Genomic DNA, 914942 nt, shown 5'->3' with positions numbered 1-914942 from the left:
GGCTGGAGATTCCACTGCGAGAGCATAGGAGGGCACCAGATAACTCAGGCCCAGGAGGGAAAGCAGGAGTAAATTTTTTGTCATGAGAGTAGCAGGGAGATTGAAAGCTTACTATTTCATCAGTTGATAAGACGATAACATTAAAATCTTTCGCTGCAAACAACAATTATTCTTCCCCCATCCTCTCCGCCACATAATCCAGAAAACAGGTAATCCGCGATGCCAGTTGCGTATTGCGGTAGTACACCGCGTGTATGGGTTGCAGCACTTCCACCGTGTCGTCCATCAGCAATTGCACCAGGTCGCCGCGCTTGCGGTCGGCTCGAGTCATGAAATCGGCCAGGCAAATGATGCCCTGGCCCGCCAGCGCCAACTGGCGCAAGGTCTCGCCGCTGCTGGCTTGCAGGCTGGGGCTGATGGTATAGCGGTCGCCTTGTGCATGGCGCAGCGGCCACTGGTTCAGCGATTCGGGCTGGGTAAAGCCCAGCAGGCTGTGCTGCGCCAGGTCGTCCACGGTCTTGGGTTTGCCGTGCCGCTTCAGATAGGCCGGGCTGGCCAGCACGCGCAGGCGGTTGTGGCCCAGCGGGCGGGCATGCAAGGTGGAATCGCGCAACGTGCCGATGCGGATCGCGATATCGGTACGCTCCTCCAGCAGGTCGATGTACAGGTCATTGGTGTTCAGTTCCAGATCTATCTCCGGATAGGCTTGCCGGAAGCCCTCCACCAGCGGCACCACTACATGCAACATGAAGGGCACAGCGGCATTGATGCGCAGGCGGCCGGATGGGCGCTGGCGGCGTATCGCCATCTGTTCTTCCGCCTGGTCTACCGATTCCAGTATCTTGCGCGCCTGCGCCAGGAAGACGCCGCCTTCCTCGGTCAGCTCCAGTTTGCGCGTGGTGCGTCTGAGTAGCGTTGTTTGCAACTTTTCTTCCAGGCGACCCAGAGCGCGGCTGATGCCGGATACGGTCTGCTCCAATTGTTCCGCCGCTGCCGTCACCGATCCGCTATCCACCACGGTTACAAATGCCAGCAATTCGTCTAATGTGCTCTTCATTATTGAATTTTAATCAAATATCTTCTGCGCAGCACGGTATTTTTCTCAAAAGCGAAAACGGCGACACTTGCGCCTGTTGTCCTCTAGGGACTGCTGCAAAGCAAGTGATTCGCAAGAAACCAGCCACAGGCTGGACGACTCACAGGCTGGATTCATAGCGCAGCGGTGTCTCAATCTATTGTGGAGTTTGCCATGCCCATTGCCTTACTTGCGCTGACAATCAGCGCCTTTGCCATCGGAACGACGGAGTTCGTCATCGTTGGCCTTATCCCTACCATTGCCGGCGACCTTGGCGTCAGCCTGCCTTCTGCAGGCCTGTTGGTCAGCCTGTATGCACTCGGTGTCGCGATCGGCGCACCTGTATTGACCGCATTGACCGGCAAGGTCGCACGCAAGACCTTGCTGCTGTCGCTGATGGTCTTGTTCACGCTGGGTAATCTGCTGGCCTGGAAAGCGCCGAGTTATGAATCGCTGATCATAGCCCGCATCCTGACCGGTCTGGCGCATGGCGTATTCTTTTCCATTGCGTCCACTATTGCCACCGGCCTGGTACCCAAAGAAAAGGCAGCCAGCGCGATTGCAATCATGTTCACCGGCCTGACCGTAGCCCTGGTGACCGGCGTGCCGCTGGGCACCTTCATCGGCCAGCATTTCGGCTGGAGGGAAACTTTCCTTGCGGTTTCCGCCTTGGGCATTATTGCCTTCATCGGTAGCCTGATCTTTGTGCCTTCCACGATCAAGAGCTCTGCGTCTGCCTCCTTGATGGACCAGGTCAAGGTGCTGGGCCAGCCGCGCCTGTTGCTGGTATATGCGATGACGGCGGTCGGCTATGGCGGTTCTTTTGTCGCCTTCACCTATTTGGCTCCCATCCTGCAGGACATCAGCGGCTTCAGCGCCAATGCGATCAGCCTGGTGATGCTGGTGTACGGCGTGTCGGTGGCGGTCGGCAATATCTGGGGCGGCAAGCTGGCAGACAAGCGCGGCCCTATAGGCGCCCTGAAGATCATCTTTTCCCTGCTGGCGCTGGTATTGCTGGTGCTGAACTTCACCGCACCGCATCCATGGCTGGTCGTGGCCACCGTACTGGTGTGGGGCGCAGTCGCCTTTGGCAACGTCGCGGGTTTGCAGGTGTATGTGGTGCAGCAGGCTGAACACTTCACGCCACGTGCGGTGGATGTGGCTTCCGGCCTGAATATTGCGGCCTTCAATGTCGGTATCGCCGGCGGTGCATGGGGTGGCGGCTTGATCGTGGAACACCTGGGCTTGATGCATACGCCATGGATAGGCGCGCTGGTTGTGCTGGGCGCACTGGGCCTGACGGCATGGAGCGGCGTGCTGGATAAACGCAATCCTATCCCGCAGGTTGCCGGGGCGAAGAAATCCAATATGGTCGTCGGGCACTAGTTTTCAGCAGGGTGGGCACGGCTGCCTGCTTTGCAAACAAGTAGTCAAAGTAAATAGACAAAATAAGCAGATAAAGGAAATACCATGAACAACATCCCACCCTTTGGCCTCGGCACTTTCCGCCTGCAAGGCCAGACCGTCATCGATTCCGTCAAAACCGGATTGGAACTGGGCTACCGCGTGATTGATACGGCCCAGATCTACGGCAATGAAGCCGAAGTCGGCCAGGCGATTGCAGAAAGCGGCGTGCCCCGTAGTGAGTTATTTATCACCACCAAGATATGGACAGAGAACCTGGGCCGCGACGCCTTAGTACCAAGCCTGCAGGAAAGTCTCGCCAAACTGCGCACCGATTATGTGGACCTGACCTTGATTCACTGGCCTTCGCCCAATGCGGCAGTTCCGCTGGCGGACAGCCTGGCAGCATTGCAGCAAGTCAAGGCGCAGGGTCTGACACGCCAGACTGGCGTCTCCAACTTTACCGTTGCATTGATGCAGCAGGCCATTGATATCGTCGGTGCAAAAGAGATCGCGACCAACCAGATAGAATTGCATCCCTATCTGCAAAATCGCAAGCTGGCCGAATTCGCAGGCAGCCAGGGCATAACCGTGACCTCTTACATGACGCTGGCCTACGGCAAGGTATTGCAGGATGCTGTGATCCAGAAAATTGCCGGCACCCATCAGGCGACACCGGCGCAAGTGGTGCTGGCCTGGGCGATGCAGCTTGGCTATGCGGTCATACCGTCATCGACCAAACGCGCCAACCTGGAAAGCAACCTGAAGGCACAGCAATTGCGTCTATCTGAGAATGAGATGGCGCAGATCGCAGCACTGGAACGTAGCCAGCGCCTGACCAGCCCGGAAGGCCTGGCGCCAGCCTGGGATTGATGCCGGCGAGGTGTCGCGTGCCTGGGTGAAACAGCGAACAGATTTGGCATAGAATATAGGAAACAATATTAAGAATTGGGCCCTAACCAACTGGGAGCGAGACATCATGGCAATGAATGACACCTATGCAGCAACGGAACCAAAACGCGCCGATATCGATACGCTGGATGGCCCCGCCGTCATCGAATTCGGTGCGCCGTGGTGCGGCTATTGCCGTGCCGCGCAACCCCTGATTGCCGAAGCGCTGGATGAGCATCCGCACGTCAGTCACCTGAAAATAGAAGACGGCAGTGGCCGCCGCCTTGGGCGCTCCTTCGGGGTCAAACTTTGGCCTACGCTGGTCTTTTTAAACCACGGCAAGGAAGTTTCCCGGTTGGTAAGGCCGGTCGATATCAATGACATCAACCTGGCCCTGAAACAGATAGACGCTGTTGCATGAGCCGCGTCTTCGGCCACATCTTCGATCCGGGTAAAAGGCTACACTGCTGATTCCGTTTTTCCTACAGCGGCGCTGCATAGCGGCTGATATCTCTGCCGTCACAGGCAAAATATGATTTTCTTACCGTATCCATCGATGCGGCATTACGTTCCAGGCAAGACGGAAGTAATCGAAACATTTTTCGATGAGAAAATCATGATCACAATAAATATACAAAGAGCACCCGCACACAGGTGGATGCAAGCCGCTATCAGGACAGCCAAGGCCGCCGCCGAAGCGAATGAAATTGAATGGGAATACGCTCACATCAAGATACAACTGCCGCACGGCCGCTCCTACTTCAAACTGCCGGGACATATCGCGCTAGTGGAACGCTCATAGTTTTTGCGTTGATATCGAACTGGACGGAAGCTGTAGTCTGCTAATTTCACACTGCGGAGCTGATAACCCTTAAGGTAGTCATTCTGTGGTCTTCAGGTAATCGTCAGTAAGCCGCCGACAGCATATGCTCCCGGCGGCTTCTTATTTGTAAAATGAATTCCAATCCCAGCCTGATTGTTCATTCATAAAAGAGGTGTTCATACAGACAGTCGTGTGACGTAGTATGCTAGCAGGGGATTAATGTGAATACCCGGACCTGAAACAATGAAAACAATAAACAGGAGGCAGCACCTATGCGATTTCCGCTTGCAGTCAGGGCAGTACTGTTCGCCGGCGTCGTGATGTCGTCAGCAGCCTGCACTACGCAACCCACAATGCCGGCCAAAGTGCCGCTCACCGTCGTCAATGCCTTGGCGCCCGGCGGCAAGCTGCGTGCGGCGATCAACTATGGCAACCCCATCCTGGCGGGCAAGGATGCCGCCACGGGCGAGCCAGCTGGCGTGTCGGTCGATCTTGCCGTGGAGCTGGCGAAACGCCTGGATGTGCCGCTGGAACTGGTCACTTTCGATGCCGCGGGCAAAGTTAGCGCAGCGGTTGCTGCCAATAGCGTAGATATTGCGTTTTATGCGATAGACCCAAAACGCGCAGAAGATACGCTCTTCACCGGCGCCTATGTGGTCATAGAAGGCGCCTACATGGTGCGCCAGGATTCCCCGATACGGACTAATGAGCAGGTGGACAAGCCCGGCAACCGGGTCGTGGTGGGCAAGGGCAGTGCATATGACTTGTATCTGAGCCGCGAACTGAAGGAGGCCGAGTTGCTGCGCGCTCCGACTTCGCCGCAAGTGATCGACATCTTCATGCAGCAGAAAATGGAAGTCGCAGCCGGGGTCCGGCAGCAATTGCAGGCAGATGCGAAGCGCGTTCCCGGCCTGCGTTTGCTGGATGGGCGCTTTATGGAAATCCGCCAGGCGATGGCGATGCCGAAAAACCGGGATGCCGCGCTGGCCTATTTGAGCGATTTTGTCGAAGAGATGAAACGCAGCGGCTTTGTGGGAAAAGCCTTGCAGCGCCATCACATAGAGGGAGCTGAAGTCGCCCCGCTGACGCCGAATCTTCAGGTGCTGAAAGTGCACGCAGGAACGGCAGCCATCTGTTCCGATTTTTTCGAGTAAGCCGATGTCAGGCCTGCTCAGAAATCTGCTCACCATCTTCAAGGCACTGTTCCGCTATCGCAGCACTGGTGCCGATTCCTGTATAGCATCGCATTTCCTGATCTCCCCGCTGGATACAGGAATCGCAACGCTGAAGAGTGATAAATATTTCCAATTGGCGGAAGCCTGCCAGTTGGATTTCCTGATACGCACCGGCCTGATTACGACCATGCTGCGCGACGGCATCAGCTTCGTCAATGCCTCGCAGCTGGTCAAGTTCATGAAGCCCATCCGCCTGTTTAACCGCGTCAGGGTAGATACTGCCATCGTTTTTGCTGATGGCAAGCACGCCTATTTTTCTCATGTGTTTTTTTCAGGGGAACAGCAGCGCGGTGAAGTGATGGTCAAGATGAAATTCAAGAAGGGGGCAATAACGGTGCCTCCGCATCAATTGCTGGGTGATCCGGTGCAAGAGAAGCCGGCGCATTTGCAGCGCTGGGACGATGCGCTGGAAGCAATCGGCAATCCCGGCCGCTGATACCGCTAATGCCGCTAATGCCGCTAATGCCGTTGATGCCGTTGATTGTGCGAAAAGAAGTATTACGTCTTTGTAACGGCAATCCACGTATGCCAAAAAAATCCCCGCCGTTGCGGGGATTTTTATTTGCTAGCGGTACACCAATACCGGTATCTTGCTATGTGCCAGTACTTTCTGGGTTTCGCTGCTTAACAATAGCGCTTTGATGCCTTTGCGGCCATGCGAGGCCATTGCAATCAAATCGCAATGCCGGTTTTCTGCAGCATGGATGATGGCTTCATACGGATGGTCGTTGGTCAGGATCAGGATGTCGCAGTCAACGCGCATTTCCTTGGCCTCCAGCTCTACGTCCGTCAGATATCTTTCTGCCTGGGCCTGGCATTCCTTGGTGAATTTTTCGCTGGTGTCATCCAGCATTTCCGGCTGGTAGCTATACATATGGTATTGCGGCACTACATGCAGGCCGGTGACTTTGGCGCCTAGCGATTTTGCAAAACGCATACATTTTTGTATCGCGTCTTTGGACGATGGGGTGCCGTCGGTAGGCAACAGGATATGGGTATACATGGTCTTCCTCCTGAGTTCTTTGCGAATAGGTGATTAAGCTTTGATGCTTCTTGTTATTCATCCAGATCTCATTTTGAAGAATAGTGTATCGACGGAAAATATCCAGAGATTTCCAGAGATTTCACATTGATAGCAGCTTGCCAGCAGCATGGCCGTGTTCCTGCAGGCTGGAAATATTGCGCTATAGATCATGGCAAAGATACCTTGATGTTTCAGGTTCTGCTCACTACGCTTGCATCAGGAGTGCACGCTTGTTGATCGCATAAGTTTCATGCAATTTGCGTCGCGTGCGGCGCACTCCGGCTTTGACGAAGCTATGTCTGCAGCTCGTTAAAAGAAGTGTTGAAAATACCCGGCTCACAGCAAATCGCGATTGGGCCTGGGATCCCGCCAAGGCAGCTTTGCTGCTCGTCCAGCCAGCTCGCCCATTCGCGCGTCGCATATAGACCCGAGCAAAGACAAGAGTCTTAATCGGTACTTTTTAATCGATACAACGCAGGGGAGTTTGAAATGGCTATTAATGAAGAGAAGCTGAATGCCTTCATGGGTAATTTTGTGCACGACCTTGGAGCCGTATTGCATGCTGCAACCATTGTTGTCGGCGACCAGTTGGGTTTATATAAGGCGCTGGCAGAAGAGCCTATGAGCGCAGCGCAACTGGCGGCACGCACGGGCACCGACGTACGTTATCTGCTGGAGTGGCTATCGGCGCAGGCTGCCAGCGGATATGTGGAATATAACGCTGCGGATAAAACCTTCAGCATGACCGAGGAGCAAGCCTTCGCGCTGGCGATGGAAGGTAGTCCGGCTTTCATACCCGGCGCTTTCCAGGTGGCGGTAGATCAGTTTAAAAGCATACCCAAGATGGCCAAGGCTTTCCAGACCGGGCTGGGTGTGGGATGGCATGAGCACGATGCGGCCTTGTTCCACGGCACCGAGCGCTTCTTCCGCCCAGGCTATGCAGCCAATCTTGTCAGTAGCTGGATACCGGCGCTGGAGGGCATGGAGAAGCGGCTGCAGCAAGGTGGGCGGGTGGCCGACGTCGGCTGCGGACATGGTGCTTCCACCATCATCATGGCGCAGGCTTATCCGCAATCGACATTCATCGGCTTCGACTATCACGGGCCGTCGATAGAGCATGCACGTGCGGCCGCCAAGGACGCAGGTGTGCAGGACAGGGTGGATTTTGAGGTGGCATCGGCGAAGGAATACCCGGGCAGCAATTACGATCTGGTGACGGTGTTTGATTGCCTGCACGATATGGGCGACCCGGTCGGTGCTGCAACGCATGTCAAGCAAAGCCTGCGCAAGGATGGGGCCTGGATGATCGTCGAACCCTTTGCCAACGACACACTGGAAGACAATCTGAATCCAGTCGGTCGTATCTTCTATTCCGCGTCCAGCTTCATTTGCACACCCGCGTCGCGCTCGCAGGAAGGCGCTGCCTGCCTGGGTGCGCAGGCAGGAGAAGCGCGCCTGCGGGAAGTGACCAACAAGGGAGGTTTTCCGCATTTCCGCCGTGCCACGCAAACGCCGTTCAATCTGGTATTCGAGGCTAGGTTATAGCGGACTAGCGCCGGGATAGCGAGGAAATAAAGGGAGCCCGAACCGCAATGATGCCGGATGCCGGTGCGACTGTTGTTTGGTAGGTGTAATCAAGCGCGCTTGCATTCTTCGCTACGCAGAGCAAAATATGCCGAGCTCAAGCCGCACGAGGTCAAGCGAGCAAAAGCTGGCGAGAAAAGCAGGACTGATTTATTCGCCGGCGCACCTCAACCAAAAAAACTTGGCCAAGTCTGTACCCCAATCAGCGAATGCCTCAGTCCCAGGGGGACACGGACGTATCTAAATCAATGCATTGCTGCTGAGGAACTACCTTCTTGCTTTGGTTTGAACTGCTTGTCGCTGATCCGGAACTTTGTGCGCCTGTCACCCATCAGTTCGCGCAGCCCTTTGATGCTGAGGTCACTGATTTCATGCATGCGTATCAGCAGGGAGGCGCCTACCGGCAGGCGGCGATGCCGAATTTTACTGACGACTGGAGGTGCAACTTCCAGTGCCCTGGATAAGGCCGCATCGTTTTTGAGATGCAGTTGCTTGATTAACGTATCCAGCAGGTGGTTCGGATCGTACTTGATGTCATCAGAATCAAGATCCATCAATGTTGTCATAATTGCCTCGCTATAAGTCGATGTTTACTCTCGGATAAAACCGTTGATCCGGCTAATACCATTGGGTCAACGGTTTTATTGTATATGCAATATTGCACTTTACTAAGTTCCGATGACGGAACATTGTTAGAGAATGTAAAATTAACCAGAACATTGTTTAGGTGAGTTACCGCACAGAAAAAACCTCGCGCAGCCTTAATTCAAGCCATTCTTGCGATAGTTTTCCTCTATAGAACGTTAAATATATTATTCGGATGGCGTTGCTCTATAGGTAATTTACAAAATAATTACATGTGTCAAAGAAAGTTATCTTTCAAGTATCATTCTTGGCGGCAACCATATTTAACAAAAGAGCGGCTAAATGGCTCGGTGCACGGTACTTTATTAACAAAAAATAATTTAATTTGTTGTAAAAATACTACGTATTTTATTTTCTCGTTTTAGTCCAGCGGCATGGGTGCATCGATCTTGCATTCGTTTAGTACAAAAAAAGACCGTAACTGACGCACGCCGGGTAGCTTCAACCGCGTCTTGACGTGCATGCGGCTGAAGGCGTCGACGTCCTTGACGCGCATCTTCAGCAAATAATCAAATTCCCCGGCCAGCAGCAGCCATGCTGATATTCGTGTTTGAAATGTGCTTGTGTTATGCCGAGCGAGGTCAGCGCAGTGGCAGCCACACCGAAAAGCATGAGCCTTGCCCTTCGGCGCTGCAGACGGCAACCGTCCCTTCGTGCAGCTCGGCCAGCTTCCTGACCATGGCCAGGCCCAGACCCGTACCCTGGAATTTTCTTTCTACGCCGGTCTCCAGTTGGCTGAACGGCTGGAACAGCTTGTCCAGGCTGGAGGAGGGTATGCCGATTCCGCCATCTTCCACGCTCAGTGCAAGATAGGAGTCGAATGTCTGGTCAGGCAAGGGAATGGCGCGCAAGGCCCAGTCCCGGTGTCTGTCTGCCTTTCCCACCTGTAGCTGGGGCACTACCTCTGCCTTTATCTTGACCACGCTGCCGGCATTGCTGAACTTGATGGCGTTGGATAGCAGGTTATACGTCATCTGTTTCAGCATGCGAGAGTCGGCACGTACTACTATTGCGTGTTGGCCCAGCGCCTCGGCAATATCCAGTTGTAAGCGCAGGCGTTCTGCGGCTGCGCTTTCAGTGACGGTGGCCAGCGCATTGTGCAGTAGAGCGACGATATCCACGGTCTCAAAATCGATGGACATCTTGCCCGCTTCTATCTTTGACAGATCCAGGATGTCATTGATCAGCGACAGCAGATGCTCGCCGCTGCTATAGATATTGCCCAGATATTTGCGCTGGTCCGGGCTGACCTCGCCCAGCAGGCCATCTCGCATCACTTCAGAAAAACCCATGATCGCGTTGAGCGGCGTGCGTAGCTCATGCGACATATTAGCCAAAAATTCCGACTTCATATTGCTGGCGATTTCCAGTTGCGCATTTTTTTTTGATATTTCATCGCTCTGATCCCGCAACATTTTTTCCACGGCTTTACGCTCGGTGATGTCGCGTGCGATTTTGGATGCGCCGATGATGCTGCCTTCGGAATTCGGAATCGGTGACATGGTGACGGAGACCGTCACCTGTGAACCATCCTTGCGCGACGATTGCAGTTCAAAGTGATTGATATGCTCGCCGTTGCGTATGCGCTCCAGCATGCGCATTTCCAGCGTGTGCCGTTCTGTAGTGAAACCCTTTATGGCTGTCAGCGATGCCATGGTTTTGCCCAAAGCTTCTTCACTGGTATAGCCATACAGCAGTTGCGCGCCCCGGTTCCAGCTCGTCACCTGGCCGTCCATGTTTTCACTGATGATGGCATCATCTGAACTGTCAACGATGGCTGCCAGTTGAGACCGGGCCTCGTTGATCGCACTGAGCTGCTTGTTGGTCTGCTGCAAGGCATGGGCATTGCGGTACATTTCCGTTTCTGCATGATCGGCCCGCATCTGCAGCGACTCATTCAGCAATTTCTGTTCTTCGCGCCGCATATTGGTTTGCATGAACTTGGTCACGTCTTCCACACGGTGGATAATCAGGCAGACCTCGCGGTTGGCATCCAGCACCGGAGAATTGACTGGACTCCAGTAGCGCTCTTCAAAGCTGCTTCCGTCGCCGATTGGAATATCGTATTTCTGTACTGCCATCGTGTCGGGTTTTTTGTGTTTCAGGACTGAAAGCAGCGAGGCGCGCAGATTGCTGACGCCATCGGCGTTCAGATCTGCAGGGTTATCCGGAAAAATCTCAAACAGGGGGCGACCAACGATGTCCTCCCTGACAGTGAGCGTTGCTTTCAGATAGCTGTCGTTCACAGCGACGATGGTCAGTTCGGGATTCAGGATAAGGTAGGCGCCGGGAGTCGCTTCAAACAGGGCTTGATAGTCGATCATTGCGTGGTCCTTGGGATGGCGCAGATTGTTGTTTTTTTTTTTGATTCTACTAATTTTTTGCCTGTATGGGGCGTTTATGTTTGTTTTTTGTTACGTAGGCTTATTAACACTTGCACTGCCAATTTGAATGTTAATCGGCTTTAGCCCTTCTTAAAGCCCTCAAAATTATCCCTGTACTGTTTTGCCGTGACACCCAACCGTTTTACAAACACGGAACGCATCTGGTTCACATTGCTGAATCCGCAGCGGTGCGCGACCCGCTTTAGCGGGTCCGGTGTCGACTCCAGCAGCACGCGCGCCTCATCCAGCCTGGCGCTTTCTATAAACTCCGCGGGCGTCATCCTGGCATCGCGAACAAAGACACGGGCGAAATTGCGCGGGCTCATGGAGGCGATGGCCGCCAGGCTCTCCACACTCAATTCTTGTTCCAGATGCGCCAGCACATACTGCTGCACAGTGCTGACCGGCGATCCTTCTTCCACGTAAGGGGTCAGGTAAGGGCTGAACTGGCTCTGGCCGCCACGGCGCTGCGTGAAGACGACCAAGCGCTTGGCAACATGCAGCGACACTTCGGCACCGCAGTCTGCGGACAGCAGGTAGAGCGAGAGGTCGATACCGGCAGTAACCCCGGCGGATGTGAACAAGTCGCCATCCTGCAGGTAGATGCGGTCGCCATCGACTGTGGCCTGCGGGAACATCCGGGCGAGAGCCGCCACGTCGTTCCAGTGCGTGGTCACTCTTTTTCCTTCCAGCAGGCCGGCATGTCCTAGCAGGAAGGCGCCATTGCAGATAGAGCCGTGGCGCTTGCTGCGCCTTGCCGCCGCCTGCAGCCACGCAGACAACGCTTCATCCCTGGGCTGGCGCGGCAACTCCGGCCCACCGGCCACCAGCAGCAAGTCAAAGCTTTCAACTGCTTCGCTGTAATGCCGGTGCGCCGCAATCGGCATGCCGTTGGAGCAGGACATCAGACCGCGCTCGGTACCCAGCAACTCCAGCCGGTATTGGTGTTCCTGTGTGAGGAAGCGGTTCGCCTCAGAAAACACATCCAGTGGCCCGGACACATCCAGCGCCTGGACACCGGGGAAGGCAAGCAGCGCAACAGTCGGCATTTGATCTACCTTGAGTAAAGATATCTAGAACTCATTTCGCAAATAGGGGTGAAATGAGTTCTAACAATACTCCAGCGCGCCAGCCAGTGCAAAAGCCGATGCAGTGCTGGCAGGAATTTCACCCTGAATGGCAGGTAATTGCGCATTTTGCTTGTGTTGGCAGTATTTCCTCTATCGCTGTCCGTTTTCAGGCCTGCACCGCCCTTGGGCCTGAGCCTGGAATTTTCCATAATGCAGACAGCAATGCAAACACTTCTTCTCTCATTTTTCAGGATGCACATGATGACACCAACTACACTCAATCCCGCCGAGCGCGTAGGCCCGGCTTTTTCCGTTGAAGGCATGTTGCAGGCCAGGGGTAAAACCCGGCAGGCGATACGCGATATTGCAGCTTCCGTCAGGCCGGGCATGGTGGAGGAAGATGCGGTTACGATGGCGAGGAATATCCTGATTGATTCCGGCTTGCAGCTAAGCTGGCATCCAACCCGGGTACGTTTCGGCAGCAATACCATCAAGCCGATGAAGCAGGCATCCTTGCCCGGCGTCGTTCTGCAAAAGGATGACATTTTTTTTATCGACATCGCTCCGCGTTTTGAATCCTGGGAGGGCGATGGCGGCGCATCCTTTGTCGTTGGCAGTAATGAGGAATACCTGCGCTGTGCTGCAGATGCCGAAGCTCTATTCCATGCAGTGCGCCAGGTGTGGCTGAATGAAAAGATCAGCGGACAGAGGCTATACCAGTACGCGGAACAGCAAGCCAAAAGCATGGGCTGGGAACTGAACTTTGATCTGCCGGGCCACCGCGTTTCCGATTTTCCGCATGCAGCGATCCACACCGGCTCGTTGGCGGATTTTGAGACCAGCCCTGCCAGTATGCGCTGGATACTGGAGATCCATTTGCTCGATCCGCAAAAACGCTTTGGTGCGTTCTTTGAAGATATGCTGCTGGACGATGCAAGCTATAAACGCCTATAAGATCTCTGGGGCCGGCTAAAGCATATTCTATATCGACACAGACAGGATGCGCCTGCGATCCGTGTTAGATGCGTTCAATTTTTTTCTCGGCATCGTCAAGATTCGTGATCAGGCCATGTGAAATCAGGCTCACGCCTATACCTGCAAACACTGCCGGCACCAGATACGGAGCGACGGATATTTCCGATATCAAGAGACCATTGCCAGACAGCCAGGTCACCTTGCGCGAAATGGCTTGCTTCCATATCACGCAGGCGTTGATGCAAAAGGGCGCGATGAAGGACGACACCAGCAGCACGAAAAATTCTGCTTCAAAGAATGCGGTTCCGGTCATGTTAATTGCCTCGCTCTTTTTCTATACGATGGCTTATTTAAACATGGCCGTGTAACCCGATTGCTTCGCTAAAAAATGGCTTTGTAAGTAAATGTTGGCTTTGTGAATGGCCGTTGGGAAATCGCTGCGATGGCGGAATAGAGACAGGTTTGCTTGCTTGTAAAGGTGTTTTGTTGACAATTTTTTTGAAGATGGATAGCTTAGGATGCCTCACCTGGGCCATCTGCCGGCTCATTCAGAATGAGGCAGCCGTTTGTTTTCGGTGCAGGGCTAACCGGAAGAAAAACTATGTCGCCGTCTGAACTCATCGCGCAATGGCATTTCCGTAATCACCGTGTGCAACTGTGCCACTATGAAAGCGCCAGGCAATTCCAGCGCCTGCATTTATGGCTGGGCCTACCCGCCATCGCATTGAGCGCGATTGTGGGGACGGCTGTGTTTGCTGGTTTATCCAAAGAGGCCAGCGTTGAAATACGCATCCTCACCGGTCTGCTCAGCGTGACTGCTGCGGCGCTCACGGGCCTGCAAACTTTTCTTAAATACTCGGAGCTGGCTGAAAAGCACAGGCTGGCTGGCGCCCGGTTTGCCAATCTGACCCACCGCATAGAAATGCTGGCAAGCTTCCCGCACGCAACGGAGCAGGAAACGCTGGATGCCCTGGCTGCGATAGAACAGTCATGGGGCAAGCTGCGGGAGGAGAGCCCCATGCTGCCTGCCCGCGTATGGCGCCATTTTGAAAAGACTATGGTATTCGAGCAGGAAAAGGGACCTTAACGTCCTGAAGTGACGGCAATCCAATAGTGATTGCGGGGTCTGCATTCTTCAGTACCATCGCAGGCATCTCAGGCTTTCATATCGGATCAGCTTGCTGCCGGTTTGCCTGTCAAGGCGATATCCTCAACCCGTCTTCAGCAAAAGTCACAGGCCGCGTGAACGCCTTTGCGACGGAGGCCTCCACCTCTGCATTGTCTTCTTCAACCGCGGGAGAAATATGGCTAAGCAATAGCTGTCCAACATGGGCATCCCGCGCCACTTCGCCTATAGCCTTAGGCGGCGTGTGCAGCGTGTATAGCACGGATGGTGAGCCCGGCGGGTCCAGCACTACGGTATTGAATACCAGCAGGTCGGTATCCTGGGCGATCGCGCGCAGATCAGCCAGCCCCTGCGCATCGATATCTCCGCTGAAGGTGATGCTTTTTCCCCCATAGTCAATCCTGTAGATCACTGCGGGCGCATCGCGGTGATGTCCTGCTATTGCCTGTATCCTCAGGCCGTTTTCATTGAGCAGTAACTGCGGCTTTTGTTTCGACTGCAGCCTGGTACTGATATCCGTTGCCTGTATGCTGACGGGCGCAGAAAAATCCTTCAGATAGCCATAGGCTCCCTGCTTGTCGAACAGTAGGTGCATCAACCGGCTGGTGGAGGGAAAGGAGGCATCGCCTTGCTTGTGCGGCTTGCCGTTGCTGCCCTCTGGACCAAAAACGCGGAAGTTGATTGCCTCGCCGGTAGATACCGCGCGGGCCTTGAACAGTCCCGGCAATTCACCCACATGATCAATATGCAGATGCGTCAGCAGTACGATGTCGGTCTTCGATAAAGAGAGGTGCGCCTCTCCCAGCCTTGCAAAAGAGCCCGGCCCCGCATCGACCAGGATGCGCGGCACGCCGTCCAGCAGCACCAGATAGCTGGAGCCGGCGCGGCCTGTCGCTCCCGGGCCACCGGAGCCGAGGACTACCAGTTCCAGACGAGGGGCCTCAATTTGTGAAGTGCTTGGCCGTGCTTGTGCATGTGCCGGTATAGGTAGGGCAAAGCAAATGCAGAGAACGCTTATGATGCATAACGCTATCCTGATCGCAGCTTTCGTGCGTTCCAGCGCAGCGTCCAGGGTCCGGGTAATGACTTCCGAAGCAGGATGCGTGTCCAAGTCTGTCTCCTTTGTTTTGTTTTTCGTTTTCCAGTGTAAGTCAAAAAATATCAGGTGCAACGCGCTATCTTGTGAGCGGTTTCAACTGCGAAGAATTTTTGGTACGCTGCGCAGCTTGCTACACATACCTATACTCCTGGTCCCTGGACCTAGCTGCTTGCCACACGCAGCAGCGGTGCTGGCTTTGACGCACGCAATGGGCGCGATGGACTTTGTATCGCATCCAGCATGATTTCGCCCAGCAACTGCGTGGCGGGGCTGGGATTATCTTCGGCGCGGTACATGATCAGGCCCAAGGTGGGCAGTGCAGGCAGCGGGCAAATGTCGGGTCCCAGTACCTGCAGATTGGCGGGCAGGCCGATGTCCGTGCGCACGGTGACGCCCAGGCCCGCTGCGACAGCCGCCCAGATGCCGCTCAGGCTGGGGCTGGCAAATGAAATGCGCCAGGGAATGCCGGCCTGGTCCAGCGCGGCCGTTGCTGCGGTGCGCATCAGGCAGGGCGCTTCGAATGCGATCAGCGGCAGCGGATCTTGCACGGTCGGCTTGGGCAATGCAGCGCTGCCGGCCGGGCCTATCCAGCGCAACTGCAATTCGCCCACCGTTTCCGATTGAGGAATGGGTACGCCGGCGTCCCAGGTCAGCGCAAGATCCAGATTGCCGCTGGCTATGCTGTCCAGCAATATGGCATGGCGGGCCACCTTGGCTTCTATCCTGACCTTGGGGTGCGCGCGCGTAAAGCGGCCCAGCACATCGGTCAGAACGCGCTCGCCAAAATCCTCAGGCATGCCCAGCCTGATCCATCCTTCCAGGTCCACGCCGCGCAGCGCAGTGGCCGCTTCATCGTTTAACTCCAGCAGCCGGCGGGCATAGGCCAGCAGGGTTTCCCCGGCAGGCGTCAGCACCAGGCCGCGGCCGGCCTTACGCAAAATGGGGGCATCCACCTGGTCTTCCAGTTTCTTCAGTTGCGCACTGACGGCAGAGGTGGAGCGCCCCAGCTTGTCGGCGGCCTTGGCAAAGCTGCCCAGCTCTATGCCGGTGACAAAGCTGCGCAAGACATCCAGGTCAAAAGTGATCCTGTGCATGTAATCATCCCGTTTTTGTGGATCATTGATTCAAAATTATCTGATTTTATGGATAACGATAGGCCTGTATCTTAGAGCTGTCAATGAAACCACGCTAATTTCTACGGAGCAGGCAAATGAATAACAGTCACGGTACACCCGGCATTGCGCAGGCCTTGATGGGCGATATCGCCCCCAAGCTGGCCGAGCTGACCGATCAAGTGCTGTTCGGCGATGTTTGGCAGCGTGATGTGCTATCCCCGCGTGAGCGCAGCCTGGTCACCGTGTCGGCGCTGGTGGCACTGAATCGCAGCGAGCAATTGCCTTTTCATCTGAACAAGGCCATGGAAAATGGTCTTAGCCAGACAGAGTTGGTAGAGCTGATTACCCACCTGGCCTTCTATTCCGGCTGGCCGACAGCGGCCTCTGCGGTCGGTGTATTAAGAACGTTTGTTTCCAACCCCGGCACCAAGCCGATAATCTCACAGGAGTAAACACCATGCCCTATGCCCGTATTTCTCTTCACAAAGGTAAATCGCCCGAATATCTGAGGGCGCTCGCCGACAATCTGCATCAGGCGATGGTCGAAGCCTTCAAGGTGCCGGCGGCTGACCGCTTCCAGATCATCCATCAACTGCAGCCGGGCGAACTGATTTTTGATCGCGACTACGGCGGCGGGCCGCGCTCAGAGGATTTTGTGCTGATCCACATCACCGCCGGCCGCCCCAGGGATTCTGCCACCAAGCAGGCGTTTTACCAGCGCGCAGTAGAGCTGCTGGCTGCCGCACCGGGTATACGCCCAGAGGATGTGATGATCGTCGTCAACACCACGGCCTCGATGGATGACTGGTCTTTCAGCAAGGGTGTGCAGGCCGTTTAAATGCAGTGTACTCAGGGAGCGAACACATGATCGCCATGCAATACAGTTTTACTCTGCCCGCCGATTACGATATGGACATCATCCGGCAGCGCATTGCGCGCAACGGGCATTTGCTGGATGATTTTTCCGGACTGGCGATGAAGGCTTATCTCAGCGCAGACCGCAATGCAGAGGCAATAAAGACGCTGGATAACCTGTACGCTCCTTTTTACGTATGGGAAAACAGCGAGGCGATGAACCGCTTCCTGAGCGGGCCGGGCTTTGCCGCCGTGTCCAATGCTTTCGGCCGGCCTGCCATCAAGACCTGGTCGGTATGGCAGCATTTGCGGGGCAGCGATGTACGTGTCGCAAAATTCGCCACGCGCGAAATCATCGCGATATCGGCCTTTGCATCTCTGGCCCAGGTGCAGCAGGCGGAGAGCGACAATGCCGCGCAGGATATGCGCTTGCAAGGCGCGCTGACAGCGGTCACCGCTTTCGAGCCGGCTTCATGGACCATCGTGCGGCTGCGCTTGTGGTTGCAAATACCGGAGAATTTTGATCCGCAGCGCATGCAATGCTATGAAGTCGGGCATCTTTCGCTGCCGGGTTTGCCGGTTTCCCAGGATCGCCAGGAAATAAATGTTGTGTAAAAAAGGCAATATTTGATATAGTCCCTGACATCAATTGTGCTCAAGGGAATAGTCATGCTGAGAATTGCTTTTTTCTGCTGCACAATTTTGTTTTCTGCGATCGTTGCTGCAGCCCCGGTGGGGGAGAACATTAGCAGTTTTGCGCGCAATATGGGTTACCCGGTCAAGGTGGATGTCTCAGTAGAGATCTACACCGAGGCGCAGGCAAACAGCTTCGTCGAGGCTGCGCGGAAAGAAGGTTTGAGTGCCAGCTTGTGGGACCGCTCAATGTCCATCCGGCCTATGGATAAGACTGCGCAGCTAACACCGCATTCGGTGATACGCGAGGACGGCGCTGTCGTGTCGAACAAATGGCTGTTCAAGTTGAAACAGGTCCATGTCCAAGATGAGCAGCACAGCCGAGATTTGCAGCAGAAACTGACTGCTTTCGTGGAACAAGGCTATAGCGTCAGCCACACCATTTCCAAATAAGTGCTGGCATCAGGCTGAGTATCAGGTGAGCGTCAAGTCACCGCCCGTATCAATTGCAGCGCCGGCGTCACGATCTCTTGCAAGGCGTGGACGCGGTTGCGTTCTATTGCCTGCAACACCAGTTCATTGATGCCGCCGACCACCGCCATCGCAATGTCCGCCGACAGGGGCTGGCCGGGTTGGCCGGGGCCTTTGGCATTGACCACCTTCAGCATGAAGCCGGCAATTTCCTCATTGATGCGGCGGCGTACCGCCAGGCCTTCTTCGCCCAGTCCCCATATCTCAATGAACAAAGTACGCAATAGCACCGGGTTCTGCGCCAGCGCAGCAAGATAGGCGCTCATTGCTTGCTCCAGTTGCGTATGCCAGTCATGCGCAGGGTCAATTGCCGTGCGCAAGACCTTCAGCGCATGCAGCGCGGCCGCTTCATATAGCGCGATGAAGCACTGCTGCTTGGTGGCAAAGTGCTCATAGAAAGTGCGGCGTGACACGCCCGCTTGTTTGACAATATCGGCGATCGTCGTATTTGCGTAGCCATTGGCAGCGACTGCATTGGCCATGCCGTCCAGCAGCCTGTGGCGGTGTTCGTTGTCTGTCTCGGTTTGATTCATGGTGGCAAGAGAAGCATTGGTACTTGACAGTACCATAAATCGGGCGCAGTATGTTTGAATTGGTACGCAGTCGTACCACGCTGCAAGATTTGATCAGCATGCGCGGCGCACGGAAATCCAGATTGACGCATTGATGAGGTAACAAGCATGAGCACTCTTACAGTCCGCAGGTTGTTGATAGACCTGAAAGCGCCGTTTGACCGCCACTGGTGCGGCGGCGATGCATTCCGCTCGGCCTTCTTCAATGCGTTGTCGATGAGTTTTCCGGTCGGCGAACAGTTTTTCATTGATTCCGTGCGCAGGGCACAGGCATCTTTGCCGGCCAGCAAGCAGGCAGAACTTCAGCAGCAGGTACAGGGCTTCATCGGCCAGGAAGCGACCCACCGCCGTATCCATGCCTTGTTCAACGAACATCTGGAGCGGCAGGGTTTGCATAATGCCTGGCAGGCGCGCGCCACCGAACGCATGAAGCTGATGGAAGGCAGCGACCCGCGCCATTGCCTGGCCATTACGGCTGCGACCGAACATTTCACCGCGATTCTTGCTGAATGGACGCTGCAGCACCCGCATGCGCTGGAGGGCAGTGAAGGGCGTTTGCAAAGCATGTGGCTATGGCATTGCGCCGAAGAGGTGGAGCACAAGAGCACCGCCTTTGACCTGTATCATGCGCTGGGCGGCGATCATGTCTGGCGCATCAAATGGTTCCGCCGCATCACCGGCGTTTTCCTGACGGATGTGCTGCGCCAGACTGTCAATAATTTGCGGCGGGATGGCACATTATGGAAGTGGAGCACCTGGAAGAGCGGCTATTCGTTTTTGTTCGGCAAGCAAGGGCTGATACGCAACACCTACCAGCCCTGGCGCGCTTACCTGCGGCAAGATTTTCACCCCGATCAGCAGGACAGTGAGTTATCGCACCGCTGGCTGGCGGACAATGCAGAAAAGTATGTGAAAGTCGGCGCTGCCTGATACGGGTGAATGAAAGCTGGATAAAAAGCAGGATAAGTATAAAAAGCCCTGCCTGGCGATTGCGCCAGGCAGGGCTTTTTTGTGCCGCAGGGTGCAATGGGTTTTATCTATTGCATCGCTCCCTTTGCCGTGCTGCAATCAGATCTGCGCAGTTCCACCATCCACAAACAACTCTATCCCATTGATAAAGCTACTGTCGTCGGAAGCCAGGAAGCTAACCGCCTTAGCGATTTCGCTTGCTTCACCCAGGCGGCCGATAGGCACAAGCGTGGACAAATGCGCGAACAGGCCTTCCTGATGTTCCGGCGCTACCAGGCCGCCCAGGCCGGGAGTGCGTACTGGGCCGGGGCTGATCGCATTGACGCGGATATTGCGTGGCTTCAGGTCCAGTAGCCAGGAGCGGGCGAAGTTGCGCACTGCGGCCTTGCTGGCGCTATACACGCTGAAGTTTTCCGTGCCCTTGGACGAGGTAGTCGATGAAGTCAGGATGATGGAGCTACCGTCTTTCAGCAGGGGCAGGGCTTTTTGCACGGTGAACAGTGTGCCCTTGACGTTATTGCTGAAGATGCGGTCGAAGTGTTCTTCCGTAATCGAGCCCAGGGGTAGCATGTCGCCGCCGCCGGCATTGGCGAACAGGATGTCCAGGTGGCCGGCCTTGGCCTTGATCTCTGCATAAACGCGGTCCAGATCTTCCATGCTGGATACATCGCTACGTATGCCTACCGCATTTTTTCCTATCGATGCCACTGCCGCATCCAGTTCTGCCTGACGACGGCCGGTGATAAAGACCGTTGCGCCCTGTGCTGCAAATTCCTGCGCCGAGGCCAGGCCTATGCCGGAGGTGCCGCCGGTGACCAGTGCTACTTTCGCTTCCAGTTTCTTGCTCATGATATTTCCTTTTTGAAATTGTAAGATTGGCTTGGCAGCACCGGGCTTATGCATATGACGCAATCGCGTTGTTTGCTCTGTGCTGCTGTCGGTGAGGACGACGGAGCCACTTTACAGCCGGTCGATTATTGAATAAAGTGGCTAAAGATGAATGCTTTATTCATGTACGTAAATAATCTTCTATTGGTTGCGCAGCAGCCAAAGGCTATGGAGGGCAAGAATGGATCAACTATTGGCAATCCGTGCATTTGCGCGGGTGGTGGAAGCGGGCACTTTTACCAAGGCGGCCGATTCGCTGCAGATGCCCAATGCCACGATCACCAAGCTGATACAGTCGCTGGAAACACATCTGGGCGTGAAGCTGCTGCAAAGAACCACGCGACGGGTCACCGTCACGCCGGACGGCGCCGCCTATTATGAAAAAACGGCACGCGTTTTGAAGGAGCTGGGAGATATCGATTCCAGCTTCGGCACCGCGCAGGCCAAGCCGCACGGGCACCTGCGGGTGGATGCAGGCTCATCGGTTGCCAGCCTGATCGTGATTCCGGCCCTGCCGGATTTTGTGCAGCGCTATCCCGATATCCAGCTGGATCTGGGCGTCAGCGACCGCCATGTTGATTTGATCAGCGACAACGTCGATTGCGTGATACGCGGCGGCGTGCTAACCGATATGTCTCTGGTGGCCAGGCAAATCGGCAAGGCTCCCTGGGTCACCTGCGCCACGCCTGCCTATCTGAAAAAACACGGCACGCCACAGCATCCGGGCGAGCTGGAGCAGGGGCATGTGCTGGTCAATTACCTGTCTGCCCGCACCAGCCGCGCAGTGTCCATGCATTTTTCACGCGGAACGGAAAAGCTGGAAATAGATAGCAGGCACGCGATAGGCATCAATGAAAGCAATGCACACTTCGCCGCTGCTGCGGCAGGCCTGGGCATCGTACAGACTTTCAGCTATATGGCGCGGGCGCAGCTCGCCAGCGGCGAACTGCTGCCCATCCTGCAGGACTGGCAGCCGGCCCCTTACCCTTTTTATGTGGTGTATCCACCCAACCGCCATCTGAGCAACCGGCTGCGCGTGTTCATAGACTGGATTGCAGAACGCTTTAGTGCGCAGCTAGCCGAGTGACTAAAAACGCACTTTCATATACGCCGAAGGTCCGGTCAGGCGCACATTCAGGTTGGCGCTATCGTTGTCGCGATTGAGTCTGATCTTGGTGATGCCGTAATCCACACCCACGCCGATTGCCTTGGCCGGAAACCATTCCAGGCCTATGGTGCCGCCATAGATATGGCCGTTGATATTGCCGCCGCTTTTCTTCACGCCCGAGGCTTCGGTGTAGAGCCGGAAGTCCGGAGTAAACGCATGGCGCCAGGCCAGTTCCAGCAGCGGTGCTACGGCATCTGCGCTGACCGCATCGCTGCCGGTGGCTGTTGCGCCGCCGACCGTGCCGGTGGCGGTGCCGCTCAGTTTGGCGCGATAGTAGGCGGCGCCCAGGCCCAGGCCCAGCACATCATTGCCGGAACCAAACCACCAGCGGTAAGCCAATTGTCCCACTTCCAGCCGCATGTCGGCGTTCAATGAAGCGTTGCCGCTCACTGGCTGGCCGTTGATGACAGTCGCGCCGGACAGGCTGGTGCCATAGGCTTTATCGTAGCGGTAATAGTCGGCCGAGATGCCATTGTGGTCACCGATCAGCATTTCTCCGCGCAGGCGTGGGACCGTGGTTTTGTCGCCATTGTGTTCCGGCGTTGTCAGGCGGCCGGAAGAAGTGTCGGCATCCAGTTGTATGCGCGGATCTGCATAAAAGCCGCCGGCAGACAGGCTGAAACGGTCCAGCGCCGGTGAAGGATCGGCCCAGCTTGCCGAGCATGCCACTGCGAGTGCTGCGAAGGCGGCTGCATGAGAACCTGCTTGAGAACCTGTTATTCGTATTCGGCGGTGACGTAAAAAAAGTGTGGCAGCAGGCATGTCATTCTCCATTTGGTTGGTTGCCGCGCAGGACATTCACCGGGAGTGTCCTGTAACGGGATTGATGGAAAGAATAACAAGGCTTGCATATCGCAAAAATGGGAGGCTTCCCATTTTTGCGTCGGCATTTTCCTACGATGCGCTTTTGCAGCGTTCTTCCAGAATGCCGACTGCAATCAGATTTTCAGTTCGCTCAGGTGCGTGGCCCTGATTTTTTCCTGCGGCTTCATGCCAAAACATGCACGCAAGAAGCCTACCCGCGCCACCAGGCCGGAGCTGATGGCCCAGCAGCCCAGCACGGTGCCCGCGCCGACCAGTAAAGCTTCCAGCGCGCCGCCCAGTTTCAGCGGTATCAGCCAATAGGCCAGCAGGATGATCAGGCTTTGGTGCAGGATGTACCACGGATAGACTGCTTGGTTGGCCCATGGCAGCCAGCGGAACGGGCGGTTAAGCAAGGCATGGCCCCAGCCCAGCACCGCGCATAGCATGCTCCATGTAAATAGCGCGCGTATGCCCCAGATTGCCCACAGCTGCCAGATGGGCGGGTATTCCACCAGCAGCTCACCGCCCGCTTTGTAGGCGGCAAACAAAATCAGTGCCGAGACCAGGGCCGGTTTACGCAATCTTGCCAGCTCGGTCCAGATTGCCGTGTCGCTACCCAGCCACCAGCCGAAGATAAACATCGTGAAATAGATTGCATGCGCATACCAGTCATGCGTGAGCGCATGATTTTCCGGAAAGCGCATTTGCAGCGCGGCTACCCATATAAAGATAAGGGTAGCCGGCACCATAATCAGCCTCCAGCCGCGCAAGCCCAGGAAAGCCTGGCGGCAGCGGACGGCAATGGCACCCAGAGCGGGAATGCGGGCGGCTTGCCTGCCCAGCAGCAATACACTGGTATACAGCCACAGATAGACCAGATACCACAGGTGATTCCAGGTGAAACCATGCTCCCAGCCGTCAAAAGCCTTGGCCGGCCAATGGTAGCCGCTGTAATAATGCACGATGAATTGCCAGAAACCCGGCTCCACCAGGCCATTCATCACGCCCTGGCAATACGGCTGCACCGGCACCACTACGGCCATGCCGAACAGCAATGGCAGTATCAGGCGGACGCTTCTTTGCCGGAAAAAACGGCTGTCCATGCCAAGCGCTTGTCTAGCCTGCAGTTTTTGCAGCAGCATCGTGGTGGACATGCCGGAGATCAAAAAGATCAGGTCCATGCGCCAGCGATTGACTAACAGCATGGGCCATTGCAGCCATTCGGCCAGATAACTGCTCTTGATATGAAAACCCCAGTCTTGCACATAGACCATGGACAGGTGATACAGAATCAGCAGGCCGAAGGCCAGTGCGCGCAGCGCATCGATATCGTGACGGCGTTGGGGTGGGTTAAAGCCAGGCATGATGTAATTCTCCGGGGTGGGTGACACCCGGAATCTACGGCCTTTGCCGGCACGGCACAGTGAAATGTGACGATATGGGGGTAAAAAGGGGCGAGCGGTGGCAGGCGGGGATGAAATTTGGACGAAATCCTGACGAAATTCCAACGCTGGGTGCCAGCGGAGGGCAATAGAAGCTTAAAATCTTGTCATGAATCCAGACCACTCCACTTCCATCGATTCCTCAGACCAGAGCAACGAGCCGGCCGGCACCCAATTGCACCCGGGGGCAGTCGGACATGATTTGCTGGCCCGTTACCAGCCATGGCGGCATATTGTCGAGCCAGGTTTCTGGATCGCACTCTTATGTTTCCAGGCAACGGCAAACAGCGTGGTGGCTTGGCTGGACATGCAGCGCGCCGGGCTGGGGTTTGCACTATGGGAGCCTGTAAGCTGGGAATTCAGCAGCAACCTGGTTATTTTGGCGCTGGTTCCCGCGGTGCTGGCGTTTGAACGCCGTTATCCGCTGCAACTGGCCACCTGGCGCAAGAACTGGCCTATGCATGTGTTGGGCAGCATCGTATTTTGCCTGGTGCACGTGGCGGCAATGGTCATCATCCGCAAGCTGGTTTACCTGTTGATGGGCAGCACCTACGACTTTGGCAACTGGCTGCGCGAAACCGGCTATGAATACCTGAAAGACGTGCGCGGCTACGCATCCATCCTGACAGGCGTGGCACTGTACCGCCTGTTCTTGCTGCGCCTGCAGGGGGAGGCCCGCCTGCTGGAAGCGCCGGAATCCGGCCCGCCGGTGGAATCGATAGACCGCCCGGAACGCTTCCTGGTGCGTAAGCTCGGCAAGGAATTCCTGTTGCCGGCTGCCGAGGTTGAGTGGTTGCAAGCCTGGGGCAATTACGTGAACCTGCGGGTGAGGGCGCATGATTATCCGCTGCGCTCCACGATGGCGGCGGTGGAAAGCCGGCTGGACGCCAGCCGCTTTGTGCGTGTGCACCGCAGCTATATCGTCAACCTGGATTACGTGACCGAGATTGTGCCGCTGGATTCTGGTGATGCCCGCGCCACCATGCGCGATGGCAGCCAGGTGCCGATCAGCCGTCGCTTTCGCGAAAATTTGCGTAAGTTATCGGTGGCTTAGGCAGTTTTGGCGGGTTTTTCCTCGTACTTGTTCAACGGCTATTTGTTGATGCAACTACAGGTAATTAGGCGTCGCTGGCGACCAGTTCCTGTATCAGCCCCCGCAACCACGTCAGCGCCGGGTCCGCATCACGCTTTGCATGCCAAATCATCTCTACCGTAAATTGAGGTAATTCAACCGGCACCGGGCTGATATGCAAGCCCAACTGCTTGTGCCAATACCTGGCCAGAACTTCCGGCACTGTGGCTATCGCTGGCGACTGCTGCAAGATGCCAGGCATGGTGGAAAAGCGCGTCGTCGTATAGCGGATATTTCTCTTCAAGCCCAGCTCAGTCAGCGCATGGTCTGCGATCCCCTGCAGCGCGGAACGATAAGTCACCAGCAAATGGGCGTGTGCAATATATTGCTGCAGGCTGATGGCGTTCTTGGTCGGAACCAGTTTGCGGTCGTAGATGCAGCTATAGCCTATGGTTCTCAGAATCTGCTTTTTTTGCCATGCCGGGCCATCGACAAAGCGGGATACACCGAGGTCCATTTCGTCCTTTTCCAGCATTGCCGTACCCTGAAACGGATCGCTGGGACGCACCGCGATATGTACGCCCGGCGCCAACTGCTGCAGTCTGGCAAAGAGCCTTGGCATCAGCCAGACTTCCACCCAGTCCGTCATGCCCAGCGTGAAGGTACGCTCGGCTGTAGCCGGGTCAAATACGGCGGGCGCAAACAGGGTGGACTGTATGTGCTGCAAGGCGGGGGTGAGCGCGGCCTCCAGTTCCAGCGCCTTGACCGTAGGTAGCATGTCGCGCCCGGCCCGCACCAGCAACTCATCGCCAAACAATTCCCTCAGCCGCGCCAGCGCCGCGCTGATGGCTGGCTGCCCCAGATGCAGCCGCTCCGCCGCGCGCGACACGCTGCGCTCCCGCAGCAGCACCAGCAGCGTCACCATCAGGTTTAGGTCCACCTTTTTGAAATCGTTTTCCTTGATAGTCACTATTTTAATAATCGATTTGATTGATAAGTGCTTTCATTAGATCATCGCCACCAGGCCTGAGGCAAGCAGTTTAGCAAAAACGGCGAGCCATCAGAGGCTTAACTTTCCAAGGAAAAATCATGACGATCTCATTGAATAACAACGCATTTCGTAAAACAATCACACGCACCGCGATCCTGGGGGCGTTTGCTTTCGCATCAATTGCCGGCACCATGCTCCCCATCAGCCAGGCCCAAGCCGCCGCGCCGCAGGTAAAAACCCAGGCACCGGGTTTTTACCGCACCATGCTGGGGGATTTTGAAATTACCGTCTTGTCCGACGGCACCGCCACCATCCCGCTGGACCAATTGCTGACCAATACCACCCCTGCGCAAGTCAGCAAACTGCTGGGCAAAGCGCATCTGGACCCGCAGCATGTGGAAACCTCCATCAATGCCTTCCTGGTCAATACAGGTTCGCAATTGTTGCTGGTGGATACCGGTGCCGGCGAGCTATTTGGTCCTGCGCAGGGTGGCCGTCTGGTCGCCAGCCTGAAAGCCGCCGGTTATCAGCCTGAGGATATTGATGCGGTATTGCTGACGCATATCCACGCAGACCATTCCGGCGGGCTGACGGTGAAGGGCAAGGCCGTCTTTCCGAAAGCGCTGGTCTATGTAGACAAGCACGATGCTGATTTCTGGCTGAATGCTTCTAATGAAAGCAAGGCCGCCGATGACCAGAAGCATGGTTTTGCGCAAGCTGCCGCCGCTTTCGCGCCCTATGTGGAAAATGGAAAGTTAAGGCCCTTTAACGGCAATACCGAGCTCTTTCCCGGTGTAAGCACGATGGAGATGGCCGGCCATACGCCAGGACACAGTTTTTATGTGTTCCAGAGCAAGGGACAAAAAATGGTGGCCTGGGGCGACGTCATCCATGCCAAGGATGTGCAGTTCGAGGCGCCCGGAGTGACCATCCATTTTGACGTGGATGCCAATGCCGCAGCCAGCCAGCGCAAGAAAGCCTTTGCCGATGCCGAAAAACAGGGGTATCTGATCGCAGCGGCGCATATTTCTTTCCCCGGCATAGGCCACATCGCCCGCAACTCGGACGGCAAGAGCTTTGCGTGGATACCGGCCAACTACAGCGTGGCGGGCCTGAAGCAGGCTGTACAGGAATAAATACAGGAGTAATCAAGTTTCTTGATACAGATTTAGAGATTTGACCTGATAGGTCTGAGGATGCCTGGGCCTGCTTGTGAGCGACACAAGCAGGCCCAGGCATTCTGTTTTACCTTTCCGTTAGCCGCATAAAATTTGGAAAAAACAGAGTAACTACCTGATAAATTAGCGCCCATATTGTCCACACTGGCACCCATGCTATTGCACGCTGCAAACTTGCGCGCCGACTGGCAAGCAGAGCTATACTGTCCGCACAACAAGAAACTCAGGAGTTTTTATGTCAGTTCCAGAACAAGGCAAGGCGGCGTTCGTCGCACAGATTCAACAACTGATGGCTCAGTCAGTTGCTGCCGCAGAGCAAGATCAGGCAAAACAATTCATCACCCAATATTATGGCGACATCGACGAGGAAGATTTCCTGACCCGCGATGCAAAGACCTGGGCCGCGATCGCGCTGTCCCACTATCAGTTTGGCCGCGAATTCGCCAGCGGCGCCCCTAAAATGCGCATCTTCAATCCCAAGCTCAGCGACAATGGCTGGGATGCCGCCCGTACCGTGGTGGAATTCATCAATGACGACATGCCTTTCCTGGTCGATTCCATCTCTATGGAAATCAATCGCCAGGGCGGCGCCGTGCAATTTATCGTGCACCCCTTGTTTGCTGCCGAACGTGATGCAAAAGGCGTGTGCTCTTCGCTGTCGCCCGCACAGGGCGGCAAAAAGCAGGAATCCTGGATCCATATAGAACTGGACAAGATCACCGACCCCAAGCGCCTAGCCGAACTGGAAGAGGGTTTGCTGAAAATATTGTCCGACGTGCGCGCCTCGGTGGAAGACTGGCCGGCAATGACGCAAAAAGTGCCGGAAATTCTGTCCAGCCTGGGTGGTGCCGCCAAGGTGGTTTCGCTGGAAGAGCTGGATGAAGCACGCGCCTTTCTGCAATGGATGGCGGACAACCACTTCACCTTCATTGGCTACCGCGAATACGAGCTGAAAGAAGAAAATGGCCAGGATGTGATGCACATCGTCGCCAATTCCGGTCTTGGTATACTGCGCGAGCCAAAAGCAGGCGGTATCTCGGAAAGCTTTGTGCAATCTTCGCCAGAGGTGCGCGCTTTGGCGCGCAAGCCGCAGATTCTGGTGCTGACCAAGGCCAATTCCCGCGCCACCGTGCACCGCGCAGGCTATCTGGATTATGTCGGCGTTAAACGCTTCGATGCGGACGGAAAAGTCATAGGCGCGCGCCGCTTCGTCGGCCTGTATACGTCCAGCGCCTACCACGCCTACCCGCGCGAAATCCCGCTGCTGCGCAACAAGCTGTCACGCGTAATGCAGCGCGCCGGCTTCCCTGAGCACAGCCATGCAGGCAAGACCCTGCTGTCCATCTTTGAGAGCCTGCCGCGCGACGAACTGTTCCAGATCGGCGAGGACGAGCTATACAACACGGTGATGGGCATCCTGCATCTGGGGGAGCGCAGCCGTACCCGCCTGTTCGTGCGCCGCGACGACTATGCGCGTTTCTATTCCTGTCTGATCTATCTGCCGCGTGAAAGCTACAACACCGAAGTGCGCATCCGCATGCAGGAGATCTTGAAACGTGCCTTTAACGGCATCAGCGTGGAGTTCAACCTGCAGTTGTCGGAATCCGCATTGGCACGCGTGCACATGCTGATACGCACCGCCCCAGGCCCGACACAACCGGTGGACGTGAAAGCACTGGAGTCGGAACTCGCAGCGGCAGTACGCCGCTGGGAAGAGGGCGTGTTCGAGCACTTGGCCAAGACCAAGGGCGATGAAGCCGCAAACCAGGCCCGCCGCGAATTTGCCTTGTCTTTCCCGGCCGCCTACCGCGAGGACGTATCGGTAGATCAGGCAGTGGACGATTTCCTGGCCAGCCGCAACCTCAGTTCTACTGCGCCAATAGCGATGTCGCTGTACCGGCCGGCACCGGCCGATGCGCAATCCGATGCGCTTAGCACTTTGCGTTTCCGTGTGTACAGCCTGGGGCAGGCGGTCCCGCTGTCCGTTAGCCTGCCTATGCTGGAAAATATGGGTGTGCGCGTAGAGAGCGAGCGCTCATACATGATAGAGCGGGTCGACCTGCCGGCGATCCATATCCATGACTTCGGTCTCAGCCACTCCTTTGGCGATTTGCCGTTCGATCAAGTCAAACCCAAGTTTGAAGAAGCCTTTGCCCGTATCTGGGGCAAGCAGGTAGAGAACGACGGCTTCAATCGCCTGACGCTGGCGGCGGCATTGTCCAGCGACGAGATTGTCATGCTGCGCGCCTACGCCAAGTACCTGAAGCAGGCCGGCTTCACCTATAGCCAGAGCTATATAGAACAGACGCTGGCCAAGCATGCCGGCATTACGCAGGCGCTGGTGCGCCTGTTCCATGCGCGTTTTGTGCCTGCCCATTCCGAGGGACGCGACAAATCCATTACGATGGCCGCTGCCGCGATTGAGGGGCAACTGGACAAGGTTGCGATTGCCGATGAAGACTTCATCCTGCGCCGCTTCCTGGCTGTGCTGCAGGCCTCGCTGCGTACCAACTACTACCAGATAGGCGAGGGCGACAAGCGCAAGCCTTATCTGTCGATCAAGTTCGATTCCAGCAAGATCCCGGAACTGCCGCAGCCACGGCCGATGTTCGAAATCTTTGTCTACTCGCCAAGGGTGGAAGGCATCCATTTGCGTGGGGGCAAGGTCGCCCGCGGTGGCTTGCGCTGGTCCGACAGGCCGGAAGATTTCCGTACCGAAGTGCTGGGCCTGGTAAAGGCGCAGATGGTCAAGAACGCGGTGATCGTGCCGGTCGGCTCCAAAGGCGGCTTTGTTCTGAAAGCCGCGCCGCCGGCTTCCGACCGCGAGGCCTATCTGAAAGAGGGCGTGGCTTGCTACCAGACTTTCCTGCGCGGTCTGCTGGACCTGACCGATAACCTGATCAAGGGCAAGGTCGTGCATCCGGAAGGCGTGGTCAGGCATGATGCCGACGATCCTTACCTGGTAGTCGCTGCCGATAAAGGCACCGCCACTTTCTCCGACTATGCCAACGCCATCAGCGCCGAATACAATTTCTGGCTGGGCGATGCCTTTGCCTCCGGCGGCTCGGTTGGCTACGACCATAAAAAAATGGGCATCACCGCGCGCGGTGCGTGGGAGAGCGTCAAGCGCCACTTCCGCGATTTCGGCGTCGATACGCAAAGCACCGACTTCACCGTAGCAGGGGTGGGCGATATGTCCGGCGACGTGTTCGGCAACGGCATGCTGCTGTCGCAGCACATACGCCTGATCGCCGCATTTGATCACCGCCACATTTTCCTGGACCCGACACCGGATGCCGCCAGCACCTTTGCCGAGCGCCAGCGTCTGTTCAACCTGCCACGCTCGTCGTGGGAAGATTACGACAAGTCGTTGATCTCCGCGGGCGGCGGCGTGTTCTCGCGCGGCGCCAAGAGCATCCCGCTGTCGCCGGAAATCCAGGCCGCACTGGACATCAATGCGCAGAGCATGACGCCGGTAGAGCTGATGCGTGCGATCCTGAAAGCGCCGGTAGATCTGCTGTATAACGGCGGCATCGGAACCTATGTGAAGGCCAGCTACCAGAGCCACGATAGCGTGGGCGACCGCGCCACCGACGCCTTGCGCGTCAACGGCAATGAGCTGCGCTGCAAGGTCGTGGCCGAAGGCGGCAACCTCGGCTGCACGCAACTGGGCCGCGTGGAATACGCGATGCACGGCGGCCGCATCAATACCGATGCGATCGACAATTCCGCCGGCGTGGATTGCTCCGATCATGAAGTCAATATCAAGATCCTGATGAGTGCGGTTATCGATTCCGGCGCCTTGCCGGAAAGCGAGCGCAATGACTTCTTGGCCAGCATGACCGATGAAGTCGGCCTGTTGGTGCTGAAGGATAACTACTACCAGACCCAGTCGCTGGCCGTATCCGGCGTGCGCGGCGGCAAGCTGCTGGACGACCAGGCGCGCTTTATCCGCCACCTGGAAAAAGCCGGCCGCCTGGACCGTGCAGTGGAATACCTGCCTTCAGAAGAAAAAATCAGCGAACGCAAGGCCGCCAAGCTGGGCCTGACTTCGCCTGAGCGCGCAGTCTTGCTGGCCTACAGCAAGATGGAGCTGTTTGATGAGTTGATCAAATCCGACCTGATCGATGATGAATATGTCGCGCAGGTATTGGTCAGCTACTTCCCGCAGGCAATGCAAGACCGCTTTGCCGAGATCATGCCGCGCCATGCGCTGAAACGCGAAATCATTGCCACTGTCGTTTCTAATGACACCATCAACAGCACCGGCAGCGTCTTCGTCCACCGCATGCGCGAAGAAACCGGCGCCACCGCACCGGAAGTCGTGCGCTGCTTCATCCTGGCGCGCGAAGTGTTCGGCATCAGCAAGCTATGGAAAGAAATAGAAGCGCTGGACGGCAAGGTGCCCGCGCTGACGCAATCAGAAATGCTGCTGGATGCTGAACGCCTGATCCTGCGTGCCACGCTGTGGTTCCTGCGTCGCCGCTCGGTGAAAATGCCGATCACGAAGGTGCTGGAATTCTTCTCCCCAGGCGCAGCACTGATCGCCGGCGGCACCGGCCTGCTGGCGGAAGAAGACATCAACGCCTGCCTGGTTGCGCAAAACGCATTGACCGAACAGGGCGTGCCGCTGGAGCTGGCGCAAGCGATAGGCCGTATCGACACCATGTATGCGTTGCTGGACATTGTGGAAATCTCGCAAGAGCTGGGCCGCCCGGTCAATCTCACCGCAGCGGTTTACTTCAAGCTCGGCGGCAAGCTGGGCCTGCGCTGGGTAGCTTCGCAAATCGGCAACCTGCCATCCGACACCCACTGGCAAACCATGGCAAGGGCAGCAATGCGCGACGACCTCGCCAGCCTGCAACGCCAGATGGCCGCCGGCATCCTGTCCCACTCGCCGGACGTCACTGATCCGCAAGTTCTGCTGCAAGCCTGGGAAGAACACAGCGGCAAGGCGCTGGTACGCGTGAATGAAGTAATGGCAGACGTAAAGGCTGCGCGCGAATCGGATCTGGCGATGCTGTCGGTGTTGCTGCGGGAATTGAGGATGCTGGCGTAAGGAGTGCCATGCGAAGAACGTTAAGTTGGGCGGGTTTCATCCGCCCAATTTTTACGACATTGTGTCGTGCAATTTGATCTATGTTGGAGTGTTTCTCACTACAAATTCTTGAGCCAATATTCCATTGGTCCAAGGTGGTGCAAATTTTTAATGTTTTGCAGTTCCTTCGAATTATTCTGATATGGGGCCATATGACAAAGACATGGTGTGTATCTGCAATTATTCCGTTCCCGATGATTGAAGTGAATTTGTTGAATGGCCATATTGGTTTTCCAGAAAAAATGGAATGGGCAAGTCGTTTAGTTGAGTCAACAATTAATGCAGGTGATGTCTCAATCTATTTGAAAAAATGCGTTCGATCGCATTGGATTCCGTATCATAGAGGCGGCTTCTGTGGGCCTGCAAAAATTTCTTTGGTAGTTGATGCAGAAGACGCGAATAGTGCGCTAGAAAAAGTAGACGGTTTACTTGAGGATGTTTGCGATAATCTAGCTATTAGACTGCATTCCCCTATACCTATTGTAGAACTGGAAGTCTTAGATATTACTGCTCCGTTTAACCTTGGAGATGAGAGGGTTTTTTTATTGTATCCCTTTCCTAATGGCTATAAACCTCCTAAGTTTCAATCTTGTGCTTACTTAAACTCAACTCAAACTGAAACATTTATTTCACTAAGTGAAAACTGCATTAATTTATCTAAACGCCAAAAAGCAGCACTCCGCTGGTATCACAAGGCGCTCACCGCAGAATTTGAGATTGATCGCTTCATATTTCTAATGATAGTACTTGAAATTCTTTGTACTGAAAATGACGAAAAAATTAGTGCACCCTTTAGGGTGGCAAAGTGTGGTCATGAAATTCCAGAATGCCCAACTTGTGGGGTAGAAACGAAGAAGGAAGTAAATGGGCTAAGTCTTAAATCATATTTAGTAAAAAATTTGAAAACAGACGAGAGTGACGCTAGAGATATATGGAATTTTCGCCAACTTGTTCATGGGGCTAATGATCTATCAGATAAGAAGACGAAGGATGTTTCAACGTATTGCTTAAAGTTGCAAGCAGCTGTCACTTTGGGAATTAAAAATTTACTGGGTATCGACGAAAATATGCCGCCGCTGGTGTCTGCCGAGGCAATAGGTATTTCGACATCAATCATTTTAGGTGGCAAGCGTCCTGTGACGGAAAATGATTTGTCGGATGTACCTATAAAAATAATATAAGTTAATTGAAAAAAATCAAAAATGTCCGTTAGATTTTTTCCTCAAGGGCATTTCATCTACTACGCCGTTTTTGAACGTAGGTTCACTAGACTCCAACAGTTGGAGCGATGCAGCGTTATCGGATAAAAATGAAATTTCCTTCATGCAATATTTGAGGTAGTGTAAAGTAGCATTTCCGATCCGTTAGCATTTCGCTATACAGATAGACCCTACTCTCACTGACCCCAGGTACCGGCCTGTTCCACCATGAATCTCCGAAATCCTTCCAAAGCCACCGCAGCACTGCTCGCAACGATTTTCCTGTCTGCCTTTTCTCCCGGCTCTCACGCCTCCAACGACGGCAAGCTATGCGAAGGCCCCGCCGGTATCGTGTTTTGTGGCTCACTGATGGCAATACAGGCGCTGACGCCGAAAACGGCGGCGGAGAGATTGAACGACGCGGCCAGGAATGGCGAGCTGGAAAATTTGAAAAATCTGCTGAAGTTTTTTCCGGATACCGTGCAGCCTTTGCATTTGCTGAGTACGGCGATGTATAGCTATATCTACCGCGAGAATAGCCAGGCAAAGGATGCCGACAAACTGAAGACCATACAGTTCCTGCTGAATAGGGGAGTGGATGTGACCGATGGCGGCACGAATAAATTTGTGGTGAGCCTGGCATCCGGCGTGCTGAACACAAGGCGGCTGGAAATGACGGAGCTGGTGCTGGCCTATGGCGCTTCTGCTAAGGATGTGGAGCTGAGCGTGCTGGTGCTGACAGCGGGCCGGCATGGGTATGCAGAGTCGGATGATCTGTACTACCGCATGCTGAAGCTGTTGCTGGAGCATGATGCAGACCCCAATCGTACCGAGCGGGGAAGAAAGCCGGCCTTGCTGACCCTGGTTACACTGAATCAGTTTCCCATGGCAGAGCTGCTGCTGCAACACGGAGCCGACCCGGATGCCGGAAAGAACCCGACCGAACCCAGCGGCCTGTTGTTCCTCGCTGCCAGTTGCGGAAAGCCGGACTACAAATGGACGAGCAAGGAAGTAGCGGACCGTAACTGGAATAAATGCCTTAGCGATCTTCCGGCCAAGGTCAGTTTCCTGGTCGGACATGGCGCCGATGTCAACGGCAAGGCCGGCATGCCGAGCCAATGCGCGACACCTTACGATATCGCCAAAAAAGAAGATAATGCCTTGCTGCTGAAGACACTGCTGGAGTTGAAGGCGGATCCTCGCTTCGGTGAAAAATGCCTGGCGAGCGGCTAGTCTCAAGAGCTGAGTCGGGCTGGTCTATTGAGACGAACGTCTGTCATAATTATCCCCCAGCCGCATACCATTTATGCTAAACCTAAAGTCTGGTAACAGGCACGTCAAGAAGGGCATCTCTTTGCAATCCCGCCTCCTGTCTTTATGCATAGCGATTACGTCGCTACTTCCTTCCCTTGCATCCGCGCAGCAGGTTTACAACGACTTGTCCACGCAGCCTGAGGGCCGTATCTACTTCAACAGCGTCACCCCCAAATCCAAGTGGGACCTGGTGCACCGCAAGTACGACAAGACGCCGACCGTGATCTGGGCCAACCTGTATCTTCCCAAAGAAATGAAGGGGCGCATCCCGGCCATGGTGATCTCGCATGGCTCGGCCGGTTTACAGGAAAAGGATGTGCGGCGCTGGGCCCGGGCCTTTAACGAAATGGGTATCGCCGCGTTTATCGTCGATTCCTTCAGTCCGCGCAATATCGCCAGCACCGAGGCCGACCAGGGCAAGCTGAGTCCAGCCGCCAATGACGCCGATGCGCTGGCGGCACTCAAGCTGCTGGCCACCGATCCGCGTATCGACTCCACCAAGATCGGCCAGATCGGTTTTTCGCGCGGCGGAGGCGTTGCGCTGGACATGACGATGGAGGCCTTCCGCAAAGGCATGATTGATGACGATACCAAGTTTGCCGCCCTGGTTGCTTTTTACCCCGGTTGCTCGCAAGTCTGGTGGGCCACGCCGGCGCCCAAGCTGTCCGGCACGCCACTGATGATGGCGCTGGGGGAAAAGGATAACTACACGCCGGCAAAACTGTGCCAGAACTTCGCCGAAGTGATGCAGCGCGATCGGCAAGAGGTTGAGGTGCACGTGTATCCCGATGCCTATCATGATTTCGACAATACCAACGCCTATTTCAAGTACCACCCGATGTCGACCTCGGCCCAGAAGTGCCCGCAGATCCAGCTTGACATGGAGCATGGCGAATATCGCTATCTGCAGAGCGGGGAAAAACTGGCCTCGCTGGGTGCGCTTGAAGAGCTGACCAGGGCCTGCATCATGCGCGGCGTGTCGACCGGGGCCAATCTCAAGCAGGGCGATAGGGCGGAAGCCGATGTGAAGGCATTCTTGCGCAGGGCTTTCCAGTTGCCTTAGTGGGGGTAGCCTGCGGGCGTCATTTAAAGCTGTGGAACCCAGATAAAAGCGCAAAGCTGAAGTTCGGCTAAAACGAAATGCAAAAGCCATATAAAATAAGCAATAACTTGTCTTCCTCAATCCCGAACCACTACCTCCGCAAAGGACAGCCATGCAATTGATAGGAATGCTGGATTCACCTTATGTCCGCCGTACGGCGATTTCGCTGCAATTGCTGGGCTTGCCGTTTGAGCACCAATCCATTTCGGTGTTCAGTACCTACGATAAATTTAGCAAGATCAACCCGGTGGTAAAAGCACCAACGCTGGTGTGCGACGACGGCGAATTGCTGATGGATTCCGGCCTGATCATTGAATATGCCGAAGCACTGGCCGCGCCGCGCAAGAGCCTGATGCCTGCGGCAATTGCAGAGCGCCAGCATGCGTTGCACATCATCGGTGTGGCGCAGGCAGCGGTGGACAAGGGCGTGCAGATCGTCTACGAACACAATGTAAGGCCGGCGGAAAAACTGCATGAACCGTGGATGGAGCGCGTTTCCAGGCAAATGCTGGCAGCGCTGGACTTGCTGGAAGCAGAGTTGAAGGCGCGGCCCCTGGCTGTCACCAGCGAGGCTATCAACCAGGCCGGAGTATGCGTTGCGGTAGGTTGGAACTTCCTGCAGCAGATGATACCGGAGGTGATTCCTGCTGCGTCTTACCCAGCTTTGAGCGCGCACTCGCGCCAGGCGGAATTGCTGCCGGAGTTCAAGGCTGCGCCATTTGGTGACGGCACTTATCCCTGCGCTGCCTAGCGAAGCTTGTGGTTATTAAGCTCGATTCGCCGAGCCCGCTTGGTCAGGCTCGCCTAGTTAAGCCTGCTTAGTTAAGTCTGAGGAGAGACATCGGGCGGGTATTAAATTTATCGTGGCATCTTGATACACTGCGTTACAATGACGCCTGTTTCCAAAAACAAGAACAAGCTGTCAGACCCTAGCGTGCGCCAACGTCTATCCTTCCCCGTCAAAGCATTTCTGTTATTTCCGCTGCTTCTTGCATTTTCCGCTGCTGGAAGATGTGAGGAGACGGTCATTCCTGCTGTTCCTGACCATACAGATTACCGCGAGCCTGTCTATGTGGACCTGGGCTATTCCTACACCCGCGGCAACTACGGTGAAAGCGTCGCCAGCGAGAGCCATGCGAAGACCTTGAGCTTTCAATGGACCGCGTATGACACTGATTTCTTGCTCAGCACTTCTTATCTGAACCGCACAGCGCCTGCCGGCACCATCATCACACGGGTAAAAAAACGCATTACTGTTACGCCAAGGCTGGTATCTGCATCCGGCCAGGGTGATATCTATGCCAGTGCCAACAGGGAAGTGCTGGAAGACCCCGCCACCGCGATTGCAGTGAATGTGGTGGCCAGCGTGAAGATCGCTGCGGCGGATGCTGCTAAGGGACTGGGAACCGGCAAGAATGACTATTCTCTGGGCCTGACTGCCAGCTATCCGCTGGAAAAGGCGATGCTGAGCGGTGGCACCAAGTATACGGTGCTGGGCGACCCCGGCAAGCTGAAGGTGAACGGCATACAGGAAAACATCCGTTTCCAGAATGTGTGGTCCGCCTACATTTCCTTGTCGACCGAGTTTGTGCCCCGGAACACCAGCGCGATCAGTTTCACTGCCGAACAGCCTTCAGGCAGCGGCACGGCGTATTACCAGGCGCTGGAAATCTCCAGTTCCTACCGTTTCAGCGATAGCGGCGGAATGCGCATCTTTGCCAACAAGGGCATGACGCAGAACAGCCCTGACTGGAGCGCAGGGCTGGGTCTTTACACCAGTTTCTAGCCGTTACAGGAGAATGCAGTTTCTGCCGTTTTGCCTTACCATGGGAGACAGCATTCAATTTCCAGGCAATAGCTACCATGTCTTTACTTACTTCCCGTTCCTCGCTGATCTCCGTTTTGTTTGCGGGATATCTTGCAGCACTTTCCGCACCGGCTTTTTCTCAGTTTGCAGCACCGGCCAGCCAACCTGCGACGGCGATCGATCCCAATAAAATCCGGTTCTCGCCTATCCTGCATGAGGAACTGCCACCGGCCATGCTGAAACGCATCAAGGCCATTACCGATACCTTTGAATCCATAGACGGCATCTCTTACACACAGGCCGTGGATCTGTATAAACGCGACCGCGACCCCGAGGCCAATCTCGTGATCTGGGATGAAATGCTGAAGGCCTATAAATCCTTTTGCCGCTTCCGTTGCAAGACCGATGTAGAAAGAATGGACGTCTATCGTGTGCTGTTGTTGCGCTCGATGTTCAGCGAAGATGAGGCTGTCCGCCAGGCGAAACCCAGGGTGCTGTCGCCGGTGGAGACCCGGGCAGCAATGAAGTATTACCATCTCGCGCCAAAACCGATTGATCTTGTGCCTGCCAAGTAAACGGCTGGCCTGCAGTATGCTTGCCAGCCTTGGGCATAACGCGCGTTTTCGGAATTTTTGATTTACATCAAGGTCAATATTGCGCCGCATCATTACACTTCTACTCAACTTAACGACGAGTGATGAGAGAAGTGAAAATGAAAAAAACTATCCTGATATCCACCTTGAGTCTGGCCGCGCTGGGTCTTTTTTCCGGTGAGGCATTTGCGCAGGAAAGCCCATGGCTGGTGCGTGTACGGGCAGAGCACCTATCGCCTGCTGATAAATCCGATCCTGTAGGCGGTGTGGGCGCCTCCAACAGGATAGGCGTTTCTGAAAAGACGATACCCGAGCTGGATATCTCTTATTTCTTCACACCCAATATCGCTGCAGAACTGGTGTTGACCTATCCGCAGAAGCATGATGTGTCGCTGGATGGTGTCCGCATAGGCAGCTTCAAGCATCTACCTCCTACGCTGCTGCTGCAATATCACTTCCTGCCGGAGTCGCAGTTCAGTCCGTATGTGGGCGCCGGCATCAATTACACCCGTATGTCCAGCGTCAACTTGTTGGGCGGCGCCGGCTCGCTGGAAAGCAGCAGCACCGGCCCTGCGCTGCAGGCAGGCTTTGATTACAAGGTGGATAAGCACTGGTCCATTAACTTCGATGTGAAGAAGGTGCAGATCCGTAGCGACGTGTTCATCTCCGGCGCCAAGGTCAGCGCAGTGAAAGTGGATCCGCTGATGATAGGCGTGGGCGCGGGCTATCGTTTTTGACGCTTCGCCGAACCATACAACATGTTGAGTAGAAGAGGGCGCGCGGTGCATTGCACCGCGCGCCCTTTTTGATAGAGCTTGCTCCAGGCGACAGCGATCACCTGGCATCAATTCGCGTATACACTATTCTTTATTCATATTTAAAGGCGCGGACATGACACCCATTTTCGATCGCAATTGCACCCACGTAGGCTGGTATCACGAGGAGCGCGCCTATGTGTTTGACACGCGCATGCAATTCATCGCCTTCGTGCATGGGCGCGGCCTGTTCTCGCTACGGGCAAAGCACCTTGGCTTCTTTATCGCCGGCATATTCCGCGATCGTGAAGCGGGTGCCGTCGCTTTTACTCCCGGTCATCTGGTGGGGCCTACCCCTTCTGTGCCGCCCGTTCCGCCTACCCCTGCGGTGCCGCCGACGCTCAATACCCCTTCGGCACCGCCGACTCCGCCTGCTCCGCAAGCACCCTCAGGTGCGTGGTCCCGCATAAGTTGGGGTGCATTGCTTATTTCTTGAGTTGAGGCTCAACAAGCCCGACAAGGAGACAGATTTTTTTTAATATTCATGTAACGTAATGTGTCGGTTTTATTTACAAAAAGACCAGATATATTTGCGTTCTCTATCTAAGTCCATGATTTCATAGGAATTAATTTTTTGGCATGCTGCTTGCTATATAACAGGTGCAGCATTGGTAAAAAATCAACTTTATATGTAAGTTATGGAGAAACCATGAAGAAAATGACCTTGGCGTTGACGCTCGCCTTGATGACTAGCGCGAGCGCTTTCGCAGCCCCTTTTGTGAACGGCGGCTTTGAAGATGGCACCACAACCGGCTGGACTACCGGCCAGGGAGCTCGCTACAACACTTTGAACTCGGGCATGTCGCCGGCAGCTTTCTTGCCAGGTGGATCTCTGTATACAAATTCTTTCACCCACTCTTCGGTCGTTTCTTCCGGCTACGTCGATCCTAATCTGGGCAATCTGCTGGGCAGTACCGTCTATAGCGGCAACTACGCCTTTCGCGCCGAGGACACAACATCCGGCGGCTACGCATCTGTCATCAGTCAAAAAGTGACGAACTATACCGATGCAAATATTTTCTTCGCATGGAAAGCGGTATTGGAAAACGGCGGCCACTCCGAAAACGAATCGGCACTGCTGATGATCGTTCTTCATGACGACACAACTAATACCGATGTGATCAGCCGTGTCTACAACGCCGGCGACGGTGGTGGTGGTGTGGATAACCGCTTCTCTTCGTCCGGCGATCTGTTCTACACCTCGCAATGGCAGATCGAGCAACTGGCGATTGATGCCAGCCTGTCCGGCCATGACTTCACCTTGTCTTTGCTGGCCGCAGATTGCCAGCCTTCCGCACACACCGGCTATGCCTATCTGGATGGTTTTGGCTCGGTAACGCCACCGTCAGATGTGCCTGAACCTATGTCCCTTGCCCTGGTCGGCCTGGGCCTGACAGGCATGGCAGCAGTGCGCCGCCGCAAGCAAAAATAAGCTTTACCGGTTGGGCCGTTAAGGTCAATTCAGCAGCGGTCGCGACGATTGCTGCCGGTATTGATCTCGCTCCGGCCCTGATGCCGTCCAGTGCAAACTGGGCGGCATTTTTATTTCTGGCGCGCACCTTCTTTATCTGCTGCTGGTCCGCAGGTATACTTGCAGGGATACGAACGACGCAATAGACGCAATACTTGGCCATGGAACTTGAACTGCGCCGCCTGCATGCGGCAAACATTAGCGAAGAACAAATGTCGGCACTTACCGGGGTAGTGCTGGCCGCGCCTGCATACAGCCTGTTGGTAGAAGGGCGCTTGCCGGTCGCGGAAGAGGTGCCGGATTTGCTGAGCGACCTGCCGCCCAATTACTCATATGACGACAAATATTTCTTTGGGATCTATCAGGGAGAACGCATGATAGGCTGTGCCGACTTGCTGAAAGGCTGGAAGACGCCGCAGCAAAGCATGCTGGGCTTGTTGCTGTTTGCTGAAGATGTGCGGGGGCAGGGCTATGGCCGCCAGGTATACCTGAAACTGGAACAGATCGTTGCTTCCTGGCCCGGCATGAACTCGATACGCATAGGCGTGATCAGCACCAATCTTGGCGGTCTCGCCTTTTGGCGCAAGATGGGTTTTGCAGAAAACGGCGAACGCTACAAGTTTGAGCAATACCTGGGCGATACCGTAATACTGGAAAAGGCCTTATCTTCGGGCTAGGCGCCAAGTGCAGAAAAATGCGCCCGCGTCACAGCCTCAAGCTGTTCGCGCAATAATTCAAAACTGGGCAACTGGTTGACGGTCTTGCGCGTCAACAGCGAAACACGGCGTTTTACGCCGGGCAGCAAGCGGTAGCAGGACTTGGGAAAAGCCAGCTCCATGACCAGTCCCAGCGGCAACAGCCCGTCGCCAAACCCCGCCCTGACCATCTGCGCTGCGGCACTGAAGGACTCCACCTGTATCAGATGCCGGTTCAATAGCTGCGGATGAACTGATTTGAGCTGCGGTTCAATTTCATGCCAGGTCGCAGAACTGTTTTCGATAGTGATCAGCGGCCGGGCATGATCGGAGCGTCTGGCGCATGCGGAGTTCAGCATAACGACAGGCTCATCAATCAGCGGATGGTGGATGACGTCCTTGGCCTGTAGCGGATCGGTGCACAGGCCGATGTGGTAGCGGCCAAGGCGCACGCTTTCGATGACGAGCACGCTGCGATGCGCATGCACATCGACAAGGATGCCGTCCAGCGCATCCAGTGCCCTCCGCACCACCGCCGGCCCCCAGGAAGCGGCAATCGAATCGGCCAGCGCCAATGAAAAATGGGATATGGAACCGCGCCCGGCCGGTGTTCCCAGTGAACGCAATTCCGCGACCAGCGGCCTGGCCCTTTGCAGGAAGTCGATAGCCTGGGGCGTTAGCCGGATGCGCCGCCCCTCCGGCACGACCAGACGAAAGCCCAGCGCATCCTGTAGCGCTTGCAGCCGCTTGCTGACGGCCGATTGTGTCAGTCGCAAGCGCACCGCAGCCTCGCTGACGGTGCCATATTGCTCCAGCGCTATAAGCGCATCCACGCCATCCAACATAGCTTTTTATATTCCTTAGACGACTAGATGTTATTCCAATTATTCTATTTTATTCTTATTTGGGAAGTGACATAGTGTCCTGGCCGAGACGTATTTTTTGTGCGGCGCTGATCTGAAAACAGGGGAGGGGGAGACTATGAATATGCCAATTGCTGCCGACAATAAAAATTTCATCGGTGCTCAGCCGGAATTGACAATATGGACAGACCTCAAAACCTATCTTCAGCGCATCAGCCGTGAGCTTAGTGCTGAGGTCAGCACTTATCCCGCGCCGATTGCACGCTGCGACGAACAGCTTCCCAAAATGATAGAACAGCGCAACCTGGCGATGGGGTTGCTGCATGAGCTGGCCGAAATCGACAGGGCTGGATCGGCGCCGCTAGACGAGCGGCAACTGGCGCTGATGGAGGCATTTGTCCGCAGCGCCGAATTTGCCAGAGAAGACGATAGCGAGCGAATACTCAGGAGCAGGGTGGAGGCGGCGCTGGCGATGGCCAGGGAGCAGAACTAAGTCCACAGTCGGCATCCCGATTGGAGGCTGCCGACCGCGGTGTGATTGCATCAGGCGTCGTTAGGCTACCAGCAGGTGTTTGGTCCGCGATGGCAAGTGTTTGACTGCGGATGGGCGGGGTGCAGCTATGGCCGAAGCTGCGCGGGCAGGCACCGCACGGTTGGGCGCATAGGCAGGCGCTACCGCCCCTATCTGGAAGACCGAGACCGCTTGCGCCAATCTGATCGTCTGTTCGGCAAGGCTGGCTGCAGCGCTGGCAGCTTCTTCTACCATCGCCGCATTTTGCTGGGTCACTTCATCCATTTGCATCACTGCCTGGTTGACTTGGTCTATACCGGTGCTTTGCTCTTTGGTCGCCAGTGTGATTTCTTCCATGATACTCATGACTTGTTGTACCGAGCCGACAATTTCATTCATCGTGCGTCCGGTTTCATCAACCAGTATTGAGCCGGCCTTGATGGAGTCCACCGAAGCGCCGATCAGTTTTTTGATTTCACTGGCCGCGGTGGCGGAGCGCTGCGCCAGATTACGGACCTCGGTTGCCACGACAGCAAATCCACGACCCTGGTCACCGGCCCGGGCAGCTTCCACTGCTGCATTCAGCGCCAGGATATTGGTCTGGAACGCGATGCCGTCTATCATCGAAATAATCTCAACGATGCGGCCCGCTGAACTGCTGATGTCTTTCATCGTTGCGCCTACCTTGGCGACCACTTCACCGCCCTTGGCAGCAACCTGCGTGGCCGACACTGCCAGCTTGTCGGCTTGCACTGCATTGGCCGCATTTTCTTTCACGGTAGAGGCAAATTCTTCCATGCTGGCTGCCGTTTCTTCCAGGTTGGCAGCTTGCGATTCAGTGCGGCCGGACAGCTCCAGGTTGCCTGCTGCAATTTCAGATGTGCCTACGCGTATTGCCTCTACGTTGATTTGCACATCGCGCAGGATGGATTTCAGGTTGACATTCATCTGCCCTAGGCCGCGTAGCAACTGGCCCATGTCACCTTTGCCGTTTGCGGTAAATTGATATTGCAGATCGCCACCGGCCAACGCATAGACAATGTCTGTGGCCTGGCGTAGCGGGGCGACCATCGCGCGATGCAGGCTGAACCAGGTGAAACATATCATCGCGAGCCCGGTGACCAGTGCCGCTGCGCCGTAGGCGCCTGGCAGCATGGAAGCTGCAATGAATAGAGCCAGCAACATGAGCATGCTGCCGCCAATTTGCCTGGACAGAGCCATGTCGGCCAGTGCTGCAATCTTTCCTGTGACGCCGGTACGAACTACCGCACCTTGCTCGATTTTGAGACCCTTGGCCTTGTTACTCCTGAATTTGCGGTAAATCTCTTCCGCTGCGTCGATGTCGGCGCGCTCAGGCTTGGTACGCACCGACATATAGCCAGATACGCGGCCATTCTCGCGTATCGGTACTACATTCGCTTTCACCCAGTAATAGTCGCCGTTCTTGCGGCGGTTCTTCACCATGCCTGTCCAAGGGCGGCCTGCTTTCAATGTCGTCCACAGGTCGGCATAGGCTTCCGGCGGCATGTCCGGATGGCGCACCAGATTATGCGGCGCACCGATCAGCTCTTCTTCATCAAAGCCGCTGACTTCAATGAAGTAGGGGTTGATGTAAGTGATCTTGCCTTTCAGATCGGTCTTGGAGACGATGGACTCTCCATCCTTCATTACATATTCAACTTGGGTAATCGGCAAATTGGTACGCATGGCATTCTCCTGGACATGTCTGATTGACGTGCCCAGTATCGTAATTTAGTTGCCTTGCGGTATTGATATAGATCAAAAGATGAGAGAAGAATCGAATGATTTTTCTTTGTAAGTTATTGATAATAAACATTAAAAATTTGTTTTTAACAATATTTAATGTTTCGAAAAGGTAATGGTATAGAGATTTTTTTTTCGATCTTGAGACGTGAGCCTGTCAGAAATAACAGGCTAATTCCAGATTAAAAAAAGTTGAACGGCAAGTTTTTTTTGTTTGCTGGCGGAGGCGTTCGAAGCGCGTGTAGATATTCGCCGATTGTGGATGAAATACGTTTGAGCAAGCCGTCTGCTTGCCGCATCCCAATATTGATGTTACTTTAGCATGTCAAATCGGTAATGCGAAATTTTTGCGACTGCTCTAATTTCCTGCGCTGATAGCTGAAATATTTGGCTAAACATCACATTCTGAGAAAGATGCGCATGAAGAATAATTTGTGTTCTTATCTGGCCGCTTTGCTTTTGCTTGCCGGCTGCAATCAGGCCGACGTGGTGGCAAAATTTACTCCTGCCAAAGAAGATGCGGAGGCGCGCATTTACATCCAGCAACTGCAGGATAAAGATTTTGAAAAGATAGAAAGCCATCTTGATACTGCTATCAAGACACCTGACACACGGGCAGCTCTGGAAAAAATGTCGGCGCTGATTCCTCCCGGTCCGCCCAAATCTGTCAAGACAGTGGGGGCACATACATTTAAATCGGGCAGCGTTGAAACCGTGAACTTGACTTATGAGTTTGAGTACCCGTCAACCTGGCTGCTGATCAATGTGCTTACCGAGACTAAAGCAGGCAGCACACATGTGACTGGCTTTCATGTAACGCCGGAGGCAGACTCTATTGAAAATAAAAATCGTTTCTCGCTGGCTGGAAAATCCTTTCTTCATTACGCCTGTCTGGTGCTCACCATTGCAGCCCTTGCATTTACTTTGGTGACCTTGGTCGTGTGCATCCGCACCCGCCCGTTGAAGCGGAAGTGGCTATGGATCATCGGTATCCTGTTCGGTGTTTGCAAATTCGGTGTGAACTGGACTTCGGGAGAGATGTTCTTTCAACCCGTCTATTTCCAAATGTTCAGTGCCAGCGCATTTGCTGCGCTGTATGGCCCATGGATGGTATCGTTTTCCATTCCTGTATTCGCATTCATGTTCTGGGGTAAACGTAAAAAAATAATGCGGGAAGCACAGTCTGAAACAGCACAGCTTGAAGCTGCCCAGCCGGTAACCGAGTAAGCGATATTTTTTTGTGAGCTCAGCAAAATATCGCGGCAAATATAACAACCGCTTCAGGAGAATGGGCGAGTGGGTGCTGGATATTGCCCTGCTCGGCGGTTGGCTGGCCAGATGGAGTTATCGGAGCGGATTGCACGGGCGGTTTGCTGTTACGCAGTATGAGATAAGCCTGGAACAAGGACGCTTGCCAAGGCCGTTGACGGTTGCGTTCGCCTCGGATTTTCACGCAGGGCCATCCACGCATCCAGGGATTTTTAGTGAACTGTTTGAGCAAATCGCTGAACAGAAACCAGATCTGCTGTTGCTGGGCGGTGACTTTGTATCCTGCCATGCGGAACATCGCTGCGCTGACAGAGGGATTATTCCAATGCCAACCACCCCTGGGGAAGTTTGCGGTGTTCGGCAATCACGATTTGTGGACGGACGACGCTTATCTGCAGCGAGAGCTTAAGGCCGCAGGCGTGACTGTACTGGTCAATCAAAGCACCGCATTACCAGCGCCTTTTGATACGGTCTATGTCTGCGGCATGGATGACCCCTGGACCGGCAGTCCAGATGCGACAGAGACGTTTTCCAATGCAGCATCAAGCGATGTTTTACGCTTGCTCTTGATGCACGCACCGGATGGCCTGCTATTGTTGGGCAAGGAGAAGTTTGATGTCGCCTTTGCCGGCCATACGCATGGCGGCCAGATTGCGTTGAAGAACGGCACACCGATACTGGTCCCTCATGGCCCTTTATGCCGGAAGTTCAGCTATGGAAGGCACGAAGTGCCGGGCAGCGGCAGTTTGCTGGTCAGCCGCGGAGTAGGGTGCAGCACCTTACCGGTCAGAATTAATGCGGATCCGGAATTGCTTATTTGTCGCTTGAGTTGAGATTTCTTTGCGATTTCTTTACGAATTGGCAATGAGCCGAACGCACCTATCACGTTTACTCATTCCCGCTGTCCCCGACATCCCTGTCACTTCTTCCCTGGATATTTACGCAAGCTAAAGCGGAACCGGTTTCACTATCCCGGGCACGCGTGCGGAAATACGTCAGATTTGTTTAGTCATGATTGCAGACTCAAAAAAAATCCGGTAACGTAAGGCAACAATGAAAAAAATGATAACAATTTGTCAGCCTCAGGGAGGGCTATGAATCTGCAATCACCGCAAGCACTGTATCAAGTAGTGCAACTACTGCAATCTGTACTGCTGCCACGCCAGGTTTCGCGCCTGCTTTATTTTTCTCCGCGCTCCAGTCCCGCATAAAGCCATCTCCGGATTCGCTATATAGCCATACCGGCTTGCATTGCTGCGCTGTCCACGGACACCGCCAGATCGCCATAGAATTTTTTCAGGATAAACATGTCCATCTCAGACCCCGCTCAGCTATTGCAGCGCGTGCCGGAATTAGAAGCGCTCATTGATGACCCCAGAATCAGGAAAGCCATAGAAAGCGGTGATCCATTCAAGGTCTATCGCGCACTGGTGTGGGCCAAATGGCTCAGGCGGCTGCCGCAGCACCGCGATACGGTTGAACTCCTGGTCGGCCATCGCCGCCTGTTCGCCAAACCTTTGAAGCGCTCGCCTTCGCTGGGAACGGTCAACTCCGTCGGCTTTAGTTTTGTCGGTGAAGTGGAAAGCGATACCGACGGCAGCCATATCGCGCTGCACGCGCTGGTGGTGCTGTTTGCCGTACCCGTTGTGCCTCTTGGTGCATACCTGGTGCGCAGCACCGGCGAGCGCCAGTGGAGCATTTTTGCGCGGGTGCCCATGGGCCTGTTTGGCTGGCTGTATTCGCGCGGTCTGGCAGCGGGCTTGCTGACGACCCTGCTGGCCGGCGCTGTCGGCAGCTATCATAAATCGCAAACGCAGGACATCATGGTATTGAACGGCCTGCCGGTTGCCTTGCAGGTAGAGCTGGACGGTAAAAAACAAACCATACCCCCGGAGGGCAGAACCACTATCAATGTTGCAGCAGGCCTGGTGAAGGGCAGTGCGACAGCCGGTCAATTGGGCGCCGTCGACAGCTTTGATCAGGATGTGAAAAGCCAGAGCGGCTACGTGATCTGGAATATCGCAGGGGCCAGCCCTTTGATGCGTGAAAACGTCACCTATTACAAGACCAGGCCGGACAAGCCGCCGGCAGATGCGCCGCCCAACATTTATTGCGGCCAGCGTTATATAGAAATGCCGCACGCCGATTTCGCGTTTGAGCAGCCAGCTGAAAAAGTCAGCATGAGCAAGCACGATAATCTCGTCAGCCGCAGCCACATTGACATCATTCATCAAGGCAATCGCTCGGCGCTTGATCTGTGCACGGTCTATCTGTTTTCCGTCGGCCAGCCCGGCAAGACCGCGCCTCTGTATGAAGCGCAGGCTGTGCTTAGTGGCTGGGATTCGGCAAAGACCAGTGCCGCGGTGAGAATGGCGTCGGAAGGGGCCGTGTTTGAAGGTGTGCGCATTGCGGAACGGGCTATCGCCGCCAAGCCGGATGACATCGACCTGCACCGGGTATACCAGGCCGCGCGCGAAAACGCCGGCCAATATGATGCCATGCTGCGGGAATATGCGGCGCAGGCCAAGCAGCAGCCGGCTTCGGCGAAGGCGCAATACCTGTATGCGGTCATGCTGAAAGGCACACAAGGCCTGGACGCGATGGAAAGTGTGGCACAAAAATTCGGCAACGAGCCGCATGTTTTGCGTACCCTGACCTGGCGCCGCACCGTGGCCGGCAACTATGCAGGGGCGATGCAGAGCTATCTGCGCCTGAAACAGGTATCACCTGATATTGCGGCCGATGTGATAGACAACCAGGTACAAGCGCTGGTTGCGCAAGGCCGGCTGCGGGAGGCATTGGATGTTCTCGCTGAATCTTTCCGCGCAAAAAATGCGAGGAACAAGGCCCGCGATGCAGGCGATTTTGCATTGATTGCCCGCATGGCGGGGGGCGATCCGCTGTCCCTTGTGACGGAACTGCCCGACTCTCCGGAATTTGCCAAAGACGTGGACATGGTACGTGTGCGCGCAGGCCTGGAGCCCAAGCAGGCTGCGGCTGAAAATTCCCGGGCTGTGAATCTTGCCATGGCCTTGCGCAACAATCCCGGGCAGGCGCTCAAGCTGGCGCATACGATGAAGCGCGGGGAATTTTTCAGCCTGCAGGAAGAGCAGCTCGCCTTGCTGTATTGTGAGGCAGCGCGCATGCAGGATAAGGCAATTCAAACACAACTTGCAGTGAGTTTTGGTATGACATCTCGTGATCTGGAATTTTTGAGCCGTTACGTACGAGGCGAGCCTGTGCCACTGGCCAGCATCAGTCTGGATCTGCCCGTGCAGGCAGCTGCGATGTTTGTGCGATCGCGTAATACCGCCTTGCCCTGGGTAGAGCGGGAGACCTTGCGCCGCAGTGCTGCGCGAACCGACCTGTTCCACAGCGTGATCAGCAGCGCTTTACAGCAGTGGCCAGCATGAGCGCGCCTTCCGTCCGCCAACATCGGCCCGCCCGCCGCACCCAGCACACTCGCCGTGACCTGGCCCGTCGCGCTGTGCTGATGCTTGCGCTGTGGCTGGGGTTCTGGCTGCTGGCACTGGGGCTGGTGATAGGCTTGTTCTGGATACCTTTTGCACAGAGCCATTACCGCGATTCGCTGGAATTGTCCGGCATCCTCGCCGGATTTGCCGGGCTGACACTGGCCTATGCACTGCGCCCGCGAGGCTGGTTCAGCCGCGAGAAAAAAGAGTTGCCGACCTGGCTGGACCGTACCCAGGCCCAGCCTTTGTATGCGCTGGTAGAGCGCATAGGCGCCAAGGCCGGTTTCAAGGCCCATGTCGATATCCATCTGATAGGTGCTGCCAGCGCGTATATCAGTGCGCAGCGCAATTGGTATGGCGGCTTGAAATCTCTGCGCGTCGGCCTGGGGTTGCCCTTGTTTGCCTGGCTGTCCGAGGAAGAGCTCAGCACCGTGATCGCGCATGAGTTCGGCCACTTTGCAGGTGGCGACTTATCGCTGGGGCCCTGGGTGTACCGCACCCGCGCTTCCATAGGTGCTGCCATTGCGGACCTGGATGAATCGATGTTTTTCCTGGATGCGCTATTCCGTCTCTACGGCCACTGGTTTCTCAAGCTGTCCAGCTCGGTGTCCCGCGCGCAGGAGTTTTCTGCCGATGCGCAGGCCGCCCGCTATTTTGGCGTCGATGCAACCCGCTCGGCCTTGGAGAAAGTCCACCTGATTGATCCTGCCTGGTCGGCCTACCTTGATTATGAACTGGGCCCCGCCATCATGCGCGGCGCGCGGGTTCCCATCTTTGAAGGCTTCCGCCGGTTTTGCCTGCCCGGAGCCAAGCGCCTGCTGGTGCAAACGGCGATAGAAAAAGCCGAGCGGCGTCCTACGGCGATCTACGATACCCATCCTTCGCTGGAAGAGCGTGTGGCAGCGCTGAAGCCGGGCGCGAAGCCCGTGTACCCGCCTCCCAAGCAATGCATGCATTTGCTGGGCGGTGAGCAGCCTACCGAAAACGCATGGTATATCAACTACAACCCGGAAGAGCTGCGCGCCGTCGCCTGGGATGAATATGGTACGGATATCCTGAAGCCGCGCATGCTGCAGCGCTTTACCGATAGCTGGATGGATCCGGCGAAGCTGCCTTTGACGGAGCTGATAACGCTTGCCGAAGACCCGGACAGCCTGTGGGAGAAATTGCGGCCGGAAGGCGTCAGCTTCCTGTCACCAGCAGGGAAACGCAAGCACGTGCTGGATATACTGGAAGACTGGATCACCGTCAGCCTGTTCCACCGGGGATTTGTTCCCGTCATACATCCAGGCCGCGAACTGGAACTGAGGCGCGAAAGCGTGAGTGCGGTTCCAGCAGACTTGTTGCACTTGGCCAGGGAAGGCAAGCTGCGCTCATCGATGCTGGCCAAGTTTGAACCTGATTCGACGGTTCAACCGGCATAGATGATGGAATAAGTGAATATCGCCTGGGAGCACGCTTCTGAAATATCTTTTGCTCGCTTTGCTTGGCGCATTTTTCATATCCACCGCCAATGCGCAAACCCCTGTTGCCGCCATCTCGGGCGCGCCAAAGGAAGCAGCGTCTGCGCCCAATAAAACAGCTTGCGACTGGTATGCCGAGGTCAAGCGTACTAATACCTGGTTCCAGCGAGACCAGGCGGTACGCGAACCTATAGGCCGGTTGCATCAGCAAGCCTACGAGCGGGGAGAAGTCGTTGACCCTGTCCTCATCAAGCAACTGGAGCAAACGATGACGGACACTGACCGGCTGTTGCAAGCCGAGCTGGATGATCTGGTGCGCCGTTGCGGCTGGCCGACGACGACAGAATTCGGCGACAAGGCGCCGCAGTATGCAGCCATGCTGGTGCAGCATGCAGAGCTTGAGTATCAGCTAAGATATTTTCCCCTGATGAAGGCGGCTGTGGATAGCAACGAATTGCCGGGTAGGTTCCTGGCCACGCTGGAGGATCGCATACGCATGCGCCAGGGCTTGCCGCAGATATATGGCACCCAGATTGTCGGCGGGAAAGACAAACCTGCAGAGCTGCAGTTGTGGCCTGTGGAAGATGAGGATCATCTGGACGAGCGGCGTGCCAAGGCCGGTATGGTGCCTGTGAGCATCTGTGCCTATCTGGGTTTGATTGGTCCCAAGGTAAGCTATGCCCGCTGTGCCTTGTAAGTTTCCCCACGGCCAGACATTCAACAATTTTTTACCTTTACTTTAGCGCATCTTGATGAGCGCTATTGCTACATTCCGTTACTTGCAGATATGATGAAAACGCACAGAGAGGCCGCGTGAGCTGATGGTTTTGCTCCCCGCAAGCGGCCCCGGCGACATCACCAGAGCGGCCGTGCAGGCCGCCGGCATGCAGCGGAGAGAACCATGGAAGCCAAGGCCTTGAGCATCGGTGATACCGAGTTAGCCTATGTCGAGCAGGGAACTGGCATACCTATCGTCTTCGTGCACGGCGCCGGCGGAGACTGGCGTACCTTCGATCCGCTGCGGGAATTTATTGCCCCCAAGTACCGCTACATTTCCTATAGCCGCCGTTACCATTATCCGAATGCCTGGAGCGACCAGGGCCAGCAGTACACCATCTTGCAGCATGCGCAGGATCTGGTGGACTTGATACGCGCGCTGCGGCTGCCAAAGGTACATCTGGTCGGCGGCTCTTACGGCGGGCGTATCGCCGCCTGGTTTGCTTTGAATTATCCGGGATTGTTGCGCAGTGTTACCTTCAGCGAGCCTGGCCTGGTGGATGGCGATTCGCTGGCTGCCGGCGCAGCGGTTGCCAGTTGGAATGCAGATATCGCCGGCATGGTTTCCAGCCTGCGTGCCGGTGATCTGCGGCGCGCGACGATAGGTTTTTTCGATGCGGTGCTTGGCTTCAAAGGCGCCTTCGAGCGCTTGCCTGCAGGGCGTCAGCAGAACGGCCTGGATAATGCGCGTACCTTTGGACCCATGCTGTCTTCGCCCAAGGTGCCTCCCGGCCCGCCCCAGCAGTGGGGCGAGATCGATGTGCCGGTGCTGCTGATGCATGGCCAGTATACGCGAGCCTATTTTTGGCAATCTAATTACCGGCTGCTGGAGTACCTGCCTCCAGGAACATCCACCGCGGTCGTGCCGGATGCGCCGCATCTGTGGTATCCGGTCAGCCCTGAAAAAGGGGCGCAAGCCATACTGGATTTTGCCGACAGCCATTGAAGTAGATTGAAGTCGTACAAGAGGAGGTGAATATCATGCGCATGATCATGACCGTAGAACTGCCTCACGAGCCGTTCAACACCGCTGTCAGGGATGGTAGCGCAGGCGCCAGGATCCGTGAAATCTTGGAGGCGGCAAAACCGGAGGCGGTATATTTCACCGAACAGGATGGCCACCGGGGAGCCATCATGGTTGTCAATGTCGAACGGCCTTCGCAGATCCCGGCATTGTCGGAACCATGGTTCCTGGGCTTTGATGCGGATTGCAAGTTTCGTATTGCGATGACGCCGGAAGACTTGCAGCAAGCGGGTTTAAGCGAGTTGGGGAAAAAGTGGGGCTAGCTTATCGGGCATGGTTTTACGCAGGCTATTTTGACCACCGCTGAGCTGACTGCGGCTTTGGAACAGGCGGCTTGCTGAGTTCAGGGACAGGTTCGAGGCCGAAGTCAGGGCTTGACCATTGCCTTGGCACGTGCAAATTCCTCGAATTGCTGCGCCGGTAGCGGCCGGCTATAGTAATAGCCCTGTACCTCGTCGCAACCCTGTTCCCGCAAGAAGGCCAGTTGGCCCGCCGTTTCCACGCCCTCGGCAATTGTCTGCAGGCCCAGGCTTTTTGCCATGTGGATGATGGCGCTCACGATGGCCTTGTCTTCCGGATCGGTGCTGATGTCGCGTACGAAGGACTGGTCTATCTTCAGTTTGTAGATACGGAATTTCTTCAACTGACTGAGGGAAGAATAGCCGGTACCAAAATCATCGATGGACATGCGCACGCCGCGTGCGTGCAGATTGTTCATCACGGCAACTGCGTTTTGCGTATCGTGCATTGCCACGCCTTCCGTCAATTCCAGCTCCAGGTATTCCGCCGGCAAGCCTTCTTCGTCCAGTATGCGCGTCACCAGATTGGGCAGGTCGGAGTGGCGGAACTGCACTGCTGACAGGTTGACGGCAATGATCATCGGGTCCAGTCCATCCAGCATCCATTTCCTGGCCTGCCGCACTGCTTGCCTCAGTACCCATTCTCCTATCGGTATGATCAGGCCGCTATCCTCCGCGGCCGGGATGAATTCCGCCGGCGATACCTGGCCCAGCTCAGGATGGTACCAGCGCAGAAGTGCTTCCGCCGCGACTATGCGCCCGTTGATGACGGAAATTTGCGGCTGATAATGGACCGTGAGCTGTTCTCGTTCCAGCGCCTGGCTCAGCGCATTGACAAGCTGCAACTGGCGCTCGGAACGGGTTTGCATCTCTGTCGTAAAGAAACGGTAGCCGTTGCGGCCCTCGTGCTTGGCGCGGTACATCGCCGCGTCCGCACTCTTGGACAATACTTCCAGGTCATGGCCGTCGCCGGGATACATGGCGATGCCTATGGAGCCGGTGACGTTTAGGTCAAAATGCTCGATCTTGAAGGGCGCCTTGATGGCGTCCAGGATCTTTTGCGCGACATGCGCCGCGCCGTGCATGTCCACTCCAAACAGCAGGAAAATGAATTCATCGCCGCCCAGCCGCGACACGGTGTCTTCTTCCCGCAATACAGACTGCAGCCGGCCGGCCAGTTGCGCGAGCAGGGTATCACCGACGGTATGGCCCAGTGTATCGTTGATGTCCTTGAAGTGATCCAGGTCCAGCAGCATCAACGCCAGTTGCTGATGGCTGCGCTGTGCCAGGTTGAGCGCATAGGCGGCCCGCTCGGCGAGTTGCGCGCGGTTAGGCAGGCCGGTCAGCGTATCGAAATGGGCGAGGTACTGGATGCGCGCTTCGGCTTCCTTGCGCGCCGTCACATCGCGGGTAATACCGAGCACCATATCGATTTCGCCATCCGTATTGCGCATCGGCGCGGCGTGGGTTTCCAGCCAGCGCCGCGTTCCTTTCATGCCCGTTATCTCAAATTCCAGTGTGCCGTTTTCTCCACCCAGCACGCGCTGATGCAGTGCGACGAAAAGAGAGCGGTAGTCCGGGAGAATGAAGTCCAGCAGAGTCTGCTTTTGCACGTCGGCCAGGGATTCCGCCTCCAGCATGCTGATGCCGGCGCTATTGATCTCCAGTATTTGCCCATTGCGGTCGACGACCTTGATGCACTCCGGCTCTGTTTCCACGATAGTGCGGAAGCGCTGCTCGCTCATGCGCAGCGCATTCTCTATCTGCAGCCGTTGGGCTTCCTTGTCGAAACCCTGCAAGGCGAAATCGATGTCCATCGCCATTTCCAGCAACAGGCTGCGGACATCCTCATCGAAAGCACCGACTGCATCGGAATATACAGTGAGGGCGCCGAAAACCTCAGCTTTTCTATGCAGGGGCAGGGAGGCAGAAGCTCGCCAGCCTACGCTGGCGGCGCGTTCGTGCCACAAGGCAGTGCGATCATCGTGCAGAAAATCCTGGCACCAATAGGGCCGGTCTTCTCGCACGCAGATACCGGTAGGACCTTGCCCGGAAGGCTGGTCCGCGCTGGCAGATAGATTCAGATTGCTCAGGTATTCGGCGCCGGCGCCATGGTAGGCCAGGGTGTGGATTTGCTTGGTGTCCGGATCCAGTCTCCCTATCCATGCCAGCTGCATGCCGCCGAAGCTGACGATATTGCCGCAGAGCTGAGCAAACAGTTCCTCCTCGCTTTGACAGCGCACGATAGCCTGGTTGCACTGGCTCAGCGCTGCATAGAGCTGGGTCAGCCGCTGGCTTCTTTGCTCTGCAGTTTTGCGCGAGGCATCCAGATCGGCCAGTTTGAGTTGTGTTTCCGACAGCCAGCCCAGCACACTGTCTTGCTGGCCCGGCGCAACGGAAATGGGCTCGGAAAACTCACCGCTGCCCAGCCTGGCGATGCGCATATGCAACTCGCCCACCGGTCCGCCCAGGATCGCATACAGGTCCTGACGCATGCGCCATAGCAGCGTCAGCAACAGCACGCCAAACACGATAAACAGCAGGCGCACGCTGGTCGCCTTGGATTCCGTATCGCGCACCGCCTGCAAGGTCCTGCGGTCTGCCATTGCGCGGAACTGGTTGATGGGCAGCATGATGGCGATCTTGGCCTGGTGGTAATTGGTATCATGCAGCATCCGTAGCGCCTCTTCGCGGTTGGCCGCGGTCGGAGGGCTGCTTGATTCCAGCAGGCGCATGGCAGCCTGCTCGGTCAGGGCGAGTTCGTCCGAGCGTGCCTTGGCCTCTTGCAGTTTGGCCAGTTCTTGTGGAGTAAACCTGGCGCGCTGCATCAACTCCAGCAACGGCACCGCTTCGCCAAAGGGGCGCGGCCGCTTATCATCGCTCTGTACCAGATCCCAGTAGACATCCTGGTAGTCAACAGGGCGCGGTTTCTTGCCGTCGCGGATATCCAGGATCTCCTGGAAATGCGCCTTGTAGAGGGGATCGCCGGTCGCCGCATAGGTGCGTATCATGCGGGTCAGATCGTCCGATGACTGGCGCAGTTCTTCCGCCAGCATGAAGGACTGCTGCCTCAGCTCATTGGCCCGGTCGATTTGCTTTTCTGTCCAGACATAGGCGCCAAAGGTCGCTGCGAACAGGATGAACATGCATAGCGTCAGCCAAAGGTGGCGCGAGAATTTTGTCAGGTTGCTGTTGGAATCGTTCATTGATCTCTTCTATTTCGCAATCATGGCTAGATGCTGGTAGCGTTGGGCAAAGGAATGATTTTCTTGACTGCAGGCAAACCCCCATTATCCGCTCATTGCTTCAGATAAATAAATGGCGAATTGTGGAACAAGGTTAAATAGCGCATGGCGCTACTATTGCAGTGTAAGGGAAGTGGTCGCGTTGTTACCGGATCGTTGCCAATTGATCACAGCAATCATCTTCAGCATGCAGGGTGATATGCCTGCCGGCTAGTACTTGAATCGGCGGCTGCAGCAAGGCCGGGAGGGCCTGTTTGTAGAGAAAGAGGCTTTTCCTGCTTCCCGTTACCCTAGCGGCGCAGTACCAGAGCGGCAGCGCAGGCGATGCTTGCCAGGTCGATCAGCAAGACTTGCAATGCCGAGACGCGGCCCTGCAAATAGGCGCCAAGGCCCCAGAACCCGGCAATGACAGCGGCCGTCAGCAGCAGCGATTGCCCATAGCCAAAATCTTCGGCAAACCAGAGGTAGGCGGCCGATGCCGCCATCATCAGGGTGAATTGCAGGACCGCAAGGACTTGTGCTCGGTGTGTCAGCGGCGGATTGTAGGCCTTGCGGGCAGCATCCAGGTCAAATGCCTGGCCCTGTACTTCTGCATGCAGTTCCGCAGGACGCCAGCCAGGATGCTTGATCCACACGCGTATCTTGTCGGGCCAGTGCTTGGCCTGGCGCGACAACTGCAGCAGATGCCAGTATTCGCCGACGATGGCCCACACCGGGTCCCAGCTATTGAGTGGAGTGCGCGTGCCGTACACGCAGCTTTCCTTTTCTTCTGCAAAGGTGCCGAACAGGCGATCCCATATCACCAGCATGCCGCCATAGTTCTTGTCCAGGTACTGGTCGTTCACTGCATGATGCACGCGGTGGTTAGACGGCGAAGAAAACACGCGGTCAAACCAGCCCAGCTTGCCGATATGCTCGGTATGTATCCAGAACTGGAATAGCAGCACGATCAGGCCGGCAATTGCAAACTGTTCCGGCGGCACACCGATCACCGCCATCGGCAGGTAAAAAATCCAGCCTATCAGCGCGACCGTGCTTTCCTGGCGTAGCGCCGTGGAAAAATTAAAATCCTGGCTCTGGTGATGCACCATGTGGGCGGCCCACATCACCGCGTTTTCATGCCCCATGCGGTGCAGCCAGTAATCGCAAAAATCAAAGAGCAGGACTGCGATTACCCAGCCGTACCAGGTATCCCACAGTGAGGCTTCAGGAAACAGCGCAATTTTGTCGAATACCAGCGCATACAGGCCGATCTGGAACAATTGCGTGACCAGCGCCACCAGTTGGCTGATCAAGCCCTGGCTGAGGCTGCTCAGGGCGTCATTCAGACGGTAGGTATTGCGTTGCTTGAACCAGCCGTACGCAAACTCGGCGCCGATCAGCAGGAAAAAGACCGGGAAGATAAGAACTATGAATTTTTCCATGCAAATCGAATCAAGAAATCGTTTACTACAAATAGCGAGAAATAGCGGCAACCAGGCCATGCGGCTGCACGCGCAGCGCGGTCTTGCCGAAGGAACAAATTTGCTTGCAGACAGCACGTATGAAGAGCAGGGAGCTCTCTCAAGTCGGGAGTTGCGGCCAGAGATGCAAATAAGCCGCTAGTTTGGCAGGTTTTCGTGCTTCATGCAGAGCTCTGCAGCAATTGTGCGAGCCTTATTGGATGAGAGGGCGGCCCTTGCCGCTGCGATCCAGTCGTCTTTGCACCAATAAGGAGCCGCCTGCCAGGAGTAGCAGGTGGCAGGCAGCAAGGTAGCCTGCAAAGTAATAGCTGTCCGGCGGCTTTATTGGATGCCAAAACTCGAAGACTGCGGTGCGCAGGAGAAACAGACTGGCAAGTGCCATTGCTACCCAGACAGCCGATTTACGGAAAACGGCGACCAGCAAAAGCATCGTGGGTAGACAACATGTCAACTGTACCAGCAAGCCTTCGGACAGGAGGGCGAGCCATTTGAACTGGCGATGCGTCGGCCAGGGAAAGTGGGCGCCGATGAAGTCGGAAATCTGATAATGCGGAAAATTGCAGGCCCAGAAGAAAAGAAGAATCAGCAACAGCAAGAGCCGGAAAGAATTGAAAAGAATTCGCATCTGCCACCCGCATGTAGTGGATTTGCCAACAGATTAAATTGGCTTTGTCGATTTGGCAATGCTATTTGTTAACAGGTCCTTAGTTTCATCCGCGAAAGGCTCGCTGTCATTCGTCAAGGTAAAAGAGAAAAGCAGGCCGGGTTGAACATCCGGCTTTCTTTCACACGAAAAAAATGAGGAGGGCTGATGCAACCGGCGTCAATAAGCCTCGGTCCATTTGCTCCTGAGCGCATTTGAACTAAGCCCGCTTTAAAAGCCGTTGCCATACCGTGTGCCCTTCATTTCCTTCATACGCTATCCTGCCCGGCAGCACGATCGTCCATTCGGTGCCGGTTTTGTCTGGTGACTGATAGCGCAATACAGCGTTGATCTTGGCTGCGCGCTCCTGCATGCCCACGATGCCCCAGTGGCTCCTGGCCGCCGCATAGCGTAAGGTTTCATCCGGGATACCGCGTCCATTGTCGCGGATGGAAAGCCGCATCTCACGCGAGGTATAAGTGATGCCGATGTCTATCCGCGTGGCCTGCGCATGGTTGAATGCATTGATCAGCGCTTCCCGCGCGATCCAGTAGACTTCATCCCTGATCACCGGATGCAGCGTGCGTGCCTCGCCCAGGATACCGATGTCAAACTGTATGCTGCTGCCCTGGACCAGTGACTGGCCGACCTTGTCCAGCGCGCTGGCGAGATCGGGGCAGTTCTTGACGCTGCGCAGGCTGCTGACACGGTCACGTGCTTCAACGATGATGTTGTCGGCGTTGTTCAGAGCACCTTCTATGACTTCACGCATCGGTTCCTGCTGGGGCAAGCGCCTGACTGCACCGTGGATTTTCAGCACCAGCCCCTGCACGGATTGCAGCAGGGTGTCGTGCAGCTCGCGCGAGATGCGCTCGCGCTCTGCCAGCCTTTCCTTGTGCTTGATATCAAACAGCCGGGTGACCTGGCGTAGCCTTAGCCGGTAAAGCCACCACAGCACCAGTAACACAGCGATCGCACACAAGGCCTTGAACCATGCCGTCTGCACCATGGTCGGTGCAATCCTGAAGCTGACGCTGCTGATTGTGCTGGTTCCGGTATCCCACATGCCATCTTCGCCGCTGGCCATCACATTGAAATGATAGGTGCCCGGTCCCAGGTTGGTAAAGTAGGCGGCACGCCGGGCGCCGGCTTCTTTCCAACTGCGGTCTGCCCCTTCCAGCCAGTAGCGGAAACGTACTTGCTCAGGCTTGGCGTAGCTGAGAGTGGTGTATTCAATATGGAAATTGCTCGTTCCCGCCGGAAGCAGGATATCTTCCGACGCGGCGTAGCGCTGCTGCTCGGTGTTCACGCTACGGATTTCAACTTTCGGAATGCGCGCTTGCGGACGCTGTTTGGCCGGGTCCAGGCGGACGATGCCTCCTGTGGCTGCAAACCAGAGCTGGCCATCGCGGTTGACAAAGGTGGTTGACATCCAGGTGCCAGTAGCCGCTTCGCCGGGATAGCCTTCGAGCACGTCAATCAATTCATAGCGCAGCGGACTTGATGGATTTTCCATTGCCCGCTTCCAGTCTGCCTGCAAGATGTGGACCACGCCTCTGGCGCCGTTAAACCAGTGGTCGCCGTTGGAGGTGGTGACCAGGCCTGTGACGTTCCTGAGTACATCCGGGCTGTCAAGCTGCAGGCGGAAGAAGCGCCCCTGGCGCAGTGTGACTATGCCTTTTTCCCCGGCGACGATGATTTGCTGCCCTGCCTGGACTCCCGTGATGGCACCGATGCCGAGCATGTCGGCCGCCGCATATTTCATCAGATTGCCGTTATCGTAGAAGATCAGGCTGCCGTCGTTAAAGCCCAGCCATATTTGTCCTTTTCCGGCGACGGCGGCAAGGGTGAGTCCGTCAGGAAGGCCCGCTTCCTTGAATGAGCTCCAGTGCTCATTGCGCCGGACAAAGCTGCCGCGCGTCTTTAGCGTGACCCACAGATTGACGCCATCGTCGTAGAGCCTGGAGACGACCTCGTCTACGGTCTTGCCGTCACTGCGCTCCGGCAAGGGCGTCATCTGCGTTTTGTCTTGTATCTCGTCTTTTGTTTCGCCGCTGCGGCGCCGCTCTATGCCGCGAGGGCCTGCCAGCAGCAAGGCGCCATTGATATCATTGGTAACCGTATATATCTTCAGCGGCAGTTCTGTCGGCGGCGTACCGCTCATTGGCAGGTTCCAGGCTTTGCCTGTCAGTTGGTCGGCAATCCAGACCTTGCCGTCGGCATCGCTTGCCATCGACAAGAAACCGTCGCTGCCGGGTATGCGTGCCGGGATCAGTTTATTGTTGCGAAAACGTTCCAGCCCTGCCTGCGTGGCAACCCAGATATTGCCCTCACGGTCTTCCAGCAACAGGTTGGTCGTCAGCGTCGTCATTTGCCACGGCTGGTCGAATTTGTCGGTAGCAAGCTCGGAAGGCAGCAGCTGCGTCGCTGGAGAGTCGCCCGCACGCGGCACAAAGCACAGGCCGCGCGGACATTTCAGCGACCACAGATTGCCGTCGCTATCAAATATCGCGGTACCATGCCCTTCGATCTGATTGAATCCAGGCTTGCGCGGCAGGGTAGGGCCGGCCGCCGGCGAGGGCACCAGGCGCAGCTTGTCGCGTTCGGCGCTCCACAGCCTGCCGTCCGGCGACTGGATCAGTCCCCAGGAAATGCCCTCCACGCCGCCAGGCCGGAATTTGCCGCTGGCCCGGTCCAGCAGATACAGCTTTTCGCCGTTACTGGCCCATAATTGCCCGTACTGGTCCAGCAGCACGTTGATGGCGCGTACGCCGGGAAACCCGGATTCCTCACCGACCCTGCGCCATTTTCCAGCAGAAAAATGCATCAGGCCTCTGCCATTGGCTATCCACGCGCTGCCGTCGGTATCAAGGGCAAGCGTATAGGTGCCTCCCAGAAGATTATCCTTATCCTGCAATGCCAGGTGCTCCAGTTTTCCATTCTGGCGCAGCACCGACAGGCCGCCCCTGACATAGCCTATCCAGAGCTCGCCGTTATCCTGGGCAGCCAGTTCGCTGATGCGGGAATTGAGCAGGCTGGACCCGGCAGGCGGCTGGTAGAGTTCAAAGCGCATGCCGTCGAAGCGGTACAGGCCGGACGGCGTACCCAGCCACAGCCAGCCGTCCTTGGTCTGGGCCATGCTGGTGATTTCCGCCGGCGCGCCATCCTTGCTGGTCCACATGACATGGTTAAAATCCTGCAGGCGCACGTCGGGATCGAGCGCCCACGCAGCCATGCCCAGCGAGAGAGCAAATAATCCTGCGATTGCACGGGCGCATATGCAGCAAAAAATGCAGCCATATGCGGTGAAAAATTTTGTCGGCATGCGTGACCTTATTCCGGAATCGCTGCTGTTATTATTTTCGATATCATGGATTAGTGCCGCATCTTGCGTTCAACGGAACAGACCCTTGGTGGCAGGGTGATCCGGACATGCGGCAGCCTTGCCTATGCTTTTTTGGCCGATGTAACATCAAGCGCCTCTCCTTTTATACTTTTTTATGCATTGCTTGATGCTTCGTTGTGGATCGCCTGCTACTGTCGCGATTCCTTGCCTGGTTCACATGAAGTGCCAGGGTGAGCGGGGCTGTTAGTCTGTTATCAGTTGCACCAGCGATTGCCACTCCACTGCATGTCGATGATGCCGCGTTCTATGGCCAGTGTGACCGCATGGGTGCGGTCATTCGCCATCATCTTGGTCAGGATGCTTTTCATATGCACCTTGACGGTCTCTTCGGAAATATCCAGGTGGGCGCCGATGCGTTTATTTGATCTGCCGGTTGCCACCAGTTGCAGCACTTCAATCTCGCGCTGGCTGAGCGTCTCATAGCCCATGCGGTTGGCCAGATCCATCGCAATCTCGGGCGGTATGCTGCGGCGGCCGCCATGTACGACCCTCACCGTTTCCAGCAATTGCTTGCGCAGCATGCTCTTCAGCAGGTAGCCGGCAGCGCCGGCCTTGATCGCCCGCAGCGCATGCACGTCGCCTTCATAGGTGGTCAGCACGACAATGCGGGCCTGGGGGAATTCCTTGCGGATCTCGGCGGTGGCGTCAATGCCGTTCATCTCGGGCATCTGGATATCCATCAGCGTCACGTCGGGATGGAATTCGCGGTAGCTGGCGATCGCTTCCAGCCCGTTGCTGGCTTGCGCCACCAGCTTCAGGTCCGGTTCACTGTCGATCACGCTGGCAATGCCATCCCTGAACAGCGGATGGTCATCGACCGCCAGGATAGTGATTGGTTTGCAAGGGCTTAACTGTTCCATGACATATTCCTAGTTCGTCAGCAGGTATATTGCGGGCCGCAAACCGGTCTGCTGCCTATTTTTTTCATCAGGGCAATAATTCAGATGAAGCAATACCACTGTTGTAGTCCTGCGGGGGTAATGCTGTCAATACCTCTATAGAGTAGATGCCAGTTATTCTGGGCAATGCACGGGCTACCATCTCGGGTGGGGGCAGGCGGCGAGTTAACAGCGCGGCCTCACATATCCTCCTGCTGCGGCAGGTTCAGCCTGCGCTTCAGCCAATGCCGCTTTTCCTTGCGCTTGCCCGATGCATAGGCCAGTTGTGCCGGCAAGACAAATTCCCATTCGGTGCCGGCACCTGTCCGGCTCCACAGTTTCAGCCTGGCATTAATCTTTTTAGCCCTCTCCTGCATGCCTGCCAGACCCCAGTGGTCCGGTCGCGAGCCGGCGGCGATGACGTCATTGTCTATGCCCCTGCCGTCGTCCCGGATGATCATCCTGAAATGCGGCATGTTGTAATCAAGCTCCACTTCTACCTTGCCGGCCTTGGCATGGGCAAAGGCATTGAACAAGGCCTCACGGGCGATGGCAAAGGCTTCCTCGGCAACAATCGGGTGAAGGTTGACCGGTTTGCCCTGTATCAGCATGAAAAACTCGGTTGTGCTGTCTTCCATCAGCATCTTTCCCATCCTTGACAGCTCGGCTGCCAGGTCCCGCTCCGGCAAGGATGCGGCGCGCAAGCCTTTTACCCTGTCGCGGCCCTCTGCCAGCACCTCGTCCGCCAGTTGCAGGTTCTTTTCCATCATGCAGCGGGTAGGTTCATTCTCCGGGATGCGGCTGGTTGCCGACTGAAATTTCAGGATGAGCCCCTGTACCGATTGCAGCAGCGTGTCATGCAGTTCGCGCGCTATGCGTTCCCTTTCACCCATCCTCTCTTCCAGACGGCCGTGGATCTGGTCCGCCAGGCGGCGCAAGCGCAACTGGTACAGCAGCCACAGGATGAAAGCAGCTGCCAGCGCACATAACAGGCGGAACCAGGCTGATTGCGCCAGCGTCGGCGCAATGGAAAAATCCAGGCTTGCAGCGGTTTCCGTCCAGATACCCTCGCCATTGGAAGCGATAACGCGAAAGCGATAGGCCCCGGGTTCCAGATTGGTATAGAAGGCGGTGCGCCGGGTACCGGCCTCCTGCCATTCGCGATCATAGCCTTCCAGCCTGTAACGGAACTGTATGCGTTCGGGCACGCCAAAACTCAGGGCGGTATAGTCAATCTGCAGATTTTCGGTTTTTTGCGGCAGCCGCAGATTATTCGTAGGGGCATAGTATTTTCCCTCCGACTGCATGCCCCGTATCAGCAAGGACGGCAGCGTGGGATCATGCTGAAGCTGGTAGGGGTCTATCCAGTAAACGCCTACGGTAGTGGAAAACCACAGCTTTCCGTCGCTGGCTTCCACCGCGGTAGGGTGGGGGAACCTCTGAGCCGCACCGCCTTCCAGCCCGTCCTGGTAGTCAAAGCGTTCAAAACGCACATTGTAGGACGATGTCTTCAAAGCCTTGTCCAGCTCTGCTGCTGATATCCTGGATATGCCGGTGACGCTGTGTACCCACAGGCTGCCGTCGTGGGTTTCTATCAACCCCGTTATCCCATAGAAATTTTCGTTGCCTATGCCATTGACGGCGGTAAAACGCTGGCCGTCAAAATGGGCCAGGCCATGCTCTCCGCCTGCCCACACATGCTTGTTCTTCACCGTAATGGTCAGCACATTGCCGATCGCCAGGCCCAGTTCCGGCCCGAGCGCGCGCACCTTGGTGCCCTCCAGCAAGGCTATCTTGTTATCCCGATACCCAAACCACAGGCGGCCGTCCGGCCCTGTGTGCATGCAGAGGGCGGCCTCATCGGGAATGCCGGGATACTTTGCCATCCTGCTGAATTTGCCGTCGAACAGCCGGTAGTTGCCCAGCGCCTGTCCAGCCACCCAGAGGCCACCTTCGCTATCCGAGGTCATGGCAAATACGCTTGCAACTTTCTTGAACTCATCGGGCAGAGCAATAACGGTCGTGCCGGACTGATCCGTTTTGAGCAGGGTACTGTCGAAGCGGGGAGTCCATAGAACGCCAGCCGGGTCGCGGTATAAAGTCGGGATAGAGCCTGTTACCGGCGGCGAAGTGGCATTGCGCAGTTGGGTGGTATCGACCAGTTTGTTCTCATCCGGTGGGGGAATATCAAAATTGAGGACGGTAACATGGCCATTCTCGCCTGGCGCAATGGCGCGGGCCGGGCCCACGAAGTTACTGCTCAGCTCTATCTGGTTCAATCTCTTGGGCCGAAACCGGTCTATGCCATTATCGGTGGCTACCCATACATTGCCATAGGCATTGGACAGCACATGTTCAGAGCTGAAGCCGCTCAATCCCTCCTTATGCTGCATTGACTGCCTTACCAGCCGGTTGCCGACATAAGTGGTACGAAAAATACCTTCGGCGCTGGATTCCCACAGATTGCCTTGCTTGTCGAATTGAGGGGCATCCTGTTTTAGCGGATAGTTTTCCCACAGCGCCAGCTCTTCCTTATCCACTGAACCTGAGATCAGGATCAGATGCTTGTCTTTTGTAGTGAGCCCCCAGATAGTGCCGTTTTTTCCTTCGCTAAAATCCCATGCTTTTATCTCTGTCTGATGAAAGACCCGTTCTTTATCGGGAAGATAGTAGACCACATTGTGAGGGCCATAAATCCACAATGTTCCTTTGCTGTCCATCAGCGTCTGGCCCAGAGTTACGGTAGGGATTTTCATGCTGGTGTCAACTTGCTGCCAGCGCTTGCCTTCATAGTAAAACAGGCCTTTCTGCGTACTGGCCCACAGACGGCCATCCAGACCCTGTTCCACTGAGGTCACTCTGGAAACGGGCAGGCCATCTTTTTCGTCAAAGCTGGAGTATTTGCCATCCTTCACTATACCTACACGGCCATAAACGTAGCCAATGAGCAGGCTGCCTAGCGCGCCGCCTTTCAGGGTAAAGATTTCCTGTTCGTGCAGATCGCCATTGGGGGGTATGAATTTTTCAAAGCGGATGCCGTCAAAACGGTACAGACCGGCGGGAGCTCCCAGCCACAGCCAGCCATCCTTAGTCTGTGCCATCCGGTCTGAAAAATACGGCGCGCCGTCCTTGGCGGTCCATGCGGTGTGATGCAGGTCTATAGGCAGGGGTTCAGGCTCGGCGGCGTGTACTGGTAAGCCGAAAAACAGCAATCCGGAAAGCAGGCAGCCGGGCATCAGCCGCAGGCTGAAAGCGCTCATCCAAAACTGGTTCATCAATGTAGGCTCCAAGCCCGTGTCTCCCTGCATGGTGCAAATTGGGTAGCGCAATACTACATGATACTGTTGTCACATCGACATTGTGTTGCAAGGCTGATACACGAGACTTGGCTTGTACGGCGGTGTGTACTTATACCTCAATGAGGGAGGGGCGTTGAGGACGGTCGCACTGTCTGCCGTTCTCTTTTTTCATTGTCATCCCTCTTTTGGGTTATGTGTGGCTAGCTTCAAATAGTGACCGGGAAACGCTCTATGTGGGTAGCAGAACTTAACGGCATAAGGTGATTCGCGAATCCATCGCATCACCTAAGCTTACGTCATGCCAAAACGCATATTCAATTTTGCAATCCCGCAATCTTGCCTTGCAGATTGAGCGCTGTTGCACCGCTACACAGTTCCGCAATTTCGTCACCACTAGCTTTGGAGATAGTCATGAAAGAAGTGTACCAAACCGGCGTTGATCTGACACGGCGCAAGCTTTTTATGGGTGATGACGCGGCAACTGCGGAGCCGGGCGGCAAAGTACAGGCTAAGACGCTTGCCGGACAGGGCGAGCTGCCTGAGGTGGTCGCCACACACAAGGATCAGGTGAATGCAGAGCTGGCTGCACCCATCAAGGATGAGTTTTGAAGAAATTTTATTGTTTGCATGAACCGGAACATACGCTGCGTAGGCGAGTAAAGCTTTTGCAGATAGCACCGAGTAGTGTCCCCTTGCGACTTGCCGGACTACCGCGCAAGTAACACCGGCAAGTCGATTTTTTGTTTGGTCTGTAGTGTTATCTGTATAGGCGTAAACAATATGCAAAGACTCTACACGATGTTCCCGTCGGGAAGTCCGGGTGCAGGGCTGATCCTGTTAAGGATTGCGGTTGCCATACACCTGATCGGCGGGACCAAAGAGTGCGACATCACGCTGATGTCGTTCTGGATGGCGGCTTTTTTTTGTTCTTTGGCCGCGCTGTTGGTACTGGGAATACTGACGCCCCTGATCGCCGGTCTCAGTGCGATGGATGAATTTATCTGTCTGCTGACGGGAGGCTGGAGCCTGTTCCCGCTGACGGCGATAGCGGTCATATGCGCAGTGGCGCTGATGCTGCTTGGCCCCGGCGCCTACTCGGTGGACGCCAGGCTGTTTGGCCGCCGCATTGTGGTGCTGCCACCCGCGAGGGATGTGGACCACTCTTAGAAATTGATTTCGCGCATTGATTTTGTGCATCAGGAAAACGACGCAAAGATGTTTAAAAGACGTGATTTTTTTAAAAAGGGACCAGGAAATGAATAAGTTAACCACTGCAGCAGGCGCACCGGTTGTCGATAACCAGAACACCCAGACTGCAGGACCGCGCGGCCCCGTCTTGTTGCAAGACGTGTGGCATCTGGAAAAGCTGGCGCATTTTGATCGCGAAGTGATACCGGAGCGCCGCATGCACGCCAAAGGCTCAGGCGCTTTCGGCAGCTTTACCGTGACGCACGACATCAGCAAATACACAAAGGCAAAATTGTTTGCCCAGGTGGGCAAGAGCACGCCCATCTTCATGCGCTTTTCCACCGTAGCCGGCGAGCGCGGCGCGGCGGATGCCGAGCGCGATATCCGCGGCTTCGCAGTCAAGTTCTATACCGAGGAAGGCAACTGGGATCTAGTCGGCAACAATACGCCGGTATTCTTCATGCGCGATCCGCTGAAATTCCCGGATCTGAACCATGCAGTCAAGCGCGATCCCAAAACCAATCTGCGCAGCGCAGAAAACAACTGGGATTTCTGGACCCTGCTGCCGGAGGCGCTGCATCAGGTCACCGTCGTCATGAGCGACCGCGGCATCCCCGCTTCGTATCGCCACATGCACGGCTTCGGCAGCCACACCTTCAGCTTTATCAGCCCGGCCAATGAGCGCTTCTGGGTCAAGTTCCATATGGTGACCCAGCAGGGCATCAAGAACCTGACGGATGCCGAGGCGACCGAGCTGGTCGGACGCGACCGTGAGAGTGCGCAGCGCGATTTGTTCGACAGCATAGAAAACAAGGATTTTCCGCGCTGGCAGTTGAAGATACAGGTCATGCCGGAGAAGGACGCGGCGGGCTACCACATCAATCCCTTTGACCTGACCAAGGTCTGGCCGCACAAGGATTATCCGCTGATCGATGTAGGCGTGCTGGAATTGAATCGCAATCCGGAAAACTACTTCGCCGATGTAGAGCAGGCGGCATTTTCGCCGGCCAATGTGGTGCCCGGCATAAGCTTCTCGCCGGACAAGATGCTGCAGTCGCGCCTCTTTTCGTATGGCGATGCACAGCGCTACCGGCTGGGTGTCAATCATCACCAGATTCCGGTCAATAAGCCGCAGTGTCCTTTCCATAGCTACCATCGCGACGGTGCCATGCGGGTGGATGGCAACTACGGCGGCGCCATCGGCTACGAGCCCAATTCCAAGGGCGAGTGGCAGCAGCAGCCTGATTTCTCGGAGCCGCCGCTGGCGCTGGAAGGTTCGGCCACACACTGGAACCATCGCTCGGATGACGATTACTTCAGCCAGCCGGGGGCTTTGTTCCGCCTGATGACGCCGGCGCAGCAGCAGATCCTGTTTGATAACACAGCGCGTTCAGTCGGAGGGGCGTCCAAGGCAGTGCAGCAAAGGCATATTGCCAACTGCAGCATGGCTGACCCGGCCTACGGTGCGGGGGTGGCAGCAGCTCTGGAAGCACATGTGTCGCAAAAGACACCGAACAAGGTGGTCTAGGCAAGCCAGCTAAGGCACTTCAGTTTCAAGCAATATTTTTTAATGCCCCGTGTGCGGGAATTCCGTTTCCCGTGACGTGGCCAGCTTGGTGTTTTTTGAATGCGTTTTTGAAGACGTTTTTCGGCTGTATTAATCATCGTAGAGGTGTACATGTTCGGGCTCACTCCGGTTGGTTTCTTCCATACGCTGATCAGCATTACTGCGGTGATTGCCGGGATCTGCGCGTACGTGCAAGAGCGCCGCATTCATCCGGATGATGTGGCCGGGGAGATCTATATCTGGGCCACGATCTTTGCCTGCCTTACCGGCTTCGGCCTGTTTGTGCATGGCGGCTTCGGCAAGGCGCATGTGCTTGGTATTGCCACCTTGCTGGTGCTGACGGTTGCTGCGCTGGCCGGCAAACGGAATATTTTTGGACGTGCCTCCCTCTATGTGGAGACCGTTTTTTACTCCGCCACTTTCCTGTTTCATATGATACCGGGAATGACAGAAACCTTAACCAGGTTGCCGGCGGGCCGCCCTGTGTTTGCAAATCCCGAAGATCCGGGCTTGCAGGCTCTGATGGGGATCTTGTTTTTGCTATTCCTTATTGGCGCCGGATACCAAGTGAAAAGCTTGCGCCCGGCTTTATCTGAAAACCGGGTTGAACGGGCAATGCAATGAGCAGAAGGAAGAGGGCATCATGTGTACTCAATTGGATGGAATATATAGCGATGACGTATCCGATTTTGCGGATGACGAAAAGATAGACGTTTCAAAAATCAAGGTGTCGCAACCCGGTCTGCAACTGGTTGCGGTACTGGGTGAATTCCGCGCTGCGGACAGGCTGGTGTCCGCATGGGCGCAATGCTGCACCGATTATTTCGTCTGTGATTTTGAAGTCACCTTCATTGATGGCTTCGTCTTTAGCGGCAGGTATGAATCCTGGCGTAAATCGCGTTCCCGGCCTCCGCTCTCCGCCTACATTAAGATGCAGCTCAATGCCTTCATGACCGGCAAGCGCGATTGCCCGATCTTCATCGAGAGCCGTAGCTGGGATGATCCTTTCCCGGGTATGCTGACGATAGATACTTTCCTGGAAAAGTATGCGATAGAACCGCTGTGAGTCGTTCGAAATATGATGGGCTATGGGCAGAAGCACGAGCGCTGCTGCCCATAGGGATCGAACTATTTAAAAGGGGCAATGCTGCCCCGGCATTGCTTGAGGTTTACAGCGTGACGCGGCTGCCGCTTGCGTTGGATTCCTCGATTTTTTCCATTAACTCATGCATCACCAGTGCATCGGCAAAAGTCGGTGCAACATGGGTGCCGTGCTGTACATCCCTGGCATAGGCGGCATACAGGTTGGTCAGTTCGAGCTGGCTGCCGCCGAGATCGTTTTCCGGCAGCCAGTTGTAGATTTCAGGAATCTGCATCACTTGCATAGGCTGCGCATCGCCCTGTGCTGCTTCGATAACGCTGAATTCATTGCCGAAGCTGGTCGTGTTGGAGATCCTGATATCGCCGCTGGAACCGGTCAGGTCAAGCTGCAGACCGTAGTTATTGCGTTTGCCGGCTTCGATGTGTACCGACAGCACCGCACCGTTGTCAAACTGGCCGGCCAGGATGACCTGGTCTGCAGTCGTGTGCGGCAATACTTCACCAGTTTCTATCAGGGTTACTTCCTTGAACTGGTTCACGGTCAGCGCACTGACGCTGCGCGGATGGCCCAGCATCGTGAAAATGGCATCGAAGTAGTGGCCGCCATAGATAGACAGCAGGCTGGAGAAATTTTCTTTCGGAATGGTGTAGTACAAGGATGCCTTGCGCGCTTTCTGGAAGTATTCAACGCTGATGTGCAGGCGTACCGAACGCAGTTCGCCGATATGGCCATCGCGCAGCAGGTCGCGTACATAGCGGTAATCAGGACCCAGGCGGCGTTGCAGGCCGACGATATGGCGCACGCCGGCTTTTTCTGCCAGTTCCATCAGCTCTTGCGATACTGCCTTGCTTGGTGTCAGCGGCCATTCGCAGTATACGTCCTTGCCGGCGGCGATCGCAGCGCGTATGCCTTCCTCGTGATGCGGTGCCGGTGTCAGGACGATCACGAAATCGACTTCAGGATGCTGTACCAGTGCCTGCAGCGAGTTCACTGCATACTTGATGCCATGGCGGGCGGCGAGCGCATCCGCTTTTTCCTGATCGCGGCTGAAGACAGCGGTTAGCTCAAATTCAGGCAGTAATTTCAAAGATGGAATATGGCCGTACTCTGCCCATGTGCCCACGCCAACCAGTCCGACGCGGATTTTTTTGGAAGGACTTGCCAAGCCTTTTGTTACTGTGTTCATGAAAATTCCTTGTTTATTAAATCATTAGATAAGAGCTGCATCCGAGCGTTTTTGCAGCCGACATGGCGCGCTGCATTTGCTCGATGGAGTTAGTGTAGGGGCGGGGCAGTCTGAAATAAACAGGCCGAAGTTCCGAACATCGCGGAGTAAGGAGTCCGATATGCGGACGGTGCTGAAGGCGGAGAGTGACTGGCGGCGCGGTGATGGCCGCCAGGAAGAAGGGTGCTTGCTGAAAACGCTATAAAATATTAAGTGTGTATATGTGTATATATTAAATGCGCACCTCAGGTACGCACATTACATAACTACATCAAATACGCATGTTCTCCACCATGTAGTCGATAAATACCCGCAGCTTGGGCGACGCATAGCGGCTGGCGGGCCATAGCAGGGAAAAGGTTACAGTCTGGTCCATATAGTCGTCCAGCACCGTCACCAGCCGGCCGTCTTCCAGTTCATCGCGGACGATGAAGGTTGGCAGGAAAGCCAGGCCCTCTCCCTGCAGCAAGGCGTAAGTGATCGCTTCTATCGTATTGCAGGTCAGGTGTTCCGCCAGTTCCGGCTCAGGCTCATCTTGTTCCAGTTTAAAAGGCCAGCGTTCTATCTTGCCGGTGGCTGGAAACTTATGCAGCAGGCAGGCATGCTGAGCCAGCTCGCGCGGGTGGCTGGGGCGGCCATGCCGCTTGAGATATTCGGGCGAGGCCACCACTACCTGTTTGCAAGAGCCGATGCGGCGCGAAGCCAGGCGGGAATCATGCTGCGAACCAGTGCGCAGGACGGCATCGAAGCCTTCTTCTATGATATCGACCATGCGGTCCGACAGATCGATATCCACAGCGATATCTGGATAGCGCCGCATGAAACCGGTCAGGGTCGGCATCACCAGGCCTATCAGCTGCGGCGTGCTGATGCGCAGACGGCCGCTAGGCGTTCCTGATAATTCCGATAACTCCGCCTCGGCGGCTTCCACCTCGCTCAGGATGCGCCGGCAGCGCTCCAGGAACAGCATGCCCTCTGTGGTCAGCGTAATGCTACGCGTACTGCGGTGAAACAGCCTGACCGCCAGCCTCTCCTCCATGCGGGCGATACTTTTTCCTACTGCGGAAGAGGAAATGCCGAAATGATTGGCCGCCTTGGTGAAACTACGGGTTTCAGCGACCGTCACAAATATCGAAATTCCACTCAGGCTATCCATTTTTTCTCCATTGCGAAACCCCTTCCACAGCACATGAGCTATTAACTCACGCGTTAACTATCAATTAGCCATAACGGCGAGGAGTTTCAGAAACGACTAGTGCAAGATTATTGTTTTGCTACCTTCGTCTGTCAAGCGATCCATTGCAGGATTGCTCGCAACTCAAAAGGATTCAAGACGAATCTGTCCGATATCTTGTGAAAGCAAACCCGTTTATCTTTAACCGGATGCCCCTTACATTGGCTACATGGCAGCGCAGAACACGATCAGTGGTAAGCAACGCCACAAATAGCTTTCCCTTTTTATCTTTTTATAGTCGAGAAAATCATGTCCAAACTTATGTCTGCAGTAAAGATCGGTCCTTTTAATTTTTCACACCGGGTAGTCCTTGCCCCATTGACCCGTATGCGCGCTGAAGAAGGCGCCAAGCCAGGTCCATTGATGGCCGAATACTATGCCCAGCGTGCTTCCGAAGGCGGTTTCCTGATCGGTGAGGCCACCATTGCCGCTGAAAACGGCAACGGCTACCTCGGTGCTCCTGGCCTATACGAGGACAGCCAGATCGCCGGCTGGAAGCAAGTTACTGCTGCTGTACATGCCAAAGGTGCAAAAATCTTTTTGCAACTGTACCACGCCGGCCGCCAATCCAACGTGGACGTGCAGCCTAATGGCAGCATTCCTGTCGGCCCTTCGGAAATCCTTCACGGCGGCGTTGCTTACACAACTTCTGGCTGGGTAGCAAACACACCTAACCGTGCGTTGACGATCCCTGAAATCCAGGATCTGGTAGAAAGCTTCCGCACAGCCGCCATCCGTGGCAAAGAAGCCGGTTTTGACGGCGTTGAGCTGCACGCAGCCAATGGCTACCTGTTTGACCAGTTCCTGCAAGACGGCAGCAACAAGCGCACCGACATCTACGGCGGTTCGTTTGAAAACCGTGCCCGTTTCCTGATGGAAGCGACCAAGGCAGTGATTTCCGTCTGGGGCAGCGAACGCGTTGCTGTACGTATCGGACCTAGCGGCAACTGGGGCGATATGTCGGATAGTAATCCGGAAGGCTTGTTCACCTACGTCGCTGAAGAGCTGGCGAAGCTGAACCTCGCTTACTTGCATCTGATCGAACCTCGTATCGCCGGCAATATCGAAGATGAAACCAAGAACCAGGCACCGGTTGCATCACAACTGATACGCAAGCACTACAAGGGCACGATTATCGCCGCCGGCGGCTTCAATAAAGAATCCGCTGCCGCGATCATCGAAGCGGGTGACGCTGATCTGGTGGCATTTGGCCGTCATTTCATCGCCAACCCTGATCTGCCAGAGCGTATCCGTAACAACTGGCCTTTGAACGACTACGATCGTCCAAGCTTCTTCGGCGGTACAGAAGTCGGCTACACAGACTATCCGTTCTACAAGCAGGCTGCTTAATTAGGCTCGTCTCCTTGCCCTGATGTTTTGACGGGTTTTAAGGGGCTTAAGCAGGCTGAAGAGCTTTGAAGGCGCGGGCCCTTGGTCCGCGCCTTTTTTGTCGTGCGGCGGATAGCGCGGAGAGCCCGCAGTTGCAGAGGGAGTTTAGATTCGCGCCGCTATTGTCCTCTATGTTTGGAGCAGCGGCCTCTTTATCTTGACAGGTGTCGATCCTATCATTGGTTTCAGCAACACAAGATCTTCGCTTTATGTTTTTCCATTCTCATCGTCTTGAAAGGAATCGTATGTCCAAGCTTTTTTCGCCGTTCCAGATCGGCCCTTATACTTTGTCCCATCGCGTCGTGCATGCACCTACCACGCGTCTGCGCGCCAACGCAGATGACAGCCCCAGCGAGCTGATGCTGGAGTACTACGCCCAGCGCGCATCGCAAGGCGGCCTGATCATTACCGAATCCACCCACGTCTCTTATGATAGCCGCGGCTATCTGGGCGCGCCCGGCATCTATGAAGATGCGCACATCCCCGGCTGGAAAAAAATCGCCGATGCAGTGCACGCCAAGGGCGGCCGCCTCTTCATGCAACTCGGCCATGATGGCCGCCAGTCTCACGTTGACCTGACCGGTGGCCCTGCGCCCATCGCGCCTTCCGAAGTGCCGTTTGAGGGCGAGGCATTGACCCACAATGGCTGGGTACCGGTATCCATGCACCGCGCGATTGACATCCCGGAGATCCAGCAGGTTATCGAGTATTACCGCAAAAGCGCTGAACGTGCGCTGGCCGCTGGGCTGGATGGCGTTGAGCTGCACTCCGCTAACGGCTATCTGGCCGATACCTTCCTGCAGGACGGCACCAACAAGCGTACCGATGCCTATGGCGGCACGATGGAGAAACGCGCGCGCTTCCTGCTGGAACTGGTGGAAGCACTGGTCTCTGTGTGGGGTGCGGACCGTGTCGGCGTGCGCCTGTCACCAAGCGGGCAGTGGGGTTCCATCTCGGACTCCAATCCCGAGGCAACATTTACCTATGCGGCCCAGCAACTGAATAAATTCGGCCTGGCCTATCTACATATTATCGAGCCGCGTGTCAAAGGCGTAGAAACCCTGGACGAGAACCAGCATCCGGTGGCGTCTGAATTCCTGCGTAAGGTATTCACCGGCCCCATCATTTCTGCGGGCGGTTTCAATGGTGATGGAGCAGAAGTCATCCTGCAAAAAGGCGATGCCGATCTGGTGGCCTTCGGCCGCTTCTTTGCATCCAATCCAGACCTGCCGTATCGCCTGCAGCACAAGCTGCCGTTGAACGACTATGACCGCTCGGCCTTCTGGGGCGGTACCCACATCGGCTATACGGATTATCCGACCTACCAGGATTCTGCATTTTCGCGGGCAGCCTGAGCACCTTCGTCTGGACATAGAGCGCTATAAAGCGCCACGTGTCCGGACCGATGAATGAAAGGAAAAACATCATGGATAGCCTGAGCGGCATTTCCGTCTTTGTCCAGGTTGCAGAATCAAAGAGCTTTACCGAAGCGGGTCGGCTGCTGGGCATATCTTCGTCCGCGGTCGGCAAGAGCATCGCGCGCATGGAGGAACGCCTGTCGGCGCGCTTGTTTCATCGCAGCACACGTACTATCAAACTGACTGCAGAGGGCGAATTGTTCCTGGAGCGTTGCCGCCGCATACTCAGCGAGATCGATGCAGCACACGATGAAATATCGCAGGCGCACGTTGCGCCGCGCGGCCGCCTGCGTATCAGTGTGCCCCAATTGACAGGACTGCTGCTGCCGATATTGAGCAAGTTCATGCAACGCCATCCCGAGATTGAATTGGATATCGACCTGTCCGAGCGCATTGTCGATGTGGTGGAAGAAGGGTTTGACCTGGTGATACGCACCGGCCCGCAGAAGGATACACGGCTGGAATCGCGCCGCTTGTGCAGCTACCGGCAACTGCTGGTGGCAGCACCGTCGTATCTGGCGAAAAAAGGCACACCGGCTCACCCAGCCGACCTCGCTCAGCATTCCTGTCTGATGCATAAATACACGTCTACAGGCGTGCTGGAAAAATGGCCCTTGTATCGCGATTGCGACGGTGGCCGCGATGGCGGCACTGCGCCAATATGCCTGCCGGAAACACTCACCAGCAACACTATAGAAGCAGTAGCGTTCATGGCGGCAGAGGGCCGGGGGATTGCATTCCTTCCAGAATTTTTGGCCGCCGATGGATTGACGGACGGAAGGCTGCGAAACGTGCTGGAGAATCAGGTGCAAGAGACTGTGACATTCTGGATGCTATGGCCTTCCAGCCGTTACACATCGCCAAAACTGCGCGTTTTTATCGATTACCTGAGCAAGGAAATGGAGCGTATTGAAAGGACTTCTTCCATGACGGTGGCCGCCTAGCCGGAGGTGGCTCCTCCAATTGTATATACGGCGCTAACTCTAAAGAGAATATTCATCACCTCTCCAACTGCTATATTTATCTATAGTTAAAGAGGTAGGACGCAGCACCTATTTTTATAGTTGCGAATATTATTTTTAGAGGAATTTCTTCATGAACAGTTTGCTCGCATTTGCCATCGAAGCCCATGGTGGCCTTGCCCGCTGGAATTCTTTCAGCACACTCAAGGCCGAAGTATCAATAGACGGCGCCATCTGGTATCTGAAGCAGCAGACCGGCCTGCTCACCAATAAAATCATCGAGATTGAAACCCGGTCCGAGCATGTTTCCATTACGCCGTTTACCGCGCCAGACCGGCGCAGTACCTTCGTACCCAGTCGTTTGCAACTGGAGTCGCTGGATGGTGCGCTGATAGAATCGCGCGACGACCCCGCCAGCGCTTTTGCCGGGCAGACACTGGAAACGCCGTGGGACAAATTTCACGTCGCCTATTTTGCCAGCGAGGCATTGTGGACTTATCTGACCTCGCCGTTTCTCTATAGTTACCCCGGATTTGAGTGCGAAGAAATTGAGCCGTGGCAAGAACCCGGTGAAAGCGAGCCGTGGCGCCGCCTGAAGGTAACGTTTCCTTCCTCCATTTCTTCCCACACCAGAACCCAGATTACCCATTTCGGCCCGGATGGCCTGATGCGCCGACATGATTACACGGTTGACATACTAGGCGGCGCAACCGGTGCCAATTACGTCAGCGGCTATCGAGAATTCCAGGGCATCATGATGCCGACCACGCGACGTATTTACGCCTATGACGAGGCCATGCAAAAAGTACCGGAACCGTTATTGGTGTCACTGGACTTCGGCCGGATTACTTTTTCCTGAGATACCTTAAGCATTCCATGAGTGTCAACCGAATCTGGGGAAAATGTATATGTCTCAAGAAGTCAGCGTTCCCGGCAGTAGCTGGGTTGAAATCATACGCCGCCCTACATTGGAAGAGTTTGCCGCAGCCTTTGTAGAAAAAGTAGTGCTGGAAACATCTGTGGGCAGCCGCGCACTGGTCGGTGCCAGGGCTATTCGTTATTTCTTTGACGCGACCCGTGCCATGTACGAAACGATTGCATTCACGCATGAGGCCAATACCGGAAACCGCAGTTATCTCGAATGGGAAGGCGCTTATCAGGGAGCGGCGATTGCTGGCATGACGATACTGACGCGCAATGCCGAGGGCAAGATAACCAGCATTCGCCTGTTTCACCGGCCTTACGACCAGATCATCGCTTTCTCTGCAGGACTGGCGGATCTGCTGCAAGGCAAGATCGATCCAGGTGTTTTTCATTGACGATGCACTAAAGCACTGAATACGGGCGCTCCGGGACAGCCGTTTCTGGTAGCGACTCTTGCACCACCTAACAAGGAAAAATTATGCCTATCAGTAGCAAGACTTCATCCATCCTGGGTCTGTTCGCCCTGTGCCTGACCGTGCTCGCATCGGCTATAGCCATGGGTGCCACTGTAAACCCTGCGTCTGCTGGCGCGGTTGCAAAACCGGTGCCAGTGTCAAAGGCCGGACCGAGCGGATACTTCCGTACCCAGGTCGGCAGCTTCGAAATCATTGCGCTGGCTGATGGCGTGGGCGCGGTGGGCGCGGCCTTGTTGCATGGCGATCAGGCAATGATCGCTTCCATGTTGAAGGACGATTACCTCGAGCCGGCAATGATAGCGACTCCGGTCAATGCCTATCTGATCAATACCGGCAGCAAGCTGATCCTGGTCGATACCGGAACCGGCCACAACTGGGGGCCGCCTAATCTGGGTCATGTGATGGAAAACCTGCGCGCCGCCGGGTACCAGGCTTCCCAAGTGGACTTGGTCCTGATCACGCACTTGCATGCGGACCATGCAGGCGGCCTGGTCAGTCCCGCTGGCAAGGCGCTATTTCCCAATGCCATCGTCCGCATGGCTCAGGCCGACAGCGATTTCTGGCTATCGAAAAAAATAGCGGATGCCGCGCCGGAGTCGGCCCGGACCTTTTTTGATGTCGCCCGTAAAAGTGCTGCTCCATACATCAAATCCGGTCACTGGAAGCCATTTCGTGAAGGCGAAGCCATTGCCGATGGTGTGACTGTCGTGCCGTTGCCCGGCCATACACCTGGTCATGTCGGTTATCAGTTCAGCAGCGGGGGCCAGCAGGTACTGGTGTGGGGTGACGTAGTGCATGCGCAGTCGGTGCAGATGGCGCATCCGGAAATTACGATTGATTTTGACGGCGATGGCTCTGCCGCAGCCGCTTCCCGAGCCAAGTTGTTCACTGACCTCGCAGCCAATGGAGCTCTGGTGGCCGGCGCCCATATGCCTTTCCCCGGCCTGGGGCGCTTGCGTACCTCCGGTGCGGCCTACCGCTGGGTGCCCACGCCCTATGCTGCCGGCGGGCAGTAAATGAAGGTGTTGTCCCTGTTTTTCAACCCACCGATGTTTTTCAAATCACCGTTTTTCAATTCACCGCTTTTCAATTCACATTAATAAAAAAGGAAAATTTATGAAACATATAGCTACATTGCTCCTGACAGTCGCCGCAGTTGCCGCTGCAGTTGCCACCTCTGGAACTGCTCTGGCCGCACCGGGAGCAGTCAAAAATATCGTCCTTGTCCATGGTTCGTTTGCTGACGGTTCAGGCTGGCGTCCGCTGGCCGAGATACTGGAAAAAGACGGCTACCATGTCGCTGTGGTCCAGCATCCGGAAACCTCGCTCAATGACGATGTCACCGCAGTCAAGCGCGTCTTGGCACAGCAGGATGGCCCTGTGCTGCTAGTAGGCCACAGCTACGGCGGCGTAGTGGTGACCCAGGCTGGCACCGACCCCAAAGTTGTAGGTCTGGTGTATGTTGCTGCCATGTTGCCGGACGAAGGGGAAGCGGCGGGCGAACTGCTGCAAAAAATCCCTGCCGCATCCAAAGCGGTGACACCGACAGCGGACGGGTATCTCTACCTGGATCCGGCGCAGTTCCATGCCGATTTTGCAGCGGATTTGCCCAAGGCGGAAACGCATTTCATGGCGCTGTCGCAAGTCTTGACCAATAGCTCCGCATTCGGCCAGAAAATCGTCAATCCGGCATGGAAGACCAAGCCTAGCTGGGGCATTGTCGCCACCGAAGACCGGGCCATCAACCCCGAGCTGGAACGCTTCATGTACAAGCGCGCCGGCTCGCAGGTCAGTGAGATTAAGGCCAGTCATGCGGTCTATATCTCCCGCCCGAAAGAGGTTGCGGCCGTAATCGAGAAAGCGGCCGCATCGATCAAGTAGGCGCCAAGCAGCTTGCGCTTCGTGCTTCTGCAAACCGGGGCGGCATGCAGCCTCTGGGCTCTTTTTTTTGAAATGAATCTATCATGACCCATGCCAATTCATTGCTCAATTCATCGAGTGATTACCGTGCCCGCGATGCCGCGATTACTTGTCAATCCTATTCCCTGGTGCGCAAGCTGGAAGGGATTTCCTATGAGTTATTTGAACTGTATTGGCGCGACGTGCATGGACCGCTCTGTGCCAGACTACCCGGCCTGGGCTTCTATGTACAGCACCATTTCTCCCGTGAGCGTCGTACCAATCTATGGCCAGCCATCCCCGACGTAAGACGTATCGATATCTCGCTTGATGGCGCCGTAGAGATAGGTTTTCCCAACATCGTGGACCAGAACCGTTTTTTCGACGCCAGCAGCATCCTGTTCAGCGAAGAAACCCATCTCTTCGGCTGGGACAATGCGTACAGCCTACCGCAGGGATCGCACACCTATGTGGATCGCCAGGCGGACGGGATACCGAATGGCCCAGATAAACTGCATCGCCTGCACCTATATTTGAACGGCAAGCCCGGTACGGAGTTCCATGCATGGGCTATTGCTTTCGCGGAACACTTGGCAAGTGCGGCGGCGGTGCAGAAGCTGCGTCTGCATCTGCCTGAAGCGTACGACAACGGGCGTCCACAGCCACCATCTCCGGGCGTTGACCATTACGTCATCGATGACATGCTGCATCCGGCAGTCATGGAGATCGGCTTTGAAAATGCGTTGGCTGCAAATTTGTTCTTCGCTAGCGACGATTTTCAGGCCGCTGTTGCCGGGCAAAGCCGGCATATCCAGGCTATGGCAGTCTTCCTCGTCGCCGGTGTCTACACCTATATCCGTGATAGCACACCGACCACGGCGGGACTGAGGGGCAGCCGTACCGCAGAAATCATCGGCGTGATGGGTGCTGCAAATCAAACCTATAGCGAGGTTACCAGCCTGTTTTATAACAAACGCTGAAATAACAAGCGGTGAGAAGCGCGACCTGCGTTTTTCTTTCTTGATAGTATTTTTGAAAAGCGAGAAGAATCATGAACCTGAACCCTGGTTTGGACCCCGCCATCCTGTCCCACGATGAGTATCAAGCAGTTGCAGATCAACTGGACAAATTGTGGAGCAGGCCGACGACAGCGAAAGACCGCATGGAGATAGAGCGCCTGCTGCAATTGATAGAACCTTGGGACCTAGACATCCCCTTGATAGCGCTGACTGGGCAGGGCAACGTCGTCATTCATTAGCATATGCCGCAGCAGCCGCTGCAAGCCTCACTGAAACACTCACAGAAAGAGAAAATCATGAAAATTACCCGCAATGGATCAGCCGCCTGGACAGGCGGTTCAGTGACCGGCAAAGGCACGCTGAGCACGCAAAGTAAGGTGTTGTCCAATCAAGCTTACGGATTCGGCAGCCGCTTCGAGGAACAGGCCGGCACCAACCCTGAAGAATTGATCGCCGCAGCGCATGCCGGCTGCTTCACGATGTTCTTGTCCTTTATCCTGGAGGCGGAAAAGAAAGTGGCCGAAAAGCTGGATACTACGGCGGCACTCACGCTAGAGAGAAGTCCGGAGGGCAGCTTCGATATTACTGCCGTACACCTGAAGCTGGTCGCGAAGGTGCCCGGCATCGATCAGGAGACTTTCGATAAACTGGTGGCGACGGCAAAGGCGGGATGTGCAGTGTCGAAGTTGCTTAACGCCAAGATCACGCTGGAATCGAGCCTGATTTCCTGATTGCACCGCCTCAGTGCAAACAAGTAGTTCAATCTGCCGGCACTCTGATCATGGTGCCGGTGTCAATTTCGCTTCCACTAGAGCTCCGCGCATTTTTGCCTGATTGCGAAGAAGACTATTTCGAAAGCATCGCAGGCATCGCCTGCGGCATACCTGAAAAATAGGCTGGGCTCTGTTTTCGCTTCATCCTTATATTTTGAAAAACAACAATCAATCCTGGTTTGCGCAATTATTTCGTGTACGATGTTTTGCCCGTGGATATCTCGCAATCCACCTAAAATTCATTTCAGAAATTATTCAAATGGAAAATTCAAGGTCCTGCTCCGAGAAATCGATGGTGCCCCAATTGCTGCGCCGTTGCCGCTGGTTTATCCGTTTTTTATTGCTGACTGCGCTGGTTTCGACTCCCGCTTGGGCAAAGACAGAGGGACTATTTGGGGCTTACTTCCATACCGCCTGGACGCAAAGCGATGGAGCTCCAACCGGGGGCTTTTCTTTGACACAGGATGCCAACGGCTGGTTATGGTTTGCCGGTGGGACGGGAGGATTGTACCGCTTTGATGGCTACAAGTTTGAGCGCATGGATGCCATCGACGGCAATAAACTGTATGAAAGCACGATCGCAACAGTAAATGACATCGATGGCGCCCTCTGGATTTGTTATCAATTTGGCGTCATTGATCGTTTTAAAGACGGCGTGCTGACACGCTTCGGTGAAAAAGAGGGTCTGCCCGGGAGTACCGCGCTTGAGGTTGTGAAAAACCCTGGAGGCACGATCAGTGCGGCAACATACTCGGGTGTCTATGATTGGGATGGAAAGCGCTGGACACGCGTATGGCCCGCTGCCGGGCAGCCTCCTGCACCAGCCGAAAAAATGCTGTTAATCGCTGACAAATCCCTGATCATACGTGCCGGTCATACTATATTCAGGCGCAAGCCCGGGGAATCGGACTTTAAAAAGCTGGACAGCGACGTTGAGATTGTTGAGCTATACAACGTCAATGGCCGCAGCACTTTCTGGGGAGCGAGTTCCGATGACTTTGTCGAGTACGACCCTGTGGCCAATCGCATGCGAAAGAGAGTCTTTGAGGCGGATCTCAAGGATGTCAACAAGATGTTCATCCAGCACAACGGAATCATCTGGCTGATTGCGGAGAGCGGCCTTAAGCTGCTCGGCGGAGATAGCCATAAAGTGGTGGATGTGCTGACGAAAGAACGCGGACTCAGTGGAGAGATAAACGACTTGTTTGAAGACAGGGATGGCAATTTGTGGGCATATACGTCGAACGGTGTAGACCTTTTTCGGCGTGTCAAATCCCACGACGTTGAATTGCCCAAGAATTTGCAGCGTGTTGTGCTGGCGCCCGACAATGATGGTTCTTTCTGGATGTCCGGCGGTACTCAGCAGCCATTGCGGCACATAGCTGCCGATGGTTTCATTTCGATGAAGCAAATGGATCCGGTAGAAAGTATTATCCGGGGTACAGACGGGGTAATCTGGGCTGCCGACCACACGCGCCTGGCACGCTATGCCAACGGAGAGGAACAAACCTGGGATCTGCCGGACAAACTGCAATATCAGGTTCAGACGATGGTACAGGATCTGGACGGTGCTGTGTGGATGATCGCCAATATTCCCGTTCGGGATTTATGGCGCTTCCAAAATGGACAATGGGAAAAACACTCCGAGCGCAAAGGCTTTGACGGGCAATGGCTGCTCTACTTGTATGTGGATGAGCGCAATAGATTATGGCAAGGGTATAGCGGTAACCGGCTTGCCGTGGCCGATGGCGCTACTGTCACGCGCTACGACAGCAAGAACGGACTGCGCGCCGGCAGTATCCAGAGTATCGTCAGCCGGGGCGACCATACGTGGGTGGCGGGAGATCAGGCGCTGATGCTGCTGAGAAACGGTAAATTCATTACTTTCTCACGGTCCGACGGCAATGACTTCAAGGGCATCATGGGGACCGTTGAAACCGCAGACGGCGATCTTTGGTTTATTGATGAGAGTGGTATTGTCCATATCACGGCCGCTGAAATTGCATCCGCCGCAAAAAAGCAGACCCTGAACGGCGGCAATGCACGGGTTGAATTTGAGCGCCTGGATTATCGTGACGGCGTCATCGGCAGTCCCCGCACTGTGCGGCCGCTACCCGCTCTGACTGAAACCCCGGATGGCCGCTTATGGTATGTGACCTTGCACAATGCGGGCTGGATTGATCCTAAGCACATTATGCGCAACAAAGTGGCTCCTCCTGTCCAGGTGATGGGAGTGACGGTCGATGATAAACACTTCGCGCCGCGCACCGGCCTGCGTTTGCCCGAGCGCAGCGAAAGCCTGCGTATTGACTACACGGCAATTGCCTTGACGATGGCGGAGCGCGTGCGTTTCCGCTATCGGCTGCAAGGCGTCGATAAAGACTGGGTAGATGCCGGCAACCGCCGCAGCGCCTATTACACCAACTTGGGGCCGGGTGACTATCGCTTTGAGGTATTGGCTGCCAATGAAGACGGCGTATGGAATCTCACCGGCGCGACGCAGGAGTTTTCAATAGAGCCGACGCTGGTGCAGACGGTGTGGTTTCGTGCGCTGTGCGCTGCTTTCGCGGCATTCCTGCTTTGGCTATTGCATCGCTGGTGGCTGCACCGGCAACTGCAGCAAGTCAGAATGCGTATGAGCGAACGTCTTGATGAGCGTACCCGCATCGCTCGCGAGCTGCATGACACTTTGCTACAGGCAGTGCAGGGCCTGGTCCTGAAAATTCACGCGACCATTGCACGCATATCAGATCAGGAAGAACGAAAAATGATCGAAGGTGCTTTGCAAAGTGCCGACGATGTCATCGCAGAAGGCCGGGAACGCGTACAGGGCTTGCGAAATCTGGAGCCAGAGCGCGATTTATTGAGCTCATTCAAAGCGGAGGGCGAGTCGCTGGCCACCGCTGCCAAAGTTGAGTTCATTGCACAGGAAACAGGCAAGCCGCGCCCTTTGCACGCCATCGTTAGCGAGGAGTTATGCGCCGTAGGGCAGGAAGCAATCAAGAACGCTTTCCGGCATGCACAGGCGAGCAAGATTGAAGTAGAAGTGCATTATGGCGAGCAAGAGCTGAAAGTGATTGTGCGTGACAATGGGCAGGGAATTCCTGCCGACATACAGGCCGCAGGTGGCCGCGACGGACACTGGGGGATGGTGGGAATGCAGGAGCGCGCCAAAAAGATCAAGGCCAAACTGGTTGTTCGTTCAGAACCGGGTGCCGGTACAGAGTTGACACTCAGCCTGCCCGCGCAACTGGCGTACCAGAAGGCCGATGAAAAGAGTTTCTGGAAAAAATTGTTCTAGGCCTGTGTGCTGCTATCTGTCTTAAAGTTGCCGGCGTCACCATTATGATGCCGGCACATTTTCTGCGCCCTGCAAGCCCGCATCTTTTTGGGGTGCTAGCTCATCAAGCCGGTGCGCGCGTATCCGTATCTTGTTGGTATTCTTCCCCGTCGTCATTTCCGGCTACCCTAAAGTACTAGCTCACCGCACTCATTTCGCGTGATGTGCTGCGCACAGCTTGTCCATACACTGCAAATCATGCCTTTGCTCTTATGCATGCAGGCTATTCAGTGGCATCCCAGCGGCATCTCGGCCAGAAGGGTATCGCTCTCAATATCAGAACTCCCAAGGAACTGGAAAAATGGTGAATATCAGCGGTACTACCGAGGCCAGCAAGGCCGTCGTGCGTCAATTCTATGTGTGTGCGGTTCAAAAGGATCTGGCCCGCATGGAAAAATTGCTACACCCGGACTTTACATGCGGAGCGCCTGACTACCTGCCATGGGGTGGAACAACTATCACTGTCGAAGAGTATTTGAAGGTGACGCTGCCGCAGGTAGCGCGAGTGCTGGATTTCAGTCGCTTCTCGTTTGCAAGCCTCGTCGCAGAAGGAGAGGATGTGGTGGCCTTGATCAACGTTGGTGTGATGGGAACATCAGCGATGCTGAAGATTTCGGAGCATTTTGTGATCAAGGACGGTAAGGCAAAATCAATCTGGGTCGCCTACTACGAACCCAAGGCCCTGACGGAATTGATAGCCTTGAATGCCCGGCTGGATCAGGCGGCCTGAACCGGTGCAGGAGCTTGCTTTGCATTGCTGTCAGGGAATCTGATTGACATCTGATCAGCATAAACCGATGCCGCAATAGTGTTCTATATTGTGTTTGACATTTTATCTGAGTTTAGACAAAATATCTAACATGAAAAAGAAAACTCCGGAACAAGCGCTGTTGCTGAATCAGCTCAAGCAGATTGCCCAAGGCTTGGGCGCCACCTTCGCACCGTTTTGCGAAGTCGTGGTACATGATCTGCTGGACCCCAAGCATGCGGTGCTGGCCATCCATAACAATCTTTCCGGCCGCGCAGTCGGCCATCCGGCTACCGAGCTGGGGCTGGCGCGCATCCTGGACCCGGATTTTGAGCAGGTGATTGCCAACTACGCCAACCAGTTTCCGGACGGGCGCCAGGCGAAGAGCACGTCCATCGGCATCAAGGATGGTGACGGCAACTATATTGCCGCGCTGTGTATGAATGTGGACCTGACTCTGTTTAACAGCTTCCAGGCGGCGATGTCGCAGTTCGTCAGTGTGGATACGGCAAATGCGCCGAAGGAAATGCTGGACCCCGCCAGTGCCGATCTGATACGCGACAGGATAGACCAGTTTGTGGCCCGGCTGGCGACTACGCCACGCGCGCTCAAGGCAGCGGAGCGCCGCGCACTGCTGCAGGAATTGAAGACTGCCGGCCTGCTGGATGCACGCCGCGCCATGGAAACCATTGCCGCCCATCTGGGCGTGTCTCGCGCCTCGGTGTATAACTATGCCAAATAATTATGCCTGATCATGTCTAATGATGCCCAACTCTTATTGCTGGACAAGAACGCAGTAGAAGCATTGCTGCTGCCGGATCAGGTCTTGCTAGCCGTGCGCGAAGCCTTTACGCTGCACAGCCGGCGCGAGGGCCGTATCTTCCCTGTGGTGCGTGAAGCCTTGTCCACCGGAGGCACCTTCGGCATCAAATCCGGTGATGTGCCGTCGCAAGCTTTGCTGGGCTTCAAGGCAGCGGGGTTCTGGCCAGCCAATCGGGCCGTGGGCGCTGAACCGCATCAGGCGACAATATTGCTGTTTGATCCGGCTAGCGGCCGTCCGCTGTGCGTGGTTGACGGTAATGCCATCACCACCGCGCGCACCGGTGCTGCCGGTGGCATAGGCCTGCAATTGCTGGCGCGGCCTGATAGCCGGCAGGCCTGTGTCTTCGGTACCGGCGTGCAGGCACGGGTGCAGTTGGAATTTGCGTTGAAGCTGTTGCCTGCGCTGCAGGAAGTAAAGTATGTGTCATCAAGCGGCAAGGTGAACGCCGCGTTTGAAGCGTATTTTTCAGGCAGGTGCAAGATCGCACTTGCCACAGATGCCAACGCGGCGGTTGCTGCGAGCGATATCGTCATCACAGCCACTCCGGGAGCTGGGCCGCTCTTTGATTTGCAGGCAGTGCGGCCCGGCACCCATCTGAATTGCGTAGGCACGGACACGCGCGGCAAACGCGAGCTGCCGGCAGGCTTGCTGAAGCAGGTTCGCCTAGTCGTGGATGATGTGGAGCAGGCGCGCCGGATAGGCGAAACCCAATGGCTGCCGGAAACGCCTTGCACCGAAATCGGCGACCTGCTGACCGGGAAGAGCGTTTTGCAGCGGCATGCAGACGATATCACCGTCTTCGACATGACCGGCCTTGCGCTGCAAGACTTGACCGTGGCCAGGCTGATCCAACAACAGGCAATGGAGCAGGGCATGGGTTCCCGCATTGCGTGGCCCTGGTAGCCTGCTGTTCTAAATAGGCTCTCAAACAGACTCTTCAAACAGACTCTTCAAACAGACCCTTATTTTTTATTCCCTTTGATCCTCTTTCACTCATCAGGCCAGACCATGAATACGCTTACGCTCCCCACTTTCGAAGACGTCGTTGCTGCCGCAGAGCGCATCAAGGGCCATGCACACAAGACACCGGTGATTACTTCGCGCACCCTCAATGAAGAGCTGGGCTGCGAAGTTTTTTTCAAATGCGAGAACCTGCAGCGCATGGGCGCCTTCAAGTTTCGCGGCGGATTCAATGCCCTGTCCAAGTTCACGCCTGAGCAGCGCAAGGCGGGCGTAGTGGCATTCTCTTCCGGTAACCATGCGCAGGCCATCGCGTTGTCTGCCAGGCTGCTCGGCATGCCTGCCACCATCGTCATGCCGCAAGACGCGCCTGCCGCAAAAATCGCCGCCACCCGCGGGTATGGCGGCAATGTCATTACCTATGACCGCTACACCGAAGACCGTGAACAGATAGGGCGCGACCTGGCAGAGAAGCATGGCTACACACTGATTCCACCGTATGACCATCCGGACGTGATCGCCGGCCAGGGTACGGCAGCCAAGGAATTGTTTGAAGAAGTAGGCGAGCTGGATGCTTTCTTCGTGCCGCTGGGCGGCGGCGGACTGTTGTCCGGCTCCGCTCTGGCAACCCGCGCGCTTTCGCCCAACTGCAAGCTATATGGCGTAGAGCCTGAAGCCGGCAATGACGGCCAGCAATCCTTCCGTTCCGGTTCCATCGTCCATATCGATACACCCAAAACCATCGCCGATGGTGCACAGACGCAGCATCTGGGCAACTACACGTTTGAGCTTATCCGCCGGCACGTGGATGACATCCTCACCGCCAGCGATGCCGAGCTGGTGGAGGCGATGCGCTTTGCCGCTTCGCGCATGAAGCTGGTGATAGAACCCACAGGCTGCCTCGGCTTTGCTGCCGCCAGAAAGATGAAGGAGCAATTGAAAGGCAAGCGCGTGGGCGTGTTCGTCAGCGGTGGCAATGTGGATATAGAGCGCTTCTGTAGCCTGCTCGCCGGCTGATAGTAGATTGGGCCATGCATGCCATCGATGAGATGGCATGCATGCATGCGCTTCGTCATGCCGGGCTGCTCCTTCAGCTACTGAGTGCCTGCAGCAGTTTTAGCCCGTCCGGCGTGCCCCATCCTGTGCAGGCATCCCATCCTGTCGCTGCTTTTTGCGCGCCGTTATTTCCCTGGGTAATATCCCGCGTGACGCCTTTGCCTTTTAGCGAACCGTACAATAGGGGATTCAAGAATCCCACCGGGTGCCCCAGTTTCTGGTTGAAGAGCGCAATCAGCCCCGCCCACAAAGGCGCGACCGCGCTGGTGCCGCCTATCACCAGGTTTTTACCATCCACGCGCACCGCATAGCCGCTGGTCGGATCGGCGTCACCCGCTACGTCCGGTACGCCGCGCCCCGTCAATGCCTTGCCCAGCGCGGTTTGATAAGAAGGAACAGGGAAGTGGGTGCTGAAGCCGCCGCCGGTGGCGCTGTCCGCCGCCTCATTCCACACGGTCTCGGTGAGTGCACCTGTGGCGCTCACCACCAGCTTGGTGCCGCCGCAACCCAACGCATGCGGCGCGGATGCCGGAAAGTCCACATTCTGGCTGCCATCGGTTTCGCCATCCGTGGAGCCATTGTCGCCTGCGGCGGCACAGATGGTCACGCCCATCGCTGCCGCATCGGCAAAGGCTTGTTCAAAGGACGCCATTGCCTGCGCGGTCCAATGCACTTCCGCCGAGCCCCAACTGATGGAGATGACAGATGGCTTGTTCACCTTGTCATGTACGGCAGTGGTAATTGCATCCAGAAAACCGCGATCGGTATTCGGCGCAAAATACACCGCGATAGTCGCCTTGGGTGCAACCGCGCCGGCGACTTCAATATCCAGCATGACCTCGCCGTCTGCACTGTCGGATGTGGTTGGGCGGTTCTTGGCATGATCGACGGAAATGACTTTGACATTCGGTGTCGCCAGGCCCAGGCTGCTGAAGTAGGTTTTGATATCCGCCGGACGCGTGCCGCCGCCCAGCTCAATAATGCCTATGCATTGGCCCTTGCCGTCCAGGCCAGGAGGGAAGTTATACAGTTTCGCCAGCTCCGGCGGCGTAAATGAGCCATTGGCTGCGGCGTGCGCTACCGGTGCATCAGCCAGGCGCTTGATCTTGAACTTGGTGGTTGCCTGCGGGCGGTCATCCAGGCCAAAGACGCCTTCAACAATGGCCGCAATATCAGCCGGCACAGATACATGCCCGACGCGGCCGCGATAGGTTCCATCTGGGTGTTCATATTCTTCCAGCGTCACGCCAAAAGCCTTGTTCATTGCGGCAGCGGTACCGGAAAGGATCATGCTGCGCTGTGCGGCGTCGGTTGCGACCAATACCAGTTGATGCAGCTCCGCGAAAGCTTTAATGGCGGCAATGTCACTCGCACTTGCCCCATGCGCGGCGGCAAATTCTTCGCGCGTCATATAGCCGCGTGCGGCGGGATGCGTGTCAGCCGATGTCGCATGCGTGCCGGTTGTTTGCGAACCGGATTTATCCCTCAGCCTGATGGTGATTTCTACCTGTTGATCGGGCTGGACCGGTCCCAGGGAATGCGCGCCGCGCATGGGCTTGCGCTCGCTGCCGGCGACGATGGTGTGTGTGGAATTGCTTGCCATGATCTGGTGCTCCCAAATGCAAATGGATTGCGAACAAAAATCGGGAAGAACTATTGATGGCGCTAAGCCATAGATGTGTTCTATGTGAGGCATCTGTTAGCAAGATGCTCAGCTTATTGAGTATAGAAGTGCCTGCGATGAAGGCAATCTGTTTCGCCAATTTTTACATTTGAGCTTTACTGCTGCATCTTCTTTCCCTGGCGAAACTAGGGGGATGAATAACACCCTGCGTTTTAAAAAAAAGCCGTTGCATAAATATTGCAACGGCTTCATTACATCAGTTGGTGAAATTCTTTTTCAAGGCATCCAGCCCATCGGTATAAATGCCGTGGAAAAGCTGCGTGACTTCTTCATCACTGACGCCCACCGGCGTGAAGCTGCCCGACCATTCCACCAGCGACCCCTTGTTATCATTGGCTTCGCGTACACGTAGCATGGACACGTAGTTGCTGGCGGGGAAGGGCGCCTGCATGATGGAATAGCTGTAGTAGCGCTCCTTTTCATTGAAGGATTGCAGCCTTTCTATGATGACGTCACCTGCCGGTGTTTCCAGCCGGCGCACGCGTCCGCCGTGGCTCAGTTCGCTGCGCGGGATATACGGCAGCCAGTTCGGTAGTGAATCGAAACCGCCTATCAATTGCCACACCTGGTCCGGCGTGGCTGCAATCTCTATGCTTGCTGTGGTGCTGGACATCGCTTTACTCCTTGCCTGAGCGGTTGGCCGAATCAATAGGAAGTGGTGCATCGTGCGCCACCAGTTTTTGCTCACGCATCTCTTGCCAGAACGCCGCCGGGATGGTTTCATTCAATGCTGCCTGGTCTTCCGTGAGGCGCTCAGGCCGGCTGGCGCCCGGTATTACTGCGGCAACCGCAGGATTGGCCAGGGCAAATTGCAAAGCTGCTGCCTTGACGCTGATCTTGTGGCGCTGCGCGATCTGCTTGATCTGCTCCACCTTGGCAATGATCTCCGGCGAGGCCTTCTGATATTCAAAATGGCTGCCGCCTGCCAAGATGCCGGAACTGTAAGGGCCGCCGACGACGATATCCACATTCTGTTTGGCGGCGGCCGGCATCAGCCTTTGCAGCGCGCGCTCATGGTCCAGCAGGGTGTAGCGGCCTGCCAGCAGGAAGGCATCCGGTTTTGCTTCGGCCAGGTCCAGTGTAATTTCCAGCGGTTCCACGCGATTCACGCCCAGGCCCCAGGCCTTGATCACACCTTCTTCACGCAGGCGTGTCAATGCGCGGAAGGCGCCGGTACGGGCAGTTTCATATTGCGCCAGCCATTCGTCGCCATAAAAATCCTGCGCCACATCATGTACCCAGACGATATCGATATGGTCGGTTTTCATGCGCTTCAAGCTGTCTTCTATAGAACGCAGCGTGGCGTCGGCGCTGTAGTCGTTGACGATCTTGTTGGCGCGGCCAAACTCAAACAAGCCGCCTTTTTCGCCGAGGTCGCGGCTGGAAGCATCTTCCAGTTCATCCAGGATCAGGCGGCCAACCTTGGTGCTGAGCACATAGTCGCTGCGTTTGCGTTTTGCCAATGCCTGGCCCAGACGGATCTCGGACAAGCCCGCACCGTAGAAAGGGGCGGTATCAAAGTAACGGATGCCGTGGTCCCAGGCTGCATCGACCGTTGCCATTGCTTCATCTTCAGGGATGTTGCGGAACATATTGCCCAGCGGCGCTGTTCCAAAACCTAACTTGCCTTGCAGTCTATTCTTGATGCTCATTTGTCATTCCTTCATAAGTGTGTTGTGTCGGGGCCAAATTGGCCGCCCTGTATCCCCGCTATGGCTGCTGTGGGCTACTGTGATTCTTTGCTTGCAGTGAAGCGGTGAGGAAAGTATAGGTTGACGACATTAGACTGTCCAAGACATAATTTAGCTACCTTAAGTCCTTTTGGGTCTGATTGGATTCATCATGTTAGATATACGCCAACTTCACTATTTCATTACCGTTGCCGAAGAAGAGCATGTGGGCCGGGCATCCGAGCGCCTGCATATTTCGCAATCGCCGCTGAGCCGGCAGATCGTGCAACTGGAAGAAAAGCTGGGCCTGACGCTGTTTGAGCGCAGCCAGCAACGCATACGCCTCACCCGCGACGGCCGCACTTTCCTGGCGGAGGCGCAAGCCTTCATGACCCATGCCAAACGGCTGGAGGCGCTGGCGCGCCGGCTGGGCAAGGGAGACGAGGGAGGGCTGTGCATAGGCTATATAGAAAACGCCATGCATTCCGGCGTGCTGCCGAACGCACTGCGTAGCTTGCGCGCCACGCGCCCCAAGGTGCATGTCGCGCTGTATAGCCTGCAATCGTCGGATCAGCTTGAGGGTTTGCGCCAGCGCAGCCTGGATATTGCCTTGCTGTGCGAGCCGCCATCGTCCAATGATCCCGATCTGGAGTGCGCGCAGGTGCTGAGCGATCCCATGTTGCTGGCGCTGCCCAAGTCGCACCCGCTGGCGTCCAAGGCAAAACTTGCTCCGGCCGACTTGGCAGGGCAGGAATGGATAGCGGTAAAACACCAGGAGGGCATACTGGGACACGACAATTTTGTGGCGGCCTGCGCCCGCGCAGGCTTCACGCCTGATATCCATATGGAAGCGAGCGAGCCGCTGACGGCGCTTGGCCTGGTGGCCGCCAACCTGGGCATTACGATGGTGCAGGAAAGCTTGCGCCATCACGCGTCGGCCAGCGTGGTGCTGCGCGAATTGCCGTGGTTTAGCTACCGCACGCCTTTATGGGCCGCCTGGCACAAAGTGAACCTGCGGCCGCTGGTAGGGATATTCCGCGAGACCCTGCTGGAGCTGGCGCAGCCCGGCACGCCTGCGTAAATCTTCATTGTGCTGTGCAGGGCTGCCGGTAAGGGCCGTCGGTCCTGCAGCATTGCCGTCATTCGGCGATTTTTTTAACCTCTATCGATTGCAGCCATTTCACATGCCGCGGGCCGGTGCGCAAGTCCTGGGCGGAAATCATTGCGATGCGGCCTTCGTCATCGCCCAGCGGCGCGCCGTCTTTTTCAAAATAGACGATCACGCCGTCACCCAGTGCCGAGTTGAACACTTCGCTCCACGAATACACGACCTTGTAGCCGTCGCTGGCACCGGCAATGATGACGGTTTTTTTCACATCATTGTGGTCCTTGGTGGATACCACCGCTTTTTCCAGGATATCGCGCAGGCGCACGCCCTTTACATTGATCAGCTTGCCCACATTGGCGCCGGAACGTCCCTGCAATTGCACCTCGCTGATCTGCTGCGGTGGAAAAGCTTTTAAATCCGCCACCTTCAGCGTGAGCTTGTTGTCCACCGCGCCGCTCACGGTGATGCTGTCGGTGATCAGTTTGGATGGCTCCATGGCGTTGCCGGCAGCATGCGCCGAAGTGCCGTAGGCAAGGGCGCAAAGAAGCATAAAACCATGAGCTCTACGGTGCAGGGAGTGTGCAGCCGCTGACGTGGCCGAGGAGCGGGTTGATTCGGTATGGCGGTCTGTCATTGAGAACATTACGGGCATCCTGGTGCGGGAAGTGAAAGGGGAAACCGTAATATACGACGAGATACGAAGGCATGTCGCGCATGCAAATAATTTGTTATGCATCAACGTTGTAAAAAAATAAAAACACCCATTGAAGTTCTCATTACCGCTCGGAACTTGGCAAGATTTCATGGCTTCCTGATATCGCATCAATCACATCAGCGTTTCCGGAAATTGTTCATTTACTCATTCATCAACTCTTTCATCAATGCCTTCGCTGGGCTTGCCGCATTGACAAAATCTATGGAGCGTACAGCGTAGGGAAATGCGTCGATATTTTTTACATTAAAACCGTGAACGATACGCGTCGAAATGAACCCAGGAAATTAAATCATATAAATCAATTGATTATGCGAAAAAATATTTCTTGGCATGGCATTTGCTGATACGCAAGCAGCAGGACTCAAAAAAATAGTAGGACTCAAAAATAATATTTTTAAATTAAGGGAAATCATCATGAAAAAACTAATAGTAGCGGCCTGTATGGCCCTGGCTTCTTTTGGCGCTTCGGCTTCGGTCCTGACGGGCGACACCGTGACGATCACTTTCAACCCGAACGTCTATACCCAGAGCTTTACCGTTGGCGCTGGCGATGACCTTGTTCTGCAAAATTTCCACTATGACTTGAACGGTGGAGTGAATGGCGACAGGTTCACATTTACGTCGACACCTCAGAGTGGGACATTTGCCGGCAGTAGCAGCTTCACGCTGTCCGGGCTCGACTTCACTGATGGATCCTTGCTAACTGGCTTTAACCTGATTTCGGATTCGCTATCGAACTTTTCATTCACGACCACCGCGCATTCGATCACCTTCAATTACAGCAACAGCTCCGCCCCCATCGGCACTGTGATAGACGGAATTTTCCTGACCTCGAATGCTGTGCCGCTTCCAGGTACGTTGCCTTTGCTGCTACTGGGCTTGGGCGCGCTTGGCTTCGGCTTGCGTTCGCGTCGCGCGCTTGGCACTGCCCGCGCTGCCTGAACAGTAGCTCCAAAAGTCGCGATACGAGAACGCTAAGCCATACCTGATATGGCTTAGCGGACTTGGCAAGATAAAAAGCTGGCAAAGAGTAATAGGCTGAGGCCGTTCAGCGCCTCTTCCAAGACAAACGCATTTCACTCCTATTCAGGAAATGAGTTCTAGGCTTTCAGCGCATGCTGCAGTTGTTGCAGATCATAGGGCTTGGTCAGCAAGGTGCATTCCCTGCCGGAGGACAACTTCGGTTTTTCTCCGTAGCCGGATGCGAAGATGATGCGTATGCCGGGTATTTTTTCTGCGGCCTGTTCTGCCAGTTGCGTGCCGGAAAGGCCGGGCAGTTTAATGTCCGTCAGCAGTACATCGAAACGGCCGCTCTCCAGCAGCGTTAGCGCAGCCTCGGCGCTCGCAGCGCCTTGCACCTGGTAGCCCATCATTGCCAGAAAATCGCAGGCAGTATTGCGCAGGTCTTCATTATCTTCCACCAGAAGGATGGAAGTCATGCCGGGATTATCTGCATGGTTTCCTTGCTGGGTTTGCTGCAGTTGAGTTTTTTTCTGCTGCAGCTCTTTAGAGGCGGCTTCCAGCAGGTCGGCCTGCTCGCGGTTTGCCAGAATATGCCTGATCTTGCGCGCCAAGTCCTCACGGTGATAGGGTTTGCTGAGCAGTTCCACACCGTGATCCAGGCGGCCTCCATGCACGATGGCGCTTTGCGCATAGCCGGACGTGAACAGAATTTCCAGCCGCGGCAGATGCGATTTGGCGAGCCTGGCCAGCTCCGGGCTGCGCAAAGGGCCGGGCATCACAACATCGGTAAACAACAGGTCGATATGCATGCCGCTTTTTAGGATGGTCAGCGCGCTTTGTGCGTCGCTGGCTTTCAATACCTGGTAGCCTAGCCCGCGCAGCATATCCACCACCGTGGATTGCACGGAAATGTCGTCTTCCACCACCAGAATGGTTTCCGTGCCACCGCTGACAGGGCCGGGCAATATCGTTTGCAATTGCGTTTCTTCGGCCAGTACACGCGGCAGGTACAGGCGTACGGTTGTGCCATGTCCTACCTCGCTGTAAATATTGATGTGTCCCGCGCTCTGCTTGGCAAAGCCATAGGCCATACTGAGGCCCAGGCCGGTGCCTTCGCCTTCTGCCTTGGTCGTGAAGAAAGGATCGAAGGCACGCTCCTGTATTTCGGCAGACATGCCGGCGCCGGTATCGGAGACCGCAATCATCACGTATTCGCCGGGCGTCACGTCTTCATAACGGGCAGTGTATTGCCTGTCCAGCAGGGTGTTTGCCATTTCTATGGTCAGCTTGCCTTTACCCTTCATCGCATCGCGCGCATTGATGGCGATGTTGAGCAGCACATTTTCCAGCTGGTTGGGATCGGCCAGCGTATTCCATAGTCCGGCGGCAGTGATGGTTTCTATCTCCACCTCTTCACCCAGCGAACGGCGCAGCATGTCATCCATCTTGCTGACGGTGCGTCCCAGGTTCAGCACCGCAGGTTGCAGCGGCTGGCGCCGCGCGAAGGACAGCAACTGCGAAGACAGCTTTGCGCCCCGGGCAACTGCCTGGCCGGCAATCGACAGGCGCTTTTCGGCCTCCTTATTTCCGCTGACGTTGTCCGTCAGCAGTTGCAGGTTGCCGCTGATGACCTGCAGGATATTGTTGAAATCATGCGCGACCCCACCCGTCAGCTTGCCTATTGCTTCAAGCTTGGTCGCCTGCCGCAATGCAGATTGGGTTTCTTCCAGGGCGGTAGCTCCTTCTGCAATCATTTTTTCCAGTTGCTGCTGGTAGACCGCCACCTGGTCTTGGGCAGTTTTTTTGGCTGAAACATCGCTGCCCAGTACAAAAATACCGATAACCTCGCCTGCCTCAGAAAAGATCGGCTGGTACACCAGATCGACGTAGGCCGTTTCTGGCTCTGCATCGACAGATTTCTGCAGCACGACCTGCAGGGAATTGCCAACGAAGGTTTGTCCACTCGTATAAACGCTATCCAGCAATTCATAAAATCCCTGGCCTTCTATATCCGGCAGCGCCTGCCGCACCGGCCTGCCTATCAGGTTACGATGTCCCACCAGCTTGTAGTAGGCAGAGTTGACCAGTTCAAAGATGTGTGTAGGGCCCTTCAGGAAGGCGATAAAGGCGGGCGCTTGCTCAAACATGCTGCGCAACTGCTGCTCCTCCTGGCTGCGGGTGACGACGCGTTCTTCCAGTGTGCTGACCAGTACTTTCAGAGCAGTCTGCGCTTCTTCGCGTTCGCGTATCTGTTCCGCCAATTGCCGGTTAAGCTGTTCCAATTCATCCCTGGACTGATGGGCGGCGGTCACATCGTTGCAGATCACCAGCACCCCTTGGATGCCGTTCTCGTCAGCGATAGGGCTATATCCATAAGTCCACCAGACATTTTCTCGCTTGCCATGGCGGGTGACGGGAACCAGTTGGTCCACATGCCAGGTCGCACCTTTGCCGTTCATTACATCTTCTATCTGAGGGCCGATAATGTCCCAGATCTCGCCCCAGCAATCGCGCCCCGGCTGGCCGAGTGCGCTAGGGTGGCGTTCCGGACCCATGGTCTGGCGGTAGGCGTCATTGTAAAACTGGGTCAGTTCCTGGCCCCACCAGATGAACATCGGATGGTTGCTGGTTAACAGCAGGCGCAGCGTGGTCTTCAGGCTCTCGGGCCAGGTCTGCGGCAAACCCAGCGGCGTGTGTTGCCAGGGGTGGTGGCGCGTGAGCTCTCCCAGCTCACCGCCGCCATTCATAAAATCCAGATCGGAAGATGCCATGCTCAATTTGCAGCGCTCCTGTTCGTTGGTCTTGTTGCGCTTCTTAGTGCGCTTCTTAGTGCACTGCTTATTGCGCTTATGACGCTACTATGTCTGTCTGCATTTGCCACATTCCCAACCACAGTGAAGCAGCGATTGCTACTTCTGGTCGCATAAAAATTGTCGCGAAAAGTTCAAGGTGGTGCGGTTTATAGAGATTGCTTCTTTTGCCACATATCGCGAAGGATTGTACGCTAGGCTATTGCCGGCCACCAGAAAAACCATCGCATGCCGATAAACTTTATCTGCCAGTCCTCGGCCTTTATCCGTAGTCAGATGTATAACGCCAGGCCGCCCGCGGCACGGTTCGGTAGCGTACATTCTGTCGCTGATGCCAGTGCTACAGTCGAGAAATTATTCTGCCGGACATTGTTCTATGCCTATCCAACTGGAATGCGACCTTAATCTTCCTTCGGTGCCATTGCGGCAGCCTTGGCGGCAGTGCGTGGGTAGTTGCCATGCGCCGACCGCCTTGCGCGCAGACTGGCAGGCGCAATTGCGCCAGGCGCGGGAAGACCTGGGTTTTGAGTATGTGCGCTTCCACGGCATATTGTCGGACGACATGGGCACGCTGATCTGCCAGGACAACAAGTTCCTGTATTCCTTCTTCAATACCGACCAGGTGTTTGATTATCTGCTGTCGATAGGCATGCGGCCCATTGTAGAGCTGTCCTTCATGCCAACCGCCTTGTCTTCCGGCGGCGAGACCGTGTTTCACTACCGCGCCAATATCACGCCGCCACGCAATATGGCAGACTGGAGCGCGCTGATCCACAAGCTGGTATCGCACTGGGTACAGCGCTACGGCGTAGAAGAAGTATCGCGCTGGTATTTTGAAGTGTGGAACGAGCCCAATCTGCCAGCCTTTTGGACCGGCGGCCAGCAAGCCTATTTCGATCTGTACGAGGCCAGCGCCAATGCCATCAAGGGCGTGGATGCCGCCTTGCGGGTAGGCGGCCCGGCCACCGCGCAAAACGCCTGGCTGGATGAGTTCATGCAATTTTGCCGCGAACGCAAGCTGCCGGTAGATTTCGTCAGCACGCATTTTTATCCTACCGATGCCTTCGGTGAAATCGGCGCCGACACCCTCACGCAACTGGAACATGCGCCGCTGGACGTCATGCGTGAACGCGCTTTGGCCGCCAGGGATAGGGCCCAGGCTTTGCCCCTGCTGTATACCGAGTGGAATATCACCTCCAACCCGCGCGATCCGCTGCATGATTCCTCTTTTGCCGCCGCGCTAGCAGTGCGCATTGCGATGAGCGTGGACGATATTGTAGACGCCTACAGCTACTGGACATTCTCCGACATTTTTGAAGAAAATTATTTTCCCAGCCAGCCTTTCCATGGCGGCTTTGGCCTGCTGAACCTGCACGGCATCAAAAAACCCATCTATAAAGCCTTTGAACTGATGGCAGCACTAGGCGACCGCCATTATCCAATAGCACAGACCCACGGCACGGTCATGCTATGGGTGGGCGAGCAAAGCTATAACGCCATAGAAACGCATGTGCTGTGCATCAACCAGGCCATGCCGCGGCATGCTATTGCAACGGAAGACATCGCGCTCTGCCTGCACAACCAGCCTGGCCAGCGGGCCAGAGCAGTGACCATCAAGTCCATCAATGCCGACAATTGCAATCCCGCCTTGTTATGGCAGCAAATGGGCAGCCCTGAATATTTGAGCGCTGCCGAAATCACGGAGCTGCAACAATCCACCGAGCTGCTGGAAACGCAGGCCAGCTTTGAAACGCAGGGCAAGCAAACACTGCTCAGCTTCCAGGCCGCACCACAGTCCGTCACTTTTTTGCGTATAGAATGGGAGCATCAAGACCATGACGTACAGTCCGAATCCGCAAGTTCTGAACCAGCTGACACCTCCGCCGCCGCATCCCTTGCTCTCCAGTCTGCAGAAAGACTCGTTTGATTATTTCCTGCATGAGGTCAATGAAGCCAACGGCCTGATCCGCGACAAGACGGCAGACAACTGGCCGGCCAGCATCGCTGCGGTTGGCATGGCGCTCACCGTCTACCCTATCGGCGTGGAGCGCGGCTTCATGTCGCGCCAGCATGCAGTCAAACGCACGCTGACCACCTTGCGTTTCTTTGCCGCCAGCGAGCAAAGCACCTCGCCATCCGCCACCGGCTACAAGGGCTTCTACTATCATTTCATCGACATGGAAAGCGGCGCCCGCGCATGGAACTGCGAACTGTCCAGCATTGATACTGCCTTGCTGATCGCCGGCGTGCTCACGGCAGCGGCCTACTTCCAGCAGGATACGGAAGGGGAGGCAGAGATACGCAAGCTGGCAGACATGTTATACCGCCGCGTGGACTGGAAATGGATGATGAACGGCGCGCAGGTGATGTGCCATGGCTGGAAACCGGAGAGCGCCTTCCTGCCCTGGCATTGGGAAGGCTATGACGAGGCGCTGATCATGTATGTGCTGGCGCTGGGTTCGCCCACCCACCATATCCAGCCGGAAAACTATGCCGCCTGGATGAACAGTTATGAGTGGAAGGAAATCTACGGCATAGAGTACCTGTATGCCGGTCCTTTGTTCATTCACCAGCTATCGCACCTGTGGATAGATTTTCGCGGCATACGCGACGCCTTCATGCGCGATCATGATTGCGACTATTTCGAAAACAGCCGCCGCGCCACCCAGGTGCAGCAGCAATATGCGATCCGGAACCCCTTACGCTTTGAGCAGTACGGCGAATTTTGCTGGGGTGTGACCGCCAGCGACGGACCTGGTTTCATATCGCAAAAGATCAACGGTGTGGAGCGCAATTTTTACGATTACATCGCGCGCGGCGCGCCCTATGGCCCGGATGACGGCACGCTGGCCCCGTGGGCGGTAGCCGCCTGCCTGCCGTTTGCGCCGGAGATCGTGCTGCCGACGATAGAACATTTTTACAAGCTGCGCTTGCGTGAAGTGAACCCGTATGGTTTCAAGGCTTCCTTCTCGCCTACCTTCAAGTGTGTCAGTACACATAAGGTCGGCTGGGTATCGCCTTACCACTTCGGCATCAATGAAGGCCCCACCGTCATCATGATAGAAAACCATGAGCGCGACCTGATCTGGAGCCTCATGCGCAAATGCCCGCATATTGTGCTGGGTTTGCAGCGCGCGGGTTTTCAGGGTGGATGGATGGAACATATAGACTAGGCGGTAAAACATGGAAATCAGGCTTGATAACAAAGTAGCCTTGGTCACAGGCGCCAGCTCCGGCATTGGCCTGGCTATTGCACAGGCGCTGGCCGCCTGCGGCGCAAAAGTCTGCATCAACTATCGCGCCGATGCGGCCGAGGCGGCGAGGGCAGTGGATGCCATTACTTCCGCCGGCGGCAGCGCCTTCGCCGTGCAGGCCGATGTATCCGACCAGGCGCAGGTAAGCGCCATGTTCGCGCAACTGGAGAGCCGCTGGGTTAAGGCAGATATCCTGGTCAACTGCGCCGGTACCGACGGCAAGGCGGCATTGAGCTGGGAAGCCGATGCGGCTGAATGGAAGAAGGTGATAGAAGTCAATCTGTTCGGTGCTTTCTACTGCGCGCAGCAGGCGCTGCTAGGCATGACCAAAAAGAAATCCGGCGTCATTGTCAATATCACCTCCGTCCATGAAACCATCGCCTGGACCGGCTATAGCGCCTACACCTCCAGCAAGGCCGCCCTGTCCATGCTGACCAAGACCCTGGCGCAAGAGGCCGCCCCCTTCGGCGTGCGGGTACTGGCCGTTGCGCCCGGCGCCATCCAGACCGATATCAACAAGGCGGTATGGAGCAACCCCGCCAGCCTGCACGACCTGCAACACAAGATACCGCTGGCCAGGATGGGCCAAACCAGGGAGATCGCCGATATGGTGGCGGTGCTGGTGTCGGATACGGGGTCCTACATCACAGGCACCACAGTCTTCATTGATGGCGGCATGACGGATTATCCGGATTTTGCGCAGGGCGGGTAGAGCTGGGTCAGCGTTGTGTTTCCTCCGGGAGGGCTTCAGCCTCCAGGTTTTTCAGCCGATCGATAAACCATCGGCCAGCAGGTCCCGGTGGTTCTGAGGCTGGATGGTAGGCAGACACTGTCAGCATCATGCCGCTACGCGGCATGTCGTCGATGTCCAGTACCCGCAATGTGCCCTCCCCGATATCCCTCGCCACCATGTGCAGCGGCATGCTGCCCCATCCAACACAGTCCTTCAGAAAAGCATATTTGGTCGAGAGGTCGCCCAGCCGCCAGGTGAGGGGCGACAGCACGCCGTAATCTCGCCCCGCCAATAACTCTGATCGGTCGGTGAGAACGAGCTGCACATGTTTAGCCAGTTCACGGCGAGGAACGCGATGCTTGAATCTGGCGAGCGGATGGTTTGATGCAGCCACCATCACCAGACTTGTCTCACCAAGTCGCTCGCTGACCAGTGAAGGGAACGTGACAGGGAGCGCCACTAATATGCCCAAACTGCAGCGCCCATCCAGCACAGGCTGGTAAGCCGCACCCAGCCCTTCCACATAAAGCCTTAATGGAGTCAGTGGGAAGCGGTTGGAAAATTCCTTGGCTACTTTGCTGATCACTGCGGTCGGATAAAACACGTCGACCACCACCGAGAGTTCCGTTTCCAGCCCGGCTGCCATCAGCTTGGCGCGGGCCTTTAAGGTATCCACCCCCGAGACGATGTTTCGCGCATCTGCCAGCAGCAGGATGCCCTCGGGCGTGAGTTTTGGAAACCTCCCCGTTCGGTCAAACAGAATCACCCCAATCTGCTCCTCAAGACTGCTGACCCAGCCGCTGACAGCCGATTGCACGCGATTGAGCTTACGAGCGGCAGCCGAAAAACTTCCTTCATCGACTGCTGCAATAAAAGTTCTGAGTTGATCCAGCGAAACGCCATCCAGCATGGGAACTCCTTATATCTCAAATATAGATGGATTGCATCTCAATATATCATCTATTCAGCGGGGATGAAACGCCGGAAAATTCTTCCCATTCCCGTATCCCATGGGATGCGATCAAGTTTCATTGACCAGCCTTTTACCCTGCAGGAGTTTTTATGCGTACCATCTTTATTGCCGCGGCGCTTGCTGCCTCCACCTTTGCCGGCGCCGCTCACGCCGACGTCACAACTTATGTGATTGATCCCACACACACCTTCGTGAGTTTTGAAGTGCTTCACTTCGGCACATCCACCAATCGTGGTCGCTTCGATAAGAAAGCCGGCAGCGTCCAACTTGACATGGAATCCAAAACCGGAAAGGTGGAGCTGACGCTGGATACTGCTTCCATCAATACAGGCACAGCGGCGTTTGACCAGCATCTGCAAAGTGACAATTTTTTTAATGCTGCGAAATTTCCCAGCGCGAAATTTGTTGCCGATAAATTCAGATTCAATGGCGACAAGCTGACTGAGGTATCCGGCCAACTGAGTTTGCTTGGCAAGACCAACCCGGTTTTGTTGAAAGCCACTAACTTCAACTGCTATCTCAACCCTGTGCTCAAACGTGAGGTTTGCGGTGGTGATTTTGAAACCACCATTCTGCGTGATCAGTGGGGCATGAATTGGGGGCTGGAATATGGCATTCCCAACCAGATCGCGCTGAAGATCCAGGTCGAGGCCATCAAGCAGTAAGCGCTTCCATTTCCTCATTTTTTGCGTACTTTTTTTTCGGAGAACCACCATGCAACTTCTTCACCTTGATTCCAGCATACTTGGCGCAGCCTCAGTGAGCCGCCAGCTTTCTTCTGAAATCGTCGCGCGCCAACAGGCCTTGCATCCTGATATTCACATCACTTATCGCGATCTGGCAGCTGATCCGGCCCTGCACCTTTCAGGCACGCACCTGGCCGCGTTTCAAGGTGTAGCCAGTGATGATGCCTACATCAGTGCGGACCTGGTCAAGGGCGGCGCCTATCTGGATGAACTCTTCGCGGCAGACATCCTTGTCATTGGTGTGCCTATGTATAACCTGTCTGTCCCCACTCCATTGAAGGCATGGATAGACCGCATTTCCGTAGCCGGCAAGACCTTCCACTATACGGCCACTGGCCCTGAAGGTTTACTCAAAAACAAGAAGGTGTTTATCGCGTCTGCTCGTGGCGGCGTGTATTCGGCCGGCAGTCCGGCGGCGGCATTGGAACATCAGGAAAGCTACCTTACCGGGCTGCTGGCGTTCCTGGGTATTGCCGATGCAACTGTTGTGCGCGCAGAAGGAGTCGCCTTTGGGCCGGGAGCGAAGGAAGCTGCCGTAGCTCAAGCTTTAGAGCAGATCGCGTCCATTACTGCCTGATCATTCCAAACACCTTTATCTTTAGAGGGATTTCATCATGACTTATTCCATTATCGGTTCCGGCAATGTCGGTATCGCGCTCGCTCGCCAATTTGCACGCAACGGTATTGCCGTCGGCATAGCCAATACGCGCGGAGCGGACTCCATCACCGCGTTGGCCAAGGAGCTGGGTGAAGCCGTCACCCCTATGAGCCTGCAAAACGCATTCAAGGCGGACGTTATTATTCTTGCCGTCCCTTTCCGTGCGCACGCAGCAGTTGCGCAGGCTTTGCACAGTTGGGAGGGAAAAATCGTCGTGGATGCAATGAATACCTATGGTATTGCGCCGGAAGAGCTGAAAGGGCAGGCATCCTCAGATGTGGTAGCCGCAGCGTTTTCCGGTGCGAAGGTGGTCAAGACCTTCAACCAGTTGCCGGCAAAACTGCTCGCTGCCAACCCAGCGGAGGCCAGTGGACGGCGCGTCATGTTTGTCGCAGGCAATGATGAAACGGCCGCCGTCTGGATTGCCAATCTGGTCAGCGACCTGGGCTTTGCGCCTATCCAGCTCGGCAAAATCAATGAGGGCGGCGCCTTGCTTGGTTTGGGGGCGCCACTGGTGCTCCAGAATCTTATCAAGCTAGGTAACTGACTGTTGCGCAGGGGAGGACTGCGGATCAAAAATTAATTGAGAATGCGCGTCGCAAAGTGCTTTGAACTGGTACTGTGCAAAAAATTCGTCGACCAGGGGTAAAGGCAGCATAACGAGAAACATCACGCAACAAACAAGCGCTCTTTTCCAATAGTTAAAAAACCATCCTGATACTTTGTACGAAAAGCTTAGCGCCAGCAAAAACCAAATGCCCATTACGAGTAATAAAAATATTCCTGTCATCACCTGTTCCTTGTTTTAATTAAAACAGTCCATCGAATTTTGTGGATTCAGACTGTGTATGGTCATCACGTCATTCTTCATTTTTATCTTTCCCGCGCCGCCTCCTGCGTCGCCTTCTGCACCGGCGTCAGCAAGTACTCCAGCACGGTTCGCTTGCCCTGATTGATTAGTGGTGTTCCGAAAATTAGAAGTCGGAATAGGCCGGCGTTATTTGGGCCTGGACAGGTTTTAAAACTGAATGCAAAAACTGCTTCAGGCTGCTGCCCTGCGGGCAAAAATGATCTGTTACTGATAATCCGGATGCGGCCCAATGTAATGGAACACTCATTCCTGGAGCACGAAAATAACCTATGCGCTCAGCCAGAACTTCGTTTGTTCTCAAATCAATAATTCTGATACGTCCACCGCCAATCCACCGCTCACGTAATTCCCGTGTCGATAAATCATCAATCACATAACCGTAGTGGCTAGCGAGCTGTGCAACTTGTTCTTCCACAATTTCCAACTCAGGGTTTAAACGATTTTCAGCCCCTGGATACTTGTCACCAATTTTCTTGCCAGTAGGCTTCAGGTAAAAACGCTTGTAGGGAGGACCTTTACTGTCATACTTGATTTGCGTTTCAGCATAGATATAACCGCGTTTAGATGCGATGCGCTGATCATTTAAAAACTCTCCGGCACTGCTGGGATCACCTTGAGCATTTCCATATGGATCAATCATTCCGAATTGATCACGCAATTGACTGTCATAATCCGGGTGCCGCTCGTTTATCCGAAAAATCCCTTCAACGTTCTCTACCGTTTTATAGATTTTGTCGCCACCATATTTTGCACACAAGGCTTGCTCGTAAGCGACATCTTCTTTAAATTTTTGGTTTTCATCTAAGATCTGGTTGTACATCACACCCATCAAAATAAATGGAACCATGAAGAGCGCCATCACTACTCCGGCAGCGGTTTTGCGAAATTTAAAAAGCCATAAAATAATGCCTAAAACTGGGGCGGCCAGCCAGGAAATTATCCCCAAAAAAAGTATATGAACTATCTGAACCATTCTTGATTTTTCCTTAGTTTCTAATTTTTCGCGCAAAAAGAGAATTCGAATAGCGAGCATGTGTTCATAAGTTTTACCGTTCCCGCGCCGCCTTCTGCATCGGCGAAAAAAAATACTCCAGCACAGTCCGCTTGCCCTGATTGATCTTCGACACCACCTGCATGCCCGGTATGATCAATAGCTTGTTGTTAAAGAATGCGCGCAAATCGTGGTGTGTGGTGCCGCTATGATTTAAGAACGCTTCAGCGGCCATCTGGATATCGACCATTGGTGCGAATTTTTGGATTTGATTATTTTCCATAATTATTATCCTAGCTGCGATTTAAAAATCAGAATATGAAGGTGTAGGGCGGCTAGCTACTGGTTTTAAAACCGCATGTAAAAATCCTTTAATCCTGCTGTTGTATGGACAAATTCTTCGATTTTGATACGCAGATGCCCCCGGACCAATGCAATAGCGCCGCAGGCCCAATAGCTCTGAAGTATCCAACCCTTTCTGCAAGTAATTCGTTAGTCTGCAAGTCAATGACTTTAATGCGTCCACCGCCGATCCAACGTTCGCGCATCTCACGCGTAGAAATGTCTTCAATCAAATACCCATATCGGCTTGCTCGTTTTGAAACCTCTTCAGTCACAATTTCCAGTTCAGGGTTAGCTGCATTCGGAGCATATGCATGCTTTTCCCCAATTTTTTGACCAGTAGGTTTCAAATAGAAACGCTTATACGGCGGACCGTTAACTTTGTACGATAGTGGAGCTTCGATATATACATATCCGGCAGTTGAAGAAATTTGCTGCTCACTTAGAAATTCACCTGCGTTATTTGGATCTTCTTGCGCCGCCCCGTAGGGATCAATCATCCCAAATTGGTCGTGGAGTTGGTCGTCATAGTCAGGATGACGTTCCTTCATCCTAAAAATGCCTTCAACGTTGTCTACCGTCTTGTAGATGTGGTCTCCGCCATTCTTTGCGCAGAGTTCCTTCACATAGGCTACGTCTTCAGTGAATTTTCTATCTTCGGCTTTATTTTGTACGTACAGAACAATACTCAGCACAAATGGAGCAAAGAATAGGATCCCGGCTGTCCACCTGGCTGTTTTACGGAATTTCAGTAACCATAAAATTCCACCGAGTAGTAATGCCGCCATCCATGCCAGGCCGGTAAAAATTAGTACTCCGACGATCTGTTTCATTCTCGTCCTATTCTGCGAATTGCAGCCCCTCAACCAGACCGGTACTCGATGCGCCAATGGGAAGACCGGCCACATAACTTGCATCCGCAAGTAACGCATTAATATATGTGTCGTGTACTGTTGGCATAATCAAATCTCACTATTGTTTAGGAAGCGATGTTCGGGTTATTCCGATCTTGTCAAACGTAATAAACAATTCCCCATATCCTACTGGGGCGCAGAAAGCATCGAATAAAAACGGGGATGGGCTCTGCGTAAGGCCGAGGGAACGGCCCAAAAAACCTGCTTTTGCAAAGATTAGTTCGAAGCTGGCGACTGGCTCTCGTGTTTTTACATCGCGGAATCTCCACGTCTCGATAGTCATCGGCACCCAAGTCCCTTCAATGCTCTGGCGTCCAATTTTTTCCAAATAAATCGTTCTCCCTGCCGCGGTCTGCGGATCAAAAATTAGTTGGGAATGCGCCTGGCAAAGTGCTTTGAACTGGTCCTGTGCAAAAAATTCGTCGACCAGGGTAAGGGCAACATGACGAGAAACATCACGCAACAAGCAAGCGCTCTTTTCCAATAGTTAAAAAACCATCCTGATACTTTGTACGAAAAGCTTAGCGCCAGCAAAAACCAAATGCCCATTACGAGTAATAAAAATATTCCCGTCATCAACGGTTCCTTGTGTTAGTTGAGTCAGTCCATTTAACTCGCAGAGAATACATGACAAAATGAAAATTCATGATAATTTGCAATGTATAGATTTAATTTCCACTAGGCAACTACATTTTTTGACAGCTTGACATGTATCAGGAACCAACGAGAAGCATGCCCTTTAGCATTGGCTGTTTTTTCTGTAGGGGGGGAGGGGACGGCGGATAGGGGATAAGAGCAAACCTTGGGATTTGATAAAAGAGCATCGTAATTTGCGTCTAAACTATTAGTGCGCTAATCTATTTGCTTTAGAAAGGATAACTACCATGAACGCGCGCGCACTCCCTCCCAGACTTGACCAGCATTTATGCTTCAAGCTGTATTCCACGTCCCTGAAGATGACCCAGCTCTACAAGCCCATGCTGGCTAAGCTGAACTTAACTTATCCGCAATACCTGGTCATGGTCGTATTGTGGGAAGAAGAGGGCATAGGTATCAAAGACCTGGCTGAACGGCTGCAGCAAGATCCCGGTTCCATCACGCCGCTGGTAAAGCGCCTGGAAGCGGTGGGCTACGTCATACGCAGCCGCGATCCCCAGGATGAACGCAACCGGGTACTAACCCTGACCGAAGCAGGCAAGGCCTTGCGCGCGGATGGTGTCCGTGTCAGCCAATGCATTGCCCAGGCTTCCGGCATTACGATGGAAGATGTTGAGCAGATGATGAGCGGCATGACTAAGCTCAGCAAGAACCTCGATAACTAAGAGGCTATTGTGAAATTACCCTGGCGTTGTTGCCCTTGCAGGGCGCACATTGGCTGATAAGCCAATGTCGCTACGCAGGCGTGCAACATGTTGCACGAATTCCCTGCTACGCCCTCCTAGCCGGTGTAGTAGGGGTTTCGAGCAGCATGCTGCTCGCCTACGTAACGGTATTGCCCTACAAGGCAATACTCTTTCCCTATAGGGACAAAGGGGCTAAAGCACTGTCTTCGTCGGCGACGCCGAGCCAGGCTAATTTCGCAACAGCCTCTAAGCGTTTTACTGGCGCAGAAAAATTTTTTGAAAATATTTTGAAAAATAACTTGCGCGCTAACGATTAGTGTACTAAAGTGTGTTCATGGCACAGCACAAACGAGCGAGATGCCAGACATTAAGTTAGTGCGCTAATTATTAGCGTGAAATTAAAAATCACTCATTGGAAGGAATTATCATGAATAAGTCTATCAAACGTACTCTGCTGGCATCCGTCATCTTGTCTGCTGCCGCTATTGCTCCTGCATTTGCCCAAACTGCTGCTACCACGCCAGTGAATGACACTACGGTGGTCCTGGTACACGGCGCGTTTGCCGACGGTTCTAGCTGGAGCGGCGTTATCCCTCTGCTGCAAGCCAAGGGCGTGAAAGTGATTGCTGTGCAAAACCCACTGTCTTCACTGGCAGATGACGTTGCCGCAGCACAACGCGTGATCGATGCACAAACCGGCAAGGTCGTTCTGGTAGGCCATTCATGGGGTGGTGCGGTTATTACACAAGCCGGCGTCAGCGACAAGATCAAGGCACTGGTATATGTTGCCGCCTTTGCTCCTTCAGAAGGCCAGGCCCTGGGTACAGTAGGTAAAGACTATCCTTTGCCACCAGGCATCCCTACATTGAAACCAGATGCAAACGGTGATCTGACGCTGCCTGATGAATCCTATATCGCCAACTTTGCGCAGGATATCCCAGCAAAAACCGCAAAAGCCTTAGCTGCAACCCAAGGCTTGTTCCCTGCGAAAGCCTTTGGCGAACAAATCACTTTTGCTGCTTGGAAAAACAAACCTAACTATTACGTCGTTGCCGGCAACGACCGCATGATCGATCCAGGCCTGCAACGTGATTTCGCTAAAAAATTGCAAGCCGTAACTACCGTTGTGCCAGGCGCCAGCCACTCCGTCATGGTGTCCCAGCCACAGAAAGTCGCGGATGTGATCATGACCGCAGTGAATCGTTAATCTTTAAGCGTTAATTTTCAAGCTTTAAAGCGGGCCGCCGGCGGCCAACACCGCCGGCACACCGCTCAGTAATACTCAAGTAATACTTAATTTGCTTCATCACTCATTCATTTAAAGGAAATTATCATGTCTATCGAAAATGTTCTGTATCGCGCAAACGCAAAAGCCACTGGTGGTCGTGAAGGCCGTGCCGTATCGTCCGACAATGTACTGGACGTCAAACTGACTACGCCAAAAGAACTGGGCGGCTCTGGTGCAGTAGGCACCAACCCAGAACAATTGTTTGCTGCCGGTTATTCGGCTTGCTTCCTCGGTGCAATGAAATTCGTCGGCGGCCGCGACAAGATTGCCGTGCCAGCAGATGTGACCGTTGATGGTACAGTCGGCATCGGCCCGATCCCAACCGGCTTTGGTATCGAAGTGGAACTCAAAATATCCCTGCCAGGCATGGACCGCGCTACCGCAGAAAAACTGGTAGCCGCTGCTCACATCGTTTGCCCTTATTCCAATGCAACACGCGGCAATATCGACGTGACTCTGACAATCGTGTAATCCACTGTCCTGATCGCTTCGCGATAAAAAAGCCGGCACGGTTCATGATCGTGCCGGTTTTTTCACGAGCGGGCATTGGCAAAGTCTTTATCGGTTTTGTTGACTAGTACTATCAAGACCGTCTTGTACCGTCGGTCTTTGAGCTGCACGCAGCGCCGGTTTTCTATGCTGCTTAAAAAAATCCCACATCATCTTGCTTGCATCGGGACCTTCACAGGCACTGAATGCTGCGGAACAATCGCCACCGCTCCATGCATGTTCCAGCCCGCTGATCGCGCATACCCGCAGCATGGTTTTGCGCCCGATGCGGTAATCCAGGATCTGATGTGCGTGGCGCGGATGGGTTTTTGTTCGCCCGGCGGCGATGCTGCGTAACGGCATCGCATGTGCTGCATCGAGCCGGTTCATCGTGATGAACTGTTGTGCCAGTTGCGCCTGATTAATCGGGCGTACGATCTTGTCGGCCAAGCCCTGCAGCAATATGGCCGGCATGTTGGCTTGCGGATTGGGTAGCAGTTTGATCGCGCCTGCGGCGGCCTTGGCCGAGCCGTGCTGCATGACGGAGTAGGCGCCCACGGCAGTATGCCCGGCGCCAAATACAGGTCCTGAATGCAGGCCCACTGCAGCTATTTTGTCAGGCAGGGCGAGCGCCAGGATATGCGCCATCCCGGCGCCTGCAGACAGGCCCGCCGCGTAGATGCGCGTCTCATCAAGCCCGTTGCTTTGTACCACCTTGTCTATCAGGCCACTCAACAGCAGTGTCTCGCCGCCGCCTTCCTGCACCCGTTTGTCATACCAGGGCCAGCAGCGGTTTGCATGGCCGCGCAAGGACTGTTGCGGATATAAAACCGCAAAGCCTTGTTCCTCGGCCACCTGGTTCATTCGCGATCCTGTCGCAAATTGCGTGGCGGATTGGCCGCAGCCGTGCAGCATTACCACCAGCGGCAGCTTGCCTGTGTGCTCACGTTGTGGAATGTAAAGCCAATAGGCAAGCCTCCTCGTGCCTGAATGTTCTGCATCCGGTACTTGCGTGTAATAAGACGCCAGCCATTTTCCGGGTAGCGGGGCAGGGCCGGCCTGTGCCTTGGGTTTGGACTTGGTCTGCTGGGCCCGGCTGGATGCGACTTTTCCTGGAGATGTTTTCTTGGCAGAAGCTTTCTTCCGGGCAGGGCGCTTTGCGGGTGATGCAGAAGCCAGCAGCGCGGTCGCCAGTTTTTTCGTCGTGCGCTGCTGTGTCCTGGCGGCGCGCGCGATGCTTTTCCACAATGAGCGGCCAAAAGCTTTCAGCATGATGTGTCCTGGTTAAGGAAAAAATAATGACGGGGAGTAAGGTGGCAGAGATTTTTCAGATCGCAGCCTGATACTGCGGCGAGCGGCCTATAATTCTCAGCAGGCATTCCTCGTTTAAAAGTTTTGTGCTCTTTGGTTGCACTGCAATATTACTGAATCGTGAGTGCTTTCCGCATCGGACGCGGGCTTTCCCGCTTGTAAGATCAGGCGCTTACTTTCTGGTGCACCATTATTGGCAAGACGCATCACTGACGGCGCTTGGATGCAAGAGGAGACATGATGAACAATCCGGATACCGACAAAGTCTTTAGCGGCTCCGTTCCCAAGTGCTACCAAGATTATCTGGTGCCCTTGATCTTTGAACCGTATGCAGCAGATCTGGTGAGCCGGCTGCTTGCGCGGCCGCTTGCCAGCGTGCTGGAAATTGCCGCAGGCACCGGCGTTGTCACGCGCAAACTCGCATCGGCCTTGCCCGCGAAAGTGGAGATTGTCGCCACTGATCTGAACCAGGCCATGCTGGATATGGCCAGCAGTATCGGCACCCAGCGCGCAGTTGAGTGGCGCCAGGCCGATGCGATGCAATTGCCCTTTGACGATGCGAGCTTTGATGCGGTGGTGTGCCAGTTCGGCGTGATGTTCTTCCCGGATAAGGCCAAGGCTTTTTCAGAAGCGAAGCGGGTATTGCGCCCGGGCGGCATCTTCATCTTCAACGTGTGGGACCGCATAGAAGAAAACGAATTTGCGCACGTGGTGACGACGGCGCTGGCCGAGGTTTTTCCGCAAGACCCGCCGCGCTTCATGGTGCGCACGCCGCACGGCTATCATGATTTTGCGCAAATTGTGCAAGACCTGAGGGCCGGCGGCTTCACCGAGCCGCCACGTATTGCCACGGTGCCGGTTCGCTGCCAGGCTGAATCTGCACGCATTCCGGCCATTGCCCTTTGCCAGGGTACCCCCATGCGCGGCGAGATAGAGGCGCGCGGCAAAGACAGGCTGGAAGAGGCGACCGACGCCGCCGAGGCGGCCATTGCAATGATGTTCGGACGCGGCCCGGTGATAGGCAAGATACAGGCGCATATCGTTACCGTTGATCGCTGATGGGCAACCGGGCACCTCAGATGGCTTAGAGCGTAAAGGTGATGCCGGTCTGCTGTTCACTGATGGACCACAGGCGCTCGGCAAACCCGGGGTCGATGGCCCATGGCTTCACGCCGAAATCTTCCTTGGAATCTGCCGCTACTGCATGCGCGATGTCGGCGTCTTCGCAATACACCCCGCCCAGACCCTGTAGTTGCGGGTTTGCTGCGCACCATACGCTGGTGGCTGCGCCCTGGTTGGGGGTCTTGTACCTTTCTGCATTGATGAGCTGGCCTTCTTCGTCCAGCACGCCCATGGTCCGCAAGTCTTCATCGCTCAGATAGCGCTTCAGGTCGGTATCCAAAATGCGGCCAGGATGGAGAGAGAACGCGCGTATGCCGTGGCGTGCACCGCGCTTGTCCAGTTCCAGCGCAAACAGGATATTGGCGGTCTTTGATTGGCCGTAGGCTTTCCATTTGTCATATTCCCGGTGCTGGAAATGCGTATCTTCAAGCGACACGCCGCTAAAGTGATGTCCACGCGAGGATACGGAAACCACGCGGGCGCCGCCGGCATTGCCCGCGCTGCGCAAGGCCGGCAACAATCCCGCCGTCAGCTGAAAATGGCCAAGATGATTTGCCGCGAAATGGAGTTCATAACCGCGGCTGTCGTGTTGCAGCGGCAGAGCCATGATCCCCGCATTGTTGACCAGGATGTGCAAAGGCCGGCCGGAAGCGACAAAGTTCTGTGCAAACCGGGTGATGGAGGTAGGGTCGAGCAGATCGAGCACGCCCTGTTCCACGCGTGGGATACCAGCCAGCGCCGCCCGCGCCTTGTCCGGCGAGCGCGAGGCGACGATCACGTGGGCACCGGCCTCGGCCAGCGCGCGGGTGGTTTCCAGGCCCAGTCCGGAGTGGCCGCCGGTCACGATCGCAATCTTGCCGCTCAGATCGACGCCGCCCAGTGCCTGTTGCGCGCTGGTGTGCTTGCCAAAGCCTGAGTTTATCTGGGACTGCTGGCTATTTTGAGTGCTGTTTTGTGCGGTGTTCATCGTGGCTCCTATAAGAAGAAATCATGGCTGCGCCGTTCGCTGCTTGCTGAGCGGCTTCGTCAGTCGGTGCTTGATCATATTCGCCGTTGCCTGGATAATCCATGCAGAATAATCTTTAAATTTTGCTGGATCGTCCAAAAATCTATCTATGGATCCCTTATCGGATGTATTGTCTTTATTGAATGCGCGCGGTGTGCTCTCTGCACGCCTCGCCGTGGGTGGAGAATGGTGTCTGCAATTCCCCGGTTATAAAGGACTCAAGTTCAATACGCTGGCAGAAGGAAGTTGCTGGCTGGCGATGGAGGGAAGTGGGCAGCCGGTGCAGTTGCGGGCCGGCGATTGTTATCTGTTGACCGATGGCCGCCCGTATAAACTGGCTAGCGATCTGGCATTGCCTGTGGTGGATGCGCGTGAACTGTATGCGCGTGTCGTTAACCGGGCGGTGCAATATGGCGATAATCCCGACACCTTGCTGATAGGCGGCAAATTCAGCCTGGATGCCGCAAACGCGGCTTTTTTCCTGGATAGCCTGCCGCCGCTGATCCATATTCCTGCGGGCTCCGACCAGGCCGATGTACTGCTGTGGGTGCTGAAGCGCCTGGCCGCCGAGCAGTTGGGAGATGCAATCGGCACCTCCACGATGGCGGAGCATCTGGCCCATATCATGCTGGTGCAAACACTGCGTGCCTACCTGGCCAGCGATACCCGTGCTTTATCCGGCTGGATGGCAGCGCTGGCCGACGCAAAAATAGGCGCCGCACTTGGCTTGATGCATGGAGCGCCTACCCAGCGCTGGACCCTGGCAGAACTGGCCAGTTCGGTGGGCATGTCGCGCTCTGCGTTCGCATTACGCTTTAAAAATCTGGTCGGGACGAGCCCGCTGGATTACCTGCTGCGCTGGCGCATGCGGCTGGCGGGCCAGAGTCTTGCAAACAGCAAGGCATCTGTCTCTTCCATAGGGCTATCGTTCGGCTACGAATCTGAAAGCGCCTTCAGCAATGCATTCAAGCGGGTAATGGGACTCCCGCCCAGGGAATATCGCTCTGGCTTAACGGCCTCCGAGCCTGCCGCAAACGAGCATACAGATTTGGCGCAGCAAGACTAACACGATGCTACTGCGGTGGCCGCCGTATCAATAATCACCAGCGTGCCGCTGCTGCCTGCCAGTACCGCATGTGGGGTGCCTGCCTGGACGATGTAAAGCTCACCTGCGCCGACCCTGATCTCCTGGCCAGAAACACTCAGCAGCATCTGCCCGTCCAGCACCAGTAAAGCCTCATCCTGCGCATGGGTTTCTTCATGATAGGCTTGCGCATCCATGCGTACGACCTTGATGCGTGCAGGCCCGGCCGTGCCTACCAGTTGCGAAGCCCAGGATGCCGGCAAGCCGGCGGCGATTTGAGTGAGTTGATGCTTGGACAAGAGGGGCTCCGTGATGATGGGAGCCTTATTGTGCGAAAAAATAGCCTTGCCGGATAGGACAAAATTGCGGTTGCCGGGTATCACGATGGGGCAGTGCATTCATCATGCGGTTCGCAGCCAATTGGGCACCGGGCCTGCCGCATCGGCGTATACGTCCCAGCTAGAATGTCCGGGAGCATGGCCGGCAGCAAGAAGCAGCGTGCGTGCCAGGTCTATACGTGCGATACCCATCGCCATGTCCAGTTTGTGCTGCGGGGGAGTGGCGGCGATAGCCGTCTGGCTGGCCGCTGTATCGCTTAATTTTGGCGCCCGGCAGATGATATAGGGCAGGCTGCTGTTCTGCAGTGCCTGCTCGCGGTCGAGAATATTTTTTTGCATGCCGCGCTTGGCTGCATTGAGTAAATGCCAGACCCAGGACGGCTGGTTGGCGCCAATGACGGAGAGCAGGATGAATTTTGGTGCAGAGCCAAATTTGGTTGCGGCACTTTCGCAAGCCTGTATCGCATTCACGCAGCCCTGGTACATCACGGCGCGTATGCTTTCCCGCGAGTTGAACAGGCCGTGGATATCGACTGTAAAAAAAACCGCATCAAACTGGCCGTCCAGCGCCGCTGAGATTGCCTTGGCATCGGTAATATCGGCGGCATAGGGTTCGATGAATTCGCTCTTCTGCGGTGGATGGCGGGATATCGCGCGTACGGCAAGCTGTTGGCTTTCCAGATGCCGCACCAGCGCTAATCCGGTGCCACTGCTGGCGCCAATGACTGCATATCGGGACATAGTGAACTTTCTGTATGAATTTTATGGGAAGGTTTTTTTAAACGATGGTGCACAAGACTGCGACCGCGTCTGCATGCACGGCAGGGGCGCTCGCCAGGAAATTATCGCTGGCCAGTGTCCATGGCCGTCCATGCGTATCCGTGACGATTGCGCCGGCTTCCGCTGCCAGCAAGGCACCGGCCACCAGCCCGGAACGGACGTTGCTGAACTGCCAGAACGCGTCCATGCTGCCGGCAGCGACATGCAGAAGTTGCGAAGTGGCCGGTACCGAGACGCGTACGACGAGCGCTGCCTCCAGCATGGCAGTCACGGATTGGCCTATGCGGCGGTAAGTCTCCTTACCTTCGCCTGGTTTTGCCTGGCCTGTTGCTACCAGCGCGGTATTTAATGCGGTTTTAACCGAGGCATGCAGGCGGGAGCCGTTCAGCCATGCACCGTGCCCGCGTATCGCTGTGTAGGTCTGCCCGCTCAGAGGCAGGTAAATGGCCGTCAACACTGGGATATTGTCGCGTACCAGGGTTGCGGTCACGCTCCAATCCTCCATCCCGTGAATGTGGTTGATATTGCCTTCGACCGGATCGACTATCCACCATTCTCCGGCGGGCAACATGCCGCCTTCCACCTCATCTTCCGCCCACTGCGCACCCGGCCGGGCCGCTGAAAGCGCGTCGCGTAGGATGTCGAGCGAAGCGGCATCATTGGCGTCCAGCGCTGCGACCAGATTTTCCGCATTGCGCGGGCGGGCGCCGGCAGAGTAGCGTTCCTTCAGGCGCTGGCCGGCAGACTGGATGATCTGTACGACTTGTGCCAGTAATATGCCTTCTTCATTCATGTTTTGCTGAGTTTGCTGAGTATTCGTTGTCATCATTTTTTCCTTTGATTTTTCTTTCATTAAGAAGCTGGATGTCATAATATGAGCTTTAGCTCACATTGAATACTCGCTTTCCAATGGCCTCAAAAAAAACTGAAGATCCATCGCTTACGCCCCGTAAAACGCCGGGCCAGGGGCGCGCGGTCGCCACGGTTGCCGCAATTCTGGAGGCGGCAGCTCGCATTCTTGAGACGGAAGGGCTCGCTGCCTACACCACCAACGCCGTTGCTGCGCTGGCCGGCGTGAGCATAGGCTCGCTGTATCAGTATTTTCCAAGCAAGGATGCGATTACCCGCGCGCTGATCAATAGAGAGGCAGAGCAATTGCTGGAGGATGTCAATTCAATTGAAATCACCAATGACCCGCATGCAGGGCTGGAGCTGCTGATCCGCGCCGCTGTCAAACACCAGTTCAGGCGGCCCGGCCTGGCGCGTTTGCTGGATGTGGAGGAAATTCGCCTGCCGATGAGCGAAGACTACGTGCGCATGGGGCGCGAGATAGCAAAGAAATTTGAGCGCTGCCTGGCGGGTACGGGTATGGTGGCGCGCAAGGACCTGGCAACAACTTCCCGCGATCTGGCTTCCATCGTCAAGGCGCTGGTGGATGCGGCGGGCCAGCGCGGAGAGACAAATGAGCCGGCGCTGGTCGCCAGAGTGAGGAAGGCCGTATTCGGCTATATACTTTATTCTGCCTCACAACATGAAGCTGGTAAGCGATGATCTGAAAGGCGCAAGGTTGGCCGACTGGCGCTACATAGATTTTTCTCGGCGGTGCGGGAAGATGCATCAAAACAATGACTGTATGTGAATGGTGCGCTGGAAGATCTGGTGGAAATGGGGGATATCGCGCGGTAGCAGGGAGCGTGGCGCTTATCAGAAACCTTTCGTTATCTTAAGAGTGAGACCTATGCTTTCAACAAATCGGCTGCAGCGATCAAATCGGCGGTCGTATAGCCTTCGGTAAATTTGCCGACCACAGCTTTTAGTGTCGGGTTGGATGAGTTTAATTTTCCTTGCCGCTTCCATACCCCAGCCAGCGAAACCGCACACCGAAGTTCCCAACCCAGAAAGTGCTGTTCGCTGGCGCTTGATAGCGCAGCCATCAATTGTTCCTCGGCACACTTTTCCGCTTCCAAGCCGCCTTGCATTAATAACAGCACGGCATTCGCACGGCAAAGTTCAACCAGGGATGTTGCATCGCCATTGACTTGGGCACGGGCGATTGCCGGCCGTATCAAGCTCAATCCGTCAGCGATGCGGCCATGCTTGCCCAGGGCGATACTGGTGCCACTCAGAAAAGGGCACAGTGAAATAAAAAACTGCGCATCGCCGATTTCGGAAAGTGCAGGCAGTATGATGTAATCGTAGGCATCCAAATTTCCTTGTTGCAAAGATTCAAGCGCGGCCCACATGCGCGCGCGCGCTTTCCAGGTGGATACGCCATGCTGGCGGGTGGCAGAGGTCAGCGCGGTATTGGCTCTTGCCAGCGCCTCATTGTCTCCGTTCAACAGGGAGATGACGCATACTGCTTCGCTTAATGCGAAGCAAAGTGACGGCAGGTGATCCAGTTCAATTGCCTCATCTTGCGCATCCATGGCGACTTTCATCGCCTGGTCTGGAAAGCCGGAGAGCCATAGAGTTTGCGCGAGAGAAGCATGTGCAAGCATTTTTTCATCATAGAGGAATCGAATTCTATGCTCTATGCTTGCGTTTTTGGGATGGCCGGCCAGCATGCTTTCCAGCGAAGCTCGGGATTTGGCGAGATTGCCAAGGCATAAATGGGTAATTCCCAAAATGCGTTGGCCCACTAAATGGTCCCACTGATGCGAGTCGGCCGAAGAAAGCTCCAGAAAACGATGCGCAAGCTCCAAGGCTGTGCCGTACTGGCCATTCAGATACGAATAGCACCAATAACCCCACACTCCACGCTTCTGGTATTCGAGGTTGCCTATCCTGTCGGCAATGTCTAATGCCAATTTGAAAGCGACGCCTGTCTGCTCCCCACCTGTGCGGTACAGCAGAGCTGCGCCGCGCGCGGCATACAGCTTCATCCGTCGTTCGTCAATGCTGGCGCCCACCGGATCAATCCATGACAGCGCGGTATCGACCCGGGCCAGGCACTCTTCCAGCAGGCCCAATTGCAAAGCCAGAGGCAACCAGGATACCGTCAGATTTACCCCGACATCGACATTGCTGCCGTCACTCAAGGCCCAGGTAACAGCGGCCCGAAAGTCTTCAAGATGATGGGAATAGCGGGTGCGGCATTCAGCGGTCATCCCTTCGCTGGCACTTTCTTCACAGCTTACAAATATGCGTTGGAAATAGGCCGCATGGCGCAGCGAGGCTTCGTTCAGGCCGCCTTCCGCAATGAGTTTTTCCCTAGCGTAGACACGCGTAGTTTCCAGCAGCCGAAATTGCGTGGAGCCCTCATTCAGATCCGGGGAAATGAGCGACTTGCTGACAAGGTTCGCCACGCAGTCAAATACCGAATCTGGATTGATCTCTTGACTGGCTGCGACCGCTTGCGCATCTTCAATGGAAAACCCATTGGCAAATACGCTCAGCCTTCCAAGCACCGTGCGCTCAGCGGGGGGCAGGAGGTCGTAGCTCCAGTCTAGGGTGGCGCGTAGGGTTTGCTGGCGCGGCAGGGCGGTTCTGGCGCCATTCGTCAACAGTTGAAAGCGATCCAGCAAGCGGTCTGCCACGCCTTGCAAGCCAAGAACCGGCACACGCGCGGCCGCTAATTCGAGTGCGAGCGGAATGCCATCCAGGCGTCGGCAAATGCGTATCTTTAGCACAGCGGCCTGCAGCGGGGCTTTCTCCGATTTATAAGCACCCAAACGTGCTTCAAACATCTGTAGCGCGCCATATTGCATCAGCTTGCCCGGATCCGCATTGTCGTCGTGCGGGATTTCCAGCGATGCTACCCGGTATACATATTCTCCATCGGCTCTCAAGGCCTCCCTGCTCGTGGCGATGACCGATGCCAACGGTGCTGAGCGCAATAAACGGTCCACCAGTTCGGCCACCGCATCGATCAAATGCTCGCAATTGTCAATGACCAGGAGCAGCTTCCTGGCGTGCATGGCCGATACGATACGGTCCAGGGAGGCTGTTCCATCCCCCGGAGCCAGTCCCAAGGCAAGGGCTACCGCAACCGGCACAAACTCCGGTGACTTGACCGAGCCTAGCTCCACCAGAAAGACGCCATCCGGGAATCGCTCGGCTATACGGCGTGCAGACTCAATGGCGAGACGTGTTTTGCCGATGCCTCCTGTGCCGACCAAGGTAATGAGTCTATTGAGTAAGGCCAGTTCGGCGATTTCGCCCAAGGCGACTTCCCGCCCGATCAGTTTTGATACGCTCGCAGGCAGGTTCGCAACCGCAGCGTGAGGTGCAGGTAGTGCAGGCTCGGCCGGCCGCATCGATGCCTGAATCGATGCTTGTTCAGGCTGCGCCGGTTTCCTTCGCAGCTCACCAACAAATTGGTATCCCCGGCCTGCTATCGTTCGGATCGCGACCCTGTCTTCCCCCAGAGCCCGGCGCAATAAAGAGATTTGCCCCTCCAGGGTATTTTCCTCAACGATACGGCCAGGCCATACCTGTTCCATGATTTGATCTTTGGTGAGCACCTTGCCTTGTGCGTCCATCAGCGCTATCAAGAGATCGAATGCCCGGTCTCCCACTTCGACAGGCCGGTCATGCCGTGCCAGGCGACGGCGTGCCCGTGCAACGGAGCAATCGCCAAAAATGAGCTCATCGTTTTGGTAGGGGGATGGTGTTTCCGCGGGAGAGGAGAGGGATACGCAAGGCGCCTGCATGTTCGAGTCGATCACTTTTTGCGCTTCTGATTGCAATTTGCATCCCCTTATGGAGCGATTTCGCTGCCCAGCCTCTTGGTGTCAGTTTGGTCTTTTCCTTACCAATCAAAAGCATAGCTTAAGTAATATTAAATTGTCGAAGCGTTGCGCAGTTTATTCAATGGAAAAGCCACAGTTCGACGGCAGCATTTTGCCGTGAGCATAATGATATTAAATTGGCATTGGCTGGCTGCAATGCGAAATTGCACTCCGTCCAGGCTCTAATACCTGGACAGCTTTTGAATCAAGGGGCAGGCCATCTCAACCAGTTGAGCAAATGACGCGTGCTGAAGCTCGCTTACTTCGATCGCATAATCAATGAAGTCTGGGCTATTGGTAATCGATAATTCATGCAGTTCGTTGGATCGCTCCTGATAGATCGATAAACTGATGTACCAGCACACAACGTCTTTGGCGAGGGCAGTTGGCAAATTTCCAATGGCAGGTCCCAGTGCATGAAATATTTGGGCATGTTCCCTGAGGCCGCGAAACGGATGGCTGGGGTAGCTGCGTTGTTGCTTCAAAACCTCAATCTCTATGTTTAGCCTTACCAGGTACTCTTTTTCGATGCGGCCACTGAGCGCGCCAATTTCAGCCCTCAATGCCCTTGCAACGGAGGATCTAGCCGATCCCATTTGAAAGCGCCCCTGTATCCTGTTTGTCACGAACCCGGCCAAGCCGCCGACGAAACCGCCGGCAATTAATCCGTAGAGTTGATTCCAGAATGGGTTCATGATTTTCTCCTTCGACGACGTTCTTACCGGGTGGGAATCTTGTCCTTATTGTTCTTAATGGGCCAAATTGAACCGGTGCTGAAGCGAACCGATTTTTGCGGATGGCAAAGGTCTTCGGCGCGGTACATAGGGAAAGTCTGCGGGCAGGTCTGCAAGTAAGAGGTTTTAATCAACCTCTTGCTGCAATTCACGCCCGCTTTTGGCGATTGCCCTAACTATTTTTTCAAATGCTGCTTGAAAAATTCCGCCGTGCGCGCATTGGCAATTTTGGCGGCGTCTTCGTCAAATTTGGTTCCGCGATGTCTTGCGAACGCATGCGAGCATCCTTCATAGATATGCATTTCAACCTTGGAGTTGTCTTTTACCGCCTCCTTGATCGCGCTCTGTGCTGTTTTTGAAATGTATTCATCTTCCGAGCCGACGTGCATTAACAAGGGATCGGTCAAATTGCCTGCCTCCGACAAGAATTCCTCGGTCCGGCCGCCGTAATACCAGACGCCGGCATCGAAACCGGCGCGTGCCCCGGTCAGGTAAGTCATCAGCCCACCCAGGCAGAAGCCCATCACGCCAACTTTGCCGGTGCCGTTTTTCATGGCGCGCGCAGCGTGCATGGTCGATACGATGTCGGCGACACCTTCGGTCAGGTCATAGGCCTGATATAGCTTCAGGCCTGTCTCCCAGTCGGTCTTATCGGACAACTGCACCTCCGGAATCTGGCGCCAGAAGAGATCAGGGCAAATCGCGATGAAGCCTTCCGCTGCCAACTCGTCCGCGGTCTGGCGCATATCCGGATTCACGCCAAAAATTTCCTGAAGAATAATGACTGCCGGTGCCGGCAGCGATTTCGGATAGGCTACATAGGTTGAGAAGCTGCCGTCCGGAGTGTGGATTTTGAGATCGGTTTCCATTGCAATTCCTTTAAAAAGAGTAAATGACAATGCGGTAGTGCATGGTCTTTCAACGAAAAATTAATCGGCTAAAAACGCCAGCAGGTCTGCGTTTACTGCCTCTGCCAACGTGGTGCAAAGTCCGTGCGGCGCCCCCGGATAAATCTTGAGTGTCGAATTCTTGACCAGCTTGGCCGCAAGCAGGGCAGACTGCGCGATGGGAACGATTTGATCGTCATCGCCGTGGATGAGCAGCGACGGCACATTGAATCGCTTCAAATCTTCGGTGAGGTCGGTTTCAGAAAACGCTTTGATGCATTCATATTCGGCATGGATGTCTCCCAGCATGCCTATGCCCCAGAATGAATCAATCACGCCCTGCTTGATGTCCGCACCCGGCCGGTTGTAGCCATAAAAGCGCAACGCCAATTCTTTGAAGAACTGCGACCGGTCATACATCGTGCTGTGGCGAATTTCGTCGAACACCGATACAGGAAGGCCGCCGGGGTTGCCGGCAGTTTTCAGCATCAGCGGCGGGATAGCACTGATCAGGGCAACTTTTGACACCCGTTTTGTACCGTGGCGGCCAATATACCTTGCGACTTCGCCTCCGCCGGTTGAATGTCCAACGAGCATAACGTCTTTCAAGTTCAGTTCTTCCAACAGAGCGGCCAGGTCATCCGCGTAGGTATCCATGTCATGGCCTGTGGCAGGTAAATCCGACCGGCCATGGCCACGCCTGTCATGTGCAACAACACGATAACCCCTGTGAAGCAAGTACAGCATCTGCGCATCCCATGCATCGGCGTCCAGCGGCCAGCCATGCGAGAACACGACAGGCATGCCTGTGCCCCTATCCTTATAAAATATTCTCGTACCATCCTTAGTGGTAACGTAGTTCATGGCGCGCGCTCCTTGGCGTTGATGAGCGGGGTATCGGCTGCTTGCCGATCCCGAAAACATAGGGCGGCCCGGATTGCGGCAAACGCGGCTACAGCAATGCTGCAATGTGCCAGGCTGCCTATCGTGGAGACGCCGCATGGAGACGCCAATGCGGCACGGCGTTCTCCATGCACGGCGCAAGCCGCACCATCAATCAAAGCTAGGCTTTAAAAAACGCGAGCAAGTCGGCATTGATGACTTCGGCATGCGTAGTCGGCATTCCATGCGGGAAGCCGGGATAGGATTTCAATTGGCCATGCTTGAGCAGTTTCCACGATTTATTGCCGGTGACCTGGAATGGAGCGATCTGATCGTCCTCGCCGTGCATGACCAGCACAGGAACATCAATCATCTTCAGATCTTCCGTGAAGTCGGTTTCCGAGAACACTTCGACGCAATCATAGGCAGCCTTGATGCCGCCCATCATCCCCTGGCGCCACCAGTTATCTCTCACTGCCTGCAGCACTTTGGCTCCGGGCCGGTTGTAGCCGTAGAATGGGATGGTGATATCCTGGTAGAACTGGGATCGGTTATATGCGGTGCCGTTGCGGATACCGTCAAATACTTCCTTCGGCACGCCATCAGGATTTTTGTCGGACTTGATCATGACGGGAGGTATGGCACCAATAATGACGGCTTTTTTGACCAGCCCTTTGCCGTAGCGCGCAACATAGCGGGTAACTTCGCCGCCCCCGGTCGAGTGGCCGACATGAATCGCGTTTTTCAATTTCAGCGCCGCAACAACTTCGGCCACGTCGGCGCAATAGGTATTCATGTTGTTGCCGGTCGATGTTTGGGTGGAGCGGCCGTGGCCGCGGCGGTCATGGGCGACGACCCGGTAGCCGTTGGCAAGGAAAAACATCATCTGGCTGTCCCAGTCGTCCGAGGTCAATGGCCAGCCGTGGTGGAAAAATACCACCTGGCCATCCTTGGGGCCCCAATCCTTGAAAAAGATCTGGACGCCGTCTTTCAGTGTGATAAATCCGCTTTCCATGTTAGTTTCTCCTGAGTGGTGGGTTGACTTCGAGTCTGCCGCATTGGCAGTTCCAGATAAGCTCATTCCTGGCAAGCTCACTGCGGCAACAGCAAGTGCGCCTACGCTGCCACGCAGCAATGAGCGGCGAGATGCAGCGATTTCGGATGAAGATTTATTCGTTTCCATGTCGTACTCCCGTTCGATTGATTGAAAGATCGTGGTCAGGCCTTGGTACATTGCAACTGGAAGGCCAGTGCGTTCACAATATCCCCTCCGGTCAGGCTAGTCCTTGGTCCGACCTGAAAACTTCTGCGAAGATCTGCGACATGTGCGACATGTTGTGAGATGTGTGCGATATGATCTGCAATCCAGCCAAAGACACGAATTTCGTTTCCGGGAGGCATCAATGACGAAAATGCTGAGCCTAGATAAGCCCGCTGCAGGAATCTGGTCCGAATCCAAACGGCAAATATGGGTCGATGTGGCATTGACCATGCTGGTGTCGTCGGCGATCCTGTATGCCGACTTTATGAATGTCATCATCCTGGGGATGCATGAAAAACTGAGCTTTTCGCTGCAGACTGCCGGCGACATTTGTTCTCTCAATTTGCTGGGTACGGCCGTTGGATCACTGGTGGCCGCCATCTTTGCCAGAAAGCTGGTCAATTTCAAGAACTGTGCCTTTTTTACCGTGGCGATAGCACTACTGGATGTGAGTTGCATCTTCGTGACGCATTGGCAGGCCCTGTATGTGCTACGGGGTTTTCATGGCCTGGCTAGTGGCGGGCTGCTGGCTTTTTGCGGCGCGGCACTTTCCCAAAGAAAATCTCCTGAGCGGATCATGGGCGCCTCGCTGGCGATTCAACTAGCGCTTGCGAGCGGCGGCGCTCAATTTCTTCCACGTATCATTCAGGCAGACGGATTGGCGATAGTCTTCATCATCATGAGTGGCTTCGAACTGCTGGCATTGGCTTTGCTGATGTTGAAAGCAGAGTATTTTTCGTCGATACGCGTTATGCGCCACCCGGTAGAGAACGAGAAAAGCGACTTGTCCACTGATGCAAAGCTATTGTTTGGCCTGGCCCTATTTTCCCTGTTTCTTTTTCAGGCTTCGCGCTTCATGGTTGTGGGATTCGGGTTTCAGATCGGGGATCTTTTCTCGTTTAAGCGGCCATTTGTCGGTTCCGTTATCGGTTTCGGAAATTGGCTGTCGGGCGCAGGCGCCTTGATAGCGACCTTATTGCCAAGGAAAACGGGACGTGCTTTACCGCTAATCGTTGCCGGCATTGGAAATTTTTCGGCCAGCATTGCATTGGTGACTTTAGGGCATGATCCGATGATATTTGCCCTTGCTACCTGCGCTTCCGCGCTATTTACGTTTGTAGCACTACCTTATCATTATGGGGTTTGCTTTGCGATTGATAAGACAGGAGCATTGGGGATTTGGACCGCATTTATTTCCAAGATGGGGTTGTCGGTAGGACCTGCGATGGGTGGTTTTTTGATTTCGAAGTACAGCCTCACCGCCGTGTTGTGGCTATCGGCAATCCTGGTATTTACGGCGACCACACTTGCGTGCTGGCCTGGGAGAGTCGCGGATAGATGCACGCAGGGAGAGCATTGAATGGGTCAATAGGGGAGCCAAAAACTTTGCCTTAGCGGTATTCCGGGTTTTATCGGATTTGGTCTTGCTAGCGCTATTTGAATTGCCCTCGCCAGTGCCGGACGCCGGCGAGGGAGCGCGGCCTATGCAGGAATGTCGCGCACGATCTCCGTCAGCTTGCCGCTATTCATCTCGTAGAAGAAGCCGTATAGCTTGACGTGTTTCGGCACAGCAGGGCTATTGCGCAGAAGCTGGACATCGTGCTTCACCGAATCTTCAAAATTCAGGATGGCGCGGCTATCCTTCTCGATAAGCGGAGAGATGTCGGCATGATGGTGGTCGTGGAAATGCTCCACCAGTTGATCGGGCCGGAAGCCGGTCGCACCGCAGAAGGAATGGTGAACCACGATGACATTCTGTACATTGAACAGATATTCCATCGTTGCCACCGACTGCAACGCCGAGAACGCGCGGCCGCCGGCATTGGACACGGCGAACAGGGTCCGTGTATGCCCGATACGGTTGCCCGCCTCATCCAGGACGTTTTCGCCAGGGTAGACCTCGTCAGGGAAGTGGGCTGCAATCGCCTGCGGGATATCGGCGGCGCGAGGATCGAAGCAATGGATCACCATGGTCTTCATCGGGATCGCAAAGTTAAACCCCTCAAAATTTTCCTGGTCAAACCACGGCTGTGTCCTGAATTCAAATTCACTAAATTGTTTCATTCCTTGCTCCTTTATTTACCTGATTTCTCAAAATTTTCTGTTTCGTACGAAACAATTAATACGTTGCAATTTGTACACGACATTTCCGCCAGCATTGCTGCTCAGTTCAAATCAGCTCAGATCAGCTCTCGAAAGGCGCGTCCTCGATCAGGTCGCAGACGTTAGCGCAGTCGAAGCCGTGCACATGGCGGCGCCCGATATCCACCAGGCCTGTTCCCAATGCGTGATGAGGTTTCTTGCGTGTCACTTCAGCAACTGCCGCAGTGAAGGCTTTTTTCATCCCCATGCGCGGGTACAGCGCGAGCGTGTCGTCCACCAGTGACGGCGTGATTTCATCCAGCCGCAGGCCAAAAACATCGACGTGGGCGCCGAAGTGCAATAGAGCAATTTCAGGTGCTTTGCGGTCGGCAATGCCCGCGCTGGAATGCAGTGCGATTGCGTCCCAGACCAGTTCTGCCTTTGTTTTTGAATAACCATTGGCTATCAGAAATTCGCTGGCGGCATCCGCGCCGTCCACTTCAAAGCGCTGATCCGCCGAGTATTCCTCCGTCAACCCCAGGTCGTGCAGCAGCGAGGCAAGGTACAGAGCCTCGCGGTCATATTTCAAGCCGCGCGTCTTGCCGATGAAATCGGAAAACCACCATGAGCGGTGCAAATGATACTGCATGGGCTTGTTGTGGACCTGCCCGACCAGCGTTGCGGCCTTGCGGGTAAGTTCCGAGTCGGGGGCGATAATTCCGGCGATGCTTACGGGTGTGCTCATCATGAGCTCCATCAATGAGTTTGTAACGAGTTCAAATTGTATGCAGCTTCGATTTGGCATATATGACTGTTTTCAGATGATTTGTGCCAAAATGGGATTTTCACTACAGGAGCAAGCGATGAAGGCACGGAAGCGGATTGTTATTCTGGGATTGCCGCCTGTTGACGCGCTGGATGTCATCGGCCCGGCAGAGGTATTCACTTATGCCAACCAACTGAGCGGCACAAAGCCTGAGCCGTATCTGCTTGATCTGGTGAGCGCCGCTCCAAGTCTCTACCTGGAGAGCGAAACTGGCATAGGACTGCATGGACATAAGACCCTGGAGCAGGAGCGTCAATCAGACAAGCCCATGGACACGCTGATCGTGGCAACGGGCTTTGCCGCCATAGATCATCTCGATCCGTCGGCCATCGCATGGATAGCCAAGCGGGCACGCACGGCTAGGCGCGTGTGTTCCATCTGTGTGGGGGCGTTTGCGCTGGCGGGGGCCGGTCTGCTGGATGGGAAAAAGGCAACGACTCACTGGCGCGTGGCGCGCCGGCTCGCAGACAAGTATCCGCTGGTACAGGTGGACCCGGCGCCGATCTGGGTCAAGGATGGCAAGGTTTATACCTCCGCCGGAATCTCCTCCGGCATAGACCTTGCGCTCTCGCTCGTGGCGGAAGACCTGGGTGATGATGCAGCGCTGGAAATTGCAAAAAATCTCGTCCTGTTTCTGAGGCGGCCCGGTGGCCAGGCGCAGTTCAGCGTTTCCCTGCAGTCGCAGCAGACGCCGAGCTCCAGCCTTGATGCTTTGCGCCTGTGGATCAGCGAGCATCTGGATTCCGACCTCACTGTCGAAATGCTGGCAGGCCGGATGGCCTCCAGCGTCAGGACGGTGATACGCATTTTTCAAAGGGAATTGAAGACCACGCCGGCCAGGTATGTCGAGGATGCGCGTCTTGAGGCGGTGAGCAGGGCGCTGGAGCTTGGCGGGCAGTCGCTGGAGGAAATTGCCCGCAAATGCGGCTACCGCAGTGTCGATGTGCTAAGGAAAGCATTTGCCAGACGGGTAGGCGTGAGCCCGAAAGAGTATGTGCAGCGATTTGCGCCGGGTAGTGATCTCGTCTGATTTTTCCCTTGACTTCATTTGGATTATGAATATAATCTAATTATCGACGGCACGGCAGCATCGCAGCAGCATCTAGGAACGAGGACGGTCATGAGGAAATCAAAAATCGAAGCAGCGGAAACGCGGCAGCATATTGTCAGCGTTGCCTCTGAGGAATTCCGGCTCAACGGCATTGCCTCGACCGGCGTCGTGCCCTTGATGTCGAAAGCGGGCCTGACCCATGGTGGGTTTTATAAGCATTTCGAATCGAAGGAGCAGCTTGTTGCCGAAGCTTGCGCACTCGCGGTAGAGGGGCTGGTTGATAAGTTCAATACTGCGTCCGCCGCCGGAGGCGAGCAGGGCTTCAGGGCGATCATAGAGAGTTATCTGTCCGCAGATCACAGTCAAAATCCGGAGCAGGGTTGCCCGCTGGCTGCCATGGGCAGTGAGCTGGTGCGGTCGGACGACTACACGCGCCAGGTGGCCTCGCAAGGGTTTTACGACCTGGTGGGCGTGCTGGCAAAGAGTCTGGGTAATCCGAACTCAGAGAAAGTGCAGTCACAGGCAGTGTTTGCGATGGCAGCGATGGTGGGTGCAGTCACGGTGTCGCGCATCATGTCCGATGAGGCTGCCTCTTTAGCGGTTCTTAATACAGTTCAGCAGCATCTTAGTGTGATGTAAATAGTCCTGGGCATCGAAAGATGTCCATTTTTTTAAATCTATGTGTGCATATGCACATTTAATATCTCTAACAAGGAAACCATCATGAAACAACGTAAATATCTGATCACTGCAGCCACCGGCAAAACCGGTGTGCATACGATTCAACAACTGCTGAAGGGCGGTCACGCTGTCCGCGCGATGGTGCACAGCGAAGACGAGCGCAGCGAAGCATTGCGCCAGGCCGGTGCCGAGATCATCGTCGGCGACCTGCTGGAGCATGACGACGTGCAGCGCGCACTGGACGGGATATCGGCAGCCTATCTGTGCTATCCGGTGCGGCCGGGTTTCATCCAGGCGACTGCCTACTTTGCCGATGCAGCGCAGCGCGCGGGCCTGGACGTGGTGGTCAGCATGTCGCAGATTTCGGCGCGCAATGATTCCGAGAGCCATGCAGCGCGCGACCACTGGATCGCTGAACGCGTACTGGACTGGTCGGGTGTTCCCGCCGTCCACCTGCGTCCGACCCTGTTCTCCGAGTGGCTGACTTTCCCCTGGGTGCGTGACCTGCTGGTGAAAGAGGGCAAAATCGCCATGCCGCTAGCTAACGGACGCCACGCTCCTATCGGCGCGGAAGACCAGGCGCGCTTGATCGCAGCCATCCTGACTCAGCCAGCGGCCCACGTGGGAAAAACCTATCCGCTGTACGGCCCGGTAGAGTTCAGCCAGAAAGAGCTGGCCGAAGAGCTGAGCCGCATACTGGACCGCCACATTGTTTATGAACCTGCCACGCTGGACGAATACCGCGAGCTGTTAGGCACTTACCAGTTGCCGGAATTCCTGATCCAGCATTTCCTGGCGATCGCGGTGGATTACCAAAACGGCATCTTCGCCGGCGTCAACAACATCATCGCCGACGTCACCGGCCAGCCGCCGCAGACCGTCGAGCAGTTCGTCAAGAACAATATCGAAGCCTTCAAATCCTGATCACCAATTCCTACCGGAGCTATATCATGAAAACCAGCGGAAACACGATCTTTATTACAGGCGGTACCTCGGGCATAGGACGCGGACTGGCGGAAGCCTTCCATGCCAGGGGCAACAAGGTGATCATAGGTGGGCGCCGCAAGGCCCTGCTGGATGAAGTCGCGAAAGCGAATCCGGGCATGGAGACCATAGAGGTCGACGTCAATGATGCTGCCCGCATCCAGAGCGTTGCGCAAGAACTGATACGCAAATATCCATCGCTGAACGTCCTTATCAATAACGCAGGCGTGATGCCGTTTGACGATGTCACAGGCCCGCTGGATGATGCGGCCGCAGTAGCGATGATCGCCACCAATCTGCTGGGGCCGGTACGCTTCAGCGGCGCGCTGATAGAGCATCTGAAAAAGCAGCCGGATGCTGTCATCATCAATAACAGTTCGGTTGCCGCTTTCATTCCGATGGCGATGTTCGCGCTGTATTCGGCAACCAAGGCGGCGATACACTCGTACACGCTGTCCCAGCGCTTCGCGCTGCGCGACAGCTCGGTCAGTGTGCTGGAAATCGCACCGCCCTGGGTCGACACCGATCTGGTGTACAAGAGCGGCGACGCCCGCGCGATGCAACTGGAGCCATTCATTGCCGAGGTGATGGCGCTGCTGGAGACGGCGACGGCTGAAGTAGTGGTCGAGGCAGCGAAGCAGTTACGCGAAGGGGCAGGCCCGAACGAGCAAGGCTTCGTCAACTACCTGAACCAGATGTTCATCGACAACCCGCTGCCTGTGCCTTGATGCAGGAAGTCTTCAGCGATGTCAGGCGGCGGCAAATAAGAGTGGGATGCTGCCGGCCGGGGAATAGCGAAAAAAATTAAAAGCTATGGGCGAGCGTGGATAGCTCGCCGCGCAATGCCGATGCGCTGGATGCGCCCACCTGCTGCTCGAACTCTGCCTGGGCCTGTTGCCAGTAAGTTTCGGCCTTCTTGAATTTTTTGCGGCCGTCGGCAGACAGCGAAAGGGCTCGTTTGCGAGAGTTGTCCGGGTCTGGAGCCTGCTCTATATAGCCCTCGCGGGTGAGCGGCTGAATCGCGCGCACCAGGCTGGTCCTGTCCATCACAAGTTCGTCCGACAGCTGCTGCATGCCTATGCCGGGGCGTTCGTGGATCACGGACAGGACGCTGAATTGCACTGAGCTTAATCCCGAAGGCGCCAGGTAGCGGTCATAAAAGGCGGATATCGCACGCGTTGCTTTTCGCAGCGCGAGACAGTTACAGGATGCGATGTTTAATTCGGATTGCATGGTTTCCTCAGGCAGCGAGAACTTGTATTTTTCATTATCCGGCTTTTGTCCTGGTGCGACAAGGCTGGCGTGGGCATCCTCCCTTATCCGCAGTATCGGTTTTCCGGGGTAGCGCAAAACCCGGGGTAGACATAAATCCAGTTCCACAGCCATAATCGCCCCGCCGGGATGGATTTATTTTTACTATCCTTAATGCCCTACCTACGGAGCACTGCATGCCTGAATCAAAGCTGGAACTCGATAGCGATAATGCGGTTTATAGAACCTTGCTGGAATCGACCAAGGCCATCCCATGGAAGATAGACTGGGCGACAATGAAATTTGCCTACATAGGGCCGCAGATCGAGCCTTTGCTGGGCTGGAAGCAGGATAGCTGGCTGACGGTAGACGATTGGGCCACGCGCATGCATCCGGAAGACCGCGACTACGTGGTGAATTTCTGCGTGTCGCAATCCAAGGCCGGCGTGGATCACGAAGCGGATTACCGTGCGCTGACCAAGAACGACGGCTACGTCTGGATACGCGATGTGGTGCATGTGGTGCGCAATGAGCAGGGTGAAGTGGATTCCCTGATCGGCTTCATGTTCGATATCAGCGAACGCAAGAAGGGTGAAGAAAAGCTGGTCGCCCTACAGAAAGAGCTGGAAGCGCTTTCCTTCAAGGACAGCCTGACAGGCGTGGCCAATCGGCGCAAGTTTGAGTCGGTTCTGGATACCGAGTGGGCCAGCGCGCGGCGCAACGGACAGCCGCTGTCGCTGATCGTGGTGGACGTGGATTTCTTCAAGCAGTACAACGACTATTATGGCCATATCCGCGGTGACGAATGCCTGAAGCAGATCGCACAGGCGCTGGGCCTGTCGGTTACGCGCTCCAGGGACCTCGTGGCCCGCTTCGGCGGTGAGGAATTTGTGCTGGTCTTGCCGGAAACCGACGCCGAGGCGGTGCTGCATGTGGCCGAGCGTTGCAAGCGTAAGCTGGAAAACCTGCAGATCCCGCATGAGGCTTCCTCGATTGGCAGGTTCGTCACTGCCAGCATGGGCGTAGGGACGATCCGGCCTTCTCCAGAGATGGAGTCCAAGCACTTTGTCGAAGCGGTGGACAAGCTGCTGTACAAGGCCAAGCAAAACGGCCGCAATCGTATCGAGTTTGAGAACTTGTAGCTTCATAGGTGGCCGCCGAGTAGAACATTAGTGCGGTCACACGGAGGGGCGTGATAGCATTGTTGGCGGGATTCAGGCAATTGGAAATAAGCCAGGCAAGGGCAATTGCAGTTTTTGGGCGTAGGTGACCATCAATAAGAAAAACCTGAAAGGGTGATTGATGAATATCCGTGTTGACCGGGTGCAAGAAAACAAAAGCTCATCCGTGGCGAGCGCCATCGCGCACAAGCAGAGCGGGCCTGAGTCAGCCTTTCAGTTTGTTGACCAGCGGCCGGAAGCGATTGCACAAAGAAAGCTGCAAGAGACGGCAGACAATAGCCCGGGAACGAGCCAACTGAGAAGCTTGCAGGCAATGGCGAACAGGCACGCGGCTCTACAGGTGCAGCCCACCCAGAAGAAAGAAAATAATACCGGCCTGCCGGACCATTTAAAAACAGGAGTGGAGCACCTGTCCGGCATGTCTATGGACGATGTGACGGTGCACTATAACTCGGATAAACCTGCGCAGTTGCAAGCCCATGCATACGCGCAGGGAACGGATATCCATCTGGCCTCGGGGCAGGAAAAGCATTTGCCGCATGAAGCCTGGCATGTGGTTCAGCAAAAGCAAGGCCGCGTAAAAGCTACCCTGCAGCTGAAAACAGGTGCCAAGGTCAATGATGACAAGGGCCTGGAACATGAGGCCGATGTCATGGGTACAAAGGCCGCCTCGTTGGCGGCCATGCCGGCCACAAGTAATAATGTGGGCAGCGGATCACCATTCCAGCTAAGCGGCGGCCAAAACCAGGGGCCGCTGCAAATGGCTGGAATCATTCAGAGGGCAGTCGGGCTGGAACTGCAGACCACCTTGCCGGTGTCCCGCGATAACGGCGTAGACTTCGGTTACCAGACCGTTCTGTACCGCGACCTCGGAGTTGGTTTCACCGCCGCACGAAACCCGATCTTCGAATTATCCGTTGACTCTGACACGGTGCCTATGCCGGCGCAAGGAGGGACGGAGCGGCGCAAGGTGGAGGTGGTGGAATTGGTGACGCCTCCTATGGATACTGTTCAGTCTATGACGCGTGTCGCAAACAGGATAGAGCACATGCGGCTGGCCATCGCACAAGCCACAGGTAATGCCACCCATCGAGTCGCTATCCAGAATGTTATCGCTGCCTACGAGGCACGCCTGTCAGCAGCTTTTCCCAATCACTTTGCAGATGGGATGAATTATTATGAAGCGCGTCAGCGTGCAGCCGGGATACTGGAGCCGACTGCTTTCTTCGGAGCAGAAGGCGGACGCTGGCAAGACCATATGGCGGTTCGGCCCCAGGCCACCTTCGGCGTCATGCTGGAACATCTTAACAGCGCGCTCAGCCGCATCCTCGCCAACCCAAGGCTGGTCAAGAATGAGGCTTTCAGGCAGGCTTTTATCGATCTGCTGGCGCAGGTCGATCAGGAGGTGCCTGCTAGCAAGGTCAAGGGCTTGTTCAGCATGGTTCGCCTCTATTTAGCGACTATGCAGGCGGACACCCAATTTGATTATCCCAAGGATGCCGCGCCTTTCATGGCCAGAACCGATTTCCATTCCATGCACCAGACCTTGGACAACGACAGGGAAAAACCGTATTGGAATCTTATTGCGGATTCATTTGTGGAAATGCAGGGTACGCCGGTACTGGGGGGCGGGCTGGCGGGACGGGTGCAGGATAGGTTGGCCGGACCGGATTCCTATGCCTGGATCCGCTCTATCGGGAACCCGGCAGATGCATCGGTGGAAGCGGAACGTGTAGCCTATGTACAAGAAGCGCTGCTGGATGATGTAGCGGGCCTTATCGGGACTTTGGATAGCAACGACGCCATCACTAATGCATTACAGGATGGCTCCCGACCGCAGCAGGAACTCCAGCAAGCTCGCAGAATTTGGAGAAATATCTGGGAAATAAAGCGCGTGCCCGCGCCGCAGGACATAGTTTCCCTGGTTACTTTTGCCGGCTTGCCTGATCCCGGGCCGCAAATCCAGCCCATCTATGCCAGGGCGACGCAAGAATTGCAGAACCCCACCAAGGACATGATGTCCAGCGGCACGGTGAGGCGCCAGGTCAGCTCCATGGGATCGCTGGCCGTTCCCGCACAAGGCCCCGAAGCAGGCATGGCTATTCTGGAAAACCGGGTTGTGCCGGACTGGGCAATTCACGTCGGGCCAGATCAGGAAACTCCATGGTCGCAACAGGTCATGACCATCTTCCAGGACCTCAAGGCGATCCTGGATGATCCTCAGACATCGTTGCCCAGGCAAGGCACACAATAATCGGTAGCTGAAAAAAAATAAACGCCATCAAAATGGCGTTTGTCCCAAGTGCGATTCAATGCTAGTCCAGGTGCAATGCCGCACCGATGCCATTAATACGGTAGCGCAAGCAGCGTTTATGTCGGTTGCACCATCTATAAGCGAGGCGTGCGCCTCGCTTTATTGGCTACGTATCAGCGTGCCGAGCGGCGGCGGCTCAGGCCGAGTGCGAACAGGGCCAGCGCCAGCAATGCCAGCGTGGATGGTTCTGGTACGTTGGCTGCTGCAGTGCCGAACACGTCCAGCTTGGCAGACAGCAGATTGAAGCTGTTTGCACCGGCGGCTTCATCGGCAAACCACAGGCCGAAGTTTTTGCTGGCGACGATGCTGTTGAAAACATCCAGATTGGCTGCTGTAAAGTTGAACACCTGGGTGTACACGCCATTGCTGTTGACCATGTCGAACAGGTTGTTGCTGCCGGTATTGCCGCTGGCCGGACGGACGTTCCAGTCTTCCAGCACAGGGATAAAGCCGAGGATCCAGTTGATATCGTTGGTTGCGGAGAAACTGAGAGTCAGCTTGAAGCTGCTGACGCTGCCTGCGTGCAGGGAAGAAAAATCAAAGCTGTCGCTGAAACGGTTGCCGCCGCAAGCTCCGGCGCTGTCAGCGACCGACAAAGAGCCGGATTTGACGCAGGAATTGCCCGCGCTGTAATCGGCGATCTGGCCGGATGCACTGCCGTAGGTCTTGTTCACGGAGCCCAGCAGGATAGGGGAGGCTTGAGTGACGCTGGTCAAAAAGGCGAGAGTCAGAGGTGCGATGATTTTCAGTAATGTGCGCATGTTGAACCTTTTAAATTGGGTGATCTCATAATGCCGCGCTGATATCGCGCGGTTTGATGGATTAAAAGCAATAATTGGGCCAGTTGTAACAATTTCTTACAAATCAACGACATAGCGTTCTCAAGAGAAACTATTTCTCAAGAGAATTTATTAAGTGTAAAAAATTTCGACAGTATGTGCGGCGTCTCAGGTCCCCTTGCTTGCCAGGCGATGGATTTGTTGTGCTTGGAATGGACGTCGGCTACCCTGAAGCATGCACAGGATCACGCGCGACAGTCATTGACGACTCTTGTGCCAAAGACCTGGCCTCTTCTCCCAAGGAGCAAACATGCAACTCGGTAATTTTTCTGTCGGCCTGGCGGTCAAGGATCTGGCGGCGTCGCGGGCGTTTTATGAAAAATTAGGATTCACGGCCTTTGGCGGCGATGCTGCCCGTAACTGGCTGATCCTGAAGAATGGCGAGCACATCATAGGTTTGTTCCAGGGGATGTTCGAGCAGAATACGCTGACCTTCAACCCCGGTTGGGATAGTAATGCCCAGCAACTGGAACACTTTACCGATGTGCGGGAACTGCAGCGCAGCTTGAAAGAGCAGGGTGTGCAGTTTGTGACGGAGGCGGATGAAACATCGGCGGGGCCGGCGTTTTTCATGCTGATGGATCCGGACGGCAATCCGGTGCTGGTTGACCAGCATGTGTAACAGCAGGGCAAAGAAGGCAAGGTGACAGGTACCGCACGGTTGTTTGATTAATTTCTTTGAAGCAGAAATTCCGCCCGGACCTGTCAGCCTAGATTATAACGTTGTCAAAAAGAAATGTGCGATCTTTACAATTGAGATACTTTGTATCAAACCGATACAAAAGGCCTCAGTCTTCCTGCGCTGCCAGCAGCACGCTCTGAGTATGGGCTATATGCTGTTCCAGCAGGCTTACTGCCTGTTCTACATCCTTCCGCCGCAAGGCTTCCAGTAGTGCATGATGCTCGCGTTGCGGCTGTTCGCGGCCCACCGTGTGAGAGATATATACCCTGGTATAGCGCTGGGTGCCCAGCACCAGGTCTTCTATCATCTTCAAAAGCCGGGGCTTGTTGGCCGCCTTGTACAGCGCCAGATGAAATTCCAGGTTCAGCGCAGACCACACGCTGGGTTTGCTGGAGGCGTCATAGCGGTCCAGGATGGCGGCAGCGTTTTGCAAGTCTTGCTCAGTCAGGTGGGGCATGGCCAGGCGCAGCGCGCGGGTTTCCAGGCCTATGCGGATATCCAGCATCTCTATCACTTCCGACAGGGAATGGCTTGCCACCACGGCGCCCTTGTTCGGCTCATGGCGTATCAGGCCTTCCGCTTCCAGTGTTTTAAGCGCCTCACGTACCGGAATCCGGCTGACGCCGAAGCGCTCTGCCAGCTCTTCCTGCTTCAGCGGAACGCCGGCAGACAGCACGCCGTCAAAAATATGCTTCCTGATCGCCGCTGTAATTTGCTCGGAACTTGGCTTATCCATATCCGCCTTTATTGATTAAAACCACCATGCTGCTCCTTTGTTTTTATCCTGATTTTGGGATTTGAAAAAAATTATACATTATTGGATCCAATTTAGTATACAAATTTTGAGAGCTGCATACGATGTTGTGAGGTATGCAAAGTCGGCATTGTTTTTCAGTTAAGGGGCAGTAATGAGTGCATCAGAGAAAAATCATTTTGACGTGGTGATCATAGGCGGTGCGATCATGGGTTCTTGTGTGGCGTATTTCCTCAAGCAAGCCAGCCCGGCAATCGAAGTGGCTGTGGTGGAGCCGGACCCGACCTATGAATTTGCATCCACACTGCGCGCCTCCGGCGGCGCCAGGCGATTGTTCTCTTGCCCGGAAAATATTGCGATGTCGAATTTCAGCATAGCCTTCATCAAGCAATTTCCGCAGGCAATGGCTGTCAACGGCGAGGCCGCGCATTTAGACTGGATAGAGCAGGGCTATCTGTTCATCGTGCATGGCGAGCATATGCGCCTGATAGAAGACAATGCCAGGACACAGCGCTCGCTGGGCGCGGAAATCCATATCCTCGATCGCCAGGGTTTGCGCGACCTGTTCCCGTCCATGCATGTGGATGACCTGGACGGCGGCGCGTATTCACCGCGCGATGGCTGGTGCGATCCATCCAGCTTCCTGCAGGGTGTGAAAAAGAAGGCGCGCGCGCTGGGCGTGCAATTCATCCAGGATAAGGTGACGGCGCTGGGCACTTCGCAGCATGCGGTGACTAGCGCCACGCTGGCATCCGGCCGCGTGCTGGGCGCGGAACATTTCGTCAATACCGCCGGCCCCTGGGCCAGCGAGATTTGCGACATGATAGGCATGCCGCTGCCGGTCAGCCCGCTGCGCCGCTTTGAGCATTACTTCACCGGCCAGAACAAGATAGAGCCGCTGCCGTATGTAAAAGACCTGGCCAGGCTGGCTTTCCGCCCGGAAGGCGCAGGCTATTCCGGCGGCCTGGTCAATTCAGACGAGCCGCGTGGTTTCAATTTTGACGTTGATCATGATTACTTCGAGCGGGTAGTATGGCCTGCGCTGGCCCACCGCTTTCCGACGGCGTTTGAGGGCAGCAAGTGCCACCGTACCTGGTCCGGCCTGTATGAACAGTGCGAGCTGGACGGCAATCCCATCATTGGCAACTGGCAAGGGCGCTTTGATAATTTCCATGTGTCCGCCGGTTTTTCCGGGCATGGCATGATGCACGCACCAGCCGCCGGCCGCGCGATTGCAGAACAGATACTGACAGGGCGACAGCAGACCATAGACCTGTCACGCCTTGGCTACGCAAGGGTTGAAAACAATCAGCCCTACCGCGAGAACGGCATACTTTGATTGTTGGGTGATACAGGAAAAGAATTGAGGGCGTAGCAGGGGGGAGATGCGGAGGGGAGCGAGGGACGGGAATGAGCCTGCTCCAGGCCCATTCCTTTAAATCATATTACCTTGCTGCCTTTGCCGAAGTCGCATCCTGGAAGCCGATGCGGTCGGTGGTAGCGTTGCGGGCGTCGTCCGGGTTGATCTTCTTCGCGCGCAGCAATTGCACCAGTGCCGAATTCATCGAATGGCAACCCTCATGGACCTTGCCGCCGGCGCCATCCATCAGCGCGCGCAGATCGGCAAAGCTGCTGGACTCTATCATCCGCACTACATCCGGATTCGTGGTCAGGCATTCTGTGGCCAGGTGGTAGCGGTCGCCTTCCAGCGATGGCAGCAGGGCCTGGCACAGCACGCCGCGCAGTGCTTGCGACAAGGCCTGCGCCTGCGGTTCGCCATTGCCCAGCAAACGCAGCATCTTTTGCAAACCCAGTTCAGTAGAGCGGGCATGCAGCGAAGCCAGTACCAGTGGGCCGGATTCTGCCAGTGCCAGTGCTTCCTGTGCAGTCTGCGCATCGCGGATCTCGCCGATGACGATTACGTCCGGACGTTCGCGCAGTGCATCCAGCGCGCCGAGGTAGTAGCTGCCGACGTCGCCGTCAAAGCCGACTTCACGCTGCGTGATCACGCACTTGCGTTGCGGGATCAGGGTTTCTACCGGATCTTCAATCGTGATGATATGGCCGGAGCGCGTCTTGTTAATCTGGTCGATCATCGACGCGATCGTGGTGGATTTGCCCTGGCAGGTATCGCCTATGATCAGCACCAGGCCGCTGGTGAGCTTGGCAAAGTCTTGCTCGCACTGGCGCAGGCCGAGCTGGTTCAGCTCCATCGGTTCACGCGGGAAACGGCGGATCACGCAGCCCAGGCGCTTCTTGCCCTGGAAGGTGAAGCAGTTGGCGCGGATACGGGCGGTGTTCAGGTCGATGGAACGGTCAAAGGCGCGATCCTGGATGCGCTCGGACCAGTTCGGTTCTATCACTTCAAAAAATTCTTCCAGCTCTTCGCGGGTGATCGGCGAATCGGTCACGGCGACCAGGCCCTTTGGCTGGCGCAGCATGATGGGGCTGTTTTGATGGATCAGGATGTCGCTGAAACTCAGGCGCGAGTTCAGCAAGTGCAAAATTTGCTCGACCAGCGTGCCAAACACCGGATGGTCTTCATTCTCTATATACGACAGCGTACGAATTTGCGAGGACACGTGAGCTTCCATCATTCTTTCTTCTCCCAGTTGAAACGTTTTCGCTGATTATAAACTCAGTATATTTGCGACAGGGAAAGATTTTTCATTTGTCGCATTTTTTTCAAAGAAAGGCCGATGGAATAGGGCAAATCCTGTGGTTTTACTGCGTTTTTTTGACGACGCAGCGAGGTGTGCCGGCTTTTGTTTGCATTTGCAGGCACGTGGTGCTGAGTCTGCTACTTCACCCGGCATCGATGTCTTAATTTTTTAACTGCCCTTTATTGTTGTTTTTGTAATTTAATTAATCGGGCTGAGCCAGAGTATAGAACTTGCTATGGCCAGGCTTTTGACACGGGAGGCGCACGATTTGAAATAGACCTCAAGTTTTTGAGAGCGTCTTCATTGTTTTATATTTTGTATCTCTCTCGCGTGACGGAATATGGTGGGTGAAATAAACAGGCTTTCAATTCTTTTGTTCTCCAAGACGTAAAACTCATCTCCGCAAGTTTTTCGCTGTCCTGGATGGTAAGGGAAGCTTATAGTCAATTTTCTTTTGCTTTCTACAGCAAGAAAGTTCCAGTTGAACGAACGCCAGGCCGTGCAGGCATCCAGGTGATTGATATCGAGCTGCCTTTCACATTTCCCATGGTCATTTGCCGACTTTTTCAGGCAACGCTTATAGGTTTGATTGTCCTGCTCAAATTCTTTCGCAATTGCATTGGCTAGCAACTGGTGTAACTCAGCTTCCGCATCATCTTTAAAGAAGGATTCTATGGGTACGGCTTCGCTGGTCACTGTGTCAAATACCACGCTCTTACTAGTGTGCGGTTCAAATAACGTGAAAAATAGGTACTGCCCGAAGGCACGATCCAGACTCAGCAATGAATTTGTGATTGCTGCTTCTCGCACCGCTTTGTCTCCTTCAAGCGCTTTTACGACAGCGGAGTCTCTCATTTTGAGAGCCGTCGGTAACAACTCTTCGTCATAAAAAAGACTATTTAAGGAAAGAGTGCGGGTCCAGGCATTCAATTTTTGAAGATAGGGTGTTTGGGGCTGGAGAAAGACTGGATACTCCCACACTATCTGGGAACTTCCGTTTTCAGGAGCCGCTTCACTGTCTCCTTTCCACTCTTGAACTTCCGCCCGGGCATATTTGAAAACGATAGGTGCGCGAGAATCGCTTTCTGCAGAGGCGAAAGCGAAAGTAGCAAGAAGCAGGTGACTTGCGAAGACCAGGAAAATAGATACCCCGTATTTGTAACGGATGTGATCGATCTTGATCATATGGCGAATAATAAAAATATTGGGAAGTAGTCAATGACGTAATACAGAATGAGCTAGTACGCCTCCAAGATAGCTGGAATTAGGTCAGGCCATGCAGGAAGGCTGGCACCATCTTTCCACTGGCCGCATTATTTTTTTGGCCAGCTACCGCTTATCCCCTCAGGCGCGTAACATCACTTTTCCTGCGGTCAAGGTCTTCCTTCCCGATGTTTTGTATCTCCTCATATTCTTTCCTGACCTGTGCTATCAATGTGTTATAGGTCGTAAGGTCTTCATCGGACTGGAATATCAATTTGCCGTCCTTGTATTCGATTTTTCCGAGGTGGCTTTCGCAAAAGGCCAGGATCTGTTTTTCCAATTCAAGCAGGGTGCGCATGCGTTCCGCCTCCCTGACCTGGATATCAAAGACTACGGCAGATTCCCTGTCATTGTTGGCCATCAGTTCCTGCCTGCGTTCCGGGGCCATGGGAATATTCAGGATAGTTTTGTCATACTCCGCCCATAGCGTTTCGTAAGCCTTGGCGTGGGCGCTAAAAACATTTTCGGCCGCAAGTATGGACAGGTTGCCGGTTTCCAGGCCTTCGCGTGAAACCAGGTTTTCTGCTTTCAGGACATCCGCCAGATTGAGCTGGCTATTTTCCCTGGCGAACTGGCGCCGCATGCGGGCCTGGCGGCGAAGTGTTTCAAAGGTTGCTGATGCTTCCTGGTCAAAAGCACGCACGCCGATGCGCGGCAGGCGATTGGAGGAAACTGCCGCCGTATCAAAGGAACTTTCGCTTTCTTTTTGCATTTCGGATTCGAGCAGGTTGGCGATTTCCTTGCGCACCTGTCTTGCCCTGGATTTGACGACTTCACCGGACCACTCTCTGAACATCGCTCGGGATTCCTTGCTTGCATTCTGTTCCGCATTAAGCAGGCTCTTAAAGGTAACGGAAGCCTGGAATGCGTTGATCTCCCGCCTGTCTTCCAGCGGCATCTTGGCAAAGACCAATTTGGCCGCATCCAGCCCTGATTCCGCTTCAATCAGTGTCAGCCGCACGGAAAGTTTGCCGATACGCGTTTGCAAAGCCGGTATCAATTTTTTCGCATAGTCGCTGGAAAGATAGTTGGCATAGATGGGGGCCAGATGCTCGGCGATGGCGTCTGGCGTGGCAAAGCTGAGGTACACATCCGTTTCTAGTGCAGATTCCGGTTTGCTCCGGTTTTCTACTTCTATATTGCGCCGCATATAGGTCAGTACTACCTTATCCAGGCCCGACAAGCGAAACACTTGTTTGACATCTTCCACGCTGGCCGGGTTTGCCACCCTGGCGTCAGCGGCATATGCCGGCAGCATGGTGGAAGCAATACTGGCACCCAACACCAGATAACTGATCAAATGACGCGTTGACATACGTTTTAACATTTACTTCTCCCCAAATGGCGCGCGCTGGCGACCCTGTGTTTTATTGATCCCGGTCCGATTTTCAGGCCGGCGACCTGCTTTTTTATTTACGCAAACGTTCCATCTCTACCCGGGCGGCAGGCCGATACGCATTGGATAACACGCCTTTATCGACAGAGCGCTGGAGGTAGACGGTAGCCTTCAGCTTATTGCCGTTTAGCAGATTGAGCTGAGCCAGGTAGTAATAACCATCGCTGAGAGCGATATCCAGTTCGTCGCCAGTGCGGCGGTGTATCTGCCTGAGCACCTCCTCATCGCTGCGCGTATGCTCTACAGCGGCCAGCACAATCCCTGGCCACTCATCCTGGTCACTGATCTGGCTGCTGGTATGGTTGCGCGGATTGATGCGATGCAGCGAGATGGATCGCATGATTTCTGCGCGTGCTTTCTCTTTTGGATCTGTCAACCGTTCAAATGCCAGCGCGTAGCCTTCTGCGGCCTCGCGTGATTTTCCCAGGACATAGCTGGCCATGGCACGCTGGAAATAGCTTTTGCCGTCGCTTATACCCAGACTGATGGCCTGGTTAAAGTCGGCTTCACTGCTTTTCATGTCGCCGTTGAAGAATTCAATTTCGGCGCGGCAGCGTATCAGTTCATTCGATCCAGGTTTTTCTTTCAATGCAGTCTGGATATCGGCCAGTGCCTCCGTTTTTCTGCCGACGTGCGCGTAGCCCAATCCACGCGCGCATAGAGCTTCGGCAGTCGTTGCGCCGGCGCTGCGCGCGTCGGCGATGGCTCTGGAGTTGTTGCTGATGAGTCCCTCTTGCTGTTCGCTCAATCTTTGCTTGATGGGCGCATCCAGCAAGGGCCGCAGATTGCCTTCCTTCACATCGCTTTTGCGGATTTGCAGCGAATTTTCTACAAAGGCGCCCAGTTTGCGCACATCTGCCATGAAGTCAGGGACTTCTGCCGCCGGGACCCGGTCTGCCAGCACATTCAGTTCCACCGAGGCCCGTACCGTATGGCCGGTGAAAGAAAGATTTTCCTTGGCATTGAATCCGGCGTTTCTGAGTATCTGTTCGCTGGGCTGGTAGCCGGCGTTGAAATCTTCCGGCAGATTCAGTTCTATCTCATAGCGGTTGACCTGGCTTTCTCCCGGAATCATCAAAGGAAATACCCGGCGAGGATTTTCCGGCAGATAAAAGCGTTCTCTCAGATTGGATGCCTGGTAACGTAGCTGCCATCCGGTGTCATTTTTTTCCAGGAAGCCGGGAATGCGAAACCGTGTTTCAATTTTCAGGATATTGGTTTGCCGGTTATCGTCCACCTTGGGATCCGACAGTATTTCTGCGTTGGGATGCAGCCGGATGATGGAGGCAGTGTAGGCCTTGCGCAATTGCTCCCTAGTCTGGCGCGTGACATAGTAACGTACATTTTCAGCTTCCAGCCCGGTATAGCGGTTCGTTACCGCCACCACCGCGGGCCCGTCCACCTTGCTGAGCGTGACCTTGTCAATGCGCGTGTTGGAGAGAATAGTATCGACGGCAGCGGCTGGGACGATAGAGAGCCTGTCTGTGTCGCCGCGGATGACGAGCACCTGTGCCCCAGCGTGTACTTGCCCCATATTATCCAGGGGGCCATACTGCACACTGCGGGTTGGGTCGATAAAGTACACCTTGTTGTTCACCACCGTGCGCACAATAGCATGGTCGAAAGCCAGCGGCGTTGGCAGCATTTGCTCCAAACCCTTGTGCGAGTAAGTGGACACTAGTACCGGATCGGCTTCAATGCCAAGTTGCCGCAGCATGGTGACCAGCAGCAGTGCTTTGTCCTTGCAATCGCCATAGCGGCGCGACAGCACCAGATCCGGAGGAAAAGGCTTGTGCGAATTCTCGCCCAGCGAGATGGACAGGTAGCGGATATTCTCTTGCACATATCCCAGTGCCCGCTGCACGGTATCGTCGGTGTTGGCATTACCCAGCATGGAGGCTGTGGCTTCTTCTACGCGGACGGCAGGCGCCTCCACTTTGAACAGGCTCTCGGCCCATTGCGCCACTTGTTGCCAGTTTCGGAATTCGGAAAACTGTATCTGGCGAAATTGTTCCACGTCGGTCGGCGCATAGGGTTCGAAATCGATCGCGGCAAGGTTGTCGGCGCTGAAGCTGGTAATTTTTCTGTTTCCCGACTTTTGTTCTTTCGGAACGATGGCATTGCCCGGCCCGCTGATACGGTAGTAGATGGACCGGTTTTCCGGCGCATTGAGCGTAATGCGCTTGCGTTGCGTTGGAAAGCCGCCGTCCCAGGAGAATGACTGAAAGAATTTTCCGCCGAATACGGGATTGTTGCCGCTGATCGAGTAGCTGATATCCAGGGTATCGCCAACGCGGATGTCGTCGATGACGATGGATGCAGTGACCGAGCCGGTGTAAATGCCTTCATCCAGCGCTTGCTCTCTCTGCAGAAAACGTATTTCTGCCGTGCCGGTTTTGTCCATGCTAGCGCCGCCGCGAATCACACGCAGGGAATGCAGGGAGACTTGCTGATACTCCGGCTGGAAAGAAATCTCTATCTTGCCCAGCACGGCCAGCATGGAAGCGTCATTCGCCTGCAAGACCCGGTGCGCATACACGACAGGCTCCTTGTCGACATACACCTGCATATCCGACAAGCGTATTACCAGCGGGCTTTCCTTTGAGGCAGCGGGCGCAACTACCGAGGTGTCCACCCAGGGCGGCAAGGGCGTGCCACGCTGCAGGGATTTCTCTGCGCCACGCAGCTCCCGCACCGTTTGCGGCGCAAACGCGCTTGCAGGCTCGGCAGCATAAGCGGCCCAATGCAAGCAAGACGCCGCAAGCAAGAACAGGGCGCCGACGGAATTCAGACCCGGAAGCGCGCGCCTGTGCCTGGATAGCGCTGCTGCCGGCAAGGTGGTTGGCGGAGGAAGCTGCCTTGGGAATACATGTGTTGCTGTCATATCACTGTAGTGTATTGTTATTGATGTTGTGGAAGCAGGCTGCCATTATTTTTATGCGGTCTTGAAATCAGAGCCATCTGCGTATGCCGGCAGCCATTGGTCTCCAGCTGCCAGATTTTCAGCACCGTCTAAAGCCGGAAGCGTGCCAGTACGTATTCAGTGCTGGGATGCATGTCCAGATAGCCCATATTCCTTTTCCCGTTGACTGCACTATTGCCAGACATAGTGGCCGGGTCGGCGCGCATGCCGGATAGCAGAGTGAGCATAGGCGCAGCGGGTATCGCGCGCTCTTTCAGTAGGGATGCTGCATAGTCGTCAGCCTCCGCCTGCATGGAGTTCGTGTAGTGCAGGTAAAGCAGGTTGAGAGCCTCGCTCCGTGCCATTGTCCCGATGTCATTCAGCGGGTCTCCGGCCACATCGCCTTTCAGCCCGCTCACTTGCAGGCTTCTGTTCAAATGCCCCTTTTGTATATGGCCTATTTCACGCGCCAGCAGGCCGGCAAGCTGTTCTGCCTGCGCGCCTTTCAATTCAAGCGTTTTTCCGCTTCTGTCGCCATGCGGCCTGACGATACTGTCCAGCATCTGATCGGTAACCACGATGATGCCGCCAGGCAGTGCGACGACATTGGGTCCCAGGCGTCTTGAATTACGGACATACAGGCGTAGAGGGATGGCTGCAGACAAAGGAGCGACGGCATTGAAAATGTCCTGGACCTGGGCCACGCGCTGTTCGCTTAAGTGAGTCGGATTGCAGTAGGCCTTGTCCAGTTCAGCCAGCGTATCCAGTCCCAACTTATACTGCAGTGTCGGCATAGTTTCGGCCGGCACGATTGCGGCTTCTGACTTTTCGTGCGCGCGCAGCATCGCTATTCGCTGTGTCGTCTGTGGATGGCTGGCCAGATAATTTGATACGTTGCGCATCCATTTGGGCGTTTCGTTATCGTCGGCCGGCCTGTTTGCGTCCAGTTGGGCGAATAGATCCGCCATGGGGCCGATCGAGATGCCCCTCTGTGTGAGGGTCTTGATCGCATAGTCGTCGGCCTCGCTCTCCAGTTCGCGCGAGTATTCGCTTTGTATCAATAGAGCCGGCGCTGCCGTAGCCAACGCACTGAAATCCCCAAACAAGCTTCCTGTGATGGCTGCCGCCAGCCCATTGGACGCCAACTGGCGCATGCTATGGCGGTGCTCTTCGTGTCCGATTTCATGTGCCATCACGCCTGCCAGCTGTGCTCCTGCGAGCCCGGTAAGCGACCGCTCTCGCATGTTTTTATTAATTTGTACACCGGTGATCATCGCTATCATGCTGTCAGTAACAACGATGGTACCGCCGGGCAGGGCAATCGCATTCGGACCAAAAACAGCGGAATTACGGAACTCCAGTTTTAAGGGCAAGCGTGGAGAAATAGGCAGGACTTGCCTGAAGATAGCGCGCGCCTGCGACTGTTGCAGCGGCCCCAGCTGAGTTGGCAAAAACACTTTCGTATCCAGGCCAGCCAGCATCTGGGCACCCATTTTTTGCTCCAGCTCTACCGGAGCATACTCGGCCAGGCGGGTAGCGGCAGCCGGAATGCCCCAGTAGTAGGCTGCTCCCAGGCCCGCCACCATCGCAGCGACGGCGAGCAGGGCCACCGGCCAGCGCCCCTGCCAGCGTGCAACGCGTCCGGGCAGGTACTTCATCGCCCGCATCAGAAATTGCTGATCTTCCGCGGAAGCCAGTTCGCAATGTGAGCCGTCTGCAAAATGTAATATTCCCGGGGCATGCTGGAACGGTTCTTCCAGGCGCGCTTGCGCGACGCTTTCGGTTTTAGTTACGTCAGGACCGGACAGCAGGATGTTCCCACCAGCCACACTCAATGTCACCAGATGCTGGCGGCCGCAGTGGCCGTCAAAATAATATGCAGAAATCATGTCCGCCCCTACCAGGAAAGATCAATGCCGAGGAAGTCGGCAGTGCCTTCTCCACTGGCGCCGCTGGATTCCCGGTGTTCGGCGGCCAGCACGTTTGCAAATCCGCCGGCGGCGGTTACCGATACCTGGCCCAACCGATAACGATGCACCTTGACCAGGGCAAATGGCCGGTACAGGCCAAGGCTGAGCAGCGTGAAAAACACGTTTACTGCTTGCAGTTTCAGGTAGGGGCCGGCCCTCAGCCTGGATTCGATGCGCATGCCCTGAAAAGAGGTGTGCGACCATACCAGGTTCTGCAAGCGCACATGCAGATAGGGGCCTGAAAACAAATAGAGAAGATAGGTTGTTGCAAGCGTAGAAGCGAAGATGATTACCATAGTGGTGAAACTGCTTGCGGAATTGGTCGCAGCAGAGCTGGTTCGGTTTGCGATGCCAAACGTGAGCGCGACGATGCACGTCACCAGTACGAGGCTCATCAGGCCCAGCAGTATAGCGATAATGTAAGGGCGCCAGAAGCGGCTGCTGGGTAAGTCATATGTTGCCAGGGTGCTGCCGTATTTGATGTTTTCATGCTGATAGCGTTTGATGCGCGCATGCAGCAAGGGCCACAACAGATAGAGCATAAAGCTGCTGTAGGCGAGTGTGTTTGTGGGGTACAAGGCGAGCAAGGTGCCGGGTAGCAGGAAAACCAGCATCATCGGCAAATAGGTTGCGTAGGCGCCAGCAAGCGAGCCGTTAAAGTCAAAGCGCAAGCCGCGATAGCTGGTATTACGCGTGCGGAACCTCAGTGCGCTGCGCAAGAACCAGGGCATGGAGATAAACAGGAAAGCGACCACACCCACGCCTATCGCCTTTGAAAATCCGAAAGCATAGTGATAGGCGATAAGCAGCGCCAGGGCGATGATGCGGCCCCGTAGTATGGCTTTTGGATTGCCGTGAAAATTGAAAACGGCGCCGGCCAATTGCGTATTGCGCTCAAAATACTGCAAGCGCCGCACTTTGGCCCAGGCGGAGTAAATTCCGAGCGTGGCGATGGACAGGCAAAGATTGACTATCCAGATACGGAAATATTCGCTGCCGCTCCCGAGGAACTGGATGGAGTGGGCATCGTCCTCGGACGAGTCGTTGTGACTGGCCGCCCCTAGTCTTCCCTGTGACCAGTGTCTGGCAGCAGGGGCCGGCTGCTGTGCTTGTTCAGAGAGGGGAGAGGCATGTTCATGGACGACTTCTTCATACTGCTGCTGGCTCTTCTGCATGCACGGTCTTTCTTATAGCCGGTGATAGTAGTCTTTCCTTGTTTGCAATTACATTAAAGGCAATGTTGGATTTGTGCAATGTATTGAAAGTTGATGATGTAAAGACACAACTAGCCTGCCGCGCTTCCGCTCCAAACCATTGCATATAGCAGTGTCGGATCCCATCTGCAGGCTGGCGCTGGAGCGATCCTGATGATTCGTGCTCATCGCATAGGGCAAGGCTAAGCAGGAGAGGGATGGCTTTCATGTGCCCGAACCTCTCCCATCCATTCCGCATGCGCAGCTGCGAGTTGTGGACTGTGGGCACCGAGCCTTGCGGCCTGGCGTGGATGGATCAAGGGCAGCAACTCAAAACGCCGGCCGCGGAGGGAAAATGGGTGGCGCTGACCATACTGGCCTGCACGTATTCCGAAACCCGCGATTGATGTTTTCTCACACAAGCCCAGCACGCCAACGAACTCCTTCAGCGGCACGTCTCCCAGAGTCAGCAAGGTCTCTGCACCGGAGGAAAGGAATTCTTCGACGATCTCGTTCACCCGTGCTTCCGTAGCGAAGCGTTTGGGCACGGCGGGGATGGATGCAGGAGGAAGGCCCAGACGCTGCGCGAGAGGTGTGTATCTCTCGCTTACTGCCAGCGCCTGGCCGGGGTTCATTCTGCTCTGCGGTAGCAGGTCGCATAGCCAGGCGTGCTCGCGGGTGAGGCCTAATGGTTCCAGATACAGTTGGTCAAGCGCTACGCCGGAAGGCCCATTCATCCTTGAGCCGGGTGGCACCAGGCGGCCTGCTTCAGCAGGGACATGGATAGAGGCGATGATCTCTGCCTCAGCCTCGCCCGACCAGAATATCTGCGGTTCGCTTGCTACTGCCAAGGCGGCCACCCGGGTTGAACCATCGGGGTTCAGCCATCGCGCATGGACGGCACTGGCGTAGACGCCAAGGACGAAGATCCGGGCGTTGTGAAGAGGTTTCTGTGCCAGAGTGAGTAAGGGAGAACCAAAAGGAAAGCTATGCATGAGATATCAGCATTCTATAAACTGGCGATGCAGCCAGATTGTCAGAGCGGCGTTTTCTAATAGACGCTTGGAATTTTTCCATCGAATTGTTGTGTTTGATTTATGGCGACTAACCAAGCTCCTCAATCATTTTCTTTATTTTTTCAGCCTTCTCGAAATGATTCAGCTTGTGCGTTCTGATCCACCATTCGGCGGCTTCCATCAGTAACTCAGGATCGTCATTTTTGTTGGCGAAGAAGGCGTAGAAGGACAAGCCGACGGTCAGGCCTTTTTGCCTGATTTTTACATCGCAGACATCCCGTATTTTCTTTCTCAGGCTTTCTCTCATTGTTTCCTTATATACCGCAGATGGATGCGAAGCGATGCAATGCCAGGCGTCCAGCAGGTGCTCGCTGTGAATCTGGCTTTGCAGGGGTGATTTTTCGGCCTAGAAACCCTCACCGGTGTGCTCAATTTTCTTGCTGGCTAACGGTCGAATAAAGCCGAGTATCAGCCAAGACACGCCTAGCAAAAAGGCGATCAAAGCGAGTGCCAGCAGCTCCAATCCGAAATAAGCAAAATGCGCGGGCATGTGCATCGACATCATGGCGGTAAAAATTCCGGCTGCTCCTATCAGCAGCGCCGCGAACAGCAGTTTTGCGACGCGCCTCTGCGGTTGCAATGCCCAGGCCATCAGCAGTATCGAAAGCCCGACTATGCCTATTTCAGTCAGCACCGGTTCCAGTGGATAGGCTTGCGGTGTAGTGATGCCCCGGGCATGAATTAAATAATAGTCGGGGAGAAGGCCTGCCCATATCAGCAAGGTGGCGCAGAGCAGCCATATTGCTGAAAACAGGAGAGTGCTTCTTGGAATAGGTCTGGGGAACAAGCTCACTCAGCGCTGGCGATCGTGGCAAGATTACTTTGGCGCCCCATGCGACGACCACACCACGCTGAAGATCTTCCATTTGCCGTCGGCGGCTTTCAGTAGCTGCCAGGTTTCCACGCCATAGTTTTCCACTTTTTTATTGCTCAGGAATTCAAAATCGAACATGACCCAGCCCACGTGGCCGTCCTGGGTGATCTTGATGTTATAGAACTTTTCTTCTATCGCGTCGGCGGAATTGGCGACAAAGTCGGCAAAGGCAGGGTAACCGCCGCTGCGTATGCCGTCAAAGTTGACATCGGTGCTGTCATTAATCTTTTTGACAAAGCTGGCGCTGCCCGGCGAGCTGAACAGGATATTAGAGTTCAGCATCAGCGACGACAGCTGTTTAATATTCTTGCTAATCAGCGCCGCACGAAAATCCTGCGTGACCTGGTTGATGGCGGCGATATCGGCAGGGTTGCTGTCGTGCCGTCCTATGTGGTTGGACTGGCTGCTCTGCGTGGTCGGCTGGGCAAGCGCGCTGCCGCTATAAAGAAGACCGGTACTGAGCAGGCCGGCGCTGAGCAGGGAAGAGGCTAAGATTTTTTGCATGGCGGGTCCTATGGGAAAAGCTGCCTAACAAGCCGACTAACAAGCCGACTAACAAGCTGACTATGAATAGAAAGTCATCGTATCCGCGATTTGCCAGAAAGACAAGTCTCTACTGCCGCACTGCAACAGAAGTCTGCTTCACACCCGGCGCAATTAGCTTTACTATGGCGGCCAACAGAACCGGATACAAATCGTATATACAATTGCCACAGCGATGTCTTTACAATGTGATCCCTCAGGTTTATCCCTCATTTCTCCTACCATCCGGAGTCAAGCTTGTTAACACTCAGACAAAAATTGTCGCAGATCCCGGAAGGGTCCGGCGCGCTGTTCTTCATCCAGATCTTTGCCACGCTGGGCTTTGCGGTGCTGTATTCCACGCTGGTGCTGTATGCCACCAAGAAGCTGGGCTTCACCAATAAAGAAGCGACTGCGATCATGGGCGTGTTCGGCGCCTTCAATTATGGCTTGCACCTGTTTGGCGGCTATCTGGGCGGGCGTTTCCTGTCCAACCGCAACCTGTTCGTCGGCGGTATGATCCTGCAGGTGCTGGGCTGCGGCTGCATTTCCGGCGGCACCACGCATCTGCTGTACTGGGGGCTGGCCCTGTTCCTGACCGGTAGCGGCCTGAACGTCACCTGCCTGAACCTGATGCTGACGCAACGCTTCAAGCCGGAAGATACCCGTCGCGAAAGCGCCTTCCTGTGGAACTATGCAGGCATGAATCTGGGCTTTTTCATCGGCTTTTCTGCCGCCGGCCAATATCAGCTGGACGGCAACTATTCCGGCCTGTTCATTTTCGCAACGATAGGCAACTTCCTGGCCATCGTGCTGGCAGCGATCAACTGGAGGGCGCTGAAAGACTTGAACACGCCTTTGCTGGACGCGACGCCAACCCAGTTCAGGCTGCGCTTCGTCGCCGGCGCATTGATCCTGGTGGGACTGGTGCCGGTTATCTACATCATGCTGCAGCATGCGGAGCTGAGCGGCAATGTGGTGATCACCGTAGGCGCGCTGATCGCGGCCATCCTGATCTTCCTGGCGCTGAAGCACAAGGATGAGCGCGAGCGGAATAATATGTGGGCCTATATGATCCTGACTTCCGGATCGCTGGTTTTCTGGTCGCTGTATCAGATGGCGCCTTCCGGCCTGAACCTGTTTGCCGAATCCAATATAGACCGCATGGTCTGGGGCGTGGAAATTGCGCCGGCCTGGATACAAAATATCAATAGCTTCACCATCATGATAGGCGGCCCGCTGACGGCAATGTTGTTTGACAAGCTGCGCAAGAAGGGCTGGCAGATTGATCTCAGCAAGCAGTTTGCCACTTCGCTGATCCTCATCGGCCTGGGTTTCCTGGTTCTGCCGCTGGGCATCATGCTGGCCGGCAGCGACGGCATGGTCGCCTTTAAATGGATCTTCATCAGCTATATCTTCCAAAGCCTGGGCGAGCTGCTGATTTCCCCGGTGGGCTATGCAATGATAGGCCGCCTGGCACCGCGCCAATACCAGGGCATCATGATGGGTACTTTCATGCTGACCACCGGCGTTGCGTCGGTAGTCTCCAGCTGGTTCTCCGGCCTGGTGCCGGAAGCCAAGGAAGGCCTGACAGCCGCCGCCACCAACCCCACCTACAAGAGCATCTTCGCCACCCTGGGCTGGGGCAGCGTAATCATCGGCATCGTGATGGTAGCGCTGATCCCTTTCCTGCGCCGCATGATCAAGGATAGCCAGCCGGCAGAGCCGGGCGCGGAACTGGCTGCCGTACCTGCGGCGGAGTTGCACGCTTAGCGCAGTGTATTGGCGCAGTTTAAGGTGCCGGTGCACATCCTACATTTTGGTTATTAAACTGACCGAAAAAAACGCTACCTCGGTAGCGTTTTTTGTTTGCCGCACTTATTTTGCAGAGCGCCACCAGCGCAACCATGATCGTTGCTTGCGGACATACGCGCGTCTTGCCGGTATGATCAGCGCTACCCTGGCGCCGCCGTTGGCGCCGTTGCCTATCTCCAGGCGTGCGCCTATGCGGGCGGCGCGTTCGCGCATGCCTGTCATGCCCCAGTGTAAAGGCTTGCTGCCGGCCTTCAGCACTTCTTCCGAAATACCCTTGCCGTCATCGGTCACGAGCAGCGTAAATTCTGTATCCGCGTATTCAAGCTGCGCATGTACGGTGCTGCCGCCAGCATGCAGGAAGGCATTGCGCAGGGATTCGCAGGCGATGCCGCTGGCTTCGTCGTTGGCCTGGGCTTGCAACGGAATGCGAGTGCCTTTCACGTTCAGATGAAAGACGATGCCCGGATGTGCTTCCATCAGCAATTGCGAGGCTTCGCTGATGGCGACCTCGATATCCCCCAACTGATGATTGCGCAATTCATGCACCTGGGAGCGGCCTTCGTTCAGCGCCTCGTCCGCTTGCGACAGCACGTTCAGCAGCTTGTTGCGGGCATTGCTGTGTTCCGGCATTTCCATCGCCACCAGATGAAAGCGCAGCACAATCGCATGGATGCTCTGCAGGAAGGTGTCATGCAAGGTACGGGCGATTCTTTCCCTTTCTGCAGTACGTACGTCAAAGCGCTCCATCATTCTAGCGGTAGCGATACGCAGCCGGTACAGGTAGAGCAGGTATAGTAGCGCGGTGATCGCCAGCAGGCACAGCGCCTTGAACCACCAGGTTTGCATGAAGGTGGGTTCAATCTCAAAAGACAGCGCGGCTTCGCCGTCACTGCCAACGCCATCCTCGTTGATCGCCTTGACCAGGAAACGATAGCTGCCTGGCTCCACGTTGGTGTAGTAGGCGGTGCGGCGCGGGCCGGCTTCTTGCCAGGTCGCGTCCACGCCGACCAACTGGTATTGCATGCGCGCGCGCTCTGGCTTGGTCAGCAAGGGGGTGGTGAACTGGATATTGAAGCTTTGTGAAGCGGGTGGCAAGCGCAGGCCCGGCTGTGCCGGAAAGGCGAGGGCACCGGCGTTCAGGCCCAGGATTTCCACCTTCGGCACCGTCATGTTGCGTTTGATCTGCCTGGTGTCAAGGCGAACCATGCCCTCGGTGGTCAGTATCCACAGCAGGCCGTTTGGATCCACCAGGATGGTGGACAGGCGGCTAAGAAGGTCTGCCTGGCCTGGATAGCCTTCCAGCACATCGATCAGTTCATAGCGCAGGCTGGCTTCCGGGTTATCCATCACCGCCTGCCAATCATCCCTGCGGACGTGGATGATGCCTTTGCCGCCATTGAACCAGTGGTCGCCATCCTCGGTGACTGCCATGCCGCTGATATTGCTGAGCACGTCCGGCTCCGCGACTTTGAGCGGGCGAAACACGGTGCCCTCCAGCACGGCCAGGCCTTTGTCGCTAGCCACCAGCAGCTTGGGGCCGACAAAGATGCCGGTCGCCAGCCCGATATGGCTGCCGTCATAGCGGGTGAGTTTGTCGTTATCGTAGAAATTGATCGAGCCGTCCGCACAAGCCAGCCATAACTGCCCCGCTGCGGCGCGCACGCTTAAAAAGATCCTGGGCGGCAGGTTGAACTTGGCGCGCGGCAGCCACTTGCCTTCCACCAGTCCTATCAGGCCGGTTTGCCTGGTCGCCATCCATAAAACCTTGCCGTCGTCCATGATGCCGGCCACGTCCATGTCCACAGGCTTGCCGTCGCGGCCAGGAGGGTAAGGGATTTTTTGTATTTCACCCTTGTAGCGGCGTTCTATTTCGCGTTTGCCGGCCAGCAGCAAGGCGCCGTCGCGGTCATGCGCGACAAATTGGTAGGGCTGGCTTTTAAGCGGATCCAGCAGCGGAGGCGCGTTGGGAAAAAGCTGCCAGGCTGTTTCCGCCAGCCGGTCCACGGCCCACACCTGGCCGCTGCCATCGCGTGCCATGCTGAAATCTTTATTTTCCGGCAGCTTGGCGGAGACGATCTTGTTTTCCCGCAGGCGCTCCAGTCCTCTCTGGGTGGCGATCCATATGTTGCCTTCGCGGTCTTCCAGCACCACAATGGCAACCAGTGCCGTCATTTGCCAGGGCTGGTCAAACTTGTCGGTCGCCTGGCGAGATGGAATCAATTGTGTTTCCTGCGTATGGCCGGCGCCCGCCAGCAGGCAGATGCCGCGCGGGCACAGCGATGCCCATAAATTGCCGTCCCGGTCGAACTGGCCGCCATAGCGGGACTCTCTCTGGTTGAAGTCAGCCGGGCGCGGGCGTGAAGGGCCGCTGGTGGCGGCAGGGTTGGGCACGAGTTGCACCCTGTCCTTGCCGGCCACCCATATCCTGCCGTCCGGCGACTGGATCAGGCTGCCGGCGGTGTTTTCCATGGCGATCTTTTCAAACTTCCCGCTGCTGCGGTTAAGCAGGTACAGCCCTTTGTCGCTGGAGGCCCACAACTGGTCGTATTGATCGATCAGCACATTGATTGCGGGAGGCTCAGAAAAGCCCTCCTTCTCGCCGAACCTTTGCAGGCGTCCCTGGAAGTAACGGTACAGGCCGGTAGGGGTGGTTACCCACAAGCTGCCGTCCTTATCGACCACCACCGTTCTTACGCCTCCCATTTCCGGAGTGAATGCGGGGAAGTGCTCGATGACACCGTTCTTGTGCAGCACCGACAGGCTGCCGACCATATAGCTGATATATAGGTCGCCGTTGGGTTGCGCGATCAGCCCGTAGATCCTGGGTATCTGGATATCTCCGCCGCCCGGCGGCTTAAAGCGTTCAAAACGCAGCCCGTCAAAGCGGTACAGGCCGTTAGGAGTGCCCAACCACAACCAGCCGTCCGTTGTCTGCGCCATGCTGGTGATCGCGGCCGGCGCGCCATCCCGGGTAGTCCATTTGGTATGGTTGTAGTCTTCCAGGCGGATGGTCGGGTTGAGGGCAGAGGCATAGCCGTGGAAGAGCAGCATCGCGGAAGCAAGGACGGGTGCCAAGGTGGGTAGCAGCAAGCGCGTGAGGGCAGGGAGGCCGGGAAGTTTCATGCAATAAATTGAAAAAGAGGGTAGGCTGGCGATCGGCAATAGTACCGTGGCGCAGCGGCAAGCTGCGAACAATGATCCTGATCCAGCAGGAATTGTGGATCAAGGCACAGGGAATGTCTCATTTTTGATTGCTTGGTATTATCTTCATCAGTTTGCGACGGCCATTAAGCGATTGGCCGGAGATAGAAAAGGAAACCTATGCGCACCTTGCTGTTCAGTTTGCTGTTTGTTTTATCCACCAGCTCCCATGCCGATGATACTGCCCGGAATTCTCCGGCAAGTCACGTTGATAGCGCTACCATCGCCGAACAGGCCACCATCCTGGATACACCCACTGGCAAGATCATCGGCAGCTTGCAATTGCCAACTGCTCAATTGCCTACCGCAGCAGGCCGCGTGCCGCTTGCCATCATCGTTGCCGGTTCAGGTCCTACAGATCGCAACGGCAACAGCAGCATGCTGCCCGGCCCCAACAACAGCCTGAAGCAACTGGCGCGGGCTCTGGCAGATGCCGGTATTGCCAGCGTGCGCTACGACAAGCGCGGCATCGCTGCAAGTGCCGCCGCCGGCCCGGTGGAGTCGGCGCTGCGATTTGATAATTATGTGAACGACGCCAGCGGCTGGGTGCAAAAGATGAAGCAGGATGAGCGCTTCTCATCGGTTGCCATCATCGGCCACAGTGAAGGCTCGCTAATTGCCATGCTCGCCGCGCGCCAGGCCAAGGCCGACGCCTATGTGTCCATCGCCGGCCCCGCCCAAGGCGCTGCCGACGTGCTGCGAAAACAATTGCGCCCCAAGCTGAACGGCGCAGCCGCTGCTGAAAACGAGCGCGTCTTGCTTGCACTGGAACACGGGATACTCGCCGGCGATGTACCCGCCGGATTTGCAGCGCTGTACCGGCCAAGCATACAGCCCTACCTGATTTCCTGGTTCAGATATGTGCCAGCGGTGGAGCTGGCCAAGCTGGATATTCCCGTGCTGATCGTGCAGGGCAGCACCGATCTGCAAATCACGGTTGCCGATGCCGAAGCGCTTAAAAAAGCCAAGCCGTCGGCAACCCTTGCCATCGTGCCGGGAATGAACCACGTGCTGAAGCTGGTTGACGGCGATCTGCAAGAGCAGATCGGATCCTATTCCAATGCGGCACTGCCGCTGGCGCCGGAGCTGGTCAAGTCTGTTACGCAGTTCCTGAAAGCCAATTTGAAATAATCACCTTATGGCAGGATAGCAGGATAGCGGGATAACAGAATAGCGCCGGCTTGCTCAGTCCACCGGGTCCAGCAGCCGCGCGCCCGCGCCTTGTTCCGATAATTCATCCAGCGGATTGCGCAGCCTGCAAGCGTCAATCGACAGGCAGCCGCAGCCTATGCAGTCGTTCATCTGGTCGCGCAACTGCGTCAGTTTGGTGATCCTGTCATCCAGTTCCTGCTGCCAGCGGCGCGATAGCCTGGCCCAGTCTGCCGCATTCGGCGTGCGGCCCTGCGGCAGCGATGCCAGCGCTTCATGGATGGAGGCCAGCGAGATGCCGATGCGCTGCGCTACCTTGATCACAGCCACCCGGCGCAGCACATCCCTGGCATAGCGACGCTGGTTGCCTTCGTTGCGCAGGCTGGTGATCAAGCCCTTGGCTTCATAAAAATGGATGGCCGAGACCGCCACGCCGCTGCGCTTCGCCACCTCTCCCACAGACAGCCGCTTGCTGATATCGGCCGGTTCTATCCTGGACATCAAAAACTCCTTGACCTAAAGTTAAGTTGAGGTTTTACACTGATTCTACTCCAAATCACCGACAAGAGAGAATCCGATGCTGGCTACTCAAATCCCGGAAAACAATAAACTGATCGTGCGCCGAATCTACGAAGACTGCTTCAATACCGGCAAGCTGGAACTGCTGCATGAATTGCTGGGCGATGATTTTATTGGCAGCCGGGGAGAGCAGGGACCGGCCGAGTTTGCAGTAACGGTTGCCACACTCAGAAAAGCTTTTCCGGATGTGCATTTTGTCGTGGAAGACCTGTTCGCCGAGGGCGACAGGGTGTGCGTGCGCTGGACATTTACGGCCACGCATCAAGGTCCGTTTGCCGGTGTAGTCGCCAGCCACAAGGCAGTGACACAGACCGCCATCACGATCTACCGGATGAGTGATGGCAAGGCGCGACAGGCATGGCTGCAGGCGGATCGTCTCGGTCTGCTGCAACAAATCGGCGGTGTACCCGCGTAGAGCTTATTCCAGATTTATCTATCTCAAAGAGTTAAACAATGAGCACTGCAATCATTCTCGGTACCGCCAGAAACGGCGGCAATACGCATCAACTGGCGCTGCGCGTTGCACAGCATATTGCGCCGGCCGGCTCTGCCCGCCTGTTTGATCTGGCAGACTACGATATTGATGCCTACGACTACAAGCATCACAACAGCGACGATGATTTTTTGCCGCTGATGGATGAAATCATCGGCTACGACCATATCGTGCTGGCTTCTCCTATCTACTGGTATTCCCCCAGCAGCGTCATGAAGGTTTTCCTGGACCGCTGGTCCGATCTGCTGACGATAGAAAAAGAAATGGGCCGTCGCCTGCGACAGAAATCCGGCGCCGTCATCTCTACCGGTGCCAATGCAGAACTGACGCCCTGTTTTGAAGACATCTTCCGCCTTACCTACGAGTATCTGGGCATGTCTTACAAAGGCATGCTGTACTGCGCCTGCGATGAGGAGATCCAGCTTGATTTACATCACAGCGCCATCGATCAATTTACAAGGAACTTCCATGCTGACGGAACAACAGGTCGCGTACTACTTGCGGCGGATTGCGTATAAGGGCAGCCTGGCGGTAGAGCTGTCTACCCTGCAGGCCCTGCATCAGGCGCACATGCTGCAGGTGCCGTTTGAAAACCTGGACATCCCATTGGGCCGCCCCATCGTCATTACGCAACAGGCCCTGTATAACAAGATCGTGGCGGCGCGACGCGGCGGCTTTTGCTATGAGTTGAACCACCTGTTTTTTGCCTTGCTGAGCACGCTGGGCTTCAAGGTGCAGATGTTGTCTGCCTGCGTGGTGTACGGCAACAGCTTTGGCCAACCCTTCGACCATATGCTATTGCTGGTGGAGCTGGATGGGAAGCAGTACATCGCTGATGTAGGCTTCGGCGATTCCTTCCGCGAGCCCTTGCTATTACAGGATGAGCCGGTCACGCAGCGGGATGCCGCTTATTGTTTCCGGCGGGAGGGCAGCGATTATGTACTGCTGCAGCAAAAACAGAAGGAGAGCATGGACTGGCAGCCGCAATACAGGTTTGACCTGGATGCGCATGGCATAGAAGCTTTCCAGCCCATGTGTATGTACCAGCAAAGCTCGCCGGATTCTCCCTTCACCAAAAAATCCGTGTGCTCCATCGCCACGGAGGACGGGCGCAAGACCATCTCCAACGGCAGGCTGATCCTTACTGCGGGCGGCGAGCGCACCGAGCATGCGATTGCGAGTGAGGCAGAGTACAGGCAGATCCTGCAGGCGGATTTTGGAATGAGCCTGGTGGCGGGACTATCATTGCGCAGCTTGTTGCCAGAGAAAATTCCAGCCTAAAGCCACGATGGCTTCTATGGCCGCGATGGCTCAACGGGCAGGGTTCTTACTTCCAGCCCCAAAGACTTTCTCACCTCGGTCGATACCTGATCAAAACGCCGCCCAAATTTTTGTGAGGGATCTTTTTCAGAATAGATGATCTTCTGTTCCGGGTCCCAAGTGATCACGGTGCTCATGATGACCCTGCGGCTTTCCGTCAGGTCCAGATGCAGGGTATGGCTGGCTTCCTTGTAGGCGGTGACCACAAAGCGTACGCCCAGCACATCATTGCCGTTGCCGGCGATGCTGGCGCCGGTGCCGTCGCTATCAATGTACATGGCCTGGCCGGTCAGCAGCGCTTGCCCGTTAAACGTGGACCCCGGCGTAGCCCAGATGCCAACCAGATCCTTGGGAATGACTACCGCCGCCTGCACACAGCTTGCTGCCAGTGCGACGGCAGCCAAGCCGGCTATACAAATAAAACGTTTGATCATGTGCCCTCTCTGATTGTTTCGCTACAGTTCGTATTGGTTTGCTGCGCCGCCCTGCAGAATTAGATGCATGGACCTGATAGATTGATCCGTGGTGAATAAGGCAATAACAATGTAGCATGGATGAAGATGCCCGGCAGGGCGTCTTTCCGGCCTTGAGACAATCTGTCGTGTTTTTGGTTCATGCGCATCAAAAATCGCAAGCTGTCATCAAGCTCAGGTATATTGCCATGAGGAAATAAAATAAAAATACCTCTTTTGGAGACAACACAATGCATCAGCATGGACCTTTCCGTTTACTTTTCCTGGCGGCAGCACTCGGTTTCAGCGCCTTCGCTTCCGCCCAGCAGCCCACCATCAAGATAGGGGTGATCGGGCCGGTCACCGGCAAATCCTCGGAAGACATGGGGCAGAGCATCATGGGCGGTGCGCGCGTGTTTCTGGCGGATATCAACCAGATAGGCGGCATCATGGGGCGGCAGATAGAGTTGGTGGAGCGTGATGACCAGGCCAAGCCCGACATAGGCGCTGCCATCGCCAAAGAGATGGTGGAGAAAGACCATGTGGTAGCCGTGGTCGGCTTCGGCAATACCGGCGTGGCACTGCCGGCGGCGAAGATTTTCCAGGAAGCCAAGATACCGCTGATAGTCTCCGGCGCTACCGGCGCCAGCATCACCAAGACCTTCATGCCGCCGGCTTACCCGGCCAGCTATGTGTTCCGCACCTCCGCCAGCGATGCCCTGCAACCCATTGTGATTCTGAATGACGTGATCGACCGCCGCAAGATAGACAAGATCGCGCTGCTGCATGATGAAAGCCCCTACGGCCAGTTTGGCAAGCAAAGCATGCTGGCCGAGCTGGAGCGCCGCAAGCTGAAGCCGGTAGTGGTGGAAAGTTTCAAGGTCGGCGAGCAAGATATGAGCACCCAGCTACAGCATGCCAAGGACAGCGGTGCGCAAGCCATCGTCATGTATTGCCTGGGGCCGGACGCCGCCAGCGTGGTCAGGAGCGCAGAAAAGATGAAGCTGAAACTGCCGCTGGCAGGTCCCTGGACTTTGTCGCAGCAAGCCTTCATTGATAAATCCGGCTTAGGTGCCGAGGGTGCAAGGATGTCGGTCACTTTCATCGAGAATGAGCTCAGCTCGGTCAGCAACCAGTTCTCGCTAGCCTACCGCAAGATCAACAAGGTCAATGGCATTCCGTCCGCCGTCGCTGCCGGCCAGACCTATGATGCATTGCGCCTGCTGGCACTGGCCATGTTCCAGGCCAACTCCACCGAAGGTCCCAAGATCCAGGAAGCGCTGGAAAACCTGAAGCTGCGCACCGCCTCCACCGTAGTCTCCCGCTACGACCGCCCCTTCACCCCCACCGACCACGAAGCCATAGACCTGAACATGATCGTGATGGGCGAAATCCATAACGGCAAGGTGATCTATGCGTACAAGGAAGATGCGAGCAGGGGATCGATTGCGCGGATGAAGAAGGGGCAGTAGCTGCAAAATGTCGACCTGAAAAAACAATGCAGGCCATCAGGTCAGAGCTGCGCCGGTTTGCTTGATAGCTGCTCCGGCGCTGCTCTATCCTGACATCAGGCTTTCCTTGAGCGCCTTCTCCACATAGCTGTCAAACCCAGCCCCAGCAAGGCGATGGATGAGGGTTCAGGGACTGCAGCGCCGGTGATGAGGATATTGTCGATACGCGGTCCCGGATGCGCATCGTCTACGCCGTCGAAGGTGGCAAAGCCAAAGGACAGATAGATGTTTTGATTGGCGAACGCTGACAAGTCCACGTCGTAGGAATGATAGCCGTCGTTTTCAGTGATATTCACGCCGCCATTTCCGGGGTTGGAAGAGGCCACCACTGTCCCAAAATTAATGCCGTCCAGAGAAATACCGATGGACAAGCGATCGAATGAGTCGGGCGCGTCTCCGATTTCATCATCTACGCGTGCATCAAACAGCAAGTGATTGGAATTGGTCAAAGCTATGACACCGGAGAAAGCATTGAATTGCGATCCGTTAGTCCCGGCATAGCTTCCGTCCGGAGTAGCGCTGGCAGTCTCGTCATGCACATAACCCAGTGCCCCCTTGCCGCTCGCCGGGGCATTTGCCGTTACATGCCAAAAGCTGTCGAAGGTCCAGTCTGGCGTGCCCCCCTCAAAATCCTGGCTGTATATCACGTCGGCCATCGCTGGTGCGATGCCGGCGCATAGCGCCAGTGCGCATAAGTATTTCTTCCCTGATATCGCTTTCATTTTTATTCTCCATGGTGATGGGGCGCATCGTGTATGGTCGGCGATGCGCAGGGTAATCAAGCATAAATCGTGCTAATGGATGATTGCTTCATGAAATCAATTACTTAAAGTTATTAAGACTATTTTTTGCGAAGAGATGTCAGCTTTTTCGACAATAGATAAAGCATTTTGTTTGCATGAAATGCAATGGGAGATTGGCTCCGTTGCCATTATGCATATCTTGCGGATATGCTAATTTTTTGTAAGAGGTTGCAAGTTCGAAATCAAAGCGAACGCGGCACGCCGGCCAGCTTGTCTATGTCGTGCATCAAAAATATCGCGATGATGCAGCCTTCATCAATAATGAAGGATTGTGCCGAATTGAATTTTCTGTCCAGGTATAAAAGCAATCCCGGCTCGCCGCTGATGCGGCATGGCAGATAGTGGCGCTGGCTTGACGCTGGGTAGCTCAGCGGGTATGGCGTTGCGCCTGATCCGCCTTCACTGAAGATCACCACTTCTTTCGATGCCAGTTGGCGCAGTGCGGCGTCATCCGCATCCGCGCTGGCGCGCATGAATGCCAGTACCGGCGCGCGGTTGGCGTGTGGATAGGTATCCTGATCGGACCTGTCCAGCTGCCTATCTCGTTGCTTGTCCAACTGTGCCAGGAGGCCGGTGCGCTGCCGCTGCACTTGCAACTGGGAGCGCAGCACCATCTGGCGGCAGGCTGCCAGCGGCTGGCCTAGCGCGGAGGCGACGTGGCGGTAGTCCTGGCCGAACACATGGCGCAGGATGAATGCCGCCTGTTCTGCAGGGCTGATGTGCTGCAGTGCCGACAGCAAAGTCCGCTGCAGATCATCTGCCAGTGCAGCCGCATCTTGCGTGGCAAGCTCTTCCGGAGCGACTATTTCCACCAACTTTAGCGGCAGCCGCCAGCCCAGGTAAATGGGAGAGTCCGGCGCTGGCGTTTTTAGCCTGTCTACGGCAAGCCTTGCCGTCGCTGCAATCAGGCGCGAAGTCTCTGGCGCATTGCCAGATTGCAGATGGCTGCGGCTTTCCGCTATCCACCAGGCCAGCGCATGCTGCAGCACGCAGTCTGCTTCGTAGCGATTGCCCAGTATCTGAAAAGCGATAGCAAACAGGCGGGGCTGTATGGCATCAAACATCTGCGCTAAACCGGCGTCGGTGGGAGCATTCATACAGCCTTTCAGAAAAGTCCGGGGCCGAGATCAAAGGCTAAACTGTAGGGTGTGTTAGCGCAGCGTAACGCACCGAATTCATCGCGATCCCGTATCGTTATTAGTCCACGAGGTCATTGTTAGCGATGGCAATTGATTCAACACCCAGTGGATCATCCGGTGCGTTACGCTGCGCTAACACACCCTACATTCCTGTTTTATGCCCGCTTCTGCGCCAGTGCGGCACGACCGGCGGCCATTTCACGGGCAACTGCTGCCACGCGCGCGCCGAGGTGGGCGGAGGTTTTCAGGTCGGCGGAGGTGGCTGCATCATCGGCAGATAGATCCGCATCCGATTGGGCCGCAGCACCAAGGAAAAATCCGTGCCGGTTGAGCGAGTCTTCGGTGCTGGTGGAGTTGTTGTGTCCGGGCGGCAGGCCGAGGTTCACCCAGTGCATGCCGTGCTGCGCGGCGAATATCGTGAGCTGCTGCAGGGTGACCAGCTTGTCTCCCGAGCGCGATGCCGCATTGGTAAAACCGGCGGCGATCTTGTCTTTCCATTTATATTCGCGGAACACATGGCTGGAGCTGGCGTCCATGAAGCTTTTGAATTTGCCGGATGCGCTGCCCATATAAGTTGGGCAGCCGAAAATGATGGCGTCTGCGTTGTTCAGGTCATCCCAGTGCTGATCGATATCGTCCACGCTGATCATCATCGTTTCGGCACCGCCGGTCATCGCGCCTGCGGCCACGGCTTCGGCATGCTTGGCGGTGTGCCCGTAGCCGCTGTGATAGACGACGGCGATAGATATGGAGGTAGAAGCAAACATACATTTCCTTATTGAATGAAGGGAGACCGGCAAAACACAAAGCGGGATTGAACGGCGGTCAGGGCCGGTGTTGCGCTAATGAGCACAGCACCGGCTTGGAAGCAATCAGTGGCGCGGTTTAGAAGCCTGGTGCCGGTACTTCCGGGATCTGGTTGCGCAGGCTTAGGTTGAGCGAGTTCCAGCCCTTGATGACGGCGATGGCATAGCCGATTTCTGCGATTTCATTTTCGCTGAAATGCTGGCGAAGTTCTTCGTAGGCAGCATCGGTGTCATCGCGGTGCGGTAGCGCATTGACGGCTTCGGCCCAGCCCAGTGCGGCGCGTTCGCGTGCGCTGAAGAACGGTGCTTCGCGCCAGCCGGCGATAGCATTCACGTGGCGTGGTTCTGCGCCTTGCTTGATCAGGTCGCGCCAGTGCATGTCGACGCAGACACCGCAGCCGTTGACCTGGGACACACGCAGGTTGATCAGTTCAATCAGGCGTGGGCCCAGAGAACTTTGCTTGACGGAACCGGACAGATTGATCATCGCCTTCAGATTGGCAGGGGCGAGTTGGAAGAGGGGGATGCGAGCAGTATGCGACATGATGCGCCTTTCGGTGAGTTTGGAAAGGCACCCTGTGTGCCTTCCATACTCATAAGACGGGTTGCTCAAGGATTTTGTGACAGATGCGGCGATTTATTTTTAAAAAAAGCGAAAAATTATTTTTTCAGCGTACACCTATGCCCTCATGCAATCGCCGGCACGCTGACGAGCTTGTCCGGGTTGCGGATGATGTAGATGGATTTGATGGCATTGTCTTCAATGACAAAAGCCTGGGCCGATTCCAGTTTGCCATCCACATAACGCAGCAGGCCGGGTTCGCCATTGACGGTCGCCATCCTGTAAGTCACCAGGTTGGGGAACTGGTGCTCCAGCGACCAGTAGATGCCGGCAATGCGGCCTGCGCCGTGCAATATGCGCAAGAAGGAATTGACCTTGCCGCCGCCGTCCGCCACGATCTCTACATCGGCTGCTAGCAGCGCCTTCATCGCGCTGCGGTCGCCGTTGCTGGCTGCCTGCATGAACTGGGTTAGCAGCTTGCGGTGCGCTTCTTTCGATACTTCAAAGCGGGGGCGCTCCTGCTGCACGCGCTCTTGCGAACGATGCACCATTTGCCGGCAGCTGGCTTCCGATTTGCCGAGGATGCTGGCGATATCGCTATAGTCTTCATCAAACACTTGCCGCAGCAGAAAGGCGGCGCGCTCTTCCGGGGCCAGGCGCTCCAGTACCCACAAAAAGGCCACCGACACATCGCTGGCCAGCTCGGCAACGGTTTCCGGCGTTTGCTCGTTCAATTCCACCAGGGGTTCCGGCAGCCACCAGCCTACATAGGATTCGCGCTCAGCCTTGCGGGTGCGCAGACGGTCCAGCGCCAGGCGGCTGGTGACTGTCACCAGCCATGCTTCTTCCGACTGCAAGCCGGTGCGCTCTGCTTCATGCCAGCGTATCCACGCATCCTGCACCACGTCTTCCGCATCGGAACGGGTGCCCGTCATGCGGTAGGCGATGGAGAATAAGCGCGGACGCAATGCCGCGAAGGTGTCCGAAGCGCTGTTATCGACTTGCTTGCTCATGGATGCTTACCAACAAAATTCATAACATAGGCTTAGACGCGGGACGGCATCTGTTTGTGACAGGTTGGAATGAAAGTAATGAAATATTTCTGCCACATACTCTTTTCTAAAGGGGAAAGAGCTTGTTTCATGGGCATTTCCAGCTGCCATGAGCCTTCAGTATAGGCTTTTCATCAACAAGCGAGAATAGTGATGGCAGGGGGCAAGATGTTGCCGTGACTATGCAGGCATCCCGGGAGGAAGGAATGCCTGCAGTTTTGGAGTAAAGGACCGGCAGGCAGCCTTGTTTGCAGCCTTGCTTGTAAGCTTATTTGCAACCTTACATGCGGGCGCCGCCGCCAGCGCTTACGCCGGGAAATCGCTGGCAAGCTTGCCCAGCACCTCGGCTGGATTGACTTCAGGCTTAAGAAGGGCCATCAGCGTGGCATGGTCTTCCTTGCCTGCATGGATGGCAGCGATCAGGCCGTCTATCTGTTTGGAAAATCCCGGCGTGGCATACGGATTGGGGATGCTGTCCTCAAACTCTTTTGCAGAGACCTTGCCGTCGCCATCCATATCCATCGCCTTATACAGCGCATCCGATTGCGCCTGGCTGCCGCCGCCTGCCTGCACTTGGCTAAACAGCTCTGCGGAGGAAATACTCTTGTCGCCGTCGGTATCCACGACAGACATCATCTTGTCCTTGTACAGCCCGGCAAAAGAAACCATCTTGACCTCGATGCCCTCGGCGGTGATGCCCTGGAACCCGGGATTTTGCGCCGCGGCTTCCGCATCCTTTTGGGCATCCAGCACCGATTGCGCCTGCGCTTGCGCCACCGCAGTTCCTGCGCCTGCCGTAGCTGAATCAGTATTGGCGGCATGCTTTTTTTGTGTGGTGCCGGCGCTGCTCAAGGCGTTAGCCAGCAGTGATGCATAGTTGGGAGGCAGGGATGCTATCGAAGTCATGTCGGCTCCTTCATTCGTTAAGTGTAATGAGGCATCTCTGCGTGCAGTGCTGAAAAGCGCCCGCGCCCGCCTCGCTGCCGGTGGATGTTTTGTAGGGATGCACAGCTTGCATGCATTGCCATACAGAAACGGCAATATATTAGCGCCGAAATCCGCTTTGCGGCCAGGGATCAAAGCGCAGAATAAAAGGTGAAATTACCTTCAATTCGTTGATTTGGCGGGAGGCTGGTTGCCCTCGCAGGGCTTCTTGGGAGGTACAGGATTGCTCCTGATGATAGTGGGCGGCGCTGGCTGCGTGCCGCAATACACATTCACCTGCACGCCGGAGCCTATCTCGCTGGTGCGAAATTGCGTGGCCTGTTTCTTGTCATCCTCGGGTGGGCGTATGTATTTCTGTATCAGCGCCTTGGCGGCTTCCACGGTGATGGTACTGCCGGCCTTGATCAGTTCATCCTTGATGCTTTTTGCTTCGCTGGCGGTGATTTTGCCGGCTGCAACAAAATTGTCAATCAGGCCGGGAAGCCAGTCCAGTGATAGCTTGCTCTTTTCCGATGCGCCTTTACCCTGGGATTGCGCTGCCTTGCTTTTTTCCAGTGCATCCAGCAGCAGGTAAAGGCTGCCGCTGGCATCAATAGTGGGTGCGGGCAGGCTGCGCAAGACTTCGCCCGGCCTGGCCGCACCGGCGGTGATGCGTGCCAGCTCGGTTTGTTGTTCCAGCTTGAAGCGCTCCATGTCCATGCGCATCTTTTCCAGTGCCAGATCATGCTGCAGATACTGCATCCAGAAGTACACGGTGAGCAGGATGGCGATGACCAGGCAGATGATGCCCGGTATCAGTCTGGGGTCATCGGAAAGTCGGGGCTTTTCAATTTCCTTGCTGTCTGGCAGGCGATGATCCTCGCCGGGTGGTACCGCAGAATCAGTCATGTTTATCCCCTCTGCAAGTCAGGAAAATTTCAGCTTCTGTTTTTGGTAGCGCTGGCTGGCTCAGCTTTACTATTTGTTATTTTTCTATCATTTGCATGATACTGAATACCTGTTGCAAGTGATAGCAGGTGTTGTATTTGCTCTGGGTGCGAAGCTGTACTAGAGAGAGTAGGGGGGCGAGCAGAAGGCATCTATTGCGATAAGGCAATATTTGAATTAGACTGGATCCATGCCTGTGCTGCGGTATATTGCGTGCAGTCACGCTAGGGACGTGGAGGATGTTTAGGTAAGGGCCGTAATGCGTATAGTCAAAGTTCTGGGTTTTCTTTGCTGGTTGCGCTTCACACTGATGATATTGCCGGCAGCGCATGCGGCGGATTTGTCCGCAGCTTCACCGGCCGCAGCGCTCACGTCCACACCCATGCAAACCCAAACCGTCAGCATCTGCGTCGATGCAGAGCCGCCGCCCTGGGCTTACTGGAAGCGCGATGCTGAGGGCAAGAAGACCCGCGCGCTGGTCGGCACTTCTGTAGAACTGGTGCAGGCGGCGTTTGCAATGCTAGGCAAGACCGTTGAGTTTGAAGGCGATATGCCCTGGAAGCGCTGCCTGATGACAGTCGAAAGCGGACGCATCGATTTTTCAATGGGCGGCTATTACGATGCTGACCGTGCCCGCCGCTTTGATTATTCCATCCACTACAATACGCTGACGCCGCAAGTGTTTTTCCGCGCGACCGATGCGCTGCAGATTGATAATGTGGCCGACCTCAAAAAGTATCACGGCTGCGGCGTCACCGGTGCCAGCTACGCGCATTATGGCTTGCGGGCGGACGATCTGGACCTGGGCAACGGCTACGATTCGCTGATCAGGAAACTCAACGCCAAACGCTGCGACTATTTTGTGGAGGAGCTGGAAGTTGTTTCCGCCTATAAGATGACCGGCATCGATTATCTGTCCGATCCCGCCATCCGCCACGCACCGGTACCCGGCGCCAAAGCGCCTTCCAAATACCTGATGACGGCCAGGAACGGCCGCGCATCAAAGCTGCTGCCGCAATTTAACGAAGCACTGGCAGCGCTGATCAAATCCGGCGAAGCCGCAGCGATATGGAAAAAACACGCGGGCAATCTGCCGTATCTACCTTAGAAGCTATTGCGAAATTACGCTGGCGTTGTTGCTCCTCCTCGCCGTACTACTCGTAGACTCGGCGTCCCCCTGCTTCGTCGTCGCGCCTAGCCAGCCTAATTTCGCAATAGCTTCTTAAAGACAAAATTTATTTTCACAAATTTCATCACCCTTAGTCACTATAAGTCACCATCGCCAATCATCATGCCATCTGAAAAATTACAAGCATCCTGGGCAATCAGCATAGGCTATCTGGCCTCCGCCCGGCTGCAGCTTCCGCAACGCCTGAACTCGCCTGAAGCTGAAAAAGCCCACGCGCAGTTCAACGAATACCTGGACCACAATGAGCTGGGGCTTGCACTGGAAGAAGCCGAAGCACTGGGCAGCCTCTGCAATGCACCGCCCGCATTCTGGCGCGAACTGCAACTGGCGGCAGCCAATATGCAAAGGGCGGAGAATGAAGCGCGCTATGCAGCGCTGGCAAACGCCTGAGGTTTCAATCAAGTCTTAAGTTTCAAGTCTTCAGCGCTGGCCCGCATCGCGCGGCGTCACCGTTTTCAGGTAGGCATACAGCGCATGGATATCGGTGTCGTTCATCTCCCGCAATGACTGGAAGGGCATCACGGCACTGACCTTGCTGCCGTCCGGGCGCAAGCCGCTGCGGAACATCGCTGCAAAGGCTTGCGCCGTCGCGTAGGCCGGCAGCACGCTGCCTTTGCCCGGTGTCAGATTGGCCGCTGCTGGCCACTCCGGCGGCGCACCGGGGATTTTGCCGCCGCTCAGGTGCGCGCCATGGCAGCCCAGGCAGGTATTGGCAACGTAGGCGCCGTATTGGGTAGTAACGGCAATCGGCACCGGCAGCGAAGGCGGCAGCGTATGGTCTATCTTTTCTGCCGCATCCTTGATTGCACCTACGCCGTACAGCACCGTCACCGGCAGCGGTAATTGCACCACCGCAGGATGGCCGCTTGCCGGCGGCAGTTGTTTGGCATACGAGATGATTGCGGCCACGTCGCCATCATTCAGCCTGTTGTAGTCTTCACTGGGCATGACCATGATGGGCCTGCCGTCCGGCTTGACGCCGTGGCGTATCGCCCGCACCCAGTCTTCCGGTTTGTAGTTGCGCACCGCGCTGCCGTCGCCCGGGGTGATATTGGGCGCGCTCACCAGCATGTGCTCCGTCTTGATCACATCATGCCCGCCGCCTGTAGCGCCATGGCACTCTGCGCATCCGCGCGAATTGAACAGGTAGCGCCCCAGCTCCAGCGTAGCGGCATCGGCACTCAGTGTGACAAAGGCCACCGGCGCTTCTATCTTGCGCTGCATTTTGCGCTCACCCAATTGCTTGCCAATGAACACCGCTGCAGCCAGCAATACAATCAAAGCGAGCACAACAATGCCGCCCCATTTGAGCCATTTCTTCATCTCGTTTCCCCTCTTAGCGAGCAGATCTCATTTTTGTGCGTTTAATTTAGCATCCGGCACTGCTTATCTAAAAGGCACTTCGTCCTTTTTTGGTCAGCAGCCTGCATAAATGAGACATTGATTTTCCGGGGGCAATTAATTCCATCTATTGCCGCATGCGCTTCATGTCGCGCGGCAATCCTGGGTGCAAAACAGTGTCAAATATCAATATTCATGATAAATTGATATCTGGTTGTTTTGGCAATTCTTTGAGACAGGCCATGCGAGAAGAACCTGCCTGTCCTGGCCCTTGCCGGCAAACTTCACATCACTGAAAACTTCGTTACCACGCTTAAAGGAAGCCATGTCTAAAACCAGTACGTTTCTCGCAGGCTGCACGACCACGCTTGCCGCCCTGACTGCCGTGTTTGTTTTATCCGGCGCCAAGATATCGCCCAAGAATGCGCAGTTTGATGAAATAACCGTCGGCAGGATTAACGTCGTCGAGCCAGACGGCAGCAAGCGCCTGATCATCTCCAATCGCGCGCAGTTCCCCGGTGATTTTGAGCAGGGAAAAGAAAATCCCCGCCCCGACAGGCGCTCCTTTGCCGGTATGATATTTTTGGATGAAGAGGGAAATGAAAATGGCGGCTTTATCCAGAATGGCAGCCAAACGCCGGATGGAAAAATCCGGGCAGGCTTGTCGCTGACATTTGATCGCTACCGGCAAGACCAGGCTCTGCAACTTGTGCACAACAGCGATGAAAATCGCGCGTTTTCTTCGATTCAAATTAATGACGTCCCAAGCTATAAAGTGACGTCGATGGAAGACGTCAACCGCTTCAAGCAAGAGGCAGAGAAATTATCCCGCGATGAGCAGAATGCTTATTGGGCGCGCCGCTCCGAGGAAGGGCGCCTGCCGGAAAACAGGATCAACCTGGGAACAACCGCAGACAAAGGATCGGCGCTCAGCCTGAAAGATGAAAAAGGGCGGACACGCATGCTGTTGCTAGTCACTGCAGCAGGCAAGGCAGAGATCCGCATGATGGATGAAAAGGGGCAGGTCATCAAGACGGTATCCGCTGAGAATTGATGGGCGGAGAGACCGGCTGCAAACAGCCAGAGTAACAGGCTTGGATTAAGTCCAAGCCCGGTCGCCAACTGCTGAGGTAACAAGCCAGCAGATGCCGTCTGCCAAATTGATAGCGGGACTCTTGACGCAGATAACGCGGCAAAGGATTTGGATATGAACGTGCGCGAACAAATCAAAGAGTATATCGCCACTCAGGCGGAACCAAAGCGTAGCGACATGCACGAGCTGCACCGCATCATTCTGGAGTTGATGCCGGCAACTAAACTATGGTTCCTGGATGGCAAAGACGAGACAGGCAGAACGGTTTCCAACCCCAACATAGGATATGGATCCCAGACCTTGAAATATGCCGGTGGAAAAACCAGAGAATTTTATCAAATCGGGATCAGCGCAAACACAAGCGGAATCTCTGTCTACATCTTCGGCATAGAAGACAAAAAATATTTGGCCGAGACCTATAAAAAAGAACTGGGCAAGGCAAGCGTCACGGGCTACTGCATCAAGTTCAAGGCGCTAAAAGATATCAATGTCGATGTACTTCAAGCCGCAATGCGTGATGGGATTACGCAGACAAGCATCTAGCCTGTTAGTGCAGCTGCGGCGGCTATTATTTGTAGTAGTTCAAATTAAGCTGACAGCATGTGTCGGTGACAGGCGGGTTCCGCCCTATTGCGGTCCCACAGATTTCCCGATAGCAGTCACTCAATTCAGCTTTTTTGTCCAATCGGAAAGCCGACAAGATCGGCGCGTGAATAAAGATGTCCGTCGTGGCAAATCCTTACTATAGTAAATTAAGCGCGGCTGGAGTGGAGGCCCGCTCAGGTCGCTGAGGCCGGTTTGTTATTTGCGTGAAAGAGGTGGTGTTATGACTCGAAAATACATAGATTGCCGCGAATTTCCTAGTGAGATGCATTGCACGGTCACAATTGCGGCGGATAGCGAGGCCGAGCTGATCGAAGTGGCAGTACAGCATGCCGTTGCTGTGCATCATCATACCGATGGCCCGGAACTGCGCCAGGGGTTGCGGCAAATAATAAGGGACGGGACGCCGTCCGAAACTTATATGCCGGATGCCGGTGCAGAGGCGCGAGGTCCGGAAATACGTCCGCATTGATCGTCGTTTGGGACCGGGCGCCCGCAAACAAGAACGCCAGCACGGTAAGGCCGTAAGTAGCACTCCGTAGGGCGGCAATAGCCGCAGGCAGCGTATTGCGCCGCATGTTGACTCTCTACGCACCACACTGCCAGCAATATGATCAGTCCAACCGGTTGAAAAAAATTGTGCCGCTACATATTGCGTTGACTGATTTTATAGCAAGAAGTAACTTAGATATCACAAGCATCGGCAGGGAGGCACGAATAATTTGATGACACATGCGGCGCAATACGCTGCGCTATTGACGCCCTACCTTATGCACCTTACGGCCTTAAAAGATATCAGTGTCGATGTGCTTCAAGCCGCAATGCGAGACGAGATTGAGCAGACAAGTGTCTAGCCTGTTTGCGGGGCCGTGACGGCTATTATTTTTAGTAGTTCAAGTTTAAGCTGAAGCGGGTGTTGTGTAACAGGCGGGTTCTGCCCCAAAGCGGCCTCATGATTTCTTTCGTTTATTATTTCTCTTTTTTACTTTATTTTAGCTAAGGTTGGAGGAAACAGTTCTGGCCACGGTCTTTATGTTTTCGTTAGCTCTGGAATCCGAAAAAGGTCGCCCAATTATTATGCTTGAATCATTTAGCCCATTGCCAAGCGAAATTTTCACATACGAATCATTCAGTGGTGTGTTTTTGGCAATGTGAACATGGGCCACCAATCCATCAAAATATAGTCGAACTCGATCTACCTGCTCATCACCTTCCTTACCATTTTCCAACAATATATTGACCGTCTCCAACAGTGGTGTGCGGTTGTGTTTTACTCCGATAGTTGTGATTTGATGCAAATGAATGGGGTAATCGTGGCTATTCCCGATATCCTTATTTAGTATTCTTAAACGAATATCTTCTAATATTTCTTCAGTTAGATTGACCTCGTGCATTTCAGGGCGGGTTGATGCAGCAGCCCGCCACACCAGACTAAGAAAGAAAAGCTGTAATATCTTCGAATTTTCAAATATTACTGTGCGAAGATTAATATCTTCAGCTTTGCCAATAAGATCATCAGAGGCAAGTTTTGTTGCTCCATTCCATGAGCTCCATAGCATCTTATGCCTTCGCAAAATTTCAATTGCTGGAGTGTCGATCTCTTCGAGGATTTTTTCTCCCTCCTGCGTAACCAGAGATGTATCAAACCAACTGTCGTACCGCTTTTTAATTCCTTTATCGATACCGACCTCAACCATTCGTTCGCCCGTTTTGGTTAAGCGAGTTAATGATCTCGGTATAATATGCGACCTTGCAAAGTGCCCATACTTCTTTGTTAATTTACACATCCCTTCGGGGGACTGCGTTCCAGCTACCTCGTTCACGTTGCTTTGAGAATCATCCATATAAAAAATCGATGCAATTTCATAATAAAAGATGCCACGTTATGCTGTCAGTAACCAAGATGACCCAAGGCTGTAAGTCGGACTCTGTAGCGCGACAATAGCCGCAGGCGTATTGCGCCGCATGTTGACTCTCTACGCACTATATCCCCAGCAATATGATCAGTCTAACCGGTTGAAAAAATTGTGTCGCTACATATTGCGTCGACGGATTTTATAGCAAGAAGTGAGATAGATATGACAAGCACCGGCAGGGAGGTACTAATAATTTGACGACACATGCGGCGCAATACGCTGCGCTATTGACGCCCTACCTTATGCGCCTTACGGCCTTCGTGCGACAGCAATAAATTTTCGTCTGCCCACGCCACTACCTTCCAGCAACTAATCTTTTTGAACGGATTTAACCACGTCGGCACCCATACCCATTCTTTATATCCCCATGATTCAATATCATCAATAATAAAAGAAGGCGAAATCCAATAATCGTGTCCTATATCCGCAGCTTCGCCGGTCACAACACCTTCGCCATCCACTGTTATGAACACTGTACGGCCGCTTTTAAGGCGAATCTGAATAATCCCACCGATTTCCTTCCATTTTGTTATCTGCCGCTGTTTTCGACCCTTGGTATCTCGGGATAATTCATCTTTTAAAATGCTCCATACTTGTGTCGGGAGCTTCATGCAATAGTTTCTGTCCATTCGGTATACTCACAAAGCAATAAGTCTTTGTTAAAAAGGCCGTAAGTCGCATTCCGTAGGGCGCCAATAGCCGCAGGCGTATTGCGCAGCATGTGGACTCGCTACGCACCACACCGCCAGCAATATGACTAGTCTAACCGGTTGAGAAAATATTCCACTACATACTGCGTTGACTGATTTTATAGCAAGAAGTGACATAGATATGACAAGCACCGACAGGGATGCGCGAATAATTTGACGACACATGCGGCGCAATACGTTGCGCTATTGACGCCCTACCTTATGCGCCTTGCGGCCTCGCTATTAGCCATTAGACGCCAACACCATGAGATCACTTTTGTTCATAATTTGGACCTATACCAGTGCCGGTATCAACTAACCGAGAACTCAACATCCAACCAGATACATCCTTTCCTTTGACATTCCAATATATGACGTATGTAAAATTCTCGACGTCGGAGTAAGCTTGCACCACATCATTCGGGATTATGAAAATATTTTTAACTTGGCATTGCTCATCAGGTGCCGTGTAAAAGTACGCCTCGCCTTTCCCAATCACTTTTCGTCCGGACATGTAGGCAGGTACGAGTATCTTTTCTTTTTCTGCCTTTACTGAAGCTTTAGCACACACACTCTCTGTTGCGCCAGCATATGGCGAAATTAACATTGCTAGGTAGAGAGTGATACTACGCGGCCGCATATTTACCTCTTTAAATTAAAACGATAGCTTGCGGCCCGTAGGAGCCTTATCAACCTTAGTTATATTAATTAGCGTCGTTCAGGTGAGCTTGAGCAAACGCTTGATTCACTTCACCACTTTATAGCTAAGGTCGGTAGGCGCAACGGCAGCTACCTCTACGGTCGTGCGCACCCATACTCGGTTGGTATCGACGCGAATTAATGAGCCTCTTTGTTCAAACTCAAAGCGGGGCGTCAGGTAGGGTGATAAGAATGTAATCGCCGTTTCTTGGGAGATAGAGGCATCCGACTCGTCATTCATATGACGCAGTAATGCACCGTAAGCCTGTGTCGCTTGCTCCTGCAATGCGGCATTTCGGGCAGCGTCGGCAGTCGCGAGTTCATCCAGACTGTATTTGCCTGCCAGCTGGTAACGATAACTACGGCTCCACTTAGCAGGATGGCCGGGCGATTCGACCAGTATCATTGCCGAGACGTGCACAGTAGTCTCATTTGTTTTTGAGACCAGGATGTAGGGCGTCACCTGAACATCTTGAGTACCCGCTACGCTTTGCAATGAAAACCCGGAAGCGCTTGCAGCCTGCTGTAATGCAACGGATGGGATAAAACCGAGTTTGCCTTTTAGCCTTGCAACATCCTCGTCGGTTTTTGTTTCGATCATTTTCATATTCGCCGCAACCCCGATCGGCCCCAACAAGAGGCCTAAGCCAGCGCCACCTCCGCCTTGATTTTGTTTGTAGACGACCGACTGTTGCGGATCGAGCGGCTTGGTCATGTGATCGGTCTTGGCCAAGCTTTCCGAATGCGCTAAGCCATATTGCTGACCTTGAGAGACTGCGGGCCGCGCTGACTGAAGCATCGGCGCGGTCGAACACGCGGTGAGGCAACTGGCTATAACTGATAACAATAGGTTTCGATTTAGATGCATTTTTTTCCTGATTACTGGGGTGAATTTTTTGTTGTTAAATTGCAATCAATACGATAGCATGCCAGAGGGAAAATTTGTTTTAAATTTTTCATTTTTTCTATCCGGCCCTATATCCCACCAAGTATTTTACGGAATCGTAAAACCGTCTTCTTCTGGCCGGTAATAGCTCCACGGAGACTTTAATTCATCTGACAGTTTGGATCAGGTGAAGCCTGGATTGCCAGTGCATGAGCAGGCTGAAAAGCTGGCTTTTGCACAGGCTGCTATTCGCTCCATTGCACAGGCACGTTGATCACTTCTTTCTCATTCCACGCGATGACAGAAGCAGAAATCTGCGTTCCGTCACTATTGCGAACGATAGAGATTGAATTGGTGTAATAGCGGTAGTGCGCACCCATCTGTTCGGCAACCAGGCTACTGGCATGGGCGGCGGATTGGCCTCCCAGCAGCATGACCACCAGGCCTGCTCCGCCAATGGCAATGACGGTACCCAGCGCCAGCGGGATACGGATATCACGTTGCGGTCTTCCGCTTGCCAGGCGTGCAGCCAGTACCGGAGGGCGGCCCAGTTGCCGGATCACCCAAAACATTAAAGCGCATACCGCAATCGACAAAGACAATTGTCCAAAGTATGAGGCTGGAGCGAGCCGCATTTGTACCAGCGTCAGTCCCAAGGGTTGGCTCAAGGGGGAGACAATGGAGAAAACGACCATCGCCGGTAATGCAAAAATTATCCACCAGCGCACAATAGACGCAGCACGCAAGCTGCCCCGTAACAGAAAGATGCCGGCAATCAGAGCAAAGATATTGAGGCTGGATGCATAGCTGACGCCATTCGCGATGCAGTAGATCATCGCAGCAATATCTATCACGCCGATTATTACCAGGACCCGCCCCACGTTCCATAGAATAGGGAAGTCGGAGGAGCGGTCTATGCCGGAATCCGCCGGCATAGCCGGGGTTTGTGAAGCCTGCTCCTGCGCCAATGTGGCCAGGCGTTCTTCTATTTCCTTTACGCGCTCTGGAAACAGTGCCGCATCAATGCTGCGGCGGGCCTGTTGTAGTTGCTCTACGTTGTACTTCGTGTAGTCTGGTCCCACTGCGTGCTTCTCCTTGCGTATCAAGGGCCGTGCTGGGCCCGGATAGTCTAAGAATTCCCCAGCCCCCACGTCTGGCGATTTACCTGCCAGCGGTTTTGAAGACCTCACTCGACTATAGCAATATGTTGCTAATCTTGCAGCAAATTTCTTGTGATCAGTGCAATATTTTGGAATGGTGGCAGAGGGGGGCATGCGCAGGATGAGAAGGGCGGTTTCCGGTATCCGGCTATTATTCACCCCCATGAATACCGCATTTGCAGTTCACCCGTTTATCCGGAGAGGGCAAAGCCTTAATCTTGCTGTGTGACGCGGCTGCATCTTGTAGCTCAGTTCGAAGCTGAAAACGCTGGCACGCGCCGCCAAAGGCATTCCGCCCTTGGCGCACACTTTAAGGAAAGATCGCAAATGAAAACCGCTCCTGAATTATTGAATACCTACCTTGCCACCATCCAGGACCCACGCGCTACTGCTGCGCTGTTTGCCGAAGACGGCGTGCTGGAATTGCCTTACCTGGCCTCGCTGGGTATAGATGGCCGCGCGCAGGGGCCGGCAGCGATTGAGTCTTTTATCTCATCCCTGTTGAAGAACGTGCCTGACTTCGGTTTCCATAACATCCGTATCCTGATTAAAACGGATGACCAGGCGTTTGGTGAATACGATGTGGAAGCCAAGGTACTGTCGACCGGCAAGATCTACAAGCAATCCTACGCCGGCCGCCTGGTGGCAGAAAACGGCAAGATCAAGCTGCTGCGCGAATCGCTGGATACCATTGCCGCACAAAATGCCTTCCGTGCTTGAGGAGTAGGGCACAATACTGGTGTACTGCTAGGAAGACATTTCAAACTGAGCGTGGCTAGGCGCAGCGACGAAGACAGTGCGCCTGCACGGCAAGGAGCTGCAACAACGCCACGGTCAGTTTGAACTGTCTTCTAAGCAGGCTGGCGCGCGTAGCTGACTGTCAGCATCTCCCACAGGTGCTTGTCCGGCTCGGTCCAGTACACCATCCTGCCGCCGTAGTCGGTATTGATTTTCATATCCGTCTGGCCGCGCACGTCGCTGCGATACGGGATGCCGGCCGCCTGTATGCGCGCGAGTATCGCATCGAACTCTTGCTCGCTGACTCGGAAGCAGAAATGCTGGATGGGGAAGTCTTCATCGGTGCTGATAAAGTCCAGCGTGAAGCCATCGCTGACATACACCGGCGCAAACGGGCCTATGCCGGTGGGCGACCAGGGTACGCCTAGCAACTCACCCAGCATCTTGGCGGAGGCTGCCTTGTCGCGGCAGGAGACGATGGAATGGTCTAGCTCTATGGTCATGATCAAGTCCCTGGCGGTAAGCTGGAATCAATATTGACGTGATGCGCGAGATAGTTTGACGCTAAATCCTGTGGCGATCAAGTCCCCAGCCCTTGCATGCGCAGCCTTGTGGGCCGGCATAGTCAAGCTGTGTTCACTTAAGGAAAGTTTTTTAAATACGCCAGCAGCTTGGCAATCTCTTTCTCATCGCTGATGCCGTAAAAACGCATTTTGGTGTCCGGCACTACGGCACCGGGGTCCTTCAGAAACGCCGCCAGCGATTTCTCCGTCCATACAATGCCGGACTTCTTCATCGCCGCCGAATAACGGTAATCCGGGCTGCTGCCTGCGCGCTTGCCGATGATGCCGTTCAGCGCCGGGCCAAAGCCGGCGCGCGCGGAAGGGCCGACCTGATGGCAGGATGCGCATTTGGCAAAAGCCCTCTTGCCTTCATCGGCGTTGTCGGCTGCAAAAGCGGCAGGCAATTGGCAGAGCAGGGCCAGCGCTGCGATTAGCGCAGATGCCGCTGCCGGCTGTATTTTATGAAACATGGATAGATTGAATTTCATAAAGGCTCAATGCGCGCTGACTTTGGAAAACACATTCATGACGATAACCCCCGCGACAATCAACGCAATGCCTATTATCGCCGGCACATCCAATTGCTGCCCGAACATCATCCACGCCACCAGCGTGATCAGCACCACACCCAGGCCGGACCAGATCGCATAGGCAATACCCACTGGAATTGTGCGCAAGGTCAGCGACAGGAAGTAAAACGCGATGCCATAGCCCACAATGACCAGCAGGGAAGGCCATAGCCGGGTAAAGCCCTCGCTGGATTTTAGCGCAGAGGTCGCGGTGGTTTCGGAAATGATGGCGATGAATAGAAATAGCCAGTTTTTCATGGGAGCTCCTTCGGTGGTAGCGTATTGTGCTCCTGCTCTGCATAAATAAACAGACTAGTCAGCGCGGCAATAGTCTGCGCAAAAACGGGAATTTTGGCCCGCGGTTAGCGGAGCTCCTTACGTATCACCAGCTTCAGGCCCGACCATATCTCGTTGACTGCGCACACCTTGATGTCGACAAAGCCCAGCGGCAATGCCAGCTCGCGTATCGTGTCTTCGGTAATGTCGGTGGGCACCTTGGACGCTTTCTTGGGCCAGGATACCCACACTGCACCGCTAGCCTGTAGCAGTTTGCGTGCAGCGAGCAGGCGGGTTTGCAGATCCGCTTTTTTATCGCAAAACAGATGCGCGATATCGGTCTGCGCAGTCAGTTTTTTTTCAAACAGAACGCCAGGCGGCAAAGACGCGAGCAGCTCGGCATAGCCATCCGGCGCGTTGCCGACAAACACGCGGCAGCCTTCAGAGATGCCCAGTTTCTTGGCGAGGGGAGTGCCGGAATATCCGCTGGGAGGGGAGGTCATGATGCAAGCCGGGTGAATTCTATTCTTTGGGAGGCCAGTTTGATGCAGAGTTAAATGTTGTTTTAGTATAAACTCAACTCCTGGCTTGCGGTGAAATTCTGCGAAGAGCCTCATGCCAGGCTGTTTTAGGCTGCAGAACTCTTTGCACACCGATTTCCCTACTCAACACGCTACCCATGCTCTCCACCCAATACGTCAGCCGCGTCACCCTGCGCCGGGATAAGGTCGATTCCTTTGACCGCTATCCGTTTTCCTTGCCGGCGGTGCGTTCGCTGGAGCAGCTGGAGTTGCATCCCAAGGTCACTTTTTTCGTCGGCGAAAACGGCTCCGGAAAATCCACCTTGCTGGAAGCGATTGCGGTGTCGCTGGGTTTTAATGCAGAGGGCGGAACCAAAAATTTCAGCTTCGGCACACGGCGCTCGCATTCAGAGTTGCATGAATACCTGCGTGTGGCCAAGGGTTACAAACAACCCCGCGACGGTTTCTTTTTGCGGGCCGAGAGTTTCTTCAATGTCGCAACAGAAATTGAGCGCCTGGACGATGGCCCAGGTGGTCCGCCCATTATCAATTCCTACGGTGGCGTATCCCTGCACGAACAATCGCACGGCGAATCTTTCCTGGCGCTGATGACCAAGCGTTTCGGCGGGCAGGGCATCTACATCCTGGACGAACCCGAGGCTGCACTGTCGCCGCAGCGGCAACTGGCCGTGCTGTCACGCATCCACGATCTGGTGCTGGATCATTCCCAGTTCATCATCGCTACCCATTCGCCCATCCTGATGGCCTATCCGGATGCCTGCATCTTCCAGTGCAGCAAAGACGGCGTTAGCGAGATTGCGTATGAGGACACCGAGCATTTCCGCGTCACGCGAGATTTTCTGCAGGACCCCAAGCGGATGCTGGCGGAGCTGATGCGGCGCTAGGGCAATGCCAGGCAATCCAATGCAAGGCCCAGGCGCTCGCAGCCTTAGCCGCCGAAATAGGCTGGCTGATCCACATCCTCCAACAACCCAGCCCTGGTCGGCTGCCACTTCAACAAGGCCTGCGTATGCGCCGCAGATGCCGGCATATCTGCGGCGGCGAATCGGGCGAACCAGCCGAAATGCTCTTCGCCGCGTGATTCCACCGGCAGGCCGAGGCGGCGACCTATCAGTTCTGCGATGGCTTTGAAGGGGATGCCTTCTTCTGCGACGGCGTGGTAGGCCTGTTCTGTCACGCCTTGTTCCAGCGCTAGACGGTACACGCGCCCGGCATCCAGCCGGTGAGCGGCGGCCCAGCGGTTTTGGCCGTCGCCTATATATGCAGACACGCCTTTCTCACGCGCCATGGCGATCAGGATGGGAACGAAGCCATGGTCACCGATGCCGTGTACAGAAGGCGGCAGCCTGATGGTGGCCGCACGTACGCCGCGCTCTGCCAGCGCCCTTGCCGTTGCTTCCGATTTGCGCGGGATGGACGGATGGGCTGCGGGCACGTCTGCCTCGGTGGCAAGCCGGCCGGGCGCCAGGAAGGCAAGGCCGGAGGTCACCAGCAGCGGACGGTCGGACCCTTCCAGCGCGCTGCCCAGTACCTCAATGGCACGGCGGTCTTGCTCGCAGTTTTCTGCAAATTTGGAAAAGTCATGGTTGAAAGCAGTATGGATCACGGCGTCTGCGGCGGCAGCTTCAGCGCGCAGCGTGTCCAGGTCGTCCAGCGTGCCGCGTATGACCTGAGCGCCGGTTGCGGCCAGCGCGCCTGCCTTGTCCGCCGAGCGGGAGAGGCCTGCCACCTGGTGTCCTGCGTCCAGCAACTCCTGCACGACGACCGAGCCTACCCAGCCTGTTGCACCGGTTACAAAAACTTTCATGCTTGCTCCTTGAGTGGTCATTTTTAACGTGGAGCACGCATTGTAGGAGTAAGATATATCCTGTTAAAGTAGTGACATTATCAGGGTATAACGGCTAACAGGATAGAGGATAAACCAGCTTGACCGACTTCACTTCACTCGCATCTTATCTGAAGGACAGACGCATGCGGCTTGATCCCGCGGCCCTGGGCATCTCGGGCACGCGCCGCCGCACGCCGGGCCTGCGCAGGGAGGAAGTAGCGCAGCGGGCCAACATCAGCCCCACTTGGTACACCTGGCTGGAACAGGGCCGTGGCGGTGCGCCGTCTGCCGATGTGCTGGACCGCATCGCCCGCGCCTTGCTGTTGACCGACATTGAGCGCGAGCACGTCTTTTTGCTGGGGCTGGGGCGACCGCCGGAAGTCCGCTACCAGCCGCAAGGCGGCATTACGCCAAGGCTGCAGCGCGTGCTGGATGCGATGGATGCCAGCCCGGCGCTGGTGCGCACCATGACCTGGGATGTGGTGGCGTGGAATAGCGCGGCGGCCGTCGTGCTGACCGACTACGCGGTGCTGCCGCCCAGTGAACGCAATGTGCTGCGCCTGATGTTTTTGAATCCGCGCACACGGGCGGCGCAATTCGATTGGGAGAGCACCGCGCGCTTTGTGGTCGGCGTGTTCCGGGCAGATGCAGCGCGGGCAGGGGCGGCCGAGCTGGCCAAGCCGCTCGTGGATGAGCTATGCCGGGCCAGCCCGCAGTTTGCTGCGATGTGGAATGATAACGATGTGCTGGAGTTTGGCGGTGGCCTGAAGCGGCTGCGCCATGCGGAGCTGGGCGAGATCACGCTGGAGTATTCCGGTTTCGCCGTGGATGGCAGGCCGGACTTGGCCATGCTGGTCTACAATCCCGCCACCGATTTTGATGCGGAAAGGATCCGGGCGCTGATTGCTGCCCGCAGCGCCCATAGCTGATGGCTGGCATAGCCTGCTTGCCAGCGGGCTAGTCCAGCAGTAGGTAAGCTTACTTCAACAACACAGCGCGCCTGGGTCCTTGCGCGCTGGTGAATGCATCGTGATCCAGCTTGAAACCGCTGACGGTTTGCGCCAGGTGGCTGGCTTGTTCCTGCAGTGATTGGGCGGCGGCTGCCGCTTCTTCCACCAGCGCCGCATTCTGTTGCGTGACCTGGTCCATCTGGCCTATCGCCTGGTTCACCTGGCCTATGCCTGTGCTTTGCTCTTTGCTGGCGATCATGATCTCGGACATGATGTCGGTCACGCGCTTCACGCTGGTGACGATCTCGTTCATCGTGCCGCCGGCATCTGCCACCAGCCTGGTGCCGGACTCTACCTGGTTCACGGAATCCACGATCAGCGCCTTGATCTCCTTGGCGGCGCTGGCGCTGCGTTGCGCCAGGTTGCGCACTTCGGATGCCACCACTGCAAACCCGCGGCCCTGTTCACCGGCGCGGGCTGCTTCCACTGCCGCGTTCAATGCCAGGATATTGGTCTGGAAAGCGATGCCGTCTATCACGCTGATGATGTCCACGATCTTTTTCGATGAAGTGTTGATCGATTCCATCGTCACCACCACCTCTTCCACGACATTGCCACCCTTGGCTGCAAATTCGGAAGCTGTTACGGCGAGCTGGTTGGCCTGGCCGGCGTTCTCGGCATTCTGGCGCACAGTGGCGGTCAGTTCTTCCATCGAGGCAGCGGTTTCTTCCAGCGAGCTGGCCTGGTCTTCGGTACGGCCTGACAGATCCAGGTTGCCGGAAGCGATTTCCTGCGCCGAGATTTTGACGGATTCGCTGGAGCTGCGTATTTCTTTCAGTACCGATGCGATCTTGTCCACAAACTGATTGAAGGCCGATGCAATCTGCGCCAGCTCATCCTTGCCTTCCGCATCCAGTCGGCGGGTGAGGTCGCCTTCGCCGGAGGCGATATCTTCCATCGCATTGCGCACCGTGCCCAGGCGCTGCAAGGCCTTGGCGATTAGCGCAGTGGACAGCAGCACTGCCACGATGATGGCGATGATGGCAGTAATGGCAGAGGTGGTCAGCATGGTAGACAGGGCCTTGGTGGCTTCCGCGCTATCCAGCGCAATCACCAGCAGCCAGTCCGTACCTTCCACGCGGGTCACATACAACGAGCTGTCGCGCCCGTTCAGCTTGACGGCACGGCTCTGCTTAGAGCGTTCTATCTCCGTCAGCTTGTCGGCTGTCAGTGAGGCATCCATGTCGGAGATCGGTTTCAGCGTCAGCTTCTGGTCTGGATGGGCAATCACCTTGCCGGAACCGTCCACCAGGAAAGAAAAGCTGGAAGGCGTAGGCTTGATCGCAATCACGTTGTTGACAACCGTATCCAGCAAGATATCGGCGGCCAGCACAGCCGTGACGCTGCCCTTGGGACCGACCGGCTCCGCAAAGGTCACCAGCAGCTTGCCGTTGGAAGCGCCGATGTAGGGCGCAGTCACTACCGGGGCGCCGGCTTCGGAAGCCTTGATATACCAGGGCCGTGCAGTAGGATCGTAATCCGGCTTGCGCGTGCGCTCTTGCGAAAACACCGCGTGCTTGTCTGCAAAACCGATGTAGGCCAGGTCAAACGCGCCAGCCTGCTCAGCCGCCTTCAGCGCCGGAACAGGTTCCGCCGCAGCCACTGCCTGCCCTATGGAAGACACCACAGCCTTCTTGCCCTTGACCCACTCTGCAATCCCGCCCGCATCGCTTTGCGAGAGCTGGAACATCTGTGTGTTCAGCGATTCCAGCGTATTGGAACGGGTACCGATGAAATTGGCGAGCGACAGCACCAACAGGGAGAAGACAACGATGGCGACACAGATCGCGGTCAGGCGCGTGCGGAGCGAAGAGAACATAAAAGGCATCCTCAAAAAAAGAGACAGGTTAAAGGCGCGCAAGAACCCAGCTTATGCTGCCGGGTAGATAAGGCAAATTTTTGTTCGACGCTGACCGGTGAGGTGTTAAGCAATACGACGGTAAAACCTATTGCAAAAACGGAGATGCAGAAACGGCAATTCAAACAAGGCGATGCGCTATTTTTATTATTCTTGGCTGGATAATGTCAATTTGTTGCGGCGCAGCAAATTGAAGTTCCGAACTTTACCATTAAATGCAGGCGCTAGCGAATAAAAATCTTGCTTCGTGGATATAATGGCAAGATGCCGCACGTTAAGCGATGTTAGAAGCAGTATATATCTGCTACGCAAGGCAGCGAAGATATATTCGCTGCCTTAAGGGGATGGGGATTTGTGCCGTTTTTAGATGGCTGGTTCAGGCTACCAGCAAAAACGCCGCCAGCACGCCATTGGCTATCATCAGCGTAAAGTCGGTCGCAAAGATGAAGAACATCGGCCCCGTCAGCACCGGCCACAGCGATTCTCCCTTGCGGCCACCGCCCAGCGCCACCGGCACATTAAATGCAAACTGGCTGGCATGCGCGATGGAAAACACCGCCGCAAACAGCGCCACCTGCTTCGCCTCCGGAAACAGCCCGCGGTTCAGCAGCAACAGCAAGGCAAACGCCGCAAACGCAAAATTCATCCCACCCAGAAAACGCACCGATGCCGATACGGTGGAAAATAAAGGAGATTCACGCGCAGACTTCGGCACCAGCAGCCTGGCTGCCGTATCCGGCGTCAGGCTGAAATAGCGGAAGGCAACGCCGAACCAGAGTACGTTCAGCGTGAAGATGATGTTGGTGATGAGAGAAATAGTGCTCAATGTTGGTCCAATGGAAGCTCGGGTTAGTACGGATGAGTAAACATCCGCCAAATGATTCGCCATCCATTCCATAATATATTGATTTGATTAACGATTTTAGTTAAATTTTGATGAGCAAAGATTCGCCAAAATACTGTGGCGCCTGCTTGGAAATATACATCTGAAGATATCGTCGATGACCAAGAAAATTTTCTGGAATGACCCCTACCTGACTTCGCTCGATACGATGGTGTCGCGTGTGGATGGCGAGCGTGTCTGGCTGCGCGAAACCATCCTGTTTGCGTTTTCTGGCGGGCAGGAGAGCGATGCTGGCACGGTGAACGGGCATGCTGTGCTGTCGGCAGAAAAGCAGGGGCAGGAAATTTCTTATCTCCTGGCACCCGGCCACGGTTTGCAGACGGATGAGCATGTGCGCCTGGAGCTTGATTGGGGCAGGCGCTATGCGCTGATGCGCCTGCACTTCGCCGCAGAAATGATCTTGCAGATGATGTACAAGCTGCGCCCCGGCATAGAGCGGCTGGGCGCGCACATTGCCGCAGACAAGGCGCGCATAGACTTTGCCAGCGCAGAAAACCTGTCGCCGCTTTTTGCCGTGATGGAGAAAGACGCGGCGCTTCTGGTGGCAAAAGATTTGCCTATCATTACCGCCTTCAGCGACGAGGCTACGGAAAGACGTTACTGGGCAGTGGAAGATTTTGCTAGAATGCCGTGCGGAGGAACGCATCCGAGAAGCACAGGCGAGATAGGCCGGATCGCGCTGAAGCGAAAAAATACCGGCAAAGGAAAAGAAAGAATAGAAATCAGCCTGCTGGAATCCGGGAGCATTACAGCGCCCGGGCTGGCGGGAGTTTAGCCAATCCGCATCACACTCATTTACCCACCTGGATGGAGTACCATGAATTCACCCGCCGTTGCCTCCACCGCAGCTACGTCTTCCGCAGTTACTCCCTCCGCAGTTACCCCTTCATTAAACACCATCCTGATCTACGCGCGCGACATGCAAAAGACAGCCAGCTTCTATCAGGCCTGCTTCGGTTTTGCGGGAACCGGTGAAGTGGTGGAAGGTTTGATTGAACTGAACTCGCCATCCGGCGCCAGCATCCTGATCCATCAGGCCGCCAAGAGCGTGAAGCTGGGCCAGGCGGCGGTCAAGCTGATGTTTGATGTGCAGGACATTGAAGCCTTCAAGGCCAGGAGCCTGGAAAAGGGCATCGCCTTCGGCAGCACACATGAGGCCAACGGCTACCAGTTTGCCAATGCAAAAGACCCGGATGGCAATTCGGTCAGTATCTCCAGCCGCAGGTATCGCAAACCCGCCTGATGGCGCATTATTGGTGAGCAGCGGCTCGCCATTTCTGCAATACCGTAGGCTGCGTAAGGATCGTAGGGTGCAATAGCGTAGCGTATTGCACCGATTTCCATAAAAAACGAATTATTTTATTTTAGCGAAATCAAAAAAATGCCGGGAGTGGAGGGCTACTAGTGGCCATTCGGTTCAATACGCTGCGCTATTGCACCCTACAAAATACCGTGGCTATTGCGACAGAGCCGTCAGTGCAGTCATTGCCGGCAAACCCAGCTCCGCGCGCAATTCATTCCTGGCTGCTTCAAAGTCGGCGTTAAAGTCGGCGCGCGTCATCAGCGTGGCGGCGATCAGGGTGCCAGCCAGGCGGCCTGCTTCTATGTCGGAGCGGAAGTGTATGCCTGCCACCAGGCGGTTATCCGCATACTCGGCTGCACGCTGCATGATTTCCTGGCGCTTCTCCGGCAGCATGTTGGCCAGCACAACGGCCATCAGCGTGCCTGCGGTCGCATGGCCGGAAGGGTAGGAGTAAGACTTGGACAGCTTCACCACCGGCTTGACCAGATCGCTATATTGGTGCGGGCGCGGATGTTTCCACAGTTCCTTGGCCGGGTCTGTCAGCGGTCCTTCTGAGGCCAGTACGCGGATAAAGAAGGCAGTCAGCTTGGGCAGGCGCTCGCTCTTGAAGGCGGGGCCTACTACGCCGGCAAAGCGCCAGATGTCCTCGGTCGCATCGGCCTGCGCCTGCGCCACCATGTCCGGGCTGCGTGTGACTTGCAGGCGCAATACTTCGGCCAGCTCTTCGTTTTCTTTCATTGAGCCGCTCACCGGGGGTGGAGGCAGCAGGCTGGAGAGGTCCAGGTCTTTGGCCGCCAGATAGGGCTTGCCTTCCTTGGCTTGCGCCAATGGCGCGCTGGCGATGCTGACTGCGATAAGCGCGGCCAAACACAGGCGGGAGATAGTTTTCATCAGGTATCCGTCACAGAATAGGGTATAAAAACGCCCCTGCTCCAATGAGGAGGCAGGGGCGAAGAGTGCTTGCATCAGATGTTGCCGATATCCGGAATTAGAAATCCATCGTCAGCGACAAGGACACGCTGCGCGCCGGCAGCAAGGTCAACTGATCGCCAGGCGCAGGAGCAGAGCTGGTCTTGCCTGCGGGTGTCACGCCAACGATGTTGTGCTTGTCAAACAGGTTGTTGATGCCCAGTTGGATCTTGCCGTTCTTGAGGATGTCCCCCGTCTTGCCGGGCAAGGAATAATTGAAGAACAGGTTGGAAATGATGAAGGGGTTGATGGTGATCGCTTCATGGATGGCGCCATTGTCGTTATACATCTTGCCTACGCGCTTGGTGAACCAGCCTGCATTCCAGTTGCCTTGCTTATAGGTCAGGCCCAGTGTTTCGGTGTCGCTGGGCGCATTTTGCACCCACTTGCTGGTGTCGGAATACTTGGCGCTGCCGTAGGTGGCATTCATGTACAGATCAAAGCCCTTGCCCAGCACGATAGTGCTTTCTGCCTCCACACCCTGCGTCACCGAGCTGCCATTAGCGAAGAAGCTGGTGTTGCCGGCCGTGTCCGTTGTGGAAGAGTAGGCATTGTCAAACTTGATGTGGTAGGCATCCACGTCCAGCGTGAACTGGTCGGATTTCCAGACCGAGCCGATCTGGAAAGTCTTGCTCTTGATGGAAGACGGCAGCGCAACCACGTTGGCGTTTTTTACGTCGAACACATTGGTCGGCGGTATTTCATCGCCTGTTGCATATTGCGCATAGGCAGACCAGTTAGGCTGCAGCATGTAGTGGATGTCAATGGACGGCAATACCGCATGGTAGGTGGCCACATGGCCGATGCTGGCTGCGCCGTTCAGGCTGCCCACGGTTTTACCGTTGTCGGCGAACTGGGTCAGGTCCTGCTTGTACGAAGAATACTTGACGCCCGGCGTGATCTTCAAATCCTTGGTCAGCGCAAACTCATACTCGACGAAGGGTTGCAGCAAGGTCGTCTTGAAGGTTTCATGGAAGTTCGGCAGCGCAGAATCTACCCAGGTCAGCGGATTGCTCGGGATCTGGTAGCGGTTGGTGTCCGCGACTTCAGACCACAGGCCGGTGCGCAAGGTGCCGAAAGAGGATTCCTGGCTCAGCCTCAGGATATTGCCGTAGGTGCGGTAGCCGTTCAGCTTGTCGGTGCCGGTGTTGTTGGCGGCGCTATTGGCTGTCGTGGTTGGCACCGTGGCACCGGGATAGTTTTGCTGATTATGGTAGTAGTAGGTGTAGGCCTTGTCGTCCAGCTTCCAGCCGTTGCCCAGGTTGGAGCTCAGACCTGCGTATTCAAAGTCGGTATTGACGTGGTAAAAATTGTACGCGTAGTAGTTGGCCTTGGTCGGATCGGCGGAGAGCAGGTAATTGTCGCCGTGCAGCGCGATGTCGGCACGGGTTGCGCCTTTCACGTTGGGCGTATTCGCATGCACGGTGATGTAGGAACCGAATAGCGTCAGCACCGTGTCGGGAGTAAATGCATACTGGTATTTGGCCGAGAATGCCTGGCGGTGCTGCGTGTTATGCGTCTGGTAGCCGTCCGATTTCAGGTCATGCGCATTGAACAGCAGGTTGGACGCGCCATCCGTGCCGAACTGGCCGCTTTCATATTCCACGCCTGCCAGCACGGTGTTCCAGGAGCTGACCGATGCGGTACCGGTGATGCGGCGATTGGCTTCCAGGTTGCGCGACAGCAGATTGATGGAACCGCCGAAGTTGGCCGGGCCTATCGTCGCGGCAGAGCCGGGGCTGCGGTCGATGACTGCGCCACCTACAAACGGTGCAGGGAAGAAGGCCCATGAGTGGTGGCTGGGGCTATTGGTATCCTGGAAAGGGATGCCGTCAAACAGGATGGAATAATCGCCATCGGCAAAGCCGCGGAAGTAGGTCTTGGTATCGCCCAGGCCGGGGCCGTTGGCACTGTAGCTGTACATCGCCGGTGCCATCTGGATGATCTGGCTGAAATCTGCCGCCGGTGCAGTGAAGTTGCGCACAAAATCATCGCTGACTTCCGATTGTGCGGAGCGCGCGCTGAGCGAGCTTTGCGACACTGCCGAACGGGCTGCTTCGGCGATCTTGGAGCCGGCAATCACGACGGTGTCGCTGCTGCCGGCATCGGCCGCAGAAGCTTCGGTGGCCATGTCTTCCGCAAAGGACGCACCAGGCAGCGCCAAGGACATGCAGGCGACGGCGCTCAGGATGTGGCGGGTCATCGGTTTGAGTTGTGGAGTCTTCATCAATTACTTTCTATAAGAACAATCAATAAATCAAATCAGGCATAAATCGGGAATGCATCGGCCATCAAGGCCGCTGCAGTAAAGAATGCAGAGTGTTGGCTAGACGCTGCCAGGCTGTTGATACGCGGTTCCGGCGTCTTGCTAAATCTCTAAAGCCGTCGCATCTTATTGAGCATTTATGACAAGAAAAAGACATGAAGATATTGATAAAAACTCTGTTGTATTTATTGGCAATTAAGGAAAATTTAATTTTCGGGGCGGCAAATTATGTATGAATCGCTCTCTGAAAAATAAAGCGGTGTGCCTGATGTTCTGGCGCTGAGCAGCAACAAAAAAAGATTTTGCGCTTTGTGCCACAGCCGGAAAATTTGCACTATGATGCCGCGACAACACAGCAAAACATCAAGCAAAACACGATGCAAAACCGCATAGATAAAAATGCGGAAGGCCATACCGGATCTTCATTTTAGAAACGAAAGTAGAAGCGAACTGAATGCGATTACTGCTGATTGAAGACGATCCGATGATAGGCGAGAGCCTGGAAGAAGGCTTGCTGAAGGAGCGCTACGAAGTCGATTGGGCGCACGATGGGCTGGAGGCAGAAACGCTGCTGGCCGCCAACGACTATCACCTTGTGCTGCTGGATCTGGGCTTGCCGAAGAGGCAGGGCCTGGAGATATTGCGCAATTACCGACAAGCCGGTGGCAAGGCGGCAGTCATCATCATCACCGCGCGTGATGCCACGTCTGACCGCATCGTCGGCCTGGACACCGGCGCTGACGATTACCTTGTCAAGCCCTTTGATCTGTTCGAACTGTTCGCCCGGCTGCGGGCCTTGCTGCGCCGTTCGCAGGTGCAGGAGGTGCGCGAAACCGTGCACCTCGGCCTCAGCCTGAATGCAGCAACACATGAGGCGCTGTACCACGGGGTAGCACTGCATTTGTCCGTGCATGAGTTCAAGCTGATGCTGGCCCTGCTGGAGGAGCCGGGGCGGGTGGTATCCAAGGCCAGGCTGGAAGAAAAGCTGTACGGCTGGGAAGAAGAAATTGAAAGCAATACCATCGAGGTATATATCCACTCGCTGCGCAAGAAGCTGGGCGCAGACTTTATCAAAAACGTGCGAGGCGTCGGCTACAAAGTCGCGAACAAGCTATGAAGGCGGTATCCACGGTAGGCACAGTCCGAACAGTTCGTACTATACGCCAGCAATTGCTGATGGGTTTGTTGTGGAGCATGGTGCTGGCCATCGGTGCAGCCGGCATTACCACTTACCTGAAGATGCGGCATGAGACAAATGAGCTGTTTGACTACCAGCTCAAACAGATCGTGCGCTCCTTCCCCGACAATATGACGCTGCAGAAAAGCGAAACCGTCGATACCCATCCCGGCAAGAAAATCGTGGTGCAGGTGTGGAACAGCGAGCGCGATATGGTGTTCACCTCCAACCCCAATAAGAATCTGCCGCGCTACGAGTCGCGCGGTTATTTTGATGTGGACGCCAACGGCGGCCGCTGGCGCGTGTATAGCGAAGAGAACCATCGCCAGATCGTGCAGGTAGGACAACTGATACGGGACAGGGAAAAGATAGAGTTCAGCCTGGCGCTGCGCTCGCAGATTCCTTTTTTCTCGCTGATACCTGTGCTGGGCGTCCTGATCTGGCTGGTGGTCGGCAAAAGCCTGCAACCGCTGAGCCGGCTCAAGTCCAGCCTGGATGAAAGATCGGCAGAATCGCTGGCAGAGATGGACACGGAGGGCTATCCGCCCGAAGTGAAACCTATTGTGCTGGCAATCAATGAGCTGTTCAGCCGCCTGGACAGGGCCATGCAGTCGCAAAAAATGTTTGTCGCCGATGCCGCGCATGAATTACGCACGCCGCTGACGGCACTGAAGCTGCAACTGCAATTGGTGGAAAAGGCAGAGAGTGACGCAGAAAGAAATGCCAGCGTGCGCAAGCTGCACGACAGGCTGAACCGCGCCATCCACCTGGTGCAGCAATTGCTGACGCTGGCAAGGCAGGGCGCGATATCCGGCTATGTCGGCTATGAAAATATCCGCCTGCAGGATCTGGCAAAGCAGGTCGTCTCCGACTTTGCCTTTCTGGCGGAAGAGAAGAATATCGATATCGGCGTGGATGCACCTGAGCAGGATGTGCTCATCACCGGCAACCGCGAATCGCTGCGCATCATGCTGGGCAATATTGTCGATAACGCGATCCGCTATACGCCCGCGGGCGGCAAGGTGGACGTGACCGTGAGCAAGCATCCGGACGGCGCGGGGCTGAGCGTCGCGGACAGCGGTTGCGGCGTGCCCGCAGAAGACCGGCAGCGCGTGTTTGACCGCTTCTATCGCCGTGAAGGCACGCGCGAATCCGGCAGCGGCCTAGGCCTGGCGATTGTGCGCGATGTTCTGGACCAGCACAAGGCCAGCTTCAGTCTGGGCGATACGCCGTGGGGTCAGGGGTTGGTATTTGATATCCGCTTTGCCGCATCAGTATGATTTCTTCCTGCCTGCCGGATGGCGGCGATTGAATCTGCGCCGGCCGAAAGACCTGCCAGGTATTCACGTCAGGTGCAATAGCGCAGCGTATTGCACCGGTCTCTTTGAAAAAACTTCATTCAATATTGGCGCGGTCACAAAATCGTCGGGTGATGGCGGCACGTTGCTCATTCGGCGCAATACGCTGCGCTATTGCACCCTATCGGTCCGCGCTTCTTCACAGCGCTGGAGCCAGGCCGCGCGGCACAAGCACGGCTTGGATAGTTCTTCAAACAGACTTTAGCCTAACTGCGCCACCACCTGATCCAGCTTGGCAAAGAACTGCTTCCAGCCGTACTGGGCGCCTTGGTATGCCTGCTCCTGGTCCTGGCGGAAGCCCGATTGTTCCATGCGCAACTGGGTGCCCGCGCCTGCAGGGGTGAGCGTCCATGTGACCACGCTCTTCAAGCCCATCGCTTCCCATGTGTAGGACAGGGTTTTGTTGGGTTCCACTTCCAGCACCTGGCAATCGACAGAACCCCAGTTGGCGGTGAGGTCAAAACGGTGGCCCACCACCGGGCTGAAATTATTTTTCATCAGCCATTCTTCAATCAGGTGCGGCTGGGTCAGTGCGCGCCAGATTTTTTCCGGTGCATGCGGGATAGCGCGTTCCACAATGACAGAGCGCGTTTGGGCAGAGATATCGTTCATTGGTCCATCCTTTTCAGTAGGTTTTCAAGATCGTCAAACCGGCTCTGCCAGAAGCCTGTCATCTGGCTGGCCCAGTCGGTCAGTGGAGCAAGCGCCTCAAGCTGCGCGCAATAGTGCGTCTGGCGTCCCTCATGGCGGTCGCTGACCAGCCCCGCCTGTTTCAGTACGCCCAGATGCTTGGACACCGCCGGTTGCGAAACCCCGGCACCGGCCGTCAGCGCGGCAACGGTCTGTTCGCCCTCCCGGCATAAGCGCTCAAATAGCGCCCGCCGGGTGGGATCGGCCAGCGTTTTAAAAAGCACTTCATGCGTGTTCGACATAGTTGATGTGTCCGATATATCTGATGCATCTGATGTGGGGTATTTCTAATTCATAACTGGTGAGTTATGGATTAAAGTATAGCCAGCGGGTTATGAATCGTCAAGGTGGATTTTCAGAGGGCTAAAACAAGCTTGCTAGGGAAACGCGACATTCTTTAAAGAGCACTTGACGAGTTGATCACTGCCATATACTGTACTATCTGTCATAGTACAGTTGAGAATCATGAGCGATCGCGTCCCCGTCTTATTGAACATTACCACCGGTGATCCGCGCCCCATTGTGCGGCAGATTGTTGATGGCATACGTCGCCAGATCATTGCCGGTGATTTGCCGGTTGGCGCGGCGCTGCCCAGCGTGCGCGGCCTGGCGCAGCAGTTGGGCATCAATCCTAATACAGTGGCAAAGGCATATGCCGAACTGACCACGGAAGGCTGGCTCAACGCGCGCGCCGCCCAGGGCCTGTTCGTTGCGCCGCAGCGCCAGCGCTTGTCTGACGAAGAGCGCGAACACCGGCTTAACCAGGCCATCCACCATTTTGTGGGCGAGGTCATCGCCCTCGATTACTCGCCCGAAAGCATCACCCTTGCAGTAAGTGCAGCGCTACAGCAGTTTTCTCATAAAAAAACAAAGTGAGTCCATGCCCATGAATCCCTATGTCATCGAGACGGAAAATTTAAGCCTCTATTACGGCCGCAAGCCGGCGCTGAACAGCCTGTCGCTGCAAATCCCGCGTGGCGGTATCCACGCGCTGATAGGCGCAAATGGCGCGGGCAAGTCATCGCTGTTCCGTGTATTGCTGGGTTTTGAAACGCCCATTGCGGGCCGCGCCCGCATCCTGGGGCAGGACTGCAGCGCGCTCACGCCGGAGCTGCGCGCGCGCATCGGTTTCGTGAATGAAGAACACACGCTACCGGACTGGATGAGGGTAGATGAGCTGACCAGGCTGCAGCGCAGCAATGTGGCGTGGAACCAGGAAAGCTTTGAGGAAGTCGTCCGCAACTTTAACGTGCAGCCGCAACAAAAAATCAGCCAGTTGTCGCGCGGCGAACGCGCCGGCGTCAGCCTGGCTTTGGCGCTGGGGCAAAGGCCGGAGCTGCTGATTCTGGATGAGCCTACGCTCGGCCTCGATATGGTGGCCAAGCGCACGCTGTTGGAGTCGCTGATGTATTCCAGCGCGGCGCAAGAGACCACGATCATTTATTGCTCGCACCAGATGGAGGAGATAGAGCGCATTGCCGATCACCTCATCATCATGGAGCTTGGCCGCCTGCGTTATATGTCGGAGCCGGATGAGCTATGCCAGCGCGTGCGGCTGTGGGCTGCCGACATGGCGGGAAATCAAGCTGATCTGCACCGCTTGCCGGGTTTGCTGGAAATCCAGCAGATAGACGGCGTAACCCAATTGATGATGATGGATGCGCCCGCAGACTTTGAAACGCACCTGGGCAGCATGGGCGCGCGCCATATCAGCAATAGCGCTGTGGGCCTGAACCGCGCGGTAGACAGCCTGCTCGCGAGTGGCCATATCTCACGAAGAGCCGCTGGCAATTTCAACCAATCAGGGAGCCACCATGCTTGAACTGTTTTTGGCGGAGTGCCGCCGCTTTCGCAAGGCCGCACTGATCTTTGCGGCGGCAAGCTTGCTCATCTCTTACCACGAATTTCGCGCTACCAGTTTTTTGAGCAATGAATATGTGGTGTATTGCATAGGCATTGCTGCGTACCTGCTGGCAGCGGGGGCTTTGGCCCTGTACCAGATCGGCGCCTACAAGCAGCCCGCGCGCTGGATATGGCTGTTGCATCGCGCCATACCTCGCTGGCAGATTTTTGTGGCGATCCAGTTCGCTGCTGCGGCGCTGATCGGACTGGCGGCTGGCCTGCCGCTCATTCTATCTTTGCTGGCAACGCAGGCAGAGCATGCCCGCGTGGTCGATACTCGCTTCTATGTGGACGCGCTGCATGTAGTGCTGCTCTGTATTTTGAGCTGGCAATCTGTAAGCTATGCGATACTGGCCCGGCACCGCTTTTCCTTCGTGGTCCTGCTTTTTCCCCTCATGCTGATGAGCCTTTACCTGGCCTCTACCTATGTGCTTTTACTGCCCGCTCTGCTGAGTATCTTGCTGATGGGCTATGCGCTGTACACGGTGTTCCGCCCCGAGCGCCGGAGCATGCAAGATCGGCCCCTCTCTTTTGCCATCGCTGCCATCCCCATGCTGCTGTGCTTTTACATTGCCATGTCCTGGAGCGGCACCATTCTGTTCAAGGTTGGTTTCACGGCATTGGGAAAAAACCGCCCAGAAAATTACGTTCCCGGCGGCTATCTTGAAGCACAGGATGCCGCGGGCGACTTCAAGCTTTTGCAAAATGAGCTGGCGGCATCTTCGGATCCGCGCGCAAAGAGTTGGCGTGATCAGCTATCCCCGTCAGACGAAAGCACCCTGCGCCCGAGTGTGCGTAAACTCTCTGTCCGTAATCAGGCTGCCAATACAGATCCGGCTATCATGTATGACGGGAAGCGTTACAACTGGCCGTTCAGCCACGACAGCATGCGTTTTATCGCCCTGAATAATGATACCGGCACTCAGCGTGAGCTATCGCTGGGGCCGCATGGCATCAACGATCCAGCGGGCTTTGCGGAGCCGGTTTCTGCGTATTACCAAACATCGCGAACAGAAGCCGGTGTTGTAGCGCGCACAGTATTGTTCTCTCGCAGCGCGCTCTACCTGTTGGACTCCAACCCAATGAGGATACGCCAGATCGTCGCATTGAGTGGTGGTGAATCATTGGCATCCACGCCCAGCTTCGACAGCAAGGGCATGACCCTGATCACCAACAAGCGCGTGGTGTCCTATGTGATGCCGGCTTCAACCGGCGGTTCGGCGGAGCAACTGCCGACTGAACGCTACAGCATTACACTGCCTGGCCCGGTGAGCGACCTCGGTCTGGTCAATACGGCGGAAGTGGCGGACGGCACTATCGTCACTCTGCTGTACGCCGGGGATCTTCAGCATGGTGCAGGAAATTCACAGGCGATTACCTACCATGTGCAAAATGGCCAGGCCAGCGTGATCAATCGGCGCGCCTTGGTGGATGAACTGGGCGTTTTTCTCGCCCATCGGGAATACTGGATGTCGCCAGCCTTGTTCTCTCTGCTGGAAGTGCCGGACATGTTATTGGACAGAGGGCGTGTGCTGGATGCCGGCCAGGCCACGGATTCGACCCACTTCTTCATGCCGCGGCCGCGGGATGCGCAGATCATCGCCTTGCTCGCCATGCTCATTTCCGGCGTAGCGGCATGGCTATGGCTGCAGCGCACGGCATGCTCAACGTGGCAAAGGGCGGTATGGATAGCCGCCTGCCTGATGCTGGGCCTGCCCGGCCTGTTTGTGCTGCTGGCCCAGCAACAGCGCTTGCCGTTTGCAGGAAAATTATCCGATTTGCCTGGAGCCCAGATGGCATAGGCAGGGGAGGTAACCTGGTTTACGCTGGTGCGCAGCCACAGGCGCAGCAGCGGCATTGCTGCCGGCTGCTCTGATCTTGTTCACGGATCCGCAAAGACGCCGCACAGCTTGATGGCGATCTTCTCCGCGCACGCAGCCTGGTACTTTACGGCTGCGTGGCTGCTTTATCGTTACAGCCTAGCCCGTTCCAAGCTTGCACCGGACAGGCTGGAATAGGCCTCAGGAACCCAGGCGAAGCTGCAATCCCGTGTCTGTGTAGGTGGATGTCACAGTCGTGAAGCCGTCAACGTTGATGGTCGTAAATTTACCCTTGAGGCTGGCGGCGCTGATCAGGTTCAAGGTATCTCCCAAGGCAGGTTTATAGCCGCCTGGGAACTTGATATGCAGGGTGCCGCCAGCGATGGTCATGGTGCCGTTCACAGAAAATTTGTTCTGCGCGCTGCCCATGTTCAGCTCCAGCGTCGTATTGGCCAGCTGCGTATATTTGCCGCCGATAGTCAATGTGCCAGTGACATTGCCTGCCAGTGTGCCGCCTGATACGTAGACATCGCCGGCGCCAAACGCGGTGGCGGCATCCGCTTCCAGTGTGCCTGCTTCCAGCTGGGTGCCGCCTGTCCAGGTGTTGTTGCCGGTGAGCTTGAGCACGCCGCTGCCTTGCTTGGTCAGCTTGCCAGTGCCGGAGATATTATTGCGCCAGCTATCAAGCGCATAAAAGCCGCCCTTGCTTGCATCCATGGAGACCACCACGTTGCCAAAGAAAACGCCATAGCCGTCTGCCGCCGCAAACAAGTTCAAGCGTCCCCAGCCTTCGGCGTCATCCAGGACAGGATAGCCCGAGGGGATTGCCGTTGTTTTCAAAACGACCCGGCGCTGCGTGTCGCTCAAATAGGGCAGGCGTGTTTCCAGCAGCACTTCTGCGCCTTTTGGCACCACGGCGGCAACGTTGGTAGAAGCAATCGGGGCGAAGCCATACGTCAGGCGGCGCAAATAATTGGCCTTGTTGGTGGCATAGTCCGCAAAGCGGTCAGTGTCCGTTGTGCCGGAATGAGCGAACGCGTAAAAATTGTCCGCGGTCGTGTTGGTCTGCGCCATCAGGGCAGTGTGGGCCTGCGTAACGGCCGCAGCTTTTTTGGCGGCATTGGCTGGGTCCAGCAAGTTGGCGGCAGCCACGGCCTGTGCCAGGACCCGTCCGCTGATCACATCCAGGGGTGAATGCATGCCGGCCAGAATGCGGTTTTCTCCAAGCTCCAGGCCGCGAGTGAGAATTTCCTGAAAGCGCTCAGGGACTGCATAGGCCATCCCCACCGCATCGCGCGTTGCTTCAGCCGAGTGTCCGCTGGTAAAGCCGCCGTCTGTGGCGGGCGTTGTGCTGATCGCCGGAATCAGGGAAGGCGCGACTACGACACTGCTGCTCCAGCGGAATGGCCTCGCGTATTTATAAAAGCGCTTGGCCGGTTCGGTGGAACCATTGTTTCCCATCGCGTTGACCAAATCGACTACGTTGCCAAAGGCGGCATTCGCGCTGCCGCCGACACCGGTATTGTTGCCGCTGTCGTTGTATAAAACAGACCCTGAATCTGCCGCAATGGCGGTAATGCTGGTGGTCTGCTGGGCCGACAGCCTCCAGGCATTGGTCAGCGGTCCCAGTCCGTCTGTGACGCTATAACCTTTGCCGCGGCGGTCATCCAGATACGCTGCACTCTCTTGTGCAGGCGTGCGTTTGCTCGTCGCATCGATGACGTACTGGATATTTGCATTGTGCACCGAGGTATTCAGGATGGTGCCGCCTGCAGTGCCATCCTTGGGAAGGCCTGTCCAGGCGGAGGCAACAATCGCTGGGAAGCTGCCCACCGCGGGCGCGGTAACGCCGGCATCCACAATGTCAGTCAGCGGTTTCCAGATATCCTTGAAGCCCACCAGCACACGTACGCCGGCATTGGTGTCTACGGTGGCGTAACGGGCGTCGCCGCGCTGGTTCGATGCCACGTTATCGACAAAGGCAGGAACGTTGGCCGCAACCGGGGCGGAATCAACCACTCCCGGGTCTGCCGGTGCCGATGGTATGACCAGCGGTGCATCTGCGACCGGGCTGGAGGAACCGCCGCAAGCAGACAAGCCAAACGCAATACTGATTGCGATAATGGACGGCAGGCGGCGAGAAAATAATTGCTCTTGCATTTTGATACCCTCGTTCAATTGAAAAAAATTGAAACGATGGTAATTCGACAGTATGACCTGCTGGTGACACCGTTTGCTGGCTGCCAGCGACCTGTCAAAGACAGCAGCCGTTGAGAAAAATCACGGCTTGAATCACGGCTTCAGGACGGCCGTAACAAAATTTTTGACGTCTCTCCTGGCCTCGTTGGAAGCCTTCTCGTCATAGGCAATAGTAGGGCCCAGATCCACACAGGGGTCGGCGTAGCTGAAGGCCTGTTTGGTCTTGGCATTGATGATCACGCCGTCCTGCGCCTCAGCCAGCACGCATTGCCCCGTGCGCTGCGCCTTCTCCAGCTTCACCGGCTTTTTCAGCGCCTGCCAATCAAACACATGGCCCGCGCCCGCATATTCCGTCAACACCACATCCTTGCCGGCTGCCTGCAGGCGGGCAGTGTAGCTGCGGCAGGCAGCAATCGGTGCGTAGTCGTCGGCCACGCCGTGGAACAGGCGTATGGGTTTGCCGGCCACGCCCTCATCTTCCAGATAGCTGGTGCCGCAGGCTGCATAAAACGGCATGTAGGCGGCAAACTCCAGCCCGGCTGTGCTATGCATTTTTTGAAAGCGCTTCAGGCTCGCATACAGCGCCGGCTGGCCGCCACGGGAGAAACCCATCAGCGCAATGCGCGCCGGATCTATGCGCGGGTGCCTGGCGAGCAGATCCAGCGCCCGGTACGCATCTATCGTCATCGCCAGGCGGCCAAGCTGGGCCTGGTCATTGAAGGTATTGGTGATGCCGCGCGCGGTGAAACTGTCAATCACAAAGGTGGCCACGCCCATCGCATTCAGGTCCTGCGCCCAGTCGGTAATGCCGCCGTTGATGCCGCCCGAGCCATGCAATATCACCACCGCCGCAAGCCTATCGCTGCCCGCACGCGGCAAGCGCAGCTCACCTGCCAGCGTCACAGCCTTGCCGTCTTTGCTGCCGGTCAGGAACTCCTGGTCGCTCAAGGTCATGGAAGGAAAGGTATGAATCTCCATCCGCGCCACCTGCGCAAAAACCGAGGCAGGCGCAATGCAGGCCAAGATACAGATGCCTAGGCAGGCGAGGCTAAGGGCAGGGCGGAACAATAGCGGGAGCGGGTTCAACATGACGACTTCCTTTCAAGCTGGCAATTCAGGCACAATGCAGACACACCGCAAGCACACAGTTCATCACAACAGACCACACCGGCCCTGGTATGGCGCCATATTCCCTGGTCGCATGGCTGGGAAGTGGCGCGCCCGCTTAAATTCATACCGCCACGCTGCAGTATAGTAGGTCGACAGTAAAAGGTAAGCGCCGCAACGGCCGCTTGGGGTAGCCCTTGCAGGCAAGAGCTATTCTTATCCATCATCTCAATTTGATGTTGCTTTGATAATTTTTGTGTGGCACGATGGGGAATTCAGAGTGCTTAATTAAGCTCCCGCTCACCATCAACCAATTGATTGTAAATGCGATTTTTCACCACACTCACGATTCTTATTTCACTCGCGGCAGGCAGCGCCCATTCCCAGGAACAGTTGCGCGACATCGACACCAGGCCAGAAATAGTAAAAGCCCTGGATGGAAATTGGATCATGACCGGTGACGTCATGGGTAAGCCAGTCACCTATAACATGCGCGCAGAAGCTACGCTTCAAAATACCTTCACAGAAATGCATATGAAAGATGTGCAGGTACCCGCCAAGTATGAAGCGCGCGTATTCTTGGGCTACGACAAAGAAAGTCAAACCGTCATCGCGCATTGGATGGATAGTTTTGGAGGTAAATACTCTGTGCCGCATGCAAGCGGGCATATCAACGGCAACACCATCCAATTTATATTCCCCTACGCCAGCGGCCCCTTCCGCGACACGCTGACTTATAGCCCGGAGGCCACATCCTGGGTGTTCGAGATTGAGGCATCCAAGCCGGACGGCACCTGGAAGCATTTTGCCCGGTATGACATCAGGCGCAACTAGCTGAAATGTTGCAACGGCAGGTATTTTTCGGCCGGGAACAGATGTTGCGGATACTATTATTTGCGTAAACTTTGAAAGGAAAACGATGAGAAGCGATATCAGAAAGACTGCACTTGGTGTGATGAGCACTGGCTTGATTGGCCTGTGTGCGTACCAGATTATTCTCCGCGTTAACCACCCGGCCGCCTTGGACAGCGACTTAGTTCACGGGATATGGGTTGGGGTTTGCCTCGGTTTAGAACTCATTGGAGTTGCTCTCCTTAAGAAATCAAAGTTTAGCAGTTAGGGGCATCTGTAGCGATTGTGCAAGTTAAAAGAAGTCGGCCCCAAGTGGGCAGGGCGTAGCATCCAGTAATATAGCTTCTAGAACACATCAAGCCTCGATATGAAATTTGGCAACCTAAAATCGCTCGCCCATAACGTTGCAGATTCAATGGCAAGTGGCTTGAGCTTCGTCATCGGAATCTACGAAATAAATGTCTTTGCTGAAGCCGCAGCTTCCGAAGACGGGCACATAACGATTGATTTTTTGACCGGTGCTACCACGGGAGCTATACCGTCCGATTCACTCCGTCGTGCCATTTTCCTTTTCCGTGATGCGATCCCGCAAATGTGCGAGAAACACGGAATTGAATTGGCGTATATCAAAAGTCTTGTTGTGCGATTCGGCACTGATTCAGCTTATGGCCCTCACTTCAGGGTGACGGTCGAAAACTCTGCCGGTAAAAGATCAACGGAACAATATGTCGGAACTCCCGGCCAACGCTTAAGACTCAGGAACTCTTGAAAGCCCCGCTACGAAGTGACGTTTGAAACCGGTCAGGATGCTTGGGCGGCCTCAGTGAAGAGGCAATGCAGCAGAACCTCTTTTGCATGTGTTGCAAAGAAGAGAGTGTATATTGCAATATTGTCTAATGATTAATATACTGCGCACTCCATCTTCCTCCACGGATTGCCATGAGAAAAATTGCTCCCCTCCTTATCCTATCCTTGTTAGCGGGCTGTGCTGGATACCAGGCGCCCAAGCAGAGCGAGTCCCAATCGACGCTGAATATAGACGGCGAAGCGAGCCTGACCGCCGCAACCAACTGGATGGTGTACGACAACCCCTGCCAGCAAAAGACAGAAAAGAGCGGTTCGGTGGCAGTAACGGGCAATGTATTAGGGCGGCACAAACAAGTCTTGATCAGGGCCGGCGAGCCTGTCTACCTGATTGCAGACACCAAATCCAGCACCAGCGTCACTCCGGTCAACAACCAGGCGGTAGTTAAAATCGGCAGCTGCGCAATAGCCATGCGCTTCACACCGGAAGCCGGCAAAACCTACGATACCAAACTGGCAGCAGACCAATGCAGCATCACACTGCTGGAACACCAGTCCGGCAAAGCACCCGCCGGAGCCAGGATATTGCCGAAAGCGGAATGGGGCCAGGCCAGCGCTGTTTGCAAGGCGCAGTGAGGATCTGGCTGTAGGGTGTGCTGAATTTACTCGGTGTCCGGGGAACGAAAGAAATTCGAGTGATGTTTACAGAGCCAGGAGCGAACGTTCGAACGTATCTTCAGAATTGACACGCTCTCCAGAAACAATAGAGGAAAATATGAAGTTTGGTTTATTTGTATGAGTGAAATATATATACCAGCAAAAGGAGTCAGCTCTTTAGCCTGGGACGGCGACAGCCTCGTAGATTGGGTTGGCGGCGGTACTCGTTATCATCTTAATGGCGATGTTATCCAACCAATATGCGGTATGCGTTTCCATTTGACGCATCTGCCACTTTACCCGGAAGCGCTTACTCCGTTATTTATACGCGATGCGGCACTAAAGGATTGTTGCTTAAAGATGGAAAGATTCTCCGAGAACTAAACCGCAGTTTTTACCATGCTGACGTCTACGAATATCCAATTGTGTTATTCCGGCTACCATCTGGGCGCGAAGTCATGGCGCATTGCCCAAAGGACTACTGCCGTTTGGATATAGAGGATCTGGCCACGGGAGAGTTGTTGACAGATTCCACGATTCGCAAATCCAGCGACGTTTTTCATTCACGGCTTTGCGCATCTCAAGACGGCCGTTTTCTCGTTAGTTCTGGCTGGCTAAACACGCACTGGAAAATCTTCAATCAGATATTGAAGCCGCTGAAGTGTGGGCAAAAGCACACGCAGAGACTGAGTGCACGAAGCTCGTTGTACGGTTTAGTTAATCGTTGGGCGTCTATAGTCGGCTAGGAGCGGACCATTAAACTCGTTTGTAAGGAACAGCATGATTCACCGTGAACGGCTCACCGCAACAATCGACGGCGACTTTGTCGTTTTCCTCATCGGCATGCGTATTAATCAGCCATGGAAGGTGCACAAGTGGTGGCCGGTTGCCGCTGCGATGCCTCGCATGATTAGCGAGCTGCGGCGCCAGCCAGAACTGGGCTTGCTGCATGCCGAGATGTGGTTTTCAAGGACGCTTATCATGGTTCAGTACTGGCGCTCGATGGACCAATTGATGGCCTATGCCACCAGCAAGCAGGCGGTTCATCTGCCGGCGTGGAAGGCGTTCAATCAGTCCGTCGGTACTGATGGGACAGTCGGCATCTGGCACGAAACCTTCGCCGTAGATGCCGGGGCTTACGAGAGCGTTTATGTCAACATGCCTGCCTTTGGGCTGGGCCGTGCTGGCAGTCTGGAAGCGGCGACTGGGCGCAAGCATTCAGCGATGGACCGGCTCGGGCGTAGCCCAAAAGCCTGAGTAGTGCAGCAAGAAGCGTCCTATAAGGGGCGACTTCTGCGATGCCGTGCCGACCTGTGAGCTTTGCACGTAAGCAAGATGCTATCCTGACTATCCTGGCCGTGTTCGGCCAAAAGCGGAAGTACATGCGCTGAGTGCGGTGCAGCGGCCAGATCGGCTAACGAACTACGATAGAACGGAAATATATGGCGATCAGCGATAGGCTAGAACAGGCGTTAATTCACTATGACAATAACAATTTCGACAGCTGTCTTCTGGAGCTATGTACGGCAATCGACGTCACAGCAAAACGTAAATGGCCTGAACTAGAAAACAAAGTCGGACAGCGTTTTCGAGACTTCTTTCACGAGTATCGGCACTTCATATTTTTCGGTGCCTTTGGCTGGTCGATGGTGCCGATGGATGATCTTGCGATCAGTGACAGCGAAGCCACTTTAGCGCAGATTCTGTACAAGCGAATGCGCACTGCTAGCGTACACGACGGAGGGGTCGACACCGTCTTAGAAATTATAGACAATGGGTTAATGATGGCCGGGCCAAAGTTCGGCCTTGGTCGCGGTTTCATCCTAGCGCTAATCATTTGCGTCATCGGAGACCCGGCAAACAAAACCGAGAAATTCAAGCATCCGATCCGCGAGAGGATTATTGGCTCAGTTGAGTTACCGCTAACTGACGCGTGGGGCCACTTTGAGGCGCTTTCAGGATGGCTTTACGCACAGGCGAAAGTCAGCCGGCCGCAAGACTCTAGCTGACATCTTGACGATGAAAAGGCTGTGATTCCGTCAAACTCGCTCTATAAGCAGATGCTGGACGGACAATACGACTTGCCGGCGGCCCTTATGGAAAGTTGGCCCATGAACATTGACTTTCTCACACCGTTGGCGTTGCTTTACGCTCCCGGGCGCCTCAAAAATGAACTAGATGGGAGAGGTCCGCGTACAGAGCACAGCCATCCGCTTTGAGGCGAAACCCGCCGGTCACGCGTACTGTGCCGATTTCTACAAAAGTGCTTTTCTTTGGCTGTGCAACTGTGAAGCGGTCGGGAGTGATGATGCCTACGTGGGCTGGTCAATCACATGCTTCTTAACTCTTAAGGAACTCATCATGCCGCTCGCGCTTTATGGTCATCCCTTTTCCTCGTACACGCAAAAAGTGCTCATCGCGCTGTATGAAAACGGCACACCCTTTGAGTTCCGTAGCCTGGGGCCGGATACGCCGCAGCACGCGGCGGAGTGGCTGCAGCGCTGGCCGCTGCGCAAGTTTCCGCTGCTGCTGGACGGCGAGCGCAGCGTGGTCGAGACCAGCATCATCATTGAATACCTGCAGCTTGAGCACGCCGGGCCGCTGCACCTGCTGCCCGCAGATGCCAGGGCAGCACTGGACGTGCGCTTTTTAGACCGTTTTTTTGATCTGCACGTAATGAGCCCGGTGCAGCATGCCGTGGGAGCCGCGTTGACGGGCAATGCCGAGAAGGCACAAGAAGGCCGGGCGCATGCCGCAGAAAAGCTGGAACTTGCCTATGCATGGATAGAAGGGCAACTCGCCGGCAAAACCTGGGCCGCCGGCGAGCATTTCACGATGGCCGATTGCGCTGCTGCGCCATCGCTGTTCTATGCAGACTGGACGCATCCTATTGCCGGCAGCTACCCGCTGCTGCGCGCCTACCGCGCCCGCCTGCTGGCCCGCCCATCCTTCGCCCGCGCGGTGGAAGAGGCAAGGCCCTACCGCCCGCTATTTCCGCTGGGCGCGCCCGACAGGGATTAAGGTGCGCTTGCCGCAATGCAGCAGGCGCCAATATCCAGGCCGCCAGTTGCATAGTGAGTGCGCTCATTCAGTAAATTGTTGGTATCCAGAAAAACCGCAACGGCCATTCGGCATGACCGGGAACAGGTCTCTTCATCGGCATAGCCGTCAAGACTTCATTCCCATGAGTAACTGTGTTTGCAGGAGTAATCACAGTTTGCGCCAATAAAGCTTGTACTAAGGCATTTCGGGAACTATCTTGTAATTTCGTCATGCCAATCGACATGGCCTCCCGCAAAATGCGGTGTGATTGCAAATTGGGGGAAACACCCGATCTTCACTTCATACAGGAGCCACCATGAGCCAACCCAGCCTGGCCGATTTGATCCTCAAATCAGGCTACAGCCTCGACAATACATTGATACTCAATCGTGCATTCCTGGCGCTGTATGGAGAGGTGGGCGCCAATCTGGATGAGCGCAATTGGGATACCATCATGAGCAGCGCCAATCCCTTGCAGGCGGCAGAATCGGCTCTGGTGACGATGTACCACGATGCCGGCTACTTGCTGCGCAATGTGACGCATCTGGCGTCGGAAGGCTATGGCGCCGCGCAGGCTGAGATGACTTATCGGCAGTTATATAAAATCCTGGGCGTGGACTATTCCGCAAGCTGGTCTGTCGGCACGCCGTATGAATATCTGGGGCATATGACCGATGCGCAGGTGGAGGCGCAATCCATCGCGGAAGGCACGATTCCTACGCCATCCGCTCCGGTGCTTGGCTATGATGCCGCAACGGTTTGGGCAACCACCGGCGGCGGAAATATCTCGCTGTCCGTGACGGGCAGCCTGGGCAGCTTTGGCGCCGGTGATACGACGCTGACGCAGCAGAGCAGTATCAAGGAAGGCTATCTTACTGTGACCAACTCTTCCGGCCTGGCCAGTGCCGCCACCGCACAATACGTTGTGCTGGGAACCAGTGGCGTCGACAACATCGACACCTCCGGTGCGGGCAGCCGTAAAAACTTCATCTTCGGCGGCGATGGCAATGACGTCATCCATACCGGAACAGGCGATGACGTGGTCTCGGGCGGGGCAGGCAATGACACCATCACGGGCGGCGGCGGCAACGACATCTTCATCGGCGGTGCCGGCAATGACACCTTCATCGCCGATGCCGGTTCAGTCACCATCAAGGACCTGACGACGGGCGACATTATGCTGGTCAGCGCGGGAGCTAGCGCCACGGCGAGCAATATTTCAAGCTTTGTTGCCACTGCCTTAACCAGCAATGCGGGGACTGTCATCATCAATGCAGCCAGCGCAGGCAGCACGATAGATGTCTCCCTGGCCGGCGGCACCGCCGGCTACACGCTGAATGGCTCGTCCGGGATCGACACCCTGACAGGATCTACCCTGGCCGACAACATCAATGGCGGTGGCGGCAATGATGTGATCATAGGCAAGGGCGGTGCAGACATCCTGACAGGCGGTGGCGGCGTGAACGAATTCAGGTTCGCCGCCGGCGAATCCACCTTCGCCAACGTGGCCACGATTACCGACTACCGCGCCAACGGCGCGGACACCATCAACCTGGCGAGCATCGTCACAGTCGCCTCCAACATCAATACGGTGCAAGATTTGTCGGGAGTGGGTTCGTTGGCGGCTTGCCTGAATATATTCGCCAATGCAGCCGTCACCAGCAATGGCCTCGGCATATTTATCTGGGGTGGCAGTACCTATGTGTATGTCGAAAGCGTAGGGAGCACTAACACTTACACGGCCGGGGATACGGTCATCAAGCTGACAGGAACACCTTTTGCGGCCGGCACTTCCATTGTCGGCCTGGGTATAGATGGCGTGTAAGATGTTTGGCACACCCGATGCCGTAGGGGGAGGAATCCATTCCATTGCCCTACGGCGCCGGCATCTCGACACTTACTTAGGCATCAACACGGTATCGATGACGTTGATGACACCATTGGATTGGTACACATCGTAAGTGCTAATGTTGGCCACTCCGCCGCTTTCATCTTTCACGGTGATGTTATGCGGCCCATTCATCATAAAAAATAGCTTTCCACCGCTGGCGGTCGACAATTCGGTCGTGCCGTTGTGCTTTTTGATTTCACCTGTCAAGGTCATAAAATCGTATTTTCCGGGTACGACGTGATACGTCAATATTTTCGTCAGCGTGGTTTTGTTTTCTGGCTTTACCAACGACTCAACGGTTCCAGCGGGTAGTTTAGCGAAGGCGGCGTTGGTTGGCGCAAAGACGGTGAACGGCCCTTTGCTTTTCAACGTATCGACCAGTCCGGCGGCCTTGACAGCGGCGACCAGAGTTGTGTGGTCGGCGGAGTTCACTGCATTATCGACGATGTCTTTACTTGGCAGCATGCTTTGCCCACCCACCATCACATCTGCGGCGCTAGCTAAGGTACTTACTGCAACGGCAGCAGAAAACAATATCGCGTATTTGAACTTTTGCATGATCAACTCTCAATAGGTATGTGCAAGATTGCATAAACTTCTACGTCAGTTGATCGCAAGCGGATTCATTTTTTTTGATGCCGACCACGACGATATGTATTCACCTAATCTTGCGCGGCTGAGAATTTCTAGAGCGTAAAAAAAACTCTACGTTAGAGCGCCGGCTTAGTAGAGGATTCCGCATCAACGACCATCTGCAGCGCAGACTCCATCAAATGTCGCGCCTGTCCGGTGATCCGATAAAGTTGGTCATGTAATTCAGCGTCCGCAGGATTACCCCGCTCACATTGTGCGCTGTACCTTTCAAAGCTTCCCAATGTTCGCAATATATCGACCAAATGGCGGGGGCATTCACAATTCAGTATGTTGCTTGAACGTGAAATTGCCGTCAGCGCTTTCTCATCGAAGTGCGGTGGTGGAGAATCCAGAGGAAAAGCTGGGGAATGTACGCTTGATCGATCCCTGGGAACGCCGGTAAAAGATACGCGGCAAAGTGCCTCAATTTCAAGCGGGTCTGCCGGTGTGTGTGCCACGACATAGCCTGCCTCACGCAGGCTGCGTACTGTTCCCATTGGGGAGAACCTATATAAAATGACGATTCCTTCAGCGCGCGAAGCCAATTTGAGGCTTTCGATAAGATCACATGGTGGCTCGATCAGCTCCAGGACTTCGAGCACCAGGACGTCGATGGCGATATTGCGCAGGGCTTCTGCAGCGTGAGGAACGCTGACGCAATTTTTGACGACGTCAATCGACTGAGTATGCCAGTCAATACCTGCTAACCGTCTTCCAATACTTTCTCCCACAATTGCAATACGAAGCGGGAATGGGACGATCGCTGCCGATTGCGAACTATTCACGCGAAGCGAATGCGTGCTATCAAGCAGGTTCGACAATTGGTCCGAAGGCAATTCGGCGACGGCGCTAATGGGGTTTCCCAAATCAACCAATTGTTTGATTAAGCTTAGCCGGCGAATTTCCAATTCCGAGTATCGTCGCTGTCCATGGGGAGAGCGCTGCGGTCCTGCCACTTGATATCTGCGCTCCCATACTCTCAATGTCTCCACGGGAATTCCGGCCAGGCGTGCGGCTGCACCGCTCCGATAGGTGGGAAGCTCCTTGGTGTGGACCAGGTCTTCGGAAAGGGTTACTGGGGATGATTTCATGGATATATAGTTTCGAACGAGAAAGATTTGAACTGTTATTGACCCGGAATTAGATTGATATTTTCGGTTCGTTGCCTATTTTTGCTCAAGTATATGCGTTATATTGATTAATAACAGGTTCAAGATGGAAATAAATTCAAATTGCTGTTTTATTTGCATTTTTCTTCGTTTCCACATGTTTTTATTTTTTCTCAAAGGAATTGCCATGACCAGCCGCCGCCAGTTCGTGTTGCTTACCTCTACCGCAGCAGGTTTACTTTCATCATTCTCGCTTTCAGCCCATGCGCAGGCGGCCAAATTGCAAGAGTCAGACCCGCAGGCGCTGGCGCTAGGCTATAAAGAGGATGCGAATAAAGTCGATGCAAAAAAATATCCCGCTTTTGCTGCAGGGCATATTTGCTCAGGTTGCGCTTTGTATCAAGGGAAGGCGACTGATGTTTCAGGTGCGTGCGGAGCGATGGCAGGCAAACTGGTGAGCGCGAAGGGATGGTGCATCGCTTGGGCTAAAAAGGCATGATCTCGCCGCAGAAACCGAGTTCTTCGTCAAATTTGCGGTTGACGACCATTCCATCCGGCGGCTTGGCGCTGGTGTTTGGCGCCACCGGCGGAATTGGGCAGGCCCTTGCCATGGAGCTGGGCGATGACGCTGGTTTTGTCAGTGTCATTAATTGTTCCCGATCGGGAGAGTTCGCGTTTGACCTGACGTCGGAAGAAAGCATTTCTGCTTTGGCGGAAAAGGTCAAACTCTATGGCACGGACATACGACTAGTTATCGATGCTACAGGTGTGCTGGGTGACGAGGGATGTATTGCAGAAAAAACCTGGCGCCAACTTGATCCATCGGCGATGGCAAGAGCATTTGCGATCAATGCGATTGGACCCGCATTGGTCATGAAACATTTCCTCCCGTTGTTGCCGAGGGCGGGCAAATGCGTATTTGCGACTTTATCTGCCCATGTTGGAAGCATTGGCGACAATCAATTAGGTGGATGGTATAGCTATCGCGCATCCAAGGCAGCTTTAAATCAGTTGATGCGATCGGCCGCGATCGAATTGCATAGAAGTAGCCCTGAAGCCATTTGTGTCGCGGTTCATCCCGGCATGGTGAATACACGCCTGGCTAAATATTACGCAAGGACCGGTGTCGAGATTCAACCTCCCGAACTTGCCGCTGTTCGAATTTTGTCTATGATCGATAAATTGACTCCGGAAGACTCAGGGCAGTTTATGGATTATCGCGGCCAGAGAGTCCCATGGTAGGAGGCATCCAAATAGTGAAACCTTGGTTAGAGGGCGGGCAGTGACGACCTTAATTTATTGGTTCCGCAATGATCTTCGCTTGCACGACAATCTCGCGCTTCACGCTGCTTGCAATAAGGCCACTAGGCTATTGCCAGTGTATTGTCACGATCACAGGGATGACAATGTCGTCGAATGGGGTTTTAGACGGGTCGGCCCGCATCGGAAGCATTTTCTTGCATCCGCTCTCGCTGATTTGAGATCTCAATTGCGGACTCATGGCAGTCGTTTATTGGAAATATACGGAGAGCCACGGCAGATGCTGTTTGAGTTGGCGCAACTGGTTGGGGCGACAGGTATTGTGTGTGATGACGTAGCCGCGCCGGAAGAGCAGGATGAGGTTCAAGCGCTGATAGAATCTGGTTTGAACGTTGAGCCGATTTGGCAATCCAGCCTGCTATCTCTGGCCGAGTTGCCTTTTACGATTGATGGCATGCCCGACATTTTTACTACGTTCCGTCAATTGGTTGAGGCAGCTCGCACTTTCCCTCATCCCCCCATGTTGGAACGAGTCCGGCTGCCCCCGTTGCCCACGCTAGCGTCGGCTCTATCTAGCCGAACCATCAACACGTCGCCTTTGGTCGCCGTTGACCCGCGCTCCTCATTTCCCTATCATGCGCCCTCATTTTGGGGAGGGGAGAATGCTGGTTTAGCACATCTTGATCGATACTTCGACTTAAGGCTTGCCCATTCTTACAAGTTGACCCGCAATAACTTGACCGGTACGGATTACTCAACCAAGTTTTCTCCCTGGCTGGCGCAAGGTGCAATATCACCCAGAACGGTCTATGCAGCACTGCAGAATTTTGAGGAAGAACATGGCGCCAACGAAGGGACTTATTGGGTATGGTTTGAATTGCTGTGGCGGGACTACTTTAGATTTTTGCATCTAAAGTATGGACGCAAGCTTTATCGCGCAACAGGGTTATCGGAAAAACCCTTACCCAGCCATGATGCGGACGCATTTTTGCGATGGAGGCGCGGCGTGACAGGGGAGCCTCTTGTCGACGCCGGGATGCGTGAACTGGCGGCAACAGGGTATTTGTCTAACCGTCTGCGCCAGGTCGTGGCCAGTTATTTGGTTCACGAGCTGCAATGTGATTGGCGCGCAGGTGCCGCCTGGTTCGAATCGCAGCTGATTGACTATGACCCCTATAGTAATCAGGGCACTGGTTATATATCAGTGGCCGCGGTACCGATCCACGCGGGGGAAGGCGTCTAAGCATGTGCAAGCAGGCGCGTGACTACGATCCGGGCTCTCTGTATCGTGCTTTGTGGGGAACCGCATGAATAGGAATTTTGCGCAGACGATACGGCTCGTCTTGGGCGATCAATTGAATCCGCAGCATAGCTGGTATCGCGAGGCACGTAGCGATGTGGTCTACCTGATGATGGAGGTCAGGCAGGAAACCGATTATGTGCTGCACCACGCACAGAAAATCCTGGCCATTTTTGCGGGCATGCGTGAATTTGCGCGCCAGTTGCAAGAAGCTGGGCATCGTGTGCATTACCTCAAAATCAATGATCCTGCCAATAGGCAGACGCTGCCCGGCAACCTGGATTTTGTGATTGCGCTGTATGGCGCCAGGCGATTGGAATACCAGGCCCCCGACGAGTGGCGGCTGGATCAGCAGCTAACTGAATACGCAAGGCAGCAAGAGCAAGCGTCGCAGCCGGTCGTTTGCCGCGCGGTGGATAGCGAGCATTTTTATACGCAGCGCGCGGAGGCTGCGCAGCTATTTCCTGCTCGTAAAAAATGGTTGATGGAGCAGTTTTACCGGCATATGCGGACCCAGCACAGGATCTTGCTGGACAAGGCAGGCAAGCCGGAAGGCGGGCAGTGGAACTATGATCAGGAGAATCGTCAATCCTGGCCGGGAGTGCCTGTGGAGCCGGCAGACTTCCGGCCGCGCCACGACCACTCTGCGCTATGGGCGGAAATTGTTGCCGCCGGTGTGGGCAGCTTTGGCGAGCCTAACGCTGCTCAATTCCCCTGGCCCCTGAATCGCGAAGAGGCATTGCGGCAATTGCATGCATTTGTTCAGCACGCATTGCCCCACTTTGGCGAATTCCAGGATGCGATGAGTTTCAAGTCGTGGCGGCTGTTTCATTCGCTATTGTCGTTTGCGCTGAACACCAAGATGCTGAGTCCGGCCGAGGTCGTCAATTGCGTTGAAGAAGAATGGCGGGCCGGCCGGGTGCCGCTGGCAGCAGCGGAAGGCTATATCCGCCAGATTCTTGGGTGGCGCGAATATGTGCGCGGCGTGTATTGGGCCAATATGCCCGGCTACGAAAAGCACAATGTATTCGAGCATGATTTGCCGTTGCCGATCTGGTTCTGGACCGGTAAGACCAAGATGCGTTGCGTGGCCAGCGCCATCACCCAATCGCTGGAACAGGCGCATGCACACCACATCCAGCGGCTGATGATCATTGGAAATTTTGCCTTGCTGGCAGGTTTGCATCCAGAAGAGGTGCATCGCTGGTACCTGGGCATTTACATCGATGCTTTTGAGTGGGTGGAATTGCCCAACACGCTAGGCATGAGCCAGTTTGCCGATGGCGGCTTGATGGCGACCAAGCCTTACGTGTCCAGCGCGGCCTACATCAACCGTATGAGCGATTATTGCAAAGGCTGCCATTACGACAAAAAACAGCGTGAAGGTGAAACAGCTTGCCCGTATAACGCGCTGTACTGGGATTTCTTTGACCGCAATCGCGAAAAACTGGCCGGTAACCACAGGCTGGGGATGGTGTACCGCCAGCTGGAAAAAATGGACGCTACAGCGGTCGCGTCTCTGCAAACCCATGCCGCCCATCTGCGCCGTCACTTGGATAGCCTGTGAGCGGAGTGGTATCTGATTGGAGGGGAAGGGAGGGGCGGTTCCAGATAGCTTTATCGTCCAATGCTAATTGCTCGATATGGTACAGCTACCGGAAAATCTCCCGGCCATGTCAGTCAAGCTACTGCGCAAACACATAATTGATTTTCAATTTTTTTGCTTTGTACATTGCCTCGTCTGCGCTTTTCACCAGCGCTTCCGCCGTCAAACCATCTTTCGGAAAAATGGCTATCCCTATACTGGCACTGATTTGTGGAATTTTAGCTTCTGAGGGAAAAGGCGATTCGATCGGCAGCTCAATGGCGTGGGTGATTTTCTCGGCAATCGCCGCGATATTGCCTTCGTCTCCTACCTCCAATAGCAGGTAAAGAAATTCGTCACCCCCATGCCTGCAGAACGTGTCATCGCTGCGAATTGTATCTTTTAATCGTAGAGCCACGGTTTTTAATACATGATCGCCGGCTGCGTGACCGTATATGTCATTCACGCCTTTAAAATTATTCAAGTCTACAAACATGATCGCCAACGTCCAGCCGTGTCGATTTGCCTGAGCAAGCCCATGTTCCAGCCTGTCATTGAACAACACTCTGTTGGGTAGCCCCGTGAGGGGGTCATGAAAAGAAGCGTGTCGTGCTGCCTGCTCCTGTATCTGGATTAGTTCTAAACGCTGCTCAAGAACTCCTCGCTCTAGTATTTCTTCGCCCAGTGCTTGATTGACTGACGATAGCTGGCTAGCTGCATCCTGAACCTTTCCCTCAACGGATTCACTGGTTTGTAGTGCACTTTGAACACCTATGCCATTCACATCATCGGCAAGCTGCTGTTTTAAAACCGTATTCACGGATGAAAGGTCGTCTGCACACTCATCTATCACATCTTTGATGCGTGTATTTTGATGCAGCGCCTGAGCCAACGATGGGGCTTGCTCATTGACGACTTTTGGCTCTCGCTTCTTCATTTGGTGCCTGTTGGTTAATGTAAACTGATAACATTGAATACCGTAAACATTTAATATCATGGGCGCCTGCCATTGGCTGTACGCCAGCGTACCTATAAGCAGATACAAATAAGTCCTAGACGATCGCAACACAAAAAAACATTACATTCCTCCTCATAAGACCTCGCATGACTTTCTCGCTGCAACCGCTTACCCGCGACCAATTGGCCATACTTGCCGCATCCATGATTCCTCCCGAACTTGCCGCCCATTCCAGCAAGGGCAGCTTGCCGCCTGCAGTGGTGGCCAGCCGCGCGCTTGGCTGGATAGAGGAGGGCAAGCCGGAGTTCTGGTGTGCAAGCTTCCTGATCGTACGCAATGCAGACCAGCAGATTGTCGGCGGCTGCGGCTTCAAGGGCGAACCGCAGGACGGCCGGGTGGAAATCGCCTATGGAATAGGGCCGGAAAACCGCCGCCAGGGCGCAGCCTCCGCCGCAGTGGCGGCCTTGCTGAAGCTGGCCTTCGCGCACGGCGCACGCGAAGTGGTGGCCGAGATCGTGCTGGATAATCTCGCCTCCGCCGCGCTGGTGGAAAAGCTCGGCTTCTACAATGCCGGCACCAGGGTCGCGGAAGACAATGTGACGGTGTCCGTGTGGGTGGCTACCTCGCACGTTGCGGCGTTTGCTTCAACAATTCCAGCTTCTCATTGTTGAAATTCGCGATTAGATGCCAGGCTTTTCATATACTACTGAGCGATTCCTTCCCGCCGATTTTGCGAGATATAAGCCCTCGTCGGCGCCCTTGACTAACTGCTGAACCGAATTGCGATTATTAGGAATTACTGAGTTAATTCCTACACTGATAGTGACGATTTTGGCGCACTCAGAATAGTTGTGCTCAATATTTAAATAAAAAATCTGCTCGCATATCCAATCGCCATATTTGCCGGCGTCCTGGATTGAGGTATATGGTAAGACCACGACAAACTCTTCGCCTCCATAGCGAGCGACGATCTCACCGGGTCTCTTGGTCAAGGTATTTAATGCAGTTGCCACTTTCCGTAAACAGGAATCTCCCTCTTGATGTCCATAACCGTCGTTATATGCTTTGAAATGATCAATATCGATGAGCGCCAAACCTAGGGGCAAACCTTGGCGTAGATGCCGCTGAAATTCTTTTTCTAGTATCTCATCCAAATAACGCCGATTGTACAGACCTGTCAGGCCATCGCGGTTTGCCAGCTGGATGGTCGCCAACGCATGGAGCTGCAATTTCAAATGTGTGCGTACTCGCGCCCGTACGACGGGAGGGTTTAGAGGTTTGGTGATGAAATCAACCGCTCCTGCCTCCAAGGCCCTGACCTCGCTTTCCATGCTGGAGCTACCAGTGACAAAGATGACGGATGCGCCAGATGTCTCCGCGTCGATTTTCAGCAGGCGGCAAACTTCATATCCGTCCATGGATGGCATTTCGACGTCCAATAAGATCAAGTGGGGCTTGCGCTCCCGTGCAAGTTGAATCCCTGCCTCACCACTCGTAGCAAATATAATTTGCCCGAGATCCTTGAGCATGCCGCTCAACATACGAATGGCGGCAACACTGTCGTCGATAATCAGAATCAGACATTCATCATCAATAGCTTGTGTCATTATAGAATTCGACCTTGTAAAAATTCTATTGCTGGGATTTTTTTTACGCCCGTCTCAACACGGTGACTTTTTCCAGCGTATCCAGGATGGTGCCTTTGTTAAAAGGCTTGAGGATATATCCTGCTGCACCGCGCTGCAGCGCCAGACTGACAGTTTCACGATCATTGCTCGATGTCACCATCAGCACAATGGTGAGTGGAAGGGCTTGCTTGATTTCCTGCAGTAACTCCAGACCGTCCGTGTCCGGCATCACAATATCCAGACAAACGATATCCGGTTGCAGTTTTAACACCCGCTCAAGTCCAGACTTACCATTGGCGGCGCCACCGATCACATCAAAATCCTCGCCCTGAATAGTCATGCGCAATACCGAGCGTGTCATTTCATTATCGTCAATAATAAACACGCTCAAACTCTTGTTTTCGGCCATAAATACACCTACCTCCAGCTACTAACTCGTTATGTGATCGGCTACTGATTTTTTTATTGAGATTGCTATCCCTATAGTGCGCTTATTTCAATGCGCTGCATATACTCCAGCGCCTCCTTGAAGTCCAGCCTTCCCACTGCATCATCCAAGGCGTCCATATCGTCTGCAGAAAGCTGCTGTTTGAGCGCAGGGCGAATTGCGTCATAGATGTCACAGGCCTCGAAATCCTGATTCTCAAAAAGCCGCTTTAGCCGATGCAATTGTTCAATATCGAGAGCGGCTGGCTTTTTATCCTCACCTGCCTCAAAATCCGGCTGTGCCATCAGCCAGGTTTGCGCCGCTAACAACGTAGCGTCCAGCTCTTGACGTATCCGGCCAAAAAGAAGCTCGACTCTCGCTGCGTGATTGGCTCGTATTTCGTCTTCGATTTCACGCGTTAAAACAACTAAATGTTTGGCGCCCAAGTTGCCCAGTGATCCACGCATGGTGTGAAATATCCGGGCTGAATCAGCATGACGCCCTGCTTGCCATGCATCCCACGCTTCGTTAATCGGCCTGTCCCCCTGCCCAGCAATTACCCTGACTTCCCTGAGCAGTGTTTTTCTAAATGCCGAATTTCCCTCAGCCATTTTCAACAGTGGACTAACATCGAATACGTCGCTGTAACTGGCGTTTTCTTCATCGACAACCTGACCGCTGAAATCACTTTCTCCTTCCAATATGGAGTGCCGCGGCAAATACATGAGGATGGTATGCATCATTTGCTCAACGTTGATCGGCTTGGCAATAAAATCGTTCATGCCGCATGCGATGCAGCGTTGACGTTCAGATTCCATCACCCCGGCAGTCATCGCCAGTATCGGCAAGATGAGACCTAGCTGCTCCCGAATAATGCGGGTCGCGGAAAATCCGTCCAGGACAGGCATTTGGACATCCATGAGTACCAATTGATAATAGGAGGCGGAGGTACGCAGCAAGTCAATTGCCTGCTGCCCGTTGTCAACCACATCGACTGTTGCCCCTGCATGTTCCAGGATGCCTTTAGCAACACGCTGGTTGAAAGGATTGTCTTCCACCAGCAATAGGCGCGCATTAATTTTACGGGAGGCCGCTGTGAGAGTCGATGCGCTGCGCACGTCGGTAACGCTGCCAGAGACGATTAACGCCTCCTGTAAGGCATCAAAAATACCCGGCGAAGTCACCGGCTTGGTCAGAAACGCATCCGCCCTGGACGTAAGCTCCGCTTGAATTAATTGGTGCCTGCCAAATATGTTGGCCATAATAATAACGGGGACGGCTGGTTTCAGATTCAACGCGCGAATCTCTTGCATGGTCATGATGCCGTCCATATCCGGCATTTGCCAATCCAGTAAAATTGCGTCATACCTTTCGCCCTGGTCACGCACTTCAGCAATGCGATAAAGCGCATGGGCACCTGAAGATACAGAATCGACTTCCCATTGCCAGGCCTGGATGGTGTTCGCAATGTAGTTACGGCTATTGGCATTGTCATCCACTAGCAGCAAGCGCAATTTGCCAAGTCCATTTGCCGGTGAGGTTTCCAGTGTCTTGTCCTGATCGACAGCTAGTGGAACCGTTACGAAAAATTCGCTGCCTTGTCCCGCAACGCTGTGAACCTTGATCGTCCCTCCCATCATTTCAATCAGACGCCGAGATATCGCCAACCCCAAGCCTGTACCTCCAAACCGGCGCGTCATCGAAGAATCCGCCTGCGTAAAGGGCGAGAAAAGTAATTTTATCTGCTCCTCGGTCATGCCAATTCCAGTGTCCTTGACGCTGAAGCGGAGCATCGCCACACCGGCTTCATCGGGTAGCTTTTCCACATGCACGAACACTTCGCCACTCTGGGTAAATTTAATGGCGTTGCTCGCCAGATTGACAAGTATTTGCTGCAAGCGTAGTTCATCACCGATCAACGCTATTGGCACGTCCAGATCCACACCAATTGCCAGTTCAAGATTTTTTTCCCCTGCATTGACACTCATGATGGACGCCAGGGAATGCAGCAGGTCGTTCAGGTTAAATTGACCGACGCTCAGTTCTAGTTTTCCTGCCTCAATTTTTGAAAAATCCAGCACATCATTAAGGATGCTCAGCAGCGACTCTCCGGACACGCGAATCATCTCAAGGTAATTTTTTTGCTCTTTAGTCAGCGTCGTATTATTCATCAAATATGCCATACCCAGTACCGAATTCAGAGGCGTACGGATTTCGTGGCTCATGTTCGCCAGGAATTCACTCTTGGCACTGCTTGCCTGCTCGGCATCGAGTTTTGCCTCGCGTAATTCTATTTCTGCGAGTTTGCGCTCTGTGATGTTTGTGTACGTAGTGACAAATCCTCCGCTTGGCAAAGTAGCCCCGCGTATTTCCAACTGCATGCCATTAGGGCGAGTGCGCTCAAACTGGTGTGTGACAGAGAGTCTTGCACGTTCAATGGTAGTGGCGACAATAGCATCAACATCACCCGGTCCGTACTCTCCGCGTTCTGCATTAAGCCGGATAATATTTTCAAAGTTGGGAACGCCTTTAGAAAATAATGGTTCAAGCTCCAGTAGCTGAACAAATTCGGTGTTGTATGCAACAAGGTTCAGGTCAGCGTCGAACACACTCAAACCGCATGGCATGCTTTCTAAGATGGTTACTTGTGTGCTGTTGATTTGTCGCAACTTCAAGTCCATCGCGCGCCGCTGTGTAATATCCTGGAAGGCACCAATCAAGCGGACTATTGGTCCGTTTGAGTCTCCTCCTTCACGCATCGCTTCGCCTACCGAGCGTACCCAAATTTCCCGGCCGGTCGCGGTGACAAAGGGCACTTCCAAGTCAAATGACCGGCCTTCCTTGATTGCCGCCTGGACCGCTGCTTCGATGAGTATTTTCCCCTCGGGCGGATACATATTAATCGCATCGTCAATTTGAGGTTCGTAGTCGGACCCGACCTCAGCAATAAGTCGTGTTTGACTCGTCCACTCCACGGTTTGGTTTCGAATATCGTATTGCCAACCACCAACACCTGCGACACGGCTTACATGATCAAGGAAGTTCTCGCTGTCCTCAACGCGTTTCTGAGCTTGCTTGATTTGTGAGATGTCCAGCAGCGTGCCATGCATGCGCGTAGCTCTTCCAGTGGAATCTCGCTGAGATACGCGACCACGATCCAATACCCATACCCAATGGCCGTCACGATGACGGAGGCGGCACTCATAGTCATAAAATTCGGCTTCACCCGTAAAATGGCGGGACAGCCTTGCCCTCGACTCTTGAAGTTCATCCGGGTGCGAGAGCGCAATACGAGTTTCAATCGTCGTTGGGCATAAGTCCTCCAAGCGATAGCCCAGAATGTCGGCCCAGCGCTCGTTTAATTTCAAGCCCCCGGTGGTGATATCCCACTCCCAGGTCCCCGCATTGGTTCCGAGCAAAATATTTTCGAGGCGCTCTCTCTCCATGTCGAGAGCAGCACGACTCAAGGTTATTTCAGTGACATCGTGGACCAGTACATAGAATCCCTGCACCTCGCCGCTGACGATATCGGGGAGGTAGTAGGCCAAAGAATGTCCTATGCTTCCATCGGGTTTGGTAATGCTGCGCTCAAATTTCTGCGGTTCCCCGCGAAGAACGGCGTCTATGTACGGTTTATTGCTTGAGAATAGACTTTGGCCGAGAACGTCTTCCAAATGCGCACCGTGCATCTGCTCAGAGGTGCGGCCAAACCAAGATAGGTAGGCAATATTTGCGACTCGGTTAACCAAGTGCTTGTCCCAATAACCTATCATCGATGGCACGGCATCTACGACAGTCTGCAAATCGCGCCTTGCGGTCTCCAGTTCTGCGGTCCGCTCATTGACCAGTCCTTCAAGCTTTGTATTGAACTCCAAAAGCTTGTTTTCCATCTCTTTGCGCTCACGCACATCGCGCATAAGGATGGCGACTCCATTGATCGTACCATCGGTTTCCCTTATCACTCCCACTGCAACGGAGACATCCAAATGGTGTCCGTCCCGGTGAATTCTCAATGTGTCATGCGGCGGCAGTATCTTGCCCTGGACAACACTTTGGAGCATTGATTGATCCCAATCTGGATGATCGGCAGGCACAAGCAGTGAATCAAATTTTTGCCCAATGGCTTGCTCTTGACTGTAACCAAATAATCGCTCGGCCGCGGGATTCCAAATCGTAATGGACCCGTCTGTCGATTCGCCGACAACTGCGTCGCTGGAATTTTCGATAATTGTTGCTAATCGTGCCTGGCCGGCAAGCAGCTGGCGTTTCCTTTCTTGGTCCGATAATAAAGTGGCCAATAGAATGGCAAAGAGTACGCTGCATAAAGCCCCAATCGAAAATATCGCCCCTGCTTGTGTTTGGTGAAGGCCGGTAATAAATTGTGGCGTGGCGCTGAGGTTCAATCTCCACTGGCGTCCAAACACCTGGACCACGCGATCAACCCTTGTTTCAGGAATCGCCTGTCGGCTCGGAGTGCTAAAGAATAATTCGCCTTTAGCATTTTCTGTAATGTCTTCAATGCTGAGTTCAAAGCCACCATCGTTTTGCGTAATGGCTCGTAATATGTCCTCGATATCCAAAGGCGTGTATGTCCAACCAACCGTCGACTTTGTGCGCTGTTCGGCTGATAGAAGTGAATTTCCTGGCCGATATACCGGCAACATCAGCAGGAACGAATGCTGCCGAGAACTTTCTGCTTGGACTAAGGTGATAGGAGCGGTGATCGTCGCTTTTCCTGTTTGCATAGACAGTTGCGCAGCGGCTCGGCGCTTGGCTTCCGAAGCCACGTCCAGACCAATTGCCGGTGCGTTGCGCTCAACTGGCTCGATATATTGAATCACATAGCGTTCCCCTTGATGGGGGGCAAGCTGATGAATCGAGAAGTCAAGCTGGGCATCCCGTCGCGCGCGCGCAAGAAAGTCTGCTTGTTGATCTTGAGGAACCCGGCGTATGAACCCAAAGCCGCGTGCTCCAGGAAATTCGGCATCGATATCCCGAGATGCGCCATATGTGCGAAATCCGGATCTCGTGATTTCATCAACGCCTACAGCCAATATGGTGCCGCGAACACCTCGCAGCCCATATTCATATATTTGTATCCGGGAAAGGATTTGTTCTGCGACTCGATCAGCAATGACATCAAATGCTACGGCGGCTTGTGAGTGATTTTGAGTTTTTTGGAGTAGTGCCGCACCAGCGCTGAGCGTAAGTCCAACCGCAAGTCCAAATAAGGACCACAAGAGAGGACGACGCAACGCTTTCGGTTTATTCATCGCGATCTGATGGCGGCCATAGTTTTAATTGAATTAGATAGATATCGACTGCACAATTTATAATTTGTTGCCTTCTTAATAGTAAAGCGTGACCAAATTGAGACTTAAATAGGAGTGAAGAACTGCTTGTTTTCCTTTAGAAGCACATTGCTTTCTAGCGGCCACTCACATCGTCTTATGGTTCATTGGGTAGCGGCGGGACAAGCGAATATAAATCGTGTTTATGACGATTTTTTACGTTTAAATTATAGTACTTCAAATTTTTCGAATTGCAGATCAGAGAAACAAGATTTAACAGCTGCAACTTGCCAGATAGAAACTTTGCGGCCCTAAGTGACCACAACGTCTAGATTAGTCGCCTGTAAAAGAATTTAAAGTGGTCGCAAGTCAAATAGCAAATGAGCGGCATCGCCGAATGCTATTTTGCGGTAACGCGATGCGACTTGGTAAAAAAGCTTGGCTTTTACAATGCAGGCTTCAGGGGGGCCGAGGAGAATGTCATGGTATCTGTTTAGGTGGCTATCTCGCACGTTGCGGCGTATGCTTCAGCAATTCAGTAAGGCATAACATGTCGCGGCACGAGGGGGGGGCTGATGTTATCTCAAGCCTCATTCCACAAAGCGCACATTATTTGCTTGAGGATTCTGCGGCTTTGGCCAGCTGCACCATGGCCAGCCTTGCCTTGCGAAGTTTTTCCTCACCCATGTGGCTAGCGAGTTCTGCCTTGGCCGCAGTCCATACCGGGAACGCTTCGGCCGCGAGCCGCCGCCCGGACGCCGTCAGAGCCAGCCGCTTTCCACCGCAACCACGTCCGCCCTTGGCGCTGACCAAATCTCGGTTCTCCAGAGCCTGAACACTTCGGCTGAGGGTCGTCGGATCGACTCCGGCACTATCCGCAAGATCGACGAGCGTTGCTCCCTCGGCCGCACCAATCCCCACCATGAGGCTGAATTGCTCGGCAGTCAGCCCGAGCGGCTTGAAGCAGGCATTGTAATATCGCGTCAATGCGCGCGCCGTTGCACGAGCCTGAAAGCCCGGACACTCCGCTGCAACACCCTTCAAAGATTCTGGATCAAAACCGTTCACATGTACTTCCTTGACAATCCCATCCTCGTATAATACTGTATATGCATTATTAAGGGGGAATAATGCCAGCCTACGTACACGTCAACCTACGCGTCATCGACGCCGCCAAGCAGGCCGCGCTTGCTCCCCGCTTTCAGGCCGCGCTGAAAGAGGCGGGCGGGCAGATTCTGCATTTCGGTCCCGTTGCGCAGGTTCTGGAGGGCGATGAAGCGCCGCTGCCGATGGCCGGCGTGTTTGAGTTTCCGACTCTTGCCCAAGCGATGGCCTTCTACAATTCCGAACAGTATGCGCCGATCAAGGCCGAACGCCAGGAAGCCCAGCAAGCGCGAATGTTTGTCGTCGAAGTTGCATGAAGCGCCGGTGCTGACTTGCGTTATTGCAGATATCCTCCCCAAGCGGGAGATCATTACGTAGCGTGCAATGGCGAAGCGTATTGCACCGGCTTAAGCGTAAAAATTAATGATGGAATTTTGGTGAGACCGTAAAATTGCGGCGTTAGCTTGGGTGTGAGTTCAAGCGGTGCAATACGCTCTGCTATTGCACCCTACAGCTCCGGCGGCGAGCAACGCGGCATTCAATCGCCCCATCGCATCACAGGACAAGGCAATAGATGAGCAAACAGATAGACGCTGCAAAAAGCCGACGCCAGCAAATGAGCATTGCGTCATTCCGCGCACTCGTCCTTGCGCCAGCGCTTGTCCTGATGGGGCTGGCGCCGCAGGCTCTGGCGCGTGGCGGTCCCGGCGGTGCGCTGGGGGCGCTGTTGGAAGGACTCCTAGGCTTCGCCATTATTGCCGCGCTGGTTCTCGGCCTGTTGCTGCGTCGGTCTAGGGTAGGGCGTGTTGCAGCTTACTTGCTTGCTCCTGCAGTGGCCCTGGGAGCAGCGCTGGGCAATGGCTTTTTGATGGCCTTTTTCTTGCTGCCTGCATCCGTATTTCTGGCCGTATTCTGGGCTACCTCCGCAGTCGCGGGCATTTCTTCCCCCGCGCTGCAAGCAAATGATGCCATCATGCCCAGCGAGACTCAGCCTGCAAGCGCCAGCGTGCCGGGAAAAAGCCGCCTTCACATCGAATGGCCCAGGACCCTGGGAATATGGATTGCCGCCAGCTATCTGTTCTGGTCCCTGGTCTCGCTGGCCAATCTTAAAATGCTGGCCGTCTTTGCCTTTCCGCCGTTCGCGCTAATGGGGACGCCGTTTTATGCCAAGTTTTTCCCCTTTCTGATGCCGCCGCTCGCCACCGCATTGCTGGCGGCATTCATCGTTACCGGTATCTTTGTGGCACTGCGCCGCCGAGCCGGCGGGCTTTTTGCCGTATTTATCTTCAACGCCAGCCTGTTGTTAGTTTTTTTAGGGGCAGCAGAATGGTACAAAGACCGCTTGATTACGGACAAGCTCAGCCAAAGGCACGCAGAGCACCTGTACGTGGAGAGTTTTTTGTCTTCCGCGCTGGAGGCAGGAGAGTATTTTCGCGCACCCCATGCCACGTTCTTAGAAAACGGCCAGACCTATTGCTGGAGCTATTCTGCGCGTGATTTTTATTTGTGCCAGTGAAGATGAGTGCTGTACTGAATGTTTGCGATACGGATCAAGCGTAGGGTGCAATAGCAAAGCGTATTGCACCGTTTTCCGTAAAAAAGCGAAAGATTTATTTGTGATGAAGTCGCTAAATATACAGGTAGGTGGTGCCAGTGGATCAAGCGGTGCAATACGCTTTGCTATTGCACCCTACGACGTTGCGCCGCATTTGAAGGCCCCGGCGTATGTTGTGCTGCTTAATAAACTCCCTTGAGTCCATGTTTGGTCAGGACCTTATTCGCAACAGGCCACACTATAGCTGCAAATCCTTGAGTCATATTTATTACGCGCTGCTGAACGGCTGGATTTGACATAGCCGTTTGAAGTTTCTTATAGATGGGGTCATCCAACAGTTTTCTCAGCTGCTCAAGTTCTTCATCTGAAAAATTATCCATTGCTCCACTGAACACCCCTTTCATCGGTCCGCCATTTGCCTTCACAACTTGGGACAGCGAAGCAGTAAGATCGGTCCTGATGCTCTCCCAGGTTTCGTTGTCAACTTCCGGATTTTTAGTTTTTGCTGCTTTTAGAAAGACTTCTATCTGGGGTGATTTAGGATCAAACGTCCCAATTCTGCTAAATGTTAGTTCTTCGATTTTTCGTATTGTCAGTTCTCGGGAGCTTGGGTCGGCGTTCGCTCCGAAAGATAAGATTGCCAATATTGAAAATGCGAGAAAATTTAAAAACTTTGAAGAAACCATAGGTGCTTTCGCTATAAAAAGTGTTCAGGTGGTTTGCAGTTTTGAGTAACAAGTTTTTTGAAATGCAAGTAGCAGAGCTTCTTCTCAATCATGCGTTATTCGCTTGCTATAAGCGGTCCTCAATACCCACCCTGCCGATAAACAAACTTCCCCTTGATCGCCAGTTGCGCGGATTGGTCTGGCGTGTACATCTCGTCGGGGTAGCGGTTTTTGTTGGGATTGTCGCTGGTGAGCAGCAGGGTGCCGTCGGCGCGGCGGTGTACGCGTTTGATGCGCAGGCCGTCGGGTGAATCGATGGCGTAGATCTGGCCGCTGGTGATGTCGGTCTTGGTGATGTCGAAGATGACGATATCGCCGTCGATGATGAACTCGGCCATGCTGTCGCCGTAGGCGTAGATGGCGATCACGTCGTTGCGCTTGACGTTGAAGCGGGCGAACCAGCGTTCTTCCTTGATCAGCGGTTCTTTTTCCAGGTCTTCGTAATTGTTGAAGCCGCCGCCGCAGCTGCCGCTGGCGTGCATGAAGCGGATCGCGCCTGCGCCGGCATCGCCATTGCTGCCGGCGTTGATGCGCATGTGCGGCTGGTTCATATTGATCTGGCCGGCATCTGCCGCGCTGGCGCCTCGTTGCATATTACCCAGTCCTTCGTGCAGCCACTCAAAGCTGACGTTGCAGGCGCTGGCGAGCTTGCGCAGGGTTTCGGTTTCCGGCCCTTTGCTGCCTACGCCTTTGAGGATGCGGTTGATGGTGGGCTGGGGCACGCCGGAGGCGCGGGCGAGCGCGCTCTGGGAAACAAATCCGGCGGCTTGCATGGCGGTGTCTAGCCGCGATGTGAGGGTCGTGAGTGTCATAGCTTGGTGGCCACCGATAGGCCTGGTTAATGGGCTGAAGCTCTTCGCGCATGTGGAACATCCATGCCGAAAAACTCCGGTGCAAATGGCCTGTCGCTACCTCCTCAAAATACTTCCTCAAGATCATCGGAAACTATTTTCAAGTTTTTGGTTAGCGACCGCTATCAGCACACACCCGGTTGATCAAAGGGGCTTGTACAACTGAATAATTCAACTATACACGTACGTATAGATTTTTGCAAAAAATAATCCAAACACGTATTGAAATGCGTATCCATTCACGTATAGAATGCATGCATGGATAACAAAAACACAGCCACCCAACAAGCTTCAGCCAGGCAACTGATTGCGGATATCAAGGCCGCCACCGGCTTGAGCGAGGCGCAGATTGCCAAGCGGCTGGGCATTTCGCAGCCGACGGTAAACCGCATCGTGAACGGGCAGGGCGATTGCAAAACCAGCACCTGGATGGCGATCACGGTCTTGCACCAGCAAGTCTGCCTGCGGCCCGCACCAGGCAACCACTAACCCTTAAGAACAGGATTCCACAATGAGCCACACGATGATCATGCGCGACCGCAGCATTCCCTTGTCAGATGCCGAACACAGCGCCGCCCGCAAAGTCTTGCAGCAGGGTTTGCGCGGCGTGGATGGCAAGCACCATGCGCGCTGGCTGCGGTTTTTGCGGGATGTGTTTGCGCTGGAAGACGGCGAGGTGGCGCAGGTCGGCACCCGCATTCCGCGCAATGCGGCTTTTCATCGCCGCCACATGGCGCTGGAACAGGCGGTGTTTGATGCACAGCAGCGTTTTGGCGAGTTTGAGCAGTTCCGCAACTGGCTGAAGATAGGCGCCGGCCATGTGAACTGGGTGCCGGGCGCCAAAGGCGGCATCGTGCCTTTGCCAAAATCCCTGTCCTACGCGGAGCTGGATGAGGCGGCGATGCAGCAGGTGCATGCAGCCATCGCCGGATTCCTGCGCGGCCCGCATGCAGCGCGCTATCTGTGGAAGCAACTGGATGCAGCGCAGGCAGCAGCCAGGATGGAAGCAATCTTTGAGGTGGTGGCGCAGCAGACTTTGCAGGCGCAGGAGGATCAGCAGCAATGAGGGGTTATGCAAAGATTTCGCCGAAGTTCTGGATCAGCGGCACCGGTGAAAAACTGCGGGACGAAGGCTGGCAGGCGCAGTTGGTGGCGCTGTATTTGATGAGCAGCCCGCAAGCGAATATGACGGGCCTGTATTACCTGCCCAAGCCTTTCATGCTGGCCGAGACGGGATTATCCCTGGACGATCTCACCAAGGGTTTGCAAGCCTGCATACGGTCCGGGTTTTGCCAGTATGACGAAAAATCGCGCATGGTCTGGGTACATGAAATGGCGCGTTTTCAGATTGGGAAAAAATTAAAGCCGCGTGACAAAAGGGCGATAGGCGTGCAGACCGAATACGACAACCTGCCGGACAACCCTTATCTGCAGGCGTTTTACGACAAATATGCGGTGGCGCTGTGCATGAGTTATAGCAGGGCCAATGAGCCTGCAGAGCAAGCGGCAGAAGCGGAAGGGAAGGACCTTCCCGATACCTTGCCTTCAGCTTCAAAGAAACATCGAAGCCAAGAGCAAGAACAAGAGCAAGAGCAAGATAAAGGTCAAAACCCGGCTAACACTAGCGTGTTAGCTGTCGCCAGCGATGCTGGTAACGCGTCGAGCGGTGGGGGCAAACAGGCATCGGCTACAGGCGATGCAGCAGCCTCTGGAACGGCAGGACCCTCCCTTAGCGACAGTGCCCAGAGCACGGCAAGGGAGAAGGATCCGCCACGTGCAGAGGCTGTAGCAATGGCCTGCCCCCACCAGGAGATTATCGCGCTGTATCACCAGGTCTTGCCGCAATGCCCGAGGGTGCGCGACTGGACACGCGGCAGGGCCGTGCATTTGCGGGCCAGATGGAATGAAGATCCGGCGCGGCAAAACCTGGACTACTGGCGCAAGTTTTTTGAATACGTTGCCGGCTCGGCCTTTCTCACCGGCAGAGCGCAGCTAGCAGGAGGCACAGGAAAGCGCAGCTTCATGGCCGATCTGGCCTGGATGACCAAGGCCATCAACTTCGCCAAGATCAGGGAAGGCCAGTATGACAACTGAGGCCCGCGATGATGTTGTAGGTTGGGCTAAAGCCTCACCAGCCCAACGCTTGGCATCCGATAAGCCAGCGCCATTGAAACCGTTTTTGGATGTGCGTAGATGTGTTTGGATGCTGGGCTGATGAAGCCTTAGCCCAGCCTACCGCTCCGTGATGAACCCGGAATTTGAAGGAAGCACGATGAATAATTTCAAGCCCCCCCAAGCCACCATGCAAGCCCCGCACAACAACGAAGCAGAACAAAGCGTGCTCGGTGCGCTGCTGCTGGACAACGATGCGATAGACCGCATCGGCGATCTGCAGGCAGAGCACTTCTATCGCGGCGAGCATCGCGTCATCTTTAGCGAGCTGCAAGCGCAGATCGCGGCCGGCAAAAGCTGCGATGTGATCTCGCTGTCCGATCTGCTGCGCGACCGCATCAGCGATTGCCTGCCTTACCTGAATTCGCTGGCGCAGAACACGCCTTATTCGTCCAATATCGCCCGCTACGCCGCCATCGTGCGGGACAGGGCCATCAAGCGCGGCCTGATTGCGCTGGGGCGCGAGGTGGCAGACCAGGCTTGCACCTCGCGCCAGGATGCGGCGCTGCTGCTGGACCAGGCCTCCAGCAAGCTGGAACAACTGGCGGTGGCGCGCATACGGCAAGAGCCGGTGAAGGCCAGCGCCGATCTGTACCAGCATATCGAAGAACTGGAGCGCCGGCGCGAAGGCGGTTCGCGCGCCATTTCCACCGGTTTTGCCGATGTGGATGACAAGCTCAGCGGCGGCCTGCGCGGCGGCGAGCTGATCGTGCTGGCGGCCCGCCCCAAGATGGGCAAGACCGCCTTCGCGCTGAACCTGGCCTGCCATATCGCGCAAAGCCATAGCGTGCTGGTGCTGTCGATGGAAATGCCGCGCACCCAGCTGCATGACCGCAACCTCGCCAACCTAGGCCGCATCCCGCTGGCGCACCTGCTGCAGCCCAATGCGATGACAGGCGAAGACTGGAACAGCCTGACGGCCGCCATTGCCAAGATAGACCGCATGCAGTTGTACCTGGATGACCAGGGCGGCCTGCGCCTGCTGGATGTGCGCATGAAGGCCAAGACCGTCAAGCGCCGCCAGGGGCTGCATGTGCTGGTGGTCGATTACTTGCAGTTGATGGAAGGCGACGGCGACAACCGCAACGCGCAGATAGAAGGCATCACCCGCGGCCTGAAGGCGCTGGCCAAGGAACTGGACATCGCCATCGTGCTGCTCAGCCAGCTCAACCGCGAGCTGGAAAAGCGCCCCAACAAGCGCCCGCAAGCCAGCGACCTGCGTGATTCCGGCGCCATAGAACAGGATGCCGACGCCGTCCTTTTTCTATACCGGGACGAGGTCTACCACCCCGACAGCATGGACCGCGGCATCTGCGAGGTGGCCGGCGCATCTCGCGCGGGATCATCGTCAACAAAAAAACGGAAGACCCATCCACCGATGCGGCCACCGCCGGCCCGGCAGGCAACTGAACAGAACCAAGGAGCTCCCATGCAAAGAGCGATTCAACCCAGCCTGAGCCAGCAGCGCAGCGCGCAAGAGCAGCAGGCGGAACAGACAGCAGTGCTGCACCACTGGCTCGCCGAGTGGGCGCACTGGATGCGCAACAATACGGCAGAGATCAAGCGCGATGTCGGCTTCGGCAACGCCACCATCGAAGGCAAGCAGATGCTCACCAATTACTCCACCGCCGAGGACGACGGCACACTGATCTGGGATCTGCGTCGCGAAAAGACCGTGCTCGACATCGACGCCGTGCTGGATGACCTGAAGCGGCAAATGCCCTGGACCTGGTGGGCCATCTGCCACCACCACGGCCTCTCCACCTTGTGGAAGTTCCCCCGGCTGGACCCGCAGGAAGCCTACTGGAACGCGGTGGAAGAACTGGGCCTGCTGGTGGAAGAGAAGGGGATGGTGCTGTGAGCAATCCGCGAGACCACCCCAGACCGGCGCATCAGATCATGCTGCGAAAATAAAAGTTGCGAAAAATAGATGACAAACGCACAAATAAAAGACAGAATTGCAAGGATGAAAAATCCGCAAATCTGTTGCTCTTTCAATTGTCCATGTCCGCATTCAGGCGGCATGGTTAAACAAGGATAACAGTGGGCCTCATATTAAACAGCCTCTTCCCCAAGGAAGAAGAAGACGTCAGCGCCATGCCTGATCCAGGCAAGGGCATAGACAATCTTTTGGAAAAATACCAGTTTGCCAAGCAGCTCTTCGATGAAGGTGCGGGCGGAGCGGATACAAAAAATGCAGCGCCGGGGCAAGGCCAGGAGCTTGATCCCGAGGCGGTGAGCAAGGGCCTGATAGGCCGTGCAATGTATTCGTATCCGGCGGACGCGAACAAGCCGCCAGCGCTGGAGGGGGCGGCCGCCGGCAGCGAGCCGCCTGGCGATCAAAGCGATGGTGCAAGGGACGCCCCAGTTCCTGCGCCGGAGCTGCAGGCACCGCAGGAAAACGATGGCGCCCATTTCAGCGATGCCCATTTTGAGGCTGATCGCCCCGGCAGCGGCAACAGCAACGCTGCGCCGGATAGCCAGCCGCAAGCTGCGGCACAAGTCGAGCGCGCCACAAAGAGCAAGCTGGACGAGTTGAAGCCTCTGGTGCAAAGCAGGACGCGGGCTGCAAGGGCTGCCTTGGAGACTCCCGCGCCCGTGCCGTCTGCGCCGCAGAAAAGTAATAGCGTCCATTTCAGCGATGCCCATTTTGAAGCCGATCGCCCCAGGAGCAGTGGCGGGATGCTGGACAGCCTGCGGCAAGGCGCAGAGCAAGCCGAGGGCGCCATCGCGAGCGGCTGGGATGAGTTGAAGCATCTGGTGCAAAGCAGGACGCGGCCTGCCGGCTCCAGCAAGCAGAATGAAACAGCGGGAGATACAGGCCTGGGGGACAGGATAGTGCGCGAGCTGCAGACCCTGAAGACCGGCGCCGCCGACATGCTGGACAAGGCCTCGCATTATTTTGACAAGTCGCAGCCGGATGCAGGCACAGGCAATGCGGCAAATGTTGCAACGAATCAGGCTGCCGGTTCGCCAGCCAGCGCGCCGGCCAGCCAGGCTCCAAACCAATTCCCCGGTTTTGATCTTGGCACCAAGGGCGGCATACAGTCGTTTTTGAATGATATGTCACGACGGGTAAAGGCCAAGGAAGGCGTCTCCGATGAAGAGCTGGGCATGGCCAAAACCCTGTTGAGCACGTATTTCGGCATCAACCGCAATACCGAGGGCGCATTGAAGGCCTGGCCGCCCAAGGAGGCAGACCGGAGGTTCGATAGAACGGCAGATGCTTTGCTGCTGCCATCCCGATGGGCGGAAGCCAAGGGCTACCTGGCCAATGCGGCAAAAACCGTAGGGGTGGATCCCGGCATTCTGTCCAAGATCGCCAATTTTGAATCGGCGGGCTTCCATGCCGATGCCAGGCCCATCAGCCTCACTGCGAAAGAGAATAAGCAGCGCCAGTTTGATGGGGTGATGGCAACCTCTACAGCCCATGGTTACGGACAGTTTATCGATTCGTCCTGGACTGCTGCGCTCAGGAAGAATGGGGCCAAGTATGGCGTTGCCGATGCCGCTTCGCTGGACGACAAGAAGGCGGCTGCCTATCGCACAGACAAGAAGCTGCAGGCTCTGATGCTGGCGGAATTCACCAAGGACAATATCAAGACGGGCCGTGCGCTGGGCGGGAGCGACGATGATGCCAATGTGTATGCGTTGCACAATTTGGGTGAGCCTTTAGGGAAGGAATTTCTGAAAGCGCTGAAAGCAGATCCGGACCAGAATGTCAGCCCTGTGCTGAGCAAGGCGGTGATTAAGAACAACTCGGGTTTATATGGCGACGGCAACATCAGCGTGCAGCAAGCCTATGAAAACATGGGGGCAGCCATGCGTCTCGGAGATCAATTTGCCGACGAGATTCGCCGCTGAGCTGTGCTGTGGAGCTGCACCAGGCAACACCTGTTTTGTGTGTAGTTGATGTAGGGGCGCTTATTGGACTTATTGGACTTATTGGGCTTATGGGCGCGTAATAATTAAATTATCCAAGAAAGAGAACGCATGAAAAAATTCCTGATAGCAGTATTGCTGATGTCGGCAAGCAGCCTGTGCCTGGCGCAAGCGCAGTTAAACGGCCGCTTCAAAAATGCCGACACGACCCTGCATATTATTGTGCTGCAATCTCATGCGCCGGTAGCGGTTGCCGTGTCTGCCCGCGTTACCAAGCCGGAATGTCCGGGGCGTATTGCGGGATTAGGAAGTTTCAAAGGTCAGACCATCAAATTTTCTCCTTATGTGACCAAGGCGGGTGGAGAAGCATGTGTCATCACGGCAGAATTCGACAAGACCTTCGAGCGGCCCAAAGTCACCGCCGGCGAAGGCTGCGCTGCCTATAAGGAAGCGATGTGCGCATTGGACGGGCGAAGCCTGAAGTATTTTTCCGATAACTAAGCCTCCTCAAGCGAAGAGCCGTGCCGTAGATAAAGTCCATTGCAGTTTGCCGCGCCGGCTGCATGAGCCGGCCTCTGCTGATGCCTATACCCTGATGATTGAAAGCCAAAAATGAAAAAAATAGCCGTATCACTTTTCTTGTTCATGATGTCCGCGCTGGCGTTTTCCCAGCCACCTCTCCCCGACGGTACATGGTCAACATTGGGAGTTTGGAAAAATGGCAGCGGGACCGTTGTGAGCATTCTTGCATTGGATCCCGCCGCAGGCATTTATGCCGCGTCTGGGTTCTGGGCTTCAGGGCCGCAAACGGATAGCCTTGTCGGCATGGCAAAGCTGGAGGGAACGGTGTTGACGATAATACCGACGAATGACGGCGATGATCCGGAAGATACAAAAAAAAGCTGCAAGATCGTGATGCGTTTCAGCGCAGATTTCAAGATGGCTACGATACGCTCGTCCGAGTGCGCGATGCGTCAGCATCCGGTATTTGAAGGGCAGACTATCGTATTGAATAAAAAGCAGGAATAGTTTTTTACCAGAGCGAGGCGAGTAGGGCCGGCAGCTCTTAGGGGCGTTAGCAACTCATCATGTTGTCATGTGCCGTTGGAAGAAGGCAGGAAAGAGGATGATCCGCAATCGCAGCAGAAAAAAATGGCTCTGCTTCTTGAGATGAAGAGTGGTGCAATGGATAAAATCCATTGCACCCTACGATATTATCTGAAACCTTGCTACACCCTGTGCCCCTATAGGGAGGGAGCACGGCCTTGCAAGGCCATGCCGTTACGCAGGCTGACGGCATGCCGTCCGAAACCCCTGCTTCACCCTGTGTCCCTATAGGGAGGGAGCACGGCCTTGCAAGGCCGTGCCGTTACGCAGGCTGACGGCATGCCGTCCGAAACCCCTGCTTCACCGCTTCGCACTCGCTTCTATTGATAAAACGAGTTCTAAAAATATACTTCTGTAGGCGGACGTTCGTCCCCTTCAAATTCTACCCAAAATGAAATAGTTGTCCGCTCTGTTTTTCCAAGTGACGACAGGCTGAAACTCGATTTGAAACAGGCCAGGACCTTGCCATGTTGCCAAAACGGGAGGTCTTTATCGCCATACTCCGTGTGTTGATCCAAACGTGTAGCGTCTTGCAGTCTTCTGAGTACGGCGCGCTTGAGAAACTCCATTGCCGCCGCCAGATCAAAGAAGCGATGAGGTTCCGAGGCGCAGAGAAACGCACCTGCCTTTTCCCAATTCCTGGGCTTTAGAAAAATTTTCTTTATCACGATAAAATCCTAAAATTCTTATCACGTATGAGATGAATGCCGTTGGTGCCCAGTTTTGGGAACCTGTCCTGCGCCGCATTACGCTGCGCAGGACCAACACATGGTTCATCGCGCTCTAAATCTTTAAACTTAAAATTCTTCCCAGGAGCCGTTGTCAGCGCCATTGCTGACAGCCTTGGCAGGGGAGGCCTTGATCATAGTTAGTGCGGGACGACGGGCGAAGCCGCTGCTTTTGCCTGGGCTGGATTTCACGGTCACAAGACGTACAGGAGCAGCAGTTGCCGTCTGCTGTCTGACCTCATTGGTATCCACCTTGAACACGCTGACGAGGCGTGCCAGCGTAGCTGCCTGGTCCTGCAAGGATTCTGCTGCAGCAGCAGCTTCTTCCACCAGCGAAGCATTTTGTTGCGTCACTTGGTCCATCTGTGCGACTGCTGAATTGATCTGGTCGATGCCGGAAGCTTGTTCGCGGCCGGCGGCAGTGATCTCTGTAATGATGTCGTTCACTTGCTTAACGCTGTGCACCACATCATCCATGGTCGTGCCTGCCTGTTGGACCAGTTTGCTGCCGGTCGCAACCTTTTCAACGGAATCGTTGATCAGGAGTTTGATTTCCTTGGCTGCTGTGGCGCTACGTTGTGCCAGGTTGCGCACCTCGGTCGCTACCACGGCAAAACCGCGTCCTTGTTCGCCAGCCCTGGCTGCCTCGACGGCGGCATTCAGGGCCAGGATATTGGTCTGGAAAGCAATACCGTCAATGACGCTGATGATATCGACGATCTTCTTTGAAGATTCATGAATGGAGCCCATGGTGTCCACTACTTGCGATACCACAGCGCCGCCCCGTACTGCGGTTTCAGATGCGTTGGATGCAAGCTGGCTGGCCTGGCTGGCATTGTCGGCGTTGTGTTTTACGGTGCTTGTCAGTTCTTCCATTGACGACGCGGTTTCTTCCAGGGAGCTTGCCTGTTCTTCGGTTCTGGACGAAAGATCAAGATTACCCGCTGCGATCTGTCCAGACGCAGTTGCCATCTCGTCGGTGCCCATGCGAACTTGCGCAACAATATTCAGCAGGCTTGAGTTCATTTCTTTGAGCGCCAGCAGCAGTTGACCGGTCTCATCGGTTGACGTTATCTGGATGTCACTTGTCAAGTCTCCGGCGGCGACAGTCTTCGCAATTGCTACGGCCGCAATCAAAGGACGGGTTATGGACCTAGTGCTATACCATGCTACAAAAACACCTATACAAATCGCTGACAAGGCTAACACCAGCATTGCAATGAGGCCGGATTCGTAAGAGGAAGATGCCAGTTCTTCTTCTTTCCTGTTCTTTGACCGTTGAAGATCAACGAATTCTTGTAAAGAATCCAACCACTTTTGGTTAAGAGGCATAACTTCGTTCAGCAATACCTTTAGTGCAGCTTGCTTGTCCGTTGCTGACAATTCGATAAAATGATTATTGACAGGACGTACAGTGTCATGCTCAGCAGCGAGCTGGCTGACAAAGGTTTTTCCTGCTTCGTCCAACGGCATATTTTGTAAGGATTTAAACGAAGCATCATATTTTTCACGAGCTGCAGTTATCTTTTTTTTCTGCTCGTCGAAAATAGCTTTGTCCTCTACCAGGGCCATAGTTCGCATGACCCTGGCGACGATATGCACAGAGCTGCTCATGTCTTCCAGTAACTGCATTTTTGCTACATTGACGTCTGTGATGTGATGCATTGCGCTGTTGGTGCGGCTCATGACGCTAATGCCGACAGCAGCGACGCAGCTCAACATCAAGAGGATCAGGCCAAATCCCAGACCGAGGCGAGTACCTATTTTCAAGTTTGCGATTTTCATTTTGATTGTCTTTCTAAATGTAATTTTTCACTGCTTTTGAGGAAAAAAAGCATAGTTCTGTGTGAGATCAAAGTTCTTGGGAAGCCGGCGTAAGATCAGAATTGCGAAAGCATTCCTGTTGGCGGCTGTCTTGAGAATTACCCATTTTTTTGAGAGATGCCAAAGCGTCGGTGGACACCAGTTTTTCCACCTCGGTGAGAATCACCATGCGCTGGTCTTTGATCCCTATGCCCAGCATGTAGTCGGTATCGACGCCGTAGGTTTTGGGGGAGATCTTGATCTCGGCGGGTGTAAAGGCCACGACATCCGTGACGCCGTCTACTACCACGCCAACAGTCTGCCCTTGCACATTCACGATGATCACCACGGTGAAATGGTCGTAGCTCGGCTCTCCCACGTTGAGTTTGATGCGCAGGTCGAGTATCGGCACGATGTTCCCGCGCAGGTTGGACACGCCTTTGAAAAACGCAGGTGCATCTGCAATGTGGGTCACGCCTTCGTATTTGCGCAGCTCTTGCACTTTCTGGATATCTATTCCGTATTCTTCGCTGCCCAAGGTAAAGGCGAGAAACTCTTGTGTGTAGCCAAGCTGTAATGAAGCGGTGTTGTCGATGGTAGCCATTTTTTATCCTGGTTAAGTGCGCCGACATCTCTGGACGTGGGGCGCAGATTGACTAAAGCCGCGCAGGTTGTGGCGCGGTAAAGATAGTTAAAAAGATGAAAGGCGCGGCGGGCTTGGGCCGACTGGGTAGGCTGACCGGCAGGATAAAGGGCGGTCGGGGAAATGCGGTAAAACGTGGCGGTATAACGGGCTGAGGTTACACCGCGAAACAAGCTATGATATGAATCGCTGTTTCAGATTCCATCATAGTCCAATATTTCCACTTAGAAATTGATTTCTTTCGGTATTTAACGATTCTCTACAATTGAAGCCTGCACACGAGGTATCGCTCATATGGCAGCAGGGTCTGGCGGTGCGAGTGCTCATTGGCTTGGAACGTTTCTCTGCAGGATTGCGTCCAAGTGTGGCAAAAATCTCTGCACTTCGCTCTGCAGGGATTCAAAATAACGCTGCGCATCTTCCAGATCGCCTCGCGTGGCACAAGTCTCTATGTTCTCTGTTGCCTTTACTAAAGGCGCCGCACAGAAGTAACCGACCACGCCCTTTAAGGTATGTGCGGCCCTGTATACGGCATTGGCATTTCCAGTTGTGAGCGCATCGCCGATGTCAGACACATAGCCAGGTATCTTGTCCGATGCCAGTTTTCCCACGATATCCAGGACTACCTTATCGGTATTGGCGATTGCCCTGCCATAATCAAATGCGGCGGATGCGGAGAGTGCATCCCGGGCGGCAGTAGAGGATGCTGGGTTTTCACTGCGAGCAGCAAACAGCGAAGCGATGCAATCCATCAGTTTTCCAGCCTGTATCGGTTTTGAGATGTAGTCGTCCATGCCGGCCTGCAAGCAGCGCTCGCGATCGCCCGCCATCACATTGGCTGTCATCGCGACAATAGGCACATGGCCCCCTTGAATCAACTCCCGCGCGCGGATGGCCAGTGTTGCCTCTATGCCGTCCATGACGGGCATTTGCATATCCATCAGTATCAGATCGACATGATCCTTTTCCAACGCGCTTAAGGCTTCGGCACCGTTCTCGCAGACCGTAACTTGATGGCCGGATTTCTCCAGTATCCTCACCGCGAGACGCTGGTTGATCACATTGTCTTCCACCAGCAGTATGGAAAGCCTGAGTTGCGCCACGCGGGATGCCTGGGCGGCAGGAGATGCCGGGTTTTCCGCCTGGCCCAGATTGAGTGCGCGGCACAGGGCGGACTTTAAATCTCCGTAGATGATAGGTTTTTGCATATACACATCCACTTCCAGGGCTCGGCAGCGGTCGGCATCTCCGCGTGATCCCGCTGAAGTCATCATCATCACCAGTGATGGCGATTCTGGCAACAAGGTCCGTATTTTTTCCTGAACGGCGAAGCCGTCCATGCCCGGCATGTGCGCGTCCAGCAAGATAAGATCGTACGGCGCTCCGGCCTTTTGCGCGCGCTGTATCTCGTTGAATGCGCTTTCGCCATTTTCTGTGCACACTGCCGACATGCCCATCCTGACGAAACAGTCATTGAGAAACTGGAGATTGGTGGTGTTGTCGTCCACGATCAGCACGCGCAGATTCGGCAGGGCTTGGTCTTTTTTCAGGTACACTGCTTCTGCACCTTTTTTCATCCGGACGCTGAAGTTGAAGGTGCTGCCTCGTCCCAGTTCGCTCTCTACCCATATACTTCCCTGCATCAGGTCCACCAGCCGCGACGATATGGATAGCCCCAAGCCGGTGCCGCCATATTTCCGGGTAATGGAATTGTCCGCCTGCGAGAAAGTTTCAAAGATGGATGCGATTTTGTCAGCCGGGATGCCTATGCCGGTATCGGTAACCTTGAAATGCAACAGGACATCGCCCCCCATGGTTTCCTCATGCCGGACCTGGATCATGACCTCGCCGGTTTCCGTAAACTTGATGCCATTGCCAACGATGTTGACAAAAATTTGTTTCAGCCTACCGGCGTCGCCGTTAAGATGATTGAAATTGCCGACGTCGATATCGGCGATCAGTTCCAGGCCTTTTTGCTCGGCCTGGATTTCCAGTGCCTTGATCGCATCTCCCAGCATGGCAGAGAGCTCGAAAGGCGCGTTTTCCAAGGCAAGTTTTCCAGCCTCTATCTTGGAGGAATCCAGGATGTCGTCAATGATCACCAATAGTGAGTCGGCGGAAGATTTGATCAGGCTCAGATACTGGCGCTGTTCGCGGTCCAGTTCTGTGTCCAGCGCCAGTTCCGTCATACCCAGGATGCCGTTCATCGGCGTTCTGATCTCATGCGACATCGATGCCAGGAAAAGGCTCTTGGCAACGTTGGCCGTTTCGGCCAGTTCCTTGGCGTGCGTCAGCTCTTCTTCATGCCGCTTGCGCTGGGTAGTGTCCTGAATAATGCCAACCACACAATTACTGTTGTGCTCAGCATTGTGATCAAACTGGCCGAACGCCTGTATCCAGCATTCCTTGCCGTCGATAGGCCGGATTATCCTGAACTCGTAATTGAACTTGCCTTGTTCGCGCATGGCGCCGGCGATTGCTGTCTCTACCGCTTCAAGATCATCCGGATGCAAGATTTTTCTGAGTTCCTGATACGAATGATTGAATCCTGCAGGCAGACCCAAAATCTCATCCATCGCATGCGACCAGGTAAGCTGCCGGGTGCTGACATCCATTGAGTAGCTGCCTATCCGCCCGATCTCTTGCGACTGGCGCAAGGTGGCTTCCCGTTCCGACAGCTTTTGCTGAATATTGTCTCGGGCGATCAATGCCCGGAATAACAGCGCAAACAGGAAGAGAGCACTTATGCTGATGGCACTGGCCACGATCAATACGTCGTTTCTATGTGCGTGATAAGGCGCCATCACGCTGGACAAGGATTCGCCGACGATGAAATTCAGGTGATACTCAGGAAGGCGGCTGAATCCGTAGATGCGCTCAACACCGTCAACGGCCGCGACTCTCTGGAAATTGCCGGTTGAGGGAGCCGGTGAGCCGGCCAGGAAAGCGGCGTCAATTGGCTTGCCCAGCGCCGCTTCCACATAGGGGAAGCGAGCCATCACGATTCCGCCGTCATTGAGTACGGTCACTACACCATCTCCATTCAAATTTAATTTTCCGGCCAGTGCGGTAAATTGTTCGGGGCTGACGGACACCACCAGTACCCCATTGAACCTACCCTCACTCATAATCGGGCGGGTGAATTGCAATGACCATTTTCCGGATATCTTGCCTTTTACAGGCGTGCTGATAAACATCGCGTCGCGCTCAGGCGCATCTTTATGCACAAGAAAATGCTCGCGCTGGCTGAGATCGGTCCTGGTATTGGGTTTGGATAAATTGGAAAATTGCACGATCCCATCCTTGTCTATGATGGTGACCTGAAAAGAGATATCGCTCAAAATCTCCTGCCGGCGGCGCACCAGCTCTGCATAGTCTTGCCAGCTTCCTTTCCAGTCTCCACGTATATCCAGCAATACTTCGTTGATGCGGCGGATCGCGGATTGGGAGTATTCGGAAAAGACCTGCGATTGAACCCGGGTTCTCAGGTTTGCTTCGGCCAGGTAATGCAAGCGGCTCTGGAACAGTTCGTAGGTTACCAGTGCCCATACCAAGGCGAGAACTAGCCCGAACATCAGGATGAGCTGGTGGCGAAAACTTTTTCTGGCGACTTGCATGTGAGGAATTCCGATTATATTTTTTGTCAGCGCTTGTCTGCTCTCTTTGCAGACGATGCGTGGCTTATTGCGATAGAGCCGGGCCGTCTAGTACCCGACGGTTTCTGTGTCGGTAAATGTGGACTTGATCTCCATTGCCTCGTCCCATGCGCCAATGAAAGCGTTGACGCAGACGGGGCAAAAATGGGTGCCGGCACTTTCCATCAGAAAGGATTTTGCTCTTTCAGGTGACCATGCTTTTTTGTACGGACGTTCTGAACTCAGCGCATCAAACACGTCTGCAACCGCGACTATGCGTCCAGACAGGGGAATATTTTCCCCCGACAGACCGAGAGGGTAGCCTGTGCCGTCAAATTTTTCATGGTGGGTGCGGGCGATTTCTTCGCCTAGCTGCAGCAAGGGAATATCGCTGCCTTCCAGGATATTGGCGCCTATTGTCGGATGGTGGCGCATGATGGCCATTTCGGCATCAGTGAGTTTGCCCGGCTTGAGCAAGATGTAGTCCGGGATGCCCAGCTTGCCTATGTCGTGCATGGGCGCTGCTTCCAGCAGCAGTTGCTGGAAACTCGCCGGCATGCCGAGACGTTTTGCAATCAGCTTGGAATAGTGGGCCATACGCTGCACGTGCGCGCCGGTCTCTGGGTCGCGGAATTCTGCTGCCTTTGAAAGGCGCAAGATCAATTCGCGCTCCCGTTCGACAATGGCGGCAGTGGCGATTTCCACTTCGTACTGCAGCAGTTTCTTTTCATCTCTCAGCAAGTTTTGCGCATGCCGCAGAGCCAATAGATTGCGGATGCGGCTGCGGCATTCGGGAACATCCACCGGTTTTGCCAGGAATTCTGTTGCACCGATCTCCAGCGCTTCATGACGGACAGCCTTTTCATTTTCCGTCGTCACCATGACGATAGGCACGTCGTCGCAGCAAGGCAAGGTGCGTATCGCACGAATGAAATCGTGGCCGTTCATCTTCGGCATCATGAAATCCACCAGGATCAGGTCAGGCTCATTGACCTTGCACCACTCCACCGCCTTGACCGGGTCTTCAAACGTCACTGCGGGGGTGCCAGTGACCGATTCTGCCAGCTTGGCCAGCAACAGCAGGTTGACGCTATTGTCATCCACAATCAATACGCGGCCTGCAGATGAAATGGAGGCGGCGATGCCGGCTGATTTTGCTGCGGGATGTGTAGTATTAGTCATGTTATTCCCCTGGCACTCCGCGCGCTATGACGCAGTGCAATATGTTAAAAACCGGCATCTTTGATGCCCGCGTGATCATGCGATGTAAAGCAGTATTTGGAAAAAACGGCGGAGTTGAGGCCGGGAGACCGATGACGGGCGCGACGATAAGGCGGCAGTATTCGGCTTACAGACATAGCATCTCGATAACGGGGAGGGGGTTATGAGAATAGACTGGAGTGATGCGGTGCTAGGTCTATGCCTCATAGTAGCCGAAAATCCTGGAAAGTTAATCTGGTGAAACAAGATTTAACCTTCCGTTGTGTCTTCGTCTTGCTTGCCTATCATCCGGTTTGCAGATGCCGGATGATGGGGCTATGGCTTAAGCGATTTTTTAAGCGATTTTTTAAGCGATTATTTAGCGCTGAAAAGCTGCCTGAACTGGTTGATCGTTTCTTCCGCCTGCAGCAATTCGCTGGCGATGATATTGACCGGCTTGCGGCGGGAGCGGGCGTGGCTGCGCAATGCTTCAAACGCAGTGTGCCTGTCCGATTGAAATTTTGCCATCAGCAATCCCACCGCCATGCTGGTTTCCCGGCCGGAGGCGAGGGCGGAAGTGAGGTTCACACCGGTCTTCCTTAGTTCACGAATTTCTTCTGCGCGGGCCAGGCAGGCTTCTATCGTGGGGAGCAGGTTGGCGGTATTGACCGGTTTCACCAGATAGCCGACAGCACCGTACTCTACGGCCTGCCTGACAATGTCTTCATCTGCCGTCGCAGACAGGAACATGAAGGCAACGGTGGTTTCTTCCTTGAGCCTGCTGGCCAGGTCCAGGCCCGACATGCCGGGCATATTGATATCCAGCAGCGCCAGGTCCGGTTCCTGCACCGAAATAATGTGCAGTGCATCTTCCGCGCTCTTGACCTGGACGACATCGTAACCGGCACGGGTCAGCAGGCCGTTGATCAAGGCTAGGGTGACCTGATCATCATCAACCAACAAAATTCTGCTTTTGGGCGATGTTTTTTCTGTCATTCGATTTCCTTTATATTTTCTTTTTTTTTTGACTGTTGGCCAGCAAGTTTGCCGGTATCCAGAAACGGATCGGCAGCTTGTTAGCATTCCAGTTTATTCTTGTTTTTGCTGTGGTGTGGTGAGGTTTGTGCAACGCATGCATTTTTTTGTAGTCCCCTAAACATCGCGACAACGTATGGATTGTATGGAGTAAAGTGGGTGCTTTATGCTGCCTGCGTTGGAGTCCGCACTCAATGATCATTACAAAAAGCGGGCGTTTCGCTGAAGCCTGGTTGCCTTTTTCGTGCTGCGAGCTTTCGCAATGACGAAGCGTGCTGCCAGCTTAGCTGGTAGAAATGACAGTTGGCAAAATGCAATTTTTTGAGGTATGGTTTGTATTCAGATATCTTTGACGCGTCTGTGCGATCGTTCTTCAACGCGGCGATAAGATCCGCCCCGGCGCGTTCGGTTATCACTCAAGGACAGCGATGTCACGCTGTGGCTTGTCAATACGATTAAGACCACTCCTTTCGCATGGTGCAGATGGCGGGTGTGGTGGCTGTCTCAGCAGCAAATGGATGTTGTGTACCTCGGGCGAAAGCAAACGATAGCCATATAATGAAAATAAAAGCGCCCCGCCTGCTCTCCAGGTTTTTGTGGGAATGGATCTTTTTTTTGCTTGCCATGCTTGCGTTGGCAGCAGGGTTTTCCTATGCCCACCTCAGTGCCATAGCACTGGTTCAAAGCGGTGAAGAAACGCGCCTCCAGCTCTTGACCAAACTTATCGCCGAGGATATCCAGAACGATCTGGCTGCCACCGACATAGCTTTGAAAACCATTACGCGGGATTATCTGTCGGGGCCGGTGTCCAGTTCTGCCTCGCGCGATGCGTCAAGCAGAATGAGCGCGCTGGTCGGCGCCATTCGCGGAGTGCGTGGCATGGCGGTGCTGGACCAGGATGGCAAACTGCTGGCGAGCAGCTTGCCGGAGCTGGTGGGGCAAAATTTTAGCCAGCGCGACTATTTCAAGACCGTCAAGAGCCGGCCAGACAAGAATACCCTGTACCTGTCAGCGCCGTTCCGCTCCACCCAGGGCGAATGGGTGATGGCTGTTGCGCGGATGGTACCGGACGAGAAGGGCAGGTTTGCCGGCGTCGTCGCTGCTACCCTGAATCAAAACTATTTTTCCGCCGAATTTCGCGCATCCATCTATGCGCCGGATGTCTGGGCGCTGGTCGCGCATGGTGATGGCCAGCTATTCCTGAACTATCCCACCAAAAACGGTTTTGACGGCACCAACCTGAACCGGCCAGAGACATTCTTCAGGCGGCACCTGGACCGCAAGCAGCCCAGCAGCCTGTTGACGGGCACAGTCTACATGACAGGGGAACAGCGGGTGATGGCCTTGCGCACGATACAGCCGGCGGAGCTGTCCATGGACCACTCTCTGGTGATCGGTCTAAGCCGGCAGCAGGCGTCAATCATCCTGCCCCTGCGGTCGCAGGGATGGAGTTATGCCTTGCTTTTTACGGGTATTTTCCTGATAGGCGCGGCCAGTCTTTGGTGGTCACAGGTGCGCCGGGCCAGGCGAGAGCGCGCGCAAACCGAAAATGCGCGAAGCCTGCAGGAAATGCAGGCCTTGCAAGATAGCGAGGCGCGTTTCAGGACACTCATAGAAGATGCGCCGCTTGCCATCGCCATTTTGCGGGCCGGCCGCTTTATTTATACCAATCCGCGCTACCGCGCTTTGCACGGCTACCTGGCTGGCGATGATTTAAGCGGCTTGCCGTGGTGCGCGATGATTGCATCCAGCTCGCTGGATACGTTGCGCACACAGGAAGCACTGATCGAAGCGGACTCTCCCATCGAGCTGATGTTTGAAGCACAGGGCCTGGGCAAGGCAGGCCGGCTGGTACCGGTGTTCAAAACCACCGCCAGGGTCATGCTGGCGGATGGGCCTGCAACGCTGATATTTGCACAAGACATCTCTGCCCAGAAGAAAGCGGAAGAGGAGATGCTGCTGGCAAGAGATGCGGCGCAAAGCGCCAATCGCAGCAAGGCAGAGTTTTTGGCCAATATGAGCCATGAAATCCGCTCACCGCTCAACGCTATATTAGGATTGGCGTATCTGCTGGAGCGGGTCAGGCTGGAGCCGGATGGGCTGGAGATGGTGCGCAAGATCCGTAGCGCGGGCCAGTCGCTGCTGGGCATCATTAGCGACATACTGGATGTATCCAAGATTGAAGCGGGCCACATGCGTATTGAAAAGGCCCAATTCAAACTGGCGGAACTGATAGACGGGGTTGCGGCAAGCATGGGAATTGCCGCAGCCGACAAGGCGATCGAAGTAATTGTCCATCCGCTTCCCCCAGGGATGTCAGTATTCGAGGGTGATGCGCTGCGTCTGCAGCAAGTGCTCACCAATCTGACCAGCAATGCGATCAAGTTTACCAGCGTTGGCCGGGTCGAGCTCGTTACGCAGCTTGCAAGGCTGGATGGGGACGAGGCATGGCTCAGGTTTATGGTCAGGGATACGGGCATCGGCATTCCTCCTGCGATGCAGGAAACAATCTTTTCCGCCTTCACCCAGGCTGACACGTCGACAACGCGGCGGTTTGGCGGTACCGGGCTGGGGCTGACGATTTGCCGCCAACTGGTGAAACTGATGGGCGGGGAGCTTAATCTGCGCAGTACTGTTGGGCTTGGCAGTGATTTTGAGTTTACCGTACCTCTTGCCATTGCACACGGAACATCGAGCTCATCCCCCGACATGCTCAGCATTCGCGCCCTGATTGCGGATGACAGTGAGATCGCGCTGGAAGCCGCGGGCTCCACCGCGCGCGCGATGGGATGGGAGGTACAGACCGTCGAGTCTGGCGAAGCAGTCCTTGACTATTTTCAGCGTAGCAGCGCAGACGAGTTGCCGGGCGTTGTGCTGCTGGATTGGAAGATGCCCGGCCTGGATGGACTGGCCACCGCGCGCGCATTGCGTGAAACCGTATCCCCGGATACGCCCCTGATCGTGCTGATGTCCACCGCCTATTCTTTATCTGAGCTCGTCAAGCAGCCAGGCGCGGACGTTGTGGATGCGTTTTTAAGCAAGCCGGTCACCGCTTCCAACCTGTTCAACGCGGTGATGGACGCTCGCAGCCAGCGTAGCGCTCCCGGCCAGATATCCGCCTCCATGGACGCAGGGGAGGCGATGCAGTTGGCCGGAATCCGCGTGCTGGTTGTTGATGATAGCGACATCAATCGCGATGTGGTGGCACGCATCCTGCGCAACCAGGGCGCCTGGATTGAATTTGCCAATGACGGCCAGGCTGCGGTGGATTGGCTTGTTTCTCATCCTGAAGACGTGGACCTGGTCCTGATGGATGTGCAAATGCCGGTCATGGATGGCATGGAGGCGACACGCCGTCTTCGCCGCCTGCCGCAGTTCGATGATCTTCCTATTGTTGCACTCACTGCGGGGGCGCTTAAATCGCAGCAGGAGGCGGTAATTGCCGCCGGGATGTCGCATTTTGTCAGTAAGCCCTTTGACGTTCCTGCGATGATTCAGCTTATCCGTGACCTCTGCCGCGCATCAACGAATGGAACAATGCCGGCAATGCTTAGTATTGCTGAAGCGACGCCAATCCATCGCGACAATAAGGTGCTGGACGTTGAGCAAGGCTTGCAACTGTGGGCTGATGTGGAGCGCTACCGGCAATATCTGGATCGTTTTTCCAAGACCTACAAGGATGCCGGCGCAAGTATCAGCGTCTATCTCGCAAGTGGCGAGATCAAGGCCGCAGGCATGCTAGCGCATGAGCTGACAGGCGTCGCCGCCAGCCTGGCCATGCCGGGTCTATATCGAACCTCGCAGGAGGTGGAACGATTGGTCAATGCCGGTGCCAGTCAGGCCGCTCTGATTGCGGCCGCGGAAAGCTTGCGCGTTGAGCTGGAACAAGTCATGGCTGCCATCCCGCAAATCGGAATCAATGATGCTGAGGCATCCGCGCATCGCGCGACTGAGCGTGCATGGCTGCATACGCTTGAACGCAGAGAACTATTGGTAGAAATGCTGAAGGCTTTGGACGCGGATGATGTCGATGCGGTGGAGGCCGTGCTGAATGTGCTTTCGGTCGACTTGCCGAAAGCTACGCAGGCCGAACTATGGACCCAGCTACGCAATTTTGATCTGCGGGGCCTGGAACAGGCGGCAAAACATTTGCTCGATCTCGAAGACAAGCGGGAAAGGAGTACTCATTGAAAAAACAGACCGTATTGCTGGTGGACGACGAGGCAAGCACGCTGGCTCTCTTGCGTACTATTCTGGATCAGGAATACCGCCTGGTCTTTGCCCGCAACGGGGCAGAGGCGGTAGCGGCCGTCCTGAAGCACCGGCCATCACTGGCCTTGCTGGATGTCGGTCTGCCCGATGTGAACGGCTATGACCTATGCCAGCACATCAAGCAAATTGATCCTACGCAGGCGCTGCAAGTAATCTTCATTACCGCCTACGCCAGCCTGGAGCAGGAGACCAAGGGCTTTGCAGCGGGAGCGGTCGATTACATTGTAAAACCGGTGTCGGCTCCCATCGTCCGGGCGCGGGTTGCTGCACACTTGTCGCTGGTGAGAGTGACAGCGCTGGAGCGTAGCCACCGCGATGCCATCCTCATGCTCGCACACGCAGGACACTATAATGACACCGATACTGGCGCGCATATCTGGCGCATGGGTGCTTATGCCGCCGCCCTGGCGCGCGCCTGTGGATGGGACGCCGAGAGCGTCGCCCGCATGGAGCTGGCAGCGCCTATGCACGATACGGGCAAGCTGGGCATTCCGCAAGCAATACTGCGCAAACCTGGGCCGCTGGATGAGCAGGAGTGGGAGGTAATGCGCACGCATGCCCAGATCGGCCATGACATACTGCGCAAGAGCAAGGCGCCTTTATTTCAGCTCGCCGCCGAAGTAGCGCTGCGCCACCATGAAAAATGGGATGGCAGCGGTTATCCCGGTGGTATGAAGGCAAAGGAGATACCGGAATCCGCGCGGATTGTGGCTTTGGCTGACGTCTTTGATGCCCTGAGCATGAAGCGTCCTTACAAAGAGCCTTGGGCGACCGACAGGATTCTGTCTTATCTGAAAGAAAATGCGGGTTCGCACTTTGATCCGGAGATGGTGCCGGTATTTTGCGGCATCGTTCCCGAGTTGCTGGAAATCCGGACCCGGTCCCATGATGCAACTGCCACGTCGGCGGAACTGTAATAGAAAATTGCCAGTAGGGCCCTTTGCGCTATTTGCCACATGTGCCGGCAGTGTATTTGCCCGCCATCGCAAAATTTGTTACCATCAGGCAGTAGATGGGAGATGGCATTCCTCCCGGCGCAATGAGAGCTGCCGCTTTCCTTGCGCCCAACCGCCGCCCGCTTCAGCCGGGTAGCTGATGATGCCTACAGACGTTCCTGTGCAACGGGAAGCTGTAGGTATTCGCCAAACGCTTTCCATTGAACGGGTTGATTGTAAATTTATACGGCCCGCTTGATGAATACACGTAAACACCCCGAACAAATCGATCTGCTTCCGTACATCGCCAAATGGCTGCTGCTGGCTGCCGTCGTGGCCGCGCTGGCCGGCAGCGCCTCTGCTTTTTTCCTGTTTGCGCTGGAATGGGCCACCGCCTGGCGCGAAACCCACCCCTGGCTGATCTGGCTGCTGCCGCTGGCCGGGTTTGCAGTGGGCTGGGTTTATCTGCGCTTTGGCAAGAGCGTGGAGGCCGGCAACAACCTGCTGATCGACGAGATCCATGACCCCAAAAAAGTGATCCCGCTGCGCATGGCGCCGCTGGTGCTGGGCGGCACCATTGTCTCCCACCTGTTCGGCGCATCGGTAGGGCGCGAGGGCACAGCGGTGCAGATGGGCGGCGCGCTGGCAGACCAGCTTACGCACGCATTGCGCTTGCCCCAGCAGCAGCGCCGCCTGCTGATCATGGCAGGCATCAGCGCCGGGTTTGCTTCGGTGTTCGGCACGCCGCTGGCCGGCGCCATCTTCGGCCTGGAAGTGCTGGCCATAGGCCGCATGCGCTACGACGCCATCCTGCCTTGCTTTATCGCCGCCATCATCGCAGACCAGGTGGGCCTGTGGTGGGGCGTGCAGCACACGCATTATGTGGTCAGCCAGATTCCCGCCATCACGCTATGGGGCCTGGCGGCGGTGCTGGCCGCGGGCATGGTCTTCGGCCTGGCCGGCATGCTGTTTGCCAATGCCACGCACGGCCTGTCGGATTTCATGAAAAAACGCATCGCTTATGCGCCGCTGCGCCCCTTCATCGGCGGTGCGGTGGTTGCCATTGCCGTGTGGACGGTAGGCACGCAGCGCTACATCGGCCTGGGCATACCGGTGATCGTGGAAGCCTTCCAGCATCCGCTGTCGTGGACGGATTTTTTCGGCAAGGCCGCCTTCACCCTCACCTCGCTGGGCACCGGCTTCAAGGGCGGCGAAGTCACGCCGCTGTTCTACATCGGCGCCACCCTGGGCAATGCGCTGGCACCGCTGCTGCAACTGCCATTCTCCACGCTGGCCGCCCTGGGCTTTGTGGCTGTCTTCGCCGGCGCCGCCAATACCCCGATCGCCTCCACCGTGATGGCCATAGAACTCTTCGGCCCCGCCATCGGCCCCTACGCTGCCATCGCCTGCGTAATCAGCTACCTGTTCTCCGGCCACACCGGCATCTACCGCGCGCAACGGGTAGGGCATGCCAAGCACAGGCAAGTGCCGGAAGGGATGAAGCTGGGGGAGGTAAAAACCTATCGCGAAGATTCGACGCGGGGGTGATGTGAGTTCACTACTATAGACACCGTAGGGCGTAATGGAATTACGCCGCATGCATCCTAAAATGACCGGATGCCCAACTACAGGCGTACTTGGCATCCAGGCGGCATTTAATTCTTTTTGGGCTATTGGTGATGAAAGCGAGCTGGGTTGTCCGGACTGAACATGCGGCGTAATTCCATTACGCCCTACGGAGTCTAGCTTAGCGCTTGGCGCCAGCGCCTGCCGGAATAAACGCAGAAGAAAATGGCGAGTACACAGACCATCCCAGCGACGTGTACAGCGCACGGCCTTCTTCGGTGGCGACCAGCACCTGCCGGTGGTTCGCCGACGTGCGCGTGCGTAGCAGTGCCTGCATCACGGCCCGGCCGAGGCCGCGGCGGCGGTGCTGGTCGCTGACTTCGATGCGGTCATAAATAAACACGTCATGGCATTGTGCCGCATAGCCGCTCGCCGCAACGCTGCCGCTGCTATCGCTAATCCTTACCGCCGCGTTGCAGCCGTCAACGCCGGTTTCCAGATGATAGCCGGTGGGAAGCTGTATGTCGGTGGACTGCGCAGGCTGATCGCAAGTCATCAGATAGCGCGGTACGTCAAGCTGCCAGCGCGCGGGAAGCAGTGCCTTCAGTTGTTCCCCGGTGCCGGTGAGCTTGAGATAAATCAGCGGCTCTGTGATCGCCTCGCCCAGCGCGCGCAGCCCGTCGGCTGGATGGGCGAACACATAGCGGCGCAATTCTTTTTCCAGATTGGTTTCCAGCCGCAATCCCCCGCGATCGCTGACAGGCTGGGGAAGGCCGCGGCATACCGAGCGTGCGCGCAACCAGGATTCTATGAGCGTGGCATCAGCGGATGAAGTGGGCTTGTCGGACATTGGGCAATTATATTTGGAAATTATTTCATCAATAGCAGCGAGTGCAAACGTGTCGATGTGGGATGCAGTGCGAGGCGGATGGCTACGGATTGTTCGGTGCAATACGCTGGCACTATTACACCTTAGGTACTTCATTTTCCCTTAGGATACCGCTCGCAATCATCGTCTATCGTCAGCCACTTTACCTGGCTGTCGGTGTAGATGTGATAGGTCGGCCGCACCGCATCGGGGCTGTCCAGCGAAGTGATGCTGAGCGTCAGGTATTGCGGATGCGCGGTGCTGCGGTAGCTCAGCGTGGAACCGCATTGCGGGCAAAAGCCGCGGCGTATGGTGGCTGAAGACGCGTATTCGGTGGGGTTGCCCTGCAGCCAGCGCACCTGCTCGGCCTTGAAGTCCATCCATGCACCCACCGGCGCGCCGGTTGTTTTCTGGCAATCGCGGCAGTGGCAAAAGTCGGCGGCAAATGGCGCGCCTGTTATTTCATAGCGGATGGCGCCGCAATGACAAGCTCCGTTCATCTGTTTTTGCTCCTGTGCTGGATCATTCGGCCAGGGTGAGAAGGGGTTTGCTCCAGCCCATTATTTCACCTGGGGATTCTTTAGATTCTGTTTTCAAACTGCAGCAAACTGCTGCTTCCTTGATGTACGCCAACATATCAATAAAACTACGATCAGGCAATTAAAAATTGTAAAAAAAACTACTCAAAAAGCCAATCATCGCCTATGCTAAAACAGCATGTAAATATGGCATGCAAAAAGAATAAAAAGGGGAAAGTGTTGCTCAGGAATATGCCGCCTATTTTGCCGGACATCCCTTTGTTTCGGGGTGCTCTGGCAAAGGCCGCGATATTTCTCATCCCGGAATTTACTGTTTGCTTTCTTTCCGGTGCGCATGTTCATGCACCGATGCAGCACCTTAATAATCGCTTGAAAAAAATTTGATCGTCGTGCCGGCCGGGCAAGATGACGGCGTGTTTTTTTAGTCCGCCTGATTTTTTAATCATCCCACCTATGCCGCACGTCGTCTCACAACACATGCAATCAAGGAATAATCATGAAGCCAAACAACACCAAGTTTTCATTCACCCCGCACGGCGGCGGCATACGCGGCGCAGACAGTCCGCGCAGTTCATCCACTTTTGAGGGCCGTTTCGGCCGCATCTTCCGCGAGCTGCCGGCAGCCAAGCATAGCAAGGACGATCTGCTCAAGCTTGCACTGTTGATGACGGCCCCTCCTGAGATGGACGACAAGGGCAAGCCCGCCGCTGCGTTGGAAACTGCCGATCATATACAAGACGACGAAGAAAATGCCGGCATCCCCGCCGGCTATACCTATTTTGGCCAGTTCATCGATCATGACATTACCTTTGATCCCATGTCCTCATTGATGCAGCAAAACGATCCGGAAGGCCTGGTGGATTTCCGCACGCCACGGCTGGATCTGGACAATATGTATGGCCGTGGCCCGGCAGACCAGCCGTATATGTATATCGATAATAAATTCCGCCTGGGAAAAGCGCTGTTTGCCAACAGCAAACCTACACCATCCCGTGATTTGCCGCGCTACCGCGATCCGGAAAATACCGGCACCTCAGCCCGTGCGCTGATAGGCGACAAGCGCAATGACGAAAACGTCATCGTCTCGCAACTGCATTCCGCCTTCCTGCAATTGCATAACCGGCTGGTGGATGAAGATGCCTTCAAGGATGCCACGTTTGAAGAGATACAGCGCCAGGTGCGCTGGCATTACCAGTATGTGGTGCTGAACGATTTCCTGCCGCACATCTGCGGCAAGGAGTTGATCGACGAGATCATGCCTTTCCGCCTGAAGCACGGTTCTGCTGCGGACAAGAAGCCCAAGCTGCAGTTTTTTCATTACCGCAATGACCCGTATATCCCGTTGGAATTCTCGGTGGCGGCCTACCGCTTCGGGCACTCGATGGTGCGCCCCATCTATCGGCTGAATACGGAACTCAAAGGCGGCGACAATCCGGACGAAGCCACCACAGAAGAAAAAGCGCGCGGGCTGGAAGGGCGTTTCTTCATCTTTGCCGGCGTGAACAAGCGCGCGCTGAACGGCTTTGGCGAGTTCCCCGACCAGTGGGCGATAGACTGGAGCCTGTTCTTCGACATCAACGGCTCCGGCAAAAAAGGCGGCAAGGAGAGGGCGCAGCCAGCCTACAAAATAGATACCTCGCTGGTAAACCCGCTGGGCTTCCTGCCGGAATTTTCAGTCGTCAAAGACCTGGTGCCGCCGCTGACCGTCGCGCAAATGCAGCCGGCCCCGGTCAATGCCATGGCTGATCCGGCCAATCTGGCGGCACGCAATCTGCTGCGCGGGCTTTCCATGGGCATGCCCAGCGGGCAGGACATCGCGCGCGCAATGGGGCTGAGCGTGATACCGGACAATGAACTCAGGGTCGGCAAGGCGATAGTCGATGAACTGGAAAAAGCGCCCACGCTGGTCAGCATCTCGCCGGCCTTTGCCGACAATGCGCCGCTCTGGTACTACGTGCTGGCAGAGGCGCAGCATAGCTGGCTTAAAAAAGCCAAGCACGGCGGCAAAGGCGACGAAGAACCGCTGGCCCTGGGCCCCATGGGTGGCCGCATCGTGGCAGAAACCCTGATAGGCCTGATCGCCGGCGACCCGCAATCCTTCCTGCACCAGGACCCCAACTGGCTGCCGTTTGTCGGAGGGCGGGATAGCACGGTAGGCAAGCTGGTGAATTATGCTTTGACAGGACAGAAATAAGCAGCACAGAAGTAAGAGTGCAAAAAGTGTAGGAGGGGCTAATGCCAAGACCAGTGCAAATTGATCCGCATTAGCCCCCAGTGCCAATTTAATTGCAGGCAGAAGTAGAGAAAACAGAATTTGCGCCGGCAGGCGGAATATTCAATTAGAAGAGACAAGAAAAGATAAAAAAGACAAACACTGCTTGCTGATAGCGGCACCTGACCGGGGCAGAAGCGTGAAATAAATTGTCGTGTTTCTAAAGCTCGGGCGCAGGTAGAGGGAGAGTATGATGGAAATTTTTCTTTCGCCTAACGGGGCGGAAATCAAGGTGTGCTGGCGCAGCTCGCTTCCTGGGGCGGCGCTGACCAAGCCTTATTCGGTGAATGCGAATGCGCTGCGAAAACGCTGCGAGGCTGTTCGCGCTGAATTAACCGCGTTAAACGATTATGTTCGCGCCAATCCCAAATTCGATGAGCGGCGGGATCCGGCCTGGAGCCAGTATTCCACTATCATGCGGCGGCTGCGTAACGAAGGCGGCATGCTGCGTGCAGCACTGATCGAAGCCGGGCAACCCGAAGACATTGCCGAGGTATTTGACAGGCGCGTGCGCGCGCTGCCCAAGGATACCGAAGTAACGGTCCACTGCAGCGATCAGGACGTCACCATCCCTTTGGGCTTCATCTGTGAGAACACGTCGTTTACGTTGAAGGAGCGGCCATCCAGGGGCGATTTTGACGGCTTCTGGATCAACCGCCTGAAATTAAGCATCCGCCTCAGCGGCACGGACTGCGCAACCTCGGAGGCTATAGACCGTTCGGCGTTCCGGGCCATCTACGCGCTGAACCGGGCTGAAAAAGAGTCCGTTCTCGCCGAGCTGATTGAATCGGATCTTGAGTCGGAGCGCCAGCAATTTGAGTCGCTGACCACGATAGACCAGCGTGATCATTACGACTGGGAAGACGTGCGCAGCGAGTGCATGAAAATGACGAATGCCCATGCGGTCTTTTTTGTGTTTGCCCATTGCGACGGCCTGAGCCTGCAGTTAGGCGACAGCGATACGGTGGACTGGGCAAGATTTCGCAACATGCTGCGCAGGCGCGCCGACGACAGGAGCGGCCTAGTGATTTTCAACTGCTGCACGTCGGGCATAGGCGAGCAGGGAAGCTCTCTGCTTTCCGCCGTCACGCAGCCCGGGTTTTGCGGCATGATAGGAACGGAGGCAGAGGTGCACAACACCGGCGCCTTGCGCTGCGGGATACGCCTGATGTGGAATCTGTGTGTCAACGGTAAAAACCTGGGAGACGCCTTCACGGACATGCAAAACTCCGAGGACCTGTTTCCCGTGAACCTGTTTTATACCTGTTACGCGGCACGCGATTTCAGGCTGAACAGCCCGATTACCTTTCCAGTCTGACGGGAGGCGCCATGAGTGATTATTCTGCGCCGCAAATTGTGCCGACGAGGCCCTATCTGGGCCTGGATTTTTTCCATGCGGAAGACGCCGCGCTGTTTACCGAGCGCGACCGGGAGATCAGCGATTGTTCGTCCATGCTGCTGCGGCTCAACGTCAAGATCTTTGTTCTGCAAGGCTCCACCGGCGCCGGCAAGTCGTCTTTCCTGCGTGCGGGCCTGATACCGCGGCTGCGCGAATGGCATAGCGGCGGAACCTACTTCCTGAGCGGCGGCGATTGCGTCATCCGCTGCACTTCCGATCCTTTGGCGCGCATTGCTGCTGCACTGGCTGCAGGAATCCGCTCCGACCATCTTGAGCTGGAAGATCTGCTGCCCCGCTGTACGGATCTGGATGCCGCCCCGGAAATGTCACGCATGAAGCTGGCAGAAACCGTGCTATCGGTCTTGCAGCAGGTATGCCAGCGGCTTTCCGGCCACCTGATTCTGATACTGGACCAGGCCGAGGAGGTATTAACCCAGGCGAAAGACCGCTCGGGCCTGGACGAACCGGCACAGGCATTCTTTTATTTTCTGGAAGAGGTATATCTCAGAAATATCGATGTCCGCATTATCGTCGGCCTGCGCACGGAATACTATGGCCGCTTCCGCGATGAGCTGGGAATCGACGATGACCGTATCTCCACCCGCCCGCACAGCGGCGGCGTGGAACCCTATCTGCTTCGCCCCATCCGCAATCACGATGCGCTCAAACGCATCATCCTCGCGCCATCGAAATTTGGCGGAGGAAAGGTGTTCAACTATGTGGTTGACGAGGACGTGGCCGAAAAAATAGTGAATGACTTGCTCGCTTTTTTCGCTCACGGCTCGATAACGCCGTTCCTGCAGGTCATTTGTGCCATGCTGTACGAGCGCATGTCGCCGCAGACGCGCCGTATCACGCTCAACGATTACAAGGTCCTGGGGGACATACACGGCATCGCATTCAGCTACCTTGATCGCGGCATCATGCAGGCGCTGGGGCAGGGTGCGAGCCAGAAGCAAAAAGACCGCTGGTTGCTGGTATTGCACAGCCTGGCCAGCACCCAGGGCGGCGGCATGGTGGTGTCCAATACCGCGTCCATCTCCACGCTGAAGCGCAAGGCGGAAGAAGAGGGTATACACGGAGACATCGAACAGGGCCTGGGCAAACTCTGCGGCGGCAGCGATCCGCTGCTGATAGGCTTGCCGGTGGAAGCGCCGACGCAGTTCAGCCTGAAGCATGATGTGCTGGCCGTGGTGCTGAAACGCTGGGAGGTGGAATACATCACCAGACGGGCAGGGCGGACAAAGGCTGCAAGACGTTATGGTACGGCCAGCGCGGTATTTGCGCTGAGCTGCGTGGCCGCTGTGCTGTATCACAACCAAAACGCGAAATATCAAACGCTGCAACAACTGGTGGACAAGCAGATTGCCTATGCGCAGAAACCGCTGCGTTCCGATTTTGGCCAAAGCCTGTACCTCGCGCTGAGCAGTCTGGATTCCATCGAGAAATGCCCGTTTGGCAGAAGCTGCACGTCGCTGAAGGACAAGGCCCTGAACGAGCTGCGTTCAGCAATTCTGCGCTCTCCGCTGCTTTCCAGAGAGGCGTCGACTGCAGGATTTGATACTACAGGCCGGCAAATCCTGCTTTTATCCAAAGACGGGTCTTCCGCAACGAAGATCACGCTGGGAGCTGAATTACATACTGAAACGCTACGCGCCGAGGAAATGTCTTCGCCTGCGGGTTCCACGCCCAAGCTGGAATCCGTGAATTTTGCGGCGAGCACCAGTGCCGGCGGCGGATCTTCGGTGCTGATCGGAGATAAATTTTTCCATTGGGATGCACAGGGAAAGGCGGATCCCTCTCTTGCGCTGGATAAGTACGTCAAGAAAAATAATGGCAATCCCTATGCGCAGTATGCGATGCGCGGCAACAACCTGGAGATCATGAATTTTCAACTGGACAACGGCGAAGTCAAAATCGAGGTGCGCAAATTGCTGGGTCTCGCTCCCGGCTGGAATGGCGAGGAAGATAAATTCGATCTGACGCACAACGACATCATGGTGCCGCCACCGCTGTCGTCCGACTCTGCAAACTCCCGCGCTACCTATGCCTATCTTTCACGCGTGAAGACCGGAACCGGTGATAGTTACAATTGGAACATCCGCTTGCCGCAAAGGCAGGAAGCAATCCGCCTGCCGGACACGGTGGGCGCAAACACCACGCGCCTGGGCTTTGTGTCCGGAGATAATGCGGTGCTGGTCCAATGCGCTTCGGGCGGCTTTGACTATATCAGCCTGCCGGCACTGGGCAACATGAATACTACCGCACTGCCGCGCGCATGCCGCGGCGTGGACAGCGATTTGACGCGGGTACAAGTCCAGTTTGGAAAGGACGCTGGTCCGAATGAGAAGCGCGTGCCCCGCAGCGCCTATACCTCGTACATGCATTCCCCCTTGGCCGCCGCCAGAAGCGGCAATCAGCTATCGCTTGCATGGATTACCGAAGACGGGGTTGCCGTCGCCAGCGGCCAGTTCGGCACTGCGCTGGCTAATCCTGCCGCCGGTAGCGGCATCGATAGAGGCAGCGACGTGCTGCTATCCGGTGAGCCGAACGGCTCAACACTGCAGTTTAGTGACGACGGCACCATCCTGGTGCTGCTGCAGCAGCCTTTCATCTACGCTCCGGTGAGGCTGCGCATATGGGATTTGAGCAAGGAACGCATAGCATGGGTTAACCACCTGGAGGCAGAAAAGCTGATTGAGCTGGCTTGCAGCATGGTCACTGACCTGAAGACATACCTGCCGGATTCCGATCAAAGCCAGGCCTATGCATTGATGTCGGTGACGAATGAAAAACCGAAGTGCCTCAGTTCCGAAAAAAACAGCCGAGGAAAAAAATGATAGAAAATATTTCCGCCATGCTGGGTGCCTTGCTGCCAGCCCCGGTAGCGCAGCCGGTAGTGAAATCCTTTGGCAAGGAAAAAAGCTTTCCCGAGATGAGCGCCGGCGCGCCGATCAAGCGCAATGAAGCCTATTTTGAAGTCCGCCTCAACCAGATGTGCCTGGCAAACAATGTGAAGTGGTTTTCGGTCTATGATCCGCTGGTCGTCATCACGGTCGGGTTTGACTATGGGGGCAAGAGCATAGAAGTGCCGGCCGTGCTCGGCCCCGGTATCATACAAAAACATCTGGATTCCGGTGCTCCGCAGTTCGGCACCGTGCTCTCTGACTTGAAAGTCATCGGGCCGCATCCTTACCGTGGCAGCGGCATCAGCATCTCCATCAGCTTCTACCGTGTGGAAAGGATGAACTACACGAGATCGCTATTGAAGGTCATTGAGCGCCTGTCCGGCATCATAGGGATGGGGCAGATCGCTACCCTGGCAAGCACCGGCGGCGCGCTGCTGGACGGGCTTGAGGGTCTGCTGGGCGGCGGCGCCACCGTTTGCATGGCCGCTTATAAATTCAACCTTCCGCCTCCCAATTATCCGCTGCAAACCGGATACACGGCGCTGATCGTGCCACCGGTGCCGGACAATCTGGATACGCTGCTGGTCAGGGACAGCCGCCTGCTGCAGAAAGAAGGCGGCGAGGAGCGCCCGTTCGCGGGGTCTGATTTTGTGTTGATCAGCGTCGCCGGCATGCAGAGGCGCGAAAACGAACAGTTTTTCTCCGCTTACGACCTGAAGGAGCAAGCCCTCAGCATCATCAGCGAGGGCGAAGCAAGCCGGAAGCGTGCCAAGGCCATCATGCTGTCTGCCTTCCAGCAATTGCGCGGCAGCGATGATTTTACCAAGCTGGAGGCAGACCTATTGTTTGAAGAATGGCTGCAGGAGTTCGACAAGGAAGTCAGCCGTTACAGCAGAGCCAACGCCATGCCGATCAGGCACAACCAGCCTGAGCTGGCATTAGCGGCCAACGACCTGAACCAGGCCATGGACAGGCTTTCGCTTTGAAGCGCAGGTGGCATCAGGTGGCAACGGCCGCCTGATGGAAACATTGGTACGTGGGTGCAATAAGCGTATTGCACCGCTTTCTGCAATCAAACCGCTATCTTCTTTTGGCGAATCCGGCATCTTGCCGGGTGCTATGGACTATTACAAAACCGGTAGCCGCAAGTACGGGCGGACGAAGTTATTTACCGGACCTTTGAAAAAAATGCCCAGCCCCGCCAGCCATTTTGTTGCCGACATACCATCAATGTTCGCTACCGCACATACCCAGCCCTGTACCGCGGAATAAGCTTTCGCCAGGCTCTTATAGAGTCCACCGATTGCGATGGTTGCGGCGATTGCCAAATTGTGCAGCCCGTGCACCTCGTACACCTGGATGTCTTGGCAAAAATTGAAAGGAAAATGATGAAAAAATTAACTTTAGCAGCGGCTATCGGCGCACTGGCGCTGGCAGGCAGCGCCTACGCGCAGAGCAGCGATTCCGACAACGTGACCATCACCGGCCCGGCGCACAAGATAGAAATTCCCGACGGCAATTCTCGTCTGCGGCCTGAAAATTACTACGACTACCAGGGCGGCTATAGCTTATCCAACGGCCAGACGCTGGTGATATCGACGCGCGGCAGCAAGATGTATGCTGAAGTGGACGACATGGGTCGCCACGAACTGGTGGCAACAGCCAGAAACACCTTTGTCGCCACCGACAAAAAACTGGAAGTGAGCATCGACCTTCACCCCAATGCAGAACCTACCGGCGTGCTCTACATGATGGTGCCGGCCCTGGTACCGGCAGCTGAAACACCGGTAGCAGCAATGCCTGCCCCGGCATTGAAGGTGGCGCAGCACTCCGGCAAAACCAAAGCCGGCAAGATGCTGGTAGCCAAAGCGGGCACACCCGCCAAAGCCAAAGTATCTCAACCTCAGATGCTGAGCGGCGAAAAGATGATCATGGTGGCCATGCGTTAATCGCCTGATGCTAAGAGGTTAGCACGTACTACACGGCAACCGGTCTGATCCGGCTGCCGTGCCTGCTGCTTGCGTCTGCGGGCGCCGGATCGGGTGTTCCAGCAAAGCTCAGGCTTGCCTGCCAAGGAAGGCTTAAATCTGGCGCAATCCGCCATCGACAAACAATTCAGCCCCCTGAACGAAACTGGAATCATCCGACGCCAAAAATACAGCCGCCTTGGCAACTTCGTCAGGGTCGCCGACGCGGCCCATAGGAATGGTAGACGCCAGATGATCCAGGAAGCCTTGCTGCTGAACCGTATCCTTGCCCACCAGTTCCACCAGGCCCGGCGTTTTGATAGGGCCTGGGCTTAGCGTATTCACACGTATACCCCGGTCTTTCAGGTCTAGTATCCAGTTGCGCGCAAATGAGCGCACGGCGGCCTTCGACGCAGCATACACACTGAAGGCTTCGGTGCCTCCGCTGGCGGCCGTCGATCCTGTCAATATGACGGAAGAACCCTTGCCGAGCAATGGCAAGGCTGTCTGCACAGTGAAAAGCGTTCCTTTTACATTGCGGCCAAATGTATCGTCAAAATGCGCCTCGGTGATTTGGCCCAAGGGCAGCAGCGAGCCTCCGCCTGCATTGGCCACCAACACGTCGAGTTTGCCATGCCTGGTGTTGATTTGATCGAACAGTGCCTGTAACTGGGCAATGTCTGCGGAATCGACACGCACACCTTCCACCGCGCCGCCGATCTCTAGCACCGCAGCGGCCAATTCGGCCTCGCGTCGGCCGGTAATATAGACCTGAGCTCCTTCTGCGACAAAGCGCTTGGCGATCGCCAGACCGATTCCTGTCGTGCCGCCAGTCACTACAGCTACTTTTCCTTCCAGTTTTTGCGTCATGATTTTTCCTTTAAGCTTTCTACTCGCCCATGCGATCGAACACGGAGCGATTTTGCGGGGAATCGGGGCAATTGATAAGACAGGCAGCGCTCATATGATTTATGCTTTACTTACATAAACGAATCAGTGAATTCAGAAAATGAATAAATTACTATGGATGCATTGCTTTATTCGGGTGGTAGAAACCGGAAGCTTTTCTGCGGTCGCACGCGAGCTGGAAATCGGCCAGCCCAATATCAGCCGGCATATCGCATCACTCGAAAATGAGCTAGGCACGCGATTGCTGTATCGGTCGACGCGCCAGTTAACCATCACGCCGGAAGGCCAGCGCTACTACGCCCAGGCACGGCAGGCGCTCGACATGATCGACCAGGCCGAGTCAGACCTGCGCGGGCAACAAAACCCGCGCGGGCTGTTGCGTGTCGCGTGTCCGGCAAGCTTGGGGATAGAAAAAATTGTGGAGGCGATGCCGCAGTTCCTCGGGCAGTTTCCTGATGTTGAACTGGAACTTCGCCTGAGCGATGAATATATCGATCTGGTGGGCCAAGGGGTGGATGTCGCTATCCGGGGAGGCGAACTCAAGGATAGCGCGCTGAGGGCGCGCCGTATCGGGATCTCGGAACGGGTCTATGTCGCTGGTGCGGCGTATCTGGAAGAGCACCCCGCGCCACTTCAGCCGGCGGATTTGTTGCAGCACCAGTGTATCATTTACACATTGCTTGCAGGAGGAAAGGGGTGGCCATTCAAGGATGGTGAATTGCATGTCAACGGGCGCGTAAGGCTGGACGATCTGCGGGCCATACATCGCGCTGCCCTGGCGAATTTAGGGATCGCCTACCTGCCGTCCTGGATGGTGGTGGATGAACTGCGCAGCGGCGCTCTCAAGCTGGTGCTGGCTGATTATGTCGGCCCGCCCAGCCCTGTGAATGCAGTGTATTCAGCAGAGCGTTTGCTGCCACAGCGGGCAACTGTGTTTATCGATTTTATTACTACACTTTTCACCAGCATCCCAGGATTGAACGGCAGTCCACTGCTTTAGAGGCTGTTGCGAAATTACCCTGGCGTTGTTGCGCCTCCTAGCCGTGCTATAGCACTGTCGTCGTCGGCGACGCCTAGCCAGACTAATTTCGCAACAGCCTCTTAAAAAGCAGCTATCCCGCCCGCACTCATCGCAAACCTGGCCAATCCTGGCAATAGGGATCAAGCATCCGTCGATACCGTGACTGCTTCCCATGCCTCCATATCGCTGGCATAAGCAGCCAGTTTATCGCGCACCAGGGCCAGAGCGTCGCTGCCCAGCAAAAGATGGGCCGGCGGCTGGGGATGCCCGGCCAGGGCCAGAATCGCCAGTGCCGCCTTGTGCGGATCGCCTAATTGCCTGCCATGTTTTTCGACGCGCGCCTGGCGAATCGGATCAAACAGTGCGTCGTAGTCCGCCAGCGTGCGCGCAGCCCTTATCATTGACCTGCCGGCCCAATCTGTACGGAGCGAGCCGGGCGCGACCGCTGTGACGGCGATGTTGAACGGTTTCAGCTCTTTACTCAGCGCATCGGAAATGCCCTCCAGCGCGAATTTGCTGCCGCAGTAATACGCGATCCCCGGCATCGTGATAAAGCCGCCCATGGACGTGATATTGATGATATGGCCGCGGCGGCGCTGCCGGAAAAAAGGCAGGAAAGCCTTGATGACGGCCACTGCGCCGAACACATTCACGTCGAACTGGCGGCGCATATCTTCTATCGGCGATTCTTCCAGTATCCCTTCGTAGCCGTAGCCGGCATTGTTGATCAGGACATCGACAGCGCCTATGGTCCGTTCGGTTTCGGCGACTACGCCGTCAATGGCGGCAAAGTCGGTAACGTCGAGCAGGCGGCCAAATGCCCGGCCAGGTTGCGACGCTTCAAATTGCCGGCACGCCTGTTCACTGCGCAGGGTGCCGATGACGCGATGGCCGGCGGCCAGCGCTTCCTTTGCCAGTGCCTGGCCGAAGCCGCTGCTGACGCCGGTGATAAAAAAAGTCTTCGATGATGACATGATCTCTCCTGAATGGTTTGCCGGCGACCGCTATCGCCATGGCAGCATGGTAGAGTCGGAAGGGGGGGCGAAAAGGCCGTTTCTTCTGTTTTACTTGCCTAATCCTATGAGTGGGCTGTCCATTTCGCGCAATAAATGGCATATTTGATGCCGATTCAGTTGATGGGGGCAATATCATGCCGGAAGAGAAACAGGAGGTGCAACAACGGCGCATGTGCGCTTTGCTGGCCGGGCTGGCGCCGCTCGAAGGCTACAACCTCAGCCCGCTGGCCGACGTGCGCTTTTTGCGTTCCAACCGGCCGCTGGGCCGTACGCCCGTACTGTACGATCCCGGCATCGTCATCGTTTGCCAGGGACGCAAGCGCGGCTATCTGGGTGATGATGTTTATCTCTACGATGCGCAGCACTATCTGGCGGTTTCGGTGCCTGTGCCGTTTTCAATGGAGACGGACGCCAGCGCCCAAGCGCCGATGCTGGCAATCTATCTGCGCCTGGACTTCAAGCTCGCCGCTGATCTGATGCTGCAAATGGACAGAGGCGGCAGTGCAAACGCGGCCGAACCTAAAGGCATGATGTCGTCATTGATGGACAAGCGCATGACCGCCTCTGTCCTGCGTTTTCTTGAAGCGATGAGCGAGCCTTTGGAAGCAGCCGTTCTCGGCCCTGCACTGGTGCGCGAGATTTATTTCCGCGTGTTGTCGGGTGAGCAGGGCGGCTCAATTCGTTCGGCGCTGAGCCGCCCGGGCCAGTTCGGCAAAATCTCGCAGGCCATCCGCGCCATCCATACCGGTTATGCAAGTCCTATCAGTATCGAACAGCTGGCGGGCGATGTCGGAATGAGCGTGCCAAGCTTCCACACCCATTTCAAAGCGGTGACGGACACTTCGCCTATGCAGTATTTGAAATCGACGCGGCTGCACCAGGCGCGTCTCTTGATGCTGCGCAACGGCGCTACAGTCGCGCTGGCTTGCCATCAGGTCGGCTATGTGAGCGTTTCGCAATTCAGCCGGGAATTCAAACGCCTGTTCGGCCTCAGCCCCAGGGAGGAGGTGGAAAGGATGCGCCAGCATTTCGCGTTGCCGCCACCCGATCCGGCTTCAGAATACGTGTCGTCCCATTGAACGCCGAGGGCAGGGATTTACAGCAAGCGCTGCCGCTCAGGCCGCCGCAAGGAACAATCAAGCCTCTGCAATGGCCGCAATCGAGATGCGTATATTCTTAGGCCGTGCAGGCAAGCGGGCACCTTGGCGTGCCGGCGGGTCTGTGGGGAACCACTTGAGCCATTCTTCGTTCATGCCGGCGAAATCGGTTTCTTCTCCAAGCAAAAAGGTGACGCTGACCACCTTCTGCAAAGAGCTGCCTGCCGCTTCCAGGATGGCCGATAAATTCTTCAATGCCTGCCTGGTCTGCTCCTGTATCGTGTCGCCTGCTACTTCCCCCGTGGCCGGGTCGTAAGGCCCCTGGCCGGAGACGAAGACGAGGCCCGCAGCTTTTACAGCCTGACTATACAGAGGCACACGCGGTGCGTTATCGGTGCGAACAATGGTCTTGGTCATTGATGTTCTCCAGGCGGGGTTGATGGAGGCAGGGCAGTTCCTCAATATTACAGCGCGTAGGGTGCAATAGCGCAGCGTATTGCACCGATGTCCGCAAAAAAAACGAGCTATTTATTCCGGGCAAGACCATCACATTGCCGCGTGTGACGGCGGTATGGGATCATTCGGTGCAATACGCGTTGCTATCGCACCCTACGGCTGCGCATCGGCTCCTGCGTCACCGCAAGAGCCGGCGCAGCTAACCTCAGTGCGCTGCTGCACTAGTGCCAGTACCTGCCATGCTATCCAATGCGGCAGCGGCATCATCCGGCAGGATCAGCGCACCGGCGACCAGGTTCTCACGCAGATGCGCTACCGAGCTCGTGCCCGGAATCAGCAGGATATTCGGCGAGCGGCGCAGCAGCCAGGCCAGCGCTACCTGCAAGGGCGTGGCATGCAGGCGTGTGGCAACCTCCGACAGCGTGGCCGACTGCAGTGGCGAAAAGCCGCCCAGCGGGAAGAAGGGCACGTAGGCGATGTTGTCACGCGCCAGTTCGGTGATCAATGCATCGTCGTTCCTGTGGGCCAGGTTGTACTGGTTTTGCACGCAGACGATGTCGCAGATGCTGCGCCCTTGCGCCACCTGCAGCGGCGTGACATTGCTCAGGCCTATGTGCCGCACCAGTCCTTGCTGCTGCAAGCCGGCCAGCACGGTCAGCGCTTCTTCTATCGATCCTTCGGCCGGCTGCATCGGGTCAATCATGATGCGCAGGTTGACCACGTCCAGCACGTCCAGCCCCAGGTTGAGCAAATTGTCATGCACCGCCTGTGTCAGTTCTGCTGCAGAGAAAGCCGGCAGCCAGGATGCATCTGTGCCGCGCCGCGCGCCTATCTTGGTGGCGATCAGCAGATCCTCACGGTAGGGATGCAAGGCTTCGCGGATAAGCTGATTGGTCACATGGGGGCCATAAAAATCGCTGGTGTCGATGTGGTTGACGCCGGATTCGACAGCCGTGCGCAGCACCGCCAGCGCGCCTGCCGGGTCGGCGGGTGGGCCGTATATGCCGGGGCCGGCGAGCCGCATCGCGCCATAACCCAGGCGATTGACTGTTTTGTTGCCAAGGGAGAATGTGGTGTTTGCTTGAGACATGAAAGACCTCCGTTTGAAAGAAGCCTCAGTGTAGGTGCAGAAGTCGCGTGCGATAAGGGGATATAATCCGAACAGCCTGTGCAGGAATATGCACAATGAGTGTGCGCAATGCGTATGCGCAATAAGCATGCACAATGAATCAACGCCAAGCACAATGAAAATCGACCTCTCCGACCTGAATGCCTTTCTCGCCGTGGCGCGTGCCCAGGGCTTTCGTGACGGCGCCCGCGCCAGCGGCGTCAGCGCATCCGGCCTGAGCGAGGCTGTGCGGCGGCTGGAGGCGCAACTGGGCGTGCGCCTGCTAAACCGTACCACGCGCAGCGTTGTGCCCACCGAAGCGGGCAAGCGCCTGCTGGCGCGGCTTAACCCGGCGCTGACAGAGGTGGAGGCGGCGCTGGAAGAGGTCAACGATTTTCGCAACCGCCCGGCGGGCACGCTCAAGCTGAACGTGCCTGTCAGCGCGGCGCGGCTGGTGCTGCCGTCCATCGTGCCGCGCTTTCTGGCGGCCTACCCAGAGATCCGAGTGGAAGTCTTCACCGAAAGCAGTTTTGTCGACATGGTGGCCGCCGGCTGCGACGCCGGCATCCGCTACGACGAAAGGCTGGAGCAGGACATGATCGCAGTGCCCATCGGCCCGCGTGTGCAACGCTTCGCCACTGCGGCAGCGCCGACTTATCTTGCCCAGCGCGGCCGCCCCAAGCATCCGAGCGAGCTGCTGCAGCATGCCTGCCTGCGGCTGCGCTTTCCCAGCGGCGCGATGCCGCCATGGGAGTACGCACGCGATGGCGAAGTGGTGCGGGTTGATGGAGAAGGGCCCTTGCAGGTAGACGTGGGCGGCGGCTTAGATTTGCTGATAGACGCAGCCATTGCAGGCAGCGGGGTGGTGAATCTGTTTGAAGACTGGCTGCGCCCGCACCTGCAAAGCGGCGCGCTGGAACCCATACTGGAATCGTGGTGGCAGCCCTTTTCAGGGCCATTCCTTTACTATCCCGGACGGCGCCTGGTCCCGGCGCCGTTGCGCGCGTTTATCGATTTCATCAAGGCGGGCAGTGTGTAGGGTGCCTGTTCACATAATGCACGCGGCTTACTGGCCTTCCGGCGGCTGCCACAGTTCTACCTTGTTGCCCTCGGGGTCCATCACCCAGCCAAATTTGCCGTACTCCGATTCCTCGGTTTTCTCCAGCACCTCGCATCCTTCGGCGCGCAGCAAGGCCAGCAGCCCCGGCAGATCGGCAACCCGGTAGTTGATCATGACGGAGGACGTGCTAGGTGCAAAGTTCTTGCCGTCGCCGATGAACCACGCGGTTTTGCCGGCAACAGGTTTGCCGGCAGCATCCGCCCAGCGAAACGAGGTGCCGCCCCAGACCTGCACATCAATGCCCAGGTGCTTTTTGTACCAGGCCCGCAGCATGGCCGGGTCCTTCGCCTTCAGAAAAACACCGCCTATGCCGGTGACCCTGACCGCTGTCTTTTGCCCCGCGGGAGTATCCGCAGCGCGGGCTTGTGCGCAAGCGAGCGCCGGCAAGATGGCTATCAGTAATGCGCCCGCAAATCGTCTGTAATGCATGTGAACTCTCCTGTGGGTAAAAGAAGCCTGATAGGAGCCATATGATGATGCACGGCCTGAGCTAAGTGTATATAGGGGCGCGGTAAGCCTGCAATTGAAAGTTCCAAAAGGCCATGGAAGATGTCTCTATCTCCCAGCAAAGCCCAGCTCGCCGCATTCTTTTTTTTGATGTTGCTTTGTCAATGTTTGTGTGGCAGGATTGGCACCGCTATGCGCAGTTACGCAAAGCGGCGAAGTCTCCACGAGCAAATTGGAAAAACTGCCGCTGCCTCTTTTCTGAGCTTGACCTATAGTTTGGCTCGGTCTGATTCAGATGAAGTCAGCCTAGCCAAATATTGACTTCCGATGACAAAAAAGGATGGGGTTCTATTCTAAGAAAAATTGGCCCGGAAAGCCCAATCTAAACTGAAAAAAGTCGTGCTCCCCATCAAGTTCGAATGCAAGAAATTAGAATAAATTCTAGAGAGGCATGGAATGTTCGCAAACGGGATTCAAATAGAATGGAAGTATGCAACTGAGTATTTAGAACTCGATATGGACAAACTGCATCTTGCTCAATCCATATCGGAAACGAGGGAATGGCGACATCAGCAACAATGCTACGTGACGTAGTATCCCACTAGTAACCGAGGCCGGAAAGAAGGGGAAGGATGCGGTCGTTGAAGCCCTTTCTAGTATTCGGAAAGTATTGGAGAAATAGGTTATGACAAGCGATACCAAAGTATGGCGTCTCGCGATAGCAGCGAACAAATATATGGGTTTAATACCGGGTTCGTTGGAATTCTTTCAGACAAATTTTTTGGGACGGCCTATGGTCGATAGGTGGGTTCCGCCGGCTGTTTCGGTGAGCAACAAATCAAAACCACTTGCCGACTTCTTGAGTTGGATGATCGCGGCACCTGTTGTATCGGAGAGAGCCGCAATTTCTCTTGCAGTCTTTGCTAGCAGTTTCGAACTTCTCCCTTTAATTGAATTGCGGGGAAAGAATTATTTTGCCCTGAACGTGCTTGAAGTACTAAATGATGTTCTTGACCGCGATGCCAGCGAGATTGACTATTTTTCGGACGGTACGCCGATGAATCTGCGAACCGCGTCTTTTCAAGTAGTACCAGTGTTACCAATTTTCAAGGTAGGAATATCGAAGACCCATGTTTTTCCAGATATCTTTGTGACCAGAAAATTCGCAAATATCTTGATCGAGAATGGTTTGACTGGCTGCCGTTTAATTGATCCCCAAGTAGACAGATTTGCGGCATCGCTTCGCGGAACTCCGTTACCAAATATGGTCGAAGGGATAAAAATTTAGGAAGGGAAATAAGGAGAAATAAGGTGGCAGGGTCGAATTATTCTTGATCACTCTGGCCCAGGCTGAACGCAGTGCAGTAGCCTTGTATTTAATAATAGGGGACTAATAATAGGGGACTAATAATAGGGGACTAATAATAGGGGACGGAGCGCATTTAATCGGTTTTTGCGCTTCGCAGGCCGTGTACGTCCCGCCGGCCCGGACACCAAGAATGGCAACCAAACAAAATGACGCTTGCCGCGCGCACGAGGGCCAAACTCGCGTCTAGGAAAAATTCGCTCTTTAGGTACAATTCGCCTGGTAAAAATGCCGTCAAGTCCTTGAATGGACTAGGGAAAACGGCCGGTGTTACGGTAAGTGCGCGTCGGGCGGACGTTACCTGAGTGAAGATCCGGTGTTGACTGATGCTAACACTGGAACTGGATTCAACAGGTACGCTTACGCTCAGAACAATCCGTATCTGTTGATTTGCATTTAAAAACGCGGTCAGGCGGAAAGCGTAACGAAGTAAAGTGGATCCCGTAGGGCGTAATGGAATTACGCCGCATTGGAACCATAAAAAAAGTTCCCACAAACGATAGTGCTGTTAAATTTATGAGCCAATTTAAATCGATGCCATACAAAAAACAGCCTGCTGCCGGACCTGAGCTACCTGCTCCGCAATGCGGCATTTGGCTCCATAGTCCAAATCCCACGAAAGCAATAGCTGGGCATATGAGCGTAATGACGAGCCCAATCAGTATGACTTTATTTCTCATCGTGACTTGTCTTTCTTGGCAGTGTTGAGTTGCAGTAGGCTTGCCCATTGCATTGATGGGATAAATGGTCTTCTTTTTGCACCCTGCTTAATTGAGTGATACCAAACTTCATACAGTATCTTTCAAATTGTTGCCGTTCCCGGGCTGGGTCTTCCAGAAAGACAAAGCGTCTTCCTTCGCCTATGTATGCTGTTTATATACCTGCACTCATGGCTGCATTTTATTTTGTGCGTTACGACGCCAAAGTGAGAGGCGATTTCCGGCCTATTTTTTTGAAAAAATAAAGTTGCCACAGTAGCATGGCAATGCTGAAATGCCAATTCTTCCCGCATCGTTATTCGATGCATAAATCATACATTTCCCCTACGATTGATATTGCTTTGATAATTTTTCTGTGGCAACATTGAGTTGAATTTTTGTCATGCCATGCGCATTGCGAAGAAAAGAGAAAAATCTTTCAGCAGTAAGCTGCCGAAGCTTTTTTTAGCTTGATGGTGATGCAAATTGAACTGAGAGATAAGCCGGTTACAGCTGAAATTGGCTGCAAACCCCCGAAAATCTTCCAAAGTCGAAGGAGGCGGTGCATATGGCTAGGATAGCTTTGGAGCACGTTTTATTTGTTGCCAAGTTTGGTTTAGGTAAAGATAAAACGAAAGAAGGCACTCATTATTACTCAAGCTATCCAGAGGATTTTGAGCGATGGTTTCGTTGCTGTTTATGTTTCCCAGCATGCTGCGCACGTGATAGCCCAATAAATATGGGTGACGTCATGTCTGCAGTTGGAAATGTCTTGTCGATTGCAGGGGGCGTTACACCAGCTGGTACGGCCATATCTCAAACAAGACAGGCATGCAGATTGTCGCGGAGATTAATCAGGGCAAGAGGACAGTACTGGAGTATTTGTTGTCGCCGGTGCAGAAGGCGGCGCAAGAGGCGGCGCGGGAGCGATAAATTGATACTTACCGTGAACTGGTGTTGTGTTCCAATTTCAAGATCGAATTTTTCATAAATTTTTATCGACAATTATTGTTTCGAAGGGATAGATATGACAGCTGCTTTATGGTTTGTTTTAGGACTCGTTATTTGGATAGCTTGGGGCCTTCTTTGGCTCACGAGACGCAAGTTAAGGATACTAAAAAGAGTGGGATATAACCTTAGCTCGGCTGATTTAATTCAGCTTGGGAAAAACGGCGATGAGGAGATTCGGAAGTTAACCAAAGACACAAAAATATTTATAGTTGTTGGGGTTGTCTATTTCCTAGTTGCTGGAATTATTAAACACTTTTTGGAAAAATTATGAGCGCACCTACTAGTGGATCGGTGACTACGATTCAAATTTTGCTGGATGTAACAAGTGGTAGCACAGGTGCTATTGATAACATCTCACAGGCTCTCGGGAGTGCCGTTGAAAATGGTGTCAGTTGGACAACTGCCGCAAACGGAGCACAAGTAGTTGCCACAGCAGTTGGAATTGGTGTTGTTGTTGGCGTGACCGCACCAGGATGGGCCGTCGGGGCATCTGTTTTGGCATTATCGCTTCAGGTAGCAAAAGCTGTGTCAGATGGAAATACTGACCCGAATAAGCCCATTGGAAGCACTGGCCCGAATCCCCAATAGAGCCTTTGCATCGAGCGACCAGAGGGAAGGTTTTCTTTCCATAGTAAAAGAAAAAATCCGGACGCAAGCTAAGGGTTAATTTCGCATTCCCAAGAATAGAGGAGGACACTGAAAGTCACTTGGGAAGCTATTCGAATGACCGCTTTGAGGAAGCGCGAAGGGTCGCAAAGGGGCGATAGCCGTCATACGCGAGCTGATATTTCCCGTCCATTCAAACACCCAATACCGCAAGCCGGAACAGGCAAGCCAGGTACGCTGCGCCGCACCTTACCTGGCTTGCCGGATAAGTGCCAGCTAGATTTTGCGCAATGCCATCCCGCCAGCGCCTGAGGCGCTAGGCAGGGTAGGCTACACCAGCTCGTGCCCCAGTGTGCGGGTCAGGATGGCGAGCGGGGATGCCTGGTAGTCGGATTGCAGCTGCGCCGGCAGTTGCGCGGTGTATTCTAGCAGGAACTGGCCGGACATGGCGGCGTGGGATGCCTGGTCGGAGAAGCAGATCCAGGCGGAGCCGGGTGGGAACTTGACGGTCTCTTGCTTGCAGTCGCGCTGATAGTCCATGTCGGCCTTCATCGCGTCATGCAGTTGCAGCATCAGGTGGTCGTATTCGGTGCGGAAGCTCTTGGTGACCTTCAGGCGTTCCAGCCAGCCGGCTTGCCAGGCGGAGTAGGGCTTGAGCCTGGGCATGAAGCGCTGCACGATATCGTCAAACGATTCGCCGACGCGCCATACGCGCGGCACTCCATCCGGGTTCACGTTGAGGAACACTCGCAGCAGCCGGGAGCCGCGGTTGGGGCGGGAGGGGAAGGCGTCTATGTGCAGGCGGCGGTCGTCCGCGCGCCATGATTGCGTGCGCTGCGTTATTTCCATTGGACGGAAGCTGGTGGCGCCGCGCTGCAAATGGGCCTGGTAGGCGGGCGACAGCGCCGCCAGCATGGCTTCTGCCTGCTCGCGGTAGCGGTACATCATGCCATTCAGGGTGTTCAATGTCTCGGCCGAACCAGCGGCACCTTTCAGGCGGTCATCCGCGCCCAGGCTGACATTGCGGCTCTTGGGTGCAAGGATTTCGGGCTTGAACAGGCTGAGTTCTTTGGCTTCTGTGGCGAAGGGAAATGCGGGGGTGTAAAGGACTTTCCCCGCTTCCAAGGCTTGCAGTAATTCTGCGCTATTGGTGGCGAGTTCTTCGACGTTAAATTCCACGATCGTTGCCGACATGTACGCGTTCCTATGGGTAATCTAGAGAGCATGCCCGCATGGCTTCACATGGACCAGGGATCCATAGCGGGCAAAAATATTGGTGACGTATTGCGCTGTGTCTGCAGGATTGGCTCCTGTCTTCTACGGCAAATGCACATAAATATTACAACGTAATGACATTCGTTGCAGAGGATGGCGGAAATGTTGCTTTTTTGAAAAAAGCCTTAATCTGCACTCTGCGCTGGGTGGTGTTTAAGGCTGGTGGCCTTGTCGGCAAACCGCTTCCAGTTTGCCTTTTAGCCTGCGCGAATTATCAGGTGGGTGGGGTTGTGTGCCGGGTGCGGCCTGACTGGCCGACGGAGGGGTAGGGCGCGTGGGCAAAGCCTAAGCGCCGGTTTGACTCAAGCGTGGTTGATGCAATTACCCTTATCAGCCATCAGCCCAGCGGTGACGGCACCGGTGCACGGTAAGGCGCAGGCAAGCGAATCCAGGCGGTGCGTATGGTTGCGAGTACGAAGACCAAAAACAAAGACTGCGCTAAAAACGGCGGCCAGTGAAAGCCATAGTTGGCGCCTACCCAGGCATTGATGGCAACATCGCTGACGATGATTGCCGCAGTCAGGCCCAACCCGGCCTTGGGTTTGGCCAGTAACAGGAAGGCGGCCAGCGGATCGATGAAGGTGAGGGCGGTCCAAAAAATGCTGACGAACAGCGGCAGGCCGCCGTAATCCCATTGCAGGCCGTAGGCAAAGACGATGTAGGCGTGGTTGTAGCTTGCGGCGGTGAGGCATACGGCGTAAATGGCACGTAGCAGAAGCGAAGGATTTTTAAGGATTTTCACGCCGGGCTTGATTCGGATCGGTAATGTCGTCTTTATACTATGATATTGTCTAAAATACAATAAAATATTTGCAAGCGGCTACTCCTTGCTGCCATCCCTGATTTGCTTTTCTGGCTTTGCAAATTGCCCATTAATCTTGCCCGGGCGATATCAGCCCAGGCATTAAATAGCCTCCGGTGTAATGTTGTGTGTCCTGCGTAGCGGCAGACACAGTCGGACACACTGATCACAGGCAGCAGCCTGGCCCTGGCGCAAGCAGGCATAGGCCGTACCGAAGTAGTGCGCCATGACGTGGGCAGCACCGGGCAGGAAGCGATACAGGTGCGGGTGGACTTTGCGCCGGGCGCGGCGTTTGGCAAACACTCGCATCCGGGGATAGAGATTGCCTATGTGCTGGAAGGCACGATGGAATATCAACTGGCAGGCCAGCCTCCCGTGACGCTGAAGGCCGGCGAATCGCTGTTCATCCCCGAGGGAACTGTACATGCGGCAAAGAATGTAGGCAGCGGCAAGGCATCTGAGCTGGCGACTTATTTTGTGCAAAAGAATAAGCAGATTGTGGTGCCGGCGGAGTAAGCGCCATGCATTAACGCGGCTGCCTAAGCATGGCGGCCTGTATGCATGGGAATTCAACAAAGACGGCCACGAGCTGAACGTGCGCGTGCAAGGCCAGCTCGTGTTTAACAGCAGCATGCCCATGCTGAGGGCCGCGCTGGCCGGATTCGGCATGGCCTGCGTGCCGGAAGACATGGTGCAGGAACACCTTGCCGCAGGCACGCTGCAAAGGGTGCTGGAAGACTGGTGCCCGGCATTCCCGGGCTACCATCTGTATTACCCAAGCCGGCGGCTCTCTTCACCGGCCTTTGTGCTGCTGGTGGATGCGCTGCGTTATCGGGGTTGAGGCGATTGAGTCCGCATATTGTGTTCTCTTGTCGAGCAATCTTACTTTTTCAATATGCCAAATATGCAAGTCTTTGATTCAACGAATTATTTTTGCGGGGCATGAAGATTGCTTAATTTGTAATTCTATTCAAAATTAGGGAGTCGCCATGAAGGTTGGACGCTTGGTCTTATTCGTTTTAGCGGCTTTTTTTGTGATGCCAGCTATCGCCAATGTTACCTATACATGGCACACCACCTCGACATCACCGTCAGTTAGTTCATTCCAGAGTCAGATAGTTGTTTCAGACTATGCCTTTTTTCAACATAGCGCGTCGATAGATTGGGAAAAGCCAGGAGACTGTAACATCTGTTCTAACGCCCCAGACAATGGGATTCTATCTATTTCGGTTTCTGTGAATGGTGCTTTGGGCGAAACCAGGCACCCAGGCGCTGCGGGCGGATTGTTTGATCATATCAGCCTGTTTTTTTATGACTCTGGATATTTGGGTGGGTCTGTCAATATTAATACTGAGTTTGTGGAGCTTATTAGCGTTGGTGGACCTGGCGGATGGGGGGTTACCAAAATTCAGGGAGATCCGTTCGGAGCTGCTGGTTGTTCAGAGAAAAGTTGTGGTGGCGTTAGCGGTTATTATTTTGCCGACACATTGCCTGTTCCTGAGCCGATGCCGCTGTTTCTTATTCTCTTGGGTGGAGTGGCAATTGTCTCCATCCGAAAACGAAAGATCATGTCAAACGCTGTAAGCTATTGAGACTGGATCAATCTGCACGGACCTAAAACCAGGTGTTGATGTTCTGGCTCGCTACGCCTGCCCGGCCTGCCGATGCAGCCAACCATTTTCCAGGAGTAAGCATGCATGCGCAAGTGAAGGAGAGCAGGACATTCGTTGCTGTGCACATGCTGTTGCTGTGCATAGTGCTGGTCGGGTTTGCCAGAAGCTTTTATCTGCGCGGCCTGTTTTTTACGCAGCCTTTGCCCGGTGCATTGCAGTTGCACGGCATTGCGCTGACATTGTGGTTTGGCATCGCGGTGCTGCAGGGCTTGCTGGTGCAGACTGGGAGGCGGGAGTGGCATGCCAAAATCGCATGGCTGGCGATTCCCATCGTCGCCGGCGTCATCCTCAGCGGAGCATGGGTCAATACCAACCTGGCCTTGCAACTGACCTCGGCCAAAGACCCTGAGAACATGTTCATCTGGGCCAACTACATGAGCCTGTTGTCCTTCGTCGCCCTGGTGGCGGCGGCTGTGATCTATCGGCGTCGCCTCGCCACGCACTACCGGCTGATGCTGTTTGCATCAATCGCCATCATCGGCCCGGCCTTTGCCCGCTTTGCTTTTTGGCCCGTGATAGGGCTGGGTCTAGGCGCCGCGCCGGCATTGGCAGTAGGGGGCATGCTGCTGCTTGTTATCCTCGCCATCTGCTACGACCTTGTCGTCCTGCGCCGGGTAAAAGCCGCAACGCTGGCGGGCCTGGCCGGTATCTTCGTGCCCTTGATCGGGGGGCTGGCGCTGGCGATTACCGGCATGGGCTACGCCTTGCTGCATCACTCTTAGCGGGGCAGGGCAGCGCCAAAGGCGGCAACTCTCCGGCGCGCAGTTGCAGCAAGCGCGTAGAATGGCGCCTTTAAAGAGGGTTTCGATATGAAAAAAACAGGAATGGCAAAGAGCGACGCCAAAAAGCTGATGGGTAAAATGGTCGCGCCGGGTGCCGCCGGTATCGGCAACGCAGGCAATGCAGCCAACGCCGCCGTGGACAAACGCGAGCAACGCAAGCGTGACCAGGCGCTGGGCCTGGTGCCGTTCGCCGTCAAGCTGAATGGCGACTTGGTGAAGCGCCTGCACGCACTGGCCACCGAGCGCGGGCTGGATTTGAACGAGACTGTTGCCGACGTGCTGGCCAAGGGCCTCGCTGCCTGATCCTGAACAAGCCCGGCCTGATCCAGGTGAAAACCGCCAAGGAGGAATTCAGATGAGCATCACCATTACCGCCTTTGAACGTTCTCCTGATGGCGGCAAGGGGCTGGCGCGTGATACGCGCGTACGCTGGGCGCTGGAAGAAGCAGGGCTGGCTTACGAGGTACGCCTTGTTCCGTTCCGCGCAATGAAGGAAGCCGAACATCTGGCACTGCATCCTTTCGGCCAGATCCCCACTTATGAGGAAGGCGATCTTGTCCTGTTTGAGACGGGCTCTATCGTGTTCCATATCGCTGAAACCCATGCGGGCCTGCTGCCGGCCGATGCCAATGCCAGGGCACGGACGATCACCTGGATGTTTGCCGCGCTCAACACAGTAGAACCGCCCATCCTGGACCTCGGCACCGCCAGGCTGCTGGAGGGTGATAAGCCCTGGCATGCAGAACGCCTGCCGCTGGTCCAGGACCGCATCCGTACCCGGCTGACCCAGCTTGCCCACCGCCTGGGTGATGCCGAATGGCTAGATGGTGCATTCACCGCAGGTGATCTGCTGATGGTGTCGGTCCTGCTCAGACTGAGGTCCTCCGGCATCCTGGACGAATACCCCACGCTGGCAGCCTATGTCGCCCGCGGCGAAGCACGGCCTGCCTATCAGCGTGCTTTCGCGGCTCAGTTGGCGGTTAACGCCAAGCCGGCGGCCGGTTGATGGTGTTTGCAAAGAAGGAAAACATGAAGCTTGAACATTACGTGCGTCGTTAGGTGGGGTGAGGAATTTGGCCAGGCATGCAGCGCAATACGCTCAGCTATCGACGCACTACAAAATATGCCTTGCAGCCTTGTGTAGATGATTGGGTAATATCTTTTTAAAAGACGGGGACATTGAATATGAAGTTTATGCTTGATACGAATGTCTTCAATCGCGTGCTGGACGAGAAAATCGATATCACGGTTTTTAATGAGCATGAGGTTTTTGCTACTCACATTCAGCACGATGAAATTCTAAAAACAAAGAATGAAAATCGCAGGGAAGCTTTATTGAAGGTATTTGCAGAAATGATTAATGTGCAGATTCCGACATCCTCTGCTGTTGCCGGAGTCTCCGTGGCGGGAGGTGCATGTGCCAGCGCAGACGCAATACTTCCTACGGAAACGGCAGCGTGGGGCACCTCAAATTGGAGGGGGGCTAAGTGGAGCAAAAACGATGGTTCTTTCGAAGATATGCGGCGTGATCTTGATGCGCTAAATAAGGGAAAAAATAATAATACCCAGGACATCCTAATCGCAGAGACTGCCTTTCGAAATGACTTGATTCTCGTGTCGTCAGACGTTGATCTATGCAAGGTAATGGATAAGCATGGTGGACAAAGTGTGAGTCCCGAAGATATTTAAACGAAATAACCAAGGGAGCTGCTATTGCACCTTGAGAGATTCTTCAAGCTCTCAAGTTAGAGTGAAGAATGCGGGCGAGGAAGCCATTCACGACCAGATGCGGTAAAGCCAATAGCTTTCTTCTTCCATCACGCGGCGCTTCAGTTCTTTGGGTGACAGTCCTGTGATCTTGCGTGTCTCGCGGCAGAAATGGGCCTGGTCTGCGTGGCCGGTAGTGGCTGCTACATCGGCCCAGGATGAGTCGCTGGAGCGCAGCATTTCGCGCACAGCGATAAAGCGATTCTCGGCGCGCCGCAAGCCCCATAGCCGCTGATACGACAGGCCGCTCCACATTTTTACCTGGCGTTCCAGTTGGCGGCCGCTGCGTACCCAGTGCGAAGCGGCCATGCGCACTGCCATGCTCTCAAAGGAGCCGCGCATCCAGTCTGCCAAGGGATTGCTGTGAGGGCGGGCAGCGGCCCAGCGCGGCTCTATAAATTCTTCAATCAGTGCGATTCGCTCGGCATGGCCGGATGCGTTCAGCACGGCCTGTGCCATGGCTTGCCACTCTGTATCAAATACCTGTGCAAAGGCCAGGCTGCGGTCGGTAAATTCGGCGATGTTCAGCCCTGTCAATGCGTGCAGGGCCTCCGGCAGCAGCACCAGTGTAAATACCTCGACCTGGCCGGGGTTATAAGACACAACAGCCTCGGTGCGAGGGCCGTTGAAGATGATGGGTACTGGCAAGACTTGCGCTACCGCCTTGTCGCCGATTTGTATGAGTTCCGCCTCGCCATGCAGGTACCAGGAGATAGTGCAAACGGAAGAGGGAGGGAAATGATTTAAACGGCTATTTGCAGGGAGTAGCGCCACGTCCCGCGTGCTGCGTGTGATGTAGGCGCGGATGCAAGACCCCAGAGAAAGCCGCGGCGCGTGCACGGCAGCATGGGTGCCGCCGGCATGGTGGAGGTTCAAACTCGCTGGTTGAGAGGAGCGCATCGGGGCATTTTACCCCATTCTCAACGCACAATTGGGGCGGTTTTGCGTGTCGAAGTCGTTCAATACAAGGAAATGCTTGTGCTGGATACTGTCCACTGGTTGCCCCTGCCCACCTTCCTACAGGACATATTCCCATGGACTTCAAGCTCTACTTTGCACCGGCGCTCTTGGCTATTTACTGCCTGTCCGAATTTTTTGTGGTGCGCCTCAAATTCTCTGGCAAGTATTCCGGGAAGAAGGACCGGGGTTCATTGTATTTGCTGATGAGCGTATTCGTGCTGAGCCTGGGCCTGGCCCGGTTTGTGAGGCTGCATGTTCCCCAAGCCCAGTCGGAAGTGCTGGAGCAAATGGCGGCGCTGGGCGTGTGCCTGTTTTTGCTTGGCTTGATAGTGCGCTGGGCCTCCATCATCCACCTGGGGCGCTTCTTTACGGTGGACGTTGCGATTGCGGCTGGGCACACCGTGGTTGACACCGGGCCGTATCGCTACATTCGCCATCCATCGTACACAGGGCTGATGCTGCAGTTTCTTGGCATAGGCATTTGCTCGGGCAATATCCTGGCGCTGTTGACGCTGATGACACCGATCTTTCTTGTTTTGCGATATCGCATCTACATTGAAGAGGCGGCCTTGTCAGAAGGGCTGGGAATGGCCTATGCAGACTACATGCGCAAGACCAGGCGATTGATCCCCTTTGTGTATTGACGCGTGGTTGATCTGGCTGCAGCAGGGCGCTATTCGCCACGGCAATGGCGAACAACAAGGCGAATGCTAAGCTAAGAGTATGCAGCCTACGATCAAGGCACAACAGGTCTTGAGAAAACGTTGGCCACATTGCCATCGGGGTCGCGCACCAGCAACGACAGATTACCCCAGGGCATACGCGTTACTGGCATCAGCACTTCCGCATTTATCTGTAGCAGGCTATTGCTCACAGCTTCCACTTCCATCACTTCAAACTCCAGGATGGCAGACCGGTTGGCAGCCGCAATTGCCGCTCCGGCGTTAAAGCGCGCGACCAACTGCTGCGAAGAGATAGCGAGTGTTGCGCCTTCAAAGCGCACTTCGGCAAAGCCATCGGCAAGCCTGGCGGGTTCTATTCCGGATAAGTGCTGGTAGAAAGCGAGAAGGGTTTCAAACTGTTCGGTAACAAGGCGAATGGAGGCAAATTTCATACTGGGTTCCGTTTCAAGAAAAAGGAACTCCAGTGTAGGGAAGGTGAATGTCAGTTTCTGTCAGTAGTGTTGATCTTTACCAGCGGCGCCCGGTGCCCATTCTACCGCTTGCCTCTACCGGCCGTGAATAATGCGCTCGTTACGGCGTTGCAGATCAAGACTATAAGCCGTAATAAGTAGGGTGCAATAGCGCAGCGTATTGCACCGAATTACGTGCTACCAGGATGCCTGGTGCGGTGATAGTCTGACCCGAATAAATTGACGATCCAAGCGGTGCAATACGCTCTGCTATTGCACCCTAAGCGACTGCTGGCGATGGCCAGACGGTATGAGCTCGCACACCGTTGAAAAAAATTTCAATTAATTGCAGATCATTTTCTATCGGTCAGGAAAAAGCGCAGCATTTCATGCGATGCATTGGGGCCTTCCGGATCTGTGTAGCTACCCATCCTGGTGCCGCCCGCCCAGGCGTGGCCTGCGCCGTGAACGGACCAATGTTCTGCGACGGGCTTACCGCTGCCATCCCGGTGGGAGGTGAGTGTGTAGGAGCGTCCGCCCGGGACCGCACCATCCATTTGTATAGCGTCGGAAAATCCGCTCGCGTTATCGGCGCTCTTCGCTCCACGCATATATTGTTGAACAATATGATCGCCGTTCTTGGGGTTGACGGTCGTATCCTTATCCCCATGAAAAACGATAATCGGGATGGACTTGAACGAAGTACTAACGCGAGGGGCGGCCGAAGTCATGCCGTTCTTCATGGCAGCTAGCGCTGAGGGCAAGTCAGTAGCCGCTCCATACGGCAATCCAGAATGGACGCCGACCCCTGCATACAGGTCAGGATATAAATTTCCCAGAATCGCCGCCATGGCGCCGCCTGCGGAGAGGCCCGCCACATAGACCTTGTCAGTGTCAATCCGGTATTCGCGGATAATTTGTCGAGTGATGCCGGCAATGATGGATGGCTCGCCCTGATCACGCTGCTGATCAACTGCTTTGAACCAGTTCCAGCACTTGGAAGAGTTATGCGCCTGAGTTTGCTGTGGATACGCGACAAAACAGTTTTTTTCGTTTGCCAACTGATTCATCCCGGTGCCGGCTGCAAAGTCCTTGGAATCCTGGGTGCAGCCGTGCAGCATCACGATCAAGGGTAATGGCTGCCCTTGATATCCATCCGGTATGAATAATTTATACGTCCGGGTTCCAGCCTTGTTGGTGAATACTTTGTCTATAAACTGCGTGGCGTCTTCAGGAACGTTGATGCCGTCCGGCTGTTCATGGTGAGGGAAGTCCCTGGCATTGTCTTTTGCCTGAACCCCAAGCTGCTCCAGCAAATCTTTGACGAATGCAGGTTGCGTACCCACCAGATTAAGCGGGTTGGTACCCAGACTCCGGAAGCCAGATAGCGTCGAATTGGGCAATGCCGACTGCAAAGGTAAATTTGGCAACTTCTTCAGCATCTCTCGCATTTGCGAAAATAGTTCCGTTTTGCGACTCATTTTTTACTCCAATACCATCTGTTCACCATCCATGTGGATGGTACATGGATTATTGCACGTAGCGTATTCAGATGCTCGATTAATTTTATGTTGCTAATTTATCTGTGAATTTAGTCAGGCTGGCCAAGCATTTTGCAAAAATCAATGCGATTCGCTTTGCTATTGCAATCTATCTGTCGTGTGCTGGAGACTTGGGCTAACGGGATATTTTTCTGAAAATTCATGGATAGGACTTAATCCCATCTGTTCACGCCGGGCATTGAGATGCTCTGGATCTTCAACTTCACCGAATACGGCTATCCCCGATTTTTGATAGTCCATTTGCGTACCGTATTTCTGCGGAAGACCTAGATCCCGCAGCATGCGATCAAGCAGAGTTGCAAAAGAATGCGCCTTCAGGTCTCCAGATTCGTATGAGATCTTCAGATTCTGAAAATACTTCAAACGGTATTCCCGGTTGCCGTGCTGAACAATCGCAAACGCGGCAATAACAGCGAGTGCCCCATGTGCCTTTTCGTTTGGCCAACCGCATCTCGTAACGATATCGTCCAAATTCAGTTGGTTAGCTTGGTCGATGGCAGCGAGTTCGCGCTTGGCGGCATCCATCTCGTTCTCGCTGATTGATCCTGGACTGAATCGGTTCTTGTCCAATAGCCCGTTGAAACGAAAGCGTATAGCCTTGTCATTCTCAAGCATGGATTCAAATTGATGCCAAACCTGTTCCGCATCACAGTCCACTTTCGCTTGTGACCACGCGAGCTTGCTAATGGATAGAACGATACAAAAAAGCAAAATAGATTTATGCATGGTGCGTAGATATGCATAGCTAAAAAAGGCGGAGTGGGTAGGGTGCAATAGCGTAGTGAGTTGCAATGAATGGGGGCTAATCTGCAAACGGTGTTTCATACACATTCTTTGTGCGCATTTCAAAGAGCTGTTCATTGGGCTGAAAATAACCGTCGCTTTTGGGTTTATCTTTCCAGGTTTTCTGGATGATGCCTTGGCCCATATCAATCTTCAACGTCTCATTTACGTTTTCGCCATTTGGATTGATCCTGACGGCAGAAAGAGATTTCGGCTCCCATGCGCGGATCTCATAGACAAATGAGTATACCGACAGGTAGGGCGATGCGGCTGGTTCGCTCTTGCGCAACTGTGTGACATCTGCAAACGATTCTGTGCAATGCATTGTCTCCCGCTTACATTGGATGTGCACAGCGTTAATTTTTCCGGCACGAGGCGCGGGATAAGCACCGGCACTCACCCAAGAGCCCCGAACGGCCACGGCATTTTTCGAGTACATCAAAGACGTCTCGCCGGTTTTAATTTCACGCCAGTCGTCAGAAGCTATAGCGTGGAGTGGAGTTACAGACATCAATAGAAATTGGAATAAAAGTGCGTTTCGATGCATTTTTTGTTTAACCTCTGTCTAAATGAGATGCTACTTTGAGGCGGTAAGCCTTAGTAGCTCAAGTGCATTGCTCTGTCGCTGTGAAGTTAGAATTAAAGCCATTCATCAGTTTCCAACAATCACGTCTCCATCTTATTGGCGATTAACATCGTCATCCGCCAGTGCTGCCGATAGCGGATGGAGCTCACAACAAATGGGGTGCAATACTCTGCGCTATTGCACCCTGCATGACTGGAATCACGCGCTGTAGATCAACAAGATAAAAATCCACCCGGCTAGACCAAGTGGATTTTGGGTTCATTTAAATCGAGGCTTACGAGAACCCGGTGCTTATATCCAAAGAGATTGTCAACGACGCTGCGCATAAAACCAGGAAACAGTAAAAAAGGAAAGGCCACATGCAAGCCAAGCAGCCATGGCCGAAAAGGTTTGCCTTTCCGCATCTCGATTCCATTCGCTCACTCTTTGTGAATGACGTAGTCGTCCATTTGTAGCCGCTCTATCTCTACCAGGGTTGCAGCAGGCAATTCCCTTTTTAATGAATAGGTGTTGTTAGTCATGTTTGCTATTGGGCTTAGAGCGAAGCGCTTTGTTTTCTGTGTTCATATCGAAAATAAAGAGATAAGTATTGGGTAAAAATTTTTGGGAATGGTCGCCATCATTTTTTTAGAATGTTCCAATTCATTGGAAAGTATGATGTTTCATGATCTCCTGAATACCTTGTATGTCAGTCGCCGAATTTATTTTGAAAGGGCTTGCCTCTGAGCTGCATATTAGCAAGCTACGCCCGTCGGGCCCGATCCATTGCATGCCGGCGTTGACTTTTACGACCATGCCGGCTGTTTTTGGCGCTTCACCCAATGCTGCAGAACATTGTAGGGAATTAGGGCCGGAGCCTAAAAGTTGGCCATGATTTTCGACTGCCTCTTGCCACTCTTCGCGCCAAATCTGCACGGTGCTTGCTACCGCAAGCGGTTCGTCGAGTTCAATCCATTCAAACTCGTAGTCCGGCGGAAGCTGATACAGGCTGATAGGAAAAACCTCGAACCACTTTCCCACGCACACTTCGCTCGTGGCAAAGGCAATCACTTCATCGGTGTCAAGAAGAAGGGCGACGAAGCTGTATTGTGCGACGTATGCTCGAACGACGCGTCCAGCCAGCGATGGTGGCTTATTCAAAAAATTCACAACCTGTGCGTAGGTCATTTTTGGGTTGTCGATATCGGTAAAAAGGGCAAGGGATCTGGGGAGCGGTAATGTTGAAACTAGCTTCGACCGGCCGCTGCTGGCCGACCTCGGCTTCCTTGCCTAAGCGAAGAAGGCCACGATTTCCTTATCATCCATCACCATATGGTCAGTGATGTGAAACACGTCATTGATCCATTCATGGGCAAGCGCCTCTTTTCGGTCGAGTATTCGTCCAAGGAAAGTCTCATGACTCCAGGGAGAATCCGCTGCATCAACCATGCCGACTTGGAAGTTGTCGCCATTCAGCCAAATCCGGACTGGGAAGGCCACTCTGGCTTCAGGGCCGACCTCGTCGTTGCCCCATTCGCCCAAGCTGATGATGCCGCGGAGATGCTTGTCGTCATGGCCGCGCGTAAATTGTGCAAAATAGACTGCAAAAGCATCGTCATCCTGGTATACAAATCGCGTCAGTCTGGTGATGGTATTTTGGCAGCATTTACAGACTGACTCATGGGGTTCCTCAAATTCAATTCGCAGCATTTGACTATTCCGAATGTAGTGACATGTGGATTGATTCCAGCGAAGCGCGTGTTGCTTGCCGCGATGCAAAGGTAAAACCGGATTGGCATGAATCTATCGAATGCCACTTGATGTCAATCAGACTGCACGCAAATGCATGGTCAAGTTTTAGCTGGCTTATGGTTTCTTGGACCGCGTGGTCTACCGCAGAATTATAGTTTTCTCCCTCCGGCCATGTGACAAGAGAGGTGAAGTGATATTCGCCAGCGCGCTCGAATGCGAGGGTAACGCACCCATGTATACCTCGCGGGCCTACGTTACGATGAATTTCGCAAGTGGCCGATGCGTAGGCAGGACGTTGTGGGTTCATTTGAGAGGGCGATTTTGAGTAGCGAATGACGTATCCTGCCACACAAAAGTTGGCAAAGAAACATCAGTTGGGAAGCTTAGTTGCATCGGTAGCCTGCAACTGAAACGCCCATAAGCCAGTCGCAAAAAGGGGATTCTGAATGTGGAGCCAGAATTTCATTTGCAAGTGCCTTCGATATACGATTTAACGACGGCGATGGCATCGCAAAGCGCAGCATCATTTTGGTAGCATATCTCGCCGTTTTCCAAAGTATCATCGGCGATTGAGATCTGCATATCGAAACTATCGCGAGGCAAGTGGCCCGCGTGGGTCGAGAAAGAAAAAAGAAAACGCGGACAAATTTGCAAGCGGAATCCTAGTGCATCGTCCTCCGGCCCAAACCCGCCTACGAATGAAAGTCCGTCTTGTACACCTTCGAGCTGGCGTACACCGGCAACGAGACGAGAAAGCGATTCATAAGCGGTCATTCGATTTTCTTGAAGGTGGATATTCAAAGGTGCGCGCCTCATTTTTCTGATAAGCGCTTGAGGTACTCGCGTACTTTTTCTTCAAATTGATTGAGGTACTGAAGGTAATGTCCTTCTTTGTCCAGCCTGTGGGCTTGGGCTACTTCCTTCAAAATTTTGTTGCATTGTTCGTCGCTTGCTCCGTGCATTCCATAGAGAATTCCTGCCGGCCATTCATGCTCGCTAAATCGGAACCAATTGATTTTCCGTTGAAGTAAATCCATTCTTGTTTCATCGGATTCCGGACACAACGAATACAACAGCTCCAATAATTGAAGTTCGGTTTTTCCATCCACTTGTTCCCACAACATCTTGGATTGATAGAGATTCTGCATAGTCCGCGCTAGCCATTTGATACACCATGCATTTGAGTTGCGATAGCCTTCAACCAATACTGGAAATATGATTTCCTGGTAAATTTCATGTCGTACCTTGTGGCCGGAATATTCGTTTTCAAGATAATCCCTTGCCCATTCTTCTCTTTCCTGGAGAGACGAAAATGAAGAAATGAAAACATTCAGTGCAGATGTGGCTTCTGCCTTCCTTCCTGTTTCTTTGGCTTGTAAAAACTGACTGTATGAGGATGTGTCCATTTAACCTACGAATTCTTCTATTCTGAAATGCCTGCTCCTGGCTGGCTGCTACTACTCCAAAGCAGGAGGGGTGTTTAATGATGTCGCTTTATAGCCTGGGCAGAACTATCGCCGATAACATTATTAACCATATCACGCCAATCGCGCATAGTTGTGCAATAAAATCTCGCCTGACCTGTGCTGCCAGTCGCTCTATTTCTGGGTCGCCATATCCCACAAAAAAATTAGTCCGGATTCGCTTGAGTTGTGTTCTTTCAAAAGGGTTTGCAGAATTTCCATCCATCCCTTTTGTAGAGTTCAGTTCCGACATCGCATCTTCAGCGATAGCCACCAAACGGCACAACTCAGCAAATCGAAAGTAACCGGTTGTTCCCTTCCACAAGGCTATCGTTAATGATAAAACCAGGATTCCTATAATAAGCGTCAACATTTCGGATTTTTTTGCGGAAGATGATTCATCAATGCCAGTCGCAAATTCGGTAAATTTTTCTGTTTTATGCCTGATGTACTAGGCATGAAATGGATTTTCATACGTACCACTAAATTGTAGGTAAGGCTGGGCGTGTGGCTACCGGAAGGGCGCAAGAGCCACGCTCAGGCTGCCTGCTTAATGATTAGCCAGCGAGCGGAGTGTCGCACACTCTTGAGTGCATTTCAAAGCGATGTTCAATGGAGCGGAAAAGTGAGCGCTTTGGGGGATTCCTCGGTTTTTTTAGACAATGCTTTGGCCCATATCGATCTAAGCGTTCTCGATCGCCTCTTTTTTGGGCTCGCGAAGCTGCTGCAGCTCAGCTTCCAGGTTTTGAATTTTCTTTTGCATGGAGTAGGTGACGGCCCCGACAAAGAAGAAACACATCGTCAGCCAGATGGAAATGTATCGCCAGTTGTCGGTGGAGCCGGAGCCTCCGCCCACGTACTGATAGACAACCAATGCGCAAAAAACGGTAGGTATCCAATGACGGACAATCTGGCTCTTGATCATGATTTCTCCCTCCTAAGTAGTTGAACTCATACAAAACACCTCAAACACCTTAGCCTGTTGCCGGCTGTTTGCTATGGGCGTGTCGGCCAGCGCAAAGGCCAGCAAATGCCAGCCCAACACCTGCAGACGCTGCCTAATTGAAATCTATTGTATACCCGGCTTGCATAATCCCTTGGGCACCCAGTTGTGCACCAGCGTGGTAGGCGGAAGGCTAGCGTCATGCAGGATGAGCGCGAATCCTTTTCGTGCTTCCTGCCCCAATGCCATCAAGAGCATGGGCGGGCCGCCGCGCACTACCAGGCTGTTTCCCGCGCCACGCCCCAGTTGTACGCCATCCGGCGTTTCCAGGCAGGTGTCTCCGCTCACAGAGTAGAATGCTTCGGGGCCGGAATGGACGTGGATTGGCGCGCTCATGCCTGGGCTGAATGTCGATTTGAGAAATTCTGCATCGTACGAGGTGTTTTTGTCGACTGAAATAGGCCCGACGTCCGCTATATGCTGCCCATTTTGTGGCCTTGAGCTTAAAGGCCCCACGGTAAACAGCCATATGCTTCCAAATGCCTTGATCACTGGACTGTTGCCGGTTTTGTCCCGCTGTGCCGCTTCTATGCTGGGATAGCTATACAGGCTCCAGTACACGGAGTCTGCGTTGAGCTTGCCGATGTTTTCGTGCGAAAGAAGGCAGGCAGGGCCGGGCTGCTCGTCTTTGATGCCGTCAGCGTCACATGGCCTGGATGTCGCTTGCGCCATGGCAGACGGGCCGGCTGCAAGCAAGGCGGCTGCGGCCAGGATGCTGGCTGCGAGTCTTAACTTTAAGGACGCAGGGACTGTCTTATTCGCCGGCATAACAAGCTCCAGAAAGATTAGTTCAACGCAAGGCCTCTGCCGCCACTGCATTGATGGCGTCGATGACTGCTTCGGGTTTTTCAAACTGGATCATGTGTCCACTATCCACCACGATCCTATGTTCGCCGTGTGTGCTGAGCTTGACCAGGGCTTCATGGCCAGCGGCCCATGCCCGGTCGCTGGCCGGGCCTTCGGTGGTGGCTTCTGCAGGCATGCCCGGCGGCGGTGGGCCGGGGGGCGTGCCCAAGTTGCCTCGCGTTAGTACAATCAACGGCATGGCTGCGTAATTGCGGTTTGGGTTCACCGTATCCCTGGATGCTGCAGCGAAACCATCAATCTGTGAGGTTTTTGTGCTCAGGCGTGCCGGAGTTTCAATCGCGGCGAGTGCTGTGCGCAGTTTTTCTGAATATTCCTGGCGATAGATGAGGCAGGTGCTCGCGTCTGTTGCGGTGGGGGAGATTGGTCCTGTGGCGAGCGTTTCCGCGCAGTGCTGGTAGGCTGCCTTCTTGCGGTCATTCCCGCCGTAAAAGAAGCGTGATAAGTTCGGCGCGATCCGCTCAAAGTCGGCAAACAAGCCGGGATAGCTGGGATCAACCAGCACCATCCCTGCGGTCTCTCGCTGGTGGCGGTCGGCAAAGCTCACTGCCTGCAAGCCGCCTGCGGAATGGCCTACCACGATGTAGGGGCCTGCGATGCCGGCCGTTTTAAGCGCTGCCTCGACATCGGCAACGATGTGCGCCGCGTCCTGTGGCTCGGGGCTGGGGCCGCTAAAACCAAAGCCAGCCGGATCAAACGCGCAAACACGATGATGTTCCGCCAGTTTGTCATGCACCTTGAGCCACACTTCGGACCAGGCGTTAAGACCGGCAAACAATAGTACGGTGGGCGCGCCGCTGCCGCGGCAATCCAGGTTCAGGGTTCGCCCGTTTGGCAGGTTCACTATGCGAGCGGGCGACGCATAACGGTCGAAAGAAGGATCTACCGGGCGTGGCGTTGGCGCGGCGCCATGGGCTGTAGCCGTCAGCATCAAGCCTGCAAGAAATAACAACCTCATCATTACCGCTTCTCCCTCACAATGGATGGATCATCCACCAGCAAGCGGTGCAATACGCTGCGCTATTGCACCCTACAAAATTAAGGCGCTACCTCGCTTGCGACGCTCGATCTCGCCAGCACATAAAACGCTTCGTTCCCCTCAACCCGTTCGCGGGTCCATCCTTGCAAGGCATAGAATCGGTCTGCCCTTGTTTCTGTCCCAGTGCTTAGACGGACAAACTCCTGGCCTTGCTCAAACAGCCATGCTGTTGCCATGTTGAGCAATTGCCTGGCCAGCCCTTGTCCTTCATATTCCTGGGATATGAACAACGCCCAGATGGAAGAGTTTGTCTTGTTGGCGTAGCAGAATCCGGCGATGGTCCCGTCAACCTCTGCGACCCAGCCGCGGCCCAGCAGTTCGAGATAATCCTCGTACATTTGCTGTGTAATCCGGCTGGGGTCGGAAAGGGCATTCTCGCGGACGGCCAGGCGGATCTTTGACATCGCCGGGATGTCATCAGAATTCGCTTGCCGGAAACTGGCTAATTGATTTGTGGTCATGTTCGGTCTTCAGGAGCATCTGCCTGGCGCATCGAATGGCAGCTTTTGGCTATTATGGAATGCGTGGAGCGGATTATGGATGGGGCAAATTTGGTTTAGCCATATCCTGCCATGGGGTTAGTAAAAAGGCAATTACAATTTCGTGCGATGGGCGAGGCCGTGAGTTGCCATTGCGGGTGCTCGATGGCACTGCGTGTTGCGCGCAGCACGTCGTTACCAGTGCCGTGGCTCTACTGGATACGGATGCCGGTTGTATTGCCCGTCTCACAGCATCGGACCTGGGAATTGCGTAGCTGCCGTCGGCTGGATCGGTGATATTGCCGAAATGACGCGGTCTTACTTATCGAAGTCATCTAACATTATCGAACCACCTGGCCCCCAGTTAACCTTGGTGATCCCAGGCTCCAAGGCTTCCAGTTTTTTTGCTTCCATTTCTTCTGGTGTTAAGGCATCCCGTATCGTCCGCTGGTCATTCGCCAGCTTGCGTTCCTCCGCTAATTCATCATGGCGGGCAATTGCCGCGTGGACCACGGTTTCCAGTTCAGGCGTGGCCCAAGGTTTGATAATGTATTTGAACACTTCCGCGTCGTTGACTGCGCCCATGATCGTGTTGAAGTCGGCGGATGCACTTAGCATAAGCCGCACCATGTCGGGCTGGATTTCCTTGGCAACTCTCAGGAAGTCCACCCCGTCCATCGCGGGCATATGATAATCAGAAATAACAAAATCAAACTCGGCCTCGCCCAGGCGTTGAATAGCCGCGTGCGGCGCTGTGAACAATTCTATTTCCAGCTCCAGTTTTTTTGCCACTTGCCTCAAGCTGCGCTGCAAGGCATTTAAAATATTCTGTTCGTCATCGAGTAATAATATACGTCGCATCATCGTCTCCTGCGTATCCGAACTGTGAGCTGACTACCATGCGCAGTATCATATTGGACCAATTTCTCGATCATGCGCTCGCTTAATGCATATTCGGCAGGGAGCAATAGCACGCATTCATGCGTCAGCAGGTCACGGGACAATACCATCCCGGGCTGCAATTCACCAGGTACCATTTCCACGTCGTCAAAGACTTCTTCCTCTTCAATGCCCATCACCACATACTTGAAGGCCGCAACGACTTCATCATCGTAGCGATTGCCGGCACCCCTCATGATTAATTTCTGTGCCTCTTCTGCCTGTACCCGGCGCTGCGTCAGTACGCCTAGCTGCAAATTGTCATAGTCGCTGGCAATTGCCAGGATACGTGCGCCAAGTGGAATCTGGTCTGCTTTCAAGCCATCCGGGAAACCGCTGCCGTCATATTTTTCGTGCTGCGAGCGAAGTATCCTGGCAGTGATCTGCAAGTCTTCAAGCGGCATCAGCAACTGTTCTGCACGTATCGTATGCTTATGAAACTGACCTAGTTGATCGCCATTCATCAAGTTGACGGGTAGCGCCAGTAAATCATCCGAGAAACCGATTTTTCCTATATCGGCCAAAAGCCCTGCAATAAATATTTCTTGCGCCTCGCGCGCATCCAGGCCCATTCTTGCCGCTATTTTTCGGGCCAGATCGGCGACTCTTCGCGAATGGCCGGCGAGTTTTCCTCCGCGCATTTCTATGACGTTGGAAAACACCTTGATTGACGTTAGAAAGTTATTCTTTAATTTTTCGTTGGCAATGTGAAGGTCCTTCGTCCGCGCAAGGACTTTTTCCTCCAGGCTGGCGTTCAGCGCCTTCAGTTCTTCATTCTGGCTTTGAGTAAGTGCCTCCAGGCGGCGCTTCTCAGCCTCCAAATGCCTGCGTTCCAGCGCTTGCCGGACTATCAGGACAATGTCATTGTCATCCCATGGTTTGGTAATATAGCGATAGATCTCGCCTCGGTTGATCGCTTCGATAATAGACTGTATATCCGCATATCCAGTCAGTAAAAGGCGAATAGTGTCCGGCCAGCGCGCACGAACATGCTCTAAAAATACCGCGCCATCCATCACCGGCATACGCATATCCGAAATGATGACGTCCACCTCTTCGCTTTCAAGCAAGCTTAATCCTTCTTGCCCACCCGGCGCTGTCAATACCGTATATCCTTTAGCGCGAAACAGGCGCCGGAGGGATGACAAAATATTAGGCTCATCATCCACACACAGTATTCTGCCAAGCTTCTCAGCTTCGGTATCGTCGTTCATTCGTTCGCGCTTTCGCTTCCCGGCATCGAGGTGTCAGGAAAAGTATGTTTTATTGGGAGCACAATGGCAAACGTCGTGCCTTTCCCTGGTTCGCTGCTTACCCGAATCTGGCCATCATGTTTTTGAATGATCCCATAAGAAAGTGACAGTCCTAGCCCTGTTCCTTTTCCTATAGGCTTGGTCGTAAAGAAGGGGTCGAAAATACGCGAGACCACTTCCTTGGGAATGCCGGAACCGTTATCGGTGATTTCCAAGTTCACAGTGTCAGCGGCAGCCCAGGTGCGGATCGTAATTGTTCCCCGGTCCTTTTCAATAGCGTGAGAAGCATTCACGACCAGGTTCATAATGACCTGGTTTAGCTGCGACGGCAAACACTCTATTTCAGGAATATTTCCATACTCCTTGACTACATCGGCCTTGTATTTGATCTCGTTATTGACAATATTCAGTGTCGAATCGATTCCCTGATGAAGATTCGCCCACTGCCAGTCCTGGCTATTCTCAACCCGTGAAAAATCCTTGAGGTCTTGCACAATCTTGCGCACTCTAGCAATACCCTCTTTGGATTCTTGCATCAGTACCGGAATGTCTTCCTTTAAAAAATCCAGCTCTATCTCTTCCCTGATGAGCTTCAAATCATCCGCGACGGCGGTTGAGTGAATATGCTGTTCGGCCTCCTCATAGGAATTCAGTATCTTGAACAACTGGCCCAGATAATTTTCCAGGGTGCCGAAATTTGAAAAAATATAACCGATAGGATTGTTGATCTCATGCGCGACGCCAGCGGCCAGTTGCCCAATGGAGGCTAATTTTTCGGACTGGACTAACTGTTCTTGCGCCTTTCCCAACTGCACATTCAGTTCAGTGAGTTCACTATTGCGGCGGATCAGTTCAAGCTCAACGGTTTCCCTCTGCCGGATGTCCGCCTCCAGTTTATTATTGGCGTCTGCAAGTTGCATCGTCCGTCTCTTTACCAGTCCTTCCAGGGTGTCAAACGCTTTTTTAAGCGCATCTTCCGCTTCACGTCTTTCGGTAATATCTTCCAGGCTTTCTATTGCCCCTACAATTTCACCCTGGCTGCTATAGAGCGGGGCAGCGGTAAAATGTATCCACAAACCACTTTGACCAAGGTTGGGAAAAAAATCATCTGCCTCATAAGCCCCCCTGATAAATTGGGATTCTTTAAATTTTTCTCCGTAAAACTCCTTGATATGGCTTTCGTCTTTTGCCCCGATAATGAGATCGGCCAAGACCGGACGACTATGTCGATAAAAGGGTACCCACTGCTTCTTCGTCTGCACCATGGACGCTGATGAGTAGCCGAGCATGTGCTCGCAGGCCTTGTTCCAGTGCGTGATGACGTGATCCTTGTTGATGACGAAGGTCGGTACCGGATTGCTGTCTAGAAATTGCGATAATTCAAAACCCATCAAATTCAAGGCAGCGGGATCAGGCACATCTTCCGGCAGCAATCCGGTTTGAGATTCGCCCGCCGTGGCAAGAGCCGGTCTTTCTCCAAGCCTCGGTTTCGAAAAATCGCTATTGTCATCAGTCATGTTGGGTGTTTTCATAATTGATCTAGCCAATGAGAATCTGACAAAATTCTTCGAATTGTTTTTCGGTGTTTTTAAATACGTGGGTAAGTGTCTCGTCGGTAAGGTTCAATTTTTCCCAGGCACTCACACCGATGACAGGGACTAATTCCTCTTCATCTCCTGAAAGATCCAGCGCGTGGGCAATAATATCGGCGATATGGACAATCGAGGTTAGCATCGTCTCTGCGCTCTGGTCCTGATTGTGATGATTGGCGACCGCTTGCTGCATGTCTTCGGGAAATTTCCAATGTTCGGTCAGTATTCTTCCCACATCCGAATGGTCTGTGGACATGATTTCGCTTTCGGCTTCCTCAATGTAGCAATCTCGCTCTATGCGTAGCTGCATGACCTGCTCATACTGCTCGGAAAATTGTGTTGCCAGAACTAGTTTTCCGATGTCATGCAGTAAGCCTGCCGTAAATGCATAGTCCTGGTTTGCTTTCACAAGGGTAGCAAGTTGTTTGGCGCAAACGGCTGTTGCGATTGAGTGGCGCCAGAAAGAATTGAAATTAAGCTGGCTATTGCCGGGCTTCGCAAAGCTTCCGGTGATTGCAGTCGTGGTAATGAGCGTCTTCACACTGCGGAACCCAAGTATCGCTATTGCTTCTTGTATGCTATTTATTTTGTGCTGCATCCCATAAAAGGAAGAATTCGCTAACCGCAAAGTTTTCGCAGTGAGCGCCTGGTCATGCGATATTTTTTTTGCGATGATGTCGAAATCAACCTCCTCATTTTCAATGGTCGTTAGCAGTTCGGTTACTACCGCCGACAGAGAGGGGAGGTTGCTGATCTTTCGGATAATTTCAGCATCAGGATTATTCATCATATTTCTTGCCGATGCGATACAAGGACACAGAGTCCATTAACTGGCGATCCAGTTTCCCGGTGGCAGATTTACGAAATAATTTACCAAGACGTTTTTTCAAACGTTCATTTTCAAGCCGCTGGTCTATGGAAGGAGCATCGTTAGCGATAATACTTACGCTTTCAACGCCACGACGGGTCAAAGATTTGATCGATGTGGCAGTCAGGCTTGTGCCGGTAGGCATTAGCACCGTGCCATTGCTATCTTTCAAGTCAACCGCAATTTGCATGCCGGCCTCGGCTTCCTCCAGGCTAATCTGCTTGATACTCATGATGCCGCCGATGGAGTAAAAGTCAGCAATTTTCCGCGTGACCTGGATCCCGCTCCCATATTTCTCCAACTCACTGAAAAAGCTTGATTCCCCAGCCTGAGAGGGAAAATTTCTCCTTCAACAAACTCTGTTACCGACGTGCCGATTGTTGAATCGAAATGACTGATATCTGTGCCAAGGATAGGTTGCGCCGATTGAAATATTTTTTCTGCCGCTGAGTTGACAAAGGCGATCATATTGTCGTCATCAATGGCGATGAGAGCCAAGGGAATATACTGCAGCACCTCCCGCACTATCTCCAGGCTGATTTCATCCCGTTTGATCTGTTGCTGTTTTTGCTCAACTATATCTGCCAACTGGCGGTTTGCCTTGGCGAGCTCCGTATTGGTTGCCTGAATCTGGAAGGTGAGCCGGCGATTTTCGTCCGCCATTTCCTTGTAGTGAAAAGCTTCCTGGATATTGAGTCGTAACTGCTCATCGTCCCACGGCTTGGTCAGAAATTTATAGATTGCGCCTTCGTTGATGGCATCGGTGATGGACTGTAGTTCTGTATATCCGGAAAGAACAATGCGAACGGTATCAGGGTGGCTTAACTTGGCCTTTCGCAGGAACTCCACTCCAGTCATGTTTGGCATGCGCTGGTCGGAGATGATGACATCCACGCTATTGGTCTCCAGGATGCTGAGACCCTCCATTCCGCTATTGGCGACCAGGATCTGATAACCTTCCCGTCGCAATAAACGCCTGATCGACGCCAGAATATTGGGTTCATCATCGACAATGAGCAGGGTACGCTGCGGCTTTTCCATCCTTAGCAGATGTTCCGGCAATCTGGTGTCGGCCCTTAGAAAGTTTTCGATCTCGCCGGCGGAAATCGGGCGCGAGAAAAAATGTCCCTGAATTTCATCGCACAGATGGTTGCACAGGAATTCGCACTGGGCGTCTGTTTCGACCCCTTCAGCGATGACGCGCAGTCCAAGACTATGGGCCATGGAGATAACTGCTTTCGCGATGGCGGCGTCTCCGGAATTGGTGTTGATATCTCGGACAAATGATTGATCTATTTTGACGTAATCAAAGGGGAAATACTTCAAGTAACTCAGTGCCGAATAGCCAGTGCCGAAATCGTCCAGGGCTAAGGTAATCCCTAATTTTTTGAAATTCTTCAGGATATCGCCAATGAATTCGTCATTGGTCATCAGGATGCTTTCCGTTATTTCCAAGGAAATCCGGTTTGGAGAAACATCGTGGTTTGCGAGAATCCTTACCAGTTTTTCAAAGAACTCTCCATCCTGAAACTGCCTTGCGGACACATTGATCGCGACATTGGGAGCCTGAACTTCGTGGCTTCTCCACTGAAGTATGTCTCTGCAGGCTTGTGTTATCACCCATTCCCCGATCGCACATATCTGGCCCGTTTCTTCGGCAATGGAGATGAAGTGGGCAGGTGAGATCAACCCTTTTGATGGGTGCGCCCAACGTATCAATGCCTCCATCCCAACGACCTTGCCGGTCGTCAACTCCGCCTTGGGCTGATAGCAGAGCACCCATTGCTCTTCCGCTATCGCCGTATGCAGTTCGTCAGCAATCAAAGTTTTCTCTATCATTTTCTCATTCATGTCTTGTGCATCAAAGCATTTGCTCATGCGCATACAATGCAGGCTGCTCGCCGGTTCTTTCAAAGCTACTGTCGATAGCCGTTCCTATAGAGTCGGCCATCGTTGCACCATGGCGACTCTTGCAGATATCTGTCCATCCGTGCCAGCATCAATTGTCTTGTCGAACCGGAAGATGAATCGTGAATATGCTGCCTCTGCCGACTTCGCTGACCACATCTATGCGGCCACCATGCTTCTTAATGATTCCATACGATAAGGACAGCCCAAGACCAGTGCCGCTTCCTATCGGTTTTGTTGTAAAAAAAGGTTCAAAAATGCGATGCAAATTTTCTGCTGGAATCCCGGAACCTGTATCCATGATTTTGATCCATACCCATTCTCTTTGGTTGCTATCGGTATTGGTCCCCGTACTGATCTGGATTGTTCCCGTCGTCTTTATTGCATGCGAAGCATTGACGAGCAAATTCATGAAGACCTGGTTCAGTTGCGAAATAATGCATTTGACCGCAGGCAAGGCGCCGTAATTCTTGACGATATTGGCCTTGTATTTGATCTCGTTCATGACGATATTCAGCGTACTATCCAATCCTTGATGGATATCCGCCTCTTGCCAGTCGGTCTCCCCGACATGGGAAAAATCTTTCAATGACTGGACAATATCCTTGACCCGTTTCAACCCGTCCATGGACTCCCTGACCAGGTCTTCCACGTCTTCCTTCAAAAACTCGATATCCGCCTTTTTCTTGATGGACTCCATCTTTGCGACGATTTCCGGTGGCGGAGAGGCAGACTTGAATACCTCGTCATACTGGCTCAGCAATTGAAACAAGGTTTGCATATAGGTTTGCAAGGACCCCATGTTGGAGTTCACAAATCCAACTGGATTGTTAATCTCGTGTGCGATGCCCGCCGCTAATTGGCCTACTGAAGCCATTTTTTCGGATTGCAGCAATTGCTCATGGGCTTCCTGCAGTTTCATGATTAATAGCTGCTGCTCTTCCCCTTTTTTATGCAAATCCTCTTCCATTTTCTTGCGTTCTGTGATGTCAGTCAGTGATCCCACGACTTCCAGAGGGTTGCCTTGCTCGTCCCGGATGAGATGCAGCATATCGTGCATCCACACATAATCCCCAGACTGGCTTAGAAAGCGGTATTCGTAAGTCCTTTCCCCCTCCGTAAACAGCATCGCTAGGCTGGAGAATATTTTTGGTACATCATCAGGGTGAATGTGGTTAAACCAAAAATTGGGATCGGCGACCATGTCCTCCGGACGGTATCCCAGTACCTTATAAGCATTGCTGCTGACGAAAGTCATTTTGAAATCACCAGTCGGCACACTGGTATAGATGATGGCGGGTGTGTTGTCTATTAAGTACTGCAGCCGATTGGAGGGTGTTTTGGCGGGCGCATGAGGTGTCGCGCTTAACTGAGCAAATTGCTCAGTCACAGAGGGGTAAGTCGAATGAAACTCTTCAAACTGATTAGTCATATGGTCCAATCACTAAGAAGCAACATTGCTTAATTGCACTTATAAATAGTCTACCTCATGATCCATAGTAATACGGATTATAAAAAAAACAAGGAAAAAGTCGTATAAGCAACTTGCTCGGATGTTTGAGTTTAGGTTCTACTGTCGCGCCGGCGGCTCAGTCACCGGCGGACGGCGTCAGGTTCAGGTTCAGGACTTTGCGGCCTGATAAGCTTGCTCGCGCTCTGCGGCATGCAGGACACGCGGTGTTGCCACTGGCTTCAAGGTGCCGGGGCGGAAGAAAGGGCTTTTCTTCCAGCTTCCATTGAGTTGCGCGCCGACGACCGAGCTGATGATGCGGGCGGTTGCAAACAGGCCGCTGATGGCGCTGGCGTTGACCTTGCCCTTGGCATGCTTGGTGTTCACGGCAACGTATTTGGGGCTGAATTCATGGTCCAGGTCGTCCAGGCAGTTGTGTACGAGCGAGACAAAAGACAGCTTGGGATCGCGGGCAGTGTTGGCGATAGGCGTATTGCAGCAGCTTGCATACCAGCGCAGCATGCCCTTGTCGGACAGCGAGACGCAGGCCAGCGATTCTGCGCCGCTGGTGAAGCTGACGTGTTGCTGCAGCGTGGTGACGACATCGGTGCCGCCCTGTGGATTGAGCATGCGCTCGGCCTGCTCCAGTGCATGGGCATAGGCCTGGCAATCCTGGCAGTGGCAGAGCAGGCGGGTGACGCCGGCATTGGGGGAGACCACACCTTGCAGGTGGCCGCATTGGCATTGAATATGACGCATGATTTTTATCCTATAAATAAATGTAAAAAAGTGGGTAGATGCGCAGCGGGCTTCTATGGCCTTCGCCGCATCTCTGAGGTTTTTCTTAAATCGGTATTGCAGGGTCGTGAGCCGCAATATGTGGGGTGTCAATAGCCGCAGACGTATTGCACCGAATTTTTGGCAAACACAGCCGCATGCCATGCGCGGGGATCGTCGCGCATGGGTAGATTGGTCAGCCATGCGGTGCAATACGCTGCGCTATTGCACCCTACAGAACACGAGCTACTGCTTTACGGGCATATCAGGTCCGCCATTTTCCATTGCGCACCAGCTCTATCACTGCATCGGCAAATGCTGCCGGTGCTTCTTGCGGCGGGTTGTGGCCTACGGCGGGGATCTGGCGGTGCTGGCGCGGGCCGCTGAATTTGGCCGCGCTGCTCTTGCCATCCGTGGCGGCGATCACGCCGTCTGCTGCGCCGTCTATGGTGATGGTAGGGACACTGATGACCGGGCCAGTGGCGAGTTTTTTCTCCATGTCTTCATATGCCGGGTAGCCGGCGGCCAGGCCCATGCGATGACGGTAGGAGTGGATGACGACATCGACGTAATCGGGATTGTCGAAAGCCTTGGCCGAGCGCTCGAAGGTGGCATCATCAAAGGCCCAGGTCGGCGAATTATTTTTCCACAGGATGCGGGCGATGTCGCGGCGGTTGGCTTGCAGGCCGGCGCGGCCGCGTTCGGTCTGGAAGTAGTGCTGGTACCACAGCCCATGTTCTACGGACGCCGGCAGCGGTGCGCTTGCCTTGGCGATGTCCTGAATCAGGTAGCTGTTGACCGATACCAGGCCCACGCAGCGGGTAGGGCGCAGTGCCGCCACCACGCAGGCAGCACGGCCGCCCCAGTCGTAGCCGGCCAGCACTGCTTCTGGAATGTGCAATGCATCCATCAGGCTGATCACGTCTGCGCCGATGGCGGCCTGCTGGCCGGAGAGCGCATTCTTGTCGCGAATGCGGGTAGTGCCGTGGCCGCGCAGGTGCGGCACGATCACGCGGTAGCCTTGCGCCGTCAGCAGCGACACCACGTCCACATAGCTATGGATGTCGTAAGGGAAGCCGTGCAGCAGGATGACAGGGCGGCCGTTTTCGGGGCCGGCTTCGTGGTAGCCGATGTCCAGGTCATCAGTGCTGACCTGGCGGGTGGACAGTGTGGAAAGTTTGCCGCCACGCACTGCCGCCGATGCTTGTTCAGCGGCTGGCGCCGCGATGGCGGAGCCAAGGCTGGCAAGGGAAAGGCTGGAGATGCCGGCAGCGCTGGAAAGCAGGAAGTGGCGGCGGGATAATTTGTCTGACACGATGTTGCTCCTTTGTATGATATTGGTGATGCCGGTTTGAGGTGGCCTGGATAAATTCATTCTATGTCGCTGATCAGCTCATTGCTAAGCCAGCCGGAGAGCAGGGCGCCGGCAGTGTTGATGCCTTCGGTATCGCCCAGGCGTTCTACCAGCAGCTCGCACAGCGCGGCAAAACTGCCGTTTTCTTTTAGGTGCAACAAAGCTTCGTGCTCCAGTGCATCCACTTGCTTCAGGTAAGACGTGTAGCCGCGCCTCCAGACGATCAGACCGGCGGGTTCTACCAGCATTTCGCTCTCTACGGCTTCCTTGCCCTGCGACAGCGCCATCCAGATGCGTTCTGCATTGGTGGTGGCGGCAATGCTCATAAAGGAAGGCGTGATATGCAGCCTGGCGTTGTCCCAGTCAACCTCGCCCAGTGCATCCAATGCCAGCGGTGCGGCATCGGCGGCGATGAAGGCTTCGGCCAGCGCATACTCTATCCAGGCCAGCTCATCTACATCGGGGTTGTCCGGAAACATCTCTGCCAGCGTCTTGTCGAAGCCGGTGGCATACGCATCCAGCGTCCATGCGTGCGGCGGATGGCTGTCTATGTGGGTAATGGCCGCACTCAAGAATGCTTCATCGCCTATCCATTGCCGCACTTGCGGGTAAGACGCTCCCAGGCAGCCTACCAACTGGGCGCGGTAGTTGTTTTGATAAACGGACAGGCCTGCGGTAGCGCGCGAACCTATGCTGTTTGCCGCTTCTTCCGATCCTGTCACCAGCCAGGCTTGGAAGTTGGCTTGCAGTTGGGCCATCGTCGTATTGGCTGGGCTCATACAGCCTCCTTCATGCGTTCGCGCGCAACGGCTATCGCTGTGCTTGCGGCATCGGCACGGGCGCTTGCACCCAGCCTTCTGGCTATTGCCAGCTCATCCAGCAGATCGGCCAGCGGCGGGATAGCGTCATCGCGCTCTATCATCGTTGCCACCGGGCCCAGCAGAGACATGGCTTTGGCATACAACTGCCACACGTCTTCGCAGACCGAGCTGTCGTGCGTATCGATCAGCATGTTTTGACTCTGATTCCGTCCCTGGCTGTGGCCGGCCAGGTGGATCTGGCGCACGCGCTCCGCCGGAATGCCGTCTAGGAAGGCCAGCGCATCAAAGCCGTGGTTGGTAGCGCTGACAAACACATTGTTCACATCCAGCAGCAGGGAGCAGCCGGTGCGCTTGGACATGGCAGCCAGGAACTCCCACTCCGTCATCGCACCATCAAAGCTGATGTAGCTGGATGGGTTCTCAAACAGCATGGGACGGCCCAGCGTGTCTTGCGCCATGTTGATATTGGCGCAGACGATGTCCAGCGCCTCCTGCGTATAAGGAACCGGCAGCAGATCGTGTGAATTGAAGTTGCCTATACGCGACCAGCTCAGGTGGTCCGACACAAACAGCGGTTCTATCTCATCGGCCAGCGCCTTCAGGCGGCGCAGGTATTCCGGTTTCAGGCCATCGGCAGAACCGATAGACATCGAGACGCCATGCAGCGCCACAGGATGCCGCTCGCGTATCTGGCGCAGGATATGGCGGGGCTGGCCTCCATCTACCATGAAGTTTTCGGAAATGACTTCCACAAAATCGACTGGAACCTTGGTTTCCAGGAAATCACGGTAATGTTCCTTGCGCAGGCCGAGGCCGTAGCCGGAGAAGAGGGAGCTGGAAGATGACATCGCGCTATCCGTTATTAAAAAATGGTTTGTGAAAAAATTAAAACTCATTTCGTAAATGGCATTTCACCGGTATCTATGAGATGAGTTCTACAGGCCCGGCCCCGGACAAACAGCACCGGGCCTTGTAGCTAGCGACCGATTACTTCGGCTCAGTCAAGGAACCGCCTTCTTTCAGGCAAGCTGTCTTGGTTTTCAACACAACGCCCTGGCCTTTGCAGTCGTTCAGGCCTTTGCAGTCGTTCTTGGCTGTCGCGCACAGGCTGTTGCCCTTGCAGCTATTGACGCCGTAGCAGCGGCCTGGTTGTTCTTTCTCGGCAGCGCTTGCTGGGCTGGCGATAGAGGCTGCGGCCAATGCCATCAGGGCTGCTGCAGTGGCGATGCTGACGCGGGATTTGAGGCTGATATTCATGGTGTTTCTCCAAAATGATTAAGGTGGATACAGCTTGATTACTTGGGTACTACTTGATTTACTGGCGCGGCTTTCTCATGGTTGCCGCACCCTGGTAAAACTTTTAAAACTTTCAAAATTACTTGGCGTTCAGCGCCGCTTCTGCAATGAAGTCGCCTACTTCTTCCGGTTTGGACAAATGCACGGAATGGCTGGCCTGGATCTCGCTGACCTTGGAGCCGGCGCGCTTGCTCATCCAGCGCTGCAACTCAGGGTTGATTGCACGGTCTTCCGTTGCGACGATGGCGTAGCTAGGCTTGGTATGCCAGGCAGCGGCAGTGAGCTTGGCATTCAGCGTGGCCGGGGTCATCTTCGTTTGCGAGATGGACATGAAGTTGGTGCGGTTAGGCGGCAAATCAGCACCAAAATCTTCGCGGAACTTGGCTGGGTCCAGCGACTGGCGGCCGGCTGCATCGGTGAGCACATCGTTGTTGACGGCAGGTTTGCTTGCCGTCAATTGCGCAATGCTTTCGCCCACTTCCGGCTGCAGCGCCGCGATATAGACCAGGGCCTTTACCTTGTCGCTGGTGCCGGCAACGGAGATCACGGCGCCGCCGGTGTCATGACCCACCAGGATCACAGGGCCATCCTGTGCCTCAATGGCTTCGCGGGTAACAGCCACATCTTCTTCCAGTGTGGTGTTGGGCTGCTGAACCACGGTAACCTTGTAACCCTTGAGCCACAGCTGGTCATGGATGGCGCGCCAGTTGGTGCCGTCTACATAAGCGCCGTGAACCAGGATCACGTTCTTGGCGCCGTAAGGAACCACATTGGGCACGGCGAAGGACAGTGCAGGTACAGCCAGTGCGGCGGCTGCGGCCAGCGTGATGGTGATGCTTGAAGCGAGTTTCATGGTGAAGTCTCTACCTTGAATTAAAAAAATGAATAAGCGAAAGAAAAGCCTGAGTGGGCAGAGCTGATTATTTTGCCTTCAGCGAACCAAAGCCCTTTGGCGTCTTGATGGTGGTGCAGGTGCCTTTTGGTACCAGCGTCCAGGCGTCGCCCTGGTAATCGACCTTGGAAGTGCCTGCGCAAGAAGAACCGGCACCGGCGGCGCAATCGTTCATGCCGGCTTTGGAAACGCCGTAGCATTTTTCAGTAGCGGCCTTTTGTGCGTCTGCTGCATGCGCGCCGAAGGCGAGTGCGGACAGGGACAATGCAAGAGTGGCGGCGAGGGCTGTGCGTGTGTTTTTCATGATGATTTCCTATGTGGTTGATGCTGCTTAAAAAATGATAAAAAAAGATTGTGGTGAGAGGGCCGTGGCTGCAATCAGCCGCGATACAAAGGATTAGCTTCTACATAAACGCGCACCTGGCTGGCATGCGTGCCTGCTGGCGCGATCTTGTCCAGGCCGAAGCTGTCGCGGTTTTCGAATGCATCGAAGTGCCAGTTGAAGCTTTTGCCTTCGACCGAGAATTCCACCGTTTCGCCGCTGGTGACATTGATGTATTTGGTGGATGGCGTAACAACGATGGTGCGCGCTGCCTGGCCTTCTGCTGCAGCGTTGCCGTAGGTCACGGTGCCGCCTGCATTGGTGGCCAGGCCATGAGCGCCGGCAGTGCCAGCCAATAAAGCAACTAACAGCACAGGCAGGGAAGTGAGGGAGCGAGTCAATTTGTTCATGCTATGTTCCTTAAAAAAATTACAAACAATGTTCTTTACTGCTAGAAATCAAGATCATGTTGTTGTCTCGATGGATGCTATTAAAACCGTCGCGCGTATCGGCCTTGTGTCCTTGTTTGGCGATTTCATGGTGGTTTTGTATATGGACAGGGCCCGGATACATTGAGGTACAATTTTCATTCGGACAATGGAATCGATGCCGGCAAGACAAGGCGCGCTTCCAGCCCGCCGCCGGCGCGATTACGCAATTCCAGCCCGGCATTGATGGCTTGTGCGAGCTGGCGGGCGATGGCCAGACCCAGCCCGGTGCCGCCGCTGCTGCGGTTGCGCGATCCTTCCAGCCGGTAGAAAGGCTGGAATACGGTTTCCAGTTTCTCTTCCGGTATGCCGGGGCCGTTGTCCATCACTGAAATCGCCACGCCGCCATCCGCCAGGGTTTGCGCAACAATTTCCGCATTGCCGCCGTACTTCAGCGCGTTATCAATCAGGTTGGTCAGGATGCGGCGCAGCGCCACCGGGCGCAGCAGCATGGATTTGCCTATGCTGCCGCGCAGGCTTACCGGCGCTGCTGCATCGACGTAGTCATAGATCAGGCTGCCCAATAATGCATCCGGGTCCAGCCGCACAGCCTGCTCGGCCGCACCGTGCAAGGTGCGGGCATAGGTAACGCCTTCACGCACCAGGTCTTCCATCTCGCGCAGGTTGCGCGCCAGCGTGGTGCGCTCTTCGCTGTCATCCATCAGGTCGGCACGCAGGCGCATGCGGGTGATTGGCGTTTGCAGGTCGTGCGAGATGGCCGCCAGGATCTGCATGCGCTCCTTCATATAAGTGGCGATGCGGTCCTGCATGGCATTGAAGGCGCTGGCCGCGCGCGCCACTTCTGCGGGGCCGTCTTCCGGCAGGCGGCTGGGGTTGAGGTCGGGGCCGAGCGCATCGGCCGCATGCGCCAGTTGCGCCAGCGGGCGTGTCGCCAGCCGCACGCAAAGCCAGGAGAAGGCGGCCAGCAGCGCCAGTTGCAGCAGCAATAGCGGCAGCAGCCAAGGTGACATCGGCAGGTTCCGAGGTCGCAGGTCCACCGTCAGCGGCATGTCGTCGCTCAGGCGCAGATGCACCTGCATATGCTCACCCTTGCCGGGCACCGCATTGGCTGTGAGCGGGTAGCGTTTTCCTATGGATTGCTCTATCGACTTTGCCAGCAGGCTGGACAAGCGCGCGTCAGGCGGCGCGCCAGGCAGGCCGCTATCCAGCAGAAAACTGTAGTTGCGCCGCTCCAGGCGCGGCAGCCATTCCACACGCTCGCTGGCCGGAACATGATCCAGCAGGGCCACCGCGCTGGTCACATCCTGTTCCATGTATCCCAGCATCAGGTTGGTGGTTGCCATGCGGCGCTCGTAGGCAATCAGACTGAAAGACAGCGCATAGGCCAGCACCAGGCCGGCCACCAGGATCAGCGTCAGCCGCGCAAACAGCGTACGTGGCCACCAGTGGCGGCCAATACGGTGACCAAGGCTGCGCAAGGAGAGAATGTTCATAGCGCGGCCTCGGTCTGCTCAGACAGGCTTGCACTCTCTTCAGCCTCATCCACGCCGGCTTCCAGCGCATAGGGATCCACGCTATGCAGACAGCCTATGTTGACGCGCCAGTGCAGCGGGTTGTTGCGTATCTGGTGGAAGGCGTAAACACCGCAGTGCTTGCAAAAATAATGTTTTGCTACATGGGTATTAAATTGATACAGCGCCAGCTCGGCCTTGCCCTGGGTGATCAGCAGTTCCTGCGCAGGGAAGGGCGGCGACATCAGCGCACCCCTGCGCCGGCACAGGCTGCAATTGCAGCTGGACGCAGGCTGCAGCGCAGTGCAGACGGAAAACTGAACGGCGCCGCAATGGCAGGACCCTTGTAAAAAATCTAAGGACATAAAGAGCTTTCGGACTATGAAAGACTGCTTTATAGCGGAAGACCTGTGGGGATTTGTGTGCCAGTGTATCCGGCCGCCTGCCTGACACAAAACATTGCACAGAGGGGGCAATCTGACACACCGGAGATACGTCAATCCGTTTTAATGGCGCCATTGCAACAGCGCCATTCCCGCCCAGAATGCCGGCGGTGCTGAAGTGGCCATATGCGATTGTGATCAAAAAATCTTTATCAATATCAAACTTTTGTCAGACAGGAAATAACCATGAACCACAGCTACACGGCCCGTGCGGCCACCTCCAAAGCGACAGCGCAGACAGTCAACAATAATGCAGAAACAAAAGGAAAAGGCATCACGGCGTTGCTGCAAAGCCTGCTGCCGGACACGCTCTTGCTGCTCGTCGCCCGCATCGGCATCGCCGCCACCTTCTTTCTGTCCGGCCGCACCAAGGTAGAAGGCTTCATAACCATCAAGCCGCTGGCCTATGAACTGTTCCGCTCGGAATACGCACTGCCGCTGATCCCGCCCGAACTGGCCGCGCAACTGGCAACCTACTCAGAACATTTGTTTCCGCTATTGCTGGTGCTGGGCTTGTTTACACGCCCGGCAGCCGCAGCCCTGCTCGGCATGACCGCCGTGATCGAGATCTTTGTCTACCCCGACGCATGGCCTACGCACCTGCTGTGGGCAGGCGTACTGCTGCCGCTGATCGCGCATGGCGGCGGCAAGCTGACGCTGGATTATTTGTTGAGCGGGGTGAGGGGCAAGCGTTAGTTTTGAAGGGGCATGAAAAATCCCGTTCAGCATGATAATGCGGGGGCGGGATTTGGTTTTTGGTTTAGGGCTGTTTACGCCCAAAAGGCGGAGGTGCAGATTTTTTCAAGGCGGACACTGATATGTGCTTATTGCCCTCGTCTCTATCTCATACGGAGGGTTTCGGAAAATCTTCGAATCACTTGCTGTCTAGTGGACAATTCTCGACATAATCTCGCAGAGTTGTCTCCTGTATTCGACGAATAGATCCATCTTTCTCCATTCGACTTAGGACTTCTGTCAGCCGGGGTATCAATTCATGGTGTTTTTTCTGAATGAAATGATAGGCGCTAATCTTCAATAGCGAAGGTTCCAAAATATGGATGTTGCTGAGGCCAAGCTTCCTAGCTACACAAATAGTCTGCCTGTTATCTATGGCAATGTCAGTGCGGCCGCTCGCTAATTTTTTGAACATAGACTCAAGATTCGGTGCCGGGTCAACGCGCATGCCAGCAGTAGGAATCTCTATAGACTTCACACCTGCGATATATCCTATAGAGTAAGGCCGTAAACTTTCATACCCGGCAACAGCAAAAATTTTGTCAGTGGAAAACGCAACCGTGTCAGAATAAGAGACGGCGATCGGAATCTTTACCAGGTTCTTGGCAAATTTTTCTGGCTCTACCAAACCAAATGCAATACCGTCTAGTTCATCTGCTTCAATAAGGTAAGTCATACGAGCGAACGGTAAACGCTCAAGAACTAACTGAATTCCTATTTTTCGATACGCTTCTTCTAAAACTTTCTCCGCCATCAAATTCCCCGATCGCAAATTGATCGCTGCTCCAATTTTAATTTGTTCCGCGGCGAATCCGCACAGCCATCCAATGCTCAATGCAATTGCAAGAATGGTGTGAGCTAACAATTTTGAACGAGTCATCATGTAGATTTACTCCAATACCCGGCACTTTGTGTTGACACGAGCGTCTGTACTTGTCCGGTAGTGGCCTCCCTAAAGCGGACGGAACGAAGCACAATTCCGTTTTTTATATCTAAGGATTCAACGCTTGCGCTCACGCGTGTAACTGCCGATTACTTTGCCGTACAGTTCAGTTTCTGTCTCGTAAGTCATTCCAAGGCGCTCGGCAACACGGAGCGATGATTCATTGGCTGAAGCGATGAGAGCCCGAACTTTCGGCTCGCGTCGAGTCTCGAACGCATATTTCAAGACTGCCGCCGCTGCTTCGTTTGCGATTCCTTGGCCCCAGAACGGTTGATAAGTATTCCAGCCCATCTCCATCTCAGTTGAATCCTCGCGAAAGAAAGCTCCAACATTGCCGACGAGTTGGCCAGTCTGCCTATTCTCTACAGCCCACCAACCAGCGCCATGTATGAGCCATAATCCAGCATGTGAACTGAAGATTCGCCAAGCCGTTTGACGGTCAGACGAGCCCAGGTGGGCCGAGCTTTCAGAATTCATCAAATGGTCCGCAAATACGTCGAAGTCCTCGCGCCGGTACTCACGAAGCGTAAGTCGTTCCGTCTGAAGATGCGGAACGGACGTGGTGAACGCGTGATTCATGGATAATCTATCCTTTAACTTGTTAGCGGTCCGCTTCTGTCTGCTCCTGGCCGATCGTCGCCAACGGCGTAGCTATTTTGTTTCAAGCCACCACCAGACGAACGGACCAATACACCGCAATGCCCATTTGCACAGCAAACGCTGAGAACCGAAGGGTGACGGCAAGGGCCGATAGTGAACTGAGGTGAATGACCGATTGCAGGATGCGCGTAGCGAGAAAAACGTAGGCAAGCGGGTCAGTAATGGCGGACCTGCCGGTCACCACAGCAATGAGCATGAGGCCGCCGAAGATGGGCAAGCCCTCGACGCAGTTGGCGTGAGCACGCGCAAGGCGCTGCATGAAGGGGGAAAGATTTGAGTTGTCCGGCTTGAAGCCGTTTGCGGGAATCGCCTTGGTAAGGACGAGCCTAGTGCGCATGAGCTCCATGAGGAGCAGGAGAAACAGCGACCAAATAACGAATCCGGTGACGGCGGTGATGGTAGGGGTCATTTTTTATACCGTTGTGCTGGTTTATCCGGTAAATCGCTAATTGTCACCGTTGCGCCTATATGTTTTAAGCACTCAACAGCTCATATGCTGTCATACAAAAGTTACAAAGGCAATATCAAGCAAGAGGCGTAGCCGAATGACGGCTCTTGGCCGCCGCCGGGGGTGTTCGCTCTACGGTATCTCATTCGGGATATCCTGTTGAATGTTGGGCTGACGAAGCGATAGCCCAACCTGCCGTGCTGTTTGTTATCGGCGTTTGACAGCCCTCCCAAAGGGACATGCGGGCCATCAATAGTGTTTATTAATTTGGCGCAAAAAAATAAAGTTTTCGAGCTCGCCGGAGGTAACCCGCTATACCCGCAGAGACAAGAAGTATCACAAGGAAGGACAAAAGGAACACGAATATACTTGACCAAGAGTTTGCCAATAAATAAAAGCGGTTGTTCCAAGAACATTCAAGCTCAATCAAAATTCCAGGCACGGAAGATAAAATCGCCCATGTCACAGGCACATCACAGAAAATAACACCAATGATAAATCCAATTATCGCAGGTGAGATTACGAGCAGGGTAATTGGGCCTCTCCCGGTATATAAGACAAAAGTAATAGCAGCAGCTATTGGAAGTGCGATGGCGATTTTTCTCAACCAATGCGCTTGCAAGGGTTGATTACTCTTTCGCCACATCCTGAACGGTTCTAAATCGCCATATTGTTTATTGCCTCGACGGTTCATCACTTTAACTGCAATTAGCCTGATCGCCAGACCTAAAATCCATGAAAATTGGGAAAACACAAAAATGAAAAGGCCAACACCTTCACCAGGTCCGGCGTCTTTATAGTCTGGTTGAAACTCGTCGTACATTTGCGCACCCCACAGACCAAAACCAATCATGGCAACAGTCCATAGATATCTCCATAGCCAGTTCCCCCAGGGTAAAAACAGCGGCGGCAAGAACAAAATCAGGCATATAAAAAGAATGATAGTCACGTACTCAGGCCTATGTGATGAAAAGAGGAAATGGTGGTGCAGCGAGTAATCGTGCAGACAATCCCGGGTGTCGACTTCTGGTCGATGCCTACCCTTAATTCTCAATGCGATTTTTAGCTGGCCGTGACAGCAGACAGCTCTCTCAGCCGCATTCTATAACGCTAATGTCTAGTCTCAGATATTTGTTCATATCATGCGAGCTTCGAAAAAGCCCGCTAATTTCCCCTGACAGCAGCGCTCGCCGTGATAAGGGCTGCGCGGCGCGGTTCGTCCGCGTGCGGGGCGATTGTCAGCAATTGCTGGAAATAGGCCTGTGCGGCCGTGGCGTCGCCTGCGTGTTTTGCTGCTTGCGCTGCGCCATACACTGACCAAAACCGGTTGGGGTGCCTGGCGAGGGTTGCCTTGAATTGTGCCAGGGCTTGCGCCGGCTGCGATGTGTCCAGCAGCAGTTCTCCTAGCATTTCGCGGGCGGGTATGAAGGGGCCGGGTGTGAGCGAGGCGAGCTCGGTCACGTCTTCCATCTCTGCGGCGCGGGTGAGTATGCTTAAGGCTTGCGCGGTATCGCCTTGCGCAATGGCCAGTTGCGCTGCCACTTCCCGCCGCTGGATCTCGGTCTGGTCGGCCCAGAAGCTGTCTTTTTTTGCGGCCAGACGGTCACGGATATCGGCCAGGTCGGCGATTGATTTTTGCGCCACTGCAGCGTTTTTTAGATGGGCGGCACCCAGGCCCTTGGCATAAATCGTGATGGCATCTGCGTAGGGGAAGGGACTTTGGTACGGTGTCAGCGCCATCGCGGCTGTCCAGTCGCGCCGTTCCAGGCAATAGCGCGCCGGAATGGCGGCGTTGGCAAAAAATGCCGTTGTCGCGGGCGCTGCGCCGGCCGCATTGGCAGGATCAAAACGTTTGAAAGTTTCTGCCGATACCAGGACGAGCTTACGGGCGGCCTCGTCCTGCGCGGTTTGCAGATAGGCATAGACCATGTAATCGCTGGCGTGAAGTTCGTCTGCCGGTTGGCCGGCCTTGCGGGCTGATGCCGCCGATGCAGTATTGGTGGCGATGGATGCCTGCCAGTCGCCGATGCGGGTGAAGGTGTGCGACGGCATGTGTAGCGCGTGCGGCGTGGACGGCGCAATATTGCCGTAGCGGCGCGCAGCCTCTGCAGCGCGCGCGGCCAGTTCGGGTTCATCGTACGAATGGATGATGTAGTGCGCCAGCCCTGGGTGATCGGGATATTTGACGAATAGCGCTTCCAGCATTTCGCCGGCCTTGATCTGTTTTACATAGGTCTTGTCCGCCGGATCGGCCGCCGAAGCCAGGGCCAGCGCGTAGAAGATACGCGCCTCGATATCGTCAGGATAACCGGCACTAACCCTGGCCATCGCCGTTTCATAGGCGTTGAGACGTGTCGCCTGGGATATGCGCGTGTTATCTACGTAAAGCTGTGCAACTGCGTCTATATAGGCCCGTTCCCGCGCTGTTTTAGGCGCCAGTGCCCGCCCGGCTTCGGCTGCCTTCAATCCTTGCGCCAGTTGGGCAGGGGACCTGAAGCCTGCGAACGGATTGCCCCAACTGCTGAGGGCAATACCCCAATAGGCAATCGCACATTCCGGGTCGCGGCTGAGGATATCGCGAAAGCCATTGATGGCCGGGCCAAACTGGAACGAATGCATCAGCGCAACCGCCCGGTTAAAGTCAGGCTGCACGGCAGGCTTGCAAGATGTGCTGAAGCTGACAGTGCCCAGCGTCTCCGGCGTTGCGTGGCTATGCTCATGGTCATGCTGGCCAGCAACTGCATTGCCGGCATCGTCGTGGTGAGCATGGGCCTGGGCCGGCGGAGTCAGTGAGATGAGCGGCGCGGCCAGCATTACAAGACACCCCATAGCAGCGGACAATATTCGCATGGATATACTCCCTTCAGGCTCTGGCTGAGCATCGGCCTGGATAGGTGCCGATGGTTGACGATAGTTGTCGATCCTACCACATGGCGGAGGACGCGGCTATTTATCGTTGATGATTAAAGTGGGATAGCTGTGTCCCGTGGGAGGCCCGGTAGTACCGAAGGCTATTTAAGTTAAAGACTTCGTTGAGCGAACACTTACGGTCAAACCGAATAGGTCTGCGAGAAAACGAACATTATCACTATTGAAACTCTGCACTATCTCCCCATATCGGCTTGGCAATGCCTACAATCGAAAAATTTTTCATCACTTAAGGAACCCAAAGTGAATAAACTCTTAGCTGCAATGCTGCTGGCCCTGAGCGTTTTTATTACGTCCCCACAGCTTGTTTACGCGCAAAATACTGAAGGTAAAGCCCAAATCGAAAAGGTGATTGAAGATTTTCGTGCTGCTATCGTTAACAAAGACCAAGAGGGATTTTTAAAACTTTTTTTAAAAGAAGACATTACCTGGGCGGGGACAACAACCGACGCAAGTATAGCGAGACTTTATGCAAATAGGCCGCAGCCTGCCATGAAGCCTCCCCCAAAGTTCTTCACCATGAGCCCACGTAAATTTATCAATTTTATTGCCGAGGACAAGGCGAAATTCGACGAGAAAATTTCTAACGTACGTATCGACAGCGATGGGGATGTGGCTCAGGTATGGTTCGACTATAGCCTCTTCAATGGCGAATATAAAGAAAACTGGGGTAAGGAGAGCTGGCAGATGTTACGCACCGACGATGGTTGGAAAATTGCTGCTGTGGTTTGGTCAAATGAGGTCAACCCGACTCCGCGTCCTAAGTAATAAAGCGACCTTCATGCAGTTGCCTGAGATGGTACCGCTTCCGAGCGGTGTAGTGGCCATCTCAGGCAACCCCAATACCATTTTTTCAAAGACACAACCAACGAAAATAGAATCAAGTTGATCGCCTTCGGCACTTATATTCGAGAAATCACAGTTACGAAAAACATTTCCCGACCAGCCTGCCGGAGTATCTCGGCGTATGTCATATTGTTGAGATTTAAATCATCAATTTTATTCAATTCGCTGAAAATTTATCGCGGGTAATAGGGCGTTGGCACCGTGTGCCTAGCTATTTTGGTTTTCAGAAAAATATAAAAACAGAGCCGATAATAATCACGCCAAGACAGACAACGATGGCTGCCTGCATCAAGAATAAGGACATTCCCAGACTTGTTGAGTGAGCGTCTTTCCACGATACTTTTGTGAGCAAGGCTAATCCGGGAGCCTTTTTATACTCTTCGAAGCCAAATTTATCGATAGCAATTTTCGAACGAAGCAATGTGCAAATAGGCAGTAATATCAAAGCCAAAATCTTTGCGACGGCGACAGCGAACATCATAGTGCGCTACCTGCACGCATTGCATAAACACCATATGCAAAAAGGATGATGCAAAATATTCTGAGAAACATGAATGCGCGACTATTGCGACTCGCATTTTTAAACGAAAAAAGCTCGGAAAATTTTGGAAAATTTCCCTTTTCGTTAAGGTGTTCCTGAATTTGAATCAAGTAACTCCCCAGAAAAAAGGTGATTGAAACAATGAAGGGAAAAGCTTGTTCTTTACTCATTTCATTCTCAAAAATTCTAAATGCATTACCTCAGCGAGGCGCCACAACCGCCAGTCGGCTGGAGATAATCCCCGGTGTGTTGGCCTCCGTGTTGCCCAGAACGATAATGTACAAATCATCCTCCGGCCGGTAAGCCATTGAGGTGCGAAAGCCGTTGATGCCGCCGTTATGGAAGATTTCGCGGCTGCCGTTGTATTGCTTAACGATCAGCCCGAATGCATAGTCGTCTTTATACGGCGTGGTCAGTTTTTTCAGGGATTCTGCTGTCAGCAGTTTGCCGCCGTATAAGCCTCGCTCCCAGCGCAGCAGGTCGACGGTGGTGGAATAGAGTGCGCCGGCAGAAAAGGGTATGCCCATGTCCATGTAGTCGGCGTTTTCAAAATGGCCGTTCTTGAGGGAATAGCCTGCGGCGCGATGCGCGATCACTTCTTTTGTGAGGTCGTAGCCGGAGTCTTTCATTTCCAGTGGCGTGAAGATATGCTGCTGGAGGAAGCTCTCATAGCTTTGCCCGCTGACTTTTTCTATCAATATGCCCAGCAGGACGTAGCCGGAATTGCTGTAGCTGTGTTTTTCACCAGGCTGAAAATCCAGCGGCAGGGAGCGAACCAGATCGAGAACCTCGTTCGGTGTCTTGGCGAGCATGGCCACGGACATGAACTCCGGCAGGTCGGTAAAGTTATGAATGCCGGCGGTATGCGTGAGCAGCTGGAATACGGTGATGTCCCGCCAGGCCGCGGGCACATCCGGCAAATAGGCGCTTACCTTGTCGTCCAGTTTCAGCTTGCCGCGCTCTGCTAGCATCATGATAGCTACAGCGGTAAATTGTTTGGTCAGTGAGCCAAGGCGAAATTTTGTCTGTGGAGTGTTGGCCATGTTCCACTCCATATTGGCCAAGCCATAGCCCTTGTTCAGCAGAATTTTTTCACCGCGGGCTACCAATACTGTGCCGCTGAATTGCTTGTCTTTGACATAGGACTGGACAATCTGGTCCATGCGGTTAACTTCTTCAGCGGATGAAACCTGGCTCACACCTGCGAAGGCAAAGGCAAGAATCAGAATTCGCCACCAGCTTTGTTGTTGCCGCATCTTTTTGCTCCTTTTGTCGGTCTTTTTGTTTGGAATTCAGGATTCGCTATCAGTAATGGTTTGCCGCAGGTTGCCGCACACTATCGGTGACCCCAAAATGGTAGGCGTATGCTGGCATACAAAAAATGTCTTTGCAACAACAAAGTGGTCGGGCTTGTGGATGCGGCCCTCGACCGGAAGATGCCACCCCTTGCTTAAGGACAGTCCAGTTCTTACTAGTAGTTAAACTTGTTGATCTGGCGATTGGGGGATGAGCCTCGGGGCTCGCCAAAAAAAACGGCCATACGATATGGCCGTGTCTTTTTCGATCAGCAAACAAAATTAACGGCCAGGCACTACGCGCCAGATGACATTGCCGACGTCATCCGCCACCAGCAGCGCACCTTTTTTATCGACCGCCACGCCAACGGGCCTGCCCATTGCTTTTTCCTTGTCGTTCAGGAAGCCTGTCAGGATGTCTTCGGTGTCTCCGCTAGGATGCCCGTTTGCGAAAGGAACGAAGATGACTTTATAGCCGCTATGCGGTTTTCTGTTCCAGGAGCCGTGCTGGCCTATGAATGCGCCGTTCTTGAACCTGTCTGGGAACAGCTTGCCGTCATAAAACGCCAGCCCCAGGGAGGCCGTGTGCGAACCCAGCGCGTAATCCGGCTTGATGGCCTTGGCGACCAGGTCGGGGCGGGGCGGCTTCATGCGGGTGTCCACATGCTGGCCATAGTAGCTATAGGGCCATCCATAAAAGCCGCCATCCTTGACGGATGTCATGTAGTCGGGCACAAGATTGTCACCCAGCTCATCGCGCTCATTGACGGAGACCCATAGCTCGCCGCTATCGGGCTGCAAGGCCATGCCGACGGGATTCCTGATGCCGCTGGCGAAGACGCGCTTTGCCCCCGTTTTTAGATCAATTTCCAGCACCCCGGCGCGATCGGTTTCAGCCTCTATGCCGTTTTCACCGACGTTGCTGTTGGATCCTATGGTTGCATACAGCTTTGTTCCGTCCTTGCTGGCTACGATGTTCTTGGTCCAGTGATGGTTGATTGTGCCTGCCGGCAGGTCTGCCACCTTGGTGCCTGGGGTTGTAATTTGCGTGTCGCCTTCCTTGTATTGAAAGCGGAGCACTGCATCGGTATTGGCGATATACAGTGAATCTCCTACGAGGACCATACCCAGCGGGGAATTCAGGCCTTCGAGGAATACGGTTTTGGTTTCTGCAATGCCATCGCCGTCTTTATCCCTTAACAGGGTGATGCGGTTCGCGCTTTCCACTCCCGCGCCCGCTTTTTTCATGACCTGCTTCATCACCATGCCTTTGATGCCCTTGCCGTCATCGGGTTTTGGCGGCGCATTGGTTTCTGCCACCAGTACGTCGCCATTGGGCAGGGTATAGATCCATCGGGGATGCGCCAGGCCGCCGGCAAACTGGTTGACTACCAGGCCCGCTGCAGCCCTGGGTTTTACCCCGGCAGGCCAGCCTATGGCTGGCGCAATATTCACGGTTGGGAGCAGGGATGAAGTCGGTTCCGGCAATAACGGATTGGAGCCTATCCCGGCCTTGCTATTACCGACATCCTGGGCAATTGCAAGCGTTGCCAGCGAAGACAGGGATGACAGAACTAGTAAAGGTAAAACAGGTAGCAGCCGACGCACCAGCGTGGGCTTGATCGAAAATTGCTTAACAATGGAATGACTGTGCGGAGTAGACATGGCGCTTTTTCCCTGGACGATGAATCTGGAAAGGGTAGCCGCGTATTGCACTGGGTTCCGTGTGTTGTTGCACATAGCCTGCGGAAACAAGCCATGCCGCTGCCAGGAGCGGACACTATATCCATGCCTGGGGTTAGAAACTGTATGCCACCGTCGTCCCTATGCTGCTATTGCGCCCTGGTGCCGGCTCGAAAAAGCGCCCGTTTGCCTCGTTGACGATGACTGAGCCGGCATATTTCCTGTCGAACAGGTTATCTGCACGCACAAAGGCTTTCAGGCTCCAGTGCTGCCGCGCATAGTGATAGCCCAGGGATAGCGATGCCAGAAAATAGCCTGCGGCAGTGTCGGTATTGCGGTCATCCGCTACCACATTGCCGACGTAGCGTGCTTCCAGCGAGCCACGCCAGCCTTGCAGCGGGGCCCAGTTGAGCGACCCAAACAGAGTTTGGCGCGCAACGCCGGGCAAACGGCTGCCTGTGGCGATGCCCTGATTCACACTACTGCAAGGGGACGGTGAACACACCGTGTCTCTATAAGTTGCGTCCAGCCAGGAATAGGCCGCTCGCACATCCCAGTCGGGGGCGATATGTTGTTGCCAGCCCAGCTCCAGTCCCTGGCGTAGCGTGCGGCCGCCGTTCCTGTAGGTAGTACGTCCTCCCGAATTGCTATCCGTGACGATTTCATTGGCTGTCTCGGTCTGGAACAGTGCTGCCGTCATCAGGCCCTGGCCATTTTTCAGCTTCAGCCCCAGCTCGGTGGTCTTGCTGTTAGAAGCCTTGAGGGAGAAATTCAGGCCCGGCACGTTACCGGGGCGGTAGGCGATCTCGTTCAAGGTAGGGGTTTCAAATCCGCGTCCGCTGGACAGATACAAGTTCAGCACCGGGCTTGCGCGGTAAAGCAGGGATGCAGCGGGCAGGTAAGTCTCATAGCGGCTGGCGCCGCTGTCATTGCCATTCAAGGCGCTGACATAATGGTCACTGGAAAAGAAGCGTATGCTGCTATGGCGCAGACCCGCATCGGCAGTCCAGCGCTCTGATGGATCCCAATGCACCTGCAGATACTGGTCCATGTTACGGACTACATTATCTTCATCCCGTCTTAGCGTGCCCTGTACTCCCAGGATAGGATTCACTGTGCTTCCACTGAAATTGTTATAACCAAGCCTGTGCTCGAACATTTCATCATAGGCTAGGCCAAATGCCAGGTTCAGTGGGCCACCTGCAAGGCTGGTGCGATGCGTCAAGCGTATATCGGCGCCGTCATAGTTGCGGTTCAGGTCTATCACCGCGCCGGGGCTGGTGGCGCTGAGCTGCGCCGACACCGGTATCGCCTGGAACTGCGCGGTGCTGCGCTGGCCGGCATATATCGTTGCGTTCAGGCTGTTCTGTCCATCGATACGCTTTTCTGCCAACAGGCCGCCCTGGGTTTGCAGCACGGTCTTGCGTGTATTGTATTGTTCTGCCAGCGGGGAGCTGCGCGGTGCAGACTCAAACTGCTGTCGGCTTAAACCGAGCGGGTCTTGCGCGCTCAGGTCTACCCGGTTCATGATCAGGGTCAGCTTGCTGGATTCATCCAGGCTCACCCCGAACTTTGCATTCAGCAAGTTCTTCCTGGCCGCGCTGTGCTGTCGGTATCCGTCAGTGATAAAGCGGGTTCCGCTGAGCAGATAATCCATGCCCTTCATGCCGTCCAACACATCGCTTGCGCCGCTGGCCTGGAAGCCGTAGCGGTTGGTCCCATAGCTGCCCACGGCGGCGGAAGTAGTGAGAGTTGCGGGCGCTGTGCCTGCTTCGGTAAATACCTGTATCGCACCGCCGGACGAATTTCCATATAGCGCAGAAAATGGCCCGCGCAGGACTTCCAGCCGGGCGATAGAAGAGATATCAATATTGGAGGTTTGTCCCTGGCCGTCCGGCATGGTTGCGGGAATGCCGTCAATGTAAAGCCGCACGCCGCGCACGCCAAAGCTGGAGCGCGCGCCGAAGCCGCGTATCGACAATTGCAGGTCCTGCGCGTAATTCTGCCTGTCCTTGATTTGCAGCCCTGGCACGCCTCCGAGGGATTCGGACAAGTTGACTTGCATGGTTCCGTTGCGCATGTCGGCACCATCGATCAGGTTCAGCGAGGCGGCTGTGCCGAACACGGAGCTTCCCCTCTTTTCTCCGGTAACGATCACAGTGGGAACATCGGCATTCCCATTGCTGTATTGACTGCTGGAGTTGCTCTTGGCATCGCTTACAGCAATATCCTGTGCTGTAGCGCTCAGTACAGAAATCTGCAACACCGCGGCAGCGAAACCGCGAGCGCATGCCACCCGGCATCGGGATGGCGAAAAAATGCCCCTCAGTGGGGGACTAAAATTCTTCAAGAGTAGTTTTATGGCCATCCGCAGAATACTAACAGAGCCTGCATTCTCCAGCTTTGCGCTTATCCGCTGGGAATGGCTCCATCAAAGCCCTGGCATTCTTTAAGTATTAGCGTCGTCCTATGATCATGCCTATCAGTATGCCGATTCCAGCGGCCACAGCCACCGTCTTGAGTGGATTATCTTGCACGCGGCTCACCGTGGCATCCACATTCTCTTGAAATGTATCCTTCACACTTCCTACCGCCGCATCCAGCCGGCTGATGTAGGATTTAAATGAGTCTGCCGCTGCGGATGCACCTGCCGACAAGGCATCCGCAGTTTTACTCTCCATTGTACTTGCTGAAGGGCCTGCCTTGGCATCGTCACGGGTAGAATCTGGAGTGGCTGCGCCTTTGTCTTCAGGCAGTTTGGTAATTGTAGGGGTATTTGAAATCATGAATTTCTCCTTGCGTTGGACTAGTGAAATGTCGGAATAATATTGTCTGCAACCCTGTCTGCTGCTTCCAGAGCTTGGTCTTCCGTGAGATAAATGTCTTCATCAGGATGGTGAACCAGCACGCCCTCGACTTCTACAGCGACAGACCATCCCTCTATATGTTCCGCTGTGGTAAACCGGACGGTATAGTTTTTGAAACCCTTGGTGATGATCATAGGCATTCTCCCTATTGTGGGACGTAGAGCGTGAATTTGGTGTGCGGCTGCGCTTAAACGAAAAATAAGCGCAGGATACTTAAGCGCAGGATGCGTCAGTTGTTGAACAGCTTTTCTGCAGCAGGTACAACTGGCGCCTGGCCTTTGACGGAATTGCGGTATTTCTGCCTCGCGGCAGAACGCCGGATTCCCTCCGCCTCTACATTGGCCTTTTTTGTTTCAAGCCGCTCAGCGCGGCCCCGGTGCTGTGCGATATGCTTGCTGCCAATTCTTGCTGTCATAATGAGGCTCCTGTTTGTTGATGGGGTATGCTTATCGTCGATGGGTTCAAGGTATGCCGTGCTGGTTTTTTAACTCGGATTTGGCTTCTTCCAACTGCTCGCCAATTGCTTCCAGGTCCATATCTGATTTTTTTGTTTCTGGAAAAAGTTCATTTTCTTCTTCTTCGACGTGATGCTCAATCTGCTCGCTGAGGACCTTGACCTTGGCGTCAAACATCGGGTCTTCGGGTTTCAGTTTTCCGATTTCGGCGATCAGTTTCTTGGCGCCGTCGTGCTCGACCTGTGCCTCGTTAAGCTTGTCGTCGTCTCCGGTCGCATCGCGTGCGGCCGGATAGAAGATGGTTTCTTCAATTTCCATATGAATAAGCAGGGCTGCGCAAACCTTGGTGGCAATCTCAAACTTTGCCTGGTTATCACCGGCATCTTTTGCCTTTTCAAATTCTTCGAATAAGGCTTCCGCTTCGCGATGGTCTGCTTCGAGAAGTTCGATAGCGTTAGGGGCGACGATTGTTGACATGAAAATCTCCTGTGGCGATAGCTGGTTGGAAGCGAAGTAAGTGCAGCTCCATCGTAAGCAAGACCAGCATGACAGCCCATCAGCAATTGGCAGGGCAGCATGTAGGAGCATGCGCCCCTATTGTTGGCCTGCTGAAAGCTCTCATCGCCCTCCTGGTCGTCAAACTCTCTCGATGATGAAAGAATACTTTCTGCCAGTGGTGGCCGTGCGTTCGACTGCGAACAGAGCCGGCTTACGCGATCTGTCAGTTTTATATTGTCATTGCCTGAGACCGCTATGAATAGTCTTCCTCCAGAAAAGGCCTCCACAGCCGATAGCGATTCCATCGCAAGCAAACTTGGCCCGGGCCTGATCACGGGCGCCGATGACGATGACCCCAGAGGCATCGCCAACAATTCTCAGGGAGGCGCTCAGTTTGCTTATAAGCTGCTGTGGGCTGTCCTCCTTGTGGGTATACTGAGAAAGTACTGAAGTAATGCGCTTGCAGGAGTCGATAGGCGCTTCAGACAGGCAGCTACAGCAATGCTTAGTAAAGTGATGTAATGCCAGGCAGCAATCGTGTGCGGCGCAGCCAGAAAACGAGGGGCTAATTTTGTAACTGTCCGGGCGTAATTTTTTTTCTCGGTTGGCTTGATGACTTTAAAGGCATATCAGGGGTATCGACATGAGCGATGTGTTAATTGTAGGTGCAGGCCCCACCGGCCTTGCTTTGGCGCTTTGGCTGACGAAACAGGGTATCAAGGTTCGCATCATTGACAAAAGTGCCGGGCCGGGCGAGACCTCCCGTGCCATCGTCGTCCAGGCACGTACGCTGGAACTCTATCGCCAGCTTGATATCGCAGAGGCGGTTGTTTCTGCGGGCCATAAAAACCCGTCGATAAATATGTGGGCACGTGGCAAGCATCGGGCGCGCATTGTTTTTAGCGATGCGGGGGCAGATATCACGCCTTATCCTTTCGTCACTGTATATCCTCAGGATCTGCACGAACGGCTGCTGGTGGATAAGCTGTTGACCATGGGTGTGGCGGTAGAAAGAAAAACCGAATTAGTTGGATTTGAAGACAAAGGCGAATACGTTGCCGCGCGCTTGCGGCAGGCTGATGGAGCCGAATCGGTGGTGGAAGCGCAATATCTTGCGGGCTGCGACGGCGCACGTTCCACAGTCCGGCAGCAAATGGGAACCGGATTTGAAGGGGGCACCTATAAGCACGCATTTTACGTCGCCGACGTGGACGCAAGCGGTCTGGAGCCGGCTGACGAAGCGCATGGCGCGCTGGATAGCGGCGATTTCATTTTGGTTTTTTCGTACGGCACGGAAGGGCATAGGCGCCTTATCGGAACGGTCCGGGATGAACGTGCAGAAAAAGTCGAAACCCTGACTTTTGACGATGTGCGGCAAGATGCCATCAATCACCTTGGATTAAAAGTGCACAAGGTGAACTGGTTTTCCACCTACCGTGTTCATCACCGCATTGCCGAAGAGTTCCAGCGCGGCCGTGTCTTCTTGCTGGGTGATGCCGGGCATATCCACAGCCCGGCAGGCGGGCAGGGAATGAATACCGGCATTCTTGATGCGAATAATCTGGCCTGGAAGCTCGCCGATGTCATCAAGGGGCATGCTCTCGCGCAGTTGCTGGAGAGTTATGCCCTGGAACGGCAGGCTTTTGCCCGCAAGCTGGTAGCTACCACCGATCGCCTGTTCACGCTGGCAACCAGCGAAGGCGGCGTGGCCGACTTCATTAAGACGCATATCGTGCCGGCCTTTGCCAGTCTGGCTTACAAGATTCACGATGTGCAAGAATTCCTGTTCAAGACGGTTTCGCAGACCACCGTTCATTACCGGGAAAGTCCGCTCAGTGAAGGCAGTGCGGGGGACGTGCAGGGTGGCGACAGGCTACCGTGGACCGGTTCCGTCGGCCCGGACAATTACCTCGGCCCAGCCAAGGTAGAGATAGGCTGGCAGGTCCACGTCTATGGCAGCGCCAGTACAGCACTGCGTACATGGTGCGACGAGCACAGCATGGCGCTGCAAGTGTTTGACTGGAACGACGGCTATCAAAAATTGGGCCTGGCGCGCGATGCGATCTATCTACTGCGCCCGGATACCTATGTCGCTTTGGCCAATGCAGAGGGCTCCGTAGACGCATTGGACCGCTACTTCAGCTCGCGCACTTATACGTGGGCCGGAGCGGCGAAGACATAGAGCGTGGCGTAAAGCGGCCTGGATGGGCTTGAATAGTCTTGCCCATGTAGAGTTGCTGCAGGGATGCCCAGCGTGATCAGGCTGCCTGCTGTAGCGCGGTAGCTCTCTGGTAGAACGAATTAAACTCTTCGTCGGTCGCGAAAGCGCGGCGGGGCACGATATGAAAAAGATAGCTGTTTATACGGATAAGAATGCAGCCCGGCAGTTTAGTAATCGACTGAATGCTCTTCCATGTATGCAAGGTTTCGTTGGCGGTGGTTCGTTCTTCCAGACCTTGCTCTGAAATAGAATAGTGATGCACGCCCAGCACGTCGCTATCTTTGCCAACCGTAAAAAGCGTCCGCAGCAAATTGGATACGACCGTAAAAACACTGGCGGCGATTCCACCGGCCAAAGCTGAAAACGCCGCGGTGGCGATATCATAGGCGCCTCTGGGTTTCCTTGCGAAGAAGATATAAGCGAATATTCCCGCCGTAAGCAGAATGAAAAACACCCAATTTCCCCTTAGCCTGGGGAACATATAGAAATTGACAGCGACGAGATCTTTTTTCTTGAGGTCTACTGAAATGTCCATGAACTCCTGCCTATGTATTGAGAACTGCATTAAGGGCGCTTGATTGTCTGATTGTGGTTGATTGCATGCATCAAGCGGAGGCTATTTCTTGTGAATCGCTGCCTTAACCGAAGTCATGGCCATGCTTTAGTTGATTGGCATGCGTAATGTGAAGTAATTGTAGAGCCGGGAAGCAGAGGTAGGATCCAGGTTGCTTAGCGCGATCACAACATAGCCGCCGGCTTGGTGCGAGATACTTAATTCGCCGTTCATACCTCCAGCGCCGCCGCTGTGTCCGTACATGCGATTGGCTTCTGCTCCCTGAACAAAAAACCCGTAGCCGTAATGCTCAGCCTGATCGCTGGTGGCTTGCTCCAATGTTGCCAGGGACAGTAGCCTGCCGGATTGCAGGTTTTGCGCGAAGCGCAATAGATCATTTGCCGTTGAGTAGCCGCCACCCGTCGAGGTGCCGCGATAGGGCAGCATTTTGGCATTGGATGTCCAGGTGCTCCTTACTTTCATATAGCCTTTGGCCCTGCCGGGTACATCAATGTTTTCGGGTAGAGAACCTGTATCGTTCATACCCGCCGGTGCAAAGATAGCTTTTTGTACGTAGTCATAGTAGGACATACCCGATACCTGTTCGATGATGGCGCCAAGCAGTACGTAACCATAGTTGGAGTAGCCGAATCGTGCGCCGGGTTTGAAGAGGGGCGCGCGATTTTCAAACAGGCGCACGTAATCGGTATGTTCCTTCAATTCGGCCTGGTTCTTGTAGAATTCCTGCACGAAAATATCGCCTGTGCCTCCGGTATGCGTTAATAGCTGGCGTACCGTGACGGTTTCTGCGATTTCTTTGTTCGCGTAACCTGGAAGAATATTGCCGACCGTGTCGCTCAGTTGCAGCCTTCCCGCATCGATCAGTTGTAAAATCGCGACGGAAGTAAACATCTTGTTCATCGATCCGATACGGAATTTGGTATCTATGTCTATCGCTTGCCTGGCATCTTTGTCCGAGTATCCCCAAGCACCACTCAGCAGGGTTTTATCATTGTGGGTAATTAGCAAAACACCTGAGAACTTATCTTCGGCGGCAAGCTGGTCGGCGCGCTGTTTTAATGCGGCGACCGCTGCATTCAGCGAGAGGCGCTGCGGAGCAAGGTCAGCAGGCATGGGAACGCGGTTGAAGTCTTGATATAGCAGCTTGTGAGTCTTGTCGGTTGATACCGATAGCTCAATCGTGCCATAGAAATCTGAATCAGCTTCCTTCAATAAGGCCTTGAGTGAATACGGGGTGCTTCTCTCCATGCGCACTACATTCAAATCTCCGGTGATGTCATGAATGTTGATCATCCTCTCAGCAGTCAGCCTGCTCGAATCATTGTTCTTCACAAAGACAGCAAGATCTTCGGGTTTGCCTTTATTGAGAGCCGTGATCATTGCAGCTAGCACCTTGCCGGCAGGTGTAGCCGGAATAACTTGTTCTGCATATGAGAGGGGCGGGAGAAGCGTAAACAGCAGCGTCAATACGGCGAAGGTTTTACGCATTGGACAATCTCAATAAGTCGATCGGGGTGGCGATACAAAATCCAGGTCGCGGTATTCCGCAGCGTGGAGCCAAGCAAAACGCACGATACTATATTGTGTTCAAAATGACAATATTGAAATAACACTTATGCAGCGTGATTGTTTGAGGGGGCGCATGGGAGGTGGGAGGGTGGTTTTGAAGGGCACCGTTGGATGGCGGCGCGCCCTTCAATTGGATACTACTGTATTCGACATCTTCAGGTCCTGCTTATGGAGGGGAAGATCGTTTCCAATCTTCCCCGTATTGGTGAGGCATTCTCAGGTTGATGGAGCGCGGCCAGTCCCCACGCCTACTGCGGGCTCCGATGCTGCCAAGCCAGCCCGACGGCGGTGCGCGGCAGGAAGCCTGGCCATTTGCCTTCCACGGCCAGCGGTGCCAGATCAAGATAGTTCTGCAAGCTTTGCCCTTTCAAATACACACCCAGAAAAGCGCTGACGAAGTGCTGGTTGATGTTGTTGATGCGGCGGCTGTCCCAGGCCGGCTCCGCATAGGCCATGAAATCATTGGGATGCGCATTGGCTGCCGGCGGGCCGGGGTTGGGGGCGACATTGTGGCGGGCGTTCTGGTACACCAGCAGGTAGCGCTCGGCGTTGACGGCGCCTTCATACAGGCGAAGCACACCATTTTGGTAGCCGGCCACGTCGTCCTGGTCGCCTGCGATGAACAGCAAGGGCACGCGCAGGCCGGCCAGGCCTGCCGCATCGATGACCTCTACAGTGCCGCGTCCGCCGCCCCAGGGGGCAAAGGCTACCACGGCCTTGATGCGGGGATCGCGCTGTGCCTCGTACTGCGGATTGCCTTGCTGTTGCGATGCCAGCTTGCCGCCGGGGGCGAGCGATACCGCAGCGGCGCTGACGCCGGCACCGGCGGCATTCAGCGCGCCGTAACCGCCCATCGAGTAACCCAGCAGGGCGGTATTGCCGGCATCTGCCAGGCCCGCCAAGAAATGGCCGCTGCCTGCGCGGCTATAGGCGGTGATTGTGTCTATCACAAAGCGGTCGTCCTGGGCCCGGTTCAGCAGCGTGCTGGCGAAGCCTGCCTTGTCGGCGCGGGTGGACTCAGCATGGTCTATCGCCACCACTACGTAGCCTTTGGAGGCCAGATTTTCTGTCAGATAGCTCATTTGCAGGCGCGATCCGGGGTAGCCGTGCGAGACGATCACCAGGGGGTAGCCTTGCTGCGCCGGCAGCGGGGCGGCATCGCGCGCCGCACGGCCTGCGAATTGAAAAGGCGTGTTCGGGCGGGCGGGGTCATTGGCACCCGCTCCCAATACGTCGGTATACAGGGTTTGTTCGGCCTGGCCTGCCGCCAGCTTTGCCGGATACCATATCTCCAGCTTCAGCTTGCGGGTGTAGCGCGGATTGGGCTGGGCCTCGCTGTAGCGCAAGATATCCAGTTGGTCTGCATGCTCTATCTCCAACGTGCGCACGCCTACCGCCAGCTTACCGCGAGCAGCAAGTTCCGGCGCATCGGGCCGGGCATCTCCGTAATATTCCTGCGCGTGCAGTGGCATCAGAGCCGCCGTAGCAAGCAGGGCGGCCACGGCGATATTGCATACTGTCTTCATGATAGCTCCGCTTGTTTGTGAGCCGGGTTCAGGCCCAGGTGTTCTCGCAGGGTGGTGCCCTGGTAGGTCTTGCGGAAGAGGCCGCGGCGCTGCAGTTCTGGCACTACCAGAGACAGAAAATCATCCAGGCCGCCCGGCAGGGACGGTGCCATGAAGTTGAAGCCGTCTGCCGCCTCCTGCTCAAACCAGGCTTGCATCTGGTCTGCCACTGCTTCGGCGGTGCCGACCACGGTGAAGTGGCCGCGCCCGCCGGCGATTCTTTCATAAAGCTGGCGTATGCTCAGGTTCTCGCCCTGCGCCAGATCGGTCAGCAATTGCTGGCGGCTGCGCTGGCCGTCTTGGGTTTGCGGCAGCTCCGGTAGCGGGCCATCAAGCGGGTAGGTGCTCAGGTCAAAATTGCCTATCATGCGGCCCAGCAGGGCCAGGCCGGCTTCCGGCACGATGAGTCGCTGCAACTGGCCAAACTTGTCTTCCGCTTCTGCCTGCGAGCTGCCTACCACGGCAAATAAGCCCGGCATGATCTTCAGCGACTCTGCCGCGCGCCCGTGTGCGGCCAGACGACCCTTCATGTCGCGGTAGAAGGCCTGTGCCGACGCCAGCGAAGGCTGGGCCGTGAAGACGACCTCCGCCGTTGCCGCCGCCAGCGCTCGCCCGGCTTCCGAACCGCCTGCCTGCACCACTACCGGCCGCCCCTGCGGGCTGCGCGACACATTCAACGGGCCAGCCACCGAGAAATGCTCGCCGCGATGGTTCAGCGGGTGGATCTTGCCTGCATCCGCCAGGCGGCCGCCTTGTTTATCGTTGATCAGCGCATCGCTGTCCCAGCTATTCCACAAGCCGGCCACCACTTGGTGAAACTCGCGCGCACGCTCATAGCGCGCGGCATGGGCCACGTGCCGATCTCGGCCAAAGTTGGCAGCCTCTGCAGCATTGTCTGACGTGACTAGGTTCCAGCCTGCGCGGCCTTCCGATATCTGGTCCAGGGAGGCAAACTGGCGCGCCACCGTGTAGGGCTCGTTATAGGTCGTGGTGGCAGTACCTATCAGGCCGATGCGCTCGGTGGATGCTGCCAGTGCCGACAGCAAGGTCAGCGGCTCCAGCGTGGGTACGCCGCCTGTCAGCGCCAGACTGTCGGCAAAGAACACCGCATCCAGGCAGGCCCGCTCGGCGCTGTGCACTTGCCGGCGGAACACGGCGAACGGGTTAGACTCCAGATCCGTATCAGGGTGCCGCCAGGCAGCCACATGGTGGCCATGCCGCATCATGAAGGCAGCGATACTGAGCTGCCGGCGTGCGGGCTGTGCAGTTTGCAATGCAGCTTGAGATGCAGTTTGAGATGAGCTAGACATGGAATCAGAACTCGCTGCGTGCAGTAATTCCGAAGTAGCGCTTGTCATCGCGCGGCACAGCGCGGGTGACATAGCCGGTTGCCGCGACCAGGTTGGTGGCATAGGAACGGTTGGCCAGGTTCTTGCCGACCAGGGCTACGCGCCAGCCGCTGGTAGGCGATGACAGTGCCACGCCGGCATTGATGATGCCGTAGGCGGACTGGATGGCGTCCGGCGATTGGAACAGGTCAAACTGGGTCTTGCTCTGATAGGCGTAGTCAGTCGAGAAATCGGTGATCAGGCCGTTATCCAACGTTAGCGCATAATTGGCACGCACAAAGGTCTTCAGCTTGGGCGAGAACGGCAGCGGTTTGCCGTTCAGGTTGCAGGAGGCGGCAGCCGCTGGCGGGCAGTTGAAGTTGTCTATGCGGGCATCGGTGTAGGCCAGCGCGGCATTCAGCGTTAGCGCGCGGGTGGGGCGTGCGGTCAAGTCCAGTTCCACGCCCTTGGTCGAGACATCGCCGGCGTTGATCAGGCGCGTTACCACGGCACCGGCCACGGTGTCATAGAAGTTGGCCTGGTAATTGGCATACTTGGTATCAAACACGGCCAGATTGGCGCTCAGGCGGTGCTCGAAGGCGCTCAGCTTCAGGCCCAGTTCAAACGAATCCGAGGTTTCCGGCTTGAGCGCCAGCGTATCGCGGTTCAGCATGTTGAAGAACACATTGTAGGCCGGGCCCTTGTAGCCGCGTGAGTAGGTGAAATAGACATTGGCATCGCGGGATAGCTCATATTGCAGCCCCAATCGGCCGGAGTAGCCGTCTTCGCTGGTGGAGCCGGTATTGCTCACGCCCGGCTGCACGCCCGGAAAAGCCACCGTCTGGGTGGAGTTGCGCGCGTGGTCATAGGACAGGTTGTCGCGCGTCCAGCGGGCGCCGGCGATCATGTTCCATGCCGGCGACAGGTGCAGCGTGCTTTCGCCAAACAGCGAGTAGCTCTCGCTCTTGACGCCATAGTCGGCCCGGCCGCTGTCAACACGGGCGGCGCTGGTGACGATGCGCTGATAGACTTCGCGGTCCTTGCCGTTGAGGTAGAAGCCGCCGACCACGTATTCGGCGAACTGGTCTTTTGGCGACGCCAGACGCAGTTCCTGCGATACCTGGCTGAATTCCACCGTGCCTATATCGCGGGTGGCCGGGAAGGCCGCCGTGATGCGCCCGATCTCGGCACCATTGCCAATGGCCGAGGTGCTGGTGTACTGCTGATTATCCCAGTCGCGCACGGCGCTGATCGAGGTCAGCGTGTAGCCGTTCTTGCGCCAGTCTATCTGCGCCGACAGGCCCTTGTTGATGTCGTGGATGTCGCTAGGCAGGTCGGCGTTGACCTGGCGGCTCTCCGGGCCGGCCACTGCCGGTGCAATGGCTTGTGAGAATACGGCGCTGGTCGATTTGTAAGGCGTAAAAGTAGGGGAAGAGTTGGAGCGCAGATAGTCTGCGATCAGGGCGACGTCGAGGTCGCTGCTGGGTGTGAGGTCCAGGCGCGCGCGTACCCCTTTGCGATCGTAGCCGTTTAGCTTGCCGCCGCCGCTGTGGACGTTATCGACATTGCCTGCGTAGTCCGCATACAGCGCAGTGACAGCGGCCTTGAGTACGCCCGGCTGGATGGTGCCGGAGAGTCCGGCACGCACGCGTTTTTCGTCCCCCTGGTAGTAGGATGCATCGACAAAGCCGCTGGTCTGTTCGCTGGGTTTGCGGCCTACCACGTTCAGCACGCCGGACGAGGCGTTTTTGCCGAACAGGGTGCCTTGCGGGCCGCGCAGAATCTCTATGCGTTCTATATCGAGCAGGTCCAGCGTTGCCTGGCCTGGGCGCGCATATACCACGCCGTCTATCACGGTGGACACGGTAGGCTCCACGCCGGGTGAGGTGGAGATGGTGCCTATGCCGCGTATGAAGATGGTCGTGTCCTTGTTGCCGCCTTGCTGGCGGAAGGTCGCGCTGGGCACCTGCTGCACGATGTTGTCTATGCTGTTGCGGTTGTCATGCGCCAACTGGTCGCCATCCAGTACCGACACGGCTACCGGCACCGATTGCAGCGATGCATCGCGGCGCGTGGCACTGACTGTGACCGTGGGCACGGTAGAACTGTCTGCGCGGTCCAGGATGGAAGAGGCAGGCGATGCGGATGCATCCACATCGGCCGCTCCTGCTGCTGCCGCTCCTGCTATTAGGGCGCCCGAAGCCAGTATGCTGAAGCGTTCAATATTGCGGTTCTTTTTCATGGTTGTTCCTGAGTGTGATGTAAATTGGCATGGGCCGGCGTCCAGCCCGCAATGTGTTCCTTATGCAGAAAACCGCTTTCCTTCCTCGATTAATCTGCTTAGGCAGCGCCGCGTTCTCTGCTATCATTTTTATGGTACCGGTACCGTTTTTTTAGTGTCGCGGCTCGCAACAGTGAAGTCAAAGAATATAAAAAATTATCGATATATCATTTAGGAATATTAAAAATTGAGTGAGCAAAATACCCCTCGCAAGCGCCGCGGCTCCGGTCGTGCAACCATCCATGATGTGGCGCGGCTGGCGGAAGTGGGTTCGATTACGGCATCGCGCTATTTCTCCGACCCCAGCCGGGTAGGGCAGGAGCGCAGCGCGCGCATTGCCGCCGCCGCCAAGCAACTGGCGTATGTGCCCAACATGGTGGCAGGCGGGTTGGCCTCTTCGCATGGCCGCGTGGTTGGCATGGTGATTCCCAATATCTCCGGGCCTATTTTTGCGCCCACCATACAAAGCTTCAGCGATACGCTGAATCGCCACGGCTACCAATTGCTGCTGGCGTCCAGTTATTTCTCGGCCAAACAGGAAGAGAGTGCCGTGCGCGCCTTCCTCGGCTGGTCGCCGGCGGCACTGGTGGTGACGGGGCGCTTTCATAACCGCACGACCGAGAAACTGCTGGCTACCGCAGGCATCCCGGTGGTGGAGACATGGGATTACGCGCCGCGCCGCAAGCCCATCCAGGTCGGCTATTCCAACCACGCAGTGGGCGAACAGGCAGCACGCTACCTGGTTAAAAAAGGCTACCGCCGCATCGCCTTTGTGCAAAACAGCCTGGCGGGCGACCTGAGCGCGGTTGACCGCAGCGACGGCTACGCGGCAGTGATGCGAGAACACGGCCTGGAGCCGCACATCTATGTGCCTACCGCCGCCGCCCCCTTTGATGCCGGCCGGCAGGCGATGGAGGCGCTGTCCCTTGCCAATGGCAGCGGCAAGCGCCCGCCGCCGGCAGACGCCATCATCTTCGCCAACGACAACCTGGCCGCCGGGGCCTTGCTGAGCGGGCAGCGGGCAGGCCTGCGCATGCCTGAGCAATGCGCCATCGTCGGCTTTGGCGACTATGCGTTTTCGTCGCTGCTGCTGCCCAGCCTGACCACCATCCGTCCACCGGGCCGCGAGATAGGTGAAATCGCTGCGCTGCGCATCCTGGAGCAACTGGGTGTGCTGCCCGCGCCGGAAGGCGACACTCGCCTGAACCTGCTTGAATGCGAATTGATAGAGCGCGAAAGCGCTTAAATTAAACGAGAATTAAACGAGAAATATGAATATGAAAAAATGGATCACCGCGCTGCTGCTGGCAGCCCCCTTGCTCGCGCAGGGTGCTAGCCCAACCGCCATCACCATCGGCTACCAGAAAAGCAGCGGCCTGCTGGCCATCCTGAAAAACCAGGGCACGCTGGAAAAAGCCTTTGCCGCACAATCGCTGCAGATCAAATGGATAGAGTTTCCTGCCGGACCGCAGATACTGGAAGCCCTTAACGCGGGCAGTATCGACTTTGGCAGCACCGGCGCACCGCCGCCGGTATTCGCTCAGGCCGCCGGGATAGATCTGCTGTACGTGGGCGCAGAGCCTGCCCCGGTCAATAGCGAAGCCATTTTCGTGCCCAAGGATTCTGCGCTGCGCGCGGTAGCAGACCTGAAGGGCAAGCGCATCGCCTTCCAGAAAGGCTCAGGCTCGCATTTCCTGCTGGCTTCTGCCTTGCAGAAGGCGGGGTTAAAGCTGGGCGATATCGTCCCCATCTACCTGTCGCCATCGGAAGCGCGGGCTGCTTTTGTCAGCGGCAATATCGATGCCTGGGTGGTATGGGACCCATATTTTGCATCTGCGCAGAAGTCCTACCAGGTGCGGGTATTGAGCGATTACCAGGGCTTGCCGCAAGCGAATGGCTTTTACCTGGCATCGCGCCGCTTCGCCGAACAATCCCCCAAAACCGTGGCGGCCCTGCTGGAGCAGGTGGCGCTCACCGGGCAGTGGGCCAACCAGCATCAGCATGAAGTCAGCGCCATGCTGGCGCCGACCATGGGGCTGCCGATAGAGATCGTAGAAACATGGCAGCGCCGCACCCGCTACGGCGCCATCCCGGTCAGCACTGACATCGCCGCCAACCAGCAGCGCGTAGCCGACCTGTTCTACGAGCAGAAGCTAATTCCGAAAGCCGTCAGCGTTGCTGGCAAGGTCTGGGTTTGGCAGCGGGGTGGGGGGAGGTGAGTGGCGGGGCAGTAAATGTTTTGTAGTTGCGCTATTTGTCATGGCGAAAATTTCGATAAGGCATGTTGTTTGAGTGCCGCTGAGCGATTGGTTTTCAGGCAGCTAGCTTTTGCCTGAAGAGGTCTTTCAAGACGGATTTGATCAATGCCTTGCCTTCATCAATGGATGAAATTTGTCTCGCGCTAATCCTCTTTCTCCCCGGATGAATGAATAGCTTCGCTCATTCGGGCGAGCTGAATGTTGAGGGCGACATGTGTTATTACCTCAAGTATTTCGTCCAGGCTGTAACCCACTTCATGCAAGCGCTGAAAATCCTGCTCACAAAGCGGCCCCGGTTTGTCGATTATCGTCTGGACGAATCGCATGCAGGCGCTGTCCTTGGCGTTGTGGCTGGTGCCCTGTTCATTGGCGGCCATTTCAGCACCGTTCATGCCAGCCGCGCGGCCGTAGTCGCGCAGTGCGTCAAGCCCAACAACACAATGGCCGCGCCGGGCCAGGTAAATCGCAATCCGCAGGCAGGTTTGCCGTTGCAGGCTGCCGGGCTGCGCCAACGCATCCTGTGAGGCGTTTACCGGGATGGCTGTAAAATTATTGCTGAAGAAAAAACCTTTTTTGTCGTTCGTATCCATGATGGGGGCCGTGAAGATTGATTGCTGTGGACCCTATTTTGCGAAATAATGGTGCCAAAGAGAAAGCTTGCTTGACGTAATTCAGTATTTCGCCAGGAGTAATGAATGGATCAGATCCACCTAATGAATGTTTTTGTTGCCGTGGGCGAAAACGAAAGTCTCGCCGCTGCCGCTCGTCACCTTGACCTGTCGCCTGCGGCAGTGACACGCGCCATTGCCGGCTTGGAGGAGCAATTGGGTGTGAAGCTTCTATTGCGTACCACGCGCAATGTAAGACTGACGGAGGCCGGCAGTCGTTATCTGGACGATGTTCGCAATATCTTGACGAGTATTACAGAGGCAAATGAGGCTGCGGCAGGGGTGAACTCTGCACCGAAAGGAAATCTTTCCGTCACTGCGTCTGTGCTTTTTGGAAAAAACTTCGTCATGCCTTCCATTGTCAGTTTTTTGAGGAACTATCCGGAAGTGGAGGTGTCTGCGTATTTTCTGGACCGGGTCGTCAATCTTGTGGATGAGGGGGTAGATGTCGCAGTGCGGATAGGTCACTTGCCTGATTCCAGCCTGAAGGCGCTGCGGGTTGGCCAGGTGCGCCGCGTGTTGTGTGCTTCGCCGGAATACCTGATGAAAAATGGCGTTCCTCAGCACCCGACAGACCTGCTAAGCCATTCGATTGTTGCGGCAAGCGGCATATCACCCCGCGTAGAGTGGAAATTCGGTGGTGCGGATGAGCCCACAACGGTGCGCATGAAGCCGCGCCTGACTGTGACCAGCAACGATGCTGCGATTGACGCGGTTACCTCCGGGCTAGGCATTTGCCGGCTGCTGTCTTACCAGATCGCGGCGGAACTGACGGAAGGGCGCCTGAAAATTGTCCTGGCGGACTACGAAGAAGAACCATGGCCGGTACATGTGGTGCATCGGGAAAGCAAGTTTGGCTCGTCCAAGGTACGCAATTTTATCGACATTCTTGCTGCAAATCTGCGCGCCCATCCGCATCTGAACTAAATCTGAACTAGATATGAAGCGCAATAGTCTATTGCGCGGGACGTCGTTCCCGGATAGCGCCTGCCTTTCTACAATTTAAACACCTTAAACCGAGGTTTTAATTTTGAAAGGAATTTATCATGAACAACTCCCATGCTTTCTTTCGTACCGCTGCTGCAGTCACTTTCGCGCTGGCAGCACACGCCTCACTAGCCGCACCCGTTGGCGAAAAAAGCACCGCCAATGTAGCCAGCACGGCCAGTGTTGCCTACCGTAATGTAAAAGTCGATGGCGTGAATATTTTCTACCGCGAAGCGGGACCAAAGAATGCGCCCACTCTGCTGTTGCTGCACGGCTTCCCGACATCTTCCCAAATGTTCCGCAACCTGATTCCCCAGTTGGCCGACCGTTATCATGTGATTGCACCTGACTATCCAGGCTATGGACAGAGCGACATGCCGCCTATGGACAAGTTCACTTACAGCTTCGACAATCTGGCCAAGGTCGTCGATAAATTCACCGAGGCCGTTGGCGTTTCACGCTATGCGCTGTATGTGCAGGATTACGGTGCGCCGGTAGGGTTTCGCCTTGCCGCCGCACATCCGGAGAGGATATCGGCCATCGTGGTCCAAAACGGCAATGCCTATGACGAAGGCCTTGACAATGATTTCTGGGCACCCTTGAAAGTGTATTGGGCCGACAAATCCGAAGCGAACGGTGCCAAGCTGCGTCCGTTGTTCGAGCTTGGCGCAACCAAATGGCAGTACACCGAGGGCGTGCGCGACGTACAGCATATTAGCCCAGATGCCTGGACTGTAGATCAAGCCTATATGGATAGGCCGGGGAACAAGGATATCCAGCTAGAATTGTTTTACAGCTATGGCAGCAATCCCGGCCATTACGCGGAATGGCAATCCTATTTCCGCAAGTATCAACCACCTATGCTGATAGTCTGGGGCAAAAACGACAAAATCTTCCCACCTGCCGGCGCCCATCCTTATCTGCGTGATTTGCCGAAAGCAGAGCTGCATCTGCTGGATACCGGCCACTTCGCTTTGGAAGAAGACAGCGCGGCTATTGGTGGCTACATGCGTTCCTTCCTTGGCCGCACACTCAAGGCTGGTAAATAGATGTTGACGGCGGCGGCCTGGAGCCGCCGCAAAATTGAAGGCTGTTGATAATCAAATCCGGGGTTGCGGTGATTGCTGGTTGGAATTGCCGACAATCTTTATATCAAAGAAATTTACTGCCGAAATAATTGGCTTTACCTGGACCAAAGTTCGATCACGACGACCGATAGCACCAGACCTATTGCGGACCAACGCAAGAGTTGCAGCTTATGCGCCAAAACACGACCTTGATCAACTAACGCGTGATCCTCGTAATGCGTGAATTCTCCGGCTGAAAGTTTTCGCAATACTTCACGTTGAAAGCCATTGTTGCCGCCGTCATCAGTGCCCCATAATTTATTGTTTTCGTTGATTTTTCCTGTGGCTTCCGCAACTTGCTCACAGTAGGAATAGAACTGCAGCATCGTTGGGATCGCATAGATGGCATAAGCGAGTCCAAGTATTAACAGTGAAACTAGGCTTGCATTACTCATCGTTAGACTCGTCTTTCGTTACGTAAATACAGTGGCGAATCTCTAATTTATTTCGATTTACGGGGCAATAATCTCAAGCATCATTTTTTAATCAAAAGAAATGCACTCACAGCCAGACGCTAAGCATTGGCGGTGCACGTCATTTAATTTTAAAAATCACGTCTATGGATGCTTGCAGTTTAAGTGGCGGTATCACGAATAGATCTATGCCAACCGCCTGGCGTCGCTCGATTTCTGCATGGGATGATGAGCTTTCACTCACCAGACCAATGGCTGAGCTTAAGGATTTGAGCTTGCCTTCCGACATCGCCGTTACGGCACCCAGATGCTTGCCATAAGCACTTACCATCCCAGTTGCTTTTCTTTGCGCGTCCTTGGCGGCCTCGATTGATAAATCCAGCTCTATCTTGTCGCGCGTTGTGGAATCAAAACTGGCTTCGACTTTATCAATGTTATTCAGTTTCAAAAGTGCTGAGATGATGGCCTGCCATTTTGTCAGATCGCGTATTTTGACGTACGCGCCGTAGCTTAGCTCAACCACTTGCCCACCTGAATTAGGGTTTGCGGCGTCTTTTTTTATCTCTTTCCTCAGGTCCCGTATTGATATGTCCGCGTCAGGGATTCCCTGCTGCGCAAGCAAGGATCTGACTTCCGCTAGCCGTTCCACGGCAAGGGCCAGTGCCGCCTCTGCATCGGCGTCGCTCGCTTTGACATCAAATGCAAGCTCGCCCTTGTCTGGAGTGACGCTTACATAGGCCATTCCTATCGCATGGATAAACGGATAGTCTGGTAACTGGGAGGCAAAGCCTGGGACGTAGAAGCAAAACGAAAAAACGATGAACACTATTTTTTTAAGCATTATTGTTCCATGTCGAAAAAAGTAAGCCGGACTACCTGATGGCGGTAAATGAAATTTGAAGTTCGCTGTAGCTGGGATAGCGCCTAATCCTGCCTATAAAAAGCAACATCGGTTAAAGGGTGAGTTCGATTGGTGAATCCAGAATGATCGACCATAGCTGCAGCCCCAACGACTGCCCCTTCTCAAACACTGCCAAATATCGCATTCAATAAGGTCAAATCCCAGCGGCTGGTTCTGTCGCGTGGATGGACCAATATCTCTCCTGCATCGAACAAATGGCCGAGGCGCTGCCGGATAAGGCGCATGGCCAGATGCAGGGATTGCATGGAGCTTTCTCCGACGATGTCGGGGTATCGCTCGTCAACGCCGGATAAAGCCACCGGACAGGCCCATGAATCTGGAAGCTGATAGGGCATACCCAGGGCGGCTTGAATCAATACCTCGGTACCGTCTGCGCGTATCCAAAGTATTTCTTCAGTTGCGATGAAGCTTGGGTTTTCGATTTTCAATTCATGGCCTTTCATTGTCGTCTTTCATCGTGGCCTTGAGCTTGTATTGCTCAAGGCTCCGCAATGTTCGAAAATCACCTAAGCCTCTAAGGCAACACGATACGCAGCACGCAGGTATCGGCAGAAATCACCAGGGTTTTGGGTGCGACAATGGTGATGCCGTAGGGGTGGCGCAGCGCTGCCGGCAATGGGCCGGTGCGGTTGCCTTCTCCGGTACCGCCGGCAATGGTTGTGACCTTGCCGCTGGTGTCTATCTTGCGGATCGCATTATTGCCGGTATCGGCCACATATAAGGTGCCATCGCTATCTCTGGCTATGCCGCTAGGGAAAGAGAAGAGCGCTGCCGCGCCGCTGCCGTCTTGCAGGCCTATCTGGCCGCTCTGGCCTGCGATCAGCGTGATTTTGCCGTCTGCGCCAATCTTGCTCACCGTGGAACGGTCGGTGATGTAGGAATTGCCATCGGGGTCAGTGACCAGCGCTGCCTTGGTTTTATAAGAGACCGAGTTTCCATTGGCGTCGTTTTTGCCGGAGTCTGGCGAGAAGCTCAAGAGGGTGGTGACTTGTGCCGTGCTGCTTACTTTTCGTAAAAGATTTCCGTCTACTACCAGGATGTTTCCTTTGCCGTCGGGGCCTAGGCCCTGCGGGAAGTTGAATTTTGCGGCGCTGCCTGTCCCATCCGTATAGCCAGGTGTGCAAAATCCGCTTGAGCCGCCTGACGCGCAATTGTCATGGCCTGCAAATTCGGTGACGGCGCCTGTCGCTGTTACCTTGTAGATGAGACCAAATATATTGTCTGCAACAAAGGAGCCGTCTGCCTGCAAGATAAAATCGGGAGAGCCCGTAGAGTTGATGGTAGTGGGGATGGTAGTGACTACACCGCCAGCAGTGATTTTGCGCATGCCGCTGTCCAGCACAAAAATATTTCCTGCAGCGTCGCTACGCACCGCTCCCGGCCCCGTAAAGACGGCGCCTGCTCCTGTACCGTCGCCATTACCAGTGTAGGGCCCCTTGTTGGACGTTCCTGCAAATGTTGTGACTACTGCCGCGGCGCTTATTTTGCGAATAACCCTGTTATCAAAATCTGTCACGAACAGATTGCCGGCGGTGTCGGCGGCAATCCCGTTCATCAGGCCAAACTTTGCCTGTATGCCCACGCCATCTGCATAGTTGAAGAAAGGATCGACATAAGTGGTGTTGCCGGCGAGGGTACTGACCGTGCCGTCTGGACTGACTTTGCGAATCAGGTAGCCATTGTCTTCTTTGTCGGCGATAAAAATATTTCCGGCTGCATCTGTGGTCATCCCGGAGAAATATCCAAAGCCGGCATTGGCCCCGACTCCGTCCACTGGCTTGTTTTGCAGGGCCGGCGAACCTGCCAGTGTCGAGACGACGCCGGCCACGCTGATTTTTCTGAGCGTGTAATTGTCTGCTACATAGGTATTGCCGGCTGTGTCCTGAGTGATGCGCCCAAGGGTGTCAAACAGCGCCTGGCCAAGAGGGCCGTTGGTGCTGCCCTGGATGCCCGGCGAGCCTGCAATCGTGGTGACTGCTCCATTGGGGCTGACCTTGCGGATTACGTTATTTTTTTGGTCGCTGACCAGCAGGTTGCCTGCCGAATCGAAGCTCATGCCGACGATGGATCCAAAGCGTGCAGCGGTACCGTTTCCATCTGCGTAGCCGGAAGTATCCTGCGAGCCTGCCAGCATGCTGAAATTGCCGTCAGCGGTGATCTTGTAAATGCCAAACAGGTTGGCGCCGTACAGAACGCCATTTTTATCAGCAACCAGGTTTATCGTGCCCAACTGGAGCAAAGCTTGTGACAGAGGCAGGCTGCTCACTACGCCGCTTGGGCTTATCTTGCGTATGCTTGCATTGGCGTAATCTACTGCATACAGATTATCTTGCGCATCCCGCGTGATATCTCCCAGTCCGGCGAACCGTGCCGCACTGCCTGTACCATCCAGATTGCCCTGGCCGCCTATGCGCCCGGCCACCAGGTACACGCCGGGTGAGGGATGCAGCTTGACGTTGACGGTTTGCGTTGCCTGTCCCGCGCTGGCTGTAATGCTGACGGTGGCGTCTTCACTCAGGCTGCCGGCTGCAGGCGGCAGATAATGTACGGTATTGCCGCTGACAGCATCCAGGCTGCCGGGGCTGCCGGCCGGCAGGCTCCAGCTGACTGCGGTGTTGGCGGCTGCGTTTTGCACCGTCAGGGTTAGGCTGTTACCGCCGGCGGCAACCTCAGTAGCGCTGGCTGCCACGCTAATGGGCGTTGCCACTGAGGAGGGCGCCTGCCCGCCGCCGCCACAGGCGGCCAGTGCCAGGCTAAGCGAGGTGATCAACAAGAAACGCTGAAGGTTGCCGGTAGTGAGACGGTGCGAGCTGCCAGATGCGGATATAGATACCAGCGAGTCTCTCGCAAACAGGGGATTTGTAGAGGGCATGGGAGCGCAGGTTCTTGTTGAAAGAAAGGCAATCTTATCCCAGGAGCATCAAATTCACCAAGGGTATTTGCCAGTTATCTAACATTTGAGGCCGTTAACTGTTGTGATTGTGGCAGCAATTTGGGCGTATGAGCCGCAGATATTGTTCTAGCCTCAGTAACTAGCTGTTGTGTGCAATATTTGTGTTGTTCCCATATTTGATCTATATTCTCAAATATGAGAAATAATCCTGATCAATCAATACAACAAATCGCTGCTGAATCCGAGGCTGCGGCACTTCCTGCTTCCGATGCAATGGAGATACGGCTGGCGCAAAGGCTGGCGGCCCTGCGCACCGAGCGCGGACAATCGCTGGAAGAGCTGGCGCTGGCCAGCGGCATCAGCCGGGCGACCCTGTCGCGGCTGGAGCGGGGCGAGACCAGCCCCACCGCGAGCTTGCTGGGCAAGCTGTGCGCGGTCCATGGCATCAGCATGTCGCGCTTGCTGGCCGGGGTGGAGCCGCAATCGGCCAGCCTGGTTCCGCAGGCGGCGCAGACGGTGTGGGTGGATCCGCAATCGGGATTCCAGCGCAGGATGGTGTCGCCGCCTTCGCGCGATTTCAAGATGGAGATGGTGGAGGTCACGATACCGGCCGGTGCAGTAGTATCTTATGAGGTACCCACCGTGCACGGCACCGAACAGCAGTTCTGGATGCTGGAAGGCATACTGGAGCTGACCTTGGATGATGCCCATTACCGCCTGCAGGCGGGAGATTGCCTGCGTTTTCATATGCATGGCGCGGCGCGCTTTTTCTGTCCCGGCCCGGAAGCGGTGCGCTATGTGTCGCTGAGCTGCGCGCCATGAGTACGCTGGCTGCGCCGCAGATGCCCTCAGTCATGAAAATTGATGCGGCTGCTTTCAGCCTGCATATCGACAGGCTGGCCGACATCCTGATTGATTGCGTACACGCGGGTGCCTGCCTGGGCTTTGTGCTGCCTTTTGGCCGCGCAGAGGCACTGCGCTTCTGGCAGCCGTTGCAGCAAGCATTGCAAGACGGCGAGTTTCGTCTGCTGGCGACGCAGGATGCATCAGGCGCCATCGTCGGCACGGTACAGGTGTGGCTGAATATGCCGCCGGCGGGCAGGCACCAGGCAGAGATCGCAAAGCTGCTGGTGCATTCCAGCGCACGGCGCGGCGGCCATGCTCGGGCGCTGATGCAGGCTGTTGAGGCGCTGGCACGCAGGGAAGGGCGTTCGCTGCTGGAGCTGCGTACCCGCAGCGGCGATGCGGCGGAGCGCCTGTATCTGGGCCTGGGCTATCAACTGGTGGGCGTGATACCCGGCTATTCGCGGGCGCTGGACGGCAGCCTGGATGCAATGAGCATCATGTACAAGCAGTTGCCGCCTGCCTGATGTGCCTTAGGTTCCTGCTAGTGACAAAAATAAATGCGCACCGCTAATTTCTCCAGGTACAGCGTCCCAGGCAAGAACCGCATGCGGCTGGCCTTGCTGCTGGCCGCGCTCCTTATTTTTCCCTTCATCGCCTCCCACTTCGGCAATTCCTGGGTGCGCATCATGGATTTTGCGCTGCTGTATATCATGCTGGCGCTGGGGCTGAACATCGTGGTCGGGTTTGCCGGCCTGCTTGATCTGGGCTACGTCGCCTTTTATGCCCTGGGTGCCTACCTGAGCGGCCTGCTGGCGTCGCCGCAATTTGCGGTGATGCTGGAATCGCTGGTGCACCATTACCCTGCCATCGGCAACACGCTAGTATTGCTGTGCGGGCCGGAAGTCGCCGGTAACGGCATTCACCTGCCGGTGTGGCTGATCGTTCCGCTCAGTGCCGCGCTGGCGGGGGTGTTAGGAGCGCTGCTGGGTGCACCTACGTTGAAGCTGCGCGGCGATTATCTGGCCATTGTTACCTTGGGTTTTGGGGAGATCATCCGCATCCTGATCATCAACCTCAATGACCCTATCAACATCACAGACGGGCCAAAAGGCATCAACCTGATCGACCCGGTGCGCATCTTCGGCGTATCGCTGCATGGCGAGCCGGGCACCAATGCCACGCTACATCTCGGCCCTCTGGCGATGCCTTCAGTGAACGCCTATTACTTCCTGTTCCTGACGCTGTGCATCGCCATCGTCTTCGTTACGGCACGGCTGCAGGATTCACGCCTGGGGCGTGCCTTTGTCGCGATACGCGAAGACGAAACCGCCGCCAAGGCCATGGGTATCAATACCCGCAACATCAAGCTGCTGGCGTTTGCGATGGGCGCTTCCTTCGGCGGCGTGGCAGGCGCCATGTTCGCCGCCTTCCAGGGCTATATCTCGCCGGAATCCTTCTCGCTGACGGAATCGATTACGATATTGTCCATGGTGGTGCTGGGCGGCATGGGGCATATCCCCGGCGTTATTCTGGGTGCGGTGATTCTGGCGGCCTTGCCGGAAATATTGCGGCATCTGGTCGATCCGCTGCAGCATGCGGTATTCGGCGAAGTGCTGATGCCGGCAGAAGTGCTGCGGCAATTGCTGCTTGCGCTGGCAATGGTGTTGATCATGCTGAACCGCCCGGCAGGATTGTGGCCATCGCCAAGAATGGAGGACAGGGTGTATCTTGACGATAGTCGCTAGGTGCAAGGCAGCAAGGCAGCAAGGCATTAGAGGTAGGGTGCAATAGTGCAGCGTATTGCACCGTGTTCCTCCCACGCCCGTCATGCACGGCAAATTCGCTATTTCGTCAAAATGAGATAATCTGTCTTTTACGGAAGTCGGTGCAATATGCTGACGCTATTGCACCCTACAAATGCGGCGGTCAAGCGCAAGCTACCGCTGAAGGCATTCACATTCCGGAGTAGCATAGCGGTAGTGTGTTATGTAGGTATCAAGCGGCAAAAGATAAAGCAAGATGAATTTTTGGGAAAAAATGACGAACGATCCAGAGCAGGGGCCGCGCTTGCGCTCGCCTGCCGTTCTCACGGCGATAGGGCTGGCGACCCTGTTGTATGATCTGATCACCATTTTTACCGGCTCTTTAGCAGTAGGCAAAGGCGCGAACCTCAGTCATATCCATTTCTCAGACCACCCCAAGACCTTTGTCTTTTGCTGTATTTCCTTAACGCTGATAGCCTTGGCCCTGCTCAGCTATGCGCGTGACCGGTATCGGATGCATAGGGACTAAGTATAAAGATGGGCTGCATCATGATGACAGCCGCTAGGCGCAAGGCAGCAAGGCTTTACAGGTAGGGTGCAATAGCGCAGCGTATTGCACCGAGTTTTCTGCAATTAAGCGGTCTTGAAACTCAAGAGCTGTATAGGCTGCTTGCGAAATTCTTTACGATGTTTGCCGCCTTATCCGAAGCCACTTGAAGGAGAAAATGTGGTGCATCGATCGATATGACTTGGGCTTCCGGGCTAACACTGGTGATGTAAGAGCCGGCCTCGGCAGGGACTAACCGGTCCTGCAGGGCTTGGAGGTATAGCGTTGGTACTCTGACCGATTTCATCTGGGCAGACACATCAACCTCCAATACAGCGCGGAGCCTTGCTCTAAAAGCTTTGCCGGAAACTTGGCCGACGGCGGCTGCTATCGATGATTCAAGCAGGGGAGTGGTTGCACGCCCCAGCAGGAAATAGCTGTAAATAAAGGCTGGAACCAATTTGATCGGCAGGAAATCCGACAAGATGCTAAAACGACTGAGCCTTGGCCGGGGATTTCGAATGAATGTGCTGCATAGGATTAAGCCGACTAGTCCCTTAGGGTTGGCAGAGGCCAAGGACACAGCAATTGGTCCAGAAAAAGACTCGCCAAGAATAATGAAATTTCCGTCTCTTGGCAGCGACTGCCTTGCGATTTCTTCGAGCTCCTGATATCCCAAACCCTCAGTCGTCGGGTAGCGCACAGTAACGCAATTGAAATCATTTCCCAAAGCTGAAATAAACGGTGCGAATAAAGATCCAGTTCCATCCATGCCAGGCAGCAAGACGATGCTTAACATCACTTCCTTTTTTTTTGACGGGGTTTAAAAAGATGGTAGATCGTGTGCCGTATAGTCGTGGTCACTCTTTCCGGCAAGGTAGCGATTTCGTTAAAATCACATAATCTGTTTTTTACGGAAATCGGTGCAATACGCTGCGCTATTGCACCCTACGGTTACGCTTTACGGTCGGGTTAGCCTATCCTGCATCAATCCCCTTGCTGCTGCCAGCTTGCCTTACCGGCCTTCAAATAGATCAGCGCGCTTGCGGAGCCTTCTTTTGCCACGATGATGCCGTCGCCTTTGAGCTTGACAGATTTAGCATGGTAGCTGTGCTGCAGCGTGCCTTTGTCTTCTACATACCAGAGTTCCAGCCACGAGAAATCATCACCGCCGTTGCCTATGGCGTGGCCTGCACCGACGATGACGGGCTTGGTTTTGCCGTGAAACAGGAAGGCGATGCCTTCTTTGCCGGTTTTGCTGTCTTTCACCAGCACAGCCAGATCGCCTTTGCCGGAGCCATCGAAATCACCACGCCAGACAAAGGGATTGATGCGGGCGTTCAGTTCTACGGATTCTTGTTTGGACAGACTATCAAGCTGTTTGGTCGCCCAATCGGGCAACTGTGCCTGGGCTGGCAATACTGCTGCGGAGGCGATGCTGGAGGCGAACATCAGGGCTGCGGAAACAAATTTGAAGTTCATGGCGGCTTACCAATCTAGGGTGAGGTTAAGAAGCGGTAGAAGCAGTGTTTTGACAGGGGTCTTGTTAAATGGTTCATTTTACTTAGAGATGCCGCACTTCCAGTGGAGGGCTATCCCAGTTGTCGTTCCTTCCGTCCAGATAGGTAACAGGCGCATTCACCAGTTCTTCGATAGGGGCATCATCCAGGCAAGAAATATTCACGCCGTAAAACACGCCCCAGCGCGGCGAATTGCCAATCACAAAAGGATGTACGCCGCAGTGCTTGCAGAACTGGTGCTGGTCTGTTTTGGTGTTGAAGCGGTAGTTGGAGAGTTCAGTGTCGCCTGCAATCAAACGGAAATGTTCAGGTTTCACGATGGCAGGCCAAAAGCGCAGCTTGGTGCAGATGGTGCAGTTGCATTTTATTGTGCCTGCGCTCAGATCGATGCCGGCTTCAAATTGTACAGCGCCGCAATGGCAGCTTCCGTGGTAGGTTTTCATCTGCTTGCTTCTGGCATTAGGGGGTAGGATGGCTTGGGTGCGGGATATATGGCGCGCTACTATTTGCCTCGCTTTTTGATGCGATCAGCAAGAAAGTTTGCCAGGGTAGGGTCGTTCTTTTGCAAATCCCACTGGCCTTCAACGACGGACTGAGCGTAGTCGTTGCACAGGCTTGCTTTGGCTTTGGGATCTTCGATGGTGTTGATGGGAGTGGCAAGGCTGGCGATCTGCGCTTCTATCGTCTTCGGCACTAATACCTCGTACATATTTTTGATGGCGCGCCGTTCCTCTTCGCTCGTACCGGGGTTATCTGCACGGCGCAGGAAGTCTTGTTTAATTCTGGCATTTTCTTGCAGAAAAAGCTGATGGCGCTTTTCCCAGCCGGCGAGCGCGTTTTCAAACGTACTGAGCGATTGCGCTCCGGTTTGGGCGCAGACGCTGAGCAGCCCTTTGAGTACCTGCCTGCCGGAATCCGGCGATACAGCTGCTGCGCCGAGAATTTCTGCCTGGCTGTTATATTTTAAAAGTTGCGCACTGGCCGGGGCGGCGGTGAAGAGAAAAATGGCGGCGCTTGCAATGAGCCGCATCGAGAGCTGAATGGTTTTATGCATGGTGAGCAGGCTCATTGAAGAAAATATATGCAAGTGGCATAAGCAGGCATATCTGACGATGCAAGCAAGCGGTGCTTGGCCAGGCAAAAACACCCGGCCAAGCACTTGCCTCAATTACTGGCTGGCGGAAACCGTGCCTGCCGGTGCGTTCTTCACATACTTGTCAAACCAGCGCAGCATCTCATAGACCAACTGGTCATTCGATTCCTGCGCGGCGTACCAGTGCGGCTCATGCGGCAGCAGTACCAGGCGGGTGGTGCCGCCGTTGCCGCGTATGGCTTCAAACAGCTTGCTGGATTGCAGCGGCGTGGTGCCGGGGTTGGCGTCGTCTGTGCCGTGCACGATCAGCAGCGGGGTCTTGATCTGGTCGGCGAAGAAGAAGGTGGAGACCTTCTGGTAGACGTCCGGCGCTTCCCATACCGACCGGCGTTCGCTCTGGAAGCCGAACGGTGTCAGGGTCTTGTTATAGGAGCCGCTGGTGGCGACGCCGGCCTTGAACAGCTTGGAGTGCGTGACCAGGTTGGCCGTCATCAATGCGCCGTGGCTATGGCCGGTGACGCCGATGCGGTCGGGGTCTGCCACGCCCAGGCGTACCGCTTCATCAACGGCTGCCTTGGCATCTGCCACCAGTTGTTCGGTGTAGGTGTCGTAGGCTTTTTTAGGATCGCCGATGATGGGGAAGGAGGCGCTGTCGATGATCGCATAGCCCGCCAGCAGGAGCAGCCGGTATTGGCGCAGGCGGGTGAAGGTAGCCTGCGAGCCTGTGGTCTGGCCGGCCTTGGAGGCGTCGGCATAGTCCAGCGGATAGGCATTCAGGATGGTGGGCACGCGGGTGCCTTCCTTGTAGCCGGGCGGGGTGTACAGCGTGAACGACAGTTCCAGGCCGTCTGCGCGTTTGTATTTCACCAGGCGCTTCTTGATCTCGCGCACGATAGGCGTAGGGTCGGCGATATGCGTGATGGCGGTGCTGGTGGAGGCAAAAGCGGCTTCGCCTGCCGGCGCCTCTGCTGCTGCGCCCAGTGTGCGAAGGTAGGCGTTTGGCGCATCGGTAGGGGACTGGTGCCAGGTAAAGAAGCTGCTGGTACCGGTCGCTGTGAAGCCCAGGAATTGCTCGTAAGTCGTTTTGCTGCTGCGGAACAGGCGTTCAGATTTCAGGGTTTGCAGATTGAGCTTGTCCAGGAAAGGGCGGTCGCCGTCCGGCGAGGAACCCAGGCCGGAGAGGAAGATGAAATCGCCTTCCTGGCGCACGACCACGGTGCCGTTAGGCTGCACGCGGCGCACCGGGTTGCCGGGATTGGCATATTTTTCATCGGTGGACAGATCCCATACCAGGCGGCGTTCTTGCTGCGGCTTGTCCAGGTTGATCTGGAAAGTCTTGCGCCAGTGGCGGTTCTGGTCATACTCGGTCAGCAGTGCAAAGCTGGGCTGTTCGCCCCAGGCGATGCCGGCAAAACGCTGTTCGGTGCGGGTGAATTCTGCCGGGGCAGCGTCAAACGGCGCCTTCAGCAGCATGAGCTTGTCGCGGGCCGGGACCTTGCTGGCCCAGTCGCCGCCATCCAGCGCTTCTGCCCAGACCAGGGTAGCCGGGTCGGTAGAGCGCCATGCAAAATCACGAGGGCCGAGCGGCACGCCGTGGATGGGCACCCGGTCTGCCAGCGGCAGCGAGGCGATAGGGTGCTTGACGATGCTGGCGCGCTTGGCGATATCCCAGATGGCCACGTCCTTGGGGAACCTGTCATAGGTGGTCACATAGGAGTAGGGCTTGTGGATGGTGCTCAGCAGCACATGGCGTCCGTCCGGCGCGGGAGTGATGGAGTCATACAGGGCCACTGCACCGATGGGTGTGATGGATCCCTTGTCTGCATCTACCAGTGCCAGTTGCGAAGAGCCATAGTAGTCGAACAGGTCTTCGTCATGCTGGTTGTTCAGCGTATCACGGTTTTCATAGGTGCTGCTTTGGCCTTTTGCACCATCGGTTTCCTGGATGCTGGGGCCGGGCGGCGTCACCGGCTCTGACGGCGGTGGACCCAGGCGTGCTGGAACCAGCTTGACCAGCAGGGTCTTCTGGTCAGGCATCCATTGCAGCTCATCTTCAAACATCGGGTTCAGGCGCACGCCCGGCACGCGATGGACCGCACCGGTCTTGGCGTCGCCTACCCACAGTTCCACGGCCTCGGCGGCGATGTTTTCAAAGGCAAAGCGCTTGCCGTCTGCGCTCCATACGGGCCGGCCGGGGCAGGCGCCCGCTGGCAGCGCAACATGCGTTTGCGCGCCGGTGGCAATCTGCACCAGATCAAAGCTGCGTGCGCAGGGGGTAATGCCGTAGCCGCCGGGGGTATCGTGCTTGCTATGGTTCTTCGGTTCTATGCGTACGCCAGCCAGGCGCAGGAAGGGCGTTGCCACGCGCGAGATGGATGGGTAATCATCGGTGGAGATCAGCAGCATCTTGTCGCGTGTCGGGCTCAGGCTGGGGCCGGGCGGCGAAGGTGCGCGCATTACGTCCAGAATGTTTTTAGGCGGCTGGTTGTATCCCGCTACCGCAGCGGTAGTGGCCGGGCTTGCGGCTGCCGGGGCAGATGCGGCGTACGCAGCTACCGGCAGCGACGTGAAACTTACCGCTAGCGCCATCAGCCCCAGGCGGGGCATGAAGTGTTTGATTGGCATAAATGTCCTCAGAGTCTTCAGTGTCTTCAATGTCAATTAAGCCTGTACAGGATCGTTTACCGCGGGTGCATCTGGAAGAGTTTTTCGGGCGTTGGCCTTGCCGGGCGTTTTCCGCCGTCGACCTCGCCTATCGATCAGTACAGGTGCCAAAGCATGCTGCCACGGAAACATTGTCAAGGCAATACTAATCTGAAGAATGTTAAAAGCCCAGCGTTGGGCAGGACCAGGGGGCTGGATTTTGGCTGAGAACAAGGCAGTGAACACGGCGAAGAACGGGTTTGAATTTACATTGGCAAAATAACATGTTATCATTATGGCAAAGTTGCCCGTGATCTATATTTTGCTTCATCTGGAGAACCCCATTAATCTGAAAGAACCGCTGTCGGAAGTGGCGATAGTACTTCCCGCCTATAACGAAGAGCTGACGATCGCTGCGACGATATCGGCGTTCCATGAGCAATTGCCGCATGCGTATATCCTGGTCGTTAACAACAACTCGGCCGATGCGACAGAAGAGATCGCCAATGCCACCCTGCAAAAGCTGGGCGCACGCGGCGCTGTCGTGACCGAAGCGCGGCAAGGCAAGGGCTATGCCGTAAGACGCGCCTTTGCCGAAATCCATGCCGACGTGTATGTGATGGCCGATGCGGACCTGACTTATCCTGCAGAGCGCGTGCATGACCTGATCGCGCCTGTCATGGCCGGCACTGCCGACATGGTAGTGGGCGACCGTCAGTCCATGGGGCACTACAAAAACGAAAACAAGCGGCCCTTGCACAACTTTGGCAACTGGCTGGTAAGCAAGCTGATCAACAAACTGTTTTCTGCGAAGCTGGTGGATATCATGAGCGGCTACCGCGCATTCAATCGCCAGTTCGTCAAAACCTATTCCATCCTGGTGGCGGGGTTTCAGATAGAAACCGATATGTCCCTGCATGCGCTGGACAAGCGCTTTCGCATTGTGGAGATACCGGTGGAGTACAAGGACAGGCCGGCGGGCAGCTTTTCCAAACTGAATACCTTTGGCGATGGAGCCAAAGTCTTGCTGACCATTGTGAAGATCCTGCGCTTCTACCGGCCCCTGATGTTCTTCGGCTGGGCGGCAATCCTGTTCGGCATGCTGGGCCTGCTGGCAGCGGTGCCGGTGTTTTCAGACTGGATAGCATACCGCTTCATTTACCATGTGCCGCTGGCCTTGCTGGCGGCGGCGCTGGAGCTGGTGGCGGTCATGTCGCTGGCGGTGGGCTTGATCCTGGATGCCATCAGCTACCAGGCCAAGATGGATTTTGAACGCCACCTGCTGCGCTAAGAACAGGGCAGCATTCCTGCTGCCTTCATTCTTGCTGTTTTTTCTGCGGCCGCATCAATTTTCAGCTTTATTTTTATATCTTCGTTTTTGAAATCGGTTCCTACCCAATGGCAAAAAGATTGACTACCCAGGTTCTTTCCTTTGCCCTTGTCGGCGGCATAGGATTTGTCATTGACGCTTCAGTGTTGACACTGCTGTCTACGGTATGTGGAGTGAACGTCTATCTGGCAAGGGTGGTGTCGTTCGGCGTCGCCAGCCTGGGCACCTGGCTGCTCAACCGCAAGCACACCTTTGAACAGCGCAGCATCAACGATGCGGCAGCGGGCAGGCAAGAGTATCTGCGCTATATGAGCATACAAGTGGCCGGCGCGCTGATCAATCTTGGCGTGTTCAGCAGCCTGGTGACTATCCAGCCTTCACTGGCGCAGGTTCCCGTTATTCCGCTGGCAGCGGGTTCGGGAATCGCGATGTTCTTCAATTTTTTTGGCGCGCGCTACTGGATCTATCGCAGATAGCCGGCCCGCCACCGCCATTACTTTACTGGGCGGCAGCCGACCAGCGGTGGGTTTGCAGATCCAGCGCGCACAGGCCCTTAATCTGATGCGCCGCCCTGTATGTTTCCACGCGGGCTGAATAGTCGTCACGGTCTGCAGCGCTGAAGTTCCAGTCGGGTGGGTTAAAGCTGGAAAAGCCGTTGATCGTCGGCAGATTGATGTATTCCGAAATCACCATTGCTTCTACATTGTGCCGGTATAGCTCATGCTCGACGGGGGACTCATTGGGGTCTTGCGGGCGCTTGTCCTGCACGAAGAAGGCGCGGCAGCCTGCCGGGATGGGTGGCACCGATTCCAGCATCTTCAGGCTAGCGGCGCGGTCCAGATAATCGGCAGCTTTTTTATTGAGCTCTTCCGCGATGAGCAGCACACAGCAGGGCAGGATCAATAAAACGGCCAGCCTGTGCTTGAACGTGGACAAGAAATACATCGCAACGCAGACGACAGGGAACACCAAAAAGATCATGCAGCGCGCAACCACCCGCACTGCCTTGGCACCCGGAAAATAATGATAAATCCAATACCAGGCGGATTGCTCGGCGCACACCAGGGCCAATGCCCATAGCGCCAGCGCGGCGAGCGCCATAGGTAATATGAGTTGGGCTTGCTGGGTTTGCTGAGCTTGCTGGCTATTATGCCGGCGCCAGGCCAAAGCCCCTCCGCACAAGAACACCAGCAACAAAAACGGCGGCATGCCCATCTGGTTTTCAGAAAACTGGTTGGGAAATCCTATGCTCTGATGCAGCGCTGGCATCAGGCTTCCGTACAGGTAGTTTTGATCGCCTATGTTCAGGATATCAAACGGCGTCAGCAGGTAAGACATCGCCGATGCATAGCTGTGCATGCCGGTTTCTGCCGCCTTGGGCAGATAGACGACCAGAAAAGGCAACAAGGCCAGCGCCAGTACCAACAGCGCACACAAGGCCGACACAAGGGTTTTGATCTGCAAGGCGGCAAGCTGCCTGAACAAATACCGGTGATGGACAAGCGCCAGCTCCAGCAACACTAGCAGCGAGAAAAAACTGAAGAACCACAGCATGTAATAGGACGTGATCGCCCATAAACCATACACGACAGAGAATGTGGAGCCGTAGGCGAGCAGGCGGCCGGACTGGTTTTGCAGCAGCGCCTTGCACGCAAAATACAACAGGGTAGCGCACAGCGGGGCAAATGCCACCGTCAGCAACTGCGCGTGCAGATTGTGCAGAACCACATTATTGCTGATCTCAAACAGAACTGCCCCCAGCACCGCATACCAGAACCCCAGTTGCAATACCTTCCTGGCAAACAGAAAGAAGCAAAAAAAGGCCGCGACTTTCATCGTCATGTTGACCAGCAGCGAGGCCATGAAAGGGTCTGCATGCAGGCTGCGGCATACTGAATAAATGATGCCATACAGCAGATAGCCGTCGTTGTAGCCCAGCGTTTTAGGGTAGGGATAAAAATAGTTGGTCGTCGCCCAGTTCGCCATTCCCCGCAAGACGTTGTACCAGTGTTCCAGGATGGAGATTTCTATCAGGTTGTCGTAGCGGTCACCCTGCAGAAAAGAAAATCCGTTGCCCCAGTTTGCGCGGAATATCCAGGCTATCAGCACCAGCTGTATCAGGGTGAGAATCGCAAATCGGCTAGAGGTGGAATTGAAAGCAGGCGCGGACGGAAATTTTTTCATAAAGATAAGCAGGCACAACTGGGCGGCAGGTCGTCTTGCACAAGATCCGCAGGATGCATGTGGTATCAACGCATCCTGGAAATACAGCAAAACTCGGACAGCCTCAATGCGCTGACGCCGGCCTGGGTAGAAGCGGTTTGATGGTTAATGGCAGTGTTTGCATGTTGACATGAAATTGCTGCTGATGCAACATTTAAACGAATGGGTTTGCGCTGGTAAAACCGTTGGAACGATGATAAATTCACCTTCACATCAGACCTTGAGCAGACGCAGGATGAAGCTTTCCAACTCTCCCGATCCTTCCAACCCTTCCATTGCTCCGTCCGCATCCGGCAAACAGCCCAATAGCTCTGCACGTCCGCTCAAGCTGTACCGGCGCAGATGGACCGCCTATTTTGTGCTGCCCACCGGGATTGTCGTGTGCATCGCCGGCATAGGCTTTGCCGTCATTGTGCTGACCGCGAGCTTTGAGCGTCTGGCTATCGTGCTGGTAGGAGTGTCCTTGTTTGGCTCTTTGTGCGTGGGAATCGCGCTGATACAGGCAGCGCTGCAAACTCTCAGAACCAAGGGTCCCACGCTGATTCTGGATGAGCGCGGGATCACGCATATTGCCAAGGAAGAGATTTTCATCGCATGGAGCGCGATACAGCGCATTTCCACCAATGAGGGGGAGCAGGGCGATGACCTGGGCATCTGGTTCAAGCTGGATGATGCAGAAGGCCAGAGACTGCGGCGCATCGGTACCCGGCTCAAGCGGGCGCTAATAGGGGCGGACAAGACGATCCCGCTAGGCAACCTGGTGTACCGGCCTAAAGAGCTGGCCGCTACTATCGCTGCCTACCAGAGTCAAGAGGAAGAAAAACAAGGCAGCTTAACGTAATCGAAAATTCTTATCGCGGCACTGCAGTGCCCTTCAGCCCCGCTTTGATTTCAAGATATCTACAGCTTACTTTCATAATCCTTTTTCTTGGCGTTTGCGATTGTGTGGACACCTCGTAGCTTTATAAGATGCCCACCGATCAATGAGAGGGTCCCAACCCCGAAGGCCGTCCAGGAAGTCAGAGATACGCCGGAGTATGCTGGATTAAAGAACGTGTTATTCGTATATTCCGGAGCTGTGATATTGACGCCGTATCCCCACTCTTTCCAATCGTTGTTTGCTGCAGCCACCGTTCCTGCATATCCGATGAACGCATTACCTAAAATAGTCAGACTGCTCCCGAGTATCTGTGTCGCTCTCTGCGAGTAACTGCCCGTCTCCTTGAAGGTCTGGTATAAATGGTATGCTTCAACTCCGACTGCTTCAACGCTAGGAATGAGTTGACCAATATAATAGTTTGGGCTGTCTCCGAACATCGTTACTCCAGCAGTGAGCAATTGGCTTGCCTCGTACAGCATGCTTATGTTGGCGCTCTTTTTGATCTGCTCTGCGTGTACGATATTTTCTTGTAGCGCTTCGTCAAGCTCACGTTCGATCAATTGTGTGTGTTCTGTATAAAAGGATTGCTGTTGGGAAGTCAATTCTTCTGCGCGTCCTAGTTCTTTTTTGAAATGCTCGCGTGCTTTCTTTTCTTCCTCTATGGACCCTCTCATCTCACGTATGATGTTCTCAGCCTGCCTAGCATCGTCTCGTGTATCAAATAATTTTCCTTTCGCCTCCGGATAATCTGAAACGTATTTCGTTCCATGGTCGGTAATAAGAGCGGATACCTTCAACTGAGCGGTACCAAACCTAGCCGAATGCGAGGAGGTAAGGTTCGCCGGAGCACGCTGAGCTGCTCTCGCCTGCATCCCCACTCCCAAGGCCTTCTCGCCCATCAGGTCGGCCTCTGCCTCCAGGCCCACATCATCGTTCACCGGCGTATTGCCCTTCATCTGCGTGGTCGACTTTACCCGGCCCTGCGCCTGCTGCACTACATGCCAGGCCTCGTGCGGTAAATGCCGTTCCTGTCCCGGCGCCAGGTGAATCTCGCTGCCTTGCGCATAGGCATGCGCATGTAGTTGTGCTGGCCCGGCCGAGTTATAGTGAACATTGACATGGTCCATGCTTATGCCCGAGAGCGATTCAATGCCGGATTTGAGTTGATTGGGGAGGCCACTATTGTTTGGTTTTTCTTTTAATTGCGTACTTGCAGGCGCGGCGAACTGGCCTTGCAAAAGGTCTTCCTCTTCTACTCTTTGCGCCGGTTCAAACTTCCCCTGTAGAGGTTCATCCTCTTCCATCCGCTGTACTGTATCGAATTTTCCTTGCAGTGGTTCTTCTTCCTCCATGCGCTGCGTAGTGTCAGACTTCCCTTGCCGCAGCTCCTCATCCTCAGCCCTTTGCACCGCTTCAAAGCGGGCCTGAAGCGGCTCGTCATCCACGACACGCTGCAGCGGCTGCGCTGCATCTTGTGCGTCAATCAATTTCTTTCTCTGTGCTGTCTGGGTAGAGCCTGTCCCGGCAAGCTCTGCCAGGGATCGCATGCGCGAAGAGTGCGCGCTGCCAGCCATCAGCGCCGACATGGCCATAAGCTGGTTGGTGCGCCCGCTGGCGGCAGCGTTCTCCTGATGCTTGCTTTGCGCTATTGCTTCCGGGCGAGTGTCGATAAAGGCTGGGTGGGACGCTCTGCGCATTTGCACGGAAGCGGACGCGGCAGATGAGCGTCCGGCTTGTTTCAGTTCGGATATGACAGCAAGGTTTGATCTCACGGTAGCCCACTCCCTGAAGTAAAAACTGGTTTTAAGCTTTGACTTTTAGTTGGCAGTGCAGACTGCGCGCAACCGCATAGCAGCCGCGCGGCCGTAGGCCTCAGCCGTAGAAGTTATTAGGCCGGAACAATAATCCCCTGAAGCGCTTGCGGTAGATCACCACGATGCTGGCCAATAGCAGCATGACGATGTTGAAGCCAAGGATTTTGGTGCCGCCAAGATCCACAAAGGGTGCGGCATTGGATTGCATGGTGGCGGCATTCAGGCCACGGTCGTAGGTAGCGCCTATCACCTGTTCCTGGTTGTTGATGGCATTGGTCAGGTACAGGCCCTTGCCGGCGGGGTGCAGCAGCATTTTATTATCCCTCCAGACGAAAGAAATGCGCTTGTCGCCCCTGTCCACGCTGCCGACCACATGGCCCGCATTGTTGATAGCCGAGGCAAAGCTGTCGCCGGGGCCTATCAGTGCGCCCAGGTCTTTCATCGTGGTGCCGTCATGCACAAAGGCATGCCAGCTGCGGTCTTTCATTTCAGAAGTGCCGACCACCATGCCCTTGTCATTGATGGCCGTAGCGGAGCTGTAACGGCCACCGAGCGTGCCCAGGTCCCGCATACCGCTCGCCGCGTCGTACAAAAAGGCATGGCGCGAGCCATTCGGCGTGGTAGCCGTGCCCACCACTTGCCCGGCATTATTGATGCCGCTGGCATAGCTGACCTTGCCGCCGAAAGTGCCCAGATCCTTCATAGCCTCGCCTGGTTGGTACAGAAAGGCATGCCATTCACCATCGGCGGTATCGGCAAAGCCCACCGCTGCGCCCGCATTGTTGATTGCTGCGCCGTGGCTGCTGGGGCCGCCCAGCGTGCCCAGCTCCTGCATGCCGTTGGCGCGGCTATAGACGAAGGCGGTCCAGGTGCCGTCTTTCTTGTTGGAGGAGCCGATCAACTCGCCCTTGTCATTGATGCGCTTGGCTTCGCTCTCGGTCTCGCCCAGCATCTCCAGCCTGGTCAACTGACCCTTTTCAAAATACGCGGCGTGCCAGACTCCCTTGTTGTCTTCTATCATGGCCGCAACCTGGCCTGAGGCGTTCATGTCGTTGGCCAGCGAACCGCCGTTCAGCGGCGAAGAAATGCCCAGCGAACGGGTGGTTGCGGAAGCTTCACCAGCCGCCAGCGCCAGCAGGAACAAACAGCTACGGAATGCATCATGCATACAAGATCCTTTCAGGTGGGATTTCGCGTACAAAAGAGTTGCTAATAAATATACATCATAAGCTGGTCGTTGGGGGCACAGTTTAAAAATCAGAAGTTGGATCAAGGAATACGCCCATGCCAAGTTGCCGTTCGTTCCAAGCTGCCAAAAGGGAAGGCGCGACCAAATCTCCGCGCATATCAATCTGAGTTTGGCTTATGCCGCGGGCGATGAGCGAGTTGCGGATTGCGATGGCCAATTTTTGGCCTTTCTTGACTTGCGCATTAGTTTTGCTGTCAGGTAAATTCAGATACACATAGATAGTCCTGAATTTGGGAGTATGGAGGTGGCGTGCGAGAATATCCATCCGTTGTAATGCCGCTGCATTCAAGAGCCCATTCGGGCGCAATGCGTCTAAGCTGAAAACGACGGGGGAGGACAGGTTGTTGGCAATATCCGTTATCTGTTTAAAACGAATGCGTGCAACGCACTCTCCTGAAGAAGTGATCTTCAGGGAAATGAGATGTTCTCCCCTGACCGAAAAACTTATTTCATTGTATTTCTCTTGGCGGTAGCTATATGGAATCATTCCTTGATCCAGTTTCCTTTTAATATCCGAAGCAGGCAGGCACACATCGGATAAATTGGGTGCCAGATTCAGTGTTACCCATCGTTCCGCCAGATGGCGGGGTTTCACCTCAAATAAAGTGAATACAAACCAGCCGGTATCGTTCACTGCATAGGAATAGGCGTTTGAGTCAAGTCCTAGGATGGGCTTTGCAAGGTCAAAGTATTCTCCGTTTTCTGGGTCGCGATTGCTGGCGCTGGGTATCACGCGAGCATTTAATGCTGCAGCTACTTTTTCGAAATTCCGCAAATCGCCTGTCGCCAGTATGTCAGCGACCGATTGTGCCAGCCCATCACCTTTGCTTTTCGTTCTAGCTTCAGCTTGCACCGGAGGAAGCAATTTTCCTTTGACGATTTGCTGCAGATATCCCCGGCATCCGCCTCGATTGAAGTAGGTGATATCCAAGGTGATTTTTTCTGGACTTGGCCACGTGATCGAATTGAAAGAACCCAAAGCATGCTCAAGCATGCCATGTTGTACCGGTTGGCCCCAGTCACTTGCCCATGCATCAAGGCTTGGACATGATTGGAATGGAAGTGCCAGATCGATGCGGGTAGTATCTGATTTTTCGTCATAGTAAGCGTGATAAGTTAGTCCATTTGCGAAGAGGTAGTCGGGAATGCTATAAAACCTGGCTTCAAACACTGCAGTGCTATCGTAATTAGGCGGAGAAATTTTCAGGCCGAAGCCAAGCTCTTCTGAAAGATAGCGCGCATCTCCAAGCTTGCCGTGCTGAAGGAGTTTATATATATCGCTTTGAGCAGTGAGAAGCGAATTCTCTTTGCCTGCGCAATATCCGTCGATTGAGTAAGTGAATGCACCAAACAATGCGCATGCTACTAGTAGGAGAGATTTTTTCGTCATCGGCTTATTGCATATATGGTTGAAGGCTATTGATTCTTCCCAGGGCTCACATCTCTATGTGCAGCTCGCTCCAGTATTACGGACGTTTCCCCAGCCCAGGAAAAAGCCGGTTTGTCCTTTTCATATAGTCGGCGTATTCTTGCCCAAAATGATCCAGCATCATGCGTTCTTCATTGCCTATCCTGACCAGGTAAAGCGACAGGAAGGCCAGCAGGAAAGACGGCCCCACGACCCAGTTCCCGAGCAGCAGCATCTGCGAGAATGAAACCAGGAAGGCAGCGGTATACATAGGATGGCGGATGTTTTTATATACGCCGCTGGTGACCAGTGCATGCACTTCCTTCACTTCCAGCGTTGCAGAAAATTGACGCCCCAGATCCTTGTGGGACCTCCAGAATAGCCATACCCCAATGACTGCGGTAATGCTGCCGCAGATGCCCACGGCGGTGTGTACTTCGTAATTGGCGAATTTGAACCAGGGTGAAAAGAAATACAGTACGGGCAGGGTGAGCGAACCCGTAAAGACCAGCAGCAGGTTGAATTTTTCTAATGCATTGTCGCGAGACTCTATACGCTTCACTTGCCGGGTCTTGTATTCATGCGGCATGCGAATGAAAAAGCAGACAAGAAACATCGCGATGAAGACGAGATCGAATGGGCCTGATTGGTGCATCGTTTCCTCAGCATGTTGAGAAGGCTTAGGTAATCCATGGCGGCGCCTGCTATTGACTTGCAATGATCCTTTTCTTACCCGTGGGTTAGCGAAAAACGAACCAGGGCCATGGCGAGCGCAAAGATGAAGCCGTAAAAGAACCTGTCTATCCGCAGCATTTCTTCACCGCGTCGCTGCCGCCATGCCCCAAACGCCACCATGGTGAGTCCAGCCAGAATCGGAGTTGCAAATACATTTGCAATGCGGCCGATGTCCGATGTAATGAATGCGGATGGAAAAATAAGAACGCTGATTGCACCGCCGACAGCACCCAATACGAGATAGCCGATACCGGCGAACCAAGGGTTGGGTGTGGGCAAACGGAATGGTTCGCGAGCTGCGTGAAGACCAAGTTCAACGAGCGCCTCAAAAATAATCTGTAGTAAAAATTCAGCGAGACATTGAAGAAGAAATATCACTAACTCAGCAACTATTTCCATATGCTCCTATAGGACGGCTAGTCTGGATTGAATAGCTACCATACTGTCACACAATAATTGCCAAAGCAACATCAATTTGGCGTATTTGAGAGTAGTGGTTTTAGGTGTGCGACGGCCTATCCTGATGCGCTTCTTGACTGCTTCCGATCCAGATCATTGCTTATCTAGTGAAATTATTTTGGACTCACATTTACTATCGTCATATTCCGGCTTCCAGTCCCATTTTCCAGCACAAGTTTTTATATTTATATTCTTGCCCTTGGTGGAAATCTCCACTCCAAACAGTGATGAACCGGAGAAAGAGCAAATATTATTGAATAGCTGATAGCCCATGATTTCCTTGCCGTTCACCTCTAATTTCCTGATGCTGTATAAGGCCTGAGATGCGCACATTCCTTTCTCTCGGGGCGGCGACACTTCTATGATGGCGGTAATGCGCGCTTTGCCGATATTGCAATGCAAGCTGCTTGGCTCTTCGTCGGAAATGACGGAGTACCCAGGTTTCTTGGGTATGAAAAATTCATCGTTTGCCTGGACCACCCCGTGAAGTGCAAATAGGTTTCCTGCCGGGTCACATTTGTAAGCGACAGAAGCCTCAGACCAATCGGCCCTCGCATCTGGAGCAAAGCCGGCACTTGCGATTGCAAGGGCGATGTAGATAATCAATGGTTTCATCATCAATGCATTGGGTGGTGGGTAGCAAGTGTGTCCGGGTGGTAAAGGCTGTAAGGCGGATTTCGTAGGGCGGAATTTTTATTCCGCCGTATGTATCGTCGATGCAAAGTTCAACGCTGATAAAAATAAAGTAGGTTGGGCTAAGGCTTTATTAGCCCAACAATTCTTTGGCCTGCTGCACCTTTCATTTCCAGGGATATCGCTAAATTATTGACGTTCGAAAGCGTTGGGCTGATAAAGCACTAGCCCAACCTACCGTGCTAGCTTTTATCAACGTGCAAAGGCTGATGCGTGCTTAGAAAAATGCGTAACGTATCCCTGTGAAAAAAAAGAAAAATCCAATGAGGAAGTGAGCTGCGATACATAGCCAAAAAATGGCAGGACTTGTCTCCCGATCTACCTCGGAAAACGGGCTATTCACAGTGCCCGTCCAAATTCCAAAAATTCCCAAGCCCCACAAAATCGGGGCCGCGAAAATTCTGTCCATGGGAGTAAATTCCCGGAATCTTGCCACTTCATGTTTCTCAATAGCGAGAGCCAGGCTATAAACAGTGAGGTACGCGTATCCAAGATAACGCCATGCCTTCTCATTTAAAATAATAGTGCTCTCCAAAACAACGATGTAGGGCTTTGAGTTCAGCTACTACGGAACGATTGAAATTCCAGTCCCGGCCGATAACTAGCTCAGATAACGACGCCGAAATTACCCAAGAATGCGAAGCGGAAGAAGAACAAGGATACCCAAGCCTACAAAAAACCAGGTGAGACGCCTTAACTTCTTTACCTCAGCATCCCCATTCTTCGCCAAGTTTGCCAGCTCACTATTGCTTAAATTGCCGACTCGTTTTATCAGTTTTATTTTTTTCGGCAATAAAAAGGCGAGGCCGACTATAAACCATATCAGAAAAGCGTAAATAAATAAATTCTCTAAACCAAGTGAATGCATCATTGAGCTTTTCCTTTAATTAGGTAGCGCTGCGCGCAAACCAGAGGATATTCTTTCAGCAAGTTGAGCAGCCAGTATTTCAGTATGCATTGAACGGCGACTGCTCCTAATCTTGATTTTTTTGCGTTGTATTGGCGAGGCCCTATTTTTTATACCAGAAAATATAAATGAGGTTCGCAATACTCGCCAAGGCGATAGCCCATCTTGAAGCCTTATCCCACTTGACCACTGTTTTTCTTTCAGATTCCGGGATTTGGTTTTGCTTGCGATATGCGGAGAAGGCCTTCCAGGATGTGATGCACGTAATGAGGAAGCCTACCGATAAAATCGAGATGAAAATAATTTTTGTCATTGATGGTTTTTCTGAAATGAATAAGTGCGGCATATGATGCCTTTAAAAAAATGCTAAGGCAACGTCAGGTGTAGATTTTCAATGCCACGCCGCACTAGGGCGCAACAGTCATGTACACCTGAAAAGAAATGGGCTTTCCTGTTACCTGCAGCTTATCCATGTGGGATAGGGCGTCGTGCAGCTTCAGCACCAGCTTTTTCTCGGGCTCTCCCTGTACGGCGATCTTCATGTCCTGGGAGTCGGGGGCGCATTCAAATTGCAGCATAAGTTCGCTGGGGTGCGTGCTGGCAGAAAACACCTTGCGGGTCTTGTCTTCCACGGATTTGATAAAGGCGCTCAATACAGGCACTGTTGTTGCGGCCGCGACCTCCTGTTCCGAAGAAAGAAGGCGCACTTCTTTCAGCGCCACTTTTTCCTTTTTGCTGGAGGCGGCCACTTTGGACGCGTGGGTTTTTGGCGCTGGCGCAGTGGCCTGGTTCTGGCTGTTAGCCGGGGTTGGATCTGCTTCTGCCGCGATCAACGGGGCATGGGCCAAGCTGCATATTACGGCTAAGAAGGGCCAGAGCTTTTTCATTGCACTCTCTTTATGAAGGGCGAATCGGGTGATCATTGTCTTGCTTGTGGCCTGGCTTCCAGCATTGCTGGAATGCTCTTGATGGTGAAAGCAGGGGCATCCACATGCTGCCATGGAAATATTGTCATTGCAACAGCAATTTGGCTGCGTGGACTGTCTAACTAAACTATAGGTAAAACCAATAGATAGTATAAGAACATCGACTTGGACTTATAGCTGGATTTCGCTCATCATGATGCCTTTGCCATAGTGGCCGTGCGAGGAGAGTAGTGTGCAAGACCTGATTGATGGCATTTTAAAGTTCCAGCGTGATGCTTTTCCGGAAAAAGCCGAGCTATTCCAAAGCCTGGCGACTTCGCAGAATCCGCATACGTTGTTCATTACCTGTTCCGATAGCAGGGTAGAGCCGGCGCTGTTGACGCAGCGCCAGCCGGGGGAGTTGTTTGTGATCCGTAACATCGGCAATATCGTGCCGCTATATGGGCCGGAACCGGGCGGGGTATCTGCCAGCGTGGAGTTTGCGGTGATGGAGATGAAGGTGTCGGATATTGTGGTCTGCGGCCATTCCAATTGCGGCGCGATGTCTGCCATCGCCACTTGCAAATGCGTGGACCATATGCCTGCGGTGGCTAGCTGGCTGCGCCATGCTGAATCCGCCCGTGCAGTGAATGCGGCGCGCAGTTATGCATCGGAAGAAGCGAAGCTGAATGCGCTGGTGCGCGATAACGTAGTGGCCCAGTTGGCCAACCTGCGCACGCATCCTTCAGTGGCGCAGGCGCTGGTACAGCGCGGTTTGCGGTTGCATGGCTGGGTGTATGACATTGCCAGCGGCTCCATGGACGTGCTGGATGAGAAGAGCGGGGAGTTTGTTGCCCTGTCCGCGCAGGCAGCCTAGCGCTCTTTGCAGAGGGAAAAGCTGTAAAAGCTGGCAAGTTGTTGTCCGTTCTACCCTGTTTTTAACCTGTCGAAGTGACAGGGAAGGGCGGCAGGAATTGCTGCAGGAAGTTATAACGCAGCCCGGATTGTCATTTTTTTGTAATGTTTGAGTCATATTGCTGTCTGAGGCCAGGGGGGATACTGGATTCACGGTGCAAATGCATCGCAATCCCACTCACCAAGGAATCGATATGTACTCTTCTACTACCAAGTCCGTTGCCCGCGGCACTGTTCGTGCTTCCCTGTCTTCCCGTGCCGCTGGCAAGATGACTGCCATGAGCCTGATCACGGCATCGCTGGTGCTGGCATTTGCCGCCACTACGGCGACCTCCGCATCTGCTGCCACCACTGATGCTGCCCAAGACCCGGTCAAGAACGTTGTGCTGGTGCACGGCCAGTTTGCCGATGGCTCTACCTGGAAGCCGGTGTATGACATCCTGACCAAGGACGGCTACAACGTCAGCATCGTGCAAGAGCCGCTGACTTCGCTGGAAGAAGACGTGGCTGCTACCAAGCGCGTGCTGGATCGCCAGAACGGCCCCGCCATCCTGGTTGGCCATAGCTATGGCGGCGCAGTGATCACGCAAGCCGGTACCGATGCGCACGTGGCTGGCCTGGTGTATATCGCCGCACACATGCCGGATGAAGGTGAATCCACCGCCTCCAACAAGGCCAAGCTGCCGGGCCAGATCCGTACGCAAGTCACGCCTGACGGTTTCGTCTTTGTCGATCCTGCCCACTTCCGCGAAGATTTTGCGGCGGACTTGCCGGCAGACCAGGCGGAGTTCATGGCCCACTCGCAAATGCCGCCTGCAGCGCGCGTCAACACTACATTGATCACCAACCCTGCATGGCGCGTGAAGCCTAGCTGGTATATGGTGGCCAGGAGCGACCGTGCCATCAACCCCGATCTGGAACGCATGTACGCTGCCCGTGCCCACAGCCATACAGTAGAAGTGGAAGGCGCACACACCATCTATATCTCCCGCGCCAAGGAAGTAGCGGCAATGATAGAAGATGCAGCCAAGCAGTCGCTGGCCAAATAAGCGATGCAGCCTCCTGGCCCGGCGTTGCCGGGCTGGAGTAAAATTGGGCATCACTGCGCGGCAATTGTCTGCCGTGGAATACTCATGCATGGAGCAGCAACGTGAAAATTCTGGTCATTGAAGACGAACTGAAAGCGGGCGAATACCTGCGCAACGGCCTGACTGAATCCGGTTATGTGGTGGACGTGGCCAATAACGGTAGCGACGGCCTGCATATGGCGCGCGAGTTTCGCTACGACCTGATCGTGCTGGATGTGATGATGCCCGGCATGGATGGCTGGCAGGTGATGGAAAAACTGGATAAGAGCGCCAATACTCCGGTGCTGTTCCTCACTGCGCGCGGCACGCTGGAAGACAAGCTGAAAGGCCTGGAGCTGGGCGCGGACGATTATCTGGTGAAACCCTTTTCATTTGCCGAGCTGCTGGCGCGTATCAAGGTAGCGCTGCGGCGCGGCAACCAGGTGCGCCAGGAAGATGTACTGGAAATCGCCGACATGCAGGTCGATATCCCCAAGCGCCGCGTCAGCCGCGCCGGCAACCGCATCACGCTGACCAACAAGGAATTTGCCTTGCTGCAGTTGTTTGTGCTGAACCAGGGCCAGGTATTGTCACGCTCACTGATTGCATCGCGGGTGTGGGATATGAATTTTGACAGCGACACCAATGTGGTCGATGTCGCCGTGCGCCGCCTGCGCAAGAAGATAGACGAGCCGTTTGAAGTGCGCCTGATCCACACCGTGCATGGCGTGGGCTACCGCTGCGAGGTGGAAGCGTGAGCGAGCTTGCGGGTTCCGCCGCAGCGGACGCTGTCCGCGGTGTGAGTCGTGCGGGCAGCGTGAGCCGCCATTCGCTGATCTGGCGGCTGGTGCTGCTGTTTGCCGCGGTCGCCTTCGCGGTGCTGGCAAGCGCCGGTTATCTGCTGTACGGCGCGCTGGAAAAGCAATTAATGTTACGCGACGATGCGGCACTGATCAACCGTGTGGAGCAGATACGCGCCTTGCTGCGCGATGAAGACCTGCTGGACATGATACAAAAAAAGCCCGAGCTGTTCGGCAATATGCTGGGCAACCATGAGGCGCTGCTGGTGCTGAAGTACCCCGGCCAGGCGCCGCTGCTGGAAGTCAATCCCGGCAAGATCACCGTGCCGGACATGGGGCCGATGCCGATAGGTGCGACACTGTCGCTGGCCGCCGTACAGCATACGATGGAAAAAGGCACGCCTTTCATTACCCTGTCTGCCAGTGCGCATACCGAGGATGCGCCGCATGAACTGCAGATCATCACCGGCCGCCTGCTGACAGAGCGCACCCGTATGCTGGCCGGATACCGTGACCAGATCATCGCGGTATCCCTGGCGGCGGCCATACTAATCGCTTTACTGGCATACTGGATCGTGCGTCGGGGCTTGCTGCCGCTGCGCCGCCTGGCAGACCAGACCGCTTCCATCGGCATCCGCAACCTGTCCGTCCGTATTGCGAGTAAAAACACGCCGCGCGAACTGGCACCGCTAATCGATGCCTTCAACACCATGCTGGACAGGCTGGAAACCAGCTTTGCCCAGCTGAGCCAGGTATCAGCCGATATGGCGCATGACCTGCGCACGCCCATCGGCAACCTGCTGGGCCAGACCGAAGTAGCGCTGGGCCAGAAGCGCGATGTGGCCTATTACGAAAAGCTGCTGGGTTCCAATTTTGAAGAGCTGCAACGCCTGTCCAAGATGACCGACAATATGCTGTTCCTGGCCCGTGCCGAGCATGCTGACAATGCGATAGAGTGCGCCACGCTGGATGTGGCCGAAGAACTGGAGCGCCAGTGCGAGTATTTTGAAGGCCTGGCAGAAGAGCGTGGGATCTGGATTGTGTGTAAAGGCGAGGGCAAGGTCTGGGCCGATGCCAACCTGTTGCGCCGGGCGGTAGCCAATCTGCTGTCCAATGCAGTGCGCTATGCGGACGAGGGCACCGAGATCACGCTGGCGGTGGAGCAGAGCGCCGCCGGAACGTTGATGGTAGTGAAAAATGCCGGCCCCACCATAGAGGCGCACCATTTGTCCCGCCTGTTTGACCGCTTCTACCGTGCCGATCCATCCCGCCGCGGATCAGACGAAGCCAGCGGCCTGGGCCTGTCCATCGTGCGCAGCATCATGCTGCTGCATCAGGGTAAGTGGGAGGCGGCCAGCAGCAATGGTGTCACACGCTTCAGCCTGTTCTTTCCGGCCAAACCTGCTGCCTAGCCTTGATCAGGCCGCTGCCAGCGGATAGTCTTTTACCGTCTCTATCAGCAAGGTCTCAAATGCGCGTGCCGCTGCGCTGACATAGGCGCCCTTGCGGCGCAGCAGCGCTACCGTGCGCGGCGGCAGCGCAGGTTCCAGTTGCAGCGGGCGCAGGCCCTCATACATGCTGACCGTATAGTCCGGCAAGATCGTGAACAGCTTGCCATGGCGGACAATCTCCACGATGGCATTGATGGAATTGGCCTCCATCGCCACCGGCGGCGCCACACCTTGCACCTTGAAGAAGCGGTCTATGTGCTGGCGCGTGGCAAAGTCGCCGGTCAGCAGCGCCAGTGCCTCGCCCTGTAGATTATCTATGCTCAGCTTCAGCTTTTTGGGTTTGGCCCGGTGCGCGGTGCCGGTGATCAGGCTCAGCTTTTCCGTGAACAGCGGGCGGCTGGCGATCTCCGCCGAACGGGTATGGCCCTGCGCATCGACAAAGGCGATGCCCAGCTCCAGCTTGTCCTCCGCCAGTGCGGCTTCTATGCCGTCCTGCGTCATCTCCAGTAACTGGATTGCGATATGCGGATAGTGCTCGTTAAAGCGCTCCATCAGCGGCCCCACCAGGTAGTGCGTGAAGTTGGGAGTGAGGCCTATGCGCAGCTCGCCCCGGCTGAGGTCCTGGATATCCTGTATCGCCCGCCGTCCCGCTTCCAGTTCGCGCAGTGCATTGCGCACATAGTGCAGGTAGGTGGAGCCGGCATCGGTCAGCCGCACCATGCGGCCTGACCTGTCCAGCAACTGCACTTGCAGCAGTTCTTCCAACTGCCGTATCTGCTGCGACAGCGTAGGCTGCGACACATGCAGGGCATCCGCCGCACGGGTGAAATTACCGTGTTCGGCAACGGCGAGCAAGTAGCGCAGGTGTCTTAATAGCATGGTCGAAAGGATGGTTGATAGGATGTTTGGTCTGGCGGAAATTCACTACAGGCTCTTGAGTGTCTCGTTTATAACATAAAGCCCGACCGGGATGAAGGGGCGCGGCCCGCCCTGAAGTGGCTGTGCTCGCCGCGTTAGCTGGGCAATCACTGCGGGATAACGGCAGGAGTGTAGTGAGCCAACAAGAGACTTGACCTTACCCTTATGGCAAGGTTTATCATGTCGTTGTAAGGGTTTGACATTCAAACCGACCAAGTGCAGTGCCGCTGAATTTCATTTGAATTTCATTTGAATTTTCTTTGATTGACAGCAAACTGCCGCACTGCCTATCATTAGCCAATTGTTTGTAAATTGTAAGACCCTATGTCCCTACGTCGTCCTACCCGCTATCTGGGCGCGCTCCTCGCGCTGGTCAGCATGCTGTTCATGCAGCTTGCGGTGGCGGGCTATGTCTGTCCGGGCACTAGTATTGGGCCGGGTGGGCACGCGTTTAGCCAGCCCGCTATGCAAGGCATGGCCGGATGCGATGGCATGGACATGCAGCAGCCGGCTTTGTGCCATGCCTATGCACAGGACGGCAAGCAAACATTGGATAAACCGGATTTTCCAGCCGTCCAGCCCTTTATTCCCGGCGCACTGAGCCTGGTCGTACAGGCTGTCGTTGATCAAAGCCACCCCGTTTCCATAGAGCCCGCCGGCGACCTGCTGGCGCGGGCCACCGCTCCGCCGCTGTCTATCCAGCACTGCTGCTTCCGCATTTAACACTTCCAGATTGCCCTATCCGTCATCACTGCATTTCTTACCGTGATGTGATTCGCTGCATTCTGGAGGTTTTATGTCACACCCGTTTTACTCAAGCTGCAGGCCGGTTCTGGCCTGCCTGCTTATTCTTGTTGCCGGCGCCTCTCATGCTCCGGCCGTATTTGCTGCTGATTCTGCGCTGACGCTAGCAGACGCCCAGCGCCGTGCCGTGGAACGTTCGCGCCAACTGGTAGCGCAGGACTATGCTGTGTCGGCCCTGCGCGATATGGCGGTGGCTGCCGGCCAGCTTCCCGATCCGATTCTCAAAGCCGGCATCGACAATCTGCCGGTCAACGGCCAGGACCGTCTTAGCCTGACCAGTGATTTCATGACCATGCGCAGAGTCGGTGTGTCGCAGGAAATCACACGCTCGGATAAGCGCCAGTTGCGCACCCGGCGCTATGAGCGCGAGGCGGATAAGGCCGCTGCGGAGAAAGTCGTCACCATGGCGGCAATAGAGCGGGACACTGCGCTGGCCTGGCTGGATCGCTACTACACCGAGCAAATGCTAGCCGTGCTGGACGAGCAAGCCGCGCAGGCAAGGCTGGAGATACAGGCCGCCGAAGCCGCTTATCGCGGCGGGCGTGGCAGCCAGGCTGATCTGTATGTCGCCCGCAGTGCACTGGCCGGCGTTGAAGACCGCGGCAGCGAAATGCAGCGTCGCCTGCTCAATGCCCGCACCACGCTAGCGCGCTGGATAGGCAATGCTGCCGATCAACCGCTGGCAGGCACCCCGGCTACCGGGGCGATACGGCTGGACCCGGCGGCCCTCGATACCCAGCTAGCCCACCACCCGCAGATAGGCGTGCTGGCCCGGCAGCAAGACATCGTGGAGACCGATGCCAGGCTGGCAGAAGCTAATAAAAAATCCGATTGGAGTGTGGAGCTTGCCTACCAGCAGCGTGGGCCTGCTTATTCCAACATGATCTCGGTCGGCGTATCGATTCCATTCCAGTTTGACCGCAAAAACCGCCAGGACCGCGAGCTGTCGGCCAAGCTGGCCCTGGTAGAGCAGGCCAAGGCAGAGCGCGAGGAGATGCTGCGTGAGCATATCGCCGAGACCCGCAACATGATCAATGAATGGCAAAACACCCGCGAGCGCCAGGCCCGTTATGAGCGCGAGCTGCTGCCGCTGGCCAGGGACCGCAGCCAGGCCACGCTGGCCGGCTACCGGGGCGGCAAGGCCACACTGGTCGAACTGCTGGCGGCCCGCCGCAGCGAGATCGACGTGCGCTTGCAGTCGCTGCAACTGCAAATGGATGCTGCTCGCCTGTGGGCGCAACTTAATTACCTGACACCGGACGACGCCGTTACCGGCAGCCCGGCGATGGAAATGAATAAGGATATGCAATGAGCAAGAACAAACTCTTCCTGGCGCTGCTGGCTGCAGGCGTGCTGGGCGCTACTGCCTTTGGCTTCTATACACTGGGCCGGCAGCAGGCAGCGCCCCAGGCTTCTGAAATACCCTCCGCTGCGGGCGCGCAGGCAGCGGGCGATAAGAAAGTGCTGTACTGGCACGATCCCATGGTGCCGGCGCAGAAGTTCGACAAGCCGGGCAAATCGCCTTTCATGGATATGCAACTGGTGCCGGTGTATGCCGATGGTGGGGATGATGATGGCAAGGTCAGCATCAGCCCGCGTGTGCAGCAAAATCTGGGCATACGCACTGCTGAAGTGGTCCAGGGCAGCCTGGCGTCGGCGCTGACGGCGGTTGGCAGTGTTGCCTATAACGAGCGCGATGTGGCGCTGGTGCAGGCGCGCAGCAACGGTTTTGTTGAAAAACTGTATATCCGCGCGCCGTTGGATACGGTAAAAAAAGGACAGGTACTGGCTGAGTTGTACGTGCCGGACTGGATCGCCGCACAGGAAGAATACCTGGCTGTGCGGCGCATGCAAGCTGGCGCAATGGATGGCAGGACGGATGGCAGCATGGATGCCGTGCTGGACGGCGCGCGCCAGCGCATGCGGCTAGCCGGCATGAGCGATGAGCAGATTCGCCTGGTGACATCCAGCGGCAAGGTGCATGCGCGCATCAGCATTAGCGCCCCGGCCAATGGCGTGATCGCCGAACTGGCAGCGCGCGAGGGCATGAGCGTGGCAATGGGCGCGCCGCTGTTTCGTATCAATGGAATGGACACGGTCTGGATCAATGCCGAGGTCCCGGAGAGCGCCGCTGCCCAGGTGCGCCCCGGCGATGTTGTCGAGGCCCGTACGCCTTCTCTGCCCGGTACGATTTTTAAGGGCAAAGTCGGTGCGCTGCTGCCGCAGGTGAGCGCCGCCACCCGTACGCTGGTGGCGCGCATGGAGCTGGCCAATCCAGGCGGGCGACTGCTGCCGGGCATGTTTGCCACTGTCAGCTTCAATCCGGCAGCCGCCAAGGCTGTGTTGCTGGTGCCGACCGAAGCCATCATCCAGACCGGGACCCGCAGCGTGGTGATGCTGGCCCAGGGTGGCGGCAGTTTGCTGCCCACGGATGTCGAGACCGGCGCGGAGGCCAATGGCCAGACTGAAATACGCAAGGGCCTGGAAGCCGGCCAGAAGGTCGTGGTGTCTGGCCAGTTCCTGATCGATTCCGAGGCCAGCTTGCGCGGCACCAGCAGCCGCATGGGCGGCAGTATGGGAGAGAGTGCTACTCCGGGCAATGATCAAGCATCCGGTAAAGCGCCGGCCAAAACCCACCATGGCGAAGGCAAAGTCGAGAAAATCGGCAAAGGCGATATCACCATCTCGCATGGTCCCATTCCCAGCCTGCAATGGGGGGCGATGACGATGGGCTTCAAATTGCCGGCGAATGGCTTGCCGCGCAATGTGGAGGTGGGTGACAGCGTGATCTTCGATATCCAACCCGTGCAGGGAGGTATGTTCCAGATCGCCAGCATTACACCGACCGTGAAGCCGGCGAACGCAGGAGCCAAGCCATGATGGCCAAACTGATACGCTGGTCTATCGCCAACCGCTTCCTGGTGCTGCTGGCAACGGTGCTGCTTGCTGCCTGGGGCGTGTGGTCCTTGTCGCGTACGCCGCTGGACGCCATCCCCGATTTGTCGGATGTGCAGGTGATCATCCGCACCAGCTATCCTGGCCAGGCGCCGCAGATTGTGGAAAACCAGGTGACCTACCCGCTGACAACGACGATGCTGTCGGTACCGGGTGCGAAGACGGTGCGCGGCTATTCCTTCTTTGGCGATTCCTTCGTGTACATCCTGTTTGAGGATGGCACCGATCCGTACTGGGCGCGCTCGCGGGTGCTGGAATACCTGAACCAGGTGCAGTCGCGGCTGCCGCCACAGGCCAAGACCGCGCTGGGGCCGGACGCCACCGGCGTCGGCTGGGTGTATGAATATGTGCTGGTGGACCGCAGCGGCAAGATGGACTTGTCGCAACTGCGTGCCTACCAGGACTGGTTCCTGAAGTTTGAGCTGAAGGCGGTGCCGAATGTGTCGGAAGTGGCCAGCATAGGCGGCATGGCACGCCAATACCAAATTGTGCTGGACCCGGACAAGCTCAGAGCCTATAACATCCCGCACGGAAAAATCATCGAGGCAGTGCAAAAGGCCAACCAGGAATCGGGCGGCTCGGTGCTGGAGCTGGGCGAGGCGGAGTATATGGTGCGCTCTTCCGGCTACCTGCAATCGCTGGATGATTTCCGCAAGATACCGTTGATGACTACCGAGGCCGGCGTGTCCGTCAGGTTGGGTGATGTGGCGCGCATCCAGGTCGGGCCGGAAACCCGGCGCGGCCTGGCCGACCTGGACGGCGAAGGTGAAGTCGCCGGCGGCGTGATCGTGATGCGCTCCGGCAAAAATGCACTGGAGACCATAGAGGCCGTCAAGGCTAAACTGGACAAGCTCAAATCCAGCCTGCCGCCTGGTGTCGAGATCGTTCCCACCTATGACCGTTCCAAGCTGATCAAGCGCGCGGTGACCAACCTGGAGCACAGGCTGATCGAGGAATTCATCGTGGCGGCATTGGTATGCGCGGTCTTTCTGTTTCACTTGCGCTCTGCGCTGGTGGCGATAGTATCGCTGCCGCTGGGCATCCTGGCCGCATACATCATCATGTATTACCAGGGAGTCAACGCCAATATCATGTCGCTGGGCGGTATCGCCATTGCCGTCGGCGCGATGGTGGATGCGGCGGTGGTCATGATAGAAAATGCGCACAAGCATATCGAGGCCTGGAATCATGCCCATCCCGGTGAAAAACTGGCCGGTGAAGCGCATTGGCGCGTGATCGGCGATGCAGCGGCCGAGGTCGGACCAGCCTTGTTCTTCTCTCTGTTGATCATCGTATTGTCCTTTATCCCGGTGTTTACGCTGGAGGCGCAGGAAGGGCGGCTGTTTGCCCCGTTGGCCTTCACCAAGACCTATGCAATGGCTGCGGCGGCTGGCTTGTCCGTCACATTGATTCCGGTGCTGATGGGCTACCTGATACGCGGACGCATCCCCGAGGAACAGAAAAATCCATTGAACCGCTGGCTGATCGCGCTGTATCGCCCTTTGCTGGAACGCGTATTGCGCTTCCCCAGGGCGACGCTGTTGATTGCAGCAATCATCGCTGTTGCCACGATCTGGCCGATCTCGCGCCTGGGCGGCGAGTTCATGCCGCCGCTGGACGAGGGTGATCTGCTGTACATGCCGTCGGCCCTGCCGGGCATCAGTATTGGCAAGGCATCGGAATTGCTGCAACAGACCGACCGCCTGATCAAGACTGTACCGGAAGTGCAAAGCGTGTTCGGCAAGGCGGGGCGGGCTGAATCGGCGACCGACCCGGCACCGCTGGAAATGTTTGAAACCACCATCCAGTTCAAGCCGCGTGAGCAATGGCGGGTCGGCATGACGCCGGACAAGCTGGTGGAGGAGCTGGATCGCATCGTCAAGGTGCCGGGCTTGTCCAATATCTGGGTGCCGCCGATCCGCAACCGCATTGACATGCTGGCGACCGGCATTAAAAGCCCGGTGGGCGTGAAGGTGGCCGGCACCAGCCTGGAAGAGATAGACCGCATCACCGGCGAGATAGAACGTGCCGTCAAAAAGCTGCCAGGCGTATCCTCTGCGCTGGCGGAAAGGCTGAATGGCGGGCGTTATATCGACATCCATATCGACCGCGATGCGGCGGCACGCTACGGCCTCAACATTGCCGACGTGCAGAGCATAGTGTCTGCCGCCATCGGTGGCGACAATATCGGCGAGACGGTGGAGGGTTTGCAGCGTTTCCCCATCAATGTACGCTATCCGCGGGAAGTGCGGGATTCGGTCGAAAAGCTGCGCCAGTTGCCGGTGCTGACCGAGCGCGGCGCGCAAATCCGGCTGGGTGATGTCGCTGCGATCCGTATCAATGACGGCCCGCCCATGCTGAAGAGCGAGAATGCGCGCCTGTCCGGCTGGGTGTATGTCGATATCCGCGGGCGCGACCTGAGCTCGGCAGTGCATGAGATGCAGCAGGTGGTCGCCAAAGAGGTGAAATTGCCGACCGGGTATTCGGTATCCTGGTCCGGGCAGTTTGAATATCTGGAACGCGCCACGGCCAAGCTGAAGATCGTGGTGCCGGCCACCTTGTTGATCATCTTTGTGCTGCTGTACCTGACTTTCAAGCGGGTTGATGAAGCTGCGCTGATCATGGCGACGCTGCCGTTTGCCCTGGCAGGCGGTATCTGGCTGCTATGGCTGCTCGGGCATAACCTGTCGGTAGCCAGCGGGGTAGGATTTATCGCGCTGGCGGGGGTCTCTGCCGAGTTCGGCGTGATCATGCTGCTGTACTTGAAGAATGCCTGGGAAGAGCGCCTGGCGGCGGGCAGGGTGTCTGAGGCAGATCTGCTGGAGGCGATACGTGAAGGCGCGGTATTGCGGGTCAGGCCCAAGGCGATGACGGTGGCAGTGATCATCGCCGGCCTTGTGCCCATCATGCTCGGCGCGGGCACCGGCTCTGAAGTCATGCAGAGAATCGCAGCCCCGATGGTAGGGGGTATGATCACGGCGCCGCTGCTGTCGATGCTGGTTGTGCCGGTGGTCTATCTGCTGATACGACGCAGGCAAATTGTCGGGTAACGCCGGCAGTGCTCATGAGGGACGCTTGCGCCCCAAAGAAGGGGCGGGCGAGGCCAGACTTTGAAGTGCTGGGTTATCGGAGGCGGCACGAAAAACAGGGGAATACCGGCCAAATGCATTTTGGCCTGATGGCCGAAAATAGTGGTTTTTTTAACGGCGGGGAGAAAAAATCGGCAGGTCGAGCCATGCGAATAGTTGAAAATATTGCAGCCTGCCTATATTTTTAGCACGCCGATGCGGAAATCTCCTTCCTCTATGAAGCGCCCTGAAAAAAGCGTGAGTTTTAGGCTAATTATTCACAGAATCTGTGGATAAGTTTGCCGCTTGTTAAGCTTAAAAAACGCTTGCCATCGATAAAATAATATGCTTGCCGTGGCCGATTTTCGACTGAAAAAAATGACAGCTGGCGCCATTTTTTGTTAGCGCTTAGCATGCGTTTTGCGTTGCAAAAAAGCAGTGCGCGGTATGCATGGCTCACCCCGAAAAGCGGGCATGGGGCATCAAGTTAATTGCGCACGGCGCTGCACCAAGGGGAGGGGCGATAGCTCATAAACGACAGATTTTGCAGCCCGTCCATGCAAGCCAGAATAAACCTGTATCCTAGGCATGCGCTAGAGTGACTCATCGCTGGCGCGCTTACCGGCATCCTGGCGAAGACCGGGATGCTTTTATTTCTTTGCATCGAGGAGATCTACATGTTCAACGCAAAATCGCTAGCCCTTGCATTGCTGTTATCTGGAACAAGCGTCCTTGCCTTTGCGCAAGCGTCCAGTGCACCTGCCTCTGCACCGGCTGCCAGCGCTAGCGCCAGTTCCACGCCCAAGACCAACACGGTCAAGGGCCGCAAGCACTTCCTGTCGAAGAATCAGAAGCAGTGCGCATCCCCTGATCTGAGCGATGAGCTGCGCAAAAAATATCGCTGCGACGCACCGAAGGAAACTTCCAACGTTTCCACCGCCAAGCATCCTGAGTAATTCCCGCTAAGCGGATTTGCGCCCGGGTCGCCTTGCGCGGCCCGGCGCAAAGCCCCGGTTTTTCCTGCTAGCAGCCCATCAAGATTTTTACCCGCGCTTTTAAGTTGCTCCATGGTGTACTGTGTGCCGCTTCGCTGTAGGCCAGTTGCGCTGCAACGCTGAGCAATATCTCTGTTCCGGCGCTATTCCCGCTATTGATTACCAATGTGGTTTTCAGTTCCGCAGCGCGTTCGCGCATGCCGGGAATGCCCCAATGGCCGGCCCGGCTGCCGGAGTTCAATATCGCAGGTGCTATGCCGCAGCCATCGTCCTTTACCGTCAGCAACAGACCGGCATTGCTATAGTCCAGCCTGATCTCGATGCGGCTGGCGTCGGCATGCTTCAGTGCATTGATGACAGCCTCCCTGGCGATGCTGACGATCTCTTCGCGGATGAAAGGCTTCAGTTCGCGCGGCTCGCCCGTGACCCTGGCTTCGCAGGCGGCTTTCTGCTGAGGCTGCATGGATTCCGTCAGCTCCACGACCATATGGTTCAGTGCCGTGCTTATGTCGGGGGCCGAGCGCAGATCCATCACCTGGTTGCGGGCATCCACCACGACCTGGTCGGCAGCATCCAGCGCTTTTTCCATCAGCAAGCGCTCCGGCAAATCGGCGGGTAGCCGGTCAATCGCAAACTGGAAACGCATCGTCAGGATCTGCACGCCCTGCAGCAGCGTGTCGTGCAGGGTGCGGGCGATTCTCTCGCGCTCCAGCAAACGTTCCTGCAGGCGCTCGCGCATGCGCCTGGTGACATGGTCGAGCCGCCAGCGGTAGGCGATATACAGCAGGAATAGCGCTGCGATCGCGCACAGCAGCTTGAACCAGAGCGTCTGGATAAAGCTGGGCTGTATTGTAAAATCCAGCGTGGCGCCGGTATCATTCCACAAGCCGTCATTGTTGGAAGCAATCACATGGAAGTGATAGCTGCCCGGCTCCAGGCCGGTATAAAAGGCAGTGCGGCGGTTGCCGGCGTCTTGCCAGGTCTTGTCCACGCCATCCAGCCTATACCTGAACTGCATGCGCTCCGGCACGGTGAGGCTGAGCGCGGTGTAGGCGATCTGCGCCGAGGTCGTGCCGGGAGGCAGCGACAGGGATTGCGCGGACTCGCTATCGAATACATTGTCGCCCGAGCGCAGATGGCGGATCGCTACCGTGGGGCGCAGCGGGTTGAGTTGCATCTGGTCCGGGTCCACATGGTAGATACCGTAAGATGTGCCGAACCACATCTTGCCGTCCGTGCCCAGGATTGCGGTCGGGGTTTGCGGAAATTGCGAAGGCGTGCCTTTCAACCCATCCAGGAAATCGTAGCGCTGGAATTTGACCTTGTAGGCGGCATCGCGTTTTGCCTTGCCCAGTTCTTCAGCGGAGATGCCGCTGATGCCGTCCAGGCCGTTGATCCACAGGCTGCCTTTGGCATTGAAGATCAGGCCGGATGCCCCGGCGAAGCTGTCGCTACCCGTGCCCATGATATTTGTAAAATGCTTGCCGTCGTAGCGGGCCACGCCGCTTTCGCCGCCTATCCAGAATTCGCCGTCATGCTCGGTAATCTGCTTGATGGAACCCAGGTGCAGGCCTTCGGCATCTCCCCGCAGGCGTATCTGCGTGCCGTCCAGTATCGCGATCTGATTGCCTATGCCGCCAAACCAGATGCGCCCTCTGGAGTCGCAGAACAGCACATTGGTGGTGAAGCTTTTCAGCTCGGGAATGCCGCCGCCCTCTGTCCAGACGCCATTCTCCAGTGCATAGGTCTTTCCGCGTGCCATCCACAGCCGCCCCTGGCGATCCTTGACCAGGCCAGACACGGGGCCGTCTTTCCTTGCCATGCTGGGCGGATCAATGTCTATGCGTTTGCCGTCCAAGATATGCGCCAGCCCATCTATCGCGCCTATCCAAAAGCTGCCGTCCGGGTCGTTATATACATTGGTCGTGATGTTCTTGGAGGTTTCCGCAGGGCCGACCAGCGTGGTCTTTGCATCTTGCTGGCCTGGATGCTCCAGGATATAGCGGTCCACCCGCAGGCTGCCATTGGGGCCGGCGGCAAAGGGGCGGGCGTCGGCGATATAGTCGGGTGTATCGATGGCTTCCAGCCGGTTGCGGCGGAAACGGTCTACGCCCTTGCCGGTGCCTATCCAGATATTGCCTTCCTGGTCTACCAATACTGCATTGGGCGTTCCGGTCAGGCTTTGCGGTTCATCTATGGTACTGATGCGCGCGCTGACATCTTCGCGTTCTACCCGCATCACGCCGAACTCCTTGTTGGGCGTGAGCCAGAGATTGCCCTGCGGATCAAAGAACAGGTAATTGGATGCCGGCAAGTCTGGAAAATGCGGGGCCTGGCCTTTTAGCGGTGGGCTCAGCATCTGTATGCCCGGCTTGTCCAGGTCGCACATCCATATGCTGCCGTCCGGCGCCTTGGCGATCTGGCCAAAGCTGCCGCCGTCCGCCACGCGACGAAACTCTTTTTCTCCGCGCGCCAGTGACACCGTGGCTTCCAGCGTCCTGACCCATAGCGTGCCCCTGTCATCTAGCAGCATGGAGGAAATGCGCGTGCGTTCGCTGACGCCGTCTATCTTGACCAGATGCCAGCTGCTGGCACGGGCCTCTTTATATAGCAGGCCGCTGGGCGTGCCTATCCAGATTCCGCCATCCTGGTCTTGCACAACGAAGCGCACCGCCGATCCCGGAAGGCCGTCTTTGCTGCCTAGGTGGATGATCTTGCCATTCTGCAGCAAGCTCAGGCCCCCAAGGCGGTAGGCTATCCACAGCGCGCCGGAGGGCAGGGTGCCCACTGTGCTGACATTGGATGAGCTGAGCGGCTGTTGCTGGCTCTGGTATTTTTCAAAGCTGACGCCGTCAAAGCGAAACAAGCCGCGCGACGTCGCCAGCCACAGCCAGCCATCCGGGGTTTGCGCCATGCTGGTGACCCGCCCCGGCGCACCGTCTTTTGCACCCCAGGCAGTGTGGTGCATCGCTATCATCGGGTAATTGCTGTCGGCTGTTGCTGCGGCTGCTCCGAGCGCGGAAAAAAACAATATGGCGGAACAGAGAAGGGCTCTTGGATGCATGGGGGAAGGGTGTGCTGAGAGGTGATACAGGTATAGGTACTGCAGGCGTATATGTTGCAAGATTGTATTTATAGCCCGCTATTTAAGCAAGCGCAATCTATCTCGCTTACAGACATTTACACCTTCTGTTATCGGCTGTACCGATAGGCGGCCGCGTCGTAGCGTTTTCCCTGGTGTTTCTCTCTGATGCTTTTTTCTAATCCAGGCCCATGCCTGCATCGACAGGGTAGCAGTCACCATATTGATCGCGGTGTCTGCTTTTTAAGCTATCCTTGCTGATTCAGACATTCATAAAAATATTTTCAAATTGATGCAATTTTTTTATTTTTGAATCGTCTTACTAGCAAGGAGGGCAAAAATGACCCTCCAAAATATTGAATCAGGGAAAAAAATGAAGAAACAAAGAAATACAATCAAACCGGCGCCGGGCAGCAGCGCCGCAGCCGCAGGCGGTGCAGCGTGACCGCTGGCGCGGTGACTACGCCGCCCAAGTTCTCCCCTTACCAAAAACTCGTTGTCGGCATGCTGGCCTTTTTGCAGTTTGCCGTGATACTCGACTTCATGCTGATGTCGCCTCTGGGTGCGATCATCATGCCGGCGCTGTCCATAGAGCCTTCGCAATTCGGCCTGATCGTTTCTGCCTACGCCTTCAGCGCGGGTATATCCGGCTTGCTGGCGGCGGGCTTTGCCGACCGCTACGACCGTAAAAAGATACTGCTGTTCTTTTACACCGGCTTTATTCTCGGCACTGTCTGGTGCGGGCTGGCAACCAGCTTTGAAAGCCTGCTGCTGGCGCGTATTGTCACCGGCCTGTTTGGCGGCGTGATCGGCTCCGTGGTGCTGGCTATCTCCACCGACCTGTTCCCGGTGCAGATGCGCGGCAGGGTCATGGGCCTGATACAGACAGCGTTTGCAGCCAGTCAGGTACTGGGCCTGCCGGCCAGCCTGTATCTGTCCAGCCATTGGGACTGGCATATGCCGTTCCTGGTGATGGCAGGCATAGGCCTGGTCGGCGGCTTGTTCGTCGCCTGGAAGATGGAACCGGTCAACGCCCACCTCGGCATACCGCAGGAGCGCAGCCCGTGGATGCACTTGCTGCATACGCTGACCGATACACGGTACATAGTCGCGTTTGCCGCAGTTGCCTTGCTCACTACGGGCGGTTTCATGCTGATGCCTTTCAGCAGCGCTTTCGTCGTGAACAACCTGGGCATCAGTCTGCATGAACTGCCTACGGTGTACCTGGTGACCGGCCTGTGCACGATCGTCTTCGGGCCGCTGATCGGCCGGGCAGCGGATGCTTTCGGCAAGTTCAAGGTGTTTTCGGCCGGTACGGCGCTGTCAATCGTGATGGTGCTGATCTATACCAACCTGCCGCCGGTATCCTTGCTGGTGCTGATCGTGGTCAATGCCGTCTTATTTGTGGGTATCTTCTCACGCATGATCCCGTTCCAGGCACTGGTTTCCACCGTGCCGGACCAGGCCCAGCGCGGCGCCTTCAATGCGATCAGTTCCGCCATTCAGCAATTGTGCGGCGGCCTCGCCTCGGTAGTGGCCGGCCACATCATCAGCTACGGCGCGGACGGCAAGCTGCAGCACTTCAACGTCATCGGCTATGTGATGCTGGGCACTTCCATCACAGCCTGGCTGCTGGTGTCGCGCATCTGGGCAAACCGCAGAGTGGAGCCAGCTCCTGCGCTGCAGGCTGCTTCCAAGTAGCAGGGGTTATGGCAAGGTCTGCGCGCTTTGCTAGCCTTGTTCAGTGTGAGTGCCTGATTGAAAGTAAAAGAGCGGAGTGAAAACTCCGCTCTTTTTTTTGAGTGAAGTGCCGGATATCAGTTATCAGCGTGCTTATTGGCCGATACTCAACTCATAGAGTTTGACGATGCCATCAGGAAGAGTTTCCTTCTCTATCTGATAGGAGCCTTTGGGCAAGAACAGGATGGCTTCCTCGGCATTACCGTCAACCAGCACCTGGTCAACCGGAATGCCGTTTTGCTCTCCTTTTACCATCGCCCGAATGACAATTTGCTCGCCGGTGCCGATTTTTCCTGTCTTTACGATGTGTTTTGTGCGATTTTTTGCCAGCCAATCCGGACGGCCATCGACCAGCTTTGTTTCAGGGTGGAATACAGAAATATCGGCAAGGCTCTGATAGGATTTCGAAACCAGCCATTCCGATCCGTTTTTCACAAACACGCTTGGCTCGCCCTGCAACTGATCTTTGACTGCCATCCAGGTTTTGTCGGTCAGCTTGTCATAAGGGTTAGGGGTGCCTCCCTCCTGGTCTATGGTCAGGGGATCAATTCCGGTCAGTTCTTTAAATACTTCCGCCATCCATTTTGGTCCTGGCCCCGTGTGGAATTTTCTGATGTGTGCATATCCCGCATACACCAAAACTTTTGCATTGGGTTCTCTATCCATCAATTTCTTCAAGTTGCTGGCTTGCCCCTTTTCACGGTCGGCGATTCCTTGATTGCCATAGGATTCATAGGAGACCAATTGATATCCAAGCGATATGGCTTCTCGCAGGAAAAAAGCAAACTCGGGGTCCGCCGTGTAGTTGCCGGAGGTGGGTGATTTCAAACTGGGATAACCCTGCTTTTGTGTTTCTTCTGCATTCGCCAGTGTCTCAACGGCGAGATGGGTAAAGCCCCGTTCCCGTAGCGCCTTTGCCAGCTGCAGAGCAAAAATCCTGTGCTGGGAGATATGGTGTGCTTCATTCAGCATGACGACCTGGTAGGGCGCTGCCAGTGCCGTCAAAGCAGGGATGGCTGCGCGCTGCTGATAAGTATGGGTATCGTTTATTTTTTCTGCAGACAGTCCCGGATTTCTTCCTATGACAAAGCTATCGTTGTCTTCCTTGCTGAAAAACTGTTGGGCTTCCCGTTCCCGCCCCAGAAAAGAAAGAATGATGCTCCTGTTATGAGCCGTTATGATGCCTTTGCCTGTACCTATGCAATCCATGGCGTGCAGATATTGCCCATCGCGGATGAGCTTGTCGCAGTCTGCATCGTTGGCATGTGCCAGGGTGGGAATCAATGCCGCAAGGATGGTCAGCACAGCGCGTGTAGAAATCATGGGATATCCGAAAAGTTTGATGGGCGCGGCAGTGGCGAGTTTGTCTGCAATCGATCAGAAGGCTCACGTTTCGTGCTGATCGCTTTTTCTGATCATATTTAAATTGCAATAAATTGATTGTTGCATTGACAATCTTTCCGTGTCAACATGCATTTGAATAAACAAGCATTTAAATTGGCCATCGAGCCTGAGGTGCAGATTTAATTGGGGGGCTGAGATGCCTGTCAATAAAAGCATGAGCAAACATGAACATTTCGACCCGCCTAACGGTTGCAGAAGACAAGCTCATGATGTGGGCGCTATATGAAAGTGCAATGAAGCCCTACATCGAGGCAATTTGGGGCTGGGATCAGGCTTGGCAGGATGCGGACTTTGAGAAAGGGTTTGCGAGCTCTGCCAATTATGTTGTCGAGGCGGATGGCGTATTTTCCGGTTACGTCCAGCTTGACGAAGGCGGAGACGAAAATTATTTGCGTATGCTTATCCTTGCGCCTTCGCTGCGCTCAAAGAAAGTTGGCGCGCTCCTGCTAGGCGAGTTTTTAAACCGCAGCAGGGAGGCCGGGCGCGATATGCGGTTGCGCGTCTTTCGCATCAATTCCGGCGCAAAGAGATTTTATGAGCGCGAAGGATGGCAAGTGGCGAGTGAGGATGAGGTTTTCTTTCTGATGCGTTGCGGTGATGGCCACGTCGCTAAGATTCCAGGGGCACGATACGAACGAAAGACCGTGCATTACGAATTTTCTGTCCGACTTTGAGGTTTGAGCAAGCAGGATGAATTTTTTTAGAGACGATTTTTATAGGAGACGCACGTGAGAAGCAAGCTTTACTTGATTTTAGGGTTTTTCATGCTGAATGCAGCCAACGCGGCGGCATTGCCAGATTACCCTTTCATTTTTGAATCTGGGACGGCCAGAGTGGATGTCGCTCCTGACGCGGCAATTATTGATATCACGGTCTCAAGCCGCGGAAGTGATGCGTCAAAAGCGCTGGATCTCGTAAATGCCAGCATGTCCGATGTATTCAAAGCATTCAACAGGTCAAAGCTGCGAAAGGAAGATGTCGAATCCTCTGATCTTGTGCGCTCGCTTGATTACGCGGATCCTAAACGTAATGCCGCGCCGACTTATACCATTAACCGTCATGTTCGAGTGCAGCTTAGAGATTTGTCGTTATGGGCCGCATTGATGTCGGAGCTGGCCAAGATGAAAAACGTTGAAAGGCTGAGCGCGGAATTTTTGGTAAGCAACCGCCGTTCCATTGACGCAGAATTGCAATTGAAAGCAGCGCATGATGCCGAGGATAAGGCAGATAAAGTTGCAAAAGTATTTGGAAAAAAGCTTGGCTCGGTCATGGCAATATCGGAAGCGCCATTTAATATGTTGGGGCGTGCCCTGACTGAGGATATGAGTAACGATGCTTTCTCTCCTCCGCCACCATTTAGCCCGCCCCCAGAACTTGCGGCGGAAATTCGGGTGCCGACGACAATTGCCATACAAAAAAACCTGAATGTTATTTTCAAGCTTGAATAGGATTGAGGGTGCGCGACGCGCAAGCTGTTGGGTGCCAATAGCGCAGCGTATTGCGGCGCATTTCTGAAATTGCCTGATGATGGATGGTTCCCTACCCACGCATCGTATTAATTCCTTTTTGCCCAGGAAATTAATTTAAGATCAAAAAATTATTCGACGATGCTTGAGAGATTTTTTATGACACCGGCGCATTGGCTTAATCTACTGACGCACATTGGGGCCGGCATCATTGCTAAGCGGATAGGGTTCTTCCTTATATGGAGCGTCAGGGGTACCGCTCAGTAGGCAGATTGGGCTGACGCTTCGCCAGCCCAACACTCAGCCCTCGCATACAACTAGCTGTTTTGTTGAAAAGGATGTTGGACTGGTGAAGCTTTAGTTCAACCTACTCAGATTTTAAAAGACTTCTCCTACCAGCTCTCCAGCCTTGACCCACAGCGCATCGGCACGAACTGGATCGATGGCGTAGGCGCGTACGCCGGGGCTGAATGCACTCAGCACGACATCGTCCGGCACCAGTAATCCGACCTGGCAATCCTCGCAGTAGCGGCCGCCTATCGTTTCTGCATCGGCGACGATGCCGGCCCATATGCTTGTTGCCGCTCCTTGCGCGGGAGTTTTTACTTCAAACGGTGGGTTCCCCAGGGCCAGATGCTGTTCATTCATCGCCGCAAATGCGCTCTGGAAGGCTGCCGGGTCTATATTGCGGGTCAGTTCGGTGAGGATCACGCCGGGGTGGACGCTTGCAGCGCGCACACCGCGATGACGGTGGCGCGCATCGAATGCGGTTGCCAGCAGGGCGTCACCGGTCTTGGAGCGGCCGTAGGCAAGCCAAGGGTCGTAGGGAGTATGTTCAAAGTTCGGGTCGTCCAGATCGACATCCGAGAAGCGGTGGCCATTGGAAGACAGCATGATGAGCCGTCCGCCATCCCGCATCAGCGGTGCGAGGCGGTTGATCAGCAGATAGTGGCCAAGCACGTTGGTGCCGAACTGAAGTTCAAAACCGTCCTTGGTATGCGCAAACGGTGTCGCCATTACGCCGGCATTGGCCACCACCAGATCGAAGGGTTTGTTGGTGGCGGCCATTGCCTCGCTCACCGATCTTACCGATGCCAGGTCGGCCAGATCCATGCTGATGATTTCGAAACGGCCGCCGCTCTGTTCTGCTGCATCCCGCACGGGCCTGGTGGCGCTATGCGCTTTCGCGGTATCGCGTACCGTGCCGATGACTTCTGCTCCCCGTGCCACCAGTGCACGGGCGGTTTCTATGCCCAGGCCCGCCGAGACGCCGGTGATGAAGGCGCGTTTGCCGCGCAGGTCGATGCCTTCCAGCACCTCGTCTGTTGTAGATGTTGCATTGAAGGTTTTCATGCTCAAAATATTCTCCTGTCGTGTTGAAATGGGCTCGCTGTGCACTCACCCGTCTTGCCTAAGATACCTTCGCATCTGGATGCTTGTTGGCCGAAATTGCTCAAATTCTTGCCTAATCCGCTCATTTCATTGCATTCAAGTTGGAATGCTGCGACACTGGATTGATGAAAGATTTACTTGATCAGATGTGCCGCCGGGTGCTGCGTCATGCGGATGAACATCAACTGGAGACAGCCATTCCCAGGTTGGCTATCGGCGCATTCCGGCAGTCGGAGCCAACGATAACGGCGGTTGCCGCGGGTGTTTGCCTGGTTCTGCAGGGGGGCAAGCAGATGCTGGTCGGAAGAAAAATGCTGCGGTATGGGGCAGGGTCGTGTTTCGCCTCTTTGATAGAGTTACCGACGACCGTTTGCGTATTTGAGATGGATGGCGACAAACCCTATCTCGGCACAGGCCTGACCCTGGACCGCGACATCTTCACTGCACTGATCGCCGATATGCCCGAGGAGCCGCCGAGAAAAGAGGTGTTAGGCTTTGATGTACAGCCGGTTTCGCGCGAATTGCTGGAGGCCTGGGATCATCTGTTAGCTTTGCTTGATACCCCTGCCGACATTCCCATGCTTGCTGCGTCGAGAGAGCGAGAGTTGTTGTACCGGCTGCTGCAGAGTCCGCATGGCCCTTTGCTGCGGCAAATTGCGCGGGAAGAGGGCAGACTGGCGCAAGTGAAAAGATCCATAGACTGGATGCGCAACCACTTTGACGAATCATTCTCTATCGAGGCTGTGGCCGACATCGCCGGGATGAGCGTTTCTTCTTTTAATCGCCACTTCCGGGCCGTGACATCGACCAGCCCTTTACAGTATCAAAAGACGCTCAGGTTGCAGGCTGCCCGGCGCCTGTTGGCATCCGACGCAGATGCCACCCGCGCCGCGTACGCAGTAGGCTACGAAAGCCCTTCGCAATTCAGCCGCGAGTATTCACGGCTTTTTGGGCGGCCTCCAAAACAGGATGCTTCGCAATTGCGTGAAAACATCGGCGATATTTCCAGTATTGTGGTTTGAGTTGCCATGACCGCCTTGGAGTACAAAATAAGCCGGCCAATCAAGGAGCTGTCTCCATTCGTGGAAAGCTTCTGGATGATAGTGAACGAGTCGGAAGATTCGCACAAGGTCACGGTAATGCCGGATGGCCGGGTGGATATCCATTTCTTTTATTCCGACCGGGAAGCCTTTCACGCATCCATTGCCGGGTTGGAGCATGCGCCTTCGCAGACCGAGATTCCTGCGAGGTCGGTGATGTTTGCGGTCAGCTTCAAGTTGCTGGCAATGGAGTATGTGCTGGGGGCTAGTGTTGCGGCTTTGGTCAATGACAGGGCTTTGCTGCCGGATGATTTTTGGGGCATCTGTAAAGACGATCTGGACGACTTTGATCAGTTTTGCCGCAAGCTCTCGGACAGGATTCATCAACTCATCCGCGCAGGGAATAAGCCTGTCGATCCAAGAAAGCTGAAGATGAACGACGCGATCTACGCCAGCAAAGGTGCCGCCAGCGTGCAGGCGATTTCTGAGGCGGCGCACTGGAGCAGCCGGCAGATCAACCGCTATTTCAACCAATGGTTTGGCCTGTCGCTGAAGGCTTATTGTTCGATACTGCGCTTCAGGGCGAGCTTTGCACAGATTAGTGAAGGCAAGCTGTTTCCGGAGGATTTCTTTGCCGACCAGGCGCACTTCATCAAGGAGGTAAAAAAGTACTCCGGTTATACGCCCAAGGAGCTATATAAAAACAAGGATGGCCGATTTATACAATTATCTACGCTGAAGTAGCCGTATTCTGATTCCACTCTTTATCGAATGGAATTTGAACATGGTCATCAAAGACAAAACTATTGCCATCGTTGGCTGCGGGCCGGGCGGTTTGACGCTGGCAAGGCTCTTGCAGATGCAGGGCGCCAATGTCCGCGTTTATGAGCGGGATGCGAATGCGCAAGCCAGAGTGCAGGGCGCAACGCTGGACTTGCATGAAGAGTCGGGATTAAGAGCCTTGCAGGCCGCCGGCCTGATGGATGCATTCAGGGCCAGCTACAGGCCGGATGCCGGGAGGGTGCGCATTGTGGATCAGGATGCCGTCATCGTGACGGATCAGCACGGCGATGCAGGCTATAATGAAGCCGCCCGGAGATCGATCGCGGCCCCTTGCGCGATCTATTGCTGGCGTCACTTAAGCCCGGCACTGTCATATGGAATAGCCACTTCACAGGAATGGCAGCCGATGGGGGTGGATGGAAAATCGCTTTCCAGAGCGGCTCTTTTGCTGCTGCGGATATTGTCATTGCTGCCGACGGCGCCAATTCCAAAATACGTCCTTACCTTACCGGCATCAAGCCTTTTTATACCGGGCTGACGGCGATAGAGGCCGTTGTCTATGATGCTGCAATCAACACGCCTAGAATCCACCGCCTGCTGAAAGGCGGGAAGATCTTTGCCTTTGGCGAGAGCAAGAGCCTGATCGTCAGTTCCAAGGGCGACGGCAGCCTGGCGTTTTATGCCGGACGCAAAATCAGCGAACATGGCTATCGCGATAGCGGCGTGGATTTTTCTGATCCTGCTCAGGCGCGGTTTGCTGTTGAGCAGGAATTTGCAAGCTGGGACAGCATCTGGCTGGAACTGTTCGCGCATGCGACATCATGGACGCTGCGCCCCCAGTATTGCATGCCGCTGGACCAGGCCTGGGATGCATTGCCTAATCTGACCATGCTGGGTGATGCAGCGCACTTGATGCCGCCGTATGCGGGCGAGGGGGCGAACATGGCGATGCTGGATGCGCTGGAACTCAGCCTTGCCTTGTTGAGTGCAGAGTTCGAGGATGTGCACACAGCCATTGCACATTACGAGAAGAATATGCGCGAGCGGGCGAAAGCAGCGATGGCGATGACGCTGGAATCGATGGAGCAGTTGCATTCGCCCAGCGCGATTGACTACATGACGCAGATCATAGGCAGTGGGGAGGCATGGGAGCGCGATTAGTGAAAGTGAAGTAAAGCAGCGCGCGCTTCCATCCTGCGAGACAATCTCGTCAGGCGTTCAAGCGGCTTCTGCAGCAATAGCCAATTGCATGGTTTGCGATAGCAGAGGGGAGCCGGCGCGCAGCGGCTCCGGCTCGCCAACATCCCGGAATCCTTCCCGCACATACAGGCGCACGGCCGGTGTGTCTCCGCACGCTACGCCCAGCCGCACAAGGCGTGCATTCCTGTCTTTTGCCCACAGTATGGCTGTTCGCAGTAAGGCGGCGGCAGCACCCCGGCCGCGGCTTTCCGGTGCGACCCACATCTGGAATATATTCACGATGGACTCATCATCCGCATCTACCTTGGCCCAGACCAGGCCGGCCGCTGTGCCGGCGATCTCGGCTACCAGCGGATAGTCCTTGCCGGAGACGGCTGCGGCGGACAGGCGCGCGGCCCAGGCTTCCGGGCTGCGTTCCTGTTCTGCTGCCAGCGTGCTACCGAAGGCATCGGGTGAATCTGCGAGGGAGCGCAACCTGAGATTGCTGTAGGTTTCCCATTCATGTATTTCCAGCTTGCGTACGCTGACGGTGTTTTCTGTTGTCATGGAGTGTTATTGGCCCGGAATACAGGCTGAAATGGATGTGAGGTGAATAAGCTGCCTTCACCTCTGTGCTGTATTTGTCAGGTGGCAGAGGCTTCTGCTGCCAGCGTTGGCGACCCGGTATCCTGCTGGGCAGTTGTCCTCGGCGCAGCCTGTATTAGCAGGCGCACCATATTGGCTGCATTGTCCAGAGCCGCTATACGCCTTGTTTCGTTGGGCGCCAGCTTCGACAAGGTTCCTGCGCCGATCATGGTCGAGACGATGGCGCATGCGACCCTGCCGTGGTCAAGCAGATTCAGCTTCCTGGTCTGCACCGCCATGAAGTCGACCAGGCGCTGATAGCCAGCTGCTGCGCCTATCTTTACTTGTTCGTCGGAGTGCAGCAGTTCGGTGCCGAGGCTCGCCAGCGGGCACAGGTATTCCGGCTTATCGTTGCGAAACTGGTTCAGGTAAAGCTGAACGGTCGTTTCGAGTGCGTCTGCGGGCGATTTGCCGGCGATCGCCTGTTCCAGCCTTTCGTAGATATTGTCACCCGCAGCGGCATTGGCTTCCGCGATCAATTGTTCCTTGGATTCAAAATGACGGTAAAAGCCGCCCTGGGTCAGGCCGGCAGCCTTCATCACGTCGGCAATGCCTGTCGCGGCAAGGCCTTGCTCCATGAAAATCCTGGAAGCGATGGAAACTATGCGCTTACGGGTTTCAGCGGTCTCGATTTTCGATTTTTTCATCTCGCCAACTCCTTTGCATCCAAGCAAATAGGCCAATTTAGAGTAAAAGTGTACTCTAAAATAAAAAGTACTACCGTTTTTTTATGAAGAAAAGCCGGTACTTGCCCTTGGGTAATATACCCATCCTCATTGTGCGAAGCAGCATATTTGCAGCCTTTGCCGGATAGCTAAGGTGCAAAAACGCTAATCCAGGCGCTCCCGTTCAGTCCTGTTTATCTGGGCATCAATGGCGTTTCTACAAGCCAGCTCTGGGTGTTCCCACTTGCCGGATGGTTCGTCCGGCAAGCTTCATCGTCATTCTCCGCGAAACACTGTGTTCAAACGCAGCTGCAAAAAATCACTTGCTCAAGATAGAGTTCTACGATAATCTAAATATAGATTTTAGTAAACCTCTAAATTGCAAATCGTCGGAAGCCTCTAGTTTCAATCTGCAGTATTTGCCGGTTCGAGCCAGATCAGCCTACGGGGATACAAGCGCAGCGCCAGGGGTAAATCCTATAAATCCCCTGAGTCCCATGAAGCCGTTTGACTGATTGCTACCGTTTTAATCAATTAATCCATTTACTGAGAGAAAATATCGTGAAAGAAAATCGACATCTGAAAAAAGCGGCTGCTCCCATCGCCGTTGCGCTAGGTCTGGCGGGTCTGTTGACGCTGGGCTTGTCCGGTTGTGATGACGCCAACGGCAAGGCAAAAGCGGGGCCTGCAGCAGGGGCTACTGTTTCTGCCGCCGAAGTCATTGCAAAATCAATTACAGAGACGCAAGAATTCTCTGGCCGCATGGAGGCGATAGAGCATGTGGACGTGCGAGCCCGCGTCGGCGGCTTTATCACTTCGGTCAATATCACTCCCGGCGGCCTGATCAAGAAAGGCGATGTGCTATTCGTCATTGATCCGCGTCCTTTCCAGGCAGAAGCCAACCGCACAGAGGCTGCCGCTGCTGCCGCTCGCGCCAAGGTCGAGCTGGCCAAGATCGAACTGACCCGCTCTGAAAAGCTGTTCGCCGAAAAAGCGATACCGCAGCGTGAACTGGATGCCAGCGCTTCCGGCTTCAAGGAACTGGACGCCAGCGCCCGCGCGGCAGAAGCCCAGTATGAAACCGCCAAGCTCAATCTCAGCTACACCCGCGTCACTTCACCCATCGATGGCCGTGTGGGCAAAGCGGAAATCACCTTGGGCAACCTGATCGATTCCACCACGGTGCTGACCACAGTGGTATCCGATGACAAGATCTACGCCAGCTTTGATGGTGATGAAGACACGCTGTTGCGCGTCGGTGCTGCCGCCCACAAGGGACAGGCGGTCAAGGTCAATGTGGGCCTGGCCAACGAGAGCGGCTACCCACACCAGGGCAAGCTGGAGTTTGTCGATAACCAGCTCGATACGCAAACTGGCGCGGTGCGCATGCGTGCCGTATTTGCCAACACAGACAAAAAGCTGGTACCTGGACTGTTCGCCCGCGTGCAATTGGAAGGCGGCAATGGCAGCACTGAAAAAACCAACGCGCTGCTGATCAATGACCGCGCCGTCGGCACCGATCAAAGCCGCAAGTTCGTCTACATCATCACCGCAGATAACAAGGCTGAATACCGCCAGGTTACGCTGGGCCAGACGGTGGACGGCATGCGTATCGTGCGCGATGGCCTGAAGGTGGGCGAAAAAATCGTGGTCAACGGTTTGCAGCGCGTACACCAGGGCTCGAACCTGGCGCCGCATATGGTGGCGATGGATTTTGATCCTGATGCGCCTGCGGCAGCTACGACAGCTACGACAGCAACTACTGCGACTACTGCGACTACTGCGACTACAGCCGCGCCAGCGTCCAAACCTGTGACCAAGCCGGCGGACGACAAATCCGCAAAAGCCTCGTCGCCAGTAGCGCCAGCCAAGGGATAATGCCATGAACTTCTCACGCTTTTTTATCGACAAGCCCATCTTTGCGGCGGTCTTGTCCATTCTTATCTTCGTTGGCGGCCTGATTGCGATCACGCAGTTGCCGGTATCCGAATACCCTGACGTGGTGCCGCCTTCTGTCGTCGTGCGGGCACAATACCCGGGTGCCAATCCCAAGGTGATTGCCGAAACCGTGGCCACGCCGCTGGAGCAGCAGATCAACGGCGTGGACAATATGCTGTACATGTCTTCGCAATCTACGTCGGACGGCAACCTGCTGCTGACTGTCACCTTCAAGATCGGTACCAAGGTATCGCAGGCCGAGACTGACGTGCAGAACCGTGTGCAGCGCGCCTTGCCGCGCCTGCCCGATGAAGTGCGCCAGATCGGCGTGACGACCATCAAGTCGTCCCCCAGCCTGACCATGGTCGTGCATCTGACTTCGCCTGACGGCAAATATGATGACCAGTACCTGCGTAACTATGCACTGCTTAACATCAAGGACCAGCTTGACCGCATACCCGGCATGGGCCAGGTCAACCTGAACGGCTCCGGCGACTACGCGATGCGCATCTGGCTGGACCCAGTCAAGATTGCCGCCCGCAACCTGACTACCGCCGACGTCACCAACGCCATCCGCGAGCAAAACGTGCAGGTGGCAGGCGGCGCTATCGGCGCTTCGCCGACCAAGGGTACCGAGTTTCAGTTGAACGTCAGCACCCAGGGCCGTTTGCAGACGACGGAACAGTTCGGCAATATCATCGTGCGCACCAACGCAGACGGCGCATTGACCCGCTTGCGCGACGTGTCCCGCATAGAACTGGGCGCAGACGCCTACAATTTGCGCTCCCGCCTGGATAATAAGCAGGCGGTCGGCATCATCATCTTTGAAGCACCTAACGCCAATGCACTGCAATTGTCTGCCGACGTGCGTGCCCGCATGGAAGAACTGAAAAAAGATTTCCCGCCCGGCTTGCAATACAGCATCGTGTATGACACGACGCAGTTTGTGCATGAATCCATCGTTGCTGTGATCCATACGCTGTTTGAGGCGATACTGCTGGTCGTGCTGGTGGTGATCGTGTTCCTGCAAACCTGGCGCGCTTCGCTGATCCCCTTGCTGGCGGTGCCTGTATCCGTGGTCGGCACCTTCGCCGTAATGCTGGGCTTCGGCTTCTCCATCAACACCTTGTCGTTGTTTGGCCTGGTGTTGGCGATCGGTATTGTCGTCGATGACGCCATTGTGGTAGTGGAAAACGTGGAACGTAATATCTCAAACGGCCTGTCTCCCCGCGACGCGACCGTGCAGGCGATGAAAGAAGTCAGTGGCCCCATCATTGCGATTGCACTGGTGTTGTGCGCAGTGTTCGTGCCTATCGCTTTTGTACCAGGCCTGTCCGGCCAGTTCTACAAGCAGTTTGCGCTGACCATTGCTATCTCTACCGTAATTTCCGCTTTCAGCTCGCTGACCTTGGCTCCGGCCCTGTCCGCAACTCTGCTAAAACCGCATGATGCACCAAAAGATGCTGTTACCCGCATCATCGACAAGCTGTTTGGCCGCTTCTTTGCTGCGTTCAATCGCTTCTTCGGCCGCTCTTCGGTGCGTTATGAGAATGGTGTCAAGGGCACGTTGCGCCGCAAGACGACTTCGGTTGTGGTGTATGCACTGCTGGCCGTTTGTGCAGGCTTGATGTTCAAGCTGGTGCCGGCTGGTTTCGTACCGCTGCAAGACAAAGGCTACCTGATCGATATCGCGCAGTTGCCTGATGCTGCTACGCTGGACCGTACCGACGCCATCCTGCACCGCATGGGTAAGATTGCTGCCGATACTCCGGGCGTGCGTACCGCCGTGCAATTCCCCGGCTTGTCTGTCAATGCGTTTACTGCTTCGCCTAGTGCAGGTATCCAGTTCAGCGGCCTGGACGATTTTGATGCCCGCGGCAGCAAATCCTTGTCCGGGATGGCTATCGCCGGTGAGTTGAATAAACGCATGTCATCGATTGAAGATGCCTTCGTGCTGGTGGTGCCGCCGCCACCTGTCAGCGGCCTCGGTACGCTGGGCGGCTTCAAGCTGATGCTGGAAGACCGTAGCGCGCTGGGTTATGACGCCCTGTACAAGGCAACCCAGGAACTGCAGGCCAAAGCGCGTAAGGCGCCTGAGCTGGCAGGTGTGTTCTCCAGCTACCAGATCAACGTGCCGCAACTGTATGCCGACATAGACCGCGACAAGGCCAAGCAATTGGACATACCGCTGGCCACGATCTATCAGACGCTGCAAGTCAATCTGGGCTCCTTGTATGTGAACGATTTCAACCAGTTTGGCCGCACCTACCAGGTCCGTGTCCAGGCCGATGCGCCGTACCGTACCCATGCGGAAGATATCGCCAACCTGAAAGTACGCAGCAACAAGGGCGAGATGATTCCTTTGTCATCGCTGATGCGCATCAGCGACAGCTATGGTCCTGACCGCGTGCAGCGCTACAACAACTATGTTGCTGCGGAACTGAACGGTGGTCCCGCTCCTGGTTATTCTTCCGGCCAGGCCCAGGCCGCACTGGAGAAGCTCGCCAAGGAAGTGCTGCCAAGGGGTATCACTTACGAATGGACGGACCTGACCTATCAGGACATCCTGGCCGGCAATACCATGTTCTACGTGTTCCCGTTGTGCGTGCTGCTGGTGTTCCTGGTGCTGGCTGCGCAGTATGAAAGCTGGACCTTGCCGTTGGCCGTTATCTTGATCGTGCCTATGTCCATATTGTGTGCGTTGATCGGCGTGAAGCTGACCGGCGGCGACAACAATGTGTTCACGCAGATTGCCTTGTTTGTGTTGGTGGGGCTGGCGTCCAAGAATGCGATTCTGATTGTGGAATTTGCCCGCGAGCTGGAAGACCATGGCCGCACCATCGTGGAAGCGGCGCTGGAATCATCCCGTCTGCGTCTGCGTCCTATCCTGATGACCTCTATCGCTTTCATCATGGGCGTGGTGCCGCTGGTGTTCTCGCACGGTCCCGGTTCTGAGATGCGCCATGCGATGGGTGTTGCGGTGTTCGGCGGCATGCTGGGCGTGACCTTCTTCGGCCTGTTCCTGACACCGGTGTTTTATGTGCTGATGCGCACGCTGGCCAAAAAGCTGGAGCGCAAGAAAGTTGCAGCGACAGTTATTCCCGCACCTGTTGTTCCTGCAGTCCATGCTTTGGAAGGAAAACATTAATATGAATACCAATACTATCGCCAAGCGCACTGCGGCATCCCTGATGGTGGCGCTGGCATTGTCGGCCTGTGCGGCACCGCAATTCAAGCAGCCCGACATCGCTGTGCCGCAGGCCTACAAGGAAGCCGCAAAAGTGCTGACCGGTGAAGACGGCACGCAATGGAAACAGGCCAGGGCGGCCGAGGCTGAACCGCGTGGTGAGTGGTGGCTGGCCTTCAAGGATGCCGAGCTGACCCGGCTGATCCAGGAAGCGACCAAAAACAATGCCAACCTGGCGCAGGCGGCAGCACGCCTGAAGCAGGCGCGTTTCATCGCAGGCATTGCCGAAGCTGATCGCATTCCGCAAATCGGTGTCAAAGCCGGAGCTTCACGTAGCCAGGCTGCCCCGGTGGCAGGCGTGCCCAGTGCCCCGGCAACCGGCTACCAGGCCCATCTGACGGCGAGCTATGAGGTGGATTTATTCGGCCGGGTATCGTCGAATGTCAGCGCGGCCAATGCCGATGCTGCTGCCAGCGAAGCGACCTATCGTTCCGTGCTGCTGTCCTTGCAGGCTGACGTGGCGCAGACCTATTTCCGTTTGCGTGAAACCGATGCCGAGCTGGCCACGCTGAACGAGACAGTCAGCCTGCGCGAAAAAAGCGTGCATGTAAACCAGCGCCGCTACGACCTGGGCGATATCGGCGAGTTTGACCTGTCGCGCGCCAAGACCGAGCTGTCCACGTCGCGTGCCGAAGCCATAGGCCTGCAGCAGCAGCGCACGACCAACGAGCACGCGCTGGCGGTCTTGCTGGGCAAGCCGGCTGCAGATTTTACGGCAAGCACCAATCCGCTGAATGATATTGCTTTCCTGCCTGTCATTCCGGCCGGGCTGCCGTCCTCGCTGCTGGAACGCCGCCCTGATATCGTCAATGCGCAAAGGGCGATGGAGGCATCCAATGCACGTATCGGTGTTGCACGCTCGGCCATGTTTCCTGCCTTGTCGCTGAATGCGTCGGCAGGCGGGGAGGGCGGCAGTGTGGCAGACATCTTCAAATGGAGCAGCCGCTCCTGGTTGTTGGGCGCCCTGTTGTCTGCGCCTATCATCGACGGCGGACGCAATAAGAACAATATTGCACGCAGCGAGGCAGCACTGGAAGAATCTGTTGCCGGCTATCGCCAGCGCGTGCTGGTTGCGTTTGCAGAGGTGGAAGACAATCTGGCCGGCCTGCGTATTCTGGCAGGGCAGGCGCAGCAAACGGATGATGCAGTACTTTCCGCGCGGCGCTCTGCCGCCTTGGCCCAGATGCTGTACGAGGCCGGGCGCATCGGCTACCTGGATCTGCTGGAGGCGCAGCGCAATCTGACCACGGTGGAACGTAGCGCGGTGCAGTTGCGCGGCAGCCAGGCTGTGACCACGGTGGCGCTGATACGCACGCTGGGCGGTGGCTGGGATGCCAGTCCCGGCCTGGTCGTGGCGAATGCCCAGGCCAGCCTGGTGCCGCAGCCGAAGTGAGTTAGTAAGTTAGTAAAGGAAGTGAAGGAAGTTTGTCTAAAACCGGTTCAGGTGTTTGCCTGGGCCGGTTTTATTTTGCCAGCAGCACTTTGATCATTGCTTCCACCGTGGCCCGCAAGCTGGCCGTATCGTGATAGATGCTTTCCATGATCACGATGCCGCGTGTCAGCGTGATGAGCAGCCGCGCGGCTTCTGCCGGCGGCAGGCTGAGCCGGGACAGGGCTTCCGGCGTGGACAGGCGGATGTTGAGCTCCTGCTGCAAGCCGTCGACCATGCTCTTCAATTGCGCATGGATCTCGTCGGCATCGGCAGTAGTGTCGGTGGCGGTCCTGGTCGTCAGGCAGCCGCGCGCGGGGCTGCCCTCGGTCATCGAGGTGATGGTGACATCAAAGTAGGAGCGCAGCGCATCTTCGATATCGGGTTTATCCAGCGCAGCGCGGGCCTCGGCCAGCCGCCTGCTCTTGTATCTGTCAAAGACTTGCAGGAACAGCGACTCCTTGTCGCGGTAAGCGTTATACAGGGAGCCGCGCTGCACGCCGGTTGCTGCCGCCAGGTCTTGCATGGACGTGGGACCATAGCCTTTTTTCCAAAAGACTTCCAGCGCACGGTCCAGTGCCACACCCTCATCGAATTGTCGTATTCCAGCCATGTCCGGGATTAAATCACATGTTTGACACAGATGTCAAACACGATTAAGATGATGTTTGACGAGTGTGTCAAAGATTGTGGCTAAGATTGATGCACTCCAGCGCAACAAGCAAATTAATGCTAAAAGATCATGGTTGGAAGGAATAGTATGAAAACTGAAACTCTTCACAGCGAGGCCGGGCAGGCGCCTGCTGCCATCCCCTGGGCTGCGGTCATCGCCGGCCTGTGCGCCAGCTTTGTCGGCATAGGCCTGGCGCGCTTTGCATATTCGCCGCTGATACCGCCGCTGATCGAGGCGCACTGGTTCAGCGCTGCCGATGTGGTTTATCTCGGCGCGGCCAATCTGGCCGGCTACCTGGCGGGGGCGCTGCTGGGGCGGCCAATAGGCAGGCGCTTCGGCAACCGTGCCGTGCTGCAGTGGATGATGGTGATCACCAGCCTGGCTTTCTTCGGCTGTGCGTTTCCGCTGTCTTCCTGGTGGTTCTTTAGCTGGCGCTTTTTGTCCGGCGTAGGTGGCGGCGTGATCATGGTGCTGGTAGCGGCAACGGTATTGCCACATGTGCCGCTGGCGCGCCGTGGCCTGGCTAGCGGCGCCATCTTCATGGGCGCAGGGCTGGGTGTTGCCGCCTCGGGCACGGTGATTCCGCTGCTGCTGGAAATGGGTTTGCGCCAGACCTGGATGGGGCTGGGCGCCTTGTCCGTCATACTGACCGGCATTAGCTGGTTTGGCTGGCCGGCAGCTTCCCCCGCGCCTGCTCCAGCGGCTGTTGCAGCGCCGGAAGCGGCACATAGCCATAAGCAGGGTTTTGGTTTGAAATTGCTGTACGTGGAATACGGGTTGATGGCTGCCGGGCTGGTGCCTATGCTGCTGTTTTTGGTGGACTTCATCGCCCGCGGCCTGGGTCGCGGCGCGCATGTGGGTTCGGTCTACTGGATCTTGTACGGCGTTGGCGCCACTGTTGGACCCATCCTGTATGGCTTCATCGCCGACCGCATCAAGTTTGGCCCCGCGCTGCGCAGCATCCTGGCCTTGCAGGTCGTGGTAATGCTGTTGTGCGCGGTCAGCGGCAATGCGGCTTTGCTGGTCGTTGCCAGCCTGCTCATCGGCATGTTCCCGCCGGCCATCCCGCCGCTGGTGCTGGGGCGTCTGCATGATCTGCTGCCTGGCGACCATGCTGGCCAAAGCCTTGCCTGGAGCCACGCGACGACAGTGTTTGCCTTGTTTCAGGCCGTGTCGGCGTATATGTATTCCTACCTGTTCAGCCACAGCGGCGGCAACCATCAACTGATGTTTGTGATTGGCGCGGCGGCCATTGCGATTGCGCTGGCGATGGATGTGGCAATGACGATTGCGGCACACCGCCTGGAAGTGGAGCGGCCTAGAGCCAAGGTCTGAGCTTGCGCGGCAGCCGTGTTGTAAGTTTTGTATAAAAATTGTACATAAATCCCATTTCCATTAATTGATTTGCAAGCTTTTGTTATGATGCGGTATTGATCAACTTCCCGGTACCGGCTGCATGCAAAGCCCCAGTCCAAGTCTGCGAATCGCTTCCTTTCAGCGTCGGCCGCTGTTTGATGACGTGGACGGCATCGTGCAGCGCCTGCAGGCTGATCTGGCCTGGTGCGATGCGCAGGGCGTGCAGCTTGCGGTATTCCCCGAGTGCTATCTGCAGGGCTATGCAAGCGATCGCGAGACCGTGATGCGCCGGGCGCTGGAGCTGGACGGCGAAGCCTTGGCGACCATCTTGCGCAGGCTGGCCCCTTTCAAGACTATGCTGGTGCTGGGTCTTTCAGAGCTGCGCCGTGCAGATTCTGCGGCGGCTTTATACAACACGGCGGCCGTCATCCACCAGGGCCGTTTAATTGGCCACTACGCAAAGACGCATCCGAATGAAGCGGCTTTTTCCGCCGGCGAGGCCTATCCGATATTTGAGCTGGAAAGCCGGCGCTTCGGCATCAATATCTGCAATGACGCCAATTTTGCGGTTCCGGCGCTCAGGCTGAGCGGGCAGGGGGCGGGCCTGCTGTGCTATCCGCTAAATAATATGCTGCTGCCCGCCACTGCGGACAAATGGCGCGGGCAAAGCGTAGATAATCTGCGCCAGCGTGCGCTGGATACCGGCTGCTGGGTCATTTCATCCGATGTGGTGGGGGAGTATGCCGGGAAAATGTCATACGGCTGCACTTGCATCGTCAATCCCGCCGGTGACATTGTCCGGCAAGCTGCAGAGGGCGAAGAGGCTGTGGTTTTATGCGATCTGCCTTAAAATGGGCGCTCTTTTTGCCTATTTTCCGGCACCTGTCCGGCAAACTTAATGAACACACAAGTAATGCAAATAACAAATGCTCCAACCGGCCGCTCCTGGTTGAGTATGGCTAAAAAATTGCTGCTGCCAGTGGTTGCCTGCGGCCTGCTGGCTTCCTGCGCCGCGCTGATAGGCCCGCGCCAACTGGATGTGCCGCTCACCCGCCTGCAAGAAGGACTGGACCGCCGCTTCCCGCTTAACAACAAGGCGATGGCGCTGCTGGATGTGCAATTGACGCACCCGCAACTGACGATGCTGCCGGATAGCAACCGGGTAGCGCTGTCGCTGGATGTGAGCGTGGCGCCGCCGTTTATCCGCCAATCCTGGAACGGCAATGTCGCGATGTCCGGCCGCTTGGCGATAGACAATGTGCGCAATGCAGTCTACATCCGCGATGCGCATGTGGATACAGTCACCATTAACGGCATGGATGAAGAGAAGCAGCGCCAGTTCAAACTGGTTGCCAATCTGGTGGCGGATCAGATGATCAAGGATGTGCCGCTGTATAACTTCCGCCCGGAAGACTTGCGCATCGCCGGCGTGCAGTTTGTGCCCACCGCCATTATGGCAACGTCGCGTGGCCTTGTCGTAAATTTCGAGCCGGCAAAATAGGCTTGGCAGCCATCACGCAATTGCGTCCGGCGCCCTTGGCATCGTAGCAGGCCAGATCCACGCGGCTGAAGGTGGCCGCCGGATCGGCGTCGGCATCCAGGTTCACTATGCCCACGCCCACGCTGACCGTCATGCTGATCTCTGCATCTTCGTAACGGCAAGGCGTTTCCATCAGCGCGGTGCGCAGTTGCTCCGCCATCGCGGAGGCATCATCCTCTGTCGTGGCCGGCAAGATCACCACAAATTCTTCCCCGCCTATGCGCGCAATGATGTCGCTGTCGCGCCGCACATGCAGACTGAGCAGATCGGCAAAATGCCGCAGGCAGGCGTCGCCGCCCAGGTGGCCGTATTTGTCGTTGATCTGTTTGAAGTGATCCAGATCCAGCACCAGCAGGCCTAGGGTTTCACGCTGGCGCACCGCCAGGTGCCAGGTGTGGGCCCAGGCGCGCTCATAACTTAGCCGGTTCGGCAAATTGGTCAGCGCATCGGTCAGCGATACTCTAGCCACTTCGGCGCGGCTGCTGATCAGGTCGATCTCGGTTTCCACCTGCTGCGCATATTCATTGGCAGAGCGCTTCAGGTTGGCCATCAGGTAAAAGGTATAGATAAACAGCGTGATGCCGGTGGAGGCCAGGTCCAGCCGGGGCGATACATAAACGATGGCAGTCGGCATCATCAGCGCCAGCATTGTGATACGGGCCTGCGGCGGATGCATCGCAAAGGCCTGGCTGGCGGCCGTGCCAAAAGCGACGGTAGAAATGACGGCCACCATCACCGCACTGTCCGGGCTGCCTTCGAGCCAGCCGACGATGGCCGGCACGGCCCCCCAGACCATGGAGCCCAGGTGCAGCAGCAACCACTGGCGGCGTTTCCAATGTGCGTATTTTTCTGTGGGGGAGCCGGGCACAGGCGCGCGGTGCCGGTAGCGCAGCACCCATAGCAGCAGGAACGCTACAATCGGCAATGCGGACAGCAGCGGCCATTGGCGCTGGTAGCCGGCGATCGCCAGGATCAATGCGCAGCCCAGCAGATAAAAGATAGGCCCTATCAGTGCGCGCTTGTAGAGGTCTTCACAAGTGCGCTTGGCGCGGTAGTTATCGGCTTCCAGCGTAGGGGCAATCGCAAGTCTATTAATGGCGCTGGATTCAGTCATGCTTTTTCTTGTTCTGTCATGCCGCGAACGGAGTAAAGCGGTGCCATTCGCGTATTAAATATATCCTAATCATACACAGGGGCAGGAATGATGGCGAATTTTTCTGCGCGATTTGTTTCATCCGATCATGATCAAAGTTCGTCATGCCATTGCTAAATAGATATGCTACATTGTTATGATCAACGCTATGATGAATGGCGATACCCCTGATTGTTCAACCGAATTCTTATCCCATGCAAGCACGAAACCTGAACCTGACTTCCAAGCGACGCAAATTGCTGCTGGCTGCCGCCGCGGCGCCGGCACTTTTCCTGATCAGCGGCTGCGTGGGCGTGCGCCCCGCAACTCCTCCAGTCGCCGCCGGCAACAAGAAGGCGAACAAGGCGCTAGACGCCGCATTCAATAAACTGGCCGCACTGGAAAAAGCCTCCGGCGGCCGTCTTGGCGTGGCGGCGATGGATGCAGGCCAGAATGGCTTCCCGCTGGATATGCTGCTGGGCTACCGCTATGACGAGCGTTTTCCGATGTGCAGCACCTTCAAGCTGCTGGCCGCTGCTGCGATCTTGCGGCGTAGCGAACAGGATGTCCGCCTGCTGCAGCAACGCATTGCATATGTGCAGGCCGATCTGGTGGCGTATTCGCCCATTACTGAAAAGCATATTGCCGGCGGCATGACTATCGCCGAGCTGTGTGCAGCCACCCTGCAATACAGCGACAATACCGCGGCCAATCTCTTGCTGAAAACCCTGGGCGGTCCGGCGGCCATCACCGAATTTTCTCGCAGCCTGGGCGACAGGGAAACCAGGCTGGACCGCTGGGAGACCGAGCTCAATACCGCCATCCCCGGTGATCCGCGCGATACCACCACGCCAGTAGCGATGATGTTCAATATGCAGAAACTGATACTGGGCGAAGCGCTGAGCCCGTCGCAGCGCGAGCAATTGCAAGTCTGGCTCAAGGGGAATACCACGGGCGGCACCAGGATACGCGCCGGCGTGCCCGCCAACTGGCAGGTCGGCGACAAGACCGGCTCAGGCGCCTATGGCGCTACCAATGACATTGCCGTGCTATGGCCACCCACTAGGCCGCCAATCCTGCTCACCATCTACTATGTGCAGGACCAGCAAGACGCCGAAAACCGCAGCGAAGTGCTGGCGGCGGCAACCAGGATCGTTGTCGAAGCCTTTGCCTGACGATGCATCCTTATATCGCGTTCGCCTGTGCAGTGGTTTTATGCATCCTCATTCACACGGCGGCAATCGTCATTACTGCTCGCTTAAACAAAGTGGTGATACGCGAAGTCTCCTTCGGTGCGGGGCCCAGCTTGTTTCGACGGTCCAGGCTGCAGATAAAAATACTGCCCATCGCATCCTCTGTCAGATTCAAGGATACGCGAACTGAATTGCTGGAAGAGGGCGAAACTGAAGGTGCTCTGGACCGGCAGAAACTAAGCGTTCAGTGGCTGATCACCTTATCCGGTTGCCTAGCATTGCTGATTCTTGCTTTTGCAATGCTTGGCCCTGATGCCGCGGATGTTTTTATCCACGCATTCAGCGTCCTGGCAATGGCGACGCTATCTCCTTTTTCTACCGCACAGACATTACTGCATAGTGCCGCCGATTTTATTTTACATGCGCCGTTTTTTAACATGTTGAGCATCGGTGCGGCGATCCTCGCTGCCATCAACCTGCTGCCCTTGCTGGGTACAAACGGGTCCGCCGCTATCCTGCTGTTATTGCGTGGTTTGGGAATCAACAAAGAGCCTTCGCAGGATGTGCTGAAAATCTGGGGCGGCCTGAGCCTGTGTGTAGGCTTGTCCTGGCTTGCTGCGCTAATCACATTTAGCATCAGTTAATTTCGACTTAATGCAGTGCTCGTCGGAACGGCTGCTTGCCCAGAAGTCTGCCCATGAATTGCAAAATCAACGGAGAAAAATATCAATGAAAAATAATCAGCGCAGTATCTTCTCTTGGGTAAAGCTGCCTTTGCTGGCCGCAACGCTGGTGCTGGGAGCGCAGGTTGCGAGTGCAAAAGACCTGCCTTGCACGCCGCAGAACCAGATCGCGTTGGCTGACATCACATCGCGCATTATTGTCGTTGGTGAGCTGCATGGAACCAATGAGATACCGGCGTTCTTTAGTGGCTTGGCATGTAGCCTTCTACGGGAAGGTAAGCCCTTGATTGTGGGATTGGAGGTGTCTACAAGCCTTCAGGAAAATCTTAATGCATACATGGATTCGGATGGTGGCGAGGCCGCGCGCAAGCGTTTGGCAGAAAGCAGATTTGGAAAACTGGAGGATAGCAAAGGCAGTCTGGCGATGCTGAAGGTGCTGGAATCTCTGCGCAATCTGCGTCAGGCCGGTGCGACTGTTGCGGTAACTGGGTTTGGCTTGAGTTATGAGGCGATGTTGGCGCCGCTGTCCAAAGAGGAACGCATGTGGCCCGGGGAGTTCGAACTGGGATCTGCGCGTAATATCGAGACCCGCGCACGCGTCTACAAAAAACATACGCTACTGATATTGACAGGTCTATTGCATGCGGGCCGTATAAAAGGTTTGCCGTGGGACCCGGAGCATGAGCCTATGGGATACATACTGCAGCAGCGGTTGCCGTTTTATTCCATTGCATTTGCTTTTCCGCCTGGAGGCAGTTTTTGGGGATGCAAGCGAGCACCCGGAAGTGGTGATGTTCCTCAATTGACGGATAAGCTGGTCTGTGGCGCTTACGAAACTTTAGGCCAGGGAAAAATAGATGACGGAGACACCAATAAATGGATAATGCTTGACAGGATAACTGCCTCTCCACCGATGGGGCTCTAGTCGGCGGGTTGGCATGAAACGACGTTTCCCTGTGCTCATAGATCAGAAATAAGATCATCAAAAAAATCAACGGAGAATGCATGCCGATAAAAAACAAGCCAAGCAGTGTCTCTTTCTGGCTAAGCCAGCCTCTGCTGACGGCAATGCTGGCGCTGGGAATGCAGGCTGCCAGTGCGAAAAACTTACCCTGCACGCCGCAGAACCAGATTGCCTTGTCCGACATTACCTCGCGCATCATTGTTGTGGGCGAGCTCCATGGAACCAATGAAATACCGGCCTATGTCGCCGGCCTCGCATGTAGCATCCTGCGCGAGGGTAAGTCTCTGATACTGGCTCTGGAAACGCCAGCCAGCAATCAACTGGCGTTGAACGAATATATGGATTCCGACGGTGGCGAGGCTGCTAGCGAAAAACTGAAAGCGAGCAAGTTTGGCGAAAAAGAGGACGGCAGGAGCAGCCATGCAATGCTGGGCCTGGTTGAATCCATGCGCCTGCTACGCCGGGCAGGTGCAACCGTGGCGGTGGCAGGAATAGATCTGAGCGAAACTGCGATTCCAGATGCTCTGTTTAAAGATGAGCCTATCTGGATAGGGGAGCGGAACACGGTGATGGCACACAATATAGAAAGCCGTGCCCGCGTGTACAAGGACTATACAGTCCTCGCTTTGATTGGGAAAGTGCATACCGGCAGGCTAAAAGGTACATCCTGGAATCCCAACTATGAACCCATGGGATGTTTTCTGGAGCAGCGTCTGCCTTACTATTACATCACATTCACTTATCCTGCAGGAGGATTCGAATGGTCATGCCGTGGCAACAAGGTGAATGCCAAGCTTGAGATGGTGTGCGGCAGACATGAATCTCAGGGGCAAGCCAAGGAGAATAATGGAGATCAAACTGCCTGGGTAGCATTACCGGGAATTACCGCCTCTGCGCCTATGCGCCAGTAAAGAGATAGAGTCGCCCTGAGTTTCCTGAGCTCTTTGCCGATGGGTGTGATCACTGGATGCGGATATTGGCGCGGGCTTCGCCTCAATGTGCCCCACCAATGCTGCTCAGAAATATGCCAAAAAATAAATCTTGATATTTATCTTTTTGCATCTAATCTGATTGGCGATGCCGTGATCACAATGGCAACAAGCTCGTTTAATTGACCTCTCAGAGAATTTTCATTATGACTATCCAACGCTGGCAGACCGATGTCTGTTCATCTCCCGGTTTGCCACATGTATGCCATTTGCTCGCTCAGAAGCTGATCCATCTAGAAGGAGTGAGCCATGGCTGACGACAATAAAACGGCGCTGATAGAGCTGCTCAAGTATCCGGTGACGGTGTTTTCGATATTGATTGCACTGCTGATTGCTCACCAGTTTTTGGGACTCAACTTTGGCAATGTGACCGAGCTTTCTGCATCTGGCATCAAATTTACGCAGGATGCAAAAGGGGAAATCACCTCGCTTGCTTCGCAACTGAATAGTGCGACAGCCGCCATACAGGATCTGCAAAAACGCCTGCCTGCCGGCGACGCACCCACCCCGCAGGCGAAAGCGCAAATCTTTGAAGCGAGCCAGACCGTTTCCAACCAGACCGCCCAAATTGCCAAGCTGACCAACGACGCACCGGGAGATACGCAAAAGACGCATGGCTACATGTGGATAGGGGACTATAAAAATGGATGGAGCAGGATAAAACTCTCCGCAGTCGACAGCAATGAACCGGTCAGCGTCTCGCCGGACAAGCTTTCCGCCGGAAATGAATTCAAGGTGCTGGGCAATATGGTCGTGCGGGATGGCTTGCCATCCAATGATGCAGACTACTATACGGCAAAGAAAAGCCTGGGGATTGTTCCAGTCGGCTCCAAGATTCGTTTTCTCGGGCAGCCGAAGGGCATAGACAGGGAATTTGCTGTGCAGTATTGGGTGGAGATAGTCGTGCTGTGATTTGCTTTGGCGAGTGTGATGTGCAGCGGTGTATCAGTAATGCTGATAGCAGATGATTCAACGGCTATTGAATCAATCCCTATCTTTGACAACGATCTCATGGGCGAAAGCTGGTGAGGGATTGCCACGAATTCGGTGCATTACGCGTTGCTAACGCACCCTACCTATTGGGTGATGGTGCTGTGATCCACCGGCGCATGCCTGATTCTTACAGCGCCGCTCTACCCACCGCCGGGTCATCGGTAAAGAAACCATCTACGCCTGCCTCCACGTAGCGGCGTATCTCCGCAATGGAACCGGCGACATTGCGTGCATTCTCGTCCTTACCATCCTTGAAGTCTCCCGCGATGAAACGGTTCTCCGGGCGGAAGGTCCAGGTGTGCACCAGCAGGCCGGCGCGGTGGGCGTCTGCCACCAGTGCTGTGGGGGCATCCAGCTTGCCGTCGGCTTTCAGCGGTATCACTGCGCGCAGCGGCGGGGCGACCACGTCGGCATATTGCGCAATGTCGCGCAGGCCCTGGGCGCTGGTCATTTCTGCAAACGTTAGCTTGCCGCCAGCAGCGACCACGTCAACAGGACGGTATTGGCCTTCGGCAGTGAGCTGCATCAGGCGGATATGCTCGCGCTTGCCCAGCTTGCTGCGCAGGTATTTCAGGTTGGCGGTTTCAAAGGACTGGATTTCCAGCGGCGCACGGCGCGTGTATTCGTGCTCTGCGATGGTTTGCAGGAAGCGGTCTTCCAGCGGCAGCTTCACGCTACTGAAATAGGTGGAGTGCTTCAGTTCGGGCACCAGGCCGATCAGGCGGCCGCTGGTAGCCGATTCTGCAGCCACAAAATCGATGATCTCTTCCCAGGTAGGAATCTGGAACATGCCGTCGTAACGGGTATTGTCCGGCCTGACCTTGGGCAGGCGTTCTATTGCCCGCAGGCTTTTCAGTTCTGCCAGTGTGAAGTCATCGACAAACCAGCCGGTGTGCGTCTGGCCGTCGATGGTCTTGGTCACGCGGCGGGAAGCAAACTCGCTGCGCTTGGCGACGTCGGTGGTTTCCGTCAGGTTGGCTTCATGCCTTGCCACGAGGATGCCGTCTTTGGTGCTGACCAGATCGGGTTCGATATAGTCGGCGCCGTCAACGATGGCTTTGGCGTAAGAGGCCAGTGTATGCTCAGGACGCAAGGCGCAGGCGCCGCGATGGCCGAAGACTTCTACCTTGCCCGCCAGCTGAGGCGTCGCCGCGTGGGCGGACGAGATCAGCCGGGTTTGCGCAAAGCAGAGGGCAACACTGCCGGTCATCGCTGTTTTTAATACGCGTCTGCGTTTGATGTCCATCTGAGTGTCCTGCCCCATAATTTAATCACACAAAAGATGACGAGAATTGTGTCGAATACTGCGTCAAAAATACTCGCAAGGGGACACCCCCTTGCTCCGTTTTTTTCCTTGTCTCGCCCCAATTTCGTCACTTTTATTTGTGACGAAATTATGGGGCAGGACACTCGCCCATCTCTTTTTAGAAGTCAGCGCCGAATGTCAGGAAGGCCTGGCGCGGTGCGATAGGAAAGGTATTGTACGTGCCGGATGCTGCGCCGACAACAACGACCGAGGCACCTGTTTCCTGGTTCAGGTTGCTGATGTTCAGGCGTACGCGGGCGTTCTTCACGAAACTATTGGATGGCGTCGGGATTTTGGCGCTCAGCGCCAAGCTCATCATGAAGTAGCTCTTGACGGACAGGTCGTTGGTGTAGGTCGCATAGCGCTTGCCGACATAGTCGCCAATCAACTGGGCTTCGTAATCGCCGTAAGTGGCCGTGGCAACGAACTTGTCCATCCATTCCGGGCTGCCAGGCACTTTCTTGCCTGCGGTTTGTACCGTAGCCGCGCCATTGCTGTAGTTGTCGCCGTAAATCGAGCGGTTATACGATATGGCGTTGTAGAAAGAGAAGTTCTTGCCAAAATGCAGGGTCGCCGCAAAATCCACGCCATCGGTACGCACATCGCCGACGTTGGCCAGGATAGGATTGCCGCCGATGATGGAAGAGATCACCGGGGTAGGGCTGATCTGCAGCAGGCGGTTGCTGAAATCCACATGGTACAGGTTGACCTGGCCGTCGATGGCGTTCAGCGGACCCAGATCCAGGTTGCGCTTGCCGCGCAGACCGATTTCATAGGTAACCGCTGTTTCAGGCTGCGCCGTGTTCTTGAACAGGTCAAACGCTGCCTGGCTTGCCAAGCTCCACGGAGAAGCACCGCCGCCGCCATAGGTGACAAACTGGCGCATATTCTTTTGCACGTTCACAAACAACTGGTCACGCGGCGACAGGTCCCACAGCAAGCCCAGTTGTGGCAGGAACCATTTCTTTGTGATGATCTCGCCCACCGGCAATGCCTTAGAGCCGCCGGCAATGGCGCCCAGCGCAGGCTGCACAGGGAACTCGCCATTGGCAAACTGCAGGCTGGATTTGAAACCGGCCTGTACCGAGATGTCCGGACGGACCTTCCATTCATCCTGCAGATGCAACTGAACGACATTGTTTTCTATCGTGCTGCCGTATTGTGTGATCAGCGGATTGACAGGCCTGTCGTAAGGCGAGCTTGGGTTGTTCACGTCCAACGCATACCAGCGGCGGAAGGCCGAGGATTTGTTATGTTCCCACCAGCCGCCGAATTCGATCTGGTGATTGCCGATTTCGGTATTGAAAGTGGAAATCAGGCCGCCGCGGTTGATCGCATATTCAGTGGTACGGGTCGCATAGCCGGAGCTGCCGAAGATCTGCTTCAGATTCTGGTTAGGGAAATAGATGCCGAACAATGCAGGCAAGCCCGCTGCGCCGATAGGGCCGGCCACCACGCCGACGCCATCGTCATTGTGGAAATAGAACTGGTTGGACCACTTGCTGTTCTCGCCGATATTGGCTTCATATTTGGCATAAGCGAGGTAATCCGTGCGCTGCGCATCGCTGTAGTAGTTGCGGTAGTTGGAGCCGTCTGCTGCTGGGGTTGCACCGGTAGCTGACAGGTATTTCACGGCGGACGCAAAATCAGGATACAGGAAAGGGCGTGTGTATGGAGCGCTGGTTTCGCCAGCGACATGCACGGTGCTGTCTTCGTTTGGTTCTATCTTGTCGTTGTAGTTGAAGTACAAAGTCAGCTTGCCGGAAGGCTTGCTGTTGACAAACTTGGTGTTGAACTGATTGCCGCCCTGGCGGCCTTCAAAATCCCAGGCGCGCGCTTCCAGGTGCATCGCCGAGATGTACATGGAGTTACCGTCGCCGAACAGGCCAGTATCATAGCGGGCAAAGGTGCGCGAAGCGCGGAAGCTGCCCAGCGTTTGTTCCACATGGGTGCCACTAGTGGCCAATGGATCGCTGGAAAAGGTTTCTATCGTACCACCCAGGTTGCTGGTCGATGCGGTGGACAGGTCACCGGCGCCGGAAGACAGGATCACATTGCGCACATTCTCACTGATGACGGCACGCTGAGGCGACAGCCCGTTGTAGTTTCCGTATTGCTGGTCGCCCAGCGGTACGCCGTCCATGGTATAGCCGAGCTGCTGGCCGCTGAAGCCGTGTACGAACAGCGACAGGTTTTGTTCATTATTGCCCCATGGGTCGGCCGTCTGGAAGCTGACGCCAGGCAGTGTCTGCAATGCCTTAACCGGATTGATACCGGGCAGGATTTTTTGCATTTCGTTGCCGCGCAAAGAAACGGCGGAGCGCGTGGTTTGCGTGGATATCTCCACGGTGGCGACGGAAGCGTCCGCTGTATCGGCGGCACCGGACTTAGCGGCGGAAGAGGCGCCCGCTTCTGCATTGGCTTCAACCACATTTGATTTGACTTGTGCATAGGCTCCTTGCGACAGGATCATGCAAAGGGCTGAGGCGGCCAGCAGTTCGGCAGGCGACACGCCACGCAGCTTGATTGAATTCTTCTTTTTCATCAGTACACCCGTTGTAAGTTGGAATGAATTGCGACGGGCGGAGGTTACTGATTGTTTATGACGACAAAATGACTACAAAACACTTATCAAAAACGAGTGTGGTATTTAGAACTCATTTCATCAATAGGCGGGAGTGCGAACGAGTCCATTTGGGATGCAGTGCGAGGCGTGTCGCGACGCAAAGACTGGCCGTCTTTGCTAGCGGACTCGGCGTCCCCGCACAACGCTGCAATGCGCCCAAATGGGCCGTTCCCGGAGGGTTTGCCTTAAAAGAGGCGCTGGCTGCGTTGCGCTCGTTGTCAATAGCCCCGCTATTGACGCCTCGCACGCCTTGCCAGCGCCTCTTTTAAGGCAAACGCATCTCCCGCCTATTGATGAAATGAGTTCTAATAATCTAGCTATTTATTTTTTTGACGATGAGCGTGAATGATGATAATTGCGCACGTGTAGTTAAAGTAAATACATCTGTCCTCCTATAGGTAAATACTCGTATGGGCGCATCGTTGGCACATAAAAAATGGCCTGCCGTCGCCGGTCAGGCCATTACTATGCAAGCGTTTAAAAACTTCAGACCAGATTGATCTCAACGTTGATATTGTTGCGCGTGAGCTTGGAGTAAGGGCAGGTCTGGTGCGCGGTATCGACCAGTGCACGGGCCACTTCACGGTCTATGCCCGGCAGGCTAACGTTCAAACGGGCTTGCAGGAAGTAAGCTCCTTCTGCATTCACCAGATCCACCTCGGCATCTACTGCCAGGTCAGCCGGAAGCGCGACCTTCATTGTGCCTGCTGCAATGCCTATCGCGCCGATGAAGCATGCAGACCAGCCTGCGGCGAACAATTGCTCCGGATTGGTGCCTGCGCCGGAAGTGCCTGGAGATGATAGTTTGATGTCCAGACGGCCATCCGTGCTGCGGGATGTGCCATCGCGGCCGCCGGTGGTGTGGGTTTTACCTGTGTACAGTACTTTTTGAGCTTGTGTCATGATGTTCTCCTGGATGTTGGTCGAGGCGGTAGTGCTTCGATGAACAGCATTAGACCTCTCGCATGTATCGGCGCTGTGTCTGCACATTACCCAGGGAAGGAGTATTGTATCTGCACGGGGGGCAGATACATTGAAATACAAGCGGGGATGCAAAGTTCACCTGTGCCGAGGATAAATACATGCTGCGCCGACAATTTATTGCTTTTTGAGCCGGCGCGCATGCTTACGCAAAGCTTAAAACCAAAGGCGTAACGTCGCCTTACCCAAGGAGCTTCACATGATCATTAAAAATTCCGTCATCCTTATTACAGGCGCTAATCGCGGCCTGGGACTGGCACTGGCCCAAGCTGCGCTGAAGGCTGGAGCGGGCAAGGTCTACGCGGCGGCGCGCGACCCTGCCACAGTTGATGTAGCAGGTGTGCACCCGCTCAAGCTGGACGTGACCAAGGGAGCGGATATTGTCGCTGCTCTGCAGTCTTGCCCTGACGTTAACATTGTCATCAATAACGCCGGCATCGACACCAGCACCGCGCTGATGAGCGACGATGCTGCAGCGTCCCTGCGCAGTGAAATGGAGGTGAATGTGTTTGGGCTGTTGGCGCTGAGCCGGGCTTTTGCTCCCACGCTGGCCAAAAACGGCGGCGGTGCGATCGTGAATATCTTGTCCGCACTGAGCTGGGTGAACATGGCCAAGCATGCGACCTACAGCGTCACAAAGGCCGCGGCGTGGTCGGTAACAAACGGCCTGCGCGGTGAGCTGGCGGGACAAAAGACGCAGGTCGTCGGCGTACATGTCGGCTATATGGAAACCGGCATGACAGAAGGCATTGATGCCCCCAAAGCGTCTCCTGTCGATGTAGCCGATACCGTTTTTGCAGCTGTCGAAGCCGGCAAGGATGAAGTACTGGCAGATGGCACTGCTCAACACGTGAAGGCAGGCCTTGGCGCAGACCGCGGCATCTATCTGGGTGAGCCAAGAGCCTGAGGCTGTGCCATCAGCAGGTGCAGACGGACTGTTGCCGGAGGCAGCGCTGTTTGCACCTGACTGGAGCGCCTTTCACCCCAGCTTATGAAATGAGTTCTAGCTTAAGGGCTCGAATTGTTTCAGGCTGCTTTTGAGGCCTTCTGCGGTATAGGGCTTGCGCAGCAGGACGGATCCTTCAAATGGTGGCGGCAGAGGTCTTCCGGTCGCGAAAACAATACCGACAGCCGGCACGATGTCGCGGGCCTGCCTTGCCAGCACATCTCCACTCATGCCGACCAGCTCAACATCGGTAATCAGCACGTCAATATTACCCTTGTGCAGATGCTCGATTGCGGACGTAGCATTTTCCACTTCCTCCACACGGTGCCCAAGCGCGCGCAGCAGGTCTGCGGTGTTGCTGCGGATATGGTCGTCATTTTCAGCCAGCAAGATACTTAGTCTTGCCTCCGGCGGCACCGATACGATGCCGTGTGTATCGGTCGCTACCAGTCTGATCTGGTCACGCTGTTTTTGATTGGCAATGACATGCCGGATTTTTTTTGCCAGGTCTTCGCGGGTATATGGCTTGCTGAGCAATTCCACTCCCGCATCCAGCCTGCCTCCATGCACGATCGCGTTTTGCGTATATCCCGACGTAAACAATACCGCCAGGCCCGGAATGAGTGCGCGTGCCTGTCTTACCAGATCAGGGCTGCGCAACTGGCCCGGCATGACCACATCGGTAAATAACAGATCGATTTTGACGCCGCTCTCAATCACCGTCATTGCGCTGGCAGCGTCCCCCGCCTTGAGGACGTGGTAGCCGAGGCCCGAGAGCGTTTCCACGACCGAGGCGCACAGCTGTTCGTCGTCCTCTGCGACCAGGATGGTCTCCGTGCCGCCGACAACCTCCTGCGGCGCAGGGGACGAGAGTTCCGTCTGCGCCTCTAGGGAGCGCGGCAAGTACAGTTTAATGGTGGTTCCATCTCCCGGTTCGCTATAGATATTGACATGCCCACCGGATTGCTTGACGAAGCCATACACCATGGACAAACCAAGGCCGGTGCCTTTGCCCTCCGGTTTCGTCGAAAAAAACGGTTCAAATACCTGGGTCAGAATTTCTTCAGGCATACCGGTTCCGGTGTCGGTCACGGCCAGCATCACATACTCTCCCGCCTGCACGTCGGAATTAAGCGCTGCATAGTGTTCATCAAAGACGACATTTTCCATTTCTATCGTCAAACTACCCACGCCATCCATCGCGTCGCGCGCATTGACTGCCAGGTTAAGCAGAGCGTTTTCAAGTTGGGCCACATCCACCAGCGTGTTCCACAGATTTTTTGCGACGATGGTCTTGACATCGATTTCCTCGCCAAGGCTGCGTTGCAGCATGTCTTCCATCGCATCGACAAAATTTCCGATATTGACGACCTTGGGGTCGAGTGCCTGCCTGCGGCCAAAGGCCAGCAGGTAGCTGGCCAGTTTGGCGCCGCGCTTTACCCCTTCCAGCGCATTGGCAATGCGCCGCTTTGCCCGCTCAGGATGGTTGATCTCCAATGACAGCAGCTGCAGATTGCCCGAAATAATCTGTAGCAAATTGTTGAAATCATGGGCAACGCCGCCAGTCAGCTTGCCTATGGTTTCCATTTTTTGAGAATGCTGCAGAGCCTGCTCGGTGCGCTTCAATGCGGCCTGGGCTTGCTGTTTCTCGGTAATGTCACGGGTGATCTTGGCGTAGCCGACCAGGATGCCGGTAGCATCGTAAATGGGGTCGATGACAACGTGCGCCTGGAAAACGGTGCCGTCCTTTCTTACCCGCCAGCCTTCCTGCTCAAACTTTCCCTCGGTCGCGGCGGTCTTCAGTGCACGCTGAGGCAATCCGCTCTCCCTGTCTTCCTCGGTATAGAAGCGGGAAAAGTGGCTGCCCACGATCTCATCCTGCGTATACCCCTTGATCCTTTGCGCTCCGGGATTCCAGTTGCTGACGTTGCCTTCGGTATCCAGCATATAGATCGCATAATCGGTGACGCCCTGTACCAGCAACCGGAACTGCTGCTCGCTTTGGCGCAGGGCTTCTTCTGCGGCTTTGCGTTCTGTGATGTCGCGGGTGATCTTGGCAAAACCGAGGAGTTTTCCGCCTTCCAGGATGGGGTCGATGATCACGCTGGCCCAAAAGCGCGTTCCGTCTTTCCGTACGCGCCAGCCCTCGGTCTCAAAGCGTCCTTGGGCCGCTGCGGTTGATAGCGCACGCGCCGGCGCGCCGGCTGCCTGATCTTCGGGAGTATAGAAGGTAGAGAAATTTTTGCCGATGATTTCTTCGGCGGTGTAGCCCTTGGAACGGTGGGCGCCGGGATTCCAGCTGATCACCTTGCCATTTATGTCGAGCATATAGATCGCATAATCGCTAATCGACGCGACCAGGATCTGAAAACGCTGTAGCTCGTTGATTGTTTCAAGATCTGACTTGTCTTGATTCGGCATTGTTATTCCAATTCTCTAAGCTAAGCGCTGCAATCCAGGTCGCTTTGATTCGCCGCTGATTACTACCGGCTATATCTACACTCCGGAAATTGTACAGCAAGCAGCGTGCCGAGAAACGGAACCTTGCGCAAAACGCTTGCTGCACTGCAAGGGCAACTCACATCTTGATCTGGGACTGTTCTCAAGTTGCCAGAGAACATAACAGGACCACATCAGACATTCACCCTTCCGCACTCAAATCCTTGGGCGACGTTGCCATGACTGGCTTTGCCACAGCGCCGGGCCGTTCGGATTTTACTTAAGGCGCGTTATTGCCCTGAACTTGCGGGAGTAGCCTCCGCCGACGATGCTGGTGCACCTGTCGGACCTGGGGCGCCAGGTGCACCAGCAGGGCCGGAAGGACCAGGCGCTCCGGCAGGACCCGGTACCGGCACAGGAACGGGAACTTGCTGGACAGGTGGCGTCACGACGATAGGGGGAGGGGTTGGTGCAGGGCGCTCGCAAGCGGCAAGGGCCAGACCGGCGGAAATGATCAAAATCAGGGGCGTATGTTTCATCAGGATTCTCCTTAAATGTTTTTGGGATTTTTTGCGCAGTTCTTGACGCGGTTCTTAATTCTTATGCAGAGACTACTTTGACGGATAGCGGGATCGCGTTCTGTGCGCTGACTCACTTAAGTCAGCCCGCTGCGCGGCAAACGTGCTCAGCATGAATATTCCGTGCGACGGATGCCTGCAAATTTTCCCTCTCCTGCTGCATGCTGGCGCCGAGTTGTTCCAGGTCAAGAGAGGAGCTGCGCACCAGAGGGAAAAGAGTGTGTTCCTCTTCGTTGATATGATGCTGCATCTGTTCACTCAATACCTTCACCTTGGCGTCAAATAGAGGATCGTTAGCATGAAGTTTTCCTATTTGTGTGATCAAATCCCTGGCTGCAGCATGCTCTATCTGGGCCTCGTTGAGCTTGTCGTCCAGACCGGTTGCCGTGCGTGCTGCGGGATAAAACAACTTTTCTTCCATCTCCATATGCGCCAGCAAGGCCGCGCATACCTGGTTCGCAATCCCGTATTTTTCTGTAGATCTATTACTGTTCCTGAGTTTTTCGTATTTTTTGAAGAGTGCTTCGGCTTCACGGTGATCCGCTTCCAGGGTGGCGATGGCATTCGTGCTGAGTACGGTGGGCATGGTTTTCTCCAATGGCGGTGGCTGATTCTGTAGCCTATGTGGAGCATCATAAATGAGCGGCGATTGCGGCCATATCGGAACCGGTCAAGCGGGGATGTAGGATGCTGCCCCTCTGTTATTGCCGGAGGGAACATACGACACAGGGAGCTAAGTGATCAATTTCGTGATCAGGGTTTTCCGAAGTAGGCGCGCTTCGCGCAAGGCGTCTTCAATAAACATCAGCTCTGAAGGGCAGGGATGTTCAATCTCTGCTGTATGCAAATCATCGAATCGCTTTTCGAAGACGATTCCGCGAAACTCCTTGCTCAGTGTCCTGACTGCGCCGATTCTAAAAGAAATTTTTTCACCGGCAATAACTTCGTCGTCCATGATGTACTCCTAAATGTGCTTCCGTACGCTTCTATGTATGTGCTCCTTTTCTCCGTGATACCAGCTTAGCGGATGCCGGCTAAAAATAAACTCGGATGCAGCCCCCTATGTGTAAGAGATTGCCTCATCAGGGTGTCCGCCAACTTCCTTCCCTTCGTAATTAACTATTGAGTGCCCACTTTGTCAAAAAGCCGAAATCTTGTCCGCGTGCATGGACTTTCTCGAGCTCACTTTATTGACGCGGCATAGGCATTTCTTCCTATGTTTGCGCTCCATTTTCAAAATTTCACCGACGGATTTGTAGCCCTTTGTATCTGGCCTCAGAGGCGCGCTACAAAACCCCTTATCTGGAAAACATGACGACACAGCACCGATACGCGCACGCGGTCTAATGCTGTTCATCGAAGCAACGATGCCTCGAAATCAATCAAGGAAGGGCGGGCAAGCTAGCCGTCTATGGATTGAACCAACTCACTTACATTTTGGAGAATAAAAATGAATGCAAACAAATTGATCATCGCAGCTGCTCTGGCTATCGCAAGTGCCGCAACTTTCGCACAAGACGCCAATAGTGCCGATGTCAATGGCGCAAGTGCTAAAACCCGTGCGCAGGTGATTGAAGAATTGCGCGAAGCGCGCGCTCAAGGCCTGTTGTCTGTGCCTGACTATGCATACCCGCTGGTGCAAAATACCGGCTCCCCTTTGACCAGGGCAGAAGTAGTGGCAGAGCTGGACGGCGCAAGGAAGGCCGGAACGCTGGATGTTTCCTATGACTATCCTCGTACTGTCGTTGATCCTGTTGCCCAGCACAAGTCGCGTGCAGAAGTAAAGCGTGAAATCGCAGTCGCCCGCGCCGATGGATCTCTGTTCGTGTCCGACTATGATTACCCGCACCTGACACGCTAAGCCCGCCTCAGAAGTTAAAAAAGCGGGGCATCTGCTTGATGCTCCGCTTTTTCTTCGCCTTGTAACCGGAAATTTATTCCGATACTTGCAGCGAGGCCGGCAGGGTGAAACGAGCCTCCAGGCCGCCGGCAGGACGATTATGCAATTCCAGCGTACCGCCTATGGCTTGCGCCAACTGGCGGGCGATGGCAAGGCCCAGGCCGGTGCCACCGCTATTGCGGTTGCGCGAAGCTTCCAACCGGTAAAACGGCTGGAATACGGCTTCCAGTTTTTCTGCGGGTATGCCCGGCCCCTGGTCCAGTACAGACAGGATGACGGAGCCGTCTGCAGCGGTGCTGACGACAAGATCGGCATTGCCGCCATATTTCAGCGCATTGTCGATCAGGTTGGTCAGGATACGGCGCAGGGCCACCGGACGCAGCATCAGGGGCTTGCCTATGCTGCCGCTGATGGTGACGGCGGCGTCTGCATCAATATAGTCGTAGATCAGGCTATTCAGCAGGGCATCCGGGTCCAGCCGCAGCGGTTGCTCGGCGGCGCCATGCAAGGTGCGGGCATAGGTCACGCCTTCACGCACCAGGGCTTCCATTTCTTGCAGGTTGCGCATCAGCGTGCCGCGATGCTCATCGTCGTCCATCAGGTCGGCACGCAAGCGCATGCGGGTGATCGGCGTTTGCAGGTCATGCGAGATGGCCGCCAGTATCTGCATACGCTCGGTCATATAGATGGCGATGCGGTCCTGCATGGCATTGAAGGCGCTTGCCGCGCGTGCGACTTCGGTGGGGCCGTCTTCCGCCAGGCGGCTGGGGCTGAGATCAGGGCCTAGTGCATCGGCTGCTGTCGCCAGTTCTTCCAGCGGCCGTGTTGCCAGCCGCACGCAGAGCCAGGAAAATGCAGTCAGCAACGCCAGTTGCAGCAGCAGCAGCGGAACCAGCCACGGTGACAGCGGCATGATCCTGGGGCGCAGGTCTATCGTCAGCGGCTCGCCGTCGCTCAGTTTCAAGTGTACCTGCAGGTGCTCGGTCAATCCGGGTACCGCATTCGCGCTGAGCTGGTAGCGGGTGCCTATCGATTGTTCTATGGAGGTAGCCAGCAGTTTGGACAGGCGTTCGTCTGGCGCTGCACCAGTTGCTCCGGGCCCCAGTACAAAGCCGTAGCTGCGACGTTCCAGGCGCGGCAGCCACAGCGCGCGTTCACTGGCGGGTAGCCGGTCCAGCAGCGCCACTGAGCTGGACACATCCTGTTCCATGAAGCCCAGCATCAGCGAGGTGGTGGCTTTGTCGCGCTCGACGATGATGACGGTGAAAGACAGCGCATAGGCCAGCGCCAGGCCGGTAAACAGGATCAGTGTCAGCCGCGCAAACAGCGTACGTGGCAACCATGAGCTTGGCAGCCGTCTTGGCTGCGCAGATGACAGTTGCGGGGCTAGCGTATCGGCCGCGCTCATCCGCCGGACTCGCGGTTTTCTACTGCGGAGGAAAAGATGTATCCCTCGCTGCGCAGGGTCTTGATGTAGCGCGGCTCGCGCGCATCATCAAGCAGGCGTTGGCGCAGGCGGCTGACCAGCAGATCGATGGAGCGGTCGAACTGGTCGGCATCGCGCCCTTGCGTCAGGTTCAGCAATTGGTCGCGGGTCAGCACGCGTTGCGGGTGATCCAGGAACACCCGCAGCAGCCGGTACTCCGCGCCGCTCAGCGCCACCATGGTGCCATTGGCGTCCAGCAGGTGGCGTGCGGTGGTATCTAGCCGCCAGTCGCCGAAGTGCAGCATCTCCACCACTTCGGTGGGCTGCAGGTTGGGCGGCAAGGCGCGCGCGCGCCGCAGTACCGAGCGTATGCGTGCCAACAGCTCGCGCGAGGAAAAGGGCTTGGAGACATAATCGTCCGCACCCATTTCCAGGCCGATGATGCGCTCGGTTTCTTCGTTCAGCGCGGTCAGCATCAATATCGGCGTGGCGCGCCATTTGCCCCCGCGCAGCTCACGGCACAGCACCAGGCCGTCTTCGCCGGGCAGCATCAGATCCAGCACGATCAGGTCAACCGGGCCTTCTTCCAGCACCGCGCGCATCTGGCGGCCATTGGCGGCGGTGGATGCTTGGATGCCGTTCTTGCGCAGATAGCTGGCCAGCAGTTCGCGGATTTCGCGGTCATCGTCCACGATCAGGATGTGGTCTGCTTTTTCTGTTGCTTGTGTCATGTTGTCGTCTCTTTTTGAGCCTTACTTTGAGTCTTACTTTAAACCTCAGGCAGGGAAATATTGTTTGCCGCCAAGTTTACCCGAAGGCCAGTTTCAAATCCAATGCGGCCCTCTACGTTGTAAAACCGCCAATGACTTGGCTCACGCGTCTTCCACCACCGACAAGCTCGCGCCATCTCCCAGGCCGGCTTCCAGCGCATATGGGTCCACGCCATGCAGGCAGCCGATGTTGACGCGCCAGTTCTGTGGATTCAAACGTGTCTGGTGGAAAGGGTAGATGCCGCAGTGCTTGCAGAAATAATGCCTGGCGACACGGGTATTGAACTGGTACAGCGTCAGCGCATCTTCACCCTTGGTGATGCGCAGTTCCTGCGCAGGGAAGGGCGGCGACATCAAGGCGCCCTTGCGCCTGCAAAGGCTGCAATTGCAGCGTGACGCAGGCAGCAATGGGGTGCGGACTTCAAATTGGACTGCGCCGCAGTGACAGGATCCTTGTAAAAGTTCTATCGACATAATGAGCTTTCTGGTGGGAAAGGCTACTTTATAGCGGAAGTTGGTAGGGGATTTGTGTCCCAGTGTATCTGGCGCCGGGCTGGATACAAGACATTGCACTGAAGGCCATTCTGCGACACATGCCGGATACGTAAGTCCGGTTAAATGCAGCCATGTCAACTCACAACGTCAACTGAAGGAGTACATCATGCATAACCTGATCGAAGCACCCCTGGCCCTTGCGGCCGGCATACTCACCATTATGTCACCTTGCGTGCTGCCGATGTTGCCGATTTTGCTCGGCACCTCGGCAGGGCGCCCGGCTGGCGCCCGCCCTGTTTTTGTACTGGCAGGCTTTGTTGCCGCTTTTTGCGCGCTGGGCATGCTGCTGGCCTTTGCGTCCAACTTTGCCACCTTTACCCACGAGGCGCTGCGTACCGTTGCCATCGTCGCCTTGCTGCTGTCCGGCCTGATGCGCATATGGCCGCGTCCTTACGATTTGCTGATTGCCAAGATAGGCAATCCTTTCGAACGCTTCAGCAAGCCAGGTTCTGAGGCAGCGCCAAGCAATGCCGGCGGCTTCTTCCTGGGCATCTCGCTGGGCGCAGTCTGGACTCCGTGCGCCGGCCCAGTGCTGGCTTCTATCCTGGCCCTGGTAGCACAGGCTCAGGATGTAGGCTGGGCGGCTTCCCTGCTGGTGCTATATGCGGTCGGCGCTGCGGTTCCCATGCTGGCGGTTGCCTACGGCGGCCAGCTGGTCACAGGCCGCCTGCGCTACCTGTCGATTAACGGCCACCGCATCCAGCAGTTGTTCGGCGTGCTAGTAGTGCTGACCGCAGTGGCCATTTATTTCCAATATGACGTGTTGTTTTCCTCCTGGCTTTTAAGCTCCCACTCCCTGAAAGGACTGTAAGATGAACTCCCTGAAAAAGAAATTACTGATCGCCGGTTTTGCCGCTACTGCATTTACCGCCGCTGCCTATGTCGCCAACGCAGCCCAGACCGTACCTGCTGCTGCCGCAACCGGTGCAAACTACACGGCATCCACCCCGGCCCTGAAGGACTTCGGTCCTGCACCTGAATTCGCCGGCATAGAAAACTGGATCAACAGCGCACCGCTGAAGCAATCCGAGTTGCGCGGTAAGGTGGTGCTGGTGGACTTCTGGACCTATACCTGTATCAATTGCGTGAACACCTTGCCGTACGTGAAGCAATGGAATGCCAAGTACAAGGACCAGGGGCTGGCGGTGATCGGCGTGCATACGCCTGAATATCCGTTCGAGCGTTCCAAGTCGAATGTCGTAGATGCCACCAAGCGTTTCGACATCACGTATCCGGTGGCGCAGGATAACCGCTATGCAACCTGGGGTGCTTACCACAACCAATACTGGCCCGCCTTCTATCTGATCGACAAGAAAGGCCGCATTGTGTATCAGCACTTCGGCGAAGGAGACTATGCGGAAACAGAAAACGTCATCCGTACGTTGCTGGCGCAACCGGGCTAAAAAATGGATGTCAAAAACCGGTAACCAGGCTTGGCTGATAAGGCCGTTGATGGTTACCGGTTTGGCAGCAACTAGCGGTTGCCGCACATCTTGGCTTTATATGTGGGAAGATTTTCTGTCAGGCCAACTTCAGTACGGTAGATCTCTACTTTCGCGGGATCTTCCAGTTTGTAGATATCGCAGGAACTTCCAATGAACTGGGCCTGCGTGCCATATTTTTGCGGTAGTCCGTCGAACATTTTCAGACGGTCGTACATCATCGCATACAGCTTGCCGGGAAACTTGCCTGCCTTGAATTCGGCTTCGATATTCGTGAACGCCAGATCCATCAACGGCCTGTCGTCCATCGCATGCTGGGCGATGAAGAAAGCGCCGAGGCTGGCATCCATGCCAACCTTCGCAGTCGTAGGCCAGCCGATTTCCTCGATGATTTCATTGAGTCGCTTGCGGTTATAGCGATCAGTCTCACCCATTGCTTCTCTCATCTTTGGGTCATCCATATTGAAATTGATCCTGACAGCCTGATCTTGTTTTCCCATTGCGATCAGTTCGTCCCGTATCGTGGCAAAAGAGTCTGCGGCATGGAGAGGTCCGTAGCTTATCAAGAGCAATGCCATGAGGAGAAGGTTCGCCAACTTATTTTTTATGGAGTTGAGCTTGTAAAAAAATGTGTGCGGCATACTTATTTTCCTATTTTAGAAAAGACGGATGTGGTGGAGTCACTACGCCGATATCAGGGCATCGCACATACTTTTTCCTTATAAGTCGCCAGATCCATTTTGATCCCGACTTCCCTGCGGTAGATGTCTACTTTCTCCGGATTTTCCAGTTCTACCACGAAGCAGCCTGTATGGTCGGTTTGTATTTGAGTACCGTATTTTTGCGGCTTCCCGTCCATCGTTTTCAGACGGTCGTACATCATCGCGTACAGATTTCCTGGGAAGATGCCGGCTTTGTATTCTGCTTCGATATTCTTGAAGGCAAACTCCATCAACGGACGATCATAGTAGGCGTGCTGGGAAATATAAAAAGCGCCACGGCTGGCATGCTTGCCAACCTTGTCCACGGTAGGCCATCCTATTTCCTTGATGATTGCGTTCAGCCTTTTAGTGTTGTGCGCATCAATGGCGTCCATTTCCTTTCTGACCTCAGGATCGTCAGTGCTGAGAAATCTGATTTTCTGCTCTTTATCGAACATCTCTATCAGCTCTGCACTGATTGCTGCATAGGGTTCAACGGCAAAAACAGGTATCGGGACGAAGCATGCCAATGCCGCCAGCAGGGCGAGCGTTTTTTTCATGAATGCGAGTGTGCTACCGGTCTGTTGCATGAGAGGGGGCTCCATGTTCGCTAATTCGATCAATAAGGCATCTGGCCAATTGGTTGAAATTGCTATAAATACAATGTCATTATGGCATGATTTATTTGAAATGTGCCATATCGCTTTTCTAAGCTGGGTCGCAGCTTCGTGGCGCTGCCTGACGAGCTTGGCGCATAATGCGTTTCAAGAATTCATTTTTTGCGGTATCTCTTTTTTATGAACAAACCATCCAGCGATAAGCCGCCCACCTGCACCAGTTGCCGCCACTACTTCATTACCTATGACGCCAACTTCCGCTACGGCTGCCGCGCCTTCAACTTCAAGAGCGCGCGCCAGCCGATATTGGATGTGATCGATGCATCCGGCCAGCAATGCCAGCATTTCCAGTTGAAAGAGAAAAAACTGAAGTAGCTGCTTTCTACGTAGAATAGGGGCAAAAATTAATGCCCGCCATGCTCACCGCGATGTCTGTTGTGTAATAATTGCCGCTCATTAATTTTCATCGTCAGGTTTCATGAACATCCATCTTTCCATCATGCCGCTGGTTGCCTTGATTGCCGGCGTCCTCATACTGGTCATGCCCAAGCTGCTGCACTACATCATCGCCTTCTACCTGATCGCGGTGGGTGTGATCGGCTTGTTTGGGCTGGGGCGGTTTTTACATTAGTCCTGGCTCGTGAAACGGGGTTTTAGCCTTATCCGCTGCTTTTTCTTGCCTGACCTATACTGAGTAGATCTATCCTGCGCGAAAAATCCTCAGCTTCTTTCAGCCAGATGTAGGAAACGGCTGACAGTAGCAGTCGTTGTCCGCTTGTAGTGTTTCCCAGGGACGCCTGTTATAGTCGGTTGCACTGAATTTCGCCTGCATATCAGACATGAAGGCAGGATCGGCATAGATAAGGGAGATCGTGTCATGAACGCTACACAAACATTGGACAAAGCCGGAGCGGCAAAGAAGAGGGCAAAAAAGGCTGCTGCGGCAGTTTTGCCTGCCTTTGCGCTGCCATTAAGCGAGGAAGACGTCCTTGCGATGGACGATTCGGAATACATGAATGACGCGCAACTGGCGTTTTTCAAATCGCGGTTGCAGCAGATGGAGCAGGAGCTGATCCGTAATGCCAGCGAAACCACCGAACATCTGCGCGAGACCGAAATGATTGCCGACCCGGCTGACCGCGCGTCGATGGAAGAAGAACACTCGCTGGAATTGCGCACCCGCGACCGCGAACGCAAGCTGCTGAGAAAAGTGCAGCAGCGTATAGCCAGCATAGACGAAGGCGACTACGGCTGGTGCGAAGAAACCGGCGAAGCCATAGGCATACGCCGCCTGCTGGCAAGGCCGACTGCGACGCTATCTATAGAAGCGCAGCAGAGGCATGAGCTGAAGCAGAAGCTGACCGGTCACTAAAAGAGTCTGCTTCGAAATTGCCCTGGCGTTGTTGCGCCGCCTTGCCGTGCTAAAGCACTGTCTTCGTTGGCGACGCCTAGCCAGGACAATCTCGCAACAGCCTCCAAGAACTTGTATTTGTTTTACAGATGTAAAAAGGCTGCGCAGATCAACTCTGTGCAGCCTTTTTCTTTGCCGAACCTGAACAAGCTTCCGGCGATATTCCCTTTAACTTACTTGGCCGTGATCGTTACCGGCACGGTCGCCTGCGCGCTGCGGCCTGCGGAATCGGTTACCGATACTTTCAGGCTATAGGTGCCGGTTACAGGGCTAGCCCAGTTGGCTGTCATCGTCAGGCCGCTTGGCGTGAATGTCATACCCATGGGGATGCCGGAGACAGATATCGAAACCGAGCTTGCACCAGGATCGGCGACAGCGATCGTGCCTTTCAGCGCCTTGCCCGCCACGCCTGTCATGGCAGGTGCAGTGATGGTAATACCGCTGGTAGTGGCGCCGGCAATCGTAACGGTGTAGGTGCCCTGGCCGGTTTTGGCGGTCTTGCTATCCTTGGCAACCACGGTGACTGCATAGGTGCCGGCTACAGGTGACGCCCAGCTCACGATACCGCTACTGCTGATAGTCATACCTGCAGGTGCGCTGCCGAGCGTGTAGGTGACAGGGTTGGCATTAGTCACCGATACAGCAAACGACAATGCAGTGCCGGCTTTGCCGCTGACGCTGCCGCCATTGACCACGGGTGCGCTCAGCGCGGCAATCGTGACGGTGTACACGCCTTGGCCGGTCAAACCTGTTTTGCTATCCTTGGCGGTGACTGTCACTGCATAGGTGCCTGCCACCGGTGCTGCCCAGGTGACTGCGCCGGCGCTGCTGATCGCCATGCCGGAAGGTGCGCCGCTCAGGGAGTAAGTCACGGAATTTGGCGCAGTGACGGAAACGGTGAAGGAGAGGGCAGTGCCGGCCTGGCCGCTGATGCTGGCAGGCACGACCACTGGCGCTGCGGCGGTGACCGTTGCGCCGGACAAGCTATTGAGCAAGCTGCTCACATTGGGTGTGCCCAGGCCGGTGAGGATGTCGTAGCCGGATTTGGCGGTGCAGGCGGAGCAAGTGCCGTCAGAACCCTTGGTGACATCGGCAAACACGCTGGCATAGGTGCCGGGCACGCTGGCGATCTGGCTGTACAAGACGGCATGCGGTGCGCCCAGCGCGGCTTTGGCATTCAGTGCGCGGTTGGCATTGGCAATGGCGATCAGGCCGGCCCATTGCGGTGTAGAGAGGCTGGTGCCGCCGGCGCTAAGCCAGCTGACCGTGCTGCTGCCGGAAGAGATGACAGCCAGGTATTGGCCGGTATTCGGATCGGCGTTAAAGGAAACGTCGGCGACGTTCCTCTTGCTGACGGAGCCCATGCCGGGCACGGTACTGTTTTGATAGGCAGGTGCTGCGGTGTAAGCGCTGATGCCGCCGCCGGTATTGACCCAGCCGGTTTCGCTGCGCGTACCGGATCCGGAATAAGTCAGGCTGGTGCCGCCCACGGCGACCACGTTGGTGGAAACTGCAGGCCAGGATACCGCTGCGCCGGAATCGCCGGTAGCGGCCAGGTAAGTCATATTGGGAGCGGTAAAGGCGGAATCAACGGAGGCGGTGTAGCTGCCTTCCTGCGAGCCGAAGCTCATCGATACCACGCCTGGGCCCATAGCATTGGCCAGCTTCACGCCGCCGGCAAGGCTGTTCAGCGATGCATCGTTGGCTTCTATGACGACGATACGTGCCAGCGGCGCTGTGGCATGGGCCCATTGCACATCCAGCGTGATCTCGGTCGCCCAGCCGGAGTCATAAGCCGGCTGCGTGCTGGTCATGGTGCCGCTGGTGGTGTTATAGACGATGGACAGTTCACAGGCGCTGGAAGAGGCTGCGGCCAGCGGCAGGCTGGCGGTGGGGGAGATAGCTTTCAGCGTGCAGCCCGGCAGGCCGAACTTCTGGTTAAAGGCGGCCAGCTCGGCAACGGTATTAGGATTATGTTTTGCATCGATGATATAGATCGTCTGGCCCGCGCCCAGTTGTGCCGCTTGTGCTGCCGTCATTGCCGCGCCGAGCGCAGGCAAGGTAGGCAGGCCGTAGGCCGCGCGTATCTGTGCCGGCGTATAGGTGGAAACTACGCCGGACGCCATCGGTGCCGCCTCGTTTCCGCCACCGCCGCTATTACCGGCAGCATTGCCGGTACTGCTGGTGTTTTCAGTGCCATTGTCTTCCACGCCTTCAGCGGCTTTCAGTTGCCGCACGCTGAGGCGGCGGCTGGAGATGCTGCGCAAGTTGGATGGAATGCTTTGCATGCGCGCGGCCCTGCGCGAAGAAGCCTGGCGGCCGTCCGCGTCGCCATTATCTGGCGTATCCAGCAGCACCGGCGCAAGATGGAATGCAGGCACGGCGAGTTGCTGTGCCGCCGCTTCCGGCAGGGTTCCTTCAGTTAACTGGAAGGTGGAGATGCCGGTTGCCACGGCTGCCTGTGCCTGGACCTGCTCGCGGCTAAGCGCTGTATCGGCAGTGTCTGTACCTCCGCCGCAAGCGCTCAGGATTGCAGTCGCGCATACCGATAGCAATAAGCCGGCATGGCGGGGAGTAGTGAATGGGGCAGGGGCTTTTTTCATGTCTGTGGCACTCCGGTTTTGGCGAGGGCCACGCTTGGCAATATAGATCATGGTGCTGGTGTCTGCATAGCAGCTTGCACGTCGATCTTCTATCGGCAACCCCGCTGCCATGGCGCTTGCGCGCTGTAGGCCGGTGGCTTTGCGTCCCCGTCTTTCAACGGGTTTGCCCTCAGGTCTTAAATTCCTGAACCAAGTGTATCAGCAAATTTCCTGCAAAAAAACGGCAAAAGTTAAATAAAGTGTCCCGCCGTTGCAGGCTCTATCACGAAGTTAGCCGTCCGATATCGAAAACGTAAACAGTCCGGCAACTATGGTAAAAATTAGATAAGGAAACCGTTGCATGGCTATTGCTGTCGCTGGCCAGATGTAGCATAAACGCAGATAGGTGAAAGCCCGGAATCGCTTCTTCAAAATTTGCAAATTGGTATTAATGGGGCCACCGCAGTATACTGCTGCACTTTCAAGGCAACGGCCTTCCACTTTTCAGGACAACACCATGAGCGCTTTGCCTCCATGCCCAAAATGCAATTCCGAATTTACCTATGAAGATGGCAGCCAGTTGGTATGCCCGGAATGTGCGCACGAATGGAGCGCGCAAGCCACTGAAACGGCAACGGAAAGCGCCAAGGTCTATCGCGATGCTGCCGGCAATGTGCTGCAGGACGGTGATACCGTCACCGTCATCAAAGACCTGAAGCTGAAAGGCTCGGGTGGCACCGTCAAGATGGGCACCAAGGTCAAGAACATTCGCCTGGTGGATAGCGACCACGATATCGATTGCAAGATAGACGGCTTTGGTGCGATGAGCCTGAAATCGGAGTTTGTGAAGAAGGTGTAGGACGGCACTCCCGTTTTGTACTTATCCACCAGCCGCACTATGGTGTTCCAGGCCCTGGTAGTGGCGGGCATGCCGGTCAGCTTTTCCAGGAAGGCACTCAAGGTGCGCTGGTCTTGCTTCAGCAGAGGGGGCGCTACCGGTCTGCAGTCATGAGGTAACGCCCCTAGCTACCAAAAACAACAACTATTTGCCAAAAAAACAAGTATCTGATACTGTGTTTTTGCGCCAGGCCCAACCCATGCTTAAGACATGGGGAGGCACTACCCGCACTCTGCCCGATCATCCAGCATATCCAGCCGTTCGCTCATAAAGGGAAATCTCATGTATCCCCGTGCCTACCTGTATTTTTCATCCGTGCTGGTAATCTGTATTGCCGGCTTCTGGAGATCCTTCTTTTCTCATCCGCTGACCAATCATTCTCCGCACCTTGTGCATGGGGTCGCGGCGACTGCCTGGGTCTGCCTGCTGATACTGCAGGCCTGGCTGGTGCGGACAAAGAAACTCGCGATCCATCGCCAGACCGGCAAGCTAGCCTATGTGCTGGCGCCGCTACTGGTGGTCAGCGGTTTTGTGGTGGGGTTTGTGATGCTGGCGCAGCCGGATCATTTTCCGCCGACGATGCGCGCCAAGCTGACCTTCTATGATGTGGTTTCGCTGCTGCTGTTTTCCTGGCTGTTTTTTATGGCGATACGCCACAAGAAAAGCGTGCAATTGCATGCGCGCTACATGTCCGCCACGGCGCTAGTGTTGTTGCCGCCGGCGATACCCCGCCTGATTTCCTTCGCCTGGCCGTACCCGATGAGCTTCAGCATGATGATCCATATCGCCACGCTGACCTCGGAAATCATCTTGGTGCTGCTGATCTTGAACGACTATCGCCTAAAGCAGGTGCGCCTGCCATTTCCTGCCACGCTGGCAGTGTTTGTAGTGATGCACATCTGCATGGGCTTCATCGCCGATGTGCCTTTGTGGCAGCAATTTCTTGCGTGGCCGGCGAAGGTGAGTGCTTAGCAGGCCCAAAATATATTCAGAGATCGCCAGAAACGTTTCTCAGTTAAGGCTTGCAACGTCGAGTTGCGAGCATTCGCGAGGCAGTTTTGACAAAAAATTTCTATAAAAGAGTTGTTCTTGGTTGGATTTTGTCGATGGCAGACGTGCTTGTATGTCTCTTGTCGCCCCAAAGCGGAAGTTCACGCTTCTCCAAAGCGGACATTCACAGTTCCATTAAATCAATTTTGCGAGCTTCAGAATCGCTCCGCTGCGGACATTCTGTTCTCCCTGAAAGCGGGCTTTTTTTGGGAAAACAAGCGCATTTATTCAGCCGCTAGCGAAATGTATTTGGATGAGTGTTCTGGGGTTAGGCTTAGCGCCAAAATTGCCACCTATTCTTTTGCTTTGACTTCCAGAACTTGGTTTGTGGAGTATATTTTTCATAGCCGGTGCCATCCTCAATCCCGACAATTGAATGCCCAAAACATTCAAGAAAAGCCACCATGCAACCGGTGCCTCCGTATGGGTAGCCGTGCGGATTAAATGCCAATTGGTATTTGCCATTTTTGTCTTGAATGGCGATGAGCTGATAGTCGCCGTTCGAGAAAGCATCTAGCATGGATTCAAGGTGCCACTGGGGCGTAAGCATTTTTGGGGAGTGTCGAATTTCGATAGGCGTGGAAAACCATTCGTTATTCCATTCTCTTTGTTCCTCTGTCGACGGACTCCAGAAGTACGCTCTTTCAGTCTCAGTAAAATAATCTACAAAACGGGAATCATCTAGGGCTTCATCGGCGTCTTTGGCAACCTTAAGCATTGCAAACAATTCCGACGTTCGGCGCAGGGACTTTTCATCTTTTGGTACAAACTCTATGTAGCAGTGGCTCATGATATTAAGGGTACTTCGCGCGAAGAAAAATACATTAAAACAGCTACACGGCCGCTGCTGGCCGGGTCGTTCCTTACGCCGCTATTCGACTCCGCCGCTAACAACGTACGGACGCTCTTGTGGCAACTTCTGATTTGCCTCTTCAAATCTCCTAGAGTCCACCAGCGAGTGAATGGAATGCGCTAACGCCGTTACGTCGCTTATACGCGTAATCCATTGCTGCACATACATAGTAACCGCTTCTTTGCTCAAGCCAATTTGAATCGTTCTATGTGCTTGTGGCTCTAGAAGCAGGTTGCGTTCCGGGTCCCATTGAATACGAACCGGAAATGACATTTTTTTTGCCGTCCATTCTTCCTTGCTAAGAGCCTCATCTGCATGGCTCAAGCAGCCGTGTTGTAGAGCCCATTCAAATCCTGCTCTGGTGATATCAATCGCCAAAATCCGTCTTTGCCCTTCGTCTTTGAACCCCCATCCAGAGCGATACATCATCCATAGAAACGATGGCTTTATCCATGTCATACGCTCCATTTTAAATGGCGGCGAGGAAAATGTTCCCGTCGAAAGTGCGGCGTCTGCTATCGCATCTGAGTAGGCTTGGTATACGCGAATTGTGTCCTCGTTATACGTGGCTCGAATTTGCCGTAGGGGGACTTCCGATTCACTTGAATGTCGATTTTCCATGGTCGCGGCGTATCATTTTGGAGTTACCCCAGTCGGCCAGGGCTTGATATCGTGAATTGACGGTGGGGCAAATAGCTCGGCCTCCCAATCCTCAAAAGGTGGATTAACCTCATAAGCAGGGTCGCACCAACGCCGAATACATTGCGCAGCCCTATGTTCTGCGATTGGCCGGCTTCTGCCAACATTTTAACGTTTGCGATACTCGGCGGCTGCCACGCACAACGCATGAGCCGTCTGGTTGGTTAAGTGGTCAGGCATTACGTGGACGTAAAAAATATGCAGCTGCAGCCACAGCGACGCCTGAAGCAACTGCCCCAAAAGTTGTTCTTAAAGGAGCATCTCCGAAAAACATGAGAAACGGTATAGCAAAGCCAGCTGCACAAGTAGCCAGCATGAGCGCGTACCTGTAAGGTCGCAAAATCAAGAAAATCGGGACACCGATAAGCAGCATGCCCACAAAGGAAGCTGGAACCGCCAGCAGAAGCCCAAAGAAAATTCCCCAACCAAAGTCTGATGCCGCGCCCGCATCGGAACTTCCCAAGCCAGCAATCGTCAAGGCAGGAACGCTAGCGAAAGGAGCCAGTAAAAGTGACTTCCAGGGGAACGGTCGAATTTGCATATGGCCTAAAGCGTTATATATCAAGAATTATCAATATAACATGGGCGGCTGCAATTGGCCGGTTTGAGCCGATGCTTATCAGCGTTAATGGCTTTTGCGCCATTCTAAATATTCGAGGTCCCGATTATCTGGTTTACCAAGCACAATGCGGTAATAAGCTCTACCGGCCATTTCGCGAGGCGTTTCATGCCAATAAATTTCCGCTATTTCTTTCATGGTACGGCTGTTAAACCATTCGTTATAGTAAGAATTTACAATCTCCGTAGCGCGCCCATTTTGTACTGCAAACCTAGCTGCAACTTCCAAGACTGTTTGCTCCAAAAGATATGGAATTGTGCATTCGATTGGCTCTTCACTTTTTCTGATTTCGTCGAACCATGATTCTAGCGCTGAGTGAAAGACGAACCTTGCTACCGTATCCAGGGAACTGGTTGTGAGAACAAGCTCGCCTTTCTCCTCAAGATTGATTAGTGCTTCGGAGATTTTTCCGACAATTATTTTATCTTCCACCGTTCAATAACCCCTAGGCAACATAACATGAAATGGGCGGTCTGTAACGCAACCAGTCCAATGACCGGAGTTGGCCGGCTGCCGCCCCAAAAGCGGAAGTACAATTTTCTCTAAAGCGGTCATTCGATAAACAACTTACGAAGAAATTTTCACTCCAATAAATTGAATCAAAGTAGCGCTATTGTAGTTTGAGAGGATTCCCATACCTCGTGCGAGTCAAAGGGTTACTATGAAAATACATTAACGCTATCGAAAATTAGGCTCCCGTTCGACTGTCAACTCGCCGGCTACACAAATATAATCGGCAACCTTCAGTTCAACATTTTCCTCAAATTCCACTGCAATTCGAAGGTCGTCGTTAATGGACAATAAGTAAGAGTCGTAGTTCAATTTCTCTACAATCTCACCAATGACTATTGCGTGCGGAGAATCGTGAAGGTCTTGAGTAATCCTACGTTGAATTCCAGGTTCGGCTAGTTCATAAGCCGTTACGAAATTCAGCGCCAAAGAAAAATAAATGGTCTCGTCGACTGTAAGAAGCTTAGACGTCTCCCCAGGTTCTAGATATTCGTGTGGGTCAATGTAGGTGCACCGCAACGTTTCATTTTTACTTTGCAATGTCAGAAGCCGTTCATAGCCGTCGACAGCAATTTCTTTAATACAACCCTGCATTATTGTCCTTTTTTACGTGCCCTTGTATTCGGTCGCATTTGGTGCTTCTAGAGGAAATATCTAACCTACTATTGCAAATGACTGTTCATGGCCGGTATCGGCCCGCTCAATCGTCCGTGGACTTGGCGTCATCCTTCGCGCCATCTTCCACAGGTTTTACTGCTAGCCTTTTGCGCAGGTCATATACAAGCGCCAAAATACCCACTACGAGCAACAGCAGCGCCCGACCTTGACCCCAAGTAAGCCGGTCTTCATTAACGAACAGGAAGCCACCGAATAAAATTAGTAGCAAGCTCCAGACGAAAATTGGAACTTTCTCCAGCGGTAACAAGCCAAGTCCCATAACCTCAATTTTCTCCGTGGTATGTGTTGCAGATTCCAGCAAATCCACAATAAGTAGCCTGGTATCCTGAACGACTGGATTTGGCCGATAGCGCCCCGCACACCTCGAGTTATTGAATTCTGCCAACGCTCGCATGCTGCGCGTATGACCTTAGTTGCAAAGACTCGAACGTATTTCGCTTTTGGTACGCTGTAATAACTCCAGTAACGCGGTCGTTATGGTTGCTTAGAATGTGCCCAAGGCCATGGAGCGCACTCTCTATACAAGCTGGATTTGTGGAATTGAGCGCATCTTCAAGTACATCGACGACCGCATTATAGAAAATTTCCCTGTCGGGACTTGCGGTCCGTTCCCAATACGATAGCGGGGAGACGTCCCAAAGCATATAGCAAATGTAGTTTAGTGAGTTGCCACCTGGCTCACTATTGTGCCCAAGCACTGGCGCGCATCTCGGACCGAAGCAATCCTGATATAGAAACTTGATTGCTGAAATGGCTCGAAGTCTCGAGCTGATGGGAACACTGTCACTCATCAGCGCAAAGACTACATCCGAGCAAGCGCTGTCAAAAATATAGTTTAGGCCGTGATTGACCTGCGCGTCTGAGTATTCGGCGAGGTCTGCTCCACAGTTTTCTAAGGTGTGCGTGACGAGAGCAACCACCTCGATTTCTTCGGCTTTGAAGTCCGTATCTTCAGAATCGGAATACCAGCCGCTCGGAGTGACTGGCCGGTCAAAGACATATCCCAACCATTCTGAATAACGAAGTGGCGTTTTATCGGGCAACATTAATGAGTAGTTTCGCGGTTCGATTTTAGGGAGAGAAGCAATGCCACAGGCCAAAATAAGTTGTCAGTGTAGCATTAAATTGCGAAGTCATGCGAACGACTGCTTCTGGCCCAGACCGTGTAAAAACGTAAAGCTGAGCCGCTATGAGCAATAACGAATTCGACGATGCGCTGTAAGGCCCTCAGAAGCGCGTGTATTCCGTCGTTTTTTCGATTGTCCGCCTCCCACGTTTTTGGAATGGCGGTCTCAAATCGGCCGCAATGCGCGCCATATCAACGTCGTTTTCTCAGCAAAAAAACCTATCCGGCCCTCATCGCCTGCATCAGCGGGCCAATCCCGATGATGCGCATCACGCGTTTCAAATTGTACGCCAACACGTGCAGGCTCATCTCGGTTTTGACGCGTTTTAAGGTCTTCATCAAGAAGTGTGCCGAACCCATCCACAGCTTGATCGTACCAAACGGGTGCTCTACAGTCTGGCGGCGGATGCGCATCGCTTCCGGGAAATGGTCTAGCCGGCTTTGCATGGCCTCCAGCACATCCTCATTCTCCCATCGGGTAATACGCCTTTCTGGACCTGGCGTACATTGTTCCTTGAGCAGGCAGCTTTTGCAATGCGAACTCCAGTAACGGTGCAATTGCAATTCACGCTCAGTCGTGGTGAAGCGCCAAATCAGCCGCTGCCCCGCCGGGCAGCGATATTCGTCGTTTTGCGCATCGTAGATAAAGTCATCCTTGCTGAACCGTCCATGCGCCGTGGCAGCGGAAGTATCCGATTTGGCGACAATGGTCGTGATGCCGGCCTGATCGCAGGCAAGGATTTCCTCGCTTTTAAAATAGCCCCGGTCGGCAATGACAATGAGCTTCTCGGTTCCCATGGCCGTGCGGGCCTGCTCTGCCATGGAAGAGAGCTGTTCCCGGTCCGAGCCTATATTGGTGACTTCATGCGCCACGATGAGGTGATGCCTGGCATCCACGGCGGTCTGCACGTTGTAGCCAACGATGCCGGTGCCGCGCGTCTTCATGGAGCGGGCATCGGGGTCGGTCAGGGAGATTTGTTTGTCTGGCGCATCCTGGAGTTGCACGGCGATGTCCTGCAGTGACTGCATTTCTTTCTTGAGGGTGGCAATCTTGTCTTGCAGGCGAGCTTTGCGCAATTGCGCTATCTCCGGCTCCTGGCGATCTGCTGTGTCGAGCTCGGTCAGATACTGGCTGATGCTGGCTTCTATCTCGGCGATCCGGCGCTTCATCTTAGCGCCGGTGAAGTTGTGGTCGCGGTTGTTGACGGCCTTGAACTTGCTGCCGTCGATGGCTACCAGCGCATCGCGGAACAGGTCCAGCTTCTTGCACAGCAATACGAATTCACGGGAGACATGGCGAATCGCCGTGCCATTGTCTTTGCGGAAGTTGGCGATAGTCTTGAAGTCGGGCGCCAGGCGGCCGGTCAGCCACATTACTTCCACATTGCGTTGCGCTTCACGCTCCAGCCGTCGGCTGGATTGGATGCGGTTGAGATAGCCGTAGATATAGATCTTCAGCAGCACGGCAGGGTGATAGGCGGGTCTGCCGGTGGCTGCAGGGGCGGCGCCGCTAAAGCCGAGCTTGCCCAGGTCAAGCTCATCAACGAATACATCAATGACGCGCACCGGATTCTGTTCCGTGACGTAGTCATCCAGCAGTTCTGGAAGCAGCGTGCTTTGGGTACGGTGTTCTCCCTGGATATATCGTGTCATCTGGCTGCCTCGTCGTTGGATGAGATAGCGATTTAACGGTTCTGCAAGATTTCCGTTTACATGGAGGGCTGAAAAATGGTGAAATTAAGATATTGCTCTAGTACTGCGTTTTTACACGGTCTGGGCCGCTATCGGTCTCAAATGCTTATGCTACAGACCTTCGTCCCGCCCGTGATTCCGCACGCTTCCTAAAGCCACGACTCTAGCACCTTCCAATACGTCGAAGGCGACTCCCGGTTTCAACATCGAATAGTCGACGCCTGGTTCATAGACAAGAGCAACAATAGCGGCTCCGGACCATCCCGGCGCCACAGGCTCAAGCGGACCATCAACAAAAATAACTCCAAGATATTCGCCACCATTTACCCTGAAATGCGGACGATATTTGCCCCCGCTTAGACTTACCGGCAACGACCGCCCTCCGTCTGTCGATGTAAAAAATTTAATCTCAACATTGATGTGGCGGAGGGCCGTCATACTGTTAATACCTCAAATTACGAAACAATGAAAAATCTATGCGAACGACTGCTTATGGCCGGCAGGAGTCTATCGCCTACGTGCAAGTGAAATTGAAAGAAATTTGTAAATTAAGCTTTTTTATCAGCTCGGTTGCACGGTTGCCGGTTGCAATCATAGGGTACGGTATATCAGAAAAACAGCCTAGACAAAGGTCAGCCCACGTAGCATTGTTTATGACTCCGTCGAGATATTCGATATGCGGTGTCACAGTATCTAGCAACCAGCCGACATGGTCATCCAATGGACGGCTCCTGTCCAACGGAGAAGAAAAAATCCACATGTCTTCTTTCCGCACTCGCTCTGAATGTGTTGAAACTTTATCTCCAGCCAGGTAGGCTCGTGTTGGGGTTAGCCCTGTGCTCGCTGATATCTCATCGTGATATTTTCCTGCTCCACCGATTCGAATTGACGCGTCAAACTCAAAGAATGGCGATGTCACTCTTTGAAATTTTTGCGAGCAAATTTTTGTGTGGCGCTTAGATATTCGGGCCATTTTTCGCTTTATTGATGTGCGCATATGCATTGTTTGGAATAAATCTCAGCTAGTTCGATATAGGTGTGCGACTGTCCGCTACTGGCTGCGGATTCAACCGGTGAATGCAACACACTATAAACTGCTTAAGCAGGAGGAGTGTTGCAATGAAACAAAGACCTCGAATTTATTACTCGGAAAGCCAGAAGGCGTTGATGTGGGAGCGCTGGCGGCAAGGTGAATCTCTTCAGCGGATCGCTCAACTGTTTGATCGAAACCATTCCTCCATACAGCATATTCTGGCTGCAACAGGCGGCATACAACCGGCACAGCGATGCCGTTCCCGGTTGGCGTTGACTTTGGCTGAACGCGAAGAAATATCGCGCGCAGTGGCCGTAGGACAGTCGATCCGTTCGATCGCCATGTTTCTCGGGCGAGCACCGTCCTCTATCAGCCGGGAGATCAAGCGCAATGGCGGTCGGGAAGGCTGTCGGGCAAGCGAGGCCGACCAAGACGCCTGGGATCGCGCACGACGTCCCAAGTCCAGTAAACTAATAGAGAACCGGGTGCTGGCACACATCGTGGCCAGCAAACTCCGATTGCAGTGGTCACCGGAGCAGATTGCCGGATGGCTCAAGCAGACCTACCCGGACGATGAGGACTACCAGGTGTCACACGAGACCATCTATCGCAGCCTATTTATCCAGGCTCGAGGCGCTTTGAAGAAGGAACTGCTGGCACATTTACGCCGCACGCGAGCGATGCGCCGCTCACGCCATCACACGCAGAAGACGAGCGATCACGGCAGAATCATCGACGCGGTGTCGATCAGCGAGCGCCCGGCCACGGTCGAAGATCGAGCGATACCCGGGCACTGGGAAGGCGACCTGCTGTTCGGCAGCCATAACAGCCAGATCGTCACCCTCGTCGAGCGTCAGACGCGTTACGTGATGCTGGCACGGGCTCCCGGCAAAGATACCGAAACAGTCATCAATGCGCTGATCAAGAACGCTCATAAATTGCCGCAGGAACTCTACAAATCGTTGACCTGGGATCGAGGTACAGAAATGCACGGTCACAAGCGATTTACGTTGGCAACCGACATCCAGGTCTATTTCTGTGATCCTCAGAATCCCTGGCAACGAGGGTCGAATGAAAATACCAATGGATTATTAAGACAGTATTTCCCGAAGGGTCTTGATCTGTCGACTTACTCGCAGGCGAAACTCAATGCCGTGGCGAGGCGATTGAACGAACGCCCTAGAAAGACGCTAAACTATGAAACACCTGCCCAACGATTTCAACAAGCTGTTGCGTCGGCCGGTTGAATCCGCAGCCGTTATGCGTCGGCCGTGAAGGTTAAACTCAATTGTAAAAAACCTGAAAGAGAAAAGTATTTAATATAAATCAGGTTCGCAATAATCCGCTGGTTTCACGGCTCCAGCCTCAAACATTTCATTGAGCATTTTCCACGCATGTTTTCTAGCCCGTTCTGATAGTTCTGCAGCGCGAGCAAGAGAATTTGCATCAATTTCGCGCTTAACCAAAGTGTTCAAGTGATTGATTTGAAGGCACGAATCTGCCCATGAGGTTATCAGATCACTGAATGCGGCTCTGATGGGCCTGTAGGCCCTTTTTACTTCGTTTCGCCTGAACGCATTGTCCAGTCTCTGAACGTAATGAGCTGACTCAAGCGAAGAAAAGCGTTTTTACACAGCCTCGGCCGATTGCTGCCGCGCCTATAATTGGTTTCCAATTTTTTACGCTTAACGAGGGGAGTTCGCCTTAGGGGCGAGTTTGGCCAAAGAAATAAGCGATGCGATTTCTGGTTCGGTCAACCCTGCTAGTTCCTTGTATGCGGCGTCTGTTACGCTTTTTTGTCCAGTACCTTCACCAAAAAGTTTACGCACTCCACCTTGTGAGTAGAGCATAAAATAAAACGGCAGTCCTGGATTCCCGGCAGCGGTTACAACGACAATCGACTTCGCGTCAGAACAGGCATAGACCAACCATTCAGTAGCTCCATACGTTTTGGTGAGCGGCCCCACGCTGCAATTCAACTGCGGTTTTCGAGAACTGTCATCTTGGGCGAACGCACTGCAGTTTAGAAATAAGCTTGCCATCAAAAAAATGGTGGAGCATCGGACCATTACATTTCGTTTAAAACACGCTAAGCGCATTCGACTCCCCATAATTAATGAGTACTACCCACACCGGCAGCTATTGGCCGGCAGATGCTTTTTTTCTTTGCTGCCAAGATAACAATCAGTTCTATTTTGGGCAATTGTTTTGATGCTTTTCAGAAATTACGTCCGAAGACCAGTAACACTTTGTTGTTTTTTGGTTAAATTCTGAGATGCTTGGATATCGCTTGAATATCGTCTAAAAAACATGTGTGCAATTAGCGATTCTTCGTTTGAGCATCAATGATCTGCCATTATTGCACGCAGCAACTTTACGCCGCGGTATTGGCTCTGGTTGCGTTGCAAAGCTTTGCCGCCCCTGCTGATGAATAAACTCAGACGCGCTTATTGCTAGTACGGCCTAATGCTGCTGCTGGTGCAAACAGTCGGGCGGGGCGGTCGGCACCTTGTGACGCCAAGCGCCGCGCAACGCGAATCCACAGTGTTCGGTCGGCATTGATGGGCCCCTGCAAGCTAGTTCAAGCGGTGTCTGCACACAGCAACCGACCAATCAACGGTGGATTGGTCGATAGCTCCATGCACCGGGGAATTTGCCAGTTCAGTGACAATACCGTTCGCCGCGCGTTCGCCGTCTCTGGCTGATTTCCACAGCAGCATGTCGGTGACGAGGCCATCTGCGCGCTGGCTGATGCGCCGCAAGATGAAGCCGGATTGTTGCTTGAGCCATGCATCCACGTCGACGTTGGCGGCGACGAAGTCTTTCATCGTCACGCCCTTCGCCAGGTGGAACGTGGTAATTTCCATTGCTTCGGCCATCAATTTTCTCCTTGTCGCCAGTTGTTGTAGGTGCGTTTCAGACTGCAGCCGCGGATGTCCAGGAGGGTAGCGGCGCAGTAGGCGGCGATGGAACGGTCGATGGTGCCGACCGAAAGAAATAGCTGATTCAGCATGGTTTGTCCTTAGCGAATCAGATGATGTAGCCGCCGGCGACTTCGATGGATTGGGCATTGATCCAGCCTCCGGCGTCGGTGAGCAATGTGGCGATGACGAGGGCGACGTCCTCCGGCTCGCCCACGCGCCCCAGCGCGGTTTGGGATGCAAGTAAGGCTTCGAACTCGTCGTTCAGGCCGCCGCCCAGTTCGGTGCGGATCGCGCCGGGAGAAACCGAGTTGACCCGTATGCGCCGTTCACCGAATTCCTTGGCCATATACCGGGTGAGCACTTCCAGTCCGCCCTTGAATGAGGCATAGGGCGCCACGCCTGCAGTGGCAACGCGCGTCGTTGCGCTGGTGAGGTTGACGATGCTGCTACCTGGCTTCATCAGCGGCAGCAGAGCCTGTGTCAGAAAGAAGGGGCCTTTCAGATGCACGTTCATCAGGCTCTCGAACTCTGCTTCGGTGACGGTCTCTATAGGATTGAACAAGCCGTAGCCGGCATTGTTCACCAGGCCTGCCAATTGCGTGGTGCCCCATATGCTGGATAAAGTGCTTTCCACGGCGCTGCGGAACTTGGCGAAGCTGTGCGAGTCGCCCACGTCTAGCTTCAGGGCGGCGGCCTTGCCGCCGGCTTCGGTAATTTGACGAACTATGTCGTCCGCCTTGGCCGGCTGGTTGTTGTAGGTGAGGATAACTCCCAGGCCGCGGCGCGCGCATTCGAGGGCGGTACTGGCTCCGATTCCGCGGCTGCCGCCGGTGATGATGACGATGTTCATTTGTAGCTCCTTTAGGTGATCAATGAGAGCCTCTACGATACGTAGCCTCGACAAAACAGGCCTGCCAGTTCGTGCCTCAATCCTGCCTATTTCTGCTTTTACATTGCAAGCAAGCCTCAAGCTGAGGTTTAATGACAGTATGGAAAAACAGTTAAATGAGCTTAGAAGCCTCGCCGCGCACGCGGAGAATCGGCGCACGGAGACAGGAATTCCGCGCGTAGCGATGGTGCAGGGTGCCATCCCTGAGCACCAATTGGCCGCCGTCTATGATCCGATGATCAACCTGATTCTTAGAGGCAGCAAGTCCATGACGGTCGGCGGCCGGAGCCTGCACTATGATCCGGCAACTTATTTCGTCATGTCTGTTGACCTCCCGGCGGCTGGCACCGTGCATCCAGCCAAGACAGGAGAGCCGTATCTGGCGGTGAGTTTGACCTTGGAGGCCGGCATCATTTCAAATTTGCTGGGTGATCTGCCTAATACTGCCGAGCGCTTGCATGACGCGGCCGGCTTCTCCGTAGCAGCGGTGACGCCGGAGCTGCTCGATGCCTGGCTAAGGATGCTGCGCCTCATGAAGCATCCAGCCGACATTCCTGCGCTGGCGCCGGTGTATGAGCGCGAGATACTGTACCGTGTATTGCAGGGGCCTATGGGGTGGATGCTGCGCGATGTCGCTCTTCCGGACACGGCCCTGGCCAGGGTCAATGTGGCTATTCAGAGGATACGTAAGGAGTATGCAGAATCGTTACGAGTAGAAGAGCTTGCCAATAGTGCCGCAATGAGCATATCGGCCTTCCATCGGCACTTCAAGGCAGTGACTGCATTGAGCCCGCTTCAGTATCAAAAGCAGATTCGATTGCTCCAAGCTCGTACCTTGCTGCTTGCCGCAGGCTATAGCGTCACGGCCGCAGCGCATGAGGTGGGTTATCAAAGCTCGACGCAGTTCAGCAGGGAGTACTCGCGCGAGTTTGGCCGGCCACCGGGACAGGACTCTACGAGGATAGCAAATGAGATGAGGTAGTAGCCAATGCTGCTGATGGGGCTTCTGGCCGAATTGCGCTAGAGAAGTGTTGGGGTGGTGGCAGACTTCCCAGATTTTTTTGTACCTGGCTTTGAAAATTTTCTCATGCATTGCAGATTTGGAAGCGCCGCCAGTTGCAAGGACCATGCTCCATGGAAGTGACCCGGAGATATGCTGCATGGGGAATCGCTTAATTGGATAGGCATAAACGCGAATCATTGAGACTATGATTCGGAGCATCCATGCTCGCTTAGTGGTGCCATTTCCCTTAAGATGCTGATGTCCTTTAAACATGCATTGTCCCCATCACGCGCCTATATGAAACCCACCGAATTTCAAGACGAGACCGAGAACGGGAATCCTTCACTATCGGCAATTGAACGCGCAGCCGCTGCATCGCGAAGTACCTGGGTCAGTGTCACCGTCAACATTTGCCTCAGCGTCACGCAAATCGCCATAGGGGTATTTGCCAAGTCACAGGGTTTGATTGCGGACGGCATCCACTCGCTTTCCGATCTGGTGGCGGATTTCATCGTCCTGTTCGCCAGCCACCACAGCAAGAAAGACGCCGATGACGATCACCCTTACGGACATCAGCGATTTGAAAACGCAGCTTCTTTAGTCTTGGGTTTGCTGTTGCTGGCGGTGGGGGCAGGCATGGTCTGGTCTGCGGTGTTGAAGCTTGAAGCTCCGGACACCATCGCGCAAGTGCATAGCATCGCGCTTTGGATTGCTGCGATAGCGTTGTTAAGCAAAGAACTGCTGTTTCGCTACATGCTTGCGGTTGCCAAGCGCATAAAATCGAGCATGCTGGTTGCGAATGCGTGGCACGCGCGCTCCGATGCGGCGTCATCGTTTGTCGTTGGTGTCGGTATTATCGGCAATCTGGCAGGTTATCCCATACTTGATCCAATTGCCGCCCTGATCGTTGGGGTCATGATTTTGAGAATGGGCTGGAGATTTGCGTGGGATGCCCTTCATGATCTGATGGACCGGGCGATCGACGAGATAGAGCTTAATGCGATTCGAACCACGTTATTGGAAACGCCCGGGATCAGCGGCGTGCATGATTTACGCACGCGGAAGATGGGAGACATGATCATCGCCGACGTACATTTGGAGGTTGATGCATCGCTGACGGTGGAGGCCGGCCATGACATAGCCGTCAACGCCAGGCGCCGCGTGCTGGAACGCCACCGGGTGCTCAACCTGATGACGCATGTGGATCCATGGAGACGGCCGGACCTCGACCACGAAAGTTTATTACGCCCCACGGTTCTGGAATAGGCATGGAAACCATGCCCGCGCAGCAGAAAAGTGAAGGCCTGACAGCGGCGGAGGTAGCAGAACAGCTACGCATAAACGGCCTGAATGAGCTTCCTGCCTCTCGCCCTTTGAGTTCCGGGCGCCTGTTGCTGGATGTTGTCTCGGAACCGATGTTTCTGCTGCTTGTAGCCTGCGGCGCCATTTACCTGATGCTCGGCGATCGGAATGAAGCGCTCATGCTCCTGGGCTTTGTCTGCATTGTCATCGGCATTACTTTTTTTCAGCAACGGCGTACCGAGCGTTCACTGAATGCATTGCGCGATCTGTCCTGTCCCCGCGCCTTGGTCATCAGAGATGGAAAGCAAGAGCGGGTCGCCGGCAGGGAGCTGGTGGTTGGAGACTTGGTGCTTCTCTCTGAAGGCGATCGTGTTCCCGCCGATATCGACCTGCTCAGCGCGTCGAATCTGACGGTGGACGAGTCAATGCTTACGGGAGAATCTGTACCAGTCATAAAGCACGGTACACTTGATGCTGACAGCGACAAGGAAAGCCGGGTCTTTTCCGGCACCCTGATTACGCAAGGGACGGCTAGCGGCTTAGTGATCGCAATCGGAGTGAACAGCGCATTAGGACGCATAGGCGCATCGCTTGCCACGCTAGGTACAGAGCTGACGCCGATCCAGCTGGAGACGCGCGCCGTCGTAAAAACCGTCGCCATAGGCGGATTGTGCCTTGCCGCCGGTCTCGCGCTTGCTTATTGGTGGCTGCGTGGCGATTGGCTCCAGGGCTTGTTGGCTGGACTAACGCTGGCCATGGCTATCCTCCCTGAAGAATTGCCGGTTATCCTGACACTGTTCCTCGGGCTTGGCGCATGGAGGCTGGGGCGCGAGAAAATTCTGGCTCGCAGCATACCTGCTATTGAATTGCTAGGGGCGACAACGGTCTTGTGCGTTGACAAGACCGGTACTCTCACCGCCAACCGCATGGAAGTGGCCCAGCTTTGGTCGGAACAGTCCGGCTACACCTGCCAAGCCGCAGGCGGTGCCGATTTGCAGGAAGAGCTGCATGGTTTGCTGGAATATGCCGTCCTGGCAAGCCACCGCCGCGTATTTGATCCCATGGAAGCTGCCATCGGGCAGGCCGGTGCTCACTTGCTGGCAAATACGGAACACCTGCATCCGGACTGGGTGCTGATTGATGACTATCCGCTGTCGCGGCAGATGCTTGCCATGTCGCGGGTCTGGCAATCGCCCGACCGGACGGAATATTTGATCGCTGCCAAGGGCGCGCCGGAGGCCATCATCGATCTATGCCACATGGAGCCGGCGCGCGCCGCGCGCATTGCATCGCAAGTGACGGCCATGGCGGATAGCGGCTTGCGTGTAATCGGTGTTGCCAGCGCGATGTTTCCGGCCACCATTTTGCCTGACAATCAGCATGTCTTTGATTTTGTGTTCCTCGGCCTGGTCGCGCTGCAAGACCCGGTGCGGCCAGAAGTTCCGCAAGCGGTCGCGCAATGTCACGCAGCGGGTATGCGCGTGGTAATGATCACCGGCGACCATCCCGCGACTGCGCTGGCAATTGCGCGACAGGCGGGGATCGCTAGCGGGGCGGGTGGCGTGCTATCAGGCGTTGACCTCGCCGCAATGGATGATACGGCGCTGCAAGCGCGGCTCAAGAATACTGAGGTCTTTTGCCGGATTGCACCAGAGCAGAAACTGCGCCTGGTGCAAGCCTTCCGCAGCCGTGGCGACGTGGTTGCGATGACTGGCGACGGCGTAAACGATGCGCCTGCACTGAAGGCAGCCAATATCGGAGTGGCGATGGGTGCCAGGGGCACCGACGTCGCTCGTGAAGCGGCAGCCCTGGTTTTGCTCAAGGATGATTTTTCTTCTCTGCTGCTGGCGGTTCAGCACGGCCGCCGGCTGTTTGCCAATCTGCGCAAGGCCATTGTCTTTATCGTTGCGGTGCATGTGCCTATCGTTGGCCTGTCCATTTTGCCCGTATTGATCGGTTTGCCGATGTTGCTGATGCCGGTACATATCCTGTTTCTGCAACTGGTGATCGATCCCGCATGCTCTATCGTCTTCGAGGCGGAACCGATAGAAGCCGACGCCATGGTCAGCAAGCCAAGAAGGCCGGACATGCACCTGTTTGACCGCGAGATCCTGGTGCGCGGCTTGCTGCAGGGGGGAGGCCTGTTGATCATGCTGATCGGCTTCCATCTGGCAGTCAGATGGTTGAGCAAGTCCGACGACATAGCACGGACTACAACCTTCATTACGTTGGTGCTGTCAAACCTGGGACTGATCTACACCAATCGCAGTTGGTCCCAGCCATCGTGGAAGCGGCGGCAAGCTTCGAATAGTTCGTTTTCCTGGATCAGCCTATCGGCGGTGCTGCTGTTGGTAGTGGTCTTAGGGGTGTCCGCCATACAAGAGCTTTTTGTATTCTCACTCCCAGATGCCACGCTGCTGCTCGCGTCTGGGATTGTTGCAGCGGTGAGCATTGCGTGGTTCGAGTTAGTAAAGTGGGGGCAGTTGAAGTGGAAAAAATTGCCTAGTAAAGCGGCGACAGGCTGAACGATACAGTTTTGCATTGTGAATACCAACCGAGGAAGCGATATGGAAAAGCGTAGTAACTTTGGAGCATTAGCTGATCACAACTGGAAATATCCAAAGCCGGCGATTTGGCTGCATTGGATATCCGCACTCTTGATCGTCGGCCTGCTGTGCGTGGGCTGGTACATGATGTCGATAGAGGACGAACCCGGTAGTGATTGGTATTTTAATCAGCACAAATCCTTCGGGCTGGTTCTGCTCGCGCTGGTTGTAATTCGTCTGATCTGGAGAATTACACATAAGCCGGAGCCACTGCCTGATAATGTGCCGACTTGGCAAAGGAAGCTTGCGGGCCTGATACAGTGGTTGCTCTATGGCGGCATGCTGGCAATGCCCATAATCGGGTTCTTAGGAGCATCTTATACCAAGAAAGGTGTTGCGTTTTTTGGTCTGAAACTCCCGGCGTGGATAAGCCCAAACCATGACATTGCTGAGCAGTTTTTTGAAGTCCATTCAATATTGGCTTTTGTCCTTACTGCACTGATCGTCTTGCACGTGCTCGCTGGCCTGAAGCACTTACTGATGGACAAAGACCGCGTCTTTCATCGCATCTGGTTTTAGAACGTCCATGAGTGCAACACTCACGTTCCTGGAAGAAGTAAGTTCTTTTTTTGATCCAACACAGGATGGCCCGGTTCTCGACAATGTAATGATCGGCCGCCTTTAACTGGACTCTGCATGTTCAATCAAGGCCGCAAACCATAGGTGTTGACAAAAGCCCGTATGCCGTTGGGGTTTGCTTTTTTCCAGGATTCGAATTCTGGCCGGTATGATTCTGAATACATCAGTAGCAGTATGGCGGGTTCCAGTTGATTTGCCTGGGCCAGCGTCTGCATTTTTTGCAGCGCGGCATCCGTTAGCTTTTTGCCGGTGCTGGCGTTGATCTCGTCAGCGACGATCATGGCAATGCGCCACGCGGCGACTTCCATGGAAAAAGGAGATGCTTTGCTTTTACCTGTCATATTTTCCGTCTGCGCCTTCGACAAGCTGAGCGCGTAGGCCAGCCAGACTGGAGTGTCGGGACTATCGTCACTCTTGGCGGGAGAATCAACATAAATGTTGTACTTGTTGTTCGCTTTATCAAACTGGACCTGCGATTTGCGGACCATCTGCAGGCGCTGCATTTGCACGCCGCTCAGGCCCCATATTTGCGCCAGCTTTTCCCAGTTGGGCATCTGGCTTGGTTGCGCTGCGATCCCGCTCAGCAAAGCTGATTCTGCATCCAGCTTTTTGCCTTGCTGCATGAGCGCATCCGACAGGAAGCGCCAGGCCTGCCCATTCAGCGGTTCTACCTCGGTGGCTTTGCGAAAGCGTAGCTCTGCCTCGTGCCAGTTCTTTTGTGCAAAAAAACAATCACCCGCGTATACCCACGGAACGGAAAACAGGGGATCAAGCGCCGCTGCCTGTTCGTACTTGGCAAGTGCCTCTGCATATTTCCCTCCGTGGAAAAGGACCTCTCCTTCCTGCACGGTTTGCCACGCCTGCTTGGTCGGCGCATGCAAGGGGGCGGGTTTGTCCTGCAGCAATCGCAATACCTCTTGCGCTACAGGATCGGTCGGTTCCATCAGCAAGGCCTTACGTACCAGGTCTTCTGATTGCTGCCTCATTTTCGCTGCATGATTACCCTCGTATGATGATGCAGCCAGGGATATGGTCAATGCCATGGATGAGATAGGTATAGACGCACCAGGATCCAGCTTGGTTGCGGCTTCATATTTGTTATACGCAGCCTCATACTGGTTTTTTGAAAGCAGTACATCACCTTCTTTAACCAGGACCGTACTGGCCTCGTTGCCCAGCACGCTTGCCTGTGCCGGCAGCAGCAGAGCGGTTGCAAGCATTGCTGCGAATAAGGGTATCGGTCGTTTCTTTATCATGGACGCTTATCCTGGTGTTTTGGTTTAGTCGGGTATGCTGATTATTTCCTGCTCTGATTCTTTGGCGAATGAAATTGCCGACAGACGGATGTTTTTGATGCTCTTGCCTACTTGATAAACGATGGAGATTTCTTTTTCGCTGAGTAGTTCGTAGGAGATGACACGATCTACTCCGTGCAAGACATCGATAAACCCACTGCCATCAGGTTTGGCAAGTGCAATGTTTGACTGGTCCAGGTGAGACAAAGTGCCATCACCATTGCTGTCCTTATCCACGTATTCAAAGTAGAGCGCTTGTGTCGGCTTTTCTTTGGCATCGTCGATTTTTTCATTGAGCTGTTCAACGGCCAGAATGAGCTTGGCTTGTGTTGGAAAAAGCCAGTGCGCCTTTTTGTCTGTTCCCGAGATAAAGAGGATATTGCGAGTTGACTGGTTGTAGCTGCTGCCGGACGCGAAAGATACTGATTTTTCAGATTCAGACAAGCGCATCATTTGCGCGCTGCTTCCTCTGATGTTTTCTAGTCGTTCCAGTCGCAAAAAGACGGGCGAACTTGATTTGACTCCTGCATCTGCGACTTTAATTTGACCTCTGGGCTCCCAACGAGCGCTTGTCCAGGAGGTCCAGAGGATAAACAAGCCTGCGCCGACGAGAACCAGCAAAAGCAGAATGCTGTTGATCCTTGCAATAACATTGAATATACGGTTCATGCCCATCCTTTGATTGGTCAATGACGGTGAAGCTAACGGCAGGGATTCGTGATGCACTCATTATTCGTAAGTAAGAGCGGCTCTGTTAACTGCTCAAGGTTGCTTGATCTCTATAGGCAAGGGCTCATTTGGCGTACGTAACCTTTGATATAACGGACTGCCACGTGTTTTCAGCTCGGATAAAAGTGCTTGCTCCTCGGCGTCGGGCTCACCCAACCAGGTTCGGGTTTCTTGCAGGGATAATCCAATTACTCGTTTGGTCTTCGGGAAATAAATAAAGGTGAGAGAGGTCCTGCAAAAATGCGGTTTGCAGATATTGCCGATGAGCCCCATTTTCCCTTGGAATACGATGGGAGTAATTTGGGACTCAACTCCATCTTCATACCATGCAGGGGGCGTCAGGTCGGATGCGGCGAATGCTGATTTTAAAATCGGACTAACCGCTGGATCGCTTTTGAAAACATCGCTGAATGACGGGCAGTTTGTTTGTATCTTGCATTTCAATGCAGTATCGACTGAATTCTCAGAAGCCTGTGCAAGAGCCGAGGTGCTGATCAATGCGGCTACAGTGACATGTATTGCGTAGAGGTAGTGTACGAATTTCATGGAGATTGATTAAAAGTTTTAATACTCAAATTTTTGTCTTCGACCAGTTCGGAGACATTGACGAGAGTGTGTTGCAGGGCTCATTTTTTCTGAACAAACCTTATCTAGCTTCGCAAAGCAGATCGTTATCTTTGCATTTTGGAAAGATAACGAGAAGTTTTATTTTTGGCAATTGATTTTGATGCTGACGGGAAATTATTATCTAGGGGAGTGCTGCATGGTGTTGTTTTTTAGTTAAATTTTCTCGCAGGCCCTTAGCCTGCCGATATTAACTAAAAAGCACGACTATACTCAGCAATTCCCTGTCCGAATCTCTACCCGAACAACAAGGATCCATCATGATTGCGCGCCGCAACTTTATGCTGTCCGTATTGGCTTTGTCTGTCTCGCGAAGCTTTGCCGCCAACGCTGAAAAATCGACGCAGGCGAGCTTGTTGATGGCGCGGGAGGCGCCGGTGGTGGATGTTCTGTGGGGGCAGAAGATTGTTGATCCGTATCGCTGGATGGAGCAAAAGCCTGATACGCCGGAGTTTGTCCGTTACCTGAAAGAGCAGGGCGTGTTTGCGCGCCAGGCGCTGGACCAGATTCCCGGCAGGCAAGCGGTGCAGCATGCGCTGAAGCGCTATAACGCGCAGAAGACCGATGTGTCCGTCCGCCAGGTGACGGATAAATACGTCGTCTACATTCGACGCGACCCGGGGCAGCAGCTGTTCCGGGTGTACGCACAACCGGTGGGCGGAGGCGAGCCGCGTCTGCTGCTCAACACGGAAGCACAGGGCGGCAAGCCGCACCGCGTGATCGGCCTGGCCATGTCGCCGGACAGCAGGCACCTGGCATATTCCATTGATGAAGGCGGGGATGAGAACCGCGAACTACGGGTGCTGAGCCTGGATTCAGGCACCGACGTATTGATCAGCCGGCTCAATGCCATGCCCGGTAGCTGGCTGCCGGATTCCAGCGGCTTTTTCTATACCCGCCTGCGCGAAAATGCGGTCAGGGGTAGTGTGGATTATTCCCTGGGCACGTCCTGCTGGTTGCATCGCATAGGCAGCGACCCTGCACAAGACACGGCAGCACTGCGTTCATCGGACGGCCCGGCGCTGGGCTATGGCGAGCGTGAGATGCCCCAGATTACTTCTGCTACTGACAGCGGCTGGGTGCTGGGGGCGATGTTCAGCAATGGCGAGTGGCCGGCCTACGGGCTGGTGGCGCGCATCGGCGATCTGTTGCAGGGCAAGCCGGGGTGGGCCGCAGTCTTCAGCAAAGAGGATCTCGCCGTTGCTGCGGTAGTGCACGGTGATGACATCTATGTGCTGGCGAAGGGCAAATCGCAGCGCGGCGAGGTATTTAAAGTCAGCGCCAAGGCGCCGCAAGCTGCGAACCGTGTCGTGGTGATACCGCAGGGTGAGCATGTGATGGATGGGCTGAGCCTGGCAAAAGACGGGCTATACGTGCACGAGTTGCGTGGGCTGGTAGGGGCCTTGCGCCGTTACAGCTTCCAGAGCGGCAAGCTGGAAGACGTGGCGCTGCCTGCACAGGGAGCGGTATGGGATGTCAATTGCTGCCCGTCGCTGGAAGGCGCGTGGTTCGGCATGGATGGCCTGACCTGGGCTGCGGTTACGCTGCATGCCGGTGCCGACCTGAAGGTCGTGGATACCGGCCTGACCCCGCGCCTGCCGTATGACACGTCCGCCTTTGTCACGACGCGGTTGGACGTGAAGGCGCGCGACGGCGCGCTGGTGCCGGTGCAGATACTGCATAAGGCCAGTACCAAACTGAATGGCCGCAACACCGTGCTGATAGTTGGCTATGGTGCCTATGGCATTGTGCTGGACCCTGGCTTCCAGCCTTCCAAGCTGGCCTTCCTGGAAAACGGCGGTGTGCTGGTATATGCTCACGTACGCGGCGGCGGCGAAAAAGGCGAAGACTGGCACATCGCCGGCCAAAAAGCGAATAAGCCCAATACCTGGCGCGATGCCATCGACGTAGCAGAGGCCCTGATCAAGATGCGCTGGACTTCGCAAGGCCGCATTGCGCTGTGGGGCACCTCGGCTGGCGGCATCATGGTGGGCCGCGCCATCACCGAGCGGCCAGAGTTGTTTTCTGTCGCGATTGGCGAGGTGGGCTTGTTCAATACGCTGCGTTTCGAAGTGACTTCCAACGGGCCGGGCAATGATGAAGAATTTGGCACCGTGAAGAAAGAAGACGAATTCCGCGGCCTGTCTGAAATGGATGCGTATCACCATATCCGCCATGGCGTGAAGTATCCCGCCACATTGCTGATCACCGGGGCCAACGATATCCGGGTAGAGCCGTGGCAGGTCGCCAAGATGGCGGCGCGCATGCAAAAAGAAGCCGCACTTGGCAGGCCGGTTTTACTGCGAGTGGACTATGACTCCGGCCATTATTCCAGCACGCAGGAAAGCGGTGAGCTGAAGAGTGCAGATATCTTCGCTTTTATTTTTCAGTATGCAAAAGGCTGACAGTGCAGCCTGAGGCGGCTGTGTAAAAATGCAGCCTCTCATGCCCCATCTTCTCATGCACCCATCAGCTGTTCGCTGGTCTGCACCCGAGCACCCGCTGCGGCGAACCTGGCATTGTGCTTGGCAATAATCTCATCCGCAGTCTGGCCGTCTGAAGCCCAGGTGCTGTGCGCATCAGCAATGATGCTCACGTCCAGCCCGAGCGCCAGCGCGCCATCTGTCGTAGCAGCGACGCAAAAATCGGTCTGGGCACCCAGCAGTATCACCTTGCGCGCGCCATGCGCCTCCAGCCACTCCAACAATGCGGGCTGGCTGAATGCATCGCCCACGTTCTTGGAAAAGGTAGGCTCGTCGGGTCTCTGACCCAGCGCAGGCCATACCGGCCAGCCCGGCGCATCCGGCGCCAGTGGGTCTCCCGCTTCGGCATCATGCCGGATGAAGCACAGCGGGTGCTTGTTGTCCCTGGCCCACGCGATGACCGCACGCACCTTGTCCTGCAAAGGGCCGGCCTGATGGATAGGTTCGAACAGCTTGCCGTCAAACATGCCTGTTTGCAGATCAATGACAATGACGGCAGAGGTGCCGGGAGCAGCGGAGGTATCTGAAGTTTGCATGTTTATTTTCCGAGTTAAACGCAAAGGTAGACGCAAAAGCGATGGGAGCTAAAAGTTTAATGCATGACCGGCAGCGCCGCACCCAACAGCGCAAACATGCCTCCGCAACAGCGGTTGAAGCGCTTGCCACCGCGCTCCAGCCATGGACGCACGCGGTAGGCCAGACGTGCCAGCAGGTATTCCGTCGCAAATTCAATCACCGCAAAGGTAGCAGCCATGATCAGGAATTGCTGCAGCATGCTTTGCTGCTGATTGATAAACTGCGGCAAAAAAGCGCCGTAAAACAGCAAGGCCTTGGGGTTGGACATCGCAGAGAGCAGGCCCTGGCGAAACAGCGAGCCGCCGCTTTTGGCGTGAACCTGCCCCATGGGTGCCAGCTTGAGGTCGGGCGCGCGCCATAGCTGTATGCCCAGCCAGATCAGGTAAATGCCGCCGGCCCACTTCAGTATCGTCAGCGCATGCGACGATGTCTGCAGCAATGCGCCTATGCCGAACATCGACATGGCGATCAGCGCCACAAAGCCAATCACGCCGCCGCTGATGGTGAACAGGGTTTTTTTGTGCCCATATAGCGCGCCATGAGTTAAGGCCAGCAAGCCGTTTGGGCCGGGGGTGAGCGACAGGCCGATTGCCGCAATCACATAAATCAGCCAGGTATGTAAAGCCATTGTCGCATCCTCTTCAGTAAGCCTTATTCAATGAGGATAGTGTAAATGCGCAGCTTGTAAAGATATGGCATTATTTGGACATTGTTTGGCATTATTTGGACTTTGTGTTTATGGACAAAAATACCGTACCCGCGGATCCCGGCATTGTGCCGAACGTGCCTGATGTGCGCTTTCTACTGCTGCCCTTGCCGGACTTCACGATGCTGCCCTTCGGCGGTTTTTTGGACAAGCTGCGCTTTTCCGCCGATGAAGAAGACTATAGCCAGCAGCGCTATTGCACCTGGCAAGTACTGGGCAGGGAGATGGGCCATGTCAGGTCCAGTAGCGGCGTTGCGGTGGAAGTGCAGGTCACGCCGGAGCAACTGAATTTTTCGGATGTCGATTATCTGGTGGTCTTTGGCGGCAGGACGGCGCGGCTGACGCAAAAGCTGGCGTCCGGCTACAAAGCTCTGCTGAGGCAAGCCGCCGCGCACGGCGTCAAGCTGGTGAGCATAGACAATGCCTGCTTTCTACTGGCTGCCTGCGGCTTGCTGGCCGGGCACAAAGTAGCGATCCACTGGCGGCATGTGCAAGAGTTCCGCGCCGCGTTTCCTCTGGTGGACGTGGTGGAAGAGCAGATCTACTGCTTTGACGGCAACCGCATCAGTTGCGCCGGCGGCAGTGCGGCAATCGACTTGGCAGTGGAGATACTGACGCGCGAATGCGGCCGGGAGCGCGCGCTGAAGGGCCTGGCAGACATGCTGGTGGACGAAGCCAGGAGCAACCGCCACCGGCTGAAATCGCTGGATAAGGAAGCAGACGCAGGCCGGCATGTGGGCCGGGCGATAGGCCTGATGCGAGGCTTCATGGCTGAGAAAAAGACCACCGACGAGATAGCGGCCTTGATAGGCGTTAGCAGGCGCCAGTTGGACAGGCTCTTTATGGAAAGCTACGGCCAGACCGCACACGACTATTGGCGCGAACTGCGCCTGCAGCATGTACGCTGGCGCCTATTGAATTCAGATCACGGCCTTGCCGGCCTGGCGTATGAAGTGGGCATCCAGGACAGCAGTTATCTGTGCAAGGTGTTTCGCAAGCGGTTTGGAGAGAGCCCGGATGCGCTGCGCAGGAGAGAGGGTGCACAGGCTCTTTAATCCGCAGCAATGGCTTCTGTCTCCACCGCTTGGGCTGGCGCAATATTGCATGCCACTATGTGCACGCCGTGTTAAACAACGCACAGAGCGGCCATTTCCTCGGGCGCATCCTGCTTGTTCATCGTGTGCATTTGCAAAGTGAATCCAGGAGGTAATATGCTCAACGACAAATCAGCCATCGCCACCGTCGGCGTGAAGGACATGCAGGCTGCCGCTGCGTTCTATGAAGGCAAGCTGGGGTTGGAAAAATTTGCTACCGAAGGTGAGGAAGTGACCAGCTATCGCAGCGGAAAATCGATCTTCAATGTCTATCGCTCCGATTATGCAGGCACCAACAAGGCAACCGCCGTGACGTGGATGGTGGGGGATGAGCTGGATACCATCGTCAGCACGCTCAAATCCAGGGGCGTGGTCTTTGAACACTACGACCTGCCGGAGATGAAGCGAGAAGGCGATATCCATATCCACGGGGAGCTGAGGGTGGTGTGGTTCAAGGACCCGGACGGCAATATTCTGACGCTCGTTAACGGTTAGAGCTGGGAAGCCGCTAAAAATGAAAATGCCCGCAACGAAGCGGGCATTTCAGTGTTGCCGTCGGAGCAAAGCCGGCATACACCATCAGGCAGGCACAGCACCCCGCAAATTGTCGCTACGGCGCTCCACCGCCACGGATACTGCCATCACCACGATGCCGCCCAGTGCCAATGCCGCGCCTACCCAACCGGTAGAGCGCAGGCCCAGGCCCATCGCAATCGCCATGCCGCCCGCCCATGCGCCTAGCGCATTGGCGATATTGAAGGCGGAGTGGTTCAGCGCAGCAGCCACGGTTTGCGCATCGCCGGCCACGTCCATCAGACGGGTTTGTACCGCAGGGCCGATGGCGATGCCGGCGCCGATCGCGAACAGGTTGATCGCCACTGCCCACACGTTGCCGCTGGTGTAGGTGAATGCTGCCAGCGAGGCCGCATTCCAGGCCAATACGCCAAAGATGGTCCAGACGCGGGAGCGGTCTGCCATCCAGCCGCCGACGACGTTACCGATAGTCATGCCTATGCCGATGATGGCCAGCAGCAGCGATTCCATCCATGGCGATACGTGGGTGATTTCCAGCAGGGTAGGGGTCACATAGGTATATACCGCAAACATGCCGCCAAAGCCGATTGCCACCATCAGCAATGTCAGCCACACCTGCAGGCGGCGGAACACGCCCAGTTCACGGCGCGGGCTGGAATTGCCTGCATCGATCTTCGGCACAAAAATACGTACCAGCAGCATGGTCAGCAGACCGATGGCAGAGACTGCCATGAAGGCTGCGCGCCAGCCTACGCCTTGCCCCAGCCAGGTTGCCAGCGGCACGCCGATGATATTGGCCACTGTCAGCCCCAGCATCACCCGCGATACCGCTTGCGCGCGCTTGTCTGGTTGTGCCAGTGCCGCAGCGACCAGCGCTGCCACGCCAAAGTAGGCGCCATGCGGTATGCCGGCGATAAAGCGCGCCAGCACCAGCATGCCGTAGTTGGGAGCAAGCGCGCTGAAGAGGTTGCCAGCCACATACATCAGCATCAGGCAAACCAGCATCAGCCGGCGCGGCATGCGTGCCAGGAAGATGGTGATGATGGGCGCACCCACAACAACGCCTAATGCGTAGGCGCTGATCATATGCCCCATTTCCGGCAATGTCGTGCCCAGGTCATTGGCCACTACCGGCAAGATGCTCATCGACGCAAATTCACCGGTGCCAATGGCCAGGCCGCCAACGGCTAATGCCAGATCAGCCAGGCCGGAACCATACGGAGCCTTGATGGGGGGAGTAATCGGTGTGATGGTAGCGCTAACGCTATGAGATGCTGGAGACGGTTGAAGCGAATGATCAAGGGGGGAATGCATAAGCAGGGGAGGTAAAGAGGAGTCGGCAAAAAACGTGCAGCGAAGGCGAAGGATATCACAGGAGCAGGATCGAGGTCGGACTGACTACTCGGAGCTAGTCTGCAGCTTGTTTTTTTGCACAGGGCGAATCGGTATGCAGGAAGTGCTGCTGGCGGATGCATGCGCTAGAGTCAATTGTTGTTTTGAGCACCCGGCTATGGTCGCATGCGGGTAAAAATGCTTGCGTCAGAGCTTGCCAAGATAGTGATTTAATGGCAATCTTTTGGTCTAAAATATTTGAGCCTCGTACAGACCTGCAGGCCCGCACACTTCAGGAGAACACATGTTTGATCACGTCAAATTCGGCGTTAGCGACTTTGCAGCAAGCAAAGCCTTTTTTCTCAAGGCGCTTGAGCCTATAGGCATAACTATTGTCGGGGAGGGAGTGCCAAGCTACGGTGTCGAGCTTGCAGCAGGGGGCGAGACTTCACTATGCCTGCACCAAACCAATGAGAAACCGGCGCATCTGCATCTGGCCTTCGTCGCCGAGAACCGCCAGCAAGTTGACGCCTTTTATCGCGCGGCACTGGAGGCCGGTGGCAAAGACAACGGTGCACCCGGCGTGCGTCCGAATTACAACGCGACCTATTACGCCGCGTTCGTCATTGGTCCGGATGGGCACAATATAGAAATGGTTTGCCATAAACCAGAGGCCTGAACCATTCCGCATGTCCAAGCTTAAATAATGCAGACGGTAAGACGTGGCATGGAGGATACGATAGTGGAGTGCGTTGACCGATGTGATGCGCCACACTTGGCCTGCGATATTACAATTGGGCGTACCCGGCTTCTGGCCACGTCGTTTCATTTCATGGCGTCTCGGGCGTCTGCAACTCACGGATAGGGAGTGTTCTTTGCTCTGCAAACGGTGATAGTCGCGGTGAGCAGGCTGATGTAAAGGTTTTCAGGCTAATATTTCTCATTAAACCTGCCATATTGCACAGGTAAAAATTGCCTTGAAGTCATTTAACTATTTTGCGATCAACATATACTAAATAACTACACTGACGCAAAATAGGAAGTCGGATGAACTATTGGCGCAAGGTAGTACTATTTTTCCTGGCATGCTTCATTGTGTCTGCAGAAGCCCAGCAGGCTCAGCCCTTGCCTTTTATTGAAAACCCCACCATCAAGCGGATGGCGGAACGGTATGCGTCTGAAGCCATCGAAGTGTCCAAGAGCCGGTTTGGGGTCTCCCTCAACTATTCCGCCGAGAGCATCAACGACGTCAGCAAAATCCTCGACAAGCTGCACCAGTCCTATGTGGCCCGCAAGGGCGATATGATGGATGAGGAAGTGATGTTGATGTCCAAGAGTTTTGGCAGCTACATCGGTGAGGTGATACGCCGCCGCCATGACGCAGAATGGGGAACCGCCAATTTTGAAGGCCAGGATTTTCCAGCCGTAAGGTCTAGGGCGGGCCTGGTCTATCTGCCCTGGTCGCGCGCCGCGAGCCGCATAGTTACCGGCCCGGGTGCAGCCTTGGCCGATGATCTGCAGACTTTGGTGCAACGATAGGCCGTCTGTGTATAGTCAATCAGTGCGTTGCCCAGTCACGCTTGATCTGCCTTTCTAGCTGGGGCCGGATTGACGCTCAACGCCGCCTGGTCGCCAGCCTTATTTTCACCAGCAGCCACGGCACAGGCCACGCAATGAAGAAGCCGATGATCAAGCCTTTGACGAGCTGCCACGGCAATACCGGTAGCGGCAGCGTGTCTGCCAGCTTCAATACTTTTTGCAGCAGGATAAAGGAGATAATACCGGTCAGCGCAGCCAGTATCCTGTTCCTGCAAGCCGGAAGGACGTTAAAGCCGAGCAGCTTCTCTTCATAATGCAGGCCCACGATGCCGCCGGCCATCCAGGCGGCGATGGTGACAATATAATCCGGCGGCACGGCCTTGTTGGGCCAGCACAGCAGCGCAGCCGTGGTCACTGCCGTAATTGCGGTCATGCTCCAGGCCGGATGCCTTTGCCATAGCCATTTACGGTCCTTGATCTGGATGAAGGCGATCAGCGTCAAGGCCCCCAGCGCAGCGCCCACCAGCACATCCTCCAGATCGTGCGCACCCAGGTACAGGCGGCTGAGGATGACACCCAATGTGATCAGCGAACAGGCTATCCAGACCCAGGTGCGCTTCATCTCGTAAGCCAGCCACATCCATATCACCACCGCCAGTTGCGCATGGCCGCTGGGCAGGCCATAGCTATTGCCCACCAGATCATCCAGCCGCAGCGCCAACGGCGGCCGCGGGTCCTGGAACAGGTCTTTGACAAAGGCATTGAGCAGGGCGCTGAACATGATCAGCAGCATCACCCTGAAAAAAATGGTCTTGCTCAGCGCCCAGTAACCCACTGCCATGAAGAACATGATGAAGGTGGAATACCCCAGCCAGGACAGCGCAAAGGCCAGTGTGGTCAGTGCAGGCGTGCGCAGCGGCAGTACCCATTCTATGTTGTGCAGCAGGTCTGTCATGTTGGCGCCGACTGGGTTTTTTATTGGATTGTGGTCCGGGGGGCGGAGCTTGCGGGTGCGGCCCGCAGTTTCAGCAGGGCCAGCACCGGCACTGATGTCTGCTAGTGGGCTGCTTTCGCCTTGGCGATCAGTGCATCAACGACCTGTAGTGTTGCCTTATACAGCGTAGGGCGTGGTGTACCTGGGTTTGCCTCGTCCACCATTGCCGGGTTGGTCAGGTAGCGGCCATCAACGACCAGCGTTGGTGTGCTGTCCACCTGGTAGCCAGCGACAACGCGTGCCAGGTTGCGTAGCTGAGTCGTGACTGCGAAGGAATTGTAGACTTCAGTGAACTTGGCCTTGTCCAGCCCGTTCTTGGCGGCCCAGTTGATATTGTCGGCATCGGTCAGCAGGCGCTGGTGTTCCACATGCCAGGTGCGTTCTATCTTGTCATGCAGCGCATCTTCATTCTTCATCGCCTGCAAGGTAAGAAACAGATGCGCCTCTGGATCTGCAGGGCCGGTATGCGGCACGTGGATGCGGCGGAAGACGATATTGTCTCCCTGCTTCTTCACCCATTCCTGCAAGGCGGGTTCCAGCTCATTGCAGGCCGGGCAGTGGTACATAAAAAATTCTATGACTTCTATCTTCTTGCCTACAGTCTGGCTGCTCTGGGGAGACTTCAGCGTTTGATAGTCTGCGCCGTCCTTCGGGCTGGCGGGAGAAGCAAAGGCGGTGCTGGCGGCGAGGGCCAGGGCGGTGATGGCGATACTGAAAATGCGCATGGATGTCCTTGTCAGTGTAGGGAGTAACTCAGTAATTATGTTAGTGATACTAGTGATAGCAAGGGTTTTCGACAAGCAGCCGTGGGAAACGTTCCATTGGCAGTATATTTTCGCTCCGCCGGGTTTGGCCCACGCTAATCAGCAATTGGTGGTTTGTCATGGCTTTGTGGCCTGGGCCTGCTTTTTAAACGCCTCCACCGCCTGCGCATATTCGGATGAGGCCTTCAGCCTGTCCAGATAACGGATCTTGCGCTTGGCGCTCTTTGCTATTGAATAGTCGGACAGGCTGCCGCGAGCGCCGCAATACATGCGGCAGGATGCGGGTGCTTGCGGGTTTGCCCTGTCGCTCAGGCGCAGGTTCTTGTCGGTTAACTCCACTTTCAGCGTGCAGTGAGGCTCGCCCTCCAACGGCTTTTGCGGATCATGATAGACGAGGGCGCCGTTTTCATAGCCGGCGATACCGCTGATGCTGCAGCTATGGCCGTTATAAAACTGCAGCTCGGCGCGCAGATAGATGTGGGAAGCGTCGTAGGGTACGATCTCTATGATATCTTCCGCCTCATATTTCTCATCCGCTTCGCCAGGCGCCTTGCCCGGGGAGATAATGCCGCTGGTAAAGCGATGCTTGTAGACGCCCTGCATGTCGTCAATCAGCTTGCCGGCCGGTGTGTCGGCGGCAAAGGCCGGCAGCGCAAAAAAAGCACATGCCAGGATAAGGACTATTTTCTTCATGGTCGCCTCTGGTCCGTGGTTAGGGAAATCGTCATGGTCTGTCATGGCCTGTATTTGATCGTATTCACAATATTCAGTTCTCAGTCCACTGCAATCGCGGGATTACCACTGCGGCTGCTTGGCATTGATCTCCACACGGCCGTTACCTTCTTGCGCCACAAATGTTCCCTGCACCTGGCCTGCCGCAGAGACTTTCCACACATGGCCGACATAGGTGCTCTGGAAAAATTGTTCGCCCGGTTTGATATCGGCGTAGTGTACCGGTTTTCCGTCAAAATCCAGCCAGTCTATCGAAACCACGGCGGGCAGGTGGTTGATGAAAAAGATACCGCTAGGGCCGGAGGAATTTCTCGGCGATGCCGACGGCGTGTTTTTGTCGGACGTAGCACCCAGCCCCAAGTCTGGAATTTCGTTTGCAGCTATTTGCGCAGGCCAGCTAAAACTGCCTGCCTTGGCGATATCAAAGCCGGCCAGATGCCTGCGCTCGCCTGCAGGTCGCGAGGCGGGTTTGGCATAACGCCATTTGCCGTCGCCAAAGGCTTCCTTCAATAATGCCGCAATGGCCGGGTCGTAAGCCTTGAGCTGGGCACGGGTGCGGATATCGTTATGGTCCTCATCTTGTCCGCGAGCGCAATCAAACCAGGATTGTGCTGCAGAGGCCCAGTACTCTGTGCGATTGGTCATCGCGTATGTGCCTTTCCACAAGCCTGTTGCCCTGGCGTGCTCATAGGCAGCCAGCAGGCGGCGGTCAAAGCTGGGGTCCAGCGTGACCATGCCCGCTTCATAGACGGTATGCGCAAATTCGTGGATCAGGATATTTTCATCCGGATACGGGTCGCCAGGCAGGTTCAGCAGGTTTTCTTCGCCGGCGCTGGTCGCTGGGTGTGGGGGCGTAGCGCCTATGCCGCGTGCGCGGCGGTCCCAATAGCTCTTCGGTGCGAGGTCGCTGTGCTCAGGCACATCGGTCGTCATTTCCGACGGCGCCATCACGACAAAACGGATATTTTTATCCGCAATGGCACGCAAGATATCGGGCCGCCGCCCCACCATGTGATAGATCAGGTAAGCGGCTTCCGCGACAGCATGGTCCGACACCTTGGCAGTGGCGACCACCGGAAAGCCGCCCACGTCGGTGTACTTTGCATAAACAGACGACAGGTGCAGCTTGGCGACCAATGGAGCAGGGGGAGCAGAGACTCTTTGGGCTTGCGCGGGAGCAGCAGCGGCAACAGCCAGGCCAACGCCCGCCAGCAAACTGCGAAGATGTGAGGAAGGTTTAGCGATCATGGCTTTTGCCTCACCTTGCCAAAATGCAGCGACAGATAAATGCCCATGGCGAACGCGCCCAGCAGCAGGGGCAAACATTCCGGATCAAGCGCAGTCGCTATCGGGAATGCAGCAAGCAAAAACAGGCCCACCACGAAGTTGAAAAAGCCCCACAGGAAGTTCAGCAGGGGCGAGGAATTGCCCACACCACGCGGCTTGGCGAAGGGAGTCTGGAAGGGCGAGCCCTGCAGCGCGCAGGCCACATGAGGAATGCAATTGCAGAGGAAGGCGCCTGCGAAGAAGTGCGCGAGGTAGTGCATGGAAATATTCAACTCCTGATGGCTATTTTCTTAGCGTTTCTTAAGGTTTTTTGGATGAGGCTTTTTCTTTGCCTCTTACCCATCCTATCGACAGCACATAGCGGCTACCGCCCTCCACACGCGTTACGCTGTGTTCGCAGGCATCGGGCCTGAATAGCTTGATGCGCTTGCTGGAGTAGATAGGGGTGGCGCACACGAACTCGCCGCCTGCTCTCGGCGATTTGAGTATGAGATTCAGGCGGTAGTGCCGGCCTGCCTGCACCGGATCGGTATGCGGCGGAATTTCGGAACCTTCGGGATAGCGGATCAGGTAGCTGTCAAAGGGTAGCGGCCACGGCGCGGTGAGCAGCAGCATCTTGTCATAGCCGGTGCCCTGGCGGCCGCGCTGCCAGCGAAAGGCCAGCGCCAGATATTTGCTAAAAGCGGACGAGCCGGTCATATTTCATTGCTAAGTGATAATCAAGAACAGTAATATATATGAGATATCTAACACTTTCCCATGCAGGCAAAGATTAAATTTGCCTGCAGAGGGGTATAAAACCAAAGGAGACCGAGTATGCAGTTTACAAAAAAATTAATCCCGGCAGCACTGATGGCGGCTAGCCTGGTTTTGACCATGTCTGCACACGGCCAGGGGCGACCGGACTCTGCGGCGCTGATCGCGGCACAACGCGCAGCCATGCAGCCGCTGGCGATACTGGATGGGATCTGGCGCGGCCCGGCATGGACAATCTTGCCGTCCGGTGAAAAGCACAATATTACGCAAACCGAACGCATGGGCTCTTTCCTGGATGGCTCGGTCAAGGTGATAGAAGGGCGGGGTTACGAAGCGGATGGACGCGTCAGCTTCAATGCCTTCGGCACCATTTCCTACGACCCTGCCACCAAGGCTTACACGCTGCATTCCTATGCTATGGGGCAATCGGGCGACTTTCCCATTGTGCCCAGTGCCGATGGCTATGAATGGACCATCCCGGCAGGGCCGGGAACGACAATCCACTATAAGGCCACCGTCAAGGATGGCGTGCTGCATGAGGTAGGCGACCGCGTCGTCGTCGGCAAGGAGCCGTTCCGTTTTTTTGAAATGACATTGAAACGGATAGGCGATACCGACTGGCCGGCGGCTGGTGCCGTTCCCATGAAGTAGGCTTTGCGCGGGGCCGTGGAGATGGGCACCCGCGAGCTAGCGCAGGGCTTTATCGGCTAGGCCATGTCGTATTTGGATCGCCGTTGGCCCAGCGTTTGCACTGCGCCAGATACCCCGGCTGCCCCCAAACTTCCAAAATGGCAGGGCCTGTGATTCTGTCGGCGAGGGACGCGGTTTTTTCCTTGTCCTGTGCCATACAGGCAAATTTAGTGAAATTATTGATATTCCATTGGTCGGGATATTTCTCCAGAACGTCGTCAATGCCAAGTTTCATCGTGGGCCAATCAACCAGGGTATCTGAAAACAGCTCGTCATAATACTGAGTCTGGGCCGCGTACCAATAGATCCTCGCATACATGCCAAAGCCTTCCTGCGCTTTTGTTTTTTCCATTGCTTGTCTGGCGAATGCCTCCACAGCTTCAGCGCTTCCGCCCCATTTCGGCACGTAGTAATCGATCGCCGCAAAGTAGAGCTGATAGAACAGCGGGTAGCGCGTGCTTGCCTCCGAGATCAGCGCTTGAAATCTATGCTCCGGCCAGCTTTGGACGCGCGCAATCATCTCCATCAATTCATACCAATGGGGATCTGCGGATGCCGTCTTTTTGTGTTTTTCCAGATAGACACGTGCTTTTTCCATGTATTCAAGAAAGGGTTTCCAGTCTTCATCCCGTACGGTATTCGAGTATCCTTCCCCTCGAATACGCCAGCCACGGCTGATCAGGAATTTTGCATGTACCAATTGCGCTGTGCTTGATCGGGGATAGGCAGCCTCCCATTTCTTGAGCGACAGTTCTGCCTGCTTCCAGGCTTTCTCATCTTTTTTGAGGCAACAAAACCGGGATGAAATGCCTAGATAGAAAGTCGTCAGGTCCCAGACGCCGCTTGAGGTGCGCGAACCGGAGTCGCGCTGCTCATTGGCCATATTTTCCAGCTGGGAAAATTCTTCCTTTTCAAAGAGATGCTTTACCTCCTGGCGCAGGCTTGCGCGTTCTTCCAGTTCGCCTGCACAAACGACGCCTGAAAGAAATAGGGGAAGTAGCAATATGCCTAGAAGCAAGGCGAGTCTTGTTTTCATTATTTATTGGGATGGAGAGACGACGATAAGTAATGTTGCCACAATGAAATTGACAAAGCAACATCTTGATCGGAATTGACGCGCGGGCATCCGCATCTGTAGATGGGGGCATTCCATCGGCATGTACTCAACGGGCTGAGGTAGTTGCGTGGGTGCAGGAGGGATAGTAAATGTTAAATGCTGCATCGCAATTTTTTGACATTGCTTAACATTTTAAGAAGCTTCTCTTTTTTGCTTCAGGACATAAAACCAGTAAGCTCAAGACTTGCTTCTGGAGATGATGATGACCACTGCAGAAATTCTAAGAATCATGATGACACCGAGATTCCACGGAGAGCTGCCTACGCATGTAGAGCTGGCGGGGATCTGGGCTCAACGGCTGTCCGATCTGTCCGGCAAACTGAGCGATGCGGATTTGTATCCGCTGATGGTGATAGGTTCTCTGGTGTACCAGAAGGCTTGCCAGGATATTGAGGCGGATGAGCAAGCCAGCCTTGTGATTGAGATGGCGCGCCGCGGATGACGGTGTTTGGCCGTTTTTGGCTGTATATGCCGTCTTTGATTGAAGGAATGGGCGAGGCAGACATGTGTCTGCCCCTTAGGCGGCTTGTTTTACGCGGCGTTAAACAAGGCTGAAGTGCGGATCAGCCTCTGTTGCAAACTATTAAGCCGGTATCTGCAACGGCGCGAATGATTTGACCAAATCGTCCAGCGCCTTCAGTTGCGCCAAAAACGGTTCCAGCAAATCGAGTGGAAGCGCGCTTGGGCCATCGCATTTTGCCTGTGATGGGTCTGGATGGGCCTCCAGGAACAAGCCAGCCATACCTAGCGCAATACCGGAGCGTGCCAGTTCGGCCACCTGTGCACGGCGTCCACCGGATGCTGTGGCGCCTGCTTCGCGTTGTTGCAGCGAGTGGGTTACGTCAAAGATGACGGGCAAGTCACCCGTTACTTTTCTCATCACGCTGAAACCCAGCATGTCCACAACCAGATTGTCATAGCCAAAACAGGTGCCCCGGTCGCACAGGATCAACTGGTCGTTGCCGGCTTCCTTGAATTTTTCGACGATATTCGCTACTTGGGATGGGCTCAGGAACTGAGGTTTCTTGATGTTGATGACCCGGCCGGTTTTGGCCATCGCTACGACCAGGTCTGTCTGGCGCGCGAGAAAAGCCGGCAACTGTATGACATCTGCCACTTCCGCCACCGGCTGTGCCTGCCAGGGTTCGTGCAAATCGGTGATGACGGGTACGCCGAAGGTTGTCTTGACTGCTTCCAGTATTTTCAAGCCTTCTTCCATCCCCGGACCGCGATAAGAGTGTATCGATGAGCGGTTGGCTTTGTCGAAGCTGCCTTTGAAGACGTAGGGAATTCCCAGTTTTTGGGTAACGCGCACATACTCTTCGGCCGAACGCAATGCCAGGTCTTTGGATTCAAGAACATTGATGCCGCCGAATAATACGAAGGTATTTTGGTTGCTGACATGAATGGATGGAGTGATTGAAATAGTGCTCAAGTATTTTCCTTGGTGTCAAATTGCATTCGTAAGACATAGATTTTAATGGAGGATGTCAATTTGCGCTCTTTTTGGAACGCATTTAAACCGTCCGCGGGTAGAAAAACTCCCGGCGGCGGCCAACTTCGATCCGCCCCCTTATTTGGAATCAAACCAGGCCTTGGCGACTACGAAGAGGAATAGCAGCACGCCCACAGGTAGCATGAAGACGAATATCTCAAGCAGCGAACCCTGTCCTCTGAGTGCAAGCGCGATCAGGCCTAAGCCCATCGCGGCGACGCTTGCTATCAAAAAAACAATGTTTGAGACGATATTGCTGCTGTCGCCGAAGATGGAATAATCGTCATCATCCGACGACGTTAACCATAAAAACGGCAGCAAAATAGTCATCCAGGCCCATTTCGGCAAGGGGTGGCCCGACTTTTCCGTCCAGCTCAAGATGACGAGTAAAAATAAGCCGATGGCGGCTATCAGCAGATAACGGGGCATGCTTCCCTATGGCATTTCATGGAGTTGGTGATGCGGGCATGGAGGAATTTAGCGTAGCCACTATGTTTCCGCAACGGTAATGTTTGAATTATCGCAAAGCAGGCGGGGCGGCTCAGATATGCCCAGGCCACCAGTTGCGGCATCCCTCGCTTTATGACCTGCACATGACCTTATCGCTTTTTCGTCTTAAATACATCAAAACGCGACGGCCACAATGCTTGCCCGAGCACTTATCTTGCGTTATCCGGGCGGTAGATATACTATGAATATTGCCATATGGAAATAATTTATCTCTTGTACGAGGGATAAATCAAACCGCATGGCGGCTACAGGCTGGATTGACCAAGTATGTGCGCTTCGTTGTATGTCGCGCCTCTGGTCATTCATGCCGCTGGCCGTGCCTTTGTATCTGCATCGGCGCCGGCTGGCAATGGAGGGACGCAATAAGAATAAGGGACGGCTTTGTCAACGGCCTTCAGCGGCTTTCGTCGGTTTGGAGGTTGGGTAGTTTAGTGGTTTGACACAGGCGCACTATTTTCACATTCAAACCAATGGAAAAAATGAAAGCATATTCAAAATTAGCCTGGATCGCAGGCGCCGGCCTTGGCCTGGCTTCTTTGCTGGCGAGCAGCGCAGCCCTGGCAGAGCCGGGTATTACTTCAGACACGATCACGATAGGGCAGTCTGCCGGATTCACCGGTACCGCCGCTGAAGAGGTAAAGCAGGCGACTGCCGGTGCGCAGCTTTATTTTGACATCATCAATAAGCAGGGTGGCCTGTTTGGCCGCAAGATCGTGCTGGAATCACTGGATGACGGCTTTGAACCCAAGCGCACTGCAGAGAATACCCGCAAGCTGATCGCCGACAAGAAAGCCTTTGCCTTGTTCCTGTATCGCGGCACGCCGACGACGGAATCGGCGCTGCCTTTGATCAGCGAAGCCAAGATACCGTTGATTGCACCTGTCAGCGGCGCCTCATCGCTGCACGAGCCTATGCAGCACTACCTGTTTAATGTGCGCACCAAATACCGCGAAGAAGTGCACTCTGCAGTGACGCAGTTGTCCGGCATGGGCCTGAAGCAGATCGCAGTGCTGGCTTCCAACGATTCTTTCGGCCTGGATGCGCTGGAAGGATTGAAGGAATCGATCAAGAAGAACAAGCTGCCTGAGCCGCTGATCGCCAACTATGAACGCAACACGGTAGCGGTGGAGGGCGCAGTGCAAAAGATACTTGCTGCCAAGCCGCAGGCGGTACTGTTGTTTTGCACGGCCAAGCCTTGCGGCGCTTTCATCAAGCAATACCGCGCAGCGGGCGGTTTGCAGCAATTGGTGACCTTGTCCAATGTGAGCTCGCAGGTTTTCCTGCAGGATCTGGGCAAGGATTCACGCGGCCTGGGCATGACGCAGGTGTTTCCTAATCCGCGCAGCCCTAGTGCAAAAATTTCCAAGGAATTTGTGACTGCGCTGAAGAATCGCTCGGAACTGTCGGATTCTTATCCTACGCTGGAGGGCTTTATCTCTGCCAAGGTGTTGGTGGAAGGCTTGCGCAGGGCAGGCGCCAAGCCAACGCGTGAAGGCCTGGTAACCGCGCTGGAAAGCATGGGTGGCTACGACCTGGGCGGCGTATCGCTGAACTACGGTCCAGCCAGCCGTGACGGCGTCAGCTTCATAGAGCTGACTGTGATCGGCAAAGATGGTTATGTGCTGAGGTAAGTTTTGCTTCGGATTCACCGCATCGGACGATGCGGTGAACACGGGTTTGTCAGCAGGAGTGAGGAGCCCGCTGCATCTGCTGCAGTCGTTAAATCGTGCAGCTATTCGCGGCCCGATAATCGATCACCTTGATTTTCCCTGAGATGATGTCCTGCCGCGCGGCATTGATGCGCTTTTCCATCGCGGGCGAAACCAGTGCGCGGTTGTCCTTGTCCAGCGCCCAGTCCACGCCGCCTTCCTTCAGGCCCACGCTGGTGACGCCACTCTGGAAGTGGCCGGCTTTCAGTTGCATGAAGCTGTCGTAGACTGCATTGTCCACCCGCTTCATCATTGATGTCAGCATGGTGCCGGGGTAGAGGTAGTTCTGGTTGGAGTTGACGCCGATTGCCAACTGGCCTTTTTCTTTCGCGGTTTGCAGTATGCCCAGGCCGGTGCCGCCCGCCGCGCCAAACACCACATCCACGCCGCGTTCAAACTGCGCGCGCGCCAGTTCGCCGCCCTTGGCCGGATCATTCCAGGCGGAGGACGTTGTGCCTACCATGTTCTGGCTTAGCTCCACCTTGGGATCGACGGCTTTTGCGCCCTGTTCATAGCCGCAGGCAAATGCGCGTATCAGCGGAATATCCATGCCGCCGATGAATCCTATCTTTTTGGATTTGCTCGCCATCGCTGCTGCCACGCCGACCAGGTAAGAACCTTCTTCTTCCTTGAACAGCACAGACTTCACATTATCGCCCTTGGCCACACCGTCTATCAGCACGAACTTCACTTTCGGGTATTCGCCCGCTACGGTTTGTACCGCCTGCGCCTGGGAAAAGCTGATCACCGCGATCATATCCACATTCTTGCGGGCCAGGCTGCGCAACACTTGCTCGCTTTGCGTGGTGCTGTTGACTTGCGCTTCCAGTACAGGGAGCCTGGTTTCTTTTTTGAAGCGCTCTACGCCATCGGAGGCAGACTGGCTGAAGGAGCGGTCAAACTTGCTGCCGTCATAGACAACGGCCAGCTTCAAGTCTGCCGCATGAGCGGCGCTGGTCACCAAGGTGGTAAGGGCAAGACAGATGATACTGAGCTTCATGGCGGCGCTTTCCTGAGGATAGGGCAGAATGAGACTCAGATTGCCATGAATGTATTGATAAGGCAACATTCATGGGAGTGGGAGAGCTAAGGAGATTTGGCCGGGAGCGAGGCCGGGTCGGCAGCCTTGGGCGCTTCCGCGCTTTTTTGAGGGTCTGAGGTGCAGATATCCCAGATGGACACGCCCTTGGGTATATATGCGATTTCCTGGGCAAAGCGATAGGCGGCAAAGATCAAGCCGGCGCCAAACACCAGCAAGGCCAGGATCACTTGAAGATTGGATAATTTCATATCGCCCCGCAAAGGCAAAACACTTGTCCAGAGTAAGCATGAAGTATAAGGGAGCAGTAGTGGCAGGGACATAGGACAAATTGTCCTATGTCCCTTTATGGCAAGAACAGCAATAGCGGCAAAATTAGTGTGAGTGCGAGTTTGCATCGGCAGCGCTGCTATTCAGCGGTCGGGCGATGGCGGTGACCTCAAGCGTTTCCTTTTTCTTGTCCTTGCCTTCAAATACCAGAGTAACCGGCACCTTGTCGCCGTCTTTGACCTGGGCCTTCAGGTCCATCAGCATGATGTGAAAGCCGCCCGGTTTGAGTTCAAGCGCCTGGCCTGCCGGCATATCGAGGAAGGCTACCTGCCGCATTTTCATCACATTATCCTGCATGGCCATCTGGTGGATTTCCACTATGCCGGCCACGGGAGATTTCGCTTCCACCAGACGCGTATCCTTAGCGGAGCTTAACTGCATGAAGGCGCCGGTTGCCTTTTGTTGTGGCACGGTGGCACGCACCCATGCATTGTCAACCTTGACTTGCGCCTGCGCGGTACCCAGCACCGCCAGGAACAGGGCGGCGGATGCGGAAAATTGTTTCAGGTAATTCATGGTGTATCTCCAATCGGTGAAAAGTTAAACGGCGCTGTGCCGTTTTACCTTGTGTTTAGCTTGTGTCTTATCTGGTCTTTAGGCCGTCTGTATCAGGCTGCGCAAATCCTGTGCGCACTGTTCAGCGCTCTGTTCATGCCTGAGCGCCAGCCGCAGGCGGTTTTCTGCATCGAACACATAAGTGATGGCGGTGTGGTCCATCGTGTAGGAGCTGCCGCTGGGTACTTTCTTGTAAAAGACCTTGAAGTCGGCTGCCACCTTGGCCGTCTGTTCTGCCGTGCCGTTCAGCCCCAGGAAGCTGGGATCAAAAGCCTGCATGTATTGCGCCAACAGCTCAGGCGTATCGCGTTCGGGATCGATGGTGACAAACAGCACCTGTACCTTGCCGCCATCCGCACCGAGCAGCTTGCGAATTTCTACTGCGCGCGCCAATGCGGTAGGGCAAACGTCCGGGCATTGCGTGAAGCCAAAGAACAGCATCACATACTTGCCCTTGAAATCGCTCAGCGCATGTTCACGCCCGTCTGAGCCGTGCAGCTTGAAGTCGGCGCCATAGTCGGCGCCTGTCAGGTCTATGCCATTGAACTTGGGTTGCGGCTTGCTGCAAGCTGCCAGCGTCACTGAAGTGAGCAGGCTGAGACCAGTGACGGTGATAAAAGAACGGCGATCCATCATTGCTCCCCGCGAGGAAATGAGCTTGCGAAGGCAAGATGCGTGGGTCGGATGTTACTGAGTGTAGAAGTTGTTGCAGGCATATTTGCCTCCTGATATTGGGTGTTTACATGTGGAGCCCCGTTCCACGGCAGGCCAAGCCAGACGGGAATAGGCAGGCGTACACTGCCGCCAAACAGCTGGCAGTGTGCAGCGAATATCAGGAGATGAAGGGCGGGGCGCGGGGATTCGCTTGCGACCACAAGAATAGCGGTGCCGGCGAATGGTAAAACAGCGGAGGGAATTGGGCAGCTTCCATACCAAGAGCGAATTGCCCCGGCAAACTCACCGGCAACGCAAATGAGCCTGCATGGCTCAGGCATAAAGGGCAGTGTTCCAGATGATGCAGCTTGGTGTCCGGTGATGATTTCCCGGACTCAGGCTTGGCGATCGCAGCTGTGAGTGATAGTGACTTATTGCTGCTGGTGCTGCATATCTCGCCCAGACCGGCAGGTGGCTGTCTGCTGGCCAAGGCATAGGAAATCGAAGGGGCGAACGCATTCAGTAGGATCGCGAAATAAGCGATCCATAGCGGTAATTTGCTTCGTCTGAAAAAATATCCCATGCATGCATTATAGCGAATATGTGTGAGCTGATAAAAACGGCTAAACAAATCGCCCACGTCACCCTCTGCCAAAAAGCACACAGGCGGCAAATTAAAACTTGTCAATTCAGTTACAGGCCAGCACAATCAAAATACCGGGGCTGCATATTGAAAATCGATACAAATAAGCATACAAGCACGCATATGAAACCAAAAATAGAATCCGTGATCCTGGCTGCAGATCTGGTCGGCACCGTTGTCTTTGCGATAGAAGGGGCGATGACAGCCATGCATGGCGGGCTGGATTTGCTGGGTGTGATGGTGATCTCTTTTGTGGCGGCACTAGGCGGTGGCGTGATCCGTGATGTGCTAATAGGCGCAACCCCGCCGAATGCGATACGCGACTGGCGCTATCCGGCGCTCACTTTTGCCACAGGCTTTCTTACGTTTATCTTTCATCATGCGGTGCAGGCCATCCCGGGCATGTTGCTGGTCGTGCTGGATGCCGCTGGTTTGGCGCTGTTCGCCGCTGCCGGTACCAGCAAGGCCACGCTGTACATGATACGGCCTTTTGTCGCCATGCTGCTGGGTACGGTCACCGGCGTAGGTGGCGGGGTGATACAGGATATTTTGCTGGCACGAGTACCGACCGTGCTGCACTCTGATATCTACGCCACGGCCGCCTTCCTGGGCGCTTTCCTGATACTGACGTGCCGTCGCTTGGGGCTGTCGATGACGACCTCCGCCCTGATAGGCGGTACCGCCTGCTTTGCGTTGAGGCTGGCAAGCGTGCTCCTGGGCTGGCATTTGCCCAAGGCTGATGGTTGGTAATGCATCTTCTAGAGTGTTGAGGTAGCGATTTGTTGAGAATGAAAATAATGTGGCTTGAATTTTGATCGTCACGGCAGTTGAAACCCCTTGGCCACGAAGATCGCGCGTGCGCTTGCACTGCGCAGATAGTTGAAAAACTCCCTGGCAAGATCGGGGTTGTTTGCATTGGCTGACAAGGCCGCTGCATATACGGTGGTCTTGCCGTAGGGCGCGGGCAAGGGCCCCGCCAGCTTCGCGCCTTTTACCGGCAGTATCTCGGTGATCTGCTGCACACCCAGTTCCACCTCGCCGCGTGCCACCGGCTCTACCGCATAGCCGCCTTCTGCCAGTATGGTCTTTGCCTGCATCTGGTCGGCAATACCCATGCGCTGCAGCACTTCTGCAAAATGCTTGCCGCTGGTACCTTTGTCGGGCGCTACATAGACTATGGATCTGGCGGCGAGCAGGGTTTGCCTTAGCGTGTCCGGCGTGGAAATATCCGACATTGCCGCACCTTCTTTGACGGCAATGCCCACTGCAACTATTCCCAATGCAAAGCTGCTGCCCGGTACGGTCCAGCCTTTGGTTTCAGCTTCGGCCATGGCTTCTGCTGAGAGGATGATGGCATCCTGCTGCGCGCCCTGGGAAAGTCTTCGCAGCAGTGTGCCCACCGGCGCATATTCGATGACTACGTGGCGGCCTGTAGATTGTTCATAGCGTGCTGCCGCTTCATTCAGTGCGGACTGGGCTGCACCCGCGCTATAGATGCGCAGGTCGGCCGCGCCTGCATGCAGGGTCAATGTGGCAAGCAGCACACCGCCCAGGCGTGCTGCCAGCTTGAGTGGCGTGTTCATCGCTCGCCTAGGCCAGTTTGAACTTGAGCTGCCCCAGCTTTTCTATCGTGCTGGTGATTTCATCGCCGGCCTTCAGCCAGACTTGCTGGTCCTTGGGTTTGCCTGCGATCACGCCATGCGGAGTGCCGGTGAAAATGATGTCGCCCGGTTCCAGCGTCCAGTGCTTGGAAATATAAGACACCATCTGCTGGGTATTGAAAATGAAATCGCTGGTAGTCCATGACTGGCGTACTTCGCCGTTGACATGGGTTTCTATCTTCAGCTTGTTCGGATCGCCGACCTTGTCTGCAGACACGAAGTAGGGGCCGATAGGCGCAAAATTGTCCAGCGTCTTGCCTATCATCCACTGGCCGGACGGGGTTTCCAGTTGCAGGTCGCGCGCGGAAAAATCGTTGGAGGTGCAATAGCCGGCGACATAGTTCAGCGCATCCGCTTCGGATACGTTGCGTGCTGCCTTGCCGATCACGATCAACAATTCGGTTTCATAGTCGAACTTGTAGGCCACATCTTTCGGCGGCAGCGTGATCGTGCATTGGTGCGCCGCCAGCGAATTATTGTACTTGTTAAACAGCGGCGGTACGCGCGGTTCCTGCATGCCGACTTCCTGTGCATGGCGCTTGTAGTTCAGGCCCACGCAGACGATCTTGCCGGGATGGGTGAACAGCCGGCCGTAAGTGATCTTGGATTCATCCAGCCAGGCGGCCTTGGCTTTTGGGCTGTTGCTGGCGGCAATCAGTTTGTTCAGGCCGGCGGCATTGCCGTCTTTCAGCAACTCATCCAGCGTAAGCGGTGTGGCGATGCCCAGCAATTGGGATGCCGCTTTTACGTCCAGCAGGCCGGTATCGGTTTTCACGGCCAGGGTTTCGCTGCCATCCTTGTTGACGATGGAAGCCAGCGTCACATTGCGCGGCATCTCATGCGGGCCTTTGTATTTCCCACCGGGAGCTTCCTTGGCGGAAACATCGCTGGATATGCCGGCGGCGGCAATGCCGACAACGGAGGGGGCAACAGCGGCGGCGCCTGTGGAGGCAAGAAAATCGCGGCGTGTGGTCATGGTGTGTCCTTTCAAATGGCGCAGCAGTGCTGCAGTTTATTCGAGCGGGAAGGCGATTGGAAAAGGCCAACGTCGGAGTCTCCGGTTCTTTTTATAGACTGCCATCGCACCATCGTGACGTGTGCCTGCGGATTATTATGTTCCAAACTGCCGCTTGTTGCTTGGAAGCGACTAATTTGCATTCCTTCAGATGCCTAGTGTTGCCTGGGGTTACTATAGGTCATCATTTGACTTGATCTGGAATGAGAGCTACATTCAATTGGCAGCTCGTTCAAAGAAGCCTGGCCTGCTGCGGAATCTGCTGCAGAAATAAAAATGATCAAACGGTTTGATTCAGCTATACCTGCTCTATCGACATTGTGTTTCACTGACCCATAAGGAGTTTTGCCATGAAATTGTCCAAAATATTTACTTCTTTTTTCTTTGCGCTGATGCTGGCATCGCTGTTTGGTTGTGCATCCACTGCCACGCGCGAAGGCACCGGAGAGTATTTTGATGATACTGCCGTAACGGCCAAAGTAAAGGCTGCGATCCTGGGTGATTCCATGCTCAAATCAGCCGAAATCAATGTGGAAACCTTCAAGGGTGTTGTGCAGTTGAGCGGCTTTGTCAGCTCGGATGCGGCGATCAAGCGCGCTGTGGAAGTGACGCAGGGCGTGAAGGGCGTTAAATCCGTCAAGAACGACATGCGGCTGAAGTAGCGCATCTCGCTCGCTTCCATAAAATGCCCTGGCTTGCCGGGGCATTTTTATTTGTACGCTTTCATTTCTATCTTCTTTGTATTGCCGCTTGATGATAAAGCGGCGGCACCGGTACGCCAATCCTGCCCCTGCATAAAAAAGCCTCTTGGCTTTGCATAAGTGGCGCCAGCCTGATATATTTGCTCGCCTTTTCAGCGACTGCATTGACCCTGCATTGACCATGCATAAGCCACCGCAGCCATCATTCGGCCTATTTATCGCACCTGCATAGGATTTCATCGTGATTCGCCATACTCCTGTTTCTGATGCGCGCAAACTCATGCGCGCATTGCTTGTTCTTTCTGTTCCTTTTTTTGTTTCGGCGTGTGCGCAGATCGCACCGCAGCAGCCTGTTCCGGCGGAGGCGGTTGCTGGCCGCCCGCCAGTCATCCTGGTTTCCATAGACGGCTTTCGCCCTGACTATCTGACGCGCGGCGTAACTCCCAACCTGAATGCACTGGCAGCATCAGGCGCGCGTGCCGAAGCGATGCTGCCTTCCTTTCCGTCGATTACCTTCCCCAATCACTACACGCTCGTGACGGGGCTAAGGCCGGATCATCACGGCATGATAGGCAATACGATGGAAGACGCGAGGATACTTCCCAATCCACGCTTCAAGCTCAGCGACCGCGATGCAGTAGGTGACCGGCGCTGGTGGGATGAGGCCGAACCGGTATGGGTAACGGCGGAGAAGCAGGGTGTACGTACCGCAACGCTGTTCTGGCCGGGTACCGACGCAGATATCCACGGCGTGCGCCCTAGCCAATGGCTGCCTTTTGACGGCAAGCTGCCCGCCGATACGCGTGTGGATACCTTGCTGGGCTGGATGGATAAAGCGCCATCGCATTACGGTTTTTATACGCTGTATTTTGATGACGTAGATCATGCAGGGCACGATTTCGGTCCCGATACGCCGCAGGCAGGCGAAGCTGCCGCGCGAGTGGACGCGGCAATTGGCCGCCTGCTGGCAGGGCTGAAGGCGCGCAATATCGTTGCCAATATCGTCGTTGTATCCGACCACGGCATGGCCAGCATCAGCAAGCAGCGCCAGATACGCCTGGACCAGGTTGCGCCCGCCGACAGCTTTCGTACGATCACTTACGGCACCAGCGGCGGCATACAGGCCCAGCCCGGCAAGGAGGCTGTCCTGGCAGCTGCCTTGCTGAAGCCGCAGCAGCACATGCAGTGCTGGCGCAAGGAAGATATCCCTGCGCGCTACCAGTTTGGCCATAATGCACGCATACCGCCATTCTTTTGCCTGGCTGACGTAGGCTGGATGATATTTCCCGATGAAGAGCGCGCGGAGAAAATGCGTGATGGCGGCGCCCACGGCTATGACAATACCGCACCTGAAATGAACGCACTGTTCATCGCTTCCGGCCCGGCGTTCACGCATACAGTGCTGAAGCCTTTTGATAATGTGGATGTGTACCCGATGGTGATGTCACTGATAGGTGTAAAGCCGCTGGCCAATGACGGCAGCATCACGCCTTTGTTGCCGGCGCTGAAAACGTCTGGCACCCAGTAACAAGAAGTGTATTGGCGGATGCTTGCACGTTCGCCGCCCTCGCGTCGTTGTAGCACCGCCATTGCGCCAGTTATGCAAGTTTGACAAGGTAGGTAAATTCCATCACAGTAAAGCTTTTCTTTCATAGCCCAGCTCATGCGACCTCGCTTCCGGCTCTCATCTTTAGCCTGTTTGCTTCCTTGTCTGCTGATGAGCAGCGCCGCTGTCCTGCTGGCCGGGTGTGCTAGCCAGCAGGCTTCGCTGAATCCGGGTAACACCTTAAAGATCAAACGCATGGCCGTCGTGTCCGTCGCAGCACGGACATTCGTGCAGCAAAGTTCTGGCATCAATGGCGGCGGGCAGGAAGAGCTTGATATCGTCAACTGGAAGCTTGACGATCATTATGAAAAACTTTTTGGCGCCGAGTTGCAGAACCGCTTTCATTTCAGCGTGGCCAGGTCGCCGTATTCTCCCACTTCCTTTTTGCCGGTGAACGACATCCTTGAATCCTGGGATCAGCCCGGCGAACCCAGCCCGGAATGGAGTTCCATCCAGATCGCGGGCAGGGCGCATTGCCGCAGCAATAACCTGGATGCCTTGCTGATTATTGGGCGAAGCACCAGTATGGATTTTCTTGCCAATACCAGCCACGGCCTGCGCGGGGCGGGCATCTATACCAGGGATACGCCGGCTTCCCATATCTCGGCCATGCACGTGATCGCCAAAGTGATACTGTTTGATTGTGCGACGGCCAAAGTACTGGCGGTGCGCAGCGTTGGCAACATCGCCGAAGATTCAAGCACGGGTAGGCCGGATGTGGCGCCCGTGCTGGCGATCGACCCCGAAGAAGCACGCATTTCGATTGCAGAGTGGAGTTCGGCGCGCAGGCAAAAAGTCAGGACCGAGCTTGGCAACTTGCCCGCCAAAACCGTCGCCGATACGCTGAAGAGCTTATTTACGCCGGTAGCCAGGGACAAAAACCTCTTCTAAATACCGGGACTGCCTCGATTATTCTTCAATCACCGGCTATCAGATTCAAGCAGCGCAGATGCCAAAATGCGACAGGCTGGGCAAGAGCCCTAAACTTTTCTTGCATTGGGCGTGACGCGTGATTTAAGATTGGCCTTCCTATAAACCAAGCCGAACGAAAGGAGTACGACAATGCGCAGTATCAGTAACGCGAACAACGCGACTTCTTTCCTGGGCCTGGCTTTCCGATTCTTGCGATGAGTTTTTGATGTGGCGCTTCCTGCGCACATCTGCTCTGTAGTGCAAGTCCCTCTGTAAAGTTCCCTAAACGCATACTGCGGCTATTGCCATGGCTGCCGGCGTTTTCAGTGCCCATTCCTTTCTCTAGTTTTAGGAATTTCCTTTCATGGGCAATTTTATTCGTCATTTGTCTGATCGCGTCTCCGTGATCGCATCAGACCGTTTGTGGCTTGAAGACGCTGCGCTACAGCAGCTTAAGACTACGGCAGAACTTCCCGGCATGCTGCGCGTTGTTGGCTTGCCGGATCTGCATCCGGGCCGCGGTTACCCTGTCGGTGCGGCATTTTTTTCAAAAGAACGCTTTTATCCGGCGCTGGTCGGCAATGACATAGGCTGCGGCATGGGCTTGTGGCAGACCGATATTGTCATCGGAAAATTAAAGCTCGATAAACTCGACAGGCAACTGGGTAACCTGGATAGCGGCATTGATGCCGAGGAGTGGTCGGCACTGGAGGAATTGGACCTCGCTTTAAACATGCGCCTGGAAGCGCTGAAAGAAGCTATGGGCGCAGCGGGCTTGGATATCGCCGACCTGCGTTCTCTGGGAACCATAGGTGGCGGCAATCATTTCGCTGAACTGCAGGTGATTGACCAGGTGCATGATGAGAAGGTAGTGTGCCAAGCCGGATTGCAGCAGAAACAGGTGCAATTGCTGGTGCATAGCGGCTCACGTGGACTGGGGCAGGCGATCTTGCGTGAGCATGTCGATGCAGTCGGCCACGCAGGCTTGCGGGACGCCAGCGATGAGGCGACCGCCTATTTGCGCCGCCATGATGCTGCCTTGCAGTTTGCACGCTTGAACCGCCAACTGATTGCAATGCGCTTTTTCAGGCGGCTGCACTGCAGCGCTGATTTGATACTCGATGTGCATCACAACCTGGTCAGCAAGGAAGATATTGCGGGCGAGGCTGGCTGGCTACATCGCAAGGGTGCCAGCCCTGCTGACAAGGGGCTGGTAATGCTGCCCGGTTCGCGCGGAGACTATAGCTATCTGATGCAGCCTGTTAATGCGCATGCAGATACCAGCCTGGCTTCGCTGGCACACGGTGCAGGCCGCAAGTGGCAGCGCTCCGATTGCAAGGACAGGCTGTACAAGCTCGCCACTCCTGCCCAGCTTGAACGAACCATACTGGGCAGTCGTGTCATTTGCGAAGACCGTGCCTTGATCTACGAAGAAGCGCCGCAAGCGTATAAGAATGTGGATAGCGTACTGAACAGCCTGTTGGGTGCAGGCCTGGTGCGCGTGCTGACCCGTAGCAAACCGGTGCTGACTTACAAGACCCGTGGGGAGTGCTGCTGATGATATGGATGCAAATCACTGCCAATACAGGGCCCGCAGAATGCTGCCTGGCTGTATATAAAACGCTGCGACAAGTGCAGCATGAGGCAGGCAAGGAGGGGGTGAGTCTCAGTATTCTGGAGCAGGTGGATGGCCCGGTGTCCGGGACCTTGCGCTCGGTATTGCTCTGCGTGGAGAGTGTTGCCGATGGGGCCGCTGCGCGACTGTTCGCCGAGCGCTGGTGCGGCAGCTTGCTATGGATATGCGAAAGCCCATATCGCCCCGGGCACAAGCGCAAGAACTGGTTCCTTGGCTGTGCGGTCTATCTGCCTTTAGCACCGCTGCCGGATAGCGAGATCCGCTACGAGGCAACGCGCGCGTCCGGCCCCGGCGGCCAGCATGTGAACAAAACCGATAGTGCGATACGGGCTACTCATATTGCAACGGGCCTGTCGGTCAAGGTGCAAACCGAGCGCAGCCAGCATGCCAATAAACGCCTTGCGGGGCAACTATTGGCTGGCAAATTGGCGGAATTGGCAAAAACAGAGCGGGAGCAAGGTAAAGCGGAACGGCGCCGGCAGCATCTACAGACGGAGAGGGGAAATGCGCGCCGTGTCTTTACGGGTCCTGGTTTTAAGGAGAAAATCCCTTAGCAAAATAGGCAGTCAAAGCACTTAATTCGGGCTTTTACGCTCCTGCACGGCGTTTTCCACAAACGCAGCAGGGGTGCCAACGGTTGACAGTAAAGGTCCACCGTTACGCATATAACAAAAAGTTACTCCATTTTTTGCGAAAAATCCGTACTCCTGGCGTACTATGGGTTGTCGAAAAGATCCGGTTGCAACCGGAATTGGCGCCTGATGGCAATAGAGCGCAATCCCCTGAATATTTGCCTGAACGATTGGAGTACTATGAAAATCCTTAAAACCATCTTCGCTTTTGCGCTTGCTGCCGGTATTGCCGGTTTTGTTAATATTGCTTCCGCGCAGGAAGCGCCGGATGCGCTGATCAAGCGCATCAGCACCGATGTGCTTGATACTGCCAAGGCAGACAAAGACATCCAGGCCGGCAACAAGAAAAAAGTGCTGTCGCTGGTAGAAGAAAAGATCCTGCCTTACATCGACTTTGGACGCATGACTTCGCTGGCGGCAGGGCCGGCCTGGCGCGATGCGACACCTGAACAGCAGGCGCAGTTAACCAAGGAATTCCGTACCTTGCTGGTATACACCTATTCAGGCGTGATCTCTTCAGTGAAAGATCAGAAAATCACTTTCAGCCCTCTGCGCGGTGATGCCGGTGCTACCGATGGCGTGGAAGTGCGCTCCCAGGTCGTACAGCCGCGCGGCGATACCGTGCGCCTGAACTACCGCATGGAAAAAGTGGACAGCGGCTGGAAAATCTATGACATCAGCATCCTGGGTGCATGGCTGGTAGAAACCTACAAAGGCAATTTTGAAAGCGAAATCGCCAAAGGCGGCATGGCTGGCCTGATCAAGACACTGGCAGACAAGAACAAGACGCTGGCAAACGGAGCAAGCTGATCCAGGTGTGACGTGAGTCGATTTTAATCGCGTCTGTATCGCAGCAATAAGATCAAAAAAATCCCCGCCGGAATGACCAGGCGGGGATTTTTCTTTGGTGGGCTGCTAAAGAGAACCGGCTCTGCCGTATTCAGACAAACAGCTTGCCTATTTTTTGCCCTTGCTCATCGGCTTCCAGTTTTGCAATAAATTTCAACGGCTCATCCGGTGACGCAAGCTGCGCCAGCGCCAGGCTGAGGCCCAGGAAGCGCCAGCTCACCTTGATAGGCTGCTGCAGATCCGGGATGTCATAGCGGAACGCGACCGCAAAGCCTTGCCGTATGGAGGCTGATAACAGGGAGAGCCGGTTGCGTATGATCGTGACTTGGCTATCCGGTGCCGCCGGTATCATTGCCGGCAACTGCGCCAGGAAGGCTGCCTCTGCCTGTACGGCGCCCCAGGCGCTCCTGGCGCCGCCGCTGATTTTTTCTATTTCCCACAGCCGCCGCAGTGAAGCGCGCTCGGCTCTTGGCGTGAGCGGGTCGCTGATCGGGAACGGATCCTGGTCGCTGGCCGGGCTGCCCAGCACCGTGTCGGACCAGGCCTTGCCGCTGGGGGATGCCGATGCCTGCACCCAGAATTTCTGTTCTGTCCAGCCGGTGTAGGTCAGCCATTCTGCCAGCCATTGTGCGGGCGAGCCATCTGTACCTCCGCGCTCTGCACCGGTGCGCACGGCCGAGGTCAGCGCCTTCATGCAGGACTGGTGAGTGGCTTGGTAGACGGCATCCGGCGAGGATTGCAGCAGCCTGTTCCACTGGCCCAGGTCCAGCAGGCAGGTACCATCTATCTGGGTCTGCGCTACGCGGGCTGCGGTACCTGAGGGGCCAGCAAACAGGAAATTTTCTACACGTGCGCCTATGCCGCTCGTCATGGCGCCCACATCTTCGATGAGCCGGAAGAATTGGTGGACATTGTCCTGGCTGATGTTGTCGCCGCTGGCCTTGAATTCTGCATTGAAAGGGGGAGGGGAATCCGGTATCGCCAGCATTTCCAGATTCAGGCTCAGCGAGGCTTCGCTGCTTGCCGTGTTCAGGCTGACGGCGCTGGCCAGGCTGACCGAATCGCTGGCCGCCAGGATGCGGCCCTGGCCGTCGCTGCTGACGGAGACCTTGTCCAGCTCGGTGGTGCTCGCTGCCGCCGTCAGCAGGCCAAAGAAATTGAGTTCAAATCCATAACTGATCTTGCGTTGCTGGGTCTGGCTGAAGATGCTTTGGATTTCTTCTGCGCTGCCATTGCTCTTGCAGGCTTCCAGCAGTTGCGGGTAGCGGTCAAGCTGGCCCAGCCAGAATGCCTGATACAAGGCTTGCGAGGCAGGGGTGTCCTGTTTGAAAGCGACCTCCAGCAGCACGGCAGAATCATTCTGCTGCTCGCTGCTATAGGCCAGCGCGAGGCCCAGCTTGGAGCTTTCTATCTTGGCGACGGTCTGCGCAATGCGCGTCCTGGCGGCTTCATAGGAGGCCAGCCATTTACCGACGGCGCTGGTAGCCGGGGTAATGATGCCTTGCAACTGGGTGACAAAGTTGGCGATGCCGGTGGCGGGAATATTCAGCGCCTGTGCGATCTGCGTTGCGGCGGACGCATCGGCGGTATGGATGCGATTGGCAAGCTCCTTGACGGCATCGTCTACACGCGTGCTCAATGCTTGCAGCTTGGCCAGTATCTCTTGCGAAAAATTGGCATTCTTGATATCCGCCGCTTCCAGCTTGCCGGTAATGAGCGTGATCAGGGCAGTGGAGGTTTTTTGTATCTCGGCGCTGCCCTGGTCCAGATAGCGATTGGCGAAACCATCCAGTTCAGCCTGGATCGCTGTTGCCAGCGAGGCGATAGCTGTCTTGCCGCCGCCGGTGCCAATATCCACCAATGCCTGCGCGATCTGGTCCCATTCGCTGTTGCCCGCAAGGCCCAGTTGCTGCACCAGTGTATCCCGTGCCAGACCGTGCAGATCGGACAGCTTTCCCAGGCGTGCAATCAGAGGCTGGGCCGATGGAAAGACCTGGGCCAGCACAGGGTCCAGCGCGGCCTGCAGACCTGTAATGCTGAGCTGCGCAGAAAGATCGATCGTCGTGCCTGAGGTTTTGCTGATTTTCCGTTCCAGCCTGGCAGTGGCAAATTTTCCGGTTTTACGTACGGTCAAATGGTAGTCGCCATTCAGTGCCCAGCTCACAGCCAATGATGCACTGAGGCCGACCGAGGCAGTGATGGAGCCGGCGGCGGAAGTAGGGCTGGCAAAGGAAGTCGCCAGCACCTTGCCGGCAGAGATATTGCCTTTCAGGCTGAGTGTGCCGGAAACATCCAGGCTGGCAATAGCAAAATCATCGCCCTGGCAGGTTTCCAGCATGCTGGAGAGTTTGCCGGGGGCAGGCAGAATTTCCAGGCTGTTTAGCAGGGCCTGCGCGACATAGCGGCTGGAAGGATAATTGAAGCAATGGTCGAGGAAGGCTGCACCCTGTGCGCTGGCCGAAATACCTATACTACCCCATGCCGGACTTGCTGTGACTCCGGCGCTGGCACCCAAGCCGCCTTGCAGGCCGATGCGGAAGAAGCACTCTGCATCCGGGTTCACATAGCCGATCTTGCTTGCCCAGTCTGGTGCCCTGCTATCCGATTCTACTGAAGCGATCGCCTGGCCGTTGGCCGCTATGGAGGTCTGAAAGCCCAGGCCGGCGAGCGTGGCTGCTCCTGTATTGGCGGTGGTCGCCGAGACCAGCGGATAAGACAGCAGGCCCACTGCCTTTGACGGAGGAATCGTCGCGATTGCCAGTTCCGACAGTTTGAGGGTCAGTGGCCTCAGCGCCGTAGGAAGCTGATCGCCCAAAGCAGCGCGCAAGGAGGCCCACTCTGCCTGCAATATGGCCCAGTCGCCATCGCTGATAGCGGCGCCCGGCTTTTGGCCGCTATCCAGTGCCTTGACCAGCAGATTGAGTACTTCAAACCACTCTTGCGACGGCGTGGCGGGATCATCCTTCAAGGCTTTCATCGCCTTCAACAGTGCCGCCAGCAGTGATAATTCTTGTCCCTGGTTGGCCAGCGTATTTTTCAACCAAGAAATGTTCAGCGTGCTCATGCCTTGCTCCTTCAGAGAGGGCCTTGCTATCGGGGGTCAGTACCCGCTGCATTGTATTGGTTTTTTGCTAATTTCGATATCGCTTATCTGATTGAACTACACAAAACTACACAAAAAATTCAATTCGCCTTTCCGCTCAGAAATTACCGTTTCTTGGGGGCATAACAAAGCGCATAAGTTGAGCGAATTGTGTCTAGAAGGCAAAAAATCCCCGCAGAATTTCTCCTGCGGGGATTTTGTTTGGACCAGCTTAAGTAACTAAGGCAGCCCAGGCTGCTTGTGCTGCTGCTCGTTATTTCACAGGCTTTCCATCTGCGTCGATCTTGCGCACTTCGCCCAGGTTCAGCTCGCGGATGCCGGCTTCTACCTTGCTCATGTCACCCACCACAACCCAGATCAGTTGCTTCGGCAGGATGTATTGTGCGGCCAGCGCATTGGCACGCTCCGGCGTTACCGACAGCACCGTTTTTGTAAAGGTGTTGTAGTAATTTTCCGGCAGCTTATATTGCAGGATTTGCGAGTAAGCACCGCTCAGCTGGCCCGCAGTTTCAAACGAGCCCGGCAAGCCCAGGGTTTCGTTGGTTTGCGCATCTTTCAGCTCTTCAGCCGTAATCGGTTTGGCGCCGGTTACATTTGCATATTCCTTCACCAGTTCCTGCAGCGATTCCTTGGTCTTGTCGGTTTGCACCGGCGAGAAGCTGAGGTAAGGGCGCTGGCTGGCGGCAGGATACATCCTGGCCGATACGCCATAAGACCAGTGCTTGTCTTCACGCAGGTTCATGTTGATGCGCGAGCTGAAGGTGCCGCCGAAGATGTTGTTCACGATTTGCAGTGGGACAGCATCGGGATTGCTGAGCGTAGGCGCCAACTGGGTGCCTGCGATGATGCTTTGCAGAGCGCCCGGCCTGTCTATCAGGTAGACCACGGTTTTTTCCGGTTGTTTGACTTCGGCCACATTTTTCTTCGGCACGTCGCCTGCCTTCCAGCCGCCGAAAGATTTTTCCAGCAAAGGTGTGATCTCCGCCATAGTGGTATCGCCGACGATCAGCAATGTGGCGTTATTGGGTTTGTACCAGGTGCTATGGTATTTCACCAGGTCTTCACGCTTCATCTTGTTGACAGCCACCTCGTTGCCGGAACCGGTGAAAGGCACGGAATAAGCATGGCCTTGGCCATACAGCAGTTCTGGTATCACGCGCAGCGCCATCAATTGCGGTGTGGATTTCTCGCGCTGGATGGCAGCCAGGCGGTCTTTTTTCAGACGTTCGAAATCTTTTTCCGGGAAGGCCGGGTGCAGCAGGATATCAGAGTAGATATCCAAACCCTTAGGCATGGTTGCCTTCAGCACGTTCAGGTTGACGATGGCGCTGTCAAGATTGGTGCTGGCGTTGAAATTGGCGCCCAGTGCTTCCAGGTCTTCGCTGATTTTGAGCGAGCCGCGTGTCGGCGTGCCTTCTTCCAGCATGCGGGAAGAAAGGCTGGCCAGGCCCGGCAGGTTTGCCGAGTCAGATGCATAACCGCTATCCACGATCATGGAGAAGTTGACCACGGGCGCAGTATGGCGCTCTGCCAGAACCACTTTCAGGCCATTGGACAGGGTTGCCTTTTGCATAGGCGGCAGGTTCAGCGATTCCGGTTGGCCCAGAGGAGGTTCCTTGCTGCGGTCCTGCTTGGCATCGGCTGTCAGCGTGGTTGGGTAAGGTGTTACGGATAACACATAGTCGCCGTCGCTCAGCCACTCGTTGGCCACTTTCTTGATGTCAGCCGGCTTGGCTTCCTTGATCCACTTCAGGTAATCCTTGTAGCAATCGGGATTGCCGGTGTAAGTCGTGCAGGAAGCGAGCAGGTCGCTCTTGCCGCCAAAGCCGCCGATGCGTTCCACGATGCGCACATAGCGGGAGAGTATGGCTGTCTGCGCCAGTTGCAGCTCTTGCTCGCTGACGCCGCCTTTCAGGAATTTTTGCAGTTCCTGGTCGGCTGTTTTCTCTACCTTGCCCAGATCGCCGCCAGGGCGTGCTGTCAGCGTCAGGTCAAACTGGCCGCCGATTTCATTGCCGTCGCTGCCGGCCGTGGCGCTGGTGGCAATCTGGTCTTGATAGACCAGGCGCTTATACAGGCGCGAGGTTTTTCCGCCGCCGAGGATATGCGCGGCCAGGTCCAGCAAAGCCTGGTCCCTGGTGTAGGCGCCAGGCGTATTCCATACGCGGTACAGGCGTGCTTGCGGTACACGGTCTTGCACGGTGCCGCGGTGGGTTCCGGTACGTTTTGCAATCCAGGTTTCATGCTTGGCCAGCGGTGGGCCGGCAGGGATATCACCGTAGTATTTCTCTACCTTCTGGCGTGCCACTTCCGGCGTGATGTCGCCGGCCAGCACCAGGGTGACATTGTTGGGGCCGTAGTTGGTCTTGAACCAGTCGCGCACGTCTTCCATCGAGGCGGCGTCCAGATCCTTCATGGAGCCGATCACGGTCCAGGAATACGGGTGGCCTACCGGATAGGTATTTTCCACCAGCAGTTGTTCCGCCACGCCATAGGGTTGATTCTCGCCCTGGCGTTTTTCGTTTTGTACCACGCCGCGCTGCAGGTCCAGCTTCTTCTGATCCAGCACGCCCAGCAGGTGGCCCATGCGGTCGCTCTCGGCAAACAGCGTGTAATCCAGCATCGAGGTCGGCACGTTTTCAAAATAATTGGTGCGGTCGTTGTTGGTGGTGCCGTTCAGGTTGGTCGCGCCTATGCGCTCCATTGCATTGATGTAGGTATGGTTGAAGTTGTCGCTGCCGCTGAACATCAGATGCTCAAACAAATGCGCAAAGCCAGTCTTGCCGGGTTTTTCGTTCTTGGAACCGACGTGATACCAGGTATTGACAGCTACGACAGGCGTCTTGTGGTCTTCATGCACCAGCACTGTCAGTCCGTTTTTCAGCACGAACTTGGTGTAAGGAATATCGGGAATGGCAATGTCCATCTTGCCGGACGGTTTGGCCGCGGTGGCGGCTGGTTTTTCTTTGGCAGGGGCCGCGTCTTGGGCGACTGCGCCAAAAGAGATCAAGGCGAGGGATGCCGCCAGAATGGTATTACGCCGGACAAACATGGTCATACTCTTACTCCTGAAGGTGCTGCATGGATGGGAATACAAGTCAATCAACAATAACGAACAACAAATGGCGGAAAGAGCCGTCAATATGGTTGTTAAAGGAACGGCGCTTATCTGCATTGTTATATTATTAATTGTAGCAGATGAAAATATTGCGTAGGGGATATGTCGAGCTAGATTTTTCAGAGTAAACACCCGTTACCGAGTGGGTGGTGTGCGACAAAATTTCCTGGAAATTGCCCTAGCTTCGTTTGCATATCCGCTAGGAGCTTAGGACCTGAGAGCGAGTACAAAAGTTTCCCTGCAATGAAAATTACCAATCGCAAGACGAAGGCGAGGTGGTGCCGAGGTATCGTACTTGGTCTATTCGTCTCAGCCGAAGTCGCCTGCTACCATTTATGTAAGCCTGAGAGCTTGTTGCATTCTGCCATCATCCAATGGACAAAAACCAAGACTCTCCTTACACTCCGTATATTGCAATATAGGCAATGGTGCCTGCTTGCTCCAGACTAGATTCGGTCTTACCATCGGGCCGCATAGGTTGGCCGCTCTTCATCGGAAGTGTTTCATGCATACTGCTTCGTCCGCATCAATGGATTCGCCTGCTTCATCCCTTTCTGCCGCTCGCGCCGGCCGCGCAGTCGGCGCCATGTTTTTTTCCATTTTTGGCGGCGCCTGGCTGGTCTTGTGGAGCAATGCCACATTTGGCGTGCAAGCTGTGCCGCTGGCCCTGATCGCCACTGTGTCCCTGGGTTTATTTCTGTTCGCCTGGCTGCAATACAGGAAAAATCGTGCAGCGCTGGCCGCTGAGTCGGAAACGCCGGAACGCAAACGCGCATCGCGCATCTTCAATTTCGTCAATGCGGGGCAGTGGATACTGATCTTCATTTCCAGCAATGTGCTGATCAATATGGGCTTATCGGCCTGGGTCATTCCCGCGGCGATTTTCATCGTCGGCCTGCATTTCCTGCCGCTTGCGCAGGTATTCAACAATCTTCCGCATTACCTGACTGGCGCGGCCTTGATGCTGGTCGCAGTTGCTTACCCATTCGCCACTGCGGCAGGACCGTCCAGCCCGCTTGGCTGCCTCGGTGCCGGACTCATCCTGTGGGCTAGCGCGGCGTGGGCTGTCCGTCCCTTGTCCGTGCGCGCGGTTAATATTGAGTAAAGCTTCGGTTTTCCGCGTCCCTGCTAAAGCCGCCGCGCTATTTGGCTTGGCGGCTTGTTAGCTGGCTCTTTCCCGATGCGCGGATTTTTTTCACAACCGGCATCGGGAGGTTTTTGAAAAGCTGAAATCAGACGGACATCTCTAAGTCCTCAGCTTGTCCCGCAACTGCTTGCGATTCAGCTTGCCTACTGCCGTCTTTGGTATATCCGCTGCGAACAGCACGCGCTTTGGCTTCTTGTACGATGCCAGGCTTTTTGCCACCCAGTCGCTCAGCTCGGCTTCATCGGCGGCATGCCCTTCGCGCAGGACCACAACAGCGGTGACAATCTCTACCCATTTTTCATCCGGCGTGCCGACCACCGCGCATTCCTTGACTGCCGGGTGCAGGCTGAGCGCGTCTTCCACTTCGCGCGGGTAGACGTTATAGCCACCGGTGATGATCATGTCGGAGGTGCGGTCCTTGATGTGCAGGTAGCCGCGGCTGTCAAAGACGCCGATGTCGCGTGTATGCACCCAGCCGTCGCTGGTAAAGGTTTCTGCATTCAGCTCCGCTGCGTTGTAATAGCCCGCCACGGCTGAAGGCGCACGCACGACGATTTCGCCGGGAGTGCCGGGCGCAGCTTCCTTGCCTTCGCTGTCGAGCAGGCGTATTTCCACGTCCAGCGCGGGGCGTCCGCAGGCGCCAAGAAATTCTTCGGTATGGTCTTCCGGCCGCAGCACGGCGATACACAATGGCACCTCGGTCTGGCCGTAATATTGCCAGAAGCGATGCTGTCCCCAGTGTTGCATCGCCTTGTTGATGACGGCGCGCGGCATCGGCGAAGCGCCGTAGATTACCTGGCGCAATGCTGATACATCAGTGGAGGCAAAGCCCGGCGCATCCAGCAGCATTTGCAGCATGGTAGGCACCAGGTTAATCGCTGTGATGCGGTGCTCGGTCAGCGCGCACAGGTAGGCGGCGGGTTCAAAGCCGGGCAGTATCACTGTCTTGGCGCCGCGCAGCCAGAACGGCAATACAAATACGCCGCTGGCGTGGACCAGCGATGCGGCATGCAGCATCACGTCATCCTGCGTGACGGCGATCATGTTCAGCAGCACATTGCGGCAGATACCGGCGTACGATGCCTGCGTGTGCTGGGCAGCCTTCAGCGTGCCGGTAGTGCCGGAGGTGTACAGCGTGATGACCACATCGCTGGCTTGCACCTGGATATTCGGTCCGGTTTCTGGTTGTTTAGTTGCCAGCTCCAGCAAGTCTGCGCCGCCGCCGGCTTTGGCGCCGAGGCCGTGACATTGCAGGGCCGGTATTGCCGCCTGCAAGGCAGCAGCGCGCTCTGCCAGGTCGGCACCGAAGACCAGCATCGTGCAGCCTATGTCGCCCAGCATGCGGATATGCTCGTCCAGCGACAGGCGGGCATTGAGCGGTACCCGGTTGATGCCCGCTTTGACGCAGGCAAAGTCAATGGGTACGCTATACAGGCCATTATTGACCAGCAGTGCAACGCGGGTGCCGGGAGCTGCTCCCAATTGGGCCAAGGCGTGCGCCAACTGGCTGCTGAGTGCATCCACCTGCGCAAAGCTCAATTGCTGCTCGGCGAAGACCAGGGCTATCCTGTCCTTGTAGGTGAGTGCGCCCTGGCGTATCAGATCAAGATAAGTCGGTCCCATATTGTCTCCGTCCATGATTGGCTTGTGATTATTGTTTTATTTGTTGAAGCTTCCGTGCCTGCCCGCACCGCTGACAAAACGTGCCGCACCGGCGACACCTTCTTCCAGCACAATACGTGCGCCATACTTGCCTTCCTGTTGCAGGGCCTGGTGAAGAGGCAAGTCCCACTGGCGATAGGCGGATTCACGGTCGGCCAGCATGCATTGCTGCGGGAAGACGGCGATTTCGCGCGCCAGTTGTTCTGCGGCTGCGCGGGCTCCACCCTGGGACACAACGCGGTTCACCAGCCCCATGCCTAGCGCCTCTGCCGCGCCCACCGGCCTGCCAGTCAAGATCATGTCCAGCGCCCGCCCCATGCCGACGATGCGCGGCAGGCGTATGGTGCCGCCATCTATCAAGGGTACACCCCAGCGGCGGCAGAATACGCCGAGGATGGCATCTTCATCCGCTACCCGCATGTCGGCCAGCAAGGCCAGTTCCAGCCCGCCGGCGACGGCATGGCCGTTGATGGCGGCAACCAGCGGTTTTTTCAGCGCCATGCGGGTAGGCCCCATTGGGCCCATGCCGCCGCCGTCAGGTTCTACCTCGTTGGAGCGCTGCGGGTCGCCGACGGCGCTCAGGTCTGCCCCGGCGCAGAAGGTGCCGCCTGCGCCGCACAGCACGCCCACACGCAAGGCATCGTCGGATTCCAGTTGCAAAAAAGCCTGCCGCAGTTCTGCTGCTACCTGTTTGTCTACGGCATTGCGCTTTTGCGGGCGATTGATGACGATCGTGTATACCGGCCCGTCAATGTGAGTCTCAATAAACTGCATGGCCTGCTCCTTAAGATGGACGATATACCGCGAGGAATTTGGATTTATATTACATTAAATATCAATATCGAACAATATTGGTAATATTTGATTGTTGGCGGCGGATTTCCCCTATTGAAATTTAGCCCGGCTAAGGGCATGCTTGCACCAACTGAAGATTGGATGCGCCTTGAAAATAAAAAAAATCACACTCGACCAGCTTGAAATCCCCAGCAGCAGCGATGTTGTGCTGGATTTGCTGTCCGCGCACACCGGACACCAGTTGCCGGTGCAGTCGCTGTGCAAGGCTGCAGAATTGTTCGGCATCAGCAGCCAGGGCATGCGGGTGGCGCTGACACGGCTGGTGCAGCAAGAAAAAATCAGCAAGACGGGCCGCGGCAATTACCAGCTCAATCCCGGCGGTAATACGCTGTTTCGCGATGTGGACGACTGGCTGCACAAGGAAAACCGCGCGCGCGCATGGAAAGGGCAGTGGCTGGGTATCCATGTGGATGCGCTGGCGCTTGCCGACAAGACCGCCTGGCGTCGCCATGAAAAAGCGATGGCGCTGCGCGGATTCCGCCCGCTACGCAAGTATCTGTACGTCAGGCCGGATAACCTGAAAGGGGGACTGGAGAGCGTCAGGACGGAAATGCAGGCGCTAGGCTTGATGGAAAGCGCACTGCTGTTTGAAATTGCCCAGCTGGAAGCAAAGGAAGGTGACATCGTCCGCAGCCTGTGGGATGCCGCTGAAATGCGTTTGCTGTACCGCGCCTTGCTGGAACTGATCGCGCGTAGCAGCAAGGGCCTGGCACGGCTGTCTGACGGCCAGGCTGCGCGCGAATCCTTGCTGGTTGGGCGTGAGGTGATACGCCATATCATCCTCGATCCGCTATTGCCGGCGGAGATGATGCCCTCGCAGGAGCGGCATGAACTGACCGCGGCAATGCGCGACTATCAGGTGCAGGCGCGCCGATACTGGAATGCTTTCCTGGCGCTGGCGTGAGCAGCGCCGGTCATTGATATTCTCATCGTGAATTTTGATGGTAATTTGCATAGACAATTTGCCATCCTCTACTTACACTATGCAATGGCCAAGGTGGTAGCAGGCGCATCTGCCGAAATCCGATCAACCACTAAAAAGAGCAAAACATGAATTGGTATCTCGCCGTATTAAAAAAGTATGCAGAGTTCACCGGCAGGGCAAGACGCAAGGAATACTGGATGTTCTTTCTGTTCAGTCTCATCGCCAGTATTGTGTTGCTGATTATCGACAAGATTACCGGCACCTACAGTGCACATTCCGGTGTCGGCTTGCTGGGCGGATTATATGGGCTCGCAACGCTGATACCCGGTCTGGCTGTGACGGTACGTCGCCTGCACGACACTGGCCGCAGCGGCTGGTGGATACTGATCTGCCTGATACCTTTTATCGGTGCGATTATATTCATCGTCTTTCTGGCAAGCAATGGCAATGCGGCGGACAATAAATACGGCGGCGATCCAAAGCAGGAGCCTGAACCGCAGGCGGCCTAATAAAACAATTAATACGGATAGGGAACGACAGTGAACTTCGATCAATCTATTAACACTTGCTTCACCAAGTACGCCGACTTCAATGGCAGGGCATCCAAATCTGAATACTGGTGGTGGATGCTCTTTGTGTTCCTCGCTTCTGCTGCTGCAAGCATTGTTGACGAAAGACTGGCCAACCTGTTTGCGATTGCCGTCCTGTTGCCATCCCTCGCAGTTGCTACCAGACGCCTGCATGACACCAACCGCAGCGGCTGGTGGCAGTTGATAGAATTGATTCCGCTGATTGGCTTCATCATCATGGTTGTCTGGTGTGTGCAGGATCCGGTAGAGCCGAATCGCTTTACTGCCAGTGCCCCTGCAGAAGTGTGAAAATTCTGCTTGGACAGTGTCGCCTTAGTTGCCGCGCAGCCTCAGCCACAAAGACTCAATAATCCTGAACGCGGCATCGGCGGGATTACAGCGCCTGCCGCAGGCTGCCATGAACAATCTTCTGTTTCCCTGATTTAATCCATAGTGCTTGCTGATGCTGCGGCCCAGTCCGCGCCGGAACAGGATCAGGTCTTCCCTACGGGTTGCCCTGATCATTTCCTTGTCTTGCGGCGACAAGCGCGATAGCAAGTCTTCCACCGTTTCTCCCACCGTTTCCGGCCACTGCGACCGCGGAAGGGTGCCCGAGAGTTTTTTGGATTTTGGTGGCGAATCCGAGGGGATCAGTGCCGACATCTTCTCTGCAATCATTCTTAATGCGTACATAATCATGCTACCTGGAAAGTGGAAGCACCCAGCTCAAATGCGCCTGATATGAAGATCGGCTGCGGGGGACGCCTCGTTGATTGTTGTGAGCTGGATTTGCGTTTTTGGTCCGGCAGTGTCCAGCAGCGATAAATATTGTCTCGTCGCTAATGCTAGCACCGGCATTTTTCGACCTGTGTAGGATGGCAGTTCATCATTTTGTAGGAATAGATGAAGTCTGGCGTTTGCCCGGAAAACCGTGCCACTGGCGCATTGGCTGACGGAAATTAAGGGCTTTACAGCAATCTTTCTATCTGTCGTAGTAGGAACGAGTAAGCGTGCTAGCGAACCGACGGCGTATCTCATATCGACGATCATGCACACTGGTAAAAGATATGCTGTGTTGAACTGATCTGTTGCAGAACTGAGAGCTGGATATGTCTAAATTTATTTTCTTTGAAGACGACGCCTACTTGTTTACTCCCATGGTGAGCGGGCGTGAAGACGGGCTATGGGAAGTTTCTGTGCTGTTTGAAAGAAAGATAGATCATGCGCGTGAGCTGGTGCCAGCGATACGGCACAAGCTGAGAACGGTATTCGATACCAGCGAAGAGGCGATGCAGGCTGGAATAGATCACGGGCACTCTTGCATCAAACAGGGTGAGGTCGGCTTGCCGAAAGCCGGCACGCAGGATGGGCAAAGTGCGGGGTAAGTCCACACGCTAGACACACTACGCACACTCTATTGCGATGCCGTCAGGAATGTGAATGGTCCGCTCTCCCACAAGCTTATAGGACTGTTCCGATAGGCTGCGATTCTTTCTTGTTGCACCATGTATTGATGGCATATCCCGGTTTCGCTGCTCAACCAGGGCGGCAAGGCACCGGATGCGATAGAGCAGGTTCGTCCAACCAATCCACCTAAGTCTGAGAGATAAAGGAGATCACCATGAACAAGCAATCTGAAATGAAAAATGAAAAACAAGACGGCAAGCAAACCACTGCGGCCGAAGATTTGCATGAACAGCATTTGAAAAGCGAGCAGCAAAGCCATAAAGGCGATCAGCGCAGTGACGCTGCTCGGGCTGCCAATGATGGCCTTGACGATCGTTTCTTCAGCAAGTCTGAAAAACAGGCATCGCAAAATGAGATAGCAAACAGAGGTAAGAAATAGATGACCAACCAAGGGAGCCTATATGTATACTCCGCGATTTTTCTTTACACTGGGTTGCATGATGATGTTCGGCGCCACGCAGGCGCAGACGCCAGCAAGCAATGCCGTGCCATCTCCGGTGATTGATCCGCTGCACAATGACAATGCGGCGAAGTTGCCCAAGCCACCCAATCAGGTGTTGAGCAACCAGGCACTTAGTCCTGCCAATGGAAACAAGAGCCGTATCCAATCTCGGGTGAATAAGCAGAAAGCCTGTTTTTCTCCTTCGTTGACGCCGGACGTCAGCAAGAAAAATGACTGTGACCCTTTTCCGCCAGACAAAAGGCTGGTGCGGCCCACTATTGTGCAGTAATTTTTGGGGCTCATACCTGATGAGTTCAGCGTAGCTCCTGCCCTGCGCCTCGCCCACCAAACCTCATACTTTCTGCCTCTTCCTCACAGGCATGCTCGTCTAGGCTTTAACCGGCATCCCGTTCCTTATATGCCTGTATGCCTTCCTAAACGGCATTGATTTCCAAAGGCAATTACCTATCAGATGAAACCAGGCACCCGCCTTGGCGGTATTGCAACAAGCCCATGAAAAAACGTGCCTCGTGAGCAACATCTTGCTATAGTGGCAAATCCTTATTTTGACTGGGTTGCCTGGACCTGCCTGCCGGCTGGGTAGCGGGTGAACGCTAATTTTGCCTACGCCTATCTGATGAAGCAAACTCAAGCCGTATCCGCTACACCTTTGGAAGCCTTCGGCATAGTTGCGCTCTGCTTTGGGTGGTTCATCGCCGACTCCCTCGCTGCGTTCAGCATGGCAGCCGACTCCATCGGGGTAAACTCCGGTAGCGTCAGCGGGTTTTCCGACGACTCCTTCATGTGGACTATCATCATCGAACTGGCGCTTGGTGCATTGGCCTTACTGGTACTAAACATGCGAGGCTACTCTTTGGCCAAGTTGTGGCCTGTGCCCGACTGGAAGGGATGTGTGGCAGGAGGAGTGCTGTATCTGATTGCGACAGTGGGCAGCGGTTTTATCGCCGCTGCATTTGCTACCGGCCAGCCCGCGCAGCCAATTGCCCAGATCATGGCGGAGTCTTCTCCATCGCTCGCCTATATTATTGCAGTGGCGATGGTAAACGGCCTGTATGAGGAGTTGTTTCTGCTGGGTTATCTGCAGCAAGGCTTCACGCTGAGTAACCCGTCTTTTGCTGTCGGCATCAGCGTTCTTGTAAGGCTGTCCTACCACCTGTATCAAGGGCCGGTCGGCGTCTTGTCGGTGGCCGTGTACGGCCTCATCGTCGGCATTTTTTATTTCCGCACTGGGCGTTTATGGCCGGCGGTGTTTGCGCATATTCTTGCCGATATCGTGCCTTTCGTATTTAATGGGCACTGAGTGGGCACTGAGTAGGCACTGAGTAGGCACTGAGCGAAAATTGCGCCGCTTATCAAGCGCGAAATTGCCGGTTCACGCATCCTTGCAGCAGGGGACTTGCATTTGAGGCGCGCGCCGTGCGCGCCTTGTATCCAGATACGCTTATCTCAGGCAGCCTCGGTGCCTGCACCGGCTTCGAGGCGAAAGCCCTCATCCAGCCAGCCGGTAACTCCGCCCGGCATGGTTTTTACCGGCCTCCCCAGTTTTGCCAGCCTTATCGCACCGCGCATCGCGCCATTGCAGTGTGGCCCGGCGCAATACGTAACAAACAGGGTATCTGCAGGATAGTGCGCCAGCTTGGACGCGATGATCTTGCCATGCGGCAGACTCACTGCACCGTTGATGTGGCCTTTCTCATACATCGCAGTGCTGCGTACGTCCAGCAACACAAAATCGTGCGGCGCATTCGACAGCGCATCATGCACATCCCAGCAATCGGTTTCAAAAGTCATCAGTGATTCAAAATGGGCTAAAGCGGCGGCACTATCAGCGGCAGAGATGGCGGTAACGAACGACATGGCATGCTTCCTTTTCCTGTTGAAGAGCTTCCATTATCGGAAAGACGGGCCGCAAATTGAAGTGGCGTGAACGACAATGTACGGCAACATCGCGCCACGCATCCTGTCTTGCCCAACTGTCTTGCGCAATATGCTTCGTAAAAAGCCCGATTCCGCCTAAAATTGTATTTTGCTTAAGTTCATGTCATGCTTCCTTATCAGTGTGAGCCTTAGCAAATGGCATCGGCTGGCATGAAATGGTTTTATCGGAACAAGAAGCAGGCTCCTTTCCTCAGAAAGACGAATCATGCCACCAGAAATTCCCCTCACCGTTAGCCAGGCCACTGTACAAATTTGTTTGTTTCTGGTGGCGGCGATCGCCATCTTCGGCGGCTCGCTGCAAATGTACCTGGGCCAGCCCGATACCTCGCCCCGTCTTGATAACGTACATCGCTTTATGGCAGGCGTCTATCTGGCCACCGGGATCATTTGCCTGTGGGCGGCTTTTACCGTACGTCAGCAGGGATTTCTGATTTATCTGCTGGCTCTGGGTATTTTTTTGGGCGGACTGGGACGCCTACTGTCCATCAGCAAAGTAGGCCTGCCTAAGCCTGCTGCTGTGTGGCTGCCTATCTGCTGCCCGAACTGGTGCTGCCTATTGTGATTGCGCTGGCGCAGTATCTGGGGCGTTCAGTATAGAAATGTAGCGGAGGGCAAACTCGCGGTGATAGAATTGGCGGACGGAGGATTCATCCTTCGCTCTAATTTTTTACAGGACCGACTATGCGCAGGCCTTACCGTTTCTTGTTTGTCCCATTGGTCTTTTTGCCTGGCCTGGCTTTTGCGCAGGTCTACAAATGTACAGATCAAAGCGGTACGGTTTCCTACTCAGGAGCGCCGTGCGCCAAATCCGTCAAGTCGCAGCAGTTGACCAAAATCGAGACCCCTGCGCCTAGCGATTCACCTCCGGTAGAGAGGGACTGGGAAAAGGAAAATCAGGAATTCAAGCAGCGCCAGTTGGAACGTAATGCGAAAGAAAGCGCCCAGCGAGGTAGCTGGAACCCGGCATACTCGCGCGATGCGATGGCAAATCAAAAAAAGCAGAGCGACAAAAATATTATTGCCGCCTGCGAAGCCAATCGCGGCGTGCATTGTAGCAACCCCAATGTGATTGCCAGAATCAGGAGCGAAAATACGCCGCTCACCAAGAGTCAGCAGCAACAGGCCGTGGCAGAGCGCAGGGCGAGGGAGCGGGACGAGGCATTCAACAGGGCGGCTGCACGTTAAGGTCAATGACAAGGGCAGTTACCAACTGAAAAGGGCGCAATGTTTAAACATTGCGCCCTTCGTATTTTAGTCCGCTGATTTCGGTCAGCAAATGCCGGCCGGCTTAGTCTTCCGTAAAACCCTGCACGATCAGTGCCACATTGCTGCCGCCGAAGGCAAAGGAATTGGACATCGCTGCGCGGATCTCTTGATTGCGGCGCGCATGCAGCGGCACGTAGTCAAGGTCGCATGCCGGGTCGGCATGATCCAGGAAGGCCGTTGGCGGTACAGCCTTGTTGCGCAGCGTTTGCACCGTCATCACAAACTCCAGCGCGCCTGCCGCACCCAGCGTGTGGCCGTGCATGGATTTGGTGGAGCTGACCATCAGTTTGTGTGCGCTGTCGCCAAATACCTGCTTGATCGATTCGGTCTCCGCCAGATCGCCGGCGGGTGTGCCTGCGCCGTGGGCATTGATGTAGTCTATGCCGGTAGCGGAGAGTTTTGCGTCTGCCAAAGCCATGCGCATCGCACGGCCCTGGCCGGCAGGATCCGGCTTGGTGATATGCACGGCGTCGTTGCTGGTGCCGTAGCCTACTAGTTCCGCCAGGATAGTGGCACCGCGTGACTTGGCTGATGACAGCGATTCCAGCATCACAGCCGCGCCGCCTTCACCCAGCACCAGTCCGCTGCGGTTGCCGGAAAAGGGACGGCACGAGCGTTCCGGATGTTCTGCATCCGCAGGTGCCAGTACGCGCAAGGCGTCCCAGGCGCTGACGACGCCATACGTGAGCAGTGCTTCCGAACCGCCGGCCAATACGCGCTCGGCATAGCCGTGGCGGATGTGGCGGTAGGCTTCGCCTATGGCTTGCGCGGAAGAGACGCAGGCGCTGCTGTAGTTATTGACGGTACCGCCAAAGCCGCAGCGCATTGCAATTTGCGCCGCTGCGGCATTGTTCATGCTGGCGACGATGGACATAGGGCGGACGCGGTCCTTGCCCTCGACAAACAGGTCCACATAGCCGGCTTCCAGCGTGCCTGCACCGCCCATGCCGGTGCCCCAGAACACGCCGCTATTTTCCAGCAGGCCGGTATCAGTACCTGTGGACAGTCCGGATTGCTGCAAGGCTTCGTGCGCTGCAGTCCAGCCCAATTGGGCAAAGCGGTCAAACAAGGGCAGTTCCGCCCGTTTGATCAGATCCGGCAAAGGAAACCTGATCTGTGCCGCAACCGTGGCCGGCCGCTGGCGTTCAGACGGCAGCGTCAGGAAATCGATTCCGGAATGGCCTTCCAGTGCTTGCTCAAAATTGGTGTCGGCACCGCAGCCGAGCGCAGACACTGCGCCCAGGCCGGTAATGACAACGCGTTCCAATGTCATACAGCGACGTCTTTTGGACTTACGTAGCGGTCTATATAGTCGGCAATGTCTTGCACGGTGGACAGGTCAGGGCGTTCATCGCCGAGTTTGACGCCGAATTCATCTTCCAGATCGAAGATCAGTTCAATCACGGACAGGGAGTCTGCGCCCAGCGCTTCCAGTTTGGTTTCAGGCTGAATGGTGTCGATGGAGATATCGAGGCTTTTGGCCAGTAATTTGGCAACAACGGGAAAAGAAGTCATGAGTTTAACTAACAATAATAAAGAAAAAAGGGCTAAGCGGATTTCAAGCCGGGAGCCAGTGCCTGAGTATGTTGATAGAAGAAATCGACAGTTTCGGCCGCGACTTTTTCTTTCTCGTTGTCCAGGGTAATGATGTGGTAGCTGTCATGCAGGATGATCTTTTTCTTTACCACGGAAGAAATGCGTTGTTCGACCAGGTCGGCGCTTTTCGGCGTAGCGACGTCGTCTTCTTCCGCATGGATGATCAGCGCAGGCGTACGTACTTTCTCCAGCCCGCGCCGCACTTGCTTGATTAGCCGGTGGGCCTGGAAGATGCCTTCTGCCGATAACTTCGATGCACCGGCTGCAGAGGAGCTGGTTACCTTCATCTCCCTGGCAATCCAGGCGCGAAGGTTTTCATTCTTCAGGCCGTAAGGGTAACGCTCCTGATAGGAATACAGATAGCGTGCCGGCGTGTAATAGGCCAGTGGCAGCAGGAAGCTGTATTTGGGGATGCTCCAGCCGTCATAGGCCAGCGTGGTCGCCAGCAGCGACAGCGCGGCAATCTCGTCGCCACGGTCCATCGCCAGGCGCAGACCCAGTACCGCGCCTATGCACAGGCCGGTGACGGATACCGTCTCATGGGTCTTCTTGAGTTCGTCGAAAATGCGCAGGACTTCAGCGTACCAATCTTCGCTGCGGGTAGTGCGGTAAGATTGGCTCTGTCCGCTGGAGTAGCCATAACCCGGGATCAGCGGAATGACGACCGTGTAACCGGCGCGTTGCAGCTTCTTGCCGACAAACTGCATTTCCAGTGGATTGCCCAGCAAGCCATGCAGCGCCAAAACCGCATGCGGTCCGCCAGGCAATTCTATAGTCTTCATTCCCTTAATCCTTCTTCGTTCACGCCGTCATTATTGGTCGTATGACCAGTTGTAGCAGGCGCCCGACCATCATTCGTTTTTTTAATTGGTCGGCTATTCTATACAAAAAAATGCTTTATCGCATTAACCCGGAGTGTAGTCTGAATGCAAGTCTGCCACAAGCTAAAAGTAGTGAAACTAACAACTTTCAGGGGCTATCTTAGGCTACAATCGCCGTTCTTATTGCTTGCCGTAACAAAGAATAACAATTTACCCGACTCCAGATGCGACTTAAAACTTCAACACTTGCCAATTGCTTCACGCTTTGCCTTGGCTTACTGGCTATATCCAGCCATGCCGCAGAAGGCGACGCCGGCAATAATGCTAACAATGCCAACGCTGCCGCCAGTACTTCCTGGTTGGCGGGTGACATAGGCGTGGGCTTCAGCGCTCCCGCTGTTGTCGGCAACGGCAAGTCGCATGACAAGACCGCCATACCCTATGCCAATTTTGATGCCGGACCGGTGTTTGCACGTATAGACACCTTCGGCGTGAAGACGTTCCCTGTTGCCTACGGTAACCTGGAATTGGCGGCGCGTTATTCCGATGACGGTTATACGCCGCTTGTCGCAGGGAAGGGCAGGCTGGGGCGGCGTAGCGACTCTTTGCCATTGGGTCTTGGCACGCTGCAGGTAACGCCGGTGGGGGCGATCTTTTTCAATGTCTACCGTGACGTGAATAAATCCAAGGGCAACCTGTTGAACCTGATGTATGCAGCGGAAATCGATAGCGGACGCTTCGCGTTTTACCCGCAGTTGGGGCTGGAATATCAATCAGCGGCGTACACGCGCTATTTCTACGGTACCAGTGCAGTGGAGGCGGCTGGCACCGGCGTCGCTGCCTATGCACCGAGAGGAGCCACTAATCCATTCGCTGCGTTGTTTATCGAGATGAATGTGGGTGGCAACTGGTATGTGAATGCCAATTTGCGCAGGACCTGGCTGGATAGCGAAATCAGCCGCAGCCCGCTGGTGGGGCGCCATTCTGTTGATTCTGGCGTGCTGGCGGTGAGTTACCGTTTCCACTAAGGCAGTCTTGCGAGGGGGGCATTTCGCTTGCCCCTTACCGTGTGCCTTACTCCACAATAATTCTTTCTTTGCCCAGCGCAGAGTGTGAACGCGTTGATTTAAACACCGGGAAAAATACCTCAGCCGACCAGGCCTCCTTGCCGTAGCTGATATCGTCCTGCAAGCCGACGACGGAAGGGTAGCGGCGCGTGATCAGCGCGGTGCCGAACAGTACATCCCACAGAAACAGAAAATTGCCGAAATTGCCCTTGTAGTGGCCTATGCCGTCTTCATTGGTGATGGCGTGATGCGCATAGTGCGTGGCCGGCGTGGAAATGGTGCGTTCCACTACCCACATCAACGGATGCAGCGCGCGTATCTTGTACAGCGGCTCGTCCCAACGCACCGCACTATGCGCGCCTATGATGACCAGCATCTTCAGCACGACATAGACGATATACACATTGCCGAAACCCATGTAAATCAGCACGGCGGATATCCACAAGCCGGGCATCATTGCGTAGTAAAAGAAATTGTTTCTATACACCACACGTACGCTCATATAGCCGGCGGAATGATGGGCGCGGTGCAGCGGCCACAGCAACGGAGAATGCGAGATGCGGTGCCACCAGTATTGCGTCATATCGTCCGCCACCAGCAATACCAGGAACATGCCCCAGGCCGGTAAAAAGGCCAATGCCCCTTGCCATTGCGGGGCATAACGCAGGCCCAGCCAGTTGATGCCCAGGAAAATGCCCGGCTGTATCAATACCAGCAAAAGCAGCAGCATCACCGACTCCACTTTCCAGTCGTCACGCGCGATGCTCAGGCGCTTATAGCGGCCGGATATGACCTCCGCCAGGCCGAAGCCGACAAAAATCGCCGTAATCAATATGGTTTGCACAGGATTCATCTTTGGTCTCCGTGGTGGTTCTTATGGTTTCGGCTCATTCTTCTCTTGATTGCTTAAGCTGTCCAATGCATTATTATTGTGAATACGATGATTTTTACTCATTGGTGACTTATTCAGGCTGCAAGGGATGACATGGATTTGCGGAAATTGCGTCATATGGTGGTGCTGGCGGAGGAATTGAACTTTGCCAGGGCAGCCAGGAAAGTGCACCTCACCCAGTCTGCGCTCAGCCGCAGCATACAGACGCTGGAAGAAGAGCTGGGCGGTAGGCTGTTTGACCGTGACTTGCATGGCGTCGCCTTGACAGCCATAGGCCGTCAGGTGGAAAAACGCGCGCGCAAGCTGTTGCTGGATGCCGGCAATCTGCAATACGAAGTGCTGCAGATGCAGCAATATGAGCTTGGCGACGTGAAGCTGGGGGCGGGGCCTTTTCCTGGAGCAACCTTCCTGCCGCCCATCCTGGCGGAACTGATGCGTGATCATCCCGGCTTGCGGGTGGAAGTGGAAACCAATAACTGGGAATACCTGGTACAGCATCTGGAAGATGAGCAGATAGAGTTTTTTATCGGTGAAGTGCGCAGCATTGGAGATAACCGCAAGATTGCAATACAGAAGCTGGCGCGCCAGTATGGCGGTTTCTTTTGCCGGGCCGGGCATCCACTGTTGTCTGCCGGCTTGCAGCATCCCGGCGAGGTACTGGCCTACCCGCTGGCTTCGGTGCGCTTGCCGGCTGCTGTCCGGATAGAGCTGGCGCGCTACCTGGAATTGCCGTCGGCGGATGATCTTGCGCTGAGCCTAGTGTGCGATAACCCCAATATGCTGAGGTACGTGGCTTTGCACAGCGATGGAGTCTTGTTGTCCACTTATACCGCAGTCAGTGCGGAGCTGGAGGCCGGTACGCTGGTGGCACTGGAGTGGCCCGGGCAGCCTGCCTTGTTTGCGGAGATGGGGGTGGTTACCTTGGCCGGGCGCAGCTTGTCTCCTTCGGCTGCATGGCTGGTGCAGCGCATGCAGGCCTACGCAGAGCAACTTTCCGAGCAATTTGCGCCGGCCACAAAGCCAGGAAAAAAAGGCTGGGTGCTGCACAAGAATAATTCAGCGGTAGAATGACAAGTCTCGGGTGATGCGTGGTGATGCAGTTAGTGGCCACGCGCAATTCAGGTAATTTGCATAAGACTGTACATGGTGCCCCGTTGGGGCTTGATTTCTCTTACGATGGCTTGTCTATGAAAATACGGATTTTCAAAGAATCAGATACCGCGGCTGTCAGTGCTTTGTGGCAAGAGGTTTTTCCGTATGATCCGCCACACAGCGCGGCTGCGGTAGCCATTAACCAGAAGCTGGAATGCCAGCCTGAGTTGTTCTTTGTCGGCGAAATCGACGGCCAGGTCATCGGTACCATGCTGTGCGGTTACGATGGCCACCGCGGCTGGCTGTATTTGCTGGCGATCGATCCAGCGCACCGCAGGAAAAAACTGGCGACAGAATTGCTGCGCCATGCCGAGCACGAACTGATGGCAAGAGGATGCACCAAGATCAATTTGCAGACGCGCACAGCGAATGCAGCGGCAATCGGTTTTTACCATGCGATGGGCTATGAACTGGAAGAGCTGGTCAGCATGGGTAAGCGTTTTGCGCACGCTGTAACAACGTCGTAAGCGGTTTGGCTGCTTGATAATCTGGCCTGCAAAAGCCGGCTACTTGCCGCACTGACAAATTAAGCTATAATCCTTGGCATGAAAAAGCTGGCCCCACTCTTCCTGCTATGGCTGTTGATGCTGGCGATACCCGTTCAGGGCATCGCTGCGGCAACCATGCTGTTTTGTGGTGCGGAGCATCATCATGTGGCCGTCGCAGAGCAGGGCGGGCATGCACATCACCACCATGATGTCGCAAAAAAAACTGACGCAACACAAAGCTCCGATCAACATGCATCCGGTGCCATGGCCAAGGATAAATGCAGTTCTTGCGCGGCCTGCTGTATAGGCGCCGTGATGGTGACGGCTTTGTCGGATCCTGAAATACTTCCTCCTTCTTCCGAAAAAATCGACCTGGTTTTTTCTTCCCACCTGGGCCACATCAGCGATGGCCTGGAACGGCCTCCCCGGGCATAACCCCTCTAGCTTTGCTTTTCCGCGTAGCGCCTTGATAGGTGTGCGCACTTATGCAAACTACCAATGCAAGCCATAGTCTTGCCCTTGCCTGATGCTGCTTGGTTGTGGCTGGGTTATAGCTGAGTTCTAGCTGAGCTGCCGCATCAGGACTATCCAAGATATTCGATACGAGGTCTTCATGAATCCTTCTTTTTTAACGAGGATATTTGCGTGCTGCATGCTGTCGGCGATGCCTTTGCATGTGCTGGCGCAGGCGGAAGCGGCGCATTCCAGGCGTGCCGATCCGCTGGACGCGCAGGCATCAGTGCCACCATTGCGCTACCAGTCCACTCTGCAAACCTATCGTCCTTATGCAGACAGTGAAGTGTCTGACTGGAAGCAATTGAACGAAAACACGGGCCGGATTGGCGGCTGGCGTACTTACGCGAAACAGGCCAGGGAGCCGGATGCAGCGCAGGCAAAACCTGCAGGCAAGGAACTTGCCGCACCGGTCAAGCCAGCCACACCCGAACATTCCGGCCATACTGGGCATGACAAATGAAAAGCAGGTTCAACATCAATTTGCGTCATTCCAGGCTGACGGTGGCTGCGGCATTGCCTTTACTGCTGGGCGCGTGTGCATCTTTCAGCACCGATGGCGGTTTTGCTTCCGTGGAGCAGGTGGCGAAGAGCCAGCTGAACAAGGATATTTCCTGGCAGCGCGAGGACAGCGATAAAGACGCAGCCTCCAAAAAAGTGCAGGAATTGCTTGCATCTCCGTTGGGTGTGGAGGATGCAGTACAGATCGCACTGTTGAACAACCGCGGCTTGCAGGCAGCCTTTTATGAGCTGGGCATTTCCGAGGCGGAGTTTGTGCAGTCCGGCCGTCTTGCCAATCCTGGCTTCAGCTTTGGCCGCTTGCGCCAAGGCAGCGACGTAGAGATTGATCGCGGCCTGCAATTCAATATTGCGCAATTGCTGACCATGCCCTATGTCCGGCAAATGGAAGGACACCGCTTTGAACAGGCCAAGCGCGACGCTGCCGGGCAAGTACTGTCGCTCGCTGCAGAAACCCGCAAGGCCTATTACATGGCGGTGGCGGCGGACGAATCCATGCTGTATATGCAGCAAGTAAAGAAAGCGGCGGACGCAGGGTCAGAGTTGGCCAGGCGCATGCAGCAGGCCGGCAATTTCAACAAGTTGCAGCAGGCACGCGAACAGGGGTTTTATGCAGATGCTGCACTGTCGCTGGCGCGCGCCGAACAGGCGCAGCTACACAGCCGGGAGAAATTGACGCGGCTAATGGGATTATGGGGTGAGCAGACTGCTTTTGTGTTGCCGGTGAAGCTGCCCGATCTGCCCAAGGCGCCGCAAGACATGGAAAACATTGAGCAACTGGCCATGTCGCAAAGGCTGGATGTGCAGGCCGCCCGCCTCGGCACCGAGCAACTGGCGAAAAATCTGGGCCTGTCCAAGGTAAGCCGTTTCATCAATGTGCTGGAAGTGGGTGCCGTACGCAATAGCTACCGCGAGCAGCCGACAGAAAGAGGTTACCAGATCACACTGGAACTGCCGCTATTTGACTGGGGCAGTGCCAGGGTTGCCAAAGCAGAGGCTTTGTATATGCAGGCGGTGAACCGCACTGCGGAAACAGCAGTCAATGCGCGCTCTGAAGTCAGGGAGGCTTATCTGGCATATCGCTCCAGCTATGACATCGCAAGGCACTATAGGGATGAAATCTTGCCGCTGAAGAAGCGCATCTCCGAGGAAAACCAGTTGCGCTACAACGGCATGCTGATAGGCGTATTTGATTTGCTGGCAGATGCGCGTTCGCAAATGCTTGCCGTGAACGGCGCAATAGAAGCGAAGCGCGATTTCTGGCTGGCACAGGCTGATCTGGAAATGAGCTTGCTCGGCAAGCCTGCACTGGGTTTGCCTGCGGCGAATGCCATGCAGGCAGATAGTCCTGCAGCCGGCCATTGATACGGGAAGAACAAGGAAAACGAAATGAGTTCAAGAAGAAATTTTCTCAGTGGCTTAGGTGCAAGCTTAGGTGCGAGCATAGCGGGAATTACCGCAGCTGCCACGGCGGCTTCGGTCAGCAAGGTGGCGATGGCCGCCTTGCCTGAGCCGGTGATGCAAACCTCGCCGGATACCATGCCGCCGCTAGTCCCCAATAATGGGCGTCCGTACAACCCTGTCGTTACGCTGAATGGCTGGACGCTGCCCTGGCGCATGAATAATGGTATCAAGGAGTTTCATTTGGTGGCGGAGCCTGTCGTGCGCGAGATGGCTCCCGGCTTCAAGGCGCACCTGTGGGGTTATAACGGACAGTCGCCGGGGCCGACGCTAGAAGTGGTAGAGGGGGACCGCGTGCGCATCTTTGTCACCAACAAGCTGCCGGAGCACACCAGCGTGCACTGGCATGGGCAGCGGCTGCCCAATGGCATGGATGGCGTCTCCGGCCTGACGCAAAAATCCATCCCTCCCGGAAAAACTTTTGTGTATGAATTTGTCGCCCGCAGGCCGGGCACCTTCATGTATCACCCGCATGCCGACGAGATGGTGCAAATGGCGATGGGCATGATGGGCTCCTGGGTGACCCATCCCAAGGGCAAACACCCGCAGATCGATGAAGTGGACCGCGATTTTGTGTTCCTGCTCAATTCCTACGATATCGATCCCGGCGCCTACACGCCCAAGGTAATGACGATGCTGGACTTTAATCTGTGGAGCTGGAACAGCCGCGTGTTTCCCGGCATTGATCCGCTGGTCGTGCGCAAGAACGACAAGGTTCGCATACGCGTGGGAAACCTGACGATGACCAATCACCCTATCCATATACATGGGCATGAGTTCCAGGTCACCGGAACCGATGGAGGCCCGGTGCCGCGCAGCGCGCGCTGGCCGGAGGTGACAACCGATATCGCGGTCGGCCAGATGCGGCAGATAGAGTTTTTGGCGGATGAAGAGGGTGACTGGTCCTTCCATTGCCACAAGGCGCATCACACGATGAATGCGATGGGGCATGAAGTACCGACGATGATAGGCGTGGACCATACCGGCGTTGCCAAGCAAATCAATAGCCTGATCCCCGATTACATGGTCATGGGAGAGCGCGGCATGGCCGATATGATAGAGATGGAAATGCCTGTTCCGGACAACACCGCGCCAATGATGACAGGCGACGGCCCGTTTGGCAGCGTGGAGATGGGCGGCATGTTCAGCGTGGTCAAGGTACGCAAGGACCAAAAGCCGGGCGATTACAAAGATCCCGGCTGGTACAAACATCCTCCCGGCACGGTTGCGCATGAATGGACCGGCAAGGTCGCAGAGCCTGTGCGTGCCCGGGCGGATACCGCTAGCAGCAAGGGTATGCCGACCGAGAAAAAGAACCAGCCGGAAGTGGAAGTGCAGGTGCGCAAGCCCGTCGGCAAGATGAACCATGGTTAAGTTGAACGACAGTAAAAATCTCAGGGAGCAAGCATGAAAAATACATTGAAAGCCAGTATCTCCGCATTGGTGCTGTGCCTGTTCGCAGGTGCTGCAGTGGCATCCGGCACGCATGCCGGTGGGCATGCGCACGACGACGAGGCGATAGGCAAACCGGGCAAGGCGAGCGCGGCCTCACGGACTGTCAAAGTCGACATGAGCGACGATATGCGCTTTACGCCGGCGAACATCCAGGTCAGGCAGGGTGAAACGGTGCGTTTTGTGATCAGGAACGCCGGCAGCCTCAAGCATGAGTTTGTCCTGGGAACGGAGAAAGAACTGAAAGAGCATTATGAATTGATGAAGAAGAACCCGGAGATGGAGCACAGCGATCCCGGCATGGTCACGCTGGCAGCAGGGCAAAGCGGTGAAATCGTCTGGCAATTCACCCGGGCCGGCAAAGTGGACTTTGCTTGCCTGCAGCCAGGCCATTACGACGCCGGCATGAAGGGCAAGATCGATGTTGCCAAGGCTAAGGCCGCGCCAGACCCTGCCGGCCACTCTCATTGACTGTCTTCAATCCTATGCCTGAAGTGCATCAAACCCATTTTATAGAGAACGAATAATCATGAATAAATTATTGACATCCCTGATGCTGTCACTGCTTGTAGCCATGGCTGCCCCGCTAGCAGGCGCCGCTGAAAACCAGGCGGCAATAACGAGCCAGGGGGAGGCTGCGTCCGGCTCCGGCATGACCGATGGTGAAGTTAAAAAGATACATAAAGCAACGGGAAAAATCACGCTGAAACACGGCGATATTACCAACCTGGACATGCCCGGCATGACCATGGTCTTCCGCGCGAAAGATCCTGCCATACTGGACAAGGTGAAGGTGGGGGACAAGGTGCGTTTCCGTGCAGAGAAGGCGGAAGGCGCGATTGCCGTGACTGAGCTGGAGCTGGTGAAGTAAATATTGCAGATGTGCCGATGGCAGGCCGAATGCATCGGCCTGCTATTTTTGCTGTTCATCGTGCAGATTACGAAAAGCCAGCATCGCAGGCAGGCGCTGTTCCTTCTCATCGTCAAACCCGCAGCGATCATCCCAGCTTGCCGGATTCTCATAAGTGCCGAACAGCATATCCCACCAGGTAATATCGCCATAGTTATTGCGGTGGCGCTGGTATTGGTGATGTATCCTGTGCATTTCCGGGCGCTGAAACACATAGCCAATCCAACGCGGCGTGCGGATGCTCGTGTGATAAAAAAATTCTCCTATCGCCGTGCAGAAGGTATAAACGGCCCCGGCTTCCAGCGACAGGCCGAGCAAGGTGTACACCAAAAAGCTACCCAGCAATGAATTGAACAGCATCTCTACCGGGTGCTTATAGAAAGGGGTGATCACTTCCAGCCGCTGAGGACTATGGTGGATCTGATGGAATATCCTCCACAAAAAATCGTTCTCATGGCGCCATCTATGCCACCAATAAAAGACGAAGGTAGCGATGAAGTAGGCGATGCAACCGCCTGCAATTGCGGGTACGTGGGCGGAAATCCGTAACAGAGAATAGCTGGAGAACCAGGATTCCCAGCTTACGCCGGCCAGCAATACGATACCCAACTGGACGGCATTGATCAGCAATACGCGTAGCGGCCAGGTTTTTACCTGCGGCAGTTTCCAGCCGGGGATGGCACGCTCCAATAAAAAGCAAAAGATAAAAATGATGAAGAGGACGGTAATCATGCTGTCTCCATCAATCAAATGCAATGCGGGATGCTCTGGATGGAGCAAGGTGTTCAGCAGCCTTTGCCTGATCCGGTCTGGTGCGGCGGATCAGTCTTGCAGTTAGTGTAAAAGCCGCTGCAGTAGCCAGCAGGTGCTTCAAGGTGTGGCCGCTGATAAAACCCAGGATGGCCTGCAAGTCTGCGTCATGCAGTTCCGCCAGCTTGGCTGCAACATATAACAGCAAGGCCAGGCCGAATGCGCAGCGGTCCGACCACGGTGCCTGATAGGCAGCCTGCCAAAGCGGAATCAGCACCAGGGCCAGACCTTGCAGCATCAGGTAGGGGCGCAAATCGCCGACACCGTAGTGGTCGGTGAAGCTCCACCAGGCGACGCCGAATGTAGCGAAAGCCATCAGCAGGATGATGTCTCGCCCGGCGTTGCTGCCGGACCTTGTTTCGGCACGCACACCTGCCAGCAAAACTGCGGTGGCCCAGGCGATGGGCAGTCTGTCCCATAGCAGGCGGGTGTTGTCCGGCGCCAGGTGATAGTAAGAGGAGCCAAGCGCTGTCAGCAGCAGGCTGAGCAGAAATAGCCCGTATCCATAGCGCCCCGGCGAAAGTGCATGATGTGCACGCTGCGGCCACAGACGAACCATGCCCCACAATGCCACCAGCGCAAAACCCATGTTGGACAATACGTCTCCAGCATGCGGCAGTCCCCACAACGTGGAGTGGTCGGCAAACTCATGGTAATGCGCGAGCTGGGTAATTGGCCCATGTATGGCGAGTGCTATGCAGGTAGCAAAAACCAGGAAGGCCGGGAGGTGGATCAATCTGAAGTTGAGCATGGCAGCACCAGGAAAGTAGAGGTGGATGCAGCTTGCCTGCCAGGATTGAAAATTGAAACTTTATTTTGGTAAGTGACATATTTTTAAATAAAAAGTATCATTATTTGACCTTTTATCAATGCGGGCGGATGAATGAGCGAAGTAAGCCAATTGATGGCAACCCTGAAGCAGCAATTGAAACAGCAAGGCAAGACCTATCGTGATGTGGCTGCCTCGCTGGAAGTGTCTGAAGCCAGTGTGAAACGCATGCTGCGGCCGGACAGCACCGTCAGCCTGGATCGCCTGGTGCAGCTAAGCAATCTGCTCGGTTATACCCTAGCGGAGCTGGCACAGGAAAGCCTGGCGACTGAATCGCGTCTGCGCACTCTCAGCCATGCGCAGGAAAAGGAGCTGGTGTCTGATGCCAGGCTGTTGCTGGTGGCGGTTTGTGCGCTCAACCACTGGAGCCTTGCCGATATGCTGGCGGCTTACACGCTGAGCGAAGCAGAATGCGTGGCCAGGTTGCTTCGGCTGGATCACCTGCGGCTGATCAGCCTGTTGCCGGGTAATCGCATCCGGCTGAACATTGCCAGGGATTTCGACTGGCTGCCAAATGGGCCAATACGACAGGTTTTTCGAGGAGACGGCCTGCATGATTTTCTGGACAGCCAGTTTGAAACCAGCGATGAATCCTTGAGCTTTGTCAACGGCATGCTGACCGAGGCCGCGATCAGCAAAATGCACGCGGAGCTACGGCTGCTCCGGCAAAAGTTTGCCGATCTGCACGAAGAGAGCCTGGCCGCGCCACTAGCCAAGCGCAGGGGCACGGGTTTGCTGCTGGCCATGCGGGAATGGGAGCCGGCCGCGTTTTCTGCCTTGCGCCGGCCGGCCCCCAGGGGAGTTAAGTAGTTTTTATCCCCGCTTGTGCAGCGGCCCATTATTGATTTTTTTGCTGGTCTTTTCTTTGCTTAAAAATAGTATTTGGTCTGCTTGGTCCAGCTACTGTTCGGGTACAGCTTGTGCTGCAGGTTGAATGCCTCGCGTGAATAGCTGGCGCGGGCCTGTTCCTTTTCAGGCTTGGTTGTACCATAGGGGCATTCCATGCGGGTGGATGCGATCAGGAAGTGCAGGGCTTTCGGCGCTTCTTCATCATTCGGTTTTTGCTTGGCCCAATCCAGCAGCGTCGGTGCGATGAATTCGGTACGCAGCGGCAGTTTCAGCAATATCTGCTGCTCCTTTGCCGCTGCATCCAGTTGCTGTTGGCTCAGGTAGCGCGGAGGTGCCGCCATCATCGGATTGGCCTCTGTTGGAGCAGGGCCGTAGCCGGATTTGCAGCCCCAGAATTGTTGCCGGCCCTGCTTGTCGAACACGGCCGGTGCCAGTTCCGGCGTATTGATCAGGATCAGGGTGCCTGCGATTTTTCTGTCCTGGCTACTCTTGGCGTCGCGGTAGCGTGTGTACAAGTGCTTTGTGGTATTGCGGCCCTGGGCAACGGTGTCCAGCAGTTCCAGCGCCGTTTGTTCGTCATTGAAGATCAATGCGCGGGCCAGTATCGTTTCTTGCAGATTTGGCTTCAGTGCTGCAGGTAGCTGAGGGTTCTTCAGCAAGGTTTTTAATTCTGCCATCGGCATGAAACGATAGATGGTGCGGTCATAATCGCCATCAACTTCTATGGCCGGGTCGGCAGGCTTGCCGTCAATTGGCGTGCCGGGGGCGCTTGCCTCGGCTTTGCGCAAAGCCGCTTTCAGGAATTCGTTTTGCGAGCCGGCCGTGAGCATCTTTAAAGCCTTGAAGCGATTGCTTGTGGCGACAGACATGCTTTTCCCCTGTGCTGCCAGCAGGCGGTCTATGTCCTTGTCAGCCTGCGCTGCCTGGTTTTCGGCAATCGCAAGGCGGATCAGGTTGTATTGCACAGTCTGGTACAAAGGATGGCTGGCCGGTACGCCGGCGGCCGCCTTCCTCTCGGCGTCACTCAATTCAGTGGGGCGCACCAGCGCTAGCAACGGCGCCATCCACAGCGGATCTCCCTGTGGAGCCCAGCGTTGCCGCACGGTTTTGAGGGCAAGCTGGCGGTCTTGTTCTCTTTCCTTGCTGAGCTGGCCGGTCCAGGGATCGGCGGGAGCTGCCTGCATGCTGCCTATCCATGCGGTCATCGGCTCGGCGGCGGTGATCATCTGCGCCGGCGTTTGCCTGTCCATCAGCACCAGATAGTCGCTCAACAGGCGCCGGGTATCTGCACTGAAAGCATTCTTTTCCAGCGTGCGCGCCAATGCAGCGATGCGTTCGGTGGGGTTGATGCGCGCGTCAACCAGCGAGGTCAATTGTTTGGCCGGCGCATACGCGGAGGCAATGGCATCCAGTTCTTTCTTTGCCTGGCTCAGTATGGCTGTGCGTTCTGCCGAGGGTTGATCGTTGACGAGAGGATATTCCAGCACGCCCTTGCGTATCAGGCAGCGTGCCGCCAGATAGGCCCCCAGCTTTTGCCATGGCGATTTGTCATCCTTTGCAATCGCCTGGAATTGCGCGCGCGCCGCATCGAAATTACGCGCATAGAAGTTTGCCGCCGCGGTTTGGTAAGCGCGGTCGTACTTAATCCACTCAGGTGCATTGGCAGGCAAGGCGGGCGGCAACTGTACTACGCGCTTGGGAACCGGCTGCCCGTATTGATGCGGGGGCTCTTCGCAATTGGCAAAGACCGCATCCTGGCCTTGCAGCCAGGCCTTGTGCCATGCATCCGGCTTGCCGCCTGGACCCAGGCTGGCGTGGGCCTTGAGCGTGACGGTCGCCTGCCGGAATGCATCTTCATGGCAGTTGAGGTAGCTTTCTCCGCTGACTTTCTCCGCCATGATGTCAAATTTGATGTCCTGTGGCAGGCCCCATTGCTTGGCAAATACGGCACGCTCCTTGATCCAGTCGCCGGAACCGTTCTTGGCCGGATCATAGCTATAGTCCCAGTCCATGCCGTTGCCGATATGCCAGCCATTAATTTCCAGGGTTGCCAGTTGTGCCTGCGTCAGCGGCTTTCCCTTGGCTGCCTGGAAAGCCAGGTAGTGGTATATGCGCCAGTAGGTGGGAGCAACGACACCGACGTTGCCGGCTGCGAAAATGGAGATCTGCTTGCTATCCATATCGTATTCGGAAGCGAAGCGGTTGGCGGTGAAATCATCGCCACCGCTGGACAGCGCTGTAGTGGAAAAGCCTAGCAGCAGGCTCGCTGCAACGCAGGAGTAAATAGTGGATAAGCGCATATGCATATTATTGGGATGCCGTTAAAAATTGAGGTTGCGAGAGTGTTGCATTGGTCTGCAAGGGATGTGGGGTGGCCTGCCATTTGTCGGCAGTCCACGCAGTCGGTGAAAAGTAATAGCGCCGCTTGTTGCGGAGATTCAGTATCGGTTCATCAGTTGCAAAGCCGACCGCCGAACGGCAATAGGCGGGCTTGAAACCCTGCTGTTGCGCCAGCCTGCGCCGCAATGCCTGCTCTTCCTGTCCCATGCGAAATGCCATAGGCACGATTTCATCGGCGGCGCTGCCTTGCATCCAGGTGTCATCCAGGCACCAGGATGCTAATGCGGTAACGGATAAGGCTATCGATGGATCCAGGCGGCTGCGTATCGCGGAAATGGTCGCCGCCAGGAACGGGCGTTGAGAGCGGCGCACTTCAAAGTCAAGCTGCACGACATGACGGTTGCCGCGCTGCGCAACACGCAGCAGCTCCTGCGCAATACGGCTTGTTTGTTGTTCGCTGAGTGCAGGTGGCAGGCGCCACGATGCATCGACATGCAATACCGGTACCAGTGGGGTAGCTTCGCGCACCAGCAACTGGGCAGTACGCGGGTGCACCAATGCCTCTTCGCCGCGCAGCATAATGGTGGAAGCCACGTAAGCCACGCCGACATCATCGGGCAGCCAGCGCAAGTCTTCCGGGCGTTCCCAGGCCCAGACCATGTTGGCGGGCAGGGCTGCCAGCGCCGGATGCGAAGGCGTGCCTGCATCGGACAGCGCACTATCCGTTTTCAGGAGCAGTGCCGTCACACAGCTTAGCAGTAGAAGGATCAGGCTGCGCATTGAGGCATAGAATTGTGTTTTCAGGCTTGGTCGTTGTCCGATTATTCTAACCCGATTTGCACGCGCTTTTTGCCGGGGATTGATCATGCCGCATTGCTTTGCAAAAGAAAAATCCCCGCATGCGGGGATTTCCTTGAGATATCTGGAGATCGGGAGTGCAGGATTTATTTGCCTGATTTTCCTGCTTTGCCGGTCCACACGTCCAGCATGTCTTGCGAACCCTGTTGACGGATGCCATTGTCATTCAGGATGTCATCGGTTGCTGCCAGCAATTCCTTGCGCGGCAGGACGATGTTTTCGCTGAGGCGCTGGTCGAATTTCAGCACGATCAATTCATCTTTCATGTCGCGCAGCAGCGCAACCAGATGGCTCAGGCTGCGTATAGGCGTGCCGTTCACGGACTCGACGACGGAACCGAAGCGGCTATCGTAACCCTTGACCAGTTTATGCGGGAAGAAAGGCGCGCTGACCACGACCAGCTCTTCACGCTCAGGGGTAGGCTCGTTGCCGACCTGGGTGACTAGCGGGCTATTGTTGTATGCATAAGCATTCATTGCCTGTGCGTTGCCGCTGATCAGGCCGCGGAATTCCAGCGTTGCGCGGGAAAACACAATCGGGCCGACGATGAAGTAAGACGGATAGCTGCCCCACAGCGGCGAAATCAGTTGCGGCCGGCTGGCACTGACAGGCAGCTGGATATTCATGGTCTTGCCGCCGCGGACGATGGTCAGAGGTACTTTGCCGTCCTTGGCCAGTTGCTGCACGCGATATTGGAAGCGCACATTGAGGTCGGCGTTCATTTTCACCATGCCCTGGTTATCGATAGGAGAATCGCCAATCTTCGTGACGACGTCCCATTCTTTCAGCGGATAGGATGATGTCGTTTTCTCCGGCCGCTGGACGACCATGCCGCTCACCGATTTATCCAGCTTCAAATAGGTGCGCAGAACCGGATTTTCCAGGGTCTGGAAGGAGTCGAAGATGGCTGGCTTGCCATCGTAGCGGCCATCTGCAACGTCTTTCAGAAATAGTTCTATTTCTTCGTTAGGGATGATGTAGCCGATATTCTGCACATTGACGGCGGTGGAGAATGCCAGGCCTATCATCTTGTCGCCGGCAATCACCGGGCCGCCGCTATTGCCAGGATTGATGGCAGCGTCTATCTGTATTCGCAGGCCGGAAGTCTGGTAGTTGTAGGGCACGAATTCTATGCGGGATACGATGCCCTTGGTGATGGACAGTGTGGCTCCACCGGTAGGGTAGCCGTAGGCCAGCACTGCATCCTTGATCTCTGGCATGATATTCGCGCGTACAGGCGGCTTGTGCGTGGCGAAGAAGGTTTCATCATCCAGCTTCAAGACGGCCAGGTCTATGCCGCGCGCAATGGCTACTACCGTGGCGGATATCTTGTCGCCGCCTTGTTTCGCCTGGACTTGCACCTGGCTGGCATAGCCGACTACGTGGGCATTGGTCAGGATACGGTTGCCTTCAATGACGACGCCGGAGCCGGTTGCTTCCTGCGGGGTTGCCTTGCTCCATGGGTGGAAGGGATCCGGATTGCGTATGGTGGAAAAGATCTTGACCACGGCGTTTTCCAGGTGCGCAGGGGCGACCAGCGGGGCGGAAGTGCCTGATGGTGCGGCTGGAGCAGAAATAGCAGGGGCTGCAGGCGGAGCAACAGGAACCGGCAAGGCCGGCGCGCCTGGCGCCGCACTGGATGTTTCTTCTACTTGCGCTGTTTGCGCATGTGCTACGGCGAAAGGGAGTGCGCAGGCAAGAACAATGAGGCTGCTGCAAAACTGGGAAAGGCGGCGAGAGGTCATGTCAATTTCTTGAAAAAGTTGGATGTAGCCGGATTCGTAAAACTGGGTTCACGCTGGATGGTGGATGGCACAGCATACCCTAGCGCGGAGAGCATAGCCTGCCGTTGTATTTAGTGCAATTAAAATCGTGTATGAAAATGTATGCGTGATTGCACGCGCGGCCGCCTGGCGGCGTTTATTTCCATGAATCCTGGTTGGCAGGCAGCGTGTTTTGCGGGTCGTATACGCTGAGCTTGTCGCTTGCGGCCAGCATATCGTTATACAGCACGACGTTGGTGCCTATGCTGGAGTTGTCACCATGGTCGCCGCCATTATTGATGACGGATTTGAAGATGATGCCCTTGGCGCCGGCAGCAATCACCATGTCCCCGATGATCCAGGTAGGTGGTTCTATGTGGTCATTGAAGTAGAGCTTGCGCCAGTCGCAATTGAAGTCATTCCACAAAGGGTCAAATGCGGCAGAAGGGCCATTGCGGAAATCAACCAGAGGTTCTACCACGAGTTCATAGCTGACAATCAGGCCGGGCGGCAACAGGTTGGAAGTTTGCCGGTATTCCGCCAGCGCAGTTTCGGGTTCCAGTGACAGATACAGGGCATTCACGCCTATCCTGTTCAAGCGGCCGCCGTGCGTGGCTGCACCGGCGCCGCTGGTCGGCGTGCTTGCGTAGCGGGGAACGTGGATTCTGTAAGCCAGCGAGGTGAGGGAGGTGAGTATCATCCGGCGAAGCCGGCCTGTAGTGAACTCACGTAGCGCACGATGTCGTCAGTGCGGCCTTCGGAGATGAGTTGCTGTGCAGTTTTATATTCGAAGGGTGTCAGCGGATCGTTTTTATACCAGTAGACGGCATTTTCCACGCTGCCTGAAATGTCGGTCGCTGCCTTGATCACGCGTATGGTTTCCCGCATGAATTTCTGTACGCTTTCCGCTTCCGGCGCGCGGCTGATGGTATTGCGGTGGACATGTGCTTGTGCCGCCAGCGTTTGCATGTCTATTTGCAAGACCTCGCCGAACCTCTTGGGCGAGATTGCCTTGGGGTTGTTGACTGCATCGCGCAGATAGGCCAGCAGGCTATCAAAATTGCGTTCAAAGATAGGCGATGCTTCCATTCTTGCTGTTGCCATATTACCTCCGAGCATTTTTGCACATTATATGCACTAATTATGCACTTATTTCGCAATTCCTTCAAGTTGCTGCATTTGCTAGCTTTTTGCCTGCTGGGCTGCTGCTTCGCGCAATTTATCCTTCTTGCTCTTGCGTTTGCCCTTGATGCCGCCGTTGGCCTGCGCTTCCGCCAGTGCGGCTGCAGCCTCGCTCTGCGGCACAGGCGCCGGTTCAAAGCCGGGAATCTGCTCGCGGACCAGCTTCAGTTTCAGGCGGTTTTCTATCAGACGCAGATGGGCTTCGGTATCGGCACTATAGAAGCTGATCGCCGTGCCGCTTTGCCCGGCCCGGCCGGTGCGGCCTATGCGGTGGGTGTAGTCGGTCACCGAGCGCGGCAAATCGTAATTGATGACAGCAGGCAAGCCGGCGATGTCGATGCCGCGTGCGGCAACGTCGGTGGCAACCATCACCTGCAGCCGGCTGGCCTTGAGATCCATCAACACCTGCGTACGCTTGCCCTGGCTCAGCTCACCGTGAAAAGGCTCCGCCTGGATGCCGTTGCGGCGCAGCTTGTCCGCAACCAGCTCGGCGGCATACTTGGTGGCGACAAAAACCAGCACGCGTTTCCAGTCATGCTCTTGCAGCAGGTGGCGCAGCAAGGGCGTGCGCTTGGCAGTATCGACCATGATGGCGCTTTGGGCGATATCGGGCGCCACTTCCGGCGTGCCTTCCACTTCCAGGCGCACCGGCTGGCTCAGGATGCCGTTGGCCAGTGTTTCCACTGCGGCCGGGAAAGTGGCCGAGAAAAACAGGTTTTGTCTTTGCGGCGGCAACAGCGACAGGATACGGTTGATCTCGTCGGCAAAGCCCAGGTCCAGCAGGCGGTCTGCCTCATCCAGCACCAGCATCGCTGCGCGTCCGATACTGAGGGCATTATGGTCGATCAGGTCCAGCAAGCGGCCCGGCGTGGCGACGACAATGTCGGTGCCGCCGCGCAGCGCCATCATTTGCGGATTGATGGAGACGCCGCCAAACACAGTGGCGATTCTCGGTTGTTGCGGCAAATGCTGCGCATAGCGTTTTAGCGCATCTCCAACCTGCACGGCCAGTTCGCGGGTGGGTACCAGGACGAGCGCTTGCACCACCCGCGGCCTTGCCCCCATTTTGCCCTGCAAGCGCTGCAATAAGGGCAGCGCGAACGCAGCGGTCTTGCCGGAGCCGGTCTGGGCCAGACCCAGCAGGTCTGCACCGCTCAGGATGGCAGGGATGGCGGCGCTCTGGATTGCAGTAGGCGTAGCGTAAGATAGGTCGCTGACTGCTTGCAGTAGCGGAGGGATCAGACCCAGGGAAGAAAATGGCACGGCGGGCCTTGTGTTCGATGAATAATTAAATGTGAGGAGACTGCTGCAGGCGCCAGTATAAAGCAGCCGGCGGGAGTTTCGGCTTGCGGCTGAAAATAAGCGGTGCTGATCGGGAGCGCCAGGGATATTGATTGAGCTTTTATCGCGTTATTTGAATTGCCAGACCATCACTACTTTGGCGCCGCGCCGCATGCTGCGTACCCGCATGGCGCCGGTTTCGCTCAATTTATATTCCAGTGCCGGACGCTCACCATCGGCAATCATATGCAGACCATCGCGGGAATCCAGCGGAATATCGGCCCCGGTTTTAGGTTGATCGCTGGGAATTGGGGAACTGCTGATGGATGCGCTGCTACGGTCCATTGATGCATTCACATTGGTTCTCGGAGCGTCCATGCGCAGTGCGGAGTTGCTGCGCAGGTCGGGCACCGGTGCCGGCGGTGCGGGTGGTCCATTAGGGGCGGCTTTATCCGCCCATGCCCAGGGGCAGGTTGCCATTAATAACAGCGAAATCGCCTTTTTCGCACCCATGATCTTGCCTCAACAAACATTGTATCGATCGGGAAGTCATGATTTCATTTTGGCATCTGGCAGGGGAAATATCCACCTGTTTTGCTTCAAATTGGCGTCCAGACATCAAATTTCACGTTTTCTGACGGCTTCCTGTGAGTGTCAACTATCTTCCTGTCGATAGTCCACTTCTGTGCGGAAGCGAACAATAGCGACATCAGGATGTTAAATAATTATTAACTGATTTGCCTGCCATAAATGGCAACTGCGCCCGATCCTATCGCCAGCCATGCCGTCAGCCCCAGCGCGGAAATGGACGGTTTTGATTTGCCGAAAGTAAAATGAAAAATCAATGCCAGCAAGGCCAGGACCAGGTTGACAATCACCATGTCTCGCCCAACGACGGAGTTGACCGCGTACCAGATTTTTGGATCGGACATAGTCTTGGCGGTGCGAAAGCCGGTTACCGTATTGGGTGCGACTTCGCCTAGCCAAAGTGGCAGGGAAAGGTAGAGTCCGAATATCGCAGTGAGCAAAAGCCTGCAGTGACATACAAGCTGATTTGTTTATTTGTGATTTTCATGGGGATATCCGGATTGGAGTGCTTACCGCCTGGGAGTTATTCAAGCCGCCTCTATCAGGCCAGACTTGGAAACCATGTAAAGAGAATACACATCACCAGGTTATTCGTGGCGTGGGCGATGGCCGTTACCCAATAGCTGGCTCCAGGGCCGTCTTCCCGGACCTTGAGATAGAAATAGGCGAGTATCAGTCCTGCGCAAAATGTCAATAAGCCGTGACCTAAACCACCGTTCAAGAAATGTCCGAGCCCAAATATAAATGCGCTTAAGAATATACAAATATTTTTACTGGCCCCGAGCTTTCGCGCTAACTCGATAGGAAGCGATTGGGCTAGTGTGGTTTCAAATAATGGCATCAAGACGACCAAGTTGATGAACAGAATAGAAGTAGAGAATGGCGCTTCGCTTTTTGTCAGTATGCCGGCCGCAGCCGACTCTCCAAGCAGATTTGCAGGGAGGAGCATTAATAACGGGTAGAGTCCGCTTGTAATGACAAGGTCAAGCACACCAACCGCGAGGCCGATCATCAGATACCGTGTCCAGCGATGCTGCTGTGCACCTTGCGAAATAACCAGTTCCATATATCCTCGTCATTGAATAGATATCAGATAGGACGCCTTTAGTCTGCGCCGGCGAAAAGTGAACTTTCGTGCTTATTATTATACTAATGTAAAATTGTTAATAACAGGATATTTATCGGCGATAGCGGGACACGTCACACCCTTTTCGCTTTATTCTTCCTGAGATATAATTTCCACATGGAAACATTTACTGCAGATTGAAGTTTGTTCTTGAGCAGATTTGAAACAGGGGGCTGATCGCCCTGCACAGAGATGTCCTTTCGACGAATGATTGCTAAGAGGCCCGACTGTGGAAAGAAAATATTATTTCGAAATCGGTAACTGGGAAGAGGCTGCGTGGCTCGTAGCCAAATATGATGCCGCGCGTTTCCAGAATGAGGTGATGGCCAAGCGCCTGCTGAAGGATTCCGTGCTGGAAGAGTTGTCGAAGAAAACGCTGGACGAGCTGAAGTGCTTCGAGCCCATCATCTATGGCCCTATCATGGCGCTATCCTCGGCCTTCCTGCAGCGTAGCAAGGAGGGCGACTACGAAAGCGTGCATGTACATTTCTGGCATTGCCTGGCTACGCTGGACCATTCCACCATCGAAGTGCACAGCCATGACTTGTCGGATGTAGCCATGCAATCTGCCAGCCAGCAGGAAGAAAATATCGTCAAGGCAGTCAAGCAGGCTTTGCATACAAGCTAGCTTTCTCGCTGCAGATAAAAAAACGGCGGCCTGGATATCCGCGCCGCCGTTGTCGTTTCAGGCCTGCCGTTTTATTTTGCCTGCATGCGCTGTATGTGCTCCAGCCTTGCGCTGATGCGCTGGCCTATCACCGCCGGGCTATATTCTTCCACCATCGTGCGGCGCGCTTCTGCCGAGATACGGGCGCGCAAGCCTTCGTCTTCCACGATCTGGCGCATCAGCGATGCGGCATGGCCCACGTCTGCTTCGGCCCAGGTCTGGCCCGCCTTGTAGACGCCCAGGTCTTTCTGGATCTTCACCAGCGTGTAGTTGACCGGCAACGAGTTTTGCGGACGCATGAACTCGGTATTGCCGGACCAGTTGGTTGCGATGACGGGTTTGCCCAGGAACATCGCCTCGGCTGGTCCCAGACCGTATCCTTCAGAGCGGTGCAGCGATACCAGTGCATCGCAGACCGATTGCAGGTCATAGACTTCCTGCCGGCTCAGGGTTTCGTTAATCCAGATCACATCCTTGCGGCCGCCCAGCCTATCGCGCAGCGCCGCTACATCGGCGTTATGGAACTGTGCATTCTGTGTCTTGATGACCAGGGCCACCTTGCCGTTATCCTTACTAAAGGCCTGGTCAAAGGCATCCAGCGCGGCTTGCGGATTCTTGCGCTCCTGATAGGACGAAAAATCGTACATCATCAGGAACAGGAATTTATCCTCCGGCAAACTGAAACGGGCGCGGCTGGCATCCGGCGATACCGTGAAATGGATCGCGTGCGGCATGCGCACCACAGGAATAGGGGAGCGCTTGGCAATTGCTTCCTGCACAAAGCCGGTAGGTACCCAGACTTCGTTCAGGGTATTGAAGCCGGCAAGATGCTCCTCCAGCATGTCGGGCAATTCCCAGTGCCAGAAGCCGATGTTATAACGCGAGAACAGGTGGGACGGCAGATGCATCTCCGCTTCCGGCATCTGGTCTGCATTAATGTGGAATACATTGATGCCATGCACGGCATCGGTGACGATGCGATGCTCCAGGCTGCGGTCTTGCACCCGGCTATTGTTATTGTTGTTGAAGTCGATCACGACATTCGGGATGGCCGTTGCATCCAGCGCGCCGGTGAACTGGCGCAGCGACTGGCCGACGCCATGTTCGGAGCGCGCATAGCCGATCACGTTCACGCCCTGCACGGCCTGTGTAGGGTCCTTGCCGCCGGTGGATTGGCGTACAGCGTTAAAGATCGATGTTTCGCCGATGCTGACATCGCTGAGCTGTACCGACAGGCGGCGCGTATCTTCTCCCAGGCCCAGGTCTTTCGGTATGCAACTGGCTTCGGGCAGTACATGCAGCGTGGCGGGCCAGGTTTCAGGCAATAGCTCCAGTTCCACCGTGACGTCGAAGCGGCCGGGCCACACCGTTACGCTGCTGCGCGGCTCATCATTAAAGCCGATGGAAATACTCAGCTCGGGTTTGCCGTGCGCGCGCTGGTGCAAGTCACCGTGGTGTATGCCTTGCAGCCTGATCCTGGTCGAGGTAACCCTGTTCGTCACAAAGCGGGCCTGGCGGCCTACCCACCATGCATCTTGCCCCGGCTCTGCATACAGGCCGGAGAAGCGCACAGTACGGTGGCGGGCGCTGACCAGCGGTATGCCGCCGGCATTGCTATGGGAGCTTGCCGCCTGCAGCGGGTCCAGCCTGGCCGTGGTAGGCAGGTCTAGCCCCACTTTCTTGGCCCAGCGGGAGCCGCGGAACTGTTCAAAGCCCAGTTGCATGAAGGCGATGGGGCCGGTGACCTTCTGGTATTGCCTGAGCCTTGCCGCACCCAGCTTGCCGCCGGTGGCTTTCTTATGGATGAAGACCAGACCGCGCGCCCAGATCGAAGGCTTGTACTGAGGGCCGTCTGCACGCAATACGCCCAATGCGCGGCGCACCGGCAGGATATAGGCTTCCGGAACGCCAACTTCGACGCCGCCGGCTTCCGCAAACCAATGGTAAAAGGCACGCCGGCTGCTGCCCAGCGGATCAGGGAAGGCGCGCTGCAAGTGCTGATGCTCCAGCCACAGGCCGCGCAGGATGGTCGGCAGACTGCCTGCCTCGCCATGCACGAAATAGCTGCCTGCATCGAAAGGGTCTTCGCCGGCCTGGAAGCGCACATCGGCGTCTTCGCGGTACAGCACCCGCAGTGCATTCGGGATAGGCGTACCGTCACTGAAGCTGCCGAACGCGTATTTGCGTTTCCTGAACTCGGCCAGGCCATGGCCCAGCACGCGGCGTGCATATTCCAGCGCCAGCTCGCGCGCTTCGCCTATCGTGTCCAGCGTGAGGCGGTTCTGGTGCTTGGAAAAAGGCTGAGGGTTTTGCGGATCAAAGCCGCTGAAATGGAAGAAGCGCAAAGGCCGGCCGTCGGACAGCCAGACGCCGTCCTCGCGGGTGACAGGGCGGTGCGGCAGGTTCCAGTAGGCGACGTTATAGCCGGGATCGCGCAGTACGGCAAAACCGCCGAACATGCCGGGCGCCATGTCCACCCATTTTTGATCGGTAAACAAGCCGCGTGCCGGATCGGAAACAGCGCCGTATTCCAGTTTGTCTTCCCACCATTTAATGAAGGCGTCGGATGCCGGCAGGCTGCCCAGTGCCAGGAATCCCAGGTTATACGAGCCGGCGCGCATGATATCCAGCTCGCTTGGCTCCAGGCCATCGTCCAGCGGTGCAGTCAGGTGCGGGGTAACGACGGCGGCCGCGCCTTCGTCCAGCAGGCGTTCCACGTCAACCAGGCGGTCTATGACCAGGATGTCCGGATCTATATAAACGACGCGGTCATAGCCCTGGCGGCGCAGGTGCGCAAACATATAGGGCTTGGCGGCGGTGTTCAATTCCATGATGCCGTAGCGGAACAGGAACTCGCGCATTTTTGGCAGCGGCAGTTGTTCTACCGTCGTTGCGGTGAATAGCTCACCGCCTATGCTTGCTGGGTCTTCACACCGGTCTACAAATAATACGTGCCGCTCCCACTCCGGATGCGCGGCGCTGAGGCTTTCCATCAGCGTCTTGGCAAATGCGCCATAGTTCAAGGATACGATGGTAAAGACGGCTGTTTTAATTGTTTTTTCCAAAATCCATTCCCGATTTCATTGCAAGCCTGTGCTTGCTAAAAAGTTTTCGGGATGGATGATACCTCAAGCGTGCATGTCAGAGTTTGCTGAATGTAACGAGGAGCATTGCCTTATTTGAAACTGTTGCTGATAGCAAAGTAGATGGTGGAGAGCAGATGATGCCAGGCGGTACTGGATGGTGTCGATTTTGCTATTTATTTCGGCAATTATTCCTGCAATATCTGTGTAACCCAGGTTTCCGCCTCTTGCATATTGTCAAAGCTGCGATAGGGGAGATTGTGCTTGTTAAACAGCTTTTCATAGCGGATTGCCATAACCGTGCGGCCTTCAACATCCGCACCGCTGACATGGGCAAAGGCAGATGCGGCACGACCCTGCTTTAACAGGCAGCCTATCATCTGATCCATCGCTTCATAGGCGGCCAGCGACATGATGGCGCTTTCATTGACGACCACGATTTCCGCCCAGCGGCCTACGGGCTTCACGACCGTGTGCAAGGCTTGCAGGGTTTTTTTCAGGGTATGGACAAATTCCAGGTTGAACGGCCCTGTCGCTTCATGCCAGGCGATATTGCCGTCAAAGCGCGCGTCCAGATAGCCGTGAGCCTTGAAGGGAGTAACGTCAAACTGGCTGGTGTTGAATCGGGCTTCAGTGAACATGAATGGAGGGCGGAGTGTTATCTAAGTGCCCGATTGTAGTGGCTGGAGAAAATTGGTCCAAGTACAGATCGCAGCGCTTTTGCAAACGATTGTTAGCTGACGCGGTTTGATCGATCACAGCTTGAGGGACGAATGGCTGAAGCAGATTGTTACAAATTAGTGCCGGATTTGCCGGCATGGGTAAATAAACGGGTTTAGGTGCGTTGCCTCACCGACTTGTCATTCCATCGCCTATATCTTCTTGCTTAAGTCGTCGCGATATTCAGCAGCAAATCCTTGCTGCCAACGCTGATGGATACTCTATATAAGGAGAATGATAATGAGCCTCGGACTAATTTTATTGATTGTACTGATCTTGGTACTGGTTGGAGCTTTCCCAGCTTGGCCGCACAGCCGCGGATGGGGTTATGGGCCTAGCGGAGCGACAGGCTTGATTGTCATTATCTTGCTGGTGCTGTTACTGACAGGGCGGATCTAGCCTCTTAGCCTGCTTCACTAATCTAACCAGCTAACACGTCCTTGGCGATGAGCGTCAAGGACGTGTTTGTCTTCCAGATTATTCCTTTATGCCCAGCGCCTTGGCGATCTGCGCCAAAACGATTTTCCAGGAAGCCGAGGTGGCGGCCACTTCGTCGTAATGGCTGGCGCCGGGCAGCGTAGTCGCCTCTGCCTTGTCACCGGCATCCCTGGCTCTCTTTGCATAATCTTCGCCTACGCGTGGTGGCGACACGGTATCCAACTCGCCATTGATCAATACAGTAGTGAAACCGCCTGGCAGCATTTCCGCAGACGAGGTGTCGGCAAATACATCGGGCCGTGATGCGCTGGGCAGGCCTGTAAGCTGGACTATATCCCGGTCGCAACGGCCTTTGATCAGGTTTTGCTCACGCCGTAAATCAGCCAGGCCGCCAAGGCTGATCACCGTTGGAATAATTAGCACTTTATCCTGATAAAGCGAACTGCTGGGCGGCAGTTTGCGGCGGGATGCCGCCCATTGCACCAGTTGGCCGCCGGCGGAATGGCCGATGGCGACGATCCTGGCGGTATCGAGCTTATATTGTGCAGCGCTGGTTTGCAGCAATTGCATGGCTGCGCTGATATCCTGATAGGTGCCCGGGTAGCCACCGCCGGCCTCGTCCACCCGCCGGTATTCAACATTCCACACAGCGATGCCTCGCTTGACCAAGTCGCCAGCGATATTATGCATTTGCCGTATGCCGCCAAATTCCACCGTCCAGCAGCCGCCATGAATGAGAATGGCGACCGGGAAGGGGCCTTCGCCCTCCGGCTTGAATAATTCCACATACTGCGAAGCCTGGTTGCCATAGGCAATATGCTGGTCAGGCTCAGGCCCTTGCAGATCCAGATAATTTTTCAATGTCATCGGCGCGGCATATGCCAGGCTGGCCGCTGAAAAAACATGGAGTGCCACAAACAGTCTGAACGCCGCTTTTTTAAGCATGTGATTTCCTGCGAGAGTGAGGAGGAACAAGGGATGAGATACTGCGTGGCTTGCATGGGCGGGACTCATGCGAGAGCGTCCATTTTACCCGATGCATTCGCTATAGATGAAGGCGGCGATGCATGTTGCCCGACTTTGCATCGCCGCACTCATTGAACCGGTAAGCCTGTCAGCTATTGGAGGTAAAACGCCTGGCCGCCTGCTCTACCTGAGACTGGCATTTGTCCAGCTCATGCACCAGCGGCTGGCTCCTTTCCAGTGCAGCCTTGTCACCGTGAATAATTTTCGTAATCTCGACAAAATACTGATCTTCCACCGCTCTCCATTTTTTGAGGGCGGAGCGAAAATCCTCCCATTTCTCGTCCATAATAACCTCCGCATTCGCAGGGCTCGATATCATTCCTGCGCTGTTTAATGTGCGTTCAGTGTGCTTTCGTTTTACCTGCAGATGTCTTGCGATGTCCGTCGGAAGCCTGCTTGATCGCTGCTATCCGGCCCGCATCTAGCATATCAGTCATTTGCTGGGTTGATCTGCTGAGCTGCTCATAGCCGGCCTTGGCACTGTCAAACATGGTTTTCACCATTGCGACAGTAGGCTTGGCTTCTTCCGGCGCGTTACCCTCCATGCCCTCTATCATCTGCTTTGCCTTTTCTGTCACTTCATTCACCTCGCTTTGCGTGATCTGGCTCATTTGAGCCTGGAACGACGAGGTAATATCCGCCCACTGCCGGCTATACGACAGTGCGCGTTCCAGGCGTGGCTGCAATTGCGCATTGAAGATAGCCATCCATTGTTGCGGATCTTTTGCCGCCAGCAGTTCCTGGATTGCTGAGGTGGATTGCACAAGCGAATCCTGCACGGTAGCCACATTCAGTTCCGCCAGGCGGCGGCCGTAATCGCTGGCCTTGCTGCCGGCCTCGGTCAGCCACTCTCGCTGTACCTGCAATAGCGCCTGGTTCAGCTTGTTCAATTCATTGGGAATTAAAGAATCCATACAAGAACCTCCTTGAGTTGAAGCAAGGCCAGCAAAAACTACCTGGTGCTGTTATGGATTCTTGTCGGGATCTTTTTGGTGTGGCGGACAGCCCCTGCCATTGCGGCGGGGCCCGACCAGGCTAGATTTTCAATAGCCTCTGCAAATAAGAATACAGATAACGAAAGCAAAGAGCCCATGCGGCTTTTTTGCCGCCGGGCCATCATTGCATTCGAGTCTTCATCATAGTCCGCAGCAAGAAAAATGCTACAGGAATCAGCAGAATTTACAGGCTAAATTTGAAGCGGGACGGCTGGCTGCTGACGCTGGCGCGTATGCTGCTTCTTAGCGGCGCGGAAAGTTTCTTTGGGGAATGGCGACACGTATTCTTTGCCGCCTGTCGCCCATCAGAAAACGCAATTCTTCCACACTAAGCTGACTGACTTCCTGCATGCGCATCAAAAGCCAGGCACCGACAGGAACGGTATGACGGCGGATTTCCCATACCAGAGGGCGGGATATTGCCAATACTCGGGATAAGGCTGCATCGTCGCGTAACTGCAGTTTTTCCTTAATGGCGTTCAATAAACGGTTGGGATCGTAACTGCTCTTGCCAAGTACAAATGTTCTTACTGACTTCATGTTTCTCACTCCATGCTGCAGACCCTGGGGTCTTGTGGTTCTCCATCACCGATATGGAAATGATTGCCTGGATTTCAATGCACTTTCTTTATTAAATTTGTATCCAGTTTGTTACGTGCTAGTTGAGCGCCAGATGGCACACGAGCATCTTGATTGTTTAAATGTTAGTTGATATATTGGCAATGTTGAGTAAAAAACTTTTCGCCGCACATTTCCTTAGCAATTGCAGGTTTTCCTGAACACGGACATAGATATGCCTGGTCATCACAAAAAACTAAAGCCAACGCTGGTCTTCATTAGATACAAAATCTTGTGTTCATTTGCTGCTTGCCTGCCGATTTATTCCACCTTTGCCCAGACCACCTCCTGCGACTTGCGTGACCTGCAGCCACGGTATGAAAAGATGGGTTTGTCGGATCAGACCATCCGCATGGAGTTCCGGAAAAGAGATGCTGCTCCCGATGCTGAATGGAGAAACGGTGGGCGGGAGGCGCTGGGGAAACAGTGGGAAGCAATTGACGAGGCCAATCAAAAAGAGCTGGACACTATCGTCGCGGCCTGCGGTTATCCAAGAGGCCCAAAAACCATAGGCCATGGACCGTATGCAGCGTTCTACGTGATCCATCATGCGGAGCTGGACTATCAATTGAAATATTTCGCGATGCTCAAGGAGTCGGTTGAGCGGGGTGAGACAGATGCCTACTCGTTTGCCCAATTTGAGGACCGCGTGCTTCTCAGCCAGGGAAAGCCGCAGAAATACGGTTTCCAGAGGTGGCCGGTAGTGAATGGCATAGAACAGAAACTGGTGCAGGACCCCGCTCGCGTCAACGCCTTGCGCGCAGCCTTTGGGCAACCGCCAATCCCAGGATTTCCCTAGACCGCAGATAGGCAAGCATGCTAAAGAAAAGCACACTGATTATTGTGTCCTTGGGCTTATTGGCATGGACGAGCTTTTGGATGACTTCCGTGTTCATGCCAAGGGAGGAAGCCGCGTTGCCAACTGTGAGGCATGGAGGCCAGGTTCCGCCGAAACCTGCGCCTAAAATTTTAGTGGCGCATACAAACTCAGGAAATGTGCCCATGCTGAAGCGGGACTATTCACCCGATACTCTGCCGAAAAGAAATCTGCCCCTGGTCTCGATTATTGATCAGTTGAAGCAGCAGGCCGCCGAAGGAAATTATCGGGCGGCCTGCCGTTTGGCTGCGGAATTAATGCGCTGCACCCAGGTCATTCCGGAAATACAAAGGGCGCTTGAAGAGCGTCGTACTGTTGATCTCAAAAATGCGAAGCAGGCTGGGGACACTGAGAGGATTGAGAGTATACAAGGTGCGATCGCCGACATGGAGATCGGCATGGCGAGGGATAAACAGATATGTGCTGGATTTGAGAACAAGGAAAACCTGGAAATATGGCGCTACAAGCTGCAGGCGGCGCAGAGCGGGCACGCGCCCTCCATCCTGGACTTTGTCGATAGCCCTACCTGGCTTCTCACCGACCAAAAAACATACGAGGACGCATGGATTACTTACCGGGACAATGGTGAAGCACTCTTGAGCGAACTTGCTCGGAGCGGCAACAAGAGGGCCATCATAGAGTTGATAATGCAGTATGTGCGTTTCGATACTCAAACAGCGGCGATTATCGGGAAGTATGCTCCTTTCAAACCGGACCAGCAGAAAGCAGCGATGTACATCTACGCGTATTACTTATTGCCAAATGGTAATAGGTCCAATGCGCCGTTTTTGAACGAGGCTTTAAGGAAAATATCTCAGCAACTGACATCGGACCAATTGGCTGCTGCGAAAAGCCAGGCTGATCAGCTTGCAGCATCCTGGCCCGCGGATCAGGCTCTGCAGCGCAACCCTCCACGCATGGTGCATGAGGCGGGCGACCTAGGCCTGGACGATATCTGCTCACAATGACCTGGAAGCTAAACCAGGCCGATATCCTTGCCCCTGGTGCCAAACACGCGTTCCACCTGCGCGGTGTTCAAGCCGTACATGCGGGAAAACATGCCGCCGAACATGGCGCGGTATTCATTCAGTACCGGATAATCGCGGTTCTGGAATAGCGTGGCCTGTTCCACGCGTATCTGTTCACCCATGATCTGGCCGCCGCGTATGCCGCCACCCAGCACCCAGTACACCGAGCCGTGGCCATGGTCGGTGCCGCGGTTGCCGTTTTCGCGGAAGGTACGGCCGAATTCGCTGACGACGACCACCACCGTATCTTTCCAGTCATTGCCCATCTCCTGCGCAAAGCCGGCCAGGCCGCGTCCAAGTTCATCCAGCCGGCCCGCCAGATAGCCGGTGGCGCCGCCTTCGCCGACATGGGTATCCCAGCCGCCTACATCGACAAAACCGATGTTGTATTTGTCCTTCATCAGTTTGGCGATACGGCGCGCCTCCAGTTCAAAGCCCTTGGCCGTGTTGGCATTGCGGTTGGCCGCATCCATTTCGCCTATCATTTCCTTCATCACGTCATCGCGCACTGTAAAGCCGTCATTGACTTGCCTTGCCAGCGGTGTGCCCTGATACATGGAGGCGATCAGCTTGCTCTGGCGTACATCCACCGCAGGCTTGCCGATAGACCGTAGAGCAGTATTCGGAATCTGCACGCCGCCCTGCATGATGAGCGGCAACTGGTCGGTGAAGGCGATCGCGGGCGTGCTGGAGTCCGCATTCAGGCTTGCCGCGAGCCGGTTCAGGAAGCCGGAGCGGTAATCGCGGCTGCGGTCCAGCGGCTGGCCGAGTTCTATGCTGTCCTGGGTTTCGAAATGGCTGCGCGACAGGTCTTCGGTACCGGCAAACGGCACGAAAGCCGCTTGGCCATTGGTGAACAGGGGGTAGATGCTTTCACGCAGCGCAGGATGCAGGCCCCAGTCGGCATTGATAGGGAGCGCGGAATTAAGTTCGGTGCTCGGTTTGGGAATGGCGATATTGGGCCGCGCCTGGTAGTAAAACTGGCTGGAGATAGGCACCAGCAGATTGGCTGCGTCATAGCCGCCACGCATGAAAACAAATAGCAGCTTCGTTTTGGTGGCCGGCGCGGCCCACAAATTGCCTGCCATCGACGCTGCGGGTAGCATGGCCAGGGATTTTAAAAGAGTGCGGCGTTTCATCATTTGCTCCATAAGGATCTACCTATGCATCAATTCAGGCGAAGACAGCAAAAAGGTGTTCCATTCCTGCGGTGAGCTGGCCTGGTCCAGCACCTGCCGGGTTGCCGGGCTCAACGTCTTTTGCAGGGACTGGTAGTACAGTGCATTGGATAGTTGCGGAAAGGCAGCGCGTTCCTGCGGTTGTGGTCCATCGGTCTTGAACAGGCCGGCATTGCCCGAGCCTATCGCCTTGGCGATTTCAAAGCGGGTATTCATTTGCCCGGGGCTGGCCCAGGATGCTTCGGTCAAAGGATAGCCATCCGGCGTCTGGCGGCCATACAGGGGTTCGCCCATGCGATTGAGCCAGTTCAGCATTGGTCCCGCATTCAGGATGACCTTGTCGTCATAGGCCAGGCGCACCGCAGAGACGACATAGTGCACCGGATCCTTGAATTTGCGCCCCAGCGATTGCGTAAATTCCGGTGAAGCAAACATGGTCTGCAGGGTCGCTGCAATGTCGCCGTCTGTTTTAAGGAAAGTCTGTGCCATCGCTTCCACCAGTGCTGCGGGCGGCTCATCCGCGACAAAATACACTGCCAGCTTGCGGCTGACAAAATGGGCAGTGGCTGGGTGGCGGCTCAGCTTGTCAATGGCTTCGTCCACTTCCGCCGGCCCGCGCCCGCGTATGGTTTGCCCCATGAGTTGCTTGTTGCCGTAGTCATGACGGTTGGGGTTGAATTCAAATAAGCCCTGATGCACGTATTGCCCTTGCAGCTCTTTTTTGACATTCGGCGTATTGCTGCCCATATTGACGCCGACACCGGTCAGGATACGCGCCATTTCCTGCACATCGCGCTGGCTATAGCCGCCATTCACGCCCAGCGTGTGCAGTTCCATCAGCTCGCGCGCGTAGTTTTCATTGATGCGGTTGACTGCATTCTGTTCATTGTCCAGATAACGTATCATCGCCGGATGGTGCAGCGTGGCAGAGAGCAGGTCGCGGAACTTGCCCAGCGCATGCGGGCGTATCGCCTTTTCCTCATAGTCGCTGACCAGCAGGCGGATATTGCTTTTCCCCTGATGGACATTGAAGTGATTCATCCAGAACCAGGTCATCTGCTCTTGTAACTGGTTGGGCGAATACAGTGCGCGCAACAGGGAGCGTGTGGCAGATTCCCGCGCAAGGCGGTTCAGCTCTTGCTGATAGGCCTGCTGTGCCGTTTTCTTTTCATCATCGTTGGCGATCGCATCGGCGTCCTTGCGGCGCTGCTCCAGTTCCTGGTTCAATTGCTCCACAGTTCGCTGGGAGATGGTCATGGCCGCAATTTGCGCTTGCACCTGTTCTGGAAGTCTGGCGGCGCCTGGGTGTAGCTGCTGCTCCAGGTAACGCTGATAGCCGAGGGCTTCGGCCTGCTGCATCGTGGATGAGGCCACGCCCCAGCTGATGCGATTGAGCGCATTGCTCATTTGAGCCTGGCCTTGTGGGATGGCTTGAGGGCGGCTATCGCTACTGTTATTGCTGCCAGGTGTGGTGCAGGCGGCAAGCAGCAGCGCTACGCTGCTTGCAAGCGCGCATGCTGAACGTGAAAAGGGGAGAGCAGGCATATTGGCGTGCCTTATCAAAGATAAATGGGGTGAAGCTGCGTTTTTGTTGCTCTAAGTATTTCCAGTATAGAAGCAAGAACGCATGGACCGCCGCTTTTGAGGACAGCGATAGTGTGAATGCTGAAACAAATTGTAACGCGGGCAGTGAATTTGCAAAGGGTGGGCTTTTCTGCTCGGCTGACTAAATAAAAAAGCGGCCCAAGGCCGCTTTCCAAATATCTCTCATGCTCTGCAAAGCTCAGGCAATGCCATGCTTTTTCCAGTAAGGCAGCATGAAATTACCGCGTCGCTGCGCTGCCCTCAGCAAATAAATGGAAAGGGCAGAGATGAATGCCAGCGAGACGACAGAAGCCTCCACGCCATACTGGCCGCCCGTCAGCCATTGCGGGCCTGTCAGCGTTGCCTGCAGCAGTCCTTTGCTTTCATGGCCGGAGACGGCAATAGAAAAAATATCGCCCAAAAAATAATTCCATCCTATGTGCAGACCTATTGCCAGCCACAGGCGGCGGGTCAGCATATAAGCTGCGGTCAGCAGGATGCCTGCGGCAAAGGTGACGCCGATGGCAAGCGGTGTGACGCCGGCGTTAGGAAGATGGGCCAGCGCAAAAACCAGGCCGGACAGGATGAGTGCGATCCGGCTGCCCAGCGATTGTTCGCTAATACGGAAAATGACGCCGCGAAACAGAATTTCTTCAAAAAAACCGACCATTACCTGTTCCGCGAGGGGGATCAGGATGACTGTCCACGGATTGCTGCCACTGACCTTGTACACGCCCAGCAAGGCCAGGGTTCCCATCGTCACTGACAGCAGCGCCGCACCGAGCAGCAGGCCGTTCCCCAGTTCTTTTGCCGCGCCCGGTAAGGAAAGCTCGATAACTTTACGCTTTTCCAGCAGGCGTATATAGATGGAGTACGCCAGTATGCATAGCGTTGCAGCCAGAAGATAGGGCCAGACAATGCGCATTGATTTTTCCACGGTTCCCTGGACGATGGCGAAAGTCAGTGCGACCGGCAGCACCGTCACCAGAATACCCAGCAGGATGCGGGTGAGCGGGAAATGCAGGATGCGTTTGATCCGGCCGGCAGACGGTGGAAGGCTAAGCGCTGCAACTGTCATTACTTCTCCTTGAGTGGTGTGAAAAATGTGAAGAATGTGATGGGTGCCTGGACTCAGGCTTTTTTACGCAAATTTTTGGCTGGCGGTGATTTGGCCTGGCGCGATTTATTGTGTTGCGCCTGGCCTGATATGCTTTCCTTTTCAAGAGTGCGCCTGGCTTCGCGGATGCGATCGTCATAGGATTTCACCTGCAGTGCAGTGATGGCGTCTTCCAGCGTTTGCTGCAGCGGGTGTTTCAAGTCGGCCTGCAGGCTGTCTGCGGCCATCGCAGTGGCTTGCCAGCTGGCTTGCAGGCGGGGTAGCAGTTCGCGCCCCTTGTCGGTCAGTTGTATCAGCCGCTGGCGGCCGTCGTCGGCACTGGACTTGGCGCTGATCAATCCGTTTTTAACCATCAATGCCACCGTCTGGGTAGCGGCGGGCTGAGTGATGCCGGCGGCCTCGGCGATCTGGCCTATGGTGGCGGACTCATGCCGTATCAATACTCGCATGACTGGCGTGTAGCGCGGCCTGTAGCTGATGCCCGCATCTTTATAGGCAGCTTCCACGGCTCCATCCAGCAGTTCTATCAAATGCCTCAACACGGTTCCCAATCCTGGTTTCATAATAAATTGCATCAGTAATTATATAAGTGATTATATAATAATAGCCGACTGATGATAAAAGGCCAGAATTTTTTATCAAATGTGGTTTTCGCGCATACTCAGCTAGGTGCCTGTTCCGGTCGCAGCAGCGGCATTCATGCGAATAAATGCGGCAGGTGAAACTATTTGTTGAAACTGCGGTCACATTCTATGATGGCGAATCAGATGGCCGAAGTGAACACTAATGCAGTGCTAATGCAGCACCTGGACCAGGAAAAAATGACCGGATATTTACCTATACATGCCGCGCACGCTGCGCACGCAGCAGCGCCTATGGCGGCGCGCAATTCACGCCGTATTGCCTTGCCTGTCATTATTGCGCTGCATATGCTGTTTGTTTACTTTTGGATGAGCGCCAGGCATCACTTGAAGGCAGAAGGCGCCGATGCTGAGCCCTTGATCATGCGTTTCTTTTCGCCTCAGCCCAAGGCCGATGCTGAACCGGAAACGCGTCCGCAGCCTGTGCCGCGTATCAAGCCCGAGTTTCTTCCCCCACCTGTTTTCGTTCAGGCTCCTGAAAAAATACTGGCTCCTAAAGAAGCAGCGGAAACTAAGGCTGTTCCTGCGGCTCAGACTCCGTCCGCGACGGCGCCCGCTGCCGACTTCACTTCCAGCGCGATGCGCGGCATAGGTAAAATAGACAGGGACTTGCGCAAGGAGTTTCCAAGATTTGAAGAGCGAGCCCCCGAATCCAAACAATCCAAGCTGGAGAAGGGCATCGCCGCAGCGGGCATACCGCAAACAACGACAATGCAAGAGAGAGCACTGCCCGACGGTAGCAGGATTACCAAGGTCAGCGGACCTGCCGGCTCCTATTGCGTGATGTCCGGCTCGGTTGCCAATAACGGCGGCGTGGACATCATGCAGCGCGGCGTGCATAACAGGACCGTCAACTGCGCACATTACTTTGATTGAAAATTGACAGCCATGCCCAACTGCCAGCTTGACCACATCGCTATTACTGCTACCTCTCTTGAGGCCGGTGCCGATCTTGTGCACGAGGCTCTGGGCGTGAGACCTTTGCCCGGCGGGGAACATCCGCGCATGGGAACGCATAATCTGCTGCTGCGACTAGGAGAGTCTGTCTACCTGGAAGTGATCGCGATCAACCCGGCAGCATCTTCTTCTATCGGCAGGCCGCGCTGGTTCGGGCTGGACAGCCTGGCACTGGATGCCGCATCTAGGCTGGCGACCTGGATAGCCCGCACCGACGATATACAGGCCAGCCTTGCCGCCTGCTCCGAGCCCTTGGGTAAAGTTGAGCCCATGAGCCGCGGGGCCTTGAATTGGCAGATCACGGTGCCGGAAGACGGCTCGCTTAGCCTCGGCGGCCTGGCACCTGCACTGATTCAGTGGGAACCGGGTGCCCATCCGGCATCCCGTATGCCGGATCTGGGTTTGAGCTTAACGAAGTTGAAGTTTTTCCACTCCGAGCCTGAGCGCGTCACGGCCATGTTGCAATCTTTAGGCATGCCTGGCACGGACGGTTTGATAGAGGTGGCATGCTTGTCCGGCGGCCAGTCGCCTTACCTGGCTGCATATATTGATACGCCGTCGGGGCCACGGATACTGTCAGGCGCCATATTGTAAAAAGACAGGCGCCGAAGGTCGGCATTTCCAAATAGCAATTTCTGGTCTACAATTCTGCTGGCAAAAATGCACTAAAATATCTGCCTCCAGGAGTCTTATCAGCCCGTGAATTCGTTCGACCTCCACATCGTTATCCTGATGGCCATGCTGATGCTGGGAGCGATGAGCATAGTCCTCTATTCTGCGCATCGCAGCTTTCCGTCCGAGGTGAGGGGGCTGGGTTTCTGGGCGCTGGGTGCGCTTACAATGATGTTTGCGTCGATCTTCTTTGCGCTGCAGGGCATACTCCCGACCAAGCTCGTCCTGCTGATTGGCAATGCGCTGCTGTTCTGGGCCGTGGGTTTTGCGATGATAGGCACCCAGCAATTCTATGGACGAGCTCCGAGCTGGCTGTTATTGCATGCCGTCTGGCTGGTGGGTATGGCGGGCATCGCCTGGTGGCTGCTGGCGCGCCCTGACCTGAACGCGCGCATCGCCGTTTTTTCTGCCTGCATATCGCTACTGTATCTGGTTCAGCTAGGCTTGATCGTTTTCTATGGCGAGCGGCATTTTTCTACCTGGTTCTTTGGCGCGCTGATGCTGGTACAAGTCACTACAATACTGGCTCGCGGCGTGGCGGCCGGTGCCGGCGGCAATAGTGTCAACTTGCAAGAGCTTGGCCTGTTCCAGATTATCTATATCTGCGTATCCAATTTCATGTCGCTGCTATTGACCGTAGGTTTCATGACGGTTGCCACGCGGCGCTTGCAAGTGTTGCTGGAGCAGCGATCCAACCTGGACCCGCTAACTAGCGTCCTGAACCGGCGCGGTTTCGCACTGGCGTATGCGCAGCATAGAGCGCGTATGCAGCGCAGCCTGCAGCCCATGTCTTTCATGAGCATAGACCTTGATCATTTTAAATCCATCAATGACCGCTTTGGCCATGCGGCAGGGGATGAGGTGCTAATGCATGCTGCCAGCACGATCACCAAGGCATTGCGCGGCAGCGACCATCTGGCCCGCTTTGGCGGAGAAGAATTCATTGTCTTGCTTCCCGCTACCGAAAAAGATACGGCCTATGTCATTGCCGAACGGATACGTGCTGCCGTGCATCACACTGCACCGGATGGCCTGCCGCCATATACTATCAGCATAGGTATTGCTTGCCAGCGCATCCCGGATGAAACCATGGATGCGGTTCTGGTACGCGCCGATGCTGCCTTGTACCGAGCCAAAACGGGCGGCCGCGACCGCATAGAAATGGCGGACGTCGCCGCCTAGCTTCTAGCCAAGACCGCAGTTTAATCTGCAGCATCTGTTCATCGCTCCTTCCAGCGACCTATAATGGCACACGCCATCGCAAACGCATGCTATCTCATCTATAGGGAACCGCCATGAATAACCGCTATACGCAGCCAGCCTGTGTTGCACTCGTCACCGGCGCTGCATCGGGTCTGGGCAAGGGGCTTGCGGATGCTTACGCCGCGCGCGGTCTGCAGGTGATTTATGCGGACATCAATGAAGCAGGTGTGCTTGAAGCTGCCGCAGCAGCCGGCTCCTTGTGTGAAGGCGTCAAACTGGACGTGGCTGATGCCTCTGCCTGCGTGGCGCTGATAGATGATATTGTTGCGCGCAAGGGCCGGCTGGATCTGCTGTTCAATTGCGCCGGTTATGCAGTGGGCGGACAGGCTCAGCATATAACGGTAGAAGACTGGCGCGGTATTGTGGATGTCAACCTGCTGGGCAGCGTGCATTGCGCGATGCATGCGTATAAGCAGATGGTGCGCCAGGGAGGCGGACAGATTGCGACCATCGCATCGCTGGCCGGCTTGTTGCCCACGCCGATGTCCATACCGTATGCCACCACCAAGGCGGGCCTGGTAAATTTTTCACACACCTTGCGCTGCGAAGGCGCAGGCCTGGGTGTGCAGGTCAGCGTGATCTGTCCCAGTTTCATAGAGACCGGGATTTTTGACAATGCGCGCTACCGGGGCGTAGACAAAGCTGGCCTGCGCAGCCTGATTCCGCTTCCTTTCCTGACGGTGGAGCAGGCCGTGCGCAAGATGCTGGCGGGCGTGGACGCGAATAAGGCGACTGTTGTCTTCCCTCTGCATGCGCATCTGATGTGGTGGGGTCACCGCCTGCTGCCTGTCATACCCAATTTTGTGCACCGGGCGATGATGAAAAAAATACGCCAGGCAGATTGATCTACAATAAGAAGAACAATACGGTGCTCCAGCGAATGAGGTGATGGATTGCTTCCAGACATACAGCTTGTAGTTAACCTGATGCTGCGCGGCGGCACGATGCTGGTGCTGGGCCTGGTGACAGCCCTGCTGTGGCGCTCCCATTCGCGCTCCATTGCCGGCCGTATGGGAGCCGCCTTTGCGATCGGCGTCTGCGCCTTTGTGCTGAATACCATTCCCGGTTTTGCCAGAAATCCCGCCTGGTGGCATGCGCCTGTCATCGCGCTGGATGCCGGGAACATGCTTGTCTTCTGGTTGTTTACGCGTGCCTTGATGGAGGATGCATTCGTACTGAGGCGCTGGCACGCGGCGGCTTGGGGGCTGATGACTTTAGCTGGCCTGTTGACCTGTTTTGCGCAGGAGCCGCCAGGTTTGGCGCTGGCGATACTAGTAGGCAAGGGCCTGACGATATCGACCATTGTGCTTGCGCTGTTATCTGCGCTGCAAGCCCTGTCCAGCTGGAGGGAAGACCTGGTGGAAGGGCGCCGCCGGGTGCGCATGCTGATTGTCATCTCGGCGGCAGGCTATAGTGTCGTCATGGCCGCGTCCGCACTGTTATCCGGTGGCGGCCCGATGTCTGTATTTTCCAGCGCTGCCAATGCGGCCGGCCTTGCCACGGTGTCCGTCCTGATTGCCTGGCAATTGCTGCGGGTTACAGGAGAAGAATTATTTATCGTACCGCAACAAGTGGAGCCGGACGCCGCAAGCCCGGCCGATACCGAAAGTCCAGACCTTACACCATCAGCAGAAACAAACGAGGTCTCGGACGAGGCCCCAGATCCAGTCCTGGTCAGCCGTTTGCAGCACCTGATGGCGGCGGAATACCTCTACCGGGAAGAAAATCTGAGCATAGCCGCACTGGCGCTCCGGATGGATTTGCCGGAATACAAATTACGCCGGCTGATCAACCAGGGCCTGGGCTACCGCAACTTCAATGCTTTCCTGAATACCTATAGGGTGGAGGATGCCAGCAGGGCCTTGGCCGATGCCGATCAAGCTGAAATTCCGGTGCTGACCATTGCCATGGATGCGGGTTTCCAGTCGCTGGGGCCGTTCAACCGCGCCTTCAAAGCCATTACCGGCCTGACGCCTACCGAATTCCGGCGCCTGCATGGTGCATGCGATATTTCCACCGTCAATGCCGCCAATATTGGCATCGCAGAATAAAACAACAGCTGAATCACGCAATTTTCTCTATTTTCAATTTTCGGCTGGCCGAATTTGAAATCCGGCGAGACCGGACATCCGGTGACGGGGCATCTTGATGCTTCCTACGCTTCTTTCATCCCTACACCGGAGTTGCCATGAATACAAAGCTGTCTGCCGCACCTCATTTAGCCTTGCTTTTGCTCTCGCTCATACTGTTGCCCGGCTGCACGCTGGTGCGGCCGGACCAGCCGCTGATGGCCGCCTCCGGCTTTGCCAGCCATCATTTATGTTCAGAAACTTTTATTTCCGGACTGGGCACCGGGCAGGTCTATCAGGAGAGGGTGCTGGAAGAGGGAGCAATCCGCTATCTGAAGAGCTTGATGCATTATGAGCTGGACCGCGACAAACGGCAGGTAACCACCAGCATCGCCGGGCTGTACAAGACCAGCGCCATTTATGACGATCAGTACGGCTGCATGGTGTCGCATGGAGACCCTGCGCCGGAGCTGGGCACCCCCCGGCCTATCTTGCCCCCTGCCGATAAATCGGCAGCGGAAGATATTGCTGGCCCCGCGATAGTCGCGCCGCAGAATGCCGGTTTGGCCGCTGCGCTGGAGAAAGGCTTTGCCGAAAGGCAGCAAGCACCCTACATCCATACCAAGGCCATAGTGGTTATCAAGGACGGCAAGATCGTGGCTGAGCGTTATGCGCCAGGCGTGGGAGTGGACACCCCCTTGCTGGGGTTTTCGATGACCAAGTCCATTTCCAATGCCATGCTCGGCATTCTGGTGCGGCAGGGGAAATTGCAGGTCAGCCAGCCTGTACCGTTTGCCGCCTGGCAGGGCAAGGATGACCTGCGCGGCACAATTACCATCGATGAATTGCTGCGGCAAACCGCCGGGCTGGCGCTGGAGCAAACCAATACCGGCTATGACATTAACTCCCGCATGCTGTTTCTGGAGCGCGACATGGCCGGTTTTGCGCAAACCGCGCAACTGAAGGCAAGGCCGGGCAGCGAATGGGCGTATACCGACGGCAACTTCATGCTGCTGGCCCGTATCATCCGCGACGCGGTCGGCGGCCATGCTGCTGATGTGAACCGCTTTGTGCAGGATGAACTATATGCGCCACTCGGCATGCGGCACGCAAGACTGGATTTTGATGCCACCGGCACGCCGCTGGGCGCCAGCTACAGCTTTGCGTCGGCGCGCGACTGGGCCCGTTTGGGCCTGCTGTATCTGAACGACGGTGTTGCCGGCGGCAAGCGCATCCTGCCCGAAGGCTGGGTCAAATACTCATCGACGCCGACCCTGGATACCGGTTATGGCGCCGGCTTCTGGACCAATCGCGTTGCCGGCAATTCACCGTTCGGCATACCCTGGGGTATGCCGAACGTACCGGCAGATGCCTTCTTTGCGATGGGATACATGGGCCAGCATATCGTGATCATACCTTCTCAAAACCTGGTGGTGGTGCGCCTGGGCATATCGCACCACTGGGATGGCTTGATCAAGGGAATGGACAGACTGACCGCGGATGTAATCGAAGCCTTGCGGCCAAATGCGGTGGCGGTGAAGTGAACCATAGAATTTCATCTGCACAGCCAGGCACGATGGCTGCAGCAGAGTGGTTTTGTGCGGTGCAGATGCGCATTGACTGGATCTGCATCCGCACTTGCCTTATGGCAGGACTAAAGGAAACCCGTCGATATCCACGGTATGGCGGCAATCAGTATCAAGGCTACAAACAGCGCAGCCAAGTAGGGCCACACATACTTCATTGCATGATCGGGGTTCACCCGGCCTATCGCGCAGGCGGCGTAAAAGCCGACGCCGAAAGGCGGTGCAAACAGGCCCAGGCCCATTGCAAACACCACGACCATCGCATAATGCACTTCATGGATGCCGACTGCGCGCGCAACAGGAAACAGCAGGGGGCCGAACAGCACAATCGCGGGTATGCCCTCCAGCACGCTGCCCAGTATCACAAAGGCAAACACCGAGATCACCATGAACCCCGCCTTGCCGCCCGGAACCGCCGACATGCTTTCTGCCAGCAGGCGGGAAAAGCCGGATTGGGTCAGGCCCCAGGCCATTGCGGTGGCGCAGCCTATGATGAACAGGATGGCGCCCGACAGCGAGGCGGTTTCCACCAGCATAGGGTAGATGCGGCTCCAGTCGAAGCGGCGGTAGATCAGCAGGCCGACGACAACCGTGTAGGCAATGCCTACTGTAGATACTTCAGTTGCGGTGGCGATACCTTCGGCGACTACGGTTCGGATCACGAAAGGCAGCGCCAGTGCCGGTAGCGCGATAAAGAACAGCTTCAGGATCTGGCTGGCGGATGCGCGCCTGATGCCGGACAGGTCTTCATTGCGGGTGTGGAAAAACACCACCACGGCCAGTGCCAGCGCGCCTATCAGGGCCGGCAGCAGGCCGCCGGCAAATAGCGCAGCGATGGATACGCCGGTCACCGAGCCTATCGTGATCAGCACCAGGCTGGGCGGTATGGTTTCCGACATTGCACCGGAGGAGGAGAGGAGCGCAATCAGGCGGCCATCTTCCGCGCCGCGTTTTTTCATTTCCGGCAGCAGCGCAGGGGCTACCGCCGCCATATCCGCCGCCTTGGAGCCGGAAATGCCCGACACCAGATACATCGCACCCAGCAGCACATAGGCCAGGCCGCCGCGAACGTGGCCCAGCAGAGATGCCAGGAAATCCACCATAGCCCTGGCCAGGCCCGTCATCTCTATCAGCAGGCCAAGGAAAACGAATAGCGGGACTGACAGCAGGATCAGCGCAGACATACCCTCGTCCATGCGGCTGACAACAATGGTCAGCGGGGTCTGGGTGCTCAAGGCCAGATAGGAGAGTGTGGCAACACCGAAGGCAAACGCGATCGGTACGCCGCAGGCCACGCACACAGCCACCACGCCGACAAAGAAGATCAGCAGGTTGATATTGCCCAGCTTGAAGAACAGCGGCTGCACCATCCACAAAACACCGCACAATGCGGCGAAACATACCAGGGCAATCACCAGCTGGCGGCCAGCGGCCTGTTGCAGCAGGCGTATCAACACAATGGCCATCATCATCACCGCACCGACGCCAATGGCAGCCACCCGCAAGCCGTCATGGATTTCCAGCGCCGGCGATGAGATCATCCACTGGTCCTGGAAGTACTCATAGGCCGGCAGGATAATCTCCAGCACAAAGACCGCCACCACCAGTTGCGCGGCCAGTTGCACCCAGTTGCGGATTCCGCGCGGCAAACGGTTGACCAGTGTCGTCAGCCGCATATGCTCGCCCCGCCGCAGCGCGATCACCGCGCCCAGCATGGCCAGCCACAAGAACAGGATGGAGGCTAGCTCATCCGACCAGGTGATAGGGGAGTTGAACACGTAGCGCGAGATAACGCCCGCCAGCAGGATGAGTATTTCCAGCGCCACCAGGATGGCGGCAGGCACCTCGCTGGCAAACGCCAGTATCCTGTCCAGTGTATTGAGTATCGGATAAGCTGGTTGGCGAGCGGCAAGGGGATGCGCGCCGGCCGCTTCTACAGCGCCGGCGACTTTGTGATTGTTCTGCATAGAGTGCTGCCGCTATTCCAGTTTGCCCGTGTATTTTTCCAGCAGCGCCCAGGCTTCTGGGCCGTATTTCTTTTTCCACTCGGCATAGAATCCCGATTTTTTCAGTGCGGCACGGAAGCTGTCCGGATTCACCGTGTTAAAAGTCAGGCCCTTGGTTTTCAGTTCTACCTCCAGCGTATTATTGAGCCTGCGCACGTCGTCACGTTCGTTGATGGCAGCGTTGTTGAAGTGCTTGGTAATGATGGCCTGTATATCCTTGGGTAGCTTGACCCAGTTCTTGCCGCTGGCCAGCAGCCAGAACCCGTCCCACATATGGTTGGTCTGTGAGCAGAATTTTTGTACTTCATACAGCTTGGCGGTCTGGATCACTGCCAGCGGATTTTCTTCGCCATCGACCACCTTGGTCTGCAGCGCCGAATACACTTCGCCGAAATTGATGCTGGCCGGCGCCGCATCAAAGGCCTTGAACATCGATGTCCACAAAGGGCTGACCGGCACCCGGATCTTGAAACCCTTCAGGTCGGCTGGTGTATTGATCGGTTTGGAAGAGCTGGTGATCTGGCGGAAACCGTTGTCCCAAATCTTTTCAAACGGATGTAAATTGGCCTTCTCGATATTGGAGCGGATGAAGGCGCCTAGTTCGCCGTCCATTGCCGGCCACACCTGCTGGTAATCCTTCCACGCAAAGCCTATGCCGTTGATGGAGGCTACCGGTACCAGCGTGGACAGGATCAGGCCAGACAAGGTAAAGAAATCGATCGCACCCGAGCGCACCTGAGACAGCATGTCGGTATCGGTACCTAACTGGCTGCTGGGGAAAATCTGTATGCTGACGCGCCCATTGGTGTCCTTGCGAATGGCGTCCGCAGCTTCTTTTGCGCGCACGTTCAGCGGATGCGTGATCGGCAGGTTGCTGGCGAACTTGAGATTGTATTCTGCGGTTTGCGCAAAGGCGCTGGCGCCGCTTAGCGAGGCGGCTACGGCGCCCAGGCTCAGTTTGGAGGCGTTAGACAGGAATTGTCTGCGCTGTTTGTTCTGCATTTGTCTCTTCCCGTGGATATTGAATACGTTTTTATAGAAAACCCTTACTGCGGTTACTTTACTTTTCTTCTTGGACCCATGGGTGTGGGCCTGCGTGCACAATAGCCTGGTGGGGCTGGATCCCTGCTTGATTTTGGGCTTTAAGATACGCTGGAGACTGTTTATTTGTCAATTTTTATTCTGAAACTTTTATCGTGGCTTTTCATCTTGAGCATTGATTCCACCAAGCCTAGTTGAAAAACAGGCTTGCAAGCATTAATCGCGCAGCAATTAGATTTTAATTTCCCCATTCGCCTATGGAAAATGTTTTTGCTCCCTCAAGAGCGTAGAATGAATCTATCTTTATACTAAGTCAGGAATAGTTGCGTCTGCATACCCTTGTATCGCATGTACCAACCCACAATGAAACTATCTCACTTCATCAACGAGCACATCGAAGAAATCATCGTTGAATGGGAAGCATTTGCCCGGACATTGGAGCCGGCTGCCAGTGGCATGACCACTTTGGCCTTGAATGACCAGGCACGCCGTATTCTTGAGGCCATCGCGTTGGATATAGATGTAGCCGAAAATCCGACTCAGCAGTATGAGAAATCAAAAGGCATGGCGCCTGCGCTCATCGGCATGGAAAGTGCCGCCTCGTCCCACGGCACCTCCCGTCAGATCAGCGGCTTTACCCTTGTGCAATTGACTGCAGAATATCGTGCGTTGCGCGCTACAGTGCTCAGGCTATGGTTGCCCAAAATTGAGAGGGTCACCACAGCAACCACCAATGACATGATACGGTTTAACGAGACCATAGACCAGGCTCTGGCAGAATCGGCCGTTACCTATTCCCGGCAGGCGAGCCGCACCAGGGACACTTTCCTTGCGATACTCGGGCACGACTTGCGCAGCCCCCTGGCCACCATGACGATGGCAGGGGATTTTCTAAGCCGCCCCGAGGTCGGTGACGAACGCACGCTGAAGGTGGGCGGCAGGGTAAAAAGAAGTGCCGCCAACATGACAACCATGGTGAATGACTTGCTGGAGTACGCCCGCACCCAGCTTGGCGGTGAAATGCCTATCAGGCCACATCTGGCCAATATGAAGGAAATCTGCCAGTCGGTGATGAATGATGCCACTGCGGCCCATCCGGATTGCAAGTTTGAACTGGAAACTTCCGGTGAGCTGGTGGACTACTTCGACAGCGTGCGGCTGCATCAGGCCTTGACCAATTTGCTGAATAATGCCGTCCAATATCGCGCCAAGGATTCCACGGTATTTATTTCCGCCGCAGGCGACAGTGAAGGAGCCGTCATCCAGGTGAAAAATACCGGGTCGGTCATTCCTCCCCAATCCCTGCAAGCCATTTTCAATCCGCTGGTCCAGCTTGCGCTGGATGGGACAGAGAACGATACGCCTTCCACCAGCATAGGCCTTGGCTTGTTCATCGCGCGTGAAATTACCGTCGCGCACGGCGGCACCATCAAAGCCCAGTCGACTGAGGTCTCTGGCACCACCTTCACGATCGTCCTGCCGAAATCTGCGATCGCCGAGCCGGTACTTTAAGCACTGCGTTTTATTTCTGGCCTGGAATACAATATTGCCTTTGTCAGAGCTATAGATGTAGCTGCTGTGCCCGCAGGGTGCGATGCACGCCAAAAAATAGCCGTTTCCGGCGAATTTCAATTTTTTTTCAAATTTCAACAATATTCCTGCCTGTAATTCGTCTTCACAGGTATGGAAACAACGCTGAGCCCACCTGAACCGATGACGGATAAAGACCAGCGCATCACCGAAACCGTTCTTCGTGAAAGGGGGAGGCTTGGCAATTTCATTCGCAAGCGCGTCGCCGATCCTGTTGAGGCGGAAGATATCCTGCAAGATGTCTTCTATGAGTTCGTCGAAGCCTACCGCCTGCCGGAGCCGATAGAGCAGGTGGGTGCGTGGCTGTTCCGCGTGGCGCGCAACCGGATTATCGACCGTTTTCGCAAAAAGAAAGAACAGGCTTTGCCGGGGAGCGGAGAGGGAGCAGACGATGCGGATGAACAGCGCTGGCTGGATAGCGTGCTACCGGCCAGCGGCGATGAGCCTGAAGCAGCCTATGCACGGGCCGTGCTGCTGGAAGAGTTGCAGGCAGCAATAGGCGAGCTGCCTGAAGAACAAAGGGACGTTTTTGTAGGGCATGAGCTGGAGGGCTACAGTTTTCAGCAGATGTCGGAAGAGTTTGGCGTGAGCGTGAATACGCTGCTGTCACGCAAGCGCTATGCAGTGATCTTTCTGCGTGGCCGCCTGCAGGCAATTTATGATGAATTTTAGGGTGAAAGGAAAACGGCAATGGACTTCAAACTGAGGGTGTTAAAGAAAATAGTGCTGATACTGCTGGCGGTTGCGGCTCTGGGATGGGTAGTGATGAGCTTGTGGAACTGGTTGATGCCTTCCTTGTTTGCCGGCGCACATGAGATCGATTATGCAAGGGCGCTGGGCTTGCTGGTATTGAGCCGCATACTGTTCGGCGGTTTCCATGGCCGTGGCGGCTGGCACCGGGGACGGCTTTTCCGTGAACGCTGGGAGCAGATGACGGAAGAAGAGCGCGAGCAATTCCGAAGCGGCATGAGAGGCTTTCGCGGCAGGCATCACCACCATCGCGCTGATTCGGTGGAGTAGTGATGACTAAGAATACTGCCAATATCGCCAATGCAGCCGCCTGCAAGCAAGCTCCCGGCGTCATCGTACCCATAGTGAATTTCAAACGCTGCGAAGGGAAGGCGGACTGTGTTGTGGTCTGCCCTGAAAATGTGTTTGAAATCCGCCGTATTGATGCGGAGGATTATCAGGAGCTGGGTTTCTTCAATAAATTCAAACTGCGCGTACACGGCATGCAGGTTGCCTATACGCCAAATGCAGATGCCTGCATGGCCTGCGGCCTGTGCGTAAAAGCATGCCCGGAAAAGGCAATTACCCTGGCCAGGGCTGCATAATCCCCTTGAACATGTTGCGTCGGCCAGCCTGACGTAGATAGCTGCTGTTTGCGGCTTTGATAGCATATTCTTCATAGCACTTCTCTATCAGTTTGCCCTAAGTAATTAATTTCAAAATAGATATCTTTAGCTTAAGAATAGGAGTAGTGTGTAGTGACATAGTTGCAAACAACAGCTTCTGGTCTGGCACTTCGACAGCATCAAGCAAATTAACCGGCTGGGCCAAAGCTAATCATGAATGACAAAACCATAGGTTCTGATGGACCTCCCGTAAATACTGAGCCGGGCCTGGACCTGGACCTGGACCTGGAATCCCAGAATGCGCAGCAATTACGCAAGAAGGTCGTCGCGCTATTGACGCAGGCGGACCAGGAGGCGGAGCAGGTCAGGAGCCGGATAGCGGATCTGCTGGCCCAGGTAGGCGAGTTGCGCGAAGTGGCCAAAAGCAAAGATGCACTGGAAGATCTCGTGCAGAAACTACGCGAGGCCAACCATAATCTGATCATCGCCACGTTTGGCGCACAAGACATGCAGGCCAGTGCCGAGGCGCTTAGCCATAGGCAAGAAGAGTTCCTGGCGATGCTGGCGCATGAGTTGCGCAATCCTCTGGCTCCTATTGCAATGGCTGCCGAACTGATGGGCAAGATCACGTCGGCCCACCCACAATTACCGAAGCTGCACGCGATTATCGGGCGCCAGGTCCATCACCTGACCCATCTGGTAGGTGATCTGGTTGATGCTTCCCGGGTCAGCAGCGGCAAGATTGTGCTGCAAAAATGTCCGTTGCTGGTGTCTGACATCATCAATAGCGCGGTGGAGACCAGCCAGCCCTTCATAGACAAGCGCAACCAAATCCTGATCCTTGACTTGCCGGAAGAGCCTATTACCGTCGATGGTGATCTGGTAAGGCTGGCGCAGGTTTTTTCCAATCTGCTGATCAATGCCACCAAGTTCATGCCGGAATACGAAAAGATCACCTTGTCCGTGAACAAGCTGAAGGACGAGGTCCTTATTTCGGTCAAGGATAAAGGAGTTGGCATCGCTGCGGATATCCAGCCCTTTGTGTTTGAGCTATTCCGGCAGGGTTCTCACGCTCTTGACCGCTCGCAAGGCGGTTTGGGCATAGGCTTGGCCCTTGTGAAGACCATAGTCGAGATGCACGGCGGTACTGTCAAAGTCAAAAGTGCCGGAGTTGGCTTTGGGAGTGAATTCACCGTCGTTTTGCCTGCTTGCTTTGATCCCTTGCCAGATTTTAACCGGCCAGCTGTCGGCGTTACTTCATTTCAGCCGCGCCGGATCCTGGTGATAGACGACAATGCCGACGTGAATGAGACCCTGGTCGATTTTCTGAAACTGGAAGGGCACGCCACAAGCTCCGTTTTCAACGGTGCAGCCGGGATAGCCATGGCGCAAAAAAATGATTATGATGTCATCGTTTGCGATATAGGCATGCCAGGCATGGATGGTTATGAAGTAGTCCGCCAGCTTCGCCTCAATGCAACGGAGCCCCTGCCTTGCTACATCGCTCTCACAGGCTACAACCACATTGAAAATATGGATAAAGCCCGCAATGCGGGTTTTGACCACTATCTGGTGAAGCCGATAGCGATCGACATCCTGGTGAGCCTGATTTCTTCCAGCGTTGCCCATCATGCATAAGGCTGTTATTGCCGGTTACGTCGGATATGTCCGGCCGGGAGGGGGGAGGCTGCTGCGCTCTTGCCTTCGCGGGTGGGCATCCGTTTCATTATTGCCGCTGTACTGGGAACTTACATTGATTTATGGCAACCATTGACGCTCAACGCCACCTGATGATCACCAGCGCCGTTATGCAGCGGCCTGATGCGCCGGTGGACGTCACGATACACCTGTGGGAAAGGCTGGCAGCCGAGCTTATTCAGATAATTGGTGAAGGCGGCTTCCAGTCGCTGTACACCAGAAGCCTCCATCTTGCCGGCAAGACTTACCCTTGGTTGGCCGTGAACCAGCCGCCGCAAAACACGGAATCCCGGTTCTCAAGTTTAAGAATGGATCTTGAAGGACAACAAGCAAAAACATGCTGTGAAGCGAGCATCGCCTTGCTGGCTACTTTCATCGACATTTTAAGCTTGCTAATCGGCGAACAATTAACGACCGGCATTCTGCGTTCAGCCTGGGGTGATGACGCTATGAAAACCGTCGCAAAGGAATTTCCACAATGAGCAACAAAGTAATCATTCGCCGTCTGGCGACCGGCGTACCCGGACTGGACGATCTGCTGGGCGGCGGTTTGCCGGAGTTTTCGTTCAACCTGCTCGCCGGCACTCCCGGCAGCGGCAAGACAACGCTGGCGCACCAGATCATGTTTTCACTGGCAAATCCGGATCGTAAGGCCTTGTTCTTTACGGTGCTGGGCGAGTCGCCGCTCAAGATGTTGCGCTATCAGCAGCAGTTCCCATTCTTTGATGCGGACAAGATCAACCGATCGATCAAATTCGTCAATCTGGCGGCAGATTTGCTCAAGGGAGATTTTGATCGTGTGCTGAATCGGATTACTGATGAAGTGCAAAGCTTTTCACCCAGCCTTGTATTTGTTGACTCATTCCGCTCCGTCGCACAATCTGCCAAGGCAATGGATAGCGGCGTGGCCGGCCTGCAACATTTTGTGCAGCAACTGGGTATGCAGATGACAGGCTGGCAGGCAACGACCTTCCTTATAGGTGAGTACCTGGCGCCTGAAGCGGAATCCAGTCCGGTATTTACCGTGGCTGACGGCATCATCTGGATGTCGCAACTGGTGCATCGCGACGCAATGATACGCAAGATACAAGTGGTGAAGATGCGTGGTCAGGCCCAGAGCCCGGGCGTACATACTTTCCGCATCAGCGACGACGGTGTGCGGGTATTCCCTAGGGCTCTGCTCACCGATCCGAAAGCCGATGTTGAAATATCCGGCGACAAGCGCTTGTCGATGGGTGTGCCCGCGCTGGATGAGATGATGGGCGGCGGATTGCCGGCAGGTTATTCCTTACTACTGGTGGGACCATCAGGATCGGGGAAAACTGTGCTGGCGACGCAATTCCTGGCGGAAGGCGTGCGCATAGGAGAGAAGGGCGTCGTTGCCGCTTTTGAAAAAAGCCCGAACCAGTTGCTGAGCCACAAGCTCAATGGCCTGATCAAGAACGGCGATGTCGGTTTGATCAATACCCGTACGCTGGATTTGTCGATCGATGAGATCCTGCACGACCTGGTGGAGATGATCAAGCGCATGGATGCTAAACGGGTTGTGATAGATTCGCTGTCCGGTTTTGAGCTGGCGCTGGCGTCGGTATTCCGCGAAGACTTCCGCGAGGCGCTATACCGCATGGTTGCCGTGCTGACCGGCATGGGCGTGACAGTGCTGATGACGGCGGAGCTGGAAGACCAATACACGATGCTGCGCTTTAGCTCTTACGGAAATGCCTTTCTGGCGGACGCCATCCTGATGCAGCGCTACGTGGAAATATCCGGGGAGCTAAGGCGCGTCATGTCGGTCGTTAAACTGCGCGCCAGTGCGCATAGTAAAGAAATACGCTTCTTTGATGTTGCCCGCGATACTGTCGTTGTTGGAGAAGCTTTGAGCGAATATGAAGGAATATTGTCCGGGCATCCCAGCAGTATTTCGTAGCCTATGTAAGAACTAACAGGTACGCAATCTGCAACAATGTGCGTCAGCGAACGCATCACCCAGGGGTTGCATGCTAGCCTGAAGTGAAATGCTTTCAGCAAAGAGCTAATTAGCAAGCCCCGCTTAAGTATATTGGAAAGTTGTCAGGCCTTGCCGTGGCCAGTCCGCAGTCAGAGCGACCAGTTGGCAGAGAGAGGGAATGAAAAAGCGAAGGAGCGACGGCGAGTTTGGTCATGATCCGGTTAAGCCGGGCGTAACACACAAGCGTCGGGGTAGCGCATCCGTTGCTGTCAAAAATGGCCATTCACGCCAGGGGAGATCTCTTATTTCCAACGCAAAAAATCTGTTGCTCCGCGAAGAACTCGTGGCAGAACGCGAGGCTGCGGTCGAGGTGCGTGAAAAAAGGCTTTCGACACTGGAAGACGAGCACTCTGACAACGACGGCCATCTGCTGCGCTTGCGGCAAGCCAATAGCCACCTCGTCATCGCGACGATAGAGGCGCATAAACTGACCGAAGAAGTGCAAGCGGCAAAAAGCAAGTTGCATCATTTGGCGCACCACGATGTTCTCACCGACTTGCCAAACCGCATGCTGTTGCAAGACCGCATAGGCCAGGCCATCGAACTGGCGCATCGGCAGGGGCGCAAGCTGGCGGTGATGTTCATGGATCTGGACCGCTTCAAGAATATCAATGATTCTCTCGGCCACGCTGTCGGCGACCAGTTGCTGCAATCGGTTGCCCAATGCCTGATGACCTGCGTGCGTCACTCGGACACCGTCAGCCGGCAAGGCGGCGACGAATTTTTATTGCTGCTTCCCTTCATTGAGCAGGCAGAAGATGCGGCACTGTCAGCGCAAAAAATACTAACTGCGCTTGCACTGCCTCACCACATTGGCGGCTGCGATTTGCATATCAGTGTGAGCATAGGCATCAGCATCTATCCGGATGACGCTGACGATGCGGAAAGTCTGGTCAAGAATGCCGATACAGCGATGTACTATGCCAAGGAGAAAGGCCGCAATAACTATCAATTCTTTTCCGCAGACATGAATGTGCGTGCAGTGGAAAGGCAGCTTATTGAAACCAGCTTGCGCGCTGCCTTGCAAGGTGGACAGTTTGTCCTGCATTATCAGCCCAAAGTCAACCTGGATAGCGGCGTGATTACTGGAGCCGAGGCACTGCTACGCTGGATCCATCCGGAGTGGGGCATGGTTTATCCGGCGCGCTTCATGCCGGTTGCCGAAGATTGCGGCTTGATTGTGCCCATAGGCCGCTGGGTTTTGCGCGAGGCCTGCGAGCAGGCCAAGCGTTGGATTGATGCCGGCCTGCCACCCTTGTCTATTGCGGTGAATATATCGGCACTGGAGTTTCGGCAGAGTGATTTCTTTGAGGAAGTGCGCACTATTCTGGATGATATTGGACTTGACGCGTCAGTGCTGGAACTGGAGATTACCGAGAGTGTATTGATGAGGGATACCGAATCCAGCGCAGCCATTCTTAATAATTTGAAAAATATGGGCGTGCAACTAGCGGTCGATGACTTTGGCACCGGTTATTCCAGCCTTAGCTATCTGAAAAAATTTCCTATTGATGTGCTGAAAATCGACAAGTCCTTTGTCGATGATATCGCATCTGGCAATGATGCCAGCGCTATCGCAGGCGCGGTCGTAGGCATGGGGAATAATCTGAAGCTGAAAGTGATTGCGGAAGGTGTGGAGAGTAAGTTGCAACTGGATTTTTTGCAGCGGCAACATTGCGAGGAGGGGCAGGGGTTTCTGTTCAGCAGGCCAGTAGCTGCGGAAGAATTTGCTAAACTATTGCAGGCGCACGGGAGTAAAAAGTCTTAGTTCTTAAGGCCGCTGGACATGTTGATGTCTGATGTTTGTTGGATTGAATTTGGTGTCGGAGAAGCAGGCATGAAGCTGGACTCCAAGCTCATGGCGTCTTCTCCGGGCTTGTCAGATATTGGAAACAAGCAGCCTGTCGACCACATTGCGCACGCCGGGTGTGCCCCAGGCCGAATGGTTCACCATGTCACGCTCGGCCCAGCTATGCACCACGCCGGTCAGAGTGACGTCAGATCCATCTACATCAACCTGTATGCCTTGTGCATCTGCCTTTGCCCGGCGCTTTAATGAAGCATCAATATCCGCCTTGATGCTAATTGCGGAAACCGAGGGTTTGACGACGATATCATTGACAGCACCGGTGACGCCCAGCAGGTGCCGCACTGCATCTCCGGCGGCTCTCTTCTGATATTCCAGGCCTACTTCACCTGTGAGTGTGATCCAGCCGTTTTCCACGACAACCTTGACGCAATCGCGCGGCAGGTAGGTGGTCCATTGCAATACATTTTCTGCTGAACGCGCGATGTCAGCATCGTGCCGCACACTGGCCCCTGGAAGCGCCACGTCAATTTCCACTGCCACCGCCTTGACTCCCGCGACACGCTGCACGGCACGCACAGTCTCGTGTTTTTCTGCATAGCTGTCAACGTGACCGGCAAGGGTGACGATGCCGTCTTTTACCTCAACTCCGATCAGCGCAGCGTTGACGGACGGTTCCCATTTTAATTCTGCAATAACGTCTTCCTGCACCTGCATATCGGTTTTCATTCCATTCTTTCGTTGTTGAGGGACACCCCGGAGGGATGCCCCAAACTGCGCGCGATGTCTGCCATGGTCTGTTCGGTAACGCACGCATTTGCGGTAGCTCAAGGAAAGAGAAAAGACTTCTCACTCTTTGGAGAAATAGTCCGGCCAATCGGGAATATCGGCCTATGATGATTCATCAATATCCATTTTTTTCATGCATTGCTTCGCCTGATTTAAAGCCGGCATGGGCGCATGGATTTAATTTTCCAGGATGCAATCCTAAAAATCCTGACCCTATTTTTGTGAAGTATCACGCAAAGGTTCAATATGCGAACGATGAAAGCAGCAGTATTTCTGCGCCCAGGCAAGATTGCGCTGGAAGACAGGCCGATACCTATAGCCGGGCCGGGCGAGGTATTGATGCGGATCACCACAACCACGATCTGCGGCACCGATATTCATATCCTGAAAGGTGAGTATCCGGTAGAGCCGGGCCGCATCATCGGGCATGAACCGGTGGGCGTGATTGCCGATCTGGGGCCAGGAGTGACCGGCTATGTGGTGGGGCAGCGGGTGGTGGTGGGAGCGATTACTCCCTGCGGACAGTGTCATCCCTGTCTGGACGGGCACCAGGCGCAATGTGGCGGCAAGGCAGCGGGCGGCTGGCGCTTCGGCAATACCATAGACGGTTCTCAAGCCGAATACATGCTGGTACCCAATGCGATGGCTAACCTGGAAGCTATTCCGGACGGGTTGACGGATGAGCAGGTGCTGATGTGTCCGGACATCATGAGTACCGGCTTCGGCGGTGCAGAAAGCGGAGAGATCAGGATAGGCGATATCGTGGCGATATTCGCGCAGGGGCCGATAGGCTTGTGCGCCACTGCCGGCGCCAAACTGAAGGGCGCCAGCATGATCATTGCGGTAGATGGCGTCGCTTCGCGCCTGGAAGTGTCCCGGCAACTGGGCGCGGATGTAACCATAGACTATACAAAGATCGACCCTGTCCAGGAAATCATGCGCCTGACGGAAGGGCGCGGCGCGGATGTGGCGATCGAGGCGCTGGGAACCCAGGAAACCTTTGAAAGCTGCCTTCGGGTGCTGAAGCCGGGTGGCACCTTGTCCAGCCTAGGCGTGTATTCCGGTAAGCTGACAATGCCGCTGGATGCTTTTGCAGCGGGCCTTGGCGACCACAAGATTATCACCACACTTTGCCCCGGCGGCAAGGAACGCATGCGTCGATTGCTCAATATCGTCGCCTCAGGCCGTGTGGATTTGAAGCCCATGGTCACCCATCGCTTCAAGCTGGCAGATATTGAGCAGGCCTATGAGCTGTTCGGAAATCAGCGCGACGGTGTATTGAAAGTCGCGATTACGCCTTGAGTGTACTTCCGCCGTTTATTTGCCGAATCGGCGAATGCAGCTTATGCTATGCCTGTCCCGTAAGCTGAATAGTCCCATGCTAACTCCAATGCTTTGAAGGAAGGCCGATGACGATACGCAATCTGCAATATCTCTTTTCTCCTGCCTCTGTTGCCGTGATCGGCGCTTCGCAAAAAGAACATAGCGTGGGCGCCACTGTCTTGAATAATCTGGTGGAAGCCGGGTTTCATGGCCGGATATTTCCAGTCAATCCCAAATACGACAGCCTCAGGGGTTTGAAGACTTATGCTAGCGTGGGTAGCCTCCCTGTTGTACCTGAGCTGGCCGTGATTTGTACACCACCAGCCAGCGTGCCCGGCCTGATCGCTGAATTGGGGGCAAAAGGCACCAGGGCCGCGATCGTGCTGACAGCCGGCCTCAGCCTTCATCCGGATGGGCAGGCGCTTTCCATCAAACAGATGATGCTGGATGCAGCCAAGCCGCATCTGCTGCGCATACTTGGCCCCAATTGTGTCGGTCTGCTAGTGCCGGGCATAGGCCTGAACGCCAGCTTTGCACATACGGGGGCATTACCCGGTAAGCTGGCTTTTGTATCTCAATCCGGCGCGCTGGTAACCGGTGTGCTGGAATGGGCAAAAACGCGCGGCATAGGTTTCTCAAAATTCATTTCCCTCGGTGACAATGCGGACGTGGATTTTGCCGATGTACTGGACTATCTGGCCGGTGATGCCAATACCTACGCCATCCTGATGTATGTAGAAGATATCAAGCATGCGCGCAAATTCATGTCGGCGGCCAGGGCTGCTGCGCGCAGCAAACCGGTGCTGGTTGTCAAGGCGGGGCGTGCTGCGGAAGGGGCAAAGGCGGCGGCATCGCATACCGGCGCACTGGCAGGGTCCGATGCGGTGTATGACGCTGCCATACGGCGTGCCGGCATGCTGCGTGTGTTCACCACGGAAGACCTGTTCGGTGCCGTTGAAACGCTCGCCCATGCCAAATCGATGAATGGCGAACGCCTGACCATCCTGACCAATGGCGGCGGGCCGGGCGTGATGGCGACAGACGCGCTGATATTTGGACAGGGCAAGCTGGCAGCCATGCCTGCACCTGTTATTGCTCAACTGGATGAAGTATTGCCCTCGACCTGGTCGCATGGCAATCCGGTAGATATCATTGGTGACGCGCCTGCCGAGCGCTATGTGAAGGCGCTGGAAATACTGCTGAAAAATCCGGAGTCCGACGCCGTGCTGTTTATCCAGGCGCCTACAGCGATTGTGCCTTCCCTGGATATTGCTAGTGCGATCGTACCGTTGCTGAAAGAGACATCGCGCAATGTGATTTCCTGCTGGCTGGGCAGCAATGCTTCTGCACCGGCGCGGCAACTGTTTTCCAATGCGGGAATACCCACCTACGACACTCCTGAAGAGGCAGTGCGCGGCTTTATGCAGATAGTGCAATATCGCCGCAACCAGCATCTGTTGATGCAGGTTCCACCGTCCCTGGCCGTAGATTTTGTGCCGGATCGCGAGCGCGCCAGGGCAGTTGCGGCAGCGGCCTTGGCAGAAGGAAGAAACATCCTGTCCGAACCGGAAGCGAAGATCATGCTGGCAGCCTATGGCATCCCTGTTGTGGAAACCCGGATTGCCAGGTCGGCTGAGCAGGCAGTGCAGTTTGCGCAAGAGATCGGTTTTCCGGTGGCGCTGAAGGTATTGTCGCCGGAAATTTCGCACAAGACCGAGGTCGGCGGCGTAGTGCTGGATCTGGAAACGGCGGAGGCTGTCGGCAAAGCCGCACAATCGATACAGCAGCGTTTAAGTGAGCTGAGACCTGATGCGACACTGCAGGGGTACTCCGTGCAGTCGATGGCGCGCCGGCCCGATGCGCAAGAGTTGATAGTTGGCGTCACCACCGATGCGGTATTCGGTCCGGTGATCTTGTTCGGGCAGGGCGGCATTGCGGTAGAGGTGATAGATGACAATACCATAGGCTTGCCGCCATTGAACATGGTGCTGGCGCGCGATATGATTTCCCGCACGCGGGTTGCAAAATTGCTGGCAGGCTACCGTGACAGGCCTGCGGCGGATGTGGATGCAGTCTGCCGCGCTTTGATCCGAATATCGCAATTGGTCTCCGATATTGCCGAGATTGCTGAACTGGATATCAATCCCTTGCTGGCAGACGCCAAAGGCGTGCTGGCGCTGGATGCGCGTATTCGTGTTGTGGTAGCAGATAAAGAGGCTGGCGTGGATAGGCTGGCAATACGCCCTTATCCGGCAGAACTGGAGCAGTTGGTAGATTGGCAGGGGCAGGCCTTGCTATTGCGGCCTATCCGTCCGGAAGATGGCGAGGCACATGTAGACTTTTTCCATGCGATGCTGCCCGAAGATATCCGGCTGCGAATGTTTATTCGCATGCGTGAACTGCAGCCTGACCAATTGGCTCGATTTACCCAGATTGATTATGACCGCGACATGGCGTTTATTGCCACTCGCAAGCGCGACGATGGGCGCGATGAAACGCTGGGTGTGGTGCGAGCAATGGCAGACCCTGGCAACGAGAAAGTCGAATTCGCAGTAACAGTACGTTCCGATTTGAAAGGAAAAGGTCTGGGGTCGATCCTGATGGCCAAGTTGGTCGAATATTGCCGCGCCAGGGGAATACAGGAGATAGTCGGCGAAGCTCTGTCTGAGAATGTCGGTGTTCTCAACCTGGTAAAGCGGGTGGGATTTGAAGTGAAACCTGTCCCCGGGGAGGCGGTAATGGCTTTGCGGTTGGACTTGCGAGGGGAGAAACTTGCTTGAAGTATGGTCGCCGGGAGTGCAGCGGCCAGGTTTTAAACTGAAAGTGAAACTAGAGCGGGCAGCTTGCCAAGCCGCTCCTTTCTCCAGGGCTAAAGCGACACGTTTATGCCTTGGAGGATTTGTTGGGCTTACTGCTTAGGTAAAGCAGCTTTCTTCAATTTTTTTTCTTCTTTCTTTTCCTTCGGTGTCTTTAAAGCTTGTTTTTTTACAGACTTCTTGCTGTCTTGGCCTTTACTCATGGTATTTCTCCGTCGATTGTGCAAATGTGAGGCTGAACCTTGGTTTGTCCAGATATGCCGTGCCGGCTGAAATGACGCGGCGCAGACTTATTATATAGTCTACACCATAGACAAGGGCAGACTGAGTCTATTTACATTTCTTAAGCCAAGGGGACTTCAGGCGTCAGTCACCCTCGAGCCTGCCAGGTATAGCCTTTCTTTCCAGCTCTTTTGTCTTTTGAATGTGTGATTTGCCGTACATACGCCGACTTTGAAAACCCCCAATCTATGGCTTTCAAAAGGAGACGATAATGACACCAATAGAGAGAAATTTTTTGGATAATCCGGACAAGAATCGCTCCGGCGTGTCCTGGGCGGCAATTTTTGCCGGTGCGGCCGGTGCTGCGGCACTGTCGCTTATCTTGCTGATACTGGGTGTGGGGCTGGGCTTTTCGGCGGTTTCTCCGTGGTCCAATAGTGGCGCTAGTGCTGCGGCGATTGGTACCTCGACCATTATCTGGCTGGCGTTTACGCAGATTGCGGCCTCAGGCGTGGGCGGCTATCTGGCTGGCAGGCTGCGCGTGAAATGGGCTTCCATGCATACGGATGAGGTGTACTTCCGCGATACTGCGCATGGTTTCCTGGCATGGGCGATCGCATCCCTGATCACTGCGGGATTGCTTGGCTCAGCCATAGGTAGCGTCATATCGGGCGGCGTGTCTGCGGGTGCTACGGTCGCTTCCACTGCCGTTGGCGCTGCAGGAGCCGCTGGGGTTGCCGGAGCTGCGGGCGTCGCGGGTGCGTTGCCGGGCGGTAGTGACGGCTCTACGGCGTACATTGTCGATTCCATGGTGCGCACCAATCCAGCCTCGCCTGATGCCTCTAGTTCGGCAGCGAGTACAGGCACTACAAGCGGAGCGGGCGCGCCTGCCAACCCGGCTGCGTCTGACAATGCCATGAAAATGGAAATCACCAGGATCTTCATCAATGGCGTCCGCGCCAAGGGCCTGCCGCCGGAAGACAGGCAATACCTGGCGCAAGTGATTGCCAAGCGCACCGGTTTGAGCCCGGCCGATGCCGACAGACGTGTCGCAGATGCTTACAGCCGCACGCAGACCGCCATCAATAATGCAGAGTTGAGTGCAAAACAAGCTGCCGACGCAGCACGCAAAACCGCTGCCTATACCGCCTTGTGGATGTTTGTCGCTTTGCTGTGCGGCGCCTTTGTTGCCAGCCTGTCTGCCACCTTTGGCGGCAAACAACGTGACCATGTTGTGCATCACAGCACTGTTACAGCTTAAATTTTATACAGGGAGACTATCATGCGTTCACTTTTATTATTGCTACTTGGGGTGCCTATTCCTATCATTATCCTGATAGCGCTGTTCGTGCGCTAACATCAGGCAAGTAAAAAAAGGCCACACTCATTTCTTAGCGTGGCCTTTTTGCTGGGGCGGCCCTTTTTTTTGCGATGCTCGTATTTATCGCGGAAGATTATCCAGGTCCGCAGGCTCTTTCATTGCTGCGCCGTTACGCTCTGCGCGAAAGCGGGAAGACATCTGGTAGGCCGCCTTGCGTACCCGCATGATAGAGCCTATAGGGCGGTGTGCGGCGATGCCGTGCCAAGGGCTGAATGACATGTCGTCATCCACGGCTTTTGACAGCGCCGCGCTCCAGGCTGCCTGTGGTGGTGCACTAATCCGGGCCACGGTGACGTAGGGGCTCAAATCTTCGGGCCAGGGCACTGACGCGTCTTCAATCGGCATTTTGTCCAGGTCGGTGCATAGTTGCGCGCGCACTTCCCACTCAGCGCTGTTGCTTGCAAAAAAATCGACCACCGCTTCGCGCAGTCCGTCGGGTTTGCCATCCAGATCAACCGGGGCCTTGGTCAACTGCGTCAGGCTGGAAGAAATCGGCACTATGGAGATTTTGGCCATATACGGACCGAACAAGATGGGGGCCTGGCTGAAAAAGCTTTCGCCGAGGATATTTGTTTCGGGATGACCGCCCAGTGCAATGATGAGTGGGCTCTGGCCGCCGACGGCTTCGATGACTTTCTCTGTGCCGCGCAACACTGCGGACAGCGCTTTTTTAAGCCCAGGCGCCTTGTCGGTCGTTGGCGCCAACAATTTCAGATTGCCAAGGAATTTTTTCGGCCCTGGCGTGGCGAAAGAAGGGGAGCCGTTGACCAGCGCCAAATCCTGTGTGACATCGCCCTCACTATCTTCCAGTCGTGGACCTTCAACGCCCACGATTTTTACCGCCATGCCGCGCGGGGTTGAGACATTGTCGTCCAGCATGTCGCCGGGAATAGTTGACAGGCGCATCACAACGGGCCAGTTGCCCGGTTTGCTAAAGATACCCTGCGCATAGGCGGGAGGCAGACCTTCAGCTACTGTCAACTTGCCGTGTAGCAGACCGTGGCTTTTTGCGTGCACGCTGCGCGTCGCGTGGCCAGAATCCTTATAGGTGACTTCAGAAATATGCCTCAGCGTTTCCAGCATACCGGCAATGGTTTCCACTTCCCCCTCTTCAGGTACTTCAAAGCCGGGTTGGTAGATGAGGGGGGAAATGGGCGGTGTGGTGTGGGAGTCCATAGCTGACCTTTAGAAAGAGGGGGTTACATCGGAGGTATAACCCGTCAATAGTGTGGGACGCCTCTTATTGCGTCGGTGTGTCAGCGCACCAAGTATGTGGGCTGGCGTACAGTGTTTGGCTGGCAGCGGCGTATGGTGTTTCTTGCCGGTGGCTGAAAACGGTCTCCCGGCTGTGCAGGTTTTTGATTAATTTTCAGGAGATTTTGATGACACAGCAATCCAAGGAACTGGCTAAAGGCATGACCAAAGAGCAGCAGCAAAAGATGGAAAGGGATGAATCCCAGCAGACAGAAAATGCCAATCAGCAAAAGCAGAAGGCAGAAGCCAGTGAAGTAGCTGGGAAGCACAAAAATGACGGGCAAAAAGATCATAAGGGCGCACGCGGGCAGTGACACGTGCCGCTTCATTTATGATCGGTAGCGGTTTTTTTGTTTTAGCTTCTTAGTGTGGCTGGCAGTTCGGGGTGTTCCTGATTTGTGCTCACCAAGCATCATCTCACGCTTCAGCCCACCCCGGCATTGCCGCAAACCAGTCGGTGAGGAAGTCGATAAACGCACTTACCTTGGCCGACAGATTCATTCTTTCCGGATACACGGCAAAAATATCGGCATCCGGCAGTGTCCAGTCCTCCAACACCAGCTTTAAATCTCCCGCTTGCAGGTGCGCCCGCGCGTCCCATTCCGAGCGCGTCAATATGCCAAAACCGGCCAGCGCCCATAGCAAAGCCGTCTCACCGTCATTGGTGCTGAGGCTGCCGCGTACCTTGACGGTTTCCCGCTTGTTGCTCCGCAGCATATGCCAGGTTCCGTAGGCGGCGTCACTTTCCCGCAATACGATGCACTGGTGCGTCTGCAGATCATGCGGCGTTTGTGGCATGCCCGCTGTTTTCAGATAGGCGGGTGATGCGCACAGCAGGCGGCGGTTGGCCGCGATCTTGCGCGCCACCATGCGCGAATCCGGCACCGTGCCAAACCAGATGCCGATATCAAAGGCCTTGTCCGCCAGGTTGACGGCACGGTCTGTCAGCTCCAGTTGCACTTCCACTTGTGGATAGAGGCGCGCAAATTCTACGATGGCTGGTGCGATATGCCGCCGGCCAAAGCCGAAAGTCGCATTCACCCGCAGCAAGCCCTTGGGCGTGGCCCGGCTGCTGGCAATGGTGCGCTCCAGTTCCTGCAGGTCGTCCAGCAGGCGAGCGCCGGTGGCCAGATAGATTTCTCCCTCATGGGTGACGCTGAGCCGCCGGGTGGTGCGGTTTAGCAGCCTGACTCCCAGGCGCTTTTCCAGTTGCGACAGGCGGGTACTGATGGCTGGCGGGGTCAGCCCTAGTTCGCGGGCAAGCGCAGCCAGGCTGCCTTGCTTGACCAGCCGTATGAAAAAATCCAGATCCGATATTGAGTCCATAAACCCATCCTTATACCTAAACCTCTATCTACCTATTCATAAAATTAATTTATGAATAGATAAAATGAGATTGTATTATAAATTTTCTTGGACGGACTACACTTCTCCCATCGCTTGTTAATGACTATCAATGTTCATTAATGCCGTTTATAAAATGGAGAAGACATGGAGCATACCCTCTACCAAAAGCTGGTTGCTACACATACAGTGATGCGCCTGGATGCGCAGAACGTATTGCTGTATGCCGATCTGCATATCATGAACGAATACACCAGCCCGCAGGCATTTGCCGGGCTGAAGGAGCAGCAGCGCTCCGTTGCGGTGCCTGCACAGCAGATGGCAGTGGTTGACCACATCATTCCCACGCATCCGGTCAGCTTCCGCGTCATCCAGGAGCCGCAATCGGCAATCCAGGCCAGCAATCTGGCCAAAAACTGCGCCGAGCATGGCATTACTCTATTTGATACCAATGACGCGCTGCAGGGCATAGAACATGTGATCGCGCCCGAACACGGCATGATACGGCCGGGCATGGTGGTGCTGTGCGGCGACAGCCACACTACAACCTATGGTGCACTGGGCGCATTGGGTTTCGGCATAGGCACCTCCGAGGTGGAGCATGTACTGGCCACCCAGACCCTGGTGTACCGCGTGGCGCAGGACATGCGCATTACCATCAACGGCACGCTGCCGGCAGGCACTACCTCCAAGGACTTGATCATGTATGTGATCAGCCGCATCGGTGCGCAGGGTGCGCGCGGTTATGCAGTGGAATTCTGCGGCAGCGCCATCGAGGCACTGTCGATAGAAGCGCGGATGACCCTGTGCAATATGGCAGTGGAAGCTGGCGCGCGCGGAGCCTTGATTGCGCCGGATACAAAAACCATATCTTATGTGCTTGAGCGCGCGCCGGATATTGCCGGGGAGATGATGGCTCTGGCGCTGGCGGACTGGGCTACGCTGCACAGCGACCAAGGCGCACGCTTTGATCTGGAATACAGCTTTGATGCAACCGAGGTCGCACCCTTTGTCACCTGGGGCACCAGCCCGGACCAGGCGGTCGCCGTTACCGGTACCGTGCCTTTAGGTGCATCGGTCACAGACGTGAACGACCATGCTGCACTGGAGCAGGCCCTGCGCTACACAGGTCTGGAGCAGGGCATGCCCATGGAGGGCATTGCTGTACAGCGCGTGTTCATCGGCTCATGTACCAATGCTCGGATTGAAGATTTGCGGCAGGTGGCTGCAATTGTGAAGGGGCGCAAAGTCGCCGCTTCCGTGCGGGCGATGGTGGTGCCGGGCTCCGGCGCGGTACGCATGCAGGCAGAGCAGGAGGGTATCGCCGCCTTGCTGATCGACAGCGGCTTTGAATGGCGCCGGCCCGGCTGCTCCATGTGCCTGGCCATGAATGATGATTTGCTATCACCCGGCGAACGCTGCGCATCCACAACCAACCGCAATTTCGAAGGCCGCCAGGGCCGCGGCGGCATCACGCACCTGATGAGCCCAGCCATGGCCGCTGCCGCTGCAATCACCGGCTATATCACCGATGTAAGACAACTGGGGGCCGCCAATGTCTGATACTAAATTGAACAAGACGAATATGCAGAATCTGCTGATCGAAGGCGTGGGTGCTCCTTTGCCTATTTCCAATCTGGATACCGACCAGATCATGCCCAAGCAATTTCTGCGCATCATCAACAAGGCCGGGCTGGACAAGGGCTTGCTGTATGACTTGCGCTTTGATGCGCAGGGGCAGCAGCGAGATGACTTTATTCTGAACCAGCCTGCGTATGCGCAGGCGAAGATACTGGTCGGCGGACCTAACTTTGGTTGTGGTTCCAGCCGCGAGCATGCGGTATGGGGCTTACAGCAGTACGGTATACAGGTAGTGATTGCATCGAGCTTTGGAGAAATTTTTTATAGCAATGCGATGAACAACCGCCTGCTGCTGGTGATGCTGGATGAGGCCGATGTACAACGCATCCTGACGGATCTGTCCGATCCGCGCACCAACCGCATCAGCGTGGACGTGCAAAGTATGACGGTGCATAGCCATAGCTGTACAGCGCAATTTTCCATGAGCGGGCGGCACCGGCATATGTTCCTGGAAGGGCTGGACATCATAGGCGCAACGCTGGCGCACGTCGATGAGGTCCGGGCGTTCACTGAGAATTACTGGCAGCAGCGCCCATGGCTGAAAGCCGTGGCGCGGAAAACCGGCGACAGGCTGGGTCTCACAAAATAAAGCATGTACGGATCGGGAATATCGTCATGATCGTGCCGATGAATATCCCAATTGCAAGAAATAAACGGCCCTGCAAGGACGGTCGCCGCATTGCCTCTGGCTTGCGTCAGCGATAAAAAAGTCCGGCCACTGACAGACCTAAGGAGACAAAAATGGAAGCAAGCATGAGCGACATCCCCGCAAGCCGTGGCGGTGTCTGGGGCAAAATCTGCGACTACAAAATCGGGCCGTTGCCCCTGCCGGTATACGTAGCCATCGCCGCTGTAACGATTATCGCCGCGCTGAACAAGCGGCTGCCGAACGACATGATAGGCGGCTTTGCCGTGCTGATGCTGGCCGGCTTCCTGCTGGGTGAGCTGGGCAACAGGCTGCCGGTATTCAAGCATATAGGCGGTGCTGCGATACTTTGCATGTTCGTGCCGTCTGCTCTGGTCGGCTATAAGCTGATGGACCCGGAGATGCTGAAAGCCATCACCACCACGATGAAGACGGCCAACCTGCAATACCTCTATATTGCTTGCCTGGTGGCCGGCAGCATCCTGGGAATGAACCACAAGATACTGGTGCAAGGCTTCATGCGCATGTTCATTCCGCTGCTGATAGGCACGGTCGCTGCGATCGCTGCCGGTGTTTCGGTAGGGCTGTTCTTCGGCTATGACCCTATGCACACTTTTTTCTTTATCGTCATGCCTATCCTTGGCGGCGGCATAGGCGAGGGCATTCTTCCTTTGTCGATTGCCTATTCTGAAATCATCGGCAAGCCGCAGGCAGAATTGATCGCCACGCTGGTACCTGCAGCGCTGCTGGGGAATGTGATCGCAATACTCGCCAGCGGTATGCTCAAACGCATAGGCGAGACGCATAAACACTTGACCGGCGACGGCATCCTGATCAAGTCCGGTGAAGACAGGGAATTGCTGAGGGAGCAAGGCACCACGGCGCCGCTGGATTTGGGCTTGCTGGGTGCGGGCTTGCTGATAGGCTGCGCGTTCTTCATCCTCGGATCGCTGCTGGCGCCTTACACCGGCATTCCTGGCCCCATCCTGATGATCATCACGGCGGCCTTGCTGAAGGTCAGCAAGATCATTCCTTCAAGGATGGAGCTGGGCGCCTACCAGATGTACCGCTTCATGTCGGTCAACCTGACCTTTGCCATCCTGGTCGGGCTGGGGACCTTGTTCGGCTCCTGGAATGAATTGGTCAAGGCCTTTACACTCGGTTACTTCGCCATTTGCGCGGCTACTGTCGCTGCCATGGTGGCCGCAGGATTTTTTGCCGGTAGCTGGCTGAAGATGTATCCGGTAGAGTCGGCCATTGTGACTGCTTGCCACAGCGGGCTGGGCGGCACCGGCGACGTGGCTATCCTGACTGCATCCAACCGCATGGGCCTGATGCCGTTTGCGCAGATATCCACCCGCATCGGTGGGGCAGCGATGATCGTTTTTGCAACCATCCTGATGAAGATATTTCACTGAGTTTGCGGTATCCTAGGGACTGTATGCGCCGGGAGCGGAATTCTGCACCGGCGCATATCCTTTTATCCGGCAGCCTTGCCATTTTGCTTTTGAGCTTGCTTCTCCATGACCACCCATCTCGCCCTGACCATCCTGCTTAACCTGATACTCGGCGTGGGCCTGGGGGCAGTGGGAGGCATGCTGGGCATAGGCGGCGGGCTGATTGCGATTCCGGTACTCAGCTTTCTTTACGGCATGGACCAGCATCTGGCGCAAGGTACTGCGCTGGTGATGATCACGCCGAACGTGCTGATAGGCTTCATTCGCTACCGCCAGCGCAACCAGATCGATATGGGTGCTACGGGCGGACTAGCGATAGCAACCATCATTACCTCGTTTATTTCAGCGCATTTTGCGTCCCTGGTGGCGGCAGAGAGCCTGAAGTTTGCATTTGCGATCTTTCTGATCGTACTGGCCGTCTACTTTTTATGGCAACTGCGCACACGCTCCGGCAGTTCGGATGCGCATGCCCCCAAAGCTTCGGTTTCCAATAAATTTATTCCCATCGTGGGCGTGCTCAGCGGGGCGATGTCCGGTTTGTTTACCGTTGGCGGCGGCCTGGTGGCGGTGCCGGCATTGGTGAGCTTTTTCGGCACCACGCAGATGCAGGCGCAGGCAATGGCGCTGGCTCTGGTGATACCGGGTTCCCTGGTCGCCTTGTTTACCTATGCGCACGCAGGGCATGTGAGCTGGATCACCGGTATCCCGCTGGCCGTAGGCGGCATTGCCAGCGTTTCCTGGGGCGTAGCGCTGGCGCACAGGTTTTCTCCTTTAAGGCTGCGGATACTGTTCTGCGCGGTATTGGTGGGAACCGCCGTGACGATGCTGATGCAGAAGTAAAGCATAGAAGTAGAGCCTTTTCCCCTGAAAAACGGCAGTTCCGGCCGTTTTTACTCCCCGTTTTTCCCGATTCGTCTGTCGTTTTTCGGTTTCGTCGGATATCATGCGGCGATATTCTCGCTGGCTGTTATTCTTCGCAGCAATACCACTACACCGGAAAGTCCATGATGACGAGCTTCTTTTTCATTGTCCGTTCCATGTTTGCCTGGGCGGTCGCTTATCTCATTTTTGTGATCTTCATGATGAACGTCGTCTTCTCCCATGCTGCGCATGCAGAGGGAGGGCTCTTGTTCATTGCCTTGCTGCTGGCCGTTACCGTCATCAGCAGCGCCTTTTCCCATTTGCGCAGGGTAAGGCTGATAGCGGATCAGGTCAATTCCAGCACGCTGGCGAACCGCCAGCGCCGCCAGATAGAAATCCCCTTCGATTCCGGGGAGGTATTCGACATGATTGATGCCGCCATACGCGAGCTGCCCGGATCGGAGTTTGTGGAGAGTGCGCGCGACAGCCTGCAGGTGCGTGCCAAGCTCAAGCGCATCAACCCCTACAATACGTCCTTTCCTGCCGGCCTGGTGTTTGCCCGCTGGTTCGGCACCCGGCGCAACCAGATACTGGCGACCATCATGCCGGGCGAATCCAGCAGTAGCGTCACGCTGATCTGCGAGCCGGAACGGGCTGCCTGGACAGACTGGTTCCTGATGGACGACGGCATCAATCTTGAGAACGCAGCAGCCCTGGGGCGTGCAATCACCCGCCGCGTTGCCGAGCGCCGCCGCAGCGAGCAAGCCAGCGCCAAGCAGACAGTCACTGAAAAAGAATTGACGGTTGCCAAGCTCAGCCTGTTGCATGCGCAAGTAGAACCGCATTTCCTGTACAACACCCTGGCCAGCGCCCAGGTGCTGACACGCACCGATCCGGCGCGGGCCGATGAGATGCTGGGCAACCTGATCACTTATCTGCGCCATTCGCTGCCGCGCACTGAGGATTCGCTATCGACCATCGGTGAGGAACTGGAGCGCGCCAAGGCTTACCTGGATATCCTGACGATACGCATGGGTTCCCGCCTGCAATTACAGATTGATATCCCGGAGGCGCTGAAGTTCGTGCCTTTCCCGACGATGATGCTGCAGACGCTGGTGGAAAATGCGATCAAGCACGGGCTGGAGCCAAAGACCGGTGGCGGCACGATCTGGATACTGGCGCGCACCGTCGAAAACGCCGTATCGGTGACGGTTGCCGATGATGGGCGCGGCTTTAGTGCAGAAGGCGGCGGCACCGGCATAGGCCTGCGCAATGTCAAAGAGCGCCTGCGTCTGGCTTATGGTGCTGCAGCATCGTTCTCCATCGTCGCCAATTTCCCGAATGGCGTGGCGGCCACCATCATGGTTCCTGCCTCTTACACTGCCGGAGGCGGACATGCTTAAGTGTGTTGTTGCTGAAGATGAAGCGTTGCTGCGCGATTCGCTGCTGAAATTGCTGGAAGAAGTCTGGCCCGATCTGAATGTGGTAGCAGCCTGCGATGACGGCGGTGCCGCGCTGGAAGCCATAGCGCAGCACCAGCCGGACGTGGTTTTCCTGGACATCCGCATGCCCGGCCTTTCCGGGCTGGAAGTTGCCACCGCGATGGCCGTAGCCAGCCCGCATACGCAGATCGTCTTCGTGACCGCCTACAACCAGTATGCAATAGATGCATTCGACAAGGGGGCAGTGGACTATCTGCTGAAGCCGATAGAAAAAGATCGCCTCGCGGCTACGGTACAGCGGCTGCAGAAAAGAAATGGCGCAGGGCGCAATGAAGCCTCGGCACTGGCAGAGCTGGTGAAACAACTGGGAGCGAGCCTGCCTAAGTCTAACGCTGCCGAGCCGCTGGTCTGGATTACCGCCAGCTCCGGCACCGAAACCAAGTTGATCATGGTGGATGACATTGCCTACTTCCAGTCGGACAATAAATACACGATCGTAATGACTGCCGAGGGCGAGGCCATACTGCGCAAGCCTATCCGTGAACTGCTGGACCTGCTGGATACGAATATCTTCAAGCAGATACACCGCGCGACCATCGTTAATGTAAAGCATATTGCTTCTATTACCCGTGACAATGCAGGAAAAGGGATGGTCAGGTTGAAGTCTCGGCCTGAGACTTTGAGCGTTAGTCAGCCGTTCATGGTGTTGTTTCGGAATATGTGAGGTTTTTGCGCGGTAGCTAATAGCTTTTGCATTTATTTGCGATTGCTGGCCGGGGGTAGCCCGGCGGCTACTTACTTTCTTTGCTTCGCCAAAGAAAGTAAGCAAAGAAAGGCGACCGCAAGCCTCGCCCCTTCGGGGTGCCCGATTGTGCGGCACAAAAAATGGGAAACAGGCGAAACTCGCTGCGCTCAAACACACCTGTTTCTGATCCATTTTCTGTGCCGCACAATCGGCGAGGCTCCGAGCGGTTGAAAGTCAAAAGCCAGATCAAAAGTCAGATCAAAAGCAGCAACCAGGGTGCCGCACTTTAGGGTGAACTCAGTTTTCAAATTTATGCTGGCTTGGCGCGAGATCAGAGTTGTTGCTTAAGGGTTGGATAATTCTGCCCAAATTAAAAGGAATCATCATGCCAAACTCAATTACTCTTTTGGCAAACCTAAAAACCTCCATCAAAAAATTCCTCGCCCTGTCCGCCACGATCAGCCTGGACACGCTGGAAGAAAAAGATGAGCAGGGGAATCACCGCTTCGCCCGGGGGCGCCATAAATATTATGGGATAGGCGCGCTGGTCATCTTCTTTGCGATCTTCTCGGGCTATGGCATGGCGCATATGCTGGGGACGATGGCGGGTATCTCAGCACTTGGGGCTGTAGTCGGCGGTGTGCTTTGGGGTGGCTTTCAGTGGCTGCTGGAGCGGCAGATCATGATGTCGGTGGCGCCGGATGCCCGGGTTTGGGCAAAGCTGTTTGGTTTTGGCTGGCGCAGCCTGATTGCGATGCTGTCGGTGGTGACGATGGTGTATCCGTTTTTTGTGGAAAGTAACCGCGCTGAGATTGATGTCAGGGCAGGGGAGATAGCGCATGCGCGCCTGATCGACAATGTGCGGACCTCGCAGCAGGCGGCCGGCGTACCGGCTTTGCAGGCGATGGCTTCGGTAGCGGAGCAAAAATTGCAGAGGGCGGAAGCCGAGCTGGCAGGTGATCCGCCGGAACTGCCGGCTTTGCGGCAGCAGGCCCGCGTGTGCTGGGTACAGTTGCGGGAGGCGGAGGTGAAAACTGCCGCTCGCCTGAGTCAGCTTGAAGACGCCAGACGGGTGGCTGCTGATGCTGCTGCCTTGAACCAGGCTGAGGCAGGCATCGCCGCGCTCGCTGCAAAGCGTGATAGTGCAAAGAATGTCTGCCGAAGTCGCGACAGGCAAATTGCAGACAAGCTGGCGGCATGGAAAACGGAAAAGTCTGTAGAACGGCAGGCTATCGTTCTGGAAAACCGGCAGATCGATAGCCGGGTCGAGGCCGCAGGCGCCAGGGGGAGGATATTGGAGGGTGAGCAGGCCGCCAGGATAGAGAAGGCTGCAAACTCAGGTTTTGCGGCCGACTTTGAAGCGGTGTGGGACATGCTGCAGCATGATGCGAGCCGCCGGGTGCAATTCATTTGGTGGTTTGCGTGGTTCCTGTCGATAGAGCTGATCGTGATGATCGTCAAGCTGAGTTCACTGACCGACCTTGACTATCGCCTGGGCTCTGACGAAAGTTTATTTAGGCAGCGGGTACAGCTGGACCTGGAGCTGAGGCAGGCAGAGCTGCAGACGGCAGGATTGCGGGCCAGGATGCAAGCCAGGGGAACGCAAGCCGCGTTGCAGCAAGATGAGGGGCGAGTCTGGCAAGAGATGGAAAGCCAGGCTTTACAGCTTGGCTTGTACAAGGAGCAGATAAAGCTACCGGCAGAACTGGCCGAGGCAGCGCTGCAGCAGATGCTGCGGATACAGGATATGGACAAGCGGGGTGCAGCTTTTGATGCGTGGGCCAGCCTGGATGCGGTCATGCGCCGTATGCTGCAGGATTTGGAAAATTTTTCCAATGACCAGTTCGTCAGGAACAAGGGAATCAAGCTGGGCAAGCATTGAGTGGATTCGCTGCAGGAAGAACAAACCGGGCGAGAAAGAAAAATCCCTGGCAGCACCGGTAAGTTGTCCGGCACTGCCAGGGATTTTTATGTGGAGCCGCCAAGGGCCGCAAAGACGGCTCCAGACACAAAAGTTCCGGGCTTAGAACTTGTAGCTGGCTCCGATGTTGATGAAACGTCCAACAGCGCCATCCTGATGCATCGCCGCATCATAGAAAGAATTGCCGGCGCCGCCATAGGTCTGGAAGTCCAGCGGTGGTTCCTTGTTCAGCAGGTTCTGGACGGAAGCGTGCAGGGTCCAGTGCTTGTCCAGCTTGTAGCTACCGTACAGGTCCAGCGTTGTGAAGCTGCTGATCCTGCAGTACTGTGGAGGCACGGCGCCGGAGAAAGCAGGGCCACTGAAGGAGTTGTTGATTGCATCTTCGCAGGTATTGGAGCCGACAGTAGGATCGGTCACGCTGAAGCTGCTGATCCAGTTCACCGTGCCGGCCACTGTCAGCGGGCCCTTGTCCCAGGTGGCGACAAATTGCGCGCGGTCCCTTGGGTTGCCGGTGTCGCCGGAAACGCCGGATGGGCCGTGGGTGCCTGCCAGTTCATAGACAGTGCCGTCAGCTGCACCTTGCTGGTACTTGAACAGATGGGTTTCATTCAGTTCCAGTGTCAGCTTGCCGTAGCTGTTCAGGTTCAGGGTCCAGCGTGCATCCAGGTCCACGCCCCTGGTGCGGGTGAATTGTGCATTCTCATACGGGAAAGGCGCATACAGGATATTGCCCGTTGCAGGAACTTGGTTGACCGTGCCCGTCGCTGTGTTGAAAGGCTGGATGGTCGGCGATGAGCGCACCAGATTGTCTACGACGTTATAGTTGGGATCGCCGGACGAAGAGATGATCTGGTTATCGATACGGATGTCATAGAAATCTGCCGATACGTTGAACTGCTTGGTCGGTTCAAAGATAATGCCCAGCGTATACGATTTGGAGGTTTCCGGTTTCAGCTTGGAATTTGGCTCTTGTACACCGAGCAGGCCCACTGCGCATTGCTGCGGATAGTTGCCCGGCAGCGTAGCTGGATCTACGCCAGGCGAGGTGTTTGGGCACAGCAGCTTGTCGCGGTAAGTGGTGTAGTAGAACGACTGGCCGGCATTGCCGCTTTCTGCCGGGTTAGGCGCGCGGAAACCTTCAGCATAGGTGCCGCGGAAGGTCAGTTGTTCCAAAGGCGTGTACTTGAAGCCGACCTTGGGGCTGGTTGCCTTGGCACTGTTGCTGTACTTGTCATAACGGGCGGCGGCATCCAGTTCCAGGTTTTTCAGCACGGGGGCGACCAGCTCTACATAGGCAGCCGAGACGTTCTGGTTGCCGATGGCAAACGCGTTGTTGCCGGTTTGCTCGCCATTGGCGAAGCCATCCGCAGCCCTGGCATCCAGCTCGCGATGGGTGAACTCCGTACCCAGGCCGATAGACAGGGGGCCACCAGGTAGTTGCATTAGTTCGCGGCTGCCACGCAGGCTGACAAATTCCAGCTTGTCGGTGGCTTTCGATGCTGCGGTTGGCGCGACGAAGGCATTGGCCGCAGCGCTATTGCCGCCGGCAGCCTGGCCGACCAGATAAGGCGTGGTCGGATTGTTCAGTGCTGCCTGCAGGTTCAGATAGTTGACTGCGCCGCTGACTCTTTGCTTGACGATATTTTCTGTATAGCCGGCAGAAGCGGTCACATCCCATTCGCCTATGCTGCCCGACAAGTCGCCGACCAGCCTGTAGGTTTGCGACTGTACCAGTGTGGTGGAATTACCCAGATTGGCAAAGTTGTATTGCAGGATTTGCGGCGAGCCTGTGGTATTGCCTGGATAATTAGCCGGTACCGTGACAATCAACGGTCCGCCGACGGGCGTTGCAAAAGGCAGTCCGCCCGGGCGGTAGGCAACCGAGGATAAGCCGCTCGTGCCGCCGGTAGTGGAGTAGTTGTTCACCTGGTCTGCGCGGGAATCAAACAGCGAAGCCTTGCCTTTGAACTGCCAATCTCCCGCCAGCTTTTGCGTGAACGAACCGATTACGTTAATGTTTTGCGTTGATGGCTGCACTTCCAGGCCAGCGCTCTTGTAGCCGCATTGGCCGGCTGCAAACATGGTGGCATTGCAGCCTGGCAGAAAGCCGCTGATGTTTCCGGTGTTGGGGTCAATCAGGTAGCCGGTAGTGCTGCCGGGGAAGCCTGCATTCAGGTTATTGGGCACGCCCAGTGTCAGATTGTTGCCACCCTGGCCAGTCCAGTCGGTGTTGGCGAAAGCCATGCCCTGGCGTTGCGATAGCAGGATCTTGTCCTGGCTGCGGTACTCCACGGAGAGGTAGGCATTGTGGCCGTCTTTTTGCAGGTCCCCGACGCCATAGATGCCTGAGACGTGGCTGGTATTGCCGCCGCCCCGGGTGGTCGTGCCGGTTTCTGCCGAGATTTCTGCACCTACATAGCTTTTCTTCAGGATGACGTTCACCACGCCGGCCACCGCATCGGAGCCATAGATGGAGGAGGCGCCGTCTTTCAGTATCTCTATGCGCTCAATTGCATCAAATGGAATCTGGCTGATATCGACAAAGCTGCGCTGGCCGTCATCCGACAATGCATACGGCGCCATGCGATGGCCGTCTATCAGCACCAGCGTGGCGCCGACGGTGAGGCCGCGCAGTGCAACGCCGCTGGCGCCGCTGGCGAACGCGCCGTTAAAAGATTGCCCGAGCGTGCCTGCGCCGTTGGCCGTGATATTGCGCAGTACGTCGGCCACGGCCGTGTAGCCGGATGCTTTCAAGTCCTGCTGTGTCAGAACCTGCACCGGGCTAGGAGTTTCCTTGTCGGTACGCCGGATGTTGGAGCCGGTAATTTCTACCCTTTGCACTTGCTCGCCGTCGGTTTGCTGCGCATGTGCATGGGGAAGTGCCAGAGGTAAAAGTACAACACTGCCAAGTGCCAATGAAAGAGCTTGGGGAAGCGTCTTGGCCTTGATTTTTTTAATAAGGGAATTCATTTTTACTCCTAAAAATACTGTCCAGAAGCGGTAATGACCGAGCCGGGGCCCGGCAAACCAATTGGCAAATAAAGTGGCCGAATATTTTTCTTCGATCGGGAGTGCCTGAAAAAAAGCCAGTCAAATTATTTAGATTGAATGGAAACACTTAGCTCAGCAGAGTGTCAAAAACACGAAAGTAACGCTGAGTAACATGTCCTGAAAACGCAACGCTGCCCGGTAGGGCGCTCTCAGATTTGTAACGAAATGCGAAGTCGCTTACAAAGTATTTACACTCTGATTTTCTGCGTGCTCTGCATTGCTGAACAGGCCGCTGAGTAGTTGAAGGAGGCGCAGGTTGTGGGAGTGAAAATAGCAAGCGCTGCTGTAGCAGCCATGGCGCAGATTTTTTTAAGGCAGGGACATAGCCTGGATATCGATAATTACCAGTACTATTTATACGAAAATTGAAACAGAAAGTTTCTGCCTGGCGGTGACAGGTACTTGCCAAAAACGGGAATTCAGACATCCCCGAAATACGCACTGGAAACTATCCGGCACGCATTGATGCAAGTTATGGCAAACTTGCTATCAGTCATCTGCCGAACCACCTTTGGGCTGCCGGCATGTCTTTGGCCAGACGGGTCATCCCCGCCCGGCCGGGAGTGCGGATTCAAAACGAATAGAAAATTAAAAATCCATCCTGGGAGAATATATGCGTTTGAAAATTATGCAGTCTGCGGTGGCAATGGCACTGGTTATGGGTGCGGCTTCCGGTGCTTATGCAATCGACGACAAGTCCATGCAGGATATCGCCGGCCGCGTGACCGCGATAGAACCGCAACTGATCACCTGGCGGCGCGACATCCACCAGCACCCGGAATTGTCCGGCAAGGAAACCAGGACAGCGGCCTTGGTTGCCGCTCATCTGAAAAAGCTGGGTTACGAGGTGAAAACAAACGTCGGCGGCACCGGTGTGGTAGGCATACTTAAAGGCGGCAAGCCGGGCAAGGTCGTGGCCTTGCGCGCAGACATGGATGCGCTGCCGGTCAAGGAAATGGTGGATCTGCCCTTTGCATCCAAAGCCAAGGGCGTACACATGGGCAAGCCTGTGGACGTAGCGCATGCCTGTGGCCACGATGGCCATACTGCGATCCTGATGGCGGTGGCGGAAGTGCTGGCGGGGATGAAGGACCAGTTGCCGGGTACCGTGAAGCTGATTTTCCAGCCTGCCGAAGAAGGTTTGTCAGAAGAGCAGGCTGAGCCGGGCGCCCACATAGGGGCGCAGGCAATGATAGATGCCGGTGTTATGGATAATCCTAAGGTGGATGCGGTCTTTGGCCTGCACCTGTCTTCCGGTCTGCCTGTGGGTGTAATCGGTTATCGCTCGGGGCCGGTAATGGCCTCTGCCGATGCCTATAGCATCAAGGTTACCGGCAAGCAGACTCACGGCGCAATTCCCTGGGGCGGCATCGACCCTATCGTATCGTCGGCGCAGATTGTGCTGGGGCTGCAGACCATCATCAGCCGGCAGACCGACCTGACCAAGGAGCCTGCGGTAGTGACCGTCGGCACCATCCACGGCGGCAACCGCGAAAATATCGTGCCCGACTTTGTCGAGATGACCGGCACCGTGCGTACCTTTGATGATGGAATGCGCGACGATATCCTGCGCCGCATGAAGCAGACTGCGACCTCAATCGCGCAAAGCAGCGGCGCCAGGGCGGACATGAGTGTTAGCCCGGTACATTATTCCACCACAGTCAATAACGAGGCGCTGACACAGAAGATGCTGCCTACGCTGAACAAGGCGGCGAATGGCAGGGTGGTGATGGTGCCCAAGGTCAGCGCGTCGGAAGATTTTTCCGAGTTCCAGAAAAAAGCGCCCGGCCTGTTTTTCTTTGTCGGATCTACCGCTCCCGGCATCGATCCGCGCACCGCGCCTGTCAACCACTCCCCGTTATACCAGGTGGATGAAGCCGCCTTGCCGGTAGGCGCGCGGGCTTTGTCGGCACTGGTGGTGGATTATCTGAGCGCCAATTAAGCAGGGCAGGGACCACCATCAGCGTAAGGTGGTTTCTGCAGCAGCAGTCCTGCAACTTGATTGCCTGGCCAAAGCCCGATGAGCCCGGCATCGATATCGGGAAATAAGCTGTCAGCTTGTTGCTTGCGTGTGGCCGCCACGCGCTTTGTTTGCCTGTGGCGTGCATGAGACAGTATAAGCATGCAAACGCGGGTACATTGGTGCTTGCATAAAAAATGATGTCCCCATAAATCATAGATAAGGAGAACTTCATGGATAAATTATTGAACATTGCGGCACGCCTGCTGATGGCTCAGATTTTTATCATTGCCGGTTTTGGCAAGCTGATGGGTTTTAGCGGCACGGTAGGCTACTTCGGTTCACTGGGCTTGCCCATGCCGCAGATCGTTGCGCCTCTGGTGATCCTGGTTGAACTGGGCGGCGGGCTGGCGCTGCTGTTCGGTTTCAAGACGCGCTGGGTAGCGGCGGTGCTGGCCCTGTTTTCAATAGCAACCGCGGTGATTGTGCATATGAACTTTGCCGATCAGGCGCAGATGATCAACTTCATGAAGAACCTGGCGATGGCAGGCGGCTTGCTGCTGTTTGTCAGGCATGGCGCGGGATCGCCAAGCATTGATAAGCCGGGAACGTAATACCGGCTGTTTCAGCTAGGGCCTGTTAACATTTAAATTAGGAGTGCGAATGGGTCTAAACAGGTGCAGGGCTAGGCGTAGTCCGCGCCGCAGTATGAATACTGCCAGCGGGCTGCAACAACGCCCTGCGCCTGTTTAGACTCATTCCCTCCGGGTTCCAGCCAAAACGCGGGCTGGACTGCGTTGCACTCCTTGTTAAGGCACCAGCCTTAACTGCGTTGCGCGCCTTGCCAGCCCGCGTTTTGGTTGGAACGCATCTCCTAATTTAAATGTTAACAGGCCCTAGATAAAAAACGGCCCATGCATCACAGCATGGGCCGTTTTTTTATGGGTGCGCCTGTATGAGAAAACCACAATTCCGGTAAAAATCGATAGACTTGCTTAAAAATAAGATTAAAATAAAGGCAACATGTGGCGACAGGGACGCCACTGCTTCCCGCAGCACAGGCGTATCTGCGGAGGCCGACCAGCAAGCGCCTTTGAACCTACAAAAAAATGACGCCAACTAAAGAATTCCGCAAGAGCCTGTTCAAGACTTTTCTGTATTCCCTGCTGTCGCTGTTCCTGATTCCCGTCATTACGCTGGGCTTTGTCAAATACGCAGAGCCGAATAACGATGCCCGCTTTGAAGAGTGGATCGCCGCCGATATTGCCAAGGATGTGCGCATGTCTGCGGAGGAGAGAAGCGAGAGAGTGGAGTTCTTTCGCAGCCATCCGCCGTCTGCCATGTGCGATAACCGCGACCCTGACTTGCTCAAGTACCAGGAGGGCGTGTGTGCGCAATATTCGGATAACTGGCAATTCCATATGGCCCACAAGGTCGCCTTCTGGACCGTGGTCGCCGGCGGCGTGGTACTGCTGGCGGTGCTTGTCCTGGGCGCTTTTGCCTTTGCCGACAGAGCGGCTCAGTATCGTAGCTTTGTCGCCGGCTGGCAATTGATGCGTTTTACCAGCGCGCTGGAGGTGATCGTGCAGGGCGGCATGCTGGTGTGGCTGTCTTTCTGGCTGACCGCCTATTTCCTTGAACACTATTCGATCAAGCTTATCCTCATCGTAGGCCTGGGCGTGGGCGCGGCAGTCCTGCTGACGGTATTCAGCATCTTCAAGAAAGCCGGTAACGATAGTGAGGTGGATGGTGAGCTGATCTCCGCAGAGGCCGCTCCCGCATTGTGGGAAAGAGTGCGCGAACTGGCTGCAAGGCTGAAGACTGCCGCACCGGCACAGATCGTAGGCGGTATCGATACCAATTTCTTTGTGACTGAATCGCCGCTCAGCGTCAACGGCAAGACATTGAGCGGACGCACCTTGTTTGTCAGCATCCCGCTGCTGCGCCTGCTGGATCAGCAAGAGGCCGATGCGGTGCTGACGCATGAGCTGGCCCACCTGCGCGGAGGCGATACTGCCAGCAGTGCCTTGCTAGGCCCCAAGCTGGTTCAATACGACCAGTACTGCTATGCGATGGCAACCGGCGGCCTGACCATCATGGTGTATTACCTGCTGAACCTGTATCGCGTAATCTTTGAGATTGCATTAAAAAGAGACAGCCGCGAGCGCGAATTCTTGGCGGACAAGATTGCGGCCAAGGTCATTTCAGGGAAAGCCATCGTGCAATCGCTGATCAAGATTGCCGCTTATGCCCGTTATCGTTCCCAGATAGAGCAAAACCTGTTTGAGCAAAACCAGAAGCACGGCGGCAGCCTTGGCATTGCCGGCTATGTGGCTTCCGGCCTGGTGCCGTATGCAACCTCTCCCGATTTCGTGGACGAAATGAAAAATGCCCGCGTGCCGCATCCTTTCGATTCGCACCCGCTGCTGGAAGAGCGCATGCGCAATGTAGCGCATGCGGTGCCGGAGCAGGAGTATGGCGCTGTCGTTACCAGCGCACCGGGAACGACCTGGGCCGACGCCATCCTTACCGCGCCGGAGATAGAGCAAAGGCTGTGGACTGCCTACGAGGCACAATTTGCGGCTGCGCATGAGCATAGCCTGGCCTACCGCTACGAACCGGCGAATGACGAGGAACTGGCCATCGTGCTGAAATATTTTCCGACCATTGCGTTCGATCTGAAAAAAGACCAGCAGATCATCATCAGCTATGCCGGCATTACTGCGCCGGGCCAGAATGAAATCCCTTGGGACAGCGTGAATAAAACCAAATATGAAGACGGCATAGGCGGCGACGTGCTGACGATAGAGCATCCTGAAAAAGGTTTCTTTGGCGCGAAAACAACCAAAATCAAACTGCCGGGCCTGGGCAAGCAGAAAGAAAATTTCAAGGCGGCATTCGGCCACTACTGGCAGCGGCATCAGGTAATGCGGCGCGGACAGGCCGGCGCTGCATGAATTTCTTATTGCCGTCACACTTTACTTCAGACAATTAATCCATGCAAAAATTGCTTCCCATTTGTAGCTTAGTTAGCTTATTGCTGCTATCCGCCTGTGCGGCGATCCACCCGCCGGCACCGGCAGACGACTATGTTGCTCCGTCATTCCGCAGGCCTGATCCAGCGGCGCTGATCGTGATGTTGCCTCCGGAAGCCGATGAGGCGGAACTGCAGCCTGGGATCGATATCCTGAAGAACCAGTTGCATAAGCAACTGCGTGCCGCCGGCTATAGGGTCGTGCTGCTTGAACAGAAAAACTACGACACGATGTGGGCCGAAGAAATTGTAGCGGTAGGGGGTATTTACGATAAAAATAATGGCAATCTGCGCCGCCCGGAATTTGTCAGGGCGGTGGGATATCTGGTGCAACGAGTGACTGCAGAAACCAAGGCCGCACTGGTTATTCATCCTCGTCTGGTCATCCGCAAGGCTGCGTTGTCAGGAAGCGGAGCAGTGTGGGACGGACAACAGCGCCGCGTACCTGTGGTTGGCTTGGGCGACAGCACCATGACCTACGATGGAAGCGTTGGGGCCTTGTCTGTAAGTCTGGCAGCATATACACCGAATGGCGAGCTCGTCTTGCGCACCCATGGAGGCGCCTCGCTTCCATATCGGGTTAACGCGCTTGAAAGCAAGCATGAATTACGTCTGGATTTATTTGCCAGAGATACCGAGCTTGCTGAAGCAGTGACGCTTTCGCTTGCGCCCATGTTAAAGAAGTAGGCCATGTACTCTGCGACTTTTATTTTTGACACCAAACAATTCGACGCCGATTTCCATAGGCTGGACGCATTGATTGCCGAGGCGGCCCGGCAGACTGAAGGCTATCTGGGCGAGGAGGCCTGGGAAGATCCCAAGACCGGGCGTATTTCCAATGTCTATTATTGGGAGTCCGAGATCGGCATGAGACAACTGATCGAACATCCCAATCACCTGGAGGCAAAGCGCCGCTATTCAGAATGGCTGGCCGGGTATCAGGTGATTATTTCCCAGGTGATGCGAACTTATGGGGATAAGAGAATAGCGCACGCGACCGTATCCTGACCGCTTCCTCTTTCCATCGAAGTCATCTTCTTGAAGTTCAATGTTTCCCCATGGAACATTGAACTTTTTTCATTTGAACCGGTATACACTGGGCGCAGGCTGCGTCTTCCTGACATCAGCCGTTTGCGAAAAAAAAGGAGAAAAGATGAACATGCAATCAAGTAATCTTGTCCGTGTTGTAAGCCGCCTGCTGATGGCTGGTTTGACTGTCGCCCTGGTATCTTGTGCCAATGGCGGTTTCATGAGCAAAGGCTCTTCAAGCACTAGCAACTTCAAGGCGTCACTGACCGGTGCTTCAGAGGTGCCGGCGAATGCGAGCACCGCAAGCGGCAGTGCCAAGCTGGTGTATGACCCTGCGACCAAAGGCCTGACGGTCAATGTGATGACCACCGGCATTGCAGGCAAGGCTGCGCATATCCATCAAGCTGCGGTCGGGGTAAACGGCGGTGTGATTTTTCCTCTTGCGGAAACACCGGCTGGAAGCGGGAACTGGGGTACCAGTGTGACATTGAGCGACGAGCAACTGGCCGTGCTGCAAGCGGGCGGCTACTACATCAACGTACATAGCGCGGCTCTTCCCGGAGGAGAGATCCGCGGGCAGATCGTTAAATAGCCGGTATTGCCAAGGCAGACCGGCCTGGCCGGTCTGCAAACCTTATCAGTACCTGGAAATTGCCGCCCTGGCTGCCGGCTTTGATTTCAACTGCGCCGTCTCCGGCGTATAACGCATCGCTGCAGAGCTGACAACCTGTGGCCGGTGTGCCGCAGTTTTTCCGGCTGTAGCATCCACCTTAAAAATGCTGACCACTTCGACCAGATTGGCAGCCTGATCCTGCATCGACTGTGATGCTGCTGCGGCTTCTTCTACCAGCGCTGCATTTTGCTGGGTGACTTCATCCATTTGTGCAATGGCGAGGTTCACCTGTTCTATGCCTGTGCTTTGCTCCTGGCTGGCGGCGGATATTTCGCTCACCACGTCAGTGACGCGCTGCACGCTGGCTACAACTTCATCCATGGTCTGGCCGGCTTGTTCTACCAGCTTGCTGCCGGTATCCACTTTGTCCACCGAATCGCTGATCAGGGTTTTGATTTCCTTTGCAGCAGAGGCGGAGCGTTGCGCCAGATTGCGCACTTCGCTTGCGACCACGGCAAAGCCGCGGCCCTGTTCACCGGCGCGGGCGGCTTCTACTGCGGCGTTCAAGGCCAGGATATTGGTCTGGAAGGCGATGCCGTCGATGACGCTGATGATGTCCACGATCTTTTTGGACGAGTCATTAATCGAGCCCATCGTGTCTATTACCTGGCCCACAACCTTGCCGCCGCTGACGGCAACTTGCGATGCACTCGCAGCCAGTTGGCTGGCCTGGCGCGCATTGTCTGCATTTTGCTTCACGGTGGAAGTCAGTTCTTCCATCGCGGATGCCGTTTCTTCCAGCGAACTGGCTTGCTCTTCCGTGCGGGAGGATAGATCCAGGTTGCCGGCGGCAATTTGCGAGGAAGCGGTGGCAATAGTGTCGGTACCGGCACGCACCTGGCTGACGATGCTTTGCAGGCTATTGTTCATGCGTTTCAGTGCGCCGAGCAGGCGCCCGGTTTCATCGGTGCTGGTAATTTCTATCTGCCGGGTCAGGTCGCCATTGGCGACGGCCTCTGCCAGGTCAACTGCATTGTTGATAGGGCGGGTAATGGAGCGGGTGATGAAGACGCCAGTCGAAACTGCCAACAAGACTGAGATGCCGGACAAAACTATCATCAACGTCTCTGCCATATTGGCCTGGGCCAGACCCTCGTCGCTGTCCGCGCTCATACGCTCTTCCTGAAAGGCGACCATTTTATCTACCTGGGCAAAATAGTCGGCTTGCAGGTCGGAGATATCCTTGAGCACGACCGTGGCGGCTTCTTCCTTATTGCCCTCGTTCAGCAGTTTGATCGCCTTGTTCCTTACGGCGCTGTATTTTTCACGCGCGTCCAACTGGGTCTTCAGCAGTGCCTTGCCTTCTTCAGAGACGATGGCATTTTTCAGTTTGTCATAGGCAGCGGTATTGGCCTTGCTTGATTCTGCAAGCATCTGCAGCGCTTGCTGCCTGCTTTGCTCATTCGGAGCGAGCACCGCCGCGGTAAGAGCGCGTGCGCCGATATTGGCCCTGCTTTTGATCTCATTAACCATAGCGACTTTGGCGTAGCGGTCAAAGACGATGCGTTTGGTGGATTCCGCATTGCTGCTCAGGCGATTGATGCCTATGGCTGAAATGCCGAGCATTAGCACGGTGAGCAGGCCGAAAGCGATGGCCAGGCGGGAGCCTATTTTGATATTGGAGAACTTCATTTTTCTTTCTGGAGGTATAACGTATTGATACGGCGTATTAAGTGTGCCGAGGCATAGAGAAGGGATGCCGCGGTGAAGCCATGATGATACATTCTTTGCGGCAATTTGTTCATATTGAGAACAGTGCCGGAGGGAGTGGGATTCAGGCTTCTGGAGGAAGCTGATTTGCTTAAATTTCTCTATGGAAATAGATGAATTTAAGAGCAAAAAGATATGAAAATGCTGGTGTGCAGGTGTATTTTTTATATCGCGGAAGACACAAGATTTAACACGAAAATGAGTAATTACTCTCCCGGCGAAGGGAGAGTAATATCGTATAAATATGCTGTAAAAAGCTTATTTAGCGTTTATTTAACGCTTATTTTGCGTTTTTGCGATGTGGTTTGGCTTTGTCTTTGCCCGGTCCGCTTTTGGATTTGAATGGCGCCGCCTTTTCCATCACGCGCCTGTCGCCGCCGGTTTTGCCGGCAGCAAAAGGGGCTTTCTTCGGTGCCGGCTTGCTGTCCACCGCAGCGCGTTCCTGGTCACCTGCCAGGCTGATCTTCAACTGCTGGCCGCCCACCCATACTTTTTTCAGGTGCTCGAACAACTCGTTGGGCATGCCATCCGGCAGATCCAGCACGCTGTAGTGATCGAAAATGTCGATGCGGCCTATGTGCTTGGCTTCCAGGCCCGCTTCGTTGGCAATAGCGCCGACGATATTGGCTGGTGTTACTGCATGCTCGCGGCCCACTTCGATGCGGAAGGTCTGCATCGGAATCTTGCCCTTGACCGGCTTTTCCTTTTTTGCCGCTGTAGGTTTTTCTGCCAGCGCAGCATGCACTACCTGTTCCAGCGCTTCCGGTTTAGGTTTGCGTTTGGGGGGCTCTGCATGGTCTTCGTCGCGCGCTTTCGGGCTGGAAAACTCCTTGGCGGGCTGCCTGGCCACCGCCACTCTTTCCGGCCTGACCGCTACTGCAGGGGCTACGCCGTCAGGGCGTATGCGCAATTGCTGGCCGGCCACGCGTACGCCTTGCAACTGTTCCAGCGTGGAGGCAGACAGGTCTTGCGGCAAATCCAGCACACTGTAGTCGTCGTAAATTTCTATACGGCCTATATGCTTGGAATCCAGACCCGCTTCATTGGCGATGGCGCCGACGATATTGCCAGGTTTGACGCCATGCTCATAGCCCACCTCGATGCGGTAGGTTTGCATGCCGGCATCGGCCTGCCTTTCTATGCGTTCTTTTTTAGGGAAGGCCGGACGCTCGAACCTGTCGTTGCGCTCAAACCTGTCTGCGCGGTCGCCGCGCTCGGGTCGCTCAGGGCGGTCGAATTTGCCGGCCCTTGCCGGACGTTCTTCAAAGCTGGCCTGCGGCTCGCGGTGTTTCTTGTCCAGCAGCAGCGGTACATCGCCGCGCGCCATCTTCGCCAGTGCAGCGGCGATCTCGATGGCGGGGATGTTTTTTTCCTGTTCGTATTCTTCGATGATGCTCTGGAATTGCTCCAGCTCACCCGCTGCCAGGGTTTCACTGATCTGTTCCTTGAACCTGGCGATACGCACGTCATTGACAGCCTGTATCGTCGGCAGCTCCAGCGGGGCAACCGGCTGGCGGGTGGCCCGTTCTATGGCTTTCAGCAGATTCTTTTCACGCGGGGTGATGAACAGAATCGCTTCACCGCTGCGCCCGGCACGGCCGGTGCGGCCTATGCGGTGGGTATAGCTTTCCGGATCATGCGGTACGTCGTAGTTGATCACATGGCTGATGCGTTCCACGTCCAGCCCGCGGGCCGCAACGTCGGTCGCGACCAGGATATCGATCTTGCCGTCTTTCAGTTGCTGTATCGTGCGCTCGCGTTGCTGTTGCTGGATGTCGCCATTGATGGCGGCTGCCGAGAAGCCTCTCGCTTGCAGTTTGCTGGCCAGCTCTTCCGTACCCAGCTTGGTGCGGGAAAAGATGATCATGCCGTCGAAGTTTTCTGCTTCCAGGATGCGGGTCAGCGCATCCAGCTTGTGCATGCCGCTCACCAGCCAGTAGCGCTGGCGGATATTGTCGGCGGTGCCGGTCTTGGCAGCGACGGTGATTTCGGCCGGCTTGTTCAGGTAGGTTTGGGCAATTCGCTTGATGGCGGACGGCATGGTTGCCGAGAACAGCGCAGTCTGGCGGCTCTCCGGTGTTTCTTGCAGGATGCGTTCCACGTCATCGATAAAGCCCATGCGCAGCATTTCATCGGCTTCGTCCAGCACCAGGGTTTTCAGTTGTGTCAGATCCAGCGAACCTTTGTCCAGATGGTCGATCACCCGGCCCGGTGTGCCGACTACCACATGCACGCCACGGCGCAGAGCGCTCAGTTGCGGGCCGTAGCTCTGGCCGCCATAGATAGGCAGTACGTGGAAGCCGGGGATATGCATCGCATAGCTCTGGAAGGCTTCCGCCACCTGGATAGCGAGTTCGCGGGTAGGTGCCAGTACCAGCGCCTGCGGCGTAGTTTGCTTGATGTCGATGCGGGACAGGATGGGCAGCGCAAAGGCGGCGGTCTTGCCGGTGCCGGTCTGCGCCTGGCCCAGCACGTCGCGGTTGGACAGTAGCACGGGGATGGTGGCAGCCTGGATAGGCGAAGGTGTCTCGTAGCCGACGTCTTTCAGCGCGCGCAATAGCGGCTCGCTCAATTTAAGATCGGCAAAGAGGGGGATAGGTGTTTCAGACATGGAGTAACTCACTGGTTTGCTGGCATCGCACTGTACGGTGCCGCGTTGGGACGTAGTTTACTCCGTTGTAGACAGGGCAGGGTTCAGGATTGCGTTTATTGGTGTGAAATAGCAGGTTAAAGCCTGATTTATTGGCGATTATTGAAGAATCCAGGGGAGTATCGCCAAAAAAGGGCCAAAACCGCGAAGCAGATCGGCTGGCAGGGTAAAATGCTGCACTTGAGTAAAACCGCACCACAGCACTCTCATACTCTTGCTTTGTTGTTAGAGAAATATCATTTACCTCCTTTGCTGAACCAGAAGATGACCATCGCCGATATCTCGATTGCCCCCCATTTGCCCGGCCGCGTGCTGCATGAGCTCGTCACGCTGACGCCTGCGTCCGTGGATGAAGCCAGCCGCCATGTGCGCGATATCCTGGCAATGGCCATTGAGCACACGGCAGAGCGGGCGGCGATCGTCGTCTGGGATGCGCATTGTGATTTGTCGATTGCTCTGGCTGAGGCGTATCACCGTAATTTGCCGAACGCCCGCTTCATCGACTTCGATGCAGTATCGCAGAATGATATCCTGGCCGCGTTTGAAACCCTGGCGCCTTCTGATCTGGTGGTGCTGGTGCAATCCACCAATTTCAGGCTGGAAGCCTATCGCATACGCATAGAGCTGTTCAAACGAGAGCTGAAGGTGATAGAGCATCCGCATCTGGCGCGCATGCCCGGTGAAGAGTCACTGCACTACATAGAATCGCTGGCCTATGATCCCGGCTATTTCCGTGATGTCGGCAATGCCTTGAAAGCGCGCATAGACCGCGCCCATTTCGGTGTGGTAGACAGCGGCGGCGAGCGCCTGGTATTCGGCTCGCCGTTTGAGGCGGCCAAGCTGAACATCGGCGACTATAGCCAGATGAAAAACGTCGGCGGGCAGTTTCCTATTGGTGAAGTATTCACCGAGGCGCAGAACCTGGAAGCGGTCAACGGCAAAGTACGCATCTTTGTGTTTGGTGACACCAAGTTTGCAGTCAACAAGCCGGAACAGCCGATCACGTTGGTGGTGCACAAGGGCAGGGTGACCGACGTGGAAAATTCAACCCCTGAATTTGACCAGGTGCTGGCCAATATCCGCGCCGACGAAGGCGAGGTGTGGCTGCGCGAGCTGGGCTTTGGCATGAACCGCGCCTTTTCCAAGGACAGGCTGGTCAGCGACATTGGTACCTATGAGCGCATGTGCGGTATCCATCTGTCGCTGGGCGCCAAGCACGGCGTGTACACCAAACCCAATTTCCGCCGCGCAGATGCGCGCCATCACGTGGATGTGTTTGCCGTGACCGAGGCGGTCTACCTGGATGATGATGTCGTCTACAAGGATGGCACCTGGACTATCTAGGGCGCCAATGCTTTTACTTTTGTTTAGCTGTAGCTAGTTGGCTAGTTGATATCCGGCCTGCGCGACAGGTAGCGCAAGCTCCGCTCCCACCAATGCAGAATCCGCTCATGCAAACGCAGGTCTTCGCCTGCTTGATAGAGCGCCATGGCGATGCCGAAGGCCATCAGGCCTACCGGTATCACCCACATCAGGTATAGCGTAGCTATCCTGCAATCTTGAACACCATTGCAAAAGGCCGCCTGGCTGGGCAGCAGGCTCAGCATGTCAGCACCGATCAGCGCAAAGAACAGGTAGCAAAGATAGGCTGCCTTGCCGTTGCGCTTTATTCTTGATCTGGGCATGAGTTCGCTCCGCCTAGCTGGCATACATGGTGCGGCGACCGGTTTTTGATTCTTCCACAGGCTTGAACAATCTGGCCGGCCGGCGCGATGGTTTGTCGCCCTGATCATCGCTTTCGCTGCGGAGATGTATCTTGCGCTGCTGGCGGAACTGTTCTTCCAGTTTCAGGGAAGTGTCGTCGTCATCGCCTGCCAAACCGAGATTGAGAAGATTTTTCATGATCGCCCGTGTCCTTTGTTTTCAAATATAAAAGAAAGTGAAGCCATCATAGATATCTGGCCATGCCTCCACTACAGGCGCACAGCTTCAGGATTTGTAAGATTAGTCTGATCAAAACAGGGATGTTTTCTGATATGAGAGTGGCAACAGCTATAATTCATCCCTACCACTGGAAACGATCAGGATGATGAAGGACTAATCAGGCAATGCAGCAACCCGTATCTGGAAAGAGAACCGTTTAGTATGGTGAGCATGGCGAGCATAGAATTGCCCGGGCATTTCCGCCCGCGTATGACTTTGCATACGCTGGGGCGTGGCGATGGTCTGCTGGGCATGCGGCCGTCCGGCGGCTTTGGACCGCGCGGCGGCAGCGTCACCGTGGTGCAGATAGACTGGCTATACACCACAGAGACCGGCCTGCGCTGGGAAACCCCGGCTCCTACAGCCTTGCTGAACCGCCGTCCCAAGTCCACGCAAGAACTGACTGATGCGCATGGCACTAGCGTGACCCTGCTGCGTGATCTGGGTGCCGAAGCCGATGCGCTGGACAAGGTCTGGGAGCTGGATCTGCATCCGGTGCCTGCAGAAAGCCTGCAATGGCGTACTGAAGAGGCGGGTATGTTGCATGGCCCTTTGTGGAGCCTGCTGCAGGAAGGCTTCTTTGCTGACTTCTGGGCAGAGCAATTGCCGGCCTTGCAGGCGCAAGGCTGGTCTGTCGTGGTGCGGCCCGGCTTTGCGCATGAGAGCGTGCCGGTGGAGGCCTGGCACTTGATCGTCAACCCGGACACCGCCGAGATACTGGGCAAGGAAGTGGCCGCCGCCATGCGCGGCCGGCCCACCGAAATTACTGCGCTGGGCTTGCCGGCGCGTGAAGGCTCGTGGATGCTGAGCCTGGGCGTGGAGATAGACGGCCAGATGCTGGATCTGGTGCCCATGCTGGCCAACCTGCTGCAGCGCGACGCGCGCTGGCTCAGCGCCAGCCAGGTGGCCACCATCGATGATCTGGCCGTAATCACGCTGCGTGCCCCCGGCGGCAAGCGGATAGATGCGCTGGCAGCACCGTTGAAAGCCATCGTTGGCAATATGCTGGAGCTGCTGACCGATATCCAGCAAAAAGAAGGGCCGCTGCAATTATCTTCCTGGGATGCGTACAGGCTGGAAGCGCTGCGCCAAAGCCTGCTGGATACGCAGCAAGCCCGCGCCGGCATGCATGGTAGCTGGCAATTGCAGGGTGATGCCGGCCTGCGCACGCTGGCAAAGCGCCTGCAAGGCACAGGCGGGCCTAAAACGATTTCTGCACCGGAAGGCCTGGGTATCAGCCTGCGGCCTTATCAACTGCATGGCGTGGCCTGGCTGCAGTACCTGCGCGAGCAGCATCTGGCCGGCATCCTGGCCGATGACATGGGCCTGGGAAAGACCGCGCAAGCCTTGGCGCACCTGCTGATAGAAAAGCAGTCGGGCCGCATGGATTGCCCGGCGCTGATCGTGTTGCCGACTTCGCTGATCTTCAACTGGCAGGCCGAGGCCAGACGCATGGCGCCCTCGCTAAGGGTTCTTACTTTGCAGGGCCCGGAGCGCGAGCAGGATTTTGGCGAGATGGCCGGCCATGATCTGGTACTGACCACCTATCCCTTGCTGTGGCGCGATATCGATGCGCTGACAGCGCAGCAATTCCACATGCTGATCCTGGATGAGGCGCAAACCGTCAAGAATGCCGCAGGGCGCAGTGCGGATGCGGTGCGCCGTATCCGCGCGCGGCACCGGCTGTGCATCACCGGCACGCCGCTGGAAAATCACCTGGGAGAACTATGGACGCAGTTTGATTTCCTGATGCCGGGTTTCCTGGGTGATATGCGCAGCTTCATGCGCCTGTGGCGCCGGCCGATAGAAGTGAATGGCGAAACCTTGCGCGCGCAGTTGTTGGCGCAGCGCGTGCGCCCCTTCATCCTGCGCCGACGCAAGCAGGATGTTGCCACCGAGCTGCCGCCCAGGGTAGAGGTCGTGAAGCGCCTGCAACTGCGGGGCAAGCAAAGGGATTTGTATGAGAGCGTGCGCGTTGCTGCCGATGAGCAGGTACGCCGCATCCTGCAGCGCAAGGGTTTTTCGGGTGCGCAAATCACTATCCTGGATGCCTTGCTGAAGCTGCGCCAGGTATGCTGCGATCCACGTTTGCTGAAGGGCGCAAAAGATTCCGGGGAAATGGAAAGAGCCAAGCTGGAGATGCTGGCTGACCTGCTGCCGGCCTTGGTGAATGAAGGCCGTCGCGTGCTGGTGTTTTCACAGTTTACCGAAATGCTGGAGCTGATTGAGGCAGAGCTGGATGCACTGGAGCTGCCCTGGTTGTCCCTGACCGGTAAAACCCCGGTCAGCAAGCGCGGCGCCGTGGTCGCACAATTCCAGGCCAAAGAGGTGCCGATACTGCTGATCAGCCTGAAGGCCGGCGGTGTTGGGCTGAACCTGACCGCCGCCGATACCGTCATCCATATGGACCCGTGGTGGAATCCGGCTGTGGAAGAGCAGGCCACGGCCCGCGCGCACCGCATAGGCCAAGACCAGACCGTATTTGTCTACAAACTAGTGGTGGAGGGCAGCATAGAAGAACGCATCCTGGATTTGCAAGCACGCAAGGCTGCGTTGGCTGAAGGCGTGTTGGGCAGCGATGGCGCGCTGGCGCCGAAATTCAATGCAGATGATTTGCAGGCCTTGCTGGCGCCATTGAGTGCGGCCGGTGCGGCGGAAAAATGAAATGGCATGGACACGTCGTGAGCCGCTATCTAAAATTGCTATGATAGACAGTATCTTCTTCCTGATTCTGCAACGGAGAAATAAATGACTGAGAAAAAGATCGCTGTCGTCACAGGATCGAGCCGCGGCATTGGCGCTGCGACTGTCCGCTTGCTGGCGTCTCAGGGCTACGGTGTCTGCATCAACTACGTGGCTAATGGGGAGGCCGCGGAGGAACTGCTGGCAGAGATCAAGGCGGTGGGCGTGCCAGCGATTGCGGTGCAGGCCGATACCTCGCAGGAAGCCGAGGTGGTGCGCTTGTTCAAGACCGTTGACGATCAGCTAGGCCGGGTCAGCGCGCTGGTGAATAATGCCGGCATCCTGGCCACGCAAATGCGGGTGGAAGACATGGATGCTGCACGCATCAATCGCATATTGAGCACCAATGTGACCGGTTATTTCCTGTCCAGCAGGGAGGCGATACGCCGCATGTCTCCGCGCCACGGCGGGCAGGGCGGCTCCATCGTGAATGTCTCTTCAGCTGCTTCGCGCATAGGCTCGCCCGGCGAGTATGTGGACTATGCGGCGTCCAAAGGCGCGGTCGATACGCTGACCACGGGCCTGGCGCTGGAACTGGCGGCCGAGAACATCAGGGTCAACTGTGTGCGGCCAGGCATTATCTATACGGATATTCACGCCAGCGGCGGAGAGCCGGGACGGGTAGATCGCGTCAAGGCAAATATACCGATGCAGCGCGGCGGCTCTGCCGATGAGGTCGCGCAAGCGATAGCCTGGCTGCTGTCGGATGCCGCTTCATATTCCACCGGTGCCTTTATTGATGTGAGCGGCGGTCGTTAATTGCTATTTTTTATCGAGCCTCACCACTCGCGATGTTATCTATTCTGCTATTGCGCCCTGCTGGACTAATGCCTGCGATTCTCCATTGCACCTGAACTACACGCTTATGTAACGAAAATGTGACACAAGGCCTGTCCATCGGCGCTGCCTGTCTCTTTCAGCCATTGTGCGCTGAAGTCTTGCATCATAAAATTTTACTTTTTTTCACATTCGCCGGTGCTTGCGTCTGCATGCAATGCGATATGCTGGTGTGGCAAGTCCACCATGCCCGTTTGCGATAGACAATAGTTGCCGGGCTGGTATATCGAGAGAGTCAGCTTGGCCATGTGTGCCTGGTCTTGTGCCGGGCAGCCGAGTTGAGTGAAAATAATTTTGCGGCCTTGCGCAGGTCTCGTATCAGGATCGCACATGGACTTGATCAAAGCTATCCTCCGCACCAGCCTGAAAATAAAAATCTCGGCGCTGGTGTTATTGGTGATCTTCGCCAGTTGCTGGGTGCTCGCCTATGCGGTAGCGCGCAGGCTGGAGCACGACATGACTGAGCTATTGACGGCGCAACAGTTCTCGCAGGCATCTTATATTGCAGAAGATATACAGATCAAATTGCAGAGCCGGGTCGCGGCACTCAAGAAAGTCAGCTCCAGCCTGACGCCTGAGATAATTTCCAACCCACAAAAGGCGCACGAATTTCTGAGAGAACATACTGAGTTGCAGACTCTGTTCAAGTCAGGCGTCGTACTGTTATCAAAAGATGGCAAAGGCATTGCCGATGAGCCCCACTTCTCCGGTTTTGGCATGGCACCTTACGGCGAACGCGAATATTTCAAGGAAGCCGTCGCCAGCGGGCAAGTGGTATTCGGCAAGCCGCGCGTAGGCATCATGAGCAAGCGGCCTGTCGCGCCTATCGCCAGCCCTGTGATGGATAGCGATGGCAATGTCACCGCGGTATTGGTCGGCTATGCGACGATTTCAGATACCTCTCTGTTCGGTTTGATTGAACAGGCTACTTTTGGAAAATCAGGCTATGTCGTGATCAGCTCAGCCAGATATGGCGTGGTAGTTACCTCTAGCAATCCCGCAAGGATACTGGATGCCATCGCCAAGCCCGGCGTCAGCCAGATGGTCGATAAGTTTGTGGCGGGCTATGAGGGCTCAGGTGTCGCCATTAATTCAAAAGGGGTGCTCACCTTAACCTCCGCCAAGCAAGTGCCGATAGCAGGGTGGTTTGTACAGATAGTGTTGCCCGTGGAGGAGGCATTTGCACCTATAGAGCAAATGAAGCGTTATGCCTATGGCGTAGCGGGTTTTCTGGCATTGGTGGCAACAGCCATCATGTGGCTGCTTGTCCGCTATGCGTTCTGGCCGCTGGAGGTCGCTGCCAAGTCCATCTATTACATGGCGAAAGGAAAATCGCCAATGCATCGCTTGCCGGTAGACGGTAATGACGAGGTTGCCAAACTGCTGACCAGTTTTAACCTGCTAGTGGACCAGCGCCAAGAGGCAGAGCGCGCGCTGCGCAAATCGAACGACATTTTCCAGACTATCCTGCTGTCTATCACCGAGAGTATTTTTTTATTTGATGCGGCGAAGAATCTGGTGGCTATCAATCCCGTGGGTGCGAAACGCCTGGGTGCAGACGCTGCTGAATTGCTGGGGAAAAACCTGGTTGAACTGTTTCCTCCGCAACTGGCAAGGCAAAGAGAAGTGATAGTCGACAATGTGTTCATGACGGCGGAACCCCTGATCCATGAGGATAGCCGGGATGGACGCATTTATTCCAACGCCCATTATCCTGTGCTGAGCAAAACCGGCAAGATAGAGGCACTAGTGGTGGTGGCGACTGACATCACCGAACGCACGCGGGCGCATGATTTGCTGGAGGCAGAGCGGCGCCTGGCGCAAAGCACGCTTAATTCGCTGGATGAGCAGGTCTGTGTGGTGGATGCGCATGGCACCATACTGATGGTGAATCGTGCCTGGCAGGACTTTGTCAGGGGGCACTCGGAAAACCCGCTGCGGCTGGGCGTGGGGGCAAATTATCTGGCGATTTGCGAAGCGGCGATGGGCCTGAGCGGCGAGTATGCCCGCGCTTTTTCTGCAGGGCTGAGTGGGGTGCTCAGTGGCGGCAAGGAGTTGTTCAGCCTGGAGTATCCTTGCCTTTGCGGTAGTACGCAAAGGTTTTTCATCGTCAAGATATTGCGCTCCCCTTCGGCCGATGGAGAGCGGGCCGTGATCGCCCATCTGGATATTACCGAGCGCAAGCAGATGGAAGACCAGCTGCGAGAGCTGGCGACCACCGATGCGCTGACCGGCTTACCCAACCGCCGCAGTTTCCTGGCGCATGTGTCGGAGGAGTTGCATCGTATTGGCCGCATTCCGCATGCACAGGCAGCGGTGCTGATGGTGGACATTGATCATTTCAAGCAAGTCAACGATACCTATGGCCATGCCACCGGCGATGCGGCATTGCGGCTGTTTGCCGTTACCTTGGGCCAGGTATCGCGCGATGTGGATATGAAAGGACGGCTGGGCGGCGAAGAATTTGGATTGCTGCTGCCGGGATCTGACCTGATAGCTGCGCAGATAGTCGCCGAGCGTCTGCGCATGCTGGTTGCCGAAACGCCGCTGATACAGGAAACCACGACGATCTATATCACCGTCAGCATAGGAATCAGCCTGCTGACCACTTCCGACGGCAATGTCGATGCGGTGCTCAACCGCGCGGACCAGGCTTTATACCGGGCCAAGAAGAGCGGTCGCAACCGGGTTGCGGTGTAACAGCACCAGCATGTCTGGTTTGCCGGCCCGCCTCCGGCGAAGGCAGGGACCGGCTTTAAGTGACTACGTGACTCTATCAAGTTCTCTTTTAGGCGTTCTTTTTCCGCATGCGGATTACCTGCAGCGTGACGCCAATCAGGAACAGCACGAATAGTACGCCGGTTGCCGTCTGCAACTGAGGCGCTTCTGCGTTCGGCAGCAATGGCGCTCCCAGCGGCAGGCGGGTGGAGGTTTCGGTAATGGCGGGGATCATATGGAACAGGAAGGTGAGCGAATAGCTGATGGTTTCCACATAGCGCGATGCCTTGCCGAATTTGCCCTTGCCGCCAAGCCACGCAATGCCCAGCACTACCAGCGTGATGATGCCCAGCATATGGGGCGCACCAAAACCGCCGTGCTGGAATATGCCGAAACCGGTCAGGCAGGTGAGTATCGTCGCATAGACATAGGTCTTTCCTACGGAGTTTGAAGAGATAATGGCCTTGTCGCGGAAGAAGGCAATCAGGCCGGCAAATACGGCGACCAGGCTGATGAGGGTATGGACAATGCCGAGTGGGGTCAATCCAAACATTTTGAATCTCCTAGGAACGGTGGGGGTACGAAGGGTGAGGCAAAAAGCTGGAATGCCGATCGGGCAATTTTTGAGAATTATGTCGGACGGCCGGATTTGTTGCAAGTGTTCGATTGCAGCGCTTGCGCAGGGTTTTGGATATTGTGGTAAAGCGCTTGGCAGCTGAGTTATGGCATTTTAAGCCTGAAGTCGCGCAGCACCTCGCGTGCTGCGTTGTGCCCAGGGGCGCCAGTTACTCCGCCGCCAGGGTGTGTTCCTGATCCGCAAGTATATAGTCCCGCAATAGGTCCACGGTAGTCCGCATGCCCCAGCATCGGCCTGGCTGAAAACAGCTGATCCAGCCCCAGCGCACCGTGGAAGATATCGCCGCCAATCAAACCGAAGGTACGCTCAAGATCCAGTGGGCTGAGAATTTGCCTGCCTAGCACAGCGCCTTTAAAGTTAGGCGCGAACCTGGTGACAGTATCCACAATCAAATCGGCAACCGTTTCGCGGTGCCCGTCCCAACTGGAGCCGTCGGGAAGCTGAGGCGCCACATGCTGGCAAAAAAGGCTTGCAACGTGGAGGCCAGGTGGTGCCAGCGAGGAATCTATCGTTGAAGGTATTAGTACCTCGATAATCGGCTCCTTCGCCCATCCAAACGCACGCGCGTCGTGGTAGGCGCGCTCCATATAGGCGAGGCTGGGGGCCAGGATGATGCCGCTGCCATGGTGTTCTGCCATTGCCTTTCCGGGCAGGCAAGTGAAATCCGGCAATTCGGACAGCGCCACATTCATGCGGAAAGTGCCGGACCCACAGCGCCAGGTTTCAATTCTTCGTAGAAAATCGCTGGGTAGTGCAGCAGGATTAAGTAATTGCGTATATAGCAGGCGCGGATTGAGATTTGAAATGACGGTACGGGCCTTCAAATGCTTGCCGCTCTCGGTTACCACGCCTGCTGCCTTGCCGTTTTCCAACAGGATCTCACGTACGCCAGTGCCGGTCTGGATTTCTGCCCCTCGCGACCCTGCTGACTTGGCCATGGCCTGGGTGATGGCGCCCATGCCGCCAATCGCATGTCCCCACGCGCCTCTCTTTCCATTCACCTCGCCGAATACATGATGCAGCAAGCCATAAGCACACCCAGGCGTGTACGGACTGGCATAGTTGCCGACCACACTGTCAAATCCATATAGGGCCTTGATGGGATCGCTCTCGAACCAGCCGTCAAGAAAGTCTCCAGCCGATTTTGTGAACAAGTCCAAAAGTGTACGCTGGGCGGAGAGGTTGAGTTTGCTCACGCGCTTGCCTAAACGCCCGGCCTTGAGCAACTCAGGAATAGCCGCCGTCCAGTTCCCATTGGTGACGTTAGGCGGGGTCTGCAGCACAAGTTCGCGCAAGACGTCGGCGGCGATATCCAGATGCCGGGTATAAGCATCCAGGCGGCCCGCATCTTTTTGAGAAAATTTGGCAAGCTCGCTTGCCGTTTTTCCCGCCCCGGCCTTTAAATAATGCTGATCGTCGAGCGGCAGGAAGTTGGACAGGGGCCGCTCTATGATGCGCAATCCATGTTTCAGCAAAGCCATGTCGCTGATCACTTTGGGGTTCAGCAAGGAAACCGTATACGCAGCGACCGAATTGCGGAAGCCCGGGAAAAATTCTTCAGTGACAGCGGCTCCACCCACCACGCCACGCCGTTCCAGTATCAGCACCTTCAGCCCGGCACGCGCCAAATAGTATCCGCACACCAGGCCGTTGTGTCCTCCCCCAACAATGATCGCATCGTGCATTTGCCGCCCCTTGTTCGTTGGGAGCTTATTTATTAGGAGTTTATTTTCTGCACAATAAGCGAGCAAAATACCGCGGACTTATTGAGTCGACAAGCCTAAGTCTATCCCTTCCAGATCCTTTACTTCCCGCAAGGAAGTCGCATGCCCAACAAAAGGGCTGCGTTCTTCCCAGCCGCCATTGCGGGCCGGCACCAGCCAATATCCATCCTCGTCGCGCACGACCCAGAAGCGCGGCTGGCTGCTGTATTCATAGATGGTTGTCACGCTTGCTTGCTCATATGGCTTACTCAAATACCGACAGCACCGGATAACGGCGCCATCCCGGTTCGGCATAGCGGGCGCAGTTCTCATAGATGAAATTCAATACCGCTTCCTGATTGGACAGCAGGGCAGGGTTGGCTGTCTTCCATGCGTCAAACTTTTGCTTCAATGCAGGCTCTTCGCGCAGCAGTTCCAACGCCAGATCTTCAAACACGTAGTCTGAAAAATGCTCCTTCTTTTCCATCACGCTATTGAAGAATCCCCAGCGGAAGAAGCTGTCATGGCCTTGCGGTTCCAGGGTTTCCACTGCATAGCGGGCCTGATCCTGGTTGAGTGGCAGGTAGTAGTCGCCAGCGCGCAGTTGCATGCTGGCTTTCCGCTTTTCCAGTCGCACTTCATCATGGAACATATGGCCTTCATACGGGCCGGGGCGGGACGATACGGCGCTGATATGATAGTACTGCGCCTGCACTGTTTTCGCTGCCGTGATGCGTTCCATTTTTACGCCGTTCCATTGCAGGCGCTCTATCACGTCGCGCCATTCCTGCGGGATCACATAGGCGACCGGCGCATCGATGACGGCATCTTCGCTAAAGTGATTGTAGTAGGCGATATCTTTTTCCCAGGGCTGCGTGCGGTCATAAGACAGCCGCTGGTAGTCGCCCAGCAGGCTGGCGCTGTAGCGCGCCGCATAGCCCTTGAAGCGGAAGGTCGATGGATTCTTTTCATTCATCACCCAGCTTACCGGCCATTGCTTACGGTGCTTGCCCAGTTCGCGTGCCGCCTTGCGCAACTGCTGTATCTGCCCCGCATGGCTGACCGTGAAGGCCATCACGGTTTCCACCAGCGCGCGCATGGAGTCATAGCGGTCTGCAAAGGGCTTCAGCATATGGGTTTCCGGCATAAAACCTATAGTGTGATGCAGCGCGGCAAAGCCGGTGGAAAAACGCGGCACTTCCAGAAATTCGGCGATGCCATGATCCGGGCTGTCCTTGATGGGATTCACGTAAGGGCAGGTCGGCCAGCCGCGCGCGTCCATCTGCTCAAAGATATGCGGCAGCATGGTGTCGCGCAGGAAAGGGCCGAGGCCGCTGCCCAGTTTATCTGCCTGCGTGTGGATCAGCGTCATCGTGTAGGGATAGTCGGCGCCGTTGGATGTGTGCGTATCCACCATCACGTCCGGATCCCACGCGGTGAAAAACTGGTTGAAGAAGCGTGCTGTCAGGCTGTCGCACTTGATGAAGTCGCGGTTCAGGTCCAGGTGCAGGCTATTGCCACGAAAGCCGAACAGTTCCGGCCCATCCTGGTTCACGCGCGAGGTATTCTGCCGGTTATGGCAGCCGTCCACATTGTAGATGGGGATAAACAGCAGCACCGTACGGCCCAGCGCTGCCAGACGCGCGGGTTCCACGCACAGGTCGCGCACCATCGCCATGCAGGCATCAACGCCTTCCGGCTCGCCGGGATGGATGCCGTTGTTATTGAAAAACACCGGGCGGCCTTCGCGTTTGATCTGCTCGCGGTCAAATACCCCGTCTGCGCTGACCACGCCTGCGTACAAGGGAATGCCTGCATCTGATACGCCGGCCTGATTGAAACTCAGGATAGCAGGGTAGCGCTGCGCCAGTTGCTGGTAGAAGGCGATGCATTCTTCCCAGGTTGTAGTCTGGTTCTTGTTGCCCTTTTCATAGGGCGTTTGCAGATCGGCTGGTGTGCTCATAAGGCTTTTGTCATTGAATTGGGAGGCTGGCAGCTTTTGGTTTAAGCGCTCAGGATATGGCGGGATTGTAGCATTTTGCCAAGGGAGTTTGCGCCGTGCCATAATGCCATATTGATAATGCCAGCGAGGATGCCATGGAAACCGATGTCAGCAAGGCGCGCGCCAGCCTGGACGGGGCAAGGAAGGCATTTAAGGCACAGCAGTACCCGCTGGCACTGGAATTGTATGAATGGTTTTTTGATCATGCATTGGAAGAGGGTGGCGGCAAATGGGTGGGAATACGGCTTTCATTTTGCCTGGGCGAATGGGCGCAACTGGCAAAGGTGTATGAACCCGCCGGGATTTCGCTGGAGCAAAAGCGTGCGCAAAGCATCTCAAACTTCGCCAAAAGCCGGGAGGCTGGTCAATTCCATGACTATGTCGCTATTTGCCGCTACACCGGAACCATGCCGCAGGCGATCGATACATTTATTGAATTTCATGATTCCGACAGGGAGTTGGCTCGACGGATTCTTTATTTTATCAAGGCAGAATTGAGGTCAGCAGGCAAGTGGGAAATCTGCAATGCCTACATACAGGACGCCGATGCTGCGTATGAGCGCGCGCTTGAGACGCTCCTTCGTCCGTTGGAATTTGCCGAAAGCAATCCAGAAAAGATCAACGATGAATTTGTTTCTACTATCAAGGAACAATTCGTCAAGAATGCAGACTACATTGTGGCCGTTCTAAGCCATGTTCATCGCATGGAAGATGCCCGGCGGATTTGTGAGCGAGCCAATCAGGATATGAAGAAACATGGCGTACCTGGGTTTTTGTCAGTCGCTTCAGGCGATGCGGGAGTTTGATGCAGGTATGTAGTTTGTCTTGGCTAGCGTTTGAGGCAGCTACGTAGTCAATAGCAAAGCGAATGGCAGGGTGTAAAAATCATCGCTATTTTTATGAAGACTTCTATCGCATGTAAGGAACGATGTTTATGGATACTACCCAGGAAAAGCCGGAACAGATTCTGAATGAGGCAAGGGCTGCTTTCAAGATCAAGGACTATCCGCTGTCTCTGGAGCACTACGAGTGGTTCTTCGACCATTCGCTGGACGAACCCTATGTCGGTTACGCCTCGGTCAGGCTTTCTTACTGCCTTCTTGAGTGGATAAAGCTAGGGGAGGTTTTTGACCCTGCCCGCATCAGCCTGGAGCGGCGGCGCCTGGAAAGCATTGCCGATCTGGAGCGCACCAGGCAGCCTGTCAAATTCCATGAATTTGTCGCGATCTGCGAGCTCACCGGTGCGCGCAACCTCGCTGTCGGGCAATTCCTTCATTACCACCAGTCGGATAAGGCGCTGGCAAAGCTTATCTTCGGATTCATCAAATCTAAGCTGATCGAACAAGAGCAATGGGAAGTCTGTGGTGACTATATTGATGACCCGGATAGAGAATACGCGATTGCCTTGCAGGTCTATGACGGTTCGCACCGGCTGGCGCAGAAAGATCCCTCTCTCGGCGAGGATTTTGTGCAAGTCTATAAAAATCGCTATCTCAGCGAGGCCAGCGGCTTGATTGCGGTATTGACGCACAACCGCCGCTTTGACGAGGCACAGCGCATTTGCGAGCGGGCAAACCAGGATATGAGGGAACGCGGGCTGACGGAATTCCTGTCGGTTTATCCTGAGGATTTTGAAGACTGATGACCTTAGATTTTCTGAATGATGAATAAAAAATGGGTGAGCCCCCATAAGGCTCACCCATTTTACGTTCGGTCACAGATTTTTTAAGTCTTAGAAATCCACCGATCCCGATACCACGAAGGTGCGTGGCGCACCCAGCACCAGATAGCCTGCGCCTGGGTAGCCGCCGGCGGATGCCCAGTAATTCTTGTCGGCCACATTGTCTATGCGGGCGCGGAAGGTCACTGCGCGGTCAGCAATCGTCGTTGTGTAGCGTGCGCCCAGGTCCAGGCGTGTCCAGGACGGCAGCTTCTGCTTGTTGGCGCCATCGGCATATTGCGATGAGGTATACACGGTGCGGCCTGTCAGGGTCAGGCCGCGTACGCCGGGCACATCCCATTCTGCACCCAGGTTCAGTTGCGTATCCGGTACACCGATCGCATCCTTGCCGTCATTGGCGCCGCCTGCTGTATGCAGTTGTTCCGCATCCAGTAGTGTCAGGCCGCCCAACAAGCGCAGGCCGCGCGTAGGCACGCCGTACACGGACAATTCCAGACCACGGTTGCGTTGCTCGCCAAAGATGCCGAATACCTTGTTTTGTACATAGGCGGAAGGCTGGGAGGTAGTGAACAAGGCCGCGCTCATCATCAGCGTGCCTGCATCATACTTGACGCCGATTTCCTTTTGCTTGGACTTGTAGGGCGAGAAGGTCTGGCCCTGGTTGACGATGTCGGTACCGCTGGCGACCGCGCCTTGTTGCAGCGCTTCGATGTAATTGGCGTACAGGGAAACGTTTTTCATTGGCTTGAACACCAGGCCAACTACCGGAGTAACTGCGCTCTCATTGTATTTGGAGTTTTCTGCACCGGTGTTGTAGTCGTAGCTGTAATCCTTGATGGTCTGGTTACGCGCGCCCACAGTCAACAATACCGTATCGTTGACGAAGGACATGGTATCCGCCAGCGCGTAGCTGGACAGGATGCTCTTGTGCGTGGTCAAAGGATTGGACAAGGTCCCGCCGGTAAAGAAGTTGGCGACAGGTTCCGCGCTATTGACCGGCTTGTAGATGCTGGTGGCCAGAGGATTGAAGAAGTCGCTCAATGCATAGGCGTTGCGTGAATCCTGCCAGTAACCGGACAGCGTCGCGCTCAGGCTGTGGGCGACGGCACCGGTTTGCAGCTTGCCGCGTATGCCGACTTCGCCTGTGCGCACTGTGTCTTTACGCGCATTATCAAAGCGGTAGGTGCTGGCAGTGCCGTCTGTCTTGCTGACGGTAGGTGCGGCCAGGGTGTTGGCTTCTTCGCCGGAGCGGGCACCAAAAGCTGCCCAGGCGACGACATCCTTGCTGATATCAAACTCGCCGCGCAGTGTGCCGAAAGTATCGCGCTCATTGGAGTAGCTCCATGGTTGCGCAAAATTGCTGGAGCCTTCCGGTGCTGCCGGCAAAGCGATGCTGGTGTCCACCGTCACGCTCGGGCGCGGCGCTGTCAGCCTGTGGTTCTGGTAGCCTATGTCCGCGGACAGACGGAAATCGCGTGCTTTAAAATCCATGCCGACAGACAGCACATCCAGCTTGCGCTTTTCATTGTCAACGCTGGTATCGCCATCGCGGTGCGCCGCATTGATACGGATACCGGTATTGTTGTCCGGGCCGAAGCGGCGGCCCAGGTCGGCTGCAGTGTAGATCTGGCCGCCGCTTTCGCCACCCAGGGTGACTTGGGTCAGGGGTTCGTTGGTCGCGCGTTTCGGCAGCAGGTTGATTGCGCCGCCTATGCCGCCACCGCCTGGTGCTGCGCCATTGATGAAGGTGTTGGCGCCGCGGAAGACTTCCACGCGCTCCAGCAGTTCGGACGAGACAAACTGGCGCGGCAACAGGCCATACAGGCCGTTGTAGGCCAGGTCATCCGAATTCACCGCAAAGCCGCGGATTACATACAGTTCCTGGAAATTGCCGAAGCCGCGCGCGACGCGAACCGATGGGTCATTTTGCAGAACATCGGCAACACTGTGCGATTGCTGGTCCTGGATCAGCGCTTGCGTGTAGTTGGTTGTGTTGAACGGCGTATCCATCACGTTGACGTTGCCCAGCAAGCCCAGACGGCCGCCGCGTGCGACCTGGCCGCCTGCGTAAGCGGAGGACAGACCTTCTTTGGATGCATCGGCAGAAGCGCTGATCGTCACCGTTTGCGCTTCGCCAGCGGAAGCAGGTTTAGCCTCGACTGCAGCGGCGGCTGGAGCCGTTTGTGCGTGGGCGACGGAGTTGGTCAGCAGGAAGGCAGCCAGTGCGAACGGGGAGGGCTTGAAGTTATTTTTTTTCATAATGCCTGATCAAAAATTAAAAAGCTAAATCGGTAATAAGAATTATTATCATTGTATCCGGCGCACCCTTGTTTTGCCTAGTAAATGAGAGTGATTTCTATTAATATTCATTCTTTAGCGGATGCATTTCCGCCTCTCCACAACATACTTAATAAGACATTAAGTTTTCTGGGCAAAGCTTTACAAGATGACACCTATTGCCATACGCCGCTGGGCCTGGACACATAAATGGAGCAGCCTGGTCTGCACCGTTTTCATGTTGCTGCTGTGCCTGACCGGCTTGCCGCTGATCTTCCATCATGAGATCGACCATCTGCTGGGCAATGCAATCGAGGCGCAGGACATGCCTGCCGGTACACCGAAGGCCGATGTGGACCAGGTGCTGGCAGCAGGCAAGGCCATGTACCCGAACAAGGTGATGATGTATATGTCGCGCGAGGCCGATGACGACCGCATCTGGAACCTGACGCTGGGCGACAACCCTACCGACATCAATTACAAATCCATCGCTGTAGATTCGCGTACCGGCAAGGTGATTGCAGAGGCAAAAACCGAAGGCACGCTGATGACCTTCCTGTTCCGCCTGCATACCGATTTATTCGTTGGTTTGCCCGGCTTGCTGTTCCTCGGTTTTATGGGTTTGCTGCTGCTGGTGGCGATCATCTCAGGGGTAGTGCTGTACGCTCCCTTTATGCGCAAGCTGGAGTTCGGCACTGTGCGCCGTGACCGCACGCCGCGTACCAAATGGCTGGACCTGCACAATCTGCTGGGCATAGTCACGCTGGTATGGGCGCTGGTGGTAGGGGCCACCGGCATGATCAACACCTGGGCTGAACTGCTGTTGAAGTATTGGCAGGTCACCGAGATGGCGGAAATGGTCGCTCCTTATAAAAACTTGCCGGTGCCTACCGTGCTGGCCTCGACGCAAAAATCCGTGGATGCAGCGCAAAAGCTGGAGCCTGGCATGAATGTCGGCTTTATCGCGTGGCCGGGTACGCCATTTACCAGCCCGCACCACTACGGTGTTTTCATGCGCGGCAAGGAAGCGTTGACATCGCGGCTCTACAAGCCGGTGCTGATTGATGCGCAGACGGCGCAAGTAACAGACAGCCGCAGCTTGCCCTGGTACCTGACCGGCTTGCTGATTTCGCAGCCCTTGCATTTTGGTGACTACGGCGGTGTGCTGATGCAGATACTATGGGCCTTGCTGGACATTGCCACTATTGTCGTGCTTGGCAGCGGCTTGTACCTGTGGCTGAAGCGCGGCGTGCGTGCTGTGGCGGACAAAGAGGTGGCCGATACCGGTAGTCAGCCATCAAATGCGGCGAGCCCGGCGCTGGCAAGGGCTGTGCAGGCAGGGGAGGCGCCATGAACGCTTTCCTGCGTCTGTGGGGCTGGCCCATCGCCCTGGGCATATTGACTGTGATCGGCCTGATCTCCGCGCTGCTGGGGGATGGCGCCTGGGACTACCTGTCGGCATTGACGCTGGGCGTGCCGGTAGCAGTGGGCGGCTGGTATAGCTTGCGCCGCGGCGGCGACTAAACCCTCTCTTGCCACTGCTGTTGTTGGGGCTTTTCTTGGTTTTTCCGGTTTCGGGTTTATAATGCGCCCATGTTGAAAAAAGTCATCTACATGCTGATCGTCGCTTTCACCCTGCAGTTGAGCTGGGGTGTGGCGAGCGCATATTGCATGCATGAGAGCGGCAAGGCCGAGCAGCATTTTGGCCATCATCAACACCAGCACCATCCCTCAGAGGCAGATTCCCAGGCTGCCGACGATCATCAGAATTCCACCCCCAAGAAATTTGCGGCCGACCCGGATTGCGCATCCTGCGCGCATAGCCCGCTGGCCGCTTATACCTGGCAAATTGAACTGGTACAGCCTCTATTGTCCGGCTACCAGAATGTTTTTTTACCCTCGCAACTCCCGGCTCCCTATCTTGGGATGCCCGAACGCCCTCAGTGGACGGTCGCCGCCTAGTGCCGGCGACTGTTAGTCTTCCCCTTCGTTTACCGTGATTGTGCCGATGTATTGGCACGCTTATTGACGTAGCTGTAGAGCGTCAATATGTCATCGCATTGCTGCGCAGACTTGCCGTCGCCGGATTCTTCCTTTCCATTTTCAGGAGAATTCGATGCGAACGTTTTACCTGCCGCCAGGCTTGGCGGCTGTACTCATCTCAGCCATTATCTTGCCCGGCTTTGCCCTGGCACAAACTATTGCCACGCCGACGCCACTGCCGCAGCCTGGCCTGACTAGCACTGCTGTACCTGCGCTGACGCTGGCCGCAGCGATACAGCGTGCATTGCTGGCCAACCCGGATTTGCGCGCGACTTCACGCGAGCTGGAAATTGCCGAAGCCGGCATGCAGCAGGCCGCCGCCAGACCCAATCCGGAACTGGCCTTGTTGTCTGAAGGCTTGCAAAAAGAAAATCGTACTACCACCGTGCAGCTAAACCAGTTGCTGGAACTGGGCGGCAAGCGCACAGCGAGGATGGCAGCTGCCGGCCTTGATCGTAGCGTCGCTGCTGCGGACCTGGCCGCCCATCGTGTGGACATCCAGGCCAGTGTCATCAATGCCTACTTTGATGTGCTGGCTGCCCAGCAGCGTCTGCAATTGGCGCAAGCGATGCAGCGAGTGGCCGGACAAGTAAGTGATTCTGCAAGGAAGCGCGTCACCGCCGGCAAGGTATCCCCGCTGGAAGAAACACGAGCCCGCGTTGCCGAAGCCGGTACCAGGATGGAGCTGGCGCAGGCTTCCAGCGAGCTAATTGTCGCGCGCGCTCGTCTGGCAGCCTTCTGGGGTAGTTCCAACGCCGATTTTGGCGAGCTAGCGGAGCCGGAAAAAAATCCCGGAGCGGCTTTGAGCCTGGCCGGCTGGATGGCGAAGCTGGTAACAGCACCGCAGGTGTCAAGGGCCCGGGTGGAAATCACGCGGCAGCAGGCGCTAATTGATGTAGAACGCAGCCGCCGTATTCCAGATATCACGCTCAGTCTTGGCAGCAAGCGCGATGAGCAGGCCGGGCGCACCCAGACCGTCGTCGGCATATCGCTGCCCATCCCGGTATTTGATAGCAACAAAGGCAGTCTGCTGAGCGCCTTGCGCAGGGAAGACAAGGCAAGAGACGAACTGGCCGCAACGGAAAATCGCCTGGCGCTGGAAATGGCCGCTGCTTACCAGCGCCATGCGCAGGCAAATGCGGAACTGGAAATCCTGCGCGCCGATATCTTGCCCGGCGCGCAAAGCGCTTTCGATGCTGCCAGCAGGGGCTTTGAATTAGGCAAATTCAGTTCTCTGGACGTGCTGGATGCACAAAGAACCCTGTTTCAGGCCAGGTCGCAGCATCTGCGGGCTTTGGCCGAATCCCATCGCGCACTGGCTGAGCTGCATCGCCTCGCCGGCACAGACCAACAGAATTAAAACATCCTGTTTTAGGACATAAAAATGAAATTACCAATGATAGACAAAAAACAGCGCAAAGCGCTTTCCCTGGTGCTGCTGACAGGCCTTGCCCTGGCTGCGCTGATCATATTTTTCCCAGGAAAAAATAAGAGTACTGAGTCAGCGGACACCGTTGCCGCAAGCGAGCATAAGGAAGATAAACATGACGTAGAAAAAGAAGGCGAGGCGATCCATTTCACGGACGAGCAGATCAAGTCCGCCGGCATATCGCTAGCCAAGGCCGGTCCCGCACGCATCAGCATCAGCTCGCAACTGCCTGGCGAAATTAAATTCAACGAAGACCGTACTGCGCACGTCGTTCCGCGCTTGGCCGGCGTGGTAGCGGCGGTGCCTGCAAACTTGGGACAGCAGGTCAAAAAAGGTCAGGTCCTGGCGGTGATCGCGAGTACGCAGTTGTCTGAGATGCGTAGTGAGCTCTTGTCCGCACAAAAACGGCAGGGATTGGCGCAACTGAACTATGAGCGCGAAAAGAAACTCTGGCAGGACAAAATATCGGCGGAACAGGATTATCTGCAGGCACGGCAGGTCTTGCGCGAGGCTGAAATCGCAACGCAGAACGCCTTGCAAAAACTGAATGCGATCGGCGCGGGTAGCGCATCGGCCGGCAGGCTGAATCGCTATGAGCTGCGAGCTCCTTTTGACGGCATGATCGTTGAGAAGCATATATCGCTAGGAGAGGCGGTGAAAGAGGATGCCGCCGTATTCACGATTTCCGATCTGTCTTCGGTGTGGGCGGAAATCAGTGTGCCCGCAGGCAGTTTGGATGTGGTCAGCGTTGGCAGGGAGGCGATAGTCAGGGCAGCCGGCATGAACTCGGTTGCGAAAGGAAAAATTTCTTATGTAGGCTCGCTGCTGGGAGAGCAGACGCGTACTGCCAAGGCACGCGTCGCGCTGGACAATCCCGGCATGGCGTGGCGGCCGGGCCTGTTTGTCACTGTCGATATCAATGCCGGCGATAGCGAAGTATCGCTTGCAGTACTGGCTGATGCGATACAGACGGTGGATGGCAAGCCTGTAGTATTTGTCAAAAACGGAAGCGGCTTCATCGCGCAGCTTGTGGTAACAGGCCGCAGTGATGGCAAGCATGTGGAAATTTTGCAGGGCTTGCAAGCTGGTGTCTCCTATGCTGCCGCTGGCAGCTTCGCCGTCAAGGCGGAGCAGGGCAAGGGCAGTGCTGAGCACGCGCACTGAGGAGAACAGCCATGTTTGAAAAAATCATAGCTTCTTCGATAGAACATCGCTGGATGGTCATGCTGACAGTTGTCGCGATGATGGCCCTGGGCATCTTCAGTTACAACAAGCTGCCCATTGACGCAGTGCCTGATATTACCAATGTACAGGTGCAAATCAATGCGTCGGCCGACGGTTATTCGCCGCTGGAGGTTGAGCAGCGGATTACCTACCCGATAGAAACCGTCATGGCGGGCCTGCCCAATCTGGAGCAGACACGCTCACTCTCCCGTTACGGTCTGTCGCAGGTCAGCGTCATCTTCAAGGATGGCACCGACATCTATTTCGCGCGCCAACTGGTCAACCAGCGCATACAGGAAGCCAGGGATAAGCTGCCCGCCGGTGTGACGCCGGTGATGGGTCCCATCTCCACCGGCCTGGGTGAAATCTATCTATGGACGGTGGAAACCGAAGACGGCGCAAAAAAAGCGGATGGCGCACCTTATACATCCACAGATCTGCGTGAAATCCAGGACTGGATCATCAAGCCGCAATTGCGCAACGTACCCGGGGTGACAGAAATCAATTCCATCGGCGGCTATACGAAGGAATATCATGTGACTCCCGATCCGGTGAAATTGATGTCCTATGGCTTGACGCTACCGGGCATGGTGGCCGCGCTGGAGCGCAATAACGGCAATGTCGGTGCCGGCTATATAGAAAAGCGCGGTGAACAGTATCTGCTCCGTGCCCCCGGCCAGCTTGGTTCTGTGGACGACATCCGCAATATCGTTGTCAGCAATGTGCAGGGCGTGCCGGTACGCGTGCGGGATGTCGCCGAAGTGGCGATAGGGCGCGAACTGCGCACCGGCGCCGCGACCGAGAACGGCCGCGAGGTCGTGCTCGGCACTGTGTTCATGCTGATAGGGCAGAATAGCCGCGCGGTATCGCAGGCGGTGGACAAGAAAATGCGGGAGATTAACCGCAGCTTACCGCGCGGCGTGAAGGCGGTGACGGTGTATGACCGTACGGTACTGGTGGACAAGGCGATTAACACCGTCAAGAAAAATCTGCTGGAAGGCGCCGTGCTGGTGATTGCGGTGCTGTTCTTTTTTCTTGGGAATATCCGGGCGGCGATCATCACCGCTCTGGTCATCCCCTTATCCATGCTGTTTACCTTCACCGGCATGGTCGGCTACAAGATCAGCGCAAACCTGATGAGCCTGGGCGCGTTGGACTTTGGCATCATCATCGATGGCGCGGTAGTGATTGTGGAAAATTGCGTACGCCGCCTGGCGCATGTGCAGCAGAAGCAGGGTCGGCTGCTGAACCAAAGCGAACGCTTTCATGAAGTGTTTGCCGCGGCGCAGGAGGCACGGCGGCCCTTGCTGTTCGGCCAGTTGATCATCATGGCTGTGTATCTGCCCATCTTCGCACTTACCGGGGTCGAGGGTAAGATGTTTCATCCCATGGCCCTTACTGTGGTGGTGGCGCTGGCTGGTGCGATGATATTGTCCATTACCTTTGTGCCGGCAGCGGTGGCCCTGTTCATGGGCGATCGCGTTGCAGAGAAGGAAAATCGGTTGATGTCCTTTGCCAACAGAATCTACGAGCCATTGCTGGCAAAAACCATGCGCAATAAGGCAGTGGTACTGGCCGCTGCTGCGGCAGCGGTATTGCTGTCCGGTTTGTTGGCTACCCGCATGGGGAGTGAGTTCGTCCCCAGCCTGAACGAAGGCGATTTCGCGATACAGGCCTTGCGCATTCCAGGCACCAGCCTGTCGCAGTCGCTGGAAATGCAGATGCAACTGGAGCGTGGCCTGAAGCAGAAATTCCCGGAGATCGAACGTATTTTTGCACGTACCGGCACTGCCGAAATTGCCTCCGACCCCATGCCGCCGAATATCTCCGACGGCTACATCATGCTGAAGCCCGAAGGCGAGTGGTCCAAACCAAAGAAATCGCGCGATGCCCTGTTGGCGGCAATACGGCAAGAAGCAGCCAAGTATCCAGGCAACAGCTTTGAGTTTTCTCAGCCGATACAACTACGCTTTAATGAGTTGATTTCCGGCGTGCGCAGCGATTTTGCGGTGAAAATATTTGGCGATGATATGGAAGTGCTAAATAGCACCGCTGCGAAGGTAGCTGCAGTATTGCAGCGAGTTCCCGGCGCATCTGAAGTGAAGGTAGAACAAACTAGCGGCTTGCCGATGCTGAGTGTGAATATCGACAGGAGCAAGATTGCCCGCTACGGCCTGAACATGGCGGATGTGCAGGATGCGCTTGCAATAGCCACCGGCGGCCGGGAAGCCGGCGCCATGTTCGAGGGCGACCGGCGTTTTGATATCGTGGTGCGCCTGCCCGAGGGGCTGCGCAGCGACCCTGATGCATTAAAACGCTTGCCTATACCTTTACCGAGAACAGAGTCCATACCGGAGTCCAATGCAGCGAATTATATTCCCCTGTCTGAAATCGCTACGCTGGACTTTTCGCCAGGTCCGAATCAGATCAGCCGTGAAGATGGCAAGCGCCGCATTGTCGTCAGCGCCAATGTACGCGGGCGGGATATAGGCAGCTTTGTGCCGGAGGCGGAAGCCTTGATCCGGAAGGAAGTCAAACTGCCGCCGGGCTACTGGAGCGCCAGCGGCGGCAGTTTTGAACAATTGCAGTCGGCCAGTCGGCGCCTGCAACTGGTTGTGCCGCTGGCCTTGATGCTGGTGTTCGTGCTGCTTTTTGCCATGTTCAATAACTTGAAAGACGGCTTACTGGTATTTACCGGCATTCCTTTCGCGCTGACCGGCGGCATCGTTGCGCTGTATCTGAGGGATATTCCGCTCTCGATATCGGCGGCGGTCGGTTTCATTGCCTTGTCAGGGGTTGCGGTCTTGAACGGCCTGGTCATGATTTCTTTCATTCGCGGCTTGCGCGAGGAAGGCCTGGATCTGGACTCCGCCGTCAGCACGGGCGCATTGACGCGCTTGCGCCCGGTATTGATGACAGCGCTGGTGGCGTCGCTGGGTTTTATCCCCATGGCGCTGGCCACAGGCACCGGGGCGGAAGTACAGCGTCCGCTGGCGACGGTGGTCATTGGGGGGATATTGTCATCGACGATACTGACGCTGCTGGTTCTGCCAATGCTATATCGCCTGGTACACGGCGGAAGCGCCAAGTAGCGGTGAGCATGCTAAGGCAAAGATAAGATAGCGGCAAGCCAGTGCAGGCCTGGGGGAAATGCGGGCTTCACTGGGCTTTGTCCGCATGTTTTGAGGATATGCGGGCAAGGTCGCCATTTCGCCGCCCCCGGACTATCGCCGCATTCAGCTTTCGTATGATGCCCTTGTCCCTATCAGGGCGTATCGCAAAATGCACATCCAGCACCGAGACCGGTTTTGGCAGCACACAAAACATGGTTGCATTTCCGATACTGTGCGTGCTGCCTTCCTTGCTGGCGCGATATTGCTGGTTGATGACAGCTTCAAGTTCTTCGCGCCGCAGGCTGTTGTTGTAGATGATGATCGCGTCGGTCCGCTTCAGCGACAATTTTTGCAGGCGTGCGGAATTGGAGTTCGTATCGTCTTCGACCCTGAACAGCACGTTGCTTTGCCTATCGAACTCATTGCCATAGCTCGTGCCGCGAACGATACCTATGGTTTTTCCCTGCAGATCATGCAGCGACGAGAAAGGAAACTTGGCGACGCAGTTAGTAACGAGCCATGCTGCATCGGAAATGACGGGGGCGGAAAACGTGAAATGGCGCAAGCGCTCGGGCGTCTTGGAGATGCCGAAAATGAGTCCCTCGCCATTTTCCGCATTAGTGACGGCGCGCTTCCAAGGGTAGCGCCGGATATCGAATTTGATCCTGGCCGCAGTTTCCACATACTGAAGCAGCTCGGCGATCTCTGGTGCCAGCGGGATCATGCCGTTTCTTTCATCCAGTTCTTCGCTCATCAGCAAGGGAATTTGCGATATCGGCGCTGCCCAGGCAATAACCGGACTGACCAAAGCCAGATGGAAGATCAGCAGGTAGTTCAAGCATCCCTGGCTGTGTGTTTTCATTCGTCCGATTTTCAAAAAGCGGTGGCTGAATGCTAGGCCGGTCTTGGTCTTTGCTGCGCCTATTTCATATTAGCTCAAATCAGCAAGCTGAAAAGTAAGCGTTTAATCGTGGATTTTATTTTTGTAGCAACTTAGTTTCTATTTAAAAATATTTGTAAAATACTATTTGATTGCAAAAATTTTATCATTTATTATGTTGCCTGATTACCACTATTCAGGGCCGTCTTCGCCATGATTCGCATATCAAAGCGCGCGCCACCTCACTTTATGTTGTCAAATTTGACCAAGTTTCATCAATTCCTGCTTGCCTTGCTGATACTGCTGGGGGCACTCTTCTTCCAGCAGAGGGTGATACTGAATGGCGACGTGTATGAATATACCGTCATGAGCGTGGCGCTGGCATCGCATTTGTCACCGGACATACAAAGCGAAGATCTGCGCAAGGTCCAGCACTTGTTGCCGCAGTACGCTCCTTATTTCAAAACGACGGAAGAGGGCATACGGGCCGGTAAGCAACAGCCTAACGGCGGCTTTTATCGGGCTCTGGACGACAATACCTATTCAATTCACTTTTTTTCCTATTCTGCGCTGGCGGCAATTCCCTTATTCGTATTCGAGAAAATCGGAATTGACCCCTTCAAGTCGTTCTGGTTCGTTAATCTGGTGTTCATATTTGTGCTCGGCGTGAGCCTGTATCGCTTTTTTGCTTCGGCAAGGAAAGCCTTCCTCGGCCTGGTATTGTTCATGCTGAGCGGGGGCGTCAACTATGCGAAGTGGAGTAGTCCAGAATGCATGAGTTCGGCCGCCGTACTGTCTGCGATGCTGTTGTTTGTGACGGATGCGCCGTTGGCAGGGGGCTTGCTGATCGGTTTGGCCGCTACCCAAAATCCGCCCATCGTCTGCCTGCTGATGTTTGGCCCCTTGCTGTTCTGGAGTACGAGCTACCAGAGCCAACTATCGTTCAAAGACAATCTGCGACTGGCTCTGCACAGGCGCATGCTGATCGGTATCGGCGCTGGCTTTGCCTTGTTTCTGATACCGGTTGGTTTCAATTTGTGGATGTTTGGCGTGCCCAATATCATCGCCAAAATCGCTGCATCGCCGGCATTGATCAGCCTGGGGCGCTTGCAGTCATTCTATTTCGACTGGAACCAGGGTTTGATCATAGGCATTCCGGGCCTATGGATAGGCAGTGCGGTCTTGCTGTGGCGTTCACGCGGGCTGGCCGGGAATAAATGGAAATTACCTGCGGTCGCACTGATCTGCATAACCTGCGCGCTGGCGTTGGCGATACCCGCACTGGCCACCACCAACTGGAATTCTGCTGCTCATGGGATGATGCGGTATGCCTCCTGGGGAGGCGCGCCTTTCCTGTTTCTGTTCCTGTTCTTGTTGCGCCAGCAAACTAGGCTGCCCTTTATTTTACTTTTATGCGTAGGGCTGTTGCAGTTGCGATGCACGATCGATGCGCGGCATTATTCCGAATTAGGGCTTAGCCCGATGGGGAAATTCATGCTGGAAAATGCTCCCGCCTGGTATAACCCCGATCCTGAAATATTCATAGAGCGTACGGGCCTGCCGGATGGAGCGCCGCTTGATGTTGGTAAACTCTATGCCTACGAGGTCAATGGCGAACGCAAGAAACTGATGTTCCATGAAAGTAGCACGAGTATAGACAGGGAGTTGTGCGGTCCCGGTAAGCTGATCTCACCGGACACGCAGTTTGGCAAGGCTAATTTTGGCTGGTTTTACATCAATGGGGCCGTGCAATGCGACAAGGCGGATGAATTGTCTCTGGCTGACTTTCAGAAAAACGCATCGCAATTCAGCACTGGCTGGAGTTATTTCGAGGATAACGGGACGGTGGCGCAGGGCGAATGGAATGGCATCTGGTCGGACGGTCCGTCCTCAGTGATGGATATCGCAGTTTCTCCAGCAAGGCCGGTACACGGCGTGCGGATACTTGTGCACTATTTTAAGAACAATGAACGTACCCGGGTCGTCATCAACGGCGAAGACATCGGCTGGGTGGACCTGCGCAGTAAGGATGTTCTGCGGCTCAAGATGCATGCGGGCCAGGCTATATCCAACTTGAAGATAGAATTGACGCATGAAGCACCTCATGACCCGCGCAAAGATCCGGATTTTCCGACCACGCGCCGCTTGGCGGTATTTGTCCACGGAATACGCTTAAGCTGATTGCGCTGTTTTGCTTCGCGTGACGAAAGCCGGTAAACAGCCGATAATCCTGTTTTTGGCTTATCAAGCATCATGTGCATTAACTTTTTAACAGTCAACAAGCAGACGCTGCAGGACCACTTCGAGACGGTGGTTCGCTCACCGGATGAATGGCCGGAAGAGGCGTATCAGGACTATGCCGCGCCTATCATTGTTGCGACACGTTCGGGGCAGCGCGCTGCACTCGCGGCCAGCTATGGCATGGTACCAAGGCGGCATATCCCGCCGGACATGAAGCACTATTCCACGATGAATGCGCGCACAGAAACCATTGCCGAGCGGCCCAGCTATGCAGATCCATGGCAAAGAGGTTTATTCTGCCTGGTGCCCATGCACGCGTATTTTGAACCTAACTGGGAGACCGGCAGCGCAGTGCGCTGGCGCATAGGCATGGCCGACGATGCGCCTTTCGCCGTTGCCGGTCTGTACCGCGCGTGGCAGGAGGAAGACGGCAGCCGGGCATTTTCCTTCACCCAGCTCACCGTGAATGCAGATACGCATCCGCTGATGAAGCGCTTTCACCGGCCCGAAGATGAGAAGCGCGCGCTGGTAATCATTCCAAAGTCCAGCTATGACGACTGGCTGACTTGCCGCAACCCTGAGCAGGCAAGGGCTTATTTGCAAACGCACCCGGCCGAAATGATGGACGCTGCGCCTGATCCCAAGCCTGTTATTGCCAGGGTAAAGAAGGAGACAGAACAGGAAGACCTGAACGGCTCCCTGTTTTAGAGACTGTTGAGAAATTACCCCGGCCGTTGCCAGAGTTAAGCTACGTGCATTAAAGCCGTGCCAAGACGCGCCTTACCGCGCCGGAGGCAATCGCCACATCCGGCGCGCTTTGCATCAAGTCCAGATAACGGGTGCGAAAATCTTCGCGCACCGCCGGTGCCGGGCCTAGCAGTCGTTCTATCACTTCCTTGCAGGGCGTAGCAGCCTGGCCGCCGGCGGCTTCGTCGTCAGCCAGTTCGTCGATTTCCACAATCAGTTCTGATAAGGCGTGCAGCCAGCGAAATTCCGGATGCTCCACCACCAGCATCAAGCGGTCATAGGGGCCGGTGGCGTCGGGGAAATTAGTGCTTTCTGCTTCGATCAAAGCGCGGTGCAAATGGCGCAGCGTGCTGGATAATTCTTTTAATATTGCTTGGCCCGACGGCATAGGTTTCTCCGGTAGTATTTCAGGCTGCAGTATAACCCGGCTGTCAGCGCCTCGCCCGAGTCTTGTCGATCTCTGCATTGAGTTTTTCGATCACAGAATCCGATACCTGGCCGGTACACCACAGATGCCTTGGATCTTCCTGGAGGGCATCTGAAAAATACACTATCTTGAAATTCTTTTCCTTGTAGTCGGAGCGCCTGATCAATTCTGTGGCTTCTTCTTCGCCGACGAAAAAATAATCGGCTCTTTCATAAAACAGCATGCTCAGCATATTGGTGTTTTCACCGACTGCGGTGACCATCCTGGGGTTCTTGCGTGCAATCTGCTCGTCGATCACATGGCCGTAAGAATATCCCTCCTTGACCATCAGCACCGCCCGCCGATTTGACAGCAATTCTGCCGCCGATTTCTCAGTGCCGAATTTGAGATTGGTTGCCAGGCCCAATGCGACGGTACGCTTGTCCAGATAAAGGGCGTGCGTGAATTTTCCTACCTTTTCGCGAGCGGCATTTTTGTGCCAGCCGACAAGGCAGGCCTGTTTCTGGTTTCCCCGTATGGTTTGCAACTGCACGCTGGAAGAAGATTTCTTCCATTCAAAAGGAATGCCTGCATTGATAAATGCCCACTTTGCCGGCGTACCTATCAATCCTTCTACGTCGCCATCGAGCTGGGTTTCGAAATAGGGGATGCGCTCATTGTATAAAAGGCTGATCTTTTCATCGGCCATTGCGGGCGCAAAAAGCGTGAGCATCAGCGAAGCGAGCAGTTGGCGGTACGGCATCATTCCCTCCTCTTATTTCTACATTGCTGCAATGTATTGGGGACGGCCTTATCGGATCTTCGATCAGTCCTTATTGTGAAAGCATGTCATAAAAGCTTGTGCAGGAGATGCAGAGGCTTTTATCTTCAATATTTTTAACAATTTCCAGAGGGTATCTCCTGATCTTGGCGGGGCGCAAACTTTTCTGATGACATTATTCGGCTAAAATCCTCATAAGGCTGACAGATAAGGTAGGGCGATGCGATTATTGCTGGTGGAAGATGATGTGATGGTGGGCGAGGGCTTGCGCAAGGGCTTGCGGCAGGACGGTTTCACTGTTGACTGGGTGCAGGATGGTGGCGCTGTGGAAGGCGCGCTGGCGCTGGAGAGCTACGACCTGCTATTGCTGGACCTTGGCTTGCCCAAAAAAGCCGGGCTGGATGTGCTGACCGCGCTGCGCCGCAAGGGTAACGCCATTCCTGTGCTGATACTGACCGCGCGTGATGCTGTGGCAGACAGGGTCAAAGGCCTGGATTCCGGCGCGGATGATTACCTGGTCAAGCCTTTCGACCTGGAGGAGCTGGAAGCGCGTATCCGCGCCTTGCTCAGAAGGCAGTCTGGCCGGGCTGATCCTGTACTCAGCTTTGGCAATCTGACCCTGAACCCGGCTACCCATGAAGTCCATCTGCAAGGCAAGCCCATACAATTGTCGGCCCGCGAGTTCGCCTTGCTGGAGGCTTTCCTGGACCGCCCCGGCGTGGTTTTCTCTCCGGCCCAACTGACTGAAAAACTCTATGGCTGGGACGAGAAGGTGGAGAGCAATACTGTCGAGGTATATATCCACGCTCTGCGCAAGAAGCTGGGGGCCGACTTCATCAAGAATATCCGCGGTGTCGGCTACATGGTGCCGAGGCCGGCATGAGCGGAGTATCCAGCATGATCCACCCAGCCAACCCCTCTGTGCGCCGCACCCTGCTGGTATGGCTGTCGGTCGGCATATTGGCCGGCATCGTCTTTGCCGGCAGCATGATCTATATGCAGGTGCGGGAACAAGCCAATCAGCTATTCGACTACCAGATGAAGCAATTGGTTGCTTCGCTGCCGGCGCAATCCTATGCGCCGCTAATACCGACACGGCCCGAGCTGTCGAATATGCAGGAAGATATCATCATTCAGATCTGGGACTCGCAAGGCTTGCGTATTTATCATTCGCATGACACATCGGCGCTACCGCAGCGCGCTGAATTGGGCTTTTCCAATTTCTCCGCACACGGCACCACCTGGCGCGTGTATAGCGCGCAACTGGGCGACACCATCGTGCAAGTCGCGCAGCCGCTGAGCGCACGGCTGGAGCTGGCGGCCCGGCTGGCGCTGAAGACGGTTGCGCCCTTATTGCTGATACTGCCTTTCCTGGCGGCGCTGATCTGGTTCGCGGTAGGCCGCAGCCTGTCTGCCGTGCAGCGCGCCGCTACCGACGTGCAAAGCCGAGATGCCGGAGCACTCACTCCGATTTCGGAAGCCGGCGTGCCGCAGGAGGTGCAGCCGTTGACGCGCGCCCTGAATGAACTGCTGCAGAGACTGGATATTTCCATCCAGGCGCAGCGCAATTTTATCGCCGACGCTGCCCACGAACTGAAGACGCCGCTCACAGCGCTGAAGCTGCAGATATTGCTGGCCGAGCGCGCCGGCGAAGGTCCGCAGCGCGAAGAAGCCTTTGCCGACCTGAAGCAGGGCCTGGAGCGCGCGATCCACTTGGTGCAGCAGTTGCTGACATTGGCGCGGCAAGAGCCCGGTGCCGTCGAGCAGGTGCCGCAGGTGGTGGACATGCAGGCGCTGGTACGCGCTGCAACCGGTGATTTTGCGATGGCAGCCAATGACAAGGAAATAGACCTGGGCGTGCAGGCTGATACGCCGGCCCAGATTATGGGTCACCCGGACGGGATACGCATCCTGCTGAATAACCTGCTGGACAATGCGATTCGCTACAGCCCGCGCGGATCCGCGGTCGATGTGTCCTTGCTTGCCGATGCAGATACGGTGAGCCTCTGCGTGCAGGACAATGGGCCCGGAATACCGGAGGGTGATCTGTCCAGGGTATTTGACCGCTTTTACCGGGTGCCGGGTTCGCAGTCCAAGGGGACTGGCTTGGGCTTGGCGATTGTGCGGCAGATTGCGGAGGCGCATAGGGCGGAAGTGGTGTTGACCAACACTGGCAAGGGCTTATTGGTGCGGGTTGTTTTTGGTCGGGAGCTTTTGCCTGCTGCTGGGTAGCGCTGGATATGTTGAGTGTCGCGTAATTAAATACGTCTGGTGATAGTTGGGATTGCTGGCCGGGGGTGGCCCGGCGGCCACTTCCTTTCTTTGCTTCGCCAAAGAAAGTAAGCAAAGAAAGGCGACCGCAGACTTGCCCTTCGGGTGATGGCGGCAAGCGCCATCACATTTTGCTGCATTACAAAAAATGGGAAATGAACGAAACTCGCTGCGCTCAGACAACGTTCATTTCTGATCCATTTTCTGTAACGCACAAAATGCTGCGTCCCGAGCGGTGGTACTTCAAAAACAACCCCAACATCAACATCAAATTCAAGCCGCCGGAATTTGTGAGGTTGCGTTTCTTCGAAATTAGAGAATCTGGTTGCCGTTGTTTTTGAATTTGCTTTTGATTTTGCTTTTGAACTTAAACCGCTCGGAGCCTCGCCGATTGTGCGGTACAGAAAATGGATCAGAAACGGGTGTGTTTGAGCGTAGCGAGTTTCGCCCGTTTCCCATTTTTTGTGCCGCATATTCGGGCACCCCGAAGGGGCGAGGCTTGCGGTCGCCTTCTTTCTGCTTACTCTTTCTTGGCGAAGCAAGAAAGAGTAAGTGGCTGCCGGGCCACCCCCGGCTTGTACCCACGAAGTACAAACCGATCAATCACCACCATCTAAACAATTGCCAAAAATTTAAATCAATTTTTCCAAAAAATTCCCATCAGATTTAAGTCTATTTTAAATCTACCCCCCTAATATCTCCCTCAATGATTGGAAAACCAGTCCATTGATACCAAGGAGTGTTAGATGAAAAATAATGTTTTTGCGAAAAGCATTCTTTCTGCTGCGATACTGGCAGCAGTGGTCGGCGGCGGCCTCTATCTGGAGGGTAGCACTCTGGGCAAGGTCCAGGCCGCTAATGTTGCGCAGAGCGGTCTGCCGGTAACGCATAGCGTGTCGGCCGGGATTGCGACGGCGACCGATTTTTCCGGGATTGTTGATCGTTACGGCGCTGCGGTGGTGAACATCAGTGTCGTCGGCAAGACCCACAAGGTCAGCATGCGCAGTAATGCGCAGGGCGATGATGACGATGATGATAATGGCAGCCAGCAAGATCCTCTGTCCGAATTCTTCCGCCGCTTTGGCCCATTGATGCCTAACATGCCGCATGGGCAGGGTGGTGGTAATGGCGGAGTCATGCGTGGTCTCGGTTCTGGCTTCATCGTCAGCCATGATGGTTTGATATTGACCAATGCACACGTCGTGGATGGTGCGCAGGAAGTGACCGTCAAGCTGACTGACAGGCGCGAATTCAAGGCCAAGGTACTGGGTGCGGACAAGCGTGCCGACGTCGCGGTGATCAAGATCGATGCGAAGGATTTGCCTACCGTGGTGCTGGGTGATCCTGCCTTGACCAAGGTGGGCGAGCCTGTGCTGGCGATTGGTTCACCGTTCGGTTTTGAAAACACGGCGACGGCGGGTATTGTCAGTGCCAAATCACGCACTTTGCCGGGTGACCCCAGCGTTGGCTTCATGCAGACCGACGTCGCGGTGAACCCGGGTAATTCCGGTGGCCCTCTGTTTAACCTGAAGGGCGAAGTGATTGCGATCAATTCGCAGATTTATAGCCAGACCGGCGGCTACCAGGGCCTGTCGTTTGCGATACCTATCGATACCGCCAACAAGGTGCAGGCGCAGCTGGTCAAATACGGCAAGGTGACGCGTGGTTACCTCGGTGTCTATACGCAAGAGCTGGATCAGGCGCTGGCAGATTCCTTCAGCCTGAAAAAGACAGAAGGCGCGCTGATCAGTGCTACCGAGAAGGATAGCCCGGCCGAGAAAGCCGGTTTGCAACCGGGCGACGTGATTATCGGCTTCAATGGCAAGACGGTAGAGCATGCGTCTGACTTGTCCGGCATGGTAGCCGATGTGATGCCCGGCACCTCCAATAAGCTGGATGTGATACGCAAGGGTGAGACTATCAAGCTGTCTGTCACGATAGGCGAGCTCAAGAACGCCAAGCTCGCACAAAACGATGACGCGAAGGCCGCCAAAGGGCGCCTGGGTGTGGCAGTAAGGCCGCTGGAGCGTGATGAACAACGGCAGTCCGGCTTGAGCAAAGGCCTGGTTGTGGAAGATGTGAGCGGCGCGGCGGCCAAGGCTGGCATACAGCCTGGTGATGTGATCCTGTCAGTCAACGGCGTTGCCGTGAACGACGGCAAGCAGTTCCAGGGCATGGTGCAGAAGGCAGGCAAGACGATTGCCTTGCTGGTGCAGAGGGAAGATGCCAAGATCTTTATCCCCGTAGATCTTGGCTGATACCTGAAGCGGTAGTTGTTGCACAGCCCGGTGGGGAAGCAGCGTGAGATGCTTCCCCGCTTTTCTTTTTTCACCTATTCGTCAAGGCTGGCTTCCGCGCTTATTGCCTCCTGTTCTGCGGCGGATTTCTTTTCATACACATGCCGCATCACGCTGTCGAAGTCGATGACTTGTATCATCCGGTTGTGGTTGCCGGTCTTGATCAGGTTGCAGACAAAACGAGTCTGATTGCGGAACATATCCAGCGGCGGGTCTATCTGCTCGCTACCGAATTCCAGCACATCATGCAGGCTGCCGACTTGCAGGCCCAGCGTATGCTTGCCTTGCCGGACGACGATGATTTCGCTTAAAACGCCATCTTCCCTGGATGCCGGGTGCAGCAGGTTGCGCATATCGACTACCGGCACGAAAATCGACGATTCTCCATTATTGTCCCGATAGTCCAGCACGCCGGCAATCAGCGGTTTCAAGGTGGATGCAGAATGCATGCGCTGTATGTCCAGCGCCTCCAGCACATATGCTGCGGGCAGCGCAAACACATCGCCGTCAACCAGGAAGGTGGCGTATTCCTGCGCGTCCACGCTCGGTTCACGCCGTTCATCCTGGTAGTTCCAGCTTTCATCCTGCATGCTTGCCGTAGTCTGCTCGCCTATAGGCACGAAGACCATGCCCAGGATGTCATTCTGGTAGTCGCCAGAATTTTTGTACTCGCGGTAGCCGAACGAAGCTGTATGGCCCAGCATCGTGTATTGCTGGTCGTGTACCAGTATTTGCGCGGCACTGACGCCGTTCTTTTCTTGCAGGACGGCGCTGGACGGATTCAGGATACTGCCGGGCGGATATTCAGCATGCGTGCTGGAGATGACGCGGCCGCTGCGGTCGGCAAACGCCGCAAAGGCGCCGGGGCGCGCAGGCAGTGAAGACAGCAGGATATTGCGGAATTCGGGTTCAGAGTCGAACACGATGCCTATACCGCCCACGGCGCGGTTTTCTTCCGGATGGTAGATTGCCGCGCAGTAGATATAGGTAGGCCGTTCCGCATACAGCCAACTGGGTTCAAACTCCGATACGCAATAGGCTTGGCTGCCGGGCAGGTTCAGCGTCTTGCGTACCAGCGTTGCGTCCATCATCTGGCCCACTGTTTCCAGTCCATCCTTGTGCAGGTCGGATGCCGCCACGATCTTGCCATTGGCGTCGAAGACCACCAGCCTGGTATAGGCCGTGTAGAGCGCGTTGATGGCTTCCAGTATCCGCGTGATGGCTTGCGCATCGTCGCGGCTTAGCGAGCCCGCCAATGAGCCCGAGGCCATCAGCCGCCGTATGTCCGGGGTCAATGCCCACCAGCGGCAGTCATTGGCACGCTCATATAGATTGCGGTCCATGATGTCTATCATCAGCCTGGAGATGAATTGTGCATCCTGCAGGCCGGAAGAGATCACGGTGCCGTACAGGTCGTGGATGGAATCCTTGAAGACGCGGCTGGTTTCGTCGCCGGTCTGGCTGATTTCCTGCAGTATGGATTTCAGCCTCAGCAAATCGTTGTCCTGGCCGGCAGACATGTTCTTGCCGTTCCACACGACGCGGCGCAGGGCCAGGTTGATGGCTTCTGCGCTGACCGACACTTCATGCAGCGGCGGGCAAAAAGTCTTGGCATGGGACATGATGCCCGCCAGGGTGGGCGTATCGTAGGCAGACAGTGCGTCTTGTTCCCGCTGGCGGAAGGCGGCTTCGCAGGGAATCATTACGTGCCCCAGCCAGCCCGGGCCGCCATAGCCCTGGTAATTTTGGGCGGCGCAGGTCTTGGCAAGATAGTCGCGCCCGGCATAGGTAACGATCTCGTAATCGCCGTTCAGTGCCAGTTGCATTTTCTGGCCGGAGGGTATGTGCTGCTCGTCGCTGCTGGAAATGACATGGCCTGCGCTGTCCAGCATCAGCATTACCGAGCGGTCTGCAGTCTTGCTCAGGCCGCCAAATACGCCCGCCATTTCCACTTCATGCGGGAAGCACAGGCATAGCACGCCGATAGCGCTGCCGTCTTGCGGGTGGGTGATTTTACGGGAGTAGATCAGGCTGCGCTTTTGTCCGGGACGCAGGTCGGAATGATGAAAGCTCTCCACATAGGTATCCGACGCCAATGTGGCGGCGATCAGCGGATCGGTGGAGTACTCCACCTCGCTCGTATCGTCCAGATGCGCGAGGACCTCGCCCTGGGTATCCAGGATCAGGATTTCATCATAGACCGTATATTTGTCGCGGTAGGCTTGCAGGCGCGGCACCAGCGTATCGGCATCGCACTCTTCATCCAGGATGAAGGCGCGTATGGCGTCATCCATTGCCAGGAAACCGACGTCGGCGGTGCGTTCGAACAGGTTGCGCACCACAATGTCGATAATGACCTGCGCTTTGAAGTGCAGCTCCTGCACCGATTTGGTGATGTTCTCTTGCGCCAGATTGGTGATTAGTTGTTGTTCCAGGCTGTTAAAGCCTTCCCGTGTTGTTTTCATCGTCGGCAGGATGGCCTTGGCCTCTACCGGGCATACCATCTTGGCCGTCGATTCGATCAGCCGCCACGAGAAATTCAATTCCCTCAGCAAGCGTTCGCATTTTGCTACTCCAGGCATATAAGGCAGAAATTCTTCCACCTGTTTTCTTGCTTGCATCGTCCCTCTATCCTCTACCTGCAAAATTTCCAATTTTTTAATGACAAGCGGCAATATGAAACGCCGCGCTGTTAGCGATAACTCAAATGCAATAAGCTTGCCATGCAGTATTAATTCTGAGTGGCGTGTGAAATGCCGAATTTTGTGTTCTCAAAAGAGCTGGAAAAGGAATTTCTTCAATTTGCCGAAGGGATCGCTGTTTGCTGCTTCTGGACAAGACAGGCAAATGGAGTATGATGAATTCAGCTTCATTGCAGTCCGGCATGGAAAGGCAGCGCTGAACCGGAAAAATAGGCGGAGGACGGGGATGGATGTCCAGCAGTTTGATCGCAATATCAGCCTCAGCGATTTACTCGCTGCGGTGCCCTTGATCAAAGTGCAGTCGGCCTTGACGGCGATGCTGGGTTCGCGCTGGGGTATTCTGGATACCTCGGGCCAGTTATTGCTGGGGAAGGGCGCCAAGACCAGGCATGACACGATGGCCTTGCCCTTGTATCTGGAGATCAATATCGTCGGCAAGCTGGCGGTGAACGGCGGGCGGCGGGAGCAATTGATGTCCGCTTCGACCTGGCTGGGCATTGTGCTGTCGGATGCACACCGCTACCTGATGATGGCCGAACTACACCGGGAAACGGTGCAGTCCAGCGATGACTTGCTGCGGCATCAGCAACAGATTTTGCAGGATGCCGAAGAGCGCCATCGTGAACTCATTGCACAGCTGGAAACCCATTTGCTTCATCTGAAACAGGTCCAGCAGGATGTTATTGCCGATACGGACAAGGCCTGATTTTTCAAGCCCTTCTGGTAACTCAAAAATCAACGCGCTTGTGCGTGCAATTCCTTCACTGCGTTCAAGGTGTTGATGATGTGCTTGTCCGGATTCAGGCTGCTATAGCGATAGATGATCTTGCCGTTGGGCGCAACCACATAGGAAATGCGATTGGCATAGTCGGGCCGGGTGGCGAGGATGGCGTCATAGGATTTGGCTATTGCCAGGTCCGTATCGGCGGCCACAGCAAATTTGCCGTTGCAGGCGGATACAGAGAATTTCTTTTGCGTATCCATATCGTCGCGCGATATGCCGACCACGGTGGCGCCGGCGGCCTTGAACTGGTCTATCGCTTCAGCAAAATTATGCGCTTCTATGCTGCAGCCGGTGGTGAACGAAGAGGGGAAAAAATACACGACCACAGGCCCCTTGCGCAGTTCGTCGCTGAGAGAAAAGCTCTGTGCCTGGCCGTTAATCGATACGTTGGCAGTAAATTTAGGCGCATCTTCGCCTATGTCCAGGGCGGCAAAACTGCCGGTGCTGAACAAGGCCAGACTGGCTGGAATGAGTAAGTGAACAAGTTTCATGGCACTTCCTTGCATCGTTTTGGCGGGTTAATGGCATTGAGGCTTTAAAGCCATGCCGTATTGCTTAACTCTTAAACCTAAGCTCTTAAACTTCAACTATTAGTTTATAGCACAAGGTGCAATATCTGCGCGCAGCGATATGTATCATAGTAATTCATCGGGTATCAGCGGCCCTAGCAACCATAGTTTCAGGCGTATCCAGGAAGTTGCATCAGGCTCCGTCTTCAAGACCATTTCTTGCTCATCGTCTGCACCCAGCCATTCCAGTCCGTGGCCCGAAGGAGAAAGCCGAACGCGGTAAGCGCTTTGCAGCCTGTCTATGTCGATGATATTGAGCAATTCCTTGGCCAGTGCCTGGCTGTCAACGATCGCCCCCAGTTCCGTATTAACGCTGGCGGAGCGCGGATCAAGATTCATGGAGCCGATGAAAGACAGATGCTTGTCGATCACCACCACCTTGGCGTGCAGGCGTCCCAGCGAGGAGCCGAAATGGAAAGGCCGGTTATTCATCTTCAGGCGCGAACGGCTCAGCTCATACAGGTCTACGCCTATGCGCAGCATATCCTCCCGATAGCGGCTATAGCCTGCATGGACGATGGGTTCATCCGTTGCCGCCAGTGAATTGGTCAGCACCTGCACCTTGACGCCTTTGTCGCGCAGGCCTTGCAATAACTTCATGCCACGCGCACCCGGTACAAAATAAGGGGAAGAAGCCACGACCTCGCTCTTGGCCTTCTTCATTTCTTCTACCACGTTGTAAGTTACGCTGGTTTCCAGGGGAATTGCACCAGCTTTGCTTTCAAAGGGCTTGTCAGGGTAGTCGGCAAACACATAGGCCTCACCCCAAATCAGACCCAGTCTTCCTGCATCCAGGTCGTCGGCAATCGGACCATAGCCAAGGATGTCGTTTGGACCCAGTTTGTCCGGGGGCGGGGTGGTCTTGGGACCTGTCCTGTCATCGAACTGCGCGATCAACTGTTCCTTGCTGAGCCCGGTTTTTGCAATGGTCTCCAGCGGATAGGCGGAAAAACTGTTCCAGTAACGGTCAAACAATTCTTGCAGGGGCGGGACGATAAAGCCGACCGTGAAGGCGTCCACATCGACAAAATTTTCTGCCATGCTGCGCTGGAAATATTCGTTGGCGACATTGCGGCCGCCTATCACGGCCATGGCGCCGTCGGCGATAAACAGTTTGTTATGCATGCGATGGTTGACGCGCGACCAATCACCGAAAGACAGTGCGAAACGGCTTATTTGCCCGGTATCGCGGGCGCAGCAGAAGGGGTTGAACAGGCGCACTTCTACATTTGGGTATGCTGCCAGGCCCAGGAAGAGCGTATCGCTGCCGCTGGTATAAAAATCGTCCAGCAGCAGGCGCACACGCACGCCGCGCTTGGCTGCGTCGGCAACTGCACGTAATAGCAGGCGGCCGGTCTCGTCGTCCTGAAACTGGTAATACTGCAAATCCAGTGTGGCCTCGGCACGGTGCGCCAGTTGCAGGCGCGTATCAAGTGAGAACGATCCCAATGGCATTAGCCTGAAACCAGACAATTCAGGTGCAGGGATGGAGTCTTGTGCAATCTTGCCCAGTGTGGTCTTGGCGGATAAGGGCACCGCTTCAGTGGCAAACCGGTCTACGACCGGCAAGCTGGTGCAGCCGGCAATGAGGCTGAGCATCATGCCGGCGAGGACTGCACGCCAAGCGCTATGCCAGTTCAGCTTGTATTTTTCCGGTATTGTGCAAAAACTATCGCTGCGGATAATCCGGATCAAGTTAAATCCCTTCTTTGTTGGTTTGTCTGCTCTCAATACAGCAGATCAGGAGTGCCTGTGGTTCTATTTTAGTGCATATGGTAAGTCTAATCGCAGCCCCTTGCACGGGTATAAACGCATGTGTGCGACGAAACTGGAAATGTGATGTTGTTTGACCCCGGCTTGCCAGCTTGTTGACTTAAAGCCAATGGGAATTTTGCTGCAGATGGGGCATCTGGGCAGGCGGAGCCACCACCTCGTTGAAGGCGGCTCCGTTGCCTGCGCTGACGTTGTTGCTGATGTTAGTGCTGATGTTTGTACAATATCAGGCCGCTTTTTCCTCCCTGGTCTGAGCCGCAGGATGCCCCTGCCGCAGTGCATCGATCGCAATTGGGTCCATGTCCAGCACGATGGATGTGTAAGTCTCTATGCGGGATACGATGGACTCCCTCGGGCCTAGGCGCCAGTCCGCGCTGCCGTAAAATGCGTCCTGGCTGGCTTGCCTGTGTGCCAGGCTGTCGTAGGCGCGTATCAGGTAGTAGGAGTCTTCATCATGCGGAGAGCTGCCGAAGGCGACAACGTCCACATCCCATTGCAGCAACAGCGGCCACGCATCCTGCATGAAGTGGCGATGGAAGGCTGCCCGCTGGCCAGGCTTCAACTGATAGGAGCGGATTTCAATGCATGTTGTGGTTTTGCTACTCATATTCTCACTCCCTGTTCGGCCAGCGCAGGCGCGAACGCTGTGCCGGGTCCATCACGATTTGCTCCGGCATTTGCATCAGCAGGCCGGTATCGGCCAGCCGCTGCAGTGATTGCTGCGCCAGCGGCGTCCAGATGTTATCCAGCATTTCCTGGTCCCTGGCCAAACCTAGCCAAAGTAGATAGGGGCCATCTGTCCTGACCGGCAATTGCGGAAAATTATTGGCCGCGTCCAGAGTAACCAGCACCCCGGCCTCCCTGATACCGGCAGCGCGGTAACGGGAAAAGACGGTTTCTGCCTGCTCTGCAAACCGGTCAAGCTGATTGGTTTTTACAGAAAACAGTTGCGCCACCAGGATGCCATGCGCACCTTTCGGCTCATGAACCGGGTCAACTGCTGGCATCACCGCCACGCCGCGTCCCGCAGCCAGCGGACGCATCAGGTAGACGTTATCGCTGTCGTCGATCAGGTTGTTGAGTGTGACCCTGTGCTCTTTCCACACTTGTCCGTAGTAAAAAGCAGAGCTGGCGATGGCGCGTGCTTCCATGGACTGGAAGCCGCGCAGCCAGGTGAAACCTCTGGCATGCCCGCGCTCGAAAAACTGGCCGAAAGCCATCATGCCTAGTTGCTGGAAGGCTTCCGGGAAATAGCTTTCAAAATAGCGGGCGAACTGTTCGCGCCCGCCGCTTTTGATCGTGTACCGGCGAAACTCGATGACTGGGTAGTCCTTGACGATGTTCGGTGCTGCCGGAAGAGGTTGTTCGTTATCCATGGTTTTATTCTTTATGCCAAGTTGAGCCTGCGCATTGGCGCACAGGCCGGAGCCGATCATTGCTGCGATCAGAAACTGGGTGCTGAAGGCGGAGAGTGTCATACTACGGCCTCTAGCCTCGCAGGCGTTGCTACCTCTTCTGCCGCATCCTGTCCGGAATTACGGACATGCTCCATGATCCAGTTGGTTTCCCAGTTCAGGCCGCCGTCGGCGGACATGGCTTGTTCCCAGCGTGCTGTGGTGGCGGTGATGCCGGACCAGGTATAGCGTACCCGTACGGCCTTTTCCCCCAGCATATCGTCGCCTTCGAAGATGCCCACGCCATCGCTAAATTTGCCGACCACGGGCGGCAGCAGTGCCCCTGCGGCATTCAGGCCGCCGGTCTGGTTTTCCAGCCAGTAGATGCTCCATAGCTCGGTGTGCGGGTTAAAAATGCGCAAAGACATGCCGACAAAATCCGGCCTCCATGCCTTCGCAATAAAATCATCGTAGTTGCCTATGCCTGCAGGCAGCGGGCGCACATGTCCGACGGCATCAAACTCTTCCCATTCGGTGCAGCCCTGCAAACGGGCAACCAGGCGGCGGTTGCGGATATGCCAGTGGCCGTAAAAGAAATTGAAATCGTGGATACCGGTTTCTGCCCTGGCTATTGCCGGTGTTTTTGCCGAATTTTCCATTGCCTTGCCCCTTTTTCGTGATTGAAAGCCCCATTTCCATATCGCCCTTGATGCATTGCCGGTGCGGCCGGGCGATAAGTGCAGCTTAAATACGATATAGGTCTATATCGGTCCTAGTTAAAAAGAAAATCAAAATAAGCCACAAATCACATCGGCAACCTGTAATGAAGACGAAACCTCAGCCGACTATGCTTTCTGTTGGCAATTGCTGATATCAATGGACAAGCAGGAGCAATACGATGACACCAAGGATGTTTTCATTTGTAGGGGGCAATACCGGCCGCTGGCGCATAGTCAGAAATCTGAGCGTCAGCGGCATGCCGCTGGGGGAGGCGGCAAGGCTGGATATCCTGCCCAATACCGAGATCAAACCGCAATTGGCGATGGGCTGGGCACTGCGAGGCCTTACCAGCAACGAGCGCTACGTGACGCGTGAAGAAAAAAATCACTTGCTGGCTGTGCAGCCCGACCTGGGGCGCTCAGAGGCAAGCTGCGCGGCTTTGATACCCATACGTAAAAACGCTGCATGGTGGGCAATGACACAGGACGAGCGGCGCAGTATCTTTGAAGAGCGTTCGCACCATAACCGCATAGGCATGCAGTATCTGCCGGCGATTGCAAGGCGCTTGCATCACTGCCGCGACCTGTCCGGCAATGAACCTTTCGACTTTTTGACCTGGTTTGAATTCGCGCCTGAGCATGAACCTGACTTCGACCGCTTGCTTGCCGCCTTGCGTGCCACGGAGGAATGGAGCTATGTAGACAGAGAGATAGAAATCCGCCTGATCCTTGATTGAACCAGGTTCAAACTTGTGGCCGGATGATGCGACCCTCCATGCTAAACTGAAGCAATATCAACAATATTAATAAGGCCCAACATGATAGAGATACATCACCTGAATGAATCACGCTCCCGCCGCATTACCTGGCTGCTGGAGGAGCTGGGAGAGGCTTATCAGGTGATCAGCTATCAGCGCGACCCCAAGACCCGCCTAGCTCCGCCTGAACTGCAAGCGATCCATCCTCTGGGCAAGGCGCCGGTGTTGCGCGATGAAGGGCAGGTATTTTTCGAATCCGGCGCCATCATTGAATACCTGGTGCGGCGCTATGGCAAAGGCCGCTTTGCTCCCGCCATTGATACGGCCGACTACAACCGCTACCTTCAATTCCTGCATTATGCGGAAGGTTCTGCGATGCTGCCGCTCATGCTGAAGCTGTATGTCGGCCGCCTGGGCGAAGCCGGCGTGCCTCTGCACCCGCGCATAGAAAGTGAACTGCAAAACCACCTTGGCTTTCTCGATCGTGAACTTGAACAGCGCGATTATTTTGTCGGTAATGATTTGACCGGTGCCGATGTGCAGCTTTCCTTTGTTGCCCAGGTTGCCGTGCGTGGCGGGCGGGACGCATTTCCCAACCTGGCGCGTTTTGTCGATACGATAGAAGCTAGGCCGGCTTATCAAAGGGCAATTGCCGCCAGCGGCGCCTGATTCAGAAAACCTGGAAAAGGAGTCGTAAATATATTACGGCTCCATTTTTTCAACAGCGCTGCAAAAAATGTCGCTTCATGTCAATATGACGGCATGAGTGCCAGAACCATTCCGCTTTTCCCCCTCAAAACCGTACTGTTCCCAGACGGATTCCTTCCTCTGCAAGTGTTTGAAGTGCGCTATCTGGACATGATAGGAAAGTGCATTTCCAATCAGAGTGAATTCGGCATAGTCTCGCTAGCCGAAGGCAGCGAAGTGCGCAAGATGGACAACAAGGAAGTGCTGGCGCCGGTTGGTACGATTGCCAAAATTGATGAGTGGGGCAAGCCGCAGCCCGGGCTGATACGCATTAGCTGCATAGGCGGCACCCGTTTCAAAATCCTGTCCAGCGAACAACTGAAGCATGGCTTGTGGATGGCAGATGTTGAGGCGATGGAAAATGACCATAACATTCCGATCCCGCAGGAATTACAAATCGCATCCGACATGCTGCAAAGCCTGATCTCGGCCTTGCAAAAAAAAGTGGGCGAGGGTGGCGAGCTGCCCATGCGCTCGCCTTACCGGCTGAGTGATTGCGGCTGGGTAGCCAACCGCTGGTGCGAGCTTCTGCCGATCTCGCTGACTGAAAAGCAGCACCTGCTGGCGCTGGACAATCCCTTGCTGCGGCTGGAGCTGATTCAGGATTTGCTGGATCAGCTTGGATTGAGCGAATCTGTTTAGAATTTGCGTTAAACCTGTTTAAATAAGTGTAGAGGAAGTAGCAAAATGAGTTTATCTATCTGGCTGGTATTTCTTGCTGCATCGCTGGTAACGACTTTCAGCCCCGGTCCGGCCATCTTGCTGGCGATTTCCAATTCTGTCGCCTTTGGCGCACGTAGGGCGCTGTTGAGTTCGGTTGGCAATGCCACCGGCATCTTCCTGGTATCCAGCGCCGCGATGGCTGGTTTGGGTGTGGTATTGAATACTTCCGCGATGCTGTTTGGTGCCTTCAAGCTGGCGGGCGCCGGCTACCTGATCTACCTAGGCGTGCGCCAGTGGCGCAGCAAGGTGAATATCTTTGAACAGCAATCCAGCGTGATGCTGCTTGAGCAAACTCCGTCCAAATTTTTCCGGCAGGGTTTGCTGGTGGCGGTGACCAACCCCAAAAGCATCCTGTTTTTTACCGCGTTGTTCCCACAGTTTATCAAGCCCGAGGTGTCGGTGCCCGAGCAGTTTTTTGTGCTGACCTTGACCTTCGCCTTATGTGCGATCACGGCGCATTGTTTTTACGTTTTGCTGGCGCGCCGCATGAAGGGATGGTTCTCCAATAGCCGCCGCGCCACCTGGTTCAACCGCATTTCAGGCGGTGCTTTTGTGTTCCTGGGGCTGGGCGTGTTCCGGCTCCGGAGTAACGCTAACTAGACCCTGGTCCTGCGTCGTAATGGCCACGCGCAATGTTGTGGCCGGCGCAGGTAATAAAAAAGCCCCGTCGGGGCCTGGTCTTGTCGTCGGATCTTATCGTCCCATTCGGGCTTAGGGCTCACGCCTCAGCAAGACTATTCCTAACAAGCCAAGTATCAGCATGAACCACGGCGAGGGTTCCGGCAGGAAGCCGGTTTCCGATCCCGAGGGCGTGCTTGTCTGTATGCTGTCGCAATGCATGGGGCTGGTCAGAGAGTTGCAACCGCCGCTCACATGCTGGACTGCCTGCACAGTTGCGCGGTGATTGCCGGCTGCATGATGGTCGGCGGTGAGCTGAGTCAAATAATTATCGCCATCGGCAGCCGTCAGTTCCTTGGTGGCCGAGGCTCGCATCAGTTTGTCTGTAGTGGATGTTGGCACACGGCTTGACAGGGCCGTGGCCGATGTAAGAGGGCGGTATTCTGCAGTTGCGCTGGCTGGCCTGGTCATCAAGGCCATCATCACCAGCAAGGCGATCAGGCCCAGCAGCACGTCCCTCATTAATTGAAGCACTTTCATACAAATCCTTCTTCTGTTGCGGCAATCCTGCGCGGACGGAGGCTCACCGCGCGATCCTGCTCAATAAGTTGTCGCCGAAAGACGCGGATACACTGAGATGCTCTGAATATGAGCCATCGCGTCCGCTGACATTTCGTCCTGAAATGGATAGTTCGCAGTGCCTCGTCCGCAAGGGGAGGGCAAAGCCACTATCACACGACCTTATTTCTGCAGGTGGATACTGATCAGAAAAATTCTTATGAAGAGATCAGTCCAGGCATGACTGATTTAACGAGAAATAAAGTATTATCTAAAAGATAATATAGACTACGAATCAGATGTTGTCAAATCGCTTTCATTATTTTGCTTTGCAACAATTGAAAAACGATGCAAATTTGTCGTTGGGCTGAGGGAATGTAGTAAAACACGATTAAAAAAGCGGGCAATTTTTGTGCTGCTGCAATATAGGCTGGCATGACCCATCCCGAGGCTTATTCCTGCCCGAAAATAACGGCAACGACACCATCCGAATCTTCCGCATAAGCGTGGCTGAGGCCCGCGGGCACCAGTATCATCTGCCCACATGCCGCATCCACTCGGTCATTACCGGCAACAATGCCTACCTGGCCTTGCAGCACGATAATGCGTTCTTCCACTTTGTGCAGTTCCTGAGGGTAGTGCTGCGGCCGCTGGTTCAGCAACAGTACAGAACCGGAGTTGATACGTGTCAGCAGATAATCCGTATCTACCGGTTGCTGCTGGCCTAGCGTGACCAGATCGACGGTCTTCAGTTGCGGTGAGGTGGAGTCATGCATGGTTAGGATTTCCTGTAGCGATATCTCTGGCTGGGCGGGAATTGTATCTGCTTTATTTGGGGCTCGCAGGCTTGCTCCCGGCGATGCTCTTTCTTACCGCGCTATTTATTGAATTAGGGCAATTATCAAATAAGTAAATAATTGTAACTTTGATAGGTAGATGATTTGCAGATGAGTATAGTGAAGACTCTCTCCCTCCAACCCCTAAGGTTTGGATTAGCCCGCGCCGCAAGGTTGCGGGCTTTTTTTTATGTGCATCGAACTGGAGGCGGATTGTAAAATACGGATTGCAAAAATATACATGGGCGGCAAGTCTGCAGACGCAGCCCGATGTGACTACCTATGCCTGGTTCTGAAGAACAGGGGGAAATATGAGGTGCTGGACGCAGTGCAGGATATGGATGGGCATGGCGCTCTGCTGTCTGCCAGCCTATGTGCCGGCTCAGACCTTGCCAGGCCCCTTGCTTCCCCTCCCTCAGGTGCAGGCACCCGCGGTTAATAATGGCAGGTTCGAGGGCAGCTTGCAGGTGGAGTGGCTGCCAGATGAAACACATATGCTGGTGCTGGCCCCATTTGATTTTATCGATCCGTCCGGCCTCACCTGGAGCGTTGGCCGCGGCAATATTGTTGACGGTAGTTGCCTTCCCGGTCTTGCCTGGACGTTGATGCGCGAACCCTTTGATGATAAGTATCGCGAGGCATCCGTCATCCACGATGTGGCATGCCATGATAAAGAGGGAGACTGGGAAGCGGCAGATGCCGCCTTCTACCATGCATTGCTGGCCTCGGGCGTGGACAAGCCGGTTGCGCGGCTTCTGTATGCCGTGGTTTATCATCTGGGACAGCGCTGGGATACACGGCTGGAACTGAAAAACATTCCAGCCTCGCGTGCGCAGATTGAGGCCAACAGGCTGTTGCAGCAACTGCCTGCCAGCAAAGATGCCAAGTTGACCCTTATCCCCGCCAAGCAGAATGCCGCAGAACTGGCGGCACATCAGCCTGCCAAGGTGAGCGTGCTGGTGACGGCAGCCGCCGCCAGGCGTACCATCAGCGAGGTGGATTTTGTGTTGTTGCGGCTGGCCCTGGAAAAGCGTGAGACTTCCAGCCTGGGGCCGATGACGCTGGAAGAGATCAGAAATTTTCAGGCCGGAAAATAAGAGGCTGTTGAAAAATTACCCTGGCGTTGTTGCTCCCCCTAGCCGGTGCAGTAGGGGCTTCGAGCAGCATGCTGCTCGCCTACGTAACGGTATTGCCTTACCAGGCAATACTCTTTCCCTATAGGGACAAAGGGGCTAAAGCACTGTCTTCGTCAGCGGCGCCTAGCCAGGCTAATTTCGCAACAGCCTCTAAATGCCCATACCCACTAGACGCCGGGCTATTCGCTGTTATTTATTGCTGACGGCATCCAGCTTCATGCGTAGCGGGAATTCCATTTCGCATGCCTTGCCGCCGCAAATGGCGGGCTTGTATTGCTGCAGCATCAGCACGGCGGAAGCGAATTTACTCATTTCCTGGCTAGGCGATTGCAGTACTTTGACCGATTCCGCCTTGCCTTCGGTGTCGATGACAACGTCCATCAGCAGCTCGCCTGTCACCGCCATTTGCTGCTGCGCATCTGCAATGGATTTATAGATGGAGCGGGTTCCTTGCAGGGGATAGGGCGGTTCCTGATCTGCTTTCAGTTGCAGGTATTGCGACCTTATATTGCGGACCTGTTCCGGACTGAGTTCCTGATAAGGCTTGTCATAGGCGGTGATGGCGTCGGCGATGATGTCTCGCCTGATCGGCGATGTGCTGTCCTTGGCGTCTTCAGGGATCGCAGGCAGTTTGGGCAAGTCATACAGATTATTGGCTGCTGCCACCAGCACGCCGTCCTGGAAAGTTCCTTCATAGCGGTTGCCGCTGGGCGCATGCAGCAGCACGCCCGGTCCATCGTATTTGCCCAGTTTCCAGTTGCCTTCATAGCTGCTGCCATCGGGATAGTCCGCCTTGCCGGTGCCATCGCGGTCGCCGGCCTTGAATTCGCCCACATACAGCGTGCCGTCCGAATATTTCATGCGGCCTTTGCCTTCGAATTTTCCTTCTTTCAGCAAACCCTGGTACAGGGCACCGCTGGCGTAGCTGAATTTTCCCATGCCCTCATACTGGTTGTGCGTCCATTCTCCCTGGTAGCGGTTGCCGTTGGCATACAGAGCGATACCTTCGCCGTCACGCGCGCCATTTTTGAAATCGCCTTCATACAGCGTGCCGTCCGCATATTGCAGGTGGCCCTGGCCCTCGAATTTGCCCAGTTTGAACGAACCTTCATAAATGGTGCCGTTGGTGTACACCATGGTGCCGGTGCCGTCGGGCTGCCCCTGTTTCCAGCCGCCTTCATAGCGATTGCCATTCGGGAAGATGGCTTTACCGCTGCCACTACGCTCGCCGCCTGAGAACTCTCCTTCGTACAGCATGCCATTGGTGTACCTGATGATGCCTTTGCCCTCAGGCAGATTATTTTTCCACCCGCCGCGATAGCCGGCGCCGTTGGCGCCGGTGGATTCAACCTCGCCGACAGGTTCGCCGTGGTCAAAGGTGGCGATCAGTTTGCTGCCGTCCGTCCTGGTCAGCGTGCCTTTGCCATGATAGACGCCATCCTTGAATTCACCCGCATAACCGCTGCCGTCATTAAAAACATAGATGCCCGTGCCATCGGACAAGCCTCGCACCAGCGTGCCCTCGTAGCGGGAAACCGGCTTGCCTTGTTCAAGCCATTGCAGTACGCCGCTTCCATCAGCAAAGCCATCCTTGCAGGAGCCGCTCCAGGTAATGCTTTCCTGCGGCTGCGGATGGGGATTGGCTACACGGCATGCCACATCGCCTATGTAGGACATGGAGTCAGCAGCAAATACCGGTGCGCCAGCAAATAGCAAGGGGATAAGGCAAATAAAGAACTGTGTCTGTTTCATTGATTTCATCGGTTCTGGTATCGATTCGGCTGGAGGAAAAAACATTGATGCAAAGAGTCTGCAATTCACTGAAACAGACAATAACAAAAATCCTGATTCCGTGCCGGAATACATCCGGTACCGCGCCCTGCGGGCAAGCTGCAGAGCGTGTATGCTGGCCTGCATATCTGCTTTGTCATTGCCGGGTTCCCTCATGAAAACCAGCCTCTGCGTTTTAAGCCTCTTCCTGTCAGCCCTGCTGATGGCGGTAATGCCGCTGCAAGCGGCAGCACAGGATACTGAAAGCCGCCTGCGGGAAGCGATTCGTGACGGTAATCCCACGATACTGAAAGTGCAGGGCGCGACTATCCGGGTGGTTTTTGCCGAAGGCAAGACAGTATTGTCCAAAGAGCAGATACTGGATTGGGTGCGTACCGATGCGCAGACAGTAGCGAAGTATTATGGCGCCTTTCCGGTACCCGAGCTGGGCTTGCTGCTGGTGCCGGTAGCCGGCGGAAAAATCAATCAAGGCGTTACTTATGGCGACGGCATGCCCGTGATCCGGGTAGGCATAGGCCGGGATGCCGATGCGGCCACGCTGGAGCGGGACTGGGTCATGGTGCACGAAATGGTGCACCTTGCTTTTCCTTTGATGCCGCGCAGGCATCACTGGCTGGAAGAGGGGATAGCGACATATGTTGAACCGCTTGCGCGGGCGCAGGCCGGCCTGCTGCCGCCGGAAAAAGTATGGGGTGACCTGATGCGCGACCTGCATCAGGGTTTGCCGGCCGATGGCGACCAGGGCCTGGACAATACCCATACCTGGGGGCGCACGTATTGGGGCGGCGCCCTGTTTTGCCTGATGGCAGAATTGCGCTTGCGTGAGCAAACCAATAATCGCTTTGGCTTGCAAGATGCTTTGCGCGGTATCAATCGCGATAGCGGCGGCATGGCGCACGAGTGGCCCATTTTGCGGGCCTTGAAGGCGGGCGATGCGGCGACCGGAATGCAGGTACTGAGTGATCTCTACGCGGAGATGGCCAACAAGCCGGTAACGCCGGATTTGCCCGTGCTATGGGCCAGGCTTGGAGTGGCGATGGTCGATGGCAAGATCGTATTCAACGACAGGGCAGCCATGGCTGGGATACGGCAGGCAATCACGAGGGCTCGTTGATATCTCCGGCACTAGCGGTTCTGCTTCTTCGTTATGAACGACATTGAGCGTGTCATGATGGAGAAATATTCCGGCCTTATACTAGCGCCTGTCTCACCAGTTTTCCTAAGGAATTGGATTCGACCCGCAGCGCAAGCTGGCGGGTCTTTTTTTTTTGCCTTGTTTTTGAGCAAGAGAAATAAAGCCTTATGAATCAGGGGTGTAGCAAGCCATTTCGCCACTTATCCACAGGATTGTTAACATAGGATGTGGGTAAGTGAGAGGCCGCAGCAGCCTATTTCAAGATCAGCTCGCGGACGAGTTCGCTGCCGAGTATGTCGCGCCATTCGTTGCGGTCTATGGTTTCCTTGTTTTGCTGGCCCGTGCTGCCGCTGACTTGTTTGCTAATGCTTTCAAATTGCTCCGATTTATCCAGGGTCGCCATATTCGGATAGGTCACCACCAGGATCAGGTCTGGATCTGATGGCTTGCGCGGGCTGGCGCCAAAAACGTTATAGCTCAGTATCAGGCCCGCTTTTTTATAGGCTTCCATTTCTTTTTTATACTTCAGATCAAGAAATTTTACGTAGTCATCAAAATGCCCTAGCTTGGTTTTGACATAGGTGACTTCACTGACGGGGCCGTCTTTATAGTATTTAACGTCATCAGCATGGGCAATATTGCAAAACGCAAACATGGCAGCCAACAGCAGCATCGTGCTCTTCATTTTTATTCTCCCTGAGTGGTTTCTTCATTTAATGAGCGCCCTTGATGGGCAATCCAGTCTTGTAAGAAATGATCTGGATATCAATGTCACTGTGCTAAGTGTGTGAATTATCAGGCAATGGAATAGGCTGTAGCATTCATAGGGATATGCGAAAACCATGAATCCTTGCAGATTCAGTGCTTCGGAGTAAGGGGGCGGATCCAGGGAGCCCGCCGTAGCGGGCGTTTGTTCAGACTGCTGAGATCAGGAGCGGATTTGATCGTTCAGATGAGTGATGGCATAGCGTTTCTCATCGATTTGTTTGACCACGTCAGCGGTCAGCAAGCTGGGAATGCCGGGCTCTTGCTCCAGGTCCCATTGGCGGGAATGTACTTGCCAATCAGTACCGGTGACTTCCTCGGGCAAAAGCTTGCCTGTAGGGACTGCTAGATAGGAATATTTATTGCCGCTTTCGGCGCGACGGTATAAATCAACAATCATGGTGGCTCCCTTGAATAAACCGCCTGACTAAATTGCCAGGATAAAAGACTGCAATGAAGATACGGCGCATGCAGGCTCGGGCTTCAGCTTGGCGCTGAATTACAGCATAGGCGATTTGGAAGCGACTTTCTGCTTGATGAGCAGATTAAGTCATTGATTTCATTGATTGAAATCTGGACCTTGATGCGCGGGGAAGCACAAGGCTAGTTGCGCGCGATGTCCATTGCGGGATTTTTCGATTGTGCAGATATCCCGCCGGTGCCGGCATGCCCGCGCTCCATGGGGAGGCGCAGGCATTGGCTGGTAAAGCTTATTTCATGGCGCTGGCTTCAGCCTTGGACTTCTTGTAGGCGGCTTCTGCATCGGCCTTAGCCATTTTTTCCTTGGCATCAGCGTCTTTGTTGCAGGCTTTTTTAGCGTCGCCGTCGAGTTTTTTGCACTCGGCTTCAGATGCTTCGTGTTCACCTTTTATTTTTGCCTTGGCTGCTTTGTAATCGCCCTCAGCCCTTTCCTTTACTGCCTTGGCATCTTGTTTCGCATCGTCTGCAATCGCATGCACGTTCATCGACATCGCGAACAGACCTGTCAGTATCACGGGTATTAATTTTTTCATCGTATGACTCCTCAAAGGTGGATGTTGCCCGAATGTTTCCGCTGCACTAATTCGTCCTGCAATCACTGGAATTCGGGAAACGTGCGACAGTGAATTAGTGTTTCCACAATAAGCAGCTATGCAAACCGGCTCCGTGCGCCAGCGCACAAAAAAGGGCGCTAAATGCGACCCTGCCCATGGCAAAGGCCTTCCTGCATCAGCGCAGTATGGTGATTTCCTGCCTATGAGCGCTGGCGTACCGTCATGTTTTTTCTAGTGGATTAATCTGGTGTTTCAGTGAACAAGGAGATGAGCATGCCATTGAATCCACCCAAATATGAAACACTGCAATATGTGATTGCTTTTACGCCGCGCACCGTGGCGGCCCTATTGTCCAATCAGGCTATGGATGGAGAATCCGTGGCGCTCGACTTTCACGTGGATGGAGAACCGCATGCGATGGCCGGAGGCAGCGGCCAGCGCCATGGAGACAATGGCTTCATCGCCAGCGTGGAGGTCGGTGGAGAGCCGCAGAACCATGTGTGGAACTTCGATTTGCTGACGGACCGTGCACGATTGCATCTGGAAGATGCGAAAGCGCTACCTTGATTTTTCTGATGAATGGGTGCGATTTGTAAATTTGTAAGCCGGCCCTCGCTTTGAGATAAACCTGAAGGATGGATTATGCAGTCGCATATGGAATTTCTGGGAAGCCTGCCGCAATTTCACCTGCAAGGACAGACCGCCGTCCATCTGCGTACAGGCATGCAAGTCAGTGTTTGTCCCGGCGGGATGGATATCGATGGAGAACAAGTCACGGCCGTAAAGCTGCACTGGCCTGGGCAAGCCGGCGAGGATGCGCTTGTCGTTCCTGCTGAAAAGTTTCTGCATCTGCATGCACTGGAAGCGGGTCTGCTGGATATAGGATCGCGCGACCACTATCTGGGTTTATTCAATACTGCCCGCCAAAATCTCGGCTTGGCTACTCTTGTCGATCCTGCTGAAGCACAGGCAGCTTCGCTCTAGCTGTTTGCTCTGTAGCTGGAGGTATTCAGCAGCTACACGCATTCTGCAAATATATGACAGATTGACATTGAAAAATTGGCAATGAAGTTGTAGCATCAGCCGGCATCTGCCTATGCTGGGCGGACAACGGAGGAAGCCATGCCAAAAAATATCATCGTTTGTGCCGATGGCACCTGGAACGGGCCTGCTGTTGCCGGCGGTCCGGAGCCCATAGATGGCAATGACGACAGGGGCGAATTCACAGCGCCGCCGGTGACGAATGTGGTCAAGGTATTTGGCAATCTGATGGGATATTCCATTCCCGCAACCATAGGCCTGGCGGACGAACAGGAGATATCGTATAGCTCTGCTGCTGGCGAAGTATTGCAGGTGGCCAAATACCTGCATGGTGTCGGTGACTCCTCCAATATTTTATATAAGATACTGGGCGGCGCTTTCGGCATGGGCATCATTGCGCGTATCGTGCGCGGCTATACCTTCATCTCCCGCCATTACAAGCCGGGAGATTCCATTCATATCATCGGTTTCAGCCGCGGCGCATACACGGCACGGGCCTTGGCAGGCATGATAGCCAGGGTAGGGCTGCTCAATCCCGCCACCTACGATATCAATGATAAAGAGGCTGCTTACCGGCTGGGTATTGCTGCCTGGGCCAAATCCAAATCGGTTTCCATTTCGCCGCTGAATATCCTGTCGAATATTTCCAATACCTTTGTCAATTTCATCCAGGAATTTGTTGCCACCGGGTTGAGCGCGGCCAGCCTGATCCCTAATGTGCCTATCAAGACCGTTGCGGTCTGGGATACCGTTGGAGCGATGGGTGTGCCGGCCTATATGCAGGGGCAGCGCTACGATCTGTTCCGTTTTGTCGACGACCAATTGAGCCCATTGGTAGAGAATGGTTTCCACGCGATGGCGATCGATGAGTTGCGCATCGATTTTCCCGTCACACAGTGGGCCAAGCGTAATGGCGTCGTGCAGTGCTGGTTTGTCGGCGCCCACGCGGACGTGGGCGGCGGCTACGCAGCGGATCAGTCGCAATTGTCCGACCTGGCCCTGGACTGGATGATCAAACAATTGAAATCCGTCGGCGTCCTGTTCGTGAATCCCCTGCATCCGACTGCCCCGTCAGTACTGGGTGTGCCGGTTCACACGCCCTGGACCAAACCACCGTTCAGTGTGCTGGAGCAATCAGCGAGGAAGGTCGATACTGGGGATTTCATCCATGCCAGTGTGCTTGCCCGCTGGAGCACGGAGAACGCTTATCGCCCTTTGTCCATGCAGGGTTTTCGCAACAAGCCGCCGGGCGACTTCCACATTCTGGAGTAATCCTATACATTGAGAGCCATTCCTTGTCACCGGCGTAGCTTATAGCTTACGGTAGCTGGCTTTACTTCACCTCATCAGGGCAGAGCATGCAAATCGACTTCCATCACGGAGTAACCTATATCGTCGCCCGCCTGGCCGGATTCGGATTCGAAGAGGCCGATATCATTGCCCATAGTGCTCAATATGTGGACGATGCCACCAACAACGGCGAAATATGGTTTGACAATGGCATGTTGTATGAACGCATTGCCTCGGCGCACAAGATGCTCGATTACAATAATATGCAAATGCTGTCCAACCATAGGGTGTGGCTGCCTTTTCATTTCTTGCCCGGCAATAGCAATGAACCCAAGCCGGAATCGCCGCCGTCGCTGGATACCGAAGCATTTGCTCAGCGCTGCGTGTGCCGTCCCAATAGCGCGCCGGCCAAAGAGCTGATGCGCTCAGTGATAGAGCGCCAGGCACGCCGTTATGGCTTATACCGACTGGGGATTGCGGCGCACGTTTTTGTCGATACCTGGGCACACCAGGGCTTTGCCGGTTTCGAGAGCGAACTCAATATCGCGCGCAAACTGCAGGCAGAGAATGATGCGCACCATGAGCAGACATTTGGTGAAAAAGCGCTGGCCCTGTTTGGCATGAACTGGGATGCGACGGTGCAGGGTCTGGTGGGTGCGGTGCTGCCGCTGGGCCATGGTTCCGTGCTCAGCTATCCGGACCGGCCCTATCTGAAGTGGAGTTATCAAAATGCGCGCGGCGAAACCATCGTCCGCGATAATCCCAAAGACTTTGCTGATGCCGCTGCAGAACTGTTCCAGTGGTTTTGCCGCTACCGTGCGTATGCAGAAAATCCTTCCACCGACCTGGATAAAAAATATCCTTTGCCACCGGAATGGCCGACCTTGGTAAAACACTTGAACGACATCAGGGATGAAGATCCCGATGCGCGCCATGTGCGCTGGCTGGACATGGCCAAAGACGGCAGCTTTGGCTTCCATGAGCCGGTAGACTATCTGGAGTCCGGTATAGGTTCATGGAAAGAGATGGCGCTGGGCACCGAAGAAGACATCAATGACAATGAGGATGCCAAATTGCCATTGCCGCCACAGTTTCATAAAAGTCACTGGAAGCTGTTTCATGACGGTCTGCAGGCGCACCGGTTTTATGTATTGCATGAGTTGCTGCCTGAATATGGTATCTTAAGTAGCTGAGACCATCGGGACATTCCGGATCGCCAACGAACATCCATTAAAACCATACAGAGACATGGGCCCCATAGAAAAATTCCTGTTGTTTGTCGCCTTGCCGGTCGTTGTGGCTTCTTCGCTGCTGGAAGCCATGGTCTTGTCGGCTCGCCAGGATTATGACTGGAAGGCGCTGGGCATCTCGCTGTGCGACTTGTTCCTGCGTACCGCGATTGCCATTTTCCTGCCCTTGTCCATCGCAACGCCAGCCGTCAACTATGTGTGGGAGCATCGTCTGATGACGGTGCCGCTGCAGGGATGGCAGGCATTTTTTCTGTTATTTATCGGGCAAGAGTTCTGTTATTACTGGTACCACCGGGCCGCTCATCGCGTGCGCTGGTTCTGGGGTAATCATTCAGTGCACCACTCTCCGAACGAGCTGAATCTGGCGGCGGCCTACCGCATAGGCATCTTCGGCAAGCTGAGCGGCACGGCGCTGTTTTTCCTGCCCCTGATGTGGCTGGGATTCACGCCGGGGGTGGTAGCGGCAACGCTGACACTGAATTTGCTTTACCAGTTCTGGATACATGCGACCTGGATTCCCAAGCTCGGCTGGCTGGAGTACGTCTTCAACACGCCATCGGCGCACCGTGTGCATCATGCCTCCAATCTGGAATACCTGGACGCCAATTATGGCGGCGTGCTGATTGTATTCGATCGCCTGTTCGGTACCTACAGGGAAGAGCGTGCTGAGTTGCCGTGCAAATATGGGCTGGTGCATCCGGTCACCGGTTATAACCTGCTGCGCATAGAGGGTGGCCAGTGGCTATCCTTGCTGCGCGACTTGCTCACAGCACGCAGCCTGCGCGCCTTTTTCGGTTTTCTTCTGATGCCGCCAGGCTGGAGCCCGGATGGCAAAGGGGAGACCACGGAAGACTTGCGCAAACAGCATCAGTCGCAAGCCCACCAAGCCGATCACCTAGCCGCTCATCAAGCCCCTGATCGTGCGGCCATGCCTGCCGGCGGCGCAGTCGCTGAATAAGTTGATCGGCACATAATTCCGGCTCCACGAAGGCAGCACACCGCATTGCCGCCGCCGGAACTTTCCATCCCTTGCCTTGTCTATTTGCCTGTGGCTCCGGTAACTCCTATGCTATTGCGTATGCTGAGTTCGGCAAAAGTGCTCACCATATCCTGTTCACGCGTGAACTGGTATTCAGGCAACAGCACCAGCAGCAATTCCGCCGTGGTGCGCACGATGCAGCCCGCAGCGACATGGCCGCCGCTTACACGGCCCTGGGCGTCGGCGATGGCCATATGCAGGTGTGCGCCATCAACGGAAAGGGAGCCGGCCAGGCTGAGGATTTCCAGGTCGCCACGCAGTTCCGTGGCAGCCGGTGCTCCGGCGAATCGCAGTTGCGCAAGCTTGAGGCTGCCTATGCCCTGTAATACATACGCCGCCGTGACGTCATGGTGTGCCAGCACCTCCTGCAGTGCCAAGCGTAGATCCTGGTCAGGGTGTAGCCTGAGAGGGAGTGGAGTCATAAGAGATGAAGATGATTTCAATTGCTTAAGTCTATCTGGTTTTAGCGGCAATGTTTATCTGGGGTGCAAGACTTGCAATCTGGAATGAGGATTTGACGCATCGCAATATGAAAATGCGCGATATTGATTCATATCATTTCTGGATTGCGATGCTACTATTGCCGAAAATGGGTTCTATAATTAATTGACGGAGATCAGTGTGTAAGCTCATCCGTCTGAGCCGGCAAGATTCTGTACAAGCCGGAAAAGGAGACAGCAAATGAAACCCTGGGCCATCCTGTGTTTGTGCGCATTGCTGAGTGCCTGCGCCAGCCTTGCCACGGTGCCGCGCGCCGATACCGTACTCAATGACAATCTGTTCAAACCTGCTTCCGTTCGCATCAATGCTGCCGATGTATTCGCCCTCAGCGAGGAGATGGTCCATTACGCAGATAACGACATCGCCCGCCTGATACGCACCAAGGGAGCGACCAGCGCCCTGGTCGATGCCCTGTATAACAAGCAGCAGCTTAGGCTGGAGTATGAATCAGCAATGACCCGTAATGCATCTGAGGCATTTGCTTCACGCACCGGCAACTGCTTGTCTCTGGTTATCATGACGGCAGCATTTGCTAAAAAAATGGGCGTCAATGTCGAGTTCCAGAGTGTGTACGTGGAAGAGACCTGGAGCCGCAAGGGGAATATCAATTTCCTGAGCGGGCATGTCAATTTGGCGCTGAGCCGCTCGGCGACGGATTCACGCATAGGCGCCATCGGCGATCCCCCGCTGATCATCGATTTTCTGCCGCCCGACGATGCGCTGGGTTATAGAAGAAAAGCCATTGCAGAGAGCACCATCGTCGGCATGTACATGAATAACCGGGCGGCGGAATCGCTGGCCTACGGCAAGGTCGATGACGCCTACTGGTGGGCCCGCGAGGCCGTGCGGCAGGCGCCGACTTTCCTTGGCGCGTACAACACGCTGGGCGTGATCTACCAGACCCATGGCAACCTGAACGAGGCCGACAGAGTTTTCAGCATGATACTGGAACGCGAGCCCGATAATGTCGCTGCGCTGGCCAACCAGTCCAAACTTTTGCGGCAACTGGGCCGCGATGACGAGGCCAAGATATTGAGTGCCAGGCTGACCAGGATAGAGCCTTATCCGCCTTTCTATTTCTTTGACCGCGGTATTAATGCAATGCGAGAAGGAAATTTCCAGACTGCCAAGGAAATGTTCAGCCGCGAGGTCAGCCGTGCCGCGTATTACCATGAGTTCCAGTTCTGGCTGGGCATTGCCGACCTGCGCCTGGGCGACATGAAAGAGGCCCGCAAGCATTTGACCATTGCACTGGAAAATGGTCCTACGATTGCGGACCGCGACCTGTACTCGGCCAAGCTGGAGCAAATGAAAGCGTACAAGGGCTTCAGGCAAAATTGACAGGATTTACAAAGCACTGCGCCGCCCCAGATGCGCCTGCGGCTCCGGGGTGGTAGCAAGCCACTCAGCAGTCAAGCGTGTGTAGCCGGCAAATATCGTCTATCATAGCGGCCCTACCACGAAAGCAGCGCTTCATGAGCAATCAAGCAACTCCCTCGCCGGATCTGGATGGCGATATTCCCGTTCCCGAAGAAGAAATCAAAACCCAGGAAGCACGGCTATGGTGCGACAAGGGCTGGACCGCGCGCGTGATCAAGAATGACGATGACGAGGGCTGGGCTGTTGCGATGTACCAGGATGGCCAGGCAGAGCCGGCACTGGTCGGCCCCTGGACCATGGGGCGCGACAAGAAAAATCCCAAGCCGCTGGACGCCAATGCTTTTGGCACGCTGGTCAAGACAGCATCTGAAGTGATACGCAGGCATGAGCAGCAATTGCATGCCACGCTGCACAAGAGCCTGTTCATCAACCTGGACTCTGCCACCATCAAGGTCAACCTGGATATTGTGCCGGATGAAGATGATCCGTATGCATTGCTCAGTGCCTACGACGACATGGGCGAGCAACTGGCGCAGGTTAAGGTGGCGGCAAGCTTCAAGCTTAGCCGCTCCAGTGCCGAGGCATGGATAGAAAATGGCTATAGCAAGCCGCGCTGACGGCGACAGGCCCTGGTTTGCACTTTGGTGTATGCTGGCCTGAATTTACTTTCAAAGAATTGAGTTCTCATGAGCACTGATAACGACGATATCCAGCTGAGTGGCCCATTCAAGGCTGCGGACGCATCCGGCAAGACGCATGACATCAAGGGCATACGGATTTTTGACGAAGGCTACGGCATCATTGACGTGTATGTCGATTTCGCTGCCGCATTGGGGCAGGGTAAGCTGTACCAGGACAAGGTACTGGTTGGCCATATCCTGGCAAAGCTGCGCGCATTGGGTTATGTGGGGCCGGACTTCGGGCATGGCGACCTGGGCCTGCAGGACGAAAAACTGATCGTGCTGGAAGCGCCGGAAGAGTTCAATGCTTTTGCCGCGTCCAAGGGCTGGAAAAATCTGGCGGAAGAATTTGAAGACCATCACGCTGCCGAGCAGGATGATGGACATGTCACGCCGGCATCCAGTAATCAGCTGGATGCATTGATGCGCAAGTTCAAGTCTTGAGCAACTTAGGCCGATAGTCTGGCCTAAGTTGTCAATAGGACGGCAACGCGCTTGCTTTCTACAAGCGCATTTAATGGCCACAATTCACCGCTTGCCCGCGAAAAATCCGTTCTCATGCCGGTTCCTTCCGGCTCGCCATTCTGTCCTTGCAGCGTGCTGTTGACGGTGCCGCCTCCGAGTTCCTCGTCTTTACCCGGCTTTACATTTTCATAACCTTATAGCAACAGATGCGAAACATCTGCAAGCTATAGTAGAGGCTCATTTTTGGGGAGCAGGGTTTGAACGACAATAAGAATATACAAGCCAGCCGCCGCCGCGTGCTGGTTTCCGGCATCGCGGGAGCGGGCGTTGCAGTCCTGTCCGCAGCTGAGGCACGTGCTGTGGGCAAGGGTGCCCCAGCGGCCCTGCCGTTGACGGCACAAACAACAGAAGGGCCTTACTACTTCGATGCCAGGCAAGTACGCGCCGATATCACCGAAGGGCTGCACGGCGTGCCGCTGGAAATCAGGCTCACCGTGCTGGATCAGGCTGGCATCCCTTTGAAGGGAATGCGGGTCGATGTCTGGCATTGCAATGCAGAGGGCGTCTATTCTGGCTATGCAGGGCAGGGTGACGGGCGTTCCGTCAGCACCAAAGGCGCGACTTTCCTGCGCGGCAGCTTGGCTACGGATGTACAAGGCATCGCTGCTTTCCGCTCCATCTATCCCGGCTGGTATGAAGGGCGGACGACCCATATCCATTTCAAGGTAATGAGCGCAGACGGCAGCCGGACCATGTTGACCACGCAATTTTTCCTGCCGGACGCCTTGAGCGAATTCTTATATACCAGGCTACCGGATTATCAACGCAGCAGAGTGCGCGAAACCCTCAATAGTAATGACGGCATCGCCTTGATGGCCGGTAGCAGCGTCATCGGCGCAGTGCGCGAAGGCGCGGGGAAGTATGTTGCGAGCTTGTCGGCAGTGGTGGACAAGGCTGCCAATCCGGTAATAGACCGGCCGCCGGCGCCAGGAGAGGGGCCGCCGCCAGGGATGCCGCATGATTTTGCCGGACGTCCGCCAAGCCCGCCTCCGGGCGGCCCAATGGGGGCTAAGGGTGAGATGAAAATGCGGGGACCGCATCCTCACGGCTTTGCGACCGAAGAGGAGCGTATTGCAGCGCTGGTACCTGGGAATGTAAAAAGCTGAAACTGGTGAGTGCAGGCCCGGCCTGTTGTGGGACAGGGCTCTGCCGGTGAATTAGCTTGGGGCTTGCTTTTAGTGCGCTTCTATATCGGCCAGACTTTCGCTGCCGCGAGTGGTGATGTCAAAGCCGCCCTCGGCGCGGGGCACGATATGGCCTTTCTTGCCAAGGAAGTTAGCAACGTCATGGCTCAAAGGAGCCAGTGGGTCTGCCGAGATCGCGCGCAGTCCGTCTATGCAATTCTTGATAAACAGTGTTTCCTTGCCTTTGTCGGTAATGCTGAGACGGCCATCCCTCTCATAGGCGATGAATTTCAGTCCGGCCAGGCGTTTGGCGTTCCTGGCGACACAGGCCGAAGCCCGTCCCTGTTTTGGCAAAGTGCTGATTTGCTGTAGCGCGTCTAGCTCGTCGATGGTCAAACTATTGTTCATGCTGCTTCCTGAAAAAAGAATCCTGATGGGCGCCATGGTACGCGGCAAGTGCTGGACTAGCAAGACTGCCGGGCTGGTGGCCGGGGATTGGGGCTAATTATTTTGTTTAGTTAATATTTCCATATTGCAACTTATGGCTATGCGAGGTAAACTTTCGCCATTCAATATGCATTGACAAGGTAGGGTATGAGTGATTGTCCACGATGCGGGTCAGGCGATCTGCGCCGGCTCCGTCGCACAATCTGGATGAAAATCCTGGGCTTCAGCCGCTATTTCAGATGCCGCGGCTGCGGGCACTTCTTTGTGTTCTGGCTTAAATAAGTCCAGCTTAAATTTCAGCGGCGCGGCGACGGAGCTGCTGCGGTCATTGGGACAGCAAGCTCTTCAGTTCCTCAGGTCTTCAGTTTGAAGGGATTGAAGTTGGTATCCCGGTCGTAATAATCTTCATTCTCCATACGCTTCAAGAACGCCACGATACGGTAAGTCACCGGCGTCATCACAATTTCCCAGCCGGTTTTTAACACGTACTGCGCGAGTATCACGATCAGTAACTGATGGTCGGGCCAGATGCCGTAGAAGGCGATCACATAGAACAGGCTGGAATCCACCAGCTCGCCGCAGACTGTAGAGCCGACCACACGCGCCCATAGCTTGCGGCCTTCCATCGCCACTTTCATTTTCGCCATTACATAGCTGTTGACGAAGCTGCCGCACCAGAACGCAATCATGGAGCCGAAGATGATGCGCGGTGTGTTTCCAAATACGGCTTTCAGATGGGTCTGGTATTCGCTATTGAAGGGATCCGCTGCCGGCGTCAGCGCCAGTACCACTACCGACATCAAGGCTGCAAATGCCATCGCCCCGAAGCCAGCCCAGATCACCCGCCTGTCACGCCCGTAGCCATACACTTCGGTAAGGATGTCACCAAAAATATACGAGATGGGGAAGAACAATACGCCGGCACCGAAAGTGACTGTGCCGAATAAGGGCAAGGTGACCTGCGCTGCCTTGGCTGCACCAATCAGGTTGGAGCACAGCAGCACCGCGACAAAAGCGGCCATGACGAAATCATAGTATTTATACTGGGCGATGGGACGCGTCATATCGGTGATTTGTTAGCCGGGCAATGAGAGAGTGGTGATTTTATTGTAAACGCAGAAAGCGTGCCCATAGAATTCATTTCTTCCGGTGTAGCTGCGCAACAGGAATTCTGACCGTACCTTGCCGAAGCAACACCCAATAAAAACCCCGCCGCAGCGGGGTAAAGTACGACACTGAGAAGCTTAAATTTTTATGCTTATTTGTTATGCTTGTTTTTGCGCTTACGTGCCGTAGCCAATCCCGCCAGGCCTATGCCGAGCAGCGTGAGTGATGCAGGTTCCGGTACATCGCTGCGGTTGGAAAGACCGACCACGATGTTGTCTACTTCAAAGGCGATCCCTGTGGTCCTGAATGCAAAGGCGGTGAATTGCTGGTCTGCCGCAAAATCAAGATTTACATACACATTGGAGCCAGGTTGAGTCTGGTTGCCGGAGTTGCCGCTGGCGGCAGCGAGCACTTGGGTGCCGGTCAGGGAGCCGATTTCGGTAAAGCCTATGGACACATTGCCGGTATAAAAAATCAGGTCGTTGTAAGTATCGATAGAGCCGTAGTACAGGCCCAGGTAGGAAATTTTTACGCCGGGAGCGAGGAAGTTATTGTAGTCCACCAGTATCTGCGCATTGGTGCCGGCAACGCGGGGCTCAGGGCCGGGGCCGAAGCCGTAACAGGTATTGTCACCGGCGGGATTGGCGCCGGATGAGGTATTGCCGGTCTGTACCGCAAAGCTGCCTTGCGTGACCGTGACTGCAACGCCACCGCCTATGGAATTGATGGCGCAGCCGTGGTTTTGCTGGATGCCGATATTCGGGGCCGTTGCATTGCCGCCGTCCGCATTCTGCCCCGCATAAAAGCTAGGGCCTGCAGGGAAGTCCGTATTGCGTGTGGCGGAATCGAAGGTCTCCACAAAATAGCCGCTCGCGGTTGTCGGCATATTATTGGCGTTAATTCTGGAGCTGGTGAGACCTGAGCCATCAGTCGCGACCTGTCCGCCAAAAGTAATCGCCAGCGGTGAGGCTTGCGCCGGTATTGTTGAAAGTGCCGCGATAGCCAATGCAGTTGCAGTGATCAGATTTTTCATTTTTGTCTCCACCGAATTTTGACGTGAGGGTGGCCTCACTGCGATTTCACCGCAATGACATTACCCTCTGTCAACCTTACAGCAATAAGAGTGCCACATGAAAATATCCATATAAATCATATGCTTATAATGTTTTATATTGTATTGATGCAATAGGTGTAAAACATGCCGACACTTTCAGACGCGAAAAATAGTGTCTTATCAATAGAGTTGATTGTTTTCACAATGGTTTGAAGCAGGGCTTTCCCTATTCTGTTAAATATTGACTATGTAATCGCAAAGAAATCTGTAAAAGATATGGCGCGGATGTAAGAAATTCCGGCAACGGACGACCAAGCAGCATGGGATTTGAATTTGAGCGAGTTGAACTGTATGACAATCCGGAGGCAGGCATGATGAGCAGGCAGCGCAGGACGTTCTTGAGTTTGGCGGCAGTGGCCGGCGGGGTTGCGGCATTGCGCGGCTTGTTGTTTGGCGCATCGGCAAACGCAGCGCAAAGCACGGATGCTGTTTATGAGGTGACGCACAGCGACGCGGAGTGGCGCAAGCTGTTGACGCCAACACAGTACTCGGTATTACGCAAGGCAGGGACTGAGTATCCTTTTTCCAGTCCGCTGGACCATGAAAAGAGGGCAGGCATATTTTCCTGTGCCGGTTGCGCCTTGCCCTTGTTTTCATCGCGCACAAAATTCGATAGCGGCACCGGCTGGCCCAGTTTCTGGGCGCCACTGGAAAACGCGGTACTAAAGAAGCGCGATATTACGCTGGGCATGGTCAGGGATGAAGTATTGTGCCGCCGCTGCGGTGGACACCTAGGCCACGTTTTTGAAGACGGCCCCAAGCCTACCGGGCTGCGCTACTGCATGAACGGCATTGCGATGAATTTCGCAGCAGGCGCCGACATGCCGAGACAAAGCAAGATCACGTTGCCTGTGTACGATAGCAAGGGAAAGATGACATAAATGAAACAGCGCGACCGGAAAAGCTTAAAATGAAAACATCATGACATTGGACGATTTTTCATTTCACCGGAGATGCTGTGCAAGGATATCTGGATAAATTCATCCATCAATTGAGCCGGTTCACATGGCTGCAAACGGGCACGGCAATTATATTGATATTGATGCTGCGTCATTGGTTGTCGGCATGGTCGTCTTTGCCGCTGGCCGCCATTTTCATTACTACGGTTTTGCTTGCCAAGTATGTGGGTGAATGGTCGCAGACCTGGAAGAATTTTCAAGCGATCAGATATCAGGGTGGTGGACGATTTGCATGCTTTGTTGTATTCCTGCCTGCGCTAATACCTGCGGCGATTAAATTTGAACGCACCATGTGGAGCGCTTTCTTTCATTGGCTGTTTCGCCGGCGACCCGCAAACCGCGAACTCACCCCAATGCCGGGCCTGCCGCTGTATTACCGGAACGGGAACTATCGGCTGGTGTTGATATTTGCATTATTGGCGTGTGCAAGCGATATTCCGGTGTCCGCCTGGCTGGCAGGCCTGTTGCAGCCAGACCCCGCAAAAAGGACTCTCATCCATATCATTGTCCTGGCGGTCAGCTGTTTTTCTATGATATGGGTTATTGCTGATCGTTACCTGGTCAGTGCCAGTTGCCATACGCTGACTGAAGATCATTTACATCTGCGCATAGGAAGCCGATTTCTTGCCGATATCCCGAACGCCTGCATTTTGCATGCAGAGAAAATCGACGTGCCCCAGCGAGTATGGTGCCTGCGCAATAGACGCTCGTCTGCTGACATCATGACTGCTACCCCGATAGACGCCGCTAATCTTGTGTTGATGCTGGATACTGAGAACATGCCGGATATGGAGTATTTCAAACTGCGTTGCAAACCAACTCCCTATCTGATGCTCTATGTAGATGAGCCTGATATCTTGGTCAGGAAATTTGACAGCCAATCCAGGCCGTAGCAGTTCCAGGGGTCTTAGCTGGCGGCTGGCATTCCCACGACGCCGATAGGGCAGCTAACGCCGGTTCCGGCCAGCCCGCAATAGCCGTTGGGATGCTTGGCCAGGTATTGCTGATGCTCGTCTTCGGCGTAGTAGAAATTGGGTTCTGGGCGGATTTCCGTAGTGATCCTGCCGAAGCCCTGTTGGCTGAGCTGCTTTTGAAACAGGGTGCGGCTGGCTTCTGCTGCCGTCAATTGCTGTGCATCGGCGGCGTAGATCGCGGAGCGGTACTGGGTGCCCATATCATTCCCCTGGCGCATGCCCTGAGTGGGATCGTGGTTTTCCCAGAAGGTCTGCAGCAGGCTTTCCAGCGAGCATACCGCCGGGTCAAACACGACCAGCACCGTCTCAGCGTGCCCGGTCTGGCCGGAACAGACTTCGCGGTAGGTCGGGTTAGGGGTCACGCCGCCGCTGTAGCCTGCCGCAGTGGTCATCACGCCGGGAGTATTCCAGAACAGCTTTTCCACGCCCCAGAAGCAACCCATGCCGAACTGTATGTGCGACAGCCCGGGGAAGTTGCCCTGCAGCGGCCGTCCATGCACGGAATGCCTGTTGCGAATCACTAGCGGAGTGTCTCGCCCCGGCAGCGTGTCTTTGGCCTGCGGCATGCGCTGCTTGAAGGCACCTATCCCTGAAAGCATTTTTCCTAGCATTGTTTATTCCTTATGCTTGTCCATTTATTTTAGGCCGGTGCCTTACCTTGCCTTTGCCATGTTGCCCGCCTGCGCTGCTACCAGCACCGGAGTTTCGCGATACACATCTGGATACAGCTTCTTCAGGTTGGCAATCTTGGGCAGGTCGAAGCGGGCAATGTAGCCTGATTCCGGATGCAGGGTCGCATAGTCCTGGTGGTATTTTTCCGCTGCATAAAATGCGCTGAGCGGGCTCAGTTGCGTGACAATTTTTGCCTTGTACAAATGCGTGCCCTCCAATTGGGCGATATAGCGTTCAGCAATCTGCTTCTGGTTCGCATTCTTGTAAAAAATCGCGGAGCGGTACTGGGTGCCGGAGTCGGGATATTGCCGATTCAATTGCGTGGGATCATGGGCGACAGAAAAATAGATCTGCAATAGCTTGCCGTAGGAAATTTGCTGGGGATCATAGGTGACTTGTACCGATTCTGCATGGCCGGTCGTGCCGGAACTGACCCGGTCATAATCCGCATTTTCCTTGGAGCCGCCGGCATAGCCTGATACCGCATTGGCGACTCCCTTGGTATGCTGGAATACGCCTTGTATGCCCCAGAAACAGCCGCCGGCAAATACCGCAGTCTCCTGGATTGCCGTGCCTGCAGCCAGACCCGCGGTGACGGCAGGGGAGGGCGGCGGAATAATAAGCGCTTCCTCAGCCTTGGCCGTGCCCATGGTATAGACGATCGCGGCCGCAGCCAGCGTAACTGCGAGCATGCCTATGCTGGCTTTGCCCAGGGGATGCTCATTTGCTGGCACTTTGCTTTTCATCATGGTGGAACTCCCGGTTGATTGACTAGCGTACACCTAACAGGAGATGCTTGCCGCCGATGGGCAAATGCATCGCTGAGGTTCTGCTATTTAGTCGAGGCTAGGGGAGTATCCTTACAGGCAGCGCAAAGCGGAGCGTGCTGTTCGGGTTGGTCAAGACGCAGAGTCAGGCCAATGAGTGCGCGTTTTGCCTGGCAGCGTTGATATCTTCGGGCGAACAGTGCGTAGCCAGCGATTGATTGACCGCGATTTCATTGTCCATTGAAGTTGCCACAACGGCTGCGCCGAAGAAGTTGTTGTCAACACTGAAAGTGTCGATCAGGCGCAGGCGGCCTTCCTTGTCTTCCGGTAGTTGCAGCACCACCGTCAGATACCTGGATGCTGCAGGAGTGCTAATTCCTTGCACTTGCGCCGTCGGCGCAGGATTGGCTGAGAATTCTTCAGCGGGAAGCGCTTCAGGTTCAGCAGGAATCTGGCGCAGGCTCAGCTCGGCGGCGATCTCCTGTGCCGTGACGACAACGCCGGTATGCGGTTCTGGCCATTTTCGCAAGCCGCCAGTCAGGACCAGCGCTATGCCTCCGGTCACTTCATATTCGGTGGCAGAGATCTTTTCATAGTGAAAGGGCTCCCAGCCCGTTGCGCCATGTTTGCGGATGGCGATGGTTTCCAGCGCCTGTGCAGCGGGGCTGCCAGGGTCCACGTTGCCCATCATGCCCACCGGCAGCATGTAGTCTGGAGGAGTAGAGCTCATGGAAATGCCTTCTCGGTCTGTTCATGCTTTAAAAGGGCGTATTGTAGCGCCTATCCGCTGGAATCCGGCCTTATTCCCCGCTTTGGAATTGTTGCTCGCCTGTTATACTTCAGGTCGCGCTGCTCCCTCGGTTTGGCTTGCTTGGTTTGATAACTGATACAGGCTTGAACAATGACGGGCGTCTCGCATGCTGTTGATATAAATGCCACGCAGATTTTATGAAAAAAATAATTTCCCTACGCTCAGCTATGAATACCGCCGCCGGCACCCGCAAACGCCAGACAGGCTTGCGTCATGCACAAGCATTGATGCTGGCCGGCCTGCTGACAGGGGCGCCGGCATGCTTTGGCCTGGATCTGGAGCAATGGGACATTTTCAACACCGAAGGTGCTACCGCCGGTGCGACTTCCTCGATGCTGGATCCCTCCACAGCGGCTTGCAGCAGCGAGCAAAAAACGGCACTGTCCCTGATGGATGTTGTAGTCAGCTCACTGTGCAATAACCCCAGGACCAAGGCAGCATGGGCGACGGTGCGACTGCAGGCGGCGCAGGTCGGCGTAGCCAAATCGGCCTACCTGCCGACGTTGACTGCAAGCGCGATTGCGGTCAAGGATACATCCAGCAGCCGCGGTTCAGGCTCGACACCGTTTAATGTTGATTCCAATAGTGAATACCAGAACGATACGCTGACATTGAACTGGATGCTGTATGACTTCGGCCTGCGCAGTGCCGCTCTGGAAGCTGCGAAGAAGACGCTGGCCTCGGCGCTGGCCAGCCAGAATACGGCCTTGCAGACGGTATTTTCCAACACCGTCAATGATTATTACAATGCGCTGGTCGCGCAAAAGAATGCACTATCCACGCGCGAGATTGAGGCGGACGCCAAGCGCGTGCTGGATGCGGCCAAATTCCGGGTCGGTGTCGGCGTCGTCCCCATCAGCGACCAGTTGCAGGCGCAAACTTCCTACTCGCAGGCGGTCTACAACCGCAATAAAGCCGAAGGAGCGAGGCAGTCTGCTTTGGGCATACTGGCGATAGATATGGGTCGCCGTCCGAATGCGGTCTACGAACTGGCCGAGCATGATGCCGGCGGCTTGCGCAATACCGATTTTGTGCAATCGGTGGATAAGCTGCTGGAGATTGCGCAGCAAGGCCATCCGTCGCTGCTGGCGGCGCGCGCCGATCTGGAGGCGACCCAGTCCAATGTGAAAGCGGTCAGTGCAGAAGGACGGCCTTCGCTGAGCCTGATCGTACGCGAAAATTACAATACCCAGCCCACCAGCTCAGGCTTCGGCCAGATCTATGTCGGCTCCGTCAACCGCGACAGGTATATAGGGCTGCAACTGAATATTCCTGTCTTTGAGGGCTTTTCACGCACGTATAAAGTCAGGGCGGCACAAGCCCAGGTGGAATCCAAGCAGGCCAGCCTGGCCGATACCGAGCAGCAGGTGGCGGCCAATGTATGGACCCATTACCAGGAGTTGAAGGTCAATACCGACAACTTGCAGACCACGCAGGAAATCCTGGACAGTGCGCAATCGGCATTTGAAGCGGCGGTAGGGCGCTATAAGGTGGGAGTGGCGGATATTGTTGAATTGATCAACACCCAGACCGCGCTGGCGAATGCGCATCAGCAGCGCACCCTCGCATTGGCCGGTTGGCAAAATGCGCGGATACAATTGGCGGCTGCGTTGGGGACTTTGGGGCTGTGGGCGGTACGTTGAACTAAGTGCTGCAGGCTAATCCCAGGGCGGGCTGCCGATTTCTTCTGTCACGCTGTCTATCACTTCCTTGCTCAGGCTGATGGGAGTCATGCTGGAAACCCCGTTGTGCTTGGCATGCTGCGCCAGAATCTCGGGTGCCGCGACAGACTGGGCTGCGAGCGCTTCGCATTGCCTTTCCAATTCTTCCGCTGAAAAACTGGCCTTGGGTTTTCCCAGGCGAATATGATTTTTCGCCTCTGAGTGGATGGAATTATCAAACCTTCGCTCTTTGCGTTCGTCCGCGACCAGCGGCGGGTGCCTGTTCTTATGCCCGCTGCGCCGGTCCTTGAAATCTCCTGCAAACTGACTCTTGTCCGGCCAAAAGACTTTTGGTGGATCTTGCATGCAACCTCCATGAGTACCGGGCGGCTTACAGACCGCCTCTGGATATCTTACCGGTAGTTCATTGATTGCAGAACAGGAATACGGCGTAGCGGTTTGTAGGACAAGTCTGATGCATATACCCGTCTGTCTCAGGCTGAATATATTGATGTATTGCCAGATTGCAAAAGCATTACCAGGCCGTCACGCTAGCCTGGCTTCCCGCCGTCAGTCGCTGAGTGCTTCCTTGGCAGCTTCTTCCGGGGTCAATCCTTCGTAAAACTGGTCGGTAAACCACTCAACCTGTTCTTCAATATGCTCTTGTGCCTGTTCTACTGTGGCGCCGCCCGCAACCAGGTAGCCTTCTACCTCGATACACCATTTGATCAGTTCCAGGGTTTCTTCGTCCAGCTCTTCTTTCTTCTTTGCCATGCTTATTCCTTGTTGTCCGCCTTACCGCAAGGCGCAAGCGAAGGATAATTGAAGCGGGGCGCTATCGCCAGCTTTTATCGCGGGCATGGGGATGCTTTTGAGTTCATATCCTTGGTTTTAAGGCCATGAAAAAAGGGCGATGATTGCTCATCGCCCCCAAGTACTGCTTCTCGGTTAACTTTTCGTTAACTCATTAATGCTATTTGCGCTCTGTTTAAGCGCCTAAGCCCTTAGTTGAACTGATAGCGGGCACCGATTTTGAAGTAACGGCCGATTGCACCGCTAGCATCCATAGGGTTGTAGCTTTCGCCGCCGTAAGTCAGCGGGTCCAGCGGTGCTATCTTGTCGAATACGTTGGCAACAGAACCGAAGACTTGCAGGTTCTTCATTGCTTGCCAGCGGAAGGACAGATCCAGCGTGGTGAACGAAGCCAGACGGCAATCAGCATTTGGTGCAGGGCCGCCGTTAGCCAATGCCGAAGCGCACAGATCGCCTTTGAACAGCACGTTCTTCATGTCGCCGCGATAGTTGACAGTACCAGTAACGTTCCATACTGCCTTGTCCCAGGAGACTGTCAGGTTAGCCTTGTCTTTTGGCGTACCAGCGCAGTTGGACGTATCGCAGTTACCGTGCGTACCGGCAAATTCATACCGGGTTGTTGCATTTTCTGCGCGCAGCCAGGAGATGATATGTGTCCAGGTCAATGCTGCTGTCAGCTTGCCGTATTCACCCAGGCTGAGGCGCTGCTTCACGTCGAAATCGACACCTTTGATTTCCGTGAAGCTGGAGTTACGGTAAGGCGCTTTGGAGATCAGCAAAGTACCTGTGTTAGGTACGACCACGCCATTGATCGTCAGATTGTTATCTGAGCGGATCGCTGTCGGTAAGGCTGCCGCTTCGTTGTATGGCAGGGGATTGATCTCATTGCTACGCTTGATCTTCCATGCATCGATTGCCAGGCTGGTGCCGTCCAATGGATCCCAGATCATGCCCAGAGTGTAGCCTTTGGATTTTTCCGGTTGCAGGCTAGGATCACCCACTTTGACAGCAGCGACGGAGGCCGAGCAGTCATTGGTGGATGCGCCCGGCAATGGTGTGCCGTTAGGGCAGCGCACAGGATCACGAACGGTTGCCGTACCTGTACTTTGGCTGGCTGCGCCGGATTCTGCAGGTCCTGGAGCGCGGAAGCCTTCCGAGTAGGTGCCGCGTACTGCAAATTCCCTGACCGGTGTCCACTTGATGCCCAGCTTCGGTGTAGTGGAATTGAAATTGTCGTATTTGTCGTAACGGATAGCGCCGGACAATTCAACGGTTTTCAGCACAGGGGCTGCAACTTCAGTGTAGAACGCATATACCTTGGTGTCGCCCTTGGCTGCCACATAGCTGGAGTTGACGGAGCCGTCGGCAGTGCCGCTCAACGATGGATTGTCGAGAGACTCTTTGCGGTATTCGCCGCCGATCGCCACACCCAGGTTACCGCCTGGCAGCGCGAAGAATTCACGCGATGCCTTGACGTCCACACTGTCCATCTTGGTTGTGGAGTCGGAAGTGATATGGCGTGTCATTGCAGCATACAGGGAAGCCGGGTTTTTGTTTGCCTGGGCGCCGATGTAGTAAGGGAAGTAAGGGCTGGTAGGATCGCCCAACGCTGCTTTCACGACTGCCATGTTCAATGCGGCGCTGTAGTCCAAATGCAGTTTTGTTTCGGAGTGCAAATAGCCTGTATCGATGTCCCAGCCCATTGCGCTACCCTTGACGCCGACAACAAAGCGATTGAACTCGTTGTTTGCCTGGCGTTCCTGCGCGCCGATGTCAAATGCGGCATAGCGCACGCGAACAGGCACGCCATAAGGATTTTGCGGATGTGTCGCAGCCAGTACGATCGTTGTGCCTGCGCCGGAGCCGTAGTTGATCACGCCGGTAGGGTTGGTCGCATTTGGTGGAAAGGCAACGGTAGGCGTGATTGACGGTGGCGTCAGATGGAACGAAGTATCACGCTTGGAGTAGCCTGCCTCTGCATAGGCTTGCCAATCGGAATTGATCTGGAAAGTGCCGCGGCCGAACAGGTTGGTCGATTCGATCTTTGGCTGCATGGAACGGAACTGATCCTGATACCACAGGCAGCCGCCTTTTGGATCTTGCGGTGACGCGGTGGACAAGGTGGAGCAGCCTGGCAGTGTGACGTAGTCCAGAGTGGTCGGATTGCGGATTGCGCCGGCCGGGCTGGCGGCAGCGGCATTATTGCCGGTGATGTAGCCGGAGGCAAACTGCGTCGCCAGCGGATAGCCCCATGGACGCAAGTCGCCGTGACCGATATAGGCGCGGTCGGCGCGGTCCTTGTTCAGCAATTCGTCGCTCTTCGAGTACTCAGCATTCAGGATCACGTTGTAGCGGTCTTGATCCAGCTTGCCGAAACCGTAGGTCAGCGAAACTTTTTTCTGATTGTCGTCGCTATAGCGGGAAGTGCCCACGTTGCCTTTGATGACGGTACCAACGAAATCCTTGGTCAGGATGATGTTGACCACACCGGCGATCGCATCCGCTCCATACACGGAAGAGGCGCCGTCTTTCAAGATTTCAATACGTTCCACCAGTTCCATAGGGATGGTACTGATGTCGGTGAAGGTTTTTTGTCCATCGTCCGCGCGGCCGAAGGAGGCCATGCGGCGTCCATTAAGCAGTACCAGTGTCGATGTCGCACCCAGGCCGCGCAAGGAGATCGCGGTGGAGCCTGCTGCAAAACCATTGCCGAAGCCGGTTGGCAGGGAGCCCGCACCGTCTGCTGTCAGGGTTTGCAGATACTCTGCAACGGTTGATTTGCCCGATTTATCCAGGTCTGCGCGGGTAATCACTTGTACCGGCGACGCCGTTTCCGATTGTGCCCGCTTGATGTTGGAACCGGTAATCTCAACGCGCTGAACGCCGTCGGCGGATTGTGCCAACGCTGCTTGTGTCGCAAAACCAATGCCAACTGCCACGCCGCCTGTGAACATCAGGTGTAGTGATCGAGACAAAATTGTCTTTTTGAACATGCCAATTCCTGTATTGAAAAATGTGAAAAAGTCTAAATGTCAAAAACGTGGGCCTCGGTGTGGATATCCCTGGCTCTTGTCGTTTGAGGCATTTAGCGACGCTTGTGGCTTTCCCTATGAAATGTAATGTTGAGTAACAGAATTCATTATTTTTGTATTCAACTGTAACAATTTCATGACAAGCATATGACCATTCAAGCGATGCGACTGTCAATAATTGGCATGGGCTTGCAAATTAAAACAACACTTTTGCCCTGTTTTGGACGCGTTTTCCCCAAAAAAGTACGTAAAAAGTGATGAAAATTAACACTTTTTAATAATTTTGAAAAAGAGGATCTCAAAACAAAAACCGTAAAGATGGGAGATGTGTCAGATACATTGCGATACATAGTCTGAGGCTAGTTCCAGCGCATTTGCATGCGCTATGGATGCTCCGCCACGTATTTGTGGCGCGTCCTTGCTTATAGCTTGCTTACCGCTAGCCTTGTTTTACCTTCCGGATATATGCTTCGGGCTGAACTGGTTTGCTCCTTTTATGCTCCCCACATCCAGATTGATGCGTGAACCGCTTGCTGTTTTTTTGCGAGCCGGTTGCGCGTCCGCTTTAAACACCGATGAAGGTCCATGCAACAATGAATCCGGAACACCTGCAATTGCTGCTCACTCGCACCATGCCTTATGGCAAATACAAGGATCGCGTACTGGCTGACCTGCCTGGGCATTATCTTGGCTGGTTCGCGCGTGAAGGCTTTCCCAAGGGAGAGTTGGGGGCCTTACTTGCGTTGATGTATGAGCTGGACCATAACAACCTGCGTTCCTTGCTGGATCCGTTGAGGGGTCGCTAGCGCAGTCGTGCAAGGGCGGTACAGCGTAGCCCCAGGTTTTGTCTGCCAATGTGAACGAGATGATTGCGATATAATTAATTTCCATAAGCCAACCTAACCCGGTTGGCTTATCGGTCCAAGTTGGCCCGGTTCAGTTTTATCCAACCTGAAAAAACATATTCCATGAGACACTCCTTGTCGGCGACACGCTCGCCCGCGCTGCGCCTTTCCTCTGTTTGCCTTGCCGTATCGGCGACACTGAGCCTTGCCATTTCGGTATCCGCATCGGCTTACACGATCCCGGAGCCAGTAGATCAGGTGTACCCCGGCACGATAGTGCTGAAGGTGGATGCGACAAATCTGGACCAAAAAATTTTCCAGGTGCGGGAAAGCATCCCGGTCAAACCCGGTAAGCTGACTTTGCTCTATCCAAAATGGCTGCCAGGAACGCATGCACCTACCGGCCCCTTGAATAAAATGGCGGGCCTTAAGCTGTCCGGCAATGGCCGCAGCCTGGAGTGGCAAAGGGATACGGTAGACATCAATGCCTTCCATGTGGAGATTCCGGCTGGCGTCAGTGTGCTGGAGGCGGAGTTCCAGTTTTTGTCGCCGCTGGAAAAGGAACAGGGGCGCATCACTTCCACGAATGAAATCGTTGGTGTCCAATGGAACACCGTCGCGCTGTATCCGGCGGGATATTTTGCGCGCAATATCACGGTGCAGGCCAACCTGACTTTGCCGCAGGGCTGGCAATTGGGAACGGCGCTGGACCAGGCCGAGCAAAAGGGCGGCGAGGTGCGCTTAAAAACCATCAATTTTGACGATCTTGTCGATTCTCCTGTCTTTGCCGGCAAGTATTTCAGGCGCATAGACCTGGACCCTGGCGCCAAGGTGCCGGTGTACCTGAACCTGGTGGCCGACAGGCCGGAAAACCTGGATGCAAAACCTGAACAGATCGATGCGCACAAAGCGCTGGTGAAGCAGGCCTATAAATTATTCGGTTCCCAGCACTATAAACGCTATGATTTCCTGCTTGCGCTGAGCGATGAATTCAGCGGCATAGGCCTGGAACATCATCAGTCCAGCGAGAACGGCGTCAGGCCCGGATATTTCAATGACTGGAGCAAGTCGCAGGTGGGGCGCGATTTGCTGGCGCATGAGTACACGCATTCATGGAATGGCAAATTCCGCCGTCCGGCAGATCTGGCCACCCCCAACTTCAACGTACCCATGCAAGACAGTTTGCTCTGGGTCTATGAGGGGCAGACCCAGTATTGGGGCTATGTGCTGGCGGCCCGTTCCGGCTTGATGAGCCTGCCGCAAGTGCGCGATGCGATCGCCGCCACAGCTGCCACGCTGGATCAGCGCAATGGCCGCAGCTGGCGTTCGCTGCAGGATACGACCAACGAGCCTTCGCTTAATGGCCGGGCTTATCAAAGCTGGCCGTCCTGGCAGAGGTCGCGGGATTTTTATTCGGAAGGCTTGCTGGTCTGGCTGGATGTGGATAGCAAGCTCCGCGAGCTATCCAACGACAAGCGCTCGCTGAATGATTTTGCCCGCGCTTTTTTTGGCATAGAAAACGGTAGCCATGTTCCGGCAACCTACACCTTTGAGCAACTGGTGCAGACTCTGAATGGAGTTCAAAGCTTTGACTGGGCGGCTTTCCTGCGTGCCCGGCTGGACGGCAACGGCCCCGGCGCACCTCTGGACGGACTAAAGCGCTCGGGCTGGAAACTGGCCTATGCCGAGAAGCCGTCGGAATACCTGAAGGGAGTGGAAGACAGGAGCAAGACCAGCGATTTCAGCTATTCGCTGGGTTTTTCCGTGAATAAGGAAAACAAGCTGGAAAATGTGATCTGGGACGGCATCGCCTTCAAGGCCGGCATCGCTTCCGGCGCCAACCTGCTGGCCGTCAATGGCCGCAGCTACAAGCCGGAGCTGCTGAAATCTGCCATTAGCGAAGCGAAGGGCAGCAAGGAGGCGATAGAACTGATCATCAAGAACGGCGACCGCTATCGTACTGTGCGTCTGGATTATCATGAAGGCTTGAAATATCCTGTTCTGGTGCGGCTGGACGGCACGCCGGACAGGCTGGAATCTATCCTGCAAGCGATGAAATAGCTGCTGAATAGTTGCCGAATAGTTTCAGGGTAGCCGCCGCCCCCGGCCTGAGCTATAGTTCTGCATCGGCATGAGGAGCGTTTGCTATGCTATACCGAATAGAGTTCAGGCTGGACCATGTTCCCGATCCCTTAGAGTTTGATGTGCAGCTCGCACAAAGGCCGGCGGAGGCGGATGTGCTGGCGATCGTTGTTCACAAGCTGAGACCGCATGAGCCTGCACCCCTCATCACTAGCACTAGTACCAGCAGCGCCAACGGCTTTAATCAACTGATGAAAGAAAATGGCATTCGCTGTATCTCTGTGTTTGATGAGAAGGGTGCCGCGCTCTTTTCCATGTGAGCTCAAGCCGCGTTACGCAGACAGATATTTTTCGGCCTTTTCAGGCAATTCTCTTCCTATTCTTAAAGCGGGAATTCATCATTTCCCCCAAATTTGCGATCCCGCACAATTTGCTGAAACAAATCCATCCAATTCGCCAACTGGCGGCTGCCTCCTGCTGTCAGGATGACTATGGCCTCTGCTATACTCCCCGGCGGACATGGATTTGTTTGACTAACAGGAGTGAATGAATGGATCGTCGGGATTTCATGAAGTTGGGCGCGATTGCCGGTGCGGCAGGCGCGGGTGGGGTGGTCGCCGGGGAGGCGCTGGCAATGCCGGTTAATGCAGCTGAGGCGGCTAAGGCAGCATCAATAGTGGAGGCCAGCGTGAGCGATCTGCAGGCCGCGATGAGCGCCGGCAAGCTGACATCAAAAGCGCTGGTCACGCAGTATCTGGCACGCATCAAATCCATCGACCGTGCCGGGCCGCATATCAACTCCATCATCGAACTCAATCCCGATGCACTTTCCATAGCCGATGCGTTGGACAAGGAGCGCAAGGCCAAGGGGCCGCGTGGTCCTTTGCATGGCATACCTGTACTATTGAAAGACAATATCGCCACGGCCGACAAGATGCAGACCACCGCCGGTTCGCTGGCCCTGGTCGGTGCCAAGGCGCCACGCGATGCTTTCCTGGTAAGCCGGCTGCGTGAAGCCGGCGCCGTTATCCTTGGCAAGACCAATCTCAGCGAGTGGGCCAATATCCGTTCCACACGGTCCACTTCCGGCTGGAGCGCGCGTGGTGGCCAGACCAAAAATCCCTATGCACTGGACCGCAATACCAGCGGCTCCAGTTCCGGTTCCGGCGCGGCAATCGCTGCCAGCCTTGCTGCAATCGCCGTAGGTACCGAAACAGATGGGTCCATTACGTCGCCGGCATCCATCTGCGGCCTGGTCGGCATCAAGCCTACACTGGGTTTGGTCAGCCGTGACGGCATTATCCCGATTGCGCATTCGCAGGATACGGCAGGACCGATGACGCGCACTGTGACCGATGCCGCGTTGATGCTGACTGCGATGGCAGGCGTGGACCAGCGCGACGCAGCAACAGCCGGCAGCTCAGGCAAGGCGGCCGACTACAGCAAGTTTCTGGATGCGGATGGACTCAAGGGCGCGCGCATAGGCGTCGCTCGCAATGCAATGGGCGGCAACCTGCGCTTGCAGCCCGCTGTTGATGCTGCGCTGGAGGTCATGAAGGCCAAGGGCGCGATCCTGATCGACGTGGAAGTGCCCAACATGAACAAGTACGGCGATTCCGAGCTGGAAGTGCTGCTGTATGAGCTGAAGGCGGATCTGAATCGCTACCTGGCCGAATTCGGCACGGGCGCGCCGGTGCAGACACTGAAGGATGTGATTGCCTTCAATGAAAAGCATCGCGACAAGGAGATGCCTTACTTTGACCAGGAGTTATTCATCCGTGCGGAAGCCAAGGGCGGGCTGGATAGCAAGGAATATCTGGACGCACTTGCCAACAACCACAAATACTCCCGCGCGGAAGGTTTGGACAAGGTTATCGCCGATAACAAGCTGGACGCCTTGTTTGCGCTGACCGGAGGCCCGGCCTGGCTGACTGATTATGTGAACGGCGATCATTCCGGCGACGGTTTTTCTTCACCGGCCGCGGTGGCGGGTTATCCGCATATCACGGTACCGGCCGGTTTCGTTGCCGGATTGCCTGTCGGCGTGTCATTCGTCGCAGGTGCTTACGCCGAAGCCACTTTGATCAAGCTGGCCTATGCGTTTGAGCAGGCTACCAGGCATCGCCGGGCGCCGGCATTCAAGGCGAGGGCAGATGTCGGCTCCCAACTCTGATGGCGTAAGTAGTGGTGCGCGTATCCGGCAGCAGATACGCGCTGAAATCGCGCAGATAAAGCCGCTGGACAGTCTTGAGCAGGCGCATATTGAGGATGCGCTGGCCTGGGTGGATTCCGTGGTGGAGCTATGCCGGCTGGCCAAGCCGGCTACGCCGCCGAGGCATCTGGTCTCGTACTTTGCGGTTGTCGATGACGCGCATATCTTGCTGGTGGACCATCGCAATGCGCGGCTGTGGCTGCCGTCGGGCGGCCATGTGGAACCGGGGGAGCATCCACGCGTGACCGTGCAGCGTGAATTGCAGGAAGAGCTGGGTTTTGAAAGCCCGCATGCGATTGCTGCGCCAGTGATGATCACCAACACAGAAACGGTGGGCTTGACCGCGGGCCACACCGATGTATCGCTATGGTATGTTGTGCGTGCAAGCCGTCAGCAGAACCTGAGGCCGGATGAGTTGGAGTTCAATTCGGTAAAGTGGTTTCCGTTCTCAGAAGTTCCTTTGGAGCGCAGTGACCCGCACATGGGGCGCTTTCTGGCCAAGCTGGCGTCCGCAGTGAGCCTGAAAACCGAGGAGTATGATGCGAAGTGAACAGCCATCCGTGATATCTGTCGCTGTACCTGAAGAGTCGCGGATATCGACATTTTATGCCAAGACGGACCTGGCTGACGCATACGAAATTCGCCTGCCCGCAAATAGTATCAAAGACCCCGAATTGCTTGCGCGCCATGTCCTGGCTGGCCAAGCGGACTGGATGCGGGCTTTGATGCGGCTGCGCGATATTCTGGTGGCGGCATTTGGTATCAAGACCTCAGGGCAACTGCAGGGTGCGGATAGTTCCTCGCGCAACAAGCGCATCTATATATTCCGGATTTATGAAAGCAGCGCGAATGAAATCGTGCTGGGCGAAGATGACAAGCACCTGGATTTCAGGCTATCGCTGCTGCTTCAGGTGAGGAATACATCATCGGGCGATTCGACGTATCTGACTTTATCCACGGTAGTACATTGCCATAATCTTTTGGGGCGCACCTACTTATTCATTATCAGTCCTTTTCATAGGCTGATCGTCAAGTCCATGCTGCGCCGCGCAGCAACTGCGGGCTGGCCTACTACTACTTCTTCTTCTTCTTCTTCTTCTTCTTCTTCTTCTTCTTCTTCTTCTTCTTCTTCTTCTTCTTAGATTTTCCCCGTTTCTGCACTGCGGTAATTTCGCTGACCGATCACCGTAGTTTCCTTCATGGAACGGACTACACTGAAATCCTTATTATTCTTATAAGAAGGAAATCATGTTAGTCCCCTTTTCGAGTGGTGTGATCCTCTCAGTCGTTCTGTTTATCGTACTGGTGTTTTTCCTGTATGCGTCGCGCATGGTGCGCTACATTCCCAACGACAGGGTAGGCGTCGTTGAAAAGCTCTGGAGCGGCAGCGGTTCAGTGCAAAGTGGTCTGCTGGCCTTGAACGGCGAGGCGGGTTTTCAGCCTGAATTGCGCCGTGGCGGTTTTCATTTTTTTGCACCGTTCCAGTATCGTGTGCATATTCATCCCATGGTATCGGTCACGCAGGGCAAGGTCGCCTATGTATTTGCGCGTGACGGCATAGATTTGCCTGCCGGCCAGACGCTGGCAGATAACTCCAAAGTCAGTGACTTCCGCGATGTGCGCGCCTTTATTGAAGGTGCCGGCCAGAAGGGACCGCAACGCAAGATTTTGCGCGAAGGTACCCATATCATCAACCCGGCCTTGTTTGTCGTGATGACGGATGAAGCGACTTATTCCCTGTCTCTGGATGCGCAAGAGAAGCTGTACTACGAGAAGATGCGTGGCGTTCTGGATGAGCGCAATGCCTTCACCCCCGTGGTGATCAAGGAGGTGACCGGCAGCCACGATTCCGATCAGTTGGCGGTGGTGACGGTGCAGGATGGCCCCGGCCTGTTGAAGGATGAATTGCTGGCGCCGGATGTGGGTGACACGCATAACTCTTTCCAGGAACCTGAAAAATTCATCGCTGCCGGTGGCCGCCGCGGCCGCCAGGAGCGCGTGCTTGTGGAGGGCACTTATTACATCAATCGCCTGTTTGCAACCGTGGAATTTATCCGCAAGACCATCATCCCGGTCGGTTATGTCGGTGTGGTCGTGTCGTACACCGGCCGCAAGGGCGATGACTTGTCCGGCAATGAATATAGTCATGGCGAACTGGTCCAATCCGGTTGCCGCGGCGTCTGGCGCGATCCTTTGATGCCCGGTAAATATGCATTCAATACCTATGCCGGCAAGATAGAACTGGTACCGACAACCAACTTCGTGCTGATGTGGAAATCGGGGGAGAGTGGTTCCAGCTTTGACAAGAATTTGCGCGAGATCACCTTGATCACCAAGGATGCGTTTGAACCCAATCTGCCTTTGTCCGTGGTCGTGCATATCGACTACCGCAAGGCGCCGATGGTGGTGCAGCGCTTTGGCAACGTCGGCCAACTGGTGGAGCAGACCCTGGACCCTATGGTGTCGTCTTACTTTAAGAACGTGTCGCAGACCAAAACTTTCATTGAGTTGATACAGTCGCGCAGCGAGTTGCAGAACAATGCGTCGGAAGACATGCGGGAGCGCTTCCAGGCCTATTCGCTGGAATTTCAGGAGGTGTTGATCGGTACGCCCAAGCCGCAGGCAGGCGATACCAAGATAGAAAGCATCATGGCCCAGTTGCGTGATCGCCAGATCGCCCGTGAGCAGGTGGAAACCTTTGCGCAGAAACAGATTGCTGCCGACAAGGAGCGCGAGCTGAACGAAGCCGAACAGCGCGCAGCGAAACAGAAAGAACTGACCGGCTCGCTGGTCGATATCTCGATCAAGGAAAACCAGGGTTCTGCCAGCGTAAAAGCGGCCGAGAAAAAACGCCAGGAAATAGAATCGCTGGCGCAGGCCGAGAAGTTCAAGCAGGAAATGGAGGGCGCCGGCCGCGCATCTGCGATCAAGTCGGTGGGCGAGGCGGAAGCGGCAGCGATCAAGGCCAAGTCTGAGGCGATGGAAGGCGAAGGCGCGGACAAGCAGCTGATGCAAACAGTGATGCTGCGCCTGGCAGAATCGTTCGAGGCATCGAAGACCCCGCTGGTGCCGCAGATACAGATGGGCGGCGGCAATGAATCGAATGCTTTTTCGACGCTGATGTCACTGATGAGTTCGGTCAAGGCAGGCGAGCTGGCACAGTCCCTGAGAGCAGCTAATGCAGTACCGGGAGTCAGATAAGTATCTACATTCTGAAAGTTGAGGCTTGGCGTGTTCGCGAGGGGCTGCGGACACGCTTTTTTTTTGCAGATCGCTGGCGTTCCGTTTGTCTGCCGGAAAATTGTTACAGGCTGTATTTGCCGCCTCAAAAACATTATCAGGATGGTATATTTGTCAGCAGAGCCTTGCTAAATTCCGTGTGCGGCAGCAAGCTCACCGGCGGGAAGGTAGTCGATTGCAAAGGCGGGTCGCTTTAGGCTTCATTCCTGTATCACTTATTTTTCACATATTTCTCACACCCCGGGAGCATTCGATGGGCTTACCTTTGATTTTTCGCGCTACCTTTCTCGCTGCAGCCGTGGGCATGGCTTTGCATGCCCATGCCGAAAGCTTTGCATCGTCTGCCTCCAGTGCGGGATCGGCTTCCAGCGGCAGTATCTCCGATTCCTTCCGCGGATCAAGCAATAGTTCGACCGGGCACGATAAGACAGCCGATGGCGACTACCGCATCATTGAAATGGCAAAAGCCCCGGATCGCGCCGGCATTACCCGCCTTACCATGCAGGCCGACGAGTCGCGCCAGCAGATAGTGCTGGACTTGCCGCAGGCCGTTTTCGATAAGCAGGGGCTGGGCCGCGGCGATCTGGTGCATGCACGCAATCGCGTGTATGGTTTTGAGTTTGCACGCAGCGACACCAGGGAAGCTTTCTATCTGGTGCTCAAGGATGAATGGTATAACGACCTTGCCGCCCGTCCGGTGAGCCTGTGAGGGTTGGCTGTACATTTATACTTGCAAGCTTGCTCCTGGCCGTTGCCGCCCAGGCGCAATCGAGCTCATCCGGTACATCCGCCTCGTCGGCTTTTTGCGATCGCACGCAGCAACTGACGGCCGGCCAGCAAGACCGGTCGCTGCAATTTGCCGCCGTAGTTCGCGCAGAGCTCAATGCACTGGGCGATAGTTCGGCACTCATTAGCCGTTCAGGGCTGGACCTGTCGCGTTTTCAACTGCGTTATTCGCACGCTGCCGTTAGCTGGCGTGACGACCAGGGCGCGTGGTCGGCCCGGCAACTGTACTATGCCTGCAGTGAAGAGGGCCCGCGCATCTACGATCAGGGCATCCCCGGTTTTGTTACAGGCATCGACGACACTTCGCTTGCCTATGTGTCCATCGTGAGCCTGCCTGCCAGCGAGGCAAATTCACTGCGCCGCGCGGTGCTGGACACCCCGGTTGTCCAGCATCTGCTGGCGGTGAACTACAGTGCCAATGCTTACCCATTCAGTACGCGCTACCAGAACTGCAACCAGTGGGTGATGGAAATGCTGGCCGTGGCCTGGGGGGGATTGGCCGATGCAGATGATCTGCGAACGCAAGCCCAGCACTGGCTGCAAGAGGCCAATTATGCCCCCGAGCCGGTGGATGTTGGCTCCCATGCTGTGATGTTTGCGTCGATGTTCGTGCCCCTGGTGCATCTCGGCGATCATCCGGAAGAGGACCGCCGCGCGATGAAACTCAAGGTGAGCCTGCCCTCGACGGTGGAAGCCTTTGTGCGGCAGCGGGTTCCTGATAGCGAGCGTATCGAAGTGTGCCATGACGAGCGGCAAATTGTCGTGCATCGCGGCTGGACGCCTGTGGCCGATGGCTGCAAGCCGGGCGAAGGGGATCGCGTCCTGGCGTTTGACTGATATTGCCTGCTTTGCTGCTGAACAGGCGATACAAGGTTTCTATTCCCAGTTTGCCACACTGTTATCCCAGCATCCTCGCCAGCCATCCCGTAGTTTCGGCTTGCTCTTGCCATGTTGCACAGCGCAATAAATTGTCGGCGAGATACGTTATGATCGGCATTGATTAGTTCATTTAACCGTATTCATCAGCCGCCCATCAGCCGCTAATTAGCAGGGGCACAGGCAAACCGCAGGAGAAGCAAACATGGCAGTTGCACCTCGCGCCAGGCCCGACGAATTTTTTACCGCAGAAGAATGGTCGCGGCTCACCGCGCGCTCATCCTGGAAAGGCATATTGCTGGTGGTGCATTGCTGGCTGGTGATAGGCCTGGCCATGCTGGCCGGCGCATTGTGGCCGCTGCTGATTCCGCTGGCAGTGCTGGTGGTCGGCACCCGGCAGTTGGGTCTGTTCATCCTGATGCATGACGCGGCGCATGCGGGGCTGCATTCCAACCGCAAGATCAACGACTGGGTAGCAAACTGGTTTTGTTCTTATACGCTGGGCCTGTACCGGCCTTACCATTTGCAGCATCATCGCTATGTGCAACAGTCCGAGGATCCTGATTTGGTACTGTCGGCGCCTTTTCCTATCACCCGGGCCTCGCTGTGGCGCAAGGTCATACGAGACCTTAGCGGGCAGACCTTCGTCAAGCAGCGCTTCGGGCATATCGCGCAAAGAATCCGGGTTCGGAAAGAGGGGGAGTCGGCTGTGAAGCTGTTTTGCCAGGAGCTTGCCAAAGACCTGCGCTTTTTGCTTGGCAATGGTCTGGCCTTCCTGCTGTTTGCAGCGGCGGGCTGGTGGTGGGTCTGGGTGAGCATGTGGCTTTTGCCGATGATGACCTGGTTGCCGCTGATATCACGCATACGCAATATTGCCGAGCACGCCCTGGTGGCGCAGAATGAAGTCCATCCCTTGCGGCAGGCGCGCACTACGCACGCAAATATGCTGGAACGCATACTGATTGCGCCTTACTGGGTCAATTACCACTGCGAGCACCATATGTTCACCAGCCTGCCTTGCTGGAGCCTGCCCCGGGCGCACCGCTTGCTGCAGGCCAGCGGCGCCGTCAAGGACATGGAAATTCAAAGCGGCTACCTCAGCCTGCTGAAACTGGCAGCCCCTGCATGAACGCATACTGATGCCTTTGCTGGCGGCGCATCAGGCTCCGTTCTCCATCAAGCAAAAAAAAAGCGGGCAAATTGCCCGCTTTTGTGTTTTTGCCTGAAACAATCAGAAATAGCGTTTCACGACATCTGCAAATGCATCTTCTGCCGACATGCCTTTTTTCATCAGGCCGGTGATTTCTGCAGAATGCTCGCCTATTGTTGGCGGCAATGTCTGGCGGTTGTTCTTGAAGTAGTCGTACTTTGCCGCGTCAATCAGGTCTTGCGCCTTGACCGCAGCGGTTGTGTTACGGGTAGCGCCACTGCTGGAGCGGGTGACGCGGGTGCCGCTGCTGGTCTTGACGACGCCACCGGCGATGACCATCTTGATCTGGTCCAGCGTGAAGATGCCAGACACATTGCCGACGCTGAACTCGTCTTCCTTTGGATGGACCAGGCGGTTGCTGCTGTCGAAGGTCATGCGCTTGTCGGCAGCGTTGATGGTCTGGTAGTTGGGGCCTATGCCGGTGCCGGTCAGCGCGAATTGCACGCGGTCGCCGTAATCTGTCATTTTTTCAACGACGTTTTTCAGGTAATCCGGTGTAAAGGTGTCGATCTTGCCGTTCCAGCGCTTAGTTCTTGTGCTCAAAATACTTTATTTCCAAAATGAATGACGAAACCAGCTTTTTTTCTCGCTCTGAGCAAAATTCGCTGCTTCGCCTGGTATTGAACCGAGTATTAGTCGGATATTAATCGGGTGTAGAGCGGGTATTAAGGGTATTAAATTACCGCAAGCCTCCATTATCGCCGATAGCGATTTATTCAGCGCGGATCGGCATAAAAATATTATTTCCCCAAGGTAATTTGTGCCTGCAGCTAGTAGCCGGCCGTTCTGTGCATTGTAGAAAAATCAAGCATAATGGGTGCTGCCCATTTCCATGCGTTTGCTCGCGCCGGTGATGGGGCCTGCAGATGCCTGACGGAATGCGGTGCAATGCTACGCGCAGGCGCAGATCTGGGGTGGGGTGTTTTGGTGGTGGGGACCGGTTTTAGCTGCTGTCAAAACAGCCCGTAATCTGATTTCTCTCGTAAAAGGATGAATGATGAACAAACTTACTACTGCGGCGGGCGCGCCGGTCGTCGACAACCAGAATACCCAGACAGCAGGCCCAAGGGGGCCGGCTTTGTTGCAGGATGTATGGCATCTTGAAAAACTGGCGCACTTCGACAGGGAAGTGATCCCTGAGCGCCGCATGCACGCCAAGGGCTCTGCGGCCTATGGCACTTTCACCGTCACGCATGACATCACAAAGTACACCAAGGCCAAGCTGTTTGCGCAGGTAGGCAAGAAGACCGAAATGATAGTGCGCTTTTCCACTGTGGCCGGGGAGCGTGGCGCTGCCGATGCCGAGCGCGATATCCGCGGCTTCGCCATGAAATTCTATACAGAAGAGGGCAACTGGGATCTGGTCGGCAATAATACGCCGGTCTTCTTTTTGCGCGATCCGCTCAAGTTTCCTGACTTGAACCACGCCGTCAAGCGCGATCCCAAGACCAATCTGCGCAGCGCTAACAACAACTGGGATTTCTGGACCAATCTGCCGGAAGCGCTGCACCAGGTCACCATCGTGATGAGCGACCGGGGCATACCGCGCTCGTATCGCCATATGCATGGCTTCGGCAGCCATACCTTCAGCTTCATCAGCCCCAAAAATGAGCGCTTCTGGGTCAAATTCCATTTCCGTACCGAGCAGGGCATACAAAACCTCAGCGATGCCGAGGCGACCGAGCTGGTAGGGCGTGATCGCGAGAGCGCGCAGCGCGACCTCTTCGACAGCATAGAAAACAAGGATTTCCCGCGCTGGACCATGTTCATCCAGGTCATGCCGGAAAAAGAAGCCGGTAGCTACCACCTGAACCCTTTCGACCTGACCAAGGTCTGGCCACACAAGGATTATCCGCTGATCGAAGTGGGCCATTTTGAGCTGAACCGCAATCCGGAAAATTACTTCGCCGAAGTCGAGCAAGTGGCCTTTTCTCCCGCCAATGTGGTGCCCGGCATCAGCTTTTCGCCGGACAAGATGCTGCAGTCACGCCTGTTTTCATACGGCGATGCGCAGCGCTACCGCTTGGGGGTGAACCATCACCAGATTCCGGTCAATGCGCCTAAATGCCCAGTCAATAGCTATCACCGCGACGGCGCCATGCGGGTGGACGCCAATCATGGCGGCACTCTGGGCTATGAGCCCAATAGTTATGGAAAATGGCAGGAGCAGCCGGACTATGCGGAGCCGCCGCTGGCGATAGAAGGCGCCGCAGACCACTGGAACCACAGGGTGGATGACGACTATTATTCACAGCCCGGCAATCTGTTCCGCCTGATGACCAAGGCCCAGCAGCAGACCCTGTTTGACAATACCGCGCGCTCCATCGGGGATGCTTCCAAAGAAATCCAGCAGCGCCATATCTCCAATTGCACCAAGGCCGATCCTGCCTACGGCGCCGGCGTAGCGGCAGCCTTGGAGCGCGGCACTTCGGACAAAACGCCGAACAAGGTCGTCTAATTTTTCAGCTTCCCGCAAGAGCCGGTTCCTTGACGGAGCCGGCTTTTTTATTCAATGCTTGTAATTAGTGGCTTCAGGCGCATCTACGCCGGAATGACCACGACCAGGGATGACGATGATTTTCGGCAAAAAGGATGTGAAACCCGCGCCCGCCGGCAAGAAAAAAATTCTGCGGGATGTACGCAATTATCATGTCACGCAGTTTTCCACCGACCAGGCCAAGGCGGAGAAGGGTAAGCTGGAAGCCGGCATGCAGGTCGGCGGACAGGTACTCAGCTACAAAGATGGCGTGCTGAGTATCCAGGGTGGCACCAAGGCTGGGAGCAAAAAAACCTAGACCGTCCATGGCTGGCGTTTATGGAATAAGCTATAGTCGAACGACGACTTATTCCCTTCACCGAGAGTTTGAAACATGATCCATTGGGACGCACACGCCTGTCTGCCTATACACCCGCAAGCCAGTTTTGGACCCATTGCCGCCTTGCATGCGGCAGGCGTGAACTATGTCTCTATCAATGTCGGTGCAGACATGAACCCGGTGCCGCAGGTGATGGCGGTGATTGCCGGCTTTCGGGCAACGATTGCGGCGCAGCCGGAACGCTATGTGCTAGCTTCCCGTATTGCCGATATCCGGCAGGCTGCAGCGGATGGCAAGATCGCCATAGGCTTTGACCTGGAAGGTGCCATGCCCTTGATGGACCAGCCCGAGATGGTGGGCCTGTATCACCAGCTTGGCGTACGGCAGATTCACTTTGCCTATAACCGCAATAACAATGTGGCAGACGGCTGCCACGACGTGGAGCGCGGCCTGACTGCATTGGGGTGGCGCATGGTGCAGGCGGTGAACGAGGCAGGCATGCTGATGGATTGCTCCCATACTGGACGGCGCTGCAGCCTTGATATCATGCAGGCGTCCAGCAAGCCGGTTATTTTCAGCCACGCCAATCCTTTGTCCTTGGCTGGGCACGGGCGCAATATCACAGATGAACAGATACGCGCCTGCGCCGCAACCGGCGGCGTCGTCTGCCTATCCGGGCTGTCCTTTTTTCTTGGCAGTGACTACCCTAACGCAGACGATGTGGCCCGCCACGCTGCCTATATTACCGATCTGGTGGGCATTGAGCATGCAGGGATAGGCCTGGATATCTGCTTCCGCGAAGAAGGTTTGGACGACACGCCTGCAGGTGATTTTGACCCAGGCTACTGGTGGCCGGCCTCGGCCGGTTATGACCAGGACAAGCCACCTTCGTTTACCCCGGTGGACACATGGAAGCTGCTGCCCGCCGCGCTGGAAAAGGTCGGCATGAACCGCGAGCAGGCGGCACTGGTCCTCGGCGGCAACATGCTGCGGGTCGCACAGCAGGTGTGGCGGGACTGATTTTTCTCTGTAATGGCTTGAAACAAAATACCTGCACGGACTGGTGTTTTTGATAATAAGATATTCATACCGATAAGATATATCTCTGTTTGGAGGAGCCCAACATGCAAGTTTCCCTGATACGGCAAAGTCTCGCATTTTCCATTGCAATCGCCGTTTCCTGCACTGCGCATGCCGCTTCGCAAGCGCCGGTTGCGGCTGAACACGGGATGGTCGTCACCGCCCAGCATCTCGCCACCAAGGTGGGCGTCGATATCCTGAAAAAGGGCGGCAATGCGATTGATGCGGCAGTCGCCGTTGGTTATGCGCTGGCGGTTGTCTATCCGGCGGCCGGCAATCTGGGCGGCGGCGGTTTCATGACCATACAACTGGCAGACGGCCGCAAGACTTTCCTCGATTTTCGCGAGAAGGCGCCGCTGGCGGCAACGGCCAATATGTATCTGGATGCCAAGGGAGAAGTGATCAAAGGCTTGTCCAGCAAAGGCTATCTTGCCTCCGGTGTGCCGGGCAGCGTGGCAGGCATGGAGTATGCGCTGGCCAAATACGGCACGATGAAGCGTCAAATGGTCATGGCGCCAGCCGTGGCCTATGCGCAAGGCGGCTTCGTACTGGATGAGGGCGATGTGGATATGCTGACTACCGCCACCGAAGACTTCCGTCAGGATGCGCCTTCGGCTGCTATTTTCCTGAACAAGGGCGAGCCTTTCAAACCGGGGCAGGTACTGGCGCAAAAGGACCTGGCCAAGACTTTATTGCAGATCAGCCGCTATGGCGCTGACGGTTTCTATAAGGGGCCGGTGGGCAAGGCGCTGGTCGCAGCTAGCCAGGCAGGCAAGGGCATATTGACACAGGCGGACCTGGATCAGTACAAGGTGCGCGAAATGGCGCCGGTGGAATGCGACTACCGCGGCTACCACATCGTGTCTGCGCCGCCACCCAGTTCTGGCGGCGTGGTGATTTGCGAGATTTTGAATATCGTCGAAGCCTATCCACTGAAGGAACTCGGTTATGGCTCGGCGCAGGGCGTGCATTACCAGATCGAGGCGATGCGGCATTCATATGTTGACCGCAATAGCTATCTGGGTGATCCGGATTTCGTGAAAAATCCTCTGGACAGGTTGCTGGACAAGGGCTATGCGGCGAAAGTGCGTGCTGCTATTGATCCGGCCAAGGCCGGTGTTTCCAAGGACATCAAGCCGGGCGTGGCGCCGCATGAAGGCAGCAATACCACGCATTATTCCATCGTTGACAAGGATGGCAATGCTGTCTCGGTCACCTATACTCTGAACGACTGGTTCGGCGCCAAGGTTACCGCAGCCACTACCGGCGTACTGATGAATGATGAGATGGATGATTTCACCGTCAAGGTGGGAGTGCCCAATATGTATGGGCTGGTGCAAGGGCAGGCCAATTCAGTTGCGCCGGGCAAGCGGCCGCTGAGTTCCATGGCGCCTACCATCGTCACGCGAGACGGCAAGCCCTTCATGGTGGTTGGCACGCCGGGAGGCAGCCGCATTATCACGGCAGTGACGCTGACGATCATGAATGTGATCGACTACGGCATGAATATCCAGGAAGCAGTGGATGCGCCGCGCTTCCACCAGCAATGGCTGCCGGATGTGACCAATGTGGAAATCAATGCACTCGGCCCGGATACCCGCAAGATATTGACCGCGATGGGGCATAACCTGGGCGCACCGCAACCTGCCAACCATATTGCCGCGATCCTGGTGGGCGCACCCACCGCAGACGGCAAGCCACGCGGCGCAAACAAGTTTTACGGGGCCAACGATCCGCGCCGGAACTCCGGTCTGGCTCTGGGTTTTTGATCTGAATTGAACTGCAGTTAAATAGATTTCCAAGCCGGCCGCCTTCGGGGCGGCCGGCTTTTTTCATGCCTTCGCTTTGTCTGCGGTGCTTCAGAAAATCAGTCTTGCCACTGAGACGATGATATACTGTGCGCATATACAGTCAATTGCCGACTTAAACTCATTTCCCTGCAGCCCAAAGCCTTTGCCTGTTTTAAATCAGGCAATATTGCAATCTTGCCATCCATGATCCCTACGCTGGAAAACCCTTACTACTATCTGGATAATTTCCGCATGGTGCTGGACTGGATCAGTATGCGCTACGATGATTTGCTGATAGTGGAGGAGCGTGAATTCATTTCCCGGTTTGCTGAAATGCCCTGGGCTTCCCAGGCCCTTCTGGTGAGAATGGTCATGCGCAAGGGAGAGCTGTTTCGCGCCAGTAAATTGAACTATACGGAAATCGGCGATACGCGTAAGGCGGCAACAGAGCTAGTGGCGGCGGGCTGGGTGGATGATGCGCCGCTGCTATATCTGGAGCACCTGTTCGTGCTGCTGAAGAAGGATGAGATTGCGGCTGCACTGGGCTTGTCCGGGCCGGTGGCGGCGGCAAAGAAGGCAGACCAGCTGGAAATGCTGCAGGCCGAATTTGCCGACCAGACCCACAGCCTGCAAGACTGGTATCCCGCATGCGATGACTGTGTGTATCACCTGCAGATTGCGGAGTTGTGCAACCGCTTGCGCCTGATGTTCTTTGGCAATCTTTACCAGGATTGGTCGGAATTCGTGCTGGCCGATCTGGGTATCTACAAATATGAAAAGGTGGAGTTTTCTGCGGCCTCGTGCGGTTTTCGCACGCGCGCCGACGTGGACACCTACCTGCACCTGCACCAATGCCGCGAACGCTTCAATCTGGAGCAGGCGCTGCCCGGCATCATCGCAGATATCGGCTCTGCGCTGGATAATCCCTGGCTGGAGGGGCGGCGTGCCAAGCTGTTGTTCCAGATAGGGCAGCAGTATGAAAAGCTGCAGGACTGGGTTGCCGCGCTGGAGATTTACCGGTCCTGCAATTACCCGGGGGCGCGGGCACGCCGCATACGTGTGCTGGAGCGGCTGGAAGATTTTACCGCTGCGTTTGAATTGGCGGATGTCGCGCAACAGGCACCGGAAAGCGAAGCGGAAAAGCAGCAGCTAGCACGCATGCTGCCCAGGTTGCGGCGCAAGCTGGGGCATTCCCGCTTGCCGGTAGCCGCAGCTATCAGGCTCAGCAATGTGGAACTGCTTCTGCCCAGGCCGCAAGCGGATTTCTATGTGGAAGGCGTGGTCAGGGAACATCTGGCACAGCAGCATGCGGACGCGGCGGTGCATTACGTTGAAAATACGCTGATCAATTCCTTGTTTGGCCTGCTGTGCTGGGATGCCATTTTCCTGCCTTTGCCCGGCGCATTTTTTCATCCCTATCATACTGGTCCGGCTGATTTGCATAGCGCCGACTTTTATCACCGGCGCGAAGCCGAATTTACGCTCTGCCTGGCACAACTGGAGTCGGGACAATACAAGCAGGCCATACGTGCGCGTTTTATCGCAAAAGCCGGCATACAGTCGCCCTTTGTGTTCTGGGGCAGTCTGACGGAGGAATTGCTGGAGCAGGCCCTGGCCTGCATACCGGCTGCGCATCTGAAGAAATGGTTTGAGCGGCTGCTGCAAGATATCAAGGTCAATCGCTCCGGCTTGCCGGACCTGATCCAGTTCTGGCCGCAGGAGCGCCGCTATCAACTGATCGAGGTCAAGGGGCCTGGCGACCGCCTGCAAGATAATCAGATACGCTGGCTGGATTACTGCGTCGCAAACGACATGCCGGTTGCGGTCTGTTATGTGCAGTGGGCGGAAGAGGAAGTCGCTTGACTGAGCCAATATCTCCACCGGCGCCGGTTCAGCCTGCCCGCTACGCGGTCGCGGTCAGGGCCTTGTGCGAGTTCACTGCCAAGCTGGGTGATCTGGATTTGCGCTTCACGCCATCGCCGACTGCGCAAGAAGGCATCGCCGGGCATGCGACAGTTACTTCCCGTAGGCCCGCCGGTTATTTGACTGAGCTGAGCCTTAGCGGCGACTACAAGCAACTTACTGTGCGTGGCCGCGCCGACGGCTATGATCCGACCAAAAGGCAACTGGAAGAGATCAAGACCTATCGCGGCGACCTGAAGAAAATGCCCGCCAATCATCGTCATTTGCATTGGGCGCAAGTGAAAATTTATGGTCATCTGCTCTGCCTGCAAATGGGGCTGGAGGGTCTGGATGAGCTCAGCCTGGCGCTGGTCTACTTCGATATCGCCAGCCAGAAGGAAACGGTGCTGGCCGAGCCATACTCTGCGGTGGAGTTGAAGCGCCATTTTGAAGAGCAGTGCGAGGCTTTCCTGGCCTGGGCGGGGCAAGAGCTGGCGCACAAAGCGGCGCGTGACCTGGCGCTGGACGGGCTGGAGTTTCCGCATCAGGAGTTTCGCACCGGCCAGCGCCATCTGGCCGAAACCGTCTACAGGGCGGCCAGCACAGGCCGCTGCCTGATGGTGCAAGCGCCGACAGGCATAGGCAAGACCATAGGCACGCTCTATCCCTTGCTGAGGGCAATGCCCAAACAGGCGCTGGACAAGATTTTCTTCCTGTCCGCCAAGACACCGGGCCGCAGGCTGGCGCTGGATGCTTTGCATGTGTTGAAGGCAGCCAGGCCGGGCAAGATAGCTGCACCTTTGCGAGTGCTGGAGCTGGTTGCGCGCGACAAGGCTTGCGAACATCCGGACAAGGCTTGCCATGGCGACTCCTGCCCGCTGGCGCGCGGTTTTTACGATAGGTTGCCGCAGGCGCGACAGTCGGCGATCATCTGGGCGAAGCCCGAGGCAGCTTCTTCGCAGGCAGATGTGGCCGGCATGCTGGACCAGGGCGCTGTCAGGGATATCGCCCGCCAGCATCAGGTGTGTCCGTATTACCTGAGCCAGGACCTGGCGCGCTGGGCAGATGTGATCGTGGGTGACTATAACTATTATTTCGACATCAGCGCGATGCTGTATTCGATGACGCAGGTTTATCAGTGGAAGGCCAGCGTACTGGTTGACGAGGCACATAACCTGGTTGAGCGTGGCCGCAAGATGTATAGCGCCGAACTCGATCAGGCCGAGTTCAATATCATGCGCAGGACCGCACCGGCAGTCTTGAAAAAAGCACTGGACCGTGTCAGCCGCCAATGGAATGCCTTGCACAAGGAGCAGGGCGCCCGTTACCAGGTGTACCCGGAAATTCCTGAAAAATTTTTGCAGGCAATGCAGCAGGCGACGACTGCCATCGGCGACTTCATGGTAAGCGGCGTGGTGGATGCCGCCGAAAATAATGTGCCCTCTGATTTGATCAATGAACCGTCGCAGCAAACCAATCCAGCAGTGGGGCAGGACAGCAAGCTGTTGCACTTCTATTTCGATGCGCTGCTGTTCACGCAATTGGCGGAAGCCTTCGGCGAACATTCCTTGTTTGACGTGATCAAGGATGTCGATACCGGCACGGGCGCGGCCTACCGCAAGAATGCGCTGCTGTGCATACGCAATATCGTTCCCGCGCCTTTCCTGAAGCACCGTTTTCAGGATTCCCATTCCACAGTGCTGTTTTCGGCCACGCTGAGCCCCTGGGACTACTATAGCGACATGCTGGGCTTGCCGGGAGAAACGCCGTGGATCAACGTGGAATCGCCTTTCCGTGCGGATCAGTTGGAAGTGAACATAGCGGCCGCTATTTCTACCCGCTATCGGGATCGCGATGCATCCTTGCAGGCAATTACCGAACTGATGGCGCAGCAGTACCGGCGCCATGCTGGCAATTACCTGGCTTTCTTCAGCAGTTTTGACTACCTGCAAAAAGTAGCGGCACTATTCGCCGAGCGCTACCCGGATATTCCGCAATGGCAGCAGTCGCGCGGCATGGAGGAAGCGGCGCGCGAAGAATTCCTGGCGCGTTTCACGCAGTGCAGCGAGGGTATAGGTTTTGCGGTGCTGGGCGGGGCTTTTGCGGAGGGCATAGATCTGCCCGGCAGCCGCCTGATAGGCGCTTTCATCGCCACACTGGGCCTGCCGCAGTTGAATCCGGTCAATGAGCAGATCATGCAGCGCATGGACAGTATTTTTGGCAGGGGGTATGACTATACCTATCTGTTCCCTGGCCTGCAAAAAGTGGTGCAGGCGGCCGGACGCGTGATACGCACCCAATCCGATCAGGGCTACGTATATCTGATCGATGACCGGTTCAAGCGGCCGGAAGTGCGGGCCTTGCTGCCCGCATGGTGGAAAATCGGCATTCTGGCCAAGGACTAGTGCGTGTTTCTATTGCGCCCGCTGATAGGCAGGGTCGGGGCTGAAGCCGCTGTCGCTGACTGGTTTGATATCGATGGTCTTGACTTCATAGTTATAACTTAGCAAGGCGCCGCCTGCGGCTGCGGCCTTCGCGGTTTCCTTTACCTTGTCTTCCACCATGCCGCCCAGCAGGCTGCTGATGGCGCCGCTGACGCTGGTAGGCGGCAGGCTTGCTCGCTGTGTCGCGCTGTTTGCTGTATTGCTATCATCGCCGCAGGCGTTGCCGCTGACAGTCCACGACAGGTTCATGGCGATAGGATAGCCGTGTACTTTTTTCAGTTCGCCGCCCCAGCTTGCAAATGCCCTGGCATCCTTGGCGCTGAAACCCCGCATCAGGCCGCCAAAAGAACCCATTACCTCGCGCGGTACATATTTGCTGAAAGGATGCTCCGGCACTGCCAGTGCAGTCATCCAGCGCTTCTGAAAACTTTCATTGAGTGCCTGTACCTGCCTGATCTGGCTGTTTTCCGGCGTGGTCCACAGATCCAGTTGTACACGGTTGCTGTTGCGGCGGCTTTGCTTGTCTTCCAGTTCCACAATCCATGTCAGTTGTATGCGTTCAGTGTTGAAGCCATTGATATTTTTCTGTTCGCCGGTGGCGAGCACCTTCAACTCATTTTTCTTCAGGCTGAGCGGGCAACTGGGTTCCGACGGTTTTGATTTTTGCTCGGGTTTGGATTTTTCCGGCGCATTGCCGGTGCCGGTACTGCAGCCTGCCAGTGGACACTCTTTATAGGTTCTTTTTGCGGGATTCAGTGTCCAGACCAGCTTCTTGTCCAGCCGGATGATGTCGGCGGAACGGTTGTCGCCGGCGAAGGCATTGATCAGGCGGTTGTCGAAGTTCATCACGGCATCGGTGCGGCGCATGTCGCTGCGGGTCTGTATCAATTGCTGGCCGCGCACCGTAGGCAGGATCAGGCCGTCTATCGTATAGCTGGTATTGAGTATCGCAGTGGCGGCAGCCTTGCTGTCCACGACCGGTTCGGGCAGCGCGGGCATGGTGTCGGTCTGGGTTGCGGGGCTCGTCATGACAGGGGCTGCGGCGCCGCTTTTGGAAGCTGGCGGTGCGTCACCGGTGGTCACGCAGGCTGTCAGCAACAGGGGAGTAAAAGCTAAAGCACAAGACGTCTTGATGATCATGATAGTCTCCGCCACAGAATAAATGCATCCTACAGTGCCCGCAGATACTTGTCGATGTTGCCATCGGCAAACCTTCGGGGGGAGCATTTTTGACCAGCGAGTCGATTAGCCGATTGAGCACAAGGCGGTAAAAGTCGTTTAAGATGCGCGTTCTGCTTATTCGCTTTACAGGTACAAGAACGTGTCTCAACGCCTTACCAAGTTAAGTCTCGCTGCAGTTGCAGTTATCCTCGCCGCCGCCGGTGCCTATTCAGCAGCACATTATGCCGGATCTGAAGAAGATTCTTCTTCTTCCAAAGGCGGTTTGATCTCCAAGGTGATCGGCAAATCCGGCCCCAAGCCGACGGTCATGGGCTGGCCGGCACTGGCGACTACCTTTGCCGGTGACGGCGGCATAGGCTTTGCTGACGGCACGGCCCGCAAGGCACGGTTTGACGATCCGTATGGACTGGCGCTGGATCTGGTGGGCAACCTGTATGTCGCCGATGCCGGAGAGAATAACCGCATACGAAAAATTACGCCCGACGGCATCGTGAGCAGCCTGGCAGGCTCTGCCGAAGGTTTTGCCGACGGCCAGGGCGCTGCCGCATCCTTCAATACGCCATCCGGCCTGGCAGCAGATGGCGCCGGCAATATCTATGTCGCCGATACCGGCAATAACGCGATACGCAAGATCACCGCACAAGGCATGGTCACCACGCTGGCCGGCGACCGCAGCGGCAAGGCGGGGTACCGCGATGGCGCGGCTGGCCAGGCTCTGTTCAATGGCCCGATAGGGGTGGCGGTAGACAAGCAGGGCAATGTGTATGTGGCCGATACCTATAATGACCGCATACGTGTGATCACCGTTGATGGCCAGGTGAAGACGCTGGCCGGCGGTGCTGCGCCGGGCTACCAGGATGGACCGGCCCTGGCTGCATTGTTTGATACGCCTTGCGCGTTGGCGGTCAACGATCAGGGGGAACTGTACATTGCCGATACCAAGAACAATGCGATCCGCAAGCTGGGCAGCGACGGCCAGGTGACGACGCTGGCGCGTGCGGCAACTGACGAACGCACGGAATTGCTACGCCGGCCCGTGGCGCTGGCGTTGACACATGATGGCTACCTGTATGTGGCTGAAGCTTCGCATGGACGTATTATTCAGCTATCTCCGGTGGGCGAACTGGCGGGTCTGAAGGACGCCGGGGCCGATCCAGCCTACAGCACGGATACGGAAATAAGCGTAAGCGACCCCGCTGGCATTGTGCAGTCCGCTGACGGCAGCCTGTATGTGAGCGACTCGGCCAGGCGCCTGGTGCGCAGGCTCAGCTCGCATGAGCTGAGCCAGTTAAGCCTGCAGGAAAAGGCGCAGCAGATGGCAGACAGAACGGCAATTCCCCCTGCAGCGCCGCTTGCCAGGAAGCTGGCCGGTGCCGGCAAGCCAGGCCTTCTATGGCCGGTCAAGCCGCAAAATGCCTGGCATGAAATTGTGGGAACGGTAGGGGAAGTGCGGGGCAGTTTTGACGGTGAGAGCCGCGAGCATTTTCACGCTGGCGTGGACGTGCAGGCCGACATGGGGGAGCCTGTGCTGGCGGTTGCCGATGAAAAGGTCAGCAACCCCCTGCCCAACTGGGGCTTTGGCGGACTGAGCGAAGGCATCAGCCTGGATAGCCTCAGCTATATCCATATGCGTGTGGGACGCACAGCAAAGAACAAGCCTATTGATCCATCCCGTTTCCAGATACTGGAAGATGACAAAGGTCGTCCAGCACGCGTGCGCGTCAAGCGCGGCACGCAGTTCAAAGTAGGTGATACGCTGGGCACGGTCAATCGCATGTTTCACGTGCATATGGGCTACAGCCCGTATGGACAGGCAGAAAATGCGCTCGCCTTGCACTTTATCGGCTTTGCCGACAGCATCGCACCGCATATAGACAGCATTCAGCTATTTGACCAATCCGGCCAGCGCTATAGCAAGAAGCGCGATGGCCGCCTGCTGGTGGCTCGCGATCCGGCCGGTATCAACATTGTTGTGGATGCCTATGACCAGATGGACGGCAACCTGGCACGCAGGCGCCTGGGCCTGTACAAGCTGGGCTACCAGATACTGCATGCTGATGGCATGCCTGTCGCGGGATTTGAGCAGCCTGCGCTGACAATGGAATTCAACCGCCTGCCGCCGGACCGTGAGGCGGTCAAGATTGCCTATGCGGACAATAGCGGCATTACTGTGTACGGCAGTGCGGCGACCCGCTTCCTGTATTCCGTGACCAACACCGTGCGAGACGGAGAGGCCAGGGTAGGGGCATGGAAAACGGCGGCACTTCCTCCTGGTGAATATATCGTGCGTATATTTGCAGCTGATTTTGCCGGCAACCAGGCCAGGACCGGGCGTGATCTGCCGGTGACGATAGAGTAGGCCTGGCCAGGTAAGAGGACGGGGCAGGAGGGGCAGGGCTGGCCCGGATGTATAATGCCGTCGGAAAAACTTAATTAGAACTCATTTCATAAATAGGAGCGAGTGCGAACGAGTCCATTTGGGATGCAGTGCAAGGCGTGCTGCGACGCAAAGACTGGCCGTCTTTGCTAGCGGCACAACGCTGCAATGCGCCCAAATGGGCCGTTCCCGAAGGGTTTGCCTTAAAAGTGGCGCTGGACTGCGTTGCACTCGTTACCTCGGCGGCCCCGTCAAATAGCTTGCTATTGACGCCTCGCACGCCTTGCCAGCGCCGCTTTTAAGGGCGCCCGGCGTGGGGCAAACGCATCTCACTCCTATTTATGAAATGAGTTCTATCAGACATCGAAGCAGACTCATGACTCCAGAAAACCGTAAGCTCACTTCCGAAACCTTATTGCACAAGCGCGGTATCCGCATCAACCTGCAATTGCCGCTGACAGAGAGCGACGAGGAAGTCACGCTGCGCTCCAGTGAGGATCTATTGCACCGTATGGTGGCGCTGTGGTGCGTATCCAGTGCGGCGGCCGGTGAAGAGCAGTACCGCCAGTTCCGTGCGTATGTAGAAATGCACGATATCGCTGCGTGGCTGTCTGCTGCGGAACATGAGTTTTTGTTTAATGCAGCGGGATATTCGGCATGCGACGAAAAGACGCGTATTTCTTTTGCCGAGCGTCACGAAGCCTTATTCTTCCTGGGCTGGTGTGCTGGCCTGGTGCGCAAGCTGGATCTGCCCGGCTCCGCATCCAACCTGAAGCCTGTGCTGGCCAGCTTGCCGCAGCAAGGCGAGGCGCCGGATCGCCTGCGCTCCAGCATCAAATTGCGCTCCAAGCGCGAGATACTAGGCTGGGTGGACTTGCTGTACCGCCTGCACTGGGCAGTGCGTCATGCGCATCTGATCGGCAAGGAAGTGCCGGGAAATCTGGATGCGACTGTCGTGCAGCAATGGCACCAAGCAGTGAACTGGATTACCGGCTACGACGATGAAGACAATTGGGACCTGGTTCGCACCGATACCTAATGCACTCGCTCCTATTGATGGAATTAGCTCCAGACTTTCAGGCTTTATCTATTGGCTGCACTGCCATCAAAAAATTGCTCTATTGATTAACTATTGTTAACTGCCCTTTAAAAAAGAAGATTTACAACGTTCACCGTAAATAATTTAGCGCGTCCGTTTCCGCTTTGCCGCAATTTCAGGCACAACTGTCAATAATGACAGTTGTGCCCAAATGCAATAAGGCGTATCGAGTATCTATAGCGCTTGCTATTAAATGCCTGTTGCGGCGCCCTGTTGTAATGGTCCGCCGCAAGGGTATTATTTAAGTGTGCCAAATTGACATAAGTAGTGAATTTGTCTCTGTGGTGCGTTGCTAGCCTGTTCTGACATCGCGTGGGAAAGATGTTTCGTATGCCGATCATTCGCTTTTAACGACCATCCTATGACATCCACTAAAACTGACGAAGCAAAGAAATTACCGCACTTGCTGATCATCGATGATGAAAGGGAGGTAGGGGAGTTCGCCGGTATTGTTGCCCAGTCTCTCGGCTTCGAGTATACATCCACGACCAATGCCGGCGATTTTTTGAAGGCACTGGATGATGACGTCACGCTGATCATGATGGACTTGATGATGCCGGATATGGACGGCATAGAGCTGCTGCGGCTGCTGGGACAGCAAAAGTGCAAGACCACGCTGATACTGATGAGCGGCTACGACAAGCGGGTGCTGGAAACCGCCGAAGAGCTGGCACAGACGCTGGGCTTGTCGGTTGCTGGCCATTTGCAAAAGCCATTCAGGCTGCCTGAACTGCAAAAGCTGCTGAAAGGCTATGCGCTGCTAAATATACTGACGCCGGAACCGAAGCAGATCAGCAAGGCAGTCACCAAGGACGAGTTGCTGCGGGCCATGGTGCGCGAGGAACTGGTCCTGCATTACCAGCCGCAGTTGAACATCGCTACCGGCGAAGTGGTCGGCGTGGAAGCGCTGGTGCGATGGCAGCATCCCGAGCGCGGTCTGATCTTCCCCGATGACTTCATTCCGCAAGCGGAAGTGCTGGGCGTGATAGACGAACTGGGCTGGTATGTGGCGCGCCTGGGCCTGAGCGAAATCCGGCAGTTCGTCAACCGCGAAGGCCTGCAGCTAAAGTTGTCGTTGAACGTATCGCCGCAATCCTTGCATGACCTGCAGTTGCCGGATATTTTTGTCGGCCTGGCCAGGCAATACGGCGTGGCGCCCGAGAATATCGTGCTGGAAATTACCGAGAGCGGCCTGATCCAGGAACTAGCCAGCGCGCTGGATATCCTTACCCGCCTGCGCATGAAGCGCGTGCATCTGTCGATAGACGATTTCGGCACCGGCTATGCAATGATGCAGCAGCTGCGCCGTGTTCCCGCGACCGAGCTGAAGATAGACCGCTCCTTCGTGCATGACATGCACCAGTTGAACAGCGCCAGGGTAGTGGTGCGCAAGACCATAGAAATAGGCCATGAACTGGGCATGAAAATTGTGGCCGAAGGCGTGGAAACCAAGGAGCAACTGGAATTCCTGCGTATCAATGGCTGTGACATCGCACAGGGCTATTATTTCAGCCGCCCCGTTCCGGCGATCGTCTTGCTGGACTGGATGAAGAACTACGCCCCGCTGCACTTCTGATCCTGTTTTCCTTTCCATAAAAACACATTTTTCAATGACGGTCGATCTGTATAAATTATGTTGCATTTAATATGCATCTTAATTAAAATGGCTTGCACATGAGGACAGCCAGATGCGACTGACGCGCTTTTCAGATATAGGCCTGAGGGTATTGATGTACCTGGCCCGTGAACAAAGATCGCCCGCTGTGACCGTTGCAGAGGTGGCCTGCCAGTTTGATATTTCGCATAACCATCTGGTCAAGGTGGTCGGTGCCATGGCCAAACTGGGATGGATAGACGCACTGCGCGGCCGCCATGGAGGCATCAGCCTGGCTGTTCCTGCGGATCGTTTGCGCATAGGCGATGTATTGCAGGTACTGGAAGGCCGCGGCGAAGCGGGAGATTGCCAGGGACTTATATGCAGGCAGGCTGGTGATTGCGGTCTGCGCCAGGCACTGCGGGGAGGGATGCAAGCCTTTTATGCCGCGATGAACCGTCATACGCTCGCCGACATTGTCAGTGGAGATACCGGAGAACTGATCGTTGGCATGCACAGGAAATTTCTTGTGCGGGAGCTAAGAGAGGAGAGCTGACCGCTAGCCCGGTGGTTTTTGCGCGCGAATACTGGTGCGTTGCGGTGCCGAGCGAAAGAATTGACAGAGTTTGTTTTTTTTAATTTAAAAGTTGCATTTAATATGCAACAATATGTAAATGGAGTACTTATGATTTCAGCAGAAGCCCGTCCTTATATTGATGCCAGTGTTCCTGTTTTGCGCGAGCATGGCCTCGCGATTACCCGCCTTTTTTACAGCAATATGTTTGCGGAATATCCTGACCTGCACAATATTTTTAATATGGGTAACCAGGCTAACGGGTCGCAGCAGCAATCGCTGGCTTCCGCAGTATTTGCCTATGCCGCCAATATCGATAATCCAGCAGCGCTGACGCCGGTTATCTCGCGCATCGTCCACAAGCATGTGTCGCTGGGGATCAAGCCGTCTCATTACCCTATCGTCGGCAGGCATTTGCTGCAGGCGATACAGGATACGCTGGGCGATGCGGCGACGCCGGCGCTATTGTCTGCGTGGGCAGAGGCCTATGGCGTGCTGGCACAGGCGCTGATTGATGAAGAGAACAGGCTGTACCACCAGTCCGGCACGGAGCCGGGAACCTTGTTTGATATGCGGGTTGTGGGCGTGCAGCAGCAGAGTGAGTTGGTTACGTCCTTTACGCTGGAGCGCACCGACGGCAGTGCGGTGCCGGATTTCATTCCCGGCCAGTATGTCAGCGTCGCCATCGTTTTGCCTAGTGGGTTGCGCCAGTTGCGGCAATACAGCCTGTCTGACGCGCCGGGCAAGTCCAGCCTGCGTATTTCGGTCAAGCGCGAACCTGCAGACGCAGAGACGCCGGCCGGCATGGTCTCGAACTGGCTGCACGATCACCTGAAGCTGGGTGATATCCTGCCGGTCAGCACGCCTTGCGGCGACTTTGCGCCGGGTGCCATAGGCGATGGCCCTGTGGTCCTGTTGTCGGCTGGTGTAGGGATTACGCCGATGATTTCAGCGTTGAACCATATCGCGGCAACGATGCCGGAACGCCAGGTGATCTTTGCACATGCCGCCCGCGATGCAGCTCATCATGCGCATCAGGACGATCTTGCCGCCGCCAAGCAGCGCATGCCGAATTTGCAGGTAGTGACTTTCTATGAAAATGCGGCAAAAACGGAAACAACGGAAACAGCAGATATCGCTGTCGGCCTGATGGAAATTGAAAAGCTGGCGGCGTGGCCGCTGGCTGAGACACATGTCTACCTGTGCGGCCCGATCAAATTCATGCAGTCGCAATGGCTGTCGCTGATCAAGCGCGGTGTGCCACCCACCCGGCTGCATAGGGAAGTATTCGGCCCGGACATGCTGGACCATTTGCTGTAAGTTCGACGACCTGGAATCATCCCCGATGCACGTTTATCTAGCGTGCATCGGCGGCGTGTATTATCCATCAGCAGCGGTCGGTAGCAGCCAATAGTGGCCAATAGCATCCAGTAGCAATTGCTCCGCCCGTGCGCATCCTTAAGCTGGAACAGCGATGCACGGACGGTTTTCCAGTGCACAGTGGCGAGTCCGCCCAGCTATTGCCTAAAAAATATTTCTTATTTACATCGATAATTTTCCCAAGCCATCAAACTGAAGTGCCAGTAAAATGAACGCTGCCTGACCCGGCAAGCTTATAAATAAAGCTAATCGCCTGGCTGAGGGCAGTATGCACCGGGCACTTTATAAAAATATCAGCGGGTAGCTCCTTGTGAAGGGTGGGCTGCATGGATGTGGGCACAGATATATTGCTGGAGCTTGAATTCCAGCAAATGGACTCCGAAGATCGTCGCCTGGCCGAGCTATCGCGCTACGCGGTAACGATAGACCAATCGGATCCCAATCTCAATTTCCTGACCCAGCTTGCGGTCAAGGCTGCCGGTGCCCAGATCGGCGGCATCAGTATTGTCTACCAATCGCAAATCTGGCTGCCTTCACGGATAGGTGTGGATGTCAACACAGTGCCGCGCGCGGGATCATTTTGCACCCAGGCAGTCGGCTCCCATGCCAACTGGTTCGAGGTGGAAGATGCGACGCTGGATGAGCGCTTTTGCAGTAATCCGCTGGTAACCTCGGCGCCCGGCTATTCCCATTATGCGGCAGCGTTGCTGAACGGTGCGCGCGGTTATTTGCTGGGTACGCTGTGGGTCATGAGTGACCGCCCCCGCTTGTTGGATGACGAGCAGCGTACGACCATGCAGGCATTGGCAAACCAGATCGTGGATGTCCTGGAGCTGCGTTACTGTAACGAGATTACCGGCATGTCCAATCGCTCCACCTTTTTGCATCACCTGCAAATGGGCTTGAGTGCGGATGCCGGCACCCCCGGCACCCATGTTGTGGTCGGCTTTGTGGACCTGATGGGTTTTCGCCAGTTCAATGACGTTTTCGGGCGCGAGACAGGCAACCAGGCCTTGCGTATCATAGGCGAGAGGCTGAGCCGTTGGGCCGGCACCAAAAACCTGGTCGCGCATCTGAGCGGTGATAAATTCGCCTTTGCATTGTTTGGGCCCCGCCGCCAGCATATAGAACAACTGGAGCTGCTGAAGACGGTGATCAGCGCGCCTTTCAAGCTGGAAAATATCGGCAATCGCACCCTGCATGCGCGAGTCGGCATAGAACACCTGGATACGCCGTTCGGCGGCTCGGCGGTAGCCTTGCTGGATGCGGCGGACACTGCTGCATCATCAATCACCGGCAATTTGCTGCGTACGACGGTCAAGGAGTATGGGCTGGAGCTGCTGGCCCGCTCCCATCTGATCATGGAATTGCAGGGCGCGCTGGACGGCGAAAGCATGCATGGCTACCTGGTGGTGCACTATCAGCCCCAGGTCAATTTTCACACCGGCGAGCTGATAGGCCTGGAGGCGCTGGTGCGCTGGCAGCATCCGGAGAAGGGGCTGATCATGCCGAATGCCTTCATTCCACTGGCTGAAAGCACTAACAAGATCTATCCGCTGGATCATCAGGTGTTGAGGCAGGTATGCCGCGACATGCGGCAATGGATGGACTCTGGGCTGGATATTGTGCCGGTGTCGCTGAATATGTCGCGCGCTTCGCTGCTGCACCCGAGCATGGTGACGGATCTGCGCGCTGCGCTGGCGCGATACCATATACCCGGCCATATGCTGGAACTGGAAATTACCGAGAGCCAGTTGCTGGAGACTCAGTCGCTGCTGTCAGCGCGCGTGGATGAGTTTCGCGCATTAGGAATCCGTATCGCAGTGGATGATTTCGGCACCGGTTATTCCAACCTGGATGCGATCAATAGTTTTCCCTTTGACCGCCTGAAGGTGGACCGGCAATTTGTGCACGGCGTTTCCAGCAACGAACGCATCGCCGGGCTATTTCATTTGATACAGGGCATTGCGGAATTATTCAAGGCGGACTTGCTGTGCGAGGGGCTGGAGGATGCCGCCGATCTGGAATGGCTGTCGCGGCGCGGCGCCAATTGCGTGCAGGGATGGTATTTCAGTAAATCCCGCACCCCGGATTCTATTGTCAGTCTGCTGACCCGCCTGCGGGACCGGCCGCAGCAAGCCTTGGCGCTCAGCGCAGCGCAATTGCGCGACTTCCTGCAAGAATGACGTGCATGTGAGGCTTGGTGGGCTTAAACGTCCATATAGGCCATGCCGCCGGCATTGCTGATTTCCAGTCTTTCTTCCAGCAGCTTTTTGTCGCCCTTGCGGAACTCCAGAAACTCCAGGCCGATACGGAACAGCTGCTGCGACAAGATTGTGTAATTCATGCGGCAGCTGATTTCCAATATCTTTTCCCTGGTGCCCGCATTCAGAGGCGGCAGTGCCAGCAGCAGGATCACCTTGCCTTCATAAAAAACATTGTGGTCGCAGTGGATGCTGAGTCCGCCAAGGGAAATATCGTTGACCCGGCCGTGGAAGGTCTTTTTGCCGTTGCCGCCTTCATAGACAATGGCCATGCGCCATTTGACCAGGTAGCGCTTGTGTCCGCGGACATTGGGCCGCGGCAGCTTCATCGTGAAAGCCGGTAGCGGCGTGGGCGGTGTAGCGCTGACTTCCGGCTCTTCCTTGCCAAGGCCTTGCAGCACTCTCAGGCTGTCTTCCACGGCTTGGTCTACATCTGGATTTTTCATTATCTGCATCTGTCCAGCGCATGTATTGTGCGCTTCAAAATTCCTGCAACTGTTCTCGTTTCCGGCATGAGTCCCATATAAAAAATTATAAGCGGAAAACGAGGCTACCGGTCTGGCCTGCGAAGCTTAGGCCTCGGGCCTGACTCTATTGTGCTATGCAGTACATCATAGGTGAATATTTCTTGGGCGGCAATTCATTGATTATCTTTTTTGCCATGTTTTTGATGTGATAGGGTGTATTGAGGGTAACTGTTTATCGGATTTTGCTGCCGGGGGGATGTGGAGGAGAACCGCCGGAGACTTTTTGACGGGGGATGCGCCGACATCCTTCGGCGTGGGAAGGATGTCGGAGGGTACTTCTGGGCTTACTTCTTACTTAACTGATTTCGCGTTGATGAAATCTTTCAGCAGGGGAATTACTTTTTCAGGAGCTTCTTCCATGAGCCAGTGGCCGGAATTAGGAATGACTTCGCCTTTCACATCAGTAGCAACCAGCTTGACTTGATCCACCAGGAAAGTGCTGCCTGATTTTTCGCCTGCGATGACCAGTACCGGCATAGTCAGCTTGGTTTGGCCCAATTGCTGGAAGTCTTGCGCGTCTTTCTCAAAATTATGGAAATACTCGAATCCGGCACGCATTGCTCCTGGCTGCGCATAGGCCCTGGCATAGATGCGGCGATCAGCTTCCGATACAGAATGATTGCGGTCGGCGGCAAAATCGTTCCAGAAGTGTTCCAGGTAGATACGTTCGCGTCCTTCTACCAATGCCAGCGGGACTTCGCCGTAGAAGTGGAAGTGCCACAGATCGCGCAGCAGCCACATGTCTTTCCAGTTGCCTATGCCTGGCAGGAATGCATCCATCAGTACCACGCGGTCCGTCTCTTGCGGATATTGCGCTGCATACGCATAAGCCACCATCAGGCCGATATCATGGCCGACTATCGTTGCATGTTGGTAGCCCAGCGATTTCACCAGTGCGTGGATATCTTGCGCCATGGTTTTTTTATCGTAGCCACCGGCTGCTTTTTCCGATTGGCCGGCGCCGCGCAGGTCGGGCACGATGACAGTATGGTTCTTGGCCAGATCAGGCATGACAGGCGTCCACATATAGCCGGTATCGGTATAGCCGTGGATCAACACTACAGGGCTGCCTTTGCCGCTAATCTGGTAATGCAGCTGTACGCCGTTGACTTTGACATCGTGTGCGCTGAAGCCGGGGGCTGTCGGTGTAATTTCCTGCTGGGTTTGGGCCTGGGCTCCAAATGACAGGCTGATGCTGATCGCTGCGACGGTGCTGATAATGCCGCGCAGCAGGCTGTTTGCTTGTTTCATCATATTCTCCTGGTAGGTGGGCGTTACTGTCGACGACAGTGCTGCCCGGTGAACACAGGATATGATTTATGAATCAGTGTATCAATGTGAGATTTGTTGATAGTTCATTCATAATTTGTGAATTAATGAAAATGCACCTAGCAAACCGGGTGGTCGTTTCTTGTCAAATGGAAATAAGGGTTTGAAATGTATGCCCCGGTACGGGGTGGGGCATGAGGAGTTTATTTGAGGCCGCCGGTAAAAACGGCGGCCTCAATGGCCGGCAAACCCATGGGGCGCCGGTTTCCAGCCTACTTATTCAGCTACTTACTTAGCTACTTACTTAGCTACTTACTTAGCTACTTACTTAGCTACTTACTCAGGTAGTCAGCCAATGCACCGAACGCCGCATCGGTCAGCGGGATATTGGCCATATTTCCGGCTATTGGGTGGGAAGAAAATTTGGCAATCACCAGTTCCGCCTTGGGATCGATATACACGCGCTGGCCATGGATGCCGCGTGCATCGAATACGCCGTTCTTGTTGTTGGAGACCCACCACATATTGCGGTACGCATAACCTGCGCCGTAGCCCAGCACGTCTGGGTAGCCGGCTTTGGCGAATTTGGCGGGATCGCCGCCTTTGCGTATATCGTCAACGACGGACGTGGGCACAATCTGCTGGCCATTGAATTTACCGCCCAGGCGCATCATTTCGCCGAAGCGGGCCATATCGCGCAGCGGTAGGCTAAGGCCGCCGCCGCCGGATTCCGAACCGATGGCGTCCACGCTGAAGTAGGCGTCGTTTTCAGCTCCCAGCTTTTGCCAGATTTTTTCCGACATCAGTGCCGCTGCGGATTTGCCGGTGGCGCGCTTGATGATCCAGGTCAGCACCTCTGCGTTGACGGTCTTGTATGCAAAGCCTTCGCCGTGATTGCCTTCTTTCTTCAGCTTGACCAGGAATTCATAAAAATTCTTCGGGCCGGCATAGCCCGGGGGCAGCGGCAGCATACCGCCTGAGCGTGCATAGTCGAATATCTCCGCTTTGGGATCGGCATAGTTTTCTGAATACTGCACGCCTATCGTCATGTCCATCACCTGGCGCACGGTGGCGTCGCCGTAGGCGCTGTCTTTCAGTTCGGGTATGTATTTGGTGACAGGCGCGGACGGGTCCAGGCTGCCTTCGGTCGCAAGCATCGCGGCCAGCGTGCCTATGAAGGATTTGGTGACGGAAAACGCCGAATGCGGCAACTGCGGCTCTGCGCTGCCCGTGTATTTTTCATAGATCACCTTTCCCTTGTGCAGAACGATGATGCTGTCGGTATAGGTGCGGGTCAGCATCTCTGCCCAGCTTGCCTTGGCTCCCTTGTCATCGGTAAAGCTGAGCTTGTCCAGGTCTTTCGGGGCGACTGGCAGCACGGAAGGCGTGCCGCTGCCGCGCCAGACATTCACCGTAGGCAGCATCTCTCGCATGTGCGAAAACGACCAGCGGGTGCGTGGGAAACTATAAAAGCTGCCATTGCCGAAGGTGACGACTTTGTCCGCTGCAGGGGGGAAGCCTTGCATCCAGCCAAGGGCTTTCGGATCTGTGCCCGCCGGATCGGGCAGAGCGGGGGCGGTTTGCGCCAGACAGGCGCTGCTTAAGGCAAGGGCGGTCACTGCGGCCATAGTTACTTTCATAGTGTCTCCGATTTTGGTTTTTTATTGGTCTACTATTAAACAATACGAAAAGGCATAGATCAATCCTATTGTTTTCATCTGTGGGTTTCCTGTCTAATGCGTTAAAAATGCGCCAAGATGTGCAAAAAACGAATTTCCCTTGTCCAAATGATGCCTATACAGGCGGTAAATATGTTTACAATCGGTGCTCTCGCATCGGAGTAAAGATGAAAATACGTACTCAGCTCATGTTGATTGCTACTGCAACGCTGCTTCCGGTGGTTGTCTTTTCTGCCGTCGCGTTGAATTTGCTGCTGGATGCAGAGCGCAATGCTGCACTGAAAAATGTGGGTGAGGCTGCGCGTGCACTGGCATTGATGGTGGATGGCGAGCTTGGACGGGCTGACTCTGCGCTGAGAGTGCTCAGCACCTCGCGTGCCCTGGCAGAGGGAGATATGCGCAGTTTTCATGCGCAGGCCAAGTCTGCCGACCGTGGGCCCGGTTCCTGGACCCTGCTGTTCAATTATCAGGGGCAGCAGCTGATCAATACGCTACGCCCCTTTGGCAATGCCTTGCCCAGTTCCGCGGAATTGTTGAATGCCCAGGCTAACGTGCTGGGCTTGAAGGGCGTGCTGGACGGTGTAAGCGGCAACAGAACCTATGTCTCCAACCTGCTCAAAGGACCGCTGACTGGCCGCTGGGTAACAACGGTCAACATCCCCGTATCCCTTCCCGGAGACGTCCAATACATCCTGACCGAGACTTTTGCTGCAGACTACTTCATGCAGCTCATAACGCGTTCCAATATCCCCTCCAGATGGACGGTGGCAATCATTGACCGTGATGGCAATTTCATCAGCCGTAACCGTGGGGCCGAGCAAATGATAGGCAAGCCGGCGCGGGTGGAGTTGATCAAGGCCGCACGCGAAGCGTCCCAGGGGCAGATACGGCATTTCACGCTGGAAGGAACGGATGCCTACGATGTTTTTGTGCATTCGGCGCTGTCTGGCTGGACGGTGGCAATTGCCGCACCGGCAGACCAGATAGAGATGTCTGCGCGGCGGGCGGTCAAGGTGGCTGCGTTGGGCTTGCTGGCAGCCATTCTGGCGGCAGCCGGCACTGCGGCGCTGGTCAGCCGCCGTCTGGTGCACGCCATCGCCGGAGCGGCGGACTCGGCGGCTGTGATAGGACGGGCAGAAGTTCCACTGGAAAATCATACCGATATTGAAGAAATCGACAAGCTCCACGCTGCGTTGAATAATGCGGGAATACTGCTGCGCCAGGAATTGCAATCGCGCCAGCGCGCAGAAGCAGAGCGCGAGGCACTGCTGGGCAATGAGCAGCTTGCGCGGCAACTGGCTGAGCAGCAAAACAAGGCCAAGGACCAGTTCCTGGCCTTGCTGGGACATGAATTACGTAATCCGCTCAGTGCGATCGCCGGGGCCATACGGTTGATGCAAATGCAGCAGACGTCGGCCGGCGAAAATTCGCAGACGACCCGCGCACAGGAGATCATCGCGCGCCAGAGCCGCCATCTGGGTCACATCGTTGACGATCTGCTGGACCTGAGCCGCATGAGCATGGGCAAGATATCGCTGAGTAAAAAACCGCTTGATCTGGCCGCCGTTGCCAAAGCCTGCGTCGATGCCCTGCATACGACAGGGCGTACCAGCGGCTACGCCATTTCGGTTGCTGCCGAGCCGGTCTGGGTGGATGCGGACGCGACGCGGCTGGAGCAAATCATCAGCAACCTGATCGGCAATGCGCTCAAGTTCACGCCGTCGGGCGGAAAAATCGACATTACGGTCAAGGCCGAGGAAGTGTCGAATACGGCGGTATTGCTGATACGCGATACCGGCATAGGGATTTCCGAGGAACTGCTGCCGCACGTTTTCGATGCCTTTGTGCAGGGCACGGCGCAATCGGACAAGGCGCTGGGCGGGCTGGGTATAGGCTTGCACCTTGTCAGGCAACTGGTGCAACTGCATGGCGGAGAGGTCGTCGTCAGCAGTGCCGGCACCGGCCAAGGGGCGACGGTGCTGGTGCGGCTGCCTTTATTGCAGAACGCCGCAGACGTTGCTGCCAAGACGCTGGTGCCGGACAGGCGTCCTTCCGGTGCACTCGTGGTTTTGCTGGTGGAAGACAACCGTGATGCGCGTGAAATGATGGCGGCGCTGCTCGATATGCACGGCTATCAGGTAGTGGAGGCGGAAACCGGTGAGCAGGGAGTCTTGCGGGCGCTGGAGCACGAACCGGCGGTAGCCGTCGTGGACATAGGGCTGCCGGACATTGACGGCTACCAGGTAGCGAGCCGCCTGCGCAGCTATCCGGCCCTGCAGCATATGACCCTGGTGGCTCTGACCGGCTATGGCCAGTTGGCCGACAGGCAGCGCGCCTTCAATGCCGGCTTTGACCGCCATCTGGTCAAACCGGTGGACGTCGACAGCCTGCTGGATATATTGCGCAACCGTTTTGCCTCGGCCTGATTTTACCTGCGGCTGTTTGCTTTACTTTTACGTTCGGCGTTGCAGTTCATGTTTTAGTACATTGATCAGGTCACCCAGTTCATAAGGTTTGGCAAGAACGCGCACGCCGGGTATGTTCACGGCATTCTCCGTATATCCGGTGGCCAGCACGACATGCATCGCGTGGAAGCGGCTGCTGATCTCTCTCGCCAGCGCTATGCCATCGGTTGCGCCCGGCATCACGATATCGGACAGGATAAGATCGAAACTGGCGCCGGAATCAAGTATGCGCAGTGCCTCGTCGCCATCCCTGGCAACGGTCACGTTCAGGCCCGTCAGCTCCAGCGCTGGCCTGACCGTTTCCCTGATCAGCGTATTGTCCTCCACCAGCAACAGCCTGGCCGGCGGCATGCTTTGGCTGAGCTGGTCGCCGGACGTTTTTATCGCCGGAACGTCGTCAGGCGAGCGGGGCAGGTAAATGGTGACCACGGTGCCGGCTCCGGGTTTGCTGTCCAGTATCAGCGTACCGCCGCTTTGCTTGGCAAATCCATAGGCTTGCGGCAATCCCATGCCCGAGCCTTTGCCCGCTTCCTTGGTTGTAAAGAATGGATCCAGTGCTTTGCTCGATACATCGGGACTCATGCCGGAGCCGGAATCGCTGAGGGTGATGCAGACATAATCCCCTGCGGGCAGCGTGTCCTTGGGTTTGGTCAGGATCTCGTTATGGATAGCCAGCCTGATATTTCCTCCCTGGGGCATCGCGTCGCGGGCGTTCAGGATCAGATTGAGCAACGCAAGCTCGAACTGCAAAGGGTCGAGGGTAACCGGCCATAGATCGTCAGCAATATCCAACCCGAGTTCTACACTGCTGGGTAGTGCGCCGGTCAGCAGCGGCGTTGCACTGTTGAGCTGGCGTGCCAGGTCTATGGTTTCCAGCCTTGCTTCCTGCATACGGCCGAAGGCCATCAATTGCGATGCCAGTTGCGTGCCTTGCTTGACCGCGCGCTGGCAGGTGGCGATCAGATTCTTGATCTTGTCGTCCTTGCTGGTCATCGCAGCGACCTGCAATCCGGTGGTCAAGGTCTGCAGTACATTATTAAAGTCATGCGCAATGCCGCCAGTCAGGCGGCCCAGGGATTCCAGTTTTTGTGCCTGCAGCAAAGCCTGCTGGGCGCGCTTGGCATCCGCGACGGCTACTTCCACGCGGCGTTCCAACTCCTGCTTGGCGTCCTGCAGATCAACCGCGGCTTTTTGCATGGCGGTATGCACTGCATCCATTTCTTCTATGTCGAACGAGCGGGGCGCAATGTCTTCCCCGCGCCCCAGGGATTGGGCTGCCAGCCGCAATGCCTGGGCAGAATTGCTGGTGCCGGCAGCCACCCACAGGGCGGCCCAGATCGCGCATCCCAACAGGCACAGAGACAGCAAGACCAGCATCATCGTCGCATCTGCCGCCGCTCTTTGCATATCCTTTTGCGGCACGCTGACGACAAAGGTCCAGTCCGAGCCGGGAGCTTTGCTGAAGAAGGCGGAGACTGCTTCACCACTCAGCGCAGTACCCTCGTTGAAACCCTCGCGCTCCTGCCGGATTTTGTTCATGATGGGGCCGTTGCCCTGGCGGCCTACAAAGTCCTGCGCCTGTTTGTTGCGCGCGACTACGACACCCTCCCTGTCCACGATGGTGCCTATCCAGTTCGATGGCAAACGTTGTTCATCGAAGACGGATTGCAGCATGCTGGCAAACATCCCCATGTCCAGGTAATAGCTGATCTCGCCATTGCGCTGTATGGGGACTTGCACCGAAAAGCTGTTGCCTTTGCTGATAGGAGCGTAGTACAGATTGGACACCACGGTGGCATCAGGTCCGTAGCTTTTCCGCAAATCCCTGATGCTGGCGATCACAGGTTGCGATGCGCTGCCGAAAGGCAGGCGGGTATTTAGCAGGATGTTGCCGGATTTGTCGTGCAGCACGATCGCAGCGTTCATCGTGTTTGCAATTCTCTGGGCCTGCATGTAAAACTCTTGCAGATCCGCCTTGTCCAGGCTTTGCGAAGTTCCCAGGGTGCGCAATATGGCTTCCCGGCGCGCGATTTCCTTGTCCACTACCAGTGCCAGCGCGCGCGCCACTTCTCGCATATTTTGCTTATTGGCTTGCCTGGCCTCAGTATAGACATAGGCAATGCCTGCGGCTGCAGTAATAATTGCAGGGATCAGCACCGCAAGGACAAGGATCAGCAAACGGGAGCGAATACGCATTGATTGAATTCGGGGTTAATATATCCAGACCTAAGTCTAACAAATTATGCATATTGTAAGGCGATGTTAATTCATTGATACACTCTTGTTACTTTGCGGGAGAGTTTTAAGGTACTGGGGAGGGGTTTTGAGCATGCGATTATTTACCAAAGCAGTGTTTGCAATACCGGCCTTGTTGAACAGGAAGAGCACGTCGATGGCGAGCAAAAATCAAAAAATCCACGGCATTATCCACACCGCGGCTGCGGCCTGTGCGGGTGTAGGCGGTGGCTTGGCTCAGGTTCCCGGATCAGATGCTGCGGTAATCGTGCCGCTGCAAACGGCCATGATTTCTGCTATCGCCGCTGAGCATGGCGTGACGCTGACCAAGGCCGCTGCTGCCGATATCCTGCTGACTTTCGCTGCCACGACCGGCGGGCGCTGGATCAGCCAGGTGCTGGTCGGCTGGGTGCCGGGAGTTGGGAATGTGATTAACGCATCCACCGCTGCAGCGATTACCGAGGCGGTAGGCTGGGCGGCAAATACCTATTTTTCAAAAAACACCACCGATGTTCCTGTTGCGTAGGCGGCTTGCGCCGGCTAACGTTTTTTGCTTCGCGTTAGCCTGCATACACCGTAGTACCGGTGGCTATAAGGCAACCGTCTTTGCTGCAACCAGTCTGGCGCGGCCGGCACCTATGCCGAAGGCTGCTGCGCCTGCACCCAATATGATGAACAATACGGCTGTCGCATGGTGGCTGCCGGTCCAGCTATGCAGCAGGCCGACAGTCAGCGGTCCCATTGCCGCCAGCGTATAGCCGACTGCTTGCGACATGCTGGACAGGTGCGCCGCAACATGGGCATCGGGCGAACGCAATACGATGACCGTCATCGCGGCGGCAAACAGGCCGCCTTGCCCCACGCCCTGCAAACCGGCCCAGAACCACAGCCAGGGGCCGGAGATAGGGCCGAGTGTCATCGCAACCAGGGCAATGACGGCGATTGCGGTAAGCCCCACGTTGATCAGCTTTTGATTGCTGCATTTGAAGGCAATCGGTGGTACCAGCAGGCAGGTTGCCACCTGGAACATGACCGACACCGATACCGCCAGGCCCGCGGTCACGCCATCCATGCCCCTGGAGCGGAGGATAGGGGCAAGCCAGCCGAACACGCAATAAGCCAATGCGGATTGCAGCCCCATGAAAAAGGTCACTTGCCAGGCCAGTTTGTCGCTCCACAGGCCGCGCACGGTAAAGCCGTTGTGCTGCGCGTGGCGCTTGCTGGCCAGCGCTTGCGGAGCCCATACCAGTGCGATCACGATAGCGGGCAGGGACCACACGGCGAGTGCGGTGGCCCAGGAATCATTCAGTAATTTTTCCAGAGGGACCGTCAGGCCGGCGGCACCTGCCGCACCGGCACACAGGGACATCGTATACAAGCCCATCATCAGCGCTGTCTTGTTGGGGAAATCGCGCTTGACCAGTCCGGGCAACAGTACATTGCCGACCGCGATACAGGCACCTGCCAGGCCCGACGCAAAAAACAGCACAGGAATACCTGCCAGGCCGCGCATCGCGGTGCCTATTGCCAGCAGTATCAGCATGCCCAGCAGTGTACGCTCGGCGCCGAAACGGCGCGCCAGCATCGGTGCCAGCGGCGCAAACAGGCCCAGGCACAGCACCGGTAGCGTCGTCAGCAAGCTGGCGGATGCGGATGACAGCCCGGTGGCGGCCATGATCTCAGGCAGCAGCACCGACAGGCTGGAAAAGACCGGCCGCAGATTGAAGGCGATCAATACCAGGCTGGCGCCCAGCAGGATCTGGCTATTGCGGCTAGCCACTGCGGCAGTGGGAACAGGCGCAGGCTGGCTGTCGATTTCAGCATCGATGGCTTGCTGCTCCAGTGCGTTAAGGGGCTTGCCGTCCAGTTCTGCGGTGGCCGGGGAGATAATTTGTGATGTTGACGTCATGGTGAACCTTGTTGGATATCAGGGCAGCCGGGGCAGGGAGGGCTGGGGCGGCTGGGATGGCTCCACTGAGCCCGAAGGCGCAAGCAGGCGATCAAGCTCATTCAGGATGGGCGCCATGAAAGCATGCATCGCTGCTGCTGCCTGATCCGGATTGCCGCTGGCGACAGCATCGACGATGCGCTGGTGCGCCGCCTGGTCCGGCTCAGGCAGTTCATTCTTGATCGTGGATGCAATCGTCTCTCTGACCGATGCGGAAAAAAATTGGTAAATCTCTGCCAGCGCGACATTGCCGGACAGCGCGATCAGTCCCATATGGAAATCCAGGTCGCGCGCAATAAAGGCAGCTTTTGCGGCATCGTCGCTATCGTCAAAAGAACCCCTGGCATCTACCAGCGCTTGCAGGCGCGCCAGGCCCTGCTTGTCATGCCTGGTTGCCGCCAGACGGGCAGCCTGGACTTCCAGCGCGCTGCGCACTTCAAACTGGTCGCGTATGCTTGCCCGCTTGGCCCTCAGCATGCCGGCCGAGGCGTCGGCCACTGCGCGTACATAGGTGCCGGAACCCTGGCGAACCTCCAGCATGCCTTGTGTGACCAGCATCTTGACTGCTTCGCGCACCGTTCCGCGGCTGACTTGGAGTAGTTCCGCCAGTTTCGGTTCTATAGGAATACGCTCGCCCAGCGGCCAGTTGCCGGACGTGATTTCGGCTGTCATGGACGCGGCGGCGGTATCCACCAGTGAAGAACGTAATGCATTTTTCATTATAAAACGAGTAATTCATCAAATCATCTGATGATTTTAGGCGGCAATCTCGATTTGGTCAAGGATGGCTCCTGGCTGACGCTAATCCTTAGGGAGCAATTGCCTGAGCGGCGATATTTCCGTAATAATGGACGTTGAAAGTTCATCCATGCTGCAGGAATGTCTGCCCCTTTTAGAGAAAAGAGTCGCATGCCGTTCGCCATCCCTTTGTCGATACCATCCTCCCGGCTGACCATCCGCCCCATTGAAGAGCGTGACCTGGAAGCTGTCTTTAAATGCTATAACCACCACGATGTCATGCGTTATTGTCCGCCGACCCGCTGGGGCACGCTGGAGAATGCGCGCAAATGGCTGGTGCGCATCCGGCAGCGCGTCGCGGAGGGCAATGCGATGCAATTCGTCATAGAACTGAAGGGGCCGGCAACGGTGATCGGTACCTGCGTGCTGTTCAAGATAGACGAGGGCAGTTTGCGCGCCGAGATAGGCTACGCGCTGGGGAGGGATTTCTGGGGCGCCGGCTACATCCATGAGGCGCTGAGCGCATTGATTGACTATACGTTCAATACCATGAGCCTGCACAGGCTGGAGGCAGAAATCGATCCCCGCAATGAGGCTTCCGCTAGAAGCCTGCTCCGGCTGGGCTTTGTGCTGGAGGGTACGCTGAGGGAGCGCTGGATAGACGAAGATGAAGTATCCGATGCCGGCCTGTATGGCTTGCTGGCGCGCGACTGGTTTGCCCGCAAAGATAAAAACTAAGCAGCCCATCCCCATTGTGAAGATGGGCCCTTTTGAATGCCGCTAGCATACTGCACATCTGCTATACGGTACCTTTTCCTGCCATATTCTGTTTGGCGACAAAGCGCGACAAGGTGTCCGGTACCAGCCGCTCAAAGAAACCGGCGATAAACGACCAGACGATGAGCTTGGCATATTGCACGATATTGTCGGGAGTGGCGTTGGTGAAAAACTCGGAGACATAGCGCGCGTTTTTGGGGTCTGTGCTGAGCGCAGAAAAGCCGGGAAACAGATCGCCTTTTACCAGCCCTGCGACAAAGATAATATAAAAAATAGCCGCAAACAGGGCACCGCTGAAGGGCGATATCAGTACGCTGAAATTACCCCATTGCAGTACCGCGATGTTGTGGACCGGATCGCCTTCATCGGATGCGCTCTGGTAGCGCTGCTGCACGCTCAAGAGGCCACCCATCAAGCCAGTGTACAGCACCATGCCCAGCGTAGTGACATAGATAGGCCAACTGGTGAAGGAGGCCAGCAATCCGTAGATGAGCAGGGCGGTTAGCCCCAGCCCGGTCATGATAGCAATGCTGCGTGATACGTGTTCCCTTTGCAGGTCCCAGGCGGGCCGGATCGCATAGCGCAAATGGATCTGGGTCAGCAGGAACTCCACGTCGGCGCGCAAGGCCGCCTCCGTACCGCTGCTCATTACGATGGGCTTGGCTCCATCGGCTTCCTTGGGCGGAGTTTGCGTCTCCGGGCTGGCATCGGAACCGGCAGCGGCAGTGTCGTTGTCTGCATTGTTTGCGTCGACTGCATTGTCCGATGAAGAGATGCCATTTTGTGCGGAAGACGAAGTACTTGCGATGTCCGCGAGAGGTGGCGCATCGGACGAACGCTTGTTGTCGGGTATCTGAGCCAGATAGTCTGGCGGGCGTGATGCCAGGTAGGCGTCGTATTCGCGCAGACCTGCGACGTCACGGTAGCGGTTGCGCAAGCTCCAGACTTTGCGGGGTAATTCCGCCTTTGGGATCAGGCGCGACAGCACCAGATCAAAAGCGAACAGATCGTCCCAGTTGAGCTCCTTGCGCTCTTTTTTTGCGATGTCGTTCAGCTTTTGCAGGGACTCCAAAGGAATGGCCGCGGCGGAAAGGCTGTGGTATTTGCCTTCCAGATGGCTGAAGTAAATCAGCGCATAGTCGGGCAGGGGATTGCTCCTGCAGCTCTGGCCCCCGAATACGGATTTCAAAAACGCACGCATACTGCCTCCTTTTTGTGGAAGACCATTTACTGCAGAAGGTATTTCCATGCTCATCTCCAGCAGCGGGGCAAATGGAATACTTGCGATCAATCTATATCGTATGCGTGGATTGTCAATTTTATATTGAGCCGCGTTGTGGGCCCGCAACGGGCTCGTTCGTCAAAGAGATTTAGGGGCGGATTTCTTTTCCTGAGGCATTTTCTGGGGATGAAAGCTTTCGCCCCTGGCCATCATTTCAAGAATCAGTTTCACGCGCTTTTCGCGGGTTTCCGGCATCTTGGCAGTCTGCAGGCGGTAGGCGATGGCATACAGATTGGCCTTGTTCAGCGTAGCGAAAAAGCTGGCAGCTTTTTTGTTTTTGTTCAGCGCAGCCAGGAAATCTTCCGGGATGGCCGCTTTGCTTTGTGACGTATAAGCCTGCTGCCAGCGACCATCTTCCTGCGCAGCTTTTATTTCTGCGTGCCCGCTCGCTTGCATGCGGCCTTCCTTGATCAGGCGTTCCACGTGTCCGACATTGATGGCCGACCACGCGCTTCTGGCCCGGCGCGGGGTGAATTTTTGCAGCCAGCATGTCTCGTCACAAGCTTTTTTCTGTCCATCTATCCATCCATAGCACAGCGCTTCATCCAGCGCTTCTGCGTAGGTGACGGTTTTTATGCCTGATTCCTTCTTGAATATCTGCAGCCATATGCCGTCTTCCTGTCCATGATGTTTGACCAGCCATTGCTGCCATTTTTTTGCACTGCTGAAGGGGATAACAGCTAAATCGTCTGCCATGCGAGGGACTCCTGTTGAGTTATCATTTTACTTATTTTTTTGCCTTTCTTGTATTTTATCCATGTTTGTTGGCGCCCGCCTGTACGCCCGTGACCCTCATTGGGGAATTTTTCTTGGCGCAAAGCTCGGGATTTGTAACGCAGCTTGGGCGTAGAAGCGGGGGCCGGGCAGCACAATGCAAACAATTGTGAAAATTGACATAGGGTCGGCCAATTTTTGCATTGTTCGGGACTATCATTGATCGTAGGGGTAGTTTGCCCGGGACGAATATCGTCATGAATCGTCATCAATCGCCATAAGTTGCCATCAATGGCTGAGTGGAGAAAATAATAGTGGATGCTATGCGCCGGCCGAGGAAGACGATCTGGTTGCCAATATTGATATTGGCGGCTGGCCTTGTGCTTTCCTTGTCGCTGGAGTTCAAACAGCAATCCGATAATGCCAGCCATGCGGAGCAGCGTTTTGACGGCATGGCCGAACGTGTCTCTGCCCAGATAAGCAACCGCATGCAAAAGTATGAGTACGGTTTGCGCGGCGCGCGAGGTGTGGTGATAGGGGCCGGCGGCCAAAGCATTACGTACAAGACTTTCCAGGAATATGGGCGTTCCCGAGATATAGGCCGGGAATTTCCAGGAGTAAGGGGCTATGGATTTGTGCGCCGTGTATTGCCGGAAAAAGAAGCAGCTTTTCTCGCAGCGATGCGGCGCGAGGCAAGCCCAGAATTCAAGATCAGGGAATTTGTTCCCAATGCCAGCGAACATTTTGTCATTTCCTATATCGTGCCCGAGGCAGGGAATGAGGCCGCGATAGGCATCGATCTCGCCTCCGAGCCTAAGCGTCGTGCGGCCGCCATTGAGGCCATGCGCTCTGCCAAAGCGGTGATGACCGCACCGATATCGCTGGTGCAATACCCTGACAAACCCGATCGCGGTTTTCTGCTGCTGATGCCGGTGTACTCATCCATGCAAAAGGCGCAGGTCGCTGCCGACAGGGAGGCTGCCACCATAGGGTGGGTGTATTCCTCGCTGCAGATTGATGAAGTCCTGGCCGGATTCGATTATTTTGACGGTGAAGTTGCCATGACGCTGACCGATGTCAGCGAGCATGCAGGTTCTGTACCGTTTTTTGCTTCCGCCGGATCGGAGCAGGCCGTGCTGGATGGCCTGGAAAAACATTTCGATATTCCTTTGTATGGTCGTACGTGGCGGGTCCAGGTCAAGGCCTTGCCCTTATTTGTCAGCCGCCTGAATGCGCAGAACCCGAAAGTGGAAGGCGCGGTAGGCATACTGCTCAGTATCTTGCTGGCCGGCCTGCTGTACAGCTATTTGCGCGCGCATGAACGCGAAGTGAGATCCAGCGTGGAACGCAGCAGGCTCGCCGCCATCGTTGAAAGCTCTAATGACGCCATCATTGCAAAGACGCTGGATGGCGTTGTCACGGATTGGAACAAGGCAGCGGAAAAAATGTTCGGCTATAGCGCGAAAGAAGCGATAGGCCGCACCGTGCAGAGCCTGATCGTGCCGGCGGAATACTATATGGAAGAGGTGGATGTGCTGCGGCGTATCGCTGCCGATGAAGTGGTGGAGCATTTCTCTTCCGTACGCCGGCGTAAAGACGGCAGCCTGTTGGATGTGTCGGTGACGGTCTCGCCGATACACGGCGCGCAGGGCCGTATCCTGGGAGCCGCCAAGACGGTGCGCGACATCAGCGAGCAAAAGGCCCATGAGGACCATATCCGCAAGTTGAACGCGTCACTGGAACAGCAAGTGCAACTGCGGACCGCGCAGATACAAAAGTATTCTGCGCTACAAAAGGCAATGCTGTTTAACGCCGGATCGGCCATCATTGCCAGCGACAGAAATGGCATGGTCACGCTGTTTAACCCCGCCGCCGAAGCGATGCTTGGGTATGCAGCGAAAGACATACTGGGCAAGGATTCCTGGGTCGACCTGCACGACAGGGCTGAATTGATGGCCAGAGCAGTAGTACTGGGCGCTGAACTGGGCAAAACGGTGGAGCCTGGCATACAGGCGCTGGTGGCCAAGGCCAGCATGGGTAGGCCGGACACCAACGAATGGACGCTGATTCACAAGAACGGCCATTGCATCCCGGCGTTGCTGACTGTCAGCGTGCTGCGCGATGAGCAGAACGAGATTATCGGTTACCTGGGTATCGCCACCGACCTGACCGAGCGCCGCCGCAATGAACTCGCGCTGGAAAAGAATGAACGCTTCCTGCGCACGCTGACCGATAACCTGCCCGGCATGGTGGGCTACTGGGGTGCCGACCTGCGCTGCAGCTTCGCCAACTACGGTTACGAAACATGGTTCGGCAAGAACGCCCAGCAGATGGTGGGCATCCATGTGCGGGACATGATGGGCGAAGATATCTATCGCCAAAGCGAGCCTTATCTGCATGCAGTACTGAACGGTGAAAGCCAGCAGTATGAGCGGGTGCACGTGATGCCCAACGGCATGATCGCCTATGCGCAGGTGAACTATATCCCCGACATGGATAATGGCGAGGTACGTGGATTTTACGTGCTGATTTCGGATATCACCGAACTAAAGCATGCACAGCTCAGCCTGGAGCAGACCAACAAGATGCTGCAGGCGCGCACGCGGGAAGCAGAGGCGGCCAGCCGCGCCAAGAGCGAATTTGTCGCCAACATGAGCCATGAGATCCGCACGCCGCTGAACGCCGTCCTGGGTATGGCTTATCTGCTGGACAGTTCCGGGCTGACTGCGGAGCAAAAAAAATATCTGGAGATGATCAAGGTATCTGGCCAGACGCTGCTCAGCATATTGAATGACATACTGGATTTCTCCAAGGTGGAAGCGGGCCGCATGGAACTGTCGCTGACCGATTTCCAATTGGCCGATGTCCTCAATGCGGTGGCAACCATTATGACCGTCAATGCCGGCGAGAAGGATCTCGAGCTGGCAATTGCCGTCGAACCCGGTGTGCCCAAGGTATTGATGGGCGACGCCTTGCGCCTGCAGCAGGTGCTGGTCAACCTGACCGCCAATGCGCTCAAATTTACCGAGCGCGGCGAGGTGGCAGTCCTGGTCAAGATGGTGCAATTGCAGTCGGTCAAGAACCGGCCGGTCGCAACGCTGAGCTTTAGTGTGCGGGATACCGGCATAGGCATGAGCACGGAACAGCAGGGTAGGCTGTTTTCATCATTCTCGCAGGCGGATTCCTCCTTTACCCGCCGCTTCGGCGGCACCGGCCTGGGCCTGACCATTTCCAAGCGTCTGGTGGAACTGATGGGCGGCAATATCGTAGTCCGCAGCGAGGAAGGCAAGGGCAGTGAATTTGTTGTCACCTTGCCGCTGCAATGCGCCGCCAACCAGGAAGACCGGGCGCGTTCGCGCAATGCAATCGGCGACCTGCGTTTCCTGCTGGTGGATGACAATGACACCAGCCGCGACTATCTGAGCAAGACCATACGAAGCTGGCACTGGGATGTGGATGCGGTGTCTTCCGGTGAAGAAGCCTTGAACCGTTTCAGATCGGAACTGGCCGGCGGCAAGCCCTACGATGTCGTGCTGGCGGACTGGCAGATGCCGGGCATGGATGGCCTTGAAACCATACGTGCGGTACACGGCGCTTGTGCCGCGATGCGAGCGGTTGATAATACCGATATCAAGGCAGCAGTGCCCATCAGCATCATTATGGCAAGCTCATTCGGCAGGGGCAAGCTGATGCGCACTGATGCCGAACAGTTGACGGATGCAGTGCTCAGCAAGCCTTTGACCGGTTCCAGTCTGTTCGATGCACTGCATGGCGTATTTGTCGGCCTCGGTGCTTCCGCCCACGTATTGCAAGAAGCGCGTTCCACGCCGCTGATGCAGCGCATAGACGGTGCCCGCTTGCTGCTGGTGGAAGACAATCCCTTGAACCAGATCGTTGCGCGGGGCATGCTGGAACAGGCCGGCGCCAGCGTAGATGTGGTCGATAACGGCCAGCAGGCGCTCGACAAACTGGGCAGCGATGCGAGCCGCTATCACCTGGTGCTGATGGACATACAGATGCCCGTGATGGACGGTTTGACCGCGACTCAGAGGCTGCGCGAAGACCTGAAGCTGGGTTTGCCGGTGCTGGCCATGACGGCAGGCGTGATGGCGTCCGAGCGCGAGCTATGCACTGCGGCCGGCATGAATGATTTTATCGGCAAGCCCATCGATGCCGACGACATGCTGACAAAAATTATCCGCTATTTGCCAGAACTCCCCAAAAACAATAACTTCTCCCGCCCCGGCGCAGCAATGAGTCCATTTAAAATTTTTGATGTAAAGCCTGAACCGGATGTGCAAATACCGGTGTTTGATCCCGGCCATTTGATGGCAATTACCAAGGGTAAGCCGCAGCATACGGCGACCATGCTGGGGCTGGTGAGGAAGGTTGTGGAGAATGGAACCGCACCGGTCAGCGAGGCTCGGCAGGCATGGCAAGAGGGACGGCCGGAGGATGCTGCCCGCATGCTGCACACCTTGCGCGGCATGATGGGAACCCTGGGCGCAAAGCGTTTTGCCAATGCTGCGCTGGAGCTAGAAAAAACAATTCCGCATGAGGCGGCAGAGAGATTGCTCGCCATGTTCGGCAAGGTGGAGCAGGAATTGAATGACGCGATCGCAAAGGCGAGGGCCTGGGTAGAAGAGCAGGGCAATGCCTGAGTGTCCGCAGCACGGGCTTAGCGCCCTAACTGCACCACCTGGTTCCTGGCAACCAGGCTCCATTCCACGATGCCTATATAGCCGTCGGTGACGGCGACTACGATGTTGCGCTGATTGCTGTAGACGATGGTGCCGCAGGAATGAAAATGGGTTTCCGTCCAGCCCACGGCGCGGCGCACAAACATTAGTGTATTGTTCAGATGGGCGATACATTCCATCTGGCCGAAGGCGCGCACGCGGCGCAATACGGCTTCAACCGGCTGATCGAATTTGAGCAGCCACTCTTCGTCAGCCAATTTTTTCCAGTAACTGCCATCCTCACCCTGGGGAGTAGCCCTGTCCCACAAGGCCTGGAAATTGAACGCGACCTGGGTTGCCAGTTCGCGGGCCGCCATTTGTGTGCGCAGGCTTAGGGACTCGTGGCAATCAGACTGCGTCAGCGCGAAGTGTTTTTGTGCCAGGATGTCGCCGCTATCGAACTCATGTTCCAGTTTATGGCAACTGATGCCCCAGTTGCGATGGCCTTCCAGTATGACTTGATGGAAGGGATAGGGCCCCCGACCCAGCGGTAGAGGTGACGGATGGAAGTTAATCGCATGCTGCAGGTAAGCGCGCCACTCAGGTATGCGCCAATTGTAGCTGGCGATGATTAGTACTTCGCAATCGCGATCATGCAAATCCTGCAGGTCCTGCGTATTCATGCGGGACAACTGGACGTCGATGCCCAGATCCGTCGCATACTGGATCACCGCCTGGTTATGATTGACGACATTGTCCAGCGGGACAGTGAACAGTTTGACGGGGTGCCATCCTGCATCGACAAAAGCCTCGAATATGCTGATATAACGGTCCGCGGCAGCGATGGCAAAGCGCATGGTTTTCCCTTATCTGTGATTGTTGCTTAAGCAGAGCGTTTATCGCGATGTGGAGGGCATATAGGCACGATAGACGCCAAATTCTTGTAGTCAAGGATTTAAGCACGGGCATGTAACCTAAGTTTGTCTGCGGCAATCAATTTGTATCCTGACGTATCAATTGCATGGATTGTGTAAATTTGATCAGGCAATCGGGCTTTGGGATTTGATTTGGCAAGATTTAGCATTACAACGGGAGATTTTTGCAAAATCGAGGGATAATTAGAAAACCGGCTGCCATGGAGGATGCGCGATGAATACTGTTTCAAGCGAGGATGCATTGGGTGAATCGATCAAGCCAGCGCTGGAAGTGGCAGATCACCATCATGAACGTAAATCGGATTTACCCGACCAGAAGAAGAATGCCGCCGGCCGCAAGAAGGACAAATCGCATCAGGATAGCGGCCTGAGCCGGCGCAGCATGTATGAGGATTGAAGGTGAGGCTTAAAGGCTGAGGATTAAAGGCTGAATATTAAAAGCGAGGCCAAGCTGGCTTTGCGATGCAGGGAGTTCTGCCGCTGAGCGGATCATGAAACATGCCGCTCAGCCGTTTATTGGATATTGCTTATTCAGTTGTGACGCTGTCGACTTTTTCCTTGTCGAGCTTGCTGTCGTCATTGCGCGGTTCGCGATAAGGCCTGTCCAGGTATTTGTGATGGAATTCAACCACTCTGGCGACCACGCCGGGGCAATCAGTTTCTACTTCCCGCACTTGTTTCAATCTGCCATTGCTCGGTGAGGCAATGATCGCATTGGCGAATGCACGCTTGTCTGGCCAGAAGCTGGTATTTGGCATGATGGTCTCCTTGGGTGAAATTCTCTGATCATTATCGAAAGGCATTTCGTGGAACTTCTTGGCTACGCATGAAATGAATTGCTGATTCCATTAGCTTCATCATATTTTCTGTGCGAAAAATATCCAACAGGACACTATCCATAGCGCATGTCAGATGAATCTGACAACAGTGGGATGCTTGTAAGGGGAGACAGGTCCAGCCAGGACGGCTAGCCATAAAAAGGGGAGTGAGGCGAGAGCGGTACTGCTACGCCGCTCAGGATAGCATCAGGCTAGAGGCCTGCTGCGATCCCGGGCTGCGTCCGGTGTTGCGGAGATACTTGTTGTGCTGGTGTTGCTGCTATTGATGCCGGTACAGCTCATTCCGCTGCTACCGCTGCAGGTTTGCGGTGTTCGACATAAGGCACATCCAGGTATTTGTGATGAAATTCAACCACACGGGCAGAAATGCCGGGCTTGCTGGTTTTTATTTCACGTACCTGTTTCAATCTTCCGTTGCCGGCTGTGGATGCGAATACATTACCGAAATTGCTTTTGTCAGGCCAGAGGCTAGTTGCGTTTTGCATGATGATCTCCATTAAAAAATTTTAAAATTCCACCTGCGCTGCTTGTTGCTTAGACTGCTGTTACTTGTGAAGTTCTGTCGGACTGCCCAGTACTTCGAATAAAAAAGCCTGTTACCTAAAATAGGGAGGTAGGGGACGGTAACAGGTTGAGGAGTAATCTTTACTATCAGCCGCCTGCATTGTATTTGGCGTTGCGGCGGCTATCATTTGCTGCTGCCTTGATCGCATCTGCCTTTACTTCTGCACGGCTGACTGTGCTGCCGGTATTTTTGCCGACCATCGACACATAAGCTTCACCGCCGGTATATTGGCCTTGTGCGCGAGCTTGCACGAGTTCCGCTTGTACTTCTGCCTTGGTTTTGCTGCCGGTAGCTGCGTTGCTAAAGCTGTTTGGAACAGGGAAATTGACATAAGGTTCACCGCCAAAGTCGCCGGCAAAAACTGCTGCGCCGCTGAAGGTCAATATTGCTGCCGCGATCATTTGTTTCGTTTTCATCATCGTTCTCCTGGTTCAGATAAGTAAGATTCAATAAAGTTCAGTAAGATTCAAGTCTCTTCATTCCGCCTGCCAGGGGATTTGTTTATATGCTGCCTGGCTGCTTTGAGCCTTGTACTTGCTTGCTGCTTCTTTGCTGTACCTTGCTCAACGTTGAAGCAAGTGTAGCCACCGCCTTCCCAACGATAAAGATAGCGGAAAGAAATTCACTGTTCGCGTAGATGAAATAATCGATGCAGATATGCAGAGGATTACGCGGCTTCATAGGAGAGCGCGCATTGTTTGGAGGAGCGGTGTTGATTGAAACGGAGCTTCTGCACGCAATGCTGAAACCCCGAACTAGTATTTTTACCGTATAGCTAAAGCTTGACGTGAAGTGCCGAGCAGCGTCATTGCGGGAGAAAATCGGGCTTGCCGTGGGGCGCAGGGCGCTCTAGCTGAGTGTGTGGAGGTTCAAGCAGCTTATGTAGAACTGAAAGCGCTGCTTGATATCTTTAAATAGTGGTGCCGGTTGCCGTAAGCTCAAAATTGATTTGCTTGATTTTCCATAGCACCGATTGCCTGGAGCTATCGGGCCGATAGTTAATTCGATGAATTTTAAAATCCGAGGTCGGCCAGCAGATCGTCAACGCTGGATTGCTCCAGTGCGATGCCTCCTGCAGCGCCGGGGCCGGCCATCAGTTCGTCTTTCTTCGTGATGGAGATGGTGCCTGGCGGGGCGGCGTCAATCAGCAACTTCAGCAGATCGTTTTCTGTGCGCTCTATCAGCGATACTACTTTCTTGATTAACTGGCCTGTCAGATCCTGGAAATCCTGCGCCATCATGATTTCGGAGAGCGCCTGATAAGTCGTAGATGTCGCTTCTTGCGCTTCAACCAGATAGGCCTTGGTGCGTTCGGCCAATGGGTGGTCGGCGCTCTTGTCCCACTCGGCTTTCAGCTTCTCCGCAGTGTCGCCCAAGCTTTCCTGCAAGGGCATGGTCAGTTCCACTTTGTTCAAGACCGTATTCGCCGCTTTTTCTGTCAGGTTGCCAATGTGCTGCAGCCGTTCGCGCGCGGAAGGAAATTCGCTGGCAGCTTCGGACAGCACATTGTCGGCGCCGATCTCGGTCAGCGTATCGTGCAGTGCGCGAATGATATCGCCCAGGCGCTCATAGACTGGAACATCAGCGGAAAATTGCGCGGATCTGCCGGTGCCGTTCTCGATTGCTGGATGGGCGATAGTGTTCATGCTGACAGTCCTCTTGTTTTTTAGCTATGTTAATTGACGTTTATTGCTGCGCGATGACACGGTAGCGATAAATCCACTGATAAAGGCAATGTGACCGGCGAGTGCAGTGCTCTGGATAACCTCGTCATGGGCGTACCTGGCCATGTGAAAAACAGGCGGCGACCAGGGAGGAGAGGGGACATTGCCAATATAAGTTGACGTACGGCAAGTTTATCATAAAAAACTCCGGGCCAAATCCGGTTCGCCTGAATTTCCGGGCCGTATGCGAAATGGATTTGAAAAAGAATGTCAAATCTGTGCAAGCAAGTTGGCTTTCTTGCCACGATAGTGACAGATAGTTTTCTTTCCTTGTCAAACAGGGTACTCTTTCATGTAACTTCTTGTAACAAGATCTGGAAGCCGGGTTTCTATGATTGTTAGCCTGAAAGGAAGTTTTATGGATTTGCGACATATGACTGTTGGACAGCGCCTGACGCTAGGTTTCGGACTTATCCTGGCCTGTATGCTGATCATGGTGAGCATCACCGTGATACAACTCTCCAGCATTGCCACTATCAACACCCGCATCATAGAAAAAGACTGGGTCAAGGCAGATACGCTGAACCAGATGAAAGAAACCACGCGCGCCAATGCCGCCAAAACCCTGGAACTGTTTATTGCTACCGACAAGGGACATGCAGCGAAGATCCAGGAAAGTATCAGTGCCAACAAAAAGATCATCGCAGACAGCTTGCTGATCCTGGAAAAGCTGATCTACACGACGGAAGGCAAAAACCTGCTGACGGCCATCAAGGAATCGCGCGCGCTCTACCTGGATTCTTACGGCAAGGTTGCCGCGCTGCTGGAGCAGAATATGCACGACGAAGCTGCGGCATTGATGAAAGGCGAAACCCTGGCAAGGATGGAAAACCTGATCGACAAGATAGAAACGCTGTCGGTACAGCAGGATAAGCTGGTAGAAAAGGGTAATGCGGAAATGAGCGCCAGCGTTGGCACCAGCCGTTTTTGGCTACTGACACTGGGATCCTTGTCGCTGGTGATCGGTGTGATAGTCGCTACGCTGATACGCCGCAAACTGACGCGCCAACTGGGCGGCGAGCCGGACTATGTGATACAGGTTGCAGACAGGATCGCTGCAGGCGACCTGGATGCCAGGATAGATATTGATGAAAAAAACCAGGCCAGCATCCTGTATGCGATCCGCATGATGCGTAACAGCTTGCGCACGATTGTCGCCGACGTGCGTAACGGCGCTTCGCTGATTGCGACGGCCTCCAGCCAGATTGCGGTCGGCAATCAGGACCTGTCTTCCCGCACCGAGGAGCAAGCCAGCTCGCTGGAGGAAACCGCTTCTGCGATGGAGGAATTGAATGGAACAGTCAAGCACAACGCCCAGAATGCGGACCAGGCCAACAAACTGGTGATCAATGCCTCCGGAGTCGCTGTGAAAGGCGGCGAGGTCGTCTCCAATGTTGTCAATACCATGCGCGCCATTAATGAATCATCCAGGAAGATCGTAGACATCATTAGCGTGATAGACGGTATTGCCTTCCAGACCAATATCCTGGCGCTGAATGCAGCAGTGGAGGCGGCGCGCGCGGGCGAACAGGGCAGGGGCTTTGCCGTTGTTGCATCCGAAGTGCGAAATCTTGCACAACGTTCTGCCGCGGCTGCGAAGGAAATCAAGGTGCTGATCACCGAGTCGGTCGACCAGGTCGATGCGGGTACCAGGCTGGTTGATGCAGCAGGGCAGACCATGGCGGAGATCGTCAACAGCGTGCAAAGCGTGTCGGATATCATGAGTGAAATTTCAGTCGCCAGCAATGAACAAAGCCGCGGCATAGGCCAGGCCAATCAGGCCATCAGCCAGATGGACGGGGTCACTCAGCAAAATGCAGCGCTGGTAGAAGAGGCTGCTGCCGCAGCGCATTCCTTGCAGGAGCAGGCACGGCAACTGACGAAGGTGATCAGCATCTTCAAGCTGGACGAGGCAACTGTCGCCGCCCAGCCCGCGCCAAAGCGGCAGCTTGTATCCGCGCGCGAAGTCGCAATGCTGAATTAGACTTGGAGGCCTCAAAAAACCTGAGACCCCGCGAGCCCAGCGCCTGTATATATCCGTGATACCCGAGATATCCGTGTGAACGCGCGCGGATTTGTGGGGCTGCCCTAAGCGGCTTTGCAGTCCGCTGCATAACCACCTTGCTACCTGCATATAGTAAAAATACCGTAGGCAAGCTGCGGCTACCGTAAAACTACCATCTTTCATTGAGGTGTTTCACTGGCATATAGCCTGGTGAAATGCCTTATCGCGCCTCTACGCCCCTGCATGCCACTGTGGGTGCGGCCTTCTCTGACTTGCTGCCGGCTCTCATTTGTTCATTGTTGCGGAGATGGGAACAATCTATTTCCATTTGCCACCTTTATCGCAATGTGCTGCGTGGCTACACTGCAGTCATCGATGAGCACGACACCAAAGCAGCAGAGTAAAGCGGATAAGTGCACGACTCACCGAGGCTGGAAATAGTGACCTTTGTCAGCCAGCCTGTGGGAATGAATGAAATACTTGTTTTTACTTACTTACCTATTTTGGAGAATGATCATGAAAGCGAAACAAATTATTGCAGCAACAGTATTGGCCCTGACAGGTGCAGCAGCATTCGCAGCAGGCAACCAGGTAGGTGGCGAAGCTTATGTCAGCTTCCCGATTCCAAACACTTTCAGCCATACCGCTACTAGCGAAAAAACCAAGGCTGAAGTCAAGGCAGAACTGGTACAAGCACGCGCAGAAGGCCATGTAGTCGGCGGTGAAGAATATGTTTCCATCGTTGGTAAAAATACTAACAGCACTGTAAGCCGCGCCGATGTCAAGGCTGAAGCAATCAAGGCAGCCAAAAACGGCAGCCACAATACTGAATACAGCTTCGGCGGCTAATCTGCCCAGCTCCCAGGCTTGATCCGGCATCGAATGGATCGAGTCTCACCTTAAGTCTTCATTGATGGCCCGCCCCCGGTATAGCACCGGTGGCGGGTTCTTTTTTTGCGGGATCGCTTAAAGTTATCAAGCCGTCATATTTGCGTGGCGTGCTGTGCACAGTTTGTCCCAATCGTGCGCAAGGTTCGGGAATAAGCGCGCATTCATCGCCATGGCATGGCGGGCACTGCTATCATTGCTGATGAATCCGGCATGCTGCCCGTGAGGGATCTGTATTATGAAATGATCATCGTACTGATACATGGCTGACAAGAATCTCCCCAAGCGTACTACCGCCCGCTACAACCGGCTTGCGTTGTTGCGCGCCAATCTGTTCGCCCTTTTGTTGTGGCCGGTACTATGCGTGCTGGCCATTGCCTTGCTGTGGGGCCTGGTGCTTGCCAAAATAGACAGGGATAAGGCAGAGCTCACCCGCACTGCTTTCCATGATGCGCAGGCCTTGTCAAAATCCTACACTGAGCAGTTGAACCGGTCGCTCGAGCAAATCGAGCAAATCACGCTCAGCCTGAAGTTTTACTGGAAAAAAAGCGGTGGCAGGCTAAGCCTGGAAGAACAGGCAAAGGAGGGATTGTTTCCGCAGTCCTCACAAATGAACGTCAGTATCGTGGATCGCAATGGCTCGGTTGTGACCAGTTCCGTTCCCGCGATGCTGCCGCAAAGCGTAGCAGACAGGGAGTATTTCAAGGCTAGCAGCCAGGAGTTGTCAGGCCAGATGCTGATTGGGGAGCCATTGCTGGGCAGGCGCTCCGGCAAGATTATCGTCCCGTTCACCCGCACGCTGGAAGCTGCAGACGGTTCTTTCGATGGGCTGGTATTGATAGGGGTGGATAGCCAGTACCTGGCCTCTTTCAACGACAAGTCCAGCCTGGGCAAGCGCGACTTCCTTTCGGTGCGGACGCTGAAGGGGACTTTATTGGCAGCCAAGGTCGGCACAGGCCTGGGTGGGCAAATCTCAGTTTTCGTCAAGCCTCCTGCTTTTGAGACACATCAGGGCCTGCAGGCGATGCCGGGAGAGATATTCATAGACCAGGAGCCGAGAATTGTTGCCTGGAGCCGCCTCGGCAACTATCCTTTGGTCGCCACGGTCGCCTTGTCTGAATCGGCGATCTTTTCCCGCTATGAAAAAACGTCGTCCAACTATCTGCGTTTTGCCATTGCCAGCAGTTTGCTGTTATTGATATCTGCCATTGCTGCCACCGCATTTTCCTACCGGCTTGCATGGCGCAAGCAGCAGGCCGAGGAAGTAAAAGACACTTACCGGCTGGCCGTGGACGGCGCGCGCGAAGGTTTTTACATGGTCAGGGCTTTATATGATGAAAATGACCAGGTGGCTGATTTCCTGGTCGAGGATTGCAATGAGCGTGGTGCCAGGCTGGTCAGCACCAGCAAGGAACAATTGATAGGCGCCAAATTCAGCGACTTGTATAAAGGCGAGCATGCAGAGTACGTGCTGAACATTTTTCGCAGTGCGATGGAAACAGGTTTTTATGAAGATGAGTTCAAGGTATCTTCACTGAGCCCGGTGCAGGGCGACTGGATGCACAGGCGGCTGGTGCGCTCCGGCCCTGGCCTGGCGATGACCTTGCGCGATGTTTCCGACGCCAAGCGGCATGAAGAGCAGCTATGGAAAATGGCCAATGCCGATGCCTTGACGAGTCTGCCCAACCGCCATTGGATGATGAGCTATTTGCCTGCTGCGCTGGAACGCGCCGATAAGGAAAAAGTAACTTTGGCGATCCTGTTCCTGGACCTGGATGACTTCAAGACCATCAATGACAGCCTGGGGCACCAGGCCGGCGATGATCTGTTGAAAGCGGCTGCCTCGCGGCTGAAAGCGGTGCTGCGCTTGCACGACCATGCCGTGCGCCTCGGCGGCGACGAATTTACTATCATCCTGGAAAAATCCGAAAGCGATGCCGACATCGTGCATGTCGCCGAACGTGTCATTCATGCACTGAGCGAGCCTTTTTCATTTGCTGAGGGTGTAAAACACGCTATCAGCGTGTCTGTCGGCATTAGCGTCTTCCCCAGGAATGGCCGCGACACCGGCACCCTGCTGAGAACCGCGGATGAGGCCATGTATGCGGCCAAGACCGGCGGCAAGGGGCAGTTCAGGTTCTATACCGAGACATCGTCCTGATACCTTGCCGATACTGATCTTCTGTATCCGTCACTGGCATAAAAGCCGTCTTATGCTATTGCACATAACCAATCATGTGCGATGATCGACTACTTCCTCTTCCTACTTGCTTTTGCCGCATCGGCTGCTGCTCCCGGCCCTGAGATAGCCGCTATTGTCGGCCGCGTCCTTGCCGGCGGCATGCGGGCGGCCATTGCGCTGGCCGCTGGCATTATTGCCGGAAAGCTGCTGATGCTGAGCGCCGCTTTACTGGGGCTAGCCGGCTTGTTTGCCATGCTCGGACCCTGGTTTGGCGTATTGAAATTTCTTGGTGCAGCCTATCTGCTTTATCTTGGCTTGAAAAAATGGAGAGACGCAGGACGTATCCTGGAGGCTTCAAGAGAGGCGGGATTGCCTGGGCGTGCTGCAGAGCTGTTTTTGGGGCTGGCGATGACGCTGTCCAATCCACTCGCCATCATGTTCTATCTGGCGCTACTGCCGGGAATGATCGATGTGCAAAAGGCGGATCTACGCGTGTTCGGCCTGTTGTGCGGCATAATCACGCTCACGATGACAGTGATCGTGCTTGCCTATGGCAGCCTGGCAGAGGCCGCGAGGAGATTGTTTTCCTCCCCAGGCTCGAAAGTGGCGATAGACCGGGCGGCGGCTGTCATCATGATGGGGGCTGCCGGCTTAATTGCCTGCCGGTAGCAAGGGTATTCCGGATTTTTTTACATCAACACGTATGCAGATTGACTTACTCCAGCAAAGTGATGCGAGCGCCATTCTTCAATTCGAAAAAACGAACCGGGAATGGTTTGACCAATTTATCGAAGACCGCGGTGACTGGTTTTATACGCCGGAGGGAATACGCGCGCATATCGCGAACTTCCAGGAAAAATATGCCGCCGGTAGCCTGTATCCTTGCCTGATACGGGATGATGGCGGTTTGCTGATAGGCCGGATTAATTTGCGCGACATAGAGCGCAAATCTCATACGGCCAGGCTAGGGTATCGCGTGGCCGCAGCATCTGCAGGCCGCGGGGTGACCAGTATTGCAGTAATGCAGATGCTGGAACTGGCTCGCACGCAATTGCAACTGGCGCAGGTGATTGCCCATGTGTCGGTGGAGAATCCGGCATCCGTCAGGGTGTTGGAGAAATGTGGATTTAGCAGGGTAGGCATGCGCGATGCGAAGTCCATCGTCAGGGGCAGGGCGCTCGACTGCCATGAGTATCGCTGCATATTTGAAACGGCAGAGAGTTGATCCTGATTTGACTTGCCGCCGGTATGGATAAACCCGGGCTGCTTCATGCAGCCCGGAAGTCTTGCCTAGTCAGGCCTTGCTCGTGGTTGGTTGCCGCGAGACGCTCAGCGTTAGCACGCTGCCCAGGGCCAGGCAGCCCGCCAGCATATACATGCCGTTATTGGTGCTTTGTGTCGCATCCTTGATCATGCCTACCAGCGTGGGACTGAGATAGCCGGCCAGATTGCCCAGCGAATTGATCATCGCAATACCTGCTGCGGCTGCCGTGCCGCCGAGAAAGGCCGTGGGCAGGCTCCAGAACAGCGGCAGCGTGGACAGTATGCCTACGGTGCCCAAGGTCAGCGCTGCCATCGCCAGCACAGGGCTGTTGGCGAAGCTCACGCTGAGCACCAGTCCTGCCGCGCCCAGGAAGCCGGGGATGGCGATATGCCAGCGGCGCTCGCCGCGTTGATCTGAGCTGCGGCCTATCAGTACCATGGCGACTGCAGCGAAGGCATACGGAATGGCAGACAGCAAACCCACATCCATCAAGTCCTTGACGCCAAGCGCCTTGATCAGCGTCGGCAGCCAGAAGCTGATGCCGTAAAGGCCCATCACAAAGCAAAAATAGATCAGCCCCATTAGCCATACCTTGCCATTACTGAACACTTCACCCAGCCCGTGGGTCTGCTTTTCTTGCTGCTCGCGCGAGACCGCGCTATTGATCAGGGTTTTTTCCGGTCCGCTCAGCCATTTGGCATCGGCGATGCGGTCATCCAGATAGCTCAGGGTGATCAGGCCGACAAGGATCGAGGGTATGCCCTCCAGCAGGAACATCCACTGCCAGCCACGCCAGCCATTCACGCCTTCCATGCCTTTGACAATCAGGCCGGACAAGGGGCCGCCGATGACGCCCGCGATTGCCACTGCCGTCATAAAAAGTGCGACGATGCGCCCGCGCCGGGCTGCAGGGAACCAATAGGTAAGATAAAGGATAATGCCGGGGAAGAAGCCGGCCTCCGCCAGGCCCAGCAGAAAACGCAGCACATAAAATTGCGTAGGCGTGGCGATAAACATCATCGCGGCCGACAGCACGCCCCAGGTGAGCATGATGCGCGCTATCCACACGCGGGCGCCTACCTTGTGCAGGATGATATTGCTGGGGACTTCAAACAGGAAATAACCGATAAAGAAGATGCCGGCACCCAGGCCGTACACCGTTTCGCTGAACTGCAGGTCGCCCAGCATTTGCAGCTTGGCGAAGCCGACGTTGACCCTGTCCAGGTAGGCGACGATGTAACACAGGAACAAAAAAGGTACCAGCCGCCAGGTCAGCTTGCGGTAAGTCGCCTCTTCAAAACTGCTGCCTTCGGGTTCTATGATGCTGGTTGCATCGCTGATGCTCATACCTGTCCCCTCCCATTTATTTTTAGAGTCTGTCGCGAAATTACCCTGGCGTTGTTGCGCCTCCTAGCCGTGCTATAGCACTGTCTTCGTCGGCGACGCCTAGCCAGGCTAATTTTGCAACTGCCTCTTGATAGATTAACACTACCAAGATAATTTGGGAGGGATTCGATGTTGCAGGACAGAACGGAACTGGCCTGCGTAGTGGAGGGGATGGCCAGGAGCCGGAGTGCTGTTTAGCCTTCGCTGAAAATAGCGTCGCAGCCTTCCCTGGATTCTTCTTCATCTTCCAGTTCATCGACCATTTCCAGGTCCATCAGTTCTTCCATGGCGTTCATATAGTTGTTCAGCTTTGCCGCGCCGATCAGGCGGTAGATTTCTCCGGCCTCGTTACGGATGCCGATGACCATCTGTTCCTGGCGGACGTCTTCTACGCTGGCCTGGTCCAGCAACAGGTTGCCTATGATTTGTTTGTCGATGTTGGCAACTGCCTTGCCTGCGATGAGTGCGGTTTTCACTATGTGTTCCAGTTTCTAGTTTCTTTTGTTGAGCGTGTTTCGTTGTCGGCAAGATAATCCGCATGGTTTTGCGGACCATCTTCGCTGGCGAGGCGGTATTTTATAGGGATTTGCTGCACGGAGCGAATAAAGTAGCTATTTTGGTATGACCTGCCTTGGCAGGTTCAAGTTCCTCGCTTCAACTCAGCTATTTCCAGCGCAGCTTGGCCCATGCCGCTTTTTGAGTGGAGTTCAGAAAAGTCCATGCCACCAGCCTGCTCTGTTTCTGGCCCTGGCTCATCGCGATGGTTTTGCTGTTCTGTACGCCTACTTTTTTCAAGGCGGCGTAGATGCCGGGCAGGCTGGCGGATTTGGAGACCAGTGTGCTGAACCAGAGGATGCGGGTAGGGATTTGCGCGCTTTCCTGGATCATGCGCGTGATGAAGCTTTCCTCGCCACCTGCACACCATAGTTCTGCGTTCTGGCCGCCGAAGTTCAATGCGCCGCTGGCCTCTGCCGATTTGCCCAGGTTCTGCCATTTGCGCTGAGTGCCGGCACTGGCCTCTGCTGCCGAGGCGTGGAAGGGGGGATTGCACAAGCTCAGGTCAAACCACTCGTCATCCATCACGATGCCCTTGAAGATGCTGGTGCTGGATGTCTGCAAGCGCAGGCTGATCGCCTCTTGCAAGCCTGTGTTGGCTCCCAATACCTTGTTCGCATTGTCCAGCGAGGCTGGATTGATGTCGGTGCCTGTGAACTGCCAGCCGTATTCGTGATGGCCTATCAGCGGATAAATGCAATTGGCTCCCACGCCGACATCCAGTACATGGACGCTGCTTCCGCGTGGTATGGCCCCGCGCTTGCCGGCATTGCTTTCAGCCAGCAGGTCGGCCAGGTAATGCAGATAGTCGGCCCGGCCCGGTATCGGTGGGCACAGGTAGTCAGCAGGGATATCCCATCCCTGAATGCCGTAACTATCTTTTAATAGTGCGCGGTTGAGTGCCTTGACGGCGGCTGCGTCGCTGAAGTTGATGGTTTGTTCGCCGACGGGATTGGTCATCAGGCTCTGCGCCAGTTCTTCATCGACAGCCGCAAGGCGTGCAAAGTCGTATCGGCCCTGGTGGCGATTACGCGGATGCAGCGCAGCACCGCCGGTAGTGACGTTGATTGCAGCCGTGATTGCGGTGGCAGGTTTGGTTTTGCGTGGGGCGGCTGGGGGCATGACATTGATCTTTATGGGTAGCCGCTATTGTCCCACAATGTACAGCGGCGCCTGCAATTCAAAATATCAAGACTTCGTCGCCGGCTTGCCACGGCTCGAATTTATGCATCACGGCGTTGAATAACTCGGATTCGAGCATGCGCTGCATCCAGGCATTTACAGCCTGAAAGGAGCTGGCATCAAACCATTCCCTATCCACATGGGCGAATTGGCGCACAAAAGGGAAGAGCGCCATATCGGCCAGCGAAATGCGTTCGCCGGTCAGGTAGCTGGTTTTAAGCAGTCTCTCCTCCAGCGGCGCGATCTGCAGGGCAATGCCGTTGTCGCGATAGTGGGCGGCAGGATGCTCAGGGTAGCGGCCTGCATACTTGTAGCGGTCCAGCATGGCTTTGAAGGGGGCGTCGTTGATGGCGATCAGTTGCTCTACTTCGCTGCTCTGCGCATCGTCCGGCAGCCACTGCTCGGGATCATTTTGGGCCAGCGCCCAGCGCATGATGTCCAGGCTTTGTTCAATCACTTCGCCGCCGGGCAATTGCAATACAGGCACGGTTGCCTTGGGCGATATCGCCAGCATCTCTGCGGGCTTGCTGCGCAAGGCGACTTCACGCAATTCGACAGGGATGGCGGCATATTTCAATGCCAGCCGGGCGCGCATTGCATAAGGGCAGCGGCGAAATGAATACAGGATGGGCAGGGACATCAGGAATCTGTTGGGAGGATGTGCAAGCAGCTATTGTAGGGGCTGGCGTCAAAATGCGCCAAAGACCGTTAGAATGATGCTTTTGCATTTTTATCCCATTGCTTCTTATGAGTAGTAAACATGAGTAATAAACCTGAGCTGGAAACAGCGAAAGAAAGAATGCCGCGCTTTGGCAGGCTGCTGGTAGTGTGTTTTGGTGTCATTATCATTTGTGGTCTGCTGGTATGGGTCAATGAATCCTATTTCTCGGATTGCTGCAGTTTTGATTTCCTGGACAGGATTACCGGCTACCACGGCAAGTAGAACGTAGCATCCTATTAACCCGGAGGAGACTTGTATGGAAGATAAGAAAACGCTGTCCCAATTGTGTTTTGCCGCCGCGCTCATGGTCTTGTCGGCCACTGCCGTTGCCGCTAATGTCAAGATCACTCCACTGGGTAGCCATGACGGCGAATTTTGTCGTGCTGACCGCGCACTGATCTTTGAAGATCCGGACGGCACTCGCATCCTGTACGACGCCGGCCGTACCGTACGCGGCGGCAGCGATCCCCGGCTGGGAAAAATCGATGCGGTGCTGCTGACGCATTTGCATGGCGACCACCTGGGCGACGTCTATCAGCCGACGGCAAACGCAGGCACCTGTGCAGCGCCGGATTTTTCAGCCAAAAGTACGCCGTCGTCAGTGACCGAGGAAGTTGTGCTGGCCAAGAAGGCCAAGCTCTTTGTCGGCGGCGAGATGGGTGATTTTTTTGGCAAGCGGCTTAAGGCTGCGGGTGGCGATGATCTGGTGCGCCTGGTCAGATTTGGCGGATTGGCGAAAATCGGCGGCGTTGGCATTGCCAGCGTTCCGGCTGCGCATACCAATGGCCTGGATCCCAAGTTCCTGACCGGGGCGCAGGCAGAAGGCCTGGCCGCCAGCGGATTGACGGCCTATGTCGGCCCTGCCGGCGGCTATGTCATCACTTTCTCTAACGGGCTGGCGGTGTATTTGTCTGGCGATACCGGCATCATTGCTGACCAGGACCTGGTGGTGCGCCGCTACTACAAACCAAAGCTGGCAGTCATGAACATAGGCGGCGTATTTTCTACCGGGCCGGCAGAAGCGGCGTATGTGATGAATGACCTGGTGCAGCCAAACGCAGTGATTGCCTCCCATGCCAATGAGGCGGCAACCAAGGATGGCAAGCTCTTGCCCGGCAAGACCATGGACTTCAAGAATGCGGTGAAGGTACCGGTCTATGTGCCTTTGAGCGGGAAGACGATGGAGTTTAGTGCGGAAGGGAAGTGCGTTTCCGGATGCTGAGTTAATGCTGAATTAAGCCGGAAAATCGAAAACTAAGGGTAGGCAGGGCGCCTACCCGGAATGCAGAACTAGTGAGCTGCCAGCTCTTGCGGGGCGGCAGTGCGCTGGTTGATTTCTGCCAGCCTTGCCATCCAGGGTTCTGTAATTTCAGTGATTTGCCTGTCAGTTGCCAGTATCTGGGTGATCAGTGCGATTTTACGCATGCGATCGGCGCCGCTCAGTGGTGGCAGTGGATTGGATTCCACGGCGCGGGAATGTTCTGCACATTCCTGTTCCAGCATGCTGAGGCTGGCCCAGTCATTGGCGCGTGCGGCCGCGAGCATCTGGCTGGATAAACCGGCAATATGTTCGTACAGTGCGATCACGTCTGAGGATGTCATAAGCTTCTACCGAAAAAAAGATTAAATTACGGCTTGTCCTGCATTTACGGATCGACTTTGGTGAAACTTTAGGGCGATTTGAAAATAATTTAAAAGAATTGTGAAAAATTGCCTTTCCGGTAGAGTTTTGTCATCTGTATTGACTGATTTACTTCAGATTTTTGGATGGCTTGTGTAATTTTGATATGTTTTTGTGCTCAATTCGCCGCTGAGCGAGAGCAGGCGGGCTATCCGAGGTCTGTTTGAAGATATGCGGCCAATGTGCCGATGTTATTCTGGGGCATCATTTCTGCTCACTACCTGTATGTTTACTTAAGTATTTGTTGCCTCGGCGGTGTGCGCCAGGGTCTACACTGTCTTAGGCATGCAATAGAAATCCGCAGATAAATCCGATTTGAGTGCCTCGATGAGTGATAAAAATACCAAGGAAATGAGTTCCAGCTCGCTGGATCCTGCCAATCCGGAGGAATGGCAAGCGTTCAGGCAGCAAGCTCACGGCATGCTGGACGATATGCTGGGATATCTGCAGGACATCCGCAGCCGCCCCGTGTGGCAGCCCATACCCGATGCAATCCGTGCCGGCTTTCACGAACCCTTGCCACGCGCGCCTGGAGACCTGGCGCAGGCGCATCGCACATTCATGGACAATATCCTGCCTTATGCGGTGGGTAATGCGCATCCGGGCTTTATGGGCTGGGTGCATGGCGGCGGCTCGCCGGTGGGCATGCTGGCCGAGATGCTGGCCGCCGGACTGAATGCCAACCTGGGCGGGCGTGACCATATTCCGATTGAGGTGGAGCGCCAGATCGTACGCTGGGTGCGCGAGTTGTTCGGCTTTCCTGAGACTGCCAGCGGCTTGTTTGTCACCGGCTCTTCCATGGCCAATTTTATCGGCACGCTGGTAGCGCGCACCAGGAAACTGGGCGCGGATGTCCGTACCGACGGCGTGGCAGCCAGTGCGCAGCGCCTGAGCGCCTATACCTCGGCCCGCGCACACGGCTGCATCGCCCAGGCGATGGATCTGGCGGGCCTTGGCAGGGACATGCTGCGTCTGATTCCTGTCAATGAATACGGGCAGATGGACCTGTCCGTCCTGGCCGCCCAGCTCAAGGTGGATAGCGAGCGCGGCTTTACGCCTTTCCTGATTGTCGGCACGGCAGGTACTGTGGATGCCGGTGCGATTGATGATCTGACGGCGATTGCCCAGATAGCGCGCCAGCATGATGCCTATTTCCATGTGGACGGCGCTTTTGGCGCGCTGGCCATGCTGTCGCCGCAACTGGCACCGCGCCTGAAAGGGCTGGAGCTTGCCGATTCCGTCGCCTTTGATTTCCATAAATGGATGCAGGTACCGTATGACGCAGGTTTTATCCTGGTACGTGACGGCGAACTGCATCTGGAAACTTTTGCCTCCCAGGAAAAAACCTACCTGAAGCGCGGTGAGCGCGGCATGGCTGCAGGCTCTCCCTGGCCTTGCGACTATGGACCCGATTTATCGCGTGGCTTTCGTGCGCTAAAAACCTGGTTCACGTTGAAGGTTTACGGCGCCGATGGCCTGGCGCGGGTGATAGAGCATAGCTGCGCGCTGGCGCAGTACCTGCAACAGAAAATCACGGCAAACCCGCAGTTGCAATTGCTGGCCCCTGTTGCACTGAATATCGTCTGCTTCCGTTATCTGCCGGAGGGCATCAGTGATGAACAGGCCGATGCGCTGAATCAGCAGATTGTAATTGCCTTGCAGGAGTCCGGTATTGTTGCCCCCTCATCGACGACGATGGGCGGCCATTTTGCGATACGGGCAGCGCTGTTTAATCATAGAACAAGTACCCAGGATATTGATGCACTGCTGGATGCAACACTGACATTCGGCCGGCGACTCGCTGCCGCATAGCGTCACCGACCGTCACCGACAGGAACACAAGGAATAACTTATGAAACCGACCAATCTTGCTCCTGTATTTACTCCAGGTTCTGATTACCTGATGGGCCTGGCAGCAATGCTGCGGGCCGCCTACTATTCAGTCAACCTGACTCCATTGGGCAATGAGCTGATCGAGCATTTGAATACCCATCCGGCGGATGCGAATGCAATGATGGATCTGTCCACCATCCTGTATATGCTGGGTAGCCGCGAGGTGGCCATCGCCACCCAGGCGGAGGCATTGGATCTGGCGCGCTTCTACCAGTTGCCGACAGCGCTAGGCAATGAAGTCAAATTACGCGTATTGGCGTTGATGGTGCCGGGCGACTTCATGGCGAACACACCGATAGAGTTCCTGCTGGAAGACTCCGATGTTGCTGTTGACCTGCTGTACGTGTTGCCGGGCGTGCCTTTGCCTGAGCTGGTGCCGGACCATGATGTACTTTTTGTCGCTGTCGGCGAGGCAGAAAATACGCATGAACTGTTGGCGCAGATCGCCGAAGAAACGCGCGATTGGCCGCGCCCTGTGCTGAACCGTGCAGAACACTCGCTGAAATTGTCGCGCGACCGGGTTGCCAAGCTTCTGGCCGGTACCGAGGGTATCTGCATGCCGGTGACCACCAGGGTAGACCGGCGCGCGCTGGAGCGGCTTGCCGCATCCGAGATTACGCCACTGTCCTTGCTGGGCGATGGCGACTTCCCTATTATCGTCAGGCCGGTCGGTTCGCATGCCGGGCATGGCTTGATGAAGCTGCTGTCCGCATCGGACGTGCGCGCCTACCTGGACAATATGCTGGAGGATGAGTTTTTCATTTCGCGCTTTGTCGATTACAGCAATGCTGACGGACTATTCCGCAAATATCGCATTGTTTTGGTGGACGGCAAGCCTTTCCTTTGCCATATGGCGGTGTCCGAGCACTGGATGATCCATTACCTGAACGCCGGCATGGCCGAGAGCCAGCCCAAGCGGGATGAAGAGGCGCAGGCAATGGCAAGCTTTGACGAAGGTTTTGCCAAGCGCCATCAGGCTGCCTTTGCACGGATCGTCGAAAAATTTGGTCTTGATTATGTCGGCATCGATTGTGCGGAAACCGTGGATGGCGAGTTCCTGGTGTTCGAAGTGGATACCAGCATGATCGTGCACGGCATGGACCCGGTGGATTTATATCCATACAAGCCGGTGGCTATGCAAAAAGTGTTTGATGCATTCCGTGCTTTGCTGTCGCGTGCCAGTGCGCAGACGGCCGGAGCGGTTTGAAGAGGGGCATAGATGATAGTCAGCGTTCCCGCCTATGTGTTGCCGGATACCGCAGCCTTGCTGGTATCGGGTGGCGATGAGCGCATTGCGCTGGACACTTTTCATCAAAAAAATAAATATGGCTGCCGCGCCACCTATACCAATGGCCTGGTGGGTTTCGGCTCCTGTACCGCATCCGGCATTTCCGCAGAAGGCTTTGCGGCGGCCGAGCGCCTGCGCGCTCGCATCGCGGGCGAGCTGCGGCATTTTTCACCGGTAGAGGTCTATCGGCGTGAAATGCGGCGCATGCGCAGGGCCGTGCTGGATCTGTGCGGGCTGAGCGGAACTGCCACCGACCTGATATTTGCCGCCTCCGGCACCGACATTCATCTGATTGCCGCACAACTGGCTTCGACCTTGTCCGATGCTCCCTTGCACATCATTATGGTATGTGCAGAGGAAAGCGGCAGTGGTGTGCCGCATGCGCTGGGCGGTCGTCATTTCAGTGCGGCGACAGCGTCCAGCCTCAATGCGGGCAAGGGTGAACCCATTGCTGCTCATGCCATCGCTGGCGTCAGCCACGTAGCGCTGCGTAACGCACAGGGGGCTGCCCGCGACCTTGCCGACATCGATGCAGACGTCAGCGGGCAGGCGCAGGCAGCGATAAGCGCCGGACAGCATGTGTTACTGGTGGTAACGGATGTCTCCAAGACCGGCTGTATCGCACCCAGCCCGCAATGTGCCATCCAGTTGCAGCATCAATATCGGAGGCGGCTGCATGTGCTGGTGGATGCCTGCCAATGGCGGATCACGCATTCAAGTTTACGTGCCTACCTGGAGCAAGGCTTCATGGTGGCGATCACCGGATCAAAGTTTGCCTCCGGGCCTTCGTTTTCGGGCGCTTTGCTATTGCCTGATGCCATGCGCCAGCTATTGCATGGAAAAGACCTGACAGCGGCAATCCACAATTACTCGATAAGGGATGATTGGCCGGAATACTATCTGGCAGCGCATTCGCTGGAGCCGGATTTTAATTTTGGTTTGCTGCTGCGCTGGGAAGTCGCCTTGCATGAACTGCGGGCCTTTTATGCGATACCCGAGGCCAGGGCCCGTTATTTCATGCAGCGTTTTTCTGCGCGGGTATTGCAGCGCCTGAATGAGGATGACTGTTTCGAGGTGCTCGATAGCACCGCGCTGGATAGGCAGGCGCTAGGGCATATCGCCGGCTGGGATGAAATTCCCGGCATCATGGCCTTTGTCATCTACAAGCCGGGCAAGGGCGCCCATGGTAGCGACCGGCAAGCTTTAAGCCGCGCGCAGACCAGGCAAGTGTATGAGCGTTTGCAAGATCCGCAGTATCCGCACATCAGCCCCTATCTGTTTCAACTGGGGCAGCCTGTGGAGTGCGGCGAGCGCGGAGGTGTGCCGGTTACCGCCTTGCGCCTGTGTATCAGCGCCCGGCTGGTGGCGCAGGCAGTGGGCGATATGCACGGCGATGGTGGCGACGCAGTGATCGAGCAGGCAATGCTGTGTCTGGATGAAATCGTTGCAATGATCTGATTTTTTACGATTTCAGCGATTGCAGCGACCTCCCTAAATACTTTTACTTGCTGACCTGGTAGCTGAGTAGCTGCTGGCGGGTCCGCGCTTCGGGCATGCCTTCAGGGGTGAAGGTTTCTGAAATGGACTGCACTTCGCGCTTTACCTGCGGGCTATACCAGCTGGTGATCACCACCAGGCCATTCGCCGGATTGTGTTCCAGCGACCATTTGTTTTTGTAGACTGTCTTGATGGCCTTGAATTTTCCAGCGGGCGTGTCTATCGTTTCCCAGCCTTTTACCTCCGCCTCAAACTGATTGGTCAGCACTTGTGACTCGCTATCCGGTTCCGTATTATTGACAGGGACTTCCTGGCGGATCTGGAAAGTCCATTTTTTGCCTGGCTCCAGCGGCCATTTATACATGATCTTTTCTTCGCGCTCGCCACGGAACATCGTCACACTATTCATGTCGGCACGGCCGGTAGTTTCAAATGCCTTGGGCATCATCAGCTCGCCATTGCCGGTATTGGCCTTGCTCTCGATGAAAAGGCGAATGTAGTCATCGTCCACGCCTATGGTTTTGAGTGTCATTTGCCCCAGTTCCCGGGAAGACCACAAGTCTATCGTGTTATAGGACCAGGTATCCTCGGCGGCGGGTTTGGGCGAGGGCACGCTTTGAGCATGAGCTGCCGGCGCAATCACCAGGCAGGCTGCAAGCATCAGGCCGGCAAAGCGGGCAATAGAGAGTAGGGGCAGGGAAGAGTTTTTCATCTGTATCAATTGCGCTGAAATGGGAGAGCCCATTCTAGTATGGAAAAAGGCGCGCAATTGCTGTACAGATGTTTGAGCTTTGTAACCGGGCGTAAGATTTTTTAGGCGCCAATTAAGCTTGTGGCGCGTATGCGATGGTCTACTGGCGGGCGCTGTCTGTTGCGGAAAGCTTGGTGGCTTCTATGGGGCCCAGATCTTCTACCAGCATGAAATAACCTGTCCTGGCGACGAACTTGCTGCCCTCCAGCATGGTTCCCGGTTTGATATAGCAAAACAGGCCTAAGCCTACGCCGCCGCATTGTATCCCCGCCGATGGCTTGCTTCCCGGTAGTAATGCATCCATCGCCTTGCGCAAGGTGGCATCGGTCACCAGCGTGAATTTGCTCTCTACATTGGCGACGTTAGGGCCCGCATTTGTGCCGGCGATGACACGCAACGCATATTGCTGGTCTTTTTTTCGCAATACCAGCTGTATTGGCGGATCTTGCTTGCTGGGGCGAAGCTGGTAGGTGCCGCTGAAATTGTCGGTATCAGCCGAAGTGGCTGCACCGGCTAGAGAAGCGACAAACAGCATTGTTATGGAAATGACTTTTTTCACCGGGGCCGTAGTAGATAAATAATCGATGCAAAGGCGATGCTAAGGATATGCAACTGAGTGCAGGATTCTACCATCGTGTATTGCATGGATGCACTGTCGGAGTTGGCGGTATTCAAATAGAAATGTAAAGAAAGGTGTATTGAGTGCAGGTTACAACAGGTGCATCAGGCGCTGAGCAGGCGAAGCGCGGCCTGGCCCGCAATATTGGCTTGGGCCAGCATTGCGGTTCCTGCTTGCTGCAGGATTTGATTGCGTGTGAGTGAGGCCGTTGCCGACGCAAAATCGGTGTCCTGGATGCGGGAGCGGGCGGCCGACAAGTTAAGCGAGGAAGCAGACAGGTTTGCCTGGACGCTGCCCAAGCGGTTCTCCAGGGCGCCCAGGTCAGCGCGAATATCATCAAAACGGGCCAGTTTTCCATCGATGTAGCTGAGTGCAGCGCTTGCGGCACTGATGGTCGTGACATCCACAGCGGGTTCTCCGCCAAAACCGGCGGCCTGCGGGGCCAGCACAAACTGGCCGGTATCGGTTGCCGCCACGACACCCGGTGTGAAGCCGGCATTGCCCGGGCTCAGTCCGCCTATGGTAAGGCTGGGCCGGGTCGGTGACGGGGTATTGCTGACTGTGATCTGGCCGTGGAAAGTGCCAGTTGACAATCCCAGTTTGGCGGCGGATCCCGGCACTGTTTCGGAGATGACGATATCGCGGCCGTCGGCGGCATCCAGGTTGATCGTACTGCCCGCCGTGGCTACAGCATCAACACCGCTCGCGCCCAGTGCAGCACTGATTGCGGCGGCGGCACTAAGCGCCAGCGCATGCCCGCTGGCACCGCTGATTGCGCCCAAGGCTACGCCGTTGATGGAAAGCGCGCCTGCCGCAATAACGCCATTGGAGCTGACATTTCCTGAAATGGCGGTATCTGCTGTCGCCGTCACCGTGGGGATATTCGCAGCTGTAATAGCCTGCGCAATAGCCCAGGCGCTGGAATTACTCTGGCCGGCTTGCGCACCCGCGGTTGATGCGCCGACCGATATTCCATTGATGCTGAGATTGCCCGCGGCAATTGCAGAGCTTGCATTGCCGATGGCGCTAGCCTGCGCGAGTGGCGTATTGACCAGCGTGATCTTCGTCAGCGGCTTGGCAAATAGCTCAGGAATATTCACAGCCAGGGTCTGGCCGTAGTTGGGGCCTATCTGCAATTTCTGGCCGGTGAAGGAGCCATCCAGCAATTTGTTGCCGTTGAATTCAGCCTGGTTCGCCATTTGTTGGTTGGCTGCAACCAGTTGATCCACTTCGGACTGTATGGCATCCCTGTCCGACCGTGAATTGCTGCCGTTGGCAGCCTGTACCGCCAGCGTGCGCATGCGCTGAAAATTATCGGTAATCTTGTCCAGGGTACCTTGTGCTGTCTGCAGCAGCGATATGCCGTCATTGGCATTGCGCAAAGCCTGGGTCTGGCCGCGAATTTGCGCAGTCATGCGATCGCTGATGGCAAGGCCGGCGGCATCGTCTCGTGCGCTATTAATCCTCAGGCCTGAAGAAATGCGCTGCACATCCGTTTCCATGCCAGCCTGTGCTCTGGTCAGGTAGCGCTGGGTGGTCAGGGATGCAATGTTCGTATTGATTTGTAGCATCCTGCGCCTTCATGGTTTGCTCATCCTCAAGCCGGAGCGCAGCGTGAGGATCGTTGCTCTTATAGCTTAACGGCAATATGGGGCCAACTCTTTAGGGGTCGGAAAAGCAAGGCGCATGCTGAAGTTGCAATTGTGCTATTGTTGTGGTGCAGTGTCAAAACTTGAACGCCTGAATATCTCCAACAAAGAAAGAGGTAGATCATGATGAAACTCATACTAGGTAGTACGTCTGCGCTTGCGCTGACCGTTTTTCTTGCAGGCTGCGCATCGTCCCCCATGCCCCTGGACAAAACGCCCGTAGTACCGGATGCACTTAAAGTGCCCTCCGGCCAGGTGTTGTCGCAAGCCTTCCGCGCGACAGGCATACAGATTTATGAATGCCGGCAAAATAAGGATGATGCACAGAAGTTTGAGTGGGTGTTCAAGGCGCCTGAGGCAACCTTGCTGGATGGTGCCGGTAATAAAGTCGGCAAGCACTACGAGGGGCCTACCTGGGAATCCAATGACGGCAGCAAGGTGGTCGGCGAAGTCAAGGGCAAGGATAACGGCCCGGATGCCGCTGCGATTCCCTGGCTGCTGCTGAGTGCCAAAACGGTGAGCGGCAAGGGCATCTTCGGCCCCACGCAAAGCATACAGCGCCTGTACACGACTGCCGGCAAGGCACCGGCGGCTGAATGCACGGCCAAGCTCAAGGGGGCTGAAGAGAGGGTTCCTTACACCGCCACCTATTACTTCTACTCTGCCACGAAATAAAACCGGGCTTGCCTTCTCGACGGCGTGTGCCGGCATAGTGTTGTGCCGGCACACACTGGCTTGACCAGGCCAGCCAGTCCTGCAATACTTGTATCCCTTCCCAACCTTGCACAGGAGAGAGCCATGAGAACATTTGATATTGCCTTCCTGTCGGCTGCTGCCTAAGCACGATTCCGCGATTCTCCCCCTGTTTTTCTAGCCGAAATTTTTTCAAAATTTTCTGCGGCTATACATTTCTTTTAATCCAGGTGCGCTGAGTCTCCCGCTCGCACGCGGCTGACCACCCACATTCTCGTTCCACCGGCGCGCGTAGTGCCGGGTGGCTGTGCCTGCGCGCGCAGGCGATCTGAGGGATTAAAACGACATCATGAACGACATCAATATTGAACATTTGAAATTGATAGGATTTACACAGGCTATTCGCAATCATTTTTTTAACAGGAATACCGATATATCTGAAATATCTGAAATATCTGGCATAGCGGAAAACACAACACTGGTACGTATCGTGGAGGTGCAGCGTGATTGTTTCATCGCACACACCCGATTCGGGGAATGCACGGTGCGGGTATTACCAAAGTTATTGGCTGATCTGCAGGAGCAGGGTGAGAACCTCGCTATCGGAGATTGGGTTTTAATCAGGGCGGATGCCTTTGGCGAGCTTTGGGTAAATGGGCTGCTCCCGCCGTTGAACCAGTTGGCCCGGCGTGCCAATGACGGCCGGCGCCAGGTGCTGGCGGCCAATATAGATACTGCCTTGCTGGTGATGGGGCTGGATCATGACTTCAATCTGCGCCGCATGGAGCGCTATATCGCGCTGGTGCATGCCAGCGGCATTGCGGCGCTTGCCGTGATGAGCAAGGCTGATATAGGCATCGATGTGGATGCGCGCCTGGCGCAATTGCGGCAGCGCCTGCCAGCCAGCGTACCGGTGCTGGCGGTCAATGCGCTGGACCGGCAAGCGAGTGTTGAACTGGCGCCATGGACGGGAGCAGGGCAGACGCTGGTGGTGCTGGGTTCTTCCGGCGTTGGCAAATCGACGTTGACCAATACGCTGACGGCAAGCAGTTCACAGCAGACCGGCGGCAATCGCAAAGGAGATGGCAGGGGGCGGCATACCACGACTGCACGCTCGCTGCACTTGTGTGAGGGAGGGGCCTGCATCATCGATACACCGGGTCTGCGCACCTGGAGGCCAGATGCCGATGAGCAGACGCTGGCAGCGACTTTCACTGATATCGAGGCGCTGGCTGAGCATTGCCAGTTCCGCGATTGCTGTCACCAGGGCGAACCGGGCTGTGCCGTCGCAGCAGCCGTGCCTGCCGACCGCCTGCTGAACTACCATAAGCTGCTGCGCGAGGCACGCCGCAGCCAGCAGACGCATCTGGAGCGCAGTGCCCAACTCAGCAAGTGGAAGAAGATCAGCAAGGCGGCCCGCCAAAGGTCCAGGGAAAAACGCGCCTGACCTTCGCGTTCCGGCGTGGCGGCTGTCTGGCTGCCATGCCGGGCACAGCGTGTTTTTTCCCTGTATGATCTTTTGCGGGTAAACAAGAAATAATACAAACCAAAACAGACCACGGAGACACTATGAAACGCACTATCCTTACTGCTATTTATCTGGGACTTATCATGACATCGACTGCAATTGCGCAAACCCGGTTGCCGACCATTGCGCCGGAAAAATATACCGATGAACAAAAGAAAGCTGCCGAGGAATTCCTGGCAACGCGCAAGGTGCCGGTATTCGGTCCGTTTGAACCGCTGATGCATAGCCCGCAGATGATGAGCCAGGCAAGGGCGATGGGCGATTATCTGCGCTATCACTCGGCGATAGGCAATACGCTGAGCGAATTCGCCATCCTGGTGACCGCGCGTGAGTGGACGCAAGACTACGAATGGTATGTGCATTATCCGATCGCACTGAAAATGGGCGTCAAGAAGGAAGTTGCCGACGCCATTGCGGATGGCCGCCGTCCTGCCGGCATGTCTGCCGATGAAGAGATAGTCTATGATTTTTCGATGGAACTGCATAAGAACAAGCGCGTCTCCGACGCCACGTTTGCACGCGCAGAGAAGCGCTTCGGCAAGAATGGCGTAGTGGACCTGACCGGCATCAATGCCTATTACACGCTGCTGGCAATGCAGTTGAACATGGCGCAATATCCATTGCCCAAGGACGGCAAGCCCTTGCAGCGTTTTCCTGAGTAGGGCGCTGGCGGATGGATAGATTAAGTGTAATGAGGTTGTTTGTGGATGCCGCGGCGCTTGGTAGTTTTTCTGCGGCCGGGCGCAAGCAGGGCCTGTCGCCTGCAGCCTCCAGCGCCTGCATACAGAGGCTGGAAGCTTCGCTGAAAGTCAAACTGTTTGAACGCACTACGCGCAATCTGCGGCTGACCGAGGAGGGCGAAGTATATCGCCTGTATGGCCAGCAGGTGCTGGACTTGATGAATGAAGCCGATCACGCGCTGCAGCAGGGTAAAGGCCTGGTGCAGGGAACAGTAACGATCTCTGCGCCATCCGATCTGGGCCGTAATTTGCTGCTGGACGATCTGCACCAGTTCCGCAGCATGCACCCCGATGTGCGTTTTGTCCTGACCCTGACCGACGGCACGCAAAACCTGGTGCAGGAAGGCATAGACCTGGCGATACGCTACGGCCAGCCTGCCGACAGCAGCATGGTGGCGCGGCCTTTGTTTGCCAACCGGCGCGTAATCTGCGCGGCGCCCGCATGTGTGGAGCGCTACGGCATGCCGGCAACGCCGCAGCAGTTGGCCGAGCTACCCACACTGGTGCTGACCACGGCACAATGGACTGTCAACGAGTGGCGCTATCGGGAGTGTGGAGAAGATGGTGTGGATGGCGGCACGAAGTCTGTTCGCCTGAGCAATACGCAGCAAAGCAATGACGGCGAAGTGATACGCAAATGGGCGCTGCAAGGATATGGCTTTGCCCGCAAGTCCTGGCTGGATGTCGGTGGTGATGTGCTGGCAGGCCGCCTAGTGACGGTGCTGGATGATTTTTTTGCGGACAGCGTGCCGCTGAATATCCTGTATCACCAGAATCGTTTCCAGGCCCCGCGCGTCAGGCTGCTGGTGGAATTTCTGCAGCAACGCTTTGAAAAACGCGCTGCCGAGTTACCGTGGCCGACTGCAAGATAGCGTCATCGCGGATTGTGCAATAATATGCTAAAGCATACTTTCATGACTAAAATTATGCTTTAACATACTTTACTTTCGCAGATTGATATGCTAAAACATAATTAATATTGAATTATTATGTTTTAGCATACTATGAATCTTGTCCAGCAAATCAAATCCCGGCAGCAAGCCCTGGGTAAAACCACCAGGGAAATCGCCAGGCTGGTGGCGATGGCGCCATCCAATGCCACCAATTCCCTTTCAGGGAAAATTGATGTGCGGGCATCCACGCTGGAAGGTTTCGCTGATGCGCTGGACGCCAAGTGGATGTTGATTCCGCGTCATTTATTGCCGGAGATAGAGCGTATCTTGTCCGGCAAGAGTATTGGTCCAGATGACGTGCCCAGCGCCGCACAGCGCTTCCTCGATCGCGGCGAGTAGCGCAGCATGGCCGAAGAACTCAGCCCCCGCTATCTGGAAGTATGGCTGCGCGACCTGCATGTAGGCTGGCTATGTGAGGCTGGCCGCACCACGCGCTTTGTTGCCACCGATCTGTATATCGCGGATGCGCGCAGGCCCACCTTGTCGATGTCGCTGACGATGCCGGGCAGCGATGCGCTGACCCGTGAAATATTGCAAAACCCTTTTGATCCCGCCCTCTATCGCGAGCGTGGAGAGTTGCCGGCCTATTTTGCCGGTTTGCTGCCGGAAGGCGACTTGAGAAAACGCCTTGCCGCAACCCGCAAGGACGTGCGTGATACCGACGACTTCGGCCTGCTGGCCGCGGCCGGCCTGGATTTGCCGGGGGCGATCAGGGTGGTGCCGGCCAATCTCGACAAGCTCACAGCCAACGCGCGCGCGACAGGAGTGACCGGGGGCTCGGATAACTTGGAAATAGGCGTGCCGGAGCAGGCCGCGGAAGGTGCAGCCTCGCTGTCCGGCATGCAGGACAAGCTGGCGCTGTCCACCGCATATAAAGGCGGCAGGTTCAATTTACCGGTCAAGGGCAAGCTGTCGGACATCATCGCCAAGCTGCCGTCCCGCCAGGATGATGCGCAGATCTTTAATGAATATACGGCGATGCAATTGGCAAAACTGGCCGGCGTCCACATAGCCCCTTGTGCGACGCGACTGCTGACAGACATCGATATGCCCGATCTGGTGCAGGCGCTGGGCGAGGACAAGCATTTCCTGGCAGTGGACAGGTTTGACCGGACACCCGATGGCGCCGTGCATGTGGAAGACGCCTGCCAATTGCTGACCCTGATGCCGGTCAAGAAATATGCAGACCCCAGGCACTTTGTCGCGCTGCTGAAGATACTGGACAGGCTGAGCGTGCGCGGCGTGGAAGACATACGCCAGTTTTTCATACGGCAAACCGTGAACACGCTGCTAGGTAATTCAGATGCCCACCTGAAGAATTTCAGCGTGATCTATCATAATGGCGTGCTGCCGGAACTCTCGCCGGCCTACGATATCGTGTGCGTCAGCGCCTTGCCCGGTTTTGCCGGGTTTGCGACCAATGTGGCGATCGACGCCAGTCAGCAGCGGCAGACCTTGCAAACCTACAAGGACATCGCCATGCAGGCTGGCATCTCCGGCCGGATTGCGGCGGCTGCGGTTAAGGATACAGTGGAACTGGCGCGTAACTTATGGCCCGAAGCCCTGAGGAGCCTGCCGGCGCCAATGGCGGTGGATGCAGAGATCCGGCGCCGCCTGCAGACATTGCCGCTGGCGCAGGCATGAGGTGGAGTCTTGCTTTCTTGTATTGGCGGGATACTTTACGGCGCTGAATAAATCATCTCGCGTACGATAGGGTAGATCTGCTGGTTCCAGCGCCGCCCGCTGAATACGCCATAGTGGCCGACGCCGGCCTGCATATGATGTGATTTCAGGAAGGGCGGTATGCTGCTGCACAAGTCATGCGCGGCCATGGTCTGCCCCAGTGAGCAGATATCGTCTTTTTCTCCCTCTACCGTTAGCAGGGCAGTGCGCCTGAGCGCAGCAGGATTGACACTGCGCCCGCGCCATTTCAATTCGCCCTGCGCCAGTGCATATTCCTGGAAAACATACTGTATGGTTTCCAGATAGAACTCCGCATCCATGTCTAGTACCGCAAAATATTCCTCGTAAAAAGCGCGTGTCGTGCCGGCTTTTTCTATCTCTCCGGCGACCAGATCCTGATACAAACCCTTGAATGCGCCCATATGCCGGTCCGGGTTCATGCTCATGAATGCGGATAGCTGCAGGAAGCCGGGATACACGCGACGCATTGCACCCTTATGCCGCCAAGGCACCGGGCTGATCAGGTTATTCTTGAACCAGTCCAACGGCTTGCTGGTGGCCAACTGGTTCACCTTGGTGGGGTTGATGCGGCAGTCTATCGGCCCCGCCATCAGGGTCAGGCTGCGCGGCTGCGCCTTATCTCGGTCCTCGGCCATGATGGAGGCGGCGGCCAGTGCCGGTACGCAGGGCTGGCAGATCGCCATCAGGTGCGAACCGGGTCCCATGATTCGGAGGAAATCCATTACATATTCGGTATATTCATCCAGCCCGAAGCGCCCGGCGGATAAGGGCACGTCGCGTGCATTGTGCCAGTCGGTAATATACACATCATGGTCTGCCAGCATGGTGCGTATGGTCTCGCGCAGCAGCGTGGCAAAATGGCCGGACATGGGTGCAACGATCAGCACGCGCGGCTGGCCGCTGATGCCTTCTTTCCTGAAGTGCAGCAATGTGGCGAATGGGGCGATATGAGCCGCTTCTTCAAACACGGCGACTTCATGCGCGGCCTTGCCTTCGCCCGTCATGACGGTGGCGAGCTGGAAGTCTGGTCTGCTGTGTGTGACCTTGCTGGCCATGAACACTTCGCAGGCGGCGCTCAGCTTGCGCAAGGAGTCACATTGGGCCAGCGCCGGATTTGCCAGCGAGCTATGCGCGGCTTCTGCGAGGAAACGCATGGGTGACATCAGGTCCACATAGGTCTGGTAGGCATGATAGTTCATCAATGGTCCTGTTCTGAAGTTGACTCCCTCATAGTTACAAGCAACTTGCGCGCCACCGGCCGCTTGCGTTTCTGGCATGAGCCTTGCGTTCATTTTGCTTGCTCTTATTTCACGGTCTTATTTTCACGCCCCTAAGTCGATGAGGAACAAGATGACGAAAGCGACGCTCACTATCAGCAGCAAAAATTACTCATCCTGGTCCATGCGGGGCTGGCTACTGGTCAAATTTGCCGGGCTGGCCTTTGAGGAAGAGGTGATCTCACCGGATGATCCATCGATGCGGGCCGAGATACTGCTGCTGGCGCCGTCCATACTGGTGCCGTGCCTGACGCACAGCGGTGTGAAAGTGTGGGATACGCTGGCCATCGCCGAATACCTGAACGAACTCAAGCCCAAGGCGGGAATGATGCCTGCCGACAAGGCCGCGCGCGCGCACTGCCGCGCCATCTGCGGCGAGATGCACTCAGGCTTTTCTGCATTGCGCTCGGCGTTGCCGATGAATCTGAAGGGCAAGTTCAAGGACTTCAAGGTATGGGCCAGGGCGCAAGCAGATATCGACCGCATTCTTTTCATCTGGCATGATTGCCTGGATACCTATGGCGGCCCTTACTTGTTCGGTGAAAAGCCTTGCATGGCCGACCTGATGTATGCGCCTGTCGTTACCCGTTTCCTCACCTATGGCGTGAAGCTGGATTCAGCCTGCGCCGGCTATTGCAAGCTGATCATGGCATTGCCGCACGTGAAAGATTGGGTAGATGCCGCTAAGCTGGAGAAAGACGACATCGGTGAACTGGATGCCGAATTCTGAGCTGCGTCCGGCCCTGCGCTTATTTCCACGGCGTGGGCGAGGGCGTATCGCATACCGCCTCCACATCGACGGTCTTGAAGTCGGCAGGGCTGACTATTTCCAGGTATTCCATGTCGGGTGAATAGTCGAACAGGAAATGGCGGATGCCGGGACGCTGATGCACCACGTCGCCGGCTTCGACCAGCGTTACCTTGTCTTCATACATGAACTTGGCCCAGCCCTTGGTCATGATGACGATCTGGAACTCTGCCTCATGCCGGTGCCACCCCGTGCCCGCTTCTGGTGCCATATTTGCCCTGACCAGGTGCGCGATCACCTTGCCGCCGGTTGCATCTGCAACACCGAGGTCGCGGTAAAGGAAAAAATCGCGCAGTCCTCCGCTCTTGAACTCGGTATCAGCAGGCTTGATATGAGAGAACTTTGTCGCAGTATCGCTTTGCATGGCTGCTCCTACATGGGTGAAGGTATCTTGTGCGGTGCAATAATTGTTCCAAGCCATAGACTCTTGCTAAGGCGCAAGAGAGTAGCCGCAAGATAGATTGGGCGATTTTGTAATCTGATATCGCCGAAAAACGTCGCAAGTTCTTGTCCATCCGCCCGGCGCGTTTCCCTCTTGCGGCGTGCTATAGTCAAATGGGATGGCTGATAGGAGAATCGCATGGCAACGCACACTATCGGGGGGGGCTCAGCTTCGCCAGCTTGCTGATTTGCCTGGCCCCAGGCGTCTTCCTTTCCTTGGCAATGCCTTGCAATTTGATCCCAAGAGCATGCATTTGATTTTGGAGAAATGGGGCGATGAGTTTGGTTCCGCCTATGTCATAGGCATGGGGCCGAAGCGCACGCTGGTATGTTCCGATCCTGAACTGATGCAGACCGTGCTAAGAGAACGCCCTGAAAAATACCGGCGGTTCTCGCCGATTGAGTCGGCTGCGGCAGAAATGGGCGGTAACGGGGTTTTCTCCGTGGAAGGAGAGGCCTGGCGACCACAAAGACGCATAGTCATGCAAGCGCTGGCGCCGACAAATTTCCGGAATTTCGTTCCCGTGATGCATGGCATCACCCAGCGTTTGTTGCAGCGTTGGAAAAGGATAGCGCAGGCAGGTGAAATCCTGGAAATGACGGACGAACTCATCCGTTATACGGTGGACGTTACCACCGCGCTGGCCTTTGGCGAAGACCCCAACACGATAGAAGATTCGGGCGACGTGATTCAAATTCATCTGGCGCAGATTTTCCCGATGTTGATGAGCCGGACCATTGCCCCGTTTCCGTGGTGGCGCTATATAAAGCTTCCGCAAGACCGGCGATTCGACCGTTCGCTTGCGGTAGTGCACAAGCACATCGCCCAATTGATTGAGCGTACCAGGAAGAAAATGCAGGATCACCCGTCCGACGGGCCCCACAATTTACTGGAGGCCATGCTGGCAGCCAGTACCCAGGAGGGTTCCGGCATCACCGACGAGGTGATCGCCGCGAATGTGCTGACACTACTGGTCGCAGGAGAGGACACTACTGCGCATACCCTGGCATGGACGATGTTTTTTATCGGCCAGGACAAAGCCTTGCAGCAGCAGCTTCATGCCGCATCGAAAAACGCGCTGGGAGAATCATCTACCTGCGCCACGTTTGAGGGCCTGAAGTCACTTGATTTGTTCGAGGCAACTGCCATGGAAGCAACCAGGCTGAAGCCCATCATTCCGCAATTGGTCTTTGAGTCCATTGATTATGCGGTGCTAGGCGATATCGCTTTGCCCGCGGGGACGCCCGTCTTTTTTCTGACACGGCCGTCCATGCTCGATGCGCAAAAATTTGGACGACCGGAGCAATTCCTGCCCGAGCGCTGGCAAGCCGGCCACGAGCAAGTGCGTCCGCATGATGCTCATGCATACGCCCAGTTTGGCGCGGGGCCGCGCGTATGTCCTGGACGCCATCTGGCAATGGTAGAGTTACGTTTGGTGTTGTCTATGCTGGCCAGGAATTTTTCCCTGGAGCTGGCTGCCGAACCCGGGTCGATCAAGGAAGAGCTGGATTTCACCATGCATCCGAATGCGATGCCGGTACGGCTCAGATGTTTGCCGTGACCGGCACCTTGCCAACGAACATTGCAGTCGACAGGAGAATGATGCTGCTGACCAATGTGGAACCTCTGGATGAGCTGTTTGATCAATACAGCACGCTGCTTGGCGCTGACTTGCCTGCCTACCGCAATCACGTCTATCGCCTTATTAATTTTTGCGCGGCGCTGTCGGACGATAGTGAGAACCGCTTGCAGAAGCTGGTGGTTGCCGGGTTTTTTCATGACATAGGCATCTGGTCGGCGCATACCTTCGATTATCTGCCGCCCTCCGATGCCCTGGCGCAAGCATGGCTGGAAGCGAACGCTAAATCGGCTTGGAGCGGGGAGATCAGCGCGATGATACAGCAGCACCACAAGCTTACCCGCTGCGATGGCGACAGCGGCCTTGGCGGCCTGGCGGAGGCGTTCCGCCAGGCTGACTGGGTCGATGTGACGCACGGGCTGATTTCGCATGGGGTGCCGCGTGCAGTGCTGCGCGCGGTATTTGCGGCATTTCCTGATGCCGGCTTCCATCTGCGCCTATTGCAGCTTTCTTGCCGGCGCCTGCTCAGTCATCCACTGGATCCGCTACCGATGATGCGCTGGTGATGAGAGGCCTTGCGTCTACAACAGGCCGCCACCTTCCACGTCCAGTACCGCGCCGGTCATGAAGCCGTTTTGCATCGCCAGCAGATAGACTTGCGCCACTTCATCTGCTTGCCCAACGCGGCCTGCTGGCAAGCCAGAGCCTACTTTTGCCAATATCGCCGTGCGGCCTTCCGATCCTGCTGTACCCCAAAGTTCAGTATCCACGACGCCTGGGCTGACCACATTGACACGGCGCGGCGCCAGTTCCTTGGCGAGATTCTTGCCCATCGCTTCCACCGAAGCATTCACTATGCTTTTGAGCAGACCGCCGGCACCATATTTGCGCGCCAGTATGCCGGAAGTCAGCGTGATTGATGCATCATCCGCGAGATAGGGCAGGGCAGCCTGTATTGCCTGTATATAGCCGAATACCTTGACGTTAAAAGCCAGTTGCATCTCTTCATGCGACAGCGCTGCCAGCTTGGGCGAACCGCCCCTGGCGCCGGAGGTAATCACAAGGTGCTGGATTGGCCCGATATCGGCCATCGCTGCTGCCAGGCTGCCGGCATCGGTAATGTCGGCACTGATGCCATTGATATCATTGATGCCTGCGCTGGAAGTGGCAGATCGGCCCAATACCGTAACTTTGGCCCCGGCTTCTTTTGCTGCTTGCGCGACCGCGCGGCCCAGGCCGGAAGTGCCACCGATAACGACGACGTGTTGCTGCTGCAGATTGATGAGTGTAGACATGATGATGTTCTCCAAAAAGTTTATGTTTAAAAGTTGAGCACTTTTGCCCCGGTTTATTGCGCAATGACACCCATTTGTTTCAGCAGCGTGAGGTTGTCCTCCAGATGCCAGTTCTCCGCGATCTTGCCGTCGGCTACGCGGTACAGATCAAATGCCTGGAAATCAATCACCTGACCCTGGCCCCTGGTTTGGCCAAACTGGCCGGTGAAGTGACCCTTGAAATGCAGGTGCACGCTGACACGGTCTCCCGCTACAACGACATCTTCCATGGTCGCTGTCAGGTCAGGCACCGCAGCGCGGAAGCCAGCCGATGCCTGCAAAGGTCCTGCTACGCCTTGCGGACGACCCGCAGGCAAGGTGCGATCCTTGAAGTCTGCTGCCAGTGCCTGTTGTGCATACTGGGCTTCTCCACTATTCCAGAAAGCCGCGTAGCGTCTCGCTGCAAGGATTATGGAAGCGGAATCTTCGCTTGCTGCCGAAACGCTGAGATGCAGCGGTTGCGGCAAGCTGCTATCGCCGGACTCTGCGGCATGGGCTGGCAATCCTGACAGTGCCAGCGTGGCGGCGGCAGTTGATATGGCGAGGGCAGAGGAAAGGCGCGCTGCAGATGTGGTGAAAGTAGTGCCGAGACCTTTGGTGGTGTGTTTGAACATGACTATTCTCCGGGTAAAGTATTGAAAACGACTTGGTGAGGAGAATTCTCTTCCTTTAGGCGATGATTGATAATTGGTGTGTATGCGAAAAGATATTCTTGTTTTTGTTGAATATTGTATGTGGTGTCGTGGGAGGGCGAAGGAGGGCGTGGCTAGTTTTTGGCCGCAGCTTCCATCTGCTTAAGAAAATTACTTGGAATTATTTACTTACAAATAAACTTAGGTGAATTGAAGTAAAGCGTGTATATTCCGTTTTGTACTTGCATCAGGTCGTAATATTGTTGGTCCCAATTCCGCATGGCTGTTCCTCTGGTCGTTCTGTTTTATCTCCTTCGGTTTTAATTTCTTGGTTTCAAGTGCCCTTCAGGCAATGTTGCCTATTATTTAAAATAAAAAGGAAATATCATGAGCAATCAAACAGGTATCGTTAAATGGTTCAACGACGCTAAAGGCTTCGGCTTCATTACTCCAGATGCAGGCGGCCCAGATTTGTTCGCCCACTTCCAGGACATCCAATCCTCCGGATTCAAGAGCCTGTCAGAAAACCAGCGCGTTTCTTTCGAACGCAGCGTTGGCGCCAAAGGCGACAAAGCAAGCAACATTCAAGTTATTTCTTAATTAAGTGGCCGGCATCAGCTGGCCCTTGAAAGAAAAGCTTTTAGCCTTATCTACTTCTCCAGATTGAATCATGTCCAGGGGCACTGTGCAGATAGCACGGGTCCTTGGTAGCAATCAGGAGTAAAAATTCACCTATCAAGCTCCGCAATGCGGTTCCTTGATGCGCAGACCGACTCTTACCGGCTGGTGACACCTCGCAGATAGCAAGGGTTTTCAGGAAATGGTTTAGTGGTCAGATGATATTCATCAGTGATGGAAAGCTGTGCTGAGGCTTTCTGGAGCAAGCAGACGATTCTAGCGGCCGGCGAACGCCTTAAGATGTTCCCGGAAAGTGCTTAGTTGTCAGGTGAAGCAATAATTCTTATGCCGGATGATGATCGCATTGCGATCTTGTTCGGCGCAGACGAACTCATCCCGTCGGTGGCACCATACAGATAGTACGGGTTGCCGATCAGTTGGAGACACCATGCAGATAGCATGGGTTGCCAGCGAGTCGTCTAAAGTAGTGAATGGAAAGCCCGTCTTTGGCGGGCTTTTTTGCGTTTACAGTTTTGCAATTGCGCCTCACAGTTTTCTGCTTGTGCGCCAGTTGCGTGATTTCCGTTAAAATACAAATGATTTCCATTGGGAAATAAAATGGGATGGCCTGATGCGATTTTGTTTAATGCGCCCGCTTTTTGTGCCGCATTACATCAGGATTGTTTAGGTGCCATTCCTTTGCCAGTGCTTTAGCGTGTCGGCGGCAGCGGAAGTCGGTGTCAAACCAACGATGTTGCGCTTTTTGGCTGGCAAAATCCTATTAATAAGAGTATACAAGTGTTAACTAATAAGCGGCTTGGTGCGGTAGGCGCAGACTATGGCTGGCCTTGCAGACAAGCTGATGTCAATTCGCGCAGATCTCTCAGGGAGATAGTGTGTTCACTCGGCTGATTAGTCGCACATTCCTGGCGCCGAAATCGGCTCCGGTAGACATACAGCAATGGCGCGAGCACGTGTTGGCGGCGATCCTGTTTGTAGTGCTGGTATTGGGCAGTATTACTGCTGTGCCTAGTGTCATGCTGGCGCTGAGCGAGGGCCTGTGGTCGGTGGCCATTATGGATGTGCTGGCGCTGGTGTGGGTGTTCTGTATCTGGCGGCTGCGCAATCTGTCCTTCCGCCTGCGTGCGGTCAATTTCCTTGCCGTGCTTTATCTGGTTGGCGTGTGGTTTCAACTGGTTGAAATTCCTGTCAGCCAAATTTACCTGAAGGCGGTGCCCGTCATGGCTGCGCTGTTGCTGGGATTGCGTCCCGCAGTGTATGCACTGATTCTGGATGCCCTTACCATGTTCTTCGTAGGCTACGTGGGCCATACCAGCCTGCGCATAGAAGGCTTTGCGGATCAGCCTCTGCTGCGCTGGATCATCATCACGCTCAACTTCAGTTTTGTCTGCTCCGTCATCACGATTTCCTGCGCTGTATTGCTGCAAAAGTTGGAAAAATCGCTGGATGCGCAGCGCGCCGTGACGGAATCACTGGAAGAGGGGCAGGAAAGTCTACGCCTTGCCAACGAAGAGTTGCGGTTGACCGCCGCAGCGGTGGAGCGCCTGAATGATCTGGTGCTCATTACCGAGGCCAAGCCGATTTCACTGGACGGGCCGCGCATAGTCTTCGTCAACGATGCCTTTGTGCGCCGCACCGGTTATGCACGCCAAGAAGTGCTGGGCAAGACTCCGCGTATCTTGCAGGGGCCGAATACGCAACGCAGTGAATTGAAACGCATCCGCAGCGCACTGGAGAATTGGGAGCCGGTACGCGCCGAGCTGATCAATTACACCAAGAGCGGTGAAGAGTACTGGGTTGAGGCCGACATCGTTCCGATAGCGGATGAGGCCGGCGTATTCACGCACTGGGTGGCGGTAGAGCGGGATATTACCGAGCGTAAAAAGTCCGAAGCCCGCATCCACAAGCTGGCTTTCTTTGATGTGCTGACCGGCCTGCCCAATCGCCGCCTGTTGCTGGACCGCATAGGTACCTTGCTGACCAGCGCGCGCCGTACCGGTTTGGTCAGCGCTGTATTATTTATTGACCTGGACCATTTTAAAAATATCAACGAGGCACGCGGCCATGCGGTCGGCGATGCATTGCTGCGCCATGTCGCCCGGCGTCTGGGTAATCTGCTGCGTGAAATGGATACGGTGGCGCGCATAGGCGGCGATGAGTTTGTTGTGCTGGTATCCAATGTCGCCACGGATATCAATGGCGGCGCGCATGCCGCGCTGGCCGTTGCCGAAAAAATCCGCGATGCGATGGCCCAGGCTTTTATCATCGATGGCCAGCCATACAGCACCGGCGCGACCATAGGCGTAACCCTGTTGCCCAAGACCGGGCAATCCGCGGACGATCTACTGCGCGAGGCGGATACGGCGATGAACCGCGCCAAGTCCGCAGGGCGCAACCAGATAGCCTTCTTTGAATCTGCGATGCAGTTTGAGGTGGAGCAGCGCCTGACGATAGAAAGAGATCTGGCCGAGGCCATGGCAAGCAACCAGTTGCAGATGTATCTGCAGCCGCAGGTGGATTGCGAAGGCCAGGCCGTGGGGGCGGAATTGCTGATGCGCTGGAACCATCCGGGCCGCTCCGAAGTGTCGCCGGCAATCTTCATCCCGGTGGCGGAAGAGTCCGGCATGATCTTGCGGTTGGGTGACTGGGTATTGCGGCAGGGGTGCCTGACGCTGGTGCGTCTGGCGGAGGCAGGCAAGGCGATGCCGATATCGATCAATGTCAGCCCCAAGCAATTCCGCCAGAGTGATTTTGTGGAAAAAGTCCGCGCGGTGCTGGATGAGACCGGTGCACCGCCATCCTTGCTGATACTGGAAGTCACTGAAGGGCTATTGATCGACAACCTGGAAGATACGATTGCCCGCATGCTGCAATTGACTTCGCTCGGCGTGCGTTTCTCCATTGACGATTTCGGCACCGGTTATTCCAGTCTGGCGTATCTGAAAAGACTGCCTTTGTATGAGCTGAAGATAGACAAGAGCTTTGTGCAGGATGCGCCGGCAGACCCCAGCGACACGGCGATTGTACAATCCATCCTGTCGATGGCCAAGCATCTGGGCTTGCGTGTCGTGGCTGAAGGGGTGGAAACCCGGGAGCAGGCGGATTTCCTGATCGCCAGCGGCTGCGATAGCTTGCAGGGTTATCTGTTTGCGCGGCCCATGCCGGTGAGCGAGTGGCTGGAAACGGGGCTATGCCATCGGCAGCCGGAACTTCTGAAGCTTTAGCCACGCCCAACTGTGGCTGCCCGCCCTGGTTTTCCATTGAGGATGGCAATACGTGTGCTGTTGCCTCACTTATTCTCCTTGCTCCTACGTTGAATAAAATATTAACGTACTGTAAGTTTTTCTCTTTTCCGTCGACCAAGCTTTGATGTCCTAGGTGCCCAAGGTGCTTTGACACGCCTGCGCATGCAGAATCGCCAAAATCGAGGAAAAACGATGAACTTTAGTAACTTGAAAATCAGCGCAAGGCTGGCTATCGCATTTGGAAGCCTGATGGCGGTGATGCTGGCAATGATCATCGCCAATGTGCAGAGGCTGGGGGCGATCGATGCAAAAAACACCACCATCATCGACAAGAACTGGATAGGCGCTTCTGCTGCACTGGAGATTGACGCGCTGACTCAGGAAAACGGCAGCCGCACGCTAGAGCTGTTTATCCGCAATGAGCAAAGTGAGCGCATTGCGCAGTACAAGATCATTGATGAAAACCGGAAAAAGATAGACAGGCTGGTTTTGCAGTTCTCCAAGGTGGCCACGACGGCAAAAGAGAAGGCGGCCTTGTCGAATTTTGTCGCTGCGCATGCGGCGTTTGTGTCTGCCTATACCAAGGTGGCGGACCTGATAGAGGAAGATCGGCGTGATGATGCAGTGGCACTGATGACTACAGTAGCCCAGCCCGCCCTGAATTCCGTCCTGGGCATCATGAACGAGATCATAAGCCTGCAGAAGGTGGAAATGGCAGGCAACGGGCAAGACATCAAGGCGAGCATCTCTTATTCGCGTTCACTGGCGCTGGGATTTGGCTTTTTCGCACTGCTGGTCAGCGCCATGTTTGCTTATTTTATTACCCGCTCCATCACGCGGCCGCTGGATATTGCGGTTGCTGCGGCAAAGCGGGTCGCGGCCGGCGATCTGACCGGCAAGATCAGCGTGGACAGGAAGGATGAGGCCGGGCAATTGCTGGGCGCCTTGTCCGATATGAATGGCAGCCTGATTGTGGCTATTGCGCAAGTCCATGCCGGCACAGGCAGTATTGCATCGGCATCCAACGAGATCGCTGTAGGCAATGACAATCTGGCAGCACGGACCGTTGCACAAAACAAGGCCCTGCAGGAAACCGCAAGGTCTATGCAGGGCCTGACGTCCGCCGTCAATCAAAATGCCGGTAATGCGGATAGGGCCAACCTGCTGGTGATGTCTGCATCAGAGGTGGCGACCAAGGGCGGACAAGTGGTGGGTGAAGTCGTGCATACCATGGGTTCCATCCGCGAGAGCTCGCGCAAGATTGTCGACATTATCGGTGTGATAGACGACATCGCCTTCCAGACCAATATACTGGCGCTGAACGCCGCCGTTGAGGCAGCCCGTGCCGGTACGCAGGGCCGCGGATTTGCCGTGGTTGCTACTGAAGTGCGCCATCTGGCACAACGCAGCGCAATTGCTGCAAAGGAGATCAAGGATCTGATCGGCAGTTCGGTCGAACGGGTAGATCATGGCACAAGGCTGGCCGATAAAGCGGGCGGCACGATGCAGGAGATCCTGCTGTCGATCAAGCAGGTCACCGATATCATGTCCGAGATCAATTCGGTAAGCCGCGAGCAAACGGTGGGCATAGGACAAGTCAATCTTGCGATTGCACAGATGGACGAAATTACCCATCAGAATGCGGCCCTGGTTGAGCAGGCGACGGCCACGGCGCACAATATGCGCGAGCAGACTCTGGTGCTGGACAGGGCAGTCAGCCAGTTCCGGCTCGATGCTTCGGTGGAGAATGCGGCTGTTATCGGCAGAGGCGGTATGAGCAAACCGGATATCTTGACGCTTGCCGCCCAGGGCAAGCGTGGCCTACGAAAGTTGCAGGCTTCGTGATGCCGTTTTAGTTTTTCAGCTCCACTTCGCCCTCTATTTCCACCGGAATATTGAACGGCAGCTCATACAGACCGACTGCGCTGCGCGCGTGAGCGCCTATCTCGGGGCCATATAGTTCATTGATCAGGTCGGAGAAACCATTGATCACCGACGGCTGCTGATTGAAACCGGGGGCGGAATTGACCATGCCCAATATCTTGACCCAGGCGCTGATGCGGTCCAGGTCGCCTATCGCACGTTGCAGGCTGCCGAGTATGGACAGTGCGGTGAGGCGGGCAGCTGCATAGCCTTGTTCAACACTGAGATCCTTGCCGACCTTGCCCAAAGGCGTGGCCAGCGAGCCATCCGGATTTTGCGGGCCATGGCCGGAGATGATGGCGCGGTTGCCGACTATACGGACAAACTGGAAGGGCAGCAGCACGCCGGGCGGCGGCGTGACAGCAGGCGGCAGGCTAAGCCCCATTGCATGCAGGCGTTCTTCAATTTTCATTTGAAATCCTTCAGGGTTCGTTGCGAACTAATCACTTCGGCATTGTAGCAATTTGCGTCACCGGTGGCAGGAGTCGCTTCATGTTGTCCAAAGCTCATGTATTATCGCTATGGAGCGTAATAAAATCTGCGGCAACGAAGACGAACGGGTTTGGCTGCCGGCTGGCCAAACCGCATAAATAAGAGATAGGAGACCCTGCATGAATTATGAAACCATCAAATACGAAATCAGCGATCACATCCTGACCATCACTCTGAACCGCCCCGACAAGCTGAATGCTTTCACCGGCAAGATGATGATGGAATTGATAGACGCGTTTGACCATGCCGATGCAGATGACGAAGTGCGGGCCATCATCCTGACCGGCGCCGGACGCGCATTTTGCGCCGGGGCTGATTTATCCAGCGGTGCTGCCACTTTCGATTATGCGAAACGCAGCGACAGGCCGGAAAAGCAGGGCACTCCTGTCACCGCTGACGGCGGCATGGACTGGAGCAGCGAACTGGTGCGTGATGGCGGCGGCAGGGTCACGCTGCGCATCTATGAGTGCCTGAAACCCGTCATCGCCGCGATCAATGGTCCCGCAGTCGGCATTGGCATTACGATGGTGCTGCCTTGTGATATACGGTTGGCGTCCGAAGATGCGCGCATGGGCTTTGTATTTGCACGGCGCGGCATTACGCCGGAAGCCTGCTCAAGCTGGTTTTTGCCGCGCCTGGTTGGCATCAGCCAGGCATTGGAATGGACTTATACCGGGCGTGTGATGCCGGCACAGGAGGCATTGGACGGCGGCCTGGTGCGCAGCCTGCACAAGCCGGAGGAATTGCTGGGTGCGGCACGTGCGCTGGCGCTGGAGATAGTCAATAATACCGCTCCGGTTTCCATCGCTCTGACGCGGCAGATGATGTGGCGCATGTCCGGCGCCGATCATCCTATGGAGGCGCACAAGATAGACAGCCGCTCCATCTACTCGCGCGGCGCGGCGGCGGATGCCAAGGAAGGCGTGATGTCCTTCCTGGAAAAACGGCCGGCAGTATTCTCCAACAAGGTGTCGCAGGATATGCCTTCCTTCTTTCCGTGGTGGCCTGAGCGGCCGTACAAGTAAGAGTAGCAATGAACGATGTCAGCGGGACTGGATTTTATGAGCGGCGATAGCATGCCTTACGATGTCAATGCGGCTTTTGAGTCTGCGCGTTTGCTGCATGAGGCCGGGCAGCTGGAACAGGCAAGGTCAGTTTACGAGCATATCCTGAGCATCGAGCCGGCACATGCCGATACTTTGCATTTGCTCGGCGTGATGGCGCATCAGGCCGGCGATCATCGCCAGGCGATCAAGTTGATCCAGCAGGCGATTGATGCTGCGCCTCGCCCAGTTCCTGCGATCTACTACAATAATATGGGATCTGCGCTACGGGCGGCGGGACGGCATCAGGATGCGATGATCGCCTTCAGCCTCGGCATTCATGTAGACAAGAATTATGCGCCTGGCTATTTCAATCTTGGCGTGGCAATGAGCGGGCAGGGTGATTGGGAAGCTGCGTTGCAGCGCTTTTCGCAAGCACTGGATCTGAAGCCGGATTTTGCCGATGCGCATTACAACAAGGCGATTGCAGAAAAACAATTGGGCAGGCCGCGTGAGGCGCTGGCCAGTTTTCGCGAAGTATTGCGGCTGCAACCCGGCAACGGGCTTGCACAGCATTATGTGGCCTTGCTGAGCGGCGCCGCATCCGAGCGCGCTCCTGACGAGTATGTGACCAGCATTTTCGATGGCAACGCAGAAGAATTCGACCGCCACTTGGTGCAACAGTTGCAATACGACACACCGCAACGCCTGGTCGAGATGCTGAAGCAGCATGCCAAACCAAGCAGTCGGCAGTGGGCCGTGCTCGACCTGGGGTGTGGAACCGGCCTGGTCGGCGCTGCGATAGCCCCTTTTGCGCATTATGTAGTTGGGGTTGACCTGTCTCCAAAGATGCTGGAGAAGGCGCGGACACGCGGCGTCTATGCACGCTTGGAGCAATCCGAGTTGCAGGCAATGATGGACGTTGAAGCTGAAGTTGGTGCTGTGTATGACGTGATCACCTCTGCCGATGTATTCATCTATATAGGCAAACTAGATCGGGTATTCCAGCGGGCACGGGGCTTGCTGAAGCCCGGAGGTTATTTCGCCTTTTCCGCCGAATCGCTGGATGCGCTGCCAAAAAATGATGGCTGCGGCACGGAAGACTATCGCCTGAATCCCAGTGGCCGTTATGCGCACGCTGCAGCTTATCTCAAGCGGCTTGCCGGTCAGTCCGGCTTTGCCGTGGAGGCAATGGCTAGTCTGCCTGCCCGGCTGGAGGGTGGGCAGCCGGTACAAGCCTGGCTGGTGCTATGCCAAACGATGTGAAGATAAAAAACGAGTAAAAATCTTCATTTATTTCTATATTTCGACTATTATGGAAATATGGAAACAAAAAATGCAATTACAGCCCTCGCGGCATTGGCCCAGGATTCTCGCCTGGCGGTCTTCCGGCTATTGGTGCAAGCCGGGCCGGAAGGGCTTGCCGCCAGCAAAATTGCCGAACATCTCGGCCTGGCACCGTCATCGCTATCCTTTCATCTGAAAGAACTGTCGCATGCGGACATGGTGATTGCAAACCAGCAGGGGCGTTCCATCATCTACAGCGCAAACTTTACGACGATGAATTCCCTGCTCGGCTACCTGACTGAAAACTGTTGCGGTGGCAATTCCTGTGGACCTGCCGCCATCACCTGCTGTAATGAAGAGGAGCTAAAATCATGAAACGATTACATGTGCATATCTCGGTCGATAATCTCGCCGACAGCGTACGCTTTTATTCTTCGATGTTCGCCTCCGAGCCCAGCGTCTCAAAAACCGACTATGCCAAATGGATGCTGGAGGATCCGCGCATGAACTTCGCCATTTCTCAGCGCGGCGCGCAGCCGGGGTTGAATCACCTGGGGATACAGGTCGAATCGGATAATGAACTGAAGCATATGCAATCGCGGCTGGAATCCCTGCAACCCGGTGTGCAGATGGAGGAGGGCGTCTCCTGCTGCTATGCCAAATCGGATAAATACTGGCTCACCGATCCTTCCGGCATTGCCTGGGAAACCTTTCATTCGCTGGACAGCATCCCCGTGTTTGGCGGCGCTGAAATAGCTCAGCAGAATGGTGAAACGAAATTGACTGGCTCGGCTTGTTGCGTACCGAAAACCGGTTCAGCCTCAGCATGCTGCTAAGCGAAGGAATATCATGAGCGATAAAATCTACAATGTACTATTTCTTTGCACGGGCAATTCCGCTCGCAGCATCATGGCCGAAGCATTGGTAACGACAATGGGACATGGACGTTTCCAGGGCTATAGCGCGGGCAGCTTTCCTGGAGGCACGGTCAATCCTTTTGCGATAGAGCAGATACAGGCTACCGGCTATCCGCTGGACAGGCTGCGCAGCAAGAGCTGGGAGGAATTCTCTTTGCCGGATGCACCGCAGATGGATTTCATCATCACTGTTTGCGACGATGCTGCCGGTGAAGTCTGTCCTATCTGGCCGGGACATCCGCTATCGGCGCACTGGGGTTTTGAAGATCCGGCTGCGGTGCAGGGCAGCGATGAACAAAAACGGGCCGCTTTCGTCAAGATATACCGGCAGATACTGGCCAGGATAAATACCTTCGTTAACCTGCCCATCCATTTGCTGGACAAAAATGCGATACACCATGAGATCAAGACGATAGGCGACAAGCCGGTATGAGAGTGGAGTCTGGTCTTGCGAGGCGTGTCACCGCGGAGGGACTGGGTACGGCATTCCTGCTCGCCGTAGTGGTTGGCTCCGGCATCATGGGTGAGCGGCTGGCGACGGGAAATACCGCAATCGCCTTGCTGGCCAACGCGATTGCGACCGGTGCCGGCTTGATCGCATTGATACTGGCTTTTTCTGGAGTCTCCGGCGCGCATTTCAATCCACTGGTCACGCTGTCTATGGCATGGCAAAAGCAAATGCCTTGGCGCGAAGTTCCCGTCTATATTGCCGCGCAGCTTGCCGGGGCTTTTGCCGGTGTCGCCGCGGCGCACTTGATGTTTGGAGAGCCGGTTTTCTTCGCCTCGGAGCACGTGCGCAGCGGAATGGCGCAATGCTGGAGTGAGTTTGTCGCCAGCTTCGGTTTGCTGGCGGTGATCATCGGCAGTTCGCGCACAAAGCCGGATGCGGTACCGTTCGCGGTCGCCGCATACATCACTGCCGCCTACTGGTTTACCGCTTCCACTTCATTCGCCAACCCGGCGGTGACCTTGGCGCGCGCTGCCAGCAATACGTTTGCGGGAATACGCCCGGCAGATACACCGGGCTTTATCATCGCGCAATTGCTGGGAGCCGCCGCTGCCACCCTGCTATTCGGCTGGCTGTATCCAGTAGTGCAGTATCAGGAAAAGCCCACTACCGGGTGCGGTACATAGGGCGCTTCCAGCGCTGCAATCTCTTCGCTGCTGAGTTTGATTTCCAGTGCCGCCACAGCGTCTTCCAGATGCTGTGGTTTGGATGCGCCTATGATGGGGGAGGTAACGGCGCTCTTGCTGAGCAGCCAGGCCATCGCAATCTGCGCGCGCGGCACACCGCGCTGGCTGGCGATCTGCGCAACGCGTTCCACGATGGCACGGTCCGATTCTACCGTTTTGGTGTACAGGCCCTTGCCGAATTCATCGCTCTCGGTGCGCGCCGTTTTCTCATCCCAATCGCGCGTCAGGCGGCCGCGGGCCAGAGGGCTCCACGGCAAGACGCCTATTTTCTCTGAGGCGCATAGCGGCAGCATCTCGCGCTCTTCCTCGCGGTTGATCAGGTTGTAGTGATTCTGCATCGTGATGAAGCGGGTCCAATTGTGTTTTTCCGCCAGATGCAGCGCCTTAGAAAACTGCCACGCATACATTGACGATGCACCTATGTAGCGCACCTTGCCGGCCTTGATCAGGTCGTGCAGCGCTTCCAGCGTTTCTTCTATCGGCGTGGCGTAGTCCCAGCGATGGATCTGGTACAGGTCCACATAATCCATGTTCAAGCGCTTCAGGCTGGCGTCTATCGCCTGCATGATGGCTTTGCGGGAAAGTCCGGCGCCGTTAGGTCCGGCACGCATGCGGCCATGCACCTTGGTCGCAACCACAATGCTGTCGCGATTGGCGTAATCCTTCAAGGCGCGGCCGACGATTTCTTCGCTGGTGCCGTCGGAATAGATGTTGGCCGTATCAAAAAAATTGATGCCCAGGTCCAGTGCCTGCTTGATCAGGGGGCGGCTAGGTTCTTCGGGCATGGTCCACGGATGCGTGCCGCGCTCGGGCACGCCGTAGGTCATGCAGCCGAGACAGAGGCGAGAGATGTCGGTACCGGTATTGCCGAGTTTGGTGTATTGCATGCTGGGCCTTTGCAATGAAATGGAAGGCTTACTGTACACAAATTCCATCTTCCTTGCTGGCGCCACTTTTGTAGCAGGTGGCATTGACGATGCAAGTAAAGCCCACTACAGTGGGGCACCTGAGCCGGCTAGCCAAGGCAGGATGCGCCGGCATCGCAATGTGAATAGATAAGTTTGAATAAATAGATTTAAGCGGAGTTATTTTGATCACCAGCAAGTTACTACTTTCAGTTCCCGGCATCGTGCATGGGTTTGGAACCGCAAGCGAATTGGTTCCCCAGGTTTTTAAGGATGCATGGCAGGGCAAGCCGGAAAAGAAACAGACACACGGCAAGCAAGTCGCAGAAGTGCTGCAAATGAATCAGGAGTGCGGCGATGCAGACGGCCTGTTTTCAGCGGTGCCCGGCATTCCCATCAGTGTGATTACGGCCGATTGCGTGCCCATCGTGCTGGCGCGGCGCGATGGCAAGAAAGTGGCGGCGGTGCATGCCGGATGGCGCGGGCTGATAGGCGGCATTGTCGATACGCTGGCGGAACGCTTGAAAGAGAATGGCGAAGATCCCCAGCAGTGGGTCGCTGCGGTCGGCCCCACCATAGGTTCCTGCTGTTACGAAGTGAGCGAAGAGCTTGCGGCTGAGTTTGTTGCACATTTTCATACACAGGCGGCGGAGGCAGTTGTTCCGCGCTACCGTCACCTGGAGCTGCATGCAGTAGCAGAGGCGGAACTGTGCAAGATAGGCATAGGCGAGGTGGACAACCTGAAGCTGTGTACTTCGTGCACGCGCGATGCGCAAGGCGATTTTTTGTTCAGGAGTTACAGGCGTGGGGACCGCGGGCCGCAACTGCATTCAGGTGCGATGATCTTGCCTTAGCAATTTTGGGGAAATGAGCTGGAGCTGTTGCGGTATCCTGCCGGAGGTTCGCAACAAACTCCTGGAGAGCTCAAAGTACTTTTATCAAACGGGTGTTTTTTTCGGCAGCTCACCCATGGTTTCACCCATGCGCACTGCACCTGCAGGTTCCCATGAAGGATTGAAGCTTACCGTGTCTTTCGGGAATAGCAGCACAACCGTGGAGCCCAGCAGGAAGCGGCCCATCTCTTCGCCTTTTTTTAGGACGATGTTCTGGTCTTCATATTTCCATTCGCGGATGTCGCGGGTACGCGGCGGGTTGACCACGCCGTGCCATACCGTTGCCATGCTGCCGACAATAGTCGCGCCGACCAATGTCAGCACAAACGGACCATGCTCCGATTCAAATACGCAGACCACGCGCTCATTGCGCGCAAACAGGCCGGGCACGCCGCGTGCGGTGGTCGGATTGACGGAGAATAGCTCACCCGGTACATAAATCATCCGCGTCAGGCGGCCATCGCAAGGCATATGGATGCGATGGTAATCCTTGGGGCTCAGGTAGATCGTGGCAAAGCTTCCGTTTTCGTACTGGGCTGCCAACGTGCGGTCGCCGCCTACCAGCGCCGTGGTGGAGTATTGATGGCCCTTGGCCTGGAAGATCTGGTCTTGCTGTATCGCGCCGAACTGGCTGATGGCGCCATCCACCGGGCAGACGAAGGGCGCTGCCGCCAGCGGGCGGGCGCCTTCGCGCAATGCGCGGGTAAAGAAATCATTGAAGCTGGTATAGCTGGTGATGTCCGGGTTCGCAGCTTCGTCCATATTGACCTTATATTTCCGGACAAAGCGACGGATGATGCCGGTCGTGATATTGCCTGCCCGTGCATCGGCAATCAGGGAGCCAAAAGAGGTCATCGCCTTTTTAGGCATCAGGTACTGCGGCAATACGGCAAGACGATCGGACACGATAAAAATACCCTTTTTAAAGACAGGTGGGGATTATAACGGTGAGTCTGTGCAAATCGAAGCCTAAATTAAGTACTAACAACATTATCGCGCTGCAACATGCATTTATCGGCGACTGCATGTGCAAGTTGCGGTGGTATTGGGGCTGCCGGGCAGATGCGGTTTTCCTGCCTCAATTTTAATCAGTACATCAATTCCCTTTTAAATCAATCGCTTGGCGTATGCCGGCTTGGGTTATCCACAGCATTGTTAACAGTATATGTGGGTAAGCTCGGTTCTTGTGTGAAGCGGCGCACCGAAGCCAGCGACTGGGACGTTTATAAATACAAAGCTAGTCCGACTAAACACAGAAAGAAGGAAAATCATGAGCTCAAATCAACCATCCCAGTCCAAAGCCAAATCATCCATTGATACTGCCGCCATACGTGCTGCAGCGAAAAACCTGGATGATGGGGCGGTGACTGCAGGCTACCAGGGCAATCGCCAGGAGATTATCGACCTCTTGAACGGCGCGTTAGCGACCGAATTGGTCTGCGTGATGCGTTACAAGCGCCATTACTTTACCGTGACGGGCCGCGAGAACATTGCCGTCAAGGCTGAGTTCCTGCAGCACGCGCAGGAAGAAGAAGGCCATGCTGACCAGATCGCCGAGCGCATCGTGCAACTGAACGGCGAGCCAGACTTTAATCCCGCTTCGCTGACTGAGCGCAGCCACGCAGAATATGACGATTCCAGCGACGTGCAAGCGATGGTGCGTGCCAACCTGATCGCCGAGCGGGTGGCAATAGAATCCTATCGCCAGATGATAGAAAAAATCGGCGACTCCGATCCAACAACACGTCAAATGCTGATCGGCATCATGGCCGTGGAAGAGGAGCATGCGGATGACATGAAGGATTTTCTTTCCTAGGCATATAGACTTAGGCGCAGTTCCAGCCGCTGTTGATGCCGCCGCCAGAGACGCGCAACCGGCCCTTATTGCATTGCTGTAAGGGCCGGTCTGCTATGTCTACCCATATTTTTTGCGGCATCAATACAAAACGCCTAGTATGTAATCTAGCGAGGCAAAACAGGACTCCGACAGTCAACGTACAGAACGCACGGGATCTATGAAATACACCGACTACTATGCTGCCCTGGGAGTGGATAGAACGGCTACCCAGGCCGAGATCAAGCAGGCTTACCGCAAGCTTGCACACAAATACCATCCGGATATCTCCAAGGACGCCGAAGGGGAGAGCAAGTTCAAGGAAGTTGCCGAAGCCTATCGCGTGCTGAAAGACGAAGAAAAGCGCGCAGAATACGATCAGCTGGGCATCCACAAAGACGGCGAAGAGTTTGCCCCGCGCGGAGGATTTGCTCAGCAACCTGGCGGCGGCCATGGCACCGATAATTTCAATGGCGGTGCATCCTTCGAAGACGTGGATATGGCAGACCTGATGGCGGCCTTTGCTGCGGCCCGCAAGGGTGGCGGCGCTCACGCAGGCGGATTTTCACGTCAACAATGGCCGCAGGATGGGCAAGACTTTGAGATTGAAGAACCGGTCACGCTGGAGCAGCTTTACGCTGGCACGGAAATCGATGTCAGCGTCAATCTGCCGGAACACGATGCGCAAGGGCTGGTACATCGCGTCCCGAAAACCTTTCGGGTCAAGGTGCCCAAGGGCGCGGAAGACGGCCAGCGCCTGCGTCTGGCAGGCAAGGGCGGCCCAGGCATGCATGGCGGCAAACAGGGTGACCTGTATATCGTGCTGCGTATCCTTCCGCATCCGCTATACCGCATCGACGGCAGGGACCTGTACATGGACCTGCCACTGGCACCGTGGGAAGCGTTGCTGGGAGCGAGCGTCAACATACCCACGCTGGGCGGCACCGTAGAAATGAATATCCCCGCAAACACCGTCAATGCCCGCCGCCTGCGCCTCGCAAGGCGAGGCCTGCCCAAGGCAGACGGCAGCATGGGCGATCTGTATGCGGTGGTGCGCATCGACGTCCCGAGGGAAGTCACGGCGGAAGAGCGCCAGCTATACGAAAAACTGGCTGCGCAATCCACCTTCAATCCGCGCGCGCATTACGCAAAATTTCAATCGGGAGGTGCATGATGGCATCCGGAACGACAATACACACAGTGGAAAAAGTGGATGCCGTTTGGCTGAACGAAACCAGCTTCTGTTCCATCGAAGAACTCGTCAGCTTATCCGGCTTGTCCGCCGCCGAACTGGATCACCTGGTGGAAATGGGCTTGATCACTGCAAACTCCACCGCCGATGGCAACCTGCTCTTCCAGCAACACTATCTGGTCATCGCAAGAACCGCCAGGCGCCTGCGGGACGATTTTGAACTGGACCCTGCGGGCCTTGGCGTCGCCGTGCGCCTGCTGCAACGCATCCAGGAACTGGAAACCCAACTCAGCGCCGCCCAGGCGCAGCTCATGCATGGAAAACTGTCTTCCGATATAGCGGGCGAGGCTTAAGCGACAGAACTGGGAGACTGTCCAAGTTAGCCTTTATTGCAATGTCATTGCGATAGCACGGGAAATCTCTTGGCTTTCGTTTACCAAGCGCGTCGTCTACGCATGGAAATTACAATCAATCCCACTCCCAACAGGAGGAGGGCTGGGGCCGATGGTTCCGGGACCGCGGCAACGTCCCAATTCAACGTAACAGTACGCGTGTCTAATCCTGAGCAACCAAAGCCCGATCCTAAACACATCTCCGCCTGTATGGAGTAGGCTCCCTGTTCGATCCCGTCAGGACTTGAAGACCATAGCCAAAAGAAATCAAAAGTCTTCGATTCTCCTGGCGCAAGCACGATCTTTCCCATCGCAGTACTCCAGTCGAGCCATGGAAAAACGTCGTCGTGTCCAAATCCCTCATTGTATTGGTAGTCGGAAATACCATCGTGCTTTACTGCATAAAGTCCAAATCCGTGCGGCAAAGATAGATCGAGAGATTCGGTCGAACTTGCCAGATTGTAGAGGGTCGCCTGCGCGTATACGTTTTCAGTTGCCGACAGCGTGCCCAGGTTCGATTTATTGAGCGTCAAGTTCCAGTCCAGGCTGGCGTGAGCAGAACTACATATTAATACCGTAGCAAGGGAGGCGAAAATAAGCTTGATGATACGAGGCATTCTCTATTCCTTTAAGGTAAATTCATATCTTTAGATACAAAATAAGTTTCCAATGAATTAACATGGAAATTGCATTTTTGCATACTAATTAACATATGTGCAATATTTTTTTTGCAACATATGCTTTCATTGAGCGGTACTTTGCTTTCCTGAAGATGTTGATATGTTTTTGCCGCTTGGCAAGGGGAGAATGCTTTCGTTTAATTGCATGAACAGTAGCGCGCGCTTCACTCCTTTGCCTTTACCAGGTATCCACAAACAAGCTCCCGTCATTCACAACTTCCTTCGCACTCTGCAAGCCGCGCACCAGCCAGGCGCGGGTGTCGGCGGGGTCGATCACTGCGTCTATTTCCAGCGTGGCTGCCATATTGGTGGCTTCGCCGTTTTTGTATTGCTGGGCTACCAGTTTCCTGAACAGCGCGTCTCGTTCTTCGTCGGTGGGGGCGGCTTCCAGTTCTTTCTTGTAGCCCAGGCGGACTGCGCCTTCCAGGCCCATCGCGCCGAATTCGCCGGTCGGCCAGGAGACGGTGAAGACGGGTGCATCAAAGCCGCCGGCTGCCATCGCTTGTGCGCCCAGGCCGTAGCCTTTGCGCAGCACGACGGTGAAGTAGGGCACGCGCAGGTGGGCGGCGATGACGAACATGCGGCATACATGGCGGACCTGGGCCTGGGCTTCTATGTCCGGGCCGACCATGAAGCCGGGCGTATCTGTCAGTGATACGATGGGCAGGCCGTGAGCATTACAGAGCTGCATGAAGCGGGCGGCCTTGTCGGCTGCTTCCACGTCGATGGCGCCACCCAGGTGCTTGGGGTTGTTGGCGACGATGCCTACCGGCCGGCCTTCTATGCGGGCCAGCGCGGTGATCAGGCCGGCGCCGAAGCCTGCCCGTACCTCTAACTGTGAGCCGGTATCCACCAGGGCCTGCATGACCTTGCGTACGTCATACACGCGCAGGCGGTTTTCCGGGATGGCGTTGCGCAGCAGGCGCTGGTCTGCACATTCCCATTCGGTCGTGCGGCCCTGGAAATAAGACAGGTATTGCTTGGCGGCTTTTACCGCGTGCGCCTCATCCGGTACCAGGATGTCGATCACGCCGTTGGCCGTCTGTACGTTGCTGGGGCCGATCTCTTCCGGCCTGTAGGTTCCCAGCCCGCCGCCTTCTATCATGGCCGGGCCGCTCATGCCGATATTGCTGCTGGCGGTGGCGATGATGACGTCGCTGCATCCCAGCAATGCGGCGTTGCCCGCGAAGCAGCGGCCATGCACGATGCCCACTACCGGCACCTTGCCGGACAGTGCCGCAAACTGGCTGAAGGTATGATTGTTCAGCCCGGCAACGATGGGCATGTCGGTATCGCCGGGGCGGCCACCGCCACCTTCGGCAAACAGCACCACCGGTACCTTGAGCTGGTGCGCCAGCGCCAGCAGGCGATCGGTCTTGTGGTGGTTGCGCATGCCCTGGGTGCCGGCCAGCACGGTATAGTCGTAGGCCAGTACGGCGCAGCGCGATTTTTCCGCGCCGAACAATGCGCCATTGATGCTGCCCAGGCCGGTGACCATGCCGTCTGCCGGGGTATTGGCGATCAGGTCTTCGATAGTGCGGCGGCGGGTCTGCGCTGCAATGGCCAGCGCGCCGTATTCGATAAAGCTGCCGTCGTCGCACAGGTCGGCAATGTTTTCACGGGCGGTGCGGCCGCCCTGGGCGTGGCGCTTGTCCACGGCGGCAGGCCGATTGATATCCAATGTGTATGCGTGCCGATCTATGATCTTTTGCAGGTCCGGCCTGATATGTTCTATGTCTGCCTGGCGTTCTTCCGAATGGGATGCGGCTTCTGCATCCACCGGTTCCAGCAGGATCAGGACCTGGCCTTGCGACAGGAATTCGCCGGCTTGCACACGGATTTCCAGTATGCGGCCAGCGCTTTCCGCCAGCACCACATGCTCCATCTTCATTGCTTCTATCACCGCAAGCTGGGTCCTTGCCGTGACCGTATCTCCCACCTTGACGGCAATCTGTACCAGCTTGGCGGGCATCGGTGAACGTGAGGTGATGAGGGTGTCGTCAAAATCTTCCTGCTGCAAGGCCGTGGCCGTCAGCTTTTTTGCTGCAGGCGTAGGGCCGTGCTTGTCTGTCATTTTTGCGGCGGCCTGCAATAGCTCCGGCAAATGCTGCTCAACAAAACGGGTATGCACTTCATGCGGAGCAAACTCGGGCCGTGCTGCCAGCGCCCTCAGCAGGGGCAGGTTGGTGTCCATACCTGTGATGCGGCATTCGTCCAGCACCCGGCGCGCGCGGCGCACGAGATCGCTAAACTGCGGGCTGCGGCTGCTGACGATCAGCTTGGCCAGCAGGGTATCGTAATGGGGAGACGGTGCGTAGCCAGCATAGCCGTGCGTATCCACCCGCACGCCGGGGCCGGAAGGCAGGTCGAAATGCTCCAGGCTGCCGCCGGAAGCAAAGGCATTGCCCTGGGCATCGACAGTTTCTGCATTGATGCGCAATTGCATCGCGAAGCCTTGCTGTTGTGGCGGTGCAGACGGGTCAAGACCGCAATCGGCCAACGAATCGCCGGCGGCAATCCGTATCTGTAGTTGCACCAGGTCGATGCCGGTGACTTCTTCCGTTACCGTGTGCTCTACCTGCAGGCGGGGATTGGCTTCGATGAAAACGAAGGGCAGGTCGCCGGAGCTGTCGTCCACGAGGAACTCAAAAGTTCCCAGGCTGCGGTAGCGGACCTGGCGCGCCAGCTCCAATGCCGCATCGGTGATGCGGCGGCGAAGCTCCGCAGACAGCGTAGGGCTGGGCGCAATTTCCACCAGTTTTTGGAAGCGCCTTTGCAAGGTGCATTCACGGTCGCCCAATGCCATGACCTGATCGCCATCGCCTGCGATCTGTATCTCTATATGCCGCGCATGCGTGATCAGGCGTTCCAGATAGACGCTGTCCACGCCAAATGCCGCATGTGCCTCAGACACGCAGCGCGCGTAGGCAGCCGGTAGCTCTGCCGCATCCTGCACCACACGCATGCCGCGTCCGCCGCCTCCACCTATGGCCTTGATCATTGCGCCGTTACCGGCAGGAAGAGCTGCAAAGAACGCCTGTGCCTGTTCCAGCGTGACGGCGCCGGTGCCCGGTATCAGCGGAACCTTGCATTGCTGTGCCAGTTCGCGCGCCTTGGCCTTGTCGCCGAAAATATCCAGGTGGGCCGCATCGGGGCCGATGAAGCGTATGCCTGCATCCGCGCAAGCTTGCGCAAAATCGGCGCGTTCGCTGAGAAAGCCGTAACCGGGGTGGATGGCGTCGCAGCCGGTTTCCTGTGCGATGCTGATCAGCCTCGCGACATCCAGATAGGCAGCGGCGCCGGTGGCATTGAGCGCAATGGCCTGATCTGCGCTCGCCACGTGCAGTGCATGGGCATCGTCCTGCGCATAGACGGCAACGCTGGCTATGCCCAGGTCGCGCGCGGCGCGCAGTATACGCAGAGCGATTTCACCGCGATTGGCGATCAGTATTTTGTTGAACACGTTATTCCTTCGGCTTTCAATAGTCTTGCAATAATCTTTCAGCGACATCGGGGTTGCCGTTCAAAGGCTTTTATATATCTTTCAGCAGGCGGCGCAGCACCTTGCCTGCACCGGTGGCGGGCAGGGCATCGATGAACCTGACCTCCTTGGGTGCTTTATAGGTCGCCATATTGTCGCGCGACCAGGCGATGATGTCTGCGGCCTCTGCCTGCTGGCCGGACTTGAGTACGATGAAGGCTTTGACGACTTCGCCTTTCTCGGCATCCGGTATGGCGATTGCTGCTGCCTGCGCCACGGCCGGATGCTTGATCAGGATGGTTTCCACTTCTTCTGGAAACACGCTGTAGCCGGATACCTTGATCATTTCCTTGAAGCGGCCGATGAAAGTGAGGTAACCATCGGCATCCATCGATCCCATGTCGCCGGTGTATACCCAGCCATTGCGCAAGGTTTGTGCGGTGGCTTCCGGCTTGTTCCAGTAACCCTTGAATACGCCTGCGCTGCGCAAGGTGATCTCGCCGACTTCGCCGGGCGCGCATACCTGCCGGGTGTCCGGGTCGATGATACGGATTTCATTGCCAGCAATGGCCTTGCCCTGGGTGCCCCAGCGTATCGCATCTAGCGGCATGTAGGTATCCACGGTATGCGTTTCGCTCAGGCCGTACGCAGCCTCCGACATGCCGCATTGGGGAACGTATTGCTTCCACTGGTTCGCTAGCGCTTCGGTAAATGTGATGCCAAAGCTGGTCACCAGGTTGGTGCGCAGGCTGGATAGATCAAATACTTTGATGGTAGGCACCTGCATCAGCGCCACGTTCATCGGTGCGATGCTGTAGAAATAGCTGACCTTGTACTGGTCTATCGCCTGCAGCACGGCCAGCGGATCAAAGCGATACAGTAGCACGCAGGTAGCGCCGGAATAGACGGTGCAGTTAACGCCCATCACCATGCCGGCGATATGGTAAAGCGGGGCTACGGCGAGCAGCACGTCATCCTTGCTGATCCTGCTGCTGTCAACACCGGCAGCGGTTTTGTAGACCGCATTGCGATAAGTCAGCATCGCGCCTTTGGGCAGGCCGGTGGTGCCTGAGGTGTAGGTCATCAATGCGACGTCGTCCATTGCCAATTCGGGCTGTGGCGATTCTCCGCCGTTGCCTACTGCGGCCAGGAAATCGATGGTGCCTGCCGCTGCTTCTATGGGTTGTCCGCGCATTGCTTGCAGCTCCGGCGGCAATGCAAGGCTGGGCTGGTCCGGCAGCAGATCGGTGTAGCGCACGGTAAAAATGTGTTCCAGTGCGGTTTTGCTGCGAACCTTGTCAACGATAGGCAGCAGATTGTCCGCCGCGACGATGATGCGCGCCCGCAGGTCGTTTAACTGGTATTCCAGTTCATGCTCTTTGTTCAGCGGGCCGCAAGGGCAGACGATGGCGCCCAGTTTTTGTATGCCGTAGTGCGCCATTGCATATTGCGGGCAATTGTTCATGAACAGCGCCACCGGGTCGCCGGGCTTGACACCCAGTTCTTCCAGTCGCGCGGCGAAGGCATCGCTGGCGCGGTCCAGTTCAGCATAGCTGATGCGTTTGCCGTACCAGATATAGGCTGCCTTGTCGGGCTGGGTGCGCGCGTGCTGGCGCAGGTGTTCGTGCAAAGGTTTCATTTCCTGTGTCTCCTCAGTATGAATCTTTTATGTGCTGTGCTTGCTGCCCTGTATGGGTTCTTGGGGCAATTTTTCTTATATTATACTCAGTAGTATAATAAATCTACCAATGAGTATAATTTGTCCGCCGGATGGTGTAAGCTTCAAAAAAACAGAACAAGTACAAAAACTATGAAAACAGCAGCATCCACCCAAGGCAGGCAAAAGATTGCGACCACCAGCAGCGATGAAAAGCGCGAGCGCATTTTAAGCGTGGCGGAAACCCTGTTCTTTGAGCAGGGCTATGCCAGCACCACGATGGACCAGATCGTGCAGGCGCTGGGGGTGACCAAACCTTTTGTGTATTACTACTTCCGCAATAAGCAGGAGATTTTTGAAACTCTCTCCTGGCGGCCCACACTGGAATGCCTGAGCACGATGGATTTTGCGGATGACGATGCGCGCGCGGCGCACGAGAAAATCGCCGACGGCATACAGCGGCTGATACGCGCCACCATTAGCCACTATCCATCCGCCTTCTTCGGTTACCGCGAGCCGCAGGTGTACAGCGCTGCCTACAAGGAAAAACTGAACAAGCTGGCCCACCATTTCTATGACCGCCTATGCGAGTTGCTGGAGCAGGGCAGGCGCGACGGCATGCTGGATTTTCATGAGACCAAGATTACTGCGCTGGCAGCCTGCAGCCTGCCGGGCTTTCTCTATACCTGGTACAAGCCCGATGGCCGCCTGAGCCAGGAAGAGATGGTGCAGGAATTATCGCAACTGGCCTGGAGGGTGCTGGGACTGCGCAACATGAATTAATCACTTTCAACCCCGTTTCACTGCATCAAATTTCTAATTCTAATAATCGGAGACTTGCATGAAAAAGTTGTTCATCTCGGCGGCCGTTGCCGGCCTGTTAGCTTCCAGCGCCGGCATTGCGTCCGCACAGCAAACCCTGAAGCTGGCTTTCATTGATCCGCTCAGCGGACCCTTCGCCAATATTGGCGAGATCTTCGTCAATAATCTGCAGTACGGCGTGGATGAAGTGAATGCCAGGGGCGGAGTATTGAAGGGCGTCAAGTTCGAGATGATCAAGCTGGACAGCAAGCTCTCTGCACAGGAGAGCCAGACCGCTTTGCAGAATGCGATAGACCAGGGCGCGCGCGTGATCCTGGTGGGCGGCTCCGGCTCTTCCGTTGTGAATGCGGTTGTGCAGACGGCGGCACGGCACAATGAGCGCAATCCCGACAAAGCAGTCATCGTCCTGAATCACTCTTCGATAGACCCTGAGCTGACAGGCAAGAACTGCAGTTTCTGGCATTTTCAGTTTGAGGCCAATACCGCGATGAAGATGAAGGCGCTGGCCAATTACATCAAGACCCAGCCCAGCATCAAGAATGTGTATCTGCTGAACCAGGATTATGCGCATGGCCGCCAGTGGGCCAAATATGGACAGGAACTGGTGGGGCTGGCCAGGCCGGATATCAAATTCGTCGGCGAGACCTTGCACCCGATAGGCAAGGTCAAGGATTTTTCTCCTTATGTCGCCAAGATGAAGGCAGCCGGTGCAGATGCGGTGATCACCGGTAACTGGGGGCCGGATTTGAACCTGTTGCTGCGCTCTGCCAGCGAAGCCAGCTATAACCTGCGTTATTTCAATCACAGCGCCGGCTCAGCACCGGGAACGGTGCCGGCGGTTGCGCAGGCCAAGATAGGGCAGGTGACCTGGGTCGGTGAATGGCATCCGGGCGAGGCCGATGTGCCGAAGGCGGAAGCGCAGGCAAAGGCATTCAAGCAAAAGACCGGCAGCGATTTTTATGCGCCGCGCGTGGTATTTACGCCGCTGATACTGGCTGCCGCCATCAACAAGGCGCAATCGCTGGATAGCGTCAAGATCGCCCGCGCACTGGAAGGCCTGACTTATGATTCCGTGGTGGGCCCGGTGCGCATGCGCGCGGAAGACCATCAGCTATTGTTGCCGCAGGTGGTGAATACCATCGCGCCGGTGGACGGCAAGGCGGTGAAGGCGGGCTGGGAGGGAACCAATTATGGCTTCCGCACCGATGCCGTGTATTCAGGCAATGAACTGGCCCAGGGAAGCGAATGCAAGATCAGCCGTCCCTGAACGAAATGTAAAGTGAATTACCCGCCCCGGCGTCCTGTTGCGAAAATCGGAGGAGAGCCGGGTTTATTTGCCATTCTTATTGCGCTGTTCGCCTATCCGTGGCAGGATTGCTGGCATATTTGCAACTAGTTTCTGCTGAATAATTTATATTCATCCAGAAGCCATTTGCCCTTAATGATCCTGAGTGATCCTTAGTGACTTTACCCTCAAGGCGGCCTGCAAGATATGGAAATACTGGCTCTATTCGTATCAGGTGACGGACGCATCGCGCGCGGCACCATGTTCTATCGCTTGATTATCCTGGCTGCTCTGTGTGCAGCGTTTGGCACGCTGGGTGGCGAGTTGGCCGGTAATTATGGCAGCGCTGCCTTTGCGGTGATTTTTGTGTGGTGCGCCTGCGCGCTGTTTTTGCAGCGCCTGCATGATATAGGACGTTCCGGCTGGGCTTTACTGTTCTTGCTGATTCCCGTGCTGGGGCCGCTATGGTTGATCACGCAACTGCTGAAGCGCGGCGTTGAGGGCAGCAACCGTTACGGAAAAGATCCCATGGCCCGCAGCGGCTACCTGACTGTCGATATTTCACTTTAAGCCTATGCCTACGGTCAACGACGTCACCCAGCTTAACCGCATACCGGTTCTTGCAGTTGCCAATCCGCATTCCACGCACGATGTCCAGGCGATACTGAAAAACTCTTCTTTCCCTGTCTCGGTCGGCGGCGGCCACTTCAGTATGGGCGGTCAAACGGCCAGCCCCGGCAGCCTGCACCTGGACATGCGCGAGATGAACCAGGTGCTGGGATTTGATCCGCAGGCCAGGACCATACGGGTACAGGCAGGCATACGCTGGTGCGATATCCAGCGCTTCGTGGATCCTCACGGCCTGGCCGTCAAGATCATGCAGACCTATGCCAATTTTACGGTCGGCGGATCCTTGTCCGTGAATGCGCATGGCCGGTACATAGGGCTTGGCCCGGTCGTGCTGTCGGTGCGCCAGATTGTGCTGGTCACCGCCGATGGCGAGGCCAGAATCGCCAGCCCTGCAGAAAATGCGGAGCTGTTCTATGCCGCAATCGGCAGCTATGGTGCGATAGGCATCATTACCGAAGTGGAGCTGGATCTGGTCGAGAATGTGCGGATAGAGCGCAGCAGCACCAAGATACCCACCGCCGCTTATCCTGCATGGTTTGATGCCAATGTGCGGCATCGCAGCGATGCAATTTTTCATAATGCCGACCTGTATCCGCCTTTGTATCAGCGTGCGCGTGCGGTCTCCTGGTTCAAGACAGACAGCCCGCCTTCCACCCGGCACCGCCTGCAGCCTTTGCGCCGCATCTATCCGCTGGAAAAATATTTTCTGTGGGCGATCTCGGAAACGCCTATGGGCAAGCTGAGACGCGAGTATCTGATTGACCCTTTGCTGTATCTGTCCAAAAAAGTCTACTGGCGCAATTACGAGGCCGGCTACGACACTGCAGAGCTGGAGCCGACAGGGCGCCAGCGCCGCACCTACGTGCTGCAGGAATACTTTGTGCCGTATGAGCGCCTGCTGGAATTTGTGCCTAAGATGGCTGCGATATTGAACAAGCACAAGGTCAATATGATCAATATCTCGATCCGGCATGCGCTGGCGGATCCGGGTACCTTGCTGGCCTGGGCGCGCGGTGAAACCTTTGCCTTTGTGCTGTATCACAAGCAGAGAACCCGCGACAATGCCAAGGAGAGGGTAGGCGTCTGGACGCGTGAACTGATCGATGCAGTGATCTCTTGCGGCGGCACTTACTACCTGCCGTATCAGCCGCATGCAACGCAGGAACAATTTCATCGCGCCTATCCCGGCGCGCAAAAACTGTTTGAACTGAAGCGCAAGCTGGATCCTGAATACCGCTTGCGCGGCTCCCTCTGGGATAAATACTATATGCCAACCCTCAGCGCCAATGCCGCCGGCCAGGCCAGCCCATCGCTATTCCACACGGTGTACAAAGACCCGCTAATGGCGGACAAGTTTTATGCCTTCCTGCAAAACATCTTCCACCTATATCCAGAAGACCGTTTTCATACGCTGATCAAGCAGTCGATAGCGCAGCATAAGGATGACGAATCCATATACCGTGCCTTGCAAGCCGGCTTGCCGGCGATCAGCCCGCCCTTGTCCTTGCTGCGTTATGCCTTGCCTTCCCTGAGGGCGCAGAAGGAGGAGATGGGCTTGCAGACTGCGGAATTATTGGGCAAAAAAGTAAAATTTGCCGACTATGTGGAAATAGGCAGCACCGGCCGTTATGTGAACGCCTTGCGCAAGCATCTGCATCTGAGCGGAGGCGTGACGCTGGTGCATGATAAGGAAGCGAGCAATTCGCCGGTTGACATCGTGGAGCGCGGGCAGTTGGGGAAAATAGGCAAGTTCGTGCCGCTGAACGATTATGCGCCACTGGACCTGCCGCCGGCCAGCGCCGATCTGGTGAGCTGCTACGTCGGGCTGCATCATATGGAGCCGGAAAAATTGCAACCTTTCCTGGCCTCTATCGCCAGGACCTTGCGGCCGGGCGGCTACTTTATTTTGCGCGACCATGATGTCACTTCACCCGAAATGGACGCCTTTGTCAGTCTGGCGCATTGCGTATTTAATGCAGGACTGGAAGAGCCCTGGGCAACAAATGCGGCGGAACTGCGTTTCTTCGAAAGCCTGGAGACCTGGATACAAAGGGTGGAAGCAGTAGGCCTGTCGCACACGGGCGCCAGGATAGTGCAGGCCGGTGATCCTTCCGATAATGTGCTGCTGGCCTTCCGCCGCGCGGAGGCGAGCTAAGGTGGCGGGCAATGTGCGTTTTGCTTTGTTGTCGGCGGTGATGGCGCTTGCCGCAATATTTGCTCCGGCGTCTGCCTCTCCGTCAACGGAAAGCCTTATAGAACCGGAAGAGCGCAGGGGAGTGGAACAAACCTTCCTGACTTACCCTGAATGGTTCCTGGTACACAGTCCGGCTGAGTTCGCCAGCGAGATCGCCGCGCATCCCGCGCATGAGTTTCCGTTTGCAGGGCATATCGGTCAATTGTGGTCCAGCTATGCCAGCGTGATACGCGAGCAGGTGCGCCAGGATTACCCAGCAAACCCGGGCTATCACGTGATGATAGGCGTCATCGCCGGCAGCACCACGCTGGAATACGCATTGCGCTGGATATATGAAAACACGCTGGGACGCATCAGTTGGGCGCTATCCTCCGGCCGGCTTAGCGAGGAAGACCGCTATGCGGCTGTGGTGGCGCAAGACTATGTCGACTTTATCCGGCAGGAGCCCTGGTATCTCTACGACTTTGGCGCGAAGCTGAAGAAGCTGTGGAGCACGGTGCCGGCCTTTGGCCCGGACATGGTGCGCAAATGGGAAAGGCGCTATGCGCTGACGACTGAGTATGTCGTCAAGGCGGCTTATGGCAAGCTGATAGAAAAAGCCACGCGCGCTGCCTACACGCCAGCCTTGATGACGACCCGCGTGCAGGTCGACCGCATGCCGGAAGGCCTGGCAATAGACAAGGTCAAGTTGCTGCGCCGGCTGCCGGATGGCACGGCGATTCTAGATATGCCGCGCTACTATGACTTCCGCATTGCCGCCACCTCGCTGGCACAGCAGGGTGTCAGCTTGCTGGATATTGCCGGCAACCAGTCGGTCATTCTGGTGACGGTGTGGGCGGATACGGCTTTCAAAGACGCCCATTTGCGGGTATTGTTCGAGCAGCCGCTGATGACGATGCCCGGCAGGAAGCGCGTGGCGCTTATTGTGCCCGTCAGGGATTTGTCGGCATTTTTGCTGGGTGCGCCGCAGCGCGGGCTGCGGGTTGAGCATGTCTATGATTATTGAAGCCTGTTATTAACGGTGGTATGGCCGGTAACAGGTTTAGGGAAGAGCATGAAATCTACATTAAAAACGCTGGGTATCATTTTGATGTTGCTCGGCACTATCTGGTTCTTGCAGGGCATTAATATCTTGCCCGGCAGTTTCATGACTGGGCAGATGCAGTGGGCGATCAATGGCGCTGCCGTGTTTGCCACCGGCCTGATCGCCTTTCTGGTGGCGCGCAAAGTGGGAACTGGCAAAGATAAATGAACGCCCGGGCCAAATCGCTTTCTGTGTACAAGCTGCGGTATTGAAACCGGTGCCAATGGTGCTAGTATTGGCGGGCAGGGGCGATTTAGTTGGACAAGAACTGCTTGCTGCAATTCAGCAACGACACTTGCCGTTACACAAAGTTGACGCGGATAAACACTTGGTTCATATTAGCTAAATCCTTTCGCCAGCCTGGCACGCAAATGCTGCACACATCATTAAGAACAAATATCGCTAGATGAATTCCATTCTGTCTCCTTTCTCCAACATCAGTTCTCATGTCCAGGACATGTTGACCATGTATCTGGTGCCTATCGGCATTGCAATCGTCATCGCGGTTGTGATCATCCTGTTTGGCCTGGGTAGAGGGAAAAGCGGCAACAATGCGGAAGTTACTCCGCTTGATCTGGGCCAGGACCGCAGCCCTGCGCCAGAGACTCTTGCTCAGGAGCAGGCTGCTGAAGAGCCTGCCGAGGCAGGCAAGCTGGCGATACTGATCGTGGACGATTCTGCCGTTGCCAGGGCCAAGCTGGGCAAGCTATTCCAGTCCAGCGGCTATCATGTTGTCGTTGCCAATGATGGCTTGCAGGCATTGGAAAAACTCTCTGCCACCTTCTTCTCCGTGCTGATCACGGATCTGGAAATGCCGAACATGAATGGGCTGGAGCTGATTGCCTCCATACAAGGCAGCCTGGAGACTGAGGACTTGCCGATTATCGCCATCACCGGGCATGACGAACTGCAGGCGCGTGTGCATGAATATCAGGGCTTGTACGGCATCTTCAAAAAACCGTGGAATGACAGGGAGCTTTTGAAGCGGGTAGAGGCACTGGCCCAACTGCGCCGATCCCCCGAGCAGGCGCCGCGCCGCAGGAAGTCCGACGCTCACGCCTAGCTCAGCCTATCTGGAAATAATATTTAACAATATTATTTCCAGACGGAATTGAAATAAGTTGTATTTGCACAATCTCCCGGGTTCTTCTGGACAAGGATGCCGATTCATTTTACGCTTTGTCTGACCTGAAGATTTGTTTGCGCTTAATCGCTGGATATGGCCGGACGATTTTCGGATATGCCAGTCTGCCAACTAGAGTGAATGTATTCACCTGATTTTAACGCCAGCAAAGATGAAGCCCGTATTGCCTTTCCACGAAGAAATCGTTCGCCTGCTGACCCAGCCTGAATTGGCCGAGAGCCAGTATTACCGGTTCGCGATGATCCATAACAAGAACACAGGTTACCAATGGTCGGTGCAGACGCATTGGTGCGGCTACACAGAAGGCAAGGAGCGGCGAGAGATCCATGAAGGTACGCTATTTCATGGCGCGCAAGAACGCGAGCGCCTGCACGATACCGGCTATCCCGCGCTGATCATCAATGATGAAGCCGATCTTAAATATTTTCACGCTTTCGGCGGTTACGCGCTGATACTGAAGTCCATCGCGGAAAAATGTTTTTCCCATCACGTCGGCCCGCGCGTCAGCCTTGCCAGTTCTACCGGCCGGCCTCCCGTTGTCAACGGAGATGCCGGTAATGGGAAAAATGCAGACTTGCCAGCGGGTGTGCTTGCGGCAAAGAGGCTGCGCCTGGGAATATTCCGCGGCCGCAGGCGCTGCCTGATTTGCGGCCAGGCGCCTTCGCGCTACCTGGACGTGGAATTCAGCAGCCATCAGACGGCAGTTGCCTGGGGGCCGGGCGGCGGGCATGGCGAACGTAATAGCGTCATCATCTGCAAGGAATGCCATGAGGCTTTGCAGCCGCATATGGATTTCAAACTGATAGGTTTGCTGAAGGAAAAATATCCCCGCATCTCCAGCAAGTACTTTGAGGATGTGATGAACTATCAATCCTGGGTCAAGACGCACATGGGGAAACTAGGCTGAGCTTGCCAATTCGTACGGCTGGGCCGCGCGATGTTCAGGTTGGCTGTGCCAGTACCTTCAGCGCCATCTCGGACCACTCCACCCACAGCGCTTCATGCATGATCCCAGCTTGCAGCACCAGATGCTGTATCTGTGCTTCTCGCGCATCTTTTTCCGGCGGAAAATCATGCTGTTCAAGTTGCCGGTATAGCTCCAGCTTTTCTTTGTGCAGTTGCAGGCGGCGCTGTATATCTTCGGCCAGCAGGGTAGGGCCGACTACTGCTTCTGCCCGCAGCCGCAGCATCAGTTCTTCGCGCAAAGGCCTGGGGTCCTGGCTTTCTCCGGTCCAGCGCTGCAGTTCCTCGCGGCCCGCAGGCAGCAGGCGATATACCTTTTTGCGCCCCCGGCCGGATTCCGGCGGCAGCGATTCCAGCCAGCCGCTTTCTTCCAGTCGCCCCAGCTCGCGGTAGATCTGCTGATGCGTCGCATGCCAGAAAAAGCCGATGGAGCGGTCGAAGCGGCGGGCCAGCTCAAAGCCGGAGCAGGGCTGCTCCAGCAGTGAGGTTAGCAGGGCGTGCGGTAGCGACATGGATGGCTTATTCCGGCTTGGCTGCTTTTTGAGCTTTAAAGGCCGGCAGGTGCTGGCCCAGGCGTTTGCCCATTTCTTCCCCCAGCGCTTGCAGGCCGCTCAGCGGGCGTATCATCACTTCAAACTCGACGATCTTGCCGTGCTCGTCAAAGCGCACCAGATCGATACCCTTCAATTGCCTGTCGCCGACGTTGGCGCTGAACTCCAGCACCACGTTCAGGCCGTCATCGGATGACAGTTCGCGGTGATAGGCAAAATTTTCAAATACATTGATCACGGTGCCCAGCACCAGCACCACGGCTTCCGCCGATTTATACGGTGAATTTGCCATGGGTGAACGGAACTCCGCCTGCGGATGGACCAGGCCAGGCAGCGCAGACATATCCTTGCTGGCGACCATCTGGTGCCAGGTTGCCAGCGAGGCGGCTACGGCGGGAGTAACTTTGTTGAGCGTTGTCATGGTGTCTCCTGATTTTTGTTTGGTTTTCTCGGTTTTTTATTTAAATGCTTGCCGCCAGGCGCGTGCCCTGGTTGATGGCCCGCTTGGCGTCCAGTTCTGCGGCAACGTCGGCGCCGCCTATCAGATGCACGGTGCAGCCCGCTGCTTGCAGATCTGCATACAATTCGCGGCGCGGTTCCTGGCCGGCGCATAGCACCACATTGTCCACCGGCAGCAATTGCGGCTGGCCGTCTATGTGCACATGCAAGCCCGCGTCATCGATCTTGTCGTAGGTGACAGCCGGTATCATCTTGACCCTGCGGGTTTTCAGCGAAGTGCGGTGTATCCAGCCTGTGGTCTTGCCGAGGTTGTCGCCAACCTTGCTTTCCTTTCTTTGCAGCAGGAAGATGGTGCGCGGCGAGGTTTCCGGCTCCGGCTCGCGGATGCCGCCGGCTACGGCGTAGCTCGGATCGATACCCCATTCGGCATAAAACTTGGATGGGTTGATGCTGGGGCTGTCGCCGGAATGGGCCAGGTATTCCGATACGTCAAAACCTATGCCGCCGGCGCCGATGACCGCGACCGACTTGCCTACCGGTTTCTGGTCGCGCAATACGTCTAGGTAACCCATGACCTTGGTATGGTGCACGCCTTCTATCTGCGGTGTGCGCGGCAAGACGCCAGTAGCCAGCACGATTTCGTCGTAGCCGTCTTTTGCCAGCTCGGCGGCATTGACCTTGGTGTTCAGCTTCAGCTTCACGCCTTTCAGGTCGACCTGTTTGCGGAAGTAGCGCAGGGTTTCGTAAAACTCTTCCTTGCCCGGTACTTTTTTCGCGATGTTGAACTGGCCGCCAACTTCTGAATCGGCATCAAACAGCGTGACATCATGCCCGCGTTCCGCCGCCGTGACGGCAAAGCTGAGGCCCGCAGGGCCGGCGCCGACCACTGCCAGACGCTTGCGCTGCTGCGCTGGAGCAATGACCAGTTCCGTTTCATGGCAGGCGCGCGGGTTAACCATGCAGGACGTGATCTTGCCGCCAAAGGTGTGGTCCAGGCAGGCCTGGTTGCAGCCTATGCAGGTATTGATTTCGTCGGCCTTATCCTGCTCTGCCTTTTGCACAAAGAAGGCATCTGCCAGCAACGGGCGGGCCATCGACACCATGTCGCAGAAACCATCGGCCAGCAGTTGCTCGGCAACTTCAGGCGTATTGATGCGGTTGGTGGCAATCAGCGGCACGCTGACATGGCCCTTCAGTTTTTGCGTGACCCAGGCATAGGCAGCGCGCGGCACCTTGGTGGCGATTGTCGGTATGCGCGCCTCATGCCAGCCTATGCCGGTGTTGATGATGGTCGCGCCTGCTGCCTCTATGGCCTTGGCCAGTTGTATCACTTCTTCCAGCGTGGAGCCGCCTTCCACCAGATCCAGCATGGATAGGCGGTAGATGATGATGAAATTGGCGCCTACTTTTTCGCGGGTGCGGCGCACGATCTCTATTGGAAAGCGCATGCGGTTTTCATAGCTGCCGCCCCAGGCATCCTGGCGCTGGTTGGTACGGGCGGCGATGAATTCATTGATCAGGTAGCCTTCCGATCCCATGATTTCCACGCCGTCATAGCCGGCATATTGGGCGAGGGCGGCGCAATGCACGAAATCGCCGATGGTTTCTTCCACTTCTGCTGTGCTCAGTTCATGCGGCACGAAAGGGTTGATAGGCGCCTTGATGGCGCTCGGGGCCACCAGCGATTGTTGGTAAGAGTAGCGGCCGAAATGCAGGATCTGCATGGCGATCTTGCCGCCTTCCTGGTGCACGGCGGCCGTCACCACTTTATGGTGGTCTGCTTCGGCCTCGGAGGTCAGCTTGGCGCCGCCTTGCATAGGGCGGCCCCTGTCGTTCGGTGCAATGCCGCCGGTAACGATCAGGCCCACGCCGCCACGTGCTCGCTCTGCATAAAAGGCTGCCATGCGCTGGAAGCCGTTCGGCACCTCTTCCAGCCCCACGTGCATGGAACCCATCAATACGCGGTTTTTCAGAGTGGTAAATCCCAGATTCAGGGGTTCAAGCAGGTGCGGGTAAGCAGGCATGGCGGCGGCTCCTTTGTGTAATTGTGGTTCGTATTCTAGGTGGCATTTTTAATTTATGCAACCAGTTGCATAAAAGGGTGAAAAAAAATGGACACCTTAGGCATCCATCGTATTTACCCGTCGGCAAGAAGCAAAAGCCGGCTCAGGGCAGTGTGTAGTCAAACTCATAAAAATGCTTGCCGTCAACAATGTCGATCTTCATGCTGCCTTCCAGCCCGGTTAATTCTCCCGTCCCGGAATCGGGCACTACCGTGACGGACAACTGGGCTGCGCCGCGATTCATCGTGCCGGTGTGCTGTAGCACGAAAGTGCCGCTGCGGCCCTGCAGCTTGCCGGTGACCTGTTCTATCGCCACGTAGCCGGCAGAACCCTTCACATTGCCCATTGCTGCCAGCATTTCGCCCACGCTGTGGGCATCCAGCTCACCATTGAATTGCTTGTCGATGGACATGCGTCCCGGCACGGTGTCTGCCGGCTTGCCGGGGGAGGTTTGCGGAGTGAGCTTTACGTCGAAGCTGCCTTTGATATGCTGGGTCATTCTGGTTTCCTTGGAGGTGGCTGTCGATGCTTGCGCCAAACAGGCTGTGCCCGCCAGCGTAGTTGCGGCGAAAAGGATTGCCGCAGATGGAGCGGAGAAATACCTGTTCATCGGGCTTCCTGTAGATGGTTTTTATGATCATACAGGCATAGATTTTATTTGGACAGCGCGTGCCTGAAAAGACCTGCGATTTGCAAACCCTGCTTGATCTTCCCCTTGCAGCACGGCATCATGCAGGCATTGCCCAGCCCGAAGCCCTCCATGCGTAATGCCAACTTGCCGCCGATAACAACTCCGCACGCCGATAGAATTGCCTTCCTCGATGGCTTGCGGGGCATTGCTATCCTTATGGTCTTGCTATTCCATGCGTATGCGCGCTGGGCAGACATCTATCCTTTTGGCAGCCGCTTCACCGGCGTGCCGGTGTTTGCCTACGGTATGCTCGGCGTGCAATTGTTCTTCATGATCTCCGGCTTTGTCATCCTGATGACGCTGGAAAAATGCTCTGGCTTTCTGTCCTTCATGCTGAAGCGCTGGCTGCGGCTGTTTCCGGCGATGCTGATTTGTTCGATATTCATTTTCATCACTGCCGGCTATTTTCCTGAGCGCCCGGCGGGCCAGCCGGTTCTGAGGGATATGCTGCCGGGGCTGAGTTTTATCGAGCCCTATGTGTGGAGCAAGCTGTTGCATGCACCGCAGGGCGCACTGGAGGGCGTGTTCTGGTCCTTGTATATAGAGGTGAAATTCTATGTACTGTTTGGTCTGATGTATTTTGTGCTGGGCAGCCGTGCTGCGCTGACAGGTCTGGCGCTGCTGTTTTTTGCCAGTGTGCTGAGCGGGCTGCTGTTGCCGGTTGACGGGGCTGCTCAGTCACGCATGGTTTCGCTTGCGTCCACCTTGTTGTATTGGTCTGGCGCCCAGCATTTCGGCTGGTTTGCCGCCGGTGCGCTGTATTTCAGATACTTTAAGCATGGCAAAAAATGGGATCTCGGCCTCGCCGTCGTGCTGACATGCTGCGCGGCGCTGGCGTATGGTAAGGGAGTGGAAGAGGTGGTGGCAGCCCTAGTGGTAGTGGCATTGTTCAGCCTGGCAATCACCGCGGGGCTGGCGCAAAAGCTATGCGCTAGCCCGGTGCTGGTGTGGTTGGGTGTGATCAGCTATCCGCTTTACCTGTTGCACGAGAATCTGATGGTAGCCATGATCATCCAGATCGGCCGCGTCGCGCCATGGCTGCCGGCCATCCTGATTCCGCTTATCCCCATCCTGATCGTCATGGCACTTGCCGCGCTGGTCGCGCAGCTTGCCGAACCCTGGCTCAGGCAGCGTTTGCGCGGCGTTATTGCCCGTGTGATGCCTGCGCCAAGAACCTCGTCTTGAGCAATAAGCTCTATTTCAGGACCTTGGCCACAGGGCTGAAGCGCAGCCTGTGCGCATCCGGCATGCCAGCACCCAGCAGCGGCTGCAGATAAAGCCGGAAGGCATCTGTTACGCCGGTGCCGCTGGCATTGATGAATTCATCTTCCATCACGCGCGTCTTGCCGGCAACCGCCTCCAGCGCCAGCAGCTCATAGTTGACCGCATAGTTGCCGGAACGCTTTATAGCCACCGAGCCGTCGCGCTGGCCCCACATCGCAAATTGCACTGCTTTTTCACCGACTTCACGCGCCTCGCGCTGATCCACATCCGACACGCAGCCCAAGAAAGAGCGCTGCAGGTAGCCAAAGGTATCGCCGCGCACGCGCTTGATATTCAGCTTGGCCTTGATTTCATCGCATAGCAGGTCTGCCAGTGCGCCGGTGCCGGACAACTGCACATTGCCGTGCGCATCGCGCTCCACTTCCTTGGCAAGAAGACTGGCGATTGCCGTGCCGGATGCATCGTGTATGCCCTCGGACACTGCCACTACGCAGCGTCCGTAGCGCTGATAGGTTTCCTTGACATCGACCAGGAACTGCTCCATCGAGAAGTTGCGTTCCGGCAGATAGATCAAGTGCGGCCCGTCATCAGGAAATTTCCTGGCCAGTGCGGCGGCGGCAGTCAGAAAACCCGCATGGCGGCCCATGATTACGCCTATGTACACGCCGGGCAGCGAGGCATTGTCCAGATTGGCGCCGGCAAAGGCTTGTGCGACAAAACGCGCCGCTGAAGGGAAGCCCGGTGTATGGTCGCTGCCGACCAGATCATTATCTATTGTCTTAGGGATATGGATGCAGCGTAGTGGATAAGCCGCCTTTTGCGCCTCCAGGCTGACGATGCGCACCGCATCGGATGAGTCGTTACCGCCTATGTAAAAGAAATGTCCGATCTCATGCGCGCGCAAGACCTTGAAAATTTCCTGGCAATATTTATCGTCCGGCTTGTCCCGTGTGGAGCCGAGCGCGGAAGAGGGCGTGTTCGCCACCGCTTCCAGGTTCAGGCTGGTTTCATGGGTCAGGTTGACCAGGTCTTCATTGATGATGCCGCGCACACCATGCCGCGCGCCATACACCTGATCAATAGCGCGAAAGCGCCGCGCCTCCAGCACCACGCCCGCCAGCGATTGATTGATGACTGCCGTCGGTCCACCGCCTTGGGCGACCAGGATTTTTCCAGATGCCATGATGTGTCTCACTGGTTGAGTCGCCTGTGTGCTGGCGATTGGTTTTTAAGAATGTGACGGAGCGACGGCCCTCACGCTTTTTTCGCCGTTGCTCTGATTTGTGCTGCTTTGCTAGTCTAGTACCTTTCTTGGATCTGAATTCAGCGTACTTCCGCTATCGCCCCGAAGCGGATACTCAGAAATAGAGCTATACCCGATAAATTAGGTCGTGTTTTCTAAAATTACCCTTTTGCAGCGCCTTACGTGAAATGAAAATCCGCTGCGTAACCGTTGAATAGACGCCAAAAAGGATCGCCGTCTACCTCGAAGGTGAGTTCTTCTCGGGGAAAATTATTCTTAACCTCACGAATGTAGCCATCAACTACAAATGATGTGGCAAGGTAAATATAGTAGGTGCGCTTGCCAGCGAAGGTTTCGATCAGAGCGATCAGCCCCACAGTTTCATCTTCAAAGGCCGCGGTTAATGACACATCCAGGGATTCAAGCGAGTCATTGTAATCATGTTCTGGGAGACCGTTCTCTTTCACACAAGCCAACACGTGCGTGACGACCAACAGCATCGGGTACTTTGGTCGTAGCGCCTCAAACTCAGCAACCCTGACATCTGGGCGGCGGAAATAAATCGGAAAGCCTTCGTGTTCGGTATTGGCTGTCAGCCAAATTCTCTTCAGAATCGTCATTGGTGCTAGTTTCACTGTATATCGCAAGGAATTCATCCTTGGCAAAAAATTATTCAACGCACGGTTGTTTCAGTCGATTCTTCACTGACTGCTTCTGGCCGAAACGCGCCGGGGATTGTCGCACGTTCAACCCGTAGACTCTTCCAGGCCACGGCTACGCATTGTCACTGCTAGGCAGAGCTCGCCTCTATGGCATAGGTCGCGCTGCATTACGTTTTTTAACGTTCATCAAATTCACTGTCTGCTATTGCCACAAAAAAGTCAACTTCTCGATTAAGATTGAGACATCATGAACAATCAAAAGAAAATAATCTGCTTGGCCTTGCTACTGCTGTCATCGGTATGGGTCTTTTACAGTGCGCGACTGGCAATCAGTATAGTTCTGCTGACTATTCTTGCAGTTCTCGTTTACGCAATGCTGCGAACTCTATGCTTCTACTTTGTCAGTGAGCCCGCACACGCCAAGGTCCTTCAGGTAAGAGCTGTCGAGCGGCCGGATTCGGATGGCTATAGTAACTGGAGGTATTACGCGACGTTCCAACTCACGCTCGCAAGCTGCGCGTATGTGTCCGTAGAAGCCGCTACACTGATTAGACTGGACGTCGGCGATATAGTGAGGCTACGGTATCGCCGCACCGCTCCGCAGGATATGCATTACGACTATTGGAACACCCTTTTCTTGTTGGCGATATTGCTGGCCATGGTTACTGCCGGCATCTACATGACCTGGAATTGGCCGTGGAGATCGCATGGCTAACTCTTCCAGCACGAATTGTCGCGATATAGGCGACAGGCTGCTGTTGGCCGGTTTCTTCCGATTGAGCAGATGAAAGCCGGAACCCTTTTTCATGGCGCCCAATCACTCAAGACCAGGTAATCAGCGTTGTCCAGCGTGAAGTTCGCTACCCTGTGCATGCCCAAACGCAGATGCGCTTTCATCGAGGCGGCATTGTCGCTACGGATGAACAGTACCGCCTCTCTGCCGACATGGTGTGCCTGTAGCGCTGAATATAACTTTGGCAGCAAATTGCGGCCGCGCTCAGTTTCGGCGATGCACACCGGCCCATACACATAGGCATCTGGCTTGCCTGGCCAGGCCGCCAGCATTGCATGTATTGTTGGCGGTGCGGCTGGATTGTCCTTGGCCGAGCTGAACAGCACGCCAAGGACTTGAGCATCGCGTTTTGCGATTACAACCGGCGCACCATCTGCTAGCATCCGCGCGACTACGTCACGGGAGAACTCTCCTGTCAGCGAGCCGCCACGAGAAGGCGAGTTGGACTGCAACAGGGCAGCTATGCCATTGAGTTCAGCGGTACTGGCAAGAGTTATTTCATACATACTTCCATTTACTCCCGATGTTTCACTGCTTGACAACTGCTGGCCGGAAGAGGGCAGCAACTGCCAATTTCAATGACGGTTCTAGCCAAAAGCGGGGTCGTAAGGGATTACCTTATGTAGGCATTGTCCGAAATTGATTCAATCTTTTATCAAGGTATGGCTTCAGCTTGTCGAAACTTTCCCAAGTATCCGGAACGTGATAGGCGCCAGGCAAACCCTTTGCCAAAATCTTTTCATAATCATGAATATAGCTACCTCGCTGAAGATCAAAATAGAGGGCGGCAAAAGAATTTCCTTCCGCATTTAAATCTTCATCTACAAATTTTCCGTCGCACGCGGTTAGAAAGAACTCCCCCGGAGTCACCTGGCGAGACTGCAATAATGGAATGTTTTGTGGGAGGTCTTTGATGTGCAAATCCCCGGCTAATCCAGACAATAAGGCCCATGCCAGAAACATTCCGGTGTGTGTCGCGCCGGCTTCTGGCGGAAGCTCGGACGGGAAGTTTCCAGCGGTATGCCATGTTGCGTCGTCGTATTTCATTTCGGATCTTTCTTTTATTTCTCGAATTTCAGCATAGTCAATCCACCGCACCGATCCGCGTGTTCAACTCAATTTTCAACTTTGCCACCATTTCGGAACAGCGCTCAAAATGGCCGCTCGCGGGCTGTATGAGAAGCTGCTGCTTAGTCCTAGCCTCGGGTATGTGATATTTGCCATCCGTATCCACTGCGAGTCACAAAGCCGATGTGCAGAAGTTGATCGATACAGGCAAGTATTTCGGTCTCTGTCGGAGTGCTTTTTTTGGCCCATTCAATCAAGTAAGAGATTTCTGCTATGCCTATGCAGGCGGGTGCATGGTATTTGAAAGCATCTCTAACCAATTCCAGCAGTTCTTCCTGTGTAATTCCGTGCATGGAGTCCTATTTGGTAAAAACTCTAAGATATATACGAGGTACGGGGGCACCCGTGGTCTAAGCAGGCCAATAAGTTTGCGCCAATGTGGACAGATGCTGCCACGAGAAAGTTGATATTGCAATAAGTTTATACGAGCGGGCAAGACTCGAAGCTGCACCGTGCGCAGGGTAGTGTGGACGCGTTGCCTGCATGGACAAAGCCGGTAGCGCTTGCTAGACTTTTGCGTCATTGGCAAGCCTTGCCTGTTCACTCTGGATATCCTCATGCCTGCACCGAGCTCGCCCATGCCGCAATACCTGCGCCGCTATACCGATTTACCTGCCTTGCTGTACATGCTGAAGGAAAAGAAGATCACCTTGCTGGATCCGGCGAGCTGGGATGACAGCAATGATTCGCACTATCTGTCCCGGTATAAGGAGAAAAAAGCCTTGAGCAGCGTGCTGGCGATCTGCTTTTCGCAGGCGGATGAAACCTATCATCACTGGCGCGTTTTTTCCGGCAGTTCTTCCGGGGTGTGCATACGCTTCAAGCGGGAGCCCTTGCTGCGTGCCTTGCGCAAGCGGGCAGGGGTGATGCTGGGCGAGGTTAATTACATGACGCTGGCGCAGGCCAGGAAGCAGGCGCCCAGTATTGCCGGGCTGCCTTTCATCAAGCGTGCTGCTTTTGTTGATGAGCAAGAGTTTCGCGCGATCTTTGAATCCGGCGACCAGACGATGCGCAGCCTGGATATCACTTTGCCGCTGAGTTGCATAGAGCGCATATCGCTAAGCCCCTGGCTGCACAAGAACCTGGCCGATGCCACCAAGGAGGCGATCAAGGCTATCGACGGCTGCGCCGGCCTCAAGGTCTATCGTTCCACGCTGATCGGCAATGAAGAGTGGAAGACCATAGGCGGCAGTGCCTGCTGAAGGGCTTTCCTCCAAGTAGCGCCGGTAGATCAGGCAGGTGTGGCCAGCGGTATCTTTGATGCGAGGCTATACTCTGGCTTGCCTTATTCATTCCTTCGTTGGTCCGGCCGGTTTGGGGCCGCAGGTTTATTCACTCATAAAAGGATAAAAATTGGAGACAGCAGTAAAAACATCGGATGCCGCCCAGCCAGCTCACGCGCTGGATATCGCCACCGCAGTCCAGCGCCAGCAGGATGGCAGCTTTGCCGGCAGCACTAGTGCCGCTTACGGCAATATGGTGGGGCCGTTTGGCGGCGTCACTGCGGCGACATTGCTACAGTCTGTGATGCAGCATCCCGATCGCCTAGGTGAGCCGGTTGCGCTGACCGTCAATTTTGCCGGCCCTTTGGCGGATGGCGAATTTACGATGATTGCAGAGCCGGTGCGCACCAATCGCTCCACCCAGCATTGGCTCATCCGTATGCTGCAGGCAGGCGCGACTGCCGCCACGGCGACCGTGGTGACGGCAACTCGGCGCGATACCTGGTCTGCTACTGAATTGCGTTTTCCGGATGTTCCTTCTGCTGCCGCTATCGAGCGTACGCCGCCGCTGGAGCGTGCTGCGTGGACAGCGCAATACGACATGCGTTTCGTGCGCGGCGGACCCGGCGCAGATGGAAAATGGGCGATGGATGCAGGTGCGGGGGCTGAGCCGGATTCCGTCAGCCAGTTGTGGATACGGGATGAACCTGCGCGTACGCTGGACTTCATCTCACTGGCGGCGATTTGCGATGCCTTTTACCCGCGCCTGTTCGTGCGCAGGCCAAAATGGGTGCCGGTCGGCACTGTGTCGCTGACCACGTATTTTCATGCTGATTCTGCGGCGCTGGCCGCATGCGGTACCGATGCATTACTAGGATGCGCGCGGGCATTGAATTTTAGCAACGGCTACTTTGACCAGACTGCCGAAGTCTGGAGTGCCGCTGGGCAATTGCTCGCCACTAGCCATCAGGTGGTGTACTACAAGGAGTAGCAGGGGAATTGCGCTGAGGGACGCGTGGAGCGAAACAGTGTTTAACAATCCCCCATTCCATTTATTAGAGATCACGCCTATATTGTAAATACGACAATGAATTATCTTGTCGTCTACAAAAAAGAGGCGGCGATGATAGCCGAACAGATAGGGCAGGAGCGCGTAAGCGCCGGAGAGGCACATAATCTGAACTCGCTGGCAGATTATTCGCTGTGCTATGGGAGTTTGCTGATGCTGGGCTTGCTTGGCGTGATGGCGCTGTTGATCACGCTGGGTGTTCCCGTGTACGGCAGCTTTGGCGCGTTGAATGTATTCGATGCGCTGGCCAGGCTGAGTTCGGCAATCATTTTCCTGTTTGGGCTTTATGCGCTGTACTGCTACCTGCATGCCCAGGGCAGGGTAAGGTTGAAAGCGGGCGCGCGCCTGCTTCTGCTGGCGGCGCTCTTCTGGTGCGCCAGCTTGAGTAGCGACGGCGCGGCCATTTCTATTCCAGAATTATTGCTTTGGCTGGGGCAGGTCTGCCCGTCCTGCGGTTCGGCTTTGTAAAATAGAACCGACTATTACGGATAACGCGGTCGCGAGCCCATCAGGTGCAGCCAGTTCGTAAAAATCTGCAGCGGACTGCCCGTGTCGGCGCTGGCGCGATACAGCATATGAAAGCCGACATCCTTTAATACGATATGCGGGAACAACTGCACCAGGCGGCCGTTGTCCAGATCGTCTTCCAGCAATTCCAGCGAGCCCATCGCGACGCCGAGACCTGCCACAGCAGCCTGAAGGCTAAGGAAGAAATGCTGGTATATCTGGCCCCGCAATTGCTCTTGTAGAGGAACTCCGGCCTGGCTCAGCCAGCGGTTCCATGCTTCGGGTCGGCTTCCCAGGTGCAGCAAGCTGGCGTCGCGCAAGTCTGCGGGTTGCGAAATGTGCTGGCGTTCCAGATAACCGGGAGACGCCAGCGGCGCCGAAACATCATCCAGGAAACGGATGCACTCATAACCGCTGAGCTGATGTGCGTCACGGCGGATGATCACATCGAAGGATTCGGTCAGGTCTGCGATGGCATCGGTGGCGGAGGTGGTCACGCGGACTTCTATGCGCGGATTCTCTATCTGGAAAGACGAGAGGCGCGGAATCAGCCAGCGCATGGCGATCGATGGCGTGGTATTCACACGCACGATCCGATTTTTTCCCTCCATAGTCAATTGTTCGGCCGCGTCGGCGATCCGGTCCAGGCTTGCCTTGACTTCGGCATAGAACTTCAGCGCGGCACCGGTGGGCTGCACGCCGCGCGAGTTGCGCAGGAACAGCACCTGGCCGAAGTATTCCTCCAGCAATTTAAGCTGCTGACTGATGGCGCTGTGGGTGACGTGCAGCTCGGCGGCTGCCAGCGTCAGGTTGCGAGTGCGGGTTACGGATTCAAAGACCTTCAAGGCCTTCATTGGCGGCAGAGGTTTGTTCAAGGTGTTAAATTTTCTAATGGCATTGATAGAAAATGTTGCTATTCCGTATGTCGATATCCTTCTATTCTAAGCATAAGTTTCACCCGAATCTGAATTTATAGCGAGGGATTTATGTTGAGTATAGATACTTTTTCTAATAATGGGAAAGCGCATGCAAGCTGGCTTGAGGCTTGGCGGAAGACTTTCTTCTCCTTGAAAAAGGCGCTTGGAAGGCGGAGCGGGAATGTTCCTGAGTTGCGCGGGGCGCGAGAACTTGCCTACCTTGCTGCCGCGGAAGATCACGCGGATCTGGAGCGGCGCCTCGCTGCGCTTGAAAACAAGCATCCGCGGGCGGGCTACCGGCTGCAAACCCGGCCGGATTGAGGTGTTGCAGGGGGATTAACCCAGCATATCAAACAGCGAATGCGGCTGACCGTCCTGGCCGGTGATGCCGGTGCCGGACTGCTGGCTTTGCTTGGTATAGAAATCTACCAGCGCATTTGCTTGCGCTGTCAGTGCCTTGGTTACCGTGTCTTTTTGCGTGGTTAGCGCGGCTATGTCCTTGTTGACCTTGCTCTTGTCTTTTGCAATGCTGCCATCGGCGCCGTTGAGGCCGGTAATCTGTTTGGACCAGCGGTCGGCGATGCCGTTGCCGCTATTGGTGAATAGCTTGCTGACCGTATCCGGGTCGCTGGCGATGGCGTTCTGCAGTTTTGTCTTGTCGATCTGCATATCGCCGTTGGCGGCAACAGTGATGCCTATTGCGGACAATGAACCGCTGACGCCACTGACGATGGCGTTCATCTGGGTCTTGATATTGCCGGCAATGCCATCCGATTTCAAGTCGCCTTGCTTCAGGTTGTTCAGGCTGGAGTTCAGTGCATTGTAGTTATTGACCAGGGTCGTCACGTTATTGGCGATCTGGGATGAGTTCTGTTGCACCGTCAGCGTGGTCCTGCCGGTGGCTGTCAGGTTCAAGGTAATGCCGGCAAGGCTGTCTTTGCCTGTGACGGTGTTGGTGGCGCTGCTGACGGTATTGCCATCCACTGTCAGTTGGGCATCCTGGGCTGCTGCCGTTTGGGTGAGCCCTTTGGTACCTGCAGGATCAAAGCCGATCAAGCCCTGCAATGCCGTGTCGCCATCGACGCCGATGCGCATGCTGCTGGCCGCGCCGCTGGGGGAGTTCAGCACCAGTGCGTAGCCGTCGCCTTTTTGTACTACGCTGGCCTTGGCGCCTATGTTGGCCTGATTGATTGCCGTGGCGATGTCCTGCAGGCTGGCGCCGTTAGGAATGGAAACTGTTTTGGCGCTATCTCTGCCTGGCGTGAATTGATTGCCGTTGGTAGTGCCGAATTCAAACTTGATCGTGCTGGAGGCTGCCTTGGTATTGCCGGCTCCCAGCGCGGTGGTGGCGCTGGACACGCTTTTGGACACCAGGGTCTGCGCCTGCGCCAGTTGCTTGACATTGATCTCGTAGCTGCCGGCAGCGCTGGTGCTGGAGGTGCTCGCTGTCAGTACTGTCTTGTCGGAGGAGGTGGCCGCTGCCAGCATGCCTGCACCCGATACGGAATTTGCCAGACCCTGGAATACCGACAGCAGGCTGCTTAGTTTACCCAGGCCTGACAGGGTCGCCTGATCGGTAGCGATCGCTGCATTTAGCTTGGGCGCAATCGTGTTTTGCGATTGCATCATCTGGCTGACTTTGTTATAGATATCCACTGAAGCGCTGCCATTGCTGCCGGAACTGCTTGCAGGCGGCGTATAGCCAGGGGTGAAGGTGGTAACTCTCATAGCTGTATCCGATGTATGGCGATGCCGTGCACATGGCGCAGATTGTGTCTGCCGGATGCGCGATATCAGGACTGGTAATTTGGTAGTTATTATGCAAGTTGCAAGAAAATTTCAGAGGAAGAATAGAGCAGCAAAAAACACTTACATCGCCGCTTTGAGAAATGCCCGCGTCGCAGAGAGTTTGCCTGAAATTTCTTACCGCTCTGTTACCGTTAACATATTTATGAGCAAGAGGAGGGGTAAGCTGTAACATATTGTATAATAGTTGCTGCTCGGTAATTGCGCTAAAATACTGCCTAGTTTGCCTATCTGCGCCATAATTCCTTGGTATTTCTTTAAAGGCGAGCACACTAGACTCGTCGTGATCGGCCTTCCGCATTGAACAATACGCAGAATCCGAATCAAGATTGCAGAAAATTCCAGGTGATGATGTCGCGAAAAAAGCACCTGCCAAGTACCTGCCCACAAGCAGACGGGATCACCCGCGACGTGCGTCGAGCATGCTTGCTTCTTTGCTGATCGGTGCTGATTGGACCGTTGGCTGCCAAAAGCGTCGGCAAGATAAAAGATCAAAATTAATGCGCCGGGATGGCAGAATTTCCGGCGGCTCAGGTTTCGTCAAATAGGATACTAAAATGAATATGTTCAAGAACATTGGCATCGGCAAACGCCTGGGAATGGGCTTTGCGGTGATTCTGGCTTTCTCCATGCTGATCACAGCAATCGGCATCTGGCGCTTGCAGACCGTGGCCAGTGCGACGCGGGAAATGATGCAGCTTCCCCTTGCCAAGGAGAGGATGATTTCTGATTGGTACAGCAACCTGCACAGTGCCGTCAGCCGCACAACCGCGATTGCCAAGAGCAGCGATACCGCCCTCGGCCCGTATTTCAAGGAGGCAGCTGCAGCTTCTTCCAAAGCGTCCGCTGAACTGCAAAGCAAGCTGGAACCGCTCGTGTCCGGAGAGGCCGAGACCCAATTGTTCAAGCAGATAGGCGAGTTGCGCAAGGTTTACCTATCCTCTCGCGATGAAGCCGCCAAGTTTAAGGCAGCCGGACAGGCGGAAGACGCGGAGCGTGTCTTCTCGCAAGTGTTTGTGCCTGGCGCTGCGCGTTATGAAGGCCTGATGCTGGACTGGGTCAAGATGCAGCGCGATACCATCGATGCGTCGGCAAAAAGAATTGATGAGGTGGCAGCAGCAGCAACCAGGCTGCTGCTGTTACTGGCGTTACTGTCGCTGGTTTTTGGCGTCGTCTGCGCCTGGCTGCTGACCACCGGTATTACTCGTCCGCTGCGTAATGCAGTGGATGCGGCACGACGTGTGGCGGGTGGCGATCTGACCGGTGAAATCGCCGTCGATTCTACCGATGAAACCGGCCAACTCTTGCAGGCCCTGAGGGAAATGAATAGCAGTTTGCTGAATATCGTGACCGAAGTGCGCAACGGCACCGAAAACATCGCAACTTCCTCATCCGAAATCGCCGCCGGTAACCAGGATCTGTCTTCCCGTACCGAGCAGCAAGCCAGCTCGCTGGAAGAAACCGCATCGTCAATGGAGGAGCTGACGTCCACTGTGAAGAACAATGCCGACAACGCGCGCCAGGCAAACCAACTGGCAGCGTCCGCTTCCAGCGTTGCTGTCAAGGGTGGCGACGTGGTGGCGCAGGTGGTTGGTACGATGGATTCCATCAATGATTCATCGAAGAAGATTGTCGATATCATTTCCGTCATTGACGGCATTGCCTTCCAGACCAACATCCTAGCCCTGAATGCGGCGGTGGAAGCCGCGCGTGCAGGCGAGCAGGGCCGCGGCTTTGCCGTGGTGGCCACCGAAGTGCGCAATCTGGCACAGCGCTCGGCTTCTGCTGCGAAAGAAATCAAGACCCTGATTGGGGATTCTGTGGACAAGGTCAACGTCGGCAACAAGCTGGTTGCCGAAGCCGGCACTACGATGCAAGAGATCGTCAGCAGCGTGCAGCGCGTTACCGATATCATCAGCGAAATTACTGCAGCCAGCACCGAGCAAAGCGTGGGCATAGAAGAAGTGAATACCGCCATCGGCCAAATGGACCAGGTAACGCAGCAAAATGCGGCGCTGGTGGAGGAGGCTGCTGCCGCTGCCGAGTCCATGCAAAACCAGGCGGCCAATCTGGCGCAGGTGGTCAGTGTCTTTAAAGTCAACCAGTCGGCAGCCCATGGTTCGGCGGTATCAGCGGCATCGGCGTCCACGCGGCGTAAAGCTCCAGCGGTGGCGGTGCGTGCCGCCGCCAAGCCGGTAAGCAAGCCTGCATCCAAGCCGGCACCAAGGCAGCTGTCAAGGGCATCCAGCCAGGCTGACGATAGCTGGGAAGAGTTTTAAGCTTTAAGCTACAGCTCAGTTAAGAATGCCGCTCCTTATGTTGAGCGGCATTTTTTTTTGCGACTTTTTTTATTTTAAGTCGCCGATGTCCCGGCTTTGATTTTGGGGCCAATACACATTCCGGTATTCGCATATACTTAGGCCCTATTGAATGTGTGTAGACCTGCGCTCCAAGCTTAGACGTGCCAGGCTGCCTTAATGTAAAAAAACGACCATGATTTCTCTACAAACTGCGCTTACTTTTTTTGGCTTGTCCATCTTGCTGGGTTTGAGCCCTGGCCCCGATAACGTCTTTGTGCTGCTGCAATCTGCGATGCGCGGACGCAAGGCCGGCATGTTTGTGGTCCTGGGTCTTTGCACCGGCTTGCTGGTACACACCACTGCCGTCGCTCTTGGCCTTGCTGCCATTTTTGCCACGTCTGCGCTGGCATTTACCATTTTAAAATTGAGCGGTGCTGCCTACCTTGTATATATGGCATGGGGTGCATTTCGTGCGCCGGTCGGCAACCTTGGGGCGCAGCAGATGGAGCCTGCAAGTTCCTCCCATATGTATAGGCGCGGGGTGCTGATGAATATCACCAATCCCAAGGTGGCGATTTTCTTCCTGGCTTTCTTGCCGCAGTTCGTCAACGCAGGTGCCGGCAATGTCGGCCTGCAGATCATCAGCCTGGGATTTGTGTTCATGCTGGCGACGCTGGTGACCTTTGGCGCCATTGCTTATTTTGCCGCAACGTTTGGGCAAATCTTTCAGCGCTCGCTGCGAGCGCAGCGCATATTAAACTGGATAGCCGGCACGGTATTTCTGGGACTTGCTGCACGCCTGGCGTGGTCGCAACGCTAATCGGATAAGCAGCAATTTGGGGGAATTTCAGGGATTTCCCCCGATTACTCTGGCCCGGTTTTAAAGTGCGTGCGAACAACGAACGCAAAAGAAAAGTTGTCTGCGCACGTGCCTGAAGCACGAGCTAAGTCCTTGCTTTTGAACAGAATTTCCTGGGTATATCCTCGTTTTTCAAGTATTTTCCTCAACCCTCATAATCGGCGGATAATCGGAATCGCAGCGTGCCGAATTCTGGATTTTCACACACGAATGCCGCCTTTCATTTACAGCAAATTTGTTTAGCTCAAATAAATCAATTACTTACTGCTGAATCATAAGCTGGCACGAAGCCTGCATTAAGCCTTGGAATAATTCAACCCATAGGAGACCAGCATGCCTTTCAATCACTATCCACAGCGCTGCACGTCTGCAGGCAATCGCCAAGCCGGTTAGACTGCCGTACATAAGCAGATCAAAGTCAGTCTCAGCAGACTTGGCTTATCCAGATCAGACCGAATTCAGCGTCGAAGTCGTCCACATGACGGGTGAAGTCCGACCGCAAATTATTGCACGCTGCAATTTGGCACTACGCCAGTCACCTTGAATTTAGCGCCAGCATTTCTGACGTTCATTGTGGCTGACAAAGATATTTACCTTAGGAGACCCCATGTCCAATATTGATATTCCCATGACAGCCACTGAGCACGCGGAAAAGCGTGCCGATGAACGCCGGCGCATCTTTGCGATCCTTGGCGCCTCGTCCGGCAACCTTGTTGAATGGTTCGATTTTTATGTGTATTCGTTTTGCGCCATTTATTTTGCGCCGGCTTTCTTTCCCAAAGGCGATCCGACTTCGCAATTGCTGAACACGGCAGGCGTGTTCGCCGCCGGCTTCCTGATGCGCCCTATAGGCGGCTGGCTGTTTGGCCGCATTGCTGACAAGCACGGCCGGCGTACTTCGATGATGATTTCCGTATTGATGATGTGCGGCGGCTCCTTGCTGATCGCCTGCCTGCCGACCTATGCCAGCATAGGCGCACTTGCTCCGGCACTGCTGTTGCTGGCACGGCTGTTCCAGGGCCTGTCTGTGGGCGGCGAATACGGCACCAGTGCTACCTACATGAGTGAGGTCGCAATGAAGGGCAAGCGCGGCTTTTATGCTTCCTTCCAGTATGTGACGCTGATCGGCGGCCAGTTGCTGGCGGTGCTGGTGCTGGTCATTCTGCAGCAGTTGCTGAGCCTGGATGAGTTGAAGGCCTGGGGTTGGCGCATTCCTTTCGTGTTGGGCGCGATCACAGCAGTCATCGCGCTTTACCTGCGTAAATCACTGAGTGAAACAACGACAGAAGAGCAGCGTAAGAACAAGGAAGCCGGCACGCTGAAAGCCTTGATGAAACACAAGGCGGCATTTTTTACGGTGGTTGGCTTTACTGCGGGCGGCTCCTTGATTTTCTATACCTTCACTACCTATATGCAAAAGTATCTGGTGAACACTGCCGGTATGCCTGCAAAGACTGCCAGCAATGTGATGACCGGCGCTCTGTTCGTCTACATGATCATGCAGCCGCTGTTTGGCGCCTTGTCCGACAAGATAGGCCGCCGTACATCTATGCTGTGGTTCGGTGCGCTGGCAACGATCATGACGGTGCCTGTCTTGCATGCGCTGAAGGATGTGACCGATCCGTATGAAGCCTTTGGCCTGGTGGTTGTGGCGCTGGCCGTGGTCAGCCTGTATACGTCGATCAGCGGTTTGATCAAGGCCGAGATGTTCCCGCCTGAAGTGCGCGCACTGGGTGTTGGCTTGTCCTATGCGGTGGGGAATGCCGCGTTTGGCGGGTCGGCTGAATTTGTGGCGCTGAGCCTGAAATCCTGGGGCATGGAATCCAGTTTTTACTGGTATGTTTCCTTCATGTGCCTGATTGCCTTCCTGGTTTCTTTCCGCATGCGCGACCCGGGCAAAGAAGGTTATCTGGTGCATACGCCTTAAGCAACGCCTGCATTAGAATAAAAGGCCTGCGTTTGCCAATCTGTTGGCGCACGCAGGCCTTTTGCTAGCTGGGAGAAGCTTGTGTCCAGGGGCAGGCTACAACTTACGATCTACGACTGCCCGGCTGACAGATGGTTACACTTTAGCACTGCCTTCTATTGCAACCCTGCAATATAATTAACTTGTAAATAAATACATTCCTCGCATTTGCTGTATCGTAATGCCTGTAGATGCCGTTATCTGTTTTGTACAGGTTTCAGCAAGAGATTGAATTGGATTTGTAAGTGAATTATGTCGTAGAGGTGCAAATGAATACAGTAGACAAGATATACAGCAAGACCGCCAAAGGGCTCGCCGCGCTGAGAGCCGGCACCAAGGAGTTGAATCGGGATAGCCTGAAGGTGCTGTCCCAGGTGGATGGGCGCTCCAATAGCGTCGCCTTGCTCGCAGGCCTGAGCGGCATGACTATGCAGAAACTGAGGGAGGCACTGGACGCGCTGGAGAGAAGTGGCTACGTGCGCGTTTTGACGCAGACCTCTCAGGATATTGTTGAGCCGGCTGCAGACAAGGACGGAAAAATAGAGTTTTCCCTATCATCCTCCATTCCTCCGGCCTCGGAAATTGAAGTAACGGAATTGTCGCCGGAAGACAGCGTGCAGGCCTGGGCTGAAGCGCAAAGAGGCTCGCAGGCTCTGCAGCAAAAAGGCTTTTATACCCATAGCAAGAATAAGGCATTCCCCAGAATCAGCTTGTCGGGTCTTTCGGTATTGATCATGGAAGACGATGAAGACATCTCCAACCTGATGGCAACCATGCTCACCAGCAAGGAGGTTAGGGTGACGCAGGTGTTCGACATACCGACAGCGCTGACCGCTTTGCAGGGCGAGAGCGTTCCAGACCTGGTGCTGCTGGACGTGGTCGTGCCCGGCCTTGCCGACAAGGACGGTTTCCATGTGCTGGAAGTAATCCGCAATGATCCGCGCCTGGCGGCCATACCTGTCATCATGGTTACGTCCCAGATCAGCGACAAGGACGTCATGCACGGCCTGAAAGCGCGTGCAGACGGCTATATTTTCAAACCGCTGAAATGGGCGACGCTCTATCGCTGCATACGCAGTGTGTTTGGTTTGCCGGTGGAATAGGGCAAGACCAGGCGCAAGCCGCTTTCTTTGCCAGCTTGCTTGCGCGCAGTGTTCGCCAAGCCAGGCTGCGGCAGTGGGCGAGATGAATAATAATCTCCAGCATTTCTCAATTTCAAGGACGTTCATGCGATTCTTACGCCGTTGGCTGTTTACGTTATTCATTGCGGGCTTTTGCTCTATCACGTTTGCCCAGTCTATTGAAAATGGAGTGGGTTACGATGTGCTGGAAAGAACTACGATGCTCACGCCGGGCAAAAAAGTAGAGGTAACAGAGTTTTTTGGTTATTTCTGTCCGCATTGCTATGCGCTGGATTCAACATTGGAGGCCTGGGTAAAAAAGCAGGGTGACAAGATCAGCTTCACTCGCTTGCACACTTCGTATTTGGGTAAGACTCTACCGCAGCAACGCATGTATTTCACTTTGGAGGCGATGGGGCTTGGTGTGGAGATGCACAAGAAAATTTTTGACGCTATCCATCAGCAAAACTTAAGCTTGAACGACGAAAAATCCACACTCGAGTTTGTCGTCAAGCAAGGCATCGACCAGCAGAAATATCTGGAAGCATCACGATCCTTCACCGTCAGAACCAAGGCAGTGCGCACTGCGCAACTGGAAAGTTTTTATGGTCTTTCCGGGGTGCCAAGTATTATTGTCGACGGGCGCTATCTGACCTCTCCACAGATTGCCGGACGCAAGTTGCCCGGTAGCTTGCCTGAAGCTGACTATGTGGCGGCTCTGATGCCTGTGCTGGATGCCTTGGTCAGCAAGGCTGCAGATGAGAGAGCGAATAAAGAAAAATAAATGTAGGCGATTTACTTAGGCGATTGACACGTCGAGGTTTGCGGAAACGCGTCCAAGCTTTTTATTCATTGTATTTACGGTCCGAGCCTTTGAACTCAGCGGCCGGATACTTGGCCGCATTGGCCAGCATCTTTTGCCGGGCGGCCTGTTCCAGGTCTATCCCGGCCAAGTCGGCAAAGCGTATCAGGTACAGCAGGATATCGGCCAGCTCCTCAGCGGTGCGGTTCTTCAGTTTTGGGTCTTGCAGTTCGCCCCATTGCTGGCCGCGCGACCATTGGAACAATTCCAGCAGTTCAGCGGCTTCTATCGAAATGGAGGCGGCCAGATTTTTGGGGGTATGGAATTGCTCCCAATCGCGCTCCGCCGCAAAGGCTTTCAGTTCTTCGCACAATGCCTGGTTGTCTATCATCATTATTTTCCTGTAATGCTTGCTTTGTTCATGTACGTCATTAATGTGCTTTGGCAAAAATCTCTGCCATCCAATCTACAAATACCCTGACCCTGGGCGACAACTGCCGGTGATGCGGATAGAGCACAGCCACCGGCATCGGGTCCGGCCTGAAGCCGGCAAGTATCTCTTGCAGTTTGGCTTGCTGCAATGCTTCTTCCACATGATAGCGCGGCACCTGTATCAGGCCAAAACCGTTGGTGCAGCAGGCCGCATACGCATCGGCATTATTGATCGATACGCTGCCTTTGAGCTGGTAGCTGGTTTGCTTGCCGTCTTCGATGAAGTCGAAAGGGAACGCCTTGCCGGTTTGCGAAGAAAAGAAATTCACGCCGCGGTGCTGCTCCAATTCTGCCGGTGTTTGCGGTATACCGTATTTTTTCAGATAAGCCGGGCTGGCACAGGTGACTTGTTCCAGCGTTCCTACCCGCCGCGCCACCATTGATGAGTCGCGTAGTTCTCCCACCCGCAAGACGCAATCCACGCTTTCCCTGACGAGATCGATCAGGCGGTCGCCCATGCCTATTTCCAGCTCTATATTCGGATAGCGCTCGCAAAACTGCGGCAATACAGGCATTACAAAATGCATGCCCAGCGTGCCGTGCATGTCTATGCGCAGCTTGCCGGCAGGATTCACGGCCGCTTCGCTGAAGATGTTTTCTGTTTCCTCCAGGTCGGCCAGCAGGCGCATGCAGCGCCGGTAATAGGCATCGCCATCCAGCGTTGCGGTGACCTGGCGCGTGGTCCGGTGCAGCAGGCGCACCCTGAGCCTTGCTTCCAGTTGCTTGATGGCATGGGTGACGGTCGCCTTGGGGAAGCCCAGTTCCTCGCCCGCCTTGGTAAAGCTGCCCAGCTCTACGATGCGGGTAAAGATCCGCATTGATTCGAATCTGTCCATGGAATACCTATTGTTGATTTAAATTGCACAGTTAAGGCAATTTTACCTAGTTTATCCACTCAGAATCAATAGGCATAATGCATTCACTGGCTCACGCAAAGCTGCGCAGCCTTAGCAGAAAGTTCACTGTTTCGTTACTTACCTTATTACTTACCTTTATATCAAGGAGCATTTCATGACTACCATCTACACAACTAATGCAGCATCATCCCAAGGCAAAGTAGCCATCATTACCGGCGCTTCCCGCGGCATCGGTGCAGCCATCGCGCAGCGCCTGTCCAGCGAAGGTATGGCCGTTGTTATTAACTACGCAAGCCGTAGCGATGAGGCAGACGCGCTGGTGGCAAAAATCACAGCCCAGGGCGGCAAAGCCATAGCGGTGAAGGCCGATGTTGCTGATTCGCTGGCTGTGGCCCAGTTGTTTGACGCCGCCGAAATCGCTTTCGGCAAGGTGGATGTGCTGATCAACAATGCAGGCGTAATGCCGGCCGGCTTGCCTGCACTGGCAGATACCGATGATGCAGCTTTTGACAGCATCTTCAATATCAATGTCAAAGGCAGCTTTAACACCATGCGCCAGGCTGCAAAGCGTCTGCAATCCGGTGGCCGTATCGTGAATTTCTCTACCAGCGTCAGCGGTTTGGCACTGCCTGGCTACTCGGTCTACGCCGCATCCAAGTCAGCGATAGAAACGATGACCAATATCTTTGCCAAGGAATTGCGCGGCAAACAGATCACTGTGAACGCAATTGCTCCAGGGCCGACAGCGACTGCCTTGTTCCTGACCGGAAAAACGGATGAGGTGATAGAACGCATGAGCAAGGCAGCTCCGCTGGAGCGCCTGGGTACGCCTGAAGATATTGCTGCGGCCGTGGCTTTCCTGGTCAGCAATGACGGCGGCTGGATCAATGGCCAGACCCTGCGCGCCAATGGCGGCATCGTCTAAACCCCTTATTCAGTCAATCTTATATTCGCTAATTACTTATTCTCAAGGAGTACATCATGAAATCAGTCGTATTGGTTACAGGCGCATCCACCGGCATCGGCAATCTGGCAGCGAAGGCGCTGGCAGCAGCAGGACATACTGTGTATGCCAGCATGCGTGACATCAAGGGGCGCAATGCGCCGCGAGCCAGGGCGCTGGTGGACTATGCATTTGCCAATGGCTACAGCCTGCGCGCGCTTGAGCTGGATGTGTTGTCGCAAGAGTCTGCAGATCAGGCAGTAAAAGCCATTATGGAAGAGCAGGGACGACTGGACACGGTCGTACACAATGCTGGCCATCTGGTAGTCGGTGCAATGGAAGCTTTCAGCCCGGAAGAAATCAGCAAGGTCTTCGATACCAATGTGCTGGGTGTGCAAAGGGTCAACCGCGCGGCCTTGCCTGCGATGCGCAATAACGGCTCGGGCCTGATGCTGTGGGTCAGCAGCACCACGGTGCGCGGTGGTTTCCCTCCTTTCATGGGGCCTTACGCTGCAGCGAAAGCGGCAATGGATTCTATTGCGGTGACGATGTCGTATGAGTTGACACGCTTCGGCATCGAGACTTCAATCGTGGTGCCGGGTGCTTTTACTCGTGGTACTGCGCATTTTCCAAATGCAGGCAAACCCGCTGATGAAACCACGGCCGCTGCTTATAGCCGCTATAACGGTCTGATGGATCAGGTCGGCGCCCGTCTCAGCGCGCTGACACCGGATGATGCAGATCCACAGGCAGTAGCGGATGACATTGCGCGCATCGTCAGCCTGCCGGCGGGCACTCGTCCTTTCAGGAGCGTGATCGACTTTATCGGTGATGGTGCGGCGGAAGTGACGGAAGTGGCCGAGCAAGTCCGGACGGATTTTGCCAGGCGCATAGGTATAGATGACCTGCTGCAGGTAATGCCTAAAGCAGCATAGGGCGGATCGCTTGAAACAGGCAGGTGCAGGGCAGGCCGATAGCATGAAAGCCTGCCCGTTTTTTGGAGAGTCATTAAATGACTAGGATTATTTTAAACAAGGGAATGAAAGGGCATCCGCGTTTGACTATGGCGCTACTGGGATTGATTAGCCTGATGTTGAAGCTGGAATTTAATCTGGGCGCTGTGGTGTTCGTTTTGTCCGGCAAGGCTGTGCATGCGTTGCTGGAGGCGCATGTGTGTCCGCATCGCCAAGAAGAGGCGATGTGACAAGCTGCATTGACGAACGCCGATTGCTTGTGGCAGCATCTTTCACTCCATAATCTTTTCCGGGACGACGCAATGATCATCAGCCATCAGGGTAAAACTCCCCATATTGACCCTGGCGCTTATGTCGCACCGAATGCGGTGGTCTGTGGTGATGTCACTATAGGGGCTGGTTGCCGCATCCTGTTCGGTGCGCAGTTGATCGCAGAAAGCGGCTCCATCACGATAGGAAAAGAATGCATCGTGATGGAAAATGCAGTGCTGAGAAGTTCGGCGCAACACCCGCTAAGCATAGGCAATAATTGCCTGATAGGCCCGCAAACCCATGTGGTCGGCTGCACGATAGAGGATGAGGTCTTTGTCGCCACAGGCGCGGCCGTGTTTCATGCCGCGCATCTGGAGAAGGGCAGCGAGGTCAGGATCAACGGCGTTGTGCATATCAAGACCCGGCTCCCGGTGGGTGCTTTTGTGCCCATAGGCTGGGTGGCGGTTGGCGCCCCAGCGCAGATGTTTGCACCGCACGAGCATGACAAGATCTGGGAGGTGCAGAAGACGCTGAATTTTCCGCTGACCGTCTATGGTTTTGACAGGGATGAAGCGGATATGGTGAAGATTACGCAGCGCCTATCGCAGAGCCTGGCATCCCATAAGGATGACAGCGCGGCGTAGGCTGGTATTCGGCAGGCTGCAAAGTGTGTTCGCACACAGAAGTTGAAATGGACGTCTGGTAAGGTGGGCTTTTAGTTTTACGCCAGCCGAGGACGCTATGAGTTTACCCAGAATTCCGCCAGAACCCGATCCCAAGCCTGAACCGGTGATACCGCCGCAGCCGGACAGGCCGGATGATGAGCCTGTCAAGGATCCGCCGCCCGCACCGCATGTGAATGAACCAATGCGGCTAAGAGCTTGAGTGATCAGCCTTTCCAGATGCGTTGCAGGCCGGTATCCGTGTGTATCCAGCCGCCTTGTGCGCTAGGGCGGTAATAAAAGCCCACGCCGCCCTGGCGGAAGCTGCGTATCAGGCCGCCGAGTACTTCCTCATGTAACTTGGAAATGCGGATGTCGGCTGCGCGGCCTTCCAGGTGCAAGGACTTCCTGGCCGCCGGTACGCCTTCCTCGATCAGCCTGCGATTGGATTCCGGCGTGCGATAGCCGGAAAGAATCTGCAGCGGCTGTGTCATGCCGAACCTTTCCACGTAGGCTTGCGTTGCCCACAAGGTTTCCAGCAATTTGGGGGCGATCGGCGCAGTTTGCTTGCCGTTGACATCGCGCAGCATGTGGCACAGTTGCTGGTATGCCGATTCCTGGATGTCGCCGTCTTTCCAGTACAACAGCTTGGTGTGCTCGCCGGTGGCGGGGCGGATTACGTCCAGGGTGCGGGGCTTGACCCAGAATTCTATGTCCAGCGATTGGGAGTCGAACAAATCCGGTGGCGGTTCTAGATGGCCGGGGGGTGTTTTGCCGGCCTCGGGTTCTGCCGCGTTGGCGATATGCATGCCGGTGAACAATCCGGCTGCCGTCAGCCACAGGCCCTTCTTTAATACATTGCGACGAGATGGCATAGTGTTCCGAATCTGAATCTATAACGCGCTTAGTGTATATCACAGGTAGTAAAAAAGCATGCTACCGATACACTATGTTGCTAAATTGGCCCGTATCGCCGGGCCGGTTTCGATAGCATGCCTCTTTGTTTCAACTACCTCCGCGACTGACATTCTCGCCATCGGCTGGTCGCAGGGTCCAGAAAGACAGCGATGACAATGCTGTCAGTATTCCCAGGGTCAGGAAGGCGTGGTGCAGCGAGGAGGTCAGTAGCGCCTTGTCCGTCTGTGGATGGTTGCCCAGGAACCACGCGGTAATCAGCGAGCCGAAGGCCAGACCGAAGCTCAGCGACAATTGCTGCAGCGAGCTGGCGATGCTGCTGGCCATGCTGGAATCCTTGTCGCCTATGTCTGCATAGGCCATGGAATTCATGCTGGAAAATTGCAGCGAATTAAAGAAGCCCATGGTCAGGCTGAGAGGGACGATAAACCATACCGACGTGCTGCCGGTGACAAACGAGAACATGCTGATAGTGACGCCGATCAGCACTGTATTCACGATCAGCACCTGGCGGTAACCGTATTGTCGCAGCACCCTGGGTGCAATCAACTTCATCCCCATGGCGGCAAAGGCAGACGGCATCATCAGCAGCCCCGATTGCCAGGCCGGCAAACCCATGCCCAGTTGATACAGCAGCGGCAGCAGGAAGGGCAGGCCGCCTATGCCAAGCCGCGTGATAAATCCGCCTATCACGGCAACGCGGAAAGTCCTGATCTTCAGCAGCGTGATGCGCAGTAATGGAAACTCGGATTGGCCGGCATGCCATGTATACGCGGCCAGCAGACAGATCGCCAGCACAAACAAGACTGCGCCGGAAGTCGGGTCTATCTGGTGTTCGCCGAAGATTTCCAGCAGCCAGGACAATAGAGCAACGCCGGTGCCGTACAGCACCAGGCCGATCAGGTCGATGGGGCGTGGCTCATCGCCATGGTAGTCCGGCATGTAGCGATGGATCAGATAGAGCGCCGCAAAACCGACAGGTACATTGACGAAAAATATCTCGCGCCAGCTCATCCAGTGCACGATCAGGCCGCCTATGGTTGGGCCCAGCAAGGGGCCTATCAGCGCCGGGATAATCACAAAATTCATTGCGGCCAGCAATTCCGATTTGGGGAAGGTGCGCACGATGGCGAGCCGGCCGACCGGCATCATCATCGCCGCGCCTATGCCTTGCAGCAGCCGCGCGGCAACCAGCATCGGTGAATTGACCGACAAGCCGCACAGGATGGATGCAACCGTAAATACGGTGACTGCAATCATGAATACCCGCTTGGTGCCGAAGCGGTCCGCCATCCAGCCGCTGATGGGGATGCAAACCGCCAGGCTGAGGATGTAGCTGGTCACCACGGCTTTCAGGCTCAGCGGCGTAACCCCCAGGCTGGCAGCCATGGTGGGGATTGCGGTGTTGACGATAGTGGAGTCCAGCTGTTCCATGAACAGGGCCGTGGCGACGACCCAGGGCAGATATTTTTTTGTTTCGATATTGGTCATCGTGGCCGGAGGTATCGGGTATTGGGTATGGCGCGAAGCGGGAGGGTGAAAAGCAAGAGCAGAAACCGGTGCAAGATTGCTACGCCGTAGGCGAGATGATAATCCATTCTGCAAGATGCCGCAGGCGAAGCTGGAGACCATGCAATTTTTATAGTTTCCTGAAGAAAAGAAGTGCACGCAATTTTCTTGTTTAATTGCAAATTCAGCAATGATTAATTACACTGAATTGTCAATGCAGAACTGAAAAATGCTTTGGGGCGGGCGATGTCGTCAATCACACTTACAGGCAACACCATTATTCCTGCTCAGATACTGGAGGCTGAATCCAGCTATGCGCAGCAGATCAATCTGGGGTTCAGCGCCAGCGAGGAAGAGAATTTGCTGAAGCATACCTTGGTGAATCTGCACACCGCGATTGGAGAGTCGGGTGAGCTATCGCCTTTTCAGAGAAAGAGCAGCCTGACCGATATTGACAGCCTGACTGCGGAACTGTGCAAGCCTGCATTGCAACAAGACAAGGGCATAATCAAAGGCTTCTGGTCGCGATTAAAAGAGACGCTGTCTCACAGCGAAGAGCTGACCAGAATGAATTGTGCTGTTGGAAAATTGCTGGGTCTGGCGATTTAAGTAAATCAGACCACGTGCCGCAGGCTCCGTGGCGTTTGAAATCCACGCGAGTTACTTTTTGGATGGTGATTTTATCCATTTTTATTCGTTTCCAACGTAGCTATAACCGAATTCGATTTTTCTTTGTCGAGTTTTTATCCGGTCATTAAGCGGTCACATTTAGAAGCGACACTTTGCGCGTTCTTGCCCAAACACTAATTTCTGATTTAAAAAACAGAGTCAGTGAGGCGGCAGGATGACTCAATTCCGGTCGCGCAATCGATTTCGTCGCGGCTTTCTTACCTGGAGATCAGCTTCATGTTGAAAAAAATATCGGCCCCCGTACTGACGGTCATGGCCACCGCATTGCTTGCCGCATGCGGCAGCGGTTCTAATACGACGGCCCCCACAATTCCAGAAGGTACTACGCTGAAGATGGCGATCCTGGAAACGACGGACATCCATTCCAACGTGCTGGGTTACAACTACTATTCTTTGTCCGAAGATACCAGCCTTGGGCTGGACCGGACATCGACGCTGATACAAAGCGCCAGGGCAGAGAATCCGAACAATGTATTGTTCGATGATGGCGACGTGATCCAGGGTACTTTGCTGGGCGATTACCAGGCGGTAGCTTCCCCTAATCCTTGCGCCAACACGCTGGCCGTGCACAAGGTCATGAATGCGCTAAAGTATGACGGCGGCGGCCTGGGTAATCATGAATTCAATTATGGCCTGGGTTTCCTGAGCCAGATCACCAATACCGACTTTGGCGTGACCGGCGTTTCCAAGCCTGTCAGCTGCGGCGCCCCCAGCTTCCCATTGGTATTGTCCAACGTGTATAGCGTGGCTAGCCAGAAGCCTATCTTCAATCCTTATGCAGTGATCCCCAAGCAATTTACCGCGACCGGCCCTGATGGTGCGGCGATCAACGTCAAGCTGAATGTCGGCATCATGGGTTTTGTGCCGCCGCAAATCATGGACTGGGATCAAAAGAACCTGGCCGGCAAAGTGTTTGTCAACGGTGTGCAAGAGTCTGCCAACCAGTATGTTCCTGCGCTGCGTAGTGCCGGCGCCGATCTGATCGTGGCCTTGTCCCATGGCGGCCTGGACGCATCGCCTTATAGCCCTAAAATGGAAAACGGCAGCCTCTACCTTGCTTCCACAGGCATTGATGCCTTGCTGGTGGGCCATTCGCATTTGATTTTCCCGCAAGCCAAGGAAAAGAATGCGCCTGCGATCGATGCTTCTCTGGCTGCGTTGCCGAAGCCGCTGGTCGATGCCACCAATGGCTTCGTGAACGGCGTGCCGACCGTGATGGCACAAAGCTGGGGCCGTCGCCTGGGCATCATCAAGATGACATTGATTTACCAGGGTGGTAAATGGGTCGTGCAAAAACCACAGACCACGGTAGAAGCGCGCGGTTTCAAATATACCGATGGCGCAACCATCGTTGCGGCAGACCCTGCTATTGCTCCTATCGTCTCGACTGAGCACAAAGCAACCATCGCCTACGCACAGCAGCCTCTGGGCACGACAACAGACTTTGAAATGTCGTCCTACTTCTCGCTGGCTGGTGATGTTGGCGCTATTCAGATCGTCAACCAGGCACAAATCGACTATGTGAAAAATTTCCTGGCGACGACTACCGATGCAACCTTGTCCAGCTACAAGTCTATACCGGTGATTTCTTGCAGCGCGCCATTCAAGGCCGGCCGCAATGGTCCTACCGACTTTACCGATGTGGCGCCGACAGCGACTCCTGCCGCGCCGTTTGGCTTGCAGGTTCGCAATCCGGGCGACCTCTACCTGTATAGCAACAACAATCTGCAGGCAGTGAAGATCAAGGGCTCCGATTTGAAAAACTGGCTGGAAACAGCGGCTTCGCAATTCGGCAAGATCGATCCGAACAGCACGGCTGAACAAGACCTGGTACCGTCCTATTCCACGATCTACAACTACGACGTGTTCTACGCAGAAGGCAATGCACTGCAGTACCAGATCGACGTGACACAGGCAGTCGGTAGCCGTATCGTCAACCTGACTTACCAGGGCAAGGCGGTAGCAGCGACGGATGATTTCATCGTGGCGACCAATGACTATCGTGCAGGCGGCGGTGGCAACTTCCCTGGCATAGACGGCAGCAAGACCATCATCAAGTCGCCGGATGCGAGCCAGGCAGTGGTCAGCAGCTACCTGCAAAAAATCGGCAAGGTAACACTGGCAACTAATGGCAACGGCCAAAGCTGGAGCTTTGTGAGGGTAGCGACACAGGGACCGGTCATCCTGCGCTCTACACCAGGCAAGCTGGCGATAGCACAGGCGATAGGCCTGAGCCGCGTGAAATCTGAAGGGGCTCTGGATGCAAGCGGATTTGCCAAGTATGCGATAGACCTGAGCAAATAGTTTTAAATTGCTCGTCTTGCAAAGCGAGTACACCGGCAGGCCTTGTCTTAGGGCCTGCCGGATTTTGGGATTAGAGAATCATGTTTCAATATTCAGGAAAACTCACCCCTATCGTCTTAACCATCTTGCTGGTGAGCGGCTGCGCACAGCAGTCGGGAACTCCGCCTACTACGGCGCAAATAGAGTCGCTGTCCATCCAGGCGAATCAGGGGCGGCAGGAAAAAGCGGCTGCGCAATTGCGGCAGTGGGCAGAGCAGGGCATGCCGGTTGCCCAGCGTGAGCTGGCATTGTTGCTGCAGCATTCGCCTGCCGGCTATGCGGAGGCGCGCGGCTGGTTTGAAAAAGCAGCTAGTGCAGGCGACGGTGAAGCTGCATTCAATCTGGGCGAGGCGTATTATTTTGCCAGGCTGGGCGTCAGCCGCGATGCAGGCATGGCCTGGAAGTGGTATGAGCAGGCGGCGCAGCATGGCGAGGACAAGGCGGCGCTGATGCTGTCGCGCATGGCCAAGTACGGTGACGGCACGCAACTGGATGTGGCGGCATCTGTCAAATGGCTGAAACTGTCCAGCGAGCAGGGCAATGCGCAGGCGATGTTCTTGCTGTCCAATGCCTATCTGTCAGGCGATGGAGTAGAGCGCAACGAAGTATTGGCGCGTAGCTGGCTGGAGAAATCCGCGCAAGGCGACTTTCCGGTGGCGATACAGGCGCTGGCAATGGCAGCAGAAGGCGGGGATCTGCAATTGCAGAAAGACCCTGATCGTGCGCGGCATTTGTTGAAAGAAGCGACCGAGGAAAGGCGCATGCATTGGAATGTCGCGCGGTAGTAATTAGCATAAAATTGGCATAAAAAAAACCGGGCTTCATTTGCATGAGCCCGGTTTTGTTTTTTTCCGCAAGGATCAGAAGTTAGCCTTGAATTGCACGCCGTAGGCGCGTGGTTCGTTCAGGATACCTGTCAGGTTGTCGAAGTCGATACCTGCGACGATTTGTTGCCTGTTGGTGATGTTACGGCCGTAGGCAGCGAGTTCATACTTGCCGTTACCCCATTTGTAGCCGACGCGTACGCCGCCCAATGTCAGAGGTTTTGCGGTGTATTCCTTGGATTCATAAAGGAACTCGTTGAACTTGCCTTTATAAGACCAGTCCGTGAACGCATACAGATCGCCTTCGCCGAATGGAACCGTGTATTGCAGCGTGAAGTTGGCTACCCACTTAGGTGCTTGAGGCAAAGGGTTGCCGTTGATGGACACGGTGCCTGGCAATGGACCTGGCGCATTGGTTACAGTACAACCGTTGCCGCAAGGAGCTGCGAACAAGCCGGGATCTTTGATTTCGGTCTTGTTGTAGCTGGTGCTGAACGTGGTTTTCCAGTTACGGTTCAGTTTGGCTTGCGCTTCCAGTTCAAAACCCTGGCCTTCGACTTTATCGGCGTTCACCAGTTGGTTCTGGTTGACGGCGCCGCTACCGGCGGTCAACTGCATGTCTTTCACGCGGTAGTGGTAGACCGTGGCGCTGATACGTGCCGTGTTTTCCAGCAGGTCTTTCTTGATACCGGCTTCAAACGACAGATTTTTTTCCGCATCTGCCACCGAGATATTATTGCCGAACAATACGCGCCCCTGGATACTTGGAGCGCGGTAACCGGTTGCAATGCGGCCGAACACCGAGGTGTCGGCGTCTATCGTGTAGTTGGCGCTCAGATCCCAGCTCGCGTTGTTGGAACGTGGATGGGCGGTTAACACTGGTGTGCCTGTGTCGCCAGGGCCTGCGCCCGGAGTGACATAGCGTTTTGCATCAAAGTCTTTCTTGTCGTTGGTATAGCGTACGCCGGCGGTCAGCTTCAGTTTGTCACTGACGGCATACTTGATGTTACCGAAAGTTGCCCAGGACTTGGCATGCTGATGCTGGTTCGCATAACCATCCTGCACATTGCCAGCCAGTGAGTTGAAGTCGAAGCTGTCAACCTGGATGTCTTCTTTGAAGAAATAGACGCCGCCTATCCATTGCAGAGGATCCTTGGTATTGGACTGAACGCGAAACTCTTGGGTGAGCTGCCTCAGGAAAGGCAGGCCGTCTGCTGTTTCTGATGGGAAGGGGATGAAGCCTGGGCCCATAGGCAATGCGAACGAAGCACCGTAGCCACCGTCAACGTCGGCGCGGCTATATACTTTTGCCTTGTCGTAGCCTGAAATCGAATACAGGCTTATTGTATCCAGATCCCACTTCAGGTTCACATTCAGACCGCTGGAAGTCAGCGTCTGCCTGTTGATGCCGTCGGTTGGATAGCTGTCATAGCTGAAGCCAGGCACGATATTGTTGGTGCCTTTCTGGATGATATTGGCGCGGAATAGCGTTGCATTACCCGCCATGTCGCGGCCATGGGCGCTGAACAAAGCGGTAAAGCCTGCATCCTTGTACTGGAACTGCAGACGCGCGGCATTATCGTGGTAGCCCTCAAAGGACCTGGTCGCCGTATTGGGATTCGGGTTGGTGTTGTACACGCGGTCGTCGCGGCTTTGTGCCTGGCCGGAGAAGCGCATTGCCCAGCGGTCGCTCAGCGGTACGTTGATTGCGCCTTCCAGGTTGACCGCGCCGTAATTGCCGTAGCCCGCATTGGCATAGCCTTCAAATACATTGCTAGGTTTGACGGAATCGAACTTGACGATACCAGCCGGCGAGTTGCGGCCGAACAGCGTGCCTTGCGGACCGCGCAGTACTTCGATATTACCCACGTCAAATACAGGGAAACCTTTCAGGATCGGGCTTTCCTGCACGACGTCGTCAAAAATCAGGCCGACGGGCTGCGATGCATTCATGTCGAAATCGGTATTTCCCAGGCCGCGGATATAGAAACGCGGGAAGGTGCGGCCGAAATCAGACTCTACGTTCAAGCTAGGTACGCGTTGCGCAAGGAAGGTGATGTCCTGGCCGCTGGCGTTGTAGGTATCCAGCACTTCGCCCTTGATCGAGGAGATAGACATAGGCACGTCGCGCAGATTTTCTGTGCGGCGTGTGCCCGTGACGATGACTGTTTCCAGTTTGGTGGAATCAGCCGGGGCGTCGGCGGTGACGGCAGCAGCCGGCGCTGTTTGCGCCAGCGCCGCATGCATGGGAAAGGCGGAGGCGATCGCCAGAGCGATCAATGTCCGCGTTGCTCCTTGCATTACGGAATGGTTGGTTAGCTTCTTTTGCATGTGCTCTTCCTCGGTTATTTACTTCTTCCCAATCGGAATAGGGAGATAACTATTCCTGACAGTAATCCTTTTTACGGCACTTCCTTAATTCAGACGCAAACGTTTGCGCATTGCGTTTTAGCCATTAACCGCCTATGCCAAAAACAAGTCAAGAAATAGTCATTAGCATATGAATATTTCACCAAAATGACGCAGAATCTGTTGTGAATTCCAAACAAATTCTTGGTGGGGGGAAATTTTGGTGCGGCGCATTCACCATGCTGGACAGGGCGCTATTTTAATTTCCGAAATCAATGCCAGATTGCGCTATGGTATTGATTTTTATAGATATTTTATTTTTTTAGGCAATACCTGTTTTGATCGCAATACTCAATCTTGACAGTGTTTAGTTTCATCGGTATATTTATCTTAGCAATGTTTAGATTCGGGCCGGGGCACTTCGCTCTGCCGTCGCCCCGCACTGTCGCGCAAACAGCGCGGCATCAGATCAAGGACCATCATGGCAAACATCATCATTCCGCTTCCCAACCTGGATTTCGATCCCAGTGAAGTTGCGATTCCATGGAAAATTCTGCGCGAGCAGGGCCACAGCCTGGTGTTTGCAACGCCGGATGGCCGAGCTGCCGCGGCGGATCCGGCCATGTTGACTGGGGAGGGACTGGATTTCTGGAGTTTTATCCCGCTGCTGCGGAAACTGAAGATACTGGGGCTAAGCCTGCGCGCCAATGCCGGAGCGCGCCAGGCGTATCAACTATTGCAGCAAGACCCGGCGTTTCGGCAGCCGCTTGCCTACGCAGATTTGAACACGCAAGACTATGACGGTTTGTTGCTGCCGGGCGGCCATAGGGCGCGGGGCATGCTGGCTTATCTGGAAAATGAAACTCTGCACCGCTTTGTTGCAACATTCTTTGACGCGGATAAACCGGTGGCAGCTATTTGTCATGGCGTACTGGTTGCTGCCCGCAGCATTTCTGCCCGTAACGGAAAGTCTGTGCTGTTTGGACGGCAGACTACGGCGCTGACGTGGAAGCTTGAAAACACGGCCTGGTCATTGATGAAATATGCGGGCAGGTTTTGGGACCCCGCGTATTACCGTACCTATCTGGAGGAAGACGGGGAGCCGACGGGATATTGGAGCGTAGAGGGCGAAGTCAGAAGGGCGCTGGCGCGGGTCAGGGACTTTCAGGATGTGCCAAAAACCTCGCCCGGTTTCTTTCGCAAAACCAGCGGCTTGTTTCGGGATAGCGTGACTGACGATAGCCCGGCCTTCGTTGTGGTAGACGGCAATTACGTTTCCGCGCGCTGGCCCGGCGACGTGCATCGCTTTGCTACCGTGTTTGCCGATTTGCTGGGGAAGCAGGCGGCCAATGCGTCGGGTGCAGGAGCCCTTAGTCCGGCAATGTAGAACTGGCGCTCAGCCAGAAAGCCCGCACATCGCCAGCTCGCTTCTCGAGCAATAAACAGCCAGTTCAGTCGCCGCTGATGTAGTTATTGCACATCGTGATCAGTGCCGATAATTTGTCTGCATCCGGCCTGGCTTGCAACACGGCTTTGACTTCTGCAATCTGGGCCCGGCTGGGAATGATCTCGGTTGGGCTGTCGCACATCCATGTGATCAACATCGCGGTGATCTTCTTCGGGGCCAGGTTTGCTACTTCCTTGCGCGATGGAACATGGCAAGGTTTCTTGTCATAAGTCTTGCACCACTTTTCTGCTGCCTGCAAATTGCTTAGCGGAACTCCAAATCGGTCACTTTCCTGTTCATGTCTCATACTTCATTTCGGTTCGTTGATCTTGTGAAACGCGCTGTTGAAGTGCGCTTCTGGCGGACCGTAAAGCACACTTTTTAAGTGCCTGCGGACGCGCCCCAAAAGATGCTGCATCACCAATAAGAGCTGAATGCGGTAAGTCTATTATGAACCATGCTGAGCAAGCTTCGCAATGCGGTCTCTTGCTTTATATCAAGGCGAACCGAAATAGTTTTTGCTTGCTGCATTGCAAGTATGCGCTTGAAATGTTTCCGGTGTGTATTTTTTGCTTTTTGCCATGTGGCATGTTGTGCTTATGTTACTTGACAGCCTTATTCCTGGCCGCAAAACTCTGGCAATATACGAGTTCGCTGTTTTGCATGAATCTTGCATAAATTCTGCTCGACTCTTTATCGCTTCGCAGCAGCGCATTTTCCTCCTATTGCAATTAGCCATTCCAGAAATGAAAGCACCTATGCACACTCCAAGAAATCTGGCCGCCGCGCAACTGCTACTGGAGGCCAGACGCAGCGGCACCTTGCTCGCGACCCTGGACGATGATGCCATGCCGCAAGATGCGGCGGATGCCTATGCGATCCAGGATATTGTGACGAGCTCACTGGGTGAGACTGGCGGCTGGAAAGTCGGCGCCCGCGGGCCGGGTATGCAGGCCAATTGTGCTGCTTTGCCGCGCAGCCTGATTCATGAGTCGCCGGTGCCGATCTCCGCTGCTGGAAGGGGGCGTTGCGCAGTGGAAGCGGAGATCGCGTTATTGCTGAAGCAGGATTTGCCTCTCAAGTCCTCCGCGTATACCCGCGCCGAAGTGATAGCAGCGGTCGCCTCGCTGCATCCCACATTGGAGGTGGTCTCTTCGCGCTTTTCGTCAACGCAATCCAATCCGCTGGCAGGCCTTGCCGACAGCTTGAGCAATGAGGCTTTGGTGGTAGGCCCGGGGCGAACCACGGATATTGAGATTGATCAGACGCTGCAGGCGGTGGAGCTGTATTTCGATGTGGAGCAGGTGGTAGCAGCAACGGGAGGCAATCCGGTTGGCGACATCTGGGAGCTGGTGACCTGGCTTGCCAATCACGCGGCAATGCGTTGCGGAGGGCTGCGCAGCGGACAGATTATCACTACCGGTTCTTGCACCGGATTGACCTATGCCAAACCAGGCACGAGGGTCAAAGCGGTATTTCCAGGACTGGGCGTTGTTGAGTTGCTGGTGGAGTAATGCTGAATAAATCCGATCAACAAATTTATCGAACCCGGATTTGATTGCTGGATGAACGTCGGGGCTAAGGCCCCCTGTAAGATTTACAAAATTCTCTGATCGGGATGCTTGCATGCTAATGACAAATAATTAAAACAGGGGCAGAATGCGTGCTCTGCCTAAGAGCTTACAATGGCTTGTTTCCACCTGGAAATGTAATGCCGGCGCGGGTTTTGAGTTTTTTCAGTTAAGCGGGGGGAAGCCTCTCTTTTGCAGAACAACGGGCCTGGATAATCAGGAATGTTCGGAGTAGCATCAAGGCATGGAAGACAAGATGGCGGGTGAGATTTATATTGCAAGAAAGCAGCACGACACAAACGACAATCACATCTGCCTTGAAGAATGGTTATCCGCCTGTAGCACCGATCCTTCGCTGCGCGTGGTGAGCGAGTTGTCCGCGGTGAATCCGGCGACGGGCGAAGCGGAACAGGTGGCAAGCAATGGCTGTGCTTTTTACATGCACCCGGTTCAGGGCAGCTTGTATGTGTTTGAATACGTGCATGGAAAAATCGCGGCGCGTTACGATCAGCAGGTGCTGCTGAAAGCCAGGGAACTGGCATCCCGTTTGGGAGCTATATTGCACGATGAGCGAGGCCTGGAAATCCTCGCATAAACTTGAGAAAGCGGTGCAAGGCCGCTTTCTGTGGTCCGACTTCTGGGGAGGCTACATGCATACAATAAAAACGATCGCCGAAACAATGACGGCGCTACTGGTTCCGTTTACTCCCGATGTGCTTTCCCGACGGCCCGATGTGCTGCCGCAGAGCCGTTGGCCTGCAAGCATGGAAGACACCGTCGACAGCCTGTTGTCGCGCATGTCGGCGCAAGACAAGGCAATGGTGAAGGCCACCAAGAGGGAAGACCTGATGATCTTTCATCATGGCTGGGCGCACGGCATACGCCGCTACTATGGGCTGGAGAGCGGCAATGATGCCTTGCTTACCGCAGCCTGCGGCCAGCAAGCTGACGCCGATCGCGCAGCCATGCTGATCGTCGAAGCGGTGTGGACGGAATTGCAGCACAGTTGAAGCAACTGCAGGCTCGGTCTGACGCGTCATCCAGTGCTGGATGTGTGGCTATTTGCTATTTGCCTATTTGGCCTGCAACTGATCGTAGACGCTGCCTGCGATGCGAGATAGCTCTGGCTTGGCTATGCTGCCCGACATGGCATAGCCGAACTTTCCGTCTATCCAGTAAAAGACATTGACCTGGCCTTCCTGCGCGAAGCGGAAACCGGTGTCGTGGTTTTCGCTATTTTCGGTCGCTACATACAAAGTAAGCCGCTGGCCGGATGCGTCGTTATACATGAACTGCGCTACCGGGCCATTATTGCCCGGCAAGAGCCTGCCGCCGATTAATTCATAGCCCAATGCCCCCAGCTTGGGTGGGTGCAGGCTGGTTCCCAGCCGTTTTGACAGCCATGCCACCAGATGCGCCTCCTGGTCTACACCCACCTCTACCGGATGCCTGACTTCGGGGCTGAATACAATATGCGCAATGGCTGCCTGCTGCGGCAGGGCGCTGAGTAATTGCATTGGATGGGCTGTGACTGCCAGCGCATCTGCCGCTGGCGTGGATTGCCAGCCATGCAGCGTCCATCCAGCAATGCCGCCGGCAAATGCCAGCAAGACGCTGGCGGCAATGCGCTGCAGGGACCATGGAGAAAACTGCCTGGCTCCAGGGTTGTGCGATGCGCCATGCTCCGGCTGTTGCAGCGAAGCAGGAACAGCTTCTTCCAGCACAGGATCAAACAGCTCGCGCAGCGCGGCATTTTGTTCGCGATAAATCCTTACCAGCTCTGCATCCTCAGGCGTGGCTTGCAGCCATGCCTCGACCTGCTGCCGTTTGGCTGCGGGTAACAAGCCATCAACGTAGGCATGCAGTTCAGCTTCGGTAATCGGTTCAGGCTTCATTTGACGACTTTCAGCGCTACGGCAGATGCCGGGGCCGCGGCGCGACCCTGCATCAGTACTCTTAATTTTTCCCTGCCACGCGCCAGGCGCGACATGACGGTGCCGATAGGGATGTCCAGTGTGTTTGCCACTTCCTCATACGACATTTGCTCCAGCGCCACCAGCAGCAATACTGCGCGCTGATCGCCTGGCAGTAACTGGAGGGCGCCGTGCAGGTCGCGCACTTCCAGCTGGTCGCTCTGGCTGGCACGCACTGCTTGCGCGAATGCGTCCTCATCCATGGCAACGGTGGCCAGGGCCGGTTTGCGTACCTGGTTCACATGCAGGTTGTGCATGATGCCGAACAACCATGCGCGCATGTCGCTGCCGTTGCGCCACAGCGCCAGCTTGTTCCATGCACGCTCCAGCGTATCCTGCACCAGGTCGTCCGCTTGCGCATGGTCGCTGACCAGCGCCCGCGCATAACGGCGCAGGCGCGGGATGCACGCAATCAACAGATGATCTTGTTCCGGCAAGTTTTCCATTCAGACGGCCTGGCCTTGAATCATGCTTAGTTTTTCACCACGTGCCAGATGTCCTTGAAATTGTCACCGGCGCGGTCTCCGGCCTTCTTGTCAGGAGTGTACATGTATAAAGGCTTGCCTTTGAAGGCCCATTGCTTGCCGCCGTCATCACGCGTAATTACGCTGTAGTCGCCGTTGTCCTTGGCGCCTGCAGATGCCATCAGGGGCGGCCACAGGCCAGCGCAGGGACCATTGCATGCGCTCTTCCCGCTACCGGCCGCATCCTTGTCGAAAGTGTATAAAGTCATGCCGGAATCGCTGACGAGAATATCCCCGGTTTTTTTAACGGGAGCTTCTTGCGCAAAAGCAGCACTGGTGGCCAGGCAGGATGAAAGCAGGGCGACAAGCAGGGAAATTTTTTTCATGGTGGCTCCGGTAAGGTGATTGATGGACTTGCATGAACGTAAACAGAACCGGGCACCGGTTTATTCCATGTTGCTTAAAATAATTTCGCCAGCAAAATTTTACGCTTTATTACATTTTAGATATCTGGAATTTCGTTCGGAAGCATCTATAGTACAAATAGGTACTATTGGATGGACGTATTCATAGCGCCGCTTTGAGACTTGCGCAGTACCCAGTGTTTATCTAGCGATTTATTATCATGCCTATTTCCGGTATTGGATCCAGCTATCCTGACAGCAGTGGGGTGTCCGCCTATCCCTCTACTACGGCTGTCGACGCCGGAAGTAGCGCGGCGGTTGCCCAGCAAGAAGCCAATGTTGTGCTGACTGAGGACTCCAGCGTGATTGCAGCACTGTCCGGAGGGAGTGGTAGCGCTGCTTTGACTTATGCGCCTACGGGCTTGCTCAGCGGCAACCTGTCTGTGGATACGAATTTGGCGAGCGATCCTTATGCATGGCTGCAAGCCAACGGGAGTAATTCAGATTCTGTCTTGCAGGATGCCGTGGACAAGGAGATTGTTGCCACGCTGTCGGCCAAATCTATTGGAGCGGGTGTCTATAATGCGACGGGCGTACTGGAAAGCCTGCCTTTTTCTCGCGTAACCGACTTGGGCAGCTTGCTGCGCTACAACCCCAATCTGTCGTCTATTCTGATCGGCAATTCGTATAATCAGGGAATCATAGAAAGCCTGAACATCATCGCCTGATTATCTTCTCTGATTATCATCGCCTGGTTTTTGCGGCTTTGCCCGCGCATGTTCTTACCTTCATCTCCCCAGCCATTTGTCATCCTGTCTTACCAGTGCATCGTCGATTTTTCTGGAAAAAAGATGATAGTCGGCCCTGCCTGCTTTCCAATCCGGTGTAAGCCTCATTTTGAGCAACAGCGCGGAGTCGCGCAATGGAATGGTCCTGGGATTGCCGACGAGGTTGACCTGCAGCGCCTGCTCGCCACCCTCACCATCCCGGCCACATTGCCTTGCTAGTTCGCTATATCCGCCGTCCAGTTCCAGGTCGAACTGGACCGGGCCCCGCTGTACATGGCAAATCCCGCGGATTCTTTTCAGCATGGTGTCCACGCAGAGTTCCAGTTTCAGGCTGGAGCCGAATTCGCTGCTGCTTTCGAGCAGGTAGGATGCCTGGAAGCTGGCTGGCGCCTGACGTGTCATGGCAGCGCCCATCACTCGACGAAATTCAGGTCGAAAGCGGCGGGCAGGTAGGCGCCGAATGCGCGCCCATAGGTGCAGCGCAGATATTCCTGCAGTTGCCCCAGAGCTGCCTGCTTGAGTTGCCTGGTTGGTTCCAGCAGCACAGGCACGTCGGGTATTACATGATGCTGAAAGCGAAAACTGGCATTGCCGTCTTTCCAGTCCGCAGTGACGAGCATATGCAAATTGAATTCAGTTTTGAGCGCGTCGGCCGCAGGCAGGTCGGCCTCTAGTTCTACCGCCACCAGCTTGCCTGTGGCATTGGGAATGCTGATCGCTTCAAAACTGCCGGTAACAGGCAGGCCGGATTGGGTTCCTTGCTGCATGACCAGGCAATGGCCGCGTATACTGTGGTTATGGCTGTCGACGGACAGGTTCAGTTGCAGCATCGGGCCGATGGCAGCCGGATCTCCGAGTATGTATGAGACGAAAAACAAGCCGGTCATGATGGCGTCCTTGGCTATTGAGCTGGTTCAGGTAGGCCGGAGCAATCCGGTCGCTGTGCTTGTATAGTCAAATTGCATGCCAGCTAAAAAAGCCGGGATTGCTGTAAAAAAGCACCCGGGATTGGCTTTAGGTGGGCATGTTTGTGTAAAAAAAGCCGCTTTTACATGTCAATGGCGTTCGCTGCCGGTGTAAAAGGGGAACATTGCTTGAAGTGCAAGCATCAGTAGACGATAATCTGCTATGCCTTCGATTCCATCTCAGTGAGCAGTTTGTGAGCGACAATACCGAATACACCTTGACCTCGCGTTTGCCTGCATTGCAGCGCAATAGCGGCCCCATGCTGGGCCTGACTATCCTGTGGCATCCAGAGATGGACAGGGTCGGTGAGCAATTCATGGGGCCGGCAGGCGAGGGTGTTGTTGAATTGAGCCGCTCCTTTCCCTTTTTTCATCAGCCGGGCAAAGGGGGCGTGGCTCTAGGGCATCGCTGCATTGCACGCGCGCCGCTCACAATCAGGCGCAATGCGCTGGATACGGTAGAAATCATTGCTGCAGAGAGCCTGATGGAGGTGGAGGTTAATGGCAGCCCTCTGGTTTCCTCATTGAGCTTGTCGCGCGAAGAAGTGGACAAAGGCGTTGTCCTGGCGCTGGGCGGGGTCGTGCTGGTGTGCATACACTGGATGCGCAATGCACCCAAAGCCAACGGCATGGACGGTTTGCTGGGCGTCAGCAGCGCGGCGATCACCATGCGCGATCAGATACGGCAGGTGGCCCAGACTGATTTGACGGTGCTGTTGCTGGGCGAGACCGGTACCGGCAAGGAAGTGGCTGCGCGTGCCGTGCATGCCTCCAGCAAATGCAAGGACGGCCCCATGGTTGCGGTGAATATGGCGGCGCTGAATGAATCGCTGGCGGCAGCCGATCTGTTTGGCGCAGTCAAAGGAGCTTATACCGGGGCACAGAATTCGCGTGCCGGCTTGTTTGCGGAGGCGGACGGCGGCACGCTATTCCTGGATGAGATTGGCGACACCCCGGTGACCGTGCAGCCCATGCTGCTGCGCGTGCTGGAGACTGGTGACTACCGGCCATTGGGCGCGCGTGCAGACCAGCGCTCCAGCGCCCGGCTGATTGCTGCGACTGATCAGGATCTCGACGCGCGTGCTTTTAACCAGGCCTTGCTGCGCCGATTGGAAGCCTTCGTCATCCATGTGCCCGCCCTGCGTGAGAGACGTGAGGATATCGGCCTGCTGATTGCACACTTCCTAAGACAATGGACCGCGCAGACGGGCGTTCAGGTGGAATTGCCCATGCCTTTCATCAGTGAGATGTGCAACGACGACTGGCCCGGTAATATACGCCAATTGGCGCAGGTACTGCGCCGCGCGGTGATGGTGGCGAGTGCCGGCGACGTGCCGGTGCTGGCGGATTTTGTGCGTAGCCATAAGGTCAGTTCAGCCCATCGCACTGCTAGTAGCGCGCAGCGAAGCATGAGCCGGGAAGGTAGTGCCGAGCCTGTGCATGCTGCTACGGCAAAGGCGATTAGCCCTGCCAGCAATGAGCCGGTGGCCGACCTTGCTTCACTGATTCCCGCTGAAGAGGCGGTACGCAAACCCAGGCTGTCTGAATTGACGCACGAAGATATTCTTTCCGCGATGGAGAGCAATGCCTGGCGCATCAGCAACGCCGCCCAGCAACTGGGGATTTCGCGCCCGACCATGTATAAGCTGTTGGAAAACCATCCACAGATACGGTGGGCCGAGGCTATTCCACAAGATGAAATAAGGCAGGCGCTGCAGGATCATGCCGGAGACCTGGACCGTTGTGCATCCACATTGAAAACGCCGAGCGAAGCTTTGCGTCGGCAATTGCGGGTACTGAGGCTGATCAACAACTAAGGCGGGGTGGCGCTCTGCTGCCACCCCCGCCACCCCTGTCAGCCAGTGTCTCTTAGTGTAGAAAGCCCATATACACGGCGCCGATCAGGAATATGCCCATTGCTGCGCGGTAGATCACGAAAGGCCAGGTCGAGAATTTTTCCAGGAAGCGCATCAGACCCCAGATCGCGCAGAATGCCGAGATACTTGCGATAACCAGTCCAAAACCCAGCAGTTTCCAGGCCTCCAGTGGAATATGCGCGTGATACAGAACCCACAGTTCTTTCAGGCCCGCCAGCGCAATGGCCGGCAAACCCAGCAAGAAAGAAAAACGCGCGGCTTCATCTCGCTTCATGTTCAGGAACAGGGCGGCCGTCAAGGTCGAGCCGGAGCGGGATACGCCAGGTATCAGTGCTCCGACCTGGGCAATGCCGACGATCAGCGCATCGCGCAAACGCATCTCCTGCATGCTGCGCAGGTGGCGGCAACTGAATTCCGCGATTGCCAGCAATACTGCCATTGCCAGCGACGAGATGCCGATGACGGTCAGGCTGCGCAAAGGCGAATTGCAGGCATTCAGTACAGATGACAAGGCCAGCCCGGCGATGCCGATAGGGATGGTCGCCAGTATGATCGCGACTGCCAGCCGGAAAGAGTGGTGGTCAAAATCACGGGTGCGAATGGCTGTGCTGCTGCCGACGATCACGCCACGTACATCGCGCCAGAAATAGCTGACGACGGCGGCCAGCGCTGCCAGTTGCATTGCTGCCGAAAACGCGGAGCCCGGATCGTTCCAGCCTAATATGGCAGGGATGATACGCATATGCGCGGTGGAAGAAATGGGCAGCAACTCGGTGATCCCTTGCACGACGCCGAGAATGGCAATTTGTAGATAATCCAGTGAAGCAAAGCCTATATCCAGGCCGCCGGGGCAAGAAATGGACACGTGATCTCCCGTTGTTGAATAAGTAAAAATTTGATCCGGCAGAAATATAACATTGCAAATGCCGGATAGGTGTATCAAATCGTTATGATTATTTTTAATTCTTATTTGGCGAGATCAGCCTGGTTTATCGCGAGAAGAATGTAAATTAAAAAATTTAAAACTGTGTCATAAGCGCGTCATAGTTGATGCGCATAATGGCGACACTCTCCCAATTACTCCCTAAGGAATTGGATTTAGCCCGCAGCCTGAACACCTGCGGGCTTTTTTTTTGCCCATGCGGTAATGGAGGGTGACTTGGGCATGGCATCCTTGGTTTCCCTTTACAATCATGTATGGACATCAAGTTTATAGGGACCAGCATCCATGCCGCCTGACAAAGATACTTCGCACGCTGTGCAGAGCCAGCCATTGCTGCGCCTATTGGCGCTGCAGTCCAGCCACCGCGGCCCGTTTTCGCTGGAACTCGCTGCCGGTGAATGCACATCCATTATGGGTGCATCGGGCTCCGGCAAGAGTGTATTGCTACGCATGATCGCTGACCTGGATCCGCATGCCGGCCAAGTGTATCTGGAGGATACCGCCCGTGACGCGATGCCGGCGCCGGAATGGCGGCGCAAGGTGGTGTATCAGGCGGCGGAGCCTGCCTGGTGGGAGCCGAGTGCAGCAGCGCATTTTTCCGCTGAAGACTTGCCTGCGGTGCTAGGTATGATGGAGCAACTCGGCCTGGAGCCGGCTTTGCTGGAATCGGATGTGACGCGCCTGTCAACCGGACAAAGGCAGCGGCTGGCGCTGATACGCTCGCTGGCATGCGAACCTCGCGTGTTGTTGCTGGATGAGCCGACTGCAGCCTTGGATCAGGCGTCCATCCTGGCGGTGGAAAAGCTGCTGCATCAGCGCATGGAGCAAGGGCTCGCCGTCATCTGGGTTACGCATTCTGACGAGCAGGCTGGTCGTGTCAGCGGGCGGCGCTTTGAAATTCGCGAAAGACAGTTGCACGCGCTATGAAACCTATCCATCTCGATACGCTTGATATTTGCCTGGCGTCTTTGCTGGTATTGCTGGACGTGGCGATTTCCATAGCCTTGGGCTTGCGCCTGCATAAGCAGGTGTTGCTGGCGGCGGTGCGAATGGTCGTGCAACTGCTGCTGGTGGGCTTTGTATTGAGGATTGTATTTAGCCTGAGTTCGCCTGCGATGACATTGGCGATTGTGATGCTGATGATTTTGGCAGCGGCCCGCGAAGTTGCGGGCAGGCCTTCCCAGCGGCTGTATGGCTGGGCTAATTTCAGGATAGGGGCGATCGTTGTTGGAGTATCGGGGATGGCAACGGTGTTGCTGGCGCTGCTGACCGCGATCCGGCCTGAGCCCTGGTACGATCCGCGTTATGCGATCCCCTTGATGGGTATTGTGCTGGGCAGCGTACTGAACTCCGCCAGCCTGGGCCTGGACGTATTCTTTAGCGGCATAGTAAAGGGGCGGTCCGAGATAGAAGGGCGGCTGGCGCTGGGGGCAACCCGCAGCCAGGCGCTGGCGCCGCTGATGCGCGATGCGATTCGCAAAGGTTTGATTCCTATCATCAACCAGATGTCCGCGGCAGGCATCATTACCTTGCCGGGCATTATGACAGGGCAGATATTGGCCGGCATGGACCCTGTTGAGGCAGTGAAATACCAGATATTGCTGATGTTCCTGCTTACCGGTGCCGGTGGATTGGCGGCGGTAGGCGCCGTATATCTTGCCGCCCGGGCTGTGACGGACGAACGACACCGTCTGCGGCTGGACCGCATGCAGTAAGCCTCTGGGCTTGTGTGGAAGAGGGTAGTGGGCTTAGTGTCGGTTGCGGCGTCGGGCAGGTTCGGATAAAACCCGTTGCGCTACGGTATGACTGACGCCTTCAGCCTGCAGGAATTCCAGTGCGCAAACGGTGCCGACGGAATATTGCAGAGATATGCCTTTTTCTACGGTTTTTTCGGTGGCCAGGTCATGGCGCTGTACAGAGCCGGGAGATTCCGTCCCTGTGACTGCCTGCATGGGCTTTCGCTGTATGCCGAACATGGTGACTCCTGACAGAATGACTTTGAAAAAAGGGGATTTTTTCTTGAGGTGATTCTTTCACTGCGGCTCCATTTCGGAGTTGTGTGCATCATATCGGGCATTGCATTCAAAAGCGAATGCATATAATTCATCAATTCTTGCCCGCAGATAGGCAGCCTGTTTCCCTATCGGGGATTTTATTGCCACATGGAACTGTACTTGCGGTTGCCGGCTATTTCTTTGCTGATAGACCGATTTTAGGCTGCAGTTAATAAAGTGGCATCACTGCTTAAATCATCAGGTAGTAGCAATAATTTTTGCATCAGCGCAGGTATTTGCTCTGCGGGAACAGGGCGAGAGATAAAATATCCCTGTATTTCATCGCAGTTGAGTTCCCTCAGCAGGGCTAGTTGCGCATTGCTCTCTACCCCCTCGGCAACGACTGTCATATCCAGTGCATGGGCCATTGAAACGATGGCCTTGAAGAAAATTTTTCCCTCTGCAGATTTATCCAGTTCATTGGTAAATACCCGGTCTATTTTCAGGATATCCATATCCAGCCGCTGCAGTTGCGATAAGGAGGAATAACCGGTGCCGAAGTCATCTACCAGCAACTTGATGCCCAGCGCCCGTATGGCTGCCAGTTCTTCCATGATGGCATTGTCTTCTCCCATCATGGAGGACTCCGTGATTTCGACTTCCAGCAAGTCTGCGCGTACATTGTATTTGCGGAGGCAATCGCTGAGCTTTTGATGCAGCTTGCCGGCATGAAATTGCTTGGCCGATACATTAATGGAGACCGGCAGCTCAGGCAATTGCATTGCCTTCCACGCCGCAATCTGCGCGCAGGCCTTTTCCATCACCATATCGCCCAGGCGCAGGATCAAGCCTGTGTTTTCCGCTATGGGAATAAATTCAGCGGGTGATACCAGGCCGCGTTCGGGATGTATCCAGCGCACCAGTGCTTCCATGCTGGCCATTTCACCGCTCAGCGTATCGACGCGCGGCTGGTAGTGCAGTACAAACTGGTTTTGCTCCAGTGCCTGCATCAGTGCCTGTTCCAGTTCAAAGCGTGCCCGCAGCCTTGCATACAGTTCTGGTCGGAAGAAGTCGTAGTCGCCTTTGCCGGCGGCCTTGACGGAATACATCGCGATATCGGCATTCTTCAGCAGCGTCTCACTGTCTTCGCCATCGCGCGGAAACATGCTGATGCCGATTGATGCGCCAATCTGGTGTTTTTCTCCCGCCCACCAGAATGGTTGCTGGAAGGCCTCTGCAATTCTTTCTGCAACCCGGGCGGGCTTGCTGTCCCGTTCTACCGGTTGCAGGATGACGACAAACTCGTCACCGCCCAAACGGATCACATTGTCGGTAGGCCGTAGCACCGACTGCAGGCGAGATGCGACCGATTTCAGCATATTGTCGCCGGCTGCATGGCCTTGTGTATCGTTCACATTTTTAAAGCCATCCAGGTCAATGAACAGCAGGGCGAGTTTATGCTGTCCGGCGCTCGCTTTGCTAATGGCATCGGGCAAAAAATTCAGCAGCCAGTGGCGGTTATGCAGGCCGGTCAGTCCGTCATGATTGGCCAATAGCTCCAGCTCGCGCTCATTCTCTTTCTTTACGCTGATGTCTTGTATGGTGACGGCTAGGCCGGATCCCGAGCGCACCAGGCGCCTGCGCGCCCATGCCATGTTCAGACCGCTTTCTTTTGAGAGCTGGTATTCGTCTTCATAGAAGCCGGTTTCCATGGCCTTTGAATAGATGGCAAGCAGCACCTTGAAGTAGGCCTCACCTTGCAGCGACGATAGCTTGACGTCTATTAGCTCCTCGCGATTGAGACCAAAGAACTCGGCCCCTCGCGCATTGCAATCGATGAACTGGAAATCGATAATTTGCCCCTGCAAATCGCGCAACGCGTTCATCATATAGAAGCCGTCGTCCGTGCCTTCGGTTGCCAGCCTGTAGGTGTCCCTGACTTCCCGGGCCTGGTGCTTGCGCCACGAAAGGCGGGCCGACATGATGCTGGCGACCAGCGCGAAGAGAAGCAGAAAGACACTGCCTGCAATCGTGTAGCGCCTGGTGCTGCTCCAGTCATTGCGATGCGTGCTCAATAGTTCTTCCTCGGACAAGCCGACGATGGCAATCAGAGGATAGGCACGCAGGTTTTGCCAGCCGACATAGCGCGACTGCCTATCGCTAAAATGATTGCTCCCTTCAACGCGAAGGGAGCCATTGTCTGCATCCAGGACCAGCTCGCTGATAAATGCCTGGCCGCCAGGATCGTTGATTTGATCTCCTATGCGCGAGGTACCGATCTTGTTTTTTTCGCCGAGGACAGCCAACAAACCATTTTTGCCCAGGCTCTGCTCATCGTAAAAGGTGGATAAATATGCTGCTTCGACAGAGAGGACGACGATGCCGTCAAAGGCATCCTCTTCTCTTTCCAACCGGCGTGTGAAATGTACCAGTCTTTTCTCTTCAGCGGCGCCGGTTTCTGGCATGGCGACCCTCAGGGCGCTGGAGTTATTGTTTCTATGGAAGTTGAATTGTTCAGCAAGCGCTTTGTCTTGCCAGCGCCCATTGGTCGAGGTAGACGTGATGGGCTTGCCATCGCGGCCCAAGATGGAAACCACTGCGAACTGGGATGCGGTGAACAGGCCGCGTTGGCGCAGGTCTTCCAGTCTCAGGTGGCCGTGTGAATTTTCCCAGTCATATTTGACGTGCATGCTGATCTGGTCAATTTGCTCGGTAGTGCGGGTCAGGTATTGCGCATAAGCGCGCGATAGCGTGGCGGCATCTTTCAGCGCACTGTCTTTTAGCAGCCGCTTGTCTTCTTTGATCGTGGATAAAGTCTGCCCCCATAGCAAGGCTGCGAGCGCTGCGCAGAGCAAGGGCCAGACGAGGATGAAGCCCAGGTTTTCCTTGAGAAAAGCAAAATTCTTTAGCTGTCCCATTGATGGGAGAGTTATATTTTTTCTCATACAGTGCAGTTCGGCGATACGAGGAAAATTGCGATAAGGAAATGTGGGCATAGGCTATCACGTTTTCCTCTTGCTGTTGTCGGCAAACACTATTTGTCATAGAACTGTCATGGAGATCAGCCATTCGATGCTCATAAGTTGACTACCGAACAAAGCCCGGCGAATTCGCGGCATACACTTTTGCCATTATGACCAGCAAGGCAAAGGAGAGATATCATGCGACACTTAGACAGGCAGCGCGGACCACAGTTTTCATCCCCACATTCAGTACATGCAACGGTACTGTGGGGCGTGATTTTATTGGCAATATTGTTGTTGGTGGCAGGTGCTGCTGCGGCGGCACCTGTATCCGGCAAGCTGGCTGATGCACAAGCGAACTATCAGCGCGAGCGGGCTATCTGCCTGAGCGGGCAATCCAACCAGGACAAGGCAACCTGCCTGAAAGAGGCGGGGGCAGCACTGCAGGATGCAAAAAATGGGCGGCTCTACGAAGTCGATCGCAGTGATTACCAGCGCAACGCCTTGCAACGTTGCCAGCAACAAGTGAGCGCCGACGACAAAGCCGCATGTGAGCGCCGCATACTTGGTGAGGGCGAAAAATCAGGTAGCGTTGCTGCAGGCGGTATCTTGAGGGAGTACAAGGAAGTGATTCCCGTACCAGCAGGAACTCCGGTTCAATAGCCTCAGAATCAGCCTGTAAAGGTAAGATGCTGGTTTATTTCAATGACAGGAGCGAGTATGTCCGCGAATGACGCAAGCCACCCTAAAGCCAGGCATTTTTCTATGATCCGCGGATTTCATCTCGCGGATTTTTTTACGCTGGGAAATGCCGCATGCGGCGTGGCTGCCGTATTCTTATCCATGCTATATATGTCCCGCCCGGCTGGTGATGCAAAATCGCTTTTTTACCTGGCGGCCATCATGGCGCCAGCGGCATTCTTGTTTGACGTGCTGGATGGTAGGATCGCCCGCTGGCGTCGCCAGCATTCAGCCATGGGGCGGGAGCTTGATTCACTTGCGGATGTAATCTCGTTTGGTCTGGCACCGGCATCGCTGGCCTTTGCCGCCGGCATGCAGGGCGGCTGGGACTGGATATGCCTGATTTATTTTGTATGCTGCGGCGTGAGCCGCCTGGCGCGATACAACGTGACGGCAGAGAGCCTGTCTGCAGGCGCGGACAAGGTGGCTTATTTTGAGGGTACGCCGATACCAACCAGTGTCGTGCTGACCGGCATATTGGCTTTTGCTGCGTGGAAAGATCAGTTAGGCGAGGTAATGCTAGGAGGGGTCTGGCAGATTGCCGGGATAGGCTTGCATCCGCTGGCTTTACTCTTTGTAGTGTCCGGGTCGCTGATGATCAGCAAGACCTTCCGGATTCCCAAATTCTAATTTGATTGCTGATGGATGCCTGCTATGCCGGGCATCCATCGTTTTATATTGCTACTTTATTTCTTGGCGAATTTTGCGGCCAGCTGCTGCAGTTTCTCTCCGCGCTTGCGCTCGGCATCTTCTTCTTCCTTGGCTTTGCGTTCTGCGTTGGCTTTCGCTTTTTGTTCCGCGAATCTGGCCTTGCGCACTTCGGCTTCTTTCTTTGCGCGCTCTTTCAGCATCAAGACCGCGTGATTGCGATGCTCGTCTGTCACCGCTTCGCCGGCATTGCCTTCCAGATCGAACCTGTTGGTCGCCTTGGCCATCACATGCATGTAGCGCGGTGATTTGGTATGTAAGCCCAAAGCGATGCGCAGGACCTTACGATCCAGCTCCGGCAGTTTTGCCAGGATTTGCTTGTCTATCCCTATCGCCAGCGGCAATGTATCGCGAAAGGCGACAAAATCGCTTTGCAATTGTTTAAGCAGCGCGCGGGCAAGATGCACAGGGCTAGGAGCGGTACCGGTTTCTTTCGTATTCATTGACAAAACAGCAAACGGGGTTAATTAAGGTGCGTAGCATATCACGGACAGCGTCTAACTTCGAATTTAGCGTACGCAGTTGTTGCAGAGGCTTAATATGGGGCGTCGATGTGCTTATATGCCGGATGTGATGGGAGAAGGCCGGCCTATGCCTAGCATCCATAACATGGCAGCGCAGGCAATTGCGGCCAGGCAGCCGGCAAAAGCATCGCCTAGCGCCATGCCTGATGACATTCCCAGAGCTGCCCCCGCCAGCAAACCCAGCAAACCCGAGATGAACAATGCCTGAGAAAAATTCAGGGCGTGGCCTTTTCTCAGGCCATACAGGCATACCGCATAGGCATAACCGACCACCGTGCCGGGCACCAGGCAGGCAGTAAAAGTGGAGGGCCAGTACATCGTCAGCACAAAAACATAGTCGCTGAGATGGGGAAGGGGAACTGCTGCCGTAGCGCGCAGGATGGCGTCCTGCGCAATCAGAATGCACAGGGCAAAAACAGGCCCCATCAGCACAAAATACAGAGTGATGCTGAAAAAGCGAACCGCGGTCTTTAAAGTGGACATGCTCAGGCTGTTCTATGCGGCGGCGATCAGGAGGCCTTGGCTGAGCCAGCCTTGAGTTGTTCCATCGCAGCCTTGATACGCTCAGGTTTGACTAGGTTGGCTGGCAAGGTGTCTTCGTAGGTACCAAAACAGCACATGTTGCCGTATTGCGCGAACGAGTACTGGCCTATGGTCGCGCTATCGGCCGCCAAATCCGGTGGGAGGGGATGCGGCACGCGCGCCTGCATGACGTGGCTCTTGATCAGATAGTCCACTTCGCGGACGGCAAAGCTGCTGTCGTCAGACAGGGCTTCTTTGGCGGCCCAGATGGCGTTGAGCTTGATTTTTCCTTTTACTATCGCAAAGGCGGCGACATACACCAATGTGCCGGTCCAGCTTCTGCAGAAATAGAGGTGTTGCTGGTAGAGGTAAATGTCCCATTTCTGTTCCATTTTGTCGGCCTTGTACAGCATGCCGTCGCGTACTTGTTCGCCGGGATATTCGAGTGAACTTTTGACTTCCACCGCATTCGGCGGCAACTGGCCGGCATAGCTGCTACCGATAATCTCACGTAAGGAAGCAAATTTTTTCGCCACTGCAGGATCCGCTGCCTCGGCTTTCATCGCGCGCACGAAGGACAGGCAATCATAGCCATCAACGATGAAGGGATTTGCCTCGTCAGTGCGGGAAAGCTGACGGACCTCAAATTGGGGCGTATTCTGCTGCTCTGCGGGGGACTGAATAGCTGCTGCAGGCTGGGCCTTGCCTGCAACCGCCTGTATTAACTTCTTAAACAAATGAATCTCCGTTGTACCGCCTTACGGCGGAATAAAGGAGTAGTTTAACAAATTACCTAGTCGGAGGCGCTAATTTGCCCGCCGGCTCTTGAAACTGGCAAGTTACGTTGAGCCTGGCTCAGGCTGATGCCTGGTTTTTCAGCCCGAAATTAAGATTCTGTTGCGAAATAATTTCCCCATCTCGTGAATAGCTCAGCTGACAGCGTGCTTTTTGTTTGCCTTGATCCTTTTGAGTGATATCTACGCTGATCTTGAGCGTGTAATCGGCGGTCACGCCTATTTCTATGCTCGCGGGAGCCTGATTTGAGAAGACCTGTTTTGGAGAACCCAGTAGCTGGTTGGATACCAGATCTCGGATTTCAGATGCAAGGACATAGTTTCCCGCTGCATCTGCCGACGGTTGCAAGTCTAGCTGCATGCCCAAGCGCGCGGGAACTGCTTCTTCAGCAAATAGCAATGGTGTGATGAAAGAGCTGACGATGGTCAGAGAAATGAGGTTTGTTTTTAGCAGAGCTTCCTTTGAAGAGGGCAGGGAAGGCGGCATCATCTTAGGAATGCAAAGATGCGATATGCGCCAATTTATCTGCGGCTGCAACTCCTTTATCCACTCATGATAGTGACTGTAGGTTTTTTCTTCATCGTCATAATACCAACTGTCCTCATCAACAGACCATCCTAGCAGCCTCATCTGACGTTCTACCATCGCAAGAAATCCGGTAAACGAAGAGGCGAGGACCCGCTTTTCATGTTCGTCGCAGCCGAAGATGATGACTTGGCCCATCGTACCTTTGATGTCGGGATCAAGATCCAGTCCGATATGGTTGCCGCCATGGTCCTTTGTGAAAGCTATCCACTTTGGGTTGGTATACATGGGTTTGACATAGCCTTCCGGAATTGAGCACATGCCGAAAGTATTATCTTCAGTGGAAGTTTCTTCTTCAGTCTCGCACCAGCCATCCCACACGTCTTTAATTTCTGCAATGCTGAGCAAGGGCATCTCGAAAATAAGGCCGTCCTCTCGCGCTTGTCCATCGTGGATGGATAAATATTCTTTGAAATCTGCCGGCAAGCCAACACCCAGATGCTGCTCCAACGCATCCAATTCTTCATTACTTGCGCCGGGGTTGAGTTGCATCAGATGCAATGAGTTTTTGTCGGCGAACAATTGTTTGATGGCGTTCAAGTGTTGTTTCATCGGCGCTTCCATTTGTGCTTGAGAAGGGATAATTGGAGTAATTTTTGTTGTGGTATTGGAAATAATTTTGCCTTATATTTGATAATTTGTCATCTTATCTGTTGGCAATTTTTGCTTGGAGATAAAAAAAGCCTCCGAAAAATCGGAGGCTGGAAAAGGCCGGTGACGGCCTTACTCTTGCCGAGTTATTGACTTGTACAAGCTACATGGTAAAGGGAAGGGGCAGCATGCCGAAGCCCTCGTCCAATACATCAATACTATCCAGCAGTCCTTGCAAACCCAGATCCAACTGGGAGAGTTTCTCTTCCGGCATCTGCAGCAGCGCTTCCGGTAGCAGGCCACGTGCTGGCGTAGGTGCTTGCATCAAAGTGCCCGAGCCTTCCTTCGTCAGCTTTACTTTTACTACCCGCTGATCCTTGTTGTCTCTGGTCTTGACGACATAGCCGCGTTTTTCCAATGTATCCAGCAGATTGCTGGCAGTGGTTTGATGGATGGCCAGCTTGTTCGCCAGTTCGCCCACTCGCAGGCTGGTATTTTCATGCAGTTCCTGCATGATCCACAATTGCGCGCCGCTGACGCCGCACTGTTTTTCTATCCATAAAGAATGCCGTTGCGCCGCGCGTATGACGACGCGTAGCTTTTTTAGTATTTCGAGGCGCGGAGCTATATTGCCACCACCTTCTTTTGTTGAAGCTTGCGCTGTCGGAGTGTTCTTTTTTGTCATGATGTTTGCCTTATGAAAGCATGCTAGCATAATTATATTTGTACAAATATAGTTTGATGAAATATAATTTGCTTGAATGTATTTCTTTGCGGCCGAGGAGCAGATGTTGTTCACTTTGCCGACTTTTTGCCGGTCAGCGGCTATCAGCCGTCACTATCCATGCCAATCTCCGAGAATGATCAGGTAGCCAGCAGTTTATCGATAGGTGAAGTGCTTCGTCTAAAAGTCGTCCATTTTTGGCACAGAGGGGCCGCATGGGTCCTGGGGCCTGTGCTGGTTGGACTGGCTGCAGTGGGGCTTGCGATGGGCAGCGAGTATGCGAATAGGCTGAATCGCCAGATCACCGAAGCGGCTCCTTGGTCACCCTTGCTGTTTATGCCGGCTGGATTTGCCTTGCTGGCCTACTGCTGCAACCGTTTCTTTCCGGGCTCGCAGGGAAGCGGGATTCCGCAGACTATTGCAGCGATGGATGTCAGCGGCGACGAGAAACGAAGCAGTTTATTGTCGATGAAGATTGCCGCGGGAAAGATCGTGTCGACTTTGGGCGGCCTCTGCATGGGTGCGTCAATCGGCAGGGAGGGGCCAACGGTGCAGATTGGCGCGTCCATCATGCACATGTTTTATGGATGGGGGCCATTCCAGACAGCAGCAATGCGGCGCATCCTGATCCTCGCTGGCGGCGCGGCCGGGATTGCTGCTGCCTTCAATACGCCGCTGGCTGGCATCATGTTTGCGATTGAAGAATTGAGCAAGAAGCATGTGTTTAACGCAAACAGCTCTACACTGGTAACTGTCATTGTCTCTGGATTGATTTCGCTGTCCTTGCTGGGTAACTATACTTATTTTGGGTCCAGCGGCGCTTTTTTGGACTGGCATACCGGGGTGGCCGCAGTCTTGTCGTGTGGCATAGTGGGAGGCGTGGGAGGTGGCATATTCAGTAAATTGCTGACTGCCAGCAGCTTTAATCTGCCGCCGCGCCTGGCAGCACTCACCAAAAACAGGCGCGTGTTATACGCTGCTGTATGTGGATTGTTTGTTGCGATCTTGGGGGTATGCACCCAAGGACTGGTGTTTGGCACCGGATATGCTCCCACCCGGCTGACTCTGGAAGATAGCGGTGTCTTGCCGTGGTATTTTGGCCTGGCAAAATTGTTGGCTACCCTGGCGTCTTCAATGAGTGGCATTGTCGGCGGTATCTTCGCTCCGTCTTTGGCCGTGGGGGCAGGCTTGGGGGACAATCTTGCCGATCTGTTTCCATCATTGGCAACACATAGTGCAGTCGTGCTGCTGGTCATGGCGTCTTATTTATCCGGCGTGACCCGGGCACCGGTGACTTCTTTCATCATCATGATGGAGATGACCGACAGCCACCAGATGTTGCTGCCTCTGATGGCGGCATCGGTGATTGCCAGCGGGGCATCAAAACTGATTTGTCCGACTGCCTTATACCATGCGCTGGCGCACAAATTCCTGCCCTTGCCGCAGCGGCTACAGGGAGAGGGGAAATCGGCGCAAGGGGAGCTGAATCCGGAAAAATGAAAGCTTTGCTTGATGATTGTTTTTTTAGATTTCTTATTTGCCGAGCTTGCTAATAGCCGCTTGCGCGAATATCTTCTTTGCACCGGCTTTATGCTGGCGGCATTCTTGGTAAGCCAGGACGCACTGTGTTGATAGGGGAGCACACCTAAGCAGCACTATGATATTTCCCCTAAAAGCGTCGTTAGTTACCGCACATACAATATCAACCGATTATTGATACTCTTGCCATCATATTTTCAGTAATCCTGCTGAAGTTTTTATCGGTCACCATACTCTTGTAGGAGGTATAGGCTCTTGCGAATCTTATTGACAGTTACCGACGCGATTGGCGGCAAAAAATGATTCCACACACTATTTTTCCTGTCATGCCCGAGGCCTTGAATACCTTGACGGCGATAGGATTCATTTTGGTGGCGGGCATACTCGGCGCACGGCTTATGACGCGCTTATTGCCTGTGCCCGCCATCACCAGTTACGTGCTGACCGGCCTGCTGATAGGACCGGCTGGATTAAACCTGTTTAACGCTGCCGCACTAGATAGCCTCGCTCCTCTTATTGATCTGACTCTCGGGCTGGTGGTGTTTGAGCTTGGCCGCCGCATTGACTACAAATGGCTGGTGAAAGAAAAATGGCTGCTGGTGACCGGCATCCTGATCAGCGTGGGAATATTCTTTGCGCTGTATCTGTTGTTGACTAGCATGGGTGTGCATCACATGGTCGCAAGTATGGCGGCTGCGATCGGCATGGCCAGTTCTCCGGCGGTTGCACTCAATATCGTGCATGAGCTGAAAGCAGAGGGACAAGTCAGCGAGCGCATGCTGAATATCATTGCCATCAATAATTCGCTGGCGTTTATTGTTTTCACGATGAGCTTGTCTGCATTGCACCTGGAATACAGCAGCGACTGGCGTATTCTGGTTTTCCATCCCCTGTTTTTGGTGTTGGGTTCCGGTTTGCTGGGCTGGGTTGCCGGCAGGCTGGTGATCTATATCAGCGAGTGGCTGGGCAGGGAGCATCAGAGCCAGCGCATTATCCTGTTTGCGCTGATTGCAGCAACAGTGGGCGCAGCAAGCATGCTCAATCTATCTGCCATGATCGCACTCCTCGTGTTTGGCATCACCAGTCGCCACCGCGACAGGGGATATGCGATTGTAGAACCGGATTTTAGCCAGTTCAGCGGTTTGCTGTATGCGATCCTGTTTGTGAGCGCCGGAGCTCAACTGGAATTGCTGCATCTGCGTGAATACTGGCTGATAGTTGCCGGCTTTGTTGGAGTGCGGCTGGTGATCAGTGTGATCTTTGGCGCAGCTATGGCACCGATGAACGGTCTTGCGGTGCGCCGGGGCGCCTTGCTGGGGCTGAGTCTGCTGCCTATGTCCGGCGTGGCGCTTGTGCTGGTAAAGAATGCGACAGTACTGTACCCGGAATTTGGTGCACAGTTGTCGGCGTTGCTATTGTCCGTGCTTGCCATATTGGAAATTGCCGGACCGGTTTGCGTTCGTTTTGCCTTGATACTTTCAGGCGAAGCAAAAAATTGAAGGAGTTGCCTGTGCTGGAATTTACATCATCAACACCTTTGACGATGGGGGTGGAGCTGGAGTTGCAGATTGTGAACCGACGCGATTTTAATTTGACGCGTGGTTCCAGTGACCTGCTGGCCTTGATCAACAAAAAGCCGCATGGCTATGACATCAAACCGGAAATTACCGAGAGCATGATAGAGATTGCGACCTCGGTGCATACCGACCACCAGGAAATGCTGGCAGAGTTGAAAGCGATGCGTACATTGATGGTGGCCGCTGCAGAAAAGACTAATCTGGGCCTGGCAGGCGGTGGCGCCCACCCTTTTCAGCACTGGGACGACCAGCGCATTTATCCCTCTGAACGCTATGCATTGGTATCTGAGCTATATGGCTACCTGGCCAAGCAATTTACCGTATATGGTCAGCATATTCATATCGGTTGTGTGAATGGAGATGAAGGGATACGGCTGGTGCACTTGCTGGCGCGCTATATCCCACACTTCATCGCACTATCTGCATCGTCGCCGTTTTATCAGGGCGTGGATACCAGTTTTCAATCGTCACGATTGACCAGCATTAATGCCTTTCCGCTGAGTGGATATATGCCATTTGTTAGTGATTGGGAGGGGTTCAACCGGTATTTTCAGACGATGAAGGATCTCGGCATTGTCGCCAGCATGAAGGACTTTTATTGGGATATACGGCCCAAGCCAGAGTACGGCACGATAGAAATACGGGTGTGCGACACGCCGCTGGAGATAGAAACTGCGGTGGCTTTGGCTGCCTACGCACAGACACTGTGCAAGTATCTGCTGGACCATAGGGAGCTGATGCCGAACCAGGATGTTTATCTGACATACACCTATAACCGATTCCAGTCTTGCCGTTTCGGATTGAAGGGAAACGTGATCAATCCTTTGGGAGAAAATTCCCAGGTGACGATCAAGGAAGACATTCTGCAAACCCTGATGATGCTGACCGAAACTGCGCAGGAACTGGGTACCGCTGACGCTCTGAGATTGCTGACCAACCGGCTGCTGGAGCGCCAGTCTGATGCTGACTGGCTGCGAGATACCTATGGCAAGGGCGGCTCCTTGAGTGAAGTGGTGCGGCAGCAAAGCCAGATGTGGATGGCAACGCAATAGGCGTGTCTATAGAAAGAAAATTATGTCAACTGATGATCCTTTACCGCCGGCGCGAGCCGATACAGGGGAACAAAAAGCGATTCCAGCAGATCCGGCAGCGATAGCGCGAGTTCCGTCGGAGCCTCTTGTTGCAAATGCCTCGATTGAAGCCGAACCGGAGTCCAAACCCGAACGTAGCCAGGGCCTGCCGGCGTACCAGGCGATGGACGAATCTCCCTGGACACATACCTTGAAATTGTTGTCGGCACGCTTCAAGGCGATGTCGGACAAGGCGTTGCGACGCATGACGCAGCGAACCCTGAAGATAGGCGTGTCTGCTCGCATCTTTCATCCGGAGGCCGACGGCACAGGCTTACGCAGCAAGACCTTGCAATACCTGGAAGAGTCGATTGCGCAATGGGTCATGTCGCGAGATGTGCTGGTATTCATGATACCTACGGTGAATACTAATGGTTTGCTCCACCCCAGTAACATCCGCTTGCGTGACTATGCGAAGCACCTTGACGGCCTTGTGCTGCAGGGCGGGGCTGATGTATCCCCTCAAAGTTATGCTGAGGCAGTAACGCGGCCAGAATGGAATGGCGACCGTGCACGTGACATGTATGAACTGGAGTTATTGCATGAATTTATTGAAGCGGATAAACCGGTTTTGGGCATTTGCCGCGGATGCCAGCTGATCAACGTCGGTTTTGGCGGCACCTTGTATCAGGATATCGCCAGCAATGTGCCTGCCGCGATTTCACATGTGAATGATATGTATGACAGGAATTACCATGAGGTCCAGTTTACGAAGGGATCTACACTTGGAAAGATGTTTGCATCAAAACCTGTTGCATTGGTCAATTCCATTCATCATCAGGCCGTAAAAACCCTGGGGCGAGATCTTGTGGTGGAGGCGGTATCGCACACTGATCAAATCGTTGAGGCAATTCGCTACAAAAAAGCCAGCTTTGTGATGGGGCTGCAATGGCATCCAGAGTTTCACCGCGCTGGCAGCCAGGATCTGCTGGATTGCACACCTATACTAGATAGTTTTCTACGGGCTGCGCGAGAGACGAGATTCTAGTGAAACCTTTGTTTCGAGCGTAATGGTATGTGTGTTGTTTCACAGACGGATTTCAGGCCGTCTATTATCGTGATGCCTCATACCTCTATCTTGGAGTAGTTCATGACTATACACACTATCAATCCGGAAATAGTTAAAGAGCAGGATTCATCGCTGGCCACAAAAACCGTCGACGCCGAAGCTCAAAAAAGCGCCCCCATCCGGCCAGCGCAAAAGGATGGCAGTGCCCCTGCTGAAAAAGCAGCAGAGACTGCGAGTGCAAAACGTTTTAGCCGCGATGTGGGAAAAAAATTGCCTCCTGATGTTGGTAGCCAGGAACCGATCTGAGCTTTGATGTCAGGCGCATAGTGCGTTTGCGTACAGACCTTGCAAAGGACAACCGCTAGCATCTTGCTCATGTAGAGACAAGGAGCTATCTATCATGTTGAAATCAAAAGAGAAGAAAAATACTGAAGCGCCCACAAATGGACGCATGTCTGATTCATTGGTCGCCGGCGAGGAAATGTCCGTTCCTTCTACGCTGGAAGATGAGGCGCTGATTGCGGATTTTGATAAAGCTAAGCTTGAGCAGGACGTGCAAGGTTTGAATGAAGACTCTGTTGCTACGGAGCGGGAAGCTTCGCTTAATAGAGACGAACCTGATATGGCGCTGGATAAATTGGATCCGGTTCCACCCAAGTAGGCGATTGTTCGCGCATGTTGTTGGAGACTTATTATGGCTACGCATAAAAATACATCTGATCTCCCAGGAGTATCTGGACGCGTCAAAAAAAATCAGTCACATCCGAAGGAGCGCCCGCAACCTACGCAGCATGAACTCGAACCAAATGAAGATGACCGCTCGCGGGTAGCGGGATTGCCTGCTGATGATGAAGGGCAAAAACAAGCTGGGCCAACAGGAAGGCCGGCTTGAATTCTCTTTCAGTGTTGAGTTGTTTTGAGTGCAACAAAGGGCACTGGCGTGCTAAATGCTCACTCTTTTTCAGAAATGGGTGCAGCAGTGCTTAGCAATTGCCAGTACGGGATAGCTTATGGCGTGCGCAGCGCATACCTCTGGCCAGTGCAACAAGAGTGACCTGGCTCATATTGAAATCGAGCGAAACCATCAATTGCATTAAACTCAACATGGGCATCACCATAGAGGGTTTATATAGCTGACGTTCAATGAGTGCTTTCATATGCCCCTCCATAGTTAAGGTTGGTAATAGATATTTCTGATTTCACCGCTGCAGCGGTTATCTCGGTTTCTTTTCAGTGACGCAAGTGTAGGGTAGGCCCGGTTTCTGATAAACCCTGTAAAAGTGAAAACATTGTTCGCACGGCGAGGACAATCACTTGAACTTGATGGTTACATCAGTCCCGAGCCTGTAGCTGATACAGAGAATTTCTCCACGCAGCCGCAGCGAGGGCTGATTGACGACGCAATTGCTGGCGTGCAGTCCACCGGCAAAAAAATCCTCGGTGCAATAGACAAGTCCGCGGTGGCGTTAAGTGACGCCATGCCGGACTGGGTTCCTGGCAAGATGTCTGATGACGATCGTGCACTATATTCCAAGCGTGGAGCGTTGCTGCAACAGGGCGGTAATGCCGAGGCGCCGACACGCTGGACTGGCATGGTGACATCCGGTTTAGCCTACGCACCCTTAGCGGCGGCGGCACCGATTGTCACCGGTGTTGCCGAAGGTACGGCGCGCTCACAGATGCTGCAGGATGCCGGTGTGGACAAGGCGACGGCAGACAAGGCCGGCGCGGCAGAAGGGTTCCTGCAGGCAGGAGCGCAACTGCTGCCTATGGGTAAAGTGCTATTTGGACAGGGCGTCAAGACACTGGCCAAGACGGGAGCGACCGCTGCGGCTAAATCGGGTGTCGTAGGCGCAGTTCAGACCGCAAGCAGTGACACTATAGCGAGCAAAATTCTGAGTGACGGTGGTTTTGAAAAGCAGGCGCAAGAATACGCGCCCACTCTTGAAAAAACACTGGATGGAGCGCTGTTCAATGCAGGGCTGCATGTGGGTATGGAAACCTCTCATGCCGTAGCCGGAAAAATCGCTAATACGGTTTGGCCAAAAAAATTTACGCCTCCACCATCGTAGCCAACTGCCGCGCGACCCAGCAATTCATACGCCTTAATGGCATGTACCTGGAAGACTCAAAATAGTCCTCCTTGGTAGCTTAGGCCTGGATGTCGATCAGGGTTCCCAGTGTCTGATCGGCAGTCCTGACCACCTTTGCTGAAGCATCAAATCCCGCCTTATAGACAAGTGAATTGACTGTTTCTGTCGCAAGATCCGTTCCGCTGGCTTCGGTGGATGTTGTCGAGGTGCCGTTGCTACCGTTTCCGCTGACGACGGCGTTTACCCCACCGTTGCTGCCTTCCTTGAAGGACGCCTGCTGGGGTTTGTAGCCGTTGGTCTGTGCATTGGCAATGTTGTTGGCGGAGGTATCCAGTCCGCGCTGGAATGCTTGCAGGCCGGAAAGACCGCTACTGAGTGCTGAGATAGACACGATGATCCTGTTCTTCGCAAAAAATTGCTGAAAAATAAATGAAACTCTCTTATATATCAATAGCTTACATCCAATCAGGCTTTCCTGCAGGCAAATTTTAAAAATAGGATTTGGAGGGGCTTTGATTAAAAAGCGAGAAGCTCTTGAGCACGCCGAAGTTTACGATATACTGTATATAAATACAGTATAACGAGGTGCCAACATGGTCAATATGCAAACAGCCCGAGCTTTTTCTCTCACTCAAGCCATCACCAAGACGCTGAATCAGGATCCGCTCGTGCCTGATCCCAGTTCCCCCTTATGCCGTTTGCCGGAACTGAGCCGCAGCCTGCCGCCGGACTTTTCTCCATTGGTCTCCGGCTATGCGGAAACCACGCTGGACCTGAACAACTATGTCGTTCCGAATAAAGGATCGTCTTTTTTCTTCGATGTGCAGGATGATAGCTGGTCCAGTTCCGGTATTTGTGAGGGCGACAAATTGCTGGTGGACCGTTCGCTGCATGCGGAAAATGGCCAGATGGTGATTGCTATCCTGCATAGCGAATATGTATTGATGCGCCTGTACAGTTCACACGGCATGCTTGTGCTAAAGTCGGAGCACCCCGATGTAGATACGGTAATCTGCAAAAAAGCCGACGATCCCCAGATCTGGGGCGTGGTGAGCGCCGTTGTGCGAAAGTTTCCTTTGTAGGATGTGCCTGCACCTTGCTGATGTATAAATTGCTTGGTATAAGTTGCTTAGGCTGGATCTGCTGTATTTGTGAAGCACCAGTGCCAAGGCTCATATTGATAGCCTGAGGAATTTCCCTTTGGGTAGGACATGGAAAAACCGAAAGCATTTGCATGCTGTGTCAGCCATGCAAATGCGGCAGTGGTTTCAAACTCTACTTCCAGCTCTGGCGTATCTTCATCGCTGCCGATGTCAATGGCGCGGCCGGTATGATGTTCGCTGTAGCCTGGCGGCGCAACGATAGTCAATATATCCGCTATCTGCTGGCCGGCATCCAGCTTGGCCTGGACGATTTCAATCTGTCTTTGCACGCTTCTGTATGCGGATACCAGCAGCAGGACTATGCCGTCCTGCTGTGCGGCGATCTTCATGCTATGCCACGCGGTAGTGGTTGCAGGTGTCAGCAAAAACTCCCTGCCATCTTCGCCAATCTCTGCGACCTGCAAATCGCTTGCTTCTTCCTGTGCAATAAATCCGCGCGCATCCAGCAGCGCTTGCCCTATGCCTAATTGTGCCAGTGCCGAATTCATTGTTGTTTATTGATGGTTTTGGCGGTTGTCGTCAGTACCTGCAAGATCGCCGCAGATTCGGCGTCTGGGTGGCCGTCGAATTTGGCAGGCCGGTAGCGGGCCTGGAAGGCGATCAGCACATTGCGGGTAGCATCATCCAGCACGCCTGTTTGCGGCGTCAAGTAGCCATGCTGGGCCAGCTTCTTCTGGAACCATGTAATATCCGGCAATTGCTGCTCATAGCCAGCTTGCAATGTAGCGACCTGGTCTGCGTAAGGCCAGGGGATCAGGCCTGCATCTGCCAACTGCTTCCACGGAAATAAGGGGCCGGGGTCAGGCTTGCGCTGCGGCGCAATTTCCTGGTGGCCCAGGATATTTTCCGGCTTGATTTTATGCCGCGCCACGATGTCCTTGATCAAGGGAATCAGCTTATCTATCTGGTACTGCGGGAAGGGTTGGTAGCTGCGTCCATTAGGACCATCCTGGTAGCCCAGGTTCACAATTTCTATGCCTATGGAGCTTGGATTTAGACGGCTGAAGCCTTTCCAATCGCTTAAGCCCGCTTGGTAAGCAGTCTGGCTTTCATCTACCAGGCGGTAGATCGTGGTCGGGTTGTCATCTCCAACCAGGTAATGCGCGCTGACTTCCTGCTGGGTCAGCACGCGCAAGGAGGTCGGCATATCCAGTGCTGTATAGTGAATGATCAGGAATTTGACCCGGCTTTCCTGGCTTATCGCAGTCTTGCTGGTATCCAGCCGCACGCCGGTTGCACAGCCGCTTAAAATAGCAATGGTACTCGCTAAAGCTATCCATGACGCCACTCTCAATAATTTCATTTTTTTTCCTTATTTTTTAATCTGAGCTGCCTGTTCCAGGAACGGCGTAACTATGGTGGATGGCGTGCTGGTCAGCACCTCCAGTATTGCTGCGGTTTCCGCATCCGGTTTGCCATCGATGTTGGCCGGACGGTACTTCATCTGGAAGGCGCCGATCACAGTTTGCGTTTCCGTATCCAGTTGGCCGCTTTGCGGCACGGTGTAGCCGTGCGCATGCAGTTTTTTCTGGAACCAGGCAGCATCAGGCACCTGGCTCTCATACGAGGCTTGCTTCAATTTCACCTGTTCTGCATTTGGCCAGACAATCAGGCCGGCGTCTGCCAACTGCTTCCAGGGGAACATCGGTCCCGGGTCTTGCTTGCGTTGCGGCGCGATGTCGCTATGTCCCAAAATATTTTCAGGAGCGATCTGGTTGCGGGCAACAATGTCCTTGATTAGTGGCAGCAGCACATCGATCTGTTTTTGAGGGAAGGGCGCATAGACGCGGCCTTGTGGCGTATCTGTGTAGCCCGGGTTGACTATTTCTATGCCGATGGAACTGGCTCCCAGGCTCTTGTAGTCTTTCCATTCACTCTTGCCTGCATGCCAGGCGCGCTTGTTTTCATCCACCATGCCATAGATGCGCGGCTGCGCCTCATCAGTCACCAGATAATGCACGCTGACATTGTCGCCTGTCAGTAATTCGATGGAACGCTGCAAATTGGACACCGTGTAGTGGATGACGAGGAAGCGTGCGCGGCTGTCCTGCATTTTGCCGGCATAGGTTCTGTCGATGTTCAGCGGGGTGGCGCAGCCGGCAAAAAGGGTCGTCATGGCAAGCAAAGCAAGAAGTTTTTTCATCGCGTGAATATGTGGGGGAGATTATGCTTGATTATGAAAAAAGGAACAGCGGTTGTACATCATTTACGCATCCCATAGTTGGATGCCATCCGGGCGGCTGCAAAATGCGCCTGGCTGCTGCTTTGCCGCAGGCTGTAGTCGGCAGGCAGGCTGTTGCGCATGCTTTGAGCAATGATAGGATGAAGTTCCTGTACGCGCCCAGCCAGAATGATGGGCTTGATACCATAGCGGCCGCATAGGGCCACCGCCAGCCTGGCGAGTTCGCGGCCGGCTTCCTTCAGTATGCCGAAAGCAACCGGGTCGCTGTCCGCCGCGGCTGCCACCGCCAATGCCAGCATGCCCACCTGGCCACGCGTGCCGTTATAAATGAATGCGCGCGATGAAGACCAGTCATTTCCGCCTATGTATTCAAACACCTTGAGCGCCAAGGTCGATTGGCGCCAGCTGCCTGGACGCTCATCTTCGCTGCGCCATATATGCCGTAAGGCTTCGCGGGCGATCCAGAATCCGCCGCCGGCATCATCCAATACCCCGCCATGCCCACCGGCGCGATGAAAACTGCCGTTTTTCTCAATATATGCCGCGATGGAACCGGTGCCTGAATACACCAGATAACCCTCGCCAGGCCGGAAATTGTCCAGGTAAGCCAATTCTATGTCGTTGCTGAGTATGATGTCCTGCGGTAGCAGGCCAAAAGGCCGCGCCATCAAGCGTCGCAATTCGTCGGCGACTTCGCTCTGGCCGCCAAAACCTGTCAGGCCAACGCGCACTCTCGCAGGAGATCCATGTACGGCCGCTGCACTTGCCAACGCCTGCAGCGTATCCTGCAGAGTTAGGAGTCCATCTGCCGTGGCTATCTGCAAGGCAGTAATGCCGCCGACAAAGCCGTCCGCAATGATTTGTCCTGCATCGTTGGCGAGTGCCCAGCGTGTTTGAGTTCCCCCGGCATCAATACCCAGGCCAAGTTCGCCGCCGGCTCTGGCAGGGCTATTCAGGCTTGCGTCGGGATTCGAGGCTACTGTCATTGATTGCTTTGCATTGGTAAGGTTGCAATACTGACGCTTGCGGTCTGGGCAGGCGCTTCACCTACAGATGTACGGAAACGATAATCTGAGGCGGTTTTTATCATATGATTCGGGTTGGCTGTCTGCCAATGAAAAGATAAGACGATAGTATGTCTTTTTGGAATACCTTTCCCGGATGGCCTTGCGTCATACGGAAAGAAAGCGGGATAGTCATAAATTAAATAAGAACTTAAATAAGAACTTTTTCCCGCAGCATTACTCAAAACCCGCCAGACTATAACTTTTTTATATGTGCCCGAGGCAAAATTTCAGTCGCCTTGCCCGAATTTTGCTGGGAAGATAATTAATTCATTGGGCATTCACCGCGTGTTACCGCGTATTTACTGAGCATCCACCACCCAGGCATGGACAAAACCGCAGCAGAATCAGACAAGCTTTGGCGCTGGATACCTTCCTTGTATTTTAGCCAGGGCATACCCTATGTGATCGTGATGACCATGTCTGTCATCATGTACAAAAAAATGGGTGTATCCAACGCGGATATTGCCTTGTATACCAGTTGGCTCTATCTGCCGTTTGTGATCAAGCCCTTGTGGTCGCCGTTTGTCGACATGTTCAAGACCAAGCGCTTGTGGATCATAGGGCTGGAGCTGCTGATCGGTGTGCTCTTTGGTCTGGTGGCGCTGACGATACCCATGCCCAATTATTTTCAGTTGACGCTAGCAGGCTTCTGGCTGCTTGCCTTTGGCGCAGCGACGCATGACATCAGCTCGGATGGATTCTACATGCTGGCGCTGGAACAGCACCAGCAAGCCGCCTATGTCGGCATCCGCAGCATGTTTTTTCGCATGTCCATGATTACCGGGCAGGGCGCGCTGGTTTATCTTGCCGGCTATCTGACAGATTTGACTGGCAAGCCGGCTTTTGCATGGTCAGTCGTATTTTTTGTGCTGTCTGCCATGTTTCTTTCGCTGTTTGTGTATCACAAGCTGGTGCTGCCTCGCCCGGACAGCGATCAGCCGCGCGGCGAGTCCGGCCATGTAGTCAAAACCTTCTTTTCCATTTTTGCCAAATTCCTGCAAAAGGAAAACGTCGTGCTGACGCTCAGCTTCCTGCTGCTGTATCGTTTTGGGGAGTCGCAGCTGGTCAAGATGGCGCCGCCGTTTTTATTGGATGGCATTGACAAGGGCGGGCTGGGTTTGTCTACGCAAGCAGTCGGTGTCGTATATGGCACGATAGGCATGTTATCGCTGACAGTGGGCGGCCTGGTCAGCGGCTACCTGGTTTCCAGGCATGGCCTGAAGCGTTGGCTATGGCCTATGGCACTGGCGATCAATGTGCCGCATCTGGCGTATGTTTACCTGGCCTTTATGCAGCCGCAGAATATCTATGTGGTAGCGGCAGCAGTGGCGATAGAACAATTAGGCTATGGTTTTGGTTTTACAGCGTTTATCATGTACATGATCATGGTCGCTGACGGTGAGCACAAGACTGCCCACTATGCGATTTGCAGCGGCTTTATGGCGCTGGGCATGATGTTGCCTGGCATGTTCAGCGGCTGGATACAGGCCCAGCTAGGCTACGCACACTTTTTCGTGTGGATATGCATTGCGGCGATACCCAGCCTGGGTATCACGGCGATGATCAAGGTAAATCCGGATTTTGGCCGCAAGAAAAGCTAGTTTTTCTCATTCACTTGTTTATTTGCCGGCGCGACGGTCCCTTACAGTTTTTAAATACTTGGCAAGCTTCAAGGTAGCGATATGTCTTCGTCAGAAATTCCCTCACTTCTTTTTAAAAGCACTTCTTATTCCTCGCCGCATGCCGGGCCGCGCCTGCTGGTCACTGGCGCCGTGCATGGCAATGAAACCTGCGGCACTAAAGGCATACGCCGGGTCATAGAGGAAATAGAAGCCGGCACTCTGAGTATCATCGCCGGTACGGTGACCTTTGTGCCGATTGCCAATCCGCTGGCCTACCAGCGCGGTGAGCGCAGCGGCGACCGTAACCTGAATCGCAAACTGCAACCGACAGACCAGCCCAGGGAATTTGAAGATTATGTCGCCAACTGGCTATGCCCGTTGATGGCGCAGCACGAGGTTTTGCTGGATTTGCATTCTTTCCGCGGCGAGGGGGAAGCATTTGTCATGGTCGGGCCGGAAAACAATGACGGTGCCATCGAACCTTTCCACTTTGCGGCAGAAGAGAAAGCCATGGCGCTGCGACTGGGTGTGAGCCGTTTTGTCGACGGCTGGCTTAGCACCTATGCGCGCGGCGTGGAGCGGCGCAAGCAGTATCTTGCCAGCCTGAGCGGAAAGGCCGATGCAGCGCAATTGCTGAATGCGGATCCGCTGTTTGGCGTCGGCACCACAGAATACATGCGCTCAGTCGGCGGCTACGCGATGACGCTGGAATGTGGCCAGCACCAGGATCCGCATGCGCCCGAGGTTGCCTACCGAGCCATCATCAATACGCTGGCGCACCTGGGGCTGATTGCCGGCGGCGATCCAGCACCGGTCCGGGATATGGAAGCTTTACGCATTTACGATGTGGTGGACAAAACGCATAGGGATGATAGCTTCAGCCGCGCCTGGTCCAGTTTTGATGTGCTAAAAAAAGGCGACCTTATTGGCACGCGCCATGATGGCACGCCTGTTGTTGCAGAGATCGATGGCCGCATTATTTTTCCGGATGCAAATGCGCAGGCCGGGGAAGAGTGGTTTTACCTGACCAAGGCCAATGCGCGGCTTCAGGATATATCTTGAAACCTAGTGGTTTAGTGTTTCTTTTTTGATTTGGCGTGGGCTGCCTTGATTGCTGCCTGTGCCCACTCCCGCAAGGTGCCGGGATTATCCAGGACTTCTTCCGGCACTGAATAGTATTTGCTGACCAGGATAGTTTTTTTCCTGGTCGCATAGGAAAACGGCTGCATCCCGGTTTCGACATATGCGTCACGGTTGCTATCGTCGACGCAGAAATACAGTGTATTTCCCATGACCATCGCAAACTGCACCTCGCTATAAGAGATGCCTATGCCTCCAAAGAAACGGGAAAAACTCACGTCTCCCAGAATTTCAAATTTTTCCTTGATATAGGCAGTAAATTCTGCGCTGGAACTCATGCCCGTACCCCGGCACTTTCTCTCGTTGGTGCAATACCTGCATACCCCAGGCGCAGCGACAATCCTTGAACTGCGTTTTGCAGGCTATGGGCGCTCTTTCCCTCATAACTGGTATCGAAGCTCCCGGCAGAGCCTATCAGCGCAATCACCATGCAGATGCTGCCGGTATGATCAAATACCGGCGCTGCCAGAGTATGTATGCCTGGGACGGGCGCATCCAGCGCAGTGTCTATCCCCGTTTCCGCGATTTTCTTTAACTGCAGCTTGTAGTCTGCCATTGCCGCATCGCTTAATTCCGCACCCGCCATTCTGATCGCATCCTGTGCCAGCAAGTCTTGCAGCACGTCTTCGGCAACATGGGCCGCAAATACCCGGCCTATCGCCGTATGTACCATGGACATCACAGTGCCCAGGCGCAGGCTGATGTGCTGCGGCCTGGCAGATTCTTCCAGCCGCATGATGGTAGGGCCCAAAGGGCCCAGCACCGCCATTGCCACGCTCATTCCTGTTTCCCGGGACATTTGCAATATATCCTGCTCCGCTTCGCGCGTCGGCGACAAGCGCTGCAGCGCAGTCAGGCCCAGTTGCAGGCTCAACGGGCCGGGTCCAAAGCAGCCATCGGCGTCACGGCTGAGCACGCCGGTTTTTAGCAGGCTCACCAGGTGTGGAAATGCCTTCGCGGTAGGCATGTCGGCCGCTCTGGCCACGTCTTTTAGCGATAGAGGTCGGCCGGCCGCCACCAGCACGCTCAGGATGAGTCCGCTGCTGTCCAGTGAAAGTATGCCGCGCTGTGGTTTGGGCTCCGCGGATGCCATGTCTTCGCTCATGTGGCGGCTCCGGTTTGTGCGGTGAGCATGCCACTGATGGCATGGGCTGCATTCTTCAACGCCAGCGCGGTGCTGCCATTCCAGTCAACATTGATGTCGCCGGAGGAGCCAATGACCGTCAATGTCATGCACAAAATCTGCTTGTCATCGAACACCGGAGCGCACAGGCTGCTGATGCCGGGGCTGGGAGCATTGATGCCGCGTTCCATTCCCTGTTCTCGTATCACCGCCAGATTTTTTTGGAAATGTGCATCCGGCACTTGCGCGGCGTGAACTGGCGTAGGGTGCGAAGGGTGTGTAGTGCGATTGCCGGATTGCTGTCCAAGCATTTGCCTCAGGGTTTCCGGTTCCGAATACGCGCAGAAAACGCGGCCGGTGGCAGTCAGCGGCAAAGACATGACTGTTCCTATGTGCAGGTTCACATGCAGCGGAAAGCCGCCGTGCTCATAACGAACGATGGTTGGTCCTTGCGGGCCGGGGGTACAGATCGCCACGCTATGCCCCAGGCTTTCCGCCAGCTGCGCTGCATAAGGAATGGCAATGCGGTAAGCCACCTGGTGTTCCAGGTGCATCAGGCCCAGACGCAGTGAGAGTGGGCCAGGTTCGTAATTGCCGGACAAATAATCCCGCTTGATCAAGCCCAGCTTCACCAGGCTGACCAGGTAGGTAAAAGCCTGCGCGGGCGTCAGCGCTGCTGCGGCGGCCAGCTCGCTCAGGCCCAGAGGCGTACGCGCGTTCGCCAGTGCTTGTAGCAGTCGGCCGCTGACCTCCACGCTCTGGATGCCGCGCTGCTGCTTTTCCTTGCCGGTATCCGGTGTTGGATCTTGAACTTTGGGTTTGCTCACGGGCAATGTCACTGTGTAATTGCTGTTACAGGGGATTGTATTTCAAGGCGACATGATAACGGAAAGGCAAGTGTACGCCTAAGCTGTTTATGCTTAGCTCAAAAATAAATTATACATAGTCAAATTAATTTGTCATTGACAAATGTAAAAACGAGGGATTATGATGTGTTCACCATATCGAGTACTGATTACAGCCTCGATCAAATTGACATGGAGGCATGCGTGCCTCCTTATAATCAGGAGAGCAGCATGGCCAAGGCATTTGCATCCCAGGCAGATCTGGAACAGAAAAAAATCAGCTTCATCCAATTATCGGAAAATGCCTGGGCCTATACGGCGGAGGGAGATCCTAATTCCGGTGTAATCATCGGCGATGACAGCGTACTGATTGTTGACACCACCGCCACGCCCGCGATGGCGCAAGACCTGATCGCCAGGATACGCACCGTCACCGACAAGCCTATCAAGCACGTCGTGCTGTCGCACTATCATGCAGTCCGCGTACTCGGCGCATCTGCCTATTTCGAAGAAGGCGCGCAGCAGGTAATCGCCAGCCGCGGCACCTATGAAATGATTGTCGAGCGTGGAGAAGCGGATATGAAGTCTGAGATAGAACGCTTCCCGCGCCTGTTCGCCGGTGTGGAGACGGTTCCCGGCCTGACCTGGCCCACGCTGGTATTTGAAAAAGAAATCACGCTATTCCTCGGCAAGTTGGAGGTGAAGATCATGCATCTGGGCTCCGGCCATACCAAGGGCGATACGGTAGTGTGGATTCCTTCGCAGAAAGTGCTGTTTTCCGGTGATCTGGTTGAATACGATGCCGCCTGTTATTGCGGCGATGCCCAGTTGGAGCAATGGCCGGCTACGCTGGAAGCCTTGCGTGCACTGAAAGCAGACAAGCTCGTACCGGGACGTGGTCCAGCCTTGTTGAATCCGGACGAGGTCAACAAGGGATTGGATTACACGCGTGACTTCGTGACCACCTTGCTGCAACAGGGGCGTGAGGCGGTAGCGCAGCAACTGGATTTGAAAGGCGCGATGGCGCACACCCGCAAGGCAATGGATCCCAAGTTCGGCCATGTCTTCATTTATGAGCACTGCCTGCCTTTTGATGTATCCCGTGCCTATGATGAGGCCAGCGGCATCAAGCATCCGCGCATCTGGACCGCGCAGCGGGACCAGGACATGTGGGCGGCTTTGCAGGACTAATTGGATTGATCCACGAAGGCAATGCCGCACCAGCTTATCTGGCCACTATAAAAATAAAATCAGCCGCAACATCGGAATGTAGCAGGGAGGAGACAATAGCATGAGCACAGATTATCAATCTCTGAGCTTTGAATACCGGCCGTGCCCAGAGCAGCAGGCTGGGCATAGTGCCGGGCTGCATCCGGTGATCGTCGTCGGCGCCGGGCCGGTCGGCCTGGCAGCCGCAATTGATCTGGCGCAGCAGGGCATCAGCGTTGTGCTGGTGGATGATGACTGCACCTTGTCCAGCGGTTCGCGGGCAATTTGCTTTTCCAAGCGTTCGCTGGATATCTTTGATCGCCTCGGTTGCGGTCAGCCCATGGTGGACAAGGGCGTGCGCTGGAACGTCGGCAAGGTCTTCCTGCAGGAGCAGATGGTGTACAGCTTTGACTTGATGCCTGAAAGCGGGCACCAGTGGCCCGCTTTCATCAATCTGCAGCAATACTATGTGGAAGGCTTCCTGCTGGACAGGGCGCGCGAACTGCCCAATATCGACATCCGATGGAAGAACAAGGTAGTTGGCCTGCAGCAGAGCGCCGATGGCGTCAAGCTGACAATAGAAACTCCCGACGGTGAGTATTGCCTGCAAGGCCGCTATGTGATTGCGGCAGACGGCTCGCGCAGCCCCATACGCAAGCTGATGGGGCTGGACAGCAAGGGGCGCACCTTCAAAGACCGCTTCCTGATCGCCGATGTGAAAATGGAGGCGGAATTTCCTACGGAACGCTGGTTCTGGTTCGATCCTCCCTTTCATCCGAATCAATCGGTACTGCTGCACAAGCAGCCCGATAATGTCTGGCGCATCGATTTTCAGTTGGGCTGGGATGCAGATCCGGTATTGGAAAAAACGCCTGAGCGTGTCATACCCAGGGTGCAGGCACTGCTCGGAAGGGATGTGCAATTCCAGTTGGAATGGGTCAGCGTGTATACTTTTTCTTGCCTGCGCATGGATGCTTTCCGGCATGGAGGTGTGCTGTTCGCCGGCGATTCTGCGCATGGCGTCTCTCCGTTTGGCGCGCGTGGCGCTAATAGTGGCATACAGGACGCAGAAAACCTTGCATGGAAACTGGCGGCCGTGCTCAAAGGGCAAGCGCCGGATAACCTGCTGGACAGCTATGCGCAAGAACGCGAATATGCAGCCGATGAAAACATCCGCAATTCCACCCGCTCCACCGATTTCATCACGCCCAAAAGCAATGTCAGCCGCATGTTTCGCGATGCCACACTGAGGCTGGCTGCACAGCATCCTTTTGCGCGGCAACTGGTCAACAGCGGGCGCTTATCGGTGCCGGCAGTGCTGCATGATTCTGCGCTGAATACGCCGGACGAGGATGCCTTTGGAGGCCAGATGGTGCCGGGTGCCTCTTGTTTGGACGCTCCGCTGGCATCCTTGCCGGACGGCAGCTCGGCAGGCTCGGAATGCTGGCTGCTGCCGCAATTGGGCCAGCAATTCACTGTGCTGGTCTTTTGTGATGTCAAGGGTTTGCATGCTGCGCTGGATAAGATGCAGCAGCTCATGGTTGCCGCACCAGCGCCGGTCAAGATTGTGCTGGTTAGCAGCGATCCAGTTGAAGGTGTGCCTGCTTCTTTGCCTGGCTTGACCCTGCTGCATGACGCCGACGGCATCGCCGCCAAGCGCTACGACGCGCAGCCAGATACCTGCTACCTGATCAGGCCCGATCAGCACGTTGTTGCCCGCTGGCGGGCCCTCGATAATGCCAAAGTACAGCAGGCATTGAGCCGGGCTCTTGGCCTGCATTTACCTGTTAGGTAAGAATATGACACTCAATACCCAAGCCAATCTGACCCGTCCCGACGATTTCTATGAAGCTTTGATAGACATGCATCAGGGCCTGGATGATGCGCAAAGCCAGTCTGTGAATGCGCAACTGATACTCTTGCTCGCCAATCATATTGGCGACTTTGCCACCTTGAAGCAGGCTATGGACCTTGCTCGCGCCGCGACGGTAGAAGCACTAGAAGCAACAACGCCCTCCGGCTAAAAAACTCTTGCCGGAATTTCTGGCGATAGACCCATTTAAATAAGATTGTTCACCAAGAGCGCTATCCGCGGATTAGCGCCAGGGAGGCTGCTTGCCCGCATCCCGCAAGGCACATCAGATGCCGCAAATCAGTGGCCGGAATGGTTCCGGCAATACGCAATTTTGGAGCGAGACACCATGAGCAGTACATCCGTTGCAGCAAACGGCCTTGATCAATCCGGCAGTTCCACCCTGGTCGCAGAGGAAGATAACGCCGGGCTGTATAGCAAGATCGCCTGGCGCATTATCCCGTTTCTTTTCCTGTGCTATGTCGTATCCTTCCTGGATCGTATCAATATTGGCTTTGCGCAACTGCAGATGAAGCATGATCTGGGCTTTAGCGATGCGATGTATGGCCTGGGGGCGGCGGTGTTCTATATCGGTTATGTCGTTTGCGAGGTACCTAGCAACCTGCTGCTGGCAAAATTTGGCGCACGAAAAACTTTTGTGCGCATCATGCTGCTGTGGGGCATCGCATCGGTAGGCATGATGCTGGTGTCTACGCCTTACCAGTTTTATGCGCTGCGTTTCATGCTGGGCGTGTTTGAAGCTGGCTTCTTTCCCGGCATTGTGCTGTACCTGACCTACTGGTTTCCTGCCACGCGGCGGGCGGCGGTGATGTCGGTCTTCTTTGCCGGTGTGGCGATTGCCGGGGTACTGGGCGGCTTGATATCCGGCTGGATCATGCGGGACATGGCAGGCGTTGCCGGCATGTATGGCTGGCAATGGATGTTTGCAATTGAGGGCGCTCCGGCGATTATCCTGGGATTCATTGCACATTTTTACCTTGACGATAATCCGTCCAAAGCTGCCTGGCTCAGCGAGAGCGAAAAGACGGAGCTTGGTGCCGCTCTGGAACGTGATGGGGCTGGATCAAAAACGCATAGTAATCATTCCTTTGGCGATGCATTGCGCAATCCCAAGGTGTATCTGTTTGCCTTTATCTACTTTGCCCTGACCTGTGCTTCGCTGACGCTGAACTTCTGGATGCCTTTGATGATCCGGGACTTCGGTGTCAAGGATGTGGTGGAGATCAGCTTGTATACCGCCATTCCGAATGCAATAGGCGCGATAGGGGTGATCCTGATAGCCCGCCATTCCGACCGCAGGGCGGAGCGGCGCAAGCATTTCGCTTTCTGCACGATAGGTGGAGCAATTGCCATGTCGCTGCTGACCTTGCATTTGCCCAGCCTGCCGCTGATGCTAGGGATATTGTCGCTGGCGGCTGTCCTGATTTTTGCCGCCTTGCCTATTTTCTGGGCGGTACCTCCAAGCTACCTGTCTGGAAATGCGGCAGCCGGCGGTATTGCATTGATCAGCAGCGTAGGCATCACCAGCGGCATCGTCAGTCCTTGGGTGATAGGGCAGATCAAGGTGCAGACCGGTAGCATGGATGGTGCACTCTACCTGCTGACGGGTTTGCTGGTGCTGAGCGGTCTTGCGCTGCTGGCCGGGGTCAAGAATAAATCCGGCTCCGGGGAACTTTCATAGCTGGCAAGGTTCTTAAACGGATTATCGCCGCTGAGCGATCAACTTCATAGGAGTCTTTCATGCGCCAACGCCCCTTGCTACTGATTGCAGCGGCCTGTTTTTTCACCGCCAACCTGGCTTTTGGTTCTGCATCCGCCTTTGCTGCTGCCAGTGTGGCAGATGCGGTAAATTCGGCAAATGTGGCAAATTTGGGTGTCGCAGCAGTTCAACAACTGGCTGCAGCGCAGAAAAACTTTGATCCAGTGGCGATGGATGCCATCCTCGCAGCCGATTATGTGGAAATTTCACCGATAGGCGAAGTGGATGCGAGGGCAAAAGTATTGACGTTTTATGGCCCAGAGCAAAAAGCCAGGGCCGCGCAGGCACCGGTGCAGGTCATGGAGCTGGATCAGATCAGCGCGAGGACCTATGGAGACTCCACCATTATTGTGGTTGCCCGCTGGCCCAGCAAGTTCACCGACAAGGAAGGAAAAACCACGGAGCGGGCACTGCGCGTGGTCTATGTCGTATGCAAGATTGCCGACAAATGGCTGGTAAGTTCTGCGCAATATACCGGCATCCGCCAGTAAGTGTAACGGGCGCCAGAGTTCAGGGCTTGCCGGCCACTTCCAGCAGCCATTGCCTGAATGCGGTGAGGGGCGCGAAGCTTGCATGCTCTTCCGGGTAAGCCAGATAATAACCTGTAGTGCCGGACAGGCTGCGCTCCAGCGGGATGACCAGGGTGCCGGCGTCTAGCTCCGCCTGCACCATGAAGCGCGGGATCAAGGCCACGCCAAGCCCGGCGACCGCAGCGCTGACCAGCATCGTGAACAGTTCGTAGCGCGCGCCCTTGACGGCGGAGACATCATTACGGTATTCATGCAGCTCAAACCAGGTGCGCCAGTCATTGAGCCGGGTTGTCAGATGCAGCAAGGGGAGAGCGGCTATTTCCGGCATGCCGATTTCCCTCGCCGGCCTGGGTTTGCCGCTCGCCTGTTTCTGCGCCTGTTTCCGCACCTGTTTGGCAAAACGTTCCAGTAGTGCCGGGCTGCATACCGGCATCGTATCTCCCTCGCTGATCAGGAAATCGCCGGAAGTGCCCGGCCAGGCCACATTGCCGGAGTGAATGGCGGCATGGAAACTGGTTTCCGAAAACAGGAAGGCATCGGTTTTGGTGTGCAGGTTGACCGTGATGTCAGGCCGCTCCTGGTTGAATTCAGCCATGCGCGGGATCAGCCATTGGGTTGCAAAGGTTGGCACCACCGCCAGCTCCAATACCCCGCCGCCATCCTGCTGCGCCATCAATTCCAGCGTGTCCCTTTCTATCCGGGCAATGTGCACGCGTATCCTCTCAGCGTATTGGCGCCCCGCAGGAGTCAATATCACCCGCTTCTTCACTCTCGCGAAGAGCGGTAGGCAGAGGTATTCCTCCAGCCCGGCGATTTGCCGGCATACGGCGCCTTGCGTCAGTGCCAGCTCTTCTGCCGCACGGGTAAAGCTTTGCTGCCTGGCTGCCGCTTCAAAAATGGTCAGTGCGTTCAGGCTGGGGATTTTTTTGCGCATGGGCTCTAAGTATTGGTTGGTGCATTAAATTCACTAAGTCATGATTTTATATCGTTTGCCCCGATATTGCTGCTGAGTCAGAATAGGGTGTATGCCCTCGCTTATCGGCAGCCGGCCCAGCATGCAATGCTATGCCATGTGAATATAGCGATATCGCCAAATAAGCAAATAGCCAAATCTTGCAGGAAACGCAAAATGTCCATCAATTCTAACATCCATACGCTGCTGACTTCCCAGGTGGGTAGCAGCAAAACTGCAGAATTAGTGAGTTTACTGCATGTTTCACCAAAATTCAGGATGTGGGAAGAAGGCAAGATCTCCCGCTCCGAGCTGGCGCAAGTGCTGAATATGCTGCTGTTCGACGACATTTTGCAGCGCGTGCCTAGCGGCAAGGCGTATACGCTGGATGTAGCGGCCCGTAATGGCAAGGTGTTTTTGGATCATGGCGCGCTGCGTACCGTGCGCTGGTTCGGCATTGGCGCCTTGCCGCCTGGCGAGACCGCGCTGACCCGTATCCTGAAGCCTTTAGGCTATCGGTTGAACGGCAATTATCCGCTGGACAAGCTGAAAATGACCGGCCGCTCCTATGCACATATTGACGACGCCGAAAATATTTCACAATTCTTCGTCAGCGAGCTGCATCCGGAACGGTTCAGCCGCGACTTTCAGGAGGCGGTGAGCCGTGTTTTGGGTAATTCCGTTGATCCTTTGTCGCCTGCGGCATTGACTTTGCTGAGCGAGCTGGAGCGCGACGGCAGCCTGAGCATGCCGCAGGCGGTGGAGCTGCTACCCGTATTGCTGGCTTGTTTTGAGCGCCAGCATGAGATTCCCAGCCTGGATGACTATGAAACCCTGCTGAAGGAATCTGCCGAGATGGCCTGGATCGCGACCGAGGGCAATGCCTTCAACCACGCGACCGACAGAGTGCCTGATGTGCACCAGACCGCCGACCAGCAAAGGGCATTGGGACGCGCAATCAAGCCAACGGTAGAAGTCTCCGGCAGCGGCAGGGTCAGGCAAACCGCATTCAGGGCAGACAGCGTGCAGCGGCGCTTCCGTGCCGAAACCGGCATTGTCGAGCGCACCGTGCCCGGCTCCTTTTACGAATTCATTTCCCGTGATCGCTTTGTCGATGCCAGCGGCAAGGAACAACTGGATCTGAACTTTGATACCGGCAATGCGCAAGGCATCTTCAAGATGACGGCAAATTCCTGAAATGGCGGCCATGAGCAAGCAACTCAGTGAACAATTTAGTGAGCAACTTGGTGAGCATCTGGCAGCGCTGGCCGCACTGCTGGACGAGCGCGGCATGCTGCTTGATGCAGAGGAGTGTCGCCCTTATGTTACCGGTGCACGGTATGGTAACGGACAAGCCTTGGCGGTACTGCGGCCGACGGATGCCAATCAGATAGCCGGGATTGTTGCCTACTGTGCTAAGGCCAGGCTGCCGCTGGTCTTGCAGGGGGCAAATACCGGCCTGGTTGCAGCCAGCACGCCGGACGCTTCCGGGAACCTGCTGGTATTGAGCCTGGAACGACTGCGCAAGACTATTGAGGTCGATGCGGTGAACCGCTCAGTCCTGGTGGACGCAGGCGTCACTTTGCAGGAATTGAATGATGCGCTGGAACCGCATGGCCTGTTTTTCCCCATAGACCTGGGAGCCAATCCCAGCATAGGCGGCATGATTGCCGCCAATACTGGCGGTGCCCGCCTGATCAAGTATGGGGACGTACGCCACAATCTGCTGGGTTTGCAGGCAGTATTACTGGATCCGCCCGGCCAGATGCTGGACTTGTTGCAGGCACTCAGGAAAAACAATACCGGCCCCGACCTGAAGCAGCTATTTGTCGGCACCAGCGGAGCCTATGGCGTCATTACCGCGGCTGTGCTGCAGGCGCATCGCTTGCCGCAACAGACGGCGACCGCATTGGTCGTGCCGCGCGATCAGGCTGCAGTATTGCAACTGCTGCAGGCATTGGAGCAGGATTTCCCAGAGTTTCTTGCTGCGTTTGAAGGTATTTCCGGTGCTTGCCTGGATGCGGTAGCGCGGCATATCCCTGACATCGGCAATCCGTTTGCGCCGGAACCTGTGCCTGAATACTGTGTGCTGATAGAACTCAGCAGTGCCGGCAGTCCGCAGGCAATGGGCGTATCGCTGGAAGATGCATTGACTGCCTGTCTGGAAAAACTGTTCGGCGACGTGATTGTGAATGCCGTCGTAGGCCGCGGCAAGGAGCTGTGGCGCTTGCGGCATGCGGTCAGCGAAGCCGTGCGCCAGGAAGGCAAGGTCATCGCCTTCGATATTTCCATGCCGCGCTCGGCATTGGTGGCGTTTCGCGGCGAAGCCCTGGGCCTGGTTGATAGCCGCCACCCATGGCTGAAGGTGATGGATTTCGGGCACTGGGGCGATGGCGGCGCCCATTTCAATATGGTGTGGCCGGCAGATGCGCCGCTTGCCTACGATGCCGTTATCGTCGGCACGCTACGACATGCAATCTATGATCTGGTGGTCGTTAAGTATCACGGCAGTTTCAGCGCCGAGCACGGCATAGGCCCTTACAATCAAGCCTATTACCATCGCTATATTTCTGCATCCGCACAGCAGCTTTCAGGCAAATTGCAAAACCTGCTGGACCCGCAGCGCCTGCTGGGTGTGACTTGGTTTGGCGAGGAGGGAGAGCGCTAAGGGCATTGAGCGTATATCGCTCAATTGTCGGAATAGCGCCGCTTCAGTGCCTGCCTGCTGGGGAAGGTCGCCAGCAGCACACCGGCGGTGGCAATCGCAAATGCCACCAATTGCATTGCAGACAGCGTTTCGCCCAGCACCAGCACGCCCACTAGCGTGGCGGAAATCGGCAGCATCACGGTAAATACACCGGCCAGGTTGGCAGGCACGCCTTTCAGGCCTGTCATCCATAGCCATACGGTCCAGACGCTGGCGGCGAGCGAATAAAATACCAGCAGCAGCCACGAGCCGCCATGGACCGAGGCAAAATCGAATTTCAGTGCCCAATAGACGCCCATCGGCGTCATCAGCAGGAACCCCCATAGATTGATCAGTGAGCTGATGCGGCGCGGACTGAGTACGCCGCTCAGCTTCTTGCCTATCACCGCATAGGCCGCTTCACACAGCACGGCGCAAAATACCAGCAGGTTACCCAGCCAGGCCTTGTCGCTTGCGGCACTGCCTGTATGGCTGGCTGTGCCGGAATTGGACCAGGCCAGCAAACTGATGCCTGCGACCGCACAAATGACGGACGCCCAGACTCTTAAGGAAATCCGCTCGCGCAGGAAGGCCCAGCTCAGCATTGCTACTGCTGCAGGAATCGCCGCCATGATCACCCCGGCTGACACGGCACTGGTCATGCTCACGCCAAACAGCATGCAGATGGAAAACATGAAATTGCCGATAAAGGATTCCAGAAACACCAGCCAGCGGGTTTGCCGGCTCATCGGCGCCTCGGCAGGTGGTTTTTTCAGCCAGTGCAGCATCGCGATGCCCGCAATGCCAAAGCGCAGCCAGGCCAGCAGGAACACCGGCAGGGCGCTGGTCAGCGGTTTGGACAGCGCTACATAGCAGCCCACCAGGGACATGCTCAAAGCAAGGCAGCCATAGGCTACCGGACGGCTCATAGTCATGAAAATACTTGCTGAAAGTTTAAATAATGGACAAGTATACGGGTTCGTCACTGCTTAAGGAACTTATTAAGGAGCTGAATAAGGGGCTGAATGAGATTTTTTCCCCGGCTTGCAGGCAGCTGGCGGCGCTTTTTGGGGAGGTGAGGGTAGCTAAGTCGTGTTTGTTGCAGGTATGTCCAAAGGTTATAAGCGGGCGCCGGTTTGGTATTGGTTGCCGCGAGCTAGTGCTAATACACTAAGCCGCCTGCAGCTAATCGGCCCGCCTATGGGGATTTGCTTGAAAATGCTATGCTGCGCAAGCCAATGATGTCCTAGCTTTTATATTATTTATATCCAGTGCCAGTAACCGGAATTTCAATGATTTTTTGCCGCCTGATACCTGTTAAGACAGCTCTCCTTTGCCTGGCCTTGTCTGGTCTGGTCGTCACGCAAGCGGCGCTGGCTGCCGGAACGGATAAGGAATCCAGGACCCTGCATGTGATGCTGACCACGCAAGAGGCGGCGCTCGACCCTGCGGTTGCCTCCGACCTGGCATCGCTCAGCATCAATGAAAATATTTTTGACCCCATGCTGCGCTACGACTACCTGGCCCGGCCCGTCAAACTGATGCCCAATACGCTGGCAGCCATGCCGGAAATCAGCGACAGCGGCAAAACCTACACGATGCGCATACAGCCGGGTAGCTTTTTCACGCCGGATGCCGCCTTCAAAGGCAAGCAGCGCGAACTGACGGCACAGGACTACCTCTACAGCATTAAGCGCCTGTATGATCCAGCGCTGAAATCGCCCTGGCTATTCATGTTTGAAGGCAAGCTGCTCGGCGATGAGAAATTGAAGGCCGGCGGCAAGTTCGATATCGACCAGGCGATAGAAGGTATCCAGGCGGTAGATCGCTACACGCTGCGCATACGTCTGAAGGCGCCGGATACCAATTTCCTGTTCCAGTTGGCGACCTCTGCAACCGGCGCTGTCGCGCGCGAGGTGGCAGAGACCTATGGCGATCAGGTCGGCAGCCATCCTGTCGGCACCGGCCCTTTCATGATGGGCAAGTGGCAGCGCAGTTTTCAGATTGAGCTGCTGGCCAATCCGGGCTACCGCAATGTAGTGTTCTCATCTGTGGCCGGCAAGGATGCGCGGGATAACCAGATCGTCAGCGACCTGCAGGGCAAGCGCCTGCCGCGCGTGGACCGTGTGGAGATCAGGATCATGGAAGAGGCGCAGTCGCAGGTGCTCGGTTTCCTGAATAATGAATTCGACTACCTGGAACAAGTGCCGCCGCCGCTAGCCGAGATGGTGCTGGTCACCGGGGTCAGTCCGCACCTGAAGCCTGAGCTGCAAAAGAAGGGTGTGCAACTGGACCTGTTTTCCACCTTGCAGACCTATTATGTGTGGATGAACATGGATGATCCCGTCATAGGCGGCTACACGCCGGACAAGATCGCCTTGCGGCGCGCGATCGCACTCAGCTATAACAGCAAGGAAGACATCAGCCTGATGGAAAGAGGGCTGGCGATTGCTGCGCAAACGCCGCTGCCGCCAAATGTGCTGGGCTACGACCCCGCTTACCGCAGTCCGCTGGCTTACGACATCCGCCTGGCCAATGCCTTGCTGGATAAATTCGGCTACAAGCGCGCAGCGGACGGCTATCGCAGCCTGCCGGACGGACAGCCGCTGAGCCTGGTCATGCATAGCCTGGCATCGACCAAGGGGCGCCTGCGCGATGAAACCTGGCGCAAGAACCTGGATGCACTCGGCATCAGGATCAGCTTCAAAAGCGATAAAAACTCGGAGATACTGAAGGCGGCCAGGCTGGGCAAGGTGCAAATGACCGAGGCCAACTGGATAGCCGACTTCCCCGATGGAGAAAATTTCTATCAGCTCTTGTATGGGCCGAATAGCGGCAGGGCCAATTATGCGCGCTTCAACCTGCCGGCTTTCAACCAGCTCTATGAAAAATCCCGCACGTTAAGCGACTCGCCCGAGAGGCAGCGGCTATACCACGATATGGCGCAATTAATGCATGCGTACACGCCTTGGATAGTCCGCATCCATCCCTTGTCGGCCGATGTATGGCATCCGTGGCTAAAAGATTACAAGCGCCATCCGGTGGATTTCACGACCTGGCGTTATCTGGACGTGGATAATGCGGCAAAGGCGCAAGCCAAATAAGCCATACCCTAAGGTTATACGTAGCGAGTAAAGATTCATTTGTTGTTTGACTTGCCAAACCAATATGCTGAACAAATAAATAGGCCGCTCTGTGCATGTTTGCCGTGTATGTGTCCGTAAAATCGCTGGCTTCTACGTTCTAAAACAGCAATTAATTACGTCGACAAATCCGGAGGACCTGGCGGCCACCCTATGAGCAGGTATGGAGACGCACAATGTTGTGTGAATTGATCAAGGACCACCCCGATTTCCGGCGTTTGCAATCCATCGATGGCATCGTTATCGAACTGCGTTATGTGGGTATTAACAATTTTGTCGGGCGTGACCTGTATGGTGACCTGGACTGTGGCTGGCTGCATCGAGAAGCAGCGGCGGGGCTGGCGAACGCTGCAGACTGGTTAAGCCGCCACTATCCCGGCTATAGCTTGCTGGTGCTGGATGCCTTGCGGCCTCACCGCATACAGGAAATGCTGTGGAAGCATCTGGAGGGAACTCCCTTGCGCATGTATGTGGCAGATCCCGCACGCGGTTCCATCCATTCCTTCGGCATGGCCGTGGATGTCACGCTGCTTGATCCGCAGGGGGCCGAGATAGATATGGGAACCGCCTATGATGAAATGGTGGAAAAATCACATCCGGCGCTGGAGGCGAATTTCCTGGCGGACGGCAGCCTGAGCCAGACGCAGGCCGATAACCGCAATATCTTGCGCCAGGCCATGTTTGCCAGCGGATTTCGTGGCATCAACAGCGAGTGGTGGCATTTCAATTTCGGCGATCCCACTATGGTTCGCCAGACTTATCTGCGCATAGACTAAAGTCTCGATCAGATTAAAACGCAGATCAAAACGCCAGAGCCGGCCTCAACCAAGAGGCCGGTTTTTATTTGTGTTGCACGGACGCCAGGAAATCTGGCTATTCCCTCGGGTTATACCGTCAGCACAAGCATTCATTTGTCGCAGCCAGTATTCAGCTTTAGTCTGCTGAACTGGTTATATATAGAAATTTTAAGTGCAAATGATGACAGAAAAGAACCGCGTGCGTTGCGAATTCATCGCAGACCATTCTGAATTCCGCTCGCTGGACAGCATAAACGGCATCGCCATCGATTTGCGTTACGCCAGCAAAAACAATTTCGCCGGACGCAATCTGTATGGCAGCCTGAATTGCCGCTACCTGCATGCGGATGCAGCCAAGGGCCTGGACACTGCGGTCAAATGGCTGGCCAAAGAACATCCGGCGTATCGCTTGATCGTGTTGGATGCGCTGAGGCCGCACCGGGTGCAAAATCTGTTGTGGGAAGAGCTGGAAAGCACCAGCTTGCGCAAATACCTGGCCGATCCGGCGCGCGGTTCCATACATTCTTTCGGTATGGCAGTGGATGTCAGCCTGGTGGACGGCCAGGGTCAATTGCTGGACATGGGTACTGCCTATGACGACATGAACGACCTGTCGCACCCGTCGCTGGAAGACAGCTATTTTGCCAGCGGCGCATTGACCGAGGCGCAGATCAATCATCGCCTGATATTACGCAGCGCAATGCTGGGCAGCGGCTTTCGCGGCATCAGTACGGAATGGTGGCACTTTGATTTCGGCAATACCGAGGTTATCCGCCAGACCTATACCCGCATAGAATAGAGTACTGCCTGTCTGTGGTTCTTGCAGGATAAAATCATAAAAACTGGAGACTTGTTGATGGCCAAGGAATTTTCTGCCAGATGGCGCCGCAGTTTATTGTTCTGGGCAAGCGTAGCCGCCGTTACATCAAATGGTGCAGCCTTTGCTCAGACATCCAGTAAACCTATGCCGCAATTTACCCAGCTAGATCAGCAACTGCAATCCATCGTCACAGACCAGCGCAAGCCGCTGGCCAGCCTGTCCGCTCTCGCAATCAGGGGCGGCGCTATCGTTTATCAGCAATCCTTCGGCTATCGCACCATCGATGTGACTGGTGGGAGCCATAGTGTGCCTGCAGACAGCAGCACCTTGTACCGCGTCGCATCGGTATCCAAACTGGTCGCCAGTATAGGCGTGCTGAGGCTGGTGGATCAGGGCAAGCTGGACCTGGATGCCGATATCGGCAATTACCTGGGCTTTGCAGTACGCAATCCGCATTTTCCGGATATGCCTATCACCGTGCGCATGCTGCTGACCCATACTTCCTCCTTGCGTGACGAGGGTGGCTATAGCTTTCCTGTCGATGTCAGCCTGCGCGACGTATTGCGGCCGGAGGGGCTGCAGTACGGCAAGGGTTTGCAATGGGCGGCCAGCTCCGCTGATGCGGATCGTGCCCCGGGCAGATACTTTGAATACTGTAACCTCAACTGGGGCGTGCTCGGCTCCATCGCCGAGGCCGTCAGCGGCCAGCGTTTTGACCGCTATATGCAACAGGCCGTGCTGGCACCGCTTAAAATCGCCGGCAGCTATAACCCGGAAGAGTTGACGCAGGAAGAGATAAGCCGGCTGGCAGTGCTGTACCGTAAACAAGGTACTGACGAAGTATGGAATACAGCCGGCCCCTGGGTAGTGCAGACTGATGATTATCAAGGCAAGCTGCCGGCCCGGAGGCAAGGTCTGGAGCACTACATCCCTGGCAGCAATGCCACGCTATTCAGCCCTCAGGGCGGTCTGCGCATCAGCACCGGAGGTCTTGCGCGCCTGATGCTGATGTTGATGAATGGCGGCGAATTGGAAGGCGTACACGTTCTCAAGCGGCAAACGGTGGATGCGATGCTGAGCGAGCAATGGCGTTACGATGCCGGCCGCAAGAATGGCGATAACTATCAGGGTCTGTTTCAATCCTGGGGTCTGGGCGCACAGCACTTTAGCGATATCAGCGCAGCCCACTTTGGCGATCGCCTGGTTGCCGGTGGCGGTTTCAAGGCGTATGGGCATCTGGGGTTTGCCTGGGGTTTGAACTCGGGCTTTGTTTTTGATCCGGTGAGCCGCAATGGCATGATTTATATCATAGGCGGAGTGGGTGCAGATCCGGAGAAGAATCGCGGAGAATACTCCTCTCTGAATATCTGGGAAGAGCAGGTGCTGGATGCGCTGTATCGTGGGGCGATAGTTGGCCCTTAATCGGTTTGTGTCGTAGTTATGTGCTGCATGGATTTTCGTTTTTTTGTGATTGCTGGCCGGGGGTGGCCCGGCAGCTACTTACTTTCTTTGCTTCGCCAAAGAAGAGTAAGCAAAGAAAGGCGACCGCAGACTTGCCCTTCGGGTGATGGCGCGTGGCGCCATCACATTTTGCTGCATTACAAAAAATGGGAAACAGACGAAACTCGCCTGCGGCTCAAACAACGTCTGTTTCTGATCCATTTTCCGTAACGCACAAAATGCTACGTCCCCAGCGGATTAACATCAAAAACAAACCCAACCCCGAACATCAAAATCAGGCTGCTGAATTTTGCAGATTCGTTTTCTGCAAAATTTAGAAAGCCTGGTTGCCGTTGTTTTTGATTTGGTTTTTGACCTTGTTTTTGACTTTCAACCGCTCGGAGCCTCGCCTTTCTTGGCTTACCTTCTTTGGCGAGGCAAAGAAGGTAAGTAGCCGCCGGGCTACCCCCGGCCAGCAATCCCAATATCAACCAGCAAATTCGGCAAAAGCCCGAGCCAAAAAACGGTGCGCGCCGCCAAGTCCTATGCCGCAGTCGTCCTTGCGATACACTCGGCAGCCGATTCTCGGATACATTGCACAAACGCCCGCGCAGAGCGCGACAGCGGCGTTGCTTTCACTGTCAGCAGATACAGATTGACGGGAACGACAGGCACCAGCGGACGGCATTGCACCTTGCTATGGTCGGCGGTTGCCGCGGTGAATGGGTCGATCACGGCAGCGCCGGCGCCGTGTTCCACCAGCGTTCTTGCCAGCAGGTAGGTTTGCACGACGGTGTGGGAGGTAAAGCTCAGGCCTTGTTCTTCGCAGGCGTCCATCACGCGGCTGACCAGATGGTCGTCCAGATCCAGCGCGATCAGGTTTTTCGGCAGGTCGGCGATAGGCAGCGCGGTATTGTCCAGCTTGGAAGACCAGGTGCCTAAAGGGGCGATGGTCGTCATGCCGCCTTGCACCAGCGATTCCGATGCGATATTCGGATGTAGCGGGTCATACAGCGACAGGGCAAAATCCACATCTCCCAACAATAGGGCATTAACGATATCGCTGGTATGGTGCGTGGCGAGATTGCAATGCACATTGGCAAACTTGCTGCGCCAGGCGGCGAGTGCCGACGGCACCACGGTGATGGACAGGGTAGGGGTGGAGGCAAGGCGTACCGCTTCGTCCGGATGATTCTTCAGGTTATTGGCCAACCTGCGCACCGATTGCAGGTCGCGGTTCAGGCGATCTACTTCTGCGAACAGTTTGCGCGCTTCGGGGGTCGGGTGCAGTTTGCCCTTGATACGCTCAAACAGCGTCAGGCCCAATTGCATTTCGCAATGCTGCAAGACTTTGGTGGCGGCGGGTTGGGAAATACTCAGCAATTGGGCGGCACCGCTGATGGTGCCTGCCTGCATGATGGCGTGGAAAACTTCTATGTGACGCAATCGCATTCTGGCTTACCTATCTCAATTCAGCTTCAAATCAGCTTAAAATCAGCTTCAATCAGTAATTTTAACGCGTCAGACGCCAGAATAGTGATGCGCAGAAAAGTATTGTGCCTAAATTTTAGGCGCGAAAAAAATTTCCTTACAAATCAGATACCTGCCCGCTTGCGGTAAGGCTTATCCACAGTCTTGTTAACATCTTGTGTGGGTAAGCCGGGCTGCATTTTGCATTATCGTTGCAAGGCCTGATGGACATTGCCGTCCACCTGGTCCAGCAGTGTCTTGGCCTGCCTTACGTCTATCTGTTTTTTGATGGCGACTATGGCTACCTTGACATGATGTTCGCATGCGGACAAGGTACGCTCCGCCGTTGCTTCGTCGGCGCCGGTTGCGTGCACTGTCAATGCAATTGTGCGCTTCAGCAGCTTGGCGTTGGTCGCCTTCATGTCTACCATCAGGTTGCCGTAAACCTTGTTCAGCCTGACCATCAGGCTACTGGAAAACGTATTCAGTGCGATTTTTTGCGAGGTACCAGCTTTCAGGCGGGTGCTGCCGGAGATGATTTCCGAACCTGTATCCAGCGTAATGCCTACGTCGGCAGCGGTACTGACAGGAGCGTCCGGGTTATTCGCAAAACCTATTGTCAAGGCGCCGACGCATTTTGCCGCGTATAGCGCACCCATCACATACGGAGTGGCGCCGGAAGCTGCCAGCAGCAGTACCACATCCAGCGGGCCGACCTTCAGGCTCTTGATATCTTCCAGGCCCAGGCCCGTATCGTCTTCCGCGCCTTCCACTGCTTCAAACATCGCAGATGGGCCGCCTGCCAGCAATGCCACAGCGCGCTCCCTGGGCCATGAAAAGGTAGGCGGAAGCTCCACGCTATCCAGTACGCCCAGCCGTCCGGATGTACCTGCACCGACATAGATCAGCCTGCCGCCTTGCTGTATGCGCGGCAAAGCTGCATCCACAGCAGCGGCGATCTGCGGGCCGGCTGCGCGGGCGGCATTCACGGCCTCTGTCTGATCATTGATAAAGGCGTCGACCAGTGCTTCCGTCGTATATTGGTCCAGCTCAGTATGCTGATTGTTGGGGGTTTCAGTATTTAGCATGGTGATTCTCCGGCGCTTGTAAGCTTGCCGCGTACTTGCATTCACATCAGGCAAAGCTGTGGCCATATATGCTATGGCACCGGCTTTGGCAAAGGCAATCGCAGCAATCTTTTCAATAGTGTTGTCGGGAATAATGTACAGGGTAGACCATCTGCGGACAAATGAAAGCTAGTCTGCACGCCATAACCTGAGGTAATGCGACATCGGCGAAGAATTATTTGTCATATGGCATTGCTATGGCTAGGCTGGGTGCCAACCTGGAGGGAATTAAAATGAAACGCATCGCCAATATGACCTGGACATCTATTGCAGTTGTCCTGCTGTTGCTGACACAGACTGCCTGCAGTACTTTGACAGCCCTGGATACCCGGCACCAATTGATTGTCTCTGTGCCCGACCAGAAAATGATACTGCTGGAAAATGGCACAGCCGTTGCAACTTATACGATTTCCACTGCCAAAAAAGGCATAGGCGATACCCCCGACAGCTACAAGACCCCTGGCGGAAAGATGGAGGTTGCCGAGAAAATCGGTGCGGGCTCAGCCACAGGCACGGTATTCAAGGACCGCAAACCGACCGGGGAAATTGTCGGGCCGGATGCGCCCGGGCGCGATCCGGTAGTTACCCGCATCCTGTGGCTGCGCGGACTGGAAGAGCAAAATAAAAATGCCTACCCGCGTTTCATTTATATCCATGGCACTCCGCAGGAGAGCTTGCTGGGTAATCCAGCAAGCTATGGATGCATACGCATGCGCTCGGCCGATGTTGCCGAACTATTCGACCGTATCGGTGTAGGCGCATTGGTGACTGTGACGGAGCAGACTGTGGATCAATTGCTGCCGGTATCAAAAACAGCCGCAGGCCCCGTGCCTCAAGGGTAAAGCAGCCATAATGGCATGATGTTAAACTGGCACGACAATTCCCTTATCTACAGGATCTGTCATGCCTAATGCCATGCCTTCAGCACTTCATACCCGTGTCCAGGAATTTTGCCAGCGCTTTCAGTTGCGCCTGCCCATACTGCTGGGCCCTATGGCGGGTGCATGTCCTGCCTCACTGTCAATCGCCGTTGCCGAGGCCGGTGGCCTGGGGGCTTGCGGCGCCTTGCTGATGCAGCCGGAGGAAATCGCTGCCTGGGTGGCCGAAGTGCGTGCCAATACCAAGGGAGTGTTCCAGCTTAACCTGTGGATGCCGGATCCAGAGCCGAAAAGGGATGCGGAGCACGAGGCTCAACTGCGCAGCTTCCTGGAAAACTGGGGACCAGCGGTGCCGCCGCAGGCTGCCGACAGCAGGCCCCCCGACTTTGCTGCGCAGTGTGAGGCGCTGCTCGCTGCCAATCCGCCCATCGTGTCTTCGGTGATGGGCTTGTATCCTCCCGAATTTGTACAAAAATTGAAAGCCCGCGGCATACGCTGGTTTGCCAATATTTCCACCGTGGCCGAAGCGAAAGCTGCGGAAGCAGCCGGAGCAGATGCCGTGGTAGCGCAGGGGATGGAGGCCGGCGGCCATCGCGGCTGTTTCGACGCCAGCCTGGCGGAGGCGCAGCAGGTGGGCCTGTTTGCCTTGCTGCCCGCAGTGGTCGATGCGGTCAGTATCCCGGTGGTTGCCACTGGCGGAATAGGCGACGCGCGCGGGGTTGCAGCCGCGCTGATGCTTGGCGCCAGCGCAGTGCAGATAGGCACCGGCTTCCTGCGCACGCCGGAAGCAAAGATAGTTAAAGCCTGGGCCGATGCGCTGGCACATACGATGCCGGAACAAACCACGCTTAGCCGCGCGTTCAGCGGTCGCACGGGGCGCAGCATTGCCACCGATTATGTAAAGGCGGCAACCGCGCCCGGTGCACCCGCACCAGCGCCATATCCGGTGCAGCGCGCGCTGACGGCAGCAATGCGGACCGACGCTGTAAAAGCCGGCGATATACAGCGCATGCAAGCCTGGGCCGGACAGGCTGCTGCGATGGCAAAGGCAGAGCCGGCAGCGCAGATCGTTCAAAAGCTGTGGGACGACGCGCAAGCCTTGCTGAGTGCGCGATAGAGAGGTTTTGCTTATGGGTATCCGTAAAGCAGTTGCCGCCGATGCGCCTGCTATGAGCGCTCTGGCGATGCAGTCCAAGCAGCATTGGGGCTATAGCGCAGAGCAGATGGAAAAGTGGCGTGATGATTTACATATTTCTCCGCAAATGCTGGCCGAGACGCATGCCTATGTGATGGAACTGGATAGGGAGATTGCCGGATTTTATGTGCTGAGCATAGCGTTTGCCGATGCATCTTCCGCCACACCTGCCAGCCAGCTTGAGCATCTGTGGATTGCGCCCGAATATATGCGACAGGGGCAAGGGCGGGCGTTGTTTGCGCACGCATGCAATGTAGCCAGGCGGCTGGAGTCGCGGCAAATCAATATTGATGCCGATCCTTATGCCTTGGATTTCTATATCGCCTGCGGAGCGCAGAAAGTGGGCGAGATCGCCGCGCCGATTGAGGGCGATGCCAGCCGCGTACGGCCGCAACTGGTTTTGAAGCTCGATTAGCACCTGCTCTCGTACATGCTGTGCACACTGAGCTGTAGCGCGTTTGTGTTAAGTTCGCCAGCGCACATACCTGTGACAGGGCTGCGCGCATGCTGATGTCTTCGCTGTATATGCACAATATGGCATAAGGAGACATCTGATGAAACGCACAGCATCCGCAGCCTGGTCGGGCAGCCTGAAAGAAGGCAAGGGAAAGATATCTACACAGAGCGGTATATTGCAGGATGCACAATACGGTTTCAATACCCGTTTTGAAGACGGGCCAGGCACCAACCCTGAAGAATTGATAGGCGCGGCCCATGCTGGCTGCTTTACGATGGCGGTGTCTGCACAGCTAGGTGAACTGGGCATGACTGCGGACAGCCTGAAAACGACAGCCGCAGTCACGCTGGAAAAAATTGACGGCGGTTTCACCATCACCGCCGTACACCTGGATTTGCAGGCCAGGATACCCGGTGCCGATCAGAAGGCCTTTGAGGAAGCGACCCGGAAAGCAAAAGAAGGCTGCCCGGTATCCAAATTGCTGAATGCAAAGATCACACTGACAGCCAAGCTGGAAGCCTATTAAGCCTGTTTATGCTAAGCAGGCCCAGCCTGTTCAACGTTTATAACTTGCTCAATGCCTGTGCCGGAGATGCAGACGCATTGATACGGTCGCGTATCTCTGCGATCAGTTTCAGAGAGTGCAGGCGGGTTTGCTGGTCAAAGATATGCGCGGTCACCATCAGTTCATCCGGCTGCGTGCGCGCCAGGAATTCCCTCAGCTTGTTCTCGACCGTCGCTGCCGAGCCAACAATGGATTGGCCCAAGGTATGATCAACGCCTGCTCTCTCTACCGGTGATGCATAGCTATTGAAGTCGTCGATAGGCGGCGGCACTTGGCCCGGCGTGCCGCGCTGGTGATTGACGAAGGCTTGTTGCTGCGATGTAAACTGGTGGCGTGCTTCTTCATCGGTATCTGCTGCCAGCACATTGATGGTCAGCATGGCATGCGGCTTTTGCAATTGCGCAGACGGCTCAAAGCGGCTGCGGTAGATCTGCAAGGCCTGCATCATCTGGTCCGGCGCAAAATGCGATGCAAAGGCAAACGGCAAGCCCAGCATTGCTGCCAACTGCGCGCTGAACAGGCTGGAACCCAGCAGCCACAGCGGCACGCGCAAGCCGGCTCCCGGCACCGCACGTATCATTTGGCCGGTTTCAGCCGGCTCAAAATAAGCCTGCAACTCCTGCACATCCTGTGGAAACTGATCTGCGCTGGCTGCCATATCGCGCCTCAGTGCGCGCATGGTCGCACGGTCTGTCCCCGGTGCACGGCCCAGGCCCAGGTCTATGCGGCCCGGATACAAGGATTCCAGCGTACCGAACTGTTCGGCAATCACCAGCGGTGCATGGTTGGGCAACATGATGCCACCGGAACCTACCCGTATGGTTTTGGTACCGCCGGCAACATGGGCGATAACGATGGAGGTCGCCGCGCTGGCAATACCTTTCATATTGTGGTGCTCTGCCAGCCAGAAGCGCTGGTAGCCGTATTGCTCTGCCTGCTGCGCCAGTCTCAGGGTGTTGCGAAAGGCATCACCGGCGGTTGCGCCCTGGTTAATTGGCGACAAATCTAAAACGGAAAAGGGGATCATGCGTATTCCTTGAATATGGAGCTGTGGAGCGATGCCAGATGATAAAGGCAATCCATTTTGCGCGTATCGGGGCGTACAAAATGCCAGTACATCAATAATTTGATGACCGGTTTCTTTGTCGATAGGTGGGGATGGCGGCTGCAATATAAAGGGAGGGAGAAGGCCTAATTCAGGTATCTGCCGCTCAAGCGATTGCGCATTTTCAGCAATTCCCCATTTTTTGCGCGATAAGTGAAAAAAATTCCCGAATTCATCCTAGATATCGGAAAAAGTTACCGCAGTAACTCCCTATACTGGGGATATTGCAATCTCGTAAAGGAATTTCCATGCGCCCCGATAGCGACCATCCTGCCTTGCATCAGCAACTCGTCACATGGCGGCATCATTTGCACCGTCATCCCGAAACCGGGTTTGAGGAAGTGGGCACATCGGCATTTGTAACGGAGGTACTACGAGGCCTGGGGCTGGAAGTGCATGGCGGAATAGGGGGTACCGGCCTGGTCGCCAGCCTGACGGTTGGTGAAGGAAAAGGCGTTATTGCGCTGCGCGCCGATATGGATGCGCTGAATATCCATGAACAGGCTGCTCAGCGGGAATACGCATCAAAAACGCCAGGGAAGATGCATGCCTGCGGTCATGATGGGCATATGGCGATGATACTGGGCGCCGCCAGGCTGCTTTGCGAACGGCGCTATTTCAATGGCACGGTCCGCTTTATCTTCCAGCCGGCAGAAGAGCATGGCAGGGGCGCCAAGGCAATGATGGCAGAGGGCCTGTTCCAGCGCTTTCCTGTGGATGAGATTTACGGTGCGCACAATATGCCGGGCATTCCGGCAGGGCACATTGCTACCCGTACCGGCGGCATCATGGCCAGTGAAGACAACTTCGTCATTCGCATCAAGGGGCGCGGCACGCATGCTGCGCGGCCGCATATGGGCATAGACCCTATTGTGATCGCTTCCGAGATCGTGCTTGCGCTGCAGACCATCGTTTCCCGCAATCTGGACCCCGGAGTGCCGGCGGTCATTTCATGCACCGAGATCTTTACCGATGGCATACGGAACGCCATTCCCACGCATGTAACGATCAAGGGCGACACCCGCAGCTATACGCCCGAGGTGCAAGCGCTGCTGGAGAGGCGGATGCGAGAGATCAGCGAGGGCGTTTGCCGCCTGCATGGCGCGGAATGCGTGTTTGAATACACGCATGAATTTGCTCCCACAGTGAACTGGGAACAGTGCGTGCCGGTTGCTGTAGAGGCGGCCAGCCGCATAGCAGGCGTTGGCAAGGTGGATGCAAACATCCAGCCCATGATGATCTCCGAAGATTTTGGCGCTTTCCTGCAAGTGGTTCCCGGCGCCTTTGTGTTTATCGGCAACGGTGCAGACACGGAGCAGGGGAGCACTCCCTTGCACAATTCCAGCTATGACTTCAATGACGAAGTGCTGGAAACCGGGGCGCGCTACTTTGCCGAACTGGCGCGGGTACGGCTGCCAGTCTGATTGCTTCCTCCTGCTTTCTTGATATCTACAGATTGACTACTGACTATTTATGCCTGCACCTCTTCCAGCTATCCAAAGTGAACTGTTCATCAATCCGCACTGTGCTTCTGATGACGCCATATACAGCGATGAAATGCGCGAAGTCCTGTCCTTGCAGGCCTATGACTATGCCGAACGGCATATCTCGCAATGGGCCGGTTACAGCCCGACGCCCCTTTTCGCCTTGCCTGAACTGGCACGCCGGATCGGCATTTCCAGCATATCGTACAAGGATGAATCCGGCCGCTTTGGATTGGGTAGCTTCAAGGCTTTGGGCGGCGCCTATGCGGTTGCCAGGCTGCTGTTGCAGGAATTGAAGAAACATACCGGCAATGAAGCTTTGTCCGCGGCGGACCTGAATGATCGCTCCCATGCCGGTTTGCTTGAAAAGTTGACCGTCACCTGCGCGACCGACGGCAATCATGGCCGTTCAGTGGCCTGGGGCGCGCAGCGCTATGGGTGCCGTTGCATTATTTATGTGCATGCAGGAGTCAGCGCCGGCCGCGTGCGGGCGATCGAGGCTTACGGTGCGCAGGTCGTGCGTATCGCAGGCAATTATGATGACTCCGTCAGGCAGGCTGCTGCAGATGCGGAGGAAAAGGGATATTTTGTCGTTTCCGACACGTCTTATCCGGGTTATCTGGATGTGCCGCGCGACGTGATGCAGGGCTATACGGTGATGGTGGAAGAGGTCATCCAGCAAACGGCTGGTGGCGAGCACCCCACGCATATCTTTGTGCAAGGGGGTGTCGGCGGCCTGGCGGCTGCGGTCTGCGCGCACTACTGGCAGCGCCTGGCTGAGCGCCGTCCCAAACTGATCGTGGTAGAGCCGGAAAAGGCTGCCTGCCTGTATCGCAGCGCCGTTGCAGGAAAACCGGTGGCGATAGCAGGTGAGCTGGATACCCTGATGGCCGGGCTGGCGTGCGGCGAAATTTCGCCGCTGGCGTGGCGCATCCTGGAGACAGGTGCTTTTGCCTTTCAGACTGTCGATGATGATTCGGCGCTCTTCGCGATGAAGATGCTGGCCAGCGGAGATGCGGGGCCTGCACTGGTCGCCGGCGAGTCTGCCGTTGCCGGTCTGGCGGGGTGCATTGCCGCTGCCTGCGATCCGGCATCGCGCCAGAGCCTGGGCCTGAATCCGCAAAGCCGGATATTATTGATAGGGAGCGAAGGCGCGACGGACCCTGAGCTGTACCGGCGTATCGTCGGCCGCGATCCTGGCGAAATCGGCTGAAATTCGCCGGCTTTTGTCGAATTTCTTCGAATTTTTCTCTATCATTCCCTGATGAAAGGACCGTAATGAACTTGGAGTCGTTTGCTGCGGAGGCGTGTTTTCATTCGCCCGATATCTCCTTGCTGCGTGCCGATCTGGCGCTCGCTCTGCGGGCTGCGGCCCATCATGGCCTGGGTGAAGGTATCTGCAATCATTTCAGTATTGCAGTGCCGGAGCATGACGACTGGTTCTTGCTCAATCCACGCGGCCTGTTGTGGAGCGAGATACAGGCTGACGATATCGTGATGATAGACGCCGAAGGCCGCAAGCTTGCCGGCCGCCATGAAGTGGAGCCTACCGCCATGTTCATACACGCGGCCGTGCATCGTATCGCGCGCAAGAATTGCGTGCTGCATACCCATATGCCGTATGCCACTTCGCTGACCTTGACGGAAGGGCGCGCGCTGGATACTTGCCTGTCGCAGAATGCAATGCGCTTCCATGGGCGGATCGCAGTGGATGCAAATTACAACGGGCTGGCGCTGGACAACAGCGAGGGCGAGCGTATCGCGCATGCAATGAGCGGGGCGGATGTTGTTTTCCTGGGCAATCACGGTGTGGTCGTCTGCGGCGAACGCATTGCCTATGCCTATGACGACCTGTATTACCTGGAGCGCGCCTGCACGGTACAGGTGCTGGCTCATGCAACTGGACAGACCCTGAAACCGGTAGCCCCTGGGCTGGCCGCCAGCGTGGCGGCGCAGACCATGGGAGAGCGCCTGCAATCCGAACTTTTCTTTAATGCGCTACGCAGGGCATTGCCGGAAAAAAATTAACGGCAGACAGCGGCGATTACTCCGCTTGCAGCTTCGCCTGTTCCGCCGCGCGCCACAGATACCAGGCTGCGGCGCTGCGGTGTGGGCTCCAGGCCTGGCCTATCAACGCCAATTCCTTGGGCTTGGGCTGCTGCTCCAGCGATTTCAGTACGCGCCAGCCTTCGCGCACGCCAAAGTCATCTACCGGCAGGATATCTGCGCGGTCCAGCGTGTGCATCAGCATCATTTCCACCGTCCAGCGGCCGACCCCTTTCAGTGTGACCAGGCGCGCAATCAATTCTTCATCGCTGAGCTTGTGCGAGGCTTTGCGGGTAGGCACTACACCGGCAATACGGCCTTCGGCTATGCCGCGTATGCTGGCGATCTTGGCGAAAGAAAAACCGCAGGCGCGCAATAGCTCCGGCTCGGTTTCCAGTATGCTGGCCGGCGAGGGGAAGCTCTCATCGGGGTACATCGCCACAAAGCGCCCCAGGATGGCCTCGGCGGCCTTGCCGTGCAGTTGCTGGTGGGCGATGGCGCGTATCAATGCTTCATAGGGTTCACGTTCTTGCAGGGACTGCAGGCCGCAGGGACCCACGCGCTTGACCAGGGCCGCCCAGTCGGCATCGATTTTGGACAGGTAGGCCGAAGCGGGATGGACGGGTTTGCGCATAGTGTTCAAGGGCGATTTTCTGGGATGAGATGGTGCCGCAGATTGTACCCAATTCCAGTCATCCTTACTGCGCGTCATGAAAGATGATGCCCAGCGTATGCCGCTGCCCGCTGCGCAGCACGCTGACACCATGCCGCAGGTTGACGCGGTAAGTGCCGCGCGTGCCCTGCACAGGCCGGTGATGTACTGCAAAGATCACCGCATCGCCCTGGCGTAGCGGAACAACGGCAGGGCGCGATTGCATGCGCGGTCGCTGCTCAGTCATCACAAATTCACCGCCGTCAAAATCCCTGCCGGGCTCGGATAGCAGTACTGCCATTTGCAAGGGAAATACATGTTCGCCATACAGGTCCTGATGCAGGCAGTTATAGTCACCCTCGCGATATTGCAGCAGCAGTGGCGTGGGCCGGGTTTGTCCGGCAGCGTGGCAGCGCTGCAGGAAGTCTTCATGCCTGGCCGGATAGCGCACGTTTATACCCATGGCCTGGTTCCAGCGATTGGCAATGGCGCTTAGGGGCGGATACAGCGCGCTGCGCAGGGATGCCACCAGGCCTGGCAAGGGGTAGTTGAAATACTGGTATTCTCCACGCCCGAAGCCATGGCGCTCCATGACGATGCGGCTGCGGAATTGCTCTTTATCCGCATACGATGCCCCAAGCCCTGCGCATTGTTCTGGAGCGAGAATGTGCGGAATCAGCGCATAACCCTGGGTATCCAGCGCATCTTCCAGTGCTTGCCAGTCAAGCAGGCCAGTATCGCAGGCCATGCTATTTTTCGGCAGCTGCGGTGCCTTCAGCGATGCGCCCATCATGTGCGATCCCCATCCGCAACTTGCCGTGTTTCCTTGTCCAGCAGGCTGCGCTTACGTTCCACGCCCCAGCGGTAGCCGGACAAAACGCCGTCATTGCGTACGACACGATGGCAGGGTATGGCAACAGCGATCTTGTTGGCGGCACAGGCTTGGGCGACAGCGCGCATGGCCTTTGGCGCGCCTATGCGTTCTGCCACATCGCGGTAGCTGACTGTGGTGCCTGCCGGAATTTCTCGCAAGGCCTGCCATACCCTTTGCTGGAAGGCCGTGCCACGTACGTCCAGTGGCAGGTCCAGCCCTAGTGCCGGCGCCTCGACAAAACCGACTACCTGCGCAACCAATTGCTCAAACCCCGTGTCACCGCCCAGTAGCACAGCACGAGGGAAGCTATCCTGCAATTGGGCAATCAGCGTATCCGGCTCATTTCCGAGCAGGATGGCGCATACCCCCTGTTCAGTTGCTGCAACCAGAATTGTGCCTAGCGAACACTCTCCCAGCGCAAAGCGGATTTCCGTGCCTGCGCCGCCAGCGCGGAAACGGCTCGGGGTCATGCCCAAAACCTGGGTAGAGCTGGCATAGAAACGGCCGTTGGAATTGAACCCGGCATCATAAATGGCCTGCGTGACGGTATCGGTGCGGCCTAGCTCCTGGCGCACCCGCTTGCCCCGGTGCGCAGTGGCATAGGCTTTAGGCGTGACGCCGGTGATGGCCTTGAAGATGCGATGGAAATGGTATTGGCTCATGCCCACCGCGTCGGCCAGTTGCGTCAGGCTGGGTGCCTGTTCCGCGGCTTCTATCAATTTGCAGGCCTGGGCGATGGTAGCTGCATATTGCTCCGCCAACGCCGCCTGGTCCGGCTTGCAGCGCTTGCAAGGGCGGAAGCCGGCGGCCTCCGCTTCTTCACGATTATCATAAAAAAGCACATTCTCGCGGCGCGCAGGGCGAGATGCGCAGGAAGGACGGCAATATACGCCCGTGGTCCGCACCGCATAGTAAAACTGGCCGTCGGCTCCGGCATCCTTGGTTTGCACTGCTACCCAGCGCGCTGCATCCCCGGCGTGCTCAAGCGTGGCAAGCGCGCTGCTGCCGGCATCAACGCTGACTATGGCATTCTTTTTCATGATAGGCATCCTTGATTAACTGTCGATGGAATCATGTTAGGTATCCGGGCGGGAAGCTGAACTTCGGTTCTTGCTTTTGAATTCGATTTCTTTATCAAGTTGAACGCAAAAATCTGAAAGCAAGAATCGGAGCGATTTACTGAAAGATGAGGCCTATATTTTATTCCTCAACCATCAAGCAATGAGGAATTCCAATGATCACCCTGTACGATTATCTCCCATCCCAGAACGCTTATAAAATCCGTTTGTTGCTGGCCCAGTTGCAGCAAGAGTACAAGACCGAGCTGGTCAGTATTTTTGAAGGAGAGGGGCAGCGGCCGGAATTCCTGGCCATTAACCCCACCGGTGCGGTACCTGCCATCCGGCTGGAAGATGGCCGGGTGCTGGCAGAATCCAATGCCATCCTGTTTTACCTGGCGCAGGGCAGTCAATTCCTGCCGCAAGACTCCTATGAGCAGGCCAGGTTATGGCAATGGCTCTCGTTTGAAGGCGATTATGTGCAAGCCACGGTGGCAACGATAAGGCACTGGACGATGACAGGCAAGCTGGCGCGCCGGGCCGAGAGCCTGGTCAGTGCCAAACGCGCGGGTTCGCTGAAGGTGCTGCGCATTCTGGACAGGGAGCTGGCCGACCGCCGCTTTTTGGTGGCAGATACCTATACGATTGCCGATATATCCCTGTTTGCCTATGTGCATCTGGCAGAAGAAGGCGGCCTGCCTTTGCCGGACTTTCCGCATGTGCTGCGCTGGATAGAGCGAGTCAAATCCCAGGACAACTATCTGGGCCAGGTTTATCCCTATTCAATAGACCCGTACTCCATACGGGAATTGCCATAACCAAGCTTTGTTGGTATGAATGCTTGTCTAAATGGTATCGCAATCCTGGGGTTTGCCAGCCAAGACGCAGTGCGTCATCCAAACTTCTTGCTGTTCCTGAAATAGACTTGTAGAAAGCATTACATCGGTGTAATCTTTTCTGCAATTCGTTGCCGCACTAGAACGGCCGATATTCTGCACAGCAGAAACGTCGTCAGCATCCATGCCAAGATAAAAGGATAACCCCATGCGCATACTCCCCGGCCTTAATCCCCCAGGCGAAAATTCCCCAGCTTCGTCATCGGAAAAAAACTCATTGGTAACAAAGAGCAAGCCGGAACGCCGGGCAATACGGAAAATGGCGGGGGCAGGGCTGGCATGCGCGGCAATGCTGTTGTTGCCTGGCAGCTTATTGGCTGCCGAAGCGGCTGCAAGCACCAGCGGAACCAGCGGTATCAAGGCCAGCGTGGTACCCGGCAATGATTTTTTCGCCTATGCCAACGGGACCTGGATAGACCAGACCACGATACCCGAAGACCGCAGTAGCTGGGGCGCCGGGGCCATACTCGGTGAAGAGACCAACAAGCGCGTGATCAAATTGCTGGAGCAGGTGCTCAACAGCAATGAAACCTCCAGCCGCGACGAGCGCAAGGCCGCTGATTTTTATGCCGCCTATATGGATGAAGCTGCGATAGAGGCAAAGGCACTGACGCCGCTGCAATCCGGCTTTGACCGCATCAATGCGATATCCGACAAACAGAAGCTGGCGCGTGTACTGGGCAGCACCTTGAGGGCCGATGTCGATCCGCTGAACGCAACCAACTTCCATACCGAGAACCTGTTCGGTTTGTGGGTGGCGCAAGGACTGACCGAACCGGAACGCTACAAGCCATATCTGCTGCAGGGCGGCCTGGGCATGCCGGACCGCGACTACTATCTTTCCAGCAATCCCAAGACTGTGGAATTGCGCGGCAAGTATCAGGCGCACATTGCCGCTGTGCTGAAGCTGGCCGGGCTTGCCGATGCAGAACAGCGTGCGGCAAAGATTTTTGACCTGGAACTACAAATTGCGAAGACGCATGCCAGCCAGGAAGAATCGCAGGATGTCGTCAAGGCCAATAATAACTGGAGCCGCAGCGACTTCAGCGACAAGGCGCCCGGCATGGACTGGGCAGAATTTTTTGCCGGGGCAGGCCTGGAGCGCCAGCGTTCATATATCGTCTGGCATCCGAGTGCGGTCAAAGGGGCGGCAGCATTGGTGGAGAGTACAGCCTTGCCGGTCTGGAAAGACTATCTGAGCTATCACCTGCTGAACCATTTTTCGCCAGTGCTGCCGAAGGCATTCGCCGACCAGAATTTTGCTTTCTATGGCACGGCAATGACAGGGACGCCGCAACAGACCGCACGCTCGCGGCGCGCACTGGATGCCGGCAATGCAGCGATGCGCGACGCAATAGGCCGCATGTATGTGGAAAAGTATTTCCCGGCTTCCGCCAAGGCGCGTATCCAGACCATGGTGACCAATATCATCGGCGCCTTTGACCGCCGCATAGAACAACTGGACTGGATGGCGCCTGCGACAAAGGCGCAGGCAAGGGAAAAGCTGAAGACGCTGTACGTGGGCGTGGGCTATCCTGAAAAATGGCGCAGCTATACGCGTCTGCAGGTATATCCTGACGATGCGCTGGGCAATATTGCCCGTTCAGAATCCTTCGCCTACCAGTTTGCCCGCGCCAAGCTCGGCCATGCTGTAGACAAGAAAGAATGGTGCATGCCGGTCCAGATCGTCAATGCAGTCAATATGCCTTTGCAGAATGCCTTGAACTTCCCGGCCGGCATCCTGCAGCCGCCTTTCTTTGATCCCGAGGCTTCCGATGCCGTCAATTATGGCGCCATCGGCGCGGTGATAGGGCATGAAATCAGCCATAGCTTTGACGATACCGGCAGTCAGTTCGATGCGCAGGGCCGTCTGCGTGACTGGTGGACGCCGACTGACCTGGCGCACTTCAAGACTTCATCGGCGGCGCTGGTCGCGCAGTATTCTGCCTACAAGCCTTTCAGCGACCTGGCAGTCAATGGCCAGCAGACGCTCAGTGAAAACATCGCGGATCTGGCAGGGCTGGCAGCAGCCTATGATGCATACCACGCTGCAGTCCCTGCGCAGGCTGCACAGCAACAGCAAGCCGCGGATCAGCAATTCTTCCTGGGCTTCGCACAGAGCTGGCGCAACAAGATGCGTGAACCGGCCTTGCGCAGGCAGATCATTACCAATGGACACGCTCCATCACAATACCGTGCCTCCACAGTGCGCAATATCGATGCCTGGTATTCTGCGTTTGACGTGAAGCCGGGGCAAGATCTGTATCTGGATCCCAAGGCCAGGGTGAGAGTTTGGTAATACAGAACAGGATTTGAGAATCAAGGCCGGCGCATGATAGCCGGCCTTTTTTTTTGCGCCTTGCCTATGCTTATGGCAGGCCCAACTGGGCTAGCAACTTTTGTTTGCCTGACTCAGTAACTTTGAGCTCCCGGGAATCCGCGTATCGCTGCAGCCAGCCGTGGTCGATGAAGGCTTCCAGCATGGCCACCGCCAGCGGGCCGGCGAAATGATCTTGCCGCTCCGACCAGTCCACACAGCCGTATAGCATGCGTTTGCCCGCCATGGTATCGATGGTTTTTTGTGGTATGCCGAATTGCTGCAAGGCGGCCATGCCCTCAGTCGTCAGTTGATAATCGTGGCCGTCGCCTTTGGTAGCGCTGACCCAGCCGCGCTGGACGAAGCTGCGGCATAGCAGCACTCCGACTTCTCCCGCCAAATGGCCGTAGCAACTGCGCGCGTGGCGCAGTCCGCGCATGGCGGGCGCGTGCCAGCGGCTGGTTTCAGGCAGTGCCCCGTCGGCCACGCGCAGCAATGCTTCCAGCGCGTGAGCGACATTGCCGTCGGCCAGCATGAAGTAGCGGTGCCGTCCTTGTGTGCGCACCCGCGCCAGCCTTTCGTCCACCAGTACCTTCAGATGCTGGGAGGCGGTGGGTGCAGTCACGCCGGCGCAAAGCGCCAGTTCCTTGGCGGTATAAAAACGGCCATCCAGCAGGCGCGACAGCATTTGCGCGCGGGTAGCATCGCCGATTGCAGCGGCAACGCGCGAGAAACGCGGTTGTATGACTTGCTTCATCTTATCTCTCTGACCTGTCTATGATGGTTCCGGCTTGGCATTCAATTGCACATCCGGCCGGTATTGGCTGATGTCATTGTATTGCGCCAGCTCCAGGTAGTTTCCCTCGGGGTCCAGCAACAATGCGATCGACAAATCCGGCCTTATTTTAGCAGCGTCATGTGCCAGCGTCGCTCCATGAGCAAGGGCACGCTGCAGCGCTGTCGCAATGTCATCGACAATGAAGGTGATGAAACTTGTATTGGCCGCCTTAATGATATTGCCCGAGGCGCGCTGTTGAGTCTTCCCGGTTGCCTCACCTGATACCTCATTTGCAGCAAGCAGTTTCAGGCGCTCGCCGAATGGCGCCTGCAAGCGCACAACGCGATACCCGGTATCGCTGAATATTGTAGCTGCCACGGTGCTGGCGAGAACCGGGATATCGCTGATCAGCCGGAATGAAAAAACAGTAGAGTAGAAAGCTACCATGGCGTCCATATTGCGGCAGGAGAGGCCGATTTCCAATGGGGCAATGATTGGGGTAATGGCATGCATGGGCTTCCTCGTGTGTTTAAACATTGGGGAAGTATAGGTCGGCGCACATGGCTGATGTTTAGGCATAGGACGAAGTATCACGCGTTCTCAGCAGTGTATTTCTGGGAAATGCTTGCTACAAACCAGTACAATTTAATTGTTGACTGATCAGTCCAAAATAGATAAAGTTCGCGGAGCGGCATAAAAGGCAAAGCGTTTTGTGTCTTTCTTTTTCTTGAATCTGGACTGATTAGTCCATAATTGTAATCACGAGGATAAATGATGACTATAGCAACACAAATTTTCAGCAATAAAGTGGCCCTGGTTACAGGCGGTTCGCGTGGCATAGGCGCGGCGATTGTAAGGCGGCTGGCACGCGATGGGGCTGCGGTGGCATTCACTTATTCCAGTTCGCCGGGGCCGGCGCAGGAGTTGGCGCAGGCCATCAACGCAGCCGGCGGCCGTGCACTGGCGATCAAGGCCGACAGTGCCGATGCGGCTGCGGTACAGGCAGCCGTGGCGCAAACTGTAGCGGCATATAGCGGGCTGGATATCCTGGTCAATAACGCCGGCATTCTGCTGCGCGGGACACTGGATGAGTTTTCGCTGGAAAATTTTGACCGCATGCTGGCCGTGAATGTACGTCCGGTATTCGTGGCTGCCAAGGCCGCAGCGCCGCATATGAAGGAGGGCGGCCGCATCATCACCATAGGCAGCGTGGTCGCCGAACGTAGCGCCTTTCCGGGCGCGAGCATCTATTCAATGACAAAGTCCGCGCTTGTGGGCATGGTGCGCGGCCTGGCGATTGACCTCGCACCGCGCGGCATCACCGTCAATAATGTGCAGCCGGGTCCGACAGCGACAGACATGAACCCAGCCGACGGCCCGCATGCAGATATCATCACGGGCCTTGTCCCGCTTGGCCGGCTGGGCAAGGATGATGAAATTGCCGGCATGGTCGCCTACCTGGCTGGCCCGGAGGCGGGGTTTGTCACCGGAGCCAGCCTGACCATAGACGGCGGCTACCTGGCCTGATACCCAGGGCGTGGCAGCCGGGCATCAGGCTATCAGGCCATGGAGCGCAGTTTTTCTGCGATCACATCTTCAAAGCTGGTCGTGCCTGTCAGTTGTTCTGCCGCACCTCCTTCAAAGCAGATCCAGCCCTCGTTGAAGCCGTCCAGCATCTGCATGCGGGGCAAGGGGTTGCTCATGCCCTGCGATGTGAACAGGTCTTTCCAGTCGGCCCTTGGAATTACCTGCATCTGCACGGGTTTGCCGAGCAGGCGGCTGAAGCTGGCCGCTATCTGATTCGGTGTCAGGCGCGCGCCTTCCAGTTCGATAATGCGCTGGCCGTTCCAGTCTTCCTGCAGCAGGCGTGCGGCGTGCCTGGCGATATCGGCGGTGGCAATCATGGGCACCGCCTTGTCCAGCGGCTGCAGGAAGCTGGGGATGATGCCGCTGGTCACGGCAGGATCGATGTCCCAGATAGCATTTTCCATGAACCACGCAGCGCGGATGAACGCGGTCGGCATGGGTAAGTCGGAAAAAGCCTTTTCCATGATCTGTAACTGGTTCAGCAGGTTTTCCTGCGTGGCCTGCGCACCTATCGTTGACAGGCATACTATCCTTTTTGGTCTTGCTGCCAGCAGTGCCGTATGCAGTGCTGCAATGATGGCGCGGCTCTCGGGGAAGCCCGGAGTAGGGTCGAAATTAGGCGGCAGCAATATGAAGACGGCGTCTGAACCGGAAAATGCAGTGGTCAGTGCGCCAGCATCGGCCGCGTCGGCCACGGCCAGCTCAACACCTTTCTTTTCCCAGGCTGCCGCCTTGGCGGTGTTGCGCACTATTGCTCTCACATTTTGTCCTGCGGCCAACAGTTCGCCGGCCAATGCGCTGCCTACCTGGCCGGTAATTCCCATTATCGTGATCATGATCGTTTCCTTATAGAGGGCAGCAGGGCGCTGCGTCGGGGTGAATTATCTATGCTTTGATTCTGTTATGCGATAGCATGAGTGTTACTTGATAAGTGACACAGAATTACTAATGGGGTGGGTGGCAAATGACATTTGATGCCAGGCTGGCAAGTGGAATGGGTGTATTTGCGGCGGTGGTGGATACCGGCAGCTTTGTGCGCGCGGCAGAAGTGCTGGACATGACGCCGCCCGGTGTCAGCCGTGCAATTGCTCGGCTGGAGGGCCGGCTGGGAGCACGCCTGTTTGACCGTACCACGCGCTCCGTCAAGCTGACTGATGAAGGGCGGCGCTTCCATGAGCACATCACGCCCTTGCTGGCAGGCATGGAGCAGGCCGCCAGCCTGGTTTCCGATTCTGCAACGACAGTGCGCGGACGCTTGCGCGTGAATGCCGATCCCTTTTTCTCCCAACTGATGCTGGCGCCGTACCTGGGCAATTTTGTCAGCCGTTACCCGGAGCTGGAACTGGAGGTCATCACCCGCGATCACCTGGGTGACCTGGTTGCAGACGGCTTTGATGTGGCAGTCCGTTTTGGCCAGCCGCAGGCTTCAACGCTGGTGGCGCGCAAGCTGCTGGACACGCCCATCCTGACGGTAGCTTCACCGGCCTACCTGAAAAAACACGGCATGCCGAAGAAGCCGGCCGACCTGGGCACAGCAGGGCATATCTGCATACAGTATCGCGATCCGGAAACCGGCAGGCCCTTCCGATGGGAGTTTCATAAAGGTAAATCCGTCACCATCGTGCCCATGTCCGGCCGTCTGGTGATCAATGATGTGCGGACCATGCATGGCATCTGCCGGGCAGGGCATGGAGTGGCGCAGGTCATGGCGCTCGGCGTGGCAGATTATCTGAAAGACGGCAGCCTGGTGCAGATACTGCAAGGCTGGCCGGATGAGCGTTTCCCTTTGTATGCGCTGTATCCATCGCGGCATTTGCCGCCGGCCAAGGTCGTTGCCTTCCTTGACTTTGTGACATCGGTCAGCAAGAAGGTCTGAATCCTCTGTTATCTGTGTTTATTGACAGATCAGTCCATAAATTCTATAGTCCCGCCATGGCGAGGAAAAAAGAATTCAACCGCGAAGAAGCAGTGCATAAGGCGATGGCCGTTTTCTGGGAAAAGGGCTATGAGGGGACGTCTACCGACGACTTGCTGGCAGGCATGGGCATAGGCCGCCAAAGCATGTATGACACCTTTGGCGACAAGCACCAGCTCTACCTGGAGGCATTGCAGCGTTACGTCAGCGACAGCGTCGGCAATCTGCTGCTGTGTCTGCGCGGCGAAAGCTCATCCATACTGGCGATCCGCAAGGTGTTGCTGGAAATAGCCAGCGGCACCGCCGAGCATCAGGCTATGGGCTGCATGGGTGTCAATGCGGTTTCCGAGTTTGGCCAGACCGACAAGGATGTCAACGACATCTTGCAATCCGGCGGTACCTTGCTGGAATCGACGCTGGAACGAGTGGTCTCTGACGGCCAAAAAAAAGGCGAGATTCGGGCCTCCTTGCAACCGCGCATTGCCGCCAGTTTTCTTAGCTCCACCTTGCTGGGCTTGAAAGTCAGCGCCAAGGGCGGCGCCAGCCAGGAAGCCTTGCACGCAATTGTTGATTTTGCGCTGGAAGGCTTGAAGGCGCCGGCTTGATGGCAGTCCGGAGCCCGCACTCAATCAGGCGCGATAAAAATACGGATCCAGTACGCTGACTTCGGTGATGTTGTCCACCGGCAGCTCATTGCGCTTTGCCGCTTGGCGGATTGCTTCCGGTGTGGCGGCATCGTAGATGCAGAAGGTTTTGGTATGCTCCGGATTTACATAGGAATGCACCCAGGTCACGCCGTCCTCGGCATTGGCGTCGACCACCGTGCGGCAGATTGCGCTGCCTTCCTGGGTCATGGGGATGGACAGGCCTTGAGGAAAATTCCGTTCAACGAGATAGCGTGGCATGGTGAGCTCCTGTAGATGTTGCGGCGATAAGTGTGCCGTGTGATCAGGATAGGGGCGCGTAACTATTGTTGACAGGGTGGCATTGCCTATTTTGGCGAGCGGCGCCACCTAATTTAGGCAATCAGGCTAGGCAATCAAGCCAAGTTTTCGTGCCGCCTGGATTGCTTCTATTCGCGATCCCACTTCCAGCTTGGCATAGATGCCTGCAACGTGATGGTCGATGGTTCTTGGCGAGCGAGAAAGTTTTTGCGCAATCTGGCTGTTTTGCAAGCCATCAGCAAGCAGACCCAGGATCTGGATTTCGCGGCTGGTCAGGCCGGCCGGATGGCTGCGCGTGGATGGATGCGGCCCGCGTGGAATCGCACGCACGCCTTCACTGCGCATGCGCCTTCGCAGCCAGTTGGCCATAGGTGCGGCCTGCAGGCTATCGAAAATTTCAAGTGCGAGCTTTTGCGCCGCTTCATCGCCGTCGCTCAAGGCCCTGGCTTGCTCATACGGGCATCCGAGTTCCTTCCAGAAACGCGCAGCGGACTCCCATCGTCCTTGCATTTGATCCAGATACGGTGCCGCGCATTCCTGCGGCACCTGCTCAAGCTGTCCTGCACGCCATAGCTGGAATGCGATTTCGCCAAGAAACCAAGGATGACCCTTTGCCTGCGCCAGATCCAGCACTGCCGAGGCTTCTTTTGCCGCGGCAGCATCGTCTCCGGCCAGCCAGGCCGCTTCTGCACGTATGCAGCGTACCGGCGCGACCCGCTGCAGGGTGCCGCTTTGATTTGCCAATAAAAGCGCCTCATCGAGTACTTCACGAGCACCCGGGTCGCCGCGCCGCGTGCGCAGACGCCCAAGGGCAATCAATGCGGTGACGCGATTGGTGGAACCGAATTTTTCGCGCTCCAGCAAGGCATTGGCACGGGCTCCGCCGTGGTCCCAGTGTCCCTGGTAGATTTCCATCACAGCCTGCCAGGCTTCCATGTAGCCGGTAAAGCGGTCCAGATCATGCTCACGCGTGAACGCCAGTCCTTCCGAAAGATAGCGCTCGGCATTGATGAACTGAAACACTTCCGCTGAGCCGGTGCTCAGCATCACATAGGCATCCGCCACTGCGGCACCGCCGTCGCTGAGCCCGGAGGCAATGCGCAGGCTGCTCAGTACAGCCGAGCAGCCTTGATCGTAGTCGGTGAACAGCATGGCAGCCCCCATGGAATTGTGTGCTGCCGCGAGTGTCGCTGTGTCCTTGCTTTGTTTAGCAAGCCTTATCGCTTTCTCGCCCCAGGCAATCGCTTCATGGTAGTCCCGATTCAGCATGCGCAGATAAGACCAGGTTGCATAGCTGACGGCTTGCTCGGCGGGACTTTGCGCCAGGTCGGCGAGCTGCATCGCTTGCAGGCAGGCAGCATCTGCATCAGCGTTGCGCAGCATGCGCACCAGCAACTTGGCCCGCGCCGCCAGGGCAATGCTCTGGCTCTTGCTGTCATTTTTCCCCGCGAACAGGTCTATCGCGTGCAGGAGTGCCTGGTCCGCATTTTGATAGTCGTTCAGTTCAAAGCAGTGCTGTGCATAATGTTCCAGCAGGATGGCCTGTTCGGCGGCGGGCAAGGCGTCGGCAAAATCCAGCGCGGCACGGCAGTGCGCTGCGGCCTCGCGCCTTGCTCCTCGCAGTGTCGCTTCGTGCGCGGCAAGCGGGGCCAATCTCAGTACTGCCGGTCCATCGCCGGCACAAACCGCATGGTGAACCCGGCGTGCCAGTGGCGCCGCGCTATCCGGCTTGTCCAGTGCCGCTAGCAGTAGAGTATGCAGGCTGCGGCGCCGCGCGGGCGGCACGGCATCAGCGACTGCGATACGGGCCAGTTCATGGCGAAAGCGCAGGCTGTTTCCATCGGCAATCAGCAAGCCGCTGGCGATGCATTCATCGCTAGCACCCTGGCTGTCTTTTACCACGGCATCAAGGATGGCAAGTTCAACGCTGCGCGGCACCAGTGCGGCAACTTCAAGTATATTGCTTGCCGGTTTGGACAAGCGGTTGACCCTGGCAAAGATGGCGTCGCGGATCGAGGCGGGCACCTGCTCGTCGGGTTGGGACAATATCTCTGTGACGAAAAAAGGATTGCCTTCTGTTACAGCAAAAAGATGGTCCAGGCGGGTGCCGGCGGTAGTGTTAACTTCGCGCGCCAACGTCGCCATTTCGGCCATGGTGCTGACGGCGTCTGCGGACAAGGCCGGTAGTTTCAGGCGTGTCATACGGCTGGCGGGTATGTCGCCAAGGACAGCGCGTAGCGGATGTGCTGCCGTGACTTCGTCGTCACGAAAACTGAGTACCAGCAAGGAGTGCGACAGATGAATGCGGCGGCCGAGAAATTTGATCAGGTCTAGCGTAGCGGCATCTGCCCAGTGCACATCTTCCAGCACCATGATGGCAGGGATGTTGGAACCCAGCAGTTTGTCCAGCACGATGGAAAATAGCGTAGCCCGGTCAGCACCGTTTTCCAGTGCCGACTTCAATACGGGGAGCCCAGCGCGCGCGATATCGTACAGGGGGCCCAGCGGCCTCGGCGTCATCAGTGCCTCGCAGCCTCCGCAGTAGACGGTATTGCCGGGGAGCTGTTCAATGAAGCGCTCCAGAAGGCTGGTCTTTCCTATGCCCGCTTCGCCGGCGATCAGCACGACGCGCCCATGTTCCTGGGCGGAGGCGAGCTCTGCAGCCAGCTTTAATAGAAAAGAGTCGCGTTCAAGAAGTTGCTTCATGAAGTTTATCTGTTCATGGAAAACCAGGCATTACTGCAAATGGATGAAAAAATAGCGAGCGACATATCGCATCGAATGGCAAATGTTTTAACTGCCGCTTACCACGCGGCCCATGCTGATTTTCTGCACTTTATCCTCCGCAGTATTCAATGCATCATGCCGTGCCCGCGCAGCACGAAATTCCGGTAGCTTGCCGACTATCCAGTTCCATACCGGATTTACTGCTGCCAGTAATTCGGTGCCCATGGGCGTGATCTGGTATTCCACCCGAGGCGGCACTTCCATATACATGGTGCGCGTGAGCAAGCCATCTCGCTCCAGTTGGCGCACAGTCTTGGTCAGCATCTTCTGGCTGATGCCGCTCACTTCGTTCATCAGTTTGGAAAAGCGCAGGCAGCCGCGCTCGTGCAATACATGCAAGACCCACAGCGACCAGGTTTCTGCCACCCGTGACACGATTTCCCTGGCCAGCAGGTCGCCGTCCGCATCAAGCGACTCGCAAGAGCTGTAATCAATGACGCCTGCCGTATCTGCGCCATTAGTTACCTTGAGGTTAGTATGGGTCATTTGGGAACCTTATTTACATTGGTGACTATTGACCTTATCTTAGTGGCCGACAGCGGTATTGGCAATGCTTGCTAATGGATAAGATTTCTTAGCCGAACAGAATTCAAAGTAAAGAGAATGGATATGTCACAAGCTTCAATGCGCTCACAACATAGGCGCTTTAGTCTGCGCAAGATGCTGGTGGGCGGACTATTGCTGCTGGCGGTAGGATTTTCAGCGGCGCTGGCGCAGGCCTGGGATGCGCTAGGCGAGTCGGCACAAGGTGCGCGGCTGGCGCGCATGCAGGCTTCGCCGCAATGGCATGACGGGCGCTTCCATAATCCGCAGCCGCTGGCAAACGATGATTTGTGGAAAATTATCATGGGTGCCTTTCACGCCAGCGATGACGCTGCGCCCAAGCAAGTAGTGCCAGTTATGCAGGGCGATCACTTGCGTTTTGCGACGCCACCGGTATCAGGCTTGCGTGCCACCTGGCTGGGCCATGCGACTACTCTGGTGGAGATAGGTGGTCATGCGGTGCTTACCGATCCAATATGGAGCGAGCGTGCTTCGCCGGTAAGCTGGGCGGGGCCGAAGCGCTGGTATGCGCCGCCTGTCGCACTTGAGGATCTGCCGCCGGTGGACGCGGTATTGATCTCGCATGACCATTACGATCATCTGGACAAGGCCACAATCGTCACCATTGCGGCGATGAAGGCATGGAATACGAAGTTCATCGTGCCGCTGGGTGTGGGCGCGCGTCTCGCAGGCTGGGGTATTGCCGAGGAACGCATAGTGGAGCTGGACTGGTGGGAGAGCAGCAAGCTGCCGGGAGTGGAGATCGTTGCCGTCCCCGCGCGCCATACCTCGGGCCGTTATCTGGTGGACCGGGACAAGACCTTGTGGGCCGGGTTTGCAATCATCGCTGGTGACCAGCGCGTGTACTACAGCGGCGATACCGGCATGACGCAGCAGTTTAGCGAGATAGGCCAGCGGCTGGGGCCGTTCGACCTCAGCTTGATGCAGATCGGCGAATATGACGAAGCCTGGCCGGACTGGCACCTGAACCCGGAGCAGGCGATACAGGCGCAGCAGATGGTGAAGGGTAAGCTAACGCTGCCCGTACATCATGGCTTGTTGAACCTGGCCTACCATAGCTGGACTGAACCCATGGACCGCGCGCTGGCCGCAGCGGAGCAGAGCAATGTGCGCATCGCCATCCCGCGCCCGGGCGAAAGCCTGGAGCCGGCCAATGTGCCGCAATCCGCCATCGTTACACATTGGTGGCCGCAATTGCCTGCGCCATCTGCCGCAAACTTGACCCAATCTTTAACAAGGGAAGCACAATGAAAGTGATTATCTTCGGCGCCAGCGGCATGGTCGGGCAGGGAGTGCTGCGTGAATGCCTGCTGGATAGCAAGGTAGAAAGCATCTTGTCGATAGTGCGCACGCCTACCGGCATGCAGCATGCCAAGCTACGTGAACTGGTGCATCGCGATTTCTTTGACTTCAGTTTCATTGCGACGGAACTGAGCGGCTACGATGCCTGTTTCTTTTGCCTGGGCATCTCCTCTGCCGGCATGAAGGAGCAGGCCTATCACCGCATCACCTATGACATTACGATGGCCGCGGCTCAGGTATTGGCAGCGCACAATCCAGCGATGATTTTCATCTATGTGTCCGGCGCCAGCACCGACAGCAGCGAGAAGGGCAGCAGCATGTGGGCCAGGGTCAAGGGCAAGACCGAGAATGCTTTATTGCGCCTGCCTTTCAAGGCAGCATACATGATGCGCCCGGGGGCAATACAGCCATTGCACGGCATCCGCTCCAAGACGAAGCTATATGACACGATATACCAGTTGACGGCGCCTCTGCTGCCTTTGCTGAGGAAGTGGTTTCCAAATTCGATTACGACGACCGAACAGATGGGGCGGGTGATGATACTGCTGGCGGCTGGGGGAGGGAGCGTGCCAGCGAAGAGCATACTCGAGCCGGCTGATATAACGGCCTTATGTAAACCATAAAGAAAAAAGCCCTGCCCCGATAAAGGAGCAAAGCTTTTTGCAATAAAACAGAAAAATCAGGCCTTGATCGTATCCAGCGCATTGCGCAAATCCTTGCGCAAGTCTTCTACGTCTTCAATGCCGACCGACAGGCGCACGAAGGAGTCGGTGATGCCCAGCGCCGCACGCTGCGCGGCCGGGATAGTAGCATGCGTCATGATGGCCGGATGCTCGATCAGGCTCTCTACGCCGCCCAGGCTTTCTGCCAGTGCAAACACTTCGCAGCGCTCCAGGAAGCGGCGCGCGCCGGCCAGGTCGGTGCGCAGTTCTATGGAGATGATGCCGCCGAAGCCGTCCATCTGGCGCAGGGCCAGTTCATGCTGGGGATGCGAGGTCAGACCGGGGTAATACACATGCTGTACTTCCGGTTGCGCCTGCAGCCAGGTCGCCAGGTCCAGAGCGCTCTTGCAATGGCGCTCCATGCGGATATCCAGTGTCTTCACGCCGCGCAGCGCCAGAAAGCTGTCGAAAGGACCGGCAATCGCGCCCACCGAGTTTTGCAGGAAGGCCAGTTGTTCGCGCCATTCCGCCTGGCGCGGTTCTGCGCCGACGATGGCGATGCCGCCTATGATGTCGGAGTGGCCGTTCAGGTACTTGGTCAGCGAGTGTACGACGATGTCGAAACCCAGCTCCAATGGCCGTTGTACACGCGGGCTGGCAAAGGTATTGTCGGCCACGGCGATGATGCCGCGCTCGCGGCAGATTTCTGCGATGGCGCGCAGGTCGGCCAGCTTCAGCATGGGGTTGGTCGGCGTTTCCACCCAGACCATCTTGGTATCCGGACGTATCGCAGCCAGCAATTTCTTGGGATCCGTCATGTCCACATAAGTGAATTCCAGGCCTGCGCTGCGCTTGCGCACACGCTCAAACAAGCGATAGCTGCCGCCGTACATATCGTCCCCGGCGATGATATGGGCGCCGCTGTCGGCCAGTTCCAGCACGGTGGCAATTGCCGCCAGGCCGGACGCAAATGCAAACGCCTGCGCGCCGCTTTCCAGGTCGGCCACGCAGCGCTCCAGCGCCCAGCGGGTAGGATTGTGCGAGCGGCCATAGTCCAGGCCCTTGTGCACGCCTGGGCTATCTTGTACGAAGGTGGACGTTGCATAGATAGGCGGCATGATGGCGCCTGTCGATGGATCGGGCGACTGGCCTGCGTGGATCACACGGGTGGCAAAGCCTTGCTTGCCGCTGTCTTTAGGGTTTGTGCTCACGATAAAGTCCTGCGTAAATGGTTGAGAAGGTCAAAGCGGGTAATCAGGCCGTAGAAATGCTGCTGGTCGGCGACGATGGCAACCAGGCCACGGTTCAGGATGTTCCTGAGGTCGTCCAGGCTGGAGCCGGGCGCCAGGGTTTCTATCTGGCGTGTCATCGTTTCCTGCACCGGGCTGTGGAACAGTTTGGCATCGCCGGCTACTTTCAATAGCAGATCGGATTCGTCAATGATACCGACTATCTGGCCTTCGTGTATGACCGGCAGTTGGGATATGTCCGCGCTACGCATGCGGTTGAAGGCGACCATCAGCGTGTCGCTGCTGGCAACGCTGACGACATTGCCGTCATCGAAGCGGCGGCCTATGATATCGCGCAGGTCGCCAAAGCTTTCACGCTTCAGCAGGCCCTGGTCTATCATCCAGTTGTCGTTATATACCTTGGACAGGTAGCGGGTGCCGGTATCGCAGACAAAGGTCACCACGCGTTTCGGCGTGGTCTGCTCGCGGCAATAACGCAGGGCTGCCGCCAGCAGTGTGCCGGTAGAGGAGCCCGCCAGGATGCCTTCGGCGCGCAGCAATTCGCGCGCGGTGCCGAAGCTTTCCGTGTCGTCTATCGTATACGCATGCTTGACGCCGCTCATGTCGGCGATGGATGGGATGAAATCTTCGCCTATGCCTTCCACCGCCCAGGAGCCGCTGGTGTCTGAGACATGGCCGGTCTTCACGTATTCGGCCAGGATGGAGCCCTTGGGGTCGGCCAGTACGAATTCCAGTTTTGGCTGTTTTTCACGGAAATAGCGGGTCAGGCCGGTGATTGTGCCGGCCGAGCCTACGCCGCAAACGATGGCATCTACGTTATGCGCGGTCTGTTCCCAGATTTCCGGTGCGGTGGTCAATTGATGCGCGAGCGGATTGGCAGGGTTGTTGAACTGGTCGGCGAAGAAAGCGCCGGGGATTTCCTTGGTCAGCCTTGCAGCATAATCCTGGTAATACTCGGGATGTCCTTTGCCGACATCGGAACGGGTCAGGTGGATTTCCGCGCCCATTGCTTTCAAGTGCAGGATTTTTTCCGTGGACATCTTGTCCGGCACCACGAGCACCACGCGGTAGCCCTTGGCGCGTCCCACCAGCGCCAGGCCCAGGCCGGTATTGCCGGCGGTGGCTTCGACGATGGTGCCGCCGGGTTTCAGGCGGCCGTCGCGTTCTGCCGCTTCTATCATCGCAAGTCCGACCCTGTCCTTGATGGAGCCGCCGGGGTTTTGCGATTCCAGTTTCAGGAACAGTTCACACGGTCCTGTATCCAGGCGGGTAACCCGGATCAGAGGTGTGTTGCCAATCAACGCAAGTACTGCGGGATTAGTTTGGTTTGTCATGTTTTATCCATATACAAGGTGATGCACTATCAGTGTGGCCTTGTTTTGTGTAGTTCAAGAGGCGCACATGCTAGCTAGTGAGGTACACCGGTTGGAAGGAATGTTTTTGCATATGCTTATTCATATGCTGCATACACTGATATATCGAGAATATTAATTGCAGATATTCGCGCGGCCTCCTGGTTATGTCATTCGATGTCATTCTTCAGGGCAATAACATGCCCTTGATTGCTGCCGACATATTACTCCCGAACGCACTGGACGGCTTACCGGATGTGCAGGCCAAAAAAATCCCGCTATAAAGCGGGATTTCTATAAGCATCAGTGACCTGGCTTACTGGTCCAGAGCCGGTAATACATGCACATGCAAGGCGCTAGGCTGCGCAGCATCGTGGTAGACGCGCTGTGTCGCCTTGATGAAGTCGCTGTCCTTGGCCTGGTATATATTCGGCACGAAGCTTTGCGGATTGCGGTCTATGAACGGGAACCAGCTTGACTGTACCTGCACCATGATGCGATGTCCACGCTGGAAGGTGTGCAGCACATCATTGATCGCAAACTTGACCTTGGTTACTTCGTTCGGCGTGAAGGGTTTCGGTGTTTCGAAACCGTCGCGGAAGCGGGCGCGGAAAGGTTCGCCGCGTACCAGCGTCTGTTGTCCGCCGCGGTTGATTTCACCTTCGGCCACGTCGGGATTGTTCGGTGCAACGTCGATCAGCTTAACGACAAAATCGGCATCTGTGCCTGTAGTGCTGACAAACAGATCTGCTTCCAGCGGGCCTGCCAGCGTGACGTCGCGCTCCAGCACGTCGGTCTGGTAGCTCAGCACGTCGGGTCGGCGTGAAGCAAAGCGCTGGTCGGCAGCAACATACTGGTTGCTCCAGCGGTTGGAGATTTCCGTTGTGTACGGCACCGGCTTGGACGGGTCACTAGGATATTCATCGAACTGCTGGTCTGCCTGTTTGGGCGCGTCAAAACTCAGCTTGCCGCCGGACTGGAAGTACAGCGCCTGCGGTTTGACATTGCGTGGCGGCCAGGCATCAAAGCCGCGCCAGCGGTTGGCGCCGCTCTCGAACATCCAGGCCTTGGGCATAGACGGCTTATCGGTGCCTTTCAGATAGTGCTTGAAGAAAGCCAGTTCCAGCGGCTGGAAGGTCTCAGTGGTTTTGAAGCCGAAATTCGCATCGCCTATCTTCTCGCCACTCGTCCTGGACCAGCCACCATGCACCCAAGGGCCGATGACGATGCTGTTGTTGATGCCGGGATTGAGTTTTTCTATCGATTTATAGATATTCAGCGGGCCGTACAGATCTTCGGTATCGTACCAGCCGCCCACTGTCATTACGGCGGCCTTGACGTTTTTCAGGTGGGGCAGCAGGTTGCGGCTTTTCCAGAATTCGTCGTAGTTGGGATGCTGGATGATTTCATTCCAGAACGGGATGCCATCCTTGAAGTACTTGGGATTCACGTTCGACAATGCGCCCAGGTCGACGAAGAATTGATATGCGTCCGGTGTGCCGTAGTCAAAGGGTTTGCTTTTTACATACTCGCCGGGAACAGGGCGGGGTTTGCCAAAGCTGCTGAAGAAACCGAAAGCCATTTCCAGGTTGAAGGCGCCGTTCCTGTGCATGTCGTCGCCACGGAACCAGTCTGCGATTGGTGCTTGCGGAGATACCGCTTTGAGTGCCGGATGGGTATCTATGACGCCGACTGCCGTGTAAAAGCCTGGGTAGGAGATGCCCCATTGGCCGACCTTGCCGTTATTGCCGGCGATGTTTTTTACCAGCCAGTCCACCGTGTCATAGGTGTCTGTGCTTTCATCGATATCGGTCTTGCTTTTTTTCTGTACTAGCTGCGGGCGCATGTTCACAAATTCGCCCTCGGACATATAGGCGCCGCGCACGTCTTGAAAGGCAAAGATAAAGCCTTCCTTTTCATATTGCTCACTGGAGCCGAGCGCAGTCTTGTAATTGGACGTGCCGTAAGGAGCTACTGTATAGGGTGTACGCACCATCAGGATGGGGTAGGTTTTCTTGGCGCTGGCGTCGTTGGGCACATACACTGCGGTAAATAACAGCTTGCCGTCACGTGCAGGTATCCTGTATTCGTATTTAGTGTAGTTGGCGCGTATATATTCGGCGCGCAGTCTGGCTTTTTCTTTCTCGTCCACAGCCGAGTTGCTGGTGCCGGCTGCGGCTGTTGTGGAACTCAATGTGGCAGCGGTGGCTGCATTAGCTGAGTTTGCTGCCGGTACGCCTATGCTGAGTAAAGCGGAGGCGACCAGTAAGGCCAATGTCGATGGTTTCGGCATTCTATGATCCTATTGGTATATTTACGAGGTCGCCTATTTTAATGCGTGCAGGGCAAAATTACTGTAAAAAAATTTCGCTATGGCAATAATATTCGGATTAATATTAGTGCTCGGATTTCGTGGAATTTTAGTGCAAGTGCAGCATTTTTCAGGCGTGGTTTTCCGGGGCGCCTGGATTGTGATAAATGGTAAAAAAGGCAAAAGAAGTTTGCATTTTCATAGTGAATCGCTGAAGATGGTAAAAAGATAATCCCTTGCCTGCCCAGCGCGGATAAATGCTATATAAGGTATTGATTTCCGCAATGCAGACCACCGGAGAAACGGATCAGGAGCGTCAATGCAGTCTCTGCTTCGTCAGATCAGAAAAATCTTTGTCGCGCGCCGCACGACAGCCGTCCTGTTGCCTCTGGCCGTCGTTGTTATCCTCCTCTCCATTTTTGCTGCACTCAGTGTCGTCACGATGTCGGTGCTGCGCGCCTACGTCGGCGGAGAAAGCCATTGGTCCAAAGCGCAGAAGGATGCGGTATTTGCGCTGCAGCGTTATGCGGTAACCGGAGCCGAGATTGATTACCAGCGTTTCCTGAAAGAGCTGGAAGTCCCGCGTGGAGACAGCCGTGCCCGGCTTGAAATGAACAAGCCCAACGGCGATGATGCGCTGATCAAAGACGGTTTTATCGCCGGCGGTGTCGCCGAGGACGATATTCCCGGCATGGTATGGATGTACCGAAACTTCAAGCATACCTATTTGTTCCGCAATGCGATCAGCTATTGGGAGCAGGGCGATCACTATATCCAGCAGTTGTACGACATAGGCTTGCGTCTGCGGGCGCTGGAGCAATCCGGCCAGCGCGGCAGCCCGGCTGCGCTGACCACGGTGGCAGAAATGCAGGCCATAGACAGCATATTGGCACCGATAGAAGATGGTTATGCGCGCGCACTGGGTGATGCATCGCGCCAGGTAAAAGACATGCTGCTGGTGGCCTTGTTTGCGTCGGCAATACTGTTGCTGTTTGCCTGCACCTGGTATTCTCGCCGGTCCTATGCGCGCAGCAACCGGCTGCAAGCACAATTGAGGCAGAGCGAAGAAAGGCTGAGCCTGGGATTTGAAGGCAGCAATGCCGGCCTGTGGGACTGGGATATCATCAAGGGCGACGTTTATTACTCACCCTGGATCAATCAGCAATTGGGCTATTCGGCGGCTGAGATATCTTCGTCGCCAACCGCCTTCGTGGGCCTGATCCATCCGGACGACAGGGCGATGGCCCAAGAGGCGTTGAGGCGACACCTGGTGGCCAACACCTTGTATGACGTCGAATTTCGGCTCAAGACACTGTCCGGTGAATACCGCTGGTGTAAGTCGCGCGCGCAGGCAGTGCGCAATGCCGATGGCATTGCCGTGCGTATGGTGGGCTCGCTGTTTGACGTGACGGATCGCAAACTGGCCGAAGCGAAAGCCTTTGCCGAAAAAGAACTGGCCGAGGTTACACTGGCGTCGATCGCCGATGCGGTCATCACGACGGATAACCTCGGGCGCATCAGCTATTGCAACAAGATCGCGGAGCAGATGCTGGGCTTGTCGCGCCAGGACATGCTGATGCAGCCTTTCGATTCCGTGTGCAAGATCTTTGATGAAAAAAACCACGAGCACGTGCCGGATTTCCTGGAGCAGGTGCTGTCGCCGGAAACTGTCAGCGAAACCACCAAGGATCTCTATTTGCTTGGAGTGGATGGCAGCAATATTCCCATTGATCGTTCGATTGCTCCCATCCATAGCCCTGACGGCAATGTGATAGGCATCGTCATTGTTTTGCACGATGTCAGCGAGGTGCGCCGGCATGCAGCCCAGTTGTCCTACCAGGCGACCCACGATGAGCTGACCGGCATCCTGAACCGGCGCGAGTTCGAACGCCGCTTGAGCGAGCTGCTGGCCAGGGAATCTTCCAACGAAGATTATCAGGAACATGCTGTAATGTACCTGGACCTGGACCGCTTCAAGATCATCAATGACACCAGCGGGCATGCGGCAGGCGATGAACTGATACGGCAGGTCAGCCATATGCTGAGGCAGAGGCTGCGTGATGGCGACATGGTAGGGCGCATCGGTGGCGACGAGTTTGGCGTCGTGCTCGCGCATTGTAGTCAGGTGGATGCCGGCAGGCTGGCTGAATCCTTGCGCCAGAGCGTGTCAGATATACGTTTTTCCTGGGGCAGCCGTACTTTTGCGATCGGTGTCAGTATCGGTCTGGTTGTCCTCAACCCCGGCATGGTGTCTTTGAAAGAAGTGATGAAGGCAGCGGACGCAGCCTGCTATATGGCCAAGGAAAAAGGCCGTAATCGCATACACGTGTTCAGCCACGACGATGAGGATCTGTCTGTCCGGCACAATGAAATGGAATGGGTGTCGCGTATCAAGGCGGCACTGGACCAGGACCGGTTTTGCCTGTACTCGCAAAAGATCATGTCGCTGCATCCTGACGCGGCGGCAGAGGGCGAGCATGTGGAGATACTGCTGCGCATGCTGGATGAGAACGGCAAGCTCATTCCTCCCATGTCCTTCATCCCCGCGGCAGAGCGCTTTGACCTGATGCCTCAAATAGACCGCTGGGTGATACGCAAGAGCTTTGCCGCGCTGGCCGCGCTCAGCAGGGAGCCTGGCGCCCGCATCGATACCTGGGCCATCAATTTGTCCGGGTCGTCAATAGGCGATGACCGCCTGCTCGACTACGTGATTGAGCAGCAGCAGGAATCCGGCATACCATTCAAGCTGATCTGCTTCGAGATTACCGAGACTGCAGCGATTGCCAATCTGCAAAAAGCGGTTGCACTGATAGACCGCCTGCATGGACTGGGATGCCGGTTCGCGCTGGATGATTTCGGCGTCGGCATGTCTTCGTTTAATTACCTGAAGCATCTGCCGGTTGATTATGTGAAGATAGACGGCAGCTTTATCAAGGAAATCGTCAACAGCGCTACCGATCGCGCAATGGCGGAATCCATCAACCAGATTGCTCATGTCATGGGCAAGCAAACCATTGCCGAGTTCGTCGAGGATGATGCGATCATTGCTTGCCTGAAAAATATCGGCGTCGATTTTGTGCAGGGCTATGGGGTAGGGCGGCCGCAGCCCCTGCCTTCCCGCGCCTTTACCAGCAGGCATGTAGCCAAAATGGAGGCCATCCTGGCCGGTGGCTCGCGCAGGAGTGCTTGAGCTTATTCTTTCCCCGGTCGATGCGCTCGGTCTCCACACACGACAGTGTAGTTTTCTTGCCAAGGCCCTGCGGGGAAATGTATTGCTGCCGTATTTGCCTGTATATTCCTGTGTCTGAAGCCCGCCTTGTCTGGATGGCTTCTTCATTCGAGACAATCAGAGATAAATGAGCATGGCTGAGCAAACCGGGCGTCAACGAACCAGAACAATCAATATGGGTGACAGGAAGGTGATCACCCATGGCCTGCAGACGCAGTTCTGGCAAGACATTTACTATTACGCGATGACTTCCAGCTGGCCGGCATTTTTCGGCGCTATCGCGGTTGTCTTCTTTTCCATCAACCTGATTTTCGCCGGCATCTTCATGCTGGGCGATGATCCCATAGGCAACCTGTCGCCCAAAGGTTTCCTGGGTGCGTTCTTCTTCAGCGTAGAAACCGTGGCTACCGTTGGCTATGGTGACATGCACCCACAGACCATATACGGACATATCGTGTCCACGGTGGAAATTTTTCTCGGCATGGCCAGCGTTGCGCTGATCACCGGCGTGATGTTCGCGCGTTTTTCCCGCCCCAGGTCGCAGATCATTTTTGCGCGCCATCCGGTTACCCATTTCAAGGATGGACAGGAAGTGTTGTTGATACGCATGGCAAACGCCAGGCTGAATGTGATCAGTGAGGCCACGGCCAGGCTGCGCCTGTTGCGCGATGAGAATTCGCCGGAATCTGGCTTATTCCGCAAGCTGCATGACCTGAAGCTGGAGCGCGAACAGCATCCCGTGTTTGCGCTGGGCTGGACTATCATTCACGTCATTGATGAAAGCAGTCCCTTGTTCGGTCTTGGCACGGAAATCCTGGCAAAGGATAATGCAGCATTGATACTCAGCGTGGAGGGCGTGGATGAAACCACCAGCCAGACCCTCCGTGCCCGCTATGTGTATACGCATGACACGATACGCTCCAATCATCGCTACGCGAATATCTTCTCTGCAGCGGATGACGAAGGGCAGCACATCGATTACTCGCTGTTCCATGATGTCGAGGCCTTGCCGGAGCGGCAGGACCGCCCGGCTTGAGGCCTCAGGCGGCGCTCAGGTGTTTTTGCATGAATACGCTGAGCGGATCATCGGGGTAGCTGCCAAAAGGGCCCCGTTGCTGGTAGCCGAAGCTTGCGTACAAGCCGAGCGCTTCCCGGTGCAGCGGGCCGGTTTCCAGCTTTAGCTTGCTGCAACCTGCATTCAGTGCCTGCTGTTCGAGCTCCGTCAGGATCTGGCGCGCGATGCTCTGTCCTCGGTTTTCCGGGCGAACATACATGCGTTTTACTTCGCCGTAAGCAGGGTAAAGCACGATGCCGCCGCATCCCACCGCATTGCCCTGATCATCGCGGGCAACCGCAAACAGCAGCGTCTCCTCGGCTACTGAGGCCATATCCATTGAATACACGCTTTCGGGCGGATACAAAGAGTGCTGATACGCATCCAGCTCCGCAATGAGGGCCAGTACTTCCGCCTGATCCGGCGATTCGAGTCTGATTTTCATGATCTGTTTCATCAAAGCCGTTTGGAAAAAATCGTCGTCGCGCACAGACCGCCATCCGGCCACAGCGCATAGTCGGGAATGCGGCCGCACTGTATCCAGCCCAGCCGTTCGTACAGGCTTTCTGCGCCGCCACCGGTGGCAGTATCCAGTACCAGAACAGTCTTGCCGGCGGCCTTGGCGCATTCTTCTGCTGCCTGCATCAGCGCAGCGCCCAAGCCGTGCTGGCGCGCGCTACGATGCACCAGCAGCTTGGAGACATCGGCCCGGTGTGGCTGGTTGTCCGGCTGGCTCAGCACCAGTTGGACCGTGCCCACCACCCGTCCTGCGCCATCCCTGGCCACCAGCAGCGAGCGTTCCTTTGCTTCGACTCCCTTTGCGACGTTTTGCCAGAATGCATCAGCCTTGGCGCGCGGCAGCGGGTTCATGAAGCTGACGGAGGCGCCGCCTTCCACACAGTCGATCAACACATCTATCAGTGCTTCTTTGTCGGCAGCGTCCAGTGTATGCAACTGTTGTATCGGTGCAGAGTGTTCCAAGATCGTCTCCGTCTGAAAAAATTAAAAATCGCTGTTAATCACAACCAGGTAGTGGGCCGGCAGCGCGGTCGTGTTCTGGAACATCACAGCCTGGTCTTCCCGCATTGCCAGGCAATCGCCTTGCTCCAGTACATGGCGCTGCTGGGCAACCGTGATTTCCATGCTGCCTTCCATCATCCAGATTTGCTGCTGTATGCCTTTATCCCTGTGCCCGGCCTCATAGGCCACCGTTGCGCCTGGCGGAAAGATGACTTCCACCATCTGTATCGGCGAACGGAAATGCGGCGGCGACAGATTGCGCCGCAGATAGCCCGATTGCGGGTCTGTCCATTGCAATTGCTCGCTGCGCTTCACCAGCGGGCTGGCGTCATCGCGCGGGTCTTCAAATAGCGATGCCAGCGTCACGCCCAGGCCCTTGGCCAGCTTTTCCAAGACGACGGCGGTGGGACTGCTTTCGCCGCGCTCTATTAGCGAAATCATGGAGCGGCTGACATTGCACCTGCTCGCCAGGTTTTCCAGTGACATATCGCGCTCAGAGCGCAGGGCGCTGATGCGATTGGCGATGCGCATGTTGATGTCTTGCAAGGGTTTTTGATTGATTTCTTTCATAATGGATTTATTATCCAGTTTACTGGATAAGCTTGTCAAGGCAGTTCGTGCGGCGGGAAAAAAGGTGAGGAAACGGCGGAGGAAGTGCTAAGCGTTCAGAGTGGCTTAAGCAGGCCTGCATCCAGCAGTTCGCTGTCCCAGCGCGGTAGCGGCTGGTATTCAGCCACCAGAAAATCGATCAGCGCGCGCACTTTGGGGGAAAGGCGGCGGGTGGCCGGATACAGCGCGCTCAGGTAGTTCAGCGGCAAGCTCCAGTCTGCGAGTACGATGGCCAGCCGGCCATCCAGCAGGTCGCGCGCCGACAGGAAGCTGGTACTGTACACGATGCCAAGACCGCGCAGCGCAGCCTGTTGCAGTACCAGCCCGTTATTGGACGTGAAGCCGGGGTTGATATCGACTGAGAGCTGTTCTCCGTTACGCTCGAAATCCCAGCGGGTGCCGCCAGTCAGGTGGCTGAAATGCAGGCAGCGGTGCTGCTGCAGGTCTTCCGGCTTGCGCGGCGTGCCGTATTGCTCCAGATAGGCCGGGCTGGCGCAGAGTACACCACGGCAAGGCGCCAGCTTGCGTATGGACAGGCCGCTGCTGTCCGGTATGCCGCCGACCCGTACCGTCAGATCAAAGCCATGCCTGACGGGGTCGAGCAGCGCATCGTCCACGTGCAGCGAGGGTTTCAGTTGTGGATGCAGCAGGCTGAAGCGTGCAATAGCGTCCGCCAGCCAGGTGCTGCCGAAGCTGCTGGGTGCCTGTATCCGTAGCGCACCGGCCAGTTCTGCACGGGCATCGCTGATCACGCGGCGCGCTTCTTTGGCCTGCTCAACCGTCGCGGTACAGGGCTCCAGGTAAGCAAGGCCCAGATCGGTCAGGCTGACTTCGCGGGTAGAGCGGTGCAACAGGCGGGCACCCAATTGTTCTTCCAGTTGCATGATGTATTTGCTGGCCATTGCCCGCGTCAAACCCAGGCTGCGCCCGGCGGCACTAAAGCTGCGCAGGCGCGCCACTTCGACAAATACTTCCATCATCCGCAATTGATCCATGAAGCCATTGTCAATTAAACGAAGACAGTGTGTCAATCATATGGCGAGTTGCTGGCCTCGGTGCTTGCTGCCTACAATAACAGCATCTCACTTTTATATGCCATCCGGAGTAAATCGCATGCTCACCCCCGCGCAAAAAGAACACTATGTCCGTGAAGGCTATCTGGTACTGCCTGATTTCAAGAGTGCAGAACAGATAGCGGCATTGCGCGAGAGGGCGGCGCAGATCGTCGATGCTTTCGACCCTGCAGAAAGCGTGTCCATCTTTACAACGCAAGACCAGGAAAAAACCACCGACGATTACTTTCTCGGCTCTGCCGACAAGATACGCTGCTTCTTTGAAGAAGAGGCCTTCGGCCCGGATGGCCAGTTGCGCCAGGATAAATCCTTGTCGATCAACAAGATAGGCCATGCCTTGCATGACCTGGATCCTGTATTCATCGCCTTTTCACGCGACCCCAGGCTGGCAGCCGTAGCGGAAGACCTGGGACTGGCTGATGCGCAGATCTGGCAGTCGATGTATATCTTCAAGCAGCCGGGCATAGGCGGCGAGGTGCGCTGGCATCAGGATGCGACCTACTTTGACAGTACGCCGATCAGTGTCACCACTTTCTGGTTTGCGCTGGAGGATGCCACGCTGGACAATGGTTGCATGTGGGCAGAGCCGGGCGGACATCGCAGCCCCCTGCGCGAACGCTTCATCCGCGAGGGCGACAAGGTGAGGGTGGAAAAACTGGATGCCATGCCCTGGCCGGACGACAGCACTGCGATACCGCTGGAAGTAAAAGCCGGCAGCCTGGTGTGTTTCCATGGCTTGCTGCCGCATTACAGCGCTCCCAACCGCTCGCCAGTATCGCGCCACGCCTATACCTTGCATGCAACGGATGGCCGTACCGAATATTCCGCTAAAAACTGGATACAGCGAGACTCCAGCCTTCCGGTGCGCGGTTTTCGCTAAGCTTTACCAAGTTTCACTGCCCTTGTCGGCTATAATCCCGCCATTGAAGACTGCCTTGATGGCGAGGAAAACACATGCTGATAGAACAACTGGGCGCATTGACAAAAGACGAAGAGCTGGACGACTGGTTGATCAGCGCACCGGTCGCTGTTCCTTACCTGGGCGGTATAGAGCTGGAGTTTGTGCTGGAAGGCATGGAGGATGACGCACATCCGGAAGAGTTTGCCAGTGCTGTAGCCAGTTTTCTTGCCAAGAACAAGTCTGAACAGGCGAAGGCGGCACCGCATCTGCTGGAAGCCTATCGCAGTGCCGCCGCAGCAATAGTGCCGGAAAAGCCAGCCTGCGAAATTCGCACTGAAGACCAGACCTGGCCCCATGTGCGGCCGGAAGAGGTGCGCGTATGCCGTCGCCAGCGCGGCGATCGTAAAGTGTATGTGCAAGTGGTTGCCGATTGCGACTGGGATCATGAACATGGCCTGCAACTGGTGTTCCGCGAGGGCAAGCAGTTGTCCCGCGTCAGCAGCTTCGATGATCACCTGACCTATGCCGATGCGTTCGGTTTGCCGGACGACATGGACCAGATCAGCTAGGCTGTTCGTAGACAAAAAAACAGTCAGGCAATAAAAAATCCCCGGTCACCGTGAGGCGACCGGGGATTTTTGTTTCAGCCAAGCCTGATCAGTTGAACTTGTAGTTCACGTTCAGCGTGAAAGCACGGCCGCGTGGATCCGCTACGCGTGGATCCCAGCCGGCACCGACCACATCATCCACATTGTGGGCAGTGAATGGAGGGTCGGTGTTGAACACATTCTGGATGCCGCCGGTGATAGTCCAGTTTTTAAAGCCGGTGTAGGTGGCAGACAGGCCATAAGTGATGTACGCATCAACATAAGGATTGAAGCCCGGAGGGATGTCACCCTTAGGCAGTTGATCCTTGTAGCCGGATGCATACAATTGCGTACCCATCACGCTCCATGGACCACGAGACCATGTGATGGAGGCATTATGCTTCCAGCGCAGGTACAGGTCGCTGGTACCGAAATTGCCGACCAGTTCCTGGTAAGGCTGGTTTTCAAATTCGTGGTACTTGAAGCTGTTGGTGTAGGTGCCATCCAGTGCGAAGCTCCACTTGCCTGTGCTGAACTCTGTATCGTAGTGCAGGCTCAGGTCGGCGCCGCGAGTTTGGCTGCCTGCCGCATTGATCCAGCCGGCCTGGATATAGTTGATCGTGCCGTCTGGATTGCGCACGATATTGTCCAGCAGCGACTGGTAGTTCGCCAATACCTGGGTCACTGTACGGTTCAGGATGCGGTCCTTGGAACGGATTTCCCAGATATCCAGCGAGCCGGTCAGGCCTTTCATTGGCGACACGACAAAACCGATACTGCCTTGCTTGGAAGTTTCAGGCTTCAGCTTGGCATTGCCGCCGGTTTTGTAGTCCAGTTTCAGCGAGCAGTAATTAGGATCGCCAGGATGCAAAGGGCATTGAACAGGATCGTCCGCGCCATTCGGCAATTCCTGGGTCAACTGACCGGAATACAATTGCTGGAAGCTAGGCGCCAGGAAGCCGGAATTGACGGAGCCGCGGAACACAATCGCTTCATGTGGCTGGTAGCGGAACGCCAGTTTAGGATTGGTGGTGCCGCCAATCTGGCTGTACTGGTCATGGCGTACAGCAGCCGTCAACTCCAGATTCTTGGTGATAGGCACGATGGTTTCTGCGTACACCGCCTTGATGTCACGGCTGACGCTAGGCAGGTTGGCGTTGCCCGGAGCCAGCAGGATAGTGGTGGCATCCACGCCCTGTGCAAATTCATAGGATTCGCGGCGCAGGTCGAAACCCGTCGCTACGCTGACCGCACCTGCCGGCAACTGGAACAGCTCGCCGGAGATATTGCCGTCTGCCTGGGTCAGCTTGGTGGTGCCGCCTTGCAGGTCCACATGGGCCTTGGTGGAGTTCAGCAATGCCATGGCTGCAGGGGACTGCGATTGGCCAGGAGCTACCCAAGGGTTGATGATGCCGCTTGCCAGCGCTGCATACAGCTTGTCTGTGTATGCATAGCCGTCGATGAGCGTGGTGTCCGCCTTGGCGCGCGCGGTCGATACGCCGAGCTTGTAGTCCCACTTGCCAAACACGACGCCTTCCAGGCCCAGCAGCAGGCGGCTGTTATCGGAAGTTGTTTCCTGAGTGCGGTTGCCCAGGTCGCTGGCACGCCACTTGTAGGCGATAGGCTTGGTGTTGTCGAAGCTAGGAATATATGCTGACAAATCCTGATAGTAAGGACCGCCGACAGGGTACACGTTCTTGTTGGCGATGCTGGTGGATATTTGCAGAGGCGTCAACTCCGCCTTGGATTTTGCGCGTGATGCCGTCAGCTCGACAAAGGCCTTGGTATCCGCATTGATCTGTATCGTGCCTCGCGACACCAGGTTGGCGTGCTCGACAGGCTGCTGCATCACGTAGTCACCGCCGTAGTCGTAAGCACAGGAGTAGGTGGAGCGCAGGATGGAAGTGGAGTTCTTCCACAATGCTGCGTCATACTGGGACATGCCAGGGATGGTGTCGCACTTGCCGGTCAGGCTCAGCAGGCTGGCCTGCAGATAGGAGTTAGGATCGCCTGGCAGTTTGAAACCGGTGCCCAATGCCGTGCCGGCGCCGCTCAACTGATTCGCATATGGTGTGCCGGTAGTATCCGGAGACAAGCCACGGTTAGGCTGGTAGCCGCGTGCAAAGTCGCGTTGCTGGGAGCGCAGGATGTCCGACTTGTCCAGAGACAGGCTGGCCATGACGTTGTAGCCTTCCTTGTCCAGGGTGCCCTTGCCGACCAGCAGTGAGGCACGGCGCGTATTACCGCCGCCCTCTTGCGTGACATTGGTGTCGGCCGAGATTTCTGCACCGGTGTAATTGGTCTTCAAGATGAAGTTGATTACGCCGCCGATTGCATCGGTACCGTATATCGCCGAAGCGCCATCTTTCAGGATTTCGATGCGTTCTACAGCAGCGATAGGAATGGAGTTCAGATCGACCGATTTACCGCTGGTGCCATGCGCAGAAACGCGGCGGCCGTTCAACAGTACCAGTGTGCTGGATGGGCCAAGACCGCGCAACGAAGCAAAAGCCGCGCCGCCGACCAGACGGTCTGCATCTGCACCGAACACGTTGTTACCGGAAGTCATATTGTTGGTGCCGGTGCCATTGGCGGAAATCACGCGCATCAATTGTTCGGCGCTGGTGATGCCCTGGCGTTCGATGTCGCTCTTGGAAATGACTTGAACCGGCAAGGCTCCTTCCTTGGCGATACGTTTGATACTACTCCCTGTAATTTCAACTCTTTGCGGCTCTGCTTGCTGCTCCTGGGCGAATACGGTGCTGGATACACCGATCAGGGCAATACATTGGGCAATTTTCTTTAATTTCACGGTTGACTCTCCATTGAATTACTACCTTAGTCCGGGGGTACTTGCAAACTTGTGCCGTTATTGGTGCAAATTGGTGCACCGCAAGCAGCGGGTTTGCTTCGACCTTTTTTTATAAATGCTTGACTACTTATGCTTGTTGCTCGCCTGTCGGCTCGTATTTGCTGCAAATGGTTTACACCGAAATGCAGACTAGGGTCTGTGCTCGGCATGTGACAAATGAAAAAAGTGCCCCAATCGATAACTAAAAGATATAGGGCTGGCGGGCACCTCGCTCCGGGCATTGCCAGTAACCGTTGTCAAGACTATAGGGGTCTTATTTGGATGCTGTTTCAGCTTGCGCGGCAGGCGGTAAACCTGGCCGCCAAGTGCTGAAAAACCACACTTGCCGCAGTGTTTATGGACGACGCAAAATTTGCGGCCCTAGCGGAATTCATGTGATGCGCGGGCGCTTTCATTGCCGAGCCGGTCCACTGCCGATACCTGTATTTCTTGCAGTGCACCATAAGCGGGATCGTCAGCGATGCTTATCTTGGGATTTGCAGCCGTTTGCACCGAAAAGTACCATTGCTTGCCATAGCGCTTCCAGATCGCCAGCGATACCGTGTTGGCGTCGGCCTGGGCGCTTAGACTGGCAGTTGGTGCCGTATTTGCCGACTTGTTTTCGCGATCCAGTACCAGCACGGGGACAGTCGGTGCTGCGCTGCCCAGCCAGGGCGTGGCCGGCACCAGTGCGGCTTGCTGGTAGGGCCCCCGCTGCAGCAGATCGCGTATGCCCTTCCTGTCCTGCATCAGTGCTGTCATGCTGAAATGCAGGTTGCCGCCGGCTCCCGGCTTTTCACGCGTGGCGCTGATCTGGTTCAGGATTTCCTGCGGCTGCCAGGATTGCTCGCTGTCGGTGATGCGACCCGTATATAAGCCTGCCCATATATGCCTGCCAAGGGTGTTTTGCGCTACCCAATAGTCCAGCAGGGTCTTATAGGCTTGCGGGGCCTGGTCTATCGGCCAGTACAATTGCGGCGCCAGATAGTCCAGCCAGCCGTTTTGCAGCCATAACTCGACATCGGCATACAGCTTGTCATATTGGCTAAAGCCGGCGATGCCGGGCGGCAGGCGATCCGGCCGGCCTATGCCAAACGGACTGATGCCAAATTTCACCCAGATCTTTTCCTTGTGGATCAGCGTATGAAGCTGCTCAATCAGTTTGTCGACATTCTGCCGGCGCCAGTCGGCACGCGCGAGTTTGCCGCCTTCTTTCAGATAGTGCTGCCACGACGCATCATCTGGAAAATCCAGCTCCTTGCCCTTGGTATCATTGATTGGGTACGGATAAAAGTAATCATCTATATGAATGCCGTCGACGTCATAACGGCGCAGCACGTCGGCAATCACGGCCAGGGTTTGTTTGGCGGCTTGCGGCTCGCCGGGATCCATCCATTGCATGTCGCCATACAGCTTGACGATGGCCGGCTGCTGTTTGCTGACATGGCCGGCATGCGCCGCAGACTTCGCCGTTGCCAGCGTGCGGGCGCGGTAGGGATTGAACCATGCATGCAGCTCCAGCCCGCGCTGATGCGCTTCATCTATCCACATCTTCAAAGGATCATAGAAGGGCTTGGGCGGCCTGCCTTGCTCACCGGTCAGGTATTCGGACCAGGGTTCCAGGCTGGAGGGGTAGAGCGCATCGGCCGCAGGGCGTACTTGCAGCACGATGGCGTTCAGGCGCATGGACTTCGCAGTGTCCAGGATGGCGATGATTTCCGCCTGCTGCTGCGCTACGCTCAAGTCCTTGCGGCTGGGCCAGTCTATATTGCCAACGCTGGCCACCCAGGCTGCGCGAAACTCACGCGGCGCCGGTGGCGGTTTGTGCGGGTCGAATACCGGTGGTGCGGGAGCTGCGGTAACCGTGGATGCGCTGCCTGCTGCCGTCACCACTGGTGCGGGCTTCGGCGCGGGTTGGGGGACTTTATCGCCGGCGCAGCCGCCGAACAAGGCCAGTATTAAAGCAAACAGGCCCAGCCGGAGTGCGGCAGCAGTATTAGGGAGAAGATTTTTTCTTGTTAATTTTTCATTCATACTTTGACAAACCAGCGCTTGCGCCACATCAGCCAGGCCACACTGAACATCGCCAGATTGAACAACAGGGCGAAAATCAGCGAGGCATTCACCGGCGCGACCGGAAGGTCTTTGATGGGCGCATACAGAACGGCTTGCAAGGATAACAGCGTAGCGTCGGGCTGCGCAATTTTTATGATGCCCAGCAGTCTGGCGATGACACCGGACAGCGCAAACAGGAATAGCGCATTCATGCCATAAATAATGAAAGGGGCGGACAGTCTTTGTGCCAGCCGGCGTGGCCACTTGGATCCATTCCCATCCAGCAAATAATAAAAAGCTGAAAACAGCAGCAACCCGCAACCTGTCATGAAGATGCAATAAGACGTGGTCCACAGGCTCTTGATGATGGGCATCAACAGTGTGTCCAGCAGGGAGCCCAGTATCAGGCAGCCCAGCCCGGCCAGCACCATCCACGCTGTTTTTTGCTGGCGGCTGGAGCCGCTGCCGAGCAAATGCCCGGTGAGTACGCCAAACAGCAGGCTGCACAAGGCGGGCAGGGTGCTCAGCAGGCCCTCAGGATCCCAGGTCTTGACCTTGCGCCACAAATGGCCGCTCAGCAGCAGCCGGTCCAGGTAGGCACCGGCATCGCGGCCCGGTTCCAGCACGCCCGCGCTCCAGACCCCGTCCAGGTCAGGCACCGGAACTTTGAGCATGATGATCGTATAGGTGCCCAGCAGCGCAAGTATCCATATGCATTGCTGTTTCCAGTTGAAGTACAACACGATAGGGGCAGCCAGTAACGTACACAAGGCAATACGCTGCAGCACCCCCGGTATGCGCACGATGGAAAAATCAAAATGCGGAATCATATTCAACGCCAGGCCGATCAGGAATATCAACGCAGCGCGCTTTGCTAGTTGCCGCAGCAGCGCCGGTTTGTCTGCGCCTGCCGCTGCCCTTTGGCCTAGAGACAGGCTCATGGCGATGCCGCCGATAAACAGGAAAAACGGAAAAATCCAGTCTGTAAAAGTCCAGCCTGCCCATTCCGCATGGTCTAGCTGAGCATAGACATGGTTCCAGTCGCCTGGATTATTGACCAGCAGCATGCTGGCGATCGTAAAGCCGCGGAAGGCGTCAAGCGATACGAGCCGCCTAATATCGGGTATGGCGGGTGTGCCAAATGTAGCGGGGATTGCTGCCATGGGTCTCGCTCCGTAAGCTTTATCGCCATGCCCGTCATGTCAATGAAGCACGACGTCGCTGGGCTGGCGTTTGGATATTGTTTTATTGGCAAACCAGACGAAAAAACAGGGCGCGATTGCGCCCTGCAAAGGCTCATCCATCGAGGGGAGAGATGAGGGGTTACACCTTGGGAAATACAAATACTAAAAACTACTTGCAAACTACCGGGAGGGAATATCACAGAAGGAGGTACACATCTTTGCTACTCCCCTTGCTGCATTTGCATCCGTTTCCGAGCCGCTTCATTTTTCCATCAAGCCAAATGCGAAAAGAGTCGGACCGGATCTGCCGCGTCACCACGGCTTCACGGTTTGCAAGCGTTGTTGGCGCACAAAACGCTGGTTCAGGACGTCTTGCCTGCCTAAAACGCAAATGAATCTTTTCATAAATCCAGCGTGGCTGCGACTGACTTTTTGCAAGCCGGCTATGTAAAAAAGTTATGGGGTTTTGTCATCTTGCTTTCTGCTCAAGACAGATCGCGCTTTATATGTGATTTCTATTTTTTTCATGCGGATTTGACATATGGCAACATTTTGTCGCCTAGATCAAGGTATGCTTCGTTTATGCTGCGATGCTCCGCCAGCACGCAGATTCAATCATTCTAAAAACGTATAGAGGGATCTCATGCCTAACTTCATCACCAATCTGAACATAGGGAAGCGCCTCAGCCTCGGCTTTGCTGTTGTCTTGCTGTGTTCCTTAGCCGCTATCTTCATTGGCATTACGCGCCTGAACGCCGTTGCCAATGAAACCCAGGATCTGTTGGATGACCCGCTGGCGTCGGAGCGCATGATCAGCGACTGGTACCGCAATGTGCATACCGGCATACGCCGTACCCTCGCCATCGTGAAGAACAGCGACTCCACGCTGGCGGCATTCTTTGCCGATGAAGTAGCTGAGTCCACTCGCGTGTCCGGCGAGCTGCAAAAGAAAATCGAGCCGCATATCGTTTCTCCGAAAGAAAAGCAGATATGGGGTGAACTGAGCGAGCTGCGCAAGGGCTATCTTGCTGCTCGCGATGCCGGCATCAATCTGAAAAAGGACGGCAAGACCGATGAAGCGGCTCAGCTTGTGGACCAGAAATTTGTCCCTGCTGCAAAAGCCTACGGCGACAAGATTCAGGAATTGTTGAATGAGCAACGCCGGCAGATTGACGAGAAGGCCGGCGATATTCAGCAGATCTACAAGGCCAGCCGCAACCTGATGATCGTGCTTGCTGTCGTGATGATACTGTTCGTCGTTGTCTGCGCGTGGCTGCTGACCACATCGATCACCCGTCCGTTGGCGCAAGCTGTGAAGGTCGCGCGGCAAGTCGCAGCAGGCGACCTGACAGCCGAGATTGAAAGCAAGACCAAGGATGAAACCGGACAGTTGCTGGATGCACTGCGCGACATGAACAGCAACCTGTCCAACCTGGTATCCGGTGTGCGTACATCGACTGAAACTATTACGGTGGCGTCGCAGGAGATTGCCTCCGGCAATGCGGACCTGTCCTCCCGTACTGAATCGCAGGCCAGCTCGCTGGAAGAAACAGCCAGCTCGATGGAAGAGCTGACCAGCACCGTGAAACAGAATGCCGACAATGCGCGCCAGGCAAATCAACTGGTCGTATCCGCCAGCGAAGTGGCAGTAAAGGGTGGCGCGGTAGTAGGGCAGGTAGTGACCACGATGGGCACCATCAAGGATAGCTCACGCAAGATCGTCGACATCATTGGCGTGATTGACGGTATTGCATTCCAGACCAATATTCTGGCCTTGAATGCAGCAGTGGAGGCCGCGCGCGCCGGTGAGCAGGGCCGTGGCTTTGCCGTGGTTGCAACCGAAGTGCGTAACCTGGCGCAGCGCAGCGCCAGCGCCGCCAAGGAAATCAAGACTTTGATCGGAGAATCGGTAGATCAGGTTGACGCCGGCAGCAAGCTGGTGGACCAGGCCGGCAAGACCATGGACGAGATCATGAGCAGCGTACAGCATGTGGCCGACATCATGGCCGAGATTACTGCGGCGAGCCAGGAGCAGAGCGCAGGCATAGAACAGGTCAACCTGGCGATTACCGATATGGACCAGATGACGCAGCAAAATGCAGCCCTGGTCGAGCAGGCCGCGGCAGCGGCGGAGAGCATGGAAGAGCAGGCCAGTGCACTGGGCCAATCCATCAGCGTGTTCAAGCTGCATGCACAAAGCGGCTTCGGTGCCCGTGCGCTTGCCCAGCCTGCAGCGCATGCACCGCAAACTGCTCGCCGCGCGAATACCTTAAGGATATCCTGAGCCGTTTCCGCGGCATCCTGAGTTGTGCTGTTGATGATATTATGGCAATGAACCTGCATTAGCTAGCCGTGTTTTTGTGCGCTGGTTTTTGCAGGCAACTTCCATCCTATTCATAGAGAACACACAATGCTAAAAGGGGAACGCTGCAATCTGAGGCCCTTCAAGGAAACCGACCTGGATGAATTTATCAACCTGCGCAATGACATCAGCGGGGTAGGGCCGTTTTCTTCGATAAAACTGGTATCCGAGGTCGGTATCAAGCAGGAATTCCGCGAAACCGGTTTCCTGGGCGATACCAAAGGCCGCTTGCTGATCGTGGACGACAGCAATGGTATGCAGCGCATGATAGGTTTTGTCAGCTATTTTCCGCCGAATATGTTTTATGACGGCTTTGAAGTCGGCTACCGTATTTTCCGCAAGGAAGATATGGGTAAGGGTTATGCCAGCGATGCGTTGAAGACCCTGGTTAGGTATTTGTTCAAGACCCGCCATTTCAATCGCCTGCAACTGACGCTGAACAATGGCAATATCGGCTCGGAAAGAGTTGCGCAGAAATGCGGTTTTACCAGGGAAGGAATTGCCCGTGGCGCTTCCAGCGAAAACGGTGTGATCTTCGATATCGTCGTGTATTCCCTGTTACGCAGTGAATTCAAGGACTTGTAGAGAATTTAGCGGCATGCAATGAATTTATTAAAACACCGGGCATTTAGTGAAAAGGATGCCCTGCATTTATTTTCTGTTCAATTTTTGCTCAGTTCGCCAGGAAAGCAATCGTGCGTGCAATCACATCCGGATCTTTCAGGATGCGCCTGTGCCCCAGTCCCTCCACAGACACCAGCTCCGCTTGCGGCCATGCCTGCTGCAGGGCGACAGCCTCGCTGTATGGCACCTCGGCATCTTCCCTGTCATGCACGATCAGCGCGCGGTGGCGCAGGCCATGCTGCAGGCTCTCGATATCCATCGCGCTGGCGGGCTGCCCCAGATAAGCCTCGAAGCGCTGCCGGAATGCCTGCCTGAGTTCTGCAGGAAGCATGCCGCGCTCCAGGTTGCCCAGCATGCGCACCAGGGAAGAGGGGCCGCTGATGTGCACGCTGGCATTGACCTTTATCCCTTGCGAGAACGCATACAGAGTCGCCGGTGAGCCTGCCGAGTGGCCTATCGTTGCGTGTAGCGGACCAAAATACTGCGCCACGCTGGCGGCGGCACGGCCAAAGGAGATGACGTCGGCCTGCTGTCCATCGGAATCCCCATGTGCCGGCCCATCGAAGGCGCACACCTGGAAGTCGGCAGCAAGCAGCGCAGGCACGAACCCACCCCAGTGTGCTGCCCGGCTTTCCCAGCCATGCATCAGCAGTACCCGTCGTTCAACCGGGTGCTGCTTGCCCCACAGCCATGCCGACAGATGCAGGCCTTCGTGCACGATATCGTGCGCTTCGGCCTGATCCAGCAGGCCTTGCTCGGCATCGCTGAGCGGCTTGCGGCGCGGATGGGTAAAGCCGTGAAACAAGGCCTCTACTTGGTCTGGCTTGACTTCGCTCATGATCGCTTTCTTGCTGATGATTAAATGGCTTCAAGAATGGTGGCAATACCCTGTCCACCGCCTATGCATTGCGTTGCCAGCGCATATTTGGCTTTTTCGCGCACCAGCAACGCGGCGGCTTTGCCGGTGATGCGCGCACCGGTTGCTCCCAGCGGATGGCCTATCGCCAGACCGCCGCCGTCAAGGTTGACAGTGGCCGGGTCCAGGCCGAGCTCGCGTATGCAGGCCAAGGCTTGCGATGAAAACGCTTCGTTGATTTCCACCACGCCCAGGTCGGCAACGGTCAGCCCTGCGCGTGCCAGTGCCTTGCGGGTGGCCGGGATAGGACCGATGCCCATGACAGCAGGGTCAACGCCGACGGTGGCATAAGACTTGATGCGTGCCAGGCGCTGCAAGTTGTGGCGCAGCGCAAATTCATCGGTGGTCACCAGCACGGCTACTGCACCGTCCGTTAGCGGTGACGAGGTGCCTGCGGTTACTACGCCGTTTTCACGGAAGACCGGACGCAGTGCGGCCAATGCCTCTGCCGATGTGGTCGGGCGTATGCAGCCGTCAGTGGAAATCAGTTCACCGTCGGCATTGCGGATAGGAATGATCTCATCCTTCAAACGGCCTTGCTCACGCGCTGCCGCAGCCTTTTGATGGGATTGCACGGCCAGCATTTCCTGGTCGGCACGGCTGACTTTCCAGCGCTCGGCCACGTTTTCTGCCGTGTCGCCCATGGAAATATAGGCATCGGTGTTTTCATACAGTTCAGGGCTGGGTGAAAAATTCAGTCCACCCTGCGGCACCATCGTCATCGATTCCACGCCCACGCACAAATAAGCTTCGCCTATGCCGGCTTCTATCTGCGCCGCAGCGATATGGATAGCCTGCATGGAAGACCCGCAAAAGCGGTTGACAGTCATGCCGCCTACTTCGTGCGGCAAGCCTGCCAGCAAGCCGACGATGCGGGCTAGGTTATTGCCTTGCGAGGCTTCGGGGTAGGCGCAGCCCAGTATCACATCTTCCAGTTCTGCTGGATTGATGCCTGTGCGCTCCAGCAAGCCTTTGACGACTTGCGCCGCCATCGTATCAGGGCGGACATTGGCCAAGGCTCCTTTCTTGGCGAAATGGAAAGGGGATCGGGCGTAGGCGGAAATAACGGCTTTCATCATCTGTTCCTTTTGTAAAGCGCCATCTGGCGGTGGTAAAAACATCCATCCTTTTGTGGTCTGGATTAGCTTCAATGAACTACCTACCAATAGGTAGTTTTGAAAGGCAAAAAAAAGGCACGAAAGAAATAAGCTCTCTTTGCGCGCCTTGGTTTATGTCTGGTGCAGCGACTCTTTCAATTGCGTGATGACGGCATCAAAATCAGCCACGTCTTCCGTCATGCGTGCCGATACCAGTGCTCCCTGGCATACGGCAAAAATATAGGCCGCCAGTTTGGCAGTGGATTGCTTTTGCGGTATCTGCAGTTCGCCCAAGACTTGCGCCAGCCAATTGGTCTGCGTGCTTCGTAGTTCGCGCACTGCATCCCGCAGGTCGTCATTGATGCAATCCCAGCCTGGCGCCAGCGCACCTGCCGGGCAGATTGCATGGCCGGCATCCAGCGCATTCCTGTACATCAGGAAATAGTGCTTCAATTTCTTTTCAGCCGGCATTTGCATGCCGCCCGTCCATTCCTTGAATTTCATGGTTGCATCGCGTATCACTTCTTCCCCCAGCGCTTCCTTGGACGGGAAGTGGTGGTACAGGCTGGCCTTGCGTATGCCTACCTCATCAGCAACATCCTGAAAGCTGAAGCCGAGATAGGAGCGCGTCTGGATCAGCCGGTGTGCAATCCGGACAATCTGCTCGCGCGTGCTGGGCGGTGCTGAATAAATGGAAGAACTCATGATTTTGTCTGTGACTTGCTCTTTATGTCAGCCTACCTTTTGGTAGGCTGACATATCTTACCACCAATATCCCTTAATGTGCATCCGCAGATGGGGCCTTGGGCGGAGCTACCTTGTGCATCAGCGGCACCGTGATCGTCACCAGGATGAAACACAGCATGATGATCAGGAACACGTCCGAGAAGGTCTGGGTTTGCGCTTCTCTATAGGTCAACAGCCACAATTGTTTCAATGCTCCTGCCTGCGAGTCTGCGGCGCTCATGCCGGCGGCGGCGAGATTGCTGCCCACGCTTTGCAATACCTGGCCCATGTTTTCATTGCTGCTATTCAGGCGCTCGGCCATACGCTCAAAATGCAGGTTGGTCCTGTCATTCAAGAGCGTTGCACAGACGGCGATGCCGATCGCGCCACCCAGGTTACGCATCAGGTTGAACAGGCCGGAAGCCAGCTTCAATTTTTGCGGCGCCAGCCCGCCCAGTGTCAGCGTTACAATGGGTGCGACGGCAAATTGTTGGCCCAGTCCGCGCAGAGCCTGCGGCAGCAGCAGTTGCTGGGCGCCCCAGTCATGCGTAATCGGCATGAAATTCCACATCGAAAATGCAAAGCAGGCGAAGCCGAACATGGCTAGCCAGCGCAGATCTACCCGGTTGGCAAAGAATGCATACACCGGTATCGACATAACCTGGAAGATGCCTGTTGAAAACACCGCCAGGCCGATGTCCAGCGCGGAAAAACCACGCACCCGTCCCAGGAATAGCGGTGTCAGATAAATAGTGGCGAAGATGCCGACGCCGCTCATGAAAGAGAACGCACTGCCTAGCGCAAAGTTCCTGTCCTTCAAGGCCCGCAAATCAACGATGGGATTTTCAATGACCAGGCTGCGCCAGATGAAGCCCAACCCCGCCAGTCCGGACAGCCAGGCCGTCAACAGGATAGTGCTGTCGCCGAACCAGTCCAGCCGCGGGCCTTCTTCCAGCGTGTATTCCAGGCAGCCGAGGAAAATTGCCATCATCGCTATTCCGAAATAGTCGGCCCCGCGCAGCAGTGACAGATTGGGTTTATCTATGCGCACCAGGATGGGCACGGCAATAGTGATAAAGATGCCTGGCAGCAGGTTGATGAAAAACAGCCAGTGCCATGAAAAATTATCGGTAATCCAGCCGCCTACTGTCGGTCCCAGCGTGGGGGCGAGAGAGCTGAGGGCGCCTATCGTGGCGGCCGCGATGACCCTTTGCTTGCCCGAGAAAAATACAAACGCGGTAGTGAATACCATCGGTATCATCGAACCGCCCAAGAAGCCCTGCAAGGCGCGGAAGGCGATCATGCTCTGTATGTTCCAGGCGATGCCACATAGCAGGCTGGCGATAGTGAAGCCAGCGGCGGAGGCGGCGAACAGCCAGCGGGTGGACATCACGCGCGACAGCCAGCCGGATAGGGGGATCACGATGATTTCCGCGATGAGGTAGCTGGTCTGCACCCAGACGGTTTCATCGGCGCCGGCGGACAGGCCGCCGCCTATGTCCCTGAGCGACGCGGAAACGATCTGAATATCCAGCAGCGCGATGAACATACCGACGCACATGGTCGCGAAGGCAATCAGCTTGGCCTGGGTGGATAGTTCGCCAGGTGCAGGCATGGCTGCCGGCGCTGGTAGGGTCACCTGTGCTGGCGCGGCGGCCGGGAGGGGTAGGGTTGCTGTGCTCATGATGCCATCGCTTAGTTAGCCAGAGCTTGTTTGCTGTCGGCGTGTTTTTCTGAGCGTACATCGACCTCGGCCACTACCGACAGGCCGGGGCGCAAGGTGCCCAGCCTGGAGTCTTCCGCGTCCAGGATGATGCGTACCGGCACCCTCTGCACGATCTTGGTAAAGTTGCCGGTCGCATTTTCAGGCGGCAGCACACTGAATTGCGCGCCGGTCGCTGGTGCCAGGCTTGCTACCGTGCCATGCAGTACCTTGCCAGGCAGCACGTCCGCCTCGATGGTGGCGCGCTGCCCCGGCTGCATGCGTGTCAACTGGCCTTCCTTGAAGTTCGCATCTACCCAAAGGCCGGAAGCCGGCACGATGGACAGCAGTTGCGAGCCCGGTGTTGCATACGCGCCGTTGCGTGCGCGGCGGTTGCCGATAACGCCGTCTATCGGCGCGCGGATTTCTGTATACGCCAGGTTCAGTTTGGCGATGTCGCGCTCTGCGACTGCCTGCGCGAGGGCTGCTTGCGCCTGCATCTTCTGCGCGCCTATCACGTCTATCTGCCTTTGCGCAGCGACCAAGCCGGCTTGCGATCTTTGGCCGTTTGCTACTGCCTGCTTGAAGTCTGCATCGGCCTTTTGCGAGCTTTGCACTGATACGGCGGCGCGGGACGACAGGTTTTGGTAGCGGGTCTGATCATCGCGTGCACGCAACGTGTCGGCATCGCTAGCGCTGACACCGGCCTGCGCTTGCTGAATCACCGCATTTTGCAGGCTGCGGGTCGCTTCCAGATTGGCCAGCAATGCCTGTTGTGCAGCGACTGCACCTTCGGCTTTTGCTAGCGCTGCCTGGTAGTCCCTGTCGTCGATCTTGATCAACAGATCGCCTGCGTGGACCAATTGGTTATCGGTGACTGCCACGTTCGTGATATAGCCCGCGACCTTGGGGCCCATCACGGTGACGTTGCCGCCTACATAGGCGTCATCGGTCGTTTGCAGGAAGCGGCTCTCGGTCCACCAGTGGTAGCCGAAACCGGCACCGGCAATGATGGCCGCAGCAGCAGCGATGGTCAGCGCGATACGCTTTTTGCCGGATTTGGCTTTGGCGGTATGCAGCGGGATTAAATTTGCGTCGGTCTGGACGGCGGCAGTGCTGGTAGTCATGATCGTTCGTTCCTGTTTAATAGTGTGCTTGGTTCGCTGCGGGATATTTTTTATCAGGCATTGCCTGTTTCAGACGGGAAGTCTGGTTTTTTATCCGGCACGGAGCGTTTTTCTGCCGCAAATGCGATGCGCCTGCGTATGCCTTCGCTGGCAGCGGGGCCGGCTGCAATCCTGTGGTCGACCAGGTTGATAGGTTTGCCATTGGCCGCATCGACCAGCACCGGATCTACTGTTTTGCCGGTGCCGACGTCGGACAAAATTACCGATAGGCCTTCAGGGGCGAAGTGCTTATTACCCCAAGTCAGGAAGGCCAGCAGCACCGGCCTGAAATCGCGGCCGGTCTCGGTCAGCACATATTCAAAGCGGGGCGGCCGGTCCGAGTACTGGCGGCGTTCCAGCAAACCACTATCCACCAGGCCGTTAAGGCGGCGGGTCAGCATGTTCGGCGCAATGTCCAGGCTCTTCTGGAATTCATCGAAGCGCGTCATTCCATAGAAGGCATCCCGCAAGATCAGGATGCTCCACCACTCGCCTACATGTTCCAGGCTGCGGGCGATCGGGCATTTCGATCCTTCAAAACTTTTTCTTTGCATGGTCATTTCTCCACTTGCTATCAACATGAAAGTAACTCTATACTAGTAACTATTGTGATGCAAGTGACTTTTGAAGTTTTCAGGATTTTTTTAAAGGAGTGGTCAAAATGGCTATAGGATCAGAGATGAATACACGGTTGGAAGCATCGGCATATATAGAGCAGGGTGCTGTATTCAGGAAAAAATCAGCATTTGCCTTGACCGCGAAAGCCGCGCTGGCAGCTTTGATGGCTGTAGGGCTTGCCGCCTGTGCAACAGTAGGCCCGAACTACGAAAAGCCGCAAGTGCCAGTGAGCAAGGCTTACCAGGCGCTGGAGGCAAATAGTGCGCGGCAGGGCACATTGGCCGCACCTGCGCTGGAAAGCTGGTGGACCGGCTTCAATGATCCTGACCTGAATCGTATTATTCAGCGGGTGCTGGACCAGAACCTGGATCTGGCTGCTGCTATGGCGCGCGTCGATCAGGCGCGTGCAGTTGCACGCGAGGTTGGCGCCAGAGAACTGCCCAGCGGCTCGCTGGGAGCACAAGTGGCCAGACAGCATCAATCGCTGGAAAGTCCCCTGGGGAAAATTGCCAGTAATTTCCCCGGCTACCAAAGAAATGAAACCCTATCCGATATAGGTGCGGGAGCTAGTTGGGAACTGGATTTATTCGGAGGCTTGAAGCGCGGCACGGAAGCTGCCAAGGCAGAGGCGCAGGCGGCGGAAGCCGGCAGTTTGGGAGTGCGTATCTCGGTGGCGGCAGAAGCGGCAGACGCCTATTTCCGTGTGCGCGGAGCGCAGCAGCGGCTGGTGGTTGCGCAGGATCAGGTTGCTGCGAACAGCAAATTGCTGGAACTGGTGCGCCTGCGGCTGGATAATGGCCTGGCCAGCAGCCGCGAAGTGGCGCAGGCAGAAGCCTCGGTATCGCAGGCCAAAGTCACTATCCCGCCCCTGATGACCGAGCTTTCCTTACAACTGAACCGGCTGGATGTGTTGATGGGCGCTCAGCCCGGCACCTATGCGGCCGAGTTGGCGCAGCCGGCGCAAGGCTTGAAGATGGCCGTGCCGGCAATCGCACTGGCGCAGGGCCCTGCGGATCTGCTGCGCCGCCGGCCGGACGTGATCGCTGCAGAGCGCCGGCTGGCGGCTTCCAGTGCCCGTATCGGCGTAGCGACTGCCGAGTACTATCCCAAATTTTCCTTGTCGGCCTTGATAGGCTTCCAGGCCTTGAGCGGCGGCAGCCTGCTATCGGCCGCCAGCTTCCAGCCTCAAGCCGCCGCAGGTTTGCGCTGGAGACTGTTCGATTTTGGCAGGGTGGATGCCGAGGTGGCGCAGGCCCGTGGCGCCAATGCGGAAGCCTTGATTGCCTACCGCAAATCCATGCTTAGGGCCACAGAGGATGTTGAAAATGCAGTTGTAGAACTCACCCAGCTGGAAGTGCAGGCGCAGGAGCTGGACAATGAGGTGGCAGCCCATGTACGCGCCAGGGATGCATCGGAAGACGCATACAGGGGCGGTGCGGTCAGCCTGTTCGAAGTATTGCAGGAAGAGCGCCAGTTACTGACGGCACGCGACCAGTTGGCGCGTGTGCATGCAGACAATGCAAGGGCCGCTGTTGCTGCGTTCCGTGCCCTGGGCGGCGGCTGGGGTGGTGCTTAGCAGGTCTGATGCGCTCCCCGCGCTTTAAGTTTTGCCGCAAGCTCGTTTAAAATGCGCAAGCCATGTAAGTTTATTGCAATTGCCGCCGACCAAGCTTGTATCCGCAGCAAGGATCGGTGCTGATAAAGCTTGCTGAGGCATGCCGCGTGCAGGGGCGCGGCACATTTGAACGAAATCACGAGGGAGAAATATGAAGAAGCGACAGTTCCTGCAGCTTGCGGCCGGAGGCTTGTGCCTGGGAGGTCTGGGAGTATTGGGTTCTTCGCAAGCGCAAGCGCCGGCTTCTTCTGCTTCTTCCGTTTCTTCCTCTGCCAGTGCGCCGCAGACAGAACTGGAATTGCTGGAGCATAGCCTGAGTGGTGTCGATGCCAATGGCAAGAAGCTGGCGTTGACCGATTTCCCCAAGCAGACTGTCCTGGTCAGCTTTTTCACTGCAGGCTGCAACCTGTGCAACCACGACCTGAAATTGATGCGTGAGTTTTATGTGCGCAATGTCAAACGCAATTTCATCCTGCTTGGCATCAGCATGGATCAGAACAAGGCCGATTTTGATGCCTACAATCAGATCGTGTCTGTCACAGTGCCGAAAGAGCAGCGCTTTCCTATATTGTGGCGCAATGCGCCGGGACACAAAGATAGTTTCGGCACAATAGCGAAGCAGCCTACCCACTTTGTACTGGACAGGAAACGGCATATCCTGCTGCGCAGGGAAGGAACATTCCAGCCTAACGATTGGGATATGCTGTGGGAATGGCTGGATGCCTGATGCAAGCCTATGCCGCAGGCCAGGTGAATTTTGGCGCGGCTTAGTGGTGCGCTTTAATGTGCCTTGATGTGCATCAGGCCGTTTGCATCCACCTCGGCAAACAGTTCTTCGTAATTGCATATCGTGGCGTGTGTCGTCTCGATTTTATGCTCATGGGTTGATGTGACTACCACTACTGTAGCGCCGGCGGTCTCGCCCGCAGCAATGCCGGCAGCAGCATCTTCAAATATCAAACAATCATTCGAAGAGACGCCCAGCTTTTGGGCTGCCAGCAGATAGCAGTCCGGCTGGGGTTTGCCTCTTTCTACATCTTCGGATGTGATCAGCACCGCAGGTAGCGGAATGCCGGCAGCCTGCAGGCGCCGCATCGCCAGCGCTTTTGGCGCAGAGGTCACAATCGCCCATTTATCCGATGGCAGGGACAGCAAGAAGCGGATGGCGCCAGGTATTTCGACAACTCCATCGATATCGGCAATTTCTGCACGTGTAATTTCCTGCGCCTCCCGTTCCGCATCAATTCCCGGCAGCGCCAGTTGCCGGATGGTGTCAATTGCGCGCGCGCCGTGTATGGTTTTGAGAAACGCATCAACATCCAGTCCCTGACGTGCAGCCCACGCACCCCAGATGCGTTCCGCAGCCTTGATGGAACTGAGCAGGGTGCCATCCATATCGAACAGCAAGGCTCCATATTTTCCAGCTATTCCAGATGGGGCGGGGCTGAGGCTGCCTGCGTCGCTGGTCTTCAAATCGGTATCCGATGCATTCATTTGGAAACTGAACTCCACTGGTGCAGCATGCCGTCAATCACGTTCTTTGCCATTGTTTCCATGTCCGACCATACCATGGTGCGGGTCATGCGAGGGAAGGAGATGATGCCGTGCACTGCTGCCAGCAGCGTGTCTGCAGCAAGCCGGGCAGGTATGGGGTGGCGCGGCAGGCTGTCGAAGTAGGCATGCATTGCGCCATAGTAAACCTTCAGTGCCCTGGTCACTGTCGGCGATTGTCCGAAAGGCTTGTTTTCGTTAGTTAGCACCGATGCTTTTTTTACCGGCAACGCAAATACCAGGTCAAAGTCATCCAGATGCTTCAGCCAGTATTGCGCTGTCCCCAGGAACAACTTGCGGACCCGGTCTTCAGGGTCCTTGGTGCGCGCGGCAATGCGCTCGAAGCGCTTGGTTGCCAGCTCCATTTCATGTGCGCGCACCGCAGTGTATAGCGCACGGTAGTCGTCGAAATAGTTGTAGATGGTGGCAGGAGAATAGCCGGCGAAGGTGGCGATACGGCGCAGGGAAACTGTGGCCGGATCTTCGGTTGCAAATAGCTGACGGCCTGCACTCACTATGGCCTCGCGGACTTTTTCCTTGTCTTCTGTGGCGCGGGCCCGGCTGCGGTCAGTACGGGCTGTCTGTTTTTCCATTATTGCTTTAAATCCAGATAAAAATTAATTATACGTCAGGCAAGCCCGGATGCCAGCTTGTTGAAAACCCTTACTTGATTAAGTGAACGTGTTCAGTTATATTGGATAAAACGAGCCGGCAATCATAAAAATAAAAACCGGAATTGGATCGGCATGCGGGGTGCGAGCCCAGGCATGGCGACTGTATTTCCTGCGGAGACAAAGCATGACAACAACAGAACTCATCCCCCCACCCGGCCTAAACCCGGCAGCGTTTGCTACGGTCGATACCCAGGCCGATACTCAGCTCATTCCCGGAAGTTATGCTGTCAATGGCCTGGACGACCTGCAAATAGGACATCTGCGGCATATAGAGAATCTTGCTACCCAGCCCGACGGCGACTGGTCGCACATGGGCAATGCAGACCCGGGGCAGGAATGGCTGGACTCTTATCGCTATCAACTGGCAATGGCAGCCTACACGCTGGGACTCGCCCATCTGCACCGCCTGCCGGCGGCACCCTGCGTGTTCCAGCCTGTGTTCGATTCCCTGATGCGCAAGATGCTCAGGCGGGATGTGTGGGGATACTGGAAAGATACCAGCCAGTCCGGCAAATTCATCAACCCGGACTTGGCCGCACTGCGCGATCCCTGGATAGATCCGGTAGTCAAAGAAAACATCATGTACAGCGGGCACCTGCATGCGATGGCAGGCATGTATGCAGTGCTGTTCAATGATGACCGCTATGCGCAGCCGGGTGCGCTGACATTTACCCATGCGCCCATTTTCTGGGGCATGGGGCCGCAGAAGTTTGAATATGATTTCCAAAAGCTGAACGACGTGATCTATTGGCAGATGGTGGAGAGCGGCTGGCTGGGCGTGCCCTGCGAGCCGAATTGCGTGTTCCTGATTTGCAACCAGTATCCGATGCTGGGTTTCCGCTTCCATGATCTGCGTCACGGTAGTGCGATTTCAGAAGAGGCAACCAGCAGCTACAAGGACGCCTGGACCAGAAAGGGCATGCTGGACAAGGATGGCCATTTTTATTATTTCTGGCGCATGCAGCAGGATAATTTCTTTTCTGTAGGCCGTGCCAGTTCGGATGCCTGGCTGGGAGCGGCAATGCACGCCTGGAACCCGGATCTGGTGCGCTCGCAGTACCCTCGGCAATCTGCGGAATGGTTTCACCGGCATGCCGATGGGCGCGTATCACTGCTGGCACCTACCGTCGTGGCGGCAAGGCGCGCTGCGGCGGATAGTGGAGTACCCGTCGCACTACAAGATACCGCCTATCGCTGGACAGCGCCGGAGTTCGGTTATGCAGCGATGTGGGCTTCAGAGCTGGGAGACGAAGAGACCTTGCAAGGGCTGCTGGCCCATGCCGACGCCTGCATGGAGCCAACGTGGGAAAAGGGTGGCCTGTATTACCCGCGCCAGGATGCATCATGGGACGGCGACGGCAATATGATCTATATGGATCCGCTGACCGGCAATACCTTGCTGGCCTATGCCAGGCTGAACGTGCCCGGCGGCCTGATGCATCTGTATCGCCAGCCTTTTGACGAGCAGCACTTTGCGCAGCCCGCGATGACGGATATGCAGCCGCGCCTTAACGTGAAGCGCGCCGTATATGACCCGGAGCGGGGCTTGCTGCTGACGGTAGGCGGCCGCAGGCCGGTTCCGACGCTGGCGCACCTGACAATCAGTAATGCTCCCGTGGGGAAAGCCTGGAGCCTATGGCGTGACGGCGTGCTGAAGGCCAGCAGCGATGCCGTTGCCACCGGCGATACGGTCATTGAACAGCGAGGCGATCAATTAATCATTCACTGCACGGTGCTGGATTACAGTGAACTGCGCATACACTGGGAGTAAGAGCATGAACACAGCCACAGCAATGAATGCAGCAAAATCCTGTTGCCATCATCAATCCCATGCTGAGCCAGAGCAGGCAAAGGCGGCGGTGCGGTATGTCGCCATCGGTGGTGGATTCAGCCTGACCGACCATCATGGGAATACGGTTACGCAAGATAATTACAAGGGGCGACTGACACTGATCTTCTTCGGCTTCACGCATTGCAGGCAGGTATGCCCACGGGCCTTGTCCCGGATCAGCGAGGCGCTTGATTTGCTGCGCGATGAGGCCAGCCATCTGCATGCCTTGTATATCAGCGTTGATCCGGAGCGCGATACGCCCCCGGTGATGAAGGATTTTTTGAGCCGGTATCCGCGCATTACCGGCCTGACCGGCAGCCTGGAGCAAATTGAATCCGTCAAACAAAAATTCAAGGTATTTGCCAAACGGGCGGAAGACGAGGATGCCGACGATGGCTACGTGGTGCCGCATACTGCGCTGACTTATCTGCTGGGCCCTGACGGTGCCTATCTCAGCCATTTCAATGATGCGATGACGGCGCATGAGCTGGCGACCAGGCTGCACGTGCATATCTCGCATCTGCAATATGCCTGATTAGTTTGGGAGGCGATCATGAGTTGCTGCGTGGCCGGATTGGCCCTGGTTGGTGGACGTTGCCTGGGAGTGCATATGCCTCGCAGGCTGCTGCTGGCCTTTATGGTACTTGAAATTATTGGCGCTGGTGCGATGGCGTATGCGCATCGCGAGCATATTGCCGAGGTCGGCCATTATATCTGGCGGCAACTCGGCGTGGCAGGAAGCACCGGTTCTGCTGCTTTTGAAAGCACTATCTGTAGCAGCAGGTAGATATTCAAGCCGGCTATTCAAGCTAAATATTCCAGCCGCTACAGCGTGACTTCAGCCGACAGGATTTGGCCGGCTCGCCTTCGATTCTTCGACAAATTCTTTCCACAGACCGTCCAGTGTCGCGCCGCAATAGGTTTCAAACAGTTTGTCCGAGTATTCGCCGCGGCTGAGCGCCAGATTCAGTTTGCGTACGATGTCCTTGTCTTTTCTTGACTCCAGCCAATACAGGAAAGTGGATGCAACTGTATAGGCCTTCAGATAGCCTTGTTCTTGCAGGCTGACACCGGCGTGCTCCAGCGCATAGAAATAGGGCTCGGCTTTTGTGTAGCCGCGCATTTTTCCATCTGCATCCAGTCTCAAAGTCGGCTGGATATCTTTTTCAAAATACTTGTGCCGCACATAATCCGCAATGCCCTCCACCAGCCAGCCGGCATTCTCGGAAGGAGAGGGCGGATAGTTCTGGTTCACATGCGACAGCTCATGGATCATCATGGCCCGGAAATCGTCAGGCATGATGCGGATATATTTTGACGATACGTGGATGATGCCGCCGTCGGCATAGGCGGCAGCGCCATCGATGCCCAGCACGGGCTCGAAAATGATTTGTATCGTGTCATACGGCAGAGGATGCCCCTCGCCGAAAAGAGCGGTATTGATGCGCGGGTACCATTCCTCAATCAGTGTCTGGCTTTTTCGCCCGTAGTCGGCGGCGTCCGGCGCCTTGGAAATATCCAGGCTGGTGTGGACTGCAGGAGTTTCTGCAGCCTGGATATCGCCTTGTATGCCAACACCCAATAAGAAGGCAAGTGAACAGGCCGCACTTGTTTTGAATAAGGAAATTATCTTTGCCACTCTTGGCTCCGGCGGATTGAGGAAACAGAATTATATCTTTGTGCACTTTATACAAATGCAGCGCACTCAAAAAAAAACGTGGTGCATGCCATCGCACACACCACGCCAGGAGAGCATCTAAAACAGGTATCGCTTAGAAGCTGGTGGACATGCCCACATACAGGGTACGCCGCGCGCCATATTGCGGAGCGCCTACGCCGACACCGGAACCGTCACGCAGCAGGTAGGACTTGTCGAACAGATTGACCAGCGAAATACGTCCTTCCACATCGCCGACTGCCGTTTTTTTCCAGTTATGCGTAAATGCCGCATTGACTGTTGTGTAAGCTGCCAAAGAAGCAGAGTTAGGCGCGCCGCCATCCGGTGTTTTACGCAAACCGCTGCCGTACAGGAAATCTGCACTGACTTGTGAATCGCCAAAATGGTAGTGCGCGCCGCCGGACACGGAATAGGTCTGGTCGTGGTCCACGTAGATATAGTGGTTGGAGATATACGCCAGTTCGTCCGGATCAAACAGTGATTGGCCGGAAATGATATTTTTGGCCTGTGCTTTTTGCAGAGTTACATTCAGGAAGCCGCCCCAGCTCTTGTCGTTGTACACCGCCGACAATTCCAGACCCTTGGCATAGCCCTTGTCGTAGTTAAATGGCGACAAAATCAATGCCTGGCCGAACTGGCCTTCATCCAGCATATTACGGATTTTCTTGTAATAGGCATCCGCAGTCAGTGTCAATCTGTCGTTGACCTTGTGGCTGAGGCCGACGTCAAAATAATGCGTGCGTTCCGATTTCACATTGTCGGAATTCGGTATTGCCGGCGCATTGGTGGTGTTTGCATACAGGTTGATGCTTTTCTGTGAAGCCAGTTCCTGCGGTGGCGGAGTGAAGTAGCGCGAATAGCCGGCATGCAATGCCGTGGAGTCGCTCAGCTTGTAGGCCAGGTTCAGGCGCGGGCTCCACTGCTGCTCATTCACATAGGCGGAAACATGGTCAAATCGCACACCGTAGTTCAGGGTCAGCGGCGTAGAGATATGCCATTCATCCTGCGCATACAGGCTGTACTGGCTGCCGGTCTTGCTGGAATTGTCGGCAATCCTGAAAGGATCAGTCGAGCTTTGCGTGCCATCGTCGCCGGTAGGGAATACGCCCACTGTATTGTCGCTATGCGTCACTTGGCGCGTATAGGCAAGGCCGGTGCGCATTGTATGCGAAGGATTCAGCTTATAGCTGACATCAGCCTGCACGCCATTGGATGAGTTGGAGCGCAGCGTATCCGACGCGACGCCGTTGTAGACCAGATCACCTGTTGCATCCGGCGTGAAGTGCAGTTCTGAGTATTGGTGAAAAGCGGACAACTGGTAGTTCAGGTCGCCCAGGTTTTTCTGGAAGGACAGCACCAGGAAACGGTTCACTTCACGCTGGTTTTCATTCAATTGCGATGATGGCAGGCTGCTGGTACCTGCATCTGCATCACTGACGCCTGTCAGCGAGAAAGCCGGCGATTGTCCGGGATTATTCGGAATCTGGAATTTGCCGTTATACGTACCGAACATCATGCCCAGGCGGGTATTGTCATCAACAAAATAAGACAGATTGCCGAAGGTCTTGGTCTGTTTTGTATCGTCATGAATGGCGCTGCGGCCCGGAGTCGGGTTTTCTATACCCAAAGAATTGGATAGGAAGCTGCCGGATAAATAGTAGTTGAAAGCACCCTTGGTGCCGAAAAATTCGGCGCTGGGGTTGTAGTAGTTGTTGCTGCCGGCCAGGATGCCGATGCGGCCTCCCGGAGTAGTATGGCCTTCCTTGGTCTGGATATCCACGATGCCGGCTGTACGCAGGCCGAACTGTGCCGGCAGCGCGCCGGTCACGAAGTCGGTTTCGTCGATCTGGCGGGTATCGATGGACTGGCCGAAGCCGGTGATGCTTTCTGGCAGTTGCACGCCATTGATGCGGTACTGCACGTTGGCGTGGTCATCGCGCACATGCAGGCCGCCGGAAGCCTTGGAGTCCTGTGCCACGCCCGGCAGGCGCAATAAGACTTCATTGAAAGGCGTGCTGTCGCCCTGGCCCAGCATGTCAACCATATGCTTGTCTATCGAATATACGGTTGTGCCGATTTTTGGAGATAGCTCTACGCGGGCGCTTTTCAGATGGGCTGCAGTCACTTCAACCGTGGCAACCGCATCAACGACCAATGCCAACTTGGCATCTGTCGCTGCAATATCTACCTCCTTGCGGCTGGCGGCGCTATTGCCGGTCTTTGCCTCGACAATGTAATGTCCGCTGGCGATATTGGCGAATATTGCCCGGCCATTGCCGTCGGTCTGCGTCTGCGCTACCTCTGTTCCGGTGGCGGACAACAGCCTGACCTGGGTATTGGCCAAGGGCTGGCCCTGGTTGTTATGGACTTCACTTTGCAGTGTTGCCGCATAGGCGGCGGAGCCGAAGCTGGATACGGAGGTAATAAAGAGGCCGGCCAGTATCAGTGGCAGCTTGCGTAATTGGGGAGTGCGTTGCGGACCTTGCATAGTAAACCTTTAAAGCTTTGTATAGAGTCTTAGTCCATGCTGCTGCAAATATGCGGAGCACGGGCTTGCCAGTAGTTTTTCAACCAGATGTGTAAAGCGCCTGGAGTGTGATCCGGCGCGTAATCAGATGCCAGGCCAGATGCCAGGCTTGCCACGTTCTTGCGCTTGAGTAAAGCGAAACAACGGGACAAGGAAATGGCGTATCAACAGAGCTTGGCGAACAGCATCGGCCATCGGCTTGCCAGGCTGGCAGCGGGACGACCGGATTCTTTCATTTTCTCTATTACGGGCGGATCAGCAGGCGGAAGGAGGGCCGCAGCTAGGCGGGAAAAGCAGGGGAGTAGGATAGCTGACGCTGACTGCCTCGATGGAGGGCAGGCGGTAGGCCAGGAAAATAACAGTCTGTGCCAATTGCAGCGCGGGCTCGGCGCCCGTCAGCTTGTGTGCAACGGCGGTACATAAGGAGCAACCCTGGTCTTCCAGCGACGTCGCGTGGTGATGCGTTACCGCGGTAGATACCATCAGCACAAAGCTGATCGCGGTGATGACGGCAATCCATGCGCGCCATCCGCTGCCTAGGCGGGCGTGCAGCAACTGCCACATCTCTGGAGTGCTTGCCGGCCTGGGCTTGATGGATGGATATGTCTGCATGGAT

867 protein-coding genes, 1 pseudogene and 2 riboswitches (1 of these 870 cut by a window edge) are annotated in these 914942 nt (G+C 55.4%); of the genes and pseudogenes, 451 read left to right on the top strand and 417 right to left on the bottom strand.

The window, feature by feature from the left end; genetic code table 11:
- A protein-coding gene (locus IEW12_RS06430) for a hypothetical protein (RefSeq protein ID WP_188565104.1) crosses the window boundary here: on the bottom strand, window positions 1–84 show its beginning. Its footprint begins 1221 nt before the window's first position; 84 of the gene's 1305 nt are visible here — the first part of the coding sequence; it begins with the start codon at window positions 82–84; the stop codon falls past the left edge of the window.
- Window positions 85–166: 82 nt separating this feature from the next.
- The gene (locus tag IEW12_RS06425) at window positions 167–1057 is read right to left on the bottom strand and encodes a LysR family transcriptional regulator (RefSeq protein WP_188565103.1); all 891 of its coding nucleotides are present in this window, start codon (window positions 1055–1057) and stop codon (window positions 167–169) included.
- Window positions 1058–1249: 192 nt separating this feature from the next.
- Between IEW12_RS06425 and IEW12_RS06420 the strand changes: the two genes are divergently transcribed.
- The 6 genes from IEW12_RS06420 (at window position 1250) to IEW12_RS06395 (ending at window position 5864) form a co-directional block, all read left to right on the top strand.
- A complete protein-coding gene (locus IEW12_RS06420; RefSeq protein WP_188565102.1) occupies window positions 1250–2461 on the top strand; it encodes an MFS transporter in 1212 nt (403 codons plus the stop codon).
- A gap of 84 nt (window positions 2462–2545) precedes the next feature.
- Window positions 2546–3352, top strand: coding sequence for a 2,5-didehydrogluconate reductase DkgB (dkgB, locus tag IEW12_RS06415; protein ID WP_188565101.1), 807 nt, complete (start codon window positions 2546–2548; stop codon window positions 3350–3352).
- Window positions 3353–3458: 106 nt separating this feature from the next.
- The gene (locus tag IEW12_RS06410; protein ID WP_188565100.1) at window positions 3459–3791 is read left to right on the top strand and encodes a thioredoxin family protein; all 333 of its coding nucleotides are present in this window, start codon (window positions 3459–3461) and stop codon (window positions 3789–3791) included.
- 195 nt (window positions 3792–3986) lie between these two features.
- The gene (locus IEW12_RS06405) at window positions 3987–4172 is read left to right on the top strand and encodes a hypothetical protein (RefSeq protein ID WP_188565099.1); all 186 of its coding nucleotides are present in this window, start codon (window positions 3987–3989) and stop codon (window positions 4170–4172) included.
- A gap of 374 nt (window positions 4173–4546) precedes the next feature.
- On the top strand, window positions 4547–5347 hold the full coding sequence (locus IEW12_RS06400) for an ABC transporter substrate-binding protein (protein WP_188565688.1): 801 nt from the start codon (window positions 4547–4549) through the stop codon (window positions 5345–5347).
- A gap of 4 nt (window positions 5348–5351) precedes the next feature.
- Window positions 5352–5864: an acyl-CoA thioesterase gene (locus IEW12_RS06395; protein ID WP_188565098.1), complete on the top strand. Its 513-nt coding sequence runs from the start codon at window positions 5352–5354 to the stop codon at window positions 5862–5864.
- A gap of 129 nt (window positions 5865–5993) precedes the next feature.
- Here IEW12_RS06395 and IEW12_RS06390 read toward each other — a convergent pair whose 3' ends face one another.
- On the bottom strand, window positions 5994–6431 hold the full coding sequence (locus IEW12_RS06390; protein WP_188565097.1) for a universal stress protein: 438 nt from the start codon (window positions 6429–6431) through the stop codon (window positions 5994–5996).
- A 510-nt stretch (window positions 6432–6941) separates the two neighbouring features.
- Between IEW12_RS06390 and IEW12_RS06385 the strand changes: the two genes are divergently transcribed.
- Window positions 6942–7997 carry a class I SAM-dependent methyltransferase gene (locus IEW12_RS06385; protein ID WP_188565096.1) on the top strand — a complete coding sequence of 352 codons (1056 nt, stop codon included), beginning with the start codon at window positions 6942–6944 and terminating at the stop codon, window positions 7995–7997.
- Window positions 7998–8281: 284 nt separating this feature from the next.
- Here the strand turns inward: IEW12_RS06385 and IEW12_RS06380 are convergent, their stop codons facing one another.
- From IEW12_RS06380 to IEW12_RS06365, 4 genes are all read right to left on the bottom strand, one after another.
- Entirely contained in the window at window positions 8282–8590 is a 309-nt protein-coding gene (locus IEW12_RS06380) for a hypothetical protein (RefSeq protein ID WP_229750950.1), read from the bottom strand.
- 452 nt (window positions 8591–9042) lie between these two features.
- Window positions 9043–9324: an Lrp/AsnC ligand binding domain-containing protein gene (locus IEW12_RS28990; RefSeq protein WP_268237227.1), complete on the bottom strand. Its 282-nt coding sequence runs from the start codon at window positions 9322–9324 to the stop codon at window positions 9043–9045.
- On the bottom strand, window positions 9263–11005 hold the full coding sequence (locus IEW12_RS06370) for a PAS domain S-box protein (protein ID WP_188565094.1): 1743 nt from the start codon (window positions 11003–11005) through the stop codon (window positions 9263–9265). Before IEW12_RS06370 ends, IEW12_RS28990 begins: the two co-directional genes overlap by 62 nt.
- A gap of 140 nt (window positions 11006–11145) precedes the next feature.
- Window positions 11146–12114 carry a GlxA family transcriptional regulator gene (locus tag IEW12_RS06365; protein WP_188565093.1) on the bottom strand — a complete coding sequence of 323 codons (969 nt, stop codon included), beginning with the start codon at window positions 12112–12114 and terminating at the stop codon, window positions 11146–11148.
- 282 nt (window positions 12115–12396) lie between these two features.
- On the opposite strand from IEW12_RS06365, the gene IEW12_RS06360 reads away from it, so the two are divergent.
- Window positions 12397–13089, top strand: coding sequence for a M24 family metallopeptidase (locus IEW12_RS06360; protein ID WP_188565686.1), 693 nt, complete (start codon window positions 12397–12399; stop codon window positions 13087–13089).
- 64 nt (window positions 13090–13153) lie between these two features.
- On the opposite strand, the gene IEW12_RS06355 is transcribed toward IEW12_RS06360, so the two are convergent.
- A complete protein-coding gene (locus tag IEW12_RS06355) occupies window positions 13154–13423 on the bottom strand; it encodes a hypothetical protein (RefSeq protein ID WP_188565092.1) in 270 nt (89 codons plus the stop codon).
- A 288-nt stretch (window positions 13424–13711) separates the two neighbouring features.
- Here IEW12_RS06355 and IEW12_RS06350 point away from each other — a divergent pair, with 288 nt between their 5' ends.
- Entirely contained in the window at window positions 13712–14197 is a 486-nt protein-coding gene (locus IEW12_RS06350) for an SLATT domain-containing protein (protein WP_188565091.1), read from the top strand.
- Between the two features lie 109 nt (window positions 14198–14306).
- Here IEW12_RS06350 and IEW12_RS06345 read toward each other — a convergent pair whose 3' ends face one another.
- Window positions 14307–15347, bottom strand: coding sequence for an MBL fold metallo-hydrolase (locus IEW12_RS06345; RefSeq protein WP_229750949.1), 1041 nt, complete (start codon window positions 15345–15347; stop codon window positions 14307–14309).
- A 149-nt stretch (window positions 15348–15496) separates the two neighbouring features.
- A complete protein-coding gene (locus IEW12_RS06340; protein WP_188565090.1) occupies window positions 15497–16429 on the bottom strand; it encodes a LysR substrate-binding domain-containing protein in 933 nt (310 codons plus the stop codon).
- A gap of 116 nt (window positions 16430–16545) precedes the next feature.
- Between IEW12_RS06340 and IEW12_RS06335 the strand changes: the two genes are divergently transcribed.
- The 4 genes from IEW12_RS06335 to IEW12_RS06320 are packed head-to-tail and all read left to right on the top strand — an operon-like array spanning window position 16546 to window position 18391.
- Window positions 16546–16902, top strand: coding sequence for a carboxymuconolactone decarboxylase family protein (locus IEW12_RS06335; RefSeq protein ID WP_188565089.1), 357 nt, complete (start codon window positions 16546–16548; stop codon window positions 16900–16902).
- 5 nt (window positions 16903–16907) lie between these two features.
- A complete protein-coding gene (locus IEW12_RS06330) occupies window positions 16908–17288 on the top strand; it encodes a tautomerase family protein (RefSeq protein WP_188565088.1) in 381 nt (126 codons plus the stop codon).
- A gap of 26 nt (window positions 17289–17314) precedes the next feature.
- A complete protein-coding gene (locus tag IEW12_RS06325; protein ID WP_188565087.1) occupies window positions 17315–17920 on the top strand; it encodes a DUF4865 family protein in 606 nt (201 codons plus the stop codon).
- A 54-nt stretch (window positions 17921–17974) separates the two neighbouring features.
- Window positions 17975–18391: a hypothetical protein gene (locus tag IEW12_RS06320; RefSeq protein WP_188565086.1), complete on the top strand. Its 417-nt coding sequence runs from the start codon at window positions 17975–17977 to the stop codon at window positions 18389–18391.
- A gap of 32 nt (window positions 18392–18423) precedes the next feature.
- On the opposite strand, the gene IEW12_RS06315 is transcribed toward IEW12_RS06320, so the two are convergent.
- On the bottom strand, window positions 18424–19002 hold the full coding sequence (locus IEW12_RS06315) for a TetR/AcrR family transcriptional regulator (protein WP_229750948.1): 579 nt from the start codon (window positions 19000–19002) through the stop codon (window positions 18424–18426).
- A 147-nt stretch (window positions 19003–19149) separates the two neighbouring features.
- On the opposite strand from IEW12_RS06315, the gene IEW12_RS06310 reads away from it, so the two are divergent.
- Window positions 19150–19971, top strand: coding sequence for a metal-dependent hydrolase (locus IEW12_RS06310; protein WP_188565084.1), 822 nt, complete (start codon window positions 19150–19152; stop codon window positions 19969–19971).
- 138 nt (window positions 19972–20109) lie between these two features.
- Here IEW12_RS06310 and IEW12_RS06305 read toward each other — a convergent pair whose 3' ends face one another.
- Complete coding sequence (locus IEW12_RS06305) at window positions 20110–20859, bottom strand: SDR family oxidoreductase (protein WP_188565083.1); 750 nt, start codon at window positions 20857–20859, stop codon at window positions 20110–20112.
- Window positions 20860–21079: 220 nt separating this feature from the next.
- Between IEW12_RS06305 and IEW12_RS06300 the strand changes: the two genes are divergently transcribed.
- Window positions 21080–21985, top strand: coding sequence for a LysR family transcriptional regulator (locus IEW12_RS06300; RefSeq protein WP_188565082.1), 906 nt, complete (start codon window positions 21080–21082; stop codon window positions 21983–21985).
- Here the strand turns inward: IEW12_RS06300 and IEW12_RS06295 are convergent, their stop codons facing one another.
- Both IEW12_RS06295 and IEW12_RS06290 read right to left on the bottom strand, forming a co-directional pair.
- Window positions 21986–22735, bottom strand: a complete 750-nt coding sequence (locus IEW12_RS06295; RefSeq protein ID WP_229750947.1) for an OprO/OprP family phosphate-selective porin — start codon at window positions 22733–22735, stop codon at window positions 21986–21988.
- 269 nt (window positions 22736–23004) lie between these two features.
- Window positions 23005–24234, bottom strand: coding sequence for an acyltransferase family protein (locus IEW12_RS06290; protein WP_188565081.1), 1230 nt, complete (start codon window positions 24232–24234; stop codon window positions 23005–23007).
- A gap of 187 nt (window positions 24235–24421) precedes the next feature.
- On the opposite strand from IEW12_RS06290, the gene IEW12_RS06285 reads away from it, so the two are divergent.
- The gene (locus tag IEW12_RS06285; RefSeq protein ID WP_188565080.1) at window positions 24422–25366 is read left to right on the top strand and encodes a LytTR family DNA-binding domain-containing protein; all 945 of its coding nucleotides are present in this window, start codon (window positions 24422–24424) and stop codon (window positions 25364–25366) included.
- A 64-nt stretch (window positions 25367–25430) separates the two neighbouring features.
- Here IEW12_RS06285 and IEW12_RS06280 read toward each other — a convergent pair whose 3' ends face one another.
- Window positions 25431–26324: a LysR family transcriptional regulator gene (locus IEW12_RS06280; RefSeq protein WP_229750946.1), complete on the bottom strand. Its 894-nt coding sequence runs from the start codon at window positions 26322–26324 to the stop codon at window positions 25431–25433.
- A gap of 149 nt (window positions 26325–26473) precedes the next feature.
- Here IEW12_RS06280 and IEW12_RS06275 point away from each other — a divergent pair, with 149 nt between their 5' ends.
- The 12 genes from IEW12_RS06275 to IEW12_RS06220 all read left to right on the top strand — a co-directional run bounded on the left by IEW12_RS06275 (window position 26474) and on the right by IEW12_RS06220 (window position 41629).
- Window positions 26474–27511, top strand: a complete 1038-nt coding sequence (locus tag IEW12_RS06275) for an MBL fold metallo-hydrolase (RefSeq protein ID WP_188565078.1) — start codon at window positions 26474–26476, stop codon at window positions 27509–27511.
- 277 nt (window positions 27512–27788) lie between these two features.
- Window positions 27789–32612: an NAD-glutamate dehydrogenase gene (locus IEW12_RS06270; protein ID WP_188565077.1), complete on the top strand. Its 4824-nt coding sequence runs from the start codon at window positions 27789–27791 to the stop codon at window positions 32610–32612.
- A gap of 191 nt (window positions 32613–32803) precedes the next feature.
- On the top strand, window positions 32804–33832 hold the full coding sequence (locus tag IEW12_RS06265) for a hypothetical protein (protein ID WP_188565076.1): 1029 nt from the start codon (window positions 32804–32806) through the stop codon (window positions 33830–33832).
- Window positions 33833–34078: 246 nt separating this feature from the next.
- Window positions 34079–35083 (top strand): ankyrin repeat domain-containing protein, encoded by a 1005-nt coding sequence (locus tag IEW12_RS06260; RefSeq protein WP_188565075.1) that lies wholly within the window; start codon window positions 34079–34081, stop codon window positions 35081–35083.
- A 121-nt stretch (window positions 35084–35204) separates the two neighbouring features.
- On the top strand, window positions 35205–36227 hold the full coding sequence (locus IEW12_RS06255; RefSeq protein WP_229750945.1) for a dienelactone hydrolase family protein: 1023 nt from the start codon (window positions 35205–35207) through the stop codon (window positions 36225–36227).
- 151 nt (window positions 36228–36378) lie between these two features.
- The gene (locus tag IEW12_RS06250) at window positions 36379–37017 is read left to right on the top strand and encodes a glutathione S-transferase (RefSeq protein ID WP_188565073.1); all 639 of its coding nucleotides are present in this window, start codon (window positions 36379–36381) and stop codon (window positions 37015–37017) included.
- A 138-nt stretch (window positions 37018–37155) separates the two neighbouring features.
- Complete coding sequence (locus IEW12_RS06245) at window positions 37156–38052, top strand: hypothetical protein (RefSeq protein ID WP_188565072.1); 897 nt, start codon at window positions 37156–37158, stop codon at window positions 38050–38052.
- 77 nt (window positions 38053–38129) lie between these two features.
- Window positions 38130–38648 (top strand): hypothetical protein, encoded by a 519-nt coding sequence (locus tag IEW12_RS06240; RefSeq protein WP_188565071.1) that lies wholly within the window; start codon window positions 38130–38132, stop codon window positions 38646–38648.
- A gap of 137 nt (window positions 38649–38785) precedes the next feature.
- Window positions 38786–39403 (top strand): OmpW/AlkL family protein, encoded by a 618-nt coding sequence (locus IEW12_RS06235; protein ID WP_188565070.1) that lies wholly within the window; start codon window positions 38786–38788, stop codon window positions 39401–39403.
- Between the two features lie 154 nt (window positions 39404–39557).
- Window positions 39558–39917, top strand: a complete 360-nt coding sequence (locus IEW12_RS06230) for a 4-fold beta flower protein (protein WP_188565069.1) — start codon at window positions 39558–39560, stop codon at window positions 39915–39917.
- Window positions 39918–40130: 213 nt separating this feature from the next.
- Window positions 40131–40913, top strand: coding sequence for a PEP-CTERM sorting domain-containing protein (locus tag IEW12_RS06225; RefSeq protein WP_229750944.1), 783 nt, complete (start codon window positions 40131–40133; stop codon window positions 40911–40913).
- Between the two features lie 200 nt (window positions 40914–41113).
- Window positions 41114–41629 carry a GNAT family N-acetyltransferase gene (locus IEW12_RS06220; RefSeq protein WP_188565068.1) on the top strand — a complete coding sequence of 172 codons (516 nt, stop codon included), beginning with the start codon at window positions 41114–41116 and terminating at the stop codon, window positions 41627–41629.
- Here IEW12_RS06220 and IEW12_RS06215 read toward each other — a convergent pair.
- Window positions 41626–42480, bottom strand: coding sequence for a LysR family transcriptional regulator (locus tag IEW12_RS06215; protein ID WP_188565067.1), 855 nt, complete (start codon window positions 42478–42480; stop codon window positions 41626–41628). The two genes, IEW12_RS06220 and IEW12_RS06215, sit on opposite strands and share 4 nt — an antisense overlap.
- 148 nt (window positions 42481–42628) lie before the next feature.
- On the opposite strand from IEW12_RS06215, the gene IEW12_RS06210 reads away from it, so the two are divergent.
- Window positions 42629–43003: a hypothetical protein gene (locus tag IEW12_RS06210; protein ID WP_188565066.1), complete on the top strand. Its 375-nt coding sequence runs from the start codon at window positions 42629–42631 to the stop codon at window positions 43001–43003.
- A 60-nt stretch (window positions 43004–43063) separates the two neighbouring features.
- Here IEW12_RS06210 and IEW12_RS06205 read toward each other — a convergent pair whose 3' ends face one another.
- Window positions 43064–44728, bottom strand: coding sequence for a methyl-accepting chemotaxis protein (locus IEW12_RS06205; protein WP_188565065.1), 1665 nt, complete (start codon window positions 44726–44728; stop codon window positions 43064–43066).
- A gap of 477 nt (window positions 44729–45205) precedes the next feature.
- Here IEW12_RS06205 and IEW12_RS06200 point away from each other — a divergent pair, with 477 nt between their 5' ends.
- The 7 genes from IEW12_RS06200 (at window position 45206) to IEW12_RS06170 (ending at window position 53054) form a co-directional block, all read left to right on the top strand.
- On the top strand, window positions 45206–46012 hold the full coding sequence (locus tag IEW12_RS06200) for a hypothetical protein (protein WP_188565064.1): 807 nt from the start codon (window positions 45206–45208) through the stop codon (window positions 46010–46012).
- A 329-nt stretch (window positions 46013–46341) separates the two neighbouring features.
- Complete coding sequence (locus IEW12_RS06195; protein ID WP_229750943.1) at window positions 46342–46887, top strand: metallophosphoesterase; 546 nt, start codon at window positions 46342–46344, stop codon at window positions 46885–46887.
- A 474-nt stretch (window positions 46888–47361) separates the two neighbouring features.
- Entirely contained in the window at window positions 47362–49467 is a 2106-nt protein-coding gene (locus tag IEW12_RS06190; RefSeq protein ID WP_188565063.1) for a tetratricopeptide repeat protein, read from the top strand.
- Entirely contained in the window at window positions 49464–50951 is a 1488-nt protein-coding gene (locus tag IEW12_RS06185) for a M48 family metallopeptidase (RefSeq protein WP_188565062.1), read from the top strand. Before IEW12_RS06190 ends, IEW12_RS06185 begins: the two co-directional genes overlap by 4 nt.
- Before the next feature lie 49 nt (window positions 50952–51000).
- Window positions 51001–51687 (top strand): DUF6624 domain-containing protein, encoded by a 687-nt coding sequence (locus IEW12_RS06180; protein WP_188565061.1) that lies wholly within the window; start codon window positions 51001–51003, stop codon window positions 51685–51687.
- A 204-nt stretch (window positions 51688–51891) separates the two neighbouring features.
- On the top strand, window positions 51892–52713 hold the full coding sequence (locus tag IEW12_RS06175; protein ID WP_188565060.1) for an alpha/beta fold hydrolase: 822 nt from the start codon (window positions 51892–51894) through the stop codon (window positions 52711–52713).
- Between the two features lie 35 nt (window positions 52714–52748).
- Window positions 52749–53054 carry a panthothenate synthetase gene (locus IEW12_RS06170; protein WP_188565059.1) on the top strand — a complete coding sequence of 102 codons (306 nt, stop codon included), beginning with the start codon at window positions 52749–52751 and terminating at the stop codon, window positions 53052–53054.
- Between the two features lie 104 nt (window positions 53055–53158).
- On the opposite strand, the gene IEW12_RS06165 is transcribed toward IEW12_RS06170, so the two are convergent.
- Window positions 53159–56296, bottom strand: coding sequence for an EAL domain-containing protein (locus tag IEW12_RS06165; protein WP_188565058.1), 3138 nt, complete (start codon window positions 56294–56296; stop codon window positions 53159–53161).
- A 329-nt stretch (window positions 56297–56625) separates the two neighbouring features.
- Entirely contained in the window at window positions 56626–57759 is a 1134-nt protein-coding gene (locus IEW12_RS06160; RefSeq protein WP_188565057.1) for a sterol desaturase family protein, read from the bottom strand.
- On the opposite strand from IEW12_RS06160, the gene IEW12_RS06155 reads away from it, so the two are divergent.
- The gene (locus IEW12_RS06155) at window positions 57758–57940 is read left to right on the top strand and encodes a hypothetical protein (RefSeq protein WP_188565056.1); all 183 of its coding nucleotides are present in this window, start codon (window positions 57758–57760) and stop codon (window positions 57938–57940) included. The two genes, IEW12_RS06160 and IEW12_RS06155, sit on opposite strands and share 2 nt — an antisense overlap.
- 51 nt (window positions 57941–57991) lie before the next feature.
- On the opposite strand, the gene IEW12_RS06150 is transcribed toward IEW12_RS06155, so the two are convergent.
- The 4 genes from IEW12_RS06150 to IEW12_RS06135 all read right to left on the bottom strand — a co-directional run bounded on the left by IEW12_RS06150 (window position 57992) and on the right by IEW12_RS06135 (window position 66000).
- Window positions 57992–58423: a hypothetical protein gene (locus tag IEW12_RS06150; protein ID WP_188565055.1), complete on the bottom strand. Its 432-nt coding sequence runs from the start codon at window positions 58421–58423 to the stop codon at window positions 57992–57994.
- Window positions 58424–58661: 238 nt separating this feature from the next.
- On the bottom strand, window positions 58662–61766 hold the full coding sequence (locus tag IEW12_RS06145) for a sensor histidine kinase (RefSeq protein ID WP_188565054.1): 3105 nt from the start codon (window positions 61764–61766) through the stop codon (window positions 58662–58664).
- Between the two features lie 275 nt (window positions 61767–62041).
- A complete protein-coding gene (locus tag IEW12_RS06140) occupies window positions 62042–62707 on the bottom strand; it encodes a response regulator (RefSeq protein ID WP_188565053.1) in 666 nt (221 codons plus the stop codon).
- 218 nt (window positions 62708–62925) lie between these two features.
- Entirely contained in the window at window positions 62926–66000 is a 3075-nt protein-coding gene (locus tag IEW12_RS06135) for a sensor histidine kinase (protein WP_188565052.1), read from the bottom strand.
- A 435-nt stretch (window positions 66001–66435) separates the two neighbouring features.
- On the opposite strand from IEW12_RS06135, the gene IEW12_RS06130 reads away from it, so the two are divergent.
- The 5 genes from IEW12_RS06130 to IEW12_RS06110 all read left to right on the top strand — a co-directional run bounded on the left by IEW12_RS06130 (window position 66436) and on the right by IEW12_RS06110 (window position 69845).
- Window positions 66436–66633 carry a hypothetical protein gene (locus IEW12_RS06130; protein ID WP_188565051.1) on the top strand — a complete coding sequence of 66 codons (198 nt, stop codon included), beginning with the start codon at window positions 66436–66438 and terminating at the stop codon, window positions 66631–66633.
- Between the two features lie 171 nt (window positions 66634–66804).
- On the top strand, window positions 66805–67191 hold the full coding sequence (locus IEW12_RS06125; protein ID WP_188565050.1) for a hypothetical protein: 387 nt from the start codon (window positions 66805–66807) through the stop codon (window positions 67189–67191).
- Window positions 67192–67279: 88 nt separating this feature from the next.
- Complete coding sequence (locus IEW12_RS06120; protein ID WP_188565049.1) at window positions 67280–68740, top strand: catalase; 1461 nt, start codon at window positions 67280–67282, stop codon at window positions 68738–68740.
- 150 nt (window positions 68741–68890) lie between these two features.
- A complete protein-coding gene (locus IEW12_RS06115; protein WP_188565048.1) occupies window positions 68891–69403 on the top strand; it encodes a hypothetical protein in 513 nt (170 codons plus the stop codon).
- Between the two features lie 19 nt (window positions 69404–69422).
- Window positions 69423–69845: a hypothetical protein gene (locus IEW12_RS06110; RefSeq protein ID WP_188565047.1), complete on the top strand. Its 423-nt coding sequence runs from the start codon at window positions 69423–69425 to the stop codon at window positions 69843–69845.
- Window positions 69846–69948: 103 nt separating this feature from the next.
- On the opposite strand, the gene IEW12_RS06105 is transcribed toward IEW12_RS06110, so the two are convergent.
- Window positions 69949–71067, bottom strand: a complete 1119-nt coding sequence (locus IEW12_RS06105) for a Gfo/Idh/MocA family protein (RefSeq protein ID WP_188565046.1) — start codon at window positions 71065–71067, stop codon at window positions 69949–69951.
- A 310-nt stretch (window positions 71068–71377) separates the two neighbouring features.
- Window positions 71378–72262, bottom strand: a complete 885-nt coding sequence (locus IEW12_RS06100) for a LysR family transcriptional regulator (protein WP_188565045.1) — start codon at window positions 72260–72262, stop codon at window positions 71378–71380.
- A 327-nt stretch (window positions 72263–72589) separates the two neighbouring features.
- On the opposite strand from IEW12_RS06100, the gene IEW12_RS06095 reads away from it, so the two are divergent.
- The 15 genes from IEW12_RS06095 to IEW12_RS06025 all read left to right on the top strand — a co-directional run bounded on the left by IEW12_RS06095 (window position 72590) and on the right by IEW12_RS06025 (window position 88088).
- Window positions 72590–73690, top strand: a complete 1101-nt coding sequence (locus IEW12_RS06095) for an alkene reductase (protein WP_188565044.1) — start codon at window positions 72590–72592, stop codon at window positions 73688–73690.
- A 284-nt stretch (window positions 73691–73974) separates the two neighbouring features.
- A complete protein-coding gene (locus IEW12_RS06090; RefSeq protein WP_188565043.1) occupies window positions 73975–75084 on the top strand; it encodes an alkene reductase in 1110 nt (369 codons plus the stop codon).
- Window positions 75085–75155: 71 nt separating this feature from the next.
- Window positions 75156–76091, top strand: a complete 936-nt coding sequence (locus tag IEW12_RS06085) for a LysR family transcriptional regulator (RefSeq protein ID WP_188565042.1) — start codon at window positions 75156–75158, stop codon at window positions 76089–76091.
- Window positions 76092–76242: 151 nt separating this feature from the next.
- On the top strand, window positions 76243–76968 hold the full coding sequence (locus IEW12_RS06080; protein ID WP_188565041.1) for a hypothetical protein: 726 nt from the start codon (window positions 76243–76245) through the stop codon (window positions 76966–76968).
- 49 nt (window positions 76969–77017) lie between these two features.
- Window positions 77018–77428: a nuclear transport factor 2 family protein gene (locus IEW12_RS06075; protein ID WP_188565040.1), complete on the top strand. Its 411-nt coding sequence runs from the start codon at window positions 77018–77020 to the stop codon at window positions 77426–77428.
- Between the two features lie 83 nt (window positions 77429–77511).
- Window positions 77512–78525: an MBL fold metallo-hydrolase gene (locus IEW12_RS06070; RefSeq protein ID WP_188565039.1), complete on the top strand. Its 1014-nt coding sequence runs from the start codon at window positions 77512–77514 to the stop codon at window positions 78523–78525.
- A gap of 100 nt (window positions 78526–78625) precedes the next feature.
- Window positions 78626–79390 (top strand): alpha/beta hydrolase, encoded by a 765-nt coding sequence (locus tag IEW12_RS06065; protein WP_188565038.1) that lies wholly within the window; start codon window positions 78626–78628, stop codon window positions 79388–79390.
- Between the two features lie 83 nt (window positions 79391–79473).
- A complete protein-coding gene (locus IEW12_RS06060) occupies window positions 79474–80388 on the top strand; it encodes an EthD domain-containing protein (protein ID WP_229750942.1) in 915 nt (304 codons plus the stop codon).
- A gap of 71 nt (window positions 80389–80459) precedes the next feature.
- Window positions 80460–80666 (top strand): hypothetical protein, encoded by a 207-nt coding sequence (locus IEW12_RS06055; RefSeq protein WP_188565037.1) that lies wholly within the window; start codon window positions 80460–80462, stop codon window positions 80664–80666.
- A 57-nt stretch (window positions 80667–80723) separates the two neighbouring features.
- Window positions 80724–81158 carry an OsmC family protein gene (locus IEW12_RS06050; RefSeq protein WP_188565036.1) on the top strand — a complete coding sequence of 145 codons (435 nt, stop codon included), beginning with the start codon at window positions 80724–80726 and terminating at the stop codon, window positions 81156–81158.
- Window positions 81159–81459: 301 nt separating this feature from the next.
- On the top strand, window positions 81460–84501 hold the full coding sequence (locus IEW12_RS06045) for a sensor histidine kinase (RefSeq protein ID WP_188565035.1): 3042 nt from the start codon (window positions 81460–81462) through the stop codon (window positions 84499–84501).
- Window positions 84502–84841: 340 nt separating this feature from the next.
- Entirely contained in the window at window positions 84842–85270 is a 429-nt protein-coding gene (locus IEW12_RS06040; protein WP_188565034.1) for a nuclear transport factor 2 family protein, read from the top strand.
- Window positions 85271–85400: 130 nt separating this feature from the next.
- Window positions 85401–86030: a helix-turn-helix transcriptional regulator gene (locus IEW12_RS06035; RefSeq protein ID WP_188565033.1), complete on the top strand. Its 630-nt coding sequence runs from the start codon at window positions 85401–85403 to the stop codon at window positions 86028–86030.
- 12 nt (window positions 86031–86042) lie between these two features.
- Window positions 86043–87014 carry an ornithine cyclodeaminase family protein gene (locus IEW12_RS06030; protein WP_188565032.1) on the top strand — a complete coding sequence of 324 codons (972 nt, stop codon included), beginning with the start codon at window positions 86043–86045 and terminating at the stop codon, window positions 87012–87014.
- 105 nt (window positions 87015–87119) lie between these two features.
- Complete coding sequence (locus IEW12_RS06025) at window positions 87120–88088, top strand: threo-3-hydroxy-L-aspartate ammonia-lyase (RefSeq protein WP_188565031.1); 969 nt, start codon at window positions 87120–87122, stop codon at window positions 88086–88088.
- 73 nt (window positions 88089–88161) lie between these two features.
- On the opposite strand, the gene IEW12_RS06020 is transcribed toward IEW12_RS06025, so the two are convergent.
- The 3 genes from IEW12_RS06020 to IEW12_RS06010 form a co-directional block, all read right to left on the bottom strand.
- Window positions 88162–89730, bottom strand: coding sequence for a S53 family peptidase (locus tag IEW12_RS06020; protein WP_188565030.1), 1569 nt, complete (start codon window positions 89728–89730; stop codon window positions 88162–88164).
- Between the two features lie 277 nt (window positions 89731–90007).
- Window positions 90008–90424, bottom strand: a complete 417-nt coding sequence (locus tag IEW12_RS06015; protein ID WP_188565029.1) for an SRPBCC family protein — start codon at window positions 90422–90424, stop codon at window positions 90008–90010.
- Window positions 90425–90428: 4 nt separating this feature from the next.
- Window positions 90429–91463, bottom strand: coding sequence for an aldo/keto reductase (locus IEW12_RS06010; protein ID WP_229750941.1), 1035 nt, complete (start codon window positions 91461–91463; stop codon window positions 90429–90431).
- Between the two features lie 190 nt (window positions 91464–91653).
- Between IEW12_RS06010 and IEW12_RS06005 the strand changes: the two genes are divergently transcribed.
- A complete protein-coding gene (locus IEW12_RS06005; RefSeq protein ID WP_188565028.1) occupies window positions 91654–92562 on the top strand; it encodes a LysR family transcriptional regulator in 909 nt (302 codons plus the stop codon).
- A 58-nt stretch (window positions 92563–92620) separates the two neighbouring features.
- Here IEW12_RS06005 and IEW12_RS06000 read toward each other — a convergent pair whose 3' ends face one another.
- Window positions 92621–93085, bottom strand: coding sequence for a molybdopterin-dependent oxidoreductase (locus IEW12_RS06000; protein WP_229750940.1), 465 nt, complete (start codon window positions 93083–93085; stop codon window positions 92621–92623).
- Between the two features lie 549 nt (window positions 93086–93634).
- Between IEW12_RS06000 and IEW12_RS05995 the strand changes: the two genes are divergently transcribed.
- Window positions 93635–94246, top strand: coding sequence for a PEP-CTERM sorting domain-containing protein (locus tag IEW12_RS05995; RefSeq protein ID WP_188565026.1), 612 nt, complete (start codon window positions 93635–93637; stop codon window positions 94244–94246).
- Between the two features lie 158 nt (window positions 94247–94404).
- Here IEW12_RS05995 and IEW12_RS05990 read toward each other — a convergent pair whose 3' ends face one another.
- Complete coding sequence (locus tag IEW12_RS05990; RefSeq protein ID WP_188565025.1) at window positions 94405–97038, bottom strand: hybrid sensor histidine kinase/response regulator; 2634 nt, start codon at window positions 97036–97038, stop codon at window positions 94405–94407.
- 415 nt (window positions 97039–97453) lie between these two features.
- On the opposite strand from IEW12_RS05990, the gene IEW12_RS05985 reads away from it, so the two are divergent.
- The 3 genes from IEW12_RS05985 to fabG are packed head-to-tail and all read left to right on the top strand — an operon-like array spanning window position 97454 to window position 101043.
- Window positions 97454–99004, top strand: a complete 1551-nt coding sequence (locus IEW12_RS05985) for a GH39 family glycosyl hydrolase (protein ID WP_188565024.1) — start codon at window positions 97454–97456, stop codon at window positions 99002–99004.
- On the top strand, window positions 98913–100250 hold the full coding sequence (locus tag IEW12_RS05980; protein WP_188565023.1) for a glucoamylase family protein: 1338 nt from the start codon (window positions 98913–98915) through the stop codon (window positions 100248–100250). The genes IEW12_RS05985 and IEW12_RS05980 overlap by 92 nt, the downstream gene beginning before the upstream one ends.
- Before the next feature lie 10 nt (window positions 100251–100260).
- On the top strand, window positions 100261–101043 hold the full coding sequence (fabG, locus tag IEW12_RS05975) for a 3-oxoacyl-ACP reductase FabG (RefSeq protein WP_188565022.1): 783 nt from the start codon (window positions 100261–100263) through the stop codon (window positions 101041–101043).
- 7 nt (window positions 101044–101050) lie between these two features.
- On the opposite strand, the gene IEW12_RS05970 is transcribed toward fabG, so the two are convergent.
- Window positions 101051–101974: a LysR family transcriptional regulator gene (locus IEW12_RS05970; RefSeq protein ID WP_188565021.1), complete on the bottom strand. Its 924-nt coding sequence runs from the start codon at window positions 101972–101974 to the stop codon at window positions 101051–101053.
- Between the two features lie 152 nt (window positions 101975–102126).
- Here IEW12_RS05970 and IEW12_RS05965 point away from each other — a divergent pair, with 152 nt between their 5' ends.
- From IEW12_RS05965 to IEW12_RS05955, 3 genes are read left to right on the top strand one after another with little or no spacing between them, the layout of a single operon-like run.
- Window positions 102127–102702, top strand: coding sequence for a YceI family protein (locus tag IEW12_RS05965; RefSeq protein ID WP_188565020.1), 576 nt, complete (start codon window positions 102127–102129; stop codon window positions 102700–102702).
- A gap of 49 nt (window positions 102703–102751) precedes the next feature.
- A complete protein-coding gene (locus IEW12_RS05960) occupies window positions 102752–103360 on the top strand; it encodes an FMN-dependent NADH-azoreductase (RefSeq protein WP_188565019.1) in 609 nt (202 codons plus the stop codon).
- Between the two features lie 37 nt (window positions 103361–103397).
- The gene (locus IEW12_RS05955) at window positions 103398–103988 is read left to right on the top strand and encodes an NADPH-dependent F420 reductase (protein WP_188565018.1); all 591 of its coding nucleotides are present in this window, start codon (window positions 103398–103400) and stop codon (window positions 103986–103988) included.
- Here IEW12_RS05955 and IEW12_RS05950 read toward each other — a convergent pair.
- The 5 genes from IEW12_RS05950 to IEW12_RS05930 all read right to left on the bottom strand — a co-directional run bounded on the left by IEW12_RS05950 (window position 103977) and on the right by IEW12_RS05930 (window position 107025).
- On the bottom strand, window positions 103977–104231 hold the full coding sequence (locus IEW12_RS05950; RefSeq protein WP_188565017.1) for a hypothetical protein: 255 nt from the start codon (window positions 104229–104231) through the stop codon (window positions 103977–103979). The two genes, IEW12_RS05955 and IEW12_RS05950, sit on opposite strands and share 12 nt — an antisense overlap.
- A gap of 184 nt (window positions 104232–104415) precedes the next feature.
- Window positions 104416–105345, bottom strand: a complete 930-nt coding sequence (locus IEW12_RS05945; RefSeq protein ID WP_188565016.1) for a hypothetical protein — start codon at window positions 105343–105345, stop codon at window positions 104416–104418.
- Window positions 105346–105358: 13 nt separating this feature from the next.
- Entirely contained in the window at window positions 105359–105586 is a 228-nt protein-coding gene (locus IEW12_RS05940; RefSeq protein ID WP_188565015.1) for a hypothetical protein, read from the bottom strand.
- A gap of 88 nt (window positions 105587–105674) precedes the next feature.
- The gene (locus IEW12_RS05935; protein ID WP_188565014.1) at window positions 105675–106478 is read right to left on the bottom strand and encodes a hypothetical protein; all 804 of its coding nucleotides are present in this window, start codon (window positions 106476–106478) and stop codon (window positions 105675–105677) included.
- Window positions 106479–106617: 139 nt separating this feature from the next.
- Window positions 106618–107025: a hypothetical protein gene (locus tag IEW12_RS05930; RefSeq protein WP_188565013.1), complete on the bottom strand. Its 408-nt coding sequence runs from the start codon at window positions 107023–107025 to the stop codon at window positions 106618–106620.
- A gap of 418 nt (window positions 107026–107443) precedes the next feature.
- Here IEW12_RS05930 and IEW12_RS05925 point away from each other — a divergent pair, with 418 nt between their 5' ends.
- The 4 genes from IEW12_RS05925 (at window position 107444) to IEW12_RS05910 (ending at window position 109661) form a co-directional block, all read left to right on the top strand.
- Window positions 107444–107881 (top strand): MarR family winged helix-turn-helix transcriptional regulator, encoded by a 438-nt coding sequence (locus IEW12_RS05925; RefSeq protein WP_188565012.1) that lies wholly within the window; start codon window positions 107444–107446, stop codon window positions 107879–107881.
- A gap of 146 nt (window positions 107882–108027) precedes the next feature.
- Window positions 108028–108219: a hypothetical protein gene (locus IEW12_RS05920; RefSeq protein WP_188565011.1), complete on the top strand. Its 192-nt coding sequence runs from the start codon at window positions 108028–108030 to the stop codon at window positions 108217–108219.
- 110 nt (window positions 108220–108329) lie between these two features.
- Window positions 108330–109109: an alpha/beta hydrolase gene (locus IEW12_RS05915; protein WP_188565010.1), complete on the top strand. Its 780-nt coding sequence runs from the start codon at window positions 108330–108332 to the stop codon at window positions 109107–109109.
- A 126-nt stretch (window positions 109110–109235) separates the two neighbouring features.
- Window positions 109236–109661 (top strand): organic hydroperoxide resistance protein, encoded by a 426-nt coding sequence (locus tag IEW12_RS05910; RefSeq protein WP_188565009.1) that lies wholly within the window; start codon window positions 109236–109238, stop codon window positions 109659–109661.
- Window positions 109662–109748: 87 nt separating this feature from the next.
- Here IEW12_RS05910 and IEW12_RS05905 read toward each other — a convergent pair whose 3' ends face one another.
- Entirely contained in the window at window positions 109749–110951 is a 1203-nt protein-coding gene (locus tag IEW12_RS05905) for an extracellular catalytic domain type 1 short-chain-length polyhydroxyalkanoate depolymerase (RefSeq protein WP_188565008.1), read from the bottom strand.
- Window positions 110952–111230: 279 nt separating this feature from the next.
- Between IEW12_RS05905 and IEW12_RS05900 the strand changes: the two genes are divergently transcribed.
- Window positions 111231–112049 carry a class I SAM-dependent methyltransferase gene (locus tag IEW12_RS05900; RefSeq protein ID WP_188565680.1) on the top strand — a complete coding sequence of 273 codons (819 nt, stop codon included), beginning with the start codon at window positions 111231–111233 and terminating at the stop codon, window positions 112047–112049.
- A gap of 25 nt (window positions 112050–112074) precedes the next feature.
- On the opposite strand, the gene IEW12_RS05895 is transcribed toward IEW12_RS05900, so the two are convergent.
- A complete protein-coding gene (locus IEW12_RS05895; RefSeq protein WP_188565007.1) occupies window positions 112075–113079 on the bottom strand; it encodes an oxidoreductase in 1005 nt (334 codons plus the stop codon).
- A gap of 148 nt (window positions 113080–113227) precedes the next feature.
- Here IEW12_RS05895 and IEW12_RS05890 point away from each other — a divergent pair, with 148 nt between their 5' ends.
- On the top strand, window positions 113228–114184 hold the full coding sequence (locus IEW12_RS05890) for an AraC family transcriptional regulator (protein WP_188565006.1): 957 nt from the start codon (window positions 113228–113230) through the stop codon (window positions 114182–114184).
- Here IEW12_RS05890 and IEW12_RS05885 read toward each other — a convergent pair.
- The 3 genes from IEW12_RS05885 to IEW12_RS05875 are packed head-to-tail and all read right to left on the bottom strand — an operon-like array spanning window position 114181 to window position 116146.
- On the bottom strand, window positions 114181–114600 hold the full coding sequence (locus tag IEW12_RS05885; protein ID WP_188565005.1) for a cupin domain-containing protein: 420 nt from the start codon (window positions 114598–114600) through the stop codon (window positions 114181–114183). The genes IEW12_RS05890 and IEW12_RS05885 overlap by 4 nt on opposite strands.
- A gap of 3 nt (window positions 114601–114603) precedes the next feature.
- Window positions 114604–115281 (bottom strand): NAD(P)H-binding protein, encoded by a 678-nt coding sequence (locus tag IEW12_RS05880; RefSeq protein ID WP_188565004.1) that lies wholly within the window; start codon window positions 115279–115281, stop codon window positions 114604–114606.
- A 37-nt stretch (window positions 115282–115318) separates the two neighbouring features.
- Window positions 115319–116146, bottom strand: a complete 828-nt coding sequence (locus IEW12_RS05875) for an inositol monophosphatase family protein (RefSeq protein WP_229750939.1) — start codon at window positions 116144–116146, stop codon at window positions 115319–115321.
- An 83-nt stretch (window positions 116147–116229) separates the two neighbouring features.
- Here IEW12_RS05875 and IEW12_RS05870 point away from each other — a divergent pair, with 83 nt between their 5' ends.
- Window positions 116230–116871 carry a TetR/AcrR family transcriptional regulator gene (locus IEW12_RS05870; RefSeq protein ID WP_188565003.1) on the top strand — a complete coding sequence of 214 codons (642 nt, stop codon included), beginning with the start codon at window positions 116230–116232 and terminating at the stop codon, window positions 116869–116871.
- A 185-nt stretch (window positions 116872–117056) separates the two neighbouring features.
- Here the strand turns inward: IEW12_RS05870 and IEW12_RS05865 are convergent, their stop codons facing one another.
- The 5 genes from IEW12_RS05865 to IEW12_RS05845 all read right to left on the bottom strand — a co-directional run bounded on the left by IEW12_RS05865 (window position 117057) and on the right by IEW12_RS05845 (window position 123736).
- The gene (locus IEW12_RS05865; protein WP_188565002.1) at window positions 117057–120008 is read right to left on the bottom strand and encodes an ATP-binding protein; all 2952 of its coding nucleotides are present in this window, start codon (window positions 120006–120008) and stop codon (window positions 117057–117059) included.
- Between the two features lie 224 nt (window positions 120009–120232).
- Window positions 120233–120745, bottom strand: a complete 513-nt coding sequence (locus tag IEW12_RS05860; protein ID WP_188565001.1) for a hypothetical protein — start codon at window positions 120743–120745, stop codon at window positions 120233–120235.
- Window positions 120746–120960: 215 nt separating this feature from the next.
- Window positions 120961–121653, bottom strand: coding sequence for a dienelactone hydrolase family protein (locus tag IEW12_RS05855; RefSeq protein WP_188565000.1), 693 nt, complete (start codon window positions 121651–121653; stop codon window positions 120961–120963).
- A 60-nt stretch (window positions 121654–121713) separates the two neighbouring features.
- Entirely contained in the window at window positions 121714–122535 is an 822-nt protein-coding gene (locus IEW12_RS05850) for an alpha/beta fold hydrolase (protein ID WP_188564999.1), read from the bottom strand.
- 199 nt (window positions 122536–122734) lie between these two features.
- Window positions 122735–123736 carry an alpha/beta fold hydrolase gene (locus IEW12_RS05845; RefSeq protein WP_188564998.1) on the bottom strand — a complete coding sequence of 334 codons (1002 nt, stop codon included), beginning with the start codon at window positions 123734–123736 and terminating at the stop codon, window positions 122735–122737.
- Between the two features lie 220 nt (window positions 123737–123956).
- Between IEW12_RS05845 and IEW12_RS05840 the strand changes: the two genes are divergently transcribed.
- Window positions 123957–125174, top strand: coding sequence for an MFS transporter (locus IEW12_RS05840; protein WP_188564997.1), 1218 nt, complete (start codon window positions 123957–123959; stop codon window positions 125172–125174).
- A 122-nt stretch (window positions 125175–125296) separates the two neighbouring features.
- Here IEW12_RS05840 and IEW12_RS05835 read toward each other — a convergent pair whose 3' ends face one another.
- Entirely contained in the window at window positions 125297–125878 is a 582-nt protein-coding gene (locus IEW12_RS05835; protein WP_188564996.1) for a carbonic anhydrase, read from the bottom strand.
- A 121-nt stretch (window positions 125879–125999) separates the two neighbouring features.
- Entirely contained in the window at window positions 126000–126641 is a 642-nt protein-coding gene (locus IEW12_RS05830; RefSeq protein WP_188565678.1) for an HD domain-containing protein, read from the bottom strand.
- A 118-nt stretch (window positions 126642–126759) separates the two neighbouring features.
- On the opposite strand from IEW12_RS05830, the gene IEW12_RS05825 reads away from it, so the two are divergent.
- The 4 genes from IEW12_RS05825 to IEW12_RS05810 all read left to right on the top strand — a co-directional run bounded on the left by IEW12_RS05825 (window position 126760) and on the right by IEW12_RS05810 (window position 130166).
- Window positions 126760–127752, top strand: coding sequence for a GlxA family transcriptional regulator (locus IEW12_RS05825; protein WP_229750938.1), 993 nt, complete (start codon window positions 126760–126762; stop codon window positions 127750–127752).
- Between the two features lie 90 nt (window positions 127753–127842).
- Window positions 127843–128412, top strand: a complete 570-nt coding sequence (locus IEW12_RS05820) for a TetR/AcrR family transcriptional regulator (RefSeq protein WP_188564994.1) — start codon at window positions 127843–127845, stop codon at window positions 128410–128412.
- 84 nt (window positions 128413–128496) lie between these two features.
- Window positions 128497–129378, top strand: coding sequence for an NAD(P)H-binding protein (locus tag IEW12_RS05815; RefSeq protein WP_188564993.1), 882 nt, complete (start codon window positions 128497–128499; stop codon window positions 129376–129378).
- Window positions 129379–129404: 26 nt separating this feature from the next.
- Window positions 129405–130166, top strand: a complete 762-nt coding sequence (locus IEW12_RS05810) for an SDR family oxidoreductase (RefSeq protein WP_188564992.1) — start codon at window positions 129405–129407, stop codon at window positions 130164–130166.
- A gap of 76 nt (window positions 130167–130242) precedes the next feature.
- Here the strand turns inward: IEW12_RS05810 and IEW12_RS05805 are convergent, their stop codons facing one another.
- Entirely contained in the window at window positions 130243–130671 is a 429-nt protein-coding gene (locus IEW12_RS05805; RefSeq protein WP_188564991.1) for a MarR family winged helix-turn-helix transcriptional regulator, read from the bottom strand.
- A 215-nt stretch (window positions 130672–130886) separates the two neighbouring features.
- On the opposite strand from IEW12_RS05805, the gene IEW12_RS05800 reads away from it, so the two are divergent.
- Both IEW12_RS05800 and IEW12_RS05795 read left to right on the top strand, forming a co-directional pair.
- Window positions 130887–131831 carry a GGDEF domain-containing protein gene (locus IEW12_RS05800; protein ID WP_188564990.1) on the top strand — a complete coding sequence of 315 codons (945 nt, stop codon included), beginning with the start codon at window positions 130887–130889 and terminating at the stop codon, window positions 131829–131831.
- A 160-nt stretch (window positions 131832–131991) separates the two neighbouring features.
- A complete protein-coding gene (locus IEW12_RS05795; protein WP_188564989.1) occupies window positions 131992–134124 on the top strand; it encodes an eCIS core domain-containing protein in 2133 nt (710 codons plus the stop codon).
- Window positions 134125–134297: 173 nt separating this feature from the next.
- On the opposite strand, the gene IEW12_RS05790 is transcribed toward IEW12_RS05795, so the two are convergent.
- Window positions 134298–134945, bottom strand: a complete 648-nt coding sequence (locus IEW12_RS05790) for a PEP-CTERM sorting domain-containing protein (RefSeq protein ID WP_188564988.1) — start codon at window positions 134943–134945, stop codon at window positions 134298–134300.
- Window positions 134946–135273: 328 nt separating this feature from the next.
- On the opposite strand from IEW12_RS05790, the gene IEW12_RS05785 reads away from it, so the two are divergent.
- Entirely contained in the window at window positions 135274–135645 is a 372-nt protein-coding gene (locus IEW12_RS05785; RefSeq protein ID WP_188564987.1) for a VOC family protein, read from the top strand.
- A gap of 166 nt (window positions 135646–135811) precedes the next feature.
- Here IEW12_RS05785 and IEW12_RS05780 read toward each other — a convergent pair whose 3' ends face one another.
- A complete protein-coding gene (locus IEW12_RS05780) occupies window positions 135812–136441 on the bottom strand; it encodes a GntR family transcriptional regulator (protein WP_188564986.1) in 630 nt (209 codons plus the stop codon).
- A gap of 172 nt (window positions 136442–136613) precedes the next feature.
- Between IEW12_RS05780 and IEW12_RS05775 the strand changes: the two genes are divergently transcribed.
- Window positions 136614–137798, top strand: coding sequence for an NAD(P)/FAD-dependent oxidoreductase (locus IEW12_RS05775; protein WP_188564985.1), 1185 nt, complete (start codon window positions 136614–136616; stop codon window positions 137796–137798).
- A 106-nt stretch (window positions 137799–137904) separates the two neighbouring features.
- On the opposite strand, the gene IEW12_RS05770 is transcribed toward IEW12_RS05775, so the two are convergent.
- The 10 genes from IEW12_RS05770 to IEW12_RS05725 form a co-directional block, all read right to left on the bottom strand.
- Entirely contained in the window at window positions 137905–139053 is a 1149-nt protein-coding gene (locus tag IEW12_RS05770; RefSeq protein WP_188565677.1) for a type IV pilus twitching motility protein PilT, read from the bottom strand.
- Window positions 139054–139422: 369 nt separating this feature from the next.
- Window positions 139423–140307 carry a hypothetical protein gene (locus IEW12_RS05765; RefSeq protein ID WP_188564984.1) on the bottom strand — a complete coding sequence of 295 codons (885 nt, stop codon included), beginning with the start codon at window positions 140305–140307 and terminating at the stop codon, window positions 139423–139425.
- A 151-nt stretch (window positions 140308–140458) separates the two neighbouring features.
- A complete protein-coding gene (locus IEW12_RS05760; protein ID WP_188564983.1) occupies window positions 140459–141712 on the bottom strand; it encodes a hypothetical protein in 1254 nt (417 codons plus the stop codon).
- A gap of 82 nt (window positions 141713–141794) precedes the next feature.
- Window positions 141795–144665: a DUF3857 domain-containing protein gene (locus tag IEW12_RS05755; protein WP_188564982.1), complete on the bottom strand. Its 2871-nt coding sequence runs from the start codon at window positions 144663–144665 to the stop codon at window positions 141795–141797.
- 128 nt (window positions 144666–144793) lie between these two features.
- Complete coding sequence (locus IEW12_RS05750) at window positions 144794–146572, bottom strand: M48 family metallopeptidase (protein ID WP_188564981.1); 1779 nt, start codon at window positions 146570–146572, stop codon at window positions 144794–144796.
- A gap of 8 nt (window positions 146573–146580) precedes the next feature.
- Window positions 146581–147828: a YjgN family protein gene (locus tag IEW12_RS05745; protein WP_188564980.1), complete on the bottom strand. Its 1248-nt coding sequence runs from the start codon at window positions 147826–147828 to the stop codon at window positions 146581–146583.
- A 221-nt stretch (window positions 147829–148049) separates the two neighbouring features.
- Entirely contained in the window at window positions 148050–148841 is a 792-nt protein-coding gene (locus tag IEW12_RS05740; protein ID WP_188564979.1) for a hypothetical protein, read from the bottom strand.
- A gap of 109 nt (window positions 148842–148950) precedes the next feature.
- Window positions 148951–149169: a DUF6500 family protein gene (locus IEW12_RS05735; protein WP_188564978.1), complete on the bottom strand. Its 219-nt coding sequence runs from the start codon at window positions 149167–149169 to the stop codon at window positions 148951–148953.
- Between the two features lie 99 nt (window positions 149170–149268).
- Window positions 149269–149715 (bottom strand): hypothetical protein, encoded by a 447-nt coding sequence (locus tag IEW12_RS05730; RefSeq protein WP_188564977.1) that lies wholly within the window; start codon window positions 149713–149715, stop codon window positions 149269–149271.
- Between the two features lie 24 nt (window positions 149716–149739).
- Window positions 149740–150300: a Cif family virulence factor gene (locus IEW12_RS05725; RefSeq protein ID WP_188564976.1), complete on the bottom strand. Its 561-nt coding sequence runs from the start codon at window positions 150298–150300 to the stop codon at window positions 149740–149742.
- 276 nt (window positions 150301–150576) lie between these two features.
- Between IEW12_RS05725 and IEW12_RS05720 the strand changes: the two genes are divergently transcribed.
- Window positions 150577–152091: a peptide MFS transporter gene (locus IEW12_RS05720; protein ID WP_188564975.1), complete on the top strand. Its 1515-nt coding sequence runs from the start codon at window positions 150577–150579 to the stop codon at window positions 152089–152091.
- Window positions 152092–152196: 105 nt separating this feature from the next.
- On the opposite strand, the gene IEW12_RS05715 is transcribed toward IEW12_RS05720, so the two are convergent.
- Window positions 152197–155256, bottom strand: coding sequence for a sensor histidine kinase (locus IEW12_RS05715; protein WP_188564974.1), 3060 nt, complete (start codon window positions 155254–155256; stop codon window positions 152197–152199).
- Window positions 155257–155454: 198 nt separating this feature from the next.
- Between IEW12_RS05715 and IEW12_RS05710 the strand changes: the two genes are divergently transcribed.
- Complete coding sequence (locus IEW12_RS05710) at window positions 155455–156465, top strand: alpha/beta hydrolase (protein WP_188564973.1); 1011 nt, start codon at window positions 155455–155457, stop codon at window positions 156463–156465.
- Between the two features lie 54 nt (window positions 156466–156519).
- On the opposite strand, the gene soxR is transcribed toward IEW12_RS05710, so the two are convergent.
- Window positions 156520–156984, bottom strand: a complete 465-nt coding sequence (gene soxR / locus IEW12_RS05705; RefSeq protein WP_188564972.1) for a redox-sensitive transcriptional activator SoxR — start codon at window positions 156982–156984, stop codon at window positions 156520–156522.
- A gap of 76 nt (window positions 156985–157060) precedes the next feature.
- Here soxR and IEW12_RS05700 point away from each other — a divergent pair, with 76 nt between their 5' ends.
- The 3 genes from IEW12_RS05700 to IEW12_RS05690 are packed head-to-tail and all read left to right on the top strand — an operon-like array spanning window position 157061 to window position 158836.
- A complete protein-coding gene (locus IEW12_RS05700) occupies window positions 157061–157477 on the top strand; it encodes an ester cyclase (protein WP_188564971.1) in 417 nt (138 codons plus the stop codon).
- 38 nt (window positions 157478–157515) lie between these two features.
- Window positions 157516–158073 carry a flavodoxin family protein gene (locus IEW12_RS05695; protein WP_188564970.1) on the top strand — a complete coding sequence of 186 codons (558 nt, stop codon included), beginning with the start codon at window positions 157516–157518 and terminating at the stop codon, window positions 158071–158073.
- Window positions 158024–158836 (top strand): arylamine N-acetyltransferase family protein, encoded by an 813-nt coding sequence (locus IEW12_RS05690; RefSeq protein ID WP_188564969.1) that lies wholly within the window; start codon window positions 158024–158026, stop codon window positions 158834–158836. The genes IEW12_RS05695 and IEW12_RS05690 overlap by 50 nt, the downstream gene beginning before the upstream one ends.
- Before the next feature lie 14 nt (window positions 158837–158850).
- Here IEW12_RS05690 and IEW12_RS05685 read toward each other — a convergent pair whose 3' ends face one another.
- Complete coding sequence (locus IEW12_RS05685; protein WP_188564968.1) at window positions 158851–159309, bottom strand: hypothetical protein; 459 nt, start codon at window positions 159307–159309, stop codon at window positions 158851–158853.
- A 269-nt stretch (window positions 159310–159578) separates the two neighbouring features.
- Here IEW12_RS05685 and IEW12_RS05680 point away from each other — a divergent pair, with 269 nt between their 5' ends.
- Window positions 159579–160799 (top strand): ABC transporter substrate-binding protein, encoded by a 1221-nt coding sequence (locus tag IEW12_RS05680; RefSeq protein ID WP_188564967.1) that lies wholly within the window; start codon window positions 159579–159581, stop codon window positions 160797–160799.
- A gap of 95 nt (window positions 160800–160894) precedes the next feature.
- Here the strand turns inward: IEW12_RS05680 and IEW12_RS05675 are convergent, their stop codons facing one another.
- The 7 genes from IEW12_RS05675 to IEW12_RS05645 form a co-directional block, all read right to left on the bottom strand.
- Window positions 160895–161560: a PEP-CTERM sorting domain-containing protein gene (locus IEW12_RS05675; RefSeq protein ID WP_188564966.1), complete on the bottom strand. Its 666-nt coding sequence runs from the start codon at window positions 161558–161560 to the stop codon at window positions 160895–160897.
- Window positions 161561–161823: 263 nt separating this feature from the next.
- Window positions 161824–162738 carry a sigma factor-like helix-turn-helix DNA-binding protein gene (locus tag IEW12_RS05670; RefSeq protein WP_188564965.1) on the bottom strand — a complete coding sequence of 305 codons (915 nt, stop codon included), beginning with the start codon at window positions 162736–162738 and terminating at the stop codon, window positions 161824–161826.
- A gap of 197 nt (window positions 162739–162935) precedes the next feature.
- Window positions 162936–163547 (bottom strand): flavodoxin family protein, encoded by a 612-nt coding sequence (locus IEW12_RS05665; RefSeq protein ID WP_188564964.1) that lies wholly within the window; start codon window positions 163545–163547, stop codon window positions 162936–162938.
- Between the two features lie 118 nt (window positions 163548–163665).
- Window positions 163666–164130: a carboxymuconolactone decarboxylase family protein gene (locus IEW12_RS05660; protein ID WP_188564963.1), complete on the bottom strand. Its 465-nt coding sequence runs from the start codon at window positions 164128–164130 to the stop codon at window positions 163666–163668.
- 143 nt (window positions 164131–164273) lie between these two features.
- The gene (locus tag IEW12_RS05655) at window positions 164274–165161 is read right to left on the bottom strand and encodes an RNA polymerase sigma-70 factor (protein WP_188564962.1); all 888 of its coding nucleotides are present in this window, start codon (window positions 165159–165161) and stop codon (window positions 164274–164276) included.
- A gap of 345 nt (window positions 165162–165506) precedes the next feature.
- Complete coding sequence (locus IEW12_RS05650; RefSeq protein ID WP_188564961.1) at window positions 165507–166106, bottom strand: EF-hand domain-containing protein; 600 nt, start codon at window positions 166104–166106, stop codon at window positions 165507–165509.
- Between the two features lie 201 nt (window positions 166107–166307).
- Window positions 166308–167033, bottom strand: coding sequence for a hypothetical protein (locus tag IEW12_RS05645; protein ID WP_188564960.1), 726 nt, complete (start codon window positions 167031–167033; stop codon window positions 166308–166310).
- A 298-nt stretch (window positions 167034–167331) separates the two neighbouring features.
- Here IEW12_RS05645 and IEW12_RS05640 point away from each other — a divergent pair, with 298 nt between their 5' ends.
- Both IEW12_RS05640 and IEW12_RS05635 read left to right on the top strand, forming a co-directional pair.
- Complete coding sequence (locus IEW12_RS05640; RefSeq protein ID WP_188564959.1) at window positions 167332–168180, top strand: substrate-binding periplasmic protein; 849 nt, start codon at window positions 167332–167334, stop codon at window positions 168178–168180.
- 183 nt (window positions 168181–168363) lie between these two features.
- On the top strand, window positions 168364–168651 hold the full coding sequence (locus IEW12_RS05635; RefSeq protein WP_188564958.1) for a hypothetical protein: 288 nt from the start codon (window positions 168364–168366) through the stop codon (window positions 168649–168651).
- A gap of 30 nt (window positions 168652–168681) precedes the next feature.
- Here the strand turns inward: IEW12_RS05635 and IEW12_RS05630 are convergent, their stop codons facing one another.
- Window positions 168682–169584 (bottom strand): c-type cytochrome, encoded by a 903-nt coding sequence (locus tag IEW12_RS05630; RefSeq protein WP_188564957.1) that lies wholly within the window; start codon window positions 169582–169584, stop codon window positions 168682–168684.
- 343 nt (window positions 169585–169927) lie between these two features.
- On the opposite strand from IEW12_RS05630, the gene IEW12_RS05625 reads away from it, so the two are divergent.
- The 3 genes from IEW12_RS05625 to IEW12_RS05615 all read left to right on the top strand — a co-directional run bounded on the left by IEW12_RS05625 (window position 169928) and on the right by IEW12_RS05615 (window position 171770).
- Entirely contained in the window at window positions 169928–170656 is a 729-nt protein-coding gene (locus IEW12_RS05625; protein ID WP_188564956.1) for a hypothetical protein, read from the top strand.
- 153 nt (window positions 170657–170809) lie between these two features.
- Entirely contained in the window at window positions 170810–171238 is a 429-nt protein-coding gene (locus IEW12_RS05620) for a DUF1801 domain-containing protein (RefSeq protein ID WP_188564955.1), read from the top strand.
- A gap of 283 nt (window positions 171239–171521) precedes the next feature.
- Window positions 171522–171770, top strand: coding sequence for a DUF1059 domain-containing protein (locus IEW12_RS05615; protein ID WP_188564954.1), 249 nt, complete (start codon window positions 171522–171524; stop codon window positions 171768–171770).
- Window positions 171771–172290: 520 nt separating this feature from the next.
- Here the strand turns inward: IEW12_RS05615 and IEW12_RS05610 are convergent.
- The 4 genes from IEW12_RS05610 to IEW12_RS05595 all read right to left on the bottom strand — a co-directional run bounded on the left by IEW12_RS05610 (window position 172291) and on the right by IEW12_RS05595 (window position 176570).
- Window positions 172291–173142 carry a hypothetical protein gene (locus tag IEW12_RS05610; protein ID WP_188564953.1) on the bottom strand — a complete coding sequence of 284 codons (852 nt, stop codon included), beginning with the start codon at window positions 173140–173142 and terminating at the stop codon, window positions 172291–172293.
- A 296-nt stretch (window positions 173143–173438) separates the two neighbouring features.
- Window positions 173439–173825, bottom strand: coding sequence for a hypothetical protein (locus IEW12_RS05605; RefSeq protein WP_188564952.1), 387 nt, complete (start codon window positions 173823–173825; stop codon window positions 173439–173441).
- 823 nt (window positions 173826–174648) lie between these two features.
- Entirely contained in the window at window positions 174649–175317 is a 669-nt protein-coding gene (locus IEW12_RS05600; RefSeq protein ID WP_188564951.1) for a hypothetical protein, read from the bottom strand.
- 416 nt (window positions 175318–175733) lie between these two features.
- On the bottom strand, window positions 175734–176570 hold the full coding sequence (locus IEW12_RS05595; RefSeq protein WP_188564950.1) for a hypothetical protein: 837 nt from the start codon (window positions 176568–176570) through the stop codon (window positions 175734–175736).
- Between the two features lie 405 nt (window positions 176571–176975).
- On the opposite strand from IEW12_RS05595, the gene IEW12_RS05590 reads away from it, so the two are divergent.
- Window positions 176976–177368, top strand: a complete 393-nt coding sequence (locus IEW12_RS05590; protein WP_188564949.1) for a nuclear transport factor 2 family protein — start codon at window positions 176976–176978, stop codon at window positions 177366–177368.
- Window positions 177369–177499: 131 nt separating this feature from the next.
- Here IEW12_RS05590 and IEW12_RS05585 read toward each other — a convergent pair whose 3' ends face one another.
- The 4 genes from IEW12_RS05585 to IEW12_RS05570 form a co-directional block, all read right to left on the bottom strand.
- Window positions 177500–177889 carry a VOC family protein gene (locus IEW12_RS05585; protein ID WP_188564948.1) on the bottom strand — a complete coding sequence of 130 codons (390 nt, stop codon included), beginning with the start codon at window positions 177887–177889 and terminating at the stop codon, window positions 177500–177502.
- A gap of 137 nt (window positions 177890–178026) precedes the next feature.
- On the bottom strand, window positions 178027–178437 hold the full coding sequence (locus IEW12_RS05580) for a c-type cytochrome (protein ID WP_229750937.1): 411 nt from the start codon (window positions 178435–178437) through the stop codon (window positions 178027–178029).
- Between the two features lie 6 nt (window positions 178438–178443).
- A complete protein-coding gene (locus IEW12_RS05575; protein WP_188564947.1) occupies window positions 178444–178776 on the bottom strand; it encodes a DMT family transporter in 333 nt (110 codons plus the stop codon).
- Window positions 178777–178880: 104 nt separating this feature from the next.
- Window positions 178881–179297: a DUF3052 family protein gene (locus tag IEW12_RS05570; protein WP_188564946.1), complete on the bottom strand. Its 417-nt coding sequence runs from the start codon at window positions 179295–179297 to the stop codon at window positions 178881–178883.
- 176 nt (window positions 179298–179473) lie between these two features.
- Between IEW12_RS05570 and IEW12_RS05565 the strand changes: the two genes are divergently transcribed.
- Complete coding sequence (locus tag IEW12_RS05565) at window positions 179474–180220, top strand: AAA family ATPase (RefSeq protein WP_188564945.1); 747 nt, start codon at window positions 179474–179476, stop codon at window positions 180218–180220.
- 44 nt (window positions 180221–180264) lie between these two features.
- Here IEW12_RS05565 and IEW12_RS05560 read toward each other — a convergent pair whose 3' ends face one another.
- Window positions 180265–181143, bottom strand: coding sequence for an SDR family oxidoreductase (locus tag IEW12_RS05560; protein ID WP_188564944.1), 879 nt, complete (start codon window positions 181141–181143; stop codon window positions 180265–180267).
- A 119-nt stretch (window positions 181144–181262) separates the two neighbouring features.
- Between IEW12_RS05560 and IEW12_RS05555 the strand changes: the two genes are divergently transcribed.
- Window positions 181263–182093, top strand: coding sequence for a helix-turn-helix transcriptional regulator (locus IEW12_RS05555; RefSeq protein WP_188564943.1), 831 nt, complete (start codon window positions 181263–181265; stop codon window positions 182091–182093).
- 49 nt (window positions 182094–182142) lie between these two features.
- Here IEW12_RS05555 and IEW12_RS05550 read toward each other — a convergent pair whose 3' ends face one another.
- Both IEW12_RS05550 and IEW12_RS05545 read right to left on the bottom strand, forming a co-directional pair.
- On the bottom strand, window positions 182143–183993 hold the full coding sequence (locus IEW12_RS05550; protein WP_188564942.1) for a methyl-accepting chemotaxis protein: 1851 nt from the start codon (window positions 183991–183993) through the stop codon (window positions 182143–182145).
- A gap of 415 nt (window positions 183994–184408) precedes the next feature.
- Window positions 184409–184858 (bottom strand): hypothetical protein, encoded by a 450-nt coding sequence (locus IEW12_RS05545; protein ID WP_229750935.1) that lies wholly within the window; start codon window positions 184856–184858, stop codon window positions 184409–184411.
- A gap of 175 nt (window positions 184859–185033) precedes the next feature.
- Here IEW12_RS05545 and IEW12_RS05540 point away from each other — a divergent pair, with 175 nt between their 5' ends.
- Window positions 185034–185711: an alanyl-tRNA editing protein gene (locus IEW12_RS05540; RefSeq protein ID WP_188564941.1), complete on the top strand. Its 678-nt coding sequence runs from the start codon at window positions 185034–185036 to the stop codon at window positions 185709–185711.
- Between the two features lie 42 nt (window positions 185712–185753).
- The gene (locus IEW12_RS05535) at window positions 185754–186179 is read left to right on the top strand and encodes a VOC family protein (protein ID WP_188564940.1); all 426 of its coding nucleotides are present in this window, start codon (window positions 185754–185756) and stop codon (window positions 186177–186179) included.
- 213 nt (window positions 186180–186392) lie between these two features.
- Here the strand turns inward: IEW12_RS05535 and IEW12_RS05530 are convergent, their stop codons facing one another.
- Both IEW12_RS05530 and IEW12_RS05525 read right to left on the bottom strand, forming a co-directional pair.
- A complete protein-coding gene (locus tag IEW12_RS05530) occupies window positions 186393–187130 on the bottom strand; it encodes an acid phosphatase (protein ID WP_188564939.1) in 738 nt (245 codons plus the stop codon).
- Window positions 187131–187227: 97 nt separating this feature from the next.
- Window positions 187228–189435: a TonB-dependent receptor domain-containing protein gene (locus IEW12_RS05525; RefSeq protein WP_188564938.1), complete on the bottom strand. Its 2208-nt coding sequence runs from the start codon at window positions 189433–189435 to the stop codon at window positions 187228–187230.
- 493 nt (window positions 189436–189928) lie between these two features.
- Between IEW12_RS05525 and IEW12_RS05520 the strand changes: the two genes are divergently transcribed.
- Both IEW12_RS05520 and IEW12_RS05515 read left to right on the top strand, forming a co-directional pair.
- The gene (locus IEW12_RS05520) at window positions 189929–190591 is read left to right on the top strand and encodes a response regulator transcription factor (RefSeq protein ID WP_188564937.1); all 663 of its coding nucleotides are present in this window, start codon (window positions 189929–189931) and stop codon (window positions 190589–190591) included.
- Window positions 190588–191931 carry an ATP-binding protein gene (locus IEW12_RS05515; protein ID WP_188564936.1) on the top strand — a complete coding sequence of 448 codons (1344 nt, stop codon included), beginning with the start codon at window positions 190588–190590 and terminating at the stop codon, window positions 191929–191931. The genes IEW12_RS05520 and IEW12_RS05515 overlap by 4 nt, the downstream gene beginning before the upstream one ends.
- Window positions 191932–192210: 279 nt before the next feature.
- Here IEW12_RS05515 and IEW12_RS05510 read toward each other — a convergent pair whose 3' ends face one another.
- Window positions 192211–192621 carry an SRPBCC family protein gene (locus tag IEW12_RS05510; RefSeq protein WP_188564935.1) on the bottom strand — a complete coding sequence of 137 codons (411 nt, stop codon included), beginning with the start codon at window positions 192619–192621 and terminating at the stop codon, window positions 192211–192213.
- A complete protein-coding gene (locus IEW12_RS05505; RefSeq protein ID WP_188564934.1) occupies window positions 192618–192941 on the bottom strand; it encodes an ArsR/SmtB family transcription factor in 324 nt (107 codons plus the stop codon). Before IEW12_RS05505 ends, IEW12_RS05510 begins: the two co-directional genes overlap by 4 nt.
- 223 nt (window positions 192942–193164) lie before the next feature.
- On the opposite strand from IEW12_RS05505, the gene IEW12_RS05500 reads away from it, so the two are divergent.
- From IEW12_RS05500 to IEW12_RS05490, 3 genes are read left to right on the top strand one after another with little or no spacing between them, the layout of a single operon-like run.
- Entirely contained in the window at window positions 193165–193575 is a 411-nt protein-coding gene (locus tag IEW12_RS05500; protein WP_188564933.1) for a GntR family transcriptional regulator, read from the top strand.
- Window positions 193576–193579: 4 nt separating this feature from the next.
- Window positions 193580–194521 carry an ABC transporter ATP-binding protein gene (locus IEW12_RS05495; RefSeq protein ID WP_229750934.1) on the top strand — a complete coding sequence of 314 codons (942 nt, stop codon included), beginning with the start codon at window positions 193580–193582 and terminating at the stop codon, window positions 194519–194521.
- Window positions 194514–196403, top strand: coding sequence for a hypothetical protein (locus tag IEW12_RS05490; RefSeq protein ID WP_188564932.1), 1890 nt, complete (start codon window positions 194514–194516; stop codon window positions 196401–196403). The genes IEW12_RS05495 and IEW12_RS05490 overlap by 8 nt, the downstream gene beginning before the upstream one ends.
- Window positions 196404–196622: 219 nt before the next feature.
- Here the strand turns inward: IEW12_RS05490 and IEW12_RS05485 are convergent, their stop codons facing one another.
- Entirely contained in the window at window positions 196623–198581 is a 1959-nt protein-coding gene (locus IEW12_RS05485; RefSeq protein WP_188564931.1) for an acid phosphatase, read from the bottom strand.
- Between the two features lie 132 nt (window positions 198582–198713).
- Entirely contained in the window at window positions 198714–199709 is a 996-nt protein-coding gene (locus tag IEW12_RS05480; RefSeq protein WP_188564930.1) for a dienelactone hydrolase family protein, read from the bottom strand.
- Between the two features lie 342 nt (window positions 199710–200051).
- On the opposite strand from IEW12_RS05480, the gene IEW12_RS05475 reads away from it, so the two are divergent.
- From IEW12_RS05475 to IEW12_RS05445, 7 genes are all read left to right on the top strand, one after another.
- Entirely contained in the window at window positions 200052–200561 is a 510-nt protein-coding gene (locus IEW12_RS05475) for a DUF1579 family protein (RefSeq protein ID WP_188564929.1), read from the top strand.
- 385 nt (window positions 200562–200946) lie between these two features.
- Window positions 200947–201348 (top strand): hypothetical protein, encoded by a 402-nt coding sequence (locus tag IEW12_RS05470; RefSeq protein ID WP_188564928.1) that lies wholly within the window; start codon window positions 200947–200949, stop codon window positions 201346–201348.
- Window positions 201349–201518: 170 nt separating this feature from the next.
- Complete coding sequence (locus IEW12_RS05465) at window positions 201519–202019, top strand: hypothetical protein (protein WP_188564927.1); 501 nt, start codon at window positions 201519–201521, stop codon at window positions 202017–202019.
- A gap of 801 nt (window positions 202020–202820) precedes the next feature.
- The gene (locus tag IEW12_RS05460; protein ID WP_188564926.1) at window positions 202821–203297 is read left to right on the top strand and encodes a DUF4188 domain-containing protein; all 477 of its coding nucleotides are present in this window, start codon (window positions 202821–202823) and stop codon (window positions 203295–203297) included.
- A 185-nt stretch (window positions 203298–203482) separates the two neighbouring features.
- The gene (locus IEW12_RS05455) at window positions 203483–204049 is read left to right on the top strand and encodes an Rv1289 family protein (RefSeq protein WP_188564925.1); all 567 of its coding nucleotides are present in this window, start codon (window positions 203483–203485) and stop codon (window positions 204047–204049) included.
- A gap of 352 nt (window positions 204050–204401) precedes the next feature.
- Entirely contained in the window at window positions 204402–205061 is a 660-nt protein-coding gene (locus tag IEW12_RS05450; RefSeq protein ID WP_188564924.1) for a glutathione S-transferase family protein, read from the top strand.
- A 337-nt stretch (window positions 205062–205398) separates the two neighbouring features.
- Window positions 205399–206907 carry a calcium-binding protein gene (locus IEW12_RS05445; RefSeq protein WP_188564923.1) on the top strand — a complete coding sequence of 503 codons (1509 nt, stop codon included), beginning with the start codon at window positions 205399–205401 and terminating at the stop codon, window positions 206905–206907.
- A 72-nt stretch (window positions 206908–206979) separates the two neighbouring features.
- On the opposite strand, the gene IEW12_RS05440 is transcribed toward IEW12_RS05445, so the two are convergent.
- Window positions 206980–207531 (bottom strand): fasciclin domain-containing protein, encoded by a 552-nt coding sequence (locus IEW12_RS05440; protein ID WP_188564922.1) that lies wholly within the window; start codon window positions 207529–207531, stop codon window positions 206980–206982.
- Window positions 207532–207683: 152 nt separating this feature from the next.
- Window positions 207684–208697: a MerR family transcriptional regulator gene (locus tag IEW12_RS05435; protein WP_188564921.1), complete on the bottom strand. Its 1014-nt coding sequence runs from the start codon at window positions 208695–208697 to the stop codon at window positions 207684–207686.
- Window positions 208698–208902: 205 nt separating this feature from the next.
- On the opposite strand from IEW12_RS05435, the gene IEW12_RS05430 reads away from it, so the two are divergent.
- The 4 genes from IEW12_RS05430 to IEW12_RS05415 all read left to right on the top strand — a co-directional run bounded on the left by IEW12_RS05430 (window position 208903) and on the right by IEW12_RS05415 (window position 212842).
- A complete protein-coding gene (locus IEW12_RS05430; RefSeq protein ID WP_188565673.1) occupies window positions 208903–209214 on the top strand; it encodes a high-potential iron-sulfur protein in 312 nt (103 codons plus the stop codon).
- Window positions 209211–209957 carry an SDR family oxidoreductase gene (locus IEW12_RS05425; protein WP_188564920.1) on the top strand — a complete coding sequence of 249 codons (747 nt, stop codon included), beginning with the start codon at window positions 209211–209213 and terminating at the stop codon, window positions 209955–209957. The genes IEW12_RS05430 and IEW12_RS05425 overlap by 4 nt, the downstream gene beginning before the upstream one ends.
- A 40-nt stretch (window positions 209958–209997) precedes the next feature.
- Complete coding sequence (locus IEW12_RS05420; RefSeq protein WP_308789115.1) at window positions 209998–211218, top strand: DASH family cryptochrome; 1221 nt, start codon at window positions 209998–210000, stop codon at window positions 211216–211218.
- 64 nt (window positions 211219–211282) lie between these two features.
- Window positions 211283–212842, top strand: a complete 1560-nt coding sequence (locus IEW12_RS05415) for a cryptochrome/photolyase family protein (RefSeq protein WP_188564919.1) — start codon at window positions 211283–211285, stop codon at window positions 212840–212842.
- A 118-nt stretch (window positions 212843–212960) separates the two neighbouring features.
- Here IEW12_RS05415 and IEW12_RS05410 read toward each other — a convergent pair whose 3' ends face one another.
- Complete coding sequence (locus IEW12_RS05410) at window positions 212961–213857, bottom strand: GGDEF domain-containing protein (protein ID WP_229750933.1); 897 nt, start codon at window positions 213855–213857, stop codon at window positions 212961–212963.
- A 107-nt stretch (window positions 213858–213964) separates the two neighbouring features.
- On the opposite strand from IEW12_RS05410, the gene IEW12_RS05405 reads away from it, so the two are divergent.
- Complete coding sequence (locus tag IEW12_RS05405) at window positions 213965–214489, top strand: GNAT family N-acetyltransferase (protein ID WP_188564918.1); 525 nt, start codon at window positions 213965–213967, stop codon at window positions 214487–214489.
- A 9-nt stretch (window positions 214490–214498) separates the two neighbouring features.
- On the opposite strand, the gene IEW12_RS05400 is transcribed toward IEW12_RS05405, so the two are convergent.
- From IEW12_RS05400 to IEW12_RS05385, 4 genes are all read right to left on the bottom strand, one after another.
- Complete coding sequence (locus IEW12_RS05400; protein ID WP_188564917.1) at window positions 214499–215425, bottom strand: diguanylate cyclase; 927 nt, start codon at window positions 215423–215425, stop codon at window positions 214499–214501.
- 43 nt (window positions 215426–215468) lie between these two features.
- On the bottom strand, window positions 215469–215855 hold the full coding sequence (locus IEW12_RS05395) for a response regulator (protein ID WP_188564916.1): 387 nt from the start codon (window positions 215853–215855) through the stop codon (window positions 215469–215471).
- Window positions 215856–215926: 71 nt separating this feature from the next.
- Window positions 215927–221146, bottom strand: coding sequence for a CHASE domain-containing protein (locus IEW12_RS05390; RefSeq protein ID WP_188564915.1), 5220 nt, complete (start codon window positions 221144–221146; stop codon window positions 215927–215929).
- Window positions 221147–221773: 627 nt separating this feature from the next.
- Window positions 221774–222232: a MarR family winged helix-turn-helix transcriptional regulator gene (locus IEW12_RS05385; RefSeq protein WP_188564914.1), complete on the bottom strand. Its 459-nt coding sequence runs from the start codon at window positions 222230–222232 to the stop codon at window positions 221774–221776.
- Between the two features lie 62 nt (window positions 222233–222294).
- On the opposite strand from IEW12_RS05385, the gene IEW12_RS05380 reads away from it, so the two are divergent.
- Complete coding sequence (locus IEW12_RS05380) at window positions 222295–222585, top strand: DUF1330 domain-containing protein (RefSeq protein ID WP_188564913.1); 291 nt, start codon at window positions 222295–222297, stop codon at window positions 222583–222585.
- A gap of 257 nt (window positions 222586–222842) precedes the next feature.
- On the top strand, window positions 222843–223784 hold the full coding sequence (locus IEW12_RS05375; RefSeq protein ID WP_188564912.1) for a hypothetical protein: 942 nt from the start codon (window positions 222843–222845) through the stop codon (window positions 223782–223784).
- A 221-nt stretch (window positions 223785–224005) separates the two neighbouring features.
- Here the strand turns inward: IEW12_RS05375 and IEW12_RS05370 are convergent, their stop codons facing one another.
- Both IEW12_RS05370 and IEW12_RS05365 read right to left on the bottom strand, forming a co-directional pair.
- The gene (locus IEW12_RS05370) at window positions 224006–224509 is read right to left on the bottom strand and encodes a hypothetical protein (protein WP_188564911.1); all 504 of its coding nucleotides are present in this window, start codon (window positions 224507–224509) and stop codon (window positions 224006–224008) included.
- Window positions 224510–224628: 119 nt separating this feature from the next.
- Window positions 224629–225360, bottom strand: coding sequence for a LexA family transcriptional regulator (locus tag IEW12_RS05365; RefSeq protein ID WP_188564910.1), 732 nt, complete (start codon window positions 225358–225360; stop codon window positions 224629–224631).
- A gap of 297 nt (window positions 225361–225657) precedes the next feature.
- Between IEW12_RS05365 and IEW12_RS05360 the strand changes: the two genes are divergently transcribed.
- The 7 genes from IEW12_RS05360 to IEW12_RS05330 all read left to right on the top strand — a co-directional run bounded on the left by IEW12_RS05360 (window position 225658) and on the right by IEW12_RS05330 (window position 232482).
- Window positions 225658–225888: a helix-turn-helix domain-containing protein gene (locus IEW12_RS05360; RefSeq protein ID WP_188564909.1), complete on the top strand. Its 231-nt coding sequence runs from the start codon at window positions 225658–225660 to the stop codon at window positions 225886–225888.
- Between the two features lie 22 nt (window positions 225889–225910).
- Window positions 225911–226465 carry a DUF1367 family protein gene (locus IEW12_RS05355; protein ID WP_188564908.1) on the top strand — a complete coding sequence of 185 codons (555 nt, stop codon included), beginning with the start codon at window positions 225911–225913 and terminating at the stop codon, window positions 226463–226465.
- Window positions 226462–227493, top strand: a complete 1032-nt coding sequence (locus IEW12_RS05350; protein ID WP_188564907.1) for a hypothetical protein — start codon at window positions 226462–226464, stop codon at window positions 227491–227493. The genes IEW12_RS05355 and IEW12_RS05350 overlap by 4 nt, the downstream gene beginning before the upstream one ends.
- A gap of 178 nt (window positions 227494–227671) precedes the next feature.
- A complete protein-coding gene (dnaB, locus tag IEW12_RS05345; RefSeq protein WP_188564906.1) occupies window positions 227672–229432 on the top strand; it encodes a replicative DNA helicase in 1761 nt (586 codons plus the stop codon).
- 182 nt (window positions 229433–229614) lie between these two features.
- Entirely contained in the window at window positions 229615–231435 is a 1821-nt protein-coding gene (locus tag IEW12_RS05340; RefSeq protein ID WP_188564905.1) for a hypothetical protein, read from the top strand.
- Between the two features lie 129 nt (window positions 231436–231564).
- Window positions 231565–231954 carry a hypothetical protein gene (locus IEW12_RS05335; RefSeq protein WP_188564904.1) on the top strand — a complete coding sequence of 130 codons (390 nt, stop codon included), beginning with the start codon at window positions 231565–231567 and terminating at the stop codon, window positions 231952–231954.
- A gap of 111 nt (window positions 231955–232065) precedes the next feature.
- Window positions 232066–232482 (top strand): hypothetical protein, encoded by a 417-nt coding sequence (locus IEW12_RS05330; RefSeq protein WP_188564903.1) that lies wholly within the window; start codon window positions 232066–232068, stop codon window positions 232480–232482.
- 416 nt (window positions 232483–232898) lie between these two features.
- Here IEW12_RS05330 and IEW12_RS05325 read toward each other — a convergent pair whose 3' ends face one another.
- From IEW12_RS05325 to IEW12_RS05300, 6 genes are all read right to left on the bottom strand, one after another.
- A complete protein-coding gene (locus tag IEW12_RS05325; RefSeq protein WP_188564902.1) occupies window positions 232899–233228 on the bottom strand; it encodes a hypothetical protein in 330 nt (109 codons plus the stop codon).
- Window positions 233229–233357: 129 nt separating this feature from the next.
- Entirely contained in the window at window positions 233358–235073 is a 1716-nt protein-coding gene (locus IEW12_RS05320) for a methyl-accepting chemotaxis protein (RefSeq protein WP_188564901.1), read from the bottom strand.
- A 67-nt stretch (window positions 235074–235140) separates the two neighbouring features.
- Window positions 235141–235695, bottom strand: coding sequence for a chemotaxis protein CheW (locus tag IEW12_RS05315; protein WP_188564900.1), 555 nt, complete (start codon window positions 235693–235695; stop codon window positions 235141–235143).
- 362 nt (window positions 235696–236057) lie between these two features.
- A complete protein-coding gene (locus IEW12_RS05310) occupies window positions 236058–239351 on the bottom strand; it encodes a response regulator (RefSeq protein WP_188564899.1) in 3294 nt (1097 codons plus the stop codon).
- Window positions 239352–239438: 87 nt separating this feature from the next.
- Complete coding sequence (locus IEW12_RS05305; RefSeq protein ID WP_188564898.1) at window positions 239439–240551, bottom strand: HD domain-containing phosphohydrolase; 1113 nt, start codon at window positions 240549–240551, stop codon at window positions 239439–239441.
- Window positions 240552–240944: 393 nt separating this feature from the next.
- Entirely contained in the window at window positions 240945–241565 is a 621-nt protein-coding gene (locus IEW12_RS05300; RefSeq protein WP_188564897.1) for an ANTAR domain-containing response regulator, read from the bottom strand.
- A 750-nt stretch (window positions 241566–242315) separates the two neighbouring features.
- Here IEW12_RS05300 and IEW12_RS05295 point away from each other — a divergent pair.
- The 3 genes from IEW12_RS05295 to IEW12_RS05285 all read left to right on the top strand — a co-directional run bounded on the left by IEW12_RS05295 (window position 242316) and on the right by IEW12_RS05285 (window position 248359).
- Complete coding sequence (locus IEW12_RS05295; protein WP_188564896.1) at window positions 242316–245795, top strand: response regulator; 3480 nt, start codon at window positions 242316–242318, stop codon at window positions 245793–245795.
- Window positions 245792–246793 carry a response regulator gene (locus tag IEW12_RS05290; RefSeq protein WP_188564895.1) on the top strand — a complete coding sequence of 334 codons (1002 nt, stop codon included), beginning with the start codon at window positions 245792–245794 and terminating at the stop codon, window positions 246791–246793. Before IEW12_RS05295 ends, IEW12_RS05290 begins: the two co-directional genes overlap by 4 nt.
- Window positions 246794–246882: 89 nt before the next feature.
- Window positions 246883–246988: riboswitch (Fluoride riboswitch) on the top strand.
- An 81-nt stretch (window positions 246989–247069) separates the two neighbouring features.
- Window positions 247070–248359 carry a voltage-gated chloride channel family protein gene (locus IEW12_RS05285; protein WP_188564894.1) on the top strand — a complete coding sequence of 430 codons (1290 nt, stop codon included), beginning with the start codon at window positions 247070–247072 and terminating at the stop codon, window positions 248357–248359.
- Window positions 248360–248558: 199 nt separating this feature from the next.
- On the opposite strand, the gene IEW12_RS05280 is transcribed toward IEW12_RS05285, so the two are convergent.
- Window positions 248559–249227, bottom strand: coding sequence for a GNAT family N-acetyltransferase (locus IEW12_RS05280; RefSeq protein ID WP_188564893.1), 669 nt, complete (start codon window positions 249225–249227; stop codon window positions 248559–248561).
- A gap of 131 nt (window positions 249228–249358) precedes the next feature.
- Window positions 249359–249745: a GFA family protein gene (locus IEW12_RS05275; protein ID WP_188564892.1), complete on the bottom strand. Its 387-nt coding sequence runs from the start codon at window positions 249743–249745 to the stop codon at window positions 249359–249361.
- A gap of 225 nt (window positions 249746–249970) precedes the next feature.
- On the opposite strand from IEW12_RS05275, the gene IEW12_RS05270 reads away from it, so the two are divergent.
- From IEW12_RS05270 to IEW12_RS05240, 7 genes are all read left to right on the top strand, one after another.
- On the top strand, window positions 249971–250168 hold the full coding sequence (locus IEW12_RS05270; protein ID WP_188564891.1) for a hypothetical protein: 198 nt from the start codon (window positions 249971–249973) through the stop codon (window positions 250166–250168).
- A gap of 112 nt (window positions 250169–250280) precedes the next feature.
- Window positions 250281–251978, top strand: a complete 1698-nt coding sequence (locus IEW12_RS05265) for a peroxidase family protein (protein ID WP_188564890.1) — start codon at window positions 250281–250283, stop codon at window positions 251976–251978.
- Window positions 251979–252246: 268 nt separating this feature from the next.
- Window positions 252247–253374, top strand: coding sequence for a hypothetical protein (locus IEW12_RS05260; protein WP_188564889.1), 1128 nt, complete (start codon window positions 252247–252249; stop codon window positions 253372–253374).
- 11 nt (window positions 253375–253385) lie between these two features.
- Window positions 253386–256295: an nSTAND1 domain-containing NTPase gene (locus tag IEW12_RS05255; protein WP_188564888.1), complete on the top strand. Its 2910-nt coding sequence runs from the start codon at window positions 253386–253388 to the stop codon at window positions 256293–256295.
- The gene (locus IEW12_RS05250) at window positions 256292–257350 is read left to right on the top strand and encodes a hypothetical protein (protein ID WP_188564887.1); all 1059 of its coding nucleotides are present in this window, start codon (window positions 256292–256294) and stop codon (window positions 257348–257350) included. The genes IEW12_RS05255 and IEW12_RS05250 overlap by 4 nt, the downstream gene beginning before the upstream one ends.
- Window positions 257351–257384: 34 nt before the next feature.
- Window positions 257385–257636, top strand: coding sequence for a hypothetical protein (locus tag IEW12_RS05245; RefSeq protein WP_188564886.1), 252 nt, complete (start codon window positions 257385–257387; stop codon window positions 257634–257636).
- A gap of 113 nt (window positions 257637–257749) precedes the next feature.
- Window positions 257750–258313 (top strand): hypothetical protein, encoded by a 564-nt coding sequence (locus IEW12_RS05240; RefSeq protein WP_188564885.1) that lies wholly within the window; start codon window positions 257750–257752, stop codon window positions 258311–258313.
- A 132-nt stretch (window positions 258314–258445) separates the two neighbouring features.
- Here the strand turns inward: IEW12_RS05240 and IEW12_RS05235 are convergent, their stop codons facing one another.
- A complete protein-coding gene (locus tag IEW12_RS05235) occupies window positions 258446–259201 on the bottom strand; it encodes an SDR family NAD(P)-dependent oxidoreductase (RefSeq protein ID WP_188564884.1) in 756 nt (251 codons plus the stop codon).
- Between the two features lie 139 nt (window positions 259202–259340).
- On the opposite strand from IEW12_RS05235, the gene IEW12_RS05230 reads away from it, so the two are divergent.
- A complete protein-coding gene (locus tag IEW12_RS05230) occupies window positions 259341–260240 on the top strand; it encodes a LysR family transcriptional regulator (protein ID WP_188564883.1) in 900 nt (299 codons plus the stop codon).
- A 161-nt stretch (window positions 260241–260401) separates the two neighbouring features.
- On the opposite strand, the gene IEW12_RS05225 is transcribed toward IEW12_RS05230, so the two are convergent.
- Complete coding sequence (locus IEW12_RS05225; protein WP_188564882.1) at window positions 260402–261235, bottom strand: oxidoreductase; 834 nt, start codon at window positions 261233–261235, stop codon at window positions 260402–260404.
- Between the two features lie 176 nt (window positions 261236–261411).
- Here IEW12_RS05225 and IEW12_RS05220 point away from each other — a divergent pair, with 176 nt between their 5' ends.
- Window positions 261412–262356: an AraC family transcriptional regulator gene (locus tag IEW12_RS05220; protein ID WP_229750932.1), complete on the top strand. Its 945-nt coding sequence runs from the start codon at window positions 261412–261414 to the stop codon at window positions 262354–262356.
- Between the two features lie 57 nt (window positions 262357–262413).
- Here the strand turns inward: IEW12_RS05220 and IEW12_RS05215 are convergent, their stop codons facing one another.
- On the bottom strand, window positions 262414–262791 hold the full coding sequence (locus IEW12_RS05215) for a RidA family protein (protein WP_188564881.1): 378 nt from the start codon (window positions 262789–262791) through the stop codon (window positions 262414–262416).
- Between the two features lie 244 nt (window positions 262792–263035).
- A complete protein-coding gene (locus tag IEW12_RS05210) occupies window positions 263036–263920 on the bottom strand; it encodes an aldo/keto reductase family oxidoreductase (RefSeq protein ID WP_188564880.1) in 885 nt (294 codons plus the stop codon).
- 154 nt (window positions 263921–264074) lie between these two features.
- Between IEW12_RS05210 and IEW12_RS05205 the strand changes: the two genes are divergently transcribed.
- A complete protein-coding gene (locus IEW12_RS05205) occupies window positions 264075–264977 on the top strand; it encodes a LysR family transcriptional regulator (protein ID WP_188565670.1) in 903 nt (300 codons plus the stop codon).
- Between the two features lie 27 nt (window positions 264978–265004).
- Here IEW12_RS05205 and IEW12_RS05200 read toward each other — a convergent pair whose 3' ends face one another.
- A complete protein-coding gene (locus tag IEW12_RS05200; protein WP_229750931.1) occupies window positions 265005–265487 on the bottom strand; it encodes a VOC family protein in 483 nt (160 codons plus the stop codon).
- 703 nt (window positions 265488–266190) lie between these two features.
- Between IEW12_RS05200 and IEW12_RS05195 the strand changes: the two genes are divergently transcribed.
- The 3 genes from IEW12_RS05195 (at window position 266191) to IEW12_RS05185 (ending at window position 269168) form a co-directional block, all read left to right on the top strand.
- The gene (locus IEW12_RS05195) at window positions 266191–266793 is read left to right on the top strand and encodes a hypothetical protein (RefSeq protein WP_188564879.1); all 603 of its coding nucleotides are present in this window, start codon (window positions 266191–266193) and stop codon (window positions 266791–266793) included.
- 1803 nt (window positions 266794–268596) lie between these two features.
- Window positions 268597–268851 (top strand): hypothetical protein, encoded by a 255-nt coding sequence (locus IEW12_RS05190; protein ID WP_188564878.1) that lies wholly within the window; start codon window positions 268597–268599, stop codon window positions 268849–268851.
- Window positions 268848–269168, top strand: coding sequence for a hypothetical protein (locus tag IEW12_RS05185; protein WP_188564877.1), 321 nt, complete (start codon window positions 268848–268850; stop codon window positions 269166–269168). The genes IEW12_RS05190 and IEW12_RS05185 overlap by 4 nt, the downstream gene beginning before the upstream one ends.
- 348 nt (window positions 269169–269516) lie before the next feature.
- Here IEW12_RS05185 and kdoO read toward each other — a convergent pair whose 3' ends face one another.
- Entirely contained in the window at window positions 269517–270380 is an 864-nt protein-coding gene (gene kdoO / locus IEW12_RS05180; protein WP_188564876.1) for a Kdo hydroxylase KdoO, read from the bottom strand.
- 418 nt (window positions 270381–270798) lie between these two features.
- Window positions 270799–271203, bottom strand: a complete 405-nt coding sequence (locus IEW12_RS05175; protein WP_229750930.1) for a hypothetical protein — start codon at window positions 271201–271203, stop codon at window positions 270799–270801.
- A 279-nt stretch (window positions 271204–271482) separates the two neighbouring features.
- On the opposite strand from IEW12_RS05175, the gene IEW12_RS05170 reads away from it, so the two are divergent.
- From IEW12_RS05170 to IEW12_RS05140, 7 genes are all read left to right on the top strand, one after another.
- Complete coding sequence (locus IEW12_RS05170) at window positions 271483–271779, top strand: cupin domain-containing protein (RefSeq protein WP_229750929.1); 297 nt, start codon at window positions 271483–271485, stop codon at window positions 271777–271779.
- Window positions 271760–272104: a LysR substrate-binding domain-containing protein gene (locus IEW12_RS05165; RefSeq protein WP_308789113.1), complete on the top strand. Its 345-nt coding sequence runs from the start codon at window positions 271760–271762 to the stop codon at window positions 272102–272104. Before IEW12_RS05170 ends, IEW12_RS05165 begins: the two co-directional genes overlap by 20 nt.
- A gap of 148 nt (window positions 272105–272252) precedes the next feature.
- Complete coding sequence (locus IEW12_RS05160) at window positions 272253–272855, top strand: PEP-CTERM sorting domain-containing protein (RefSeq protein ID WP_188564875.1); 603 nt, start codon at window positions 272253–272255, stop codon at window positions 272853–272855.
- Window positions 272856–272956: 101 nt separating this feature from the next.
- Window positions 272957–273658 (top strand): hypothetical protein, encoded by a 702-nt coding sequence (locus tag IEW12_RS05155; protein WP_188564874.1) that lies wholly within the window; start codon window positions 272957–272959, stop codon window positions 273656–273658.
- Between the two features lie 87 nt (window positions 273659–273745).
- Window positions 273746–274021 carry a hypothetical protein gene (locus tag IEW12_RS05150; RefSeq protein ID WP_188564873.1) on the top strand — a complete coding sequence of 92 codons (276 nt, stop codon included), beginning with the start codon at window positions 273746–273748 and terminating at the stop codon, window positions 274019–274021.
- A gap of 52 nt (window positions 274022–274073) precedes the next feature.
- Window positions 274074–274724 (top strand): glutathione S-transferase family protein, encoded by a 651-nt coding sequence (locus tag IEW12_RS05145; RefSeq protein WP_188564872.1) that lies wholly within the window; start codon window positions 274074–274076, stop codon window positions 274722–274724.
- A gap of 179 nt (window positions 274725–274903) precedes the next feature.
- On the top strand, window positions 274904–275407 hold the full coding sequence (locus IEW12_RS05140; RefSeq protein WP_188564871.1) for a hypothetical protein: 504 nt from the start codon (window positions 274904–274906) through the stop codon (window positions 275405–275407).
- Window positions 275408–275494: 87 nt separating this feature from the next.
- Here IEW12_RS05140 and IEW12_RS05135 read toward each other — a convergent pair whose 3' ends face one another.
- Window positions 275495–276361 carry an AraC family transcriptional regulator gene (locus IEW12_RS05135; protein WP_188564870.1) on the bottom strand — a complete coding sequence of 289 codons (867 nt, stop codon included), beginning with the start codon at window positions 276359–276361 and terminating at the stop codon, window positions 275495–275497.
- A gap of 158 nt (window positions 276362–276519) precedes the next feature.
- Between IEW12_RS05135 and IEW12_RS05130 the strand changes: the two genes are divergently transcribed.
- Window positions 276520–277089, top strand: a complete 570-nt coding sequence (locus tag IEW12_RS05130) for a methyltransferase family protein (RefSeq protein WP_188564869.1) — start codon at window positions 276520–276522, stop codon at window positions 277087–277089.
- Between the two features lie 92 nt (window positions 277090–277181).
- Here IEW12_RS05130 and IEW12_RS05125 read toward each other — a convergent pair whose 3' ends face one another.
- The 30 genes from IEW12_RS05125 to IEW12_RS04980 all read right to left on the bottom strand — a co-directional run bounded on the left by IEW12_RS05125 (window position 277182) and on the right by IEW12_RS04980 (window position 302884).
- Entirely contained in the window at window positions 277182–277559 is a 378-nt protein-coding gene (locus IEW12_RS05125; RefSeq protein ID WP_188564868.1) for a VOC family protein, read from the bottom strand.
- A 371-nt stretch (window positions 277560–277930) separates the two neighbouring features.
- Window positions 277931–279019, bottom strand: coding sequence for an extracellular catalytic domain type 1 short-chain-length polyhydroxyalkanoate depolymerase (locus IEW12_RS05120; protein ID WP_229750928.1), 1089 nt, complete (start codon window positions 279017–279019; stop codon window positions 277931–277933).
- A gap of 198 nt (window positions 279020–279217) precedes the next feature.
- Entirely contained in the window at window positions 279218–279964 is a 747-nt protein-coding gene (locus tag IEW12_RS05115) for a DUF6624 domain-containing protein (protein WP_188564866.1), read from the bottom strand.
- Entirely contained in the window at window positions 279942–280469 is a 528-nt protein-coding gene (locus tag IEW12_RS05110) for a hypothetical protein (protein ID WP_188564865.1), read from the bottom strand. The genes IEW12_RS05115 and IEW12_RS05110 overlap by 23 nt, the downstream gene beginning before the upstream one ends.
- A 681-nt stretch (window positions 280470–281150) precedes the next feature.
- On the bottom strand, window positions 281151–281675 hold the full coding sequence (locus IEW12_RS05105) for a hypothetical protein (RefSeq protein WP_188564864.1): 525 nt from the start codon (window positions 281673–281675) through the stop codon (window positions 281151–281153).
- A gap of 102 nt (window positions 281676–281777) precedes the next feature.
- Window positions 281778–282197, bottom strand: coding sequence for a hypothetical protein (locus tag IEW12_RS05100; RefSeq protein ID WP_188564863.1), 420 nt, complete (start codon window positions 282195–282197; stop codon window positions 281778–281780).
- A 504-nt stretch (window positions 282198–282701) separates the two neighbouring features.
- The gene (locus tag IEW12_RS05095) at window positions 282702–283013 is read right to left on the bottom strand and encodes a hypothetical protein (RefSeq protein ID WP_188564862.1); all 312 of its coding nucleotides are present in this window, start codon (window positions 283011–283013) and stop codon (window positions 282702–282704) included.
- Between the two features lie 38 nt (window positions 283014–283051).
- A complete protein-coding gene (locus IEW12_RS05090) occupies window positions 283052–283645 on the bottom strand; it encodes a hypothetical protein (RefSeq protein WP_188564861.1) in 594 nt (197 codons plus the stop codon).
- A gap of 88 nt (window positions 283646–283733) precedes the next feature.
- Window positions 283734–284075, bottom strand: a complete 342-nt coding sequence (locus IEW12_RS05085; protein ID WP_188564860.1) for a hypothetical protein — start codon at window positions 284073–284075, stop codon at window positions 283734–283736.
- A 309-nt stretch (window positions 284076–284384) separates the two neighbouring features.
- Window positions 284385–284627 carry a hypothetical protein gene (locus IEW12_RS05080; protein WP_188564859.1) on the bottom strand — a complete coding sequence of 81 codons (243 nt, stop codon included), beginning with the start codon at window positions 284625–284627 and terminating at the stop codon, window positions 284385–284387.
- 144 nt (window positions 284628–284771) lie between these two features.
- On the bottom strand, window positions 284772–285473 hold the full coding sequence (locus IEW12_RS05075; RefSeq protein WP_188564858.1) for a hypothetical protein: 702 nt from the start codon (window positions 285471–285473) through the stop codon (window positions 284772–284774).
- 22 nt (window positions 285474–285495) lie between these two features.
- Entirely contained in the window at window positions 285496–286530 is a 1035-nt protein-coding gene (locus IEW12_RS05070) for an alpha/beta fold hydrolase (protein WP_188564857.1), read from the bottom strand.
- A 77-nt stretch (window positions 286531–286607) separates the two neighbouring features.
- Window positions 286608–287069, bottom strand: coding sequence for a GNAT family N-acetyltransferase (locus IEW12_RS05065; RefSeq protein ID WP_188564856.1), 462 nt, complete (start codon window positions 287067–287069; stop codon window positions 286608–286610).
- Between the two features lie 336 nt (window positions 287070–287405).
- A complete protein-coding gene (locus tag IEW12_RS05060; protein WP_188564855.1) occupies window positions 287406–287951 on the bottom strand; it encodes a response regulator in 546 nt (181 codons plus the stop codon).
- The gene (gene nosR / locus IEW12_RS05055; protein ID WP_188564854.1) at window positions 287948–289240 is read right to left on the bottom strand and encodes a response regulator c-di-GMP phosphodiesterase, NosR family; all 1293 of its coding nucleotides are present in this window, start codon (window positions 289238–289240) and stop codon (window positions 287948–287950) included. Before nosR ends, IEW12_RS05060 begins: the two co-directional genes overlap by 4 nt.
- Window positions 289237–290811, bottom strand: a complete 1575-nt coding sequence (locus IEW12_RS05050; RefSeq protein WP_229750927.1) for an ATP-binding protein — start codon at window positions 290809–290811, stop codon at window positions 289237–289239. The genes nosR and IEW12_RS05050 overlap by 4 nt, the downstream gene beginning before the upstream one ends.
- Window positions 290812–290818: 7 nt before the next feature.
- Window positions 290819–291661: an HDOD domain-containing protein gene (locus IEW12_RS05045; protein WP_188564853.1), complete on the bottom strand. Its 843-nt coding sequence runs from the start codon at window positions 291659–291661 to the stop codon at window positions 290819–290821.
- The gene (locus IEW12_RS05040) at window positions 291651–291971 is read right to left on the bottom strand and encodes a DEAD/DEAH box helicase family protein (RefSeq protein WP_188564852.1); all 321 of its coding nucleotides are present in this window, start codon (window positions 291969–291971) and stop codon (window positions 291651–291653) included. The genes IEW12_RS05045 and IEW12_RS05040 overlap by 11 nt, the downstream gene beginning before the upstream one ends.
- On the bottom strand, window positions 291968–293623 hold the full coding sequence (locus IEW12_RS05035; protein ID WP_229750926.1) for an EAL domain-containing protein: 1656 nt from the start codon (window positions 293621–293623) through the stop codon (window positions 291968–291970). Before IEW12_RS05035 ends, IEW12_RS05040 begins: the two co-directional genes overlap by 4 nt.
- 115 nt (window positions 293624–293738) lie before the next feature.
- The gene (locus IEW12_RS05030) at window positions 293739–295079 is read right to left on the bottom strand and encodes an ATP-binding protein (protein ID WP_188564851.1); all 1341 of its coding nucleotides are present in this window, start codon (window positions 295077–295079) and stop codon (window positions 293739–293741) included.
- Between the two features lie 189 nt (window positions 295080–295268).
- Window positions 295269–295856, bottom strand: coding sequence for a DUF6151 family protein (locus IEW12_RS05025; protein WP_188564850.1), 588 nt, complete (start codon window positions 295854–295856; stop codon window positions 295269–295271).
- 283 nt (window positions 295857–296139) lie between these two features.
- Window positions 296140–297189 carry an alpha/beta fold hydrolase gene (locus IEW12_RS05020; RefSeq protein ID WP_229750925.1) on the bottom strand — a complete coding sequence of 350 codons (1050 nt, stop codon included), beginning with the start codon at window positions 297187–297189 and terminating at the stop codon, window positions 296140–296142.
- Window positions 297190–297245: 56 nt separating this feature from the next.
- Complete coding sequence (locus IEW12_RS05015) at window positions 297246–298007, bottom strand: HvfC/BufC N-terminal domain-containing protein (RefSeq protein ID WP_188564848.1); 762 nt, start codon at window positions 298005–298007, stop codon at window positions 297246–297248.
- The gene (gene bufB / locus IEW12_RS05010; RefSeq protein WP_188564847.1) at window positions 298004–298897 is read right to left on the bottom strand and encodes an MNIO family bufferin maturase; all 894 of its coding nucleotides are present in this window, start codon (window positions 298895–298897) and stop codon (window positions 298004–298006) included. Before bufB ends, IEW12_RS05015 begins: the two co-directional genes overlap by 4 nt.
- A gap of 139 nt (window positions 298898–299036) precedes the next feature.
- Window positions 299037–299306 (bottom strand): BufA2 family periplasmic bufferin-type metallophore, encoded by a 270-nt coding sequence (gene bufA2 / locus IEW12_RS05005; protein WP_188564846.1) that lies wholly within the window; start codon window positions 299304–299306, stop codon window positions 299037–299039.
- 118 nt (window positions 299307–299424) lie between these two features.
- Window positions 299425–300198: an alpha/beta fold hydrolase gene (locus IEW12_RS05000; RefSeq protein ID WP_188564845.1), complete on the bottom strand. Its 774-nt coding sequence runs from the start codon at window positions 300196–300198 to the stop codon at window positions 299425–299427.
- Window positions 300199–300265: 67 nt separating this feature from the next.
- Complete coding sequence (locus IEW12_RS04995; RefSeq protein ID WP_188564844.1) at window positions 300266–300541, bottom strand: BufA1 family periplasmic bufferin-type metallophore; 276 nt, start codon at window positions 300539–300541, stop codon at window positions 300266–300268.
- Between the two features lie 74 nt (window positions 300542–300615).
- On the bottom strand, window positions 300616–300969 hold the full coding sequence (locus IEW12_RS04990) for a CzcE family metal-binding protein (protein WP_188564843.1): 354 nt from the start codon (window positions 300967–300969) through the stop codon (window positions 300616–300618).
- A gap of 176 nt (window positions 300970–301145) precedes the next feature.
- Window positions 301146–302501 (bottom strand): ATP-binding protein, encoded by a 1356-nt coding sequence (locus IEW12_RS04985; protein ID WP_188564842.1) that lies wholly within the window; start codon window positions 302499–302501, stop codon window positions 301146–301148.
- A complete protein-coding gene (locus tag IEW12_RS04980) occupies window positions 302498–302884 on the bottom strand; it encodes a GFA family protein (protein ID WP_188564841.1) in 387 nt (128 codons plus the stop codon). Before IEW12_RS04980 ends, IEW12_RS04985 begins: the two co-directional genes overlap by 4 nt.
- Before the next feature lie 264 nt (window positions 302885–303148).
- Here IEW12_RS04980 and IEW12_RS04975 point away from each other — a divergent pair, with 264 nt between their 5' ends.
- Window positions 303149–303658, top strand: a complete 510-nt coding sequence (locus IEW12_RS04975) for a DoxX family protein (protein ID WP_188564840.1) — start codon at window positions 303149–303151, stop codon at window positions 303656–303658.
- 178 nt (window positions 303659–303836) lie between these two features.
- Here the strand turns inward: IEW12_RS04975 and IEW12_RS04970 are convergent, their stop codons facing one another.
- The 5 genes from IEW12_RS04970 to IEW12_RS04950 all read right to left on the bottom strand — a co-directional run bounded on the left by IEW12_RS04970 (window position 303837) and on the right by IEW12_RS04950 (window position 308598).
- A complete protein-coding gene (locus tag IEW12_RS04970) occupies window positions 303837–304580 on the bottom strand; it encodes a substrate-binding periplasmic protein (RefSeq protein WP_188564839.1) in 744 nt (247 codons plus the stop codon).
- 117 nt (window positions 304581–304697) lie between these two features.
- Window positions 304698–305219 (bottom strand): GNAT family N-acetyltransferase, encoded by a 522-nt coding sequence (locus IEW12_RS04965; protein WP_188564838.1) that lies wholly within the window; start codon window positions 305217–305219, stop codon window positions 304698–304700.
- A gap of 82 nt (window positions 305220–305301) precedes the next feature.
- Entirely contained in the window at window positions 305302–305709 is a 408-nt protein-coding gene (locus IEW12_RS04960; protein ID WP_188564837.1) for an MAPEG family protein, read from the bottom strand.
- Window positions 305710–306010: 301 nt separating this feature from the next.
- Window positions 306011–306697 carry a hypothetical protein gene (locus tag IEW12_RS04955; protein ID WP_188564836.1) on the bottom strand — a complete coding sequence of 229 codons (687 nt, stop codon included), beginning with the start codon at window positions 306695–306697 and terminating at the stop codon, window positions 306011–306013.
- 215 nt (window positions 306698–306912) lie between these two features.
- Entirely contained in the window at window positions 306913–308598 is a 1686-nt protein-coding gene (locus IEW12_RS04950; protein ID WP_188564835.1) for a tetratricopeptide repeat protein, read from the bottom strand.
- A 321-nt stretch (window positions 308599–308919) separates the two neighbouring features.
- Between IEW12_RS04950 and IEW12_RS04945 the strand changes: the two genes are divergently transcribed.
- The gene (locus IEW12_RS04945; protein WP_188564834.1) at window positions 308920–309444 is read left to right on the top strand and encodes a YybH family protein; all 525 of its coding nucleotides are present in this window, start codon (window positions 308920–308922) and stop codon (window positions 309442–309444) included.
- Window positions 309445–309745: 301 nt separating this feature from the next.
- Here the strand turns inward: IEW12_RS04945 and IEW12_RS04940 are convergent, their stop codons facing one another.
- From IEW12_RS04940 to IEW12_RS04900, 9 genes are all read right to left on the bottom strand, one after another.
- Window positions 309746–310003, bottom strand: coding sequence for a hypothetical protein (locus IEW12_RS04940; protein WP_188564833.1), 258 nt, complete (start codon window positions 310001–310003; stop codon window positions 309746–309748).
- A complete protein-coding gene (locus tag IEW12_RS04935) occupies window positions 310000–310233 on the bottom strand; it encodes a hypothetical protein (RefSeq protein ID WP_188564832.1) in 234 nt (77 codons plus the stop codon). Before IEW12_RS04935 ends, IEW12_RS04940 begins: the two co-directional genes overlap by 4 nt.
- A 30-nt stretch (window positions 310234–310263) precedes the next feature.
- Window positions 310264–311319, bottom strand: coding sequence for a serine hydrolase domain-containing protein (locus tag IEW12_RS04930; RefSeq protein ID WP_188564831.1), 1056 nt, complete (start codon window positions 311317–311319; stop codon window positions 310264–310266).
- A 321-nt stretch (window positions 311320–311640) separates the two neighbouring features.
- Entirely contained in the window at window positions 311641–313023 is a 1383-nt protein-coding gene (locus IEW12_RS04925; RefSeq protein ID WP_188564830.1) for a PQQ-dependent sugar dehydrogenase, read from the bottom strand.
- A gap of 133 nt (window positions 313024–313156) precedes the next feature.
- A complete protein-coding gene (locus IEW12_RS04920; RefSeq protein WP_229750924.1) occupies window positions 313157–315337 on the bottom strand; it encodes a TonB-dependent receptor family protein in 2181 nt (726 codons plus the stop codon).
- A 160-nt stretch (window positions 315338–315497) separates the two neighbouring features.
- The gene (locus IEW12_RS04915; RefSeq protein ID WP_188564829.1) at window positions 315498–315827 is read right to left on the bottom strand and encodes a glycine zipper domain-containing protein; all 330 of its coding nucleotides are present in this window, start codon (window positions 315825–315827) and stop codon (window positions 315498–315500) included.
- 20 nt (window positions 315828–315847) lie between these two features.
- The gene (locus IEW12_RS04910; protein ID WP_188564828.1) at window positions 315848–316042 is read right to left on the bottom strand and encodes a hypothetical protein; all 195 of its coding nucleotides are present in this window, start codon (window positions 316040–316042) and stop codon (window positions 315848–315850) included.
- Window positions 316043–316137: 95 nt separating this feature from the next.
- Complete coding sequence (locus IEW12_RS04905) at window positions 316138–316323, bottom strand: hypothetical protein (RefSeq protein ID WP_188564827.1); 186 nt, start codon at window positions 316321–316323, stop codon at window positions 316138–316140.
- Between the two features lie 46 nt (window positions 316324–316369).
- Window positions 316370–316840, bottom strand: a complete 471-nt coding sequence (locus IEW12_RS04900) for a hemerythrin domain-containing protein (protein WP_188564826.1) — start codon at window positions 316838–316840, stop codon at window positions 316370–316372.
- A 276-nt stretch (window positions 316841–317116) separates the two neighbouring features.
- Here IEW12_RS04900 and IEW12_RS28770 point away from each other — a divergent pair.
- Window positions 317117–317287: pseudogene (locus tag IEW12_RS28770) on the top strand (divalent metal cation transporter); the annotation flags it as partial.
- Between the two features lie 217 nt (window positions 317288–317504).
- Complete coding sequence (locus tag IEW12_RS04895) at window positions 317505–319043, top strand: FAD-dependent oxidoreductase (RefSeq protein WP_188564825.1); 1539 nt, start codon at window positions 317505–317507, stop codon at window positions 319041–319043.
- 76 nt (window positions 319044–319119) lie between these two features.
- Here IEW12_RS04895 and IEW12_RS04890 read toward each other — a convergent pair whose 3' ends face one another.
- The 5 genes from IEW12_RS04890 to IEW12_RS04870 form a co-directional block, all read right to left on the bottom strand.
- Complete coding sequence (locus tag IEW12_RS04890; RefSeq protein ID WP_188564824.1) at window positions 319120–319617, bottom strand: YcxB family protein; 498 nt, start codon at window positions 319615–319617, stop codon at window positions 319120–319122.
- A gap of 126 nt (window positions 319618–319743) precedes the next feature.
- On the bottom strand, window positions 319744–321144 hold the full coding sequence (locus IEW12_RS04885; protein ID WP_188564823.1) for a serine hydrolase domain-containing protein: 1401 nt from the start codon (window positions 321142–321144) through the stop codon (window positions 319744–319746).
- A gap of 329 nt (window positions 321145–321473) precedes the next feature.
- Window positions 321474–322751: an alpha/beta hydrolase family protein gene (locus tag IEW12_RS04880; protein ID WP_188564822.1), complete on the bottom strand. Its 1278-nt coding sequence runs from the start codon at window positions 322749–322751 to the stop codon at window positions 321474–321476.
- Window positions 322748–324100 (bottom strand): LLM class flavin-dependent oxidoreductase, encoded by a 1353-nt coding sequence (locus tag IEW12_RS04875; protein ID WP_188564821.1) that lies wholly within the window; start codon window positions 324098–324100, stop codon window positions 322748–322750. Before IEW12_RS04875 ends, IEW12_RS04880 begins: the two co-directional genes overlap by 4 nt.
- A 4-nt stretch (window positions 324101–324104) precedes the next feature.
- The gene (locus IEW12_RS04870) at window positions 324105–326360 is read right to left on the bottom strand and encodes a TonB-dependent receptor (protein WP_188564820.1); all 2256 of its coding nucleotides are present in this window, start codon (window positions 326358–326360) and stop codon (window positions 324105–324107) included.
- A 226-nt stretch (window positions 326361–326586) separates the two neighbouring features.
- Here IEW12_RS04870 and IEW12_RS04865 point away from each other — a divergent pair, with 226 nt between their 5' ends.
- Window positions 326587–327645, top strand: a complete 1059-nt coding sequence (locus tag IEW12_RS04865; RefSeq protein ID WP_188564819.1) for a LacI family DNA-binding transcriptional regulator — start codon at window positions 326587–326589, stop codon at window positions 327643–327645.
- 31 nt (window positions 327646–327676) lie between these two features.
- Window positions 327677–328618: a sulfonate ABC transporter substrate-binding protein gene (locus IEW12_RS04860; protein WP_188565662.1), complete on the top strand. Its 942-nt coding sequence runs from the start codon at window positions 327677–327679 to the stop codon at window positions 328616–328618.
- A gap of 182 nt (window positions 328619–328800) precedes the next feature.
- On the opposite strand, the gene IEW12_RS04855 is transcribed toward IEW12_RS04860, so the two are convergent.
- Window positions 328801–329247 (bottom strand): carboxymuconolactone decarboxylase family protein, encoded by a 447-nt coding sequence (locus IEW12_RS04855; RefSeq protein WP_188564818.1) that lies wholly within the window; start codon window positions 329245–329247, stop codon window positions 328801–328803.
- A gap of 105 nt (window positions 329248–329352) precedes the next feature.
- On the opposite strand from IEW12_RS04855, the gene IEW12_RS04850 reads away from it, so the two are divergent.
- Both IEW12_RS04850 and IEW12_RS04845 read left to right on the top strand, forming a co-directional pair.
- On the top strand, window positions 329353–330252 hold the full coding sequence (locus IEW12_RS04850; RefSeq protein WP_188564817.1) for a LysR family transcriptional regulator: 900 nt from the start codon (window positions 329353–329355) through the stop codon (window positions 330250–330252).
- 119 nt (window positions 330253–330371) lie between these two features.
- Window positions 330372–331361 (top strand): alpha/beta fold hydrolase, encoded by a 990-nt coding sequence (locus IEW12_RS04845; RefSeq protein ID WP_188564816.1) that lies wholly within the window; start codon window positions 330372–330374, stop codon window positions 331359–331361.
- 134 nt (window positions 331362–331495) lie between these two features.
- On the opposite strand, the gene IEW12_RS04840 is transcribed toward IEW12_RS04845, so the two are convergent.
- From IEW12_RS04840 to IEW12_RS04825, 4 genes are all read right to left on the bottom strand, one after another.
- Window positions 331496–331834, bottom strand: a complete 339-nt coding sequence (locus IEW12_RS04840) for a hypothetical protein (RefSeq protein ID WP_188564815.1) — start codon at window positions 331832–331834, stop codon at window positions 331496–331498.
- A 139-nt stretch (window positions 331835–331973) separates the two neighbouring features.
- Window positions 331974–332693 carry an SIMPL domain-containing protein gene (locus IEW12_RS04835; protein WP_188564814.1) on the bottom strand — a complete coding sequence of 240 codons (720 nt, stop codon included), beginning with the start codon at window positions 332691–332693 and terminating at the stop codon, window positions 331974–331976.
- A 182-nt stretch (window positions 332694–332875) separates the two neighbouring features.
- Window positions 332876–333217: a DUF6968 family protein gene (locus IEW12_RS04830; RefSeq protein WP_188564813.1), complete on the bottom strand. Its 342-nt coding sequence runs from the start codon at window positions 333215–333217 to the stop codon at window positions 332876–332878.
- 71 nt (window positions 333218–333288) lie between these two features.
- Window positions 333289–335646 (bottom strand): NHL repeat-containing protein, encoded by a 2358-nt coding sequence (locus IEW12_RS04825; protein ID WP_188564812.1) that lies wholly within the window; start codon window positions 335644–335646, stop codon window positions 333289–333291.
- A gap of 216 nt (window positions 335647–335862) precedes the next feature.
- Here IEW12_RS04825 and IEW12_RS04820 point away from each other — a divergent pair, with 216 nt between their 5' ends.
- The 4 genes from IEW12_RS04820 to IEW12_RS04805 all read left to right on the top strand — a co-directional run bounded on the left by IEW12_RS04820 (window position 335863) and on the right by IEW12_RS04805 (window position 338805).
- Entirely contained in the window at window positions 335863–336489 is a 627-nt protein-coding gene (locus tag IEW12_RS04820; protein ID WP_188564811.1) for a helix-turn-helix domain-containing protein, read from the top strand.
- The gene (locus IEW12_RS04815) at window positions 336486–337037 is read left to right on the top strand and encodes a GNAT family N-acetyltransferase (protein ID WP_229750922.1); all 552 of its coding nucleotides are present in this window, start codon (window positions 336486–336488) and stop codon (window positions 337035–337037) included. The genes IEW12_RS04820 and IEW12_RS04815 overlap by 4 nt, the downstream gene beginning before the upstream one ends.
- A gap of 81 nt (window positions 337038–337118) precedes the next feature.
- Window positions 337119–338258: a branched-chain amino acid ABC transporter permease gene (locus IEW12_RS04810; protein WP_229751010.1), complete on the top strand. Its 1140-nt coding sequence runs from the start codon at window positions 337119–337121 to the stop codon at window positions 338256–338258.
- A gap of 292 nt (window positions 338259–338550) precedes the next feature.
- On the top strand, window positions 338551–338805 hold the full coding sequence (locus tag IEW12_RS04805) for a hypothetical protein (RefSeq protein ID WP_188564809.1): 255 nt from the start codon (window positions 338551–338553) through the stop codon (window positions 338803–338805).
- Between the two features lie 121 nt (window positions 338806–338926).
- On the opposite strand, the gene IEW12_RS04800 is transcribed toward IEW12_RS04805, so the two are convergent.
- The 5 genes from IEW12_RS04800 to IEW12_RS04780 all read right to left on the bottom strand — a co-directional run bounded on the left by IEW12_RS04800 (window position 338927) and on the right by IEW12_RS04780 (window position 344061).
- Window positions 338927–339622: an alpha/beta fold hydrolase gene (locus IEW12_RS04800; RefSeq protein WP_188564808.1), complete on the bottom strand. Its 696-nt coding sequence runs from the start codon at window positions 339620–339622 to the stop codon at window positions 338927–338929.
- Between the two features lie 188 nt (window positions 339623–339810).
- Window positions 339811–340305 (bottom strand): hypothetical protein, encoded by a 495-nt coding sequence (locus IEW12_RS04795; protein ID WP_188564807.1) that lies wholly within the window; start codon window positions 340303–340305, stop codon window positions 339811–339813.
- An 82-nt stretch (window positions 340306–340387) separates the two neighbouring features.
- Complete coding sequence (locus IEW12_RS04790; RefSeq protein WP_188564806.1) at window positions 340388–340786, bottom strand: GFA family protein; 399 nt, start codon at window positions 340784–340786, stop codon at window positions 340388–340390.
- A 59-nt stretch (window positions 340787–340845) separates the two neighbouring features.
- The gene (locus tag IEW12_RS04785) at window positions 340846–341412 is read right to left on the bottom strand and encodes a hypothetical protein (protein WP_188564805.1); all 567 of its coding nucleotides are present in this window, start codon (window positions 341410–341412) and stop codon (window positions 340846–340848) included.
- Between the two features lie 99 nt (window positions 341413–341511).
- Window positions 341512–344061 carry a S9 family peptidase gene (locus tag IEW12_RS04780; RefSeq protein ID WP_229750921.1) on the bottom strand — a complete coding sequence of 850 codons (2550 nt, stop codon included), beginning with the start codon at window positions 344059–344061 and terminating at the stop codon, window positions 341512–341514.
- Window positions 344062–344374: 313 nt separating this feature from the next.
- On the opposite strand from IEW12_RS04780, the gene IEW12_RS04775 reads away from it, so the two are divergent.
- Both IEW12_RS04775 and IEW12_RS04770 read left to right on the top strand, forming a co-directional pair.
- Window positions 344375–345370, top strand: a complete 996-nt coding sequence (locus IEW12_RS04775; RefSeq protein ID WP_188564804.1) for a glycosyltransferase — start codon at window positions 344375–344377, stop codon at window positions 345368–345370.
- 107 nt (window positions 345371–345477) lie between these two features.
- Window positions 345478–345885, top strand: a complete 408-nt coding sequence (locus tag IEW12_RS04770) for a GtrA family protein (protein ID WP_188564803.1) — start codon at window positions 345478–345480, stop codon at window positions 345883–345885.
- 22 nt (window positions 345886–345907) lie between these two features.
- Here the strand turns inward: IEW12_RS04770 and IEW12_RS04765 are convergent, their stop codons facing one another.
- Window positions 345908–347593, bottom strand: coding sequence for a hypothetical protein (locus tag IEW12_RS04765; RefSeq protein ID WP_188564802.1), 1686 nt, complete (start codon window positions 347591–347593; stop codon window positions 345908–345910).
- A gap of 274 nt (window positions 347594–347867) precedes the next feature.
- Between IEW12_RS04765 and IEW12_RS04760 the strand changes: the two genes are divergently transcribed.
- Window positions 347868–348473 (top strand): hypothetical protein, encoded by a 606-nt coding sequence (locus tag IEW12_RS04760; protein WP_188564801.1) that lies wholly within the window; start codon window positions 347868–347870, stop codon window positions 348471–348473.
- Between the two features lie 59 nt (window positions 348474–348532).
- Here IEW12_RS04760 and IEW12_RS04755 read toward each other — a convergent pair whose 3' ends face one another.
- The 8 genes from IEW12_RS04755 to IEW12_RS04720 all read right to left on the bottom strand — a co-directional run bounded on the left by IEW12_RS04755 (window position 348533) and on the right by IEW12_RS04720 (window position 356700).
- Window positions 348533–350284: an eCIS core domain-containing protein gene (locus IEW12_RS04755; protein ID WP_229750920.1), complete on the bottom strand. Its 1752-nt coding sequence runs from the start codon at window positions 350282–350284 to the stop codon at window positions 348533–348535.
- Between the two features lie 100 nt (window positions 350285–350384).
- Entirely contained in the window at window positions 350385–351494 is a 1110-nt protein-coding gene (locus IEW12_RS04750) for a DUF3466 family protein (RefSeq protein ID WP_188564800.1), read from the bottom strand.
- A gap of 82 nt (window positions 351495–351576) precedes the next feature.
- Window positions 351577–352965: a hypothetical protein gene (locus tag IEW12_RS04745; protein WP_188564799.1), complete on the bottom strand. Its 1389-nt coding sequence runs from the start codon at window positions 352963–352965 to the stop codon at window positions 351577–351579.
- 76 nt (window positions 352966–353041) lie between these two features.
- Window positions 353042–353638 carry a protein-S-isoprenylcysteine O-methyltransferase gene (locus tag IEW12_RS04740; protein WP_188564798.1) on the bottom strand — a complete coding sequence of 199 codons (597 nt, stop codon included), beginning with the start codon at window positions 353636–353638 and terminating at the stop codon, window positions 353042–353044.
- 74 nt (window positions 353639–353712) lie between these two features.
- Complete coding sequence (locus IEW12_RS04735) at window positions 353713–354117, bottom strand: hypothetical protein (RefSeq protein WP_188564797.1); 405 nt, start codon at window positions 354115–354117, stop codon at window positions 353713–353715.
- Between the two features lie 153 nt (window positions 354118–354270).
- On the bottom strand, window positions 354271–354795 hold the full coding sequence (locus IEW12_RS04730) for a hypothetical protein (RefSeq protein WP_188564796.1): 525 nt from the start codon (window positions 354793–354795) through the stop codon (window positions 354271–354273).
- A 700-nt stretch (window positions 354796–355495) separates the two neighbouring features.
- Window positions 355496–355741 (bottom strand): hypothetical protein, encoded by a 246-nt coding sequence (locus tag IEW12_RS04725; protein ID WP_188564795.1) that lies wholly within the window; start codon window positions 355739–355741, stop codon window positions 355496–355498.
- Window positions 355742–356184: 443 nt separating this feature from the next.
- A complete protein-coding gene (locus IEW12_RS04720) occupies window positions 356185–356700 on the bottom strand; it encodes a hypothetical protein (RefSeq protein ID WP_188564794.1) in 516 nt (171 codons plus the stop codon).
- 235 nt (window positions 356701–356935) lie between these two features.
- On the opposite strand from IEW12_RS04720, the gene IEW12_RS04715 reads away from it, so the two are divergent.
- The 4 genes from IEW12_RS04715 to IEW12_RS04700 all read left to right on the top strand — a co-directional run bounded on the left by IEW12_RS04715 (window position 356936) and on the right by IEW12_RS04700 (window position 360876).
- On the top strand, window positions 356936–357559 hold the full coding sequence (locus IEW12_RS04715) for a carbonic anhydrase (protein ID WP_188564793.1): 624 nt from the start codon (window positions 356936–356938) through the stop codon (window positions 357557–357559).
- A 307-nt stretch (window positions 357560–357866) separates the two neighbouring features.
- A complete protein-coding gene (locus IEW12_RS04710) occupies window positions 357867–358646 on the top strand; it encodes an alpha/beta fold hydrolase (protein ID WP_371874515.1) in 780 nt (259 codons plus the stop codon).
- 101 nt (window positions 358647–358747) lie between these two features.
- Window positions 358748–359422 (top strand): heavy metal response regulator transcription factor, encoded by a 675-nt coding sequence (locus tag IEW12_RS04705; RefSeq protein ID WP_188564792.1) that lies wholly within the window; start codon window positions 358748–358750, stop codon window positions 359420–359422.
- Entirely contained in the window at window positions 359419–360876 is a 1458-nt protein-coding gene (locus IEW12_RS04700; protein WP_229750918.1) for a heavy metal sensor histidine kinase, read from the top strand. The genes IEW12_RS04705 and IEW12_RS04700 overlap by 4 nt, the downstream gene beginning before the upstream one ends.
- 6 nt (window positions 360877–360882) lie before the next feature.
- Here IEW12_RS04700 and cynR read toward each other — a convergent pair whose 3' ends face one another.
- Entirely contained in the window at window positions 360883–361794 is a 912-nt protein-coding gene (gene cynR, locus IEW12_RS04695; RefSeq protein WP_188564791.1) for a transcriptional regulator CynR, read from the bottom strand.
- Window positions 361795–362157: 363 nt separating this feature from the next.
- On the opposite strand from cynR, the gene IEW12_RS04690 reads away from it, so the two are divergent.
- From IEW12_RS04690 to IEW12_RS04670, 5 genes are all read left to right on the top strand, one after another.
- The gene (locus tag IEW12_RS04690) at window positions 362158–362556 is read left to right on the top strand and encodes a hypothetical protein (RefSeq protein WP_188564790.1); all 399 of its coding nucleotides are present in this window, start codon (window positions 362158–362160) and stop codon (window positions 362554–362556) included.
- Window positions 362557–362629: 73 nt separating this feature from the next.
- On the top strand, window positions 362630–363949 hold the full coding sequence (locus IEW12_RS04685; protein ID WP_188564789.1) for a TolC family protein: 1320 nt from the start codon (window positions 362630–362632) through the stop codon (window positions 363947–363949).
- On the top strand, window positions 363946–365517 hold the full coding sequence (locus IEW12_RS04680; RefSeq protein WP_188564788.1) for an efflux RND transporter periplasmic adaptor subunit: 1572 nt from the start codon (window positions 363946–363948) through the stop codon (window positions 365515–365517). Before IEW12_RS04685 ends, IEW12_RS04680 begins: the two co-directional genes overlap by 4 nt.
- Window positions 365514–368642 carry an efflux RND transporter permease subunit gene (locus tag IEW12_RS04675; RefSeq protein ID WP_188564787.1) on the top strand — a complete coding sequence of 1043 codons (3129 nt, stop codon included), beginning with the start codon at window positions 365514–365516 and terminating at the stop codon, window positions 368640–368642. Before IEW12_RS04680 ends, IEW12_RS04675 begins: the two co-directional genes overlap by 4 nt.
- A 695-nt stretch (window positions 368643–369337) precedes the next feature.
- The gene (locus IEW12_RS04670) at window positions 369338–369616 is read left to right on the top strand and encodes a hypothetical protein (RefSeq protein WP_188564786.1); all 279 of its coding nucleotides are present in this window, start codon (window positions 369338–369340) and stop codon (window positions 369614–369616) included.
- A 67-nt stretch (window positions 369617–369683) separates the two neighbouring features.
- Here the strand turns inward: IEW12_RS04670 and IEW12_RS04665 are convergent, their stop codons facing one another.
- Window positions 369684–372632: a sensor histidine kinase gene (locus tag IEW12_RS04665; protein ID WP_188564785.1), complete on the bottom strand. Its 2949-nt coding sequence runs from the start codon at window positions 372630–372632 to the stop codon at window positions 369684–369686.
- Between the two features lie 546 nt (window positions 372633–373178).
- Between IEW12_RS04665 and IEW12_RS04660 the strand changes: the two genes are divergently transcribed.
- Window positions 373179–374438: an MFS transporter gene (locus IEW12_RS04660; protein WP_371874495.1), complete on the top strand. Its 1260-nt coding sequence runs from the start codon at window positions 373179–373181 to the stop codon at window positions 374436–374438.
- Between the two features lie 132 nt (window positions 374439–374570).
- On the opposite strand, the gene IEW12_RS04655 is transcribed toward IEW12_RS04660, so the two are convergent.
- Window positions 374571–375782: a hypothetical protein gene (locus IEW12_RS04655; RefSeq protein WP_188564784.1), complete on the bottom strand. Its 1212-nt coding sequence runs from the start codon at window positions 375780–375782 to the stop codon at window positions 374571–374573.
- A 263-nt stretch (window positions 375783–376045) separates the two neighbouring features.
- On the opposite strand from IEW12_RS04655, the gene IEW12_RS04650 reads away from it, so the two are divergent.
- Both IEW12_RS04650 and IEW12_RS04645 read left to right on the top strand, forming a co-directional pair.
- Window positions 376046–376555 (top strand): GNAT family N-acetyltransferase, encoded by a 510-nt coding sequence (locus IEW12_RS04650; protein ID WP_188564783.1) that lies wholly within the window; start codon window positions 376046–376048, stop codon window positions 376553–376555.
- A gap of 54 nt (window positions 376556–376609) precedes the next feature.
- Entirely contained in the window at window positions 376610–377329 is a 720-nt protein-coding gene (locus IEW12_RS04645; RefSeq protein WP_188564782.1) for an SIMPL domain-containing protein, read from the top strand.
- Window positions 377330–377725: 396 nt separating this feature from the next.
- Here the strand turns inward: IEW12_RS04645 and IEW12_RS04640 are convergent, their stop codons facing one another.
- A complete protein-coding gene (locus IEW12_RS04640) occupies window positions 377726–378700 on the bottom strand; it encodes an SDR family NAD(P)-dependent oxidoreductase (RefSeq protein ID WP_188564781.1) in 975 nt (324 codons plus the stop codon).
- A 164-nt stretch (window positions 378701–378864) separates the two neighbouring features.
- Here IEW12_RS04640 and IEW12_RS04635 point away from each other — a divergent pair, with 164 nt between their 5' ends.
- From IEW12_RS04635 to IEW12_RS28760, 4 genes are read left to right on the top strand one after another with little or no spacing between them, the layout of a single operon-like run.
- On the top strand, window positions 378865–379761 hold the full coding sequence (locus tag IEW12_RS04635) for an AraC family transcriptional regulator (RefSeq protein ID WP_229750917.1): 897 nt from the start codon (window positions 378865–378867) through the stop codon (window positions 379759–379761).
- 6 nt (window positions 379762–379767) lie between these two features.
- Window positions 379768–380523, top strand: a complete 756-nt coding sequence (locus IEW12_RS04630) for a helix-turn-helix domain-containing protein (RefSeq protein ID WP_188564780.1) — start codon at window positions 379768–379770, stop codon at window positions 380521–380523.
- Between the two features lie 40 nt (window positions 380524–380563).
- A complete protein-coding gene (locus IEW12_RS28765; RefSeq protein ID WP_229750916.1) occupies window positions 380564–381100 on the top strand; it encodes an FAD-dependent oxidoreductase in 537 nt (178 codons plus the stop codon).
- Window positions 380986–381723, top strand: a complete 738-nt coding sequence (locus IEW12_RS28760) for an FAD-dependent oxidoreductase (RefSeq protein WP_229751009.1) — start codon at window positions 380986–380988, stop codon at window positions 381721–381723. Before IEW12_RS28765 ends, IEW12_RS28760 begins: the two co-directional genes overlap by 115 nt.
- Before the next feature lie 57 nt (window positions 381724–381780).
- Here the strand turns inward: IEW12_RS28760 and IEW12_RS04620 are convergent, their stop codons facing one another.
- On the bottom strand, window positions 381781–382308 hold the full coding sequence (locus IEW12_RS04620) for a GNAT family N-acetyltransferase (RefSeq protein ID WP_188564779.1): 528 nt from the start codon (window positions 382306–382308) through the stop codon (window positions 381781–381783).
- A 77-nt stretch (window positions 382309–382385) separates the two neighbouring features.
- Window positions 382386–383033 (bottom strand): TetR/AcrR family transcriptional regulator, encoded by a 648-nt coding sequence (locus IEW12_RS04615; RefSeq protein WP_188564778.1) that lies wholly within the window; start codon window positions 383031–383033, stop codon window positions 382386–382388.
- 579 nt (window positions 383034–383612) lie between these two features.
- Between IEW12_RS04615 and IEW12_RS04610 the strand changes: the two genes are divergently transcribed.
- Genes IEW12_RS04610 through IEW12_RS04600 form a run of 3 tightly spaced genes read left to right on the top strand, consistent with a single transcriptional unit; the run spans window position 383613 to window position 389629 of the window.
- Window positions 383613–384929 carry an efflux RND transporter periplasmic adaptor subunit gene (locus IEW12_RS04610; protein ID WP_229750915.1) on the top strand — a complete coding sequence of 439 codons (1317 nt, stop codon included), beginning with the start codon at window positions 383613–383615 and terminating at the stop codon, window positions 384927–384929.
- A 4-nt stretch (window positions 384930–384933) separates the two neighbouring features.
- Window positions 384934–388137 carry an efflux RND transporter permease subunit gene (locus IEW12_RS04605; protein ID WP_188564777.1) on the top strand — a complete coding sequence of 1068 codons (3204 nt, stop codon included), beginning with the start codon at window positions 384934–384936 and terminating at the stop codon, window positions 388135–388137.
- A 1-nt stretch (window position 388138) separates the two neighbouring features.
- Window positions 388139–389629 carry an efflux transporter outer membrane subunit gene (locus IEW12_RS04600; protein WP_188564776.1) on the top strand — a complete coding sequence of 497 codons (1491 nt, stop codon included), beginning with the start codon at window positions 388139–388141 and terminating at the stop codon, window positions 389627–389629.
- 70 nt (window positions 389630–389699) lie between these two features.
- On the opposite strand, the gene IEW12_RS04595 is transcribed toward IEW12_RS04600, so the two are convergent.
- Complete coding sequence (locus IEW12_RS04595) at window positions 389700–390278, bottom strand: TetR/AcrR family transcriptional regulator (protein ID WP_188564775.1); 579 nt, start codon at window positions 390276–390278, stop codon at window positions 389700–389702.
- 147 nt (window positions 390279–390425) lie between these two features.
- Here IEW12_RS04595 and IEW12_RS04590 point away from each other — a divergent pair, with 147 nt between their 5' ends.
- The 3 genes from IEW12_RS04590 to IEW12_RS04580 all read left to right on the top strand — a co-directional run bounded on the left by IEW12_RS04590 (window position 390426) and on the right by IEW12_RS04580 (window position 393195).
- Window positions 390426–391673, top strand: coding sequence for a YbfB/YjiJ family MFS transporter (locus tag IEW12_RS04590; protein WP_188564774.1), 1248 nt, complete (start codon window positions 390426–390428; stop codon window positions 391671–391673).
- A 121-nt stretch (window positions 391674–391794) separates the two neighbouring features.
- On the top strand, window positions 391795–392544 hold the full coding sequence (locus IEW12_RS04585; protein WP_188564773.1) for a carbon-nitrogen hydrolase family protein: 750 nt from the start codon (window positions 391795–391797) through the stop codon (window positions 392542–392544).
- 48 nt (window positions 392545–392592) lie between these two features.
- Window positions 392593–393195 carry a DUF1439 domain-containing protein gene (locus IEW12_RS04580; RefSeq protein WP_229750914.1) on the top strand — a complete coding sequence of 201 codons (603 nt, stop codon included), beginning with the start codon at window positions 392593–392595 and terminating at the stop codon, window positions 393193–393195.
- On the opposite strand, the gene IEW12_RS04575 is transcribed toward IEW12_RS04580, so the two are convergent.
- A complete protein-coding gene (locus tag IEW12_RS04575; protein WP_188564772.1) occupies window positions 393146–394348 on the bottom strand; it encodes a GGDEF domain-containing protein in 1203 nt (400 codons plus the stop codon). The two genes, IEW12_RS04580 and IEW12_RS04575, sit on opposite strands and share 50 nt — an antisense overlap.
- A 248-nt stretch (window positions 394349–394596) precedes the next feature.
- Between IEW12_RS04575 and bla the strand changes: the two genes are divergently transcribed.
- From bla to IEW12_RS04550, 5 genes are all read left to right on the top strand, one after another.
- Window positions 394597–395541 (top strand): class A beta-lactamase, encoded by a 945-nt coding sequence (gene bla, locus IEW12_RS04570; protein WP_188565652.1) that lies wholly within the window; start codon window positions 394597–394599, stop codon window positions 395539–395541.
- A 2-nt stretch (window positions 395542–395543) separates the two neighbouring features.
- Window positions 395544–396203, top strand: coding sequence for a site-2 protease family protein (locus tag IEW12_RS04565; RefSeq protein WP_188564771.1), 660 nt, complete (start codon window positions 395544–395546; stop codon window positions 396201–396203).
- Window positions 396204–396288: 85 nt separating this feature from the next.
- Entirely contained in the window at window positions 396289–397167 is an 879-nt protein-coding gene (locus IEW12_RS04560; RefSeq protein ID WP_188564770.1) for a hypothetical protein, read from the top strand.
- Between the two features lie 80 nt (window positions 397168–397247).
- Window positions 397248–398117, top strand: a complete 870-nt coding sequence (locus IEW12_RS04555; protein WP_188564769.1) for a hypothetical protein — start codon at window positions 397248–397250, stop codon at window positions 398115–398117.
- A gap of 327 nt (window positions 398118–398444) precedes the next feature.
- Complete coding sequence (locus IEW12_RS04550; protein ID WP_188564768.1) at window positions 398445–399107, top strand: hypothetical protein; 663 nt, start codon at window positions 398445–398447, stop codon at window positions 399105–399107.
- 208 nt (window positions 399108–399315) lie between these two features.
- Here IEW12_RS04550 and IEW12_RS04545 read toward each other — a convergent pair whose 3' ends face one another.
- The 3 genes from IEW12_RS04545 to IEW12_RS04535 all read right to left on the bottom strand — a co-directional run bounded on the left by IEW12_RS04545 (window position 399316) and on the right by IEW12_RS04535 (window position 404023).
- Window positions 399316–400434: a glycerophosphodiester phosphodiesterase gene (locus tag IEW12_RS04545; RefSeq protein ID WP_229750913.1), complete on the bottom strand. Its 1119-nt coding sequence runs from the start codon at window positions 400432–400434 to the stop codon at window positions 399316–399318.
- A 178-nt stretch (window positions 400435–400612) separates the two neighbouring features.
- Entirely contained in the window at window positions 400613–403039 is a 2427-nt protein-coding gene (locus IEW12_RS04540) for a TonB-dependent receptor (RefSeq protein WP_229750912.1), read from the bottom strand.
- A 567-nt stretch (window positions 403040–403606) separates the two neighbouring features.
- Window positions 403607–404023 (bottom strand): organic hydroperoxide resistance protein, encoded by a 417-nt coding sequence (locus IEW12_RS04535; protein WP_188564767.1) that lies wholly within the window; start codon window positions 404021–404023, stop codon window positions 403607–403609.
- A gap of 277 nt (window positions 404024–404300) precedes the next feature.
- Here IEW12_RS04535 and IEW12_RS04530 point away from each other — a divergent pair, with 277 nt between their 5' ends.
- Window positions 404301–405008 carry an SDR family oxidoreductase gene (locus IEW12_RS04530; RefSeq protein ID WP_188564766.1) on the top strand — a complete coding sequence of 236 codons (708 nt, stop codon included), beginning with the start codon at window positions 404301–404303 and terminating at the stop codon, window positions 405006–405008.
- A gap of 96 nt (window positions 405009–405104) precedes the next feature.
- Here the strand turns inward: IEW12_RS04530 and IEW12_RS04525 are convergent, their stop codons facing one another.
- The 4 genes from IEW12_RS04525 to IEW12_RS04510 form a co-directional block, all read right to left on the bottom strand.
- The gene (locus IEW12_RS04525; protein ID WP_188564765.1) at window positions 405105–407468 is read right to left on the bottom strand and encodes a hybrid sensor histidine kinase/response regulator; all 2364 of its coding nucleotides are present in this window, start codon (window positions 407466–407468) and stop codon (window positions 405105–405107) included.
- Between the two features lie 308 nt (window positions 407469–407776).
- Window positions 407777–408025: a hypothetical protein gene (locus IEW12_RS04520; protein ID WP_188564764.1), complete on the bottom strand. Its 249-nt coding sequence runs from the start codon at window positions 408023–408025 to the stop codon at window positions 407777–407779.
- A 121-nt stretch (window positions 408026–408146) separates the two neighbouring features.
- Window positions 408147–408650 (bottom strand): hemerythrin domain-containing protein, encoded by a 504-nt coding sequence (locus IEW12_RS04515; RefSeq protein ID WP_188564763.1) that lies wholly within the window; start codon window positions 408648–408650, stop codon window positions 408147–408149.
- 147 nt (window positions 408651–408797) lie between these two features.
- Window positions 408798–409019 (bottom strand): hypothetical protein, encoded by a 222-nt coding sequence (locus IEW12_RS04510; RefSeq protein WP_188564762.1) that lies wholly within the window; start codon window positions 409017–409019, stop codon window positions 408798–408800.
- 495 nt (window positions 409020–409514) lie between these two features.
- On the opposite strand from IEW12_RS04510, the gene IEW12_RS04505 reads away from it, so the two are divergent.
- The gene (locus IEW12_RS04505; protein ID WP_188564761.1) at window positions 409515–409925 is read left to right on the top strand and encodes a DUF4148 domain-containing protein; all 411 of its coding nucleotides are present in this window, start codon (window positions 409515–409517) and stop codon (window positions 409923–409925) included.
- Window positions 409926–409998: 73 nt separating this feature from the next.
- Here the strand turns inward: IEW12_RS04505 and IEW12_RS04500 are convergent, their stop codons facing one another.
- The 3 genes from IEW12_RS04500 to IEW12_RS04490 all read right to left on the bottom strand — a co-directional run bounded on the left by IEW12_RS04500 (window position 409999) and on the right by IEW12_RS04490 (window position 412634).
- Window positions 409999–411372 carry an ATP-binding protein gene (locus IEW12_RS04500; protein ID WP_188564760.1) on the bottom strand — a complete coding sequence of 458 codons (1374 nt, stop codon included), beginning with the start codon at window positions 411370–411372 and terminating at the stop codon, window positions 409999–410001.
- Window positions 411369–412121 carry a response regulator gene (locus tag IEW12_RS04495; RefSeq protein WP_188564759.1) on the bottom strand — a complete coding sequence of 251 codons (753 nt, stop codon included), beginning with the start codon at window positions 412119–412121 and terminating at the stop codon, window positions 411369–411371. The genes IEW12_RS04500 and IEW12_RS04495 overlap by 4 nt, the downstream gene beginning before the upstream one ends.
- 141 nt (window positions 412122–412262) lie before the next feature.
- A complete protein-coding gene (locus IEW12_RS04490; RefSeq protein ID WP_188564758.1) occupies window positions 412263–412634 on the bottom strand; it encodes a GFA family protein in 372 nt (123 codons plus the stop codon).
- A gap of 187 nt (window positions 412635–412821) precedes the next feature.
- On the opposite strand from IEW12_RS04490, the gene IEW12_RS04485 reads away from it, so the two are divergent.
- Entirely contained in the window at window positions 412822–413526 is a 705-nt protein-coding gene (locus tag IEW12_RS04485) for a cytochrome c biogenesis CcdA family protein (protein WP_188564757.1), read from the top strand.
- Window position 413527: 1 nt separating this feature from the next.
- Window positions 413528–414118 (top strand): thioredoxin family protein, encoded by a 591-nt coding sequence (locus IEW12_RS04480; protein ID WP_188564756.1) that lies wholly within the window; start codon window positions 413528–413530, stop codon window positions 414116–414118.
- Window positions 414119–414189: 71 nt separating this feature from the next.
- Here IEW12_RS04480 and IEW12_RS04475 read toward each other — a convergent pair whose 3' ends face one another.
- Complete coding sequence (locus tag IEW12_RS04475) at window positions 414190–414735, bottom strand: DUF6624 domain-containing protein (protein ID WP_188564755.1); 546 nt, start codon at window positions 414733–414735, stop codon at window positions 414190–414192.
- A 116-nt stretch (window positions 414736–414851) separates the two neighbouring features.
- A complete protein-coding gene (locus IEW12_RS04470) occupies window positions 414852–415418 on the bottom strand; it encodes a DUF6624 domain-containing protein (protein WP_188564754.1) in 567 nt (188 codons plus the stop codon).
- A 237-nt stretch (window positions 415419–415655) separates the two neighbouring features.
- Here IEW12_RS04470 and IEW12_RS04465 point away from each other — a divergent pair, with 237 nt between their 5' ends.
- The 3 genes from IEW12_RS04465 (at window position 415656) to dksA (ending at window position 416847) form a co-directional block, all read left to right on the top strand.
- Window positions 415656–415850 (top strand): hypothetical protein, encoded by a 195-nt coding sequence (locus IEW12_RS04465; RefSeq protein ID WP_188564753.1) that lies wholly within the window; start codon window positions 415656–415658, stop codon window positions 415848–415850.
- Window positions 415851–415953: 103 nt separating this feature from the next.
- Window positions 415954–416106, top strand: coding sequence for a DUF3096 domain-containing protein (locus IEW12_RS04460; RefSeq protein ID WP_188564752.1), 153 nt, complete (start codon window positions 415954–415956; stop codon window positions 416104–416106).
- A 246-nt stretch (window positions 416107–416352) separates the two neighbouring features.
- Window positions 416353–416847, top strand: a complete 495-nt coding sequence (dksA, locus tag IEW12_RS04455; RefSeq protein ID WP_188564751.1) for an RNA polymerase-binding protein DksA — start codon at window positions 416353–416355, stop codon at window positions 416845–416847.
- Window positions 416848–417059: 212 nt separating this feature from the next.
- On the opposite strand, the gene IEW12_RS04450 is transcribed toward dksA, so the two are convergent.
- A complete protein-coding gene (locus IEW12_RS04450; RefSeq protein ID WP_188564750.1) occupies window positions 417060–419489 on the bottom strand; it encodes a S53 family peptidase in 2430 nt (809 codons plus the stop codon).
- Between the two features lie 91 nt (window positions 419490–419580).
- A riboswitch (cyclic di-GMP riboswitch) is annotated at window positions 419581–419667 on the bottom strand.
- Between the two features lie 318 nt (window positions 419668–419985).
- On the opposite strand from IEW12_RS04450, the gene IEW12_RS04445 reads away from it, so the two are divergent.
- Complete coding sequence (locus tag IEW12_RS04445; RefSeq protein ID WP_188564749.1) at window positions 419986–420327, top strand: zinc ribbon domain-containing protein YjdM; 342 nt, start codon at window positions 419986–419988, stop codon at window positions 420325–420327.
- 321 nt (window positions 420328–420648) lie between these two features.
- Window positions 420649–421338 carry a hypothetical protein gene (locus tag IEW12_RS04440; RefSeq protein ID WP_188564748.1) on the top strand — a complete coding sequence of 230 codons (690 nt, stop codon included), beginning with the start codon at window positions 420649–420651 and terminating at the stop codon, window positions 421336–421338.
- Window positions 421339–421690: 352 nt separating this feature from the next.
- On the opposite strand, the gene IEW12_RS04435 is transcribed toward IEW12_RS04440, so the two are convergent.
- From IEW12_RS04435 to IEW12_RS29095, 9 genes are all read right to left on the bottom strand, one after another.
- Window positions 421691–422206 carry a hypothetical protein gene (locus IEW12_RS04435; RefSeq protein WP_188564747.1) on the bottom strand — a complete coding sequence of 172 codons (516 nt, stop codon included), beginning with the start codon at window positions 422204–422206 and terminating at the stop codon, window positions 421691–421693.
- A gap of 81 nt (window positions 422207–422287) precedes the next feature.
- On the bottom strand, window positions 422288–422890 hold the full coding sequence (locus tag IEW12_RS04430; RefSeq protein ID WP_188564746.1) for a DUF4291 domain-containing protein: 603 nt from the start codon (window positions 422888–422890) through the stop codon (window positions 422288–422290).
- Window positions 422891–422902: 12 nt separating this feature from the next.
- Window positions 422903–423055 carry a DUF7677 family protein gene (locus IEW12_RS29175; RefSeq protein ID WP_443098503.1) on the bottom strand — a complete coding sequence of 51 codons (153 nt, stop codon included), beginning with the start codon at window positions 423053–423055 and terminating at the stop codon, window positions 422903–422905.
- Window positions 423056–423140: 85 nt separating this feature from the next.
- Window positions 423141–423533, bottom strand: coding sequence for a hypothetical protein (locus tag IEW12_RS04425; protein ID WP_188564745.1), 393 nt, complete (start codon window positions 423531–423533; stop codon window positions 423141–423143).
- Between the two features lie 60 nt (window positions 423534–423593).
- A complete protein-coding gene (locus IEW12_RS04420) occupies window positions 423594–424019 on the bottom strand; it encodes a hypothetical protein (RefSeq protein ID WP_188564744.1) in 426 nt (141 codons plus the stop codon).
- A 246-nt stretch (window positions 424020–424265) separates the two neighbouring features.
- Complete coding sequence (locus IEW12_RS04415; protein WP_188564743.1) at window positions 424266–424691, bottom strand: hypothetical protein; 426 nt, start codon at window positions 424689–424691, stop codon at window positions 424266–424268.
- Window positions 424692–424797: 106 nt separating this feature from the next.
- Window positions 424798–425082 (bottom strand): hypothetical protein, encoded by a 285-nt coding sequence (locus IEW12_RS04410; protein WP_188564742.1) that lies wholly within the window; start codon window positions 425080–425082, stop codon window positions 424798–424800.
- Window positions 425083–426120: 1038 nt separating this feature from the next.
- Complete coding sequence (locus tag IEW12_RS04405; protein WP_188564741.1) at window positions 426121–427554, bottom strand: IS1182 family transposase; 1434 nt, start codon at window positions 427552–427554, stop codon at window positions 426121–426123.
- Window positions 427555–428107: 553 nt separating this feature from the next.
- Entirely contained in the window at window positions 428108–428566 is a 459-nt protein-coding gene (locus IEW12_RS29095; RefSeq protein WP_371874514.1) for a DUF4279 domain-containing protein, read from the bottom strand.
- Between the two features lie 146 nt (window positions 428567–428712).
- Here IEW12_RS29095 and IEW12_RS04395 point away from each other — a divergent pair, with 146 nt between their 5' ends.
- Window positions 428713–429873, top strand: coding sequence for an IS30 family transposase (locus IEW12_RS04395; RefSeq protein WP_188564739.1), 1161 nt, complete (start codon window positions 428713–428715; stop codon window positions 429871–429873).
- Between the two features lie 438 nt (window positions 429874–430311).
- Here the strand turns inward: IEW12_RS04395 and IEW12_RS04390 are convergent, their stop codons facing one another.
- The 4 genes from IEW12_RS04390 to IEW12_RS04380 all read right to left on the bottom strand — a co-directional run bounded on the left by IEW12_RS04390 (window position 430312) and on the right by IEW12_RS04380 (window position 432400).
- Window positions 430312–430668 (bottom strand): hypothetical protein, encoded by a 357-nt coding sequence (locus IEW12_RS04390; RefSeq protein ID WP_188564738.1) that lies wholly within the window; start codon window positions 430666–430668, stop codon window positions 430312–430314.
- Window positions 430669–431202: 534 nt separating this feature from the next.
- Window positions 431203–431493 carry a hypothetical protein gene (locus IEW12_RS04385; RefSeq protein WP_229750911.1) on the bottom strand — a complete coding sequence of 97 codons (291 nt, stop codon included), beginning with the start codon at window positions 431491–431493 and terminating at the stop codon, window positions 431203–431205.
- Between the two features lie 11 nt (window positions 431494–431504).
- On the bottom strand, window positions 431505–431639 hold the full coding sequence (locus tag IEW12_RS28985; protein ID WP_268237225.1) for a hypothetical protein: 135 nt from the start codon (window positions 431637–431639) through the stop codon (window positions 431505–431507).
- 17 nt (window positions 431640–431656) lie between these two features.
- Window positions 431657–432400 (bottom strand): SDR family NAD(P)-dependent oxidoreductase, encoded by a 744-nt coding sequence (locus IEW12_RS04380; RefSeq protein ID WP_188564736.1) that lies wholly within the window; start codon window positions 432398–432400, stop codon window positions 431657–431659.
- 139 nt (window positions 432401–432539) lie between these two features.
- Here IEW12_RS04380 and IEW12_RS04375 point away from each other — a divergent pair, with 139 nt between their 5' ends.
- From IEW12_RS04375 to IEW12_RS04360, 4 genes are all read left to right on the top strand, one after another.
- Window positions 432540–433421: an AraC family transcriptional regulator gene (locus tag IEW12_RS04375; protein ID WP_188564735.1), complete on the top strand. Its 882-nt coding sequence runs from the start codon at window positions 432540–432542 to the stop codon at window positions 433419–433421.
- A gap of 318 nt (window positions 433422–433739) precedes the next feature.
- On the top strand, window positions 433740–434708 hold the full coding sequence (locus tag IEW12_RS04370; protein WP_188564734.1) for a cation diffusion facilitator family transporter: 969 nt from the start codon (window positions 433740–433742) through the stop codon (window positions 434706–434708).
- A gap of 2 nt (window positions 434709–434710) precedes the next feature.
- Window positions 434711–437269, top strand: a complete 2559-nt coding sequence (locus IEW12_RS04365) for a cation-translocating P-type ATPase (protein ID WP_188564733.1) — start codon at window positions 434711–434713, stop codon at window positions 437267–437269.
- A gap of 42 nt (window positions 437270–437311) precedes the next feature.
- Window positions 437312–437869 carry a cytochrome b gene (locus IEW12_RS04360; protein ID WP_188564732.1) on the top strand — a complete coding sequence of 186 codons (558 nt, stop codon included), beginning with the start codon at window positions 437312–437314 and terminating at the stop codon, window positions 437867–437869.
- A gap of 125 nt (window positions 437870–437994) precedes the next feature.
- On the opposite strand, the gene IEW12_RS04355 is transcribed toward IEW12_RS04360, so the two are convergent.
- The 3 genes from IEW12_RS04355 to IEW12_RS04345 form a co-directional block, all read right to left on the bottom strand.
- Complete coding sequence (locus IEW12_RS04355) at window positions 437995–439185, bottom strand: tetratricopeptide repeat protein (RefSeq protein ID WP_188564731.1); 1191 nt, start codon at window positions 439183–439185, stop codon at window positions 437995–437997.
- Between the two features lie 24 nt (window positions 439186–439209).
- Window positions 439210–439893 carry a hypothetical protein gene (locus IEW12_RS04350; protein WP_188564730.1) on the bottom strand — a complete coding sequence of 228 codons (684 nt, stop codon included), beginning with the start codon at window positions 439891–439893 and terminating at the stop codon, window positions 439210–439212.
- Between the two features lie 93 nt (window positions 439894–439986).
- Window positions 439987–440499: an Ivy family c-type lysozyme inhibitor gene (locus IEW12_RS04345; protein ID WP_188564729.1), complete on the bottom strand. Its 513-nt coding sequence runs from the start codon at window positions 440497–440499 to the stop codon at window positions 439987–439989.
- Window positions 440500–440837: 338 nt separating this feature from the next.
- On the opposite strand from IEW12_RS04345, the gene IEW12_RS04340 reads away from it, so the two are divergent.
- Complete coding sequence (locus IEW12_RS04340; RefSeq protein ID WP_188564728.1) at window positions 440838–442982, top strand: prolyl oligopeptidase family serine peptidase; 2145 nt, start codon at window positions 440838–440840, stop codon at window positions 442980–442982.
- 53 nt (window positions 442983–443035) lie between these two features.
- On the opposite strand, the gene IEW12_RS04335 is transcribed toward IEW12_RS04340, so the two are convergent.
- Window positions 443036–443596: an isochorismatase family protein gene (locus tag IEW12_RS04335; RefSeq protein ID WP_188564727.1), complete on the bottom strand. Its 561-nt coding sequence runs from the start codon at window positions 443594–443596 to the stop codon at window positions 443036–443038.
- 56 nt (window positions 443597–443652) lie between these two features.
- A complete protein-coding gene (locus IEW12_RS04330; RefSeq protein WP_188564726.1) occupies window positions 443653–444264 on the bottom strand; it encodes a LysE family translocator in 612 nt (203 codons plus the stop codon).
- Window positions 444265–444374: 110 nt separating this feature from the next.
- On the opposite strand from IEW12_RS04330, the gene IEW12_RS04325 reads away from it, so the two are divergent.
- The gene (locus tag IEW12_RS04325; RefSeq protein ID WP_188564725.1) at window positions 444375–445397 is read left to right on the top strand and encodes a GlxA family transcriptional regulator; all 1023 of its coding nucleotides are present in this window, start codon (window positions 444375–444377) and stop codon (window positions 445395–445397) included.
- 156 nt (window positions 445398–445553) lie between these two features.
- Window positions 445554–445931 carry a VOC family protein gene (locus IEW12_RS04320; RefSeq protein WP_188564724.1) on the top strand — a complete coding sequence of 126 codons (378 nt, stop codon included), beginning with the start codon at window positions 445554–445556 and terminating at the stop codon, window positions 445929–445931.
- Window positions 445932–446015: 84 nt separating this feature from the next.
- Here IEW12_RS04320 and IEW12_RS04315 read toward each other — a convergent pair whose 3' ends face one another.
- Window positions 446016–447284: an MFS transporter gene (locus tag IEW12_RS04315; RefSeq protein ID WP_188564723.1), complete on the bottom strand. Its 1269-nt coding sequence runs from the start codon at window positions 447282–447284 to the stop codon at window positions 446016–446018.
- 322 nt (window positions 447285–447606) lie between these two features.
- Here IEW12_RS04315 and IEW12_RS04310 point away from each other — a divergent pair, with 322 nt between their 5' ends.
- On the top strand, window positions 447607–447981 hold the full coding sequence (locus tag IEW12_RS04310; protein ID WP_188564722.1) for a VOC family protein: 375 nt from the start codon (window positions 447607–447609) through the stop codon (window positions 447979–447981).
- Between the two features lie 368 nt (window positions 447982–448349).
- A complete protein-coding gene (locus IEW12_RS04305) occupies window positions 448350–448841 on the top strand; it encodes a hypothetical protein (protein ID WP_188564721.1) in 492 nt (163 codons plus the stop codon).
- Window positions 448842–448917: 76 nt separating this feature from the next.
- Here the strand turns inward: IEW12_RS04305 and IEW12_RS04300 are convergent, their stop codons facing one another.
- The 6 genes from IEW12_RS04300 to IEW12_RS04275 form a co-directional block, all read right to left on the bottom strand.
- Window positions 448918–449796 carry a phosphatase PAP2 family protein gene (locus IEW12_RS04300; RefSeq protein WP_188564720.1) on the bottom strand — a complete coding sequence of 293 codons (879 nt, stop codon included), beginning with the start codon at window positions 449794–449796 and terminating at the stop codon, window positions 448918–448920.
- A gap of 101 nt (window positions 449797–449897) precedes the next feature.
- A complete protein-coding gene (locus tag IEW12_RS04295) occupies window positions 449898–450560 on the bottom strand; it encodes a thiol:disulfide interchange protein DsbA/DsbL (RefSeq protein ID WP_188564719.1) in 663 nt (220 codons plus the stop codon).
- Window positions 450561–450716: 156 nt separating this feature from the next.
- Window positions 450717–451337, bottom strand: coding sequence for a hypothetical protein (locus IEW12_RS04290; protein WP_188564718.1), 621 nt, complete (start codon window positions 451335–451337; stop codon window positions 450717–450719).
- A gap of 57 nt (window positions 451338–451394) precedes the next feature.
- Window positions 451395–452579 carry a VHL beta domain-containing protein gene (locus IEW12_RS04285; protein WP_188564717.1) on the bottom strand — a complete coding sequence of 395 codons (1185 nt, stop codon included), beginning with the start codon at window positions 452577–452579 and terminating at the stop codon, window positions 451395–451397.
- On the bottom strand, window positions 452576–452890 hold the full coding sequence (locus IEW12_RS04280) for a hypothetical protein (protein WP_229750910.1): 315 nt from the start codon (window positions 452888–452890) through the stop codon (window positions 452576–452578). The genes IEW12_RS04285 and IEW12_RS04280 overlap by 4 nt, the downstream gene beginning before the upstream one ends.
- A gap of 28 nt (window positions 452891–452918) precedes the next feature.
- On the bottom strand, window positions 452919–453317 hold the full coding sequence (locus tag IEW12_RS04275) for a 2OG-Fe(II) oxygenase family protein (protein WP_188564716.1): 399 nt from the start codon (window positions 453315–453317) through the stop codon (window positions 452919–452921).
- A gap of 117 nt (window positions 453318–453434) precedes the next feature.
- Between IEW12_RS04275 and IEW12_RS04270 the strand changes: the two genes are divergently transcribed.
- A complete protein-coding gene (locus tag IEW12_RS04270; RefSeq protein WP_229750909.1) occupies window positions 453435–454025 on the top strand; it encodes a DUF1579 domain-containing protein in 591 nt (196 codons plus the stop codon).
- Window positions 454026–454074: 49 nt separating this feature from the next.
- On the opposite strand, the gene IEW12_RS04265 is transcribed toward IEW12_RS04270, so the two are convergent.
- Window positions 454075–455100, bottom strand: a complete 1026-nt coding sequence (locus IEW12_RS04265; protein ID WP_188564715.1) for a DUF4034 domain-containing protein — start codon at window positions 455098–455100, stop codon at window positions 454075–454077.
- Window positions 455101–455410: 310 nt separating this feature from the next.
- On the opposite strand from IEW12_RS04265, the gene IEW12_RS04260 reads away from it, so the two are divergent.
- The gene (locus IEW12_RS04260) at window positions 455411–455623 is read left to right on the top strand and encodes a hypothetical protein (RefSeq protein WP_188564714.1); all 213 of its coding nucleotides are present in this window, start codon (window positions 455411–455413) and stop codon (window positions 455621–455623) included.
- Between the two features lie 141 nt (window positions 455624–455764).
- On the opposite strand, the gene kdsA is transcribed toward IEW12_RS04260, so the two are convergent.
- Window positions 455765–456616 (bottom strand): 3-deoxy-8-phosphooctulonate synthase, encoded by an 852-nt coding sequence (gene kdsA, locus IEW12_RS04255; RefSeq protein ID WP_188564713.1) that lies wholly within the window; start codon window positions 456614–456616, stop codon window positions 455765–455767.
- Between the two features lie 138 nt (window positions 456617–456754).
- Window positions 456755–457105 carry a hypothetical protein gene (locus IEW12_RS04250; RefSeq protein WP_188564712.1) on the bottom strand — a complete coding sequence of 117 codons (351 nt, stop codon included), beginning with the start codon at window positions 457103–457105 and terminating at the stop codon, window positions 456755–456757.
- Between the two features lie 560 nt (window positions 457106–457665).
- Here IEW12_RS04250 and IEW12_RS04245 point away from each other — a divergent pair.
- A complete protein-coding gene (locus IEW12_RS04245; protein WP_188564711.1) occupies window positions 457666–458817 on the top strand; it encodes an ABC transporter substrate-binding protein in 1152 nt (383 codons plus the stop codon).
- Window positions 458818–458905: 88 nt separating this feature from the next.
- Here IEW12_RS04245 and IEW12_RS04240 read toward each other — a convergent pair whose 3' ends face one another.
- From IEW12_RS04240 to IEW12_RS04220, 5 genes are all read right to left on the bottom strand, one after another.
- Window positions 458906–459895 (bottom strand): BMP family lipoprotein, encoded by a 990-nt coding sequence (locus IEW12_RS04240; protein WP_188564710.1) that lies wholly within the window; start codon window positions 459893–459895, stop codon window positions 458906–458908.
- A gap of 86 nt (window positions 459896–459981) precedes the next feature.
- Window positions 459982–460185 (bottom strand): hypothetical protein, encoded by a 204-nt coding sequence (locus IEW12_RS04235; RefSeq protein WP_188564709.1) that lies wholly within the window; start codon window positions 460183–460185, stop codon window positions 459982–459984.
- A gap of 124 nt (window positions 460186–460309) precedes the next feature.
- A complete protein-coding gene (locus tag IEW12_RS04230; protein WP_188564708.1) occupies window positions 460310–460780 on the bottom strand; it encodes a copper chaperone PCu(A)C in 471 nt (156 codons plus the stop codon).
- A gap of 78 nt (window positions 460781–460858) precedes the next feature.
- Entirely contained in the window at window positions 460859–461452 is a 594-nt protein-coding gene (locus IEW12_RS04225; protein WP_188565647.1) for an SCO family protein, read from the bottom strand.
- 199 nt (window positions 461453–461651) lie between these two features.
- Window positions 461652–462113 carry a DUF2946 domain-containing protein gene (locus tag IEW12_RS04220; RefSeq protein ID WP_188564707.1) on the bottom strand — a complete coding sequence of 154 codons (462 nt, stop codon included), beginning with the start codon at window positions 462111–462113 and terminating at the stop codon, window positions 461652–461654.
- A 126-nt stretch (window positions 462114–462239) separates the two neighbouring features.
- Between IEW12_RS04220 and IEW12_RS04215 the strand changes: the two genes are divergently transcribed.
- Entirely contained in the window at window positions 462240–462866 is a 627-nt protein-coding gene (locus tag IEW12_RS04215; protein ID WP_188564706.1) for a trimeric intracellular cation channel family protein, read from the top strand.
- Window positions 462867–462934: 68 nt separating this feature from the next.
- Here the strand turns inward: IEW12_RS04215 and modA are convergent, their stop codons facing one another.
- Both modA and IEW12_RS04205 read right to left on the bottom strand, forming a co-directional pair.
- On the bottom strand, window positions 462935–463699 hold the full coding sequence (modA, locus tag IEW12_RS04210) for a molybdate ABC transporter substrate-binding protein (protein ID WP_188564705.1): 765 nt from the start codon (window positions 463697–463699) through the stop codon (window positions 462935–462937).
- A gap of 7 nt (window positions 463700–463706) precedes the next feature.
- On the bottom strand, window positions 463707–464753 hold the full coding sequence (locus IEW12_RS04205) for a fumarylacetoacetate hydrolase family protein (RefSeq protein WP_188564704.1): 1047 nt from the start codon (window positions 464751–464753) through the stop codon (window positions 463707–463709).
- A gap of 389 nt (window positions 464754–465142) precedes the next feature.
- On the opposite strand from IEW12_RS04205, the gene IEW12_RS04200 reads away from it, so the two are divergent.
- The 6 genes from IEW12_RS04200 to IEW12_RS04175 all read left to right on the top strand — a co-directional run bounded on the left by IEW12_RS04200 (window position 465143) and on the right by IEW12_RS04175 (window position 471089).
- Window positions 465143–465454, top strand: a complete 312-nt coding sequence (locus IEW12_RS04200; protein WP_188564703.1) for a BON domain-containing protein — start codon at window positions 465143–465145, stop codon at window positions 465452–465454.
- A gap of 280 nt (window positions 465455–465734) precedes the next feature.
- Window positions 465735–467021, top strand: coding sequence for an alkaline phosphatase family protein (locus IEW12_RS04195; RefSeq protein WP_229750908.1), 1287 nt, complete (start codon window positions 465735–465737; stop codon window positions 467019–467021).
- Between the two features lie 189 nt (window positions 467022–467210).
- Window positions 467211–467990 (top strand): hypothetical protein, encoded by a 780-nt coding sequence (locus IEW12_RS04190; protein ID WP_188564702.1) that lies wholly within the window; start codon window positions 467211–467213, stop codon window positions 467988–467990.
- A gap of 385 nt (window positions 467991–468375) precedes the next feature.
- Entirely contained in the window at window positions 468376–469569 is a 1194-nt protein-coding gene (locus tag IEW12_RS04185; RefSeq protein WP_188564701.1) for an RNA ligase RtcB family protein, read from the top strand.
- On the top strand, window positions 469569–470201 hold the full coding sequence (gene prfH / locus IEW12_RS04180; protein WP_188564700.1) for a peptide chain release factor H: 633 nt from the start codon (window positions 469569–469571) through the stop codon (window positions 470199–470201). Before IEW12_RS04185 ends, prfH begins: the two co-directional genes overlap by 1 nt.
- 258 nt (window positions 470202–470459) lie before the next feature.
- Window positions 470460–471089 carry an MlaC/ttg2D family ABC transporter substrate-binding protein gene (locus IEW12_RS04175; RefSeq protein WP_188564699.1) on the top strand — a complete coding sequence of 210 codons (630 nt, stop codon included), beginning with the start codon at window positions 470460–470462 and terminating at the stop codon, window positions 471087–471089.
- 130 nt (window positions 471090–471219) lie between these two features.
- Here IEW12_RS04175 and IEW12_RS04170 read toward each other — a convergent pair whose 3' ends face one another.
- Entirely contained in the window at window positions 471220–474192 is a 2973-nt protein-coding gene (locus IEW12_RS04170) for a hypothetical protein (protein ID WP_188564698.1), read from the bottom strand.
- Window positions 474193–474484: 292 nt separating this feature from the next.
- Complete coding sequence (locus tag IEW12_RS04165; RefSeq protein ID WP_188564697.1) at window positions 474485–477289, bottom strand: M16 family metallopeptidase; 2805 nt, start codon at window positions 477287–477289, stop codon at window positions 474485–474487.
- On the opposite strand from IEW12_RS04165, the gene IEW12_RS04160 reads away from it, so the two are divergent.
- Both IEW12_RS04160 and IEW12_RS04155 read left to right on the top strand, forming a co-directional pair.
- A complete protein-coding gene (locus tag IEW12_RS04160) occupies window positions 477282–477446 on the top strand; it encodes a hypothetical protein (RefSeq protein WP_188564696.1) in 165 nt (54 codons plus the stop codon). The genes IEW12_RS04165 and IEW12_RS04160 overlap by 8 nt on opposite strands.
- A 408-nt stretch (window positions 477447–477854) precedes the next feature.
- The gene (locus tag IEW12_RS04155; protein WP_188564695.1) at window positions 477855–478454 is read left to right on the top strand and encodes a hypothetical protein; all 600 of its coding nucleotides are present in this window, start codon (window positions 477855–477857) and stop codon (window positions 478452–478454) included.
- Between the two features lie 141 nt (window positions 478455–478595).
- On the opposite strand, the gene IEW12_RS04150 is transcribed toward IEW12_RS04155, so the two are convergent.
- Together IEW12_RS04150 and IEW12_RS04145 are read right to left on the bottom strand one after the other, a co-directional pair.
- Entirely contained in the window at window positions 478596–480134 is a 1539-nt protein-coding gene (locus IEW12_RS04150) for a class I adenylate-forming enzyme family protein (protein WP_229750907.1), read from the bottom strand.
- Between the two features lie 21 nt (window positions 480135–480155).
- On the bottom strand, window positions 480156–480932 hold the full coding sequence (locus IEW12_RS04145) for a crotonase/enoyl-CoA hydratase family protein (protein WP_188564694.1): 777 nt from the start codon (window positions 480930–480932) through the stop codon (window positions 480156–480158).
- Between the two features lie 169 nt (window positions 480933–481101).
- On the opposite strand from IEW12_RS04145, the gene IEW12_RS04140 reads away from it, so the two are divergent.
- The 3 genes from IEW12_RS04140 to IEW12_RS04130 all read left to right on the top strand — a co-directional run bounded on the left by IEW12_RS04140 (window position 481102) and on the right by IEW12_RS04130 (window position 482816).
- Window positions 481102–481917 (top strand): PaaX family transcriptional regulator C-terminal domain-containing protein, encoded by an 816-nt coding sequence (locus tag IEW12_RS04140; protein WP_188564693.1) that lies wholly within the window; start codon window positions 481102–481104, stop codon window positions 481915–481917.
- A gap of 146 nt (window positions 481918–482063) precedes the next feature.
- Window positions 482064–482447 carry a DUF805 domain-containing protein gene (locus IEW12_RS04135; protein WP_188564692.1) on the top strand — a complete coding sequence of 128 codons (384 nt, stop codon included), beginning with the start codon at window positions 482064–482066 and terminating at the stop codon, window positions 482445–482447.
- 30 nt (window positions 482448–482477) lie between these two features.
- Window positions 482478–482816: a DUF805 domain-containing protein gene (locus IEW12_RS04130; RefSeq protein ID WP_188564691.1), complete on the top strand. Its 339-nt coding sequence runs from the start codon at window positions 482478–482480 to the stop codon at window positions 482814–482816.
- Between the two features lie 24 nt (window positions 482817–482840).
- On the opposite strand, the gene IEW12_RS04125 is transcribed toward IEW12_RS04130, so the two are convergent.
- Window positions 482841–483170 carry a DUF6794 domain-containing protein gene (locus IEW12_RS04125; protein WP_188564690.1) on the bottom strand — a complete coding sequence of 110 codons (330 nt, stop codon included), beginning with the start codon at window positions 483168–483170 and terminating at the stop codon, window positions 482841–482843.
- A gap of 446 nt (window positions 483171–483616) precedes the next feature.
- Between IEW12_RS04125 and IEW12_RS04120 the strand changes: the two genes are divergently transcribed.
- The 4 genes from IEW12_RS04120 (at window position 483617) to IEW12_RS04105 (ending at window position 485737) form a co-directional block, all read left to right on the top strand.
- On the top strand, window positions 483617–483892 hold the full coding sequence (locus IEW12_RS04120; RefSeq protein WP_188564689.1) for a hypothetical protein: 276 nt from the start codon (window positions 483617–483619) through the stop codon (window positions 483890–483892).
- A gap of 236 nt (window positions 483893–484128) precedes the next feature.
- Window positions 484129–484353 (top strand): hypothetical protein, encoded by a 225-nt coding sequence (locus tag IEW12_RS04115; protein WP_188564688.1) that lies wholly within the window; start codon window positions 484129–484131, stop codon window positions 484351–484353.
- 22 nt (window positions 484354–484375) lie between these two features.
- Window positions 484376–484705 (top strand): hypothetical protein, encoded by a 330-nt coding sequence (locus tag IEW12_RS04110; RefSeq protein WP_188564687.1) that lies wholly within the window; start codon window positions 484376–484378, stop codon window positions 484703–484705.
- Between the two features lie 318 nt (window positions 484706–485023).
- Window positions 485024–485737 (top strand): CPBP family intramembrane glutamic endopeptidase, encoded by a 714-nt coding sequence (locus tag IEW12_RS04105; RefSeq protein ID WP_188564686.1) that lies wholly within the window; start codon window positions 485024–485026, stop codon window positions 485735–485737.
- A gap of 146 nt (window positions 485738–485883) precedes the next feature.
- Here the strand turns inward: IEW12_RS04105 and IEW12_RS04100 are convergent, their stop codons facing one another.
- Complete coding sequence (locus IEW12_RS04100; protein WP_188564685.1) at window positions 485884–486294, bottom strand: rhodanese-like domain-containing protein; 411 nt, start codon at window positions 486292–486294, stop codon at window positions 485884–485886.
- 286 nt (window positions 486295–486580) lie between these two features.
- Between IEW12_RS04100 and IEW12_RS04095 the strand changes: the two genes are divergently transcribed.
- Both IEW12_RS04095 and IEW12_RS04090 read left to right on the top strand, forming a co-directional pair.
- The gene (locus IEW12_RS04095; protein ID WP_229750906.1) at window positions 486581–486937 is read left to right on the top strand and encodes a DUF4345 domain-containing protein; all 357 of its coding nucleotides are present in this window, start codon (window positions 486581–486583) and stop codon (window positions 486935–486937) included.
- A 119-nt stretch (window positions 486938–487056) separates the two neighbouring features.
- Window positions 487057–487560, top strand: a complete 504-nt coding sequence (locus IEW12_RS04090; RefSeq protein WP_188564684.1) for a DUF4124 domain-containing protein — start codon at window positions 487057–487059, stop codon at window positions 487558–487560.
- A gap of 103 nt (window positions 487561–487663) precedes the next feature.
- On the opposite strand, the gene IEW12_RS04085 is transcribed toward IEW12_RS04090, so the two are convergent.
- From IEW12_RS04085 to IEW12_RS04075, 3 genes are read right to left on the bottom strand one after another with little or no spacing between them, the layout of a single operon-like run.
- Window positions 487664–488914, bottom strand: a complete 1251-nt coding sequence (locus IEW12_RS04085) for a beta-ketoacyl-[acyl-carrier-protein] synthase family protein (RefSeq protein ID WP_188564683.1) — start codon at window positions 488912–488914, stop codon at window positions 487664–487666.
- Complete coding sequence (locus tag IEW12_RS04080) at window positions 488911–489156, bottom strand: acyl carrier protein (protein WP_188564682.1); 246 nt, start codon at window positions 489154–489156, stop codon at window positions 488911–488913. The genes IEW12_RS04085 and IEW12_RS04080 overlap by 4 nt, the downstream gene beginning before the upstream one ends.
- A gap of 32 nt (window positions 489157–489188) precedes the next feature.
- Window positions 489189–490019: an alpha/beta hydrolase gene (locus IEW12_RS04075; RefSeq protein WP_188564681.1), complete on the bottom strand. Its 831-nt coding sequence runs from the start codon at window positions 490017–490019 to the stop codon at window positions 489189–489191.
- A 263-nt stretch (window positions 490020–490282) separates the two neighbouring features.
- Between IEW12_RS04075 and IEW12_RS04070 the strand changes: the two genes are divergently transcribed.
- Window positions 490283–491086 (top strand): MipA/OmpV family protein, encoded by an 804-nt coding sequence (locus IEW12_RS04070; protein WP_188564680.1) that lies wholly within the window; start codon window positions 490283–490285, stop codon window positions 491084–491086.
- A gap of 46 nt (window positions 491087–491132) precedes the next feature.
- Here the strand turns inward: IEW12_RS04070 and IEW12_RS04065 are convergent, their stop codons facing one another.
- On the bottom strand, window positions 491133–491978 hold the full coding sequence (locus IEW12_RS04065) for a sterol desaturase family protein (protein ID WP_188564679.1): 846 nt from the start codon (window positions 491976–491978) through the stop codon (window positions 491133–491135).
- A 132-nt stretch (window positions 491979–492110) separates the two neighbouring features.
- Between IEW12_RS04065 and IEW12_RS04060 the strand changes: the two genes are divergently transcribed.
- The 8 genes from IEW12_RS04060 to IEW12_RS04025 all read left to right on the top strand — a co-directional run bounded on the left by IEW12_RS04060 (window position 492111) and on the right by IEW12_RS04025 (window position 498473).
- Window positions 492111–493088, top strand: a complete 978-nt coding sequence (locus IEW12_RS04060; RefSeq protein WP_188564678.1) for a LysR family transcriptional regulator — start codon at window positions 492111–492113, stop codon at window positions 493086–493088.
- Window positions 493089–493204: 116 nt separating this feature from the next.
- Complete coding sequence (locus IEW12_RS04055; protein ID WP_188564677.1) at window positions 493205–493636, top strand: GNAT family acetyltransferase; 432 nt, start codon at window positions 493205–493207, stop codon at window positions 493634–493636.
- A gap of 78 nt (window positions 493637–493714) precedes the next feature.
- The gene (locus tag IEW12_RS04050) at window positions 493715–494092 is read left to right on the top strand and encodes a hypothetical protein (RefSeq protein ID WP_188564676.1); all 378 of its coding nucleotides are present in this window, start codon (window positions 493715–493717) and stop codon (window positions 494090–494092) included.
- A gap of 178 nt (window positions 494093–494270) precedes the next feature.
- Window positions 494271–494633, top strand: coding sequence for a hypothetical protein (locus IEW12_RS04045; RefSeq protein WP_188564675.1), 363 nt, complete (start codon window positions 494271–494273; stop codon window positions 494631–494633).
- Window positions 494630–496054, top strand: a complete 1425-nt coding sequence (locus IEW12_RS04040; RefSeq protein ID WP_188564674.1) for a TolC family protein — start codon at window positions 494630–494632, stop codon at window positions 496052–496054. The genes IEW12_RS04045 and IEW12_RS04040 overlap by 4 nt, the downstream gene beginning before the upstream one ends.
- A 24-nt stretch (window positions 496055–496078) precedes the next feature.
- Entirely contained in the window at window positions 496079–497524 is a 1446-nt protein-coding gene (locus tag IEW12_RS04035; protein WP_188564673.1) for a multicopper oxidase family protein, read from the top strand.
- 33 nt (window positions 497525–497557) lie between these two features.
- The gene (locus IEW12_RS04030) at window positions 497558–498073 is read left to right on the top strand and encodes a cupredoxin domain-containing protein (RefSeq protein ID WP_188564672.1); all 516 of its coding nucleotides are present in this window, start codon (window positions 497558–497560) and stop codon (window positions 498071–498073) included.
- Between the two features lie 58 nt (window positions 498074–498131).
- Entirely contained in the window at window positions 498132–498473 is a 342-nt protein-coding gene (locus IEW12_RS04025) for a copper-binding protein (protein WP_188564671.1), read from the top strand.
- Between the two features lie 42 nt (window positions 498474–498515).
- Here the strand turns inward: IEW12_RS04025 and IEW12_RS04020 are convergent, their stop codons facing one another.
- Together IEW12_RS04020 and IEW12_RS04015 are read right to left on the bottom strand one after the other, a co-directional pair.
- Window positions 498516–499244, bottom strand: a complete 729-nt coding sequence (locus tag IEW12_RS04020; RefSeq protein WP_188564670.1) for a sterol desaturase family protein — start codon at window positions 499242–499244, stop codon at window positions 498516–498518.
- A gap of 10 nt (window positions 499245–499254) precedes the next feature.
- Window positions 499255–500073, bottom strand: coding sequence for a hypothetical protein (locus tag IEW12_RS04015; protein WP_188564669.1), 819 nt, complete (start codon window positions 500071–500073; stop codon window positions 499255–499257).
- A 132-nt stretch (window positions 500074–500205) separates the two neighbouring features.
- Between IEW12_RS04015 and IEW12_RS04010 the strand changes: the two genes are divergently transcribed.
- Window positions 500206–500961 (top strand): helix-turn-helix domain-containing protein, encoded by a 756-nt coding sequence (locus IEW12_RS04010; protein ID WP_188564668.1) that lies wholly within the window; start codon window positions 500206–500208, stop codon window positions 500959–500961.
- Between the two features lie 59 nt (window positions 500962–501020).
- Here IEW12_RS04010 and IEW12_RS04005 read toward each other — a convergent pair whose 3' ends face one another.
- The 9 genes from IEW12_RS04005 to IEW12_RS03965 form a co-directional block, all read right to left on the bottom strand.
- Window positions 501021–503300 (bottom strand): hypothetical protein, encoded by a 2280-nt coding sequence (locus IEW12_RS04005; RefSeq protein ID WP_188564667.1) that lies wholly within the window; start codon window positions 503298–503300, stop codon window positions 501021–501023.
- A gap of 7 nt (window positions 503301–503307) precedes the next feature.
- Entirely contained in the window at window positions 503308–504087 is a 780-nt protein-coding gene (locus tag IEW12_RS04000; protein ID WP_188564666.1) for a hypothetical protein, read from the bottom strand.
- Window positions 504088–504284: 197 nt separating this feature from the next.
- Window positions 504285–505943 (bottom strand): S1C family serine protease, encoded by a 1659-nt coding sequence (locus tag IEW12_RS03995; protein WP_188564665.1) that lies wholly within the window; start codon window positions 505941–505943, stop codon window positions 504285–504287.
- 175 nt (window positions 505944–506118) lie between these two features.
- Window positions 506119–506661, bottom strand: coding sequence for an RES family NAD+ phosphorylase (locus IEW12_RS03990; RefSeq protein ID WP_188564664.1), 543 nt, complete (start codon window positions 506659–506661; stop codon window positions 506119–506121).
- Entirely contained in the window at window positions 506658–507065 is a 408-nt protein-coding gene (locus IEW12_RS03985; protein ID WP_229750905.1) for a DUF2384 domain-containing protein, read from the bottom strand. Before IEW12_RS03985 ends, IEW12_RS03990 begins: the two co-directional genes overlap by 4 nt.
- 78 nt (window positions 507066–507143) lie before the next feature.
- Window positions 507144–508406: a DEAD/DEAH box helicase gene (locus IEW12_RS03980; RefSeq protein WP_188564663.1), complete on the bottom strand. Its 1263-nt coding sequence runs from the start codon at window positions 508404–508406 to the stop codon at window positions 507144–507146.
- A gap of 147 nt (window positions 508407–508553) precedes the next feature.
- The gene (locus IEW12_RS03975; protein ID WP_188564662.1) at window positions 508554–508937 is read right to left on the bottom strand and encodes a hypothetical protein; all 384 of its coding nucleotides are present in this window, start codon (window positions 508935–508937) and stop codon (window positions 508554–508556) included.
- Window positions 508938–509152: 215 nt separating this feature from the next.
- Window positions 509153–509452 (bottom strand): SdpI family protein, encoded by a 300-nt coding sequence (locus tag IEW12_RS03970; protein WP_268237224.1) that lies wholly within the window; start codon window positions 509450–509452, stop codon window positions 509153–509155.
- A 101-nt stretch (window positions 509453–509553) separates the two neighbouring features.
- Window positions 509554–510078 (bottom strand): CPBP family intramembrane glutamic endopeptidase, encoded by a 525-nt coding sequence (locus IEW12_RS03965; protein ID WP_188564660.1) that lies wholly within the window; start codon window positions 510076–510078, stop codon window positions 509554–509556.
- Between the two features lie 289 nt (window positions 510079–510367).
- On the opposite strand from IEW12_RS03965, the gene IEW12_RS03960 reads away from it, so the two are divergent.
- Window positions 510368–510766 carry a hypothetical protein gene (locus IEW12_RS03960; protein WP_188564659.1) on the top strand — a complete coding sequence of 133 codons (399 nt, stop codon included), beginning with the start codon at window positions 510368–510370 and terminating at the stop codon, window positions 510764–510766.
- A 71-nt stretch (window positions 510767–510837) separates the two neighbouring features.
- On the opposite strand, the gene IEW12_RS03955 is transcribed toward IEW12_RS03960, so the two are convergent.
- Together IEW12_RS03955 and IEW12_RS03950 are read right to left on the bottom strand one after the other, a co-directional pair.
- A complete protein-coding gene (locus tag IEW12_RS03955; protein ID WP_188564658.1) occupies window positions 510838–513870 on the bottom strand; it encodes a glycosyltransferase family 4 protein in 3033 nt (1010 codons plus the stop codon).
- 206 nt (window positions 513871–514076) lie between these two features.
- A complete protein-coding gene (locus IEW12_RS03950; RefSeq protein WP_188564657.1) occupies window positions 514077–514529 on the bottom strand; it encodes a hypothetical protein in 453 nt (150 codons plus the stop codon).
- A 319-nt stretch (window positions 514530–514848) separates the two neighbouring features.
- Here IEW12_RS03950 and IEW12_RS03945 point away from each other — a divergent pair, with 319 nt between their 5' ends.
- On the top strand, window positions 514849–515007 hold the full coding sequence (locus tag IEW12_RS03945) for a DUF3309 domain-containing protein (RefSeq protein ID WP_188564656.1): 159 nt from the start codon (window positions 514849–514851) through the stop codon (window positions 515005–515007).
- A gap of 78 nt (window positions 515008–515085) precedes the next feature.
- Here the strand turns inward: IEW12_RS03945 and IEW12_RS03940 are convergent, their stop codons facing one another.
- From IEW12_RS03940 to IEW12_RS03925, 4 genes are all read right to left on the bottom strand, one after another.
- Window positions 515086–515991 (bottom strand): alpha/beta hydrolase, encoded by a 906-nt coding sequence (locus IEW12_RS03940; protein WP_229750904.1) that lies wholly within the window; start codon window positions 515989–515991, stop codon window positions 515086–515088.
- Between the two features lie 169 nt (window positions 515992–516160).
- Window positions 516161–516358 (bottom strand): hypothetical protein, encoded by a 198-nt coding sequence (locus IEW12_RS03935; RefSeq protein WP_188564655.1) that lies wholly within the window; start codon window positions 516356–516358, stop codon window positions 516161–516163.
- A 55-nt stretch (window positions 516359–516413) separates the two neighbouring features.
- The gene (gene phaP / locus IEW12_RS03930) at window positions 516414–516986 is read right to left on the bottom strand and encodes a TIGR01841 family phasin (protein WP_188564654.1); all 573 of its coding nucleotides are present in this window, start codon (window positions 516984–516986) and stop codon (window positions 516414–516416) included.
- Window positions 516987–517310: 324 nt separating this feature from the next.
- Window positions 517311–517607: a hypothetical protein gene (locus IEW12_RS03925; RefSeq protein ID WP_188564653.1), complete on the bottom strand. Its 297-nt coding sequence runs from the start codon at window positions 517605–517607 to the stop codon at window positions 517311–517313.
- 310 nt (window positions 517608–517917) lie between these two features.
- Between IEW12_RS03925 and IEW12_RS03920 the strand changes: the two genes are divergently transcribed.
- The gene (locus IEW12_RS03920) at window positions 517918–518484 is read left to right on the top strand and encodes a DUF6624 domain-containing protein (RefSeq protein WP_188564652.1); all 567 of its coding nucleotides are present in this window, start codon (window positions 517918–517920) and stop codon (window positions 518482–518484) included.
- A 203-nt stretch (window positions 518485–518687) separates the two neighbouring features.
- On the top strand, window positions 518688–519530 hold the full coding sequence (locus tag IEW12_RS03915; protein ID WP_188564651.1) for a hypothetical protein: 843 nt from the start codon (window positions 518688–518690) through the stop codon (window positions 519528–519530).
- An 8-nt stretch (window positions 519531–519538) separates the two neighbouring features.
- On the opposite strand, the gene IEW12_RS03910 is transcribed toward IEW12_RS03915, so the two are convergent.
- From IEW12_RS03910 to IEW12_RS03895, 4 genes are all read right to left on the bottom strand, one after another.
- Window positions 519539–520729 carry a DUF1501 domain-containing protein gene (locus tag IEW12_RS03910; RefSeq protein ID WP_188565642.1) on the bottom strand — a complete coding sequence of 397 codons (1191 nt, stop codon included), beginning with the start codon at window positions 520727–520729 and terminating at the stop codon, window positions 519539–519541.
- Between the two features lie 18 nt (window positions 520730–520747).
- The gene (locus tag IEW12_RS03905; protein ID WP_188564650.1) at window positions 520748–522313 is read right to left on the bottom strand and encodes a DUF1800 domain-containing protein; all 1566 of its coding nucleotides are present in this window, start codon (window positions 522311–522313) and stop codon (window positions 520748–520750) included.
- 238 nt (window positions 522314–522551) lie between these two features.
- Complete coding sequence (locus IEW12_RS03900) at window positions 522552–523430, bottom strand: CPBP family intramembrane glutamic endopeptidase (RefSeq protein WP_188564649.1); 879 nt, start codon at window positions 523428–523430, stop codon at window positions 522552–522554.
- A 53-nt stretch (window positions 523431–523483) separates the two neighbouring features.
- Window positions 523484–524032: a MarR family winged helix-turn-helix transcriptional regulator gene (locus IEW12_RS03895; RefSeq protein WP_188564648.1), complete on the bottom strand. Its 549-nt coding sequence runs from the start codon at window positions 524030–524032 to the stop codon at window positions 523484–523486.
- A 204-nt stretch (window positions 524033–524236) separates the two neighbouring features.
- On the opposite strand from IEW12_RS03895, the gene IEW12_RS03890 reads away from it, so the two are divergent.
- The 6 genes from IEW12_RS03890 to IEW12_RS03865 all read left to right on the top strand — a co-directional run bounded on the left by IEW12_RS03890 (window position 524237) and on the right by IEW12_RS03865 (window position 530615).
- A complete protein-coding gene (locus IEW12_RS03890) occupies window positions 524237–524986 on the top strand; it encodes a hypothetical protein (RefSeq protein ID WP_188564647.1) in 750 nt (249 codons plus the stop codon).
- Between the two features lie 12 nt (window positions 524987–524998).
- On the top strand, window positions 524999–525661 hold the full coding sequence (locus IEW12_RS03885; RefSeq protein WP_188564646.1) for a VOC family protein: 663 nt from the start codon (window positions 524999–525001) through the stop codon (window positions 525659–525661).
- A 105-nt stretch (window positions 525662–525766) separates the two neighbouring features.
- The gene (locus IEW12_RS03880; RefSeq protein WP_229750903.1) at window positions 525767–526921 is read left to right on the top strand and encodes a GGDEF domain-containing protein; all 1155 of its coding nucleotides are present in this window, start codon (window positions 525767–525769) and stop codon (window positions 526919–526921) included.
- Between the two features lie 113 nt (window positions 526922–527034).
- A complete protein-coding gene (locus tag IEW12_RS03875) occupies window positions 527035–527847 on the top strand; it encodes an SDR family NAD(P)-dependent oxidoreductase (RefSeq protein ID WP_188564645.1) in 813 nt (270 codons plus the stop codon).
- Window positions 527848–527895: 48 nt separating this feature from the next.
- Window positions 527896–529053: an AraC family transcriptional regulator gene (locus IEW12_RS03870; protein WP_188564644.1), complete on the top strand. Its 1158-nt coding sequence runs from the start codon at window positions 527896–527898 to the stop codon at window positions 529051–529053.
- Between the two features lie 137 nt (window positions 529054–529190).
- Window positions 529191–530615 carry a serine hydrolase domain-containing protein gene (locus IEW12_RS03865; protein ID WP_188564643.1) on the top strand — a complete coding sequence of 475 codons (1425 nt, stop codon included), beginning with the start codon at window positions 529191–529193 and terminating at the stop codon, window positions 530613–530615.
- A 110-nt stretch (window positions 530616–530725) separates the two neighbouring features.
- Here IEW12_RS03865 and IEW12_RS03860 read toward each other — a convergent pair whose 3' ends face one another.
- Together IEW12_RS03860 and IEW12_RS03855 are read right to left on the bottom strand one after the other, a co-directional pair.
- A complete protein-coding gene (locus IEW12_RS03860; RefSeq protein ID WP_188564642.1) occupies window positions 530726–532624 on the bottom strand; it encodes a TRAP transporter large permease in 1899 nt (632 codons plus the stop codon).
- A gap of 12 nt (window positions 532625–532636) precedes the next feature.
- On the bottom strand, window positions 532637–533665 hold the full coding sequence (locus IEW12_RS03855; RefSeq protein ID WP_188564641.1) for a TRAP transporter substrate-binding protein: 1029 nt from the start codon (window positions 533663–533665) through the stop codon (window positions 532637–532639).
- Between the two features lie 402 nt (window positions 533666–534067).
- Between IEW12_RS03855 and IEW12_RS03850 the strand changes: the two genes are divergently transcribed.
- The 8 genes from IEW12_RS03850 (at window position 534068) to IEW12_RS03815 (ending at window position 542123) form a co-directional block, all read left to right on the top strand.
- The gene (locus IEW12_RS03850; protein WP_188564640.1) at window positions 534068–535216 is read left to right on the top strand and encodes a sensor histidine kinase; all 1149 of its coding nucleotides are present in this window, start codon (window positions 534068–534070) and stop codon (window positions 535214–535216) included.
- Between the two features lie 171 nt (window positions 535217–535387).
- Window positions 535388–535966, top strand: a complete 579-nt coding sequence (locus IEW12_RS03845; protein WP_188564639.1) for an RNA polymerase sigma factor — start codon at window positions 535388–535390, stop codon at window positions 535964–535966.
- A gap of 18 nt (window positions 535967–535984) precedes the next feature.
- Window positions 535985–536314, top strand: a complete 330-nt coding sequence (locus tag IEW12_RS03840) for a hypothetical protein (protein WP_188564638.1) — start codon at window positions 535985–535987, stop codon at window positions 536312–536314.
- A gap of 2 nt (window positions 536315–536316) precedes the next feature.
- The gene (locus IEW12_RS03835; protein WP_188564637.1) at window positions 536317–536628 is read left to right on the top strand and encodes a 4Fe-4S dicluster domain-containing protein; all 312 of its coding nucleotides are present in this window, start codon (window positions 536317–536319) and stop codon (window positions 536626–536628) included.
- A gap of 234 nt (window positions 536629–536862) precedes the next feature.
- Window positions 536863–538287 (top strand): hybrid sensor histidine kinase/response regulator, encoded by a 1425-nt coding sequence (locus IEW12_RS03830; RefSeq protein WP_188564636.1) that lies wholly within the window; start codon window positions 536863–536865, stop codon window positions 538285–538287.
- Window positions 538288–538409: 122 nt separating this feature from the next.
- Window positions 538410–538829 carry a hypothetical protein gene (locus IEW12_RS03825; protein ID WP_188564635.1) on the top strand — a complete coding sequence of 140 codons (420 nt, stop codon included), beginning with the start codon at window positions 538410–538412 and terminating at the stop codon, window positions 538827–538829.
- The gene (locus IEW12_RS03820) at window positions 538826–540274 is read left to right on the top strand and encodes an ATPase domain-containing protein (RefSeq protein ID WP_188564634.1); all 1449 of its coding nucleotides are present in this window, start codon (window positions 538826–538828) and stop codon (window positions 540272–540274) included. Before IEW12_RS03825 ends, IEW12_RS03820 begins: the two co-directional genes overlap by 4 nt.
- 199 nt (window positions 540275–540473) lie before the next feature.
- Window positions 540474–542123 (top strand): putative bifunctional diguanylate cyclase/phosphodiesterase, encoded by a 1650-nt coding sequence (locus tag IEW12_RS03815; protein ID WP_188564633.1) that lies wholly within the window; start codon window positions 540474–540476, stop codon window positions 542121–542123.
- A gap of 111 nt (window positions 542124–542234) precedes the next feature.
- On the opposite strand, the gene IEW12_RS03810 is transcribed toward IEW12_RS03815, so the two are convergent.
- Entirely contained in the window at window positions 542235–542891 is a 657-nt protein-coding gene (locus IEW12_RS03810) for a BON domain-containing protein (RefSeq protein ID WP_188564632.1), read from the bottom strand.
- A 306-nt stretch (window positions 542892–543197) separates the two neighbouring features.
- Here IEW12_RS03810 and IEW12_RS03805 point away from each other — a divergent pair, with 306 nt between their 5' ends.
- The 3 genes from IEW12_RS03805 to IEW12_RS03795 all read left to right on the top strand — a co-directional run bounded on the left by IEW12_RS03805 (window position 543198) and on the right by IEW12_RS03795 (window position 548573).
- Window positions 543198–544253, top strand: a complete 1056-nt coding sequence (locus IEW12_RS03805; protein WP_188564631.1) for an NAD(P)-dependent alcohol dehydrogenase — start codon at window positions 543198–543200, stop codon at window positions 544251–544253.
- 107 nt (window positions 544254–544360) lie between these two features.
- On the top strand, window positions 544361–547054 hold the full coding sequence (locus IEW12_RS03800) for a bifunctional acetate--CoA ligase family protein/GNAT family N-acetyltransferase (protein ID WP_188564630.1): 2694 nt from the start codon (window positions 544361–544363) through the stop codon (window positions 547052–547054).
- A gap of 529 nt (window positions 547055–547583) precedes the next feature.
- Window positions 547584–548573: a hypothetical protein gene (locus IEW12_RS03795; protein WP_188564629.1), complete on the top strand. Its 990-nt coding sequence runs from the start codon at window positions 547584–547586 to the stop codon at window positions 548571–548573.
- Between the two features lie 180 nt (window positions 548574–548753).
- On the opposite strand, the gene IEW12_RS03790 is transcribed toward IEW12_RS03795, so the two are convergent.
- Window positions 548754–549869, bottom strand: a complete 1116-nt coding sequence (locus IEW12_RS03790) for a catalase family protein (protein WP_188564628.1) — start codon at window positions 549867–549869, stop codon at window positions 548754–548756.
- Between the two features lie 206 nt (window positions 549870–550075).
- On the opposite strand from IEW12_RS03790, the gene IEW12_RS03785 reads away from it, so the two are divergent.
- Complete coding sequence (locus tag IEW12_RS03785) at window positions 550076–550261, top strand: hypothetical protein (protein ID WP_188564627.1); 186 nt, start codon at window positions 550076–550078, stop codon at window positions 550259–550261.
- 103 nt (window positions 550262–550364) lie between these two features.
- Here the strand turns inward: IEW12_RS03785 and IEW12_RS03780 are convergent, their stop codons facing one another.
- The gene (locus IEW12_RS03780; protein ID WP_188564626.1) at window positions 550365–551273 is read right to left on the bottom strand and encodes a LysR family transcriptional regulator; all 909 of its coding nucleotides are present in this window, start codon (window positions 551271–551273) and stop codon (window positions 550365–550367) included.
- 165 nt (window positions 551274–551438) lie between these two features.
- On the opposite strand from IEW12_RS03780, the gene leuC reads away from it, so the two are divergent.
- The 7 genes from leuC (at window position 551439) to IEW12_RS03745 (ending at window position 559965) form a co-directional block, all read left to right on the top strand.
- Window positions 551439–552854, top strand: coding sequence for a 3-isopropylmalate dehydratase large subunit (leuC, locus tag IEW12_RS03775; protein WP_188564625.1), 1416 nt, complete (start codon window positions 551439–551441; stop codon window positions 552852–552854).
- Window positions 552847–553521, top strand: coding sequence for a 3-isopropylmalate dehydratase small subunit (gene leuD, locus IEW12_RS03770; RefSeq protein ID WP_229750902.1), 675 nt, complete (start codon window positions 552847–552849; stop codon window positions 553519–553521). Before leuC ends, leuD begins: the two co-directional genes overlap by 8 nt.
- Window positions 553522–553673: 152 nt before the next feature.
- A complete protein-coding gene (locus tag IEW12_RS03765) occupies window positions 553674–554996 on the top strand; it encodes a 2-hydroxycarboxylate transporter family protein (protein WP_188564624.1) in 1323 nt (440 codons plus the stop codon).
- 105 nt (window positions 554997–555101) lie between these two features.
- Entirely contained in the window at window positions 555102–555875 is a 774-nt protein-coding gene (locus IEW12_RS03760; protein ID WP_188564623.1) for a sulfite exporter TauE/SafE family protein, read from the top strand.
- A 164-nt stretch (window positions 555876–556039) separates the two neighbouring features.
- The gene (locus IEW12_RS03755) at window positions 556040–557299 is read left to right on the top strand and encodes a sensor histidine kinase (protein WP_188564622.1); all 1260 of its coding nucleotides are present in this window, start codon (window positions 556040–556042) and stop codon (window positions 557297–557299) included.
- Window positions 557292–558062 (top strand): LytR/AlgR family response regulator transcription factor, encoded by a 771-nt coding sequence (locus tag IEW12_RS03750; protein WP_188564621.1) that lies wholly within the window; start codon window positions 557292–557294, stop codon window positions 558060–558062. The genes IEW12_RS03755 and IEW12_RS03750 overlap by 8 nt, the downstream gene beginning before the upstream one ends.
- A 406-nt stretch (window positions 558063–558468) precedes the next feature.
- Window positions 558469–559965, top strand: a complete 1497-nt coding sequence (locus tag IEW12_RS03745) for a DUF4407 domain-containing protein (protein WP_188564620.1) — start codon at window positions 558469–558471, stop codon at window positions 559963–559965.
- A gap of 141 nt (window positions 559966–560106) precedes the next feature.
- Here the strand turns inward: IEW12_RS03745 and IEW12_RS03740 are convergent, their stop codons facing one another.
- Entirely contained in the window at window positions 560107–562974 is a 2868-nt protein-coding gene (locus IEW12_RS03740) for a TonB-dependent receptor (protein ID WP_188564619.1), read from the bottom strand.
- Window positions 562975–563668: 694 nt separating this feature from the next.
- On the opposite strand from IEW12_RS03740, the gene IEW12_RS03735 reads away from it, so the two are divergent.
- The 6 genes from IEW12_RS03735 (at window position 563669) to IEW12_RS03710 (ending at window position 569670) form a co-directional block, all read left to right on the top strand.
- Entirely contained in the window at window positions 563669–564997 is a 1329-nt protein-coding gene (locus IEW12_RS03735) for an amidohydrolase (protein WP_188564618.1), read from the top strand.
- A 251-nt stretch (window positions 564998–565248) separates the two neighbouring features.
- On the top strand, window positions 565249–565629 hold the full coding sequence (locus IEW12_RS03730; RefSeq protein WP_229750901.1) for a DoxX family protein: 381 nt from the start codon (window positions 565249–565251) through the stop codon (window positions 565627–565629).
- A gap of 495 nt (window positions 565630–566124) precedes the next feature.
- Window positions 566125–567972, top strand: coding sequence for a M48 family metallopeptidase (locus tag IEW12_RS03725; protein ID WP_188564617.1), 1848 nt, complete (start codon window positions 566125–566127; stop codon window positions 567970–567972).
- A 41-nt stretch (window positions 567973–568013) separates the two neighbouring features.
- Complete coding sequence (locus tag IEW12_RS03720) at window positions 568014–568736, top strand: hypothetical protein (RefSeq protein WP_188564616.1); 723 nt, start codon at window positions 568014–568016, stop codon at window positions 568734–568736.
- Between the two features lie 3 nt (window positions 568737–568739).
- Window positions 568740–569057, top strand: coding sequence for an antibiotic biosynthesis monooxygenase family protein (locus IEW12_RS03715; protein ID WP_188564615.1), 318 nt, complete (start codon window positions 568740–568742; stop codon window positions 569055–569057).
- Window positions 569058–569202: 145 nt separating this feature from the next.
- Window positions 569203–569670 carry a CHRD domain-containing protein gene (locus IEW12_RS03710; RefSeq protein ID WP_188564614.1) on the top strand — a complete coding sequence of 156 codons (468 nt, stop codon included), beginning with the start codon at window positions 569203–569205 and terminating at the stop codon, window positions 569668–569670.
- A gap of 45 nt (window positions 569671–569715) precedes the next feature.
- Here the strand turns inward: IEW12_RS03710 and IEW12_RS29065 are convergent, their stop codons facing one another.
- Together IEW12_RS29065 and IEW12_RS03700 are read right to left on the bottom strand one after the other, a co-directional pair.
- Window positions 569716–571383: a methyl-accepting chemotaxis protein gene (locus tag IEW12_RS29065; protein WP_188564613.1), complete on the bottom strand. Its 1668-nt coding sequence runs from the start codon at window positions 571381–571383 to the stop codon at window positions 569716–569718.
- Between the two features lie 358 nt (window positions 571384–571741).
- Complete coding sequence (locus IEW12_RS03700; RefSeq protein WP_188564612.1) at window positions 571742–574072, bottom strand: DEAD/DEAH box helicase; 2331 nt, start codon at window positions 574070–574072, stop codon at window positions 571742–571744.
- 303 nt (window positions 574073–574375) lie between these two features.
- Between IEW12_RS03700 and IEW12_RS03695 the strand changes: the two genes are divergently transcribed.
- The gene (locus tag IEW12_RS03695) at window positions 574376–575455 is read left to right on the top strand and encodes a M29 family metallopeptidase (RefSeq protein ID WP_229750900.1); all 1080 of its coding nucleotides are present in this window, start codon (window positions 574376–574378) and stop codon (window positions 575453–575455) included.
- Between the two features lie 41 nt (window positions 575456–575496).
- On the opposite strand, the gene IEW12_RS03690 is transcribed toward IEW12_RS03695, so the two are convergent.
- Together IEW12_RS03690 and IEW12_RS03685 are read right to left on the bottom strand one after the other, a co-directional pair.
- The gene (locus tag IEW12_RS03690) at window positions 575497–575796 is read right to left on the bottom strand and encodes a hypothetical protein (protein WP_188564611.1); all 300 of its coding nucleotides are present in this window, start codon (window positions 575794–575796) and stop codon (window positions 575497–575499) included.
- A gap of 13 nt (window positions 575797–575809) precedes the next feature.
- Window positions 575810–576013, bottom strand: a complete 204-nt coding sequence (locus tag IEW12_RS03685) for a hypothetical protein (protein WP_188564610.1) — start codon at window positions 576011–576013, stop codon at window positions 575810–575812.
- A gap of 252 nt (window positions 576014–576265) precedes the next feature.
- On the opposite strand from IEW12_RS03685, the gene IEW12_RS03680 reads away from it, so the two are divergent.
- From IEW12_RS03680 to IEW12_RS03670, 3 genes are all read left to right on the top strand, one after another.
- Window positions 576266–578758, top strand: a complete 2493-nt coding sequence (locus IEW12_RS03680; RefSeq protein ID WP_371874491.1) for a DEAD/DEAH box helicase — start codon at window positions 576266–576268, stop codon at window positions 578756–578758.
- Between the two features lie 84 nt (window positions 578759–578842).
- Window positions 578843–579595, top strand: coding sequence for an SDR family oxidoreductase (locus IEW12_RS03675; RefSeq protein ID WP_188564608.1), 753 nt, complete (start codon window positions 578843–578845; stop codon window positions 579593–579595).
- Window positions 579596–580003: 408 nt separating this feature from the next.
- Window positions 580004–582373, top strand: coding sequence for a diguanylate cyclase (locus IEW12_RS03670; RefSeq protein ID WP_188564607.1), 2370 nt, complete (start codon window positions 580004–580006; stop codon window positions 582371–582373).
- 88 nt (window positions 582374–582461) lie between these two features.
- Here the strand turns inward: IEW12_RS03670 and IEW12_RS03665 are convergent, their stop codons facing one another.
- From IEW12_RS03665 to IEW12_RS03650, 4 genes are all read right to left on the bottom strand, one after another.
- Window positions 582462–582944, bottom strand: a complete 483-nt coding sequence (locus IEW12_RS03665; protein WP_188564606.1) for a DUF2306 domain-containing protein — start codon at window positions 582942–582944, stop codon at window positions 582462–582464.
- A gap of 167 nt (window positions 582945–583111) precedes the next feature.
- Window positions 583112–584713: a phytoene desaturase family protein gene (locus IEW12_RS03660; RefSeq protein WP_188564605.1), complete on the bottom strand. Its 1602-nt coding sequence runs from the start codon at window positions 584711–584713 to the stop codon at window positions 583112–583114.
- Between the two features lie 78 nt (window positions 584714–584791).
- Window positions 584792–584977 (bottom strand): hypothetical protein, encoded by a 186-nt coding sequence (locus tag IEW12_RS03655; protein WP_188564604.1) that lies wholly within the window; start codon window positions 584975–584977, stop codon window positions 584792–584794.
- Between the two features lie 19 nt (window positions 584978–584996).
- Window positions 584997–586694 carry a M14 family zinc carboxypeptidase gene (locus IEW12_RS03650; protein WP_188564603.1) on the bottom strand — a complete coding sequence of 566 codons (1698 nt, stop codon included), beginning with the start codon at window positions 586692–586694 and terminating at the stop codon, window positions 584997–584999.
- 134 nt (window positions 586695–586828) lie between these two features.
- Here IEW12_RS03650 and IEW12_RS03645 point away from each other — a divergent pair, with 134 nt between their 5' ends.
- Window positions 586829–587539, top strand: coding sequence for a hypothetical protein (locus tag IEW12_RS03645; RefSeq protein ID WP_188564602.1), 711 nt, complete (start codon window positions 586829–586831; stop codon window positions 587537–587539).
- Between the two features lie 128 nt (window positions 587540–587667).
- Window positions 587668–588375 carry a YfgM family protein gene (locus tag IEW12_RS03640; RefSeq protein WP_188564601.1) on the top strand — a complete coding sequence of 236 codons (708 nt, stop codon included), beginning with the start codon at window positions 587668–587670 and terminating at the stop codon, window positions 588373–588375.
- 90 nt (window positions 588376–588465) lie between these two features.
- Here the strand turns inward: IEW12_RS03640 and IEW12_RS03635 are convergent, their stop codons facing one another.
- Window positions 588466–590673 carry a TonB-dependent receptor gene (locus IEW12_RS03635; protein WP_188564600.1) on the bottom strand — a complete coding sequence of 736 codons (2208 nt, stop codon included), beginning with the start codon at window positions 590671–590673 and terminating at the stop codon, window positions 588466–588468.
- A 187-nt stretch (window positions 590674–590860) separates the two neighbouring features.
- On the opposite strand from IEW12_RS03635, the gene IEW12_RS03630 reads away from it, so the two are divergent.
- The 6 genes from IEW12_RS03630 to IEW12_RS03605 all read left to right on the top strand — a co-directional run bounded on the left by IEW12_RS03630 (window position 590861) and on the right by IEW12_RS03605 (window position 598479).
- Complete coding sequence (locus tag IEW12_RS03630) at window positions 590861–592045, top strand: PepSY-associated TM helix domain-containing protein (protein WP_188564599.1); 1185 nt, start codon at window positions 590861–590863, stop codon at window positions 592043–592045.
- Complete coding sequence (locus IEW12_RS03625) at window positions 592042–592215, top strand: hypothetical protein (RefSeq protein ID WP_188564598.1); 174 nt, start codon at window positions 592042–592044, stop codon at window positions 592213–592215. The genes IEW12_RS03630 and IEW12_RS03625 overlap by 4 nt, the downstream gene beginning before the upstream one ends.
- 69 nt (window positions 592216–592284) lie before the next feature.
- Window positions 592285–592653 carry a hypothetical protein gene (locus tag IEW12_RS03620; RefSeq protein ID WP_188564597.1) on the top strand — a complete coding sequence of 123 codons (369 nt, stop codon included), beginning with the start codon at window positions 592285–592287 and terminating at the stop codon, window positions 592651–592653.
- Window positions 592654–592807: 154 nt separating this feature from the next.
- Window positions 592808–594094, top strand: a complete 1287-nt coding sequence (locus IEW12_RS03615; RefSeq protein ID WP_188564596.1) for a TolC family protein — start codon at window positions 592808–592810, stop codon at window positions 594092–594094.
- Window positions 594095–594118: 24 nt separating this feature from the next.
- Window positions 594119–595327, top strand: coding sequence for an efflux RND transporter periplasmic adaptor subunit (locus tag IEW12_RS03610; protein ID WP_188564595.1), 1209 nt, complete (start codon window positions 594119–594121; stop codon window positions 595325–595327).
- An 11-nt stretch (window positions 595328–595338) separates the two neighbouring features.
- Window positions 595339–598479 (top strand): CusA/CzcA family heavy metal efflux RND transporter, encoded by a 3141-nt coding sequence (locus IEW12_RS03605; RefSeq protein WP_188564594.1) that lies wholly within the window; start codon window positions 595339–595341, stop codon window positions 598477–598479.
- Window positions 598480–598546: 67 nt separating this feature from the next.
- Here IEW12_RS03605 and IEW12_RS03600 read toward each other — a convergent pair whose 3' ends face one another.
- Window positions 598547–599362 (bottom strand): substrate-binding periplasmic protein, encoded by an 816-nt coding sequence (locus IEW12_RS03600; RefSeq protein WP_188564593.1) that lies wholly within the window; start codon window positions 599360–599362, stop codon window positions 598547–598549.
- 267 nt (window positions 599363–599629) lie between these two features.
- On the opposite strand from IEW12_RS03600, the gene IEW12_RS03595 reads away from it, so the two are divergent.
- On the top strand, window positions 599630–601561 hold the full coding sequence (locus tag IEW12_RS03595) for a hypothetical protein (protein WP_188564592.1): 1932 nt from the start codon (window positions 599630–599632) through the stop codon (window positions 601559–601561).
- 72 nt (window positions 601562–601633) lie between these two features.
- Entirely contained in the window at window positions 601634–602329 is a 696-nt protein-coding gene (locus tag IEW12_RS03590; RefSeq protein ID WP_188564591.1) for an SOS response-associated peptidase, read from the top strand.
- 49 nt (window positions 602330–602378) lie between these two features.
- On the opposite strand, the gene IEW12_RS03585 is transcribed toward IEW12_RS03590, so the two are convergent.
- On the bottom strand, window positions 602379–602756 hold the full coding sequence (locus IEW12_RS03585; protein ID WP_188564590.1) for a hypothetical protein: 378 nt from the start codon (window positions 602754–602756) through the stop codon (window positions 602379–602381).
- Between the two features lie 43 nt (window positions 602757–602799).
- Complete coding sequence (locus tag IEW12_RS03580; RefSeq protein ID WP_188564589.1) at window positions 602800–603540, bottom strand: hypothetical protein; 741 nt, start codon at window positions 603538–603540, stop codon at window positions 602800–602802.
- Between the two features lie 235 nt (window positions 603541–603775).
- Between IEW12_RS03580 and IEW12_RS03575 the strand changes: the two genes are divergently transcribed.
- Window positions 603776–604438, top strand: a complete 663-nt coding sequence (locus tag IEW12_RS03575) for a response regulator (protein ID WP_188564588.1) — start codon at window positions 603776–603778, stop codon at window positions 604436–604438.
- Window positions 604435–605787, top strand: coding sequence for an ATP-binding protein (locus tag IEW12_RS03570; RefSeq protein WP_229750899.1), 1353 nt, complete (start codon window positions 604435–604437; stop codon window positions 605785–605787). The genes IEW12_RS03575 and IEW12_RS03570 overlap by 4 nt, the downstream gene beginning before the upstream one ends.
- Window positions 605788–605813: 26 nt before the next feature.
- Here IEW12_RS03570 and IEW12_RS03565 read toward each other — a convergent pair whose 3' ends face one another.
- Window positions 605814–606299, bottom strand: coding sequence for a hypothetical protein (locus IEW12_RS03565; protein ID WP_188564587.1), 486 nt, complete (start codon window positions 606297–606299; stop codon window positions 605814–605816).
- A 273-nt stretch (window positions 606300–606572) separates the two neighbouring features.
- On the opposite strand from IEW12_RS03565, the gene IEW12_RS03560 reads away from it, so the two are divergent.
- Window positions 606573–608084, top strand: a complete 1512-nt coding sequence (locus tag IEW12_RS03560) for a Do family serine endopeptidase (protein WP_188564586.1) — start codon at window positions 606573–606575, stop codon at window positions 608082–608084.
- A 74-nt stretch (window positions 608085–608158) separates the two neighbouring features.
- Here IEW12_RS03560 and IEW12_RS03555 read toward each other — a convergent pair whose 3' ends face one another.
- Window positions 608159–610744: a chemotaxis protein CheW gene (locus IEW12_RS03555; protein ID WP_229750898.1), complete on the bottom strand. Its 2586-nt coding sequence runs from the start codon at window positions 610742–610744 to the stop codon at window positions 608159–608161.
- 307 nt (window positions 610745–611051) lie between these two features.
- Between IEW12_RS03555 and IEW12_RS03550 the strand changes: the two genes are divergently transcribed.
- Window positions 611052–611531, top strand: coding sequence for a hypothetical protein (locus IEW12_RS03550; protein WP_188564585.1), 480 nt, complete (start codon window positions 611052–611054; stop codon window positions 611529–611531).
- 29 nt (window positions 611532–611560) lie between these two features.
- Here the strand turns inward: IEW12_RS03550 and IEW12_RS03545 are convergent, their stop codons facing one another.
- From IEW12_RS03545 to IEW12_RS03525, 5 genes are all read right to left on the bottom strand, one after another.
- The gene (locus IEW12_RS03545; RefSeq protein WP_229750897.1) at window positions 611561–612100 is read right to left on the bottom strand and encodes a peroxiredoxin; all 540 of its coding nucleotides are present in this window, start codon (window positions 612098–612100) and stop codon (window positions 611561–611563) included.
- 144 nt (window positions 612101–612244) lie between these two features.
- The gene (locus IEW12_RS03540; RefSeq protein WP_188564583.1) at window positions 612245–613780 is read right to left on the bottom strand and encodes a phospholipase D family protein; all 1536 of its coding nucleotides are present in this window, start codon (window positions 613778–613780) and stop codon (window positions 612245–612247) included.
- Between the two features lie 397 nt (window positions 613781–614177).
- Entirely contained in the window at window positions 614178–614558 is a 381-nt protein-coding gene (locus tag IEW12_RS03535) for an NIPSNAP family protein (RefSeq protein WP_188564582.1), read from the bottom strand.
- 4 nt (window positions 614559–614562) lie between these two features.
- Complete coding sequence (locus IEW12_RS03530) at window positions 614563–615429, bottom strand: NIPSNAP family protein (protein ID WP_188564581.1); 867 nt, start codon at window positions 615427–615429, stop codon at window positions 614563–614565.
- Window positions 615426–616004, bottom strand: a complete 579-nt coding sequence (locus IEW12_RS03525) for a hypothetical protein (protein ID WP_188564580.1) — start codon at window positions 616002–616004, stop codon at window positions 615426–615428. Before IEW12_RS03525 ends, IEW12_RS03530 begins: the two co-directional genes overlap by 4 nt.
- 239 nt (window positions 616005–616243) lie before the next feature.
- Between IEW12_RS03525 and IEW12_RS03520 the strand changes: the two genes are divergently transcribed.
- From IEW12_RS03520 to IEW12_RS03505, 4 genes are all read left to right on the top strand, one after another.
- Entirely contained in the window at window positions 616244–616801 is a 558-nt protein-coding gene (locus IEW12_RS03520; RefSeq protein ID WP_188564579.1) for a chlorite dismutase family protein, read from the top strand.
- A gap of 81 nt (window positions 616802–616882) precedes the next feature.
- Window positions 616883–617491, top strand: a complete 609-nt coding sequence (locus tag IEW12_RS03515) for a glutathione S-transferase family protein (protein WP_188564578.1) — start codon at window positions 616883–616885, stop codon at window positions 617489–617491.
- Window positions 617492–617584: 93 nt separating this feature from the next.
- Window positions 617585–618211 (top strand): LON peptidase substrate-binding domain-containing protein, encoded by a 627-nt coding sequence (locus IEW12_RS03510; protein WP_188564577.1) that lies wholly within the window; start codon window positions 617585–617587, stop codon window positions 618209–618211.
- Between the two features lie 45 nt (window positions 618212–618256).
- Window positions 618257–618892 carry a LysE family translocator gene (locus tag IEW12_RS03505; protein WP_188564576.1) on the top strand — a complete coding sequence of 212 codons (636 nt, stop codon included), beginning with the start codon at window positions 618257–618259 and terminating at the stop codon, window positions 618890–618892.
- A gap of 111 nt (window positions 618893–619003) precedes the next feature.
- Here the strand turns inward: IEW12_RS03505 and IEW12_RS03500 are convergent, their stop codons facing one another.
- Together IEW12_RS03500 and IEW12_RS03495 are read right to left on the bottom strand one after the other, a co-directional pair.
- Complete coding sequence (locus IEW12_RS03500; protein ID WP_188564575.1) at window positions 619004–619450, bottom strand: PEP-CTERM sorting domain-containing protein; 447 nt, start codon at window positions 619448–619450, stop codon at window positions 619004–619006.
- 470 nt (window positions 619451–619920) lie between these two features.
- A complete protein-coding gene (locus tag IEW12_RS03495) occupies window positions 619921–620244 on the bottom strand; it encodes a cupin domain-containing protein (protein WP_188564574.1) in 324 nt (107 codons plus the stop codon).
- A 407-nt stretch (window positions 620245–620651) separates the two neighbouring features.
- Here IEW12_RS03495 and IEW12_RS03490 point away from each other — a divergent pair, with 407 nt between their 5' ends.
- The gene (locus IEW12_RS03490; RefSeq protein WP_188564573.1) at window positions 620652–621401 is read left to right on the top strand and encodes a DUF1353 domain-containing protein; all 750 of its coding nucleotides are present in this window, start codon (window positions 620652–620654) and stop codon (window positions 621399–621401) included.
- A gap of 228 nt (window positions 621402–621629) precedes the next feature.
- Here IEW12_RS03490 and IEW12_RS03485 read toward each other — a convergent pair whose 3' ends face one another.
- On the bottom strand, window positions 621630–623192 hold the full coding sequence (locus tag IEW12_RS03485) for an energy transducer TonB (protein WP_188564572.1): 1563 nt from the start codon (window positions 623190–623192) through the stop codon (window positions 621630–621632).
- 193 nt (window positions 623193–623385) lie between these two features.
- Between IEW12_RS03485 and IEW12_RS03480 the strand changes: the two genes are divergently transcribed.
- Window positions 623386–624345, top strand: coding sequence for a gluzincin family metallopeptidase (locus IEW12_RS03480; RefSeq protein WP_188564571.1), 960 nt, complete (start codon window positions 623386–623388; stop codon window positions 624343–624345).
- Between the two features lie 274 nt (window positions 624346–624619).
- On the opposite strand, the gene IEW12_RS03475 is transcribed toward IEW12_RS03480, so the two are convergent.
- The 3 genes from IEW12_RS03475 to IEW12_RS03465 all read right to left on the bottom strand — a co-directional run bounded on the left by IEW12_RS03475 (window position 624620) and on the right by IEW12_RS03465 (window position 626144).
- Window positions 624620–625051 (bottom strand): hypothetical protein, encoded by a 432-nt coding sequence (locus tag IEW12_RS03475; RefSeq protein ID WP_188564570.1) that lies wholly within the window; start codon window positions 625049–625051, stop codon window positions 624620–624622.
- A gap of 243 nt (window positions 625052–625294) precedes the next feature.
- Window positions 625295–625531 (bottom strand): DUF6139 family protein, encoded by a 237-nt coding sequence (locus IEW12_RS03470; RefSeq protein ID WP_188564569.1) that lies wholly within the window; start codon window positions 625529–625531, stop codon window positions 625295–625297.
- Between the two features lie 310 nt (window positions 625532–625841).
- Window positions 625842–626144, bottom strand: coding sequence for a hypothetical protein (locus IEW12_RS03465; RefSeq protein WP_188564568.1), 303 nt, complete (start codon window positions 626142–626144; stop codon window positions 625842–625844).
- A 294-nt stretch (window positions 626145–626438) separates the two neighbouring features.
- On the opposite strand from IEW12_RS03465, the gene IEW12_RS03460 reads away from it, so the two are divergent.
- The 5 genes from IEW12_RS03460 to IEW12_RS03440 all read left to right on the top strand — a co-directional run bounded on the left by IEW12_RS03460 (window position 626439) and on the right by IEW12_RS03440 (window position 630704).
- Window positions 626439–626732, top strand: a complete 294-nt coding sequence (locus IEW12_RS03460; RefSeq protein WP_188564567.1) for a hypothetical protein — start codon at window positions 626439–626441, stop codon at window positions 626730–626732.
- A gap of 87 nt (window positions 626733–626819) precedes the next feature.
- Complete coding sequence (locus tag IEW12_RS03455; protein ID WP_188564566.1) at window positions 626820–627149, top strand: hypothetical protein; 330 nt, start codon at window positions 626820–626822, stop codon at window positions 627147–627149.
- A gap of 138 nt (window positions 627150–627287) precedes the next feature.
- On the top strand, window positions 627288–628478 hold the full coding sequence (locus IEW12_RS03450) for a T6SS phospholipase effector Tle1-like catalytic domain-containing protein (protein ID WP_188564565.1): 1191 nt from the start codon (window positions 627288–627290) through the stop codon (window positions 628476–628478).
- Between the two features lie 86 nt (window positions 628479–628564).
- Window positions 628565–629689 (top strand): DUF6765 family protein, encoded by a 1125-nt coding sequence (locus tag IEW12_RS03445; protein ID WP_188564564.1) that lies wholly within the window; start codon window positions 628565–628567, stop codon window positions 629687–629689.
- 55 nt (window positions 629690–629744) lie between these two features.
- Window positions 629745–630704, top strand: a complete 960-nt coding sequence (locus IEW12_RS03440) for a sterol desaturase family protein (RefSeq protein ID WP_188564563.1) — start codon at window positions 629745–629747, stop codon at window positions 630702–630704.
- Window positions 630705–630784: 80 nt separating this feature from the next.
- Here the strand turns inward: IEW12_RS03440 and IEW12_RS03435 are convergent, their stop codons facing one another.
- A complete protein-coding gene (locus tag IEW12_RS03435) occupies window positions 630785–631207 on the bottom strand; it encodes a PPC domain-containing DNA-binding protein (RefSeq protein WP_188564562.1) in 423 nt (140 codons plus the stop codon).
- A 259-nt stretch (window positions 631208–631466) separates the two neighbouring features.
- Here IEW12_RS03435 and IEW12_RS03430 point away from each other — a divergent pair, with 259 nt between their 5' ends.
- From IEW12_RS03430 to IEW12_RS03415, 4 genes are all read left to right on the top strand, one after another.
- Window positions 631467–632627, top strand: a complete 1161-nt coding sequence (locus IEW12_RS03430) for a tetratricopeptide repeat protein (protein WP_188564561.1) — start codon at window positions 631467–631469, stop codon at window positions 632625–632627.
- A gap of 134 nt (window positions 632628–632761) precedes the next feature.
- Window positions 632762–633283 carry a hypothetical protein gene (locus tag IEW12_RS03425; protein ID WP_229750896.1) on the top strand — a complete coding sequence of 174 codons (522 nt, stop codon included), beginning with the start codon at window positions 632762–632764 and terminating at the stop codon, window positions 633281–633283.
- A 69-nt stretch (window positions 633284–633352) separates the two neighbouring features.
- The gene (locus IEW12_RS03420) at window positions 633353–633790 is read left to right on the top strand and encodes a hypothetical protein (RefSeq protein WP_188564560.1); all 438 of its coding nucleotides are present in this window, start codon (window positions 633353–633355) and stop codon (window positions 633788–633790) included.
- A gap of 278 nt (window positions 633791–634068) precedes the next feature.
- The gene (locus IEW12_RS03415; RefSeq protein WP_229750895.1) at window positions 634069–634977 is read left to right on the top strand and encodes an intradiol ring-cleavage dioxygenase; all 909 of its coding nucleotides are present in this window, start codon (window positions 634069–634071) and stop codon (window positions 634975–634977) included.
- Window positions 634978–635046: 69 nt separating this feature from the next.
- On the opposite strand, the gene IEW12_RS03410 is transcribed toward IEW12_RS03415, so the two are convergent.
- The 3 genes from IEW12_RS03410 to IEW12_RS03400 form a co-directional block, all read right to left on the bottom strand.
- Window positions 635047–635403, bottom strand: coding sequence for a hypothetical protein (locus tag IEW12_RS03410; protein WP_188564559.1), 357 nt, complete (start codon window positions 635401–635403; stop codon window positions 635047–635049).
- Between the two features lie 392 nt (window positions 635404–635795).
- On the bottom strand, window positions 635796–636506 hold the full coding sequence (locus tag IEW12_RS03405; protein WP_188564558.1) for a queuosine precursor transporter: 711 nt from the start codon (window positions 636504–636506) through the stop codon (window positions 635796–635798).
- Between the two features lie 194 nt (window positions 636507–636700).
- The gene (locus IEW12_RS03400; protein WP_188564557.1) at window positions 636701–637582 is read right to left on the bottom strand and encodes a PEP-CTERM sorting domain-containing protein; all 882 of its coding nucleotides are present in this window, start codon (window positions 637580–637582) and stop codon (window positions 636701–636703) included.
- 395 nt (window positions 637583–637977) lie between these two features.
- Between IEW12_RS03400 and msrB the strand changes: the two genes are divergently transcribed.
- Both msrB and IEW12_RS03390 read left to right on the top strand, forming a co-directional pair.
- Complete coding sequence (gene msrB, locus IEW12_RS03395) at window positions 637978–638544, top strand: peptide-methionine (R)-S-oxide reductase MsrB (RefSeq protein ID WP_188565633.1); 567 nt, start codon at window positions 637978–637980, stop codon at window positions 638542–638544.
- Window positions 638545–638621: 77 nt separating this feature from the next.
- Window positions 638622–639515, top strand: coding sequence for a hypothetical protein (locus IEW12_RS03390; RefSeq protein WP_188564556.1), 894 nt, complete (start codon window positions 638622–638624; stop codon window positions 639513–639515).
- A gap of 14 nt (window positions 639516–639529) precedes the next feature.
- On the opposite strand, the gene msrA (IEW12_RS03385) is transcribed toward IEW12_RS03390, so the two are convergent.
- From msrA (IEW12_RS03385) to IEW12_RS03375, 3 genes are all read right to left on the bottom strand, one after another.
- On the bottom strand, window positions 639530–640207 hold the full coding sequence (gene msrA / locus IEW12_RS03385) for a peptide-methionine (S)-S-oxide reductase MsrA (protein ID WP_188564555.1): 678 nt from the start codon (window positions 640205–640207) through the stop codon (window positions 639530–639532).
- Window positions 640208–640249: 42 nt separating this feature from the next.
- Entirely contained in the window at window positions 640250–641014 is a 765-nt protein-coding gene (msrA, locus tag IEW12_RS03380) for a peptide-methionine (S)-S-oxide reductase MsrA (RefSeq protein WP_371874513.1), read from the bottom strand.
- Between the two features lie 166 nt (window positions 641015–641180).
- Window positions 641181–641765, bottom strand: a complete 585-nt coding sequence (locus IEW12_RS03375; RefSeq protein ID WP_188564553.1) for a hypothetical protein — start codon at window positions 641763–641765, stop codon at window positions 641181–641183.
- 218 nt (window positions 641766–641983) lie between these two features.
- Between IEW12_RS03375 and IEW12_RS03370 the strand changes: the two genes are divergently transcribed.
- Window positions 641984–643489, top strand: a complete 1506-nt coding sequence (locus IEW12_RS03370; protein WP_188564552.1) for a TolC family protein — start codon at window positions 641984–641986, stop codon at window positions 643487–643489.
- A 15-nt stretch (window positions 643490–643504) separates the two neighbouring features.
- On the opposite strand, the gene IEW12_RS03365 is transcribed toward IEW12_RS03370, so the two are convergent.
- The 3 genes from IEW12_RS03365 to IEW12_RS03355 all read right to left on the bottom strand — a co-directional run bounded on the left by IEW12_RS03365 (window position 643505) and on the right by IEW12_RS03355 (window position 647313).
- Complete coding sequence (locus IEW12_RS03365; protein ID WP_188564551.1) at window positions 643505–643873, bottom strand: hypothetical protein; 369 nt, start codon at window positions 643871–643873, stop codon at window positions 643505–643507.
- A 204-nt stretch (window positions 643874–644077) separates the two neighbouring features.
- Complete coding sequence (locus IEW12_RS03360; RefSeq protein WP_188564550.1) at window positions 644078–644281, bottom strand: hypothetical protein; 204 nt, start codon at window positions 644279–644281, stop codon at window positions 644078–644080.
- A 230-nt stretch (window positions 644282–644511) separates the two neighbouring features.
- The gene (locus tag IEW12_RS03355) at window positions 644512–647313 is read right to left on the bottom strand and encodes a TonB-dependent receptor (RefSeq protein WP_188564549.1); all 2802 of its coding nucleotides are present in this window, start codon (window positions 647311–647313) and stop codon (window positions 644512–644514) included.
- 632 nt (window positions 647314–647945) lie between these two features.
- Between IEW12_RS03355 and IEW12_RS03350 the strand changes: the two genes are divergently transcribed.
- The 10 genes from IEW12_RS03350 (at window position 647946) to IEW12_RS03305 (ending at window position 658522) form a co-directional block, all read left to right on the top strand.
- Window positions 647946–648158 carry a DUF3820 family protein gene (locus IEW12_RS03350; RefSeq protein WP_188564548.1) on the top strand — a complete coding sequence of 71 codons (213 nt, stop codon included), beginning with the start codon at window positions 647946–647948 and terminating at the stop codon, window positions 648156–648158.
- A 162-nt stretch (window positions 648159–648320) separates the two neighbouring features.
- Complete coding sequence (locus IEW12_RS03345) at window positions 648321–650258, top strand: M61 family metallopeptidase (protein ID WP_188564547.1); 1938 nt, start codon at window positions 648321–648323, stop codon at window positions 650256–650258.
- Between the two features lie 86 nt (window positions 650259–650344).
- Entirely contained in the window at window positions 650345–650599 is a 255-nt protein-coding gene (locus tag IEW12_RS03340; protein WP_188564546.1) for a hypothetical protein, read from the top strand.
- Between the two features lie 230 nt (window positions 650600–650829).
- Window positions 650830–652452, top strand: a complete 1623-nt coding sequence (locus IEW12_RS03335; protein ID WP_188564545.1) for an amidase — start codon at window positions 650830–650832, stop codon at window positions 652450–652452.
- Entirely contained in the window at window positions 652433–653041 is a 609-nt protein-coding gene (locus tag IEW12_RS03330; protein WP_229750894.1) for an NUDIX domain-containing protein, read from the top strand. Before IEW12_RS03335 ends, IEW12_RS03330 begins: the two co-directional genes overlap by 20 nt.
- Complete coding sequence (locus tag IEW12_RS03325) at window positions 653028–653633, top strand: DUF2867 domain-containing protein (RefSeq protein ID WP_229750893.1); 606 nt, start codon at window positions 653028–653030, stop codon at window positions 653631–653633. The genes IEW12_RS03330 and IEW12_RS03325 overlap by 14 nt, the downstream gene beginning before the upstream one ends.
- Window positions 653634–653739: 106 nt before the next feature.
- Entirely contained in the window at window positions 653740–655692 is a 1953-nt protein-coding gene (locus tag IEW12_RS03320; RefSeq protein ID WP_188564544.1) for an SPFH domain-containing protein, read from the top strand.
- Between the two features lie 292 nt (window positions 655693–655984).
- Window positions 655985–656440 carry a hypothetical protein gene (locus IEW12_RS03315; RefSeq protein WP_188564543.1) on the top strand — a complete coding sequence of 152 codons (456 nt, stop codon included), beginning with the start codon at window positions 655985–655987 and terminating at the stop codon, window positions 656438–656440.
- The gene (locus IEW12_RS03310) at window positions 656437–657354 is read left to right on the top strand and encodes a DUF2145 domain-containing protein (protein WP_188564542.1); all 918 of its coding nucleotides are present in this window, start codon (window positions 656437–656439) and stop codon (window positions 657352–657354) included. Before IEW12_RS03315 ends, IEW12_RS03310 begins: the two co-directional genes overlap by 4 nt.
- Before the next feature lie 244 nt (window positions 657355–657598).
- Entirely contained in the window at window positions 657599–658522 is a 924-nt protein-coding gene (locus tag IEW12_RS03305; RefSeq protein ID WP_188564541.1) for a fatty acid desaturase family protein, read from the top strand.
- Window positions 658523–658624: 102 nt separating this feature from the next.
- On the opposite strand, the gene IEW12_RS03300 is transcribed toward IEW12_RS03305, so the two are convergent.
- Entirely contained in the window at window positions 658625–659146 is a 522-nt protein-coding gene (locus IEW12_RS03300) for a hypothetical protein (protein ID WP_229750891.1), read from the bottom strand.
- Between the two features lie 454 nt (window positions 659147–659600).
- Here IEW12_RS03300 and IEW12_RS03295 point away from each other — a divergent pair, with 454 nt between their 5' ends.
- The 6 genes from IEW12_RS03295 to IEW12_RS03270 all read left to right on the top strand — a co-directional run bounded on the left by IEW12_RS03295 (window position 659601) and on the right by IEW12_RS03270 (window position 668596).
- Window positions 659601–661061: a catalase gene (locus tag IEW12_RS03295; RefSeq protein WP_188565629.1), complete on the top strand. Its 1461-nt coding sequence runs from the start codon at window positions 659601–659603 to the stop codon at window positions 661059–661061.
- 115 nt (window positions 661062–661176) lie between these two features.
- Window positions 661177–661398, top strand: coding sequence for a hypothetical protein (locus tag IEW12_RS03290; protein WP_188564540.1), 222 nt, complete (start codon window positions 661177–661179; stop codon window positions 661396–661398).
- 75 nt (window positions 661399–661473) lie between these two features.
- Window positions 661474–662439, top strand: a complete 966-nt coding sequence (locus IEW12_RS03285; RefSeq protein ID WP_188564539.1) for a dipeptidase — start codon at window positions 661474–661476, stop codon at window positions 662437–662439.
- A gap of 104 nt (window positions 662440–662543) precedes the next feature.
- The gene (ggt, locus tag IEW12_RS03280; protein WP_188564538.1) at window positions 662544–664268 is read left to right on the top strand and encodes a gamma-glutamyltransferase; all 1725 of its coding nucleotides are present in this window, start codon (window positions 662544–662546) and stop codon (window positions 664266–664268) included.
- A 225-nt stretch (window positions 664269–664493) separates the two neighbouring features.
- Entirely contained in the window at window positions 664494–666152 is a 1659-nt protein-coding gene (locus IEW12_RS03275; RefSeq protein WP_188565628.1) for a VRR-NUC domain-containing protein, read from the top strand.
- The gene (locus IEW12_RS03270) at window positions 666149–668596 is read left to right on the top strand and encodes an ATP-dependent DNA helicase (protein ID WP_229750889.1); all 2448 of its coding nucleotides are present in this window, start codon (window positions 666149–666151) and stop codon (window positions 668594–668596) included. Before IEW12_RS03275 ends, IEW12_RS03270 begins: the two co-directional genes overlap by 4 nt.
- 9 nt (window positions 668597–668605) lie before the next feature.
- Here IEW12_RS03270 and IEW12_RS03265 read toward each other — a convergent pair whose 3' ends face one another.
- Window positions 668606–669775 (bottom strand): hypothetical protein, encoded by a 1170-nt coding sequence (locus tag IEW12_RS03265; protein ID WP_188564537.1) that lies wholly within the window; start codon window positions 669773–669775, stop codon window positions 668606–668608.
- A 181-nt stretch (window positions 669776–669956) separates the two neighbouring features.
- On the opposite strand from IEW12_RS03265, the gene IEW12_RS03260 reads away from it, so the two are divergent.
- From IEW12_RS03260 to IEW12_RS03235, 6 genes are all read left to right on the top strand, one after another.
- On the top strand, window positions 669957–672176 hold the full coding sequence (locus tag IEW12_RS03260; protein WP_188564536.1) for a gluconolaconase: 2220 nt from the start codon (window positions 669957–669959) through the stop codon (window positions 672174–672176).
- Between the two features lie 394 nt (window positions 672177–672570).
- Window positions 672571–673233 carry a DUF4272 domain-containing protein gene (locus IEW12_RS03255; RefSeq protein WP_188564535.1) on the top strand — a complete coding sequence of 221 codons (663 nt, stop codon included), beginning with the start codon at window positions 672571–672573 and terminating at the stop codon, window positions 673231–673233.
- Between the two features lie 421 nt (window positions 673234–673654).
- Entirely contained in the window at window positions 673655–674869 is a 1215-nt protein-coding gene (locus IEW12_RS03250) for an EAL domain-containing response regulator (protein ID WP_188564534.1), read from the top strand.
- A 112-nt stretch (window positions 674870–674981) separates the two neighbouring features.
- Window positions 674982–675443 (top strand): RrF2 family transcriptional regulator, encoded by a 462-nt coding sequence (locus tag IEW12_RS03245; protein ID WP_188564533.1) that lies wholly within the window; start codon window positions 674982–674984, stop codon window positions 675441–675443.
- Between the two features lie 129 nt (window positions 675444–675572).
- Window positions 675573–676781 carry an NO-inducible flavohemoprotein gene (hmpA, locus tag IEW12_RS03240; RefSeq protein ID WP_188564532.1) on the top strand — a complete coding sequence of 403 codons (1209 nt, stop codon included), beginning with the start codon at window positions 675573–675575 and terminating at the stop codon, window positions 676779–676781.
- Between the two features lie 386 nt (window positions 676782–677167).
- Window positions 677168–679027: a sensor domain-containing phosphodiesterase gene (locus tag IEW12_RS03235; protein WP_188564531.1), complete on the top strand. Its 1860-nt coding sequence runs from the start codon at window positions 677168–677170 to the stop codon at window positions 679025–679027.
- Window positions 679028–679050: 23 nt separating this feature from the next.
- On the opposite strand, the gene IEW12_RS03230 is transcribed toward IEW12_RS03235, so the two are convergent.
- From IEW12_RS03230 to IEW12_RS03220, 3 genes are all read right to left on the bottom strand, one after another.
- The gene (locus IEW12_RS03230) at window positions 679051–679551 is read right to left on the bottom strand and encodes a PilZ domain-containing protein (RefSeq protein ID WP_188564530.1); all 501 of its coding nucleotides are present in this window, start codon (window positions 679549–679551) and stop codon (window positions 679051–679053) included.
- Window positions 679552–679923: 372 nt separating this feature from the next.
- Window positions 679924–680883 (bottom strand): alpha/beta fold hydrolase, encoded by a 960-nt coding sequence (locus tag IEW12_RS03225; RefSeq protein ID WP_188565626.1) that lies wholly within the window; start codon window positions 680881–680883, stop codon window positions 679924–679926.
- 350 nt (window positions 680884–681233) lie between these two features.
- Window positions 681234–682541 carry a serine hydrolase domain-containing protein gene (locus IEW12_RS03220; protein WP_188564529.1) on the bottom strand — a complete coding sequence of 436 codons (1308 nt, stop codon included), beginning with the start codon at window positions 682539–682541 and terminating at the stop codon, window positions 681234–681236.
- Between the two features lie 206 nt (window positions 682542–682747).
- On the opposite strand from IEW12_RS03220, the gene IEW12_RS03215 reads away from it, so the two are divergent.
- A complete protein-coding gene (locus IEW12_RS03215; RefSeq protein ID WP_188564528.1) occupies window positions 682748–685006 on the top strand; it encodes a hybrid sensor histidine kinase/response regulator in 2259 nt (752 codons plus the stop codon).
- Between the two features lie 27 nt (window positions 685007–685033).
- Here the strand turns inward: IEW12_RS03215 and IEW12_RS03210 are convergent, their stop codons facing one another.
- A complete protein-coding gene (locus IEW12_RS03210; RefSeq protein ID WP_188564527.1) occupies window positions 685034–687241 on the bottom strand; it encodes a hybrid sensor histidine kinase/response regulator in 2208 nt (735 codons plus the stop codon).
- 133 nt (window positions 687242–687374) lie between these two features.
- Here IEW12_RS03210 and IEW12_RS03205 point away from each other — a divergent pair, with 133 nt between their 5' ends.
- Window positions 687375–687806 carry a hypothetical protein gene (locus IEW12_RS03205; protein ID WP_229750888.1) on the top strand — a complete coding sequence of 144 codons (432 nt, stop codon included), beginning with the start codon at window positions 687375–687377 and terminating at the stop codon, window positions 687804–687806.
- A 63-nt stretch (window positions 687807–687869) separates the two neighbouring features.
- On the opposite strand, the gene IEW12_RS03200 is transcribed toward IEW12_RS03205, so the two are convergent.
- Together IEW12_RS03200 and IEW12_RS03195 are read right to left on the bottom strand one after the other, a co-directional pair.
- Window positions 687870–689189: a CynX/NimT family MFS transporter gene (locus IEW12_RS03200; protein ID WP_188564526.1), complete on the bottom strand. Its 1320-nt coding sequence runs from the start codon at window positions 689187–689189 to the stop codon at window positions 687870–687872.
- Between the two features lie 18 nt (window positions 689190–689207).
- Window positions 689208–689948, bottom strand: coding sequence for a FadR/GntR family transcriptional regulator (locus tag IEW12_RS03195; RefSeq protein WP_188564525.1), 741 nt, complete (start codon window positions 689946–689948; stop codon window positions 689208–689210).
- Window positions 689949–690137: 189 nt separating this feature from the next.
- On the opposite strand from IEW12_RS03195, the gene IEW12_RS03190 reads away from it, so the two are divergent.
- A complete protein-coding gene (locus IEW12_RS03190) occupies window positions 690138–690704 on the top strand; it encodes a GNAT family N-acetyltransferase (RefSeq protein WP_188564524.1) in 567 nt (188 codons plus the stop codon).
- A gap of 61 nt (window positions 690705–690765) precedes the next feature.
- Here IEW12_RS03190 and IEW12_RS03185 read toward each other — a convergent pair whose 3' ends face one another.
- Window positions 690766–691944, bottom strand: a complete 1179-nt coding sequence (locus IEW12_RS03185; RefSeq protein ID WP_188564523.1) for a hypothetical protein — start codon at window positions 691942–691944, stop codon at window positions 690766–690768.
- Window positions 691945–692103: 159 nt separating this feature from the next.
- Entirely contained in the window at window positions 692104–692721 is a 618-nt protein-coding gene (locus IEW12_RS03180; RefSeq protein WP_188564522.1) for a YdeI/OmpD-associated family protein, read from the bottom strand.
- 368 nt (window positions 692722–693089) lie between these two features.
- On the opposite strand from IEW12_RS03180, the gene IEW12_RS03175 reads away from it, so the two are divergent.
- A complete protein-coding gene (locus tag IEW12_RS03175) occupies window positions 693090–697400 on the top strand; it encodes a PAS domain S-box protein (protein ID WP_188564521.1) in 4311 nt (1436 codons plus the stop codon).
- Between the two features lie 17 nt (window positions 697401–697417).
- Here IEW12_RS03175 and IEW12_RS03170 read toward each other — a convergent pair whose 3' ends face one another.
- Window positions 697418–698275: a formyltransferase family protein gene (locus tag IEW12_RS03170; protein WP_188564520.1), complete on the bottom strand. Its 858-nt coding sequence runs from the start codon at window positions 698273–698275 to the stop codon at window positions 697418–697420.
- 292 nt (window positions 698276–698567) lie between these two features.
- On the opposite strand from IEW12_RS03170, the gene IEW12_RS03165 reads away from it, so the two are divergent.
- Window positions 698568–698750: a hypothetical protein gene (locus tag IEW12_RS03165; RefSeq protein ID WP_188564519.1), complete on the top strand. Its 183-nt coding sequence runs from the start codon at window positions 698568–698570 to the stop codon at window positions 698748–698750.
- Between the two features lie 130 nt (window positions 698751–698880).
- Here IEW12_RS03165 and IEW12_RS03160 read toward each other — a convergent pair whose 3' ends face one another.
- The 4 genes from IEW12_RS03160 to IEW12_RS03145 form a co-directional block, all read right to left on the bottom strand.
- Window positions 698881–699111 carry a hypothetical protein gene (locus IEW12_RS03160; protein WP_188564518.1) on the bottom strand — a complete coding sequence of 77 codons (231 nt, stop codon included), beginning with the start codon at window positions 699109–699111 and terminating at the stop codon, window positions 698881–698883.
- A 359-nt stretch (window positions 699112–699470) separates the two neighbouring features.
- The gene (locus tag IEW12_RS03155) at window positions 699471–699677 is read right to left on the bottom strand and encodes a hypothetical protein (protein WP_188564517.1); all 207 of its coding nucleotides are present in this window, start codon (window positions 699675–699677) and stop codon (window positions 699471–699473) included.
- 166 nt (window positions 699678–699843) lie between these two features.
- A complete protein-coding gene (locus IEW12_RS03150; protein ID WP_188564516.1) occupies window positions 699844–700176 on the bottom strand; it encodes a DUF4148 domain-containing protein in 333 nt (110 codons plus the stop codon).
- A 594-nt stretch (window positions 700177–700770) separates the two neighbouring features.
- The gene (locus tag IEW12_RS03145; protein WP_188564515.1) at window positions 700771–701403 is read right to left on the bottom strand and encodes a protein phosphatase CheZ; all 633 of its coding nucleotides are present in this window, start codon (window positions 701401–701403) and stop codon (window positions 700771–700773) included.
- Window positions 701404–701839: 436 nt separating this feature from the next.
- On the opposite strand from IEW12_RS03145, the gene IEW12_RS29060 reads away from it, so the two are divergent.
- The 5 genes from IEW12_RS29060 to IEW12_RS03120 all read left to right on the top strand — a co-directional run bounded on the left by IEW12_RS29060 (window position 701840) and on the right by IEW12_RS03120 (window position 707781).
- Window positions 701840–703465, top strand: coding sequence for a methyl-accepting chemotaxis protein (locus tag IEW12_RS29060; RefSeq protein ID WP_188564514.1), 1626 nt, complete (start codon window positions 701840–701842; stop codon window positions 703463–703465).
- Between the two features lie 537 nt (window positions 703466–704002).
- Window positions 704003–704335: a DUF4148 domain-containing protein gene (locus IEW12_RS03135; protein WP_188564513.1), complete on the top strand. Its 333-nt coding sequence runs from the start codon at window positions 704003–704005 to the stop codon at window positions 704333–704335.
- 301 nt (window positions 704336–704636) lie between these two features.
- On the top strand, window positions 704637–706535 hold the full coding sequence (locus tag IEW12_RS03130) for a sensor domain-containing diguanylate cyclase (RefSeq protein WP_188564512.1): 1899 nt from the start codon (window positions 704637–704639) through the stop codon (window positions 706533–706535).
- Window positions 706536–706616: 81 nt separating this feature from the next.
- Complete coding sequence (locus IEW12_RS03125) at window positions 706617–707225, top strand: LysE family translocator (protein WP_188564511.1); 609 nt, start codon at window positions 706617–706619, stop codon at window positions 707223–707225.
- A gap of 34 nt (window positions 707226–707259) precedes the next feature.
- Window positions 707260–707781, top strand: coding sequence for a GNAT family N-acetyltransferase (locus tag IEW12_RS03120; RefSeq protein ID WP_188564510.1), 522 nt, complete (start codon window positions 707260–707262; stop codon window positions 707779–707781).
- 69 nt (window positions 707782–707850) lie between these two features.
- On the opposite strand, the gene IEW12_RS03115 is transcribed toward IEW12_RS03120, so the two are convergent.
- The 4 genes from IEW12_RS03115 to IEW12_RS03100 form a co-directional block, all read right to left on the bottom strand.
- The gene (locus tag IEW12_RS03115; RefSeq protein WP_188564509.1) at window positions 707851–709167 is read right to left on the bottom strand and encodes an MFS transporter; all 1317 of its coding nucleotides are present in this window, start codon (window positions 709165–709167) and stop codon (window positions 707851–707853) included.
- A gap of 233 nt (window positions 709168–709400) precedes the next feature.
- Complete coding sequence (locus IEW12_RS03110) at window positions 709401–709682, bottom strand: hypothetical protein (RefSeq protein ID WP_188564508.1); 282 nt, start codon at window positions 709680–709682, stop codon at window positions 709401–709403.
- 187 nt (window positions 709683–709869) lie between these two features.
- Entirely contained in the window at window positions 709870–710883 is a 1014-nt protein-coding gene (rlmF, locus tag IEW12_RS03105) for a 23S rRNA (adenine(1618)-N(6))-methyltransferase RlmF (RefSeq protein WP_188564507.1), read from the bottom strand.
- A gap of 58 nt (window positions 710884–710941) precedes the next feature.
- Window positions 710942–711583: a glutathione S-transferase gene (locus IEW12_RS03100; RefSeq protein WP_188564506.1), complete on the bottom strand. Its 642-nt coding sequence runs from the start codon at window positions 711581–711583 to the stop codon at window positions 710942–710944.
- A 120-nt stretch (window positions 711584–711703) separates the two neighbouring features.
- Here IEW12_RS03100 and IEW12_RS03095 point away from each other — a divergent pair, with 120 nt between their 5' ends.
- Both IEW12_RS03095 and IEW12_RS03090 read left to right on the top strand, forming a co-directional pair.
- Window positions 711704–711886 (top strand): hypothetical protein, encoded by a 183-nt coding sequence (locus tag IEW12_RS03095; RefSeq protein WP_188564505.1) that lies wholly within the window; start codon window positions 711704–711706, stop codon window positions 711884–711886.
- 34 nt (window positions 711887–711920) lie between these two features.
- On the top strand, window positions 711921–712886 hold the full coding sequence (locus IEW12_RS03090; RefSeq protein ID WP_188564504.1) for an MBL fold metallo-hydrolase: 966 nt from the start codon (window positions 711921–711923) through the stop codon (window positions 712884–712886).
- 68 nt (window positions 712887–712954) lie between these two features.
- Here IEW12_RS03090 and IEW12_RS03085 read toward each other — a convergent pair whose 3' ends face one another.
- Window positions 712955–713266, bottom strand: a complete 312-nt coding sequence (locus IEW12_RS03085) for a flagellar protein FliT (RefSeq protein ID WP_188564503.1) — start codon at window positions 713264–713266, stop codon at window positions 712955–712957.
- 406 nt (window positions 713267–713672) lie between these two features.
- Here IEW12_RS03085 and IEW12_RS03080 point away from each other — a divergent pair, with 406 nt between their 5' ends.
- From IEW12_RS03080 to IEW12_RS03070, 3 genes are read left to right on the top strand one after another with little or no spacing between them, the layout of a single operon-like run.
- Window positions 713673–715157, top strand: a complete 1485-nt coding sequence (locus IEW12_RS03080) for a pyridoxal phosphate-dependent decarboxylase family protein (RefSeq protein ID WP_229750887.1) — start codon at window positions 713673–713675, stop codon at window positions 715155–715157.
- Between the two features lie 40 nt (window positions 715158–715197).
- Complete coding sequence (locus IEW12_RS03075) at window positions 715198–716445, top strand: ATP-grasp domain-containing protein (RefSeq protein WP_229750886.1); 1248 nt, start codon at window positions 715198–715200, stop codon at window positions 716443–716445.
- Between the two features lie 12 nt (window positions 716446–716457).
- Window positions 716458–717984, top strand: a complete 1527-nt coding sequence (locus IEW12_RS03070; protein WP_188564502.1) for a hypothetical protein — start codon at window positions 716458–716460, stop codon at window positions 717982–717984.
- Window positions 717985–718027: 43 nt separating this feature from the next.
- Here the strand turns inward: IEW12_RS03070 and IEW12_RS03065 are convergent, their stop codons facing one another.
- The 3 genes from IEW12_RS03065 to IEW12_RS03055 form a co-directional block, all read right to left on the bottom strand.
- Window positions 718028–718735: a hypothetical protein gene (locus IEW12_RS03065; protein ID WP_188564501.1), complete on the bottom strand. Its 708-nt coding sequence runs from the start codon at window positions 718733–718735 to the stop codon at window positions 718028–718030.
- A gap of 139 nt (window positions 718736–718874) precedes the next feature.
- Entirely contained in the window at window positions 718875–719333 is a 459-nt protein-coding gene (locus IEW12_RS03060; protein ID WP_188564500.1) for a hypothetical protein, read from the bottom strand.
- Window positions 719334–719497: 164 nt separating this feature from the next.
- Complete coding sequence (locus IEW12_RS03055) at window positions 719498–720964, bottom strand: flagellin N-terminal helical domain-containing protein (RefSeq protein WP_188564499.1); 1467 nt, start codon at window positions 720962–720964, stop codon at window positions 719498–719500.
- Between the two features lie 201 nt (window positions 720965–721165).
- Between IEW12_RS03055 and IEW12_RS03050 the strand changes: the two genes are divergently transcribed.
- From IEW12_RS03050 to IEW12_RS03025, 6 genes are all read left to right on the top strand, one after another.
- Window positions 721166–721717, top strand: a complete 552-nt coding sequence (locus tag IEW12_RS03050; protein WP_188564498.1) for a DUF3455 domain-containing protein — start codon at window positions 721166–721168, stop codon at window positions 721715–721717.
- A gap of 562 nt (window positions 721718–722279) precedes the next feature.
- A complete protein-coding gene (gene rsgA / locus IEW12_RS03045) occupies window positions 722280–723182 on the top strand; it encodes a ribosome small subunit-dependent GTPase A (RefSeq protein ID WP_229750885.1) in 903 nt (300 codons plus the stop codon).
- 122 nt (window positions 723183–723304) lie between these two features.
- Window positions 723305–723925, top strand: a complete 621-nt coding sequence (locus IEW12_RS03040; protein WP_188564496.1) for a carboxymuconolactone decarboxylase family protein — start codon at window positions 723305–723307, stop codon at window positions 723923–723925.
- Window positions 723926–723954: 29 nt separating this feature from the next.
- Entirely contained in the window at window positions 723955–724875 is a 921-nt protein-coding gene (locus IEW12_RS03035; RefSeq protein WP_229750884.1) for a LysR family transcriptional regulator, read from the top strand.
- Window positions 724876–725007: 132 nt separating this feature from the next.
- Window positions 725008–725295: an XRE family transcriptional regulator gene (locus IEW12_RS03030; RefSeq protein ID WP_188564494.1), complete on the top strand. Its 288-nt coding sequence runs from the start codon at window positions 725008–725010 to the stop codon at window positions 725293–725295.
- Window positions 725296–725301: 6 nt separating this feature from the next.
- Window positions 725302–726600, top strand: coding sequence for a type II toxin-antitoxin system HipA family toxin (locus IEW12_RS03025; RefSeq protein WP_188564493.1), 1299 nt, complete (start codon window positions 725302–725304; stop codon window positions 726598–726600).
- A 35-nt stretch (window positions 726601–726635) separates the two neighbouring features.
- On the opposite strand, the gene IEW12_RS03020 is transcribed toward IEW12_RS03025, so the two are convergent.
- Window positions 726636–727859 carry a polyhydroxyalkanoate depolymerase gene (locus IEW12_RS03020; RefSeq protein WP_188564492.1) on the bottom strand — a complete coding sequence of 408 codons (1224 nt, stop codon included), beginning with the start codon at window positions 727857–727859 and terminating at the stop codon, window positions 726636–726638.
- Between the two features lie 151 nt (window positions 727860–728010).
- Between IEW12_RS03020 and IEW12_RS03015 the strand changes: the two genes are divergently transcribed.
- Window positions 728011–728667, top strand: coding sequence for a glutathione S-transferase family protein (locus tag IEW12_RS03015; protein ID WP_188564491.1), 657 nt, complete (start codon window positions 728011–728013; stop codon window positions 728665–728667).
- Between the two features lie 19 nt (window positions 728668–728686).
- On the opposite strand, the gene IEW12_RS03010 is transcribed toward IEW12_RS03015, so the two are convergent.
- The gene (locus tag IEW12_RS03010) at window positions 728687–729109 is read right to left on the bottom strand and encodes a cupin domain-containing protein (RefSeq protein ID WP_188564490.1); all 423 of its coding nucleotides are present in this window, start codon (window positions 729107–729109) and stop codon (window positions 728687–728689) included.
- A 196-nt stretch (window positions 729110–729305) separates the two neighbouring features.
- On the opposite strand from IEW12_RS03010, the gene IEW12_RS03005 reads away from it, so the two are divergent.
- Together IEW12_RS03005 and IEW12_RS03000 are read left to right on the top strand one after the other, a co-directional pair.
- Window positions 729306–730748 (top strand): cytochrome P450, encoded by a 1443-nt coding sequence (locus IEW12_RS03005; RefSeq protein WP_188564489.1) that lies wholly within the window; start codon window positions 729306–729308, stop codon window positions 730746–730748.
- A complete protein-coding gene (locus IEW12_RS03000; RefSeq protein WP_229750882.1) occupies window positions 730736–731332 on the top strand; it encodes a hypothetical protein in 597 nt (198 codons plus the stop codon). Before IEW12_RS03005 ends, IEW12_RS03000 begins: the two co-directional genes overlap by 13 nt.
- Window positions 731333–731347: 15 nt before the next feature.
- Here the strand turns inward: IEW12_RS03000 and IEW12_RS02995 are convergent, their stop codons facing one another.
- Both IEW12_RS02995 and IEW12_RS02990 read right to left on the bottom strand, forming a co-directional pair.
- Entirely contained in the window at window positions 731348–732061 is a 714-nt protein-coding gene (locus IEW12_RS02995; RefSeq protein WP_188564488.1) for an SDR family oxidoreductase, read from the bottom strand.
- A gap of 53 nt (window positions 732062–732114) precedes the next feature.
- Window positions 732115–732714 carry an ester cyclase gene (locus IEW12_RS02990; RefSeq protein WP_188564487.1) on the bottom strand — a complete coding sequence of 200 codons (600 nt, stop codon included), beginning with the start codon at window positions 732712–732714 and terminating at the stop codon, window positions 732115–732117.
- 405 nt (window positions 732715–733119) lie between these two features.
- On the opposite strand from IEW12_RS02990, the gene IEW12_RS02985 reads away from it, so the two are divergent.
- From IEW12_RS02985 to IEW12_RS29055, 3 genes are all read left to right on the top strand, one after another.
- A complete protein-coding gene (locus IEW12_RS02985) occupies window positions 733120–733332 on the top strand; it encodes a cold-shock protein (RefSeq protein ID WP_188564486.1) in 213 nt (70 codons plus the stop codon).
- Window positions 733333–734246: 914 nt separating this feature from the next.
- Entirely contained in the window at window positions 734247–736595 is a 2349-nt protein-coding gene (locus IEW12_RS02980; RefSeq protein WP_229750881.1) for a putative bifunctional diguanylate cyclase/phosphodiesterase, read from the top strand.
- 213 nt (window positions 736596–736808) lie between these two features.
- Window positions 736809–738461 (top strand): methyl-accepting chemotaxis protein, encoded by a 1653-nt coding sequence (locus tag IEW12_RS29055; protein ID WP_308789111.1) that lies wholly within the window; start codon window positions 736809–736811, stop codon window positions 738459–738461.
- A 7-nt stretch (window positions 738462–738468) separates the two neighbouring features.
- Here IEW12_RS29055 and IEW12_RS02970 read toward each other — a convergent pair whose 3' ends face one another.
- Window positions 738469–738951, bottom strand: a complete 483-nt coding sequence (locus tag IEW12_RS02970) for a RidA family protein (protein WP_188564485.1) — start codon at window positions 738949–738951, stop codon at window positions 738469–738471.
- Between the two features lie 199 nt (window positions 738952–739150).
- On the opposite strand from IEW12_RS02970, the gene IEW12_RS02965 reads away from it, so the two are divergent.
- From IEW12_RS02965 to IEW12_RS02940, 6 genes are read left to right on the top strand one after another with little or no spacing between them, the layout of a single operon-like run.
- Window positions 739151–740056, top strand: a complete 906-nt coding sequence (locus IEW12_RS02965; protein ID WP_188564484.1) for a crotonase/enoyl-CoA hydratase family protein — start codon at window positions 739151–739153, stop codon at window positions 740054–740056.
- Between the two features lie 15 nt (window positions 740057–740071).
- Complete coding sequence (locus IEW12_RS02960) at window positions 740072–741340, top strand: tetratricopeptide repeat protein (RefSeq protein WP_188564483.1); 1269 nt, start codon at window positions 740072–740074, stop codon at window positions 741338–741340.
- Window positions 741341–741397: 57 nt separating this feature from the next.
- Complete coding sequence (locus tag IEW12_RS02955; protein WP_188564482.1) at window positions 741398–741736, top strand: ArsR/SmtB family transcription factor; 339 nt, start codon at window positions 741398–741400, stop codon at window positions 741734–741736.
- The gene (locus IEW12_RS02950; protein ID WP_188564481.1) at window positions 741733–742197 is read left to right on the top strand and encodes an ArsI/CadI family heavy metal resistance metalloenzyme; all 465 of its coding nucleotides are present in this window, start codon (window positions 741733–741735) and stop codon (window positions 742195–742197) included. Before IEW12_RS02955 ends, IEW12_RS02950 begins: the two co-directional genes overlap by 4 nt.
- A 13-nt stretch (window positions 742198–742210) precedes the next feature.
- Window positions 742211–742711, top strand: a complete 501-nt coding sequence (locus tag IEW12_RS02945) for an arsenate reductase ArsC (protein ID WP_188564480.1) — start codon at window positions 742211–742213, stop codon at window positions 742709–742711.
- Complete coding sequence (locus IEW12_RS02940) at window positions 742708–743412, top strand: aquaporin (protein WP_188564479.1); 705 nt, start codon at window positions 742708–742710, stop codon at window positions 743410–743412. Before IEW12_RS02945 ends, IEW12_RS02940 begins: the two co-directional genes overlap by 4 nt.
- Here the strand turns inward: IEW12_RS02940 and IEW12_RS02935 are convergent.
- A complete protein-coding gene (locus IEW12_RS02935) occupies window positions 743379–744359 on the bottom strand; it encodes an aldo/keto reductase (RefSeq protein ID WP_188564478.1) in 981 nt (326 codons plus the stop codon). The genes IEW12_RS02940 and IEW12_RS02935 overlap by 34 nt on opposite strands.
- Before the next feature lie 203 nt (window positions 744360–744562).
- Here IEW12_RS02935 and IEW12_RS02930 point away from each other — a divergent pair, with 203 nt between their 5' ends.
- Window positions 744563–745231, top strand: coding sequence for a purine nucleoside phosphorylase YfiH/LACC1 family protein (locus IEW12_RS02930; protein WP_188564477.1), 669 nt, complete (start codon window positions 744563–744565; stop codon window positions 745229–745231).
- Window positions 745232–745315: 84 nt separating this feature from the next.
- Here the strand turns inward: IEW12_RS02930 and asd are convergent, their stop codons facing one another.
- The gene (gene asd, locus IEW12_RS02925) at window positions 745316–746176 is read right to left on the bottom strand and encodes an archaetidylserine decarboxylase (protein ID WP_188564476.1); all 861 of its coding nucleotides are present in this window, start codon (window positions 746174–746176) and stop codon (window positions 745316–745318) included.
- A 364-nt stretch (window positions 746177–746540) separates the two neighbouring features.
- Between asd and IEW12_RS02920 the strand changes: the two genes are divergently transcribed.
- The 3 genes from IEW12_RS02920 to IEW12_RS02910 all read left to right on the top strand — a co-directional run bounded on the left by IEW12_RS02920 (window position 746541) and on the right by IEW12_RS02910 (window position 748649).
- On the top strand, window positions 746541–747086 hold the full coding sequence (locus IEW12_RS02920) for a ferritin-like domain-containing protein (protein ID WP_188564475.1): 546 nt from the start codon (window positions 746541–746543) through the stop codon (window positions 747084–747086).
- Window positions 747087–747285: 199 nt separating this feature from the next.
- The gene (locus tag IEW12_RS02915; protein ID WP_188564474.1) at window positions 747286–748278 is read left to right on the top strand and encodes a DnaJ C-terminal domain-containing protein; all 993 of its coding nucleotides are present in this window, start codon (window positions 747286–747288) and stop codon (window positions 748276–748278) included.
- Window positions 748275–748649, top strand: coding sequence for a chaperone modulator CbpM (locus IEW12_RS02910; protein ID WP_229750880.1), 375 nt, complete (start codon window positions 748275–748277; stop codon window positions 748647–748649). The genes IEW12_RS02915 and IEW12_RS02910 overlap by 4 nt, the downstream gene beginning before the upstream one ends.
- Before the next feature lie 80 nt (window positions 748650–748729).
- Here IEW12_RS02910 and IEW12_RS02905 read toward each other — a convergent pair whose 3' ends face one another.
- From IEW12_RS02905 to IEW12_RS02895, 3 genes are all read right to left on the bottom strand, one after another.
- On the bottom strand, window positions 748730–749305 hold the full coding sequence (locus IEW12_RS02905) for a PEP-CTERM sorting domain-containing protein (protein WP_188564473.1): 576 nt from the start codon (window positions 749303–749305) through the stop codon (window positions 748730–748732).
- 241 nt (window positions 749306–749546) lie between these two features.
- On the bottom strand, window positions 749547–752831 hold the full coding sequence (locus IEW12_RS02900) for a carboxyl transferase domain-containing protein (RefSeq protein ID WP_188564472.1): 3285 nt from the start codon (window positions 752829–752831) through the stop codon (window positions 749547–749549).
- A 70-nt stretch (window positions 752832–752901) separates the two neighbouring features.
- Window positions 752902–754488, bottom strand: a complete 1587-nt coding sequence (locus tag IEW12_RS02895; RefSeq protein ID WP_188564471.1) for an AMP-binding protein — start codon at window positions 754486–754488, stop codon at window positions 752902–752904.
- A gap of 171 nt (window positions 754489–754659) precedes the next feature.
- Here IEW12_RS02895 and IEW12_RS02890 point away from each other — a divergent pair, with 171 nt between their 5' ends.
- From IEW12_RS02890 to IEW12_RS02855, 8 genes are all read left to right on the top strand, one after another.
- Window positions 754660–755289 (top strand): TetR/AcrR family transcriptional regulator, encoded by a 630-nt coding sequence (locus IEW12_RS02890; protein ID WP_188564470.1) that lies wholly within the window; start codon window positions 754660–754662, stop codon window positions 755287–755289.
- 58 nt (window positions 755290–755347) lie between these two features.
- Window positions 755348–756595 carry a branched-chain amino acid ABC transporter substrate-binding protein gene (locus tag IEW12_RS02885; protein ID WP_188564469.1) on the top strand — a complete coding sequence of 416 codons (1248 nt, stop codon included), beginning with the start codon at window positions 755348–755350 and terminating at the stop codon, window positions 756593–756595.
- 225 nt (window positions 756596–756820) lie between these two features.
- Window positions 756821–757183 (top strand): DUF805 domain-containing protein, encoded by a 363-nt coding sequence (locus IEW12_RS02880; RefSeq protein ID WP_188564468.1) that lies wholly within the window; start codon window positions 756821–756823, stop codon window positions 757181–757183.
- Between the two features lie 4 nt (window positions 757184–757187).
- The gene (locus IEW12_RS02875; protein ID WP_188564467.1) at window positions 757188–759398 is read left to right on the top strand and encodes an FAD-binding protein; all 2211 of its coding nucleotides are present in this window, start codon (window positions 757188–757190) and stop codon (window positions 759396–759398) included.
- Window positions 759399–759411: 13 nt separating this feature from the next.
- A complete protein-coding gene (locus IEW12_RS02870; RefSeq protein ID WP_229750879.1) occupies window positions 759412–760443 on the top strand; it encodes a hypothetical protein in 1032 nt (343 codons plus the stop codon).
- A 48-nt stretch (window positions 760444–760491) separates the two neighbouring features.
- On the top strand, window positions 760492–760689 hold the full coding sequence (locus IEW12_RS02865) for a hypothetical protein (protein ID WP_188564466.1): 198 nt from the start codon (window positions 760492–760494) through the stop codon (window positions 760687–760689).
- A 238-nt stretch (window positions 760690–760927) separates the two neighbouring features.
- Window positions 760928–761584, top strand: coding sequence for a response regulator (locus IEW12_RS02860; protein ID WP_188564465.1), 657 nt, complete (start codon window positions 760928–760930; stop codon window positions 761582–761584).
- 232 nt (window positions 761585–761816) lie between these two features.
- The gene (locus IEW12_RS02855; protein ID WP_188564464.1) at window positions 761817–762572 is read left to right on the top strand and encodes a hypothetical protein; all 756 of its coding nucleotides are present in this window, start codon (window positions 761817–761819) and stop codon (window positions 762570–762572) included.
- Between the two features lie 34 nt (window positions 762573–762606).
- On the opposite strand, the gene IEW12_RS02850 is transcribed toward IEW12_RS02855, so the two are convergent.
- The 4 genes from IEW12_RS02850 to IEW12_RS02835 form a co-directional block, all read right to left on the bottom strand.
- A complete protein-coding gene (locus tag IEW12_RS02850) occupies window positions 762607–763140 on the bottom strand; it encodes a PadR family transcriptional regulator (RefSeq protein WP_188564463.1) in 534 nt (177 codons plus the stop codon).
- 7 nt (window positions 763141–763147) lie between these two features.
- On the bottom strand, window positions 763148–763600 hold the full coding sequence (locus tag IEW12_RS02845; RefSeq protein WP_188564462.1) for a nuclear transport factor 2 family protein: 453 nt from the start codon (window positions 763598–763600) through the stop codon (window positions 763148–763150).
- 40 nt (window positions 763601–763640) lie between these two features.
- Window positions 763641–765662 (bottom strand): NADPH-dependent 2,4-dienoyl-CoA reductase, encoded by a 2022-nt coding sequence (locus tag IEW12_RS02840; protein WP_188564461.1) that lies wholly within the window; start codon window positions 765660–765662, stop codon window positions 763641–763643.
- 142 nt (window positions 765663–765804) lie between these two features.
- Window positions 765805–766200: a DUF3224 domain-containing protein gene (locus IEW12_RS02835; RefSeq protein ID WP_188565617.1), complete on the bottom strand. Its 396-nt coding sequence runs from the start codon at window positions 766198–766200 to the stop codon at window positions 765805–765807.
- Window positions 766201–766404: 204 nt separating this feature from the next.
- Between IEW12_RS02835 and IEW12_RS02830 the strand changes: the two genes are divergently transcribed.
- A complete protein-coding gene (locus IEW12_RS02830) occupies window positions 766405–767577 on the top strand; it encodes an acyltransferase family protein (RefSeq protein ID WP_188564460.1) in 1173 nt (390 codons plus the stop codon).
- Window positions 767578–767587: 10 nt separating this feature from the next.
- Here IEW12_RS02830 and IEW12_RS02825 read toward each other — a convergent pair whose 3' ends face one another.
- A complete protein-coding gene (locus IEW12_RS02825) occupies window positions 767588–768799 on the bottom strand; it encodes a 6-phosphofructokinase (RefSeq protein ID WP_188564459.1) in 1212 nt (403 codons plus the stop codon).
- Window positions 768800–769038: 239 nt separating this feature from the next.
- A complete protein-coding gene (locus tag IEW12_RS02820) occupies window positions 769039–769479 on the bottom strand; it encodes a DUF695 domain-containing protein (protein WP_188564458.1) in 441 nt (146 codons plus the stop codon).
- 289 nt (window positions 769480–769768) lie between these two features.
- Here IEW12_RS02820 and IEW12_RS02815 point away from each other — a divergent pair, with 289 nt between their 5' ends.
- Window positions 769769–770236, top strand: a complete 468-nt coding sequence (locus IEW12_RS02815) for a hypothetical protein (RefSeq protein WP_188564457.1) — start codon at window positions 769769–769771, stop codon at window positions 770234–770236.
- 89 nt (window positions 770237–770325) lie between these two features.
- Here the strand turns inward: IEW12_RS02815 and IEW12_RS02810 are convergent, their stop codons facing one another.
- Together IEW12_RS02810 and IEW12_RS02805 are read right to left on the bottom strand one after the other, a co-directional pair.
- Window positions 770326–770820, bottom strand: coding sequence for a GNAT family N-acetyltransferase (locus tag IEW12_RS02810; protein WP_188564456.1), 495 nt, complete (start codon window positions 770818–770820; stop codon window positions 770326–770328).
- Between the two features lie 112 nt (window positions 770821–770932).
- Window positions 770933–771361 (bottom strand): DUF7832 domain-containing protein, encoded by a 429-nt coding sequence (locus IEW12_RS02805; protein ID WP_188564455.1) that lies wholly within the window; start codon window positions 771359–771361, stop codon window positions 770933–770935.
- Window positions 771362–771999: 638 nt separating this feature from the next.
- Between IEW12_RS02805 and IEW12_RS02800 the strand changes: the two genes are divergently transcribed.
- The 3 genes from IEW12_RS02800 (at window position 772000) to IEW12_RS02790 (ending at window position 774202) form a co-directional block, all read left to right on the top strand.
- On the top strand, window positions 772000–772644 hold the full coding sequence (locus IEW12_RS02800; RefSeq protein ID WP_188564454.1) for a DUF2971 domain-containing protein: 645 nt from the start codon (window positions 772000–772002) through the stop codon (window positions 772642–772644).
- A gap of 151 nt (window positions 772645–772795) precedes the next feature.
- Window positions 772796–773656, top strand: a complete 861-nt coding sequence (locus tag IEW12_RS02795) for an acyl-CoA thioesterase (RefSeq protein WP_188564453.1) — start codon at window positions 772796–772798, stop codon at window positions 773654–773656.
- A 96-nt stretch (window positions 773657–773752) separates the two neighbouring features.
- Complete coding sequence (locus IEW12_RS02790) at window positions 773753–774202, top strand: hypothetical protein (protein ID WP_188564452.1); 450 nt, start codon at window positions 773753–773755, stop codon at window positions 774200–774202.
- Window positions 774203–774216: 14 nt separating this feature from the next.
- Here IEW12_RS02790 and IEW12_RS02785 read toward each other — a convergent pair whose 3' ends face one another.
- Window positions 774217–775116 carry a LysR substrate-binding domain-containing protein gene (locus IEW12_RS02785; RefSeq protein WP_188564451.1) on the bottom strand — a complete coding sequence of 300 codons (900 nt, stop codon included), beginning with the start codon at window positions 775114–775116 and terminating at the stop codon, window positions 774217–774219.
- A gap of 378 nt (window positions 775117–775494) precedes the next feature.
- On the bottom strand, window positions 775495–776886 hold the full coding sequence (gene fliD, locus IEW12_RS02780) for a flagellar filament capping protein FliD (RefSeq protein ID WP_188564450.1): 1392 nt from the start codon (window positions 776884–776886) through the stop codon (window positions 775495–775497).
- A 635-nt stretch (window positions 776887–777521) separates the two neighbouring features.
- On the opposite strand from fliD, the gene IEW12_RS02775 reads away from it, so the two are divergent.
- From IEW12_RS02775 to IEW12_RS02755, 5 genes are all read left to right on the top strand, one after another.
- On the top strand, window positions 777522–779243 hold the full coding sequence (locus IEW12_RS02775) for a methyl-accepting chemotaxis protein (RefSeq protein WP_188564449.1): 1722 nt from the start codon (window positions 777522–777524) through the stop codon (window positions 779241–779243).
- Between the two features lie 214 nt (window positions 779244–779457).
- The gene (locus tag IEW12_RS02770) at window positions 779458–780084 is read left to right on the top strand and encodes a LysE family translocator (protein WP_188564448.1); all 627 of its coding nucleotides are present in this window, start codon (window positions 779458–779460) and stop codon (window positions 780082–780084) included.
- A 646-nt stretch (window positions 780085–780730) separates the two neighbouring features.
- Window positions 780731–782050 carry an MFS family transporter gene (locus IEW12_RS02765; protein ID WP_188564447.1) on the top strand — a complete coding sequence of 440 codons (1320 nt, stop codon included), beginning with the start codon at window positions 780731–780733 and terminating at the stop codon, window positions 782048–782050.
- Window positions 782051–782358: 308 nt separating this feature from the next.
- The gene (locus IEW12_RS02760; protein WP_188564446.1) at window positions 782359–783192 is read left to right on the top strand and encodes a response regulator; all 834 of its coding nucleotides are present in this window, start codon (window positions 782359–782361) and stop codon (window positions 783190–783192) included.
- An 82-nt stretch (window positions 783193–783274) separates the two neighbouring features.
- The gene (locus IEW12_RS02755) at window positions 783275–783994 is read left to right on the top strand and encodes a thiol:disulfide interchange protein DsbA/DsbL (RefSeq protein WP_188564445.1); all 720 of its coding nucleotides are present in this window, start codon (window positions 783275–783277) and stop codon (window positions 783992–783994) included.
- Window positions 783995–784055: 61 nt separating this feature from the next.
- Here the strand turns inward: IEW12_RS02755 and IEW12_RS02750 are convergent, their stop codons facing one another.
- Together IEW12_RS02750 and IEW12_RS02745 are read right to left on the bottom strand one after the other, a co-directional pair.
- On the bottom strand, window positions 784056–784406 hold the full coding sequence (locus IEW12_RS02750; protein ID WP_308789110.1) for a nucleotide pyrophosphohydrolase: 351 nt from the start codon (window positions 784404–784406) through the stop codon (window positions 784056–784058).
- 37 nt (window positions 784407–784443) lie between these two features.
- Window positions 784444–785340: a LysR family transcriptional regulator gene (locus tag IEW12_RS02745; protein WP_188564444.1), complete on the bottom strand. Its 897-nt coding sequence runs from the start codon at window positions 785338–785340 to the stop codon at window positions 784444–784446.
- A 175-nt stretch (window positions 785341–785515) separates the two neighbouring features.
- Between IEW12_RS02745 and IEW12_RS02740 the strand changes: the two genes are divergently transcribed.
- From IEW12_RS02740 to IEW12_RS02720, 5 genes are all read left to right on the top strand, one after another.
- Window positions 785516–786286 carry an SDR family oxidoreductase gene (locus IEW12_RS02740; protein WP_188564443.1) on the top strand — a complete coding sequence of 257 codons (771 nt, stop codon included), beginning with the start codon at window positions 785516–785518 and terminating at the stop codon, window positions 786284–786286.
- Between the two features lie 56 nt (window positions 786287–786342).
- Window positions 786343–787239 carry an SDR family oxidoreductase gene (locus IEW12_RS02735; RefSeq protein WP_188564442.1) on the top strand — a complete coding sequence of 299 codons (897 nt, stop codon included), beginning with the start codon at window positions 786343–786345 and terminating at the stop codon, window positions 787237–787239.
- A gap of 77 nt (window positions 787240–787316) precedes the next feature.
- Window positions 787317–787508, top strand: coding sequence for a hypothetical protein (locus tag IEW12_RS02730; protein ID WP_188564441.1), 192 nt, complete (start codon window positions 787317–787319; stop codon window positions 787506–787508).
- A 72-nt stretch (window positions 787509–787580) separates the two neighbouring features.
- Window positions 787581–788174, top strand: a complete 594-nt coding sequence (locus IEW12_RS02725) for a gamma carbonic anhydrase family protein (RefSeq protein ID WP_188564440.1) — start codon at window positions 787581–787583, stop codon at window positions 788172–788174.
- 97 nt (window positions 788175–788271) lie between these two features.
- The gene (locus IEW12_RS02720; RefSeq protein ID WP_188564439.1) at window positions 788272–788415 is read left to right on the top strand and encodes a hypothetical protein; all 144 of its coding nucleotides are present in this window, start codon (window positions 788272–788274) and stop codon (window positions 788413–788415) included.
- A 4-nt stretch (window positions 788416–788419) separates the two neighbouring features.
- Here IEW12_RS02720 and IEW12_RS02715 read toward each other — a convergent pair whose 3' ends face one another.
- On the bottom strand, window positions 788420–789001 hold the full coding sequence (locus IEW12_RS02715) for a YcbK family protein (protein ID WP_371874512.1): 582 nt from the start codon (window positions 788999–789001) through the stop codon (window positions 788420–788422).
- A gap of 196 nt (window positions 789002–789197) precedes the next feature.
- A complete protein-coding gene (locus IEW12_RS02710) occupies window positions 789198–790598 on the bottom strand; it encodes a DHA2 family efflux MFS transporter permease subunit (protein WP_188564437.1) in 1401 nt (466 codons plus the stop codon).
- Between the two features lie 264 nt (window positions 790599–790862).
- Here IEW12_RS02710 and IEW12_RS02705 point away from each other — a divergent pair, with 264 nt between their 5' ends.
- From IEW12_RS02705 to IEW12_RS02695, 3 genes are all read left to right on the top strand, one after another.
- Window positions 790863–791225: a hypothetical protein gene (locus tag IEW12_RS02705; protein WP_188564436.1), complete on the top strand. Its 363-nt coding sequence runs from the start codon at window positions 790863–790865 to the stop codon at window positions 791223–791225.
- A 297-nt stretch (window positions 791226–791522) separates the two neighbouring features.
- A complete protein-coding gene (locus IEW12_RS02700; protein WP_188564435.1) occupies window positions 791523–793610 on the top strand; it encodes a bifunctional 2',3'-cyclic-nucleotide 2'-phosphodiesterase/3'-nucleotidase in 2088 nt (695 codons plus the stop codon).
- 80 nt (window positions 793611–793690) lie between these two features.
- Window positions 793691–794434 (top strand): tetratricopeptide repeat protein, encoded by a 744-nt coding sequence (locus IEW12_RS02695; protein WP_188564434.1) that lies wholly within the window; start codon window positions 793691–793693, stop codon window positions 794432–794434.
- A gap of 75 nt (window positions 794435–794509) precedes the next feature.
- Here the strand turns inward: IEW12_RS02695 and IEW12_RS02690 are convergent, their stop codons facing one another.
- Window positions 794510–796804 carry a TonB-dependent receptor gene (locus tag IEW12_RS02690; RefSeq protein ID WP_229750878.1) on the bottom strand — a complete coding sequence of 765 codons (2295 nt, stop codon included), beginning with the start codon at window positions 796802–796804 and terminating at the stop codon, window positions 794510–794512.
- Window positions 796805–797303: 499 nt separating this feature from the next.
- Between IEW12_RS02690 and IEW12_RS02685 the strand changes: the two genes are divergently transcribed.
- Entirely contained in the window at window positions 797304–798209 is a 906-nt protein-coding gene (locus tag IEW12_RS02685; RefSeq protein ID WP_188564433.1) for a type 1 glutamine amidotransferase domain-containing protein, read from the top strand.
- Window positions 798210–798273: 64 nt separating this feature from the next.
- On the opposite strand, the gene IEW12_RS02680 is transcribed toward IEW12_RS02685, so the two are convergent.
- Window positions 798274–798576: a hypothetical protein gene (locus IEW12_RS02680; protein ID WP_229750877.1), complete on the bottom strand. Its 303-nt coding sequence runs from the start codon at window positions 798574–798576 to the stop codon at window positions 798274–798276.
- A gap of 451 nt (window positions 798577–799027) precedes the next feature.
- Here IEW12_RS02680 and IEW12_RS02675 point away from each other — a divergent pair, with 451 nt between their 5' ends.
- The 3 genes from IEW12_RS02675 to IEW12_RS02665 all read left to right on the top strand — a co-directional run bounded on the left by IEW12_RS02675 (window position 799028) and on the right by IEW12_RS02665 (window position 800850).
- Window positions 799028–799783, top strand: coding sequence for a 2-keto-4-pentenoate hydratase (locus IEW12_RS02675; protein WP_229750876.1), 756 nt, complete (start codon window positions 799028–799030; stop codon window positions 799781–799783).
- Window positions 799784–800084: 301 nt separating this feature from the next.
- A complete protein-coding gene (locus tag IEW12_RS02670; protein ID WP_188564431.1) occupies window positions 800085–800435 on the top strand; it encodes a hypothetical protein in 351 nt (116 codons plus the stop codon).
- Between the two features lie 55 nt (window positions 800436–800490).
- Window positions 800491–800850: a DUF6794 domain-containing protein gene (locus tag IEW12_RS02665; protein ID WP_188564430.1), complete on the top strand. Its 360-nt coding sequence runs from the start codon at window positions 800491–800493 to the stop codon at window positions 800848–800850.
- Window positions 800851–800913: 63 nt separating this feature from the next.
- Here the strand turns inward: IEW12_RS02665 and IEW12_RS02660 are convergent, their stop codons facing one another.
- The 3 genes from IEW12_RS02660 to IEW12_RS02650 are packed head-to-tail and all read right to left on the bottom strand — an operon-like array spanning window position 800914 to window position 802663.
- Window positions 800914–801735: an anti-sigma factor family protein gene (locus IEW12_RS02660; protein ID WP_188564429.1), complete on the bottom strand. Its 822-nt coding sequence runs from the start codon at window positions 801733–801735 to the stop codon at window positions 800914–800916.
- On the bottom strand, window positions 801732–802250 hold the full coding sequence (locus IEW12_RS02655) for an RNA polymerase sigma factor (protein ID WP_371874510.1): 519 nt from the start codon (window positions 802248–802250) through the stop codon (window positions 801732–801734). Before IEW12_RS02655 ends, IEW12_RS02660 begins: the two co-directional genes overlap by 4 nt.
- Before the next feature lie 35 nt (window positions 802251–802285).
- Window positions 802286–802663 carry a COG4315 family predicted lipoprotein gene (locus tag IEW12_RS02650; protein WP_188564427.1) on the bottom strand — a complete coding sequence of 126 codons (378 nt, stop codon included), beginning with the start codon at window positions 802661–802663 and terminating at the stop codon, window positions 802286–802288.
- A gap of 239 nt (window positions 802664–802902) precedes the next feature.
- On the opposite strand from IEW12_RS02650, the gene IEW12_RS02645 reads away from it, so the two are divergent.
- Window positions 802903–803409, top strand: a complete 507-nt coding sequence (locus IEW12_RS02645; RefSeq protein ID WP_188564426.1) for a hypothetical protein — start codon at window positions 802903–802905, stop codon at window positions 803407–803409.
- Window positions 803410–803469: 60 nt separating this feature from the next.
- Here the strand turns inward: IEW12_RS02645 and IEW12_RS02640 are convergent, their stop codons facing one another.
- Together IEW12_RS02640 and IEW12_RS02635 are read right to left on the bottom strand one after the other, a co-directional pair.
- Window positions 803470–803871, bottom strand: coding sequence for a DUF1842 domain-containing protein (locus IEW12_RS02640; protein WP_188564425.1), 402 nt, complete (start codon window positions 803869–803871; stop codon window positions 803470–803472).
- Window positions 803872–803882: 11 nt separating this feature from the next.
- Window positions 803883–804356, bottom strand: a complete 474-nt coding sequence (locus IEW12_RS02635) for a DUF1842 domain-containing protein (RefSeq protein ID WP_188564424.1) — start codon at window positions 804354–804356, stop codon at window positions 803883–803885.
- A 272-nt stretch (window positions 804357–804628) separates the two neighbouring features.
- Between IEW12_RS02635 and IEW12_RS02630 the strand changes: the two genes are divergently transcribed.
- Window positions 804629–806251: a sigma 54-interacting transcriptional regulator gene (locus IEW12_RS02630; RefSeq protein ID WP_188564423.1), complete on the top strand. Its 1623-nt coding sequence runs from the start codon at window positions 804629–804631 to the stop codon at window positions 806249–806251.
- A gap of 52 nt (window positions 806252–806303) precedes the next feature.
- Here IEW12_RS02630 and IEW12_RS02625 read toward each other — a convergent pair whose 3' ends face one another.
- Window positions 806304–807176 carry an undecaprenyl-diphosphate phosphatase gene (locus IEW12_RS02625; protein ID WP_188564422.1) on the bottom strand — a complete coding sequence of 291 codons (873 nt, stop codon included), beginning with the start codon at window positions 807174–807176 and terminating at the stop codon, window positions 806304–806306.
- A gap of 363 nt (window positions 807177–807539) precedes the next feature.
- Here IEW12_RS02625 and IEW12_RS02620 point away from each other — a divergent pair, with 363 nt between their 5' ends.
- Both IEW12_RS02620 and IEW12_RS02615 read left to right on the top strand, forming a co-directional pair.
- Window positions 807540–808181, top strand: a complete 642-nt coding sequence (locus IEW12_RS02620; protein ID WP_188564421.1) for an ABC transporter ATP-binding protein — start codon at window positions 807540–807542, stop codon at window positions 808179–808181.
- Window positions 808178–808969 (top strand): ABC transporter permease, encoded by a 792-nt coding sequence (locus IEW12_RS02615; protein WP_188564420.1) that lies wholly within the window; start codon window positions 808178–808180, stop codon window positions 808967–808969. Before IEW12_RS02620 ends, IEW12_RS02615 begins: the two co-directional genes overlap by 4 nt.
- Window positions 808970–809002: 33 nt before the next feature.
- On the opposite strand, the gene IEW12_RS02610 is transcribed toward IEW12_RS02615, so the two are convergent.
- Window positions 809003–809230 carry a hypothetical protein gene (locus IEW12_RS02610; RefSeq protein WP_188564419.1) on the bottom strand — a complete coding sequence of 76 codons (228 nt, stop codon included), beginning with the start codon at window positions 809228–809230 and terminating at the stop codon, window positions 809003–809005.
- 236 nt (window positions 809231–809466) lie between these two features.
- Window positions 809467–812193, bottom strand: a complete 2727-nt coding sequence (locus tag IEW12_RS02605) for a bifunctional diguanylate cyclase/phosphodiesterase (RefSeq protein ID WP_229750875.1) — start codon at window positions 812191–812193, stop codon at window positions 809467–809469.
- Window positions 812194–812409: 216 nt separating this feature from the next.
- On the opposite strand from IEW12_RS02605, the gene IEW12_RS02600 reads away from it, so the two are divergent.
- Window positions 812410–812874 carry a hypothetical protein gene (locus tag IEW12_RS02600; protein ID WP_188564418.1) on the top strand — a complete coding sequence of 155 codons (465 nt, stop codon included), beginning with the start codon at window positions 812410–812412 and terminating at the stop codon, window positions 812872–812874.
- Window positions 812875–812931: 57 nt separating this feature from the next.
- Entirely contained in the window at window positions 812932–813582 is a 651-nt protein-coding gene (locus IEW12_RS02595; protein WP_229750874.1) for a CDP-alcohol phosphatidyltransferase family protein, read from the top strand.
- Between the two features lie 56 nt (window positions 813583–813638).
- Here the strand turns inward: IEW12_RS02595 and IEW12_RS02590 are convergent, their stop codons facing one another.
- From IEW12_RS02590 to IEW12_RS02570, 5 genes are all read right to left on the bottom strand, one after another.
- Window positions 813639–814103 carry a ProQ/FINO family protein gene (locus tag IEW12_RS02590; protein WP_188564417.1) on the bottom strand — a complete coding sequence of 155 codons (465 nt, stop codon included), beginning with the start codon at window positions 814101–814103 and terminating at the stop codon, window positions 813639–813641.
- Window positions 814104–814217: 114 nt separating this feature from the next.
- A complete protein-coding gene (locus IEW12_RS02585; protein WP_188564416.1) occupies window positions 814218–814667 on the bottom strand; it encodes a hypothetical protein in 450 nt (149 codons plus the stop codon).
- Between the two features lie 26 nt (window positions 814668–814693).
- Window positions 814694–815443, bottom strand: coding sequence for a hypothetical protein (locus IEW12_RS02580; protein ID WP_188564415.1), 750 nt, complete (start codon window positions 815441–815443; stop codon window positions 814694–814696).
- 118 nt (window positions 815444–815561) lie between these two features.
- Window positions 815562–816638 (bottom strand): SMI1/KNR4 family protein, encoded by a 1077-nt coding sequence (locus tag IEW12_RS02575; RefSeq protein WP_188564414.1) that lies wholly within the window; start codon window positions 816636–816638, stop codon window positions 815562–815564.
- A gap of 202 nt (window positions 816639–816840) precedes the next feature.
- Window positions 816841–817362 carry a MarR family winged helix-turn-helix transcriptional regulator gene (locus IEW12_RS02570; RefSeq protein WP_188564413.1) on the bottom strand — a complete coding sequence of 174 codons (522 nt, stop codon included), beginning with the start codon at window positions 817360–817362 and terminating at the stop codon, window positions 816841–816843.
- A 159-nt stretch (window positions 817363–817521) separates the two neighbouring features.
- Here IEW12_RS02570 and IEW12_RS02565 point away from each other — a divergent pair, with 159 nt between their 5' ends.
- From IEW12_RS02565 to IEW12_RS02535, 7 genes are all read left to right on the top strand, one after another.
- Window positions 817522–818901, top strand: coding sequence for a chloride channel protein (locus IEW12_RS02565; RefSeq protein WP_188564412.1), 1380 nt, complete (start codon window positions 817522–817524; stop codon window positions 818899–818901).
- A 338-nt stretch (window positions 818902–819239) separates the two neighbouring features.
- Window positions 819240–820439, top strand: a complete 1200-nt coding sequence (locus IEW12_RS02560; RefSeq protein WP_188564411.1) for a cation:proton antiporter — start codon at window positions 819240–819242, stop codon at window positions 820437–820439.
- A gap of 11 nt (window positions 820440–820450) precedes the next feature.
- Window positions 820451–821569, top strand: a complete 1119-nt coding sequence (locus IEW12_RS02555; protein WP_188564410.1) for a YbdK family carboxylate-amine ligase — start codon at window positions 820451–820453, stop codon at window positions 821567–821569.
- 22 nt (window positions 821570–821591) lie between these two features.
- Window positions 821592–822635 carry a gamma-glutamyl-gamma-aminobutyrate hydrolase family protein gene (locus IEW12_RS02550; protein ID WP_188564409.1) on the top strand — a complete coding sequence of 348 codons (1044 nt, stop codon included), beginning with the start codon at window positions 821592–821594 and terminating at the stop codon, window positions 822633–822635.
- A gap of 102 nt (window positions 822636–822737) precedes the next feature.
- The gene (locus IEW12_RS02545) at window positions 822738–822962 is read left to right on the top strand and encodes a hypothetical protein (RefSeq protein WP_188564408.1); all 225 of its coding nucleotides are present in this window, start codon (window positions 822738–822740) and stop codon (window positions 822960–822962) included.
- 94 nt (window positions 822963–823056) lie between these two features.
- Complete coding sequence (locus tag IEW12_RS02540; protein WP_188564407.1) at window positions 823057–823317, top strand: hypothetical protein; 261 nt, start codon at window positions 823057–823059, stop codon at window positions 823315–823317.
- Window positions 823318–823936: 619 nt separating this feature from the next.
- Window positions 823937–824728: a hypothetical protein gene (locus tag IEW12_RS02535; protein ID WP_188564406.1), complete on the top strand. Its 792-nt coding sequence runs from the start codon at window positions 823937–823939 to the stop codon at window positions 824726–824728.
- Window positions 824729–824807: 79 nt separating this feature from the next.
- On the opposite strand, the gene IEW12_RS02530 is transcribed toward IEW12_RS02535, so the two are convergent.
- Window positions 824808–825140 carry a flagellar basal body protein gene (locus tag IEW12_RS02530; protein ID WP_188564405.1) on the bottom strand — a complete coding sequence of 111 codons (333 nt, stop codon included), beginning with the start codon at window positions 825138–825140 and terminating at the stop codon, window positions 824808–824810.
- Between the two features lie 202 nt (window positions 825141–825342).
- On the opposite strand from IEW12_RS02530, the gene IEW12_RS02525 reads away from it, so the two are divergent.
- Window positions 825343–825831 (top strand): LexA family protein, encoded by a 489-nt coding sequence (locus tag IEW12_RS02525; RefSeq protein ID WP_188564404.1) that lies wholly within the window; start codon window positions 825343–825345, stop codon window positions 825829–825831.
- Window positions 825832–825878: 47 nt separating this feature from the next.
- On the opposite strand, the gene IEW12_RS02520 is transcribed toward IEW12_RS02525, so the two are convergent.
- The 4 genes from IEW12_RS02520 to IEW12_RS02505 form a co-directional block, all read right to left on the bottom strand.
- Window positions 825879–826400 carry a M15 family metallopeptidase gene (locus IEW12_RS02520; protein WP_188564403.1) on the bottom strand — a complete coding sequence of 174 codons (522 nt, stop codon included), beginning with the start codon at window positions 826398–826400 and terminating at the stop codon, window positions 825879–825881.
- A complete protein-coding gene (locus tag IEW12_RS02515) occupies window positions 826397–827215 on the bottom strand; it encodes an N-acetylmuramoyl-L-alanine amidase (protein WP_188564402.1) in 819 nt (272 codons plus the stop codon). The genes IEW12_RS02520 and IEW12_RS02515 overlap by 4 nt, the downstream gene beginning before the upstream one ends.
- 9 nt (window positions 827216–827224) lie before the next feature.
- Window positions 827225–828028: an N-acetylmuramoyl-L-alanine amidase gene (locus IEW12_RS02510; RefSeq protein ID WP_308789109.1), complete on the bottom strand. Its 804-nt coding sequence runs from the start codon at window positions 828026–828028 to the stop codon at window positions 827225–827227.
- Between the two features lie 86 nt (window positions 828029–828114).
- A complete protein-coding gene (locus tag IEW12_RS02505; protein WP_188564400.1) occupies window positions 828115–829080 on the bottom strand; it encodes an N-acetylglucosamine kinase in 966 nt (321 codons plus the stop codon).
- 404 nt (window positions 829081–829484) lie between these two features.
- Between IEW12_RS02505 and IEW12_RS02500 the strand changes: the two genes are divergently transcribed.
- Together IEW12_RS02500 and IEW12_RS02495 are read left to right on the top strand one after the other, a co-directional pair.
- A complete protein-coding gene (locus tag IEW12_RS02500; RefSeq protein ID WP_188564399.1) occupies window positions 829485–830762 on the top strand; it encodes an AmpG family muropeptide MFS transporter in 1278 nt (425 codons plus the stop codon).
- 81 nt (window positions 830763–830843) lie between these two features.
- On the top strand, window positions 830844–831845 hold the full coding sequence (locus IEW12_RS02495) for a succinylglutamate desuccinylase/aspartoacylase family protein (protein WP_188564398.1): 1002 nt from the start codon (window positions 830844–830846) through the stop codon (window positions 831843–831845).
- 11 nt (window positions 831846–831856) lie between these two features.
- On the opposite strand, the gene IEW12_RS02490 is transcribed toward IEW12_RS02495, so the two are convergent.
- From IEW12_RS02490 to IEW12_RS02480, 3 genes are read right to left on the bottom strand one after another with little or no spacing between them, the layout of a single operon-like run.
- On the bottom strand, window positions 831857–832201 hold the full coding sequence (locus tag IEW12_RS02490; RefSeq protein WP_188564397.1) for a TfoX/Sxy family protein: 345 nt from the start codon (window positions 832199–832201) through the stop codon (window positions 831857–831859).
- Window positions 832198–833028 (bottom strand): IclR family transcriptional regulator, encoded by an 831-nt coding sequence (locus IEW12_RS02485; RefSeq protein ID WP_188564396.1) that lies wholly within the window; start codon window positions 833026–833028, stop codon window positions 832198–832200. Before IEW12_RS02485 ends, IEW12_RS02490 begins: the two co-directional genes overlap by 4 nt.
- The gene (locus IEW12_RS02480; RefSeq protein ID WP_229750873.1) at window positions 833025–833873 is read right to left on the bottom strand and encodes an IclR family transcriptional regulator; all 849 of its coding nucleotides are present in this window, start codon (window positions 833871–833873) and stop codon (window positions 833025–833027) included. Before IEW12_RS02480 ends, IEW12_RS02485 begins: the two co-directional genes overlap by 4 nt.
- Before the next feature lie 249 nt (window positions 833874–834122).
- Here IEW12_RS02480 and IEW12_RS02475 point away from each other — a divergent pair, with 249 nt between their 5' ends.
- From IEW12_RS02475 to IEW12_RS02455, 5 genes are all read left to right on the top strand, one after another.
- Window positions 834123–835082, top strand: coding sequence for an MBL fold metallo-hydrolase (locus IEW12_RS02475; RefSeq protein WP_188564394.1), 960 nt, complete (start codon window positions 834123–834125; stop codon window positions 835080–835082).
- A gap of 100 nt (window positions 835083–835182) precedes the next feature.
- Window positions 835183–836895: an FAD-dependent oxidoreductase gene (locus IEW12_RS02470; protein ID WP_188564393.1), complete on the top strand. Its 1713-nt coding sequence runs from the start codon at window positions 835183–835185 to the stop codon at window positions 836893–836895.
- 4 nt (window positions 836896–836899) lie between these two features.
- On the top strand, window positions 836900–837124 hold the full coding sequence (locus IEW12_RS02465; protein ID WP_188564392.1) for a DUF2783 domain-containing protein: 225 nt from the start codon (window positions 836900–836902) through the stop codon (window positions 837122–837124).
- A 177-nt stretch (window positions 837125–837301) separates the two neighbouring features.
- On the top strand, window positions 837302–838654 hold the full coding sequence (locus IEW12_RS02460) for an MFS transporter (RefSeq protein ID WP_188564391.1): 1353 nt from the start codon (window positions 837302–837304) through the stop codon (window positions 838652–838654).
- A 59-nt stretch (window positions 838655–838713) separates the two neighbouring features.
- Window positions 838714–839223 carry a nuclear transport factor 2 family protein gene (locus tag IEW12_RS02455; RefSeq protein ID WP_188564390.1) on the top strand — a complete coding sequence of 170 codons (510 nt, stop codon included), beginning with the start codon at window positions 838714–838716 and terminating at the stop codon, window positions 839221–839223.
- Window positions 839224–839242: 19 nt separating this feature from the next.
- Here the strand turns inward: IEW12_RS02455 and IEW12_RS02450 are convergent, their stop codons facing one another.
- Window positions 839243–840196 (bottom strand): LysR substrate-binding domain-containing protein, encoded by a 954-nt coding sequence (locus IEW12_RS02450; RefSeq protein WP_188564389.1) that lies wholly within the window; start codon window positions 840194–840196, stop codon window positions 839243–839245.
- Window positions 840197–840397: 201 nt separating this feature from the next.
- On the opposite strand from IEW12_RS02450, the gene IEW12_RS02445 reads away from it, so the two are divergent.
- Complete coding sequence (locus IEW12_RS02445) at window positions 840398–841411, top strand: DUF1338 domain-containing protein (protein ID WP_371874508.1); 1014 nt, start codon at window positions 840398–840400, stop codon at window positions 841409–841411.
- A gap of 10 nt (window positions 841412–841421) precedes the next feature.
- Complete coding sequence (locus IEW12_RS02440; RefSeq protein ID WP_188564387.1) at window positions 841422–842882, top strand: FAD-binding oxidoreductase; 1461 nt, start codon at window positions 841422–841424, stop codon at window positions 842880–842882.
- 20 nt (window positions 842883–842902) lie between these two features.
- Here the strand turns inward: IEW12_RS02440 and IEW12_RS02435 are convergent, their stop codons facing one another.
- The gene (locus IEW12_RS02435) at window positions 842903–843829 is read right to left on the bottom strand and encodes a DMT family transporter (protein WP_188565611.1); all 927 of its coding nucleotides are present in this window, start codon (window positions 843827–843829) and stop codon (window positions 842903–842905) included.
- Between the two features lie 363 nt (window positions 843830–844192).
- Between IEW12_RS02435 and IEW12_RS02430 the strand changes: the two genes are divergently transcribed.
- The 4 genes from IEW12_RS02430 to IEW12_RS02415 all read left to right on the top strand — a co-directional run bounded on the left by IEW12_RS02430 (window position 844193) and on the right by IEW12_RS02415 (window position 849082).
- Window positions 844193–846004, top strand: coding sequence for an ABC transporter substrate-binding protein (locus IEW12_RS02430; RefSeq protein ID WP_188564386.1), 1812 nt, complete (start codon window positions 844193–844195; stop codon window positions 846002–846004).
- Window positions 846005–846219: 215 nt separating this feature from the next.
- Window positions 846220–846819 carry a M15 family metallopeptidase gene (locus tag IEW12_RS02425; RefSeq protein WP_188564385.1) on the top strand — a complete coding sequence of 200 codons (600 nt, stop codon included), beginning with the start codon at window positions 846220–846222 and terminating at the stop codon, window positions 846817–846819.
- A 199-nt stretch (window positions 846820–847018) separates the two neighbouring features.
- Window positions 847019–847639 (top strand): M15 family metallopeptidase, encoded by a 621-nt coding sequence (locus IEW12_RS02420; protein ID WP_229750872.1) that lies wholly within the window; start codon window positions 847019–847021, stop codon window positions 847637–847639.
- 165 nt (window positions 847640–847804) lie between these two features.
- Window positions 847805–849082 carry a serine hydrolase domain-containing protein gene (locus IEW12_RS02415; RefSeq protein WP_188564384.1) on the top strand — a complete coding sequence of 426 codons (1278 nt, stop codon included), beginning with the start codon at window positions 847805–847807 and terminating at the stop codon, window positions 849080–849082.
- A 260-nt stretch (window positions 849083–849342) separates the two neighbouring features.
- On the opposite strand, the gene IEW12_RS02410 is transcribed toward IEW12_RS02415, so the two are convergent.
- From IEW12_RS02410 to murQ, 3 genes are all read right to left on the bottom strand, one after another.
- Window positions 849343–849585: a hypothetical protein gene (locus IEW12_RS02410; protein ID WP_188564383.1), complete on the bottom strand. Its 243-nt coding sequence runs from the start codon at window positions 849583–849585 to the stop codon at window positions 849343–849345.
- A gap of 58 nt (window positions 849586–849643) precedes the next feature.
- Window positions 849644–850552 (bottom strand): LysR family transcriptional regulator, encoded by a 909-nt coding sequence (locus IEW12_RS02405; RefSeq protein ID WP_188564382.1) that lies wholly within the window; start codon window positions 850550–850552, stop codon window positions 849644–849646.
- Between the two features lie 224 nt (window positions 850553–850776).
- Window positions 850777–851658 (bottom strand): N-acetylmuramic acid 6-phosphate etherase, encoded by an 882-nt coding sequence (gene murQ, locus IEW12_RS02400; RefSeq protein ID WP_188564381.1) that lies wholly within the window; start codon window positions 851656–851658, stop codon window positions 850777–850779.
- A 272-nt stretch (window positions 851659–851930) separates the two neighbouring features.
- Between murQ and IEW12_RS02395 the strand changes: the two genes are divergently transcribed.
- From IEW12_RS02395 to IEW12_RS02380, 4 genes are all read left to right on the top strand, one after another.
- Entirely contained in the window at window positions 851931–852539 is a 609-nt protein-coding gene (locus IEW12_RS02395; protein WP_229750871.1) for a L,D-transpeptidase, read from the top strand.
- Between the two features lie 61 nt (window positions 852540–852600).
- On the top strand, window positions 852601–853692 hold the full coding sequence (locus tag IEW12_RS02390; protein WP_229750870.1) for an NAD(P)H-dependent flavin oxidoreductase: 1092 nt from the start codon (window positions 852601–852603) through the stop codon (window positions 853690–853692).
- Between the two features lie 13 nt (window positions 853693–853705).
- Entirely contained in the window at window positions 853706–854185 is a 480-nt protein-coding gene (locus IEW12_RS02385) for a GNAT family N-acetyltransferase (RefSeq protein WP_188564380.1), read from the top strand.
- A gap of 139 nt (window positions 854186–854324) precedes the next feature.
- Window positions 854325–854753, top strand: a complete 429-nt coding sequence (locus IEW12_RS02380) for an OsmC family protein (RefSeq protein WP_188564379.1) — start codon at window positions 854325–854327, stop codon at window positions 854751–854753.
- Window positions 854754–854790: 37 nt separating this feature from the next.
- On the opposite strand, the gene IEW12_RS02375 is transcribed toward IEW12_RS02380, so the two are convergent.
- A complete protein-coding gene (locus IEW12_RS02375) occupies window positions 854791–855819 on the bottom strand; it encodes an LLM class flavin-dependent oxidoreductase (protein ID WP_188564378.1) in 1029 nt (342 codons plus the stop codon).
- A gap of 326 nt (window positions 855820–856145) precedes the next feature.
- Here IEW12_RS02375 and IEW12_RS02370 point away from each other — a divergent pair, with 326 nt between their 5' ends.
- From IEW12_RS02370 to IEW12_RS02360, 3 genes are all read left to right on the top strand, one after another.
- Complete coding sequence (locus tag IEW12_RS02370) at window positions 856146–857321, top strand: M20 aminoacylase family protein (RefSeq protein ID WP_188564377.1); 1176 nt, start codon at window positions 856146–856148, stop codon at window positions 857319–857321.
- A gap of 49 nt (window positions 857322–857370) precedes the next feature.
- Window positions 857371–858594 (top strand): diaminopropionate ammonia-lyase, encoded by a 1224-nt coding sequence (locus tag IEW12_RS02365; protein ID WP_188564376.1) that lies wholly within the window; start codon window positions 857371–857373, stop codon window positions 858592–858594.
- A 65-nt stretch (window positions 858595–858659) separates the two neighbouring features.
- Window positions 858660–859409, top strand: coding sequence for an aldolase (locus tag IEW12_RS02360; protein WP_188564375.1), 750 nt, complete (start codon window positions 858660–858662; stop codon window positions 859407–859409).
- A gap of 16 nt (window positions 859410–859425) precedes the next feature.
- On the opposite strand, the gene IEW12_RS02355 is transcribed toward IEW12_RS02360, so the two are convergent.
- From IEW12_RS02355 to ada, 3 genes are all read right to left on the bottom strand, one after another.
- Window positions 859426–860061 (bottom strand): DNA-3-methyladenine glycosylase family protein, encoded by a 636-nt coding sequence (locus IEW12_RS02355; RefSeq protein ID WP_188564374.1) that lies wholly within the window; start codon window positions 860059–860061, stop codon window positions 859426–859428.
- Between the two features lie 64 nt (window positions 860062–860125).
- Complete coding sequence (locus tag IEW12_RS02350) at window positions 860126–860827, bottom strand: 2OG-Fe(II) oxygenase (protein ID WP_188564373.1); 702 nt, start codon at window positions 860825–860827, stop codon at window positions 860126–860128.
- A gap of 41 nt (window positions 860828–860868) precedes the next feature.
- Window positions 860869–861993 carry a bifunctional DNA-binding transcriptional regulator/O6-methylguanine-DNA methyltransferase Ada gene (ada, locus tag IEW12_RS02345; RefSeq protein ID WP_188564372.1) on the bottom strand — a complete coding sequence of 375 codons (1125 nt, stop codon included), beginning with the start codon at window positions 861991–861993 and terminating at the stop codon, window positions 860869–860871.
- 194 nt (window positions 861994–862187) lie between these two features.
- Between ada and IEW12_RS02340 the strand changes: the two genes are divergently transcribed.
- Window positions 862188–862829 carry a glutathione S-transferase family protein gene (locus IEW12_RS02340; RefSeq protein WP_188564371.1) on the top strand — a complete coding sequence of 214 codons (642 nt, stop codon included), beginning with the start codon at window positions 862188–862190 and terminating at the stop codon, window positions 862827–862829.
- 27 nt (window positions 862830–862856) lie between these two features.
- Here the strand turns inward: IEW12_RS02340 and IEW12_RS02335 are convergent, their stop codons facing one another.
- A complete protein-coding gene (locus IEW12_RS02335) occupies window positions 862857–863057 on the bottom strand; it encodes a hypothetical protein (protein ID WP_188564370.1) in 201 nt (66 codons plus the stop codon).
- Here IEW12_RS02335 and IEW12_RS02330 point away from each other — a divergent pair.
- Window positions 863056–865206 carry a M13 family metallopeptidase gene (locus IEW12_RS02330; RefSeq protein WP_229750868.1) on the top strand — a complete coding sequence of 717 codons (2151 nt, stop codon included), beginning with the start codon at window positions 863056–863058 and terminating at the stop codon, window positions 865204–865206. The genes IEW12_RS02335 and IEW12_RS02330 overlap by 2 nt on opposite strands.
- A gap of 70 nt (window positions 865207–865276) precedes the next feature.
- On the opposite strand, the gene IEW12_RS02325 is transcribed toward IEW12_RS02330, so the two are convergent.
- Both IEW12_RS02325 and IEW12_RS02320 read right to left on the bottom strand, forming a co-directional pair.
- Window positions 865277–865981 carry an ArsR/SmtB family transcription factor gene (locus IEW12_RS02325; RefSeq protein WP_188564369.1) on the bottom strand — a complete coding sequence of 235 codons (705 nt, stop codon included), beginning with the start codon at window positions 865979–865981 and terminating at the stop codon, window positions 865277–865279.
- Between the two features lie 18 nt (window positions 865982–865999).
- On the bottom strand, window positions 866000–866515 hold the full coding sequence (locus IEW12_RS02320; protein WP_188564368.1) for a VOC family protein: 516 nt from the start codon (window positions 866513–866515) through the stop codon (window positions 866000–866002).
- A 258-nt stretch (window positions 866516–866773) separates the two neighbouring features.
- On the opposite strand from IEW12_RS02320, the gene IEW12_RS02315 reads away from it, so the two are divergent.
- The gene (locus tag IEW12_RS02315; protein WP_371874487.1) at window positions 866774–867529 is read left to right on the top strand and encodes an SDR family oxidoreductase; all 756 of its coding nucleotides are present in this window, start codon (window positions 866774–866776) and stop codon (window positions 867527–867529) included.
- A 32-nt stretch (window positions 867530–867561) separates the two neighbouring features.
- Here the strand turns inward: IEW12_RS02315 and IEW12_RS02310 are convergent, their stop codons facing one another.
- Complete coding sequence (locus IEW12_RS02310) at window positions 867562–868425, bottom strand: NmrA family NAD(P)-binding protein (protein WP_188564367.1); 864 nt, start codon at window positions 868423–868425, stop codon at window positions 867562–867564.
- Between the two features lie 128 nt (window positions 868426–868553).
- Here IEW12_RS02310 and IEW12_RS02305 point away from each other — a divergent pair, with 128 nt between their 5' ends.
- Window positions 868554–869465, top strand: coding sequence for a LysR family transcriptional regulator (locus tag IEW12_RS02305; protein WP_188564366.1), 912 nt, complete (start codon window positions 868554–868556; stop codon window positions 869463–869465).
- A 56-nt stretch (window positions 869466–869521) separates the two neighbouring features.
- On the top strand, window positions 869522–870109 hold the full coding sequence (locus IEW12_RS02300; RefSeq protein ID WP_188564365.1) for a TetR/AcrR family transcriptional regulator: 588 nt from the start codon (window positions 869522–869524) through the stop codon (window positions 870107–870109).
- 24 nt (window positions 870110–870133) lie between these two features.
- On the opposite strand, the gene IEW12_RS02295 is transcribed toward IEW12_RS02300, so the two are convergent.
- The 3 genes from IEW12_RS02295 to IEW12_RS02285 all read right to left on the bottom strand — a co-directional run bounded on the left by IEW12_RS02295 (window position 870134) and on the right by IEW12_RS02285 (window position 873721).
- Window positions 870134–870409, bottom strand: a complete 276-nt coding sequence (locus IEW12_RS02295; RefSeq protein ID WP_188564364.1) for a DUF4242 domain-containing protein — start codon at window positions 870407–870409, stop codon at window positions 870134–870136.
- Window positions 870410–870535: 126 nt separating this feature from the next.
- Window positions 870536–873154 carry a helix-turn-helix transcriptional regulator gene (locus IEW12_RS02290; protein WP_188564363.1) on the bottom strand — a complete coding sequence of 873 codons (2619 nt, stop codon included), beginning with the start codon at window positions 873152–873154 and terminating at the stop codon, window positions 870536–870538.
- 87 nt (window positions 873155–873241) lie between these two features.
- A complete protein-coding gene (locus IEW12_RS02285; protein ID WP_188564362.1) occupies window positions 873242–873721 on the bottom strand; it encodes a winged helix-turn-helix transcriptional regulator in 480 nt (159 codons plus the stop codon).
- A gap of 123 nt (window positions 873722–873844) precedes the next feature.
- Here IEW12_RS02285 and IEW12_RS02280 point away from each other — a divergent pair, with 123 nt between their 5' ends.
- Both IEW12_RS02280 and IEW12_RS02275 read left to right on the top strand, forming a co-directional pair.
- Entirely contained in the window at window positions 873845–875050 is a 1206-nt protein-coding gene (locus IEW12_RS02280; RefSeq protein WP_229750867.1) for an MBL fold metallo-hydrolase, read from the top strand.
- Window positions 875047–875724: a Rossmann-fold NAD(P)-binding domain-containing protein gene (locus IEW12_RS02275; protein WP_188564361.1), complete on the top strand. Its 678-nt coding sequence runs from the start codon at window positions 875047–875049 to the stop codon at window positions 875722–875724. The genes IEW12_RS02280 and IEW12_RS02275 overlap by 4 nt, the downstream gene beginning before the upstream one ends.
- A gap of 56 nt (window positions 875725–875780) precedes the next feature.
- Here the strand turns inward: IEW12_RS02275 and IEW12_RS02270 are convergent, their stop codons facing one another.
- The 3 genes from IEW12_RS02270 to IEW12_RS02260 form a co-directional block, all read right to left on the bottom strand.
- Complete coding sequence (locus IEW12_RS02270) at window positions 875781–876974, bottom strand: trans-sulfuration enzyme family protein (RefSeq protein ID WP_229750866.1); 1194 nt, start codon at window positions 876972–876974, stop codon at window positions 875781–875783.
- Entirely contained in the window at window positions 876971–878347 is a 1377-nt protein-coding gene (locus IEW12_RS02265; RefSeq protein ID WP_188564360.1) for a pyridoxal-phosphate dependent enzyme, read from the bottom strand. The genes IEW12_RS02270 and IEW12_RS02265 overlap by 4 nt, the downstream gene beginning before the upstream one ends.
- Window positions 878348–878681: 334 nt before the next feature.
- Window positions 878682–880658, bottom strand: a complete 1977-nt coding sequence (locus tag IEW12_RS02260; protein ID WP_188564359.1) for a CocE/NonD family hydrolase — start codon at window positions 880656–880658, stop codon at window positions 878682–878684.
- A 337-nt stretch (window positions 880659–880995) separates the two neighbouring features.
- On the opposite strand from IEW12_RS02260, the gene IEW12_RS02255 reads away from it, so the two are divergent.
- Both IEW12_RS02255 and IEW12_RS02250 read left to right on the top strand, forming a co-directional pair.
- On the top strand, window positions 880996–883866 hold the full coding sequence (locus tag IEW12_RS02255) for an EAL domain-containing protein (protein ID WP_188564358.1): 2871 nt from the start codon (window positions 880996–880998) through the stop codon (window positions 883864–883866).
- A gap of 214 nt (window positions 883867–884080) precedes the next feature.
- On the top strand, window positions 884081–884941 hold the full coding sequence (locus tag IEW12_RS02250; RefSeq protein WP_229750865.1) for an ion channel: 861 nt from the start codon (window positions 884081–884083) through the stop codon (window positions 884939–884941).
- Between the two features lie 4 nt (window positions 884942–884945).
- Here IEW12_RS02250 and IEW12_RS02245 read toward each other — a convergent pair whose 3' ends face one another.
- The 4 genes from IEW12_RS02245 to IEW12_RS02230 form a co-directional block, all read right to left on the bottom strand.
- Window positions 884946–885404 (bottom strand): GNAT family N-acetyltransferase, encoded by a 459-nt coding sequence (locus tag IEW12_RS02245; protein WP_188564356.1) that lies wholly within the window; start codon window positions 885402–885404, stop codon window positions 884946–884948.
- An 11-nt stretch (window positions 885405–885415) separates the two neighbouring features.
- Window positions 885416–885940, bottom strand: coding sequence for a GNAT family N-acetyltransferase (locus IEW12_RS02240; RefSeq protein WP_188564355.1), 525 nt, complete (start codon window positions 885938–885940; stop codon window positions 885416–885418).
- Between the two features lie 21 nt (window positions 885941–885961).
- Window positions 885962–886549: a helix-turn-helix domain-containing protein gene (locus IEW12_RS02235; protein WP_188564354.1), complete on the bottom strand. Its 588-nt coding sequence runs from the start codon at window positions 886547–886549 to the stop codon at window positions 885962–885964.
- Between the two features lie 95 nt (window positions 886550–886644).
- On the bottom strand, window positions 886645–887583 hold the full coding sequence (locus IEW12_RS02230; RefSeq protein ID WP_229750864.1) for a LysR family transcriptional regulator: 939 nt from the start codon (window positions 887581–887583) through the stop codon (window positions 886645–886647).
- Between the two features lie 118 nt (window positions 887584–887701).
- Here IEW12_RS02230 and IEW12_RS02225 point away from each other — a divergent pair, with 118 nt between their 5' ends.
- Together IEW12_RS02225 and IEW12_RS02220 are read left to right on the top strand one after the other, a co-directional pair.
- Window positions 887702–888541: a phytanoyl-CoA dioxygenase family protein gene (locus tag IEW12_RS02225; RefSeq protein ID WP_188564353.1), complete on the top strand. Its 840-nt coding sequence runs from the start codon at window positions 887702–887704 to the stop codon at window positions 888539–888541.
- A gap of 74 nt (window positions 888542–888615) precedes the next feature.
- On the top strand, window positions 888616–889131 hold the full coding sequence (locus tag IEW12_RS02220) for a DUF6985 domain-containing protein (protein ID WP_188564352.1): 516 nt from the start codon (window positions 888616–888618) through the stop codon (window positions 889129–889131).
- An 88-nt stretch (window positions 889132–889219) separates the two neighbouring features.
- Here the strand turns inward: IEW12_RS02220 and IEW12_RS02215 are convergent, their stop codons facing one another.
- The 3 genes from IEW12_RS02215 to IEW12_RS02205 all read right to left on the bottom strand — a co-directional run bounded on the left by IEW12_RS02215 (window position 889220) and on the right by IEW12_RS02205 (window position 895218).
- Complete coding sequence (locus tag IEW12_RS02215; protein WP_188564351.1) at window positions 889220–891961, bottom strand: TonB-dependent receptor; 2742 nt, start codon at window positions 891959–891961, stop codon at window positions 889220–889222.
- Window positions 891962–892381: 420 nt separating this feature from the next.
- A complete protein-coding gene (locus IEW12_RS02210) occupies window positions 892382–894034 on the bottom strand; it encodes a glycoside hydrolase family 10-like protein (protein ID WP_188564350.1) in 1653 nt (550 codons plus the stop codon).
- Window positions 894031–895218: an acyltransferase family protein gene (locus IEW12_RS02205; RefSeq protein WP_188564349.1), complete on the bottom strand. Its 1188-nt coding sequence runs from the start codon at window positions 895216–895218 to the stop codon at window positions 894031–894033. Before IEW12_RS02205 ends, IEW12_RS02210 begins: the two co-directional genes overlap by 4 nt.
- 664 nt (window positions 895219–895882) lie before the next feature.
- Here IEW12_RS02205 and IEW12_RS02200 point away from each other — a divergent pair.
- Together IEW12_RS02200 and IEW12_RS02195 are read left to right on the top strand one after the other, a co-directional pair.
- Window positions 895883–897523 (top strand): methyl-accepting chemotaxis protein, encoded by a 1641-nt coding sequence (locus tag IEW12_RS02200; RefSeq protein ID WP_188564348.1) that lies wholly within the window; start codon window positions 895883–895885, stop codon window positions 897521–897523.
- Window positions 897524–897649: 126 nt separating this feature from the next.
- Window positions 897650–898186: a GNAT family N-acetyltransferase gene (locus tag IEW12_RS02195; protein WP_188564347.1), complete on the top strand. Its 537-nt coding sequence runs from the start codon at window positions 897650–897652 to the stop codon at window positions 898184–898186.
- Between the two features lie 88 nt (window positions 898187–898274).
- Here the strand turns inward: IEW12_RS02195 and IEW12_RS02190 are convergent, their stop codons facing one another.
- The 6 genes from IEW12_RS02190 to IEW12_RS02165 all read right to left on the bottom strand — a co-directional run bounded on the left by IEW12_RS02190 (window position 898275) and on the right by IEW12_RS02165 (window position 904386).
- Window positions 898275–899063: an alpha/beta hydrolase gene (locus IEW12_RS02190; protein ID WP_188564346.1), complete on the bottom strand. Its 789-nt coding sequence runs from the start codon at window positions 899061–899063 to the stop codon at window positions 898275–898277.
- Window positions 899064–899083: 20 nt separating this feature from the next.
- Entirely contained in the window at window positions 899084–900217 is a 1134-nt protein-coding gene (locus tag IEW12_RS02185; RefSeq protein ID WP_188565602.1) for a thiolase family protein, read from the bottom strand.
- Between the two features lie 153 nt (window positions 900218–900370).
- Entirely contained in the window at window positions 900371–900943 is a 573-nt protein-coding gene (locus tag IEW12_RS02180) for a TetR/AcrR family transcriptional regulator (RefSeq protein ID WP_188564345.1), read from the bottom strand.
- A 73-nt stretch (window positions 900944–901016) separates the two neighbouring features.
- Window positions 901017–902648, bottom strand: a complete 1632-nt coding sequence (locus IEW12_RS02175) for a DHA2 family efflux MFS transporter permease subunit (RefSeq protein WP_188564344.1) — start codon at window positions 902646–902648, stop codon at window positions 901017–901019.
- Between the two features lie 11 nt (window positions 902649–902659).
- Complete coding sequence (locus IEW12_RS02170) at window positions 902660–903793, bottom strand: HlyD family secretion protein (RefSeq protein ID WP_188564343.1); 1134 nt, start codon at window positions 903791–903793, stop codon at window positions 902660–902662.
- Window positions 903794–903846: 53 nt separating this feature from the next.
- A complete protein-coding gene (locus IEW12_RS02165; protein WP_188564342.1) occupies window positions 903847–904386 on the bottom strand; it encodes a winged helix-turn-helix transcriptional regulator in 540 nt (179 codons plus the stop codon).
- 125 nt (window positions 904387–904511) lie between these two features.
- Here IEW12_RS02165 and IEW12_RS02160 point away from each other — a divergent pair, with 125 nt between their 5' ends.
- On the top strand, window positions 904512–906026 hold the full coding sequence (locus tag IEW12_RS02160) for an efflux transporter outer membrane subunit (protein ID WP_188564341.1): 1515 nt from the start codon (window positions 904512–904514) through the stop codon (window positions 906024–906026).
- A gap of 190 nt (window positions 906027–906216) precedes the next feature.
- Window positions 906217–906792, top strand: coding sequence for a peroxiredoxin family protein (locus IEW12_RS02155; RefSeq protein ID WP_188564340.1), 576 nt, complete (start codon window positions 906217–906219; stop codon window positions 906790–906792).
- 53 nt (window positions 906793–906845) lie between these two features.
- Here IEW12_RS02155 and IEW12_RS02150 read toward each other — a convergent pair whose 3' ends face one another.
- Window positions 906846–907559, bottom strand: coding sequence for an HAD family hydrolase (locus IEW12_RS02150; protein ID WP_188564339.1), 714 nt, complete (start codon window positions 907557–907559; stop codon window positions 906846–906848).
- A complete protein-coding gene (locus IEW12_RS02145) occupies window positions 907556–908209 on the bottom strand; it encodes a TetR/AcrR family transcriptional regulator (RefSeq protein ID WP_188564338.1) in 654 nt (217 codons plus the stop codon). Before IEW12_RS02145 ends, IEW12_RS02150 begins: the two co-directional genes overlap by 4 nt.
- A gap of 205 nt (window positions 908210–908414) precedes the next feature.
- Between IEW12_RS02145 and IEW12_RS02140 the strand changes: the two genes are divergently transcribed.
- From IEW12_RS02140 to IEW12_RS02130, 3 genes are read left to right on the top strand one after another with little or no spacing between them, the layout of a single operon-like run.
- Window positions 908415–910061 (top strand): linalool dehydratase/isomerase domain-containing protein, encoded by a 1647-nt coding sequence (locus IEW12_RS02140; RefSeq protein WP_188564337.1) that lies wholly within the window; start codon window positions 908415–908417, stop codon window positions 910059–910061.
- A gap of 4 nt (window positions 910062–910065) precedes the next feature.
- Complete coding sequence (locus tag IEW12_RS02135; RefSeq protein WP_229750863.1) at window positions 910066–910656, top strand: SCO family protein; 591 nt, start codon at window positions 910066–910068, stop codon at window positions 910654–910656.
- Window positions 910657–910674: 18 nt separating this feature from the next.
- Window positions 910675–910908, top strand: a complete 234-nt coding sequence (locus IEW12_RS02130) for a hypothetical protein (RefSeq protein WP_188564336.1) — start codon at window positions 910675–910677, stop codon at window positions 910906–910908.
- Window positions 910909–910959: 51 nt separating this feature from the next.
- On the opposite strand, the gene IEW12_RS02125 is transcribed toward IEW12_RS02130, so the two are convergent.
- The 3 genes from IEW12_RS02125 to IEW12_RS02115 form a co-directional block, all read right to left on the bottom strand.
- Entirely contained in the window at window positions 910960–911760 is an 801-nt protein-coding gene (locus tag IEW12_RS02125; RefSeq protein WP_188564335.1) for a basic secretory protein-like protein, read from the bottom strand.
- A gap of 133 nt (window positions 911761–911893) precedes the next feature.
- Complete coding sequence (locus IEW12_RS02120) at window positions 911894–914287, bottom strand: TonB-dependent receptor domain-containing protein (protein WP_229750862.1); 2394 nt, start codon at window positions 914285–914287, stop codon at window positions 911894–911896.
- A 294-nt stretch (window positions 914288–914581) separates the two neighbouring features.
- A complete protein-coding gene (locus tag IEW12_RS02115) occupies window positions 914582–914938 on the bottom strand; it encodes a hypothetical protein (protein WP_188564334.1) in 357 nt (118 codons plus the stop codon).
- Window positions 914939–914942 lie beyond the last annotated feature (4 nt).

The organism is Parundibacterium terreum, assembly GCF_014636315.1.
Lineage (GTDB): Bacteria > Pseudomonadota > Gammaproteobacteria > Burkholderiales > Burkholderiaceae_D > Undibacterium > Undibacterium terreum.
This window is presented reverse-complemented; position numbering and strand designations above follow the sequence as displayed.

Coding starts and splice junctions, on each gene's coding strand:
- IEW12_RS06425 (WP_188565103.1), bottom strand. CDS start 1,057: ATGAAGAGCACATTAGACGAATTGCTGGCATTTGTAACCGTGGTGGAT.
- IEW12_RS06420 (WP_188565102.1), top strand. CDS start 1,250: ATGCCCATTGCCTTACTTGCGCTGACAATCAGCGCCTTTGCCATCGGA.
- dkgB (WP_188565101.1), top strand. CDS start 2,546: ATGAACAACATCCCACCCTTTGGCCTCGGCACTTTCCGCCTGCAAGGC.
- IEW12_RS06410 (WP_188565100.1), top strand. CDS start 3,459: ATGGCAATGAATGACACCTATGCAGCAACGGAACCAAAACGCGCCGAT.
- IEW12_RS06405 (WP_188565099.1), top strand. CDS start 3,987: ATGATCACAATAAATATACAAAGAGCACCCGCACACAGGTGGATGCAA.
- IEW12_RS06400 (WP_188565688.1), top strand. CDS start 4,547: ATGCCGGCCAAAGTGCCGCTCACCGTCGTCAATGCCTTGGCGCCCGGC.
- IEW12_RS06395 (WP_188565098.1), top strand. CDS start 5,352: ATGTCAGGCCTGCTCAGAAATCTGCTCACCATCTTCAAGGCACTGTTC.
- IEW12_RS06390 (WP_188565097.1), bottom strand. CDS start 6,431: ATGTATACCCATATCCTGTTGCCTACCGACGGCACCCCATCGTCCAAA.
- IEW12_RS06385 (WP_188565096.1), top strand. CDS start 6,942: ATGGCTATTAATGAAGAGAAGCTGAATGCCTTCATGGGTAATTTTGTG.
- IEW12_RS06380 (WP_229750950.1), bottom strand. CDS start 8,590: ATGGATCTTGATTCTGATGACATCAAGTACGATCCGAACCACCTGCTG.
- IEW12_RS06370 (WP_188565094.1), bottom strand. CDS start 11,005: ATGATCGACTATCAAGCCCTGTTTGAAGCGACTCCCGGCGCCTACCTT.
- IEW12_RS06365 (WP_188565093.1), bottom strand. CDS start 12,114: ATGCCGACTGTTGCGCTGCTTGCCTTCCCCGGTGTCCAGGCGCTGGAT.
- IEW12_RS06360 (WP_188565686.1), top strand. CDS start 12,397: ATGACACCAACTACACTCAATCCCGCCGAGCGCGTAGGCCCGGCTTTT.
- IEW12_RS06355 (WP_188565092.1), bottom strand. CDS start 13,423: ATGACCGGAACCGCATTCTTTGAAGCAGAATTTTTCGTGCTGCTGGTG.
- IEW12_RS06350 (WP_188565091.1), top strand. CDS start 13,712: ATGTCGCCGTCTGAACTCATCGCGCAATGGCATTTCCGTAATCACCGT.
- IEW12_RS06340 (WP_188565090.1), bottom strand. CDS start 16,429: ATGCACAGGATCACTTTTGACCTGGATGTCTTGCGCAGCTTTGTCACC.
- IEW12_RS06335 (WP_188565089.1), top strand. CDS start 16,546: ATGAATAACAGTCACGGTACACCCGGCATTGCGCAGGCCTTGATGGGC.
- IEW12_RS06330 (WP_188565088.1), top strand. CDS start 16,908: ATGCCCTATGCCCGTATTTCTCTTCACAAAGGTAAATCGCCCGAATAT.
- IEW12_RS06325 (WP_188565087.1), top strand. CDS start 17,315: ATGATCGCCATGCAATACAGTTTTACTCTGCCCGCCGATTACGATATG.
- IEW12_RS06320 (WP_188565086.1), top strand. CDS start 17,975: ATGCTGAGAATTGCTTTTTTCTGCTGCACAATTTTGTTTTCTGCGATC.
- IEW12_RS06315 (WP_229750948.1), bottom strand. CDS start 19,002: ATGAATCAAACCGAGACAGACAACGAACACCGCCACAGGCTGCTGGAC.
- IEW12_RS06310 (WP_188565084.1), top strand. CDS start 19,150: ATGAGCACTCTTACAGTCCGCAGGTTGTTGATAGACCTGAAAGCGCCG.
- IEW12_RS06305 (WP_188565083.1), bottom strand. CDS start 20,859: ATGAGCAAGAAACTGGAAGCGAAAGTAGCACTGGTCACCGGCGGCACC.
- IEW12_RS06300 (WP_188565082.1), top strand. CDS start 21,080: ATGGATCAACTATTGGCAATCCGTGCATTTGCGCGGGTGGTGGAAGCG.
- IEW12_RS06290 (WP_188565081.1), bottom strand. CDS start 24,234: ATGCCTGGCTTTAACCCACCCCAACGCCGTCACGATATCGATGCGCTG.
- IEW12_RS06285 (WP_188565080.1), top strand. CDS start 24,422: ATGAATCCAGACCACTCCACTTCCATCGATTCCTCAGACCAGAGCAAC.
- IEW12_RS06275 (WP_188565078.1), top strand. CDS start 26,474: ATGACGATCTCATTGAATAACAACGCATTTCGTAAAACAATCACACGC.
- IEW12_RS06270 (WP_188565077.1), top strand. CDS start 27,789: ATGTCAGTTCCAGAACAAGGCAAGGCGGCGTTCGTCGCACAGATTCAA.
- IEW12_RS06265 (WP_188565076.1), top strand. CDS start 32,804: ATGACAAAGACATGGTGTGTATCTGCAATTATTCCGTTCCCGATGATT.
- IEW12_RS06260 (WP_188565075.1), top strand. CDS start 34,079: ATGAATCTCCGAAATCCTTCCAAAGCCACCGCAGCACTGCTCGCAACG.
- IEW12_RS06250 (WP_188565073.1), top strand. CDS start 36,379: ATGCAATTGATAGGAATGCTGGATTCACCTTATGTCCGCCGTACGGCG.
- IEW12_RS06245 (WP_188565072.1), top strand. CDS start 37,156: ATGACGCCTGTTTCCAAAAACAAGAACAAGCTGTCAGACCCTAGCGTG.
- IEW12_RS06240 (WP_188565071.1), top strand. CDS start 38,130: ATGTCTTTACTTACTTCCCGTTCCTCGCTGATCTCCGTTTTGTTTGCG.
- IEW12_RS06235 (WP_188565070.1), top strand. CDS start 38,786: ATGAAAAAAACTATCCTGATATCCACCTTGAGTCTGGCCGCGCTGGGT.
- IEW12_RS06230 (WP_188565069.1), top strand. CDS start 39,558: ATGACACCCATTTTCGATCGCAATTGCACCCACGTAGGCTGGTATCAC.
- IEW12_RS06225 (WP_229750944.1), top strand. CDS start 40,131: ATGAAGAAAATGACCTTGGCGTTGACGCTCGCCTTGATGACTAGCGCG.
- IEW12_RS06220 (WP_188565068.1), top strand. CDS start 41,114: ATGGAACTTGAACTGCGCCGCCTGCATGCGGCAAACATTAGCGAAGAA.
- IEW12_RS06210 (WP_188565066.1), top strand. CDS start 42,629: ATGAATATGCCAATTGCTGCCGACAATAAAAATTTCATCGGTGCTCAG.
- IEW12_RS06205 (WP_188565065.1), bottom strand. CDS start 44,728: ATGCGTACCAATTTGCCGATTACCCAAGTTGAATATGTAATGAAGGAT.
- IEW12_RS06200 (WP_188565064.1), top strand. CDS start 45,206: ATGAAGAATAATTTGTGTTCTTATCTGGCCGCTTTGCTTTTGCTTGCC.
- IEW12_RS06195 (WP_229750943.1), top strand. CDS start 46,342: ATGCGGAACATCGCTGCGCTGACAGAGGGATTATTCCAATGCCAACCA.
- IEW12_RS06190 (WP_188565063.1), top strand. CDS start 47,362: ATGTCCATCTCAGACCCCGCTCAGCTATTGCAGCGCGTGCCGGAATTA.
- IEW12_RS06185 (WP_188565062.1), top strand. CDS start 49,464: ATGAGCGCGCCTTCCGTCCGCCAACATCGGCCCGCCCGCCGCACCCAG.
- IEW12_RS06175 (WP_188565060.1), top strand. CDS start 51,892: ATGGAAGCCAAGGCCTTGAGCATCGGTGATACCGAGTTAGCCTATGTC.
- IEW12_RS06170 (WP_188565059.1), top strand. CDS start 52,749: ATGCGCATGATCATGACCGTAGAACTGCCTCACGAGCCGTTCAACACC.
- IEW12_RS06165 (WP_188565058.1), bottom strand. CDS start 56,296: ATGAACGATTCCAACAGCAACCTGACAAAATTCTCGCGCCACCTTTGG.
- IEW12_RS06155 (WP_188565056.1), top strand. CDS start 57,758: ATGCAAATCGAATCAAGAAATCGTTTACTACAAATAGCGAGAAATAGC.
- IEW12_RS06160 (WP_188565057.1), bottom strand. CDS start 57,759: ATGGAAAAATTCATAGTTCTTATCTTCCCGGTCTTTTTCCTGCTGATC.
- IEW12_RS06150 (WP_188565055.1), bottom strand. CDS start 58,423: ATGCGAATTCTTTTCAATTCTTTCCGGCTCTTGCTGTTGCTGATTCTT.
- IEW12_RS06145 (WP_188565054.1), bottom strand. CDS start 61,766: ATGCCGACAAAATTTTTCACCGCATATGGCTGCATTTTTTGCTGCATA.
- IEW12_RS06140 (WP_188565053.1), bottom strand. CDS start 62,707: ATGGAACAGTTAAGCCCTTGCAAACCAATCACTATCCTGGCGGTCGAT.
- IEW12_RS06135 (WP_188565052.1), bottom strand. CDS start 66,000: ATGAACCAGTTTTGGATGAGCGCTTTCAGCCTGCGGCTGATGCCCGGC.
- IEW12_RS06130 (WP_188565051.1), top strand. CDS start 66,436: ATGAAAGAAGTGTACCAAACCGGCGTTGATCTGACACGGCGCAAGCTT.
- IEW12_RS06125 (WP_188565050.1), top strand. CDS start 66,805: ATGCAAAGACTCTACACGATGTTCCCGTCGGGAAGTCCGGGTGCAGGG.
- IEW12_RS06120 (WP_188565049.1), top strand. CDS start 67,280: ATGAATAAGTTAACCACTGCAGCAGGCGCACCGGTTGTCGATAACCAG.
- IEW12_RS06115 (WP_188565048.1), top strand. CDS start 68,891: ATGTTCGGGCTCACTCCGGTTGGTTTCTTCCATACGCTGATCAGCATT.
- IEW12_RS06110 (WP_188565047.1), top strand. CDS start 69,423: ATGTGTACTCAATTGGATGGAATATATAGCGATGACGTATCCGATTTT.
- IEW12_RS06105 (WP_188565046.1), bottom strand. CDS start 71,067: ATGAACACAGTAACAAAAGGCTTGGCAAGTCCTTCCAAAAAAATCCGC.
- IEW12_RS06100 (WP_188565045.1), bottom strand. CDS start 72,262: ATGGATAGCCTGAGTGGAATTTCGATATTTGTGACGGTCGCTGAAACC.
- IEW12_RS06095 (WP_188565044.1), top strand. CDS start 72,590: ATGTCCAAACTTATGTCTGCAGTAAAGATCGGTCCTTTTAATTTTTCA.
- IEW12_RS06090 (WP_188565043.1), top strand. CDS start 73,975: ATGTCCAAGCTTTTTTCGCCGTTCCAGATCGGCCCTTATACTTTGTCC.
- IEW12_RS06085 (WP_188565042.1), top strand. CDS start 75,156: ATGGATAGCCTGAGCGGCATTTCCGTCTTTGTCCAGGTTGCAGAATCA.
- IEW12_RS06080 (WP_188565041.1), top strand. CDS start 76,243: ATGAACAGTTTGCTCGCATTTGCCATCGAAGCCCATGGTGGCCTTGCC.
- IEW12_RS06075 (WP_188565040.1), top strand. CDS start 77,018: ATGTCTCAAGAAGTCAGCGTTCCCGGCAGTAGCTGGGTTGAAATCATA.
- IEW12_RS06070 (WP_188565039.1), top strand. CDS start 77,512: ATGCCTATCAGTAGCAAGACTTCATCCATCCTGGGTCTGTTCGCCCTG.
- IEW12_RS06065 (WP_188565038.1), top strand. CDS start 78,626: ATGAAACATATAGCTACATTGCTCCTGACAGTCGCCGCAGTTGCCGCT.
- IEW12_RS06060 (WP_229750942.1), top strand. CDS start 79,474: ATGACCCATGCCAATTCATTGCTCAATTCATCGAGTGATTACCGTGCC.
- IEW12_RS06055 (WP_188565037.1), top strand. CDS start 80,460: ATGAACCTGAACCCTGGTTTGGACCCCGCCATCCTGTCCCACGATGAG.
- IEW12_RS06050 (WP_188565036.1), top strand. CDS start 80,724: ATGAAAATTACCCGCAATGGATCAGCCGCCTGGACAGGCGGTTCAGTG.
- IEW12_RS06045 (WP_188565035.1), top strand. CDS start 81,460: ATGGAAAATTCAAGGTCCTGCTCCGAGAAATCGATGGTGCCCCAATTG.
- IEW12_RS06040 (WP_188565034.1), top strand. CDS start 84,842: ATGGTGAATATCAGCGGTACTACCGAGGCCAGCAAGGCCGTCGTGCGT.
- IEW12_RS06035 (WP_188565033.1), top strand. CDS start 85,401: ATGAAAAAGAAAACTCCGGAACAAGCGCTGTTGCTGAATCAGCTCAAG.
- IEW12_RS06030 (WP_188565032.1), top strand. CDS start 86,043: ATGTCTAATGATGCCCAACTCTTATTGCTGGACAAGAACGCAGTAGAA.
- IEW12_RS06025 (WP_188565031.1), top strand. CDS start 87,120: ATGAATACGCTTACGCTCCCCACTTTCGAAGACGTCGTTGCTGCCGCA.
- IEW12_RS06020 (WP_188565030.1), bottom strand. CDS start 89,730: ATGGCAAGCAATTCCACACACACCATCGTCGCCGGCAGCGAGCGCAAG.
- IEW12_RS06015 (WP_188565029.1), bottom strand. CDS start 90,424: ATGTCCAGCACCACAGCAAGCATAGAGATTGCAGCCACGCCGGACCAG.
- IEW12_RS06010 (WP_229750941.1), bottom strand. CDS start 91,463: ATGAGCATCAAGAATAGACTGCAAGGCAAGTTAGGTTTTGGAACAGCG.
- IEW12_RS06005 (WP_188565028.1), top strand. CDS start 91,654: ATGTTAGATATACGCCAACTTCACTATTTCATTACCGTTGCCGAAGAA.
- IEW12_RS06000 (WP_229750940.1), bottom strand. CDS start 93,085: ATGGAGCCATCCAAACTGATCACCGACAGCATCACCGTGAGCGGCGCG.
- IEW12_RS05995 (WP_188565026.1), top strand. CDS start 93,635: ATGGCATTTGCTGATACGCAAGCAGCAGGACTCAAAAAAATAGTAGGA.
- IEW12_RS05990 (WP_188565025.1), bottom strand. CDS start 97,038: ATGGCATCTTCCGATCTGGATTTTATGAATGGCGGCGGTGAGCTGGGA.
- IEW12_RS05985 (WP_188565024.1), top strand. CDS start 97,454: ATGCCTATCCAACTGGAATGCGACCTTAATCTTCCTTCGGTGCCATTG.
- IEW12_RS05980 (WP_188565023.1), top strand. CDS start 98,913: ATGACGTACAGTCCGAATCCGCAAGTTCTGAACCAGCTGACACCTCCG.
- fabG (WP_188565022.1), top strand. CDS start 100,261: ATGGAAATCAGGCTTGATAACAAAGTAGCCTTGGTCACAGGCGCCAGC.
- IEW12_RS05970 (WP_188565021.1), bottom strand. CDS start 101,974: ATGCTGGATGGCGTTTCGCTGGATCAACTCAGAACTTTTATTGCAGCA.
- IEW12_RS05965 (WP_188565020.1), top strand. CDS start 102,127: ATGCGTACCATCTTTATTGCCGCGGCGCTTGCTGCCTCCACCTTTGCC.
- IEW12_RS05960 (WP_188565019.1), top strand. CDS start 102,752: ATGCAACTTCTTCACCTTGATTCCAGCATACTTGGCGCAGCCTCAGTG.
- IEW12_RS05955 (WP_188565018.1), top strand. CDS start 103,398: ATGACTTATTCCATTATCGGTTCCGGCAATGTCGGTATCGCGCTCGCT.
- IEW12_RS05950 (WP_188565017.1), bottom strand. CDS start 104,231: ATGACAGGAATATTTTTATTACTCGTAATGGGCATTTGGTTTTTGCTG.
- IEW12_RS05945 (WP_188565016.1), bottom strand. CDS start 105,345: ATGCTCGCTATTCGAATTCTCTTTTTGCGCGAAAAATTAGAAACTAAG.
- IEW12_RS05940 (WP_188565015.1), bottom strand. CDS start 105,586: ATGGAAAATAATCAAATCCAAAAATTCGCACCAATGGTCGATATCCAG.
- IEW12_RS05935 (WP_188565014.1), bottom strand. CDS start 106,478: ATGAAACAGATCGTCGGAGTACTAATTTTTACCGGCCTGGCATGGATG.
- IEW12_RS05925 (WP_188565012.1), top strand. CDS start 107,444: ATGAACGCGCGCGCACTCCCTCCCAGACTTGACCAGCATTTATGCTTC.
- IEW12_RS05920 (WP_188565011.1), top strand. CDS start 108,028: ATGCTGCTCGCCTACGTAACGGTATTGCCCTACAAGGCAATACTCTTT.
- IEW12_RS05915 (WP_188565010.1), top strand. CDS start 108,330: ATGAATAAGTCTATCAAACGTACTCTGCTGGCATCCGTCATCTTGTCT.
- IEW12_RS05910 (WP_188565009.1), top strand. CDS start 109,236: ATGTCTATCGAAAATGTTCTGTATCGCGCAAACGCAAAAGCCACTGGT.
- IEW12_RS05905 (WP_188565008.1), bottom strand. CDS start 110,951: ATGCTGAAAGCTTTTGGCCGCTCATTGTGGAAAAGCATCGCGCGCGCC.
- IEW12_RS05900 (WP_188565680.1), top strand. CDS start 111,231: ATGAACAATCCGGATACCGACAAAGTCTTTAGCGGCTCCGTTCCCAAG.
- IEW12_RS05895 (WP_188565007.1), bottom strand. CDS start 113,079: ATGAACACCGCACAAAACAGCACTCAAAATAGCCAGCAGTCCCAGATA.
- IEW12_RS05890 (WP_188565006.1), top strand. CDS start 113,228: ATGGATCCCTTATCGGATGTATTGTCTTTATTGAATGCGCGCGGTGTG.
- IEW12_RS05885 (WP_188565005.1), bottom strand. CDS start 114,600: ATGCACTGCCCCATCGTGATACCCGGCAACCGCAATTTTGTCCTATCC.
- IEW12_RS05880 (WP_188565004.1), bottom strand. CDS start 115,281: ATGTCCCGATATGCAGTCATTGGCGCCAGCAGTGGCACCGGATTAGCG.
- IEW12_RS05875 (WP_229750939.1), bottom strand. CDS start 116,146: ATGACAACGAATACTCAGCAAACTCAGCAAAACATGAATGAAGAAGGC.
- IEW12_RS05870 (WP_188565003.1), top strand. CDS start 116,230: ATGGCCTCAAAAAAAACTGAAGATCCATCGCTTACGCCCCGTAAAACG.
- IEW12_RS05860 (WP_188565001.1), bottom strand. CDS start 120,745: ATGAACCCATTCTGGAATCAACTCTACGGATTAATTGCCGGCGGTTTC.
- IEW12_RS05855 (WP_188565000.1), bottom strand. CDS start 121,653: ATGGAAACCGATCTCAAAATCCACACTCCGGACGGCAGCTTCTCAACC.
- IEW12_RS05850 (WP_188564999.1), bottom strand. CDS start 122,535: ATGAACTACGTTACCACTAAGGATGGTACGAGAATATTTTATAAGGAT.
- IEW12_RS05845 (WP_188564998.1), bottom strand. CDS start 123,736: ATGGAAACGAATAAATCTTCATCCGAAATCGCTGCATCTCGCCGCTCA.
- IEW12_RS05840 (WP_188564997.1), top strand. CDS start 123,957: ATGACGAAAATGCTGAGCCTAGATAAGCCCGCTGCAGGAATCTGGTCC.
- IEW12_RS05835 (WP_188564996.1), bottom strand. CDS start 125,878: ATGAAACAATTTAGTGAATTTGAATTCAGGACACAGCCGTGGTTTGAC.
- IEW12_RS05830 (WP_188565678.1), bottom strand. CDS start 126,641: ATGAGCACACCCGTAAGCATCGCCGGAATTATCGCCCCCGACTCGGAA.
- IEW12_RS05825 (WP_229750938.1), top strand. CDS start 126,760: ATGAAGGCACGGAAGCGGATTGTTATTCTGGGATTGCCGCCTGTTGAC.
- IEW12_RS05820 (WP_188564994.1), top strand. CDS start 127,843: ATGAGGAAATCAAAAATCGAAGCAGCGGAAACGCGGCAGCATATTGTC.
- IEW12_RS05815 (WP_188564993.1), top strand. CDS start 128,497: ATGAAACAACGTAAATATCTGATCACTGCAGCCACCGGCAAAACCGGT.
- IEW12_RS05810 (WP_188564992.1), top strand. CDS start 129,405: ATGAAAACCAGCGGAAACACGATCTTTATTACAGGCGGTACCTCGGGC.
- IEW12_RS05805 (WP_188564991.1), bottom strand. CDS start 130,671: ATGCAATCCGAATTAAACATCGCATCCTGTAACTGTCTCGCGCTGCGA.
- IEW12_RS05800 (WP_188564990.1), top strand. CDS start 130,887: ATGCCTGAATCAAAGCTGGAACTCGATAGCGATAATGCGGTTTATAGA.
- IEW12_RS05795 (WP_188564989.1), top strand. CDS start 131,992: ATGAATATCCGTGTTGACCGGGTGCAAGAAAACAAAAGCTCATCCGTG.
- IEW12_RS05790 (WP_188564988.1), bottom strand. CDS start 134,945: ATGCGCACATTACTGAAAATCATCGCACCTCTGACTCTCGCCTTTTTG.
- IEW12_RS05785 (WP_188564987.1), top strand. CDS start 135,274: ATGCAACTCGGTAATTTTTCTGTCGGCCTGGCGGTCAAGGATCTGGCG.
- IEW12_RS05780 (WP_188564986.1), bottom strand. CDS start 136,441: ATGGATAAGCCAAGTTCCGAGCAAATTACAGCGGCGATCAGGAAGCAT.
- IEW12_RS05775 (WP_188564985.1), top strand. CDS start 136,614: ATGAGTGCATCAGAGAAAAATCATTTTGACGTGGTGATCATAGGCGGT.
- IEW12_RS05770 (WP_188565677.1), bottom strand. CDS start 139,053: ATGGAAGCTCACGTGTCCTCGCAAATTCGTACGCTGTCGTATATAGAG.
- IEW12_RS05765 (WP_188564984.1), bottom strand. CDS start 140,307: ATGATCAAGATCGATCACATCCGTTACAAATACGGGGTATCTATTTTC.
- IEW12_RS05760 (WP_188564983.1), bottom strand. CDS start 141,712: ATGTTAAAACGTATGTCAACGCGTCATTTGATCAGTTATCTGGTGTTG.
- IEW12_RS05755 (WP_188564982.1), bottom strand. CDS start 144,665: ATGACAGCAACACATGTATTCCCAAGGCAGCTTCCTCCGCCAACCACC.
- IEW12_RS05750 (WP_188564981.1), bottom strand. CDS start 146,572: ATGATTTCTGCATATTATTTTGACGGCCACTGCGGCCGCCAGCATCTG.
- IEW12_RS05745 (WP_188564980.1), bottom strand. CDS start 147,828: ATGCAGAAGAGCCAGCAGCAGTATGAAGAAGTCGTCCATGAACATGCC.
- IEW12_RS05740 (WP_188564979.1), bottom strand. CDS start 148,841: ATGCATAGCTTTCCTTTTGGTTCTCCCTTACTCACTCTGGCACAGAAA.
- IEW12_RS05735 (WP_188564978.1), bottom strand. CDS start 149,169: ATGAGAGAAAGCCTGAGAAAGAAAATACGGGATGTCTGCGATGTAAAA.
- IEW12_RS05725 (WP_188564976.1), bottom strand. CDS start 150,300: ATGCAAAAAATCTTAGCCTCTTCCCTGCTCAGCGCCGGCCTGCTCAGT.
- IEW12_RS05715 (WP_188564974.1), bottom strand. CDS start 155,256: ATGAAACTTCCCGGCCTCCCTGCCCTCACGCGCTTGCTGCTACCCACC.
- IEW12_RS05710 (WP_188564973.1), top strand. CDS start 155,455: ATGCGCACCTTGCTGTTCAGTTTGCTGTTTGTTTTATCCACCAGCTCC.
- soxR (WP_188564972.1), bottom strand. CDS start 156,984: ATGTCCAGGATAGAACCGGCCGATATCAGCAAGCGGCTGTCTGTGGGA.
- IEW12_RS05700 (WP_188564971.1), top strand. CDS start 157,061: ATGCTGGCTACTCAAATCCCGGAAAACAATAAACTGATCGTGCGCCGA.
- IEW12_RS05695 (WP_188564970.1), top strand. CDS start 157,516: ATGAGCACTGCAATCATTCTCGGTACCGCCAGAAACGGCGGCAATACG.
- IEW12_RS05690 (WP_188564969.1), top strand. CDS start 158,024: ATGCTGACGGAACAACAGGTCGCGTACTACTTGCGGCGGATTGCGTAT.
- IEW12_RS05685 (WP_188564968.1), bottom strand. CDS start 159,309: ATGATCAAACGTTTTATTTGTATAGCCGGCTTGGCTGCCGTCGCACTG.
- IEW12_RS05680 (WP_188564967.1), top strand. CDS start 159,579: ATGCATCAGCATGGACCTTTCCGTTTACTTTTCCTGGCGGCAGCACTC.
- IEW12_RS05675 (WP_188564966.1), bottom strand. CDS start 161,560: ATGAAAGCGATATCAGGGAAGAAATACTTATGCGCACTGGCGCTATGC.
- IEW12_RS05670 (WP_188564965.1), bottom strand. CDS start 162,738: ATGAATGCTCCCACCGACGCCGGTTTAGCGCAGATGTTTGATGCCATA.
- IEW12_RS05665 (WP_188564964.1), bottom strand. CDS start 163,547: ATGTTTGCTTCTACCTCCATATCTATCGCCGTCGTCTATCACAGCGGC.
- IEW12_RS05660 (WP_188564963.1), bottom strand. CDS start 164,130: ATGTCGCATACTGCTCGCATCCCCCTCTTCCAACTCGCCCCTGCCAAT.
- IEW12_RS05655 (WP_188564962.1), bottom strand. CDS start 165,161: ATGAGCAAGCAAGTCGATAACAGCGCTTCGGACACCTTCGCGGCATTG.
- IEW12_RS05650 (WP_188564961.1), bottom strand. CDS start 166,106: ATGACTTCGATAGCATCCCTGCCTCCCAACTATGCATCACTGCTGGCT.
- IEW12_RS05645 (WP_188564960.1), bottom strand. CDS start 167,033: ATGACTGATTCTGCGGTACCACCCGGCGAGGATCATCGCCTGCCAGAC.
- IEW12_RS05640 (WP_188564959.1), top strand. CDS start 167,332: ATGCGTATAGTCAAAGTTCTGGGTTTTCTTTGCTGGTTGCGCTTCACA.
- IEW12_RS05635 (WP_188564958.1), top strand. CDS start 168,364: ATGCCATCTGAAAAATTACAAGCATCCTGGGCAATCAGCATAGGCTAT.
- IEW12_RS05630 (WP_188564957.1), bottom strand. CDS start 169,584: ATGAAGAAATGGCTCAAATGGGGCGGCATTGTTGTGCTCGCTTTGATT.
- IEW12_RS05625 (WP_188564956.1), top strand. CDS start 169,928: ATGTCTAAAACCAGTACGTTTCTCGCAGGCTGCACGACCACGCTTGCC.
- IEW12_RS05620 (WP_188564955.1), top strand. CDS start 170,810: ATGAACGTGCGCGAACAAATCAAAGAGTATATCGCCACTCAGGCGGAA.
- IEW12_RS05615 (WP_188564954.1), top strand. CDS start 171,522: ATGACTCGAAAATACATAGATTGCCGCGAATTTCCTAGTGAGATGCAT.
- IEW12_RS05610 (WP_188564953.1), bottom strand. CDS start 173,142: ATGGATGATTCTCAAAGCAACGTGAACGAGGTAGCTGGAACGCAGTCC.
- IEW12_RS05605 (WP_188564952.1), bottom strand. CDS start 173,825: ATGAAGCTCCCGACACAAGTATGGAGCATTTTAAAAGATGAATTATCC.
- IEW12_RS05600 (WP_188564951.1), bottom strand. CDS start 175,317: ATGACCAAGCCGCTCGATCCGCAACAGTCGGTCGTCTACAAACAAAAT.
- IEW12_RS05590 (WP_188564949.1), top strand. CDS start 176,976: ATGAAAACCGCTCCTGAATTATTGAATACCTACCTTGCCACCATCCAG.
- IEW12_RS05585 (WP_188564948.1), bottom strand. CDS start 177,889: ATGACCATAGAGCTAGACCATTCCATCGTCTCCTGCCGCGACAAGGCA.
- IEW12_RS05580 (WP_229750937.1), bottom strand. CDS start 178,437: ATGAAATTCAATCTATCCATGTTTCATAAAATACAGCCGGCAGCGGCA.
- IEW12_RS05575 (WP_188564947.1), bottom strand. CDS start 178,776: ATGAAAAACTGGCTATTTCTATTCATCGCCATCATTTCCGAAACCACC.
- IEW12_RS05570 (WP_188564946.1), bottom strand. CDS start 179,297: ATGACCTCCCCTCCCAGCGGATATTCCGGCACTCCCCTCGCCAAGAAA.
- IEW12_RS05565 (WP_188564945.1), top strand. CDS start 179,474: ATGCTCTCCACCCAATACGTCAGCCGCGTCACCCTGCGCCGGGATAAG.
- IEW12_RS05560 (WP_188564944.1), bottom strand. CDS start 181,143: ATGAAAGTTTTTGTAACCGGTGCAACAGGCTGGGTAGGCTCGGTCGTC.
- IEW12_RS05550 (WP_188564942.1), bottom strand. CDS start 183,993: ATGTTCTCTTCGCTCCGCACGCGCCTGACCGCGATCTGTGTCGCCATC.
- IEW12_RS05540 (WP_188564941.1), top strand. CDS start 185,034: ATGACCAAGAAAATTTTCTGGAATGACCCCTACCTGACTTCGCTCGAT.
- IEW12_RS05535 (WP_188564940.1), top strand. CDS start 185,754: ATGAATTCACCCGCCGTTGCCTCCACCGCAGCTACGTCTTCCGCAGTT.
- IEW12_RS05530 (WP_188564939.1), bottom strand. CDS start 187,130: ATGAAAACTATCTCCCGCCTGTGTTTGGCCGCGCTTATCGCAGTCAGC.
- IEW12_RS05525 (WP_188564938.1), bottom strand. CDS start 189,435: ATGAAGACTCCACAACTCAAACCGATGACCCGCCACATCCTGAGCGCC.
- IEW12_RS05520 (WP_188564937.1), top strand. CDS start 189,929: ATGCGATTACTGCTGATTGAAGACGATCCGATGATAGGCGAGAGCCTG.
- IEW12_RS05515 (WP_188564936.1), top strand. CDS start 190,588: ATGAAGGCGGTATCCACGGTAGGCACAGTCCGAACAGTTCGTACTATA.
- IEW12_RS05510 (WP_188564935.1), bottom strand. CDS start 192,621: ATGAACGATATCTCTGCCCAAACGCGCTCTGTCATTGTGGAACGCGCT.
- IEW12_RS05505 (WP_188564934.1), bottom strand. CDS start 192,941: ATGTCGAACACGCATGAAGTGCTTTTTAAAACGCTGGCCGATCCCACC.
- IEW12_RS05500 (WP_188564933.1), top strand. CDS start 193,165: ATGAGCGATCGCGTCCCCGTCTTATTGAACATTACCACCGGTGATCCG.
- IEW12_RS05495 (WP_229750934.1), top strand. CDS start 193,580: ATGCCCATGAATCCCTATGTCATCGAGACGGAAAATTTAAGCCTCTAT.
- IEW12_RS05490 (WP_188564932.1), top strand. CDS start 194,514: ATGCTTGAACTGTTTTTGGCGGAGTGCCGCCGCTTTCGCAAGGCCGCA.
- IEW12_RS05485 (WP_188564931.1), bottom strand. CDS start 198,581: ATGCAAGAGCAATTATTTTCTCGCCGCCTGCCGTCCATTATCGCAATC.
- IEW12_RS05480 (WP_188564930.1), bottom strand. CDS start 199,709: ATGTTGAACCCGCTCCCGCTATTGTTCCGCCCTGCCCTTAGCCTCGCC.
- IEW12_RS05475 (WP_188564929.1), top strand. CDS start 200,052: ATGCGATTTTTCACCACACTCACGATTCTTATTTCACTCGCGGCAGGC.
- IEW12_RS05470 (WP_188564928.1), top strand. CDS start 200,947: ATGAAATTTGGCAACCTAAAATCGCTCGCCCATAACGTTGCAGATTCA.
- IEW12_RS05465 (WP_188564927.1), top strand. CDS start 201,519: ATGAGAAAAATTGCTCCCCTCCTTATCCTATCCTTGTTAGCGGGCTGT.
- IEW12_RS05460 (WP_188564926.1), top strand. CDS start 202,821: ATGATTCACCGTGAACGGCTCACCGCAACAATCGACGGCGACTTTGTC.
- IEW12_RS05455 (WP_188564925.1), top strand. CDS start 203,483: ATGGCGATCAGCGATAGGCTAGAACAGGCGTTAATTCACTATGACAAT.
- IEW12_RS05450 (WP_188564924.1), top strand. CDS start 204,402: ATGCCGCTCGCGCTTTATGGTCATCCCTTTTCCTCGTACACGCAAAAA.
- IEW12_RS05445 (WP_188564923.1), top strand. CDS start 205,399: ATGAGCCAACCCAGCCTGGCCGATTTGATCCTCAAATCAGGCTACAGC.
- IEW12_RS05440 (WP_188564922.1), bottom strand. CDS start 207,531: ATGCAAAAGTTCAAATACGCGATATTGTTTTCTGCTGCCGTTGCAGTA.
- IEW12_RS05435 (WP_188564921.1), bottom strand. CDS start 208,697: ATGAAATCATCCCCAGTAACCCTTTCCGAAGACCTGGTCCACACCAAG.
- IEW12_RS05430 (WP_188565673.1), top strand. CDS start 208,903: ATGACCAGCCGCCGCCAGTTCGTGTTGCTTACCTCTACCGCAGCAGGT.
- IEW12_RS05425 (WP_188564920.1), top strand. CDS start 209,211: ATGATCTCGCCGCAGAAACCGAGTTCTTCGTCAAATTTGCGGTTGACG.
- IEW12_RS05415 (WP_188564919.1), top strand. CDS start 211,283: ATGAATAGGAATTTTGCGCAGACGATACGGCTCGTCTTGGGCGATCAA.
- IEW12_RS05410 (WP_229750933.1), bottom strand. CDS start 213,857: ATGATATTAAATGTTTACGGTATTCAATGTTATCAGTTTACATTAACC.
- IEW12_RS05405 (WP_188564918.1), top strand. CDS start 213,965: ATGACTTTCTCGCTGCAACCGCTTACCCGCGACCAATTGGCCATACTT.
- IEW12_RS05400 (WP_188564917.1), bottom strand. CDS start 215,425: ATGACACAAGCTATTGATGATGAATGTCTGATTCTGATTATCGACGAC.
- IEW12_RS05395 (WP_188564916.1), bottom strand. CDS start 215,855: ATGGCCGAAAACAAGAGTTTGAGCGTGTTTATTATTGACGATAATGAA.
- IEW12_RS05390 (WP_188564915.1), bottom strand. CDS start 221,146: ATGAATAAACCGAAAGCGTTGCGTCGTCCTCTCTTGTGGTCCTTATTT.
- IEW12_RS05380 (WP_188564913.1), top strand. CDS start 222,295: ATGCCAGCCTACGTACACGTCAACCTACGCGTCATCGACGCCGCCAAG.
- IEW12_RS05375 (WP_188564912.1), top strand. CDS start 222,843: ATGAGCAAACAGATAGACGCTGCAAAAAGCCGACGCCAGCAAATGAGC.
- IEW12_RS05370 (WP_188564911.1), bottom strand. CDS start 224,509: ATGGTTTCTTCAAAGTTTTTAAATTTTCTCGCATTTTCAATATTGGCA.
- IEW12_RS05365 (WP_188564910.1), bottom strand. CDS start 225,360: ATGACACTCACGACCCTCACATCGCGGCTAGACACCGCCATGCAAGCC.
- IEW12_RS05360 (WP_188564909.1), top strand. CDS start 225,658: ATGGATAACAAAAACACAGCCACCCAACAAGCTTCAGCCAGGCAACTG.
- IEW12_RS05355 (WP_188564908.1), top strand. CDS start 225,911: ATGAGCCACACGATGATCATGCGCGACCGCAGCATTCCCTTGTCAGAT.
- IEW12_RS05350 (WP_188564907.1), top strand. CDS start 226,462: ATGAGGGGTTATGCAAAGATTTCGCCGAAGTTCTGGATCAGCGGCACC.
- dnaB (WP_188564906.1), top strand. CDS start 227,672: ATGAATAATTTCAAGCCCCCCCAAGCCACCATGCAAGCCCCGCACAAC.
- IEW12_RS05335 (WP_188564904.1), top strand. CDS start 231,565: ATGAAAAAATTCCTGATAGCAGTATTGCTGATGTCGGCAAGCAGCCTG.
- IEW12_RS05330 (WP_188564903.1), top strand. CDS start 232,066: ATGAAAAAAATAGCCGTATCACTTTTCTTGTTCATGATGTCCGCGCTG.
- IEW12_RS05320 (WP_188564901.1), bottom strand. CDS start 235,073: ATGAAAATCGCAAACTTGAAAATAGGTACTCGCCTCGGTCTGGGATTT.
- IEW12_RS05315 (WP_188564900.1), bottom strand. CDS start 235,695: ATGGCTACCATCGACAACACCGCTTCATTACAGCTTGGCTACACACAA.
- IEW12_RS05310 (WP_188564899.1), bottom strand. CDS start 239,351: ATGCAAGTCGCCAGAAAAAGTTTTCGCCACCAGCTCATCCTGATGTTC.
- IEW12_RS05305 (WP_188564898.1), bottom strand. CDS start 240,551: ATGACTAATACTACACATCCCGCAGCAAAATCAGCCGGCATCGCCGCC.
- IEW12_RS05300 (WP_188564897.1), bottom strand. CDS start 241,565: ATGACAGAAAAAACATCGCCCAAAAGCAGAATTTTGTTGGTTGATGAT.
- IEW12_RS05285 (WP_188564894.1), top strand. CDS start 247,070: ATGAATACACGTAAACACCCCGAACAAATCGATCTGCTTCCGTACATC.
- IEW12_RS05280 (WP_188564893.1), bottom strand. CDS start 249,227: ATGTCCGACAAGCCCACTTCATCCGCTGATGCCACGCTCATAGAATCC.
- IEW12_RS05275 (WP_188564892.1), bottom strand. CDS start 249,745: ATGAACGGAGCTTGTCATTGCGGCGCCATCCGCTATGAAATAACAGGC.
- IEW12_RS05270 (WP_188564891.1), top strand. CDS start 249,971: ATGGCATGCAAAAAGAATAAAAAGGGGAAAGTGTTGCTCAGGAATATG.
- IEW12_RS05265 (WP_188564890.1), top strand. CDS start 250,281: ATGAAGCCAAACAACACCAAGTTTTCATTCACCCCGCACGGCGGCGGC.
- IEW12_RS05260 (WP_188564889.1), top strand. CDS start 252,247: ATGATGGAAATTTTTCTTTCGCCTAACGGGGCGGAAATCAAGGTGTGC.
- IEW12_RS05255 (WP_188564888.1), top strand. CDS start 253,386: ATGAGTGATTATTCTGCGCCGCAAATTGTGCCGACGAGGCCCTATCTG.
- IEW12_RS05250 (WP_188564887.1), top strand. CDS start 256,292: ATGATAGAAAATATTTCCGCCATGCTGGGTGCCTTGCTGCCAGCCCCG.
- IEW12_RS05245 (WP_188564886.1), top strand. CDS start 257,385: ATGGAAACATTGGTACGTGGGTGCAATAAGCGTATTGCACCGCTTTCT.
- IEW12_RS05240 (WP_188564885.1), top strand. CDS start 257,750: ATGATGAAAAAATTAACTTTAGCAGCGGCTATCGGCGCACTGGCGCTG.
- IEW12_RS05235 (WP_188564884.1), bottom strand. CDS start 259,201: ATGACGCAAAAACTGGAAGGAAAAGTAGCTGTAGTGACTGGCGGCACG.
- IEW12_RS05230 (WP_188564883.1), top strand. CDS start 259,341: ATGAATAAATTACTATGGATGCATTGCTTTATTCGGGTGGTAGAAACC.
- IEW12_RS05225 (WP_188564882.1), bottom strand. CDS start 261,235: ATGTCATCATCGAAGACTTTTTTTATCACCGGCGTCAGCAGCGGCTTC.
- IEW12_RS05220 (WP_229750932.1), top strand. CDS start 261,412: ATGCCGGAAGAGAAACAGGAGGTGCAACAACGGCGCATGTGCGCTTTG.
- IEW12_RS05215 (WP_188564881.1), bottom strand. CDS start 262,791: ATGACCAAGACCATTGTTCGCACCGATAACGCACCGCGTGTGCCTCTG.
- IEW12_RS05210 (WP_188564880.1), bottom strand. CDS start 263,920: ATGTCTCAAGCAAACACCACATTCTCCCTTGGCAACAAAACAGTCAAT.
- IEW12_RS05205 (WP_188565670.1), top strand. CDS start 264,075: ATGAAAATCGACCTCTCCGACCTGAATGCCTTTCTCGCCGTGGCGCGT.
- IEW12_RS05200 (WP_229750931.1), bottom strand. CDS start 265,487: ATGCATTACAGACGATTTGCGGGCGCATTACTGATAGCCATCTTGCCG.
- IEW12_RS05195 (WP_188564879.1), top strand. CDS start 266,191: ATGACAAGCGATACCAAAGTATGGCGTCTCGCGATAGCAGCGAACAAA.
- IEW12_RS05190 (WP_188564878.1), top strand. CDS start 268,597: ATGACAGCTGCTTTATGGTTTGTTTTAGGACTCGTTATTTGGATAGCT.
- IEW12_RS05185 (WP_188564877.1), top strand. CDS start 268,848: ATGAGCGCACCTACTAGTGGATCGGTGACTACGATTCAAATTTTGCTG.
- kdoO (WP_188564876.1), bottom strand. CDS start 270,380: ATGTCGGCAACGATCGTGGAATTTAACGTCGAAGAACTCGCCACCAAT.
- IEW12_RS05160 (WP_188564875.1), top strand. CDS start 272,253: ATGAAGGTTGGACGCTTGGTCTTATTCGTTTTAGCGGCTTTTTTTGTG.
- IEW12_RS05155 (WP_188564874.1), top strand. CDS start 272,957: ATGCATGCGCAAGTGAAGGAGAGCAGGACATTCGTTGCTGTGCACATG.
- IEW12_RS05150 (WP_188564873.1), top strand. CDS start 273,746: ATGAAAAAAACAGGAATGGCAAAGAGCGACGCCAAAAAGCTGATGGGT.
- IEW12_RS05145 (WP_188564872.1), top strand. CDS start 274,074: ATGAGCATCACCATTACCGCCTTTGAACGTTCTCCTGATGGCGGCAAG.
- IEW12_RS05140 (WP_188564871.1), top strand. CDS start 274,904: ATGAAGTTTATGCTTGATACGAATGTCTTCAATCGCGTGCTGGACGAG.
- IEW12_RS05130 (WP_188564869.1), top strand. CDS start 276,520: ATGGACTTCAAGCTCTACTTTGCACCGGCGCTCTTGGCTATTTACTGC.
- IEW12_RS05125 (WP_188564868.1), bottom strand. CDS start 277,559: ATGAAATTTGCCTCCATTCGCCTTGTTACCGAACAGTTTGAAACCCTT.
- IEW12_RS05120 (WP_229750928.1), bottom strand. CDS start 279,019: ATGCTGAAGAAGTTGCCAAATTTACCTTTGCAGTCGGCATTGCCCAAT.
- IEW12_RS05115 (WP_188564866.1), bottom strand. CDS start 279,964: ATGAAACACCGTTTGCAGATTAGCCCCCATTCATTGCAACTCACTACG.
- IEW12_RS05110 (WP_188564865.1), bottom strand. CDS start 280,469: ATGCATCGAAACGCACTTTTATTCCAATTTCTATTGATGTCTGTAACT.
- IEW12_RS05105 (WP_188564864.1), bottom strand. CDS start 281,675: ATGACCTACGCACAGGTTGTGAATTTTTTGAATAAGCCACCATCGCTG.
- IEW12_RS05100 (WP_188564863.1), bottom strand. CDS start 282,197: ATGCTGCGAATTGAATTTGAGGAACCCCATGAGTCAGTCTGTAAATGC.
- IEW12_RS05095 (WP_188564862.1), bottom strand. CDS start 283,013: ATGACCGCTTATGAATCGCTTTCTCGTCTCGTTGCCGGTGTACGCCAG.
- IEW12_RS05090 (WP_188564861.1), bottom strand. CDS start 283,645: ATGGACACATCCTCATACAGTCAGTTTTTACAAGCCAAAGAAACAGGA.
- IEW12_RS05085 (WP_188564860.1), bottom strand. CDS start 284,075: ATGTTGACGCTTATTATAGGAATCCTGGTTTTATCATTAACGATAGCC.
- IEW12_RS05080 (WP_188564859.1), bottom strand. CDS start 284,627: ATGATCAAGAGCCAGATTGTCCGTCATTGGATACCTACCGTTTTTTGC.
- IEW12_RS05075 (WP_188564858.1), bottom strand. CDS start 285,473: ATGCCGGCGAATAAGACAGTCCCTGCGTCCTTAAAGTTAAGACTCGCA.
- IEW12_RS05070 (WP_188564857.1), bottom strand. CDS start 286,530: ATGATGAGGTTGTTATTTCTTGCAGGCTTGATGCTGACGGCTACAGCC.
- IEW12_RS05065 (WP_188564856.1), bottom strand. CDS start 287,069: ATGACCACAAATCAATTAGCCAGTTTCCGGCAAGCGAATTCTGATGAC.
- IEW12_RS05060 (WP_188564855.1), bottom strand. CDS start 287,951: ATGATGCGACGTATATTATTACTCGATGACGAACAGAATATTTTAAAT.
- nosR (WP_188564854.1), bottom strand. CDS start 289,240: ATGAACGACGATACCGAAGCTGAGAAGCTTGGCAGAATACTGTGTGTG.
- IEW12_RS05050 (WP_229750927.1), bottom strand. CDS start 290,811: ATGAAAACACCCAACATGACTGATGACAATAGCGATTTTTCGAAACCG.
- IEW12_RS05045 (WP_188564853.1), bottom strand. CDS start 291,661: ATGATGAATAATCCTGATGCTGAAATTATCCGAAAGATCAGCAACCTC.
- IEW12_RS05040 (WP_188564852.1), bottom strand. CDS start 291,971: ATGAGTATCAAGCAGATTAGCCTGGAGGAAGCCGAGGCCGGCATGCAA.
- IEW12_RS05035 (WP_229750926.1), bottom strand. CDS start 293,623: ATGCGCATGAGCAAATGCTTTGATGCACAAGACATGAATGAGAAAATG.
- IEW12_RS05030 (WP_188564851.1), bottom strand. CDS start 295,079: ATGACTAATCAGTTTGAAGAGTTTCATTCGACTTACCCCTCTGTGACT.
- IEW12_RS05025 (WP_188564850.1), bottom strand. CDS start 295,856: ATGCGTCATATTCAATGCCAATGCGGCCACCTGCAAGGTGTGGTCTCC.
- IEW12_RS05015 (WP_188564848.1), bottom strand. CDS start 298,007: ATGAGCCCAGCCAATACGACGATGGCCCAACTGCAAGCCAACTTCCAA.
- bufB (WP_188564847.1), bottom strand. CDS start 298,897: ATGTCATCTTCCAGCTCCCTCTTCTCCGGCTACGGCCTCGGCCTGCGC.
- bufA2 (WP_188564846.1), bottom strand. CDS start 299,306: ATGAATATCAGCCTCAAATCCCGCGTCAGCATCGCCACTGCAGCAGCC.
- IEW12_RS05000 (WP_188564845.1), bottom strand. CDS start 300,198: ATGAAACTCGCTTCAAGCATCACCATCACGCTGGCCGCAGCCGCCGCA.
- IEW12_RS04995 (WP_188564844.1), bottom strand. CDS start 300,541: ATGAAAAACACACGCACAGCCCTCGCCGCCACTCTTGCATTGTCCCTG.
- IEW12_RS04990 (WP_188564843.1), bottom strand. CDS start 300,969: ATGAACAAATTGACTCGCTCCCTCACTTCCCTGCCTGTGCTGTTAGTT.
- IEW12_RS04985 (WP_188564842.1), bottom strand. CDS start 302,501: ATGAACATTCTCTCCTTGCGCAGCCTTGGTCACCGTATTGGCCGCCAC.
- IEW12_RS04980 (WP_188564841.1), bottom strand. CDS start 302,884: ATGTCCTTAGATTTTTTACAAGGGTCCTGCCATTGCGGCGCCGTTCAG.
- IEW12_RS04975 (WP_188564840.1), top strand. CDS start 303,149: ATGAACCACAGCTACACGGCCCGTGCGGCCACCTCCAAAGCGACAGCG.
- IEW12_RS04970 (WP_188564839.1), bottom strand. CDS start 304,580: ATGATGACTCGTTCAAAATTGTTAGCTCACACCATTCTTGCAATTGCA.
- IEW12_RS04965 (WP_188564838.1), bottom strand. CDS start 305,219: ATGAATCACGCGTTCACCACGTCCGTTCCGCATCTTCAGACGGAACGA.
- IEW12_RS04960 (WP_188564837.1), bottom strand. CDS start 305,709: ATGACCCCTACCATCACCGCCGTCACCGGATTCGTTATTTGGTCGCTG.
- IEW12_RS04950 (WP_188564835.1), bottom strand. CDS start 308,598: ATGCGAATATTGTCCGCTGCTATGGGGTGTCTTGTAATGCTGGCCGCG.
- IEW12_RS04940 (WP_188564833.1), bottom strand. CDS start 310,003: ATGATGTTCGCTGTCGCCGTCGCAAAGATTTTGGCTTTGATATTACTG.
- IEW12_RS04935 (WP_188564832.1), bottom strand. CDS start 310,233: ATGAGTAAAGAACAAGCTTTTCCCTTCATTGTTTCAATCACCTTTTTT.
- IEW12_RS04930 (WP_188564831.1), bottom strand. CDS start 311,319: ATGCGGCAACAACAAAGCTGGTGGCGAATTCTGATTCTTGCCTTTGCC.
- IEW12_RS04925 (WP_188564830.1), bottom strand. CDS start 313,023: ATGTCTACTCCGCACAGTCATTCCATTGTTAAGCAATTTTCGATCAAG.
- IEW12_RS04915 (WP_188564829.1), bottom strand. CDS start 315,827: ATGATTTCAAATACCCCTACAATTACCAAACTGCCTGAAGACAAAGGC.
- IEW12_RS04910 (WP_188564828.1), bottom strand. CDS start 316,042: ATGATCATCACCAAGGGTTTCAAAAACTATACCGTCCGGTTTACCACA.
- IEW12_RS04905 (WP_188564827.1), bottom strand. CDS start 316,323: ATGACAGCAAGAATTGGCAGCAAGCATATCGCACAGCACCGGGGCCGC.
- IEW12_RS04900 (WP_188564826.1), bottom strand. CDS start 316,840: ATGTCAACAATCGTCGCCCCTAACGCTATCGAACTTCTCGAAGCAGAC.
- IEW12_RS04895 (WP_188564825.1), top strand. CDS start 317,505: ATGAGCGATGTGTTAATTGTAGGTGCAGGCCCCACCGGCCTTGCTTTG.
- IEW12_RS04890 (WP_188564824.1), bottom strand. CDS start 319,617: ATGGACATTTCAGTAGACCTCAAGAAAAAAGATCTCGTCGCTGTCAAT.
- IEW12_RS04885 (WP_188564823.1), bottom strand. CDS start 321,144: ATGCGTAAAACCTTCGCCGTATTGACGCTGCTGTTTACGCTTCTCCCG.
- IEW12_RS04880 (WP_188564822.1), bottom strand. CDS start 322,751: ATGAAGACAGTATGCAATATCGCCGTGGCCGCCCTGCTTGCTACGGCG.
- IEW12_RS04875 (WP_188564821.1), bottom strand. CDS start 324,100: ATGTCTAGCTCATCTCAAACTGCATCTCAAGCTGCATTGCAAACTGCA.
- IEW12_RS04870 (WP_188564820.1), bottom strand. CDS start 326,360: ATGAAAAAGAACCGCAATATTGAACGCTTCAGCATACTGGCTTCGGGC.
- IEW12_RS04860 (WP_188565662.1), top strand. CDS start 327,677: ATGAAAAAATGGATCACCGCGCTGCTGCTGGCAGCCCCCTTGCTCGCG.
- IEW12_RS04855 (WP_188564818.1), bottom strand. CDS start 329,247: ATGGATACGAACGACAAAAAAGGTTTTTTCTTCAGCAATAATTTTACA.
- IEW12_RS04850 (WP_188564817.1), top strand. CDS start 329,353: ATGGATCAGATCCACCTAATGAATGTTTTTGTTGCCGTGGGCGAAAAC.
- IEW12_RS04845 (WP_188564816.1), top strand. CDS start 330,372: ATGAACAACTCCCATGCTTTCTTTCGTACCGCTGCTGCAGTCACTTTC.
- IEW12_RS04840 (WP_188564815.1), bottom strand. CDS start 331,834: ATGAGTAATGCAAGCCTAGTTTCACTGTTAATACTTGGACTCGCTTAT.
- IEW12_RS04835 (WP_188564814.1), bottom strand. CDS start 332,693: ATGCTTAAAAAAATAGTGTTCATCGTTTTTTCGTTTTGCTTCTACGTC.
- IEW12_RS04830 (WP_188564813.1), bottom strand. CDS start 333,217: ATGAAAGGCCATGAATTGAAAATCGAAAACCCAAGCTTCATCGCAACT.
- IEW12_RS04825 (WP_188564812.1), bottom strand. CDS start 335,646: ATGCCCTCTACAAATCCCCTGTTTGCGAGAGACTCGCTGGTATCTATA.
- IEW12_RS04820 (WP_188564811.1), top strand. CDS start 335,863: ATGAGAAATAATCCTGATCAATCAATACAACAAATCGCTGCTGAATCC.
- IEW12_RS04815 (WP_229750922.1), top strand. CDS start 336,486: ATGAGTACGCTGGCTGCGCCGCAGATGCCCTCAGTCATGAAAATTGAT.
- IEW12_RS04810 (WP_229751010.1), top strand. CDS start 337,119: ATGCGGCTGGCCTTGCTGCTGGCCGCGCTCCTTATTTTTCCCTTCATC.
- IEW12_RS04805 (WP_188564809.1), top strand. CDS start 338,551: ATGACGAACGATCCAGAGCAGGGGCCGCGCTTGCGCTCGCCTGCCGTT.
- IEW12_RS04800 (WP_188564808.1), bottom strand. CDS start 339,622: ATGTTAAGCATCGTCTTGCTGCCTGGCATGGATGGAACTGGATCTTTA.
- IEW12_RS04795 (WP_188564807.1), bottom strand. CDS start 340,305: ATGAACTTCAAATTTGTTTCCGCAGCCCTGATGTTCGCCTCCAGCATC.
- IEW12_RS04790 (WP_188564806.1), bottom strand. CDS start 340,786: ATGAAAACCTACCACGGAAGCTGCCATTGCGGCGCTGTACAATTTGAA.
- IEW12_RS04785 (WP_188564805.1), bottom strand. CDS start 341,412: ATGAGCCTGCTCACCATGCATAAAACCATTCAGCTCTCGATGCGGCTC.
- IEW12_RS04780 (WP_229750921.1), bottom strand. CDS start 344,061: ATGCCAATCAAACACTTCATGCCCCGCCTGGGGCTGATGGCGCTAGCG.
- IEW12_RS04775 (WP_188564804.1), top strand. CDS start 344,375: ATGGCAAAGTTGCCCGTGATCTATATTTTGCTTCATCTGGAGAACCCC.
- IEW12_RS04770 (WP_188564803.1), top strand. CDS start 345,478: ATGGCAAAAAGATTGACTACCCAGGTTCTTTCCTTTGCCCTTGTCGGC.
- IEW12_RS04765 (WP_188564802.1), bottom strand. CDS start 347,593: ATGAAAAAATTTCCGTCCGCGCCTGCTTTCAATTCCACCTCTAGCCGA.
- IEW12_RS04760 (WP_188564801.1), top strand. CDS start 347,868: ATGAAGCTTTCCAACTCTCCCGATCCTTCCAACCCTTCCATTGCTCCG.
- IEW12_RS04750 (WP_188564800.1), bottom strand. CDS start 351,494: ATGCATGATGCATTCCGTAGCTGTTTGTTCCTGCTGGCGCTGGCGGCT.
- IEW12_RS04745 (WP_188564799.1), bottom strand. CDS start 352,965: ATGACGAAAAAATCTCTCCTACTAGTAGCATGCGCATTGTTTGGTGCA.
- IEW12_RS04740 (WP_188564798.1), bottom strand. CDS start 353,638: ATGCACCAATCAGGCCCATTCGATCTCGTCTTCATCGCGATGTTTCTT.
- IEW12_RS04735 (WP_188564797.1), bottom strand. CDS start 354,117: ATGGAAATAGTTGCTGAGTTAGTGATATTTCTTCTTCAATGTCTCGCT.
- IEW12_RS04730 (WP_188564796.1), bottom strand. CDS start 354,795: ATGATGAAACCATTGATTATCTACATCGCCCTTGCAATCGCAAGTGCC.
- IEW12_RS04725 (WP_188564795.1), bottom strand. CDS start 355,741: ATGATGCATTCACTTGGTTTAGAGAATTTATTTATTTACGCTTTTCTG.
- IEW12_RS04720 (WP_188564794.1), bottom strand. CDS start 356,700: ATGATCACCCGATTCGCCCTTCATAAAGAGAGTGCAATGAAAAAGCTC.
- IEW12_RS04710 (WP_371874515.1), top strand. CDS start 357,867: ATGACTGCCATGAGCCTGATCACGGCATCGCTGGTGCTGGCATTTGCC.
- cynR (WP_188564791.1), bottom strand. CDS start 361,794: ATGCTATTAAGACACCTGCGCTACTTGCTCGCCGTTGCCGAACACGGT.
- IEW12_RS04690 (WP_188564790.1), top strand. CDS start 362,158: ATGTCCCTACGTCGTCCTACCCGCTATCTGGGCGCGCTCCTCGCGCTG.
- IEW12_RS04685 (WP_188564789.1), top strand. CDS start 362,630: ATGTCACACCCGTTTTACTCAAGCTGCAGGCCGGTTCTGGCCTGCCTG.
- IEW12_RS04680 (WP_188564788.1), top strand. CDS start 363,946: ATGAGCAAGAACAAACTCTTCCTGGCGCTGCTGGCTGCAGGCGTGCTG.
- IEW12_RS04675 (WP_188564787.1), top strand. CDS start 365,514: ATGATGGCCAAACTGATACGCTGGTCTATCGCCAACCGCTTCCTGGTG.
- IEW12_RS04670 (WP_188564786.1), top strand. CDS start 369,338: ATGTTCAACGCAAAATCGCTAGCCCTTGCATTGCTGTTATCTGGAACA.
- IEW12_RS04665 (WP_188564785.1), bottom strand. CDS start 372,632: ATGATAGCGATGCACCACACTGCCTGGGGTGCAAAAGACGGTGCGCCG.
- IEW12_RS04650 (WP_188564783.1), top strand. CDS start 376,046: ATGAACATTTCGACCCGCCTAACGGTTGCAGAAGACAAGCTCATGATG.
- IEW12_RS04640 (WP_188564781.1), bottom strand. CDS start 378,700: ATGAAAACCTTCAATGCAACATCTACAACAGACGAGGTGCTGGAAGGC.
- IEW12_RS04635 (WP_229750917.1), top strand. CDS start 378,865: ATGAAAGATTTACTTGATCAGATGTGCCGCCGGGTGCTGCGTCATGCG.
- IEW12_RS04630 (WP_188564780.1), top strand. CDS start 379,768: ATGACCGCCTTGGAGTACAAAATAAGCCGGCCAATCAAGGAGCTGTCT.
- IEW12_RS28765 (WP_229750916.1), top strand. CDS start 380,564: ATGGTCATCAAAGACAAAACTATTGCCATCGTTGGCTGCGGGCCGGGC.
- IEW12_RS04620 (WP_188564779.1), bottom strand. CDS start 382,308: ATGACAACAGAAAACACCGTCAGCGTACGCAAGCTGGAAATACATGAA.
- IEW12_RS04615 (WP_188564778.1), bottom strand. CDS start 383,033: ATGAAAAAATCGAAAATCGAGACCGCTGAAACCCGTAAGCGCATAGTT.
- IEW12_RS04605 (WP_188564777.1), top strand. CDS start 384,934: ATGAACTTCTCACGCTTTTTTATCGACAAGCCCATCTTTGCGGCGGTC.
- IEW12_RS04600 (WP_188564776.1), top strand. CDS start 388,139: ATGAATACCAATACTATCGCCAAGCGCACTGCGGCATCCCTGATGGTG.
- IEW12_RS04595 (WP_188564775.1), bottom strand. CDS start 390,278: ATGGCTGGAATACGACAATTCGATGAGGGTGTGGCACTGGACCGTGCG.
- IEW12_RS04590 (WP_188564774.1), top strand. CDS start 390,426: ATGAAAACTGAAACTCTTCACAGCGAGGCCGGGCAGGCGCCTGCTGCC.
- IEW12_RS04585 (WP_188564773.1), top strand. CDS start 391,795: ATGCAAAGCCCCAGTCCAAGTCTGCGAATCGCTTCCTTTCAGCGTCGG.
- IEW12_RS04580 (WP_229750914.1), top strand. CDS start 392,593: ATGAACACACAAGTAATGCAAATAACAAATGCTCCAACCGGCCGCTCC.
- IEW12_RS04575 (WP_188564772.1), bottom strand. CDS start 394,348: ATGACTGAATCCAGCGCCATTAATAGACTTGCGATTGCCCCTACGCTG.
- IEW12_RS04565 (WP_188564771.1), top strand. CDS start 395,544: ATGCATCCTTATATCGCGTTCGCCTGTGCAGTGGTTTTATGCATCCTC.
- IEW12_RS04560 (WP_188564770.1), top strand. CDS start 396,289: ATGAAAAATAATCAGCGCAGTATCTTCTCTTGGGTAAAGCTGCCTTTG.
- IEW12_RS04555 (WP_188564769.1), top strand. CDS start 397,248: ATGCCGATAAAAAACAAGCCAAGCAGTGTCTCTTTCTGGCTAAGCCAG.
- IEW12_RS04550 (WP_188564768.1), top strand. CDS start 398,445: ATGGCTGACGACAATAAAACGGCGCTGATAGAGCTGCTCAAGTATCCG.
- IEW12_RS04545 (WP_229750913.1), bottom strand. CDS start 400,434: ATGGACATCAAACGCAGACGCGTATTAAAAACAGCGATGACCGGCAGT.
- IEW12_RS04540 (WP_229750912.1), bottom strand. CDS start 403,039: ATGAAAAAGAAGAATTCAATCAAGCTGCGTGGCGTGTCGCCTGCCGAA.
- IEW12_RS04535 (WP_188564767.1), bottom strand. CDS start 404,023: ATGACACAAGCTCAAAAAGTACTGTACACAGGTAAAACCCACACCACC.
- IEW12_RS04530 (WP_188564766.1), top strand. CDS start 404,301: ATGATCATTAAAAATTCCGTCATCCTTATTACAGGCGCTAATCGCGGC.
- IEW12_RS04525 (WP_188564765.1), bottom strand. CDS start 407,468: ATGCCGAATCAAGACAAGTCAGATCTTGAAACAATCAACGAGCTACAG.
- IEW12_RS04520 (WP_188564764.1), bottom strand. CDS start 408,025: ATGAAACATACGCCCCTGATTTTGATCATTTCCGCCGGTCTGGCCCTT.
- IEW12_RS04515 (WP_188564763.1), bottom strand. CDS start 408,650: ATGCCCACCGTACTCAGCACGAATGCCATCGCCACCCTGGAAGCGGAT.
- IEW12_RS04510 (WP_188564762.1), bottom strand. CDS start 409,019: ATGGACGACGAAGTTATTGCCGGTGAAAAAATTTCTTTTAGAATCGGC.
- IEW12_RS04505 (WP_188564761.1), top strand. CDS start 409,515: ATGAATGCAAACAAATTGATCATCGCAGCTGCTCTGGCTATCGCAAGT.
- IEW12_RS04500 (WP_188564760.1), bottom strand. CDS start 411,372: ATGAGCGCGGCCGATACGCTAGCCCCGCAACTGTCATCTGCGCAGCCA.
- IEW12_RS04495 (WP_188564759.1), bottom strand. CDS start 412,121: ATGACACAAGCAACAGAAAAAGCAGACCACATCCTGATCGTGGACGAT.
- IEW12_RS04490 (WP_188564758.1), bottom strand. CDS start 412,634: ATGTCGATAGAACTTTTACAAGGATCCTGTCACTGCGGCGCAGTCCAA.
- IEW12_RS04485 (WP_188564757.1), top strand. CDS start 412,822: ATGCATAACCTGATCGAAGCACCCCTGGCCCTTGCGGCCGGCATACTC.
- IEW12_RS04480 (WP_188564756.1), top strand. CDS start 413,528: ATGAACTCCCTGAAAAAGAAATTACTGATCGCCGGTTTTGCCGCTACT.
- IEW12_RS04475 (WP_188564755.1), bottom strand. CDS start 414,735: ATGGCATTGCTCTTGATAAGCTACGGACCTCTCCATGCCGCAGACTCT.
- IEW12_RS04470 (WP_188564754.1), bottom strand. CDS start 415,418: ATGAAAAAAACGCTCGCCCTGCTGGCGGCATTGGCATGCTTCGTCCCG.
- IEW12_RS04465 (WP_188564753.1), top strand. CDS start 415,656: ATGAACAAACCATCCAGCGATAAGCCGCCCACCTGCACCAGTTGCCGC.
- IEW12_RS04460 (WP_188564752.1), top strand. CDS start 415,954: ATGAACATCCATCTTTCCATCATGCCGCTGGTTGCCTTGATTGCCGGC.
- dksA (WP_188564751.1), top strand. CDS start 416,353: ATGAACGCTACACAAACATTGGACAAAGCCGGAGCGGCAAAGAAGAGG.
- IEW12_RS04450 (WP_188564750.1), bottom strand. CDS start 419,489: ATGAAAAAAGCCCCTGCCCCATTCACTACTCCCCGCCATGCCGGCTTA.
- IEW12_RS04445 (WP_188564749.1), top strand. CDS start 419,986: ATGAGCGCTTTGCCTCCATGCCCAAAATGCAATTCCGAATTTACCTAT.
- IEW12_RS04440 (WP_188564748.1), top strand. CDS start 420,649: ATGTATCCCCGTGCCTACCTGTATTTTTCATCCGTGCTGGTAATCTGT.
- IEW12_RS04435 (WP_188564747.1), bottom strand. CDS start 422,206: ATGAGCCACTGCTACATAGAGTTTGTACCAAAAGATGAAAAGTCCCTG.
- IEW12_RS04430 (WP_188564746.1), bottom strand. CDS start 422,890: ATGGAAAATCGACATTCAAGTGAATCGGAAGTCCCCCTACGGCAAATT.
- IEW12_RS04415 (WP_188564743.1), bottom strand. CDS start 424,691: ATGCAGGGTTGTATTAAAGAAATTGCTGTCGACGGCTATGAACGGCTT.
- IEW12_RS04405 (WP_188564741.1), bottom strand. CDS start 427,554: ATGACACGATATATCCAGGGAGAACACCGTACCCAAAGCACGCTGCTT.
- IEW12_RS29095 (WP_371874514.1), bottom strand. CDS start 428,566: ATGGCCCGAATATCTAAGCGCCACACAAAAATTTGCTCGCAAAAATTT.
- IEW12_RS04395 (WP_188564739.1), top strand. CDS start 428,713: ATGAAACAAAGACCTCGAATTTATTACTCGGAAAGCCAGAAGGCGTTG.
- IEW12_RS04390 (WP_188564738.1), bottom strand. CDS start 430,668: ATGGCAAGCTTATTTCTAAACTGCAGTGCGTTCGCCCAAGATGACAGT.
- IEW12_RS04385 (WP_229750911.1), bottom strand. CDS start 431,493: ATGGAAATTACCACGTTCCACCTGGCGAAGGGCGTGACGATGAAAGAC.
- IEW12_RS28985 (WP_268237225.1), bottom strand. CDS start 431,639: ATGCTGAATCAGCTATTTCTTTCGGTCGGCACCATCGACCGTTCCATC.
- IEW12_RS04380 (WP_188564736.1), bottom strand. CDS start 432,400: ATGAACATCGTCATCATCACCGGCGGCAGCCGCGGAATCGGAGCCAGT.
- IEW12_RS04375 (WP_188564735.1), top strand. CDS start 432,540: ATGGAAAAACAGTTAAATGAGCTTAGAAGCCTCGCCGCGCACGCGGAG.
- IEW12_RS04370 (WP_188564734.1), top strand. CDS start 433,740: ATGAAACCCACCGAATTTCAAGACGAGACCGAGAACGGGAATCCTTCA.
- IEW12_RS04365 (WP_188564733.1), top strand. CDS start 434,711: ATGGAAACCATGCCCGCGCAGCAGAAAAGTGAAGGCCTGACAGCGGCG.
- IEW12_RS04360 (WP_188564732.1), top strand. CDS start 437,312: ATGGAAAAGCGTAGTAACTTTGGAGCATTAGCTGATCACAACTGGAAA.
- IEW12_RS04355 (WP_188564731.1), bottom strand. CDS start 439,185: ATGATAAAGAAACGACCGATACCCTTATTCGCAGCAATGCTTGCAACC.
- IEW12_RS04350 (WP_188564730.1), bottom strand. CDS start 439,893: ATGAACCGTATATTCAATGTTATTGCAAGGATCAACAGCATTCTGCTT.
- IEW12_RS04345 (WP_188564729.1), bottom strand. CDS start 440,499: ATGAAATTCGTACACTACCTCTACGCAATACATGTCACTGTAGCCGCA.
- IEW12_RS04340 (WP_188564728.1), top strand. CDS start 440,838: ATGATTGCGCGCCGCAACTTTATGCTGTCCGTATTGGCTTTGTCTGTC.
- IEW12_RS04335 (WP_188564727.1), bottom strand. CDS start 443,596: ATGCAAACTTCAGATACCTCCGCTGCTCCCGGCACCTCTGCCGTCATT.
- IEW12_RS04330 (WP_188564726.1), bottom strand. CDS start 444,264: ATGGCTTTACATACCTGGCTGATTTATGTGATTGCGGCAATCGGCCTG.
- IEW12_RS04325 (WP_188564725.1), top strand. CDS start 444,375: ATGGACAAAAATACCGTACCCGCGGATCCCGGCATTGTGCCGAACGTG.
- IEW12_RS04320 (WP_188564724.1), top strand. CDS start 445,554: ATGCTCAACGACAAATCAGCCATCGCCACCGTCGGCGTGAAGGACATG.
- IEW12_RS04315 (WP_188564723.1), bottom strand. CDS start 447,284: ATGCATTCCCCCCTTGATCATTCGCTTCAACCGTCTCCAGCATCTCAT.
- IEW12_RS04310 (WP_188564722.1), top strand. CDS start 447,607: ATGTTTGATCACGTCAAATTCGGCGTTAGCGACTTTGCAGCAAGCAAA.
- IEW12_RS04305 (WP_188564721.1), top strand. CDS start 448,350: ATGAACTATTGGCGCAAGGTAGTACTATTTTTCCTGGCATGCTTCATT.
- IEW12_RS04300 (WP_188564720.1), bottom strand. CDS start 449,796: ATGACAGACCTGCTGCACAACATAGAATGGGTACTGCCGCTGCGCACG.
- IEW12_RS04295 (WP_188564719.1), bottom strand. CDS start 450,560: ATGCGCATTTTCAGTATCGCCATCACCGCCCTGGCCCTCGCCGCCAGC.
- IEW12_RS04290 (WP_188564718.1), bottom strand. CDS start 451,337: ATGACAGACCATGACGATTTCCCTAACCACGGACCAGAGGCGACCATG.
- IEW12_RS04285 (WP_188564717.1), bottom strand. CDS start 452,579: ATGATCGCTAAACCTTCCTCACATCTTCGCAGTTTGCTGGCGGGCGTT.
- IEW12_RS04275 (WP_188564716.1), bottom strand. CDS start 453,317: ATGACCGGCTCGTCCGCTTTTAGCAAATATCTGGCGCTGGCCTTTCGC.
- IEW12_RS04270 (WP_229750909.1), top strand. CDS start 453,435: ATGCAGTTTACAAAAAAATTAATCCCGGCAGCACTGATGGCGGCTAGC.
- IEW12_RS04265 (WP_188564715.1), bottom strand. CDS start 455,100: ATGAAAACAAGACTCGCCTTGCTTCTAGGCATATTGCTACTTCCCCTA.
- IEW12_RS04260 (WP_188564714.1), top strand. CDS start 455,411: ATGATGACACCGAGATTCCACGGAGAGCTGCCTACGCATGTAGAGCTG.
- IEW12_RS04250 (WP_188564712.1), bottom strand. CDS start 457,105: ATGCCCCGTTATCTGCTGATAGCCGCCATCGGCTTATTTTTACTCGTC.
- IEW12_RS04245 (WP_188564711.1), top strand. CDS start 457,666: ATGAAAGCATATTCAAAATTAGCCTGGATCGCAGGCGCCGGCCTTGGC.
- IEW12_RS04240 (WP_188564710.1), bottom strand. CDS start 459,895: ATGAAGCTCAGTATCATCTGTCTTGCCCTTACCACCTTGGTGACCAGC.
- IEW12_RS04235 (WP_188564709.1), bottom strand. CDS start 460,185: ATGAAATTATCCAATCTTCAAGTGATCCTGGCCTTGCTGGTGTTTGGC.
- IEW12_RS04230 (WP_188564708.1), bottom strand. CDS start 460,780: ATGAATTACCTGAAACAATTTTCCGCATCCGCCGCCCTGTTCCTGGCG.
- IEW12_RS04225 (WP_188565647.1), bottom strand. CDS start 461,452: ATGGATCGCCGTTCTTTTATCACCGTCACTGGTCTCAGCCTGCTCACT.
- IEW12_RS04215 (WP_188564706.1), top strand. CDS start 462,240: ATGAAACCAAAAATAGAATCCGTGATCCTGGCTGCAGATCTGGTCGGC.
- modA (WP_188564705.1), bottom strand. CDS start 463,699: ATGAACACGCCACTCAAGCTGGCAGCACGCCTGGGCGGTGTGCTGCTT.
- IEW12_RS04205 (WP_188564704.1), bottom strand. CDS start 464,753: ATGACCACACGCCGCGATTTTCTTGCCTCCACAGGCGCCGCCGCTGTT.
- IEW12_RS04200 (WP_188564703.1), top strand. CDS start 465,143: ATGAAATTGTCCAAAATATTTACTTCTTTTTTCTTTGCGCTGATGCTG.
- IEW12_RS04190 (WP_188564702.1), top strand. CDS start 467,211: ATGAGCAGCGCCGCTGTCCTGCTGGCCGGGTGTGCTAGCCAGCAGGCT.
- IEW12_RS04185 (WP_188564701.1), top strand. CDS start 468,376: ATGGGCAATTTTATTCGTCATTTGTCTGATCGCGTCTCCGTGATCGCA.
- prfH (WP_188564700.1), top strand. CDS start 469,569: ATGATATGGATGCAAATCACTGCCAATACAGGGCCCGCAGAATGCTGC.
- IEW12_RS04175 (WP_188564699.1), top strand. CDS start 470,460: ATGAAAATCCTTAAAACCATCTTCGCTTTTGCGCTTGCTGCCGGTATT.
- IEW12_RS04170 (WP_188564698.1), bottom strand. CDS start 474,192: ATGAGCACGCTGAACATTTCTTGGTTGAAAAATACGCTGGCCAACCAG.
- IEW12_RS04160 (WP_188564696.1), top strand. CDS start 477,282: ATGGTCATACTCTTACTCCTGAAGGTGCTGCATGGATGGGAATACAAG.
- IEW12_RS04165 (WP_188564697.1), bottom strand. CDS start 477,289: ATGACCATGTTTGTCCGGCGTAATACCATTCTGGCGGCATCCCTCGCC.
- IEW12_RS04155 (WP_188564695.1), top strand. CDS start 477,855: ATGCATACTGCTTCGTCCGCATCAATGGATTCGCCTGCTTCATCCCTT.
- IEW12_RS04150 (WP_229750907.1), bottom strand. CDS start 480,134: ATGGACGGAGACAATATGGGACCGACTTATCTTGATCTGATACGCCAG.
- IEW12_RS04145 (WP_188564694.1), bottom strand. CDS start 480,932: ATGCAGTTTATTGAGACTCACATTGACGGGCCGGTATACACGATCGTC.
- IEW12_RS04135 (WP_188564692.1), top strand. CDS start 482,064: ATGAATTGGTATCTCGCCGTATTAAAAAAGTATGCAGAGTTCACCGGC.
- IEW12_RS04125 (WP_188564690.1), bottom strand. CDS start 483,170: ATGTCGGCACTGATCCCCTCGGATTCGCCACCAAAATCCAAAAAACTC.
- IEW12_RS04120 (WP_188564689.1), top strand. CDS start 483,617: ATGTCTAAATTTATTTTCTTTGAAGACGACGCCTACTTGTTTACTCCC.
- IEW12_RS04115 (WP_188564688.1), top strand. CDS start 484,129: ATGAACAAGCAATCTGAAATGAAAAATGAAAAACAAGACGGCAAGCAA.
- IEW12_RS04110 (WP_188564687.1), top strand. CDS start 484,376: ATGTATACTCCGCGATTTTTCTTTACACTGGGTTGCATGATGATGTTC.
- IEW12_RS04100 (WP_188564685.1), bottom strand. CDS start 486,294: ATGTCGTTCGTTACCGCCATCTCTGCCGCTGATAGTGCCGCCGCTTTA.
- IEW12_RS04095 (WP_229750906.1), top strand. CDS start 486,581: ATGCCACCAGAAATTCCCCTCACCGTTAGCCAGGCCACTGTACAAATT.
- IEW12_RS04090 (WP_188564684.1), top strand. CDS start 487,057: ATGCGCAGGCCTTACCGTTTCTTGTTTGTCCCATTGGTCTTTTTGCCT.
- IEW12_RS04085 (WP_188564683.1), bottom strand. CDS start 488,914: ATGACATTGGAACGCGTTGTCATTACCGGCCTGGGCGCAGTGTCTGCG.
- IEW12_RS04080 (WP_188564682.1), bottom strand. CDS start 489,156: ATGACTTCTTTTCCCGTTGTTGCCAAATTACTGGCCAAAAGCCTCGAT.
- IEW12_RS04075 (WP_188564681.1), bottom strand. CDS start 490,019: ATGAAGACTATAGAATTGCCTGGCGGACCGCATGCGGTTTTGGCGCTG.
- IEW12_RS04070 (WP_188564680.1), top strand. CDS start 490,283: ATGCGACTTAAAACTTCAACACTTGCCAATTGCTTCACGCTTTGCCTT.
- IEW12_RS04065 (WP_188564679.1), bottom strand. CDS start 491,978: ATGAATCCTGTGCAAACCATATTGATTACGGCGATTTTTGTCGGCTTC.
- IEW12_RS04060 (WP_188564678.1), top strand. CDS start 492,111: ATGGATTTGCGGAAATTGCGTCATATGGTGGTGCTGGCGGAGGAATTG.
- IEW12_RS04055 (WP_188564677.1), top strand. CDS start 493,205: ATGAAAATACGGATTTTCAAAGAATCAGATACCGCGGCTGTCAGTGCT.
- IEW12_RS04050 (WP_188564676.1), top strand. CDS start 493,715: ATGAAAAAGCTGGCCCCACTCTTCCTGCTATGGCTGTTGATGCTGGCG.
- IEW12_RS04045 (WP_188564675.1), top strand. CDS start 494,271: ATGAATCCTTCTTTTTTAACGAGGATATTTGCGTGCTGCATGCTGTCG.
- IEW12_RS04040 (WP_188564674.1), top strand. CDS start 494,630: ATGAAAAGCAGGTTCAACATCAATTTGCGTCATTCCAGGCTGACGGTG.
- IEW12_RS04035 (WP_188564673.1), top strand. CDS start 496,079: ATGAGTTCAAGAAGAAATTTTCTCAGTGGCTTAGGTGCAAGCTTAGGT.
- IEW12_RS04030 (WP_188564672.1), top strand. CDS start 497,558: ATGAAAAATACATTGAAAGCCAGTATCTCCGCATTGGTGCTGTGCCTG.
- IEW12_RS04025 (WP_188564671.1), top strand. CDS start 498,132: ATGAATAAATTATTGACATCCCTGATGCTGTCACTGCTTGTAGCCATG.
- IEW12_RS04020 (WP_188564670.1), bottom strand. CDS start 499,244: ATGATTACCGTCCTCTTCATCATTTTTATCTTTTGCTTTTTATTGGAG.
- IEW12_RS04015 (WP_188564669.1), bottom strand. CDS start 500,073: ATGCTCAACTTCAGATTGATCCACCTCCCGGCCTTCCTGGTTTTTGCT.
- IEW12_RS04010 (WP_188564668.1), top strand. CDS start 500,206: ATGAGCGAAGTAAGCCAATTGATGGCAACCCTGAAGCAGCAATTGAAA.
- IEW12_RS04005 (WP_188564667.1), bottom strand. CDS start 503,300: ATGCGCTTATCCACTATTTACTCCTGCGTTGCAGCGAGCCTGCTGCTA.
- IEW12_RS03995 (WP_188564665.1), bottom strand. CDS start 505,943: ATGACCTCTCGCCGCCTTTCCCAGTTTTGCAGCAGCCTCATTGTTCTT.
- IEW12_RS03990 (WP_188564664.1), bottom strand. CDS start 506,661: ATGATACTCACCTCCCTCACCTCGCTGGCTTACAGAATCCACGTTCCC.
- IEW12_RS03985 (WP_229750905.1), bottom strand. CDS start 507,065: ATGGCAACAGCAAGAATGGAAGCATCGCCTATCTTTGAACGCAATTTT.
- IEW12_RS03975 (WP_188564662.1), bottom strand. CDS start 508,937: ATGGGTGCGAAAAAGGCGATTTCGCTGTTATTAATGGCAACCTGCCCC.
- IEW12_RS03965 (WP_188564660.1), bottom strand. CDS start 510,078: ATGGAACTGGTTATTTCGCAAGGTGCACAGCAGCATCGCTGGACACGG.
- IEW12_RS03950 (WP_188564657.1), bottom strand. CDS start 514,529: ATGTTCACTGAAGCCCGATTCAACACCAGCCAGTTTGACGTTACTCCC.
- IEW12_RS03945 (WP_188564656.1), top strand. CDS start 514,849: ATGAGCCTCGGACTAATTTTATTGATTGTACTGATCTTGGTACTGGTT.
- IEW12_RS03940 (WP_229750904.1), bottom strand. CDS start 515,991: ATGCTTAAAAAAGCGGCGTTCAGACTGTTTGTGGCACTCCATGTTTTT.
- IEW12_RS03935 (WP_188564655.1), bottom strand. CDS start 516,358: ATGGACGAGAAATGGGAGGATTTTCGCTCCGCCCTCAAAAAATGGAGA.
- phaP (WP_188564654.1), bottom strand. CDS start 516,986: ATGGATTCTTTAATTCCCAATGAATTGAACAAGCTGAACCAGGCGCTA.
- IEW12_RS03925 (WP_188564653.1), bottom strand. CDS start 517,607: ATGAAGTCAGTAAGAACATTTGTACTTGGCAAGAGCAGTTACGATCCC.
- IEW12_RS03915 (WP_188564651.1), top strand. CDS start 518,688: ATGCTGAAGCGGGACTATTCACCCGATACTCTGCCGAAAAGAAATCTG.
- IEW12_RS03910 (WP_188565642.1), bottom strand. CDS start 520,729: ATGAAACGCCGCACTCTTTTAAAATCCCTGGCCATGCTACCCGCAGCG.
- IEW12_RS03905 (WP_188564650.1), bottom strand. CDS start 522,313: ATGCCTGCTCTCCCCTTTTCACGTTCAGCATGCGCGCTTGCAAGCAGC.
- IEW12_RS03900 (WP_188564649.1), bottom strand. CDS start 523,430: ATGACAGTTGCAGCGCTTAGCCTTCCACCGTCTGCCGGCCGGATCAAA.
- IEW12_RS03895 (WP_188564648.1), bottom strand. CDS start 524,032: ATGAAACCAGGATTGGGAACCGTGTTGAGGCATTTGATAGAACTGCTG.
- IEW12_RS03890 (WP_188564647.1), top strand. CDS start 524,237: ATGGCCGAAGTGAACACTAATGCAGTGCTAATGCAGCACCTGGACCAG.
- IEW12_RS03885 (WP_188564646.1), top strand. CDS start 524,999: ATGCCCAACTGCCAGCTTGACCACATCGCTATTACTGCTACCTCTCTT.
- IEW12_RS03875 (WP_188564645.1), top strand. CDS start 527,035: ATGAATAACCGCTATACGCAGCCAGCCTGTGTTGCACTCGTCACCGGC.
- IEW12_RS03865 (WP_188564643.1), top strand. CDS start 529,191: ATGAATACAAAGCTGTCTGCCGCACCTCATTTAGCCTTGCTTTTGCTC.
- IEW12_RS03860 (WP_188564642.1), bottom strand. CDS start 532,624: ATGCAGAACAATCACAAAGTCGCCGGCGCTGTAGAAGCGGCCGGCGCG.
- IEW12_RS03855 (WP_188564641.1), bottom strand. CDS start 533,665: ATGCAGAACAAACAGCGCAGACAATTCCTGTCTAACGCCTCCAAACTG.
- IEW12_RS03850 (WP_188564640.1), top strand. CDS start 534,068: ATGAAACTATCTCACTTCATCAACGAGCACATCGAAGAAATCATCGTT.
- IEW12_RS03845 (WP_188564639.1), top strand. CDS start 535,388: ATGGAAACAACGCTGAGCCCACCTGAACCGATGACGGATAAAGACCAG.
- IEW12_RS03840 (WP_188564638.1), top strand. CDS start 535,985: ATGGACTTCAAACTGAGGGTGTTAAAGAAAATAGTGCTGATACTGCTG.
- IEW12_RS03835 (WP_188564637.1), top strand. CDS start 536,317: ATGACTAAGAATACTGCCAATATCGCCAATGCAGCCGCCTGCAAGCAA.
- IEW12_RS03830 (WP_188564636.1), top strand. CDS start 536,863: ATGAATGACAAAACCATAGGTTCTGATGGACCTCCCGTAAATACTGAG.
- IEW12_RS03825 (WP_188564635.1), top strand. CDS start 538,410: ATGGCAACCATTGACGCTCAACGCCACCTGATGATCACCAGCGCCGTT.
- IEW12_RS03820 (WP_188564634.1), top strand. CDS start 538,826: ATGAGCAACAAAGTAATCATTCGCCGTCTGGCGACCGGCGTACCCGGA.
- IEW12_RS03815 (WP_188564633.1), top strand. CDS start 540,474: ATGAAAAAGCGAAGGAGCGACGGCGAGTTTGGTCATGATCCGGTTAAG.
- IEW12_RS03810 (WP_188564632.1), bottom strand. CDS start 542,891: ATGAAAACCGATATGCAGGTGCAGGAAGACGTTATTGCAGAATTAAAA.
- IEW12_RS03805 (WP_188564631.1), top strand. CDS start 543,198: ATGCGAACGATGAAAGCAGCAGTATTTCTGCGCCCAGGCAAGATTGCG.
- IEW12_RS03800 (WP_188564630.1), top strand. CDS start 544,361: ATGACGATACGCAATCTGCAATATCTCTTTTCTCCTGCCTCTGTTGCC.
- IEW12_RS03795 (WP_188564629.1), top strand. CDS start 547,584: ATGACACCAATAGAGAGAAATTTTTTGGATAATCCGGACAAGAATCGC.
- IEW12_RS03790 (WP_188564628.1), bottom strand. CDS start 549,869: ATGGACTCCCACACCACACCGCCCATTTCCCCCCTCATCTACCAACCC.
- IEW12_RS03785 (WP_188564627.1), top strand. CDS start 550,076: ATGACACAGCAATCCAAGGAACTGGCTAAAGGCATGACCAAAGAGCAG.
- IEW12_RS03780 (WP_188564626.1), bottom strand. CDS start 551,273: ATGGACTCAATATCGGATCTGGATTTTTTCATACGGCTGGTCAAGCAA.
- leuC (WP_188564625.1), top strand. CDS start 551,439: ATGGAGCATACCCTCTACCAAAAGCTGGTTGCTACACATACAGTGATG.
- leuD (WP_229750902.1), top strand. CDS start 552,847: ATGTCTGATACTAAATTGAACAAGACGAATATGCAGAATCTGCTGATC.
- IEW12_RS03765 (WP_188564624.1), top strand. CDS start 553,674: ATGGAAGCAAGCATGAGCGACATCCCCGCAAGCCGTGGCGGTGTCTGG.
- IEW12_RS03760 (WP_188564623.1), top strand. CDS start 555,102: ATGACCACCCATCTCGCCCTGACCATCCTGCTTAACCTGATACTCGGC.
- IEW12_RS03755 (WP_188564622.1), top strand. CDS start 556,040: ATGATGACGAGCTTCTTTTTCATTGTCCGTTCCATGTTTGCCTGGGCG.
- IEW12_RS03750 (WP_188564621.1), top strand. CDS start 557,292: ATGCTTAAGTGTGTTGTTGCTGAAGATGAAGCGTTGCTGCGCGATTCG.
- IEW12_RS03745 (WP_188564620.1), top strand. CDS start 558,469: ATGCCAAACTCAATTACTCTTTTGGCAAACCTAAAAACCTCCATCAAA.
- IEW12_RS03740 (WP_188564619.1), bottom strand. CDS start 562,974: ATGAATTCCCTTATTAAAAAAATCAAGGCCAAGACGCTTCCCCAAGCT.
- IEW12_RS03735 (WP_188564618.1), top strand. CDS start 563,669: ATGCGTTTGAAAATTATGCAGTCTGCGGTGGCAATGGCACTGGTTATG.
- IEW12_RS03730 (WP_229750901.1), top strand. CDS start 565,249: ATGGATAAATTATTGAACATTGCGGCACGCCTGCTGATGGCTCAGATT.
- IEW12_RS03725 (WP_188564617.1), top strand. CDS start 566,125: ATGACGCCAACTAAAGAATTCCGCAAGAGCCTGTTCAAGACTTTTCTG.
- IEW12_RS03720 (WP_188564616.1), top strand. CDS start 568,014: ATGCAAAAATTGCTTCCCATTTGTAGCTTAGTTAGCTTATTGCTGCTA.
- IEW12_RS03715 (WP_188564615.1), top strand. CDS start 568,740: ATGTACTCTGCGACTTTTATTTTTGACACCAAACAATTCGACGCCGAT.
- IEW12_RS03710 (WP_188564614.1), top strand. CDS start 569,203: ATGAACATGCAATCAAGTAATCTTGTCCGTGTTGTAAGCCGCCTGCTG.
- IEW12_RS29065 (WP_188564613.1), bottom strand. CDS start 571,383: ATGAAGTTCTCCAATATCAAAATAGGCTCCCGCCTGGCCATCGCTTTC.
- IEW12_RS03700 (WP_188564612.1), bottom strand. CDS start 574,072: ATGTCTGAAACACCTATCCCCCTCTTTGCCGATCTTAAATTGAGCGAG.
- IEW12_RS03695 (WP_229750900.1), top strand. CDS start 574,376: ATGACCATCGCCGATATCTCGATTGCCCCCCATTTGCCCGGCCGCGTG.
- IEW12_RS03690 (WP_188564611.1), bottom strand. CDS start 575,796: ATGCCCAGATCAAGAATAAAGCGCAACGGCAAGGCAGCCTATCTTTGC.
- IEW12_RS03685 (WP_188564610.1), bottom strand. CDS start 576,013: ATGAAAAATCTTCTCAATCTCGGTTTGGCAGGCGATGACGACGACACT.
- IEW12_RS03680 (WP_371874491.1), top strand. CDS start 576,266: ATGGCGAGCATAGAATTGCCCGGGCATTTCCGCCCGCGTATGACTTTG.
- IEW12_RS03675 (WP_188564608.1), top strand. CDS start 578,843: ATGACTGAGAAAAAGATCGCTGTCGTCACAGGATCGAGCCGCGGCATT.
- IEW12_RS03670 (WP_188564607.1), top strand. CDS start 580,004: ATGGACTTGATCAAAGCTATCCTCCGCACCAGCCTGAAAATAAAAATC.
- IEW12_RS03665 (WP_188564606.1), bottom strand. CDS start 582,944: ATGTTTGGATTGACCCCACTCGGCATTGTCCATACCCTCATCAGCCTG.
- IEW12_RS03660 (WP_188564605.1), bottom strand. CDS start 584,713: ATGCACGATGCGATCATTGTTGGGGGAGGACACAACGGCCTGGTGTGC.
- IEW12_RS03650 (WP_188564603.1), bottom strand. CDS start 586,694: ATGAGCACACCAGCCGATCTGCAAACGCCCTATGAAAAGGGCAACAAG.
- IEW12_RS03645 (WP_188564602.1), top strand. CDS start 586,829: ATGGAAACCGATGTCAGCAAGGCGCGCGCCAGCCTGGACGGGGCAAGG.
- IEW12_RS03640 (WP_188564601.1), top strand. CDS start 587,668: ATGGATACTACCCAGGAAAAGCCGGAACAGATTCTGAATGAGGCAAGG.
- IEW12_RS03635 (WP_188564600.1), bottom strand. CDS start 590,673: ATGAAAAAAAATAACTTCAAGCCCTCCCCGTTCGCACTGGCTGCCTTC.
- IEW12_RS03630 (WP_188564599.1), top strand. CDS start 590,861: ATGACACCTATTGCCATACGCCGCTGGGCCTGGACACATAAATGGAGC.
- IEW12_RS03625 (WP_188564598.1), top strand. CDS start 592,042: ATGAACGCTTTCCTGCGTCTGTGGGGCTGGCCCATCGCCCTGGGCATA.
- IEW12_RS03620 (WP_188564597.1), top strand. CDS start 592,285: ATGTTGAAAAAAGTCATCTACATGCTGATCGTCGCTTTCACCCTGCAG.
- IEW12_RS03615 (WP_188564596.1), top strand. CDS start 592,808: ATGCGAACGTTTTACCTGCCGCCAGGCTTGGCGGCTGTACTCATCTCA.
- IEW12_RS03610 (WP_188564595.1), top strand. CDS start 594,119: ATGAAATTACCAATGATAGACAAAAAACAGCGCAAAGCGCTTTCCCTG.
- IEW12_RS03605 (WP_188564594.1), top strand. CDS start 595,339: ATGTTTGAAAAAATCATAGCTTCTTCGATAGAACATCGCTGGATGGTC.
- IEW12_RS03600 (WP_188564593.1), bottom strand. CDS start 599,362: ATGAAAACACACAGCCAGGGATGCTTGAACTACCTGCTGATCTTCCAT.
- IEW12_RS03595 (WP_188564592.1), top strand. CDS start 599,630: ATGTTGTCAAATTTGACCAAGTTTCATCAATTCCTGCTTGCCTTGCTG.
- IEW12_RS03590 (WP_188564591.1), top strand. CDS start 601,634: ATGTGCATTAACTTTTTAACAGTCAACAAGCAGACGCTGCAGGACCAC.
- IEW12_RS03585 (WP_188564590.1), bottom strand. CDS start 602,756: ATGCCGTCGGGCCAAGCAATATTAAAAGAATTATCCAGCACGCTGCGC.
- IEW12_RS03580 (WP_188564589.1), bottom strand. CDS start 603,540: ATGATGCCGTACCGCCAACTGCTCGCTTCGCTGATGCTCACGCTTTTT.
- IEW12_RS03575 (WP_188564588.1), top strand. CDS start 603,776: ATGCGATTATTGCTGGTGGAAGATGATGTGATGGTGGGCGAGGGCTTG.
- IEW12_RS03570 (WP_229750899.1), top strand. CDS start 604,435: ATGAGCGGAGTATCCAGCATGATCCACCCAGCCAACCCCTCTGTGCGC.
- IEW12_RS03565 (WP_188564587.1), bottom strand. CDS start 606,299: ATGCGGCACAAAAAATGGGAAACGGGCGAAACTCGCTACGCTCAAACA.
- IEW12_RS03560 (WP_188564586.1), top strand. CDS start 606,573: ATGAAAAATAATGTTTTTGCGAAAAGCATTCTTTCTGCTGCGATACTG.
- IEW12_RS03555 (WP_229750898.1), bottom strand. CDS start 610,744: ATGCAAGCAAGAAAACAGGTGGAAGAATTTCTGCCTTATATGCCTGGA.
- IEW12_RS03550 (WP_188564585.1), top strand. CDS start 611,052: ATGGATGTCCAGCAGTTTGATCGCAATATCAGCCTCAGCGATTTACTC.
- IEW12_RS03545 (WP_229750897.1), bottom strand. CDS start 612,100: ATGAAACTTGTTCACTTACTCATTCCAGCCAGTCTGGCCTTGTTCAGC.
- IEW12_RS03540 (WP_188564583.1), bottom strand. CDS start 613,780: ATGATGCTCAGCCTCATTGCCGGCTGCACCAGCTTGCCGGTCGTAGAC.
- IEW12_RS03535 (WP_188564582.1), bottom strand. CDS start 614,558: ATGAGTAGCAAAACCACAACATGCATTGAAATCCGCTCCTATCAGTTG.
- IEW12_RS03530 (WP_188564581.1), bottom strand. CDS start 615,429: ATGACACTCTCCGCCTTCAGCACCCAGTTTCTGATCGCAGCAATGATC.
- IEW12_RS03525 (WP_188564580.1), bottom strand. CDS start 616,004: ATGGAAAATTCGGCAAAAACACCGGCAATAGCCAGGGCAGAAACCGGT.
- IEW12_RS03520 (WP_188564579.1), top strand. CDS start 616,244: ATGACACCAAGGATGTTTTCATTTGTAGGGGGCAATACCGGCCGCTGG.
- IEW12_RS03515 (WP_188564578.1), top strand. CDS start 616,883: ATGATAGAGATACATCACCTGAATGAATCACGCTCCCGCCGCATTACC.
- IEW12_RS03510 (WP_188564577.1), top strand. CDS start 617,585: ATGAGTGCCAGAACCATTCCGCTTTTCCCCCTCAAAACCGTACTGTTC.
- IEW12_RS03505 (WP_188564576.1), top strand. CDS start 618,257: ATGAGTTTATCTATCTGGCTGGTATTTCTTGCTGCATCGCTGGTAACG.
- IEW12_RS03500 (WP_188564575.1), bottom strand. CDS start 619,450: ATGAAAGTGCTTCAATTAATGAGGGACGTGCTGCTGGGCCTGATCGCC.
- IEW12_RS03495 (WP_188564574.1), bottom strand. CDS start 620,244: ATGCATGACTCCACCTCACCGCAACTGAAGACCGTCGATCTGGTCACG.
- IEW12_RS03490 (WP_188564573.1), top strand. CDS start 620,652: ATGGCGCTCTGCTGTCTGCCAGCCTATGTGCCGGCTCAGACCTTGCCA.
- IEW12_RS03485 (WP_188564572.1), bottom strand. CDS start 623,192: ATGAAACAGACACAGTTCTTTATTTGCCTTATCCCCTTGCTATTTGCT.
- IEW12_RS03480 (WP_188564571.1), top strand. CDS start 623,386: ATGAAAACCAGCCTCTGCGTTTTAAGCCTCTTCCTGTCAGCCCTGCTG.
- IEW12_RS03475 (WP_188564570.1), bottom strand. CDS start 625,051: ATGAAGAGCACGATGCTGCTGTTGGCTGCCATGTTTGCGTTTTGCAAT.
- IEW12_RS03470 (WP_188564569.1), bottom strand. CDS start 625,531: ATGATTGTTGATTTATACCGTCGCGCCGAAAGCGGCAATAAATATTCC.
- IEW12_RS03465 (WP_188564568.1), bottom strand. CDS start 626,144: ATGAAAAAATTAATACCCGTGATACTGACAGGTCTGTTCGCGATGTCG.
- IEW12_RS03460 (WP_188564567.1), top strand. CDS start 626,439: ATGCCATTGAATCCACCCAAATATGAAACACTGCAATATGTGATTGCT.
- IEW12_RS03455 (WP_188564566.1), top strand. CDS start 626,820: ATGGAATTTCTGGGAAGCCTGCCGCAATTTCACCTGCAAGGACAGACC.
- IEW12_RS03450 (WP_188564565.1), top strand. CDS start 627,288: ATGCCAAAAAATATCATCGTTTGTGCCGATGGCACCTGGAACGGGCCT.
- IEW12_RS03445 (WP_188564564.1), top strand. CDS start 628,565: ATGCAAATCGACTTCCATCACGGAGTAACCTATATCGTCGCCCGCCTG.
- IEW12_RS03440 (WP_188564563.1), top strand. CDS start 629,745: ATGGGCCCCATAGAAAAATTCCTGTTGTTTGTCGCCTTGCCGGTCGTT.
- IEW12_RS03435 (WP_188564562.1), bottom strand. CDS start 631,207: ATGACTCCACTCCCTCTCAGGCTACACCCTGACCAGGATCTACGCTTG.
- IEW12_RS03430 (WP_188564561.1), top strand. CDS start 631,467: ATGAAACCCTGGGCCATCCTGTGTTTGTGCGCATTGCTGAGTGCCTGC.
- IEW12_RS03425 (WP_229750896.1), top strand. CDS start 632,762: ATGAGCAATCAAGCAACTCCCTCGCCGGATCTGGATGGCGATATTCCC.
- IEW12_RS03420 (WP_188564560.1), top strand. CDS start 633,353: ATGAGCACTGATAACGACGATATCCAGCTGAGTGGCCCATTCAAGGCT.
- IEW12_RS03410 (WP_188564559.1), bottom strand. CDS start 635,403: ATGAACAATAGTTTGACCATCGACGAGCTAGACGCGCTACAGCAAATC.
- IEW12_RS03405 (WP_188564558.1), bottom strand. CDS start 636,506: ATGACGCGTCCCATCGCCCAGTATAAATACTATGATTTCGTCATGGCC.
- IEW12_RS03400 (WP_188564557.1), bottom strand. CDS start 637,582: ATGAAAAATCTGATCACTGCAACTGCATTGGCTATCGCGGCACTTTCA.
- msrB (WP_188565633.1), top strand. CDS start 637,978: ATGAGCAGGCAGCGCAGGACGTTCTTGAGTTTGGCGGCAGTGGCCGGC.
- msrA (WP_188564555.1), bottom strand. CDS start 640,207: ATGCTAGGAAAAATGCTTTCAGGGATAGGTGCCTTCAAGCAGCGCATG.
- msrA (WP_371874513.1), bottom strand. CDS start 641,014: ATGAAAAGCAAAGTGCCAGCAAATGAGCATCCCCTGGGCAAAGCCAGC.
- IEW12_RS03375 (WP_188564553.1), bottom strand. CDS start 641,765: ATGAGCTCTACTCCTCCAGACTACATGCTGCCGGTGGGCATGATGGGC.
- IEW12_RS03370 (WP_188564552.1), top strand. CDS start 641,984: ATGAAAAAAATAATTTCCCTACGCTCAGCTATGAATACCGCCGCCGGC.
- IEW12_RS03365 (WP_188564551.1), bottom strand. CDS start 643,873: ATGCAAGATCCACCAAAAGTCTTTTGGCCGGACAAGAGTCAGTTTGCA.
- IEW12_RS03360 (WP_188564550.1), bottom strand. CDS start 644,281: ATGGCAAAGAAGAAAGAAGAGCTGGACGAAGAAACCCTGGAACTGATC.
- IEW12_RS03355 (WP_188564549.1), bottom strand. CDS start 647,313: ATGTTCAAAAAGACAATTTTGTCTCGATCACTACACCTGATGTTCACA.
- IEW12_RS03350 (WP_188564548.1), top strand. CDS start 647,946: ATGAATCCGGAACACCTGCAATTGCTGCTCACTCGCACCATGCCTTAT.
- IEW12_RS03345 (WP_188564547.1), top strand. CDS start 648,321: ATGAGACACTCCTTGTCGGCGACACGCTCGCCCGCGCTGCGCCTTTCC.
- IEW12_RS03340 (WP_188564546.1), top strand. CDS start 650,345: ATGCTATACCGAATAGAGTTCAGGCTGGACCATGTTCCCGATCCCTTA.
- IEW12_RS03335 (WP_188564545.1), top strand. CDS start 650,830: ATGGATCGTCGGGATTTCATGAAGTTGGGCGCGATTGCCGGTGCGGCA.
- IEW12_RS03330 (WP_229750894.1), top strand. CDS start 652,433: ATGTCGGCTCCCAACTCTGATGGCGTAAGTAGTGGTGCGCGTATCCGG.
- IEW12_RS03325 (WP_229750893.1), top strand. CDS start 653,028: ATGATGCGAAGTGAACAGCCATCCGTGATATCTGTCGCTGTACCTGAA.
- IEW12_RS03320 (WP_188564544.1), top strand. CDS start 653,740: ATGTTAGTCCCCTTTTCGAGTGGTGTGATCCTCTCAGTCGTTCTGTTT.
- IEW12_RS03315 (WP_188564543.1), top strand. CDS start 655,985: ATGGGCTTACCTTTGATTTTTCGCGCTACCTTTCTCGCTGCAGCCGTG.
- IEW12_RS03305 (WP_188564541.1), top strand. CDS start 657,599: ATGGCAGTTGCACCTCGCGCCAGGCCCGACGAATTTTTTACCGCAGAA.
- IEW12_RS03295 (WP_188565629.1), top strand. CDS start 659,601: ATGAACAAACTTACTACTGCGGCGGGCGCGCCGGTCGTCGACAACCAG.
- IEW12_RS03290 (WP_188564540.1), top strand. CDS start 661,177: ATGATTTTCGGCAAAAAGGATGTGAAACCCGCGCCCGCCGGCAAGAAA.
- IEW12_RS03285 (WP_188564539.1), top strand. CDS start 661,474: ATGATCCATTGGGACGCACACGCCTGTCTGCCTATACACCCGCAAGCC.
- ggt (WP_188564538.1), top strand. CDS start 662,544: ATGCAAGTTTCCCTGATACGGCAAAGTCTCGCATTTTCCATTGCAATC.
- IEW12_RS03275 (WP_188565628.1), top strand. CDS start 664,494: ATGATCCCTACGCTGGAAAACCCTTACTACTATCTGGATAATTTCCGC.
- IEW12_RS03265 (WP_188564537.1), bottom strand. CDS start 669,775: ATGATCATCAAGACGTCTTGTGCTTTAGCTTTTACTCCCCTGTTGCTG.
- IEW12_RS03255 (WP_188564535.1), top strand. CDS start 672,571: ATGACTCCAGAAAACCGTAAGCTCACTTCCGAAACCTTATTGCACAAG.
- IEW12_RS03250 (WP_188564534.1), top strand. CDS start 673,655: ATGACATCCACTAAAACTGACGAAGCAAAGAAATTACCGCACTTGCTG.
- IEW12_RS03245 (WP_188564533.1), top strand. CDS start 674,982: ATGCGACTGACGCGCTTTTCAGATATAGGCCTGAGGGTATTGATGTAC.
- hmpA (WP_188564532.1), top strand. CDS start 675,573: ATGATTTCAGCAGAAGCCCGTCCTTATATTGATGCCAGTGTTCCTGTT.
- IEW12_RS03235 (WP_188564531.1), top strand. CDS start 677,168: ATGGATGTGGGCACAGATATATTGCTGGAGCTTGAATTCCAGCAAATG.
- IEW12_RS03230 (WP_188564530.1), bottom strand. CDS start 679,551: ATGAAAAATCCAGATGTAGACCAAGCCGTGGAAGACAGCCTGAGAGTG.
- IEW12_RS03225 (WP_188565626.1), bottom strand. CDS start 680,883: ATGAAACAAGCAAACAGCCTGCTGCGCGGCATTATCAGCACCGTCGCA.
- IEW12_RS03220 (WP_188564529.1), bottom strand. CDS start 682,541: ATGAAAGTAACTATGGCCGCAGTGACCGCCCTTGCCTTAAGCAGCGCC.
- IEW12_RS03215 (WP_188564528.1), top strand. CDS start 682,748: ATGAAAATACGTACTCAGCTCATGTTGATTGCTACTGCAACGCTGCTT.
- IEW12_RS03210 (WP_188564527.1), bottom strand. CDS start 687,241: ATGCGTATTCGCTCCCGTTTGCTGATCCTTGTCCTTGCGGTGCTGATC.
- IEW12_RS03205 (WP_229750888.1), top strand. CDS start 687,375: ATGCGATTATTTACCAAAGCAGTGTTTGCAATACCGGCCTTGTTGAAC.
- IEW12_RS03200 (WP_188564526.1), bottom strand. CDS start 689,189: ATGACGTCAACATCACAAATTATCTCCCCGGCCACCGCAGAACTGGAC.
- IEW12_RS03195 (WP_188564525.1), bottom strand. CDS start 689,948: ATGAAAAATGCATTACGTTCTTCACTGGTGGATACCGCCGCCGCGTCC.
- IEW12_RS03190 (WP_188564524.1), top strand. CDS start 690,138: ATGCCGTTCGCCATCCCTTTGTCGATACCATCCTCCCGGCTGACCATC.
- IEW12_RS03185 (WP_188564523.1), bottom strand. CDS start 691,944: ATGCGTGCGTTTTTGAAATCCGTATTCGGGGGCCAGAGCTGCAGGAGC.
- IEW12_RS03180 (WP_188564522.1), bottom strand. CDS start 692,721: ATGGCAGACGATTTAGCTGTTATCCCCTTCAGCAGTGCAAAAAAATGG.
- IEW12_RS03170 (WP_188564520.1), bottom strand. CDS start 698,275: ATGCGCTTTGCCATCGCTGCCGCGGACCGTTATATCAGCATATTCGAG.
- IEW12_RS03165 (WP_188564519.1), top strand. CDS start 698,568: ATGAATACTGTTTCAAGCGAGGATGCATTGGGTGAATCGATCAAGCCA.
- IEW12_RS03160 (WP_188564518.1), bottom strand. CDS start 699,111: ATGCCAAATACCAGCTTCTGGCCAGACAAGCGTGCATTCGCCAATGCG.
- IEW12_RS03155 (WP_188564517.1), bottom strand. CDS start 699,677: ATGCAAAACGCAACTAGCCTCTGGCCTGACAAAAGCAATTTCGGTAAT.
- IEW12_RS03150 (WP_188564516.1), bottom strand. CDS start 700,176: ATGATGAAAACGAAACAAATGATCGCGGCAGCAATATTGACCTTCAGC.
- IEW12_RS03145 (WP_188564515.1), bottom strand. CDS start 701,403: ATGAACACTATCGCCCATCCAGCAATCGAGAACGGCACCGGCAGATCC.
- IEW12_RS29060 (WP_188564514.1), top strand. CDS start 701,840: ATGGATTTGCGACATATGACTGTTGGACAGCGCCTGACGCTAGGTTTC.
- IEW12_RS03135 (WP_188564513.1), top strand. CDS start 704,003: ATGAAAGCGAAACAAATTATTGCAGCAACAGTATTGGCCCTGACAGGT.
- IEW12_RS03130 (WP_188564512.1), top strand. CDS start 704,637: ATGGCTGACAAGAATCTCCCCAAGCGTACTACCGCCCGCTACAACCGG.
- IEW12_RS03125 (WP_188564511.1), top strand. CDS start 706,617: ATGATCGACTACTTCCTCTTCCTACTTGCTTTTGCCGCATCGGCTGCT.
- IEW12_RS03120 (WP_188564510.1), top strand. CDS start 707,260: ATGCAGATTGACTTACTCCAGCAAAGTGATGCGAGCGCCATTCTTCAA.
- IEW12_RS03115 (WP_188564509.1), bottom strand. CDS start 709,167: ATGAGCATCAGCGATGCAACCAGCATCATAGAACCCGAAGGCAGCAGT.
- rlmF (WP_188564507.1), bottom strand. CDS start 710,883: ATGCCCCCAGCCGCCCCACGCAAAACCAAACCTGCCACCGCAATCACG.
- IEW12_RS03100 (WP_188564506.1), bottom strand. CDS start 711,583: ATGTCCCTGCCCATCCTGTATTCATTTCGCCGCTGCCCTTATGCAATG.
- IEW12_RS03095 (WP_188564505.1), top strand. CDS start 711,704: ATGAGTAATAAACCTGAGCTGGAAACAGCGAAAGAAAGAATGCCGCGC.
- IEW12_RS03090 (WP_188564504.1), top strand. CDS start 711,921: ATGGAAGATAAGAAAACGCTGTCCCAATTGTGTTTTGCCGCCGCGCTC.
- IEW12_RS03085 (WP_188564503.1), bottom strand. CDS start 713,266: ATGACATCCTCAGACGTGATCGCACTGTACGAACATATTGCCGGTTTA.
- IEW12_RS03080 (WP_229750887.1), top strand. CDS start 713,673: ATGAGTGATAAAAATACCAAGGAAATGAGTTCCAGCTCGCTGGATCCT.
- IEW12_RS03075 (WP_229750886.1), top strand. CDS start 715,198: ATGAAACCGACCAATCTTGCTCCTGTATTTACTCCAGGTTCTGATTAC.
- IEW12_RS03070 (WP_188564502.1), top strand. CDS start 716,458: ATGATAGTCAGCGTTCCCGCCTATGTGTTGCCGGATACCGCAGCCTTG.
- IEW12_RS03065 (WP_188564501.1), bottom strand. CDS start 718,735: ATGAAAAACTCTTCCCTGCCCCTACTCTCTATTGCCCGCTTTGCCGGC.
- IEW12_RS03055 (WP_188564499.1), bottom strand. CDS start 720,964: ATGCTACAAATCAATACGAACATTGCATCCCTGACCACCCAGCGCTAC.
- IEW12_RS03050 (WP_188564498.1), top strand. CDS start 721,166: ATGATGAAACTCATACTAGGTAGTACGTCTGCGCTTGCGCTGACCGTT.
- IEW12_RS03040 (WP_188564496.1), top strand. CDS start 723,305: ATGAAACGCACTATCCTTACTGCTATTTATCTGGGACTTATCATGACA.
- IEW12_RS03035 (WP_229750884.1), top strand. CDS start 723,955: ATGAGGTTGTTTGTGGATGCCGCGGCGCTTGGTAGTTTTTCTGCGGCC.
- IEW12_RS03030 (WP_188564494.1), top strand. CDS start 725,008: ATGAATCTTGTCCAGCAAATCAAATCCCGGCAGCAAGCCCTGGGTAAA.
- IEW12_RS03025 (WP_188564493.1), top strand. CDS start 725,302: ATGGCCGAAGAACTCAGCCCCCGCTATCTGGAAGTATGGCTGCGCGAC.
- IEW12_RS03020 (WP_188564492.1), bottom strand. CDS start 727,859: ATGAACTATCATGCCTACCAGACCTATGTGGACCTGATGTCACCCATG.
- IEW12_RS03015 (WP_188564491.1), top strand. CDS start 728,011: ATGACGAAAGCGACGCTCACTATCAGCAGCAAAAATTACTCATCCTGG.
- IEW12_RS03010 (WP_188564490.1), bottom strand. CDS start 729,109: ATGCAAAGCGATACTGCGACAAAGTTCTCTCATATCAAGCCTGCTGAT.
- IEW12_RS03005 (WP_188564489.1), top strand. CDS start 729,306: ATGGCTGATAGGAGAATCGCATGGCAACGCACACTATCGGGGGGGGCT.
- IEW12_RS03000 (WP_229750882.1), top strand. CDS start 730,736: ATGTTTGCCGTGACCGGCACCTTGCCAACGAACATTGCAGTCGACAGG.
- IEW12_RS02995 (WP_188564488.1), bottom strand. CDS start 732,061: ATGTCTACACTCATCAATCTGCAGCAGCAACACGTCGTCGTTATCGGT.
- IEW12_RS02990 (WP_188564487.1), bottom strand. CDS start 732,714: ATGTTCAAACACACCACCAAAGGTCTCGGCACTACTTTCACCACATCT.
- IEW12_RS02985 (WP_188564486.1), top strand. CDS start 733,120: ATGAGCAATCAAACAGGTATCGTTAAATGGTTCAACGACGCTAAAGGC.
- IEW12_RS29055 (WP_308789111.1), top strand. CDS start 736,809: ATGAACTTTAGTAACTTGAAAATCAGCGCAAGGCTGGCTATCGCATTT.
- IEW12_RS02970 (WP_188564485.1), bottom strand. CDS start 738,951: ATGAAAATTGAAGAACGCCTGCATGCAATGGGGCTTAGCCTGCCGCCT.
- IEW12_RS02965 (WP_188564484.1), top strand. CDS start 739,151: ATGAATTATGAAACCATCAAATACGAAATCAGCGATCACATCCTGACC.
- IEW12_RS02960 (WP_188564483.1), top strand. CDS start 740,072: ATGTCAGCGGGACTGGATTTTATGAGCGGCGATAGCATGCCTTACGAT.
- IEW12_RS02955 (WP_188564482.1), top strand. CDS start 741,398: ATGGAAACAAAAAATGCAATTACAGCCCTCGCGGCATTGGCCCAGGAT.
- IEW12_RS02950 (WP_188564481.1), top strand. CDS start 741,733: ATGAAACGATTACATGTGCATATCTCGGTCGATAATCTCGCCGACAGC.
- IEW12_RS02945 (WP_188564480.1), top strand. CDS start 742,211: ATGAGCGATAAAATCTACAATGTACTATTTCTTTGCACGGGCAATTCC.
- IEW12_RS02940 (WP_188564479.1), top strand. CDS start 742,708: ATGAGAGTGGAGTCTGGTCTTGCGAGGCGTGTCACCGCGGAGGGACTG.
- IEW12_RS02935 (WP_188564478.1), bottom strand. CDS start 744,359: ATGCAATACACCAAACTCGGCAATACCGGTACCGACATCTCTCGCCTC.
- IEW12_RS02920 (WP_188564475.1), top strand. CDS start 746,541: ATGAGCTCAAATCAACCATCCCAGTCCAAAGCCAAATCATCCATTGAT.
- IEW12_RS02915 (WP_188564474.1), top strand. CDS start 747,286: ATGAAATACACCGACTACTATGCTGCCCTGGGAGTGGATAGAACGGCT.
- IEW12_RS02910 (WP_229750880.1), top strand. CDS start 748,275: ATGATGGCATCCGGAACGACAATACACACAGTGGAAAAAGTGGATGCC.
- IEW12_RS02905 (WP_188564473.1), bottom strand. CDS start 749,305: ATGCCTCGTATCATCAAGCTTATTTTCGCCTCCCTTGCTACGGTATTA.
- IEW12_RS02895 (WP_188564471.1), bottom strand. CDS start 754,488: ATGAAACCTTTGCACGAACACCTGCGCCAGCACGCGCGCACCCAGCCC.
- IEW12_RS02890 (WP_188564470.1), top strand. CDS start 754,660: ATGAAAACAGCAGCATCCACCCAAGGCAGGCAAAAGATTGCGACCACC.
- IEW12_RS02885 (WP_188564469.1), top strand. CDS start 755,348: ATGAAAAAGTTGTTCATCTCGGCGGCCGTTGCCGGCCTGTTAGCTTCC.
- IEW12_RS02880 (WP_188564468.1), top strand. CDS start 756,821: ATGGAAATACTGGCTCTATTCGTATCAGGTGACGGACGCATCGCGCGC.
- IEW12_RS02875 (WP_188564467.1), top strand. CDS start 757,188: ATGCCTACGGTCAACGACGTCACCCAGCTTAACCGCATACCGGTTCTT.
- IEW12_RS02865 (WP_188564466.1), top strand. CDS start 760,492: ATGAAATCTACATTAAAAACGCTGGGTATCATTTTGATGTTGCTCGGC.
- IEW12_RS02860 (WP_188564465.1), top strand. CDS start 760,928: ATGAATTCCATTCTGTCTCCTTTCTCCAACATCAGTTCTCATGTCCAG.
- IEW12_RS02855 (WP_188564464.1), top strand. CDS start 761,817: ATGAAGCCCGTATTGCCTTTCCACGAAGAAATCGTTCGCCTGCTGACC.
- IEW12_RS02850 (WP_188564463.1), bottom strand. CDS start 763,140: ATGTCGCTACCGCACGCCCTGCTAACCTCACTGCTGGAGCAGCCCTGC.
- IEW12_RS02845 (WP_188564462.1), bottom strand. CDS start 763,600: ATGACAACGCTCAACAAAGTTACTCCCGCCGTAGCCGCCTCGCTGGCA.
- IEW12_RS02840 (WP_188564461.1), bottom strand. CDS start 765,662: ATGCCTGCTTACCCGCACCTGCTTGAACCCCTGAATCTGGGATTTACC.
- IEW12_RS02835 (WP_188565617.1), bottom strand. CDS start 766,200: ATGACCCAGCATATCAAAGGCAGCTTCGACGTAAAGCTCACTCCGCAA.
- IEW12_RS02825 (WP_188564459.1), bottom strand. CDS start 768,799: ATGGCATCTGGAAAAATCCTGGTCGCCCAAGGCGGTGGACCGACGGCA.
- IEW12_RS02820 (WP_188564458.1), bottom strand. CDS start 769,479: ATGACGATTCTGAAGAGAATTTGGCTGACAGCCAATACCGAACACGAA.
- IEW12_RS02815 (WP_188564457.1), top strand. CDS start 769,769: ATGAACAATCAAAAGAAAATAATCTGCTTGGCCTTGCTACTGCTGTCA.
- IEW12_RS02810 (WP_188564456.1), bottom strand. CDS start 770,820: ATGTATGAAATAACTCTTGCCAGTACCGCTGAACTCAATGGCATAGCT.
- IEW12_RS02805 (WP_188564455.1), bottom strand. CDS start 771,361: ATGAAATACGACGACGCAACATGGCATACCGCTGGAAACTTCCCGTCC.
- IEW12_RS02800 (WP_188564454.1), top strand. CDS start 772,000: ATGCCTGCACCGAGCTCGCCCATGCCGCAATACCTGCGCCGCTATACC.
- IEW12_RS02790 (WP_188564452.1), top strand. CDS start 773,753: ATGAATTATCTTGTCGTCTACAAAAAAGAGGCGGCGATGATAGCCGAA.
- fliD (WP_188564450.1), bottom strand. CDS start 776,886: ATGAGAGTTACCACCTTCACCCCTGGCTATACGCCGCCTGCAAGCAGT.
- IEW12_RS02775 (WP_188564449.1), top strand. CDS start 777,522: ATGAATATGTTCAAGAACATTGGCATCGGCAAACGCCTGGGAATGGGC.
- IEW12_RS02770 (WP_188564448.1), top strand. CDS start 779,458: ATGATTTCTCTACAAACTGCGCTTACTTTTTTTGGCTTGTCCATCTTG.
- IEW12_RS02765 (WP_188564447.1), top strand. CDS start 780,731: ATGTCCAATATTGATATTCCCATGACAGCCACTGAGCACGCGGAAAAG.
- IEW12_RS02760 (WP_188564446.1), top strand. CDS start 782,359: ATGAATACAGTAGACAAGATATACAGCAAGACCGCCAAAGGGCTCGCC.
- IEW12_RS02755 (WP_188564445.1), top strand. CDS start 783,275: ATGAATAATAATCTCCAGCATTTCTCAATTTCAAGGACGTTCATGCGA.
- IEW12_RS02750 (WP_308789110.1), bottom strand. CDS start 784,406: ATGATGATAGACAACCAGGCATTGTGCGAAGAACTGAAAGCCTTTGCG.
- IEW12_RS02745 (WP_188564444.1), bottom strand. CDS start 785,340: ATGGACAGATTCGAATCAATGCGGATCTTTACCCGCATCGTAGAGCTG.
- IEW12_RS02740 (WP_188564443.1), top strand. CDS start 785,516: ATGACTACCATCTACACAACTAATGCAGCATCATCCCAAGGCAAAGTA.
- IEW12_RS02735 (WP_188564442.1), top strand. CDS start 786,343: ATGAAATCAGTCGTATTGGTTACAGGCGCATCCACCGGCATCGGCAAT.
- IEW12_RS02730 (WP_188564441.1), top strand. CDS start 787,317: ATGACTAGGATTATTTTAAACAAGGGAATGAAAGGGCATCCGCGTTTG.
- IEW12_RS02725 (WP_188564440.1), top strand. CDS start 787,581: ATGATCATCAGCCATCAGGGTAAAACTCCCCATATTGACCCTGGCGCT.
- IEW12_RS02720 (WP_188564439.1), top strand. CDS start 788,272: ATGAGTTTACCCAGAATTCCGCCAGAACCCGATCCCAAGCCTGAACCG.
- IEW12_RS02715 (WP_371874512.1), bottom strand. CDS start 789,001: ATGCATATCGCCAACGCGGCAGAACCCGAGGCCGGCAAAACACCCCCC.
- IEW12_RS02710 (WP_188564437.1), bottom strand. CDS start 790,598: ATGACCAATATCGAAACAAAAAAATATCTGCCCTGGGTCGTCGCCACG.
- IEW12_RS02705 (WP_188564436.1), top strand. CDS start 790,863: ATGTCGTCAATCACACTTACAGGCAACACCATTATTCCTGCTCAGATA.
- IEW12_RS02700 (WP_188564435.1), top strand. CDS start 791,523: ATGTTGAAAAAAATATCGGCCCCCGTACTGACGGTCATGGCCACCGCA.
- IEW12_RS02695 (WP_188564434.1), top strand. CDS start 793,691: ATGTTTCAATATTCAGGAAAACTCACCCCTATCGTCTTAACCATCTTG.
- IEW12_RS02690 (WP_229750878.1), bottom strand. CDS start 796,804: ATGCAAAAGAAGCTAACCAACCATTCCGTAATGCAAGGAGCAACGCGG.
- IEW12_RS02685 (WP_188564433.1), top strand. CDS start 797,304: ATGGCAAACATCATCATTCCGCTTCCCAACCTGGATTTCGATCCCAGT.
- IEW12_RS02680 (WP_229750877.1), bottom strand. CDS start 798,576: ATGAGACATGAACAGGAAAGTGACCGATTTGGAGTTCCGCTAAGCAAT.
- IEW12_RS02675 (WP_229750876.1), top strand. CDS start 799,028: ATGCACACTCCAAGAAATCTGGCCGCCGCGCAACTGCTACTGGAGGCC.
- IEW12_RS02670 (WP_188564431.1), top strand. CDS start 800,085: ATGGAAGACAAGATGGCGGGTGAGATTTATATTGCAAGAAAGCAGCAC.
- IEW12_RS02665 (WP_188564430.1), top strand. CDS start 800,491: ATGCATACAATAAAAACGATCGCCGAAACAATGACGGCGCTACTGGTT.
- IEW12_RS02660 (WP_188564429.1), bottom strand. CDS start 801,735: ATGAAGCCTGAACCGATTACCGAAGCTGAACTGCATGCCTACGTTGAT.
- IEW12_RS02650 (WP_188564427.1), bottom strand. CDS start 802,663: ATGAAAAAAATTTCCCTGCTTGTCGCCCTGCTTTCATCCTGCCTGGCC.
- IEW12_RS02645 (WP_188564426.1), top strand. CDS start 802,903: ATGCCTATTTCCGGTATTGGATCCAGCTATCCTGACAGCAGTGGGGTG.
- IEW12_RS02640 (WP_188564425.1), bottom strand. CDS start 803,871: ATGACACGTCAGGCGCCAGCCAGCTTCCAGGCATCCTACCTGCTCGAA.
- IEW12_RS02635 (WP_188564424.1), bottom strand. CDS start 804,356: ATGACCGGCTTGTTTTTCGTCTCATACATACTCGGAGATCCGGCTGCC.
- IEW12_RS02620 (WP_188564421.1), top strand. CDS start 807,540: ATGCCGCCTGACAAAGATACTTCGCACGCTGTGCAGAGCCAGCCATTG.
- IEW12_RS02615 (WP_188564420.1), top strand. CDS start 808,178: ATGAAACCTATCCATCTCGATACGCTTGATATTTGCCTGGCGTCTTTG.
- IEW12_RS02610 (WP_188564419.1), bottom strand. CDS start 809,230: ATGTTCGGCATACAGCGAAAGCCCATGCAGGCAGTCACAGGGACGGAA.
- IEW12_RS02605 (WP_229750875.1), bottom strand. CDS start 812,193: ATGAGAAAAAATATAACTCTCCCATCAATGGGACAGCTAAAGAATTTT.
- IEW12_RS02600 (WP_188564418.1), top strand. CDS start 812,410: ATGCGACACTTAGACAGGCAGCGCGGACCACAGTTTTCATCCCCACAT.
- IEW12_RS02595 (WP_229750874.1), top strand. CDS start 812,932: ATGTCCGCGAATGACGCAAGCCACCCTAAAGCCAGGCATTTTTCTATG.
- IEW12_RS02590 (WP_188564417.1), bottom strand. CDS start 814,103: ATGAATACGAAAGAAACCGGTACCGCTCCTAGCCCTGTGCATCTTGCC.
- IEW12_RS02585 (WP_188564416.1), bottom strand. CDS start 814,667: ATGTCCACTTTAAAGACCGCGGTTCGCTTTTTCAGCATCACTCTGTAT.
- IEW12_RS02575 (WP_188564414.1), bottom strand. CDS start 816,638: ATGAAACAACACTTGAACGCCATCAAACAATTGTTCGCCGACAAAAAC.
- IEW12_RS02570 (WP_188564413.1), bottom strand. CDS start 817,362: ATGACAAAAAAGAACACTCCGACAGCGCAAGCTTCAACAAAAGAAGGT.
- IEW12_RS02565 (WP_188564412.1), top strand. CDS start 817,522: ATGCCAATCTCCGAGAATGATCAGGTAGCCAGCAGTTTATCGATAGGT.
- IEW12_RS02560 (WP_188564411.1), top strand. CDS start 819,240: ATGATTCCACACACTATTTTTCCTGTCATGCCCGAGGCCTTGAATACC.
- IEW12_RS02550 (WP_188564409.1), top strand. CDS start 821,592: ATGTCAACTGATGATCCTTTACCGCCGGCGCGAGCCGATACAGGGGAA.
- IEW12_RS02545 (WP_188564408.1), top strand. CDS start 822,738: ATGACTATACACACTATCAATCCGGAAATAGTTAAAGAGCAGGATTCA.
- IEW12_RS02540 (WP_188564407.1), top strand. CDS start 823,057: ATGTTGAAATCAAAAGAGAAGAAAAATACTGAAGCGCCCACAAATGGA.
- IEW12_RS02525 (WP_188564404.1), top strand. CDS start 825,343: ATGGTCAATATGCAAACAGCCCGAGCTTTTTCTCTCACTCAAGCCATC.
- IEW12_RS02520 (WP_188564403.1), bottom strand. CDS start 826,400: ATGAATTCGGCACTGGCACAATTAGGCATAGGGCAAGCGCTGCTGGAT.
- IEW12_RS02515 (WP_188564402.1), bottom strand. CDS start 827,215: ATGAAATTATTGAGAGTGGCGTCATGGATAGCTTTAGCGAGTACCATT.
- IEW12_RS02510 (WP_308789109.1), bottom strand. CDS start 828,028: ATGACGACCCTTTTTGCCGGCTGCGCCACCCCGCTGAACATCGACAGA.
- IEW12_RS02505 (WP_188564400.1), bottom strand. CDS start 829,080: ATGACAGTAGCCTCGAATCCCGACGCAAGCCTGAATAGCCCTGCCAGA.
- IEW12_RS02500 (WP_188564399.1), top strand. CDS start 829,485: ATGGACAAAACCGCAGCAGAATCAGACAAGCTTTGGCGCTGGATACCT.
- IEW12_RS02495 (WP_188564398.1), top strand. CDS start 830,844: ATGTCTTCGTCAGAAATTCCCTCACTTCTTTTTAAAAGCACTTCTTAT.
- IEW12_RS02490 (WP_188564397.1), bottom strand. CDS start 832,201: ATGAGTTCCAGCGCAGAATTTACTGCCTATATCAAGGAAAAATTTGAA.
- IEW12_RS02485 (WP_188564396.1), bottom strand. CDS start 833,028: ATGAGCGAAGACATGGCATCCGCGGAGCCCAAACCACAGCGCGGCATA.
- IEW12_RS02475 (WP_188564394.1), top strand. CDS start 834,123: ATGGCCAAGGCATTTGCATCCCAGGCAGATCTGGAACAGAAAAAAATC.
- IEW12_RS02470 (WP_188564393.1), top strand. CDS start 835,183: ATGAGCACAGATTATCAATCTCTGAGCTTTGAATACCGGCCGTGCCCA.
- IEW12_RS02465 (WP_188564392.1), top strand. CDS start 836,900: ATGACACTCAATACCCAAGCCAATCTGACCCGTCCCGACGATTTCTAT.
- IEW12_RS02460 (WP_188564391.1), top strand. CDS start 837,302: ATGAGCAGTACATCCGTTGCAGCAAACGGCCTTGATCAATCCGGCAGT.
- IEW12_RS02455 (WP_188564390.1), top strand. CDS start 838,714: ATGCGCCAACGCCCCTTGCTACTGATTGCAGCGGCCTGTTTTTTCACC.
- IEW12_RS02450 (WP_188564389.1), bottom strand. CDS start 840,196: ATGCGCAAAAAAATCCCCAGCCTGAACGCACTGACCATTTTTGAAGCG.
- IEW12_RS02440 (WP_188564387.1), top strand. CDS start 841,422: ATGAGCAAGCAACTCAGTGAACAATTTAGTGAGCAACTTGGTGAGCAT.
- IEW12_RS02435 (WP_188565611.1), bottom strand. CDS start 843,829: ATGAGCCGTCCGGTAGCCTATGGCTGCCTTGCTTTGAGCATGTCCCTG.
- IEW12_RS02430 (WP_188564386.1), top strand. CDS start 844,193: ATGATTTTTTGCCGCCTGATACCTGTTAAGACAGCTCTCCTTTGCCTG.
- IEW12_RS02425 (WP_188564385.1), top strand. CDS start 846,220: ATGTTGTGTGAATTGATCAAGGACCACCCCGATTTCCGGCGTTTGCAA.
- IEW12_RS02420 (WP_229750872.1), top strand. CDS start 847,019: ATGATGACAGAAAAGAACCGCGTGCGTTGCGAATTCATCGCAGACCAT.
- IEW12_RS02415 (WP_188564384.1), top strand. CDS start 847,805: ATGCCGCAATTTACCCAGCTAGATCAGCAACTGCAATCCATCGTCACA.
- IEW12_RS02405 (WP_188564382.1), bottom strand. CDS start 850,552: ATGCGATTGCGTCACATAGAAGTTTTCCACGCCATCATGCAGGCAGGC.
- murQ (WP_188564381.1), bottom strand. CDS start 851,658: ATGCTAAATACTGAAACCCCCAACAATCAGCATACTGAGCTGGACCAA.
- IEW12_RS02395 (WP_229750871.1), top strand. CDS start 851,931: ATGAAACGCATCGCCAATATGACCTGGACATCTATTGCAGTTGTCCTG.
- IEW12_RS02390 (WP_229750870.1), top strand. CDS start 852,601: ATGCCTAATGCCATGCCTTCAGCACTTCATACCCGTGTCCAGGAATTT.
- IEW12_RS02385 (WP_188564380.1), top strand. CDS start 853,706: ATGGGTATCCGTAAAGCAGTTGCCGCCGATGCGCCTGCTATGAGCGCT.
- IEW12_RS02380 (WP_188564379.1), top strand. CDS start 854,325: ATGAAACGCACAGCATCCGCAGCCTGGTCGGGCAGCCTGAAAGAAGGC.
- IEW12_RS02375 (WP_188564378.1), bottom strand. CDS start 855,819: ATGATCCCCTTTTCCGTTTTAGATTTGTCGCCAATTAACCAGGGCGCA.
- IEW12_RS02370 (WP_188564377.1), top strand. CDS start 856,146: ATGCGCCCCGATAGCGACCATCCTGCCTTGCATCAGCAACTCGTCACA.
- IEW12_RS02365 (WP_188564376.1), top strand. CDS start 857,371: ATGCCTGCACCTCTTCCAGCTATCCAAAGTGAACTGTTCATCAATCCG.
- IEW12_RS02360 (WP_188564375.1), top strand. CDS start 858,660: ATGAACTTGGAGTCGTTTGCTGCGGAGGCGTGTTTTCATTCGCCCGAT.
- IEW12_RS02355 (WP_188564374.1), bottom strand. CDS start 860,061: ATGCGCAAACCCGTCCATCCCGCTTCGGCCTACCTGTCCAAAATCGAT.
- IEW12_RS02350 (WP_188564373.1), bottom strand. CDS start 860,827: ATGGCCTGCGATACTGGCCTGCTTGACTGGCAAGCACTGGAAGATGCG.
- ada (WP_188564372.1), bottom strand. CDS start 861,993: ATGAAAAAGAATGCCATAGTCAGCGTTGATGCCGGCAGCAGCGCGCTT.
- IEW12_RS02340 (WP_188564371.1), top strand. CDS start 862,188: ATGATCACCCTGTACGATTATCTCCCATCCCAGAACGCTTATAAAATC.
- IEW12_RS02330 (WP_229750868.1), top strand. CDS start 863,056: ATGCGCATACTCCCCGGCCTTAATCCCCCAGGCGAAAATTCCCCAGCT.
- IEW12_RS02335 (WP_188564370.1), bottom strand. CDS start 863,057: ATGGGGTTATCCTTTTATCTTGGCATGGATGCTGACGACGTTTCTGCT.
- IEW12_RS02325 (WP_188564369.1), bottom strand. CDS start 865,981: ATGAAGCAAGTCATACAACCGCGTTTCTCGCGCGTTGCCGCTGCAATC.
- IEW12_RS02320 (WP_188564368.1), bottom strand. CDS start 866,515: ATGCATGCCATTACCCCAATCATTGCCCCATTGGAAATCGGCCTCTCC.
- IEW12_RS02315 (WP_371874487.1), top strand. CDS start 866,774: ATGATGACTATAGCAACACAAATTTTCAGCAATAAAGTGGCCCTGGTT.
- IEW12_RS02310 (WP_188564367.1), bottom strand. CDS start 868,425: ATGATCACGATAATGGGAATTACCGGCCAGGTAGGCAGCGCATTGGCC.
- IEW12_RS02305 (WP_188564366.1), top strand. CDS start 868,554: ATGACATTTGATGCCAGGCTGGCAAGTGGAATGGGTGTATTTGCGGCG.
- IEW12_RS02300 (WP_188564365.1), top strand. CDS start 869,522: ATGGCGAGGAAAAAAGAATTCAACCGCGAAGAAGCAGTGCATAAGGCG.
- IEW12_RS02295 (WP_188564364.1), bottom strand. CDS start 870,409: ATGCCACGCTATCTCGTTGAACGGAATTTTCCTCAAGGCCTGTCCATC.
- IEW12_RS02290 (WP_188564363.1), bottom strand. CDS start 873,154: ATGAAGCAACTTCTTGAACGCGACTCTTTTCTATTAAAGCTGGCTGCA.
- IEW12_RS02285 (WP_188564362.1), bottom strand. CDS start 873,721: ATGACCCATACTAACCTCAAGGTAACTAATGGCGCAGATACGGCAGGC.
- IEW12_RS02280 (WP_229750867.1), top strand. CDS start 873,845: ATGTCACAAGCTTCAATGCGCTCACAACATAGGCGCTTTAGTCTGCGC.
- IEW12_RS02275 (WP_188564361.1), top strand. CDS start 875,047: ATGAAAGTGATTATCTTCGGCGCCAGCGGCATGGTCGGGCAGGGAGTG.
- IEW12_RS02265 (WP_188564360.1), bottom strand. CDS start 878,347: ATGACAAACCAAACTAATCCCGCAGTACTTGCGTTGATTGGCAACACA.
- IEW12_RS02260 (WP_188564359.1), bottom strand. CDS start 880,658: ATGCCGAAACCATCGACATTGGCCTTACTGGTCGCCTCCGCTTTACTC.
- IEW12_RS02255 (WP_188564358.1), top strand. CDS start 880,996: ATGCAGTCTCTGCTTCGTCAGATCAGAAAAATCTTTGTCGCGCGCCGC.
- IEW12_RS02250 (WP_229750865.1), top strand. CDS start 884,081: ATGGGTGACAGGAAGGTGATCACCCATGGCCTGCAGACGCAGTTCTGG.
- IEW12_RS02245 (WP_188564356.1), bottom strand. CDS start 885,404: ATGAAAATCAGACTCGAATCGCCGGATCAGGCGGAAGTACTGGCCCTC.
- IEW12_RS02235 (WP_188564354.1), bottom strand. CDS start 886,549: ATGAAAGAAATCAATCAAAAACCCTTGCAAGACATCAACATGCGCATC.
- IEW12_RS02230 (WP_229750864.1), bottom strand. CDS start 887,583: ATGGATCAATTGCGGATGATGGAAGTATTTGTCGAAGTGGCGCGCCTG.
- IEW12_RS02225 (WP_188564353.1), top strand. CDS start 887,702: ATGCTCACCCCCGCGCAAAAAGAACACTATGTCCGTGAAGGCTATCTG.
- IEW12_RS02220 (WP_188564352.1), top strand. CDS start 888,616: ATGCTGATAGAACAACTGGGCGCATTGACAAAAGACGAAGAGCTGGAC.
- IEW12_RS02210 (WP_188564350.1), bottom strand. CDS start 894,034: ATGAATGAAAAATTAACAAGAAAAAATCTTCTCCCTAATACTGCTGCC.
- IEW12_RS02205 (WP_188564349.1), bottom strand. CDS start 895,218: ATGGCAGCAATCCCCGCTACATTTGGCACACCCGCCATACCCGATATT.
- IEW12_RS02200 (WP_188564348.1), top strand. CDS start 895,883: ATGCCTAACTTCATCACCAATCTGAACATAGGGAAGCGCCTCAGCCTC.
- IEW12_RS02195 (WP_188564347.1), top strand. CDS start 897,650: ATGCTAAAAGGGGAACGCTGCAATCTGAGGCCCTTCAAGGAAACCGAC.
- IEW12_RS02190 (WP_188564346.1), bottom strand. CDS start 899,063: ATGAGCGAAGTCAAGCCAGACCAAGTAGAGGCCTTGTTTCACGGCTTT.
- IEW12_RS02185 (WP_188565602.1), bottom strand. CDS start 900,217: ATGAAAGCCGTTATTTCCGCCTACGCCCGATCCCCTTTCCATTTCGCC.
- IEW12_RS02180 (WP_188564345.1), bottom strand. CDS start 900,943: ATGAGTTCTTCCATTTATTCAGCACCGCCCAGCACGCGCGAGCAGATT.
- IEW12_RS02175 (WP_188564344.1), bottom strand. CDS start 902,648: ATGAGCACAGCAACCCTACCCCTCCCGGCCGCCGCGCCAGCACAGGTG.
- IEW12_RS02170 (WP_188564343.1), bottom strand. CDS start 903,793: ATGACTACCAGCACTGCCGCCGTCCAGACCGACGCAAATTTAATCCCG.
- IEW12_RS02165 (WP_188564342.1), bottom strand. CDS start 904,386: ATGCAAAGAAAAAGTTTTGAAGGATCGAAATGCCCGATCGCCCGCAGC.
- IEW12_RS02160 (WP_188564341.1), top strand. CDS start 904,512: ATGAATACACGGTTGGAAGCATCGGCATATATAGAGCAGGGTGCTGTA.
- IEW12_RS02155 (WP_188564340.1), top strand. CDS start 906,217: ATGAAGAAGCGACAGTTCCTGCAGCTTGCGGCCGGAGGCTTGTGCCTG.
- IEW12_RS02150 (WP_188564339.1), bottom strand. CDS start 907,559: ATGAATGCATCGGATACCGATTTGAAGACCAGCGACGCAGGCAGCCTC.
- IEW12_RS02145 (WP_188564338.1), bottom strand. CDS start 908,209: ATGGAAAAACAGACAGCCCGTACTGACCGCAGCCGGGCCCGCGCCACA.
- IEW12_RS02140 (WP_188564337.1), top strand. CDS start 908,415: ATGACAACAACAGAACTCATCCCCCCACCCGGCCTAAACCCGGCAGCG.
- IEW12_RS02135 (WP_229750863.1), top strand. CDS start 910,066: ATGAACACAGCCACAGCAATGAATGCAGCAAAATCCTGTTGCCATCAT.
- IEW12_RS02130 (WP_188564336.1), top strand. CDS start 910,675: ATGAGTTGCTGCGTGGCCGGATTGGCCCTGGTTGGTGGACGTTGCCTG.
- IEW12_RS02120 (WP_229750862.1), bottom strand. CDS start 914,287: ATGCAAGGTCCGCAACGCACTCCCCAATTACGCAAGCTGCCACTGATA.
- IEW12_RS02115 (WP_188564334.1), bottom strand. CDS start 914,938: ATGCAGACATATCCATCCATCAAGCCCAGGCCGGCAAGCACTCCAGAG.